This is a genomic window from Paracoccus tegillarcae (assembly GCF_002847305.1).
GTDB classification, from domain to species: domain Bacteria; phylum Pseudomonadota; class Alphaproteobacteria; order Rhodobacterales; family Rhodobacteraceae; genus Paracoccus; species Paracoccus tegillarcae.
Genome location: NZ_CP025408.1, coordinates 3092166 through 3759886 on the forward strand (window position 1 = coordinate 3092166; position 667721 = coordinate 3759886).

662 protein-coding genes, 13 tRNA genes, 1 other RNA gene, 17 pseudogenes and 1 riboswitch (1 of these 694 only partly in view) are annotated in these 667721 nt (G+C 61.9%); of the genes and pseudogenes, 341 read left to right on the top strand and 352 right to left on the bottom strand.

Translation table 11 applies throughout. The annotated features are described in order from the left end of the window. The 5 genes from CUV01_RS15040 to CUV01_RS15060 form a co-directional block, all read left to right on the top strand. Positions 1–2772 carry the 3' portion of a helicase-related protein gene (locus CUV01_RS15040; RefSeq protein ID WP_101462142.1) on the top strand. 48 nt of this gene lie to the left of the window's left edge, so 2772 of the gene's 2820 nt are visible here — the last part of the coding sequence; the start codon falls outside the window, past its left edge; the stop codon is at positions 2770–2772. A gap of 4 nt (positions 2773–2776) precedes the next feature. Beyond that, positions 2777–3181 carry a nuclear transport factor 2 family protein gene (locus tag CUV01_RS15045; protein WP_101461183.1) on the top strand — a complete coding sequence of 135 codons (405 nt, stop codon included), beginning with the start codon at positions 2777–2779 and terminating at the stop codon, positions 3179–3181. A gap of 15 nt (positions 3182–3196) precedes the next feature. Further along, entirely contained in the window at positions 3197–3478 is a 282-nt protein-coding gene (locus CUV01_RS15050; protein ID WP_101461184.1) for an RNA-binding S4 domain-containing protein, read from the top strand. A gap of 187 nt (positions 3479–3665) precedes the next feature. Further along, positions 3666–4004: a ferredoxin FdxA gene (fdxA, locus tag CUV01_RS15055; protein WP_101461185.1), complete on the top strand. Its 339-nt coding sequence runs from the start codon at positions 3666–3668 to the stop codon at positions 4002–4004. 320 nt (positions 4005–4324) lie between these two features. Then, on the top strand, positions 4325–4834 hold the full coding sequence (locus tag CUV01_RS15060; protein ID WP_101461186.1) for a CarD family transcriptional regulator: 510 nt from the start codon (positions 4325–4327) through the stop codon (positions 4832–4834). A gap of 104 nt (positions 4835–4938) precedes the next feature. Here CUV01_RS15060 and CUV01_RS15065 read toward each other — a convergent pair whose 3' ends face one another. Both CUV01_RS15065 and pdxR read right to left on the bottom strand, forming a co-directional pair. Then, positions 4939–5142 carry a hypothetical protein gene (locus tag CUV01_RS15065; protein WP_157994876.1) on the bottom strand — a complete coding sequence of 68 codons (204 nt, stop codon included), beginning with the start codon at positions 5140–5142 and terminating at the stop codon, positions 4939–4941. A gap of 179 nt (positions 5143–5321) precedes the next feature. Next, positions 5322–6791, bottom strand: coding sequence for a MocR-like pyridoxine biosynthesis transcription factor PdxR (pdxR, locus tag CUV01_RS15070; RefSeq protein ID WP_101461188.1), 1470 nt, complete (start codon positions 6789–6791; stop codon positions 5322–5324). 165 nt (positions 6792–6956) lie between these two features. On the opposite strand from pdxR, the gene CUV01_RS15075 reads away from it, so the two are divergent. From CUV01_RS15075 to CUV01_RS15105, 7 genes are all read left to right on the top strand, one after another. Then, on the top strand, positions 6957–7874 hold the full coding sequence (locus CUV01_RS15075; RefSeq protein WP_101462143.1) for a manganese-dependent inorganic pyrophosphatase: 918 nt from the start codon (positions 6957–6959) through the stop codon (positions 7872–7874). Further along, positions 7874–8743 (top strand): TIGR01459 family HAD-type hydrolase, encoded by an 870-nt coding sequence (locus CUV01_RS15080; RefSeq protein ID WP_101461189.1) that lies wholly within the window; start codon positions 7874–7876, stop codon positions 8741–8743. Before CUV01_RS15075 ends, CUV01_RS15080 begins: the two co-directional genes overlap by 1 nt. Beyond that, a complete protein-coding gene (locus CUV01_RS15085; protein WP_101461190.1) occupies positions 8744–9265 on the top strand; it encodes a VOC family protein in 522 nt (173 codons plus the stop codon). It begins immediately after the preceding gene. Positions 9266–9507: 242 nt separating this feature from the next. Beyond that, a complete protein-coding gene (locus CUV01_RS15090) occupies positions 9508–9951 on the top strand; it encodes a MaoC family dehydratase (protein ID WP_101461191.1) in 444 nt (147 codons plus the stop codon). Between the two features lie 34 nt (positions 9952–9985). Next, complete coding sequence (locus tag CUV01_RS15095) at positions 9986–10918, top strand: bifunctional riboflavin kinase/FAD synthetase (RefSeq protein WP_101461192.1); 933 nt, start codon at positions 9986–9988, stop codon at positions 10916–10918. Then, positions 10918–11358, top strand: a complete 441-nt coding sequence (locus tag CUV01_RS15100; RefSeq protein WP_101461193.1) for a YcgN family cysteine cluster protein — start codon at positions 10918–10920, stop codon at positions 11356–11358. Before CUV01_RS15095 ends, CUV01_RS15100 begins: the two co-directional genes overlap by 1 nt. Next, positions 11355–12395 (top strand): threonine aldolase family protein, encoded by a 1041-nt coding sequence (locus tag CUV01_RS15105; protein ID WP_101461194.1) that lies wholly within the window; start codon positions 11355–11357, stop codon positions 12393–12395. Before CUV01_RS15100 ends, CUV01_RS15105 begins: the two co-directional genes overlap by 4 nt. A 9-nt stretch (positions 12396–12404) precedes the next feature. Here the strand turns inward: CUV01_RS15105 and CUV01_RS15110 are convergent, their stop codons facing one another. The 5 genes from CUV01_RS15110 to CUV01_RS15130 form a co-directional block, all read right to left on the bottom strand. Beyond that, positions 12405–12827, bottom strand: a complete 423-nt coding sequence (locus CUV01_RS15110; protein ID WP_232962772.1) for a CinA family protein — start codon at positions 12825–12827, stop codon at positions 12405–12407. A gap of 50 nt (positions 12828–12877) precedes the next feature. Continuing rightward, a complete protein-coding gene (locus CUV01_RS15115) occupies positions 12878–13372 on the bottom strand; it encodes a phosphatidylglycerophosphatase A family protein (protein WP_101461196.1) in 495 nt (164 codons plus the stop codon). A 4-nt stretch (positions 13373–13376) separates the two neighbouring features. Then, entirely contained in the window at positions 13377–14537 is a 1161-nt protein-coding gene (locus CUV01_RS15120) for a bifunctional 2-C-methyl-D-erythritol 4-phosphate cytidylyltransferase/2-C-methyl-D-erythritol 2,4-cyclodiphosphate synthase (RefSeq protein ID WP_101461197.1), read from the bottom strand. Beyond that, positions 14534–16714 carry a phosphoribosylformylglycinamidine synthase subunit PurL gene (purL, locus tag CUV01_RS15125; protein WP_101461198.1) on the bottom strand — a complete coding sequence of 727 codons (2181 nt, stop codon included), beginning with the start codon at positions 16712–16714 and terminating at the stop codon, positions 14534–14536. Before purL ends, CUV01_RS15120 begins: the two co-directional genes overlap by 4 nt. A gap of 131 nt (positions 16715–16845) precedes the next feature. Beyond that, entirely contained in the window at positions 16846–18108 is a 1263-nt protein-coding gene (locus tag CUV01_RS15130) for a cytochrome b/b6 domain-containing protein (RefSeq protein WP_101461199.1), read from the bottom strand. A 107-nt stretch (positions 18109–18215) separates the two neighbouring features. On the opposite strand from CUV01_RS15130, the gene fabD reads away from it, so the two are divergent. From fabD to CUV01_RS15150, 4 genes are all read left to right on the top strand, one after another. After that, positions 18216–19142, top strand: a complete 927-nt coding sequence (gene fabD, locus CUV01_RS15135) for an ACP S-malonyltransferase (RefSeq protein ID WP_101461200.1) — start codon at positions 18216–18218, stop codon at positions 19140–19142. Positions 19143–19205: 63 nt separating this feature from the next. Then, positions 19206–19943, top strand: a complete 738-nt coding sequence (gene fabG / locus CUV01_RS15140; protein ID WP_101461201.1) for a 3-oxoacyl-ACP reductase FabG — start codon at positions 19206–19208, stop codon at positions 19941–19943. Between the two features lie 189 nt (positions 19944–20132). Continuing rightward, positions 20133–20366: an acyl carrier protein gene (locus CUV01_RS15145; protein WP_090522829.1), complete on the top strand. Its 234-nt coding sequence runs from the start codon at positions 20133–20135 to the stop codon at positions 20364–20366. Between the two features lie 158 nt (positions 20367–20524). After that, positions 20525–22180 (top strand): matrixin family metalloprotease, encoded by a 1656-nt coding sequence (locus tag CUV01_RS15150; RefSeq protein ID WP_101461202.1) that lies wholly within the window; start codon positions 20525–20527, stop codon positions 22178–22180. Between the two features lie 54 nt (positions 22181–22234). Here the strand turns inward: CUV01_RS15150 and CUV01_RS15155 are convergent, their stop codons facing one another. Continuing rightward, a complete protein-coding gene (locus tag CUV01_RS15155) occupies positions 22235–23053 on the bottom strand; it encodes a sulfotransferase family protein (protein WP_101461203.1) in 819 nt (272 codons plus the stop codon). A gap of 148 nt (positions 23054–23201) precedes the next feature. Between CUV01_RS15155 and CUV01_RS15160 the strand changes: the two genes are divergently transcribed. From CUV01_RS15160 to CUV01_RS15170, 3 genes are all read left to right on the top strand, one after another. Continuing rightward, on the top strand, positions 23202–24779 hold the full coding sequence (locus tag CUV01_RS15160) for a DUF5928 domain-containing protein (RefSeq protein ID WP_101461204.1): 1578 nt from the start codon (positions 23202–23204) through the stop codon (positions 24777–24779). A gap of 21 nt (positions 24780–24800) precedes the next feature. Further along, positions 24801–25181: a histidine triad nucleotide-binding protein gene (locus tag CUV01_RS15165; RefSeq protein ID WP_101461205.1), complete on the top strand. Its 381-nt coding sequence runs from the start codon at positions 24801–24803 to the stop codon at positions 25179–25181. Positions 25182–25338: 157 nt separating this feature from the next. Then, on the top strand, positions 25339–25989 hold the full coding sequence (locus CUV01_RS15170; RefSeq protein ID WP_101462144.1) for a ZinT family metal-binding protein: 651 nt from the start codon (positions 25339–25341) through the stop codon (positions 25987–25989). 36 nt (positions 25990–26025) lie between these two features. On the opposite strand, the gene CUV01_RS15175 is transcribed toward CUV01_RS15170, so the two are convergent. Continuing rightward, entirely contained in the window at positions 26026–26979 is a 954-nt protein-coding gene (locus CUV01_RS15175; protein WP_232962292.1) for an ABC transporter ATP-binding protein, read from the bottom strand. A 65-nt stretch (positions 26980–27044) separates the two neighbouring features. On the opposite strand from CUV01_RS15175, the gene CUV01_RS15180 reads away from it, so the two are divergent. The 3 genes from CUV01_RS15180 (at position 27045) to CUV01_RS15190 (ending at position 31207) form a co-directional block, all read left to right on the top strand. Next, on the top strand, positions 27045–27245 hold the full coding sequence (locus CUV01_RS15180; protein WP_101461206.1) for a zinc-finger domain-containing protein: 201 nt from the start codon (positions 27045–27047) through the stop codon (positions 27243–27245). A 180-nt stretch (positions 27246–27425) separates the two neighbouring features. Continuing rightward, entirely contained in the window at positions 27426–30257 is a 2832-nt protein-coding gene (polA, locus tag CUV01_RS15185) for a DNA polymerase I (protein ID WP_101461207.1), read from the top strand. Continuing rightward, entirely contained in the window at positions 30257–31207 is a 951-nt protein-coding gene (locus CUV01_RS15190) for a cation diffusion facilitator family transporter (RefSeq protein ID WP_101461208.1), read from the top strand. The genes polA and CUV01_RS15190 overlap by 1 nt, the downstream gene beginning before the upstream one ends. Positions 31208–31236: 29 nt before the next feature. On the opposite strand, the gene CUV01_RS15195 is transcribed toward CUV01_RS15190, so the two are convergent. Then, positions 31237–32076 carry a universal stress protein gene (locus CUV01_RS15195; RefSeq protein ID WP_101462146.1) on the bottom strand — a complete coding sequence of 280 codons (840 nt, stop codon included), beginning with the start codon at positions 32074–32076 and terminating at the stop codon, positions 31237–31239. A 190-nt stretch (positions 32077–32266) separates the two neighbouring features. Next, entirely contained in the window at positions 32267–33595 is a 1329-nt protein-coding gene (gene miaB / locus CUV01_RS15200) for a tRNA (N6-isopentenyl adenosine(37)-C2)-methylthiotransferase MiaB (protein ID WP_101461209.1), read from the bottom strand. Positions 33596–33662: 67 nt separating this feature from the next. Between miaB and CUV01_RS15205 the strand changes: the two genes are divergently transcribed. Then, a complete protein-coding gene (locus CUV01_RS15205) occupies positions 33663–33995 on the top strand; it encodes a TfoX/Sxy family protein (protein ID WP_101461210.1) in 333 nt (110 codons plus the stop codon). Positions 33996–34004: 9 nt separating this feature from the next. Here CUV01_RS15205 and CUV01_RS15210 read toward each other — a convergent pair whose 3' ends face one another. Both CUV01_RS15210 and CUV01_RS15215 read right to left on the bottom strand, forming a co-directional pair. Beyond that, positions 34005–34295: a GNAT family N-acetyltransferase gene (locus tag CUV01_RS15210; RefSeq protein ID WP_101461211.1), complete on the bottom strand. Its 291-nt coding sequence runs from the start codon at positions 34293–34295 to the stop codon at positions 34005–34007. Next, positions 34292–34927, bottom strand: coding sequence for a CDGSH iron-sulfur domain-containing protein (locus CUV01_RS15215; RefSeq protein ID WP_101461212.1), 636 nt, complete (start codon positions 34925–34927; stop codon positions 34292–34294). The genes CUV01_RS15210 and CUV01_RS15215 overlap by 4 nt, the downstream gene beginning before the upstream one ends. Positions 34928–35105: 178 nt before the next feature. Between CUV01_RS15215 and CUV01_RS15220 the strand changes: the two genes are divergently transcribed. The 4 genes from CUV01_RS15220 (at position 35106) to CUV01_RS15235 (ending at position 39203) form a co-directional block, all read left to right on the top strand. After that, the gene (locus CUV01_RS15220) at positions 35106–36686 is read left to right on the top strand and encodes a cytochrome ubiquinol oxidase subunit I (RefSeq protein ID WP_101462147.1); all 1581 of its coding nucleotides are present in this window, start codon (positions 35106–35108) and stop codon (positions 36684–36686) included. Positions 36687–36692: 6 nt separating this feature from the next. Continuing rightward, positions 36693–37859 (top strand): cytochrome d ubiquinol oxidase subunit II, encoded by a 1167-nt coding sequence (gene cydB / locus CUV01_RS15225; protein WP_101461213.1) that lies wholly within the window; start codon positions 36693–36695, stop codon positions 37857–37859. Between the two features lie 15 nt (positions 37860–37874). Continuing rightward, complete coding sequence (cydX, locus tag CUV01_RS15230; RefSeq protein WP_101461214.1) at positions 37875–38012, top strand: cytochrome bd-I oxidase subunit CydX; 138 nt, start codon at positions 37875–37877, stop codon at positions 38010–38012. Positions 38013–38102: 90 nt separating this feature from the next. Then, the gene (locus tag CUV01_RS15235; protein ID WP_101461215.1) at positions 38103–39203 is read left to right on the top strand and encodes a pyridoxal phosphate-dependent aminotransferase; all 1101 of its coding nucleotides are present in this window, start codon (positions 38103–38105) and stop codon (positions 39201–39203) included. Positions 39204–39298: 95 nt separating this feature from the next. Here CUV01_RS15235 and CUV01_RS15240 read toward each other — a convergent pair whose 3' ends face one another. Further along, positions 39299–42391, bottom strand: a complete 3093-nt coding sequence (locus tag CUV01_RS15240; RefSeq protein WP_101461216.1) for a valine--tRNA ligase — start codon at positions 42389–42391, stop codon at positions 39299–39301. A gap of 208 nt (positions 42392–42599) precedes the next feature. Between CUV01_RS15240 and CUV01_RS15245 the strand changes: the two genes are divergently transcribed. From CUV01_RS15245 to CUV01_RS15260, 4 genes are all read left to right on the top strand, one after another. After that, on the top strand, positions 42600–43595 hold the full coding sequence (locus CUV01_RS15245) for a DctP family TRAP transporter solute-binding subunit (RefSeq protein ID WP_101461217.1): 996 nt from the start codon (positions 42600–42602) through the stop codon (positions 43593–43595). Between the two features lie 63 nt (positions 43596–43658). Continuing rightward, entirely contained in the window at positions 43659–44339 is a 681-nt protein-coding gene (locus CUV01_RS15250) for a TRAP transporter small permease (protein ID WP_101461218.1), read from the top strand. 3 nt (positions 44340–44342) lie between these two features. Beyond that, positions 44343–45731: a TRAP transporter large permease gene (locus CUV01_RS15255; RefSeq protein ID WP_101461219.1), complete on the top strand. Its 1389-nt coding sequence runs from the start codon at positions 44343–44345 to the stop codon at positions 45729–45731. A 187-nt stretch (positions 45732–45918) separates the two neighbouring features. Further along, positions 45919–46431: a DUF2087 domain-containing protein gene (locus tag CUV01_RS15260; RefSeq protein ID WP_101462148.1), complete on the top strand. Its 513-nt coding sequence runs from the start codon at positions 45919–45921 to the stop codon at positions 46429–46431. Here the strand turns inward: CUV01_RS15260 and CUV01_RS15265 are convergent. From CUV01_RS15265 to CUV01_RS15300, 8 genes are all read right to left on the bottom strand, one after another. Further along, the gene (locus CUV01_RS15265) at positions 46428–47987 is read right to left on the bottom strand and encodes a phage tail sheath family protein (protein WP_101461220.1); all 1560 of its coding nucleotides are present in this window, start codon (positions 47985–47987) and stop codon (positions 46428–46430) included. The genes CUV01_RS15260 and CUV01_RS15265 overlap by 4 nt on opposite strands. Positions 47988–48078: 91 nt before the next feature. After that, positions 48079–48381, bottom strand: a complete 303-nt coding sequence (locus tag CUV01_RS15270; protein WP_101462149.1) for a DUF6958 family protein — start codon at positions 48379–48381, stop codon at positions 48079–48081. 21 nt (positions 48382–48402) lie between these two features. Continuing rightward, positions 48403–49062, bottom strand: a complete 660-nt coding sequence (locus CUV01_RS15275) for a YceI family protein (protein ID WP_232962294.1) — start codon at positions 49060–49062, stop codon at positions 48403–48405. Next, positions 49059–49883, bottom strand: a complete 825-nt coding sequence (locus CUV01_RS15280; RefSeq protein WP_101461221.1) for an alpha/beta fold hydrolase — start codon at positions 49881–49883, stop codon at positions 49059–49061. The genes CUV01_RS15275 and CUV01_RS15280 overlap by 4 nt, the downstream gene beginning before the upstream one ends. Before the next feature lie 11 nt (positions 49884–49894). Beyond that, on the bottom strand, positions 49895–50377 hold the full coding sequence (locus CUV01_RS15285) for a VOC family protein (RefSeq protein ID WP_101461222.1): 483 nt from the start codon (positions 50375–50377) through the stop codon (positions 49895–49897). Then, positions 50374–51033 (bottom strand): glutathione S-transferase family protein, encoded by a 660-nt coding sequence (locus tag CUV01_RS15290; protein ID WP_101461223.1) that lies wholly within the window; start codon positions 51031–51033, stop codon positions 50374–50376. Before CUV01_RS15290 ends, CUV01_RS15285 begins: the two co-directional genes overlap by 4 nt. Then, positions 51030–51818, bottom strand: coding sequence for a VOC family protein (locus CUV01_RS15295; RefSeq protein WP_101461224.1), 789 nt, complete (start codon positions 51816–51818; stop codon positions 51030–51032). Before CUV01_RS15295 ends, CUV01_RS15290 begins: the two co-directional genes overlap by 4 nt. Positions 51819–51844: 26 nt before the next feature. Continuing rightward, positions 51845–52561 carry a DUF1428 domain-containing protein gene (locus CUV01_RS15300; protein ID WP_101461225.1) on the bottom strand — a complete coding sequence of 239 codons (717 nt, stop codon included), beginning with the start codon at positions 52559–52561 and terminating at the stop codon, positions 51845–51847. Between the two features lie 89 nt (positions 52562–52650). On the opposite strand from CUV01_RS15300, the gene CUV01_RS15305 reads away from it, so the two are divergent. Beyond that, entirely contained in the window at positions 52651–53310 is a 660-nt protein-coding gene (locus CUV01_RS15305; RefSeq protein ID WP_101461226.1) for a winged helix-turn-helix transcriptional regulator, read from the top strand. On the opposite strand, the gene CUV01_RS15310 is transcribed toward CUV01_RS15305, so the two are convergent. Continuing rightward, the gene (locus CUV01_RS15310; protein WP_101461227.1) at positions 53307–53771 is read right to left on the bottom strand and encodes an Lrp/AsnC family transcriptional regulator; all 465 of its coding nucleotides are present in this window, start codon (positions 53769–53771) and stop codon (positions 53307–53309) included. The genes CUV01_RS15305 and CUV01_RS15310 overlap by 4 nt on opposite strands. A gap of 127 nt (positions 53772–53898) precedes the next feature. Here CUV01_RS15310 and hppD point away from each other — a divergent pair, with 127 nt between their 5' ends. Both hppD and CUV01_RS15320 read left to right on the top strand, forming a co-directional pair. Further along, positions 53899–55011 (top strand): 4-hydroxyphenylpyruvate dioxygenase, encoded by a 1113-nt coding sequence (gene hppD, locus CUV01_RS15315; RefSeq protein ID WP_101461228.1) that lies wholly within the window; start codon positions 53899–53901, stop codon positions 55009–55011. A gap of 67 nt (positions 55012–55078) precedes the next feature. Further along, on the top strand, positions 55079–55435 hold the full coding sequence (locus CUV01_RS15320) for a Rieske (2Fe-2S) protein (RefSeq protein WP_101461229.1): 357 nt from the start codon (positions 55079–55081) through the stop codon (positions 55433–55435). A gap of 61 nt (positions 55436–55496) precedes the next feature. Here CUV01_RS15320 and CUV01_RS15325 read toward each other — a convergent pair whose 3' ends face one another. The 3 genes from CUV01_RS15325 to CUV01_RS15335 form a co-directional block, all read right to left on the bottom strand. Next, complete coding sequence (locus CUV01_RS15325) at positions 55497–55907, bottom strand: hypothetical protein (RefSeq protein ID WP_101462151.1); 411 nt, start codon at positions 55905–55907, stop codon at positions 55497–55499. 240 nt (positions 55908–56147) lie between these two features. After that, positions 56148–56804: a YiaD family glycine zipper/OmpA-like lipoprotein gene (locus CUV01_RS15330; RefSeq protein ID WP_101461230.1), complete on the bottom strand. Its 657-nt coding sequence runs from the start codon at positions 56802–56804 to the stop codon at positions 56148–56150. Between the two features lie 230 nt (positions 56805–57034). Beyond that, complete coding sequence (locus CUV01_RS15335) at positions 57035–57547, bottom strand: DinB family protein (protein WP_101461231.1); 513 nt, start codon at positions 57545–57547, stop codon at positions 57035–57037. Between the two features lie 104 nt (positions 57548–57651). Between CUV01_RS15335 and nth the strand changes: the two genes are divergently transcribed. Both nth and CUV01_RS15345 read left to right on the top strand, forming a co-directional pair. Then, complete coding sequence (gene nth, locus CUV01_RS15340) at positions 57652–58314, top strand: endonuclease III (protein ID WP_101461232.1); 663 nt, start codon at positions 57652–57654, stop codon at positions 58312–58314. Next, positions 58311–59324, top strand: coding sequence for an adenosine kinase (locus CUV01_RS15345; RefSeq protein WP_101461233.1), 1014 nt, complete (start codon positions 58311–58313; stop codon positions 59322–59324). The genes nth and CUV01_RS15345 overlap by 4 nt, the downstream gene beginning before the upstream one ends. Before the next feature lie 367 nt (positions 59325–59691). On the opposite strand, the gene CUV01_RS19720 is transcribed toward CUV01_RS15345, so the two are convergent. The 8 genes from CUV01_RS19720 to CUV01_RS15385 form a co-directional block, all read right to left on the bottom strand. Next, a complete protein-coding gene (locus tag CUV01_RS19720) occupies positions 59692–59889 on the bottom strand; it encodes a hypothetical protein (RefSeq protein WP_157994877.1) in 198 nt (65 codons plus the stop codon). Between the two features lie 80 nt (positions 59890–59969). Beyond that, entirely contained in the window at positions 59970–60692 is a 723-nt protein-coding gene (locus CUV01_RS15355) for a molecular chaperone DjiA (protein ID WP_198731833.1), read from the bottom strand. 40 nt (positions 60693–60732) lie between these two features. Continuing rightward, entirely contained in the window at positions 60733–61326 is a 594-nt protein-coding gene (locus CUV01_RS15360) for a lysoplasmalogenase family protein (protein ID WP_157994878.1), read from the bottom strand. Next, entirely contained in the window at positions 61323–61814 is a 492-nt protein-coding gene (locus CUV01_RS15365; protein ID WP_101461236.1) for a GNAT family N-acetyltransferase, read from the bottom strand. The genes CUV01_RS15360 and CUV01_RS15365 overlap by 4 nt, the downstream gene beginning before the upstream one ends. Next, the gene (locus CUV01_RS15370; protein WP_101461237.1) at positions 61811–62392 is read right to left on the bottom strand and encodes a VOC family protein; all 582 of its coding nucleotides are present in this window, start codon (positions 62390–62392) and stop codon (positions 61811–61813) included. The genes CUV01_RS15365 and CUV01_RS15370 overlap by 4 nt, the downstream gene beginning before the upstream one ends. Then, entirely contained in the window at positions 62392–63189 is a 798-nt protein-coding gene (gene trpA, locus CUV01_RS15375) for a tryptophan synthase subunit alpha (protein ID WP_101461238.1), read from the bottom strand. Before trpA ends, CUV01_RS15370 begins: the two co-directional genes overlap by 1 nt. A 73-nt stretch (positions 63190–63262) precedes the next feature. After that, complete coding sequence (gene maiA / locus CUV01_RS15380; protein WP_101461239.1) at positions 63263–63880, bottom strand: maleylacetoacetate isomerase; 618 nt, start codon at positions 63878–63880, stop codon at positions 63263–63265. Then, on the bottom strand, positions 63877–64320 hold the full coding sequence (locus CUV01_RS15385; protein WP_101461240.1) for a MarR family winged helix-turn-helix transcriptional regulator: 444 nt from the start codon (positions 64318–64320) through the stop codon (positions 63877–63879). Before CUV01_RS15385 ends, maiA begins: the two co-directional genes overlap by 4 nt. A gap of 150 nt (positions 64321–64470) precedes the next feature. Here CUV01_RS15385 and hmgA point away from each other — a divergent pair, with 150 nt between their 5' ends. The 9 genes from hmgA to CUV01_RS15430 all read left to right on the top strand — a co-directional run bounded on the left by hmgA (position 64471) and on the right by CUV01_RS15430 (position 73336). Further along, positions 64471–65832 carry a homogentisate 1,2-dioxygenase gene (gene hmgA, locus CUV01_RS15390; protein ID WP_101462153.1) on the top strand — a complete coding sequence of 454 codons (1362 nt, stop codon included), beginning with the start codon at positions 64471–64473 and terminating at the stop codon, positions 65830–65832. 70 nt (positions 65833–65902) lie between these two features. Next, complete coding sequence (fahA, locus tag CUV01_RS15395; protein ID WP_101461241.1) at positions 65903–67144, top strand: fumarylacetoacetase; 1242 nt, start codon at positions 65903–65905, stop codon at positions 67142–67144. A 4-nt stretch (positions 67145–67148) separates the two neighbouring features. Then, entirely contained in the window at positions 67149–68099 is a 951-nt protein-coding gene (locus CUV01_RS15400; protein ID WP_101461242.1) for an MBL fold metallo-hydrolase, read from the top strand. A 37-nt stretch (positions 68100–68136) separates the two neighbouring features. Beyond that, a complete protein-coding gene (locus tag CUV01_RS15405) occupies positions 68137–69762 on the top strand; it encodes an FAD-dependent oxidoreductase (protein ID WP_101461243.1) in 1626 nt (541 codons plus the stop codon). A 4-nt stretch (positions 69763–69766) separates the two neighbouring features. Next, positions 69767–69979: a DUF2783 domain-containing protein gene (locus tag CUV01_RS15410; RefSeq protein WP_101461244.1), complete on the top strand. Its 213-nt coding sequence runs from the start codon at positions 69767–69769 to the stop codon at positions 69977–69979. 2 nt (positions 69980–69981) lie between these two features. Further along, positions 69982–71016 carry a TRAP transporter substrate-binding protein gene (locus CUV01_RS15415; protein ID WP_101461245.1) on the top strand — a complete coding sequence of 345 codons (1035 nt, stop codon included), beginning with the start codon at positions 69982–69984 and terminating at the stop codon, positions 71014–71016. Between the two features lie 84 nt (positions 71017–71100). Continuing rightward, complete coding sequence (locus CUV01_RS15420; protein ID WP_157994879.1) at positions 71101–71565, top strand: TRAP transporter small permease; 465 nt, start codon at positions 71101–71103, stop codon at positions 71563–71565. Further along, positions 71562–72878, top strand: a complete 1317-nt coding sequence (locus CUV01_RS15425; protein ID WP_101461247.1) for a TRAP transporter large permease — start codon at positions 71562–71564, stop codon at positions 72876–72878. The genes CUV01_RS15420 and CUV01_RS15425 overlap by 4 nt, the downstream gene beginning before the upstream one ends. Beyond that, positions 72878–73336 (top strand): MarR family winged helix-turn-helix transcriptional regulator, encoded by a 459-nt coding sequence (locus tag CUV01_RS15430; RefSeq protein WP_101461248.1) that lies wholly within the window; start codon positions 72878–72880, stop codon positions 73334–73336. Before CUV01_RS15425 ends, CUV01_RS15430 begins: the two co-directional genes overlap by 1 nt. On the opposite strand, the gene CUV01_RS15435 is transcribed toward CUV01_RS15430, so the two are convergent. Then, on the bottom strand, positions 73333–73647 hold the full coding sequence (locus CUV01_RS15435) for a hypothetical protein (RefSeq protein ID WP_101461249.1): 315 nt from the start codon (positions 73645–73647) through the stop codon (positions 73333–73335). The two genes, CUV01_RS15430 and CUV01_RS15435, sit on opposite strands and share 4 nt — an antisense overlap. A 9-nt stretch (positions 73648–73656) precedes the next feature. Between CUV01_RS15435 and CUV01_RS15440 the strand changes: the two genes are divergently transcribed. From CUV01_RS15440 to CUV01_RS15450, 3 genes are all read left to right on the top strand, one after another. Continuing rightward, entirely contained in the window at positions 73657–75513 is a 1857-nt protein-coding gene (locus tag CUV01_RS15440; protein ID WP_101462154.1) for an ABC-F family ATP-binding cassette domain-containing protein, read from the top strand. A gap of 82 nt (positions 75514–75595) precedes the next feature. Beyond that, a complete protein-coding gene (locus CUV01_RS15445; protein WP_101461250.1) occupies positions 75596–76327 on the top strand; it encodes a MipA/OmpV family protein in 732 nt (243 codons plus the stop codon). Positions 76328–76626: 299 nt separating this feature from the next. Further along, positions 76627–77070, top strand: a complete 444-nt coding sequence (locus CUV01_RS15450; protein ID WP_232962775.1) for a hypothetical protein — start codon at positions 76627–76629, stop codon at positions 77068–77070. A gap of 30 nt (positions 77071–77100) precedes the next feature. On the opposite strand, the gene CUV01_RS15455 is transcribed toward CUV01_RS15450, so the two are convergent. Then, positions 77101–77721 (bottom strand): helix-turn-helix transcriptional regulator, encoded by a 621-nt coding sequence (locus CUV01_RS15455; protein WP_101461252.1) that lies wholly within the window; start codon positions 77719–77721, stop codon positions 77101–77103. 157 nt (positions 77722–77878) lie between these two features. On the opposite strand from CUV01_RS15455, the gene CUV01_RS19725 reads away from it, so the two are divergent. Further along, positions 77879–78100, top strand: coding sequence for a hypothetical protein (locus CUV01_RS19725; RefSeq protein ID WP_157994880.1), 222 nt, complete (start codon positions 77879–77881; stop codon positions 78098–78100). After that, positions 78072–78764, top strand: coding sequence for an acyl-homoserine-lactone synthase (locus CUV01_RS15465; RefSeq protein WP_101461254.1), 693 nt, complete (start codon positions 78072–78074; stop codon positions 78762–78764). The genes CUV01_RS19725 and CUV01_RS15465 overlap by 29 nt, the downstream gene beginning before the upstream one ends. 99 nt (positions 78765–78863) lie before the next feature. On the opposite strand, the gene plsY is transcribed toward CUV01_RS15465, so the two are convergent. The 6 genes from plsY to CUV01_RS15495 are packed head-to-tail and all read right to left on the bottom strand — an operon-like array spanning position 78864 to position 83065. Next, complete coding sequence (gene plsY, locus CUV01_RS15470; RefSeq protein WP_101461255.1) at positions 78864–79451, bottom strand: glycerol-3-phosphate 1-O-acyltransferase PlsY; 588 nt, start codon at positions 79449–79451, stop codon at positions 78864–78866. Beyond that, entirely contained in the window at positions 79448–80707 is a 1260-nt protein-coding gene (pyrC, locus tag CUV01_RS15475; protein WP_101461256.1) for a dihydroorotase, read from the bottom strand. Before pyrC ends, plsY begins: the two co-directional genes overlap by 4 nt. Further along, entirely contained in the window at positions 80704–81069 is a 366-nt protein-coding gene (locus tag CUV01_RS15480; RefSeq protein ID WP_101461257.1) for a hypothetical protein, read from the bottom strand. Before CUV01_RS15480 ends, pyrC begins: the two co-directional genes overlap by 4 nt. Further along, the gene (locus CUV01_RS15485) at positions 81066–81503 is read right to left on the bottom strand and encodes a hypothetical protein (RefSeq protein ID WP_101461258.1); all 438 of its coding nucleotides are present in this window, start codon (positions 81501–81503) and stop codon (positions 81066–81068) included. The genes CUV01_RS15480 and CUV01_RS15485 overlap by 4 nt, the downstream gene beginning before the upstream one ends. Further along, entirely contained in the window at positions 81496–82092 is a 597-nt protein-coding gene (locus CUV01_RS15490) for a hypothetical protein (RefSeq protein ID WP_101461259.1), read from the bottom strand. The genes CUV01_RS15485 and CUV01_RS15490 overlap by 8 nt, the downstream gene beginning before the upstream one ends. Continuing rightward, positions 82085–83065, bottom strand: a complete 981-nt coding sequence (locus CUV01_RS15495) for an aspartate carbamoyltransferase catalytic subunit (RefSeq protein WP_101462155.1) — start codon at positions 83063–83065, stop codon at positions 82085–82087. Before CUV01_RS15495 ends, CUV01_RS15490 begins: the two co-directional genes overlap by 8 nt. Positions 83066–83184: 119 nt before the next feature. Between CUV01_RS15495 and CUV01_RS15500 the strand changes: the two genes are divergently transcribed. The 7 genes from CUV01_RS15500 to CUV01_RS15530 all read left to right on the top strand — a co-directional run bounded on the left by CUV01_RS15500 (position 83185) and on the right by CUV01_RS15530 (position 87258). After that, entirely contained in the window at positions 83185–84561 is a 1377-nt protein-coding gene (locus tag CUV01_RS15500) for an MATE family efflux transporter (RefSeq protein WP_101461260.1), read from the top strand. 32 nt (positions 84562–84593) lie between these two features. Next, a complete protein-coding gene (locus CUV01_RS15505) occupies positions 84594–84830 on the top strand; it encodes an Lrp/AsnC ligand binding domain-containing protein (RefSeq protein WP_101461261.1) in 237 nt (78 codons plus the stop codon). A 69-nt stretch (positions 84831–84899) separates the two neighbouring features. Next, positions 84900–85214, top strand: coding sequence for an ArsR/SmtB family transcription factor (locus tag CUV01_RS15510; RefSeq protein ID WP_101461262.1), 315 nt, complete (start codon positions 84900–84902; stop codon positions 85212–85214). Position 85215: 1 nt separating this feature from the next. Next, positions 85216–85689 carry an SRPBCC family protein gene (locus CUV01_RS15515; RefSeq protein WP_101461263.1) on the top strand — a complete coding sequence of 158 codons (474 nt, stop codon included), beginning with the start codon at positions 85216–85218 and terminating at the stop codon, positions 85687–85689. A gap of 150 nt (positions 85690–85839) precedes the next feature. Further along, positions 85840–86124 (top strand): integration host factor subunit beta, encoded by a 285-nt coding sequence (ihfB, locus tag CUV01_RS15520; protein WP_101461264.1) that lies wholly within the window; start codon positions 85840–85842, stop codon positions 86122–86124. A 57-nt stretch (positions 86125–86181) separates the two neighbouring features. After that, the gene (locus CUV01_RS15525; protein WP_101461265.1) at positions 86182–86616 is read left to right on the top strand and encodes a LapA family protein; all 435 of its coding nucleotides are present in this window, start codon (positions 86182–86184) and stop codon (positions 86614–86616) included. Then, the gene (locus CUV01_RS15530) at positions 86617–87258 is read left to right on the top strand and encodes a phosphoribosylanthranilate isomerase (protein ID WP_101461266.1); all 642 of its coding nucleotides are present in this window, start codon (positions 86617–86619) and stop codon (positions 87256–87258) included. Between the two features lie 38 nt (positions 87259–87296). On the opposite strand, the gene CUV01_RS15535 is transcribed toward CUV01_RS15530, so the two are convergent. Beyond that, the gene (locus CUV01_RS15535) at positions 87297–88076 is read right to left on the bottom strand and encodes a DUF4394 domain-containing protein (RefSeq protein ID WP_101461267.1); all 780 of its coding nucleotides are present in this window, start codon (positions 88074–88076) and stop codon (positions 87297–87299) included. Positions 88077–88246: 170 nt separating this feature from the next. Between CUV01_RS15535 and CUV01_RS15540 the strand changes: the two genes are divergently transcribed. The 3 genes from CUV01_RS15540 (at position 88247) to CUV01_RS15550 (ending at position 90940) form a co-directional block, all read left to right on the top strand. Then, on the top strand, positions 88247–88702 hold the full coding sequence (locus tag CUV01_RS15540; protein WP_101461268.1) for a GNAT family N-acetyltransferase: 456 nt from the start codon (positions 88247–88249) through the stop codon (positions 88700–88702). 47 nt (positions 88703–88749) lie between these two features. Then, entirely contained in the window at positions 88750–89970 is a 1221-nt protein-coding gene (gene trpB / locus CUV01_RS15545; protein ID WP_101461269.1) for a tryptophan synthase subunit beta, read from the top strand. Between the two features lie 238 nt (positions 89971–90208). After that, positions 90209–90940, top strand: a complete 732-nt coding sequence (locus CUV01_RS15550) for a hypothetical protein (RefSeq protein ID WP_101461270.1) — start codon at positions 90209–90211, stop codon at positions 90938–90940. A 96-nt stretch (positions 90941–91036) separates the two neighbouring features. Here the strand turns inward: CUV01_RS15550 and CUV01_RS15555 are convergent, their stop codons facing one another. From CUV01_RS15555 to pth, 4 genes are all read right to left on the bottom strand, one after another. Next, positions 91037–91717: a DUF4893 domain-containing protein gene (locus CUV01_RS15555; protein ID WP_157994881.1), complete on the bottom strand. Its 681-nt coding sequence runs from the start codon at positions 91715–91717 to the stop codon at positions 91037–91039. Between the two features lies 1 nt (position 91718). After that, positions 91719–92111, bottom strand: coding sequence for a DUF2237 family protein (locus CUV01_RS15560; protein WP_101461272.1), 393 nt, complete (start codon positions 92109–92111; stop codon positions 91719–91721). 117 nt (positions 92112–92228) lie between these two features. Beyond that, positions 92229–93266, bottom strand: coding sequence for a DUF2332 domain-containing protein (locus tag CUV01_RS15565; protein WP_101461273.1), 1038 nt, complete (start codon positions 93264–93266; stop codon positions 92229–92231). Continuing rightward, entirely contained in the window at positions 93263–93961 is a 699-nt protein-coding gene (gene pth, locus CUV01_RS15570) for an aminoacyl-tRNA hydrolase (RefSeq protein WP_101461274.1), read from the bottom strand. Before pth ends, CUV01_RS15565 begins: the two co-directional genes overlap by 4 nt. 155 nt (positions 93962–94116) lie before the next feature. Here pth and CUV01_RS15575 point away from each other — a divergent pair, with 155 nt between their 5' ends. From CUV01_RS15575 to CUV01_RS15600, 6 genes are all read left to right on the top strand, one after another. Then, positions 94117–94749 (top strand): ATP-dependent Clp protease proteolytic subunit, encoded by a 633-nt coding sequence (locus CUV01_RS15575; RefSeq protein ID WP_101461275.1) that lies wholly within the window; start codon positions 94117–94119, stop codon positions 94747–94749. Between the two features lie 158 nt (positions 94750–94907). Beyond that, the gene (gene clpX / locus CUV01_RS15580) at positions 94908–96173 is read left to right on the top strand and encodes an ATP-dependent Clp protease ATP-binding subunit ClpX (protein WP_101461276.1); all 1266 of its coding nucleotides are present in this window, start codon (positions 94908–94910) and stop codon (positions 96171–96173) included. A gap of 96 nt (positions 96174–96269) precedes the next feature. Next, a complete protein-coding gene (locus tag CUV01_RS15585) occupies positions 96270–96641 on the top strand; it encodes a RidA family protein (protein ID WP_101461277.1) in 372 nt (123 codons plus the stop codon). A 92-nt stretch (positions 96642–96733) separates the two neighbouring features. Continuing rightward, positions 96734–97117, top strand: coding sequence for an NADH:ubiquinone oxidoreductase subunit NDUFA12 (locus tag CUV01_RS15590; protein WP_101461278.1), 384 nt, complete (start codon positions 96734–96736; stop codon positions 97115–97117). After that, positions 97118–97582 (top strand): outer membrane lipid asymmetry maintenance protein MlaD, encoded by a 465-nt coding sequence (mlaD, locus tag CUV01_RS15595; protein WP_101461279.1) that lies wholly within the window; start codon positions 97118–97120, stop codon positions 97580–97582. Beyond that, the gene (locus CUV01_RS15600) at positions 97579–97941 is read left to right on the top strand and encodes a DUF2155 domain-containing protein (RefSeq protein ID WP_101461280.1); all 363 of its coding nucleotides are present in this window, start codon (positions 97579–97581) and stop codon (positions 97939–97941) included. The genes mlaD and CUV01_RS15600 overlap by 4 nt, the downstream gene beginning before the upstream one ends. Here CUV01_RS15600 and aat read toward each other — a convergent pair. The 5 genes from aat to hisF all read right to left on the bottom strand — a co-directional run bounded on the left by aat (position 97908) and on the right by hisF (position 101720). Beyond that, on the bottom strand, positions 97908–98537 hold the full coding sequence (gene aat / locus CUV01_RS15605; RefSeq protein WP_101461281.1) for a leucyl/phenylalanyl-tRNA--protein transferase: 630 nt from the start codon (positions 98535–98537) through the stop codon (positions 97908–97910). The genes CUV01_RS15600 and aat overlap by 34 nt on opposite strands. 2 nt (positions 98538–98539) lie before the next feature. Continuing rightward, a complete protein-coding gene (gene accC / locus CUV01_RS15610; protein WP_101461282.1) occupies positions 98540–99886 on the bottom strand; it encodes an acetyl-CoA carboxylase biotin carboxylase subunit in 1347 nt (448 codons plus the stop codon). Positions 99887–99893: 7 nt separating this feature from the next. Beyond that, positions 99894–100406 carry an acetyl-CoA carboxylase biotin carboxyl carrier protein gene (accB, locus tag CUV01_RS15615; RefSeq protein ID WP_101462156.1) on the bottom strand — a complete coding sequence of 171 codons (513 nt, stop codon included), beginning with the start codon at positions 100404–100406 and terminating at the stop codon, positions 99894–99896. Positions 100407–100641: 235 nt separating this feature from the next. Beyond that, complete coding sequence (locus CUV01_RS15620; RefSeq protein ID WP_101461283.1) at positions 100642–100962, bottom strand: phosphoribosyl-ATP diphosphatase; 321 nt, start codon at positions 100960–100962, stop codon at positions 100642–100644. After that, positions 100959–101720, bottom strand: coding sequence for an imidazole glycerol phosphate synthase subunit HisF (gene hisF, locus CUV01_RS15625; protein ID WP_101461284.1), 762 nt, complete (start codon positions 101718–101720; stop codon positions 100959–100961). Before hisF ends, CUV01_RS15620 begins: the two co-directional genes overlap by 4 nt. 84 nt (positions 101721–101804) lie before the next feature. Between hisF and CUV01_RS15630 the strand changes: the two genes are divergently transcribed. Further along, positions 101805–102272 (top strand): DUF302 domain-containing protein, encoded by a 468-nt coding sequence (locus tag CUV01_RS15630; RefSeq protein WP_101461285.1) that lies wholly within the window; start codon positions 101805–101807, stop codon positions 102270–102272. A gap of 3 nt (positions 102273–102275) precedes the next feature. On the opposite strand, the gene CUV01_RS15635 is transcribed toward CUV01_RS15630, so the two are convergent. Both CUV01_RS15635 and hisA read right to left on the bottom strand, forming a co-directional pair. Continuing rightward, on the bottom strand, positions 102276–102734 hold the full coding sequence (locus tag CUV01_RS15635; protein WP_101461286.1) for a DUF2867 domain-containing protein: 459 nt from the start codon (positions 102732–102734) through the stop codon (positions 102276–102278). Further along, the gene (gene hisA, locus CUV01_RS15640) at positions 102731–103447 is read right to left on the bottom strand and encodes a 1-(5-phosphoribosyl)-5-[(5-phosphoribosylamino)methylideneamino]imidazole-4-carboxamide isomerase (RefSeq protein WP_101461287.1); all 717 of its coding nucleotides are present in this window, start codon (positions 103445–103447) and stop codon (positions 102731–102733) included. The genes CUV01_RS15635 and hisA overlap by 4 nt, the downstream gene beginning before the upstream one ends. 138 nt (positions 103448–103585) lie before the next feature. Here hisA and CUV01_RS15645 point away from each other — a divergent pair, with 138 nt between their 5' ends. The 3 genes from CUV01_RS15645 to CUV01_RS15655 all read left to right on the top strand — a co-directional run bounded on the left by CUV01_RS15645 (position 103586) and on the right by CUV01_RS15655 (position 106355). Further along, positions 103586–103969: a DUF2147 domain-containing protein gene (locus tag CUV01_RS15645; protein ID WP_101461288.1), complete on the top strand. Its 384-nt coding sequence runs from the start codon at positions 103586–103588 to the stop codon at positions 103967–103969. A 309-nt stretch (positions 103970–104278) separates the two neighbouring features. Then, positions 104279–105316, top strand: coding sequence for a calcium-binding protein (locus CUV01_RS15650; RefSeq protein ID WP_101461289.1), 1038 nt, complete (start codon positions 104279–104281; stop codon positions 105314–105316). Between the two features lie 217 nt (positions 105317–105533). Beyond that, positions 105534–106355 carry an MBL fold metallo-hydrolase gene (locus tag CUV01_RS15655; protein WP_232962296.1) on the top strand — a complete coding sequence of 274 codons (822 nt, stop codon included), beginning with the start codon at positions 105534–105536 and terminating at the stop codon, positions 106353–106355. 27 nt (positions 106356–106382) lie between these two features. On the opposite strand, the gene CUV01_RS15660 is transcribed toward CUV01_RS15655, so the two are convergent. The 4 genes from CUV01_RS15660 to choX form a co-directional block, all read right to left on the bottom strand. Further along, a complete protein-coding gene (locus CUV01_RS15660) occupies positions 106383–107543 on the bottom strand; it encodes an NAD-dependent epimerase/dehydratase family protein (RefSeq protein ID WP_101461290.1) in 1161 nt (386 codons plus the stop codon). A gap of 192 nt (positions 107544–107735) precedes the next feature. Next, complete coding sequence (gene choV, locus CUV01_RS15665; RefSeq protein ID WP_101461291.1) at positions 107736–108746, bottom strand: choline ABC transporter ATP-binding protein; 1011 nt, start codon at positions 108744–108746, stop codon at positions 107736–107738. Next, a complete protein-coding gene (gene choW / locus CUV01_RS15670) occupies positions 108743–109591 on the bottom strand; it encodes a choline ABC transporter permease subunit (protein WP_101461292.1) in 849 nt (282 codons plus the stop codon). Before choW ends, choV begins: the two co-directional genes overlap by 4 nt. 88 nt (positions 109592–109679) lie before the next feature. Beyond that, positions 109680–110621: a choline ABC transporter substrate-binding protein gene (gene choX / locus CUV01_RS15675; RefSeq protein WP_101461293.1), complete on the bottom strand. Its 942-nt coding sequence runs from the start codon at positions 110619–110621 to the stop codon at positions 109680–109682. Positions 110622–110715: 94 nt separating this feature from the next. Here choX and betI point away from each other — a divergent pair, with 94 nt between their 5' ends. From betI to CUV01_RS15700, 5 genes are all read left to right on the top strand, one after another. Beyond that, entirely contained in the window at positions 110716–111285 is a 570-nt protein-coding gene (betI, locus tag CUV01_RS15680) for a choline-binding transcriptional repressor BetI (protein ID WP_101461294.1), read from the top strand. Next, entirely contained in the window at positions 111282–112730 is a 1449-nt protein-coding gene (gene betB / locus CUV01_RS15685; protein ID WP_101461295.1) for a betaine-aldehyde dehydrogenase, read from the top strand. Before betI ends, betB begins: the two co-directional genes overlap by 4 nt. Further along, a complete protein-coding gene (locus CUV01_RS15690; protein ID WP_101462158.1) occupies positions 112717–113370 on the top strand; it encodes a glutathione S-transferase family protein in 654 nt (217 codons plus the stop codon). The genes betB and CUV01_RS15690 overlap by 14 nt, the downstream gene beginning before the upstream one ends. Beyond that, positions 113370–114983, top strand: coding sequence for a choline dehydrogenase (gene betA, locus CUV01_RS15695; protein ID WP_101462159.1), 1614 nt, complete (start codon positions 113370–113372; stop codon positions 114981–114983). Before CUV01_RS15690 ends, betA begins: the two co-directional genes overlap by 1 nt. Before the next feature lie 231 nt (positions 114984–115214). After that, positions 115215–115289 (top strand) — tRNA-Glu (locus CUV01_RS15700). Between the two features lie 2 nt (positions 115290–115291). Here the strand turns inward: CUV01_RS15700 and CUV01_RS15705 are convergent. From CUV01_RS15705 to CUV01_RS15730, 6 genes are all read right to left on the bottom strand, one after another. Then, positions 115292–116404, bottom strand: a complete 1113-nt coding sequence (locus CUV01_RS15705) for a tyrosine-type recombinase/integrase (protein ID WP_101461296.1) — start codon at positions 116402–116404, stop codon at positions 115292–115294. Next, a complete protein-coding gene (locus CUV01_RS15710) occupies positions 116401–116580 on the bottom strand; it encodes a hypothetical protein (RefSeq protein WP_101461297.1) in 180 nt (59 codons plus the stop codon). The genes CUV01_RS15705 and CUV01_RS15710 overlap by 4 nt, the downstream gene beginning before the upstream one ends. 3 nt (positions 116581–116583) lie before the next feature. After that, complete coding sequence (locus CUV01_RS15715; protein WP_101461298.1) at positions 116584–117180, bottom strand: MerR family transcriptional regulator; 597 nt, start codon at positions 117178–117180, stop codon at positions 116584–116586. Positions 117181–117298: 118 nt separating this feature from the next. Beyond that, on the bottom strand, positions 117299–117487 hold the full coding sequence (locus CUV01_RS15720) for a hypothetical protein (protein ID WP_157994882.1): 189 nt from the start codon (positions 117485–117487) through the stop codon (positions 117299–117301). Positions 117488–117590: 103 nt separating this feature from the next. After that, positions 117591–117791 carry a hypothetical protein gene (locus CUV01_RS15725; protein ID WP_101461300.1) on the bottom strand — a complete coding sequence of 67 codons (201 nt, stop codon included), beginning with the start codon at positions 117789–117791 and terminating at the stop codon, positions 117591–117593. Further along, positions 117788–117976, bottom strand: coding sequence for a hypothetical protein (locus tag CUV01_RS15730; protein WP_101462160.1), 189 nt, complete (start codon positions 117974–117976; stop codon positions 117788–117790). Before CUV01_RS15730 ends, CUV01_RS15725 begins: the two co-directional genes overlap by 4 nt. A gap of 324 nt (positions 117977–118300) precedes the next feature. Between CUV01_RS15730 and CUV01_RS15740 the strand changes: the two genes are divergently transcribed. After that, positions 118301–118822, top strand: coding sequence for a YfbU family protein (locus CUV01_RS15740; RefSeq protein WP_101461302.1), 522 nt, complete (start codon positions 118301–118303; stop codon positions 118820–118822). 227 nt (positions 118823–119049) lie between these two features. Here CUV01_RS15740 and CUV01_RS15745 read toward each other — a convergent pair whose 3' ends face one another. The 9 genes from CUV01_RS15745 to CUV01_RS15785 all read right to left on the bottom strand — a co-directional run bounded on the left by CUV01_RS15745 (position 119050) and on the right by CUV01_RS15785 (position 126473). Next, the gene (locus CUV01_RS15745) at positions 119050–120135 is read right to left on the bottom strand and encodes a phage portal family protein (RefSeq protein ID WP_101461303.1); all 1086 of its coding nucleotides are present in this window, start codon (positions 120133–120135) and stop codon (positions 119050–119052) included. After that, a complete protein-coding gene (locus CUV01_RS15750) occupies positions 120135–120689 on the bottom strand; it encodes an HK97 family phage prohead protease (protein WP_101461304.1) in 555 nt (184 codons plus the stop codon). The genes CUV01_RS15745 and CUV01_RS15750 overlap by 1 nt, the downstream gene beginning before the upstream one ends. Next, the gene (locus tag CUV01_RS15755) at positions 120689–121924 is read right to left on the bottom strand and encodes a phage major capsid protein (protein ID WP_101461305.1); all 1236 of its coding nucleotides are present in this window, start codon (positions 121922–121924) and stop codon (positions 120689–120691) included. Before CUV01_RS15755 ends, CUV01_RS15750 begins: the two co-directional genes overlap by 1 nt. Positions 121925–121932: 8 nt before the next feature. Then, complete coding sequence (locus tag CUV01_RS15760) at positions 121933–122268, bottom strand: HNH endonuclease (RefSeq protein ID WP_101461306.1); 336 nt, start codon at positions 122266–122268, stop codon at positions 121933–121935. Further along, positions 122259–123716, bottom strand: a complete 1458-nt coding sequence (locus CUV01_RS15765) for a terminase large subunit domain-containing protein (RefSeq protein ID WP_232962301.1) — start codon at positions 123714–123716, stop codon at positions 122259–122261. The genes CUV01_RS15760 and CUV01_RS15765 overlap by 10 nt, the downstream gene beginning before the upstream one ends. Positions 123717–123898: 182 nt before the next feature. Continuing rightward, positions 123899–124456, bottom strand: coding sequence for a head-tail connector protein (locus tag CUV01_RS15770; protein WP_101461307.1), 558 nt, complete (start codon positions 124454–124456; stop codon positions 123899–123901). A gap of 495 nt (positions 124457–124951) precedes the next feature. After that, the gene (locus CUV01_RS15775) at positions 124952–125881 is read right to left on the bottom strand and encodes a hypothetical protein (RefSeq protein WP_232962303.1); all 930 of its coding nucleotides are present in this window, start codon (positions 125879–125881) and stop codon (positions 124952–124954) included. Then, positions 125878–126102 (bottom strand): hypothetical protein, encoded by a 225-nt coding sequence (locus CUV01_RS15780; RefSeq protein ID WP_101461308.1) that lies wholly within the window; start codon positions 126100–126102, stop codon positions 125878–125880. The genes CUV01_RS15775 and CUV01_RS15780 overlap by 4 nt, the downstream gene beginning before the upstream one ends. Next, the gene (locus tag CUV01_RS15785; RefSeq protein WP_101461309.1) at positions 126099–126473 is read right to left on the bottom strand and encodes a hypothetical protein; all 375 of its coding nucleotides are present in this window, start codon (positions 126471–126473) and stop codon (positions 126099–126101) included. Before CUV01_RS15785 ends, CUV01_RS15780 begins: the two co-directional genes overlap by 4 nt. A 262-nt stretch (positions 126474–126735) precedes the next feature. On the opposite strand from CUV01_RS15785, the gene CUV01_RS15790 reads away from it, so the two are divergent. Next, positions 126736–127479: a tyrosine-type recombinase/integrase gene (locus tag CUV01_RS15790; RefSeq protein ID WP_101461310.1), complete on the top strand. Its 744-nt coding sequence runs from the start codon at positions 126736–126738 to the stop codon at positions 127477–127479. Here the strand turns inward: CUV01_RS15790 and CUV01_RS15795 are convergent. After that, positions 127451–128050 (bottom strand): annotated as a pseudogene (locus CUV01_RS15795) (IS3 family transposase); the annotation flags it as partial. The gene CUV01_RS15790 and the pseudogene CUV01_RS15795 sit on opposite strands and share 29 nt — an antisense overlap. A gap of 120 nt (positions 128051–128170) precedes the next feature. Here CUV01_RS15795 and CUV01_RS15800 point away from each other — a divergent pair. After that, positions 128171–128542, top strand: a pseudogene (locus tag CUV01_RS15800) (transposase); the annotation flags it as partial. A gap of 283 nt (positions 128543–128825) precedes the next feature. Here CUV01_RS15800 and CUV01_RS15805 read toward each other — a convergent pair. Both CUV01_RS15805 and CUV01_RS15810 read right to left on the bottom strand, forming a co-directional pair. Next, positions 128826–129236 (bottom strand): DUF6538 domain-containing protein, encoded by a 411-nt coding sequence (locus tag CUV01_RS15805; protein ID WP_101461311.1) that lies wholly within the window; start codon positions 129234–129236, stop codon positions 128826–128828. A gap of 124 nt (positions 129237–129360) precedes the next feature. Then, positions 129361–129434: transfer RNA gene (locus CUV01_RS15810), tRNA-Gly, on the bottom strand. A 181-nt stretch (positions 129435–129615) separates the two neighbouring features. Here CUV01_RS15810 and CUV01_RS15815 point away from each other — a divergent pair. Together CUV01_RS15815 and CUV01_RS15820 are read left to right on the top strand one after the other, a co-directional pair. Next, positions 129616–129876 (top strand): annotated as a pseudogene (locus tag CUV01_RS15815) (transposase); the annotation flags it as partial. Positions 129877–129946: 70 nt separating this feature from the next. Beyond that, a protein-coding gene (locus tag CUV01_RS15820; protein WP_101458713.1) for an IS3 family transposase occupies positions 129947–131076 on the top strand; the annotation gives its coding sequence in 2 pieces (ribosomal slippage) (positions 129947–130181 and positions 130181–131076; 1131 coding nt in all). Positions 131077–131212: 136 nt separating this feature from the next. On the opposite strand, the gene CUV01_RS15825 is transcribed toward CUV01_RS15820, so the two are convergent. The 5 genes from CUV01_RS15825 to CUV01_RS15845 all read right to left on the bottom strand — a co-directional run bounded on the left by CUV01_RS15825 (position 131213) and on the right by CUV01_RS15845 (position 134977). Continuing rightward, positions 131213–131905, bottom strand: a complete 693-nt coding sequence (locus CUV01_RS15825) for a replication-relaxation family protein (RefSeq protein WP_101461312.1) — start codon at positions 131903–131905, stop codon at positions 131213–131215. Next, positions 131905–133080, bottom strand: coding sequence for a type IV secretory system conjugative DNA transfer family protein (locus CUV01_RS15830; RefSeq protein ID WP_157994884.1), 1176 nt, complete (start codon positions 133078–133080; stop codon positions 131905–131907). Before CUV01_RS15830 ends, CUV01_RS15825 begins: the two co-directional genes overlap by 1 nt. A gap of 66 nt (positions 133081–133146) precedes the next feature. Then, the gene (locus tag CUV01_RS15835) at positions 133147–133974 is read right to left on the bottom strand and encodes a hypothetical protein (RefSeq protein ID WP_101461314.1); all 828 of its coding nucleotides are present in this window, start codon (positions 133972–133974) and stop codon (positions 133147–133149) included. Beyond that, a complete protein-coding gene (locus tag CUV01_RS15840; protein WP_101461315.1) occupies positions 133974–134333 on the bottom strand; it encodes a hypothetical protein in 360 nt (119 codons plus the stop codon). Before CUV01_RS15840 ends, CUV01_RS15835 begins: the two co-directional genes overlap by 1 nt. Before the next feature lie 143 nt (positions 134334–134476). Then, complete coding sequence (locus CUV01_RS15845; protein ID WP_101461316.1) at positions 134477–134977, bottom strand: hypothetical protein; 501 nt, start codon at positions 134975–134977, stop codon at positions 134477–134479. A 227-nt stretch (positions 134978–135204) separates the two neighbouring features. On the opposite strand from CUV01_RS15845, the gene CUV01_RS15850 reads away from it, so the two are divergent. Genes CUV01_RS15850 through CUV01_RS15860 form a run of 4 tightly spaced genes read left to right on the top strand, consistent with a single transcriptional unit; the run spans position 135205 to position 138864 of the window. Then, complete coding sequence (locus tag CUV01_RS15850; RefSeq protein WP_101461317.1) at positions 135205–137292, top strand: type VI secretion system Vgr family protein; 2088 nt, start codon at positions 135205–135207, stop codon at positions 137290–137292. Between the two features lie 11 nt (positions 137293–137303). Beyond that, positions 137304–138053 (top strand): hypothetical protein, encoded by a 750-nt coding sequence (locus CUV01_RS15855; RefSeq protein WP_101461318.1) that lies wholly within the window; start codon positions 137304–137306, stop codon positions 138051–138053. Between the two features lie 45 nt (positions 138054–138098). Then, complete coding sequence (locus CUV01_RS19730) at positions 138099–138569, top strand: hypothetical protein (protein WP_157994885.1); 471 nt, start codon at positions 138099–138101, stop codon at positions 138567–138569. Beyond that, entirely contained in the window at positions 138562–138864 is a 303-nt protein-coding gene (locus CUV01_RS15860; RefSeq protein ID WP_101461319.1) for a PAAR domain-containing protein, read from the top strand. The genes CUV01_RS19730 and CUV01_RS15860 overlap by 8 nt, the downstream gene beginning before the upstream one ends. Before the next feature lie 57 nt (positions 138865–138921). Here the strand turns inward: CUV01_RS15860 and CUV01_RS15865 are convergent, their stop codons facing one another. Then, positions 138922–139413 (bottom strand): hypothetical protein, encoded by a 492-nt coding sequence (locus CUV01_RS15865; RefSeq protein ID WP_101461320.1) that lies wholly within the window; start codon positions 139411–139413, stop codon positions 138922–138924. Next, positions 139410–139751 (bottom strand): helix-turn-helix transcriptional regulator, encoded by a 342-nt coding sequence (locus CUV01_RS15870; protein WP_101461321.1) that lies wholly within the window; start codon positions 139749–139751, stop codon positions 139410–139412. Before CUV01_RS15870 ends, CUV01_RS15865 begins: the two co-directional genes overlap by 4 nt. A gap of 373 nt (positions 139752–140124) precedes the next feature. Between CUV01_RS15870 and CUV01_RS15875 the strand changes: the two genes are divergently transcribed. Beyond that, complete coding sequence (locus tag CUV01_RS15875; protein WP_101461322.1) at positions 140125–141732, top strand: recombinase family protein; 1608 nt, start codon at positions 140125–140127, stop codon at positions 141730–141732. On the opposite strand, the gene CUV01_RS15880 is transcribed toward CUV01_RS15875, so the two are convergent. Further along, positions 141729–142058 (bottom strand): DUF3768 domain-containing protein, encoded by a 330-nt coding sequence (locus CUV01_RS15880; protein ID WP_101461323.1) that lies wholly within the window; start codon positions 142056–142058, stop codon positions 141729–141731. The genes CUV01_RS15875 and CUV01_RS15880 overlap by 4 nt on opposite strands. A gap of 157 nt (positions 142059–142215) precedes the next feature. Between CUV01_RS15880 and CUV01_RS15885 the strand changes: the two genes are divergently transcribed. The 4 genes from CUV01_RS15885 (at position 142216) to CUV01_RS15900 (ending at position 146503) form a co-directional block, all read left to right on the top strand. Beyond that, complete coding sequence (locus tag CUV01_RS15885; RefSeq protein ID WP_101461324.1) at positions 142216–143373, top strand: type IV secretory system conjugative DNA transfer family protein; 1158 nt, start codon at positions 142216–142218, stop codon at positions 143371–143373. Between the two features lie 280 nt (positions 143374–143653). Further along, positions 143654–144814 carry a tyrosine-type recombinase/integrase gene (locus tag CUV01_RS15890; RefSeq protein WP_101461325.1) on the top strand — a complete coding sequence of 387 codons (1161 nt, stop codon included), beginning with the start codon at positions 143654–143656 and terminating at the stop codon, positions 144812–144814. A 187-nt stretch (positions 144815–145001) separates the two neighbouring features. After that, positions 145002–145247, top strand: a complete 246-nt coding sequence (locus CUV01_RS15895) for a helix-turn-helix transcriptional regulator (protein WP_101461326.1) — start codon at positions 145002–145004, stop codon at positions 145245–145247. Next, on the top strand, positions 145247–146503 hold the full coding sequence (locus tag CUV01_RS15900) for a hypothetical protein (protein WP_101461327.1): 1257 nt from the start codon (positions 145247–145249) through the stop codon (positions 146501–146503). Before CUV01_RS15895 ends, CUV01_RS15900 begins: the two co-directional genes overlap by 1 nt. A gap of 992 nt (positions 146504–147495) precedes the next feature. On the opposite strand, the gene CUV01_RS15905 is transcribed toward CUV01_RS15900, so the two are convergent. Continuing rightward, positions 147496–148422, bottom strand: coding sequence for a DUF2971 domain-containing protein (locus CUV01_RS15905; RefSeq protein WP_198731834.1), 927 nt, complete (start codon positions 148420–148422; stop codon positions 147496–147498). A 236-nt stretch (positions 148423–148658) separates the two neighbouring features. Between CUV01_RS15905 and CUV01_RS15910 the strand changes: the two genes are divergently transcribed. The 7 genes from CUV01_RS15910 to CUV01_RS15940 all read left to right on the top strand — a co-directional run bounded on the left by CUV01_RS15910 (position 148659) and on the right by CUV01_RS15940 (position 152401). Further along, positions 148659–148922 carry a hypothetical protein gene (locus CUV01_RS15910; RefSeq protein WP_101461329.1) on the top strand — a complete coding sequence of 88 codons (264 nt, stop codon included), beginning with the start codon at positions 148659–148661 and terminating at the stop codon, positions 148920–148922. A gap of 9 nt (positions 148923–148931) precedes the next feature. Beyond that, complete coding sequence (locus tag CUV01_RS15915; protein WP_157994886.1) at positions 148932–149312, top strand: hypothetical protein; 381 nt, start codon at positions 148932–148934, stop codon at positions 149310–149312. A gap of 169 nt (positions 149313–149481) precedes the next feature. Further along, a complete protein-coding gene (locus tag CUV01_RS15920; RefSeq protein WP_101461331.1) occupies positions 149482–150105 on the top strand; it encodes a hypothetical protein in 624 nt (207 codons plus the stop codon). A gap of 2 nt (positions 150106–150107) precedes the next feature. Next, on the top strand, positions 150108–150686 hold the full coding sequence (locus CUV01_RS15925; protein WP_101461332.1) for a hypothetical protein: 579 nt from the start codon (positions 150108–150110) through the stop codon (positions 150684–150686). Beyond that, on the top strand, positions 150683–150925 hold the full coding sequence (locus CUV01_RS15930; protein WP_101461333.1) for a hypothetical protein: 243 nt from the start codon (positions 150683–150685) through the stop codon (positions 150923–150925). Before CUV01_RS15925 ends, CUV01_RS15930 begins: the two co-directional genes overlap by 4 nt. Beyond that, a complete protein-coding gene (locus CUV01_RS15935) occupies positions 150915–151700 on the top strand; it encodes a terminase large subunit domain-containing protein (protein ID WP_101461334.1) in 786 nt (261 codons plus the stop codon). Before CUV01_RS15930 ends, CUV01_RS15935 begins: the two co-directional genes overlap by 11 nt. Further along, positions 151685–152401, top strand: coding sequence for a hypothetical protein (locus CUV01_RS15940; protein WP_101461335.1), 717 nt, complete (start codon positions 151685–151687; stop codon positions 152399–152401). The genes CUV01_RS15935 and CUV01_RS15940 overlap by 16 nt, the downstream gene beginning before the upstream one ends. Before the next feature lie 11 nt (positions 152402–152412). Here the strand turns inward: CUV01_RS15940 and CUV01_RS15945 are convergent, their stop codons facing one another. The 8 genes from CUV01_RS15945 to CUV01_RS15975 all read right to left on the bottom strand — a co-directional run bounded on the left by CUV01_RS15945 (position 152413) and on the right by CUV01_RS15975 (position 158455). Beyond that, positions 152413–153048, bottom strand: coding sequence for a hypothetical protein (locus tag CUV01_RS15945; RefSeq protein ID WP_101461336.1), 636 nt, complete (start codon positions 153046–153048; stop codon positions 152413–152415). Continuing rightward, positions 153045–154274: a glycosyltransferase family 2 protein gene (locus tag CUV01_RS15950; protein ID WP_157994887.1), complete on the bottom strand. Its 1230-nt coding sequence runs from the start codon at positions 154272–154274 to the stop codon at positions 153045–153047. Before CUV01_RS15950 ends, CUV01_RS15945 begins: the two co-directional genes overlap by 4 nt. Positions 154275–154315: 41 nt before the next feature. Then, positions 154316–154657: a hypothetical protein gene (locus CUV01_RS19735; protein WP_157994888.1), complete on the bottom strand. Its 342-nt coding sequence runs from the start codon at positions 154655–154657 to the stop codon at positions 154316–154318. Then, on the bottom strand, positions 154654–155280 hold the full coding sequence (locus CUV01_RS15955) for a hypothetical protein (RefSeq protein WP_101461338.1): 627 nt from the start codon (positions 155278–155280) through the stop codon (positions 154654–154656). The genes CUV01_RS19735 and CUV01_RS15955 overlap by 4 nt, the downstream gene beginning before the upstream one ends. Continuing rightward, the gene (locus CUV01_RS15960; RefSeq protein ID WP_101461339.1) at positions 155277–155900 is read right to left on the bottom strand and encodes a hypothetical protein; all 624 of its coding nucleotides are present in this window, start codon (positions 155898–155900) and stop codon (positions 155277–155279) included. The genes CUV01_RS15955 and CUV01_RS15960 overlap by 4 nt, the downstream gene beginning before the upstream one ends. After that, a complete protein-coding gene (locus tag CUV01_RS15965; RefSeq protein WP_157994889.1) occupies positions 155897–157198 on the bottom strand; it encodes a hypothetical protein in 1302 nt (433 codons plus the stop codon). Before CUV01_RS15965 ends, CUV01_RS15960 begins: the two co-directional genes overlap by 4 nt. 221 nt (positions 157199–157419) lie before the next feature. Then, positions 157420–157494: transfer RNA gene (locus tag CUV01_RS15970), tRNA-Asn, on the bottom strand. 58 nt (positions 157495–157552) lie between these two features. Beyond that, positions 157553–158455: an MBL fold metallo-hydrolase gene (locus CUV01_RS15975; RefSeq protein WP_101461341.1), complete on the bottom strand. Its 903-nt coding sequence runs from the start codon at positions 158453–158455 to the stop codon at positions 157553–157555. Between the two features lie 34 nt (positions 158456–158489). On the opposite strand from CUV01_RS15975, the gene CUV01_RS15980 reads away from it, so the two are divergent. The 8 genes from CUV01_RS15980 (at position 158490) to CUV01_RS16015 (ending at position 166642) form a co-directional block, all read left to right on the top strand. Continuing rightward, positions 158490–159845, top strand: coding sequence for an ATP-binding protein (locus CUV01_RS15980; protein ID WP_101461342.1), 1356 nt, complete (start codon positions 158490–158492; stop codon positions 159843–159845). A 189-nt stretch (positions 159846–160034) separates the two neighbouring features. Continuing rightward, positions 160035–162455, top strand: coding sequence for an endopeptidase La (gene lon, locus CUV01_RS15985; protein ID WP_101462163.1), 2421 nt, complete (start codon positions 160035–160037; stop codon positions 162453–162455). A 174-nt stretch (positions 162456–162629) separates the two neighbouring features. Next, positions 162630–162956: an HU family DNA-binding protein gene (locus CUV01_RS15990; protein ID WP_101461343.1), complete on the top strand. Its 327-nt coding sequence runs from the start codon at positions 162630–162632 to the stop codon at positions 162954–162956. A gap of 74 nt (positions 162957–163030) precedes the next feature. Then, positions 163031–163105 (top strand) — tRNA-Val (locus CUV01_RS15995). A gap of 187 nt (positions 163106–163292) precedes the next feature. Further along, complete coding sequence (locus CUV01_RS16000) at positions 163293–164162, top strand: ABC transporter permease (RefSeq protein ID WP_101461344.1); 870 nt, start codon at positions 163293–163295, stop codon at positions 164160–164162. Continuing rightward, on the top strand, positions 164159–164980 hold the full coding sequence (locus CUV01_RS16005) for an ABC transporter permease (RefSeq protein ID WP_101461345.1): 822 nt from the start codon (positions 164159–164161) through the stop codon (positions 164978–164980). The genes CUV01_RS16000 and CUV01_RS16005 overlap by 4 nt, the downstream gene beginning before the upstream one ends. Then, on the top strand, positions 164977–166101 hold the full coding sequence (locus CUV01_RS16010) for an ABC transporter ATP-binding protein (protein WP_101461346.1): 1125 nt from the start codon (positions 164977–164979) through the stop codon (positions 166099–166101). Before CUV01_RS16005 ends, CUV01_RS16010 begins: the two co-directional genes overlap by 4 nt. Positions 166102–166204: 103 nt before the next feature. Continuing rightward, positions 166205–166642 carry a pore-forming ESAT-6 family protein gene (locus tag CUV01_RS16015; protein ID WP_232962305.1) on the top strand — a complete coding sequence of 146 codons (438 nt, stop codon included), beginning with the start codon at positions 166205–166207 and terminating at the stop codon, positions 166640–166642. Positions 166643–166696: 54 nt separating this feature from the next. On the opposite strand, the gene CUV01_RS16020 is transcribed toward CUV01_RS16015, so the two are convergent. The 8 genes from CUV01_RS16020 to CUV01_RS19940 all read right to left on the bottom strand — a co-directional run bounded on the left by CUV01_RS16020 (position 166697) and on the right by CUV01_RS19940 (position 172843). After that, positions 166697–167050: an MmcQ/YjbR family DNA-binding protein gene (locus CUV01_RS16020; protein ID WP_101461348.1), complete on the bottom strand. Its 354-nt coding sequence runs from the start codon at positions 167048–167050 to the stop codon at positions 166697–166699. Continuing rightward, entirely contained in the window at positions 167047–168393 is a 1347-nt protein-coding gene (locus tag CUV01_RS16025; protein ID WP_101461349.1) for a cytochrome P450, read from the bottom strand. Before CUV01_RS16025 ends, CUV01_RS16020 begins: the two co-directional genes overlap by 4 nt. Beyond that, entirely contained in the window at positions 168390–169592 is a 1203-nt protein-coding gene (locus tag CUV01_RS16030; RefSeq protein WP_232962307.1) for a hypothetical protein, read from the bottom strand. The genes CUV01_RS16025 and CUV01_RS16030 overlap by 4 nt, the downstream gene beginning before the upstream one ends. A gap of 81 nt (positions 169593–169673) precedes the next feature. Beyond that, complete coding sequence (locus tag CUV01_RS16035; protein WP_101461351.1) at positions 169674–170363, bottom strand: M48 family metallopeptidase; 690 nt, start codon at positions 170361–170363, stop codon at positions 169674–169676. Positions 170364–170431: 68 nt separating this feature from the next. After that, positions 170432–171046, bottom strand: a complete 615-nt coding sequence (locus CUV01_RS16040; RefSeq protein WP_101461352.1) for a DedA family protein — start codon at positions 171044–171046, stop codon at positions 170432–170434. Then, positions 171043–171480 (bottom strand): hypothetical protein, encoded by a 438-nt coding sequence (locus CUV01_RS16045; RefSeq protein WP_101461353.1) that lies wholly within the window; start codon positions 171478–171480, stop codon positions 171043–171045. The genes CUV01_RS16040 and CUV01_RS16045 overlap by 4 nt, the downstream gene beginning before the upstream one ends. 17 nt (positions 171481–171497) lie before the next feature. Continuing rightward, positions 171498–172679 carry a vWA domain-containing protein gene (locus CUV01_RS16050; protein WP_101461354.1) on the bottom strand — a complete coding sequence of 394 codons (1182 nt, stop codon included), beginning with the start codon at positions 172677–172679 and terminating at the stop codon, positions 171498–171500. Continuing rightward, the gene (locus CUV01_RS19940) at positions 172679–172843 is read right to left on the bottom strand and encodes a hypothetical protein (protein ID WP_198731835.1); all 165 of its coding nucleotides are present in this window, start codon (positions 172841–172843) and stop codon (positions 172679–172681) included. Before CUV01_RS19940 ends, CUV01_RS16050 begins: the two co-directional genes overlap by 1 nt. 107 nt (positions 172844–172950) lie before the next feature. Between CUV01_RS19940 and putA the strand changes: the two genes are divergently transcribed. From putA to CUV01_RS16065, 3 genes are all read left to right on the top strand, one after another. Next, positions 172951–176400: a bifunctional proline dehydrogenase/L-glutamate gamma-semialdehyde dehydrogenase PutA gene (putA, locus tag CUV01_RS16055; RefSeq protein ID WP_101461355.1), complete on the top strand. Its 3450-nt coding sequence runs from the start codon at positions 172951–172953 to the stop codon at positions 176398–176400. A gap of 91 nt (positions 176401–176491) precedes the next feature. After that, positions 176492–177616, top strand: coding sequence for a Ppx/GppA phosphatase family protein (locus tag CUV01_RS16060; RefSeq protein ID WP_101461356.1), 1125 nt, complete (start codon positions 176492–176494; stop codon positions 177614–177616). Next, on the top strand, positions 177616–178380 hold the full coding sequence (locus CUV01_RS16065; protein ID WP_101462164.1) for an RlmE family RNA methyltransferase: 765 nt from the start codon (positions 177616–177618) through the stop codon (positions 178378–178380). The genes CUV01_RS16060 and CUV01_RS16065 overlap by 1 nt, the downstream gene beginning before the upstream one ends. Here CUV01_RS16065 and CUV01_RS16070 read toward each other — a convergent pair. Beyond that, positions 178375–178827, bottom strand: a complete 453-nt coding sequence (locus CUV01_RS16070) for an Lrp/AsnC family transcriptional regulator (RefSeq protein WP_101461357.1) — start codon at positions 178825–178827, stop codon at positions 178375–178377. The two genes, CUV01_RS16065 and CUV01_RS16070, sit on opposite strands and share 6 nt — an antisense overlap. A 103-nt stretch (positions 178828–178930) precedes the next feature. Between CUV01_RS16070 and CUV01_RS16075 the strand changes: the two genes are divergently transcribed. Beyond that, positions 178931–179923, top strand: coding sequence for a nucleoside recognition domain-containing protein (locus CUV01_RS16075; protein ID WP_101461358.1), 993 nt, complete (start codon positions 178931–178933; stop codon positions 179921–179923). Positions 179924–179928: 5 nt separating this feature from the next. Here the strand turns inward: CUV01_RS16075 and CUV01_RS16080 are convergent, their stop codons facing one another. Both CUV01_RS16080 and miaA read right to left on the bottom strand, forming a co-directional pair. Further along, positions 179929–180942 carry a helix-turn-helix domain-containing protein gene (locus CUV01_RS16080; protein WP_157994890.1) on the bottom strand — a complete coding sequence of 338 codons (1014 nt, stop codon included), beginning with the start codon at positions 180940–180942 and terminating at the stop codon, positions 179929–179931. 118 nt (positions 180943–181060) lie between these two features. Then, complete coding sequence (miaA, locus tag CUV01_RS16085) at positions 181061–181939, bottom strand: tRNA (adenosine(37)-N6)-dimethylallyltransferase MiaA (RefSeq protein ID WP_101462165.1); 879 nt, start codon at positions 181937–181939, stop codon at positions 181061–181063. A gap of 74 nt (positions 181940–182013) precedes the next feature. Between miaA and pyrH the strand changes: the two genes are divergently transcribed. From pyrH to CUV01_RS16130, 9 genes are all read left to right on the top strand, one after another. Continuing rightward, positions 182014–182748, top strand: coding sequence for a UMP kinase (gene pyrH / locus CUV01_RS16090; RefSeq protein ID WP_101461360.1), 735 nt, complete (start codon positions 182014–182016; stop codon positions 182746–182748). 11 nt (positions 182749–182759) lie between these two features. Further along, complete coding sequence (locus CUV01_RS16095; RefSeq protein WP_101461361.1) at positions 182760–183599, top strand: ion transporter; 840 nt, start codon at positions 182760–182762, stop codon at positions 183597–183599. A 106-nt stretch (positions 183600–183705) separates the two neighbouring features. Further along, positions 183706–184269 carry a ribosome recycling factor gene (frr, locus tag CUV01_RS16100; protein WP_101461362.1) on the top strand — a complete coding sequence of 188 codons (564 nt, stop codon included), beginning with the start codon at positions 183706–183708 and terminating at the stop codon, positions 184267–184269. 5 nt (positions 184270–184274) lie between these two features. After that, on the top strand, positions 184275–185018 hold the full coding sequence (gene uppS / locus CUV01_RS16105) for a polyprenyl diphosphate synthase (protein ID WP_198731941.1): 744 nt from the start codon (positions 184275–184277) through the stop codon (positions 185016–185018). Next, the gene (locus tag CUV01_RS16110; protein ID WP_101461363.1) at positions 185015–185845 is read left to right on the top strand and encodes a phosphatidate cytidylyltransferase; all 831 of its coding nucleotides are present in this window, start codon (positions 185015–185017) and stop codon (positions 185843–185845) included. The genes uppS and CUV01_RS16110 overlap by 4 nt, the downstream gene beginning before the upstream one ends. A gap of 4 nt (positions 185846–185849) precedes the next feature. Beyond that, positions 185850–187007 (top strand): 1-deoxy-D-xylulose-5-phosphate reductoisomerase, encoded by a 1158-nt coding sequence (dxr, locus tag CUV01_RS16115; protein ID WP_101461364.1) that lies wholly within the window; start codon positions 185850–185852, stop codon positions 187005–187007. Continuing rightward, entirely contained in the window at positions 187004–188335 is a 1332-nt protein-coding gene (gene rseP / locus CUV01_RS16120) for an RIP metalloprotease RseP (RefSeq protein ID WP_101461365.1), read from the top strand. Before dxr ends, rseP begins: the two co-directional genes overlap by 4 nt. Positions 188336–188437: 102 nt before the next feature. Beyond that, positions 188438–190804 (top strand): outer membrane protein assembly factor BamA, encoded by a 2367-nt coding sequence (bamA, locus tag CUV01_RS16125; protein ID WP_101461366.1) that lies wholly within the window; start codon positions 188438–188440, stop codon positions 190802–190804. Next, positions 190804–191568, top strand: a complete 765-nt coding sequence (locus CUV01_RS16130) for an OmpH/Skp family outer membrane protein (RefSeq protein ID WP_101461367.1) — start codon at positions 190804–190806, stop codon at positions 191566–191568. Before bamA ends, CUV01_RS16130 begins: the two co-directional genes overlap by 1 nt. Here CUV01_RS16130 and CUV01_RS16135 read toward each other — a convergent pair. After that, positions 191565–192503, bottom strand: a complete 939-nt coding sequence (locus CUV01_RS16135) for a nucleoside hydrolase (protein ID WP_101461368.1) — start codon at positions 192501–192503, stop codon at positions 191565–191567. The genes CUV01_RS16130 and CUV01_RS16135 overlap by 4 nt on opposite strands. Positions 192504–192642: 139 nt before the next feature. Between CUV01_RS16135 and CUV01_RS16140 the strand changes: the two genes are divergently transcribed. From CUV01_RS16140 to CUV01_RS16165, 6 genes are all read left to right on the top strand, one after another. Continuing rightward, the gene (locus tag CUV01_RS16140; RefSeq protein WP_232962309.1) at positions 192643–193557 is read left to right on the top strand and encodes an AAA family ATPase; all 915 of its coding nucleotides are present in this window, start codon (positions 192643–192645) and stop codon (positions 193555–193557) included. After that, a complete protein-coding gene (locus CUV01_RS16145; RefSeq protein WP_101461370.1) occupies positions 193557–194786 on the top strand; it encodes a vWA domain-containing protein in 1230 nt (409 codons plus the stop codon). The genes CUV01_RS16140 and CUV01_RS16145 overlap by 1 nt, the downstream gene beginning before the upstream one ends. Positions 194787–194904: 118 nt before the next feature. After that, positions 194905–195366, top strand: coding sequence for an SRPBCC family protein (locus CUV01_RS16150; RefSeq protein ID WP_101461371.1), 462 nt, complete (start codon positions 194905–194907; stop codon positions 195364–195366). A 65-nt stretch (positions 195367–195431) separates the two neighbouring features. Next, on the top strand, positions 195432–195929 hold the full coding sequence (locus CUV01_RS16155; protein ID WP_101461372.1) for a (2Fe-2S)-binding protein: 498 nt from the start codon (positions 195432–195434) through the stop codon (positions 195927–195929). A 15-nt stretch (positions 195930–195944) separates the two neighbouring features. Then, positions 195945–198305 carry a xanthine dehydrogenase family protein molybdopterin-binding subunit gene (locus CUV01_RS16160; RefSeq protein WP_101461373.1) on the top strand — a complete coding sequence of 787 codons (2361 nt, stop codon included), beginning with the start codon at positions 195945–195947 and terminating at the stop codon, positions 198303–198305. A 13-nt stretch (positions 198306–198318) separates the two neighbouring features. Then, positions 198319–199116: an FAD binding domain-containing protein gene (locus CUV01_RS16165; RefSeq protein WP_101461374.1), complete on the top strand. Its 798-nt coding sequence runs from the start codon at positions 198319–198321 to the stop codon at positions 199114–199116. Between the two features lie 150 nt (positions 199117–199266). Here the strand turns inward: CUV01_RS16165 and CUV01_RS16170 are convergent, their stop codons facing one another. The 8 genes from CUV01_RS16170 to CUV01_RS16205 form a co-directional block, all read right to left on the bottom strand. Continuing rightward, complete coding sequence (locus tag CUV01_RS16170; RefSeq protein ID WP_101461375.1) at positions 199267–201003, bottom strand: SulP family inorganic anion transporter; 1737 nt, start codon at positions 201001–201003, stop codon at positions 199267–199269. 132 nt (positions 201004–201135) lie between these two features. Then, the gene (locus CUV01_RS16175; RefSeq protein ID WP_101461376.1) at positions 201136–202815 is read right to left on the bottom strand and encodes a bifunctional protein tyrosine phosphatase family protein/NAD(P)/FAD-dependent oxidoreductase; all 1680 of its coding nucleotides are present in this window, start codon (positions 202813–202815) and stop codon (positions 201136–201138) included. A 24-nt stretch (positions 202816–202839) separates the two neighbouring features. Continuing rightward, a complete protein-coding gene (locus CUV01_RS16180; RefSeq protein WP_101461377.1) occupies positions 202840–203724 on the bottom strand; it encodes an MBL fold metallo-hydrolase in 885 nt (294 codons plus the stop codon). Between the two features lie 28 nt (positions 203725–203752). Then, on the bottom strand, positions 203753–204178 hold the full coding sequence (locus tag CUV01_RS16185; RefSeq protein WP_101461378.1) for a DUF6691 family protein: 426 nt from the start codon (positions 204176–204178) through the stop codon (positions 203753–203755). A gap of 4 nt (positions 204179–204182) precedes the next feature. Then, a complete protein-coding gene (locus CUV01_RS16190) occupies positions 204183–204614 on the bottom strand; it encodes a YeeE/YedE family protein (RefSeq protein WP_101461379.1) in 432 nt (143 codons plus the stop codon). Between the two features lies 1 nt (position 204615). After that, positions 204616–204831 carry a YgaP family membrane protein gene (locus CUV01_RS16195; protein WP_101461380.1) on the bottom strand — a complete coding sequence of 72 codons (216 nt, stop codon included), beginning with the start codon at positions 204829–204831 and terminating at the stop codon, positions 204616–204618. 96 nt (positions 204832–204927) lie between these two features. Continuing rightward, positions 204928–205593: a Crp/Fnr family transcriptional regulator gene (locus CUV01_RS16200; RefSeq protein ID WP_101461381.1), complete on the bottom strand. Its 666-nt coding sequence runs from the start codon at positions 205591–205593 to the stop codon at positions 204928–204930. A gap of 366 nt (positions 205594–205959) precedes the next feature. Then, a tRNA-Ser gene (locus CUV01_RS16205) sits at positions 205960–206049 on the bottom strand. Positions 206050–206162: 113 nt separating this feature from the next. On the opposite strand from CUV01_RS16205, the gene CUV01_RS16210 reads away from it, so the two are divergent. Further along, positions 206163–207539 carry a GSCFA domain-containing protein gene (locus CUV01_RS16210; protein ID WP_101461382.1) on the top strand — a complete coding sequence of 459 codons (1377 nt, stop codon included), beginning with the start codon at positions 206163–206165 and terminating at the stop codon, positions 207537–207539. A 170-nt stretch (positions 207540–207709) separates the two neighbouring features. Here the strand turns inward: CUV01_RS16210 and CUV01_RS16215 are convergent, their stop codons facing one another. Next, on the bottom strand, positions 207710–208216 hold the full coding sequence (locus tag CUV01_RS16215; protein WP_232962311.1) for a hypothetical protein: 507 nt from the start codon (positions 208214–208216) through the stop codon (positions 207710–207712). 117 nt (positions 208217–208333) lie between these two features. Here CUV01_RS16215 and CUV01_RS16220 point away from each other — a divergent pair, with 117 nt between their 5' ends. Further along, positions 208334–208744 carry a SufE family protein gene (locus CUV01_RS16220; protein ID WP_101461383.1) on the top strand — a complete coding sequence of 137 codons (411 nt, stop codon included), beginning with the start codon at positions 208334–208336 and terminating at the stop codon, positions 208742–208744. Here the strand turns inward: CUV01_RS16220 and mnmA are convergent. Continuing rightward, a complete protein-coding gene (mnmA, locus tag CUV01_RS16225; RefSeq protein WP_101461384.1) occupies positions 208716–209888 on the bottom strand; it encodes a tRNA 2-thiouridine(34) synthase MnmA in 1173 nt (390 codons plus the stop codon). The genes CUV01_RS16220 and mnmA overlap by 29 nt on opposite strands. Positions 209889–210043: 155 nt before the next feature. Here mnmA and sciP point away from each other — a divergent pair, with 155 nt between their 5' ends. The 4 genes from sciP (at position 210044) to recG (ending at position 215740) form a co-directional block, all read left to right on the top strand. Next, positions 210044–210337: a CtrA inhibitor SciP gene (gene sciP, locus CUV01_RS16230; RefSeq protein ID WP_101461385.1), complete on the top strand. Its 294-nt coding sequence runs from the start codon at positions 210044–210046 to the stop codon at positions 210335–210337. Between the two features lie 76 nt (positions 210338–210413). After that, positions 210414–211124 (top strand): response regulator transcription factor CtrA, encoded by a 711-nt coding sequence (ctrA, locus tag CUV01_RS16235; protein WP_101461386.1) that lies wholly within the window; start codon positions 210414–210416, stop codon positions 211122–211124. Positions 211125–211427: 303 nt separating this feature from the next. After that, positions 211428–213647 carry an NAD-dependent DNA ligase LigA gene (gene ligA, locus CUV01_RS16240; RefSeq protein WP_101462168.1) on the top strand — a complete coding sequence of 740 codons (2220 nt, stop codon included), beginning with the start codon at positions 211428–211430 and terminating at the stop codon, positions 213645–213647. Further along, complete coding sequence (recG, locus tag CUV01_RS16245; RefSeq protein WP_232962313.1) at positions 213623–215740, top strand: ATP-dependent DNA helicase RecG; 2118 nt, start codon at positions 213623–213625, stop codon at positions 215738–215740. The genes ligA and recG overlap by 25 nt, the downstream gene beginning before the upstream one ends. A gap of 329 nt (positions 215741–216069) precedes the next feature. Here the strand turns inward: recG and CUV01_RS16250 are convergent, their stop codons facing one another. Next, a complete protein-coding gene (locus tag CUV01_RS16250; RefSeq protein WP_101461387.1) occupies positions 216070–216501 on the bottom strand; it encodes an iron-sulfur cluster assembly scaffold protein in 432 nt (143 codons plus the stop codon). A 57-nt stretch (positions 216502–216558) separates the two neighbouring features. On the opposite strand from CUV01_RS16250, the gene hisI reads away from it, so the two are divergent. Further along, entirely contained in the window at positions 216559–216918 is a 360-nt protein-coding gene (gene hisI / locus CUV01_RS16255; protein ID WP_101461388.1) for a phosphoribosyl-AMP cyclohydrolase, read from the top strand. Between the two features lie 45 nt (positions 216919–216963). Here the strand turns inward: hisI and gluQRS are convergent, their stop codons facing one another. The 3 genes from gluQRS to CUV01_RS16270 all read right to left on the bottom strand — a co-directional run bounded on the left by gluQRS (position 216964) and on the right by CUV01_RS16270 (position 219953). After that, a complete protein-coding gene (gene gluQRS / locus CUV01_RS16260) occupies positions 216964–217809 on the bottom strand; it encodes a tRNA glutamyl-Q(34) synthetase GluQRS (protein WP_101461389.1) in 846 nt (281 codons plus the stop codon). Then, positions 217791–219128 (bottom strand): methylenetetrahydrofolate--tRNA-(uracil(54)-C(5))-methyltransferase (FADH(2)-oxidizing) TrmFO, encoded by a 1338-nt coding sequence (trmFO, locus tag CUV01_RS16265; protein WP_101462170.1) that lies wholly within the window; start codon positions 219126–219128, stop codon positions 217791–217793. The genes gluQRS and trmFO overlap by 19 nt, the downstream gene beginning before the upstream one ends. Positions 219129–219293: 165 nt before the next feature. Beyond that, entirely contained in the window at positions 219294–219953 is a 660-nt protein-coding gene (locus CUV01_RS16270; protein ID WP_101461390.1) for a 50S ribosomal protein L25/general stress protein Ctc, read from the bottom strand. Between the two features lie 100 nt (positions 219954–220053). Between CUV01_RS16270 and CUV01_RS16275 the strand changes: the two genes are divergently transcribed. The 3 genes from CUV01_RS16275 to CUV01_RS16285 are packed head-to-tail and all read left to right on the top strand — an operon-like array spanning position 220054 to position 223659. Then, complete coding sequence (locus CUV01_RS16275; RefSeq protein WP_101461391.1) at positions 220054–221265, top strand: MFS transporter; 1212 nt, start codon at positions 220054–220056, stop codon at positions 221263–221265. A gap of 55 nt (positions 221266–221320) precedes the next feature. Then, positions 221321–222811, top strand: a complete 1491-nt coding sequence (locus CUV01_RS16280) for a SulP family inorganic anion transporter (RefSeq protein WP_101461392.1) — start codon at positions 221321–221323, stop codon at positions 222809–222811. Between the two features lie 14 nt (positions 222812–222825). Continuing rightward, on the top strand, positions 222826–223659 hold the full coding sequence (locus CUV01_RS16285) for a universal stress protein (RefSeq protein ID WP_101461393.1): 834 nt from the start codon (positions 222826–222828) through the stop codon (positions 223657–223659). On the opposite strand, the gene CUV01_RS16290 is transcribed toward CUV01_RS16285, so the two are convergent. From CUV01_RS16290 to CUV01_RS16300, 3 genes are read right to left on the bottom strand one after another with little or no spacing between them, the layout of a single operon-like run. Beyond that, positions 223656–224084 (bottom strand): acyl-CoA thioesterase, encoded by a 429-nt coding sequence (locus tag CUV01_RS16290; RefSeq protein WP_101461394.1) that lies wholly within the window; start codon positions 224082–224084, stop codon positions 223656–223658. The genes CUV01_RS16285 and CUV01_RS16290 overlap by 4 nt on opposite strands. 5 nt (positions 224085–224089) lie before the next feature. Then, positions 224090–225253: an alpha-hydroxy acid oxidase gene (locus tag CUV01_RS16295; RefSeq protein WP_101462171.1), complete on the bottom strand. Its 1164-nt coding sequence runs from the start codon at positions 225251–225253 to the stop codon at positions 224090–224092. 12 nt (positions 225254–225265) lie between these two features. Beyond that, a complete protein-coding gene (locus CUV01_RS16300) occupies positions 225266–225616 on the bottom strand; it encodes a hypothetical protein (RefSeq protein ID WP_101461395.1) in 351 nt (116 codons plus the stop codon). Between the two features lie 62 nt (positions 225617–225678). Here CUV01_RS16300 and CUV01_RS16305 point away from each other — a divergent pair, with 62 nt between their 5' ends. The 9 genes from CUV01_RS16305 (at position 225679) to CUV01_RS16345 (ending at position 236349) form a co-directional block, all read left to right on the top strand. Beyond that, positions 225679–226263 (top strand): TetR/AcrR family transcriptional regulator, encoded by a 585-nt coding sequence (locus CUV01_RS16305; RefSeq protein ID WP_101461396.1) that lies wholly within the window; start codon positions 225679–225681, stop codon positions 226261–226263. A 39-nt stretch (positions 226264–226302) separates the two neighbouring features. Beyond that, complete coding sequence (locus CUV01_RS16310) at positions 226303–227220, top strand: sugar kinase (protein ID WP_101461397.1); 918 nt, start codon at positions 226303–226305, stop codon at positions 227218–227220. A gap of 50 nt (positions 227221–227270) precedes the next feature. Further along, complete coding sequence (gene dnaG / locus CUV01_RS16315) at positions 227271–229193, top strand: DNA primase (RefSeq protein WP_101461398.1); 1923 nt, start codon at positions 227271–227273, stop codon at positions 229191–229193. Between the two features lie 77 nt (positions 229194–229270). After that, entirely contained in the window at positions 229271–230839 is a 1569-nt protein-coding gene (locus CUV01_RS16320; RefSeq protein ID WP_101461399.1) for an SdrD B-like domain-containing protein, read from the top strand. Between the two features lie 176 nt (positions 230840–231015). After that, entirely contained in the window at positions 231016–233007 is a 1992-nt protein-coding gene (gene rpoD, locus CUV01_RS16325) for an RNA polymerase sigma factor RpoD (RefSeq protein ID WP_101461400.1), read from the top strand. Continuing rightward, entirely contained in the window at positions 232997–233422 is a 426-nt protein-coding gene (locus CUV01_RS16330) for a BLUF domain-containing protein (protein WP_157994891.1), read from the top strand. Before rpoD ends, CUV01_RS16330 begins: the two co-directional genes overlap by 11 nt. A gap of 357 nt (positions 233423–233779) precedes the next feature. Next, on the top strand, positions 233780–234259 hold the full coding sequence (locus CUV01_RS16335; RefSeq protein WP_232962315.1) for a YHS domain-containing (seleno)protein: 480 nt from the start codon (positions 233780–233782) through the stop codon (positions 234257–234259). A gap of 123 nt (positions 234260–234382) precedes the next feature. Next, on the top strand, positions 234383–235906 hold the full coding sequence (locus CUV01_RS16340; RefSeq protein ID WP_198731836.1) for a DNA recombination protein RmuC: 1524 nt from the start codon (positions 234383–234385) through the stop codon (positions 235904–235906). Continuing rightward, positions 235903–236349 carry a secondary thiamine-phosphate synthase enzyme YjbQ gene (locus CUV01_RS16345; RefSeq protein ID WP_101461402.1) on the top strand — a complete coding sequence of 149 codons (447 nt, stop codon included), beginning with the start codon at positions 235903–235905 and terminating at the stop codon, positions 236347–236349. The genes CUV01_RS16340 and CUV01_RS16345 overlap by 4 nt, the downstream gene beginning before the upstream one ends. Here the strand turns inward: CUV01_RS16345 and CUV01_RS16350 are convergent. After that, entirely contained in the window at positions 236346–236549 is a 204-nt protein-coding gene (locus CUV01_RS16350) for a dodecin family protein (RefSeq protein WP_101461403.1), read from the bottom strand. The genes CUV01_RS16345 and CUV01_RS16350 overlap by 4 nt on opposite strands. Before the next feature lie 196 nt (positions 236550–236745). Here CUV01_RS16350 and nrdR point away from each other — a divergent pair, with 196 nt between their 5' ends. After that, positions 236746–237210 (top strand): transcriptional regulator NrdR, encoded by a 465-nt coding sequence (nrdR, locus tag CUV01_RS16355; RefSeq protein ID WP_101461404.1) that lies wholly within the window; start codon positions 236746–236748, stop codon positions 237208–237210. 23 nt (positions 237211–237233) lie between these two features. Beyond that, on the top strand, positions 237234–238238 hold the full coding sequence (gene ribD / locus CUV01_RS16360) for a bifunctional diaminohydroxyphosphoribosylaminopyrimidine deaminase/5-amino-6-(5-phosphoribosylamino)uracil reductase RibD (RefSeq protein WP_101462174.1): 1005 nt from the start codon (positions 237234–237236) through the stop codon (positions 238236–238238). Here ribD and CUV01_RS16365 read toward each other — a convergent pair. From CUV01_RS16365 to CUV01_RS16375, 3 genes are all read right to left on the bottom strand, one after another. Next, on the bottom strand, positions 238224–240218 hold the full coding sequence (locus CUV01_RS16365; protein ID WP_101461405.1) for a capsular polysaccharide biosynthesis protein: 1995 nt from the start codon (positions 240216–240218) through the stop codon (positions 238224–238226). The two genes, ribD and CUV01_RS16365, sit on opposite strands and share 15 nt — an antisense overlap. A 5-nt stretch (positions 240219–240223) precedes the next feature. Further along, entirely contained in the window at positions 240224–241312 is a 1089-nt protein-coding gene (locus tag CUV01_RS16370) for a polysaccharide biosynthesis/export family protein (protein WP_101461406.1), read from the bottom strand. Between the two features lie 141 nt (positions 241313–241453). After that, the gene (locus CUV01_RS16375) at positions 241454–242725 is read right to left on the bottom strand and encodes a capsule biosynthesis protein (RefSeq protein WP_338418318.1); all 1272 of its coding nucleotides are present in this window, start codon (positions 242723–242725) and stop codon (positions 241454–241456) included. Positions 242726–243012: 287 nt separating this feature from the next. Between CUV01_RS16375 and CUV01_RS16380 the strand changes: the two genes are divergently transcribed. From CUV01_RS16380 to CUV01_RS16410, 6 genes are all read left to right on the top strand, one after another. Next, on the top strand, positions 243013–243606 hold the full coding sequence (locus CUV01_RS16380; RefSeq protein ID WP_101461408.1) for a riboflavin synthase: 594 nt from the start codon (positions 243013–243015) through the stop codon (positions 243604–243606). Positions 243607–243865: 259 nt separating this feature from the next. Further along, complete coding sequence (ribB, locus tag CUV01_RS16385; protein ID WP_101461409.1) at positions 243866–244984, top strand: 3,4-dihydroxy-2-butanone-4-phosphate synthase; 1119 nt, start codon at positions 243866–243868, stop codon at positions 244982–244984. A 6-nt stretch (positions 244985–244990) separates the two neighbouring features. Beyond that, on the top strand, positions 244991–245548 hold the full coding sequence (locus CUV01_RS16390; protein WP_101461410.1) for a 6,7-dimethyl-8-ribityllumazine synthase: 558 nt from the start codon (positions 244991–244993) through the stop codon (positions 245546–245548). Beyond that, complete coding sequence (gene nusB / locus CUV01_RS16395; RefSeq protein WP_101461411.1) at positions 245545–246024, top strand: transcription antitermination factor NusB; 480 nt, start codon at positions 245545–245547, stop codon at positions 246022–246024. The genes CUV01_RS16390 and nusB overlap by 4 nt, the downstream gene beginning before the upstream one ends. A 493-nt stretch (positions 246025–246517) precedes the next feature. Further along, on the top strand, positions 246518–247399 hold the full coding sequence (locus CUV01_RS16400; RefSeq protein WP_101461412.1) for a DUF481 domain-containing protein: 882 nt from the start codon (positions 246518–246520) through the stop codon (positions 247397–247399). 392 nt (positions 247400–247791) lie between these two features. After that, on the top strand, positions 247792–248247 hold the full coding sequence (locus CUV01_RS16410; RefSeq protein WP_101461414.1) for an MmcB family DNA repair protein: 456 nt from the start codon (positions 247792–247794) through the stop codon (positions 248245–248247). A gap of 44 nt (positions 248248–248291) precedes the next feature. Here CUV01_RS16410 and CUV01_RS16415 read toward each other — a convergent pair whose 3' ends face one another. Next, positions 248292–248510 (bottom strand): DUF6324 family protein, encoded by a 219-nt coding sequence (locus CUV01_RS16415; RefSeq protein WP_101461415.1) that lies wholly within the window; start codon positions 248508–248510, stop codon positions 248292–248294. Between the two features lie 100 nt (positions 248511–248610). On the opposite strand from CUV01_RS16415, the gene CUV01_RS16420 reads away from it, so the two are divergent. From CUV01_RS16420 to CUV01_RS16430, 3 genes are all read left to right on the top strand, one after another. Beyond that, positions 248611–248687: transfer RNA gene (locus CUV01_RS16420), tRNA-His, on the top strand. A 147-nt stretch (positions 248688–248834) separates the two neighbouring features. After that, positions 248835–249236, top strand: a complete 402-nt coding sequence (locus CUV01_RS16425) for an ElaB/YgaM/YqjD family protein (RefSeq protein ID WP_101461416.1) — start codon at positions 248835–248837, stop codon at positions 249234–249236. A 39-nt stretch (positions 249237–249275) separates the two neighbouring features. Then, positions 249276–249944: a phage holin family protein gene (locus CUV01_RS16430; protein WP_101461417.1), complete on the top strand. Its 669-nt coding sequence runs from the start codon at positions 249276–249278 to the stop codon at positions 249942–249944. Between the two features lie 59 nt (positions 249945–250003). Here the strand turns inward: CUV01_RS16430 and CUV01_RS16435 are convergent, their stop codons facing one another. The 5 genes from CUV01_RS16435 to CUV01_RS16455 all read right to left on the bottom strand — a co-directional run bounded on the left by CUV01_RS16435 (position 250004) and on the right by CUV01_RS16455 (position 254266). Further along, entirely contained in the window at positions 250004–250402 is a 399-nt protein-coding gene (locus CUV01_RS16435; RefSeq protein WP_101461418.1) for a DUF1850 domain-containing protein, read from the bottom strand. Continuing rightward, the gene (locus tag CUV01_RS16440; RefSeq protein WP_101461419.1) at positions 250399–252498 is read right to left on the bottom strand and encodes a TRAP transporter permease; all 2100 of its coding nucleotides are present in this window, start codon (positions 252496–252498) and stop codon (positions 250399–250401) included. Before CUV01_RS16440 ends, CUV01_RS16435 begins: the two co-directional genes overlap by 4 nt. A gap of 63 nt (positions 252499–252561) precedes the next feature. Then, positions 252562–253518 (bottom strand): TAXI family TRAP transporter solute-binding subunit, encoded by a 957-nt coding sequence (locus CUV01_RS16445; RefSeq protein WP_101461420.1) that lies wholly within the window; start codon positions 253516–253518, stop codon positions 252562–252564. Between the two features lie 130 nt (positions 253519–253648). Further along, entirely contained in the window at positions 253649–254011 is a 363-nt protein-coding gene (gene grxD, locus CUV01_RS16450; protein WP_101461421.1) for a Grx4 family monothiol glutaredoxin, read from the bottom strand. Between the two features lie 12 nt (positions 254012–254023). Further along, on the bottom strand, positions 254024–254266 hold the full coding sequence (locus CUV01_RS16455) for a BolA/IbaG family iron-sulfur metabolism protein (RefSeq protein WP_101462175.1): 243 nt from the start codon (positions 254264–254266) through the stop codon (positions 254024–254026). Between the two features lie 552 nt (positions 254267–254818). Between CUV01_RS16455 and CUV01_RS16460 the strand changes: the two genes are divergently transcribed. From CUV01_RS16460 to CUV01_RS16470, 3 genes are all read left to right on the top strand, one after another. Further along, positions 254819–255373, top strand: coding sequence for a thioredoxin family protein (locus tag CUV01_RS16460; protein WP_101461422.1), 555 nt, complete (start codon positions 254819–254821; stop codon positions 255371–255373). After that, complete coding sequence (gene gph, locus CUV01_RS16465) at positions 255370–256050, top strand: phosphoglycolate phosphatase (RefSeq protein WP_101461423.1); 681 nt, start codon at positions 255370–255372, stop codon at positions 256048–256050. The genes CUV01_RS16460 and gph overlap by 4 nt, the downstream gene beginning before the upstream one ends. Positions 256051–256120: 70 nt before the next feature. Continuing rightward, a complete protein-coding gene (locus CUV01_RS16470; protein WP_101461424.1) occupies positions 256121–256549 on the top strand; it encodes a protein tyrosine phosphatase family protein in 429 nt (142 codons plus the stop codon). Between the two features lie 9 nt (positions 256550–256558). Here the strand turns inward: CUV01_RS16470 and CUV01_RS16475 are convergent, their stop codons facing one another. Next, on the bottom strand, positions 256559–256903 hold the full coding sequence (locus CUV01_RS16475) for an arsenate reductase family protein (RefSeq protein WP_232962317.1): 345 nt from the start codon (positions 256901–256903) through the stop codon (positions 256559–256561). A 158-nt stretch (positions 256904–257061) separates the two neighbouring features. Continuing rightward, complete coding sequence (locus CUV01_RS16480) at positions 257062–258369, bottom strand: DUF3422 family protein (RefSeq protein ID WP_101461426.1); 1308 nt, start codon at positions 258367–258369, stop codon at positions 257062–257064. A gap of 139 nt (positions 258370–258508) precedes the next feature. Between CUV01_RS16480 and CUV01_RS16485 the strand changes: the two genes are divergently transcribed. Then, on the top strand, positions 258509–259021 hold the full coding sequence (locus tag CUV01_RS16485) for a L,D-transpeptidase family protein (RefSeq protein ID WP_101461427.1): 513 nt from the start codon (positions 258509–258511) through the stop codon (positions 259019–259021). A gap of 213 nt (positions 259022–259234) precedes the next feature. Here CUV01_RS16485 and CUV01_RS16490 read toward each other — a convergent pair whose 3' ends face one another. The 3 genes from CUV01_RS16490 to CUV01_RS16500 all read right to left on the bottom strand — a co-directional run bounded on the left by CUV01_RS16490 (position 259235) and on the right by CUV01_RS16500 (position 263329). Then, the gene (locus tag CUV01_RS16490) at positions 259235–260725 is read right to left on the bottom strand and encodes an NAD(P)(+) transhydrogenase (Re/Si-specific) subunit beta (protein WP_101461428.1); all 1491 of its coding nucleotides are present in this window, start codon (positions 260723–260725) and stop codon (positions 259235–259237) included. 12 nt (positions 260726–260737) lie between these two features. Then, a complete protein-coding gene (locus CUV01_RS16495) occupies positions 260738–262312 on the bottom strand; it encodes a Re/Si-specific NAD(P)(+) transhydrogenase subunit alpha (protein ID WP_101461429.1) in 1575 nt (524 codons plus the stop codon). 222 nt (positions 262313–262534) lie between these two features. Further along, complete coding sequence (locus tag CUV01_RS16500; RefSeq protein ID WP_198731837.1) at positions 262535–263329, bottom strand: hypothetical protein; 795 nt, start codon at positions 263327–263329, stop codon at positions 262535–262537. A 181-nt stretch (positions 263330–263510) separates the two neighbouring features. Here CUV01_RS16500 and pepN point away from each other — a divergent pair, with 181 nt between their 5' ends. From pepN to CUV01_RS16520, 4 genes are all read left to right on the top strand, one after another. Continuing rightward, positions 263511–266081 (top strand): aminopeptidase N, encoded by a 2571-nt coding sequence (gene pepN / locus CUV01_RS16505; RefSeq protein WP_101461430.1) that lies wholly within the window; start codon positions 263511–263513, stop codon positions 266079–266081. Positions 266082–266108: 27 nt separating this feature from the next. Beyond that, positions 266109–267017: a 1-acyl-sn-glycerol-3-phosphate acyltransferase gene (locus CUV01_RS16510; RefSeq protein WP_232962319.1), complete on the top strand. Its 909-nt coding sequence runs from the start codon at positions 266109–266111 to the stop codon at positions 267015–267017. Between the two features lie 82 nt (positions 267018–267099). Further along, positions 267100–267423 (top strand): NIPSNAP family protein, encoded by a 324-nt coding sequence (locus tag CUV01_RS16515; RefSeq protein WP_101461431.1) that lies wholly within the window; start codon positions 267100–267102, stop codon positions 267421–267423. Further along, positions 267420–267773 carry an antibiotic biosynthesis monooxygenase family protein gene (locus tag CUV01_RS16520; protein WP_101461432.1) on the top strand — a complete coding sequence of 118 codons (354 nt, stop codon included), beginning with the start codon at positions 267420–267422 and terminating at the stop codon, positions 267771–267773. The genes CUV01_RS16515 and CUV01_RS16520 overlap by 4 nt, the downstream gene beginning before the upstream one ends. On the opposite strand, the gene proB is transcribed toward CUV01_RS16520, so the two are convergent. Both proB and obgE read right to left on the bottom strand, forming a co-directional pair. Beyond that, positions 267770–268882, bottom strand: a complete 1113-nt coding sequence (gene proB / locus CUV01_RS16525; protein WP_101461433.1) for a glutamate 5-kinase — start codon at positions 268880–268882, stop codon at positions 267770–267772. The two genes, CUV01_RS16520 and proB, sit on opposite strands and share 4 nt — an antisense overlap. Beyond that, positions 268870–269907: a GTPase ObgE gene (obgE, locus tag CUV01_RS16530; protein ID WP_101462177.1), complete on the bottom strand. Its 1038-nt coding sequence runs from the start codon at positions 269905–269907 to the stop codon at positions 268870–268872. Before obgE ends, proB begins: the two co-directional genes overlap by 13 nt. A gap of 136 nt (positions 269908–270043) precedes the next feature. On the opposite strand from obgE, the gene CUV01_RS16535 reads away from it, so the two are divergent. The 6 genes from CUV01_RS16535 to CUV01_RS16560 all read left to right on the top strand — a co-directional run bounded on the left by CUV01_RS16535 (position 270044) and on the right by CUV01_RS16560 (position 276735). Continuing rightward, positions 270044–270382, top strand: a complete 339-nt coding sequence (locus CUV01_RS16535) for a DMT family transporter (protein ID WP_101461434.1) — start codon at positions 270044–270046, stop codon at positions 270380–270382. Between the two features lie 114 nt (positions 270383–270496). Further along, positions 270497–271897, top strand: a complete 1401-nt coding sequence (locus tag CUV01_RS16540) for a protein adenylyltransferase SelO (protein WP_101461435.1) — start codon at positions 270497–270499, stop codon at positions 271895–271897. Between the two features lie 69 nt (positions 271898–271966). Next, positions 271967–272653 carry an endonuclease/exonuclease/phosphatase family protein gene (locus CUV01_RS16545; protein WP_101461436.1) on the top strand — a complete coding sequence of 229 codons (687 nt, stop codon included), beginning with the start codon at positions 271967–271969 and terminating at the stop codon, positions 272651–272653. A gap of 66 nt (positions 272654–272719) precedes the next feature. Continuing rightward, positions 272720–273997, top strand: coding sequence for a phosphopyruvate hydratase (eno, locus tag CUV01_RS16550; protein WP_101461437.1), 1278 nt, complete (start codon positions 272720–272722; stop codon positions 273995–273997). 206 nt (positions 273998–274203) lie between these two features. Then, entirely contained in the window at positions 274204–275343 is a 1140-nt protein-coding gene (locus CUV01_RS16555; RefSeq protein ID WP_101461438.1) for a TRAP transporter substrate-binding protein, read from the top strand. Positions 275344–275547: 204 nt separating this feature from the next. After that, positions 275548–276735, top strand: a complete 1188-nt coding sequence (locus CUV01_RS16560; RefSeq protein ID WP_101462178.1) for a TRAP transporter substrate-binding protein — start codon at positions 275548–275550, stop codon at positions 276733–276735. Between the two features lie 132 nt (positions 276736–276867). On the opposite strand, the gene CUV01_RS16565 is transcribed toward CUV01_RS16560, so the two are convergent. The 5 genes from CUV01_RS16565 to cobU all read right to left on the bottom strand — a co-directional run bounded on the left by CUV01_RS16565 (position 276868) and on the right by cobU (position 281805). Then, positions 276868–278862: a TRAP transporter large permease gene (locus CUV01_RS16565; protein ID WP_101461439.1), complete on the bottom strand. Its 1995-nt coding sequence runs from the start codon at positions 278860–278862 to the stop codon at positions 276868–276870. Further along, complete coding sequence (locus tag CUV01_RS16570; protein ID WP_101461440.1) at positions 278859–279464, bottom strand: TRAP transporter small permease subunit; 606 nt, start codon at positions 279462–279464, stop codon at positions 278859–278861. Before CUV01_RS16570 ends, CUV01_RS16565 begins: the two co-directional genes overlap by 4 nt. A gap of 130 nt (positions 279465–279594) precedes the next feature. Continuing rightward, on the bottom strand, positions 279595–280320 hold the full coding sequence (cobS, locus tag CUV01_RS16575; protein WP_101461441.1) for an adenosylcobinamide-GDP ribazoletransferase: 726 nt from the start codon (positions 280318–280320) through the stop codon (positions 279595–279597). Between the two features lie 17 nt (positions 280321–280337). Beyond that, positions 280338–281291 (bottom strand): nicotinate-nucleotide--dimethylbenzimidazole phosphoribosyltransferase, encoded by a 954-nt coding sequence (gene cobT / locus CUV01_RS16580; RefSeq protein WP_101461442.1) that lies wholly within the window; start codon positions 281289–281291, stop codon positions 280338–280340. Then, complete coding sequence (cobU, locus tag CUV01_RS16585; RefSeq protein ID WP_101461443.1) at positions 281278–281805, bottom strand: bifunctional adenosylcobinamide kinase/adenosylcobinamide-phosphate guanylyltransferase; 528 nt, start codon at positions 281803–281805, stop codon at positions 281278–281280. Before cobU ends, cobT begins: the two co-directional genes overlap by 14 nt. Before the next feature lie 129 nt (positions 281806–281934). Between cobU and CUV01_RS16590 the strand changes: the two genes are divergently transcribed. The 6 genes and pseudogenes from CUV01_RS16590 (at position 281935) to CUV01_RS16615 (ending at position 289509) form a co-directional block, all read left to right on the top strand. After that, positions 281935–283539: a peptide ABC transporter substrate-binding protein gene (locus CUV01_RS16590; RefSeq protein ID WP_101461444.1), complete on the top strand. Its 1605-nt coding sequence runs from the start codon at positions 281935–281937 to the stop codon at positions 283537–283539. A 98-nt stretch (positions 283540–283637) separates the two neighbouring features. Next, positions 283638–284561: an oligopeptide ABC transporter permease OppB gene (oppB, locus tag CUV01_RS16595; protein WP_101461445.1), complete on the top strand. Its 924-nt coding sequence runs from the start codon at positions 283638–283640 to the stop codon at positions 284559–284561. Positions 284562–284586: 25 nt separating this feature from the next. Beyond that, entirely contained in the window at positions 284587–285492 is a 906-nt protein-coding gene (locus CUV01_RS16600) for an ABC transporter permease subunit (RefSeq protein WP_232962321.1), read from the top strand. A gap of 1 nt (position 285493) precedes the next feature. After that, positions 285494–286462 (top strand): annotated as a pseudogene (locus CUV01_RS16605) (oligopeptide/dipeptide ABC transporter ATP-binding protein); the annotation flags it as partial. 149 nt (positions 286463–286611) lie between these two features. Continuing rightward, positions 286612–287646 carry an oligopeptide/dipeptide ABC transporter ATP-binding protein gene (locus tag CUV01_RS16610; protein WP_101461448.1) on the top strand — a complete coding sequence of 345 codons (1035 nt, stop codon included), beginning with the start codon at positions 286612–286614 and terminating at the stop codon, positions 287644–287646. A gap of 3 nt (positions 287647–287649) precedes the next feature. Further along, positions 287650–289509, top strand: coding sequence for an ABC transporter ATP-binding protein (locus tag CUV01_RS16615; protein ID WP_101461449.1), 1860 nt, complete (start codon positions 287650–287652; stop codon positions 289507–289509). 50 nt (positions 289510–289559) lie between these two features. Here CUV01_RS16615 and CUV01_RS16620 read toward each other — a convergent pair. Together CUV01_RS16620 and lipA are read right to left on the bottom strand one after the other, a co-directional pair. After that, positions 289560–289643 (bottom strand) — tRNA-Leu (locus tag CUV01_RS16620). Between the two features lie 161 nt (positions 289644–289804). Continuing rightward, positions 289805–290785 (bottom strand): lipoyl synthase, encoded by a 981-nt coding sequence (gene lipA, locus CUV01_RS16625; protein ID WP_101461450.1) that lies wholly within the window; start codon positions 290783–290785, stop codon positions 289805–289807. Between the two features lie 157 nt (positions 290786–290942). Between lipA and CUV01_RS16630 the strand changes: the two genes are divergently transcribed. Further along, positions 290943–291425 carry a hypothetical protein gene (locus CUV01_RS16630; protein WP_232962323.1) on the top strand — a complete coding sequence of 161 codons (483 nt, stop codon included), beginning with the start codon at positions 290943–290945 and terminating at the stop codon, positions 291423–291425. Positions 291426–291428: 3 nt separating this feature from the next. On the opposite strand, the gene CUV01_RS16635 is transcribed toward CUV01_RS16630, so the two are convergent. Beyond that, positions 291429–292544, bottom strand: a complete 1116-nt coding sequence (locus CUV01_RS16635) for a DUF6456 domain-containing protein (protein WP_101461451.1) — start codon at positions 292542–292544, stop codon at positions 291429–291431. Between the two features lie 216 nt (positions 292545–292760). Here CUV01_RS16635 and CUV01_RS16640 point away from each other — a divergent pair, with 216 nt between their 5' ends. Then, the gene (locus CUV01_RS16640; protein ID WP_198731838.1) at positions 292761–293168 is read left to right on the top strand and encodes a DUF6477 family protein; all 408 of its coding nucleotides are present in this window, start codon (positions 292761–292763) and stop codon (positions 293166–293168) included. Here the strand turns inward: CUV01_RS16640 and CUV01_RS16645 are convergent. Continuing rightward, positions 293131–294714 (bottom strand): helicase HerA-like domain-containing protein, encoded by a 1584-nt coding sequence (locus CUV01_RS16645; protein WP_101461452.1) that lies wholly within the window; start codon positions 294712–294714, stop codon positions 293131–293133. The two genes, CUV01_RS16640 and CUV01_RS16645, sit on opposite strands and share 38 nt — an antisense overlap. A gap of 169 nt (positions 294715–294883) precedes the next feature. Here CUV01_RS16645 and CUV01_RS16650 point away from each other — a divergent pair, with 169 nt between their 5' ends. The 4 genes from CUV01_RS16650 to CUV01_RS16665 all read left to right on the top strand — a co-directional run bounded on the left by CUV01_RS16650 (position 294884) and on the right by CUV01_RS16665 (position 299566). Beyond that, positions 294884–296092: a glycosyltransferase family 4 protein gene (locus CUV01_RS16650; RefSeq protein WP_101461453.1), complete on the top strand. Its 1209-nt coding sequence runs from the start codon at positions 294884–294886 to the stop codon at positions 296090–296092. Beyond that, complete coding sequence (locus tag CUV01_RS16655) at positions 296092–297081, top strand: polysaccharide deacetylase family protein (protein ID WP_101461454.1); 990 nt, start codon at positions 296092–296094, stop codon at positions 297079–297081. The genes CUV01_RS16650 and CUV01_RS16655 overlap by 1 nt, the downstream gene beginning before the upstream one ends. 9 nt (positions 297082–297090) lie before the next feature. Then, the gene (gene galE, locus CUV01_RS16660; protein ID WP_101461455.1) at positions 297091–298110 is read left to right on the top strand and encodes a UDP-glucose 4-epimerase GalE; all 1020 of its coding nucleotides are present in this window, start codon (positions 297091–297093) and stop codon (positions 298108–298110) included. Between the two features lie 460 nt (positions 298111–298570). Then, positions 298571–299566: an invasion associated locus B family protein gene (locus CUV01_RS16665; protein ID WP_101461456.1), complete on the top strand. Its 996-nt coding sequence runs from the start codon at positions 298571–298573 to the stop codon at positions 299564–299566. Between the two features lie 109 nt (positions 299567–299675). On the opposite strand, the gene CUV01_RS16670 is transcribed toward CUV01_RS16665, so the two are convergent. The 4 genes from CUV01_RS16670 to CUV01_RS16685 are packed head-to-tail and all read right to left on the bottom strand — an operon-like array spanning position 299676 to position 303912. Then, positions 299676–300947: a beta-ketoacyl-[acyl-carrier-protein] synthase family protein gene (locus CUV01_RS16670; protein WP_101461457.1), complete on the bottom strand. Its 1272-nt coding sequence runs from the start codon at positions 300945–300947 to the stop codon at positions 299676–299678. Further along, complete coding sequence (locus tag CUV01_RS16675) at positions 300944–301210, bottom strand: acyl carrier protein (RefSeq protein WP_101461458.1); 267 nt, start codon at positions 301208–301210, stop codon at positions 300944–300946. The genes CUV01_RS16670 and CUV01_RS16675 overlap by 4 nt, the downstream gene beginning before the upstream one ends. A gap of 22 nt (positions 301211–301232) precedes the next feature. Further along, entirely contained in the window at positions 301233–302318 is a 1086-nt protein-coding gene (gene lpxD, locus CUV01_RS16680) for a UDP-3-O-(3-hydroxymyristoyl)glucosamine N-acyltransferase (RefSeq protein ID WP_101461459.1), read from the bottom strand. A gap of 25 nt (positions 302319–302343) precedes the next feature. Further along, positions 302344–303912 (bottom strand): L,D-transpeptidase family protein, encoded by a 1569-nt coding sequence (locus CUV01_RS16685; RefSeq protein ID WP_101462180.1) that lies wholly within the window; start codon positions 303910–303912, stop codon positions 302344–302346. Between the two features lie 360 nt (positions 303913–304272). Between CUV01_RS16685 and mepK the strand changes: the two genes are divergently transcribed. The 3 genes from mepK to CUV01_RS16700 all read left to right on the top strand — a co-directional run bounded on the left by mepK (position 304273) and on the right by CUV01_RS16700 (position 306689). After that, positions 304273–304833, top strand: coding sequence for a peptidoglycan L,D-endopeptidase MepK (gene mepK, locus CUV01_RS16690; protein WP_101461460.1), 561 nt, complete (start codon positions 304273–304275; stop codon positions 304831–304833). Between the two features lie 190 nt (positions 304834–305023). Then, on the top strand, positions 305024–305614 hold the full coding sequence (locus CUV01_RS16695) for a TetR/AcrR family transcriptional regulator (protein ID WP_101462181.1): 591 nt from the start codon (positions 305024–305026) through the stop codon (positions 305612–305614). Positions 305615–305630: 16 nt separating this feature from the next. Beyond that, positions 305631–306689 carry a TAXI family TRAP transporter solute-binding subunit gene (locus CUV01_RS16700; RefSeq protein ID WP_157994892.1) on the top strand — a complete coding sequence of 353 codons (1059 nt, stop codon included), beginning with the start codon at positions 305631–305633 and terminating at the stop codon, positions 306687–306689. 15 nt (positions 306690–306704) lie between these two features. Here the strand turns inward: CUV01_RS16700 and CUV01_RS16705 are convergent, their stop codons facing one another. Next, positions 306705–307277, bottom strand: coding sequence for a TetR family transcriptional regulator C-terminal domain-containing protein (locus tag CUV01_RS16705; RefSeq protein ID WP_101462182.1), 573 nt, complete (start codon positions 307275–307277; stop codon positions 306705–306707). Between the two features lie 170 nt (positions 307278–307447). On the opposite strand from CUV01_RS16705, the gene aptA reads away from it, so the two are divergent. The 9 genes from aptA (at position 307448) to CUV01_RS16750 (ending at position 316006) form a co-directional block, all read left to right on the top strand. Continuing rightward, positions 307448–308773: an omega-aminotransferase AptA gene (gene aptA / locus CUV01_RS16710; RefSeq protein WP_101461462.1), complete on the top strand. Its 1326-nt coding sequence runs from the start codon at positions 307448–307450 to the stop codon at positions 308771–308773. After that, positions 308773–309054, top strand: coding sequence for a cupin domain-containing protein (locus CUV01_RS16715; RefSeq protein WP_101461463.1), 282 nt, complete (start codon positions 308773–308775; stop codon positions 309052–309054). Before aptA ends, CUV01_RS16715 begins: the two co-directional genes overlap by 1 nt. A gap of 56 nt (positions 309055–309110) precedes the next feature. Then, positions 309111–310364, top strand: coding sequence for a Zn-dependent hydrolase (locus tag CUV01_RS16720; RefSeq protein ID WP_101461464.1), 1254 nt, complete (start codon positions 309111–309113; stop codon positions 310362–310364). Positions 310365–310432: 68 nt separating this feature from the next. Further along, positions 310433–311884 (top strand): dihydropyrimidinase, encoded by a 1452-nt coding sequence (gene hydA / locus CUV01_RS16725; RefSeq protein ID WP_101461465.1) that lies wholly within the window; start codon positions 310433–310435, stop codon positions 311882–311884. Between the two features lie 182 nt (positions 311885–312066). Beyond that, complete coding sequence (locus CUV01_RS16730) at positions 312067–312846, top strand: ABC transporter ATP-binding protein (protein ID WP_101461466.1); 780 nt, start codon at positions 312067–312069, stop codon at positions 312844–312846. A gap of 15 nt (positions 312847–312861) precedes the next feature. Beyond that, positions 312862–313725, top strand: coding sequence for an ABC transporter permease (locus CUV01_RS16735; protein ID WP_101461467.1), 864 nt, complete (start codon positions 312862–312864; stop codon positions 313723–313725). After that, positions 313722–314555: an ABC transporter permease gene (locus CUV01_RS16740; RefSeq protein WP_101461468.1), complete on the top strand. Its 834-nt coding sequence runs from the start codon at positions 313722–313724 to the stop codon at positions 314553–314555. Before CUV01_RS16735 ends, CUV01_RS16740 begins: the two co-directional genes overlap by 4 nt. A gap of 32 nt (positions 314556–314587) precedes the next feature. Next, complete coding sequence (locus tag CUV01_RS16745; protein WP_101461469.1) at positions 314588–315577, top strand: ABC transporter substrate-binding protein; 990 nt, start codon at positions 314588–314590, stop codon at positions 315575–315577. Positions 315578–315631: 54 nt separating this feature from the next. Continuing rightward, on the top strand, positions 315632–316006 hold the full coding sequence (locus CUV01_RS16750) for a Rid family hydrolase (protein WP_232962325.1): 375 nt from the start codon (positions 315632–315634) through the stop codon (positions 316004–316006). A 24-nt stretch (positions 316007–316030) separates the two neighbouring features. Here CUV01_RS16750 and CUV01_RS16755 read toward each other — a convergent pair whose 3' ends face one another. Together CUV01_RS16755 and CUV01_RS16760 are read right to left on the bottom strand one after the other, a co-directional pair. After that, positions 316031–316489, bottom strand: a complete 459-nt coding sequence (locus CUV01_RS16755; protein ID WP_101461470.1) for a hypothetical protein — start codon at positions 316487–316489, stop codon at positions 316031–316033. Between the two features lie 3 nt (positions 316490–316492). Further along, positions 316493–316798 (bottom strand): DUF6152 family protein, encoded by a 306-nt coding sequence (locus tag CUV01_RS16760; RefSeq protein ID WP_232962327.1) that lies wholly within the window; start codon positions 316796–316798, stop codon positions 316493–316495. A gap of 223 nt (positions 316799–317021) precedes the next feature. On the opposite strand from CUV01_RS16760, the gene CUV01_RS16765 reads away from it, so the two are divergent. Further along, positions 317022–317759 carry a cytochrome c biogenesis CcdA family protein gene (locus CUV01_RS16765; RefSeq protein ID WP_101461472.1) on the top strand — a complete coding sequence of 246 codons (738 nt, stop codon included), beginning with the start codon at positions 317022–317024 and terminating at the stop codon, positions 317757–317759. A gap of 70 nt (positions 317760–317829) precedes the next feature. Here CUV01_RS16765 and CUV01_RS16770 read toward each other — a convergent pair whose 3' ends face one another. The 11 genes and pseudogenes from CUV01_RS16770 to CUV01_RS16815 form a co-directional block, all read right to left on the bottom strand. Then, positions 317830–318738 (bottom strand): diguanylate cyclase, encoded by a 909-nt coding sequence (locus CUV01_RS16770; RefSeq protein ID WP_101461473.1) that lies wholly within the window; start codon positions 318736–318738, stop codon positions 317830–317832. Then, positions 318735–321599 carry a hybrid sensor histidine kinase/response regulator gene (locus CUV01_RS16775; protein WP_101461474.1) on the bottom strand — a complete coding sequence of 955 codons (2865 nt, stop codon included), beginning with the start codon at positions 321597–321599 and terminating at the stop codon, positions 318735–318737. Before CUV01_RS16775 ends, CUV01_RS16770 begins: the two co-directional genes overlap by 4 nt. Then, positions 321589–321966: a hypothetical protein gene (locus CUV01_RS16780; protein WP_157994893.1), complete on the bottom strand. Its 378-nt coding sequence runs from the start codon at positions 321964–321966 to the stop codon at positions 321589–321591. Before CUV01_RS16780 ends, CUV01_RS16775 begins: the two co-directional genes overlap by 11 nt. Positions 321967–322220: 254 nt before the next feature. Then, on the bottom strand, positions 322221–322481 hold the full coding sequence (locus tag CUV01_RS16785) for a hypothetical protein (protein WP_157994894.1): 261 nt from the start codon (positions 322479–322481) through the stop codon (positions 322221–322223). 138 nt (positions 322482–322619) lie between these two features. Continuing rightward, the gene (locus CUV01_RS16790) at positions 322620–323546 is read right to left on the bottom strand and encodes a P-type ATPase actuator domain-containing protein (protein WP_101461477.1); all 927 of its coding nucleotides are present in this window, start codon (positions 323544–323546) and stop codon (positions 322620–322622) included. Then, positions 323543–323998, bottom strand: a complete 456-nt coding sequence (locus CUV01_RS16795; protein WP_101461478.1) for a FixH family protein — start codon at positions 323996–323998, stop codon at positions 323543–323545. The genes CUV01_RS16790 and CUV01_RS16795 overlap by 4 nt, the downstream gene beginning before the upstream one ends. Beyond that, a complete protein-coding gene (locus tag CUV01_RS16800) occupies positions 323995–324840 on the bottom strand; it encodes a FixG Ig-like domain-containing protein (RefSeq protein WP_198731839.1) in 846 nt (281 codons plus the stop codon). Before CUV01_RS16800 ends, CUV01_RS16795 begins: the two co-directional genes overlap by 4 nt. A gap of 167 nt (positions 324841–325007) precedes the next feature. After that, positions 325008–325673: a cytochrome-c oxidase, cbb3-type subunit III gene (ccoP, locus tag CUV01_RS16805; protein ID WP_101462184.1), complete on the bottom strand. Its 666-nt coding sequence runs from the start codon at positions 325671–325673 to the stop codon at positions 325008–325010. Further along, positions 325586–325975: pseudogene (locus CUV01_RS19740) on the bottom strand (cbb3-type cytochrome c oxidase subunit I); the annotation flags it as partial. The pseudogene CUV01_RS19740 and the gene ccoP, both read right to left, overlap by 88 nt. A gap of 163 nt (positions 325976–326138) precedes the next feature. Then, positions 326139–326897 carry a transcriptional regulator FnrL gene (gene fnrL, locus CUV01_RS16810; protein ID WP_277869382.1) on the bottom strand — a complete coding sequence of 253 codons (759 nt, stop codon included), beginning with the start codon at positions 326895–326897 and terminating at the stop codon, positions 326139–326141. Between the two features lie 150 nt (positions 326898–327047). Then, positions 327048–328301 (bottom strand): lytic murein transglycosylase, encoded by a 1254-nt coding sequence (locus CUV01_RS16815; RefSeq protein ID WP_101462186.1) that lies wholly within the window; start codon positions 328299–328301, stop codon positions 327048–327050. A 186-nt stretch (positions 328302–328487) separates the two neighbouring features. Here CUV01_RS16815 and CUV01_RS16820 point away from each other — a divergent pair, with 186 nt between their 5' ends. Beyond that, positions 328488–329090 carry a YitT family protein gene (locus CUV01_RS16820; RefSeq protein ID WP_101461479.1) on the top strand — a complete coding sequence of 201 codons (603 nt, stop codon included), beginning with the start codon at positions 328488–328490 and terminating at the stop codon, positions 329088–329090. Positions 329091–329141: 51 nt separating this feature from the next. On the opposite strand, the gene CUV01_RS16825 is transcribed toward CUV01_RS16820, so the two are convergent. Beyond that, positions 329142–330014: a hypothetical protein gene (locus CUV01_RS16825; protein ID WP_101461480.1), complete on the bottom strand. Its 873-nt coding sequence runs from the start codon at positions 330012–330014 to the stop codon at positions 329142–329144. Between the two features lie 135 nt (positions 330015–330149). Between CUV01_RS16825 and CUV01_RS16830 the strand changes: the two genes are divergently transcribed. From CUV01_RS16830 to preA, 6 genes are all read left to right on the top strand, one after another. Beyond that, a complete protein-coding gene (locus tag CUV01_RS16830; protein ID WP_101461481.1) occupies positions 330150–330452 on the top strand; it encodes a hypothetical protein in 303 nt (100 codons plus the stop codon). After that, a complete protein-coding gene (locus tag CUV01_RS16835) occupies positions 330449–331111 on the top strand; it encodes a response regulator transcription factor (RefSeq protein ID WP_101461482.1) in 663 nt (220 codons plus the stop codon). The genes CUV01_RS16830 and CUV01_RS16835 overlap by 4 nt, the downstream gene beginning before the upstream one ends. After that, on the top strand, positions 331108–332412 hold the full coding sequence (locus tag CUV01_RS16840) for a sensor histidine kinase (RefSeq protein ID WP_101461483.1): 1305 nt from the start codon (positions 331108–331110) through the stop codon (positions 332410–332412). The genes CUV01_RS16835 and CUV01_RS16840 overlap by 4 nt, the downstream gene beginning before the upstream one ends. Before the next feature lie 115 nt (positions 332413–332527). Beyond that, complete coding sequence (locus CUV01_RS16845) at positions 332528–333865, top strand: NAD(P)-dependent oxidoreductase (RefSeq protein WP_101462187.1); 1338 nt, start codon at positions 332528–332530, stop codon at positions 333863–333865. Next, the gene (locus tag CUV01_RS16850) at positions 333858–335096 is read left to right on the top strand and encodes a glycosyltransferase (RefSeq protein ID WP_101461484.1); all 1239 of its coding nucleotides are present in this window, start codon (positions 333858–333860) and stop codon (positions 335094–335096) included. Before CUV01_RS16845 ends, CUV01_RS16850 begins: the two co-directional genes overlap by 8 nt. 15 nt (positions 335097–335111) lie before the next feature. Then, on the top strand, positions 335112–336410 hold the full coding sequence (gene preA / locus CUV01_RS16855) for an NAD-dependent dihydropyrimidine dehydrogenase subunit PreA (RefSeq protein ID WP_101461485.1): 1299 nt from the start codon (positions 335112–335114) through the stop codon (positions 336408–336410). Positions 336411–336496: 86 nt separating this feature from the next. On the opposite strand, the gene putP is transcribed toward preA, so the two are convergent. The 4 genes from putP to CUV01_RS16875 form a co-directional block, all read right to left on the bottom strand. Continuing rightward, positions 336497–337969, bottom strand: coding sequence for a sodium/proline symporter PutP (gene putP, locus CUV01_RS16860; RefSeq protein ID WP_101461486.1), 1473 nt, complete (start codon positions 337967–337969; stop codon positions 336497–336499). Between the two features lie 122 nt (positions 337970–338091). After that, on the bottom strand, positions 338092–339564 hold the full coding sequence (locus CUV01_RS16865) for a carboxypeptidase M32 (protein ID WP_101461487.1): 1473 nt from the start codon (positions 339562–339564) through the stop codon (positions 338092–338094). Further along, on the bottom strand, positions 339561–340709 hold the full coding sequence (gene ctaA / locus CUV01_RS16870; RefSeq protein ID WP_101461488.1) for a heme A synthase: 1149 nt from the start codon (positions 340707–340709) through the stop codon (positions 339561–339563). Before ctaA ends, CUV01_RS16865 begins: the two co-directional genes overlap by 4 nt. A gap of 40 nt (positions 340710–340749) precedes the next feature. Beyond that, the gene (locus CUV01_RS16875; RefSeq protein ID WP_101461489.1) at positions 340750–341478 is read right to left on the bottom strand and encodes an RNA methyltransferase; all 729 of its coding nucleotides are present in this window, start codon (positions 341476–341478) and stop codon (positions 340750–340752) included. 72 nt (positions 341479–341550) lie between these two features. On the opposite strand from CUV01_RS16875, the gene CUV01_RS16880 reads away from it, so the two are divergent. The 4 genes from CUV01_RS16880 (at position 341551) to CUV01_RS16895 (ending at position 343710) form a co-directional block, all read left to right on the top strand. Continuing rightward, the gene (locus CUV01_RS16880) at positions 341551–342156 is read left to right on the top strand and encodes a thiamine phosphate synthase (protein WP_101462188.1); all 606 of its coding nucleotides are present in this window, start codon (positions 341551–341553) and stop codon (positions 342154–342156) included. Between the two features lie 195 nt (positions 342157–342351). Beyond that, complete coding sequence (locus CUV01_RS16885; RefSeq protein ID WP_101461490.1) at positions 342352–342612, top strand: PepSY domain-containing protein; 261 nt, start codon at positions 342352–342354, stop codon at positions 342610–342612. Between the two features lie 4 nt (positions 342613–342616). Further along, entirely contained in the window at positions 342617–343201 is a 585-nt protein-coding gene (locus CUV01_RS16890) for a cytochrome b/b6 domain-containing protein (RefSeq protein WP_101461491.1), read from the top strand. After that, positions 343198–343710: a helix-turn-helix transcriptional regulator gene (locus tag CUV01_RS16895; protein ID WP_101461492.1), complete on the top strand. Its 513-nt coding sequence runs from the start codon at positions 343198–343200 to the stop codon at positions 343708–343710. The genes CUV01_RS16890 and CUV01_RS16895 overlap by 4 nt, the downstream gene beginning before the upstream one ends. 9 nt (positions 343711–343719) lie before the next feature. On the opposite strand, the gene CUV01_RS16900 is transcribed toward CUV01_RS16895, so the two are convergent. Next, a complete protein-coding gene (locus tag CUV01_RS16900; protein ID WP_101461493.1) occupies positions 343720–344166 on the bottom strand; it encodes a GNAT family N-acetyltransferase in 447 nt (148 codons plus the stop codon). Positions 344167–344257: 91 nt separating this feature from the next. Continuing rightward, entirely contained in the window at positions 344258–345100 is an 843-nt protein-coding gene (locus CUV01_RS16905; protein WP_101461494.1) for an AAA family ATPase, read from the bottom strand. Between the two features lie 175 nt (positions 345101–345275). Here CUV01_RS16905 and dksA point away from each other — a divergent pair, with 175 nt between their 5' ends. From dksA to CUV01_RS16920, 3 genes and pseudogenes are all read left to right on the top strand, one after another. Beyond that, a complete protein-coding gene (gene dksA / locus CUV01_RS16910; protein ID WP_101461495.1) occupies positions 345276–345698 on the top strand; it encodes an RNA polymerase-binding protein DksA in 423 nt (140 codons plus the stop codon). 150 nt (positions 345699–345848) lie between these two features. Then, on the top strand, positions 345849–346970 hold the full coding sequence (locus tag CUV01_RS16915; RefSeq protein WP_101462189.1) for an FAD-dependent monooxygenase: 1122 nt from the start codon (positions 345849–345851) through the stop codon (positions 346968–346970). An 85-nt stretch (positions 346971–347055) separates the two neighbouring features. Further along, a pseudogene (locus CUV01_RS16920) lies at positions 347056–348342 on the top strand (O-acetylhomoserine aminocarboxypropyltransferase/cysteine synthase family protein). 104 nt (positions 348343–348446) lie between these two features. Here the strand turns inward: CUV01_RS16920 and CUV01_RS16925 are convergent. After that, a complete protein-coding gene (locus CUV01_RS16925; protein WP_101461496.1) occupies positions 348447–349538 on the bottom strand; it encodes an SIMPL domain-containing protein in 1092 nt (363 codons plus the stop codon). Between the two features lie 179 nt (positions 349539–349717). On the opposite strand from CUV01_RS16925, the gene CUV01_RS16930 reads away from it, so the two are divergent. Next, on the top strand, positions 349718–352756 hold the full coding sequence (locus CUV01_RS16930; RefSeq protein WP_101461497.1) for a ribonuclease E domain-containing protein: 3039 nt from the start codon (positions 349718–349720) through the stop codon (positions 352754–352756). Continuing rightward, complete coding sequence (locus CUV01_RS16935; protein WP_101461498.1) at positions 352756–354720, top strand: monovalent cation:proton antiporter-2 (CPA2) family protein; 1965 nt, start codon at positions 352756–352758, stop codon at positions 354718–354720. Before CUV01_RS16930 ends, CUV01_RS16935 begins: the two co-directional genes overlap by 1 nt. A 42-nt stretch (positions 354721–354762) precedes the next feature. On the opposite strand, the gene CUV01_RS16940 is transcribed toward CUV01_RS16935, so the two are convergent. Together CUV01_RS16940 and CUV01_RS16945 are read right to left on the bottom strand one after the other, a co-directional pair. Beyond that, positions 354763–355791: a TraB/GumN family protein gene (locus CUV01_RS16940; protein ID WP_101461499.1), complete on the bottom strand. Its 1029-nt coding sequence runs from the start codon at positions 355789–355791 to the stop codon at positions 354763–354765. Positions 355792–355869: 78 nt separating this feature from the next. Next, entirely contained in the window at positions 355870–357228 is a 1359-nt protein-coding gene (locus CUV01_RS16945) for a glycosyltransferase family 4 protein (protein WP_101461500.1), read from the bottom strand. A 193-nt stretch (positions 357229–357421) separates the two neighbouring features. Here CUV01_RS16945 and CUV01_RS16950 point away from each other — a divergent pair, with 193 nt between their 5' ends. Together CUV01_RS16950 and groL are read left to right on the top strand one after the other, a co-directional pair. Next, positions 357422–357709 (top strand): co-chaperone GroES, encoded by a 288-nt coding sequence (locus CUV01_RS16950; RefSeq protein WP_101461501.1) that lies wholly within the window; start codon positions 357422–357424, stop codon positions 357707–357709. 55 nt (positions 357710–357764) lie between these two features. Then, positions 357765–359420, top strand: coding sequence for a chaperonin GroEL (gene groL, locus CUV01_RS16955; RefSeq protein WP_101461502.1), 1656 nt, complete (start codon positions 357765–357767; stop codon positions 359418–359420). An 89-nt stretch (positions 359421–359509) separates the two neighbouring features. Here the strand turns inward: groL and CUV01_RS16960 are convergent, their stop codons facing one another. After that, a complete protein-coding gene (locus CUV01_RS16960; RefSeq protein WP_101461503.1) occupies positions 359510–359836 on the bottom strand; it encodes a transporter in 327 nt (108 codons plus the stop codon). Between the two features lie 245 nt (positions 359837–360081). On the opposite strand from CUV01_RS16960, the gene CUV01_RS16965 reads away from it, so the two are divergent. Continuing rightward, on the top strand, positions 360082–361056 hold the full coding sequence (locus CUV01_RS16965; protein WP_101461504.1) for a cation efflux transmembrane domain-containing protein: 975 nt from the start codon (positions 360082–360084) through the stop codon (positions 361054–361056). A gap of 146 nt (positions 361057–361202) precedes the next feature. On the opposite strand, the gene CUV01_RS16970 is transcribed toward CUV01_RS16965, so the two are convergent. Then, positions 361203–361391, bottom strand: coding sequence for a hypothetical protein (locus CUV01_RS16970; RefSeq protein WP_101461505.1), 189 nt, complete (start codon positions 361389–361391; stop codon positions 361203–361205). Positions 361392–361675: 284 nt separating this feature from the next. Next, entirely contained in the window at positions 361676–362674 is a 999-nt protein-coding gene (trxB, locus tag CUV01_RS16975) for a thioredoxin-disulfide reductase (protein WP_101461506.1), read from the bottom strand. A 136-nt stretch (positions 362675–362810) separates the two neighbouring features. On the opposite strand from trxB, the gene CUV01_RS16980 reads away from it, so the two are divergent. Next, the gene (locus CUV01_RS16980) at positions 362811–363311 is read left to right on the top strand and encodes an Lrp/AsnC family transcriptional regulator (protein WP_101461507.1); all 501 of its coding nucleotides are present in this window, start codon (positions 362811–362813) and stop codon (positions 363309–363311) included. Between the two features lie 120 nt (positions 363312–363431). Here the strand turns inward: CUV01_RS16980 and pgeF are convergent, their stop codons facing one another. Genes pgeF through lgt form a run of 3 tightly spaced genes read right to left on the bottom strand, consistent with a single transcriptional unit; the run spans position 363432 to position 366101 of the window. Beyond that, positions 363432–364196, bottom strand: coding sequence for a peptidoglycan editing factor PgeF (gene pgeF / locus CUV01_RS16985; protein WP_101462191.1), 765 nt, complete (start codon positions 364194–364196; stop codon positions 363432–363434). Continuing rightward, positions 364180–365238: a class I SAM-dependent methyltransferase gene (locus CUV01_RS16990; RefSeq protein WP_101461508.1), complete on the bottom strand. Its 1059-nt coding sequence runs from the start codon at positions 365236–365238 to the stop codon at positions 364180–364182. Before CUV01_RS16990 ends, pgeF begins: the two co-directional genes overlap by 17 nt. Continuing rightward, positions 365235–366101 carry a prolipoprotein diacylglyceryl transferase gene (gene lgt, locus CUV01_RS16995; protein ID WP_101462190.1) on the bottom strand — a complete coding sequence of 289 codons (867 nt, stop codon included), beginning with the start codon at positions 366099–366101 and terminating at the stop codon, positions 365235–365237. The genes CUV01_RS16990 and lgt overlap by 4 nt, the downstream gene beginning before the upstream one ends. Positions 366102–366218: 117 nt before the next feature. On the opposite strand from lgt, the gene CUV01_RS17000 reads away from it, so the two are divergent. Continuing rightward, complete coding sequence (locus tag CUV01_RS17000; RefSeq protein WP_101461509.1) at positions 366219–366467, top strand: accessory factor UbiK family protein; 249 nt, start codon at positions 366219–366221, stop codon at positions 366465–366467. Here CUV01_RS17000 and CUV01_RS17005 read toward each other — a convergent pair. Next, entirely contained in the window at positions 366458–366751 is a 294-nt protein-coding gene (locus CUV01_RS17005) for a DUF6476 family protein (RefSeq protein WP_101461510.1), read from the bottom strand. The genes CUV01_RS17000 and CUV01_RS17005 overlap by 10 nt on opposite strands. Here CUV01_RS17005 and CUV01_RS17010 point away from each other — a divergent pair. The 3 genes from CUV01_RS17010 to CUV01_RS17020 all read left to right on the top strand — a co-directional run bounded on the left by CUV01_RS17010 (position 366750) and on the right by CUV01_RS17020 (position 369969). After that, positions 366750–367778: an RluA family pseudouridine synthase gene (locus tag CUV01_RS17010; RefSeq protein ID WP_101461511.1), complete on the top strand. Its 1029-nt coding sequence runs from the start codon at positions 366750–366752 to the stop codon at positions 367776–367778. The two genes, CUV01_RS17005 and CUV01_RS17010, sit on opposite strands and share 2 nt — an antisense overlap. A gap of 150 nt (positions 367779–367928) precedes the next feature. Beyond that, positions 367929–368834, top strand: coding sequence for an RNA polymerase sigma factor RpoH (gene rpoH, locus CUV01_RS17015; RefSeq protein ID WP_101461512.1), 906 nt, complete (start codon positions 367929–367931; stop codon positions 368832–368834). A gap of 112 nt (positions 368835–368946) precedes the next feature. Beyond that, positions 368947–369969: a hypothetical protein gene (locus tag CUV01_RS17020; RefSeq protein WP_101461513.1), complete on the top strand. Its 1023-nt coding sequence runs from the start codon at positions 368947–368949 to the stop codon at positions 369967–369969. 75 nt (positions 369970–370044) lie between these two features. Here CUV01_RS17020 and CUV01_RS17025 read toward each other — a convergent pair whose 3' ends face one another. From CUV01_RS17025 to CUV01_RS17050, 6 genes are all read right to left on the bottom strand, one after another. Next, the gene (locus CUV01_RS17025) at positions 370045–371022 is read right to left on the bottom strand and encodes an SPOR domain-containing protein (protein WP_157994897.1); all 978 of its coding nucleotides are present in this window, start codon (positions 371020–371022) and stop codon (positions 370045–370047) included. A 72-nt stretch (positions 371023–371094) separates the two neighbouring features. After that, positions 371095–371727: a uracil phosphoribosyltransferase gene (gene upp / locus CUV01_RS17030; RefSeq protein ID WP_101461515.1), complete on the bottom strand. Its 633-nt coding sequence runs from the start codon at positions 371725–371727 to the stop codon at positions 371095–371097. Further along, on the bottom strand, positions 371724–372692 hold the full coding sequence (locus CUV01_RS17035) for an adenosine deaminase (RefSeq protein ID WP_101461516.1): 969 nt from the start codon (positions 372690–372692) through the stop codon (positions 371724–371726). The genes upp and CUV01_RS17035 overlap by 4 nt, the downstream gene beginning before the upstream one ends. Further along, the gene (locus CUV01_RS17040; protein ID WP_101461517.1) at positions 372689–373879 is read right to left on the bottom strand and encodes a phosphopentomutase; all 1191 of its coding nucleotides are present in this window, start codon (positions 373877–373879) and stop codon (positions 372689–372691) included. The genes CUV01_RS17035 and CUV01_RS17040 overlap by 4 nt, the downstream gene beginning before the upstream one ends. After that, positions 373872–375155 carry a thymidine phosphorylase gene (locus CUV01_RS17045; RefSeq protein ID WP_101461518.1) on the bottom strand — a complete coding sequence of 428 codons (1284 nt, stop codon included), beginning with the start codon at positions 375153–375155 and terminating at the stop codon, positions 373872–373874. Before CUV01_RS17045 ends, CUV01_RS17040 begins: the two co-directional genes overlap by 8 nt. Further along, entirely contained in the window at positions 375152–375547 is a 396-nt protein-coding gene (locus tag CUV01_RS17050) for a cytidine deaminase (RefSeq protein ID WP_101461519.1), read from the bottom strand. Before CUV01_RS17050 ends, CUV01_RS17045 begins: the two co-directional genes overlap by 4 nt. A 139-nt stretch (positions 375548–375686) precedes the next feature. Between CUV01_RS17050 and CUV01_RS17055 the strand changes: the two genes are divergently transcribed. Beyond that, a complete protein-coding gene (locus tag CUV01_RS17055; protein ID WP_101461520.1) occupies positions 375687–377966 on the top strand; it encodes an NADP-dependent malic enzyme in 2280 nt (759 codons plus the stop codon). Between the two features lie 125 nt (positions 377967–378091). Next, positions 378092–379984: a propionyl-CoA synthetase gene (locus CUV01_RS17060; RefSeq protein WP_101461521.1), complete on the top strand. Its 1893-nt coding sequence runs from the start codon at positions 378092–378094 to the stop codon at positions 379982–379984. On the opposite strand, the gene CUV01_RS17065 is transcribed toward CUV01_RS17060, so the two are convergent. From CUV01_RS17065 to CUV01_RS17080, 4 genes are read right to left on the bottom strand one after another with little or no spacing between them, the layout of a single operon-like run. Beyond that, the gene (locus tag CUV01_RS17065) at positions 379979–380782 is read right to left on the bottom strand and encodes a squalene/phytoene synthase family protein (RefSeq protein ID WP_101461522.1); all 804 of its coding nucleotides are present in this window, start codon (positions 380780–380782) and stop codon (positions 379979–379981) included. The genes CUV01_RS17060 and CUV01_RS17065 overlap by 6 nt on opposite strands. Continuing rightward, positions 380779–382395: a citramalate synthase gene (cimA, locus tag CUV01_RS17070; RefSeq protein ID WP_101461523.1), complete on the bottom strand. Its 1617-nt coding sequence runs from the start codon at positions 382393–382395 to the stop codon at positions 380779–380781. The genes CUV01_RS17065 and cimA overlap by 4 nt, the downstream gene beginning before the upstream one ends. Continuing rightward, positions 382395–383870: a cysteine--tRNA ligase gene (cysS, locus tag CUV01_RS17075; RefSeq protein ID WP_101461524.1), complete on the bottom strand. Its 1476-nt coding sequence runs from the start codon at positions 383868–383870 to the stop codon at positions 382395–382397. The genes cimA and cysS overlap by 1 nt, the downstream gene beginning before the upstream one ends. Positions 383871–383901: 31 nt before the next feature. Next, the gene (locus CUV01_RS17080) at positions 383902–385125 is read right to left on the bottom strand and encodes a glycosyltransferase (RefSeq protein WP_101461525.1); all 1224 of its coding nucleotides are present in this window, start codon (positions 385123–385125) and stop codon (positions 383902–383904) included. 126 nt (positions 385126–385251) lie between these two features. Here CUV01_RS17080 and CUV01_RS17085 point away from each other — a divergent pair, with 126 nt between their 5' ends. After that, positions 385252–386007, top strand: a complete 756-nt coding sequence (locus CUV01_RS17085) for a sulfite exporter TauE/SafE family protein (RefSeq protein ID WP_101461526.1) — start codon at positions 385252–385254, stop codon at positions 386005–386007. 1 nt (position 386008) lies between these two features. Next, complete coding sequence (locus CUV01_RS17090; RefSeq protein WP_101461527.1) at positions 386009–386359, top strand: RidA family protein; 351 nt, start codon at positions 386009–386011, stop codon at positions 386357–386359. Here CUV01_RS17090 and lpxB read toward each other — a convergent pair. From lpxB to CUV01_RS17130, 8 genes are all read right to left on the bottom strand, one after another. Then, a complete protein-coding gene (gene lpxB, locus CUV01_RS17095) occupies positions 386334–387497 on the bottom strand; it encodes a lipid-A-disaccharide synthase (protein ID WP_101461528.1) in 1164 nt (387 codons plus the stop codon). The two genes, CUV01_RS17090 and lpxB, sit on opposite strands and share 26 nt — an antisense overlap. Before the next feature lie 66 nt (positions 387498–387563). Then, the gene (locus CUV01_RS17100) at positions 387564–388364 is read right to left on the bottom strand and encodes an LpxI family protein (protein WP_101461529.1); all 801 of its coding nucleotides are present in this window, start codon (positions 388362–388364) and stop codon (positions 387564–387566) included. Between the two features lie 10 nt (positions 388365–388374). Next, entirely contained in the window at positions 388375–389163 is a 789-nt protein-coding gene (gene lpxA, locus CUV01_RS17105; RefSeq protein ID WP_101461530.1) for an acyl-ACP--UDP-N-acetylglucosamine O-acyltransferase, read from the bottom strand. Further along, positions 389156–389635 carry a 3-hydroxyacyl-ACP dehydratase FabZ gene (gene fabZ, locus CUV01_RS17110; RefSeq protein ID WP_101461531.1) on the bottom strand — a complete coding sequence of 160 codons (480 nt, stop codon included), beginning with the start codon at positions 389633–389635 and terminating at the stop codon, positions 389156–389158. Before fabZ ends, lpxA begins: the two co-directional genes overlap by 8 nt. Positions 389636–389699: 64 nt before the next feature. After that, positions 389700–391802 (bottom strand): hypothetical protein, encoded by a 2103-nt coding sequence (locus tag CUV01_RS17115; RefSeq protein ID WP_101461532.1) that lies wholly within the window; start codon positions 391800–391802, stop codon positions 389700–389702. After that, positions 391799–394597, bottom strand: coding sequence for a DUF4159 domain-containing protein (locus CUV01_RS17120; protein WP_101461533.1), 2799 nt, complete (start codon positions 394595–394597; stop codon positions 391799–391801). Before CUV01_RS17120 ends, CUV01_RS17115 begins: the two co-directional genes overlap by 4 nt. Further along, a complete protein-coding gene (locus CUV01_RS17125; protein ID WP_232962331.1) occupies positions 394597–395466 on the bottom strand; it encodes a DUF58 domain-containing protein in 870 nt (289 codons plus the stop codon). Before CUV01_RS17125 ends, CUV01_RS17120 begins: the two co-directional genes overlap by 1 nt. Further along, on the bottom strand, positions 395463–396485 hold the full coding sequence (locus CUV01_RS17130; RefSeq protein WP_101462193.1) for an AAA family ATPase: 1023 nt from the start codon (positions 396483–396485) through the stop codon (positions 395463–395465). The genes CUV01_RS17125 and CUV01_RS17130 overlap by 4 nt, the downstream gene beginning before the upstream one ends. A gap of 63 nt (positions 396486–396548) precedes the next feature. On the opposite strand from CUV01_RS17130, the gene CUV01_RS17135 reads away from it, so the two are divergent. The 4 genes from CUV01_RS17135 to CUV01_RS17150 all read left to right on the top strand — a co-directional run bounded on the left by CUV01_RS17135 (position 396549) and on the right by CUV01_RS17150 (position 401029). Next, a complete protein-coding gene (locus tag CUV01_RS17135; protein WP_101461534.1) occupies positions 396549–397094 on the top strand; it encodes a DUF1285 domain-containing protein in 546 nt (181 codons plus the stop codon). A 9-nt stretch (positions 397095–397103) separates the two neighbouring features. Further along, on the top strand, positions 397104–397859 hold the full coding sequence (locus CUV01_RS17140; RefSeq protein WP_101461535.1) for a hydroxypyruvate isomerase family protein: 756 nt from the start codon (positions 397104–397106) through the stop codon (positions 397857–397859). Positions 397860–398356: 497 nt separating this feature from the next. Continuing rightward, positions 398357–400177, top strand: coding sequence for a translational GTPase TypA (gene typA / locus CUV01_RS17145; RefSeq protein ID WP_101461536.1), 1821 nt, complete (start codon positions 398357–398359; stop codon positions 400175–400177). Positions 400178–400423: 246 nt separating this feature from the next. Continuing rightward, complete coding sequence (locus tag CUV01_RS17150) at positions 400424–401029, top strand: TetR-like C-terminal domain-containing protein (RefSeq protein ID WP_101461537.1); 606 nt, start codon at positions 400424–400426, stop codon at positions 401027–401029. Here CUV01_RS17150 and purU read toward each other — a convergent pair. The 6 genes and pseudogenes from purU to CUV01_RS17180 all read right to left on the bottom strand — a co-directional run bounded on the left by purU (position 401026) and on the right by CUV01_RS17180 (position 408081). After that, positions 401026–401910, bottom strand: coding sequence for a formyltetrahydrofolate deformylase (gene purU / locus CUV01_RS17155; protein ID WP_101461538.1), 885 nt, complete (start codon positions 401908–401910; stop codon positions 401026–401028). The two genes, CUV01_RS17150 and purU, sit on opposite strands and share 4 nt — an antisense overlap. A 90-nt stretch (positions 401911–402000) precedes the next feature. After that, entirely contained in the window at positions 402001–402324 is a 324-nt protein-coding gene (locus CUV01_RS17160; protein ID WP_101462194.1) for a 2Fe-2S iron-sulfur cluster-binding protein, read from the bottom strand. 128 nt (positions 402325–402452) lie between these two features. Continuing rightward, positions 402453–404009, bottom strand: a complete 1557-nt coding sequence (locus tag CUV01_RS17165) for a Do family serine endopeptidase (RefSeq protein ID WP_232962333.1) — start codon at positions 404007–404009, stop codon at positions 402453–402455. A 588-nt stretch (positions 404010–404597) separates the two neighbouring features. Then, positions 404598–405402: pseudogene (gene hflC, locus CUV01_RS20380) on the bottom strand (protease modulator HflC); the annotation flags it as partial. Positions 405403–405470: 68 nt separating this feature from the next. Beyond that, positions 405471–406685 (bottom strand): FtsH protease activity modulator HflK, encoded by a 1215-nt coding sequence (hflK, locus tag CUV01_RS17175; RefSeq protein WP_101461540.1) that lies wholly within the window; start codon positions 406683–406685, stop codon positions 405471–405473. A gap of 136 nt (positions 406686–406821) precedes the next feature. Then, complete coding sequence (locus CUV01_RS17180) at positions 406822–408081, bottom strand: glutamate-5-semialdehyde dehydrogenase (protein WP_101461541.1); 1260 nt, start codon at positions 408079–408081, stop codon at positions 406822–406824. 246 nt (positions 408082–408327) lie between these two features. Here CUV01_RS17180 and CUV01_RS17185 point away from each other — a divergent pair, with 246 nt between their 5' ends. Continuing rightward, complete coding sequence (locus CUV01_RS17185; RefSeq protein WP_157994898.1) at positions 408328–408603, top strand: DUF1203 domain-containing protein; 276 nt, start codon at positions 408328–408330, stop codon at positions 408601–408603. A 47-nt stretch (positions 408604–408650) separates the two neighbouring features. On the opposite strand, the gene CUV01_RS17190 is transcribed toward CUV01_RS17185, so the two are convergent. The 5 genes from CUV01_RS17190 to CUV01_RS17210 form a co-directional block, all read right to left on the bottom strand. Continuing rightward, entirely contained in the window at positions 408651–409226 is a 576-nt protein-coding gene (locus CUV01_RS17190) for a serine O-acetyltransferase (protein WP_101462196.1), read from the bottom strand. A gap of 91 nt (positions 409227–409317) precedes the next feature. Continuing rightward, positions 409318–409394, bottom strand: a tRNA-Asp gene (locus tag CUV01_RS17195). 25 nt (positions 409395–409419) lie between these two features. After that, positions 409420–409496: transfer RNA gene (locus CUV01_RS17200), tRNA-Asp, on the bottom strand. Positions 409497–409701: 205 nt separating this feature from the next. Beyond that, positions 409702–410592: a hypothetical protein gene (locus tag CUV01_RS17205; RefSeq protein WP_198731843.1), complete on the bottom strand. Its 891-nt coding sequence runs from the start codon at positions 410590–410592 to the stop codon at positions 409702–409704. A 146-nt stretch (positions 410593–410738) separates the two neighbouring features. Further along, complete coding sequence (locus tag CUV01_RS17210) at positions 410739–411836, bottom strand: anhydro-N-acetylmuramic acid kinase (RefSeq protein ID WP_101461543.1); 1098 nt, start codon at positions 411834–411836, stop codon at positions 410739–410741. Between the two features lie 61 nt (positions 411837–411897). Between CUV01_RS17210 and tyrS the strand changes: the two genes are divergently transcribed. The 4 genes from tyrS to CUV01_RS17230 all read left to right on the top strand — a co-directional run bounded on the left by tyrS (position 411898) and on the right by CUV01_RS17230 (position 415964). Next, on the top strand, positions 411898–413136 hold the full coding sequence (gene tyrS / locus CUV01_RS17215) for a tyrosine--tRNA ligase (RefSeq protein ID WP_101461544.1): 1239 nt from the start codon (positions 411898–411900) through the stop codon (positions 413134–413136). Between the two features lie 128 nt (positions 413137–413264). Continuing rightward, the gene (locus tag CUV01_RS17220; protein WP_101461545.1) at positions 413265–413459 is read left to right on the top strand and encodes a hypothetical protein; all 195 of its coding nucleotides are present in this window, start codon (positions 413265–413267) and stop codon (positions 413457–413459) included. Positions 413460–413602: 143 nt separating this feature from the next. Beyond that, positions 413603–414442, top strand: a complete 840-nt coding sequence (locus tag CUV01_RS17225) for an urea carboxylase-associated family protein (RefSeq protein ID WP_101461546.1) — start codon at positions 413603–413605, stop codon at positions 414440–414442. A 70-nt stretch (positions 414443–414512) separates the two neighbouring features. Next, positions 414513–415964, top strand: a complete 1452-nt coding sequence (locus CUV01_RS17230) for a TrkH family potassium uptake protein (protein ID WP_101462197.1) — start codon at positions 414513–414515, stop codon at positions 415962–415964. A gap of 5 nt (positions 415965–415969) precedes the next feature. Here CUV01_RS17230 and xseA read toward each other — a convergent pair whose 3' ends face one another. Together xseA and CUV01_RS17240 are read right to left on the bottom strand one after the other, a co-directional pair. Next, a complete protein-coding gene (gene xseA / locus CUV01_RS17235; RefSeq protein WP_101461547.1) occupies positions 415970–417532 on the bottom strand; it encodes an exodeoxyribonuclease VII large subunit in 1563 nt (520 codons plus the stop codon). After that, positions 417532–418329, bottom strand: coding sequence for a glycine-rich domain-containing protein (locus tag CUV01_RS17240; protein WP_157994899.1), 798 nt, complete (start codon positions 418327–418329; stop codon positions 417532–417534). Before CUV01_RS17240 ends, xseA begins: the two co-directional genes overlap by 1 nt. On the opposite strand from CUV01_RS17240, the gene purD reads away from it, so the two are divergent. Together purD and CUV01_RS17250 are read left to right on the top strand one after the other, a co-directional pair. After that, positions 418291–419556, top strand: a complete 1266-nt coding sequence (gene purD, locus CUV01_RS17245) for a phosphoribosylamine--glycine ligase (RefSeq protein WP_101461549.1) — start codon at positions 418291–418293, stop codon at positions 419554–419556. The genes CUV01_RS17240 and purD overlap by 39 nt on opposite strands. Positions 419557–419741: 185 nt before the next feature. Next, positions 419742–420284 carry a GNAT family N-acetyltransferase gene (locus CUV01_RS17250; RefSeq protein WP_101461550.1) on the top strand — a complete coding sequence of 181 codons (543 nt, stop codon included), beginning with the start codon at positions 419742–419744 and terminating at the stop codon, positions 420282–420284. Here the strand turns inward: CUV01_RS17250 and CUV01_RS17255 are convergent. Together CUV01_RS17255 and CUV01_RS17260 are read right to left on the bottom strand one after the other, a co-directional pair. Continuing rightward, a complete protein-coding gene (locus CUV01_RS17255; RefSeq protein ID WP_101461551.1) occupies positions 420281–420970 on the bottom strand; it encodes an alpha/beta fold hydrolase in 690 nt (229 codons plus the stop codon). The genes CUV01_RS17250 and CUV01_RS17255 overlap by 4 nt on opposite strands. 1 nt (position 420971) lies before the next feature. Next, entirely contained in the window at positions 420972–421991 is a 1020-nt protein-coding gene (locus CUV01_RS17260) for a ribose-phosphate pyrophosphokinase (protein WP_101461552.1), read from the bottom strand. Positions 421992–422073: 82 nt separating this feature from the next. On the opposite strand from CUV01_RS17260, the gene CUV01_RS17265 reads away from it, so the two are divergent. Together CUV01_RS17265 and CUV01_RS17270 are read left to right on the top strand one after the other, a co-directional pair. After that, positions 422074–422670 carry a 2-hydroxychromene-2-carboxylate isomerase gene (locus tag CUV01_RS17265; protein ID WP_101461553.1) on the top strand — a complete coding sequence of 199 codons (597 nt, stop codon included), beginning with the start codon at positions 422074–422076 and terminating at the stop codon, positions 422668–422670. Next, on the top strand, positions 422667–423449 hold the full coding sequence (locus tag CUV01_RS17270; protein ID WP_232962335.1) for an alpha/beta fold hydrolase: 783 nt from the start codon (positions 422667–422669) through the stop codon (positions 423447–423449). Before CUV01_RS17265 ends, CUV01_RS17270 begins: the two co-directional genes overlap by 4 nt. Before the next feature lie 118 nt (positions 423450–423567). Here CUV01_RS17270 and CUV01_RS17275 read toward each other — a convergent pair whose 3' ends face one another. From CUV01_RS17275 to CUV01_RS17305, 7 genes are all read right to left on the bottom strand, one after another. Then, a complete protein-coding gene (locus CUV01_RS17275; RefSeq protein WP_338418321.1) occupies positions 423568–423837 on the bottom strand; it encodes an H-type lectin domain-containing protein in 270 nt (89 codons plus the stop codon). Between the two features lie 317 nt (positions 423838–424154). Next, positions 424155–424601: an ATP synthase F1 subunit epsilon gene (gene atpC / locus CUV01_RS17280; protein WP_101461555.1), complete on the bottom strand. Its 447-nt coding sequence runs from the start codon at positions 424599–424601 to the stop codon at positions 424155–424157. A gap of 9 nt (positions 424602–424610) precedes the next feature. Beyond that, positions 424611–426035, bottom strand: coding sequence for a F0F1 ATP synthase subunit beta (gene atpD, locus CUV01_RS17285; RefSeq protein ID WP_101461556.1), 1425 nt, complete (start codon positions 426033–426035; stop codon positions 424611–424613). A gap of 24 nt (positions 426036–426059) precedes the next feature. Then, positions 426060–426947, bottom strand: a complete 888-nt coding sequence (locus tag CUV01_RS17290; RefSeq protein ID WP_101461557.1) for a F0F1 ATP synthase subunit gamma — start codon at positions 426945–426947, stop codon at positions 426060–426062. Positions 426948–426959: 12 nt separating this feature from the next. Continuing rightward, the gene (atpA, locus tag CUV01_RS17295; protein ID WP_101461558.1) at positions 426960–428495 is read right to left on the bottom strand and encodes a F0F1 ATP synthase subunit alpha; all 1536 of its coding nucleotides are present in this window, start codon (positions 428493–428495) and stop codon (positions 426960–426962) included. Next, positions 428495–429061 carry a F0F1 ATP synthase subunit delta gene (locus CUV01_RS17300; protein WP_101461559.1) on the bottom strand — a complete coding sequence of 189 codons (567 nt, stop codon included), beginning with the start codon at positions 429059–429061 and terminating at the stop codon, positions 428495–428497. Before CUV01_RS17300 ends, atpA begins: the two co-directional genes overlap by 1 nt. Positions 429062–429341: 280 nt before the next feature. After that, complete coding sequence (locus tag CUV01_RS17305) at positions 429342–430115, bottom strand: methyltransferase domain-containing protein (protein WP_101461560.1); 774 nt, start codon at positions 430113–430115, stop codon at positions 429342–429344. Between the two features lie 57 nt (positions 430116–430172). Between CUV01_RS17305 and gloB the strand changes: the two genes are divergently transcribed. From gloB to CUV01_RS17330, 5 genes are all read left to right on the top strand, one after another. Beyond that, positions 430173–430934 (top strand): hydroxyacylglutathione hydrolase, encoded by a 762-nt coding sequence (gene gloB / locus CUV01_RS17310; RefSeq protein WP_101461561.1) that lies wholly within the window; start codon positions 430173–430175, stop codon positions 430932–430934. A 183-nt stretch (positions 430935–431117) separates the two neighbouring features. Beyond that, a complete protein-coding gene (gene clpA, locus CUV01_RS17315; RefSeq protein WP_101462199.1) occupies positions 431118–433439 on the top strand; it encodes an ATP-dependent Clp protease ATP-binding subunit ClpA in 2322 nt (773 codons plus the stop codon). 238 nt (positions 433440–433677) lie between these two features. Further along, complete coding sequence (locus CUV01_RS17320; RefSeq protein WP_101461562.1) at positions 433678–434721, top strand: endonuclease/exonuclease/phosphatase family protein; 1044 nt, start codon at positions 433678–433680, stop codon at positions 434719–434721. Between the two features lie 60 nt (positions 434722–434781). Continuing rightward, positions 434782–435876 carry a histidinol-phosphate transaminase gene (gene hisC / locus CUV01_RS17325; protein WP_101461563.1) on the top strand — a complete coding sequence of 365 codons (1095 nt, stop codon included), beginning with the start codon at positions 434782–434784 and terminating at the stop codon, positions 435874–435876. Further along, positions 435873–436811: a prephenate/arogenate dehydrogenase family protein gene (locus CUV01_RS17330; RefSeq protein ID WP_101461564.1), complete on the top strand. Its 939-nt coding sequence runs from the start codon at positions 435873–435875 to the stop codon at positions 436809–436811. The genes hisC and CUV01_RS17330 overlap by 4 nt, the downstream gene beginning before the upstream one ends. Before the next feature lie 9 nt (positions 436812–436820). Here CUV01_RS17330 and CUV01_RS17335 read toward each other — a convergent pair whose 3' ends face one another. After that, complete coding sequence (locus CUV01_RS17335; RefSeq protein ID WP_157994900.1) at positions 436821–437912, bottom strand: DUF2125 domain-containing protein; 1092 nt, start codon at positions 437910–437912, stop codon at positions 436821–436823. A 106-nt stretch (positions 437913–438018) separates the two neighbouring features. Between CUV01_RS17335 and CUV01_RS17340 the strand changes: the two genes are divergently transcribed. The 4 genes from CUV01_RS17340 (at position 438019) to CUV01_RS17355 (ending at position 442292) form a co-directional block, all read left to right on the top strand. Beyond that, positions 438019–438588: a gamma-glutamylcyclotransferase gene (locus tag CUV01_RS17340; RefSeq protein WP_101461566.1), complete on the top strand. Its 570-nt coding sequence runs from the start codon at positions 438019–438021 to the stop codon at positions 438586–438588. A 127-nt stretch (positions 438589–438715) separates the two neighbouring features. Next, on the top strand, positions 438716–440071 hold the full coding sequence (locus CUV01_RS17345; RefSeq protein WP_232962338.1) for a biopolymer transporter ExbB: 1356 nt from the start codon (positions 438716–438718) through the stop codon (positions 440069–440071). Positions 440072–440074: 3 nt separating this feature from the next. Beyond that, positions 440075–441814 carry a peptidoglycan -binding protein gene (locus CUV01_RS17350; RefSeq protein ID WP_101461567.1) on the top strand — a complete coding sequence of 580 codons (1740 nt, stop codon included), beginning with the start codon at positions 440075–440077 and terminating at the stop codon, positions 441812–441814. A gap of 46 nt (positions 441815–441860) precedes the next feature. After that, entirely contained in the window at positions 441861–442292 is a 432-nt protein-coding gene (locus CUV01_RS17355) for a DUF1489 family protein (protein ID WP_101461568.1), read from the top strand. Here the strand turns inward: CUV01_RS17355 and CUV01_RS17360 are convergent. Continuing rightward, complete coding sequence (locus CUV01_RS17360) at positions 442289–443395, bottom strand: AbrB family transcriptional regulator (protein WP_101461569.1); 1107 nt, start codon at positions 443393–443395, stop codon at positions 442289–442291. The two genes, CUV01_RS17355 and CUV01_RS17360, sit on opposite strands and share 4 nt — an antisense overlap. 566 nt (positions 443396–443961) lie before the next feature. On the opposite strand from CUV01_RS17360, the gene CUV01_RS17365 reads away from it, so the two are divergent. The 4 genes from CUV01_RS17365 to CUV01_RS17380 all read left to right on the top strand — a co-directional run bounded on the left by CUV01_RS17365 (position 443962) and on the right by CUV01_RS17380 (position 448991). Next, positions 443962–445002 carry a CBASS cGAMP-activated phospholipase gene (locus tag CUV01_RS17365; protein WP_101461570.1) on the top strand — a complete coding sequence of 347 codons (1041 nt, stop codon included), beginning with the start codon at positions 443962–443964 and terminating at the stop codon, positions 445000–445002. Further along, positions 444986–446362 (top strand): CBASS cGAMP synthase, encoded by a 1377-nt coding sequence (locus CUV01_RS17370; protein WP_101461571.1) that lies wholly within the window; start codon positions 444986–444988, stop codon positions 446360–446362. The genes CUV01_RS17365 and CUV01_RS17370 overlap by 17 nt, the downstream gene beginning before the upstream one ends. A 660-nt stretch (positions 446363–447022) precedes the next feature. Next, positions 447023–447499: a hypothetical protein gene (locus CUV01_RS17375; protein ID WP_101461572.1), complete on the top strand. Its 477-nt coding sequence runs from the start codon at positions 447023–447025 to the stop codon at positions 447497–447499. A gap of 280 nt (positions 447500–447779) precedes the next feature. Then, the gene (locus CUV01_RS17380; RefSeq protein WP_101461573.1) at positions 447780–448991 is read left to right on the top strand and encodes a DUF3644 domain-containing protein; all 1212 of its coding nucleotides are present in this window, start codon (positions 447780–447782) and stop codon (positions 448989–448991) included. A gap of 149 nt (positions 448992–449140) precedes the next feature. Here the strand turns inward: CUV01_RS17380 and CUV01_RS17385 are convergent, their stop codons facing one another. Further along, positions 449141–449353: a hypothetical protein gene (locus CUV01_RS17385; protein ID WP_101461574.1), complete on the bottom strand. Its 213-nt coding sequence runs from the start codon at positions 449351–449353 to the stop codon at positions 449141–449143. A 104-nt stretch (positions 449354–449457) separates the two neighbouring features. Here CUV01_RS17385 and CUV01_RS17390 point away from each other — a divergent pair. The 3 genes from CUV01_RS17390 (at position 449458) to CUV01_RS17400 (ending at position 452441) form a co-directional block, all read left to right on the top strand. Next, positions 449458–450611 (top strand): IS3 family transposase gene (locus CUV01_RS17390; RefSeq protein WP_232962341.1). Its coding sequence is split into 2 segments (ribosomal slippage): positions 449458–449710 and positions 449710–450611, totalling 1155 coding nucleotides; the frame shifts between segments, so codons are not numbered across the junction. A gap of 62 nt (positions 450612–450673) precedes the next feature. Further along, positions 450674–450892: a Swt1 family HEPN domain-containing protein gene (locus tag CUV01_RS17395; RefSeq protein WP_157994901.1), complete on the top strand. Its 219-nt coding sequence runs from the start codon at positions 450674–450676 to the stop codon at positions 450890–450892. 523 nt (positions 450893–451415) lie between these two features. Beyond that, positions 451416–452441, top strand: a complete 1026-nt coding sequence (locus CUV01_RS17400; protein WP_101461575.1) for a fatty acid desaturase — start codon at positions 451416–451418, stop codon at positions 452439–452441. 164 nt (positions 452442–452605) lie between these two features. On the opposite strand, the gene guaB is transcribed toward CUV01_RS17400, so the two are convergent. After that, positions 452606–454054 carry an IMP dehydrogenase gene (gene guaB / locus CUV01_RS17405; RefSeq protein ID WP_101461576.1) on the bottom strand — a complete coding sequence of 483 codons (1449 nt, stop codon included), beginning with the start codon at positions 454052–454054 and terminating at the stop codon, positions 452606–452608. Positions 454055–454490: 436 nt separating this feature from the next. Here guaB and CUV01_RS17410 point away from each other — a divergent pair, with 436 nt between their 5' ends. The 3 genes from CUV01_RS17410 to CUV01_RS17420 all read left to right on the top strand — a co-directional run bounded on the left by CUV01_RS17410 (position 454491) and on the right by CUV01_RS17420 (position 457526). Beyond that, positions 454491–455609, top strand: a complete 1119-nt coding sequence (locus CUV01_RS17410) for an OmpP1/FadL family transporter (RefSeq protein ID WP_101461577.1) — start codon at positions 454491–454493, stop codon at positions 455607–455609. A gap of 122 nt (positions 455610–455731) precedes the next feature. Then, positions 455732–456595, top strand: a complete 864-nt coding sequence (locus CUV01_RS17415; RefSeq protein ID WP_101461578.1) for an ATPase — start codon at positions 455732–455734, stop codon at positions 456593–456595. Position 456596: 1 nt separating this feature from the next. Then, on the top strand, positions 456597–457526 hold the full coding sequence (locus CUV01_RS17420) for a homoserine O-succinyltransferase (protein ID WP_101461579.1): 930 nt from the start codon (positions 456597–456599) through the stop codon (positions 457524–457526). 43 nt (positions 457527–457569) lie between these two features. Here CUV01_RS17420 and CUV01_RS17425 read toward each other — a convergent pair whose 3' ends face one another. After that, on the bottom strand, positions 457570–458631 hold the full coding sequence (locus CUV01_RS17425) for a hypothetical protein (protein WP_101461580.1): 1062 nt from the start codon (positions 458629–458631) through the stop codon (positions 457570–457572). A gap of 191 nt (positions 458632–458822) precedes the next feature. Here CUV01_RS17425 and ppk2 point away from each other — a divergent pair, with 191 nt between their 5' ends. From ppk2 to fumC, 10 genes and pseudogenes are all read left to right on the top strand, one after another. Then, the gene (gene ppk2 / locus CUV01_RS17430; protein WP_101461581.1) at positions 458823–459704 is read left to right on the top strand and encodes a polyphosphate kinase 2; all 882 of its coding nucleotides are present in this window, start codon (positions 458823–458825) and stop codon (positions 459702–459704) included. Further along, on the top strand, positions 459701–460546 hold the full coding sequence (locus CUV01_RS17435) for a TPM domain-containing protein (protein ID WP_101461582.1): 846 nt from the start codon (positions 459701–459703) through the stop codon (positions 460544–460546). Before ppk2 ends, CUV01_RS17435 begins: the two co-directional genes overlap by 4 nt. Before the next feature lie 62 nt (positions 460547–460608). Further along, positions 460609–461352, top strand: a complete 744-nt coding sequence (locus tag CUV01_RS17440) for an SDR family oxidoreductase (RefSeq protein WP_101461583.1) — start codon at positions 460609–460611, stop codon at positions 461350–461352. 60 nt (positions 461353–461412) lie between these two features. Next, positions 461413–462450: an ABC transporter substrate-binding protein gene (locus tag CUV01_RS17445; protein WP_101461584.1), complete on the top strand. Its 1038-nt coding sequence runs from the start codon at positions 461413–461415 to the stop codon at positions 462448–462450. Between the two features lie 595 nt (positions 462451–463045). After that, positions 463046–463401, top strand: a transfer-messenger RNA (tmRNA) gene (gene ssrA / locus CUV01_RS17450). A 63-nt stretch (positions 463402–463464) separates the two neighbouring features. Next, entirely contained in the window at positions 463465–464691 is a 1227-nt protein-coding gene (gene chrA, locus CUV01_RS17455; RefSeq protein WP_101461585.1) for a chromate efflux transporter, read from the top strand. A gap of 81 nt (positions 464692–464772) precedes the next feature. Further along, positions 464773–465249: an SspB family protein gene (locus CUV01_RS17460; protein WP_101461586.1), complete on the top strand. Its 477-nt coding sequence runs from the start codon at positions 464773–464775 to the stop codon at positions 465247–465249. 255 nt (positions 465250–465504) lie between these two features. Beyond that, positions 465505–465636 (top strand): annotated as a pseudogene (locus CUV01_RS20385) (type III polyketide synthase); the annotation flags it as partial. Positions 465637–465675: 39 nt separating this feature from the next. Continuing rightward, positions 465676–466149 (top strand): isoprenylcysteine carboxyl methyltransferase family protein, encoded by a 474-nt coding sequence (locus CUV01_RS20390; RefSeq protein ID WP_422385882.1) that lies wholly within the window; start codon positions 465676–465678, stop codon positions 466147–466149. A gap of 73 nt (positions 466150–466222) precedes the next feature. After that, on the top strand, positions 466223–467617 hold the full coding sequence (fumC, locus tag CUV01_RS17470) for a class II fumarate hydratase (RefSeq protein ID WP_101461588.1): 1395 nt from the start codon (positions 466223–466225) through the stop codon (positions 467615–467617). Positions 467618–467679: 62 nt separating this feature from the next. Here the strand turns inward: fumC and CUV01_RS17475 are convergent, their stop codons facing one another. Both CUV01_RS17475 and CUV01_RS20395 read right to left on the bottom strand, forming a co-directional pair. After that, on the bottom strand, positions 467680–467934 hold the full coding sequence (locus CUV01_RS17475; protein WP_101461589.1) for a hypothetical protein: 255 nt from the start codon (positions 467932–467934) through the stop codon (positions 467680–467682). A gap of 16 nt (positions 467935–467950) precedes the next feature. Continuing rightward, a complete protein-coding gene (locus CUV01_RS20395) occupies positions 467951–468223 on the bottom strand; it encodes a hypothetical protein (protein ID WP_422385850.1) in 273 nt (90 codons plus the stop codon). Here CUV01_RS20395 and CUV01_RS17485 point away from each other — a divergent pair. Both CUV01_RS17485 and CUV01_RS17490 read left to right on the top strand, forming a co-directional pair. Next, complete coding sequence (locus CUV01_RS17485) at positions 468222–468443, top strand: ribbon-helix-helix domain-containing protein (RefSeq protein WP_232962779.1); 222 nt, start codon at positions 468222–468224, stop codon at positions 468441–468443. The genes CUV01_RS20395 and CUV01_RS17485 overlap by 2 nt on opposite strands. 38 nt (positions 468444–468481) lie before the next feature. After that, on the top strand, positions 468482–468922 hold the full coding sequence (locus tag CUV01_RS17490; protein WP_101461592.1) for an acyl-CoA thioesterase: 441 nt from the start codon (positions 468482–468484) through the stop codon (positions 468920–468922). On the opposite strand, the gene CUV01_RS17495 is transcribed toward CUV01_RS17490, so the two are convergent. The 8 genes from CUV01_RS17495 to xdhA all read right to left on the bottom strand — a co-directional run bounded on the left by CUV01_RS17495 (position 468906) and on the right by xdhA (position 479415). Beyond that, on the bottom strand, positions 468906–469838 hold the full coding sequence (locus CUV01_RS17495; protein WP_101461593.1) for an NAD-dependent epimerase/dehydratase family protein: 933 nt from the start codon (positions 469836–469838) through the stop codon (positions 468906–468908). The two genes, CUV01_RS17490 and CUV01_RS17495, sit on opposite strands and share 17 nt — an antisense overlap. After that, positions 469838–471271, bottom strand: a complete 1434-nt coding sequence (locus tag CUV01_RS17500) for a mannose-1-phosphate guanylyltransferase/mannose-6-phosphate isomerase (protein ID WP_101461594.1) — start codon at positions 471269–471271, stop codon at positions 469838–469840. Before CUV01_RS17500 ends, CUV01_RS17495 begins: the two co-directional genes overlap by 1 nt. After that, the gene (gmd, locus tag CUV01_RS17505; protein WP_101461595.1) at positions 471268–472341 is read right to left on the bottom strand and encodes a GDP-mannose 4,6-dehydratase; all 1074 of its coding nucleotides are present in this window, start codon (positions 472339–472341) and stop codon (positions 471268–471270) included. The genes CUV01_RS17500 and gmd overlap by 4 nt, the downstream gene beginning before the upstream one ends. Before the next feature lie 12 nt (positions 472342–472353). Further along, complete coding sequence (locus CUV01_RS17510; protein WP_101461596.1) at positions 472354–473526, bottom strand: DegT/DnrJ/EryC1/StrS family aminotransferase; 1173 nt, start codon at positions 473524–473526, stop codon at positions 472354–472356. Positions 473527–473643: 117 nt separating this feature from the next. Continuing rightward, complete coding sequence (guaD, locus tag CUV01_RS17515; RefSeq protein WP_101461597.1) at positions 473644–474930, bottom strand: guanine deaminase; 1287 nt, start codon at positions 474928–474930, stop codon at positions 473644–473646. Further along, on the bottom strand, positions 474918–475655 hold the full coding sequence (xdhC, locus tag CUV01_RS17520) for a xanthine dehydrogenase accessory protein XdhC (RefSeq protein WP_101461598.1): 738 nt from the start codon (positions 475653–475655) through the stop codon (positions 474918–474920). The genes guaD and xdhC overlap by 13 nt, the downstream gene beginning before the upstream one ends. Then, positions 475652–477958 (bottom strand): xanthine dehydrogenase molybdopterin binding subunit, encoded by a 2307-nt coding sequence (gene xdhB, locus CUV01_RS17525; protein WP_101461599.1) that lies wholly within the window; start codon positions 477956–477958, stop codon positions 475652–475654. The genes xdhC and xdhB overlap by 4 nt, the downstream gene beginning before the upstream one ends. A gap of 2 nt (positions 477959–477960) precedes the next feature. Then, complete coding sequence (xdhA, locus tag CUV01_RS17530; RefSeq protein ID WP_101461600.1) at positions 477961–479415, bottom strand: xanthine dehydrogenase small subunit; 1455 nt, start codon at positions 479413–479415, stop codon at positions 477961–477963. Positions 479416–479537: 122 nt separating this feature from the next. Here xdhA and CUV01_RS17535 point away from each other — a divergent pair, with 122 nt between their 5' ends. Further along, positions 479538–480431 carry a LysR family transcriptional regulator gene (locus CUV01_RS17535; RefSeq protein WP_101461601.1) on the top strand — a complete coding sequence of 298 codons (894 nt, stop codon included), beginning with the start codon at positions 479538–479540 and terminating at the stop codon, positions 480429–480431. A gap of 40 nt (positions 480432–480471) precedes the next feature. On the opposite strand, the gene CUV01_RS17540 is transcribed toward CUV01_RS17535, so the two are convergent. From CUV01_RS17540 to CUV01_RS17555, 4 genes are all read right to left on the bottom strand, one after another. Continuing rightward, positions 480472–481719 (bottom strand): SulP family inorganic anion transporter, encoded by a 1248-nt coding sequence (locus CUV01_RS17540; protein ID WP_338418322.1) that lies wholly within the window; start codon positions 481717–481719, stop codon positions 480472–480474. Positions 481720–481986: 267 nt separating this feature from the next. Beyond that, positions 481987–483240, bottom strand: a complete 1254-nt coding sequence (locus CUV01_RS17545) for a urate hydroxylase PuuD (RefSeq protein ID WP_422385851.1) — start codon at positions 483238–483240, stop codon at positions 481987–481989. Positions 483241–483243: 3 nt separating this feature from the next. Continuing rightward, positions 483244–483597, bottom strand: coding sequence for a hydroxyisourate hydrolase (uraH, locus tag CUV01_RS17550; RefSeq protein ID WP_101461602.1), 354 nt, complete (start codon positions 483595–483597; stop codon positions 483244–483246). Positions 483598–483754: 157 nt separating this feature from the next. Further along, the gene (locus CUV01_RS17555; protein WP_101461603.1) at positions 483755–485221 is read right to left on the bottom strand and encodes a uracil-xanthine permease family protein; all 1467 of its coding nucleotides are present in this window, start codon (positions 485219–485221) and stop codon (positions 483755–483757) included. A gap of 289 nt (positions 485222–485510) precedes the next feature. Here CUV01_RS17555 and bhcR point away from each other — a divergent pair, with 289 nt between their 5' ends. Next, positions 485511–486311 (top strand): HTH-type transcriptional regulator BhcR, encoded by an 801-nt coding sequence (bhcR, locus tag CUV01_RS17560; RefSeq protein WP_101462203.1) that lies wholly within the window; start codon positions 485511–485513, stop codon positions 486309–486311. Here bhcR and CUV01_RS17565 read toward each other — a convergent pair. Both CUV01_RS17565 and CUV01_RS17570 read right to left on the bottom strand, forming a co-directional pair. Then, entirely contained in the window at positions 486308–487609 is a 1302-nt protein-coding gene (locus CUV01_RS17565; RefSeq protein ID WP_198731844.1) for an NCS2 family permease, read from the bottom strand. The two genes, bhcR and CUV01_RS17565, sit on opposite strands and share 4 nt — an antisense overlap. 117 nt (positions 487610–487726) lie before the next feature. Beyond that, on the bottom strand, positions 487727–488317 hold the full coding sequence (locus CUV01_RS17570; protein ID WP_101461604.1) for a (d)CMP kinase: 591 nt from the start codon (positions 488315–488317) through the stop codon (positions 487727–487729). 198 nt (positions 488318–488515) lie between these two features. Between CUV01_RS17570 and CUV01_RS17575 the strand changes: the two genes are divergently transcribed. The 4 genes from CUV01_RS17575 (at position 488516) to CUV01_RS17590 (ending at position 494186) form a co-directional block, all read left to right on the top strand. Then, the gene (locus CUV01_RS17575; RefSeq protein WP_101461605.1) at positions 488516–490063 is read left to right on the top strand and encodes an OpgD/OpgG family glucan biosynthesis protein; all 1548 of its coding nucleotides are present in this window, start codon (positions 488516–488518) and stop codon (positions 490061–490063) included. Positions 490064–490068: 5 nt separating this feature from the next. Then, positions 490069–492147, top strand: coding sequence for a glucans biosynthesis glucosyltransferase MdoH (mdoH, locus tag CUV01_RS17580; RefSeq protein ID WP_101461606.1), 2079 nt, complete (start codon positions 490069–490071; stop codon positions 492145–492147). Continuing rightward, entirely contained in the window at positions 492144–493271 is a 1128-nt protein-coding gene (locus CUV01_RS17585; RefSeq protein WP_101462205.1) for an OpgC domain-containing protein, read from the top strand. Before mdoH ends, CUV01_RS17585 begins: the two co-directional genes overlap by 4 nt. 147 nt (positions 493272–493418) lie before the next feature. After that, positions 493419–494186, top strand: a complete 768-nt coding sequence (locus CUV01_RS17590; RefSeq protein ID WP_198731845.1) for a helix-turn-helix transcriptional regulator — start codon at positions 493419–493421, stop codon at positions 494184–494186. Positions 494187–494506: 320 nt separating this feature from the next. Here CUV01_RS17590 and tsf read toward each other — a convergent pair whose 3' ends face one another. The 3 genes from tsf to CUV01_RS17605 all read right to left on the bottom strand — a co-directional run bounded on the left by tsf (position 494507) and on the right by CUV01_RS17605 (position 497093). Continuing rightward, positions 494507–495385: a translation elongation factor Ts gene (tsf, locus tag CUV01_RS17595; protein ID WP_101461608.1), complete on the bottom strand. Its 879-nt coding sequence runs from the start codon at positions 495383–495385 to the stop codon at positions 494507–494509. Between the two features lie 83 nt (positions 495386–495468). Then, positions 495469–496266, bottom strand: a complete 798-nt coding sequence (rpsB, locus tag CUV01_RS17600) for a 30S ribosomal protein S2 (RefSeq protein ID WP_101461609.1) — start codon at positions 496264–496266, stop codon at positions 495469–495471. Positions 496267–496430: 164 nt separating this feature from the next. Continuing rightward, positions 496431–497093, bottom strand: coding sequence for a class I SAM-dependent methyltransferase (locus CUV01_RS17605; protein ID WP_101461610.1), 663 nt, complete (start codon positions 497091–497093; stop codon positions 496431–496433). A gap of 81 nt (positions 497094–497174) precedes the next feature. Between CUV01_RS17605 and CUV01_RS17610 the strand changes: the two genes are divergently transcribed. Continuing rightward, a complete protein-coding gene (locus CUV01_RS17610) occupies positions 497175–498086 on the top strand; it encodes a LysR family transcriptional regulator (RefSeq protein WP_101462206.1) in 912 nt (303 codons plus the stop codon). Here the strand turns inward: CUV01_RS17610 and CUV01_RS17615 are convergent. Then, positions 498079–499638: a trimethylamine methyltransferase family protein gene (locus tag CUV01_RS17615; RefSeq protein ID WP_101461611.1), complete on the bottom strand. Its 1560-nt coding sequence runs from the start codon at positions 499636–499638 to the stop codon at positions 498079–498081. The genes CUV01_RS17610 and CUV01_RS17615 overlap by 8 nt on opposite strands. Positions 499639–499851: 213 nt before the next feature. Between CUV01_RS17615 and CUV01_RS17625 the strand changes: the two genes are divergently transcribed. Both CUV01_RS17625 and CUV01_RS17630 read left to right on the top strand, forming a co-directional pair. Beyond that, positions 499852–500496 (top strand): bifunctional 4-hydroxy-2-oxoglutarate aldolase/2-dehydro-3-deoxy-phosphogluconate aldolase, encoded by a 645-nt coding sequence (locus CUV01_RS17625; RefSeq protein WP_101461613.1) that lies wholly within the window; start codon positions 499852–499854, stop codon positions 500494–500496. A 2-nt stretch (positions 500497–500498) separates the two neighbouring features. Continuing rightward, the gene (locus tag CUV01_RS17630) at positions 500499–501689 is read left to right on the top strand and encodes an MFS transporter (protein ID WP_101461614.1); all 1191 of its coding nucleotides are present in this window, start codon (positions 500499–500501) and stop codon (positions 501687–501689) included. 54 nt (positions 501690–501743) lie between these two features. Here the strand turns inward: CUV01_RS17630 and CUV01_RS17635 are convergent, their stop codons facing one another. Then, the gene (locus tag CUV01_RS17635; RefSeq protein WP_198731846.1) at positions 501744–503201 is read right to left on the bottom strand and encodes a peptidoglycan-binding domain-containing protein; all 1458 of its coding nucleotides are present in this window, start codon (positions 503199–503201) and stop codon (positions 501744–501746) included. A gap of 84 nt (positions 503202–503285) precedes the next feature. Between CUV01_RS17635 and CUV01_RS17640 the strand changes: the two genes are divergently transcribed. From CUV01_RS17640 to CUV01_RS17655, 4 genes are all read left to right on the top strand, one after another. Continuing rightward, positions 503286–504215 (top strand): glycine--tRNA ligase subunit alpha, encoded by a 930-nt coding sequence (locus CUV01_RS17640; protein ID WP_101461615.1) that lies wholly within the window; start codon positions 503286–503288, stop codon positions 504213–504215. Further along, positions 504212–504700 carry a DUF6446 family protein gene (locus CUV01_RS17645; protein WP_101461616.1) on the top strand — a complete coding sequence of 163 codons (489 nt, stop codon included), beginning with the start codon at positions 504212–504214 and terminating at the stop codon, positions 504698–504700. Before CUV01_RS17640 ends, CUV01_RS17645 begins: the two co-directional genes overlap by 4 nt. Continuing rightward, entirely contained in the window at positions 504700–506940 is a 2241-nt protein-coding gene (glyS, locus tag CUV01_RS17650) for a glycine--tRNA ligase subunit beta (RefSeq protein WP_101461617.1), read from the top strand. The genes CUV01_RS17645 and glyS overlap by 1 nt, the downstream gene beginning before the upstream one ends. Before the next feature lie 211 nt (positions 506941–507151). Next, positions 507152–508378, top strand: a complete 1227-nt coding sequence (locus CUV01_RS17655) for a Hint domain-containing protein (RefSeq protein WP_232962343.1) — start codon at positions 507152–507154, stop codon at positions 508376–508378. A 44-nt stretch (positions 508379–508422) separates the two neighbouring features. Here the strand turns inward: CUV01_RS17655 and CUV01_RS17660 are convergent, their stop codons facing one another. The 14 genes and pseudogenes from CUV01_RS17660 to CUV01_RS17730 form a co-directional block, all read right to left on the bottom strand. Beyond that, entirely contained in the window at positions 508423–509730 is a 1308-nt protein-coding gene (locus CUV01_RS17660) for a GH1 family beta-glucosidase (RefSeq protein ID WP_101461618.1), read from the bottom strand. Positions 509731–509887: 157 nt separating this feature from the next. Then, complete coding sequence (locus tag CUV01_RS17665) at positions 509888–510667, bottom strand: succinate dehydrogenase iron-sulfur subunit (RefSeq protein WP_101461619.1); 780 nt, start codon at positions 510665–510667, stop codon at positions 509888–509890. A gap of 13 nt (positions 510668–510680) precedes the next feature. Continuing rightward, on the bottom strand, positions 510681–511523 hold the full coding sequence (locus tag CUV01_RS17670) for a hypothetical protein (protein WP_101461620.1): 843 nt from the start codon (positions 511521–511523) through the stop codon (positions 510681–510683). Positions 511524–511526: 3 nt separating this feature from the next. Next, positions 511527–511859 carry a hypothetical protein gene (locus tag CUV01_RS17675; RefSeq protein WP_101461621.1) on the bottom strand — a complete coding sequence of 111 codons (333 nt, stop codon included), beginning with the start codon at positions 511857–511859 and terminating at the stop codon, positions 511527–511529. Positions 511860–511869: 10 nt separating this feature from the next. Then, complete coding sequence (locus tag CUV01_RS17680; RefSeq protein WP_101461622.1) at positions 511870–512268, bottom strand: hypothetical protein; 399 nt, start codon at positions 512266–512268, stop codon at positions 511870–511872. Beyond that, complete coding sequence (sdhA, locus tag CUV01_RS17685) at positions 512268–514070, bottom strand: succinate dehydrogenase flavoprotein subunit (RefSeq protein WP_101461623.1); 1803 nt, start codon at positions 514068–514070, stop codon at positions 512268–512270. The genes CUV01_RS17680 and sdhA overlap by 1 nt, the downstream gene beginning before the upstream one ends. A 7-nt stretch (positions 514071–514077) precedes the next feature. Then, positions 514078–514455, bottom strand: coding sequence for a succinate dehydrogenase, hydrophobic membrane anchor protein (gene sdhD, locus CUV01_RS17690; RefSeq protein WP_101461624.1), 378 nt, complete (start codon positions 514453–514455; stop codon positions 514078–514080). A gap of 12 nt (positions 514456–514467) precedes the next feature. Beyond that, complete coding sequence (sdhC, locus tag CUV01_RS17695) at positions 514468–514857, bottom strand: succinate dehydrogenase, cytochrome b556 subunit (protein WP_101461625.1); 390 nt, start codon at positions 514855–514857, stop codon at positions 514468–514470. Positions 514858–515169: 312 nt separating this feature from the next. Continuing rightward, positions 515170–515310 (bottom strand): annotated as a pseudogene (locus CUV01_RS17705) (VOC family protein); the annotation flags it as partial. Positions 515311–515412: 102 nt separating this feature from the next. Beyond that, positions 515413–516447 carry a MaoC family dehydratase gene (locus tag CUV01_RS17710; RefSeq protein ID WP_101461627.1) on the bottom strand — a complete coding sequence of 345 codons (1035 nt, stop codon included), beginning with the start codon at positions 516445–516447 and terminating at the stop codon, positions 515413–515415. Next, positions 516444–516650: a DUF1737 domain-containing protein gene (locus CUV01_RS17715; RefSeq protein ID WP_101461628.1), complete on the bottom strand. Its 207-nt coding sequence runs from the start codon at positions 516648–516650 to the stop codon at positions 516444–516446. Before CUV01_RS17715 ends, CUV01_RS17710 begins: the two co-directional genes overlap by 4 nt. A gap of 1 nt (position 516651) precedes the next feature. Next, the gene (locus CUV01_RS17720) at positions 516652–517200 is read right to left on the bottom strand and encodes an NnrU family protein (RefSeq protein ID WP_101461629.1); all 549 of its coding nucleotides are present in this window, start codon (positions 517198–517200) and stop codon (positions 516652–516654) included. Between the two features lie 42 nt (positions 517201–517242). Beyond that, on the bottom strand, positions 517243–518082 hold the full coding sequence (locus tag CUV01_RS17725; protein WP_101461630.1) for an HpcH/HpaI aldolase/citrate lyase family protein: 840 nt from the start codon (positions 518080–518082) through the stop codon (positions 517243–517245). Positions 518083–518163: 81 nt separating this feature from the next. Then, positions 518164–518925, bottom strand: coding sequence for a sulfite exporter TauE/SafE family protein (locus CUV01_RS17730; RefSeq protein WP_198731847.1), 762 nt, complete (start codon positions 518923–518925; stop codon positions 518164–518166). Between the two features lie 147 nt (positions 518926–519072). Between CUV01_RS17730 and mdh the strand changes: the two genes are divergently transcribed. The 15 genes from mdh (at position 519073) to CUV01_RS17800 (ending at position 534311) form a co-directional block, all read left to right on the top strand. Continuing rightward, entirely contained in the window at positions 519073–520035 is a 963-nt protein-coding gene (gene mdh / locus CUV01_RS17735; RefSeq protein ID WP_101461631.1) for a malate dehydrogenase, read from the top strand. Positions 520036–520107: 72 nt separating this feature from the next. Continuing rightward, positions 520108–521307 carry a hypothetical protein gene (locus tag CUV01_RS17740; protein WP_157994902.1) on the top strand — a complete coding sequence of 400 codons (1200 nt, stop codon included), beginning with the start codon at positions 520108–520110 and terminating at the stop codon, positions 521305–521307. A 206-nt stretch (positions 521308–521513) separates the two neighbouring features. Then, positions 521514–522707: an ADP-forming succinate--CoA ligase subunit beta gene (sucC, locus tag CUV01_RS17745; protein WP_101461633.1), complete on the top strand. Its 1194-nt coding sequence runs from the start codon at positions 521514–521516 to the stop codon at positions 522705–522707. A 58-nt stretch (positions 522708–522765) separates the two neighbouring features. Beyond that, a complete protein-coding gene (gene sucD, locus CUV01_RS17750; protein ID WP_101461634.1) occupies positions 522766–523650 on the top strand; it encodes a succinate--CoA ligase subunit alpha in 885 nt (294 codons plus the stop codon). 62 nt (positions 523651–523712) lie between these two features. Beyond that, complete coding sequence (locus tag CUV01_RS17755; RefSeq protein WP_101461635.1) at positions 523713–524879, top strand: glycosyltransferase family A protein; 1167 nt, start codon at positions 523713–523715, stop codon at positions 524877–524879. A 116-nt stretch (positions 524880–524995) separates the two neighbouring features. Next, a complete protein-coding gene (locus tag CUV01_RS17760) occupies positions 524996–525388 on the top strand; it encodes a hypothetical protein (RefSeq protein ID WP_157994903.1) in 393 nt (130 codons plus the stop codon). 12 nt (positions 525389–525400) lie between these two features. Further along, positions 525401–525616, top strand: coding sequence for a hypothetical protein (locus tag CUV01_RS19745; protein WP_157994904.1), 216 nt, complete (start codon positions 525401–525403; stop codon positions 525614–525616). Further along, positions 525613–526083 carry a hypothetical protein gene (locus CUV01_RS17765; protein ID WP_101461637.1) on the top strand — a complete coding sequence of 157 codons (471 nt, stop codon included), beginning with the start codon at positions 525613–525615 and terminating at the stop codon, positions 526081–526083. The genes CUV01_RS19745 and CUV01_RS17765 overlap by 4 nt, the downstream gene beginning before the upstream one ends. Before the next feature lie 48 nt (positions 526084–526131). Next, positions 526132–529098 carry a 2-oxoglutarate dehydrogenase E1 component gene (locus tag CUV01_RS17770; protein ID WP_101461638.1) on the top strand — a complete coding sequence of 989 codons (2967 nt, stop codon included), beginning with the start codon at positions 526132–526134 and terminating at the stop codon, positions 529096–529098. A 4-nt stretch (positions 529099–529102) separates the two neighbouring features. Then, the gene (gene odhB / locus CUV01_RS17775; protein ID WP_101461639.1) at positions 529103–530701 is read left to right on the top strand and encodes a 2-oxoglutarate dehydrogenase complex dihydrolipoyllysine-residue succinyltransferase; all 1599 of its coding nucleotides are present in this window, start codon (positions 529103–529105) and stop codon (positions 530699–530701) included. A 541-nt stretch (positions 530702–531242) separates the two neighbouring features. Further along, positions 531243–531662, top strand: a complete 420-nt coding sequence (locus CUV01_RS17780) for an EVE domain-containing protein (RefSeq protein WP_101461640.1) — start codon at positions 531243–531245, stop codon at positions 531660–531662. Between the two features lie 10 nt (positions 531663–531672). Beyond that, positions 531673–531921 (top strand): hypothetical protein, encoded by a 249-nt coding sequence (locus CUV01_RS17785; protein WP_232962344.1) that lies wholly within the window; start codon positions 531673–531675, stop codon positions 531919–531921. A gap of 5 nt (positions 531922–531926) precedes the next feature. Next, entirely contained in the window at positions 531927–532322 is a 396-nt protein-coding gene (locus CUV01_RS17790) for an MAPEG family protein (RefSeq protein ID WP_101462209.1), read from the top strand. A 79-nt stretch (positions 532323–532401) separates the two neighbouring features. Continuing rightward, positions 532402–533790, top strand: a complete 1389-nt coding sequence (gene lpdA / locus CUV01_RS17795; RefSeq protein ID WP_101461642.1) for a dihydrolipoyl dehydrogenase — start codon at positions 532402–532404, stop codon at positions 533788–533790. Between the two features lie 47 nt (positions 533791–533837). Next, positions 533838–534311 (top strand): lytic transglycosylase domain-containing protein, encoded by a 474-nt coding sequence (locus tag CUV01_RS17800; RefSeq protein WP_101461643.1) that lies wholly within the window; start codon positions 533838–533840, stop codon positions 534309–534311. 373 nt (positions 534312–534684) lie between these two features. Here the strand turns inward: CUV01_RS17800 and CUV01_RS17810 are convergent, their stop codons facing one another. After that, on the bottom strand, positions 534685–536709 hold the full coding sequence (locus CUV01_RS17810) for an ASKHA domain-containing protein (protein ID WP_101461644.1): 2025 nt from the start codon (positions 536707–536709) through the stop codon (positions 534685–534687). A 195-nt stretch (positions 536710–536904) separates the two neighbouring features. Then, a complete protein-coding gene (locus CUV01_RS17815) occupies positions 536905–537831 on the bottom strand; it encodes a class I fructose-bisphosphate aldolase (protein WP_101461645.1) in 927 nt (308 codons plus the stop codon). A 185-nt stretch (positions 537832–538016) separates the two neighbouring features. Between CUV01_RS17815 and CUV01_RS17820 the strand changes: the two genes are divergently transcribed. Beyond that, positions 538017–538532, top strand: a complete 516-nt coding sequence (locus CUV01_RS17820; RefSeq protein WP_157994905.1) for a hypothetical protein — start codon at positions 538017–538019, stop codon at positions 538530–538532. Between the two features lie 98 nt (positions 538533–538630). Here CUV01_RS17820 and CUV01_RS17825 read toward each other — a convergent pair whose 3' ends face one another. Beyond that, entirely contained in the window at positions 538631–539833 is a 1203-nt protein-coding gene (locus CUV01_RS17825; RefSeq protein WP_101461647.1) for a phosphoglycerate kinase, read from the bottom strand. A 170-nt stretch (positions 539834–540003) separates the two neighbouring features. On the opposite strand from CUV01_RS17825, the gene CUV01_RS17830 reads away from it, so the two are divergent. The 7 genes from CUV01_RS17830 (at position 540004) to glmM (ending at position 548043) form a co-directional block, all read left to right on the top strand. Beyond that, positions 540004–540510, top strand: a complete 507-nt coding sequence (locus CUV01_RS17830; RefSeq protein WP_101461648.1) for a peptidylprolyl isomerase — start codon at positions 540004–540006, stop codon at positions 540508–540510. Further along, positions 540503–541093: a peptidylprolyl isomerase gene (locus tag CUV01_RS17835; protein ID WP_101461649.1), complete on the top strand. Its 591-nt coding sequence runs from the start codon at positions 540503–540505 to the stop codon at positions 541091–541093. Before CUV01_RS17830 ends, CUV01_RS17835 begins: the two co-directional genes overlap by 8 nt. Positions 541094–541358: 265 nt before the next feature. Then, the gene (locus CUV01_RS17840) at positions 541359–543929 is read left to right on the top strand and encodes a putative PEP-binding protein (protein WP_101461650.1); all 2571 of its coding nucleotides are present in this window, start codon (positions 541359–541361) and stop codon (positions 543927–543929) included. 72 nt (positions 543930–544001) lie between these two features. Next, a complete protein-coding gene (locus CUV01_RS20320) occupies positions 544002–544829 on the top strand; it encodes a cell wall hydrolase (protein WP_338418323.1) in 828 nt (275 codons plus the stop codon). Positions 544830–544928: 99 nt separating this feature from the next. Continuing rightward, a complete protein-coding gene (locus tag CUV01_RS17850) occupies positions 544929–545720 on the top strand; it encodes a dihydroneopterin aldolase (RefSeq protein ID WP_232962345.1) in 792 nt (263 codons plus the stop codon). Further along, the gene (gene folP, locus CUV01_RS17855; RefSeq protein ID WP_101461652.1) at positions 545717–546703 is read left to right on the top strand and encodes a dihydropteroate synthase; all 987 of its coding nucleotides are present in this window, start codon (positions 545717–545719) and stop codon (positions 546701–546703) included. Before CUV01_RS17850 ends, folP begins: the two co-directional genes overlap by 4 nt. Then, positions 546700–548043, top strand: coding sequence for a phosphoglucosamine mutase (glmM, locus tag CUV01_RS17860; protein ID WP_101461653.1), 1344 nt, complete (start codon positions 546700–546702; stop codon positions 548041–548043). Before folP ends, glmM begins: the two co-directional genes overlap by 4 nt. On the opposite strand, the gene CUV01_RS17865 is transcribed toward glmM, so the two are convergent. Further along, a complete protein-coding gene (locus tag CUV01_RS17865) occupies positions 548040–549872 on the bottom strand; it encodes an ABC-F family ATP-binding cassette domain-containing protein (protein WP_101461654.1) in 1833 nt (610 codons plus the stop codon). The two genes, glmM and CUV01_RS17865, sit on opposite strands and share 4 nt — an antisense overlap. A 134-nt stretch (positions 549873–550006) precedes the next feature. Between CUV01_RS17865 and CUV01_RS17870 the strand changes: the two genes are divergently transcribed. The 4 genes from CUV01_RS17870 (at position 550007) to CUV01_RS17885 (ending at position 554323) form a co-directional block, all read left to right on the top strand. Next, positions 550007–551005, top strand: coding sequence for a Fe(3+) ABC transporter substrate-binding protein (locus CUV01_RS17870; protein WP_101461655.1), 999 nt, complete (start codon positions 550007–550009; stop codon positions 551003–551005). Positions 551006–551134: 129 nt separating this feature from the next. Next, the gene (ahcY, locus tag CUV01_RS17875) at positions 551135–552526 is read left to right on the top strand and encodes an adenosylhomocysteinase (protein WP_101462211.1); all 1392 of its coding nucleotides are present in this window, start codon (positions 551135–551137) and stop codon (positions 552524–552526) included. A 3-nt stretch (positions 552527–552529) separates the two neighbouring features. Further along, on the top strand, positions 552530–553711 hold the full coding sequence (gene metK / locus CUV01_RS17880) for a methionine adenosyltransferase (RefSeq protein WP_101461656.1): 1182 nt from the start codon (positions 552530–552532) through the stop codon (positions 553709–553711). A gap of 3 nt (positions 553712–553714) precedes the next feature. Continuing rightward, complete coding sequence (locus tag CUV01_RS17885) at positions 553715–554323, top strand: sulfotransferase family 2 domain-containing protein (RefSeq protein WP_101461657.1); 609 nt, start codon at positions 553715–553717, stop codon at positions 554321–554323. On the opposite strand, the gene CUV01_RS17890 is transcribed toward CUV01_RS17885, so the two are convergent. Both CUV01_RS17890 and CUV01_RS17895 read right to left on the bottom strand, forming a co-directional pair. Further along, positions 554308–554865 carry a glutathione peroxidase gene (locus tag CUV01_RS17890; RefSeq protein ID WP_101461658.1) on the bottom strand — a complete coding sequence of 186 codons (558 nt, stop codon included), beginning with the start codon at positions 554863–554865 and terminating at the stop codon, positions 554308–554310. The two genes, CUV01_RS17885 and CUV01_RS17890, sit on opposite strands and share 16 nt — an antisense overlap. 20 nt (positions 554866–554885) lie before the next feature. Further along, positions 554886–555353: a type II toxin-antitoxin system RatA family toxin gene (locus CUV01_RS17895; protein ID WP_101461659.1), complete on the bottom strand. Its 468-nt coding sequence runs from the start codon at positions 555351–555353 to the stop codon at positions 554886–554888. Between the two features lie 65 nt (positions 555354–555418). Between CUV01_RS17895 and CUV01_RS17900 the strand changes: the two genes are divergently transcribed. Next, on the top strand, positions 555419–555604 hold the full coding sequence (locus CUV01_RS17900) for a hypothetical protein (RefSeq protein ID WP_101461660.1): 186 nt from the start codon (positions 555419–555421) through the stop codon (positions 555602–555604). 8 nt (positions 555605–555612) lie between these two features. Here the strand turns inward: CUV01_RS17900 and ypfJ are convergent, their stop codons facing one another. Further along, entirely contained in the window at positions 555613–556455 is an 843-nt protein-coding gene (gene ypfJ, locus CUV01_RS17905; RefSeq protein WP_101461661.1) for a KPN_02809 family neutral zinc metallopeptidase, read from the bottom strand. A 253-nt stretch (positions 556456–556708) separates the two neighbouring features. On the opposite strand from ypfJ, the gene CUV01_RS17910 reads away from it, so the two are divergent. The 4 genes from CUV01_RS17910 (at position 556709) to CUV01_RS17925 (ending at position 561999) form a co-directional block, all read left to right on the top strand. After that, the gene (locus tag CUV01_RS17910) at positions 556709–557287 is read left to right on the top strand and encodes a YqaA family protein (RefSeq protein WP_101461662.1); all 579 of its coding nucleotides are present in this window, start codon (positions 556709–556711) and stop codon (positions 557285–557287) included. Continuing rightward, positions 557287–557775, top strand: a complete 489-nt coding sequence (locus CUV01_RS17915; RefSeq protein ID WP_101461663.1) for a disulfide bond formation protein B — start codon at positions 557287–557289, stop codon at positions 557773–557775. The genes CUV01_RS17910 and CUV01_RS17915 overlap by 1 nt, the downstream gene beginning before the upstream one ends. A 211-nt stretch (positions 557776–557986) precedes the next feature. Then, positions 557987–560722: a DNA gyrase subunit A gene (gene gyrA, locus CUV01_RS17920; RefSeq protein WP_101462212.1), complete on the top strand. Its 2736-nt coding sequence runs from the start codon at positions 557987–557989 to the stop codon at positions 560720–560722. A gap of 152 nt (positions 560723–560874) precedes the next feature. Then, positions 560875–561999: an AI-2E family transporter gene (locus CUV01_RS17925; RefSeq protein ID WP_101462213.1), complete on the top strand. Its 1125-nt coding sequence runs from the start codon at positions 560875–560877 to the stop codon at positions 561997–561999. Between the two features lie 216 nt (positions 562000–562215). On the opposite strand, the gene CUV01_RS17930 is transcribed toward CUV01_RS17925, so the two are convergent. The 4 genes from CUV01_RS17930 to CUV01_RS17945 form a co-directional block, all read right to left on the bottom strand. Next, positions 562216–564711, bottom strand: a complete 2496-nt coding sequence (locus CUV01_RS17930) for a mechanosensitive ion channel domain-containing protein (RefSeq protein ID WP_101461664.1) — start codon at positions 564709–564711, stop codon at positions 562216–562218. Between the two features lie 6 nt (positions 564712–564717). Further along, a complete protein-coding gene (locus CUV01_RS17935; RefSeq protein ID WP_101461665.1) occupies positions 564718–565749 on the bottom strand; it encodes a cysteine synthase A in 1032 nt (343 codons plus the stop codon). Positions 565750–565856: 107 nt separating this feature from the next. Next, entirely contained in the window at positions 565857–566957 is a 1101-nt protein-coding gene (locus tag CUV01_RS17940) for an NUDIX domain-containing protein (RefSeq protein ID WP_101461666.1), read from the bottom strand. Then, a complete protein-coding gene (locus tag CUV01_RS17945; protein ID WP_157994906.1) occupies positions 566954–567826 on the bottom strand; it encodes a hypothetical protein in 873 nt (290 codons plus the stop codon). Before CUV01_RS17945 ends, CUV01_RS17940 begins: the two co-directional genes overlap by 4 nt. Positions 567827–567924: 98 nt before the next feature. Here CUV01_RS17945 and CUV01_RS17950 point away from each other — a divergent pair. Then, positions 567925–568014, top strand: a tRNA-Ser gene (locus CUV01_RS17950). A gap of 40 nt (positions 568015–568054) precedes the next feature. After that, the gene (locus tag CUV01_RS17955; RefSeq protein ID WP_101461668.1) at positions 568055–568792 is read left to right on the top strand and encodes a hypothetical protein; all 738 of its coding nucleotides are present in this window, start codon (positions 568055–568057) and stop codon (positions 568790–568792) included. A gap of 45 nt (positions 568793–568837) precedes the next feature. Here CUV01_RS17955 and CUV01_RS17960 read toward each other — a convergent pair. Further along, positions 568838–568927, bottom strand: a tRNA-Ser gene (locus CUV01_RS17960). A gap of 220 nt (positions 568928–569147) precedes the next feature. Then, positions 569148–570665, bottom strand: a complete 1518-nt coding sequence (locus CUV01_RS17965) for a hypothetical protein (RefSeq protein ID WP_101461669.1) — start codon at positions 570663–570665, stop codon at positions 569148–569150. A 266-nt stretch (positions 570666–570931) separates the two neighbouring features. On the opposite strand from CUV01_RS17965, the gene CUV01_RS19945 reads away from it, so the two are divergent. Both CUV01_RS19945 and CUV01_RS17975 read left to right on the top strand, forming a co-directional pair. Continuing rightward, positions 570932–572095 (top strand): phosphatase PAP2 family protein, encoded by a 1164-nt coding sequence (locus tag CUV01_RS19945; protein ID WP_198731848.1) that lies wholly within the window; start codon positions 570932–570934, stop codon positions 572093–572095. Then, the gene (locus CUV01_RS17975) at positions 572096–574180 is read left to right on the top strand and encodes a S8/S53 family peptidase (protein WP_101461670.1); all 2085 of its coding nucleotides are present in this window, start codon (positions 572096–572098) and stop codon (positions 574178–574180) included. Positions 574181–574207: 27 nt separating this feature from the next. Here the strand turns inward: CUV01_RS17975 and trmB are convergent, their stop codons facing one another. From trmB to CUV01_RS18150, 34 genes are all read right to left on the bottom strand, one after another. Next, positions 574208–574936 (bottom strand): tRNA (guanosine(46)-N7)-methyltransferase TrmB, encoded by a 729-nt coding sequence (gene trmB / locus CUV01_RS17980; RefSeq protein ID WP_101461671.1) that lies wholly within the window; start codon positions 574934–574936, stop codon positions 574208–574210. Positions 574937–574969: 33 nt separating this feature from the next. Further along, a complete protein-coding gene (locus tag CUV01_RS17985) occupies positions 574970–575776 on the bottom strand; it encodes a hypothetical protein (RefSeq protein ID WP_101461672.1) in 807 nt (268 codons plus the stop codon). 12 nt (positions 575777–575788) lie between these two features. After that, positions 575789–577465 (bottom strand): ribonuclease J, encoded by a 1677-nt coding sequence (locus CUV01_RS17990; protein ID WP_101461673.1) that lies wholly within the window; start codon positions 577463–577465, stop codon positions 575789–575791. After that, the gene (locus tag CUV01_RS17995) at positions 577458–578237 is read right to left on the bottom strand and encodes a type III pantothenate kinase (RefSeq protein ID WP_101461674.1); all 780 of its coding nucleotides are present in this window, start codon (positions 578235–578237) and stop codon (positions 577458–577460) included. The genes CUV01_RS17990 and CUV01_RS17995 overlap by 8 nt, the downstream gene beginning before the upstream one ends. 4 nt (positions 578238–578241) lie before the next feature. After that, complete coding sequence (locus tag CUV01_RS18000) at positions 578242–579015, bottom strand: biotin--[acetyl-CoA-carboxylase] ligase (RefSeq protein ID WP_101461675.1); 774 nt, start codon at positions 579013–579015, stop codon at positions 578242–578244. After that, complete coding sequence (nuoN, locus tag CUV01_RS18005; protein ID WP_101462214.1) at positions 579008–580501, bottom strand: NADH-quinone oxidoreductase subunit NuoN; 1494 nt, start codon at positions 580499–580501, stop codon at positions 579008–579010. The genes CUV01_RS18000 and nuoN overlap by 8 nt, the downstream gene beginning before the upstream one ends. A 10-nt stretch (positions 580502–580511) precedes the next feature. After that, the gene (locus CUV01_RS18010; protein WP_101461676.1) at positions 580512–582083 is read right to left on the bottom strand and encodes an NADH-quinone oxidoreductase subunit M; all 1572 of its coding nucleotides are present in this window, start codon (positions 582081–582083) and stop codon (positions 580512–580514) included. Between the two features lie 6 nt (positions 582084–582089). Then, positions 582090–584243, bottom strand: a complete 2154-nt coding sequence (gene nuoL / locus CUV01_RS18015) for an NADH-quinone oxidoreductase subunit L (protein ID WP_101461677.1) — start codon at positions 584241–584243, stop codon at positions 582090–582092. A 4-nt stretch (positions 584244–584247) separates the two neighbouring features. Further along, entirely contained in the window at positions 584248–584553 is a 306-nt protein-coding gene (nuoK, locus tag CUV01_RS18020; protein ID WP_101461678.1) for an NADH-quinone oxidoreductase subunit NuoK, read from the bottom strand. A 62-nt stretch (positions 584554–584615) separates the two neighbouring features. Further along, complete coding sequence (locus CUV01_RS18025) at positions 584616–585218, bottom strand: NADH-quinone oxidoreductase subunit J (protein WP_101461679.1); 603 nt, start codon at positions 585216–585218, stop codon at positions 584616–584618. Further along, positions 585215–585637: a carboxymuconolactone decarboxylase family protein gene (locus CUV01_RS18030; RefSeq protein WP_101461680.1), complete on the bottom strand. Its 423-nt coding sequence runs from the start codon at positions 585635–585637 to the stop codon at positions 585215–585217. The genes CUV01_RS18025 and CUV01_RS18030 overlap by 4 nt, the downstream gene beginning before the upstream one ends. 31 nt (positions 585638–585668) lie before the next feature. Beyond that, on the bottom strand, positions 585669–586160 hold the full coding sequence (nuoI, locus tag CUV01_RS18035; protein ID WP_101461681.1) for an NADH-quinone oxidoreductase subunit NuoI: 492 nt from the start codon (positions 586158–586160) through the stop codon (positions 585669–585671). Further along, positions 586160–586348: a hypothetical protein gene (locus CUV01_RS18040; RefSeq protein ID WP_101461682.1), complete on the bottom strand. Its 189-nt coding sequence runs from the start codon at positions 586346–586348 to the stop codon at positions 586160–586162. Before CUV01_RS18040 ends, nuoI begins: the two co-directional genes overlap by 1 nt. Then, entirely contained in the window at positions 586348–587382 is a 1035-nt protein-coding gene (nuoH, locus tag CUV01_RS18045; protein WP_101461683.1) for an NADH-quinone oxidoreductase subunit NuoH, read from the bottom strand. Before nuoH ends, CUV01_RS18040 begins: the two co-directional genes overlap by 1 nt. A gap of 18 nt (positions 587383–587400) precedes the next feature. Continuing rightward, positions 587401–588147, bottom strand: a complete 747-nt coding sequence (locus CUV01_RS18050; RefSeq protein WP_101461684.1) for a hypothetical protein — start codon at positions 588145–588147, stop codon at positions 587401–587403. Positions 588148–588176: 29 nt separating this feature from the next. Further along, positions 588177–590201, bottom strand: coding sequence for an NADH-quinone oxidoreductase subunit NuoG (gene nuoG, locus CUV01_RS18055; protein WP_101462215.1), 2025 nt, complete (start codon positions 590199–590201; stop codon positions 588177–588179). 10 nt (positions 590202–590211) lie between these two features. Next, positions 590212–590625 carry a DUF5333 domain-containing protein gene (locus tag CUV01_RS18060; RefSeq protein WP_101462216.1) on the bottom strand — a complete coding sequence of 138 codons (414 nt, stop codon included), beginning with the start codon at positions 590623–590625 and terminating at the stop codon, positions 590212–590214. 128 nt (positions 590626–590753) lie between these two features. Then, positions 590754–591107: a hypothetical protein gene (locus tag CUV01_RS18065; RefSeq protein WP_101461685.1), complete on the bottom strand. Its 354-nt coding sequence runs from the start codon at positions 591105–591107 to the stop codon at positions 590754–590756. Positions 591108–591282: 175 nt separating this feature from the next. Continuing rightward, a complete protein-coding gene (locus CUV01_RS18070; RefSeq protein WP_101461686.1) occupies positions 591283–591777 on the bottom strand; it encodes a DUF3291 domain-containing protein in 495 nt (164 codons plus the stop codon). Continuing rightward, complete coding sequence (locus CUV01_RS18075) at positions 591774–592271, bottom strand: DUF3291 domain-containing protein (RefSeq protein ID WP_101461687.1); 498 nt, start codon at positions 592269–592271, stop codon at positions 591774–591776. Before CUV01_RS18075 ends, CUV01_RS18070 begins: the two co-directional genes overlap by 4 nt. Further along, positions 592271–592681, bottom strand: coding sequence for an MAPEG family protein (locus tag CUV01_RS18080; protein ID WP_101461688.1), 411 nt, complete (start codon positions 592679–592681; stop codon positions 592271–592273). Before CUV01_RS18080 ends, CUV01_RS18075 begins: the two co-directional genes overlap by 1 nt. Beyond that, on the bottom strand, positions 592681–593976 hold the full coding sequence (gene nuoF, locus CUV01_RS18085; RefSeq protein WP_101461689.1) for an NADH-quinone oxidoreductase subunit NuoF: 1296 nt from the start codon (positions 593974–593976) through the stop codon (positions 592681–592683). The genes CUV01_RS18080 and nuoF overlap by 1 nt, the downstream gene beginning before the upstream one ends. Before the next feature lie 27 nt (positions 593977–594003). Further along, positions 594004–594219, bottom strand: coding sequence for a DUF5337 domain-containing protein (locus CUV01_RS18090; protein ID WP_101461690.1), 216 nt, complete (start codon positions 594217–594219; stop codon positions 594004–594006). Further along, on the bottom strand, positions 594219–595184 hold the full coding sequence (locus CUV01_RS18095) for a hypothetical protein (RefSeq protein WP_101461691.1): 966 nt from the start codon (positions 595182–595184) through the stop codon (positions 594219–594221). The genes CUV01_RS18090 and CUV01_RS18095 overlap by 1 nt, the downstream gene beginning before the upstream one ends. Positions 595185–595232: 48 nt before the next feature. Beyond that, positions 595233–596588 (bottom strand): NADH-quinone oxidoreductase subunit NuoE, encoded by a 1356-nt coding sequence (gene nuoE, locus CUV01_RS18100; RefSeq protein WP_101461692.1) that lies wholly within the window; start codon positions 596586–596588, stop codon positions 595233–595235. A gap of 7 nt (positions 596589–596595) precedes the next feature. Further along, the gene (locus tag CUV01_RS18105) at positions 596596–596946 is read right to left on the bottom strand and encodes a hypothetical protein (RefSeq protein WP_101461693.1); all 351 of its coding nucleotides are present in this window, start codon (positions 596944–596946) and stop codon (positions 596596–596598) included. A gap of 135 nt (positions 596947–597081) precedes the next feature. Continuing rightward, entirely contained in the window at positions 597082–598323 is a 1242-nt protein-coding gene (locus tag CUV01_RS18110) for an NADH-quinone oxidoreductase subunit D (protein ID WP_101461694.1), read from the bottom strand. A 2-nt stretch (positions 598324–598325) separates the two neighbouring features. Next, positions 598326–598760 (bottom strand): GFA family protein, encoded by a 435-nt coding sequence (locus CUV01_RS18115; protein WP_101461695.1) that lies wholly within the window; start codon positions 598758–598760, stop codon positions 598326–598328. Next, complete coding sequence (locus tag CUV01_RS18120; protein ID WP_101461696.1) at positions 598757–599377, bottom strand: NADH-quinone oxidoreductase subunit C; 621 nt, start codon at positions 599375–599377, stop codon at positions 598757–598759. The genes CUV01_RS18115 and CUV01_RS18120 overlap by 4 nt, the downstream gene beginning before the upstream one ends. A 3-nt stretch (positions 599378–599380) precedes the next feature. Next, entirely contained in the window at positions 599381–599914 is a 534-nt protein-coding gene (locus CUV01_RS18125) for a NuoB/complex I 20 kDa subunit family protein (RefSeq protein ID WP_101461697.1), read from the bottom strand. Beyond that, positions 599905–600270: an NADH-quinone oxidoreductase subunit A gene (locus tag CUV01_RS18130; protein WP_101461698.1), complete on the bottom strand. Its 366-nt coding sequence runs from the start codon at positions 600268–600270 to the stop codon at positions 599905–599907. The genes CUV01_RS18125 and CUV01_RS18130 overlap by 10 nt, the downstream gene beginning before the upstream one ends. A gap of 554 nt (positions 600271–600824) precedes the next feature. After that, positions 600825–604259, bottom strand: coding sequence for a pyruvate carboxylase (locus CUV01_RS18140; RefSeq protein ID WP_101461700.1), 3435 nt, complete (start codon positions 604257–604259; stop codon positions 600825–600827). A 151-nt stretch (positions 604260–604410) separates the two neighbouring features. Next, positions 604411–604764, bottom strand: a complete 354-nt coding sequence (locus CUV01_RS18145) for a GFA family protein (protein ID WP_101461701.1) — start codon at positions 604762–604764, stop codon at positions 604411–604413. 12 nt (positions 604765–604776) lie between these two features. Next, positions 604777–605220 (bottom strand): hypothetical protein, encoded by a 444-nt coding sequence (locus tag CUV01_RS18150; RefSeq protein ID WP_157994907.1) that lies wholly within the window; start codon positions 605218–605220, stop codon positions 604777–604779. Positions 605221–605369: 149 nt separating this feature from the next. On the opposite strand from CUV01_RS18150, the gene uvrA reads away from it, so the two are divergent. Together uvrA and CUV01_RS18160 are read left to right on the top strand one after the other, a co-directional pair. Further along, a complete protein-coding gene (gene uvrA, locus CUV01_RS18155) occupies positions 605370–608222 on the top strand; it encodes an excinuclease ABC subunit UvrA (protein ID WP_101461703.1) in 2853 nt (950 codons plus the stop codon). After that, positions 608219–608593: a DUF4260 domain-containing protein gene (locus CUV01_RS18160; RefSeq protein ID WP_101461704.1), complete on the top strand. Its 375-nt coding sequence runs from the start codon at positions 608219–608221 to the stop codon at positions 608591–608593. Before uvrA ends, CUV01_RS18160 begins: the two co-directional genes overlap by 4 nt. Here the strand turns inward: CUV01_RS18160 and CUV01_RS19750 are convergent. Both CUV01_RS19750 and CUV01_RS18170 read right to left on the bottom strand, forming a co-directional pair. After that, positions 608587–609015: a hypothetical protein gene (locus tag CUV01_RS19750; RefSeq protein WP_157994908.1), complete on the bottom strand. Its 429-nt coding sequence runs from the start codon at positions 609013–609015 to the stop codon at positions 608587–608589. The two genes, CUV01_RS18160 and CUV01_RS19750, sit on opposite strands and share 7 nt — an antisense overlap. After that, positions 609008–609622 (bottom strand): DUF5671 domain-containing protein, encoded by a 615-nt coding sequence (locus CUV01_RS18170; RefSeq protein ID WP_101462218.1) that lies wholly within the window; start codon positions 609620–609622, stop codon positions 609008–609010. The genes CUV01_RS19750 and CUV01_RS18170 overlap by 8 nt, the downstream gene beginning before the upstream one ends. 151 nt (positions 609623–609773) lie before the next feature. On the opposite strand from CUV01_RS18170, the gene CUV01_RS18175 reads away from it, so the two are divergent. Beyond that, positions 609774–609848 (top strand) — tRNA-Gly (locus tag CUV01_RS18175). 80 nt (positions 609849–609928) lie between these two features. Here the strand turns inward: CUV01_RS18175 and CUV01_RS18180 are convergent. Then, positions 609929–612427, bottom strand: a complete 2499-nt coding sequence (locus CUV01_RS18180; protein WP_101461705.1) for a GcvT family protein — start codon at positions 612425–612427, stop codon at positions 609929–609931. A 169-nt stretch (positions 612428–612596) separates the two neighbouring features. Here CUV01_RS18180 and panC point away from each other — a divergent pair, with 169 nt between their 5' ends. Next, the gene (panC, locus tag CUV01_RS18185; protein WP_101461706.1) at positions 612597–613463 is read left to right on the top strand and encodes a pantoate--beta-alanine ligase; all 867 of its coding nucleotides are present in this window, start codon (positions 612597–612599) and stop codon (positions 613461–613463) included. On the opposite strand, the gene CUV01_RS18190 is transcribed toward panC, so the two are convergent. The 7 genes from CUV01_RS18190 to CUV01_RS18220 form a co-directional block, all read right to left on the bottom strand. Continuing rightward, complete coding sequence (locus CUV01_RS18190; protein ID WP_101461707.1) at positions 613379–614635, bottom strand: BatD family protein; 1257 nt, start codon at positions 614633–614635, stop codon at positions 613379–613381. The genes panC and CUV01_RS18190 overlap by 85 nt on opposite strands. After that, positions 614629–615249 carry a hypothetical protein gene (locus tag CUV01_RS18195; protein WP_101461708.1) on the bottom strand — a complete coding sequence of 207 codons (621 nt, stop codon included), beginning with the start codon at positions 615247–615249 and terminating at the stop codon, positions 614629–614631. The genes CUV01_RS18190 and CUV01_RS18195 overlap by 7 nt, the downstream gene beginning before the upstream one ends. After that, positions 615246–616154, bottom strand: coding sequence for a vWA domain-containing protein (locus CUV01_RS18200; protein WP_101461709.1), 909 nt, complete (start codon positions 616152–616154; stop codon positions 615246–615248). Before CUV01_RS18200 ends, CUV01_RS18195 begins: the two co-directional genes overlap by 4 nt. Further along, complete coding sequence (locus tag CUV01_RS18205; protein ID WP_101461710.1) at positions 616151–617095, bottom strand: VWA domain-containing protein; 945 nt, start codon at positions 617093–617095, stop codon at positions 616151–616153. The genes CUV01_RS18200 and CUV01_RS18205 overlap by 4 nt, the downstream gene beginning before the upstream one ends. After that, positions 617092–617421, bottom strand: a complete 330-nt coding sequence (locus CUV01_RS18210) for a hypothetical protein (protein WP_101461711.1) — start codon at positions 617419–617421, stop codon at positions 617092–617094. Before CUV01_RS18210 ends, CUV01_RS18205 begins: the two co-directional genes overlap by 4 nt. Next, entirely contained in the window at positions 617418–618107 is a 690-nt protein-coding gene (locus CUV01_RS18215) for a DUF58 domain-containing protein (protein WP_198731849.1), read from the bottom strand. Before CUV01_RS18215 ends, CUV01_RS18210 begins: the two co-directional genes overlap by 4 nt. Positions 618108–618253: 146 nt before the next feature. Continuing rightward, a complete protein-coding gene (locus tag CUV01_RS18220; protein ID WP_101461713.1) occupies positions 618254–619213 on the bottom strand; it encodes an AAA family ATPase in 960 nt (319 codons plus the stop codon). 171 nt (positions 619214–619384) lie between these two features. On the opposite strand from CUV01_RS18220, the gene CUV01_RS18225 reads away from it, so the two are divergent. Together CUV01_RS18225 and CUV01_RS18230 are read left to right on the top strand one after the other, a co-directional pair. Next, positions 619385–620863 (top strand): aldehyde dehydrogenase family protein, encoded by a 1479-nt coding sequence (locus CUV01_RS18225; protein ID WP_232962781.1) that lies wholly within the window; start codon positions 619385–619387, stop codon positions 620861–620863. A gap of 13 nt (positions 620864–620876) precedes the next feature. Next, positions 620877–621626, top strand: coding sequence for an SDR family oxidoreductase (locus CUV01_RS18230; protein ID WP_101462219.1), 750 nt, complete (start codon positions 620877–620879; stop codon positions 621624–621626). A gap of 87 nt (positions 621627–621713) precedes the next feature. Here the strand turns inward: CUV01_RS18230 and CUV01_RS18235 are convergent, their stop codons facing one another. Beyond that, the gene (locus tag CUV01_RS18235; RefSeq protein WP_338418324.1) at positions 621714–622622 is read right to left on the bottom strand and encodes a DMT family transporter; all 909 of its coding nucleotides are present in this window, start codon (positions 622620–622622) and stop codon (positions 621714–621716) included. Then, entirely contained in the window at positions 622619–623377 is a 759-nt protein-coding gene (locus tag CUV01_RS18240; RefSeq protein ID WP_338418325.1) for an HAD family hydrolase, read from the bottom strand. Before CUV01_RS18240 ends, CUV01_RS18235 begins: the two co-directional genes overlap by 4 nt. On the opposite strand from CUV01_RS18240, the gene CUV01_RS18245 reads away from it, so the two are divergent. The 7 genes from CUV01_RS18245 to CUV01_RS18275 all read left to right on the top strand — a co-directional run bounded on the left by CUV01_RS18245 (position 623355) and on the right by CUV01_RS18275 (position 629454). Continuing rightward, a complete protein-coding gene (locus CUV01_RS18245) occupies positions 623355–623540 on the top strand; it encodes a heavy-metal-associated domain-containing protein (protein WP_101461716.1) in 186 nt (61 codons plus the stop codon). The genes CUV01_RS18240 and CUV01_RS18245 overlap by 23 nt on opposite strands. A 167-nt stretch (positions 623541–623707) precedes the next feature. Next, the gene (locus CUV01_RS18250) at positions 623708–624010 is read left to right on the top strand and encodes a hypothetical protein (RefSeq protein ID WP_101461717.1); all 303 of its coding nucleotides are present in this window, start codon (positions 623708–623710) and stop codon (positions 624008–624010) included. Between the two features lie 10 nt (positions 624011–624020). Next, positions 624021–624695: an NAD-dependent deacylase gene (locus tag CUV01_RS18255; protein WP_101461718.1), complete on the top strand. Its 675-nt coding sequence runs from the start codon at positions 624021–624023 to the stop codon at positions 624693–624695. Between the two features lie 116 nt (positions 624696–624811). Then, a riboswitch (cobalamin riboswitch) is annotated at positions 624812–625003 on the top strand. 120 nt (positions 625004–625123) lie between these two features. Continuing rightward, the gene (locus CUV01_RS18260; RefSeq protein WP_198731850.1) at positions 625124–626947 is read left to right on the top strand and encodes a TonB-dependent receptor plug domain-containing protein; all 1824 of its coding nucleotides are present in this window, start codon (positions 625124–625126) and stop codon (positions 626945–626947) included. A gap of 28 nt (positions 626948–626975) precedes the next feature. Further along, entirely contained in the window at positions 626976–627734 is a 759-nt protein-coding gene (locus CUV01_RS18265; protein WP_232962350.1) for an ABC transporter substrate-binding protein, read from the top strand. Further along, positions 627731–628720, top strand: coding sequence for a FecCD family ABC transporter permease (locus tag CUV01_RS18270; RefSeq protein ID WP_101461721.1), 990 nt, complete (start codon positions 627731–627733; stop codon positions 628718–628720). The genes CUV01_RS18265 and CUV01_RS18270 overlap by 4 nt, the downstream gene beginning before the upstream one ends. Then, positions 628717–629454 (top strand): ABC transporter ATP-binding protein, encoded by a 738-nt coding sequence (locus CUV01_RS18275; RefSeq protein WP_101461722.1) that lies wholly within the window; start codon positions 628717–628719, stop codon positions 629452–629454. Before CUV01_RS18270 ends, CUV01_RS18275 begins: the two co-directional genes overlap by 4 nt. 49 nt (positions 629455–629503) lie before the next feature. Here CUV01_RS18275 and parA read toward each other — a convergent pair whose 3' ends face one another. The 5 genes from parA to CUV01_RS18300 all read right to left on the bottom strand — a co-directional run bounded on the left by parA (position 629504) and on the right by CUV01_RS18300 (position 633446). Further along, entirely contained in the window at positions 629504–630139 is a 636-nt protein-coding gene (parA, locus tag CUV01_RS18280) for a ParA family partition ATPase (protein WP_101461723.1), read from the bottom strand. A gap of 63 nt (positions 630140–630202) precedes the next feature. Continuing rightward, on the bottom strand, positions 630203–630526 hold the full coding sequence (locus tag CUV01_RS18285) for an antibiotic biosynthesis monooxygenase family protein (RefSeq protein ID WP_101461724.1): 324 nt from the start codon (positions 630524–630526) through the stop codon (positions 630203–630205). Between the two features lie 48 nt (positions 630527–630574). After that, on the bottom strand, positions 630575–631885 hold the full coding sequence (locus CUV01_RS18290) for a TRAP transporter large permease (RefSeq protein ID WP_101461725.1): 1311 nt from the start codon (positions 631883–631885) through the stop codon (positions 630575–630577). Then, positions 631882–632424, bottom strand: a complete 543-nt coding sequence (locus CUV01_RS18295) for a TRAP transporter small permease (RefSeq protein ID WP_101461726.1) — start codon at positions 632422–632424, stop codon at positions 631882–631884. The genes CUV01_RS18290 and CUV01_RS18295 overlap by 4 nt, the downstream gene beginning before the upstream one ends. Then, on the bottom strand, positions 632421–633446 hold the full coding sequence (locus tag CUV01_RS18300; RefSeq protein WP_101461727.1) for a TRAP transporter substrate-binding protein: 1026 nt from the start codon (positions 633444–633446) through the stop codon (positions 632421–632423). Before CUV01_RS18300 ends, CUV01_RS18295 begins: the two co-directional genes overlap by 4 nt. Positions 633447–633546: 100 nt before the next feature. Between CUV01_RS18300 and CUV01_RS18305 the strand changes: the two genes are divergently transcribed. Next, entirely contained in the window at positions 633547–634596 is a 1050-nt protein-coding gene (locus tag CUV01_RS18305; RefSeq protein WP_101462221.1) for a dipeptidase, read from the top strand. A 506-nt stretch (positions 634597–635102) separates the two neighbouring features. On the opposite strand, the gene CUV01_RS18310 is transcribed toward CUV01_RS18305, so the two are convergent. Next, positions 635103–635690 (bottom strand): YdeI/OmpD-associated family protein, encoded by a 588-nt coding sequence (locus CUV01_RS18310; RefSeq protein WP_101461728.1) that lies wholly within the window; start codon positions 635688–635690, stop codon positions 635103–635105. A 134-nt stretch (positions 635691–635824) separates the two neighbouring features. Here CUV01_RS18310 and CUV01_RS18315 point away from each other — a divergent pair, with 134 nt between their 5' ends. From CUV01_RS18315 to CUV01_RS18330, 4 genes are all read left to right on the top strand, one after another. Further along, positions 635825–637639, top strand: coding sequence for a M3 family oligoendopeptidase (locus CUV01_RS18315; RefSeq protein WP_101461729.1), 1815 nt, complete (start codon positions 635825–635827; stop codon positions 637637–637639). After that, positions 637636–638103, top strand: coding sequence for a GNAT family N-acetyltransferase (locus CUV01_RS18320; RefSeq protein WP_101461730.1), 468 nt, complete (start codon positions 637636–637638; stop codon positions 638101–638103). Before CUV01_RS18315 ends, CUV01_RS18320 begins: the two co-directional genes overlap by 4 nt. 23 nt (positions 638104–638126) lie before the next feature. Next, positions 638127–638879 (top strand): SDR family NAD(P)-dependent oxidoreductase, encoded by a 753-nt coding sequence (locus CUV01_RS18325; protein ID WP_101461731.1) that lies wholly within the window; start codon positions 638127–638129, stop codon positions 638877–638879. A gap of 74 nt (positions 638880–638953) precedes the next feature. Continuing rightward, positions 638954–640126, top strand: coding sequence for a dipeptidase (locus CUV01_RS18330; protein ID WP_101461732.1), 1173 nt, complete (start codon positions 638954–638956; stop codon positions 640124–640126). A gap of 44 nt (positions 640127–640170) precedes the next feature. Here the strand turns inward: CUV01_RS18330 and CUV01_RS18335 are convergent, their stop codons facing one another. The 3 genes from CUV01_RS18335 to CUV01_RS18345 are packed head-to-tail and all read right to left on the bottom strand — an operon-like array spanning position 640171 to position 641959. Further along, a complete protein-coding gene (locus CUV01_RS18335; RefSeq protein ID WP_101462222.1) occupies positions 640171–641208 on the bottom strand; it encodes a 5-(carboxyamino)imidazole ribonucleotide synthase in 1038 nt (345 codons plus the stop codon). Next, positions 641201–641686, bottom strand: coding sequence for a 5-(carboxyamino)imidazole ribonucleotide mutase (gene purE / locus CUV01_RS18340; protein ID WP_101461733.1), 486 nt, complete (start codon positions 641684–641686; stop codon positions 641201–641203). The genes CUV01_RS18335 and purE overlap by 8 nt, the downstream gene beginning before the upstream one ends. Before the next feature lie 54 nt (positions 641687–641740). Beyond that, a complete protein-coding gene (locus CUV01_RS18345; RefSeq protein WP_101461734.1) occupies positions 641741–641959 on the bottom strand; it encodes a YdcH family protein in 219 nt (72 codons plus the stop codon). Between the two features lie 177 nt (positions 641960–642136). On the opposite strand from CUV01_RS18345, the gene CUV01_RS18350 reads away from it, so the two are divergent. Both CUV01_RS18350 and CUV01_RS18355 read left to right on the top strand, forming a co-directional pair. Continuing rightward, entirely contained in the window at positions 642137–642547 is a 411-nt protein-coding gene (locus CUV01_RS18350; RefSeq protein ID WP_101462223.1) for an Hsp20 family protein, read from the top strand. Between the two features lie 16 nt (positions 642548–642563). After that, positions 642564–642788, top strand: a complete 225-nt coding sequence (locus tag CUV01_RS18355; RefSeq protein ID WP_101458686.1) for a DUF1150 family protein — start codon at positions 642564–642566, stop codon at positions 642786–642788. Between the two features lie 148 nt (positions 642789–642936). Here the strand turns inward: CUV01_RS18355 and CUV01_RS18360 are convergent, their stop codons facing one another. The 3 genes from CUV01_RS18360 to CUV01_RS18370 all read right to left on the bottom strand — a co-directional run bounded on the left by CUV01_RS18360 (position 642937) and on the right by CUV01_RS18370 (position 645942). Then, on the bottom strand, positions 642937–643722 hold the full coding sequence (locus CUV01_RS18360; protein WP_198731851.1) for a TolB-like translocation protein: 786 nt from the start codon (positions 643720–643722) through the stop codon (positions 642937–642939). 178 nt (positions 643723–643900) lie between these two features. After that, positions 643901–645610 (bottom strand): bifunctional sulfate adenylyltransferase/adenylylsulfate kinase, encoded by a 1710-nt coding sequence (locus tag CUV01_RS18365; RefSeq protein WP_101461736.1) that lies wholly within the window; start codon positions 645608–645610, stop codon positions 643901–643903. A gap of 86 nt (positions 645611–645696) precedes the next feature. Further along, positions 645697–645942: a hypothetical protein gene (locus tag CUV01_RS18370; RefSeq protein ID WP_101461737.1), complete on the bottom strand. Its 246-nt coding sequence runs from the start codon at positions 645940–645942 to the stop codon at positions 645697–645699. Between the two features lie 80 nt (positions 645943–646022). Here CUV01_RS18370 and CUV01_RS18375 point away from each other — a divergent pair, with 80 nt between their 5' ends. Beyond that, the gene (locus CUV01_RS18375) at positions 646023–646916 is read left to right on the top strand and encodes a LysR substrate-binding domain-containing protein (protein ID WP_198731852.1); all 894 of its coding nucleotides are present in this window, start codon (positions 646023–646025) and stop codon (positions 646914–646916) included. Here CUV01_RS18375 and purN read toward each other — a convergent pair whose 3' ends face one another. The 5 genes from purN to CUV01_RS18400 form a co-directional block, all read right to left on the bottom strand. Further along, entirely contained in the window at positions 646917–647507 is a 591-nt protein-coding gene (purN, locus tag CUV01_RS18380) for a phosphoribosylglycinamide formyltransferase (RefSeq protein WP_101461739.1), read from the bottom strand. After that, positions 647504–648550: a phosphoribosylformylglycinamidine cyclo-ligase gene (gene purM, locus CUV01_RS18385; RefSeq protein WP_101458692.1), complete on the bottom strand. Its 1047-nt coding sequence runs from the start codon at positions 648548–648550 to the stop codon at positions 647504–647506. The genes purN and purM overlap by 4 nt, the downstream gene beginning before the upstream one ends. Positions 648551–648920: 370 nt before the next feature. Continuing rightward, positions 648921–648997 (bottom strand) — tRNA-Ile (locus CUV01_RS18390). A gap of 76 nt (positions 648998–649073) precedes the next feature. Then, the gene (locus CUV01_RS18395; protein WP_101461740.1) at positions 649074–650246 is read right to left on the bottom strand and encodes an E22 family MetX-like putative esterase; all 1173 of its coding nucleotides are present in this window, start codon (positions 650244–650246) and stop codon (positions 649074–649076) included. A gap of 147 nt (positions 650247–650393) precedes the next feature. After that, on the bottom strand, positions 650394–650819 hold the full coding sequence (locus tag CUV01_RS18400; RefSeq protein WP_101458693.1) for a Fur family transcriptional regulator: 426 nt from the start codon (positions 650817–650819) through the stop codon (positions 650394–650396). A gap of 87 nt (positions 650820–650906) precedes the next feature. Here CUV01_RS18400 and CUV01_RS18405 point away from each other — a divergent pair, with 87 nt between their 5' ends. The 4 genes and pseudogenes from CUV01_RS18405 (at position 650907) to CUV01_RS18420 (ending at position 654441) form a co-directional block, all read left to right on the top strand. Further along, entirely contained in the window at positions 650907–651827 is a 921-nt protein-coding gene (locus CUV01_RS18405; protein WP_101458694.1) for a metal ABC transporter substrate-binding protein, read from the top strand. Next, positions 651824–652663 (top strand): annotated as a pseudogene (locus CUV01_RS18410) (manganese/iron ABC transporter ATP-binding protein); the annotation flags it as partial. The gene CUV01_RS18405 and the pseudogene CUV01_RS18410, both read left to right, overlap by 4 nt. 57 nt (positions 652664–652720) lie before the next feature. Continuing rightward, on the top strand, positions 652721–653611 hold the full coding sequence (locus tag CUV01_RS18415; RefSeq protein WP_101458696.1) for a metal ABC transporter permease: 891 nt from the start codon (positions 652721–652723) through the stop codon (positions 653609–653611). Next, positions 653608–654441 (top strand): metal ABC transporter permease, encoded by an 834-nt coding sequence (locus tag CUV01_RS18420; RefSeq protein WP_101458697.1) that lies wholly within the window; start codon positions 653608–653610, stop codon positions 654439–654441. The genes CUV01_RS18415 and CUV01_RS18420 overlap by 4 nt, the downstream gene beginning before the upstream one ends. Here CUV01_RS18420 and CUV01_RS18425 read toward each other — a convergent pair. Then, entirely contained in the window at positions 654438–656159 is a 1722-nt protein-coding gene (locus CUV01_RS18425; RefSeq protein WP_101458698.1) for an amidohydrolase family protein, read from the bottom strand. The two genes, CUV01_RS18420 and CUV01_RS18425, sit on opposite strands and share 4 nt — an antisense overlap. A gap of 42 nt (positions 656160–656201) precedes the next feature. Continuing rightward, a complete protein-coding gene (locus CUV01_RS18430; protein ID WP_101458699.1) occupies positions 656202–657833 on the bottom strand; it encodes a GMC family oxidoreductase in 1632 nt (543 codons plus the stop codon). Between the two features lie 208 nt (positions 657834–658041). Here CUV01_RS18430 and CUV01_RS18435 point away from each other — a divergent pair, with 208 nt between their 5' ends. The 3 genes and pseudogenes from CUV01_RS18435 to CUV01_RS18445 all read left to right on the top strand — a co-directional run bounded on the left by CUV01_RS18435 (position 658042) and on the right by CUV01_RS18445 (position 660224). Continuing rightward, the gene (locus CUV01_RS18435) at positions 658042–658326 is read left to right on the top strand and encodes a virulence factor (RefSeq protein WP_101458700.1); all 285 of its coding nucleotides are present in this window, start codon (positions 658042–658044) and stop codon (positions 658324–658326) included. Between the two features lie 12 nt (positions 658327–658338). Then, positions 658339–659219, top strand: a pseudogene (locus tag CUV01_RS18440) (methylenetetrahydrofolate reductase). 19 nt (positions 659220–659238) lie between these two features. Beyond that, positions 659239–660224 (top strand): annotated as a pseudogene (locus CUV01_RS18445) (methyltetrahydrofolate cobalamin methyltransferase). 125 nt (positions 660225–660349) lie between these two features. Here the strand turns inward: CUV01_RS18445 and CUV01_RS18450 are convergent. The 11 genes and pseudogenes from CUV01_RS18450 to CUV01_RS00005 form a co-directional block, all read right to left on the bottom strand. Next, positions 660350–661116, bottom strand: a pseudogene (locus tag CUV01_RS18450) (enoyl-CoA hydratase-related protein). 122 nt (positions 661117–661238) lie between these two features. After that, positions 661239–661652 (bottom strand): cytochrome c-type biogenesis protein, encoded by a 414-nt coding sequence (locus CUV01_RS18455; RefSeq protein WP_422385853.1) that lies wholly within the window; start codon positions 661650–661652, stop codon positions 661239–661241. Continuing rightward, positions 661582–662716 (bottom strand): annotated as a pseudogene (locus CUV01_RS20400) (cytochrome c-type biogenesis CcmF C-terminal domain-containing protein). The gene CUV01_RS18455 and the pseudogene CUV01_RS20400 overlap by 71 nt, the downstream one beginning before the upstream one ends. Next, on the bottom strand, positions 662629–663000 hold the full coding sequence (gene ccsA, locus CUV01_RS20325; RefSeq protein ID WP_338418326.1) for a cytochrome c biogenesis protein CcsA: 372 nt from the start codon (positions 662998–663000) through the stop codon (positions 662629–662631). The pseudogene CUV01_RS20400 and the gene ccsA overlap by 88 nt, the downstream one beginning before the upstream one ends. A 125-nt stretch (positions 663001–663125) precedes the next feature. Further along, on the bottom strand, positions 663126–663296 hold the full coding sequence (locus tag CUV01_RS20160) for a hypothetical protein (RefSeq protein ID WP_232962354.1): 171 nt from the start codon (positions 663294–663296) through the stop codon (positions 663126–663128). Between the two features lie 86 nt (positions 663297–663382). Then, on the bottom strand, positions 663383–663580 hold the full coding sequence (locus CUV01_RS20165) for a hypothetical protein (protein ID WP_232962356.1): 198 nt from the start codon (positions 663578–663580) through the stop codon (positions 663383–663385). A gap of 210 nt (positions 663581–663790) precedes the next feature. Further along, the gene (locus tag CUV01_RS20405) at positions 663791–664204 is read right to left on the bottom strand and encodes a 3TM-type holin (RefSeq protein ID WP_422385854.1); all 414 of its coding nucleotides are present in this window, start codon (positions 664202–664204) and stop codon (positions 663791–663793) included. After that, a pseudogene (locus CUV01_RS18470) lies at positions 664195–664801 on the bottom strand (holin-associated N-acetylmuramidase). Before CUV01_RS18470 ends, CUV01_RS20405 begins: the two are co-directional and overlap by 10 nt. A 174-nt stretch (positions 664802–664975) precedes the next feature. Then, positions 664976–665424 (bottom strand): annotated as a pseudogene (gene ccmE, locus CUV01_RS18475) (cytochrome c maturation protein CcmE). An 18-nt stretch (positions 665425–665442) separates the two neighbouring features. Further along, positions 665443–666254 (bottom strand): annotated as a pseudogene (locus tag CUV01_RS18480) (glutamate racemase). A gap of 76 nt (positions 666255–666330) precedes the next feature. Beyond that, complete coding sequence (locus tag CUV01_RS00005; protein ID WP_422385855.1) at positions 666331–667593, bottom strand: DUF6537 domain-containing protein; 1263 nt, start codon at positions 667591–667593, stop codon at positions 666331–666333. Positions 667594–667721: the final 128 nt, after the last annotated feature.

Genomic DNA, 667721 nt, shown 5'->3' on the forward strand with positions numbered 1-667721 from the left:
GGCAAGACGCATTACGCGATCGAACGGATGCTGGCCCACCGGACAGGCGTGATCGGCTTGCCCCTGCGTCTGCTGGCGCGCGAGGTCTATGACCGGATCGTCAAATCGCGCGGGCCTTCGGTCGTGGCGCTGGTGACGGGCGAGGAACGGATCGTGCCCGACCGGGTGAAATACTGGGTCGCCACCACAGAGGCCATGCCCGAGGTGGGGGCCGATTTCGTTGCCATAGATGAGATCCAGCTATGCGCCGACCCTGAACGTGGCCATGTGTTCACCGACCGGTTGCTGAACATGCGGGGTCTGCATGAAACGTTGTTGCTGGGCTCGGATACCATGCGCCCGGCAATCGCCGCGCTGGTCCCCGGCGTCCAGTTCGAACGTCGCGAGCGATTCTCGACGCTCAGCTGGGCAGGTTCGAAGAAATTGTCGCGAATGCCCTCACGCAGCGCCATCGTCGGTTTCAGCGTCGATAACGTCTATGCGATGGCGGAACTGATCCGCCGCCAAAAGGGCGGCTGTGCGGTCGTCATGGGGGCGCTGTCGCCGCGAACGCGCAACGCGCAAGTCGCCATGTATCAAGAAGGCGAGGTCGATTATCTGGTCGCCACCGACGCTATCGGCATGGGCTTGAACCTTGATATCCGCCATGTCGCCTTCAGCGCGACCGACAAGTTCGACGGCCGCCGGATGCGCCCGCTGTTTCCCCATGAAATGGGCCAGATCGCGGGGCGCGCGGGCCGGCACACAGAACCGGGCACATTCGGTGTAACCGGCGAGGCCGCGCCGCTGGACGAGGGGCTGATCAACGCCTTGGAAAATCATCGTTTTCAGCCGATCAGCCGTCTTATGTGGCGCAACGGGGCGATGGAATTCGGCACGCTGGACCGGCTGCTTGCCAGCCTTGAGACAGCGCCCGCCAGCGAGTGGCTGGTGCGCGGTCGCGAGGCCGATGACGTGCGCTCGCTCAAATCCCTGCGCGAGTTGCCAGAGATCCGCGACCGGGTGACCACGCCAGCCGATATCCGTCTGCTCTGGGATATCTGCCGCGTGCCCGATTTCCGGGGTATTTCCTCTGCCGAACATGTCAGCCTGCTGGCGCGGATATTCGGTTTCCTGCAAGATGGATCGGTCCCTTCGGACTGGCTGGCGCGCCAGATTGAACGCATCGACCGGCCCAAAGGCGACATCGACACGCTGTCGAAACGATTGGCATATATCCGCACATGGACATATGTGGCACAACGGCGAGGCTGGGTTGAGGACGAAAGTCATTGGCGCGGCGAAACGCGCGCTGTAGAAGACCGCCTGTCAGATGCGCTGCATATCGCGCTGACGGAACGATTTGTGGATCGGCGCACATCTGTGCTGCTGCGCCGGCTCAAACAGAAGGAGGTCCTCGTGGCCGAAGTGAACGACAAGGGCGAAGTTGCGGTCGAGGGTGAATTTTCCGGCCGCCTTGAGGGGTTTCGTTTTCGTCCCGACCAGACCTCTTCGCCCGATGAGGCAAAGATGCTCAGCCGTGCCAGCTATGAGGCATTGCGGCCCGAATTCCACTTGCGCGCGGACCGTTTCTATAACGCGCCGGATACCGAGCTGGATTTCACCGAGCAGGGCGGCCTCATGTGGGGCGACGCCGCTGTCGGCAAGCTGGTCAAGGGCTCCGAAGCGCTAAAGCCCGGTATCGAGGTCTTTGTCGATGAAGAGGCCGGCACCGAGATCGTCGAAAAGGTCAAGCGTCGCTTGCAGCATTTCCTTGATCGCAAGGTGGCGACGCTGTTCGAACCCCTGCTGGCCATGAAGAACGACGAGGCTCTGGGCGGTCTGGCCCGCGGCTTTGCCTTCCAACTGGTCGAGGCGTTAGGCGTTCTGCCGCGCGAAGCGGTTGCGAATGACGTGAAGGCCCTTGATCAAGAGGCACGCGGCACCCTGCGCAAGCATGGCGTGCGTTTTGGCCAGTTCACCATCTTTCAGCCGGCACTGCTGAAACCCGCGCCGACGCGGTTGCGGCTGGTGCTGTGGTCGCTGCATGCGGGGCTGGACGAATTTCCCGAAAGCCCGCCGCCGGGTCTGGTCACGATCCCGCATCTGGCCGAGGTGCCGGATGGTTATTACATCCTGTCGGGCTATCACCCGGCTGGCGATCGCGCGATTCGCATCGACATGCTGGAACGCCTCGCAGATATGGTCCGCGCACAGGATACCCGCGCCGGATTCGAGGCCAGCGCAGATATGCTGTCGATCACCGGCATGACGCTGGACCAGTTCGCCGATCTGATGCAGGGCCTGGGTTATGCCGCCGAAAAGGGCGAGCGCGAGAAGGTCAAGGCGACCGAGCCGGCACCTGCGCCCGAACCCGAGCTTCCTGCCTCGGACGCGCCCATGACCGAAGAAGAAAGCGTTCTGGCAGCCGAAACCCGTGCCAAATGGGAGGCCGAGCAGGCTGCCAAGAAAGCCGCCGCAGCCGAGAGCTCTGACGAGACTGAAGCCGCTGACGCCGGCGCGGGTCCTGAGCCCGCGGAACAAGAGGTGTTTTACACCTTTCGTTGGGCGCCCAAGCCGCGCGCGCCGCGCCGTCCCAAAAACGACGCCCGTGGTCCCCGCACCGAGCGTGCAGAAGGTGGCCCCAAGGGTGAGCGCGGACCCAAGAAGAAGGGCGGCCCCAAAAAGGGCGGCAAGCCTCAGGGCGGGAAAACCTATCAGGCCCGGCCCGAAAAGAAGGCCGATCCCGACAGCCCCTTTGCGGTTCTGGCGGCATTGAAAGACCGCAAATAGCCCCATGTCCCCCGAGGCCCGTCTTGTTCGTGACTTCTGGCAGGCAATGAATGCGAATGATTGGGCCGGCGTGGCCGAGCGCTATCTGGCCCATGACTTCACCGGCCTCTGGCCACAATCAGCCGAGATCATTGACGGGCGCGATCAGTTCGTGGCCGTCAATGGCGCGTTTCCGGGGCAGGGCGGCTGGCAGTTCGAGGTGATCACTCTGCTGTCCGAGGGTGAACAGGTCGTCAGTGACACCCGTGTGACGCAGCTTGATCTGCAGATCGTGGCGCGGGTGATTACCTTTCATCGCATCCGGAACGGGCTGATCGCGCAACAGACCGAGTTCTGGCCCGATCCCTATCCGGTACCGGAATGGCGGTCAGGCTTGCTGGCAACCGATCCCCAAGCAGCCCGGTTTTGAACGTGGCTTGGCATCATGGCTGAAACGCCAGAGCCGCAGGCGCTGCGGCTGGACAAGTGGCTTTTCCATATCCGGGCCTTCAAGACGCGCGGCCTGGCTGCTGCGCGAATCGAGGGCGGCGGGGTCAGGGTGAACGGCCAGCCCGTTCGCAAACCCGGTCGGTCGATCCGGCCGGGCGATCAGATCACCTTGTCTGCAAAGGGCCAGCTGCGCGCATTGCGGGTAATCGGTTTGGGTGTGCGGCGCGGTCCGGCAAGCGAGGCTCAGGCGCTTTATGAGGATCTGGACGAGGGCTAGGCGCAGGCTCTGCCCCAGCTTTCCTTCAAACGGGGGGCGGGTGTTTTTTCGCGTCTGACCGCCAGCAGGCGAACGGGCGTTTGCGGGCTGGTCTGCGGTACGAAACGGCGGTCTTTTCCCACCCGCTGGCCTTGATTGATGGCGCGGGCAGGCGTAACTAGCGGTTCGGAATGAACGGAGCAGCCCCATGACCTATGTCGTCACCGACAATTGCATCATGTGCAAATACACGGATTGCGTCGAGGTCTGTCCGGTGGACTGTTTCTACGAGGGCGAGAATACTCTGGTCATCCATCCAGATGAATGCATCGATTGCGGGGTCTGCGAGCCCGAATGCCCGGCCGATGCGATCCGCCCGGATACAGAGCCGGACATGGAGAAATGGGTCGAATTCAACCGGAAATATTCGGAAAACTGGCCCGTTATCACCCGCAAGAAAGACCCGCTGCCGACCGCCGAGGAAATGGATGGTCAGGCAGACAAGCTGGAAAAGTATTTCTCGGAAGCACCGGGCGAGGGCGATTGATTCGCGCGGCCTGATTGTCGCTGCCCAAAGTTTGCCTTTTGCTAACCCCATGGCAAAAAAGCTTTAATTGAACGAACGTTCGTCGTGGGGCAGCTTGCCGCAAGCCGCTTTTTTTGAAGCGTTTTTTATGCTATATTATTGTTACATTCGCGCTTGTCAGATGCACGATCCTGGCGGCGCCCGCCCGAAACTTGCTTATCCTGCGTCCTCTGCCGGGCGCGGGCAAAAGAAAATGATGAAATCGAACCCAAGGCGGGACTTCCCGTCAGGGGTACGTTTGCGCCCTGAATATCTGCGGCGCCACCTATGAGGAAGCCTTAATGTCGAAATCCAAAAAGAGTGAATTCAATCCCGATGACTTTGTTGTCTATCCTGCGCACGGGGTTGGCAAGATCGTTTCCATCGAAGAGCAGGAAGTTGCCGGCCTGAAGCTGGAGATGTTCGTGATCTCCTTCGAGAAGGACAAGATGACCCTCCGCGTTCCCACGGCTCGCGCCTCGGAAATCGGGATGCGCAGCCTTGCGAGCCCGGATCTGGTCGAAAAGGCGTTGGACACGCTCAAAGGCAAAGCCCGCGTCAAGCGCGCCATGTGGTCGCGTCGCGCCCAGGAATACGAGCAAAAGATCAACTCCGGCGACCTGATGTCGATCGCCGAGGTGGTGCGCGACCTGCACCGCAATGACGACCAGCGCGAGCAGTCCTATTCCGAGCGTCAGCTTTACGAAGCTGCGCTGGACCGTCTGACCCGCGAAGTGGCTGCGGTGAGCGGTCTGGAAGAAGGCGATGCGCAAAAACGTGTGGATGATGTTCTGACCAGCCGCGCGGCCTGAATTTTGATTGGACGTGTGAAAGGGGCGCCCTCATGGGGCGCCCTTTTGCATTGGGTGCCTCTTGGTCGGGGCTCGCTGTCATCAACCTGCGCTGGACCCTTGCGCTAGATCTCTGCGCGATCAGCCTGGAAAACGCGGCAGCGATGCTTCTGGATCTGCCATTCAGGATGGTTCTTGCCCCAATCCGCGACCAGAAATTGTGAACTGGTCATACACTGGATCAGCGTCATGTCCGACAACAGCCGGCTTTCTGTTCGGCATTCTTCCGGGGTGTCTTGCAAGCAGGCGATCAGGATGAATTCGATCATGGTGCCCTCCGAGCAGGCCAAAGCCTGGCCGTGGCGCCGGCAGTGAATGCCGACGCCTCTGGTGTTGGGTCGGCGATACAGTGCCGACCGTGTTGGATGTCAGGAGTTATGCACCCTCATCCTGCGCCGATAGCTGAGACGCGGCGAGGGCCAATTGGCTGATTTTCGACCATGCCAATTTATCGAAAGTGATGGCTGATCGCCGCGTGCAGCCGCGCCACCAAAGGCGCGATCTGATATTCGGGGACAGCGGCAAAGCCCAGATGCAGGGCGTTGGGCGGCGCCCGTTCAAGCTGATAGGCCAGCATCGGACGGGCAACCAGATCCTGCGAGGCGGCGCTTTTCGCGATTGCCGAGGCAGGTACATCGCCCGGCAGTCTGGCGATCAGTTGCAGACCGCCTGCCGGGACGTCCAGCCGCAACCTATCGCCGAATTTGTCCTGCAAGGCGGCAATCAGCAGGCTGCGGCGTTTGGCGTAGAGTTTGCACATCCGGGCGATGTGACGGGCGAAATGCCCCTCGGCCAGAAAATCCGCCAGCGCAGCCTGTACATGCAGCGGCGGTTCGACGCCGTGCAGGAACACCTGCTGATTGAACTGCTCTGCAAACTCTGGCGGCACCACGAAATAGGCTGTGCGCAGCGACGGTGCCAGGGTCTTTGAAAAGGTGCCGATATGGATGACCCGACCGCTGCCATAGGAATGCAGTGTCGCCACCGGAGGGCTGTCAAAGCGGAATTCGCTGTCATAGTCGTCCTCCAGAACCCAGGCATCCGTCCGGGCAGCCCAGTCCAGCAAGGCGATCCTCCGGGACGCCGACAGCGTCACCCCGGTTGGCCATTGATGGGCAGGCGTCAGATAAACGCCGACGCAGCCTTCGGGGCGGGCGATCAGGTCGTTCACGCGCGCGCCGTGCCGGTCCAGTATGACCAGACGCAAGTGATGGCCTGCCTGCGACAATGCCCGCTTGGCGACGAGGTAGCCTGGGTCCTCCACCGCGACGGTCGACTGCCGAGGCCATAGCAGCGCGGCAACCGCCATGATCGCCGCACGGGTCGAGGTGACGATCAGGATCTGTTCCGGCGCGCAGGCAACCCCGCGTGACGCGGTCAGATACTTGGCCAATTCCTGACGCAGGGGCATGTAACCGCCCGCATGGGCGTAATCGAGGATGAACTGATCGGCCCGCAAGGCATGTCGCTTGAGCAGGCGAGCCCATGTCAGCCGGGGGAAGGCGTCAAATGCGGGGATGCCGGGCTGAAAGGCGCAGCCCGGCGGTTCGCCCAGGTACAGATCTTGTGTCTGGAGCTGCGTATGGGCGGGCAGCGTGCGAAACAGCGCTCGTGTTTCGGCCTGTCCTATGGCGGGTTTAGATCTCAGCGTTGTCGACACGCGTGTCCCCGATCCGCGACGGCTTTCCAGAAACCCCTCTGCGATCAGCTGGTCGTAGACCTGCATGCTGGTGTTGCGAGAAATGCCCAGATCGCCCGCCAGCACGCGAGAGGCCGGCAAATAACTGCCTGCGCAAAGCCGGCCATCCAGAATGGCACCGCGCAACTGGTCGCTGATCTGCCGATAGATTGGCCGCGCCTGATCGCGATCGATCGTGATCCAGTTCAGCAATGTCCTGTCATGCCCTTGCGATGTCATCGCGGCACACCGTTTTCCTGCTGTCTTTCAAGATGATACCATATTGACCTCGTAGCGGCTGGTTTTTGTTGGGCCAGCGCGCTTGCCGGCCCGCCGGTGCGTGGACAACTGCGCGCGGCGCGCCTATAACGCCCGCGACTTTTCCATACCTATATGAGGCGCAAGATGATCAAGGTTTTTGGCCACAAGGCCCCCGATTCGGATGCCACCGGCTCTCCGGTTATCTGGGCCTGGTATCTCAACGAGATCCGCAAGACCCCGGCCAAGGCAGTGCTGCAGGGCGAGCCGAACACCGAGGCGCTGTGGATGCTGGATCGTTGGAACGTCGACAAGCCCGAGATCATCGTTGATGTCGTCGCCGGCGAGAAATGCGTGATCGTGGACACCAACAACCCGGCCGAATTGCCCGCATCCATCAATGATGCAGATGTGCTGGAAATCATCGACCACCATTTGCTGGCTGGCGGCATCAAGACCAAGACGCCGATCAATATCACCATTCGCCCGTTGGCTTGCACCGCCACCATCATGCATGATCTGATCGGCGACGATCTGGCCAAGGCGCCGGACGCGGTCAAGGGCGTGATGCTGACCTGCATCCTGTCCGACACGCTGGAATTCCGCAGCCCCACGACCACCCCGCATGACCGTGCCGTGGCCGAAAAGCTGGCAAAGGAACTGGGCGTGAATGTCAGCGAATTCGCCGCCGAGATGTTTGCCGCCAAATCCGACGTGTCGGCCTTTGCCGATGACGCGCTGCTGCGGATGGACAGCAAGGAATACGAGCTGGGCGACAAGAAACTGCGGGTCTCGGTGCTGGAGACCACCGCGCCCAGAATGATCCTTGACCGCAAGGATGCGTTGATGGCCGCCATGCCGGTCGTGGCCGCCGCTGACGGCGCCAACGAGGTGCTGCTGTTCGTGGTCGATATCCTGAACGAAGAGGCCACGCTGCTGGTGCCGAATGAGTTCGTCAAAACCGTGGCCGAGAAAAGCTTTGGCGCCACCGTAACCGGCGACACGGTCGTTCTGCCCGGCATCATGAGCCGCAAAAAGCAGATCATTCCGGTTCTGGCCGTCTGATGACCCAGATCATCCAGTCCCTGTCCGAGATCGGGCAGGGCTATGAGGCGCTGTATTGCGATCTATGGGGCTGTTTGCACAATGGCAATGAGGCATATCCTGCAGCGGTGGCGGCGCTGCAGGACTATCGCCGGGGGGGCGGCAAGGTCTGTCTGATGACCAATGCCCCGCGCCCCAATCAATATGTCGCTCAGCAGCTTGCCCGCATGGGCGTGCCGGGTGATGCCTTTGATATCATTGTCAGTTCCGGCGATTCTGCGCAGGATGCGATGTTTGCAGGCGCCATCGGCACCAAGGTCTGGCATATCGGCACCGACAAGGATGACGGTTTCTTTGACGACATCCCGCCCGAATGGCAGGATGCGCCAGCGATCCAGCGCGTTCCGCTGGAAGAGGCCGACGGTATCGCCTGCACCGGTCCCTTCGACGAGACAAACGAGGTGCCCGACGATTACCGCGCCCGTTTGATGCTGGCACGCGAACGTGGGCTGAAACTGCTTTGTGCCAATCCCGATGTGGTTGTCGATTTGGGCGAGACGCGGATCTACTGCGCGGGTGCGCTGGCGGCGCTGTATGACGATATCGGCGGCACCTCGCTGTATTTCGGCAAGCCATACCCGCCGATCTATGACCGCGCGCGGCGGATGCTGGACCTGGGTCAGGACGCGAGGGTGCTGGCCATCGGCGACGGCATCAATACCGATGTAAAGGGTGCCATTTCCGAGGGTATCGACTGCCTGTTCGTGACCGGCGGTCTGGCCGCGCACGCCATGGGCGGCGATGTCGAAAACCCCGATGCGGCGCTGCTGGACGAGTTTCTGGCAACGCATCAGATGGACCCGACCTATGCCACCGGAAGGCTGCGCTGAATGGTGGCAAAGCCCGTCTTGATCCCGCCGCAACAGGCCGAGGCTGCAACGCGGGTCGGTCATGTGCACCTGAAGGTGGCCGATCTCGACCGTGCAATTGCTTTTTATTCCGGTGTTCTGGGGTTTGATGTGATGCAACGGTCCGGACGCGGGGCGGCCTTTCTGGGGGCGGGTGGCTATCACCATCATATCGGGCTGAACACGTGGGAATCTGCGGGCGCGACGCCGCCCCCTCCGGGGCATACGGGGCTGTATCACAGCGCGTTCCTCTATCCTGACCGGGTTGCTCTGGGCCGCGTGCTGGCGCGGGTGACCGCGGCTGGCATCGCGCTGACCGGCGCGGCCGATCACGGCGTCAGCGAGGCGATCTATCTGGATGATCCCGACGGCAACGGGGTCGAACTCTATCGTGACAAGCCGCAGGCCGACTGGCCGGTCGATGCGCAGGACCATCTGAGGATGGTCAATGCGCCGCTGGACCTGCAGGCCCTGCTGGACGAAGCAGCGGCAGCGGACGGCTAAGGGCCGGGCCTGCTGCGTCAACCATTGATCAATGACTGACCTGACATTCGGGATCACTTCAAGTGATCTCGACCGCCTGCCCGTATCTCAGAACATCCAGCCGCCGAACGTAGGATTGCACGTCAATCGCAGCCGATCCTCAGGGTAATAATCTTGTACTTTAGGCGAAGTTTTGCGATATTTTCTTGCGTTGCCGATTTTACGCTGCTATGCAGCATAAAAATTTCGGCAAGGGGTAAAGGATGTTGGACAACCTCCCACGCGGCACGATCGTTATCGAAGATCTGGAAATCGGAATGACCCGGCATCTGCAAAAGCAGGTCACCGATCATGACATTAAACTGTTCGCCGAGGTCTCGACCGACCACAACCCGGTGCATCTGGATGATTCCTATGCGCAGGACACGATTTTCGAGGGCCGCATCGCCCACGGCATGCTGACCGCCGGGCTGATCAGCGCGGTGATCGGCGAGCAACTGCCCGGGCATGGCACGGTCTATCTGGGCCAGACACTGAAATTCATGGCCCCCGTGCGGCCGGGAGATATGGTCCGGGCCGAAGTGACGGTGCAGGATATCGACATGTCCAAACGGCGCGTGACGCTTGCAACCCGCTGTCTGGTCGGTGATACGGTCGTGCTGAAAGGTGAGGCGGTCGTGTTGGCCCCGAGCCGCAAGTTCGACTGATCGCCGGGGCGATGCCCCGACAGGGGGCGCTGCGTTGCATATCCACGACCACTGGACCGGATTGCCTGTCAGGGCCCGCGGCACCAGCGCTGCCATGGGCAATTTCGACGGCGTCCATCTGGGCCACCGCTCGGTCATAGAGGCCGCGCGCGACGCGCTGCCAGAGGCGCCGCTGGCGGTCATCACATTCGAGCCGCATCCGCGCGAATTCTTTGCCCCCGAAGCGCCGGGTTTCCGGCTGATGAATGCCGAGGCACGGGCCAACCGTCTGGCGCGGCTTGGCGTTGAGCATCTGTTCCAGTTGCCCTTCGGTCCGGTGCTGGCCGGCCTGACGCCCGAGGCGTTCGCGCGCGAGGTTCTCTGCGACGGTCTGGGCATCGCGCATGTGACGGTCGGGCAGGATTTCCGCTTTGGCAAGGACCGCGCCGGCGATGCAGCGACCCTGCAGGATCTGGGCCGTCAGATGGGCTTTGGCGTCACCATCGCACCGCTGATCGGGCGCAACGGCCAGGATTTCAGCTCAACCGCGATTCGTCAGTCGCTGAGCGATGGGCACCCGCGTCAGGCCGAGACCATGCTGGGCCACTGGCATCGGATCGAAGGCGAGGTCATTCACGGCGAAAAGCGCGGCCGCGAATTGGGATGGCCCACCGCCAATATGTCGGTCGACGGGCTGCACCTGCCGCGACTTGGCGTCTATGCGGTGCTGGTCGATGTGCTGACCGGGCCTGACAAGGGCGTGTTCAAGGGCGTTGCCAGCCTGGGCGTTCGGCCGATGTTCGGGCGAAACCGGCCCAATCTTGAGGTGCACCTGTTCGACTTTGAGGGCGATCTTTACGGCCAGCATATCTCGGTCGCGCTGGTCGATTTCCTGCGCGACGAGGCGAAATTTGACGGGCTGGACGCGCTGATCGCGCAGATCGAGGCTGACGCCGATCAGGCGCGTGACATACTGGCAGGCCACTGATGCGCCCGCGCTTTTGGGAATTACCGCTCAAGGAGCTGACCGGCGACGAATGGGAGGCGCTGTGCGACGGTTGCGGAAAATGCTGCCTGAACAAGCTGGAATATGAAGACACGGGCGAGGTCGTCTTTACCAGCGTCGCGTGCAAGTTGCTGGATGGCGATACATGCCGCTGCAGCTCTTACGCCGACCGGCACGACTATGTCCCCCAATGCGTCGTCCTGACGCCCGCCAAGATCAGGAAGGTCGGCTATTGGCTGCCCGCGACCTGCGCCTATCGCCTGCGCCACGAAGGCAAGCCGCTTTATGACTGGCACTACCTGATCTCGGGCGATCGCGACTCGGTCCATCATGCCGGGGTCAGCGTGCGTGGACGGACGGTGAACGAGCTGTCGATCTCCGAGGACGATTGGGACGATTACGTGATCGAGGATCAGTCATGAATTTCGCATCCGACAACGCCTGGACAGCCCATCCGGCGGTCATGGAGGCGCTGAACGACGCCAATTCCGGCGCCGTGATGGGCTACGGCGCCGATGAGGTCACCGCGCGGGCAGAGGCTGCCTTGCGCGAGGTGCTGCAGGCACCCGACGCCGTGATCCGATTTGTGGCGACCGGAACGGCGGCGAATGCGCTGGTCTGCGCCCAACTGTCGCCCAGCTTTGGTCGCATCTATTGCCACGCGGATGCCCATATCGAAACCAGCGAATGCAGCGCGCCAGAGTTCTTTTCCGGCGGGGCCAAGCTGGTCACATTGCAGGGCGAGGACGGCAAGATCACGCCCGACACGCTGGCCGCCGCGATCCGGCATGGTGAGGGCGGCGGTCTGAACGAAGGCCGCAACGCCATGGTCTCGATCACCAATGCCACCGAATGGGGAACGACCTATTCTGCGGCCGAGGTTGCCGCGCTGGCGGATCTGGCCCATGGCGCCGGGCTGCCTTTGCATATGGATGGCGCGCGCTTTGCCAATGCTGTGGCCGGGCAGAATTGTTCGGCGGCCGATATGACCAGGCGCGCGGGCGTCGATGCGCTGTGTTTCGGCGGCACCAAGAATGGCGCGATGGCCGCCGAAGCAGTTGTGTTCTTCGACCCGGCCCACGCCGAGGGTTTCGACTATCGCCGCAAGCAAACGGGCCATGTCTATTCCAAGCAGCGCTTTCTGGCCGCACAGATGCTGGCGCTGGCGAGTGACGGGCTGTGGCTGGAACTGGGCCGCGCCGCCAATGCCAAGGCAGAGCGGCTGGCCGAGGGGATCGTATCGGCAGGTGGCGCGCTGCTGGCGCCCCGGCAATCCAACGCGGTCTTTGCCACGATTCCGGCCGAGGCGCATCAACGTGCCCGGGCTGCGGGCGCGATCTATCACCTCTGGCCCGATAAATCGGCAGAGGGGCTGGACCCGGTGCCCATTCGGCTGGTGACGGCATGGGATACGCCCGACGCGGATATCGAGGCTGTCATCCGTCTGATTGCCGGCTAGGCCGCGTCTTCAGGCGCGCAGGGCGGCCATCAGCATCCGCAATGCGTGCTCAACGGTTGCCATGCGGACCTGCGAGCGCCCGATTGCGCCGAATTCAACGGTCTCGATCCTCAGCCCGCGCGGTCCCGCCAGGCCAAAGCACACAAGGCCTTCGGGTTTGTGCTCGGACCCGCCCGGCCCGGCAATACCCGTCACCGAGATGGCATATTGCGACTGCGAGTGTTGCAGGGCGCCCGTCGCCATCTCTGCTGCCACCTCTTCGCTGACAGCGCCATGGGCAGCCAGCGTCTCAGCCTCAACGCCCAGCATCTGCGTCTTGGCGGCGTTGGAATAGGTGACAAAGCCACGGTCCACGACGTCGGAGGAACCGGGCACCTCGGTCAGTGCACCAGCAATCAGCCCCCCGGTGCAGCTTTCTGCGGTGACAATCATCGCGCCCTGACTGCGTGCTGTGTCCAGAACCTGGGCCGCGACAGAACCGGTCACAGCATCATCGGAATATGAAAGGCGGCAGCGGCGATCATGGTGGCGATGCCCGCGAACAGGCCGGCCCAGAGATCATCGATCATCACACCCGGCGCATCGCCGCGACGATCCGCGCGCCCGACCAGCCACGGTTTCCAGATGTCGAACAGGCGGAAGAACAGGAACGCCGCGACCCAGCCCGGATAGGGGAAATTGTCAACGCCCAGCCCCATTAGCCAAAACCCCGCCGCCGGAAAGCACAGCGCCAGCCATTGGCCGGCGACCTCATCGATGACGATCTCGCTTTTGTCCGGATCCGTCATGCCTGCCGTGTATCGCCGTACCGCCCAGAACCCGATGACGGTGACGACGAGTGTCGCGACGGCCAGCAACGGAAAATGCCCGATGCGATACAGCAACAGACCAAGTGCCACGGCAACCGCCGAGCCCCAAGTCCCGGGGGCGGGTTTCAGCAGGCCCGCGCCGAACCAGATGCAAAGAAGCCGTTCCACTGGTTTATCCTTTCATCAGGGCGCAGGTGGCGATGGCCGCGATGCCTTCGCCCCGGCCGGTAAAGCCAAGCCGTTCCGAGGTGGTGGCCTTGACGCTGATCCGTGCCGCCTCGACGCCCATGATCCGGGCCAGCCGGTCCTGCATCGCGCCGGCATGTGGGCCGATCTTTGGGGCTTCGCAGATCAGCGTGATATCGGCATTGGCGATCGTGAACCCCTTTTTGCGGGCGAGATCGGCTGCGTGACGCAAAAAGATGGCGCTGTCGGCGCCTTTCCATTGCGGATCCGATGGCGGGAAATGGCGACCGATATCGCCTGCCGCCAGCGCGCCATAGATGGCATCGGTCAGGGCGTGCATGCCGACATCTGCATCCGAATGGCCGATCAATCCGTGATCATGGTCAATGCGGATCCCGCACAGTGTGACATGATCGCCGGGCCCAAGCGCGTGCACGTCATAACCATTGCCCAGTCGGATATCGAATGCGCTGTTCATCCGCGCCCCCAGAATGCGTTCGGCCCGCGCGAAATCGGCGGGGAAGGTGATTTTCAGATTGTCTTCATCGCCCGGCGTGATGGCGACGGGAATGCCCGATTTCCGGGCCAGTTCCACATCGTCGGCGGCGTCATGCGGGTGGTCACGGTGGGATTTGGATATTTGAGTGAAGAAGAAACCCTGCGGTGTCTGTGCGCGGTAGAGACCATCGCGCGCGGCAGTGCCGGTGACGGTGCCGTTTTCGCCACGCCACAGAGCGTCGCTGACTGGCAATGCGGGGGCGGCGGCCTCTGCGCCCTCTTGCAGCGCGTCGAGCACGCCCTGGATCACGGCATCGCTGACCAGCGGCCTTGCGCCGTCATGGATGAGGACATGGGTGATGTCGCTGCCTTCAAGGCTGTCCAGCGCGGCACGGACGCTGGCGGCGCGGGTCTCGCCACCGGTGATGATGGTGCATTGGCCTGCGAAACTGTCGATCGCGCGGCCCATATCCGCAGGGTGGACGACCAGGATAACGCGGTCGAACCCGGCGAATGCGTCCAGCGTGTGGGCCAGCACGGGCCGGCCACGAAGGTCTTGCCATTGCTTGGGCGCGTCGCCGCCCGCGCGCGTGCCGCGCCCGGCGGCGGTGATGATCGCCGCATGGGATTTGGGCGCGATGACGGTCATGTGTGATCCGGCAGATCGCCCCTGATCGCGGTGGCGAAGGCGCTGCGGTAGAGTTGCGACAGTTCGGCCAGATCAGCGGCGTCCTCGCCCATCTGGATCGCCATACCGCCAAAGCTGCCGACCTGCTGAGATGGGATACCGGCGTTCTGGGCTGCTTTCATCAGGGCCATCGCGCCCGCTGCGTCGCAGGCGACCAGATAACGCGCCTGATCTTCGCCATAGAGTTGGCCGATATCTTCGCTGTCCAGACGCAGACCGATACCTGCTTCTTCTGCCATCTCGAATGCTGCCAGTGCGAGGCCACCATCGGAGAGATCGGTTGCCGCGCGCAAATGGCTGCGGTTCTCGCGGATGAATTCGCCATGCTTGCGTTCAAGCGCCAGATCGACGGGCGGGGCATCCCCGGTTTCGGTGTCAAAGGCCTCGGAGGCAAGCGCGGATTGGCCAAGATGGCCCTGCGTGCTGCCGACGAGGATGGCCAGATCGCCGTCCTCGGGCAGACCCGCAATCAGGTTCGAGAGGTTATCGATCAGACCGACCCCGCCGATGGTCGGGGTAGGCAGAATGCCCTTGCCGTCTGTTTCGTTATAAAGCGACACATTGCCTGAGACGATCGGGAAATCCAGCGCGATGCAGGCCTCGCCGATGCCTTTGATGGCGCCGACCAACTGGCCCATGATCTCGGGCTTTTCGGGATTGCCGAAATTCAGGTTGTCGGTTGTGGCCAGCGGCAGGGCGCCCACGGCGCAAAGGTTGCGATACGCCTCGGCGACGGCCTGTTTGCCGCCCTCGAACGGGTTGGCCCTGACGTAGCGCGGGGTCACGTCGCTGGTAAAGGCCAGCCCCTTGCTGGTGCCATGCACACGCACGACGCCTGCGCCCATGCCGGGACGGCGGATCGTGTCGGCGCCGACCTGTGTGTCATATTGTTCCCAGACCCATGCCTTATGGGCATAGTTCGGGCTGCCGATCAGCGCGCGCAACGCGGCGAGGGGTTTGATCGGGGGCAGAGCGGCGGCGGGTTCAGCTGGCGGTGTTTCGACCCAGGGCCGGTCATATTCCGGTGCGCTGGACGAGAGTTTGGACAGCGGCAGATCGGCCATTACCTCGTTGCCATGCAGGATCAGAAACCGGTCCTCGGCGATGGTTTCGCCAACGATGGCGAAATCCAGATCCCATTTTTCAAAGATCGCGCGGGCTTCGGCCTCTTTTTCAGGCTTCAGCACCATCAGCATGCGTTCCTGGCTTTCCGACAGCATCATCTCATAGGCGGTCATGCCCGTTTCGCGCTGCGGCACGTGATCCAGCGCCAGCTTGATGCCCAAGCCGCCCTTGTCGCCCATTTCAACGGCAGAGCAGGTCAGGCCGGCGGCGCCCATATCCTGAATGGAAATGACCGAGCCAGAGGCCATCAGTTCAAGGCAGGCCTCCAGCAGGCATTTTTCGGTAAAGGGCGCGCCGACCTGAACCGTGGGGCGTTTTTCCTCGATCGTGTCGTCAAACTCGGCCGATGCCATGGTCGCCCCGCCAACGCCATCGCGCCCGGTTTTCGCGCCCAGATAGACGACCGGCATGCCGACGCCGGATGCGGCGGAGTAAAAGATCTTGTCGGTATCGGCCAGGCCTGCGGCGAACGCGTTGACCAGACAATTGCCGTCATAGCTGCGGTGAAAGCGAACCTCGCCGCCGACATTGGGCACACCGAAGCAGTTCCCGTAGGACCCGACGCCTTCGACCACACCCTTGACCAGATGCGGGGTCTTGGGGTGGTCGGGGCGGCCGAAGGACAGCGAATCCATGGCCGCAATCGGGCGCGCGCCCATGGTGAACACGTCGCGCAGGATGCCGCCGACGCCGGTGGCCGCGCCTTGATGCGGTTCGATGTAGGAGGGATGGTTGTGGCTTTCCATCTTGAAAACCACGGCCTGACCATCGCCGATATCGACGACACCGGCGTTTTCGCCCGGACCGCAAATGACCTGAGGGCCGGTCGTGGGCAGGGTACGCAGCCATTTCTTGGAGGATTTATAGGAACAATGCTCGTTCCACATGGCCGAAAAGATGCCCAGTTCGGTGAATGTCGGCTCGCGTCCGATGATCTCCAGAATGCGGTCGTATTCGTCGGGCTTGAGGCCGTGCGAAGCGATCAGGTCGGGGGTGATCGTCGGTTCCTGCATCTGGTGCTGCCCTTTCGCCGTCTGGGATTTGGCGCCTTTTAGGCGCTGCGCAGGCCGAGGGGAAGGGGGCGCAGAGCGGGGGTCGGGTGCTGGGATCGCGCGGCGGATGGTTGGCCGCGCGATCCGGGATGCTATTGCCGCGTGGCGGTCAGGTCCACATCCACTGTAACGGTGAAGCCCACGGTGCTTTCGTCGGCATACCCTGCGCCCACGTCGAAATCGCGGCGATCCAGCGCTGTCTGACCGGTCATGGTGGCGGTGTCGCTCTCGATTTGCAGATCAAAGGGCAGGGTCACAGGGGCCTCGGCGCCGGCAAGCGTCATGGTGCCTTCGGCGATATGGCCGTCCGCCTCGGCGCGGATATCGGCCTCGAAGGTCGAGATCGGGTGATCGCCTGCCTTCATGAAGTCCGGGCCAAGCGCGGTCGAGGTGACCGAGCCCAGGCTTAGCGATTCCAGCGGAATCGACAGGCTGACCTGGCCTGTCTGCGTGTCAGGGTCATAGGTGATCTCTGCGTCCCAATCGGCGAATTGACCGGTCACCGGGCTGTTGCCTTGAACAACGGTGATGCCCAGGTTGCCTTGTTGTACGGCCCATAAAGGTCCGGTTGCCTCTGCCACTGGCTGGGCTTCTGACGCAGGCTCCGTCGCCGCCGTTGCCTCTGCCGGGGCTGCGGACTGGGCTTGCTCGACCGGCGCGGTCGCGGGTGCGTCATCCTCACCGCCAATGCCAAGGGCCAAAGATATGGCCACTGCCCAGATGGCCAGCGCCAACAGTGGCGCGGCAAAGGCGGGCAGGTGCGGACCTGCGGGTGGTTCGGGCAGATCCGTGCTGCGTCCACCCATGCGTGACAGCGTGGCGTCGCGGTCGATCAGCGCATGTTTCAACGCGCCGGCCACATGCAGCAGGATCAGCGCGGCAAGGACCAGCCAACTGGTCTTGTGGATGGCGGAAAAGGCGGCGCTGACAATTTCGTCCACCGGCATGCCCGGCAGGCGCTGGCCAAACGGCCAGACGATCCGCGCGAACTCGCCCGGCGCGCTGGAATGGCGCAACCAGCCCGACAGCGGCATGATGATCATCCCGCAATAGAGGGCCCAATGGACGGTCTCGCCCAGCAGCGTCTCGGCCCTGCGATTCGGATGCAGCGGCGCGGGGCGCGGCTGCGTGATCGCCCACAGGATACGCAGAACAGCCAGAACCAGAACCGCGATGCCGATGGTCTTGTGGACCGAATAAGTCGTGAAAAGCTGCGCAATATCACTGTCCGTGCTGCTTGGCAGGGTTTCGGCATAAAGCCCGATCGCCATCCCGGTCAGGATCAGGATCGCGATCGTCCAGTGAAAGCTGCGGGTGACCCAGCCATAGTTGCGCGTCGTATTTCCGGCCTGCATCCCAAGCTCCTGTTTATGTAGACCGTTCCCTTAGCGCGGCATGCGCGCGGTTGCGAGACTGTGCAGGGCGGGCTATTCGGAACTGTGAAGAGAAATGAGAGGACGCCATGCGCGCATTCGTCTTTCCGGGGCAAGGTGCCCAGACCATTGGCATGGGCCAGGAACTGGCCAGGGCCTATCCGGCGGCCCGCGATGTCTTCGAAGAGGTCAACGAGGCTTTGGGCGAGGATCTGTCCGGCCTGATCTGGAACGGCGATATCGAAACGCTGACCCTGACGCAAAACGCCCAGCCCGCGCTGATGGCGACCTCGTTGGCGGCGTTTCGCGCGCTGGAGGCCGAGGGGATCAACATTCAGGACGCGAATTTCGTGGCTGGCCATTCATTGGGCGAATATTCGGCCCTCTGTGCGGCGGGTGCGTTGACGCTGGCCGATACGGCGCGGTTGTTGCGGATGCGCGGGCAGGCCATGCAAGAGGCCGTTCCGGTCGGGCAGGGCGCCATGGCCGCGATCCTTGGACTGGATCTGGAAACCGTCGAAGGCATCGCACGCGAGGCGGCCGAGGACGAAGTGTGTCAGGCCGCCAACGACAATGATCCGGCGCAGATCGTGATTTCGGGCCACAAGGCGGCGGTGGAACGTGCCGCAGCACTGGCCAAGGAACGCGGCGCCAAGCGCGCGCTGATGTTGCCCGTGTCGGCCCCGTTCCATTCGGTGCTGATGCAACCGGCGGCGGCGGTCATGGCCGATGCGCTGGCCGGCGTCGATATCCAGCCGCCCGCCGTGCCCTTGATCGCCAATGTCCGCGCCGAGGCCGTGATCGAGCCGGGCGCGATCCGGCGCTTGCTGGTCGAACAGGTGACCGGCGCGGTGCGTTGGCGCGAATCGATTGCCAATCTGGCCGAGGCCGGCGTGACCGATTTCTGGGAAATCGGCGCGGGCAAGGCGCTGTCGGGGATGATCAAGCGGATCACCAAGGATGCGACCGTGCGCAATATCGGCGCGCCGGATGACGTTCTGGCCGTCAAGACCTGAGGTCGGCGGTCAGGGGCCGGGCACAAGCTCCGGCACAGAGAGACAAGGAAAGGCAAGGGCAGGATGTTTGATTTGAGCGGAAAGAACGCGCTGGTCACGGGCGCGTCGGGCGGGATCGGTGGCGCGGTGGCCGAGGCGCTGCACCAGGCAGGCGCGACGGTGGCGCTGTCGGGAACGCGCGAAGGGCCGTTGAAGGAACTGGCCGACAAGCTGGGCGAGCGCGCTCATGTGGTACCCGCCAACCTGTCCGATCCGGCGGCCGTCGACGCGCTGCCCAAGGCGGCAGCCGAGGCGATGGGCAGCGTGGATATTCTGGTCAACAATGCCGGCATCACCCGCGACAACCTGTTCATGCGCATGTCGGATGAGGAATGGTCGCAGGTGATCGAGGTGAACCTGACCAGCTCTTTCCGCCTGTGCCGGGGTGTGTTGCGCGGCATGATGAAGGCGCGTTGGGGACGCATCGTCAATATCACCAGCGTGGTCGGCACCACCGGCAATCCGGGCCAGGGCAACTATGCCGCCGCCAAGGCCGGTCTGGTCGGCATGTCGAAATCACTGGCCTATGAGGTCGCCAGCCGCGGCATCACCGTGAACTGCGTCGCGCCGGGCTTTATCGAGACGGCCATGACCGACAAGCTGAATGAGCAGCAAAAATCCGCAATCCTGACGCAGATCCCTGCCGGTCGCATGGGCGGGGCCGGCGATATCGGCACGGCGGTCCTGTATCTGGCCAGCCCCGAGGCAGGCTATGTCACCGGGACCACGCTGCATGTGAATGGCGGTATGGCGATGATCTGAGGGGGCGGGCCTGATACGAAACCGCTGCACTGCGGCGCAGAAAGCCATCAAAAGCGGGTTGCGAAAGCGGTATTCGTTGCTATATCCCGGCGCTAAGGCCGAAGGGAAACCGCCATCGGCTGTCGATACGCCCCGACAATCCGGGGGGCGGCACATTTGGGCGGATGCCCGTGAAAATGAGGAAGAGACATGAGCGATATCGCTGATCGGGTGAAGAAAATCGTTGTCGAGCATCTTGGCGTTGACGAAGACAAAGTTGTCGAGTCGGCCTCGTTCATCGACGACCTGGGCGCAGACAGCCTTGATACCGTCGAACTGGTGATGGCTTTCGAAGAAGAATTCGGGATCGAGATCCCTGATGACGCTGCCGAAACCATTCAGACCTTCGGCGATGCGGTCAACTTCATCAAAGGCGCCGTCTGACAGAGATTTTTTCCTGTCTGATGGGTAGGTATGGCGCTTTTCGTTCTCGGAAGGCGCCATTCTTTATGTTAGCCGCCTCTGCACGTCTGACGCCAGATGCCGGGATTCCGCGGCTACCGTGACAGCTTACTTTTTTTTGATCAGGGACTGTTGCTGCAATGCCTTACGTAAGTGATTTTACCGCCCTGACGACCGGAGAGTCGCGTTGGAACAAAGCCGACAGGCTGGGTACGCCAACGGTGGTTACCTACACATTCCTTGATAATGGCGAGTTGCCTTCGCTGCGCGAACACCCGCCCGCCTATTTTTTTGAAGACAATGTCTATCGATCCATGACCGGCCACCAGCGCGGCGCTGTCAACAAGGCTCTGGACCACTATGAGGCAGAGACCGGCCTGGTCTTTGTCGAGGTCAGCGACCCCGAGGACGCTTCGATCAAGTTTCTGGCCAACCGCTCCACCGACGACAGCGCGACGTCCTGGGCGTATTTTCCCGACACGACAACCAGCAATGGCGATGCCTATCTGGGATCTGTCTATGCGACGATCACCTTTAATCCCGACATGCCAGAGACCCTGGACTGGAGCGCCGGTGGCCCGCTTTACACGCTGATCGTTCACGAGATCGGCCATGCCGTCGGTCTGGAACACCCTCATGACGGGATGGATGATGTCTATCTGACGGCCTCCAAGGACAATCATGACCATACGATCATGTCCTATAACTGGGAATGGGAAGGCGACGCGACCGGAAGGTCGCGCGATACCCTGGCACCGCTTGATCTGGATGCGCTGCACTATCTGTATGGCGAAGACGCCGACTTTTCAGCGACCTGGAATGCTGCAGGCGGTTTCCTGGTGATTGCCGGAACCGGCGGCAGTGATGCGTTCACAGCGGGTCGCGCGCCCAGCCTATTGCGCGGTGGCGCAGGCAATGATCGCATCACCGGCGCGCAGTTCAACGACACATTGCTGGGTGGTGTTGGCGATGACCGCATGGATGGCGGCGCGGGTTCCGATCGTCTTTATGCCGATGCCGGCGCCGACAGGGTCTACGGTGGCGGTGCGGCCGATACGCTGACCGGTGGGAATGGCGCGGATTACCTGCACGGCCAGCAGGGCAACGATTTGATTTACGGGGATGAGTGGGGCGATACGCTGATCGGTGCCATGGGCGACGACAAGGTTTATGGCGGTGCCGGCAACGATCTGCTGACCGGCGACTCCGGCGATGATAGCCTGTTTGGTAACATCCATCACGACACGCTCCGGGGCGGCGCGGGCGATGATCGGCTGTGGGGCGAGCAGGGCGCCGACGTCCTGTATGGCGGTGACGGACATGACAGCATGTTCGGAGGCTACGACGATGACTGGCTCTTTGGCGAGTTTGGTGATGATCTGCTGGATGGTGGTGGTGGCGCTGACGCGTTGTTCGGCGGTGATGGGTACGACCGCCTGCTGGGACGCGCGGGCCATGACAGCCTGACCGGCGGCAATGGCAGCGACATTTTGGATGGCGGCGACGGTCGCGATCGTCTCAATGGTCAGGCAGGAAATGACATTTTGCGTGGCGGCAGTGCGGCCGATGTTTTTGTGTTCGGCAATGGGTCCGGCATGGACCGGATCGTCGATTGGCAGAACGGTGTCGACCAGATTGATCTGGGCGGCGTGAACGGCTTTGACGACTTCTCAAATGTGTCGGATTCTGCGCGTCAAAATGGCGACAACGTGATCATCGATCTCACCGGCAGCAGCAGGATCGTTATCGAAAACGCCCAGCTTTGGCAGCTTGACGAGGGCGATTTCATTTTCTGATACATGCTTCAACGGGCAACGCAGTGGTGGGGTTGGCCTGCGGCTGCCGACTGCCTAACGTCCAAGCTTGGCGTGAACCTCGTCCAGATCGATGTCCCCGACCGGCATCTTGTTGTCAGGATCGTCGAAATCATAGCGAAACAGCTTGAAGTCGTTGTGGTACATTTCCCAGACCAGATGGCGTGAAAGATCGTCGAAATAATCGCTGATCTTATGGGCACGCTTAGGGCCATGGCCTTCGGATTCGTTGAAACGGGGCACATCCTCGACATCCAGCTGGACCGGGGTTTCGGCTGCGGCCAGAACCTTGCGCATCCCGTCATTGAAAGTTTCGGTAAAGAAGATCTGGTCGTAATGCCCGCCATTGGTGATGAAGGTCGACACATGGCCCGAAATTGCCGACCAGTGGATGTCGGGCTCCATCGGGCGGCGCCAGCGAATCGTGTCGCGCGCGAACAGCAAGAAGCGGCGAAATGAGTTGATCTGGTCGAAATCGAAACCATCTTCGGGGCTGCCAACCTCTATGCCGTAGGTCTGGATCAATTGCGGCACCAGCTTACCGCGATAGCGGTTGCCGTTGCGCTGGATGCCCGCGATCTTGTCGAAAAACGATGACAGGATGCGGCCATAAGGATTGCGAACGCAGGTGAATGACAGCGCCTGACCGTTGCGAACAGCATTTTCGATAGGCTGCTGGCTGCGTTCATAGGCCCATTTGTGCAGCCCTTCGGTCGCATCGTGGATATCGCCGTCAAAGTATCGGCCGTGGTCGGAATAGAACATGATCTGACCGATCGAAGAGCAGGCGCATTTCGGCACCACGCGATAGACCATGCTTTCACTTTCCGTCATCCAGACGCCGGGAAATCCCATCGCTACCCTCTTGTCTTGCAAACCGTGACTGCAGCTGGCTTCTTGCCCTGCCGGTCAAAATTGTTACAGACAGAAAGCAAATCGCCGCGCGCATTTCAACGCCTTGATAGTCAGGTGGCGCAAACAGTTAAGGAAAAACACAGCCCGTATGGCCCGGATCGCCTTTATTCTGCTGGCCCATAAGGAACCCGAAGCGGTGATCAGGCAGGCGCGCCGATTGACCGCGACGGGTGACTATGTGGCAATTCACTTTGATGCGCGGTCCAAGGCGCGTGATTTTGCGCGTATCAAGGCAGAGTTGGGTGACAACCCCTCGGTGGTTTTTGCCCGGCGGCGGCATAAATGTGGCTGGGGCGAATGGTCCCTGGTCGCGGCGACCTTGGACGCGGTACGGGCTGCCAGCGACGCGTTCCCGCTGGCCACGCATTTCTATCTGCTATCGGGCGATTGCATGCCAATCAAATCGGCCCAGGAAGCGCGCGAATTCCTTGACGCAGATGATTGCGACTATATCGAAAGTTTCGATTTTCACAGCAGCGGCTGGATCAAGACCGGCATCAAGGAAGAGCGGCTGTCGCGCTATCATCTCTTTAACGAGCGCAAGAACAAGTGGCTGTTCTATGCGAACCTGCGATTGCAGCGAAAGCTGGGTATTACCCGCAAGCCGCCCGCTGATATCCGCATGATGATCGGCTCGCAATGGTGGTGCTTGCGGCGCCATAGCATCGAGAAGATGCTGGAATTCTGCGATACGCGGCCTGACGCCATGCGCTTTTTCCGCTTTACCTGGATACCGGATGAGACCTTCTTTCAGACCGTCATTCCCCATGTCGTCCCGCGCACAGAGATCCGGACCCGTACACCGACCTTTCTGATGTTCACCGATTACGGGATGCCGGTGACCTTCTACAACGACCATTACGATCTGCTCGTCTCGCAGGATTACCTGTTCGCGCGCAAGATCAGCCCCGAGGCGCGCGACCTGCTGGCACGCCTGGCCGCACTTTGGCAGGCCGAGGGGCAATGGTTCGCGCGTTCGAACGAAGGGCCGGCGCTGTTTCAGTTTCTGACCGCGCAGGGACGGGTCGGTCGGCGTTTCGCCCCGCGTTTCTGGGCGGCCGATGGCGGCCTCGGGCGCAATGCGGTGCTGCATGTGATCGTGTCCAAGAAATGGCATCTGGCCAAACGGCTGACCGGCGCCATCCGCGAGCGAACCGATATTCCCGCCGTCGATTACCTTTTCAACGAAGATCAGGCCAATCTGCCCGATCTGGGCGGCACGGAAACCACCCTGGCCAAGCGGCAGAACCACCGCCGCGCCTTACTGAGCCTGCTCTACGAACAGTTCGAGGCGCAGCGGTTGGTCATCTGCCTTGATCCGTCGGCGCTGTCACTATTGGGCGATTTCACGGCAGATCGTGCCAATACGCGGGTGCTGCTGATCGACACCGTGTTCGACGATGATTACCTGCGCGGCCATATCAGCCGGGTCGGCCTGGCCGGCCAGCATACCTCGACCGAAATGGTCGAACGGCTGCTGCCGACGGTGCGCGCCGATTTGCAGCAAGAGGTCGATCGTCTGCGCGACATGGATGCGGCCAATCTGTTCGAAATCTCTCACACGCGCGATCTTGCCGCGAATGCGGATGCGCTGGCTCAGTTTCTGGATATCGCGCCGGAAATCGCGCATGATCTGGCCAGCACACCGCGTCTTTTCGACGACTAGGCAGAATAGGGGACCCCGAAGATGGGCTATGAGTATGACGACCAGAATATCTTTGCCAAGATCCTGCGCAAAGAGATCCCCAACGACACCGTCGCCGAAAACGATCACGCGCTGGCGTTCCGCGACATCTCGCCCAAGGCGCCAAGCCATGTGCTGATCATCCCCAAGGGAAAATATGTCAGCTTTGACGATTTCGCAGCCAATGCCTCGCCCGAGGAAATCACCGATTTCATGCGGCTATGCGCCGAGGTCACACGGCTCGAGGGCGTCGCGCTGGACAGCGGCAATGGCTTCCGTGCGATCACCAATGCCGGGTCAGACGGGGTGCAGGAGGTGCCGCATTTCCACGTGCATATCATGGGCGGTCGCAACATGGGTCCGATGCTGATGCTGCGGGATTGACCTGCGCAGGCGTCCCGGACCCAATCTCGCTATAGCCCGAACCGCGACCTTTTGTCAGCCGGCCGCCTGATTTCTGGCTTCCCGGTTGTCGGGCGATCATTCTTTCGCTACATCAAAATCGTTATGTAATAACATATTTTGAAATGGAGCGATGAAGATGGGCAAACATAGCAGACTGGCAGTGATGGTGATCGCGGCGCTGACATTGTCGGGCGTGGCGGCTGTGGCAAACGAAAAGGACAAGGATGGTCATGCGCATGCGCATGCCGATGCGTCAGTCGCCAAGGGCTATTTCGACGACGACCAGATCCGGCCGCGCGGTCTGACTGACTGGCAGGGTGATTGGCAGTCGGTCTATCCGCTGCTTGTCGATGGCAGTCTGGATGAGGTGATGGACCATAAGGCAGAGCAGGGCGACAAAACGGCCCAGGAATACCGCGCCTATTATGACGCCGGCTACAAGACGGATGTTGATCGGATCGTGATTGACGGGGACGGTGTGATTAGCTTTTTCACCGAGGCCGATGAGGTCTCAGCGCGCTACGCGCCGGATGGCCATGAAATCCTGACCTATGCAAAAGGCAATCGCGGCGTGCGTTTCATCTTTGAAAAGGCCGAGGGCGATGACGCGGCGCCAGACTTCATCCAGTTCAGCGACCACATCATCGCGCCGCAGAAATCGGGGCATTTCCACCTCTATTGGGGCGATGATCGCGCCGGACTGCTGGAAGAGCTCAGCAACTGGCCGACCTATTACCCGGCCGGACTGGACGGCGAACAAATTGCGCATGAGATGACGGCGCACTGATCGCTGCACACCAGGGCAGGGCCTGCGGGTGCTGCCCTATCCTCGCGTCAGATCGACGAACACATCTTCCAGATCGGGTGCCTCGATCGCCACATCCATGATGGGCACGCCGGCACCGCGTATCGCATCGATCAGTTGATCGGCGCGCAAACGTGACGGCGGATAGCTGATGGCCAATTGTCCGTCGGGGCGCCACTCGCCGGTGGCGCCATCCGGCAGAGCCGGCATATCGACCGGCCCGCCCGCATCGATCACCAGCGTCTTGCCGTCCATGCGGCCCAACAGGACCGAGGTGCGGTCGCGGATGATCAACTCGCCATGATTGATGATGGCGATCTCGTCGCACATCTCTTCGGCCTCTTCCAGATAATGCGTGGTCAGGATGATGGTCATGCCCTGTTCGTTCAGCCGGCGCACATTGGCCCACAGCATCTCGCGCAGGCCGATATCGACGCCTGCGGTCGGCTCGTCCAGCACCAGAACGTTGGGCCGGTGGACCAGTGCCTTGGCCAGCAGCAGCCTTCGCTTCATCCCGCCGGACAGGTTGCGGGTGTAACTCTCGGCCTGATCGGTCAGTCCCACCAGCGCCAGCAACTCATCCGTCCAGCGTTCTGACTTCGGCACGCCATACAGCCCCGCCTGCACCTCAAGACTGGCGCGCGGCGTAAAGAACGGATCGATGTTCAGTTCCTGGGGCATCACGCCGATGGCGGCGCGCGATTGACGCGGATTAACATCCTGATCGAAGCCCCAGATAACGACATGGCCGTCGGTCTTGTTCACCAGCCCCGCCAGGATGTTGATCATCGTCGATTTGCCGGCGCCATTCGGGCCCAGCAGGCCAAAGATGCTGCCAGCGGGAATCGCCAGATCAATGCCCTTCAACGCCTCTTTCGGTGCCTGCTTGCCGCTTGCGGCATAGGTTTTGCGCAGACCACTGATTTCAATCGCATTGAGTTCCGATTTACGGTCCGATCTGTCTGGCATCATACGCCTTCCCCAGCTAAGATTGGCCGCAGCTAACCCAGTTTCGTGCCAAAGCTCAAGGAACGGACATGACCGCAACGCCCGCGCATAGCGCACCCGAGACCGAAACCGTCACCCGCTGGAGGATTGCCTGCGATGGCGGCGAACTCACAGAACTGGGCCATCCACGCGTCTGGCTGGTGATCCCGCGTGACACGGGCTGGGTCGATTGCGGCTATTGCGACAAGCGCTTCGTGATCGATCGCGATCACGCCCATGACGATCACTGACCAGCGCGGCTCTTTCTTCTTTATCATAAATATCCCGGGGGAAGCCCTGACCGGCCCGTCGAGGGCCGGGCAGGGCTGGGGGCAGAGCCCCCGTGCGCAGCGGCGACGCTGTTAGCCCCTTTGCCCCCCGACGCGCTTCATGTCACATAGGTCGCGACACCCGCGAGAAGGACCAGCGACATGAGCTTCGGCAAAGGCCACAACCTGCATCTGATCGACGGCTCGGCCTTTATTTTCCGCGCCTATCACGCGCTGCCACCGCTGACGCGCAAATCCGACGGTCTGCCGATCGGCGCGGTTGCGGGCTTTTGCAACATGCTGTGGAAATACGTCACCGACGAAAAGGGCAGCGATGCGCCCACCCATGCGGCGGTGATCTTTGACCATTCCTCGAAGACGTTTCGCAACGACATCTATCCAGAATACAAGGCCAACCGCCCGGAACTGCCCGAGGATCTGCGCCCGCAGTTCCCACTGACCCGCGAGGCGACGCGCGCCTTCAACATCGCCTGCATCGAGACCGAGGGCTACGAGGCCGATGACATCATCGCCGCGCTGTCTTGCAAGGCACGCGATGCGGGTGGTCGCGTGACCATCATCAGCAGTGACAAGGATCTGATGCAGCTTGTGGGTGGCGGCGTCGAAATGCTGGACCCGATCAAGGGCAAGCCCATCGGTCCCGAAGAGGTCGAGGAAAAGTTCGGCGTGGGCCCCGAACGGGTCATCGACGTGCAGGCGCTGGCCGGCGATTCGGTCGATAACGTGCCCGGCGCACCGGGCATCGGGATCAAGACAGCGGCGCTTTTGATCAACGAATATGGTGATCTGGAAAACCTGCTGGCCAATGCCGAACAGATCAAACAGCCCAAGCGTCGTCAGACGCTGATCGACAATGCGGACCTGATCCGCATCTCGAAGAGCCTGGTTACATTGGATTGCGACACGCCGCTGGATTTCACGCTGGAAAGCCTCGAGGTCAGGGACCCCGATGCCGAGGCACTGTTGGGCTTTCTGGCGCAGATGGAATTTCGCACGCTGACAGGGCGCGTGGCGGAAAAGCTGGGCGCCGAGGCCCCGGTGATCAGCGCAACGCCGGTGGCGCCCTCGGCGGGCGGTGCAGGCTCAGCGCCTGCGGGCGCGCCTGATTTCCCACAGATCGACCGCGCGGCGTATCAGACGATCAGCGATGCCGAGACGCTGGCGGCCTGGATCGATGATATTCGCGAAGTTGGTTATGTGGCCATCGACACTGAAACCACCAGCCTTGACGAGATGCAGGCCGAGTTGGTCGGCATTTCGCTCGCCACGCGGCCCGGCCATGCCGCCTATATCCCGCTGGCGCATGTGGCGGGCGAGGCGGATCTGTTCGGCGGTGGCGCGCTGGTCGAGGGGCAGATGGATGCCGAGGCGGTGCTGGCCGCGCTTAAGCCGGTGCTGGAAGACGATGCGATCCTGAAGATCCTGCACAACGCCAAATACGACTACAAAATCCTGGCCCGGCAGCTTCGCGATCGGGGTGGCATCCATCTGTCACCCGTCGATGACACGATGCTGATGTCCTATGCGCTTTACGCGGGTGCACATAATCACGGCATGGATGAGTTGGCGCAGAACTATCTGGATCACAAGCCGCAGCCGATCAAGGATCTGATCGGCTCGGGCAAATCCCAGATCAGCTTTGCGCAGGTGCCCGTGGCAGAGGCCGCAGGTTATGCCGCCGAAGATGCCGATGTGACGCTGCGGCTGTGGGAGGTGTTTCGCCCAAGGTTGATGTCGCAGGCAGTCACCACCGCCTATCAGACGCTGGAACGCCCGATGATCCCCGTTCTGGCGGCGATGGAGCGAGAGGGCATTCTGATCGACCCGCAGCATCTGTCGCGCATGTCGGGTGCGTTTGCCCAGAAAATGGCGCAGTTCGAGGATGAAGCACAGGAACTGGCAGGCACCAAGTTCAACCTTGGCAGCCCCAAGCAGTTGGGTGAGATCCTGTTTGAGCAGATGGGATTGCAGGGCGGGGCCAAGGGCAAGTCCGGGGCCTATTCCACCAGCGCCGACGTGCTGGAGGATCTGGCAGCCGAAGGACACAATCTGCCTGCCCGCGTGCTGGACTGGCGGCAATTGTCCAAGCTGAAATCGACCTACACGGATGCGCTGCAAACCCATGTGAACCCCGATACCGGGCGGGTCCATACCAGCTATTCCATCACCGGTGCGCAAACCGGGCGGCTGGCCAGCACCGATCCGAACCTGCAAAACATCCCCGTGCGCAGCGAGGAAGGCCGCCGGATCCGCGAGGCGTTCATCGCGGCGCCCGGCAAAAAGCTGGTCAGCCTCGATTATAGCCAGATCGAGCTGCGCATTCTTGCCCATGTCGCAGACATCACGACGCTCAGGCAAGCGTTCAAGGACGGCATCGACATTCACGCCATGACCGCCAGCGAAATGTTCGGCGTGCCGGTCGAAGGCATGGATCCTATGATCCGCCGTCAGGCAAAAGCCATCAATTTCGGCGTGATCTATGGCATCTCGGGCTTTGGCCTGTCGCGCAATCTGCGCATTCCGCGCGCCGAGGCGCAGGCCTTTATCGACACCTATTTCGAACGCTTTCCCGGCATTCGTGAATATATGGACAAGACTGTGGGCGACGCCAAACGCGACGGTTTCGTGCGCACCCTCTTCGGGCGGCGCATCAACACACCCAATATCGATGCCAAGGGACCGGCGGCGGGTGGTGCCAAGCGCGCGGCGATCAATGCGCCAATTCAGGGGGCCGCGGCAGATATCATCCGCCGCGCGATGATCCGGATGCCAGAGGCGATCAACGGTCTGCCTGCCAAGATGCTGCTGCAGGTCCATGATGAACTGGTCTTCGAGGTGCGCGAGGATGCTGTCGACGATCTGATCATGGCGGCGCGCGCGGTGATGGAAAACGCGGCCGAGCCGGCGGTAAAACTGTCTGTTCCGCTGGTGGTCGATGCTGGCGTGGGGGACAACTGGGCGGAGGCGCATTGATGGGCGCTCAGCACGATCACGGACATCAGGGCCACAGCCACGCAGTGCCCACCAGCGACCGTGCGATCCTGTGGGCCGTGGTGGTCAATCTGGCGCTGACGGTTGCGCAGATTGTCGGCGGTTATATCGCGGATTCGACCGCGCTGATCGCGGATGGCGTCCACAACCTTTCTGATGCGCTGGCGCTGGTGCTCGCCTTCGGCGCGCGGCGGCTGGCCCGTCGTCCGGCGACGCCTGATTTCAGCTTTGGCTGGGGCCGGGCTGAAATAGTGGCGGCCTTCGTGAATTTCCTGGCGCTGATCGCCGTCTCGATCTGGCTGATGATCGAGGCATTTGGCCGGTTGACCGATCCCCCCGAGGTCGCGGGTGGGTTGGTGATGGGATTGGCCAGTTTCGCGCTGCTTGTCGATCTGGCGACCGCCGCGCTGGTCTATCGTTCTGCCAGGGAAAGCGTGAACATCCGTGCGGCCTTCTTGCACAATCTGGCCGATGCCGGGGTGTCGGTCGCGGTTATTGTCGGCGGCGCGCTGATCTGGGCCTTTGGCTGGTATCTGGCCGATCCGGTCCTGACGATTCTGATTTCGGTGGTGATCATGTGGCATATCGCCGGAGAGATCGGCCCGGTGTTTCGCAGTCTGATGCTGGCTGCCCCGGCGGGCGTAGAGCCGGACGAGGTGCTGGATGCCCTGCGTCAGATGCCGGGCGTCGCGGATGCGCACCACCTGCACCTGTGGCAGATCGATGAAAAGCGCAACGCGGCCTCGGTTCATTTGCGCACAGAGACGCCCGGGTTTGGCGGCCTGATCGGGGATGCCAAGACCATGCTGCGGACGGATTTCGATATCCATCATGCCACAATCGAGATCGAACTGCCGGATGAGCCCTGCGCCGATGTGGCGGCAGATGATGGATCACATGGCGATGGGCATGATCACGGCCCTCACGATTGAACGGGACGCCCCTGCAAATGCCTCGCGGATCAGCGCGCCATAAAGACGGGCAGCGTCGCGTTTTCCAGCATGTTTCGCGTCGCACCGCCCAGGATCGCCTCGCGAAAGCGCGAATGGCCGTAAGCCCCCATCACGATCAGATCGGCATCCATATCCAGCGCATGGCGGTTGATCTGCTCGCTGACCGAGGACGCCGTGCGGGCCAGCACCGCGATTTCGGCCTGTACGCCGTGCCGCGTCAGCATTCTGGCCAGCCCCGAGCCGGGCTCTGCGCCCTCGAATCCCGCACGTGTCGGATCGATTACGGTGATCTCGACCCGCTCGGCCTGTCGCAACAGGGGCAGGGCGCGGCGAATGGCGGTCATGGCCTCATTGGACTGGTTCCAGGCAACCAGAACGCGGCGAAACCGGGTCGAAAGCAGGCCGTCGCGCGGCACAACCAGGATCGGGCAGTCGCCCTCGAACATCGCGGCTTCGGTCACGGTCTCGGCGCTGCCCGCCGCGCCCTCGCCGTAAGGCTGTGACATGATCGTCAGATCGACATAGCGCGCCCGGTGCCCGACCAGATTGGCGACGCCGCCGAGCTGCGCGACGACGGATTCGACGCCCCACCGCAGATCGCCGTCATTGGCCAGTTGTTCGTTGACCGCAGTGCGAAGGGTTTCGGCCTCGGTTTCCGCAGCCTCAAGGCCCTGTTGAAACACATAGGGCGCGCCGCCGGGGAAATAGTAGCCGGGCTGGCTGAGGTCCAACCCAAGGCACAGGATGTCCAGATGCGCGTCCTCGTGCCGGGCGATCTGTCGAGCCGCGTCCAACTGCGCCATTTGAACATTGCTGGAAAGAACGGTCAGGATGCTTTTGTAAGCCATATCAGCCTCCTTTCGGCTGGATCGGTCGGCTTGCATCGCCTTGGCGCGCGCAGCCGCCACGGGGAACAGGAAACCACAAAAAACGGTGCTGCGAAAGCGTGTTGACCGAGGGCTGCGACGGCATGTCGCAACCCATACCTGTGCCGGCTTGCGCGCGGATGGCCAGTTCGGACAGGTGCTGTCGCCGCGATCAGGCGGCCAATTCGCCTTGCAGAGAATTCGTCGCGCTTTCCACGATCCGCACCTGCACAAGATCGCCGATCTGCGCATCAGGGGCCTCGACAAAGACCGAGTGCAGATAGTCGGACTTGCCGATGATCTGCCCCGCCTCGCGGCCCTTTTTCTCGAACAGGACGCCCAGGGTGCGACCGACCATAGCCTGCTGCACGGCCTTTTGCTGGCGGGTCAGCAGCGCCTGCAATTCCTGCAACCGCGCATCGGCCACCGCGCTTTCAACTTCGGGGCGGTCATAGGCGGGCGTGCCGGGACGGGGAGAGTACTTGAAGCTGAAGGCCGTTCCAAAGCCTACCTGTTCGATCAGACGCAGCGTATCCGCGTGGTCCTGATCGGTTTCGCCGGGAAAGCCCACGATGAAATCGCTGGTCAGCAGAATATCGGGCCGTGCCTCGCGGATGCGCTCGATCAGCCGCAGGTAATGTTCCGCCGTATGTTTGCGGTTCATTGCCTTCAGGATCTTGTCGCTGCCCGACTGCACCGGCAGATGCAGATAGGGCATCAGTTGCGGCACATCGCGATGCGCTGCAATCAGATCATCGGCCATGTCATTGGGATGACTGGTGGTATAGCGGATGCGGTCCAGCCCATCGACCTCGCCCAAGGCGCGGATCAGCCGACCAAAGCCCCATTCGCGGCCATCTTCGCCGCGCCCGTGCCAGCCATTCACATTCTGCCCCAGCAGCGTGATCTCGCGCACGCCGCGCGCGACCAGATCGCGGGCCTCGTGCATGATGCGGTCGACCGGGCGGCTGACCTCGGCCCCGCGGGTATAGGGCACGACGCAGAAGGCGCAGAACTTGTCGCAGCCCTCCTGCACGGTCAGGAATGCCGCTGGCGCGCGGCGCGTGGCGCGGCGTTCGGGCAGGTGATCGAATTTGTCTTCTTCGGGGAAGTCGGTGACGATCTTCGGTGCTTCGCCGCGCACCATGGCGGGCAGGCGGTGATAGGCCTGCGGACCCACGACCAGATCGACCAGCGGCATCCGGCGGGTGATTTCCTCGCCCTCGGCCTGCGCCACGCAGCCTGCAACGCCGATCTTAAGATCGGGCTTTTCAGCCTTGAGCGGCTTGAGGCGGCCCAGATCGGAATACAGCTTTTCGGCAGCCTTTTCACGGATATGGCAGGTGTTCAGCAGCACCATATCGGCGTCGCGCTGATCTTCGGTCAGCACATAGCCTTCCGCGCCCATGGCCTCGGCCATGCGCTGGCTGTCATAGACGTTCATCTGGCAACCATAGGTCTTGATGAACAGCTTCTTCGGTGCTGTCGATTGATCGGTCATGGGCGGCTGTCCTTGGGGTTGTCGGGCTGATACAGGAAAGCGGTGCATTTGCAAAGGACCAGCCAACGTGGACAGCGATCTGACCACCATATCCAGCATTGGCCCCGCAACCGCGCAGGCGCTGATCGCTGCGGGTGTGCCGGATGCCGCCACGCTGCGCCAGATCGGCGCGCACGAGGCTTATCGCGCATTGTTGATCGCGGGCAGCAAGCCGCATTTCATCTGGTATTATGTGCTGCATATGGGCTTGCAGGGTCGCCCGTGGAACGACTGCAAGGGCGCCGAGAAAAAGGCGCTGCGAAAGCGCTTCGATGGCCTGGTTTCCGAAGTCCGGGGCGTGCCGCTGGCCGGAATCGAGGCCGAGCTGGATCTGCTGGGCCTGCGCGCGCCAAAGGATTGATCGCGCTCGTCAGGCTTTCTGATCGGCCCAATCGGGATTTCGCTCGAACAGGGCGGCGACAAAGGGGCATAGCGGCACGATCTTGAAGCCGTTCTCGCGCGCATCTTTCACCATCGCTTCGACCAGCGCGGTGCCAACGCCCTGGCCGCCAATTGCTTCTGGCACGCCGGTATGGTCAGCGATCACGGCGGTTGACCCATTCTTCGAAAAGGTCAGTTCGGCCTCGTGCCCGTCCAGCGTGGTGACATAGCGCCCGCCTGTGTCGCGGTCTTCTTTGGTGATCGTCAGATCGGTTTTCATTCTGCCTCGAACCCGGCCTTTGTGTGGCTGCCGTCGCAATAAGGTTTGTTCTTCGAATGACCACAACGGCACAGGAAGAATTTTGTTCCTGTGGCCACCGGACGACCGCTACCCGCGATGATCTCCAGATTGCCCGACACCATCAGGGGGCCGTTTTTCGTCGGTTTGATTGTCAGCGGCCCGTCGCGCGCATCCAGTTCCGCCAGTTTGTCGTCCGCGGTAGCCAGAGCTGCCGTTGCCGCGAAATTGGCGTCTTGGTGGCTGTTGTCGCAAAATGGCATGTTCTGCGACTGTCCACATCGGCACAGCAGCGCGCGTTTGCGCGGATCTTGCCCGTCAATGCGGATATCGCCGCGCAGTTCATTTGGACCGTCTTCCCACGGACGCATCACGTTGACCTTGGGCAAGGTTTCCGCAAGCCCGCCATCCTTGCGCTCATAGGTCAGCGCGCCCGAGGGGCAGGCGTCGATGACACGCGCGATTTCCTCGGCCTGGGCCTGATCGGGAAAGATCCAGCCGCCCTTGGTGCCAGGGCGAAAGACGGCGGGCAGGCCCAGCACGCAGCGCCGGGCATGGATGCATTTCCTGCCGTCAAAATGGACGGTGATGGTGTCGGATTGGGCTGGCGGCATGGCTTGCTCCGGTATGGACGGCTGCTACTGGAAACCAGGTTGCCCGATCCTGACAGGCTGTCAATGACGGGCGTCGCGACCGGTCCCCGGTATCCGCGACCAGATGCCGCGGAGATTTCGGGTTGGGCGTGACCGTCAATCCAGCTAATATCGCCGAGGAAAAGCAAGGAGTATGCTGGTGGAATTCGGTGTTGTCGAACTGTCGCGCCTGCAATTTGCGCTAACCGCCCTGTTTCATTTCCTGTTCGTGCCGCTGACAATCGGGTTATCGATTCTGATCGCGATCATGGAAACGGTCTACGTCATGACCAACCGGCCGATCTGGCGACAGATGGCCAAGTTCTGGGGCGCGCTGTTTGGCATCAATTTCGCCCTTGGCGTGGCCACGGGCATCACCATGGAATTCCAGTTCGGCATGAACTGGTCGTATTATTCGCATTACGTCGGCGATATCTTCGGCGCGCCGCTGGCCCTGGAAGGGATGATGGCCTTCTTCCTGGAGGCGACATTTGTCGGGTTGTGGTTCTTTGGCTGGGAAAAGCTGTCGAAACAGGCGCATTTGCTGGTCTGCTGGCTGATGGCCATCGGCACCAACTTCTCGGCGCTTTGGATCCTGATTGCCAATGGCTGGATGCAGAACCCGGTCGGTGCCGAGTTCAATCCGCTGTCGATGCGGATGGAGATGACCAGCTTTTCCGAGGTGGTCTTCAACAGCGTGGCGCAGGCGAAATTCGTGCACACCGCCAGCGCGGGCTATGTCACCGGCGCGATGTTCGTGCTTGGCGTGTCCGCGTGGTACATGCTCAAGGGTCGCCATGTCGAACTGGCCCGCCGGTCCATCGGCGTGGCCGCCAGCTTTGGCCTGGCCGCGGCGCTGTCAGTCGTGGTGCTGGGCGACGAGTCTGGCTATGACACCGGGCTGAACCAGAAGATGAAGATGGCCGCGATCGAGGCGATGTGGGAAACCGAGCCCGCGCCGGCGTCATTCACCCTGCTCGGTATTCCCGACAAGGAAGAGCGAGAGACCAAATGGGCGATCCATATTCCTTATGTAATGGGTCTGATCGGCACTCGTTCGCTGGACACCGTGATCCCCGGCATCGAGGAACTTGAAGCCGAGGCACGGGCACGCATCCGATCGGGTCTGATCGCCTATGACGCGCTGCTCAATATCCGCACCGATCGCGATCAGGTCGAAGCAGAGCAGCAACAGCGGTTCGAGCAACATTCCGAAAATCTGGGCTATGCGCTTTTGTTGCTGCGCTATGTGGATGACCCGCGCGACGCGACGGATGAGCAGATCATGCAGGCCGGCGAAGACACGATCCCGGCGGTCTTTCCGATCTTCTGGGCGTTCCGCATCATGGTTGGCATCGGCATGTTGCTGATCGCGGTCACGGCCTATTTCTTCTATCGCACCTCGTTCCGCGCCGGCAATTATCCCAAATGGGCCTTGAAAATGGCCGTCCTGATCATGCCTCTGCCATGGGTCGCGGCTGAAATGGGCTGGATCGTGGCCGAGTTGGGTCGCCAGCCCTGGACGGTGGACGGCGTCTTGCCCACAGCCCTTTCCGTCAGTCATTTGTCGGTGACCGAGGTGCTGCTGACCCTTGCCGGGTTCTCGTTGTTCTACACGGCGCTGTTCGTCATCGAGATAAAACTGCTGCTGAAATATATCCGAAAAGGCCCGCATGAAGATGTCGAGGCCACCGACGAATGGCTGGATGCGCATCGTGCGCGCCTGCTGCCAGCGGAGTAAGCAACAATGATCCTGCATGAATTCATGTCCTACGAAGTCCTGCGTGTCATCTGGTGGCTGCTGATCGGCGTGTTGCTGATTGCTTTTGCGCTGACCGATGGTTTTGACATGGGGGTCGGGGCGTTGCTGCCCTTTGTGGCCCGTGAAGACGCGGAACGGCGTGTCGTCATCAACACCGTCGGCCCGGTCTGGGAAGGCAACCAGGCCTGGTTCATTCTGGGGGGCGGTGCCATCTTTGCCGCCTGGCCGCCGCTTTATGCGATCAGCTTTTCAGGCTTTTACCTGGCAATGTTCCTGATCCTGGCGGCGCTGATCCTGCGACCGGTTGCGTTCAAATACCGCAGCAAGCGCGAAGATCCCGCCTGGCGCGCGCGCTGGGACTGGGCGCTGTTCATCAGTGGCACGGTGCCGCCGCTGTTGTTCGGCGTGGCGGTCGGCAATGTCCTGCTGGGGGCGCCTTTTCATCTGACCGAAGACCTGCATTCGATCTATGAAGGCGGCGCCTTCGGCAAGCTTTTCGGCCTGCTGCGCCCCTTTGCGCTGCTGTGCGGTGTGGTCTCGGTGGCGATGCTGGTTGCGCACGGCGCTGGCTGGCTGGTGCTGAAGACCGAAGGTGCGATCCAGCAACGCGCCCGCAGCTTTGGCAGCAAGGCGGCGCTGGTGGCGATGATCGGTTATGCGCTGGCGGGCCTGTGGCTGGCCTTTGGGATCGAAGGCTATGTCTTTGTGTCAGAGCCGCTGCATGACGGACCGTCAAACCCGCTGCTGTCCGAAGTGGTGCGCCAGGGCAGCTGGCTTGCCGCCTATGGCACCCGGCCCTGGATCATTCTGGCGCCGGTTATGGGTTTCGTCGGCATGGCGATGGCCATGCGTGCGCTGCGCGAGAGCCGAGGCGATCTGTCGCCGCTGATGTGGTCGCAAATGGGGATCTTCGGAATGATCTCTTCGGTGGGGCTGACCATGTTCCCCTTTATTCTGCCCTCGAACAGCAATCCTGACAGCTCGCTGACGGTCTGGGATGCGTCATCCTCTCATATGACGCTGTTCGTCATGCTGGTGGCGTCGGTGATCTTTCTCCCCTTGATCCTTCTCTATACCGCCTGGGTGTATCGGGTGCTTTGGGGCAAGGTGACCACTGACGAGGTCAGTGATCCCGATAAACATGCCTATTGAGGAAAGGACGGAACCATGTGGTACTTTGCCTGGCTTTTGGGGCTTCCGCTGGCGGCATTGCTGGCCGTGGTCAACGCGATGTGGCTGGAACTGCAGACCGATCGCCAGATCATGAACGAGACCCGACGGTCGAGATCACGCGACGAGTTGTGATCGCGCATCCGCCGAACGCAGCAGCGACAGGGTCATGCGCGTGATTGGGGGGGCTTGCGTTGTGGCGCATTTCATACTTCATTTGCGGCCATGAGATTGCCCCATTTTGCCCCGCTGCCCGCAAGCCTGCCGGCCACCGTGCCCTTTGTCGGCCCCGAGACGCTGGAACGTCAGCGCGGCGCGGCGTTTCCGGCCCGGCTTGGTGCCAATGAGAACGGCTTTGGTCCGTCGCCCAAGGCGATCGAGGCCATGGCGCAGGCCGCAGGCGAGGTCTGGAAATATGGGGACAGCACCAGTCATGATCTGGTCCATGCTCTGGCAGCCCATCACCGCGTGACGCCCGCGCATATCCTGGTGGGCGAGGGCATTGACGGGCTCTTGGGGCTGACCGCGCGGCTGATGCTGGCACCGGGCGATGCGGTCGTGACCTCTGATGGGGCCTATCCGACCTTCAATTACCATGTCGCGGGCTTTGGCGGGGTGCTGCACAAGGTGCCTTACCGCAATGACGCCGAGGATCCCGCTGCCCTGACCGCCATGGCGCGCGAGGTTGGTGCCCGCCTGACCTATATCGCAAACCCCGATAATCCGATGGGCAGTTGGCACGAGGGCGATGTGATTGCCGCGATGCTGGACGAATTGCCGCCCGATAGCCTGCTGCTTCTGGATGAGGCTTACGTCGAATTTGCACCCGACAGTGCCGTGCCGGCAATTTCACACGATGATCCGCGTGTGCTGCGATTTCGGACCTTTTCCAAGGCCTACGGCATGGCGGGCGCGCGGATCGGTTATGTGATCGGCCACCCTGATCTGATCGCGGGGTTCGAGCGTATTCGCAACCATTTCGGCGTGAACCGTGTCGCGCAGGCTGGCGCGCTGGCAGCACTGGGTGATCAGGATTGGTTGGTGCAGGTGCAGGGGCGGGTTGCCGCCGCGCGGAATCGCATTGCCGCGATTGCCGGCGAATGCGGCATGACTGCGCTGCCCTCTGCCACGAATTTCGTGGCGGTCGATACCGGGCGCGATGGGTCGCATGCGCGCGCCATCGTGCAGGGGTTGGCCGAAAGGGGCGTCTTTATCCGCATGCCGGGCGTCGCGCCCCTTGATCGCTGCATCCGCGTGTCATGTGCGCCAGAGATCGAACTGGACCTGTTCGCGGAAGGGCTGCCGCAGGTTCTGAGCGAGTTCTAGGCAGCTATTGCGTCCCGCGACGGCTGGGGGGCTTGTGCAGCCCCCCAGACCCCCCTGCAGGATATTTGTGTGAAGAAGAAAGGTTGGGCTTTGGATCAGCCCATCCTGGCCAGTTGATCCAGTGCCGTTTGCAGCCTTGCGATATCATCATCGAGTGCGGCCAGCTTTTCGCGGGTTTCCTCGATCACTTCGGCCTCTGCATTTGCGGTGAATTTCGGGTTGGCAAGGCGCTTGCGCAATCCATCGGCATCTTTCGCTGCCTTGGCGGCGGATTTGTCGAGCCGTGCCGTTTCCGCGGTGATGTCGATCACATCGCCGATGGGCAGGGCAAAGCTGGCGCCTTGCGCGCCGACCGCGATCATGCCCTTGGCGGCTGCGCCGTCTTGCGGGGTATTCACGCGGGCCAGCCGTTCGATCAGGGGCGCGTTGGGGGCCAGTGCCGCGCGGGCCGCATCATCGGCCTCTGTCACGATCAGGTCCAGTTTCGCACCGGCGGGCACGCCCATTTGCGCGCGGGCCGAACGGATGGCTTCGATCAGCGAAATCACCCAGTTCATCTGGCGGTCGGCATCGGCGTCGATCAGCTCCGCGCCATAGGCGGGCCAGTCGCCATGAACCAGCATCCTGGTCCGCTCGCCGGTCAGCGCCCATAATTCCTCGGTCACGAAGGGCATGATCGGGTGCAGCATCAGATAGCACTGGTCCAGCACCCACCCCATCGTGGCGCGGGTTTCATCGGCATGTTCCCCGTCGAACAATGGCTTGGCGAATTCCACATACCAGTCGCAGACCTTGCCCCAGACAAAGGCGTAAAGCCCGGTGGCGGCGTCGTTGAAGCGGTATGTTTCCAGCGCCTCATCGGTCGATTGACGGATGCGCGCGACCTCGCCAATGATCCAGCGGTTGACGGTGTGGCTGGGGGTGGGGCGTGCAGCCCCGCCGCGCACGCCGTTCATTTCGGCGAAACGGGTGGCGTTCCAGATCTTGGTGACGAAATTGCGGTTCGCCTCGACATGTTTCGGCCCCAGTTTCGGGTCGCGGCCCATCGCGGCCATGCTGGTCAGCGTGAATCGCAGCGCATCCGCGCCGAAATCGTCGATCAGGGTCAGCGGGTCGATGACGTTGCCCTTGGACTTGGACATCTTCGCGCCCTTTTCGTCGCGCACCAGCCCGTGGACATAGACGGTGTGGAAGGGCACGTCCTTGACGACTTCCAATTGCATCATCATCATCCGGGCGACCCAGAAAAAGATGATGTCAAAGCCGGTTATCAGCACATCGGTCGGGAAATATTTCTGCATTTCCTCGGTCGGTTCGGGCCAGCCTAGCGTGCCGATGGGCCAGAGGCCGGAGGAGAACCAGGTGTCCAGAACGTCGGGGTCGCGCCAAACCGGATAGACCAGCCTGGTCGGGTCTTGCGTCAGATTGTAGTCGGCCAGCGATTGCGCGAAGGTGTCGATGGCGGTTTCGCGATCGGGAACCTCGACGATACGAGAGACCTCCAACGGCTGTGGCAACCCGGCGATGGAATCGCGGAACTGTTCGATCACACCTTCAAAATTCGCCGCAGCGTGCTGAATCCGTCCGCGATGGACAAGTCCGTCCACCAGCAATTCAAAGATTTCGACCTCGTCCAGCGCGCCGTTGCCTTCGTCATCCTTGAAACCGTCGATGCTCAGATCCAGCCCATACCAAACCGGAATCTGATGCCCCCACCAAAGCTGGCGGCTGATGGTCCATGGCTCGATATTCTCCAGCCAGTTGAAATAGACCTTCTTGTGCTGTTCCGGCAAAATCTGCGTGCGGCCATCGCGGACAGCGTCGAGCGCCGGACCGACGATGCGCCCGGTATCAACGAACCATTGGTCGGTCAGCATCGGCTCGATCACCACGCCGGACCGGTCGCCGAAGGGCTGGGTGATTGGCTTGGCGTCGATCAGCGGGCGCAGTTCGAGATGTTCGGCGTTGGTTTCCTTATCGATTTCCTTGTGCAGATAGGTGACGGCCAGTTTTTCGGCGGTGATCTGGTTGATCACCTGCTGGCGCGCCTCGAACCGGTCCAGACCGCGCAGGTCCTCGGGGACGAGGTTGACGTTTGACACATCGCCCACATCCTCGCCATTGGCGGCGCGACTGGCGATGGCGGCGCTGTCCTCATAGGACAGCCCGTCCTCGCGCATCGCGCCCTTGGTGTCCATCAGCGCGTATAGCGGGATGCCGTTGCGGGTGGCGACGCCGTAATCGTTGAAGTCATGCGCGCCGGTGATCTTCACCGCGCCCGAGCCGAAATCGGGGTCGGGATACTCGTCGGTGATGATCGGGATCAGGCGGCGATGTTCCTTGGGCCCGACCGGAATTTCGCACAGCTGGCCGACGATGGGGGCATAGCGCGCATCACCCGGATGCACCGCAACCGCGCCGTCGCCCAGCATGGTTTCGGGCCGCGTCGTGGCGATGCTGATATAGTCGCGGGTTTCGCGCAGGGTGACGTTGCCGTCTTCGTCGCGTTCCACGTATTCATAGGTGGCGCCACCGGCCAGCGGGTATTTGAAATGCCACATATGGCCGGGCACTTCGCGGTTCTCGACCTCAAGGTCGCTGATGGCGGTTTCGAAATGGGGGTCCCAGTTCACCAGCCGCTTGCCGCGATAGATGATGCCCTTGTTGTAGAGGTCGACGAAAACGCGGATCACCGCGTCGTGGAAATTACCCTCTTCACCCGCAGGGGCGCCGGGGGCGCCCGACATGGTGAAGGCATTGCGCGACCAGTCCAGCGAGGCGCCAAGGCGCCGCAACTGCCCCATGATCGTGTCGCCGGATTCCTGCTTCCATTCCCAGATCTTTTCGACAAAGGCATCGCGCCCGATCTCGCGGCGATTGGGTTCCTGACGTTCGGCCATCTGGCGTTCGACCACCATCTGTGTGGCGATGCCCGCATGGTCCTGACCGGGCTGCCACAGCGTGTCGAACCCGCGCATCCGGTGCCAGCGGACCAGAATATCCTGCAAGGTGTTGTTGAAGGCGTGGCCGATATGCAGGCTGCCCGTCACGTTGGGCGGCGGGATCATCACGGTAAAGGTTTCCTTGCGTGAGGCATTCGCCCCTGCCGCAAAGGCATTGGTCTGATCCCATTGCGCCGCGATCCGCGCTTCGGCGGTGGCGGCGTCAAAGCTTTTGTCCATGCTCATCGTCGTGATCCCGATTTTTGTTGCACAGGGCTTATCGAAGCCGGGGCGAAAGGCCAAGGGCCGGCTGACGGGCAGGGCCTTGGTGACAGTTTGCTGACAGGTTTCTCATACAATTATCGCTTGCCATGACGAAACCGACTGGCGAGAGTAACGGCACGATCAAGCCGGTCTGATACGAACCGGTAGATGACCAATGGGAGGATATTTTATGAAGATGTTTCTGACCGCTGCCTGCGGGCTGGCGATGATGGCCGGTACGGCAATGGCATCCTGCGAGGATGGCGAAACCGTGGTCAAATTCAGCCACGTCACCAATAGCGACAAGCACCCCAAGGGAATTGCCGCACAGTTGTTCGCTGACCGCGTGAACGAAGAAATGAACGGCAAGATGTGTGTCGAGGTTTATCCGAACTCGACCCTTTATGACGACGACGCGCTGTTGGAGGCCATGTTGCAGGGCGACGTGCAGTTGGGCGCGCCTTCGCTGTCGAAGTTTGAAACCTTCACCAAGGTTTTCCAGATTTTCGATCTGCCCTTCATGTTCAAGAACATCGCCGCCGTGGATGAATTCCAGGCGTCCGATGCCGGACAGGAGATGAAATCCAGCATGGAACGTCGCGGCCTGCTGGGGCTGGAATTCTGGCACAATGGTATGAAGCAGTTGTCGGCCAACAAGCCGCTGCTGACCCCTGATGATGCCAAGGGGCTGAAATTCCGCGTGCAGCCCAGTGACGTGATCATCGCCCAGATGGAGGCGATCGGAGCGTCCGCGCAGCCCATGGCATTTGCCGAGGTCTACGGCGCGTTGCAGACCGGCGTTGTTGACGGACAAGAGAACGCCTGGTCAAACATCTATGGCCAGAAATTCTACGAGGTCCAGGACGGCACCACGGAAACCAACCATGGTGTGCTGGACTATCTGGTCGTTGCTTCGACCGACTGGCTGGACAGCCTGGATCCCGAGGTCAAGGACCAGATGCTGACCATCCTGAACGAGGTCACGACCGAGCGGAACGGCGCGGTCAACGATGTCGACATGGAGGCCCGTCAGGCGATCGTCGATGCCGGTGGCGAGATCCGCGAGCTTGACGATACGCAGCGTCAGGCATGGGTCGATGCGATGCGCCCGGTCTGGGATCAGTTCGCCGAAGGCGTCGGGCAGGACAATATCGACGCCGCGCAAGTGATCAACGAAAACCACTGACACCGATACAGGCCCGCCCCTGCATAGGGGGCGGGTCTTTTCGCGCATCGGGGGACAGTTGCGATGAGCCGTCACTATGAGCCAAGCGGTCGGGTGGGCCGTTTCGTGAACAGCTTCGAAGAAAACACCATCGCCATTATCCTTGGCCTGATGACCGTTATCACCTTCGTCAACGTGGTCATGCGATACGTCTTTCAGACGTCGCTGATCTGGGGGCTGGAGCTGGTGCTGGCGCTTTTTGCCTGGCTGGTGCTGCTGGGCGTCAGCCACGCGGTCAAGATCAATGCGCATCTTGGCGTGGATGCGGTGATCAACATCCTGCCGCCCAGAGCGCGCAAGGTGCTGGCCCTGACGGCGGGGGCGCTGTGTATCCTGTATGCCTTGCTTTTGCTGAAGGGGGCGTGGGATTACTGGGCACCCTTTGCCGGCTTTCAACAGACCAGTGGACGCTGGTTCCCCACCGGTTTCATCGAGACCCGCGACCGCGCCTTTTACGAGACCGAGCAGATCCCGATGCCGGGTTTTCTGGCCTGGATGGGCGATGCGTTCAATCAGGGCGAGGCTTATGAAAAACTGCCGCGCATGGTGCCTTATGTGATCCTGCCTGTCGGCGTTGCCTTGCTGCTGTTCAGGTTGTTGCAGGCCGTCTGGATGATCTGGATCGGCAAACGCGATGCCCTGATCGTCAGCCATGAGGCCGAAGAAGCGGTCGAAGATGTCCGCCACATGAATATCGAGGATTAACCCATGGATGTGGCGTTACTGTTTTTCCTGATCATCGGGCTGATGCTGCTTGGCGTGCCGATTGCCGTCTCGCTTGGCCTGTCCTCGACGCTGTTCCTGCTGTGGTTTTCCGACACCTCGCTCGCCTCGATTGCGCAGACGCTGTATAACGCGATGGAGGGCCACGCGACGCTGCTGGCCATTCCCTTTTTCATTCTTGCATCCAGTTTCATGTCCACCGGCGGCGTCGCGCAGCGGATCATCCGCTTTTCCATCGCCTGCGTGGGTCATCTGCCCGGCGGGCTGGCCATCGCGGGCGTGTTCGCCTGCATGATGTTCGCGGCGCTGTCGGGGTCGTCGCCGGCCACAGTGGTTGCCATCGGCTCGATCGTCATCGCCGCGATGCGGCAGGTGGGCTATACCAAGGATTTCGCAGCAGGCGTTATCTGTAACGCAGGGACGCTGGGGATTCTGATCCCGCCATCCATCGTCATGGTCGTCTATGCCAGCGCCACCGATGTCTCGGTCGGGCGGATGTTCCTTGCCGGCGTCATTCCGGGGCTGTTGGCGGGCGGGATGTTGATGGTCACCATCCTCGGCATCGCCATCTGGAAGAACATGCCCCGCGGGGAATGGCTGGGCTGGGGCGAAATCTGGGCCAGTTTTCGCGATGCCTTCTGGGGGCTGATGCTGATCGTCATCATCATGGTCGGCCTTTACGGCATTCCGGGCGTCACCAAGGCGATCTTTACACCGACCGAGGCCGCCGCCGTCGCCTCTGTCTGGGCGTTCATCGTCGCGATCTTCATCTATCGCGACATGGGGCCGCTGAAGGATGGCGACCGGCGCATTCCGCTGTGGCAAAAACCGCAGGCGCTGATCACCGGTTTTTTCCATCCCGGCACCCGCGATGTTCTTTATGACGCGGGCAAGCTGACCATTACGCTGATGTTCATCATCGCCAATGCGCTGATCCTGAAACACGTCCTGACCGACGAACAGATCCCGCAGCATATCGCCGGGGCGATGCTGGATGCGGGTTTTGGCAAGATCATGTTCCTGATCATCGTCAATATCATCCTGCTGATCGGCGGTCAGTTCATGGAACCGTCGGGCCTGATCCTGATCGTCGCGCCGCTGGTCTTTCCCATCGCCATCGAGCTTGGCGTCGACCCGATCCATCTGGGCATCATCATGGTGGTCAATATGGAAATCGGCATGATCACCCCGCCGGTCGGTCTGAACCTGTTCGTGACCTCTGGCGTGGCGGGCATGTCGATGATGCGCGTGGTGCGCGCGGCGCTGCCGTTCCTGGCGGTGCTGTTCGTGTTCCTGATCCTGATCACCTATGTGCCGATCCTGTCGACATGGCTGCCGACGCTGATGATGGGCCCTGAGGTGATTGTCCGTTAAGGCGTTGTGATCGGACCGTGGCGGCGCTATCCTGTCGCCACGGTCCGCAGTTCACCGAGGCGTCGCCGGCCATTTGGCCAAGCTGAACCTGCCAGACAGACGATCCGCCGCATTCCTTTCCGCGCGCTGACAAGGGCGACCATCTGCACCCAGATCGGGGTTTGCGCGGTATTTGAAGGATGCCACCATGTCGCGTGATCTGAACGCACTCTATATCGCTGACCTCTCCGCCTTTGCCCGCACGCTGCGGGATGATCTGACCGGGCAGGGCGCCAATCCGCCCGGCCATCAGGTCATGCTGGGGCTGATCGCCCGTGCTGCCGGGTTTCGCAATTATCAGCAGTTGCGGGCCGATGCTTCACCGCCCGCCCTGTCCAAGGCGGTTGCGCGCGCGCTGCGCTATTTCGACGATCAGGGTCGACTGACATCATGGCCCGCGCAGACCAGGTTGCAGGCGCTGTGCCTGTGGCGGTTCTGGGCCGGGCTGTTGCCGGGACGCGATTATCGCGAAGCCGAGATCAGCGACGCCTTGAAAGACTGGCATCTGTTTGGTGACCATGTGCTGTTGCGCCGGTCCCTGATTGACCACAGGCTGATGACCCGCGCCACCGATGGCAGTTGGTATCGCCGGGTTGAGCAGGCTCCGCCACCCGAGGCGCTGGCGATGATCCGCGCCGATCTGCGTTCCCGCGTGACCTAGGATTCCTGCATCTGCAGGCTCTGGCGGATGACGATGAATTCGGCGGGGCGGACGGGCGCTGCGGCAATCTCGACGATCATCCGCCCCTCGATGATATCGCTTGACGTCATTGTCTGACCCAGCCCTACGCGGACGGAAAACGCGTCTTCGAGTTTCGCGCCTTGCAACTCGCCTTGTCTCCAGAGGGACGACAGAAAGTTCTCGATCATTGACCGGACGGCGACCCATGTGTTGGCGTCGTTCGGCTCGAACACATAAGCCTCGATGGCAAGGCGGACGGATTCCTCGATCATGATCATCATGCGGCGAATGTTGATATAGCGCCAGTCCAGACTGTTTCCGTCCAGTGTCCGCGCGCCCCAGATCAACGTGCCTTCACCGGTAAAGGGACGGATGGCGTTCACTGCTTTGCCACTGATCGGCACGTTCAGATCCTGCTGCTGTTCGCTATCGATGACCACCATCGGGGCGGCAACCGACGCAAGGCTGACATTGGCAGGTGCCTTCCACACGCCGCGCGAATTATCGACCGACGTGATCGCCCCGGCGATTGCGGCAGCGGGCGGAAGGGAATTCATATACCGGGCCATGCAGCCAAGGACTTTGACGTAAAGCGGCGCGATGGCGCGCAAGGTATTCGACAGCGTTGTGGTCGTCTCCGCAGTCTGATCCTCGCTCAGAATGTCTGGCGCGATATTCAGCAATTCATCGATGCGATCCTGATGGCCTTGGACCTCGCCAAGCAGCAGGGTCATCAGCTGCGCCCGGCTTTCACCTTCGAGGTTCATATAGGTGAACTGGCTGTCATCATGGACCGTGCTGTGCAGCCAGGGATAGTAGGCTGCCGCGTAGGACAGGTCCCGGTTCCCGCAATCGTCACGGAAACAGGCGACGGGATCGCCGCGCGGGCTGTCTCGGGGCAGATAGCCGCCATGGATGTCCAGGATGGCCATCCGGCTTTTCATCACCGCGCCGCAATGGCGGATCATCTGCTGATGCACATTGGCCGAGCCATCGCGGCTGAGCCGCGTTGTTTCGGGAATGACGACCATGGTCGGCTCTGCTTCGTCTTCCAGCCGGGTCAGCGCATTCAGCATCGCGTCCGGCTGGATCGGTTCGTCATAGCTGCCGATAGAGGTGACATAGCAGGCACCGCCCACATTCGCGAAAAACAGCGCCATGGCGGCGGACAGCGCATAGCCCTCGTTGGTCTGCGTCAACTCATAGCTTTGGGGTCCGTCGGGTTCCTGCACATCAAATACCGCAGGCGGCAATTCGGCAGGCAAAGAGGTGTCCGCGCCGCGCTGATAGGGCGGCTCATCCAGTCGCGGCGCAAAGGGCGTCAGCTTGAATACTGGCTTGGGCGGGCCGCCGAAATACGTCTGGAATTCGAAAAGGGACGTGATCCTGGTGGGGATATTGCGCAGCGTATCGGACCCGTTCAGCGCCGTTTCCGTATGGCCGATAAAGGCCGGAACTGCCGTCGGGACCTGTACCACGGAATTCGGAAACGCAGACCTTTCGACGATATAGACGCCCGGTGTCTTGTAGCTCATGTCGCGGCCCCCTGATGCTAGGGTCAGGACGCGCCACCACGCATGTCCTTGTCAAGCATTGGTTTTCCGCGCTTGCCGCTGCCGAGGCGTATCAGCCGGGCAGCCTGAACAGCCGCACCGGGGGCTTGTCGGCGCGCGCAATGATGCCCTTGGCCTCAAGATCCAGCTGCACGCATTTCAGCCACCAGCCGGCCTTGTCGCCGCCCGGAAACAGCGCCTGATCCAGATGCGGCAGCAGGGCGGTCTTGGCGTCGGGCACCTTCATGCCGGGTGCCTCATCGGGCAGGACCTGCATCAGCGCCTGCCGCATCGTCTGATATTTCGCGCGATTGACGCGGGTCTTGTGATGAGGACTGTTGACGTTCTCGACCTCGATCTTGTCATCGTCGGACATGGTGTCTCCATTCGTTTGCAATCAGGGATGGACGCCGAATTCGCCGTCGATCTGGATATCGATCGGGTCGGTGAAGAATGCGTTAAGACCGTAGGCCTGCGGGTCAATGGTGGTCACCGCCGTCATGCCGATCAGATCGGTGATAAAGGGATTGCCCGCTTCATCACCCGCATAGCCGCGCCCTGCGCCGACCAACGTGACATCGAAGGTCGCGGGATTGGTCTGGCCCATGATCGTCAGATCGCCGGTGACGGTGCCCGCCGTATCGCTCTCGGCGGCAAAGTCGGTCGATCTGAACGTCGCCTCGGGGAACTGGGCGGTGTTCAGATAGTCGGCGCCGTAAAGGAAATCGGCAAAGCCCGGCGCTGGTGTGCTGATCGATTCCATCTGCACGGTGGCATCCAGTTGGCTGGTGGCGGGGCTGTCGGGGTTCCAGTCCAGCGTGGCGGCGACCTCGTTGAATCGCAGCACGCTGATCGAGAAATTCATATGCGGCACGCGCACCAGAACCGCCGTGTGCAACGGGTCCATCCGGTACTGCCCGGCAGCGGCTGCGTGATAATCGGACTGGCCGCGTGGCACGTCTGCCGGTGCGATAGTCTCGGCGTCGGTTTGCTGGTTTTCGGCAAGCACGGGCGAGGCCGCCAGCGCGGCGGCAAGGATCACGCGGTAAAGCATCATTCGTCCTTTGTTTCGATACGGTGCAGGATCATGCCGGGCAGGGCCGGATGTGTGGTGATACTGCCATGGGTGGTGTCAGGCAGGATGCCCAGCCACGCGCCGGGGATGGTGGCTGCCAGATGCAGCGCATGGTCGCGGCGGATAAAGTCGGTATCGCCTTGAAGGATCTGCGCGGGCGCGGTGATGGCGGCAAGCTGGTCGTCGCTCCAACCCCAATCGCTGCCGATGAAGGCACCCATCTTGGCAAACATCTGCTCGGCGGCCTCGGCCCCGCCGGGGTTCATCTGCGCAACATCTTCCCGCATCTGGGTGAATTCCTGCTCGGTCGGCATCAGCGCGGCCATGTCGGGCGGCAGTTGAAAGCTGGGATCGCGGTTCATCTGCGCAAATTCCGGCAGAAAGCCGTCGAGGTTCTGGCTGGCCGAAATGGCCGTCAGGCTGGCGACGCGGTCGGGCGCGTTTACCGCCAGTTCGAGCCCCAACATGCCGCCCGCCGAAAAGCCAACGACATGCGCCTTATCCACGCCAAGCGCGTCCAGCACGCCAAGCGTATCGCTGCGCATGCTGGCCAGCGTGATCGGGGCGTCGTTCAGGGGCGTATGGCCGTGGCCCTGCTGTTCGACCCCGATCACCGGATGGTCAGCGGCCAGTTCCGGGATCATCGTGCCGAAGGTCGATTGGATATGCATCGCGCCGCCATGCAGCAGCAGGATGGGCAGCGCACCCGGCGCCAGTTCGCCGTGGATTTCGTAATAGACCTCATGTCCATCAACGCGCGCCGTGTCGGCCGAAGCTGGCGCGGCGAAAGCCATCGCCATCATTGCCACCACCCTCACGTCTTGCCCTCGAACGCCGCGCGCATCACGGCGATGTCCAGTTTCTTCATCTGATACATGGCTTGCCTTGCGCGTTCGGATGCCTCCGGATCATCGGAAAAATTCATCTGCATCACTTCGCGCGGGGTGATCTGCCATGACAGGCCCCAAGGGTCGATCAGCCAGCCGCATTGGCTTTCCTGCCCGCCATCGGCCGTCAGCGCATCCCACAGCCGGTCGGTTTCGGCCTGATCGTCGGTCAGGACCATGATCGATGCCGCAGGCGACAGCGTGAAATGCGGCCCGCCATTCAGGATCATGTAGGGCGTGCCGCCGAGGTGGAAATTGACCACCATTGCCGGGGTGTCGCCCCCCTTGAAGCGATCCTGATCCTGCATGGCGCTGCCGGGGATCAGCGAGGTGTAGAACTGCGCCGCCGTCTCTCCATCCTTTTCCATCCACAGGCAGGTGCGGATACGCGGATCGGTTGCGTTGCTCATGCGTTTGTCCTTTCTGCTTCTGCGGCCTGCCAATGCGCCATCTGGTCAGCATGGGCGCGTTGAAACGCCGGGCGCGCCTTGGCCCGCGCGATGTAATCCAGCAGCACCGGATGATCGGCCAAAGCGCCCTCATCGGCGGCAGGGCGCAGCACCTCGACCATGATGATATCGGCAACCGAAAAGCGGTCGCCCAGCAGCCAGTCCTTGCCATCGAGCACATCGGCAAGCTGTGCAAGGCGCGGTTGCAGACGGTCATTGGCGTTGGCCGCGGCCCTGTCGTCCTTGTCAAAGGCAGCGGCGATGATCCAGGCCATGACGGGCAGTTCGACACTGTTCAGCGCGGCAATGACCCATTGGTTGACCCGCGCCCGGCCGGTGCGGTCTTCGGGCATCAGCTCCGGTTGCCCGTCGGCCAGATGCAGCGCCATCGCACCGCTTTCGAACAGGGTCAGATCGCCATCTTTCAGGATAGGCACCTGATGAAAGGGCTGGATTGCCAGATGTCCGGGCGTTTTGTCGTTCAGCGGCACGGTTTCGATCTTGTAGGGAATGCCAGCCTCTTCCGCCGTCCAGCGCGGGCGCATGTCGCGGACATAGCCGCGCGGGAATTCCGGCACCCAATCATAGGTGACGATGGTGACGGGATCACGGCTCATGCTGTGGTTTCCTTCGGACCGACCACGGCGAACCACGCGCCTTGCGGGTCCTGGGCGATGGCGATGAAGGCGCCGCCGGGAACCTCGACCGGGCCGTGATGCACCGTGCCGCCGCCATCCTTGATGCGGGTAATGGCCGGTTCAACGCCGTTCACGCCGAAATAGGCCAGCCACGTTGGCACGGGCGAATTGCCCAGGCCCATCATCCCGCCGATATCCGCGCCATCATGGGAAAACAGCTGGTATGTACCCATCTCACCCATATCCATGGCCTCTGATTTCTGCCAGCCGAAGATCTTGGAATAAAAATCGAACCCGGCAGCGGGATCGGTCGACATCAACTCGTGCCAGTTGCCGTGCCCGGTCTTGTCCTGATCAAACGCGTTGCCTTGCCCGTCATCGGGCATCGGTTCGGGTTCAAGGATGCAAAAACCTGCGCCCTGCGGATCGGCCAGCAAGGCGAAGCGGCCGGTATTGGGGATCACCTGCACATCGCGATGCACCTGACCGCCCGCCGCCTTGATATCAGCCACGGCCTTGTCGGCGTCATCGACGACGAAATAGACCATCCATAAGGGCGGCATGCCGCATACATCATCGGGCATCTCCATCAGCCCGGCGACCATGTCGCCATCTGATTTCGCCAGATGATAGGTAAAGTCGGGCATGCCGGAATCGTCGACTTCCCAGCCCAGAACCTTGGTGTAGAATGTGCCCGCATGGGCAAGCTGTCCTTTGCCTGTCGCCAATTCGTACCAGCAGGGGCTGCCATGTTGCTTAGCCATGTCGTTCTCCTTCGCGGTTGGATTGATCAGGATAGGTCGAGCAGGCGCTCGAACCCGCCCCACATCATGCGCATGCCGTCAAAGGGCATTTCGGGCATCTCCCTGCCCTCCATCTCGGCCTCCATCATCTTGGCGGCAGCGTCGCAGGTGGCACGGTCGGGCCATGCGACCCAGCTGAACAGCGGCACTTCGCCATCCTCGGCCTTGGCGGCGCGGTAGAAATCGGTCTGCTTGCCATGCGGAACGTCGACGCCCCATCCCTCCATCGTGCCAAGCGCCCCGCCTTTCTTGAAGGTCGGCCAGGCCATGCCCGCCATATCGACATAGGCATCCTTTTTCTGCTCCGGCACGGCCAGCGCAAAGCCCTGAATATAACCCGCCCCATCGACCGCGCCCTTTTCAAAGGCAGGCTCGAAGCCGCCAAAGATCATCCGGGCGCCGTCGAACGGCATTTCCGCCATATTGGCCATGTCGGGATCTTCCATCAGCTTTTGCCATCCTGCATCGGCGGCGGCCTTGTCGGGCCACTCGATCCAGGAAAACACGACTGTTTCGTCTGACTTGGCCTGCACCGCGTTCGGCAGTCCCGTGACCTTGCCCTCGGGCACATCGACGCCCCAGCTTTCGACCATGCGGGTCGCGCCGTGGCGTTTGAACATCGGCCATGCGGCCTTTGCGTGCTGGATATAGGCGTCCTTGTTGGCGGTCGGGACGGCCGCGAGCAAGCCGGAATAATAGGTCATCTGAAAGCTCCTGTCGTGAGCGGAAAATACACCGTTCGAATCACAGCATGCCGCTTGCAGTATTAAAAAGCAACTGATAGTATTAAAATATGACTAAGCAAGGCGATACTCCGCGCATCCGCTATGACGAGGGCTGTTTGGCGGCCCACGCGCTGAATGTGATCGGCGATCGGTGGGCGTTGCTGGTCGCGCGCGAATTGCTGTTTGCGCCCAAGCGATTTCAGGCGATCCGGGCGGGGCTGCCCGGCATTACGGCGGGGGTGTTGACGCAGCGTTTGGCGCAACTGACCGAGGCTGGCGTCGTCACCCATGATCCGGCGCTTGGGATTTACGGGCTGACACCGTCGGGTCAGGCGCTGCATCCGGTGCTGATCGCGCTGTGCCATTGGGGCAGTCAGCATGATGGCCACGATCCGCGCCGGTTCATCAGTCCGACAGCGCTGATGATTTCCATGACGGCCAAGATCGACCACGCGGCGGCGCGAGGGACGGGCCTGACCGCCGCCTTCGATATGGGGCGCGAGGGGTTTGTGATGCGGATCGCGCAGGATGGATCGGCGCTGGTTGCACCCAGCCAACAGCCCGAGGGCGATTTTCTGCTGCGAGGCACGGGCAACAACCTGGCCGTCGCGGTTTATGGTCCCGTGCCCATTGCGCGGCTGGCGCAGGGCGAGGCTGTGGCGCTGGCTGGCGATGCGGGCGCGGCACAGCGCTTCATCGATCTTTTCAGCCTGCGCAACGACATCTAGCCCGCCAGCGGCACGCCTTCGTCCTCTTTCAGCGTTTTCAACACGATCTCCGACCGCACATGCGCCACCTGTGGATGGGGCAGCAGGTGCTGGTGCAGGAATTCGGCGAAATCCTCCAGATCGCGGGCGCGGACATCCAGCACGTAATCGGCATCGCCCGCGACCGAAAAGGCCGCGCGGATCTGCGGATGTTGCTGCACGAAACGCGCAAAGCTGTCATCGGTGCGCCCACCATGGCTTTGCAGATTGACCCGCGTGATCGCCCGAAAGCCAAAGCCCAGGCCCCCGGCATTCAGGCGCGCGGCATAGCCCTTGATCAGCCCGGCTTCCTCTAACGCGGTACGCCTGCGCGAACATTGCGAGGGCGACAGGTTCACCAGTTCGGACAGAGCTGCATTGGTCATGGCGCCGTCACGCTGCAATGCGGCGAGAATGGCGAGGTCGAACTGATCCATGCTCATGTTGTGCGCCTTTATGCGGCTTTATGCGTCTATCTTGTAAATAGGCGCGAAAGGGGACGTTCTTTGCAACCCCTTTGCGTCAGATTTGTGGGATAAATGGTGAAAGCATTAACGAAGGAGCCGCACCATGGGACCTTTCCCGCATAACGCCCCGAAAGCCACGATCAGCGACGCCAACCCCGCTGGCACCGACGGATTCGAGTTCGTCGAATATGCTCATCCGCAGCCCGAAGTGCTGGATAAGATCTTCCGCCAGATGGGATTTACCCCGGTTGCCAAGCACAAGACCAAGAACATCACGCTCTATCGTCAGGGCGATATCAACTATTTGCTGAACGCCGATGCGGACGGCCATGCCGCGCAATTCGTGAAGGATCACGGTCCCTGCGCGCCTGCAATGGCTTGGCGCGTCGTCGATGCGCAGCACGCGCTGAAGCGCGCGATTGAACTGGGTGCCACGGAATATACCGGGCCCGGCAAGTCGCTGGACGTCCCGGCGGTGATCGGGATCGGCGGCTCGCTGCTGTATTTCGTCGATACCTACGGCAAGGATGGCAGCGCTTATGAGGCTGATTTCGACTGGCTGGGCGAGGCGAACCCGCGGCCTGAGGGCTTTGGTTTCTTCTACCTCGACCACCTGACCCATAACGTCATTCGCGGTAATATGGACACCTGGTACAAGTTCTACCACGACGTGTTCAACTTCCGCGAAATCAAGTTCTTTGACATCAAGGGCAAGCAGACCGGCCTGACCAGCCGCGCGCTGACCAGCCCCGATGGCAAGATCCGCATTCCGATTAATGAAAGCGCGGATGAGAACAGCCAGATCGAGGAATATCTGCGCGAATACAAGGGCGAGGGCATCCAGCACATCGCCATCGCCAGCGATGATATCTATGCCGGCACCGATCACATCGCCGATGCCGGGATGGAGTTCATGCCCGGACCGCCCGCGACCTATTACGAGATGTCGCACAAGCGCGTCACCGACCATGAAGAACCGATCGAGCGGATGAAAAAGCACGGCATTCTGATCGACGGCGAAGGTGTCGTGGGTGGCGGTGAGACCCGCATCCTGCTGCAGATCTTCTCGAAAACGGTCATCGGGCCGATCTTTTTCGAGTTCATTCAGCGGAAGGGTGATGACGGCTTTGGCGAAGGCAACTTCCGCGCCCTGTTTGAATCGATCGAGGAAGATCAGGTTCGCCGTGGCGTGCTCAAGGCAGAGCCCGCCGAATAAGATCGTTTGACCTGATACGCGCCCGGTCCCTATGGTCCGGGCGCGTTTTCTTTGAGAAGGGGCTGATATGGCCTGGACCGATTACAGCAGCGCCCCGAAGCCTGGCACGCGCGTCGCGGCGCTGGCCGATATTCAGGGCGCGACCACGCAGATGTTGGTCACGGATCGCGGTGAATTCCCGATGCTGCTGGTCCGCGTGGGCACAAAGATCCACGCCTATGTCAACGCCTGCCCGCATCAATACCTGCCGCTGGACTACCGCGGTCCGCAGATCCTGACCGCCGACGGTGCGCGGCTGATGTGCACCGGCCACGGCGCGCAGTTCGAGGCCGCCACCGGCGAGCCGCTGTCAGGTGCCGATTGCGCGCTGGACCGGGTGCCGCTGGTCATCAAGGACGAGGCGATCCTGATCGGCGAGGATTGACCACGGGGCGCCATAGCGCAGTTCGGGATCGTTCTGGCCGCCGCCAGAGGCGCTGGCAGGCTCAGTTGTCGACAAGTTCCGCCTCTGTATGAGGGACGGTTTCGGCCTCGATCGTGCCATCGGGTTCGGCTACGGCCTCAGCGATGGGTTCGGGCGGCGCGAAGGCGGCGGTCAGTTCAACTGTCTTGGCCTTTTTGTCAAAGATGCAGACATAGCGGTCGGCAGCGCCGTCGGGCAGGGTGGTGATCATCAGTGCCGCGCCATAGCTTTCCGAGCCGAAGGGATTGACCTCGATCACGGTCTCACCCTCATCGGGGGCCAGTTCCACGCAGGCATCATGGACCTCGGTGCGAAAGGCCTCCCATGCTTCATCGGTCGAGGCATGGGCCGTTGTGGCCGAAACCGGCAGCGCAAGTGTGAAGGCCAGCGTGGAAAGGCCGGCGAAGATAGGCTGTTTAAGGTGATTTAGCATCATGTCCTCTGACTGATATCTGTCAGACCGAACGATCTGAGCCCGGTCGAAGTTGCGTCGGCAAGCGACGGCTTTGGTTTACGTTGTTCCCGATATGGGCGGGCAGGGGTGCGGGGCATCGTTTTGCTGGCCCTTGGCTGGCCATCCTCGCACCATCGTCCGATCCGCCTTTTCGGTCCGACACGAAAAAGGGCCGGGGTTTCGCCCGGCCCTCATGATCAGATTTTTACCGCACGCGACTTACTGCGTCGGACGGATCAGGATCTCGACACGACGGTTCGTGGCGCGACCCGCGGCCGTGTCGTTCGACGCGACCGGCTGGCTTTCACCGCGGCCAACGGCCACAAGGCGACCGCTGTTGACGCCGGCGGCGCTGAGGATGCCTGCAACCGACTGCGCACGGCGCTGCGACAGGTCCTGGTTATAGGCGGCGGCGCCAGTGCTGTCGGTATGGCCGATGACCTCGACGCGGCTGTTGGGATACTGGTTCAGGTTGCGCGCAACGGCATAGAGGTCGTTTTGCGCCGGACCGGACACTGCGGCCGAATCGGTGGCGAACAGGATGCCCTCGGGCATGATCACCTGCAGATAGCTGCCGTGGTTGATGATCTGGACATTCGGGTTCGAGATCGACTGCTCAAGCGCGGCGGCCTGACGGTCCAGAATGTTGCCAGCGACGGCACCGGCGGCTGCGCCAACAAGCGCGCCTTTGACGGCGTCCTGGCCCTGGTTGTTCTTGTCCTCATCGCGGGTCGCACCAGCGATGGCACCGACGGCCGCGCCGGCAATGGCACCCTGCTGGGTGCGGCTCATTGTGGGATTGCCATATTGATCGGTGCAAGCCACCAGTCCAAACAGCGAGGCGGTTGCGGCAAGGGCGATAATCCGGGGTTTCATAGGTCTCTGTCCTTTCGTCGTTCCATATCGTCGTCAAGGCGAGGGGCCACCCGCAGTTTCGGGGGCTGCGTCCTGACGCTCCAGGCTTTCATGCCCGCGCGGCGAAGCCCACAGGCGATAACGCGAGAAACTAATCTCGGTTCCACTTATCTGCCAGTCACTTCTTTGCAGAACCCGCTGACAACTCGTCACAATCCGGCCATGGCAGCGTGATGGACCGAGCCGGCCATTCAACCGGCATAGATTTCCGGCATGAACGGCACATCGGTATCGCCGGGACGCATGCCGGATGCGGTCAGCATAGCATGAATCTGCCCGCGATGATGGGTCTGGTGGTTGAAAAACTGCACGACCAGTTCAGCCCGGGGGCGCGTGACCTGCCGGCCAAGGGCGCCTGAATGCCAGGTCAGATCGCCGTCAAGCCATGCGGCGGACAGATTTTCTGCCCAGTCGAGAATACGGCGATCCATGTGCATCCGTTCTTCGCGAAAGACGTTCCAGTCTTCGATCATCGAAGTGGATGCGGGAATATCGCCAGGCGGAGGCGGATCTTCGCAAAAGCGGCTCAGCCAGATGCCGTCACCCCATAGAAGATGCGAAAACGTTCCTTCGATAGAGCCGAAGAACGCCCCCCGGTTCTGGCGGCGGGCCTCGTCGTCCAGCGCATCGGCGCAGGTGATCAGGTTGTCGTTCTGCCAGTGATTGTAGCGCGCCATCAATTGGGCGAAGGCAGGATTGATCATCGGACCCTCCCTTGTTTGACCGGTCTCATGGCAATTTGGCCAGACCGTTCGAGAATTGGCAAGGGTTGCTTGCAAAGCCTGCGCCATCCCGCCAAAACCCACATATGGCCAAGACGAAACGATTGCCGCCCGCGCTGCCCTTTGCCGATCAGGTCGCGATCTTTTCGCGGCTTCAGGCGGCTGATCCGCATCCCAAGACCGAGTTGGCATTCTCCAATCCCTATACGCTGGTCGTGGCGGTGGCGCTGTCGGCGCAATCGACGGATGTGGGCGTGAACAAGGCAACGCGGGCGCTGTTTGCCGCCGCCGATACGCCGCAGAAGATGCTGGATCTCGGCCTTGAAGCCGTCACGCAGAATATCAGGACCATTGGTCTGTTCCGGCAGAAAGCCAAGAATGTCATCGCGCTGTCGCGCATACTGGTCGATGACTATGGCGGCGAGGTGCCCGACAGCCGCGCGGCCCTGATCGGACTGCCGGGCGTGGGCCGCAAGACTGCCAATGTCGTGTTGAACTGTGCCTTCGGTTTTCCCGCGCAGGCAGTCGATACCCATATCTTTCGCGTCGGCAATCGCACGCGCATCGCACCGGGCCACGATGTGGATCAGGTCGAGCGCGCCATCGAAGACAACGTTCCCGCCCGCTTTCAGCAGCATGCCCATCATTGGCTGATTCTGCACGGGCGCTATATCTGTCAGGCGCGACGGCCACGCTGCGGCATCTGCACGCTGGCCGATCTGTGCCCCTATGAGGAGAAGACCGAATGACCACCCCTTATGTGATTGGCATCGGCAATGCGATCATGGACGTTATATCGCCTACGGATGATGACTGGCTGGTGCGCATGGGCGTGCAAAAGGGTGTCATGCAACTGATCGAGCGCGAGCGGTCTGAATATCTGATGGCCTCGCAGGCCGATGATCACGGCTCGGGGCGCTCGCAGGCGCGGCTGGCGCCCGGCGGATCGGTGGCCAACACCCTGGCCGGGATCGGGATGCTTGGCTTGCGGACGGCATTTATCGGCCGGGTGGCGAATGATGCGCTTGGGCTTTCCTATGCCGAACAGACCGAGGCGGCGGGCACTGTCTTTGTCAATCCGCCCGTTGCGGGCGACGTGCTGCCGACCAGCCGTTCGATCATTTTCGTGACCCCGGATGGCGAGCGTTCGATGAACACCTATCTTGGCATCTCGGCCGAATTGGGCACCGATGACGTCAATCCGGCGGTATTCAGCGGTGCAAGCTTTCTGTTTCTCGAGGGTTACCTGTTCGACAAGCCCGCCGGGATGAAGGCGTTTCTGAAAGCGGCGCAGGCCTGTCACGCGGCCGGAGGCAGGGCCGGGATCGCCCTGTCGGATCCGTTCTGCGTTGACCGTCATCGTCAGGATTTTCGCCATCTCGTCGCCGGCCCGATGGATTATGTGATCGGCAATTCTCATGAGTGGCTGTCGCTGTATCAGACGGATGATCTGGAGCAGGCACTGGTTCAGGCCACCGCCGATTGCGGCATGGTCGTGTGCACACGCTCGGGGGATGACGCGATCCTGATCCGCGACGGGCAGCGCGTCGAGATCCCGGTCCAGCGGGTGGTGCCGCTGGACGCGACCGGCGCGGGCGATCAGTTTGCCGCCGGGCTGATCTATGGGCTGGCCATCGGAGCGTCGCTGGAAGAGGCGGGCCACATGGGCGTCCTGGCGGCGGCCGAGGTGATCATGCATGTCGGGCCACGCCCCGAGCGCGATCTGCGCGAGGATTTTCGGGCCGAGGGTCTGATCTGAACCGCCGCAAGATGGATATTTAAGTGAAGAAGAAAGCCGCGTGTTCTGAATGCAGATCGTGACGTGCAGCCTTCACGCATGCGCGCGGCGCCAGCCTGAACGCCGGGCGGCAGCGTCAGGATCGTCCGCCAGGGCGATCCTTCCCCCGTCTCCGCGTGGCGCTTGCCGGTCGAGGTGCCGTTGCCCGGGCCATGTCGCTGACACTGCGATGATAGAAGAAGGCGCCGAACATGCCTGCGATGGTCGAGGCCACGGTGATGGCATAGACGTCGATGATCAGGCAGATCACCTGACCTTGGGTGGTAACCGGCTTTGAAAAGCTGGCCCCTATTGTCACAGGCTGTGATGTGGTGAAGTAAAACGCGTCTCACAGCGTATGGATATCGCTTTGCAGATGCCCTTTGGCGATCGCGCAAAGCAGTACGGTTGCGAGGATATGGACCGGCAGCGTCGCGATGGCTACGGTGATCAAGCCTTCACGCAGATTCGCGTGCGGGGCGCTTTTACCCTGGGCTGTGTCCTTGAGATTACCGGTCAGACTTGCCGCGACCGCGATGGTTCCCACGTGGCCATGCCTTTCCGGTCGGCCGCGCCGCTTTGGGAGAATGTGATTTGAATGATCGCGGGCTTCATCGCCGGTAACGATCAGGTCTGGTTTGCCTGCTGCATGCCGCGAAATTCGTTCCAGGCCTCGTTCAGCCGCCGGGTCCGCGCCTCGGCCAGACGGATGGCCTCGGGTGGCAGGCCGCGCGCGATGGCGCGGTCCGGATGGGCGTCGAGGATCAGCGCGCGCCACCGCTTGCGTGCGGTGGGCAGCGGCGTGTCCGGGGCGATCCCCAGCACTTCGCAGGGCGGGCACCCGCGGTTGGGGTCATGGCGCATTCTGATCGTGGCGATCTGTGCCTGCGTCATGCCAAAGATGCGACCGACCTCATCGATGAAGGTCACCTCGGCATCATGCATCTCGCCATCGGCAAGCGCGATGATGAACAGCCCTTCGATCACGTCGGACAAGACGGGATCCGCAGGCGGGAACATCGCGGCGATCCGTTTCGCCCAGGCATCAAAGCCTGCGACATCCTGACGGGCGAGGTCAAAGACGCGGGCCGCGTTCTTTTCCTCGGCGCGCGGGATGACGAAGATGCGGCGAAAGGCGGCGACCTCGGCTTTCACAACTGCCCCATCTGCCTTGGCCAGCTTGGCTCCTAGCGCGATCACCGCGATGGTGAAGGCCACCGAGCGTTCGGGCGGCACCGAGGCGCGGCGCGGCGACAGCATCGCTGCCAATCGGTCGCCGATTCGCTGCCAGAAGCTGCGCGGCTTGGGTAATTCGGGTGCCGAAGGTGTGGTTGTGGCCTGATCCATCATGCTGCCAAGATTATCCGGGATGGCCGGAAGGGGCCAGCGCCTAGAGGCTGCCCAGCAGGATATAGCGTTGTCCCAGCCAATATGTCGGCCATAGTGCATAGGCCAGCGAGCGTCTTGGCGCGACAAAGAGATGTATCCCCAAAAGCAGGTCGGACAGCAGGAACAGCCCTGCACCCACAGCCGTGGCGGTCTGATCGCCCGGCAGTGTCAGGGCGGCCAGCGCCATGGCGGTGATGATCAACACATAGCCCGCGACCGGCCAGCGCAGATCGCCTGTGCGCGGGATCAGCCAGATCGCCGTGGATGCTGCCAGTGCCAGCATGACCAGCCCGTAGGGCCAGTTCTGCCAGGCATTGGCGGGCGTCCACATCAGTTTTGCATAGGCCAGATGACCGATGGCGAACGCCGCCATACCCGCCAGGAATGCCAGCTTGCCGGGCCTCGACAGCGCGAAATCGCCGGCCGCACCAAAGCCCAGTCCTGCCACCAGCAGGGCCGGGGCGCCCGACAGATAGGCTGACACTGCAAGCAGCGCCGTCGACAGCGTCTTTGTGATGCTGCCTGCCCAAGAGGGCGCCGCTGTCACAAAGCGCAGCCAATAAGTCGCCGCACATCCAAACGCCGCAAGAATCACGCCAGCAGATCCTTGCCCATAAAGACCAAGTCGTGGAACTGGCCGAATTTCCAACCGGCCGCAGGGACCCGGCCCCATTCGGAATAGCCCATGCGGTCGTGAAACCGCAGCGATCCGCTGTTTGAGCCGGTGATGCCGCCGATCATCAGCCGTCGCCCGGCCGCGCGGGCGTGATCCTCGAGATGTTCCAACAACGCGCGACCCAGCCCGGTGCCACGCGCCGCGGCGGCAAGATAGACCGTATGTTCTACAGATCGCGCATAGCCCAGACCGCCGCGAAACTGGGAATAGGTGCCAAAACCGATGATCTCACCTTCGCGCTGCGCAACCACATGGGCATGGCCGTCCCGCTGACGCTGGCCGATGATCTCCGCGACCTCGGCCGTGCTGCGTTCGCTGGGCCAGAAGGTGACGGTCGTGTCGCGAATGAAAGGGTTCCAGATGGCGGCAACCGCATCTGCGTCGTCAATGTGCGTGTCTCTGATCACAGCACAACCTCGCCCCGGGGCGTGGACAATCGGGCTGTTAGACGTGCGGCCCCCGTTCTGACCTTGATGCGCGGATCGTCTGGCAAGATGGCGGGCTGTTTCGCGTGCGCGAGGTTCAGACCAGTCAGGCGCAGCCCGTGATCGGGCATCCGGTCTGCGGGATGCGGGCCATCGCCCCAGTCGATTTGCAGAGGCGCGACGCCATCCTGCGCGCTGGTCCCGCTGTCCGGAATGGTGATCTGCCAGCGCAGATCACCGCGCGCGGCCTGCATCACGCTACTGCTTGGCTGGGGTTGCAAGGGGCTGGTGCGGATCACCCAGGCGACCAGCCGCGGCGGGCCACCAAACTGATCCAACCCGAACCAGCGTGGATAGGGCGGGGGCGTGGCGTCGGGATCAATGGCGATCAGTTCAAGATATTCCCGATCCCCCAACCGCCACAGCCGGTTATGGGTGCCCATAAAGCCGTGTTTGCCGCCCGGCTCCGGTGCCGCGCCGAGCAGATCGGTCAGCCAGACCTCGCCCTCGGCCAGCGTTTCGGCAGCGATGACGATGTGATCGAAGGCCGGTGCCGCCATCAGCCGCGATGCGCGCCTGCCGCCAGATCGCGGACGAAATCCAGGATCTCGGGCACGGGGCGGCCCTCGCCGATCAGCTTGACGATGGCGGTGCCGACGACGCTGCCATCGGCCACGCTGGCCACGGCTTGCGCCGCTTCCGGTGTGTTGATACCAAATCCGACCACCACGGGCAGATTTGCCGCTTTGCGGATGCGGGCGACCTCGGGGGCTACTTCGGCGGCGTCTGCGGCCTTGCCGCCGGTGATGCCGGTGACGCTGACGTAATAGACAAAGCCCGATGTGTTCTTGACCACGGCGGGCAGGCGGCGATCATCGGTGGTGGGTGTCGCCAGGCGGATGAAGTTCAGACCGGCCTTGCCTGCCGGAATGCACAGTTCGCTGTCTTCTTCGGGCGGCAGATCGACGATAATCAGACCGTCCACGCCTGCCTCGACGGCGTCGGAAAGAAAGCGATCGACGCTGCCCTGACGCGCATAGATCGGGTTGTAATAACCCATCAGGACGATCGGCGTTTCATCGTCCGTCTCACGAAACTTGCGCAGGATATCCAGTGTGCGGGTGACACTGCCACCTTGGGCCAGCGCGCGTTGACCTGCCGCCTGAATGGTCGGGCCGTCGGCCATCGGATCGGTGAAGGGCATGCCCAGTTCGATGATATCCACGCCCGCCTCTGGCATGCCGCGCATGATCTCCAAGGTGGTCGCGTCATCTGGGTCCGAGGCCATGATGTAGGCAACAAAGGCCTTTTTGCCCTGCTCACCAAGCCGTGCAAACGTGTCGTCGATTCTGGTCATGTGCCGCGTGCCCCGTATCTGTCGGCTGACAGGACTAGCTTGCATGGCCGGGCTGCGCAATCGGGGGCAGGGATTAAGGCCGTGCGTGGTCAGGATGGGCGGCGGCGAAGGCAGGTATCGGTGCCAGTTTCCCGGCAACCCGTCGAATGCGCGGCAGGGCGGACAGATCGACGCCCCAACGTTCGGCATTATAGAGCTGCGGGATCAGGCAGATATCGGCCAGCGTCACCGTTTCGCCCCAGCAATAATCGTCACCGGGCAGCATCTCTTCGACGGCGGCCAGGCCGGGCGCGATGAAATGCTGCATCCAGTCCTTCATGGTCAGCCCGCCATTCGAGGCCGCCACGGCAAAGCGCGCGGTACCCAGATTGCAGATCGGATGAATGTCGATGGCCATGGCATGGGCGATGGCGCGGATATGGGCACGATTTTCGGCATTTCCCGGCAGCAGGCCCAGCCCGCGCGTTTCGTCGAGATAGTCGATGATCGCCAGCGACTGGGAAAAGCGATGCCCGTCGATCTCGATCACCGGGACCAGCCCTTGCGGATTCCGCGCCAGATGTTCGGGCGATCTTTGCGCGCCTTCGACCAGATCAACCGGGATGCTCTGCCAGTCCAGCCCGGCCAGACCAAGTGCGATGCGGACGCGGTAGCTGGCCGAGGACCGCCAGTAATCATAAAGCGTAATCACGACAGATCTTCCGTGTTCAGGATATCAAGCGCGGCATTTACGGCATCAAGGTGATCGCCCAGCAACGTTTCCAGCCGCTCTTGATAGGCAAGGGCGACGGGCAGCAACCGGGCCATCAGCGCATGGCCCTTTTCCGTCAGCGACATGCGCACCAGCCGCCGGTCCGATTCGTTTTCGATCTTAACGATCAAACCCTGTTCCGCCAGTCGCGCGGCTGCACGGCTGACCTTGGATTTCTCAAGATTGACCATCTGGCCAAGCTCGCCCACCCCGGCCTCGCCCGAATCAAGCAAGTGAACCAGCACCCGCCAGTCGGCGCGGGATATGTCATGGATCTCACGATACTGGCTGGCGAGTCCGGTGCTGATACGCTGCGCAGCCACGCTTATTCTATAGGGCAAAAAGCCCGACAAGTCGAAGTCTGGCACCTGTACAGACATGTTTCACCTCTTTCGTTGCCGCGGGTCGCTTTCCCTAAAATCACGCGAGTTCGTATCAATCGCAACGATTTTCTTGACATCATTGCAAATGCAACGAATACTGTGTCCCGAAGCAGACAGTCCGGCAGCGTGGCCGGGCAGGGGGAAAAGATGACCAGACATGACCTGCCGAATGGCATGATCCGGGCAACCGATGCGACCGGCACGACGCCGGGCTACATGCCGGGCTTTGGCAATGATTTCGAAACCGAGGCGCTGTCCGGTGCGCTGCCGCAGGGGATGAACAGCCCGCAGCGGGTGAACTATGGGCTTTACGGCGAACAGCTGTCGGGAACCGCCTTTACCGCGCCCAGCCATCAGAACGAACGGACCTGGTGTTATCGCATCCGGCCATCGGTCAAGCATTCGGGACGCTATCAGCCGGTTGATCTGCCTTATTGGAAAACCGCGCCGCATATCCCGCAAGGAGTGACCTCGCTTGGTCAGTACCGTTGGGACCCGGTGCCCCATACCGATCAACCGCTGACATGGCTGACGGGGATGCGGACCATGACCACGGCGGGCGATGTGAACACGCAGGTGGGCATGTCCAGCCATATCTACCTGGTCACGGAATCGATGGTCGACGCCTATTTCTACTCGGCCGACAGCGAATTGCTGATCGTCCCGCAAGAGGGCCGGCTGCGTTTTGCGACCGAACTGGGCGTCATCGACCTCGCGCCGCAGGAAATCGCCATCATTCCGCGTGGTCTGGTGTACCGCGTCGAGGTGCTGGAAGGTCCTTGCCGGGGCTTTGTCTGCGAGAATTACGGCCAGAAGTTCGAACTGCCGGGGCGCGGCCCGATCGGGGCCAATTGCATGGCCAACCGGCGCGACTTCAAGACGCCTGTGGCCGCATTCGAGGACCGCGAGGTGCCGTCGACGCTGACCATCAAGTGGTGCGGCCAGTTTCATCAATGCGAGATCGGGCATTCGCCGCTGGATGTGGTCGCCTGGCATGGCAATTACGCACCGGTGAAATACGATCTGGAGACCTATTGCCCGGTCGGCTCGATCCTGTTCGATCACCCCGATCCCTCGATCTTTACCGTGCTGACCGCGCCCTCGGGCGTCGAAGGCACGGCGAATATCGACTTTGTGCTGTTCCGCGAGCGCTGGATGGTGATGGAAGACACCTTCCGCCCGCCCTGGTACCACAAGAACGTCATGTCCGAGATGATGGGCAATATCTATGGCCAGTATGACGCCAAGCCGCAGGGCTTTGTGCCTGGCGGGATGAGCCTGCATAACATGATGCTGCCCCATGGACCGGATCGCGAGGCGTTCGAAAAGGCATCGACTGCCGATCTTGGGCCCGAAAAGCTGGACAATACCATGTCCTTCATGTTCGAGACCCGCTTTCCCCAGCACCTGACGGAATTCGCCGGGCGCGAGGCGCCTTTGCAGGACGATTATGTCACCTGCTGGGACGGGATCGAGAAGAAATTCGACGGTACGCCGGGGTTGAAATGATGGAAGCCGGGGGCGCTTCGCCCCCCGGACCCCCCGAGGATATTTTGATGAAGAAGAAAGGAGCCGCGGCATGTCGTTGATGCGGTCGTGGATTGAAAGCGCGAATTCGGCCAAGACGGATTTCCCGCTGAACAACTTGCCTTATGGCGTGTTCGATGACGGGCGTGGCGCGCGGATGGGTGTGGCCATTGGCGACATGATCCTTGATGTCGCGCGGGTCGATCACGGGCTGGATCATGCGCTGTTCGCGGCGCCCGAGTGGAATGCCGTCATGGCGGCGGGGCCGAAGGTCTGGGCGGCGCTGCGGGCGCGTTTGACCGAATTGCTGTCTGACGAGGCGCATCGTGATGCCGTCGAGCCGCACCTGATCGAGGTGGCGAGCGCGCGTTTGCTGATGCCGTTCAGGGTCAGCGAATATACCGACTTTTACGCAGGCAAGAACCATGCCGTAAACGTCGGCACCATGTTCCGGGGCGCCGAGAACGCGCTGCCGCCGAACTGGTTGTCGATCCCGATCGGATATAATGGCCGGGCGTCCTCTGTCGTGGTTTCGGGCACGGATGTGATGCGGCCCTGGGGCCAGTTGAAGGGGCCTGATGAGGCATTGCCGCGCTTTGCGCCTTCGGCCCGGTTCGATCTGGAACTGGAAATGGGGGCAATTGTCGGTCAGCCATCCGAGGGGATGGTGTCGGTGGCAGAAGCCGATCAGATGATCTTTGGCTATGTGCTGCTGAATGACTGGTCGGCGCGCGATATCCAGGCGTGGGAATATCAGCCGCTTGGGCCGTTCCAGGCCAAGGCGACGGCGACGACCATCAGCCCCTGGATCGTGACCGCTGCCGCGTTGGAGCCGTTCCGAACCTCGACCCCTGAACGGGAACGGGACCTGCTGCCCTATCTGCGCGAGCCGTCACCGATGCTGTATGACATCGCGCTGGAGGTCGGGCTGACGCCAGAGGGCAGGCCCGAGACGGTGATCGCGCGGACCAATTACGCGCAGATGTATTATTCGGCGGCCCAGCAATTGACGCATCACGCGACAAGCGGCTGCCCCATGCGGGTTGGCGATCTGCTGGGATCGGGGACGATTTCGGGGTCGGAAAAGGACAGCCGTGGCTCGCTCTTGGAGTTGAGCTGGGGCGGAAAGGAACCGCTGGCGCTGGAAAGCGGTGAGACACGCAGTTTCCTCGAGGATGGCGATCGTCTGACCTTGCGGGGTGCCGCCGAGGGTGACGGATATCGGGTTGGCTTTGGTGACTGCACCGGGGTGATACGTCCGGCGCGTGACCTGCCAAACTGGGCGAAGGAGTAACAACATGGCCAAGGCATTCGCGTCGCAAGGCGACATGGAAGAAAAGACGATCAGCTTTACGCAAGTGGGCGAGGGGCTCTACGCCTTTACCGCCGAGGGGGATCCGAATACCGGCGTGATCATCGGCGACGACAGCGTCATGATCGTCGAGGCGCAGGCGACCCCGCGTCTGGCGCGCAAGGTCATCGACTGTGTGCGCGGCGTCACCGACAAGCCGATCAGCCATCTGGTGCTGACGCATTATCATGCTGTGCGCGTGCTGGGCGCCAGCGCCTATGGTGCACGCGAAGTGATCATGTCCGACACCGCCGCCGCCATGGTCGAAGAACGCGGGCAAGAGGACTGGGACAGCGAATTCGGCCGTTTCCCGCGTTTGTTCCAGGGGCATGAGGAAATTCCCGGTCTGACCCGCCCGACGACGACATTCAGCGACCGGATGACGGTTTATCTGGGCCGCCGCCGCGTTGATATCATGCATCTGGGCCGTGCTCATACCGCCGGCGATGCCGTCGTCTGGGTGCCCGATCAAGAGGTGATGTTCACCGGCGATATCGTTGAATATCACAGCGCATGTTACTGTGGTGACGGGCATTTCGGCGATTGGTCCGAAACGCTTGCCAATATCGCAGCCTATGAGCCCAAATCCATCGCGCCGGGGCGCGGCGATGCGCTGGTCGGCGAAGAGATGGTGGCAGACGCCATCGCCAATACCGCAGATTTCGTTGACAGCAGCTACAAGCCGGTGGCCCGCGTCGTCGCGCGCGGTGGCAGCCTGAAAGAGGCGTGGGATGCTGTGCGCGAAGCCTGCGATCCGAAGTTCGCCGATTACGCCATCTACGAGCATTGCCTGCCGTTCAATGTCGCCCGTGCCTATGACGAGGCGCGCGGGATCGACACGCCACGGATCTGGACCGCCGATCGCGACCGCCAGATGTGGGACGATCTGCAGGGCTGAACGCAGGACTTGGCGCGCAAACGAGGGAGGAGGCGGCGTGTTGGACGACCGTTATAAACTGGCTTTCAGGCTGTATCCGTATGAACGGAGCTCCGATCAGGATGCAGCGGAACCCGTGCGTCATCCGGTCGTCATCATGGGTGGCGGGCCGATCGGCATGGCGCTGGCGCTGGATCTGGGGTTGCAGGGCAAACCGGTTCTGGTGCTCGACGACCACGAAGGCGTGGGTCGCGGCAGCCGCGCAATCTGCTTTGCCAAGCGCACGCTGGAAATTGCGGATCGCTATGGCTGCGGCCAGCCGATGCTGGACAAGGGCGTGCAGTGGAATGTGGGGCGTGTGCTGCACCGCGATAGCCAGGTCTTTGAATTCAACCTGCTGCCCGAGGACGGTCACCAATACCCGGCCTTCATCAATCTGGGGCAGCCTGATTTCGAGCGCTTTATCGTTGAACGGATCCGCGTGGCGCAAGCCGAGGGCGCGCCGATCGAAATTCGCGGCAAGAACCGGGTAGCAGCCGTCACCGCGGCTGCAGATCATGTGACCCTGGACCTTGAGACGCCCGATGGTCCCTATCAGCTGAAAGCCGATTGGCTGGTGGGCTGCGATGGTGCGAGTTCGCCTTTGCGCGGGATGCTGGGGCTGGGATTTGAAGGGCGCGTGTTTCAGGACAGTTTCCTGATCGCCGATATCCGGATGCAGGCCGATTTCCCGACCGAGCGCCGGTTCTGGTTCGAGCCATCGTTCAAATCCTCGGGCGCCTCGGCCTTGTTGCACAAACAGCCCGATGGCGTCTGGCGGATCGACTTTCAGATCGGTTGGGACGTGGACCGCGACGAAGAGCGCAAGGAAGAAAATGTCCGCGCGCGGCTGGACGCGATGCTTGGTCCCGATGTCAGCTATGAGATCGTCTGGTCTTCGATCTATACCTTCCAATGCCGCCGGATGGATAAATTCCGCCATGGCCGGGTGATATTCGCCGGCGATTCGGCGCATCAGGTGTCGCCCTTTGGCGCACGCGGGGCCAATTCGGGTCTGCAGGATGTGGACAATCTGGGCTGGAAGCTGGGGCTTGTGCTGGACGGATATGCGCCTGATGCCCTGCTCGACAGTTATTGTGACGAGCGTCGTCACGCGGCGGATGAGAACATCCTGAATTCGACACGTGCGACCGATTTCATCACGCCGAAATCATCGGCCAGCCAACTGTTCCGCAATGCGGTGCTGGACCTTGCACGCGATCACGATTTTGCCCGGCCGCTGGTCAATTCCGGTCGGTTGTCGGTGCCCTGCACCTATGACGGCTTGCCGCTGATTGGTCCCGATGCACTGCCCGGTGGTCCGGCGCGCACGCGGCCCGGCAGTGCCTGCCCGGATGCGCCGCTGGATGGCGGCTATCTGCTGCCGCGCCTTGGCAACGGGTTCACCATCCTCGCCATCAACGCCGATGCACCGCAGGATCTGACCGAAGATGGCGTCACGGCGACGCGCGTCGCGCTGACAACCTCTGGCGCGGTCGCGAATGGCCTGACCGAGCGCTATCTGGGGCAGGCGGAACAGGCGGTTTATCTGATCCGCCCTGACCAGCATGTCGCCGCCCGCTGGGATCGTTTCGACGAGACCGCGCTGCGAGCGGCGCTGCGGCAGGCCTGCGGAAGGGGATAAGCGAATGACCACTCTCAATACCAAACCTAACATCAACGATCCGGACGGCTTTTACGCCGAACTGATCGCCGTCCATGACGGCCTGACGGATGACGAAAGTGCGGCACTGAATGCGCGGCTTATCCTGCTGCTTTCCAATCACATTGGTGATCGCGCCACACTGACAAAAGCATTGACCGAGGCCAAAAAGGTCCGGCAAAACCGGGAGGAAACCTGACTATGATCCACTTGAAAAACGCCCTTCGCGTCAGCCTTGCAGGGGCCACGGCGGCCATCGCGTTGACGGCGGCTCCGGCCTTTGCCGAGACAGAACTGGTGATGTCCAGCTGGCTGCCGCCGCGCCATCCCATCGTTGTCAACGCGATGACACACTGGGCCGAGCAGGTCGAAGAGGTCACCGACGGGCGCGTCACCGTGCGCATTCTGGCCCGGCCTCTGGGTGAGCCGCCTGCGCATTTCGACATGGCGAAGGACGGCGTGGCCGACATCACCTATGGCCTGCATTCCTTTACCACCGATGACAGGTTCACCCGCTCGCGCATTGGTCAGTTTTCCTTCATCGGCGATGATGCGGTCACCAGCTCGCAGGCGTTCTGGAACATCTATTCCGGCCCGCTGGAGGCGCAGCAGGAACATGAGGGCACCAAGCTGCTGGGCCTTTTTGTCCATGGCCCCGGTGTGCTGTGGAGCAATCAGCGTCAGGCCGAAACCAAGGACGACATTGCCGGTCAGAAGATCCGTGTTCCCGGCGGCTATATCGCTGATCTGATGTCGGATCTGGGCGCCGAGACCTTGTTCATGTCCTCGCCCGAGGTCTATGAAAAACTGTCGCGCGGCGTGATCGACGGGGTGACCTTCACCTACGAGGCGCTGACGGCGTTCAATCTGACCGATGATCTGAAATTCGGCATGACGGTGCCGGGCGGGCTGTATAACACCACCTGGTTCCTGGTCATGAATGAGGCCAAGTGGGGCGAAATTTCGCCAGAAGATCAGGCGGCGATCGAAGGTATCTCGGGCGAGGCATTTGCCGAACTCGTGGGCACGGCCTGGAATGACGCCGATGCGGCCGCGATGGACAAGATCAGCGAAGCTGGCATCCAGATCGCGCCGGCGCCCGATGCCCTGCTGGAAGAGATCAAGACAGATGCGGAAAAGTACGAAAAGGCATGGGCCGATGCGATCGCAGAGGGCGGTTATGACGGCGCTGCCGCGCTGTCCGACCTGCGGGCTGCAACCGGCGTTTCGTTCTGATCCATGGATCGCCCTGACACAACAAACAATGCGCTGCCCCCTCGGTCGAGGGGGCAGACGTTACAGCGCTGGCTCGAGGCCTCTTTGGGCATCGCCGCCGGGCTGATCCTGATGGCGTTGGTGCTGATCACCTGCATCGACGTGATCGGGCGCTATATCTTGTCAGCGCCGCTGACCGGCGCGTTCGAGATGACCGAAATTCTGGTGGCCGCGCTGGTCTTTGCTGCGCTGCCACTGACAAGCGAGCGCAGTGAGCATGTCGAGGTCGATCTGCTGGCCTCGTTCATCGGCGAGGGCTTTGGGCGGCTGCTGACCCGGTTTGGCGGCCTGTTCTCTGCCGCGCTGCTGGCGACCTTTTCCTGGCGGCTTTGGATTTATGCCGTGCAGTTGCTGCATGACGGCGCGGTGACGAACGCGCTTGGCCTGTCGATGGCGCCGCTTGGGTTCTTTGCCAGCCTTTCCTGCCTGCTCAGCGCCGCGATCATGCTGTATCGCGCCTTTGTCCCATCGCTTACAGACCCGGTGCCGGGCAAGGAGACCACCCCATGACAGAGTCGCTGATCGGCTTTGGCGTCCTGCTGTTTCTATTGTTGCTGCGGGTTCCCATCGCTTTTGCCATGGCCGCCGTTGGCGGCATAGGCTTTGCCCTTTTGCGCGGCTGGCAGCCGGCATGGTCGATGACGGGCACAGTCGTCTTTGACACGGCGCTGTCCTACAGCCTGTCGGTCATTCCGCTGTTTATCTTCATGGGCAATGTCCTTGCTGCCTCGGGCGTGGCGCACGGCCTGTTCGCCGGTGCGAACCGTCTCTTTGGCCGCACGCGCGGCGGTCTGGCGCTGGCCTCGGTCCTGTCTTGCGGTGCATTCTCGGCGGTTTGCGGATCGTCGCTGGCCACGGCAGCGACCATGTCCAAGGTCGCGATGCCCTCGATGCGGCGCTTTGGCTATGATGACCGGCTGGCCACGGGGTCCATCGCGGCAGGCGGTACCCTTGGCATCCTGATCCCGCCAAGCGTGATCCTGATCATCTATGGGCTGCTGACCGAGACCGATATCGCGAAGCTGTTCGTCGCAGGCGTGGTGCCCGGCATTCTTGGCATCCTACTCTATCTGGCGGCGGTCAAACTCGCGGTTGCGGTGAACCCTTCGCTGGCGCCTGAACGCGAAGACCGCGAACCGATGAGCCGCACGGACCGTATCGGCGTGATCTGCGTGCTGGGCCTGTTTCTGTTCATCATGGTGGGCATCTATGGAGATTTCTTCACGCCGACCGAGGCTGCGGGCATGGGCGCGGGTGCATCTATCCTGATCGCGGTGGGAATGCGGATGATGAAATGGCAGGATTTCCGCGCTGCGGCTCTGGATACGATCCGGGCCACGGCGATGATTTTCGCGGTCATCATCGGCGCTGAACTGTTCACCAATTTCATAAACTTCGCTGGCCTTCCTGATGCGTTGTCCAGCATCGTTCTGGATCACGAAATGCCGGTCTGGATGGTGATGGCTTTCATCATGCTGGTCTATCTGATCCTGGGCTGCGTGCTGGAAAGCCTGTCCATGGTGCTGCTGACCGTGCCGGTCTTTTATCCGCTGATGTATCAGTTGCCCTTCGAGAACGAGCTGCTTCAGAACCCTGAATATGCGCTGATCTGGTTCGCCATCGTCGTCGTCGTCGCGACCGAGATCAGTCTGATCACACCGCCGGTCGGGATGAATGTGTTCGTGCTCAAGGGTGTCTTGAAGGACGTGTCGCTGTCGACGGTTTTCCGCGGGGTGCTGCCCTTCTGGATCGCAGATATCGTGCGGCTGACATTGCTCTTGCTGGTGCCTTGGCTGTCGCTGTGGCTGGTGGGGTTGATGTGATGCAGTTGGACGAGTTCTTTCCCTATCGTCTGGCCGTCGCCTCCGAGACGTTCTCGCGCAATCTGGCTGATGTTTATGTGAATGAATTCGGGCTCAACCGCGAAGAATGGCGGCTGCTGTTCCTGCTCGCACGGGCAGGGCGGCTGACATCCAGCGATCTGGCGCGGCGGACGACACTGGACAAGGTCCAGGTCAGCCGCGCCTCTCAGAGGCTCGAGAAAAAGCGGCTGATCACCCGTGATGTGCCCATTCAGGACCGACGGTTACGCGAATATACCTGCACCGAGGCGGGCAAACGCCTGTTCGACAAGGCCCTGCCCAGAGTGCGGGCAAGGGCCGAGGAAATGCTGTCGCATCTGTCCACGGCGGATCGTGCCGCGTTACAGCAGGGCGTGGCTGCACTGGCCGTCGCATTGGGCAAGGGCCAGGCCGCAGAGGCGGAGGATACCGACGGCTAGGCGACCGTCTGATCATGGCGCTGCCAGATCGGAAACGGTGCAGGCAGAGCGTGCCAGTCTGACGGATTGTCTCGGGCCTCAAGGTCGTGGCGACATGCCGCGATATCGTAGGTTCCCACCATCGCGTTCTCGGCCCTGATCAGCGCGCTGATGCCGCCATGTGATACAACGGCAGTCAACTCGAAAATCCTGCAATAATCGGATGCGGCGCCGACTTCCTGCGTTTCTGCATCCTGCTTGCGGCCGAGGTTGATGATTTCACGCCGCGGCGCAGGCTTCTGCCCATTGACGCGACGCGGTGCTTGGGCCATGCCGCGCCCATGCTGCGCATTGATGACATATCCTATTCCATTCAGGGCCGCCCTTTGTTCGAGGGCGCCTCTGTTTCCATTCCCACCGGGCACAAGGTTGGGCTTGTCGGTCCCAATGGGGCGGGCAAGACCACGCTGTTCAAGCTGATCCGGGGCGAATTGGCGCTGGATGGCGGCGAGATCAGCCTGCCGTCGCGCGCCCGCATCGGCGGCGTGGCCCAAGAGGCGCCGGGCACCGCGACCTCCGTGCTGGACACGGTGCTCGAGGCCGACGAGGAACGCGCCGCCCTCTTGGCGGAAAGTGAGACCGCGACCGATCCGCAGCGCATCGCCGATATCCAGACGCGTCTGACCGATATCGACGCCTGGTCGGCCGAGGCGCGAGCGGCCTCGATCCTCGACGGTCTGGGCTTTTCCAATGACGATCAGGCGAGGCCCTCGGCTGATTTCTCAGGCGGCTGGCGGATGCGTATTGCGCTGGCGGGCGTGTTGTTGTCGCAACCCGATCTGTTGTTGCTGGACGAACCGACCAACTATCTGGATCTGGAAGGCGCGCTGTGGCTGGAAACATATCTGGCGCGTTATCCGCATACGGTCATCGTCATCAGCCATGATCGCGACCTGCTGAACCGCGCCGTGGGCCATATCCTGCATGTCGAAGATCGGGGGCTGACGCTCTATACCGGCGGCTATGACGATTTTGCCAAGCTGCGGGCAGAACGGCGTGCGTTGCAGGCGGCAGCGGCCAAGAAACAGGCCGACCGGCGCGCGCATCTGCAAAGCTTTGTCGATCGTTTCCGCGCCAAGGCAAGCAAGGCGCGTCAGGCGCAATCGCGCGTGAAGATGCTGGAAAAAATGACGCCGATCACCTCGCCCGAAGAGGCAAAATTCCATCGCTTCGGGTTTCCGCAGCCCGAGGAATTGTCTCCCCCGATCGTTGCGACCGAAGGGGTCTCGGTCGGCTATGGCGATCGCGCGGTACTGCGGCGGCTGGATCTGCGTATCGATCAGGACGACCGCATCGCCTTGCTGGGCCGGAACGGGCAGGGCAAATCCACGCTGTCGAAACTGCTGGCCGAACGCCTGCCGGTGATGGAGGGCAAGCTGACGCGGTCCAGCAAGCTGCGTGTCGGCTATTTCGCCCAGCATCAGGTGGACGAGCTGCAACTGGACGAAACGCCGCTGGACCACATCCACCATCTGCGGCCCGACGAGGCGCCGTCCAAACTGCGGGCGCGACTGGCGGGATTTGGGCTGATGGAGGCGCAGGCCAAGACCAAGGTGGGGCTGCTGTCGGGCGGACAAAAGGCGCGGCTGAGCCTGCTGATCGCCACCATCGACGCGCCGCATATCCTGATCCTCGACGAGCCGACCAACCATCTGGATATTGAGAGCCGCGAGGCACTGACCGAGGCGCTGAACGATTATACCGGCGCCGTGGTGCTGGTCAGCCACGACATGCACTTGCTGGGCTTGGTCGCTGACAGATTGTGGCTGGTCAAGGATGGCGCCGTCAGTCCCTGGCAGGGCGATCTGGACGATTACCGCCGTTTCCTGTTGCAGGGCGATCAACCGGTCACCAAGCCAGAGCCGAAACCGGCTGCAAAACCCGCGCCCAAGCGCCCGCCGCGTGATGCGATGCCGGGTTTGCGGGCCGAGGCCCGTCGCGCCGAAGAGCGTGTCACCAAATTGACCGATATGCTGGCCAAGCTGGACAGCAAGCTGGCCGACCCCGCCCTTTATCATCAGCCGCTCGAGGCCAAGAAATGGCGCCGCAAACACGCCGAGGCCGTGGCCGCTATGTCACGGGCCGAGGATATCTGGATCAAGGCGCTGGAAGACCTAGAGACCGCCAAGAGCGATTGATAAAGGGCATTTAATCATTTGCTTGCTTGCGAATCTGCAACTCAAAGATGAGTATACTTCTATCCGTGCCCAAGGATTGCCCATGAAACATCTGCTTGTCGCCCTGTTGGCCATCGCGCCGGTCTCTGCCCATGCGCAAGGTCGGGTGTTTTCGGCTGATATCGGGCTGGGTGTTGCCGTTGCCCCGACCTATCCCGGTTCGGATGAGACCGAGGCAGCGCCGTGGCTGTTGTGGCGCAATGCCGGCTGGTCCCGACCGGGCACCAGCGGCGTGCGCGCCGACGGATTTTCGATTTCGCCCTCATTCGGCGTGGTTGGTGAGCGCAGCGTCGATGATGACCAATCGCTTGCCGGTCTGGAAACCATTGATCGGGCTTATGAACTGGGTGCGCGCTTCAGCTATGCGTCTGGACCGGTGACTGGCTATGCCAGCCTGCGCAAGGGTTTCGGTGGTCACGACGGGCTGACGGGTGAGGTCGGTGTCAAATACCGGACCGATGCCAGCGACCGTCTGAGCTTGTGGTCGGGGCTAGAGGCCGGTTACGGCGATGGCGATTATAACCTGACCTATTTCGGCGTCAGCACCGCGGATGCGGCCGGCAGCGGTTATCCGGCTTATGATCTGGGCGGCGGCGTCAACAAGGTCGCGGCCAAGCTGGAAGCACGCTACGCAATCAACGACAACACCGCGCTGCTGGGTGAGGTTGAATATGGCCGCATCGTCGGCGACGCAGCCGACAGCCCGCTGGTTCAGGATCGTGACCAGCCTGCGGTTCGTCTGGGTATCGTGCGGAATTTCAGCTTCGGCTTCTGAGGCCTGCGCTACTGCGCCGTCCCGACAGCACATCCGCCGATAGGGTGAATTGCGCGGTGACGCGATTGAAGGGACGGATGGCGGCACATTTCCCTCGGCCACGTTCGGGGTCAGTCTGGCAGGAAATATGCACAGGTTTTTCTGACGTCGTGACAAGGCTGCGCGATAGCCATAGAAACCTGTAGTTTCTGCCCCCTTATAGATGTGTGTTTCAGAAAATGTGCCCGCAAAGCCCGGAACGCGACCCGTTCAAAAACCCGTTTGCGCCAGGCGACGCGGACCGGCACGTCATCTGGGACATGCTGGTGACCCGTGACATCGGTGCCTTCCTGCGCGCTGACTGGAACGCAATTCACGGCGATTTTCTCGAGGCCAACTTTACCGGATTCAGTGCGCATTTTCAGTCTGATCCTCAGGCCTACTCTTTGGCCTTTCCCACTTTGCAGGCCTATTGCGATGAATGGCTGCGCCAGGCGCGGCAGTTCGGCGCGGCGCGCGATGCGGGTGACTATGCAGGCGATCCGCGATCGGCGATCTTTGCTGCCACCCGGCTGGAAGAGATCGATATCGACGGCGATGCGGCGCTGGTCCGCAAGAAATTCGATGGCGAACTGGCCGGGGCGGATGGCAGCGCTGAACGGATGAACTGGCAGACCCTCTATGTCTGCCGGCGCGATCAGGCCCGCTGGAAGATCGCCGGATTTATCGGCTACCTGCCGTATGAAGTAGCTGACGCGGCCTGAGCCAAGCTGCGCAGCTGTCCCGGTGTGCGTTCAGATCAGCCCCTCGCGCACAGCCTTGACGACGGCGGTCATGGTATTGCGGCAGCCCAGCTTTTTCTGCGCCCCCGACAGGCGCAACTTCAGCGCAGACACGCTGATATCCAGCTTTTCACTGGCCTCGTGATGGGTCAGGCCGTCGCGCAACATCCGCAGTGCCTCGACCTCTTTTTCGGACAGGGCAACGTGGCTGCGCGCGAACAGATGCGCCCAGAGGTCCAGCTTGACGCTGAGCATGGTCATTTCGGCGTCGGTAAATTCGCGATCGGGTCGCGCCATCGACATGAAGGATCGCTTGCGATCCACCTTGGACACGAATGTGGCACCGTATTTCAGGCCGAATTTGGCCGCTTCGTTCAGGACATCGAAGGGATCGGGGATGCTGACCTCGGACCAGCGGGTCTTGCCGACGCGCGCCATGGTCCAGACCGCCAGAGGATCGCGGAAGAAGTAATTTTCTTCCTCGTATTTCTGCGTCCACCTTGCTGGATAGCGGTTTATGATGAGATCCGGGCGGCCAAAACGTAGCCCAAAGCCCATGACATAGCCGGTCAGCGCGAGCGCCGAGATCTCGGCCAGCTCTTCCTCGTGGTTTGGTATGATGGCTTCAAGCATATCTTAACCCGTTCACTGTAATCTGTCCTTATCGTCTGGCCAAACAGCCTGTCTAATTAGACAGGGATCTGTCAATCAGAAATTGTATCAGATACGGTTCAATCACCGCATTAAAAAGCGGACCATTGGGGGTGTTATGGATTGCATATCTGACAGGGTGACCGCTGGCTACCTGCCGCTTGTTGCAAAGACGGATCTTACCATCGAGATGGTAAGGAATCTGCTTTTGATGTTCGAGGTGCGCGAAAGCGACCATCCGGTCACGCTGGAACTCCGCGAATGGGGGGTTTGGGCGGTAACTGCAGAGGGCGTGCGGCTTTTTATTGGTGCAACTAAGGAAATGCCCGACCATGCTGCTCGAGAATCACTTCCCAACTGAGTGGAAACTCAACTCAGACTCATCCCCGGAATATACCATCAAGATAGTCCGACTTCCGGACGGAGTTTCATCCTGGTATCTTGTTAACGAGTACTTGAAATTACGCAAACAAGTCTTTGTCGACCGGCTTGAATGGCCACTTTTCTATGCAGAAGAGGTCGAGTTCGAACAGTATGATTCGCTCGACACGACCTATGTGATCTGTTTGCACGGAGATGAAGTGGTTGGTGGCGCGCGTCTGCGTCGCACCGATCACTTCAGTTGCCAGGGTCGCCTCAGTTATTCCTACATGATCAGGGATGCCTGCCTTGGCCATCTGGAGGGGCTGCCCGACAACCTTTGTCATGAACTGCCGCCACAGGATGCGCGGTCGTGGGAATTGACACGGATGATCGTGAACGGACCCAAGGCCGTGACCGAGCGTATGCTGGAAGAGGTCAACCTGTTCCTGCTGAGCCAGGGCGCCGCGAACTGTCTGTTCCTCGGTTCCCCTGCCTTTCTGCGGATGGCGCGCAGGCTAAGTTGGCCGGCGCGGCCGCTTGGTCCGGTCTGCGGCAATGCTGATGGACGCTTTCAGGTTATCGAGGTGCCGGTGCGGCCCGTTGCGACCGCGATCGATAGCTCGGCGCTGGAGCGTGGGATGCAGCCGGTTCCGGCCTTCTGAACGCTAACGGACGCGAGCGGGTTGGGCATGTCGCACAGCCGCTCGCGTTTTCCCCCAGCCCCGGCATCAGGGCAAATATACGCTACGCAGATGCCGGGGCTATTTCTTCTTGCCGCCTATTCGCGGCTCGGTCCCGTCCAGCAGCCGAGCGATGTTCGCCTGGTGACGGATGAAGATCAGCACCGCCATGAACAGCGACACCAGAATCAGGTCGGTACGCCCAAGCGCCCAGGCAAAGATTGGGGCGGTTGCCGCTGCGATCAGTGCGGACAGCGAACTGATGCGGGCGATCAGCGCCACCAGCAGCCAGACTGCGCAGGCCATCAATCCCATCCGCCAGTCCAGCGCGATCAGCGTGCCCAGAAAGGTCGCGACCCCTTTGCCGCCCTTGAAATTCAGCCAGACGGGAAAGCAATGGCCCAGAAAGGCCGCGCCGGCGGCAACGATTGCCGCTGACTCCCCGACGAAATAACGCGCCAGCAGCACTGCGATCGCGCCCTTGCCCGCATCCAGCAACAGGGTTGCCAACGCCGCCGGCTTGTTTCCGGTGCGCAGGACATTCGTGGCCCCGATATTGCCCGATCCGATCTGGCGCAGGTCGCCCAGACCCATTGCGCGGGCAATGACCATGCCAAAGGGGATCGAGCCCAGAAGATAGCCGATAGCGGCCCAGATCAGCGCGATCATCCGAATACCCTTTCGCCCGCGACCCAGCTTCCCAGCACTTTGCCCTGCATTCTGGCGCCGTCAAAGGGGGTGTTCTTGGATTTCGACAGCAGGCTGAACCGGTCCATCACAAAGGGCGCATCCGGATCGAAGAGCACCAGATCGGCAGGCGCACCGGTCGCCAGACGTCCCACGGGCAGCCCAAGCCGCTGTGCGGGGTTCAGCGACATCGCGCGCCACAATTGGGGCAGGGACAGGCCGCCACCGTGATGCAGACGCATCGCCGCCGGCAGCAGCGTTTGCAGCCCGACAGCGCCAGGTGCCGCGACCTCAAAGGGCAGCCGTTTGGATTCTTCGTCCTGCGGTGTATGGAAAGAGGCGATCACGTCGATCTCGCCATCCGCGACGGCCTGCACCATGGCCATGCGGTCATCCTCGGATCGCAAGGGTGGGGTAAAGCGAAAGAAGGTCCGGTAATCGCCCACGTCGAATTCGTTCAGCGTCAGATGGTGGATCGAGGTGCCCGCAGTGACGTCCAGCCCGGCCTTGCGCGCCCGGCGTAGCGCGGGCAGGGCGGCGGCTGTGGTGATCTGATCGGCATGCCAGCGGCAGCCGGTCATTTCGACCAGCGCCAGATCACGGTTCAATCCCATGACCTCGGCCGTGGGCGACACGTCCGGGATCCCGTACAGGCTGGCAAATTTTCCCTTGGTCGCGGCAGCGCCCTTGGACAAGGCCGCATCCTGCGGATGGCCCACGATCAGCGCACCAATCCCGCGCGCATAGCTCATACAGCGGCCAAGCACCTTGGTGTCGGTGACAACGCGCACGCCATCGGTGAACGCCACGGCCCCCAGATCGGTGAGAAAGCCGATCTCGACCATCTCGCGTCCTTCGCGGCCCTTGGTCAGTGCGGCCATATGATGGATGTTGATGGGCGCATCGCTTGCGCGGCGGGTCACGAATTCCAGTGCTTCGGGCGTATCGATGGGCGGCAGGGTATCGGGACGGGCGATGATGGTTGTCACGCCGCCCGCCGCCGCCGCCATGCCCGCCGAGCGAAAGCTTTCCTTGTGCCGCTCGCCCGGCTCACCGATCTTGACGCCCCAGTCCACGATGCCGGGCGCCAGTGCCTTGCCCTTGCAGTCGATCACCGTTGCATCCTTGGGCGTTTCGCCGTCGCGGGACGCAATCTGGCCGTCTTGCACGGTCAGCGACCCGATGCTGTCTGTCTGTGCCTCGGGGTCGATCAGGCGGGCATTCTGGAAATGGATCATGCGGCATCCTTCCGCAATTGTGTCATCTTCGCGTAAACCGTAGTGGCGTCGCGGCCTGTGAACGCGCGGTGGTTCGCATGGCTGTATTCGCTGTGTGCATGCAAAAACCAGGCCACCAGCGGGCGCGATAGCGCGAGCAAGACCGTCCCCATGATGAGCCAGGACAAGAACGACGAAAACCCCGAGCTATGCGATGGCGCGTTGCCAAATGGCGTGAAGAAAACAAAAAATACGGCGATCGCGCCCACTATAATGAGTGCATCACTGATTTTCAGTCGCGGTCGTGCTGCCGGACATCCTTGCCCATGGATCTGCTCGTCTTTCTCCAGCAGCGTTCCCCAGTCATCCCGTGCGACGGTCATTCCAGACCTCGCGGTGTCCAGGCGATGCTGCGGATCGTGCGGCTGATATCGCCCAGATCCGGTGCCCCACGGATGGTGATGGCGGGGCGGCCGCGATGGCTGAGCTTGAGCGCATAGATCAGCCTGCGGATGCGAAGATCGGGGTTGAGGTCTAGGCTACGGCCACGCGGGTCGATAATTCGGCGGTCAGTCAGCACCCATTCGCGGCCGCGGTCCATCGCCATTCCCGCGCCCAGAATGACCAGCCCGAACAGCGCCACCGAAATCAGAAAGCGGGTCCAGTCGAAGCCGGCCTCGCCATAGGCGATCATCAGAAACAACAGCCCGGCCAGCAGCGTGGCCAGACCGGCTGATCGCAGAATGGTCGCATCGCTGCTGCGGATAATGCGCTGGACGGTTTCGCCTTGTTGCAGCGGGGGACGGGTCTCAGACATGGGCGGCCTCGGGCATCTTGCGCATCTTTTCTTGCAGGGCGCGGATGGCCTGCACAACCTCGGGGGCCTCGGTGATCCGGGTAAAGCCGACCGGACGGATTACCGGTTTCTCGTTGTTCGTGTAAGAGGTGGAGACCGTGCCGAAGAAAACCGATCCGGCGCGTCTGCCTTTGGCTGGTTGGTCATCCACTTTCATCGAGGGCGTGATCGGAAAGCTCCGCAGCTCAGGGTCCATCACGATGGCCCGGCGGTTGGTCAGCAGGGAATGTGTGGCCCGTGATCGCCGCCGGTAGAGGATAAGGGGCAGGGTGATTGCGCCGACGCCGCCGCATAGCAGGACGATTCCCAGAGCAAGGAATATCATACCCATGCCCGGTTCGCTGGCGGTGACGCTGTAGCCGACCATCGTAAAAACCGCGCCGACAGCTACCCAGATGCTGCCGAATAACAGCCAAAAGCCGCTTTCGTGCCGAGGCGCTGCATGGCTGTCTGGCCAGCCTTGCCAGATCAGCTTTTCTTCGGGTTCCCAAAGCGCCCGCATCTGTGTTTCTGACAGGGCGCAGCCTGCGCCGGCGACGGGTCTAGCCATGATCGCCATCCCACAGCCCCGGTCCGGCCAGCGCGCGACCGCGTTCCGCCCGCAGATTGCGCGCCAGAAGATCCATCGCGGCCATCCGCACAGCGACGCCCATCTCGACCTGATCCTGAATCACGGATCGGTTGATATCATCGGCAATGGTGCCGTCGATTTCCACGCCGCGATTCATCGGGCCGGGATGCATGACGATGGCATCGGGCTTGGCCAGTGCCAGCTTTTCCGGATCCAGACCCCAACGGTGGAAATATTCGCGTTCCGACGGGATAAAGCCGCCATCCATACGCTCGCGCTGCAGCCGCAGCATCATCACGACATCGGCGCCCTTCAGCCCCTCGTGCATGTCCTCGTAGACCTCGCAGCCCAGATCAGCGACGCCCGCAGGCATCAGGGTGCGCGGCCCGATCAGGCGCAGACGGTTTTCCATCTTGCCCAGCAGGATCAGGTTCGAGCGCGCCACGCGGCTATGGGCAATATCGCCGCAAATCGCGATGGTCAGGCGGTGCAGCCGGCCCTTGGCACGGCGGATCGTCAGCGCATCCAGCAGCGCCTGTGTGGGGTGTTCGTGCCGCCCGTCGCCCGCGTTGATGACGGCGCAGTTCACCTTTTCCGCCAGCAGATTGACCGCGCCGGAATGGGGATGCCGCACGATCAGCAGGTCGGGATGCATGGCGTTCAGTGTCAGCGCCGTGTCGATCAGTGTTTCGCCCTTTTTCACGCTGGAATGGGCCACCGACATGTTCATCACATCGGCACCAAGCCGCTTGCCCGCCAACTCGAAGCTGGCCTGGGTGCGGGTCGAGTTTTCGAAGAACATGTTGATCTGGGTCATGCCGGCCAGCGCGTCGGCGTGTTTCACGGTGCGCTGGTTCAGTTCGACATAGGATTCGGCCTGATCAAGCAGGGTCGTGATCTCTGACGGGGCAAGCTGTTCGATGCCAAGCAGATGGCGGGCGCGAAAGGTCATGGCCGGCTCCGGGTAGTCGTCGGGCCGTCTATCGCAGATGGCGCGCGCCCCGGCAAGCATCCGCCCGTTCCGCGCAGGCATCTCTTGCCGCATGCATTATGTGCAGATATGGCGGTTGGATGAACTTCACCCGTCTTCGCCCCGAACTGATCGCCATGACGGCGCTTGGACTGCCGCTGGTCGGCAGCCATGTCGCGCGCATGGCCATTGGTGTGTCCGATACCGTGATGGTGGGCTGGTACGGGGTCGAGGCGCTGGCCGCTCTGGTTCTGGCCAGCTCCCTGTTCATGCTGCTGTTTTTGCTGGGCTCGGGCTATTCCATCGGCGGGGCAGGGCTGATTGCCGGCGCGCGGGCCCGGGGCGACGATACCGAAGTTCGACGGGTGACCCGCATGGCGCTGTGGCTGTCGGTGCTGCACGGCCTGTTGATGGCGCCATTGATGTGGTGGTCGGGACCGATTCTGAACGCCTTGGGGCAAGATCCTCAGGTCTCGGCACTGGCCCAGACCTATCTGCGCATCATGATCCCCGCGATGCCGCTGGTGCTGGCGGGCATGGTGATCAATTCGTACCTTTCGGCGCTTGGCCGGCCCAATGCGGTGATGTGGATCACGCTGGCCGGGCTGCCGCTGAACATCTTGCTGAACTGGATGTTCATCTTTGGCAACTGGGGCGCGCCGGAACTGGGGATTGCGGGCTCTGCCATCGCCAGCCTGACCGTGAACGCTGCGCAGCTGGTCGCCTTGATGGGCTATGCGCTGTGGCTGCCGCAGGCGCGCCGCTATAACCTGATGCAGCGGTTCTGGCGGCCCGATTGGCCGGGCTTTTTCAGCGTCTTCAAGCTGGGGCTGCCCATCGGGGCGGCCATCGTCGCCGAGGTGGCGCTGTTTGCGGGCACCAACATCATGATGGGCTGGATCGGCACGACCGAACTGGCCGCCCATGGCATCGCCCTGCAGATCACCTCGATTGCCTTCATGGTGCATCTGGGCCTGTCCAGTGCGGCCACGATCCGTGCGGGCGAGGCCTTTGGCCGTGGCGATTTTGTGGCGCTGCGCGATATCGCATCCGCCGTGATCATGCTGTCACTGGGATTTGCGGTGATCGTCATCGCCATCTTTATCCTGTGGCCGGATGAACTGGTGCTGCTGTATCTGGATCAGGCCAACCCGGCCAGCGACGCGATTCTGGCGGTCGCTGTTGGTCTGATGTTCTGGGCCGCCGTCTTTCAGCTTGCCGATGCGTTGCAGGTCATCCTGCAGGGTCTGCTGCGCGGCGTTCAGGATACGCGGGTGCCCTTGATCATGGCGATCATCGGCTATTGGTGCGTGGGGCTGACCTGCTGCTATCTCTTTGCCTTTCCCCTTGGCATGGGGCCCCCGGGCCTGTGGGTCGGGTTGCTGGCCGGGCTGTCGGTGGCCTCGGTCCTGCTCTACTGGCGCTTCTATCAGGGGTTGGCCCGCGGGGGCTGGACCCGGCAGGTATTGGCGCGCTAACCTTTGCCGATCACAGCAGATGAAGGTTCGCGATGCGCCCTGTTTTCGTCCAGTTCCGATGCGCCCCCGGCCAGACCTACAAGGTCGCCGATGCCGTCTATGACCGCGAAGTCGTCAGCGAGCTTTACTCGACCAGCGGCGAATACGACCTGCTGGCCAAGGTCTATATTCCCGAAGACGAGGATGTCGGTCGTTTCCTGGCGGAAAAGCTGTTCGATATCGAGGGTATCAGCCGCACGCTGACGACGATGACGTTCAAGGCGTTCTGAACCCGCGATTTACTTATCCGGATGGCTAACTGTCTTGACGCGAATCGTGATGGCCGATAACTAAGCCATATGGCTAACTATAGCGCGACATTTCATGCCCTGTCCGATCCGACGCGCCGCGCGGTGCTGACCCAGTTGGCGCGGGGACGGGCATCTGTCAACGCGCTGGCCGAAGGTCATGAAATGGCGCTGCCCAGCTTTCTCAAGCATTTGAAGGTGCTGGAGGGGGCGGGGCTGATACTCAGCGAAAAACAGGGTCGCAGGCGGATTTGCCGGCTGAACCCGCAGGCGCTGCGCCCGGCCGAGGATTGGCTGGCCCAGCAGCGTCAAGAATGGGAGGGCCGGACCGACCGTCTGGCCGCATTTGTGGAAAAGGAGGACTGACATGTCCCAGAACACCGTCATCGTAGAGGATCTTGATCTGACGATCTCTCGCCACATCAACGCCGCCCCTGAAAAACTCTGGCGCGCGTGGACCGAGCCGGAATTGCTGAAGCAATGGTTTGCCCCCAAGCCCGTCGAGGTGACCAAAGCCGAGATGGACCCGCGTCCGGGCGGCATCTGCAACATCGTCATGCGCCTGCCTGACGGCACCGAAATGGATAGTCCCGGCTGTGTGCTGGTGGCCGAGCCGGGGCGAAAGCTGGTCTTTACCGATAGTTTGGGGCCGGACTTCCGACCGGCCGATGGCGGCTTCATGACCGCGATCATCCTGTTGGAGCCCGAGGGCGATGGCTGCCTCTATTCCGCGCGGGTGCTGCATAAATCGCCAGCTGATCGGCAAAAACATGAAGAAATGGGCTTTGCCGATGGCTGGGGAACCTGCCTCGATCAGCTAGCCGATCTTGTCGAAAGCTAGTTTTGGCGCCTTGGCCTCTTGCACGAGTTCGTCAAACTTGGCATCGCTATGAAACGAAATTGTTGTTTTTTGCGTTGGTTGGTTAGATTGCAAGGCGTAACGGCTTGTTGCGCCCTGTCGAACTGAACTGCTGGATTTTGGAGAGCCGCAATGATCCGCTCTGAACTGATTCAAAAGATTGCCGAAGATAACCCGCATTTGTTTCGGCGCGACGTCGAGAGAATTGTGAACACCGTATTCGATGAGATCATTGATGCGATGTCGCGCGGTGATCGGGTCGAATTGCGGGGCTTTGGTGCATTTTCGGTCAAGCGTCGGGATGCCCGGATCGGGCGTAATCCGCGCACCGGAGAGTCGGTTGAGGTCGATGAAAAGCACGTTCCGTTTTTCAAGACCGGCAAATTGCTGCGTGACAGGTTGAACGACGAGGCCTGATCGCCGTAAAACAGGCCATGCGCCCGGCAGTCTCGGGCCGGAAGTAAGGAAAACCAGATGCGCTTCATCCGCCTGTTCTTTGTCATCGTGCTGGCCATTGTCCTGATCGGGATTGCGCTGGCCAACCGTCAGGACGTGACCCTAAACGCCTTTCCGGCAAATTTCGGGCAATATCTTGAGGGAAGCTGGTCGATCCAATTGCCCCTGTTCCTGGTCATTTTTCTGGCCATCGCCTTTGGCGTCGTGATCGGCTTTATCTGGGAATACCTGCGCGAGGCGCATATCCGCCGCCAGTCCCGCCAGCGTGCCACCCATGTTGCCCAGTTGGAACGCGAAGTCAGCACTTTGCGCGACAGCCATGCAGCGCCGCGTGACGAGGTTCTGGCGATTGTGGACCGGCCCAAGGCCGGTGGGGCGGTCAATCCGCCGCGCCCGATCGCCTCGCCTTCGCCGGCACCCGGGACCACACTGCCGGCACCGAACGCGCGCTGAATGGGCCAGGTCAAGATTTGCGGCCTTCGACAGGCCGCGCATGTCGAGGCAGCGGTTCACGCTGGTGCGCGCTTCCTCGGCTTTAATTTTTTTCCCAGATCGCCGCGCTGTGTGACGGCCGCGCAGGCCGCCGCGTTGATGGCCGATGTGCCGCCGGGCGTGGCCAGTGTCGGGCTGTTTGTCGATCCGGATGATGCGCTGTTGCAAGAGACGCTGGCGTTGGCGCCGCTGGACATGATCCAGTTGCACGGTCACGAGGCGCCTGCCCGGGTCTCTGAGGTCAAGCAGTTGACGGGTCTGCCGGTCATCAAGGCGATAGGCGTGGCGGCGCCGGATGATCTTGATGCGCTTTGGGATTATGGGCTGGTGGCCGATATGCTGCTGGTCGATGCCAAGCCGCCCAGAGATGCGGTGTTGCCCGGCGGCAATGGCCTGGCCTTTGACTGGCGCCTGCTGAGCGGGCGCAAAATGCTGAAGCCCTGGTTGCTGGCCGGCGGACTGACCGCGCAAAATGTGGCCGAGGCGATCCGTTTGACCGGTGCGCAGGGGGTAGATGTTTCCTCGGGCGTAGAAACCGCGCCGGGGCAGAAAGACAGTGATCTTATCCGTGATTTCATCGCAGCAGCAGACGGCGGCACCTGAGGGCCCGCCGCCTGCCTGATCTGATAGGGCTGACGCTTTTACATCGCGGGCCAGACGGTGATGTCGCGCAATTCGACATCCAGACCTTCGATCGTCCAGCTGTCGGTCACGGCGCCGGTTTCCAGGTCGACGGCGTGCAGGCCACCCATGGCAGCCAGCCATGCCGCGTTATTGCCTTCGGCATCGGTTGCTACGTCAAAACCCACCGGACCTTCGACCATGACGCCAAGCGCGCCGATCGTTGCATTGGTGCCGTCATTGGGTGCGGTCTGCTGCAGCAGGGCCGACAGGCCGGTGTCGATGTTGAACATCGAGGTGGCTTCGGGTTTGCCAAAGCTGTTGGAATAGCCGGTCGCACCGATCATGAACGGCGCCTCGGAATTCTCGTCACCCTCGGTCCAGTTCAGGCTGCCATCTTCGGTCACGTCGCCATTGTCCATGTCGACGCGGTGATTGGTCGTACCAGACATAAAGCGCAGCTTGTCAGCGGCGGGGTTCACATCGACGATCACCACGGCGCCATCTTCCACCGGCAGCATGGTTTTCATGCGCGAAATTTCGGTGGCAACGCCGGTTTCCGGGTCGATGGTGACAACAGCCTGCTCATCGGTCACGCCGATCAGCGTCTGGTTGCCGGGGCGATAGTCCAGACCGTGCAGGCGGTTCACGCCCTCGATCTCCATCATGCCGGTGACCTGTGCGGTCTCGCTGTCGATCTTGACCAGCGTCTTGTCGCCAGCCAGCCCGATCACGGTATTGGCGCCAGCGGTGGTGGCAAGGGCCGCGGTTGAAAGAAGTACTGCAATGGATAGTTTCATAATTTCACATTCCCTGATTTTGACAGCCGATATCGGCGTCTCAGGCAGAACCACGGCAGTGCAGGGCGAAAGGGTGCGACCATTCCGCTGACGTTTTCGTTACCGCGTCCGGTTTGCCTGGCCACTCGGGGGCGCGATATGAATGCCCGCAATCTGTGAAAGAGGTCGCGATGCCCAGCTCTGACGTGATGTTCCGACCGGCCCGCCGGGACGATGTGCCCGCGGTGATCGACCTGCTGGCCGATGACGTGCTGGGCAAGGCGCGCGAAAGTCGCGATCCGCAGCCCTATTTTGCCGCCTTTGACCAGATGCAACGCGAGGGGGCGAACCATCTGATCGTTGCTGGGGTGGGGGGCCTTCTGGTGGCCTGCTATCAGATCACCTTCATCTCGGGCCTGTCCCTGACCGCCACCCGACGCGCCCAGATCGAAGGCGTTCGCGTCGCCGCCAGCCACCGCAATCAGGGGCTGGGCCAGGCGCTGATCGCCGATGCAGAGATCCGCGCCCGCGCAGCAGGCTGCGGGCTTTTGCAGTTCACCACCAACAGATCGCGCGAAAATGCGCACCGTTTCTACGCGCGCATGGGCTTCACCCCGTCGCATATCGGCTATAAGAAAGCCCTCTGAGGTTCTTCTTCACTTAAATATCCAAATCCGAACTGGAAGGCAGCGCCATGGCCGACGATCTCGTGAACAGCTTCATGAATGGCCCCGATGAGCAGGGCCGTTTTGGCATCTATGGCGGCCGCTTTGTCAGCGAAACGCTGATGCCGCTGATCCTCGATCTCGAGGCCGAATACGAACGCGCCAAGACCGATCCGGAGTTCTGGGCGCAGATGGATGATCTGTGGACCCATTATGTCGGCCGCCCCAGCCCGCTTTATCATGCGGAACGCCTTTCCGAACGGTTGGGCGGCGCCAAGATCTACATGAAGCGCGACGAGTTGAACCATACAGGCGCGCATAAGATCAACAATGTGCTGGGCCAGATCCTGCTGGCGATGCGGATGGGCAAGACCCGGATCATCGCGGAAACGGGCGCGGGACAGCACGGCGTTGCGACGGCCACGGTCTGCGCGCGTTTCGGGTTGAATTGCGTCGTCTATATGGGCGCGCATGATGTCGAGCGGCAGGCGCCCAACGTGTTCCGCATGCGCCTGCTGGGCGCCGAGGTCGTACCGGTGACCAGCGGTCGCGGGACGCTGAAAGACGCCATGAACGATGCGTTGCGCGATTGGGTCAGCAATGTGCGCGACACCTTCTACTGCATCGGCACGGTCGCCGGCCCACATCCCTATCCGGCCATGGTCCGCGATTTCCAGTCGATCATCGGCAAGGAGGCCAAGGAGCAGATGATGGCGCGCGAAGGGCGCTTGCCCGACACGCTGATCGCCGCCATCGGAGGTGGCTCGAACGCGATGGGACTGTTCTATCCTTTCCTCGACGATGCCAGCGTTCGTATTATCGGCGTCGAGGCCGGCGGCAAGGGCGTTGATGACCGGATGGAGCATTGCGCCTCGCTGACCGGTGGTCGGGCCGGGGTTCTGCATGGCAACCGGACCTATCTGTTGCAGGACGACGATGGCCAGATCCTTGAGGGTCATTCGATCAGCGCCGGTCTGGACTATCCCGGCATCGGACCCGAACATGCCTGGCTGAAGGATCAGGACCGCGCCGAATATGTCAGCATCACAGATGATGAGGCGCTGGAGGCGTTTCAGCTCTGTTGTGCAACCGAGGGCATCATCCCTGCGCTGGAGCCCAGCCACGCGCTTGCCCATGTGATGAAGATCGCACCTGATCTGCCGTCTGATCACCTGATCATCATGAACATGTGCGGCCGGGGGGATAAGGATATCTTTACCGTGGCCAAGCATCTGGGCGTCGAAATCTAGGCCTGCGGGGCCGGGATCTGACACCCGCGATCGGCGACGACTTTACCTCTGCCGGGCATTCCCGAAGCCTGAACAGGGCTGAGCGATGTCGCCGGTAAGTCTGCACCTGCCGAAAGTGCGGGCGCGGGATTGGCGCAGAAACAGGGTTGGCAAGATCCCGCTGACGTTGCCGTGACATCGGGAACTCGACTGCTGCGTGTGTGTTGAACCGCCAGACACCTTACTGGAGGTAACGACAATGCAGACGAAGCATATGAAACTGGCCGCCGTTCTGGCCGCTATGGTTAGTACCGGTGCCGTCGCTCAAGAGGCAACCGAGGTAGACACCGATACAGGTGGCACCGTCGTTGTACCGGCGGATGCAGCGACCGCGGGTGGCTTGTCGCCGGTGGCCACGGCTGTCGCAACGGATTTCCCGGTCCTAAACCAGGACATGAACGACGAGACCATTGCCGAGACGCTGCTGGCTCAGGGCTTCGGGGATATCTATATCCTGCGCGAAGGCTCGTTGATGACTGTCACCGCCACGCGCGAGGATCAGGACATCGAGCTGCTGTATAATCTGGTCGAAGGTCGCCTGATCGAGGTCAATGGCGAACGCATCCTGACAGAGGAAGAGCGTGCGCTGGATAACGACAACGACTCCGCCATGGTCGGCTCGGATGATGGGTCGGACGATGGTGCTGACGACGGCACCGAAGATGGGGCTGACGATGGGGCTGACGATGGCGCCGATGATGGATCCGACGATGGGGCTGACGATGGCGCCGATGATGGATCCGACGATGGCATGGATGACGGTTCTGACGATGCCGCCGAAGACGCGACTGATGATGGTTCCGACGACGCCTCGGATGACGGTTCGGACAGCGACGACAGTGGCTCCGATGATTCGGGCTCGGACGACTCGGGTTCCGACGACTCGGGTTCCGATGATTCGGGTTCGGACAGCGATAGCACCAGCGGCTGATCGGTCTGTTTTTGTGACCAGTGATTTTTGATGTAAGGGCCGGGGTGCGCGACTGCACCCCGGCCTATTTTTCATGTTGCTTGGTGCCGCGCGATCTCAGCGGCGCAGCACCAAAATGTTCAGCCGCGATTCCACATAAGGCGAGGGGTGGATGATGCGCCCGGTATTTGCACCCGTCAGTTCGACCACGCCGACATCGGGCGATTGCAGCCCGACATTCATCGTGTCCACCGTCTCGGGAAATTCGGCATAGGGGGGTGGTGTCTGATCGGCGACATAGGCCGTTCCCAGATAGACCAACTGGCCTTCCCATTCCTGTATCTTCCCTCTGGTCCGCTGCGAGCCGCTCAGTTTCTGTAAATTTCCCCGCTCGTCGATCACGCAGGAAAAGGGAGAATAGACGGTCAGCGCAGGCATTCCCCCGACCTTGATCGTCTGGCAGGACCATTCACCGGGCATCGCGGCCAGCGCGTCAGCCGGCGGCATCGGTTTTCCGCGCAGCGCGGTGCTCAGTTGCTCCAGATCTTCTGTTGTACCTTCGGCCAGAGCCTGCCGCATCGCCAAGCCCAGATCGCTGTTCAGCCCAAGTAGCCGCTGAAGATCCTCGGCGCGCATGACCGAGCCGTCAGCCATCTGCCGTTGCGCGTCCTCCTCGGCCCGGGCGGCCGCCGGGTTCGCATCGCCGCTGGCAGGGGCAGGGCTGTCCGGCGCCTGCGCAAGTGCCGGCGTTGCCAAAATTGTCGCAAGTGCTGTGATCAAAGACTGGATGCGATACATGTCAGTTCTCGGTTTGCTCGCCCGGTTCGGCTGTGGCATGGGCTCGCAGCAATGCCAGCGGCACGATCTCTGTGGCGCGGGCATGGGTGGCCTCCAGCACGACCTTGGGTGCCGCGAATTCCTGCGTTGCCTGCAGGAACCGTGCCGCGCAAAGACACCAGCGATCGCCGGGTTTAAGACCGGCAAAGCGGTATTCCGGGCGCGGCGTCGACAGATCGTTGCCCAGATATTTCGACAGCGCCAGAAATTCGGCGGTCAGAATCACGCAGACCGTATGGCTGCCTTGATCTTCCTGGCCGGTATTGCAGCAGCCGTCGCGATAGAACCCGGTCAGCGGATCCATAGAGCAGGGCTGCAGTTCGCCGCCCAGGACATTTGTTGAAGCCTGTTTCATAACGCCAAGGCTAGCGCGCACAACGGGTGCCGCCAAGCCCCGGCAGCGATGGATGCCATCTGATGGTGAGAGGTTGGTCGCCTGCTTCGCCAGGCCGATATCGCGGCGGGACCACGCCTAAAGGGAGACGGGCGCCCAATCGGCCCAACGCCCATGAAAATCAGCCCGGCCAAGCGCCCATTCGCGCATCTGCCCATCCCACAGGCGCAATCGCAATGCCGCACCCGAACCACCGTCCGCCTCCATCGAGACATGGGCCAGTGGCGCGTCCCGATCCGCTTGGCTACCTGCCAATTGCAGCGCGGCTTCGCAGGCGGCCTGTGTTTTGGTCGGGAAATATTGCCAGGCGACAGTGTGATAGACCATGCGGCAGTGCCCGGGCGCTGGCCGCGCCAGTTGCGCCTGTAACCACCCGGCGGCATCCGCAGCCGCGACCTGAGGCGGATATTTTTCCGCCAGTTTCAGCGCCGCGCGCAGCCGCTGCATCCGCTCACCCTGATCGGGCCAGCAATAGGCCAGCAGCCGATCTGCGTTTGCCGCCAAATCGACCGGGCGCAGATCAACCCCGGCGCCCGCCGCGACCTGAAATTGCGCTGCGGGCAGGTCGCCACGCCATTTTGGGCGCAGGATGACCGCCGATTTGTCAGCCCGGGCGACCTCGGCGTCGGTGCCCTGATCTGGCCGCAAAACATAGCGATGAAAGTTCAGGTTCAATCCGGCAGATGCCCCGAGTTCCAGCAGTTCCAGCGGCAGAGGGGTCAACCCTGCCAGAAACCGGGCCGCTGCGATCAGCACGGCGGCCCGGCCCACCTCGTTGGTCTGCGGCGGACTGTCCAGCCACCGCATGATATGGTCGGAATGCCGCTCGATAACGCCCAGCAGCAGGTCAGCGGACGGATCACCATCGGCATAGGCCAGTGCCAGCGGCTCATCCTGTTGGGCCAGCACCAGCGCATGCAGGGCGCCGGCCAAACGCAGGGGCACGGAATCGCCGCGAGATGATGCATCGCCGGGCCAGTCCAGCACACGGCGCGCGACCTCTCCCTGTTCCGGTTGCAGTGCCTGGCCCAACTGCTCGATCACCCGCGCCGTCAGTTCCGATCCAAGTGCCCGGCATGACCGTGCCTGATCGACAAAGGCCGCGCGCGGGGTCACCGAAACCGATCCGCCAGCGATTTCAGTTTATCGGCGAAACCTGACGGCTCGGGTGCCGGTTCAGGCGGCGTTGGACGGGGGGCAGGGGGGGGCGTCTCTGCCGGCTTGTCGCCGCCGCCGCTGCGTGCTGGCGCGACCCGACGAGCCACGGCGTTCTGAAACCGCCCCGCGTCGCCTGCGGCAAGGGCCTCGGCCCCGTCTGAAATGCCGCGGATCAGATCGTCCAGCCAGTCCTGATCCGCCTTGGCGAAATCTGAAAGCACATAGCCCGCCACCCGATCCTTGTGCCCCGGATGGCCGATCCCCAACCTGACGCGGCCATATTCGGGGCCGATATGCTGATGGATAGAGCGCAGACCATTATGCCCCGCATGCCCGCCACCCTGCTTGACCCGGCATTTCCCGGGCGCCAGATCCAGTTCGTCGTGAAACACCACCAGATCGGAAGGGGTGATCTTGAGATAGCGCATTGCCTCGCCAACCGACTGGCCTGAAAGGTTCATGAAAGTCTGCGGTTTCAGCAGGGCGGCGCGTTCGTCCCCCAAACGACCCTCGGCGAAAAGGCCCTGAAAACGCGCCTTCCAGGGGCCAAGGCCGTGATCAGAGGCGATCCGGTCCACCGCCATGAAGCCGATGTTGTGCCGATTGCCAGCATATTTCGCACCCGGATTGCCCAGACCCACAAACAGTTTCATGCCAACCTCTGATCCTGATGCACGACAAATCCTCTCGGTCCCTTGCGGTGGACCTCGCCCGTTACTAAGACTCTGTCAACCTTTGGCGTCTATGGCTAGAGGCCGGTACCTGACCGGCGAATCACGCGGCGCGAACCAGCAGGCAAGGAAGAAAAATGAGCGATCCGGCAGAAATCTACATGAATACGCTTGTTCCCATGGTTGTCGAACAGACCTCTCGCGGGGAACGCGCCTATGACATCTTTTCGCGACTGCTGAAGGAGCGGATCATTTTCGTGGCCGGCCCGGTGCATGACGGCATGGCCACGCTGATCTCGGCGCAGCTGCTGTTTCTCGAGGCGGAAAACCCGTCCAAGGATATCAGCATGTATATCAACAGCCCCGGCGGTGTGGTGACCTCGGGTCTGTCGATCTATGACACCATGCAGTATATCCGCCCGCGCATTTCCACGCTGGTGGTCGGGCAGGCCTCGTCCATGGGATCGCTGCTGCTGACTGCGGGTGAACACGGCCTGCGCCACTCGCTGCCCAACAGCCGCATCATGGTGCATCAGCCCTCGGGCGGGTTCCGCGGTACGGCCAGCGACCTGCTGATCCAGGCCAAGGAAACCGAAAGCCTCAAGCATCGCCTGAACGAGATTTACGTCAAACACACCGGCCGCACTCTGGAAGAGGTCGAGACGGCATTGGATCGCGACAGCTACATGTCGCCGGAAGAGGCCAAGGATTGGGGTCTGATCGACGAGGTGCTTGCCCCGCGCGGCAAGGCCGAGCCCGAGAAGAAATAGGCCGCAATGCTAGGCTTATTGGGGATTGTGACGGGACGCCGTGATCCTTAACATGGCATTCAGGTCCGGCTGGCCGGGCCTCGGCGACGAAAAGGCGGGGGTTTCGAACTCTGCGACGCCAAGGGGCAAATACCCGGCGGCATGGAAGGAAGTAGTTGATGGCTAATCAGTCTGGCGGAGACAGCAAGAACACGCTCTATTGCAGCTTTTGCGGCAAGAGCCAGCATGAGGTGCGCAAGCTGATTGCGGGCCCTACGGTGTTCATTTGTGATGAATGCGTCGAACTGTGCATGGACATCATCCGCGAGGAAACCAAATCCTCGGGCCTGAAATCGGGTGAGGGTGTTCCCACGCCAAAGGAAATCTGCGCGGTTCTGGACGATTATGTGATCGGCCAGGAACATGCCAAGCGGGTTCTGTCGGTGGCCGTGCACAATCACTACAAGCGACTGAACCACGGCTCCAAGTCGGATATCGAACTGGCCAAGTCGAACATCCTGCTGATCGGCCCGACCGGCTGCGGCAAGACGCTGCTTGCCCAAACACTGGCGCGTATTCTGGACGTGCCTTTCACCATGGCCGATGCGACCACGCTGACCGAGGCGGGGTATGTGGGCGAGGATGTGGAAAACATCATTCTCAAGCTGCTGCAGGCCAGCGAATACAATGTCGAACGCGCGCAGCGCGGCATCGTCTATATAGACGAGGTCGACAAGATCACGCGCAAATCGGATAACCCTTCGATCACCCGCGATGTGTCGGGCGAGGGCGTGCAGCAGGCGCTGCTGAAAATCATGGAAGGCACGGTCGCATCCGTCCCCCCGCAGGGCGGTCGCAAACATCCCCAGCAGGAATTCCTGCAGGTGGATACGACCAATATCCTGTTCATCTGCGGCGGTGCCTTTGCCGGCCTCGAGCGGATCATTTCGCAGCGCAACAAGGGCAGCGCGATGGGCTTTGGCGCCAGCGTCAAGGATAAGGACGACCGCGGCGTGGGCGAGGTCTTCAAGGAACTCGAGCCCGAGGATCTGTTGAAATTCGGACTGATCCCCGAATTCGTCGGACGTCTGCCGGTCATCGCGACGCTGACCGATCTGGATGAAGAGGCGCTGATCATTATCCTGACCAAGCCCAAGAATGCGTTGGTCAAACAGTACCAGCGTCTGTTCGACCTTGAGGATGTGCAACTGACCTTTACCGATGACGCGCTGTCTGCCATCGCCAAGCGCGCAATTCAGCGCAAGACCGGCGCGCGCGGCCTGCGCTCGATCATGGAAGATATCCTGCTGGAAACCATGTTCGAATTGCCCGGGCTGGATAGCGTGGAAGAGGTCGTGGTGAACGAAGAGGCCGTCGATAACATCGCCGCCAAACCTCTGCTGATCCACGCCGATCAGAAAAAGGAAACCGCAACGGCAGGCTGATCGCTTGTCATTGCGAAAAGACGATAGAGGGCGGCATTTTAGCCGCCCTTTTCTTTTAGGTCGGCCCTTTGAGGGCAGCGAAGGGCAGGGCAATCGATGATCAGGCGGATATCTTCGGCAGGGCTGTACGAGCAGAAGGCCGGCTATTGCCGCGCGGTGGTTGCGCAAGGAATGGTCCATGTCTCGGGCACCACGGCGCAGGGTGAGGAAATTCCCACCGATGTGGTTGCCCAATGCCAAAGCGCGCTCGAGACGATCGGCAATGCGCTGGCACAGGCCGGGTCAGGCTTCGATCAGGTTATCCGCGTCACCGACATGCTGCCGGACCGCCGCGATTTTCCTTTGTGCTGGCCGCTGCTGGCGCAGACCTTTGGTGACAATCCTCCGGCGGCGACGATGATCGAATGTGGCCTGATCGATCCGAGATATCGGATCGAGATCGAGGTCACCGCGCTCGTGTCACGCTGACCCCGCGCGGGCGGTCCAAACGATGCAGCACTCTGGACCTTTGGTCAGGTTTGGGCCATATCAAACAGGATACCTGCAGGAGTTTTCGATCCATGTCCGTGAAATCCCTCGCGCTGCGCTTTTTCACCTGGTGGAACAGCGAGACCTGGAACACTCAGTTCTGGACCTGGCGGCATGGTCAGAAGGTGGGCGAGGACGAGCAGGGCAACATCTTTTATCAGACCAAGGACGGCAAGCGCCGGTGGGTGATCTATAACGGGGTATCTGACGCCAGCCGGGTCACGCCCGAATGGCATGGCTGGCTGCACCATACCTGGGACGAGCCGCCGACCAAAGCACCGCTGCCGCATCGCGTGTGGGAAAAGCCGCACCTGCCGAACCTGACCGGCACCGGCGAAGCCTATCGGCCCGAAGGGTCGCTCTACCGTGCCGATCCCGCAGAGCGGCGCGATTACGATGCTTGGCAGCCGGAATAAATGAGCACTACTGCCGAGCATCGCGCCGAACTGATCGCCGGTGCCGTGGTTCTGGCCGTGGCAGCGGGCTTTCTGGCCTGGTCGATGGGTCGCGGCGCGATCTCGGGCGGCGGCTATGACCTGACCGCGTCTTTCCCGGATGTCGATGGCGTCGAGGTCGGTGCCGAGGTGCGGCTGGCCGGTGTGCCGGTCGGTCGCGTCACCGATCTGCGCCTGAACCCGCAAACCTATCTGGCCGATGCAGTGATCCGCGTCCCCGACGACGTGGTTTTGCCCGCCGATAGTGCTGCGCTGATCCAGTCTGACGGATTGCTTGGCGGGGCCTATATCCAGTTGCAGCCGGGTGGCAGCATGGACAATCTGGCCCCCGGCGATGAGATCGAGGATGTGCAGGGCGCCGTCAGTCTGATCTCGCTTATGATGAAATTCGTGGACAGCCAGTCCAGCGATGGGGAAAGCCAATGATCCGCCGCAGCCTCTTGATTGCCCTGACCGCCGCGGCGCTGGCATCGCCCGTTGCCGCGCAAGACACCGCGCGTGGAAATGGCGCGCTGCTGCGCGGGTTGGACAAGATTTCCGGCCAGACCACCGATCTGCTGGTCGGCGTCGGCGAGGCGGTCACCTATGGCCGGCTAGAGGTGCGTCTGGGTGAATGCCGCTACCCGGCGGGTGATCCCAGCTCGGACGCGTTCGCCCAGATGACGATCACCGACCGCGCGACCAACAGCACCAACTTCAGTGGCTGGATGATCGCCAGTTCGCCGGCATTGTCGGCGCTGGACGATGCGCGTTACGATGTCTGGGTGATCTCCTGCCAAAGCTGACGGTCGTCGGGCAGCGCTGAACCCTGGAAATCTGCGTCACGTTTCAACGCATTTTCCAGCCGTTTCAAATAGGTCCTGCGCGAGATCTCGACCGCGCCCATCGTGGTCAGGTGCGGGGTGGTCATCTGCGTATCGAACAGCACGAAACCGCAGCGCGCCAGATGGGATGACAGCCAGATCAGCGCCATTTTTGACCCGTCCGGCCGGGCTGAAACCATGGATTCGCCAAAGAAAGCGCCGCCCAATGTGACGCCAAAGATGCCGCCCGCGAATTCACCCTGATAGAGCGTCACCAATGCATGGGCGTGGCCCTGTTGATGCAGCTGGCGATACAAGTCGGCCAGCGGCTCGTTGATCCAGGTGGTCTCACGATCGGCGCAAGCGGCGACTACGGTGTCAAAGTCATAATCCAGCCGCGCGGACCAGCCGCCCTGTCGCAGCGCACGCCTGAGCGAGCGGGATGCGTGGATCCCGCCCACCGGCAATACGCCGCGAAAATTGGGGCTGAACCAGTGCAATTCGGGGTTTTCCGCGCTTTCCGCCATGGGAAAGATGCCCTGCGCATAACCCGCCAGCAATTGCCGAGTGCTCAGCACGCCTAGCCGTAATGCTTGTCCAGCCAGCGCTCGAGCCAATGGATCGAGTAATTGCCGGATTGGATATCCGGCTCGGCCAGCAATTCGTGAAACAAGGGTACGGTCGTGTCGATGCCGTCGACGATCAACTCGCCCAATGCGCGCGACAAGCGGGCCAGAGCCTCGGGGCGGTCACGGCCATGCACGATCAACTTGCCGATCAGGCTGTCGTAATAGGGCGGGATCCGGTAGCCGTCATAGATGGCGCTGTCCATCCTGACACCCAGACCGCCCGGCGCGTGATATTGTGTGACCCGGCCGGGGCTGGGGGTAAAGCCCGGCACCTTTTCGGCATTGATGCGCACCTCGATGGCGTGACCGTTCAGTTGCAGGTCGTCCTGCGTGAACTCCATCTCTTTGCCTGCCGCCACCAGGATTTGCTGGCGTACCAGATCGACACCAAAGACTGCCTCGGTCACCGGATGCTCGACTTGCAGGCGGGTGTTCATCTCGATGAAATAGAACTCTCCGTCCTCATAGAGAAACTCGACCGTGCCGGCGCCTGCGTAATTGATCGTGGCGACTGCATCTGCACAGATCTTGCCGATCCGGGCGCGTTCTTCGGGGGTGATGCTGGGGCCGGGGGCCTCTTCCAGCACCTTCTGATGCCGGCGCTGCAGCGAACAGTCGCGCTCGCCCAGGTGAACGGCGCTGCCCTTGCCATCGCCAAAGACCTGAATCTCGATATGGCGGGGCTTTTGCAGGTATTTCTCGATATAGACATCGGCATTGCCAAAGGCGGCCTTTGCCTCTGAGCGGGCCGTACGAAACGCGACCTCAAGGGCGGTTTCGTCCGCCGCCACCTTCATGCCGCGACCGCCGCCGCCGGCGGTGGCCTTGATGATCACCGGATAGCCGATTTCGCTGGCGACCTCGCGGGCCTGGTCCATATCTTCGACCCCACCCTCCGAACCGGGAACGACCGGAATGCCAAGTGATTTCGCGGTTTCCTTGGCGGTGATCTTGTCACCCATGATGCGGATATGTTCAGCGGTCGGGCCGATGAAGGTGATGCCGTGATCTTCCAGCATCTGCACGAAACTGGCGTTTTCGCTGAGAAAGCCATAGCCGGGATGGATCGCCTGTGCGCCGGTGATCTCGCAGGCCGAGATAATGGCAGGCATCGACAGATAGCTGTCGGTCGACGAAGGCGGACCGACGCAGACCGATTCGTCGGCCATGCGCACATGCATCGCATCGGCGTCTGTTGTGGAATGGACTGCGACTGACTGGATGCCCATCTCGCGGCAGGCGCGGATCACGCGCAGGGCGATCTCGCCACGGTTGGCGATCAGAATTTTGTCGAACATGATGGCCTCACTCGACAACCATCAGGGGCGCGCCGAATTCAACGGGTGCGCCATCATCCACCAGGATGCGCTTGACGGTGCCAGCGCGGGGGGAGGGGATGTGGTTCATCGTTTTCATTGCCTCGACGATCATCAGCGTCTCGCCCTCGGCAACCTGCTGGCCGATCTGGACAAAGGGCGGGGTGCCGGGTTCTGCCGCCAGATAGGCGGTGCCGACCATCGGCGAGGTGACAGCGCCGGGCAGGCTGGCAGGATCATCATTGCCGGCTGCAGGTGCTGCGGCGGAGGCCATGGCCGGTGTCGGGGCAGCAGGTGTCGCAGGTGCCGCAGGTGCGGGTGCAGCCTGCATGGTGACAGTCTTGCCATGTTTCGACAGGCTGACGGTCAGTCGGTCATGTTCGCCATATTCCCGCTTTACCGAAATTTCGCTGAGATTGCTGGCGTTCAGCAAGTCGGCGAGGGATTCGATAAATGCCACGTCGCCATCGTGCTGCTTGCCCTGCTTGGAATCGTTGCTCATGCGGTCCTCTGCCATCTTTTCACGCCGCCATGTTCTGTTCGCGGCGGTTCAGCCGCTTATAGCCGCTTACCTGACCCAAGGGGAAGGGATAACACCCGCATTCTGTTGACGCTTTCGAGTCGCTTGGTCCTTCAAGCGATCTGTGGGGGCCAAAATATCGCCCTGTCACGCCCGTTGCGCGCCTCGACATGGCAGGCACGGACGCCGGTGCTATCTTGACATCGCCGTCAAGCCGTCACGCCCCATCGCCGCGGCTGGCCTTTTCGGCCAGACCCGAGACGCCAGCGCGGCGGGCAAGTTCGGCCTCCAGATCGGCCAGCGTCAGATCACGCGATGCCAGCATGACCAGCAGGTGAAACATCACATCGGCGGCCTCGGAGGTCAGCCGTTCGCGGTCGCCGCGGACCGCCTCGATGATCGCCTCTATCGCCTCTTCGCCGAATTTCTCGGCGCATTTTTCGGGGCCTTTGACCAGCAATTTGGCGGTCCAGCTGCTTTCAGGGTCCGCACCCTTGCGTGCGGCGATGGTCGCCGCCAATTCGTAAAGCGCGCTCATGTCTGCCTCATGGGGATGCCCGCCGCGGCCATATGCGCCTTGGCCTCGGCGATGGAATAGGTGCCGAAATGGAAGATGCTGGCGGCCAGCACGGCGCTGGCATGGCCCTCGGTCACGCCCTCGACCAGATGATCCAGCGTGCCGACACCGCCCGAGGCGATGACAGGGATGCCGACGGCATCTGCAATCGCGCGTGTCAGCGGCAGGTTATAGCCCGATTTGGTGCCGTCGCGATCCATGCTGGTCAGCAGGATCTCGCCTGCGCCCTTGGTCTCGACCATGCGCGCGAATTCCACGGCGTCGATGCCGGTGGGTTTGCGACCGCCATGGGTAAAGATTTCCCATTTGCCGGGCGCCACGGTCTTGGCATCAATGGCCACGACGATGCATTGGCTGCCAAAGTGATCGGCGGCGGCGGCCACGACATCGGGATCGGCCACCGCGGCCGAATTGAACGACACCTTGTCTGCCCCGGCCAGCAACAGCGCGCGGACATCGGCGGGCGTGCGCACCCCGCCGCCCACGGTCAGGGGCACAAAGCACTGCTCTGCCGTTCGGGTCACCAGATCGAACATGGTGCCCCGGTTTTCATGGGTGGCGTGAATATCCAGAAAGCAGATCTCATCGGCGCCGGCCTGATCATAGGCCTTTGCGGCGGCGACCGGATCGCCGGCATCGACGAGATCGACGAAATTCACGCCCTTGACCACGCGGCCATCGGCCACGTCGAGGCAGGGGATGATGCGGGTCTTGAGCATTCTGACCTTCCTGTGAGTTACCGGAACTTCTAGCGGCTTGGCCCGTTGGCGACCAGAGGATCAAACCGCAAACGGAGACCTGTCATGAAACGCATCGCCCTGCCTGCCGCCCTTGCCGCATTCGCCGCGCTGACCCCGGCCCATGCCGCCGAGGATGACATCATGATGCGCGAATCGGATGCCGATGTGCCGGCGACGGTCGAACGTCTGGTGACGGCCATCGAAGGCGCGGGTGCGACTGTCTTCGCGACTGTCGATCACGGCGCCGGCGCGCAATCGGTTGGAACCGATATCGGTGCCTCGCAACTGGTCATCTTTGGCAATCCCGAGGCCGGCACCCCGGTGATGGAGCTGAACCGGCTGGCCGGTCTGATGCTGCCGTTGAAGATGCTGGTCTATGAGGATGCCGAGGGCAAGGTCTGGGTCGCGCATGAAGATATCGGTGATGTGCTGGACGAACTGGATGGCATCGACGACGATGCCGAGGCGCTGGCGCCCCTGAATGGCGCGCTGGAAAAGCTGAGTGCGGCTGCCGCAGGGTCGCCGGGCTGATCGTCAGGAACTGACCGCCGCCAATCGCCGCGTCGCATTGCGCAGGATCAGCCGGTGAAACGGCATGACCAGGCGCAGATAGGTGCGCCCCAGCCAGTTGTTGCGGTGCACCCAGGTTCCAACGAGGACCTGACCGGGCCTGCTCTGGACGAACAGGCGGAAATTCAGGTGGCGGTCGTCAAAGCCCAGCAGGATTTCGTCGTCGTTTTCCTCGGCGACGGGAAAGAACCCGATGCTGTCGCGGCTTTCTTGGCTGGTCCGCAGCCCGAGCGGCCGGACCAGCAGGTTGCGCAAGGACATGAGGCTGCTGACCCACCAGGGAAACCGCGTCAGGATTTCGGCGGCTTCGCGGGGTGAGCAATCGGCCTTGGTCACATAGCAATCGACGAAATCACCCTCGCGGTAATGCGACCAGATCGCCGAATTCTCAGGCGGTGTCGTGGTCGTGGCGTGATCTGTCATGCCAGTGCCTTGAGCGCCGCGGCAAGGTCGATGGCGCCGTCATAAAGCGCGCGTCCCGAGATCGCACCGGCAATGACGCGGCTGTCGCGCAGGGCTGTCAGGTCGGCCATCGACGAGACCCCGCCCGATGCAATGACCGGGATCGCGACCGCTTGGGCCAATGCCGTGGTGGCCGCGATGTTCGGGCCCTGCATGGCGCCGTCGCGGTCGATATCGGTGTAGATGATGGCGGCAACGCCCGCGTCCTGGAACTCGCGCGCGAGGTCGGTGGCCATGATGTTGGTTTCAGTGGCCCAGCCTCGGGTTGCGACACGGCCTTTGCGGGCGTCGATGCCAACGGCGATCTTGCCCGGAAAGGCCATCGCGGCTTCGCGGACCAGATCGGGGTTCTCGACCGCGACCGTGCCCAGGATCACGCGGGCCAGCCCCTTGTCCAGCCAGCCCTCGATCGTGGCCATATCGCGAATGCCGCCGCCCAACTGGGCTGGGATATCGGTGGCTTTGAGGATCGCCTCTACCGCTGCGCCGTTGACGGGGGCGCCTGCGAAGGCGCCGTTCAGGTCGACAAGATGCAGCCATTTCGCGCCGGCATCCTGAAAGGCACGGGCCTGAGCGGCGGGGTCGGTGCCAAAAACCGTCGCCGCCTCCATCTCGCCGCGCAGCAGGCGCACGCAGTTGCCGTCTTTGAGGTCGATGGCGGGATAAAGGATCATCGGGTGCTCCGGGCGTTGTTCGGGCGGGGTGTGGCACAGCCAGCCGGAACTGTGAAGGGTGCGACCCCACGTCAGCCTTGCCTGACAGCAGGACGCCGCGCATCATCACGAGCAGAGGATTTCCTGAGGAGGAGACAGATGAAGAAATTTGCCTTGGCCGCCGCATTTCTGCTGGGCGCGGCCGCAGCCCATGCCGACCCGATCGAAGGTGTCTGGCAGACACAGCCCGACGAGGGTTCCTTTGCCTATGTGACCATTGCGCCCTGCGGCAATGCGTTCTGTGGCACAATCAGCCGGACCTTTCAGGACAAGGCAGAGTACCAGTCGCCCAATATTGGCAAGCAGATCGTTCGCAGCATGACGGCGAATGGCGACGGCACCTATGCCGGACAAGTCTGGCGCCCTGCCAATGACAAGGTTTACAACGGCAAGGCGTCGGTCAGCGGCAATCAGATGAGCCTCTCTGGCTGCGTCGCCGGTGGCCTGCTGTGCAAGAGCCAGACCTGGGTCAAGCTGCAGTAAGCACCGCGTTCCAAGATGATGACAGGGCGGGTCTTCCCGCCCTTTTTCATGCGCGTTTCTCTGCTGCCGACTTTTGCGGAAAGCTGCCAGTGCAACCTTGCGATGATTCTCAAGCAGGCAGTTTTGTCGCCGATTTTGAACTAATCGGCATAGTTTAAATTTAACCAAACTGTTAATTAAAATAAATAAAAACAGCATTTTAAATAAAGTTAATTATTAATTTTCAGGCAAAAATTCGCGTGCTACTAGTTGTATAGGGTGAGCGCCGTTTCGCCCATAGGTAGTAGTTTTTAAAGGCGGAGATTTGCCATGACATTTCGCTATCATCATTCATCGAAATACAGTGATTACTCTTGGTCCTACAAGGTCAGGCCCATCGACTATAGCTGCAACTATCGGTCGCAAGACAAGATGTGCGAGCCCGACTACTGCATCGACTACAGCGCCGGCACCGTTACCTTTGGCACGAACCAGGCGGATACGGTGCGGCTGACGAATGGCACGGATATCTATTTCGGGCTGGACGGTGACGACGTGATCAACGGTCTGGAAGGTCCGGACACGATCGACGGCGGCGCTGGAAATGACGAGATCACCGGCAGCGGTGGTGACGACCTGCTGATCGGCGGGCTCGGTAACGATACGATTTTCGGCAATACCGGCAATGACACCGTGGATGGCGGTGCAGGTGATGACATCATCTGGCTGGGCGTCGACGATGATGTCGCCTATGGCGGCGACGGCGATGATCGCTTTTACACCGGGCAGGGCGATGATCTGGTCTGCGGCGGCGACGGCAATGACTGGCTGGACGGTCAGGCCGGCGATGACACGCTGATCGGCGGCAAGGGCAAGGACGAGCTTTACTCCAACGAAGGCAATGACAAACTGTATGGCGGATCGGGCCAGGATACCCTGGTTGGCGGTCCGGGCCATGATCTGCTGGATGGCGGCTCGGGCGCTGACAGCATGAACGGCGGCTCTGGCAATGACTGGATGTTCGGTGGCCGTGGCGATGATCGGATGTTCGATGGCGAGGGCAACGACTATGTGTCCGGCGATTCGGGCAATGACACGATCATCGCAGGCTCTGGCAATGATACGCTGATCGGCGGCAGCGGCTGCGACGATTTCGTCTTTGAGGCCGGCACTGACTGGGACAAGGACGTGATCGCCGACTTCGACATCCGCCGGGATGAGATCAAGCTGGACGGCTATGACCGCGATGACGTCAGCTGCGTCATGACCAAATCGGGCGCGATGCTGGTCTTTGATGATGGCAATACCTTGCTGTTGAACGGAATCGACCGGCACGAGCTGCGCTATGTCGATCTGGATTTCGTCTGATTTATCCTTCGATTGACGCGATTTTCGACGGGGGCGGCGAGGTGCCGCCCCCTTTGCTTTGCGGTGATGGCTGGGGTGGCCGCGTCATATATGCGTCGATCCGATCTGCAGGCCCGAATGCGTGGCGTGCAGGGTGACCCTGTCACGCTGATGTGAGGACTTGGTTTTAGGGGCGCGCAGGGAATGCGGCTAAGCTTGTCCCAGCAGGAGAGATGCCTTGTCCCGGATCATAGCCCTGACCCTTGCCCTGTTGACCACGCTGCCCACGGTCGGGCAGGCGCAGGAACGTCGCTACAGCCATTGCATTGCGGTCGCGGATGCAACGCCAGGCGTGGAATATGTGCAACAGGCCGCCTGGCAGGATCCGGTGCCCGAACGTGGCGTCCGCATCAACTACATCGGTCATTCGATGTTCCTGATCCAAAGCGAGGGCGGCGTCAGCATTGTGACTGACTATAATGGCTATCTGGGGCCGACCGAGTTTACCCCTGATGCGGTGACAATGAATCGCGCACATTCAAGTCACTGGACAGAAAATCTCGAAGGCGTCGAACATGTGTTCCGTGGCTGGTCCGACCAGTTTGGCATAGGTGCCGACCATCACACCGAATTGGGCGACGTGCTGATCCGCAATGTGACCAGCGATATCCGCAGCTATGGTTCCATAGAGGAAGATGGCAATTCGATCTTTGTCTTTGAGATGGCCAATCTGTGCATCGGCCATCTGGGCCATCTGCATCAGGAATTGAGCGATGCGCAATATGCGGCGCTTGGGCGGCTTGATGTGTTGATGGTGCCGGTTGATGGCAGCATGACTATGGCGCAAGACGCGATGATGCGGGTGGTCGCGCGGCTGCACAGCAGCGTCGTCATCCCGATGCACTGGTTCGATGCTTCGCGGCTGGATGCCTTTCTGGCCGGGATGTCGCAGGAATTCGCTGTGCAATATGCAGGCGGGAGCGAGATCGTGCTGTCGCTGGACAGTCTGCCACGACAGCCGACAATCATGGTGATGCAGCCTGAGATGCTGTCGGATTAGGACCGCAGATGTCGGCAGCGGGCGTGCTCAGGCGCGCCAACGCGACAGGCAGGGGATCTTGTCGCGGTTACAGCGGTCGGCATAGCGACGGGCGATCTCTTGCACTTCCGTGAGCAGGCCATCCTCCAGCTTGATGGGGTCCAGACCCAGACCGAGAAAGCGATCATTGGCGACGTGCAGATCGTTCTCATCGGCCTCGTTGCGGGGGTTTTGCACATAGGCGATCTCGGCGCCCGTCTGGGTCGCGATCATCTGCGCCAGATCACGGACGCGGTGCGTCTCGGTCATCTGGTTCAGAATATTGACCCGATCGCCGCGCTGCGGCGGGTTCTGCAATGCCAGCTCGATGCAGCGGCAGGTGTCCTGAATGTGGATGAAAGCACGGGTCTGACCGCCGGTGCCATGCACGCTGAGCGGATATCCAATGGCCGCCTGCATCAAAAAGCGGTTCAGGACGGTGCCGTAATCGCCGTCATAGTCGAAACGGTTGATCAGCCGCTCGTCCATCCGCGTTTCCTGGGTCTGCGTGCCCCAGACAATGCCCTGATGCAGGTCGGTGATCCGTACGCCGTCATTCTTGTTGTAGTAAAAGAAGAACAACTGATCCTGCGTCTTGGTCATGTGGTAGATGCTGCCCGGATTTGCCGGATACAGGATTTCCTGTGTATGGGGGCCGTTTTCGGTCTGGACCGTGACCGGCAGATAGCCCTCGGGGATCTTCATTCCGGCAGTGCCGTAGCCATAGACGCCCATTGTGCCCAGATGCACCAGATGAATGTCCTGCCCGCTTTCGACAATGGCGGCCAGCACGTCATTGGTAGCGTTCAGATTATTGCTGACCGTGTACCTCTTGTGCCGGCTGGATTTCATCGAATAGGGGGCTGCACGCTGTTCGGCGAAATGAATGACCGCATCGGGTCGTTCCTGTTGCAGCAACGCCAGCAGGCGGTCGTAATCCTCGCCCACGGTGAAGTCATGGAACGCGATCTCGCGGCCGGTCAGATCCTGCCAGACGCGCAGCCTTTCGCCCAATGGACGGATCGGGGTCAGCGAGGTGACCTCCAGTTCGACGTCGATCTTGCGCCGCGACATATTGTCGACAATTGTTACATCATGACCGCGTGCCGAGAGGTGCAGCGCAGTGGGCCATCCGCAGAAGCCATCACCACCAAGAATCACTATTTTCATAAGCTATTCCTTTGCCCCGCCGGATTGGTGCAAAGCCATCGCAAGAATGTGCGCAGGCCAAATTGATACACCCCGGCATTGTTTCAAGAGGATGCTTAGCGCCGCGCTGCAGGCTCGGCAACTGCATGTCGGCGGGTCTTTGCCTGACTGTGTCCGTGTCTTGGAAATGTCGTATTGCGCTGCGGCCTTGGATCAACTGCGAGGGGCGATCAGCCTTGCCATGACGCCGTCGCGGGTGACGCGACCGCCGCCCTCGACCGGCAGGGCGTCCAGCCCTGCCAACTGTGCCATCACCTCGCGTACGGGCAGATTGCGGGGCATCGGGTTCCCCTGGGCCTCGCCCGGTTCCACGACATCCTCGGCGGTCAGCACGCCAAGCGGATTCATATGGGCGACGAAATCGGCGACATAGTCATTGACCGGATTGGCGATGATCTCGCGCGCGGTGCCGATCTGAACGATGCGCCCGCCTTCCATCAGCGCGATGCGATTGCCCAGCTTGAAGGCTTCGTCCAGATCGTGACTGACAAAGATGATGGTTCGCTGCGTCTTGGTCTGCAATTCAAGCAGTTCGTCCTGCAGGCGTGAGCGGATCAACGGGTCCAGCGCGCTGAAAGGTTCGTCCATCAACAGGATCGGCGCTTCGGTCGTAAAGGCACGCGCCAGACCCACGCGCTGCTGCATCCCGCCCGACAGGTCGCCCACCTTTCGGTCGGCCCATTCGCTGAGGCCCACGGTTTCCAACTGATGATCGACGCGCGCCGTGCGTTCGGCATCGGGCAGTCCGGCCAGTTCCAGCCCCAGTCCGACATTCTCGCGCACCGTGCGCCAAGGCAGCAGGCCGAACTGCTGAAACACCATGGCCACGTCGCGCAAACGGATGTTGCGCAGCGCCCGTTTGCCCGCGCGTGTGACCGAGGTCATCCCTCCGCCGGTGTTCACCCGCACCTCGCCCCGGCAGACATGGTTGAGTGCATTGACCGCACGCAGCAACGTGGATTTGCCGCTGCCCGACAGCCCCATCAGTACCAGAATTTCGCCCTCGGCGACGCTGAGGCTGCAATCATGCACGCCCAGAACCTGACCGGTTTCGGATTTGATCGGCCCGCGTTCCAGCCCTTGATCCATCAACGGCAGGGCGGCACCCGGATCGTCGCCAAAGACGATCGAAACATTGTCGAACTCGACGGCGTTCTCGGTCATTTCCGGCCCTCCATTCGCAGCATCCGGTCCAGCATGATTGCAACGACCACGATGATAAAGCCCGACTCAAAGCCTAGCGCGGTGTTTACGCTGTTCAGCGCGCGCACGACCGGCACCCCAAGACCCGATGCGCCGACCAGCGCGGCGATCACGACCATCGACAGCGACAGCATGATGGTCTGGTTCAGCCCCGCCATGATCTGCGGCAACGCGCTTGGCAGTTCGACCTTCCAAAGCAATTGCCGCTTGGTCGCGCCGAAGGCGGTCGCGGCCTCGATCAGCGAGTTGGGGGTGGAACTGATGCCAAGCTGCGTCAGACGGATCGGTGCGGGCAGCACGAAGATCACGGTGGCGATCAGGCCCGGCACCATGCCGATGCCGAAAAAGACGATCGCGGGGATGAGATAAACAAAGGTGGGCAGCGTCTGCATCAGGTCCAGCAGCGGGCGCACCCATGCGTATAGCTTTGGCCGGTGCGCCACCGCGATGCCGATGGGAACGCCGGCCGCCATGCAGACGACGCAGGCGGACAGGACCAGCGTCAGCGACTGCATCGTTTCTTCCCAGTAGTCCTGGTTGAGGACGAACAGCAGCCCCAACCCGGTCAACAGGCAGGTCTTCCAGTTGCGTTGCAGGGCCCAGGTGATCGCCACGAAGATCAGGATCAGCACAAAGGGATGCGGCGTCTCCAGCAGCCACAGGATGCCGTCGATCAGCGCCTCCATCGCGGTCGAGATGGCGTCAAACAGCCAGGCCGCGTGCAGGTTCAGCCAGTCAAAGATCGATTTCGCCCATTGGCCGATGGGTATCTTGTGATCCGTCACCAGGTTGGTCAGCTGTTCCATCGTCTCTCCTGCCGGGTGTTTTGCGGATCAAGGATGCGGCCCGTATCGTCTTGTCACGGGCCGCATGGTGTCAGTCGTAGGCCCAGGATCAGCCGGCCAGGGCATCGTCAAGTGCTGCGACGGCGTCATCGCCCTCGTATGTGGTCACGCCGTCCAGCCAGGGGCCGGCGGCATCCGTGTTGGCCTTGAGCCATTCGGTCGCGGCATCTGCCGGATCGGTGCCATCGTTCAGGATCGCGCCCATGATCTCGTTTTCCAGCGCCAGCGTGAATTCCAGATTTTGCAGGAACTTGCCGACATTGGGGCAATCGTCGACATAGCCAGAGCGGGTGTTGGTTGCCACCTCGGCGCCGCCCAGATTGGGGCCAAAGACCTCGTCGCCGCCCTCAAGGTAGGTCAGCTCATGGGCGGCGTTCATCGGGTGCGGTTCCCAGCCCAGAAACACAATGGGATCGCCGGCGCTGTCGGCGCGGGTCACTTGCGCAAGCATGCCCTGTTCGCTGGATTCGACGACCTCGAAGGTGCCAAGGCCGAACATGTCCTTTGCGATCATCTCCAGCAGCAGGCGATTGCCGTCATTGCCCGGCTCGATGCCGTAGATATTGCCCTCCAGCGCGTCCTTGTGCTCGGCGATCTTGGTGAAATCGTCGATGCCCAGATCTGCGCCGGCCTTGTTGGTGGCCAGCGTGTATTTCGCGCCGGTCAGATTGGTGCGCACCGTGTCGACCGTGCCTGCATCGCGGTAGGGGGCGATGTCAGCCTCCATCGTGGGCATCCAGTTGCCCAGAAACACGTCCACATCGTCGGTCGACAGCCCGGTATAGGTCACCGGCACCGACAGCAGCTTGATCTCGGTTTCATAGCCAAGCGCCTGCAAGACGGTGGTGGCCACAGCGGTTGTCGCGGTGATGTCGGTCCAGCCCACATCGGAGAAGATGACCGATTTGCAGTCTTCGCTTTCCTGCGACAGCGCGGGACCGGCGACGAGGGCTGCGGCCAGCGCAGCGGTGATCATGTGTTTATTGTTCATGGTTTCCTTCCTGTCGTTTGTTGATTGACCAGTCAATTAAAAAACTGGTAGGCGCGGATCGAAACAAAGCTTTATCAAACCCCGAGTGCAACCCATGCCCAAGATTGGCGCCGAGCCTATCCGAAAAGCCGCACTTATCAACGCGGCAATTGCGGCAGTGGGCCGCGCGGGCTCGCTGGATGTGACGGTGGCCCAGATCGCACGCGAGGCCGGTATGTCCTCGGCCTTGGCGCATCATTATTTCGGGTCGAAGGACCAGATGTTTCTGGCGGCGATGCGGCATGTGCTGAACGGCTACCACGATGCGGTGACGGCCCGGCTGCCCTTGGCCGAGACCCCGCGCGCACGTCTGCAAGCGATTATCGATGCCAGCTTTGACCCGCAGAACTTTCAGCAAGAGGTCATCAGCGCCTGGCTGAATTTCTATGCGCTGTCGCGCGTCAACGATCAGGCGGCGCGGCTGCTGCGCGTCTATCACGGGCGCTTGCGGTCCAATCTGATGGTGGCGCTGCGGCCGCTGTGCCGTCACCCCGAGCGCGTGACCGATACGCTGGCCGCGTTGATTGATGGCGTCTATCTGCGCGCGGCACTGGGGCGGGGGCCTGCCGATGGCGCCAGTGCCATTAAAATGATCACCGATTATCTGGACGAGGTCCTGACATGAGCCAACCCGTGACCCAACCTCAGGCCAGCCTGTATATCGGCGGTCGCTTTGTCGAAGGGCAGGGCGACGTGCTGCCGGTGATGTTTGCCTTTGACGGCAGCACCATCGCCACGCTGCACGAGGCCAGCGCCGATCAGGTCGGCCAGGCCACCGAAACGGCACAGGCTGCCCAGCCTGCTTGGGCCGCGCTGCCGCCGGTCGAGCGCGGTCGTGTGTTGCAGCGCGCCGCCGCCATCATCCGCGAGCGCAATGACGAACTGTCGATGCTGGAGACGCTGGATACCGGCAAGCCCATTCAGGAAACACTGGTTGCTGACTGGGAATCGGGCGCCGCGGCGCTGGAATACTTCGGCGGTCTGGCGGCCACATTGACCGGGCAGACCATCCCGCTTGGCCGCGATTGGGCCTATACGATCCGAGAACCGCTTGGCGTCTGCGCGGGCATCGGCGCCTGGAATTACCCCAGCCAGATCGCCTGCTGGAAGGCGGCGCCCGCGTTGATCATGGGAAATTCGATGGTTTTCAAACCGTCCGAGGAAACACCCTTGGGCGCGCTGAAGCTGGCGGAAATCCTGACCGAGGCCGGACTGCCCGATGGGGTCTTCAACGTCGTGCAAGGACGCGGCGCTGTAGGTGCTGCATTGGTGAATGACACGCGCGTGGCCAAGGTCTCGCTGACCGGATCGGTGCCGACGGGGCAAAAGGTTTACGCGGCTGCCGCCGAAGGGATGCGCCATGTGACGATGGAACTGGGCGGAAAATCCCCGCTGATCGTCTTTGACGACGCCAATATCGAAGATGCCGCAGGTGCTGCGATCTTGGCCAATTTCTATTCTTCGGGCCAGATCTGTTCCAACGGCACGCGGGTGTTTTTGCAAGAGGGCATCGCCCAGGCATTCCTCGACCGCCTTTGCGAGCGTATTCGCAACATCCGCATCGGTGATCCGCGCGACCCTGATACACAATTCGGCCCCATTATCAGCGACGCTCAGGCCGCGAAAATCCGCACCGCCATAGCAGCAGGCCAGTCAGACGGCGCGCGGATGGTTGCAGGCGGACCGGGCGAGGGGGCTTTTGTGCCACCCACGGTTTTTGCCGATGCCACCGACGACATGCAGATCGCGCGCGAGGAAATCTTTGGCCCGGTGTTGACCGCGCTGACCTTCCGCGACGAGGCAGAGGTGATCGCGCGCGCCAACGCCTCGCCCTACGGTCTGGCCGCCGGCGTCTTTACCCGTGACCTTGCGCGCGGCCATCGTGTCGCCGCGCGGCTGGAGGCAGGCACCTGCTGGATCAACGCCTATAATCTGACGCCGGTGGAAATGCCCTTTGGCGGGGTCAAGCTGTCGGGGGTGGGCCGCGAGAACTCGGCCGCTGCGATCGAACATTATTCGCAGATCAAGACTGTCTATGTCGGGATGGGGGATGTCGATGCGCCCTACTGAGCCGATCACCATCTGGGGCAGGGCCGACAGTTCCAACGTGCAGGCTGTCATGTGGGGCGCGGCAGAGCTGGGCGTCCCGGTCACGCGCATCGATGCGGGCCATCGCTTTGGCGGTCTGGACAGCGCAGATTATCGCGCGCGAAACCCGCATGGCCGCGTGCCGACCATGCGCGACGGCGATCTGGTGATGTGGGAAAGCTGCGCGATCCTGCGCTATCTGGCCAGCCGCTACGGTGACGGCGGGGCGTTCTGGCCTGCTGACCCGGTGGCACGCGCGCAGGTGGACATGTGGGCCGAATGGGCCAAGCATGAGGGCGCGAACCATTTCACCTATCCGGTCTTCTGGAATCGGATCCGCATTCCCAACGGCGAACGAGACGAGGCACTGCTGGCCCGCAATATCGCCCGGTGGGAGGAATCTCTGGACCGGATCGAGGCGCAGGTGTCCCAGCATGGCTGGCTGGCCGGCCCTGACTTTACCCTCGCCGATATCATCGCGGGCCATTACCTGTTTCGCTGGTTCACGATGGACATCCCGCGCCGTCCGCGCCCGGTGATCGAAGGCTGGTATCAGGTCCTGCAGGACCGCCCGGCCTACCGCCAGCATGTCATGGTCTCTTATGACGCGCTGAGGGCATGATGGCGCTGGCGGATTATGTCATCGTCGGCGCAGGCTCGGCGGGATGCGCATTGGCCTATCGGCTGGTCGAGGCTGGATGCAGCGTCGCGCTGATCGAATTCGGCGGCACCGATTATGGCCCCTATATCCAGATGCCCGGTGCGCTGTCCTATCCCATGAACATGTCGCGCTATGACTGGGGATTTGCCTCGCAACCCGAGCCCGGTCTGGATCACCGCCGTCTCGCCACGCCGCGTGGCAAGGTGCTGGGCGGTTCGTCCAGCATCAACGGCATGGTCTTTGTGCGCGGCAATCGCAAGGATTTCGATCATTGGTCCGAAAGCGGAGCCGAAGGCTGGGACTATGCCCATGTCCTGCCCTACTTCAAACGGATGGAGACCTGGCACGGCGGCGCGCCATCAGAGTATCGCGGCACCGATGGGCCGCTGCATGTCACGCGCGGTCCGCGCAGCAATCCCTTGTTTGACGCCTTTATCACAGCCGGCCAGCAGGCAGGGTATCCGCTGACGCCGGACTATAACGGCGCCCAGCAAGAGGGGTTCGGCCCGATGGAGGCGACCATCTGGAAAGGTCGGCGCTGGTCGGCTGCCAACGCCTATCTGCGCCCGGCGATGCGCTCGGGTCGGTTGCAGCTGATCGCCGGCATGGCGCGGCGCGTCCTGTTCGAAGGTAACCGCGCGGTGGGGGTCGAAGTGACCCGAAGACGCGGAACCCAGCAGATCCGTGCGCGCCGCGAGGTGATCCTCTCGGCCAGTTCGATCAACACGCCCAAGCTTTTGATGCTGTCGGGGATCGGTCCGGCGGACCACCTCAAGGATCATGGGATTGATCTGCGCGCCGACCGGCCCGGCGTGGGCGCGAATCTGCAAGACCATCTCGAAGTCTATATGCAGTATCACGCGACCAAACCGGTGACGCTGTTTTCCTATTACAACCTCTTTGGCAAGGGCCGGGTCGGGTTGGAATGGCTGCTGAGGCACAAGGGGTTGGGCGCGTCGAACCAGTTCGAAAGCTGCGGCTTTATCCGGTCCTCGGAGGTAGTGGATTACCCCGATATCCAATATCACTTCCTGCCGCTGGCGGTACGCTATGACGGCAAGGCTGCGGCGCAGGGGCATGGTTTTCAGGCCCATGTCGGCCCGATGCGGTCCAAGTCCCGCGGGACGGTGCGACTGGCCAGCGTAGACCCCGCAGAGGCACCCGAGATCCGCTTTAACTACATGTCACATCCTGATGACTGGGCCGAATTCCGCGCCTGTGTTCGCCTGACCCGCAAGATCTTTGGCCAGTCGGCTTTCGACGACTATCGCGGTGAGGAAATCCAGCCCGGCGCCTCGATTGAAACCGACGCACAAATCGATGCCTTCATTCGCGAACACGCCGAGTCAGCCTATCATCCTTGCGGAACGGCCAGGGTCGGTGCGGCTGATGATCCCGACGCGGTGGTCGACCCAGAACTTCGGGTGATTGGCGTTCAGGGGTTGCGCGTGGCCGACAGCTCGATCTTTCCGCGCATCACCAATGGCAACCTGAACGCGCCCTCGATCATGACCGGCGAAAAGGCCGCGGATCACATTCTGGGGCAGGGGATGCTGGCGCCGTCCAATTTGTGAGCGTCGGGCAGGTATAATAGCCTGTAATTACTGGTAACCAGCGTCGGCCTGGGGCGTGAGAAGCCTGCCCGATTACGCCACCCGATCTATAGTCCTGTTGCCAGATCAGACCGGCCACTCACCGTCACGGAAGTTTTTCGACAAAGCCGCCGATTTCCCCCTTGCGCCCCTTGGCACCTATCTCTAAACACCGCTCCACGCCACCGGGCAGGTCCCGGCAGCGGCAGCGCTGGCCCGTTCGTCTATCGGTTAGGACGCTAGGTTTTCAACCTAGAAAGAGGGGTTCGATTCCCCTACGGGCTGCCACTTCATCCGATTTTCCCTTTCGTTACATTGGGTTGCAGGGCGACCTTGTCCAACCTGTTCGCAAGGTTGGACACATTCGTTCCGGTTTTCGCCTCGGTCAGCTTCGCCAGTCCGCTATCGGCCAGGCGGGCGCGATCGGCCTTGTTGGTGTAGGTCGCGCCCTCGGCGTTGGTCTTGTGGGCGAGGAAGGCGCGGATTTCGTCAGGGGTCGCCCCGGCGTTCGCCAGCCGGGTCGCGCCTGCCTTGCGGACGCTGTGGGACGAACAGTGGGCCAGCCCGGCCGCCCGCGTCTGGTCCTTGAACCAGTTGCCGAAGCTCTCCACGGTGTATGGCCTGCCGTTGCCGTGGGTCAGGAACAGCATCTGGTCGCGGGGCAGGTGAACCAGCTCCGTCGCCAGCTCGGGCAGGATCGGCAGATCGGCCCCGATCTTCGTCTTGCCGCGCCGGTAAGCGATCCGCCCGTCGCTGACATTCTGCCAGCCCAAGCGACACACGTCTTGCCGCGCTGCGCCGGTGTTCAGGATCAGCAACAGAGCCAACCGCGCTTTCGTCCCCTCGCCGTGGACGGCCAGATAGCGGTCGATCTCGGCGTCGGTCATCGTGTGATAGCCGTCCGGGTTTTCCTTCATCCGGTCGGCGTGGCGGGCGGGGTTGTGCTGCATCCCCTGAAAGCCGTTCTTGATCGCATAGTTGAACAGCAGGGACAGGTTCTTCTTGACGGTGTTGGCGGCGGTCGGACCCGCCTTGCGGCCCATCAGCGCCTCGACATGGGCCACCTCGAACCGGGCGAAGGGCAGGGGGCCAGCCTCGCGCCGCAGCCAGTCCAGTTCGCCCCGCAGGGACCGCTTGCGACTGTCCGACAGGTTCTTGAACCGGATGCTACCGAGATAGTGTTCCACCAGCCAGCCCAGAGTCCCGACCTTGGCACGGGGGGCCTCGATCCTCGCCCCCTCCAGCGCGGCCTCGTAAGCAGCGCGGAACTCGGCGCTGCCGTAGGGACCGGGCAGATAGCAGTCGATCGTCGTCCCCTTCACCACACGCCGCAGCCGCCAGCGGGCTTTCCCGTGGCGGTCAGGGGCGCGGGTGACGCCGGGGAAGGGGTTCTTGCGCTTCATCGCTTCAACAGCACGTCGCAGGGGTTGGCCCCGGCGATGCTGGAAGCACCGCGCGGGATGATGACGATCTTGCCCTCGCGGTCGATCTCGACCCGCTCGACCTCCAGCCCGGCCGCCACCACGCCCTTCGTGGCGCGCTTAACGTCATCTTGCTTGAAGGCGGCGGCGCGGCTCATGGATCAGTCCTCTTGCCCCGGATGCCGCCAATTCACAGCATCGTCGTGGCCTTGATAGGCGGCATCCAGCACCAGGCGGTAATCCTCGCCCAGCCGCCTGCACACCTCCTCGAAAATCTCGGACACGTTCAGCGCGACGTGTCCGCGCGCGCCTGCCAGCCGCTCTTTCAGCTTGAAGAAGCCGTCAGCGAACGGCTCCTTGTTCCAGATGCGGTGAAGCAGAACGTCTGACCGATCTCCTGCAACGTAGAACATCGTCACCCCGCGCATATGGTGGAACGGCAGGCCGGGGAGCCGGACGGCTCGGTCCGAGGCCGGCTCACCGATCCAGCCGCTTTGCCCCTTGCCGATGTGCGCGAAGTGCAGGGCAGCGGTCAGCGCCTCCTGCGGCGACGTGAAGCCCAAGTCCATGATCGCCGCGGCGCAAGCGGTCTGCATCAGGGTGAACCACGAATATTCGCGGGTCAGACCCCGGCCAACCGCGCCCTCGTTGGCGACCGGCACGAGGCCACGGTCGGCCCAGTTGGCCAGGTTCTTTACTGTGACGCCCGTCAGATCGGCTACATCGCTGGCGGTGTAGGTGCGGTTGAGAATGTCCATCACGGTCTCCTTCGCAATGAACTTAGCGCAGGTTCATCGAACGGGCAACAATAAACTTCCCTTGAGTTTTCCCGGCGGGGTGCCACAAATCCCGCCGGGGTTATCCGCACCATGCGGATCACTCTGTGACCAGCCTGCCGCCCGCCTTGGTCATGCGCTCAATGTATTCCTCGGGCGACCAGTCTGCGGTGACGCCCAGCGAGCGGATCATCACCATGTTGTCGCGCTGCCGCAGTTCGTCGCGCAGGCGGTCATTCTCGGCTTTCAGTTCGGCGATCTTGCGCGAAGGTCCCGTTCGGTCGGTCATCAGCATGGCCTCCCGTTATCGCGAGCCTTCTTGTGCGTCTGGCGCACGGCCCAATCTTCGGGCGCATCCGTCTTGATGATCCGTTCCAAGCTCCAGCGATAGGTCATGCCACACCCCCGTTCGATTTCTCAAGCACGGCCAGCGCGGCGGTCAGCCGATCCAGCGCCGCATGGCACGCCGCGCCAATGGCGCAGGCGGCGTTCTTGTCGGAATAGGTGTCCCCGCCGTGGGTGGTGATCTCGATCAACTGCACCAGCGATTGCGCGGCATGGATTTCGTCCATGGCGTCGGTGACTGTGCTCATGCCCGGCCCTCGATCAGCTTGGCCGTATGGCGCAGGGCGCTGCGGACATAGCCGCGCGCTTCGCGCTCGGACTGGCTGTAGCCATGCGGTCGCTCGGTGGCATCCAGTGCCAGGGTGAGCATGTCGTGGATTTCGTGAAGTCTGGCGACAGGCAATGTGCCTGTGTTATGGCAATGAATAGCCATTCGGTGATCCTCCATAGATCAGCGTTTCGGTTAGGCCGGGGGTGAAGGTGCAACTTCCCCTCGGTCGCTTACCGTGATATCCCAAGCCCTATGTCAGAGCAAGATAAAACTGTGATATCCCGAAAGGGGAAGCGCGGCCCTCTCCCCACAGGAAAGGGGGTGGGTGTTCTTGTCCGCTTGCAGCCCGACATGCTCGACTGGCTGGACTCCGAACGCGCCAAGCTGGACGATCAGCCAAGCCGCCCGGAAATGATCCGGCGCGTGCTGAGTGAACATAGAAACTTAACTACCCAATAGGCTTTTAAGGAAGCAAAGGAAAAAAAAATGCTAAGTTACGCAGAGAAAATAAACTTACTGCTTCTGTGTGATCTGCTCGACGGCCTTGAGATAGATAGTTCAGTAGATCGGGACGCGATCCGAAAAGCGATAAGTAGTGGGAACACTTGGAGCCTCACTTGGGATGTTCTTCCGGACTACCCAGAACCAATCAAAGATGTCGTTACAGAGACGGCCGATATTCTTTCGATGTGGCGTGTTTTGGAGCACGACTTCTCGCAACTTTCTGAGGCAGATAAAGAGCTAGTCAGCACTAACGCTGGCCCGGGCGCAGATATTGCGTTCGAAGGTTTCGACGGAAACAACGATCCCCACTATGGGGTGGCGTGTCACCTAATCCAAACAATGGGCCGGTTTGACGAGTTTTCAAAGCGTGGTCTTAATTCGCACTCTTCTGTCAGCTTGCAGCGGTATCGCCGTATCTTGAAACAATACAAGGCTGCATTGAAAGGCGTCGGCAAGGGGTTCAGTGCTCACGATCTGATCGAGATATTGAAGATCAAAACTTGACCGCAATGCGTTGGGCCGGAGCAACATCCCGCTGCCCCGGCCCCTTGGTCCCCAGACGCGGGGTCCGGCTGGCTGCCCCCGGTTTCACCCGTGACAGCCTGCGCCGCGCCCCCGGAGGTTTCCCAGAGGCCGCGCCGTGACGGGGTTTTCGGCCTACGCAACCGGGCACTCGCCGTCTTATCCCGATGCCTTCGCGGGGAACAGATAACCCGCCGGGTGCATCAGCCCTATTCGTCCGCCCAGTCAATGAAGCTTTCCGCGTCCTTGATCGTCTGCACGTCCAGCCCTGCCGCCTTGGCCTCGGCCAGCGCGCCCAGCATGGTCGCGAAGGCCCGCGCCTTGCCGCCAGCGTCAAACGCCTGCATCGGTCGAACCACCTCGATTTTTACGGCCTGCCCGAATTTCTCTGACGCTTCCTCGGCCATCAGCCCGGCAATGGGTTGCAGGACCAATTGGGCGAGATGGCGCTGTGCCTCTCTGACCAGCGGTCCCTGCGCATTCTGCGCGAACATGGCAGGCAAGATGCCATATACGGCATAGATCGCGCCCTTGGCCTCGGTCAGCATCTTGTCGGCCAGCGTCCTTTCCAGATCGGGCGATAGCTGATCCGGCGATTTCCCAAGGTTCGGGTTCATGCCCGCCGCCGTCGCCTGCGCCACGCCCTCGATCACCAGAGAGGCCCCTCGACGGCCACGGAAGCCGCGCCGCAACTCGGCCATATCCTCGGTGCTGCCCTCGGGGACAGGCACGATCAGGCTGCCCAGGGGCGCGTCCTTGAACACGTCGCGCAGGGCGGTTTCCACCTCATGCAGCAGTTGCGCCGATAGCTGCGCCCGTCGCAGGGGTGCCGTGCCGGTCCAGGGCGTCACGTTGTCGCTGCCGATGCGGAAGTGCAGCACCTCGGCCGCCAGCGCGTTTTCGGAACGCCCGCCGCCCGCCTCGGGAATGCCAAGGCGATAGACGCGGGGGATGCCGTTGCGGGTGGACAAGTCCCAATCGGTCGCCGGAATGAGCCGGTCGCGGATCAGGAATACCGCCTCCCCGCGCAGGGCCAGCGCCCGCGCCGTGATTGCCAGCGTTCGCCGGTCCAGCAGGTCAGTGCCAGTCACATCGGCCAGTGACAGCCCGCTTTCCCAAAGGCTGACGCAGGTCTGCACCGCCGCCGTGACCTCGGCCAGCCCGGATGCGCCGCTGATCCAGTTTTCGCGGGCAGCCATGACCGCCGCCGTATAGCCGGGGGCCACAGCGCGGGTTTCGGAAAGGGGCAAATTTGCACCTTTATTGCGCCGGTTGAACAGATCCATGATGCCCATCAGAGCCTCCACCGATTGAGGGGATGGACAGCGCCCCGATAGGGCTGGCGGTCCTGATGCGTTTCCCATGCCCGCGCCTCGATCTGTGCAGCGGGATAGGCGGGGCGGGTGACTGCCGAGATTTCAAAGAGCGCCGCCCGCGTCACGGTGCGCAACAGCCCGTCGCTGCGCCGCTCGATCCGCTCGCCATCGCTGGCAACCCGGAAGCCGGGGGACAGGCCCCGGATCAGCCCGGACGCATGGGCGGCCAGAAAGTCCCGCGCCCAGCTTGTGCCCGCGTCAATCCGCGCCTCTATCCGCAGCGCGTCGTCGGTATCCCGCAGGGTCAGGTTGCCCGCCGCCCGTGAGGCGAGGGGCTTGTTGAAGTCGTGACCGGCCAGCAGGTGAATATCCTCACCCGCCTCGATCCGGTCGGCAAAGGCCCGTGCGGCGATAACCTCGCGCCGCCCCGGTGCCAGTTCGGTTTCCGCGCCGTAGGGGAACGTCGCAGACAGGCGGGTTTCCCCGCCCTCGCTGCGCAGTTCCAGCGCGCCGATGGACGCCCCCCACAGCATTACGGTGCCCCGACGCCGGTCAGGATGCGAGTTTGCAAGCCTCGCGCCACGGTCACATCCGCCGTCAGCAGGCCGGTCAGTCGCAGGCCACCGTTCTGCGCATCGGTGTAGGGATCGCGGATCATGTCCACGCCGCCCCAGAGGCCAAGGAAGGCCGGGGGAACGCCGCCTGCCGAGGTGGTCAGGATCGCCGTGCCCGCGTCCAACTGATTCGCCAGGGCGATGTTGCCCGCCGGGATATGCTTCACCAGCCGGTCCCATTCGGAGACCGCCGTGCCCGCAATCAGCGTGTCGTCCAGTTCCGCCCAGATGGCCGGTTCAAAGGCCATGTTGACGCCCGATGCGGCGCTGATCGCGTTGGCTTCCATGAAGGCCACGACCTCGGCCCGGAAGGCCGCCCAGCTTGCCGCAGCACCGACCGCTGTGCTGGTGATGCCATAGATCGCCGCACCGGGGACGATGCCCAGAGGCTGTCCAGCAGCGCCGCTGCCCATCAGCACCGCCCGGTCCAGTTCAGCACCGATGGCCGCCGACATGTCGCGCCGCACGGCCTGTTCCAGTCCTTCGCCCGCCTGTTTCAGCGCCTTGCGGGTGATCCGCATGTGCGCCCCAAGGGTGTGATCCGGTGCCAGCGCCCGCTCGGCAGTCTGGAACGGGTTCGGGCCGGGAACGTTCGCGCCCTCGGTCGCCGCCCATCCTGCAATCGCGCCTGCCGTGGCAACCGGCCATTCGACCGATCCTTGCGCGATGTTGATGGTCTGGACGCCCAGCTTGGCCGCCACCGATGCCGGGAACAGCCGGTCGATGATCGGGCGCGTCTGCACCGGGTTCGGCACGTCAGCCGCGACCGTGTTGCGCTGTTCCAGCACGTCCAGCGGAACCGGGATGCCGCGATAGCCGCCCGCGTTGCGCATTTCCTGCACGATCTCGGCAGTCTGCCCCGACAGGGCGCGGCCCTCGTCCAGCGCCAGCACCACCTGCCGCAACTCGAACCGGCCCATCATCTCGGCCCATTCCTGCGAGGAACGGGTTTCCAGATCGGCCCCGCCTTCGCGGCGTTCGGTATCCTCGGCAATCAGCGCCGCGCGATAGCGGGTTTCGTTGCTGCGGTATTCAGCATCCATGTTTTCCATGTTGCGGGTTTCGTCATCGGTCGGCTTGTCCTTGCCCACCAGTTCCGCCAGTGCCTGCCGGATTTCCGACTGGCGACGGGCGATTTTCACAGAGTCCAGCATGATATACCTCACATTGCCGGGTTGGGTTGTGTCGCCAGTTCGGCAACGGCTTTGCCCCAGGCTTGACGCTCGGGGGTGATGATCGGCGCGGGATGCCCGCATTCGATTCTTGTTTTTCTGGTGTGACAGGAAGAACAGCGGGTTGCGCAATTCGTCGGGTCGAAGGCCAGTTCCGGGTTCGTCCGCACCGGCTTCACATGGTCAATTTCCAGCCGCCCGCGCGCCGTGCCGCAATCGACACAGGCCCATCCGTCCCGTTCCAGCACCGCCTGCCGCAGCACCTGCCAGCGCCGGGTTGAGGTGACGCGTCGGGAATGGCGCTGATATTCTCGCATCAGGCCCATGCCAGCCTCGCTTTCCGCGTCGGTGCCGCTTTCATGCGCTGCCCCTGCGCCACGGCCAGCAGAGCGGCCGCCGCCGCGTCGATCCGGCCAAGGGACCGGGCTTTCGCCAGCTTGGCGTTGTTCGCCGGGTCCAGCAGGACGATGGCGTCAGAGAAGGCAGAGCGCAGCAGCAGGGACGGGGCCACCTTCACCTCGCCGTCGAACAGCGCGCGCCGGAACCGCTCAATATCCTCGGAGCCATCTTTCCAGCCGAAGCCCCGCCACAGGAACGGGACACGGGCCAGCCCGGCCTTTTCCATCGCCTCGATAAATTCGGCGTGGCGGAAGCGGTCTCCCACGATGCAAGCGGGCTGAATGCCGTCCAACTGCCGCACGATCTCGGCCAGCCACGGACCGGGCGGCACGGTCGCATCGCCCATCACGGTCATCTCGCCGCGTTCCTGCATCTCGACATAGCGCCCAGAGACGCCATCAGCCGCGCCACGGTCAGCCAGCGAGGGATTGCCGGGGAAGGTGCCCAGAGCCTCAAGGCGGCCAGTCTCGGGCCAGTAGAAGGCCGCTGCCGACATGGACCGACTGCCGCCCAGGTCAACGCCCAGGATGCAAGGCCCGTCGCGCGGGGGAAGCTGATCCGGGTCAACCTCAGCCGACAGCCATTCATCGACCGTGACCAACACGCTGCGATCCTCGGTCGAGACACGTTCGTTCCGGTTCAGGTTGCGGAAGCTGGACAGGGCAGAACCGCCCCGCGCAATCGCCCGCTTGGCCTGCGCGACCAGCCATTCCGGGGTGGAGCCGATGCCCTCGGTCGCGCCGGGATTGGCTGCCAGCAGGCTTTCCAGATCGTCGGCAGGCAGCCCGAAGGACGGGCGATGTTCCTGCACATAGGTTCCGGGCGGGGGTTCATCCAGCCAGCGGGAAAAGGTGTTCGCATCGTCGGGGGCCGAGGTGCTGATAATCAGCGCCCGCCCGTCGCGCTTGCCGAGGCCCGAGAGGATGGCATTTTCGAGATTGTCGCCTTTCTCGCGTTCCCACGCCGCCCGTTCGTCCATCAGGGCCAGCGTCGGAGCGCCGCCCAGGATCGATTTGCCGTCAGCCGCGATACAGCGGGCCAGCCCGCCGCCATTGCCCGAGTATTCGACTTCCAGCTTGGAGCCGCGACGGATCAGGAATTGTTCCTGTTCATCCTCGGGCAGCCCCTCGATGAAGCCGACCAGGAATTGAAACGCCGTCTTGGCCTGATCGCGGTTCCGGGCAGCGAACAGGATTTCGCGTTTCGGCTGATCGTCCCACACGCCCTTGAGCGCGCCCAGGGCCAGCCCGGCAGACAGCGCCGTCTTGGCATTGCCTCGACCGATAGACAGGCAGGCCACCATCACGCCATCGCCCAGAGCGCCGCGAACGAACCGCTTCTGAAACTCGGCCAGCGTGAGTGGCTGCCCGGCCATTTTTCCCTCTGGAATTTTCAGGGTTTCCAGAAACTCAATCGCCAGATCGGCAGGATTCGGGTTCGGAAGAGAGAGCGGAACACTCAGCCGCCGGTCCCCAGCCCCAGAGGCTTTCCGGGCATTGGGACCAGATCCAGCCTGCCCCTTCGCCCTCTTGCGTGTCGCCGTCACCACCACCTTCGTCATGCCACGGCCACCTTGCGATGACGGGCAGCGATGCGAGCCGCTGCAATGGACAGCCCTTGCTTGTGTTCGGTCAGAGCCCGGGCATCGTAGAGGTGTGCAGCGTGATCGCTGATCGCCAGTTGCAGGTCGCTGGGGATGCTGGCCTGATCCATGCCATAGCCTGCCGGATAGTTGATGCGCAGATATTGGCCGTGCCCCGATGCAGTCAGTGACAGGACGGGATAGCGCCCGCCCTCGATCCACCAGCCTGCCGGGTGCGGGGTCACGTTGCCCGCCTCATCGATCAGTTCGACAGTGAGGGGATGCTCAGTCAGGGCCTCGGTCCAGAACGGGCCAATGGGCAGGGGGATGCGGCAGCACCAGTCGCCCAGCGTGACAGTGATCCGTTGCGCCAGCAGGGCCAGCCCGCAATGCGCCTCGATCTCCTGCGCCGCTGTGTTGCCAAGCTGCGAGACTTCCCAATCCGCATAGTCGCCATCAATGCGCCCGCGTTCCTTCACGTCTGCCAGGACGTAAGGTGCCGCCGTGCTGATCGGGGTGCGGGTGATGTTCATGCTCTTGCCTGTTCCTGTTATCTTATAACGTATCTCAGTTGAGAATCATTCGCAACTAGTGAGTGGAGTTGAGCCGGCCCCCGCTACTGTCCCCCCGACATGCAGGGGACAGACCTTCGCGGCGCTGCGGCCATGACCTGTATCCACGCGATGCCCGGTATCGAGGGCCAGCCGCTGTCCCGCAGGCTTTGATCCTGCCCCGGCTCGGCCTCACGCATCGTTCTGCGTATCTCGGCTTTGCCAGTCCCCGGTCGTCTTTCCGCGCCTCAATGACTCGGTATCCCGCCGGTGGGTTCTGTGTCGCGTTTCTGGCAGGGCCTAGAAGGTGCCGGTTTCCTGCCGGGGTGGGGAAGTCCCCAGGTCTGTTTTCCCCGCTGATTTCGCTCGGCGGTCAGAAGCTAGGGCGGATGGTGGAATATGCCCGGCTCATGGTCCGGTCTGCTTCGGTGAATGGACGCCCCTGCACCACGCCCACGATGCAGGGGCGCGGCGGTGCTATGTCGGGCCGGTCAGAAGCAAGCGCGTGACTTCCTCGCGTTCGCGTTCTTCGCTGGCTTCGTCCATTCCGTATTGGACGAAATCGAAGTGGCGCTCGATTGCCTCGCGCAGAATGTCGGCAATGACGTTCGGGGGCAGGGCTTCAAGCTGGCATGTGCCGCCAGTCCAGCCCTTTGACCGGCTGTCTGTTGCCTTCGCTGGCGCTGTCGGAAGATCGTAATGGCGGACCTGATCTTCGGTCAGCGCCACACGCTCGAAGTCAACGGTGATGGTGCCCCAAGGCCGGTCGGCCTCCACGAATGCGGCCACGTCCTCGGCCACGCTCTCGAAGATCGACTCGCCGCTAGGGTCATAATCGCCCAGGTGCAGGATGATGGTTGGCTTCCCGATCCGGCAGATGCGATCCGCCAAATCCTTCTTTGCCGTGAGACTGTCGAAGCCGCCCGACGAATAGACCTGCACGGAATACGGGCTTGCTGTCTCGTGCAGCTGCGGCAGCATCCCCGCCGCCTCGCACCACACCTCGATGTGGTATTCCTGCCCGGCCAACTTGTCGCGCTTGTAGTTCTTGCTGATGTAGCGCAGGTGGGCAAGGAATGCGTCCTTGTCGTCCCAGTGCAGATTGTAGCGCGTCGTCACGCCATCGTCGCGGATCGCCTTGAAAGGGATCAGGCGGGCGCGCCGTGCATTGGCGAGGTGGTGGCAAAGGCGACTATAAGCCGCCTCCGTCTTGTCATAACCGTGTGCCCCGACCATGCGATAGAAGATCTGGCGACAGGTCAGCGGCCAATACTGGCGGTACTCGTCCAGCACCGCTTGCGCCTGTTCCAGCAGTTCGCGGGTCTTGGCCTGTGGGTTGTAGTTCTCGATGTAGCCGCGGGCGCGGCCAGTTTTACGGCTTGCCGTAGAAAGATGATGTTCGCTCATTCGATCACCTCGAAGTCGCCTTCGCCGGTGTCGCGATAGAGTTCGTTCACCATGCTGTTCATCAGCGCGTGTTGCTTCGGGCTTGGGGTCCAGTTCCGCCGCCGGGATTGGCTGGCGATGGACCGGGCGAAGCCCTTGGCCCATTCATTCGTCGCCATCCGGCAGACGGTCGGCCATGACCACAGCAGTTCGTCCACGGGGCGCAGGGTGCTGCTATTCATGCCGCCGCCCTCCGGTCCAGATGCCCGAGGAACGCCGCCTGATCCGGCCCGCTCATCGCCTCATAGCTGGCGAGGCAGAACGCCTTGAGTTCCGCCCGGGTGGCCCATGCGGCCCAGTCGCGCGCCTCGGTCATGATCGCGTTGAAGATCGGCATCGGCTGTCCGGGGCGCAGAGCCTCGATAAGCAGTTCCAGCAGGAACAGGCGGTCGCGGGGGTCGCAGGCCGCGACGGCGGCGCACAACGGCCTTGCCGCCGTCTCTCGCCGCGTGTTATTGTCGATCCAATCGAACCACGATTGCAGATCAGCCCCGATTGCGCCCGCCAGCGCGTCGGGGTTTTCTTTTGCCAGCCCGGAACCGGGGTTGGACAAACGCGGATTTTCCGCAACGATTTCAACGGTGCACTCGGGGCAGGTTGGACAACCCAACCCCTTTGAATCGCAAGGATTCTTGCACAACCCTACGGGCTGCCACCTCCTCCTCGAAATGTGTTCCAGTCGATTTCGCAGGCGAGGAAATCGTTTGAAATCAATCTCCGCAAAACCCATGCGTCTCCATGAGTGTCTATGCATCTCAGAGATGGTGGTATCAAATGCTGGTATCGGATTCGTCCGCGATACCAACAGGTGAATCATGGCTCTGGTCGACACAGCACTCAGGGGGCTGAAACCCCAACAAAAACCCAAGAAATACAGCGACGGCGGCGGGCTGCACCTCTTGGTGAACCCCAATGGATCGAAGCTGTGGCGCTTGGCTTATCGCTTCGAAGGCAAGCAGAAGACGCTGGCATTCGGGTCCTACCCCAAGGTTTCGTTGGCCGATGCCCGCGCGCTGCGGGAACGGGCCAAGAAGGCGCTGTCTGATGGTATCGACCCGGCGCGCAATACCCACAGTGCGACCACCGACCACGACACGTTTGAAGCCATAGGGCGCGAATGGTTGCGGGCGCAGGAACCGACATGGGCACCCAAGTATGCCCCGCAGGTGTTCCGCCACTTTGACCGCGACGTGTTCCCGGCGCTGGGCAGCCGTCCGGTAACCGAGATTGAACCAACCGAAGTTTTGAAGGTGTTGCGGGCGGTAGAGGCACGGGGGGCGCAGGACATCGCCAAGCGCCTGCGCCAGAAGATCAGCGCCATCTTCCGCTATGCCATCGCCAGCGACCGGGCCAAGCACGATCCTGCCGCCAATCTGAAAGGCGCATTGAAGCCCCCGCCCAAGACCCGCCACATGGCTGCACTCAAGGCCGGTGACATGCCCGAATTCATGCAGCGGCTGCGTGCCTTCGACGGGGTTGAGACGACAGCCTTGGCAATGGAACTGGTCATCCTGACCTGCCACTGCACTTTCATCCAGCCGCGACCGGAGCCCGGTTAGTGTTTACGCCGATTGGCGCAGGTTGAGCAATCGCCTGACGCGCGGAGCTTTCATCTCGCGCAGCGGGTCGGGCGATTGCGGTGGTCAGGGCCCGTGCGTAGTCAGCCGGGGTCTGGTAGTCCAAGGCCGAATGCGGACGCTCGGTGTTGTAGTCGGCAGCCCAAGCGGCGATCTCGACGCGCGCATGAGCGAGGTTACGGAACATGGTCTCGTTGAGCAACTCATCGCGCATCCGGCCGTTGAAACTCTCTACGAAACCGTTCTGCATCGGCTTGCCTGGCGCGATGTAGTGCCATTCGATCCGATGCTCGGAACACCACCGCAGGATGGCTTTGGAGGTCAGTTCCGTGCCGTTGTCGCTGACAATCATTCCGGGTTTGCCACGACGTTCGATCAGGGCCGTCAGTTCACGTGCCACGCGGTGCCCCGATATCGAGGTGTCCGGTATTGCTGCGAGACATTCACGAGTGACGTCGTCGACCACGTTGAGAACCCGGAAGCGCTGGCCATTGGCGAACTGGTCATGGACAAAATCCAGCGACCATCGCGCATTTGGGCGAGCCTCGACTAGCCCGGATTATTCACCAGGCTCGTGCATTCTGATGGCAGCAGTGGCGTAACTCTCTGATTTGGTGTAGAGAAAAGCTGTTCACACTCACCTGAATACCGGACAGAAAATGCCACTGCTGCCATGACCGATCCTGCCTCAGTTCAACTCTCATTTCCAGCCATCGCGGGCAAAAAAGTTACCGCCGCTTTTGACGGTGGCGCGATCACGTCGGATGCCGGTGTCCTTTTGCTGGCTCAGGCCGAACGACGCCTGGGGCTCGCGGATCGGTTGGCGGCCCGCATGCCTGACCGGCGCGATCCGACGCGCATCCTGCACTGCCTGAGCGATATTCTGCGGGCCCGGATTTTGGCAATTGCAAGCGGCTATGAGGATGCCGATGACCTTGACGCTCTGCGACACGATCCCGTTTTTATGATGGCACTCGGAAAAGCCCCCGGTGAAGCGGTGGGTCTTGCCAGTCAGCCGACGATGTCGAGATGGGAAAACATGCCTGATCGGGGCGCTGAACAGGGCTCTCAAACCGGCACCACCATAATCAAACCCGCGCCGACCGCCCCGCAGAACCCGTAAAACCAACCCAAAAACCCTCAGGAAAGCGCCACCACCGGCGAAGCGAAGCCCCGTGGCCAACAGGCTGACAGGAACAAACATCGCGTCAGGCAGAAACAGAAAATCCATCCCGATGAATAATCCGGGCTAGGATTGGCGCCCGTGTCCCGACGGCCTTGCGGCGAGTCTTCTGAGCTACTCCCCGAAATTCGGACACTGACATAAGCTAGGATTTGCCGTCTGCTGAGGGTAGCTCTACGCCGCCCAGAAGCGCCATGCCCTCCGTCAGCGGGGCCAGACTACCATCCGGCCGCACAAGTGCCTCAAGCCGCGTCAGGATGTCGTCAAGGCTTGCGTTGGCCGCAAGATCGGCGGCGGGCCGATACCGGAACCCCCGCGCGGCAGCCAGTTTCTTGATCGCATCGAAGGCCGCTGCGGCGTCGTCGTTTTCGCCTGCAGCCAGAGCCTCCCAATAGACCAGAAATTCGGCCCGGATGGCAGGCTCCTTCGCGCGGGCCGCGCGCTCGGAATCGGTGAAAAGCGCCCGGCGCACCTGCGCTCGCGGATCGACATGCGCAAACCGGCGTGGCACCCGCATGACGAAATAGAAGTGATTGCGATGCCGTGTAATGCCCATCGAACAGCCCCGATGTCGATGCAAATGTTGATGCATCCCTCTAGGCTGAGGCGGGTAAATTTTCCATTAATCGCAGAAAATCACAGCAATTGCTGGCGTTTCTTAGTGCTCTACATGAGGCTCATGGAGCGGGTGAAGGGAATCGAACCCTCGTCACTTGCTTGGGAAGCAAAAGCTCTACCATTGAGCTACACCCGCCACGCCGTTTTCTTAGTATTCCTCGGTGTTCGCATCAAGTGCTTGTTTGTTAGGTTCAGCCAACTCTAACCGACTTTTTTTCGATCAACATTCGGTCCCGGGCCACCACGGCGAGTACTGACCTGCCACGGGATTTTTGCTCCACCGTTGATTAGAGTCCGGCCCAACTTGAGGACGGACAATGAAGCGAACGAGATTCACGGACGAACAGATCATCGGCATCCTGACGGAGCACGAGGCGGGTGCGAAGTGCGCGGACCTGTGCCGCAAGCACGGCATGTCCGAAGGCACCTTCTATAACTGGAAGGCCAAGTTCGGCGGCATGACGGTGTCGGAGGCCAAGCGGCTTAAGGCGCTCGAGGATGAGAACGCGAAGCTGAAGAAGCTGCTGGCCGAGCAAATGCTCGATCTTTCCGCGATGAAGGAACTGGTTTCAAAAAAGTGGTGACTGGACCTGTCGCGGTTTGGTGCCGCTCCTTTGACCACGTAATGTGCAGCAAAGGAGATGAACCATGGGCACAGTCAGGACGGATGAATTTCGCAAGGATGCAGTGCGGATTGCGCTGACCAGCGGGCTTTCGCGGCGTCAAGTTGCGGATGATCTTGGGGTCGGCTTGTCGACCCTCAATAAGTGGGTGAACGCACACCGGGACACGGACGTAGTCTCAGCCGAGGATCGCGAGTTGGCGCGTGAGAACGAACGGCTTCGGCGCGAGAACCGTATCCTCAAGGAGGAGAGGGACATCCTAAAAAAAGCCACCCAGTTCTTCGCGGGCCAAAAGCCGTGAGGTTCAGGTTCATCGAAGAACAGCGCGGGGCCTTCCCGATCGACCGGCTTTGCCAGGTGATGAATGTCAGCCCGCGTGGATTACGGGCCTTCCGCAGCCTCCCAGCCAGCCACAGGCAGCGCATGGACATGGTCGTTCTGGCGCATATCAAGGAACAGTCGCGTCTGAGCTTGGGCAGCTATGGTCGGCCGAGGATGACAGAGGAGCTGAAAGAGGTTGGTGTCGATGTCGGGCATCGACGCGTCGGTCGCCTGATGCGCGAAAACAGGATCATCGTTGAAAGAACGCGTAAGTTCAAAGCCACGACCGACAGCGCCCATACGTTCAACATCGCCCCGAACCTGCTGGATCGCGACTTTAGTGCAGCCGGGCCCAACCAGAAATGGGCGGGCGACATCAGCTACATCTGGACCCGCGAGGGCTGGCTATATCTGGCAGTCATCCTGGACCTGCACTCCCGCCGCGTGATCGGCTGGGCTGTCAGCAACCGGATGAAGCGCGATCTGGCGATCCGGGCCTTGAAGATGGCGATTGCCTTCAGGTCGCCACCCAAAGGCTGCATCTTCCACAGCGACAGGGGCAGCCAATACTGTTCGCATGACTACCAGAAGATCCTGCGCCAGCATGGCTTCAAAGTCTCGATGAGCGGCAAAGGTAATTGTTATGACAATGCGGCCGTCGAGACATTCTTCAAAACCATCAAGGCCGAGCTGATCTGGCGGCGGTCATGGGTAACCCGGCGGCACGCTGAGATGGCGATCTTCGAATACATCAATGGGTTCTACAATCCGCGTCGACGGCACTCAGCACTGGGCTGGAAAAGCCCGGTCGCTTTTGAACGGAAGGTGGCTTAAACGAGCACTCGGAGCGGCACAAATACGTGACAGGTCCATTCCAAATCAACACTCTCACCAAACAACGCACTAACCGCTCCGCTCTGCTGTCAACCACCGCCGTCAGCACCCTGTCGGCCAGTCGCGGTGTTCGCTCCTACAATAGCCGCCAAAACCGCTCTTCATCACTTTTCCCGGTAAACACCCAAAGCAACAGAAGTGGCGCGGTCAGGCCATAGTGCCGGGCGGGCAAGTTGTGCCGGATCGCCGCGTCATAGAGCGCCAGACTGCGCGCCCAGCTTTTCCGCTTGGTCGGCGATGTCTTGGGTTCTGTGCCGCGATCCACCTCCAAGACGAAGACGCGGAAGCTGCCGCCGTAATCGAGCGCAAAGAGCTGGTCTGGGATCAGCTTGGTGCCGTCGATGGGGATGGCGAGTGGGGCCTTGGTGCGGTTCAGGATGTCATGGGCTGGAATGTACGTCACTCCAGCGCGGGCCGCTGCGATATCGATGGCGCTTGTCACCGCTGATACGGTAAAGCCGTGCCACCAATGGCCGGTAGGGCGGATGGTGTTTGTCTCAAAGCCATGATCACGCAAATGATCCAAGCCCGGCTTGGCGATGTCATGGATCAAGGGATTGAACTCAGCGCGGATGGTATGGCGCTGCTGAGGCGGTAGGGTGAGATAGCCCGCATCCCGCAGTTTCAGCAGTTGGCGCCGTGTTGTGTCCATGGAGCGATGCGTCTCAGCGGTCAGGGCATGGAGATAGACCGAGGATTGCGGACCGTGGCGGTTGATATGGCCGAGCCAGCTTCGGGCGCGGTCGGTGGGGTAATAGTCGCGCTGCATCAGAGTGTCGGTGACGGGGCGAAGGGATCGGGCGGGGGATCGTCAGGGTCGTCATTGTCATCGGCCTCTAGTGCATCAGCTGGGGAGGCCTCTTGCCATGCCTCGGCATAGTGCGCCCGGCTGTGGTTACGGATGGCGTCCCGTTCGTCTCTGCTGGCGCGCGCCATGCCCTCTAGCTGGAAGAAGGGGATGCGCATCGAAACGGCTGACTGGGTGAAGCCGCGAATACAGGTGGCAAAGCTGCCTTTGGGCTGGCGTTCGATACTGTCTGGCGTTGTGCCCATCTGCGACGACAGCGCGCGGGCATCGCGGGTCGAGACCCCGCCCGCCAGCTTGATGGCGGTATTGGCCTCCAAGGCCTCCATCAGCCCGCCGGACAGCTGCCCCAGATATTGATGCGCCAGCACCATGCCGACCTTGTACTTCCGAGCCTGAGACAAGATCACGCCGATATTCTGATCAAAATAATCCTGCGCCTCGTCAATATAGACGATGGCGGGCAGGCGTTCATCGGCGGGGATGGTGGCGCGTTCCTGTGCGGCCTGTGCCAAGAGCGCGATAAAGAACCGCCCGAACACTTCCGTGCCTTGCTCTTTCAAGAGCGACTTGGCGGTGTTGATCAGGATCAGCTTGCCCGATTGCAATTCGCTGAACATGTCGAACTTTGAGCTGGGATGCGAGAACATCCGTTCAAAGGTCTGGTTTTCCAGAATGCTGTATAACCTGCGCAACACCTGCGTCTTGGTGGCGGCAAATTCCTTGCTGTTGAACTCTGTCTCAAAGAAACGGCGTGGGGTACCGGACAGCGCGGCAATCTCTTTCTGGTATGTGGCCGCACCGCCCGGCTCCAGCAGGTCGCGCAGCGTATGGATGGTGGCGTCAGGGATATGGAACATCAGGCGTGTGATATAGCGGAACACCACCGATTGCTTGGCCGTCATGCCGGAAGACAAAAGCGATCCCAGCACGAAGTCATAGAGCTCGATAAAGGAATTGGTCAGCCGTTCGCGTTCCAGCGCATCATAGCCGGACAGCCGCTCCTGCCCGACCGCAAAGAGGTTGAGGCAGACAGGGAAGGCGATATCCTCAGGATCAATCAGCACGATCCGTTCGGGTGGCAGATGTCTGGCCGCCAGAATGGTGCTGATCAGATCGCCCTGACTGTCGATCACCACCACGGATTTCTCACCCGCTGCGATATCCGGCAGATCATGTGCGATGAAGTATTGCAGGGTCTGGGTTTAGCCATGGCCGCTGCCTGCGACAATGTGGGTATGTTCAAAGCGGCGCGCCTCCGGGATGGCAAAGGGCGCCTTGAGCTGAAAGAGCGGCAAGAGCGGCGTCCCGGTCAAATAGACAGCGGGTGCATCATCACCTTTATATTGCTGCGGCAGGACCGGGTTGCTGCGGTTCGTGGCCGCGAGGTTCGCTTCCAGTCGCACCCGCAAGGCGCGGAACTGCGGATCATCCCGTTCCCGGAAGAACGGCGCGATGATCGCCTGCACCGCCGCACCCGCTGGCAACAGAAACTGCGATATGTCGATCAGCGTATCTCTTTCGATCTGCGGCACCGCCTTCGCGATCACGGCGAGACTTTCCGAGATCGTATCCAGTACAGATTGCGACAGTTCACGATCATGGCGCGCTCGCCCAAGCCGTGACAGCCGGTCTCGATAGCGCGCACCTTCAACGCTGTTGAGGCTGGCCGGGGGTGAGGGAATGTCCGGGGCGAGGCCTTCGGCAGCGAAGAGTTCGCGCCCGATGGCCAAGAGATCGCTGCGCAATGGTTCGGGCGTTCTCTTGGGCCAGTGAGAAGATAGCGCTGCGTCGATATCCTCTGGTGACAGCACCACCGGACCTGACAGTGCATGTTGATAGAGCGCTTTGGTTTCTTGTCGCGCCAAGCGTTCCCGCCGCGCCGGGCTATCCCGATACAAACGGAACGAGACATAACCGACCACCCCCACAAACAGAAACGGCAGGGCAAGGAAGGACAGCGCCAGACAGACGGCCAGAAAGATCAGCCCGGCACTGGTATCTATCAGCTCTTCAACAAACCCCTTGGCCATCAGAGTTCCGTCACGCTGCGACTGCCCGTGTCGGTATTGAGGCCGATCCAACCCTTGAGGTCGGAAAGCGCGGCCAGCAGTTCCAGCTCATAGAGCTTGGCGCTGGCCGGGTTCGAAAGCAGGAAGCGGTCGGTCTGACCATCCATGATATCGCGAACCAAAAGCACAAACTTCTCATCCCGGTCATCGACCCTGGCCGTGGCGGGACGACGATCCAAAAGCTTGGTCTTCTGCAAATTCCGTTCCCGGATGACATGCTGTTCTTCATGGCTCAGATGAATGGTGCAGCAAACGGCGTGATAAGTGGTCTTGAGAATAAGCCCCCGGCGTATCGTCTCATGCTCAACGACAATACGCATCTGCTATGAGGGTGGTGCGGGAGGGTTCATCCGTCGAAAGACGGGTGAAGTCACGGCAGGTGGAGGGGCAGAATTGTTCCGCCCTGAACCGCTATGGAGGCTGTTGCAGACACCAGCCGGATACACTGTCGGGTGGTGTATCATCAGCGCGACCAAACGGGTTGCTCATCGACGTGTTTCTTGGCCGCTTCAAGGGTGGGGAATGTCTTATCTTTGGCCAGATAAGTGCCATCAGTATTGGCAGCGATTACGGTGCTGTAATAAGTGACAGAACCGTTTTGGTGTTGGGATGGTGCCGACGACGAAGGGGAGGCCGCTTGTGTTGTGGTGGGCTCGGACACGGCGCCATGATGCACCTGCTTGGCAAACGCCAACTGATCGCGGGCGACCTGCAGCGACTGTTGGCCAAACTCGGCGCTATCGACCGACGCCCGACCGATTTGCACCATGACCAGCGCCAGAAAGCCAAACAGACAGATGCCAATGCCGGGGATCGCAGCAGAGATCATTGCAGGAAAGGAGCTATTGAACTGGCTCAGAAACGCAATTGCCATGATAAAGATCAGCGCGCCGCCGATAATGGTGCACCATGCAATAAAGGTAAGGAAGGAAAAAAGAGAACGGGCGGCGGCGTATGATTGCATGACTAAATCCAGTTGGTTAACCTGATCGTATGGTTATTGGCGGTTATCAATGAGTCAATAAAAATCTAGACTGACCGGTGTTCTTCTTCGGGAGAGAAATGATATTTCATTTGGTTTCAGATATTTATCATGAGATCGGACCGGAGATATGATGCTGTCACGTCAGGCTGTCTTCGCGCGATCAGATAGGTTATAGCGATTCGCGTAGTGATTGTGGAAATTGACCAATGAACGCCCCCTTTAGCCAAACCGAGCGCCTTGGCCGTTTGACCACCAGCCTTGGTGCCGACGTTCTGTCGCTCTTGCGTTTCGATGGCGCGGATCATCTGAATGACCTTTTCGAATATCGCGTTGAGGCGTTGGCCATCCGCGATGATCTTGATTTTGATGCGTTAATCGGCACCCATGCCACCGTTGAGATCGAGGCGCATGACCAGATGCGGCCCTTTGATGGCATCGTCACCAGCGCGCGTTGGGCCGGTGTGGGCGAGAACGGGCATCGCTATGATCTGACCCTGCGCCCGTGGTTCTGGCTGGCCGGGCGGCGCAGGAATCAGCGGATATTCCACAGTAAAACCGTTGTGCAAATTTTGAATGAATTGCTGGGCGAATATGCAGGCCTTGGTGATCCGGCTTTGCGGGTCAAATTAACCCGCGATTATCCTTTGCTGGAATATACTGTTCAATATCGCGAATCCGATCTGGATTTCGCCCGCAGGCAAATGGAGCGCCATGGCATAAGTTTTCATTTTACCCATGAATTGGGCAGCCATACCCTTGTTCTGACCGATGATGCGCTAAGCCATGACAGCGTCGGCGACCGGCCGTTCAAGCGCTATGACGGGCATCACCACTATGAGCAGGAACATTTCTGGGACTGGGCGCCGGAACGCAACCTGACCACCGGTGCCATCCGGCTGACGGATTACAACTTCAAGACGCCCACGGCGTCGATGGAGGCTGACCGCACCGGCGATGCTGCCCATGAACAGGGCCAGATCGAAAGCTATGACTATCCGGGCGACTATCCGGCGCAGGGCGTGGGCAAGCTGGTGGCAGGCCTGCGGGCCGAACAGGAACGCGGCGCGGATCGCCGCAATCGGGCGGTGGGCGATTGCGTGTCGCTGTCGGCGGGCAAGCGGCTGACGCTGGCGGGCGATCAGGTGCCGGGGCTGGGCGAGACCTATCTGTGCCTCAGCGCCTCGCATCACTTCGTTAGCGAGGCCTATGGTTCAGGCAGCACGGGCAGCGACGGTTATGCCTTCACCGGCAGCTACACCCTGATGCCCGACACCGCGCCAATGGTGCCGCCACGCAGAACGCCCGTGGCTGTGGTCCAAGGCCCGCAGACCGCGATGGTCGTCGGCGAGGGCGAGATCGACTGCGACGAATATGGGCGCATTCTGGTGCGGTTCCATTGGGATTTGGCGGGCGCGTTCTCGATGCGCTGCCGGGTATCGCAGAACTGGGCGGGGCAAGGCTGGGGGGGCATGGTCATCCCCCGCATTGGCATGGAGGTCGTGGTCGAATTTCTTGAGGGTGATCCCGATAAGCCGCTGGTCACCGGGAATGTGTTCAATGGCAAGAATGATGCGCCGTATGAACTGCCCAAGCATAAGACGCGGAGTACGTTCAGAACAAACAGCCACAACGGGAAACGCACGGCGCGCGGGTTCAACGAGCTGCGGTTCGAGGATCAGGAGGGCGAAGAGGAAATTAGGGTTTATGCCGAGAAAGATTTCAACACCATTGTTGGAAACGACGAAGCAAAAATTGTTATGAGGAACTACAGTGAACTGGTCAGAGATAATAGACTGGAGGAAACTGTTGGTGATTCATATCATTCCGTCGCCGGAACTTTAACTTTCGCTGTTGGAAACAGCGGTTTTTTTGCAACCAGCGCTATGGGTTTGGGTATGCAGCAAAACAAAGTGTCTGCTGCCGGAGAAAGCTTGCAAAAGCTCGATAAGCTGGGACAGCGAGATGGTAGCTTTGTGCTTAGTTGTGATGGAGATAAATCAGAAACTGTTCAGGGGAATAGCATTGAGATTGTGGGTCGTCAGAAAATATCCACGATAGACGGCATGCAGCGACAAGAAATAACCGGAAACTTAGACCTTACAGTTGGGAGCTCAATGCATAGCCTTATACGCGGGCGGAAAAACGTTGTTGTGGACAAAAAGTATACGTTAACATGCGGGGCGTCCTCCATCACTCTCGAGCCAAATGGAAAAATCACGCTGAACGGTATAGATATCGAAATAAATGGTGAAAGTTCTGTTCGGGTGAATGGCGGTCGTATCGATCTGAATTAGGACTTGGCGGCATGAACGAAGAAGCTATTCAAGAAGAATTAGAAGATTACTGTAGATTGTGGGGTATTAATATAGATACTACTGCCGACAATCCCGCAGCGGCGCTACGCATTTTACAAGCGATGTACGGCGTTCCGCTTATAGAAAGGCAAGCTGAGAGACGGCAAGCGTTGCTTAAAATCGGCGAAGCCGCTAAGGCAGCATTTCCCGAGGAAAACCACCCCTTTCACTTCGCTATTGGATTTAAGTTCGGAAATCTTCAAGAGAATCCAAATCTCTTTCATTTTATTGCTAATGCCAAGGGTATGTCGCCGAGTGAATTAATAGATCTGTATGAAGGCGTACAAAAAGGAATTACGAGATTAAAATATGCCGCAGGTATTACCGGCGGCGCTGCGGCTGCTGGCGTGCTGGATGTTCAAGGAGGTTTGAAGAAGACTGCACGCGCGGGTGCAGCTGAAATGATCCGCTCCGGCAGTGTAAGAAAGAGCATAGCGGAAGCGGTTTCCACTTCTCGGAAGCCAGATGCTTTGACGGAGGCTGTTCGCGGAAGGATAGGAGGTAAAATTCCGGTAAATGTTTATACTGGTCTGTTAACGGGAGCGCTATTGTTGGCGATAGCCGAAGGCGAAGAAAGGCTAACGGATTTACGAATCGTTGCAGAGATAAAGCTGCAAAATGGGGAGATGACAGAGGTTGAATATAGGTACATGCTTGAACTCAAACCTAACGAGGGTGTTCCACCTAGGTATTGGGAATAGGTCGTGCAAGTAATACAGCGATCACTTCCTCGCGGAATTCGAAGGGTGTCTGTATTTTTCGCAGCTTTTTTAGGTGTTTTCATTGATCCCACATGGGCTTCGATCCTAATGGGATTGCTTGTGTTTGCGTTGACCTACTCTATATTTTACGCTTTGAAAAGGAGAGAGCTGCCCGGTAAAGCGACAAGTCTTGGTGGGCAGCTTCACACAGCTACGTCCGCACATTTAGTAGGGGTGTCATCAGAAGCAGTATCTTGGCTTCTCTATCGCACTGAAGTGGTTAGTATTGTCATGGATATGATATTCCTGCCCATACTGATTGTTTCTATTATTTTGTTTTCGCATATTTCTCACCAGAATGCATTTTTTATTTCAATTTTATTCTTCACCGCGGGATGTATCCTGCGGAGGTTTTTCTATAGTGCAATAGATCATCACTCTTTGTCAGCGCCAGATGAAAGAGAATTGAGGGACGTATTGCGAGCAAATCATCCATCTTGGATTGCCGATGACTAAGCCCTCCACCCGCCTCGGGGACATCGGTTCTGGCCATGATTGCCATTTTCCGCCTACGCCCAGCATCGAGGCATCGCCCGATGTGAACATTGACGGCATTCCGGCGGTGCGGCGGGGGGATGCCTATGCGCCCCACGCCTGCCCAAGCTGCCCTGCGCCAGTGCATCCGCGAAGTCTGTCGGGCGGTTCCGGCACCGTCTTCATCAACGGCAAGCCTGCCGGTCGCGTTGGTGATGCGATCTCTTGTGGTGGGGCCGCTGATGCGGGTTCGGATACTGTGTCCATTGGCGATTGAACCTTTGGGTTACACAAAACCCCGATCACTGATCGGGGTTTTCTTCACGCCGGGCGTCTAGATTCCATCCCTTGGATCGGGCAAATCCAGCGGCAGGAAGCCTACGTTCTGGGCCAAGGCCAGCGCCTCGACAAAGATGATGTTGCGCGGCTCGCTTTCCCACGGCTTTCGCTCTGTCGGCAGCTTTTCGGCCATCTGCGGATAGGCTGCCGCAAACGCCGCCGCCTCGGCATAGACATTGGGATGGTGCTGCATCCGGCACGCCAACGCCAACATGGCGGGGGATGTATCGGCGAACTGTTGCAGGGCGGTCAGAATGGTTGTCGCGCGTTTGCCCTTTCGTTTGGTGCTGCGTGGGTTTTCCAGCACCACCACGGATGGCTCATGCCGCCCCATCCATGCACCAAGAAAGCCGCGCGCCTCTTTGGCTGATCGGGCGGCTTTCACCGACAGCGCCCAATGCGTCGGCTGTCCCTCATGCAGAAAGATCACCGCCACCCGTCCGTGGCGTACCGCGACGATCAGAACGCGGTTCTTGGTGACCTTCACAGGCGAGGTGACAGCCCTTCCAATCGTCTCTCCAACCGTTCCAGCGTATGCGCCCTGTTGGCTCGCAGGCGTGCAATTGTGCCGCCCTGTGGTATAGTTCCCAGTCTAGATTTCAGATCCTCCTGTACCTCCACGAAGACATCGGCGAAGAGCCCCTCAAAGCTTCGCCCATAGATCAACGCCAGCGCAGAAAGCTCTCCTATGTTGGGAAGCCGCCGTCCCGATTCCAATTTGGCGATGGTGGCTTCCGAGCATTGGAGCAAATGTGCAAGATCGTCCTGGGTCAGACCCAAATTGCGCCGAGCGGTGCGCAAATCGAGGGCTGCCATTTCTTTCATAGCTCATGGTCTTAGATGGCTAATGTGGTCTTTGGTTGGAACGTGGATGGACGGACATCGACCAGACGCAGGGGCTAACACCCCGCATCTGTCCAGAGCCATACCCACGATCCAACCAAAGACCTCTTCATCCTAGCGCTTTCACCTCATGGCGCCAGACGGCACGGCGTGGCCCATGTGCATAACTGTGGCGCCTTGTCCGGTTTGGCCCTGATCGCCGACGATACATCCATGAACGACCCGCATCTCGACCAATTCCTTGACCTTTGCCATCGCGTCTATGAACGGATGCTGCGCGATGGCACCGCTCCATGGCCCGCTGACTCGCCAGATACGGAATCTGTGCTAGAGTCCGGGGATAACCCCCAACATCATGAACAATGACTATTTTGGCTATGTGCGCGTCTCGACCCAGAAGCAGGGCGAGGGTGCGTCACTGGAAGCCCAACGGGATGCCATTACCCGCTACGGAGCCCAGAATGGCCTGATCATCACCGAGTGGTTCTGCGAAAAGGAAACCGCTGCCAAAGCAGGTAGGCCAGTCTTTGCCGCCATGGTGCGCGACCTCAAGAAACGCCGCGCCGCTGGCTTCATCGTCCACAAGATCGACCGCAGCGCCCGCAACTTCAAGGATTGGGCCATGATCGGCGATCTGTCCGACGCGGGCTTTGATATCCACTTCGCCACCGAAACGCTGGATTTCCGCAGCCGGGGTGGCCGGTTGGCCGCCGATATCCAAGCGGTGATCGCCGCCGACTATATCCGCAATCTGCGTGAAGAGACAAAGAAAGGCATGAAGGGGCGGCTGAAGCAGGGCCTCTATCCGTTCAAAGCCCCGCTTGGCTATCGCGACAATGGTGGTGGCAAGGTGAAGACGATCTGTCCGAGGAAAGGGCCGTTGGTGCGGGAGCTGTTTATTGCCTACGCGTCTGGCGAACACAGTCTTCCAAGTTTGCAGGCATATGCAACAGAACTCGGGCTGGCGACCCAGTATGGCAGCCCTCTCAGTGTTGGCTTTCTGGGCGGACTGCTTTCAAACCCGTTCTATTGCGGGATCATCAAGATCAAGAAAACCGGCGACACCTATCCCGGTCAACATGACGCACTGGTGACGGTTGCCACCTTCAAACGCGTGCAGGCGGTGAAGTTGGGCAAGCACGTCAAGCGCGTTACGCGCCATCGGCACCGCTACCGGGGGCTGTTCGTCTGTGCGCATTGTTCATACGCCATGATTGCAGAACGGCAGGGGAAACATGTTTATTACCGCTGCCACACGTCGACATGCCCTCGGAATTCAATAAGGGAGGATGCCATTGATCGTTTCGTGTTCGATCACATTCGCCAGCTGCGACTGACCGAAGAAGCCCAATCGCGACTAATGCAAGAAGCCCGCAAGTGGCAGGAGCCCGATCTACAAGATGGCGCGATCACTCTGTCTGCCTCTCGGCAACTACATCAGCTGAAAGAGAATGAACAGACGCTAAACGAGGCCCTGCTATCCAAGGTGGTCGATGCCGAGACGTATAAACAGCAAAAGGAGCGAATAGCGCTGGAACGACGCCGGTTCGAGGATTGTATCGCAAAGGGGTCAGAAAATGACCAATCGGCCAAGACCGTACAGATATTCCTCGAACTGGCAAAAACCGTTGCAGGGCTTTACGAAACCATGACCTGTGACGAAAAGCGCGAATTCCTTGAAATCGCCACCTCGAACCGGATCATCAAAGACAAAAACGCCCAGTTAGAGCCACGAAATTGGCTGAGGTGGGTCAAAAGTGACCCAGCCTTCCTGAATGGTACCCCGGCACGCCCCAATTCTCGAAGGCCACACGACCCTGCATACCACATCGAACAGGTTATGGAGGCGATGCAGTGCGATGAAGCGAAGCGCTTCATCGCATTATGCCAAAAGATGCAGGATCGGAACGCAGCAAAAGAAAACCCGCCCGCCAAAGCGGACAGGTTTAGACGTGCGGGCTAATACTCACTGGCGAGCATCACCGTCAGGACCCGGCAGGTCACATCGGGATCGGCAGGATCAGGTGAGCCCGCGCGGGTTTCCAGATCATAGTAGTCGATCTTGAAAAACAGCTTCTGCCCATCGAGTTCAAACGCCCCGAAATCATGTTCACCATAGGGATCGTTGTCGAGGGTGAAGTTGTTATAGGCGGCGACCTGTTGCCGCGCCCTCATGACAAACCCGGCCCCCTGATCCGCAATCCCGCTCGTGACGTGGAACAGGCCATTCCGCACCATACCAAGGCGCAGCGCGTCATTTTGCAAACGTATCTTCTCTGTGTTGTTCATTCTCGCATCTCCGTCTGATGACGGCGGCAGGGATTATTCCCGGCCACCGGACAGGCGGCGATGCTCCGCGGACATGATGACAGAGCAGGATGACAGAAGAAGGCGGCACTGAGGTGCCGCCTAGAAACATCATGCAACTGTTCCCGATACTGCCCTGATGCAACGCATCCACCTCGGCACGTCAGAAGGCAGATACCGCGACACGGAGATATCCATCCCGGCCACAGACCGCTTGGAGCATATGTACATCATCGGCGCGACCGGCACCGGCAAGACCAGTCTCATGCTACATATGCTGAGGCAGGATGCAGAACATGGCACCGGATTCGCGTTCATTGATCCCCATGGCGATGCAGCCGAGGAATTGACGACCACCCTTGGCACCCGCTGCCTATACTGGAACGTCGCTGATCCAGCCTGTACCATCGGATATAACCCATTGCGCCACGTTGTTCCCGAGTTCCGCCCCTTGGTCGCGTCCAACCTGATCGAAGCCCTCAAGCAGCAATGGCATGATGCGTGGGGTGTGCGGATGGAACACCTGCTGCGCTTTGCTATCCTCGCCCTTCTGGAAATCCCCGGTACATCCATCGCGGACATCCTGCCGCTCTATCTGGATCGGGAATATCGGCAAGAAGTCGTGAGCCAGCTATCCGACCCACAGCAACTGGCCTTCTGGCAGGATGAGTTCCCGAAGCTTGGCTATGTGAAGGCTGGAGATGGTCTTGCCCCCATCGCCAACAAGCTCGGTGCGTTTCTGGCACATCCCTTGGTGCGGAGGGCTGTCACCGAGCCACAACACTCGCTGCCCCTGCGTCAGATCATGGATACAGGCCAGCCACTCATTATCAATCTCGGCAAGGGCAGGCTGGGTGCTGACACCGCCAATGTCCTTGGTGGACTGATCATCACCAGCATCGCAAATGCGGCGTATTCAAGGCAGATGGTATCATCAGCCGAACGCCGCCCCTTCGCCCTGTATATTGACGAATTCCAGAGCTTCACCAGCCGGTCACTGGCCGACATGTTGCCGTCGCTCAGGAAGTATGGGGTTGGTCTGGTGCTGGCAACGCAGAGCACCACGGGGACAGATACGGCGATCACAGATGCCATACTCGCCAATACCGGCACGATCATTGCCTTTCGGACCGGGCCGAAGGATGCAGAGGTGATGGCGAGAGTGATGGGGGAGGTGGAGGCGAGGGAGGTGCAGAAGTTGGTGCAAGGGAGGGGACTTGTACGGCTTGGCACCGCGCCGCCCTTCACCGTTCATACAGAGAGACACCGGCGAGAAAACGCGGTCAAAGAAACGTGATTTATGTGACTAAAAAGAGACTGAAAAAGAAAAGAGGCTTAGCGGAATCTCGCTAAGCCTCTGAAATCTTTGGCTCCGGCGGTAGGGATCGAACCTACGACCAATTGATTAACAGTCAAGCGACGATATTTATTCACTTGGCGCAGGTTGATGCGGTTAATCAGTAAAAACAGTGGTTTGCACCCACTTTGCAACGATAATCAATCGGTTGACAGTGCGCCAGAATGCGCCTTAGTGACGTGGTGCGTTGCAAAACGTTGCAAAAATCGGAGCACGACAGATGACCACCGCAATCGACTTCACCAAGCCCGCACGCCTGCTGAAAACCTCACCGGGCATGTATCGACACGACGGCGACCGCTTTCCGGGCCTCTACCTGAACGTCGGCAAGACCAAGAGCACTTGGTACATCAAGCGCAAGGTCGATGGGAAAACGAAGTCGATCAAGATCGGCGCGTTTCCGGCGATGGACGCCCTCACGGCGTTCAAGCAGGGCGACACCAAGACCGGAGTCGCTAAGAGCGACATACAGACGGTGCGCGATGGCTGGCGGTTCTGGTGTGATACGTCGCAGGCGCAGGGCGGGATGTCCGACGCCCACCGTGAGCGCATGACCCGCCAGCTTGAGATGCACGCGCGCGAGATCATGGACAGCAACGTCGCGGACGTGACCTCGGCAAACGTTCAGGCTGTCCTCAACCGTCTCATGGCTGACGGCAAGAAGGCGACAGCGCGGGCCGTGCGCATCGGCATCGGCAATGCCTTCAACTTCGCGCCCGTCGTGAACCCGGTCGGCCAAAAGAAGACGCGGGTTGCCAAGAGCGACGAAACTGAGGCGCAGTGGACGGCTGCTGCGCGCGCCCATGATCTCGATGCCGATGACTGGTCGGTGATCTGGGAGGCGATTATGGCGCGGCGGGAGCAGAACGTCATTGTCGGCACGGCGGTCGCCGTCATGTTTCTGACGGGCATCAGGTCCGAGAACGTTTGCTCGCTGTCGTGGGATCAGGTCGATCTACAGAACAAGACGATCCACCTGACCAAGATGAAAAACAAGCTGGCGCGCACGCTGCCTGTGATGGACACGGTGATCGACCTGCTCAAGGCCATCCGGCAGTCAGGCAGCGAGTGGGTATTCCCGGCGTCGTCGGCCACGGGCTACATCACGGACCCCAAGGGAACGTTTGCGACTGTAGGCGACGAGCGCGTCCGCGTGTTCCTGCCCCATGACGGGCGACGGCACTTCATGCAGGCGTCAGCCGAGGCGTTCTTGCCCGACTACGTCGCCCACTTCCTGCGCGGCGACAAGAAGGCGGGAGAGGGCAGCGACATGCTGATGAAATACCTCAAGCGCATGGGCAATCGCCGTGCCGTCGAAGACATTGAAAAGGTCTACTTCGAACGAATTAAGGTAGAACCTTCTTTCGATATTGTTTGTTAACCGCTCCTGCACTAAGTTGAAAATGCACCAATGCAACGTCGTGAGACGCCGCGCGCCATAGTGGCGGGTGCCAGCATATTGCTCAGGGGATCGGCGCCTGAGCATGAGGGCTAAGCCGAAATATCAACGGGCGCGAAGAGCGCAACATGGCCCACCTGTTCAAGACCGGACAGAAAGAACCGTTGATATGTCTCAGGACCAACTGTGCGCAATCGAGTCGCGCCTTGAAGAACTCGAAACCCGACTAACCCATCCCCGCATGATGACCCCGCTCCAAGTTTGCGACTTCCTGCAAATCTCGGAACGGGCGCTCTATGACATGAAGGAGCGCGGCGACGCGCCGCCTGCCATCTACTTCAGCCAGCGGACAGTGCGCTACGACCTGCACGAGGTCATGGCGTGGGCGAAGCAAAAAGAAGTGGGGCATGGGTGATGGCGACGAAAGCAGATACCGTCGTCTTCGCTCAGGCGCAAGCAATACGGCAATTCACCCTTGGCCAGAATAAGCGCGTGGAGGCGTGGCTGGCCGATAACTGGGAGCGTGTTGGGCTGACAGGCCCTATCAACAAGAGCACCGTGTCTAAGGCGTTGTCGTCGATGCCTGTGGTCAAGCCGGTCGCTGACGCGCTGGACGTGCTGTTCAGCGAATTGCGCGACGATCCGTGGGCATGGTGTCAGCCGCCGACTCAGATCGAAGACATGCCGCGCTATGCGCCGCTGAACTGGTGGTTCAAGACACTGCGGCTCAAGGATGGTCTGTCATGGACGCGCTTCGAGCGGATGCCGTCGAAGCCGCTGACGGACGAGGATCGCTCGTGGGTGCAGGAGCGACTCGACGAATGGTCAGATCGGCTCAAGGGGGCGTGCGATCAATTCCAGAACGACCGCGCTCTTGTCCGCGCCTTGGAAGCTGACGAGAACCCAGAATTTCAGACGTGGTTTCTCGTCGGCGGCGAATGGCGGCTGGGCGAAGTGGGCGAGCGTGTGAACGCCGAAAAGGAGCTGCGCCGCCGTGTCGGCAATGCTGGCCTGCATGGGCGATCAGATCAGGAGATCGGGATGGCATGGGCGCTCGCGGATGCCGTGCTGACATTGCCCGACATACCAGAGGCGAAACTGACCTACACGCGCCCGAACGCTGTGCCGACCATCACGCATTTCTCGGAACCAATCGAACCGTGGAATGGCCAGGAGTTCGAGGGCGTCGAAGTCGGCGAAATCACCCACGAGAAGCCGTATACCATGAAACAGACCTTCACCGTAATAAGTAAGGTGCGGTTCTACTGGGCTGGTGATCGCTACGCCGTCGAAGACACCGAACCGTTCGCGGAAGTCAAAGACGACGAATGGCGGGCAACGACGGCGCAAGAGCGTGACCTGTTCATGACCGGAGTCGAGCGCAAGCACCTGACACGCGGCGAACTTGATGCCATGCGCGATGAATGGGTGGATCAGGCGTGGGTAGATATGAAAGCCCGTCAGGACGAGAAGGAGAAGCCGGATTTCGCGAACAAGTTCCAGCCTGTCCCGTCACTGCGCGAGCGTTTCCCAGATGGAATTCCGCGGTCGTTCGCGGAAGATGCGTTCGAGCGGGTCTTTGCCAAGATCGACGAGGAAGCGGCGGCCGACGAGCAGCGCGAGGTCGCTCGTCGGCGGATGGCGTTCATGCGGCAACTGCGCCGAAGGTAGGGAATAACTCATCCACGAGTTGGCGACGCGTCGCGTCGTTCACGCGATCCCGCAGCCAAGTGTCACAGGTTGCGGGGTCGTTTAGTGCGTTCGCACGGGCGAGGCGGTTGATCAGGCGCGGATGGGCGCTTGGGGGGAAGTCGAAAGGCATGGTCGGGTCTCCTTGCCGTTGCTGTGCAACGATCATACGCGCCGCAGCGATGCTTCTTCGACCGCGATTGCAGGTAATACCTATAGCTTGCTTGGGAGACGGCACTGCGTCTTGGGTTATCGCACGCACTGGCGCGTGCGCGCGTGAAACAACGACGGCGGTGTAGATGTTACACCGACGTTTTTGCATGAGGGACATTGAGGGAAGGCTTGTGCAGGGTGCAGGGTGCGCAGGGTCGTCATGTAAGCAAGGGAGTTGAGGGGCAGAAGGCTTGCAGGGCTGATGCAGGGAACGCGTTGCTTCGGGAGTGATCACTCCAATTTGATGATCTTGGTTCGCGCGCGCACGCGTGCGTATAGCCGTGGCAAATATCAACCGGTCGAGGACGGTATTTCTTGGGTCGCCTGCATTTCCTTGGGCCTGCCTATCTCCCCTCGAAATCTCCGACTGCTTGTTGCGAGCCAGTCGCAACTGAACCTCGCGAAACAGACCGATTGATCCTTAATCAAGCGACAGCGCGCGATTATCACTGGAATACTAAGCGGATAATCCGCTGCGCCGCACCTTTTGCAACGCGCATTGCAACATACGCGAATATCCGACCGAAAAGGTCATTGGAATATCCGCAGATCGACCGCGCCAATGCACATGCAGCCGACCGCGTTGCCCGACACCGCGTCAAAGCCGCGATCTGCTGAGGCGCACGCGGTCGTCTTGGTCAAATCCGACACAGTATGCCCGACGACCGATACCGGGCGTCTCTGAGGCGCTGCTAGGGTTGACTCACGACTGCGCCTAGATTTCGACTCTTCTGCCATATGATCGGAGAAGCATCAGCATGTTACTTTTTCCTTCGGCTTTCAATATTTCGAACGCCTTCGAAGTATTCCTCCAAACGCCCGTAGTGATCCAAAATTCTGAATGGATTGCCTCGCGCAGCCTCTTCAGCATGGTCGTCGGTGATGGAGCACCAGACACATAGCTCGCCGCCAAGGGGCAGTGGTTCTGAACAGCTTTCGCAAACTCCGAGCGCCTCCGTTATCTCGCCTGCCTCAAAAACATAAGCACCATCGTCACTCGACGTCATGTATGGCAGAGGCAGACTTTTCCCGATCCCAAGTTGATACCAATCAATGCCTTGTGCGACTGCCACATCTTTGCTTTGGGCCTTTTTATCCTCAGGGAATTTGCTGCCAACGATCATTGCCGCGACGCAATCGGAAGGTACGAAGAGAATCTTGTTGCCTCCAACGTCCTCCACATATTGGTTTCTATCGACCAAGCGACACTCTTGCTCGTAGCTCCATTCTTGATACTTCGAAAAGTAAGCTTCGGTCAGCACGGCCTGACGCAACCAAACTGCGTGTCGGGGTTTCTTTGTGACTGCTGCTCGCTCCAAAGAATCAGCAAGCGCCGGGTTGGGCTCTGCTTTGTAGTCAACGTCTCGGATTTCGATTTCTTCGAAATTATCCTTCAAAGACTCCACATCAAATTCCAAGACAAACCCCGAATGGTTCTGTGCGTAGTGTGCCCACATCGGCGCAACGATTGGGGACTTTGAGAAGCAGGTTGTCGGAAAGTGCGGAAGCTCCTGTATGATGTCTCGGTAGGTAGCGAGGCTTTCCGTGGACACGTTCAAATCAACACCAAGAAATAGTTCGTAGGGATCATTGTAGTCCTTTGGAAGTGAACACTTCACGCCGCAATAACCATCCCTGTTAAACACTAAATCCATCACGCCTGCGGAGAAATACTTATAAACCTTCAATTCCTGAGTGTCCCTCTTCCAAGTATGAGAATTAGCCGACGCCGCCGCTTACATGCGATGGCTAGCTAAACAGAACACCTAAAGTTCTGGCAATTCCACCTGAAACTACCCCAATCCGCCGATTTCCAAGGTGATACGCATCGTCTGTCGGACCCTGTGATGAAACCGCGCGCCCGAGGGTGGTCCGACGTTTCCTGCTCCCCTCGGGCGCGCATCATCGCAGAAGGACACCGCCAATGCAGATCACCGCAGCCATCGACGAAGGCATAGCCACGTTGACCGTCACGACCGTTTCCAACAGTTCGCTGTTGCAGGTCAACGATGCCGGCCACTTGGCCGACGACCTCGAACAGTTCCTGACCGACCCCGATGCCGACGCCATCGACCGTCACTATCGCGTCGTGCCGCGCGACTTCGGCGTGAGCGTCCAGACCGACAAAGGCCGCTTCATGCTGCCGTGGCGGCACATCATGACGGCGGTGAACGGCCTGCGCGCCTGACGCCCCGCGATGCTGCCCGACCTCCCCCGCACGCCCGAAGCGGCCTTGGTCACGGCAATCCTAATGCAGGCCTATCGCGACCTGTTCGTGACGGTCCGCACGGAGAGCAACGCGTCCTTCACGACGCAGTCGGATCAAGATCAGGCCATCACCTTCCTAACCGACCGAGCGGGCGCATATGCGCAGCACCGGAACGCCCTCTGTGCCCTGATCGGCTGGGACGGCGATGTGCTGGCCGCTCGCATCCGTGCGATGATGGACGGCGACAACTTCGCGCCTCCTACGCCCGACGCGACCCCTGCCACGGTCGAACGTCACGCCGCCGCTGTCGAACGCCTGCGGGAACGCTGGCACACCCTCAAGAACCCCCGACACAACCGCGCCGCCTAGCGAGACCTGAAATACACGACCAGAACCTTGTTCTGGATATCTACAAGCCACGTCAGCACCAATAAATTGATCTCACGAGCGCAGCGGTGCGTCGCTCATTCTGTCCAAACCGGATTGAGCGCGGCGTCCCGATGCCGCGCTCAATTTCGGATGGACATAGGAGCATCAGATGCCTGACGACACGACCGCCGCCCTGCAAGCCCTCATGCAGCAGGTTCAGACCCTCACCACACGCCTCGACGACCTGAAAGACTTCAACGGCCGCGTGCTGGACGAGAAGAAGGATATGCAACGCCAGCTCGAAGCGGCCAAGAGTGAGCCGCCGAAGAAGACCCTGATCGACGTGGTGAACGAAGAAACCCGCGAGCGGAAGATGCGCGCGGCCAATCTCGAAAAGGGCGACGACGGCAACTGGTATCCCAAGGGAGTCCGTCCCGCCCACAGCCTGACCCGCGAGGACGCACGCGACCCGCGCAAGTACGCAGCGGCGAAAGAGGCAGCGCAGAAGGCTGGCGCGACGCTGACCGTGATCGACGACGGCGACGACCCGACCATCCGCAACACAGGCCAGGGTGATGTGGCTCAGTCGAAGACGTTCACCTTCGACGACACCCACGAGCGCGTCCGCTACATCCGTGCCGACATGGAGACGGGCAAGGGCATCGTCGGTCGCCGAATGCGGGCCGAGCAGGACGGCTACACGATCAAAACCTTCCGCACAGCGGACGACCTGCCGCCCCACGCCCGGACCAAGTTCGAGTTGATGGAGAAAGCCGCGAACCCGGAATCCTGATCATGGCACAAGGCGGAAACAAGTTCTCCGGGCGCAAAGCGATCATCGACATGCGCTCGGACAAGAACGAGATCATCAAGGACATTGTTCTGGAGCGTCGGCCATTGGCCGAGATCGCCCGCCGCCTTGGCGTCGATTACTCGACCGTCCAGAGATACAGAGATGATAAAATTACGGAAGAAATGCGCCGCTCGATCCTCGCGGAATCGCGGATCGACACCATCAAGGCCGACACCGAGGTAATCAATCAGGACCGCATGGACGTCGCCATGACCTACGAGTCCTTGGCGAAGCGGGTCGAACGGCTGATCACGAACGCAGAACAGAACGAAGACGATGCCTTCGCGCTGACGGCGATGGAGGGCCTGCGGAAGGTGCTGCGCGACATTGCGACCATGCAGGGCAAGCTGGCCACCAACTTGACCGTCAATGTGTCGCTCGCTGAATCCAAGGAATGGGTCACGCTGCGCCGCATCCTGAATGAGGTCGTCGAAGAAGTTCCAGAAGCCCGCGAACCGCTCCTGCGTCGGATGCGCCACGAATGCCTGTCCGTCACTCGTGAAGAAGGGGGCGCGCTATGACCCATCGCCAATTCGAAGGGTGGAATTCCTACGGACGTCGGCTTGCGGCAGCGACGAAAGCGGGCAATCGCGACTGGGTGCGCCTGCCGTACTGTCGGGGCGTCATGCTGGCCGAAGGTGGCAAGCTGTTCTTCACGGGCAAGGCGTGTAAACGCGGACACCTCTCACCACGCAACGAGCATGGCGATTGCACCCAATGCCATCTGATGCGCCTTGCGGAACGCCGCGATGCCGTTTGACGCCCTCCATGACTGGTGCAGCCTCGTCGAACGCGACTTGGACCCGAGCGCCGAAATGCTGCACTTTCTGCGGCAGGAAATCCCGGATGCCGAAAGCGTCGATCCTTGGCAGGTCGAGGCGATCACATCGAACGCGCAGACAGTTGCGCTTTTGGTCTGTCGGCAAGCCGGAAAAAGCTGCGTCCTCGCGACACGCGGCGTCCGCGAGTTGAAGAACGGCGGCACGACGATCTGCCTTGCGCCAGCCGAACGGCAAACGCGGGAGATCACCCGCAAGGTGCAACATTACCTGCACGCAACGGACCTTGTCGTCGAGCGCGCGACGCAGACCGAGATTGAATGCTCGAACGGCGGGCGGTTCATCGCCGTACCTGCATCGGGCGCGACGATCCGGGGCTATACGGCGGACCTACTGCTCGTGGACGAGATGGCGTATCTACCGGGGGCGAACGGCGGCGAGGATGTCGTGGTCGCGCTCCTGCCGATGCTCAAAGATAACGGACAGACCTTCTATGCCAGCACCCCCGCTGGAAAATCGAACCTTTTCGCCAGCCTGTTCCTCGAACCCAAGGACAACGTGCACCGGATCAAGGTTCCCGGAACGTCGATCCCACGCCTTGCACCCCGCGTAGAACGCCTGCGGTCGCAACTTTCGGCCATGCGATTCCGACAGGAGGTGCTGTGCGAGTTTTTATCGGACGGGCTGTCTTACTTCGATCTGTCCGCCATCGAGAACGCCACATCACAGGAGGCCGCGATATGCCCGAGATTCTGAACCTCATCCACATGCCCGATGGGCGCGTGATCAACGAGACCAACATGGACCCGGCCATCGAAAGAGTGACCGGATTTGTCAGATACTTCGTCGGGGCAGACCTTGGGCAGGCAAACGACTTCTCGTCTGCCGTGGTCTTGAAGGATCAACAGTTGCCCATCTACAACGGCACGCGCGTCGTCCTTGGGCCTCGCGAGCGCACCGTCGTCTTCGCAGACAAGTTTCGGGGCGTGTCATACGTCGATGTGGTCGACTATCTGATCCGCCTGCGCAACGCGCCGCCCTTCGGCGGCAGGTCGGAACTCGTTATTGACGGCACGAGCATTGGCCGCGTCGTGAGTGACGTGATGGCTGACCAAGGCGTCGATCACACCGCCGTGCAAATGACGGGCGGTCAGGAGTGGCGGCGCTCAGGGCGCTACGTCAACGCGTCCAAGACCCTGATGATCGAGAACCTTGCCGTGCTGTTCGCATCGGGCGACCTCAAGTTTGCCCAAGACCTGCCGCTTCGGAAAGAGATCGAAGAAGACCTTGCCTCGTTCACGACGCAGACCACAGCCGCCGGGAACCAGATTATCACGCAGTCGCGGAACGCCTCCGGTCACGGCGACACAGGCATTGCCCTGATCGTCGCGGCCTTCGCCTCGCAGTATCTTGTGCCGCAGAATATCCGCGTCAGAAAATTGATTGGAATGTTCTAGAAATGCAGCGCTCAATCCCTGCTAACGACTCTATACATTGCTGGAACCTTAATCGCCAAATAGGTAAGAAATAGAAATGCTACCAGATTTGCAACTATCAGCAATATTTCAAGGTTTGTCCACAACAGCGCGCCAAAGTCAAAACCGTTCCCTTGCCCTTTCGAGTATATGAAGCCAAAAAATGCAAGTAAGCCGGGCAAGAATGCACTGATATTTCTATTGATTGTCATCACCGTTGAGACAGCTGTCGGCAAGAACCTCTCATGGCGATAATCTTCCCATCCAAGGACCTGATGTTCGACAGATGGATAGTCTCGCACTAGAGCAAGTAAATTTGGTTTGATCCGTTTCTCAATATAAGATGCTGCAAAAACTATGTTTATGTCCTCGCCAAAATAACTTGTAGCAATACCGAACAAGAGAAGGGAACCCAGTAGTAGTGTCAACTCGGCATCAGCGCTTACTAAGAACTGTAGCCCTCCGATCAGTGCAGCGACAACGAACAAAGAGAGCCGCTCTAACTGCTTTTGAAACCGCAGTCGTTCAATTATCTCATTTCGATACTGTATAAACTCTTGCAGAAGCGTTGCGTGGACGACGTCGATGGATTGCCGCTCTGCTACATTTTTGGGCTCACGACCAGTCATTCTTTCGGCCTCATACCTCTTGGCGTCACTTGCCATTCGTGCCTTCCCAATGCGGAAAGCCTGACTGCATCAAGCGCGACGGCGGATTTCATCAGTTCATAGAAAGGAAAACACAACACGTACAGGACCGAACTTTTGCTTAGCAGGCCGCTTCGTGTCCCGGTGTTTGAGGTTGCCGCAACCTGTATGATTGCAACAGAAAGTTGAAGGGGCACAATATGCAACGCCCAATCGAATAGCACGTCCGATGTGTTGATGGACCCAAAAGTGATCACTAAGGCAGCTGAAGTGAAGTAAGTAAGCCATGCAGTAGCGAGAACCACACGTCTCAGATAGATAAGATAGAGCCAATCATACTTTTGACGCCAATTTAGCCTCTTTGAAACTACAAGATCATGAAAGTGATGCTGTCCAACTTCTAGCCAACCCTTGGCCCAGCGTCGGCGCTGAATCCACCACGAAGTCAACTTGGACGGTGCAAGCTCTGTTGCAATGAGCCAGGGTTTAAAGTGAACTTGGTGTCCCTCGAGATTTGCGCGCACGGAAATTTCAACGTCTTCTACTAGCGAAGCGTTATTGAACTGCAATGACACCAACTTCTGTCGCGGCCAAATCGCATTTGAACCACAAAAGTAAACGTTACCACCTCCTAAAGCACGAAATTGAAGGCCAACAAGGTATTTGATCTTCGTTTCACTGCCCACAATTTTCTCGAAGAGAACATTCTGATTTCTAGGAAGCGTGACGCCCTGCCAAATTTCATCTCGGGAATGCTGTCTGCAAGCGCGTTCTAAAACTCTTTCGACGGGATACTCATCTGCATCCAACAGATAGATTAAATCGTTTTGCGCGCATTTTATTGCGGAGTTAAGTTGTGCAAACTTCCCAACAATTTCCTTTGAGAGTAGAACTCGTAGCTGCCCATGAGATAGTTCAAGTGTTCTTAAATCAGCAAGAACTCTGGAACTTTCAATTGATGCAATGGAAACAATCAGTTCATTTTTCTTGTTGAACTCGATTTCCCCAAGAACTTTCCGCACACTATTCAGTAGTATTTCTTCTTCGTTCGGGAGCAGAGCGCACATGATTACAGACACAGCGTTTGCTTTCTGCGGTTCTGCATTCGAAATCTCGGCGAATTTAACACGTCCATGTAGTAGAACCCAAACAGACTCAATGAGAACTAAACAATAAAGGATCACAAGTGCTGAAAATGCGATGATCAAAAAATTACGCCTGCCACAATCCTAAGTGAGTTCACTGCATACTACATCGGGCTTGCGGAACCAAGATACCGTACTGAAAGCGCAGGTTCGCTCATTGCCCTGCCTACGGTCAGTAAGCGGGACTGGTCAACGCGTACTTCTCTTTTTCCGCCAACTAACAAGTAGTGGCGGGACGGGTCGGTTAAGTTGACTTTCTTGATCAGCTTTCGCGCGGCAACAATGTTTTGCTGAGGCGACTTTTCGGGATCACCGCGATAGCGGTCAAATGCTTTGCGATCTTCAAGTTCGAGTTGGATTGTAGTGAAGGTTCTTTCGCTGCTTCCGGGCTTGGTAGGATCATCGCCGCCAAACAACCGAAACAACTCATCCTCCGACTTAATCATCCTGCACCGGGGTTCAGGGGTCGCAACGAGGCGCGGCGATCCCACATATGAACGCGCTCTGCGCGATCAAAGTCAGGAGAAAAGAACTTCGCTATTGCTTTGGCAACCCGCTTTGCGACTTTGGTGTCGGGGGCGACAACCACCTCGACCGCGCGCTTGACGGTCACATAGAGAAAGCCGTCTTCGACACGCTTTCTCTCAATGCTCCAATCGTCGGCTTCCAGCTTTTCAAACGCGCCTTCGTGTTCTTCAAACTGGCTTTCAATGTCCGCCCTACGTTGCTCATTCACAAGGCTCGAAAATTTAGGAGTCAGAAGCCCTTGCTCTTGGGCGTCTAGTTCGTCGCCGCGTTCATACTTGGCCATGGCTTCATACTGGTGCTTATGGCGTTCGTTGATCCGGGCCACCTCGGCATCCGCCTTAGCGATCTCATCTTCGATCTCGCTTAGACGGTTCTTGAGGCGGGTGACGCGTTTTTCCGCAGCAGCTTTGGCCGACACGGTTTCTTCCAGTGCTGTGACAAAGAGGTCGTCGAGACGTGGATTCAACTCTCCATCGGCCACACGCTGCGCAACGGCGGCGTCTGGGTGGTAGAAGAACCCGTCTGTGTAGGTCTCGTTCATGTGACGATTCTGCCCTTAGACGGCTTTACGATCAAGCCTTTTCCACCGGGCAGCGAAAACGGGGTTGGTGAAGCGTCAGGATCATATGCGGTTGCTACGGACATCACTTTGGCAATAGTGCCGCCGTGCCAATATTGATGATGCTTCTCACCAGTGCTTTGATACGGAAACTTGACGATGGTGCGCAGGCCATCACGTTTTGCCCGATCAACATAGAATTGGGCGGACGGCTGAATGTCTCGCCCCTCATGCCAATACTTCTCAATTAGGGGGCGGCAGTGTTCAGACAGTCGGTTGTCCAATTGCGTTTCGGAGGTGAACCAGCGCCCATCACTCCAAGTGAAGGCAATCCCATCGCTGAAATCGCAGAACTCAGGATCGTCACCCATTGCCTTCAAGACGGCGATGTCACCCGCTGTGAAGGTCGCTGCCCCCAACTCTAAACCAATGTCTATCGCCACAATCGACTGATTGTCTGAGGCATATAGCAGAGTGCCCGCCAATTCGACGAACCCAAGCCAAGGGAACAGTTTCGTCCCGCGCCCTCGAAATTTGTTGGCTGTGACAAGCGCACTGAGAAATCCCGCAGGCACAGGAGTTTTGCAGTCGGGACGCGTCATAGCCGTCCATCATATATTTGGTCGGACAGAAATCGAGCGCGATCCTCTTGAGTCGGATAAGTGCGCACCACTTCGCTAAATGGCGGAAGCAGCACTTTTCCCGCCCCGTCGTATTGCCGCACGCCCGGCGGACGCCATTCGAACGACTCTGCGAAAGTGCGCAACTCGCCCATGCAGATCAGGCTACGCGCCCGTTGATCCGTTAACGCGAGCGTCCATGGAAAATAGCTCTCGACTTTTGCCCGCACCCATTCCCGTTTGCGCTTAGGCAAAAACGATACGTTTCGATCATTGCTGATCATCTTGGATTGAGATTTCAAATCGTAGTCATCCATCTCGACACCGATGTGATAGCCACGATACCGAAGCCGTGACCGCTCCACGATATGTTCTCCTGCGCGGTCAAGTTCACCGTTCTCCAACTTCACTAAATTGAATTTGTCCTGCGGATAAGTCTCATCCTCAACGAGATCGACAGCACCATAGAATCCATGCTCATTCCAAGCAGCAGAATCGCCTGACATAAGATGGGCCTCACGGATCATGTCGTTGCCCGTGGTGGCAAGACCATGCGTTTGCACATTACAAGCTAAGTCGTGAAGCGCGGTTCGAGCTAGTTGCGCCCATCGCCAACGCTCGCCTTCTGGCTTCTTATTGTTCGGGGAAAGGCAGAGGTATCCCTTCGCCTGATTAACCACGTCGAGCAGGCGTTGTTGACCTTCGCCTTGATGGAACACAGGCAACACACAATCACCGAACTCAGCACTGAGCGCGGCAAGGTTCCGATCTGATTCCTGAATAGCGGTTTGGAACTCCTGCGGTGTCGGATCACGATCCTTCTCGCCGGGGATCACATCCAAATTGATCAACCAAATTTCTTCAAACAAGCCGTCTGCCTCGGTGAGGAAACGCGAATAAGCCGATTTGACCTCATCGAGCGTTACTGACGCGCTTGCATTCCAAGCCGTGAAGGCACCAGAATCAAGCATCATGTGCGAAGGGCACGAAGGCGTTCGGCTCTGGCTGGCTGCGCGCAGAGCCTCAGCGTAAGGCACCCACTCATCCTCAATCCCGCGTTGCACCAGCAACGCCTGTTGCTCTTGATCCTTTTGCTCAAGCCTTGCGATGGCCCGTGGCTCATACTGGCAATAATCGTCAAAGGTCCGAACTCCCGCTTTGACCATGCCAAGCCACTTCATCACCTCAGGCGCATAGGCACCGTGCATCGAGAACAGCCTTTGTGAGCACACCTGGTTTTCTATCGCTTGAAAGGCGTCGTTCTTTGGCGTGCCGGACATATATAGGTGCATCGCGCCCTCCTGACACGAAGGGTAGCAACCGCAAGGCGATGAGGGAACCAGAAAGCGCGTTTTAACAGCGCCTTATCGCCATGACCTCGGAATTTGGCCTTTGCAACGAACTGCACCGCCATTTCGAGTGGCGTTGCAAAATCGTTGCAAAAACGAAAAATGGCGATCCCGGAGGATCACCATTTTTGCTTTACAACCAAGTGGTTGATTGGCTCCGGCGGTAGGGATCGAACCTACGACCAATTGATTAACAGTCAACTGCTCTACCGCTGAGCTACGCCGGAACACGAGGGCGATATAGCAATGGCGTTTGGGGGCGTCCAGAGGCTTTTCGACAAAATCTCACATCGCCGCAAAGAGCGAGTGCCATGTGGGTTCCTCGGCCGTGCGGACGGCGCCCAGATTGTTCAGGGCGACCAGATGGGCAAAGACGTTGCGCGTCGCCGCGGGCATCAGCGCGGGCGGCACATCATAGATCCGGGCTGCCAGGGAGGCCGCGTCGGATGGCGCTGTATCTCGCAGGGCGGTCAGTATTTGTGCGGTCCGGTCGCGGCGGTGCTGTGCCAGTTCGAACAGACGCTGCTGCGGGTTCTCGATCGCCGGGCCATGTGCGGGAAAAATGCGGCGCGGCGCCAGGTCGGCCAATCGTTCGAGGCTGCGCATGTAATCGGCGAGATCGCCGTCGGGCGGCGAGATCAGCGTTGACGACCAGCCCATCACGATATCGCCGCAAAAGACCAAATCCTCCCAGGCGAAGGACAGGTGATTGCCGGCATGGCCCGGCGTGTGCAGGGCGGTCAGCCGCCAGTCATCGGTCGCGATTTCTTCGCCGTCGGCCAGCGTGATGTCAGGGCGGAAGGACAGATCCAGCCCTTCACCGCCGCCGGCGCCGCCATGGCCCGCCAGCCGCTGCATGATCGGCGAGCGCCCGGCCAGCGCGTCGCCAAAGGCCAGAACCGGCGCGCCGGTCTGCGCGGCAAGGGCAGCGGCACCCTCGGAGTGATCGCGGTGTGCGTGGGTGACCAGAATATGGCTGATCCGCCCGGCCTCGGCTGCCGCCAGAATCGCCGCGCGGTGTTCGGGGATGTCGGGGCCGGGGTCGATCACCGCGATCTGGTTCTCGCCTATCAGGAATGTGTTGGTGCCCGGGCCGGTCAGCGGCGAGGGGTTCGGTGCCAGCACGAGACGCAGCCCCTTGGGCAAATCGTCCGGCGGCTGAGGCAGGGCTTTCGCATCGCGTGTCATGGCGCTAGCCTAGCCGCGAGGTTGCAGGGTTTCCATGGCATTTCGACCGGATTTTACGTGGCTCAAACGGTTCTTTCCGCGCGGCATCTATGGCCGGGCGGCGCTGATCCTGTTTTTGCCCGTTGTGACGGTGACGCTGGTTGTCAGCGTCATGTTCCTGCAGCGCCATTTCGATGATGTGACGCGCCAGATGACCGCCAGCATGGCGCGGGAGCTGGCCTTTGTTGCGGCGCAGGTCGATCAGGCCGCAAATTCACCCGGTGCGATGCTGGCCGGGGAAACCGTTGCCCGGCCGTTGGGCCTGTCCCTCATGCTGCCTGTGCCAGGCCCGGTCGAGGACAGCCGGCTGTTCTATGATTTCTCGGGTCGGGTGGTGATCGACGCGCTGCGCCAGGAGGTGCCGCAGGTCACCGGCATTGATCTGGGCAGTGACATCAAGCGCGTCAATGTGACCATGGACGGGGCGTTCGGTCCCTATATGCTATCCTTTGATCGGGCACGGGTCAGTGCATCGAACCCGCACCAATTGCTGGTGCTGATGATGTTCACATCGCTCTTGATGTCGGGGATCGCCACGATCTTTCTGCGCAACCAGCTGCGGCCGATCCGGCGTCTTGCGCGGGCAGCCGAGGAATACGGCAAGGGTCGCATCGTGCCCTATCGCCCGGCAGGCGCGACCGAGGTGCGCAGTGCCGGCGCTGCGTTTCTGGATATGCGAAACCGGATCGAGCGCAGCAATGAGCAGCGAAAGATCATGTTGTCGGGGATCAGCCATGATCTGCGCACGCCGCTGACCCGGTTGCGGCTGGGGTTGTCGATGCTGTCGCCCGATGATCTGCCCGACCAGCCCGAGATCGACGATATGGTCGCGGATGTGGATGAAATGGGGCGCATGATTAGTGCCTTTCTGGATTTCGCGCGTGACGAGGCGCAGGAAGGGCAGGCCGTCTCCATCGCGGCGCTGCCGTTTCTGCGCGGGGTGGTCGCGGATGCACAGCGCGCCGGTCAGAATGTCAGCCTGATCATGGCCGAGGGATCGGACGAGGCAGAGGTCGCGTTTCGACCCGATATGCTGCGCCGCGCCATCGAAAACCTGTTCGGCAATGCCGTGCGATACGGGACGCTGGCCGAGGTCGAGGTGGTGCTTGGGCCGCGCAGCCTGCGCATCAGCGTCGAGGATGACGGGCCCGGTATCCCCGAAACCCAACTGGACGAGGCGATGCGCCCGTTCACGCGGCTCGATTCGTCGCGCAATCAGAATCGCGGGCAGGGCGTCGGGCTGGGTCTGGCAATAGCAGCCGACGTCGCGCGCGCGCACGGCGGACAGTTGAGATTGGGGCAGGGACGCAAGCTGGATGGATTGCGCGCAGAGATCGTGATTCCGCGATAAAATGCCGCGCAGCGGTGTTGCGGCAGGCGAAACGGGTGCATTTTAGTCGTTTGCGACAGACTGTTTGCTTGGATCATGCTGTGCGAAGGAACATATTGAACCGAACCTGTACGGGACCTAAATTAGAGGATGCAGGGGTCGCGCGTTGCCAATGACGGGGCCGTGACTTCGGGCATGAAAGGACTGATCATGAATGAATTAGAAACCCAGACTCACCCGGTCTTGCCGCTGCGCGACATCGTGGTGTTTCCGCATATGATCGTGCCTCTTTTTGTCGGGCGCGAGAAATCAGTGCGGGCGCTGGAAACGGTGATGGAAGAGGATCGGCCGATTCTGCTGGCCGCGCAGATGGATGCCTCCATCGATGAGCCGGATGCAGACGGTATCTTTCGCACCGGCGTATTGGCCAATGTGCTGCAACTCCTGAAACTTCCCGACGGAACGGTCAAGGTTCTGGTCGAGGGCCGCGACCGCGTGCAGATCACCGAATTCGTCGAGAACGAAGATTTCTTTGAAGCCACGGCCAAGCCGCTTGAACAGGCGCCGGGCGATGCTGATACGGTGGCGGCTCTGACCCGCACCGTTTCCGAAGAGTTCGAGCGTTACGTCAAGGTGCGCAAGAATATCCCCGAAGAGGTGGTTTCCGCCGTTGCCGAGGCCCGCGAACCCGCGCGGCTGGCCGATCTGGTCAGCGGCCATATGGGCGTGGACATCGACAAGAAGCAGGATCTGCTGGAAACGCTGGATGTCGGCCAGCAACTGGAAAAGGTCTACGGCCTGATGCAGGGCGAAATGTCGGTTCTGCAGGTCGAGAAAAAGATCAAATCCCGCGTGAAAACGCAGATGGAGAAAACCCAGCGCGAATACTATCTGAATGAGCAGATGAAGGCCATTCAGAAGGAATTGGGCGATGGCGAGGACGGCCAGAACGAACTGGCCGAACTGGAAGAGCGGATCGAGAAAACCAAATTCTCGAAGGAAGCCCGCGAAAAGGCCCTGTCCGAACTGAAAAAGCTGAAGTCGATGTCGCCTATGTCGGCCGAGGCGACGGTCAGCCGCAATTATCTGGATTGGCTTCTGGCGCTGCCATGGGGCGTGAAGTCGCGCACCAAGAAGGATCTGACCAAGGCCGAGCAGGTGTTGGATGCCGATCACTTTGGCCTTGAGAAGGTCAAGGAACGGATCGTCGAATATCTGGCCGTGCAGAACCGCTCGTCCAAGCTGAAGGGTCCGATCCTCAGCCTCGTCGGACCTCCGGGTGTGGGCAAGACCAGCCTCGGTCGGTCGCTGGCCAAGGCAACCGGGCGCGAATTCATCCGCATCTCGCTTGGCGGTGTGCGCGACGAATCCGAGATCCGGGGCCACCGCCGGACCTATATCGGCTCTATGCCGGGCAAGATCATCCAGGCGCTGAAAAAGGCCAAGACCACGAACCCGCTGATCCTGTTCGATGAAATCGACAAGATGGGGCAGGATTTCCGTGGCGACCCGGCCTCGGCCATGCTTGAGGTGCTGGACCCGGAACAGAACTCGACCTTCGTCGACCACTATCTTGAGGTCGAATACGATCTGTCCAACGTGATGTTCGTGACCACGGCCAACAGCTATAACATGCCCGGCCCGTTGCTGGACCGGATGGAGATCATTCCGCTGTCGGGCTACACCGAGGACGAAAAACGCGAGATCGCACGCCGTCACCTGCTGTCCAAGCAGATCAAGGCCAATGGTTTGCGCAAGGGCGAATTCAGCGTCACCGACGAGGCGCTGACCCATGTGATCCGCTATTACACGCGGGAAGCCGGGGTCCGCTCGCTCGAACGCGAAATCGCCAAGCTTGCGCGGAAAGCCGTGACCGAGATCCTCAAGGGCAAGGTCAAATCGGTCGAGGTCACGCCGGAGAAAGCCGAAGAATATCTTGGCGTTCGCAGGCATCGTTACGGTCTGGCCGAACAGGACGATCAGGTCGGCGTGGTGACGGGTCTGGCCTGGACGCAGGTTGGCGGCGATCTGTTGCAGATCGAGGCGCTGCGCCTGCCGGGCAAGGGCCGCATGAAGACGACCGGGAAACTGGGCGATGTGATGAAGGAATCCATCGACGCAGCCTCCAGCTTTGTGCGCTCGATCTCGCCCGAGATCGGGGTGAAGCCGCCCGAGTTCGACAAGCGTGACATCCACGTTCACGTCCCCGAAGGCGCGACGCCAAAGGATGGACCGTCCGCGGGTATCGCCATGGTGACCAGTGTCGTTTCGGTCATGACCGGCATTCCCGTTCGCAAGGATGTGGCGATGACGGGCGAGGTGACCCTGCGCGGCAATGTCCTGCCCATTGGCGGTCTCAAGGAAAAGCTGCTGGCGGCTCTGCGTGGCGGCATCAAGACGGTGCTTATCCCGGCCGACAACGAAAAGGACCTGGTTGAAATCCCTGCGAATGTGAAAGAAGGGCTGACCATCATCCCCGTCAGCAACGTCCGCGAGGTGTTGAAACAGGCGCTGGTTCGGGCGCCCGACCCGGTCGAATGGGACGAGGCTGCCGAAGAGGCGGCCGAGGCGGCAAAACTGGCCGTTCAGCGCGGTGAGACGGGCGGCTCTGGCGCGTCCGTCGCGCACTGAGCACTGACCTAAACATATGATGTATTCGGGGCGCCGCATTTGGCGCCCCGTTTCATTGCGAACGGAAACAAGTGCTTGTAAGATCGCATAGGCAGAGGTAACGGCCCCACGATCACGGCAGGTTGTTTGCGCTCTGCGAGGATTGACCAGCCTTCAGGACAAGGTGGAACACAGATGACCAAACCGGGCGGACCCGACAAGTCAAAAGCGGCAGAGGACGCGCCTCAGCAGGCTCGTGTCGTGCAAAAGCGTGAATTTGTCGATCGGGTCGTCGAGGCGACGGGCAGCAAGAAAAGTGACGTCAAACCAATCGTCGAGGCCGCGCTGGATCAATTGGGCCGCGCCTTTGCGGCGGGCGAAACCCTGGTCATCCAGCCCTTTGGTCGTGCGCGCGTCAGCATGCGCAAAGATCTGCAGAACGGCGGCGAGGTCATCAATCTGCGACTGCGGCGACGGGGCGCCGACCACAACCAGGACAGTTCAAAATCAGGCGAGCAATAGCGTCGGCTGACCCGATCGCAGCGGCCAGAAAGCCTCTTGCATCACTTTTCCTGCGTCGCTACATAGCGCCCTGCGGGTGATTAGCTCAGTGGTAGAGCGCTTCGTTCACATCGAAGATGTCAGCGGTTCAAATCCGTTATCACCCACCATTTCCTCTTGAACGTCACACCGCGCCATCGACCAGCGGCGGGCTGGCCCGCGCAGATCACGCGGCCGCAAATGATTGATCTGGCGCCGCCTTTGACCGCCTGACATCTCCAAACCCTCTTCCCCTTTCACGAATGTTGTGGAAGGAATTGGTTATGGCCCGGTCAACAGGGTCGTCAGGGAGCGTGGATGGCCAGCGGATCGAAAAGCGAGGCGGCGCAGGGGGCGACACTGATTGCCCCGCCTTTCCTCTATGCGCTTTTGGTGCTGGCCGCGCCGTTGCTGACGATCTTTGCCTACAGCTTTCTGACCGATGGCTATCTCGAGGTCATTCGCGATTTCACGCTGGATAACTACCGGCAGGTGATCGGTGATCCGATCGTGCGCTCGGTCATGCTGCGGTCGCTATGGGTGTCGATCCTGGTGACGTTGGTGACGGTCATTCTGGCCTTTCCGGTGGCCTATTATGTCAGCTTTATCGTGCGCCCCGAGCGCAAGGCGCTGTGGCTGTTTCTGATCACCATTCCCTTTTGGACCAGCTATCTGATCCGGGTTTTCCTGTGGAAGGTGATCCTTGGCTATAACGGCGTGATCAATTCGTCGCTTATGGGGCTTGGCATCATCGACGAGCCGCTGAGCTTTATCCTATATAACGTCAACGCCATCGTGCTGACGCTGGCCCATGCCTATGCGCCCTTCGCCATTCTGCCGATCTTCGTGGCGCTGGAAAAGATCGACCGCTCGCTGCTGGAGGCCGGGCGCGATCTGGGCGAAAGCCGCCTGATGACATTCTGGCGGGTGACGCTGCCGCTGGCCATGCCGGGCGTTATCGCGGCGACGCTGATCGTGTTCATCCCGACCATTGGCGATTACGTCACGCCGACGGTGATCGGAGGCGGCAAGATCCCGATGATCGCCAATATGATACAGGTGCAGATGCTGGATCTGGACAACCGTCCGCTTGGATCGGCGCTGGCCGTGACCGCCATGCTGATCGTCGCCATCGTCAGCGGCATCTTTCTGTTCCTCAACCGACGATTCCTCAGGGTGCGGCAATGAGGCCCGGTGCGTTTCAGGGCAGCGGCTTGCGCATCTATGCGCTGCTTTATCTGGTGTTCCTCTATGCGCCGATCCTGCTGCTGCCAGTCTTTGCCTTCAATTCCGGCACCATCATCGCCTTTCCGCTGAAGGGTTTCACGACCGAATGGTTCGGTCAGATGTGGGGCAATGCCACGCTGCGGCTGGCGCTGCGAAATTCGCTGATCATCGCGGTCAGTTCCTCGGTTCTGGCGACGTGCCTTGGCATCTTTGCGGCGCGCGCCTCGACCCGCTTCAAGTTTCCGGGCAAGGGACCGATCATGGGGTTCATCATGCTGCCCATGGTGCTGCCCGAAATCATCGTCGCCATGTCGCTGCTGGTCGTGCTGCTGGGCGCGGGCATCGAGCTGTCGATCCTGACCGTCATCATCGGTCACACGCTGATCTGCATGCCCTATGCCATCGCCATTCTGTCCACGGCCTTTTCCAGTCTGGATCCATCGCTGGAAGAGGCAGCCTTTGATCTGGGCGAAAGCCGGTGGGGCGCGTTCCGGCTGATTACCCTGCCGCTGGTCATGCCCGGCATCATCAGTGCCTTGCTGATTTCCTTCACCATCAGCCTGGATGAATTCATCATCGCCTTCTTTCTGGCGGGCAGCCAACCGACGCTGCCGACCTATATCTTCAGCCAGCTGCGCTTTCCGGCTCAGATCCCGATGATCATGGCGCTTGGAACGGTGCTGGTGGCGTTGTCGATCCTGTTGTTGGCCATTGGCGAATATTTCCGCCGCCGCAGCCTGTCGCGCAGCGGTGGCAAGAATACCGGAGGCCTGATGTGACCGAGACTGCCAAGCCGATGATCGAATGCCAGGAACTGCATAAGTATTATGGCGATTACCACGCGCTGCGCGGCATTGACCTGACCATTCGAGAGGGCGAGTTCTTTTCGCTGCTGGGTCCATCTGGCTGCGGCAAGACGACGCTGCTGCGCACCATCGCAGGGTTCGAGGATATTTCCTCGGGCGCGGTACTGATCGACGCCAAACGCATGGAGGACGTGCCCGCGAACAAGCGTCCCACCAATATGGTGTTTCAGTCCTATGCCATCTTTCCGCATCTGACCGTGGCCGAGAATGTGGCCTTTGGCTTGCGCCGCGATTCGCGTTCGCGCGATGAAAAGGCCAGGCTGGTTGATGAAGCCCTGGGCATGGTCGGCCTCAAGGGTTACGGCGGCCGGGCTGCCCATGCGCTGTCAGGTGGTCAGCGGCAACGGGTGGCGCTGGCCCGTGCGCTGATCCTCAAGCCCAAGGTGCTGCTGCTGGACGAGCCGCTATCGGCGCTGGACCGCAAGATGCGCGAACAGATGCAGGTCGAACTGATCAAGCTGCAGCGTCAGGTCGGCATCACCTTCGTGCTGGTCACCCATGATCAGGAAGAGGCACTGGTCATGTCCGACCGCATCGCCGTGATGTTCGAGGGCGAGATCGCGCAGCTTGACGGCCCCGAGGCGCTGTATGCCCGCCCGGCCAATCGCCGCGTGGCCGATTTCATCGGCGTAATGAACTTTCTGCCCGCCGAAGTGCTGGGCGACACTGCAGATGGCGGTGCGCGCGTTCGTGTGGCCGGTCTGGGCGAGGTCGAATTGCCCGCCAGCCAGATCAGTCAGGCCAATGCCGACGATGCCGGCACGACCGTGGGCTTTCGTCCAGAGACGATGACCCTGATTGGCGCGGGCCAGACCCACAATCAGGTGCACGAGACCGAGGCCACCATCGACGAGGTCGTCTATTACGGTGACATGACCTATTACGACCTTCGGCTGGATGGCGCCGATGGCGAGGGCAAAACGTCCCGACCGGTTCGGATTTCGATGCGCAATGTCTTTGGCCGCGACGTGCAGGACGTGGGCTCACGCACTCGTGTGGCGTGGTCGCCGGGCTCGCTGGTGCTTTTCCGCTGATCGCTGCAATCCGCCAAGCGGCTTCCCGCAAGCCCGGTTTGCGGCCCGTTTCCCGACGTGCAAGGCTTTGCGGGCCTAGTGCAACCATATTGGGAAATGAACAATGAGTTTTTGCAAACACATGCTGGCAGGTCTGTCGCTGATGGCCATTTCGGCAACGGCGACATGGGCGCAGGATGCCGCGGCACCCGAGGCCGCACCCGAGGCAGAGGCACAAGCTGCGCCTGCCTCACCTGACCCGCAGGCGGCCTATGATGCCGCACGCAACCAGCTTGGCGTGTTGAGCTATTGTCAGGATGAAGGCCATATCGACGGTACTGCCGTCGAAATCCAAGGCCGGATGCTGGAAATGGTCCCCGCTGGCGATGTCGCACAGGGCGACGCGGCCGAAGCCAATGGCAAGGAAGGCAAGGTCGTCGGCATGGGCGTCGAAACGACACTGGCCGAGGCGGCGACCCAGCAGGGCGCGACCGAAGCGGCGCTGTGTCAGCAGATGGATGCGTTGATCAAGCAGGCGGGCGAGCAACTGCCGGCTGAATAAGCTTCTGATCAACAAAATCGGGCCGCCATCTGCACAAAGCGGGTGGCGGCCTTTTCAGGTCTTTGCCGGCAGTTCGGCCAACCCGGCCTGCACTTTCTTTGGCAGCTTTTCGCGAATGATCCGGTAACTGGCCGTGATGCGGTGTTCCAACTCATCGGGCGCAGTGCCCAATGGCAGTTCGATCCAACTGCGGTGAAAATAGGCCGCGCGCCGCGCCACTTGCGCCTCGATCAGCATTTCGGCGGTATCGATCCCGTCGGTCTTGACCGCCACTGCCTCGTTCACCGCGCCGATGACGGCAAACATCTTGCCACCGACCTTCCAGCAATCATGCCCGCCGCCCCAGGGGTCCGAGTGTTCGGCGCCAGGCAGGGCCGCGCAGATAGCGTTGACGGTCTTGCGGCTCATGCGCGTTCCTGTCGCCTCTCCAGTTTGATCAGGATGCCATCGCGCCCGCGCAGGGTCAAACGCGCGACCGGCACCGGATCGACCTGGCCGGGCGACAGCCGAAAGGCGCGGGTAATCAGTGCCAGCATCAACACCCCTTCCAACATCGCAAAGCCAGCACCGGGGCAGACGCGCTGGCCTGCGGAAAACGGGATATAGGCATTGCGCGCCGAGACCCGGCCTGCGTCGCTGTCCCATCGTCCCGGATCGAATGTGTCGGGTCGATCCCAAAGCCGGTCATGGCGGTGCAAATGCCACGGCGACAGGATCAGCTGTGCGCCGCGCGGCACCTCGCGGTCGCGGAAATGCTGCGGGCAGGCGGCCTCGCGCACCATCATCGGCACAGGCGGATAAAGGCGCAGCGCCTCGCGGAACACGGCGCGTGTCACCTTGAGCCGCGACAGGCCCGCCATGTCCTCGGTCATCGTGGCGGCCTCTTGCGCGACCAGGTCCTGCCATTCGGGATTTGCGGCCAGCAACCACAGTGCCCAGGAAAGGGCCGAGGCGCTGGTCTCGTGCCCGGCTAGAAAGAAGATCGCGACTTGGTCGATCATCTCGGGCGCGGTGAAGGTCCGGCCCGTCTGGGGGTCTGGTGTGGTCATGATCTTGGTCGCCAGATCGTCCGGTGCCGTGCCCTCGGTGATAGCGCGCATCCGATCCTCGACCAGACCCCTGATCAGTCCCCTGATCTCGGCGGCGGTTTCGCGGGTGCGGCGCGAATGCAGGCGTGGCAGCCAGTTCGGCAGAGGCAGCAATGCGGCAAGGTTGACGATCGGCTGGGCTGCCTGATGGGCGCGAAACGCGCCGAATACACGTTCCGCGACCTGATGCTCGATAGGCAGCGAAAACAGCGTGCGAAATATGGCGTCGGCGGCGGCGTGACTGGCCTCGGGTTCGATGTCGATCTCACCCACCGGCAGGCGCGCGGCGACGGCTTGGGCCGCATCCAGCAGCGCGGGAAAAACCTCGCGCAAGCGACCGCCCTCAAAGGCCGGGTCTATGATGCGGCGCTGAGACTGCCATTCCTCGCCATTGGTGAGAAAGACCGAATTGCCCAGCAGTGGTGCCAGCCCTTCGCGCAACCGGTTCGATTTTGGGAACTCGGCGGGGCGTTCCTGCAGGATCAACCGCACAAGCGCGGGGTCATTGCAGACAAAGCTGTGGATCAGCGGATTGCGGAACTCGGCCATCCAGGCGTGAAACAGGTTGGCGGGCAGGGCAGATAGCAGGTCGCGGCGAAAGCCTCGGACCATCCGCAGGATACCGCCGCGCTTGGGGCTTGCCTGTGGCTTGGGCGGGATCATGCGCTGACCTTTTCCCGGTTGCCCGGTCCGGCCGGCGTCGTGATCCGCCCGGGCGAATGGGCGCGGCCTGCAAACCGCTGCGCCAGCGTCTGCGGCCCGGCGGTGATGGCGAAATAATCGTAGTCACCGGGACGGTCGAAGGTGCAGAGATACTGGAAATGCAGCCGGAACCAATGGCCGCGCAGCGCCCGCTGCTTTTCCGCAGACAGGGTTTGCGTAAAGGCGGCCGAGATGATCAGCGGGTGTTTCTGATCCGCAGGCGCCACCCCGGTCACGGCGACTGGATCACACAGCCCGAAACAACAGGCATCACCGGGTGCCGTGACGTCCATCCAATAAAGCTCGTCTCGGGTGGACAGATAAGCCAGATCGGCGCGCAACCGGTCGGCGCGAGGCAGGAACGAGGCCATCGGCACCACGTGGCCAAGGCTGAGAAACGACAGGGTCGGCCCGTCCGCCGGCACACGGCGCGCGCGGATCAGGTCTGCAAGAACCGAAACCGCCAGATAAGCACCTGATGAATGCCCGACGATCAGCACTTCGTCCCAATCGCCCTGCAGCACATCCGCGATGCGGTCGGTGAACTGGGCAACGCGGCCCTCTAACGCGGCGGGATAAGCACCGCCCTGTTCGGCGGTAAAGGCATAGTCATGCATCAGGTAATGGGCGAAAATCCTGCCATCCAGCCGTCGCCACAGAACCAGGCCGCCCCATGCGGTGGCGGCCATAAGCGGCAGTCCCAGCCACCAGCCGCCAAACCGCGCCGCCAGCCAGCCCACCAGCCATCCTGCCAGCAAGGCCACCAGCAACTGCGCCAGCAGTACCACAATCGGATAAAGCGCCGCGATCACCGGACCCCGGCGCAGGCGCATCAGCCGAAACAGCGCACCCGAACCGATATAGGCCCAGGCCGTGCGCACAAGCTGCCCGTAGGTCGCCAGAATGCCGCGCCCCATCGAGCCCTGAACGATATCCGCCCAGATCAGAACCTCGAATTCCGCGCGTGCGGCCCCGTCCGAGAAATCACCGGCAGCACCCCAGCCAAATCCGGTGCGATCCACGCGCGCGCACAGGCTCAGCCCATAGCCCGAGATCGAAGCCTGTTGCGCACCCTCGCGGCGGTATAATTCGCGGTAGCGGCGCGGCGGGATCGGATCATAGCCGGGGATATACAACACACGGCGGCGGAACGGCTGCATCAGTGACCCTTGCGGTTTAGCATGCAGCATAAGGGCTGTGTCGCAGGCGGCAAGGCGGATAAGCGGCGCCGGTTCCGGGACTTAGTCGGTGCTGCGCCAGCGTGCCTCATTCGCCTCGATCGCGGCGATGCGCCGGTCGGTGCGGGGATGCGACAGCAGCCACGCGGGCGTGCCGGCCCCCATGCGCCCGGTCAGCGTGTCCAGTTTGCGAAACAGCGATTTCTGCGGCTCGGTGCCAAGACCTGCCTTGATCATCAGCGCGCTGGCAAATTCATCGGCCTCGAACTCGTCCTGCCGCGACAGCCGCGCAGCGACGGCGGTGGCGGCCATATGGGCAAGCCAGTTGCCGATAAAGGGAATAAAGCGCCCCAGCACCCCCGCCAGCGCCAGCCGGATCGCGTTCTGGCCTGCGAAATCCACCATCCTGCGCCGCGAATGGCCATGCGCAACATGGCCCAATTCATGCGCGATGACCGATGCCAGTTCGGCATCCGTGACCTCGCAGGCATCGAGCTTGCGGATGAAACCACGGGTCAGAAAGATCCGGCCATCGGGCGCCGCCAGGCCGTTGATCGGTTCGATCTCATAGATATGCGCCTCGACCGGGGGCAAATCCATCGCCTTGCCAAGGCGTTCAAGCATCGGCGACAGGCGCGGATGCTTCAGCGGCGTGGTGTTCTCGTTCAACTCTCGCTTGAGCCGCCACGCCGAAAAGAAATACATGGCGGCGACATAGAGGATGATCAGCAGAAGAGGCGTAAGTTTCAGCATAGTCTGGATATGGGGGGCGCAGTGGGGCGGGTCAATTGCGATGCGCCATCAGTCGAGCGCTTTTGCACCTACCGTTGGTCGCGGTCGCCCGGCTGCTGCCCGCGCCGTTCGCGGATACGCCGGTTCAGCCAGAGGCCCAGCCCCAGCATGATGGCGGTGGCAGCAACAAGGCCAAGGACGGAACCGGCCAGATCGGCAGCCGCCGCGATATTGCCGCCAAAGACCATGCCCAGCCCAAGATAGATCGCCACCCAGATCATCGCGCCAAGGGTGCTGGCCAGCGTAAAGTTGGGATGCGGAAAGCCCGCCGCACCGGCCGCCAGCGTCATCCATGGCCCAAGCGGCGAGAACAGCCAGCGCGACAGAAAGACCGCCGTGCCGCCGCGCGCCGCCAGCATACCGCGCGCGCGCCCGACCATCGCTCCGCTGCGCCCCTGCCTGCGCGACAGCCAGTCCTGCGCGCCGCGACCCAGAAAGAACGCCGCCTGATCGCCGATGAGAAAGCCGGCCAAGGCCGCCAGCGCAACCGTCATCAGGGTCAGATCGCCCGATCCGACAAAGGCCCCCGCCGCGATCAGCAGCAGCGATGATGGCACCGGCAGCAACAGGCAGGATGCCAGCGTGGCCAGCGCGATCAGCCAGGGGCCCCATTGCGGCAGCAGGGCCAGGATCGTCTCTGTCATGGCGGCGAGGTGGCGCCGGGCTCATCCGGGCCGTCTGCGCGGGTGCGTTCCTGCGCCAGTCTGTCATTCAGGGTGTCGATCAATGCCTCGATGGGAATGCCCTGCACCTCGGCGATCTCTGACAGGCGCAGCCCGCGCATGGAACCGTCGGTGATCCCGATCGCCTGCGCCAGTTCGGGCGGGGGCAGGTGCCATGATCGCGCCAGAAAGCCGACGGTCATCCATGGCTGAGGCGCCTGATGCTGATGCGCGGGATTGGTCCAGTAAAGCGCCCGGTCGACCAGCCGAAACCCGAAAAAGCCCGTCAGCGCAACGGCCACCAGAAAGGCCGCCGCAATCGGCCAATCACGACGATGCAGATGTCGGCGCAGCCATATCCCGACCGCCGCCGTCAGCAGGACCGCAAAGATCACGTTCGCCGTCGGTCCCAGCATGGCCGCGGTCCCTCCTGTTAGCCCAGCACCCGCATGGCCTGGGTCAAGCCGTCCAGCGTCAGCGGCATCATCCGGTTTTCGAAAATCTGGCGGATCATGCCAATGGATTGGGTATAGGCCCAACGCGGCTCTGGCACCGGATTGAGCCAGACATGATCGGGCCATGTTTCTGCCAGGCGGCGCAGCCAGATCTCGCCCGATTCCTCGTTCCAGTGTTCATTCGCACCGCCCGGCACGGCGATCTCATAGGGCGACATCGAGCCGTCACCGACAAAGATGCACTTATAGTCGCGGCCATAGCGATGCAGCAGATCCCAGGTCGGGATCTGTTCGTTCCAGCGACGGTGATTGTCCTTCCAGACGGCCTCATAGGGGCAGTTATGAAAGTAGTAATGTTCCATATGCTTGAATTCGGCGCGGGCGGCGCTGAACAATTCGTCCACCAGACGGGTGTGATCGTCCATCGAGCCACCGACATCCAGAAACAGCAGCACCTTGACCGCATTGCGCCGCTCGGGCCGGGTTTTCACGTCGATATAGCCGTGATCGGCCGTGGCCTGGATGGTGGCCGGCAGATCCAGCTCGTCCGCTGCGCCGTGGCGGGCCCATTGACGCAGGCGCTTGAGTGCGACCTTGATGTTGCGGGTGCCCAATTCGACGCTGTCGTCGAAATCGCGGAATTCGCGCTTGTCCCAGACCTTGACCGCGCGGCGATGGCGGCTTTCATCCTGCCCGATGCGCACGCCTTCGGGGTTATAACCATAGGCGCCAAAGGGGCTGGTGCCTGCGGTGCCGATCCATTTGTTGCCGCCCTGGTGGCGACCCTTTTGTTCGGCCAGCCGGTCACGCAGCCGCTTCATCAACTCGTCAAAACTGCCCGGCCCGTCGATATCGGCCTTTTCGTCATCGCTGAGCAGTTTTTCGGCCAGTTTTTCCAGCCATTCGCGGGGCAGGGCTTTCTCGGAAATCAGCTCGTCCAGCGTCACATGCTCCAGCCCGCTGAAACTGGCCGCGAACGCCCGGTCAAAGCGGTCGATGTGGCGTTCGTCCTTGACCAGAACGGTGCGCGAGAAATGGTAAACGCCATCGACGGTCCAGCCGGTCACGCCAGCCTGCAGGCCCGCCAGCAGGTCCAGATATTCGCGCAGGCTGACGGGAACCCCTTCTCGGCGCAGATTGTCGAGAAAGGGGGTCAGCATCAGACCATCCTGTCGATGATGATGGTGACAAACAGGCCCAGGGCCGAAAAGGCCAGCGCGAAGGCTGCGGCATATTGCAGCCGGTCCTTGCGGTTACCGCCAAGGGCGGTTGCACGGCGCCAGCCCAGCAGGGCTCCGATCACGATTGCGGCGATAATGATCATGTCGGCTCTCTCGCTTGCTGTATCGCATCGGGCATAGCTGGGCAAATCGCCCCGTGCAACCGACGCCTGATCGCGATAGCGTCATGGCAAGTGGATCGGAGGATATAATGACTGAACTGCCAACACTACGTTCCAGCATACGCGCGGCCCATCTGGCTGATGAGGCAAGCGCCATTGCTTCGCTGATCGCCAGCTATGGTCCCGATGCGGCGGCCCGGTCACGAATCGACGCGACCACGGTGGAACTGGTGCGTGATATCAGGGCAGGCGACGATCCGGGCCTGATGGAGGTGTTTCTGGCAGAATACGGCCTGTCCACCGATGAGGGCGTGGCGCTGATGTGTCTGGCCGAGGCGCTGCTGCGCGTCCCCGATGCCGAGACCATGGATGAATTGATCGAAGACAAGATCGCCCCCTCCGAATGGGGGCATCATCTGGGCAAGTCGTCCTCGTCGCTGGTCAATGCCTCGACCTGGGCGCTGATGCTGACAGGCAAGGTGCTGCAGGAAAACAGATCCCCCGGCATCGCGGGCCATTTGCGCAATGCGGTCAAGCGCCTGGGCGAGCCGGTGATCCGCACCGCCGTTCACCGCGCGATGCGCGAGATGGGCCAGCAATTCGTGCTGGGCGAAACGGTCAAGGATGCGATCAAACGCGGTCGCGACCGCGTCGCCAAGGGTTATACCTACAGCTATGACATGCTGGGCGAGGCGGCGCGCACCGAGGCGGATGCGCGCGAATATCTTGCCGCCTATGAAGGCGCGATTGCGGCGCTGGCAGCGCAGGCAAAAAGCAGCGATATCCGCGACAATCCGGGCATTTCGATCAAGCTTTCAGCGCTGCATCCCCGGTACGAGGAACCGCAGCGCGACCGGGTGATGGCCGAACTGGTGCCCATTACGCTGCGGCTGGCGCGGGCGGCAAAGGCCGCCAATATGGGGTTGAACATCGACGCGGAAGAGGCCGACCGGCTAGAGATTTCGCTGGATGTGATCGAGGCCGTGCTGTCCGATCCGTCGCTGGCCGGTTGGGACGGGTTCGGCGTCGTGGTGCAAGCCTATGGCAAGCGCGCCGCCGGCACCATCGACTGGCTCGAGGCGCTGGCCGAGCGGCTGGACCGGCGCATCATGGTCCGGCTGGTCAAGGGCGCCTATTGGGACACCGAGATCAAACGCGCGCAGGTCGAGGGGCTGCCGGGCTTTCCGGTCTGGACCCATAAGCCCGCAACCGATGTGGCCTGGATCTGCTGCGCACGCAAATTGCTGGCAAGCCCGCGCATCTATCCGCAATTCGCAACCCATAACGCCCATTCGACCGCCGCGGTGCTTGAACTGGCCGGCGAGGATCGCGATTGGGAATTCCAGCGCCTGCACGGCATGGGCGAGGCGCTGCACGGGCTGCTGCACGATGGGCACGACACGCGCTGCCGCATCTATGCCCCGGTCGGCGCGCATGAGGATTTGCTGGCCTATCTGGTCCGTCGCCTTCTGGAAAACGGCGCCAATAGCAGCTTTGTGAACCGGATCGTTGATGAGGACGTGCCCCCCGCCGAGGTCGCGCCAGATCCCTTTGTCGAATGGGAACAGGTCGCAGGGCAACCCGCAGTGGGGGTCAGGCACCCGGAAAACCTGTTTGGCAAGGACCGGGTGAATTCGCGTGGCTTCGATCTGCGCGATCCCGAGGTTCTGGAAATGATCGAACAGGCCCGCGCGCCATGGGCCAGCCATCAATGGCAGGGCGGCCCGTTGCTGGCGGGTGACCTATCGCGCGACGGCCAGACGGAAACGGTGATCAACCCCGCGCGCCCCGGTGACACCGTGGGGCAGGTCGGGCAATCGACGCCTGCGGATGTGGAAACCGCGCTGAGCAACGCCCGCATCTGGGACGCCCCGCCCGAAGAGCGCGCAGCGGCCCTGCGCCGCGCGGCTGATTTGTACGAGGAACATTACGCCGAACTCTTTGCCCTGATCGCGCGCGAGGCCGGGAAATCGCAACCAGATTGCGTCGCCGAATTGCGCGAGGCAGTGGATTTCCTGCGCTACTACGCCGATTTCGCCAGTGCAGATGCGCCGCGCGGCCTCTTTACCTGCATCTCGCCCTGGAACTTCCCGCTGGCGATTTTCACCGGCCAGATCGCCGCGGCACTGGCTGCGGGCAATGGCGTGCTGGCCAAGCCAGCCGAAACCACAAGCCTTGTCGCATGGCGCGCAGCACAACTGCTGCATGAGGCGGGCGTGCCTGCCCATGCGCTGCAATTGCTGCCGGGCGAAGGCCGCGTGGTCGGCACCGCGCTTAGCAGTGATGCGCGGGTCAATGGCGTCTGCTTTACCGGCAGCCTGCCCACCGCACAGGCGATCAATCGCGCCATGGCCGAACACCTTTCGCCTGACGCGCCGTTGATTGCCGAAACCGGCGGGCTGAACGCGATGATCGTGGACAGCACCGCACTGCCCGAACAGGCCATTCGCGACATTCTGGCCAGCGCCTTTCAATCGGCCGGGCAACGCTGCAGCGCCCTGCGCATCCTCTATGTGCAGGAAGACGTGGCCGACAAGATGCTGACCATGCTGCACGGTGCCATGGACGAATTGCGCCTTGGCGATCCCTGGCATCTGGAAACCGATATAGGCCCGGTCATCAACGCAGCCGCCAAGAAAGGCATCGACGATCATGTCGCAGCCGCGCGCAGCGACGGACGCGTGCTGCACCGGCTGAAAGCGCCGTCACGCGGGCATTTCGTGGCGCCGGTGAGCATCCGCGTCGGCGGGATCGAGAATATCGAACGCGAGATATTCGGTCCGGTCCTGCATGTGGCGACCTTCAAGGCCGAAGATCTGGACAAGGTGATCGCGGCCATCAATGCCTCGGGCTATGGGCTGACCTTTGGCCTGCATACCCGCATCGACGACAGGGTCGAACATATCGACCGTCACCTGCATGTCGGCAACGTCTATGTGAACCGCAACCAGATCGGTGCGATCGTGGGCAGCCAGCCCTTTGGCGGCGAGGGGCTGTCGGGCACCGGACCCAAGGCGGGTGGGCCGCATTATGTGCCGCGTTTTCGGGCGGTGCCCTTTACCCGCAACGATGGCAGCGGGGGCACGGAACACAGCACCGGCGCGGGCACGTCGATCAGCAAGGGGCTGGACCAGAAGCGCACGGATACGACGCAGATCCTGTCGACCGTGTTGCTGCCGGGGCCGACTGGCGAATCAAACAGGCTGACGGAACATCCAAGAGGCACGGTCCTGTGTCTTGGCCCCGATACCGCAGCCCAGGCCGCGATTGCCAAAGCCCATGGATGTGAGTCGCTGACCTATGATCAGAGTGTTGATCCCGAGGACTTGCGCGGCCAGCGCGACCTTGCGGTTGTGGCTTTCGACGGCCCAGAAGCGCTGGCCCGCGAATACGCCAAAGTGCTGGCCGAGTTGGAAGGACCCATCATTCCACTGGTCAACTCTGCCGAATTGGCCAGCCATTGCGTGATGGAACGGCATCTGTGCGTCGACACGACCGCCTCGGGCGGAAATGCGTCGCTGCTCGCGGCTGCGGGCTAGCGTCGCTGACAGCTTGGCTTAACGGTGGCCCTTGAACGGTGACAGGGGCCACGCTACGTTGAGAGCAAGTTGAAATCGGAGGGCGTAGATCATGACGCCCAAGCGTCCCGCGGGTGCGGACGCGTTCCCGAGGAAAAAGCCGGTAGAGCCGTCCGTTGCCCGCCACACTAAGGAAGAGCCGCTTTATGCGGCGCTCGACCTTGGAACAAATTCGTGCCGGATGCTTATTGCACGCCCGCGCGGCAATCAGTTTCAGGTCATCGACAGTTTCTCCAAGCCCGTGCAGCTTGGCTACGGGTTGGAGGCCTCTGGCCGCCTGTCGCGCAGTTCGATGGCGCGCACGGTTCATGCGCTGCAGGTCTGCCGGCGCAAGCTAGAGACACATAACGTCACCAATATGCGTCTGGTCGCGACCGAGGCTTGCCGCCGCGCGCGCAACAGCCGTGACTTCATGCGCAAGATCCAGCGGGAAACCGGCCTGCCGGTAGAGGTGATAGAGGCCGAGGAAGAGGCGCGGCTGGCGGTGATTTCCTGCGCGCCGCTGGTGAATGTCGCGACCGAACAGTTGCTGATCGTCGATATCGGGGGCGGCTCGACGGAACTGGTCTGGATCGATCTCGAAGATGTCGAACCGGCCGCGCGGGCGCGTGCCATCATCCGTCTGGGCGAGGGGTTTCGCAATCCGCAGCCGGGCGGGGCGCGCGTGGTCGACTGGATCAGCGTGCCGCTTGGTGTGGCGACGCTGCGCGATCAGTTTTCGGATGTCGAAGACGATCAGGGCCGCTTTGCGCTGATGAGTTGGTATTTCGAAGAGATGCTGGCCGATTTCACGCCCTATGCCGACGGCTCGCCCGAGGCCGGGTTCCAGATCATCGGCACATCGGGGACGGTCACGACGGTCGCCGCCAGCCATCTGGGCCTGCGCCGTTATGACCGAACTAAGGTTGACGGGCTGACCATGACCAGCGATCAGATCGACAAGGTGATTCACTCTTACCTCGCACTCGGTCCCGAAGGCCGCCGCGCTGATCCGCGCATCGGCAAAGAGCGCCATGCCCTGATCATGTCAGGCGCGGCGATCTTGCAGACGCTGATGCGGCTGTGGCCGACGAACCGGCTGTCGGTGGCTGATCGCGGACTGCGCGAGGGGCTGCTTTATGCGCAGATGGTGCGCGATGGGGTGCTGACACCAGAAGGCATGAACGGGGTGGCATGATGGCCAAGATACCGGGCACGGGCGGTGCCAAGGGAAATACCAGCGGGCGCGGGCAGCGCGATCTGAAGGTGCGGGTCAAGACCGCCAAGGGCCGCAAGATGTCCAGCAAACTGTGGCTGGAACGGCAGTTGAACGACCCCTATGTCGCGCGGGCCAAGCGCGAGGGATATCGTGGTCGAGCCGCCTACAAGATCTTGGAACTGGACGATAAATACCGCTTTCTCGTGCCCGGCGCGCGGATCGTCGATCTGGGCTGTGCGCCCGGCGGCTGGTGTCAGGTGGCCGTTGCGCGGGTCAATGCGCTTGGCGAGAAATCGGGCAAGGCCGTGGGCCGCGTGCTGGGCGTCGATTTGCAAGAGGTCGACACCATCGCGGGTGCCGAAATCCATGTGCTGGATTTTCTGGAAGACGGCGCTGATGACAAGGTCAAAGCGTGGCTGGGCGGCCGGGCCGATGTGGTCATGTCCGACATGGCCGCATCCAGCAGTGGCCACAAGAACACCGACCACATGCGCATCGTGGCGCTGGTCGAGGCGGCGGCGCAACTGGCCTTTGACGTCCTTGAACCGGGTGGCACCTTTGTGGCCAAAGTCCTTGCCGGTGGCGCCGAAAGCGACATGCAGGCCATGCTGAAGCGCAATTTCACCAAAGTCGCCAATGTGAAACCACCTGCCAGCCGCAGTGACTCGTCGGAAAAATTCGTGGTGGCGACAGGGTTTCGCGGGCGCCCGGACCCAGAGATCGAGACCGGGGGCGAACTATAGGCGGATTGCTGTTTCCTCTTTGGCGGTGCGGATCACCACCATCGTGAAAAACCGCGATACATTGGTTTTGTCGCGAAACAGGCGTTCGCAAAGCGCATCGAATTCTTCCATGTCGCGCAGGCGCATGATCAGAACCACGTCGCTTTGGCCGGTCACGGCATAGGCTTGCGCGACGGCCTCTTCCCTCAGTGCCAGTTGCAGAAACCGGCGTTGTTGCTGTTCGCCGTGCTGGATCAATTCGACCGTGATGATGGACTTCAGGCCGCGACCGGCCTTGGCCGGGTTCAAAATCGCGACAATGCGGTCGATTACGCCCGAGGCGCGCAACCGTCGAACCCGGCGCAGGCAACTGGAGGGCGACAACCCGACCTCATCAGCCAATTGGGCATTCGTCCGCGCCGAATCGCGCTGCATCAGGTTCAGGATTTTCCGGTCGATACCGTCCATTCGGACCTCCATCTGCAATAATATTGCACAAAGACGCAATCTTTGACCACATCTGCCATGCGGCTCGTGAGAGGGTCAGGCGGAATCACCGGGAAAGAATGTCATGTCCGTTATTGCCGTATTCCGCCAAAAGACTTTGGATTTGCTGCATGTCTATGTCGGCCTCGCAAGGCTGATCATCCCGATTGCGATTGCCGCCGAGGCACTGGCCCGGATGGGTGTCATCACGGCCATCGCGCCGGCGTTTGATCCGGTCATGTCCTTTTACGGCCTGCCACCCGAACTGGGCATCGCCTGGCTGATGGGCATGTTGCTTGGCCTCTGGGGCGCGATCACGCTGATCTTTACGCTGGTGCCCGTGTCCGAACTGAGCGTGGCAGATATCACCATCTTTTCCGCGCTGCTGCTTTTTGCCCATGCGCTGCCCATCGAACAGGCCATCATTCGCCGCGCGGGGCCCGGCCTGCTGGCGACGACACTCATCAGGGTGGCAGGCGGCATGATCTATGCAGCCATCCTGCGCGGGATCAGCGCCGCGACCGGCTGGCTGGAACAGCCTCTGCAAGGCACCTGGCAGCCCATGGCGGAAACGCAGGGCTGGGGCGGTTATCTGATCGGTCTGACCGAGACAATGGCCTGGATGCTGGTCGTCCTGTTGCTGCTGGGCTGGCTGGTCGAGGCGCTGCAGATCACGGGCATCATGGATCTGCTGGGCCGGCTGATCGACCCGGTGCTGCGACTGGCCGGCATCGGCGGCGAGGCGCGGCAATTCGCAGTGATCGGCACGCTTTTGGGCGTCGCCTTTGGGGGCGGGCTGCTGATCCGAGAGGCACAAAGCGGACGGATCCCGCCGCGTCAGATCCTCGCGGCCTGCATCTTCATGGGCTTTTCCCACAGCCTGATCGAGGACACCGCCATTGTCATGGCGCTCGGCGCGGACGGGCTGGCGGTGCTGTGGGGCAGGCTGCTCTTTGCGCTGATTGCCACCGCGCTGGTCATGCGTGTGATCAACCGATTGCCGCCGTCGGTCTTTGAGGCTTGGCTGTTCCCCGCTGCGCGCTCAAAGGCCGGGCCAGGCCAGGACCGCGCCGCCTGACGCCGTCATTCACGAAATTCTCGCGGCAGGCGTCCGGTTGCGTTGACAAAAGCGCGGCTGAGATGTGCAAGACCGCTATAACCCAAGAGCCGTGCGATCCGCGCCGGATCTTCGCTGGTTTCACGCAGCATCTGCGCTGCACATTGCAGGCGCAGTTCATTCATCAGATCCAGCGCGCGCTTGGTGTGCTTGTGCTGGCAGGCGGTGTCCAGTTCGGCCGTCGTCACGCCCAGCTCATGCGCAAGATCGGCGATGGTGCTGCCATCGGCAAAGCGGGTTTCGGCCAGGGTCAGAAACCGGTCAGCCAAGGGCAGATCGGGGTTTGAGGCGGGCGGACGCTCGATCGGACGGGCCGCCGGTTCCAGTCGCTGCAACCGCAGCGCCAGCAGGCCCAGATGGCATTCGATCGCAGCTCGGGAGTTTTCGGTATCACGCCGCGCCTCGACCGCCAGATCGTGCAGCAATTGACGCAAGGCCGGATCGTCGTGGTCGACGCGGCCCTCTGTCAGGCGTGCGGGAAACTCTTGGGTCAGGTGACGGGTCAGGTGCGGGGCGATCAGCAGGACCTGCCCGGCGCAATCCGCCAGCGGCAATGTCGCGAAGGCCGTGCCGGGGATGAAACACAGGCTGCCAGCGGCAAGCTGCTGTGTACGCCGTGGAAAGTCCAGTTTCAGGCGACCACGGGTTACCCAGATCAGCACCATTTCCCCGCGGGTCCGCGGTTGCGGGATCGGCGTGCGTCCGCCCCAGACGAAACTGGCCAGCGGCAATGCCTTCAGCGAAGTCGGCTTCGCGCGCGACCGCATCTGCCCGGTTCGATTGCCAGATTGTGGCAAATATTCGCCGATGAATCCCGCCGCTGTCTCGTCGATCTGCGCGGAATTCACCCCGATCTCGGGTAAAATACGGGCTTTCAGGGGGGATACTTCCGATGCCGCGCCCTGTTGAGGCATCCCCTTGAACCGACTGGGGGTAAAGGGAAATCCGGATTCGAATGAACCGTCTTTGACGATCGACACCGAGGCAACTCCGACACAACAAGGTCTATAGGCGAATTATTGCCTATAATGCCGTGCAAGTAAAAGAGTTCCTGCAAAAGGCGTCATTGTATCGGTTTGACTGATGCCATCCCGCCGTTCAGCCCACTGCAAGCGGGGTCCAGGCCTTCATGCGATTGCGGAACCAGATGCGCTGTGACTTGGCATATTGACGGGTCGCGATGATCGCATGATCACGGGCTTCGGCCAGCGTTTGCTCGCCCCGCAGAAAGGCGATCAGGTCCGGCGCGCCGATGGCACGGGCCCATTGCGCCTCACTGCGCCAATCAGGCAGCACCGCGCGGGCTTCATCCAGCGCGCCCTGTGCCAGCATGGCGTCGAAACGTTGCGCGATCCTGTCCGCAAGCCAGTCACGATCAGCCGTCAGCACGATTCGCGTCGCTTGATCAGCGCCAATCAAAGGGGGTGGCGTGTCCGCCTGCCAATCGGCCAGGCCGCGCCCGGTATTCTGCAACACCTCCCAGGCGCGCTGCACGCGGGCGGGGTTTTGCAAATCGATGCGGTCGCGGGTCTTGCTGTCCAGCACCGCGATCATCTGCTGCAGGCCGTCGTCCTGGGCCAACAGCCGATCCCCACTGGTACGGATCGCGGGCGGCGTGGGCGGCACATAGGCCAGTCCTTCGGTCAGCGCGGTCAGATACAGCCCGGTGCCGCCAACCACAATCAGCCGCCGGTCCATCAACGCAGACAGGTCGCGCAGCCAGTCGCCGACCGAATAGCTGCGATCGGGCGTCACGTGGCCGTAAAGAGCGTGGGGCAGGGCGGCCTCGTCCTCGGCCGAGGGGCGCGCCGTCAGCACATGCCAACAGGACCAGACCTGCAGCGCATCGGCGTTGACGATCAAACCGCCCTGCGCCGCTGACACCTGCATTGCCAAAGCGGATTTGCCGCTGGCCGTGGGGCCTGCGATCAGCAGGTGGCGGTCGGGGTCGATGTGGGATAGATCGGTGGATATCATGGTCTGGCGATGGTTGAACCTGATATGCTTTTGCGACATTTTGCGCGGCAATGAAACCAGCGGGGACCCAAGCCATGACTGATAATGACGGGACCAAACCCGCGAATTACAAGCGCGTCATGCTGAAGATCTCCGGCGAGGCGCTGATGGGCGATCAGAATTACGGTCTGAACCCACCCACGGTCGCCCGTATCGCCAATGAGGTCGAATCGGTTCACAAGATGGGCGTCGAGATCTGCATGGTCATTGGCGGCGGCAATATCTTTCGCGGCCTGCAAGGCAGTGCGCAGGGGATGGAGCGGACCACCGCCGACTACATGGGCATGCTGGCCACGGTGATGAACGCATTGGCGATGCAATCGGCGCTGGAAGCCAAGGGCATCCATACCCGCGTCATCAGCGCCATCCGCATGGATGAAGTAGCCGAGCCCTATATCCGCCGCCGCGCCGTGCGCCACCTCGAGAAAAAGCGGATCTGTATCTTTGCGGCAGGCACGGGCAATCCGTATTTCACCACTGACACGGCGGCGACGCTGCGCGCCAATGAGATGAACTGCGAGGCGATTTTCAAGGGCACCAAGGTCGACGGGGTCTATGACAAGGACCCGCAGAAATTCCCCGATGCGAAACGCTATGACATCGTGACCTATGACGAGGTGCTGCAAAAGCATCTGGGCGTCATGGATGCCTCGGCAATCGCACTGGCGCGCGACAACAACCTGCCGATCATCGTCTTTTCGCTGGACGAGCCGGGCGGTTTCCAGGGCATTCTGGAAGGCCGGGGTACATCTACGCGGGTGCATGACTGACAACCAATACAATGGATTTTCGCGCGCGCGTTGACGCCTGGGTCTTTGGGCCACGGGTGCAGGGGCTGATTACCGTCGTCATCATCTTCAATGCGGTGATTCTGGGGGTGGAAACCTCGGCGCGCGCCATGGCGCAGGCCGGGCCGATGATCCTGTTGCTGGACAGTTTGTGCCTGGCCATCTTTACCGTTGAGATGCTGGCCAAGCTTTATGCGCGGCGACTGACATTCTTCCGGAATGGCTGGAATCTGTTCGATCTGCTGGTTGTAGGCGTGGCTTATCTGCCGGCGGGCCAGGGTTTTTCCGTCCTGCGCGCGCTGCGAGTGCTGCGGCTGCTCAGAATTGTGTCGGTCACGCCGCGTTTGCGCCGGGTGGTCGAGGGGTTTCTGGACGCGGTGCCGGGCATGGCATCTGTGTTCCTGCTGATGGGGCTGATCTTCTATGTCTTCGCGGTGATCGCGACCAAGCTGTTCGGGGCGGCCTTTCCCGAATGGTTTGGCACCTTGGGCGACTCGGCCTATTCGCTGTTTCAGATCATGACATTGGAAAGCTGGTCGATGGGGATCGTGCGCCCGGTCATGCAGGTCTATCCACAGGCATGGCTGTTCTTTGTGCCGTTCATCCTGATCACGACATTCACGGTGATGAACCTTGTCGTCGGTCTGATCGTGAACTCGATGCAGGACGCCCATCACGCCGAAGAAAATGAGATGACAGGCGCTTATCGCGACGAGGTACTGGCGCGGTTGAAGGCCATCGAAGAGGCGCTGGTCCAGCAGGCCCCGAGCGACAGGCAAACGTGCAATGGCAATCAGGCCGCCGATCAATCGTCGCGCGCACGTCAGGATTGATCGGCGCCATGCGCAAGTTCATGCGTAAAGGTCAGGGCAAAGGCTTTGCCATGCTTCGCCAATGTGGTTACAAGCTGTCAAAAGTACAAATTACGGGCAGACCGACATGGCTGAGGAATTCGAACTCGATACGGACGATCTGGAACGGCGGATGAAGGGTGCGATGGAATCGCTGCGCCAGGAATTCGGCAGTCTGCGCACCGGGCGCGCCTCGGCAAGCATGGTCGAGCCGATCATGGTCGATGCCTATGGCAGCCCCACGCCGATCAATCAGGTCGGTACGGTCAACGTCCCCGAACCGCGCATGGTGACCATCAATATCTGGGACAAGGCATTGGTCGGAAAGGCGGAAAAGGCAATTCGCGAATCCGGTCTGGGCATCAATCCGCAGTTGAACGGCACCATCATCATGCTGCCGATCCCCGAGCTGAACGAGGAACGCCGCCGCGAACTGACCAAGGTCGCCGCGCAATATGCCGAAAGCGCGCGCGTCGCCGTACGCAACGTCCGCCGCGACGGTATGGATCAGATCAAGAAGGGCAAGTCGAGCGGCCTTTCCGAGGATGACCAGAAGTTCTGGGAAACCTCGGTCCAAGAGCTGACCGACAAGATGATTGCGGCTGTCGATGAGGCGCTGGAATCGAAGCAAGCAGAGATCATGCAGGTTTGATGGCAATGGTGGCCGAAAGCGCCAAGATCGCGTCGCAAGGAGGCGCTGGCCGTCAATCGCTGCGCCATGTTGCCGTCATCATGGATGGCAACGGGCGTTGGGCAACCGAACGTGGCTGGCCGCGTCTGGTCGGTCATCGTCGCGGCGCGGAACGCGTAAAGCAGATCGTTCGCGCCTGCCCCGATATGGGGGTGAACTGGCTGACGGTCTATGCATTCTCGACCGAAAACTGGAAGCGCTCGACCGAAGAAGTGCTGGGTCTGATGAAGATCTTTCGCCGCTATATCGAGCGCGAGGCCGACGGGCTGTCGACCGAGGGCGTGCGGATGCGTTTTATCGGTGATCGCGGTCGGCTGGACCGCAAACTGCAGGACCTGATGCGCGGGATCGAGGCGCGGACCGCTGGCAATACCCGTCTGAATCTGACCGTCGCGATCAATTACGGCGGCCGCGACGAGTTGCTGCGCGCCTCGACGCGGCTGGCTGAAAAGATTGCATCTGGTCAGTTCGGTGATCGACAACCGACCGAGGCCGATCTGAGCGATTTCCTGGATACCGCGGGCCATCCTGATCCCGATCTGGTGATCCGCACCTCGGGTGAGACGCGAACCTCGAACTTCCTGCCCTGGCAGGCGGCCTATGCCGAGTACGAGTTCACCCCGACATTATGGCCCGACTTCACGCCCGAACGGCTGGCCGAGATCCTTGATCGCTTTGGTCTGCGCGACCGGCGCTTTGGAGGCGTATGACGCAGAAATCGGCATCCGGTCGCTGGTCCGATCTGGGCCGGCGCATCACCTCAGCCGCAATCTTGCTGGGGATCGGGCTGGTATTGGCGCTGTCGACCGGCGTTACCCTGCGGCTGTTCATGTCGTGTTTCGTGGCGCTGACCTTTTGGGAACTGGCAAATATGACCGGCTGGCGGCATCCGTCGATGCACGACACGCCCTTCGGTCGGTCAAGGCCCATGGTCCTGGCCGGACTGGCCGGCGTCGCGCTGATGATCGCGCTCAGCGACTTTTCGCTGTGGGTCTTGCCGATCCTCGCCATTCCGATCCTTGCAGGGCTGCCCGGCGCAATCTCGCGTGACCGGCTGACCTATGCCGTCTTTGGCATGGCGATCCTGCTGGTCGGATACGGGCTGGTGGGCATGCGCGAGGAATTCGGCCTGCCCTTTGTTCTGTGGCTGATCGGTGCCGTCTTTCTGTCTGATATCCTTGGCTATTTCGCTGGAAAGTACTTTGGCGGGCCCAAATTCTGGCCGGCTGTCAGCCCAAAGAAAACCTGGTCGGGCACGATTGCCGGCTGGGTGGGCGGCGTCATTCTGGGCACGCTCATCTGGCTTAGCGGACATGGCGATCCTGCACTGATCTGGGTGACGCCGATGATCATCTTTGCGGGTCAGATGGGTGATATCGCGGAAAGCTGGCTGAAACGCCGGGCAGGGGTCAAGGATAGTTCGAACCTGATCCCCGGCCATGGCGGGTTCATGGACAGGTTTGACGCGGTTTCGGGTGCCGTCCTGCTGGTGTTGCTCATCAGTCTGGTGATGCAAATCCCGCAGTTGGTCTTTTAGAACCATGCGCAGCGTATCGATTTTTGGCGCGACCGGCTCGGTCGGGGAAAGCGGCTTTGATCTGCTGATGCGGGCAGGTGGCCCGGATGCATTCCGCACCGTCGCCCTGACGGGCGGGCGCAATGTTGCGCGTCTGACGGAGATGGCACTGGCCTTGCGCGCCGAAATTGCCGTGACCGCCTTCGACGATGCGCTGCCGGCCCTGCGCGAGGCGTTGCAGGGATCGGGCATCGAGGCAGCCGCCGGTACCGGCGCATTGACCGAGGCTGCGATGCGCCCGGCCGACTGGACCCTTTCGGCGATCATCGGCGCGGCAGGGTTGGCGCCCGGCATGGCGGCACTGTCACGCGGTGGCACGCTGGCCCTGGCCAACAAGGAATCTCTGGTCTGTGCGGGCGGCTTGCTGCGCAAGACGGCCATGGCGGGAAATGCCACGATCCTGCCAGTTGATTCTGAGCATTCCGCTATTTTTCAGTCTCTTGGCGCTGATAACTTAGATTCCGTCGAGCATATAACCATCACCGCATCCGGCGGGGCCTTTCGCGACTGGCCGATGGAACGACTGGCGTCTGCCACGGTGGCCGAAGCATCGGTCCATCCCAACTGGCAGATGGGTCAGCGCATCACCATCGACAGTGCCAGTATGTTCAACAAGGCGATGGAGGTCATTGAAACGCATGAGTTCTTTGATCTGCCTGCTGAGAAAATCAAAGTACTGATCCACCCCGAATCCATCCTGCACGCGATGGTCACGCATAAGGATGGCGGCACCATCGCCCATCTCGGACCGCCTGATATGCGTCATGCCATCGGTTACGCGCTGAACTGGCCTGCACGGCAGCCACTGCCGATCGCACTGCTGGATCTGGCGGCCATCGGCAGCCTGAGCTTCAGCGAACCGGATGAGGCACGTTGGCCCGCCTTGCGCCTTGCGCGTCAGGTGATTGCTGCGGGCGGCGCGGCAGGCGCGGTGTTCAATGCGGCCAAGGAACAGGCGCTGGCTGACTTTATCGGCCAACGCATCGCCTTTACCGAGATGGCGCCGCGTGTCGAGGCGACACTGGACCGCATGGCAAAGCAGCCCCATTTCGGGCAGGAACCGCACGATTTGTCTACCGTCCTTGACTGGGACCGCGCAGCACGAAAGGCCGCAGCCGCATGACCGACCTTATCCCGCAATTCGGCAGCACCCTCTATACGCTGTTGGCCTTTATCGTGGCGTTGTCGATCATCGTGGCGGTGCATGAATTCGGCCATTACATCGTTGCGCGCTGGTCCGGCATCAAGGCCGAGGTCTTTTCGATCGGCTTTGGGCCGCGCCTGTTCTCGCGCGTCGATCGGCACGGGACGCTGTGGCAGGTCGCGGCGCTGCCCCTGGGTGGTTATGTCCGGTTCATGGGCGATGAAAATGCCGCCAGTGCCGGGCCGGGCAGGGATGTCGATCCTGCCTTGCGGCGGCAAACGCTGGCTGGCGCACCGCTTTGGGCACGTTTTGCGACCCTGCTGGCGGGACCGGTTTTCAATTTCATCCTCTCGATCCTGATCTTTGCCGGCTTTGCCATGTTCATGGGCCTGCCGCGCGATCAGATCGTGATCGGAGAAATCAGCCCCGCGCCGCCGCAGGTGATCAACGAATTGCAGCCGGGCGACGAGGTGCTGGCCATCGGCGGTGTCGAGGTGGCCGGCTGGACCGATATGCGCAGCGTGATCGAGCAGGTTCCGCCTGCGCTGATGCAGGACTGGCGGGTCAGACGCGGGGATGACGAGGTGACGGTCTCTGCCCCCGATCCGATGCCTGCGCGTGTTTCCGGGGTGGGCGCGCGCAGTGCGGCCGCGGCAGCGGGGATCATGCCCGGCGATGTGATCCTGGCGGTCGGCGAAGACCCCATCGATCGATTTGATCAGTTGCCGCCCAAGGTTGCGGCTGCCGAAGGTCAGCCGCTGGTGCTGAGCATCTGGCGCGAAGGCCAGGAGCCTACGGATGTGACGGTCACGCCCAAGCAGCAGGATCTGCCTGCAGCGGATGGCGGCTACGAGCGGCGCTGGCTGGTGGGCATCACCGGCGGTGACGGTTATTTCACGCCCGACACCCGCAGCGCAGGCCCGCTAGAGGCGCTTTGGCTGGGGATAGATCGCACCTGGTCGGTCATTGCCATGTCGATTTCAGGGCTATGGGCGATGATTTCGGGGCAGATCGACAGCTGTAATCTGGGCGGCGCGATTTCGATTGCGCAGACCACGGGCCAGGCCGCCAGCGCGGGTGGGGCCAGCTTTGTCACCTGGATCGCCTTTCTGTCGGCGGCGATCGGATTTTTGAACCTGTTGCCCATCCCGGTGCTCGATGGCGGGCATCTGATGTTCTACAGCTACGAGGCCGTCACCGGGCGTCCACCATCAGACCGCGCCCTGAACCTTTTGACCGCGATCGGCTTTGCCGCTGTGATAATGCTGATGATTTTCGGTCTCAGTAACGATCTTTTCTGCCCCTGAAGGTCACTGCGCTTTTGACAGTCGCGCAGAAACAGGGGTAGAGGATGAACAAAACAACCGCCGGGAACGCGGCGCACAGGCTTGAAATCGAGAGGGGCGGCAATGACACGCAAATTGGGAACGCGCGCTGTGGCGCTGATGACGGCGCTGGCAGTGGCGACACCGGTCGCGATGGTGGCCATGCCGGCCTGGGCCTATTCGTTCAACGATGTGCGCATCGAGGGCGCTGAACGGATCGAACCGGCAACCATCCTGTCCTTCGCCAATATCGCGCGCGGGCAAGAGGTCTCGGCCGGGGAACTGAACGACGCGCTGCAGCGGCTGCAGAATTCGGGCCTGTTCGAAACCGTCGAGGTCATCCCGCAGGGCAATACGCTGGTCATCCGGGTCAGCGAATACCCGACGATCAACCAGATCAATATCGAAGGCAACCGCCGCCTTGATGATGAACGCCTGCTTGAGGTCGTGCAATCCCAGCCTCGCCGCGTCTATCAGCCCAGTCAGGCGCTGGCCGATGCCACCGCCATCGCGCAGGCCTATGCCGCATCGGGTCGTCTGGCCGCGCGTGTTGATCCCCGCATCATCCGCCGCGACGGCAATCGCATCGATCTGGTTTTCGAGGTCCGCGAAGGCGATCTGACCGAAATCGAGCGCATCGGCTTTGCCGGCAACCGCGCTTTCAGCGACCGCCGCCTGCGGCAGGTGCTGGAGACGAAACAGGCCGGCATCCTGCGCACATTCATCCGCAGCGATACCTTTGCCCCCGAGCGGATCTCGCTGGATGAACAACTGCTGACCGATTTTTACCGCTCTCGCGGCTATGCCGATTTCCGGGTGCAGGCTGTCGCACCGGAAATCGCGCGCGAACGCGATGCCTTCTACATCACCTTCAACATCCAGGAAGGCCCGCAATACCGCTTTGGCAGCGTCAACACGGTGTCAGAAATCGCGGGCGTCGAAGCCTCGGCCTTTGCAGAGCAGAACCGGGTGCGGACGGGATCGGTCTATAATCCGGCCATCATCGACAACAGCATCCGCCGGATGGAAACCGTGGCCATCGAACAGGGCCTGGATTTCGTCAATATCGAACCGCGCGTGACCCGCAATCCCGGCTCGCGCACGCTGGATCTGACCTTTGCGCTGACACGCGGCCCCCGCATCTTTGTCGAGCGTATCGACATCGAGGGCAACACCACCACGCTGGACCGTGTTATCCGCCGGCAGTTCCGCACGGTCGAGGGTGACCCCTTCAACCCACGCGAAATCCGCAACAGCGCCGAACGTATCCGTGCGCTCGGCTATTTCAGCGACGCTCAGGTCGAGACCCGTCAGGGCAGCAGCGAACAACAGGTGATCGTCGACGTGAACGTCGAGGAACAGCCCACCGGCTCGCTGAGCTTTGGTGCCAGCTACGGACAGAACTCTGGCGTCGGTTTCAATGCCGGCCTGACAGAGCGGAACTTTCTGGGTCGCGGTCAGCAATTGGGCATCAACGTCTCGACCGCCTCGGGTGACCAGAAGGCCGATTTCAACTTTGTCGAACCCTATCTGCTGGGCCGTGATCTGCGCTGGCGTCTGTCGGGCGGCTATTCCGAGACCGAGCGGCTGAACTCCAAATACGATACGCGCTCTGCCTATCTGGGGACCGGCCTCGAATTCCCGATTTCGCAGAACGGTCGTCTTGAGGTGCGCTATCGCCTCAGCCGCGACAGCATTCTCAATGTGCAAGACGGTTTCGATGATGAAACCGGACTGCCAACCGATACGGAAGATCGCAGCTCATCCCTGATTATCGACGATGAGGGCACCCGGGTCACGTCGGCTATTGGCTATTCCTACAGCTATGACAGCCGGATTACCGGGCTGAACCCGCTGACCGGCTATCGGCTGTCCTTCAGCCAGGATGTTGCCGGGCTGGGCGGCGATGTGAAAAACGTCAAGACCGGTATTTTCGCCGGTGTCGAAAGCCGTGCCTGGCGCGAAGAGGTGGCACTGCGCGCCGAGTTCGAGGCCGGTGCCGTTGTCAGCTATGGCGACAGCAGCACCCGCATCAACGACCGCTATCGCGGCGGCAGCCACATGCGCGGCTTCGAGCCAAACGGCCTGGGTCCGCGCGATCTGGGGCCCTCGCAAGAAGGCGACGACGTCAATGACGCACTCGGTGGCAACTACTACTGGGCGCTCAGGACAGAGGCACAGTTTCCGCTTGGTCTGCCCGAGGAATACGGCATTACCGGCGGACTTTTTGCCGATGTCGGGTCCGTTTGGGGGCTGGACAACACCACGGCCAGTTTTGAGGGTGACAGCTATGAGGTCGATGATAGCATGAAGGTGCGCGCATCGATCGGGGCTTCGATCTTCTGGACCACGCCGATTGGTCCGCTGCGCTTCAACTTTGCCAAAGCGGTGAAAAAGGAAGAGCAGGACAAGGAACAGAAGTTCGACCTGACCATCTCGACCAATTTCTAATGCTCGGGCGTGGCCTCAGCCTGTGTTGTCTGGCTCTGCTCTGTGCAGGGCCGGTTCACGCACAAGAGGCCCCGCCGCTGCCGGGAATAGAGCCGCAGGCGTCGCGACCAGAATCGCGCCGCGACGGCAATCCGCCCTTGCAGATCATCGAAGACAATCAACAGCAGGCGCCGGTCGTACCAGTCGTCAGCCCGGTGCTGACAGTTGATCAGGAACAGCTTTTCGCGGGCTCGGCATGGGGCAGGCGTATTCAGGCTGATCTGGACGCCGCAGGGATCAGGCTAGACGAAGAAAATGACCGGCTTTACAAGCAGTTGGTCGCTGAAGAGGCAGAACTGACGGAACTGCGCAAGACACTGGATGCTGCCGAATTCCGCGAGCGCGCAGAGGCGTTTGACGCGCGCGCAACTCGGATCCGCCGTGAATTCGCGCAATCGGTCGAGGATCTGAACGCCGATCTGCAACGCGAGCAGGCCGCGTTCTTTCAGGCGGCTGGCCCGATCATGGGTCTGCTGATGCAGGAACGCGGCGCGCTGGCGGTGCTGGATCGGCAAACGACGCTGGTTTCGGTCGGCAGCATCAACATCACCTCTGAGCTGATCGCCCGGATTGATGCAGAACTGGGTGACGGGTCTGACCGCGCGCCGGATGCACCCCCTGCGGATACGGCCGGCACTGCGCAGGATGATGCCGCGTCCGAAACCGGACCAGAGCAGGGCCAGGACGCCAACGTAGAGCCCGCCCCCGACAGCACCGACAATTAGGGCAGCCGGGCGATCCGTTCTCCGATCAGATCGAAAAGCCCGTGCCGGTCGACATGGCGCATGTAGAGCGCGTTTTCCGCGCGGTCGGTCACATGCCAGTAATCGGCCACGGTCATGCCGAGGGTAAAGGTCCCGCCCAGTTCGATCTCGACATTGATACGGCGACCTTCGAACAGCTTGGGCTGGATCAGCCAGGCAATCGTGCAGGGATCATGCAGCGGTGCGCCCTTGCTGCCATATTTCTCCTTGTCGAAGCGTTCGAAAAAATCGGTCCAGCTTGCCACAGCAGGCCCGCAGCGATTTGGCAGGGCGCGCATCGCCTCGACCCAGGGGGCCGAGGTCATGGCCTCATGTGTCACGTCGAGCGGCATCACAACCAGCGGCACGCCTGACGCAAAGACTTCTGCTGCTGCCTCAGGGTCGACATAGATATTGAACTCGGCCGCCGGGGTGATGTTGCCCACTTCGAAATAGGCACCGCCCATCAGCACGATTTCCTGCACCCGTTCGGCGATCTCGGGCGCACGGCGAAACGCCTCGGCGATATTGGTCAGGGGTCCGATGGGCACCAGGGTCACGGTTCCGGCGGGTTCGCGGCGCAGCGTCTCGATGATGAAGTCAACGGCATGCTGATCCTGCAGCGGCATGGCGGGTTCGGGCAGGGACACTCCGTCCAGCCCGGTCTTGCCATGAACATGCTCGGCGGTAACGAGCTTGCGTGCCAAAGGTGCGTCGCAGCCCGCAAAAACCGGCAGATCGCTGCGTCCGGCCAGTTCGCAGATCTTGCGCGCATTCAGTTGTGTCAGCGCCAGCGGCACATTGCCCGCCACTGCGGTGATGCCCAGAACCTGCAACTCGGGGCTGGCCAGCGCCAGCAGGATCGCGACGGCATCATCCTGCCCCGGATCGGTGTCGATGATAATCTTGCGCGCCATCTTGGTTCCCTATCTTCGGCCAGACGACATTCCTGCGATGCCTGCGCGACCGGTGCAAGCCCCTGCGACCAATGGACAGGGGCAGCCTGCCCGCGTTACCCGTTAGGATGAGCCGACCATGACGAGGGGGAGAGGCAACTTGACCGTTTTACCAGCCAGCATCGACGATACGATCAGCCTGTTGGCCAGTCAGGATTATATCTGCGGGCGCGATCTGGGAACCGTCGCCTTTCTGTCGCTCAAGCTGGGCAAGCCGCTGTTTCTCGAGGGCGAGGCCGGCGTGGGCAAGACCGAGATCGCCCGCGCCCTGTCGGCTGCACTGGGGCGGCGTCTGATCCGGTTGCAATGCTATGAAGGGCTGGACGCGTCCTCTGCCATTTATGAATGGAATTTCGCGGCGCAGATGGTCGCCATTCGCACTGCCGAAGCCACCGGTCAGACTGACCGCGCCGAGTTGCAGGCCGAGCTGTTCTCGGACGATTTCCTGATCCGCCGCCCATTGTTGCAGGCGCTGGAGCCGCAGCCTGGCGGCCCGCCGGTGTTGCTGATCGACGAGTTGGACCGCACGGACGAGCCCTTCGAGGCTTTTCTTTTGGAACTGCTGTCGGACTTTCAGGTCACCATACCCGAACTGGGCACGATCCGCGCGGATGCGCCGCCCATCGTGATCCTGACCTCGAACCGTACCCGCGAGGTGCATGATGCGCTGAAACGGCGCTGCCTCTATCACTGGGTCGATTATCCGGGCTTTCAGCGCGAACTGTCGATCCTGCGCGCGCGTGTCCCCGAGGCCACCGACAAACTGTCATCGGAAATTGTGGCCTTTGTGCAATCACTGCGCGGCGAGGATCTGTTCAAATCGCCCGGCGTGGCGGAAAGCATTGACTGGGCGCGGGCATTGGTCGCGCTGGACGCGGTGGCGCTGTCGCCCGAACTGGTCACCGACACGGTCGGCGCGCTGCTGAAATATCAGGACGATATCGCCCGCATCGCTGGCGCTGAGACGACGCGACTGCTGGATCAGGCCAAGGCGCAACTGATGGCCACCGGCTGATGGCCGGCGGCCAGACACGATCAGCACCACAGGGCAGGCTGGCCGAGAACATCGTCCATTTCGCCCGCGCCCTGCGCAAGGCCGGGGTCAAGCTGGGCACGGCGCAGGTCGAAACGGCGATCCGCGCGGTCGAGGTGGCGGGCTTCACCCGGCGGGCGGATTTCTATTATATCCTGCGCGCGACCATGATCACGCGGGCTGATGATCTGACCATCTTTCATCAGGTGTTCGCGATGTTCTGGCGCGACCCGGAATTCATCGAATCCCTGCTGCACTTGCTGTCGCACAAGACGCGCGACGACAAACCACCCGCCCCCAAACCAGCAGCCCACCGTCGCGCGGCCGATGCCATGGGCGAGATGCCAGACCGCGAGCCACCCGACCTGCCAGAGCGCGAAGAGGTCGAGCAAGAGGCGCTGTTAAGCTGGTCGGACAATGCCGTGCTGCGCCGCATGGATTTCGAACAGATGAGCGCCGCAGAACTGACCGAGGCCGAGGCCGCCATCCGTCGCCTGACATTGCCGGTCTCACCCAAATTGACGCGGCGCATGCACCCTGAGCCTCATGGCGCAAAGCCGGACCCGCGCGCGACTCTGCGGGCCTCGTTGCGGCGCGGCGGCGAGATCGGGCGCATTGCCCGAAAGTCGCGCTTGCGCCGTCCGCCGGATCTGGTGGCGATCTGCGATATCTCGGGCTCCATGTCGGTCTATTCGCGACTGCTGATGCGGTTTCTGCACGCGCTGGCCCATAACCCGCAGCGTCAATGGGGGCGGGTCAGTGCCTTTACCTTCGGCACGCAGCTTACAAATGTGACGCGCGCGCTGCGGCAGCGTGATCCCGATGAGGCCCTGGCAGCCATCGGGTCCGAGGCCGATGATTGGCAGGGCGGCACCCGTATCGGCGACGCAATCGAACGGTTCAACAAGGACTGGTCGCGCCGGGTACTGGGCAGCGATGCGGTTGTCTTGCTGATCACCGACGGGCTGGAGCGTGGCGATGCTGCCCATCTGGCCAGTCAGATGCAGCGGCTGTCGCTGTCGGCGCGCCGGCTGATCTGGCTGAACCCGCTGCTGCGCTATGACGGATTCGCACCGCGCGCCGGCGGTGTGCGCGCGATCTTGCCCCATGTTCACAGTCTGCATGCCTGTCATTCGCTGGACAGTCTGGGCGCGCTATCGGATGCGTTGGCCGAGCCTGGGCTGCGTGATACCCTGCTGCGGCAGCTATGAACCATGGTCTCTACGACCAATTGCCAGTTTAACCCGGCGGCAAAATCCTTGCCTTGTAAGGGCAGGCCGATAAGCTTTGTGGGCAGGACATGCCCGTTTCCTGAGGAGGAGAGACTGCATGGATATGAGTGGCGAATACCGTATTTCCGCACCCCGACAGATGGTCTGGGAGGCCCTGAACAGCGAGGATGCGCTGAAGGCGTGCATTCCCGGCTGTGAATCGCTGGAAAAGACCTCGGATACCGGGTTCACGGCCACGGTGATGCAGAAGATCGGGCCGGTCAAAGCGCGCTTTAGCGGCGAGGTGGAATTGCAAAACATCAACGCACCCGAAAGCTATACCATTCGCGGCGAGGGCAAGGGCGGCGTGGCCGGTTTTGCCAAAGGCGGCGCGGACGTGAATCTGGCCGAAGACGGCGAGGACACGCTGCTGAGCTATACGGTCAACGCGCAGGTCGGCGGCAAGCTGGCGGCGCTTGGCAGCCGGTTGATCGATTCGACCTCGAAAAAGCTGGCGGCGAAATTCTTTGAGAATTTTCAGACCTATCTGAACGAGCGCGGGGCAGGGCAAGCATCCTGACAACCCGCCTATCGCCGGTGGGGGTCATGGCCCGCCGGCAAGACTGAACCCTAGGGAGGATTATAATGACCAAGGTGAGCATGACGGTGAACGGCAAGGCGGTCAGCCGCGACGTGCCGGACAATACGCTTCTCGTCGAATATCTGCGCGAGGGCCTGCGCCTGACCGGCACTCATGTCGGCTGCGACACGACCCAATGCGGCGCCTGCGTGGTGCATGTGAACGGCAAATCGGTGAAATCCTGCACGCAGCTTGCAGCCTCGCTGGACGGCGCCGAGGTGACCACCATCGAGGGCATTGCCGCTGGCAATGATCTGCATCCGATGCAGGTGGCGTTCAACGACCATCACGGGCTGCAATGCGGTTATTGCACGCCTGGCATGATCATGACCGGCATCGATATGGTGAACCGCTATCAGGCCGAGGGCAAGGATCTGACCGAAGAGGCGATCCGCTTTGAGCTGGAGGGCAATATCTGCCGCTGCACGGGTTACCACAATATCGTCAAGGCCATCGACGACGCCGCGGGCAAGATGTCCAGCGTCGCCAAGGCGGCAGAATAAGGGGAGGACACGCAAATGAGCACCGGAATCGGCGCGCGCGTCAAGCGCAAAGAAGACAAGCGGTTCACCACCGGCAAGGGCCGCTATACCGACGATGTGCGGGTGGATAATCAGGCCTATGCCTGCTTTGTCCGCAGCCCGATGGCACATGCCAAGGTAACCGGCATCGACAAGGCGGCGGCGGAAGCCATGGAAGGCGTGATCGCCGTGCTGGACGGTCATCAACTGACCGGCGACGGCATCGGCAACCTGATCTGTGGCTGGGCCGTCAGTTCCAAGGATGGCAGCCCGATGAACATGGGCGCATGGTCCGCATTGGCCACCGACCGCGTGCGCTATGTTGGCGACGCGGTCGCCATCGTCATTGCCGAAACACGCCAGCAGGCCCGCGATGCCGCCGAGGCGGTCGAGGTCGATTATGATGAACTGCCGGTTTCGGTTCGCTCTGACGGCGCACTGGAATCGAGTGCCGAACAGATCCATGAAAACGCGCCGGGCAACCTGTGCTTTGACTGGGAAATCGGTGACGAGGCCGCAACCGATGCGGCGCTTGCTGGTGCCGCGCACATCACCGAACTGGATGTGGTGAACAACCGCCTCAGCCCCAACCCGATGGAGCCGCGCAGCGCCGTGGCCATCTATGACACGGCCGAGGATCACTACACCCTCTATACCACCAGCCAGAACCCGCATGTCGCGCGTCTGGTGCTGTCGGCATTCTACAACGTCGCGCCGGAACACAAGCTGCGGGTGATCGCGCCTGATGTGGGCGGCGGCTTCGGAGCAAAGATCTATATCTATCCCGAGGAAATTACCTGCCTCTGGGCGTCGATGAAGACCGGGCGTTCGGTAAAATGGACCTCGGATCGGTCCGAGGCGTTCCTGACCGATTGCCATGGCCGCGACCATATCACCAATGCGCGGATGGGCTTTGACGCCGATGGCAAGATTGTCGGTTTCAAGGTCGACACCAAGGCCAATCTGGGCGCTTACATGTCGCTGTTTTCCAGCGCCACGCCGACCTATCTGTACGCCACGCTTTTGTCGGGGCAGTACGATATCCAGAACGTCTATGGCAATGTGAAGGGTGTCTATACCAACACCGTGCCGGTTGACGCCTATCGCGGTGCTGGCCGCCCCGAGGCGACGTTCGTGGTCGAACGGATGATGGAAACGGCTGCGCGTGAATTGGGTATGGACCCGGCTGAACTGCGTCGCCGCAACTTCATCCAGTCCTTCCCGCATCAGACGCCTGTCATCATGACCTATGATGCGGGCGATTTCCCGGGCAACCTGGAGATCGGCCAGAAAGCCGCCGATGTGGCAGGCTTCCCGGCCCGCAAGGCCGAGGCAGAGGCCCGCGGCAAGCTGCGCGGTCTGGGCTATTCCTGCTATATCGAGGCCTGCGGCATCGCGCCCTCGGCCGCGGTCGGCAGCCTTGGCGCAGGCGTCGGCCTGTGGGAATCGGCAGAGGTTCGGGTAAACCCGGTCGGCACCATCGAGATCCTGACGGGCAGCCACAGCCACGGTCAGGGGCACGAGACGACTTTCGCCCAGATCGTCGGTGAACGCTTTGGTCTGCCCATCGAAAACGTGTCCATCGTGCATGGCGACACCGACAAGGTGCAGTTCGGCATGGGCACCTATGGTTCGCGTTCTGGCGCGGTCGGCATGTCGGCCATCGTCAAGGCGATGGACAAGGTCGAAGCCAAGGTCAAGAAGATCGCGGCCCATGTGCTGGAAGCCAGCGAAGACGATATCGTCATCGAAGGCGGCGAGGTCAAAGTCGCGGGCACCGACAAGGCGATGGCCTGGCACGAGGTCGGGCTGGCCGCCTATACCGCCCATAACCTGCCCGAGGGGCTGGAGCCGGGGCTGAAGGAAACCGCGTTCTACGATCCCGTGAACTTTACCTTCCCGGCAGGCTGCTACATCGCCGAGGTCGAGGTCGACCCCGAAACCGGTGTGACAGAGATCGTGCAATTCACTGCAGCGGATGATTTCGGCACCATCATCAACCCGATGATCGTCGAGGGTCAGGTCCATGGCGGGGCGACGCAGGGCATCGGTCAGGCCATGCTGGAAGGCGTCGTCTATGACGACAGCGGTCAGCTGATCACCGGGTCCTATATGGACTACTGCATGCCGCGCGCCGACGATGTGCCGTTCTACAAGATCGAGCACAACACCACGATCTGTCCGGGCAACCCGCTTGGCATCAAGGGCTGTGGCGAGGCAGGGGCCATCGGTACGCCGCCCGCCATCATCAACGCGATCACCGACGCCATCGGCAATAACGACCTGCAGATGCCGGCCACACCGCTAAAGGTCTGGACCGCGTTGCAGGCCGCAAAGAAACCCATGGCAGCGGAATAAGGAGGGCCATCAGATGTATCAGACCAAGTATCACAAGCCCGCAAGCGTCGATGACGCCATCGCTGCGCTGAACGGGGCCGAGGACGGGAAATTCCTGTCCGGTGGCCAGACCCTGCTGGCCACGATGAAACAGCGCCTGGCCGCGCCGACCGATCTGGTCGATTTGCGGGGCCTTCCCGACATGGTCGGGATCAGCGTCGATGGCGACACCGTCACCATCGGTGCCGCGACCACCCATGCCGAAGTCGCGGCCAATGCCGATCTGGCGCAGGCAATCCCCGCGCTGTCGGCACTGGCCCTGCTGATCGGTGATCCGGCAGTGCGTCATATGGGTACCATTGGCGGTTCTTTGGCCAATAATGATCCGGCGGCGGACTATCCTGCCGCCGTTCTGGGCCTGAACGGCACAATCGTCACCAATCAGCGCGAAATCCCGGGCGAAGAGTATTTCCAGGGGTTGTTCACCACTGCGCTGGATGAGGATGAGGTCATCACGGCGATCCGCTTTCCCCGGCCCAAACGTGCCAGCTATCAGAAGTTCGCCAACCCGGCGTCACGCTTTGCACTGGTTGGGGTGATGGTGGCGGAAACAGCCGATGGACCGCGTGTGGCGGTGACGGGTGCCGGCTCGGACGGTGTGTTCCGTGCCGAGGCACTTGAGGCGGCGCTGGCAAACGGGTTCTCGGATGCGTCGCTGGACGGCGCGACCGTCGATGCCGCCGATCTGATGGGCGATATCCATGCAACGCCGGAATATCGCGCGCATCTGATCGCGGTGTTGGCCAAGCGTGCCGTCACGGCCCTTGGCTAGGCCGCACGATGTCTGAAAAGACTGATGCCGGGCCTGGCGCCCGGCATCTTTATGTCTGCACTGCGTTGGTTTTATCGACGTTGGGGTGACGTAGCAAAGCCCTGGGTATGGTTTGCGTTTCAGCCGCAGCCCATAGCACCGCGCTCTGTGTCATTCCGCAGCATTGGCCGCAGCTTCCGGCTTGGTCAGCGCCTGCCAGGCATCGAACTGCGACAGAAACACCCGGCCGTTCAGATCATCCACAAAGTGAGAACGCTTTAGCTTGTCCATCACCGGCCCCTTGACCTCTGAAAGGTGCAGGCCGACGCCCATATCCTTGAGGCGATGGTTGACCGCCTCAAGGCTTTCAAGGGCCGAATAATCCACCTCGTTTACCGCCGAGAACATCAAGACGACGTTTCGGATGGCGCAACCTTCGGTGACACGCCTCTGGATCAAGTCCTCCAGAAAGCGCGCATTCACGAAATAGAGGCTTTCATCGACGCGCAATGTCACCAGCGCCGGGTCGGTCTCGACCTCGTGCCGGTCGATGTTGCGAAAGTGCTGACTGCCGGGGACAAGACCAACTTCGGCCACATGAGGGCGCGAGGTCTTGTAAAGATGCAGCAGCACAGAAGTCGCGACGCCGGAGGCAACGCCGATTTCGACGCCAAGGGTCAGCGTCAGCAGGATGGTCGCTGCGACCGCGATGAAATCGGCGCGCGAATAGGCCCAGGTCTTTTGCAGGATCAACAGATCGACAAGGCTGAGAACAGCGACGATGATCGTGGCGGCCAGCGTGGCATTGGGCAGATAGTAGACCAGCGGTGTCAGCGCCACCGCAGCGACGGCAAGGCCAAGGGCGGTAAAGATGCCTGCCGCCGGGGTCTCGGCGCCGGCGTCGAAATTCACCACCGACCGCGCAAAGCCGCCTGTCACGGGATAACCGCCGGTAAAGGCCGCGCCGATATTTGCCGCGCCAAGGCCGATCAGTTCCTGATCCGGGTCGATGCGCTGACGTTTCTTGGCCGCCAGTGTCTGCGCCACAGAGACGCTTTCGACAAAGCCGATGATCGAGATCAGGATGGCCGGCACCAAGAGCGCGCCCAAGAGATCGGGCGACAGGCCCGGCATGGTCAGGGGCGGCAGGCTTTGCGGCACCGCGCCCACGATCTTGACGCCCTGATCTGCCAGCCCGAACCCCCAGACCGTGACGGTCGTGGCGACGACAGCGGCGACGGGCCCGGCCTTGGTCAGAATATCGGCCAATAGTGGCGGCACGCCAAGGCCGAGCAGGGTCGGTTTGAGGTTCTTGCGCACCCAGAACAGGAAAGCCGTCGCAAGCACCCCGATGACAACCGTGATCCAGTTGACCTCGTTCAGGTGCTCAAGGATCGAACTTAGCATTTCAGGCAAGGTATGCCCCTGCGCGCTGACGCCCAGGATGTGCTTTAGCTGGCTGGTTGCAATCAGGATGCCAGAGGCGGTGATGAAGCCCGCAATCACCGGATGGCTGAGAAAATTGGCAAGAAACCCCAGCCGGAACACGCCCATCAAAAGCAGAAATCCGCCCGACAGAAACGCAAGCGTCAGGGCCGCGACGGCATAGCCTGCGGTGCCCTGCTGGGCGACTTGTCCCACTGCCGAGGCGGTCAGCAGCGACACCACAGCGACCGGCCCGACCGCCAGCGCGCGGCTGGTTCCGAAGATCGCATAGAGGATAATTGGCGCAATCGAGGCGTAGATACCCGCCTCGGGCGGCAGCCCCGCCAGCAGTGCATAGGCCAGCGATTGCGGGATCAGCATGATCGTCACGATGACCGCTGCGATCAGGTCGTTGGAGAACGCCGACCTGTTATAGGTGCGGCCCCAATCGAGGATGGGTAGATACTTTCGCAAGCTGGGCATCGTTGGATCACATTCCTCAAAGACTGGTCAGCACAGAAGGGGCCCCACACGCGCGCCTTTGGCCGGGACGGGATACCCGGACCGTGAGATCAGCGGCGGAATCCTCCGCCGCCGATGGGATCGCGGCTGCCCTTATTCTGCCGCGACCTTCAATGGCTCGGGCTTGGCCATCCATTCCTTGCCCTTCAACATGGCCTGCCAATAGATTGAAGGCAGCATCCGTTCCTTGAGAAACCACGCCGCACGGGTCGGCTTGGTACCGTCTATCGCCCAGGCCGGGAACGAGGGTTTGAGGACGCCACCATAGCCGAACTCGGCCAGGACGATCTTGCCGCGCTCTACCGTCAGCGGGCAAGAGCCGTAACCGTCATAGGCGGCGGTTGGTGAATGGCCTGCGATGTCGGCGACGATATTGTCAGCCACGGTCGGCGCCTGCTTGCGCGCCGCTGCGGCTGTCTTGGCATTGGGGGCGTTCATCACGTCGCCCAGTGACCAGATGTTGTCATAGCTCTTGTGACGCAGGGTCGCCTGATCGACATCGACCCAGCCTGCCGCATCGGCCAAGGGCGACACCCGGATAAAGTCGGGCGCCACCTGCGGCGGGCAGACATGCATCATGTCGAACTCGACCGTGACCTCCTGTGGGTCAGTGTCAGGCTTTGCAACCTTGAACGTGGCCTTTTTCGCCGAACCGTCGACAGACACCAGATTGTGGAAAAAGTTCAGGGTCGCATCGTATTTCTCGATGTATTTCATCAGCGCGGGAACGTAGTCCTTGACGCCAAACAGCACACCGCCCGCATTCATGAACTGGATGTCGATATTGCCCAGTACCTTGCGGCGGAACCAGGCATCCGCTGAGAGATACAGCGCCTTCTGCGGCGCGCCGGCGCATTTGATCGGCATCGGCGGCTGTGTGAAAAGCGCGCGCCCCTGTTTCATCTCTTGCACCAGTTGCCAGGTGTAGGGCGCCAGATCATAGCGGTAATTCGACGTCACGCCGTTGCGACCCAGGGTTTCCTCCAACCCCTCGACCTGCCCCCAGTCGAGCTTGAGGCCCGGGCAGACAACCAGCCGGTCATATTTGACCACCCGGCAGCCATCGAGGACGACGGCGTTATTTTGCGGTTCGAAGGCGGCCACGGCGGCCTTGATCCAATGCACACCTTTGGGGATCAGGCTGCCCATCGTCTTGGCGGTGGATTTCGCGTCAAAGATGCCGCCACCGACCATGGTCCAGCCGGGCTGATAGAAATGGATATCCGCCGGATCGATCACCGCGATCTGCAGGTCGGGTTTGCGGGACTTGAGGCTCGCGGCAACGGAAATGCCGCCCGAGCCTGCGCCGACGATCACAACCTGAAAATGCGCATCCCCGGTATCGGTCGGGGTCTTGCCACCATTGGCAATGCGCCGGGCAACGCCGTTCATGTCATAGCCTGCGGCCTTGGTGGCGGCGAGGATCTCGGCCATCGGACGATTTTGCGCCTCGTGCAGTGACCACAGCGTCGCCGAGCGCGTGCCGGTGCGGCAATAGGCCAGAATAGGGCGCGGCAGATCGTTCAGCGCGTCGGCAAAGGACGCCACATCCGCATCCGTCACCATGCCGCTTTGAACGGGGACATAGCGGACGTCCAGGCCGGCGGCTTTCGCGGCCGCCTCGATCTCGGCGAAGCCGGGCTGGTCCGCACCCTCTCCGTCGGGGCGATTGCAGATGATGGCGCGGATCCCCTCGGCCTTGATTGCCTCCATGTCCTCGGGGGCGATCTGCGGGCTGACGACAAACTTCGGCGATATCTTCTTGATATCCATTTCGGGTTCCTCCCTTTCAGCGCATCAAAGGCCGTTGACCGGTACTTTCAGCATCGGATTGCCGTCCTTGTCCTTCGGCACCTCGCCGCCGCGCATGTTCACCTGCAACGAGGGAATGATCAGCCGGGGCATCCCCAGTTGGGCATCGCGCTCGGTCCGGAACTTGACGAAATCCTCTTTCGTCTTGTCGCCGCCGACATGGATATTATGCGCCTTTTCCTCGCCCACCGTGGTTTCCCACTGAATATCGCGGCCATTGGGGCCGTAATCGTGGCACATGAACAGCCGCATGTCGTCGGGCAGGGCCAGCACCTTCTGGATGCTGTCATAAAGCACACCGGCATCGCCGCCGGGAAAGTCGGCACGTGCCGATCCGCCATCGGGCATGAACAGCGTGTCGCCGACAAAGGCCGCGTCGCCCATCACATGCACCATGCAAGCGGGCGTATGCCCGGGCGTGTACATCGCGAATGCCTGCATATTGCCAATCGTGTAGGTATCGCCGTCCTCGAACAGGTGATCGAACTGGCTTCCGTCGCGCTGGAATTCGGTGCCCTCATTAAAGACCTTGCCGAAGGTATCCTGCACGACCAGGATCTTTGATCCGATGCCGATCTTGCCGCCCAGCTTTTGCTGGATGTAGGGCGCGGCGCTGAGGTGATCGGCGTGGACATGCGTCTCGATGACCCACTGCAGGTCAAGGCCCTGCGTCTCGATCTGGCGGATCAACTCATCGGCGTGGTCATAGGTGATGCGCCCCGCCGCGTAATCGATATCCATCACACTGTCGACGATGGCGCAGGCATTGGATGACGGGTCCTTGACGATATAGCTGATGGTATTGGTCGCTTCGTCAAAGAATGCCTGGACCTCTGGTTTCAGGTCCATGTTCACGGGATAGCTGGTCATGTCGGTTCCTCCAAAATCTATGTTTGGTCTAAGCGGTCTTGGCCTGCGGGGATGGCAGCCGTCGGCGCAGGTAAAAGCCCACGGCGACGGCAATCAGGAACAGCGCCACCTCCCAACGGCCTGTGCCAAGGGCAGGGATCGCTGCGCCCGGGCAGAATCCTGCGATGCCCCAACCGATGCCGAAAAGCGCAGAGCCGCCCACCAGACGGGCGTCGATCGCGGTCGAGTTGGGCAGTTGGAACCGCCCGCCGAACAGCGGCGCATCGCGACGCCACACCAGCCTGTAGCCGACGAATGTGATCAACACCGCGCCGCCCATCACAAAGGCAAGGCTGGGATCCCATGTGCCCGCGAGATCAAAGAAGTTCAGGACCTTGGCCGGATCCATCATACCAGAAATCACGATGCCGGTACCGAAAACGAGGCCGGTCAGCAGTGCAAAGACAAGTTTCATCGGCTCAACCTCCGAACACGTGGCGGATCAGGAAAACGGTGATCGCGGCGGTTGCCATGAAGGTGGGCACGGCCACCAGCGAGCGGATGGACAGACGCGCAAGCCCGCAGACGCCGTGCCCCGACGTGCAGCCACTGCCGAGGCTGGCACCCAGGCCGACAATGACGCCGCCGATCACGATCATGGCGGGGCTGACCGGCACGGTCAGCGTCGGCATTGCACCGGTGATGAGAAAGATCAGACCCGGCGCAAGAATCATGCCCGCGATCAACGCCAGCCGCCACCGCATCTCGTCGCGGTTCTCAAAGAAGATGGCGCCTGACAGAATGCCCGTGGCGCCGAAGATGCGCCCAAGGCCAAGCATCAGCAGCACGGCACCAAGACCGATCAGCAGACCGCCACCGAATGAGGCGAACGGGGTAAACGCAGTCTCCATCTCAGGACATCCGGCAGGTCTTGACGCCGAAGATCGAATAGAGCGGGCACATCCTGAACGCCGCCGTGGCGAGCATGATGACACCGATCACGGCAGCGCCATACTTGAAGACCGGCTGGGCGAATAGCGCGGCGTCGCTGAAAAAGGCAAGATACAACAGAAAGGCGCCAAGGGCAGCGCGCAGGATGCGGTCAATGGTTCCGACATTCGATGTCATGGCGTTCTCCAGTCTTTAAAGCTGGGTACTGACTATAAGGTCGCGTTGCGGGCTTCAGTGACTTTGTCACCCTTGGCCGATTTTTCCCCGATCTTGTCAGTCGGTGTCGGCCAGTGCGCGCAGGGCAGGCTTGTTGGTCACCGCAATTCGCCCGCGCGATTGCTCGATAAGGCCGCGCTTTTGAAAGTCGTTCAACACGCGCGAGATAACCTCGCGTGCCGTCCCCAGTTCGCTTGCGATCTGCGCATGGGTCGCCGCGATTTCCTTGTTGCCCCCGACAAGGGTCAGCAACCGGTCGGCAAGACGGACATCGATCCGACCGAAGGCAACATCGTCGACGACGCGCAGCAGGTCGAGCAGGCGCCGCGAATAGGCCGCGAAAACAAAGTTGCGAAAGGCCGCTTCCTCGGCAACCAGCGTGTCAAAGGCTGGCTTTGGCAGCACAATTGTCGTGATATCCGTCTCTGCCACACCTTCGGCATTATAAGCTTCCTCCGCCAGCATGCAGGCGGTGGTCAGCACGCAGCTTTCGCCGGCATCGACGCGGTAAAGCACGATATCCCTGCCATTTTCCGAGGTTTGCGAGACACGGATCGTGCCTTCGTACAAGAACAGCAGACTGTCGGGTATATTTCGGGGGCCGAACACCTCGCGGCCCTTGGGATAAGACCGTGCCTGCGCCACCTGCAGCAGCCGATCCCTGACCGGGCGCGGCAATACTCTGGTTCCCTGAAACCGCTCTGTCCAGTCGCCGATGTTCATTCTGCCCTCCGCAGCGCATGGTTCGAATGCTCTGCAAGTTTCGTCGAATTCAACGCAATAATTGTCTACAAGAAACGACTTGTTCACAATCCCATGCCAGAGTCACGGGACGGCGGGGCCAGATACGTCCTGCTGCATTTCATCGCGTCACAGTAAAGGAACACTTGGAATGGATTGACCGCGTCGCCACAGGTCGCAGCAGCCCGTTCTGCCTGATCGCCTCGGCTCTGCAGCCTGCGGACTGAGGGTTTCAACAGCTGCCGTGCTGTCAGCGGTTATCCCCAGACCCATCAAGTTGCGGCCGTCATCGCGTTTTGGGACGATTTGGCGGCCGAAGCCTCGGATGGATATCAACGCGAGGGAAGGTGGCGGAGGAGGTGGGATTCGAACCCACGGTGGACTTTCACCCACGTCGGTTTTCAAGACCGGTGCATTAAACCACTCTGCCACTCCTCCGGTGCCGCGCAATTAGCCTGTGTTGGCGGCGGTGGCAATGCCTCTGTGGCAGGTTGCAAAAAAGCGCAAAAGCTGATGAATGTGCGTGACGAAATGCGAGGTTAGGTCAGACGATGGATCGCAAGCTTATTCTGGATGTATCGGCGACCGAAGCTTTCGGATTTGCCCGGCGCAATCGGCTGCGGCGCTATCCTTCACCGGACCAGGGCGGGGATCGACTGTATCCATTGGCCTGGCCGCAGGCCAAGCCAAGCTTTCAGATCCTGCCGACCGATACGGTGTTTACCATCGGGTCGTGTTTCGCGCGCAATGTCGAGGCCGCCCTGATCGAGAATGGGATGGATGTGCTGAGCCGCGACTTTAATCTGGGCGAGATCGGCGACAGCACCGGCGAGGCATCGAACTTTTTCAACAAATATTCGATCCACTCAATCTATAACGAACTGAAATGGGCGTTGGAGCGTGACAGCTTTCCCGGCGAAACTCTGCTTTATACCGGCACCGCCGATCAGCCCGTCTTCGATGCGCAATTGGGGCAGGCGCGGATCGACTTTCCCAAGGACAAAGTTCTCGAATTCCGTCACCGCTATCTGGACGCGATGGCGCAGGTGAAGGATGCCGATGTCATCATCATCACGCTTGGCTATGTCGAGACATGGTATGACAAAGAGCTGGACATCTATCTGAACGTCATGCCGCCGGTCGAGGTGCTGCGGAAATACCCGGACCGGTTCCAGTTTCGTGTGCTGAGCTATTACGAGATCCTCGAGACGCTGCACGCGCTGCACGCGCTGTTGTCCAAGCATCGCGAAAAGCCGATGAAGATGCTGATCACCGTCTCGCCGGTGCCGCTGCTGGCGACCTTCCGCGACATGGATGTGCTGGTTGCCAACGCCTATTCCAAATCGGTGCAGCGCGCGGTGTTGGAACAGTTCGTGATCGAGGTCGATCAGGTGGATTACTTCCCGTCCTACGAATTCGTGACCCTGTCCAACCCGACCATCGCCTGGTCGCGCAACGACTATCGCCATGTGAATTCCGATCTCGTGGCGCGGATCATGTCCAGTGTGATCTCGACCTATTTTCCGGCCGAATCCCAGCCCAAGCCGCAATTCGCCGAAACTGGCGAGGCCAGCGCCACGCCAGAGGGGCTGACACCCGCAGCCATCATGTCGACCGCCAAGCTGATGCTGAAGCTTGAGGAATGGGAAAAGATGGCAGCACTGTTTGACGAAAACGCTGCCGTGGTTGACGCGCATCCCGATCTTTTGCTGCAAAAGGCCGCGATGCACCGGCAACAACGCGAAACCCCTGCAGAGTTCGCCGCACTGGTGCAGGTGCATCAATTGGCACCTGATCGGCCTTGGCCGCTAGAGCGTATGATCCGGCTCTGCCGTCCCTTGCGCAAGCAGGGCCGCCAGCGCGAACTGCTGGCCAGTCATGCCGAGAAGTTTCCCGATCGCGGCGATTTTCGCGATCAGATCAGTTGATCTCTGCCCGGTCCATATCGCCGCCGCGACTTGGGCGGTGAGGGGCAGATGCGGGCAAGATCGGGGCTATAATGTTCAGGCGCCCAAGCGGCGCGCCATGCAAGGCAACGCCGCAGCAACCTGCGCCATCGCCGGATAGGGCAAGCGTCCAATCAGATCAGACTGTGGGCTTACTTGCGGATCGTGACGGTATTGGTCGCGCCGGTGATCTCTACCTGTGTGATCCCTGCCAACACGTTAGACGACAGCGTCAGCGCGACGCTGATCGTGTCCGTCTCGGGCCGTGCCGGCAGTCTAGCGAACTCGCTGTCAGACAGGGGCGGCCAGGCGACAAAGCGCAAACGCAATACACCGTCTGGATCGGGGCTCAGGCGGCCCGTGGGGCTGGGACTCTGACCGATAAGGTCGGCATTGTAATAGCCCTTGGTCGGGCCGATCCCGGTGACGACCAGCAGCCGACCTTCGTTCAGCACCTCCCACCGCGCGCCGGTGATTGCGGGAATGCCCGGCCTGGCATCGGTATTGGCATTTGCGTAGCCGTCGCGCGGCTCAAGCGTGGTCGGCCCTTGACCCGAACCGAACCAGCCAAGCGGGTTCCAGCCGCTGTCGCTGAAACGCCCGCCGCATCCGGCCAGCGTCAGAGTGGCAATCAGCAAGGGCGCCATCAGTCGTTTCATGTCACTATCCCCGTTCGTTGCCCGATTGATAGGCGAAAGCCGGGGGCTGCGAAAGCCTCTTTGACCTCAGCCCATGCGCGGGGTAACCCACAGTAAGCTGTGAAAGGACCGACAGGCATGGCCACCGCTGCCTTTGAAGACATCGCTGACACTTTCGATTTTCTGGATGACTGGGAGGAACGCTATCGTCATGTCATCGAACTGGGGCGCGCGATGCCACCCATGGACGAAGCGCTTTGCGTGCCGGCAACCAAGGTCGATGGATGCGCCAGTCAGGTCTGGATCATGCCCCGGATCGAGGCCGGGGTCTTTGATTTTCAGGGCGAAAGCGATGCGACGATCGTGCGCGGCCTGATCGCCATTCTGCACGCGCTTTATTCCGGTGTGCCGGTTGGGCAGGTGGCGCAGATCGACGCGCAGGCCGAGTTGGCGCGTCTGGGGCTGGACGAACACCTGTCTTCGCAGCGTTCAAACGGGCTGCGCGCCATGATTCAGCGGGTCAGGACGCTGGCCGCCGACGCACAGTGATCCAGCCGCCGCCCAGTACGCGGCTGCCACCCGATTCGTAAAACACACAGGCCTGGCCGGGGCTGACGCCTTCTTCGGCGTCCAGCAGCTCCACCTCGGCCTTGCGACCGCCAAGAGGGCGCAAGATCGCAGGCCGCGGCGGCCGGGTCGAACGAATGCGAACATCGCAGGCGATCTCTTGCTCGAACGGGCCGTCGCCCAGCCAGTTTACCTCACCGATGGGCACGATGTTCGTCGCAAGCGCCGTTTTCGGGCCAACAATGACCTGGCGGCTGTCAGGATCCAGCCGAACAACATAAAGCGGATCACCAAGCCCACCGATGCCAAGGCCCCGGCGCTGTCCGATCGTATAGTGGATGACGCCGCGATGGGTGCCCAGCACAGTGCCATTCATATCCACGATCTCGCCCGGATCAGCGGCGCCGGGGCGCAGTTTTTCGATTACCGCTGCATAGTCGCCATTGGGCACAAAGCAGATATCCTGACTGTCAGGCTTGTCCGCCACCGCCAGCTCGAATTCAGCCGCCAGCGCCCGTGTTTCGGCCTTGCTTTCCAGATGACCCAGCGGGAAGCGCAGGAAATCCAGTTGCTCTTGGGTGGTCGAGAACAGGAAATAGCTTTGATCGCGGTTCATGTCCGCGGCCATGTGCAATTCGGCCCGGGCAGCGCCATCTTTGCGCTGGATGTAATGCCCCGTTGCCATGCAATCGGCATCCAGTTCCTTGGCGGTTTGCAGCAAATCGCGGAATTTCACCCGCTCATTGCAACGGATGCAGGGCACAGGCGTCGCTCCGGCAAGATAAGCGTCGGCAAATTCGTCAATCACCGATTCGCGAAACTTGTTTTCATAATCAAGCACGTAATGGGGAAAGCCCATACGTTCGGCCACGCGGCGCGCATCATGGATATCCTGCCCGGCGCAGCAGGCCCCTTTTTTGGCCAGCGCCGCGCCGTGATCGTATAGCTGCAAGGTCACGCCCACGACGTCATAGCCCTCGCGCGCCAACTGCGCCGCCACGACCGAACTGTCCACGCCACCCGACATCGCCACCACGACCCGCGTCTGGCTGGGCGGTTTGGCGAAGCCGAGGCTGTTCAAAACGGGCGTTTGCGCCGGGGCGGGCGCTGTCGTGGCAGAGGTCATGGCTGGATCCTGGCCGGGTTGGGGCGGCAAACTTGGTCGAAATATAAGAAAATGCGTGGCATTCTCAAGGCACAGAGCGTCGATTTCCGCAATGCGCTAACCTCGGATTAAGCCAGGCGGCGCATTTTGGGTGTCGAGTTATTCGGGAAAGCCGCATGTTCATACGAAAATCCACACGCCCGCGCACGATCACGTTGCCCGATGGCACGATCCTCAGCATGGCAGATTTGCCAGCCGATGACACACGCTGGGTCGCCAGCCGCAAAGCCACAGTGGTTAACGCAGTCCTGGGCGGGCTGCTGACCCGCGAAAATGCGATCACCCGCTACAGCCTGACCGAGGAAGAGTTCGACAGCTGGGTTCTGGCAGTAGAACGTCACGGAAAATCGGCCTTGAAAGTGACCGCACTGCAAAAATACAGACACGTCAAGGTTGAGCGACAGGAGTGACTAGGGTAGTAACGGTATATTAACACTTCCTCCTCATAGTCCACATTCGGACCGAGGCTGAACTGGGACTTTTAGAATGAGAATCCTACTTGTCGAGGACGAGGCCAGCACCGCTCGCGCGATTGAGCTGATGCTGACCGCCGCCAATTACAATGTCTTCCTGACCGATATGGGGGAAGAGGGCGTCGACCTTGCGAAATTATATGATTATGACCTGATCCTGCTGGATCTTGACCTGCCGGACATGAACGGAATGGAGGTCTTGCGCCACATCCGCCTGTCGCGGATCGACACGCCGATCCTGATCCTGACCGGGTCGGACGACACCGAAAGCAAACTTCGCGGCTTTGGCTTTGGCGCGGATGACTATATGACCAAACCTTTCGTTCGTGAGGAACTGGTGGCCCGCATTCAGGCAATCATCCGCCGTTCCAAGGGGCATAGCCAGGCCGTGATCCAGACCGGCGATCTGCTCGTCAACCTGGATGCTCGTTCGGTCGAGGTAGAGGGAAAGCCAGTCAATCTGACCGGCAAGGAATATCAAATTCTCGAGCTGCTCAGCCTGCGCAAGGGCACGACTCTGACTAAAGAGATGTTCCTGAACCACCTCTATGGCGGCATGGATGAGCCAGAGCTCAAGATCATCGACGTCTTCATCTGCAAGCTTCGCAAGAAGTTGTCCGAGGCGCTTGGCGGTGAAAACTTCATCGAGACTGTTTGGGGCCGTGGTTACGTGCTGCGCGACCCAGCCCCGGCCAATGCCGAGAAAATGGCTGTCGGGCTGTAGACCGACAGCCCTCCCACAGCTGCAAACAAGGTAACTGGCGCGCTGGACAACCATGTCCGGCCACCGTTATCACCCATGCATCCGATCTGTTTCCTTGCTCCGGGAAAGCATATCGGATGCATGTTTGTCTGATGCGAGGGCGATCAGCCCCGCGCATTGCGGCAGGCGCGCATGATGCTTGCGCCGCAAGCCTCGTGATCGCCGTCCCGTCGCAATCTGGCGCGGTGATCGAAGGGTAAAATGAACGATCCGAAGACGGCCGAGGCAGATGCACGCGATCTGGAAAGCCAGACGCTTGCGCAGATGGATCCTGCCGCAGCCGCGCAGGAAATCGAGGCGCTGTCGGCAAAGCTGCATCAGGCCAACGATGACTATCACGCCAAGGATGCCCCCAAACTCAGCGATGCGGAATACGATGCGCTCAAGCGTCGTCTGGCTGCGTTCGAGGCGGCGTTCCCCGACCTCGCAGCAGAGAGCAGTCCCACTCAGCAGGTTGGCGCCGCCCCGGCGGAGGGCTTTGGCAAGGTCGCGCATTCGCAGCGCATGATGTCACTGGCGAATGCCTTTGAAGAGGGCGAGATCAGCGATTTCGTTGCCCGCATCCGCAATTTCCTGAACCTGCCTGCCGATACGCAGCTGAACTTTACCGCCGAGCCCAAGATCGACGGGCTATCGCTGTCGCTGCGCTATGAGGATGGCCAGTTGGTGCAGGCCGCGACGCGCGGCGATGGAACCGTTGGCGAAAACGTCACCGCGAATGCCCGTACGATTGACGATATTCCGCAGAAGCTGACAGGCGAGGTGCCGGCCATCGTCGAGATCCGGGGCGAGGTCTATATGTCCCACACCGACTTTGCCGCGCTTAATGCAGGCGATACCGGTCGGACCTTTGCAAATCCGCGCAATGCCGCTGCGGGCTCTCTGCGCCAGCTTGATCCGTCGATTACCGCCGCGCGGCCCCTGAAATTCTTTGCCTATAGCTGGGGCGAACTCAGCGAACCTCTGGCCGAAACCCAGATGAGCGCGATCGAGCGCATGGCAGCGATGGGTTTCAGCACCAACCCACTGACCCGGCTCTGCGGAACGGCCGCGCAGATGATCGCCGCCTGGTCCGCGATCGAGCAGCAGCGCGCAACGCTGGGCTATGACATCGACGGTGTGGTCTACAAGGTCGACGACCTGGCCTATCAGGAACGGCTTGGGTTCCGCTCGACCACGCCGCGCTGGGCGCTTGCGCATAAATTCCCGGCCGAACTGGCCTGGACGCGGCTGAACGGCATCGACATTCAGGTCGGCCGCACGGGTGCGCTGTCTCCGGTCGCGCGGCTTGAACCGGTGACTGTCGGCGGGGTCGTGGTCTCGAACGCGACGCTGCACAACGAGGATTACATCGCCGGTTGCGACAGCAGCGGCGCGCCGATCCGCGAGGGGCGCGACATTCGCGCAGGCGATTGGGTGCAGGTCTATCGCGCCGGCGACGTGATCCCGAAAATCGCCGATGTGGACCTGTCGCGCAGGCCCGATGACAGCCAGCCCTATGTCTTTCCCGACCAATGCCCCGAATGCGGTTCCGACGCTGTGCGTGAGCCCGGCGATTCCGTCCGGCGCTGCACGGGCGGGCTGATCTGCCCTGCGCAGGCCGTTGAGAAGCTGAAGCATTTCGTCAGCCGTGCGGCCTTTGACATCGACGGTCTGGGCGCAAAACAGATCGAGATGTTCTTTGCTGATGATCAGCTACCGATCCGCGAACCGTCCGAGATTTTCACCCTCGCCACGCGAGACGCTGACAATGTGAGCAAACTGAAGAACCGCGACGGCTTTGGTGACAAATCGGCCCAAAAGCTGTTCGATGCGATTGAAGAACGGCGAAAGATCCCCTTGTCCCGGTTGATCTTTGCCCTGGGCATCCGTCACGTGGGCGAGGTCGCAGCAACCACGCTGGCGCGACATTTCGGCAGTTGGGATGCCATGATTGCCGCGCTGGATGCCGCCGCCCCAGCCGCGCAGCGCCATTTGCAGGCAGAAGAGGCCGTGACGCAAGAACGCGCCGATGCGGCCGGGCAGGGCAGGCGCGCCCGGATCAAGGAAACGAGCGATCAGGTCTGGGCCAGCGATCCGGTGTCTGACGCCGCGCGCGCGGCGTGGGACGATCTGGTCAGCATCGACGGCATTGGCGACGTGCTGGCCGGATCGCTGGTCACGGCGTTCAACCAGCCGCGCGAACGTGCCGGCATCGACAGGCTGATCGCCCAGATTGAACCCCAAGAGGCCAGCGCTGCCAGCGGCGCGACCACCGAATTGACGGGCAAGACGCTGGTTTTCACAGGCACGCTGGAAAAAATGACGCGGGCCGAAGCCAAGGCGCGGGCCGAGGCGATGGGCGCCAAGGTCTCTGGCTCTGTCAGCGCCAAGACCGATCTCGTGATCGCGGGGCCGGGTGCGGGCTCCAAGGCCAAGAAGGCGCAGGATCTGGGCGTCGCCATTGTCGATGAGGATGAATGGCTGCGGATCGCGGGCCGATGACCACGCCAAAGGGCCGACCGCCCGCCCTGTTCCCGCTATTCGCTTCGGCTGATACTCTGCCGGGGGTTGGCCCCAAGGCACTGGCCGCACTGGCGCAACTGGGCATCGACCGTCCGCGCGATCTGATCCTGACTTTACCCAATAGCGGCGTCCGACGGCGGCGGCTGGAACGTCTGGCCGATGCGCGTGCGCCGGAAACCGTCACCGTCGCCGTGACCGTGGGACGCCATATGCCGCCCAATTCGCGGGGTCGACCCTGGCGCGTGCTGTGCAGCGACGGCGCGAATGACCTGACCATCGTCTTCTTTCATCCGCGTCGCGATTGGATCGAAAGCCAGTTGCCCACCGGACAGCGCCGCGTTGTCAGTGGCAAGGTAGAGCTGTTCGACGGCATGGCGCAGATGGTGCATCCCGATCATATCCTGCGCGAGGACGAAGACCTGCCGCCCGATTTCGAGCCGGTTTATCCTCTGGGCGCGGGTCTGACGCAGCGGATGATGGCCAAGGCAGCCGCTGCCGCCTGCGCACGCGCGCCGCAGATGGATGAATGGGTCGACGCTGAGCTTTTGAAAACGCAAGGCTGGCCCGGCTGGAACGCGGCGCTGGCGCAGGCGCATGCCCCGCAATCCGCAGCCGATCTTTCGCCCACGACCCCGGCGCGGGCGCGGCTGGCCTATGATGAGTTCCTCGCCCATCAGGTGACGCTGGCCCTGATCCGGCGCGAGCGCCTGCAGCGCAAGGGGCGGGCGACGTCGGGCGACGGGCGGTTACGCGCGCAGGTGCTGGACAGTCTGCCCTGGCCACCGACTGCGGCGCAAAAGCGCACGGTGGGCGAGATCGCCGAAGACATGGCCAGCGACCGGCGGATGAACCGTTTGCTGCAAGGCGATGTGGGCGCAGGCAAGACGTTGGTCGCGCTGCTCTCGGCGCTGATTGCGGTCGAGGCGGGCGGGCAGGCGGTTTTGATGGCGCCGACCGAAATTCTGGCCCGGCAGCATGCCCGCGCGCTGGAACCGTTGGCCCGCGCGGCCGGCATCAGGCTGGCGACACTGACAGGCCGCGACAAGGGCGAGTTGCGCGCGCAGTTGCTGGAAGATCTGCGTATGGGTCGGATCGATATTCTGGTCGGCACCCATGCCGTCTTTCAGAAAGACGTTGAGTTTCATGACCTTCGCCTGGCCATCATCGACGAGCAGCACCGTTTCGGCGTGGCGCAGCGTCTGGAACTGTCTGCCAAGGGTGAGATCCCGCCCGACGTTCTGGTAATGACCGCGACGCCGATCCCTCGGTCATTGGCGATGACGCAGTTCGGGGATCTGGATTTGTCGGTGCTGGACGAAAAGCCCGCCGGCCGCCAGCCGATCACAACCGTGATGATCAGCGATCAGCGGATTTCGCAGGTCGTGGACCGGCTGCGCGTGGCGCTGAAAGACGGTGCCCGCGCCTATTGGGTCTGCCCACTGGTTGAGGAAAGCGAGGCGGTTGATCTGACCGCCGCGGAGGCGAGATTTCAGGCCCTCCGTGCGGTCTTCGGGGATGAGGTGCGGTTGGTCCACGGCCAGATGTCGCCCGATCAGCGCGACAGATCGATGGCCGATTTCGCCAGCGGTCGCGCCCGGATCCTGGTCGCGACGACGGTCATCGAGGTAGGCGTCGATGTGCCCGAGGCGACGATCATGGTGATCGAACGGGCCGAGAATTTCGGGCTTGCGCAGTTGCATCAGCTGCGTGGGCGGGTCGGGCGCGGGCAGGGCGCCTCGACCTGTGTGCTGATGTATCATCCGCCGCTGACAGCAGGCGGGCAGAAACGGCTGGAAACGCTGCGCGAAACGGAAGACGGCTTTCGGATCGCCGAGGCCGATCTCGAAATGCGCGGCGCGGGTGACATGATCGGAACGGCGCAATCGGGCCTGCCGCGTTTTCGCATCGCCGATCTGGAACATCAGTCAGGGCTGATGGCCATGGCAAGGCAGGATGCGCGTGCGTTTCTGGAACGCGACCCACAAATGAACAGCCCGCGCGGGCAGGCGATGCGCAGCCTTTTATGGCTGATGGAGCAGGAAAAGGCCGTCAAACTGATCGGGGTCGGGTGAGGTCAGGAATTAAGACCTGATTAAATGTTCCTAAAAAGTTCTTTACAGGGCGCGCCCGATATGAGAACAAAGTAGCAACTTAGCAGGAGGCACATCATGACCCGCGAAATGATCAGTGATATTTTGGGTGTCACCGCGATTTCGGTGACAACGCTCGTCGTCTTGTGGCTTCCGGCTATTTTGCACAGCTGATTGTCGGCTGTTTCCCTGCCCCGCGTTGCAGAAAAGTTGGTGCGCTCGCCTGTGCGCCGCCTTGGTCCCCACCGCACGCGCAACTTGACCGGCCCTGTGAGGGGCCGGTTTTTTCGTATCGTCACTCGGATCCGCCGTCAGGCCGCGTCAATCGCCTCTAGCGTGGCCTCCCAGGCCAGCAGGATCGAGGCGTGGCGATTGGGATAATCGCGTGCCGGCAACAGTGCCTCCAGCTCGGCGAACGGTGCGGCGGGTGGAGTGCCGTCTTGTTTCAGCATTGCCTTCAATTCGTCGCGCGCCTGGGCGATTTCAGCGCGGCTGCGCCCGATAACCGCGCTGCCCAGCACCGAGGCCGAGGCCTGCCCAAGCGCGCAGGCCCGTACCTCTTGGCCGAATTCGACAATCCGATCACCGCTCATCGCGACATCGACCGTGACAGACGACCCACATTGTGGCGAGCGCCGCATGGCACTGCCACCCGGCGCGGGCAGCCTGCCGGAATGGGGCATGGCCGTGGTCAGCGCCAGAATCCGGCGTGAGTAAAGCTGCATCAGGTCGCTATCGGACATCTGGAACCCTTTTCGCTTCCGTCCTAGATAGGAAGCCGGAAACGCGAAGGAAAGCCGATGTTTGACCCGACCAGCCTAAAATATGACGCCAAAGGGCTGATCCCCGCGATTGCGCAGTCACCCGAAGGCGAGGTTCTGATGATGGCCTGGATGAATATCGAAGCCGTCAAACGCACGCTGCAATCGGGTCAGGTCACCTATTGGTCGCGTTCGCGGCAGGATTTCTGGATCAAGGGCGAGACCAGCGGACATCTGCAAAAACTGATCGAAATGCGCGTGGATTGTGATCGCGACTGCCTGTTGATGATTGTGGATCAAACCGGCCCGGCCTGTCACACCAACCGACGCAGCTGTTTTTATACGGCTTTGCGCGACGGGGAAGAGGTCGAAATCATGGCGCCCATGACTGATGCGTGAACCGCACCGCCCGAAACCGCATCATGTTTGATCCCCGCTGACAGGTCAAAGACCAAGCAGATCGCGGATCTGCGCAGGACTGGTGCCGTCTTCGCGAAAGGCGCGGATCGCCCTTGCGTCGTCGCGCTTTGCCAGCCGCTTGCCCGCATCGTCGCGGATCAGGCGATGATGCTGGTATAGCGGGGTGGGTAGATCGAGAATTTTTTGAAGAAGTACATGTATCCATGTGGAATCAAAAAGATCTTTTCCGCGTGTTACCAGGGATATGTCCTGTTCCGCGTCGTCCACGACGACAGCCAGATGATAGGATGTACCCATGCCACGCCGTGACAGAATCACGTCGCCGATGCCCGCGATAAACTGATCGCGGCTGAGGATATGGTCATGCCCCGGCATGATCGCCGCATCGCGGAAAGACAGGTGATCGATACCTAGCGCGTCAAAGGCACGGGCAGCATCCAGCCGGATCACATCATCGGGGCCGGCATCGGCCATCTGGCGGTCACGGCAGGTGCCGGGATAGATCAGCCCATCGGGCCCGGCAAGCGGTGCGCCCTCTTGCGGCGCAGACAGGGCCGCACGGATGTCGCCGCGACGGCATTTGCACGGGTAAGTCAGGGGCGTGAGGCGCGTCAGCGCATCGCGATAGGCCGCCATGCGCTCGGACTGACGCATGACCGGATCAGGCCAGTCCAGACCCAACCATCGCAGATCCTCGTAAATGGCAGTTTCGAACTCTGACCTGCAGCGGGCGCGGTCGATATCCTCGATCCGCAACAGAAACCGGCCCGGTGCGGCCTCGCGATGGGCGATCAGTGCCGCATAGGCGTGGCCCAGATGCAAGAGCCCCGTCGGCGAGGGGGCAAAGCGGGTTACTGCGCCGTCAGCCATGTGCGGAAATCATGCTTGGCCCGCTGTGTATAGGCCGGATAGCGATCCTTGCGGCCACGACGCCCGCTTTTGACGTCTTCCAGCGGTGGAAACAGGCCGAAATTCACATTCATCGGCTGAAACGTCTTGGCCTCGGCACCGCCGGTGATGTGATTGACCAGCGCACCCAATGCGGTCGTATAGGGCGGCGGTGGCAGATCATTACCCTGTGCCTGGGCAGCAGCCATCCGGCCCGCCAGCAGACCGATGGCCGCGCTTTCGACATAGCCTTCGACCCCGGTCACCTGACCGGCAAAGCGGATATTGGGGCGCGACCGCAACCGCATCCGGTCGTCGAGCAGCGTTGGTGAGTTCAGAAAGGAATTGCGATGGATGCCGCCCAGACGTGCAAAGCTGGCATCCTGCAAGCCGGGGATCATGCGAAAGACGTCTGTCTGGGCGCCGTATTTCATCTTGGTCTGAAAGCCGACGATATTATACAGCGTTCCCAAGGCATTATCACGCCTGAGCTGAACCACCGCATAGGCTTTTTCCTCGGGCTTGTGGCTATTGGTCAGGCCAATGGGCTTCATCGGGCCAAAGCGCAGCGTTTCCCGGCCGCGCTCGGCCATCACCTCGATCGGCAGGCAGCCGTCGAAATAGCCGGCGGTCTCGCCCTCGCGGAATTCGGTCTTGTCTGCGGCCAGCAGGGCGTCGATGAAGGCTTCGTATTCGGCCTTGGTCATCGGGCAGTTGATATAGGCGCGGCGCTCGGCCTCTGTCTCGCCCTTGTCGTAACGCGATTGTTCCCAGGCCACTGACATATCGATGCTGTCTGCATGGACGATGGGCGCGATGGCATCGAAAAAAGCCAGCGCCTCGGTGCCCGTTTCTGCACGAATGTTCGCGGCCAGGGCGTCCGAGGTCAGCGGCCCGGTGGCGATGATCCAATTGCCCTCGTCCGGCAGGTCGCTGATTTCGCCGGGGACAATCTGGATCAACGGCTCTGCCTGCAAAGCTGCCGTGACAGCCTGCGAAAACGCATCGCGATCCACAGCCAGCGCGCCGCCGGCGGGCAGGCGATAACGATCGGCCATGGCCATGATCAACCCATCAGCCGTGCGCATTTCCCAATGCAGCTGGCCGACGGCGTTCATTTCGTCATCGTCGGAACGAAAGCTGTTCGAACAGACCATTTCCGCGCAATCGCCGGTCTTGTGGGCAAATGTGCCGACGGCGGGGCGCATTTCATGCAAGACCACGGGCACGCCTGCGCGGGCAATCTGCCAGGCGGCCTCGGACCCTGCCAGTCCTGCGCCGATGATGTGAACGGGCTGCATCTTGCGTCCTTTTGTCGATATCGGCGTCAGGTAACAACCGCGATGCGCGCCCGCAAGCTGCAAGCGCGCCAATCTGCCGGAACTGTGCTTGGTGTGAAAATGAAAACGGGCGGCACCGTCACCGGGCCGCCCGTCATCCGACAAGCCGTCGTCGAAACGATTGACTTATTCTTCGGTCTCGGCGTTTTCACCCTCGGGTGCATCCGCTTCTTCGGTCTCTGCTTCGTCCTCTGCGGCATCATCCTCGGCGCGCAGCGCGGACGGCGCCGCGATATTGGCGATGGCAAAGTTGCGGTCCACGGTTGCCTTGGCACCAGCGGGCAGCTTGACGTCGTCGATATGGATGCCGTCGCCGACTTCCAGACCGGTCAGATCGACGGTGATCTGCTCGGGGATGTCGCCAGCGGTCACGATCAACTCGATCTCGGGACGGATCGTCACCAGCGTACCGCCTTTGCGCAAACCGGGGCATTCGTCGTGACCGACGAATTCCACCTGAATGAACACTTTAACCTTAGAGGTGCGGCGCAGGCGCATAAAGTCGATATGCGTCGGCAGGTCCTTGACCACGTCTTTCTGCACAGCGCGGCAGATGACGCGAACGTCCTCCTGGCCTTCGATCTTCAGGTTCCACAGCGTGGACATGAAGCGGCCAGCGCGCAGCTGGGTCAGCAGTTTGTTGAATTCGAACTGGACGGCGACCGGGTCTTTGCCGTCGCCATATACGATACCGGGCACGTTGCCTTCGCGGCGAGCTTGACGGGCGGCCCCCTTGCCTGTCCCCGTCCGTGCCTCGGCCACCAGATCTGGGATCTCTTTGGCCATTGCTATATTCCTTACATTGACGTTTTTACGGTCGTCCTCCAAGGGTGCACGACCGAAGCCGCGCCTATAACGCGACCGGTTGAGTTTGAAAAGGTCGAAAATGGCGGTTCTGGACGATCTGAAGGTATCCCGCGCGCCAGCAGCCGGGTTGGTCGCGATCGGCCTGTTCTGGGGCGCTTTCGCAGGCTGGCTGCCCGAGATCAAGAGACAAGCCGCGGTCTCGGATGCCGAATTCGGGGCGCTGATGATGCTGTCGGCCCTGGGCGGCATGACCGCGATGATGCTGGCGCCACGTCTCAGGGCGCGTTTCGGATACGGGCTTTTGCCGATCAGCGGTGTCTTGGTGGGACTGGTTGCACTGCTGCCGCCCCTGATCGGGTCGAACTTTCAGTTGGGGCTGGTCTTGCTGGTTCTGGGCATGAGCATGTCGTTTTGCGACATCCTGTCCAACATCCGCATCTCCGAAATCGAGGCCCGCGTCGGGCATTCGCTGATGAACCTCAACCATGCGCTGTTTTCGCTGGCGCTGGCTTTGTCGGCGGGACTGATGGGGGTGGCGCGGCATGCGGGCATCGCGCATTTCGCCAGTGCTGCCATCGTGTCCGTGGCGATCCTGCTGCTGGTGCCGCTGATGCGTCGTCGCCGTCCGGCCACTGTGGGTGTGGATGACGACGAAGATGATAATCTGCAGGCCGCACCCGCACCCTGGACCGTCGTCCTGCCCGGCGCGGCCATTCTGTGGCTGTGTTTTCTGGCCGAAAATTCGACCGAAAGCTGGGGCGCCATCCATATCGAGCGCACGCTTGGGGTAGAGGGTGGTCTGGGCGCGTTCGGTCCGGCGATGTTCGCGCTGGCCATGGGCCTGGCGCGGCTGGCCGGGCAGTGGCTGGCGGTCCTGCTGGGCGAAGTACGTTTGATCGCGGTGTCGGTCTTCTTTGCGGCGATCGGCGCGATCATGCTGGCGATGGCGACCGGATTGGGTGTTGCGCTGTCTGGCGCGGCGGCCCTGGGTCTGGGCGTTGCGGTGGTTGTGCCCACGGCCAACAGCCTGATCGGGCGCACGGTCCCGCCCGAACAGCGCGCCAGCGCCATCGCGCGAGCCTGGATGATCGGGTTTACCGGCTTTTTCATCGGTCCGCCCTTCATGGGAATGATCAGCCAGACCATGAGCCTGCGAATGGCATTCGGCTTGATCGCCGTGCTGGTGCTGGCAATGCTGCCATGTTTGTGGCTGATCGCACGCAGGCTGCGTCGACAAGAATTGCAATCCACAGCCCGGGCCGCTAAGGCGAGGCCGGTTTTGCCAAAATGACATGATGGACAGGAAAACCGTTCCGCAGCGGAGGAACGGGCAGGGGATTTTGAACATGATTTCGATGAACCGCTATCGCAACGAATGGTTCGGCAACGTCCGGCCCGATCTGTTGTCGGGGCTGGTCGTGGCCCTGGCGCTGATACCCGAAGCCATCGCCTTTTCGATCATCGCGGGCGTTGATCCCAAGGTCGGGCTTTATGCCAGCTTTGCCATCGCGGTTGTCACGGCGATTGCGGGCGGGCGGCCCGGCATGATCTCGGCGGCAACCGCTGCGACGGCGGTGTTGATGGTGACGCTGGTTCGCGATTACGGGCTGGAATATCTGCTGGCCTGTTCGATTCTTGCAGGCGTGCTGCAAATCGGTGCGGGTGCGCTGAGGCTGGGCCGCGTCATGCGTTTCGTGTCGAAATCCGTGATGACGGGTTTCGTCAACGCGCTGGCCATTCTGATCTTCATCGCGCAACTGCCCGAGCTTGATCCTGACATTGTGGGACCGCTCACCTATGCGCTGGTCGCCCTTGGATTAGCGATCATCTATGTGTTTCCGCTTGTGACACGCACGATCCCGTCGCCTCTGGTCACCATTGTCGTCATCACCGTATTGGTTCTGGTCTTTGGCTGGGATGTGCGGACCGTGGGCGATATGGGCCAACTGCCCGACACGCTGCCAATGTTCCTGTTGCCCGATATCCCGATTAACCTTGAGACACTGAAGATCATCTTTCCCTATTCAGTCGCCGTTGCCGTGGTCGGTTTGCTGGAAAGCCTGATGACACAGAATCTGGTCGATGAGCTGACGGATACGAAATCCGACCGCGATCAGGAATGCGTGGGGCAGGGGCTGGCAAATATCACCTCGGGTTTTATCGGCGGCATGGCCGGTTGCGCCATGATCGGCCAGTCGATGATCAACGTGAAATCAGGTGGACGCGGACGGCTGTCATGTTTCGCGGCAGGTGTGTTCCTGCTGATCCTTGTCGTCATTCTGGGCGATCTGGTCAGCCAGATCCCGATGGCGGCGCTGGTCGCGATCATGATCATGGTGTCGGTCGGCACCTTTAGCTGGTCGTCGATCCTGAACCTGCGGACGCATCCCACATCATCCTCGATTGTCATGCTGGCGACGGTCGGTTTCGTGGTCTGGACCCATAATCTGGCCATCGGCGTGCTGGTCGGCGTGCTGCTGTCGGGGATCTTCTTTGCCGCCAAGATCGCACAGCTTTTCCGCGTGCGCTCTGAACTGTCGGCAGACGGGCGGGAACGCACCTATCTGATCGAGGGCCAGATGTTTTACGCCTCTGTCGAGGACTTCATGGCCGGTTTTGATTTCCGCGAGGCGCTGGACCGTGTGATCATCGACGTCAGTCGCGCACATATCTGGGATATCTCTACGGTGCAGGCGCTGGATATGGCGATCCTGAAATTCCGCCGCGACGGTGCCGAGGTCGAGTTGCGCGGCATGAACGAGGCATCCGAGACGATGGTCGACAAGCTGGCCGTCCACGACAAGCCCGGCGCGATGGACGCGCTGAACACGCATTGAGGAAAGGACAGGCCATGACGGAACGTGTCATCGCGCTGATCGACGGGTCCGACTATGCCCGCAGCACCTGCGACCATGCCGCCTGGGTCGCCAAGCGGTCCGGTATCGGGGTCGAACTTTTGCATGTGATCCCACCGGCCAAGGTGAAATCTGACCTTTCGGGCGCGATCCGCTTGGGCGCGCGCTCGGCGTTGCTGGCCGAGTTGTCGGAACTGGACGAAACCCGCTCCAAGCTGGCCAGCCGCCATGGCCGCGCCATTCTTGAGGACGCCGCCGAAATCGTGCGCGCCGGAGGGGTCGAGGATGTGCAGCAGCGTTTGCGCCACGGCGATCTGGTCGAAACCGTCGCTGAAATCGAACCCGAGGCGCGGCTGATCCTGATCGGCAAACGAGGCGAGAATGACGGCGGGGCGCAGGGCGGGCTGGGGTCTAACCTCGAGCGCGTGGTGCGCGCGGCCAAACGCCCGGTGCTGGTCTCTAGTCGGACCTTCACGCCTGTCGAACGGGTGCTGCTGGTCTGGGATGGCGGCGCGGCGGCTGGTCGCGCGCTGGAACGCATTGCAACACTGCCCTTCTATCGCGGGCTTTTCGTGCAGGTCACATCGGTCGGTGAACGCGACGGACAGCAGGCAGCCGTGGTCCGGCTGCGCGAAGCCGGCGTCGACGCCAAGGCCATGCGGCTGGACGATCCACAAGACGGCGCCATGGCCGGCGAAGTGGTGGCGGGCAATTTCCAGATGGTCGTGACCGGCGCTTACCGCCATTCACCGCTGCGTCATCTGATGGTCGGGTCGACCACCGACGCGCTGATCCGTGACTGCAAGGTTCCGCTGCTGCTGGTGCGCTAACTTGGCGCAGCCAGCAATTCTGACAGCCGCGCCCGTAAATCGTCGCTGATCGGCTGCGATTTTCGTGTGCTCTGGTTCATTTGCACGACCGTATTTCTGGCAATGGCCATGCAGTTACCGTTCTGAAAAATCGCCTGATCTGACCTCATCGAACTGCGCCCGAGTGACACCAGCCGCGTCCCGATTTCGACATGACCGGGCCAGCTCATCTCGGTGACGAAGTCGATCTCCAGCTTGACCAGAACCAGACCGCAGCCGGGATCATGCAGAGGGCTGTTGCCGTCATACATGAACTCGACGCGGCCAGCCTCGAACAGGGTGCTGTAGACGGCGTTGTTCACATGGCCCTGCCGGTCCATGTCTGAATAGCGCAGCTTTTCGCGGCAGGTCTGCTGGTAATCGGACAGGCTGGGAAGATCGGCCATACCGCTCACCGATAGCTGCCAGAGAAATTGGGCGGCAGCATCACATCATGGCGGCCGATATTTTTCACATCGCGTTCGCCGCAAAGCGCCATGCTGGTATCCAGCTCTTTCTGGATAACCTCCAGCGCGCGGGTGACGCCATATTCGCCCATCGCCCCCAGCCCGTGAATGAAGGCCCGGCCGATCCAGGTCGAATGGGCACCAAGTGCCAATGCCTTGAGCACATCCTGACCACTGCGGATGCCGCTATCCATGTGGATTTCGATCTGGTCACCGACCGCCTCTACGATCTCGGGCAGCACCCGAATGGCCGACAAGGCACCGTCCTGCTGGCGGCCGCCATGGTTGGAAACGACGATGGCATCGGCGCCGAAATCAGCCGCGATCCGGGCATCATCGGCATCCAGTATCCCCTTCAGGATCAGCTTTCCGCCCCACATGTCGCGGATCTTGGCGATCTTGTCCCAATCCAGCATCGGATCGAACTGTTCCGCCGTCCAGCTTGACAGGCTGGACATGTCGCCCACCCCTTTGGCATGGCCGACGATATTGCCAAAGCTGCGGCGCTTGGTCTTGAGCATTCCCATGCCCCACCGCCATTTGGTCGCAAGGTCCATCATCACCGGCAGCGTCAGCTTGGGCGGCGCGCTAAGTCCGTTTTTCAGATCCTTGTGGCGTTGCCCGAGGATCTGCAGGTCCAGCGTCAGCACCATGGCGCTGCAATTCGCGGCCTTGGCGCGGTTGATGATGTTTTCCAGAAACTCCTGATCGCGCAGGACGTACAACTGGAACATGAAAGGCTTGGTGGTGTGCTCTGCGACATCCTCGATCGAGCAGATCGACATGGTCGACAGGCAGAAGGGCACGCCGAAATCCTCGGCGGCGCGGGCTGCCAATATCTCGCCATCGGCATGCTGCATTCCGGTCATGCCGACCGGCGCCAGACCCACCGGCATGGCCACAGGCATCCCGATCATCGTGCTTTCGGTGGTGCGGTTCGACATATCCACGGCGACTTTCTGGCGCAGCCGGATATCAGCGAAATCCGACGTGTTCTCGCGAAAGGTCTGTTCGCTATAGCTGCCCGATTCCGCATAATCGTAGAACATCCTGGGGGTGCGGGCCTTGTGCAGGCGCTTGAGGTCCTCGATGCAGGTGATCACGGGCATGGGCAGCATTCCTCAGGATGCGGGGTCAGGACAATCGGGCGCGGCAACGCCGGGCGGGCATTCGGGTGTTTCGGTTTGGCGTCGCAGTTCATCGGCCCTGCGGCGCAGATCGGCGGCGCGGCGATCCAGCGACGCATCATCCACCGGATCGGGAATCGCATCAGCACGTGCGCGTGTGGCAGCACCCTGCTGTTCGACCTGCTGGCGAACGGCCTCTTCGCTGGTGTCGGCGGGGCCGGCGTGATCGGGCAGCGATGGTTCGGCCAGGATCTGCTGTGTGGGCAGCAGACGCGGGTAATTACCCGCATCATCGGTGCAAGCCGCGGCGAAACATAGGGTCAGCAAGGGCAGTGCGCGTAACATCGCGTCACATTACGCCGCCTGCCGGGGGTTCACAACGGGGGCGTGTAGCCGCATTAAGGGGCATGGCACGTACCCGAGGCTCCAAAGCAGAAATAACTGGTCCGCTGATCCGCGAGGCGGCGCTGCGTCTGTTTGCGCGCCATGGCTATGCGGCCGTGTCGATGCGCCAGATTGCGCGCGAGGTCGGAGTGCAGGCCGGCGCGCTTTATGCCTATACGCCCGACAAACAGGCGCTGCTGTTCGATCTGATGGAAACCCATATGCAGCGGCTGCTGGCAAGCTGGCAGGACGACACCGCCAGTCCGCCACTGGTCCGGCTGGAACGGTTTGTCAGATTTCACATCGCCGACAGCCTCGATCACAGCGACTCGGTCTTTCTGTCCTATATGGAGTTGCGCAACCTCTCTGAGGTCAATCACCGCAAGATCAGCAAACTGCGCCGCGACTACGAAAGCAAGTTGGAAAGCATCCTGCGCGACGGCCAGCAAGATGAGGTGATCGGTGTCGATGACATCCGGCTCAGCGCGATGGCATTGATCGGGATGCTGACGGCGGTGACGAACTGGTATCGCGCCGGTGGCCGGTTGGATCAGCAGCGTGTCGGCGATATCTATTGGGGGCTGGCCAAGGGCGCGGTCGGCGCGTAAGCCCGATTCATATGGCCTGTTGATGAGGGAGTGAAACGGATGGGTGTCGATATCCTGTGCCTGGGCGAACCGATGATGGAGTTCAACCAGCAACCCGATGGCAGCTATCGTTCCGGTCATGGCGGCGACACCGCGAATTGCGCCGTGGCTGCGGCCCGGCAGGGTGCCCAGGTCGGCATGCTGACCCATCTTGGCAAGGATACGTTCGGCGATTCCTTCTTGCAGCTATGGCACAGCGAGGGCGTCGATACCTCGACCGTGCGGCAGGTCGTGGACGCGCATACCGGCATCTATTTTGTAACCCACGGGCCCGACGGGCATGAATTCAGCTATTTACGCGCGGGCTCTGCCGCCAGCCGCATGACGCCAGCCGACCTGCCGACAGATGCGTTGGCCGGCACGAAGATCCTGCATGTATCGGGCATCAGCCAGGCCATTTCCGCCTCTTGCGCGGATACCGTCTTTGCGGCGATGCAACAGGTCCGCGCGGCGGGGGGCATGGTTTCCTACGACAGCAACCTGCGGCTGAAACTATGGCCGCTGACGCGTGCGCGGGCCGTGACCCATGCGGCCATGGCCGAATGCGATATCGCCTTGCCGGGCATGGACGACGCCGAACAGTTGACAGGTCTCAGCGATCCGAACGCCATTGCCGACTTTTACCTGAACCTCGGCGCAAAAATCGTGGCGCTGACGCTTGGCGCTGCGGGCTCGTTGGTGGCCACGCCCGAGCGGCGCGAACGTGTCGGCGGGCGCAAGGTCAAGGCGGTCGACGCAACCGGCGCGGGCGACACCTTTGATGGCGCCTTCCTGGCCCGGATCGCGGCAGGCGATGATCCGTTCGCGGCGGCGCGGTATGCCAATGCCGCCGCGGCCCTGGCGACACAGGAATACGGTGCGATCGAGCCGATGCCCCGACGCGACGCGGTCGAGGCTTTTCTGGCCGCAGGCGAATGACGGCCAATCATCCGCTTGCTTGAAGCCCTGCGGAGGCCGATAATCGCGCCATGAGCCTGCCACCCGGTTTCCTTGATGAACTGCGCAACCGCGTTCCGATCAGTCGTGTGATCGGGCCGCGTGTGGTGTGGGATCAGCACAAGTCGAATCAGGCGCGCGGGGACTGGTGGGCGCCATGCCCGTTTCATCAGGAAAAGACCGCCAGCTTTCACTGCGATGACCAGAAGGGCTTTTATTATTGCTTTGGCTGTCAGGCCAAGGGCGATGCACTGACCTTTCTGCGCGAACTGGATGGGCTGGATTTCATCGAGGCGGTCAAGGTTCTTGCAGCCGATGCCGGGATGGAGGTGCCAGAGCCTGATCCCCGCGCCCGCGAGCGGCAGGATCGGCGGGCGGAACTGGCCGATGTGACCGAGGCCGCCAATCGCTGGTTCCGGCTGCAATTGCAAACGGCAGGCGCATCAGCGGCGCGCGATTATCTGGCACGGCGCGGATTGGATGCGCAGACGCTGGAACGTTTCCAGATCGGCTTTGCGCCCAACAGCCGCACGGCGCTGACACAGGCGTTGCGCGACAAGGGCATGGATGAGGCACTGATCGTCGCAGCCGGCATGTCTGCGAAACCGGATGATGGTCGGGCCGCCTATGACCGTTTTCGCGACAGGATCATCTTTCCGATCCGCGACGGGCGCGATCGGATCATCGGCTTTGGCGGGCGGGCAATGGCGGCGGATGCGCGCGCCAAGTACCTCAACAGCCCCGAGACCCCGCTCTTCGACAAGGGACGCAACCTTTATCATATCGGGCCGGCGCGGACGGCCGTTGCAAAGGGCGCGCCCTTGCTGGTGGCCGAAGGCTATATGGATGTGATCGCATTGGTGCGTGCCGGGTTCGAGGGCGCGGTCGCACCCCTGGGCACCGCCATTACCGAGGATCAGTTGCGGCTGATGTGGCGCGTGTCGCCCGAACCGGTGATCATGCTGGACGGCGATGCTGCCGGGCAACGCGCGGCCTTGCGGCTGGTCGATCTGGCGCTGCCAATGACCGCGCCGGGCCAGGCACTGCGGTTTGCCACCATGCCGGTGGGACAGGATCCAGATGATCTGATCGCCAGCGAAGGGGCAGGGGCGATGGCCGCGATCATCGCCGGCGCGCGACCTCTGGTCGACCTGCTATGGCAGCGCGAAACCGAGGGCCGCGTCTTTGACAGCCCCGAGCGCAAGGCGGCGCTGGATCACGCGCTGCGCAAGGCCATCGCCGTCATTCCTGACGAGGCGACGCGCGCGCATTACGCCGCCGAGATCCGTGACAAACGTGCGCAATTGTTCGGGGCAGCCCGCAAGGATCGCGGCGGGCCGAGTGATCGCGGCCAGCGCGGCGGTGGTGGCGGCTGGCAGCCGCGCGCCAAGCCGGGGTCAGAGCCTGCGCGCGCACAGACCCGGGCCTCGGTCTTCGTCAGCCGCGATGCCGGCGCCGGCATTCTTGAGGGCGAGGTCTTGCTGCGCTGCGCCCTGCACCCCGAAATGATCGAACTGGTCGAATCCCGGCTGGAACGCCTGCAGCCAACCGATCCTGACCGCGCCGCCCTGCTGCACGACCTGCTGGCCGGCGCCAGCAGTGAGGCAGGCGCACGCGCATTGGAAAATCTGAAGGCCGACGCGCATCTAGGGCTGGTGGCGGCGATGACCGGGCAGGACGACCCACAGAAATCAGAGGCCATTCTCAGCCAGCTTTTTGACCGGCTGGATGCGCGCAGGGCGGAACGGTCCGAACTGACCCGCGCCGAGGCCGAGATCGCGGGCGAGGCCGATGAGGGGCTGACCTGGCGGGTCACGCAGATCACCCGCGCCCGTCAGCGCGCCGAACATCCAGAGATGGAGGACTCGACCGATCTGGGCGAGAACAGGGATGAATTATCGGCCCAGCTTGCCGATTTCGTCGCTGGCGAGATTTGGCGCAAAAACCGCAAATAGCGCATTGTGGTTGGAAAGCTTTGACCAGCAAACCCTAAGCTCATCCCTATTGATGAAATTCATTTTGGGGGTGTGCTATGGCTGTGCTTGGCAGAGTCTTTCTGGACGAAAATCGCGACAATATCGACAATGACAACTCTGGCGTCAGGTGGGTGCTGGTGCAGCTGCGCACACCCGAGGGCGGGATTGTGGCGGAGATGCGAACCGATGCGGCGGGTGCCTATCGGTTCGAAGACGTGCCGCCGGGCGAATATGTGGTGCGGTTCGGCTATCCCGGTGATGGTCTGTCCTATGTGCAGCCGAATGTCGGTGGTGACGAGGCTGCGGACAGCGATGCCATGGCGCTGGCGAACGGTCGCGCGCTGTCCGAGGTGATCGTCGTGGGCAGCGCCGATGACATCGTGCAGGTCGATGCCGGCGCAGCCAGCCCCCCTGACGACGCGACGGTCGAAGGGCGGGCCTTTCTGGATGCAAACGGCAATGGTATTGACGATACCGCACTGGGACTGGCTGAGGCAGGCATGGCGCATATACTGGTGCAGTTACGCACGCCCGAGGGCGCCATCATCGCCGAGACTCGCACCGATGCAGAGGGCCGTTACAGCTTTGATGGCATCGCGGCGGGCGAGTATACGATCCGCTTTGGTCGCGCAGGCAGTGACGATTTCGAATTCGTCGACCCCCATAGCGCCCCCGGCACGGATCTGGACAGCGAGGCCGTGCCAAATGCCAACGGGGTCGCCTACACGCAGGAATTTTCTCTGGATGATGGTCAGGCGCTGGATGGCGTGAATGCAGGTTACCAGATCGCCGAAGGCGGGGACGCCGATGGCCGGATAAGCGGTCGGGTATTCGAAGACCTGAATGGGAACGGTATCGACGACGGCGAGCCGGGCATTGCCGGCATCCCCTTGTATCTGCGAATGCCAGAGGGGTCTGAACAGTTGGACCGGATGGTCATGTCGGACGCGGATGGCAATTACGTCTTTACGGGGCTCGAGCAGGGCATCTATGCCGTCGATATCGACTATGAAACCGGCAGAACGGCTGATGGCCGTCACGCGGTCGCCGCAAATCAGGGCGGCGACGAGGGTGTCGACAGCGATTTCTATCTGTATGAAATCCCCGAGCGCGAAAGCCACGGCAGCTTCGGCGCGCCGAATATCGTGATCCTCGGCAGCGACGCTGTCCAACCCGATGTCGATCTGGGGCTGAGCCCACCGCCCGATGACCCCGATCTTGCGGGCGTCACCGGGCGGGTCTTTCTGGATCTCAATGGCAACGGGCTGGATGATGGCGAGCCAGGGCTTGCGGGCGTGCGGGTCGGACTGAGAAGGGATTTCAACGCGCGCGATTCCACGACAACCTATGATGTGACTGACGAGAACGGCGAGTACAGCCTTGCGGGGTTTGAGGCAACGGCCACGCAAGGTCAGGGGATCGAATACCTGTTACTGTTTGAACGCCCCGGTCCCGGTTATGCGATCACCGAAACTGATGTAGGCGACGATGACAGCATCGACAGCGATGGCGCCGCTGTCTTTTTCACCTTCGAGACGGGCGAGACCCGCACCGATCAGGATCTGGGCTATCTGCCCCCGCCGCAGGCGCCCTCTGATGCGGATGCGTTCATGTTTGACCTCTAGGCTTCTCGCGGGCCAAATCGGCCGCATCCAGGGTGATTCGTTTTCGAACGAATCACCCTGGATTGCAATTGCCCGGGTGCCCTTTGATTCGGGATAAGGCCCACCTATATTGGGTCCGCAACACCCGGTGATTCGCCGCAGGTACGAATCACCCGCGCCGTGAGAAGGAGCCCTGGATGGCCGCCAAGGACGACGACGACCAGAAGAACGACAAGGACGACAACGCCCATTCGTTGGATATGAGCCAGGCCGCGGTCAAGAAGATGATCGCCGAGGCACGCGAGCGCGGCTTTATCACCTATGACCAGTTGAATACCGTCCTGCCGCCCGAACAGGTCAGCAGCGAGCAGATCGAAGACGTCATGTCGATGCTGTCCGAAATGGGCATCAACGTGATCGAGGACGAGGACGAGGCCGAAGAGGGCGATCAGCCGGGCGGGGATCTGACGACCACCTCGACTGCCGGCCGCGAAGTCGCCGTTTCCAACACCACCACCGAAAAGCTGGATCGGACCGATGATCCGGTGCGCATGTATCTGCGCGAGATGGGTTCGGTTGAACTGCTTTCGCGTGAGGGCGAGATCGCCATCGCCAAGCGCATCGAAGCCGGTCGCAACACAATGATCGCCGGCCTGTGCGAAAGCCCGCTGACCTTCAAGGCCATCACCATGTGGCGTCAGGAACTTCTGGAAGAAGACATCCTGCTGCGCGACGTCATCGACCTTGAGACCACCTTTGGTCAGTCGATGGGCGAAGAAGAGGATGGCGACGACACCGAAGAACTGAAGACCGCGCAACCGGCAACCGCCGAAAAGGATGGCGAGGCCAAGGTCGATGCCGATGGCCAGCCGCTGGCCGCTGATGATGACGACGACGACGAGGATGACGAGGGCGCCAACCTGTCGCTGGCCGCGATGGAAGCCGCGCTGAAACCCAAGGTGCTCGAAACCCTGGGCGTGATCGCGCGTGACTATGAGATGCTGGCCGATATGCAGGACCAGCGCATGTCATCGACCCTGAACGAGGATGACACGTTCTCGATCAAGGACGAATCCGCCTATCAAAAGCTGCGCAGCGAGATCGTCGCGCTGGTGAACGAGCTTCACCTGCACAACAACCGGATCGAGGCGCTGGTCGATCAGCTATACGGGATCAACCGTCGTATCGTCAGCATCGACAGCGGCATGGTCAAACTGGCCGATTCCGCACGCATCAACCGGCGCGAATTCATCGACGTCTATCGCGGCGCCGAGCTGGACCCGACATGGGTCGAGCGCATGTCCGAAAATCAGGGCCGGGGCTGGCAGGCGCTGTTCGAGCGGTCGCGCGATCAGGTCGAGGCGCTGCGCTCGGACATGGCCATGGTCGGCCAGCATGTGGGCGTGGATATCGACGAATTCCGCCGCATCGTGAACCAGGTCCAGCGCGGCGAGCGCGAGGCGCGTCAGGCCAAGAAGGAAATGGTCGAGGCAAACCTGCGTCTGGTCATCTCGATTGCCAAGAAATACACGAACCGTGGCCTGCAATTTCTTGATCTTATTCAGGAAGGCAATATCGGCCTGATGAAGGCCGTCGACAAGTTCGAGTACCGCCGGGGCTACAAGTTCAGCACCTATGCGACATGGTGGATTCGTCAGGCCATCACCCGGTCCATCGCGGATCAGGCGCGCACGATCCGTATCCCGGTCCACATGATCGAAACGATCAACAAGCTGGTCCGCACCGGTCGGCAGATGCTGCACGAGATCGGCCGCGAACCGACGCCGGAAGAACTGGCCGAAAAGCTGCAAATGCCGCTGGAAAAGGTTCGCAAGGTGATGAAAATCGCCAAGGAACCGATCAGCCTTGAAACCCCGATCGGGGACGAGGAAGACAGCCAGCTGGGTGACTTCATCGAGGACAAGAATGCCGTGCTGCCACTGGACAGCGCCATTCAGGAAAACCTCAAGGAGACCACCACCCGCGTTCTGGCCAGCCTGACCCCGCGCGAGGAACGGGTTCTGCGGATGCGTTTCGGCATTGGCATGAACACCGATCACACGCTGGAAGAGGTTGGTCAGCAGTTCAGCGTCACCCGCGAACGGATCCGTCAGATCGAGGCCAAGGCGCTGCGCAAGCTGAAGCATCCGTCGCGCAGTCGCAAGCTGCGGTCCTTCCTTGATCAGTGATACGGGCGCGGAAATAGAACTGACCCATTTCCTCTATCGCAGCACTGCCAGAGGGGATCTGGGTCAGGATGAGGTCAACCTGATCATCGCCAAGGCGAGCCGGCGCAACCATGCTATCGGTCTGACCGGCTGCCTGCATTACGAAGATGGGTTGTTCTTTCAGTGGCTGGAGGGACCAAGAACCGCGTTGGATAAGATGATCCAACTGATCCTCGCGGACCCACGTCATTCCGACATCGCCAAGCTTTCCTATGGCAGTTCGGCGCAACGCCATTTCCCGGAATGGGCCATGCGCCCGACCAGCCGTGCACAGGGATCTCTGATGGACTGGGTCGCCACGACCGATGTCTCGACGGTCAATCGAGGCGCTTATGCCGGCGCCGTCTCGGCATTTCTGGTGGCGATCACGCATTAAACGAACGCCCGTTTTCGCATGCCAATTCCAATCGCCGCCGGTTCTCTGGCGGCGATTTTCGTTGTGCGGTCATGTTGATGCATCAAAAACATGAAACGTTACAGATAGTTGCCGCACATTTTGGGTGCGACCGCGCACAACCTGTGGTTTTCGCCTGCCTGTATTGGGCGCATGGGTGGCAAAACTCGGGTTTATCGAGCGCCTGACATTTGCGCGAGCCATGCGTGATTTGTGACGCTCGGACGCGGCTGGCACGATGTCTTCATTCAAGAACAAAAGGCCATTTCAAGCACCAAGACCTTTACCTCCATCAAAACCGGGCCGCCCGTTGGCCCTATCTATGTAAGGAAAAATCCAATGAAACCGATGCTGAAAGGCGCGCTTGCCGCGCTGGCGATTTCTGTTGCGCTGCCGGCTGCCTCCTGGGCTGCAGGCTTTGACGTGAATGCCACCACGACCGATCTGGCGCTGCGCGGCTATGACCCTGTTTCCTACTTTACCGAAAGCACCCCCATGGCCGGCGAGGTCGATATCACGGCCCAGCACAATGGCGCCACCTACCGTTTTGCCTCGGTCGAGAACAAAGAGATGTTCGAGGCTGACCCGGCGAAATTCGCGCCTCAATACGGCGGCTATTGCGCCTTTGGTCTGGCGCAGGGCTATAAGTTCGACGGCGATCCAGAAGTTTGGAAAATCGTCGATGACAAGCTGTATCTGAACCTGTCGCCCAAGGTCAGCGAGATCTGGCAGCAGGACGTTCCCGGCAATATCGACATGGCCGATGACAAGTGGATGAACGTCAAGGACGTGGCGCCCGCCGAACTGGCACCGCATTAAATCCGGAAAAGGGGCGTCTTCGGGCGCTCCTTTTTTCCGGCGCAGGATTTGACCTCTGGCCTCGCACAGGTGAAATCGGTACAAACAGGAAACATTGTACCGCAATAACGAGCAGGTCAGCCAATGCCGACAAGCTGGACCACGCGATTTCAGGCGTGGACGGGCGATCTTTCCACCATGCAGAACGGGCTGGCCATCGCGCTGGCGGCGCTGATCCTGATGCTGGTGCTTTATTGGTTGTCGCGCCGCCGCCTGGCGGCGCTCAGGTCCGATCGCGATCGACTGCAGGGTGAGAGCCGTCGTCAGGACGAGGAATTGCAGCGTCGGGCCGATCGCATACAGACGCTTGAACCCCAACTGGCAGCTGAGGCACAGGCGGCGCGGGATGGCGCCCTGCGCGCAGGGCAGTTGGATGTGCGGCTAGAGGCGCGCGAGGGCCGTCTGGGCGAATTGGTCGAGGAACGCGACGGGTTGACCGACGCATTGCACCAGTCCGGCCAGCAGATCAGCCGTCTGGAGCGCGAACTGGGAGAGTTGCGTCTGGCAGCCCAGAAAGATCGCGAGATCGCCGCCCGGGAAATCGCCACGCTACGCGAATTGCGCGAGGAAATGGGCCGTAATTTCAAACTGATGGCGCAGGAAACCTTGCGCGTTCAGGGTGCGGACATGCAAAAGACACAATCTGAACAACTGACCGCGATGCTGACGCCTTTTCGTGATCAGGTGCACCGTTTCCAGACCGAATTGCAGACCCGCAACAAGGTGCTGGACGAAGAGGGCGCCCGTCTGCGCGAACAAATCGAGGGGCTGCATCGCCGGTCAGAGGAAATCAGCCGCGAGGCGGTGGAACTGACCCGCGCGCTGAAGGGCGAAAAACAGCGTCAGGGTGCCTGGGGCGAGATGATCCTGCAGCGCATCCTCGAGGAAAGCGGGCTGGCCGAGGGCACGCATTACGATGTGCAAAGCAGCTTTCACGACGAAGAGGGCAAGCGCTGGCGACCCGATGTGGTGGTGCGGATGCCGCGCGGCAAGGTGCTGGTCATCGACAGCAAGGTCTCACTGAATGCCTATGAGCAGTCGGTGAACGCCAATGAGCCCGCCGAGCGCGATGCCGCACTCAAGCGTCATGTTGCCGCCATCCGCGCCCATGTCATTTCCCTGTCGGATAAGGGCTATGACGCGATGGATGATGCATCGGTGGATTATGTGCTGATGTTCATTCCCATCGAGGGCGCGTTTTCAGAGGCGCTGCGCTGCGACCCTGATCTGGCCTCATTCGCGCTGGATCGCCGCATCGGTCTGGCGACGCCAACCACGCTGATGCTGACACTGCGCACCGTTGAACATATCTGGATGGTCGAACGCCGCGAAACCAACGCGCTGGAAATCGCCAACCGCGCAGGCGCCATTTATGACAAGGTGGCGGGATTTGTGGACAGCATGGAAGAGGTCGGAAAAGCGCTGGACAAGGCCGGCCAAGCGCATGGGCAGGCCATGGACCGGCTGAGCCGCGGGCGAGGCAATGTCATCAGCCATGTCCAGAAGCTGCAGGCGCTTGGTGCAAGAACGCAAAAATCCATCAGCCTGCAACATGACGCGGATGATGGCTTGCCGGCGTTGGACCATGATCGCGACGCGGCTGAATGAACACCGTTTTCACGATCACGACGAACGGTCCGGCTTGTCACGAACTGACGCGCGATGTCGCTGGCTGGCTGCGGGACATCGGTGCCGGTAAGGGTCTGGTCACGCTGATGGTACAACACACCTCGGCCAGCCTGCTGATCCAGGAAAATGCCGATCCTGATGTGCAGGTCGATCTGCTGGGCTGGCTGGACCGGATCGCGCCGCCCGGCAATCATCCCTCGATGGGGTGGCTGCGGCACACGCTGGAGGGGCCAGATGACATGCCGGCGCATCTGAAGGCCGCGGTTCTGCCTGTCAGCCTGCAAATTCCCGTGGCGGATGGTCGTATGATGCTGGGCAGGTGGCAGGGCATTTATCTGGTCGAACACAGAACAGCGCCACACACCCGCAAGGTGGCGGCGCTGTTCATGCCGTCGGAACCGATGGTTCCAGGGGTGTCTTAGTCGTCCAGGACGAAGGTCACCATCAAGTTGACGCGGTAATGGGTAATATTGCCGCCGTCGCAATCAACGGTCTGTTCCTTGATCCAGGCGCTTTTGACATTGCGCAAAGTGTTGTTTGCGCGTTCGATGCCCTGACGGACCGCGTCCTCAAAGCTTTTATCTGAACGTGAGGAAATCTCGGTTACACGTGCGACGCTCATTTTTCGTCCTCCTTGGGTTGGATGTGTGACCAACGCGCGCCGGACGTCTTGAGTTCAGAATGATCTGCAAGTCAGGTCGCGGCATTCGTGTCACAGAGGCATGCGACAGCATCTGGTAGCCTGTGGATAACGCTACCCAATCCCTGAGGGCCGTCCTATAGTCGCGGTGGATCGGCACCGGAGGGGACATATCAGGATGCGCTGCCCGTTTTGCGGAAACAACGATACGCAGGTGAAAGATTCACGACCGGCCGAGGACAACGTCGCCATCCGACGGCGACGGTTATGCCCGGCCTGCGGCGGGCGCTTTACCACCTATGAAAGGGTCCAGCTGCGCGATCTGGTCGTGGTCAAGACCAATGGAAAGCGCGAGGATTTCGACCGCGACAAGATGGCGCGCTCGATCCGCATCGCCATGCAGAAACGCCCCGTCGACCCCGAACGGATCGAACAGATGATCAGCGGGATCGTGCGTCGGCTGGAAAGCAGCGGCGAGACAGACATCCCATCCAAAACGATCGGCGAGATCGTGATGGAGACGCTGTCGCGGATCGACAATGTCGGCTATGTGCGATTTGCCAGCGTCTACAAGAATTTTCAGGATGCGGGTGATTTCGACAAATTCGTCTCCGAGCTGCGTCCCCCCGCGGCAGACGATTGAGCCCGGACGACGATCTGCGGCACATGGCCCACGCGCTGCGTCTGGCGCGCCGGGGTCTGGGCAATGTCTGGCCCAATCCGGCGGTCGGTTGTGTGCTGATCCGGGATGCTCACGTGGTAGGGCGCGGCTGGACCCAGCCCGGCGGGCGCCCCCATGCGGAACGGATGGCGCTGGATCAGGCCGGCGAGGCGTCACGCGGCGCCACCGCCTATGTCACGCTTGAACCGTGCGCCCATCACGGCCGCACGCCGCCCTGCGCCGAGGCCCTGATCAAGGCAGGTGTGTCGAGGGTGTTCAGCGCCATGACCGACCCCGATCCGCGCGTTTCGGGGCGCGGCCATACGATGTTGCAAGAGGCCGGGGTTGCCGTCCAGGCGGGCCTGCGCGAGCGTGAGGCACGGGCGCTGCAATGCGGTTTTCTGTCTCGCGTGAACCGTGGGCGCCCCTGGCTGACGCTAAAACTGGCGGCCAGTTTTGACGGTCGCATCGCCACAGCCAGCGGGGAAAGCCAGTGGATCACCGGGCCCCGGGCACGTGCCCATGTTCACGCATTGCGCCTGTCGCATGACGCCGTGATGGTGGGCGGCGGCACGGCAAGAGCGGATCGCCCGTCGCTGAATGTGCGGGGTTTCGGTCCTGTTCGTCAGCCGGTTCGCCTGATCGTTTCGACGCAACCTTTGCCCGATCTGCCGGCCGAGGGGCCGGATTACGGCCCGATCTGGCAGTTGTCAGGCGATCCGGGTGCCTTCATGGCCGATCTGGCTGCGCGCGGGGTGACCCGGGTGCTGTGCGAGGGCGGCGGCGTGTTGGCTGCTGCATTGCTGCGTGCCGGGCTGGTCGATGAACTGGTGGGCTATACAGCCGGGCTGGTGATGGGTGCGGATGCGCGACCCTCGGTCGGGCCGATGACTGTCGCAGCGCTTGCGGATGCACCGCGTTTTCGGCTGATCGAGTCGCGGCGGATCGGCGGCGACCTTATGCATCGCTGGCGGGCGACCGACCAGACAGCGACCTCAGCGGCGCCATAGCCAGGCGTACCCGGCCATTGCCCCTTGCGCCTTGGCAAGAATGCGCAGCGCCGGGCCACCGCGCGGAGTTGTCGGATCTGTCAGCCGGGCCAACGCGGTTTCGGGCGGGCAGGGCAGCCCCGTGACAGGATCGTGATAGCGCGGATAGGCGATCAGCACGGCATGCGCAAATGCCGTCAGGCTGGGTCTAGCGGTGCGACGCGGCGGCACCGGCCCCAGATCGCGGGTCAGGCCCCAGCCTGCATAGAAAGGTGCGCCAAGCGTCGTGACGGGAATACCGCGCAGCAGGGCCTCGAACCCCAGGGTCGAGGTGATGGTCCAGACCTGATCGACCTGTTCCAGCAGTGCGATGGGATCGGCCTGTCGTGCCACATGGTCGGCAAAATGCGCCAGGTCCTGCTCGGAAATCGCGCCGGGACGCAGACCTGCCTCGACATCTGGATGAGGTTTGTAGATCACCAGGGCATCGGGATTTTCCGCGCGAACCCGTTTCAGCAGGGCAAGGTTGCTTTTTTCTCTGCCCGCGCCAAGACGGATCGAGGCATCATCTTCGACCTGGCCGGGGACCAGAATTGCGGGACCTGACTTGGAGGGCAGACGTTGTTCATCGCCGGAAAGGTTGTATTTCGACAGCCGCGCGGCGCGGATCGCGTCGATCAACTTTGCCGCGCGGGCTTCGCCTGCCACCGGGGGGCCAGCCGCTATCAGTCGTTCAAGACGGCTTTCACGGGTGGGATCGTAGTAGATGCCCAGATCATCCGCGACCAGCGACAAGGGTGGTGTCAGTTCCGCACCAAGGCCGCGCGATCGCAGGAATCCGTCCTCGATCCTGATCGCCTGCGGCACCTCATCGCTGCGATTTGCCCAGCATAATGTGACCTGGGGTGTGGGTTTGTCGGTAAAGCGCACGCCCTTACCATTGCCAAAGGCCCGTGCGATCACCGGACGTTTCCAGAGCCGCATACCATAAGCCAGATGCCCGGCATGGTCCTGTCGATAGGCGCGCGCCTCGGCCTCGATCTGGTTCAGCGCGCCGTTGAAATCTGTCAGCTGGTCAAGGCAAGGATCATACCAGGTCGGCGCCAGCAGGTGACTGGCAGCGAACAATGCCTGCGGCGTGGCGATCCCGCGAGATGGGGCGGTTTCGTCGCGGCTGAGCCCCCAACCGGCGTAAAAGGGCACACCAAAGAGGCGCGGCTGATGCCCGGCCAGAAGCGCCTCGTAGCCCAACTGGCTGCTGACGGCATAGACTGCATCGGCATTCTCAACCAACGCCCAGGGCGAGACCGGAGTGTCGCAAAACACGTCACCCGGACGAAGATCGTCGTGGGTCAGATGCCCCGGTCGCAGACCAGCGGCCGTTTCAGGATGGCTGCGAATGAGAATCCGGCAGCCGGGATTCTCATCACGCGCTGCCGTCAGCATCCGCAGGAACAACGCCCGGTCCGCACCCATCAGCGAGGCATCCCCGCGCGTCTGGTCGATCACCAACACATAGCCGGGCCGGGGCAGGGGATGGCCCCGCAGGTGGGCGTTGTATTTCGACAGATCGGCGGCGCGCAATCGGGCGATGCCCTCGGCAGCCTGATCCGAAAACGCATCGCCTTGCGAAACAAGCGAGGTCAGCAACGACGGCCCCGAGGGGTCGAAATGCAGCCCCACATCGTCGATCAGCAACCCTACCGGACCGCGTGACCCAATAGCTCCGGCAGAGCGCCCGGGCAAAACAGAACGCAGGAAAGCATCTTCAACGGTGACGACGGCGGCGTTTCGGCGTTTTGCGACGGCCCGTCCGCGCCAGGCAGTGGGCGAGGCACCCCAGATGCCGATGGTATCGCCGGGACGGGGAAGGCCCGTGGTGACGTGCCAACCGGCCAGCGACATGATCCGGCGCAATCTCGGGCGCAACCAGAACCCGCCGTTGTAAACAAAGAGCCGCCGGGCAGTTGGCCCGGCGGCGTTTCGGCCCGTTGGCCTCATTTGTTTTAGTCGCCGAGGCTGGACAGGCTGTCCGCTGTCGCGGCCGAGCCAGTAACTGCCGAAAGCGTCTTTTGCCACTGAACATAGGGCGCCTCGGTCACATAGACAGTGTCACCGTCGCGGATCAGGAAATCCCGTGCCAGAAACAAGCCATTGGGGCGCGTAAGATCCAGAACATAGGCCATGCGCTGCGTCCCGTAGATGGGTTGGCCCAGCACCTGGGTGGCAACCGATTCCGGCTCATCACGCAGGATGAACACGCCGGTTGGATCCGCCAGGGTCGAACTTAGACCACCAACCATCGCAATCGCCTCGATCGCGCTGATCGTTTCATTACCCAGAGGAACGCGGGTCTGACCGCCAAAGGCGCCCAGTGCGGTGAAGCTACGCTGATCCTCTTCGACCAGCACGATGTCACCGGGACGAAGCGCAATGTCATTGGCGGGCTGGGTCCACAGTTCGGGCATGCTGATCTTGCCCGCTTCTGAGCCGCGCTTGACCGTCACCACCGCAATCTCGGGTTCGATGGACACACCACCGGCGCGTGCCAGCATCGCCGACAGCGTACGGGTCGGGCGTTCGATCGGATAAACGCCTTGGGCCATGACCTTGCCGATGACCGAAACGGTTGCGCCGTCACCCGCCACACGCGCGACCGTCACCTGAGGGTCGGGTGTCTGAGAGGACAGCCGATCGGTGATGATCTGACGCAGCTGATCAGGCGTGTTGCCGGCGGCGCGGATCGTGCCGGCGTAGGGCACGAAGATGTTCCCGTTGCTGTCGACCTGGATTTCCTGCAGCTGAGTCGAGTTGGAGCCAAGCGACGCAAGCAAACCGTCATCAACGTTTTCCCAGATCGCGATTCCCAAAACATCGCCCGACCTGATGTCATCCGCACCAACGGCGCCGGCCGAACGGAAAGCGCTGGAAAAGCCATAGGACGGCGCGAAATTTGCCGTCCGGGTGACGTGATTATTCACATAAATAACATGGGCATCGCCGCCGCGTTCAACCGCGCCGGCGTAAATTTCGTTCTTGTTGGGGCCAGAGCGGGGAAGGCCACAGGCGGTCAGCAGACACACGGCAGCCAACATCGCCAGACGCAGTGCACGACCGCGACCACTACTCAGCACTGTCACCTCGAAATACTCCTGTATTGGTCAGACCCCTCTTTACGGGGGCATCTTTGCAGGGACCTTAGCCCGTGCCAGTTCATATTGCCATCATTTTGCGGATCATTGGTTGGCTTGATCTACCAGTTGTTGTCGATGTGCCGCACAACCATCGGCCAACGCCTGATAAGGATCCTGCGGTGCAAGCATCAGATCGACCACACTTCGCAGCGCATGCGCGCGCGAGCGGGCTGAATAAAAGCCCCCGGGCACCTGGCTGGTGAGCAGCAGATAGCATCGATAGTGACGATAGCTGCGCGGATTGGGCGGCTGCGGGTTCTGCAGGAACTCTGCCATGCTTTGATCGGGCAGAAGTTCGGGTTTGTTGAACACTGATGTCCCAAGCGCCTTGACCGGCAATCCGCGCCACAAGGCCTGCTGAGCCGCCGTCGAGTTCACGGTAATTGCCGAACGCGCCTGCGACAGCATCGTCGCCAGTTTGCCACCCCGTACATAGTGAACGCGGTCGGAAATCCCCAATTCCACGGCTTTCTGAAAGATGTTGCGCCGGTTTTGGGCGCGACCATCCTCTAACGGGTGTGCCTTGAAGACAATATGGTGATGCTTGGCGGCATGGAGGGCGAACTCCGTCAGGCAAAGATCGGTGAATTCCCGCATGCGCTCAAAAGGCGAATGGGCCTGAAAGCTGGAATCATGTTCCAGCTGCATCAGGACCAGAACATAGGGAAAACCGCCCCTGCGAATATTGCGTTCGGCCCAACGACGCTGCAGAATCTGGAATGGCGTCATCACCAGCTGGCGCAGTTGGAGACGGAATTCTTGCGCGACGCTGATCGCACGGTGACTGCGATAGCCCGGATATCTGCGGTTCGCCAACATGACCAGCAGATGATAGAAGGCGCCGTAGAATTTGTGCTGCCGCATATCGCCCCAATGGGCCGGCGGGCGCAGGGTGTCGTCATCCGCATCACGCAAGGCCAGCGCCATGTCGGGAACAGAAATCTTCATCAGCGGCGAGTTGCCATTGGAACCACCGCGTTCATAGGTCATCCAATAGGGGCGCAGGTAACCCTCTTCGAAGACATGCAGCCTGATGCCATGAATACGGGCTGCGCGGCGCGCTGTGGCATGGGCGGGACGGACATCGCCATAAATCACGATATCGGTGATCTTGCGCGTGCGAATGATCTGGCTCAGGTGCGCAGGCCATTCCTCAATGGGGCCCGCATGACGGATGAACCGCGCCGGGTCGGACCAGAACCATTCATCGCCAGCGTTGAAGCCGACGCGCCAGACGTTCGACCCGGCAGCACGCAGCTGTTTGCTCAGGCGGTCAAAAAACGGACCATGAGGTCCCTGCAGAAGCAGAAACACCTTTGGCTGATCGGAACGAAAGCCTTCGGTCAGTGACGCTATGTTTAGGGGATTCTGGTACATTTGCCTTATGGATCATCTTACAACACACACTCGGAGAACAGGCGGGCAAAAAAAATCGCCGATCCGAAATACATCTGCAGATTTGCATGTATGTCTTAACGAATCTAGTCGGCAGTCGGGCATACTATCTAAAATGACAGGTATATCGATTAAAAGCGTCCGGTTGCACTGACGTCGATCACGCCTTACTTGCGCGAAAACGGGCAAAGCATGATGGAGGCTGCATGTTTACGGGCATCATCACGAATATCGGAAATGTACGGCAGGTCGAGCAGCGCGGGGACATGCGCGCACGCATCGAATGTGGATACGATATGACCGGCGTAGATATCGGCGCCTCGATTGCCTGCGACGGCGTGTGCCTGACGGTCGTGGCCAAGGGTGAGGATTGGTTCGACGTCGATATATCGGCCGAAACCATCGCCAAGACCAATATCGGCGCAAACGGTTGGGCCGCGGGCAAACGACTGAACCTGGAGCGTGCGTTGCGCGTGGGTGACGAATTGGGCGGCCATATCGTCAGCGGCCATGTCGACGGTATCGCGATGATCGAGGAGATGCGCGAAGAGGGCGGATCTGTCCGGCTGACCTTCTCGGCGCCCGCGACGCTGGCGCGGTTCGTCGCAGCCAAGGGGTCGGTCGCGCTGAACGGTACATCGCTGACGGTAAACGAGGTCGACGGCCTTCGCTTTGGCGTCAATATCATTCCGCACACGCAAGAGGTCACGACCTGGGACGAAGCTGCGGTAGGCCAGTCGGTCAATCTGGAAATCGATACGCTGGCCCGCTATGTCGCAAGGCTGGCCGAGGCTGGCTAGCGGATTTTTCCCGCGAGCACGGCGCTTGGTCACAAGCCCGAGGAACATGGTCCGGGGCTGCAGGTTCATGACGCGTCGCGAGATGGCGATGCATGGTAACGGTCGCCGGCCGAGGGACCGGCAGCGGGCAGTTTGTAAAACCGCATCCTCTGGCCACAGGGGTGCCTTTCGAGGTCCCTTGCGGCGAGGCTGCTATCCCCCTCTGGCAGTTACGGGTGGCTTGCGCTAGACCGCTGACCAAGCTGCGAAGGGGCGACAAATGGAATATGAAAAGCCAGGTCAGGTCGAAACGGACTGGACCGATGCGATCTCGCGGGTCGAAGAGATCATCGAGGACGCCCGCAACGGCAAGATGTTCATTCTGGTCGACCACGAGGACCGCGAGAACGAGGGCGATCTGGTAATTCCGGCGCAGATGGCAACGCCCGATGCGATCAATTTCATGGCGACCCACGGGCGCGGACTGATCTGCCTGTCGCTTTTGGGCGAGCGGATCGACGCCCTCGGGCTGACCTTGATGAGCCCCAAGAATTCCAGCCGCCACGAGACCGCCTTTACCATGTCGATCGAGGCACGCGAGGGCGTGACGACCGGCATTTCGGCCCATGACCGCGCGCGTACCGTCAGCGTTGCCATCGACCCGACCAAGGGGGCCGCGGATATTGCCTCGCCCGGACATGTGTTCCCTTTGCGCGCGCGCGAGGGCGGTGTTCTGGTTCGTGCAGGCCATACCGAGGCGGCGATTGATATCGCGCGGCTGGCCGGCCTGAACCCTTCGGGCGTGATCTGCGAGATCATGAACGAGGATGGCACCATGGCGCGCCTGCCTGATCTGGTGGCCTTCGCGCAGAGACACGGCCTGAAAATCGGAACCATCAGCGATCTGATTTCCTATCGCCGCCGCCACGACAATCTGATCGCAGAGCGCGCGCAGAAACCCGTCCAGTCGGTCCATGGCGGTGAGTGGATGATGCGCATCTTTGCCGATGAGACCCAGGGGGCCGAGCATATCGTGCTGACCAAGGGCGATCTTGCCGAGCCGGGTCCGGTTCTGGTGCGGATGCACGCGCTTGATCCGCTGCATGATGTGCTTGGCGTCGGACGCGAGCAGGCCGGTACGATCGGTGCCGCAATGGAGGAAATCGGGCGCGAGGGCAGGGGCGTCGTCGTCCTGATCCGCGACTTGACCAATGTCATCGTCCAGTCGGGCGATGTTGGCCCGCATGTGCTGCGTCAATACGGGCTGGGCGCGCAGATCCTGTCGGCGCTTGGCGTGTCCGAATTGATCCTGCTGACCAATTCGGCACCGGTAAAGGTTGTCGGGCTTGACGCCTATGGGCTTTCCATTCATTCCACCCGCCCGATCCCGAAGGACTGATCCGCGATGGCCTCGAACACCGAACACTATACTCTGGACCTGCCCGAATTTGACCGGCCGGTGCGGCTGCTGATCGTTGTCGCACCTTATTACAAGGCAATCGCCGATGATCTGGTTGCCGGCGCTCAGGCCGTGGCCGAGGCGGCCGGCGCCGCCGTTGATCTTGTAGAGGTGCCCGGCGCGCTGGAGATCCCGTCGGCCATCGCGACGGCGGGGCGGTTGTCCAACTATGATGGCTTTGTCGCGCTTGGCTGTGTGATCAGGGGTGAAACGACGCATTACGATACAGTCTGCAATGACAGCTCACGCGGACTGACATTGCTGGGCCTGCAGGGGCTGGCCATCGGCAACGGGATCCTGACGGTCGAAAACCAGACACAGGCCGAGGTGCGCGCCGATCCGCAGCAACAGAACAAGGGCGGAGGTGCCGCCGCGGCTGCCTTGCATCTTGTCGCTCTGGCGCGGAAATGGGGCGGATCGGGCGGTCGCAAAGCCCATGACGACTTGCGCAGACATGATGTCATTCGTCTGGCAGGCGAGATGGAAGGACCGGGACGGACATGAACGCGACAAAATCCGAGGGCAAGCGCGCGCGCAGCGCCGCTGCCCGACTTTATGCCGTGCAGGCCCTGTTCCAGATGGAGGCCTCGGGTCAGTCGGCTGACCGGGTTCAGCAAGAGTTCCAGGATCATCGCATCGGTGCGGAGTATGATGGTGAGGCCAGTCCCGATGCCGACGAGGCCCTGTTTGGCCGTATCACCGATGATGCGGTGACCTGGCAGTCAAAGATCGACCAGGCGACCGATCGCGCATTGGTCGCCAAATGGCCCATAGACCGGATCGACCCGGTCATACGCGCACTGTTTCGCGCCGCCGGCGCAGAACTGGTAACGCCGGCCACGCCGCCCCGTGTTGTGATCAGCGAATATGTTCGGTTGGCCGAGGCATTTTTTCCCGATGGACGCGAGCCGAAATTCGTCAATGCGGTGCTGGACCACATGGCGCATTCGCTGCGGCCAGAGGCATTTGGCGCACCCTGATGCCTGATTCTGCCACGTTACGCGGTCACCGTTAGCCCCGCAGCGTCGCGACTCATCTCTGCACAGAACCGCTCGCCGCAGAGTTTCTGCTGGCGGGCGTTGTTTTTTACTGTATCGTCGTGTCTTCTACGCAACATTTGGCGTGCTCAGATGGACGAAACGAGCCGCCTATTTTTTAGGCAAGGACGATCATCGGCGAGATGATCACGATATGCGTGATGCAACTTTAGATTGATCCTACCGACAAGTATCTGAAATAAAGAATTTTAGGAAATGTTCTCTTTTGTTCCCAAAAGCAACAATCACATTCCTGTGTCGGCAAATCAGCGCCAGATGCAAGAATGTCGCGCTCACCTCAGGAAACGATTGAACCTGTTTGAAGCAAAGACCTCTTAAAACCGAACCGGCATCCGACTAGTTGATGTCGTGCAGAGATGCTCTGGCGTCATCGTGACGTCACCATCATCGTAACGGTTCAAGAGGACTATATAATATGAAAAACGTTGCAATTCTTGCCGGGGCTTCCGCTATCTTCGCGGCTCTGTCGGTACCGGCCTTCGCTCAGTCCGAAATGGCGACGGGTTCGACCGCAGCCGGCGTCAGCGCGATTGACGATCAGATCACCGACATCGAAGACGCTGTTCAAGACGATTTTGACCGTCAGAACGACGCAGACCGCTTTGGTCCGGCCGATCGCCGTCAGGGTCTGTTCGGTAACATGTCGCTGACCTATTCGGGTGATACCGGCAGCAACCGCGTTGATGACGATGGGCAGCAGGATCTGGCAGTTGCCGGTCGTATTTCCTACAACCAAGGCGTCTTCGCACAGTCGGTTGGCGTGCTGATCGAATATTCTGAAGACGAAGCCGAGAGCTCGAACGACAAGCAAGAAGTCACGGCGATCTATGACGCCCAATACTACTTCAATGACCGCTTCTATGCATTCGGCCTGGGTCGTATCGCCGTTGACGGCGAAGCAATGGCAGGCGAGCTGGATCGTGATGGCTTCTTGGGCGTGGGCCCTGGCTACCGCATCATCAACACCGCAGACACCGCATGGCGCGTGCAGGCCGGCGTTGGCGTAAGCTACAGCCGCCGACCTAACGAGGATTCGGATACCGAAATCGGTTATATCGCGTCGTCGCGGTTCTACCACCGTTTCAACGACAACGTCTTCCTGACCAACGACACCGACTACATCACGTCGGATGCGCGCGATCTCGCGACCAACTCGTTTGGTCTGGGCCTGCGGATGTCTGAATCACTGGCAACCAAAGTCAGCTACGACACCCGGTACGAAAACACGAAAGCGGCCTCGGGTGATAGTTCGGACACCGAGAACTCGCTCGGCGTGTCGATCGTTTACGGCTTCTGATCCACGATCCCTCGGATCTAAAGTCTCTTTGAGAAAGGCGGGTCTTAGGACCTGCCTTTTTTCGTTGTGTGATGCAAAAGTGAAAAACGCCGCCCTGGTCTGGTGACCGGGGCGGCGTTTTCAGGTGGCGGGAACCGCCGCAACCGCGGTGGGTTCAAATTTCCCGAAAGCCTGATTAATCAGGTGGGCGCCAGGTAACGAAGCCAGGGCCACGACAGAGCCAGCTCCCTCGGAAAAGTTATCGGCCAGTGGAAATATGTCCACTCGCAAGCAGAGCAGAAGCCCGCCAGCAGCAAAGATAGGCAGAGCGCGCATCGCTTTCAAGCAGAGATGAAACTGTCAGCGAGAAAGAAGCTCTTGCCCGGTGTTTCCGTTTCGTTCATGATCTGACGATGGAAGACGTCTTGCCCCCGATGGCCGGTCAAAGGCTGGCCCGCGGCGTAGCGCGGATGCTGCGCAGTCTGGATCATGCCGTGATCCCCGAATTTGTGCCCAAGCGCGGGTTGAGGGTCGATCTGATGAGCCTGGGGCCAAAGGGCGATATCTGGATCGTCGAATGCAAAAGCTGCCGCGCCGATTTCGCGGCGGACAGGAAATGGCACGGCTATCTGGATTGGTGCGATCGATATTTCTGGGCCGTCGATTGCGATTTTCCGGTCGAGTTGTTGCCAGAGGATACCGGGCTGATCCTGGCCGATCCCTACGGCGCCGAGATCCAGCGCATGGCGCCCGAGACACGCCTGGCGGGCGCGCGCCGCAACCGACTGACCCGCGATTTTGGCAGGACGGCCGCTTCGCGACTGCACGCGATGTTGGACCCGTCCGCGCTGCGCGGCGGCGTCGTGTAGGACGCGTTTTTCAATAAACCGGGACGGCAGCCCGTGATTGCGACCTAGCGCCGCGGCTTGCCTTTGCCGGGTTTGCGCGAGCCCATCGACCGGACCGCTTCGGCCGCCGCCAGCAATTCCTCGGCGATTTCGGTCGCCTCGTCAGGGTCGAAATCCAGCGGCAGGTCGACGCCATCGCCCTCGACATAGATGCGCACCATGCCCTGATCGGTCGGTCCGATCTGCAGATTTGCCGAGATTTCGCTTTCGCTGTTGATGCCCATGGCAGTGTCCCCTTTTTCAGCGCCCTGAATAGCGCGCGATAAATTTCACGGCAAGACGGGCTTGCATCATAAGCGGGGCGGGTTTAGACACCGGCGCTGTGCCGCCTTAGCTCAGTTGGTTAGAGCGCTAGATTGTGGATCTAGAGGTCACCCGTTCGAGACGGGTAGGCGGTACCACTTCTTCCCAATCTCAGACGTTTTGAAACGACTTAGCAATTATTGCCTCAGTCGTCGTCAAATTATCCCCATCGCGATGGAACAATGAGGGCGGACGAATTGTTTCGTACCAAGAGATTGACGAACGCACCGAAAGGAATTCTGACAATGGCAAATCGCAGCTACTCTGCCGATGACGCGAAGCGCGACGCAAAAGATGTCGCACAAGAGACCGCCAGCGAAGTGCGCGAAGGCGCCCGCAAGGTGGCCGATCAGGCCCGCGAGACGCTGGACAATGTCACCCACAGCGATTCGGTCGAACGGGTCAAGGAACGCGGCGCGGAACTGGCCGGCGCGGCACGCGACGCAGGTCGCGAATATGCCGACCGTGCACGCCACGAAGCCGAGCGCCTGTACGAAGAGGGCCGCCAGCGCGCTGGTGATGTCGCCAACTATGCCGAAGATACCTATGACGAGGTATCCGAAATGGTTCGCCGCAAGCCCGCGCAAGCTTTGGGCATCGCAGTCGGCGTCGGTTTCCTGGTTGGCCTGATCCTGGCTCGCCGCTGATCCCGAACGTCACCTACCTGACATCGGAGACAGTGCCGGATGTTTGACTATACGCGCAATATGAAGCTGGCGGTGCAGGATATACTGCGCCGCTCGGCGATGAAGGCGGCGGCAGGCACCGTGCTGCTGATCGGCATGGGCTTTCTGATGGCGGCGCTGTGGACCTATCTCGCAACTGGCCTCGACTGGGGGGCAATGAATGCCTCGCTGGCAATTGGCGGTGGCCTGTTCGCGGTCGGTCTGATCCTGTTCATGGTCGGCGGTCGCGTCAGCCACGAGCCACCATCGACCGACGATCTGAAGAACGAGATCGAGGCGCGGCTGAATCTGGCCACCAACGCGGCCACCGACCGCGCGCGTTCAGAGGTCATGAGGGTCGTCGATAGTGCGACCGACCGGGCAAACGCAGTCCTGGACCGCGCCGGCAGTACCGCAGGTCAATTCGTCTCTGACACCGAAGAGACGATCCGCGGCACCGCTCGCAAGGTCGGCCTGTCGGCCGAGAATGTCGAGGCAGCCAAGGACACAGCGCAGGATTATGCGCGTCAGGCCAAGGCTGCCGCCGATACGAATGCGGGCAGCATGGCCAAGCTGATAGGTGGCTTTGCCGTAGGCATCACGCTGGCGTCCAAGTTGAAACAGCGTGGCAGGCCCGATCCGCGTGATTATGACTATGATGATTACTACGACGACGACCGCTACGTCTGAACCGTAGGAGGCGGGTGAAATCGATCAGGGGCTGCCCATCTGGGTGGCCCTTTTTCGTATCACTGTGCTGGCTTGGCGGGGTCGCACGGTCGCAAGATCAGTGGTTCTCCGGCCTGCTGTCCCACATCGCGACAGTTGCCTGCCGCCTCGCCATGGTGTTTCGCATCGCAGATACGCCAGCCTCCGCCGGTCGCCCCGCTGGCCGCCATAACAATCTGTGGCTGCGGCGGCAGATCCGGGCTCCAGACCCACCAGCCATCGCGCAGGACGGCGCCGGGGCCGGGGTCCATCCCTGCGCCCGATCCTTTGACCGCCGCACCTGTCAGGACCAGATGGCCTTCGCTGATGATCCAATCCTCGTGCCAGATCGTGTGCTCGACCGAATGGGTCCATTCCAGCGTGAAGCCCGGGCCGGCCAGCGCAATCATCGCGCCGCCGACCAGCAGGCAACTGCTCATGCGGGGCCTACGGCGCGCGTCCGGCGCATCCAGATCAACGCGGCAAAGAGGGCCGTCAGCGCAAGGCCGATCTCATCGGTCAGGGGCAGCGCGGCGATCAGCGTGAATGCAGCAACTGCCGATAGCAGCCGCAGCCAGACAGGCAGAGGTTTGCCCAGCCAACCGATCACTGCCGCACCCCAGAGGCCGATGGCCAGCACGCATTTGAACACGATATAGGCAACAGCCGGCAGATAGCCGATCGCATCTGCCAGCGGACCGCCATCCTGCAGCATCAGGGCAGGGGTGTAGACCGCCATATAGGGGATGACGAAACCGGCCGCGGCGACCTTGACCGCCTCGAAACTGATTTTCAGCCCGCCTTCCTTGGCGATGGGCGCCGCCGCAAAGCAGGCCAGCGCAACCGGTGGTGTCAGATCGGCCAGGATGCCAAAATAGAAGACGAACATATGGCTGACGATCAGCGGCACCCCCAGATCCAGCAGGGCCGGCGCCGCGATGGTCGAGGTGATGATGTAGTTCGGGATCGTCGGGATCCCCATGCCCAGCACGATGCAGGTGAGCATGGTCAGCATCAGCGACAAAAGCAGACTGTTTTCACCGACGCTGACGATATACATGCCGAATGTATTGGCCGCGCCCGTCAACGTCATGGTGCCGATGATCACGCCCACCAGCGCACAGGCCACACCGACGGGCAGGGCGGTCTTTGCGCCCTCGGCCAGGCTGTCGATCACCTGCCAGATTGTCTCTCGACCACCCTTGCTGACCACATTCCAGATCAACAGAACGGCGATACCCAGCCACAGTGCATTATTGCCAAATTCCAGAAAACTGGCGGCGATCAGTGCCAGACCTATCCAAAAGATCGTGCGCAAGATCCCTTGCGGCAGGCCAAGCGCGGCAGAGGCGCCGAGGATCAGGAACATGGTCAGCATCAGCCCGACCGTGCCCGCGAAAAGCGGCGTGTAGCCCGTGAACAGCAGATAGACCAACACCGCCAGCGGCAAGATCAGATACCAGCGCTCGCGCAGCGCAGCCATGGCCGAGGGCAGCTCATCGCGATCCATGCCGCGCAAGTTGCGGCGCCCGGCCTCGAGATGCACCATCCAGAAGACAGAGGCGAAATAGAGGATGGCGGGGATAATCGCCGCCCGCACGACCTCGACATAGGCAACGCCCAGTGTTTCGGCCATGATAAAGGCCACTGCACCCATCACAGGTGGCATGATCTGCCCACCCATCGACGAGGTCGCCTCGACGCCGCCGGCAAAGGCCGAACGGTAACCAAAGCTTTTCATCAGCGGGATGGTGAACTGTCCCGTGGTCACGACATTGGCCACGCCCGAGCCCGAAATCGTGCCCATCATGCCAGAACTGACAACGCTGACCTTGGCCGCGCCGCCCATGCGATGGCCGACCATGCCAAGGCTGACATCGGTAAACAGCTTGATCATTCCGGCCTTTTCCAGAAAGGATCCGAACAGGATGAACAGAAAGATATAGGTCGCGCTGACATAAAGGGGCGTGCCGTAGATCCCTTCGGTCCCATAGGACATCTGCTCGACCACCTGCGCGAAATCATAGCCGCGCGTGACCAGCGGGCCGGGCGCGTATTGACCAAACAGCGCATAGGCAAGAAACAACCCGGCGACGCAGGGCAGGGCCGGGCCCATCACCACCCAGGCCGCCGCAAAGGTGGTGACCAGCGCGATCACACCGATGATCACATCTGTCTGGTTCAGCGCACCCGAACGCAACATCAGCGGCACATATTCGACCCATTGATAGCCTGCGACCAGCACGCCCAGGCCAGCCATGAGCCAGGCCACCACCTTCCACGGACCGCGCTTGTGCCGCAATGCGGCCAGCAGCGGAAAGCACAGCAGCATCAGAAAACCAAGGTGCAGCGCGCGCTGGATCTGGCTGGAAAGGCTGACGATATGGGCCGCAATGGCGATCTGATACAGCGAAAAGGCGACCGCGATCCAGAACAGCAGCTTGCCTTCGAAACCGGGGGGAAAGCTGTCGGCCAGCGGATCATGCAGGCCAAGCTCGGGGTCGCCCGCAGGCGCGACATGCTGGGGTTCGGTCATCAAAGGGATCCGGAGCAAAAGAAAGCAGGCCGGAGCGTTTGCCCCGGCCATGATGGCAGTGTCTTACTCGGCCAAGACGCCGACCTCGTCATAATAGCGCTGCGCACCCGGATGCACCGGGATCGGCATGCCGGTCAGTGCATTCTGCACGTCGATATCAGCCGTTGCGGCATGTGCCGCCTTCAGCGTGTCGAGGTTTTCATACATAAGCTTGGTCATGTCATAGGCCAGATCGTCGCTGACATTGTCGCTGCTGACGAGGAAGTTGATGACCGCGACGGTCGCCACATCCTCGTCCTGGCCGTCATAGGTGTTGGCCGGAATGCTCTGAGCCACATAAGGCGCGCCAAGGGTCTCGGCGATTTCGGCGGGGACAGAGACCACCGTGATCGGGATCGAGGTCGACAGGTCTTTCAGCGATGCCACACCCAGACCGGCCGATTGCAGCGTTGCGTCAAGCTGACGGTTCTTCATCAGTTCGACCGATTCCGCGAAGGGCAGATATTCGACCTTGCCCAGATCGTCATAGCTCATCCCGGCGGCCTCGAGAATGGCGCGGGCATTCAGTTCCGTGCCCGATTTCGGCGCACCGACCGACAATGCCTTGCCCTTCAGATCCTCGAGCGTCGTGATGCCGGATTCTTCGCTGGCGACGATCTGGATAAAGTTGGGATACATCGCGGTAATGCCACGCAGCTTGTCCAGCGGGGCAGGGAAGCCGGCATCGGCATTGCCCTCGGCGGCCAGTTTGACGGAATCGCCCAGTGCGATGCCGATCTCACCCTTGCCTTGCTGCAAGAGGTTCAGGTTTTCGACGCTGGCCTTGGTCGACTGGACCTGCACCTTCGACCCTTCGATGCCCTGCGAATAGATCTGCGACAGCGCGCCACCAACCGGATAATAAACGCCCGACGTGCCGCCGGTCAGAATGTTGATAAAGTCCTGTGCCGAAGCAGCAACGGGCAGGGCACCAAGTGCCAGACCGGCCGCCAGCCCGGCGAATTTGTTGCGAATTGTCATTTCTAAATCCTCCCTGGGTGTTTTTTTGTCACGTCAGAGTATGGGCAACCGAGCGCATGGTCAAAAGAAAACCCCAGCCAAAGCCGGGGTCTTTCAAATCGTTTTTATTCAGCCTGTTGAGGCGGAAATATCAGGCGTTGGCTTCACGAATCTTGTCGGCAGCCTCTTTGTCGTAGGCGACGCTTTTCTGATCCAGCAACTGGTCCAGTTCGCCCGACAACGCCATCTCGGTAATGATGTCGCAGCCACCGACGAATTCGCCCTTTACATAAAGCTGCGGAATTGTCGGCCAGTCCGAGAACTCTTTGATTCCCTGACGAATTCCTTCATCAGCCAACACATTCACATCACGAAAATCGATGTTCATATAGTTCAGGACGCCGGCAACACGGCTGGAAAACCCGCATTGCGGCATTTCCTTGGTTCCCTTCATGAACAGCACGACGTCGCTGTCATCGATGGTTTTCTGGATATCGGCCTTTACATCGCTCATCAGACGGTTCCTTCAGTCAGGTGCCTTGGTTGTCAGCGCAAGTGCGTGCAGCTCGCCCGCAGCGCCGTCCATTTTTCCTTGCAGCGCGGTGTAGACAGCGCGCTGCTGCTGAACCCGGTTCTGCCCACGAAAGCTTTCGTCGATCACCTCGGCCGAGTAGTGATTGCCGTCGCCGGCAAGGTCCGTGATGGTGATCTGCGCGTCCGGGAACGCAGCCCGGATCAACGCTTCGATGTCATGGGCTTCCATTGCCATGTCGGGTCCTTTCGCAATTACCATCAGATGTAGGTGAAGGCCCATTGGCCTGCAAGGGGAGTGCGGGATGCAGAGTAAAATCAGGGCGTCGGTAATATTGATAATCAGTATTATGGAACATTATGACTTATATGCGGAGCCCAAAGCAAAACGCCTGCGGGTTGTTGGTGGGCAGCGAAACAATTCAGGATACGCATTATACGCGACAAGTGCCCCTGATGGCAGCCAACGCGCGCCGTCGGCAGATCGCGACGGCGAGCCATGTCTTGACTGAATCCAGTGCGTGCAACATGACTGCGCACCTTGATCCCGGATCAGTGATGGCCAATTCGATTTCATCACCGAAGACAGTCATTGCTGATGATCTTCTCGGAAAATGCCAAGCACATCCGTCGAAAGGCTGAGAGTGAAATTAAAATAAGAGTATAAAAATCAATATATTGACTATAAATATTAATGTTATATGCTGGTATTCATTCGAACTGTGCGATGCGGGCTTGCATCGCCGGTCGCTCCGGGATCAAACTCACCTGAAAACACAGGAGAACAACGATGGCTGTTTCCCCTCCGGTATGCGATTTCGGCATTCCCGCCCCGGATTTCAGTTTGCCCGGCACGGACGGGCGCATGCACAGCTTTGCCGATATCCGTGGACAGCGCGGAACCCTTGTCATGTTCATCTGCAATCATTGCCCCTATGTGCAATCCGTGATGGATAGGATCACACGCGACGCGCGTGATTTGCAGCAGGCCGGCATTGGTGTGGTCGCGATCTCGGCCAATGATGCGGCATCCTATCCGCAAGATGGGCCCGAGGCGATGAAGGCAGAAGCCAGCAAACACGGCATGTCCTTTCCTTATCTCTATGACGAGACGCAGCAGGTCGCACGGGCCTATGGTGCCGAATGCACGCCGGATTTCTTTGGCTATAATGCGGACGGCCAATTGCAATATCGCGGCCGGCTGGATGCCTCTGGTCGCAAACCGGCACCGGCAGATTCTCGGCGTGAACTGTACGAGGCAATGTTGCAGATTGCAGAGACCGGCAAGGGGCCGGCCGAGCAGACGCCCTCGATGGGCTGCTCGATAAAATGGAAGACAGCATGACGGTTTGTTACGCTCCCTGCCCGGTTGTCTTTGATCTCGACGGCACGCTGATCGACAGCGCGCCCGATATTCATGCGGCAGTCAACGCCGTGCTGCGCGATGAAGGTGTGCAGCCCCTGACGCTGGATCGGGTGCGCGGGTTCATCGGCGGCGGGGTCGAAGTGCTGTGGCACCGCATCATCGAGGCCACCGGCCTGCCCCAGACCCGCTATCGCGACCTGCTGGCGGCTTTCATGGCGCGCTATCGCCGCAGTACGTCGCTCACGCGTTTCTATCCGGGCGTCCTGGACGCGTTGAATGTGCTGGCGGATCGTGGGCATCCCATGGGGATCTGCACGAACAAACCTGCTGACCCGACGCAGGCCGTGCTGGCGCATATGGGAATTGCCGAATACTTCGCGACCGTCGTGGCAGGTGACAGCCTGCCACAGCATAAGCCGCACCCTGCCCCGCTGCGCATGGCCCTGCAGGCACTGGGCGCTGCGCCTGAAAACCCCAAGGCAATCTACGTTGGTGACAGCGAAGTCGACGCTGAAACCGCAGCAGCCGTACCGGTGCCGCTGATGCTGTTTACCGGCGGCTATCGCCACACACCGCTCGAACAATTGCCGCACCATGCCGCTTTCGATGATTTCAGCGCATTACCCGCCTTGATCGAGCAGATGGTGACGGCCTAGAACGGGCCATCACGCTTGACCCCAAGGGCTATTTTGCGTCAATGCGGATTGACCAGAATGAGGATGCATCATGGACCTGCGCCAACTTACCCCCGACCTTGCCGTCTCTGGCCAGATCACGCCTCAGGATGTGCCAGCACTGGCCGAGGCCGGTTTCAAGGTGCTGATCAACAACCGCCCCGATGCCGAAGTCGGTCCGGACGAAGACAGCGCTGCCATGGCAAAGGCTGCAGAAGCCGCTGGCCTGACCTATCACTATCTGCCGTTCATACCGGGCCAACTGACGTCAGAACTGATTGATGGCTTCGGATCGGCCGCCAAGGGGCGGGGTCCGCATTTCGCCTATTGCCGCAGTGGCAACCGCTGCACGGTCTTGTGGGCGTTGACGCAGGCGGGCAAACGGCCCGAGGCCGAGATACTCGAGACCGCGACCAATGCCGGTTATGATCTGACCTCGATCAAGCCGATGCTCGCCAGCCTGGCCGCGCGCAAGTCATAGACCAAAAACCTAGACAGGGACGTCAAGCGCCCGTTTGACATTGGCCGTCCAGCCCAGCAGGCGCAGATCGCCGGTTTCGATTGCGGGCCGCTTCATGACACTGGGTTTCTCGCCCATCGACGTGACCGGATCAGTGGCACGTTCGTCATCGGACATGCCACGCCAGGTCAGGCTGGCCCGGTTGATGATCTTGTCGCCCCATTCATCGGCAAGACGCTGACGCAACGCCTGAGCAAGCGGCTCTTTCTGGACATCGCGAAATGCAACCGTCCAGCCCGCCTCTTCCAGTGCCGCCTGAGCCTTCTGGCAGGTAGAGCAATGGCCCAGACCGTACATCGTCAATGATTTCGACATGGCAGGCCTCAGATAAACGGTACGAAGGGCACATTGCATGCGGCAAGCGCAAGCAGGGCCGAAAAGGCTAGTACAAGTTTCATGATCTGCTCCTCACGGGCTGTTTTCCGGCCTTTATGCTGTGCGTCCCTGCGGCGCTGCAAGTCACAAATTCGCAGCTAGTGCCCATCTTCGCCGGGGGGCTTTTCCAGGCCGGCACGAATACGCCTCAGCCCCCCCCAGACCAGCAGGATCGCCAGCGGCGTCAGCAGCGCCAGCAGCACCGCCTTGTCCATCCCGGCCGCGCTTGCCACCGGAGCCAGCGCATAGGACAGAAGGCCAAGCGCGTAATAGCTGATGGCCACGACCGACAAGCCCTCGACCGTATGCTGCAGCCGCAATTGCAGCGCAGCGCGACGGTCCATGCTTTCCAGCAATGCCTGGTTTTGGGCCGAACGCTGCACATCCGCGCGCGTTCGCAACAGTTCAGCGGCCCGGTCGGTCCGCTCCAGCATGGTCTTGAGACGCGCCTCGGTCGAAATCACGGTCCGCATCGCCGGTTCGTATCGCCGGGTCATGAACTCGGTCAGGGTTTGCCGCCCTTGCCAGCGGCTTTCGCGCAAGACCGCCACCCGGTCCATCACGATGGCCTCGTAGGCCTTGGTCGCACCAAACCTGAAATGCGATTGCGTGGCCTCGGCTTCCAGCCGCGCCGATACGGCCAGCAACTCTTGCAGAACATCGTCTGCGGGACGGCTGTCATCGGCCATACCCTCGACAATCGCTGACAGTTGCGGGTCCAGCGCATTCAGCCGCGACGACAATGCACGCGCCCGCGGCAGCCCCATCATCGACATTGCTCGATAGGTTTCCAGTTCCAGAATACGCTGAACGATGCGGCCCACCCTGCCCTCGCCTTCGCCGGGCCGGACAAAGATCGCAAAGCGCATCCAACCGGCTGCGTCTATGCGAAAATCGCCGGCCACCAGCGCGGCCTCTTCCAGCACCCAGGCTGCGGCCAAACCGTCGGTGACAAACCATTTCTCCATTACCTCTCGCGCCTCGTCCGTATCCTCGGGCAAGGGCAAGATCTGGATGATCACCGCCGCGATCCGCTTGCCGGGCGCGGCAGCCTGCCATTCCTCGGGAAAGATCGCGCCGGCGCTTGGATCAAAGGCGCGCGGCGGAAGGCCGGGCGTGTAGGCGGTGTAGGTCACGAATTCCGTGTGCCGCTCCCACCGCAGCTTATGTCGGCCCAACGGCCCCGCATAGTGATTGGCTTCGGGATCGGGACGCGGCGCGCCATAGCGGGCGGCTAGCGACGACAGATGCTCGTCATCGCGCCGCCTGTCGCGGGTCGAGGCCCGGTCGGTTTCCTTGAAAGCGGTATAGACAACGGTCGCGGGCGCGCTGAGCCGTGGTGATGGGCGCGCGTGCAGCTCGTTCACAAGCCCATAACGCAGAGGATGATCGTCTTGCGGTGTCATGGCGGCATCATGCGTCGGGGCAATTTGCGCTGCAAGTTCCCTGTTGGTCGCAGGCTCGTGCTTTCGTGAACGGCGCGGTGATTGCACCGGGCAGCGCAAACCTACAAAATAGCGGCCAAACCAAAGCCGGGGGACCCAGATGCGCACCACAGTCAGCCGAATTGCCGCGACCGGGATGCTAGCGCTGCTGGCAGCCTGCGCCGGACCATCGAAATTCAAATCCTATGACGGTCCGCAGGTAACACAGATCCTCGTCGACAAGAGCGACCGCAAGATGTGGCTGTTCAGCGGCAATACCGCGATCAAGGAATATGCGATCGGGCTGGGCAACGAACCCGTTGGACACAAGATGTTCGAGGGCGATGGCCGCACGCCCGAGGGAACCTATATCATCGACCGCCGCAATCCGAACAGCCAATACCACCTGTCCATCGGCGTCTCTTATCCCGATCCTCAGGACGTGGCGCGCGCCGCGGCCTTCGGTCAATCAGCGGGCAGCGATATCTTCATCCACGGGCGCGGCCCCGAAGGAAACGCCAAGGTCGGCGGTAAATGGGACTGGACGGCAGGCTGCATCACCATCAGCGATGACGAGATCGAGGATGTCTATGCCATGGTCGGCGACGGAACTCCCATCGTCATACGGCCGTGACGGGCGGGCGGACAGAACGCCCCTGCCCTGCGCCCCGATAGCTACCATCTGAAATGGCGATGCAAACCAACAACCATCGCGACTTCCAGTCCCGCCGCGCGACGTCAGATCCGCTTCTTCTTCATTCAAATATCCGCGCCGCAGGCATGAAAAAGGCGGGCCTCGATGGCCCGCCTTTTTCACCGCGTCGTGGGACGCAATATCAGCCCCAGATCAATCAAGCAGCGGCAGCAGCTTGTTCACCGAGTCCTTCGCATCGCCATAGAACATCCGTGTATTCTCTTTGAAGAACAGCGGGTTCTCGATACCCGAATAGCCAGTCCCCTGTCCGCGCTTGCTGACAAACACCTGCTTGGCTTTCCAGACCTCCAGAACCGGCATGCCAGCGATGGGGCTGTTCGGATCGTCCTGTGCCGCCGGGTTCACGATGTCATTGCTGCCGATGATGATCACTACATCGGTCGACGGGAAATCGTCGTTGATTTCATCCATCTCAAGCACGATGTCATAGGGCACCTTGGCCTCGGCCAGCAGCACGTTCATGTGGCCCGGCAAACGACCGGCCACGGGGTGGATAGCAAAGCGCACTTCCTTGCCCGCTGCACGCAGTTTGCGGGTCAGTTCGGACACTGCCGACTGCGCCTGCGCCACGGCCATGCCATAACCCGGCACGATGACAACGCTGTCAGCATCGTTCAGCGCGGCGGCCACACCATCGGCGTCGATGGCAACCTGTTCGCCCTCAATCTCAGCCGCAGGTCCGGTTTCGCCACCAAATCCACCAAGGATCACGCTGACAAAGTTCCGGTTCATCGCCTTGCACATGATGTAACTGAGGATCGCACCCGATGAACCAACCAGCGCGCCGGTCACGATCAGCAGATCGTTCGACAGCGTAAAGCCAATCGCCGCCGCCGCCCAACCGGAATAGCTGTTCAGCATCGACACCACGACCGGCATGTCTGCCCCGCCGATGCCCATGATCAGATGCCAGCCGATAAAGAATGCCAGCAGCGCAATCAGGATCAGCCAGAAAACCGCCGGCCCGATATCCGCGCAATAAAGCAGCCCGAGGATCAGCGAGGCCGCAGCAGCAGCCGCATTCAGCATATGACCGCCGGGCAGTTTTTTCGGCGTGCCGCTGATCTTGCCGGCCAGTTTGCCAAAAGCCACGATCGAGCCGGTAAAGGTGATCGCCCCGATAAAGATGCCCAGAAAGACCTCGATCTGCAGCATGTTCAGCTCTGCCGGGGTCTTGTGCGTCAGCACGGCAGCAAAACCACGGAACATGTCCAGCGGGATGATCGCCGTCGCATGCTCGCCCGTCACCGCAACGGCATCAGGCAGGCCCGCAGCCTTGGCCCGCATCACGCGGCCCAGCTCAAGCTGGGCGTTGAAGGCCACGAAGACTGCGGCCAGACCGACCAGCGAATGCATCGCGGCGACAAGCTGCGGCATTTCGGTCATCTGTACCCGCTTGGCGATGACCCAGCCAACCGCGCCACCGGCGGCGATCAGGATGACCGAGAGAAACCAGTTCCCCGCACCCGGCCCGAACAGCGTCGCCACGACGGCCAGCGCCATGCCGACGATGCCATACCAGATGGCGCGTTTGGCGCTTTCCTGCCCTGACAAGCCACCCAGGGACAGGATGAACAGGATGGCGGCGACCACATAAGCGGCGGTAGTGAATCCGTATTCCATGTGATCCCCTCCTTACGATTTCTGGAACATGGCAAGCATGCGCCGGGTGACCAGGAAGCCACCAAAGATGTTGACGCCCGCCATCAGGATGGCCAGCGAAGAAAGGATCACGACCAGCCAGGACCCCGAGCCTATCTGCATCAGCGCGCCCAGAATGATGATCGACGAAATCGCATTCGTGATCGCCATCAGCGGCGTGTGCAGCGAATGGGCGACGTTCCAGATGATCTTGAAACCGACAAAGCAGGCCAGCACGAAGACGATGAAATGCGACATGAAACTTGCGGGTGCGACCAGACCGATCAGCAACAGCAGCACGCCGCCGATGCCCAGCAGCAGGTATTGCTGTTTGGTCTCGGCCTTGAACGTGGCCGCGTCGGCGGCCTTGCGTTCCTCGGGCGTCAGTTCCTTTTTCTTCTCTTTCGGCTTTTGCGCCGCAATGGCCGCAATCTTTGGCTTTGGCGGCGGATAGGTGATCTCGTGATCATGGGTCACGGTTGCGCCGCGAATGACGTCATCGTCCATATTGTGATCGATCACGCCGTCTTTCTTGGGCGTCAGGTCGGTCATGAAATGGCGGATGTTGTTGCCATACAGTTCCGATGCCTGCGCGCTCATGCGGCTGGCAAAGTCGGTATAGCCGATGATGATGACGCCGTTATCCGACACGATGCGCTTGTCGGCCTGCGTCAACTCGCAGTTGCCGCCCTTTTCGGCGGCCAGATCCACGATCACGCTGCCGGGCTTCATCGCCTCGACCATGTCCTTGGTCCACAGAACCGGCGCGTCGCGGCCCGGGATCAGGGCGGTGGTGATGACCACATCCATCTGCGGCGCAAGCTCGCGGAATTTCTTTAGCTGTGCTTCGCGGAATTCGGGGCTGGAGGGTGCAGCGTATCCGCCTGTCTCGGCGCCGTCCTTGGTCTGCTCTTCGAAATCCAGATAGACGAATTCCGCGCCCATAGATTCGATCTGTTCGGCCACTTCGGGGCGCACGTCAAAGGCATAGACCTGCGCGCCCAGACTGGTGGCCGTGCCAATCGATGCGAGACCAGCGACCCCTGCCCCGACAACCAGCACCTTGGCAGGCGGCACCTTGCCCGCCGCCGTCACCTGTCCGGTGAAAAAGCGTCCAAAGTTGTTTGCTGCCTCGATCACCGAACGATAGCCGGCGATATTGGCCATCGACGACAGCGCGTCCATCTTCTGCGCACGGCTGATCCGGGGGACCATATCCATGGCGACGGCGGTGACGCCCTTGTCGCGGGCGCGTTCCATCAGCGCCTCGTTCTGACCGGGATAGAAGAACGAGATCAGCGTCTGCCCCTCATCCATGCCATCCAGTTCTGCATCCGAGGGCGGCCGCACCTTGGCGACGACATCCACAGCCTTGGTCAGATCGGCGGCCGATCCTTCGACCGTGACACCGGCATTGCGGTAATCATCATCTGAAAAGCCCGCGCCTTCACCCGCACCGGCCTGCACATAGACCTCATGACCCAGCTTTTGCAGATGGGCCGCAGAAGACGGCGTAACGGCTACGCGCGCCTCGCCGTCCTGGGTTTCCTTCAAAGCTCCGATCTTCATGACGTCTCCCCCGATCCGTTCGCATCTGCAGAACGTGTAGCATTGCGCAACAATCGTTCACAAGACCGCGCGCGACTGAAATTTTCCATGCGCGCCTCAACCCTTGGTCAGAGGCCTGCTGCTGCGCCGCGCCGAGTTTCCGTGATGAGGCCGCATAAAACAACACCGCGCCAGCTTGCGCCAGCGCGGTGTTTTTTCAGACGTCCTACTTACGCTTGCAGATCAGTTGCTGGGCGCAGTTTCTTCGGTAGTTGCGTCGGTCGACGTGTCGGCAGCACCGGTATCGGCAGCACCGGTATCGGCAGCGGCGGGTTCTTCAACCACCGGCTCTTCGATGGTGATCGCGTCGTCGACGGCATCGGCGGCATCGCTTGCAGCATCGCTAACGGCGTCTGCGGCATCGCTGGCAGCATCCTGCGTCGCAGCGGCAGCATCCGAGGCAGCCTCGCCGGCGGCATCAACTGCGTCATCGGCGGTCGCGGCGGCATCATCAGCAGCGGCGCCAGCGGCGTCAGTTGCATCATCAACAGCATCGGCAGTGGCGTCAGCAGCATCATCAGCCGCAGCAGCAGCATCGTCTGCTGCATCATCGGCAGCAGCGGCGGCATCGTCAGCAGCGGCGTCAGCATCTGCAGCAGCGTCGTCGACGGCAGCCTCAGTATCGGCAGCGGCATCATCAACTGCAGCTTCGGTGTCAGCGGCAGCGTCTTCTGCTGCGGCTTCCGTATCCGTCGTGGCGTCGTCAACGACTGCATCTGTTTCGGCAGCCGTTTCTTCGACCGTTTCCTCGACGGTGACCTCGGTGTCGCCCTCGACGACATCATCACCGGTCATAAAGCGCTGAAGGACGAAATATGCCAGCGCCAGCGCCAGCAATACACCGATGATCAGCGGCAGCGGCGACGCGCGGCGCTCTACCGGCTCGACATAGGTCTCGGTCTCGGTATGGGTCGCCGGATCGCGATCAACTGGGGCATTGGGATCGTTGCGTTTGGGGTCGTTGGGATCATAGGTCACTGACTGGCCTCCACTTCATTTATTTTACAACTGGCCCGCTGGGGCATTTGAAATCGGCATTGCGGCGCCGTCCGATCGTCGGTCAATCCTGCCCGACTTGCGACCCGGCACTTAGCCGAATAACACTCCGATCTAGGACAAGTTCCAGCTATGCAACAATTTTTTTGACGCGAGAACGGTGATGACCCCCAAAAAACCCATTCAAACCCAATATCTTGCCGATTATCGTCCCTATCCGTTCCACCTGAACGAGACGCGATTGCGCTTTGGTTTGTCCGACAGCGCCACCGAAGTCACCTCGGAACTGGACTTTACTCGACAGGGGGAAGGGTCGCTGATTCTGGACGGGGGAACGGGTCTCGACATCTTGCGTCTCGCGATAGACGGACAAGAGCTGGCACCCGAGGATTTCACGCGCGAAGGCGAGATGCTGAGCATTGCAGACAGCGCCCTGCCCGGCGACAGCTTTACCTTTTCGGCAACCGTTCGCATTGATCCGTCGAGCAATACAGCCTTCGAGGGACTTTACCTGTCGGGCGGGATGTTCTGTACCCAATGCGAGGCCGAGGGCTTTCGCCATATCACCTTCTATCCCGACCGGCCAGATGTCATGGCCCCCTTTCGTGTTGTGATCGACAGCGAACAGCCGGTTTTGCTGTCCAACGGCAATCCGGTCGGCCAGGAACCGGGACGCGCCGAATGGCACGACCCCTGGCCCAAACCGGCCTATCTTTTCGCATTGGTCGCGGGCGATCTGGTGGCCATCAGCGACAGCTATGCCACGCAGTCAGGCCGCGTCGTTGCGCTGAATGTCTGGGTCCGGCCCGGCGATCAGGATCGCGCCGGCTTTGCCATGGAATCGCTGATCAAATCGATGAAATGGGACGAAGAGGTCTACGGTCGCGAATACGATCTGGACGTGTTCAATATCGTCGCCGTCGATGATTTCAACATGGGGGCGATGGAAAACAAGGGGCTGAACATCTTCAACTCCAAGCTGGTTCTGGCCAGCCCCGAAACCGCGACCGATGCTGACTATGAACGCATCGAAAGTGTCATCGCGCACGAGTATTTCCACAACTGGACCGGCAACCGGATCACCTGCCGCGACTGGTTTCAACTGTGCCTCAAGGAGGGGCTGACGGTGTTTCGCGATCAGCAATTCACCAGCGACCTGCGCAGTGCACCGGTGAAACGCATCGAGGACGTGCAATCCTTGCGAGCGCGGCAATTCCGCGAGGATCAAGGGCCGCTTGCGCATCCGCCACGCCCCGATCACTACCGAGAAATCAACAATTTCTACACCGCGACCGTCTATGAAAAGGGTGCCGAAGTGATCGGCATGTTGAAACGACTGGTCGGCGAGGACGGCTACAAGGCCGCGCTGGATCTGTATTTCGACCGCCATGACGGCGATGCGGCCACCATCGAAGACTGGTTGCTGGTATTCGAGGATGCCACGGGTCGTGATCTGGCGCAGTTCAAGCGGTGGTACACGGATGCGGGCACCCCTCGTTTGCGCATGGACGAAGAGTGGACGGATGGCACGCTGACGCTGCGCTTTTCGCAGGAAACACCGCCGACACCCGGGCAGGATGACAAGCAGCCCCGGGTCATACCGATCGCAGTGGGTCTGATCGGTCCGAATGGCGACGAAACCCGCCCGACCGAAATTCTGGAAATGACCGACGCGCAGCAAAGCTTTACCTTCGAGGGTCTCGGCGCGAGGCCGGTTGTCTCGGTCCTGCGCGGCTTTTCCGCGCCGGTGGTGCTGGACCGCGATCTGGACGACGCCGGCCGCGCCTTTCTGCTGGCCCATGACACCGATCCCTTCGTGAGGTGGGAGGCAGGGCGTGAACTGGCGCTGAATGCGTTGCAGTCGATGGCGCAGGGCGGCAGTGCCGATCCGGCCTATGTCGACGCAATCGGTCGCCTGATGTCTGACGATGATGTCGATCCGGCCTTTCGCGCGCTTTGCCTGCAATTGCCGGCCGAAGAAGAGGTCGCGGGCAGGTTGGCCCATGCGGGGGTCACGCCCGATCCCGACACCATTCACGCGGCGCATATGCAGCTTGCGCACTCGGTTGCCGAGGCACACGAAGACTTGTTGATCCGGCTCTATCAGTCGATGGAAGTAACGGGTGGCTATCGCCCCGATGCCCAGGATGCGGCCCAACGTGCCCTGCGTCTCATCGCCATGGCGCGGTTGAACCTGCTCGACGGCGGCGAGCGCGCGGCGACGTTGTTTGAGACGGCCGGCAATATGACTGAACGTTTCGCGGCACTCAGCGCAATGATCCGCGCGGGGCGTGCTGACGCGGCGCTGGAAACTTTCCGGCAGGAATTTGCCGACAACCGACTGGTGATGGACAAATGGTTCATGATCCAGCCTGCCGCGGCGTCGCCCGATCAGGCCGCCACGATTGCTGCAGAACTGTCGCAACGAGACGATTTCGAGTGGAAGAACCCCAACCGTTTTCGCGCGCTTTTGGGCGGTCTGGCTGCAAATCATGCGGGTTTTCATGCCGCCGACGGCCTTGGCTACGATTTCACCGCGGATTGGCTGATCCGCATGGATGCGGCGAACCCGCAAATTGCGGCGAGGATGTCGACCGTTTTCGAGACCTGGAAGCGCTATGATGCTGGTCGGCGTGAAAAATCTCTTGCTGCGTTGCAACGGATTGCGGCCACGCCGCGTTTGTCGCGTAACAGTGAGGAAATGGTGTCACGCATGATCGAATCGTCTAATTAGTCTTCGTGATATTGCAGCAGTAGCGACATGACCATGACCACGGACGCCAAGAAAGAAATGCAGACCCGGATCGACCCCCTCATCCAGGAGCGGGCGCCGTGGTTCTATTCCGGTCGCACCCATCACGCGATAGCGCGCCAGGCGATGATGTGGCTGCTGCGCTATCCCGAGACCCTGCGGCTGGCCGCTGAGTTTCGAGATCTGCCCATTGATGAGATCATGCGCAGGATTCAGGCCAGGATCGTCAGCGACGTGCAGGTGCAAGGGATCAAGCATCTTCCGGCGACCGGCCCTGCCCTGATTGTCGCCAACCATCCGACCGGCATCGCTGACGGCATCGTTCTGCACGCCTTGGTCAGCCAACTGCGCGATGATCTGTTTATCTATGCCAACCACGATATGGTTCGCGTCCTGCCCCAAACCGAGGAACTGATCGCCCCGGTCGAATGGCGTCAGGACAAGCGCAGTCATGCCAAGACCCGGGCGACGATGGATTACACGCGCACGGCGCTGGATGCAGGGCGGATCGGGTTGATCTTTCCCTCGGGCCGACTGGCCAAGCGAAGCGGTCTGAGCTTGCAGGAACGGCCCTGGATGGCCAGCGCCGCGATGATTGCGCGGAAATTCGACGTACCGGTGATTCCGCTGCGCATCTTTGCCCGCAACTCGGTGCTTTTCTATCTGCTGGACGCGATCCATACGAGCCTGCGCGACGTGACCCTGTTCAACGAGGTCCTGAACAAATCCAGTCAGTCCTATCGGGTCACCGTGGGGTCACCGATAGATCCTGCCAGCCTGCCCCGCAGCAGCGATGAGGCCATCGCGGCGCTGCGCGATGCCATGCTGGATCTGCGCGAGCCCACAGCCGACGCCCCCCGCCTGTTGCAACAGCACGGCGTCATGCGTCTGGGACGCGGCGCGCGCAAAACCGTCTAGGTCGTATAGTTAGACGCCAACCAAAGCATAACCTGCACCGCAGCGTCTATTCTGTCCTCATCATCACCCTGAGGGACAGAGAATGCTGACTTGTATCATCCGCTATCACATCGACCCGTCCAAACACGCACAATTTCGCGAATATGCCCGAAACTGGGGGCAGGCGATCCCGCGCTGCGGTGCGGATCTGATCGGCTATTACGCCCCGCATGAAGGATCGTCCTCGCTGGCCTATGGGATCTACAACATCCCCAGCCTGGCCGAGTACGAAGCCTATCGCGCCAGACTGGCTGCCGACCCTCTGGGGCGCCAGAATTATGACTTTGCCCAAAGCGAGAAATTCCTGTTGCGAGAGGATCGCACCTTCCTGAAACTGGCCTCAGCACCGCATGGAGACCGCTCATGATCGCCGTCATCTTCGAGGTCCTGCCTGCACCGGGCTGTCGGGACGCCTATCTTGATATCGCCGCCGAAATGCGGCCACTGGCCGAGCAGATCCCTGGTTTCATTTCGGTTGAGAGGTTTCAAAGCATCACCAATCCCGACCGGATGCTGTCGCTGTCCTTCTTTGAAAATGAGGCCGCGATCGAGGAATGGCGCAAGCTGGCGGCCCATCGTCGGGCGCAGGCCAAGGGGCGCGGGGGCATTTTCAGCGACTACCGGCTGCGGATTGCGCATGTGATGCGCGATTACGGCATGAATGACCGCGATCAGGCGCCAGCCGACAGCCGCGCGGCGCATGACCGCGCCAGCTAGATCGCCATATCGTCGCGATGGATCAGCGCGGCGCGGCCGGCATAGCCCAGCAATAACTCGATCTCGGCTGATTTGTGACCGGCAATCCGTCGTGCCTCGGCGGCGGTGTACCGGATCAGACCGTGGGCCAGCGTTTCGCCCAGAGGTCCGGTGATTGTGACCGGATCACCGCGCGTAAAATCGCCCGTGACAGTGGTCACACCTGCGGGCAGCAGCGATTTCCCACCATGCAGCGCCCGCACGGCGCCGGCGTCGATCTGCACGGTTCCGCGCGGCTTCATCCCTGCGATCCAACGCTTGCGTGCAGCCCGTGGATCGCCCTCGGGCAGAAACCAGCTGGCCCGCGCGCCATTTGCCACGGCAGACAGAGGGCGCGTCACAGACCCTTCGGCAATAGCCATCGCGCAGCCCCCGGCAACGGCAGTGCGCGCCGCCATCAGCTTGGTCTTCATCCCGCCCTTGGACAGGCCGGATACCGGATCGCCGCCCATCGCCTCTATTTCGGGTGTCAGTTGCTCGATGACGGGCAGATGGCGCGCGTCGGGGTCGGTCTTTGGATTGGCGGTATACAAGCCGTCGACATCCGACAGCAGCAGCAATTGATCGGCACCCGCCGTCACCGCGATCTGTGCGGCCAGTCGATCATTGTCGCCAAAGCGTATCTCATCAGTGGCCACCGTGTCGTTTTCGTTCACGATCGGCACGACGCCAAGCGACAGCAATGTCTGCATGGTGGCGCGACTGTTCAAATAACGGCGGCGGTCGGCGCTGTCTTCCAGCGTCAGCAGAACCTGCGCGGTGGTGACCCCATGCGGCGCCAGCGCCTCTTCATAGGCGCGCGCCAGCCGGATCTGACCGACTGCGGCAGCGGCCTGCGCCTGTTCCAGCGTCAGCACGCCCGCAGGCAGTTCCAGCACTCGCCGGCCAAGCGCGATCGAGCCTGACGAAACCAGCACGACGTCGCAGCCTCGTCCGCGCCAGTCGGCCACATCATCGCACAGCCCGCGCAGCCACTCGCCGCGCAGCCCATCAGGCCCGACCAGCAGTGCCGATCCGATCTTGATGACCAGCCGACGCGCTTGCGTCAGCGACGGTGCTAGGGTTTCCATGTATCCGCCGATTGGTCGTCGGGCAGTTCCACCGCCCGGCCTGCGGCGATCTGATCCCACAGCGCGCGCAGAACCTCGGTCACGCCCAGCTTGGCATGTCCCGACAATTGCATGACCGGCAGATCAAGCGCCTCGGCCAGTGCTGCCTGCTTTTCAGCGGCCTCTTCGGCATCCATCGCGTCGATCTTGTTCAGCGCGGTGATGCGCGGCTTGCTGGCCAGCAGCGGGGAATATTTTTCAAGCTCGGTCAGCACGGTCTGCGCGTCGCCCACCACGTCATCCGAGGTGCCGTCGATCAGATGCAGCAGCACCGCGCAGCGTTCGACATGACCCAGAAAACGGTCGCCGATCCCCCTGCCCTCGCTGGCGCCCTCGATCAGGCCCGGAATATCGGCGATGACAAATTCGCGTCCATCCACACCAACAACGCCCAGATTGGGATGCAGCGTTGTAAAGGGATAGTCGGCGACCTTGGGACGGGCATTGGATACGGCGGCAAGAAAGGTCGACTTGCCCGCATTGGGCAGGCCGATCAGCCCCGCATCGGCGATCAGTTTGAGCCGCAGCCAGATGGTGCGTTCGACCCCCGGCTGCCCGGGATTTGCATTGCGCGGGGCACGGTTGGTCGAGGTCTTGAAATGCAGGTTGCCCCAACCACCATTGCCGCCGCGCGCCAACATCACGCGCTGTCCGACCTCGGTCAGGTCGGCAATGGGGGTTTCTTCGTCCTCTTCCAGGACCTCTGTGCCGACGGGCACTTTCAGCACGATGTCCTCGCCCGACCGTCCGGTCATCTGGCTGCCCATGCCGTGCTGGCCGGATTTCGCGAAGAAATGCTGCTGATAGCGGAAATCGATCAGCGTGTTCAGCCCGTCCACCGCCTCGACCCAGACGTCGCCGCCACGGCCGCCATCGCCGCCATTCGGACCGCCATATTCGACGAATTTCTCGCGCCGGAACGAGACGCTGCCCGCGCCGCCGCCGCCCGAGCGGATAAAGACCTTGGCGAGATCGAGGAATTTCACTGGTTTGTCCTGCAAGTAGATTGGCGCAAACCACGGGAATACGCGCTTGGGCCTGCGCGTTCAAGGGTGGAACAGGCGGCGTGACTTTGCCCCGACGCCGGGTTATCGCAGCGCGAACAACGGATAGAGCCTGACCATGACCTACGTTACCTATGCGACGCTCTTCATAGCCATACTGTTTGAAGTGATCGGCACCACCTTCCTGCAGCGCAGCGCGCAATTCACGCGTCTTGTGCCAACAGTGCTGATGGCGGTCAGCTATGCGGCCTCGTTCTATTTCCTGACGCTGGTGCTGCGCACAATGCCGTTGGGTATCGCCTATGCCATCTGGAGTGGCCTCGGCATCGTTCTGGTCTCATTGATCGGACTGGCGGTGTTCGGTCAGAAACTGGACATGCCCGCGATCATCGGGCTTTCGCTGATCATCGCGGGAGTTCTGGTCGTGAACCTGTTTTCCGACAGCATCAGCCATTAGGGCGTGACCTCGCCCTGAGGCAAGCCGCACCCTCGCGACCGGGACATTCCGGGCGCGCGGCCTTTTTCTTTGCATCGCTGCACACTAGATCAAGAGAAAGGAGGCCGTCCTGACATGATCCATTTCGACAACAGCTATGCCCGCCTGCCTGACGGATTCTTCACAAGAACGCCCCCCACACCCGTCGATGACGCGGGGCTGCTGGCCCTGAATGAAGGCTTGGCCAAGCGCCTTGGCCTGGATGCCGACTGGCTGCGCGGCCCTGACGGCCTTGCCATGCTGGCCGGAAATGCCTTGCCCGACGGCGCCGAACCGATCGCCATGGCCTATGCCGGTCACCAGTTCGGCGGCTTTGTGCCGCAACTGGGTGATGGCCGCGCCGTGTTGCTGGGTGAGGTGGTGACGCCGGATGGCGCGCGATTTGATCTGCAGCTGAAAGGATCGGGGCTGACGCCATTTTCGCGGCGTGGCGATGGGCGCGCGTGGTTGGGGCCGGTGCTGCGCGAATATCTGGTCAGCGAGTTCATGGCCGCGATGGGCGTGCCGACGACGCGTTCGCTGGCAGCGGTTACCACGGGTGAGACCGTTTTGCGTGAAAGCGCGCTGCCCGGCGCGGTTCTGACCCGTGTGGCCAGCAGCCATATTCGCGTGGGGACCTTTGAATATTTCGCCGTGCGCGGCGATACCGAGGCGCTGAAATCACTAAGCGATTACGTCATCGCGCGCCATTATCCACAGGCAACCGGACCGCTGTCACTGCTGGACGGTGTGATTGCGCGTCAGGCGGAAACCATCGCTGATTGGATGGCGCTAGGCTTTATTCACGGGGTGATGAACACCGACAACATGGCCGTCTCGGGCGAAACCATCGACTATGGTCCATGCGCGTTTATGGATGTTTATCATCCTGATACAGTATTTTCCTCGATTGATCAGATGGGCCGTTATCGGTGGTCAGAGCAGCCGCAGATTGCGGTCTGGAACCTGGCTCAGCTGGCCACCTGCCTGATTCCCCTGATGGGCGAGCGCGATGCCGCGATCGAGGCCGCCACCCGTTCTGTTCACGTCTTTCCAGCCCTCTATCAGGCCGCCTGGCTGCGCCGCTTTGCAGAAAAGCTGGGGCTTGGCGCCGATGCGGAACATCAGCAACTGATCGAGCGTCTGCTGACACTCATGGCTCAGCAAAAGGCGGACTTTACCCGGGTTTTCGCCGGCCTCTCCGATGGTACGGCGCGCGATGAATTCGCCCTGCCGGCAGGCTTTGATGAGTGGGCAAAAGACTGGCAGGCGCTTGGGCCAGATCACGCGATGATGGCGCAGGCCAACCCGCGCCGAATCCCGCGCAATCATCGCATCGAAGAGGTCATCACGACGGCCATCGCCGGCGATCTGGCCCCCTTTCAACGGCTGCTTGCGGGCGTCACCCATCCACGCGAAGATCGAGGGGAATGGGACGATCTTGCACAGAAGCCCTTGCCCACGGAAATCGTTCGCCGCACATTCTGTGGGACCTGAGATCCCGCGCCGGGGGCGCTTCGCCCCCCGGACCCCCAGAGGATATTTGGATAAAGAAGAAAGCCGCGCGTGAAACTGAGGCTGGCCAGCTATAATCTGCACAAATGCCGCGGCCTGACAGGGCCACACGCTCCAGAGCGTAATCTTGCCGTCATTGCGGCGCTAAAGCCCGATATCATTGCCCTGCAAGAGGTCGATTTTCGCTTTGGCGCACGGCCCGAGGCGCTGCCACGGTCGCTGATCGAGGGCATGACCGGGCTATTGCCCGCGGATTTGACCGGCCGGACCAGCGAAAGTTCCCTGGGGTGGCACGGCCAGACCATTCTCATGCGGCCGGATCTGGCGGAGGCGGCACGTCTGCGGCGCCTGCCCCTGCCCTCGCTTGAACCACGCGGCGCGCTGGCGTTGCGGCTGCCCCACCTGACGGTAATTGCCCTGCATCTGGGACTGACCCGGAGTATCCGTCGCCTGCAACTTGCGCGGGTCGTGTCGCAGGCCGCGCGGATCGGCAATGGGCCAGTCGTCATGATGGGCGATTTCAACGAATGGCGCGACGATCTGGGGCTGGAGCCGCTGGTCGGTTATCGCGTGGTGGCGCCCGGTGCCTCTTACCCCGCGCCGATCCCGCAGTTTCGGCTGGACCGCATGGCCATCAGCCGCGATCTGAATATTCTGCAAACCTGTGTGTTCCGCGGCGACCCTGCACGCGAAGCCTCGGATCATCTACCGATCTGGGCCGATATAGAGATCGGCTGAAATTGCGCCTTTCGCCCGTGACGCCGCGTCGCTATTAAGGCGCTAACATTTCCTGAGGGGGCGCCAATGACCGCAATCATCGATATTTTCGCACGTGAAATCCTTGACAGCCGCGGCAATCCGACCGTCGAGGTCGATGTGACGCTGGAGGACGGCACCCTGGGCCGTGCCGCTGTTCCTTCGGGGGCATCGACCGGCGCGCATGAGGCGGTCGAAATGCGCGATGGCGACAAGGCGCGTTACATGGGCAAGGGCGTGCTGGAGGCCGTGGCCGCGGTGAATGGCGAACTGGCCGAGAACCTGATCGGCGAGGACTCGACCGAGCAACTGGCCATCGACCGGCTGATGATTGATCTGGATGGCACGCCCAACAAGGGCCGTCTGGGTGCCAATGCCATTCTGGGCGTGAGCCTTGCGGTCGCCAAGGCCGCCGCACTGGCCACAGGCCAGCCGCTTTATCGCTATGTTGGTGGAACAGGTGCGCATGTGCTGCCGGTGCCGATGATGAATATCATCAATGGCGGCGAGCATGCCGACAATCCGATCGACATTCAGGAGTTCATGATCATGCCGGTTGCTGCCAGCAGCATCCGCGAGGCCGTGCGCATGGGGTCCGAGGTGTTTCACACGCTGAAAAAGGAACTGTCGGCGGCTGGCCTGTCCACGGGCATCGGCGATGAGGGCGGCTTTGCGCCGAACCTGTCCAGCACCCGCGACGCGCTGGATTTCATTCTGAAAGCCATTGAGAAAGCCGGTTACAAGCCCGGCGACGATATGATGCTGGCGCTGGATTGCGCCTCGACCGAGTACTTCAAGAACGGCAAATACGAGATGGCCGGCGAAGGCAAATCGCTGTCCCCCGGCGAAAATGTGGATTATCTGGCTGCACTTTGCGCAGATTATCCGATCCTGTCGATCGAGGATGGCTGTGCCGAGGATGACTGGGACGGCTGGAAACTGCTGACCGACAAACTGGGCAGCAAGGTCCAACTGGTCGGTGACGACCTGTTCGTCACCAATCCCGAGCGTCTCGCCGATGGCATCGCGCGCGGATGCGGCAACAGTCTGTTGGTCAAGGTAAACCAGATCGGCACCCTGTCGGAAACGCTGGACGCGGTGCGCATGGCCGACCGTGCGGGCTATACCTCCGTGATGTCGCACCGTTCAGGTGAAACCGAAGACGCCACCATTGCCGATCTGGCCGTGGCCACCAATTGTGGACAGATCAAGACCGGCTCTTTGGCGCGTTCGGACCGGCTGGCAAAATACAACCAGTTGATCCGGATCGAGGAAATGCTGGGTGAAACCGCGCGTTACGCCGGAACCTCGATCCTGCGCAACTGATGCTGTGACGCGCGCCCCGGTTGCCCTGGGGCGCGGCGTTAACGCAGACGCATCCTATCGCCGATTAGACGGGACGACCGGCATCTGACGGTGCGTCAACTGGTTTGCTCGTGGCTCGACACACGATCCTCTCTTGTTAAGCTTTCAATCATTGGTTGAACGCAGCCCGCGATCTTGCAGATAGCGGGCCGGCAAGGAGGATAGACATGCCAAATCACAACAAGCTCGACCGCCGCGCATTTCTGAACCGCACGGCCCTGGGGGGCGCTGCGGCGACCGCAGGCACCGTTTTGGCCGCGCCTGCCATCGCGCAGGAAATGCCACAAATCAACTGGCGGATGGTGTCGTCCTTCCCCACCTCGCTGGACACCATCTATGGCGGCGGCGAACAGATCGCCGACCGCCTGCGCGAGACCACCGATGGCAAATTCGACATTCAGGTCTTTGCCGCGGGTGAATTGGTGCCGGGCCTCGAAGCGATCAGTTCGGTCACCGACGGCACCGTGGAATGCGCCCATTCGGTCGGCTATTACAACTGGGGCAAGGACCCCGCATTCGCCCCGGGCGCCGACCTGCCCTTTCTGTTAAGCGCACGCGCCAAGGCGGCCTATAACTATTACGGCGGCGGGATCGAGCTATATAACGAATTCCTTGCCCAATACGGACTGGTCTCGTTCCCCGGCGGCAATTCGGGCGTCCAGATGGGCGGCTGGTTTCGCAAGGAAATCAATACACTCGACGACCTGAAAGGGCTGAAGATGCGCATCGGCGGGCTGGCCGGAATGGTGCTGGAACGGCTTGGTGTGGTGCCGCAGCAGATCGCGGGTGGCGATGTTTATGCCTCGCTTGAGAAAGGCACGATCGATGCTGCCGAATGGATCGGCCCCTATGACGACGCGAAGCTGGGTTTTCAGAAGGTCGCACCTTATTACTACTACCCGGGTTTCTGGGAGGGCGGGCCAACCGTTGGCTTCTTCATCGGCAAGGAGCACTGGGACGCATTGCCGGCGACTTATCAGGCGCTGGTGCGAAACTGCACGCAGGCAACCGATATGGCGATGGTGGCAAAGTATGACTATGTGAACCCGCCGGCCTTGAAGCAACTGATCGGGGACGGCGCGCAACTGCGGGCCTTCAGCGAACCGGTTCTCAGCGCCGCATTCGATGCGGCACTGCAGGTCTATGATGAAATCTCGGCCGAAAATGAATGGTTCAAGCGTCAGTGGGAGGCCGTTCAGCCCTATCGCGATGACTGGTATTTGTATGCCCAGACCAGCGAATATACCTTTGATACCTTCATGATGATCCAGCAGCGGCAGGGTAAGCTGACACCCTCTGGCGGTTGATCCGCCACGGCGTCGGGCGGCGCCCGGCACATGCGAATGGAAAGGCGCGAACGTCATGAAACTTCGCGCCAATCTTCCCTCGACAGGCGCGCAGCAGGGGTTAAACTCGCGGCTGTTCCAAGGTGGGCAATCCGGGCGATACGCGTCCATCCCACCCCGACAGGAGGAAGTTATATGAAAAAAACCAATAAAATGACCGATAAAATGGATCGCCGCGCCTTTATGGCCCGCGCATCGGTCGGAGGTGCGGCAGCTGCTGCAACCGCTGGCCTGGCCGCACCCGCAATCGCGCAAGAAGCACCGTCGATCAACTGGCGTCTGGCCTCGTCCTTTCCGCCCTCGCTGGATACCATCTATGGCGGCGCGGTCGAGTTGTCCGAACGCCTGAGCGAGGCGACCGAAGGCAAGTTCAACATCCAGGTTTTCGCAGCCGGTGAACTGGTGCCGGGGCTGGGCGCGATCGACGCAGCCGGCGATGGCACGGTCGAGGTTGCGCATTCGGTGGGCTACTACAACTGGGGCCGCGATCCGGCATTTGCCTGCGGCGCCGATCTGCCCTTCACGCTTAGCGCGCGCGCCAAGTCTGCCTATAACTATCAGGGCGGTGGCATCGAAGCCTATAACGAATTCCTGTCGAAATATAACCTCGTCAGCTATCCCGGCGGCAATACCGGCGTTCAGATGGGCGGCTGGTATCGTAAGGAAATCAACACGCTGGCCGACATGCAGGGCCTCAAAATGCGGATTTCGGGCCTTGCTGGCAGGGTGCTGGAAAAGCTGGGCGTCGTGCCGCAGCAAATCGCGGGCGGTGATATCTATGCCTCGCTGGAAAAAGGCACTATCGACGCGGCCGAATGGGTCGGACCCTATGATGACAGCAAGCTGGGCTTCCAGAAAGTCGCGCCCTATTACTACTATCCCGGTTTCTGGGAAGGCGGTCCGACCGTTGGCTTCTTTGTCGGCAAGGACAAATGGGACGCGCTGCCGGAAGCCTATCAGTCGATCTTCCGCACGGCCTGTCAGGCTGTCGATTCGAACATGTTGGCAAAATACGACATGAAGAACCCGACGGCGCTGAAGGAACTCTATGCCAACGGTGCGGAACTGCGTCCGTTCAGCGAAGAGATCCTGACCGCCGCCTTCCAGGCCTCGAACGAGGTCTATGCAGAATTGTCGGCCGAGAACGAAGACTTCAAGAAGATGTACGAAGCCGTTCTGCCCTATCGCGATGATTGGTATCTCTACGCTCAGACGGCGGAATACACATTCGATACCTTCATGATGATCCAGCAGCGCCAGGGCAATCTGGCAGTTGGCGGCGGCGACGCTGCGGCCCCGGCCGAAGATGCCGCGCCGGCAGCAGCCGAGGGCGAGGCACCGGCGAATAACTGATCGCCGCTCTGCAGGTGTGTAACAGGCCGCCGCAGGAATGCGGCGGCCACTTCTTTCGGCCTATGTCCGGGCTGGGTCAGGTTTGATGGCAGCATGAAAAAAGGGCCGGATCGCACCGGCCCTTTTCGTAATTCAGTTGCCGCCCAACCCTGGTGGCGGTCCGCCAAGGCCGCTGCCCATTCCGCCACCGCTCGAGGGCGCTGCTGGTGCTGCTGGTTCCGGCGCAGGTTCAGGTGCGGCGGGCGCAGTCTCTGCCGGTTGCGACGGGCTGCCGCCGAAGTTGGGGGTTCCCGGCAGGGCATTGCCAAGCCCACCACCAAGGCCGCCTGAACTGCCCGCTGGCGCTTCGGTTGCCGAGCCCTGATCGCTCGACGGGGCACCAAAGGGCGATCCGCCCAAGCCATTGCCCAATCCGCCGCCCAGGCCGCCGCCGCTTGATGTCTCACCCGAAGGCGCGCCGAACGGCGATCCGCCCAGCCCACCAAGGCCGGATTGTCCCCCCTGACCAGAGGATCCGCCAAAGCTGGGGATCTGAACCCGCTCAGTTGCCGCGCGGACTGGCTGTTCCTTGTAATGCGTCACCAATCCGGGGAAGGAAATGACGATCCCCAGCATCACCAGTTGCAGTCCGACGAACTTGACCGCACCGCGATAGATCTGGACGGTTGTAACCGGCTCGATCACTTCGCCCGTGACGCTGTCGGTATAGGGTTTCCGCGCCGTGATGGAACGCAGATAGAACAGCGCAAAACCCACGGGCGGCGTCAGAAAGCTGGTTTGCAGGACCATCGCCAGAATGACCCCGAACCAGATCATGTCGATGCCCAGATGGTTCACTGCAGGCACCAGCAGCGGCACGATCACAAAGGCGATCTCGAAGAAATCCAGGAAGAAGCCGAGGATAAAGATGAGCAACGATACCGCGAGCAGAAAGCCCAGTTGCCCACCGGGCAAGGCGATCAGCAGATCCTTGACCCAGATCTGACCGTTGATGGCGTAAAAGGTCAGCGAAAAGACCGTGGCGCCGATCAGGATGAACATGACGAAGGATGACAGCCGGGTCGTGCCAACCAGCGCCTGACGCATGACGCTATAGGTCAGGCGGCGCTTGATGATCGCCAGCAACAGCGCGCCGACTGCGCCCATTGCCCCGCCTTCGGTCGGTGTCGCGATGCCCAGAAAGATCGTGCCCAGCACCAGAAAGATCAGGCTCAACGGCGGGATCAGGACAAAGATCACCCTCTGCGCCAGATGGGACAGCAGGTTCAGGCGCAGCCAGTTGTTCAGCATCGCCAGTGTGAACATGACCGCAGCCGCAATCACCGCCGACCAGATGCCTGCATTCAGAACGCCGTCTGCGCGCATCCAGTAGCGCATACCGAAAAAGACCAGAACGGCGATTGCCAGTGCAATGATCAGCGAGGTGACGCCCTTGCCCAGGTTTCGCGCCTCTTTCGGCAGGGCCGGCATGGCGTCGGGCCGCAGCAGGCTGACGACGAAGATATAGAACAGATAGAATCCCGTCAGCAGCAGCGCGGGGTAGAGCGCACCCTTGTACATGTCCCCGACCGAGCGACCCAACTGGTCAGCCAGAACGATCAGCACCAGGCTGGGCGGCACAATCTGTGCCAATGTACCCGATGCCGCAATGACGCCGGTGGCGATGCCGCGGTCGTAACGATACCGCAGCATGATCGGCAGCGAGATCAGTCCCATGGCCATCACCGATGCGGCAACCACACCGGTCGTGGCCGCCAGCAACGCGCCGACGATGACGACCGCATAAGCCAGACCGCCGCGCACGGGGCCGAACAATTGCCCGATCGTGTCCAGCAGATCCTCTGCCATGCCGGATTTTTCAAGCACGATGCCCATGAAGGTAAAGAAGGGAATGGCCAGGAAGATATCGTTCTTCATGATCCCCCATAACCGCTCGGGCAGTGCCGATAGCAGGTTCCAGCTGAGGTTGATCTGGCCATTGGCATAGGGTGTCAGCTCAACGCCGATCACGTAGAACAGCAGACCGTTGGCGGCCAGCGCAAAGGCGATCGGATAGCCAAACAGCAAGAACAGCACCATCGAAAAGAACATGATCGGTGCAAGGTTATGAGCAATCAGCTCGATCATGTGCGCGGGCCTTCCTGTTCGGTCCTATCGTGACTGTCGATGCCCGCAGCCTCTTCGGCCATACGGGAATGGCTATCCAGATGATCGACGTGATCAGGGATAACGCCGCGCATGACGGCGATTTTCTTTATGATTTCAGAGACACCCTGCAGGAACAGCAGGCCAAAGCCGAGCAGCAGCATCAGCTTGGCCGGCCACAGGATCAGCCCGCCCGCATTCATCGAGATTTCCTGAAGGCGGATGGACCGCATGACCCAAGGGTAGGTCAGGTACAGCACCAGCGTGGTGAAGGGCATCAGGAACAGCAGGTGCCCCGCAAGGTCGATCCAATGCTGCACGCGCCGCGACCAGCGCCCGTAAACGATGTCGATGCGGATATGTTCGTTCTCAAGCAGCGTATAGGCCGCTGCCAGCAGGAAGGCCGTGCCATAGAGATACCATTGCAGTTCCAGCCAGGCATTTGATGAGATGCTGAACACCTTGCGGACCACGGCGTTGATCGCGCTGACAAGTACTGCGATCAGGATCAGCCAGGAAACGTTCTTGCCGATGAACGTATTCATTCGGTCAATGCCGCGCGACAGCGCCAGAAGGCCGCTCATGGCTGATACTCCCCTGTCTTGGGCCACGCTTCTGTGGCGCATGCCCTTTTTCGGCCACCTCCAACCTGCGGCCTAGTCCGTTGGGCCTAGCCCGAAGCCTGATCTGCGGTCAATAGCTATCGCCGCTTGCTCAGGCACAGAGTGCGAAACTGGCCAGAACGGCGGTCTCGGTCAGAATGGCAACGGTGCCCAACACGTCGCCCGTTTGGCCACCCAGGCGGTCTCGGGCCAGACGGATCACCAGCCCCGTAACCAGCAGCCCTGCGATGATTCCGGCCAGCGCCGCGGGGCCCGAGATGGCCAACAGAACCGCTCCGATCAGCCCGGCCGCCCATAGCTGATCGCGCCCGACGCGCGCCGCCGCGCGCCCCAGACCGTCGGGCCGCGCCGGCGGCAGGACCGATGCCGCCAGAACCATGGCCGACCGGCCGGCGGCCGCCGCGCCGATCAAGGCCAGTGGTCCAAGTGCCGCGATGCTGACGATGCGCAGGATGACACATCCCAGCAAGGCCAGCGTGCCGTAGCTGCCAACTGCAGGATCGCGCATGATGGCCAGCCGCTCATCACGGGTTTGCCCGCCCATGCCATCGGTGAAATCGGCCAGCCCGTCCTCATGCAGCCCGCCGGTCAGCCAGATCGCCAGAACCACGGCCAGCGTGGCGGTGACCAGCGGCGGGCCGGGCAGGAAAAGCGGCAGCGCCGAGATCGCGCCCACTGCGGCCCCGGCCAGCGGAAAGGCCCATAGGGCACGCGACAGCGGCACCTCTTCTTCGGGCAGAAGAAAGCCAAGCGGCAGCCGGGTCAAAAAGACCAGCGCCAGGATCAGTTGATGCCAGAGATCGACGGGGCGCATCATGCCTCCTGCTGTGGGTCTTAGCCGAAACCGGCTTCGGCAAAGGTCGCCATGCCATTATGGCAGGCCACGGCGCCGCGCAAAACCATCAGTGCGACCGCCGCGCCCGAACCTTCGCCAAGACGCATGTCCAGCGACAGGATCGGCTGCGCGCCAAGCGCCGCGATCAGGCGCCGGTGACCCGGCTCGGCGCTTTCGTGACCGATCAGGCAGTGGTCCAATGCCTGCGGGTCATCGCGGGTCAGGACGGCCGCCGCCGCCGTGCAGATGAAACCGTCCAGAATGACCGGCACGCCCAGTTCGCGCGCGCGCAGGACCGCGCCACAAATCGCCGCCTGCTCGCGCCCACCAAAGGCCGCCAGCGTGCCACGCGTATCGTCGGGACTGTGCCGTGCCAGACCTGCACCAACAGCGCGTATCTTGGCCGACAGCACCTCGCCCTCGGCGCCGGTTCCGGGACCGACCCAGTCCCGCCCATCCCCGCCAAAGCTTGCCGCCGCCAGCGCGGCTGCCACGGTCGAGTTGCCAATCCCCATCTCGCCCAACAGCAGCACATCGGCAGTTGGATCGACCGCATCCGCGCCGGCCTGCATTGCCGACGCCACCTCGTCGGCGGTCATGGCCGGGCCTTGGGTGAAATCGGCAGTCGGCTGATCAAGGCTGAGGGGCACCACGGTCAGCGCCGCGCCCGCAACCGCGCAAAGCTGGTTGATCGCCGCACCGCCCTGATGGAAGTTCTGCACCATCAGCGCCGTCACCTCGGCTGGAAATGGGTTCACGCCTTGCGCGACGATGCCGTGATTGCCGGCAAACACCAGTGCCTGTGCATGGTCCAGTCGCGGCCTGTCGCGCCGCTGCCAGCCTGCCAGAAAAATCGCCAGATCCTCGAGCCGGCCCAAGGAACCGGGCGGCTTTGTCAGGCTGTTCTGGCGATCATGCGCGCGCGCGGCCGCGCCTTCGTCAAAGGATGTCATCGCTGTCCCGTCCCGGCTTGATCCGCATCGGCTGTCCGCAGACGGCCATCCAGACCTGATCGGCGGCCTCTGCCATGGCCTGATTCATCCAGCCATGCCGGTCGCGGAAATCGCGCGCCATAGCATTGGCCGGGACTATTCCACCGCCCAGTTCGTTGGTGACCAGCACGACCGGATCGCGCTGGTGACGCAACGTCGAAACCAGGCCTTCGATATCGACTGCCGCACCGCAATTGGCCAGCCACAGGGTCAGGCAATCAACCAGCCGCGCGCCCTGCCCGTCCGTCGCATTCAGGGCACCGATCAAATCGCGCGGTGCCTCGATCGTCTGCCAGTTGGCACCGCGTCGGTGCTGATGCAGCGCGATTCTGTCCGCCATTTCCGCATCGCCCGATTCGGCGGTGGCGATATAGATCGACGGGCGGTCATGACGCGCCATCAGACGCTCGGCCAGTGCCGATTTGCCCGAACGGGCGCCGCCAGTAACCAGGGTAATGCGCACAGGTTTCGTCATGCCCAGACTGATTTCACAAGCCCTGCGCGATGAAAAGTGGCAAATCAACTTTACCTAGGCGCGAATTGACCTATCCTCCGATGCATTCCGGCGCATCAGTCGCCGCACCAAAACACGGAGGAACGTCGCATGACGAAATTTCTTGCAACCACCGCGCTAGCCTTTGCGCTGGCATTGCCTGCACATGCAGCACAAGTGGCAGAAGGCGACACGCTGGCCGACAACCAAGAGATGAGCTTTTGGATTCTGGACGCGATCAAGTCATTGGACCCGCACAAAAATACGGATGTCAGCGGCGCGCATGTGCTGCGTCAGTTGTTCGAAGGGCTGATGAACGAAGATGAAAAGGGCGCAATGGTGCCCGGTCTGGCCGAAAGCCATGAGGTCAGCGAAGACGGCCTGACCTATACGTTCAAGCTGCGCGACGCCAACTGGTCCAATGGCGAGCCGATCACGGCTGGTGATTTCGTCTATAGCTGGCAGCGCGCCGTGACGCCCGAAACCGCGTCGGAATATGCGTGGTTCATGGAGTTGATGAACATCGTCAACGCAACTGCCGTGGTCAAAGGCGAGATGGCGCCGGATCAGTTGGGCGTGAAGGCCGTGGACGACAAGACCTTCGAGGTGACGCTGTCCACCCCGACGCCGTATTTCATCAAGACACTCAGCCACACGACCACCTTCCCGGTGCCGCAAGCCGTGGTCGAAGAGTTCGGTGACAACTGGACCCAGCCCGCCAATATGGTCAGCAACGGCGCCTATAAGCTGGACAGCCACGATCTGGGCGTTCAATTGACGGTCTCCACTAACGACGAATACTGGGATGCCGAGAACACGATCCTTAGCGAGGTCGAGTTTATCACGGTCAATGACCAGAACGTCGCGCTGACCCGCTACGAGGCTGGCGAGTTGAACTGGTTCAACCGTTTGCCGGCCGGTCAGTATCCGCGCCTGCTGGAGCAATATCCCGATCAGGTCAGCAGCGTTCCGATGGCCTGTTCCTACGCCTATATCTTCAACCTGTCCGAAAAGGGCCCCGAGGCGCTGAAGGATCTCAAGGTGCGTCAGGCACTGGCCTATGGCATGGATCGCGACATTGTTGTCGAAAAGATCCTGCAGGGTGGTCAGCGTCCGGCCTATTTCTGGACCCCCGAATCGATCGAGGGCTTTGTCGCGCCCGAGATCGAAATGGCAGGCTGGTCACAGCCCGAGCGGATCGAAAAGGCCAAGGCCTTGCTCGAAGAGGCAGGCTATGGCCCCGATAATCCGCTGAGCCTGACGGTTCAGTATAACACCAGCGAGGATCACAAGAAGATCGCCGTGGCCGCGCAGCAGTTCTGGAAGGGCATTGGCGTCGATGTCACGCTGAACAATGTCGAATGGAAGGTGCATACCGACCGCCTGCAGAATCAGGATTTCGAGATTGCACGCTATGCGTGGTGCGGTGACTATAACGAGGCTTCGACTTTCCTCGACTGGTTCCGGACCGACGGCTACAACAGCGGCAAATGGTCGAATGCCGAGTTTGATCAGCTGCTGGCAGACGCCAAGACCTCGGACAATGCGGCTGAACTGTATACGCAGGCAGAAGAAGTTCTGTATGCGGATCTGCCCTATGTCCCTGTCTACCATTACGCCAACGCCCAGATCGTGAACGCCGATCTGCGCGGCGTTCCCTATGAGAACGTCATGGACAACTGGTACGCCAAGGACATGTATCGCGTTGCCGAGTGACGGCAATCTTTGACCACGATACCACCGGAAGGGGTTTCCCCTTCCGGTAATCCGTCATAAGTTCTGACCTAATAATAACTGGGGGGAGGCGCAGCCCGATGTTTGGATACATCTTGCGACGTCTGGCGGTGGCGGTTCCAACGCTGCTGTTGCTGATTATCTTTTCCTTTTTGCTGATGCATGCCGCACCTGGCGGCCCCTTCACCGGCGAACGCTCTCTGCCGCCACAGGTTCTGGCAAATCTCGAGGCGAAATACGGGCTGGATGATCCGCTGCTGGTGCAACTTTGGAATTATCTCAAGGGCGTTGTCCTGCACTTCGATTTCGGTCCCAGCTTTGTCTATCCCGACCTGACGGTGAACAAGCTGATCGCCGACGGTTTTCCGATCACCATGACTTACGGCCTGCTGGCATTCGTGCTGGCGGCGATTGTGGGCATTGCACTGGGATCAATGGCGGCGATCAGGCACAACACCTGGCTGGACTATCTGGCTGTGGGCGTCAGCATCGGCGCGCAGGTACTGCCCAATTTCGTCATGGCGCCGATCTTGGTGCTGATCTTTACGCTTTGGATGGGCTGGCTGCCCGGTGGCGGTTGGAGCTTTTCCGACCCGAGCTACTGGATCTTGCCGGTGATTGCGCTTGGCACCAGCTATATGGCCTCGGTCGCGCGCATCACCCGCTCTTCGATGCTGGAGGTTCTTGGCAGCAACCATATTCGTACCGCCCGCGCCAAGGGCATGCCGGAGCGCCGGGTCATCATGCGCCATGCGCTGAAACCCGCGCTGCTGCCGGTCATCAGCTATCTGGGCCCGGTCTTTGTCTCGATGATCACCGGATCTGTGGTGATCGACATCTATTTCTCGACCGGCGGAATCGGACGCGCCTTTGTCGATAGCGCGTTGAACCGTGACTATGCCGTGATGATGGGCGTGACCATTCTGGTGGGCGCGCTGACCATCCTGTTCAATCTGATCGTCGATATCCTTTACGCGTGGATCGACCCGAAAATCCGGTATTAAAGCCATGGTTATTGAACAAGACAAGATGCAATCCCTGGCCGGCCGCATGGCGGAAGCCGAGATCAAGGGCCGCAGCCCCTGGGCCGATGCGCGCAAACGCTTTGTCCGAAACAAGGCGGCGATGGCCGGGTTGATCATTCTGGTGCTGGTTTCCCTGTTCGCCATATTTGGCGACATGTTCTCTGCATGGTCGAATGAGGAACTGGATTACAACGTCATGGGTCAGGTGCGCGAACTGGGCGCGCCCTCCATTGCCTCGGGTCACTACTTCGGCACCGATGATCTGGGCCGCGATCTGTATGCGCGCACGGTGCAGGGCACCCGGATCAGCCTGATGGTCGGCATTGTCGGCGCCGCCATCGCAGTGATCGTCGGCACGCTCTATGGCGCGACGGCGGGTTACGTCGGTGGGCGGGTGGATCAGGTGATGATGCGGACCGTCGATATCCTGATGTCGATCCCCTACATGTTCGTGCTGATCCTGCTGCTGGTCGTCTTTGGCCGATCCATCGGGATGCTGTTTCTGGGCATCGGTTTGATCTCCTGGCTGGACATGTCGCGGATCGTTCGGGGTCAGACGCTGACGCTGAAGAACCGCGAGTTCATCGAGGCCGCCCGTGCCACCGGCGTTCCAAGCTGGAAGATCGTCTTGCGTCATATCGTGCCTAACCTGCTGGGGGTCGTCGCCGTCTATGCGACGCTGCTGGTGCCGCTGATGATCCTGACGGAAAGCTTCATCAGCTTTCTTGGCCTTGGGGTGCAGGAACCACTGACCTCTTGGGGCGCGCTGATTTCCGAAGGGGCCGGCACCATGAACTATGGCACGCTGTGGCAATTGCTGTTCCCGTTGTTTTTCTTCTGCATCACGCTGTTCGGCTTTTTCTTTGTCGGCGACGGCTTGCGCGATGCCCTTGATCCGAAGGACCGCTGATATGGCACTTCTGGAAATCAAAGACCTGAGCGTCCGGTTCGAAACCAATGACGGCGAGGTCAAGGCGGTCAACGGCATCAATCTGTCGGTCGAGCCGCGCGAAACCCTTGGCATCGTCGGCGAATCGGGCAGCGGCAAATCGCAGCTGTCCTTCGCGATCATGGGACTGCTGGCCAAGAACGGACGGGCCTACGGATCGGTCCTGTTCGATGGACAAGAGGTCCTGAACGCGCCACCCAAGGTGCTGAACAAGATACGCGCCGAAAAGATCGCGATGATCTTTCAGGACCCGATGACCAGCCTGAACCCCTATATGCGGGTGGCAGACCAGATGGCCGAGGTGCTGACCCTGCACAAGGGCATGTCCAAACGCGATGCGGTGACAGAATCCGTGCGCATGCTGGACGCGGTCAAGATCCCCGATGCGGCGGGCCGCGCGCGGCTGTACCCGCATGAGTTTTCGGGCGGGATGCGCCAGCGGGTGATGATCGCCATGGCGCTGCTGTGCCGCCCGCAAGTGCTGATCGCGGACGAGCCCACAACGGCACTGGATGTGACGGTGCAGGCGCAGATCATGCAACTGCTGGCCGATTTGCAGGCCGAATTTGGGATGGCGATGATCCTGATCACCCATGATCTGGGCGTTGTGGCGGGGGCCTGCGAGCGGGTGGCCGTCATGTATGGCGGTCGCATCCGCGAAAACGGCCCCGTTGACCCGATCTTTGGGGATCCGACCCATCCTTATACCCAGGGGCTGTTATCGGCCATTCCGCGCATCGACCAGAAGGGCGACGAGTTGTCGGCGATCCCCGGATCTCCGCCCAACATGACGCGCCCACCCGCCGGCTGCGCGTTCGAGCCGCGCTGCACCTATCGGATGGACCGCTGCGCCAGCGAGCGCCCCCCGCTGGAGGAATTCGCCGCAGGACGCGCGCGCGCCTGTTTCGCCACGATCGACGATGTGCGCGCGCATCGTGAACGGGTGGAACTGTCGGAAGAGGCGCTCGAACTGGAAGAACTGGCCGGCGATCTGCCCGATCAGGTGGATACCGCCCTGCCCCGCGCCGCTGTTGCGGGCGCAGGTGCCGGGGCTGCCGGAACCAACAGCGAGGTAGAGAAATGACCAAGCCGCTGCTGGACGTGCATGATCTGCGCGTCACCTTTCATATCCGCCGGGATGGCGACATGCCGTGGAGCGCACCGCGCCAGTTGCACGCCGTGGGCGGCGTCGATTTTAGGCTGAAGGCGGGTGAAACGCTTGGCATCGTGGGCGAATCCGGGTCTGGCAAATCCACGCTGGCGCGTGCGCTGATCGGGCTGGTCCCGGCAACCGGCGAGGCCGAATGGATCGACGGGGCCGATCTGGTCGGTCTGACGCCGCGCCAGATGTTGAAATACCGCGCGGATATCCAGATGGTGTTTCAGGACCCGCTGGCATCGCTGAACCCGCGTATGACCGTGGGTCAGATCATCGCCGAGCCGCTGACCACCCATCACCCCGGCCTGAAGCGCGCCGAGGTCAAGGAACGCGTCAAGGACATTATGGACCGCGTCGGTCTGCTGCCCAACCAGATCAACCGCTATCCGCATGAATTCAGCGGCGGGCAATGTCAGCGCATCGGCATCGCGCGCGCGCTGATTGTCGAGCCCAAGCTGATCATCTGCGATGAGCCGGTCTCGGCGCTGGATGTCTCTATTCAGGCGCAGGTCATCAACCTGCTGATCCGGCTGCAACGCGAACTGGGGCTGGCGCTGATCTTTATCGCCCATGACCTGTCGGTGGTGAAACATATCAGCGACCGCGTGCTGGTGCTGTATCTGGGCAAGGTGATGGAGATCGCCTCGTCCAAGGATCTGTATGGTACGCCACAGCACCCCTATACGCAGGCGCTGATGTCGGCTGTGCCCATCCCGGACCCGGCGCAAGAGGCGGCGAAATCGGTGGTGCCACTGTCGGGTGATCTGCCCTCGCCGATGAACCCGCCATCGGGTTGCGTGTTTCGCACCCGCTGCCCCCGCGCGGCCCCGGTCTGCGCCGAGCAGGTGCCGGCACTGATCGGCGATGATCATCAGACTGCCTGCCACTTCCCCGGCCCCCTGACCGAGGAAGAAATCGCCGGTGCGATCGCACGCGCCGAGGCAGAGCCGGCCTAGGCCATGCCGCCGCGTGAATGGGCAGAACAACCGCCCAGCTATGGCGAAAGATGGGCGGCGCTGCGCAACCTGCCCGCCTTTATGCGGCTGGTCTGGCAGGCAAATCCGGGGCTGACGGTCCTGATGGTCGCGCTGCGGCTGGCGCGCGCGGTGATGCCTGTGACCATGCTTTGGGTCGGCAAGCTGATCATCGACGAGGTCATCCGTCTGATTGCGCTGGACACAACACCCGGCGAGTTGGCTGCGTGGTGGCAGTCTGGTCTGCTGGGATATCTGTCGCTGCTGGTTGCTGCCGAACTGGGGCTGGCGTTGGTGTCGGACCTGCTGGGGCGCGGGGTGAATTACACCAATTCGCTGATGCAGGAACGGCTGGTGATATCGCTGTCGATCCGGGTGATGGATCATGCCGCGACGCTGGATCTGGAAGATTTCGAAGACGCGGCCTTTCAGGACAAGCTGGACCGCGCGCGGCGCATCACGGTGGGCAATATCCCGCTGTTGAACCAGGTCATGGGCCTGCTGCAGGATCTGGTCACGGTGGCCAGCTTTGCCGCCGGTTTGCTGATTTTCAACCCATGGCTGGTCGTGCTGCTGCTGATCGCGCTGGTGCCCGCATTTCTGGGCGAGATACATTTTAACGCGCTGACCTATGCAATGAATTACCGCCGCACCGCCGAACGGCGCGAGATGGATTACCTGCGGATGGTGGGTGCCAGCGCGGACTCGGCCAAAGAGGTCAAGATATTCGCGCTGAACGATTTCCTGCGCGACCGGTTCGCTGATCTGTCACAGCGTTTCTTTGCCGAAAACCGTGGCATCCTGCGTCGGCAATTACTGTGGATGGCGCTGCTGACCGCGTTCGGCACCCTGTCCTATTATGGGGCCTATCTGTGGATTATCGGCGCCACATTGACCGCCGTGCTATCCATTGGCGATCTGACCTTTCTGTCGGGCAGTTTCCTGCGGCTGCGCGGTTTGTTGGAAGGCGTGCTGACCGGGTTTTCCGGGATGGCCTCACAGGCGCTGCGGCTGGATGATCTGTTTGATTTCTTCAACGAACAGCCCGAGATCGCCTCGCCCGCAACCGCCCTGCCCGTCCCCGAGCCGATCCGGCAGGGCTTTGTGTTCGAGGATGTCGGCTTCCGTTATCCCAACGCCGAACGATGGGCGGTGCGGCATCTGTCCTTTACGCTGCATGCGGGCGAAACGCTGGCTCTGGTCGGCGAAAACGGCGCGGGCAAGACCACCTTGGTCAAACTGCTGGCGCGGCTGTACGACCCGGATGAGGGCCGCATTCTGATGGATGGGCGCGATTTGCGCGACTATGATCTGGATCAGCTGCGCGCCGCCATGGGTGTGATATTTCAGGATTTCGTCCGCTATTCCATGAGCGCGAGTGACAACGTCGCGGTCGGTCGAATTGGGGCACGCGGCGATCAGGCGCGGATCGAAGATGCCGCGCATCAGTCAGGCGCGGATCAGGTGATCGCCAAGCTGCCCGCCGGATATGAACAGATGGTCGGCAAGCGCTTTGCGCACGGGGTCGATCTGTCGGGCGGTGAATGGCAAAAGCTGGCCATCGCGCGCGCCTACATGCGCGACGCACAAGTGTTGATCCTGGACGAGCCCACTGCCGCGCTGGACGCGCGGGCCGAATTCGAGGTGTTTCAGCGGTTCAAGGAACTGTCCGAGGGCAAGACCGCTGTTCTTATCTCTCACCGGTTCAGCAGCGTGCGCATGGCGGACCGTATTCTGGTGCTGGCCGACGGCCGGGTCGAGGCGCAGGGCACGCATGCGGAACTGCTGGCGCAGCCCGGTCGCTATCGCGATCTGTTCGAGTTGCAGGCCGCCGGCTATCGCTGAAACCTGTCGCCGCCAGGTTAGGCGCGCTATTCTCATCAAGATGAAAGGGCTGGTACCCGAGGTCGGACTCGAACCGACAAGCCTTGCGGCGGGGGATTTTGAATCCCCTGCGTCTACCATTCCGCCACTCGGGCCCAGTGGCGCTGAAATAGCCGGGAATTTCACCGGCGGCAAGGTCACTTTGTCGTCGAAATGGTTTTGGCGGCAACCTGATCATGCGGGCGAAAACGACAGCCAAGTGCGCATCGCCCCTGACGCAGGGAATCACGACGTCGGGCTGAATGCCACCAAGCCGTCAGGCGCGGCCCAGCTTTTCCAGTCGCGCGGCACGCAACTGCGCGAAATCATCGCCGGCATGATAGGACGAGCGCGTCAGCGGCGTGGCCGAGACCATCAGGAACCCCTTGCCGAAGGCTGACTTTTCGTAACCTGCAAATTCCTCGGGTGTCACGAAACGGTCGACGCGGTGATGCTTGGGCGTGGGCTGCAGATACTGCCCGATGGTCATGAAATCGATGTCTGCCGCGCGCATGTCGTCCATCACCTGCAAGACGCCCTGACGGTCCTCGCCCAGTCCCACCATGATACCCGATTTGGTGAACATGGTCGGGTCCAGTTCCTTGACCCGTTGCAGCAGGCGCAGGCTGTGGAAATATCGCGCGCCGGGCCGGACGGTGGGATAAAGGCCGGGCACGGTTTCAAGGTTGTGGTTGAAAACATCGGGGCGTGCCTCGACCACCGTTTCCAGCGCGCCGGGTTTGCATTTCAGGAAATCAGGGGTCAGCACCTCGATGGTGCTGTCAGGGCTGCGGTGCCGGATGGCGCGGATGGTCTGGGCAAAGTGATCCGCGCCGCCATCGTCCAGATCGTCGCGGTCGACCGAAGTGATAACGACATGGTTCAGCCCCAGTTTCTGCACCGCATGCGCAACGCGGCCGGGTTCGAACACGTCCAACTCATCGGGCCGTCCGGTGATGACATTGCAGAAGGAACAACCCCGGGTGCAGATCTCACCCATGATCATCATGGTGGCGTGACCCTGGCTCCAGCATTCGCCCACATTGGGGCAGCCGGCCTCTTCGCAGACGGTCGACAGGCGGTTTTCGCGCAGGATATCGCGGGTCTTCTTGTAGCCTTCGCTGGTCGGCGCCTTGACGCGAATCCACTCAGGCTTCTTGGGCTGCGCCTGATCCGAGCGATGGGCCTTTTCAGGATGGCGCAGGCGCGGTGGCTGGTTGTGACCTGCGACCGGCGGGGCCTGAGTTTGATCCGTCATGATCGTCACCTTTCGGGGTGGTTCAATCGCTAAATAATCGGTTTACGGTTCCGGATCAACGGCACAACCGCGGGAACCCTTGCCCCAACGGGCAGTTAAGCCCCCAGCAAGGCAGATATGCGGGATGAACATGGGTTCCATAGGCGAACGAATTACCGTGAGTGACAAGATGCAGGATGACTATTCCTACCTGCTCGAGGCAGGTTCAGGTCGGCTGTCACATGAGGAGTTTACCCCGCATTTCACCCCGAAAGAGATGCTGGCGATGGGCGTCTTCGAAGGCAAATACATGAATGACTGCCGGCAGGAGTTTCCCGAAAGCTGGTTCACCGATGCCAAGCTGTCGGACACCGCCGATCCTGACCTGAACTATTTCGGGATCAAAAGCCGCCAGCCCCTGTCGGAATGGCAGCGCAAGGGCTGGATCATCCAGCCCGATCCGCGCGGGTGGTTTCAGTGGTACTGCCGCTATTACATGGGCCGCCGCCTTCCCGGCGTCGACGACAAGCAGATCAAACGCTGGAAGGGCTTTGCGCGCCATGCCGGACAGGTGCGCAAGAATTGCCAGCAGAACGATCTGTCCTGCCGTCCTCGCCAGCGCCAGGCACTGCTGCAATGGGCATATGACTGCATGATCTGAAGGTCAGCCGATCAGCGGCGAGCCTTTGCCATAACTTTCAGTGTAGTGACGATCCAGCCGCATCAGGGCCAGGCGCAACACGATCTTGCCCGACCGCGCAGACCAGCCAAGCAAGCGCTCGGTCTGCTCGATCCCTTCGAGAAAACAGCAGACACGCAGCACGACATCGCCCATGCCCGGACCCAGTTCCCGCAGCGCGATGGCGACGCGATTACGGGCGGCCTCGGAGCCACCGCGATAGCCCACTCCGCTGCGCGACACGTCGATGCCCGCGGTCATGAACCCACCCCAGTTCTGTGTGGTCCGCGGCCCCAGTTGGGCCAGTTCGAAATCCTCGCGCAGGCGTTCGCCTGCCGCAACCATCGCACGCGTCAGAAACGGCTCGCCATTGGCGTCACGGCGGCGCGCCAGCACCAGGAGCGGGCTTTCAGCGATGTTGACACGTGCACGGCGGCGCTGACCGTTTTCGGGATCGCGGATCTCGCGCTCGGACCAGATGCGGTGCTGCTCGGCCTGCGCGGGCCCCTGATCTCCCTGATCCACCGGGCTCGAGTCACGAAAATCCTGCGGACGAGGCATTGCCGCCGCCTTGCTGTCCGCGGACATGCGCTGGCGCAACGCGTCGCGGCCCGCCGGCGCGATCGCATAGCTGGTGACACGTCCGTTGCCCACCTGCACGACCCATGCGTTCAGCGCCATCGCCTCGGCCAGCCGCCGATCGAGGATGCCGGTTCTTATGCCGTCGCGCGTGACGATCGCCTTGTCCATTCCCGAAGCCACCGCCATCAATGCGCCCGGCTCTGCCAGACGGCGCAGCGTGGCAAGGGCATCCGGGCTTTTCAGCGACGCGCCCTTGTCACGGTTTTCGACCGCCGCGTCGATCAGCGGATCATCCCGGCGTGCCTCGAAACGGCGAATGCGGCGCAGGATGGTCGAGGCATGGCAGTCGGCCTGCCGCGCGATTGCGCGGATCGATTCACCGTGTTCGACATGGCGCAGATAGAGCTGGGCATCTTCGGGCAAAGCGTTTGATGTGCAGTCATCAGAGGCAGGCGTCTCGGTCGAACGGTGGCCTCCGATATGGGCCTCGAAGGTGAAGTCACCGGTCAGTATCGTCATTTTAGGTCCCTTACGATCCTTGAGGCGGCAGGGGTACAGCCACCTCTGGGTTGAATTCTAGTCTGTGAATTGCAGGTGGATTTCTGCAGCTAGACGCAACATTCACTAAGAAACCCTAAAGAACCCTTCTCTCGGCGCGCGCTGTATCAACCCATGCGGCAACACCCGCCGGGGTTGAGCCACACTGCGATCGTGATCTGGGATTAGGAGACAACCATGACCGCCATGCCGAATGTGATCGCTTTTCGTGCCCCCCCGACCGGCACGCCGCTGCGACGTCCAAGGGTGCTGATCAGCGCCGCCCGCGCCGGTCAGTCAAGCTGGCGGAGAGAGCGTGATCTGCCGCGCCTTTTGCGCAGCGACGGCTGCCCCCGGCCCGGTATCGCCCTGCCCCGACTGCGCGCAGAAGAGGCCCGCATGAATGCCGCACGGCTAGAGGCCGCCGCCGAATACGACCTGCATCGCCATGTCACGCTGATGATCGCCATTCTTGCGGAAATGCGCCAAGCGGTTGAGGACGCGCCGATTGCCGTCGATGCCCGCGCGGTAGAGGCCGCGCGTCAGGCCGCCGACGGCTTGGCCCGGATCACTTGCCGCGAAACAACGAACCCAGCACACCCCTGACCATGGCCTGCCCCGACTTGGTTCCCAGTTGCCGGGCCAGGCTTTTGCCAAAGGTCTCGGCGATGCTGTCAGAGCGTGATGATCGGCTTCTGCTGCGACCAGAGCTGCTGGCCGGCTTGATCTGGATGTCTGGGTTGTAACGCCGGGCCTTTTTATATTCGCGATCCATCTGCCAGAGATCGTCGTCATTTCCGCTGGCACCGGCCTTGGCGCTGGCATTCGCGGCCTCGGTGGCGCGTTTCGCCAGAATTTCCTGCGCCGATTCGCGGTCAACGCGGGTGTCGTATTTGGTTCCCATGCTTGATGCGGCCATCAGCGCCTGCCGCTCGGCATCGGAAATCGGGCCCAGATGGCTGAACGGTGGCCGTATCAGCGTTCGCTGCGCCACGCCGGGCACGCCCTTGGCCTCCAGCAACGAGGTGACCGCCTCGCCGGTGCCAACCTCGGTGATTGCCTCGGCTGTGTCGAAGGACGGGTTCGGGCGATAGTTTTGCGCGGCCATGCGCAGCGCCTTCTGATCCTTGGCGGTAAAGGCCCGCAGCGCGTGCTGAACACGATTGCCCAGCTGCCCCAGCACATCTTCGGGGATATCGGCCGGATTCTGGCTGATGAACCAGACGCTGACGCCCTTGGAACGGATCAGCCGCGCAACCTGTTCTACCTTGTCGGTCAGCGCCTTGGGCGCACCGTCGAACAACAGATGTGCCTCGTCAAAGAAGAAGGCGGCCTTGGGCTTGTCGGGATCGCCCACCTCGGGCAGTTGCTCGAACAGTTCGGACAGCAGCCACAGCAAGAAGGTCGAATAAAGGCGCGGCGCGTTCATCAGCTTGTCGGCGGCCAGGATATTTATCATCCCCTTGCCAGACGCATCCTGACGCAGCAGATCAGACAGTTCCAGCGCCGGTTCACCGAACAACTGGTCGCCGCCCTCGTTTTCGAGGACCAGCAGCGAACGCTGAATGGCCCCGACGCTGGCGCTGCTGACATTGCCGTATTCCAGCGCCACCTGATCAGAATTCTCGCCCAGCCACAGCAGCATGGCGCGCAGATCCTTCATATCGGCCAGCGCCAGTCCCTGCTCATCGGCAATGCGAAAGGCAATGTTCATCACGCCCTCTTGCACATCGGTCAGGTCCAGCAGGCGCGACAAGAGCAGCGGCCCCATCTCGGCCGGGGTCGTGCGCACCGGATGGCCCTGTTTTCCCCAGACATCCCAGAAGGTGACCGGAAAGGCCTGATAGTCGATGGTCAGCCCGATCTGATCGGCGCGTTTTTGAAAGGCGTCGTGCAGCTTGGCCTCGGTGCTGCCGGATTTGGCCAGACCCGACAGGTCGCCTTTGACGTCAGCCAGGAACACCGGCACCCCGGCCTTGGACAGAGTTTCGGCCAGCGTCTGCAGGGTCACGGTCTTGCCGGTCCCGGTGGCCCCCGCGATCAGCCCATGCCGGTTGGTATATTTCAGCAGCAGGTTCTGGGCCTCGGCATAATCGCCGCCGCCGCCGCCCACGAATGCCGTGCCTGCCGTAAGATCCAGAATATCCGCCATCGTGCCCGTCCCTCATCCTTGGTTCTGCTGTTTATGGCAGATTTCTGGCCAGCAGGTGAAGCCCGCCGTTTTTGCTTTCCATTGTCGATATCTATAGCTTGCACGACAGCAGACTTGCCCCGTAGGACATGATGCTGAACCCTATTACGGAAAGCCCGAAATCAGCCTTATGCGTGTTGCCTATCTGATCAACCAATATCCCAAGGTCAGCCACAGCTTTATCCGGCGCGAGATTCTGGCGCTGGAACGTCAGGGCGTGGACGTGCACCGCATGGCGCTGCGCGGATGGGATGCGCCGCTGGTGGACGATGAGGATGTCGGCGAACAGGCCCGGACGTCCTATACCTTGCGCGACGGCGTTGGCGCGCTGGTGGGGTCGGTCTGGCGGCAGCTGCGTCGTGACTCTGGCGCCTTGTGGCGGGCCGTGCGTGCGGCCAGCGCCATGTCGCGAAACGGCGTGCGCCCATGGCCCTATCACATGGTCTATGTCGGCCATGCCTGCCGTATCATGGACTGGTTGCAGGACGAACCGGCCGATCATCTGCAGGCTCATTTCGGCACCAACACCGCCGAAATCGCACTGCTGGTCAAACTGCTTGGTGGTCCCAGCTACAGTTTTACCGTTCACGGTATGGACGAAGCCGACAACGCGCAGCGACTGCATTTTCAGCGCAAGATCGGCGGCGCCAGGTTCGTGGTGGCGATCAGCGGTTTTTCCCGCAGCCAGTTGATGCGCCATGTCACGCCCGATCTCTGGGACAAGATCAAGGTGGTGCATTGCGGGCTGGACGACGTGGCTTTCGCCCCTGCCCCGCCGCCGCCGGATGATGCAGGATTTCTGTGCATCGGCAGGCTCAGCCCGGAAAAGGGTCACCTGATCTTGCTGGATGCGTTTGCCGCCATGCATCGCGAGCGCCCCGATCTGCATCTGGTTCTGGCCGGCGATGGCGATATGCGCCCCGAGATCGAGGACCGGATCGCGCAGCTTGCGCTGGCCGGCAGCGTGCGGATTACCGGCTGGATCAGCGCCGATCAGGTACGAGAAGAGTTGGCCGCATGTCATACACTGGTGCAGCCCAGTTTTATCGAGGGGCTGCCCGTCGTCATTATGGAGGCCATGGCCGCGGGCCGTCCGGTGATCTCGACTTATGTCGGCGGCATAGCCGAACTGGTTCTGCCCGGTCAGACCGGATGGCTGGTCGCTGCTGGCGATGCCGAGGCGCTTAAACTGGCGATGCAAGAGGCGCTGGATCTGCCCGAGGATCAGCGCGACAGGATCAGCACGGCCTCGCGGCAGCGCGCCCGAGAGCGTCATCACATTGATCGTGAAGCCGCCAAACTGCGCGCCCTTTATAGTGACGGAAAGACGGAAGCATAATGGGCCGCGCGAAGGAAATCATCAAATCCGCCGTCTTTGGCGCAACCGCATTGCCACCTGTCTATCAGACACTGCGCCGGCGCGCCTTGCGCAGCGATCCGATATCCATCTTGTGCTTTCATACGCTTGGCGCCGATGACGATCAGATGGATGCCTATACGGTTTTTCCAGAGGCGCGCTTTCGCGAATTGATCGATCTGTTGCGGCCAGATTATGACTTTGTGACGCTGGACGACGCGCTTGATGGCCCCGGAACCGGTCGGCCTCAGCTTGTTTTGACATTCGATGATGGCGATGTCGGCCTCTACACCCGTTTGCTGCCGATCCTGCGGGCCGAGGCGTTGCCGGTGCTGGCCTATATCGCAACCGGCCAGATCGCCGCTCAATCGCCCTATTGGTTCGATCGGATCGTCAACGCGCTGCAGGGACCGGGCGAAAGGCAGATTGATCTGACCTCGCAGGGGCTGGGTCGCTGGACGATCGGCCCTCAGCACGGACCTGTCCGCTGTGCCCGGATCGCCAAAATTCTGGAACTCATGAAATCCGTGCCGCCCGATGCGCGCCCCAAGGTGGTGGAAGATATACTGGCGCAGGCGGCACCGATCACGCCCCCCGCTTATCCCCTTGCCCCGATGAGCCTGGACCAATTGCGCGAATTTGCAGACTGCGAGCATGTCACGGTCGGCGCGCATAGCCATTGCCACAACGTGCTGGACCAGATCCCGCTGGAGCAGGCCGCCGACAGCATTGCCCGCTCGCGCGCCCTGTTGCAGGAATGGACCGGGCAGGATGTGCGCCATTTCTGCTATCCCAACGGCAATCACACTGCCGCGCTGCACCAAGAGATCATGCGGCAGGGCTTTGCTTCGGCAACCGTGCTGGACAATCACCTGACGCCGCGCGATCAGAACAGGGCTGAACTGTCGCGCATCAATGTTGGACGGTTCGCCAATTTTCAACGGCTGCGTCTGCGGCTGGCGGGTATCTGAGGGGCACTGATGTCGGGACGTGTTTTGCTGACGGGAGGCGCCGGCTTTATCGGCGCGCACAGCTATGTCGCACTGGTCGAGGCCGGCTTTGACCCCGTGATCCTGGACAGTTTCCACAACGCGCGCCGCGATCTGCCTGATCGACTGGCCCGGATCACCGGCCGCCCGACGCCCGTGATCGAGGCCGACATCCGTGACGCCGGTGCGATGGATGACGCCATGCGCGGCGCGGGCTTTGATGCCGTGGTGCATTTTGCGGGGTTGAAAAGCGTCCCCGACAGCGAGACCGATCCAATCGGCTATTACGACGTCAACGTGGCGGGGCTGGTCAATGTCATGCAAGCCATGCGCAAGAATGATGTGCGCAGGATCGTCTTTTCCTCAAGCGCGGCCGTCTATGGCGAGGCCGAGACGATGCCCGTCACGGAAACCAGCCCGACCAATCCCGGCAACACTTACGCCCACACCAAGTTGATCGGAGAGCGGTTTCTGGCCGCCTGCCGCCAGGCCGACCCCGCCCTGCGCCTTGGCATCCTGCGCTATTTTAACCCGGTCGGCGCGCATGCCTCTGGCCTCATCGGCGAAGATCCCAGTCAGCCGGCGGGAAACCTTGTTCCCGTCATCGCTCAGGTCGCAACCGGGGAACGCGACCGGCTGATGATCTTTGGCGATGACTGGCCCACCCCGGACGGCACCGCCATTCGCGACTATATCCACGTCGAAGATCTGGCCCGTGGGCATGTGCTGTCCTTGCAGGCGCTGCTGCGCCCCGCATCCGATCCGGCGACCGCCAGCCATCTGGTCAATCTGGGAACCGGGCGCGGCTATTCGGTGCGCGAGGTGATCGAATGCTATGAAAAGGTGTCAGAACGTCCGATTCGCTTTGACATCGCACCGCGCCGTGCCGGAGATGCCGCGATTTCCTATGCCGATACGGCGCGTGCCGACGATCTTCTGGGATTTCGGGCGCAACACGATCTGACCGAAATGTGCCGCAGCAACTGGGCATTTATACGCGCTAAAGCATAATTTTGCTTACCAACACACGCAACGCGCGAAAAAAATACCAAATGTTAACTCCCCCCTGTTATAATGGAGTTGTCGAAGCCAGCCATGATGCTGGTTTTGGCTCTTCCTCCCTGTTGGACTGCCGCGCCCTCGGGCGCGGCTTTTTTTGTGATCAACCATAACTGTTTGCACTGTTGACGGATCACGATCTCGGGACTAGCGTGCGTCCCAATGATGACCGGCCAGTCCGGCAGGGAGACACGCGATAAGCGTGAATTGGGGTCGCGGTTTCGCCGCGGCCCTTGTTTGTTGACCTGATGCCTGTCGCAGGGCACCAGAAACCCGACAGATTTTTCGTCAAGATCCAAACATCGCTCTGGCTCAACGCATGGTGACGCCCCGTGTCCGGAAACGCGCTGACAAGCGCGTATTCGCGTGCTAAGCGAAATGCAAAGTTCTGGAAAAGGGAATAAGAACCACCATGGCTTACAAGACTTCCGCGGCACTGTTGGCTGCCATTGTTGCAATGGCAGGCCCTGCCTTTGCGCAGGATACTGACACCCCCACGACGCAAGAGACCGTGGACGAGACGGCAGAACAGGTCATCGACGCGGTGAATGACGCCGCGGCAGACGCTGAACAGGCGATGGATGACGCAACAGAGGCAACGACCCCTGATGCCGAGGCGCAGCCGGAAGCAACCGCGGACGCTGCAGCAGAGCCAGAGGCAGAGGCAGAGGCCGAAGCGACCGCCGAGCCTGCCGCGGCCGAAGAGCCTGCAACGACCGATGAGGCGGCCAACGCCGAGGACGCCACCACGGACGAGCCGGCAACTGATGCGGCGACCACGACCGATGAGGCTGCCAATCCGACCGAAGAGCCGGCTGCAGAAACGGCCAACGCTGTGCCGACCGATCCCGCCGATCTGGAGGTTGGTTCCTATTACGTCGAGTCGACGCATTCGGATTGGACGATCCGCTGCATCAAGGCCGATGAGGGTCAGCCCGATCCCTGCGAGTTGTACCAATTGCTGCGCGACGATCAGGGCAATTCGGTGGCCGAGGTCACCATCATCCCGCTGACCCAGGGCGAGGCCGCCGCCGGTGCGACCATCGTGGCGCCGCTGGAAACCGATCTGGTCCGTGGTCTTGGTATCAAGATCGACAGCGCGGCCACGCGTGGTTTTCCGTTCAACTTCTGTGCGCCGGTCGGTTGCGTATCACGCATGGGATTTGACGCCAACGGCCTGGCCGGCCTGAAGCGCGGCAACGTCGCCATCGTTTCCCTGCTGCCCTTCGGCGCCGATCCCGAAAACCCGTTCGAACTGCCGATGTCGCTGGCCGGCTTTACCGCAGGCTTCGAAGAGTTGGAAGGTATCGTCGACGAGGCGCTGGCCCAGATCGAGGCGCAGGCAGAAACCGCAGCGGAGACGGACAGCGAAACCCCGGCAGAGCCCGAGGCCGCACCCGCCAACTAAGGCGCGACAGGCCAGCAGGCCTGCCGAGTTACAGACAATTCGAGGCCGTGCCACCGTCAGATGGCACGGCCTTTTTCAATTCAGCGATAAGCAGAAACGCGCCCGCGGCTCAGATCCTACGCAGGGCGATGACCGCATTCAGCCCGCCAAAGGCAAAGGCATTCGACAGCACCGCATCCACATGCACCTCGCGCGCCTCGTTCGGCACGACATCCAGCGCACATTCGGGATCTGGCTCCTGATAGCCGATGGTCGGTGCAATCACCCCGTCGCGCAGTGCCATGATGCAGGCCAGTAGTTCGACGGCACCGGTGCCACCGATGATATGGCCGTGCATCGCCTTGGTCGACGACATCATCAGCTTGTCCGCATGATGGCCAAAGGCATGTGCAACCGCCGCGCATTCGGTCTTGTCATTCGCCGCCGTTCCAGTGCCATGAGCGTTGATGTAACCCACGTCATCGGGGTTCAGCCCGGCATCATCCATTGCGCCGGTGATCGCACGCTCGGCCCCTTGCGCCGAGGGCATGACGATATCCTGGGCATCCGAGGACATGGCAAAACCCACCACTTCGGCCAGGATATCTGCGCCGCGCGCACGGGCATGTTCGTAATCCTCGAACACGAAAACGCCTGCGCCTTCGCCCTGCACCATCCCGTTCCGATTGGCACTGAACGGACGGCAGCCGTCGCGCGACATGACGCGCAGCCCTTCCCAGGCCTTCACCCCGCCAAAGCACAGCATCGCCTCGGACCCGCCGGTCAGCATCACCTTGGCCCCACCCGAGCGCACCATCTGAAACGCTTGTCCCATCGCGTGATTGGACGACGCACAGGCAGTGGCGACGGTGAATGCCGGGCCACGCAGGCCGAATTCGATGCTGACATGGCTGGCTGCCGCGTTGTTCATCAGCTTTGGCACGACAAAGGGGTGAACCCGGTTCTTGCCCTCCTCATAGACGGCCCGGTAATTTTCATCCCAGGTGTTCAGCCCTCCGCCCGCCGTACCCAGCACAACGCCAGAGTTCAAACCCAGTTTGCCGGCGAAATTAAGGCCGGATTGCGCCACGGCCTGCTTGGCCGCCAACAGGGTGAACTGTGTGAACTTGTCGTAAAGCAGGATCTGCTGACGGTTGAAATAATCCTCGGGGCGCCAATTGTGCACCTGCGCCCCGATCTGGATCGACAAACGGTCGACATCACGGAAATCGAGCTGACTGATGCCGCTGCGCCCTTCGCGAAAGGCAGCCAGGGTCGCCGGCACGTCGTGACCAAGCGCATTGATGGTGCCGGCCCCGGTTATCACGACACGCCGCCCACCGGAGGCCGACGTAAATTCAGAGGCTTTCTTCTTGCCGCCTTTGGTTTTCTTCGGGCTCATGCGGCCTTTTCCGAGATCAGCTTTTCGACGGCGGCAACGATGCTGCCAATACTGGACATGTCGAAATCCGATTTCTCGGGTTCATTGGCGTTGAAGGGGATCGAGATATCGAACTCTTCCTCGATCGCGAAAATCGCCTCGACCAGCCCGAGGCTGTCGATGCCCAGATCCTCTGGCGTCGCGTCATTCGTGATCTGGCTGGGCTCCAGCATGGCCTGTTCGGCAATGATGGCGTGCAGGCGGTCGGCGGTGGGTGTGTTCATAGCGGTCTCCGGCGAGCTTGTCTCAGCCCTTCTCCAACAGTTTTGTAACGCTTTCCTGAAGCTGGCTCAGTTTTTCGGCCATGCGCGGCAGGCGACGCGTGGCCTTCTGGATTTCCAGTTGGGTCTCCATCTTTACAGCCGGATTGCCCAGGACGACGCGGCCGGCAGGCACACGGGTATAGATCTTGGTCGAACCACCGGCGATCACGTCATCGCCGATTTCTATATTGTCGGAAACGCCGCATTGCCCGGCCAGCACCACGCGGTCGCCCAACCGGCTGCTGCCCGCGATTCCAACCTGACCGCAAAGCAGACAATCCTGCCCGACGACGACGTTGTGGCCGATATGAACCAGATTATCCAACTTGGTCCCCGAGCCGATCCGGGTTGCGCGGATCGTGCCCCGGTCGACGGTGCTGCCCGCACCGATTTCGACATCATCACCGATCTCGACGCCGCCAAGCGAGTGAATGCGAGTCCAGTGCTGTTTTCCGGCGCTGTCGCGATGGCCAAGCGTCCGGCGAATTTCCTCGACGCCGGATTCCTCGGCGGTGACGAATGAAAACCCGTCGCTGCCGATCACGGCACCCGATTGGACGATCCAGCGGTCGCCTGCCTTTACACCATGGCTGATGCGAACGCCGGGCAGGATCAGGACATCGTCACCAATAACGGTGCCCTTGCCGATGCTGACATGTTCTGCAATCCGGGCATTTGCACCTATCCGGACATCGCTGCCGATGACGACATAGGGACCGATGGCGGCACCCTTACCGATCGTCGCGCTGTCATGGATAATCGCTGTCGGATGGATGCCGGGCTCGATCTCTGGGCCGGGATCGAAGGCGCTGGTCAGCCCAGCCATCAGCAGCCTCGGGCGCGTTGCAAAAATGGCAGAACTCAGCCCGTATTCCGCCGGGTCCATGCCCTGCGCCAGGATTGCCATATCGCCCTTGCGCAAACCGGCTGCGTATTTGGGCGCCATCGCCAGGGCTATCTGGTTGGCAGTCGTCGCACCGGGCTCGGCCGCGCCTGTTACGACGCGGGTCTCATCGCCCCAGCTTTCCGCCTGCAGCGCCTTCGCCAGATCCCCGATAGTCAAAGCCATGATCGCAATCCTCTTCGGACGCGATCTAATCGCTTTGCGCCGCCAATTCCAGACCAGCGTTGGACAGGGCGTCCCAGACCCGCGCGTCGCGCCCGTAGATATCCTTGTAAAAGCGGATTTGGCCATCAGGCTCGGCCATGGCGGTGAAATAGACCAGATGCACCGGCACAAAAGGTTCCAGTTTCAGCCAGCGCTCATTCTGGGTCGCCAGTGCGCGCTGGAACATGCCCCTTGGGTCGCTGGTCTGCGGAGACAGCAACTCGCGGGCCAGATCGAACGGGTCGCCGATTCTGACGCAGCCATGCGAATAGGCACGCACGGATTGGCCGAACAAATGCTTGGTCGGGGTGTCGTGCAGATAGATGTTCCACTGGTTGGGAAAGATGAACTTGACCAGACCCAACGCGTTGTCATCACTGGGTTTCTGGCGCATTCGGTAGGGGAAACTGGCGGCAGTGAAGCGACCGAAATCGATCCGGTCGCGCGAAATCACATTGCCCCGACCGTCGACCACATCCAGATGAGCCACGGCATTGCGGTTCTTTTGCAGGCGCGGCAGGTATTCCTTGACTGTGATCGAGCGCGGCACATTCCAGCGCGGATTGACCACCACATATTCCATCTCATCAGAGAACTCGGGCGTGCGCATATTGCTGTCGGTCTTGCCCACAACGGCGCGCGTCTGGAACACCTGCTGGCCGTTCTCATAGATGCGCGCGGTAAATTCCGGAATGTTCACCCAGACATGCCGGGCGGTCAGGTCATGGCCGCTCATCCAGCGCATCCGCTCCATCGCGACCAGAATCGCGCGCGTTTGCCAGTCGGGCCCGCCGTTCAGCTGACGTATCGTCTGCGGCCCGGCGACCCCGTCCGCCGGCAGGCCGGCGGCTTGCTGATAGCGCAGGACCGCATCCGCCAGAGATGCGTCATATTCGGACGGATCAACGGGTAGATCGCTGGCAAAGCCGATGCTGGCAAGGCGCGCGCGCAAATCCGGGATTGCGGGGTCACGCATCCCCACGCGCCACAACCCTTCGGGCGCGAGGGGCGCATCAACGGGCGCGATCAGGCCCGATCGCTGCGCCAGGGCGTCGCGAAGAGCGCCGTAGCGCGGGTCGCTCGGTCCCTGCGCCAGAATAAAGGCACGCGGATCGCTGGCCGCCGCAAAATCACGCAACAGATCTGCCGCCGCAGGACGCACGGCTGTACGATAGATTTGCCGGTCAGCCCTGGACGGCCCCACCGCGCCGCCGATCACATCATGCATGTATCTGACCGCGACACTGGCAAACAGTGCCTCACCTTCGGCGCTGTCGGGGTCGGCGTCGCGTAATTGCTGCACGCGATACCGCGATTCCGGCAAGCCATGCAGATGCGCGGCCTCAACCGCAGCGATTACCGCCTCACGACGTGCAGCCGCCGCCGCACCGCCAAAGATCGGCTGCAACCCGTTGTCGCCGTAAAAGGCCGCAACGCCCGGCGTCGCCGAGACCGCGCTGGCCAGTTCCATTTCCGATCGGCTGAATTCCAGCCGGGGCGCAACAGCGGTCGCCGCCCCAATGCCTTGTCCATGCGCCGCCGGGATGGCAGCCATCGACAGGACCGTTGTCAGCCCCAGGGCTGCAGTCGATCGAGAAAACATCGCAAACATGCCAATCACCAGCTTCTTCATTCCCATTTTTCACCACCCAACGCTTCGGTAAAGCGCGCCACACCCCTAGGCAGAAAAATCACCAAACCGCGTCACCCTGCGGCCACAGGCCTTGATAATTCATGTATAAAGGATGCCCATCGGCGAAATCTCGCGCATATTCGCAGAAAAGCGCCTAAGATGGAACTAAACAGTTCCTGAGCCACGGGTAGTTTGACATATTGTTAACAAGTTCGGGATAAGCCCGGACGTGTCGCGGTAAAAAAGCGGCGAAAAAAAATGATGCAGGACAGGCGATCTGACATGACCACGAACCTTATCAACCGTCGCGGGATGCTGGGTGTCTTCGCGGCGACGACAGTTGCGGCAGCCCCGGTAATGGCCAATGCGTTTGGATTTTTGCGCGGTGCAGGCGATATGCGCCGCATCCGCATGTATTCGGGCCGAACCGGAGAAAGCATCGACACCGTTTACTGGGTCGACGGCAAATACATCCGCGAAGCTCTGAATGAAATCAACATCTTCATGCGTGACTGGCGCAGCGGCGAAGCCATCGGCATCGACCCTCGCGCGATTGATGTCGCGGCGGCAAGCCATCGCATGCTGCAAACGAACGAACCCTTCATGATGCTGTCGGGTTACCGCTCGCCCAAGACGAATGCGATGCTTCGCTCGCGTTCCAGCGGTGTTGCCAGGAACTCGCTGCATATGGTCGGCAAGGCTGCGGACCTGCGGTTGAAATCGCGCTCGGTGAACCAGATGTATCAGGCGGCAGTCGCGTGCAAGGCCGGCGGCGTTGGCAAATACAGCCGTTCGAACTTTGTGCATATGGATTGCGGCCCGATCCGCAGTTGGGGTGGCTGATCAGGCTGACAGTTCAGCCGTCATTTGCCCACTGCCTGCCCAGGAAAATGTGCTGACCCTGCCTGTCGGGTCAGCAAGAAAACTTGGCTTAGGCATTGACCACATTCAGGAATGTGAACGCAATCCGCTTGTACCGGGCCCTGGCTTGGTTCAGGTTCTTCAGATCATGCATCAGGATCAGGACCTACATATGACCGCCGCCAGCAAGCGTCGCATGCAAACCGCAAGCCGGATTCATGTGGCGGCGATCCAACTCGCCGAGCGCGACGGCCTGTCCAATCTGACGACCGAGGCCATCGCCCGAGAGGCCGGCGTCAGCCCCCGCACCTTTTTCAACTATTACCCGTATAAAGAAGCCGCAATCGCCGGCCCACCCAAGGATTACCCGCAGGTCGCGTCGGATGATTTTGTCGCGTCCAAAGGGCGGTTGATCGACGATCTTGCCGTACTGATCGCGGCGCATCTTTCACGCTTTGTCGATCAGCGACAGCAGTTCGCAACGGTTTTACGTCTGGCCGAGACCGATGCCAAACTGGCCGCACTGGAACAGTCGGCATTGCTGGAGCGCCATTCACTGATGGAACAGATGCTGCGCAAGCGGCTGTCCAGCCACGATGCGCGGCTGGCCCCGATTCTGGCGGCTGCGATCATTTCCGCCACGCGTCAGGCGGTGCTGGAATGGGCGGCGGGTCGCAGCGATGATCTGGTCGCCCTCGCCATCGAGAATATCGGCATGATCGGCGATGCCGGTGATCTGCTTTCGCAGAAGCCGGTCGCCTGACCTGATTGGTATTGCGATGCGCCGTCTTGCCTTCATAGCACCTTGTATTGCTTGGCTTGCTCTATGGCCGACAAGTGCTGCCTTGGCCCAAGACCGCGCGGGCGAAACGGGTCCTGCAGATCCCCAGGTCCAGCTTTTCCGCATCGCAACGGGTGAAACCAGCGCAACCTACTATGCGATCGGCAGCGAGATCGCGGCGGCCATTTCCAACCCGCCCGGCGGCGCGCGCTGCGATGAGGGGGGCGATTGCGGCGTTCCCGGCCTGTTGGCGGCCGCACTCGCTGCGGAAGGATCTGTCAGCAACATCGCGGCGCTACGTGACGGCGCGATCGAATCCGGCTTTGCACAGGCTGATATCGCTTATGCAGCGCAAATCGGCGCGCCGGGATGGCGGGGGTCGGCGCAGGTCCCTGGTCTGAGGGCCATTGCATCGCTTTATCCCGAAGCCGTCCATCTGATTGTGCGCGGCGACGCCGAAATCGAGACGATCACTGACCTCGAGGGCAAGCGGGTCTCGATCAGCCAGCCGGGTTCAGGAACCCAGATCGACGCGCAACTTGTTTTGCAAGCCGCAGGTTTGCCAGATAATCGTTTGAAAATAAGCGAATTAACCACCGACGAGGCCGTGCGCGAATTGCGGGCGGGCCAGTTGGACGCGTTCTTCATGGTGGGCGGCTGGCCGGTCGCCGGCCTGACCTCCCTGGCGGGACAGGCCGATGTGAAGCTGCTGCCCATCGAAGGCGCATTGGCTGACCGGCTGATCGCGCGGCACCCGTTCTTTCGGCGTGAAACACTGCCTGCGCGCACCTATCCGGGGCAAAAAGACCCGATCCAAACCGTTTCGGTTGCCGCGCTGTGGCTGACAATGGCGGATCAGCCTGATCAGATCATCCACGATATCACGCGCGTGCTGTGGAATGACTATACTCAGGACCGGCTGCATCAGGGCCATTACGCGGCCCGTGCCATTTCGCGCGACGCGGCACTGGAGGGCATCACTGTCCCGCTGCATCCAGGGGCGGCCAGATATTATCGCGGTGCCGGTCTGCTGGCGGATCAACCCGTGCAGCCATGATCGGCCGCACCCGTGTCAGCCCCGGTCAGGGGCCAGCAGCCGGTCGTAGAGCGTTGACAGGAACTGCTGCGCCTCGGCATAGGGATCATGCTCTTCGCCCAGTATTGCCCGCACCTGCGTCTCGAAGTCCGCATAGTGCTGGGTCAGCGCCCAGATCGAAAAGATCAGATGCCGTGGATCCACCTTTGCCAGGCGCCCCGCCTCTATCCAGCCGTTGAAGATGCCGGCCTTGTCATCAACCATATCGCGCAATTGGCCGCCCAAGATCTCATTTAGCAGCGGCGCGCCCTGCAGGACCTCATTGGCGAAAAGCCTGCTTTCGCGCGGGTAATCACGCGACATCTGCAGCTTGGCCGCGACATAGCGCTGTATCTCGGCCAGCGGTTCCCCGTTCGGATCGATCATCCGCATCGGGTCCAGCCACATATCCAGCAGGCCGGTCAGCAGGCTGCGATAGATATCTTCCTTGCTGGCGAAATAATACAGAACGTTCGGCTTGGACAGCCCGGCCGCCTCGGCCACCTGATCAATCGTTGCACCGCGAAAGCCCTGCGCTGAAAACACCGTCAGCGCACCTTCCAGGATCATCGCGCGGTTCTTTTGTTGTATCCGCGTCGGCCGCGCCTGTGCTTCATCGCTCAAATTACAGTTCCTCTGCGAACAGTCTGTGTCGTTCCGCCCATAGGTATCACGCTTGACTGGCGATGGCCCCGTGCTAGCCTGATCCTGACCTGTTGGTCAATATTTGCGAGGAAGCGATGGCTCTGGACCGTAAACCCGCCCCCAACGACCTTGGCGCCTTTTGGATGCCGTTCACCTCGAACAGGCAGTTCAAATCGGCGCCGCGCATGTTGGTGAGCGCCAAGGATATGCATTACACATCCGCCGACGGGCGGCAAATACTGGACGGCACGGCAGGGTTGTGGTGTTGCAATGCGGGCCACGGGCGCCCGAAAATTACCGCGGCGGTGCAGGATCAGGTCGAGACGCTGGATTATGCCCCGGCGTTCCAGATGGGGCATCCGCTGGCATTCGAGCTTGCCAACCGTCTGGTCAATTTGGCACCTGACGGGATTGACCATGTATTTTACTGCAATTCTGGATCAGAGGCCGTTGATACAGCACTGAAAATCGCGCTTGCCTATCACCGCGCACGCGGCGATGCCGCCCGCACCCGCCTGATCGGGCGCGAGCGTGGCTATCATGGTGTTGGCTTCGGTGGGATCTCTGTCGGCGGTATCGTGAACAACCGCCGCTTTTTCGGCAGCCTTCTGGCCGGCGTCGATCACCTGCCCCACACCCATCTGGCCGAGAACGCCTATACCAAGGGTCAGCCAGACCACGGCGCGCATCTGGCCGATGAGTTGGAACGCATCGTCGCGCTGCACGGCGCCGAGACCATCGCCGCCGTGATTGTCGAGCCGATGGCAGGCTCGACCGGTGTGCTTATGCCGCCCAAGGGCTATCTGAAACGCCTGCGCGAAATCACCAAAAAGCATGGCATCCTGCTGATCTTTGATGAGGTCATCACCGGCTTTGGCCGCCTGGGCAGCCCGTTTGCCGCCCAGCATTTCGACGTGACGCCCGATATGATCACCTGCGCCAAGGGCCTGACCAATGGGGTGATCCCGATGGGTGCTGTGCTGGTCAGCGCCGAGATCCACGACGCCTTCATGACCGGTCCTGAGCATGTGATCGAACTGTTCCACGGCTACACCTATTCCGGCAACCCGGTCGCCTGCGCCGCCGGCATCGCCACGCTGGACACCTATGCCGAGGATGGGTTGCTGACCCGTGCCGCCGATCTGGACAGCTATTGGCAAGAGGCATTGCACGGTTTGCGCGGTCTGCCGCATGTGATCGACATCCGCAATATGGGCCTGATCGGTGCGGTCGAGTTGCAAGGGATCGAGGGCGAACCGGGCAAGCGCGCCTTTGACGTCTTTGTCCGCGCCTACGAGGCCGGCATCCTGATCCGCGTGACCGGCGATATCATCGCCATGTCGCCGCCTTTGATCATCAGCCGCGAGCAGATCGACGAATTGATCGGCACTCTGGCCGAAGTGCTCAAGGCAACCGCTTGATGCAGGGTTGTCGCGCCACGACGCAATATGAAGATCAGCGGGTGCGCGTCACCCGCTATGACTTTGATCCCGGGGGACAAACCGGCTGGCACGTCCATCAGATGGAATACGTTATCGTGACGCTGACGGATTGCCCTTTGCGGCTTGAATTGCCCGGCGGCGAGACACGCGAGAGCATGATTGCGGCCGGCGAAAGCTATAGCCGGCCCAAGGGAACCGAACACAATGTGATCAATTCGGGCGACGCAGCCATGGCCTTTGTCGAGGTCGAATTGAAATAACACGCAACCATCCGACCCGGCATCAAGAGCGGGCGGACCGACAGGAAGGAAAGCAGATGGCCGACGCCCCCGCCGCCAATATGAAAACCAACCCCGACCGGCTGTGGGACAGCCTGATGGAGATGGCCAAGATCGGCCCCGGCATCGCTGGCGGCAATAACCGCCAGACCCTGACCGATGACGATGCTACAGGCCGCGCGCTGTTCCAGACATGGTGCGAGGCCGAGGGCATGACCATGGGTGTCGACCGGATGGGCAATATGTTCATGCGGTTCGAAGGCGAAAATCCCGATCTGGACCCGGTCTATATCGGCAGCCATCTGGACACCCAGCCAACGGGTGGCAAATATGATGGCGTGCTGGGCGTGCTGGCGGGGCTAGAGGTCGTGCGCTCGATCAAGGATATGGGCCTGCGAACGAGGCGGCCCATCGTGGTGGTGAACTGGACCAATGAAGAAGGTACACGCTTCGCCCCCGCCATGCTGGCCAGCGGCGTCTATGCCGGGATGCATGACGAAGACTACGCGAACAGCCGCGAGGATGCCGAGGGCAGGAAATTCGGTGAGGAACTGGACAGGATCGGCTGGCGCGGTGACGAAGATGTGGGCGGTCGACCCATGCATGCGATGTTCGAATATCACATTGAACAGGGCCCTATTTTGGAAGCCGAGGATACCCGGATCGGCGTTGTCACTCATGGTCAGGGGCTGTGGTGGCTGCAGGTCACGTTGACCGGCAAGGACGCGCATACCGGGTCAACGCCCATGAACATGCGGGTCAATGCAGGGCTTGGCATGGCCCGGATAATCGAGGCGGTGCACCAGATCGCGATGGATCATCAGCCAAATGCCGTGGGCGCGGTGGGTCAGGCGAATGTCTATCCCAATTCCCGCAACGTAATCCCCGGCAAGGCCGTTTTCACCATCGACTTCCGCAGCCCCGATCTTGAGAAGCTGACTTCGATGCGCACGCGGCTGGAAACCGAAGCCCCGCAGATCGCGGCCGATCTGAGCCTGGAAATCGAGATCGAACCGGTCGGCCATTTCGACCCGGTGACCTTCGACGCTGGTCTGGCGCAATCGCTGCGTGATGCCTCCGACCGCCTGGGCTATTCCCACATGGATATCGTCAGCGGCGCAGGCCACGACGCCTGCTGGATCAACCGCGTCGCCCCCACCGTGATGATCATGTGCCCCTGCGTGGACGGGCTGTCACATAACGAGGCCGAAGAAATCTCGCCGGAATGGGCGAGTGCGGGAGCTGATGTGCTGCTGCATGCGGTGCTGGAAGCGGCCGAGGTGGTGCGCTGATATGCGCGATGGCCGGGGGCCAGCCCCCGGACCCCCGGGATATTTGAGTGAAAAAGAAAGGTGCAGGGATGAGCACGGTAATTCGAAACGGAACCATCGTCACCGCCGATCTGACCTATAAGGCCGACGTTCTGATCGAGGGCGGCAAGATCACCGCGATTGGCGAGAACCTGACCGGCGACACGCAACTGGACGCGACCGGATGCTATGTCATGCCGGGCGGAATTGATCCGCATACGCATCTGGAGATGCCCTTCATGGGCACCTATTCCGCCGATGATTTTGAAAGCGGCACCCGCGCGGCGCTGGCCGGTGGCACGACGATGGTGGTCGATTTCGCCCTGCCGTCGCCCCAGCAAGGGCTGCTGGATGCGTTGCAGATGTGGGACAATAAATCGGGCCGCGCCCATTGCGACTATTCCTATCACATGGCGGTCACCTGGTGGGGGCAGCAGGTGTTTGACGAGATGGCAGAGGTCGTCAAACGCGGCATCACCACCTTCAAGCATTTCATGGCCTATAAGGGCGCGCTGATGGTGAATGACGACGAACTCTTCGCCAGCTTCCGCCGGGTGGGCGATCTGGGCGGGATCGCGATGGTTCATGCCGAGAATGGCGATGTGGTGGCCGAACTGTCCGCCCGTCTGCTGGCCGAGGGCAATACCGGCCCCGAAGCGCATGCCTATTCCCGCCCGCCGCAGGTCGAGGGCGAAGCCACGAACCGCGCGATCATGGTGGCCGATATGGCCGGCGTGCCGCTGTATGTGGTCCATACCAGTTGCGAGGACAGCCACGAGGCGATCCGCCGCGCGCGTCAACAGGGCAAGCGCGTCTGGGGCGAACCCTTGATCCAGCATCTGACGCTGGATGACAGCGAATATTTCAACAAGGATTGGGACCACGCCGCGCGGCGCGTCATGTCTCCGCCATTCCGTGACAAGCGCAATCAGGACAGCCTCTGGGCGGGTCTGCAATCGGGCAGCCTGTCGGTGGTCGCGACCGATCATTGCGCCTTTACGACCGAACAGAAACGCACCGGCGTCGACGATTTCACCAAGATTCCGAATGGCACCGGCGGGCTTGAGGATCGGATGCCGATGCTGTGGACGCATGGGGTGAATACCGGGCGGCTGACGCCGAATGAATTTGTCGCCATCACCTCGACCAATATCGCCAAGATCCTGAACGTCTATCCACGGAAGGGTGCGGTGCTGGTCGGCAGCGATGCCGATCTGGTGGTCTGGGATCCGAAGACCGAAAAGACGATCACCGCAGGAAGCCAGCAATCCGCCATTGATTACAATGTGTTCGAGGGCCAGAAGGTCAAGGGACTGCCACGCTTTACCCTGACGCGCGGCGTGGTCGCTGTGACCGAGGGCAAAGTCGATAGCCGTGAAGGTCACGGCGAGTTTGTTGCGCGAGAACCGAACACTCAGGTCAATCGCGCCCTGTCGCAATGGAAGGAACTGACCGCGCCGAGGCCGATAGAACGGTCAGGTATACCCGCAACGGGGGTTTGACATGAAAGAGTGCAAGTGCGGTTGCGAAGGAGTAGCCTCGGGGGGCCTATTTCTTCACGGCCATGATCAAAAGCTTGGAGTGGCAAGTGAGCGGGCAGCCGGTGGCATTCTAGAACTACGAGATATGGTTGAGAAGGAGACGGGGAAAGAGATAGTGGGTGTTACAACGCAATCACAACGAGATGACTGAGCCCGTCGTCACCGCTGACAAGATCGACCTGACCTTTCAGACCGCCGATGGCCCGGTCCATGCGCTGAAAGGCGTCAATCTGACCATCAATCAGGGCGATTTCGTCAGCTTTATCGGTCCTTCAGGCTGCGGCAAGACTACTTTTCTGCGCACCATCGCCGCGTTGGAAACGCCGACCGGCGGCACCATGACCGTCAATGGAATGAGCGCGGATGAGGCGCGGCGCGCCCGTGCCTATGGCTATGTCTTTCAGGCACCGGGCCTGTATCCTTGGCGCACGATTTCGGGGAACATATCTCTGCCGCTTGAAATCATGGGGTTTTCCAAATCTGACCGCAAGCAGCGGGTCGACCGCGTGATGGATCTGGTCGAACTGTCCGGCTTTGGCGGCAAGTTTCCGTGGCAGTTGTCGGGCGGGATGCAGCAGCGCGCCAGTATCGCGCGCTCGCTCGCCTTTGACGCAGATATCCTGCTGATGGATGAGCCTTTTGGCGCGCTTGATGAGATTGTCCGCGACCGCCTGAACGAGGCGCTGCTGGAACTGTGGAGGAAAACCCGAAAAACCATTGGTTTTGTGACACATTCCATCCCCGAGGCCGTCTATCTTTCGACCCGCATCGTCGTCATGTCACCGCGCCCCGGTCGTATCACCAGGATCATCGAAAGCACCCTGCCCGACGAGCGCCCGCTGGATATTCGCGATACGCCGGAATTCATCGCATTGGCCCATGAGGTCCGCGAGGGCCTGCGCGAGGGGCACAGCTATGACTGACCGCCGGTCCATCGCATGAGCCGCGTCCTGCCCGTTCTGACTGTCATCGCTGCGATCATCCTGGTCTGGTATGTCGCGGCAATCGGCATGAACGCGCAATGGGCAAAGGATCAGGCGGCGCGCGCGGATACGACGCTGACCACCGGCGAACTGATCGCTGATACGCTGTCTCAGGATCGGCCTGTTCTGCCCGCGCCTCATCAGGTGGCGGCCGGGTTATGGGATGGATTGGCCGGGCAAAAGATCACCTCGCGCAGATCGCTGGTGTATCATGCCTGGATCACGCTAAGCGCGACGATGGCAGGCTTTGCCATTGGCAGTCTGGCGGGGATTGTGCTGGCCGTCGGCATCACCCATAGCAAGGTCATGGATCAATCGGTCATGCCCTGGGCGGTGGCCAGCCAGACCGTGCCCATTCTGGCCATTGCGCCGATGGTGATCGTGGTCTTTGCCAGCGTGGGCGTCACCGGGTTGTTGCCCAAGGCTATGATATCCGCGTGGCTCAGTTTCTTTCCCGTGCTGGTCGGCATGGTCAAGGGGTTGCGTACGCCTGATGCGATGCAGCTTGATCTGATGCGATCCTGGAGCGCGACCAGAAGCCAGGCTTTTTGGCGGTTGCGGCTGCCATCCTCGATGCCGTTCCTTTTTGCCAGTCTGAAGATCGCGGTGGCAGCGGCATTGGTGGGCACAATCGTCGGGGAACTGCCCGCTGGTGCAACCTCAGGCCTGGGCGCGCGACTGCTGTCGGGCAGCTACTACGGACAGACGGTGCAGATCTGGTCGGCGTTGTTCACAGCAGCGGCGCTGGCGGCGGGATTGGTCATGCTGATCGGCTGGATCGAGCGAATGACCCTGCGCCGCATGGGGTTGGCCAAATGACCGCCTTGCCGATCATCGCGGTCTGGCTGAGCGCCTGGGGGTTGAACGCCTGGCTTGCGCGATTTGATACGCGGCTGACCCGCCTGCTGGTCGCGTTGATCTTCGGGGCGACGATCCTGATCTTGTGGGAAATGATCGTGCGCGCCTATGGCGTGCCATCGGTGATCCTGCCGGCGCCCAGCCAGATCTGGGCCAGTTTCATGGCGAATACCAGCATTCTCTGGGTCGATTTCGTGCAAACCATCCTCAAGGGCGCGCTGACGGGCTGGGTCATGGGCGCGCTGGCCGCCATTGCGACCGCCATCCTGATCGACCGCAGCCCATTTTTGCAACGCGGATTGCTGCCCATTGCCAATTTCGTAGCCGCCCTGCCGATCGTCGGCATCGCGCCCATTCTGGTGATGTGGTTCGGCTTTGACTGGCAATCCAAGGCCGCCGTCGTGGTCGTGATGGTGTTCTTTCCGATCCTTGTGAATATGGTCGCGGGGCTTGCGGCAACCGACGCCATGCAACGCGATCTGATGGCAACCTGGAGCGCAGGCTACTGGCAATCGCTATGGAAGATGCGCATGCCTGCCGCGATGCCTTTCCTTTTCAACGGTCTGAAAATCACCACCACATTGGCCCTGATCGGGGCCATCGTTGCCGAATTCTTCGGCAGCCCGACACGCGGCATGGGGTTTCGTATCTCGACAGCCGTGGGGCAACTGGACCTGCCCTTGGTCTGGGCCGAAATTCTAGTGGCCGCAATCGCCGGTTCGCTGTTTTATGGAATCGTGGCGCTGATCGAAAAGCGGGTAACCTTTTGGCACCCCTCGCAGCGCAAATAAGCCGGGCGACCGGCACAACAGGAGAGGACGCCATGAAGAAACTGATGATCAGCGCCGCCGGACTTGCCTTGATGGCCGGCACCGCCAACGCGGCTGATGAGCTGTCTTTGCAACTGAAATGGGTCACCCAGGCCCAGTTCGCGGGCTATTACGTGGCCAAGGACAAGGGCTTTTACGACGAAGAAGACCTGGACGTCACCATCAAGCCGGGTGGTCCGGATATCGCGCCGACACAGGTGTTGGCAGGCGGCGGCGCCGATGTGACAGTCGAATGGATGCCCGCCGCGCTGGCGGCGCGTGAAAAAGGGCTGCCGCTGGTCAATATCGCGCAGCCGTTCAAATCATCGGGGATGATGCTGACCTGCCTCAAAGAGAGCAATATTTCCGACCCCAAGGCCGATTTTCCGGGCAAGACCCTGGGTGTGTGGTTCTTTGGCAATGAATACCCGTTCCTGAGCTGGATGAACCATCTGGAGATCCCGACGGAAGGTGGCGAGGACGGGGTTACGGTGCTCAAACAGGGCTTCAACGTCGATCCGCTGCTGCAAAAGCAGGCCGCCTGCATCAGCACCATGACCTATAACGAATACGGTCAGGTTCTGGATGCCGGCATTGCCGAGGACGATCTGGTGACCTTCAAATACGAAGACCAGGGCGTCGCGACGCTGGAAGACGGGCTTTATACGCTGCAGGAAAACCTCGACGATCCGGAAATGGTCGACAAGCTGACGCGCTTTGTCCGGGCCAGCATGAAGGGTTGGAAATATGCCGAAGAAAACTCCGAGGAAGCCGCTGAGATCGTGCTGGAAAATGACGAAACAGGCGCGCAGACCATCGAACATCAGACTCGCATGATGACCGAGGTCGCCAAGCTGACCGCAGGCTCTAACGGCGCGCTGGACGAGGCCGATTATCAACGCACAGTCGACACACTGCTGTCGGGCGGATCGGATCCTGTCATTTCTGCCGAACCCGAGGGTGCCTGGACCCATGTGATCACAGATCAGGCATTGAGCGAGTAATCAGCGCTGCTGTGGGGGCGTTCGCCGCCCCCACACCCCCTGCGGGATATTTCGATGAAGAAGAAACGGGCGATCATTCCCAAGGCGGCGCGGGACGCGATGTCCGCGTCGCGGATGTCGCCGGGCACATTGGCGGAGGGGTTCCTGTTTCTGACCGGAATGACGGGTAGCAGGCCGGACGGCGAGATGCCGATGGACCCCGAAGAGCAGTTTCGCGGCGCTTTCGATAAAATCGGCGAGGTATTGGCCGAAGCTGGACCGGGGTTCGACGCGGTGGTCGAGATGACAAACTATAACGCAGGGCTACGTTGGCATTTGCCCTGTTTGATCACGAGAGGCTGGACTAGCTGGCGCCGCCCTACCCCGCGTGGCCTGCGGTCGAGGTGGCGGGGTTTCGGCGCGAGTGGGCGATTGTCGAGATCCGGGTGATCGCGTCGGCCGGTGACTGACAGATTAACCAGCAAAGGCCAACATCCGACCGCAGCCCAAAACGGCAAGCCAGATGATCAGCGAGGTGACGCCGACCCGTCTGAGCGCGACGGTCGCGCCGTCGAAACTGTTGGTCGAATGAAACCAAAGCGCGTGACCAGTGCCGACGGCGATCAGGACCAGCTTGACCCGAAACAGCGACATTTGCGCATAATCGGCAGGGCCTGCGAGAAACAGCATCAGCCCTGTCATCATTGCCAGCGACAATCCGGAAACCGCGACCGGAACGAGGACACGTGCCAGCATTTCGACGGGCACCGCCGGCCACAGTCCGATCAACCGCAGATCGAGGCTGCCGATCGCGCCGATCAACAGGGCGATGCCAAGCACATGCCCGCCACTGACTGCCGCGTAGAGCCAGCGGCTGTTGCGCATCACCTGCGCCAGATCCGTGCTGGCAAGCGCCTCGATCAGCGGCTCCACGCTTTAACCACGTTCAGGATAGAGGTCATGCAACTTGCCGTCGAACCAGATCCGCTCTGCCTTCAACAGTCGATCCTCGAGATTTGCCGAGGGCTCGCCCTCGATCACGATCTCTCGCCCCGTCGCAAAGTCACTGTCAGTCAGCCCGGCGCGCTGGTTGCGCCATGGCTGTCCGACCTCGACCATCCACTGATCGCCCTCTGCATCCACCCGCAACACGCCATGCGGATTTCCCAAATTGGCAGATGCGATCAACCCCGACAGCCGGATGTTCCGGCCCGTCGTCCAGCGCCAACCGTGATGGGCCATGGCAGGCCCCGCGGTCGCCAGGGCGAGCAAGCATAGGGCGGCACAGCGCCGTGTCATTATCATGATAAACCCCCTTCCCCTGATCAAATCATAGGTCCAGAAGGACAAAGCTGGCAAATCACGCTTGGTGGCGCGCGCGGCAGTATCGTCGGCGCGGCGCTAAGAAGCGCGCAGTTTGACGTAGCTTGGTCAAGGAATGGACATCCGTCACAGAGGAGACGTCATGCCAGAAATCGGCTACCTAGGTGCGGCGGTGGCGGGACTTTTAGCCTTTTTCTCACCCTGCATTTTACCGATGGTGCCATTCTATCTGGCATATATCGGTGGGCTGTCAGTGGCAGAATTGCGCGATGGAAGCGCTTCTGCGCGCGGTCGGAGTCCGCGGACTGTTATCCCTGCAATCGCATTTGCATCTGGCGTGACTAGCATTTTCATGCTGTTGGGACTGGGTGCAACCATGCTTGGCAGGGCGTTTGCAGAATATTACCAACCTCTCAGCTATCTTGCGGCGGCGATCCTGATCGTGTTCGGGCTGCATTTTCTTGGCGTTCTGCGCATTTCGTTTCTCTTTCGAGAGGCCAGACTCTCAACGGATTTACGGCCCGGCTCGGTTTTGGGTGCCTATGTGATGGGGCTGGCCTTTGGTTTCGGCTGGACGCCCTGTGTGGGACCGGCGCTTGCCGCGATCCTGATGATCGCATCGGGCAGCGGGGATTTGTGGCACGGTTCGTCGCTGCTTTTGGTTTTTGGATTGGGGATGACCCTGCCCTTTGTCATCGTGGCTTTTCTTGCGCCCACTTTCATGGGTTGGATGGCGCGCCATCGTAAAAGCTTGGGGTATGTCGAAAAGGCAATGGGGCTATTGCTGATCCTCTTTGGGGTATTGATCGCCTCGGGCAATATTGACCAAATCGCGGACTGGCTGCTGCGGAATTTCAGCTGGAGCGCGACAGTCATCTGACTGTGAAGATCCGACCGAATGCGACCCGCGGTGAGGGTTATGAGGTGTGGAAACCAGCCAATCGCCATTCTCAATCAGCTGCGCCGCCTGTCACCTGGTTCCTGCCATTCTTTTTGCTGGTATAGAGCATTGTATCAGCCTTCTCGAAATAGAGTGCGGTCGATGGTTCCGGGCCACACCTAAAGCTGGTAACGCCCACGCTTATGGTCACCACATTTCCTACCCCCGAACCGGAATGCGGAATGGTGAGAGCCTCAATGGTCTTGCGCATCTCTTCTGCGATACGCATAGCACCATCCAAATCCGTGGCAGGCAGGACGCCGGCAAATTCCTCGCCGCCATAGCGCGTGCAAAAATCGCTGCCGCGACGCATCGTATCATTCAACGCCGCTGCGACCTTTCGCAAGCAGCTATCCCCCGCCGGATGACCGTATATATCATTGAACTGCTTGAAAAAATCGATATCCACAAGGGCCAGAGATAGCCATTCCCTGGTCTTTGCCAGCCTCGGCACGATTTCGTCAAGCTGACATTCCAGCATGCGACGATTGCCCAGGCTGGTCAGCGGATCGATCATCGTCAGGTTGACCAGCCGGTCTCTAACGCGTTTGAGTTCGACGTGATTTCCGACACGTTGACGCAATGAGACAGGCTGTACCGGCTTGATCACGTAATCAATCGCGCCGGCAGACAGACCCTGAACCTCGTCTTCAAGAGCATGAAGGCCTGTGGTAAAAATCACCGGAACATCCGCCAGTTGCGGGTCCTGCTTTAGCCTGCGACAGGTCTCGTATCCGTCCAAACCGGGCATGATGATGTCCAGCAAGATCAGGTCCAACGGGTTTTTCACGGCCATCTCGATCGCCTGTTCGCCCGAACGGGCGAAAACGATGTCGTATTCGTCTTCCAGGATCGCGCCGATCGTTTCAATATTGGCGATCTCGTCATCGACCACCATGATGACAGGCTTGCTGTTCATGCTGACTTATCCTTCCGATCGTTGGCCAGGTCCGCATAGTGGGCGTCAAGCAATTCCAGCGCTTCGTCATAATCCAGCCGCAACAGCGCCTCGCCCATCGGGTCCTGCTCTCGCTGCTCGGGCGTCAGACCGAGGGCGTCGGCGAATGTTCCGTAAGCGCGCCGTGCGGAAAGGCTTTGTCGCCCCAGTTTATCGCGCAGATCATCGCGCGCTGTCATGGCGGCCGTTATATCCGTGACCTCGGCCGCTTGGTCGGGCATGCGGGCCGGTGCGCTGCGATCTGGGATCAGGCTGGCGGCCGCATTGACAGCCGACTGAACCGCAACCCGCAATTCAGCCATCAGATCGTCAAATCCGGTTTGATGACCCGATCGCAATAGGTCCTCGATCGCCTGCGCCGGGGCGACCACATCCGCAAGCTCTAGCGATGCCGCGACGCCCTTTAGACTATGTGCAAGATCCGCGGCCTCGCCATGCTTGCCTTGGTGAATTTTGGCAGCCAGCCTGTCGACGCAATCACTGTAGTTATCGTGAAAGCTGACGATCAAGCGGCGAAGCAGCGGTTTTCGGCCATTCACCCGTGCCAGCGCAGTCTCGATGTCGAACGGAGGCAGTTGCGCTGGCAGCTCTTCATTGGCGTGGCCGTCTGGTCGGCTGCGGATCTGGGCTGGTGCCCCATTCGCCTCTGCGGCGCTGAGCCACTGTGTCAGCGTCGCGATCAACAGCTGCGGATCGATGGGCTTTGCGATGTGATCGTTCATTCCGGCGCCCAGGCAGCGTTGCCGGTCCTCTTCATAGGCATGGGCTGTCATCGCGATAATCGGCAGCGCCTCGGAGGAAACTGTTTCTCGAATGCGCACTGTCGCGGTCACACCGTCCATTTCAGGCATCTGAACGTCCATCAGGATAGCGGCGAAATCATCGCCCCGGGACTCGACCATCTCGCATGCCAGCCGTCCGTTCGATGCGCATTCTACAACCAATCCGGCATCGGTCAGCAGTTCGACTGCGATTTCGCGGTTGATCTCGTTATCCTCAGCCAGAAGAACGCGCAGACCGTGTAGCTGCCTTGGCAGTTGATCAACATAGCCAAAGCCTGGCCGGCCGCTGCCGTCCACGATCTGTGTATCGTCATCCGTTGTCGCGACCTGGAACAGGTGGTTGAGGGTCGAGCTCAAACGGGCCGCATCGATCGGTTTGCTCAGAAAAGCAGCTATATCCTGACCTGCGCCGAGTTGAATGCAGTCATCGAGATCATAGGCGGTCATCATCACCGTGACCGGCAGCTTGCTCAGGCCCGGCAAGCCTTTCATTCGTTTCAGAGCGTCCATCCCATCGATCACCGGCATTTTCCAGTCCAGCATCAGCAGATCATAAGATTTGCCATCTGCCGCGGCGGTCTGAACCATATCAAGCACGCTCTGCCCCGAAACAGCCAGGTCGGCCTGCATTCCCCATCTTGCGAAGATTTCCTGGATGATCTGCCGCGCCGCCGGATTGTCGTCGCCCACAAGAATGCGCAGCCGCCTGAGGCTGCCATCGGGCCCGGTCGCGACATATGGCAGTTGGCCGCCGAGCCTCATTCGGACCAGAAAGGTGAATGTGCTGCCCTGATCGGCGACACTATCGACCTTGATCCAACCGCCCATCTGCTCTGCGATCTGACGACTTATCGCCAGGCCCAGACCCGTACCGCCAAACCTGCGCGTGGTCGAAGGATCCGCCTGAGCGAAGGATTTGAACAAGACGGCTTGCTGTTCAGGCGTCATGCCAATGCCACTGTCTTTGACGCTGCACTGGATGTCGGCGATGCCATCCGCCTCGGCCACCTTTTCGACGGTGACAGAAATACGCCCCTGTGGTGTGAACTTGATCGCATTGCTAAGCAGGTTCAGGACCACCTGATTGAAGCGCATGTCATCGCCGATCAGCAGCGTTGGAATGTTCTTGGCCACCTGAACGTCGACCGACAGTCCCTTTGACAGCGCGCTTTCAGAAACCATCTGCAACTGACTTTCGATTGCCGTGCGCAGATCGAATTCGCATTCATCCAGTTCGAACTTTCCTGCCTCGATCTTCGAGACATCCAGGACGTCGTTGATCAAACGCAGCAGTGTCACGCCGGCGGAATTGATCTTGCCGATCTGATCCTTTTGCGATGGTTTCAATGCCGTGCGCTGCAGCAGATGCGAGAACCCCAGAATCGCGTTGATGGGCGTGCGTATCTCATGGCTGACATTGGCCAGGAACATGCTTTTGGCCTGATTCGCGGCTTCGGCCTCGCGTGTCCGCTCTTCTAGCGCGACGCCTTTTTTCAGCAATTCATCGCCCATCCGCCCGATGCGCCAAAAGGTTTCGCGCAACTTGGTGACGACCCAAAGCAGGACAATGGTCTGAAAGGCAACGATGACCGCATGCAGCAGCACCCGCGCCAGATCGCCCTGCCCCGGAAAAACGGCACTCGGCAGCAGATACAGCAGAACCAGATGATGCAGTGAGGTCAGGGCTGCGCCCAGATATAGCGGCGTGGTCCGGAACCATGCGATGTTCAGCGCCATCAGCGCAAAGAAATACATGTGCATGTCCATCTGCCACGGATGGCCGCTGAAAAGCACAAGCAGCAGCGCCGGTTCGCTTATCAGCGCCACGGTTCCGACATAGCAGGTGGCGGGCGCAACACCGCAGCGCCGATAGGTCATGTGATAAAGGGCTGCCGGCACAGAGGCTGTCAGCACGGCGGTGGCAAACGGCAAGGCCTGGATCCAGAGGGACACCAGCCCCGCAAGCGGAACATGCAGCCAGAACAGCCATACCAGCAGCGCTGCATATCTGTTGCGCAGGCCAACAAGCTCATTCTTCATTTTCGCCCTCCACCAAATTACCGGAACAGCCAAGGAAACGAGGCGAGGGCAGCGCCAGCCACGCCCCCTGCCGATAGAGGCGGTCCTTGAAATCCGCCGCGTCTGACATGGCTACAGCGACCGCCGGAACGGCCCCGAAGCCAACAACACCGCCTTGCGCCCGCCAGACCATTTCGGTCATTTCTGCGCGACTGGTCCAGGGCGCCGCGACGATGACGAACTGATCGGTTCCGCCCATGGTCAGCGATGCGGCAATCAGGCCCAGCAGACCAAAAACCGCCAGCATTGCCGCCGGCAGAAAATCTACCAACCGTGAACGAGTTTCGTCGTCATCAAAGTCCATCGGGCGATCAAAACTGTCTGCCATCACATTCCAAATCATCTGCTGGCGATAGGTCGCCGTTGCACATCGTCTACCGACAATATGACAGCGGAGCGTAAACAGGCGCCCTGAAAGAAATCAGGTTTTTAGTTGTATTTGATCTATTTGGAGCGCGGCGGTTGGCCTGCAGTACGGCTAGTGTTGATCGCGACCGTCATCCAAAAGGATGCCATTGGCGGCCCCTTCGGGGTCGTCATCTTGCCGGGATCAGATCGTGCAGATGAACAGAAGCAACGCAATCACACCAGGAAACAGAGAACAGGGATCAGGGTCAGGAGGATGGTCATCGTTAAACTCACACGCTGCGCATTCAAGGTCGCGGTGACCGAACTGGTCGACATGGCGATCGCGGCAATCAGCGGTAAGGCAAAGCCCAGGACGGCCAGCGGCACCGCCATAGCGTTAAAACGCGCGGCGATCATCAGGTTTTCCTGCATCCGCCGGCGCGCATGGTGGCTTGCGCGCAGGACATCGACAACCATCGCGATATCCCCGGTCACGACCACATCGGCGGCTTTGCGGCTGACATCCAGTGCGTGGCCGGGCGTTTTCGGCCACCGCAATCATCCGCACCATGCGCCGCAGCGTCGTGTTCTCGCCAATGGCGGTGGCCCGGATGCACAGCGGGCCGGTCAGGATCACCTCACCAGCGGCATGCTCTTGGCCGGAAACCCGCTGACAGGATCGGATTCGCCGGTCAGGGCGCTGCGATAGATCCGCGCGCTGTCATCCATCAGCACGGCGTCAACGGGCACGCGCGCACTGGCAGCCAGCCACAGAATATCGCCGACACGCACCTCCTGGATGGGTCTTGAGACGCGGGCCGAACCTTCGATCCGGTGCACCCTCTTAGGTTCCAGCGCTGACATATCCGCCGCCGCCGAGCGTACCGCACGGCGCATCATCTGTTCGAGGTAGCGCCCCGCCAGCAAAAAGAAGGTCAGCGGTAGCGCGGTGTCGAACCAGGTGTGATCGCTGCCCTTGACCACTTCGTAAAGCGACATGCCGCAGGCCAACAAAATCGCCAGTGAGATCGGCACGTCCATCGCCAGACGTCCCGCGCGCAGGGCGCCCAATGCGTTGCGAAAGAACGGCCGGGCTGCAAAAGCCGTGCCGGGCAGCGCGATCAGGGCGCTGATCCATTGCAGGAAATCGCGCGTCACATCGGCGGCGCCGGACCAGACGGCGACCGATAGCAGCATGACATTCATCATCGCAAAGCCCGCGATGCCAAGATGCAGGACGATATCGGGCTGGTTATCTGCGGGCGGCTGGGCATCCGACGTGACTTCATGCGCGTCGTAACCGGCATTGGCCAATGCCTCGATCCAGTCAGCCGGGTCGGCACCGGGTGCGGCACGGATCCAGGCGCGCTTGCGGGTCAGATTGACGCGTGCGTCGCTGACACCCGGGGCGGATCTGAGGATGGCTTCGACCCCGCCGATGCAGGCGGCACAATGGATGCCGGGCAAGACCAGTTCGATCGTGCCGTCCAACGGGCGGTCCGGTTCGGCACCCGCCCCCATCACACCGATGGCGCAGCCGGGACAGATAGCGACGCTCATTCCGGCACCCGCAACTCTAATCGCTGCCGGAATACCGTGCCATCATGGGCCTCGGCTGCGAACCACAGATACCACAGCCCCGGCGCCAGTCCCGGCACATCGGCGAGATAGGTATCGCCGTGGGGGTGAAACTCCGGCGCGCGGTCCTGAGCGGCAAGGCTGGCGCGGCCCAGTTTCGCCTCTGTGATTTCAGCGCGAACAAGACCGCCCTGCCCGGTGATATCCAGCCGCAGCATATCGCCGTCCACGCGCACCGATGCCTGCCAACCCAGTGCCTGCTGCGCGATACGATCACGGTCAAAGGACTGGCTTGCCACGTAGGAATTCTTGACCTCAAGCCCCGGAAATGTCCGGATGGCCTGAGTTCCCAGCACCAGATTGACCCCGATGATGATCGCGACGGCTGACCCAAAGATCATTGCGACATGATAGCCCCTAAGTTCGCCGCTCATTGCGCTTCCTTTCCATGAAACACGCTATCCGCACCCACGCGTTCGGCTGATTGCGGTTCTTCGATCGCAAAGCGGATATCGGTCGTATCCGCCATGGCAGACCCCGTATTCGCGGGCGCGAGCACATAGATACGGTGCAACGCGGTTGTGTCGGCCGGCACCATGACGCTGCTGTCGTCGGCCCTTTCGAGCCTGACCTGCGAATTGGGATCCCCGGCCAATTCGATATTGAACTGCCGTTCATCGCCCCATTTGTTGCGCAGGCGGACATCATACGCGTTGCCGATCGAGCCATCGGACAGGGAGACGAACAGCGGATTGCGGATGGGCGAAACCGCGACCTCGATCTGGGGACGGACCAGCAGCGCCGCGTCGGACAGCGCCAGATTGCCGATCAGCCCGCGCGGCTTGCGCGCCGTCATCGGGGCGTTCCACAGCCGCACGCGGGCATTGCGGTCGCCTTTGATCCAGCGTTCGACCAGTATGAACAAATCGGTCCAGACCGTCTGAGGACAGGTATAGCCGCACCAGACCCGGCCAAGCGCCGAGGTAAAGAGGAACAACCCGATCCCCGCCATGATCAGCAGGCCGGCCACGAAATAGAATTCCTGCGGCCAGATCCTGATCCAGAAGAAATAGAAACGCCGATGCGCCATGTCGATCAGGACCGCCTGATCCGGCAGGCTGGGTCCACGATCCCAATGGATCCATGGCGTGACGTGACAGATCGCCAGCGTCACGCCCATGATCCACCACTTCCGCGCGCGAAACTTCGCCGCGACCCGGCGGGGAAAAATCGGCTCGCGAGGCGCATAGAGACTGCGCGGGTTTGGCTGATTCATCGTCAAAAGACCTATCTGCTCGCAGGGCGCTGTCTGGCACCGATGGCGCGCGCGCTCCTTGACCTGGATCAAGATATGAACGGATGCCCCGGCCCGATCACAGTTGCGAACAGATCACCGGCCCGGGCACAGGCCGGATGAAGGGCCCGACCTCTGGAAGGCGGCGTTTACTCGCCACCTCCTGGCTGATACACGTAGAGGGTCACGGCTTTGACCTCGGCATCCGAGAGACGCGGCGACCAGCCGGACATGACGCCAAAGCGGGCCTCGTCGATGGTTTCGGCGATCACTTCGCGGTCGCCGCCATAAAGCCAGATCGCATCGGTCAGATCAGGCGCGCCCTGCATCCGGTCGCCCGTGCCGTCATCGCCGTGGCAGGCCACGCAATTATCGGCGAAAAACTGCGAACCGGTCTTTGCCATGGCGGCGTCGCGATCGCGCCCGAACAAGGACAGCACATATTCCGTGATTGACGCGCTCTCGTCATGCGGCAGGAATTCGCCAACAGCCGGCATTTGCGAGAACGGCGCATCTGCATCGGTCACATTGCGGGTGCCGTGGCGGACCGTCACCTCGATTTTCTCCAGAGAACCGCCCCACAACCAGTCATCATCCAGCAGATCGGGATAGCCCCGCGCCCCTGCCGCACCGGCGCCGTGGCATGGCGAAGAAGTGGCCCGAAACACCGCCGCCCCGCCCGTGACCCCGAACTGATGGGCGGGATCTTCGATGGCAAGCGTGGTCAGATCGGCACGTTTCCGCCAAAGGCAAAGATCACCGCGCTGGTATGCAGGGGCCGCAACCGCCCGAAATTCGCATAGGGCTGCGCCCAGTCCAGATTCAACGCCGGGAAGGCCCGTTGAAGGGCGATGAAGATGCCCAGCAGAAACCCGACCACGCCCCAAAAGACCGTGGCGTTAACGCCCGCGCGGACCACATCATCCATATAGCCTGATCTATCCACGACCCGTGCCGGGGCATCCGCGCGCCGCACGAGCAAAATGGCCATCCCGCCCGGCAGAAACATCAAGATCAGGGCGTGCACCCGATAGGCCAGATCATGTGCCCAGTTGGCCGCGATAGCCATACATTGGGCCACAAGCCCAAGCGCCGCCAGTTTCAAGGCGTCCGTCATCCAATTTCCCTCGTGATCGATTCGCGCGGTTCTGTTGGCGAGGCTGGACGACGATCATCACAGGGCTATCGCCTTGGTCTGGATCAAGCAGGATCAAAATCCTCCAACTTCGGACAATTGCGGGTTCAATCGGTGAAGCAGTTTCTAAGGTGTGGGAAACGGTTCAGGCAGTGAGCGTGTCATCATCGCCGGTCTCGGCGATCAGCGCATCCATGTCCGAGATGACGACGCCGCGCGCGCCCTCGATGCTGATCAGCCCATCCCTGCGCAGCGCGGTCAATTGCCGGCTGACGGTTTCGATGGTCAGGCCAAGATAATTGGCGATTGCCTCGCGGGTGATCGGCAGTTCGATCCTGGCGTTCTTTCCGCCCAGATCTTCGGGCAGATTTGCCCGCTGCAGGATCAGGGAAAGCAGACTGGCGATCCTTTCGCGGGCGGTCTTGCGGCCCAGCAGCAACATCCAGTCACGCGCCGCGTCCAATTCGTCCAGCGACATTTCCAGCAGGCGTTCCTGCACATGTGGCATGTCCTGCATCAACTGCTCGAACGCCCCTCTGCGAAAACAGCACAGCGTCACATCAGTCACGGCGGTGACATCATAAGGGGCCTCGGCACGACCGGGGCGGCCGATGAAATCCGAGGGCAGCAGCAAGCCGATCATCTGGGTGCGCCCGTCGCTGATCGAACGGCTCAGCATGGCCGTGCCCGAGACGATAGAGGCAACCATGTCCAGTCGCTCTCCGCGCAGGGTAATCACCTGCCCGGCCTGGCAGCTTCTGTAGGATTTGATCTCTCTCAGCCGATCCAACTCGTCCGTATCGCATTTGGCGCAAACTGCCCGGTGCCGGATTGGGCAGCAGGAACAGTCGATCTTCAGCGAGCGGATAATATCGGCGGTCATGATCCGTCTGCTCTGGATCATGCCGTCATGTGACGCAAGGTAAAAACCTGCGCTCTTTGGTCACAGCCAAGCCTTGACAGGCAAGATCCGGCCTATCCGCCCGTCAACCGGCACAGGGTCAAGGCGCTTGCCGGTGGCCGCCAGACGACACCACCGGCAGGACTGGGCATGTCAGCCCAGCATTTGCACCAATGCGCGCGAGGGTTCGCCCGTTGCCGGCAACCCACGCGAGCGTTGGAAGGCACTGATCGCCTCGCGGGTGGCAGGTCCGACGACGCCGTCCGTTCCCTTGGTGTCGTAACCCATTGCGGTCAGACGCGACTGCATCCGGCGGCGGTCGTCAATGGTCAGCCCGTACTGATCCGGCGGAAAGCTGCCCTGGATAGGCGCGCCGCCGCGCAGACGGTCGGACAGGTGACCCACGCCGATCACGTATTTCTCGGCATTGTTATAGCGGGTGATGACGGTGAAGTTTCGGAAGGTCATGAAGGCGGGACCGTTCCTGCCCTGCGGCGTGATGATCGAGGCCGGTCCGTAATCGGGCACGGTGCCGCCACTGGCCGCACGCACGCCCATCGACGCCCACGCCGAGGGGCTGCGCGAGGAACCGCGCCCGAACGGCCCTGAAAAGCCCGAGGGCAGCCGCACTTCGACGCCCCAGGGCTGGCCGCGCTGCCAGCCCGAACGTTGCAGATAGGCAGCCGTCGAGGCCAGCGAGTCGGTGGGATCGTTCGACCAGATATCGCGACGGCCATCGCCGTTGAAATCGACCGCGTAGAGCAGATAAGAGGTCGGGATGAACTGCGTATGCCCCATGGCGCCAGCCCAGCTGCCGGTCATGCCGGCAGGCGGGACATCGCCGTTTTGCAGGATCTTCAGCGCCGCCACCAGCTGCTGTTCAAAGAACGACCCGCGCCGCCCCTGATAGGCCAGCGTGCTGGTCGCCGCGATCACCGGAATATTGCCGCGCCGTTCGCCATAGGTGCTTTCCATGCCCCAGACAGCCACCACAACCGCCGCCTCGACGCCGTAGCGTGCCTCGATCTGGCTCAGAACACCGCTGTGACGCGCGAGATTGGCGCGGCCCTTGCTGACCCGGTCGGTCGAGGCGGCGATGGCCAGATAATCCTCCAGCGTGCGGGTGAATTCGGTCTGATTGCGGTCGTTCTCGATCACGGTGGGCAGATAGCCGCCGCCCTGCGAAAACGCATTGTCCAGCACACCGGCGGAAATGCCCTGCCGCGCCGCGCGGCCCTTGAAAGCTGCGACCCAGTTGTCATAGCCCGCATTGGGCACCGGGCGCGGCGGCGGCGCAATGGTGCCCGAGGATGAGCCAGCCCCCCCGCCGCCGGGAATGGCCGGTCCGCAGGATACCAGCCCCGCTGCCATAAGTCCGAATGTTACCGCTCTTCTGCTTGTTGTCAGGGTCATGCCCGCTCTCCCCATGGTTTTGCCTATGTCTAGCCGCTCACGGGCTGTGCGAAAAGTCGTGATGGAGCCGTTATCAGCGGCTTGCACGGACACGCTTGATATCGCGGCAGAGTTTTCGCTTTGCGCAGGGCGTCAATTCGGTGGCTTGCCAATTCCCGCGCAAGACGGCACATCGCAGGCATGACCCAACAGATCACCACACACAGCGCGGCTGACGACGCGCAAGGCATCGCCTTTGGCAGCTTCATGGCCGCATTTGGCGTGGCCCTGCTGACCCATCTGGGACTGATTACCGGACAGACGGCGGGCCTGGCCATTCTGATCGCCTATGCAACCGGGTGGTCGTTTGGTGCAGTGTTCTTTGTGGTGAACATTCCTTTTTATTGGCTGGGCTATCGTCGCTTTGGCCTGAGTTTCACGATCAAGACCTTTGCGGCCGTTCTGCTGACCTCGGTCCTTGCCGGGCTGGCGCCGGGCCTGATCCAGTTCGCAGAGGTCGATCCGGTCTTTGGCGCGATACTGGCGGGTGCGGTGTGCGGCACCGGCTTGCTGGCGCTGTTTCGTCATGGCGCGTCCCTGGGCGGCGTCGGCATTGTAGCGCTCTATCTGCAGGATGCGACGGGGTTTCGCGCAGGCTGGGCACAGTTGATTTTCGATGCGCTGCTTTTTGCGGCGGCTTTGTTCGTGATCGACTGGCAGTCAGTCGGCTACAGCTTTCTGGGTGCCGTCGTGCTCAACATGGTGATCGCGATCAATCACCGCCGCGACCGCTATATCGCATAAGGAAACGGCGCCCCGATCGGGACGCCGCCTTTGCCTGTATGACAGCCGCGATCAGCGTGCCGTTTCGCGGACAATCTCGCCGCGCGGGTTCAACTCGACGGTGACGTTCTCACCGGCGGCATTCACCGCCTCGACCGACATGCGCGGCCCGTCGCGGGTGATGCTGCCCAGATCGGCATAGCCGGCCTCGGTCATCAGCGTCGTGACAGCGGCTTCGTCCAGCAACGCTGGCGGCTGCATGTCCTGCCCCCGCATATCGCCGCCTTCACCGCCTTGGCCGCCGCGCATATCGCCGCGCATCTCGCCGCGATCACCGTGCATCTGGCCGTGATCCCCACGATCGCCGTGGTCGCCACGCTTGCCGCGTTTGCCACGCTTGCCGCCATCATCATCGTCGTCGTCACCGCGCCCAAAGCGGGTCATGGTGCCGTCCTCGGAAAAGGCTGCGCGCAGGTCTTCGCCATTGGCATCCGTTCCTTCGATCATGATCCCGGCCATACGCGATTGTGCCGGGGGCATGCCGATTTCGTCGATCTCTGCGAATTGGGCAAAGATATCCGAGCCGCGAACCGCCTCGGGAACCAGCGCCTCGATGACCGAGGCGGGCAGTGCCGCATCGTCATCGGCCTCGATCTTGCGAAGCTCGCCCGAAGGGTCCAGCTTGGCCTCGATCTGCGTGCCGTCGGCCAGCCGGCCCTCGACCTCGGTATGGCGGCGGTCGCGGTCGATATCGATATCCTGCAGATTCAGAGACCGGAGGATCTCGGGCAGGTCGTCTTCGGTAATCTCAACCGGCGCCTGAGGCGCTGCCGGTGCGGCAGGTGCCGCAGGTGCGGTTTCGGTGGTGGTTTGCGCCAAAGCGGCGCCACCCAGCCCGGTGATGATGGCCAGGATTGCGGCGGTGTTCTTGAACTTGCTGCTCATGATTGAACCTTTCACTTCTTCTTCCCAAGGGCACCCTGCCCCCGGTTGACGAATCAGGTCTAACCCAACGAGATCGAACCAAAGGCCAATGTCCCGTTTGGGTTTCGTTTGGCTTTCCCATGCCAAAAGAACCTCATGCGCCTGATCCTGATCGCCCTTCTACTGCTAAGCGCCCTGCCTGCGCGCGCTGATGACGATTTCCGTCCGCTGCCGCTGCATGAGACCGCGCGGCTGGTGGGCGAACGCTATCATGGCAGGCTGATTGGCGCGAGACTGGCACCGCCCACGGCCCACGAGCGTGACCTGAGTGTCGAATTGGTCGAGGAATTGCGCCTGCTGACGCCCGCGCGCAATCTGCTGGTCATTAGGCTGGATGCACGGACCGGACGTTTCCTGCAGGTGGCGGGCGTCGGGCAGATCGAGGCATTGAAAAGATGAGAGCACTGATCGTCGAGGATGACGAAACGCTGGCCGGGCAATTGGCGCGTGCCATGCAGGATGCAGGTTTCGTGACCGACATGGCCCATGACGGCGAAGGCGGCGAATATCTGGGCGCAACCGAAAGCTATGATGTCGCGGTGCTGGATCTTGGCCTGCCCGGATTGCCCGGTATCGACGTGCTGACCCGCTGGCGCGATCAGGGCATTGCCATGCCAGTCCTGATCCTGACGGCACGCGGCGACTGGACCGACAAGGTGGCGGGGTTTCGCGCGGGCGCGGATGACTATGCCGTCAAACCCTTTCGGCTGGACGAGGTCGTCCTGCGCGCCCAGACCCTGATCCGCCGCGCTGCAGGTCATGCGCGCCCGGTGATCCGCGCGGGCAAGCTGCAACTGGACGCGCAACTGGGTGTGATTACGCTGGACGGCACCCCGCTCAAGCTGACGGCGTTCGAGACCCGCATTCTGGCCTATCTGATCCACCATCAGGACCGCATCGTCAGCCGCAGTGAACTGTCGGAACATCTGTACGAGCTTGATGCCGACCGCGATTTCAAATCCATCGAGGTGGTCATCGGTCGCCTGCGCAAAAAGGTCGGCGATGGCGTGATCGAGACACGGCGCGGCGAGGGTTATGTGCTGCGGTCCGCCGTATGATCCGGTCGATCCGGGCGCGAATGCTGGCACTGGCTGCGGTGTGGATCACGGTGGCGCTGCTGGCGGCGTTCCTGGCCATCGGCGCGGTGCTGGACCGCTTTGTCAGCGAGCGTTACGACGCAGAACTGCAATCCGTGGCCGATACGCTGATCGCCGGGATCGACGTGGAGGATGACGGCGACATCGATGTCGACGACACGCCCACAGATCCGCGCTTTCAACTGCCATTGTCGGGCTGGTACTGGCAGATCCGGGCCGATGGCCGGCTGGTAGACAAGTCAGAGTCGTTGTTCGATGCCAGTTTCGCATTGATCGACGATAGCGGGCGACGCGGTCCCGGGCCTGGTTATGGGCGCGGCCCGCAATCCGAGCCGCTGCGGGTGCTGACCGAAAGCTTTACCATCCCCGACAGCGACGCACAGTTCTCGGTCATCGTGACGGCGCCTGCCCGTGAGGTCTGGGACAGCCTCGCGCAGGTGCGCCGACCGCTGGCGATTTCACTGGCCGTGTTGGGGCTGGGTCTGGCCATCGCCGTGGCGGTGCAGGTCTTTGCCGGGCTGGGCAGCACGCGGCGTCTTGGCGATGATCTGCGCCGTGTTCGCGCGGGCAAGGCCGAACGTCTGGCCCGACCCGGTGTGAGCGAGCTTGACCCGCTGGTGGCGGAAATCAACGCCGCACTGGATCAGAACGCCACCCTGCTGGCCCGCTCTCGTCAGCATCTGGGCAATCTGGCGCATTCGTTGAAAACCCCGCTGGCCGCGCTGTCGAACGACCTGCCCGCGGATCACGCGGGTCAGGCTTTGATCGCGCGGATGGACAGGCTGATCGGCTGGCATTTGCGTCGCGCGCGCTCGGCCCAGCCCCGCACCCTCGGGCAGCGCACTCCGGTTTGCGAGGTGATCGACGATATCATGCTGGTCCTGCGTCGACCGATGGAAGAAAAATCGATGCGAACCGAAATATCCTGCCCGGATCGGGTGTTTTTCGCAGGCGAGCGGCAGGACCTCGAGGAGATGATCGGAAATCTGGCCGAGAACGCCGTGAAATGGGGGCGTTCCGTTCTGCGCATTACAGTCCTGCCCGGGCTGACCATCCGGATCGAAGATGATGGTCCCGGCATGGCCGACACCGATGCGCCCCGCGCGCTGATCCGCGGCGCGCGCCTGGATGAAAGCGGTCCGCCGGGCAGCGGTCTGGGGCTGGCCATCGTCGCTGATCTGGCGGCGTTGAACGGTGGAGAACTGCGGTTGGAACGATCCGATCTGGGCGGGCTGACCGCAATTCTCAGCCTGCCGGGCTAGCTCTGCACCGGGCCAGTCGCAACATTCTGTCGGTCGGAAGCTGATATTTTACCATTTGATAAAATTTCTGACCTGTGGCAGCCTGATCCTGACAAGGCCAAGCCAGGGGGCGCAAATGACCCAAGCCAAGCTTACACCCGGTGTCGTCGCCGGTCGACTTTCGACGCAGGACTATGCGGACAACTTTGCCGATGTTGCGCCACCTCTGGTGCCGCACGAGGCACGGGTGGCAGCGGATCGCTGCTATTTCTGCCATGATGCGCCCTGCATCACCGCCTGCCCCACGGCCATCGACATCCCCCTGTTCATCCGCCAGATCTCTACCGGCACACCCGACGCGGCGGCGATGACGATCCTGCATTCCAACATTCTGGGCGGCATGTGCGCCCGCGTGTGCCCGACCGAACAGCTGTGCGAGGGCGCTTGCGTGCGCATGGATGCCGAGGGGCAGCCCGTCGAAATCGGCGCCCTGCAACGCTATGCCACTGACGGTATGCTTGACGCGCCACATCCCTTTGTCCGCGGTGCGCCGACCGGCAAACGGATCGCTGTGGTTGGCGCAGGTCCGGCGGGTCTGTCTGCGGCGCATCGTCTGGCTGCCAAAGGCCATGACGTGGTGATCTTCGAGGCGAGGGAAAAGCCGGGCGGGCTGAACGAATACGGCATTGCCAGCTACAAGACCGTGGATGACTTCGCGCAGGCCGAGGTGGAATGGCTGCTGGGCATCGGCGGGATTGAATTGCGCCATGGGCAGCGTTTGGGCGATCAGGTCACGCTCGAGACGCTGCGCGCTGATTATGACGCCGTTTTCCTGGGTATGGGTCTGGGCGCTGTCAACGCGCTGCGCACTGATGGCGAGGATCGCGATAACGCAACCGATGCCGTGGATTTCATCCGCGATCTGCGACAGGCCGACGATCTGTCGCTCCTGCCCATCGGGCGCGATGTGGTGGTGATCGGCGGCGGCATGACGGCGGTCGATGCGGCGGTGCAGTCGAAACTGCTGGGCGCCGAGAACGTGACCATCGTCTACCGACGCGGACAGGATCGCATGGGCGCCAGCCAGTACGAGCAGGATCATGCGACCTCGTCCGGTGTGCGTATCCTGTGCAATGCCGCGCCCGTCGCCGTTCACGGCAATGGCGCTGTGACAGAGGTCGAATTCTGCTATACCGAGGAAGGGCCGGACGGGCTGGCACTGACGAACGACCGCTTCCGCCTCAAGGCGGACCAACTGTTCCGCGCTATTGGACAACGGCTGGAGGGCACGGCCGACGGGCTGGCGCTGGAGGGCGGCAAGATCGCTGTCACCGGGTCCGGCCGCACCTCGGTCGATGGCGTCTGGGCGGGCGGCGATTGCGCGATGGGCGGCGACGACCTGACCGTAACAGCGGTCGCAGAGGGCCGAGACGCGGCCGAGGATATGGACGGAGTCCTGCGTGGAAATGATTGACGACAGTCTGATGCTGGGATTTACGGCGCCTTTGCGCGTCGCCGATGGCGGCTTACTGATGGTCGAAGAACAAACCGTCTCCGGCCTCAGGGCATGGCGCGAGCATTTCGGCCATGTCAGCGCCTATGCGATCAGCGCAGAGGGCGCATCCCCACAGGGCTGGGCGGCTGTCGATCCCAAGGCGCTGGCTGATGAAGGCATAGAAATCGTCCCACTGCCAAACACCTATGATCGAAAAATCAATCGCGAGCATGGTTCAGAGGTTTCAGCCAGACTGCTGGGACTGATGCAAAAGACGCGCTATCACACCTTTGGATATGGCGGCTGGATCGGCGACCCCGGCGAGATTGCCGCCGCCACCGCGCGGCGTCATGGTATCGCCCACGCGGTCTGGTTCGATCGCGTTGAATCGCAGGTTATCCGCAGCACGGCTGACAGCTCTCTCACAGGTCGCGCCAAATCGGCGATCAAGGCAGCTATCGTCGAGCGAAACGAACGCCGCGCCGTTCGAGGGGCCGATCTGAGCCTGCTGCATGGCGCAACAGTTTTCAATCACTTCAAGAATATAGCCCGGAACCCGCACCTGGTTGAGGACGTACACTTCACCGACGCGGATCGGCTGACACCAGATCTGCTGGACGCCAAGATCACGGCGACCGCTCAGGGTCCCCTGCGTATTCTCTATGTGGGCCGCGCCGCACCGATGAAAGGGCCGTTTGACTGGCTCAAGATACTTGCCGGGTTAAAGGCAAACGGCGTTGATTTCACAGCGCGGTGGGTCGGCGACGGCGAACTGCTGGATGAGATGCGCAACTTTGCCAGCCAGAACGGGCTGAGCGGCGATGATTTGCACCTGGAAGGTTTCGTTTCCGATCGTGACACCGTGCGCCAATTCTATCGCGATGCGCATGTGCAGCTATTCTGTCACCTGACCGATGAATCGCCGCGCAATTTAATCGAGAGCCTGCACTCGGCCACGCCGCTGGTCGGCTATAGCGACCCTTTTGCCAGCGGGCTGGTCGGTGAAAAGGATGGCGGTCTCTTGGTCCAGCGCGGTTCCACAACAGATCTGATCGAGGCGCTATCCGGACTTGCCCGCGATCGTTCCAAATTGGCCGATCTGATTGCACGGGCGGGCGCCTCGGCCGCGCATTTGACCCGTGACAACGTGTTTCGTCACCGAAGTGAAATCATCCGCAGCCAGATGCCGCCCGCGCGGAAGACGGCCTGAGCGAGAGAGGATATCATGGCTGATCTGAGTTCAAACTTTGTCGGGATCAAATCCCCCAATCCGTTCTGGCTGGCCTCTGCGCCGCCGACGGACAAGGAATACAATGTCCGCCGCGCTTTTCAGGCCGGTTGGGGCGGCGTCGTCTGGAAAACGCTTGGCGCCGAAGGGCCGCCCGTCGTCAACGTCAACGGCCCGCGCTATGGCGCGATCTATGGGGCCGACCGGCGATTGCTGGGGCTGAACAATATCGAGTTGATCACCGACCGCCCGCTGGAGGTGAACCTGCGCGAGATCAAGCAGGTGAAACGCGACTATCCCGACCGGGCGCTGATCATTTCGCTGATGGTGCCGTGTGACGAAGACAGCTGGCGCACGATCCTGATGCAGATCGAAGACACCGGCGCCGATGGTGTGGAACTGAACTTTGGCTGCCCGCACGGGATGAGCGAGCGCGGCATGGGCAGCGCCGTCGGCCAGGTGCCGGATTATATCGAAATGGTCACGCGTTGGGTCAAGCAGTACAGCCGCATGCCCTGCATCGTGAAGCTGACGCCGAATATCACCGATGTGCGCAAACCGGCCGAGGCGGCCAAGCGCGGCGGGGCGGATGCGGTCAGCCTGATCAACACGATCAACTCGATCACCGGGGTCGATCTGGATCTGTTTGCGCCCGAGCCCACGATTGACGGCAAGGGCGCCCATGGCGGCTATTGCGGACCGGCGGTCAAGCCGATTGCGCTGAACATGGTCGCGGAAATCGCGCGCAGCGAGGAAACGCGCGGACTGCCGATCAGCGGCATCGGCGGCATCACCACCTGGCGCGATGCGGCGGAATTCATGGCGCTTGGTGCGGGCAATGTGCAGGTTTGTACGGCGGCGATGACCTATGGCTTCAAGGTTGTGCAGGAAATGATCACCGGGCTGCATGACTATCTGGACAGCCATGAGATGCAGTTATCGGACCTGGTTGGTCGCGCGGTGCCAAACGTCACCAACTGGAACCAGTTGAACCTGAACTATGTCACCAAAGCGGTGATTGAACAGGATCTGTGCATCAAATGCGGGCGCTGCTATGCCGCCTGCGAAGATACCAGCCATCAGGCGATTGCAATGAAGCCCGGTCGCGTCTTCGAGGTGATCGAGGAAGAATGCGTGGCCTGCAACCTATGCGTCGATGTCTGCCCGGTCGAAGACTGCATCACCATGCGCGAATTGGAGCCGGGCGAGCTGGACATCCGCACCGGCATCAAGCGCGGCGATTACGCCAACTGGACCACGCATCCCAATAACCCGATGTCAAAGGCGGCCGAGTAATTCCGACCGCCTTTTCTTGCGTCCTGCGATGGCGGGGGGCTGTCTGCCCGCCGCGCCCCCCGAGGATATTTGACCACCGAAGACAATCAGCCTTTGGCGCTGAGCGGGCGGAACTCGTTTTGCGTTTCGGTCATCAGGCTGACAATGACGATGGCCAGCATCGAGGCGATGAAGCCCGGAATGATTTCATAGACACCCGGTCCGCCCATAAAGCTGCTGTTCAGGCCCAAAGCCGTCCATAGCATCACCGTGCCTGCGCCGACGACCAAACCGGCAACCGCCCCTGATCCGGTCATGCGCGACCAGGTCAGGCACAGGATCATCAGTGGTCCGAAGGCCGCGCCGAAGCCGGCCCAGGCATGCGAGACGAGGCCCAGAACGTTGGAGTCCGGATCGCGGGCGATCAAAGCAGCCATCACACCAACGGCCACAACCGCAATCCGGCCGACCAGCACGAGGGACGTTTCGCTGGCTTCGCGGTTCAGGAACAGGTGATAGAAATCTTCGGTCAGGGATGAAGATGAGACCAGCAACTGGCTGGACACGGTCGACATGATCGCGGCCAGAAGGGCTGCGTAGAGGAAGCCGGTGATAAGCGGGTGGAACAGCAAGTCCGCCAGAACAATAAAGATGGTTTCCGGGTCATCGACGACCACCCCGTTGCGTTCTGCATAGGCCCGGCCAAAGATGCCCAGCCCGATGGCACCCAGCAGCGATATGGCCATCCACGACATGCCGATATTGCGCGCGGCGGGGATTTCCTCGACGCTGCGGCAGGCCATGAAGCGCACGATGATATGCGGCTGGCCGAAATAGCCCAAGCCCCATGTCACCGCCGAGAAAAAGCCCACAACCGTCAGCCCCTTGGTCAGCGACAGGAAATCGGGATCGACGCTGGCCAGCGTTTCGCGGGCCTGCGAGAAACCGCCGCCGCCTTCGCCAAACAGCACCACCGTCGGCATGATGATCAGCGCCAGCATCATGATGACGCCCTGGACGAAATCGGTCAGGCTGACGGCCAGAAAACCGCCCACGACCGTATAGGCCAGCACCACGCCAAGCGTCAGCCAGACGCCGGTCAGATAGCTGCCGCCAAAGGCGCTGGCGAACAGTTTGCCGCCGCCGACAAGGCCAGAGGCCGTATAAACCACGAAAAACACTACGATGATGACGGCAGAGACGACCCGTAGCAGCATGGCCTTGGACGGGAAGCGTTTGGACAGAAAGCCCGGAATGGTCAGCGAATTGTCATAGCGTTCGGTCTGTTCGCGCAGACGCGGTGCCACGAAGATCCAGTTGGCCAGCGCGCCGACGAACAGCCCGATGCCGATCCATGCCTCGACCAGCCCCGCCGCGTAAAGCGCGCCGGGCAGGCCCAGCAGCAGCCATCCGCTCATGTCCGAGGCACCCGCGGACAGTGCCGCGACGGCGGGCGGAAGGTTGCGTCCGCCCAGCACATATTCCTCGGAATTTGAGGTCGATTTGCGCCACGCATAAATGCCGATACCCAGCATCAATGCGAAATAAAGGATCAGGCTGATCCAGATTCCGGTTGCCATATTGCCCTCCGTTCATTCGATTCGACCCAGCCTGTCACAACCGGAGGGGGGAATGCACACAGGTATTTGATATGGATGAGGCCGACCCGCGCTGGCGTGGCGGATCGGCGTCCTGATGGCCGTTAAAGTTCGTAGATCCGACCGAATTTCTCGTCCAGATAATCCAACAGCGGCTCGGGTCCGACCTCGGCATCGGTCGCCTCTGCGATCAGGCGGCGGGGTGGCAACAGACCGCCATGACGCTGCACATTCTCGCGCAGCCATTCGACGCCGGGCTCGGCCTCGCCACTGGCCAATGCCTCGTCCAGACCCGGCACGGCATTGCGCATCGCGGCGTTCAGACAGCCGGCATAGACATTTCCAAGTGCATAGGTGGGGAAATAGCCGAACAGGCCGACCGACCAGTGAACATCCTGCAAAACGCCATTGGCTGGCCGATCGACCGACACGCCGAAATCCTTGAGGAAGCGCCCGTTCCATGCCTCGACCAGATCGGTGACGTCCAGCCGTCCGGCAATCAGATCACGCTCGAGATCAAAGCGCATCATGATGTGCAGGTTATACTGCACCTCGTCGGACTCGGTGCGGATGTAGCCGGGCGTCACACGATTGACGCTGCGATAAAACGCATCGGCATCGGCCACATTCAGACCGTCAAACGCATCATGCATCCGGTCGAACAGCCAGCCGGTGAACGCACGACCGCGGCCCATCTGGTTCTCGTAGATGCGGCTTTGGCTTTCGTGCACACCAAGAGAGACACCGCGGCCAAGCGGGGTAAAGGCGTAATCCTCGTCGATGCCCAGCTCATAGCTGGAATGGCCGACCTCGTGGATGGTGGAATAGAGGCAGTTGAACGGATCGGTCTCGACCACGCGGGTCGTGATGCGGCTGTCCTGCCAGCGCCCGCTGCTGAAGGGATGCACGGCGATGTCCATCCGGCCGCGCGACCAGTCATAGCCAAAGGCTGTGGCACAGGCACGGGCCAGCCGGATCTGCGTGTCATGCGGGAAATGGCCTTTCAGCGCCTGCGGCGGGTTCTCCGCGCCCAGGATATTTTCGCGCAAGGCGACCAGGCGCGGGCGCATCGCGTCAAACAACCGGGCCACTTCGGCACCGGTGATACCCGGCTCGTAGTCGTCAAGCAGCGCGTCATAGAGATCGCCACCATCTGCCAGCGCGGCGGCCTCTTCGCGCTTGAGCATCAGCACATTGTCCAGCGTCGGCAGGAACTCGTCGGGGGCCTCGTTGGCCCGTGCCTCGGCCCAGTCACCCTGCGCCAGCGAGGTCACACGTGCCAGTTCCGCGGCCAGGCGCGCCGGGATACGGCTTGAACGGGTGAAATCGCGTGTGATCAACTCGACCGTGCGGACCTCGGCGGGGGTTTCCGGCTTGGCGGCGTCCAGCCATTCCCCGATGCGCGGATCGGTGCGCCGTTCATGCAGCACCGATTCCATCGCGGCCATTTCCTCGGACCGTTGTTCCGTCGCGCCGCGTGGCATGACGGTTTCCTGATCCCAGCCAAGACGTTCGGCCACGGATGACAGCGCCTCGGTCTGACGCTGAAAGGCGAGAAGATCGTCGAATGCGCTCATCGGATGGTGCCCCGGACAGATGTTTCAAAGGGATAGCGTGCGTTGTAGCGCGCGCGGATAATCAGGGCGAACAAAGCCACCGCGCCCAGTTGATGGCTCAGCGCCAGCAACAGCGGCGAGGCATGCAGCACATTCATGATGCCCAGCCCGACCTGCACGGCCACCATGACCAGCATCACGGTAAAGGCCCCACGTGTCACCGGATGGGGCGAACGGCGCGCGCGCATCCAGACAACGACCGCGAAGATTGCCAGCAGATAGCCGGTCATGCGGTGGATAAACTGCACCAGCGCCGGGTTCTCGAAGAAATTCCGCCAGCCAAGCGTGGAATCCCAGATCGCCGTGGGGATCCATTCACCGCCCATCGTGGGCCAGCCGGTATAGGTGCGGCCCGCGTCGATGCCGGCGACCAGCGCACCGATCAGGATCTGAAGAAAGGCCAGATGCATCAACCCGGTGGACATGGAAAACAGCTTGGCCTCGCCCGCGCGGCGTGCCCGCAACAGACCCGCCTCGGATCGACCCAGCAGCAGGGCATACCAGGCAATCAGGCCCAGAATGACGAAAGCGATGCCCAGATGCGTGGCAAGGCGGTAGGACGCCACCCGGACCATGCCGTCTTGCAGTCCGGAATGCACCATCCACCAACCGATCGCGCCCTGCAGCCCGCCAAGCGCACCAACGCCCAGCAAACGCGGTGTCCAACCGGTCGGAATGCGCTTTGTCAGCCAGAAGAACAGGAAACCCACCGCCCAGACCAGCCCGACCGCGCGCCCAAGGAAACGGTGCGACCATTCCCACCAGTAGATCTGCTTGAACCCGGCCAGATCCATGTCCGGGTTCACTTCGGCGAATTGCGGGATTTGCTGATAGGCCTCGAATTCGGCCTGCCAGCTCGCCTGATCCATGGGTGGCAGCGTTCCCGTCACCGGCGCCCATTCGGTGATCGACAGTCCAGATCCGGTCAGCCGCGTCGCGCCGCCAAGGGCGATCATCGCGGCGACCATCACGAACAGCACGATCAGCCAGGCGCGGATCGCGCGGCGTGCGCCCTTTGGGGCCGCATCGATGCCGCCGGTCGTCGCAACGGGCCGCGTCGTGGCGGTTGTGTCGGCTACTTCCTCGAAGATGGGGCGCTTGGCCATTCCCGGCTCCTTCAATCGTCGCGCGGACCCTATGCCGCGCCTAGCGGCGGGTCAATTGGCGCAAAATTCCGTGCAGGACCTGGATATCGCCGCGCGTCAGATCCAGTCGCGACCACATGTTGCGCAGGTTCAAACGCATGGCCGGCCCCTTGGTTTCAGGAAAGAAAAAACCGGCATCGCCCAGCTTTTCCTCATAGTGATCGCCCAGCTTTTCGATCTCGATTCGGTCGGCCGCGACCTCGCCTGCGGGACGTCGGCCGATTGGCTGCGGCGCAGTGGGCAGTTGTTCGCGCCCCCATTCATAGCCCATCAGCAAAACCGCCTGCGCCAGGTTGAGGGACGGGAAATCCGGATTCACCGGCACCGTCACGATGGCATTGGCGCGCGCGACATCCTCGTTTTCCAAGCCCGCACGTTCGGGACCAAAGATAATGGCAGAGCGGCCGTCATGACCGCGCGCCTTTTCCATCGCCGTGGCGGGGGTAAAGACCGGTTTGGTCAGCTCTCGCCCGCGTGCGGTGGTGGCAAAGGCGTAATCCACCCCCTCCATCGCGAGCGCCAGCGTCGGATAGACCCGTGCGCTGTCCAGCACCTTGCCCGCCGCGCCCGATGCCATGGCGACGGCGCGCGGGTTGGGCCAGCCGTCGCGCGGCTCGACCAGACGCATCTCGGTCAGGCCGAAATTCAGCATGGCGCGGGCGGCGGCGCCGATATTCTCGCCCATCTGAGGGCGCACAAGGATGATGACAGGTTGACGGTTGCTTTCCATCGGTGCCGAATAGCTAGTCTGGCAGCGGCGGGCAAGCTGCGGTATGGCCCGTAAAAAGAAATGGAGGCCGCGATGGCGCAGGACGCCCCGCAACTATATCTGATTACCCCGGCTGGCGCGCTGGCATCGGCACTGGGTCCGCTGCTGGCTGACGCGATGGATCGCGTGCCGCCCGCCTGTTTGCGGATCTGCGGCGCCGGCGACGAGGACGAGTTGGGCCGCATCGCGGATCTGGCCCGCGAGATTGCCCATGCCCGCGACGTGGCCGTGGTGATCGACGACCATGTCCGGCTGGCACAGCGCCACGGGTTGGACGGCGTACATCTGACCGATGGTGCGCGCGGTGTGCGTGCCGCCCGCAAGGAACTGGGCACGGATGCGATCGTCGGCGCCTTTTGCGCAACCTCGCGTCACGACGGCATGAACGCGGCAGAGGCCGGGGCCGATTATGTCAGTTTCGGCCCGGTCGGCGCGACGACGCTTGGGCGCGGCGAATCCGTGCCGTTGGAGTTGTTTCAATGGTGGTCAGAAATGATCGAGGTTCCGATTGTCGCCGAAGGTGCCATCACCCGCGAGTTGATGACAGAGCTATCGCCTGTCAGCGATTTCATCGCGCTAGGCCCCGAGATCTGGGCAGCCGATGAACCCGCGGCCGCACTTGCAGCACTGTGGCAATAATCGCTGCGGCAGGCTGATCCGAGGTCGTCGCCGTACTGAGGTTCGCCGTACTGAAATCGCCGGCCATTTTCTGGTGTAAGCCCACGCTTACATCCGATGATCTAAGCGCCGCGCTACTCGAATCATCTACGAAATTCGCTTCTTTCTGCATCAGATGGCGGCGCAACGCCGCGTCGTTACAGGAAAGAAAATCCGATGCGTAAACTGACCCTTGCTGTCCTTCTTGCTGCCGCCCCGCTGATGGCCTTTGCCGAAGGCGACATGATCGCGGTGGATTCCGAACTGGGAACCACTGAAGAGGCCGTGCAGGCCAAACTCGTCGAGATGGGCTACGAAGTCCGCAAGATGGATATGGAAGGCGGCATGATCGAAGCCTATGCCGTCAAGGGCGACCAGATGCTTGAAGTCTATGTCTCGCCCGAAACCGGGATGGTGACCAAGGTCGGCGAGGACTGAGCCGATGGCCGGCACACCTGTATCTGCCGGCGACACGGGCGGGGGCGAAAGCACCCGCATCGTGCCGGTCTGGGATCCGCTGGTCCGGTTGATCCACTGGTCGCTGGCACTGTGTATCCTGCTGAACGGCTACGTCACCGACCCGGAAAGCGACCTGCACGAGGCCATCGGCTATATTGCACTGGCGCTGGTGCTTACCCGGTTGCTTTGGGGGCTGATCGGCCCCCGCCCGGCCCGCTTGATGTCATTCCCGCCCTCGCCCGCGCGCGCGATGCGGCATCTGCGCGCCTTGCAACAGGGCGACAAGACGGTGCATCTTGGCCACAATCCGCTTGGTGCGCTGATGGTCTGGAATATCTGGGCCACGGTTGGCGTGATCGTTACCACCGGGATCATGATGGGGACACGCCGCTATTTCGGCGTGCAATGGGTCTTAAGCGTGCACGAAATCATGTTCAATTGGCTGATCGTCTCGGTGGCGCTGCATATCGGAGGCGTGATCTTCGACAGCTGGCGATCCCGCGTGCCGCTGGTGCGCGCCATGATCGACGGACGCAAGCGCATCCCGGCGGATCGTCCCGTCGAATGAGATACAGCACCTCATTGTCCAATCCGGCAGAGCGGCGGGCGGCAACGCTTGCCGCTTTGATTGTGGTTCTGGCACTCTGCGCCGCCTTCTTTATCGGCGATGTGATCGGTGACCTCCGCCGGGACGGGGTCGGCTGGCATATCAGCCTTGAGCTGTTCACCACCGCAGCACTCGGCACCGGCGTGGTTCTGCTGATGATCGAGCTGCGCGATATGCTGCGTCGCATGGACAGTCTGGATCGCGGCATCCGGGCGGCACGTGGAGAGATGGCCAAACTGATCGACAGCTTTTTCCAGGGCTGGGGCCTGACGCCTTCGGAACGCGATGTAGGGCTGCTGATCCTGAAAGGCTTTGACAACGAGGCCATCGCCGGGCTGCGCGGCGTGGCGGTGGGCACGGTGCGCGCCCAATCCGCGCGCATCTATGCCAAGGCCGGCGTGGACGGACGCGCGCAGCTGTTCAGCATCTTCATGGAAGAGTTGCTGGCAGAGCCGCCGACCCAGCCATGATTGCGCGCCCTACGCCCTGTTATAGCGGATAAAGGCCGTTTTCACCCCGACCCGATCATAAAGCATCCGGCCGCGATAGTTATCTTCCGCTGTCAGCCAGTAGACATCCGGCACCCCCGCCGCATCCGCCGCCGAATAGACAGCCCCGATCAAGGCGCGCGCGACGCCTTTGCCCCGGGCCTCGGGTCTGGTGAAAAGGTCCTGCAGATAGCAGGTGCCAGTCGGTATGCGGATGTTCGGATGAAACACGTAATGTGTCAGCCCCAGCAATCGTCCGCCCTCAGCGGCGACCAGCCCATGAAACTCTGCCGGGTCGTCATTCAGCAGTCGCTGAAAGACCTCTGCAAAAAAGTCGGCGGGCAGACCGGGCCGTTTATAAAACGTCTGATAGCCGTCATACATTTCTTGCCACTGTTCGCGGTCATCGGGCCCGAGCGGGCGAATCGAAACGGACATGAGAACCTCTATTCTCGTCAGGGACAGAATTCACGTTTCGCCAGCAGGTGACATGGCGGGACCGCTTCGCGCTGGTCGGACGGCCCGTCTGTCAGCGCCCCTGCCGCCGGGTCATGAAGGCCAGCTTTTCGAACAGGGCGACATCCTGTTCGTTCTTGAGCAGCGCCCCATGAAGGCGCGGCAGGATCTGCCCCGGCTGGCGTTGCAGATCCTCGGGCGACAGGTCTTCGGCCAGAATCAGCTTGAGCCAGTCCAGAAATTCGCTGGTCGAGGGCTTTTTCTTCAACCCCGGCGCGTCGCGCAGATCAAAGAACTGGGTCAGCGCAGCATCCAGCAGGCGCGGTTTCAGGCCCGGATAATGCACATCCACAATTCGTCGCAGCGTGTCGGCATCGGGAAAGCTGATATAGTGAAAGAAACAGCGGCGCAGAAAGGCGTCAGGCAGTTCCTTTTCATTGTTCGAGGTGATCACGACGACCGGGCGGTGTTGGGCCTGGATCGTTTCGCCGGTCTCGTAAACGTGAAACTCCATCCGATCGAGTTCCTGCAACAGATCGTTGGGAAACTCGATATCGGCCTTGTCGATCTCATCTATCAGCAGAACGGTCTTTTCATCCGCTGCAAAGGCCTGCCACAGCTTGCCCTTGCGGATGTAGTTGGCGACGTCATTCACGCGCGCATCGCCCAACTGGCTGTCGCGCAGCCTGCTGACGGCGTCATATTCATACAGGCCCTGCTGAGCCTTTGTCGTTGATTTCACGTTCCATTCGATGATCGGCAGACCCAGCCCCACGGCGATCTGGCGCGCCAATTCGGTCTTGCCGGTGCCCGGCTCGCCCTTGACCAGCAAGGGCCGCTCCAGCGTTACGGCCGCATTGACGGCAATCGCCAGTTCTTCAGAGGCGACATAATCCGACGTTCCGGTAAATTGCATTACGATCCCTTTGCCCTACTGCCCGTTGGGTCGCGGCACACTAGGGCGCGGTTTGGGCCACCGCAAGCGGATGCGCGTTGGTGGCGCTAACACGGATCGACAAGCCATGTCGCATCCTTTAAGGGTCCGCGCGAGGTGCCGGGACCCCCACCAACTCGGCCGAGCCGGAGGAAAAATGAAAGCCCAGACCTTCCTGCCGCAGGATTATCGTCCCGCAGAGGACGAACCTTTCATGAATGATCGTCAGTTGGAATATTTCCGGCGGAAGCTTGAGACATGGAAAAACGAATTGCTGGAGCAATCGGCTGAAACGCTGGAGGGATTGCAGGATAGCGGTCGCAGCGTGCCCGATATCGCCGATCGCGCCAGCGAGGAAACCGACCGTGCGCTGGAACTGCGCACCCGCGACCGCCAGCGCAAACTGGTCACCAAGATCGACAGCGCCATGCGCCGGATCGAGACCGGCGAATACGGTTATTGCGAAAAGACCGGCGAGCCGATCAGCCTGAAACGCCTTGACGCGCGTCCCATCGCCACCATGACGCTGGAAGCACAGGAAAAGCACGAGCGCCGCGAGCGCGTTCACCGCGACGACTGACCCGATCTGCCGCTGGCAGCCAAGCCCTGCCAGCGCCTTCCTGACCCACCGCGTCCCGGCTGAACCGAGGCCGATCATGAATTTTGCACAATCTGTCCAGATGCCGGCCACGACCGGCTTGGCAAGGCCTGTGCAGACAAGCGGGTGCCCGTGACGACCGCCACAATCATCGGGGGCGGCGTCGCCGGTCTGACCGCCGCATTGGCGCTGGTTCAGCGCGGCGCATCGGTCAATCTTTTCGAGCGCGCGGCCGAACTGACCGAAGTCGGCGCGGGCCTGCAACTTTCCCCCAATGCAGGCCGTGTTCTCGAGGCTCTGGGTCTTGGCCCTGCGCTGGACGCCGTGTCGATCCGCAGCCGCGGGGTTCGCATGTGGGATGCGCGGGCACGGCCCATCGCGGTGCTGGATTTTGCGTCGCGGCGCCCCGACGCCCGTTTCCGGATGATCCACCGCGCCCGCCTGATCGAGGTACTTGCCAAGGCAGTGCAAGCGTCAGGCGCCACGATCCGGCTGTCCCATGTGGTCGACGCCCTGCCCCGCGATCCGCTGGTTATCGGCGCAGACGGATTGCACAGCCGCGTGCGGCAGGCACTCAACGGCACCGAAGTGCCCTATTTTTCAAATCAGACGGCATGGCGTGCCTTGATCAGCGACCCCGAGCCACCGCTTGATGGCCAGGGCTGGGTAGATCTGTTTCTCGGCCCCAGGAAACATCTGGTCAGCTATCCTCTGGCCGGGGGATTGCGTAATATCGTCGCCGTGGCCGAACGCTACGACTGGCAGGCAGAGGGCTGGTCGCACAAGGATGATCCGGCCAATCTGCAGGCAGCCTTTGTCGATTTTGGCGGCCCCGTTGCCAACTGGCTGGCCCGGATCGAAGACACCGGCATCTGGGGATTGTTCCGCCATCCGGTCGCGCCGCGCTGGCATGATGACAGTCGCGTCCTGATCGGCGACGCCGCGCATCCCACGCTGCCCTTCATGGCTCAGGGCGCGGCGCTGGCCATCGAGGATGCTTGGCTGTTGGCCGCATGCCTGGATCAGATCAGCGACCAGCCCTCGGCCCTGATGCGTTTTCAGCAAATGCGCGCGCCGCGAGCCACCAGGATCGTCGCACTGGCGGACCAGAATGCCCGACATTATCACCTGAAAGGCCCCAAGCGGATTGCGGCGCAGAGCGCGTTGCGGCTGATGGGGCGGCTGTCGCCAGAGCGGCTGGTGTCCCGGTTCGACTGGATCTACGACTACGATCCCGTGTCGCAATCCGTGTGAGCCATCAGGCATTTGCAAGAAACATCATTGCCCCTTGCCGCGCCAAGCGACTAACCTGCCGCCAATTGATCCAGCGGAGGAACACATGACCCGGCAACAGGGATTCGATACTTTGGCCATCCATGCGGGCACCGAGCCCGACCCGGCCACCGGCGCGGTGCAAGTGCCGATCTATCAAACCACGGCCTATGCCTTTCGTGACGCTGATCACGCCGCCAAATTGTTCAACCTGCAAGAGGTCGGCTATATCTACTCACGCCTGACCAACCCGACCATTGCCGCGCTGCAAGGCCGGATCGCGGCACTAGAGGGCGGCGCGGGTGCGGTCTGCTGTTCCTCGGGCCACGGGGCGCAGATCATGGCGCTGTTCCCGCTGATGGGACCGGGGCGCAACATCGTTGCCTCGACGCGGCTATAAGGCGGCACGGTGACGCAATTTACCCAGACGTTCAAACGCTTTGGCTGGTCCGCGACATTTGTCGATCTGGACGATACCGAGGCACTGCGCGCTGCGATTGACGACGACACGCGGGCGATCTTTTGCGAATCGATCAGCAATCCGGGCGGTTATGTCACCGATATCCCGGCTGTGGCCAAGATCGCGCAAGAGGCCGGCATTCCGCTGATCGTCGACAACACTTTGGCCACGCCCTATCTGTGCAAACCGATGGAAATGGGGGCGACGCTGGTCGTCCACAGCCTGACCAAATACATGACAGGCAATGGCACGGTAACCGGCGGTGTCGTGGTCGATAGCGGCAATTTCGACTGGTCGGCCTCGGATAAATTCCCCAGTCTGTCGCAGCCAGAGCCCGCCTATCACGGGCTGAAATTCCACGAAACCTTTGGCAATCTTGCCTTTACCTTCCACAGCATCGCCATCGGTTTGCGTGACCTGGGCATGACCATGAACCCTCAGGGCGCGCATTACACGCTGATGGGCATCGAGACCCTTGGCCTGCGCATGCCGCGCCATGTGGAAAACGCGATGACCGTGGCCGAATGGCTGGAAAAAGACCCCCGCGTCACCAGCGTTACCTATGCCGGTCTGGCCTCGTCGCCCTGGAATGCAACAGCGCAGCGCGTCTATCCCAAAGGCACGGGCGGGTTGTTCACCTTTGAGATCAAGGGTGGCTACGAGGCGGCGGTCAAGCTGGTCGATGCGCTGCAATTGTTCAGCCATGTCGCAAATCTGGGCGATGCGCGATCACTGGTGATCCATTCGGCCTCGACCACGCACCGGCAGTTGACCGAGGATCAGCAGCGTGCCGCTGGCGCCGGCCCCGAGGTCGTTCGCCTGTCCATCGGCCTCGAGGACACGGCGGATCTGATCGCTGATCTGGATCAGGCTCTGGCACAAGCAACGGCCTGATGGCGGATTGCGGCCCTGATGGGGCGCGACACCGACCAACCTGACTGAAAAGGCCCAGGGCGTGATCGCGCCCTGGGCCAATTTTCTTGCTGCATCCGGTTGCTTCAGTTCGACGGCTGAACCGGTGCGCCTTCTGTCGGTGCCTCGTCCATGATTTCTTCGGCCTCGGCATCGGTCACGGTGCCCGCCTCGGGCGCGCCGGGAACCACCGGGTCGGTTCCCGCATCCTCAGCCGCGGCCCCTTCGGCCGCGCCATTTTCGTCGTTGGGCGCGGCGTCGGTATCGGCACCTGTATCGGTAGCAGCGCCCGCATCGGTGTCGGCGCCGCTGCCGCTATCGGCGCCGTCATGCGCGCCTTTCATCCGATCCGGACCGCAGTCACCCCCACCCTGCGCACCGACCAGCGCAAATTGCATCTCGATGCTGGCCTGCATCGCCATCTCGCCGCCAGCAACCGGGACGCTTTGCGCGCCTGCGGCATCCATTGCCTGCCGCATCATCCGGGGCTCGGGCGGGGTCGTGCCGTAGACCACATCGCGCATGGTCAAGACCGGGCCAAGCGTCAGGCCTGCGGCCTCGGCCATGATCTCGGCCCGGTGGCGGGCATCCGCCACGGCGTCGCGGCGTGCATCGTCCTGAACCTGATCGGAATCGTCGCGGCCAAAGGTGATGCCGTTGATCTCATTCGTGCCGGCCGTCACCAATGTGTCCAGCGTCGCACCAAGACTGTCCAGATCACGCACGCGCACCGTCACCATATTCTGCGCGCGGTATCCCGACACCTGCGGCGGCTGGCCTTCGCGCGAATAATCGGTGACGGGTGTCAGGTTCAGGCCAGAGGTCTGGATGTCGCGCCCCTCGATCCCGGCCTCGGCCAATGCCTCGAAAACGGCTGTTTGCTGCGCCGAGTTCTGCTCCATCGCGGCGGCGGCGGTGTCGGCCTGCGTCGTCACGCCAAGGTTGATCGTCGCGATATCGGGCTGGGTCAGCGCCTCACCCTCGCCCGTGACCGAGATCCGCGCGGCGTGGCCACGCATCATCTTGCCATGGCAGGCGTGATCGCCGCCTTTGCCCGGCGCGGCCATCGCGGCTTGACCGCCCAGCAGCATCGTTCCGGCCAGTATCGTCGCCAGAACGGCCCGGGGGCCGGGATTGCGGGATTGCCCGGCGGGCAGGCTGAAATCGGGTTTTGTCATCTGAATCGCTCCCTCTCGCGAAGAACAGTATCGCCGAACGTCTCTTTAGCCGAATTGTTCAAGGAAATGCGTTCACAGCTTCGCCAGTTTCCCTTTCCAGACACCATAAATTGAGGTAGACAGTGGTGCATAACACCAGATCGGGGCAAACCCGTGTGTCGAGGCAGAGCAGTAACGTCATGACCAAGCATTTTGATGCCGCATTTGCGATGAGTTTTACCCAGGAAGAGGTCGTACTGGAACGGCGCGCCCCCGAGGGCTGGAAAAGGCTGGGCGCCGTCCGGTTTTCAGGCAGCGATATGGGGCAGCAACTCAACGTGATGCGCCAGCAGGGCGCGGCCCCCGCCAATCAGGATCCGTCACCCACTCCGGACACCTTGCTGGTGATCCCGGACGATCAGATCCTCTATACCACCCTGACCGTGCCGCCGGGACCAGAACCGCGCCGCGCGGTCGCCCGCGCGCTGGAAGGGCTGACCCCTTACGCGGTCAAGGATCTGGCGTTTGACTGGGTGCCTGCAAGCGATGGCCATGCCGACAGCCTGCGGGTTGCCGCAGTGGCCCGCCGCACGCTGGACGAGGCCGAAAGCTTCGCGCTGGACCAGGGCTTTCGTCCCGCCGGCTTCATTGCCCGTCCGGATGCTGACCGCTTTCCCGGACAACCGAATTTCGGGCCCAGCAAGCTGCAGGGCGATTTTGAACGGCAGGTCAGCGTGACCACGCCGGATTTGCAGCGCGCAGGCGTCACTGCCGCCGGTATTGCTGACATGCCTGATGGCCCTGTCCCGACGGGGCCGGTGGTCTCGCGCATTATCCCGCATGTGCTTGCAGCGATACCCGCGGCAAAACCCGCTGCTGCAGTGGCCACAACCGATCGCCCTGCGCCGCAGCCGCGTCAGGTCGTGTCCGAATTTGTGCCGCCCTCAACGCGCGGGCGGACGGTCGAACCGAACCGCCGGCCTTTGCGCACGACCACGGACAAGCCGTCAGAGCGCGATGAGGTAACGCGGCCACCGCGCAGCAATGAGCCGGTGATCCGCCACCCGTCTGATACCCCCGACGCGCAAAGTGACCGCCGCGCGTTACCGCCGCGCGCGCAGGCCTTTCACGGTCGCGCCGCCGAGGCCCGCGCGCGTCGCGATGGCGCGTCACCCGCAGAGGACACCAGTGGCCCCAAGGCCCTGCTGGCCAAGGCAACCGGCATTGCCAGCAACCGCCTGCCCAGCACCTTCACGGTGATGATGGGCCTGCTGCTGCTGGCGCTGCTGGCGACTCTGGTTTTCTTTGGCGGCGGCAATGGCTCGCCCGATGAAGATGTCGTTGCGGCAGCCGAAGAAACGCCTGAGATCACGGCACCCGCATCCAATGAACCGGAGATTGCAGCGGTCACCGCCCCCGATCAGACCGCCAGCGACTCGCCCGTGATCGAAGACACGACCGAGCCGGTGCAAGCCGCACCAGAAGAACCCGAGGTCACAGCAGTCGAACCACTGCCCGAGGTTAGCCAGCCGGCACCTGCCGGTAATCTTGCAGAAGAACCAGCACTGTCCGAGACAGCTGGTCGCGACGCTGCGGTGACGGCGGCGCTCGCCGAGGCTCAGGCTGATCTGGCCGATGAGGCAGCGCTTGCTACCGCAGCTGAGCGCCAAGATGCGGTCACGGAAACTGCCGCCGAAACTGATATCGACCCCGCGCCACCTGCACAGCCCGATGAAGAGGTGACCGCCGAGGCAGCCGACGCACCTGCCGAGGCATCGCCGCCGACAGCCGCCAGCGAAACCGCCTCGGCCGTTGCCCAACCGGCCCCGCTGCGGACGATGGCCTTGTCACGCTCGTCCCGGCCCGCCGCGCCGCCAAGCCGCACGGCATTACCCGCGCCCAATGATGCAACGCCGGTCGTTCCGGCCAATCCGCAGCCCTTCGAGCAGCGGACCGAACCCGCGCCCGTCCAGCTAAGCGGCATTCGCCCGCCGTCTCGCCCCAGCACCCCTGCCGCGGCGCCCGTACCTGCGCCAACTCCGGCTGCGGTTACTGCGCCAGCGCCCGCACCTGCAGCAGCGCCTGCCCCGGCACCCGCGCCAGCGGCCGCCGCGCCCGCTGCACCTGCAGCAGACAGTCTTGAACGCTCGACCCGGCCGCCTTCCCGGCCATCGAACCTTTCGCTGAATCTGCTTTCCCCCCGTGGTGATGACCAAAGGCAGGCAGGGCTAAGCGCCAAAGAGATCCGCTATCTTGAAGACCTGCTGCAAGACCTGCGCACAGCCGAGTTGGGATCAGGCGGGCTAAGCGAGGCAGAGCGGGGCGCCGTGATCCTGCTGGCGCAGGCCCGGCCACAGCGCCGCCCGGTCGATGTCGGCGCCAGCACGCAAAGAGCCGTCGCCAATGCTGTCGCTGCGGCGATGGACGCGACGCCACCACCAGCAGCGCCCCGGCCACAATCCGAACCGCCGCGCACCGCCGCGTCGCCCGCAGCGACCGGCGGTCTTTCTAATTCTGCGCGGCCTCGGCAGCGCCCCGCCTCGGCTGCCGGCCGCGGCAGTTCTGATCGCCAGTCCGTCGAGCAGGCCATCGCGGCTGCCGTCTCTACCGGACCGCTTACGCCCGGTGCTACGGCGCTGAACGCGCTGGCCTCTTCGCCCTTGCCCCCACGCCGCAGCGGCAACCGCACGGTCGCAGCCGCCGCCCCGCAAACAGCCGCAGCGGCGCCTGCGCCAAGCGGCCCCGATCAGGCCGCAATCGAGGCACAGCGCCGCGAAGACGATGCATTGCAGGCCCAGGCCGAAGCCCGCGCCCGTGCCCGCGCCGCCACTGATGCGAAAGCCGAGGCGCAGGCTCGTGCCGCCGCCGAAGCCCGCGCCCGCGCGCAAGCAGAAGCCGAAGCCCGCGCTGCAGCCGCGCGCAACCAGTCCTATACCCCGCCCGAGGCCGAAACAGAGCCCGAGGTCACGACGGCGATTCCAAAAGGCTCCAGCAGCGGCGCGGTGGCCGCCACAGCGACGGTCAAGGACGGTATCCCGCTTAAGCGCACCCAGATCATCGGCACCATCGGCGCCGGTAAGGGCAGCCGTGCATTGGTGCGCCTGTCCAATGGCAAGATCATCACCCTGCGACTTGGTGACAAGATTAACGGTGGAACCATCACCGAGATTGGCAATAGCCGCATCACCTATGCTAAAGGTGGACGCAGCAGCCAGTTGGCGGTACTCGACGGGCGTTAATGGAAAATTTTCTACTGATTTCGACCATCTTCCTGTTGACGATGGTCATTGCCGTTCCGCTTTCGGCGCGGTTGGGGCTGGGGTCTGTCCTCGGCTATCTGATTGCGGGCATTCTGATCGGTCCGGTTCTGGGGCTGGCCGGCAGCGAGTTGACCGAGCTGCAACATTTCGCCGAGTTTGGCGTGGTGATGATGCTGTTCCTCATCGGACTGGAACTGGAGCCGCGCAACCTGTGGAACATGCGGCGCAAGCTGATGGGGCTGGGCGGCGCGCAGGTCGCCGGAACGATGGGGCTGATCTTTGGCATCGGCCTGCTGGCCGGGCAGACATGGCAGGTATCGCTGGCCCTTGGCATGATCCTGTCTCTCAGTTCGACCGCCATCGTTCTGCAGACCCTTTCGGAAAAAAGCCTGATGCAGACGGCCGGCGGACGGTCGACCTTTGCGGTTCTGCTGACGCAGGATATCGCCGTCATTCCGATGCTGGCACTGATGCCGCTCTTGGCGACACACACATCCACTCCGGCGGGTGGTGACGGCCACGGCGAAGAGTTCATCGGCGAGGCGATCATGGCCAGCCTGCCCGGTTGGGCCGCAGCCATTGTGACGCTGGCCGCCGTTGCCGCCGTGATCCTGCTGGGCCAATATCTGATCCGCCCGATCTTTCGCTATGTTCATGCCGCACGCCTGCGCGAGATGGACACGGCCCTTGCGCTGTTGATCGTGGTGGGAATTGCCTCGTTGATGACGTTCGTCGGCCTGTCGCCCGCGCTTGGTACGTTCCTGGCGGGCGTCATGCTGGCGGGCTCAGAGTTCCGGCACGAATTGGAAAGCCAGATCGAACCCTTCAAGGGGCTGCTGCTGGGGCTGTTCTTCATCACCGTCGGTGCGGGGATGAATTTCGACATGCTGGCGGCCAATCCGGTGCCGATCCTGTCGGTCACCGCAGGGCTGATCGCAATCAAGGCCGGCGTGTTGTTCACGATCGCCCGTGCCACCGGCATGGCTGATCGTGACCGTTCACTGTTCACACTGGCACTGGCGCAGGCTGGCGAATTCGGCTTCGTGCTGATTTCCTATGCGGCCTCGCTGGTCATTCTGCCCCGCGCCATGGCCGAGGGGTTCCTGCTGGTGATCGCGCTGTCGATGCTGGCCTCGCCGCTGCTGTTCATCGCCTATGATCAGGTCGCAAAACGGGTGGGCGATGGTGGCGAACATCAAGACGCCGACGATATTGACGACAATCAGCCGATCATCATCGCCGGTGTTGGCCGATTTGGGCAGGTTATCAACCGGCTGGTCACCATGTCCGGGTTTCAGACAACCGTGCTGGACCATGATCTCAAACTGATCCAGCTGATGCGGCGCTTTGGCTTCAAGGGCTATTTTGGCGACCCGACCCGGCCCGAGATCCTGGCCGCAGCCGGGCTGGACAAAGCCCAGATCCTGGTGGCGGCGCTGGACGATCCGGCCTCGAATATCAAGCTGGTGCGCTATGCGCGTGAAAAGCGGCCCGATCTGCGCATTATCGCCCGCGCCCGCGACCGTGTGGTGGTCTACCAGCTTTACGAGGCAGGGGCGGATCACATCGTGCGCGAACTTTTCGATTCCAGCCTGCGTGCCGCGCGCTATGTGTTGGAAAACGCCGGGCTGTCGGAATACGAAGCGTCCGAGTTGGAAAAGATCTTCTACCGGCTGGACCGTGCGAATCTGCGTGAACTGGCCGAGGTCTGGCGCCCCGGCTTGCCGATGGAACAGAACGCCGATTACATCCAGCGGTCGCAAGATCTGAACAAGGTGCTGGAAAATGCCCTGATGGAACGGTTCGCGCATGGCCCCTCGGCGGCGCCCATCAACCCCGATGATGACAGCGTCGATCAGGCGCCCGAGCACGAATTGCAGATGCCGCCGCGTCCCGGTGGGCGAAAGGTGCGTCCGGTCACGACCGAATTACACGGCGACTAGTTCCCGGCTGCGACTGCAATCGCCAACGCATCGCGGCGCGACCTATTCGTCCAGCCGCTCGATCGTCCAGCCGTTCTGCTGCAGCAGGCGCAGAACGCCCCGCTCGCCGGGCAAATGCAGCGCACCAAAGCCAGCGACGACACCCCTGCCCTGTTCCGCTGCCTCAGCCGCGGCTTGTTCCAGCGGCGCGATCCAGCTTTCGTTGCGCGCATCCATCAGCATGGTCTGGGTCAGGGCCATCTGCTCATCGACCTCTGCCTTGCTGAGACCCGAGTTCTCATAGGCGTCGAACCGCCCGAATTCCCAGATCGTCCAGACATCCGCGTCGAAATAGGCCTCGGTCAGGGTGACGGCATAGTTGTCGGCATATTGCGCCGCAGGCAGCGTCGCCCGGATCATGTCTTCTTCCTGTTCAGCCGTCAGATCCCCGAACAGGCTGAAGACGGTATCCCACGGCTCAAGCGCGCGCACCGGCACATCCATGGCGTCGGCGCGTTCGATCAACATGCTGTCCAATCCATGCACCCCGCCATCGGCGTTGATGCCGCGCAGCATGCAGGGCGAAATCCCCAGCATCATCGACACAAACCACGGCCTGAGCTTTGAGGTGATGACGGCAGGCGTCCCCCGTTCGGCCATTGCCTCGGAAAGGGCCTGCCATTCCTGTGTCGTCAAACGCTCGGGCAGGGTCGGCCCGTCGGTGATCACCGTCAGCGATGGATCCTCTGCCAGGGCCTCGGCCAGTCGCGCCTCTTCATCGGGGCCAGCCTCGACCATGACCAATGCGGCATCGCGCAGCGGCGCCTGCAAACGCGCCATCGTCGCGTCATGGCGTGGATCGGGGAAATGATAGGTGCCGATCAGCGTCATGTGCTGGTCGTCTTTGGTGGCCCGCCACAAAAGCCCACGATGATAGGGCACATCCTCGACCGCGTTCCGCAAATGCGCCCGTGTCTCGGACGGCAAGGCGTCGATCAGATTGTTTCCGACACAGTCCGACGCGCTGGTCTGCGCGCTGGCTGGCACAGACCACACCACAGTCGCGGAAAGGGCGGCAATAACGAGGCGCATCGGAACTCCGTTCACGGTTTCCGCCGCAGGATGACACAGCTCGGAACGGCGTGCCACTCTTGCCGATCACAGCAAAGGTCAGTCGAACTCGCCACGATCCCTCAGTGGGTTCCCGGTCAGAATATCATCCCAATAAGCCAGCGTTGCGCGGGCCTTTTGGTCCCAGGTGTAATATTGCTGTGCATAGATCTGGGCTGCGCCTGCACGGGCGCTGGCATCGTCGGGGTCCTCGACGCTCGCAATCAGCATATTGCGATAGCTTGCCACCAGATCGTCTAGCGGCGCAAGCGGTGCTAGATGACCCCTTCCCCGACCCGCCAGATGGCCCGGCGCACCGTAGTCGGTCACGATCGGACACATGCCGCAGGCCATCGCCTCGATGACAACCCCTGCGCCAAGTTCGCGGATCGAGGGGAAGATGAAACCGTCCGCGTCACGCATCATCGCGGCCAGTTCGGACTGGCTCTTGCTGCCTTCGAAATGCACCACTTGTTCCAAGCCGTGACGTTGCACGATTTCCTGCAGCCGTGGCATTTCGGGCCCATCGCCGACAATATGCAACCGATGTTCGGCAAGCCGAGGGTCCACGCCCGCCGCGTGCCCGCCGCCCGCTGCCACAAAGGCCCGGATCGCGACTTCGGGCAACTTATAGGGCACCAGCCGGCCGGCAAAGATGAACCGGTACGGCCCCTGCCCGCCAAAGGCCGGTTTATCACGCCCGCGCGCGTGGAAGATATCGGGATCCACGCCGACTTCGGGAAAGTTCACTACCTTGCCCGGCGCTGCGGCGCGCAGTTCTGCTATCGTGTGTTCGAACCCGGCCAGTACCAGTGCTGCATTCTTGAATGTACCGCGCGCATAAGGCAAATGCCGCGCCACCTTGCGCAGCGCCCTCAGTCTTTCGCGCTCTCGCTTTTGTTCTCCGCGAAACGCCGCTGGCCATGGCAGGTTTCCGTTCAACGGACCAAGAACAAAGGGCTGATCGACTTTGCCCGCGATATAGCTGGGTAGGGTCGGCGACATTGGCGTGATCCGTTGAACCAGATCGAAGCGGCCCGCGCGCAGTTCATTGCGGAACCGTTTCCAGACCTCGCGCTCGAAAGCGAGATAGGGCAGGTATTGCATGATCATGTTGGTCGACCAGGCAACATTCGTCCCGCCGCGCAGCCGGGTCGACAGCCGATACATCGGCGCTGCGACGTATTCGTTGTCGACGTAGACAAACTCGATCCCTTTCGCATCCGCTATCTCGATATTCTCTCGATTTCGGACATGCGTGGCCACTGTGATATTGGCCACTCGGGACAACGCCAGCGCATATTTGTATCCGACAATCGGCAGCGACGGCCATTCCGGGTTGCAGTCGTCAGCCAACAGCAGGACCGAGAGGCGCGTATCCCCCGCGTCGTCAGCAGATGGGTCCTCTGTCGCAGTCATCAATTGGCCTCCATGGGAGCGTTCGATTTTCGAGTTACCGGCATGACTTCACCTAGGTCAAGTCTGGCCATGTTTTTTCAGTTCACCCCCGTTGACACATCTCGGCCTCCGCCCTAGATCACCCGCATTGGCACTCGCATGCGGTGAGTGCCAACAACAGACACTGCAACCTGAAACACAGGAGTGTTCACAAATGGCATTCAAACCGCTGCATGACCGCGTCTTGGTCCGTCGCGTCGAATCCGACGAAAAGACCAAAGGCGGCCTGATTATCCCGGACAGCGCCAAAGAAAAACCCGCCGAGGGCGAAATCGTCTCGGTCGGCGAAGGCGCGCGCAAAGATTCGGGCGAGCTGATCGCACCTTCCGTCAAGAGCGGCGACCGCGTTCTGTTCGGCAAATGGTCCGGCACCGAAGTGACGCTGGACGGCGAAGAGCTGCTGATCATGAAAGAAGGCGACATCATGGGTATCATCGGCTGATCGGCCGACCCTGACAAGCACTTCATTTCACACGACTTTACTCAGGAGAGATAACATGGCTGGCAAGGACGTTAAGTTCAGCACCGACGCCCGTGACCGTATGCTCAAGGGCGTGAATATCCTGGCCGATGCGGTCAAGGTTACGCTCGGCCCCAAAGGCCGCAACGTGGTCATCGACAAATCCTTCGGCGCACCGCGCATCACCAAGGACGGTGTCACCGTCGCCAAGGAAATCGAACTGTCCGACAAGTTCGAAAACATGGGCGCGCAGATGGTCCGCGAAGTGGCTTCGCGCACCAATGACGAGGCCGGCGACGGCACCACCACCGCGACGGTTCTGGCACAAGCCATCGTCCGCGAAGGCATGAAGGCGGTTGCCGCCGGCATGAACCCGATGGACCTCAAGCGCGGCATCGACCTGGCAACCGCCAAAGTCGTTGAATCGATCAAATCCGCTTCGCGCCCTGTCAATGACAGCGACGAAGTTGCTCAGGTCGGCACCATCTCGGCCAATGGCGAGGCCCAGATCGGCCGCTTTATCGCCGATGCCATGCAGAAAGTTGGCAACGAGGGTGTGATCACCGTCGAAGAAAACAAAGGCATGGATACCGAAGTCGAAGTCGTCGAAGGCATGCAGTTCGACCGCGGCTACCTGTCGCCCTACTTCGTCACCAATCCCGACAAGATGATCGTGGATCTGGAAGACGCCTATATCCTGCTGCACGAAAAGAAACTGTCCTCGCTGCAGCCGATGGTTCCGCTGCTGGAGGCCGTGATCCAGTCGGGCAAACCGCTGCTGATCATCTCGGAAGACGTCGAAGGCGAGGCTCTGGCCACGCTGGTCGTCAACAAACTGCGCGGCGGCCTGAAAATCGCTGCTGTCAAAGCTCCGGGCTTCGGTGATCGCCGCAAGGCCATGCTGCAGGACATCGCCATTCTGACCGGTGGTCAGGTGATCAGCGAAGATCTGGGCATGAAGCTGGAAAATGTCGGCATCGAGATGCTGGGCACCGCCAAGAAAGTCACCATCAACAAGGACAACACCACCATTGTTGACGGCGCTGGCGAGAAAGCGGAAATCGAGGCACGCGTTGCCCAGATCCGTCAGCAGATCGAAGAAACCACCAGCGATTACGACAAAGAGAAGCTGCAGGAACGTGTGGCCAAGCTGGCTGGCGGTGTTGCTGTTATCCGCGTCGGTGGCATGAGCGAAATCGAAGTGAAAGAGCGTAAGGACCGCGTAGATGACGCGCTGAACGCTACTCGTGCGGCTGTGCAGGAAGGCGTCGTCGTCGGCGGCGGTGTTGCTCTGGTTCAGGGCGGCAAGGCACTGGACGGCCTGAAGGGCGAGAACTCGGATCAGGACGCAGGCGTCAGCATCGTACGCCGCGCGCTGGAGGCTCCGATGCGCCAGATCGCTGAAAACGCAGGCGTCGACGGTGCCGTAGTTGCCGGCAAGATCCGCGAATCGAGCGACAAGGCATTTGGCTTTAACGCGCAGACCGAAGAATATGGCGACATGTTCAAGTTCGGCGTCATCGACCCGGCCAAAGTCGTGCGTACCGCGCTGGAAGACGCGGCATCGGTTGCTGGCCTGCTGGTCACCACCGAAGCCATGATCGCCGAAAAGCCCGAGCCGAAAGGCACAGGCGGCGGCATGCCCGATATGGGCGGCATGGGCGGCATGGGCGGCATGGGCGGCATGATGTAATCATCCCCCTGCCCGATATGGCAGACATGACGAAGGGCGCCCTGCGATGGGCGCCCTTTTTCTTTGCGCTGAACGATACGACGACGCCGCTAGCTGCGATGGCTCATGATCAGTAACGACGCCATGGCCAGGGCCACGCCAAGCGCCTCTCGCGGGCCGATCGGTTCTCGAAAGACGATGACGCCCAAGGCTGCCATCAATATCAATGTGCCGGAAGAATAGAGCACGCCAACGGCAGCCAGTGAATGCTTGCGCATCAGAAAGAACCAACCAATCGCGGACGCCCCATACATCATTGAGCCGATGACGAAGCTGCGCGACAGCAATCCATCCGGCAATGCAGTGGCAAGCTTGATCAGATAATCGCCAAGGACCGTCATCAAAACAACGATCAGCAAGAGCCACAGGGTCGACATAACCGCGCCTTATTAACAAGATGTATAAATATTTAATTATAGTTAATTAATTAATAATTTTCAAATATAATATTATATATCGATTCAATGCCTGCCTCGAAGCACAGAACGAACTCATAACGAATTAAAAAAGCATTTCTCGTCATGAGATCATACCAACCCGCGAAACATCTATCAGTTCTGACCCGATGGCAGATCACCGCAACACCGGCTAGGATTGCCCTCTGAGGGACAAGGTGCGCCAGATGACCAGTGCTGCAATACAAGACACCCGAACCCGCGAGGCGCGGTCACTGACCATCGCCATGTGGGGCAATCTGTTCATGGCCGCCGCCGGCCTGCTGGCAGGGTTCCTGTCCAATTCGGGCGCGATCATGGTGGATGGGCTGTTTTCAATGATCGGCTTTCTTTCTGCGCTGCTGGCGCGGCGGATCAGTCGGAAACTCGATGCCGGGCCCGACCGCTTGCGGCCTTATGGCTATGCGGCAGACGAGGCGATCTTTGTCACCTTCCGCTCGTTGTCGCTGCTGGGTCTGGTCCTGTTTGCGGTGACGGCGGCGGCCAAGAATATCTTTGACTATATGACCGGAAGCGTCCCTGAACCGCTGATCTTCGGGCCGATGATCGGCTATTTCAGCTTGATCGGTGCGACATGCTTCGCGCTTTGGGCGACGCATTATCGGGCCTGGCTCAAGACCGGGCGCAAAAGCGACATCCTGCAGCTGGAGGCCCGCGCCGCGGCCTTTGACGGGCTGATCACCGCTGCAGCCGGGATGGGACTTGGTCTCATCTATCTGCTGCGTGACGGGCCGCTTGGAGGCCTTGCGCCGATTGGCGATTCGCTGATTGTGCTGCTGCTGTGCCTGACGGTCGTCGGGCAGTATTATGGCGGCTTTCGTGCTGGCCTGAGTGAGTTGGCCGGTGTGACCGCCTCGCCCGAGCGGATTGCCCGTGCCCGCCGCGCCATGCGGCCGGCACTGGTCGCGGATGGTGGCAAACTGCTGGACATGTCTGTGATGAAACTGGGCCGCAGCTTTCAGGTGACGGTCTATTACGATCCGGGGCGTCCGATCACTGCCGAACAGATCGACACGCTGAACCTGAGGCTACAGCATGGCGTGCAACCCACCCTGCCCGGCGGAGAGGTTCTGCTGTTCATCACCCGCTATCCGCGCCGTTGGCCGGGCAATATGCCCGCCTTGGCCGGGACACCGGGTTGAATTTCGGCGCGGGTCGCTGACAGCCCGATTGGGGGGGAAGACTGTGAGCGACCCGCTTGCTGCGCGGGGGCAATGCGGCCGCGCGACTTGAAAATTCCTGGAAAGGTTCTGCTCGGGCGAGGAGGGGGCCTCGCCCGAGTTGACAGTTATTCGTAGACCCGCGCCACAAGGGACAAACCTTCAGGGCCCGGCCTGCGTTTCAGGCTGCTGAACGCCGGCGGCGTCATCTCATAGCCGAAATCAATTCGATCTTGGGGATAGCGCAGAAAGGCCGGCAGTTTCTGCCTGATTTCCTGCGAACCATTTTGATCGCTGTCCTTATCGACCGTCGCCATTTCAAATCTCCCTACTATTTACCTGACGCCTGACCATCACCGAACCTGAAACCAAAAACACCAACACTTAGTCCGGTCGCATCCGCTAAAAAACAACTAGGAAACGAAGCGCCTTACTGAATTCATCTTGCGGCAAGTCGATGGCAAGGACAAAAAATTTCAGGCCCGAGAATATGAATCCTGACCTTAAAGACAGTTTTGACGCAACGTCCTGCAACAAACGCAACGTAATCGGCCGCCCTGAAAGAGCGGCCGACACGAATATCTTGGGGGAATCAGGGGTTTTAGCTTGCGGGAACGGTCTCGGCCAATTCGCCCGCGTCTGGCGCCGGCTCACCCGCCTGGCCATGTTCAGCCAGAAAATGCTCTGCGTCCAGTGCAGCCATGCACCCCATACCGGCACTGGTCACGGCCTGACGATAGATATGGTCGGTCAGATCGCCCGCAGCAAAGACGCCCGGCACCGAGGTTCGGGTGCTGCCCGGCTGCACCTTTACATAGCCGCCGTTATGCAGGTCCAGCTGTTCCTTGACCAACTCACTGGCGGGCGCATGTCCGATGGCGATAAAGACGCCATCGCCGTCCACCTGCATCGTCGAGCCGTCCTTGGTCGAGCGCAGAACCGCCCCGGTCACGCCCAGAGGATTTTCCTGCCCGGTCACCTCGGTCAATTCGTGATCCCAGATGATCTCGACCTTGGGATTGTTAAACAGCCTTTCCTGCAGGATCTTTTCTGCCCGCAGACTGTCGCGGCGATGGACCAGCGTCACCTTGGAGGCGAACTTGGTCAGAAACAGCGCCTCTTCCACGGCAGTATTGCCGCCGCCGATCACCAGAACCGGCTTGCCGCGATAAAAGAAACCGTCGCAGGTGGCACAAGCACTGACGCCGAAACCCTTGAACTTTTCTTCGCTTTCCAATCCCAGCCAGCGCGCCTGCGCGCCCGTTGCCAGAATGACCGCATCGGCAGTCACCACATGCCCGCTGTCACATTCGGCGCGGAACGGACGCTTGGACAGATCCAGCGAGGTGACGATATCGGTGACAATGCCGGCCCCCATGGCGCGGGCGTGAGCCTCCATATTCACCATCAGTTCGGGACCCTGGATTTCGGTCTCGCCGGGCCAGTTTTCGACCTCTGTGGTGATGGTCAGCTGTCCGCCGGGCTGCATTCCCTGGATCAGCAGGGGGTTCAGCATCGCACGCGCGCCATAAACCGCAGCCGTGTAACCCGCCGGACCCGAGCCGACGATCAGCAATTGCGTATGTGTGGTTTCGGACATGTCTCGCCTCATCTCGGTTTCGCCTTACCTAGTGCCCCGATGGCCGCTCTGCAATGCGCGGAAAGCCAAGAAAGAATGTTGCGCAGGATCTGGCCGCAAGGTAGTTTCCGGCAAGATTTAAGGGCTAGAGGGCAGAATGGCAGGCGCAAAGCTGGACGATATCGACCGCAAGATCCTGTCCGAGTTGCAGGCCGACGGGCGCATGACCAATGTCGAGCTGGCGCGCCGCGTCGGCATCTCGGCCCCGCCCTGCCTGCGCCGCGTCCGCGCGCTTGAGGAACTGGGCTATATTCGTGGGTATCACGCCGATATCGACCCGCGCGAGTTGGGCTTTGAGGTGCAGGTCTTCGCCATGGTCCGGCTGGCTTCGCAATCCGAACGTGATCTGGCAGCGTTTGAAACACTGTGCTCTGACTGGCCGCTCGTACGCGAATGCCACATGCTGAACGGCGAGATCGATTTCATCCTGAAATGCGTATCGCCCGACCTGTCGACCTTTCAACGGTTTCTGACCGACAATCTGACCGCCGCGCCCAATGTGGCAAGCGTAAAGACCTCACTGGTGATCCGCTGCGCCAAGGACGAGCCCGCCGTGCCGTTCGAGGTGGTCGAGGAAAGAATCAGAGACGCCGGATGACGCGGGCGGCGTCGTCGCGATGGCGATATGACCGTTTGTCCCTGCAGCCGGCACGATTTGGCCCAGGCCTCGGGGCCTGAAACGCAGGTGGTAGGTAACGATTGGCGGGCCTCACCCGTGCTATAGCGAAATCACCGAAATCAGGCGCCCATAGTCCGCCTGTCCCTCATGCGTCGCGCGACGATAGCTGAAGAAGCGGTCGGGGTCGGAATAGGTGCAATGGCCTGAATATTCGGCATCGACGCCGGCCGCGCGCAGTCGCGAAAGGCCAAAACCCGGCAGGTCGAACATCGGGCGTCCATTCGGGCCACCGGAAAAGAAACGTGTGTAGTCCATGTCTTCGGCAATGAAATCTTCCATGAAATCCTCGCCGACTTCATAGGCACGCTGGCTGATCGTCGGGCCGATCACCGCGCGGATATTCATGGCCCCTGCCCCGCGCATGGCCGCGACCGTGGCCTCTAGCACGCCATTCAGTGCGCCTTTCCAGCCGGCATGCGCGGCACCTATGACGCCCGCGTCAGGGTCGGCAAAGAGCACCGGCTGGCAATCCGCCGTCAGCACGGCCAGCGCCACGCCGGGCTGGGTCGTCACCAGCGCATCCGCCTGAATTTGCGCGATATCTTCGAGGTCAGACGTCTCATCCACGGTGACCACATTGGACGAATGCACCTGATGGACGGTCACCAGACGCGCGGGCGGCACGCCCATCGCCTCTGCCACACGTCCGCGGTTCACGCTCACCGCCTCGGCCTGATCCGAGGATCCGCGACCGCAATTCAACCCCGCGAACAGGCCGGAACTGGCCCCGCCTTTGCGCGTGAAAAAGCCGTGCCGGACATTGCCCAGCAGCGGATGTGTCAAAATCTCAAGCATGACTTGCATCATCGTCCAGCGCAGTGAAACCAGGCACTGGCGCGGCACCTTGCGGCCAGATCGCCAGCATCTTGAAAAGGTGACCCATCTCGTGTGGATCGGTCAAGCGGTGATACCCCGCCATCGCCGCCTTGTCACCCGCAGCCTCAAGCCGCGATGCCCGTTCCTTGATCCCCATCATGGCCAGCCAGTCGCCCTGAAAGACAGGGCGAGCGGCCACCGCACCGGCAGAGATCGCCGCTGCAGCCAGAGGGGCGAAATCCACATGCGCTGTCAGATCGGCTTCGCCGGGATGGGCCAGCGGATCGTCAAAGGCATGGTTGCGCATCGCCTGAAACGTGTCGCCCGATCCGTTCCAGCCACCGTAATCCGCGATGATCGCCGCGCCGCCATGCGCAGCGATCCGCGCGGCAATCTGCCCGATAATGGCTGGCGCTGACGGGCAGGTTTCGTAGATGTCACCGACCGCGCCCTCGCGCGGCAGATCCACCGGCGCAGCCAAGCCCATGGACAGCCGGTCGCCATCCAGCCCGACCACGCGCTCCGCCCATCCATCAGACACGCGCTGAAACTGACGGATCGGCAGCGCATCGAAGAATTCATTGGCCATCAGGAACAAGGGCGCGGCTGGCAGATCGTCAACCGCGTCGAGATGGCTCACGCGACCCAGCTTTTCGCGCTGCAAACCGCGCAGATGCGCCGAGGCCTCGATCAGCGCGACCTGGGCCGCATCCGACATGCCCGGCGCCACACGGATCGCACGCAGCATATCGGCCATCAGCGTGCCACGCCCGGGCCCCGGCTCGGCCAGGGTAAAGGGAGCGGGTTGGCCCTGATCCAGCCAGGCCTGTGCAAGGGCAAGGCCGCAAAGCTCGCCGAACATCTGGCTGATCTCGGGGGCTGTGGTGAAATCGCCCGCCGCGCCAAAGGGATCGCGGGTGGCGTAGTAACCATGCATGGGGTGCAGCAGGCAGATATCCATATAATCGGCCAACGTCATCGGCCCGGTCGCACGGATCTGCGCCGCGATGATATTGGCCAGCGGGGTCATGCCCGCCGGGCGCGCAGGATAAAGAACAAACCCAGCAGGACCATGGGCAAGGACAGGACCTGCCCCATCGACAGCCCCCAGACGGGGCCACCGATCACATGGCCAAGCGGGTTATCGGGCGTGATGAATTGCGCGTCGGCCACGCGAAACAATTCGACGAAAATGCGCGACAGGCCGTAACCCATCAGAAAGACGCCAAATGCCAGACCCGGCCGCGTCAGCGCGCCTGCGCGCGCCAAGCCCCACAAAATCAGGCCAAGCAGCAGCCCCTCCAGCCCCGCCTCATAGAGTTGGCTGGGGTGACGGGCGCATAGCCCCTCGATGCCGGGACAATACTGCGCGGCCTCGCCGGGGAAAATGACGCCCCAGGGCATATCGGTCGGTCGGCCCCATAGCTCTGCATTGATGAAATTGGCGATGCGGCCAAAGAACAGTCCGACCGGCGCGACGACCGCCAGGGCATCGGCCAGCCGCAAGGGCGCGATCTGGTGACGCCGGGCGAACAGCCAGGCTGCGACGATCACGCCCAGAAAACCGCCGTGAAAACTCATCCCGCCCTGCCAGACCTTCACGATGTCCAGCGGGTTGGCCAGATAATAGGCAGGCTCATAAAACAGCACAAAGCCTAGCCGCCCCCCCACGATCACGCCCAGAATGATCCAGGTCAGCAGATCATCCACCAGTTCGGGACGCATGGGCACGGTGCCGCCCCACAGCGCGGGCCGCCGCATCAGGCCGACCACCAGACGCCAGCCAATGATCAGCCCCGCCAGATAGGCCAGCGCATACCAGCGCAGCGAAAAACTGAACTCGCCCAGTTGAAGGGTAAAGATTTCCGGGCTGATATCGGGAAAGGGGATCATGACGTCTCGCATGTGGCGTTGCGCGGCAGGCTTAGCGGCATGGGGGGCACTGTCAACATTGAACCCCGGGACATTCTCGCCCATATGGATGACAATTCAGTCAGAAAGGACTGCCGGATGAGCACCAATAACCGCTTTTTCGACGACATGTCGAAGCTGATGACAAATGCCATGGGCGTGGCCCAGGGCGCCAAGGGCGAAGCCGAGAACGCCATGAAATCTTGGGTAGATCGCTGGCTGGCCGACCGTGATTTCGTCACCCGCGAGGAATTCGATGCCGTGCGCGACATGGCCATCAAGGCGCGCACCGAAAATGCCGAGCTAAAGGCGCGGCTGGACAAGCTTGAGACGAAATCTCAGGGCTGAACCCGCGATATCATCGCGCCGCTCTGATCATAAAGCAGCACCTCGCCCGCATCTGTCACAACGACGATGAAGTCGCGGGCGAAGGTGACGGCCTGCACGGATGCGCCGTCAGGCAGAACGATATTGGTGGGCAAATCCGGCAGCATCGGCTGGCTGAGCCTGATCCACAGCAAGGCCACGATCGCGATCATGCCCAAGCCCATCACCACAGACAGGCCGGTCACCAGCATTTTCAGCCAGCGCAGTTCCGCCGCCGATGTCCAACCCCTGTCTTCCTGATCCATGTCCGACCTTGTGATCATCATTCCGGGCAGTCCGCCCGCACGGCTTGATAAGGCGCTTGCGCTTGCAGTGCCAGAGGCAGCCGCGCTTTCGCGGTCGCGTCTGGCGCGGCTGATCGCCGATGGCGCGGTCACCGGACCCGAAGGCGTCATCCGCGATGGCAAGGCCCGCGTCAGTGAGGGGCAGGAATATCGCATCGCCGTGCCCCAGCCCGAACCGGTCGAGACCCGCCCAGAGGCGATCCCGCTGAGCATCGCATATGAGGATGCCGACCTGATCGTCGTGGACAAGCCCGCCGGCATGGTCGTCCACCCTGCCCCCGGCAGCCCGAATGGCACGCTGGTCAACGCGCTGCTGGCGCATTGCGGCGACACGCTGTCGGGCATCGGTGGCGAAAAGCGTCCCGGCATCGTGCACAGGATCGACAAGGATACATCGGGACTGCTGGTCGTCGCCAAATCCGACCGTGCCCATCATGGACTGGCCGCGCAGTTCGAGGCCCATAGCGCAACCCGCCGCTATCTGGCGCTGGCGCATGGTGTGATCGATCTGGCCGATCCACGCCTGCGCGGTGTGCCCGGCACCAGCTTCGAGGATGGCAACGTCCTCAAGATCACCACACGCCTGGCGCGACATGCGAGCGACCGGCAGAAGCAGGCGGTCTATTTCGACAGAGGCCGCCACGCGGTGACGCGCGCGCGGATGTTGGAACGATTCGGCAAACCACCCTCGGCCATGCTGGTCGAATGCAGGTTGGAAACAGGCCGCACCCATCAGATCCGTGTCCATTTGGCGCATGCGGGGCTGGGGCTGATCGGCGATCCGGTTTACGGCGGTGCAAGACGCGCATCGGCCCGTGCGCTCGGAGAGGCGGCCCAGATGGCGGCCGATTTTTCCCGTCAGGCACTGCATGCCGCGCATCTGGGCTTTGATCATCCGGTGTCAGGCGAGCCACTTGCCTTTGACAGCCCCATGCCACAGGATATGGCAGCCCTGCTGGACCTGCTGCGCAAGGCGCCACAAACTTGACAAAAACGTTATCTTCACCTATCTTCCATAACCCGCGTTCTGCGGCAACTATTTCCCAGCCTCTCCCGTGCCTCTGGCGCGTAGACAGCCAAAACCGCGGTCGTACCTCCGGCAGCGCAGCGTTGGCCCATCCCGCGAAAGTGTTCTGAAATGGCAAATTATACCAGTCTTCCCGCCCCCAGCCCCGAACAGGGCATGAACCGTTATCTTCAGGAAATCCGCAAGTTCCCGCTGCTGGAGCCTGAGGAAGAATATATGCTGGCGAAGGCTTGGGTGGACCACGAAGACAGCGAAGCCGCGCATAAGATGGTGACCTCGCATCTGCGTCTGGCCGCAAAGATCGCTATGGGCTATCGCGGCTATGGCCTGCCGCAGGCGGAGGTGATTTCCGAGGCCAATGTCGGCCTGATGCAGGCGGTGAAACGTTTTGACCCCGAAAAGGGCTTTCGTCTGGCCACCTATGCAATGTGGTGGATCCGCGCCTCGATTCAGGAATATATCCTGCGGTCGTGGTCGCTGGTCAAAATGGGCACGACCAGCGCACAGAAGAAACTGTTCTTCAACCTGCGCAAGGCCAAGAACAAGATCGGCGCCCTGGAAGAGGGTGATCTGCGCCCCGAAAACGTCGCCCAGATCGCCAACGACCTGAACGTGACCGAACGCGAAGTGATCGAAATGAACCGCCGCATGTCGGGGGGCGACGCCTCGCTGAATGCGACGGTAGGTTCCGCAGATGGCGACAGCACGGCGCAGTGGCAGGATTGGCTGGAAGACGAGGACGCCGATCAGGCCGAGGATTATGCCGAGGCCGACGAGTTGGACACCCGTCGCCAGATGCTGATCAACGCCATGGACGTTCTGAACGACCGCGAAAAGGACATCCTGATGGAACGCCGCCTGCGCGACGAACCAATGACGCTGGAAGAGTTGTCCACGCGCTATGATGTCTCGCGCGAGCGGATTCGCCAGATCGAAGTGCGCGCCTTTGAAAAGCTGCAGGACCGGATGCGGACGCTGGCGCGCGACAAGGGGATGCAGGTCCCCGAGACCGCCTGATCAGCCAAGTTCGCCCCGGCGCTGCTGCGTGGATTGACCGCCCCGACCCTGCTTGTATGGTCGGGACAGCGGGGCCGGGCGTTGTGGTCCTGAACGAGGCAGGCGGGCACTGATGACGGCGCTGACCGAATTCGAGCGGCTGGAATCGCCCGGCGCATGGCGCGCGGGGCCAGAGGCGCGGCTGCAAGAAGTCGTCGTCTCGTTCGGTGATGCGACGCTGATACTCACCGACCCGAAATCCGACCGTCCCCTCGCCCATTGGTCCCTGCCTGCGGTGACGCGGCTCAATCCCGGGCAGATGCCCGCGCTTTATGCGCCCAGCATCGACGCCCCCGATGAGCAGTTGGAGATCACCGAAGAGTTGATGATTGACGGCATCGAACGGGTCCATCGCGCGATCGAGGCGCGCAGGGCCCATCCCGGCAGATTGCGCGGCGGCCTGATGGCGCTTGCTGCGGTCGCAATGGTCGCGGCGGGTCTGCTCTGGCTGCCACAGGCGCTGATCCGCCACGCCGCGCGCGTCGCACCGCCCGCGCAAGCAGCCCAGGTGGGCGACACGGTTCTGGCCGAAATCATCCGGTCAACCGGCGCCGCCTGCCAGCGCGATTCCGGTCGATCCGTGTTGGCGCATCTGTCGGGCAAACTTCTGCCAACAGGCGCGCGGATCGTGATCGTGCCCGCCGATTTGCAGGGTGCCCGCAGGTTGCCGGGCCAGCTTTATGTGCTGGGCGAGGATCTGCTGGCCGACGGCGCCAGCGCAGACGGGCTTGCGGGTCATTTGCTGGCCGCAGCACTGGCCCCGCCGGCTGGCGCGCCTATCCAGCAGGCGCTGGATTTCGCTGGCACGCGGGCCACGGCACAATTGCTGACCTCGGGCAAACTGCCCGCAAACTCACTGCAGGGTTATGGCGAAATCCTGCTGTCAGATCCCGCTCCGCGGCCCGATGACGATGTGTTGCTGGCCGAAATGGCGCAGAAAGGCGTTTCGTCAGAGGCCTATGCACGTTCGCTGGACCCAACCGGCGAGACGGTTCTTGGCCTGATCGAGGCTGATCCTTATGGCGTGCAACCACCGCCCAGCCCGGTATTGACCGAACCGCAATGGTCCGCGCTGCAGCTGATTTGCGCGGGCTGATGCGGATTTGCCTGCGAGGCGCCAACGCCACCGGCAGCCAATCCAGCCTGCCAGAGCCGCTTGTCACGCTGCGATCTAACGCGCAAAGGCGCCCGGATAACCCGCACCGCGCAGCTGGCTGAGTGCAACAATCACCGCCTGACGGTCGGAAAACGGGCCTGCCATGATCAGCCGACCACCTGTTTTGGGATCCTCGGCCGTGCTGCGAACCACCGGATAGCCCGAAGCCAGCAGCCCTTGGATCACGGTTTCAGCCCTTTCAGCCGTGAAACGCCCGATCTGCACATAGTGGGCACCTGCCGGGATCATCTCGACGCTTTGGTTGTTGGTTGAACCGCTTACGACGGCCAGCCGAGATGTGTCTCTGTTCTTACCGGACCCTGCTTTCTGGCTGGCCTGTGCCCGCCTCGCCGATCCGCTTTTCGCGCGGGAAGCATTCACGGGCGTCGCAGCCACATCGCGTCGCCCCTGATCGCCAGCAACCCCGCCATTTGCCGGATGCGTGACCTTCGGCGTGAGATCGGCGCCACCACCCGCGCAGATGCCCAATGTCGCGCCAGTGCCTGCGCCGCGGCCCTGGTTCTCGTCATAACCCAGCAGATCGCAAAGCTGCTGACTATCCGCAGTGGAGCCAGCTGCCGCAGCACGCATTGAGGGCAATGCCTTAAGCGACGCCTCAAGCCCGGTCAGCCGTTGCTCGGACGCGTGCGGGGTCGGGGCGGGCATACGGCGCAACGGGTCATTTGGATCATCATGGAGATCACCATCCTGCAGCCCATCCGCCAGCGTCACCGACAATCGCAACGCCGCGTCTGCACCCGGATCGACCGAGCCAGCAGCAAAGGGTAGAGACGGCGGATAGCCGCAGATCACTGCGCCATCGCGATCAAGACGAGGCGCCCAGACCGATCCCTGCCGCAGATAGACGCAACCGGCGCTGTCGATATATTGCGCGCCGGCAAACTCCTCTGGCGGTCGTTCCAGCGGGCCTGCAGGATTAGCCCCGACAGGCTGCCCAAGCCAGACCAGCGCACAGATTTGCCAGATACGCATCAGGGCCCCGTAGATTCGCATGTTCATGGGGCTGTTCTAGCCCCCGGCAGCTAATCGACGGTTAACGCGGGCCTATTTCGTCCCGAACATCCGGTCGCCCGCATCGCCAAGACCCGGCACGATATAGCCGTGATCGTCCAGCTTTTCATCCAGCGCGGCGGTAAAGATCGGCACATCGGGATGGGCCTCTTGCATCCGCGCGACGCCCTCGGGGGCGGCAAGAAGGCACAGGAATCGAATGTTCTTCGCGCCCTCGGCCTTGATCATGTCGATGGCTGCGGCCGAGCTGTTGCCCGTGGCCAGCATCGGATCAACCACGATGGTCATGCGTTTGTCCAATTGATGCGGCACTTTTGAATAATATTTGACCGGCTGCAAAGTCTCGGGGTCGCGGTAAAGCCCGATAAAGCCGACCCGCGCCGCAGGGATCAGTTCCAGAATGCCGTCCATCAGACCATTGCCCGCCCTGAGGATGGAAATCAGCGCCAGTTTCTTACCCTCGAGCATTGGCGCATCCATCGGGCCAAGCGGGGTCTCTATACGTACCGATGCCACATCCAGTTCGCGGGTAACCTCATAGGCCAGAAGCAGGCTGATCTCGCGCAGGAGGCGCCGAAAACCTGCGGTCGACGTGTTCTTGTCACGCATGATCGACAGCTTGTGCTGGATCAGTGGGTGGGTGACGACGGTCAGGTGTTGGGTCATGCGAATTCCTTCCTCAGACGCGCCTTGGTCGCCTCGTCGCAAAACGCGGCGTCGATGCCCGTCAGATTGATCTCATCGAAATCAGCTTCGCCCCAACCAAAGACATCCGCAAGCCGATCATATTCGTGGCTCATCGTCGTGTGGAAAAAGGGCGGATCATCGGTCGAAACCGTCACCTTCACACCCGCATCGCGCAGCCGCGCAATCGGATGGCTCGCCCAATCGGGATAGACCCCAAGCGCCACATTTGAGCCGGGGCACACCTCCAGAACGATGCCGCGTTCGGCAAGATCGTCGACCAGCGCGGGATCGTCGATCGCCTGCACGCCGTGGCCAATGCGCGAAACGCCCAGTTCCAGCGCCTCGCGGATGCTGGCCGGACCGCCCCATTCGCCGGCATGGCAGGTCAGACCCAGCCCCGCCTCGCGCGCCGCATCATAGCTCCAGGCGAAATCGGTGGCTTTGCCCATGGCCTCGGCCCCGCCCATCCCAAAGCCGGTAACCCAGTTGCCCGCGGTTTCTGCGGCGCAAATTGCGGTTTTCCGCCCGCGCTCTGCGCCAAAATGGCGGATCAGCGTGACGATGGCGCGGCTGTCCACGCCCTGCGCGCGCATCTTGTCGGCCACTTCGGTCATCGCCGCCAGATAGTCGCGCCAGGCGGCCAGATCACCGCCGCCGCAGAATTCGGGCGACACGAACAATTCGGCATAGATCACCCCCTGCTCGCCGCATTCCTCCAGCACCGATTGCAGAAGGCGTGCATAATCCTGCGGCGTTTTCAGCACGCTTGTCGCGGCCTCGTAGACGCTGAGAAATTCGTTGAAATCCTTATAGGCGTAATGGCCCCTTTCATCGAACACGCCGGTCAGATCGGCGCGTTTCTCGGCGGCCAGACCGCGGATAAAAGCAGGCATTGCCGCACCTTCAAGGTGAAGGTGCAGTTCGGTCTTCTTGATGTCTTTCATAGGAAACTTGTGCCTTTTTTTGTTGTTATTGGCAGGTTCAGGGCGTCCAGAACCGATGCGCCGATATCGCTGAAGCCAACCTGACCGACAGGTTGCACGCCGCGCCACCATCCCAGAACCGGCACCCGTTCGCGCGTGTGATCGGTGCCGGTCCAACTGGGGTCGTTGCCGTGATCGGCGGTAAAGATGGCCAGATCGCCGGGGCGCAGGGTTGCAAGAAAACGCCCGGCCACACCATCGAACCATTCCAGTTGCGCTGCATAGCCCGGCACATCCCGCCTATGGCCGAAATTAGTGTCGAATTCGACGAAATTGGCAAAGGTCAGGCTGCCCGGTTCGGCCTCGGTTCCAAGGCGGATCAGGTGATCGGCCAGATCGGCATCGGATTTGCCCTTGTGAAGATGGGCAATGCCGCGATGGCTGAAGATATCGCCGATCTTGCCGATCGCGTGGGTGACGCGGCCATGGGCTGCGGCAATGTCCAGGATGGTGTCCGAGGGCGGCGCGATGGCGAAATCCCGGCGATTTGGGGTGCGCTTGAACGTGGCTGCGTCCGCGCCCAGAAAGGGCCGCGCGATGACCCGACCCACCCGCATTTCGTGCAGCAGCGGCGCCAGTTCCTCGCACAGGCGCAACAGACGCTCTAATCCGAAGGTCTCTTCATGCGCTGCGATCTGCAGGACACTGTCTGCTGATGTATAGCAGATCGGCCAGCCGCTGCGCAGATGTTCCTCGCCCAATTCCTCGATGATCGTGGTCCCCGAGGCATGGCAGTTGCCCAGGATGCCATCGGTGCCGGCCAAGGCGCAGATGCGGGCGGTGACCTCGGGCGGAAAGCTGGGCTGGGTATCGGGGAAATAATGCCAATCCCAGGGCACCGGAACGCCTGCGATCTCCCAATGCCCCGACGGCGTGTCCTTGCCGTTGGATATTTCGGTCGCGGCGCCCCACAGCCCCTGCGGTTCAGCGCCCAGACCCGGGGCATCGAGACCCGAGGCCAGCCGAACTGCCGCACCAAGACCCAGCCCATCCAGAACCGGCATGGTCAGTGCTCGCGCTTCGGCAATATGGCCCACGGTGTTCGAGCCGGTGTCGGGTCGGCCGTCATTGAAGAACTGCGCCGCATCGGGGGCGCCGCCGATCCCGACGCTATCCATGACGATCAGAAAGACGCGGCCTTCAGTCATCGGCAGTGATCCTCTCGCGAACAAGCGGGCCGGCAGCCGGTGCCTCACCCATGTGATAGGCCGCCTGAACGGCGGCGATGGCGACCTGGGCTGCATCCTCGGTGCGTGCGTGCACCGTGGCGAGGGGCCTGTCGAAGCCGGCCTCTTCACCCGGTCGCAGCAAATCTGTCAAGCCCACCGCAGGATCAATCGGCTGACCGGCATGGACCCGCCCGCCCCCAAGCGCCACGACGACGTGACCCAAGGCGGTTGTATCGATGGACCGCACCTGCCCTTGTGCGGGCACTGGCTGGATGATCGGCGCACGCGGCAGTTGGCCGGGGTTTTCCAGCAGATCCGACGGCCCGCCTTGCGCCGCGATCATGCGCGCGAAACGCTCGGCGGCGCGACCGTCCTCCAGCGCCAAGAGGGCCAGTTCCGGATCCAACCCGCCAAGCCGCAAGCATTCGCGCGACAGATCCAGAGACAGCTCGCGCAAGCGGCCACCCTGCCCCGTAAGAACCTGAATGACCTGCGAAACCTCAACCGCGTTTCCTGCCGCACGCGCCAGCGGCTGATCCATATCCGTGATCAGGGCCGAGGTCCGGCAGCCCGCGCCATTGGCCGTCTGAACCAGTGCCCGCGCCAGATCACGGGCGGCCTGCATATCCGCCATGAACGCGCCCGAGCCGACCTTGACGTCCAGCACCAGCGCGTCCGAGCCGACAGCCAGCTTTTTCGACAGGATCGAGGCCGTGATCAGATCAATGCTCTCGACCGTGCCGCTTTCGTCGCGAATCGCATAGAGCCTGCGATCCGCAGGGGCCAGATCGCTGCTGGCCGAGACAATGGCACAGCCGGTATCTTCAACCACACGGCGAAACTGTTTCTCGTCCAGATCGGCAATGAAGCCCGGGATCGACTCCAACTTGTCCAGCGTGCCGCCCGTATGGCCCAGCCCGCGCCCCGAGATCATCGGCACATACGCGCCGCAAGCCGCCAGAATCGGTGCAACGATCAGGCTGACCGTATCGCCGATGCCGCCGGTCGAGTGTTTGTCGAGAACCGGCCCCGGCAGGTCCCAGTCCAGCACATCGCCGGTATCGCGCATCGCACGGGTCAGCGCCACGCGTCCCTTGGTCCCGATCCCGCAGGTCAGAACAGCCATCGCGAAAGCGCCGGCTTGTGCATCGCTGACAGAACCGTCGGCCAGCCCGCGTGCAATCAGCGCCGCGCCAGCATCGTCCAGCAGGCCCCCATCGCGTATCCGGGCAATGACAGGGCGCGGATCGCTCATGTCGCGTTGCGCATGTGGCTGGCGTCGAAACGTCCGGGCAGCAGGTCGGCAATGGTCGTTTCCAGACGTCCGCCCCCGGTCGTTGCCAATGTGACCGGCACGTCGCCCGCGCCGAATTCGGCCAGCTTTTGACGGCAACCGCCGCAAGGGGGCACCGGATCGGGGCTGTCGGCAATCACCGCAACTTCGACCAGTTGTGTCTCGCCGGCCGCAACCATGGCGGCGATGGCACCGGCCTCGGCGCAGGTGCCCTCGGGATAGGCGACGTTCTCGACATTGCAGCCGCGATAAACGGTGCCCGACGCAGCGCGAACCGCTGCGCCGACCTTGAATTTCGAATAGGGCACATAGGCCATTTCCCGCACTTCGCGAGCCGCATCGACAAGGGACATGCCTCACCTCCTGAAAACTGCTGGGCAGTGTCGCGCCGGCGCGATCGCATTGCAAGCCGCGCTACGCTTGTGAGCGGCTGGGGAAATGGGCTAACCATTGTAAAATGACGGTACGTCATAGTCCGGGGGAGACAGCAGCATGGAAGACCGCAGGCAGGATAGCGCACGGCAATCGGCGTTGGATTATCACGAATTTCCACGCCCCGGCAAGCTGGAGGTCCGGGCCACCAAGCCCCTCGCCAACGGTCGTGACCTCTCGCGCGCCTATTCACCCGGCGTGGCCGAAGCCTGTCTAGAGATCAAGGACGATCCTGCCAATGCCAGCCGCTATACCGCGCGCGCCAATCTGGTGGCCGTGGTCACCAATGGCACGGCTGTGCTGGGGCTGGGCAATATCGGCGCGGCCGCATCCAAGCCGGTCATGGAGGGCAAGGCCGTCCTGTTCAAGAAGTTCGCCAATATCGACTGCTTCGACATCGAGATAAACGAATCCGACCCGGAAAAGCTGGCCGATATCGTCTGCGCGCTGGAACCCACCTTTGGCGCAATCAACCTTGAGGATATCAAGGCGCCGGACTGTTTCGTGGTCGAACGCCTGTGCCGCGAGCGGATGAATATTCCCGCCTTTCACGACGATCAGCACGGCACCGCCATTGTCGTGGGCGCGGCGGCGACCAATGCGCTGCGCGTCGCGGGCAAACGTTTCGAGGATATCAAACTGGTGTCCACCGGCGGCGGCGCAGCAGGCATCGCCTGCCTTGAGATGCTGGTCAAGCTGGGAGTGAAGCGCGAAAATATCTGGCTGTGTGACATTCATGGGCTGGTCTACTCGGACCGTGCCGAAGACATGAACCCGCAAAAGGCGGCCTTCGCGCAGAGCAGCGACCTGCGCAGTCTGGATCAGGTGATCGAAGGGGCCGACATGTTCCTGGGCCTGTCCGGCCCCGGTGTACTGAAGCCCGAAATGGTGGCCAGGATGACCGGCGCGCCGATCATCTTTGCGCTGGCCAACCCAACGCCGGAAATCCTGCCCGACGACGCCCGTGTGGTCGCACCCGATGCGATCATTGCCACGGGTCGCAGCGATTTCCCCAACCAGGTGAATAACGTCCTGTGTTTCCCCTTCATCTTCCGGGGTGCGCTGGATGTGGGCGCGACCACCATCAATGACGAGATGGAGATCGCTTGCGTCGAAGGCATCGCCGCCCTCGCCCGCACCACAACCGCCGCCGAGGCCGCCGCTGCCTATCGCGGCGAGACGCTGACATTCGGGCCGGAATACCTGATCCCGAAACCCTTCGATCCGCGCCTGATCGGCATCGTGTCGACCGCCGTTGCCCGCGCCGCGATGGAAACCGGCGTCGCCACCCGCCCGATCGAGGATCTGGACGCCTACAAACGCAAGCTCGACGGCTCGGTCTTCCGCTCGGCGCTGATCATGCGTCCGGTCTTCGAGGCCGCCGCCACCACTGCGCGCAATATCGTCTTTGCCGAGGGCGAGGACGAGCGCGTGCTGCGCGCCGCCAACGCGATGATCGAGGAAACCACCGATGTGCCGATCCTGATCGGCCGCCCCGAGGTTATCGAGATGCGGGCCGAACGCGCCGGTCTGCCGATCCGCCCGGACAAGGATTTCCAGATCGTGAACCCGGAAAACGACCCGCGCTATCGCGACTACTGGGAGACGTATCACCACCTGATGGCGCGGCGCGGCGTATCGCCCGATATCGCGCGCGCGATCATGCGGACCAACACCACCGCGATCGGCAGCGTCATGGTGCATCAGGGAGAGGCCGACAGCCTGATCTGCGGAACCTTCGGTCAGTATAGCTGGCACCTGCAATATGTGCAGCAGATCCTGGCGCGCGGCGGGTTGCACCCGGTCGGTGCGCTGTCGATGATCATCCTCGAAGACGGCCCGTTGTTCATCGCCGATACGCAGGTCCATCACGACCCCTCGCCACATGAGGTCATGGAGGCCGCCATCGGCGCGGCGCGCCATGTCCGCCGCTTTGGCGTGACCCCGCGCGTCGCCCTTTGCAGCCATTCGCAATTCGGCAATCTCGACACCCCCGGCGGCCGCAAGATGCGCGAGACGATGGATCTGCTGACCGGCCACGAGGTGGATTTCATGTTCGACGGCGAAATGCAGGTCGACAGCGCCCTTGACCCTGAACTGCGCGATCGCATTTTCCCAGGCTCGGCGCTGGAGGGCACGGCGAATGTGCTGATCTTTGCCGGCAGCGACGCAGCATCCGGCGTCCGAAACGCGCTGAAAATGCGGGCGGGCGGGCTGGAGGTCGGACCGATCCTGATGGGCATGGGCAACCGCGCCCATATCGTGACGCCCTCGATCACCGCGCGTGGATTGCTGAACATGAGTGCGCTGGCCGGCACCCCGGTCACGCATTACAGCTGAACACCGCCGCCACGCGGCCAAATGTCGCATGTTAGCGGTTTCTCCGCCCGGTCGCGGCGCAGCATTGTTGCGCTGCAAGGTCGCGCGGCCTAACAAAGTGACGCATGTAATCGGAAGGGGGACCGATGGGCTATCGTGAGGTTTACAAAAGCTGGCAAGCTGATCCCGAGGCCTTTTGGATCGAACAATCTCAGGCGATTGACTGGGACCGTGCACCGACCCGCGCGCTGTTCGACCAGGGGCCGGTGGGCGAATGGTTTGCCGATGGCATGGTCAACACCTGCTGGAATGCCGTCGACCGGCATGTAAAGGCCGGACGCGGCAACCAGCCTGCGATCATTCACGACAGCCCCATCACCGACAGCCAGCAGACCATCACCTACGGCGAATTACAGGAACGCGTGGCCGGTCTGGCCGGCGCATTGGCTGCGCACGGTATAGGTCTGGGCGACCGGGTCATCGTATATATGCCGATGATCCCCGAGGCGCTGGTCGCGATGCTGGCCTGCGCCCGGATCGGCGCTGTCCATTCCGTCGTTTTCGGCGGCTTTGCCGCACATGAACTGGCCGTGCGTATCAATGATGCACAGCCCAAGGCAATCATCGCGGCCTCTTGCGGGTTAGAGCCGGGCCGGGTTGTCGAATACAAACCTCTTTTGGACCGCGCCATCGATGAGGCCACTCACCAGCCCGACTTTACCGTTATTTTCCAGCGCCCCGAGCATCAGGCCGCGATGATCTCGGGCCGCGATCTCGACTGGCATGACGTGCAGCAGGGCACCGAACCTGCTGATTGCGTGCCCGTGCCCGGCAATCACCCCGCCTATGTGCTGCATACCAGCGGCACGACCGGCCAGCCCAAAGGGGTCATCCGCGCCACAGGTGGCCATCTGGTCGCGCTGCAATGGTCGATGAAGAATATCTACGGCATCGATCCGGGCGATGTGTTCTGGGCCGCCTCTGACGTGGGCTGGGTCGTGGGTCACAGCTATATCTGCTATGCGCCGCTGATCGCTGGCGCCACCACCATCGTTTTCGAGGGCAAACCCGTGGGCACCCCCGATGCGGGCACCTTCTGGCGGGTGATCCAGGATCACGGCGTCAAAAGCTTTTTCACCGCGCCCACCGCCATCCGCGCCGTCAAGCGCGAAGATCCCCATGGCGAGTTCATCGGCAAATACGATCTGTCTTGCCTGAAAGCCCTTTTTCTGGCCGGAGAGCGCGCCGATCCAGACACGATCCAATGGGCCGAGGATCACCTGAAGGTTCCCGTTATCGACCACTGGTGGCAGACGGAAACAGGCTGGGCGATCGCCGCCAACCCCTTCGGCATCGAGTTGTTGCCCGTCAAGAAAGGCAGCCCGACCCTGCCCATGCCCGGCTATGATGTGCAGATCCTCGATGAGGCCGGCCATCCGGTCCCTGCCGGCACGCTTGGCGCGATCGCCGTGAAACTGCCCCTGCCGCCCGGCACGCTGCCGACATTGTGGAATGCCGAGGATCGGTTCCGCAAATCCTATCTGGATCACTTTCCAGGCTATTACGAAACCGGTGATGCGGGCTACGTGGATGAGGACGGCTATCTCTACATCATGGCGCGCACCGATGACGTCATCAACGTCGCCGGCCACCGCCTGTCCACCGGCGCCATGGAAGAGGTGCTGTCGGGGCACCCCGCGGTTGCCGAATGCGCGGTGATCGGCGCGGCTGACAGTCTGAAAGGTCAGGCGCCGCTTGGGTTTCTGTGCCTGAAAAAGGGCGTCGAGATGTCAGATGAGCAGGTGGTCAAAGAGGTCGTCGCCCGCGTCCGCAACGAAATCGGCCCCGTCGCCGCCTTCAAGACCGCCGTTGTGGTGGATCGCCTGCCCAAGACCCGGTCGGGCAAGATCCTACGCGCCACCATGACCAAGATCGCAGACGGCGAGGAGTTCAAGACGCCCGCCACCATCGACGACCCGGTGATCCTGGACGAAATCGCCGAGGCGCTTCTGACGGTCGGATATCCCGCCAGGTCATAGGCAAGCGCCAGTGCTTGCCGGAATGCCCCAGACCCACCAGCGCCCGGTCAATGCCAGCCGGGCCAGCGCCGCGCGTTGACGAAAGGGCGAGACGGCGGCGATCTCAGCGCCGATATCGCCGCCATTTGCCACAAGCTGACCAAGAACGCCCGCAGCACCCGGCCCAGCAAACAGCGCCGCCGCCGCACTGCGCGGCACCGTGCGACGCGCAGCGCGCGCCGCCGCGAGTGCATCAACGCCCGCCTGCGCCAACGCAGCGACCTGTTGGGGCTGGTCATCAAGCAGCCCAAGACCAAGGCTCTGCAGTTGCGGCAACGCCCCGAGCCATGCGGCAAGACCCTGACCCCGCCCCTGTGCCAGCACCGCATCACGCGAGGCATCGCTGGCACCAAGCGCCTTTGCTGCCGCCCACATCAGCCCGCCCGCCGTCGCGTTGACATAGTCCAGCACCTCACCCGGCCGCGCAAACGGCTCGCGCGCGCAGTCACGCTCTCGCGCCTCGGCCAGCGGCACCAGCGATCCCGCCGCCTCGCCCCAAACCTGCCACAAGGGGCCAAGCACGTCATGCGAGGGCGGCGCGGTGCCCTGCCCCATCTCGGCCAGCCGGTCGATCCACCATTGCAGCCGCATCCGGGCCAGCATCGGTTCATTCGACTGAAACGGCGCGCGGGCAAGTTCCAGATTAAGCGCATATAGCGTCAGCAGTTTGTCGCGGCTTTGTGGCGCGGCGGCCAGAACCGCGCCAAAGCGATCCGGGTCGTGCTCTTGCAGCATCGCCGAACAGGTTTCCAGCGTCATGCCGGCGTCACGCCATCGCGGATCAGTTTCCAGGTGATCGCGTCGATCAGCGCATCAAAGCTGGCATCCACGATATTGGCCGAGACCCCGACGGTGGACCATATCCGGCCCTTGCCATCGGCGCTGTCAATGGTCACGCGGGTCGCCGCATCGGTGCCGCCCTGGGTGATGCGCACACGGAAATCGACCAGTTGCATGTCGTCGATGGCATGCTGATATGGCCCCAGATCCTTGGCCAGCGCCCGCCACAGCGCGTTGACAGGCCCGCGGTCGCCGCCCTCTGCATCCAGGCTTTCACTGACCGACAGAACGCGCTGATCGCCCAGATGCACCACAACCACAGCCTCGGATACCGATATCCGCTGGCCCTTGGCATTCAGCCGCCGCTCGACCGTGACGCGGTAGCGGTCGACGTCGAAAAAGCGCGGCAGCAACCCCAGTTCGCGCCGCGCCAGCAGATCGAAACTGGCCTGAGCGCCGTCAAAGGCAAAGCCCTCATCCTCGCGCTGCTTGACCAGATCCAGAATGCGGCCAAGCGCCGGATCGCCGGGTTCAACCGACAGTCCGGCATCGGCCAACCGTGCGCGCAGGTTCGATTGCCCCGCCTGATTGGACATCGGAATGACCCGCGCGTTGCCGACCAGGGCCGGCTCGATATGTTCATAGGTCGCGGGGTTTTTCAGGATCGCGCTGGCATGCAGCCCGGCCTTGTGCGCGAATGCCGACGCACCGACATAGGGTGCCGCGCGCAAGGGCACCCGGTTCAATATCTCATCCAGCCGGTGCGACATGAGGATCAACCGTTGCAGCGCCGCATCGCTGATCTGGGTTTCGAACCGGCTGGCATAGGGCTCCTTGAGCTTCAGCGTCGGGATCAGGCTTGTCAGGCTGGCATTGCCGCAGCGTTCGCCCAGACCGTTCAGCGTGCCTTGAACCTGCCGCGCGCCCGCGTCGATGGCGGCCAGCGAACAGGCCACGGCATTGCCGGTATCGTCATGGGTGTGAATGCCCAGATGATCACCGGGAATGCCTGCGGCGATCACCTCTGCGACGATCTGGCCGACCTCGCCGGGCAAGGTGCCGCCATTCGTATCGCAAAGCACGATCCAGCGCGCCCCGGCCTCATAGGCCGCGCGCAAACAGGACAGCGCATAGTCGCGGTCGGCCTTCCAGCCGTCAAAGAAATGTTCAGCGTCAAACAGCGCCTCGCGGCTGGCGGCCACATGGGCCAGCGAGTCGCGGATATTGGCCAAGTTTTCGTCCAGCGAGATCCCAAGCGCCTCGGTCACATGGAACACATGGGTCTTGCCGACCAGACAGACGGCGGGAGTGCCCGCGTTCATCACCGCCGCCAGCACATCGTCATTTTCAGCAGAGCGCCCAGCGCGCTTGGTCATTCCAAACGCGGTCATCGTGGCGCGGGTCTTGGGCGTATCAGTGAAAAACTCACTGTCGGTCGGGTTCGCCCCGGGCCAGCCGCCCTCGATATAATCGACGCCCAGTTCATCCAGCATCCGCGCAATCTCGAGCTTTTCCGCGGTCGAGAACTGCACGCCCTGCGTCTGCTGCCCGTCACGCAGGGTCGTGTCGTAGAGGTAGAGGCGGTCGGCCATTACCGACCCCAACGCTTACATATCTCTTGCATCTCAAGGGCCATTTCTTCTTCCCAATCACTGCCTTCAGTCGGAGGCGGAAAAATGACTCTGGCACCCTCTTTTGTAATTTCGGGACGAAGTCCCAAGCTTTCCATGTCCCGTTTGATACCGTCAGCTTTTTCGAATTCCTTCGCCTTCCGAAATGATACCCAAGTCTCTTGCAAGATTTTGACAAGGGCGACCAGCTTTGGGGACGAACTCGTCTCTTGCGCCCAGTCGCCCATCTTCTCTTCGAGCAAACCGAGGAGCCGAGCTGAGCTAACAAACTTCCCTATTGCGTCTGGGTCTTTCGAAGCCTCATCCGCTAGTTCATGAAGCCGCGCAATCGCCCTCGACACATTGAGGTCATCAGCGAGGAAATTAATCAACTGCTCGTCGGGATTACTTGATCCATGCACATCGCCTGCGATACCGCGCCAATAGCGCAACGTGCCTTCGGCCTGCTTAGCCTTTTCAGCTGTCCAGTCCATCGGCTTGCGGTAATGCGTGGACAGCATCACAAAGCGGATCACCTCGCCCGGCACGCCCCCACCTTCTTCGGCAGGGCGGTCCAGCAGATCGCGCACGGTGAAGAAATTGCCCAATGATTTGGACATTTTCTTTCCCTCAACCTGCAACATCTCGTTGTGCAGCCACACATTGGCGAAATCGGCCTTTGGGTGGGCGCAGCAGCTTTGGGCGATCTCGTTTTCATGATGCGGGAATTGCAGGTCGATGCCACCGCCGTGGATATCGAACGACTCGCCCAGCAGTTCCGCCGCCATGGCCGAGCATTCGATATGCCAGCCCGGACGCCCGCGCCCCCAGGGGCTGTCCCAGCCCGGCAGATCGTCGTCCGACGGTTTCCACAAAACGAAATCCATCGGATCGCGCTTGAAGGGCGCCACCTCGACCCGCGCGCCGGCGATCATGTCATCGACCGAACGGCCCGACAGCTTGCCGTATTTGTCATATGAGCGCACGTCGAACAGCACATGCCCCTCTGCCGCATAGGCGTGGCCGCCGTCGATCAGGGTTTCGATCATGGCGATCATCTGCGCGATATATTCGGTCGCGCGGGGTTCGTGATCGGGGCGGTCGGCGCCGAGCGCGTCCATATCAGCGTGATACCAAGCGATGGTTTCATCCGTCCGCTCGGTGATCAGCTCTTCCAGCGACAAGGGGCTGCCTGCCGCCTTTCGGCGCTGCGCCTCGGCGTTGATCTTGTCGTCCACGTCGGTGAAATTGCGCACATAGGTGACGTGGTCGGGGCCGTAAATATGGCGCAGCAGCCGGACCAGCACGTCAAACACCAGAACGGGCCGCGCATTGCCCAGATGCGCGCGGTCATAGACGGTGGGGCCGCACAGATACAGCCGCACATTCGACGGGTCGATCGGCGTGAAATCCTCTTTCGCCCGCGTCTTCGTGTTCGTCAGCCGGATCTGGACCATTTTTCGTCCCCTGTCAGATAGAGCCTGCCGCTTACACCTTCGGCCCAAAGCTTTCCACCCATTCGATCAGGCGCGGCAGGCTGTGGCGTTTGAGATCGTAGCCGTCCAGAATGGTTTGCCGCGCCGTCGCCTTCAGCCGGGGCGCATCCGGGTCGCCCTCGAGACCCCGTATCAACGCCGCCGACAGCGCCGGTACGTCGAAAAAGGGCACCATGCGGCCATTCTGACCGTCGCGGACCACCTCGCGCACCGGCTCTGTATCCGAGGCGACGATATAGGCGCCCGTGGACATGGCCTCGGTCAGTGACCAGGACAGCACGAACGGATAGGTCAGGTAGCAATGGACCCGCGCCAGTTGCAGCAGCGACAGGTAGTCGGCATAGGGCACTCGCCCCAGGAAATGCACGCGCGACAGGTCCAGCTTGCTGTCCAGTTCGGCCAGCATCCTGGCCTTCCAACTGGGTGCGTCCTTGGGCTTGCTGCCATAGCTGACACCATCGCCGCCCACCAGCACCACCTGCGCATCGGGCCGCGCGGCCAGCACCTGCGGCAGGGCGCGCATGAAGATGTGAAACCCGCGATAGGGCTCCAGCGAGCGGTTGACGAAGCTGATCACCTCATCGCCGGCGCGCAGCACATTGCCATTGGGCAGGGTCAGGCTGGCGTTGGGGTTCGGGCAGACATGATCGGTGTCAATCCCGTCATGGATCGTGGTGATCTTGCTGCGCAGTTCGGCCGGAAAGCTGTCGGCCTGATAGGTCGTCGGCGCCAGTGCCGCGTCAGCCTGCACCAAACCCTGTATCAGATGGGCCGAGCGTGTGACCGTCATGAACCGCCCGCCATCAGAACCGGGACTGATCTCGGGATCAAAGCCTACATCCTGGCCATGGGTGCGATACATCAACTCGGCATAGACCAGCAGCTTTGCCTCGGGCCAGATTTCGCGCAAAAACAGTGTCTCGCCCCAGCCTGAATGCCCAAAGATGACATCTGGCGTGTAGTTGTGGCGATCCCGCAGCGCCCGGCAGCCGCGCGCGGCCAGCAGCCCGCGTTCGGCATGTTCGGCATAGCTGCGTGCCAAAGCCGAGCTTAGCTGCAGTTCAGGCGGTTCCGCATATCGGACCGTGCGCACCGGGCTGGCGCGTTCGTTCTTTTCGTCGGTCAGCGCCAGAACGTCATGCCCGCGCGCCGCCAGGGCCGGGGCCAGATGCAGGAACTGACCGGGAAAATTCTGATGTACAAACAGGATACGCATGATCGGGTGATAGCGCGGCACATGCCCCCCGGCAACGCAGGATCGAGGACTCGACAGCTACCCCGAATTGAGCCAAGACCATGCCCAAGGGGCCAGAGCGCCCGTCATCCTGACCGAAAGCCCCGCATGTCCGATTTCCTCATCCTGTTCATCGCCGGGCTGATCGGCGGCGTCATGAATGCTGTTGCGGGCGGCGGCACGTTCATCACCTTTCCCGCGCTGGTCTTTGCCGGCATTCCGCCTGTTGCGGCGAACGCGACGGCGACCGTGGCTGCCCTGCCCGGCTATCTGGCCGCCGCGATCAGCTTTCGCCGCGAGGTCCTGACCGTTCCGCGCGCCCAGCTGATCCGCCTGACCATCTGGACGGTGGTCGGTTCAGCCATCGGCTCGGGCCTGCTGCTGGTCAGCTCGAACGCGGCCTTTTCGGCGCTGGTGCCGTTTCTGCTGCTGGCGGCGACGGTGATCTTTCTCAAGGACGGGGCAATCCGCACCTTTGCCGCACGGCACGCCCGCGAGGTTGTGCCCTTTGGCATCGCGACGCTGCTGCCGGTGGCGATCTATGGCGGCTATTTCAACGGCGGGCTCGGTATCGTCCTTTTGGCGTTGTTCGCGCTGTGGGGCATGACCGATCTGAACCAGATGAACGGGCTGAAAAGCTGGCTCAGCTTTGCGCTGTCGCTGATCAGCTTTGCGATCTTTGCGATCGGTGGCATGGTGGTCTGGGGGCCTGCCGCGGTGATGGCCGTGGGCACCATCGCCGGCGGTCTGCTGGGCGCGCCTGTCTCGCGACGTATTCCAATGGCCGGCCTGCGCGCATTGATCGCCGCAATCGGCTTTGGCATGACCATCATCTTCTTCTTGCGCTTGTATAACGGAGGCTAACATGAGCGATATCAAACGGATCGAAACCGGCCAGCGGATGAGCCAGGCGGTGATCCATAATGGCACCGTCTATCTGGCCGGACAGGTCGGCACTGCCGGCGCATCCGTGACTGACCAGACCAAGGCCATTGTGTCGCAAATCGAGACGCTGCTGAAAAAGGCCGGCAGCGACAAGACGCGGATGCTTTACGCGCAGATCTGGTTGGCGGATATGGCTGATTTTGCGGAAATGAACGCCGTCTGGGATGCCTGGGTGCCAGCGGGCAATGCCCCCGCGCGCGCCGCGGGCGAAGCCAAATTGGCCACGCCGGAATATACGGTCGAGATCATCGTGACGGCCGCGGCCGGCTGATCGCATCCAGTACCGAGCGCGCCGCGCGAAGGCCCGGCGCCTCACCCCCTTTGCCAAGGCGTTCCATCGTCAGGTCCATCGCCTCGAACTGCGCCTTGCGTGCGGGCATGTCTTCCAGTGTTGTCAGCAGCGCATCGGCCAGCGGGCCGGGTTGGCAGGCATTGCCCAGAAACTCTGGCACGACCCGCGTCTCGCTGACCAGATTGACCAGCGTGACGGTATCGGTCTTGAGCAGCATCCCGACAAGCCAGCGCGACAGCGGCGCCATGTCATAGCCCACCACCATCGGCACGCGATTGGCCGCCAGTTCCAGACTGACCGTGCCCGATGCCGCCAGCGCCAGATCGGCTGCGGCAAAGGCCGCACGTTTCTGTTCGTCCTCTTCGACCACGATGGGCTCGGTGGGCCAGCGCCGGGTCATGTCGCGCACCATGCGTGCGACACCCGGCACGGTTGGGATAACGACGCGGATCTCGGGCACCCGGTCGCGCAGCCGCATAAGTGCCTCGTCAAAGCGTGGCCCTAACCGCGCGACCTCGCCCTTGCGCGAGCCGGGCAGGCACAGCACCACCGGCGCATCCGCTGCGATGTCGTGCGCCACGCGAAAGGCATTCGCCTCATCCGCGCCGGCCACAGGTTCGGCCACGATCGGATGACCGACGAAATCACAGGTCATTCCGGCGGCCCGCATCAGAGGCGGCTCGAAGGGCAGGATCGCCAGCACATGGTCGACCACCTCGGCCATTTTCAGCGCCCGACCGGGTCGCCAGGCCCAGACAGACGGCGCGACATAGTGAATGGTCTTCAGATCGGGGTTCAGCGCCCGCGCCTGACGCGCCACGCGCAGGCAGAAATCAGGGCTGTCGATGCCGATCAGGGCGTCGGGCGCGGTCTCGGCCACCGCCTTGGCCGTTTCGGCGATGCGGCGTTTGAGATGGCGGTATTTCGGCAGCACCTCCATGATGCCCATGACCGACAGCTCATCCATGTCAAAGCGGCTCTGCAGGCCCTCGGCCTGCATGCGTGGACCACCGACCCCGTCGAAGCTGACCGAGGGCTGCAATTCGCGCAGCCCCGCCATCAACGCACCGCCAAGCGCATCACCCGAAACCTCGCCTGCGATCATGAACAGCTTCATCGTGTCACCCCGATACCGGCTGCCCGCCACACGAACGGACGGGTATGTTCACTTCAAAATAACCGATCAGCCTGAGCGCGACCACAGAAACACGCCCGCATCGCGCGCGCGCCTGGCCGTTTCATCCCGATCCAGCAAGATCACGCTGCCCGCCTGCCAGGCAATGCCCGCCAAACCGGCAGCGACCACCTGATCGACCGTGTCCGGTCCGATCGTCGGCAGATCGATACGCCGATCCTGATCCGGCTTCGGTGCCTTGTAGAACACACCGAGCGCGCCGTTCGGATTGGGCCGCAGACCTTGATGGCGGGCAACGAAATCCAGCATTGCCGCCGTCCCGGGCAACGTTTCGACCGCAAGGCACAGCCCCTGCGCGACGACACAGCCCTGGCCCAGATCCAGCGGACCTAGTGCTGCGACAATCTCGGCGCCGCGTGCCGCATCGGTCTGATCTGCGGCAGAGGGATCACCAGAAACAATGCCTTCGGGTGGGATCAAAGAGGGCATGATTTCGTCAATTCCACTGACACTTATTCCGAATTCCTCGAAAATATCCAGCACCGTGCGCAACGCCGCATCGTCGCCTGACTGCATCGCGGTCAGAATTCGGGGCACCAGTTGCGCCGTGCGCGGATCAAAGCTTGCGGGGTCCAGTGCCGGACGGCGAACCGCGCCGGCAAAGACCACATTTTCCACGCCCAGATCAGCCAGATGGTCCAGAAACGGCACCAACCGCTCTAGACGAAAGGTGCTGGCCGGGATCGGCGGGGGAAACCCCTCGAGCGCAAAGACCGGCGCATCCGGCAGGTGCTCTGCGATGGCGGGCGCAAGCCGGCCCTCGCCTGCGATAATGGCGATCTTGCTCATCTGGCGACAATCATGCGGGGCGCGGCGTCAGGAAGCTGCGATCCGAAGGACCAAGGATGAATTCCAGCACCTCGCGCTCCATCGGCGTCACCTCGCCACCTATCCGCGCCTTGGCACCGTCGCGGAACGAGCCGTGCGCCAATTCGCCCAGCATCCCGCGCAGCGCTGCGATATCGGCCCGGCTGGCCCCGCGACGCTTGAGCCCAACCAGATTGAGCCCGTCCAGATGGCCGCGCGGCCCCTGTACCAGCCCGTAGGGAATGACATCGGCCGTCACCATTGTGACCGCGCCGATCATCGCGCCACGGCCAATGCGCACCCATTGGTGCACGCCTGACAGGCCGCCGATGATCACGTCATCGTCCAGCACGCAATGGCCCGCGACCGAGGCATTGTTGACCAGGATTACCCGGTTGCCAATCTGGCAGTCATGGGCGACATGGCTGCCGGCCATGAACAGCCCGTCATCGCCGACGCGTGTCACGCCGCCCCCGCCTTCGGTGCCGGGATTCATCGTCACATATTCGCGGATCCGGTTGCGCGCCCCGATTTCCAGCGCCGCGCGTTCGCCCTTGAACTTCAGATCCTGCGGGATCTCGCCGATACAGGCGAAGGGGAAAATCACCGTTTCCTCACCTACAGAGGTCTCGCCCGTCAGCACGACATGCGATTTCAGCACCACACCGCGCGCCAACCGCACCTGCGATCCGACCACGCAGAACGGGCCGATACGGCAGTCGGGGCCGATCTCTGCGCCCGGTTCGATCACGGCAGAGGGATGGATACCGGCATCAGCCATCCGTTTTCAGATCCATCATGGCCGTGAACTCAGCCTGCGCGGCAAGCTGACCGTCGACCATGCCCTTGCCCTCGAATTTCCAGATCTTGCCACCGGCGCGTTTGACGCTGACATGCAATTCCAGCACGTCGCCGGGCACCACCATACGTCGGAACTTGCAGGCGTCGATGCCCATGAAATAGGTCAGCAACGGCTTGTCGATCACATCAAGGCTGATCCCCACCACCACAGCAGAGGTCTGCGCCATCGCCTCGACGATGGTGACGCCGGGCATGATCGGCTGATCGGGAAAATGGCCCTGGAAATGCGGCTCGTTGCTGGTCACGTTCTTGATGCCGACCGCGCTTTCGAAGGGCACGATGTCGCGCACCTTGTCGATGAACAGAAACGGATAGCGATGCGGGATGATCCGCTTGATCAGACTCAGGTCGGCCTCGGTATTGGGGGCCGGCTTGCGCTCGGTCTCGGGCATGTCTGTCCCTCCTGCGGCTACGGGTTGGCGTTCGGGTTAGCAACGCGGTGACGGCTTGGCAAGCTTATCGCGCCGTGGCTCGGCGGCCCTCGGCCAGCCACCCGGCCAGCATCAGCCCAGCGATCAGGCCCAACCAGGCCCATGCCGGCAGCAACGGGCGCCGCGAAAGGCCTGTGACAGTGGCGGCCTCACGCGGGGTGATGGCGATCCACTGACCGCCCACACCCTGGCCATGCGCGGTGCGACCCTCGGCGATGGTGCGCAGATTGGGCACACCATCAGACAGGCGCAGCACCGCGCCGCCGGTGGCCTCTGACAGCGGGCCAAGCTTGGCATCGCTGGCCACGGTTTCCTCGAATTCCTTCGGTGCCGCCGGACCCAGTACGATGACGCGCGTCATCTCGCCTTCGCTTAGCCGGTAAAGGCCCGGACCGGGCGCCTGCCAGTCGGCGGTAAAGCGGCCCGGTTCGCTTTCGCTCAGCTCGATATCGGTTTGGCTGCCATCAGGGGCCGTGATGGTTACGGGCCCGATCGTTTCGGCCATGCTGCGACGGGTGACGCGCAGCGCAAGCCCCGGCAGTTGAGCGGCCAGCAGGGCCTCTTCTTCCAGATCGGGTTCCTGCATCGACCAATGGGCGATGCGGCGCAGCAGTTCCAACTGCGGACCGCCGCCTTCAAAACCGCGCCCCCATAGCCAGACCTGATCGCTGGTCAGCATCGCGACGCGTCCTTCATCAACACGGTCCATGATCAGCAGCGGCAGATCATCCTGCCCGGTCATCACCACCGAGCCGCGATCAAGCGTGACTTCGCCCATGCGGATCCAGCGGCCCCAATCGCCCTCGGACGGTGCCTCGGCGTCAGCGGCGGGCGCCCCCGGCAGACCCGTGGTCACGGGATGTCGCCTGCCCGCATCGGTCAGTTGCGGGGTAAAGGGCTGCTCGATCACGCGGCCGGTCGGGCGGGCCGGCAGGATCTCACTCAGGGGCGACAGGTTCAGGCTTTCGACGCTGGACATCTCTGGTCCCGCCGCGACCAGCACCGCACCGCCATCGCGGACATAGCGCACGATATTGCGGAAATAATCTGGCGGCAGAATGCCGCGGACGCGATAGCGATCAAAGATGATCAGGTCGAAATCTTCGATCCGTTCAAGAAACAATTCGCGCGTAGGAAAGGCGATCAGCGACACCTGATTGACCGGCACGCCATCGGATTTCTCGGGCGGGCGCAGGATGGTAAAGTGGATCAGATCAACGGCGGCGTCCGATTTCAGCAGATTGCGCCACGTGCGTTCGCCGGCATGCGGCTCGCCCGAGACCAGCAGCACGCGCAGCCGGTCGCGCACGCCGGTGATGGTGACGGCGGCCGAATTGTTCCGATCGGTCAACTCGCTGTCATCGGGCGAGTCGAAGCCCAGTTGAATGACGTTCTGCCCGGCATGATCCGGCGTGACCGGCAGTTCCAGCGATACGCCCGGCGGCACGGCAAAGACCTGTTCAGGCCCGCCATCCAGGCTGATACGCAGATTGGCCGAGCTGCCTGCAATGTCGTCGGGCACCGCGCCCTGATCCTCGATCCGCAGGCGGATGCGGACCTCTTCGTCGATCAGGCCAAAGGCCGGGGCCTCTTCGATCACCAGACGCCGGTCCCAGTCATCGGGATTTCCGGTCAGCAAGGTGTGAACCGGCGCCGGAGCATTGGCCGGGATCATCGGTGTGTCATGGGCCTGCCCGTCGGTGACGGAAATAATGCCAGCGATGCGGGCATCGGGCTCGGCTGCGATGGCGCGGGTCAGGGCGGTGCCGATCAGACTGCCATCGGGATCATCGCCAACGGTCACGCGACGCAATTCGGTGTCGGGCAAGGCCGCAATCTCGGTCGCCAGCGATTCTATCGCGGCATCGGTCTGGCCATTGCGGTCCGGCAGGGATTGGCTGGCGCTGCGATCATCCAGCAGGATAACGATATCGGACAGCCCGGCACGCGCGCCGATTTCCAATGCAGGCCCGGCAAGGGCTGCAGCCGCAGCCAGCCCGGCCAGACCACGCCAGGCCCAGCCCCGCAGGCCGCGCCACAGGGCAAACCCTGCCATCGCCAATGCCAGCGCCGCCAGCGCAGCAATCGCCCACCAGGGCAACATCGGATCAAAGCGAAGCCCGGTCATGGCATCACCTCTTCGCTGCGCAGCCGGTCCAGCAGGGCGGGCACATGGACCTGATCGGACTTATAGTTGCCGGTCAGCACATACATGATCAGGTTGACCCCAAAGCGGATGGCCATCTCGCGCTGTTCCTCGCCTTCAAAGCCGCGCCCGACGGGAAAGCGCGGCATGCCTGCGGGATCAACCGCCCAGGCCTCGGCCCAGCTATTGGCACCGATCACCACCGGGGTAACGCCGTCGTTCAGATTGCGAAACGGCACGCCCTCGGCGGCCTCGGCGCCCGCAGGCGGGGCCTCGACCCAGACCGTACGGCCACGCCAGCGACCGGGAAAGTCATCCAGCAAATAGAAGGCACGGGTCAGGACGTGATCTTCGGGGACCGGCGCAAGTGGCGGGATCTCCAACGGTGCGGCGAGTGTTTGCAGGGTCGCGCTCATGTCCGGGCCACCGACGCCCGCCAGATCGCCATCGCGGGTGTCAAAGAGGATCATCCCGCCCGAGCGCAGGAAATGGTTCAGCCGCAGATAGGCCAGCGGCGACGGCATCGGCTGGCCCTCGGTCACGGGCCAGTAGAGAAAGGTCAGCATCGACAGGTCATCGGCGTCCAGGTCGATGCCCACAGGCTCGCCCGGTTCGACCGAGCTGCGATAGAACAGCGCGCGCGACAGCCCGTCCAGACCCTGACGCGAGGTTTCGTCGATCTGGTCATCGCCCGTGATGACATAGGCCAGAGCCACCTGGTTGGCGGCGCGCAACAGTTCAGGATTGACGATCTGCGAATTGGCCGCAGGCGGTTGGGCCTGCTGCGCCATTGCGCCGGGCTGCGGCAACACCAACAACAGCGCGATCAGCCCGGCGGTCGCGGCCCCGCGCGCCGACGCCCGGCGGCGCCCACGCCCTCCGCCCAGCCAGGCCGAGCCAATCGCATCCAGCGCCAGCAGCACCGCCGCCGCCGCCAAGAGCCAGCCGGTAAGATTGCGGCCCAGGCCTTCGGTTGTGTCTTCGATCACCGCGCCGGGCCACGCGGCAGGGACCAGCGCCGCGCCGGCATTCAGCGCCTGGTGCCGCTCGCCCGCGACATAGATGCCGGCGGGGTGGCCGGGGCCAGCGCCTAGCGCCAGTTCATCGCCTGCGACCGGGGCCAGATCGCCCGGCCCTTCGGCACTGCCAAACCCGTCCAGTATCGTCTCGGGCGTCCAGAACGCCTCGTCGCGATCCTGCGCCGGCTGCTCAGAGAGGTTGCTGCTCTGGGCCGAAGCGATCAGCCGGTCCAGCATCTGCACGAACAGCCCCGATATCGGCAGGTTCGACCACGTGGCATTGGCGGTGATGTGAAACAGCACCAGCTGCCCCTGCCCTTGCGGGGCGCGCGTGACCAGCGGCGTGTCATCCGACAGGGATGCAATGGTGCGCTGCGCCAGATCCGGCGCGGGTTGGGCCATCAATTGTGCCCGGATCGTCACATCATCGGGCGGCGTGAGCCCGGCAAAGATGCCGTCACCCTCGAAAGGCGCCAGCCCGCGCGGGTCGCCCCAACTCAGCGCGCCGCCGATATCGCGGCCACCTGAGCGCAGGCGAACGGGCAACAAGGGTTCATCGGTCAGTTGCTCATAAGCGGCCATGCGCGGCCCGGCAAAGCGGATCAGCAGACCGCCCTGATCGACCCATTCGCTGAGTTCAGGCGCCTCATCCTGCAACAGCTGGTCCGCCAGAATGATCACATCGGGCGCTGTATCCAGCACATCGCCCAAGCCGCCCTCGGCCAGATCGGTGGTCGGAGCAAGCGCGCGGCGCAGATAATGCACGGGCGACAGCAATTGCTGCCCCTCGGCAGCACTGGCGGCGTCGCCCACCAGCCCGACCTTGCGACGACGCACCCGGTCATCGGCCAGCACGACGGCGCCGGCATGATTGTCGCCCTCGATCTGAAAACGGGTGATCCGATTGCGCAGTTCCGATGGCAGGTCGATCACGACAGGACGGCTAAGGTTGTCGGCACCGGCAGCACCCGGGGTCAGCCGGGCCAATTCGCGCTGGATCCCCTGAGGGTCGGGTCCGATGGCCAGAATATCGGGCGCGCCATCGTCCAGGGAATGCAGCGTCAATGAGGGCGTATCGCCCGCATCCAGCGTCAGCGCGCGCAGGGGCTGACTGGGCGGCACCACAGTGACCGACCCGCGCGCCGTCAGTTCGGTCAGCCAGTCGGTGCGGTTCGGATGATCCAGCCCGTCGGCAATCCACAGCGTGTTCAGCCTGCCCTCTGGCTGGTCGGCCAGCACCTCGGCGGGGTTATCAGGCAGCCGCGTTTCCCATGCCATCGGAACCGTGGCGCGCAGACGCGCCTGTAAATCACCGGCCGAACTGAAGGCCAGGGTGCCGACCTGCTGACCATCCGCCATCAGCAGCGCCGCCGGGCGGCCATCGGCGGCTGCATCCTGCAACGCACGCTCGGCCCGCGCCTGACGTTCGGCCCAGCCCGGCGCTGCGGCCCAGCCCGCATCCATGACGATCAGCAGCGGCCCCGGCTCTGCCTGCCGCAGAACCGGTTTCCAGACAGGCCCGGCAAAGGCAAGAATCAGCAGCGCCATGGCCGCCAGCCTCAGCAGCAGCAGCCACCAGGGCGTGCGCCGCGCAACCGGAACCGGATCCCGCAGGCCCAGCAGCAGCCCGACGCCCGGAAAATCCTGCAACCGGGGCGAGGGCGGCATGGCCCGCAAAATGATCCACAGCACCGGCAGGACAGCCAGCGCCGCGAGGATCCACGGTGTCAGGAACCCAAGAGGGCCAAGGATCAGCATCAGCCCCCCAAGACCTGATAAAGCCACATCAGCGCGGTCGAGGGCGCGGTGGCCGTGACATGCGTGCCAAAATGCCAGCCCGCGCCCAGAGTTGAGCGGCGCAGCAATTCGCGCCGCAGGGCCAGCCGTTCCAGATAGGCCGCCCGCAGCCCGCCCGCATCGCGCGTATCGTGACTGATCTGGCCGCTGAGCGATCGGAACAGCACGGCGCCATCGAAGGGAAAGACCTCTTCATCCGGGTCCAGAACCTGCAATAAAGCCCCCGAAACGCCCAAGGCCGCCGCCCGCGCCAGATAGGCGCTGACCCAGGCCGGATCACCCAGAAAATCCGATATCAGCACGACCCGCTGATTGGGCCGCAGCGATTCAAGCGGCGGCTGATCGGCATCAGTCCCGCTATCGGCCTGCGTCGCCAGTTGCTGCGCCAACCGATCCGCCTGCAACCGCCCCGAACGCGGCGGCTGCCCGGCCAGAGCGACCTTTTCGCCACCGCGCAGCAGCACCATGCCAAGCGCCAGTGCCAACAGCCTTGCGCGGTCCAGCTTGGTCGGGCGGCTGTCATCGCCGCGATAGGACATGCCCTGCCCCGCGCTGACCCAGATTACCGCCGATTGTGCGGTCTGCGCCTCGCGGTCACGAACGAATTGCGCATCCGACCGCGCGCTGCGCCGCCAGTCGATGCTGCGCGCGGCGTCACCCGCAGCGGCCGGGCGATATTGCCAGAAATCCTCGCCCGGACCGGCACGGCGCAAGCCGTGGGCACCTGGCGCGATTGTCACGGCCAACCGCTCGGCCGACAGGACCAGCGCCGGCAGGCCACCGGATTCGACCTCGGCCCTTGCGCGCAAATTGGCGGGGGTCAGCGTCACGCGGCCCTCGTTTCGCCCGTCCGTTCATCCAGCAGCCGGGCAATCGCGCCATCGACGGTTTCGCCCCGCGCCCGCGCGGTGAAGGACAGCGCCATGCGATGCCGCAGCACGGGTGCAGCCAGCACCTCGACATCCTCGATGGTCGGGGCAAAGCGCCCGTGCAGCACAGCCCGCGCGCGCGTTGCCAGCATCAGCGCCTGCGCGGCCCGGGGACCCGGCCCCCAGATCAGGCTGTCGGAAACCCAGGGCGATGCCTCTTCGGCGCCCGGTCGTGCCGCGCGAACCAGCGACAGGATCGCCTCGACGACGCTGTCGCCCACCGGCATCTGCCGGATCAGCCGTTGTGCGGCAATCAGCCCTTCGGGATCAAAGGCCGCATGGGCCGCGCCCTGGATCAGCCCGGTTGTGGCCAGCAGGATATCGCGCTCGGTCATGCGGTCGGGGTAGTCGATGTCGACCTGCAGCAGGAACCGGTCCAACTGTGCCTCGGGCAGCGGATAGGTGCCCTCTTGTTCGATCGGGTTTTGCGTGGCGAGCACATGGAAGGGCCGGCCGAGCGGACGATGCTTGCCGCCGATGGTGACCTCATGTTCCTGCATCGCCTGCAGCAGTGCCGATTGTGTCCGGGGGCTGGCCCGGTTGATCTCATCGGCCATCAGCAATTGGGTAAAGACCGGGCCTTCGATGAACCGGAACTCGCGACGGCCATCGGCGGTCATGTCCAGAACTTCCGAGCCCAGAATATCGGCAGGCATCAGATCCGGGGTGAACTGGATGCGCTGCGTGTCCAGCCCCAGCACGGTGCCCAATGTCTCGACCAGCATGGTCTTGCCCAGACCCGGTTGTCCGACCAGCAGCGCATGCCCGCCAGACAGGATCGCGGCGAACACCTGTTCGACGACGGCATGTTGCCCGACAAAGCGTCGTTCCACGCTGGAGCGGGCCTGTTCCAGCCGCGCGCCCAAGGCTTCGACCTGCTCGACCAGTCCGCCATCCGTCTGATTTTCGTCCGCACCCATGACAACGCCCTGTTTCTGATTTAGACCAAGCATAGATAGTAGAAGTTGGGGCGACCATATCGAATGGTGGATCAGGCTGACAATCGCGTGAATGCGCAGGGCATCGCCGAGGCTGCCCGCAAGGCGGGTAAAAAGGGGCTGCCACCCGTGCATTTGTGGGATCCGCCCTTTTGCGGCGATCTGGATATGCAGATCAGGGCGGATGGGACATGGTTCTATCAGGGCACGCCAATCGGCCGACAAGCCATGGTGCGGCTGTTTTCCACCGTGCTGAAACGCGAGGGCGACGATTACTTTCTGGTCACCCCGGTTGAAAAGGTCGGCATTCAGGTCGAGGACGCACCGTTCGTCGCCGTCGACGCCGAGATCCTGCCCGACCAGATCACCTTTACCACCAATGTCGGTGACGAGGTGACCGCCAATGCCGACAATCCGATCACGATTCGCGGTGACGCAAGCCAGCCCCGACCCTATGTGCATGTGCGCCGGGGCCTTGAGGCGCTGATCGACCGCAAGACCTTTTACCGTCTCGCCGCTGCCGCGGAAGAGGGGGACGATGGTCAGGTCGGCGTGCGCTCTGGCGGCCGGTTCTTTCGGCTGGAACCATGACGCCGCATCATGGAAAAATTTGCAGCGAACCTGACATTTCTGTTCACCGAATTGCCGGTCCTGCAGCGGTTTGAGGCCGCACGGCGCGCCGGTTTTACCGGGGTAGAACTGCTGTTTCCCTATGATCTGTCCGCCCGAGACCTCGCCCGCGCCGCGCAGACGAACGGTCTGGACTTCGTGTTGCTGAACGCGCCGCCGCCCAACTGGACCGGGGGCGCGCGCGGTTTCGCCGCCGATCCGGTGCAATCTGACCGCTTTCGCAGCGATTTTCGCCGGACTTTGCGTTTTGCGCAGGCCCTGAACGCAAAGCATATTCACATCATGTCCGGTATCGCCCAAGGCACGGGCGCTCATGACACTTTCATTGAAAATCTTGCATGGGCCTGTGCCGAGGCCCCCGATGCGAGCCTGATCATCGAGCCGCAAAACAGCGATGACATGCCGGGTTATTTCCTGTCTGATTTCGATCTGGCCGCCGAGGTCATCGGCACAGTCGGCGCCCCCAATCTGGGTCTGCAATTCGACAGCTACCACGCCCACCGCATCACCGGCGATGTCATTGGCTGCTGGCAACGCCATGCGGCCCTGATCCGCCACGTACAGATCAGCGGCCATCCTGGGCGGCATGAACCGGATCGCGGTGATTTCGATTTGGACGCGTTCATGAACGCGCTGCGGGAAGACGGCTATCAGGGATGGATCGGCGCGGAATATACCCCTGCAGCAGGTACGCTTGCCGGGCTAGGCTGGTTGCCCAAGCACTAATCCGGATGACGTTATCACTTTCGCGGGAACCACGGGCCGCGCCGTTCGTTCGTTCACCAGTCGAAGCCTCCTCGAATGAAGGGTGGCAGCAAAGTAAATATTCGGAGAAGCAGATGCATTCCATCATCTATATCGTCGGTCTGGTCGTTGTTGTTCTGGCCGTCGTCTCGTTCGTCATGTAACGACAAGGGGCCGGTTGATAGACCGGCCCCAATGTCGAACTGCTTTTCAGGACCTGGACCATGAACGCGATCATTTACATCATCGGTCTTGTGCTCGTGCTTTTGCTGATCTTTTCGTTTCTCGGCATTCGATAGGCGCGTTCGATGACGGCCCCTGGGCCGCGCCCGAAAACGGCCCATCGCAGTAGGACCCACCGCTTATAGTCACACTCGGACGGTTCCTCCGTCGCGTCGGCCCCTCATTGAGGCGATTCCGTCTGGTCTTTCTGCGACCAATTCGCTAGGGCGGCACCGCATATTAGAGGACGCGCCCGAATGGATATCCGCAACATCGCCATCATCGCCCATGTCGACCATGGGAAGACCACGCTGGTGGATGAGCTGCTCAAACAGTCAGGCGCATTCCGCGAAAATCAGGCCACGGCCGAACGCATGATGGACAGCAATGACATCGAGCGCGAGCGCGGCATCACCATTCTGGCCAAGGCCACCTCGGTCGAATGGAAAGGCACGCGGATCAATATCGTCGACACGCCAGGCCACGCCGATTTCGGCGGCGAGGTAGAGCGCATCCTGTCGATGGTCGATGGCGTCTGTCTGCTTGTCGATGCCGCCGAAGGCCCGATGCCGCAAACGAAATTCGTGACCTCCAAGGCGCTGGCGCTTGGGTTGAAGCCCATCGTCGTGCTGAACAAGGTCGACAAGCCCGCAGCCGAGCCAGACAATGCGCTGAACGATGTGTTTGACCTGTTCGCCAACCTCGGCGCGACGGACGAGCAGCTTGATTTTCCTCATGTCTATGCGTCTGGCATCGGCGGCTGGGCTGATGAGGCGCTGGACGGTCCCCGCAAGGATCTGTCGGCCCTGTTCGATCTGATCCTGCGCCATGTCGAGCCGCCGAAACAGATCGCGCATGCGGGCGAACCCTTCAAGATGCTGGCCACCACGCTTGGCGCCGACCCCTTCATCGGCCGTATCCTGACGGGCCGGGTCGAGGCTGGCCGTGCGAAGGCCGGCGATACACTGAAAGCCCTGTCGCGCAGTGGTGACCGCATCGAGCAGTTCCGCATCAGCAAGGTTCTGGCTTTTCGCGGCATGACCCAGCAGACCATCGACGAGGCCGTTGCAGGCGATATTGTGACCATCGCGGGCATGACCAAGGCCACCGTGGCCGATACGCTGTGCGCAGCCGAAGTGGACACCGCCCTGCCCGCACAGCCCATCGACCCGCCCACCATCAGCGTGACCTTTGGCATCAATGACAGCCCGCTGGCCGGTCAGGACGGCAAGAAGGTGCAGTCGCGTGTGATCCGCGAACGGCTGATGAAAGAGGCCGAATCGAACGTCGCCATCAAGGTTGAGGACACAGACAGCGGTGACGCTTTCGTGGTTTCGGGCCGCGGCGAATTGCAGATGGGTGTTCTGATCGAAAACATGCGCCGCGAAGGGTTCGAGCTGTCGATCAGCCGCCCTCGCGTGATCTATCGCGAAGAAGACGGCGTGCGGCTTGAGCCGATCGAGGAAGCCATCATCGACGTCGATGACGAATATACCGGCGCGGTGATCGAAAAGCTGACCGGCGACCGCAAGGGTGAGATGGTCGATATGCGTCCCGCCGGCGTCGGCAAGACGCGCATCGTGGCCCATGTCCCCTCGCGCGGCCTGATCGGCTATCACGGTGAATTCATGACCGATACGCGCGGCAATGGCGTGCTGAACCGCATTTTCCACGGTTGGGCACCCTATAAGGGCCCAATTCAGGGTCGCCGTCAGGGCGTGCTGATCAGCATGGAGAACGGCGTTTCCGTCGCCTATGCGCTGTGGAATCTGGAAGATCGCGGCAAGATGTTCATCGGTGCGCAAGAGCAGCTGTATACCGGCATGATCATTGGCGAACATTCGCGCGACAATGATCTGGAAGTGAACCCGCTGAAGGGCAAGAAGCTGACCAACGTGCGCGCATCTGGTACGGATGAGGCTGTTCGCCTGACACCGCCGGTGCGCATGTCGCTGGAAGAAGCCATCGCCTATATCGACGATGACGAGTTGGTCGAGGTCACGCCCAAGAACATTCGCCTGCGCAAGCGCTTTCTCGATCCGCACGAGCGCAAGCGCCAGGCCCGCGCAGAGGCCTGACGTCCGGTTGCAACCATCAATTCAATGGGGCGGCATTTGACAGACGCGGCCCCACCATCCCTGTGGTTGCGCGGGGCACCGGTCAGCGACCCCTGCGATTGAAAATTCAAGGCGAATCGTCGCAGGCCCATTTTTCTCTCTGCATTCAGGTCACTTGGTGATAACGTTAACGTCATCATGAAGGGTTCTGGTTCACATAAACCGCGCCCCATAGCGGGCCTCCACGACAGCGTCAGTTCGGCGCTGATGGAGATGCTTTCATCCCACAGACCCGCGCTGCCCAGCCTGCCCGAGATTGCAAAACATGCCGGTCAGGACGTTGAGGCGGTCGAAAAGATCTTTGGTTCCGTGCAAGAGGTCTTGGACACATTGGCCGAACAGGGGCTGATGAAACTTGTCGATACTTGCCTGCGCACCGTGACAAAGGCACCGCCAGACGATCCAGCCGTCCAGTTCCGGGCGCTCAGCACAGCCTATTTGGAATGGGCCTGCGACAATCCCGAACAGTTCCGGCTGCTGCAATACAGCAAACTCGTCGATATCGAAGGCAACGAGAAGCTCGCGCGTTACGTTCGGTCCATGCACGATGTCATGCTACGTCTGCTGCACAATGCTCAGGAACGTGGGCAGATCGTAAAGTCCGCCGATCCCCATCTGATGCTGCTCACCGGCCGGGCCCTGTTACTCGGGCTGGCGCGGATGGTGATCGACGATAACATGAACGAATGGCATCCGGGAACAACCGCGCGTAAGGCCGCGCAGAGAGCCCTGGACGACTATATGGACGCCATGACCATCGCCAGTGGCTGGACCAACTTCAAATCGCCGACGACAACAGACGCCGCCAGTTAACCCATCCGTTCTGACGCGTAACCACCTGGACTTGCAGGGAAAACCACCGTCTTGTTGCCGTTCTGAAAGACGCGGTGATGGATATGGGCATGAATGGCGCGCGCCAAGACCTGCGCTTCGACATCGCGGCCCAATGTCACGTAATCGGCCGAGGATTGGGCATGGGTGACACGCGCGGTGTCCTGCTCGATGATCGGTCCCTCATCCAGATCAGCCGTGACATAATGCGCCGTCGCGCCGATCAGCTTCACCCCACGCTCGAACGCTTGCTTGTAAGGGTTCGCACCCTTGAAGCTGGGCAGGAAGGAATGGTGGATATTGATGATTCGCCCCGACATCTTTTGGCACAGCGCATCTGACAGGACCTGCATATAGCGCGCCAACACGACCAGATCGGCCCCGGTTTCGTCCACGATTTCCAACAACCGCGCCTCGGCCTGCGGCTTGTTCTGCGGCGTCACCTTGACGTGGAAAAACGGCAGGTCGTGGTTCACGACCACTTTCTGATAGGTCAGGTGATTGCTGACGACGCCGACGATCTCGATCGGCAACGCACCGATCTGCCAGCGATAGAGCAGATCGTTGAGACAATGCCCGAAATTCGACACCATCAGCAGAACGCGCATCTTTACGGTCGGATCATGGATCGCCCAGTCCATCTGCAACGGTTCTGCCACCGCGTCAAAGACCGCGCGCAGACCCTCTGCATCGGCACCTTTCTCTGAACGAAAGCTGACGCGCATGAAGAACATGCCGTTGGCCATATCGTCGAACTGGGACGAATCGGTAATATTACAGCCATGTTCGGCCAGAAAGTTCGAAATCGCAGCGACGATACCGCGACGCGAGGGGCAGGTGACGGTCAGGACAAGTTCGGACATGGCTAGAATTCTCCGGTCATTCATCGCCACCTACCGCGGCCTGCGTCTGCACCTGATGCGTCAGGCGACATTTTCAGACGAAAGGCGACCTCAGATCTGGCGTTCGGGCATCTGCACGACCAGCCCGTCCAACGCATCAGAGACTTTCAACTGGCAGGTAAGGCGAGAGCGCGTGGGATCGGGCTCATAGGCGAAATCCAGCATGTCCTCTTCCATCGGATCCTTGGCCGGCAGCTTTTCGACCCAGGCGGGATCGACATAAACGTGGCAGGTCGAGCAGGCGCAGGCGCCGCCGCAATCTGCCTCGATGCCTGGAATGCCATTGTCGCGCGCGCCCTCCATCACGGTCATGCCGTTGCGGACCTCGACCTCGTGGGGGGTGCCGTTATGCTCGATATAGGTGATCTTGGCCATCGTCTCGTCCTCATTATCGCAGCCGGGATAAGTCATTCGGCCCACATTGAAAAGGGCAGGAAGACCCTGCCCTTTCATCGCTGTCAAAATACGCCGGCCAGCGGGGCAAAGCCCCATATCCGCCGGTGTCAGTCCTCTTGGATGGGCAAGGCGACAAAGCGCGGCTCGCCGGCCCGACGGATCAACAGCAGGATGGACTTGCGGCCTGCATCACGGGCGGTAGAGATCTGGGTTTCCAGATCGGACAAGGCGACCAACGGTTGCTGACCGGCCTCGACGATCACGTCGCCAGCCGCCAGACCCTTTTCGGCGGCAGGGCTGTCAGGCGCGACCTCACGCACAACGAGGCCCTTCATATCGCCAGGCGCACCCAGTTCCGATGCGATCTCGGGTGTCAGCACCGACAGCGACATGCCCATCATGTCGCTATTGCCGTCGTCGGGGTTTCCGGCCGTGACGGAACTGGCCGTGCCCTGCCCTTCGGCCAGCTCGCGCCGGCCTAGCGTGACTTGCATCTCAACGCGCTCGTCATCACGCAAGACGGCGATCTGCACGGGCTCGCCGGCCGGAGAATCGGCCACACGGCGCACCAACTCGCCCGAATCAGCAACAGGACCACCGGCGAATTCGATCACGACGTCGCCAGCTTCAAGCCCGGCATCCTTCGCCGGTCCGTCCATGACCTCGCTGATCATCGCACCACCCGAGGCATCCATGCCCATGGCCTCGGCCATGTCCGGCGTCAGGTCCTGAATACTGACCCCCAGCCAGCCGCGCCGGGTCTCGCCATATTCCTGCAACTGATCGACGACCTTGGTGACCACATTAGAGGCCATCGAAAAACCGATCCCGATCGAGCCGCCGGTGGGCGACAGGATCGCGGTATTCACACCGACGACCCGGCCCTGCATATCGAACAGCGGGCCGCCCGAGTTGCCGCGGTTGATGGCGGCGTCGGTCTGCAGGTAATCGTCGTAGGTGCCCGCCAATTCGCGATTGCGGGCCGAAACGATGCCGGTCGAGGCCGAAAAGCCCTGCCCCAACGGGTTGCCCATCGCCAGCACCCAGTCCCCCATGCGCGCCGTGTCGGAATCGCCGAATTCGACAAAGGGGAAATTCTCGTCGGACATCACCTTCAGCAGGGCGATATCGGTCTTGGGATCGGTGCCGATTACTTCGGCCGGCTTCTTTTCGCCCGAATAAAACTCGATCTCGATCTCATCAGCGCCCTCGATGACGTGATTGTTGGTCACGATGAAACCGTCGGCGGAAATCACAAATCCCGAACCAAGCGCGTTCGACCGCTGCTGGCCGCGACGACCCTCTGGCCCGCTGTCAGGAATGCCGGGAATGCCGAAATCGCGGAACAGATCCGAGAACGGGCTGCCTTCGGGAAAGTTCGGTCCCTGACCGAATGCGGGCTGCGAGACGACTGAAACGGTTGTGATATTGACCACTGCCGGCGCGACCTGTTCGACCAGATCGGCAAAGCTGTCCGGCATCACCTGCGTCGCAGGTGCCTGCAGGGGTTGGTTCTGGTTGGCGGCCTCCTGGGCCTGCTGCTGAACCTCTGGGGAAATGTCCGTCGGCTCGTTCTCAGCGGCTTGCTGAGCGCCGGCCACACCCAGGCCGATCGACAAAGCGAGCGCCGAAGCGGTCAGGACGTTCCGTGATATCGGTTTCATGCGGTTGTTCCTCATGTTTATTCTACGGTTCCGGCGGGCCATCGACGCGCGATTGCGAGGCGTCGGAATCAACGTGATATGAACGGAATATAGTGCGGCGTTGCAAATAAACCACGCTCTCGGATGGTGAACTGATCGTGACCATTGTTACGAAAAGGGCGGGTTCGCATCGCGACCCGCCCTCTTTTTTCTATCAGTTGCCGTTTTCTTCTTCGGCAGGAACTGGTTCGGCCTCTTGTTCTGGCGCAGCGGGTTCAACCACCTCCTCAGCCGCCGGTTCGGTGGCCTCGTCGCCTGCTGGCTCGGCGGTGTCGCCGTCCCCGGCTTCGACCGCGGCAGGCGGCACGACGGCCGAGGGCTCTTCCGGCGGTGTCACCAGGCTTTCCGGCACAGGCGTCAGGGTGACGCCGGCAGACGCACCGAGGGGTTTGCCTTCGCGATCCGTTACCGTCGGCGTGACCAATGGTTCGTCGCTTTCTGCGGTCGTCGCCGCCGCATCGACTGCGCCATCCGCACCGTTTTCATCCGCGTCCGCGTTGCTGCTGACGGGCGTCGATGGCGCTGGTTGCGGGGTTGCGCCCTCGGACCCATCGCTTGCGAGATAGTCAAAGAACTCGCTGTCGGGCTGCATCACGAAAGAGCTGTTGCTGCCCTGCAATGCACGCTCATAGGACTGCATCGAACGCGAGAAGGCGAAGAATTCCGGATCGCGGCCGAAAGCGTCGGCATAGATCGCGTTCCGGGTTGCGTCAGCTTCACCGCGTACGATCTCGGCCCGCTTGCGCGCCTCGGAGGTCAGTTCCACCACGGTCCGGTCGGCTGCAGCGCGAACACGCTGCGCGGCCTCGTTACCACGGGCAACCTCGTCTGCGGCCTCGCGTTCACGTTCGGCCCGCATCCTTGCATAGGTGGCCGAAAGGTTCTGCTCGGGCAGGTCGGTGCGCGTCAGGCGAACGTCGATGATCTCGACGCCCAGCCCGGCAGAGTTGCGCCGTGCCTCGTCGCGGATCTGGTTCATCAGGCTGGTCCGGTCATCCGACAGCACGTCGGTCGACGGAACCGAGCCCAGAACTTCGCGGATCGCGGTCTTTACGATCGGCTCAAGGCGCACCAGCGCCGCATCGATGCCGCCAGCACCAACGGCCTGACGGAACCGCACGACGTCGGTGATCCGCCAGCGGGCGAAAGCATCGACGACGAGGCGGCGGTCATCCAGCGGCGTGACCTCCAGCGGGGTGGTGGGCAGGCCCAGGATGCGGTCGTCATATTTCACGACATTATCGAGGAAGGGCACCTTGACCGCGAGGCCCGGCTCTTCCTTGACGTCGACGACGCGACCAAGACGCAGGACCAGCGCTTTTTCACGTTCGTCCACGATGAACAGCGATGCCATGATCGCGACGGCAATGACGATGATCGCCGGTATGGCGATGATGGACAGGAAAGATCTGCGAGCGGCCATCAGTTATCCCCCTGGCTGTCATTGGTCGAGTTGTCAGTGGGACGGTCGCGGCGCAACTGGTCCAACGGCAGATAGGGCACCACGCCCGATCCGCCCTGCATGGTGCCAGCGTCGAGGATCACCTTATCGACATCGCCCAGAACGCGCTCCATCGTTTCCAGATACATCCGGCGGCGGGTCACATCCGGCGCCTTGACGTATTCGTCATAGACGCTGTTAAAGCGCGCGGCTTCACCTTCGGCCACGTTAACGGCCTGCGCGCGGTAACCTTCGGCCTGTTCCAGAACCGAGGCTGCCTCACCACGGGCTGCGGCCAGAACGCGGTTGGCATAGGCGTCGGCCTCTTTTTCCAACCGGTCGCGTTCCTGCTGAGCGGCTTGCACTTCGCGGAAGGCGTCGATCACCTCTTGCGGCGGATCGGCCCGGTCAAGGTTGACACGGACAACGCTGATCCCGGATTCGTAGACATCCAGCGTCTGCTGGACGGCATCCTGCAGATCCTCGGCAATCGCACCACGGTCGCGGTTCAGGATGGGTGCCAACTCGCTGCGGGCGATAATGTCGCGCATGGCGGATTCGGCGACCGCACGGATCGTGTCGCGCGGATCGGCCAGGTTGAAAAGGTATTTCGCCGGATCGTTGATGTTCCAGACGACCTGATATTCCATATCCACGATATTCTGGTCGCGGGTCAGCATCAGACCGCTATCCATCGGCCCGGTGCCGGTGCCGATCTCGGTCACGCGTTCACCGGTGACCTGCACGATTTCAGCCGTGACAAAGGGCCAGGGCGCGAAGTTCAGACCCGGCTCGCCAACGCCCACGGCGTCACCGAACAGGAACTCGACGCTGCGCTCTTCCGGCTTGACGGTGTAAAAGCTCATGAAGCCCCAGACCAGCACCAGGCCAAGGCCGATCAGTCCAATGGTGGATCGGTTGAGGCTGAAATTGGGCCCCTGCCCGCGTCCACCGCCGCCGCCATTTGGCCGGCCGCCGCGTCCGCCGCCCATCAGGACGCGCAGGCGTTCCTGGCCCTTTTTCATCAGCTCGTCGATTTCGGGCATCGATTCGCCGCCCTGACCGGGGCGCTCCGGGCGCTGCGGGTCACGTGGCGGGCGTTGGTCCCCCCATGGACGGTTCGAGGGGCGCTTTCCGTCCCCATCATCGCCGCCATTATTGCCGCCGCCTCCGCCCCAGGGGCCCTGATTAGCCATACATATGCCCTTTTCGCCTATCAATTCGTTGGGTGCAAAACTGGGGTTGAGAGGGGAAATGTCAAGCCTTGGCCGCCCCGCCTGCCCTGTTCGGCACCTGCCCGCGACCCATCGCCGCAGGCTCTTTTATCCATCCCTATGGTCGGATGGTACCATTCCCCGTCACCAGATATTTAAAGCTGGTCAATTGCTCGGCACCGACCGGACCGCGCGCGTGCAGCTTGCCCGTGGCGATCCCGATCTCGGCGCCCATGCCGAATTCGCCGCCATCGGCAAACTGGGTCGAGGCGTTGCGGATCAGGATCGCACTGTCCAAAGCGTCAAAGAATCGCGCCGCCGTCTTGTCATTCGCGGTCAGGATCGACTCGGTGTGTTGGCTGCCATATCGGCGAATATGCTCGATTGCGCCCTCGACCCCGTCAACGGTTCTGGCCGCCATGATCATGTCCAGAAACTCATGCCCGAAATCTTCGGGGTTTGCCTTGGTCGCCCCTGAAATGTCAGCCAATGCGCCCTCGGCCCTGACCTCTACCCCGGCATCTAGCAGCGCACGGATCAGCGTCTCGGATTGCGGATAGTCACGGTCGATCAGCAGGCATTCCGCCGCCCCGCAAATGCCCGTCCGGCGGGTCTTGGCGTTCAGCACGACCTGAACCGCGGTCTCGGGGTCGGCGTCACGGTCGACATAGACGTGACAGATGCCCTCGAGATGGGCGAATACAGGCACCCGCGCCTCGCGCTGGACCAGCCCGACCAAACCCTTGCCGCCGCGCGGGATGATCACATCAATCAACCCCTGCGCCTGCAACATGGCGCTGACCGCCGCACGATCACGCGTGGGCACCAACTGGATCGCTTCGGCGGGCAGACCTGCCGCCACCAGCCCGCGCACCATGCAGGCATGCAGCGCCAGGGATGAGTTCAACCCCTCAGAGCCGCCGCGCAGGATCACGGCGTTGCCCGATTTCAACGCCAGCGCACCGGCATCGGCCGTCACATTCGGTCGGCTTTCATAGATCACGCCGATAACGCCGATTGGCGTGCGCACACGTTGGATATGCAGCCCATTCGGGCGGTCCCATTCCGCGATCACGCTGCCGACCGGATCGGGCTGTTCGGCGACGGTGCGCAAGCCATTTTCGATGTCGTGAATGCGGTCCTCGGTCAGGGTCAGCCGGTCCATCATCGCGCGGGACAATCCCTTTTCGCGTCCGAATTCCAGATCCTTGATATTGGCCTGCAGGATGTCCGACATCGACAGACGCACGGCCTCTGCAGCACCGATCAAGGCTGCATGCTTGCGTTCGGCGCTGGCCTCGCGCAGCGCCACCGTGGCATCTCGCGCGGTGCTCGCCATGCGCCCGATCAACTGGGTCGCGTCGTCCATGTCTTTCATCCTCTCGGCCCCTTTGACTGACGTTTTGCCAATGAAACGCCCGTTTCGCGCGCCCTCACCGCGGGTTCAATCGTCATAACGGAAGGACAACCGAAACAGGAGTCCCAAATGACCCTTCGTTTTTTTCCGATCAAGACAGCGACCGCCATGGGCCTGCGCAGCGGCACCGATGCATAGGGACTGCCGCCTGAACGCTGCCCTGCCTCCGATGGCCATGATACACCCTGCCGTCACTGCCTGAACCAGGTGCCCAAAGGCGCGCCTTATATCATCGTCGCGCACCGTCCTTTTTCCGGGCTGAACCCCTATGCTGAAACAGGTTCGATTTTTCTCTGCGTTGAGGATTGCGCCGCAGGCGGCCCCGATTTTCCGACCAGAATGCTGACCTCGCCCAGTTATATCGTGCGAGGCCATTCATCGGATGAGAGGATTGTCCGTGATCGCAGCAGCGTGATTGGCACGCCCTATATTCCGGCCCGCTGCGCCCGTCTCTTTACCGATCCGCAGATTGGTTTCGTCTAAATCCGCTCGGCCAGCGGCAACTGCTTTCATTGCCGTGTCACGCGTAGCTAGGCACCGTTTTCCTCAATGGGCGTTTCTTCAATGGGTGGGGGCTCGATGCGGATGACACGCGCCGGAACGCCGACCGCGACGCCGCCGGGCGGGACATCATCCAGCACCACGGCATTCAAACCAATGACCGCGTGATCGCCGATGGTGACGCCGCCCACGATCCGCGCACCGGCTGCAATATCGACATGCCCACCGATCAACGGGACATTGCGACCCTCGTCATTCGTGCGGCCCGACCCGATGGTTACCTGATTAAAGATCATGCAGTTCGGGCCAATCACGGCCGCCGGATGCATCACCACGCCGTTTGGATGATGCAGAACCAGCCCACGCCCGATGGGCGTGATGACCGGGATGTCGCATTGGCATATGACGCTCCAATAGCGGTGCACCAGCACCCAATATCGCCGCATGAACCCGGCGATGACGCCCTGTCGCGCGTGCCAGTGCTGATAGCGGCGCAGGGCGCGCAGCAACTTGCGGCCCGGATCCCAGAAGCGGGTGATCCGCTCGCGTTCCGGATCAGGATCGCGGGCAGAGGTATAGGCTCGAGGGGCATGCGTATCGGTCATGGGCATCGTCGATGAAACTGTCCGCCCAACTTACGGACTGCGACCGTAGGGGCAAGCGACAAACATGATCATGTGGATAGAAGGAAGGATATGGCGCGGTTGACGGGGCTCGAACCCGCGACCCCCGGCGTGACAGGCCGGTACTCTAACCAACTGAGCTACAACCGCGCATATCGTTCTGGGCGAAGGGTGGTGGCGCGGTTGACGGGGCTCGAACCCGCGACCCCCGGCGTGACAGGCCGGTACTCTAACCAACTGAGCTACAACCGCACACTCACCTTTCCCGGCTAATCGCCCGCCGGGGTGAGGGGCGGTTTACGCAGGCCGCGCGGCGAGGTCAAGCACTGATCGCCCGAAAATGGGATGGGATCGTAAATCTGTGCGACGTCTGTTTGCACACCCGCAACGCATGAAAAAGGGGCGCCCGAAGACGCCCCTTTTCCGTTCAGCGATAATCGCCGTTGAGGGTGTGACCTCAGTTGTTGGCCGGCTCGGCTTCGCCTTCAACCGCATCGGTTTCCATCGGCTCGACAGCGCCGTCGACGGCAGCCGCATCATCTGCAGACAGCACAGCCGGGATCATCATCGAATCGTCGAAGTCCGGCAGAGCGCCAAGTTCTTCCTTGGTATAGTTGGTCACGAAGACCGTATCATTGCCGAAGGTACCCATCTTGGCCGCCTCGGTGCTGACCAGAACTTCCTTCGCGCCAATGCCCAGGAAGCCACCGATATCGATCACGTAGCCAACCACTTCATGGTCGCTGTTGATCACGATGTCGCCGATATCCGCGATGTCATCCCAACCTTCCGGGATCGCATCACCTTCCAGGACGCTCCATTCGCTGCCCGAGGGTTCATTGGTCGTAAAGACCTGCAGGCCCTCGACCCAGCTTGCCAGCATGCTCGGCTTGGCCGGATCCATGTCAGGCTGCGCCTCGGTCGGGGCTGCGACGACCTCTTCGGCCATCTCACCTTCGACCATTTCACCTTCGGCAGCGTCCATGTCGGTCGCTTCCATGTCGGTCGCTTCGTCGGTCATTTCAGCATCGGCAGCCGCATCGCCTGCTGCGTCAGCAGCTGCATCGGCGTCGGCTGCGGCTTCGCCGGCAGCATCAGCTGCATCGTCGGCTGCATCTGCAGTCGCATCCGCGGCGTCCATGGTCGCGTCGCCAGCTGCATCCGCAGCATCACCAGCAGCGTCTGCGGTCGCGTCGGCGGCGTCTGCCGTCGCGTCGGCTGCATCGCTGGCTGCATCTTCTGCTGCCTGCGCGGTCTCTTCGACAGCGGTTTCAGGCTCTGCAGTGTCCTGCGCGAAGGCGGGGACAGCAAGTGCTGCGATCGCGGCGCTCATAAGCAAACGTTTCATATGTCATACTCCCTTTAGAAGTTCGTAAGTCTCCGGGTTCGCGACCCGTCGGCCTCTCAACGCACAACCAAAGCGGCTGTTCCATCAAGATGCAAAACAATCGAAATTTCTTCACAATACCGGCTAAGCATTTGATAGTTAACCCATTATAGAGGCCGGCTTATTCGCCCACCACAAACCAGGCCCGGCGAACCTGTTGTGGCAGGTCCGGACGTTGACAACCCTAGCGCGACCCTTGCTGCCAACCAACCGAAGGCTTGGGCCTCTAGCATATCGCCGTCCAAACCGGCGGCTTCTACCGGCATAACGCGACAAGGCAGCACTTGTTCCAGCGCCGCCATGACGGCGGCGTTATGTCGCCCACCGCCGCAAACCAGCAGCGATTCGGGCGGGCTGGGCAACCACCGAAACCCGGCAGAGACCGATGCCGCCACAGCCGCGACCAGCGTCGCCGCCGCGTCCGCATCCGTCAAATGTTGCACAGCCTGTGACAATGCCGCGAAATCGTCTCGGTCCAGCGATTTGGGTGGTTGCCGATCAAAATAGGGATGACGCAGGAACGCGTCGATCACCGCGTGATCCGCGCTGCCCCGGGCGGCCAGACGACCGCCTTCGTCCCGCACCTGCCGCAGGCGCGCGCGCACAAGATCATTGATCGGCGCATTCGCCGGGCCGGTGTCAAAGGCAAGGCAGGCACCAGGCGCCTCGGGCGCAGTCGCGGCAGGATCGACCCAGGTTATATTGCCGACACCGCCCAGGTTCAGAAACGCGACGGGCATCGGTCGCAGATGCCCCTGCCCGACCGCCCAGTCCGCGCAAGCCCAATGAAAGAACGGCGCCAGCGGCGCACCTTCACCGCCCTGCCGCACATCCTCGCTTCGAAAATCCCAGACCACACGCCGCCCCACCGCACGTGCCAGCGCCGCACCGTCACCGGCCTGATGCGTGCCGCGCCCATGGGGGTCATGGGCCAGCGTCTGACCATGATAACCGATCAACTCGGCCTCGGGAAAATCATGCGCCAGCGCGGCATGGCTGGCCTGAGAGATGGCGGCAGCCTCGGCCACGCCCTCACCATCCTGCCATTGCCCGAGCGCACCGTGCAGCACGGCGGCCTCATTGTCCGAATAGGCGCGATAGGCGCTGCGGCCAAAGCTGCCGATCCGCACCCCGTCGGTTTCGATTATCGCTGCATCGACCCCATCAAGCGAGGTTCCCGACATCATTCCCAAAGCCCGGATCATCGCGCCTTTTCCTTTGTTCCTGCCAGCGGTATATCCGCGACCATCGAAAGGAAAAACCCCGATGACCTATCACGCCAAATCCGACTTCATGCGCATTATGATCGAGCGCGGCTTTCTAGCCGATTGCACCGATTATCAGGCGCTGGACGATGCCCTCAGCGAAGGGCCGGTGACGGCGTATATCGGCTATGACGCGACGGCCGCGTCGCTGCATGTGGGGCATTTGCTGAATGTGATGATGCTGCGCTGGTTCCAGAAAACCGGCAACCGTCCGATCACGCTGATGGGTGGCGGCACCACAAAGGTTGGCGATCCCAGCTTTCGCGCCGATGAACGCCCCTTGCTGGGGCCGGAGCAGATTCAGGCCAATATCGACGGGATGCAGCAGGTTTTTGCGCGTTACCTCGACTACGGCGATGATGGCGCCTTGATGCTGAACAATGCCGAATGGCTGGACGGTCTGAACTATCTGGACTTTCTGCGCGACATTGGCCGCCATTTCAGCGTCAACCGGATGCTGGCTTTTGAATCGGTGAAATCCCGGCTGGACCGCGAACAATCGCTGTCCTTCCTGGAATTCAACTACATGATTCTGCAGGCCTATGACTTCCTTGAGCTGTACCGCCGCTACGATTGCCGCCTGCAAATGGGCGGTTCCGATCAGTGGGGCAATATCATCAACGGGATCGACCTGACCCGCCGTGTGCTGGATCGTGAGATCTGGGGCCTGACCAGCCCGCTGCTGACCACCAGCGACGGGCGCAAGATGGGCAAGTCGCAGGGCGGTGCGGTCTGGCTGAATGGCGAGATGCTGTCGCCCTATGAATTCTGGCAGTTCTGGCGAAACACCACCGACGCTGATGTGGGCCGGTTCCTCAAGCTCTATACCGAATTGCCGGTCGAGGAATGCGACCGAATGGGCGCTTTGCAAGGCTCTGAGATCAACGAGGCCAAGGTTCGTTTGGCCAATGAGATCACGACGCTGCTGCATGGTGCAGAGGCGGCGGCCAGCGCCGAGGCGACCGCGCGCGAGGTCTTTGAACAGGGCGGCGCGGGCGGCGATCTGGAGATTGTGACCATTGCGGGCGATGCCCTGCCCGTGTCGGTAGCGCAGCTGCTGACGCAGACCGGCATCACCGGTTCGGGCAAAGAGGCCAAGCGCCTGATCGCCGAGGGCGGCTTGCGGCTGAACAATGACGCCGTGACCGATCCGCAGACCATGGTCGATGCGGCCTCGATCGGTGACGGATTGAAGGTTTCAGTCGGCAAGAAAAAGCATCGGATGGTGCAGATCGGCTGACGGATCGCTCACACAAGCATGATGGCGACGCGGCGTTTCGACGCTGCGTCGCAGCATTGCGGATTGCCGGATCAGGCCCTATCTCACCGGTCATGGGCATGAAAAGCCCGATTTACCGGAGAGATATCATGGCGAATACATTGAAATCGCCTCAGAAAACAGAATTCACGGCCCCCTCGGCGGATGAGGCTGTCGACCAGATGTTTGGTTATTACAGCCCGGATGGGCAAAAGGGCCCGCGCGCCGCAAACACCAATCGCGCGCAGGTCATAAGCGAGTTGGACGCAGCAGGCGCAATCCTGGCGGCCAAGCGCTTTGGTTAAGTGACCGAAACACATCCATTTAAATCTGCTGGGGGCCATATCGGCCCCCTTTTTGTTGCGATCCCGCACTGATTGGGGCGGTGTTGAGCAGCAGGCGCATATCGCCACTGTCCCGGCAGCGCGACTCGTGCTTAGGTTCTTGAATGGATGTTCAATCGCCGCCCGATGCCCCTCGCCGCCGCGCCGCGCCCGCGGTGATCTGCTATGATCCGGCAACCCTGCCTGATCCGGGCCTGACGACGCTGCGTTCAGCGCGGGCGACAGCCGACATGACCTGTCAGATCACCGTGCCACCGCGCGAAGGCCGCTGTTTCGACGTCCCCGCCGGCCATTTCTTTCGCATCAGCACGATCGAGGGCTCGCAGGTCGGCGATCTGAACCTGTGGAGCGCCGCTAACCCGTCCGAGCGGTTCTATTCGGGCAAAAGCCGCGCGCTGCACGGCACCCATCTTTCAATCGGTGACCGTCTCTGGTCCAGCTTTCCGCATTTGCGCCCCCTGGCGACGATCACCGAAGACACGCTGGCCTGGTACGGGATCGACGCCGATGGCGGCGGGGTGCACGATGTCATCGGCACGCGCTGTGATCCCTATACCCACCATCTGCTCAGCGGCGAGGATTATCATCATTGCTGCCATTCCAACCTGACGCGCGCGCTGATGGCCCATCTTGATCTGACCCGCGAAGCCGCCGAGCCGCTGGTCCATGACGTCCTGAACGTCTTCATGTGCACCGGTTTTACCCGCGATACCGGACAGTATTTCATGAAGGCCAGCCCCGCCCGTCCCGGTGACTACATCGAATTCCATGCCGAAACCGATCTGATCGGCGGACTGTCGGCTTGCCCGGGCGGCGATTGCGGCGCGCAGCATTCCTCGGATCAGGCGCGCTGCTATCCGTTGCTGGTCGAAATATTTGCCCCCCGCATCCAGCCGGCAGATCGCCCCCAACCCACGCGGAATGGTTATGGCTGGCCCGCCTGAGCGCCGCGATGCGACAGGCCGCGGGTCACGGCGGCTTGACGGCACCCGTGCCGCGCGGCAATCAGGGCCGATGATCGACTTTCGCCCCGTCGTCCAGACCATCGGCAAAATCGTCGTCGTGCTGGGTGTGGGCATGGCGCTGCCTATGCTGGTCGATCTTTGGTATGGTGACCCGCATTGGCAGGTCTTTCTGCAGATCAGCGTCCTGACGATCCTCGCCGGGGTGATGTCCGTGGTCACGACCAGGGGTGCCGCCGATACGCTGACGATCCAGCAGGCATTTTTGCTGACTTCGGGGCTATGGGCTGTGCTGCCGATCTTTGGGGCCCTGCCCTTCATCTTTGGCGCGCCCAATGCCAGTTTTACCGATGCCTATTTCGAGGCAATGTCGGGCGTCAGCACAACCGGCACCACTGCTTTTCCCGACCTCGACAGCCTGCCGCGCGGCACGCATCTGTGGCGCGGCATCCTGCAATGGTCAGGCGGGCTGGGCATCGTGGTCGTCGCCATGGTATTCCTGCCGGTTATGAAAGTCGGCGGGATGCAGTTCTTCAGATCCGAAGGCTTTGACACGCTTGGCAAGATCCTGCCTCGCGCGGGCGAGATCGCGGCCGAGATGACCCGCATCTATTTCTTCCTGACCGGCGCCTGCATCATCACCTACATTCTGCTGGGCATGACCGGCTTTGATGCGGTGATGCACGCACTGACCACGATTTCGACCGGCGGTTTTTCCAATTACGACGCCAGTTTCGGCACCTATCTGGGTGGGCCGGAATGGGCGGCATCCCTGTTCATGGTGCTGGCTTCGATCCCCTTCATCCGCATGGTGCAGGCACTTCGGGGCAATATGTCGCCTTTGTGGCATGACGTGCAGATCCGCGCCTATCTGCGCTGGATCGCCTATAGCTGCGGCGCGATCATCATCTATCGTCTGCTCTACATGCATCAGGACATGCACCCGCTGGAGGTGGTTCGCGAAACCATCTTCAACACCATCTCGACCTTTTCCGGCACCGGTTATGCCTCGACCGATATGCTGGCCTGGGGGCATCTGCCGTTCTCGCTGCTGATCGTGGTCGGCCTGATCGGGGGCTGCACCGGATCGACGGGCTGTTCGGTCAAGGTTTTTCGCTATCTGGTGCTGTTTCAGACCGTCAAGGCACAGATCAGGCGCATGCACAGCCCGCACCGCGTCTATCCTCTGCGGCTCGAGGGGAGGTCGCTGGATGAGGACGTCGTCAATTCGGTGATGGCGTTCTTTACGCTTTTCATGCTCAGCTTTGGCTTGCTGATCGTTGGCCTTGCCCTGACCGGGCTGCACACCAAGACCGCGCTGACCGCCGCCTGGACCGCCATCGCCAATGTCGGGCCCGCATGGGGGCCAGAGATCACGGCCAACGGCTCTATCGCGGAGTTTCCCACCACGGCGAAATGGCTGATGATTCTGGGCATGTATGTCGGCCGCCTGGAACTGATCGCCGTTCTGGTACTGTTTCTGCCGCGTTTCTGGCGCAACTGAGGCGTTCAGAACAACGACTTCTGTTCCGGTTTGGGCTTGGCCGTGCCTTTCCTGGGCGGCACATCTGGCCGCGCGGCCATGCGGCCATCACCAAATTCGACCTCAAATCGTGCGGTTTGCGTCGCTGCCTCGGCCGAGGTGATCAGCCCGTTCGGCCCATGCACGACCGCAAAACCACGCCGCAGCGTTTCGGTATAGCCTAGCGTCTGCCGTGTCCGGTCAAGCCGCGACAGCGCGTCGCGGCGCACGGCAACGGCGCGCGCGGGCGCCGCGTCAAGACGGCGGCCAAGATCGCTGAGCCGCTCGGTCTGGGTGACGATGGCGCGACGTGTGACGGCAGTAACCCGGGCCAGCGAGGCATCCAGACGCTCTTTCATCTGCTGCACGCGATCTTGGCGGCGATCGCGCTGACGGGTTGCGGCATTGTCCAGACGCACAGCCAGCCGGTCCAGATCATGCCGCCGCGCCGCGGTAAACGCGCGCAAGGTGGCGGCAGGCATGGGCCGCGATTGCAACTGCTGGCGACGCGAACGGACAAGGCCGCGCAACGCAGGCTCCAACCGGGTTGCCCACAGGTCCAGACGTTGACGCGCGGGTTCCGTCAGCGCCGAGGGTCGCCCAAGCGCGCGGCCCAGATCATGCAGCCGCTGGCGTGGACGGTCGATGCGCAGAGTGCTGGCCCGGGTCATCCGCACACCGGATTCGGCCAGCCGCGCCGCCAGTTCAGCCCGCACTGGCACCGCAATTTCAGCCGCAGCCGTCGGCGTCGGCGCACGCCTGTCCGACGCGAAATCGATCAGGGTCGTATCCGTTTCATGACCAACCGCTGAAATCAGCGGGATCCGGCTTTCGGCCGCCGCGCGGACGACGATTTCTTCGTTAAAGCCCCACAGATCTTCCAGACTGCCCCCACCGCGCGCAACGATCAGCAGATCAGGGCGCGGCACCGGGCCAGCATCAGGCAACGCGTTAAATCCCCGGATCGCAGCGGCGACCTGAGGCGCGCTGGCCTCGCCCTGAACAGCGACGGGCCAGATCAGCACATGGGTCGGAAAACGGTCGCGCAGCCTGTGCAATATGTCGCGAATCACCGCACCCGACGGCGAAGTCACAACCCCGATCAGGCGCGGCAGAAACGGCAGTGGGCGCTTGCGGTCCTGGTCGAACAGACCCTCCTCCGCCAGCGCCTTGCGACGTTTCTCCAGCATCGCCATCAACGCGCCCGCGCCCGCAGGCTCGATATTGTCGACGATCATCTGGTATTTGGACTGTCCCGGAAAAGTCGTCAGGCGTCCTGTCGCAATGACCTCCATCCCCTCTTCGGGCCGATGGGTCAGCCGGGCGGCCTGCCCTTTCCAACTGACCGCGGCCAGTACCGAGCGATCATCCTTGAGGTCGAAATAGAGATGCCCGGATGAGGGGCGCGACACACGGCCAATTTCGCCGCGCACGCGAACGCGGCCGAACTGATCCTCGATGCTGCGTTTTACCGCACCCGAGATTTCCGAAACCGTGAATTCATGAGCGTTGTTGCCCGGCGCCTCGTCCTCGAACAGATCATCCGCCATCAGTCACCCCCTCCGCCACAACCACCACCGTCGCCGCCATCACCGTCCCAGTATGAGCCTAATCCGTCACTCGCCAATGCGCCGCAGCCGATGTAGGCGACGACGTGCTCATCGCCGCCTTTGCGCCTGAGAACGAACGAACCGATCAAATAGTTCAGCAATATATATAACGCGATACCGACCAACGCGCCGACCAGCGCAGAGGTACCATTGGCGCCCAACATCCGCCAAAGGGCCACGGCAACCACAAGAATGGCCAGCCCCAACACCGTCCGCAGACGCCCAATGCCCGGGCGCGGCCAAAAGCGGCGCGGTGCCTGATGGCCGAACCTCTCTTGATACAGATCCAGCGTCGCACGGTAAGCCGGATCGCGATCAGGCGACGGGCGGCCCGGAAGATGACGCAATTCGCGCCCTACGGCGTTCTCGCAGAATGCCTGCCATTCCGCCGCCTTCTGCAGATGCAGATGCCACACGTCGTCGACCGCGCGCGAGGGGGCGATCACCTGCCCTGCAACAGCAACCAGAAAGATGAACCGGCGATACTCGAGGGTCAGTTCGGTCGCCGCCTGGGTCGAGCAGTTGAAATGCGCAACCAGGAACAACTCGGCATCCTGTCCGAGTTTGCCCAGCTTGACCGGTTGGTTCTGGATCCGCTGCCACAAATCGCGATCGCGCATCGGTGGCCTCTTTGCTTGTCGATTCCTTCGCCGGACCCTAGAAGGCTGGGCAAAGAGGGGCAAGCGAAAGGGCGGCGGGTGAATATTCTGATCCTTGGCGGCGGCGGGCGTGAACACGCATTGGCCTGGGCGGTACGGCAGAACCCGAAATGTGATCGGCTGATCGTCGCGCCGGGCAACGCGGGCATGACAGGGATCGCTGAATGCGCCGAAATCAATCCGAACTCTCGGGCAGAGGTTCTTGAACTTGCACAGGAAAACGCGGTCGATCTGGTGATCGTCGGCCCCGAGGCCCCGCTGGCCGCCGGTGTTTCGGATGCGCTGCGCGACGCTGGCTTTCTGGTCTTTGGTCCCTCGCAAGCGGCCGCGCAACTTGAGGCCAGCAAGACATTCACAAAGGAAATCTGCGATGCCTGCGCTGCGCCGACAGCGGCATGGGCGCGCTTTACCGAGGCTGGGCCCGCACGCGACTACATTAACGCGCAGGGCGCGCCGATCGTCGTCAAGGCAGATGGTCTGGCCGCCGGCAAGGGCGTTACTGTGGCCGAAACCGTGCAGCAGGCCCATCACGCCATAGACCTGATTTTCAAGGGCGAATTCGGCGACACCTCGGTCGTTATCGAAGAGTTCATGGCCGGAGAAGAGGCCAGCTTTTTCGTGCTGGTCGATGGCAACGCGTGCCTGCCCATCGGCACGGCGCAGGATCACAAGCGCGTCGGCGAGGGCGATACAGGGCCGAATACCGGCGGTATGGGTGCCTATAGCCCGGCCCCGGTGATGGGCGAGGCGATCCAGCAACAGGTCATGGACCGGATCATACGCCCGACCATGGCCGAGATGGCGCAGCGAGGCACCCCGTTCCAGGGCGTCCTGTTTGCCGGCCTGATGATCGAGGACGGCCAGGCGCGGCTGGTTGAATATAACGTCCGTTTTGGCGACCCCGAATGTCAGGCGCTGATGATGCGGCTTGGGGCGCAAGCCTTGGATCTGATCCATGCCTGCGCCGAAGGCCGGCTGACAGAGATGTCGGTCAACTGGGCGGACGATCACGCGCTAAGCGTTGTTCTGGCAGCTGATGGCTATCCAGGAGATTACCAGAAAGGCAGCCAGATCAAAGGATTGGGAGGCCTTCCTGAAAACAGCTTTCAGATGGTTTTTCATGCGGGAACCGGCGAAAAGGACGGTCATATCCTTGCCACTGGTGGGCGCGTCCTGGCGGCCACAGGGCGTGGCGAGACACTGGCCGAGGCGCATCAGCGCGCCTATGAGCTTGTCGACGCAATTGACTGGCCTCAAGGGTTCTGTCGGCGCGATATCGGCTGGCGGGCGTTGAACCAAGGCTAGAGACGGCGTCGTTTTCGAGGCAAGGGACCGTTGTTTACCCGCTGTTCGGGGTGTGCTGCTGCGTCGTGGAACGTCCGTCGGCACACAGCGTCACTCTTGACAGTTTGACCGCAGATCGCGATCTTTCATTCATGCTGCAGTGCAGAAATTCTGTGCCGCGACAGTGATGAAAGGAAGCCGGTGTCATGCCGCGCCAACACGATATCCCCGATCCAGCGGATGCGCCCCGCGGACTGGATCTGCTGACCCCACTGGCCGATCAGGTCGATATTCGCGGCCTAAACCGGCGCGATGCCCCTTTGCTGACCAAACATCTGCAGCGGCTTCCACCCGAGGCTCGTCACGCGCGCTTTCATGCCGGGGTGAACGATGACGCGATCGAGACTTATGTCAGCCGGATCGGCTGGCAAGATACCTATGTCTTTGGCGCCGTCATAGACGGCCAATTGCGCGCCGTCGCCGAACTTGTGCCCGAACCGGGCAGTGAGGTGGCCGAAATCGCTGTTTCGGTCGAACCGCAGCAACAGCATAGCGGGCTGGGCCGGCTGCTGGTGCTGGCGGCCATGTTGGCGGCGCGGCACCTTGGATTAACGCAGTTGCGCCTGACCTATCAGTCAGGAAATGCGGCGATGCGGGGGCTGGTTCAGGACCTGGGCGGCGAGACGGTCACAAATGGCCAGCAGGCCGAAGCGACCCTGCCGGTGCCGCCTGCTGTGGGCGACGTCTAGCGGGCGAATGTCCCGCTGCGCAAAAAGGCAATGACCTGCGCGATGACGGACGGGTTGTTCATCATGAAGGTATGCGTGACGGGCAATCGCAGATGATCGGCCTCACCGGCAACATGGCTGGCCGCGACGCCGACCTTGCCGTCATCCGGGCCGGGTATCAACGCTGAGCTAAGCGGATTTGCCGTTGCATCGCCCGCAATCACGCCAAGCGGAAACGTCACGGGACCAAGCGCCAGCGGAACGGAATCCGCGGTGGTCCCCATTTCCAGACCAGCGGGACCGTTCAATGCATCGTAGAATGGCAGAGCGCGCAGCCTGTCGACCAATGGCGAGCCCTGGTTGGGCGATGCCAGCATGACCACGCGGCCCAGATTGGCGGGTGCATGATCGGCCAACCAGATGCGGGCCAGGATGCCGCCCATGGAATGCGTGACGATGTGCACCGGCTGATCGGCCGGGCATTGATCCAGCCCCTGCCCCACATGTTTGGCCAGATCGCGGATCGGCGCCGAGGTCGATGGATAGGCCTGGTTCACCACATGATAGCCCTGTTGCGACAAGGCCTTTTCCAGCACGATCAATGAGTTGGGCCCGCGCGCCAACCCATGCAGCAGCAGAACGCAATCCGCCCTGGCGGGCCCAAGCGTCACAACCAGAAACAGCACCGCCAGGGCAAACCTGCGCATGTCAGCTGTCGGAATAGAGGCCCTCGTAGATCGGGCCGAGGGTGTCGGTCTCGAACAGGGAACTGACCGAAGTACCATTCCAGATGTTCAGAATGGCCTGAGCAAAGATCGGTGCGGTTGGCACGATCCGGATATTCGGCGCTTTCTTCACCGCCTCGGTGGGCTGGATGGAATCGGTGATCACCAGCGATTTCATCACCGATTTGGTAATCCGCTCGACAGCCGGGCCGGACAGAACGCCGTGGCTGATATAGGCATGGACCTCGGTCGCGCCCTGATCGGTCAGGACCTGGGCTGCCTTGCAGAGCGTGCCGGCGGTATCGCACATGTCGTCCACGATGATGCAGGACTTGCCCGACACGTCGCCGATGACAGTCATCTCGGCCACCTCGCCCGCCTTTTCGCGACGCTTGTCCACGATCGACAGCGGTGCGCCGATACGCTGCGCCAGTTCGCGCGCGCGGGCCACCCCGCCGACATCGGGCGATACCACCATCAGATTGTCCATCTGCCCCTTGAAGTGATGCTTGATATCCAGCGCAAAGACCGGCGCGGCATAGAGGTTATCCACCGGAATATCGAAAAAGCCCTGGATCTGGGCGGCGTGCAGATCAAGCGTCAGAACGCGGTCGATGCCTGCCTCTGTCAACAGGTTGGCGACCAGTTTCGCAGAAATGGGCGTGCGCGCCTTGGCGCGGCGATCCTGACGGGCATAGCCGAAATAGGGGATCAAGGCGGTGATGCGGCTGGCCGATGACCGGCGCAGCGCGTCGGACATGATCAGCAGTTCCATCAGGTTGTCATTGGCCGGGTTGGAGGTTGGCTGAATGATATACATGTCCTCGCCGCGAACGTTCTCAAAGACCTCGACAAAGATTTCCTGATCGTTGAACCGCTCCACGCGGGCGTCGCAAAGTCCCACATTCATGCCGCGATGCATCGACATCCGCCGGGCGATGGCGCTGGCCAAGGGTTTGTTGGCATTGCCAGAGATCAGCTTGGGTTCGGTCATGGCGGGCATGGATCATAGCCTTTTCGGGATTCGCGCGATTGCGATGGCCTTAGCACCCGGTTAGCCTGCCCGCAAACCTTACGGAGAGATCATGGCGCATATCGACTATTACCTCGGCACGGTCAGCCCGTGGTGCTATCTGGCCGGAGACCGGCTGGAGCAGCTTGCCCAGAAACACGGTGCGACGATCACCTACAAACCCGTCGATCTGATGCAGCTTTTCTCGCGCACCGGCGGCGTCGCACCGGCTGACCGCCATCCCTCGCGATTGGCGCTGCGCGGGCAGGAATTGCAGCGCTGGTCGGATCATCTGGACATGAAAATGAACCTGAAACCGGCGCATTTCCCGGTCAACATGGCGCCGTCCTCCTATGCCATCATCGCTGCGCAAGAGGCGGGCGGAGATGTGGGCGCGCTGGTGCAGGGCTTTCTGCGCGCCGTCTGGGCAGAAGAGCGCGATATCAGCGACGATGCGGTGATCGCCGAGGTGATGACAGCGGCAGGCTTTGATCCGGCAATCGCTGAAAATGGCCTGTTCGTCGGGGCCGAGACCTATGGTCGCAATCTGGAACAGGCGGTCGAGGCCGGCGCTTTCGGCGCGCCCTTTTATGTCGTCCGTGAAACCGATCAGCGGTTCTGGGGACAGGACCGGCTGGATTTCCTGGACCGGCATCTGGCCAGCCTGTGAGCGGCAAGATCCATCAGCGCCACTGGCCGGGCGATCCCGACCGCCCGGCGCTGGCGCTGCATTGCATGATGGGCAGCGGTCGCTATTGGGGACCGATTGCCGAGCGGTTGCAGACCCGCCCCGACCTGCGCGGCTTTGACCTGCCCGGACATGGCCGCAGCGATAGCTGGACCCCGGCAGAGGGCGAGCCTGATCTGCACACGGCGGTGACCCGGATCGCCGCCGCCATGATCGACCGGCCGCTGGACCTGATCGGCCACAGTTTCGGCGCGACCGTGGCCTTGCGCATCGCGGTCGCCGCGCCCGATGCCGTTCGCAGCCTGACCCTGATCGAGCCGGTTTTCTTCGCCGCCGCCGACCAGCCATCCGATGATGTTGCCCTGACCAGGAAGATGATGGATCTGCTGGCCAGTGGCCACGACGACGAGGCAGCCCGCGTCTTTCTGTCGGTCTGGGGCGATCAGCCCTTTGACGCGCTGTCACCCGTGTTTCAGCAACAGATGGCGCGACAAGTGCATTTGGTGGCCGAGGGCAACGACGTGCTGATCCACGATGCGGCCAATATCCTGCGCCCCGGCGGGTTGGAGGCTATCGACGCGCCAGTCATGCTGATCTCAGGCGCGAACTCGCCCCCGGTGATTGCCGATATCGCCGAGGCGCTGGCCGGGCGCCTGCCCGATGTCGGCCGTGCCGAGGTTCCAAACGCCGGGCATATGCTGCCGATCACCCACCCCGACCAGGTGGCCGATCTGATCGACATCAATCTGACGCGGGCCTAGGGACGATCCAGACAGGGCCGGCGACCATCACGCGCCGTGGAAATGCGAAGGTCAGTGCTCATTGCGGAACGTGGACGTGTTTTCAGGCAGCGGCTGCGAATAACCGCGTCCAGTCATATTACACGTCGCGAAAATCATCCTCATGCCGCACCGGTCCGATGGCGATCCATTCAGCACGTATTCGCGCGACTTTGGTATCGCCCCAGGTTCGAAACACGATCCGAAAACCGGTCTCGGACACCTCATCGGCGGATATATCCGCGCGCGCATTTTGACTGGCACCCATGTCCCACATGTTCATGCTGACATGCACAACCGGCGCCTCAAGAAACGGTTCTTCAAAGCGGACCAGACAATTGGCCAGCCGGGACCCTTCCCCCGCCCACATTTCTCCGTCGCTTTCAAAGGCCGAGAAAACAAGGGCGGACCCCTTGCTTACCCCAACGGCTGTACTGCTGAATTTGCGCATCTGCAGGTGGCATTCTCTTCGGTTAAGCCATTGATCAAGGACAGTTTCGCTCGATCTCTGGTATTCTATAGAGGTATCGATATTATATCCAAATTACAGGGCCACAATAAAATTTGGCAAATTAAAATATATCAATACGAAAATGTAATGGCCTTTCAGGTTTCTTTCGCGCGCATCAAAAGAAACGCCCCGGCATTTCTGCCAGGGCGCTTCATTGTTTCAATTCGGATGACCTGTCAGTCAGGGACGCTGGCCTGATTGGGGTCCAGACCGATATGGGTGCCCATGGCCTCCATATCGGACAGAAGCTTGACCGACGCGGCGACGATCTCTTCGCCAGTCGAGTGTTTTTCCTCGACGACCTTCCGGCGACGATGCGCCTCTGACATCATCTGGTTAAAGATCTCTTGGGTCATTTCCTCGCGGGCATGGCCCCGTTCGGCAAGCAGCGAAACCGACTCGTTGTTGATCTCGGCAAAGCCTCCGGTCACGGCGAATTGCGTCTCGGCACCGCCTTCGTCGACAACCACGACCACGCCGGGACGCAGGTTGACGATAACCGGCGCGTGGCCCGGCATGACGGTCAGATCACCGTCATTTCCCGGCAGGCGCACCTCGCGCACGGGCACCGACACAAGGCGGCGCTCGGGCGAGACGAGGTCAAACTGCATGTTATCGGCCATAGTGCCCCCTTATGCGGCTTCGGCTGCCAGACGCTCGGCTTTCGCCTTCACGTCGTCGATGCCGCCAACCATGTAGAAGGCCGCTTCGGGCAGGTGATCGTATTCACCGGCCACAACCGCCTTGAACGATTTGATCGTGTCTTCCAGCGGAACCTGAACGCCGTCAGAGCCGGTGAAGACCTTCGCAACGTCGAAGGGCTGCGACAGGAAGCGCTGGATTTTCCGTGCGCGGGTCACCGTCAGTTTGTCTTCTTCCGACAGTTCGTCCATGCCCAGAATGGCGATGATGTCCTGCAGCGACTTGTAACGCTGCAGGATACCCTGCACGTCACGAGCAACCTGATAATGCTCTTCACCCACGACACCGGGGTCCAGAATCCGCGAGTTCGAGTCCAGCGGGTCCACGGCCGGATAGATGCCCAATTCCGAAATCGCGCGCGACAGAACGGTCGTGGCGTCGAGGTGAGCAAAGGTCGTGGCAGGCGCAGGGTCGGTCAAGTCATCGGCCGGAACATAGACGGCCTGGATCGAGGTGATCGAGCCTGCCTTGGTCGAGGTGATGCGTTCCTGCATCTGGCCCATATCGGTGGCCAGCGTCGGCTGATAGCCCACTGCGGACGGGATACGACCCAGCAGGGCCGACACTTCCGAACCAGCCTGGGTAAAGCGGAAGATGTTATCTACAAAGAACAGAACGTCGGTGCCGGTAGCATCGCGGAACTGTTCGGCCAGCGTCAGACCGGTCAGGGCAACACGCATACGCGCACCCGGAGGCTCGTTCATCTGGCCGTAAACCAGGGCAACCTGCGATTCCGACAGATTGTCGGGTTTGATAACGCCGGATTCGACCATCTCGTGATACAGGTCGTTGCCTTCACGGGTCCGTTCGCCAACACCCGCGAACACCGAGTAACCCGAGTGCACTTTTGCGATGTTGTTGATCAGTTCCATGATCAGAACCGTCTTGCCCACGCCGGCACCGCCGAAGAGGCCGATCTTACCGCCCTTTGAATAGGGCGCCAGCAGGTCGATGACCTTGATGCCGGTGACCAGAATTTCCGAGCTGGTGGCCTGCGACGCAAAGTCGGGCGCAGGCTGGTGGATTGCGCGGGTTTCGGTGGCTTCTACCGGGCCGCCTTCGTCGACGGGCTCGCCCACGACGTTCAGGATGCGGCCCAATGTGACGTCGCCAACCGGCACGCTGATCGGGTGGCCGGTGTCACGCACCTCGGCACCACGGACCAGACCTTCGCTGGCATCCATGGCGATGGTACGGACAGTGTTTTCGCCCAGATGCTGCGCCACTTCCAACACCAGCCGCTTGCCGTTGTTTTCAGTTTCCAGTGCGTTCAAAATCGCGGGCAGCTGATCTTCAAACTGCACGTCCACGACGGCGCCGATCACCTGGGTAATTTTGCCTTTGGCCTCTGCCATGTTTCGTTTCCTCTACTGATCGGGTCAGAGCGCTTCGGCGCCCGAGATGATTTCGATGAGTTCCTTGGTGATCGCAGCCTGACGCGAACGGTTATATTCGGTCGTCAGACGATCAATCATGTCACCCGCGTTGCGTGTGGCGTTATCCATGGCCGACATCCGCGCACCCTGTTCACTGGCTGCGTTTTCCAACAGCGCGGCGAAGATCTGCGTCGCAACCGAACGCGGCAGCAGATCGGCCAGAATGGCCTCTTCGCCGGGCTCATAGTCGTATTGCGAATCCGCGCCGCCCACTGCATCCGCTTCGCCCTGTTCGGGCACCACGGCGGGGATGATCTGCTGTTCGGTCGGAACCTGGCTGATCACCGATTCAAAGCGGTTGTAATAGATCGTCGCCACGTCATAGCCACCATCGTCAAAGCGCGTCAGCACCTCATCGGCGATCTCGCGCGCATGCTCATAGGCGATGCGCTTGACCTCGCTGAGGTCGACGTGATGGACGAGGCTGCTGGCGTAGTCACGCTTTAGCTGCTCGCGGCCCTTCTTGCCGACGGTCAGGATCTCGACCGACTTGCCAGCCGCCCGCAGCTTGCTGGCGCGCTGCCGCGCCAACTTGACGATCGAGCTGTTAAAGCCGCCCGCAAGGCCACGTTCCGCCGTCAGGACGACCAGCAAGTGCCGGTCGTCGCTGCCGGTGCCGGCCAACAGGCGCGGCGCATTGTCGGAACCCTGGGTGCCCGCGGTCAGTCCAGCCATCACGGCATTCATCCGCTCGGCATAGGGGCGTGCGGCCTCTGCCGCATCCTGCGCACGGCGCAGTTTGGCGGCAGCGACCATTTGCATGGCCTTGGTGATCTTGCGCGTGTTCTTGACGCTCTCGATCCGGTTTTTAAGGTCCTTAAGGCTGGGCATCTGATTGCCTCCTTAAGCCCGAGTCTTGGCGTAAGCGTCCAGCGCCGACTTTATGGCGTCTTCCAGATCACCGGAAACCTTGCGGTCATTCGTGGTGATATCGTCCAGCAGGTCCGACTGCTGGTTGCGCAGGAACTGGATCAGGCCCTGTTCCCATGCGACGATCTCCTTGACCGGAACTTGGTCGATATAACCCTTGGTACCGGCATAGATCACGATCACGATCTCGGCGTTGGTCAGCGGCTGGTATTGCGGCTGCTTCATCAGCTCGGTCAGGCGCGCACCGCGGTTCAGCAGTTTCTGCGTCGCGGCGTCCAGATCGGACCCGAACTGCGCAAAGGCGGCCATTTCGCGATACTGAGCCAGTTCCAGCTTGACCGGACCGGCGACCGATTTCATCGCCTTGGTCTGGGCGGCCGAACCAACGCGGCTGACCGACAGACCGGTGTTCACTGCAGGGCGGATACCCTGGAAGAACAGGTCGGTTTCGAGGAAGATCTGACCATCGGTGATCGAGATCACGTTGGTCGGGATATAGGCCGAAAGGTCACCCGCCTGGGTTTCGATGATCGGCAGTGCGGTCAGCGAACCGCCGCCGTTATTCTCGTTCATCTTGGCTGAACGTTCCAGCAGACGCGAGTGCAGGTAGAACACGTCGCCCGGATAGGCTTCGCGGCCGGGCGGACGGCGCAGCAACAGCGACATCTGGCGATAAGCAACGGCCTGTTTGGACAGGTCGTCATAGATCATCAATGCATCCATGCCATTGTCGCGGAAATATTCGCCCATGGCGGTTGCCGAGTAAGGCGCAAGATACTGCATCGGCGCCGGGTCCGAGGCGGTCGCAGCGACCACGATCGAGTATTCCATCGCGCCGGTTTCTTCCAGCTTCTGCACCAGCTGCGCCACGGTCGAGCGCTTCTGGCCGACAGCGACATAGATGCAATACAGCGACTTCATGCCGTCGTCTTCGCGGCCGTTATAGTTCTTCTGGTTCAGGATCGTGTCCAGAGCCACGGCGGTCTTGCCGGTCTGACGGTCACCAATGATCAACTCGCGCTGGCCACGGCCAACCGGGATCATGGCGTCGACCGATTTCAGGCCCGTGGCCATCGGTTCATGCACCGACTGACGCGGCATGATGCCTGGTGCCTTGCTGTCGGCCACAGCCATGATCGGATCAGCGATCGGACCCTTGCCGTCGATGGGATTGCCAAGCGCGTCGACAACGCGGCCCAGCAGGCCCTTGCCGGTCGGCACTTCCACGATGGCGCCGGTACGTTTGACCGTATCGCCTTCCTTGATGTCGCGGTCATCGCCGAAGATCACGACGCCGACGTTATCCGACTCAAGGTTCAGAACCATCCCGCGGATACCGCCGGGGAATTCGACCATCTCGCCGGCCTGGACCTTGTCCAGACCGTAGATGCGCGCGATGCCGTCACCGACGGACAGCACCTGGCCGACCTCGGCCACCTGGGCATCCTGCCCGAAATTCTTGATCTGATCCTTGAGGATCGCCGAAATCTCGGCTGCCTGGATTCCCATTATCCGACCTCTTTCATAGTATTCTGGAGGGAAGCGAGCTTCGAGCGGATCGACGAGTCGATCATCTGCGAGCCCAGCTTGACAATCATGCCGCCGATGAGGGCGTCATCAACACGGGTGTTCAGCTTGACAGTCTTGCCCGATTTCTCGGCCAAGGTCTGGATCAGCTGGTTTTTTTGCTCATCACTCAGCACAACCGCGCTGGTTACTTCGGCGGTGATCTCGCCGCGTTCATCCGCAATCAGCGCACGCAACTGGTCCACCAGCGCGGGCAGCACGAACAGGCGGCGATTCGAAGCCATCAGCTGCAGCGTATTCGCCATTGTGGCGCCCAGCCCCATCTTTTGAGCGATCGCAGTAATGGCCTTTTGCTGGTTGTCACGGGAATAGCGCGGCGAGGCGATCAGGTCGCGCAGCTCGGCGCTATCGTCCAGCGCGCCTTGCAACTGATCCAGTTCCGAAGAGATGCTGTCGATCCCGCCATCTTCGCGAGCGATATCAAAGACGGCCTGTGCGTAACGCCCGGCGATACTTTGAGACATGGAAGCTGTGTTTGCCACTGTCATCCTTCACGGTTTGCGCATGCCCAACGCTCGGGCCGGCCTTGGGCCGGTCTGTCGCTGGGCGTGCGGGTCAACGGGCGGCGGCGTCGGGTCCCCCTGCCCTGAAATCTGCGGCGTCTCTAGCAGGTGATTTCGCGCCCTGCAACCGCCAAGCACACGGAAAGGAGAGGCTTGGTTTCGGTGGGCCCGTGCTGATCCCCGTCTCACTTGTGCCCGACCGCGACCAAGGTCGCATCACCCTGCGTCAGCCTGCCGCAGGCAAGGCACTGCAAGCATCGCGTGATCAGCGCAGGCGCCGCGCGACCTCTTGCCGGCCGGGCCTTGGCCTTGCGATACCGCCCAGCACCTCGATCGGGCTGGGCACATGCACACCGACGCCTGTGCCAACAGCGCCGTGAACCTGCTTGCTCAGCTCTGCCAGAACGACGCCGGCAATCAGGACGCGGCTGATGCGGACCCCTGTCCGTTCCCAGAACTGCGCCCCGCGCAACCAGAAACGGCGCTCTGACGGGGGAATATAAAGCGCTGCGCCCTGCCAGTCGGTGACAAAACCGGCTTGCCGGGTCTGCAACTCCAACTGACCGGCCGTATAGCTGCGCCCGAAACCAAAGGGCGTCCCATCCGAGGCCGCCCAAAGCCCGGCGCGGTTCGGCACCATGATCAGCATGCGCCCCCCCGGCCCCAGCACGCGCCAGGCCTCGGCCAACAGGGCTGCGGGATGGTCGCTGGTCTCCAACCCGTGCAGCATGACCAACCGGTCCACACTGCCGGTATCCAATGGCCAGGTCGTCTCTTCGCATAAAATGCTGTGATTGGGTGCGCCGGCAGGCCAGGCCATCACGCCTTGCGGTCCGGGCATCAGCGCCGTCACCCGCCGCGCCTGAGCCAGATAGGGGCGCAGCATGGGTGCCGCAAAACCAAAGCCCGCGACCGTCATGCCCTGCGCCGTCGCCGCAGGCCAGCGCGCGGTCAGCCGATCACGCAGCACACGCTGGACCACGCGTCCAATGGAACGCTGGTAATAAAAGCGCTGCAGATCGGCGACATCGTGATGCATTGCGCCCGCCCGGTTGTTTTGCGACCCTGAAGACAGCACAGGAAAAGGAGTTTGCCAATGCCAGCCCCAACGAATCCGGTCGAACTGGTGACGATCCGGTGCCTTCAGGACAATTATGCCTATCTGATCCACGGCCAAGGCGAGACGGTTCTGATCGATGCCCCAGAGGCCGCGCCGATTCTGGCGGCTTTGACAGAGCATGGCTGGACGCTGGACCGTATCCTGCTGACCCATCACCACGCAGACCATACGGACGCCGTGCCGGCGCTGGTGGCGCAAACGGGCGCGCAGGTGATTGGTGCAACCGCCGACGCCCACCGGCTGCCCGATCTGGATCAACAGATTGCGCCCGGCGAGACGATCACGCTGTGCGGTCAGCCGGCCGAGGTCATCGACGTATCGGGCCACACGGTCGGCCACATCGCCATCCACATGCCGCAATCGCAGCTGGCCTTTACAGCCGACAGCCTGATGGCAATCGGCTGCGGGCGGTTGTTCGAAGGCGACCCGGCGATGATGTGGGACAGCCTGTCACGGCTGAACGCCCTGCCCGGCGAAACGCTGATCTGTTCCGGTCATGACTACTGCGCCGGCAACGGTGCCTTTGCGCTGTCGGTTGATCCCGACAATCAGGCGCTGAAGGACCGCCTCGCCGGGGTGGATGATGGCGCCCTGCCCTGTGCGCCCGCTACACTGACAGTCGAACGCGACACAAATCCGTTCCTGCGCGCAGCCGCTTTGGCAGATTCGCTGGGGATGCAGGGGGCCGCGGAAGCCGAGGTCTTTGCGAAGCTGCGTCAGATGAAGGATGCCTTTTAAGCCTTGAAACCTGTCCTTCCAGTGAACAGATTTGCCTCAATCGCGGAATTTTGCGGTCCGCCATCAAGAAAACTCTTGAAGCCAACCGCATTCCACCAAATCTTAACTGTATCGTGACAGTCTGGACAGGTGGGCCCCCAGATATAGCCCATACCGCAGGCCGACTGACAGGAGACCATGCCCGTGCCAAGTTTTTCGACCTCACTTGAACAGGCCATTCACGCAGCGCTTGCGCTGGCAAATGAACACCGCCACGAGCTGGCCACGCTGGAGCATCTGCTGCTGGCGCTGACCGATGAGCCCGAGGCGATCAAGGTGATGCGCGCCTGCAATGTCGACCTGGAAGAGCTGCGAAAGCTGCTGGTCGAATATATCGAAGATGACCTGTCGACACTGATCACCGATGTCGAAGGGTCCGAGGCTGTGCCGACCGCGGCCTTCCAGCGCGTGATCCAGCGCGCAGCAATCCATGTGCAGTCCTCGGGCCGGTCCGAAGTGACGGGGGCCAACGTTCTGGTCGCCATCTTCGCCGAGCGCGAATCAAATGCGGCAGCCTTCCTGCAGGAACTGGACATGACCCGCTATGACGCGGTGAACTTTATCGCCCATGGCGTCGCCAAGAATCCCAGTTTCAACGAAACGCGCCGCATCGCAGGTGCCTCGGATGAAGATAGCGCCGAAGCCGAGGAACAGGCCGAACCCAAAGAAGAGACGGCGCTGGCCAAATATTGCGTCGATCTGAACGTCAAATCGAAAAAGGGCGATGTGGACCCGCTGATCGGACGCGAATCCGAGGTCGAGCGCTGCATCCAGGTTCTCTGCCGCCGCCGCAAGAACAACCCGCTGCTGGTGGGCGATCCGGGTGTCGGCAAGACGGCCATCGCCGAAGGACTGGCCAAGAAAATCGTCGAGGGCGAAACCCCCGATGTGCTGTCTGGCGCGACGATTTTTTCGCTGGATATGGGCGCGCTGCTGGCCGGGACCCGCTATCGCGGCGACTTCGAAGAGCGCTTGAAAGCCGTCGTCAAGGAACTGGAACAGCACGAGGATGCGATTCTGTTCATTGACGAGATCCATACCGTGATCGGCGCAGGCGCCACCTCGGGCGGGGCAATGGATGCCTCGAACCTGCTGAAACCGGCGTTGGCCGGCGGCAAGCTGCGCTGCATGGGATCGACGACCTACAAGGAATACCGTCAACATTTCGAAAAGGACCGCGCCCTGTCGCGCCGGTTCCAGAAGATCGATGTGAACGAGCCGTCGGTTCCCGATAGCGTCAAGATCCTGATGGGTCTGAAACCGCATTTCGAAGAGCACCACGAATTGCGCTATACCAACGACGCGATCAAAACGGCAGTCGAGCTTGCGCATCGCTATATCAACGACCGCAAACTGCCCGACAGCGCCATCGACGTCATCGACGAGGCCGGCGCGGCGCAGCACCTGGTTGCTGAATCCAAGCGTCGCAAGACGATTTCGCCCAAGGAAATCGAAGCCGTGGTGGCCAAGATCGCCCGCATTCCCCCGAAAAATGTCAGCAAGGACGATGCCGAGGTATTGCGCGATCTGGATGTGTCGCTGAAGCGTGTGGTCTTTGGTCAGGACAATGCCATCGACGCGCTGTCCAGCGCGATCAAGCTGGCGCGTGCCGGTCTGCGCGAACCTGAAAAGCCCATTGGCAACTATCTGTTCGCTGGCCCGACGGGTGTCGGCAAGACCGAGGTCGCCAAGCAATTGGCCAACACGCTCGGCGTCGAACTGCTGCGCTTTGACATGTCTGAATACATGGAAAAGCACGCTGTCAGCCGACTGATCGGCGCACCTCCGGGCTATGTCGGTTTTGATCAGGGCGGTCTTTTGACCGACGGGATCGACCAGCACCCGCACTCGGTGCTGCTGCTGGACGAGATCGAAAAGGCGCATCCGGATGTGTTCAACATCCTGCTGCAGGTGATGGATCACGGCAGACTGACCGACCACAATGGCCGGCAGGTGGATTTCCGCAATGTCATCCTGATCATGACGTCGAATGCGGGCGCCGCCGATCAGGCCAAGGCGGCCATCGGTTTCGGCCGCGAGCGTCGCGAAGGCGAGGATGTCGAGGCGATCGAGCGCACCTTCACGCCGGAATTCCGCAACCGGCTGGATGCGGTGGTCAGCTTTGCACCGCTGCCGCGCGAGGTCATCGTTCAGGTCGTCGAGAAATTCGTGCTGCAGCTAGAGGCGCAGTTGATGGACCGCAATGTCCATATCGAATTGACCGACGATGCCGCGAACTGGCTGGCCGATCGGGGTTATGATGACAAGATGGGTGCACGCCCTCTGGGCCGTGTGATCCAGGAAACCATCAAGAAGCCGCTGGCAGAAGAACTGCTGTTTGGCCGGCTGCAGAAAGGTGGTGTCGTCAAGGTCCGTCTGGATGATGACAAGCTGGTCTTCGACATCACCGGCCCCGAGGCCCCGCGCATCGGCAAATCCAAACCGCCGCTGTTGACGGCCGACTAGCGCAATCTTACCCGGGCGCAGCAAAACGCCCGCTATCCATGGAATGCCCCCTCTGCAGCATCGCGGAGGGGGTGTTTTTTTAACCAACGCCCAAAGAAAATCCCGTCGATTTCGCAGCTTTGGTCAGTCGGCGGCCGGTAAATAGGCACCCGCTGTCGCCAATCGACAGGTTGCCCGGCCTGCGCTATCATTTTCTCACTGCCGCGCCGCACCACCTGCAACCAGAGGATGACCGGCCATGGCCCGACGCGATATCTCTTTTGCCTCATTCAACCTGCTGAACCTGCAATTGCCTGGCCGTGCGGTCTACACGGACAGCGATGGCTGGGATGAAGAGGTCTATCAGCGCAAGATCAATTTTACTGCCAGTATGCTTGCGCGGCTGGATGCCGATGTCACCGGCTTTCAGGAACTCTGGGCACCCGAGGCGCTGCAGCAAGCGCTGGATCAGGCGGGCATGACCGACAGCCATATCCTGCTGGCGCCGCCCGATCATACCGGAAATCGCATCGTCTGCGCGGGCGCGGTTCGGCGCAACATGTTGGTGGGTGACCCCGAATGGATCACCGATTTCCCGCCGGAGTTGGTTCTGCGCTCGACCGGTGATGATCCGCAGCAACCGGCGATTTCCGTCGGCCTGCGCGGATTTTCGCGGCCGGTTTTGCACATGCGCATCCGGCCCGATCCCTCTACCCCGGTGATCGAGATATTTGTCTGCCACTTCAAATCGCGCAGGCCGACCGAGGTGTGGCGTGAACGAGACTGGTACGAGCGCGACGTACACAGCCCTCACGCCAATGCCATCGGATATGCGCTTTCGACGATTCGCCGCACCGCCGAGGCCGCTGCCTTGCGCGTGCTTGCCACCCGTATCGCCAAAGGCACCGACGCGCCGGTCGTGATCATTGGCGACATGAATGACGGCAAGGATTCGAACACGCTGAACGTACTGACCGAGCAGCCGCGATATCTGACCACACTGTCACGCGGCGGCGGCGACAATGCGCTTTATGCAGCCCAGGTGCTGCAGGAATATCGCTCGGTTCGCGACGTGTATTACACGCATATTTATCAGGACATGCATGACAGCCTGGATCATATTCTGGTCAGCGAGCAATTCTATGACAACTCGCGCGACCGGCTATGGCGATTTGACGATATGCTGGTCATCAACGATCATCTGAACTGGGCCGATCACAAGACCAGCGGCAGCAATGACCATGGCATCGTGCTGGCCCGGTTCCGTTGGCAGCCGCCCACTCCGGCGATGCCAATCGTCTGAGCACCTTCCCTTGCCCGGGCGCCCCCGCTATGACGGCTACGGAAAAACGAGGGCACGGGTATGGCAGGGATCAAGGCGCAGCCGGGTATCATGGATATCGCGCTTTACGTCAGCGGCGAAAGCAAGCTTGCCGGGCGCGAGGATGTGCTGAAGCTGTCGGCAAACGAAAACCCCTACGGATGCAGCCCTGCGGCAACCGCCGCGTTTCAGTCGGCGGCCGGCGATCTGCACCGCTATCCGGCAACCGATCACGGCCCGCTGCGCCGCGCCATCGGCGAGGTCCACGGGCTGGATCCCGACCGGATCATCTGCGGCGTCGGCTCGGACGAGGTGCTGCAATTCGTGGCTCAGGCCTATGCTGGTCCGGGCGATGAGGTCATCACCACCCAGCACGGCTTTTCGATGTACCCGATCCTCGCGCATGCCGTCGGCGCGCTGCCGATCACCGTGGCCGAGCATGATCGCCGCATCGATGTCGACGCAATCATCAACGAGGTAACGGGCCGCACGCGGATCGTCTTTATCGCAAATCCGGCCAACCCGACCGGCACCATGTTGACCGATGAAGAACTGACACGGTTGGCCGAGGGCTTGCCGGCGAGTTGCCTTTTGGTCCATGACGGCGCCTACACCGAATTTGCCGACGGGTTTGATGGCGGTGCGTCTTTGGTCGATCGGTTCCCGAATGTCGTGATGACGCGCACCTTCTCGAAGATACACGGTCTGGGCGGGCTGCGAATCGGCTGGGGCTATGCACGGCGCGAGGTGATCGACGTGCTGAACCGCCTGCGGCAACCATTTAACCTGTCGAATGCGCAAATGGCCGCCGCAGAGGCCGCGATCCGCGACACAGAGTTCACGGCCCAATGCGCGACGGAAAACGCGCGGCTTCGACGCTGGATGTCCGAGCAATTGTTGCAGATGGGCATCGACTGTGACGAAAGCCACGCCAATTTCCTGCTTGCGCGGTTCGACAGCCCCGAACAGGCGATGGCCTGCGACGCCGCCCTGCGCGACGCAGGCATCATCGTGCGTCTGGTGGCCAGTTATGGCCTGCCCCACGCCCTGCGCATCACCATCGGTGACGAGGACGGCTGCCGCAGGGTGATGGCCGTCATCAGTGATTTCATGGCCGATCAAAGGGGCGCTGCATGAGTGTGATCTATGACCGCGTAGTGCTGATCGGGCTGGGGCTGATTGCCGGCTCGATGGCCCATGCAATGCGGGCCTTTGGCCTTGCGGGTCACGTCGCGGGCTATGCCCGCAGCGCCGAGACCCGCGATACCGCCCGCCGGATCGGCATGTGCGACAGCATCCATGACAGTGCAGCAGAGGCCGTGGCCGGCGCCGATCTGATCGTGCTGGCTGTGCCGGTCAGTGCGATGGGCGAAGTGGCAGCGCAGATCGCGCCGCATCTGAAACCCGGCGCGACAGTGACCGATGTCGGTTCGGTCAAGCAATCCGTCGTCCAGTCGGTCGGGCCGCATCTGCCGCCAAATGTCCATTTCATCCCCGGCCATCCCTTGGCGGGCACCGAGCATTCAGGCCCGCTATCGGGCTTTGCCAGCCTGTTTCAGAACCGTTGGTGGCTGCTGACCCCGCCCGAGGGAACAGACCAGCAGGCATTAGCGCGGCTGCGCGATCTGATCCGGGGGATGGGTGCGAATATCGAGGATATGGAACCGGGTCATCACGATCTGGTGCTGGCGGTGACCAGCCATGTTCCGCATCTGATCGCCTATACAATGGTCGGAGTGGCCGATCACCTGCGCCGCGTCACCGAAAGCGAGGTCATCCAGTATTCAGCTGCAGGTTTTCGCGACTTTACACGGATCGCAGCGAGCGATCCGATCATGTGGCGCGATGTGTTTATGGAAAACAGCGAGGCGACACTTGATATTCTGGGGCGCTTTACCGAAGAACTGTTCGTCTTGCAGCGCGCCATCCGTATGGGCGACGGTCCGCAACTGCACGAATACTTCACGCGCACGCGCGCGATCAGGCGCAGTATCATTGAGGCGGGACAGGATACCGATGCGCCCGATTTCGGCCGCAGTGCCGTTCAGCCGGTTGCGACCCCGGACGGATAAGCGCCGGCGCTAGCCACCCAGAAATTGCGGCGCGGGACCGATGGGTATCGCGCCCAGAAAGGCCTGCCCGTCGCGCAGAAAGATCGGGATGCGCAGTTCGTCCGTGGCGGGCTCGGGGAAAGTGAACTCCGTCGCAGCGTGGAGCTGCGATCCGTCCTGCTGCGAGGCGCTGTCGGTTGCGGGTTCCGCCGACATCGGCGTGCTGGACAGCCCCTGCAGCATGGCACCGCCCAACATGACCGCCGATTCGGGGATCAAGCCCGCATCCGACGCCGCCCGCAGCCATTCGCGCGAATCCGCAGTGTAGAGGGCCAGCCGCCCCTCGGCCCGCCCCTCAGCATCAGCAGAAACCACGCCGACCAATCGCGCACGCAGATCGCCCAGACCCAGTTCCAACCCATCGGTGCGCAAACCAACCGGCTGTACCTGGTGCGACCGACCCTGCAACATCCCGCGCCCCGGCGCGGCGCTCAGCCAAAGGCGCAGATTGCCCTGCGCCGAAATCGCCCCCGGAACGGCCAGTTGCGGCGCACCGAATGCAGCCAGAGCAGCAGGCTCAAGCGATTGTAATTGCAGCGACACATCATAAGCAGCATTGGCCGCGCGCGGCGCATCGTAGCCAAGCCCGGTCAGTTCAGCATCAACCGCCAGCCCATTGAGAATCGCCTGTCCGTCAATTTCGGCAGAATCGACGCTGATTTCTGCCCGCGTCACAGCCAAATTATTAACCGGCGACAGGCGCAACATTCCCTGAGCATCGTCCAACAGCATGGCGACGGGGGTTGCCCCGACGACCAGCGATAGCTGCTCTGGCAGGGTCGCGTGAAAAGCCTGCGGGCTTGTTGGCCGCGACCACAGCTCTAACCAGGGCAGTGAAACCGACAGATCAGTGCCGTCCTCTAGCCGACCCGTATAATCAACCTGCTCAGCCCTCAGGCCGACCCTGCTTATCTCACGCAGAGGGTTTACCGCAGCGGCGCCAAGATCGTCGCGCTGGTCAAGCGCGGCGGTTGCCCGACCGGCCAACCAGCTTTCACCGCCCAGCCATATACCGCCCAAAACTGCGGCAACAACCAACACAATCACCAAGAGCCAACGCATCAAACCCCCTGTCTTTGCATCTGAATACGCGAACGGCCCGCTTGGGCCTTGAGAACCGCCGGCATCGTGTCCTAACTTGAAGCAGGAAGAAAGGGCATCGCGAAAAATGTCATCACTTTGCTGGGTCTTTGGGTACGGTTCACTGATGTGGGATCCGGGTTTCCGCGTCATCGAGTCGACGACCGCACGGCTGGACGGCTATGCGCGCAGCTTTTGCCTGCGATCGACCCGCTATCGCGGCACCGCCGAGACACCGGGTCTGGTGCTGGGGCTGGATGCGGACCCCGACGCCCATTGCACCGGGATCGCCCTGCGTTTTGCCCCCGAAGAGCGCGATTCCATCCTTTCCTATCTGCGCGAGCGCGAGTTGGTGACGCATGCCTATCGCGAGGCAATCCTGCCGATTGCCCTCGAAGATGGGCGCAGGGTCGAGGCGTTGACCTATGTGATGCGGCGCGATCACGTGCAATATGCTGGCGGGCTGGCACCATGCGAACAGGCGCGGATCATCTCGGGTGCGCACGGGATGCGCGGACCGAATGCCGACTATCTGTTCAACACCACGCGGCATCTGGCCGAATTCGGCATGTCTGATGCGGCCCTGGACGCGCTATCGGAGGATGTTCGCAGACTGCTGCGCGACCCGGCCGATGACAACGGCAAGCAACGGAATTAACACTGCTCTTTCTGACTGCTTGGCAAGTGACGGACCCGCGCCTACACTCAGCCGTGATCGCCAAGGGCCAGAACACGGAGCCACGCAGTTGACCGATCCCACGACCGACCCAACAGGCCGATCCCCGATGACCGAAGGTCGGGGGCTGGGCACCGCGCGCCGCCGGCTGACCGCCAACAGGGCCGATGGGCTGGCAACCGTCGTCAAACCGCAATTCTCGCAGCCCGTGCGCCAAAGCTTTCTCATGCTGGCGGTGCTGGCATTGGTCATAACAGGCGCCTGGTTCGCCTATGGCCGCATACTGCCGATTTTCGCAGCCAATCTCTGGCTGAATGGCCTGATTCTGGGTGTCTTCGTGCTGGGTGTGCTGGCCTGTTTTTGGCAGGTGGCACAGCTGGTCCAATCGGTCAGCTGGATCGAACGATTTGCAGCGCGCCGCCGTCAGGCCCTGGGCCTGACCCCCGGCGAGGTCACGCCTGCGGTGGACCCTCAGCAAGCGGCCCCGAGATTGCTGGCGCCGCTTGCGTCACTGCTGGGCGCGCGCGATTCAACCGGCGGAGTGATCTCGACCGGGGCCAGCCGCTCGATCCTCGATTCCGTCGCAACCCGCATCGACGAAGCGCGTGACATCACAAGATACCTCGCCAATCTGTTGATCTTCCTTGGCCTTTTGGGAACGTTCTACGGCCTGGCAACAACGGTTCCCGCCGTTGTCGACACCATCCGCGCCCTTGCCCCGCAAGAGGGGGAAACCGGCGTCGAGGTCTTTGAAAAACTGATGGGCGGGTTGGAAACGCAGTTGGGCGGCATGGGCATCGCCTTTTCGTCCTCGCTGCTGGGATTGGCGGGCTCGCTGATCGTCGGTTTGCTGGAACTGTTCGTCACGCACGGTCAGAACCGGTTTTACCGTGAGTTGGAAGAATGGATGTCCGGGTTTACCCGCATCTCGCTGGCCGGCTCTGAGGGTGAGGCCGTCGATCAGGTCGCCATCGCCGGTTTTCTGGACCAGATGGCCGGCCAGATGGACCGTTTGCAACAATACCATGCCGAGCGTGATCTGGACCGCGATCAGGCCGCAGCACAAGCGGACGAGCGCGTGGTTGTCATGGCAGAGGCCGTCGAAACGCTGTTGCGGCAGGTCGAAAGCGAACGCGATAGCAGCGTCGCCCGCGCGGCGTCGATGGCCAGCGGACTGAACCGTATCGCGGATGGTCAGGACCGGCTGATCGCGCAGGGCGAAGCGGTCGCCAGGCTGCCGGCGCAGAACACGGCCAGCGAGCGTGGGCTTGACCTGTCGCGCCTGGAATCCGCATTGCACCGCATTGCCGACGATCTGAATGTCGGACGCGAGGAAATGCTGGTAGAATTGCGGTCTGACCTTCTGGTGCTGACCCGCGCGGTTCGCGCCGCGCGCTTTGGCGACCCGTTCCGCGATGATCAGCTGCCCTCGTTCCGGGGCCATAATCCACAGGACCAAGGCTAGATCATGGCCCTGCACCGCGCGTCGTCCAATCGCTTTTCCTCGACCATCTGGCCGGGTTTCGTCGATGCGATGACGGCGCTTTTGATGGTGCTGATGTTCGTGCTGACGATCTTTATGATCGTACAATCGGTGCTGCGCGAGCAGATCACGGACAAGGATACGCAAATCGCCGATCAGGTGCAGCGGCTGTCGTCACAGGACCAGCGGCTGGAAGAATTGGGTGGTCAGGTCGCGCAGTTGACCGGCGCGCTGACCGCATCCCAGGATGAGACTGCTGGCCTGCAAAGCGACCTCGCCGCGCAACAGGCAGAGGCCGAGGCGTTGACGGGCGAATTGGACGACGCCCGAAATCAGGCGCGCGAGCGTGCCGCACGGATCACGCAACTGACCAACGATCTGACCGCCCGCCAGCGCGATCTGACAATCGGGCAGCAACAGCTTGCGCAAACCGCAGAGGAACTGGATCGGGCAAGCAGCCGCATCACCGATTTCGAGGCCGAGGTTGCCGCCCTGCTGGCCGCGCGCGAACGTGCTGACACCCAAAGCAGCGCCCGCCAGGCAGAGCTGCAGGACCAGTTGGCATCCGAACAGCGCAAGGTATCGGCCGCACAGCTGGCCGTCGCGGCGGCCCGATCCGAGATTGACGCACAGGCAGAACAGGCCCGTCTTGCGGCCGCCCGCCGCGAGGCGCTGCAGGCATTGGTCGCAGACCTGCGCAGTCGCAGCTCGGGCGCGGATGCCGATCAGGCGCGCTTGCAGGCGGACCTGACCGAGGCAGAGGCCGCCCGTATCGCCGAATCCGAGGCGGCGCAGGCATTGCGGGGCCGTCTTGAGACCGCAGATAGCGAATTGACCGCCATGACATTGGCGCTGGAGGAAAGCCGCAAAGAGGCCGAAGAGACGCTGACCCTGCTTGCTGCAGCGCAGGCCGCACGCGATGAACTGGACGTCGTGGCCGCTGAAAACGCGACCGAGGCCGAACGCCAGGCCGCGCTGCTGGCAACCGCGCAGGCGGCGCTGGCCGAGCAAGAGGAACTGTCAACGGATGGTCAGCGCAGGGTGGCGCTGCTGAATGAACAGGTGGCCTCGCTGACAGGGCAACTGGGTCGGCTGCAGGCCGCGCTGGAGGCGGCGGGCGACGATCAGCAACAGGCAGAATTGCGGGTCGAGGATCTGGGTCAGCAACTGAATGCGGCCCTGCTGCGTACCGCTGAGGAACGGCAGGCCCGGCTGGTTCTGGAAGAAGAAGCGCGCAAGCTGGCCGAGGACGAAGCCGCAGATCTGGCGCGCTATCGCTCTGAGTTCTTCGGGCGTCTGTCGCAGATCCTGCAGGGCCGCGAAGGGATCGAGGTCGCCGGCGACCGCTTTGTCTTTTCTTCCGAGGTGCTGTTTCAGCAAGGCGAGGCGGATTTGTCGGATGCAGGGCGCACGCAGGTTCGCAATGTGGCCGGTATCCTCGACACGGTTGCCACCGAGATACCGCCTGAAATCGACTGGATCATCAGGGTGGACGGCCATACCGACGATGTGCCGTTGTCTGGCACCGGACGCTATCGCGACAATTGGGAACTCAGTCAGGCGCGGGCGCTGGCCGTGGTGCGCTACATGGTCGAGGATCTGGGCTTTCCCGAAGGCCGGGTGGCCCCTGCTGGCTTTGCAGATACGCGTCCCGTGGCCCAGGGCGACAGCGAAGAGGCACGGGCGCAGAATCGCCGGATCGAGCTGAAACTGACCGAACGGTGATCCGCGCCCGCTTGCGGGCCGGGGCGCGTGCTTTTATCTTGAGGTCATGGACAGCCCTGCCCCTCTGAACATGATGAAGCTGTGCGTCGGCGCGGACTCGCCCGATCATCTGGCCGCGTGGCAAAAACAACGCTTTGGCACCGCGCCCGCCTGCCATGTCACCCGTATGTGGCCCAAGCGCGATTCAGAGATACGGGACGGTGGCGGCTCGATCTATTGGGTATTCAAGGGCATGATGCTGGCCCGGCAAAAGCTGATCGGATTCGAGGAACGCATCGGTCAAGACGGCATCCGCCGCTGCGCACTTATGCTGGATCGCGATCTTGTCCGCGTGGCGCCCGTGCCTCGCCGTGCCTTTCAGGGCTGGCGCTATCTCGAAGGTGGCAATGCGCCCACGGACCTGCCCCGTGGCGCACAGAGCGAGCCATCCTTGCCGCCCGAGGTCGCCGCAAGGCTTGCCGATATGGGGTTGCTCTAGCCCTGTCCTGATTTGGGCCTGGTCCCATCCAGGACACGCCCGGACAGCGCGCGGGCGAAAGCTATTGACAGGACGATCCGCAGGACGTGATGCGCGGTGACAAAGACCACACCGATGTCCAGCGACAGCGCGATCAGCGACATCTCGGCAATCCCGCCCGGCGCAAAGGCCAGAAACACCGCCTGCGCCGATTGCTGCTGCACGGTCGTCAAGGCTGCGGCCATGACCAGCGCAAGCAGCAGCGCCAACCCCGTATTCACCACCGACAGCTTCAGCGCGGCCAGCATGTGGTGGCGCTGCAACCCGGCAAAGCGCACGCCAAGCGAGGTGCCAACGACGATCTGAGTGACCGCAATCAGCCAGGCTGGCGGTGCCCCCTCAACCAGACCCAGCAGATGCAGCAGGCCAGAGGCAAGGATCGGCCCGGTCATGATCGCCGCCGGAAAATGCAATTTCGCGCCCACCAACACGCCAGCCACGCCAGCCGCTGCCAGGATCAGTAACTGGCCCCATTCATGCGCCTCCGCTCCGCCCATGACCGCGCCACTCGCCGAGCCAACGGCGTGGCCGGTCAGAAGGGTGAAAGCCAGCGGCACGCAAACGATGACAAGGATCAGTCGCAAGAATTGCAACATCGTCAGCATGGCGATATCGGCGCCGCGCTCTGCGCCTAGTTCAACCGACTCGATCAACCCGCCCGGCACCGTTCCGAAGAACGCCGTGACGCGATCCACGCGCCCATCCCGCATTGTCAGCCAAAAACACAAAGCATGGACCAATGGGATAAACACACACAGCGCCAGCAGCGACGGCCACCACGCGCTGGCTTGCTGCAATATCTGAGGCGTAAAACTGGCACCAATCGCAACACCGATCACAGGAATGAACCAGGCGCGCAGCCCCGGCCACAGCTGGACCGGATGACCCAGCGGCCGCCATCCGGTCAGCGCCGCGGCAGCCGATACCAGCAATGACCCCAGCAGCCAGCCAAGCGGCAAGCCGGCCAGATCGGCCAATGCACCACCGATCGTTGCGAACAACGACGTCAACAGAATGGTCGGATTGTGAAAGCCCTGAGGCAGGACCCGTCGCGGAAATCTCATGAGGTTTCTTGGCACCACGCCCGGATGCGTGCAAGCGCCGGGTCATCAGGCTCTGACCTGAAAATTCGCCTTGGAGGGTCGCGTTTCGTCTCGTAATACTGTCAGGCAGCACGATTAGCTTGCGCTGTTGGAGCGGGTGAAGGGCACCGGCCAAAAAGTCTGGGTTTTGATGGGTTCTATTTTAGTCATTTAAGATCAGATGGATAACTGGAAAAAATCGGAATGGCGATGTCTCAATTGTTGATACAAATGTTGATGCATTGATTGGGGCAAGCACGGGCCAGAACGCTGACTGTTTAAGACGCTTGGACGAAGGCGAACTACCTGCCGGCTCGGTCCTCGAATTGCCGACGATAAATCTAGTCCTGATATCGTGCACCGAACGCCTTCGATCAGTGTACAGTGGGCTGGCTATTGCTGCTTGAGCAATTCGACCACCGGCACCAGCAAGGCTCAGGTTTCAGTGAGTGATATGTTCGCGAGGTATTTCGGACAAGAATAAACCTGCGCCTGCGCCCCACTGCATAGGGTATTGCACAGCGCAACTACCGCACTATCTTGTTTTTATGACGTTCAGAGTTCTTGCTCTTTCCGGCGGCGGCTACCGTGGCCTTTACACCGCTCAGGTCCTTGCCGGGATCGAAGAAGCGAGTGGTTTGCCACTGCACCGGCGTTTCGATCTTATCGCCGGGACTTCAATAGGCGGAATCCTTGCGCTTGCCTTGGCCACCGGCAAGAGTTCGATGGCGGCGACAGCGGGATTGATGGCAATGCAGGGAACGTCGATCTTTGGCGAAAGCGCACCGCCCAAAGGCGCTGTTGGAAAGATCATCGACTATGCAAGGCACAGCAGGGGCGCCAGATACGACCCAGCACCGCTTAAATGCCTTATCTCTGGGCTTGTCGGCCAAGATACGCGCATCGGCGATCTGAAACAGAAGGTCATTGTTCCGGCAGTAAATGTCACGAAGGGCGGCCCTCAAGTCTTCAAAACCCCTCATCATCCGCGCTTGGTCAGAGACTGGAAGCTGCCCTTGGTCGATGTCGCGTTAGCGACCTCCGCGGCGCCATCGTATTTTCCCCTGCATTCCATCGGAAGCGAACGATTTGCGGATGGTGCTCTTTATGCGAACAGTCCTGACGATCTTGCGCTGCACGAGGCGCAGCATTTCCTTGGCCAAGAACTGCCTGACATCCATGTTCTCAGCATTGGTAGCACCACATCCAAATTCAGTTTCCCCAGCAGCCTGCACAGCAACCTTAGCTGGTTTAGCTGGCTGCTGGACCAACGGCTGACCAGTGCCATGATCGCGGCGCAGCAGATGAATACCGATTACATCATCCGGCACAAACTGGGGGACCGCTATATCAGGGTCGACGCTATTCCGTCGCCCAAACAGTTGCCGGAAATGACGCTCGACAATGCCAGCAAAACTGTTGCGACTGATCTGATGGGTCTGGCCGAGGCGTCGTTGCGCGAGAGCCTTCCAGCGATCAAGGCCGCCGGTTTCCTCGATCACGAAGCAGACGAAGAAGACTTCCTGTCGCGCGAGGACGTGGGCAATTACTTTAGCGAATTGAGGGGGCAAAATGGGCATTGCGGCTAATCTTTTTCACAATCCCGATGATCGCGAAAATTCGCTCGCCTATCGGATACGGCCATCCGACGACCAGATTCAGCAACAACAAGAGCGCTGGAACGATCTTGCGGACGTGCTGAAAGAGATGCTGCGTGACAGGGTCGGCAAGCCCGTTTCATCGTGGCTGCAAGGATCATACAAGTTCGGCACGCAGATCAGGCCTGCGCGGATGGGCGAGGAGTTCGACATCGATCTTGGCATCTATGTCGAATGGCCGGGCGCGGCGAAGGATGGCGCTAATGGTGCGTGCGAGTTGAAGGATCACGTGCAAGCGATTTTGCAGGATTACGCCAGCGTTGACGCGAACGACGCGACCGAGGCGGCCAAGCCCAAGCCGCGCTGCAATCGCATTCGCTTTGGCCAAGATTTTCATATCGATGTGCCCAGCTATCATCTGGACCGGCAGGATGATGCACGGGAACTGGCCACCGAGGATGACAAATGGGACAATAGCGATCCAAAGGCAGTTTATGTTTGGTGGAAACGACAGTTCGATGGGGCGCAGCGCGACAGGGCGCGGCGTTTGGCGCGCTATTTGAAAATGTGGGCAGCCCTCACGTTTGAGCACGAGGCGCGACCGTCGTCGATCCTGCTGACGGTTCTGGTGGCGCGGGCGCTTGCCTCGGCAAAGACGGACGATCTTTCTGGCGATGATGAATATCTTCAGGCGGTCGTTGCGGAAATTGCAGAACGGCTGCAAGCTTCGCGAGTTGTGCGCAATCCGGCGAACCGGGCAGAAGACCTGAACCGATTGTCAGATGTCGACTTTGACGATTTCAGGATAAAACTAGATGAGTTGCTCAGCGTCGCCGAGCGCGCGTTGGCGGCGGTTGACCAATGTGACAGCGCTGAAATCTGGTCCGAGGCGTTCAGGCATTTCTTCCCCTACCCGCGCGAAGATGGCGCCAAGGCCGAAGTGGCGGCGCGCCATGCCATCGCGCCGTTGCGGTTCGACCCACAGGTCTCGGTTCTCGCGACCCAGAACAAGCGATCTTGGACCGGACATAACGGCATCGGGCCGATCCCGCGTAATTGCGACATCAGGTTTGCGGTGGTGAACCACGACGAACTTCCCGATGGCGCGGCGATTTCATGGACCGTGCGCAATGAGGGGCGAGAGGCAGAGGTTGCCAACGATCTTGGCCATATCGGTGGTGCGGGTACGCAGCATCAGGAGCGCAGTGCCTATCGCGGGACACACAACATGGATGTGGTCGTCAAGATGAATGGTCGCGTCATTGGTCGACGGCGCGTGGAGGTACAGGTGTCGGGATTGGTTTTTCCACAGCGCAACCCGGCGCGTCCGGCATGGGTCAGCCTCAGATAGCCTTGCTTGTTCAAGGCAGATGTCGTTCGGTCAGTAACAATATTCCCTTTTTCTGTCTGTAGATGACCGATGCGTGGCGTCGGTAGCGCGACACAAGTTCGCGGGCGATTTCCGGTCGAGGTCATCAGCCGGCACGTCGAAGTTCTGCGCAGGGCGCGGGCAATGCGCTTTCACCGAGGCACTGTTCATGCCGCCGTTGCCCTTCATGCGGGCATGTTCCGTTAACACAAGCTGCTTTGCGTCGTATCGATGATGGTGTGTGGTGCAGTTGCCCTTCATGCGGGCATGGTCCGTTAACTGGACAAGTTGATCACTCGGCTCAATGTCTCAGAGGGTGCAGTTGCCCTTCATGCGGGCATGGTCCGTTAACTGGCCTTCTGTAGGTCTTTGCGTCGAAAGCCAAATATTGGCACGTTTCCAAGGCTGACATTCCCGGGTTCGGAAAATCGCGTCATAATCGTGAAACAACATTGCCGTTATCGAATTTTCTCCTTTGTATTCTGATGCATAATCATTTTCTAAGGGCGATTTCGGTAAATCAGGCTAAATTTGATTCTACGCGCGACAGATCGGCCCGGCAAGCGCGCTTTGAAAATCCTGTGGTTGCGACAACCAGTCGCCCGGTTATTCTGCAGTGAATAAACGGCATAACGAGGGACCATGCGCATTATCCGCCCTTACGGCAGCAGCGTGACCGAACGCGATGAAACTGGCGAACGCCGCCGCATCCGCCCGACTGCGGCCCCAGACCAATTGCGCGATGTGCCCGCTTTCGCCGGTTCCGATCAGCGGCTTGTCATCGCGCAATGGATTTCGGTCATCGACAAGATTGCGACCAAGCCAAAGGGTAACGGTGGCGCCTCGCGGGAACAGTGGGCGCTGCGGACGGCTTTGGGCGGAGCGTGTTGGCGACTAATTGATCGCTGGCGGCTTCTGGCACCTGCCGACCGCACCGAAATGCGGGCACTGTGGGAACTACGCCTGCACCCTTATGGAAATCGCAAGTGGAAGGCAAAGAAGAGGAACGGCAAATTTACCAAACCTCCTGAGCCGCGCGGGCGCTGGTACGCGGCGTTTCTGGGCGACACCCCGTTTGGCAAACTGCAGAATGAACGTAAGCGGTGCATAGACCGGTGAAAATCGTGGTTTTCCGATAATCCTAAGATATCGTGTATCCAAGAAAAGCCGTTTTTGAGGCGCAAGCCTTCTGATTCGTTACGCTGATTCTGAGTGGAAACCGTGCTTGCCGACTTCCACTTATATTCTGAACTCCCTCTGCGGTGGCTGAAATATTCTTCCACTTGAAGATGGCCTTGGTCGCGGAATAACGTCAGGTGGTTGCTGAGATACAGAAACGCATGGATTCGTGCTTTCCTCCGTTGTCTTGGCAAATACCCCAAGCACTGGAAGATACTGAATGCCCAGCGAAGTCGAAAGAGCGAAGAAGACGAAAAGGCGCCGGGGCAATACTCTGGAAAATTGGGAGGTAGGGATCGTAAAGGCCATGATCGACCGCGGCGGCCCGGCCACCAACGATCAGGATATCCTTGCGTATTTCACTCGCCCAACGAGGTCGATCAACCATCGCCTTATCAGCGAGATCCGCACGGGGGCCAAGCACAAGACCATCAAGCCGGCTTCCGAGGAGGATCTGGACGCATTCGTCTCAACCTGGCCCGATATCGACCACCAGACCGGTTTGAGCATAAGGGGCGACGAGCTTCTGATAAAAGGTCGCGAAGCGATGATCGCGGCTGTCCAGACGTTCAATTCAGCTGGACTTACATTTCGTGCCGAGTTGTTTATCGTGACCGCAGTCATCGCCTGGACATACCTCCTCCATGCGTGGTTCCGGCGCGAAGGGATCGACTATCGATATCCCGGTCAAAAGACGAAGGAAGGGGCAGATAAATTCTGGGAGGCCGGTCATTGTCTCAAGCATGACAGGTGTCCCGTAAAAGGGGGCGCCGCGAAGAACCTTCAATTCCTGATCGAGATCCGCCATGAAATCGAGCACCGGTCCACAAACAGGATTGATGACGCTCTGGGGGCAAAGCTTCAGGCTTGCGCCCTTAATTTCAATGAGCTTCTGAAAAACGAATTCGGCGTCCAGTATGGTCTTGAAAAGCGTCTGCCCCTTGCGCTTCAGTTTGTCTCCTTCGGTGCTGAACAACGAACGGTCCTCAAACAGGCCTCGGGCTTGCCCAAGCATATCGAAGCCGCCATTGACGCGTTCGAGCATGGCCTGAATGATGAGCAGCTGAAGGATCCGGCCTACAGAATGACATATGGCTTTGTCCCGATGGCGGCCAAGAAACCGGGAGCAGCGGATACAGCGGTCCAGATCATCGGCCCCGGCAGTGAGATGGCTGGCGAGATTGAGAAGATCATCTTCAAGGAGGTGAACAGGGAACGGTATCCGCCGGGCAAAGTGGTCGAAAAAGCTCAAGCTGCCGGATTCCCGGAATTTCGCATGCATGACCACACACAGCTTTGGAAGAAGCGAGGCGCGAAAACGATCGGCAAAGGCTATGGGTGCATCGGCGACTACGGTCATTGGGTCTGGTTCGATCGATGGGTGGATCAGGTCCTCGAGCACTGCGAGGCAGAAGGAGACAGGTATAGATAAAGTTCGGCGCTCTACACTCCCTCTCATGGCCTGAAGCGATGTCATCGCAGTTTTAGTGCGCCCAAGCCTTTTGGGCCGGGACCCTGTGCTGGAACCCGGCCAAGTGAAGTTGAATCAGATCCAGCCGAGTGCGGCTGTAGCCCATAATGTCAGTCTGTGATGTGACCGTTCGGACAGTGCCACGGCATCAGCAGACCGTAATCAATCTCCCCGCGTGTGCGTTCGATTTCACTCACAACCGAGTTCATATAACTGCGGGCGTTGACTTTGTTCAGACGTGCGCTCTCGATCAGGGAATAGTAGATGGCCCAGACATCCGCCGTCTCATGGGTTCCGGCGAAAAGAGAGTTCTTCTTCGTCAAGGCGATCCCGCGGATACAGCGTTCTGAGCTACTCCCCGAAATTCGGACACTGACATAAGCTAGGATTTGCAGTCTGCTGATCTTCGACGAGAAGGAGATCAGAAATGTCGAAACGCAAACAGCACGCGCCTGAGTTCAAGGCGAGGGTCGCGCTGGAAGCCCTGAAGGGCGAGGAGACGGCGGCCGAGCTGGCGAGCCGGTTCGGGGTGCATCCCACGATGATCCATCAATGGAAGCGAGCCCTGCTGGAAGGGGCCTCCGGCGTGTTCGAGCGCGGCGGTCGAAAGAAGCCCGAGATTGACGAGGAGCAGGTGAAGGAGCTTCACGCCAAGATCGGGGAGCTGGCGGTGGCCAACTCTTTTTTGGAACGAAAGCTGAAGCCCTGGGGCGGGAAGTGAGGCGCGGCATGATCGAGCCGGACTATCCCCAGCTGTCCATCGGTCAGCAGTGCAAACTGCTCTCGATCGCGCGCTCGTCCTATTACTACGAGCCCAAGGGAGAAACCGAACAGAACCTCGGCCTGATGCGGCAGATCGACGAGCAATTCCTTGAGACCCCGTTCTTCGGCGTCCGGCAGATGACCTGGCACCTGCGCAATGAGGGGCATCTCGTGAACGAGAAGCGGATACGCCGGCTAATGCGCCTCATGGGCTTGATGCCGATCTACCAGAAGCCCAATACCAGCAGGCCGGCGAAAGGGCACAAGACCTATCCCTACCTGCTGAAAGGGCTGCGTGTGGAACGCCCGAACCAGGTCTGGTGCTCGGATATCACCTATCTGCCCATGCGGCGCGGCTTCCTATACCTCGTCGCAATCATGGACTGGCACACTCGAAAGGTCTTGGCCTGGCGCATCTCGAACACGCTGGAGGCCGACTTCTGTGTGGAGGCGCTGAACGAGGCCATCCACAAATTTGGCCCGCCCGAGATAATGAATACTGATCAAGGATCTCAGTTCACGTCCTTCGCTTGGAGGGATCGGCTCCGCCGGTCGGGCGTGCGGATCTCGATGGATCGGAAAGGCCGTTTCCTGGACAACATCTTCATCGAGAGGCTGTGGCGCACCCTGAAATACGAGTGCGCCTACCTGCATGCCTGGGATACAGGATCAGAGACCAAGGCGGCCATCCGGAAATGGATGACCTTCTACAACCACCAGCGCCCGCACTCGGCCCTCGGCGGCAAGCCTCCGGCGCTGGTCTACTGGAAGAGAAATGATATCAACCAACCCGATCAGCAGGTGCAACGAGTAGCTTAATCTACGCCAGATCCTGTCCAAGAGATGGGGAGTAGCTCAGTGTGACCCCTAGATCATCAGAAATGCTCGACTATACAAACTTTGGCGAACTTGGCGAGATCATCAAGTCCAACTGGGATGACTTCGCAGACATCTTTACTGACATTCAAGCTGTGGAACGGATTCTAAAGAACTTAAACACCCTGCGCGCTGCCATCGCGCACTGCACCCCATTGGCCGAGGACGAGGAGTTGAGGCTTCATCTTTCGTTGAGGGATTGGTTTCGTCAGCAGGGCGGCTAACCCGCAACATTTCTGTTGACGTGTTCAGGTAAATACTTGATTTATTAGGCATAAACCCTCGGGCGCAACCCCTACCGCCGGAGCCAATTACCCACAGAGTTGACAGACTACCCCGTGGGTTTGGCGGTAATTTTGTGATCTCGCCAGTATGTCTTCGCAAACATAGAAGAAACTTCGTCGGTGGCCGTGTATTTTACCTGAGATACGGAGCCATCCGCAAAACTCGCGCAGCGCTGGCCGACGCCGTAGTCCCACCGCCTGCCTTCCGCGCAGTACTCGGCCGGGAGGCAGGTCAGAAGATCCACAACGTCATGGTTGACAGTTCGGCACGCCTCCTCTTTACGCGGACAGAACTGTGCTTGGGGTTTTCTGGCGGAACCGACAGGTGCGTCATCATAGCGGTTGAAAGAATCGCTGCCGGCCCTTAACCGCTGATGCAAAGACCAGATCGTTCACCGAGCGGTTTTGTCTCAGGAATCATAAAACATGCCGGAATTCAGCCGGCAAGAAACAACAGGCATTGATGCTCGACCAAACCCCGACTGCCCGCTCTGCACGCGAATGGCTGAGCATCCTCGCACGCTATCGCGAACCATCCACCCCGCGCAGCCTGTTTGAACTGGCCGTGACGCTGATCCCGTTTTTCGCAATCTGGGCGCTGGCCTGGATGGCGCTGTCGGTCAGCCCGTGGCTGTCGCTGGTTCTGGCGCTGATCAACGGTGCCTTTCTGGTGCGGATCTTCATCATCCAGCATGATTGCGGTCATGGTGCGTTTCTCGCCAACAGGAAAGCGCAGGATTGGCTTGGCCGGTCACTGGGCGTGCTGACCCTGACCCCCTATGCGGTGTGGCGGCGTACGCATTCCATCCACCATGCGCATCACGGGAACCTGGACCAGCGCGGCATGGGCGATGTCATGACCCTGACGATCGACGAGTATCGGGGGCGCTCGGCCTTTGGGCGGTTTTCTTATCGGCTGTATCGCCACCCGTTCTTTCTGTTTGCGATGGTTCCCAGCTATCTGTTCATCCTTCAGAACCGCTTGCCGGTCGGGCTGATGTCATCGGGCTGGCGTTATTGGGCATCGGCCATGGGCACCAATGCCGTGCTTGCCGCGATCCTCGGGGTGATGATCTGGTTCGGCGGGCTGATGCCGGTGCTGGTGATCTTTCTGCCCACCTCTGTTGTGGGTGCAACCATCGGGGTCTGGCTGTTCTATGTGCAGCACCAGTTCGAGGAAACTCATTGGTCCAAGGGCGAGCACTGGCAGTTGCACGATGCGGCGCTCGACGGCAGTTCGCATTACATCCTGCCCCAGCCTCTGAAATGGTTGTCGGGCAATATCGGCATCCACCATGTGCACCACCTTTATTCGCGCATCCCGTTTTACCGCTTGCCCGATGTGATCCGCGATCATCGCGAACTGGCCGAAGCCCAACGCCTGACCATGCGTGAAAGCTTTGCTGCCGCAAGGCTTCATTTGTGGGATGATGCGCAACGCCGGTTGCTGTCCTTTGCCGAAGCCCGAGCACGCTACGGCATCGCCTGAACGATCCTCACAGAAACCACGTCTGACAAGCCGTAAAGCCGCAAGGCCCCGGCCCAAGGCGTAGCGCGACTGCACAGATCCGAGCAGATCGCCGCGCCAGTTGGACTGCCGGCAGGACCGGCAGCCGCATTCCGTTTTAGAACGTCAGCGGCACGACCAGCCGGTCAGCCAAGCCGGTAATTTGGGCTCTCGCGGGTGATCTGCACGTCGTGGACATGGCTTTCCTTTAGCCCTGCGCCGGTGATGCGGACGAAATTGCAGCCACCTCGCATCTGATCGACGGTGGCATTGCCGGTATAGCCCATCGCCGCGCGCAGGCCGCCCACCAGTTGATGGATGACCGCGGTGGCCGGCCCCTTATAAGGCACCTGACCCTCGATCCCTTCGGGGACCAGCTTGTCCGAAGCCGCGTCCTTCTGGAAATAGCGGTCGGCAGAGCCACGGGCCATGGCGCCCAGACTGCCCATGCCGCGATAGGATTTATAGCTGCGGCCCTGATACAGGATGACTTCGCCCGGGCTTTCGTCAGTGCCCGCGATGGCGCTGCCCACCATGGCGCAGGACGCGCCGGCTGCGATGGCCTTGGCGAAATCGCCCGATGATTTGATGCCGCCATCGGCGATGATCGGAATGTCGCCTGCCGCGCCGGCGGCATCCATGATCGCGGTCAATTGCGGCACGCCCACGCCGGCGACGATCCGCGTGGTGCAGATGCTGCCGGGTCCGATCCCCACCTTGACCGCATCCGCGCCCGCATCGATCAGCGCGCGGGTTGCCTCGGCCGTGGCGACGTTGCCCGCCACCACCTGCACCTCGTTCGAGATATTCTTGACCCGTTCCACCGCCATCGCGACGGAATCCGAATGCCCATGCGCGGTGTCGATGACGACCATGTCCACGCCCGCATCGATCAGCGCCTGACTGCGCTCGAACCCCTCATTGCCGACGGTCGAGGCCGCTGCCACCCGCAGCCGGCCCAGATCGTCCTTGCAGGCCAGCGGGTTCAGCACAGCCGTTTCGGTATCCTTCAAGGTCAGCAGGCCGGTCAGATGCCCCTGCCCGTCCGTCACCAGCAGCTTTTCGATCCGCCGCGCCTTCATCAGCGAAATCGCCTCGCCGCGGTCAGCGGGCTCGGTCAGCATGGCAAGGTTGTCTGAACTCATCATCACCTTGACCGGGGTCTTGGCGTCGCTGGCAAAGCGCATGTCGCGATTGGTGACGATGCCCACCACGCGGCCATTGGCGTCAACGACCGGAAAGCCGGTGACATTGTAGCGCGCCTGCAAGGCCTGCGCGTCGGCCAGCGTCTGATCGGGGGTCAGCGTGATCGGATTATAGACGATGCCGCTTTCAAACCGTTTGACGCGACGCACCTCGTCGGCCTGTTGCTCGACGGTCAGGTTGCGATGGATCACACCCATCCCGCCTGATTGTGCCATGGCGATGGCCATGCGGCTTTCGGTGACAGTGTCCATCGCGCTGGACAGCAGCGGGATGTTCATCCGGATGCTGCGCGTCACATGGGTCATGACATCAGCCGTCGACGGCATCACGCCCGAGGCTGCGGGAACCAGAAGAACATCATCGAAGGTCAGGGCCTCACGAATCTGCATGGGATCACTTCCTTGCATGGGATCGTTTGGCAGTTTCCCCTTTCATGGGTCAGACTGATTGTCCAGAGCCGCGGGGCGAAAATAAACGCCGCACCCGAACGCCGCCGGCGATCCGACCCGGTTCGGGCCCAGTGGAACACCCTGCCCCGTGCCGAGAGAATCGGTTTGGTTCAGCGCCCGGCCACCAACGTGAAAACCGCAGACTGGCTCAGGGGACGGCGGCTCGGAAACGCAAGCAACGGTCCACAAAGGCCAGTTTTGCCGTCGGATTTGGTTAATAAATCATTAACGCGCGGCTTTCCGTTGCGCCAATGCCACGATGCCGCCGGGTCACCCGAACGAAACGCGGCGTAACGGCTGTGTGAATATTGATTCGTACATCGTTCACGCTACCGTCAGTCTCAGATGGTCTTGGGGCCAAGAGGAGGGATACCAAATGAAATTTGCATTCACAGGCGCCGCGGCACTGCTGATGGGTACGACGTCGGTCATGGCCGGCGGCATCGAGCGCGCTCCGCAATCACTGAACGTTCTCTTCGAAGAGGGCAACTATGCCGAGCTCAGCTTTGGCGCTGTCGATCCGACGATCGAGGGCACCGACGTCCTCGGCGCTGCCACGGGCGATGTCGCGCAGGGCTATGGCTTTGTCGGCCTGGCCTACAAACATCAGTTCAACGCCAACCTGTCGGCAGCGCTGATCATCGAACAACCCTTTGGCGCCGACATCCGCTACGCGCCCTTTGACGGCACCAACGGATCGCCCGTGCTCGGCGGAACCAGGGCGATCGTCGACTCGACCACCTATACCGCGCTGATGCGCTATAAGTGGGAAAACAACTTCTCGGTCCATGGCGGTATCCGCGGATCGCGCGCCAGTGCCGACGTGACGCTGGACGGACTTGCATATGGCGGCCCGCCACCCACCGGCATCTCCGGTTACGGCGTCAGCTTCGACGATTCCTGGGGTGTTGGCTACGTTGCCGGTATCGCCTGGGAAAAGCCCGAAATTGCGGCTCGCGTCTCGCTGACCTACAACTCGGATATCGAGCACGACTTTGATACAACCTACAGCCTGGTTCCCGGCGTGACGGCGAACACCACCGTCAGCACCCCTGCCTCCTGGACGCTGGAGGGCCAGACCGGCGTTGCAGCCGACACGCTGGTCTTTGGCTCGATCCGCTGGGTAGATTGGTCGGAATTCAAGGTCATGCCGCCGGGTGTCGGGCCGCTGCCATCCGTTGACCTGGTCGGCCTGGAAGACACGACCACCTTTAACCTTGGCGTCGGCCGCAAGTTCACCGAGAACTGGTCCGGCTCGGCCTCGTTCACCTATGAAAAGGCTGGCGATGACCTGGTGTCGCCCCTCGCACCGACCAATGGCCGCAAGGGCATCACGCTTGCCGGGATCTACACGCAGGACAATCTGAAGATCACGACCGGTGTCAACTACACCAAGCTGGGTGATGCGCAGCCGCAAACGGCTGACACCGCGCGCGCCAGCATGACCGACAGCGAAGCCTGGGGTGTCGGCGTCCGGGTTGGCTACAGCTTCTGATCGCCAACCTCTGACGAACCAACCGATCGGCCCCGCCCTCACCGGCGGGGCCTTTTCCTTTGGGCCGCAGGGTATTACCTATGCGAACCAAAGCTAGAAACCTGCCGGTCAGGGGGCGCGTGATGATCTATGCCAGCGGACAAGAGTGGCGCGACGCCTCGCAACGGCGGGTCGTGTTGTTCGGCATGTCCGGGCTGGGCAAGACCTATCTGGCCTCGATGCTGCGCGAACAGGGAAACTGGTTTCACTATTCCGTCGATTACCGCATCGGCACGCGTTACATGGGCGAATACATCTCGGATAATCTGAAACTGGCGGCGATGAAGGTGCCGCTGCTGCGCGAATTGCTGTTGACCGACAGCGTCTGCGTGTCCAGCAAGATCAGTTTCGACAACCTCGCGCCGCTTTCGACCTATCTGGGCAAACCCGGCAGCCCAAGCCGGGGCGGTTTGCCCTTTGACGATTATTGCGAGCGTCAGGACCAGCATCGCACGGCAGAGATCGCCTCGCTGATGGATACGGACCGCTTCATCCGCCGGGCGTTTGATATCTACGGCATCAACAGCTTTGTCTGCGATACCGGCGGCTCGATCTGCGAAGTGGTGGACCCCGACGACCCCGATGATCCGGTGCTGAGCGCGCTGGCGCGTGGCCTGCTGCTGGTCTGGATCAAGGGCAGCGATGAACACACCGCCGAACTGGTCCGCCGCTTCGACCGGGCGCCAAAGCCGATGTATTACCAGCCCGAATTTCTGGACCGCGCCTGGATCTCTTATCGGGCGGAAAAGGGCCTGACCGAGGATCAGGTGAACCCCGATGATTTCATCCGCTGGACCTATGCCCGTGCCCTGGCCCACCGGCAGCCGCGCTATGCCGCGATGGCGCAGCGCGGCGTGACCATTACCGCAGAAGAGGTCCAAAAGGTCGCCCATCCCGGCGATTTTATCGACCTGATCGCCACCGCCATCGACCGAAAGATCGCCTGACATGCCCATCACCCTGAACGAAAGCCTGCCCGCCTACCGCATCCTGTCGGATGAGGGCGTCATGGTCATCTCGCCGGGCCGGGCAGAGACACAGGACATCCGCCCGATCCGCATCGGTTTGCTGAACCTGATGCCCAAGAAGATCCAGACCGAAAACCAGTTTGCCCGGCTGATCGGCGCGACGCCGTTGCAGATTGATTTTCAGCTGATCCGCATGTCGGAACACGAAAGCCGCAACACCGCCGCCGACCATATGGAAAGCTTCTATCGCCCCTTCCGGGAGGTCGTGGAGACGGATGAAAAATTCGACGGGCTGATCATCACCGGCGCGCCCATCGAACATCTGCCCTTCGAGCAGGTGACCTATTGGGACGAACTGACCCGCGTCTTTGAATGGACCCAGACCCATGTCCACTCGACCATGGGTGTCTGCTGGGGCGGCATGGCGATGGCGTGGCATTTCAACGGGGTTGCGAAACATGCGCTGGATGAAAAGGCCTTTGGCTGCTTTCGCCACCAGAACCTCGCGCCGGCCAGCCCCTATCTGCGCGGCTTCTCGGATGATGTGCTGCTGCCGGTCAGTCGCTGGACCGAAATGCGCCAGGACGAGGTCGACAGCAAACCCGGCCTCATCACCCTCTTGGCCAGCGAAGAAACCGGCCCCTGTCTGGTCGAGGATCCGGCCCGTCGGGCGGTCTATGTCTTCAACCATCTGGAATATGACAGCACATCGCTGAAAGACGAATATGACCGAGACGTGGCGGCGGGAAAACCGATCAGCCTGCCACGGAACTATTATCCGAATGACGATCCTTCACAGCAGCCCGCAAACAGATGGCGCAGCCACGCGCATCTGCTTTACGGCAACTGGATCAATGAAATCTACCAGACCACGGAATACGACATGCGCAAGATCGGCACGCAAGGGTAAGGCCATCCGCCCCCCTCGCGCAGCCTCTTTGCGCGGTTATCCGTTACGAGGTCGTCGCGCCATAGCGGCTGGACAGGACATTGCTGGCCGCCTCTGCGTCCTTCAATTCGCCGACGTCATATTTGCCCTTGGCAAAGCTGGACGATTTGCTGATCCGCGCGGACCACAGCGTCTCGATACGCCGCATGATGATCGAGCCGGGCTCACGATAGACCGGAGAGGCATCCAGTGTGACCGCATCAAAGACCGACCTGTTCTTGTCCGAGGTATTTCCCCGAGGACCGTTTTTCCCGTAATCCGGATTTGACGGCAAACCATCAACCGGTCCCAACCTGACCTTGCGCATGCCATCGGAATGCTCTTTGCCGAACCTGTCGAACTGAGCCTGCTCCCAGTAATCGGTGTTCAGGATATAGGCCGACCACATCATGATCTCGATGTCCTGGGCCAGGGCCGCCGGCTGACTGAACTGGCCGGTATGGCTGGCGCCGGTGAAATAAGAGCTTTTGCGAAGGACCGCCGCGATCTCTGACTTGACGTTTGACGAGATTTCCTTGTTGTCGCGCACATCCGTGGCGAAACTGGCGGCTGCGTCATAGTGGCGGCCATTGAACTCTTGCAGCCGGTTCTTGAGGATCAGGGGGTTTTCGCCCAGACCCTGCAGGCCCGACAGCGGGTTATAGGCCAGAACCGAGGCGATCTTTGACTGGGTACTGCTTTTGATGTGCTTCTTGATCGCACCATATGTTTCGCCGATGACATAGGCACCGGTATCGGTCCGCAGCAGGCCTGCGACCATACTTGCGCGCGCCGAGTTGCGCTGCGCCAGCATCTTGGCGGCCTTCGATGCCAGCGATTTGCCCGACACCGCAGCGCCAAGCCGCGCGGTCAGTACGCCGCCGATCGGAATGCTGACACCCAGCAAGATCAGATCCGCAATCAGCTCTGCCTCAGCCTGCCGCCGCTTGCTATCGGCGTCCAGCGTGGCGGATACATTGTCATAGGCGGTCGTATATGCGGTCGACAGCGGCAGCGCCCAATAGGTGTCGTGATTGGTATGGCGGTGCTTCAGATCGTCAAGATACTCGTCAATCGCGTCACTCACAGGTCGACCCCTTATACTTATGATACAAAATGATGCGGACATATCGGCCCTGACCAGCCACATATGTCAACCTCTCAAGCGTGATGTTCGAGTGACGGCCCGCGCGCGCGGCAATGCCCTTGCCGACAATATCGCGCCGCCCCATACTCGGCCCCAGCATCCCGAACCGGGTAATCAACAAGAGATCAGAGATGGCGAAGACACCTGAACTTCCCTTTGTGGGCGATATTACCGACTACCTGGAAAAGGGCGCACCCAAGGATATTCGCAAGGCGATCAAGGATGCGGGCAAGGATGAGATCCTTGATCCCGGTTATCCTTACGACGAGGAAATATCGAAAAAGGACTACGAGGCGCAGATCGAACAGCTGCAATTGCAGCTTGTGCGGATGATGTATGACGTGATCGGCAAGGGCAAACGTGTGGTGGTCCTGTTCGAGGGGCGCGATGCCGCCGGCAAGGGCGGAACCATTGAACGTGTGCGCGAAAACCTGAATCCGCGCTCGGCCAATATCATCGCCCTGCCCAAACCGTCCGAACGAGAGGCCGGGCAATGGTATTTCCAACGCTATGTCGATCACATGCCCGCCGCCGGTGAAATCGCGCTGTTTGACCGCAGCTGGTACAACCGCGGCGTGGTCGAGGACGTGTTCGATTTTGTGACCGACCAACAGCGCGAACAGTTCTTTCGCCAACTGCCCGATTTCGAACGGCTGCTGGTCGATGACGGCATCATTCTGGTCAAGCTGTGGCTGAACGTGGGCCGCGCCGAGCAGTTGAAACGCTTTCTCGACCGCGAGAAGGACCCGCTGAAACAGTGGAAGCTCAGTTGGATCGACGTCGAGGGGCTGAAGAAATGGGACGAATATACCGACGCCATCCGCGAGACGCTGTCGCTGTCGCATTCACCCGTCGCGCCGTGGACGGTGATCCGCTCGGATGACAAGAAACGCGCCCGCATCGCCGCGATCCAGACGATCCTGAATGCGGTCGATTATGCCGGCAAGGACAAGAAGGCCATCGGCCGGATCGACCCGCTGATTGCCGGCGGGCCCGAGTTGCTGCTGGTATGATCCGTGCGGCCCTGATCTGGTTGGCGCTGGCCCTGCCGCTGGCCGCGCAGGATCTGCCTGACTGGCAACATACCAGCATCAATGATTTCGCGCAGTTGCTCAGCAATGAAGACACCCGCATCATCGACGAGGCGCTGATCGCGCTGCAGGGCGATACCGGCGTTCAGGGCACGGTCGTCACACTCATTGATCGGGCGCGTCATGGCGGCACTGACGGTCTGGAACCCTTTGCCAAGCGGCTTTTCAACGATTGGGGCGTGGGCGAGGCAGACCGCAATGACGGCTTCATGCTGCTGGTCCTGCGCGACGACCGCGAAATGCGGATCGAACTGGGCGCGGGCTATCCCGGCGCGGCTGACAACGCGGCCCGCGCGATTATCGACAACGATATTCTGCCGGCCTTTCGCGCGGATGAGATGTCGGCGGGCATCCGCGACGGCACGCTGGCCATCATCGACGACATCGCGCGTCCGAATGCCGCCGGAATGGGCTTTGACGGTCCCTCGGACACGCGGGATCCATTGGGATGGTTACTGCCGCTGGGCGTCTTCGGTGTCTTTGGCCTCGTCGGTTTCAACATCCTGCGCAGCATCTGGCGGCGCATCCAGCTGGGCCGCCGACCCTGCCCCAATTGCGGCGGCAGCGGCTTGGTGCAGGAATCAGAGATCATCCAGCCCTCGGATGACAGCGGCCGCGCAAGCCAGGTCATGTGGACGCGCTGCAAGATCTGTCAATGGACCAGCCCGCGCAGCGAACCCCGACCCGTCCGCCGCCGCAGCGGACGCAGCGGCAGCTTCGGTGGCGGGCGATCTTCGGGTGGGGGCGCATCAGGGCGCTGGTGAAACAGGCTGGCTTCTGACAGTTTCAGCCAAACCGACAACACCACAGACAGGAAGGATCAGCCATGCAACTCAAAGGCAGTCGCGCCATCGTCACCGGCGGCGCATCGGGGCTGGGACAGGCCACCGCCAGCTATTTCCGCCAGCAGGGTGCAGAGGTCACGGTTCTGGATCGCGACGAGGCCGGCAAGACCGCCGCTGACGCCATCGGCGCGCATTTCGCGCAAACCGACGTCACGGACGAGGCCAGCGTTCAGGCCGCCATCGACACCGCGGTCAGCGCCATGGGCGGCATTGATATCTGCGTCAATTGCGCCGGCATCGCCACCGGCGAAAAGACCGTGGGCCGCGACGGGCCGCATGCGCTGGACAGCTTTGCCCGCACCATCCAGATCAACCTGATCGGTACCTTCAACGTGCTGCGCCTCGCCGCTGTCAGCATGGCCGGAAATCCGGGCGATGAGAAAGGCGTCATCGTCAACACCGCCAGCATCGCCGCCTTTGATGGCCAAAAGGGACAGGCCGCCTATGCCGCATCCAAGGCCGGCATTGCCGGGATGACGCTGCCCGTCGCCCGCGATCTGGCCGGACAGGGCATCCGCATCTGCGCCATCGCGCCGGGCATTTTCGCCACCCCCATGCTGCGCGGCCTGCCGCAGGATGTGCAGGACGGGCTGGCCGCCGAGGTGACCTTTCCCAAACGTCTGGGCGAGCCCGAAGAATTCGCGCGGCTGGCCGGTTTCATCGTTGAAAGCCCCTATCTGAATGGCGAGGTCATCCGCCTCGACGGTGCGCTGCGAATGCGCTGAACGCTTGCGCCGAGGCGCCACGCGGCATAGCGTTTCGGGACCAACAGGAGGTAATGACCAATGCGTCTTTTCACCACAGCAGCCGTCATCGCACTGGCTGCTCCGGCTTACGCGGCCGACCCCGAACTGACCGTGTTCGACTGGGCGGGCTTCGAGGTGCCGGGAATTTTTCAGGGCTATATCGACCAGCATGGCGACAGCCCGACATTTGCCTTTTACGGCGACGATGACGAGGCGTTTCAGAAACTCGCATCCGGCTTCAAGGCAGATATCGCCCATCCCTGCAGCCAGATGGTCTCGAAATATCGCGACGCCGGTCTGATCGAGCCATGGGACACCGCGCGCATCCCCGAGTTCGAGCATATCGACAAGCGGTTTCTGGAATCGGAAACCTTCGTGGATGACGAAGGCGTCTGGTACATCCCCGCCGATTGGGGCGTGACCGCGGTCGCCTATAACACCGAAAATGTCACCGACGAGGACGTGGCGACCCTGCAGGTCTTCAACGATCCGAAGTTTCAGGGCCGCACCTCGCTGCCCGACAGTTCCGATGACGTCTGGGCGCTGGCCTATCTGGCAACCGGCGTGACCGACTGGACCGAAGTGACCGACGAACAATTCGCCGCCGCCGCCGAATGGCTGCGCGCCGCGCATCAGAATGTCGCCGCCTATTGGGCCGACCCGGCCGAGATGAGCCAGTTGATGGGCTCTGGCGCCGTCGATGTGGCCTGGTCCTGGAATGACGGCGTGGTCTATCTGCGCGGTGATGACTATCCGGTCGGATTTCAGCGAGAAGCCACCGAAGGCTCCTCGACCTGGTTCTGCGGCTTTATCAACCTCAAGGATGGCCCCGGTTCCGAGGACAAGGTCTATGACTTCGTGAATGCCTGGCTGGCACCTGGCTCGGCCCAGGCATTGCTGGACAATATCGGCTATGGCCAGTCCAACACCAAGGGGATGGAGACGATCAGCCCCGAGGCCCGCAGCGAGGCTGGCATCGGCCCCATCGACGCGCCGGTCCTGTCCCAGACCCCCAATGATCCGGCACAGCGCGAAAAACAGCTGGCCGAATTCGAAAAGATCAAGGCCGGTTTCTGACCGGACACGAGGGCCAGGATCCGACCTGATAGGCTGGGGGGCGTATCGCCCCCCGACACCGCGTCAGATAAACCCACGAATGACGTAACGACGCTACGCAACTTGCCCAAATTAACCTTTCTTAAATTTACAAAATGATGCTAAGATTCATATATGAATGAAAGCAATGCTGGCATTTCTGGTTCGAAATATCAGAATTATCAGCATCTTATTTAGAGTTTACTCTGGCTCCGGGGTCTGGATCCAGTTGAGGTCAAAGAGGCATAGATAAGGCAGGAACGGTCAGTTTCCCGTTGCATGGGGATGGTCGTTGCACCTGCAGACATCACGATTAAGTCACATAGCCCTCGGTTATGTTTTTTCCAGTTCCGTCACAATCATCACTGGGTTTACCCAAATGTTTGTGTCGGCGGCCAGCTGCGGGTCTTGCCATGATTGTCCTTGGGGTCTTTGGGGGGGCCAAGTACGACCCCGAGGGTACCAGGTGCTTCGGCACCAATGGTAAGGCCCGCGCTGGTCGAGCACTCAACCGGTGCTCTGCATTCCAGCGCTGAGCCAGCGTTTTTATCCGCAGAATCCCGATCCGCAGCATCCGCCCCTTGCCCCTTATCAACCATATGCCTATATTTGTCTTGTTCGGGCTTGCCCGGACTATGGACATAAACGCGCTCGTAATAAGCGGATCGGACCCGGGGGCGGTACCCGGCGGCTCCACCAGATCACCCTCGTTGGGGGACCATGGGGCCGAAATAGGATCGACGAACGTCTAAAGGGGTTATGCTTTGTCTCGGTGAGCTACCACCGATATCGGTGCAAATTGTACAGTTGCCAACGACAACCGTGCTCCGGTCGCTCTGGCTGCGTAAGCAGTTCGAGAGATCGAAAATTAAGTCCTTGCGCCTAGCCGCGTAAGGCGGGGTTCGCAGGTACCTGGCAACAGAAACCTGCACTTAATCCCCGCATTTACCTTGATGATACAATCGGTGACTATCCCTTTGCAAAACGGGGGGATGCGTGTTCGGCTATCGCGAGATCTTCATCACATTCTGGCGCATCGGCTGGCTGTCCTTTGGCGGTCCGGCGGCGCAGATCGCGCTGATGCATCGCGAATTGGTCGATCGCCTGGGCTGGCTGACCGAGGCGCAATTCCTGCGCGCCCTGTCGCTGTGCATGTTGCTGCCGGGCCCCGAGGCCACACAGCTTGCCGCTTATGCCGGCTGGCGCTTGCGCGGCATTCCCGGCGGGTTGCTGGCCGGCGGATTGTTCATCCTGCCCGGCGCGCTGGTGATCGCGGCCCTGGCTGCGGCCTATGTCGCATGGGGACAGTTGCCCCTGATCCAGGCCGCCTTCTTCGGGATCAAGGCCTGTGTCTTCGTGATCGTGATCGAGGCGCTGCTGCGCGTGGCGGGTCGCGCGCTCAAGGGAAACGCCCATCGACTGATCGCGCTGGCGGCCTTTGTGGCGATCGCAGCTTTTGGCCTGCCCTTCCCGCTTGTCATTCTGGCCGCGGCACTGGCCGGTGCGCTGACCGCCCGCAGCACCGCAACGGCCAGTTCATCGCGACCAACCTCTGGACTGTGGCTGTTTCTGCCCGGCATCCCGATCTGGCTGGCCCCCATCGCGCTGGCATGGCTGGCAGGCTCGGCTTTTCTGACGCAATTGGGCCTGTTCTTTGCCAAACTGGCCATCGTCACATTTGGCGGCGCCTATGCGGTGCTGACCTATATGACCCAGACCGTGGTGCAGGACCTGGGCTGGCTGACCACCGGACAGATGATGGATGCGCTCGGGCTGGCGGAAACCACGCCGGGGCCGCTGATTCTGGTGACCGAATTCGTGGCCTGGCTGGCGGGCGATGTGCAGGGCGGCCCGGCCCTGGCTGCCACGGCAGCCGCGCTCAGCCTGTGGGTGACCTTCGTGCCCTCGTTTCTGTTCATCTTTGCGCTTGCCCCTTCGATCGACTGGCTCGCCAGCCAGCCACGCCTTGCCGCCGCACTGGAGGGAGTGACAGCCGCCGTGGTCGGCGTGATCGGTACGCTGGCACTGTGGTTTGGCGTTCAGGTTCTGTTTTCGGGCCAGACCATCCAGGCAGGTCCGCTGCAACTGCCCGACCCGACCGGATTTGACTGGCGCGCGGGTCTGATCGCAGCTCTCGCGGCCATCGCATTGCTGCGCCTGCACCTTGGTCTGCTCTGGGTGCTGGCGGGTTCCGCCGTGGCGGGCCTGCTGCTGGCGCTATAGCGCGCAGGGCCCGGATTGTACCCCTTTTCTTCGCCGGTCATATCCTTATGCTGGCCGCAACGAGGGAAAGGATACCGCGATATGACGCGCAGCCGGATCGACTATGGCAACATGATGCACCGGGCGATGCAGGGCCTGATCGCGGATGTCTTGTGCCAGGTGCGCGACAACGGACTGCCGGGCGAACATCATTTCTTCATCACCTTCGACACCCGCGACGAAGGCGTCGAAATGGCCGATTGGCTGCGCGACCGCTACCCCGAGGAAATGACCATCGTCATTCAGCATTGGTTCGACAATCTGACCATCGACGACGAAGGCTTCACCATCACCCTGAACTTCGGCAACTCGCCCGAGCCGATGCGCATCCCCTTTGATTCGCTGCGAACCTTTGTCGATCCGACCGTCGAATTCGGTCTGCGTTTTGAAACGCAGGATGACGACGAGGATGATGAGGAAGACGGCGAGGATATCGACGACACCGAAGACGACATCGCGGACGAGGACGCGCCCAAGGGCAGCGGCGAGGTTGTCAGCCTGGACAAGTGGCGAAAGTAGGACGCATTCAGGCCATCACCCGGCCTTCATCGCGCGCTAGCACGATTACGAAACATCAATCCTGTAGCTGATTGCCTTGCGGCGGTCTTTGACCTGACCGTCAGTTGGAGCGGCCCGCGTTTTCGGCCCACGCCACTGATCCCAGCCTACCGAGCCATGATGCCCGCCGACACGCGTCATTCCGCCCATGATTTGGCGACAGTGCATGCAGATCCAGCCGCTGTGCGACTGCTATCGGTAGCGACCGCCCGCGATCTGGCGGCGGCGCGGCCGGGCACGCATGTGCTGATGGTCGCAGTGGAAACCTGCGCCCTGCTTTTCCGTATGGACCGCTTGGCCAAGGCCGATATCATCGCCACCGCATTGTTCGGCGACGGCGCTGCCGCTATATGTGGGATCGGCGTGAACACGGCTGCGATTGCCTTTGTGCTGTTCCTTGCGGTCCAGCGGCTGGCCGAACTGTTCATTGCCCGCCGCAACACCCGCCGCCTGTTGGCGCAGGGGGCGCGAGAATATGGTGCAGGGCATTATCCGCTGATCGTCGCGCTGCATGCAACCTGGCTGATCGCCACTCTCCTGTTCGGTATCAATCAGCCAGTGCAGCCATCTTGGCTGATGCTGTTCGTCGTGCTGCAACTCGGTCGGGTCTGGGTTTTGCTGACCCTGGGCGAACGCTGGACGACACGCATCATCGTGCTGGACAAGCCGCTGGTCACCAAAGGGCCTTTCCGACTGATCCGGCACCCGAATTATTTCGTGGTCGTGTGCGAAATCTTCGTGGCCCCGATGGTCCTTGGGCTGTTCTGGATTGCCGTGATCTTTACGCTCTTTAATGCCCTCATGCTGTCCGTACGCTTGCGCGCCGAGGAAACAGCCCTGCGTAGCCTGCGGCATCCCTGATCTGCTGTCCCGCATTGCGAATCCGGTCACCCGGCCCTAAGAAACCTCAACAAAATCGCGAGGGAGCCGCATCATGACCCAGACCCGCACCGAAACCGACAGCTTTGGCCCGCTAGAGGTGGATGCCAGCAAATACTGGGGCGCGCAGACGCAGCGGTCCATCATCAACTTCCCCATCGGGTGGGAACGCCAGCCCGTCGCCATCATTCGCGCACTTGGCGCGATCAAGCTGGCCGCCGCGCGCATCAACCATAACGATGGCAAGCTGGACGACAAACTCGCCGGCGCCATGGAACAGGCCGCGACAGAGGTGTTCGAGGGCAAGTTCGACGACAACTTCCCGCTGGTCGTGTGGCAGACCGGCTCGGGCACGCAATCCAACATGAACGCCAACGAGGTGGTCAGCAATCGCGCCATCGAAATCCTTGGCGGCGAAATGGGCAGCAAGAACCCCGTTCACCCCAATGACCACGTCAATATGGGCCAGTCGTCGAATGACACCTTCCCCACCGCCATGCATGTCGCCATCGGCATGATGGCGCGCGATGTGCTGCTGCCGGGGCTGGAAAAGCTGGCCGGCGCGCTAGAGGCGAAATCGACCGAGTTCAAGGACATCATCAAGATCGGGCGCACCCATACGCAGGATGCAACGCCGCTGACACTGGGTCAGGAATTCGGCGGCTATGCCCATCAGGTCCGCATGGGGATCGAACGGGTCAGGCTGTGCCTGCCGCAGATCTATGAGCTGGCACAGGGCGGCACCGCCGTGGGCACCGGGCTGAACACGCGAAAAGGCTGGGATACGGACATCGCGGCAGAGATCGCCAAGATCACCGACCTGCCCTTTGTTACCGCGCCCAACAAGTTCGAGGCACTGGCCGCCCATGACGCCATGGTGTTTTTCTCGGGCGCCTTGAAAACCGTTGCCGCAAGCCTCTTCAAGATCGCCAATGACCTGCGTTTGCTGGGCTCTGGCCCCCGCTCGGGTCTGGGCGAACTGATCCTGCCGGAAAACGAGCCCGGCTCGTCGATCATGCCCGGCAAGGTGAACCCGACCCAGGCCGAGGCGCTGACCATGGTGTGTGCGCATGTGATGGGCAATGACGCCGCCGTCACCATCGCCGGATCGCAGGGCCATTTCGAACTGAACGTCTATAACCCGATGATGTCCTATAACGTGCTGCAATCCATGCAGCTGCTGGGCGATGCGGCGGGGTCGTTTACCGATAATATGGTCGCCGGCACTCAGGCCAACACCGCCCGCATCGACAAGCTGATGAATGAATCGCTGATGCTGGTCACGGCGCTTGCGCCCACCATCGGCTATGACAACGCCACCAAGGTTGCCAAGACCGCGCATAAGAACGGCACCACCCTGCGCGAAGAGGCGGTCAGCCTTGGCTTTGTGACCGAGGAAGAATTCGACCGGATCGTTCGGCCCGAGGACATGATCGGCCCCAAGGGCTAAGATCGCTGGCCACGATGGCGAAAGGCGCGCGACCTTGCCGGTGGCGCGCCTTTTCTTATGGCTTACTTGCGCAGCAGTTCGGCCAGCAGCCGGTTGGTTTCCTGCGTGTTGCGATAGATGCCAAAGGCCACATACATGAACCCGGCCGCAACCATCAGATAGATCGATCCGCCGACCAGAATGCCCAGACCGCGCCAGAAACCGCCCGGCATTCCCGAAAACATCGCGCCAAGTCCCGCGATCAGGACAAAGAGCCCGCCCATCACGACAAAAGCCGTGATCAACCGCTCGGACCAATTGATAAAAAATTCACGCATCGTATCTGTCCCTTCTCTATCGGCAGTGTCGAACGACCAGGCTGCCACTCTTTGATGAATTTATCTTTCTTGACCCGCCGAAAGCCGCTATTTTTGCAAGATGACCAAGATCATCAATTTGCGACAGGCCCGAAAAGATCGTGCCCGAGCCGAGCGGCGGGCGCAAGGCGATGCAAAGGCTGCGAAATTCGGCGAGGCGAAAAGCCGGCGGACCGTCCGTCAGGCCGAGCAGACGCGGGCCGACGGCCTGCATGATCAGCACAAGCGCGATGATTGACCTGCCGCCCATGACCCCGCCTGTCAAACGCTCGGTCACCATCGACGGGCACCGCACCAGCGTGTCGCTGGAGGATCCGTTCTGGCGCGGGCTGGGCGAGATCGCGCGCCGGCAGGGCCAGTCCCGCGCCGTGCTGATCGCCTCGATCGATCACCAGCGCCCGCCCGAGGTCGGGCTTGCCACGGCGCTGCGTCTGTTCGTTCTGGATCAGACAAGCCGGCAACAGCCCTAGTCGCGGGTCGCGATCACACCCAATCCGAAAGGCCAGACATGCCCCGTGCCACCCCGCGCAACCGTGCTGACTATCCCGCCTTCGAGGCGATCCAGACCCGCTGGAACGACAATGATCAATACGGCCATATCTACAACGCGACCTATTTCGAACTCTTCGACAGCGCCATGAACATCTGGATGATGGCGCGTGGCATGCTGGGCCCTCACGGCGATGGCCCGCTGGCCGTCGTGGTCGAGAACAACTGCGTCTTCTTTCGCCAGGTCGCCTTTCCCGATCCGGTTCGGATCGGGCTGCGCCTTGGCCATCTGGGCCGCAGCTCCGCCGTGCTGGAAATGGGGCTGTTCAGCGCCGATGATGACGAGGAAAGCGCCCAGGCCCGTTTTGTGCTGGTCTGCGTGGACAAGGCTGATCGCCGGCCCGTCCCCTTCCCCGAGGAACAAAGACAGGCGCTGTCGCTGCTTAGCGCGCAGCCTTGATCGCCTCATAGGCGGCAATGGCACGCGCCAGATCAGGGGTGATCTCGGCGGGTGGGCGATAGCCGATCGCCTCGGCCTTGGCCGATGACATCAGCTTGGCCATCATCCCCTCGGGCTTGCTGCGATCATGGCGAAAGCGGCCCTGCCAGCCGGCCAGATCGGCCACCATGCGATAATATTCGTCAATCGAATGGTCCCGCCCTGCCCCCAGATTCAGCATCTTCGGCAGGTCCTCCAGATCCGCCAGCCGTGTCAGGACAAAGCGCACCAGATGATCGACATCCAGAAATTCGCGCCGCGCCTGACCGCTGCCCCAGATCTCGACCTGGTCCAGACCGCTGTCGCGCGCGTCGATCACCTTGGTGATCACGGCCGCGATCAGATGCGAGGCGGCGCTGCCGAAATGATCGCCCGTTCCGAACAGATTGCACGGGATCAGCGTGCGATAGGCCCGCCCCCCGGACTGCCGGCTGATATAGTCGCACAGCCGCGCGCCGGTGATCTTCGACAGGGCATAGCCCTCATTCGTGGGCTCCAGCGGGGCCGCCAGCACGTCTTCCTCGACCAGCGGTTGCCGGTAATCGCGCGGATACATGCACGAACTGCCCAGAAAGACCAGACGCCCCACCCCGGCCTCATGGGCACCCATGATCACCGCGTCATTCATCGCCAGATTGTCCGACAGAAAGCCCACAGGATCGGCGATATTGGCCTGAATGCCGCCCACCCGCGCGGCAGCGTGGATCACCGCGTCAACCTGATGTTCAGACAGCCAGCGCCGCAGCGCCGCGCGCTCGGTCAGCGGCAATTCAGCCCGCCCCGGCGCCAGCAGGGTCAGCCCCGGTGCCACCTCGGGCGCCAGCCGTTGCAGCGATTGACCCAGCATTCCGGTTCCGCCCGTCAGCAGAACCCGCATCAATCGCCCGTCTGACGCGCGTAATCGTCTTCATAGCGGATGATGTCATCCTCGCCCAGATAGGCGCCGGTCTGCACCTCGATCAGCACCATCGGCACCTTGCCCGGATTTTCCATCCGGTGCTTTGCGCCAAGAGGGATATAGATCGACTGGTTTTCGGTCACCAGATCGACATGATCATTGACCGTCACCTTGGCCGTGCCGCTGACCACGATCCAGTGCTCCGAGCGGTGCATATGGCTTTGCAGCGACAGCGCCGCGCCGGGTTTGACCACGATCCGCTTGACCTGAAAACGACCCGCCAGCGCCAGCGTCTCGAACCAGCCCCAGGGACGGTGATCGCGCGGGAACAGCTCGGCCTGTTTGCGACCCTTGGCCTTCAGCGCGGCCACCGCCTGTTTGACATCTTGCGCGCGGTCCATCGGCGCGACCAGCACTGCATCCGAGGTGGCAATGACCATCGTGTCCGACAGGCCGATCCCCACCACCTGCATGTCACTGTCGTCCGAGCGCAGCAGCACATTGTCGCAATCGATTGCGGTCGACTGCGGGTCCGTAACCGCACCGCGTTCCGCCGGCGTGTCGGCCTGTATTTCACGCCAGACCGCATCCCATCCGCCCAGATCGGACCAATGCCCGTCAAAACCCACGACCGACAGATTGTCGGCCTTTTCCAGAACCGCGTAATCGATCGACTCGTCGGCCAGTCCTTCCCACGGCCCGCGCGCTAGTCGCAGAAAGCCCAGATCGGTGACGGCACCATCGACGGCGGCCTGCACGGGCTGCACAAAATCGGCGGCATGGGCGTGAAAGGCGTCGATCATGGTGCGCGCCGAGAACAGAAAGATGCCCGCATTCCACAGGAACCCGCCCTGCGCCAGCATCGCGCGCGCCGTCTCGGCATCGGGCTTTTCGACGAAGCGCTTCAACGGCAGCACCGTATCGCCCGCCGGCTCGACCTCCATATAGCCATAGCCGGTTTCGGGGCGCGTGGGCGTGATGCCAAAGGTCACGATGCGGCCCGCCCGCGCGGCAACGGCCCCCTGATCGACGGCGCGGCCAAAGGCCTCGGCATCGGGGATGACATGATCCGATGGCGCGACCAGCAGCACCGCATCGGGATCGTCCTCGACCGCACGCAAAGCCGCCGCCAGAATCGCCGGCGCCGTGTTGCGCCCCATCGGCTCGATCACGATGGCAGACGCCTCGATGCCGATCTGTTCCAGCTGTTCGGCCACGATAAAGCGGAAATCGGCATTGGTCATCACCACCGGCGCGCCAAAACGCGCGCCTGACAGCCGCCGCGCACTTGCCTGAAACAGGGATTGCTCGCCGATCAGCGCCGCGAACTGCTTGGGAAATGCCTTGCGAGAGGCCGGCCACAACCGGGTGCCGCTGCCGCCAGCCATCAAAACGGGGGTGATCTGTGTCATTCAACGATCCCATAGGCGCGCCGCGCCAGACGTTCGGTTTCCAGCAGCCGCGTATCTGCGGCCACCATTTCACTGACCAGCGTCGCAAAGGGCGTCACCGCCGTCCAGCCCAGCTTTTCGAGCGCCTTGGTCGGGTTGCCCAGCAATTGCTCGACCTCGGTGGGGCGGAAATAGACCGGATCAACCTCGATCAGGCAACGGTTGCTGCCCGCCGCGAACCCCTTTTCATCCACGCCCTCGCCGCGCCATTCCAGCGTGATCCCGGTTTCGGCAAAGGCCAGTTCGCAGAATTCGCGCACGCTGTGCATTTCCCCCGTGGCCAGCACGAAATCCTCTGGCTGATCATGTTGCAGGATGCGCCACATGCCCTCGACATAATCGCGCGCATGGCCCCAATCGCGTTGCGCGTCCAGATTGCCCAGATACAGCCGTTCCTGCAAGCCCAGCTTGATCGCGGCCACCGCGCGGGTGATCTTGCGGGTCACGAATGTCTCGCCGCGGATCGGGCTTTCATGGTTGAAAAGGATGCCGTTGCAGGCAAATAGCCCATAGGCCTCGCGGTAATTCACCGTCATCCAATAGGCATAAAGCTTGGCCACCGCATAGGGCGATCGCGGATAGAATGGCGTGGTTTCGCTTTGCGGCACCTCTTGCACCTTGCCATATAGCTCGGATGTCGAGGCCTGATAAAACCGCGACCTGTCACCCAGACCCAGCAGGCGGATGCCCTCAAGGATGCGCAGCGCACCCACGGCATCGGCATTGGCGGTGTATTCCGGCATCTCGAAACTGACCTGCACATGGCTTTGCGCGGCCAGATTGTAGATCTCGTCCGGCTGGACCTCTTGCAGGGTGCTGATGATCGCGGTCGAGTCGGTCATGTCGCCGTGATGCAGGTGGAACTGGCTGTTCGAATGCTCGTCGATTTGCAGATGGTCGATGCGCCCGGTGTTAAAGCTGGACGAGCGCCGCTTGATGCCATGAACCTCATAGCCCTTGGACAGCAGCAATTCGGCCAGATAGGCCCCGTCCTGCCCGGTGACGCCGGTGATCAATGCGCGTTTGGTCATGGAACGGTCCTTTCAGTGACGGTCGGCGACGGCCTGCACGACCTCGCGCAGCCGCTCGAGTTGCGGCTGGATCGGATAGTGGTGATTGCCGGTAAACAGCCCGTCGCCGTCCACACGCTCGGCTGCGACGATGGGCGAACCGATGCTGTGATCCAGCTTGTCGATCACCGGGTTGTTCAGGAAATTGCCGGTGACGATGGGCCGGCATTCGATTTCCGCCTCGGCCAGCGCGGCCACCAGATCACGGCGCTTGCCGGCCAGCCGGCCCTTCAGCGTCATCGCAAAGCCGAACCACGAGGACTGGCCCGTTTCCTGCTGAATATCCAGATAATCCAGCCCGCTGAACAGGTCCTGAAAGATCGCCCCATTGGCGCGCCGCGCGGCGACGAAACCGGGCAGCTTTTCCAGTTGCGGGCGACCAAGCGCGCCCTCCATCTCGATCGGGCGCAGGTTATAGCCCGGCAACACAAAGCGGAACTGGGCGACGAAAGGGTCGGGATCGACTGGCAAATGCGTGTCGGCAGGCAGGCCACGGGTCCAGCCATGCGCGCGCATCGACAGCATGGTGTCGTAAAGTTTGCGGTCATCGGTGATGACCATGCCGCCTTCCATGGTGCAGATATGATGCGAGAAAAAGCTGCTGAACGTGCCCAGAAACCCGAACGCTCCGGCCATCTGCCCATTCAGGCTGGCGCCCATGGATTCGCAGTTATCCTCCAGCAGCAGAATGCCGGCCTCGTCACAAATCTGGCGCAGCCGCGCGGCCTCGACCGGATTGCCCAACAGGTTCACGGCAAAGACGGCCCGCGTGCGCGGCGTGATGGCAGCGGCCACCAGATCGGGGTCGATGTTCAGCGTGGCCGGGTCGATATCGACAAAGCGCAGTTTCAGCCCGGTTTGCGTGATCGGGAAATAGGTCGTGGACCAGCTGACGGCGGGCACGATGATCTCGTCGCCCGGCTTCCAGCCAAGATCGGGATGCCAAAAGGCCGAGGCGATGGCCAGCAGGTTCGCGGTCGAGCCAGATGAGGTCATCACCGCATGACGTTTGCCGAAATGGGCTGCAAAGGCCTCTTCATAGGCGCGGACCTCGTCGCCCATGGTGAAGTGGCCCGATTTGATGACCCGGTCAAGGACCGCGTATTCCGTATCGTCCCAGGTCGTACTGGCTAATGGATAGAACAAGGGTCACCCGATCAGAAACTCAATGTGCCGGGCATAGCCCAATCCGCCTGTCGCGCCAAGCAGCAGCATGGTTGCGTCTAGGACAAAATCACTAAGAATCCGTTTCGTTCAGGCCGCTTATGCGCCATCGCCCTTCATCGGCCGACCGGCGACATAGGTCTGCGCCACGGCGCGATCGTCGCCCATGATCTGCAGAATGAACAATTCCTCGGCCAGCGTCTGCGCGCGCTCCATCCGCAGCGCCATCGCCGGCGTGGCGCTTGCATTCAGCACCACCAGATCGGCGTCGCTGCCCTTGGCCAGGGTGCCGATCTGATCGTCCATTCCAAGCGCGATCGCGTTGCCGCGCGTGGCCCAGTGAAACGCCGCCAGCGAGGTCAGTTTCTGACCCCGCAGCTGCATCACCTTGTACCCCTCGTTCAGGGTTTGCAGCATGGAATAGCTGGTGCCACCGCCCACATCGGTCGCAATGCCGCTGGTAATGCCAGCCGCCCGCAGCCCCTCCGCGTCGAACAGGCCAGAGCCCAGGAACAGGTTCGAGGTCGGGCAAAACACCGCACGGCTGCCGGTTTCGGCCATCCGTTTGATCTCGCGTGGTTGCAGATGGACGCAGTGCCCCAGCAACAGGTTTTCACTGAGAAGCCCGTATTTCTCATAGACGTCCAGATAGTCCCGCGCGGTCGGGTATAGCTGTTTGGTCAGGGCGATTTCGTCCAGATTTTCCGACATATGCGTCTGCACATGACAATCGGGATGTTCCGCCGCCAATGTGCCTGCCGCGTGCATCTGTTCGGGGCTCGAGGTGATCGCAAAGCGCGGCGTGATCGCATAGCGCTGCCGCCCGCGCCCGTGCCATTTCTCCAGCAGGCGCTTGCTGTCATCGTAACCCTGCTGCGCTGTGTCCTGCACCGCGGCAATGGCGTTGCGATCCATCATCACCTTGCCCGCGATCATCGCCATATTGCGCGCATCCGAGGCCGCAAACAGCGCCTCGGCGCTTTCGGGATGGACGGAACAGAAGGCCACGGCGCTGGTCGTGCCATGCGCGGTCAGCAGATCAAGGAACCGGCCCGCCATCGCCTGCGCATGGGCCGGATCGGCAAAACGCGCCTCTTCGGGGAAGGTATAGGTGTTCAGCCAATCCAGCAGCTGCGCACCCCAACTGGCGATCACCTGCACCTGCGGAAAATGGATATGCGGATCAATGAAGCCCGGCAGGATCAGATACGGGCGATGGTCGATTTCGGTCAGACCATCTTCGCGCAGATCGGCATAATCGCCGGTTGCGCGGATCACGCCATCCTCGATCAGGATCGCGCCGTCTTCCAGGTAACGGTGGTTGTCTTCGGTGTCTGCCGGATCGGCATGAAAGTCGAGGACACGGCCCCGGATCAGCTGTCGCATGGATATTTCTTTGAAGAAGAAAGGGCGAGTTGGCTCACCAGTTCAGTTGCGGTGAAGGCGGCAATGACGGCGGGGCGTTTGTCGCGGGTGGTGTTGGCGCCAATGGGGCAGACCAGCCTGGCGGGGTCGATGTCGCGCGCGCGAGCAAAGCGGGTGAACTGCGCGCGTTTCGTGGCGCTGCCGATCATGCCGATATAGGGCAGATCGGAGCGCGCCAGCGCCTCGGCGGCCAGCAGGAAATCCAGCGCGTGATCGTGGGTCAGGATCAGGATGGCGCTGCCGGATCCGGCGGCCCGGATCTCGGCCTCGGGCAGCGCGGTCATTTTGGTGGCGATGCCGGGGTCGGCCAGGGCCAGTTCCTCCGCGCGCTGGTCGATCAGCGTGGCCGTGACGGGCAGCGGTTGCAGCGCCAGCGCCAGCGCGCGGCCCACATGGCCCGCGCCAAAGATCAGCACATCGGGCAGCGGCTCGGGCGTGGCGGGCGCGCGATCCAGCGCCAGTTTCACCCGGCCACCGCAGCATTGGCCGATCTCGGGACCAAGCGGGATGTCCATTTCTGCCGTGGCCTCATTGCGCTTCAGCATCTGACGGGCGCGGTCGATGGCCATGTATTCCAACTGCCCGCCGCCGATGGTGCCCGACACCTGATCCGGGCCAACCAGCATCTGCGCGCCCGCATCGCGCGGGGTCGAGCCTTTGGCCGATATGACCCGGACCCGGATCATTGGCGCAGCCGGTTCACGGCCATCAGCACGCGTTCGGGCGTGGCCGGCGCGTCCAGACGGGCCGGCTCGCGGTAATCGGTGACCGAGGCCACCGCCATATTGATCGCCTCGAACACAGAAATCCCCAGCATGAAGGGCGGCTCGCCCACGGCTTTGGACCGTTTGATCGTGCGTTCGCTGTTTTCCGACCAATCGGCCAGTTTGACGTTGAAGATACGCGGGCGGTCGCTGGCCAGCGGGATCTTGTAGGTGGATGGCGCGTGGGTTTTCAACTCGCCCTTTTCGTTCCACCACAGTTCTTCGCAGGTCAGCCAACCGGTGCCCTGCACAAACGCACCCTCGATCTGGCCGGTGTCGATGGCGGGGTTCAGGGACCGGCCCACATCGTGCAAGATATCGGCGCGCTCGATCACATATTCGCCGGTCAGCGTATCGACCGAAACTTCCGAGACCGCCGCGCCATAGGCGAAGTAATAGAACGGACGGCCCTTGCCGGTGGCGCGGTCCCAGTGAATTTCGGGCGTCTTGTAAAACCCCGCCGCCGACAGATGGATGCGCGCCATATAGGCGGCACCGATCACCTCATCGAACGGGATCGCCGTCTCGCCTGCCATGATATGACCCGGCACGAACCGCACCTGATCGCGCGGCGCCTGCCAGCGTTCGGCCACGAATTCGACCAGCCGCGCCTTGATCTGATCGGCGGCGTCCAGGGCTGCCATGCCGTTCAGATCGGTCCCCGATGAGGCGGCGGTGGCCGAGGTATTGGGCACCTTTTCCGTGGTCGTGCGAGTGATCTTGATGCGGCTGATATCGCATTGAAACGCCTCGGCCACGACCTGAGCCACCTTGGTGTTCAGCCCCTGCCCCATCTCGGTGCCGCCATGGTTCAGCGCGATCGAGCCGTCGTTGTAGATATGGATCAGCGCGCCCGCCTGATTGTACCAGGTCGCGGTGAAACTGATGCCGAATTTCACCGGCGTCAGCGCGATGCCCTTGCGGATCACGCCGCCCTTGGCGTTCCAGTCCAGCACCGCCTGACGGCGCGCGGCATAATCGCTGCTGGCTTCCAGCTCGGCGAAAAGCTGCGGCAGGATCTGGTCGGTGACCTCTTGGTGATAAGGGGTCAACTGGCCGTTTTCGTAAAGGTTCGCCTTGCGGATCTCCAACGGATCGCGGCCAAGTGCATAGGCGATTTCCTCGATCATCCGTTCCGCCACGATCACGCCCTGCGGGCCGCCAAAGCCGCGAAACGCGGTATTGCTGACCGTATTGGTGCGCATCGGATGGCTGCTGACGCGCACATCGGGGTAGTAATAGGCGTTGTCGGCGTGAAACAGCGCGCGGTCGGTCACAGGCCCGCTGAGATCAGCCGAGAACCCGCAGCGCGCAAACCAATCGCCCTGCACCGCCAGAATGCGGCCCTCATCGTCAAAGCCCACCTCGTAATCGGCGACAAAATCATGCCGCTTGCCGGTGGCCGACATATCGTCGTCGCGGTCGGGGCGGATCTTCACCGCGCGGTTCCATTTCTTCGCGGCCAGGGCAGCCACGCAGGCGAACAGGTTCATCTGCGTTTCCTTGCCGCCGAACCCGCCGCCCATCCGGCGCACATTCACCACAACGGAATGACTGGGCACGCCCAACACATGGGCGACCATATGCTGAACCTCGGACGGATGCTGGGTCGAGACGTTGATGACCACATCCTCATCCTCGCCCGGTACGGCCATGGCGATCTGGCCCTCCAGATAAAAATGATCCTGCCCGCCAATGCCCATCCGGCCCTTGATCCGATGCGGCGCGGCGGCAAGGCCGCGATCGGCATCGCCGCGACGCAAAGTCAGCGGATCGGTGACATAGCCCATCTCGGCTTCGCGCGCGGCAATCGGGTCCAGCGCATGAGGCAGCGCGTCATAGTCGATCTGCGCCCTGGCCGCCGCACGGCGCGCCTGATCGCGGGTTTCGGCAATGACGGCAAAGACCGGCTGGCCCCAGAATTTCACCTCGCCATCGGCAAAGATCGGATCATCCTTGTGACCGGCGGGCGAGACATCGTTGACGCCCGGAATATCATCCGCCGTCAGCACGTCGATCACCCCCGGCGCGGCGCGCACCGCATCCAGATCCATCCGGTTGATCCGGCCATGGGCGCATTTCGACAGACCCAGATAGGCATGGATCAGGCCATGCGGTTCGGTCAGGTCGTCGGTATATTCCGCGCGGCCCGTGACATGCTTGACGGCGCTGTCATGCTGGGTGTCGCTATGGGCCAGGCCCTTGATCTCGATGTCATCCTTCATCGTCACGCCCCCACCGCATAATCCAGCCGCACCGGCCCCGCACCCTCGCCCGCCTGTTCCAGCCAGAACCGCCGGATCAGGTTGGCGGCCACCGCGCTGCGGTAATCGGCGCTGGCGCGCATATCCGACAGCGGGGTGAAATCATCGGCAATCGCGCGGGCGGCAGCCTCGAACGCAGCCTCGCCCCACGGCTGGCCCTTCAGCGCAGCCTCGGCCCCGGCGGCACGTTTCGGCGTGGCCGCCATACCGCCAAAAGCAATCCGCGCGTCCGCGATCCGGTCGCCATCCAGCGTCACGCTGATCCCCACCGCGACCGAGGAAATATCGCTGTCGCGCCGTTTGCTGATCTTGTAGGCCGCGATGCGCGCATCCCCGGGCAGCGGGATGATCACGCTTTCCACGAACTCGCCCGGCCCGCGATCCTGCTTGCCATATTCGATGAAATAATCCTGCAGATCGACCTCGCGCCGGGCATCGCCCTTGCGCAGAACGATGCGGGCGCCAAGCGCGATCAGCAAGGGCGGCGTGTCACCGATGGGCGAGCCATTGGCGATATTGCCGCCGACCGTGCCCATGTTCCGGACCTGCCAGCCGCCAATGCGCTGCCAGTAATCCAACGCCTCGGGGATATGCCGGGCGATCAGCGGCTCGGCCTCGGTATAGGTTACGCCCGCGCCGATTTTCACTTCACCGTCAGTGACTTCCACGCCCTTCATCAGATGGCCGATAAAGATGGCGGGGCTGATGTCGCGCAGGAATTTCGTCACCCACAGGCCCACATCCGTGGCCCCGGCGATCAGCGTGGGCTTGTCATGTTCCAACAGCAGCGCGGCCAGATCATCCACATCCGCCGGAATGATCGCACGGTCCGCGCCGCGCGTCAGATCGACGCGTTCCTGCCGGATCGCGCGCAGCCTGGCCGTCACCGCATCGCGTTCGACCGCCAGCGCATCCATCGCCTGCCCGCCTGCCGATTGCGCGGCAAGTGCTGCCTTGATGATCGGCTCATACCCGGTGCAGCGGCACAGATTGCCCTGCAGCGCCACCTCGACCTGGGCGGCATCGGCCTGCGGATTGCCCATCCACAGCCCGTAAAGCGACATGACGAAACCGGGCGTGCAAAAGCCGCATTGGCTGCCGTGATGTTCCACCATCGCCGTCTGGATCGGATGCAAACCGCCATCCGGGCCGCGCAGATGTTCGACCGTCACGACATGGCAGCCATGACAGGAAACCAGAAACCGGATGCAGGCATTCACCGGCTCATAGATCAGCCCGGCATCGGTCAGCCTGCCGACCAGCACCGTGCAGGCCCCGCAATCGCCCTCGGCGCAGCCCTCCTTGGTGCCGGTCATGCGCCGGTCGATCCGCAGGAAATCCAGCAGCGTGTCGGACGCGCCGGCCTGATCCAGCGCGACCTCGCGATCATTCAGAAGAAAGCGCAGTTTGCCCGTCATGTTCCGTCCTCTTGCATTCAATTCTCAGCCTAGGCCGGAATTAACCGTTGCGAAATCGCTGGAGACATTGAAGACTTTACACCAATCGTTGAAAATGGCCCATCCCAACAGTGGTGCTCTGAATGTCCTATCTCGAAAGCCTGCGCGTCTTTGTGCGCGTCATCGAACTTGGCTCCATCACGGCGGGCGGGCGCGATCTGCGGCTGTCGCCCGCGGTGGCCTCGAACCGTATCAAGGATCTCGAAAACAGGTTCGGGGTCAGACTATTGAATCGAACTACTCGAAAACTTACCCCGACCGAGATCGGTCGCGCCTTCTATGACCATGCGCAACGCGTGATCGAGACACTGGACGAGGCAGAGGCCGTCGTCAGCAGTTTTTCGGGTAAACCGCAGGGGGTGGTGCGCCTGACCGCGCCGCTTGGGGTGGGTCGTCGCCTGATCGCGCCGCTGATCCCCTCTTTCTGCGCCGAGAATCCGGGCATCGATATCCGCCTGCGCCTGTCGGATCGCAGCGTGAACATTGTCGAAGACGGCATTGATCTGGCGTTCTTTTTGGGTGAACCAGCCGATTCATCGCTCAAATGGCGCAAGATCGCGGATTGCCCGCGCCTGCTGGTGGCCGCGCCCGATTATCTGGCCGCGCATGGCACGCCGCAGAAGCCCGACGATCTGCAACAGCACAATTGCCTGCTGCTGCGATACCCGCGCAGCCCGGAATATTTCTGGGTGCTGCAAACCGAGGATGGACCGCTGAAAATGATGGTCTCGGGCCGGTTCGACACCGATGATGGCGATGTGCTGACCGAATGGGCGCTGTCAGGCCAGGGCATCGCCAACCGGCCCGCTTATGAGGTGGCCGAACACCTGAAAGCCGGGCGGCTGATTGAAATCCTGCCCGAAAATCGCCCCCCTCCGGCACAATTCGGCTGCCTGACCCCGCATCGCCGCCTGCAGGACCCAAAGGTCAGGATGTTCGCCGATGTCGCCGTGCGAGAGCTGAAAAAGCTGTTCTAAGCCGCGGCCGCTGCCTGACCCGATGGACTGCACCAGCAATTCACCTGCCCCGCGGCACCTCGCGGCGCAGCAACCGCAGCGCCAGCCCAAGCCCCACACCGACCCCGATGGCGACCGTCAGATCGGCGGCGACCGTCAGCACCAGCGTCAGCAGCAGCAGGAACAGATCCGCGCGCCGCATCCGCAGATAGCCGGGCCATTTATGCGGCTCTGACATGGTCCAGGCCGTCACCATCAGCAGCCCGGCCAGCGCCGGCATCGCCAGCCCACAGGCCATTGGAGCGGCAACCAGCATGATCAGCAGGATCGTCGCGGCATGGACCAGCCCCGCCACCGGCGTCTTGGCACCCGCGCGCACATTCGTAGCCGACCGCGCAATCGCACCGGTCGCCGGCAGCCCGCCAAACAGCGACGATCCCAGATTGGCTGCACCCTGCGCGATCAACTCCGCGTTCGATCTGTGCCTGCTGCCGATCATCCGGTCCGCAACCATCGCCGATAACAGCGACTCAATCCCCGCCAGAAAGGCGATCACGATGGCCGAGGGCAGCAATTCCTGCATCCGCGACAGGCTGAACTCGGGCAGGCGCGGCATCGGCAAGGTGCTGGGCAATGCGCCAAAGCGCGACTGGATCGTATCGACCGGCAGACCCAGCACGAAAACGGCAAGCGAGGTCACCGCAACCGCCACGATCAACCCCGGAAAGCGCGGCGCCAGCCGCCGCAGCGCCACAATCAGCACGATTGTGGCGATGCCGATCAGAAAGGCCTGCGGGGCAAAGCTGCTCCGCGCCTGCCACAGCGCCGCGATCTTGTGAAAGAACTCGGCCGGCAGATGCTCGACGCCAAGGCCCATCAGATCCTTTAGCTGGCTGGTGGCGATGATCAGCGCAATGCCGATGGTAAAGCCGTCGATGACCGGCTCGGGCACCAGCGCGATCAGCCGTCCGGCACGCAGATATCCCGCCAGCAGCAGGATCAGCCCGGCCATGAAGGTGGCCAGAACCAGCCCGTCGAAGCCATGGTCAGCGATCACCCCGTAGACCACGACGATAAACGCGCCGGTCGGCCCGCCGATCTGCACCCGGCTGCCCCCGAAAAGCGAGATCAGAAAGCCGCCCACGATCGCCGTCACCAAGCCGGTCGCAGGCTCGGCACCCGAGGCAATGGCGATGGCCAGGCTCAGCGGCAGGGCGACCATCGCCACAGTGACCCCAGCCACCAGATCCGCGCGAAACTGCGCGCGGTCATAGCTCTGCATGGTGGTCAGGATCTTGGGCGTCATCATCGCATCGGCTGTTGGCAGCCGCGACGCTAAGCCGCCAACGCCGCTGGCACAATCCACCCCGCGCAAATCAATCCGGGCCTGGCTGCGCAAGGATCAACAGAAAATCCGGGCCGCAATGCGCAACGCTGTGTACGGCCTGTGCACAGCCTGTGTACGCCCTGTGTACAGGCTGTGCCGCCGATTTCGCAGCATTTGCTGGGTTTTCCAGCCCTCCCGCCAGTTCCGCCCAACCGCGCAACGCGCGCCCCCGTTGCGCGGTTTTCGGGGTCAGTTTCCGGCGACCCGCGCCTCGCCCGCGGCGCGATACCAGCGAATGATCGCATCGCGTTCCTCTGGCTCCATGAAACTGACATTGGCGGGCGGCATCGCGTCCGTCACGCCCGCCTGAATATAGATCTCGCGCGCCGCCCGCGTGATATCCGCCGTGGTCTCCAGAAACAGCCCCTTGGGCGCGTGGTAGATGCCCTCGTAAAACGGCTCGCGCGCATGACACATCGAGCAGCGACCCGTGACATATCCCGCCACCTCCTCATATCCCGGCGCCTCGGCAAGCCGCGTCTGCGAGGGCGTCAGGGCACGCGCCTCGGCGGTCTCCAGCGGCTCTTGCCGCAACCCTGCCGAAGACAGCGCCATGATCATGATGAACAGGATCACCGTGACCGCCCAGGTCCACCAGAGATCGCCCTTGCGCGCATGCATGGTGTTGAAGAAATGCCGGATGGTGACACCCATCAAAAAGACCAGCGCCGCGATCAACCAGTTGTATTGGCTGGCAAATGCCAGCGGATAATGGTTCGACAGCATCAGGAAGATGACCGGCAGCGTCAGGTAGTTGTTATGGGTAGAACGCAGCTTGGCGATCTTGCCGTATTTCGGATCCGGTGCGCGCCCAGCCTTCAGGTCGCCCACGACAATGCGCTGGTTCGGCATGATGATCAGGAACACATTCGCGGTCATGATCGTCGCGGTGAACGCCCCCAGATGCAGCAGCGCGGCGCGGCCGGTGAACACCTGATCATAGCCCCAGCCCATGATCACCAGCGCCACGAACAGCAGCAGCATCAGCACCGTCGGCTTTTCACCAAGACGCGATTTGCACAGGAAATCATAGATCACCCAGCCCAGTGCCAGCGAGCCGGCCGAGATCAGGATCGCCTGCCATTGCGCCAGCTCCATCTTGGCAGGGTCGATCAGGAACAGCTCCGAGCCGACCCAATAGGTCACCGCCAGCAGTGCCACGCCCGACAGCCAGGTCGCATAGCTTTCCCATTTGAACCAGGTCAGATGCTCTGGCATGCGCTCGGGCGCGACCAGGTATTTCTGGATATGATAAAACCCGCCGCCATGGACCTGCCATTCCTCGCCATGGGCACCCTTGGGCATCCCTTCGGCCTTTTGAAGGCCCAGATCCAGAGCGATAAAATAGAACGAACTGCCGATCCAGGCGATGGCGGTGACGACATGGGTCCAGCGGATCGCAAGACCGATCCATTCCCAGATGATGGTGGCGTCAGGGATCATGGCTCAGCTTCCCCGATAGGTCGAATAGCCAAAGGGCGATATCAACAGTGGCACATGGTAATGATCGTCCTGCGACATGCCAAAGCGCAGCGGGATCACGTCCAGAAAACGCGGGCTTTCCGCGTCGATGCCGGTCGCATCCATCCAGTCGCCCGCGTGGAATTCCAGCTCATACCGGCCTGTCGCAAAGTCGGTTTCGGGCAGGATCTGCCGGTCGGTGCGGCCATCTGCATTGGTGATCAGCCGTGCCAGTTCAGTGCGGTTGCCACCCTCAAGGCGAAACAGCACGATCTGCATCCCCTCTGCCGGGCGGCCCCTTGCCGTGTCCAGAACATGCGTTGTCAGATATCCGGCCATGCCGATCCTCCCGATTTATGCGCCACTATTGTCAGCCAAATCCTGCCTGTGTGCGAGCCGGCACGTCGGCAAGGCAGTCTTTAGAATTCCTTGGGAATGGCCGATGGCCCGACAGGGCGGCGGCCGCTGAAAACCGCCGCCCCGCAATCCCTCTGCATCACTTGCGCGTCTCGTCCCTGCGCAGGCCCGAGCCATGCCCCTGCATCCCGCCCGATACCTCTTCGGTCGACTCGTCGGCCAGTTCATCAGGCAGCAGCAGGTTCAGCACAATCGCAATCAGTGCTGCCGGCAGGATGCCCGAGGCACCCAGGATGCGCAGTGTTTCCGGCAGATGCTGCAGCGCGTCCACGCCACCCGGCGCGGTTGTCATCGCCTCCAGCTGCAAGCCCAACCCAACCGACAAGGCCACGGCAAAGATCACCATATTACGCCGGTTCCAGTTCACATCCGACAGCATCGAAATACCCGCCGCGACGACCATGCCGAACATGACAATCACGCCCCCGCCCAGAACCTCGATGGGAACGGTGCGGATCAGGCCGCCGATCTTGGGCACCAGCCCGCAGATGATCAGGAAAACGGCACCGATGGTGACGACATGACGGCTCATGATGCCTGTCATCGCGATCAGCCCGACATTCTGGCTGAACGAGGTATTGGGAAAGCCGCCAAAAACGCCGGCCATCGCCGTACCCAGACCATCGGCAAAGGTCGCGCCTTCGATCTCGCGGTCGGTGGCCTCGCGGCCCGCCCCGCCCTTGGTGATACCCGACACGTCGCCCACGGTTTCCACGGCCGAGACAAACGCCATCAGGCAAAAGCCGATGACCGCCGCGCCAGAGAGTTCCCAGCCGTATTTGAAGGGCTGAGGCAGCGCAAAGACGGCGGCGTTGTTCCAAGAGCCCGCAATGGCTTCAAACGGCAGCTTGCCGATCAGCAGGCAGTAGACATAACCGACCATGATGCCGATCAGCACCGCCGAGATCGACAACATCCCACGGGCAAAGAACTTGAAGCCAAGGGTGACAAAGACGACCAGCAATGCCGCCGACCAGTTCACCAGCGATCCGTAATCAGCCGATCCGGCGGCCTTCAGCGGCACGCCCCCGGCGGAGTATTCGATCCCCACCTTGACCAGCGCCAGACCGATCAGTGTCACGACCAAGCCGGTCACCAGCGGCGGCAGGGCAAAGCGGATCTTGCCGATGACAAAGCCAAGGGCTGCGTGAAACAGCCCACCGATCAACACGCCTGTGAACAGTGCGGCCAGCCCGTCGACACCCTTGCCGGCCACCAGCGGGATCATGATCGGGATAAAGGCGAAAGAGGTCCCCTGCACGATCGGCAGTGCCGCCCCGACGCGCCCGATAGTGACGGTCTGCAGCAAGGTGGCAAGACCGGCAAACAGCATCGACATCTGGATCAGATAGAGCAGTTCGGGGAAATCGGGGCTGTTCGACCCAAAGCCAAAGCCCGCCGCCCCGGCCACGATGATCGCTGGCGTCACATTGGACACGAACATTGCCAGCACGTGCTGGATGCCCAGAGGGATGGCACGCTGCAATGCCGGGGTATAGTTCGGGTCGCGCAGCTGTTCAGGCGTACTTATTGTTGCATGGCTCATTCCATGATCCCTCCATGTTTTCAATGTGGCCCGCTTGTGGCAGGCACGAGACGAAGTTTAGTTGCCAAACCGGCACCGACCCAACAAAATCGGGCATAGCCGGGTGATCGGGGTGCGAACACCGTTGCGGGTGCCTGGGCCGGGCCAGTTCTGTTACTGCCAAGCCTTTGGGCAGCCCTGCCCGCCGAGCGTCCAGCGGTTTTCGGCGCAAGTTCAAGTGCTTGGCGTTTTGCCCTTGCCGCGCCGTGTTTTCGCCATAGGTTGGCGCTGTTTCACGGACAGGATGACAATGCCCCAAGCCATTCGCAAACGCGGTCGCCCTAAGGCCGGCGATCAGAAGCCGGCCACCGTTCAGGTGCTGGACCGCGCGCTGGACGTGCTGGAACTGCTGGCACGTGGCAACGGGCTGACCCTGTCCCAGATCGCCGAAACGACCGGACAGCCGCCCTCGACCGTGCACCGCATTCTGACGACGCTGAATCAGCGCGGCATGGCCGAAAGCGACGCTGCGACACAGGCCTGGCATGTGGGTCCGGCCTGCTTTGGGCTGGGTGCTGCCTTTACCCGGCGCGCCGATATTGTCGATCGCGCGCGCCCGATCCTGCACAAACTGATGGAAGACACCGGCGAGACCGCCAATCTGGGCGTGCTTTACGGCGACACCGTCCTGTTTGTCAGCCAGATAGAGACGCAACAGCCCGTGCGCGCCTGTCTGGCGCCGGGCACGCGGGTGCCGCTTTATGCATCCGGGATCGGCAAGGCGCTGTTGGCCTTTGGCAGCGATGATGCCCTGCAAGCCATTCTGGATGGCCCGTCGCTGGCCGGCTTTACTCCGCAGACGCTGGTATCGCCCGATGCGCTGCGCGAGGATCTCAGCCGCACCCGTCATCGCGGCTTTGCCGTGGATGACGAAGAGCGCGCCGTCGGCATGCGCTGTGTGGCAGCGCCGGTGCTTGACGTGGCCGGGCAACCAATCGCCGGCATCAGCATCAGCGGTCCGACCCATCGTGTCGGGCCCGCGCATCTGAAAACGCTTGGCGCAGTGGTGGTTGCCGCAGCAGAAGAGCTGACACAAGCCATCGGCGGTTAGCCCTCCGGGAAGAATGCGAATTTCAGGACGAACAGCCCGGCAACCAGCCAGGTCGCCGCATGGACATCGCGCGCACGCCCCGTCAGCAGTTTCAGCACCGCATAGCTGACAAAGCCAAAGGCCAGACCATTGGCGATGGAATAGGTGAACGGCATCGCGATGGCCGTCAGCACCGCCGGCGCGGATTCGGTCACATCGGCAAATTCGATCTCGGCCATTTCGCGCATCATCAGCCCGGCAACGTAAAGCAGCGCCGGCGCGGTGGCATAGACCGGCACCGAACCGGCCAGCGGCGCAAAGAACATGGCCAGCAGGAACAGCAACGCCACGACCAGAGCGGTCAAGCCAGTGCGACCGCCTGCTGCGACGCCAGAGGCGCTTTCGGCATAGGCGGTGGTGGATGATGTTCCCAGCATCGAGCCCGCCACGATCGCTGTCGAATCCGCCATCAGCGCCCGGCTGAGGCCCTTGTTCTGATGCGCTGGCCCTTCGGCCAGCAGCCCGGCCCGCTTGGCCACGCCGATCAGGGTGCCCGTCGCGTCAAAGATCTCGACCAGCACCATGACCAGAATGACATGCACGATGCCAAAGCTCAGCGCGCCCATGATATCCAACTGCATGAATGTCGGCGTGATTGCGGGCGGTGCGGACATGATGCCGCCAAATTCGCTGACGCCCAGCAGGATAGAGGCGACGGTGACGACCAGAATACCGATAAGGATGGCGCCCTTGACGCCCATGGCATCCAGCGCGGCGATGATAAAGAAGCCCGCGATGGTCAGCAAAGCGCCGGTTTCGGTCAGATCGCCCAATGTGACCAGCGTGGCCGGGCTGTCGACGATCAACCCCGAGGATTGCATCGCGATGATGGCCAGAAACAGCCCGATACCGGCCGCGATGGCGCTGCGCATCGAACTGGGGATGCCAGCGATCAGCCAGCGCCGGATGCCGGTGATCGACAAGATCAGGAAGATGACACCGCTGATGAACACGGCGCCAAGCGCCTGCTGCCAGCTAAAGCCCATCGCGCCCACGACGGTAAAGGCGAAAAAGGCGTTCAACCCCATCCCCGGCGCCATGCCGATGGGCCAGTTCGCCCACAGCCCCATGATCGCTGATCCGATCGCGGCCGCCAGACAGGTCGCCACAAAGACCGCATCACGGTCCATTCCGGTCGTCGACAGGATGTCGGGATTGACGAAGATGATATAGGCCATGGTCAGAAAGGTCGTCACCCCGGCGATCACCTCGGTTCTGACACTTGTCCCATGCTGGGCCAGCTTGAAGAATTTATCCATGATATCCCCCCTTGCGACCGCTGGGGCCACAGTTCCTCGGGCAGGATAGGTGACACTAGAGCGCCACGGCAACGCGGCCAGCACGATTAGCTCTTTCAACGATTGCTTGAAAAAGCCCTAGCGCGCGTTGATAGCTGTTTGGACAAGGGCGGTGGCGGTTTCCACGGCCTGTTCGACGGACATTTCGCTGGTATCCAGCAAAACGGCGTCGTCGGCGGGGCGCATCGGGGCGTCTGCGCGCTGGCTGTCGCGGGCGTCGCGTCCGCGCAACTGCTCCAGCACGATCTGCGCGTCTGTATTCAACTCGGCGGCGCGGCGGCGGGCGCGCACCAGGTCGCTGGCGGTGATGAACAGCTTGACCTCTGCATCGGGGCAAATGACGGTGCCGATATCGCGACCGTCCAGCACCGCACCCGGTTCCTTGCGGGCGAAATCGCGTTGAAACTGCACCAGTGCGGTGCGCACCTCGGGGATCGCGGCGATGCGGCTTGCGGCCTCACCGGCCTCGGCACTGCGCAGATCGTCGCGGGCCAGATCTTCGGGTGTCAGACTGCGCGCGGCCGCAGCCGGATCGCCACCCTTGGCCCCGGTCGCACGGTATAGCAGCCCGGTATCGAGATGATGAAATCCAAACTGCGCGGCAAGGGCGCGGGCGACGGTTCCCTTGCCCGAAGCGGCCGGTCCGTCGATGGCGATGGTAAAGGGCATGGCAGTCCTGAGCGATCTTGTTCCTGAGCCGGTTTTCCAACCGTGTTTGCATGTTGCGCCGCGAAGGTCCAGCCGCGCCCGGAGGCAGGCATCATATGCGGCATCGGCGCAAAGCCGCCCAGAAATCTGACAGTTGCACTTGCAAGCAATATGCACCGGTGATTAAGCGACGCGGTATGCCTATTTTCAGGGCCGATCATGAACCGTCGAAATTTTCTGACCACCGCCACCGCCCTTTCGGGATTTGCTGCAATCGCTCGCCCTGCATCTGCCCAAGATGCTGAAATCGCGGTCGAACCTGCCGCAGAGTCGCAGCCATTCGGCTTTGAGGACGTCGCCCGCATCGCGCAGGCGGCGGCGGGCGAAGCCTATGATCCGCCGCGATCGACGCTGACAGGCAGCTTTGCCGAGCTGAATTACGACCAGTATCGCGGCATCCGCTTTCGCCGCGATAGCGATCCCTGGGCCGGACACCCGGAATTTGCGCTGGACCTGTTGGCGCCGGGGCTGATCTTTCACGAGCCGGTGGCACTGAACCTGGTAGAGAACGGCGTGGCCCGCGCCCTGCCCTTTGACGCCCGCATGTTCGAGTTTCAGGAAAACCTGTTCCCCGATGGCGTTGATTTCGACACGATCGGCGATATGGGCTGGTCGGGCTTTCGCCTGCGCACACCGCTGAACCGTCCCGATGTGATGGACGAAGTGGCGGTGTTTCAGGGTGCCAGCTATTTCCGCGCTGTCTCGCGCGGCACCCAATACGGGCTGTCTGCGCGCGGTTTGGCCATCGGCACTGGCAGCCAGCAGGGCGAAGAGTTCCCGATCTTTCGCAGCTTCTGGATCACTCAGCCGGGCGAGACCGACCGCAGTGTCACCGTCTATGCCCATCTCGACAGCCGCTCGGTTTCGGGCGCCTATGAATTCGTCATCGAACCGGGCGCAGAGACGGTTTTCCGCACCCGCTCGGCCCTGTTTCCGCGCGTGGAACTGGCCGATATCGGCATTGCGCCCCTGACCTCGATGTATTGGTTCGGCCCGGCAGATCGCGCCCAGATCGACGATTATCGCCCCGCCGTGCATGACAGCGACGGGCTGCAGATGCTGACGGGCGAGGATCAGCGGATCTGGCGCGTCCTGTCGGCGCACGAGCGGTTGCAGATCTCGGCGTTTCAGGACAACGATCCGCGTGGTTTTGGTCTGGTTCAGCGGTCGCGCGATTTCGAGGAATATCAGGACGCCGAGGCGCGCTATGACCTGCGGCCCTCGGCCTGGATCGAACCGAATGGCAGTTGGGGCCGCGGCGCCGTCAGTCTGGTCGAGATCCCGGTTGAGAATGAGTTCAACGATAATATCGTCAGCTTCTGGCGTCCGTCAGAGCCGATGCAGCCCGGCGAGCGTCACGATTTCGCCTATGATCTGATCTTTTCGGACCTGCCGCCGGATAATGCGCCGCTGGCGCGGGTGCTGGCCACGCGCTCGGGCACCTCGATCAACGACCCCGAAGCACGCAGCTATGTCATCGACTTTTCGCTGGACCTGTTCACCACCGGCGATCCCGAACCCGATGTGCGCGCCACAACAGGCGAGGTGCGCAACGTTCACTGGCTGCGCCTGCCCTATCAAAGCCGGCTGCGGCTGGCCTTTGAGTTTGTGCCTGATGGCGACAAGCTGGCCGATATCTCGGCACGCCTGAATGGCCCGGAAGGTCAGTTGTCGGAAAGCTGGTTCATGCGCTGGACCCAGGATTGACCCAGATGCGCCAAACAGCGTTCGAGGCCGCGGTTCCGCCATTGGCGCCGGTCGAGATGCCGGTTCAGGATCTGCGCCGACCGCCGGTGAACATCACCCGCGAACGCAGTGCCGGCGGGCAGCGGGTGATTGCGGCGCGCATTCTGGCCTTTGGCGGCGGCGCGCTGATCGGGATCATCGGCGGATTGCAGATGCGGCTGGTCTTTGGCGACAATGTGACGGTGCTTCAGGCCTGCCTGCTGACCTTGTTCACGATCACCTTCACCTGGGTCGGCTTTTCCTTTTCCTCGATGCTGGCGGGCTTGTTCGCACGGCCGTTGTCGACGCCCACCGGGCCCAATGACGCGCGCATCGTCGTCGTCATGCCGGTCTATCACGAAGACCCGGCCGAGACCGCCGGACGGCTGGTGGCGCTGGCGCGCGATCTTTACCGCGTGGGACTGGGCAATCGCAGCGAGATATTCGTGCTGTCTGACAGCCGACGTCCACAAAGCGCGCTGGCGGAAACGCTCGCCATCAGCCGTTTGCGCGATCTGTCGCCGGTGCCGGTCTGGTATCGCCGGCGGCGCGACAACGAGGGCCGCAAGGCCGGCAACATCGCCGAGTTCCTGCGCGACTGGGGCGGGCGCTATGATCAGATGGTGGTTCTGGATGCCGACAGCGTCGTTGGTGCGGATACCATCGCCGCGATGTCTGCGCGCATGTCGGCCGACCCCGATCTGGGGCTGATCCAGACCATGCCGATGCTGTTGGGCGGACAGACCATCTTTGCGCGGCTGATGCAGTTCGCGGGCCGTATCTATGGCCCGGCGATTGCGCGCGGCGTCGCGGCCTGGTCGGGCGATGACGGCAATTTCTGGGGCCATAACGCGATGATCCGCGTCCCCGCCTTTGTCGAAAGCTGCGGCCTGCCTGAATTGCCGGGCCGTCCGCCCTTCGGCGGCCATATTCTCAGCCATGATTTCGTCGAGGCAGCCCTGATGCGGCGGTCCGGCTGGAAGGTGCGACTGGATTATGACCTGCGCCAAAGCTTTGAGGGATCGCCCCCGTCGCTGCTGGACAACGCGGTCCGTGAGCGGCGTTGGGCACAGGGCAATCTGCAGCACTTCAAGGTCATCGGCGCCAGCGGCCTGTCCTGGGTCAGCCGCGCGCATTTCGTCATCGGCATCATGGGCTTTCTCATGTCGCCGATCTGGCTGGGGATGATCCTGGTCGGGTTGGCGCTGACCGCCTATGTGCTGCTGTCGCGGCCTGAATATTTTCCAAATGCCTATCAGCTTTTCCCCGACTGGCCGGTCTTTGATCCGGTCCGCATGCTGTGGCTGTTTGCATTCGCAATGACCCTGCTGCTGTTGCCGAAGGTGATCGCGGTCGGCCGCGCCTGCATGCGACCGCTGGCCAAAAATTCCGGTGGCCGGGGCAGGCTGATCGGCTCGGCCCTGTTCGAGATCCTGCTATCTGCCCTGATTGCGCCGGTGCAAATGCTGATCCAGACGCGGCAGATCTTTGACATCCTGCGCGGTCGCGACAGCGGCTGGGAGGCGCAGGTCCGTGCCGGCGCCATGCCGCCCTGGCGCGTCGTGCTGGGGCATCATTGGCTGCATATGGCACTGGGGCTGGTGACGCTGGTGATCCTTGCCTTCATGTCGCCCGGGCAGTTGATCTGGCTGTCGCCGATCCTTGCCGGGCTGATCCTGTCACCCGCGATCAGCCGCTGGTCGGCCAGCCCGGTCTTTGGTCGCATCGCCCGCCGGCGCGGGTTGCTGGCCACGCCGGAAGAATTGTCGACCCCTGCCCTTATCTCGGCGGCGAACTACCAGACCGCACGGATCAAGCCCGAAGAGGCTGAAACGATGTTACTCTTGGGTTCCGAGCCTGCCTTGATGGCGCGCCATCTGGCCTTGCTGCCGCCCGATACAGCGGACGTTCCAGCTGCGGAACGGCTAAGTGAAATCTCGGCGGCGGCCAAGATCGCGGCAGCGGAAGATCGCGCGCAGGCGCTGTCCTTTCTGTCAGAAACGGAACTGGATGCCCTGATCAGTTCTTCTACCCTCTTAAAGCAATGGGCGGCGCTGACAGGATGAACCGGATCTACTGGCTGGATATGTTGCGAGGCTACGCGCTGGTCTGCATCATGCTGGACCATATGCCAGCCTCTGTCATGCGAGGCGCAACCCTGGCCAATTTCGCGCTCTTCGATGCAGCCGAGCTCTTCGTGCTGCTGTCAGGCTTTCTGGTGGGACTGGTCTGGACCCAGGTCGCGACCCGCGACGGCACCCGCGTCGCGCAAAAGCGATTCCTGCGACGCTCGTTTCAGGTCTGGAGGGCGATGGTCGTGGGGGCACTGATCATGGCGCTGCTGTCAGCGGTGCTGCTGCAGGCCGGGTGGCGTCACACCGCAATCTGGAACGAATATGCCACGATGGTGGTCGAGGCACCTGGGACCTTTCTGGCCGCGGTCGGACTGATGTGGATGCAGCCCAATCTGCTGGATGTGCTGGCCCTCTATGTTGTGCTGATCCTGACAGTGCCACTGACGCTGCCTGCCCTGACGCGATGGCCGGTTGTGTTCGCGCTGGCATCAGCGCTGATCTGGCTTTTTGCCGAACCGCTGAACAGCATGCTGCCCAATCATCGCCGCGATGGCGGGTTCCTGTTCAACCCGTTTGGCTGGCAGGTCCTGTTCTTTGCCGGGGCGGCCATCGGGGTCTATCGGCACAAACTGATGCAGGTCTTGCGCCCCTATGCTGGATGGGTGACGGCCCTGTGTGTCGTCATCGTGCTTTATGGCCTTGTCTACGACCTGCTGCCGCGCTTTGGGGCGCAGGCCAAGCCGCTGCGCGACGCCATGGGGACGCTGATCGGCCCGATCGACAAATGGTCGCTGGACGAGGCCCGCTTCATCTCGATCCTGGCTGCAAGCTGGCTGGCGGCGACGGTGCTGTCCGCGCCGCTGGCATGGCTGGCCGATACTGGCCCCGGCCGTGCACTGGCGCTGATCGGGCGTGGTGGGCTGTGGTCCTTTGTTGTCTGCGTCTGGCTGTCGGTTCTGGGCGATGCCATGCAGCTGCAAATCCCGGATGAGCAGGCGGCCTTTCGCCTCGGGATCGATTTTCTGGTGATCCTGATGCTGTGGGCGATGGCCGCATTGTGGATGGCACGGGCCAGCTGGCAGGTCTATCTGCCACGCAGCCTACGGATCGGCTGACCCATCCGATCATTTGGCCGATACAGGAACGAATTCCGGTCCGCGCCGTTCGTTAAGCATGCCAGTCGTGCATCTCTTGCGGCTGTTGCATGCAAATTATACAAAATGACTGGTCTGTTGTGACCCGCCTGCCGGATGGCCAATAAAATGTACCGTGATATTGAGTTGTTGTTGGCAGCACGTTCAGCCGATGATGTTTGGGACCAGTTTGTGACCGTCATGGCACAGCGCGGGTATCCGCATGTGTTCTATTCGCTTCGTCGTTTTGCCGACATGTCGCGGCTTTGGCTGGCATCTGATCTGGAATTGCGCGGCAATTTTCCCGACGGCTTTACCGCGGATATCGTCGGAGAAGGGATCCTGCCGAATACGCCCTGGGGATTGTGGTCGCAGCACCATCGCGGTGTCCGCAGTTTTGACTGGGCCGAATCCGACGAAGCAAATGCCTATCGGCACCCCACGGGAATGAAGCTTCTCAAGGTGTTGCGAGAACACGATCTGGCCGCCGGTCATGTCGTCAGCCTGTTCGGCGTCTCTGCACGCGTCTCGGGCACCGTTGCGCTGGCAACCGGGGTTGGCACGGGGCAAGCACATGCCGATCAACTGTGGGAAGAATCGGGACGCAGCGTCAGAGCGCTGTGCGAAGTGATGCATCTGCGCGTCTGCGCACTGCCTCAGACCATCGGCCCCGGCGTTCTGACACCCCGTCAGCGGCAAGTTGTCGAATGGGCAGCCTACGGCAAAACAGTGGCCGAGATCGCCGAAATCCTGGGCGTAGAGGCCACAACGATTGAAAAACACCTGCGCTTGGCACGCGAAGCGTTGGGCGCAGGCACCACGGCGCAGGCAATCCTGCAGGCCCACCAGCGCAACCTGATTTTCGTGCACGACCAGGTTGAGAACGAGGAACGGTAAGGTTTGCCACAGTTTGCACTGGCGCAAGCATATTGCACTATTGCGCAGTTCCGTGAGTGGTGGTGCGCTTCGGCGCGCCAGGAACGCGCCCGTTAGGCCGATTACTAAATGCCGGGGCGGTCCGGTCTGACCGGAAAGGGCCCGTCATGGTCGCAATTTCGGCTGTGGCGGGTCCATCCGTTTCAAGGCAGCTTGCCAGATAGCGCGCTTCGGCCCCATCCTCGCACCTTTGTGAAACCGGCGGGCCATCAAGCCGGCAACGAAAAACGCCGGCCCGAATGGACCGGCGTCAATCGAGTTTCAGATCAACGCAAAGAGGATCAGTTGCCGCCCAGGGTCTTGGCGACCTCGGCTGCGAAATCCTCTTCTTTCTTCTCGATGCCTTCGCCAACGGCAACCCGGGCAAAACCAACGATCTTGGCACCTGCATCCTTGGCAGCCTGCTCAACCGTGATATCGGGGTTGATGACGAATTTCTGGCCCAGCAGTGTGACCTCTTCAAAGAACTTGGCCATGCGACCCACGATCATCTTTTCGATCACCGCATCGGGCTTGCCGGATTCGCGCGCCTGTTCGGTCAGAACCTGCTTTTCACGGTCGACCAGCGCCGGGTCCAGATCATCCTGACCCAAAGAAGCGGGCGAGGTTGCTGCCACATGCATGGCGATCTGACGGCCGATTTCCTCGTTGCCGCCTTCCAGACCGACCAGAACGCCGATCTTGCCCATGCCGGGTGCCGCCGCGTTGTGGACATAGGACACGACGATCGGCGCCTCGACCACAGTCATGCGGCGCAGGGTCATGTTTTCGCCGATCTTGGCGATGGCGGTGGTCAGGACTTCGGAGACGGGCTTGCCGTTCACCTGAGCATCAGCCAGTTCCTCGACAGTGTTCACGCCCAGGCCTGCTTCGGCGATGGTGCGAACCATGTTCTGGAATTCTTCGTTCTTGCCGACGAAATCGGTTTCGCTGTTCACCTCGACGGCGACGCCCTTGCCGTCCTTGACGGCGACGCCAACCAGACCTTCGGCAGCCACGCGACCGGATTTCTTGGCCGCCTTGGCCAGACCCTTGGTGCGCAGCCAGTCAACGGCGGCTTCCATGTCGCCGTCGTTTTCGGTCAGTGCCTTTTTCGCATCCATCATGCCTGCGCCGGTCGATTCGCGCAGTTCCTTCACCATCGCAGCGGTGATCGCCATGTTATATCTCCTTCGGATCAATGCATCAGGCGGGGCATATCCCCGCCTGATGACATTCAGGTAAATGGTCCGGAAAAGCCGGATCAGGCGTCGGCTTCGGCCTGTGCCTCGGCGGCAACTTCAGCTTCGCCTTCGGCCAGCTCTTCAGCCGGAACCTCGGTCAGTGCGCCGACATCCACACCGGCAGCGCCCATCTGGGCCGACATGCCGTCCAGAGCCGCGCGGCTGGCCAGATCGCAATAAAGCGCAATGGCACGGGCCGCGTCGTCATTGCCCGGGATGATATAGTCAACGCCGTCCGGCGAGCAGTTGGTATCGACAACAGCCACGACCGGGATGCCCAGTTTGCGGGCTTCGGCGATGGCCAGATCTTCCTTGTTGACATCGATCACGAACAGCAGGTCCGGCAGACCGCCCATTTCGCGAATTCCGCCCAAGGATGCCTGCAATTTCGCCTGCTCGCGCTCAAGACCCAGACGTTCTTTCTTGGTCAGGCCGTCGGCGCCGCCTTCCATCGTCTCGTCGATGGCTTTCAGACGGTTGATCGACTGCGACACGGTTTTCCAGTTGGTCAGCGTGCCACCGAGCCAGCGGTGGTTCATGTAGAACTGGGCCGATTTCTCGGCAGCTTCTGCGACCGAACGCTGCGCCTGGCGCTTGGTGCCGACGAACAGGATGCGGCCGCCCTTGGCGACGGTGTCGCGGATGACCTGCAGAGCCTGGTCCAGCATCGGAACGGTCTGGGTCAGGTCAAGAATGTGAATGCCGTTGCGGTCGCCGTAGATATACGGACCCATGCGCGGATTCCAGCGTTGGGTTTGGTGACCGTAGTGAACGCCAGCTTCGAGCAGCTGACGCATGGAAAAATCGGGAAGCGCCATATGGTTTCCTTTCCGGTTTGCGCCTGAGCAGAGGAATTCAGGGCAAATGCCCCAACCGGTGGACCGTTCACGGATGTCTCCCGCGAGGGCCCGCCTCTGCCTGTGAAGTGCGCTGCACATAGGCCGCGCGGGGGCTGGATGCAAGCCCCAAAGCATGGCCTGTCCTAAGGTTTCGCAGCAGGTTTGTCCGCAGGTTTGGCCGCAACGATAAACGGCCGGATATCCTTGGCCTTCGATCCGTGGCGTTCAAGGCGGACAATCTCAAAGCCGGCGTCGCGCAAGTCCTGTTGCAGCTGTGCCGCCGAAAGGAACGAAACATAAGGCGCTTTGCCAATCCATTGCATCACCGGAATGACGGGCCGCAGCAGAACGGTCATTTCCGTCAGGCACGGCGTTTTCGAAATGAACAACCCGCCCGGTTTCAACGCCTTGTAGACAGAGCGCAGCAGCAGCCCGCGGGCTTTCACGAGATGCAGCACATTCATGCCGTAGATCAGATCAAAGCCCTCAGCTTGCCACCCTGCCCCATCTGGGCCTGCCGTCTGAAAGGTGATGTTCGTGCAGCCCTGCGCCTGGGCCTTTTCATGCGCGATGGCGATCATTTCGGGCGAAATGTCGGTGGCCAGGATGTGATCGGCGCTAGGTGCCAGCCGCAGCGCAGTCGTGCCCGTGCCACAGCCGATTTCCAACAGGCGCTGATCGGTGTGGACATACTGGCTTATCTGCTTCAGCGTGCGCTCGTACCCTGCCACATCGCCGATTTTGCTTTTCGCATATTTCCGCGCTGCGCGGTCCCAGAACCGGGTGCTGTCAATCGTCTGCGCCATTTCCGCCCCTCTCATCATTGCGCCCTGTTAGCATATGCGCGAATTTTGCGAATTACCTGAAACCGCACAAGTGATATGCACATGCGTATGGATCACATCGACTGGAACCATGCCCGCGCCTTTCTGGCGACCGCCGATACCGGATCGTTGTCGGGCGCAGCGCGGCGGCTTGGCCTGACGCAGCCGACCCTGTCACGGCAGGTTGCCGGTTTCGAGGCGGATTTGGGCGTCACCTTGTTCGAACGGATCGGCAAGCGCCTTGTGCTGACCGAAACCGGCCGCAGCCTTCTGGACCATGTCCGCGCCATGGGCGATGCCGCACAGGCCATGCGGACCGAGGCGATCGATCAGGCCAGCCAGATCGACGGGCGGGTCTGCATCTCGACCATCGACGCCTATGCGGTGCATATCCTGCCCGACATCATCGCGCGCATCCGTCGCGAGGCACCGCAGATCACGCTGATGATCCTGTCCGCCGACACGCTCAGCGATCTGCGCCGCCGCGAGGCCGATATCGCGATCCGCCATGTGCGCCCCGAACAGGATGGGCTGATCGGCCAGTTGCTGGGCGAAAGCACGGCCCATTTCTATGCCTCAGCGGGGTGGAAGGCGCGCAACCCGCATGTTCAGAAGATTGGTGACCTGGGTCCGGGCGATCTGATCGGTTTTGATGATCTGGATCGATTTGCGGCAATGATGGACAGCATCGGCGCACCCATTGCACCCGACACGGTCCGCCTGCTGTCATCCGACGCGATCACGGTTGCCGAGATGGCGCGGCGTGAACTGGGGGTCTGCCTGATGATCGACGAGGTCGCGGCGCGGATGCCCGAACTTCTTCCGCTTTTCCCGGGTTTCTCTGCGCCGCGCTTTCCGGTCTGGCTGGTCACCCATCGGGAATTGCGGACCAGCCGGCGCATCCGGCTGGTCTATGACATCTTGGCGGATGAATTGTCGCGGGTGATTGGTCGCCCCGCCAAAGGCTTCAGCTGAGGAAGCTGTCGGGTTCGGCTGCCTTCTTGCGGGCGACGTAATCGTTCAGTTCCTCGGCCTTGGCGACGTCCAGATCGGGGGCCTGATATTCGCCCAGCATCTTGGCGACCCTGGCCGCAGCCAGCGTCGCCGTGTCGCGCGCGCCCTCGTCTTCCCAGGTCTCGAACGGCTTGTAGTCCAGCACGCTACTGCGCCAGAACGCCTCTTTGAAATTGGCCTGCGTATGGGCGCTGCCCAGAAAATGACCCCCCGGCCCCACTTCGCGCAGCGCGTCCATGGCCTGACCGTTTTCCGAGATATCGATACCCTTCGCCAGACGGTGCAGGATACCCAGTTGATCGGCATCCATCACGTATTTCTCGAACGAGGAAACCAGCCCGCCTTCCAGCCAGCCGCAGGCATGCAACATGAAGTTCACGCCCGACAGCAGGCCGGTATTCAGCGTGTTTGCCGTCTCGTAGGCCGCCTGTGCATCCGGCAACTTAGAGCCACAGAACGAACCGGCGCTGCGGAACGGGACGCCCAGACGCCGCATCAGCTGGCCTGCGCCAAGTGTGATCTGCGCGGCCTCGGGCGTGCCAAAGGTCGGTGCACCGCTGTTCATGTCGATCGACGTGACGAAAGCACCGCCGATCACCGGCGCGCCGGCGCGAACCAGCTGGCTATAGGCGACGCCGGCCATGACCTCGGCCAGCACCTGGGTCAGCGTGCCCGCAACGCTGACCGGCGCCATTGCCCCGCCAACGATGAAGGGGCTGATAATGCAGGCCTGACCCGCGCGGGCATAGACCTCCAGCGCGCCCATCATCACCCCGTCAAAGGTCAGCGGGCTGTTGATGTTGATCAGGCTGGTCATCACCGTGTTCTGATCGACGAAATCGGCGCCGAACAGGATCTTGGACATCTCGACCGAATCCGCTGCGCGCTCTGGCAGGGTGACAGAGCCCATATAGGGTTTGTCCGACAGCGTCATATGCGCATGCAGCATATCCAGATGGCGCTTGTTCACCGCCACATCGGTCGGCTCGCAGACCGTGCCGCCGCTGTGATGGATCCACTTGGACATCTGGCCCAGTTTCACGAATTTCTGGAAATCGCCGATGGTGGCATAGCGACGACCGCCGTCCTGATCGCGCACGAAGGGCGGGCCATAGACCGGGGCCAGAACCAGATTGCGCCCGCCGATCTCCACGTTGCGTTCGGGATTGCGCGCATGTTGGGTGAATTGCGACGGCGCGGTCTTGCACAATTGACGCGCCAATCCGCGCGGGATGCGCACGCGTTCGCCATCGACATCGGCGCCTGCGTCTTTCCACAGGCGCAATGCCTCGGGGTTTTCGACGAAATTGACGCCGATCTCTTCCAGAACGATTTCCGCATTGGCCTCGATGATCTCGATTGCCTCGGCGTTCAGGATCTCGAGATCGGGGATATTGCGGGTGATGAAGCGCGCAAACTCGATCCGGGTTGCGGTTCGTTCGGCGCGGCGCGCGGCCCCACCGCCACCACGACGGCTGAGCCTTGCCCCGCTGCGCTCGGTTGCGTCGTCCATTCCAGAGCCTCCTGATCTTTTCGTTCAGTCTATTAAATCGCACCCGATCCCGTCAGTCGTACATTTGCGCCGGAACAATGCCCCAAAGCGACATCGGCAAAGATGCCTGCGTCGCATTGCCGCCAGTTAGCGGTCACATTATCGATCTTAGACCCTTGCATCACCCGGCCAGCACGGGCAATTTGCGCCCTAATCCCATCCAAGAGGTGCGCCATGACCCCGCAAGAGCAATCGCAAAAATCGCGTGCATTGTGCGACTTGTCCCCGGTTATCCCGGTAATCGTGATAAATGACGCGACCAAGGCCGCCGATCTGGCGAGCGCGCTGGTGACGGGCGGAACCCCGGTTCTGGAGGTCACGCTGCGCACCGAGGGCGCGCTGGACGCCATTCAGGCAATGAGCAAGGTCGAGGGTGGCCATGTCGGCGCCGGCACCGTCCTGACGCCAGACGACGCGCGCCGCGCCAAGGATGCGGGCGCGACCTTTGCGGTATCGCCGGGCCTGACCGATCAACTAATCCAGGCCTGTTGCGATCTTGACCTGCCGCTGCTGCCCGGATGTGTGACCGCATCCGAAATCATGCGGGCCATGGATGCGGGTTACGATATGCTGAAATTCTTCCCCGCCGAGGCGGTGGGCGGCGCACCCGCGCTGAAATCGCTGGCCGGCCCGTTGCCGCGTGCGCATTTCTGTCCGACGGGCGGGGTCACGCCCGACAATGCGATTGACTATCTGCGCCTGCCCAATGTGGTCTGCGTCGGCGGCAGCTGGATCGTGACGGATGCCGATGTCAGCGCCGGCAACTGGCACGCGATCGAAGGCCGCGCTCGCACCGCATCCAGTCTTCGCCGCGGGTAGATATGGACCGGGCCAGACGCAATGTCGCGGTGCTGGTCGCCGCGCAGGCGATCCTTGGTGCGCAACTGCCCATCAACTTCATCATCGGCGGTTTGGCCGGGCAGATCCTTGCACCCAATCCCTGCATCGCAACGCTGCCGATCTCACTGATCATCCTCGGCTCGGCCCTGTCGGCGCGTCCGCTGGCAGGTTTCATGCAACGTCACGGCCGCCGCCCCGGCTTTATTCTGGCGGTGATGGTCGGCGCTCTGGGCGCGCTGGTTCAGGCCACCGGGCTTTGGCAGGGCTCGTTCGTCCTGTTCTGCGCGGGCTCTCTGCTGACCGGCGTCTATATGGCGGCGCATGGGTTTTACCGCTTTGCGGCCACCGATACCGCGCCGCCCGAATTCGAGGCGCGCGCGATCAGTTGGGTCATGGCAGGCGGATTGGCCGCAGCGGTCATAGGACCGGCACTGGTGCGCTGGACCACCGGCGTCACGGCTGTGCCATTTCTGGCCAGCTATGCGGTTATCGTGCTCTTGAACCTGCTGGGGCCGATCCTCTTCGCCTTTCTCGATATCCCGCGCCCAGAGGTCGAAAAGACCGAAGGCGCGCAGGGTCGCCCGCTATCCGAAATCCTGCGCATCCCGCATGTCGCCGTCGCCATGATCTGCGGTATGGTCGCCTATTCGCTGATGAACCTTGTCATGACCTCGACGCCGCTGGCCGTGGTTGGCTGCGGCTTTGCGCCTGAAAATGCCGCCGATATCGTCAGCGCGCATGTGCTGGCCATGTACGCGCCATCCTTTTTCACCGGCGCGCTGATCAACCGTTTTGGCCCGGTGCGCATCGTGGCCATCGGCATGGCGATCCTGATGTCAGCCGGTCTGGTCGGATTGTCGGGCGTCGAGTTGCCGAATTTCTTCGGCGCACTCATCCTGTTGGGGATCGGCTGGAATTTCGGCTATATCGGCGCCACGGCCATGCTGACACGCGCCCATCGCCCCGAAGAGCGCGGCCGGGTTCAGGGCATCAATGATCTGTTCGTCTTTGGCTGCGTTTTCATCGCATCGCTGTCGTCTGGCGGGCTGATGAACTGCTCGGGCGGCACACCGCAAGCCGGTTGGAACGCGGTTAACCTGGCGATGGTGCCGTTCCTGGTGCTGGCAGGCGCGGCCCTGATCTGGCTTATGCGGCAGCGCCGTCTGGCCTGAAAAACCTGACAGCGCCGCGTGCGGGCTGCGCCTGAAAGGCGCGAATGCGCGGCGCTAGTTGCCCTGCGCCGCCTCATCCTCGCTGACGATTTGCGGCGCGGCAACCTCTGGCTCCGCGGCCTCTGACTGTGGATCATTGGCGGCAGGTCCGGTGCGGGCAAAGCTGTCCGACAGCTCGGCGGCAAGCCGGCTCTGGCTGGCCTCGTCATTTGTGGGCCAGATCAGAACAAAGCCCTCGGCGCGGCCATCGACGACGCGTCCCTCGGCGTGGGAAATGTGGGAATCGTTGCGACCGTCCAATGTGATGGCACCCGGCCTGACATCGCGGCGCGGCTTTGGCACCCAGCCAAGCGCAATTACCAGCCCCGACAGGTCCACCAGTTCCTGCTGACCGCCCGGCTGACTGAACAGGATCAGCGCCGCGCCAGACCCGTCACTGGGGCCATAGATCGACAGGGCGCGTTCATTGAAATCAAACGCCAGCTTGTCCAGCGGCGCGGTCACAGACAGGCCGGTATGCGGATCATCAAGCTGTGCCAGACCCATTTCGTCACGCCAGTCCGCCCGCCGCTCGATCAGCCGCAGCATCGCCGTCGCGGGATCGGGCGACAGCCGCTGCCCGACAATCTCGGCGTTGATCGCAGCGCGCGTCTTGGGGCCGGTGCGACCATCGATGGAGCCTTCGTAGTGGCCTGCCCACCGCAACGCGCGCTGAACCTCGTCCAGCGGCGGCATCTCGGCGGATTGTTCGGGCCCGTCGGGCAAATCAGGTGCGGCACCGGGCACAACAGCTGTGCCCATTTCGGCGGTTGTCGCCGTAAACGCATCGCCCGGCGCGGCATCGGCCGCCTTGAACATACTCAGCCATTGGGTTGCGGTCTCTTCCTTCAACGGCCCCAACCCGATGGCAAACCAGTCATTGGGCAACTGCCAAAGCCCCACATCAGGAAAGGTTTCGCGCCAGGTGACCAATGCCGCATCGGCCTCGGCCCGGTCCTGAAACGCCTCAAGGCGCATATAGTGGTCAGGTGCCATCGCCGCAGGCGGCGGTGCGCCAAGCGGGTTCAGGTCCATGTCCATGCTGGGCACGGTGACCGTCGCGGGCTGATCGTTGGCCGGCGCCTCCGCAGGCGTCGGGTCGGCGTCAGTTCCGTCAGCGTCAGCCTGGTCCGGTTCGGCCAGATCCGGCTCAACCGCCGGCGCCACCGTCAGCGCGACATCGCGGCCCGGCTCGGCCAGAAAGCTGTCGCCGGGTATCTTGCCCTCGGATTTCAACTGTTCGATCCGCAAGGCGGCCTCAGCGGGCGACATCGGCCCAAGCGCAATGCCGGTCCAGCCGCGCGGCAAAGGAAAGGTCACCACATCATCGAATTGCGCCTTCCAGCCTTCGACCGCCTCTGCTGTCGCAGCGGGTCCCCGTTTCGCCTCGATGCGGATAACGGCCTGACCGTCCTGCGCCAGTGCCGCGACCGGCAGAAAGCCCGCCAGAAGAAATCCGTGAATGCGCCGCATAAGCCGACCTCGCAATTGACCCTGTCCCTGCCCGCGCCTAGAAGGCGCAGGGCGTTTGCCTGATCTATCCAAAAGGTGTGTCATATGACCAGCCCCAACCGACCCCGCAGCTTTCAGGAAATCATCCTTCGACTGCAAAACTACTGGGCCGCGACGGGCTGCGCCATCCTTCAACCCTATGATATGGAGGTCGGCGCGGGCACATTTCACCCGGCGACCACCCTGCGCAGCCTTGGCGCGCGGCCCTGGGCTGCGGCCTATGTGCAGCCCTCGCGCCGCCCTACGGATGGGCGCTACGGTGAAAACCCCAACCGTCTGCAGCATTATTATCAATATCAGGTGATCATCAAACCGTCGCCCCCCGATCTGCAGGACCTCTATCTGGGCAGCCTGCGCGCCATCGGTCTGGACCCGATGATCCACGATGTCCGCTTTGTCGAGGATGACTGGGAAAGCCCGACCCTTGGTGCCTGGGGCCTTGGGTGGGAGGTCTGGTGCGACGGCATGGAGGTCAGCCAGTTCACCTATTTCCAGCAGGTCGGCGGGCATGACTGCCGCCCCGTCTCGGGAGAGCTGACCTATGGGCTGGAACGTCTGGCCATGTATATTCTGGCGGTCGAACATGTCATGGACATGCCGTTCAATGATCCCGACAGCCCGATCCCGCTGAGCTACGGCGATATCTTCCTGCAGACCGAGCAGGAATATTCGCGCTGGAATTTCGATCAGGTCGATACGGACATGCTGTTCCAGCACTTCAAGGATGCCGAGGATGAATGCGCCCGTATCCTTGCCGCAGCCGAAAAAGACAGCGCCGGTCGCCGCATTCCGATGGCACATCCCGCCTATGATCAGGCGATCAAGGCCAGCCATATCTTCAACTTGCTGGACGCGCGCGGCGTTATCAGCGTCACCGAACGTCAGGCCTATATCGGCCGCGTCCGCACGCTGGCCAAGGCCTGCGCCGATCTGTTCCTGACCACCAATGCTGCGCGCGCAGACGAGGCCGCATGAACTGGGGTAAAGTTGCCATTGTATCCATTTTTGTTGCCGCCATCGCGACAGGCGCGGGGGTCTGGTACGCGCAGGAATACGGCTATTACGAAAACATCGACCCCGCCGGGCCGGATGCAATCGTAACGGCGACATCGGCGGCTGATGGCGAACAGACCGATCTGCCGGTTGCGGATTTTCAGGGAATCAACGGCACTTCATCGCCGATCCGCTGGCGCGCCTGCTTCCAGCTGACAGAACAGCCGCTGCCCGACAGTCTGACGCCCTATGCGGGCGCGACGCCGCTGAACGCGCCGGGCTGGTTCGACTGCTTCGATGCCGAACAGATCGGCGATGACCTTGCCAGCGGCGCGGCCACCGCCGTGCTTGGCCAGGCCGATATCCGCCCCGATGTGGACCGCGTCCTGGCGATCTATCCCGATGGCCGCGCCTTTGGCTGGCACCAATATCTCGACAAGACCCCGGAACGCGGAGTGATGGACTGATGCCCGACCTGCTGATCGAACTTTTCTCCGAGGAAATCCCGGCCCGGATGCAGGCCCGCGCCCGTGCCGACCTGAAGAAACTGGTCACCGATGGGCTGGTCGAGGCCGGTCTGACCTATGCCAGCGCCGGTGCCTTTTCCACGCCGCGCCGCCTGACCCTGACCGTCGAAGGGCTGAACGATCACAGCCCGACCACGCGCGAGGAACGCAAAGGCCCCCGCACCGACGCCCCCGAAAAGGCGCTGGAGGGGTTCTTGCGGTCCACCGGCCTGACCAAAGATCAGTTGCAGGCGCGCGACGACAAGAAAGGCCAGGTCTGGTTCGCCACCATCGAGAAACCGGGCCGCGCGGCAGCCGAAATCGTGGCCGAGGTGCTGGAAGCCACCATCCGCAATTTTCCTTGGCCCAAATCCATGCGTTGGGGAACGGGCTCCCTGCGTTGGGTCCGCCCGCTGCATTCGATCCTCTGCATCCTGAGTGACGAGGCCGGCGCAACCGTCGTGCCGCTGACCGTGGACGGCATCACCGCGGGCGACAGCACGCGCGGCCACCGTTTCATGGCACCCGACGCGCTGACCGTCACCGGCTTTGACGACTACGCAGCCAAATTGCGCCGCGCCCATGTCATGCTGGACAGCGACGAACGCGCCCAGGCCATCGCGCAAGAGGCCCAGAACCTCGCCTTTGCGCGCGGATGGGAAATCGTCACCGATGACGCGCTGCTGGCAGAGGTCGCGGGCCTTGTCGAATGGCCCGTGCCGCTGATGGGCGTGATCGAGGACCGCTTTCTGGACCTGCCCCCCGAAGTGCTGCAAACCAGCATGAAGGAACACCAGAAATTCTTCTCGGCCCGCAACCCGAAAACCGGCCGGATCGAGGGCTTTGTCACCGTCGCCAATATCGAAACGCCCGATGACGGCGAAACCATCCTTGCGGGCAACCAGAAGGTGCTGGCCGCGCGCCTGTCGGACGCCGTGTTCTTCTGGGAAAACGACCTGCGCGAGGCGCAATCGGGCATGGAAAACTGGGCCGAGGGCCTGAAATCCGTGACCTTCCACAACCTGCTGGGCTCGCAGGCCGACCGTGTGGAGCGCATCGCGGCACTGGCCCGCGAAATCGCGCCGCTGGTCGGCGCAGACCCCGACCAAGCCGAGGAAGCCGCGCGGCTGGCCAAGCTGGACCTGCGCAGCGCCATGGTCGGTGAGTTTCCCGAACTGCAAGGCACGATGGGGCGGTATTATGCGCTGGCGGCAGGCTATCCCGACGCCGTCGCCGATGCTGCGCGGGATCACTATTCTCCGCTTGGCCCGTCCGATGATGTGCCAACCGAGCCAGTCTCTGTCGCCGTCGCACTGGCCGACAAAATCGACACGCTGACAGGGTTCTGGGCGATTGATGAAAAGCCGACGGGGTCAAAGGATCCGTTTGCGCTCCGGCGGGCGGCTTTGGGCGTAACTCGGTTGATCCTTGAAAATCAACTGCGTGTTGGCTTGAAGCGGGCATTTGATCGTTCGTTTTATAGACACGATTGCCAAGTATTCGATAAGGCTGCAGATGAACGCGCCGACTCCTATACAGAGTTGCGTGACCTTTTGATCCAAACGGACCTGCAACAAACATTCAAGTCCGTTGCTTCAGAGGCGCTTTGGGAGCAAATATGCGAACAGCATCCCTTGAAAGCGCCATTAGGTTTCTTCGAAGAGCATCCGCTCTCATCCGACCTCATCTCCTTCCTACACGACCGCCTCAAGGTCTATCTCCGCGACCAGGGCATCCGCCACGACATCATCGACGCGGTGCTGGCGCAGCCCGGCAATGACGACCTCGTGCAGGTCGTGAACCGCGCCACCGCGCTGAACGACATGATGAAGACCGATGATGGCCAAAACCTGACCCAGGGCCTGAAACGCGCCAGCAACATCCTCGCGCAGGCCGAGGAAAAGGACGGCGTGGAATACAGCTTTGGCGCGGATGAGAAATTCGCGGAAACCGATTCCGAACGCGCGCTGTTTGCCGCGCTGGATCAGGCCGAACCGGCGATCAAAAAGGCCGTCGCCGGCGAAGACTTCCCCGCCGCCATGACCGCCATCGCCCATCTGCGCGGCCCGATTGATCGGTTCTTTGACGATGTGCAGGTCAATTCCGACAATCAGATCCTGCGCCGGAACCGTCTGAACCTGCTGTCACGCATCCGCAGCATCGGCCGCGAGATCGCGGATTTTCCGGCAATCGAAGGCTGAGGCAGCACCCGAACCGAACTGAATCATAGCCCAAGGTCGATGTCCCGAGGCGAACAAATTGTCTTTTCGGTCAATTGCATTGGTCCGAACGCCAAATACCTTTGCTCGGTTAGCACTTTTGAAATAACCTTTGCTTCACAGTGCCATAGGCCAGAAACCTAACGAATCATCGACTGCACAATCTGCAGCTTGGTGGAAACAGCGAGTGCCAATGCCGACCTACACGCCCACCTATATCCATCTTGGCAACACTCCGACCCTGTTCAACGCCGATTACAGCACCGGCAGCGCAACCAGCCTGGCCGAGGCCAACGCATTCGCCAGCACCAATCTGACTTATGACGCCTCTGAGATGCAGGGGGTGCAGATCAGCGCCGACAGTACCAACGCCTTCAATATCGAGCGCGGCTCTTCGCTGATCGACTATACGATCCAGCAATATGACGCGAATGGCGACCCGATCTCATCAACCGACGTCGAAAACGTGGTGTATGCTGGTCATATCGTCATGGATATCACGGTCGCGACGCAGCGCCTGTCAGCCGACGGAACGATGATCGAGGACGGCCCCGACGTCGATCTGCGCGCCGTCGTCATCCAGATGTCCAACGGCGACATGTTTGTCCGCCCCTATTATCTGGACGTCCAGATCTGGGAGGACACGCTGAACGAATACGGCATTGCCGAGATCGCGCTGAACAACGTGCACACGTTTACCGATGGCACGGACCCGGACACGAATACGGATCGCGGCGTTGGCGGATTGAACGGCGAGGCGTCCTTTCCTCCGCGGTTTGTCGGCAAGCTGGACGAACCTGTGCCCTGCTTTGCCGCGGGAACACTGATCGACACGCCCACCGGCCCGGTACCCGTCGAAACGCTGGAAATCGGCTCGCTGGTGATGACACGCGATCATGGCGCACAGCCGGTGCACTGGATCGCGCGCAAACTGCTGGACGCCGCCGAACTGACCCGGCGCTCGCATTTGCACCCGATCCGCATCAGCCCCGGCGCATTGGGCGATGGCACCCCGACCACCGATCTGGTCGTCTCGCCGCAGCACCGGGTGCTGGTTCGGTCGCCGATCGCACAGAGGATGTTTGGCACCGCAGAGGTTCTTGTCGCTGCCAAGGCGCTGGTTGGTGTCGATGGCGTTGCCGTCGCGGATGACATCAAGCAGGTCGAGTATGTGCACTTCCTGCTGCAGCAGCACGAGGTGGTCATCGCCAACGGCGCGCTGACGGAATCGCTGTATCTGGGCCCCGAGGCGATCAAGGCCATCGGCCAGAAGGCAATCGACGAATTGTTGTCCATCTTTCCTGAACTGAGCGATCAGCACGATGCGCCGACCCCGGCGCGGCCTCTGATCTCGGTCCATCGGGCGAAGGGGCTGGCGCGGCGCCATCAGAAGAACAGCAAGGGTCTGATCGGCCAGTAGATCGCCCCCTGTGTCGCGCAGCACCTATTTGCCATGCTGTTCGTCTAGCCGCTCAACGCCTCGCGCAGCGCGTGATAGCTGGCCTTGGGCGTCCGCTGCATCGTGTCGTAATCCACATGGATCAGGCCAAAGCGGGGCACATAGCCAAGCGACCATTCGTAATTGTCCAGCAGCGACCAATAGAAAAAGCTGCGCAGATCCACGCCTTGTTCAATCGCCGCCTGCGCCGCCCGCAGATGCGCGGCGATATAGTCGATGCGCTTGGGATCATCGAACTCATCGGCAAAGGCGACCCCGCTTTCGGTGACATAAAGCGGCAGATCGCCGGTGTGATCGCGCTTTAGCCGCAGCAGAAACTCGGTCAGACCCTCGGGCCGGATTTCCCAGTCGATCTGTGTCTTTGGCAGCGGCCCCGCCACCTCGGCTGAATGCGGCCATGGACCATCATCATGGGCGTAGTTCTTGCGCGTATAGTGATTAACGCCCAGCCAATCCATCGGCGTCGCAATGGTCGCCAGATCGTCCTGCCAGCCCTTTGGCAGATGCGGCTCCAGCCCTTCCAGCGCTTCGGCGGGATAGCCCTGCCCCATGGCCGCCTGAACGAACCAACGGTTATAGATCGCGTCCTGCCGCACAGCCGCCGCCGTGGCCTCGGGGCTGTCATCGGCGGGATGAGCGGTCTCGAAATTCAGCACCAGCCCCAGATGATCGCGCGCGCCATCGGCCCGCAGCGCCTGAATGGCCGTGCCGTGGGCCAGCATCACATGATGCATGGCATGGCCCGTCGCGCGAATATCGCGCAGGCCCGGCGCATGGGCCCCCATGAAATGCGACAACCACGAAATGCACCACGGTTCGTTCAACGTCGCCGCCGTCTCGACCCGATCCCCCACACGCGCATAGACGCTGCGACAGAACTCGGCAAAGCGATCGACGATTTCACGGTTCTGCCAGCCACCGCGCGTCGCCAGCGCCGATGGCATGTCCCAATGATGGAATGTCAGAAACGGCTTCAGCCCGCGGGCCACCATGCCATCGACCAGCCGGTCATAGAAATCCAGACCCTCGGCATTCACCGTTTTGCCGTCCGGCATTACACGCGCCCATGACGTCGAGAAACGATAGGCATCAAAGCCCGCCTGCTGCATCAGATCCAGATCGCTTTCCCAGTGCAGATAATGCTCGCAGGCGCGCGCGCCGTCCTGTGCCAGATGCGTATTGCCCGGCGTGGCGGCAAAGCTGTCCCAATGCGAGGTGCCCGCCCCACCAAACCGCGCGCCCTCGATCTGATAGGCCGAGGTCGCCGCGCCAAAGATGAAGCCGGGCGGAAAACTTGAACGCTTGGGGATCATGGGCAGGCCTCCGGCAGGGTGCGAATATGGGTGTTAGCGGAAACACTGAAGCCACCCTGCCCGCGAGTCAATCCGCCCCGCCCTGCCAAACGAAAAAGGGGCAGCCCGCAGGCCGCCCCGATATCCGCTTATGACCCCCGCATCGCGCGAGGCTGGATCAGACGATCCGGTCAACCATCATGTGCTTGATCTCTGCAATCGCCTTGGCCGGGTTCAGACCCTTGGGGCAGGTATTGGTGCAGTTCATGATCGTGTGGCAGCGATACAGCTTGAACGGGTCTTCCAACTCGTCCAGCCGTGCGCCGGTCGCCTCGTCGCGGGAATCGATGATCCAGCGATAGGCCGCCAACAGCGCGGCCGGCCCCAGATATTTGTCGCCATTCCACCAATAGGACGGGCAAGATGTCGAACAGGACGCGCACAAGATGCACTCATAAAGCCCGTCCAGCTTCTTGCGGTCCTCGATGGATTGCTTCCACTCGGTGCCCGGCTGCGGCGATTTGGTGATCAGGTAGGGATTGATGCTGGCATGCTGGGCGTAGAAATGCGTCAGGTCGGGGATCAGATCCTTGACCACTGGCATATGCGGCATGGGATAGATGGCGATGTCGCCCTTGATCTCGTCGATGCCGTAGATGCAGGCCAGATGATTGCCGCCGCCAATGGTCATCGCGCAGGATCCGCAGATCCCCTCGCGGCAGGACCGGCGGAAGGTCAGCGTCGGGTCGATCTCGCTCTTGATCTTGATCAGCGCGTCCAGAACCATCGGCCCGCATTTATCCAGGTCGATCGTATAGGTGTCCAGACGCGGGTTCTCGCCCGAATCCGGGTCCCAACGATAGATCTTGAAGACCTTGGTGTTGGTGGCCCCCTGCGGTGCCGGCCAGGTCTTGCCGACGGTGATCTTGCTGTTCTTTGGAAGGGTGAATTGGACCATGGGGTGCCTTCTCTTACAGGGTGCCTTCGGGCCGGTGATCGGCGTTGAAAAGGGGTTGGGCGCGCGTGACCAGATCGGCCACCTTGCTGCGCGCCTGCGGGTTCAGCGCCAGATTGTTCAGACGCCGCAGAAATTCGGTCGCGCCCGTGTTCAGGCGCTGCATCGAGGGCTGAGCCAGCGGCCGCAGCCCCGCGATGACGCTATCGTCCAACCCGGCCAGCCGCAACAATTGCTGCCCCGGCCGCGATGCATCCGGTTCGTCCGCCAGATCAAATACCTGCCAACGCCCGGGCACTGCCTGCTGCAACCTGTCAGTCAGATCGTCCCAACCCGGCAGATCGCGGGTCTCGTCCAGAAATTCCTGATAGGTGCGGCCGTAGCCATCCGTGCGCACGGCCTGCGCCCAGACACTTGCCTTCCACGCGGCCATCGGCCTGCGATAGATCGCATAAACCGGCCGCATCGGCGCGGCCACCCGATCAAGCACGCCCAGAATGCGCGGCAGCAGCGGAAACAGCCGCGTCTCACCGCCATTTCCGGGCATCGCACCGGCCAGATTTTCATGGCTGATCAGGACGGTGCGGCCATCCTGCGGCAACCCGTCCAGCACGGTGGCCAAGGCCTCTGCCAGCCGCGCCTCGTTGTCGCTGCCCGGATCAAGGCTAAAGGCAATCGCCGCGCGCCCAAGGGGGCGCATGGGCGTGCCTGCCTCGGGCGTGCGGATGATCAGCCGGTCGGCCAGTTGCTCGGCATTGCGCGCAAGGCTGTGGTGCAGCGAGGTCGTGCCGGTTTTCTGAACGCCCAGATGGACGATCAGACGGCGCGGCCCGCTGTCACCTGTTTGCGCATCGGCCATCACTCAGCCCCGCCATCCCGGCTGGTCGTTAAGCGGCACCGAGGGCGGTTGCCCGGCCCGGCGCTGAACGCAATTGGCGAAGACATTCGCCGGATCGCGCCCCATCAGATAATCGCCGCTGACCTCGAATGACACCGCCCCGTAGCTGCGCGGCTTGCCGTTGCCAACGCCAACACCCAAGGCGACCTCGGTACGCGGTTTCTGCGCCATCTCGGCGTCACGCAGACAGCTGCGTTCGGCCTGATCGATAGGCACCGGACCGCAGGCGGCCAGGAACCCCAGCAGCGCAAGCGCCGACAGGCTGGACAGATACGATCCGATGCGTTGCCGTGACATCGCGCGTCCCTCAGGCCGTGTTCTGGGCAGCGGCAGCCGCACCGGCGATGCACTGCGTCGTTGCCGGCCGCGATACGATGGCAGCCACGCTGTCAGCCGCACCCGAGACGCCCGCATTGGTCATCTGCGCGATGTCGACCAGTTCGGCCGTGGTCGCGTTGTTCATGATGCAGTCGGTCAGCGGTGCCACGTTCAGGCTGGGATAGCGCCGTTTGAGTTCTGCATTGACCGTCGTGCGTGCAATCGCGCGCGAGGCCGCATCCAGACCCGTCGGCGCAGGAGGCGCAGGTACGGCTGGTACGGCCGTGACGGGCGGCGGCGCCTGTCCCGGCATGGGGGTAATCGGCACACAGGCCGTTACCGCCAATGCGGCAACGGCGGTGATGATCGGAAGACGAAACTGACGCATCAATAAACCCTTTTCTTAGGCGCAATCTTCTTTAAGTCTATCCCGCCATCCTCGGACGTCGTCAGAGGATCAATGTGGACGGGGCGATAAGTCAATTTAACCTTGTTTCCATCCACCCACGCAAGCGAATGCTTGCGCCAGTTGGCGTCATCCCGCTCAGGCCAATCCTCATGCGCATGGGCGCCGCGGCTTTCCTTGCGGGCCTCGGCGGCGATGATGGTGGCCATGGCATTGGCCATCAGGTTTTCCAGTTCCAGCGTCTCCATCAGGTCGCTGTTCCAGATCAGGCTGCGATCGGTCACCTTCAGATCACCCAGCTTGGCGGCGATGGCTTCCATCTTTTCGGCGCCCTCGGCCAGCGTCTTGTCGGTGCGGAACACAGCCGCGTCGGCCTGCATGGTGCGCTGCATCTCGTCGCGCAACTGGGCGGTCGGCACAGAGCCATCGGCATTCCGGATCCGGTCGAACCGGGCCAGAATGGCATCGACCGCCTCCTGGTTGGTCCGGGGGATCTCGCTCTCGCGGTCAACCACTTCGCCGGCGCGGATCGCCGCGGCGCGGCCAAACACCACCAGGTCGATCAGACTGTTCGACCCCAGCCTGTTGGCGCCGTGGACCGAGGCGCAACCCGCCTCGCCGACAGCCATCAGGCCCGGAAAGACCTGATCCGGCGTTTCTTCTGTGGGATCAAGAACTTCGCCCCAATAGTTCGTGGGAATGCCGCCCATGTTGTAATGCACGGTCGGCAGGATCGGGATCGGTTCCTTGGTCACATCGACGCCGGCAAAGATCTTGGCCGACTCGCTGATGCCGGGCAGCCGCTCATGCAGCGCCTCTGGCGGCAAATGCTGCAGGTTCAGGAACATGTGATCCTTGTCCTCACCCACACCGCGCCCTTCACGGATCTCGATGGTGATGCAGCGCGAGACCACATCGCGCGACGCCAGATCCTTATAGGTCGGCGCGTAACGCTCCATAAAGCGCTCGCCCTCGCTGTTGGTCAGATAGCCGCCCTCACCGCGCGCGCCCTCGGTGATCAGACATCCGCTGCCATAGATGCCGGTCGGGTGGAACTGCACGAACTCCATGTCCTGCAGGGGCAGGCCTGCGCGCGCCACCATGCCGCCGCCATCGCCGGTGCAGGTATGGGCGCTGGTGGCGCTGAAATAGGCGCGGCCATAGCCGCCCGTGGCCAGCACGACCATCTTGGCATTGAACACATGCATGGTGCCGTCATCCAGCTTCCACGCCACCACGCCGGTGCATTTGCCATCGGTCATGATCAGGTCCAGCGCGAAATACTCGATAAAGAATTCCGCTTTTTCCTTGAGCGACTGACCATAAAGCGTGTGCAGGATCGCGTGGCCGGTACGGTCAGCCGCCGCGCAGGTGCGCTGCACCGGGGGGCCCTCGCCGAACTCGGTCGTGTGGCCGCCGAACGGGCGCTGATAGATCTTGCCCTCTTCGGTGCGCGAAAACGGCACGCCGTAATGTTCCAGTTCATAGACCGCCTTGGGGGCCTCGCGCGCCAGATATTCCATCGCATCGGTGTCGCCCAGCCAGTCGCTGCCCTTCACCGTGTCATACATATGCCACTGCCAGTGGTCCGGGCCCATATTCGACAGGCTGGCGGCAATCCCGCCCTGCGCTGCGACCGTATGGCTCCGCGTCGGGAACACCTTGGTGACACATGCCGTGCGCAGGCCCTGTTCGGCCATGCCCAGGGTTGCTCTCAGCCCGGCACCGCCGGCACCCACGACAACGACGTCATAGTCATGAGTTTGGATCTCGTATTCGCTCATGCTGTCCTCAGCTCGTGAATGCCATTTTGGCCAGCGCGAAAACCGCGGCGGCGATAACGCCGTAACCAAAGATGACGGAAAAGATGATCGCGACCTTGCGCTCGGTATGTTGCAGGTAATCGTCAATGATTATCTGCATTCCCTTGATGAAATGCAGCATCCCCACCACGATGAACAACGCGGTCACGATGGCAGGGTAAGGTCGCCCGAAATAGGCCAGAACGGCTTCGCGCGACAGCCCGATGGCCCCGCCGATCACCATCAGAAAGGCCGGCGTCAGAACCGCCAGCGCAACGGCGCTGATGGTCATGCGCCAATGATCGACGGTGCCGGTATGGCTGGCACCCAGCCCCTCGGCCTGCTTCAACGGCGAGATATAACGCATCCTCAGCCCCCCTCAGACGAAAAACAGGATCAGCGACAGCAGGGTCAGAACGACCGAGCCCACGATGATCACCCAGCTGGATTTCTGCGCGGCTTCGATCTCGATTCCGATGCCGGCATCATAGAACAGGTGCCGGATACCGGCCAACGCGTGATAGATCAGCGCCCAGGTCGCCCCCAACATCACCAGAAAGCCGAACCAGCTGCGCAACAGGCCATCGGCGAAATCAAACGCATCCGGCCCGCTGACGGCGGCGACCAGCCACCAGGTGATCATCAGCAGCCCCACCACCAAGGCCACGCTGGTGACACGTGACAGGATAGAGGTCACCGCCGCGATGGGCAGCTTGTAGACCTGCAAATGGGGGGAAAGCGGGCGATTGCCCCGGTTCACATCAGCCATGCAAGTGGCCCTCCTGTCGTTCGCGTCCGGCGCGGTATGGCGGGCTTCAGGCTCGCCGCGCGGGCTGGCAATTGGCGTTGCTTCTGTCGCCCCTTTTGCCAACTGTCACGCGCATATACCAGTGCGCTGACGAAATTTTTGCAAATCCGATCCGTTGTGATCACTGAAAGCGGTCCCGTGATCACAAAATCAGGCGGCACTCTGAAGGCAAATATCGGCGCTATGGCCCGGCCACCATTCCGCGCGCCGCAAATCGACCGTATCCGCGTATGGTCCGCGAAAAACGCGCTTTCGTGATCCACGCTAACCGTCTCGCCCCGGCTCAACGGGCAGCGTGTAACTCAGACCCTCGGGCCCCTCCTGCAGATCGTAGCCCAAGGCGGGCAGGAACGCCGCGTAGAACCGCTTGGCACCCGCAATATCGTCAGCGCCAACGGTGACATAGGCAATCATGCTGCGGGCTTCCTTTCCAGACATCCGGTCATGGCAACAAACACGCCGGACCGACCGCTCGGGCGGTCAGCTTTTGCGCCCATGACACCTGCGCGCAGCACCTTAAACCGGCATCAGCGCCCAGTAATCCAGATCCAGCAGCACCTCGGGCAGATATTTCCCGTCCTCGCCCTTCAGCGGGAATGCGGCGCTGTCGCCCTTGGTCGCGACCAGCCGCAGACGGATCGCACCGACGCCCGGCGCATCGGTTTCGGCCTTGTCCAGCACCTCGGACCACGCCCGCACGGTATCGCCCGCAAAGCAGGGATTGGCATGGGCGCCCGCGTTCAGCGCCACGATCATCTGCGCATTGGCCAGTCCGTTGAATGACAGCGCGCGCGCCATGCTGATCACATGACCGCCGTAGATCAGACGCTTGCCATCCTCGCGATTGGTCGCATCGAAATGCACCTTCGCGGTGTTCTGCCACAGCCGCGTGGCCAGCATATGTTCGGCTTCTTCGATCGTCACGCCATCCACATGGTCGATCTTTTCGCCGATCTCATAATCTCCGATACGGTGTTTTTCACCCGCCAGTTCAAAGTCATAATCGGTAAAGTTGAGGCCATCTGGAATGATCAGCGCCTCGGCCGGCACCACCTTGGCCAGATCCGGCACCACCGTTTCGGGCGCGGGCGCATCGGCACCGCGTTTGCGCACCATCACCCAACGCACATATTCCAGAACCGTCTCGTCCATCTGGTTCAACCCGCGCGTGCGGACATAGACGACGCCGGATTTGCCGTTGCTGTTCTGCTTCAGCCCGATCACCTCGGATTCCGATCGCAGCGTATCGCCCGGCATCACCGGCAACAGCCAGCGCCCTTCGCCGTAACCCAGATTGGCAATCGCGTTCAGGCTGACATCCGGAACCGTCTTGCCAAAAACCACATGGAACGCGATCAGATCGTCCAGAGGGCTGCTTTCCAGCCCGCTATTCGCGGCGAATTCATCGCTGGAATAAACGGCGTGCCGGGCCGGATACAGCGCATGATACAGCGCCCGTTCGCCCTCGGCCACGGTGCGCGGCACCGCGTGGCGGATGACCTGCCCGATCTTGTAATCCTCGAAGAAACGGCCCGGATTGGTCTTGCTCATTGCTGTCCCAGCTTCAGTTCAGGATGATAATCGACCGCCACTTCCTTGGTCACGGGCTGCGCCATGCGCATCACCCCCTTGACCGGATCAAAGGCCATCGCTGCATTGCCATGCAGCGACCAGCCCTTTGACAGCGCCTCGCTGACGCGGTGGCAGAATTGCAAGGTGTCGTCCTCGGTGATGCAGCGGTAGAGGGTGGTCATGTCATGCTCCGAACGGGTTATAGCCCAGCCAGGTATGGATCAGCGCAACCACACCAAAGACCAGCAGCGTGCCGACAATCGCCATGCCCTCTTTTCTGAACGGCGCCGGATGGGCCGGGGTCCAGTCCGGCTCGGCGCGGTTCAAGACAGCCATCTCCAGCAGCGCCCAGGCCAACAGCCCGCCAAACAGCGCCAGACTGGGCAGATCGCCATTCACCAGCAGATGCGCAAAGGCCCATAGCGCAAAGCCGGTCAATTGCGGATGCCGGATGTGGCGGGTGATCCGGGTTTTCATGCCAGCGGCGGCAAACAGATAAAAGCCCAGCAGAACCAGCAGGTTATTGATCCCCGTCAAGGCCGGGCTCGGACCCCACCAGACCGGGCCGTCTGCGACGCGGTAGCCCCAGACCATCAGGATGATCGACACGATCAGCGTGCCGGTCACGATCATCTTGCCCTGATCGCCAAATGCCGCGCGGTTCCCCGGCGCCGCCCGTTTCCAAAGATGCGCCGCCCACCACAGGATGACACCGAGAATCAGCAGGAACATCTGGCTTCCTTTCGCTTGATGTTGATTGCGCGCAGGTTGTCACTATCCCGACAGATCGGCAATCGCCCTTGCTTGATCCAGCAGCTTCTTGGCGGTTTCGACATGCAGGTTCTCGACGATCTTGCCGTCCAGCACGGCCACGCCCTTGCCCTGGGCGGTTGCCGCCTCAAAGGCGTCGATCTGGCGGCGGGCAAGGTCGATCTCGGCCTCGGTCGGGCCAAAGCATTCGTTGGCGATGGCCAATTGCGCCGGGTGGATCAGCGTCTTGCCGTCAAAACCCATATCCCGGCCCTGCTCGCATTCACCGCGCAGCCCGTCCTCGTCCCTGAAGGCGTTGAACACGCCGTCGACGATCACCTTGCCATGCGCCTTGGCAGCCAGCAGGCACAGCCCCAACCCGGTCTGCATCGGCAAACGGTCGGCGCGGGTGCGGCTGTTGATCTCTTTGGCCAGATCGTTGGTGCCCATCACCATGCCCTGCAAACGGGGATGAGCCGCGATTGCTGCGGCGTTCAGCATCCCGGCCGCGGTCTCCATCATCGCCCAAAGCGGCGTGTCAGGCACCAGTGCTGCGGCGCGGTCCAGATCCTCGGGGCTGTTTACCTTGGGCACCAGCACCGCATCGGCACCGGTGGCAAAAGCCCGCGCATCATCGCTGCCCCATTCGGTATCCAGCCCGTTGATCCGCACGATCCGGGCGCGTCCGCCATAATCATTCTGCAGCGCGGCACCAAGCTGATCGCGGGCGGCGGCCTTTTCACTGGGCGCGACGGCGTCCTCCAGATCAAAGATGATGGCGTCGGCGGGCAGTCCCTGCGCCTTTTCCATCGCACGGGCATTGGCAGCCGGTATATAAAGAACAGAGCGATAGGGTCGTGCCATAACTTCCTCGCAGCAATAATATTGCGCGAAACTGCCTCTGCGCGACCGGAATGGCAAGTGCTTTTTCGCCGCAGCGCAGCGTCAGCCCGCCAGCAGCCCGGCGCCGCCCTGCCAGATCAGCCGGATCGAGACCAGCAGCAAGGCCCAGGTGATGAACAGATAAAAGGCGCGCTGCGGCATCATCTTGACCAGCCGCACGCCCAGCCAGACGGCAAACAGCGCCACCGGCGTCAGGATCGCGGCAACACCCAGATTGGCTGGCGACAACTGCCCCAATGCGGCATAGGGGATCAGTTTGACCGCGTTGACGACGGCAAAGAACACCGTGGTCGTGCCGGCATATATCAACGGCTCAAGCCGCAGCGGCTGGACATAGACCTGATAGGGGGCCGCGCCCGAATGGCTGACAAAGCTGGTATACCCGGCGATACCGCCCCAAAAGCTGCCTGCCCCCCAACGCGCAGGCCGCGGCGGTCCGTCCGGCGGGCGCCGCAGCAATGCGGTCAGCGCAAAGGTCAGCCCGATCAGCCCGACGATCAACTCGACCCCGGCCACCGGCACGATGCTGGCGGTCAGCCAGCCAAAGACAATGCCGGCAATCGCGCCCGGCCACATCCGCGCCAGCACCCGCCAATTCGCGTGGCGCCAATAGGCGATCAGCCCGCCAATGTCGGAAACGATATAGACCGGCAGCAGCACCCCGGCGGCCTGCACCGGCGACATGACCAGCGACAGCAGCGGCACCGACAGCACCGCAACCATGGACAATCCGCCCTTGGCCAGGCCCACGGCAATCGCGGCAATCACCGCCAGCGCCCAACCCGTTGCCGTCAGTTCAATCATTCCAGCTTTGCACACTCTCAAGACGTCGATCCGCGCCAGTTGTGCCAAATGCGGCTGTTAGCGCAAGCCCCCGTCGGCACTCTTGCGGTTTACGTTTCAAAGGACTAGTCAGCCCGCAACTCTCATAGCCAAAATCGGAGGTTTTCCATGGCCCGACCCAAGATCGCACTTATCGGTGCGGGGCAGATCGGTGGTACACTTGCACATCTGGCCGCAATGAAGGAACTGGGCGATGTCGTCCTGTTCGATATTGCCGAAGGCGTCCCTCAGGGCAAGGCGCTGGATATCGCGGAATCGGGTCCTGCCGAAGGGTTCGACGCGACGCTGAAGGGCACCAATGATTACGCCGATATCGCCGGCGCCGATGTCTGCATCGTTACCGCGGGCGTTCCGCGCAAGCCGGGCATGTCGCGCGACGATCTTCTGGGCATCAACCTCAAGGTCATGAAATCCGTGGGCGAAGGCATCAAGGCCCATGCCCCCAACGCCTTTGTCATCTGCATCACCAACCCGCTGGACGCGATGGTCTGGGCGCTGCAGCAGTTCAGCGGTCTGCCGGCCGAAAAGGTCGTCGGCATGGCCGGCGTGCTGGATTCGGCGCGCTTCCGCCATTTCCTGTCGCTGGAATTCGGCGTCTCGATGAAAGACGTCACCGCCTTCGTTCTGGGCGGCCATGGCGATACCATGGTGCCGCTGGCACGCTATTCGACCGTCGGCGGCATTCCCCTGCCCGATCTGGTCAAGATGGGCTGGACCAGCCAGGACAAACTGGACGCCATCGTCCAGCGCACCCGTGATGGCGGCGCCGAGATCGTCGGTCTGCTGAAAACCGGCAGCGCCTTCTATGCCCCGGCGACCAGCGCCATCGAGATGGCCGAAGCCTATCTCAAGGATCAAAAGCGCGTCCTGCCCTGCGCGGCCTTCGTTGACGGCCCCTACGGCCTCAAGGGGCTCTATGTCGGCGTGCCCACAGTGATCGGCGCCGCTGGCATCGAAAAGGTCATCGACATCAAGCTGGACAAGGCCGAGCAGTCCATGTTCGACAAATCGGTCGACGCGGTCAAAGGCCTGGTCGACGCCTGCAAGGGCATCGACAGCTCTTTGAAGTAAGGCTGACCCAACTTGCCAATGCTGAAACGGCACGCCATCATCGGCGTGCCGTTTTTCGTTCAAGAGGTTGCCATGTTTCCCCTTCGCCCGCTGATCGCCGCAGCGCTGCTGGCGGCGACACCCGCGCTGGCAGATGACACCAAAACCTCAGCGCTGATCGCGTCCGACGGGCTGACCGGCGCACGCAAGGCGTTACAGGCGCAACCGCCCGGCCCCGACCGCGACCTGGGCCTGGCGGCGGTCACCTTTCTCGCGGGGATCGAGGCCGGCTATCAGGCCCGCTGGCGCGTCGGGGCCACCAATCCCATGCTGCCCGTCCCGGTGATCGGCACGCCTTTGCCAGAGAACGGTTCACCCGAACCGATGACCGGCGACATGCTGTCGCAATTGCTGAGCGACCTCGCAGCCGCCATGGCCGCCACCCGCGAGGCCCTGCCAACCGATCCCGACCCCGATGCCGCGCTGGTCCTGCGCCTCGACGATGTGTGGCTCGATGTGAACGGCGATGGGCAGCGCCTGCAAGGCGCCGAGGGGCTGTTGCGCCTGGCGGGCCTGCCCATGCCCGAACCCGGCAGGGACGTGATCCGCTTTGACGCCGCCGACGCGCATTGGCTGCGTGCCTATACGCATCTGATCGAAGGCACGGCGCGGGCCGCCCTGGCCTTTGACCCCGAAACGGCGCTGTCGCGGATGATCGCCTTGCGCACAGAGGTCGCGCGCCAGCAGGCCGAGGGCGCGCATCAACTGGCCCGCGAACCGATGATGCGCCAGCAGGCCGCGTTTATCGGCCCGTTCCTGGATATCGCGGCTGTCACCCTGCAAACCCTGCGCAACCAGCCCGACCCCGAGGGGATTCAGGCCGCCGCCGATCACCTGACCCTGACCGTCGATGCCAATCGCGATTTCTGGGCTGCGGTCGCGACCGAAACCGACAATGACCGCGAATGGATTCCGAATGACAGCCAGCAGGCCGCCCTTGGATTTCAGCTGCCGCCCGGCACCGGCGACGCCTGGCTGGATGTGCTGGACGAGGGCCGGATGGTCCTTTCCGGCGAACGGTTGATCCCGCATTGGCGGATGGAGCCGGGCTACGGCATCGACCTGTCGAAATGGATCGCCGAGCCGACGCCGGTGGATTTTCTGGGCTGGGCGCAAGGCGCCGATGCCCTTGCCTTCACCGGTCCCGGCCTGACGATCGGCCGTGACGCATGGCGGCGCTTTGGCGATATGTTCGGCGGCCGCGCGGGGCTTTACATGGTGTTGTTCAACTGAACCCCGACCGGATTGCCGAGACGAATCGTCTTGTTATCGCCAACATCGGGCATGATCGGATGATTTGTGATCACAGCCGAAAAGCTCGTGATCACAACCGCCTCAATCCGGTGGAATTGCGCCGCGGGCATTGAAAAACGGTTCATACGGCTGTCACACTGTGCCAGAACCAACCGAAATCTGCTGAACCGATCAAGGGGGTCGCGATGAACATTCACGAATATCAGGCCAAGGCGCTGTTGCGCCAATACGGCGCACCTGTCAGCGACGGGCGCATCGTGACACAGGCCGATCAGGCGAAATCTGCTGCGGGTGAGCTGGACGGCCCACTCTGGGTGATCAAGGCTCAGATCCATGCCGGCGGACGCGGCAAGGGCAGCTTCAAGGAAAAAGAGGCTGGCGAAAAAGGCGGCGTGCGTCTGGCCAAATCAGTCAGCGAAGCCGAGGAACTGACCCGTCAGATGCTGGGCCGCACCCTGGTCACGCATCAGACCGGCCCCGCCGGCAAGCAGGTCAACCGCATCTATATCGAAGACGGCAGCGACATCGAACGCGAGCTGTATCTGGCCCTTCTGGTCGATCGCGGCACCTCGCGCGTCAGCTTTGTCGCCTCGACCGAGGGCGGCATGGATATCGAAGAAGTCGCCGCGAACACGCCTGAAAAGATCGTCAGCTTCAGCGTCGATCCGGCCTCGGGCCTGTCGGATTTCCACGGCCGCCGCGTGGCCTTTGCGCTTGGCCTCGAGGGCCAGCAGGTCAAGCAATGCGTGGCGCTGATCCGCAATCTCTATCGCATGTTCATCGAAAAAGACATGGAGATGCTGGAAATCAACCCGCTGATCGTGACCGACAAGGGCGATCTGAAATGCCTCGATGCCAAGATGGGCTTTGACAACAATGCCCTCTATCGCCAGTCCGACATCATGGCGCTGCGCGACGAGACCGAAGAAGATTCCAAGGAACTGGCGGCATCCAAGTTCGACCTGAACTACATCGCGCTGGACGGCGAAATCGGCTGCATGGTGAACGGCGCCGGTCTGGCGATGGCCACCATGGACATCATCAAGCTTTATGGTGCCGAACCCGCCAACTTCCTCGACGTGGGCGGCGGCGCGACCAAGGACAAGGTCACCGAGGCGTTCAAGATCATCACCTCTGACCCGAACGTCAAAGGCATCCTGGTCAACATCTTCGGCGGCATCATGCGCTGCGACATCATCGCCGAGGGCATCGTTGCCGCGGTGAAAGAGGTCGGCCTGAAAGTGCCGCTGGTCGTGCGCCTCGAAGGCACCAATGTCGAAGAAGGCAAGCGCATCATCAACGAAAGCGACGTTGACGTGATCGCAGCCGACGACCTGAAGGACGGCGCCGAAAAGATCGTCAAAGCGGTCAAGGGGTGACGCACGTGCGAGCCATCAACCGCAATCCGGCACCAACATTTTCGACAGGAGCCACCACATGGCCATTCTCGTAGACAAGAACACCAAAGTCATCACCCAGGGGATCACCGGGTCTCAGGGGACGTTCCACACCGAACAGGCGATCGCCTACGGCACCAATATGGTCGGCGGCGTGACGCCCGGCAAAGGCGGCCAGACGCATCTGGACCTGCCCGTCTTCAACTCGGTCCACGAGGCCATGGAAAAGACCGGCGCGAACGCGACCGCCATCTATGTGCCGCCGCCCTTCGCAGCGGATTCGATCCTCGAGGCGATTGACGCGCAGATCCCGCTGATCGTCGCCATCACCGAGGGCATCCCGGTGCTGGACATGATGCGGGTGAAACGCGCGCTTGAGGGATCGACCTCCAAGCTGATCGGCCCCAACTGCCCCGGCGTCATGACCCCCGATGAATGCAAGATCGGCATCATGCCGGGCAGCATCTTCCGGCGCGGCAGCGTCGGCGTCGTCTCGCGCTCGGGCACTCTGACCTATGAGGCGGTCAAGCAGACCACCGATGTGGGTCTGGGCCAGTCCAGCGCCATCGGCATCGGCGGCGACCCGATCAAGGGGATGGAGCATATCGACGTGCTGCAGATGTTCCTCGATGATGATGAAACGGAATCCATCATCATGATCGGCGAAATCGGTGGCAGCGCCGAGGAAGAGGCCGCCGAATTCCTGGCCGAGCAAAAGAAAAAGGGCAAATGGAAGCCCACCGCCGGCTTCATTGCAGGCCGCACCGCACCTCCGGGCCGCCGCATGGGCCACGCCGGCGCCATCGTCTCGGGCGGCAAGGGCGATGCCGAATCCAAGATCGAGGCGATGAAATCCGCCGGGATCGTGGTTGCCGAAAGCCCCGCCGGGCTGGGCGAGGCGGTGCTGAAAGCGATCGACAACTAGACAGCGCTTGCCCACCGAAACCGTTCCGGTGAGCGCGCCAAACAAAAAGCGGAGCGACCAGATTGACAATCGCAACCTCGCCTGATCCTTCCCCGGATGGTCCGGGTGATGCAGCGTCGCTCAGTTGGTCGCTTTGCATTCCCACGCTGAACCGCATCGACGTCCTTGAACTGGCGCTTCGCTGTGCGCTGGCCCAGACACGAAAACCGGCCCAGGTGATCGTGATCGATGCAGGCGACCAGCCCAGGGCCAACCGCGATCGTCTCGCGCCGCTGTTTCACGGTCAGGGCATCAGTTTCATCCACGAACCGGCCAACAAACGCTCATCCGCGGTACAACGCAATCAGGCGCTGTCGCATGTCACGTCAGAGATCACCTTCTTCACCGATGACGACACGCTGATGTTTCCCGATTGCGCACAAACGCTGATGGCGCGCTACGAGGCCGATCCCGACCAACGCATTGCCGCCATCGCTCTGGTCGATGTCCCGCAGATCCCGCCGGCGGCACAAAAAGCCCTGACCGCGCCGGACGCGGCCCGGACGCCAGTGCTCGGCGTAAAAAAGGGCGGCACGGCAGAACAGCGCGACCGGCTGAACCGGATGAACCGCACATCCGGCCTGTGGCGCTGGTTCAGCCGCGAGGTGTTGATGTTTTCGGTGGAAAACATGTTTGTTCCCTATGACCGCCACCGCAAACGGCCTGACGTCAGCGGCCTGCCCGCCGGCGCGCGCCCTGTCGAACAGATACGTCATCTGCCCGGCTATGGTATGTCGGTGCGCAGCGACATCGCCCGGCGCGAGTCTTTCAACCCGTATCTTCTGGCCTATTGCCCCTGCGAGGATCTGGATGCCAGCTATCGGTGGGGCCGGCACGGGCTGTGCGTCGTCGCCCCCGATGCGCGGGTCCGCCATCATGAAGTCCAAGCAAGCCGCATCGGCCGCCGCGAGGCAACCTCGCTTGGCATTTCGAACAATGCGCTCTTTATCCACACCAACAGCGACTCGCCGATCCGGCACCGGCTTGCCTTTGCCATCTATGTCGCAAGGCGGCTTTTGGGCGAGACGCTGAAGGACGCGGCCACGCGGCGCTTCACGTTTCCGCAAGCGCGCGGTGTGCTGGACGCGATCCCCAGTGCCATCGGCATCTTCCGCCGCCCCCTGTCCGAGGCGCAGGATTGGTACGATGATCGGCAAAAGCGGCTTCTTTCCCGCCCGAGGCCGTCATGACCCGGCGGCACCGCCCACCCTCCATGACCGGTTTCGGACAGGGCAGCCAATGTTTGACATCCCGTCTGGCTAGTCGGACATTGGCCGGATGCAATGATGAGCTTGCCGGGGATGAGATGAGCCTTCACAACATGCCGGCGCAATCGCAACCTCCAGCCTTTGCGCCGGGGTCACGCTCGATGATGTCACTGTCTTTCGCCGCGCTGATCACGCTGACCGCCTGCGGCGGCAAGAGCACGGACCTGATCCTGCCCGGCGGCGTGCCGGCTATGACCGATTTGCATCAGGCCAGCACCCTGCCCCCTGACTCGGTGCGCACGGTTGCGCGGCGCGATTATGGCTGGCGGCTGATCTACCACCCCGCCCGCGCACCGGCCAATGCAGAACAGGGCGCGGCACGTGCGCTCTGTGGGCTGGAAAGCCGCCGCCCTGCGCGAATAGAGAACATCCCCCGCATCGATGCCTATGCCGATCCCGGCGCTCAGATCATCGATATTTATTGTGCATAAGGGGCCCGCGGCATGAGATCGAAACGTCACATCGTCAAAGCCTCCGCGCCGCAACCAAGCGCAGGATCGCCGGCGGCTGAGCGCGGTCCAGGCCTATCTGCACGGACGGCTTTGCCGCTCGGCCTGGCACTTTTGCTGATTTGCAGCGTTGTGCTGGCAACGCTGATCGCATTTTCACATGTCATGGGCTTGCAGTTGCTGCCCAGCAAAAAAGAGGTCCACCCGTGATCCAGAGAACCAGACCCATTGCTGCGCTTGGCCTTATCGCGCTGACCCTGGCCGCCTGTGCCCAGCCTATCGCGAACCCGGCCGAGCTGGGACCGAACGCACCCGTGCGCTCGGCTGTCCCGGAATCGCCCTATCGCGCGGCTACCTCGCGCATGCGGCCCGCGCAGCCGGCACCCGTCATCGCCGCGCCGATCCCGGTCGCACCTGCCGTACCGACCGGCCCCAGCGGCCCGCTGGACGCGCGGACCGGGCTGCATCAATCGGCGCTGGTCTCGGTTTCCGGCAGTGCCGACAGCCAGTTCATCGTGCTGTTCCGCCCCGGCCAAACCGACAGCGATAGTATCGACACGGCACCGGGCAAGCTGTGTGGCGCGACCGGCGTGGCAAGCTCCCGGACAAATTCACCTGGATCGGGCAGCGCCATGCCCGGCGTGCAGACCATGATCGTCAAATGTGGGGCCGCGTGATGCGGCGCCCCGTCTTTACTCAGCCAAAGCGCAAAGGACGCGCGTAAAATGAACGACCAACCCAACAACGCCGATTTCCACGATTCATCGTTCCTGCAGGGCCATAACGCAGCCTATATGGAACAGCTTTACGGCCAGTGGGCGCGCGACCCGCAGGCGGTCGATCAGGCCTGGGCCGATTATTTCAGCGGTCTGGGCGACTCCGAGGCCGATGTCAGCCGCGAGGCCGCGGGCGCCAGCTGGGCGCGTGCCGACTGGCCGCCCGCCCCCGTGGACGAGCGCACATCGGCGCTGACCGGCGAATGGCCGCAGGCCAGCGATGCCGAGGCCAGGGCGGCGATGAAGAAGATTGCCGGCAAGGCCGAGGAAAAGGGGGTGGGCCTCAGCGATGCGCAGATGCGTCAGGCGGTGCTGGACAGCATTCGCGCGCTGATGCTGATCCGCGCCTTCCGGATCCGGGGCCACCTGCATGCCCATCTGGACCCGCTTGGCCTGCGCACCTATCCCGACCACGGCGAATTGAAGCCGCAGACCTACGGGTTCGAGGAAAAGGATCTGGATCGCCCGATCTTTATCGACAATGTGCTGGGTCTCGAGATCGCGACGATCCGCCAGATCGTGCAGCTGATGAAACGCACCTATTGCGGCACCTTTGCGCTGCAATACATGCATATCTCGAACCCCGAAGAGGCCGCATGGCTGAAAGAACGGATCGAGGGTTACGGCAAGGAAATCGAGTTCACCCAGAACGGGCGCCGCGCCATCCTGAACAAGCTGGTCGAGGCCGAGGGATTCGAGAAATTCCTGCATGTGAAATACATGGGCACCAAACGTTTCGGCCTTGATGGCGGCGAGGCGCTGATCCCGGCGATGGAACAGATCATCAAGCGCGGCGGCCAGTTGGGCGTGCGCGACATCGTCATCGGCATGCCGCACCGGGGCCGCCTGTCGGTTCTGGCCAATGTGATGGAGAAACCCTACCGCGCCATCTTCCACGAGTTCCAGGGCGGCAGCTTCAAGCCCGAGGATGTCGATGGATCGGGCGATGTGAAATATCACCTGGGTGCGTCCGCTGACCGCGCGTTCGACGACAACAACGTGCACCTGTCTCTGACCGCCAACCCCTCGCATCTCGAGGCCGTCAACCCGGTCGTTCTGGGCAAGGTCCGCGCCAAGCAGGATCAGTTGAAGGACCGCGAGCAACGCATCGCCGTCCTGCCGATCCTGCTGCACGGTGACGCGGCATTTGCCGGGCAAGGCGTTGTGGCCGAATGTCTGCAGCTCTCGGGCATTCGCGGTCACCGCACCGGCGGCACCATGCATATCATCGTGAACAACCAGATCGGCTTTACCACCGCGCCGCATTTCAGCCGCACCTCGCCCTATCCGACCGATATCGCGCTGATGGTCGAGGCACCTATCTTTCACGTCAATGGCGACGACCCCGAGGCCGTGGTCCATGCCGCGCGGGTGGCGATCGAGTTCCGCCAGAAATTCCACAAGGACGTGGTCATCGACATCTTCTGCTACCGCCGCTTTGGTCACAACGAAGGCGACGAGCCGATGTTCACCAACCCGGCCATGTACAAGCAGATCAAGGGCCACAAGACGACCTTGCAGCTTTACACCGAACGGCTGGTCAAGGACGGGCTGATCCCCGAGGGCGAGATCGAGGACATGAAGTCCGCCTTCCAGGCGCATCTGAGCGAAGAGTTCGAGGTCGGCAAGAACTTCAAGCCGAACAAGGCCGACTGGCTCGATGGCAAATGGTCGGGGATGGAACGCGAAGGTGCGGAATACACCGCCGGCGCGACCGGCATCTCGCCCGAAGTGATGACCCGGATCGGCAATGCCCTGACCACCGCGCCCGACGGGTTCGAACTGCACAAGACCGTGCAGCGCCAGTTGGACAACAAGAAGAAGATGTTCGAAACCGGCGAGGGCTTTGACTGGTCCACCGGCGAGGCGCTGGCCTTTGGCGGCCTGCTGGTCGAGGGCCACCCGGTGCGCCTGTCCGGTCAGGACAGCACGCGCGGCACCTTCAGCCAGCGGCACTCGGCCTTTATCAGCCAGAAGGACGAGGGACGCTATTACCCGCTGAACCATATCGAAAAGGATCAGGCCCATTACGAAGTCATCGATTCGATGCTGTCGGAATATGCGGTACTGGGCTTTGAATATGGCTATTCACTGGCCGAGCCGAACTGCCTGACCCTGTGGGAGGCGCAGTTCGGTGACTTTGCCAATGGTGCGCAGATCATGTTCGATCAGTTCATCAGCTCGGGCGAAAAGAAATGGCTGCGCATGTCGGGCCTGGTGATGCTGCTGCCCCATGGCTACGAGGGCCAGGGCCCCGAGCACTCCAGCGCCCGCCTGGAACGGTTCCTGCAAATGTGCGCCGAGGATAACTGGATCGTCGCCAACTGCACCACGCCGGCCAACTATTTCCACATCCTGCGCCGGCAATTGCTGCGCGGCTTCCGCAAGCCGCTGGCGATCATGACGCCCAAATCGCTGCTGCGCCACCCGCTGGCCATCAGCCGCGCCGAGGATTTCCAGACCGGCAGCACCTTCCACCGCGTCTTGTGGGATGATGCCCAGCACGGCAACTCGGACACCAAACTGGTCGCCGACAAGAAAATCAAACGCGTCGTGATCTGCTCGGGCAAGGTCTATTTCGACCTGCTCAAGGCTCGCGACGAGGCCGGCATCGACGATGTCTACCTGCTGCGGCTGGAACAGTTCTATCCGTTCCCGGCGCAGGCGATGATCAAGGAACTTGGCCGCTTCAAGCAGGCACAGTTCATCTGGTGTCAGGAAGAACCCAAGAACCAGGGCGGCTGGACCTTTGTCGAACCCTATCTGGAATGGGTATTGGAACGGCTTGGCGCCAAACACAGCCGCGCACGTTTTGTCGGCCGCAACGCTGCTGCCTCGCCCGCCACGGGCCTTGCCTCGCGCCACAAGGCCGAGCAAGGATCGCTGGTGAACGAGGCGCTGGATATCGAAGGATGACCCAATGAGTACCGAAGTCCGCGTCCCCACCCTTGGGGAATCCGTCACCGAGGCCACCGTCGCCACCTGGTTCAAGAAACCCGGCGACGCGGTCGAGGTCGATGAAATGCTGTGCGAGCTGGAAACCGACAAGGTAACGGTCGAGGTCCCCAGCCCCGCAGCGGGCGTCCTCGAGGCCATCATCGCCGAAGAGGGCGAGACGGTCAGCCCCGATGCGCTGCTGGCGCAGATCGCTGATGCCGGCAATGCCGGACCAGAAGAAACCAAGCCCCGGCCCGACGATGCCGAGGCAGAAACCGAAAGCTCGGAAGAACCTGCGCAAGAGCCGCAGAAAGCGAAGGGACAAAGTGAAATGAGCGGTAAATCCGTCGACGTAATGGTGCCGTCCTTGGGCGAAAGCGTGACCGAGGCCACGGTGGCCACATGGTTCAAGAAGGCAGGCGACTCGGTCGAAGTCGATGAAATGCTGTGCGAACTGGAAACCGACAAGGTCTCGGTCGAGGTCCCCTCGCCCGCCGCCGGCGTGCTGGCCGAAATCGTCGCCGAAGAGGGCTCGACCGTCGATGCCAAGGCCAGGCTGGCCGTCATCACCGAGGGCGCATCGGGCGAGAAATCGGATGACAAATCCGCGCCCGAACCCGAAGCCTCGGGCGACAATGATGACGACACCGCCAGCGATGTCGGCTCGCCCGGCGCTGGCCCCGAAGACACCAAACCGCGCAAGGACGATGTCGAGGACGCGCCTTCCGCCAAGAAGGCGATGGCCGAAAAAGGCATCGACCGCGACGCGGTTCAGGGCTCGGGCAAGGATGGCCGGGTGATGAAGGAAGACGTGGCCAAGGCCAAATCGGGCGGCGACAAACCCGCCAGGGCACCAGCCGCGCCCGCATCGGCCGATCAGGCCGACCGTCAGGAACGGGTGAAGATGACCCGCCTGCGCCAGACCATCGCCCGCCGTCTGAAAGACGCGCAGAACAATGCCGCCATGCTGACCACCTATAACGAGGCGGACATGAAGGCGATCATGGACCTGCGCAACGACTACAAGGAGTCGTTCGAGAAAAAGCACGGCGTCAAGCTGGGCTTCATGTCCTTCTTCGTCAAAGCCTGCTGCCACGCGCTGCAAGAGGTGCCCGAGGTCAATGCCGAGATCGACGGCACCGACGTGATCTACAAGCACTTCGTCAATATGGGCGTCGCCGTCGGCACCCCGAACGGGCTGGTCGTGCCGGTGGTCAAGGATGCCGATCAACGCAGCTTTGCCGAGATCGAGAAAGAGATCGGCGAATTGGGCAAGAAGGCCCGCGATGGCAAGCTGACCATGGCCGACATGCAGGGCGGCACCTTCACCATCTCGAATGGTGGCGTCTACGGTTCGCTGATGTCCTCGCCCATCCTCAACCCGCCGCAATCGGGCATTCTGGGCATGCACAAGATCCAGGATCGCCCGATGGCCGTCGGCGGCGAGATCGTCATCCGCCCGATGATGTATCTGGCGCTTTCCTATGACCACCGCATCGTCGACGGCAAAGGCGCCGTGACCTTCCTCGTGCGGGTGAAAGAGGCGCTCGAGGATCCGCGCCGTTTGCTGATGGATTTGTGAGGATAGTAGCGGGGCAGCAACTGATGCTGTCCCGCGCCTCCAAGAGTACGAGGTAACAATTTGAGCGCCAGATCCTATAAAGGGCTGCGGAAGAAATCCGACAGCTTACCCGATGCTACAAAGAGCTACCTGGGAGGCATGGAAGAGCTTCTTGACTCGACAACGTCCTATTGGGTGATGAAAGGCGTCGGCCTTTACACGCAAGAACCGAGACAGAAAGCTCCGCAAAATACGTGAAAATTGCGTTTATATGTTGCGCGGTTTTTCGTTGCCGAAATCGCCCGGTGAGAACCACCGGGCAGCGTCCGGCCGCCCCCATGAGCGGGCGCTTCGCACCCACCCGCGGTCGGTCCCTACCCTCTGCCCTGAAAACTGCCCCCCAACGCACGCTGCCTGTGTACGCCCTGTGCACAGGTTGTGCGCATCCGGTGTACGCGCTGTGCAGCCTCAGACCCAGCAAATACTGGCCCAACCCACATCGCCCCGCCGCACCCCGCATCACGCAACGCCCGCACCCGTTGCGCAACAGCATGAGGGCCGCATGACCACCCCGCGCCACTGGATCGGCGTTGTCAGCCGCGACCATGTGATGATCGGCGTGGCGGGCGGTTTCGCCATGCTGAACCACGGCAAGCTTGCGCCGCTGAGACGCCTGCACCCCGGCGGCACGCTGATCTATTACTCGCCCGGGACCGCCTGTCCCGAGGGCCAGACACTCAAGGCCTTCACCGCCATCGGCAGCGTGCGCGACACCCCGCCCTGTCAGGCGCAGATGGGCCATGGCCAAACCGGCTATCGTCAGGATATCGACTGGATGCCCGCAACCGAAACGCCTATCCTTTCGTTGACCGAAAGGCTGGAATTCACCAGCGGCAACCGGGGCATGATGGCCCGCCGCGGGTTGTTTGAAATATCACAGGCGGATTTCCAGACTATCCGCTCTGCCATGACAGGGGACTGATGACATGCAGATGATCGCACATTATAAAGTCAACGAATACAGCACCTTCAAGACCGCATTCGACAATGACGCCGAAGACCGCGGCAATGCCGGCCTGTCGCTGTTGCAGCTGTGGCGCGAAGATAACGGCAATGCCTGGGCGCTGTATCAGGTGAACAATGGCAAGGCCGCGCGCGACTATCTCGAAGGTGCGGCAGGCGTGTTCAACAGCCAGGCCGGCGTGACCTCGGCTGACTTTCACATGGTCGAGACGGCCTGATGATGATGACCGCCGAACTGACCGTCCTGGCGCTTGCCGGCCTGCTGCAAGGCGTGCAATTCCTGCTGGTCGCAGTGCCCGCCAACATGCAGATCGGCCCCGACTACATGGCCAGCCCGCGCGACACCGATCCGCCGCGCGAACTGTCCCGGACAGCCGGACGTCTGCGGCGTGCGTTTCTCAATCATTTCGAGGCACTGATCCTGTTCACGCTGGCGGTCGTCGTCGTCACGATGGCCGGCCAGTCGACGGGCTTCACCGCCGGCTGTGCCTGGATCTACCTGATCGCGCGCGTCCTCTATGTGCCGGCCTATGTCTTTGGCTGGGTGCCCTGGCGCTCGGCCATCTGGGCGGTGGGCTTCGCCACCACCATGCTGATGATCCTGGCAAGTCTGTTCTGATTGCGCCCGGGTCCAAGATATACCGCGTGTTTGGGGGCTGAGCCCCCTGCCCGCACCGCGAAAGAGCAAAGGACAGAACATGTATGACCTGATCGTAATCGGCGCCGGCCCCGGCGGCTATGTCTGCGCCATCCGCGCCGCTCAACTGGGCCTGAAAGTGGCCTGCGTCGAAGGCCGCGAGACGCTTGGCGGCACCTGCCTGAACGTTGGCTGCATCCCGTCCAAGGCGCTGCTGCATGCGTCGCACATGCTGCACGAAAGCCACGAGAACTTTGACAAGATGGGCCTGACCGGCGCCAAGGTCAAAGTCGACTGGACCAAGATGCAGGGCTACAAGGCCGAGACGGTCAACACCAATACCAAGGGCATCGAATTCCTGTTCAAGAAGAACAAGATAGACTGGCTGAAAGGCTGGGCTGAAATCGAAGGCGCCGGCAAGGTCAAGGTCGGCGACGAGGTCCACGAGACCAAGAATATCGTCATCGCCACCGGTTCGGAACCCGCCGCGCTGAAGGGCGTGGAAGTCGACAATGCAGGCGGCGTCATCGTCGATTCCACCGGGGCGCTGATGCTGCCCAAGATCCCCAAATCCATGGTAGTGATCGGCGCGGGCGTCATCGGGCTGGAACTGGGCTCTGTCTATGCGCGTCTTGGGGCCGAGGTGACCGTGATCGAATATCTCGACGCCATCACCCCCGGCATGGACGCCGATATCCAGAAACAGTTCCAGAAGACGCTGCAAAAGCAGGGCTTCAAGTTCATCATGGGGGCCGCTGTCCAAAGCGCCGAGACCAAGAAGGGCAAGGCCACGGTGACCTATGCGCCCAAGAAAGGCGGCGATGCGGAAACGGTCGAGGCTGACTGCGTTCTGGTATCCACAGGCCGCCGCCCCTATCTGGACGGGCTGGGGCTGGACAAGGCCGGCGTCGAACTGACCGATCGTGGCATGGTCAAGATCGACAAGCACTGGGCCACCAATGTCAAAGGCATCTACGCCATCGGCGATTGCGTGCCCGGCCCGATGCTGGCGCATAAGGCCGAAGACGAAGGCATGGCCGCGGCCGAGGTGATCGCCGGCAAGGCGGGTCACGTGAATTATGACGTGATCCCCGGTGTGATCTATACAAACCCCGAGGTCGCCAATGTCGGCCTGACCGAGGCGGCGGCCAAGGAAACCGGCCGCAAGATCAAGGTCGGCAAATTCCCCTTCATGGGCAATGCGCGGGCCAAGGCCATGTTCATGGGCGACGGTTTTGTAAAGATCATCGCCGATGCCGAGACCGACCGCGTTCTGGGCGCCCATATCATCGGCCCGAATGCCGGTGAAATGATCCACGAGATCTGTGTGGCCATGGAGTTCGGCGCCTCGGCCGAGGATATCGCCCTGACCTGTCACGCCCACCCGACCACGTCCGAGGCCGTCCGCGAAGCGGCGCTTGCCCTGGGCGACGGGGCCATTCATGTCTGATGCCGCAGCGGGGGTTTCACACCCCCGCACCCCCGTGGGATATTTTCATGAAGAAGAATAGCAGGCGCGGTTTTCTGCTGGGCATCGTTGCGCTGGCTGCTTGCGGGCGGCAGGGCGGCCCAACCAAGCCCGAAGCACAGAACTCGGGCGGTTTGTATCCGAACGAAACACCGCAATTGAGATCCCGGATCAATTATTGGTCGCAGTATTACGATGTGCCGGTGGCCCTGGTGCAGCGCGTGATTATTCGCGAATCCACGCATAATCCGGCTGCGCGTAATGGTCCGTATTATGGATTGATGCAGATCCTGCCGCAGACGGCGCAGACGATGGGCTATCGCGGCCCGGCCCAAGGTTTGCTGGATGCCGATACCAACCTGCAATATGCCATCAAATATCTGCGCGGCGCCTATCTGGTGGCGGATGGCGATCACGATGCGGCGGTCGGTTGGTATGCGCGCGGCTATTACTATGAGGCCAAGCGCAAAGGATTGCTGCGAGAGACGGGGCTGCGCGGGTGACCACAAGCTGAACAGCGAACATATCATGCCGAAGATTGCGAACACGCATGAGTTTTCCAGTCATCCAGGCCAGCCGCACCGGATCACAGGACAGGACGACGGGCCCTATGCAGATATCGCTCTGGGCGATCAACCAGGTCTGACACAGTTCGGTGCAAGGCTGGAGCGGTTGCCGCCGGATGGCGGGCCGGCGATCCGGTCGCGCATTGCTTTGAGAACAGATCAGGCGCCGATGCGGTTATGCTGATCGTCGCGAAGCGGGCAGCGGCTGGCGCCTGTCATTATCCCGACCACGATCTGATTTTTCATCACGCAGGCGACACGCTGTATTTTACGCGAACGGACGGTAGGCCGGTCGAGGATTGAGCAGCGGTCATTTGCGACGCCGCCGCGCTCGTCCGTCCCCTGCCGTGTTGTAACTGACGACCGGCAGCGTGACCTGGGTCTGCAATTCCGTGAATGGGTCGGTTGCATGCGGGATCGCGTTGGCGGCCACGAAATGTTCCTGAAAACGCGGCGCAATCGCCGTTTCGATCCGGGTGATGCGATGCACCTGATCCTCTATCTCGCGCCGCGCCGCGCGGGAACAAAGCGCGATGCGTGCACCGGTCCCGGCGGCATTGCCGGCGCTGGTCACTCGTTCGACGGCGCAATCCGGGATCATGCCCAAGACCAATGCATGCAGCGGCGAGATATGAGCGCCGAACGCACCGGCCAGCACCACCCGGTCCAGGGTTTCGATCCCGAATTCGTCCATCAGCAGACGGGCGCCAGCAAACAGTGCCGATTTCGCCAGTTGGATCGCGCGGATATCGCCCTGGGTCACCGCAATCAGAGTGCCGCCCGCATCCGTTCCATCATGCAGAACATAGGAATGCGTGCGCCCTTGGGGAATACTGCGCGGCGTGCCCACCTGCTCGGCAGAACCGATCAGCCCCGAGGGATCGACAATGCCTGCCATCCGCATTTCGGCGACGGCCTCGATGATGCCAGAGCCGCAGATCCCGGTGATGCCGGTCGCCTTGGCTGCCTCGTCAAAGCCCGGCTCATTCGACCATTCATCGACACCGATGATCCGAAAGCGCGGTTCCCTGGTCACAGGGTCGATGCGCACGCGCTCGATTGCGCCGGGTGCCGCGCGCTGCCCGGAACTGATCTGGGCGCCCTCAAAGGCCGGGCCGGTGGGCGAGGAACAGGCCAGCACGCGGGTCTTGTCGCCCAGCACGATCTCGGCGTTGGTGCCGACATCGACCATCAGAACCGGCGCTTCGGATTTCTGCGGCTGCTCGGACAGCACGACCGCAGCGCAATCCGCCCCGACATGGCCCGCAATGATCGGCAGCACATAGGTGCGGGCGGCGGGTGCGATCTGCAAACCGATCTCGGCCGCGCGCAGGGTCATGGCGTCGCTGGTCGCTGGTGCGAACGGGGCTTGTCCCAACTCGACCGGATCGATGCCCAGCATCAGGTGATGCATGACGGGATTACAGACGATCACCGCCTCGGCAATAAGCGCAGGATCGACACCGGCCTCATCGGCCAGCACGGCAGCCAGTTGCCCCAGCCCGTCACGAACGGCGGTGGTCATCTCGGCCGCGCCGCCTTCGTTCATCATGGAATAGCTGACCCGGCTCATCAGGTCCTCGCCAAAGCGGATCTGCGGGTTCATCAGCCCGCTGGAGGCCAGAACACGGCCATCGTCCAGCGCCACGAGATGCCCCGCGATCGTGGTCGATCCCAGATCAATGGCCAGCCCGTAAACCGGCCCATCCAGCAAGCCGGGGACCAGATCAATCAGGCGCGGCGGCTCAAGACCATTGTCCCAGACCAGCGCCGTCACCTTCCACGCGCTCTTGCGCAGCACCGTCTGAATGCGTGCCAGAACCTCCAGATCGGCGCGTAGCCCGGTGATCTGCCACTGCTCATCCAGCGCAGCCGAAAGGCGCTGAAAATCCCCGGTCGGATCGTCCAGGTCAGGCTCGACAACCTCGACATAGAACGGTCGCACCGCTGGATCCATGACCATCACCCGCTCGGTCGCGGATTTGCGGATCACCTGGCGGTGCAACTGGCTTTCGGGCGGCACGTCAATCACGACATCCGACTGGATCTGCGCCTGACAGCCCAAGCGCCGCCCCGGTTTCAATCCGCGAATACGATCATAGCGCTCTTCAACCGCATTGATCCCGGACAGCGCATCCTCGGCGACGGTCACGCCATGTTTGGAAAATGCGCCCTTGCCGGGTGCCACCTGACATTTCGAACAGATACCGCGCCCGCCACAGACCGAATCCAGATCGACCCCCAGACGCCGCGCGGCCTCCAGCACAGGCGTGCCCGCCGGTACGCGTCCACGCTTGCCCGAAGGGGTGAAGATGACAAGAGGATCGTCGGCCATGGGCACCTCACTGCTTTCAGCCCGAGGTAACCCTGCCCGCGCGCGCTCGCAAGGTCACAAGCCGCCCTGCTAAGGCGCAAAAGCGACCATTACGGCGCGGAGAAGTGACCGGCATCACCCCGGAACGCAATCAGGGGGCGCGAACGCCCCCTGCAAACGCCGCGCCATTCAAGGCGCGGGAAAAAGCAATCGCCGTCAGGCGCCCTTATAGATATCGACCAGCTTGCCCAGCATGTCCAACGCGTCCTCGCGCGAGCGTTGAAAGCTGTTGCGCCCGATGATCGAACCATTGCCGCCGCCATCGCGGATCGCACGGGCATCGTCATAGACCGCATCGGCACCCTTGGCCGCGCCGCCCGAGAACACCACGATGCGACGCCCGTCGAACGAGGCTTTCATGCAATGCGCGACGCGCTTGGCCTGGGTCTCGACGTCGATCTTTTGTGCCTCATAGACCTTTTTTGCCTCGGGCAGCATCAGATGATCGGTCGATAGCTTGATCTTGATGATATGCGCACCCAACAGCGCCGCGACCTGGGCCGCGTAGGCTGCGATATCAATAGCCGTCTCGCCGTCCTTGGTGATCGCCTCGCCGCGCGGATAGGACCAGATGACGGTGGCCACGCCCTTGGCCGCGGCCTCTTTGCGCATCTCGACGATCTCTTCGAACATATCCAGCGCCATGTCGCTGCCCGGATAGATGGTGAAGCCGATGCACGAGCAGCCAAGACGCAGGGCGTCGTCGACGCTGGCGGTCACTGCCTGGTTCTTGCCCGCCGTATCCGACATCAGCGAATTGGCGCTGTTGACCTTGAGGATCGTCGGGATCTGGCCGGCAAAGGTATCCGCCCCGGCCTCGATCATCCCCAGTGGCGCGGCATAGGCGTTCAGGCCTGCGTCGATAGCCAGCTTGTAGTGGTAATGCGGATCATAGGCAGCAGGATTCGGCGCGAATGAGCGTGCCGGCCCGTGTTCAAAGCCCTGATCGACGGGCAGGATGATCATCTTGCCTGTCCCGCCAAGGCGGCCATTCATCAGCATTCGGCCCAATTGCGCCTTCACGCCCGGCGTCTCGCCCTCGTAGTTCGACAGGATCTTCTTGACGTTGCGTGTCATCTTCATCGTGGATTCCCCTTCGCTTTGGCGTTTTCCTAGCAGACCCCCCGCCAAGGGCAACGCTGGTCGCGCTAACGGTCCATCGCACGGGTGCTGATCCGTTCAAGGTAAATAGAATCTTAATTACTCAATGCATGCCCAATTTTAAGGATTTGGTAAGATCGCGGGACGTATTGATATAGGAGTCAAAGATGTACGTAAGTAGCAATTTGTCGTTGAACCACATGCCGCTATTTGGCGGCAGCAGTCCCCCTGTCTCTTCCAGTCAACTGACCTGGGGCACTAATACGCTGGACCTGTTCAAGCGGCCAATCAGTTCTGCAAATATCATTGATCTGGCGGCAGAGACGCCGATGGTCAAAGGCGCTGACGAATCCTGGCTTCGTCCCGGGGCGGCACAACCGGCCAGCGGCTCTGGCTATTACGACTGGGTCAATTCGATGCTGGCGTTCCGAGACGCGGCAGAGGCCGGCCTGGGCAGCGTAAACGGCGACGGTCAAAATCAGGCCCCTGCACCGGCAAATGGCGCAAGCGGATCGGACAACACCACTGAGACACAGGCTGCCGACGCAGGCAACGGTACCAGTGGCGACGACGCCAATCCTGACGCCAATCCTGACGCCGAAGCGGAGGCAGGCACCGGTAGCACCGAAAACAGCGGTCAGCGCGGCGGTGGCCTTCTTGGTCTGCTGTTTGGACGGCGCTAGTCGCGCGCCGCAGTCCTATCCAGTCATGTCAACGGCGGCAGAGACGCTCTGCCGCCGTTGGTCGTCATATCCCGGCGGAACCGGATCCGTCGCGGTGCTCAGGCGCGCTTGGCCTTCAGGGCCGCGACACCGGGCAGGTCCCTGCCCTCCATCCATTCAAGAAACGCCCCGCCCGCGGTCGAGATGAAGGTGAAATCATCGGCAACGCCCGCGCGGTTCAGCGCAGCGACCGTATCGCCGCCACCGGCGACCGAGACCAGCGTGCCGGCGCGCGTCGCTTCGGCAGCGGCACGGGCGGCTTCGTTCGTGGCCTTGTCGAAAGGCGCGATTTCAAAGGCACCAAGCGGGCCGTTCCATACCAGCGTCTTGCAATTCGCGAACAGATCGCGGATCGCCGCGACGGTTTCAGGACCGGCATCGAGGATCATCGCATCCGCAGGGCATTGATCGGCGGGCAGCACCTCGCTGGCAGCGCCTTCCTTGAATTCCCACGCGACAACGATATCGATCGGCAGATGGATCTCGCATCCGCCCTCGTCGGCTTTTTCCATGATGTCGCGCGCCGTATCAGCCATGTCCCGCTCGGCCAGTGACGTGCCGACTTCGATGCCCTTGGCCACCAGAAAGGTGTTGGCCATGCCGCCGCCGATCACCAGATTGTCGACCTTCTCGATCAGATTGCCCAACAGATCCAGCTTGGTCGACACCTTGGCGCCCCCCACCACAGCAACGACCGGCCGCTCTGGGCTGCCAAGGGCTGCATCCAGCGCCTTGAGTTCGGCCTCCATCAACCGGCCAGCCCCCGCATCCATCAGCCGCGCCATCCCCTCGGTCGATGCATGGGCGCGGTGGGCCGCCGAGAAGGCGTCGTTGACAAAGACATGCCCAAGCGCCGCCAGCGAGGCTGCGAATGTTGCGTCGTTTGCCTCCTCACCCTCGTGAAAGCGGGTGTTTTCCAGCAGCGCCACATCGCCTAGCTGCAAGGCCGCGACCACGCGCTTGGCCGGGCCGCCGATGCAGTTATCCGCGAAAATCACGGGCTGACCAAGGGCAGCCTCCAGCGCCGGCACAACCTGGCGCAGGCTCATGCTGTCAACCGGCTGACCCTTGGGGCGACCGAAATGGGCCAGCAGGACGGGAATGCCGCCCGCCGCCTGAATGTCCTTGATCGTCGGCACGATGCGGTCGATCCGGGTCGTGTCGGTGATCTGACCGTTTTCGACCGGCACATTTATATCCACGCGGGTCAGAACGACTTTGCCGTCCAGGTCCAGGTCTTCGATGGTGTTGAAATCTGCCATGGCGCGATCCTTTCGTGCCGTTGGGAAATGGTTCTTGCTCTGGCTTGTCCCGCAAGTTGACAATCTCGTCAACCGGCCAGACCGGCTGAACGCAAGTGGCGGCTTCTGCGTTGCTCTTTTCAGCCGCGACGCCTATCCCGTGTCGCAGATTGATTTGTAAGGAGGACCCAATGGCCGAGATCAAGGACCCCGAAAACACCATCATCATCACGCTGAAGGATGGTCCCGTCACCATCGAGCTGCTGCCCGATGTTGCGCCCAAGCACGCTGAACGGATGAAAGAGCTGGTCCGCGCCGGCGCCTATGACAACGTGAGCTTTCATCGCGTGATCGAAGGTTTCATGGCCCAGACCGGCGATGTGCAGCACGCCAATATGGAAAAGGACTATAATCCCGGTCGCGCCGGCACGGGTGGTTCGGACAAGCCCGACCTGCCTGCCGAGTTCTCGAAGCTGCCGCATTCGCGTGGCACGATCGGTGCTGCGCGCTCTTCGAACCCGAACAGCGCCAACAGCCAGTTCTTTATCAACTTCAGCGACAATGATTTCCTCAACGGGCAGTACACCGTCTATGGCCGCGTGATCGAGGGCATGGAACATGTCGACAAGATCGCGCGCGGCGAGCCGCCAGCGGATCCCGACCGGATGATCTCGGTCAAGGTGGCAGCCGATGCATAAGTTTTACCTGATCCCCGCACTGCTGATCGCCGGCCCTGCTCTGGCAGAGGGTCTGCCCGGCGTCACCGATGGCCCCGGTCCGAACATGGTGATCGAGGTCGCCGGCGCCGATGGCACGCCAAAGGGCAGCATCACGCTGGACCTTTTCGCCGACAAGGCACCGCAGCATGTAGAGCGTCTGATGACGCTGGCGCGCGACGGGAAATATGACGGTGTGGTCTTTCATCGCGTGATCGACGGCTTCATGGCCCAGACCGGCGATGTCCAACATGGGCGTCAGGGCGGCGACACGGCGATGGCAGGCATGGGTGGTTCCGACCTGCCCGACCTGCCGGCCGAGTTCAACGACGTCTCGTTTCAGGCCGGCACTGTGGGCATGGCCCGCAGTCAGGACCCGAACAGCGCCAACAGCCAGTTCTTTATCGACCTCGCGCCTGCGACCTTCCTTGACGGCGAATATACGGTGGTCGGCCAGCTGGTCGATGGCTGGGACGTGCTGAATGCCATCGAAAAAGGGGCTGCCAACGCCAATGGCGCGGTCGAAACGCCCGATTACATGGCCAGCGTGACGATCCAGGAATAGGCTTCTTGGCCTTGGTGAAATAGCGCAAGCTGAAGCCTGCCGGTCCCGCCGGCAGGCGTTTTCGTTTATATTGATCGCCTCGGAGGGACAGAGAGCGATGCCTGTCTTTGTTTTCACGAAAATCAGCGGCGTTCGGTGCGGCATGAGAATGGCCGTTTGAACGGCGCGTCGCACCTGTAAAGGGCCCGATTCGGGACCCGGTCAGACCAAGCCCGCGCCAGTTCGCACTTGCAGCAATTTCATAACGCGTTATTGCTAAAGTATTATGACCAGTTCGCTTGCCAGTGACGCCGTCCTCATCACGCCTTCGGCGGGGATTGAACGCACACAGCATGGCTGGCGTGCCAAATGCCTGCAACGGCTGGTGCGCATGGATCTTCCGGTACCGCGCAGTCATGCGATCTCGTCGGAATGTGTTCAGCAAATCGCGACGGGGCATCCTCCGGACGAGGCAATGCTTGCCCGTTTGCTGGGCGAACCCGATAATGTCAGCACGGGCGCCTTTGGTTTGATCAGCGTCCGACCCTCTGCCGTAGACCCCGAATGGGGCGGGCCGGGGACGGTTCTGAACGTCGGCATCAACCACGAACGGCACAAGGCGCTGTCTAAACGGATCGGCCAAGAGGCCGCCGACGCCCTGTACCTGCATTTCGTCCAATCCTACGCCACGCATATTGCGCGTCTCGACCCCGACATGTTCGCGCAGGATGGCAAAGGTGCGCTGGCCGAGGCGCTGCGCAGCTATGCCGACGAAATGGACGAGGAATTCCCGCAAGACCCCGCCGTTCAGCTAACCGAAGTGCTGCGATCCATGGCGCGGGCCTGGGATGGGCCGACCGCGCGGCTTTTGCGTCAGGCCCAAGGGGCGCCTGCGGATGCACCCCTTGGGCTGGTAGTGCAGGACATGGCGCTTGGCATGGGGCCGGGTTTCTGCGGCTCGGGCACGATCCAGTTCGTCGACAGCGTCACCGGCGCGCCGCGCATCACCGGCCGGTTTCGCGGTCAGATGCAAGGCAGCGTTCGTGCCAGCGACAGCGAAACGCTGTTCCTGACCAAGGACGACCGTGGCCCGGCGCTGGAAGATGCCGCACCGGAGGTTTTTGCCGATCTGGTGCGCTCTGGCGTGGCGGCGCGCGAACGGCTGCGCGAAGAGATGCAGATCGAGTTCGTCGTGAATGAAGGTCGGGTCTCGATCATTGATGCCGTCAGGCTGCAGCGCAGTTCCCGCGCCTCTGTGCGGATCGCGGTGGCGCTGGCCAATGATGGCGTGATCCCCCCCGAAGAGGCCGTGATGCGGGTCGAACCGCGCGCCCTTTCGGATCTGCTGCATCATCAGGTCGATCCGCGCGCGCCGCGCGATCTGTTCGCGCGCGGCATCAATGCCAGCCCTGGTGCCGCAACCGGCAAGATCGTCTTTTCCGCCGCCGCAGCGCAAGCCAGCGCCGCGCAGGGTGAGCCCTGCGTTCTGGTGAGGCGCGAAACCGTGCCAGAGGATATTCGCGGCATGCATGCCTCTGTCGCCGTTCTGACCGAGCGCGGCGGCCCCACCAGCCACGCAGCGGTGATCGCACGCGGTCTGGGCCTGCCCTGCATCGTGGGCGCCATCGGCATCAGCATCGATGCGCGGGCCCGTGTGCTGCGTGCGGGCCATCGCAGTTTCCGCGAAGGCGACGAGATTACCATTGACGGCACCACCGGCGAGGTGCTGGCAGGTGCCGCGGAAATGCTGGAACCGGCGCTGGACGACAGCTTTGCGCAATTGCTGCAATGGGCCGATCAGTTCCGCCAGCTTGACGTGCGCGCCAATGCAGACACGCCGGAGGACGCCCGCACCGCGCGTATGTTCAATGCGCAGGGCATCGGGCTGTGCCGCACCGAGCACATGTTCTTTGATGCCGACCGCCTGCCTGCCATGCGCGAGATGATATTTGCCGACAAGCCCGAAGACCGGCGTCTGGCACTGGAACGCATCCTGCCGATGCAGCGCGATGATTTCGCGGATCTGTTCCAGATCATGGCCGGCCTGCCGGTGACGATCCGCCTGTTCGACCCGCCGCTGCATGAATTCCTGCCGCATGACCGCGAGGGGATGCGTGCGCTGGCCGAATCCCTGGACATGCCGCTGTCGGACGTTGTCCGGCGCGTGGATGCGCTGTCGGAATTCAATCCCATGCTGGGGCTGCGCGGTGTACGTCTGGGAATCGTCATGCCCGAGATCTACGAAATGCAGGCCCGTGCCATCTTTGAGGCCACTGCTTTGGCCAGTCGGCAGGGCGATCCGGTGGTGCCTGAGATCATGATCCCGCTGGTCAGTGCGATGCGCGAGGTCGAGCTGGTCAAGAACCGTGTCGATTCCGTCGCCGCCGAGGTTCGCAACAAGATGCGCGCCGACTTCACCTATCGTCTGGGTGTCATGGTCGAAACCCCGCGCGCCGCCTTGCGAGCCGGCGACATCGCCACGCATGCCGCGTTTCTGTCATTCGGGACGAACGACCTGACGCAGATGACCTATGGCCTGTCACGCGACGATGCGGGCCGTTTTATGGGCGCCTATGTCAATCAGGGCGTCTACGAAGAGGACCCGTTCCACATCCTTGATCAAGAGGGCGTGGGCGAGTTGCTGATGATCGGGGCCGAGCGCGCGCGCGCGGTCAGCCCTGACATCACTCTGTCTGTGTGCGGCGAACATGGCGGCAACCCGGAATCCATAGCTTTTTGTCACCGGGCGGGCTTTTCCTATGTCTCATGCTCGCCGTTTCGGGTACCCGTCGCAAGCTTGGCAAGCGCGCAGGAATCGATTCGCGCCAGCAGAGCGGATTCGGACGCGCCTGCATGACAGCACGCGCTTAATAGGCCCGATCCGGCCCTAAAAATCGGTGCAAATTGCTGATTTCCGCCAATTTTTAACGTGATCATCGGCGGAATACTGCCAATTCTGCACCGCAGCATCCTGTTTCGGGAACTCACGCGTCTGTGCGGTAGAAAGCGCGTCGCTAAAAACCCTATCACCCTCGTCGATCAACTGGATCGGTCATCTGCTCTGACCGGTCTTGCCCGGAACGGGCGACCCAATGACACGAATGATACAGGTAAGATTATGCTCAAGCTGCTGACAAAACTGACGCGAAATTGTCTCAGTATTGCGGTTGTTCCCGCCCTCGTTGCCGGTGCTGCCCATGCGACCGGCTCTGCCCGCACGACTGCCTATCCCGACACTTCCATGCACGGGATCAGCGCACCCATGGATATGCCGCGGCCACGCCCGCTGCTCTATACAGATGCCGAGCCCGTCCAGATCGAAGGCGGACCTGAACAGATTTATCTGACCAGCACCACCGGCGCCTATACGGGCGGCGATCTCGATTGTATGGCAGAGGCGCTGTACTTTGAGGCGCGTGGCGAAGGCCGCAAGGGTCAGGCAGCCGTGGCCGAGGTCATCCTGAACCGGGTCAAGAGCAGCCGTTTCCCGAACAGCGTGTGCGGCGTGATCAACCAGCGCAGCCAGTTCAGCTATACCATCGGCGGTCGCAAAACGATCCGTAGCCGTGGCACCTATCTGCGTGTCCGTCAGGTCGCTGAAACGGCCCTGTCCGGCGGCACCGGCAATCTGACCAATGGTGCGACCTATTTCCATACGCCGGCCGTGCGTCCCGCCTGGTCGCGCCGTTTCCAGCGCACCATTCAGATCGGTCGCCACATTTTCTATCGCACCGGCCAGCGCATCGCGTCGAACTGACACCGCGCAAGTCCAGCCCATATTGCAAGCCGCCCGCCTCTGGCCGGGCGGCTTTCGCTTGACCCTTGCGCGATCAGCCGTTTGCTGGGAAACCAAACCATGATGGAACAGGCCGACAGAATCCACCTGCGCGACTTTATCATAACCGCCGAGATCGGCGCGTTTCAGTCCGAGCGTGGAAACGAGCAGCGCTTGCGCTTTAATCTGACGGTGGATCTGGCCAAGCCCGTGACCGGAGCCGAGGATCAGGTTGACCGAATCCTGTCCTATGACGTGCTGACCAAGGCCGTCGCAAGCGGCTTGGCCGACCGCCGTTATGACCTGCTGGAAACCCTGGCCGAGAAAATAGCCGCAGAGGTGCTGAGCCACCGCGCCGCGGCGAAAATCGAGGTCAGCATCGAAAAGCTTGACCGTATTCCAGGCGCGCTTGGCGTCACCATCACCCGCGATTCCGGGCTGGTCGCGGCAGAAACAGGTGCGCCGCAGCCGGTCGTTCTGTTTCTGGACAAGGACATGTCCCTGACACCGACCGAGTCGCTGGTGATCGTTCCCGACGCGCCTGCTCTGCCGCTGCCGACGGGCGGCGATCATCGGCGCATTGCATTGCTGGCGCTGGATCAGGCGGCCTGGGCGCTGGCCGGTCGCCTTGGGCTGGATGTGGCCGACAGCCGGACCGAGATCGACTGGTCCATCAGCGCCGGGCTGCCGCTGGTCTGGGCCCCCTGCCGCATGACGGCCGATATCCCCAACCTGCCCGCCCATCCCCATGCGCTGGCCTTTTGGCTGGCGGGGTTGCTGGGCGCGGCCAGGCTGGATTTTGCACTGCCCGCTGACCGCACCCTGCCGGACCTGCCCGCTGACTTCAGCCTGCCGGTGGGCCGCCATAAATGACCCGGGACGCCTATTACCGGCCTATCCCGACGCCGCTGACGGGTCGCTGGCAACTCGCAGGCGGCTGGACCCGGTTTTCCCAGTTCGAACTGCTGCGCCGCGGAGAACAGCCGATCATCGTCGACACCGCCCCCGAGGCGGTGATGCAGGCGCTGACCGCACCACGTGCCGATCTGCTGGGCCTGCCGCTCGACCGCCCCCGGATCATGGGGATCGTCAATGCGACGCCCGACAGCTTTTCCGATGGCGGCGCTTATGAGCCGACCCGCCATGCACAGACGTTGCTGGATGAGGGCGCCGATCTGCTGGATATCGGCGGCGAATCCACCCGTCCCGGAGCTGTCGAAATGGCTGCGTCGGATGAAATCGCACGAATAGAGCCCGTCATCCGCGCCATGGCCGGCCACGCGCCAATCTCGGCCGATACGCGCAAGGCCAGCGTGGCGCGTGCCGCGCTAAAGGCCGGCGCAGGCATGATCAATGATGTCTCAGGCTTTGATTTCGATCCTGCGCTGGCCGGTGTGCTGGCCGATGCAGGCGCTCCGGTCTGCCTGATGCATGCGCAGGGCTTGCCCGCAGACATGCAGGACGATCCGCATTACGGCGATGTGTTGCTGGACGTTTATGATGCGCTGGCCAAACGGATCGACGGTGCCGTTGCGTCAGGGATCGAACGCGCGCGCATCTTGATTGATCCGGGCATTGGTTTCGGCAAGACAAGCGCGCATAATCTGTCCATCCTGCGGCGGATTTCGCTGTTTCACGGTTTGGGCTGTCCGGTGCTGCTGGGCGTCTCGCGCAAGCGCTTCATCGGCACCATAGGCGGTGCCGAGACGGCATCGGAACGGGCGCCCGGCACGCTGGCACTGACCATCGCGGCAGCGGCGCAGGGGATACAGATACACCGCGTCCATGACGTGGCAATGATAAAACAGGGTTTGCGTCTTTGGGACGCATTGAGCGGTGAGGCCGAAGTATCATGAGCAGAAAGCTATTTGGAACCGATGGGGTCAGGGGCCGGGCGAATACCTATCCGATGACCGCTGAAATGGCACTGCGCCTCGGTGCGGCGGCGGGACGTTATTTCCGCCGCGACGGACGCAACGGACACCGCGTGGTGATCGGCAAGGACACGCGGCTTTCGGGCTATATGATCGAGAACGCGCTGACCGCCGGGCTGACCAGCACCGGCATGAACGTGCTGCTGCTGGGTCCGGTGCCAACGCCGGCTGTGGGATTTTTGACGCGCTCGATGCGTGCGGATGTGGGCATCATGATCTCGGCCAGCCACAATCCGGCCTGCGACAATGGCATCAAGTTCTTTGGCCCCGATGGCTTCAAGCTGTCCGACGAGGCCGAGGCAGAAATCGAGCGTATCGTCGCGGAAGAAATCACCCCCGCCCAGCCCGAGAATATCGGCCGCGCCAAGCGGATCGACGACGGTCGCGGGCGCTATGTCGAATATGCCAAGACCACCTTCCCGACCGGGCAGCGACTGGACGGGCTGAAAGTGGTTGTCGATTGCGCCAATGGTGCGGCCTATCGCGCGGCACCCGAGGTCTTGTGGGAACTGGGCGCCGAGGTGATCCCCGTGGGCGTCGAGCCCGATGGCTTCAACATCAATGACGGCGTCGGCAGCACACATCCCGAGGCATGCGCACGCGCGGTGCTGGCGCATGGCGCCGATCTGGGCATCTCGCTGGACGGCGATGCCGACCGGGTGGCTGTGATCGACGAACTGGGTCGCCTGGCCGATGGCGATCAGATCATGGCGTTGCTTGCGGGCCGGTGGGCGGAAGAAGGCCGGCTGAAGGGCGGCGCGCTGGTTGCAACGGTGATGTCCAATCTTGGCCTGGAACGGTTCCTTGAAGGGCGCGGACTGCGGCTGGAACGGACCAAGGTCGGCGACCGCTATGTGGTCGAGCGGATGCGCGGACAGGGCTTTAATCTGGGTGGCGAGCAATCGGGCCATATCGTGATGACCGATTACGCAACCACGGGCGACGGCTTGATCGCGGGGCTGCAATTCCTGGCAGCCATGGCCGATAGCGGCCAGCCCGCCAGCCAGTTGGTGGCGCAGTTCGATCCGGTACCGCAAATGCTGAAAAACGTCCGCTTTGCCGCTGGCGCCGATCCGCTGTCGGCAGATCCTGTCAAGGCTGTCATCGCCGAGGCGGAACGCCGCTTGCAGGGCCATGGCCGCGTGCTGATCCGCAAGTCGGGCACCGAGCCGCTGATCCGGGTGATGGCAGAGGCCGAGGACGAGGCCGTTCTGCGCGATGTCGTGGACGGGATCGTGGCGGCGGTCGAACGGGCGGCCTAGGCCGAGGCTTTTTCCTCAAGCATCAGCCATTCCTCTTCGGCTTCGGCCAGTTTCGCCTGCCGGTCGGCCAGCCCTTCGCTGGCCTTCTGGAACTTGGCCGGCGCGGTGCTGAAGAGGTCTGGGTCCGACAAGAATATGCCCAGCTTGGCGATCTCGGCTTCCAGCCGTTCGATGATCCCCGGCAACGTCTCTAGCCGGTGCTTTTCGGTAAAGCTCAGCCCGTCGCGCGCCGGTTTCGGCTTATCATTCGCCCTATCGGCGGTGGCCCTGGGCGTTTCCGGCGGGGATGTGGGCGCGGGCAGAGTGCCTTCGTTCGCACTCTCTGGGCGCTGCGCGCGATAGTCGGACCAGCCACCCGGATAGATCACGGCGCGGCCATCGCCTTCCATCGCGATGGTGGTGTCGGCAACCCGGTCAATGAAATCGCGGTCGTGGCTGACCAGCAGCACGGTCCCGTCATACTCGCCCAGGATATCCTGCAGCAGATCCAGCGTTTCCACGTCCAGATCGTTGGTTGGTTCGTCCAGGACCAGCAGGTTGGACGGATGCGCCATGATCCGCGCCAGCAACAGCCGCGCCTTTTCGCCGCCCGACAGGCTGCGAACCGGCGCGCGGACCTGTCCCTCATCGAACAGGAAATCCTTGAGATAGCCGACCACATGCCGGGGAACGCCGCGCACCATGACCTGATCGGCCCGGCCCGAAACCCGCATATCGGGATCACCCGTCAGGCTGTCCCACAAGCTTGCATCCGGGTCCAACGCCGCACGGGTCTGGTCGAAGACGGCAATATCCAGATTGGTCCCGTGGACCACGCTGCCCTCGTCAGTTGCGATCTCACCGGTCAGCATCTTGATCAGGGTGGTCTTGCCCACGCCGTTGGGCCCGACAAAGGCCACGCGGTCACCACGCAACACGCGCAGATCAAAGGGCCGCAGGATCACGCGGTCGCCAAAGACCTTGCTGATGCCGCGCGCCTCGATCACCCGCTTGCCTGATTGCTGACCCGCATCCAGCGCCATTGCTGCCGTGCCTTGCCGTCTGATCTGCGAACTGCGCTCGGCCCGCAGCGCCTGCAACGCGCGAACACGACCCTGATTGCGCTTGCGCCGGGCGCTGATGCCTTCGACCGCCCACCGCGCCTCTGCCTTGATCTTGCGATCCAGCTTGTGACGGGCCTCATCCTCGGCGGCCCAGGTCGTCTCGCGCCATTCCTCAAAGGCTTCAAAGCCCTTTTCCTGTCGACGGACAGCACCGCGGTCGATCCACAGCGTCGCCCGCGCCAGGGCACGCAGAAAGGCGCGGTCGTGGCTGATCAGCACGAAGGCGGATTTCGTCGCTTTCAGCTGTTCTTCGAGCCAGCCGATCGCCTGGATGTCCAGATGGTTGGTCGGTTCGTCCAGCAGCATCAAATCTGGCGCCTCGGCCAGCAGGCGAGCCAGCGCCGCCCGACGACGTTCCCCACCCGATGCGGTGGCGACGGAGCGGTCAGGATCGAATTTCAACCCTTCGGCCGCCATTTCAACGCGGTAGTCCTGCCCCTCGTCCAGTCCGGCACGGGCAAAATCGCCAAGCGTTTCAAAGCTGGACAGATCCGGGTCCTGCTCCATATAGCCGACGCTGGTGCCCAACGGGGTCACAACTTCGCCCCGGTCCGCCTCGACCAATCGCGCCATGACCTTCATCAGGGTCGATTTTCCCGAGCCATTGCGCCCAACCAACGCCACCCGATCGCCTGGCTGAATGGTCAGGGACAGGTTTTCGAAAACGGGTTCGCCGCCGAAGGTCAGGGAAATATCGGTCAGTTGTAACAGGGGTGCGCGTGCCATGGCCGGGCAGGTAATGCGTGTCAGGTGCCGGGTCAATCGCTGGCAGTATCTTATTTTTTTGGTCGGATATTCGGTTGACGCGGTGATTTTCTGCTGTATCAAGCTTGCATATTGACTGACTAAAGGAGTCGACTATGCGCCCTCTGATCCTGACCGCCCTTTTGGGTGCGACCGCCCTGCCCGCATTTGCGCAAGAGGTGAACGTCTATTCGCACCGCCAGCCAGAGCTGCTGCAGCCGCTGGTCGATGCGTTTACCGCCGAGACCGGCATCACCGTGAACGTCGCCTTTGTCGACAAGGGCATGGTTGAGCGCCTGAAGGCCGAGGGCGATCGCAGCCCGGCTGATCTGATCATGACCGTTGATGTTGCGCGTCTGGGCGAGGTCAAGGATGCCGGCGTGACCCAGGCGGTCGAGGACGAGGCTCTGGCCGTGATCCCCGAAGGGCTGCGCGACGCCGACAACCAGTGGTTCGGCCTGACCACCCGCGCCCGTATCGTTTATGCCAGCGCCGAGCGCGTTGCCGATGGCGAGGTGACCACCTATGAGGATCTGGCGGACCCGAAATGGCAGGGTCGCATCTGCACCCGTCCCTTCACCCATGATTACAACGTGGCGCTGACGGCGGCCTATCTGGCCCATCACGGCGCCGAGGAAACAAAAACCTGGCTCGAGGGCATCAAGGCCAATCTGGCCAAGAAACCCGAAGGCGGCGATCGCGATCAGGTCAAATCGATCTGGGCCGGTGAGTGCGATATCAGCGTGGGCAACACCTATTACATGGGTGCGATGCTGAAGGATGACGAACAGAAGGAATGGGCCAACTCCGTGCGCATCGTCTTTCCGACCTTTGCCGATGGTGGCACCCATGTGAACGTGTCGGGCGTGGCAATGACCACCTCTGCCCCGAACAAGGAAGCCGCGCAGCAATTCATGGATTTCCTCGTCAGCGACGAGGCGCAGGCGATCTATGCCGAGACGAACAACGAATTCCCCGTCTCGGATCATGTCGAACCTTCGGAACTGGTGGCAAGCTGGGGTGAGTTCACCCCCGACACCACGCCGCTGACCGAGATCAGCGCCCTGCGCCCCGAAGCCCTGAAACTGATCGAAGAGGTCAATTTCGACGGCTGAGGCCTGCCTGATTGCATCGACAATGCCGGGGCCTCGCGCTCCGGCATCTTTCGTTTCGACAAAGTGCTTTCGGCCCGGTGGCGTTTGGCCTATGTCGCTGTCTCAATCGGAATTCCTAAGGATCGCGATGTGACCGATCATATCATCAAGGATATCTCGCTGGCCGAATATGGCCGTAAAGAGCTGGATATAGCTGAAACCGAAATGCCCGGCCTGATGGCCTTGCGGGCCGAATATGGCGAGGCAAAGCCTTTGGCAGGCGCGCGCATCGCCGGCAGTCTGCACATGACCGTGCAAACCGCCGTGCTGATCGAAACCTTGACGGCACTGGGCGCGGATGTGCGTTGGGCAAGCTGCAACATCTATTCGACGCAGGACCATGCAGCCGCGGCGATTGCGGCAACCGGTGTGCCGGTCTTTGCCATCAAGGGCGAGACGCTGCCGGAATACTGGTCCTATACCGATCGGATTTTCCAGTTCGCCGAGGGTCCCGCGAACATGATCCTGGACGATGGCGGCGATGCCACCATGTATATCCTGCTGGGTGCGCGGGCCGAGGCGGGCGAAACCGGCCTGATCGAAACGCCCACCAGCGAGGAAGAAGAGGCGCTGTTTGCGCAGATAAAGAAGCGGCTGACCCAAAGCCCCGGTTGGTTCGCCGCGCAGCGCGATGCGCTGCAAGGTGTGACCGAGGAAACCACGACCGGCGTGCATCGCCTTTACGATCTGCACAAGAAAGGCCTGCTGCCCTTCCCCGCGATCAACGTGAATGACAGCGTCACCAAGTCGAAATTCGACAACAAATACGGCTGCAAGGAATCGCTGGTCGATGGCATCCGCCGCGCCACCGACGTGATGATGGCCGGCAAGGTGGCCGTCGTCTGCGGCTATGGTGATGTCGGCAAGGGTTCTGCCGCATCCTTGCGCGGTGCCGGTGCCCGCGTGAAAGTGACCGAGGTCGATCCGATCTGCGCGCTGCAAGCCGCGATGGACGGGTTCGAAGTGGTCACGCTGGAAGATGTGGCCGACAGCGCCGATATCTTCATCACAACCACAGGCAATCGCGATGTGATCCGGCTGGACCACATGCGCATGATGAAGGACATGGCGATCGTCGGGAATATCGGCCATTTCGACAATGAAATTCAGGTCGCCGCGCTGAAAAACCACAAATGGACCAATGTGAAGGATCAGGTGGACATGATCGAGATGCCCTCGGGCAATCGCATCATCCTGCTGAGCCAGGGCCGTCTGCTGAACCTTGGCAATGCCACCGGCCATCCCTCATTCGTGATGTCGGCCAGCTTTACCAATCAGGTGCTGGCCCAGATCGAGCTGTTCACAAAGGGCGACGAATACCAGCCCGGCGTCTATATCCTGCCTAAGGCGCTGGACGAAAAAGTCGCGCGGCTGCATCTGGACAAGATCGGCGTCAAGCTGAGCACACTGTCGCAGGAACAGGCCGACTATATCGGCGTGACGCCCGAGGGCCCCTTCAAATCCGATCAATACCGGTACTGACATATGAGCGAATATTCGTTGTTCACCTCGGAATCCGTATCCGAGGGCCATCCAGACAAGATCGCCGATCAGATCTCTGACGCGGTTCTCGACGCCATCATCGCCGAGGACCCGCGCGCGCGTGTCGCCTGCGAGACCATGGTAAAGACCGGCGTCGCGATCATTTCGGGCGAGATCACCACGACGGCCTGGGTCGATCTGGAATCTATCGTGCGCGGGGTGATCAACGGTATCGGCTATACCAGCAGCGATGTGGGCTTTGACGGGGCCACCTGTTCGGTGATCAATATCATCGGCAAGCAGGCACCCGAAATCGCGCAGGGCGTGGATCGCCAAAACCTTGAGGAACAGGGCGCCGGCGATCAGGGCCTGATGTTCGGCTATGCCAGCAATGAAACCGACGTGCTGATGCCTGCACCGATCACCTATGCCCATCGTCTGGTCGAACGCCAATCCGCCGTGCGCCGTGATGGCACGCTGCCCTGGCTGCGGCCCGACGCGAAATCGCAGGTCACACTGCGCTATGGCGCGGATGGCAAACCCGAGGGCGTGGACGCGCTGGTCCTGTCGACCCAGCACAACCCCGAAATCAGCCAGGCCGATCTGCGCGAGGCGGTGATGGAAGAGATCATCAAGCCAGTGATGCCTGCCGGCTGGCTTGGTGCCGAGGCCAAGCTGTACATAAACCCGACCGGCAGTTTTGTGACCGGCGGTCCGGTTGGCGATTGCGGTCTGACCGGGCGCAAGATCATCGTCGACAGCTATGGTGGCATGGCGCGGCATGGCGGGGGCGCGTTTTCGGGAAAGGACCCCAGCAAGGTCGACCGTTCCGCGGCCTATGCCGGGCGTTGGGTGGCCAAGAATATCGTCGCCGCCGGTCTGGCCGAACGCTGCGAAATTCAGGTCAGCTATGCCATCGGGGTGGCCGAACCGACCTCGATCAGCATCAACACCTTTGGTACCGAAACTCGTCCCGCGGAACAGATCATCCAGGCCGTGCGCGAGGTGTTCGACCTGCGACCTTTTGCGATCATCCGCGATCTGGATCTGCTGCACCCGATCTATCGACCGACCGCCAGCTATGGGCATTTCGGTCGCGATCCGTACCAGCTGGCAGGCGCAACCGCGTTCAGTTGGGAAAAGACCGACCGGGCCGATGCGCTGCAAGCGGCGATTTCGGGCTGATCGATGCTGGTGCTGACGCGCCCTCGGCTGGTGCTGCTGTCGGTCCCCAAGACCGGCACCACTGCCCTCGAGGCCGCGCTGGCAGAAGATGCCGATATGGTGCTGCGCAACCCGCCGCATCTCAAGCATATGAACCTGCGCGGCTGGCAGAACCGTCTGGCCCCTCTGTTCGAAGACAAGGACCGTCCTTTCCGCATCGTCGCCGTGGTGCGTGATCCGGTCGACCGTTTGCGCAGCTGGTATCGATATCGCCACCGCGATGACCTGGTCGGGCGGACCAACAGCACTCGCGGCCTGAGCTTTGAAGATTTCGCCGCCGAGGTGATGAAGCCCGACGACCGCGCGCCCTATGCGCGGATCGGCACGCAAACCGATTTTCTGACCGGCAAGGACGGCACGATCGGCGCAGATCTGATCTATCGTTACGAGAATATTCCGGATCTTACCGCCATGCTGGCCGATGCGCTTGGCCGTGATCTGCGGCTGGACCGGCTGAATGCTTCGCCCACCGTGGAAACACCGCTATCCGAGGCAACCGAGGCGAAACTGCGCCACCACCTGGCCCCGGATTGCGCGTTGCACGCCACCGCGCGTGGTCACGCCGACAGATAGGGCGTGAACGCCTGCCGGATCGTGTCGGATTGGGGTTTTACCGTGGCAGGCCAGGTTTGGACCACCTGCCCGTCCGGACCCAGCAATACCTTGTAGAAATTCCAGGCCGGTGCGTAGCCGTGATCCTTGCGCAGCCAGGCATAGAACGGGTGCAGGTCGCCCCGTGTGACATGGATGATGTCGCTCATCGGCAGGGTGATGCCATATTGAAGGGTGCAGAATTCCTTGACCTTCTCGGCATCGTCCAGTTCTTGGGCGAAATCATCGGAAGGCGTCGCAAGAACCACCAGCCCTTTGGGCCCGAACTCTTCGTGCAGCGCCTGCAGCCCCTCCAGCTGCGGCGTAAACCCACATAGCGACGCGGTATTCACCACCAGCACCGGTTTGCCGCGCCAATCGGCGGTGTTCAGCACGCCGCCATCGATTGAGGGAAAGGTGAAATCTGGCGCAGGCCCCTGCGCGGCGGATGCACCACGACGGCGCGGCAACAGCAGCGCAGAGATGGCGGCAAGACCGGCTTGCAGGGTACGGCGACGTAGCATGGGTTCAGGTTAACCCGAATTCAGCCCGTCGCATAGAGTTGTCGCGCGCGCTGTTCGAATGCGCGCACGATCCGGGCCATCGCCTCACCAAAGAAGACACCGATCACCTTTTGCAGGATGGCGTTCTTGAATTCGAAATCGACCCAGAAATCGATCCGTGAGCCACCCTCGTCCAGATCGGTAAAGGTCCAGCCGCTGCGCATATATTTGAACGGCCCCTCCAGATATTCGGTGTCGATCTGCAACGGGCTGCCCTGCTGCGTCGGTCCAAGGATCACCCGGCTGCCAAAGCGTTCGCGAAACACCTTGAAGCTGATGACCAGATCAGCCTCGACCAGCTCTGATCCATCCTCCTGCATCCGCCGCGAGCGGATCCGCGCAGCGCTGTTCCAGGGCAGGAATTCGGGATAGCGCTCTACATCGGCGACCAGATCGTACATCTGCCGGGCGGTGTAGGGCAGAACGCGGCTGTCATTGGATTTGGGCAAGGCGGTCTCGTGACTTTGCGACGTGAATGTCTATATCGAGGACGGCTTAGCAAAAAGGACAGCCAATGAACAACCTGATCTGGCTGATCCGTGCATCGCGTTGGGCGCGAAACCCGCCAAGCCGGCGAATGGTGATACTGGTTTTCACCATTGTTGCCCTTGGCCTGGCGCTGCTGGGGCTGGAATATTTTGGATTTTGGCCCGAATGGGCGACGCTGGATCAGGGGCGTCGCCCGCGCATTCCGCGCTGAGGCGGGCTTTACAGCCCTGCCTCGCCAAAGCTGTTGCACTGGTCAAGCTGGCCCGTACGAAAGCCGCGCATCAGCCATTCCTGACGCTGCTCGGCACTGCCATGGGTAAAGCTGTCGGGCATCGGCGTACGGCCGGCGCTTGACTGGATCACATCGTCACCCACGGCGCGGGCTGCATTCTGGGCCTCTTCCAGATCGCCCTCTTGCACGCTGCCGAACTGTTCGCTGGCTTCGCGCGCCCAGATGCCGGCAAAGCAATCCGCCTGCAATTCGGTCAGCACTGACAAAGCGTTCGAATCCGCTTCGCTGGCGCGTTGGCGCATCTTGGTGACCTCGCCCAGAATGCCCAACTGATTCTGCACGTGATGGCCAACCTCATGCGCGATCACATAAGCCGCAGCAAAGTCGCCGCCCGCGTTCATGCGCTGCGACATCACGTCGAAAAACTGCGTGTCGAGGTACAGGCGCTGGTCGCCGGGGCAATAAAACGGTCCCATCGCCGCAGAGGCACCGCCGCAAGCCGACTGCACGGCACCACGAAACAGCACCAGCGTCGGCACTGTATAGTCGCGGCCTGCCTGCTCGGGCAGGATCTGGCCCCAGACCTCTTCGGTATCGGCCAGCACGACAGAGCTGAACTCACCATATTGCTGGTCTGCCTCGCTGAGTTCGCCTGTCTGGGTGGAACCACTGTCCATCTGGCCCACCAACGGCGATATATCGACGCCGAAAAAGTAACCAAAAGCCAATACCGCCAGCATGCCGACGATGCCGATGCTGCCTGCTCCGCCAGCGCCCATGCGCCGCCGATCCTCTACATTTCGACTACCGCGCCGACCCCGCCATTCCATGCATGCGGTCCTTTCTGAGCTGTTTCTGCTTTTGCCTTTGCACCGCAACAAAGGCGGCATCGTGATCAAACACCGGGCCTGCCCTTGTGGTTCCGCCCGATACCTGACGTCAGTTTCACCGCGAGTACCGGCCTTGCCAAGGCTTTACCCACGGCCCATCCGCCGATCAATCCGGCGCGAGGCGCTGCGGCACGGGTTGACGCGGGCAGCGGTGCAGGTCAATTGCCTCAGGAAAAGAAGATCGAGGGGCCGGATGCTGCGCCGACTATACGACTGGACGATGGGGCTGGCCTCGCACCGGCATTCCCTCTGGGCGCTGTTCGGCGTCAGCTTCGTGGAAAGCAGCGTCTTTCCGATCCCGCCCGACGTGCTGATGATCCCGATGGTGCTGGCACGCCGCGACCGTGCCTTCATGATCGCGGCGGTTGCCACCATCGGTTCAGTTCTGGGTGCGTTGCTGGGCTATTGGATCGGGGCCACGCTGATGGACAGCCTGGGCCAATGGGTGCTGACGGCCTATGGCAAGCAGGACAGCTTTGATCATCTGGCGGCACGGTTCGATGAATATGGCGCATGGGCGGTGCTGTTTGCCGGCGTGACGCCGTTTCCGTTCAAGGTCATCACCATCTTTTCCGGCGCGGTCAGCCTGTCGCTGCCAATCTTTATCGCCAGTTCGATCATCGCCCGCGCGCTGCGCTTTTTCATCGTGGCTGGACTGCTGTGGCGCTTTGGCGAGCCGATCCGCGACTTTATCGAGCGCAGGCTGGGTCTGGTCTTTACCCTCTTCATGATCTGCCTGATCGGCGGCTTTGTTGCGCTGAGGTATCTGTGATGCGCAACCTGACCGATGGCCAGATCGCCACGTTGGCGGGGCTGGGCTCTGCTGCCTTGCTGGCCGCTGCTCTGTTCTTTCAATCCATCGGCTATGCGCCATGCGAATTGTGCATCCTGCAACGCTGGCCTCACCTGATCGCGGCGCTGATCGGGCTGGCTATCTGGTTTACAGGCTTTCGGCGCTGGCTGGCGGTACTGGGCATGGCGGCTGCGGCCACTGCGATGGGGCTGGCGCTGTACCATCTGGGCGTCGAATACGGTTGGTGGCCGGGACCGGCGCATTGTTCGGGCGGCGTCTCGGGACTGACCAGCATGTCGACCGAAGATCTGATGGCACAACTGCAGGCCGCCCCGGTCGTGCGCTGCGACGAGGTCAGCTGGCGTCTGGTTGGCCTGTCGATGGCGGGCTGGAACATGCTCTGTTCAGCGGTTTTGGTGGTGATATGGGGCCTGTCGCTGCGCCGGACCGGCGAAGCCGCCGCCTGATCGGGGCAAAAGCCGCCGAATTTCGCCCAAGGCGCGGTATCTTCTGCCTTTTCGCCGCGTCGCGGGGTCTGCGCAATTGCATCCAGATGATGCAGTCGTTATATCAATCAGCAATAAATGTTGAGGCATAACAGTGGCAGAGAACCGCGACGACGACGCACAGGAATCCGGCGATAACGGCGAAGAGAACGGGCGTCCCGAGCGTGTCGTGATGGCCCATGACGGGCCGGTCATCGACATTTCGGATGAGATGAAGACGTCTTATCTGGACTATGCCATGTCGGTCATCGTCAGCCGCGCGATCCCCGATCTGCGCGACGGGCTGAAACCGGTGCACCGCCGCATCCTTTATGCGATGGACGAATCCGGCAACACCTTTGACAAACCCTATCGGAAATCGGCACGTCCGGTCGGCGACGTGATGGGTAAATATCACCCGCACGGCGATTCCGCGATCTATGACGCGCTGGTGCGGATGGCGCAAAGTTTCTCGATGTCGCTGCCCTTGCTGGACGGTCAGGGGAACTTTGGCTCGATGGACGGCGATCCGCCCGCCGCAATGCGCTATACCGAAGTGCGCATGGCCAAGGCGGCGAATTACCTGCTGATGGATATCGACAAGGATACGGTCGATTTTCAGGACAACTATGACGGCAAGGACCGCGAGCCCACGGTTCTGCCTGCGCGTTTCCCGAACATGCTGGTCAATGGCGCGGGCGGTATTGCTGTAGGCATGGCCACCAACATTCCCCCGCACAATCTGGGCGAGGTGATCGATGCCACGCTGGAACTGATCGAAAACCCCGACCTGCCGACCGAACGTCTGATCGAGATCATTCCCGCCCCCGATTTCCCGACCGGTGGCATCATCCTTGGCCGCTCTGGCGCACGCAAAGCCTATCTGGAAGGGCGTGGCAGCGTCATCATCCGCGCCCGCACCCGTATCGAGGAATTGCGCAAGGATCGTTACGGCATCGTCATCGACGAGATCCCCTATCAGGTTAACAAGGCGACCTTGCAGGAACGCATCGCGGAACTGGCCAAGGAAAAGCGCGTCGAGGGCATCGCCAACGTTCAGGACGAATCCGACCGCTCGGGCATCCGTGTGGTGATCGAGCTGAAACGCGACGCCACGCCCGAAGTGGTGCTGAACCAGCTGTTCCGCTTTACCCAGATGCAGACCAGTTTTGGCTGCAATATGCTGGCGCTGAACGGCGGCCGGCCCGAACAATTGGCGCTGCGCGATTTTCTGACCAATTTCCTGACCTTCCGCGAAGAAGTTGTCGCACGACGCACGGCCTATGAACTGCGCAAGGCACGCGAACGCAGCCATATCCTGTGCGGTCTGGCGGTCGCCGTCAGCAATGTCGATGAGGTCGTCGCCACCATCCGCAGCAGCGCCGATGCCGCCGAGGCGCGCGAACGACTGATGGAGCGCCGCTGGCCCGCCCATGAGATCATCGAATACCTCAAGCTGATCGACGATCCGCTGCACCCGGTCAATGATGACGGCACCTATTACCTGTCCGAAACGCAGGCCCGCGCCATTCTGGATCTGCGCCTGCAAAGGCTGACCCAGATCGGCGTGCAGGAAGTCACCGACGAGTTGCAGCAGCTTGCCGATGCGATCCGCGACTATCTGGCGATCCTGGCGTCGCGCGAACGGATCATGGCGATCATCAGCGACGAGTTGCGCGAAGTGCGCGAGTTGTTCGCCGTGCCGCGCCGCACCGAGATCGTCGATTGGTCCGGCGATATGGACGACGAGGACCTGATCGAACGCGAGGATATGGTCGTCACCATCACCTCGGGCGGCTATATCAAACGCACGCCGCTGGCCGATTTCCGCAGCCAGCGTCGCGGTGGCAAGGGCCTGTCGGGGATGGCGACCAAGGAAGACGACGTCGTCACCACGCTATTCGTCGCCAATACCCATACCGAGCTGCTGTTCTTCACCACCGATGGCATGGTCTACCGGATGAAGACGTGGCGGCTGCCGCTTGGCGGACGCACGGCCAAGGGCAAGGCCATCGTGAATATCCTGCCGATCGATCTGGGGGTTTCCATCGCTGCGCTGATGCCGGTCGATGCGCCCGAGGCTGAATGGGACGGCTATCAGGTGATCTTTGCCACCTCGCAGGGCGATGTGCGCCGCAACGCGCTGTCGGATTTCGCCAATGTGCGCTCGAACGGCAAGATCGCGATGAAGCTGCCCGAAGGGGTCGAGTTGATCGGCGCGCGGATGGCGACCGAGGAGGATGACGTGATGCTGGTCACCGGCGGTGGCCGCGCGATCCGCTTTCCGACGACCGCCGTGCGCGTCTTCAAGGGCCGCGATTCCACCGGTGTTCGCGGCATCCGCCTGCCCGAGGGCCAAGAGGTCGTCAGCATGTCGATCATCCGCCATTTCGAGGCCGATCCCGCCGAACGTGTCGCCTATCTGAAAATGCGCCGCGCCGTTGCTGGTGCACTGGATGACGGGGCCGAGGCCGATGACGACGAGGAAGCGGTCGAAGAGGGCAGCATCACGCAGGAACGCTATGCCGAAATGTCGGCGGCCGAGGATCTGATCCTGACCATCAGCGCCAAGGGTGCGGGCAAGATCAGTTCCAGCCACGATTATCCGGTTCGCGGACGCGGCGGCCAGGGTGTCATGGCCATGGACAAGGCCATGCGCGGTGGCACGTTGATTGCCAGCTTCCCCGTCGAGATGGATGACCAGATCATGCTGGCGACCTCGACCGGGCAGTCGATCCGGGTGCCGGTGGATGGCATCAGCTTCCGTTCGCGCAGCGCGGGCGGTGTGAGGGTATTCAACACCACCAATGGCGAAGAGGTCGTTTCCGTCGCCCGGATCGCTGAACAGGAACAGCCCGTCGGCAGCGACGATGAAAACCAGACACCGATCGACGGCGAAACGGGCACGGATGAGGATAATCAGGGCTGACAGCATGGCGCCTGCAATCGCGGGCGCCCCAATGGCTTGACGCATTGAGAAAACCGGTTTCCGATGGGAATGTGGTGCTGGCGGGCGAACCCGCCAGCGAGGAATGGGAAACAAAGGTGAACGGATCGAACGAGTCAGTACTGCGCGAACGGTTGCAGACCGGGTTTCTGGGCCTCATCGCGTTTTCACTGCTGCTCTTCGTGCTGGTTCAGGCGCGCTTCATCCTGATCGCGCTGGCCATTGCAATCATCATCTTTTCGCTGACATCGGACGCCATCGGCGCCATCTCGCGCCAAAAGGTGCCCAGCTGGCTGGCCACGACACTTGCCCTGCTGGGGATTGCCCTGGGGCTGCTATGGCTGTCGACAACCATCGTCTCACAGGTCAATCAGGTCGTCTTTACCGCGATCACCTATGCCGAGCAGGCACAGGCGGTCTTGCCGTCGCTGACCGAACGGCTTGGCCCCAACGTCTCTCAAGCGGTCCAGACCGCGATCAACAACACCGATTTCGTCGGCTGGATCAGATCGGCCGCCGGCGGCGCCTCTGGCCTGCTGTCGGGATCGGTGCTGGTGATCCTGTTCGTCGGCTTCATGTTCGCCGAGCGTGTCTGGTTCCCGCTCAAGGTTGAGCGTCTGACGGGTGATCCGGTGCAGGCGCTACAGGTGCGCAGCATCATTGCCTCGATCATGCACCGGGTTAACCGCTATCTGGTCGTCAAGACCGCTGTCAGCGCGGCCACGGCAGTGATTGTCTGGGGGGTTTTCACCGTCGCGGGCCTGGAGCTTTCGGGCCCCATCGCGATGATGACCTTCGTGCTGAACTTCATTCCCTCGGTCGGCTCGATCATCGCCACACTGATCGCCTTTGTCCTGTCCTACGTGCTTAGCGCCGATATCAGCGTGGCCGTCATGGTCGGGCTGGCTTGCACGCTGACACAATTCCTGATCGGCAATGTTCTGGATCCGATGCTGCTGGGCCAGACGCTGCGGCTGTCCAGCTTTGGCATCATCCTGTCGTTGGCCTTCTGGGGTGCGGTATGGGGCGTGCCGGGCATGTTTCTGGCGGTACCGATCATGGTGGCGCTGATGATCGTCTGCGCCCATATCCCCTGGCTCAGACCGGTTGCGGTAATGCTGTCACGCGAAGGCCTGCCAGAGGACGGCATGAGCGATGAGGAAATCGTCAATGGCGGCAGCACCGGCCCGCAGGTTCAGCCCGTTGAACCGACCCCCCCGGAAGAACTGAAGCCGGTCGCCCGCAAGTCGGTCATGTAAGCAGCGCGCAGAAGCGGACGGGCCGGGCAACAAACCCGCGCCACCCCGCAACACGCGCTTGGGCGCTTTCCGCGGTTTCGAGCGCGTCGCTAAATGTCAAACTTCAGGCTGACCAACGACATCTTCCACCAGGCGGTTGTTAACCCCGGCCGCCATGATCGCAAACATGCCGCAAGAGCGGGTGCATCTAGCGGCACCCGATCTCAAGGCGCCTGCTCAGTAGTCGCCGTCTCCGCCGCCATCACCGTCAAAATCGCCGTCGAAGGTCAGGCTTGGATCGCTCTTGTCGGCGGTGCTTGGGGCCTTCGGATCGTCGGCCTGCGCGGTTTTCGGACCATCGTCGCGCTCTGCTTTGTCCCTCTTTCCGGCTGAGGCCTGTGCCAAGACCTCGGGATTGCGCAGCCAGACATCGCGCTGTGCATAGGGTATCTCGATCTTCTCTTGTGCAAAGCGGCGCACGACCTCGTGCAGCACATCCGAGGTCACATTGATGCCGCCGGCCACATCCGACAGAATCGCGCGGATCTCGAAATCCATGCTGTCGGCACCCAAGCCCCTGAACAGAACGACGGGGGCCGGATCGATCATCACCGTGGGCTGATCCTCGATGATTTCACGCAAGATCGCATCGACCTTTTGCGTATCGGTGCCATAAGCGACGCCCACCGGAATGATGACCCGACCATTGCGGCTGGACCTGGTCCAGTTGGTCACCGGCTGGCTGACCAGGTCGCTGTTGGGGACGATCACTTCGGTCTTGTCGAAGGTCTCGACCGCGGTCGAGCGGACCGAGATACGCTTGACGATGCCCTGCTGACCGCCCGCGTCGACCCAGTCACCGACACTGATCGGACGCTCGATCAGCAGGATAATGCCCGCGACGAAATTCGACACGATGTTCTGCAGGCCAAAACCGATACCCACCGACAGGGCGCTGGCAACAATCGCCAGCGAGGACAGGTTGATCCCGGCCGATGAGATGGCAACCACAGCGGCGATGAATATCCCCAGATAGCCCAGCCCGGCGACAAGCGCATTCTGCCCGCCCGCCTCGATCTTGGTCTTGGGCAACACCGAATTGCGCAATGTGCGTTGCAGCGCGCGGGTGATTGCGTAGCCGATGCCAAAGACCAGGATCAGGCTGATCACACCGCCGGGCGAGATAGTGATGCCACCAAAGGTCGCGCCCGCCATCATCCGGCGCCACATCTCGGCCAGCTCAGCCCTCGACGCCCCCCAGATTGCCATGAACAGCGGCACCGACATGACAACCAGGATCGCCCCGATGATCAGCGGCCACAGCCCTTCGCGCGCGCCCTCTTCGCCGCGCTTCAGCATGTTGAAGATATCGGCGATGAGATCCTGCGCCAGGATCAGGAAACCCAGCAGCGCCAGCGTCAGCAGCCACGACCACATGAAGCCGTTGGCGACGTTGATGAAACTGATCGCACCGACAATCACGGTGCCAACCGCGACGACCCGCGACAGCATACCCGCGATCGCCATCACGCGGTTGCGCACCCGCGTGTCGTCTTCGCTGGACCAACGCATGATCCCGCGCAGGACATTGCCAAGCCGGAACAGAAAGATCGCCGCCAGCAGGATCAGCACGAAATGGATCACCGTGGCAGCGCCATCGGACATGTCGAAAGGCAGTCGCGGTGCGCGTTCGTTTTCGGGATAGATGACCGAGGCCGGCAGCACCGCATTGGCCAGCACATGCTGCACGGCAAAGATCATCGCCAGAATATTGGTGCTGTTGCGCGCGACCGCGCGGCGCTTGTCAGGAATGTCCAGCGTCGCATAGGCAATCACCTGGCGCGGGAACAACTGCCGCGAAATCCAACGCCCGATGAACAGGATCACCCCCGCGCCCGGCAGCGCGAAAAGAATGGGCTGCGTCCACTGCCCGAACCATTCCGTCGCCAACAGCCCGGTGATGCCAAGAAAGATCCCCAGCATCGGAATGATGATCTGTCCAAGCGAGACGAAAAACGCCACCACCGCGCGTGAATAGCTGGAGGCACGCGCCGAAAGGACCGAAGGCAGCCGCTCGATCCAGCGACGCCCAAAGGTCAGAAGCAGGACCGCCAAAGCGATATATCCCAGAACCTTTGGCAACCGGCCGCCCAACTCGGACAGCCCGCCGCTTTGCTGGGTCAGGCTTAGCGTGGCACTGCCGATCGCGCGCAGCAATTCAGACCCTTCGGTTGCCGCTGCGCGCAGGTTCGCCGGCAGCAACGGCGACGGAAACAGCTTGGCGACCTGTTCGGCCTCAAGGTCGGTCAGGCGTTCGTTAAGGCCCTCGATGATGGAATTTGCACGGCTGAGTGCCTCGTCCGCGGCCAGCACCGGCGCCTGCAAGGCAGCAAGCTGCTGGTTCAGTTCGGCTCGCCTGTCGGCGATGGCCTCGTCCTCGGTCTCACCCTCGGCGGGCGCGGCACCAAGCGCCGAAATCTGATCCCTGACAGTGGCAATGCGCCCCGAATTCGACCCCTGCGCCGATTGAAACTCGTCACGCCAATCCGCGACGGATTGGCGGGCCTCGATCAGTTGTTCTTCTGTTGCATCGGTTGCATCGGTCAGCCCCTCGGCATTCGATGCGAGCGTTTCCCATTGCTGATAGTCCAGCGCCTGATCATCCTGCGCCAGGACCGGCCCGGCAACAGCCAGCAACACCGCCAGAATGACGGAAAGAAGAACCTGTTTCATGTGATGTCAGCCTTCGAAGACTTCGGGCAGTTTGGGCGTTTCGGCAACCAGCCAATCAGGGACCGGCAGGCCCTTGGCGCGCAGGAAGTCGGGGTTGAAAAGCTTGGTCTGATAGCGGTTTCCGTAATCGCACAGCACTGTGACGATGGTCTTGCCCGGCCCCATCTCGCGCGCCATGCGGATCGCACCGGCGATGTTGATCCCGGTCGAGCCGCCCATGACCAGCCCCTCTTCCTTGACCAGATCAAAAATGATCGGCAGCGCCTCTGCATCCGCGATGCGCCAGCTGAAATCGGGCGTGAACCCTTCCAGATTGGCGGTGATGCGTCCCTGCCCGATCCCCTCGGTGATCGAATCGCCCGGGCTGGCGAATTCGCCAGTCGTATAGAAACTGTGCAAGGCAGCGCCTTCGGGATCGGCCAGACCGATCTTGACGCGCTTGGGCTGCAGGAACTGCCCCACACCCGCCAACGTCCCGCCAGAGCCAACGGCGCAGGTGAACCCGTCGACCTTGCCGCCTGCCTGTTCCCAGATCTCGGGGCCGGTCGTCTCGAAATGCGCTGCACGATTTGCGACATTGTCGAACTGGTTGGCCCAGATGGCACCATTGGGTTCGGTCTGGGCCAAAGCCTCGGCCAACCGCCCGGAATAGCGCACGTAGTTGTTGGGGTTCTTGTAAGGCGCGGCCGGAACCTCGACCAGTGTTGCGCCCGCCAGCCGCAACATGTCCTTTTTTTCCTGACTTTGGGTTTCAGGAATGACGATCACCGATTTGAACCCCATCGAGGCCCCGACCAGCGCCAGACCGATGCCAGTATTGCCGGCTGTGCCCTCGACAATGGTGCCGCCCGGACGCAACTGGCCCGAAGCGACCGCATCCTTGATGATATACAGCGCCGCACGGTCCTTGACCGATTGGCCGGGATTCATGAACTCGCATTTGCCCAGAATCTCACAGCCGGTTTCCTCGCTTGCCCGTTGCAGGCGGATCAGAGGGGTGTTTCCGATGGCCTCGGCGAGGTCCTTGCAAATGCGCATGGCGGTGTCCCTGTAGCTGGGTGATCTTTTAGCTCGGCCGTGGCCGGCTTGTCCCTACCTATACGCGCCCGCCATGAGGGGGCAAGCCCACGCACAGACCCGGAACCTCACGTTGCCGCCAATTCCTGTTGCAGCCGTGTATGGTTCAACTGCAGCCACATGGCCAATAGCGCCAGCGGGCCGTTCGACACCTGCCCTGTTGCGGTCAGCGACTGCAACTGTTCACGCGGCAGGATATGGCTGCGAATATCCTCGTGTTCGCTGTCGAGCCCGTGGATACCTGCCGCATCGTCCGGCAAATCGGCCTGCGCCACGTAGAGATAAAGAAACTCGCCAACCGCACCCGGACTGGGATAGTTGTGAATGGCCGGGAAAAGCTGGCCAAGCGGCAGCCGCGCCTCTTCCATCGCCTCGCGGCGGGCGGCGATCTCGGGCGTTTCGCCCACGTCGATGCGGCCGGCAATGGTTTCCAGCAGCCAGGGCTGTGGATCGCCGCGCATCGCCGGCGCCACCCGGAACTGGTCGATCAGCAAAACCCTGTCGCGGACCGGATCCCAAGGCAGGACAACAACGGCGTCACCCATTACGAAGCCCGCCCGCTTGACCTCGGCCGACCAGCCGCCAGAGATCAGCCGATGGCTCAGCCGCCACTCTTCGACCGCGAAGAAATCGGCATAGGGCTGGCTGCGCTGCACCAACTGCCAGTCAGCTGTGTCGTCGCTATGGTCTATGGGCCCGACCAATCCACCACCTGCGGGCGGAGTGGCCTTTGCACGCAATCGGCTGTCGGCCCAGACCCCGATCATCGGCAAACGCGAGGCGATGACGGCAGCCGCGATCTGCGCCGGCTGCGCCAGCACCTCTTGCGCGATCTCGGCCGCCAGATGGGCGGGCCACTGATGGTCATCCCACGGGATGCCGCCCGGCCCCTGCGCCAGTGCACCCAGAACGCGCATGCCCTGCAGCGGCACCGGCGCCAGCCCCATGACCTCGGCATAGCGCATCAATGCAGGCGTCGGCGCGACCGCGACCGCAGCGATCTGCCCCGGACCCTGCTGCCAGACAGGCCAGCCATGACGCGCGATCCCGGCCCGCATGCCGCCGGTCAAGCGGCCATCCAGGGTCATCTCGCGCCCCACTGTCAGCCCAAGAACATTGCGCACCATCGGATGGGCCATCGGCCCCACCAGAACCAATTCACCATTCATAGCTGCTGCCCCGAAATATGCAGTGCTGCCGCCTGCCCCATTTCATAGGATGTCGTTTCATAGAGATGATCAAAACCGGCCATCTGCACGTCCCAAAGCACAGCGCCTGCATCCGAGGTCGCAAAATCGATGAACGCGCCAAGCTCGTCAGTCGTCAGCGGGGCATAGGACAGATACAGATAAGCGGTCACCCATTCGCGGGTCTGCAGGCGGATCTCGTCTTCCCGGGCCCAGGTGTCGGCCAGGATCTCGGCCTCGGACATCGGCACCTGATAACCGCCGGCATCCCGAAACCCCTGCGCAAACGCCAGCGCCGCATTCAAGCCAGAGGCGACGTTCTGCTCGATTAGGTCCGTACCGTCGAGCAGGTGGTTTATCTGCGCCAGCCGCGGTGCTTCGATACTCTGGGCATCGCGATATGCTTGAATAGCGCCCGCCTCTGTATCGCTGTCCAGCATGGCACGCCTGCCCGCCAGATCCAGTTCAATGATCTGCTGCCCCAACGTGGTTGCGTAAAAGGCAATCGCCTCTTCAAGGGAGGCTTGCGATCGGTCATCCAGCGCCGCCTGCATCCCCGAACGCAACAATCCGGCCAGCCGCTGAGGTTGGTGTATCGCGGCCACGCCTTCGACCCAGCCAGCATCGCTGCCACGTTCAAACAACATCTGGGCCATCTCATCAGCCTGTCCCAACGCCTCGGCCTGCAAAGTCGGCATCAGCTCATCGAGCCGCAACACGGCCCACAGTCGGGCCTCAGAGGTCACCTGCGGCATCTGCGCGGCGGCTGGCGGCTCATCGGCCAGGCCACGCGACGGCGAAACCCAGAGGGCCACCCCGACGGCAAGGATCATCAATAGCCACCGCGTCATCAGCCCGCCTTTCATCACACTCGCTGGTTTTTCGCGGAAACCCTCTTGCGCTTCAACCCCTGCCCGTCTAAATCCCCGCCTCACCACACCAAAAGCGCGGAGAGGTGCCGGAGTGGTCGAACGGGGCGGTCTCGAAAACCGTTGAGCCTGCAAGGGTTCCGTGGGTTCGAATCCCACCCTCTCCGCCATTTGTCCCAAGCCGTTGTTTTCGCTAAGGGTTTACTCCTGATGTCCAAGCCGAAGTTGTCCATAATGGACCACAGGAAGGCAGAAGACGTGCAGTATCTCGTGCAACCTCGCGGCCCCGGCAGAAGCTGGGTGTTCAGAATGGTAACGCCCCCTGCTCTGTTGGGGTTGCCGAACCCTTGGGATGGGAAGCAACTGGGCAAGGAAATCAAACGGGGCTTGTCCACCGGCCACCTGCCCGACGCCCGCAAGCTCCGCGACATTCTCTTGGGTGGCTTGCGTCGACTCGAAGCGCAGCAAGGCGACAAGGGTGCGTTCTCGCTACCATCAGCCTTTGAGTGGCGGGAAGCAATTGCCGCAGACGCCGACGCGAATACCGGTGATACCCACGGCGGTCTTGAACTGGTGCTGCACGACAAGCTGGAAGCTGCCGCCGCCCGTGGCTTCCCTGTGGATCAACTGCGGCGGTTTTCTCGGATCGCCAATGGGAAAGGGTATCCGCTGGAACGCGCCCTTGCCGAATACATCAAAGCCCGCCGCCCCGGAAATCCGTTCCAGTTCAAGCCAATCAGCCAGTCCACTGCGGATAACCTGAAGACCGCTGCCAAGCACCTGCGGGCTTTCCTTCTCGACGTAGACAACACGGTCTCTGAAAGAAATTCACCAAATGAGTGCAGTCATGAGGTTCAGAGGAAAGCCCGCCGAGAGAACGGGTTTTGCGCCGATTGCGGGCAAGGTGGTGTTCAGCATGTTCGGCAAACCCCTCTGAAAACACGGTAAAATCCGGCCGCAGCCGGATCGGGAGAACGCTTTCGCTGGGGCAAGTGGCGGAGACGAAGGGATTCGAACCCTCGAGACCCTTCCGGGCCTACTCCCTTAGCAGGGGAGCGCCTTCGACCACTCGGCCACGTCTCCGCCGACCCGTTTAGTGATCCGGGCTGGCAGGGGCAAGGGGTAAACTGGTGGCTTTTGATGGTTCTCTTTCGCGGCCAGCCGAATGATGTTTGGTGAGCGTCTGGTTTTCATGGCCAGCAAAGAAACGGAAGCCTGATCAGCGGACATTTTGGGGGACACGCGGACAGCGACCGGCGCCCGGATCGCCGCGTGCAGAACACGTTGCGAACCAACGGTGCCGTCAGGTCAGCAGCGGCACCTTTCGGACGTCGATCAGTCCGCTGCGGCGCAGGGGCTCTACCGGATATTCGGGATCGGCCAACAACCGTGTTTCGAAATCCGGCTCTAGTTCGCGCAAACGATGCACGGTCAGGTGGGCGCGCTCGTAATCTTCGGCCAACAGATAGCTGGCAATCAGGTAGCGCAGCGGCGGGGCGAAAACCGGGCGTCGGGCGTTGATCGTCTCTCCCATCTTGATGGCCTCATCGAACCGCGACGCCATGCAGGCGGTCAGCGCCACGATCCCGTCTACGAAATCACGTGCAGGCCCCTCGCCCGCGATGCGCCGCGCGTAGGCGGCCGCCTGGTAGCCTTTTTCGTGTTGCCCGACGTTGACGCGGGCGACACCCAGAAAGGCCCAGCCAAGAATGTTGTTCCGATCAAGCCGGATCGAGCGTTCGGCCAGGTCCAGCGCGACCTCGAATTCACGCAGGACGAAGCCGTAGATATGGCTGGCCAGTGCAAGCACCAGCGAGTTGCCCGGCTCCAACTCGATGGCTTGGGTGATCAGGCGTCGGGCGTCGAATTTCGCCTGCGGGGAATCGCGCCGCTCGCCGACGACAAAGCACCAGATGAAAGCTTGCCACGCCAGATCGATGCCTCGTCCATAACGGTCGTAACTTTCCTGCAGTTCAAGGATCAGGGCGCCGGGATTGCTGCCGACCGACGACCACATACGATGCAGCACAGCCGCGGATTCTGTGACCGCCGGGTCATTTGGTGGCAGGCGTCCAAAGGGTCGCATACCACCAAAGGCGGAAATCGTCCCATCGATGCATTGATTGATCAGCCGAGACAGCGTGGCGCCCGCGTTGGCGGTGTCACTGGCTGTCATCACCTCGGATTTCTGCCAGCAGACAGAGCCGCCCGGCATCACACGCAGGCGGACATGCAGCGCGGTTCCCTCGCCCAGGGCACGTTCGCCCACCTCCAGCAGATAGAACAGATCTGAGGGCTCAGCATCAAAGCCAAAGCGCACATCGACGGCGCCGGCCTCGGCCACGCCCTTGCCGACGGCGTGCAACACATGTTCGGCAAACATCGCGAAACCGCCATCCGACAGCGCCGACAAATGCAAGATTGGCAAGGGCGGCTTTCTGGCGTCAACGACGACGGTTTTAGAAACCTTAAAGACCGGCGTCTCGGCCGGGGCAACATCTTCATGGGCCAGTCGCCGGTCGCGCAGCCAATCCTCGAACTCGGGATCTTTCACGCCGATGCCGTCGAGATAGATCAGCCCCCTGCCGATAGCGGCGGCAACTTTGGCGTGATCGTCGATATCGATTGTTACGCCGCCGCGATCCAGCGCCACCATCCGGTTGTCCGCGCGCAGCACATCACGGTAGTCGCCGAGCGAGCGTCGTATTTCAGACAGGGCCTGACGCAGGCTGGTCGCACCCTGAGCCTGCTCGCGGTCACTCCAAAGCTGATCCTGCAGCGCAACACGGGTGCAGCGCAGCTCGGGAGATTCACAAAGCAAAGCGATTAACGCACAGGCCTTTTGAGAACGTGGTGTCAGGTCCTCTCCATCAGAACCACGAACTGTAAACTGGCCAAAAAGCGTAATCGCCAGGGGCGCAAACTTATTCATATCGACCCTTACCGGATTCCTCTAGCCGGAGGCTCGCGTACAGCATACTCGCTTTTAACGAGATATTGACACAATTACATGCCAGGACTTATCCTGCAACGAGCCGATCTTAAAAACGACATAATCTCTGATCCTTAAATGAAGTGGAATGACGGATGTCTGAACTCGGTTACGGGTATGGATATGGCTATGGGTATGGCTATGGTTACGGGTATGGATACGGCTATGGTTATGGTCAAAATCGTGGCGGTGGCGGTTTAGATAACGGACCCAAATCGGCAGCACTGATCAGCGCGCGTGATGGTGTCGTTGGTCCGTGGTCGCAGGCAAGTTCGTCGACGCCCACCCAATATCCCGATGGCAATCCCTCGAATGTTTTCAACTGGTCCCCTCGCGTCAGAGCGGAGGTGTTCCGAAACATCCTGCTTGCGCCGATCGACGTTGTCCAGTCGAATGACAGTTGGACAAGCCTCTGGGTGCGCCACGCGATCGCGCCGCCTGCGCTGGTGACCGATCCGATCGTCGTACCCGCGTCGGCGCAACTGCTGCAGATGCAGCGTCCGTCGACCACCTTGTTCAAAGAGCAACTTGAATGGGTCAATTACTGGTCATCGCTCAGACCCGAGCGGATGAACGAAATTCTTGTGGAAACCGAAGATATCCTGGCGCCGATGGCGTCAGTGATCGATGTCGACCCCACACGCATGCCCTACACGTTTGAGTTGTTGGGTGCTTTTCACCAGACGGTTGTTTCTGTCGAAATGCGGTTCAAGAACGCCATGGCCTGCCGCCGGCCCGTCCGCTATTCCGCCCAGATTCAGCCCATGATCCAGACGCCGGGACATTCCACTTATCCTAGCGGTCATGCGACAGAATCCTTTGCTTTTGCCTATCTGCTGGCCACATTGGCCAATTATCGCGAGCAAGCAGGGCCTGGCACGCCGCATTCTGCGATGACAGAGCAGCAGATCGCTGAACAGGCCTATCGCATTACCCAGAACCGCGTCGTCGCTGGCGTTCATTTTCCGGTAGACAACAGCGCCGGATCGCAGTTGGGGCTCACTCTGGCAGAAAACATTGTGCATCGCTTTCGTGTCGCCGCGGGCGAGACGCCGAACACACCGCCACCAGAAGAACCCGTCGTCGTCTCCTTCACCGACGCCGACAATTACGATTTCGACTATACCAAGTATTGGCCTGAAGTGATTCCCGGCTTGTGTTCTGCTGCCCCGCCCTGCCCACCCCAGGGGGTCGACCGAAATCCGGACGCCATCCTGGCCGAATTGTGGAAACGCGCCACCGCGGAATGGACGCGTTAAATGGAAAAGGGTGAAAAACCGATCGAGGACGAAAATAACGATATTCCCGATCATATCGACCCTTATCGTTTTTGGTTCACGCAGGAATTTGAACGATCGGGAATTGATAATTTCATTTTGCCTTTTCTGATTACTGCGGATGACAGCCAACAATTGCGTCAGCGTTATGAGAAACTGAAGGGTAAACTGAACGATCAAGTTTACCTTCCGGAATTCTATGAAAAGCTGTATTTCAACAATGGGAAAAGCTCGCGCGCCGAAGGTCCATACCAGATGGTGGTGCTGGTAAAGGGCGGCGGCGCGGTAGACGCGCTGGTCAAAGACATCGAGGGCGTCGTCGCCAGTGGGATGCCGACCCCCGCTCCGATCTGGCCAGACCATTCCCCGGAAAAGCGCCCGGCTTCGGCCAGACTGTCGGAATATCTCACCCCGGGGCGCAAAGTCCGCAAGCTGGTCGCCCTGATCGACACCGACATCGCCTTTGCCAATGCGCGCTTTCGCCAATCACCCCATTCGACGCGGATCGGCTGGTACTGGGATATGGATGCCTCTGCCTATCCGGGGTTTGGCCGCATGATGGCGCGTTCGCAGATCGACGCATATCTGGCCGGCCTGTCACCGGGCGGCAATAGCGAGATGCAGCTTTATCTGGACTATGCGCGCGATTCCTATCTCAACCCGTGGGAGGCGCTGCCGCCGCCGATGTTCGGGCATGGGACCGGTGTTCTGGACGCAGCCGTTGGTGGCCAGCTTCCGGGCGACGGCGATGATATTGATCTGGTCTGCGTCCAGTTGCCGCGCTTTGCCGTTGCGCAAACCCATGGCCAGTTCCTTTGGCTTTATGTGCTGATGGGGCTGGACCTGATCTCTTACCTCGCCTGGATGATCGAACAGGAGCAGGGAGAGAGGCCCGAGACACTGGTCAATATCAGCGTGGGCGGCCATGGCGGGCGCCATGATGGGTATAGCGGGTTGGAAATGGCCATGGATTCACGCATCCGCAACGGCAATTTGCAGGCTATCTATCTGGCCGCCGGCAACAGCTTTCAGGAACGCATTCACGCCGCCTTTACCGGTGAAACGCTGCATAAGCGACAGGATCTGATCTGGCGTATCCAGCCCGATGACGGCACCAGCAGTTTTCTTGAGATCTGGTTGCCCACTGACAAGCCCCAGCAGTTGGAACTGACGATCACGGTGCCCGGGCAGCCCCCGCTGAACATTCCGGCGACAGATATCAGACCGGGATACACGACCCCTATCCACGCAGATGGGCAGGAGGTCGCAAAGCTGAGTGTCCAAAGCGATCCTTTATACTCAGCCCCCGGCGTCCCAAAGCGCCTCATCGCCCTGCTGTCGGTCAAAAGCACCGCGCTGTCGCGGGCGCAATTCATCGGCTCATCGACCGGACTGCCACAAATCGCCGGCGACTGGATCATCGGGCTGAAACACGGTCCCAAACTCAAGGCAAAGGGCATTGTCACACTCTGGATCTCGCGTGATGACGAGATCCTGCGACTGCCGACGGGCGCCAGACAGTCCTTCTTTACCGATTACTCGCCGGCCGCCGAAAATGTCGTGAAAGAGGGTACGATCTCGGACATGGCCTCAGGGCGCGAGACGACGGTTTGTGCGGCTCATTGGGCAAGCGACCGCATGATGACCCCTTATTCCGGCAGAGGCATCCCAAGGAAAGAGGCAGTGGCCAAACGCAATGTCTTTCCCTTGGCCTCTTACGTCGCAGATGAAAGCGAGGCGCATGAAGGCGTCACCGTTTCGGGCTATTTCAGCGGCAGCGCCGTCACGATGCGCGGGACCAGTGTGTCCTCGCCGCTCGTGCTGCGCCTTGCCCTGACAGGCGATCTGCCACCCGGGCCCGGATCCATCCGCAAACGTGTCGGCAATCTGGCAGCAAGCCAAGAGGCCGCGCTGCCGGTCCATGACAACCCGGTCAAGGCCAGCGCGCAGAATCGCGAAACCAGCGAACCCGAGGATTACGGCAAGGGACGGCTGGAATTCATGCAGCATCCGCTTGGCCAGCCCGGCTCGACGAATTATCCTAGGCGGCGGCGCAACAGCATCTGACCCGCCAAAAATCTCGTCAGGTGGCCGTTAGGTCCTTTCCGCCGGGCTGCGCTGAAACGTCACGTAATGCGGTGTCCGCCCCTCGCGCAGTGCCTTCTGCTCGTAGCGGGTGCTGATCCAGTCATCCCAGGCCTCTGGCGTTTCGCTGATCAGATCAAAGCCCGCTTGGGGCACCTCTTCCAGGGTCTGGCGCACATAATCAGGGATATCGGTGGCGACGCGGAAGACACCGCCCGGCCGCATGACACGCGCCAGTGGCAGCAAATGTTCGGGCGTCACGAAACGGCGTCGATGATGCCGAGCCTTGGGCCATGGATCGGGATACATCAGGAAAGCGCGGTCGATGGATGCGTCGGGCAGCACGTCCATCAGATCGCGCGCATCGCCGGGATGAACGCTGACATTGGCGACACCCGCCGCGCGGATCTTGCCCAGCAGCATGGCCACGCCGTTGATGAACGGTTCACAACCGATCACCCCGATCTCGGGATAGCGTGCAGCCATGTGCACCATATGTTCGCCACCGCCAAAACCGACCTCCAGCCACAGCGGACGGTCGTCGCCAAAAATTGCGGCGGGGTCGATCTGGCTGCGATCAGGGTTGTCAGCAACCGTGATGCCGCGTGGCTGCAGATCGCCCAGGTCTTCGGACAGATATCCCTTTTGGCTTTGGCGCAAGGTCTTGCCTTGGCGGCGGCCATAAAAGTTGCGCCGGGGCGGGTTCGGGTCAAAGCCGGATTTGGGTGTATCGCTCATGGTGGCGGGATTTGCCCGTGCCGCGGCGCGGGGTCAAGCCCGACTGCGCTGACGCAAGACAATCAACACAAAGGCCAGCACATAGCCGATGATCCCGTAACAGGCCGACGCAAAGCCCATCTGGGGAATTTCCGTTCTGGTGCCAAGGGCGATCGGCATCACGACGACAGGGATCAGGACGGTCAGGCACAGGGTCAGCAATGCGTCCCCTCCGAGCCGGATCAAGCGGCCCGCCAAAATCGTCAGGATCAGCACCACGAACAACAGGATTGTGGTCGCCAGCAGGATCGACAGGCTGTCATCATCCCAACCAAGATAAAGCGCCGCGATGATTGTCGCGCCCGTGACCACCGATGCCAAGATGGGTAAAAAGCGCGTCACGGCGTAGCCCTTGCCCCTCAGGAACATGCCCAGCAGGACAGGCATCACGACCCACAGCAGCACATCCGTCCATAGCCATGGTGCATCGGCCATATTCATCAGTGGACCGCCAAGCACGGGCCATAACAGAACCGAAATCACCGTTCCGCCGATGATCAGTGTGGCAAGCAGCGGCAAGACCCCGCCAGAGATTGCTACCAGCGCCATCGCGGCCACCGAGGGCGGCGCAAGAAAGGCGATGACCAGCCCCGCCCCGGCAAACACGTCGATATCCCAATACCGAATCAACGGCTTGGCAAGCAGCAGCACGACAACAGGCACGACGATCAGCCGCAGAAGAAAGGCCAGCGAAATCGCCGGCCAATCATCGCGCCACTCCCACAAATGGCGGGGCTGCAAGGCCGCCCCTTGCGCCATCATCACGATGAAAAGGCCGGGCAGCAAAAGCGCGGTCAGCATTATGCGACCGCCCTAGTCAGCCATCAGCCTGCTGATGATCACGGAAACCTCGGGTTTCTTGCCGATTTCTTCCATGCAGACCTGACGGGTGATCTTGCGGATCGCCTCATCCATCTTGCCATCGTCGCGGACGGTGCGATCATCGGCACCCTCAAGGAATTCGGCCAGCTCGCCTTCGACATGGCTGGACAGATCATCGCCGCCACGGGTGCGATCTGGCAGGCCCATCAGTTCGACCCAGGCATCGGGCAGGACATTGTCTTCCTCGTCCACGATCACGCTGACCAGCGCGTGCCCATTCAGCGCCATGCGGATCCGGTCGCGGACAATCCCGTCCATGGCGCCGATCAGCACGCTGCCATCCAGATACAGACGGCCCGTCTCGACCTGATCGACGATCTTGGGTCGGTCGCCGCTCAGATCGGTGACATTGCCGTTGACGATGATTGCCGAGGCAATGCCCTTGCCCTGCGCCAGCTTCATGTGCTGGCGCAGATGCATATGCTCGCCATGCATGGGGATCACCATCTGCGGTTTCAGCAGGTCGTGGACGGCCTCGATATCGGGGCGGTTGGCATGGCCCGAAACGTGATAGGCCCCGTCATTATCGTCAAAGACATTCACCCCCAATTCGCTGAAGGCGTTCATGATGCGGATCACGCCACGCTCATTGCCGGGGATTGTCTTGGAACTGAACAGAAAGCTGTCGCCCTCTTTCAGCGAAAGTCCCAGATAGCGGCCGCGTGCCAGTTGCGCAGAGGCTGCACGGCGCTCGCCCTGACTGCCGGTGACGATCAGCATCACCTTGTCGCGCGGCAGGCCGGCGGCCTCTTCGGGACCGATCGTATCGGGGAAATCCGTCAGGATGCCGGTCTCGGTACCAACACCGACCATGCGGCGCATGGCGCGGCCCAGCAGACATACCTTGCGACCTGCGGCAGCGCCCGCATCGGCCAGCGTCTTCAACCGCGCAATGTTGCTGGCGAAGGTGGTCGTGACAACCAACCCTTTCTGCGCCAGGACCCACTCGGTGACGGGTTCGGCCAAGGTGGCCTCGGACCTGCCCGGATGCTTGCTGAAGATATTGGTTGAATCGCAGGTCAGCACCTTGACGCCCTGCCCTTCCTTGGCGATCTCGTGCCACAGCGCCGGGTCAAAGGCGTCGCCGACCACCGGGGTTCCGTCCAGCTTGAAATCGCCCGTATGGACGATGCGTCCAGCGGGCGTGTCGATGATCAAGGCACCGCTTTCGGGGATCGAGTGGCTGACCGGCACGAATTGCACCTTGAAGGGGCCGAGTTCGACCACTTCGGGCCGCGCAGCGACGATATTCACCGTATCCGCGGGCAAGCCCATTTCTTCCAGCTTCAACCGGGCCAGCGTGCCGGTGAACTGGCGCGCATAGATCGGGGCTTTCAGCTTGTTCCAAAGATAGCCCACAGCACCAACATGGTCTTCGTGACCATGGGTGATAAAGATACCCTCAAGCCGCTTCTTGTTCTGCTCGAGCCAACGCATGTCGGGCATGATCAGGTCGATGCCGGGCGATGTATCCATATCGCCAAAGGTCACGCCCAGATCGACCAGGATCAGCCGCTCCTTGCCCGGCGCGCCATATCCATAGACATAGGCGTTCATGCCGATTTCGCCCGCGCCGCCGAGCGGCAGATAGATTAGGCGCTCAGACATTTCCCGCCTCCTTGTTATAGTCATAAATTAAACGCAGTCCGTGAACCGTCAGATCGTCTTCGATCGCATCGAAGAGGTCAAACCCTTGATCGAACAGCGGCGCAAGCCCGCCGGTCGCGATCACCTTCAACGGTGCCTCGCGCTCGGCCTGAATGCGCCGGATCAACCCTTCGATCAGTCCGATATAGCCCCAGTATATGCCCGACTGGATACAGGCCACCGTATTGGTGCCGATTACCTTCTCGGGCATGGTCACATCCACATGAGGCAGCGCGGCCGCCGCCATGTGCAGCGCCTCCAGCGACAGGTTGACCCCGGGCGCGATCACCCCACCGATATAGGCCCCGTCGGTATCGACCAGATCCAGATTGGTCGCCGTCCCGAAATCGACGACGACGGAATTGCCGCCATGCCGGTCAAATGCGGCAACCGCATTGGCCAGCCGGTCTGGGCCAACCTTGGTGCCAGCGTCAACGCGCGGCTCAGTGGGCAGCAGACTTCCCGGGCGACCGACGACCACCGGGCGAGTGTTGAAATAGCGGTTACACAGCACGCGCAGATTGAACAGCACACGCGGCGCTGTGGTGCTGATGATGCAGGCGTCGATATCCAGATCGAAATGTCTCAGCCCGATCATCGTTTGCAGCCAGACGAAATATTCGTCGGCAGTGCGACGGTGATCCGTGCTGATCCGCCAATGGGACAGGAATTCCTTTCCGTCCCAGATCGAGAAAACGCTGTTGGTATTGCCGGTGTCGATGCAGAGCAGCATTTCGTCAGCCCCCCTGAAAATAGATGTCGGCAGCCGGGATCACCCTGCGGCCTTCGGATGTCTGCAGGATCAGCGCGCCGGTTTCGTCGATGCCGTCAAAACGGCCCGTCAAGCTGTCGCGACCGGTGCGGGCAATGATCGTTTCGCCCAGTTTCGCGGCGCGTGCCAGCCAGGCAGTGCGGATCGGGTCGAACCCGAAATCCTCCAGCTTTTTGTGCCAGGCCGCGAAAGCCGGCGCCAGCAGATCAAGAAATTCGTCCTGCGTGACCTGATGTCCGGTCTCTCCCAGAACACTGACGGGTGCGGTTGCCTCGGGTTCCAGCGTGGCCGGATCGGGTGCGGCTGCCAGATTGACGCCGATGCCGATGGCCAGGCTGTCAACGCCCTGCCCCTGGCCCATGCTTTCCAGCAGAATGCCCGCCACCTTGCCGCCATTCAGCAGCACATCATTGGGCCATTTGATCGCAATCCGGGCATAGGGCCCGCAAACCGCAGTCAGTGCCTGATCTAGGGCCAGCGCTGCAACAAAGGACAACTGCGCGGCCTGCGCAGGCCCACCCTCGGGACGCAGTACCAGCGTGGCCGCAAAATTATCTGCACCGCCAGACCAGCCCCGCCCGCGCCGGCCACGACCGGCCGTCTGCTCGCGTGTCATGATCCAGGTCGGCCCGCTCAGCGAGGGCGCCAGTCGCTGCGCCTCTGCATTGGTGCTGTCCACCCGCTCGACGACGTGCCGCGCGACGCCCTGCGGCCATTCAGAATCCGTGCCCTCAGTCAACGGGGGCCGGTTCTTCGACAACAGTCACGACAATCGTGCTGGCGTCCCCACCGACAAGCGAGCCGGCGGCATTGGCGGCGGCATCATCAACGCCGAACATGGTGGCTGCACCAAGCAGAACCGCGCCGGCAGATACGATCAGCGCGGCCATCTGCACCGGACCCATATTGCTGTCGATGCCGTCATTTTCTGCGCCGAAATACATGTAGTAGACGATGCGCAGATAATAGAAGGCACCGATGACCGAAGCCACGACACCTGCCACGGCCAACCAACCCATATTCGCCTCGACCGCAGCGGTCAGCACGCCGAACTTGGCAAAGAAGCCCAGCAGCGGCGGCACGCCCGCAAGGCTGAACATCAGGATCAGCATCGCAAGCGCCTTCAGCGGCTCAGCACTGGCAAAGCGGTTAAGGCTGGCCAGATCGGTGACAGGCCGGCCGTCGCGCTCCATCGACAGGATGAAGGCAAAAGCGCCGACATTCATCACGGCATAGATCGCCATATATTGCAGCATCGCAGCGACGCCCAACTCGGTGCCAGCCGCCAGACCGACCAGCGCGAAACCCATATGCGCGATCGAGCTATAGGCCATCAGTCGCTTGATATTGGTCTGGCCGATACCGGCGATCGACCCCAGGAACATTGACATGATCGCCAGCGCCGCAATGATCTGGCCCCAGTCCCCGGCAACGGTGCCGAATGCCTCGAACATCAGCCGCGCGATCAGGGCCATTGCGGCGACCTTGGGCGCGGTGGCAAAGAATGCGGTCACAGGCGTGGGCGACCCTTCATAGACGTCGGGCGTCCACATGTGGAACGGCACGGCACTGACCTTGAAGGCCAGACCGACCAGCAGAAAGACCATGCCGAACAGCAGCCCGATGGTCAGTTCGCCCGTCTGCACGGTGGTGATGATGCCGGCAAAGCTGGTGGTCCCTGCAAAACCGTAGACCAGCGAGGCACCATAAAGCAGCAGGCCCGAGGACAGCGCGCCAAGGACGAAATATTTCAGCCCGGCCTCGGAGGATTTGACGCTTTCACGACGCATGGCCGCGATCACGTAAAGAGCCAGCGATTGCAGTTCCAGTCCCATATAGAGTGACAGCAGATCGCCGGCAGATACCATGATCGACATGCCGACCGCTGCCAGCACGATCAGGATCGGGAATTCAAAGCGCAACAACCCGTGGCGCGTCATGTAATCGGCGCTCATTGCCAGAACGGCGGCCGCAGAGAGCAGGATGGTCACCTTGGCAAAACGCGCAAAGGCATCATCGATGAACATCACATGAAAGGCCGTCTGCTGCGGCCTGTCTGCCATGCCGATATAGAATCCGGTCAGCACCAGCACGGCGACGGTAATCCACATGATCGGGCGGGCAATCGCATCCTTGCCGAAATAGGCCCCGGCAAGCAACGCGGCCATCGCATAAATCGCCAGAAGGATCTCGGGCAACAGGGTCGAGAAATCGAGCGCGGTCATCTGGCTCTCCTCAATGTCCGGCATCCGCGGTGGCCGCATCGGCCACGGCGTCGCGCGGAGCAAGGTCATTCTGGACGGGCACGGACTGATGGACATCGTCCAGCAGCGCGGCAACCGAAGGTTCGGTAAAGTCGATCACCAGACGCGGATAAACGCCCAGGATCAATGTCAGCGCGATCAGCGGTGCAAAGATCCACTTTTCGCGCGGCGTCATGTCGGTGATCGTTTTCAGGCTTTCCTTGATCAGCGCGCCAAGAGCGACGCGACGATAGAGCCACAGACCGTAGGCCGCCGACAGGATCACGCCGGTCGCGGCCACCGTGGCGACCCAGGTATTGGCGCGGAAGGCACCCAGCAAGGTCAAAAATTCGCCCACGAAGCCTGACGATCCCGGCAAACCCACATTGGCAAGCGTGAAGAACATGAAAACCAGCGCATAAGCCGGCATCCGGTTGACCAGACCGCCATAGGCGTCGATCTCGCGCGTGTGCATCCGGTCGTAGATCACGCCGACGCACAGGAACAGCGCCGCCGAGATAAAGCCGTGCGACAGCATCTGAAAGATCGCCCCGTTCAGCCCTGCCTGGTTCATCGCGAAGATGCCCATGGTGACATAACCCATATGCGCGACCGAACTATAGGCGATCAGCTTTTTCATATCGGTCTGCACCAGCGCCACCAGCGAGGTATAGACGACCGCAATCGCCGACATCCACAAGACGACAGGCTGAAAGATCTCGGATGCGACCGGGAACATCGGCAACGAAAAGCGCAGAAAGCCGTAACCACCCATCTTCAGCAGCACAGCGGCCAGCACGACCGAACCGGCGGTGGGTGCCTGAACGTGCGCGTCGGGCAACCAGGTGTGGACCGGCCACATCGGCATCTTGACCGCAAAGCTGGCAAAGAAGGCCAGGAACAGCAGGGTCTGCGTGCCACCGATGATGGTCCAGCCCAGGAAACCCAATGGCTCGGACGAGAAGTCAAAGCGCAACAGCGCCTCGATATCCGTCGTACCGGCTGCGCGATACATCACGATCATCGCAACCAGCATCAGCACCGAGCCAAGGAAGGTATAAAGAAAGAACTTGAAGGCCGCATAGATCCGGTTGGCGCCGCCCCAGATACCGATGATCAGGAACATCGGGATCAGGCCTGCCTCGAAGAAAAGATAGAACAGGATCAGATCCAGCGCCGTAAAGACGCCGATCATCAGCCCTTCCAGCAGCAGAAAGGCGATCATGTATTCCTTGACCCGGTCTGTCACCTGCCAGGTCGACAGGATCGTCAGCGGCATCAGGAACGTCGTCAGCAGCACGAACAGGACCGAGATCCCGTCCACGCCCATCTTGTAGCGCAGCCCCATGACCCAGGGCTGGTCTTCCACGAACTGAAAGCCCGTATCCGCCGGGTTAAAGCCGAACAGCAGGAACAGGCTGATCAGAAAGGTCGCGCCAGTGGCGATCAGCGCCAGCCATTTGGCGTTTTTCTGCGCCGCCTCATCATTGCCGCGCAGGAACAGCGCCAGAATGGCGGCTGCGACAATCGGCAGGAAGGTGATGATGGAAAGAAGGTTCGTCATATTGGATCATACGCCCCGCATCATCACCCAGATCAAAAGACCCACGATCCCCAGCACCATCGCAAAGGCATAGTGGAACAGATAGCCAGACTGCACGCGCCCGGCAAAACGGGTCAGACGCGGGATCAATCCCATTGCCAGCCCGTTGATGGCGCCGTCGATAACGCGCCCATCGCCGCCCGTCCACAGGGCTTTGCCCAACCATTTGGCCGGACGCACGAAAATCACTTCGTAGATCTCGTCGAAATACCACTTGTTCAACAAGAAGCGGTACAAGGCGGGCTGCGCTGCGGCCAACCGCACCGGCGTTTCCGGGCTGCGGATATAAAAGATCCAGGCCACCAGCAGACCGCCAAGCATGGCGATAAACGGTGACACCTTGACCCATTTCGGGGAATGGTGGGCCTCATCCAGCACATGGTTATAGGGTGCCATGTAGATCGCCCCACCCATCGCCTCGGGCGTTTCCGTCGCCGCGACGATCAGGCCGTCGCCATGTTCTTCACCGGCTTCCGCGCCCGCGGCGGGTGTCTCTTCCGCGCTGTGATCGGCATCCGCTGCGGCAGTCTCGGCTGCGGCGGGTTCACCCTCGGTCTCAGTAGCCTCGCCGCGACCACCTTCTGCCGTGGCCTCGGCATGATGGATGCCAAAGAACGCGTTTACCCGGTCATGGCTGCCAAAGAACGGCTGATACCAGATCATCCCGGCAAAGATCGCACCAGCGGCCAGCACGCCCAGGGGAATGGTCATCACACGAGGCGATTCGTGGGCATGCTCATGCGCGTGCATATCGCCACGTGGCTTGCCCCAGAAGGTCATGAACATCAGCCGCCAGCTGTAGAAACTGGTAAAGGCCGCTGCGATCACCAGCATCCAGAACGCATAGCTGCTGCCGGCGAATGCGCTTTCAATCACCGCATCCTTCGAAAGGAAGCCGGCAAAGCCGATGGTGGTCAGCGGAATACCGACCCCGGTAATGGCCAATGTGCCGATCAGCATAGTCCAGAAGGTCACGGGGATCTTTTTGCGCAGACCGCCATAATTCCGCATGTCCTGTTCGTGGTGCATCGCGTGGATCACCGAACCGGCGCAGAGAAACAGCAGCGCCTTGAAGAAAGCATGCGTGAACAGGTGGAACATGGCCACTGAATAGACGCCGACACCCGCGGCCACGAACATGTAACCCAGCTGCGAGCAGGTCGAATAGGCGATGACGCGCTTGATGTCGTTTTGCACCAGTCCCACGGTGGCGGCGAAAAAGGCCGTGGTCGCGCCGACGATGACGACGAACATCTTGGCTTCGGGTGCGAATTCGAACAGCGGCGACATGCGGCAGACCAGAAAGACACCGGCGGTGACCATGGTTGCGGCGTGGATCAGGGCTGACACGGGCGTCGGGCCCTCCATCGCGTCGGGCAGCCATGTGTGCAGGAACAGCTGCGCCGATTTACCCATCGCACCGATGAACAGCAGCACCGCCAGCAGGTTGGCTGCGTTCCAGTCACGCCACAGGAAATGGATATCCGTCTGCGCCAGTTCGGGCACGGCGGCAAAGATGCTGTCGAACTGGATCGAGCCGGTCAGCCAGAAGATGCCGAAGATCCCCAGCAGAAAGCCAAAGTCACCAACGCGGTTGACGATAAAGGCCTTCATAGCGGCCGCATTCGCGCTTGGCTTGCGGTAGTAAAAGCCGATCAGCAGGTAGGATGCGACGCCCACGCCTTCCCAGCCAAAGAACATCTGCAACAGGTTGTCGGCGGTCACCAGCATCAGCATGGCAAAGGTAAAGAACGACAGATAGGCAAAGAAGCGCGCCTTGTAATGCTCGTCTTCTACCCAGTTCTCGTCATGCGCCATGTAGCCAAGCGAATACATGTGCACCAGCGCCGAGACCGTGGTGACGACGATCAGCATGATCGCGGTCAGCCGGTCGACGCGGATCGCCCATTGGCTGGTGAAATCGCCCGAGGTGACCCAATCCATGATCGGCACGGTATAGGTCACACCGTCAAAGGTCAGGAACACAACCCAGCTCAGCAGCGCGCAGAGGAACAGGACGCCTGTTGTCAGATATTGCGCGGCCTGTTCGCCAATAACGCGCCAGCCGAAACCGGCAATGATGGCAGCGATAAGCGGGCCAAAGAGAATGATGCTTGTCATGATCTCAGCCCTTCATCACGTTGACGTCTTCGACCTCGATGGTCCCGCGATTGCGGAAGAACACCACCAGAATGGCCAGCCCGATGGCGGCCTCTGCGGCGGCCACGGTCAGGATGAACATGGTGAATATCTGCCCCGTCAGGTCGCCCAGATGCGCCGAGAACGCCACGAAGTTGATGTTCACCGCCAGCAGCATCAGTTCGATCGACATCAGGATGACGATGACGTTCTTTCGGTTCACAAAGATGCCGAAAATGCCGGTGACGAACAGGATCGCCCCCACGACAAGGTAATGTGTCAAACCAATCATCGTCTCATGTCCCTCCGGTCAGTTCCGCCGGTTTCGTCTTATTTTGTATCGGAGCCGGGGGCTTACAGCCCCTGCCCCGGTTTCACGTCGCGCAGTTCCATCGCCTTGGCCGGATCGCGGTACATCTGCGCCAGCACATCCTGACGCTTGATGTCGCGGCGGTGGCGCAGGGTCAGCACGATTGCGCCGATCATGGCGACCAGCAGGATCAGACCGGCCAGTTGGAACGGCAGCAGATAGCGGTCATAGAGGATCAGACCGATCGAATGTGTGTTCAGCGTATTCGCGATAATCGGGGCCTCGCGCAGCGCCTGCGCCTGCTCTGCCGATTGCCAGGCGCCCAACCCGATGGCCAGCTGCGCCAGCAGAATCAGGGCGATCAGCGCACCAAGCGGCAGATAGCGCGCGAATTCACCGCGCAATTCCGCGAAATCGACGTCCAGCATCATCACGACGAACAGGAACAGAACCGCGACCGCACCGACATAGACGATGATCAGCAGCATCGCGACGAATTCCGCACCTTGCAGCACGAAGAGACCCGAAGCCGACAGAAAGGCCAGGATCAGCCACAGCACCGAATGGACCGGGTTGCGCGCGGTGACGACCATCAGCCCGGCAATGCAGGCGCTGACGGCGAACAGATAGAATGCGAATGTCATCATGTCGTTTCGTCCTCTGCGCCCTTGTCCGTTTCCGCGAACACGCCCTGCGCCAGTTCCAGTGCCTTTTGCATCGCTGGCAGCCCGCCGAACATCCCCATCTGATAGATCACCTCGGCAATCTCGCGACGGGTCGCGCCGGCCTCTAGCGCATGACGGATGGTCAGACGCAGTTGCGGTTCCGCATGGGCGCCCTGAACGGTCATGGCGGCGATGGTCACCAGCAGCCGCGTGCGCGCATCCAGCCCGTCGCGGTTGAAGGTCCGACCGAACCACATTTCCAGCATGTCCGACGGCATGGTCGGGAACATTTTTTCAAAGGCCCGCGTATCCAAATTTTCCAGGGCAGGATTAAAGGAGCGCGCCATTTCCTGGCTCGATTCCATCATCTGCTGGAACAGTTTCTGAAAAGCGTCGGTCATGCCGCCCCTCCCTGATATGCCCTTGGGCCGCTCATCTGTATGGCGCGTCGATGGCAAGGTTGCGGGCGATCTCGGCTTCCCAACGGGCGCCGTTATCCAGAAGCTTGGCCTTGTCGTAGAACAATTCCTCGCGGGTCTCGGTCGCGAATTCGAAATTCGGCCCCTCGACAATGGCATCGACCGGGCAGGCCTCCTGGCAGAAGCCGCAATAGATGCATTTGGTCATGTCGATGTCATAGCGCGTCGTTCGGCGCGAGCCGTCGTCGCGCGGTTCGGCATCGATGGTGATGGCCTGGGCCGGGCAGATCGCCTCGCAGAGTTTACAGGCGATGCAGCGTTCCTCGCCGTTGGGATAGCGGCGCAATGCATGCTCACCGCGAAAACGCGGGCTGAGCGGGCCCTTTTCATGCGGATAGTTCAGCGTGGCCTTGGGGGCGAAAAAGTATTTCAACCCCAGCCCGAAGCCTTTGATGAAATCCCACATCAGAAAATATTTTGTGGCGCGTGCGACGTCGATGGCCATCAGAAGCGCTCCTTTCCCTTGGGCGCGGCGAAGCGGTCGAATGCCGCCACGATCTGACGCACAAAGGCACTGTCCTGGGCATGTGAGCCCTGATCAAGGTTAATGGCCAGAAAATGGGCCAATTCAACCTTGTCGGCTTCCGAGGCGATGGCCAGCATTTCCGCGATCTTGTTGTGATAGTCGGACATTATTGCACCCCTGCGTAGCGGGCCCAGAAGGTCCCGAAGACTTCGAACTTCGCCAGGAAGGCCACGATCACAACCCAGGCCAGGGACAGGGGCAGGAACACCTTCCAGCCGATCCGCATCAACTGGTCATAACGATAACGCGGCACGATGGCCTTCACCATGGCGAAGATGAAAAAGAAGAACCACATCTTCAGAACCATCCAGAACGCGCCATCCGCGATGAAGGGCACAGGCGACAGCCAGCCGCCAAAGAACAGCACGCTGGTCAGCGCGCACATCAGGAACATGGCGATATATTCACCGGCCATGAACAGCAGATAGGGCGTCGAGGAATATTCGACCATGAAGCCTGCAACCAGTTCCGATTCGGCCTCGGGCAGGTCAAAGGGCGGACGGTTGGTTTCGGCCAGCGCCGAAATGAAGAACAGCACCACCATCGGGAAATGCGGCAGCCAGTACCACGACAGGATCCCTGCCCCGCGCTGCGCCTCGACAATCACCGACATGTTCATCGAGCCGGTCGAGATGATCACCCCGATGATGATCAGACCCATGCTGACCTCGTAGGAAATCATCTGCGCAGCCGAGCGCAGAGAGCCCAGGAACGGGTATTTCGAGTTGGAGGCCCAGCCCCCCATGATCACGCCGTAAACTTCCAGCGACGACACGGCAAAGATGAACAGGATGCCGACATTCAGATTCGACATCACCCAGCCATCGGCAAAAGGGATGGCGACAAACGCCGTCAGCGCCAGCGTCATCGACAGGAACGGTGCCAGAAAATAGACGAACTTGTCGGCGCCCGCCGGCACGACGATTTCCTTGACCACATATTTCAGTGCGTCGGCAAAGGTTTGAAGCAAGCCCCAGGGACCGACCACGTTCGGACCGCGCCGCATCTGCACGGCGGCCCAGATCTTGCGGTCGCCGTAAACCATGAAGATCAGCGAACCCATCACAAAGGCAATGACGGCCAGACCCTGCGCCAGCATGATCAGCGAAAACCCAAGGGGGGATGCCCAGAACTCTGTCATTTCCCTCTGTCCCTCTCGTTATGCCGCGGGAATGCCGCGGTCCCTGCATTCGCGCAAGGTTTGATTGGTTTCCATCACACGTAGCCCAAGCGGCTGCTCGTCCGACAGCATGTAAACGGCGCCGATCACCAAGGCTCCGCCGCGCTCGTCTTGCAGGGTGCGGATGTGGCGCGCATAAGGCGTGCCCTGATCCTTGGCCCACTTGGCCAGCGCGCAGGTGGCATACGAAAAGGCGATATCGTCGTCCACCCCCTCGCGCAAATTGGCCGAAACTTCAACCAGATCAGAGGCCAGGTCGGGCGAAATCCTGGTGATGCGAACGCCCCGGAAATCCGCCGCGTCCAGCGTCGCATCGCCGTCTGCCTCTGGCAGCGCGGGGCCGCGTTGGGCAACAAATTCCTGCATTGCGATATCGCGCGCCGTCGGCCCCTCGCGGCGCACCCCTTTGGCGATCACACCATCCCATGCCGGGCTGCTGCCATCGCGCAAGGCTGCCATTTGCCGATCGGTTTGCAGGATCGCCTGACGCCCTGCCGCTGAATCAAGCTGCATGGAGGTGACGCTGCCATCGGCTTCGAGAATCAGGATCTCGCCGGATTTGGTCGAGACCCGGGCCTGAGCGATCGGTGATGCACCCTGCTGGTGATTGGGGTCCGCCAGCGCCACGCTGACTTGCTCTGGCTTGGCCTTGGGCCGCTCGGCCAGCCCCTCGCCTTTACCCCCGCAACCCGCAACCAACGCGAGCAGCGCGGCGGAAAGAAGCATGGGCTGGCCTGAGGCTGGCATCATCGGCGTTACTCTGCGGCCATGGGTTGCTGTTTGCGCGCGGCGGCCATGGCCGACAACTCACCCATCAAGGGCGAGGATCGCGCGATCGGGTTGGTCAGATAGAAATCGCGGATGGCATAGGTGAAATTGCCGGACCCCGGCTTTTTCGCCTTGATCGGCTGCCACTCGTTTTCCGGCACCTGATCAACCTGGGCCAGATGCGGGGCCGCCTCGATCAGCGCGCGGCGCAATGCCGCCATGCTGTCCCAGGGCAGTTTCGCGTCCATTTCCGCGGATAGTGCGCGCAATATGGCCCAGTTTTCCTTGGCCTCGCCCGGCGCAAAATTCGCGCGCAGGGCAAGTTGCGGCCGACCCTCGGTGTTGACGAAGAGGCCGTTTTCCTCGGTATAGCAGGCGCCCGGCAGGATCACATCGGCACGATGCGCGCCGCGGTCACCATGGCTGCCCTGATAGATCACAAAGGGACCATCGGCGATCTCGACCTCATCGGCACCCAGATTAAAGACCACTTCGGCCTCGTCCAGCGCGGCCTCGAGCCCGCCATGAGTGGCTGCGCCCACATCCATCGCGCCGACGCGCGCGGCGGCTGTGTGCAGGATCAGCAACTTAGAGTTGGTGTTCTCGACCAGCTTCATTGCATGGGCCAGAACCGCTTCGCCATCCGCGCCTTGAATCGCGCCCTGCCCGACAATGACCAGCGTGGGTTTGTCGCGGGTGTCCTGACTGATCTCGCGATCCGAAAGGCTCTCCAACGCAGCCCGGTCGGTGCCGACATGGGCGTATTCATAGGTCAGATCGACCGGTTCACCCACCAGTCCGATCTGCGCACCACGCGCCCAGGCAGCGCGGATGCGGCTGTTCAGCACCGGCGCCTCATCGCGCGGATTGGTGCCGATCAGCTGGATCATCTCGGCATTGTCGATATCCTCGATCCGCGCCGTCCCGGCATAGGCCGAACGGTTCCCGATGGGCAGCTTGGCCCCGTCGGTTCGGCATTCCACGCGGCCACCCAGACCGTCGACGATCAGTTGCTTGAGGCTGAACGCTGCCTCGACCGGCACCAGATCACCGATAAGGCCGGCGACACGCTTGCCCTGCATCGCGCTGGCAGCGGCGGCCAGAGCCTCGGGCCAGGTGGCGGCCCGCAGCTTGCCATTTTCACGGATATAGGGCTTGTCCAACCTTTGCCGGCGCAAGCCATCCCAGACAAACCGGGTCTTGTCGTTGATCCATTCCTCGTTCACGCCGTCATGGTTGCGCGGCAGGATACGCATGACCTCGCGGCCTTTGGTATCAACGCGGATATTGCTGCCAAGCGCGTCCATCACGTCGATGGTCTCGGTCTTGGACAATTCCCACGGGCGGGCCGTGAAGGCGTAGGGCTTGCTGACCAGCGCGCCAACCGGGCAAAGATCGATGATATTGCCCTGCAGGTTCGAACTCAGTGTCTGATCCAGATAGCTGGTGATCTCTGCATCCTCGCCACGGCCGGTCTGGCCCATCTGGTGAATGCCGGCGACCTCGGTCGTGAACCGCACACAGCGCGTGCAGGAAATGCAGCGCGTCATATGGGTTTCGACCAGCGGCCCAAGGTTCAGGTCCTCGGTCGCGCGCTTGGGTTCACGGTAACGGCTGAAATCAATGCCGTAGGCCATCGCCTGATCCTGCAGATCGCATTCGCCGCCCTGATCGCAGATCGGGCAATCCAGCGGGTGGTTGATCAGCAGGAACTCCATCACGCCCTCGCGGGCCTTCTTGACCATGGCGCTGTTGGTCTTGATCTGGGGCGGTTGCCCCTCTGGTCCGGGGCGCAGATCCTTGACCTGCATCGCGCAAGAGGCCGCGGGCTTGGGCGGGCCGCCCACCACCTCGACCAGACACATGCGGCAATTGCCCGCGATGGACAGACGCTCGTGATAGCAGAAGCGCGGAATTTCAATACCAACCTGTTCGCAGGCCTGTATCAGGGTCAGGTTGGGATCGACCTCGATCTCCAGCCCGTCGATGATGATTTTCCGCGGTTCGGCCATCATGTCACCTTCATTTTGCGTTCAGCAGCGATCCGCTGACCGTGTTCTTTGCAATTTCATCGCGCCCGACGCGGCAATAGCTTTCCGCATCACCGGCTGTCGCGCCCTGCTGTGCCAGATAAGTATCGGCAATGCCATAGATCCGATCCTTGACGGACCGGCTGTCGAGATATTCGTCGATCGCCGCATCGCTGTTACCCTGTTCGCGCGCATATTTCTGCAAGCCACGCGCCTGAGAATAAGCCGCCACGAGACGCAGGTCTATGCTTGGGCATTCCCGGCGGATGCGGTCCGCCACGCGGGCCGCGACCAGCCGGTCATTAAGGTATTTGTCCTGATCCATCGGGGCCTGGGCCAATGCAGGCGTGGTGCCTGACATCAGGGCTGCGACGACGATGGTGCTGAAAATCTTGGTCGGTTTCATTCTGGTCTGCTCCGTTTCGTTATGGTTCAAGCCCATAACACGGCCAGCAGCCACCCGCCCGACACAGCCGGGTGAGCGCGGCGTGAGTGGCTTTTTCGCCGCAGAAAAAATATGTTTCCGCGCGCCCATCATGCCCCGCAATTCCCGAACTTCCATGCAGGCGCATCCCCGAACTGCGAGAAATACCCCTCGCCGCCAACGCCAACCCCGCCCTTATCGGCGCAATAGGCGGTGTAGGCCGCGCGCGCTGAGGCTTCGTCACTGCCCGATGTCGTTTTGCCATCAGCCCGCGTCACATGCAGCATCACCAACGGGCCGCCCGCAATATTGGAGACGGTTTCGCCCTCGGCCACACGCATTTCGGTATCGCCCGCCGTCAACACCGTGCCGCCGGTCTTGGCGGTTCCCGATGTTCCAGGCTCGCACGCGGCCAGCGCCAGCAGCGCCGTCGCGGCCAGCACATATGCGCGACAGACGCTCAATTCACGCCTCCCGAAGAATCGAGCGAGCACGACGAACGGAAAACCCGATCGTTGCTGTCGCCCCTTGCACCAATCGCTACGATCCGAGGCGCACCCCGGTCAGACGCGGGGGTCAGGCGGCTAAGACTGTTGCCGCGGAAATTCGCCTTAATGCCTATCAAGAAAAGGCCCCGCATCACGCGACCTCCTCGCGACAACCACGGTCACGCCACAGCCGCGCCTGTTCCAGCCATTTCCAGCCAAAGGCATGATCGCTGTCGCCATGTTCACGCAGGTGATCCAGTCGGGCCAATGCCTCATCCAATGTGGGCTTATGCCCGACGGGCACCCACCACATGACGAAATGCATGTCACCCATCACCTCGAACCATTCGGCGCGGCGCTCATAGAATTGCCGGTGAACGGTCTGCCAGACGAATTTCTCCAGCGATTCGACGTCTTCCCAAACCGTCAGATTGGCTACGGCTTGCGGATCGTCACCGATATTGTTCTCGGTATTGCCGGTCCCCGGCTCACCCGAACCTTCCATCATCCAGACAAAGCCCGGCATGCGCTTGCCCATGCCGTTGATGCGGTCCAACGCGTCCATGAAATCAGCTACGCGCGGATCGTCGGTCGGGGCAAGAAGCCGCCCGACATTCAATTCCGCGAGGTGCACGCCAAGGGTCATGCCGCCTCTCCGCACCGCTTGGTTTTCCACTGTTCCGCGTCGCGCAGCCATGCCCAGCCAAAAGCTTCAGGCCCGTCGCCTTGTTCATCCAATAGACGAAAACGGCTCATTGCTTCAGCCAGCGTCGGGCGGTAGCCGATGGGCACCCACCACATCACCAAACGCACCGCGTCGACCGCGTCATACCACTCGTCCTTGCGGTCGTAGAATTGCTTGTGAACCGTGTTCCAGACGAAATGTTCCAGACTGGGAACGTCCTCCCAGACCGACAGCGTAGAGGCCGTGCGGGGATTGCCATCCAACGCGCCGTCGGGATCGCGCTGCGCCGCGTCCATTTCGTCCTCGCCCAGCATCCAGACAAAGCCCGCGCTGCGCTGTGCAATTCCGTTGACCAGATCAAGTCCGTCCACAAAGCCCTTAACCCGAGGATCGTCCCAATCGTATTTAAGGACGCCCAGATTGAACTCTGCAAGATGATGGCCGGATCTATCCATCAGAAAACCGCGCTCGTGAAAGCCATCAGTGACAGTGCAATGACGCAGGCGGCACCAGCGGCAAAGCAGGCAGAGCGCAGCGGTTGATTGGTGGTGCGAATATGGACAAACACCATAGCCAGACGCGCGACGATAAAGACGGACGCGAACAGATTGACGAAGAACGGCGATGCGCCCGCCAGAATTGCCGCGATTGTCGCCGCGATGAATGGACCCGAGATTTCGACGGCATTCATGAATGCACGTTCGCGGCGATAAAGGACGCTGTTGTAGTCCCGCTTTGGCTTGCCGCATTCGCACATAAGCTCGGGCGACCGACCGCTGGACGACGTCTTGGCCAGCGCAAGCACGATCAGCGGCCAGATCGCCAACGACGCGATCGCATGTCCATATGCGGCAAACTCTGCCATCACTCTGCCGCCATTGCCCCCATGCGTCCGGTTTTCTGCGCCTTGATCCGGTCTTCGATCTCGCCGCGGAAGTTGCGGATAAGGCCCTGGATCGGCCATGCCGCCGCGTCGCCGAGGGCGCAGATGGTGTGGCCCTCGACCTGCTTGGTCACGTCCAGCAGCATGTCGATTTCCTCGACTTCCGCCTCGCCGCGCACCAGACGGTCCATCACGCGCATCATCCAGCCGGTGCCTTCACGACACGGCGTGCATTGACCACAGCTTTCATGTTTGAAGAACGCCGCCAGACGCCAGATCGCCTTGATGATGTCGGTCTGCTGATCCATCACGATCATGCAGGCGGTGCCGAAGCTGGATTTCAGCTCTCGCATGCCATCGTAATCCATGATCGCGTTTTCAGCCTGATCGGCGGTCAGCACCGGACAGGACGCGCCGCCGGGGATAACGGCCTTCAGGTTCTTCCAGCCGCCGCGAACACCGCCGCCATGCTTTTCGATCAATTCCCGCATCGGGATCGACATGGCCTCTTCGACCACGCAAGGGTTGGCCACATGGCCGGTCAAGCCGAACAGCTTGACGCCGGCGTTATTGGGACGGCCAAAGCCCGCGAACCATTCCGGGCCACGACGCAGAATCGTCGGGACAACCGCGATGGATTCGACATTGTTCACCGTGGTCGGGCAGCCATACAGCCCCGCACCCGCCGGGAAAGGCGGCTTCATGCGCGGCATGCCCTTCTTGCCCTCAAGGCTTTCCAGCAGCGCGGTTTCCTCGCCGCAAATATAGGCGCCCGCGCCATGCGTCAGATAGAGGTCGAAATCCCAGCCCGAGCCAGCGGCGTTCTTGCCCAGCAGCCCGGCATCATAGCATTCGTCGATGGCGGCCTGCAGCGCCTCTCTCTCGCGGATGAACTCGCCGCGGATATAGATATAGCTGGCATTCGCGCCCATGGCGAAGCTGGCGATCAGCGCGCCTTCGATCAGCGTATGCGGATCGTGACGCATGATCTCGCGGTCCTTGCAGGTCGCGGGCTCTGATTCGTCGGCATTGATCACCAGATAGGACGGGCGGCCATCGCTTTCCTTGGGCATGAAGGACCACTTCAACCCGGTCGGAAAACCGGCCCCGCCACGGCCACGCAATCCCGAAGCCTTGACCTGTTCGACGACCTTGTCACGGCCACGGCCAATGATCTCGGCCGTGCCGTCCCAGCAGCCGCGCTTTTTGGCGCCGGCAAGGCTACGATCACCCATCCCATAAAGGTTGGTAAAGATACGGTCCTGGTCTTTCAGCATTCTCGTCCGTTCCTTGTCTCGGCGCGCTTAGCCATTCTTGCGGCGCCAGATACGCCAGGTCACCAGCAGCGACCAGACAAAACCGCCAATCGCCGCCAGATCGACCAGAAACACCCAACGGGGTGCCCAGCCATATTCCTTGCCAATCCATTGAAGGACGATCCAGCCGATCATCGCCACTGCGATGACCACTGCTGCCAGCCGCATCTGCGTGCTGTCGCTATGATCGCCTTCGCCGGACATCAATAAACGTCGCCCTTTTCAACCCGCTGCGAGAACTCGGTCTGACCGCCATCCATCAGCTTCGAGGCCTGCGCCACCCAGTCATCGCTGCGAATACGTCCGCCCATGCTGCCGATCTTTTCGGCGAATTCGTCAATCTGGCTATCGTCCCATGCGGCGATCTGGGCAAATTCCGTCACACCATTCTGATGCAGCAGTTTTTCCATCTTGGGTCCGACGCCCTTGATCTGCTTGAGGTCATCCTTGGACTTGGATTTCGCCTTTTTGGCCGGCTTGTCCGCCGCCTTGTCCTTTGCCTTTGCCGGTTTCTCCGACTTCGACTTTGTCTTCGCGGGCTTATCGGCCTTGGCTGCCTTGGCCTCGGATTTTTTCTTGTTCTTCTTGTCTTTCTTGCCCTTTGCAGGCTTGTCCGATGCCTCGGCCTTGGCCGGCTTGGCGGCTTTGGCGGGCTCTGGGTCAGTGGACGACGGCGCCGATTTGACCTCTTTCGCGGTCGAGGCAACCGATAGCGTCGAATGCTGCTTGCCCCGGCCGTTTTTCGCGGCCTCTTCCTCGGCCGCGGCATCCAGTGCCTTCTGTTCGGCCTGCGCGGCGCGCTGGCGTTTTTCGTGCTGCGCCTCGGCATCCTTCTTGCGCTGATCGGACGCGCCATCGGCACTTGTCGGGGCCGCGCTGGCCATTGCTACAGAGCCAGAGCTGGCAGCCGCCGTGGAACTCGTCTGAGCAGATGCCGAGGCCGGTGCCGCGAAGCTGCGGGCTTGGTCGGCCCGTTCGTCCTCAGCCGAGCCACTGCCGCGACACATCGCCCAAACCAAAAACAGCCCCATCAGAACAGCGGTGATCAGACCCAGGAACAGCCCGCCCATCACCGATGTCTCACCGATGAAGGATGTAAAGATCCAGACCAGCAGGCCAATGACCCCGGCTGCAATCCAGCAATTGCGCATGCATTCGTTACTTTGCATCAGTTCTTTTCCCTGTCCTGGCGGCCTTCAGGCCGATCTGTTCGTTGCTCAGTCGTAAAGGCCATCCTTTTCGGCACGCCTTGAGAATTCGGTGTCTTTGCCCTCGGCCAGTTGCTTGGCCTGGGTGACCCACTCGTCGCGGCTGGCGCGCCCGTGGAAGCCTTCCAGATTGCTGTCGACCCAGGCCAGTTCATCGGCGGTCCAGGCGCCGATCTGATCAAAGTGCCAGAAACCCAGACTGTTCAACAGCGTCTCGAGCTTCGGCCCGACGCCCTTGATCATCTTCAGATCATCGGCCTTGCCGTCGCGGGCTGCATCGAGGCCCTGGGGCTGCGTCCCCTCAGTGGTGCCATCGCTCTGATCAGGGGCTTTGGTCTGATCGGCCGCAGGCGCTTTGACCGCGCCGTTATTTGTAGCAGAGTCGGTGTCGGTGTCGGTGTCGGTGTCGGCCTTGGCTTCTTTGGCCACACCCTGATCCGGTGTCGCGGCCTTATCAGCCTTGGCGGGACTGTCCGCGCCCTTGCCGCCTGCACTTTCTCCGTCGGCCTTGGTGGCTTCGTCCTCCAGCAGATCGGGCACCTTGTTCTCATCGGCTTTGGCAGCCTCGTCGGCGCCTTTTTCACCGGCGCTATCAGAGGCGGCCTCGGCCTTGGCCTGCGCCTCGGGCGTGTCTTCATCCGGCGGTGTCTGATGGTTCGCACCGTCCTGCCATTTGGTCAGGATCGGAACTTCGGTGCCGTCAATGCGCTTGATCGTGTCACCAAGGCGCAGAGCCTCTGCGACCGAAGCGTTATGTTCGCTGCCGCCCTTGCGTTCGGTCAGGCTGGTCAGCCCGGCCAGCGGCTCGCACGAAAAACGGCCGTTCTGGGGCCCGGGCATCGGCACATCGCCATCAGCGAATGCGTCGATCAGCGCCGAGAGTTTCTCGACGGTCAGATCCTCGTAGAAATCCTTGCCGATCTGGACCATGGGCGCATTGGTACACGCACCCAGACATTCGACCTCTTCCCAGCTGAAACGACCGTCGGGCGACAATTCATGCGCATTCGGCGCGATCTTTTCGCGGCAGGTCCGGATCAGATCCTCGGCGCCGCAAATCATGCAGGTGGTCGTTCCACAAATCTGGATATGGACAACGGAACCAACCGGTTGCAGCTGGAACATAAAGTAAAATGTCGCGACTTCCAGGGCGCGGATATAGGCGATGTCCAGCAGATCCGCGCAATATTCCATGGCCGGGCGGCTCAGCCAGCCCTCTTGTTCCTGCGCGCGCCACAGGATCGGAATGATCGCCGATTGCTGGCGACCTTCGGGGTATTTCGTCATCTGCGCCCGAGCCCATTCCAGATTGGCCGGAGTGAATTCGAAACTGTCAGGTTGATTGGGGGATAGGCGGCGAAGCATGAGATCCTCAGTTCATCGCGAAAAGCGACAGAAGCGCGCCAAGACCGGCGACACCTCCGATAATAAGGTGAATCTGGAACGGATGACCCGCCCGGCGATAGATAAAGACATCACCGAGACTGATCACAGCGATTGACAGAAGAAACGCGAACGTCAGGCGGGTCGAGCCCATCCAGCTGGAAATCAGTGCCAGCAATGTCAGGGCGCCATAACGGATCAACAGCGCCTGCGGCAGCATTTCGGCCCGATGCTGAATCATCTTCAGCCCGGACTGCTTGTTCATCGCCAGCAGCACAGTCACCGCGATCAGCAACAGAGCGACGGCCCAGGACAGGAAGTTGATGAAAGATGCCAGCACGGGATTTACTCCGGTTTCAGGGTGCGAATACGCCGGCTGCGGTCACAGCGGCAACGAAAGCGAAATGCAACGGCGGATTACTCAGCACGATCGGTGCCAACAAGACGATCCCTGAAAGCCCGACCGTATTCATCATCAGCGATCCACCTCACCGAACACGATGTCCATGGTCCCGATCAGCGCCGAGACATCGGCCAGCATGTGACCCTTGGCGATCCAGTCCATCGACTGCATATGCGGAAAGCCCGGCGCACGGATCTTGGAGCGGTAGGGTTTGTTCGACCCGTCGCTGACCAGATAGACGCCAAACTCGCCCTTGGGCGCCTCGACCGCGGCATAGATCTCGCCTGCGGGGACCTTGAAGCCCTCGGTATAAAGTTTGAAGTGGTGGATCAGGCTTTCCATGTTGGTCTTCATGTCGGCGCGCTTGGGCGGAGCCAGCTTGCCGCGTGTCAGCACATCGCCCTGCCCGTCGGGTGCGCGCAGCTTTTCAATGGCCTGGCGCATGATGTGGATCGATTGAAGCATTTCCTCCATCCGGCAGAGATAGCGATCATAGCAGTCGCCATTCTTGCCCACCGGCACCTGAAATTCAAATTCGTCATAGCATTCATAGGGTTGCGAACGCCGCAGATCCCAGGCCATGCCTGAGCCGCGCACCATCACACCCGAATAGCCCCAATCCAGCGCGTCCTGTTCATTGACGATGCCGATATCGACATTGCGCTGTTTGAAGATGCGGTTTTCGGTCAGCAGCGTGTGCAGATCGTCCACGACCTTAAGGAACGGATCGCACCATGCCTCGATATCGTCCAGCAATTCGGGCGGCAGGTCCTGATGCACGCCGCCGGGCCGGAAATAGGCGCTGTGCAGACGCGCCCCGCAGGCGCGCTCATAGAACACCATCAGCTTTTCGCGTTCCTCGAAGCCCCACAGCGGCGGGGTCAGTGCGCCCACGTCCAGCGCCTGCGTGGTCACGTTCAGCAGGTGGTTCAGGATACGGCCGATCTCGGAATACAGCACCCGGATCAGGCTGGCGCGGCGCGGAATTTCCGTGCCGGTCAGCTTTTCGATGGCCAGGCACCACGCATGTTCCTGGTTCATCGGCGCGACATAATCCAGCCGGTCGAAATAGGGCAGGTTCTGCAGATAGGTGCGGCTTTCCATCAGCTTTTCGGTGCCGCGATGCAGCAGCCCGATATGCGGATCGCAGCGTTCGACAACCTCGCCGTCCAGTTCCAGCACCATCCGCAACACACCATGCGCTGCCGGGTGCTGAGGGCCGAAGTTGATGTTGAAGTTGCGGATGCGCTGTTCGCCGGTCAGCTTGTCCTGACTGCCATCGTCATACTGGTTTCTGCGGATATCGCCGTCCATGGTTACCCTGCTTTCCCGTTAGCTGACATCTCGGCCAGAACCTGAGCGCCCGTCATTTTCACGGTATCATTTGAAAATTCATAGTTGCTCGGCTTTTCTTCGACAAAGATTTCCAGATTGAACAGAAAATCTTCGTTCTGATCCAAAGCCTCAAGCACGCCGTATTGATGACCACCGCCCAGGGAATCGCGATAAAGCGGTGCAGCGCATACCGCACAGCTGATCCGCTGCATTCCCGGTGAGGACGCATAGGCCAAAAGCGGCGCATCGTCGTTCATCACCACAGTCCGGCCCAGATCAACCGAGAACAGCGCACCCCCGGCCCAACGGCGGCATGTCTCGCAATGGCAGACACTCGTCGTCAGCGCAGTGGCGCTGGCCGTGTAGCGGCAGGCACCGCACAGGCAGCGCCCGGTGACGGGGGTTGCAGCTGTCACGAATCGGCCCCTTTTTCATCGCCGGGCAGCACGTATTTCGCACCCTCCCACGGCGACAGGAAATCGTACTGGCGGTATTCCTGCACCAGGTTCACCGGCTCATAGACAACGCGCTTTTCGACCTCGTCATAGCGAACCTCGACATAGCCCGTGGTCGGAAAGTCCTTGCGCAACGGATGGCCACGGAAGCCGTAATCAGTCAGCAGGCGGCGCAGGTCGGGGTGCCCCGAGAACAGGATGCCGAACATGTCGAACACCTCGCGCTCGAACCAGTTGGCGCAGGGAAAGATGCCGATCAGCGAAGGCACCAGTTCGTCCTCGCGGATGCTGGCTTTCAGGCGGATGCGCTGGTTGCGATACATCGACAGCAAGTGCCAGACCACGTCGAAACGCGCGGGGCGCGAGGGGTAATCAACCGCCGTGATATCAACCAGTGTCGAAAAGCGGCAATTGGTATCGGTGCGCAGGAACTCGACCAGATCGAACACGCCGGCCGCGGTAATCGTCACGGTCAACTCGTCATTGGCGATCTGGGTGTCGGCAACGTCATTCGCACGGCGGTTGGCGATATGCTCGGCCAGTTCGGCCAGCGCCTCGATATCGGGATAGACGGCCATGGCTTACCTCACCAGTGTTCCGGTGCGCCGGATGCGACGCTGGAGTTGCAGGATGCCATAGAGCAGCGCCTCGGCGGTCGGCGGGCAGCCGGGGACATAGATATCCACGGGCACGATCCGGTCGCAGCCACGCACGACGGAATAACTGTAGTGGTAATAGCCGCCGCCATTGGCGCAAGAACCCATGCTGATCACATAGCGCGGCTCTGGCATCTGGTCGTAGACCTTGCGCAGCGCCGGGGCCATCTTGTTGGTCAGCGTACCTGCCACGATCATCAGATCCGACTGGCGCGGAGAGGCGCGCGGTGCCGTGCCGAACCGTTCGACATCATAGCGCGGCATCGACATCTGCATCATCTCGACGGCGCAGCAGGCCAGACCAAAGGTCATCCAGTGCAGCGAGCCGTTGCGCGCCCAGTTGATGATATCCTCGGTCGAGGTCAGCAGGAATCCCTTGTCCTGCAATTCGGTATTCAGCGCGGCTGTCGCGACCTCGCGATCGGGGCCTGCGGTATTGGTTCCGACCATCACGCCCATTCCAGCGCCCCCTTCTTCCATTCATAGGCAAAGCCCACAGTCAGCACGAGCAGGAACACCATCATCGACCAGAAGGCCACATCGCTGAGCCCGCCAAAGCTGACAGCCCATGGAAACAGGAAGGCGACTTCGAGATCGAAGATGATGAACAGGATCGACACCAGATAAAAGCGCACGTCGAATTTCATCCGCGCATCGTCAAAGGCGTTAAAGCCGCATTCATAGGCGCTGACCTTTTCGGGGTCAGGATTGCGGATGGCAATCACGGCGGCGGCAAGAAGCAGAATGACGGCCAGCGCTCCGGCCATGCCGGCAAAGACCAGGATCGGCAGATATTCCTGCAGCAAATAGTCCACGGATGTGTCCCCTTATCGGTCGCGGGGACGGTGGCTGCCCGCGACGGGTTGGCTTAGTCCGGTTTAGACCCGGCGTCCGGCGGGGTCAACGGTCGCAGGGCGGTGAAAAACGAGGAACAACCGCATCATTTCGTTAGCTTCCCGATCAGACTTGGGTGGTTGCGGCCCGTTCACGCCCTGCTGCCATAAGACAAGCCAGGCGCAGCCGGGCAGCAACCGAAACGAACCCTGCGCGGCAAGCACCGCAATCCCGACGCCGGTCAGCACCAGACTCAGCCCGCTGGCCGGGGCGCGTGCCTGATTCCACATCTGCCGGCGCGGCGAATAATCCTGCCAGATAGCACCCGTCGGTTAAACGGCTTCAGCCACCCCTAACAGCCAGGCCGCATGGCCTGCCCCGCCCGTCATCGCCAGCATCGCCGTTGCCGTCAGGATCACCGGGGTTCCGGAATAGGCCGGCTGGCCAAGCTGCTGGACGGATCGGCGGACGCGGACTGAGCGGCGCCGATCCAGATGGGCCAAGCCACCCGGATCGGCGCGCTGAATGATAGAGGCTATTCCAGTTCGATCAGCAGATCCTTGGCGTCGATCTGCTGCCCCGGCGCAATATGCAGCGCCTTGACGGTACCGTCTCGCTCCGCCGAGAGGCCGGTTTCCATCTTCATCGCCTCGATGGTCAGCAAAAGATCGCCCTGTTTGACCTGTTGTCCTGCCGTCACCGCGACAGAGGCAACAACGCCCGGCATCGGCGCACCGATCTGGTTCGGATCAGCAGGATCGGCCTTGGGACGAGCGATGGTTTCGGATTTCACCAGACGGTTCGGCACGCGGATGTTGCGGGGCTGGCCGTTCAGTTCGAAAAAGACCTTAACCTCACCATTCTCATCCGTCTCGCCCATGGCCTGCAGGCGGATTTCAAGGATCTTGCCAGGGTCGATTTCCGCAGTGATTTCCTCGCCCTGCTCCATCCCGTAAAAGAACGTGCGCGTCGGCAGCGTGCGGACCGGGCCATAGCTGCGGTGGCGGCCCATGTAATCCATGAACACCTTTGGATACATCAGATAGGCGTTCAGGTCCTCGTCATCGACAAGCTTGCCCTCCAGTTGGGCACTGATCTCGGCGCGGGTTTCCTCCAAATCGACGGGCGGCAGTTGTGCGCCGGGACGGTCCGTGATCGGGGTTTCGCCTTTCAGCACCTTTTTCTGCAGCGCTTCGGGCCAGCCGCCCGGAGGTTGCCCCAGATTGCCGCGCATCATGTCGACGACGCTATCGGGGAAGGACACATCCTTGGCGGGGTTCTGAACATCGGCGGGCGTCAGGTTCTGCGCCACCATCATCAGCGCCATATCACCAACCACCTTGGAGGACGGCGTCACCTTGACGATATCGCCAAACATCCGGTTCACATCGGCATAAGCCTGCGCCACCTCGTGCCAGCGATCCTCCAGCCCCATGCTGCGGGCCTGCGCCTTGAGGTTGGTGAACTGCCCGCCCGGCATTTCGTGCAGGTAAACCTCGGATGCGGGGGCTTGCAGACCGGATTCGAAGGCGGTGTAATTCTCGCGCACACGTTCCCAGTAATTGCTGATCTCGCGGATCGCCCCGATATCCAGACCTGTATCGCGCGGGCTGCGCGCCAACGCCTCGACCACCGAGCCAAGGGTCGGCTGGCTGGTATTGCCGGACAAGGCATCCATGGCGCAGTCTACGGCATCCACGCCTGCCTCTGCAGCAGCAAGGATCGTCGCACCGCCCATGCCGCTGGTGTCATGAGTGTGGAAATGGATCGGCAAGCCGACCTCTTCCTTCAGCGTGCGGACCAGCTTGCCGGCAGCAGCGGGCTTCAGCAGGCCAGCCATATCCTTGAGCCCCAGCACATGTGCGCCGGCATCCTTCAGCGCCTTTGCCGTGGTGACATAGTAGTTCAGGTCATACTTCGCCCGATCCGGGTCGTTGATATCGCCCGTATAGCAAACGGTGCCTTCGCAAATCTTGCCGCTTTCGATCACCGCATCCATGGCGACGCGCATGTTTTCGACCCAATTGAGGCTGTCGAACACGCGGAACACGTCGATGCCGGTCTCTGCCGCCTGCTTGACGAAGGACTGCACCACATTGTCGGGATAATTGGTATAGCCCACACCGTTGGATGCGCGCAGCAGCATCTGCGTCATCAGGTTCGGCATCCTTTTGCGGATATCGCGCAGCCGCTGCCACGGACATTCCTGCAAAAAGCGGTAGGCCACGTCAAAGGTCGCCCCACCCCAACATTCGACGCTGAACAACTGCGGCAGGTTGGCCGCATATGTCGGGGCCACGCGGATCATGTCGATACTGCGCATCCGTGTCGCCAGCAGCGACTGGTGCCCGTCGCGCATGGTGGTATCGGTGATCAGCAGACGCTCTTGCGCGGACATCCAGTCGGCCACGGCTTGCGCGCCCTTTTCCTGCAGCAATTGCAAGGTGCCCGACGCGGGCTCGGCACGCAGCGCGGGCGGCAGCGGAATGCGCGCCTCTGCCGGCGGCAGCGGGCGACCAGCGGTCTCGGGATGCCCGTTGACGCTGATATCGGCGATATAGGTCAGGATCTTGGTCGCGCGGTCACGCCTGCGGCGGAAGGTGAAAAGATCCGGCGTCGTGTCGATGAATTTGGTGGTGTAGGTGTCATCAAGAAACGTCGGATGTTTCAACAGGTTGATGACGAATTCGATATTCGTGCTGACGCCGCGCACGCGGAACTCGCGCAAGGCGCGGTCCATCCGTTTGATCGTCTGTTCGGGCGTTTGCGCCCAGGCCGTGACCTTGACCAGAAGCGAATCGTAAAACCGCGTGATCACGCCGCCCGCATAGGCGGTGCCGCCATCCAGACGAATGCCCATACCCGTGGCGCTGCGATAGGCGGTGATGCGGCCGTAATCGGGGATAAAGTTGTTCTGCGGATCTTCGGTCGTGACCCGGCATTGCAGCGCATGGCCCGACAGCGTGATCTCATCCTGCGAGCCATGCCCTGTCGCCTCTGCCAGCGTCGCGCCCTCGGCGATGCGGATCTGCGATTGGACGATGTCGATGCCGGTGACTTCCTCGGTCACCGTATGTTCAACCTGAACGCGCGGGTTCACCTCGATAAAATAGAACTGGTCGGAATCCATATCCATCAGGAACTCGACCGTGCCAGCATTCTGATAGCCGACAGCCTGCCCGATTTTCAGCGCCAATGCGCAAACCTCGGCGCGTTGCTCATCGGTCAAGTAAGGCGCAGGCGCGCGCTCGACGACCTTCTGGTTGCGGCGCTGCACGGTGCAGTCGCGTTCGTACAGGTGATAAAGGCCGCCATGCGTATCACCCAGCAGTTGCACCTCCACATGGCGCGCGCGCTGGATCATCTTTTCCAGATAGCCTTCGCCATTGCCGAACGCCGCCTCGGCCTCGCGGCGGCCTTCGCGGACCTTTTCGACCAACTCGTCAGGGCCGGTGATCGGACGCATGCCCCGACCGCCGCCGCCCCAGCTGGCTTTCAGCATCAGCGGATAGCCGACCTCGGCTGCCTCGGCCTTGATGGCGTCGAAATCATCACCCAGAACTTCGGTGGCGGGAATAACCGGCACGCCCGCGTCGATGGCCACGCGCCGCGCACTGGCCTTGTCGCCAAGCGCACGCATGGTCGCGGATTTCGGGCCAATAAAAGTGATTCCTGCCTTTTCGCAGGCATCCACGAATTCGGGGTTTTCCGACAGCAAACCATAGCCGGGATGAATGGCATCTGCGCCACTTTCCCTGGCCACGCGGATAATTTCAGGGATCGACAGATAGGCCGCGACCGGACCAAGCCCCTCGCCGATCCGGTAAGCCTCATCCGCCTTGAAACGGTGCAGGCCCAGTTTGTCCTCTTCGGCAAAGACGGCCACCGTCTTCTTGCCCAACTCGTTCGCGGCTCGCATGACGCGAATGGCTATCTCGCCCCGGTTGGCAATCAGAATCTTGTTGAACATCAGCCGCGCTCCTCATGTCAGACGCCGCGATCCTAGCGATGCCGCAGCGCAGCGCAAGCAGAAGTGCACGGCAATGTTACCGCGAACAGTGACGCAAGGGCATCCGCTCAGTAGGCGTTGACCTGATTTGGGCCATCAGATGAAGGGTGCGTCAGTAGCTGGCACCCTCCACATGCTGCGATTTCAGCGCGCGCGGATCGACCCCTTTCAGGCAATTGACGTTGATCGCGGCGACCTCGCCCATCTGGGGATGGCTGCCAAAGGCATAGGATTCGACGCCGCAGACCGGACAGAACAAATGCACGATCTGCTCCTTGTTAAAGCGGTATTCCGTCACCGGACCGTCCTCGACCAGCTTGAAATCACCGCGCGGCACAAAGGTCAGCACAAAGCCCATCCGCTGACAGCGCGAGCAATTGCACGTCATCGTCTGGTCCAGATCCGCCTCGACCTCGAAGGCCACCGCGCCGCACTGGCAGCCGCCCGAATAGTGTTCCTTTGACATGATGCACCCTCGTTATTTGATTTCGATTTTCACGATGCCCTTGATGAAACGCGCGCCGCGCGAATCGCCCTGCACCACCATTTGCAGGCCATCGCCAAGCGGCTGGCCGTCCTTTTCAAAGGCCAGCAGAATGGGCGCATTGCCAAAGCCCGGGGCGATCTCGCCCACGGAAAAGGCGACCTCATGCCCGTCCGACGCGATCACCTGCACGGTATTGCGCAACGATTGCTTTACATCATCGTCCAAGGTGGTTTCCTGCACCAGCAGATCCCACAGCAAGACGCCCCTGAACTGCATGTCCTGCGGACCGTCATCGGTTTCTCGGCGAACATCCTGTTCGGTGATCGTCATCGCGGCCAGCGAATCGGCACTGAGTTCGACCGAAATATCCGGGCCCGTCATTTCGATCACGGCGCCCGTTTGATCCTGGGCCAGCACCGCGGCGGGCAAAATCATCGCAACGGACATGCAAATTGGCAGTCGCAAGTTGTGAAACATTATCTTTCGGACCTCACTTGTTAATATGTTCTTCATATGTTCCTATGAGCGCGTTGCGTTTTCAAGCCGCGTGACTATGTGATGCGCTTGGGCTGATAGGGCACAGCATGGAACAGAAGTTTATCGAAATTCGCGGCGCACGCGAGCACAACCTGAAGGGCGTGGATATGGATATCCCGCGCGATCAGCTTGTGGTGATTACCGGGCTGTCGGGCAGTGGCAAATCCAGCCTTGCCTTTGACACCGTCTATGCCGAAGGGCAACGGCGCTATGTCGAAAGCCTGTCGGCCTATGCGCGGCAGTTTCTGGACATGATGGGCAAGCCGGATGTGGACCATATCAGCGGTCTGTCGCCTGCGATCTCCATCGAACAGAAGACGACCAGCAAGAACCCCCGTTCGACCGTCGGCACCGTCACCGAAATCTATGACTATCTGCGCCTGCTGTTCGCCCGCGCCGGCACCCCCTATTCGCCCGCAACCGGCCTGCCCATCGAGGCTCAACAGGTGCAGGACATGGTCGATCGGGTCATGGCCATGGAAGAGGGCACCCGCGCCTATCTGCTGGCCCCGATCGTGCGCGACCGCAAAGGCGAATATAAGAAGGAATTTCTTGAGCTTAGGAAACAAGGCTTCCAGCGCGTCAAGGTCAATGGCGAATTCCATGAACTGGACGAACCGCCCGTTCTGGACAAGAAATTTCGCCACAATATCGACGTGGTCGTCGACCGTATCGTCGTGCGCGAGGGCCTGGAAACGCGGCTGGCCGACAGTTTCCGCACCGCGCTGGACCTGGCCGATGGCATTGCGGTGCTGGAAACGGCGGCCGATGAGCCCGAGCGCATCACCTTCAGCGAAAACTTCGCCTGCCCGGTTTCGGGATTTACCATCTCGGAAATCGAGCCGCGCCTGTTTTCTTTCAACGCGCCCTTCGGGGCCTGCCCGGTTTGCGACGGGCTGGGCGTCGAGTTGTTCTTTGATGACCGGCTGGTCGTGCCTGACGCTGCGCTATCGGTCGACAAAGGCGCCATCGCGCCCTGGGCCAAGTCGAAATCGGCCTATCTGACGCAGACGATCAATGCGCTGGCCAAACATTACGGCTTTGACAAGAAAACCCCTTGGAAAGACTTGCCCGAGGCCGCGCAGAAGATGTTTCTTTATGGCTCGGGCAAAGAGCAGATCAAGTTCCGCTTTGACGATGCCGGCCGGGTGTATGAAATCGAGCGCGTGTTCGAAGGTGTCATCCCGAACATGCAGCGCCGCCTGCGCGAATCCGACAGCCAATGGGTGCGCGAGGAATTCGAGCGCTATCAGAACAACCGCCCCTGTGGTGCCTGCCACGGCTATCGCCTGCGCCCCGAGGCGTTGGCGGTCAGGATCGCCGGCAATCACGTCGGCGAGGTGGTGCAACTGTCGATCCGCGAGGCATTGGCCTGGGTCGAGGCCGCGCCCGCCGCCCTGTCGAAGCAAAAGAACGAGATCGCCGTCGCGATCCTGAAGGAGATCCGCGAAAGGCTTGGTTTCCTTGTGAATGTCGGGCTGGATTATCTGACGCTGTCACGCGCAGCGGGCACCTTGTCGGGCGGTGAAAGCCAGCGCATCCGGCTGGCCAGCCAGATCGGCAGCGGACTGACCGGTGTTCTCTATGTGCTGGACGAACCCAGCATCGGCCTGCATCAGCGAGACAATGACCGTCTGCTGACCACGCTGAAAAACCTGCGCGATCAAGGCAATTCCGTGATCGTGGTCGAACATGATGAAGACGCGATCCGCCATGCCGATTACGTCTTTGACATGGGCCCCGGCGCGGGTGTGCATGGCGGAACGGTCGTCAGCAAGGGCACGCCGGATGAAATTGCCGCCGATCCGGCCAGTCTGACCGGGCAATATCTGTCGGGCTTGCGCGAAATCGCCGTGCCAGCCGAGCGTCGCAAGGGCAACGGCAAGAAAGTCATCGTTGTCGGCGCGACGGGCAACAATCTGAAAGACGTGACCGCCGAATTCCCGTTGGGCAAATTCGTTTGCGTCAGCGGCGTATCGGGCGGCGGCAAATCGACGCTGACGATTGAAACGCTGTTCAAGACCGCCAGCCTTCGCCTGAACGGAGCAAGACAGACCCCCGCCCCCTGCGAGACGATCAAGGGGCTGGAACATCTGGACAAGGTCATCGATATCGACCAGCGCCCGATCGGCCGCACGCCCCGGTCGAACCCCGCGACCTATACCGGTGCCTTCACGCCCATCCGCGACTGGTTCGCCGGCCTGCCCGAGGCGAAAGCGCGCGGCTATAAGCCCGGACGTTTCAGTTTCAACGTCAAGGGCGGCCGCTGCGAGGCCTGTCAGGGCGACGGCGTCATCAAGATCGAGATGCATTTCTTGCCCGACGTTTATGTCGAATGCGAGACCTGCAAGGGCAAGCGCTACAACCGAGAAACGCTGGAAATTCACTTCAAGGGCAAAAGCATAGCCGATGTTCTTGATATGACGGTCGAGGACGCGCAGACCTTTTTCGCCGCCGTGCCGTCGATCCGCAGCAAGATGGACGCGCTGATGCGAGTGGGCCTTGGCTATATCAAGGTGGGCCAGCAGGCGACGACCCTGTCGGGCGGCGAGGCGCAGCGCGTCAAGCTGTCCAAGGAACTGTCGCGTCAGTCGACGGGCCGGACGCTCTACATCCTCGACGAACCGACGACGGGTCTGCATTTCGAAGACGTGCGCAAGCTGCTTGAGGTGCTGCACGAGCTGGTCGATCAGGGCAATTCGGTGGTGGTCATCGAGCACAACCTGGATGTCATCAAGACCGCCGACTGGATCATTGATATCGGCCCAGAGGGCGGCGATGGCGGCGGGCGGATCGTGGCGACGGGCACGCCCGAAGATGTGGCCAAGATCAAGGACAGCCATACCGGACATTACCTCAAGCCGATGCTGAAACAGGCCCGCGTCCGGGCTGCCGAGTGATCGCCGTCGGCTGGCAGAAAGCCGAAGGCGCGCTGATGCTGCTGGCTGGCCTTGGCATCGCCCTTGCAGTGCAGCCGGGCTGGCCCCTCTGGGCATGGCCGCTGATCCTGCTTGCGCCAGATCTGGCGATGATCGGATATCTGGGTGGGCCGCGCATCGGGGCGGCGGTCTATAACGCCGCGCATCTCTATGGTGCGGGTCTGGTTCTGGCGGTTCTGGGCGTGGTGTCAGGTCAGCCCCTGCTGATTGCCCTTGGCGGCATGTGGATGGCGCATATCGGCATGGATCGCGCGTTCGGCTATGGCCTGAAATCGCCCCAAGGGTTCAAGACAACGCATCTGGGCAGGATTGGCCCAGATCGCGATCACTGACCCCGGTTATAGGCGGTATGCGGCAGAAACATGACGGTACAACCGTTTTCATCAAAGCCCCCGGCCCTCGAATAGTTCGACTGGTCCGGCGCCTTTGAAAGTTCGAAGCTGGCGCAAAGCCGCAGATTCTCATCGTCGATCTGCTCGATCCGGTAGGGCGTTTCAGTTACCGGGTCGATCAGCGACGGCCGGTCGGGACAGGCCTCGGTCTGGCTGATTTCGGGCGATAGTTCTCGCCGTTCGCGCGCAAGGCAGGATAGCTGCGCCTCGATCGCGCGCAAATCGCTGCGCCTGATATCGTCGCGCCGCTCGGCCCGGCCCTGCCCCGGCCCGCCGCCGATCAGCAGCCCTGCGATGATGGCGACCAAAGCAAGGGCCGAAATGGTGATGGTCGCCCAGCCTTTCATGCGCGGCTCAGCCATCCATCTCATCCTTGTAATAGCCGAAGATCAAACCTGCCATGATCGCAACCAGCAATGCCTTGGCCAGGAATTGCGCGGTCATATCGCCGTTCAAAAAGGCATAGACCACCGCCACCAGATCGCCCAGCAGCGCGAGTGAGGCTAGCAGCAGCGTGATCGACGCCACCCATTTCCGGACCAGTGACCTTTGTCGCGCGGGATCGTCGCGGCCAGCGCGATTGACACGGCGGTTCAGCAGCAGAAAAAGTGGCAGAAACGCGACCAGCGCGGAAACCGACCAGCGCAACCATCGCCCGCTGCCCGCCGGATCCAGCGGATCTGGCAAGAGCCGATCGATGACCGCAAAACCGATGATGACGGTATGCCACGCAATCATCCCGAGAGACAGGAACAGCAGCCCGTAAAGCAGCGCTTCACTGGCAGAAACATAGGCACGTGGGCGCGGCACCGGCGGCAGGCCGGCCTGCACTGTCCAGCCCTCGCTGGCCGCGCGGATTTCGGTCTGCGACCAGCCCGCATCGGCCAGAGCCTGCGCAATCTGGTCCTGTGACTGGCCTGCGATCAGTGCCTCTCGTACGAACTCGGATAGTAAATCGTCGCTTTTCATCGGCCCTCTCCGGTCGGCGGCAGGATGCGTCAGACTGTGCAGCAGGTCCATGCAAGAAAATTTTCGCCAGTCCCGGTTTTTCCCCTTGCGCCATCCGGCCCGCCCTTATAGATCAGCCTCCACCAGCAGCGGATAGCCGTTGGTACGGAGTGCGGGCGTAGCTCAGGGGTAGAGCATAACCTTGCCAAGGTTAGGGTCGGGCGTTCGAATCGCCTCGCCCGCTCCAAAACAAAAAAGCCAGCCTTCGGGCTGGCTTTTTTGCTGTCTGGCCGGTGGTTGACCGACCAGCAGCGATATCATCCGCGCCTAGCCGTCCACCCTGATCCGCGCGTTTGACGGATCGAATGGGCTGTCTTCGGTCACTTCGGCATCCCACAATTCGCCAAACATGCGCAGTTTCAGCTTAGTCCCCGGTTCACTCAGGTCCGGGCGCACATAACCCATGCCGATCTGTTTGCCGAAGGCGACCGAATAGCCGCCCGAGGTCAGACGACCGATCTTTTCACCATCAAGGAACAGCCCTTCGCGGCCCCAGGGATCGGCGTCACCCGGCCCGTCGATAAGCAGCGTCACGCATTTGCTGCGAATGCCCGTGTCCAGCATCGCCTGCTTGCCGTTGAAGTTCTTGTCCAGATCGACAAACCGGTCCAGCCCGGCCTCCAAAGGTGTGGCGTCGCGGCCCAGTTCGGTGCCGAAGGCGCGATAGGATTTTTCCTGACGCAGCCAGTTCTGCGCCCGAGCGCCGACCAGCTTCATCCCGTGCTTTTCGCCTGCCGCAATCAATTGGTCCCACAGATAGCGACCAAATTCGACCGGGTGATGCAACTCCCAGCCCAATTCGCCGGTATAGGCCACGCGGATCGCAACGGTCGGGCACATGCCCAACTCGATATCGCGGGCCGAGAGCCAGGGGAAACGCTTGTTCGACAGCGCCGTCGCCGGATCGGGAGCACGGATCAGCTCATTCAGAATCGCCCGGCTGTTCGGACCGGCCAGCGCAAAGACGCCCCATTGGTTGGTCACCTCATGGATATGAACAGGGCCAAATTCGCCGCCCATTTCCTCGGCCAGCTTGCGCAGGTTGTCAGCGTCGTAATCAGCCCACGCGCCCGCTGACACCAGATAATAGCCATCCTCGCGCCGCCGAACGATGGTGTATTCGGTGCGCGTCGTGCCAGCCTCGGTCAAAGCATAGGTCAGGTTGATGCGGCCAACCTTGGGCAGCTTGTTGGTGGTGAACCAGTCCAGAAACGCCGTCGCGCCGGGGCCGCTGACCCAATGCTTGGCGAAGGCGCTGGCGTCGATCAGACCGGCGGTTTCGCGGATCGCCTGCGCCTCGGTCTTTGCGTATTCCCACCAGCCGCCACGGCGGAAACTGCGGGCGTCATGATCAAAGCCCTCGGGCGCATCGACGGGACCGTAATAGTTCGGGCGCTCCCACCCGTTCACCTGCCCCATCTGTGCGCCTGCCGCGATCTGGCGGTCATAGGCGGGCGCAGTGCGCAGCGGACGGGCCGCAGGGCGTTCTTCATCCGGGTGGTGCAGGACGAAGACGTGGGCGTAGCTTTCTTCGTTCTTGCGGGTCGCATATTCGGTCGTCATCCAGCGGCCAAAGCGGCGCGGGTCCAGCGACGCCATATCGATTTCGGCCTCGCGCGCGGTCATCATCTGCGCAAGGTAATGGCCCACGCCACCGGCGGCAGTGATGCCAAAGCTGAAGCCTTCGGCCAGCCACATATTGCGCAGCCCCGGTGCCGGACCAACCAGCGGGTTGCCGTCGGGGGTATAGCAGATCGGGCCGTTGAAATCATCCTTCAGCCCAACCTCTTCCGATGTCGGGATGCGGTGGATGAAGGACATGTATTCTTCTTCGATCCGTTCCAGATCCAGCGGGAACAGATCGGCGCGGAAGCCTGCCGGCACCTCATAGGGGAAGCGCGCAGGCGCGCCTTCCTCGTAGGGGCCAAGGATCCAGCCGCCGCGTTCTTCGCGCACATACCATTTGGCATCGGCATCGCGCAGCACCGGATGTTCGGGATTGCCCGCCGCGCGCCACTCGGCCAGCGCCGGATCGCGTTCGGTGACGATATACTGGTGTTCCACCGGGATGGCCGCGATCTTGATGCCCAACAGCCGCGCGGTGCGCTGCGCGTGGTTGCCAGTCGCGGTGACGACATGTTCGGCCCTGATCTGGAATGGCTCGCCCGAGGGCACCAGATTGCCGCCCTTTTCGATCATGCGGTCACAGGTGACGACCCATTCCTCGCCATTCCAGTCATAGCCGTTGACCTGAATGCGGCGTTCGATGGTACAGCCCGCCATGCGCGCGCCCTTGGCCATCGCCTGCGTCACATCAGCGGGGTTGATATAGCCATCGGTCGGGTGAAACAGCGCGCCTTTCAGATCCTCGGTGCGGACCAGCGGCCAGCGCTCCTTGATCTGGGCGGGCGTCAGGAATTCATGTTCGATGCCCACCGTTTCGGCGGTGGCGGAATACAGCATATATTCATCCATCCGCGCATCGGTCTGCGCCATGCGCAGGTTGCCGCAGCGGGTGAAACCTGCGTTCAGCCCCGTATCAGCCTCCAGTGCGGCATACAGCTTGACCGAATAGTCGTGGATATGGCTGGTCGCGTAACCCATGTTGAACAGCGGCAGCAGACCTGCCGCGTGCCACGTCGACCCGGCTGTCAACTCATCACGTTCAACCAGCATCGTGTCCCAACCGGCCTTGGCCAGATGATAGGCAATACCGCAGCCAACCGCGCCACCGCCCACGATCAGAGCTTTCACATGCGTCTTCATCCCGCGATTCCTTCCTGCCGAACCTTGTATTCGTAGTGCCAGACCAAACCCGCCACGCATCGCTTCGCCCGACATTTCCCCAAGCGAAAGCGACATGCTGCGTCGCGGCGCTTGCACGGTGCCGGCGATTTCCCTTATCTTCCGCAGAATTGCCCGAAGGAGGACGGCGATGCAGATCTGTCGCGACACGGAATCGATGATCGCATTGTCAACTGACTGGCGCGCGGCGGGCACCCCGAGCGTCTTGGTCGCCACCATGGGCGCGCTGCATGACGGCCATCGCGCATTGGTCGCACGCGCGCGGGACTGGGCCGACAGCCGGGGCGGTCGCGTCGTGGCGTCGGTCTTTGTCAATCCGACGCAGTTTGGCGATGCCAAGGACCACGACAAATATCCCCGCACCGAAGAGGCAGATCTGGCACTCCTACGGGCGGCGGGGGCCGATGCGGTCTTCCTGCCGCAGGCGTCCGATATCTACCTGCCCGACGCGCAGACGGTCGTTGATGTCACCGGCCTGTCGCGCGTACTGATGGGCAAGTTGCGGCCTGGCCATTTCCGGGGCGTGGCTACGGTTGTAACCAAGCTGTTCAACATCACCGGCTGCGACGCCGCGACATTCGGTGAAAAGGATTATCAACAGCTGACGCTGGTGCGGCAGATGGTGCGGGACCTGAACATGCGCGTGCAGATCCTGCCAGTGCCCACCGTGCGCGAGGCTGACGGGCTGGCCATGTCGTCACGCAATCAGCGACTGACACCTGCCGATCGTGCCGCTGCCCCGGTGCTGGCCCGCGCGCTGGATCGGGCCGAGGCAATGGTCACCGAGGGCAGGACGGTCGAGGCTGTTCGACACGAGATCAAACAGGTACTGGCGTCCGAGCCGCGCGCGGATGTGCAATCCATCGACATTCGCGATGCATCCCAACTGTCCGCCCTGCGCGGCAGGCCGACTCAATCTGTGGTGATATTGCTGGCCGCGCGGTTTGGTGACGTATTGCTGATCGACCAGCGCGTCGCGCTGCCATCGGCAGACTGATCGGGCCGCAACCGTCCTTGCGCGATCACCTGCCGGACAAAAGCCTTGGCATCGAAACCGCCCGGCGGATCGGCTGTATAGAGCTGCCTGTCCAGTGGTGTCAGCACCGCAGCACCGCGCCCCTGATGCCCCCGCAACCGCAAATGCGCCACCGCCGCGCGTCGCAATTCGGGCAGCCGTCCCTCTCGCGCCGCCCGGCGCATCGCCGCGACATGCGGGCTGAACCGCCAGCGTCGGACCTGTCGCATCACTGCGTCCGGCGGTTGCAGCCCCCGCCCCAGCAAGGCTGCTGCCAGCCCGCCGATCAGGCCCAGCCCAAGCAAGCCGGCCCCGATCAGCCGGTTGCGCGTTTGGGGCCGCGAGGCATCGGCGATATTCGAGGCAAAACTGGCAAAACCAAACGGGATAGGTTTCATCGCGGCGATTTCTATCTGGCGAGTGTCCGTATCCATCCACGGAAAGGCAAAGGCTTTGAGGACCGAAGGCTCGCCGGTGTGTGGCTGCAAGCTCCATTCCCAAACCACGGTCGAAACGGGGCCATCAGGGGTCGGCTCGACGCTGCGCTGTTCGGGTTCGGTAAAGCTGATCAGCCAGGGCTCGCGCAGATCAGGTCGCGGTGGCAATTGATGCGGCAGCGCACCAAGCGCCTGCAATGTGACGCGGCGGATCAGCACTTCGCCGTCGATTAGCTTGCCCGGATCTGCCGACAGTTCATCCGTCAGCGTCAGCCGCCGCGCGGAAAGTGGCGCGAAACCGCCCGGAAAGGGCTGCACGTCGATGGTTATCTCGGGCGCCTCGACCTGCACTTCGTGCCATCTGTTGTCAGACCCGGTGATTTGCAGCATATGCGTCACCGGCCCGACCGTCAGGGGCCCGGCCTCACGGGGAAAAACCGCGATCTTGCGCTGAAATATCTGCCATTCACGGCCCGATATCCGTTCTTTGTACCAGTCGTCGCGGGTTAGCTGAATCCAGTCGTACCCGGGCGCGTCTGGGAAGGTGAGTTCTGACAGATTGACGGTCGCATCATATTCGGCGCGGATCGTCAGCGGGATCATCTCTCCGACCACATGGGAGGCATGATCGTGAAGGATCTGCAGGCGCATCTCTTGCGCTGCCGCGGGCAGGGCCAGCAGAAACGACAGGATCAACACGGCGCAACGGATCACCATGGCTGGCCCTCGCGCGGGCGGATCAGGCCCATTGTCTCGCGTCGACGGTACTCGGCCAGCAGCCGCAGCGCCAGGAATTCACCCGGATCATCCGAGATCGTGGCAAGCCAGTCATCGCTGGCGGCAATGCCGCGCGCGGTCATCATCTGGCGCCAATCGGCATCCTGAGTGCCGGTATTCACGACGATCTGCTCATCGGGATTGGCCTGACCCAGCCCCCCTGCCCCTGCAAGCCGCCCCGGCGCAAAGCTGTCGCCGCGTGCCGGCGGATACATGGCCGCGACCAGATCGCGGTTTCGCCGCGCCTCGGCATCAGCAGGGTTGGAAAACAGCACAGCGTCGAAATAGGCGACCGACAGGGGGTAATCGCCCGTTGCCGCCAGCGAAAGTCCGCGATTATAGGTCTCGGTCCGGCCCGCATCGGCGAAGGCGGCATCGGCCGCGTCCCATTCGCCCGCACGGTACAGCGCCACCCCGCGCGCCGCCGGATCGGCCAGCAGCGGCGCTGCGCCCGCGCCGCCGCCTGCGCGCAGCGCCAGCCGCGCCCAACCCTGCGGGCCGGCGATGGCCAGACATAAAAGCCCCGCCAATGCGATCAGCAACACCCGCCTCATCGTCCACGCCTGAGCAGGGACAGGATCGGCAGCAGGGCCAATGCGGCGATCAGCGGGCCGAAATCGCGGTATTGCGCAGCAGTCAGGCCCGGATCGCGCTCAGTCAGCCCGGGACGTGTCAGTTGCCGTTCGACTGCTGCCCGGTCCCGCGCCGTTCCCGCAGCACCCCCGCCCAACTCCGCCATCTCGATCATCGCCCTGGCATCCGCAGGCGGCGCGTCGGGGGCCACCGCCTCGATCAGCAGGGTCGACAGTCGAATGCCGCGCTCGGACAGGCGGCTGGCGGCGCTGCGGGTCGTGGCGTCAATCCCTCCACCATCCGAGATCAGCACCAGATCGGCGCGTTTCATCTGCGCCAACAACTCGCCGCCCAGGCCAAGTGCAGCAGCCGGACGGCTGCCATCGCCCGGCATGACGCCCGGCCCCATTGCGGCAATCTGCGTTTCCAGCAGCCGGCTGTCGGCGGTCGGCGCCGAGGCCAGATAGGCCTCGCCATCAAACAGGATCAGCCCGACCGGTCGTCCCGCAAGTCGCTGCATCAGCCCGGCCGCGGCCAGTTGCGCCTGCACCAGCCCCGGCCCCTCGGCGACAGAGGGCGAAAGATCCACGGCCAGCATCACCGCATCGACCTGTGCCAGCACCGGCGCATCCGCGCGTGGCAGCGCCGGTCCGGAAAGCCCAAGGATCAAGGTCAAGGCCCCGATCAGGGGCACAAAACGACGCCAACCCGTCCCGTCTGCCGTCAGATGGCCCAGATGCTGCATCGCGGTCAGCATCGCGGGCGGCATCACCTCTTGCCAACCGCCCGCATCGGGCCGCCGGCGCATCTGCCACAGCGCCAGCACCGCCAGCGGCACCAGCATCAGCAACCAGTCAGGCCGCAACAGGATCGGCGCGCCGTTCATGACGGCCTTCTCAGCGCCAGAAACAGCAGGCAGATCAAGGCAAACGCCGCCGGCCAGACCCAAAGCTGATGCCAGAAACGCAGGGGCGGGCGCTGCGATGTCCCCGGCTCAAGCACATCAAGCGAGCGCGCCATCGCCAGCAGATCCGCCATATCCCGAACCCGAAAACTGGCCCCGCCGCTGGCCTCTGCAACGTCGCGCAGGGTCTGGGCATCGACGGCATCGCGCGACAAGGGCTGGTTCTCCAGATCCTCGGGGCCAAGCGCGATGGTATGGACGCGGATGCCCTTTTCCGCCGCAAGTTCGGCAGCCGAGACCGCCGGCACATCGCCCGAGGTATTCACCCCGTCCGACAGCAACACCACGACCCGGCTCGGCGCGTCGCTGGCACTTAGCCGTTTCATCGCCAGACCCAAACCGTCCGAGATAGCGGTCGAGCGGCCCGATATCCCGATCTGCGCCTCGTCGATGGCCATCGCCACCGCATCCACATCAAAGGTCAGCGGCGCGGCGAAATAGGCGCGGTCACCAAAGATCACCAAACCGATCCGGTCGCCCTTGCGCGCCTGCACAAAGGCAGAGGCGGTGCGTTTGACAGCCTCGAGCCGCGAAATGGGTTTTCCGTCCAGGCTGAAATCCTCTTTCACCATGCTGCCCGACAGATCCAGGGCCAGCACGATTTCCCGGCCCGACGCAGGCACCATGTCCGAGATCTGACTGATCCGCGGCCCTGCCAATGCCCCCACAATCGCGATCCAGGCCAGCGCCGCGATCAGCAGCCCGGACCGATCGACGCTGCGCCCCCGTCCCTGCTGCACGCCCTCGAACATTGCAGCAGGCACGCGCAGGGCGGGCCGGGGGCGTTCCGGTGCCGGCCACCAGCGCCGCAGGATCAGCGGCAAGGGCAAAAGCAGCAGCAGCAAGGGTGCTGTGAAATTCATCGCCCGGCCTTTGCAGCGCGTTCTATCTGTTCGTCACGCAGTTGCGGCGCGGGCAGGTAAGCAGCCTCGCGCAGCGCGGGCGGCAAATGCCCGGTGATGCGCGCCACCGCCAGCAGTCGATCTTGCACAGGCAGGCCGCGCGTTGCCAGAATGCGCCGCCGGGCCGAGGCCCTCTGGCGCAGCAGCGGCGCCAAGATCAGGGCAATCAGCGCAGCGATCAGCAGCCCCAGCCCCAGCAGTGCCGACATCTCGTGCCAATCCAGCGCCCGCATCGTGACGGGCAGACGCACGTCGGCCAAAGCGGCCAGCAACTCATCCTGGGTCATGGCAGCACCTCGTCGATCCGGGCACCGAGCGCTCGCAGACGCCCCAGAATCGCCGAACGATCCGACGCGCGAAGGCGGCCATGGCGAAAATCTCGCCCATCGGTAACGGCCAGTGACCGGTCCTGAGGCGCCGTCTCGGCGGGATCAACGATCAGCGCGATCACCAGCCTGCGCCGCCGTGCCAATCGGGTCAGCGCGGGCGCATCCGCGTCGCTGATCGCATCGGCGCTGGTCGCCAGATGAACCCGGCTGCCCGGCGCCACCATACGCGCCGCGCGGCTGGCCAGTGCTGCAAGGCCGCCTTGCGGCTGAGCCACCGGGCGGCTGAGCGCCAGATCATGTTCATCCGCCAGCATGTGAGCGACCGCGCTCATTTGCCGATCACCCTGCCCCTGCGCAATCGCAGCCACGCCCGCATCTGTCAGCGCCAGTGCCGCAACATTGCCGCTGCGCTGCACAGCCTGCCAGCCGATCCCTGCCAGATAATGCGCCGCCCTGACCGAGCGCAGCGCAGAGCCGGTTCCCCACAGCATCGGGGCACGAAAATCAGCGATCAGCAGGGTGGTATCGTCGCGATCCTCGTGAAAGCTGCGGATATGCGGGATGCCGGTTCGCGCGCTGGCCGCCGGATCGATGCGCCTTGGATCGTCCCCTTCGACATAGGCGCGCAGTTCTCGCAGATCCATTCCGCCACCCTGGGGGCTGGCCGGCAGCGCGCCGGGCCGGCGGGTCGCAGGCCGGTGTCTGGCGCGCGAAACAGCATCTGGTCTGAGCGCCAGCAACTCGGCTGCCCGCAACCGCAGGCCGGGTTGGTCCAGTGCCGCAGGGACGGCTACCACGGCTGCACCTCACGCTGCGCATCAGCAATCAGGTCGCGGCCAACGCGACCTTCGCTGGCGGCGGCCCAACTGGGCACCAGCCGGTGCGACAGCGCGTCGGCGGCCAGATCCTCGGCATCCTCGGGCAGGCCGTGGTCGCGCCCGGCCAACCAGGCCTTTGCCCGCACCGCCGCGGCCAGTGCCAGCGTCCCGCGCGGTGACACCGCGTGTTCCACCTGTTCGGCCACCGCACCGCCTGTCCGCGTCGCCATGACCAGCCGGATGATGTAATCTTTCAGCAATGGCGCCAGATGCACCTGCGCGACCTGCCGGCGGGCGGCACGGATCAGGTTGGCGTCCAGTGCTGCAATGGGCGTCTGATCGGGCTGCGCGGCCTCGGCCTCTACCAGATCAAGGATGCTTCGTTCGGTTTCGGCATCGGGCAGCCCTAGCGAAAGATGCAGCAGGAAACGGTCCAGTTGCGCCTCGGGCAGCGGAAAGGTGCCTTCGTGCTCGATCGGATTCTGGGTTGCGACGACCATGAAAGGATCGGGCAGCGCCCGCGTGGTGCCGCCCACCGTCACCTGACGTTCGGCCATCGCCTCTAGCAGCGCCGATTGCACCTTGGGCGGGGCCCGGTTGATCTCATCGACCAGCACAAGGGTGTGAAACACCGGGCCCGGCATGAAATCGAAGCGCCCGGTTTCGGGGCGGAAAACCTGCATGCCGGTCAGATCCGAAGGCAACAGATCCGGCGTGCACTGGATGCGCGCATAATCGCCGGGCAGGTGCGCGGCCAGCAGCGTGACTGCACGCGTCTTGGCCACGCCGGGCGGCCCCTCGATCAATACATGGCCGCCGGCCAACAGCGCGATCAGCAATCTTTCGACCAGCCGTTCATGGCCGATCAGCCCCGCGCCTATCTGCGCGCGCAACGCCGCCACCGCATCCCATGCGCCCTGTGTGTCGTCCATGAATGTCCTCCCTGCCGCCAGCATATGCGCCAAGCGCGCACCCGCCAGAGCCAAGAGCAGTTTCTTCCACCCTTAGGACTAGAGGAAATGCCGTAGGGGCGATTGCAATTCCGGACGGATCGGCGAACCATGCAGATCGGCACTCATCCCTGGGAGGAAAGACGCGTGACCATCCAGCCTTCAGCACCGCCCGCAGAACTGGCCGCAGAACTGACGGTCCCGCAACCGCTGAACCTGATCGGCAATGACTGGGTGCCGGCGGCGTCAGGCCAGGTGATGCCCGTCATATCACCCATCGATGGCGCGGAATTTGCCCAGATCGCCGACAGCGGCCCCGCGGATGTCGATGCGGCCATCGCTGCGGCACGGTCGGCCTTTGACGGCGGCCCATGGTCGCGGCTAACCGCGACCGAGCGCGGGCGTATCCTGATGCGTTTCGCACAATTGATCGAAGAGAATGCGGAAACGCTGGCGCGCCTGGAAAGCCGCGACAATGGCAAGCCGATCAAGCAGGCGCGTGCCGATATGGTGGCAACCGCGCGCTATTTCGAATTCTACGGCGGCGCTGCGGACAAGCTGCATGGCGAGATCATCCCGTTTCTGAACGGGTATAATGTCGAATTGCACCGCGAGGCGCATGGCGTGGTCGGCGCGATCATTCCGTGGAACTACCCGGCACAGATCTTTGGCCGAGTGGTCGGTGCGGCGCTGGCCATGGGCAATGCGGTCGTGCTGAAACCGGCCGAGGATGCCTGCCTGTCCGTCCTGCGCCTTTCGGATCTGGCCGTGCAGGCGGGGCTGCCGCCGGGGGCGCTGAACATCGTGACCGGGCGCGGCGAGGTCGCAGGCCGCGCGTTGTCAGAGCATCGCGGCCTTGATTTCATCACCTTTACCGGCTCGCCCGAGGTCGGCGTAATGATCCAGACGGCGGCCGCGCGGAATTTCATCCCCTGCACGCTGGAACTGGGCGGCAAGTCACCGCAGATCGTCTTTGACGACGCCGATCTGGATGCGGCGCTGCCCTTTCTGGTCAACGCGATCATCCAGAACGGCGGGCAGACCTGTTCAGCCGGCAGCCGGGTTCTGGTGCAGCGCGCCATTTTCGACAAGGTCGCAACACTCCTGGCCTCGCGCTTTGCGCAGATCAGCGCGGGCGAGATCGGCGACGATGCCGTGTTGGGGCCGATGATCTCGGCGCGGCAGCAACAGCGGGTCGCGGCCTATATCGATGATGCCGGCGCACCCGTGATCGCCCAAGGCAAGATCAGCGGCGATGCGCCCTCGGGCGGCTTCTATATCGCGCCGGTGGTCTTTGGCCCGGTCGATCCGCAATCGAGGCTGGCGCAGGAAGAGGTCTTTGGCCCGGTCCTGTCGCTGATCCCCTTCGACGACGAGGCCGAGGCGATCCGCATCGCCAATGGCACCGATTACGGGCTGGTCGCTGCCATCTGGACACGCGATGGCGGCCGGCAACAGCGCGTGGCCAAGGCGATGCGCTGCGGCCAGGTCTATATCAACACATATGGCGCGGGCGGCGGGGTTGAACTGCCATTCGGTGGCATCCGGAAATCCGGTCATGGCCGCGAAAAGGGTTTTGCCGCGCTGTATGAATTCTCGACGATGAAAAGCATCGTGAACCATCATGGATGAGGAAGGCAAGACAATGAGATTACAGGGAAAGACTGCCTTTGTGACGGGCGCTGCGTCGGGCTTTGGCAAGGCCATCGCCGAAACTTACGCGCGTGAGGGCGCGCGGGTCGCTGTGGTCGATCTGAATGCGGCAGGCGCGCGGGCAGTGGCGGATGACATCGGCAACGGCGCCATCGCGGTGACCTGCGACGTCTCGAAGGGCGATCAGGTGGCCGAGGCCGTCAAGGCCACGCAGGACGCGTTTGGCAGCCTTGATATCGTGGTGAACAATGCCGGCTGGACCAATCCCAATCGTCCGCTGATGGAAACGGATGAGGAAACCTTTCGCAAGATCTATGACATCAACGTGCTGTCGATCTTTCACATGACCAAGACCTGCGTGCCGATCTGGCGAGAACAGGGCGGCGGCGTGATGATCAATATCGGATCGACCGCAGGCATCCGGCCCCGGCCCGGTCTGACCTGGTACAATTCGTCCAAGGGGGCGGTGAACCTGATGACGCGCTCGCTGGCGGTGGAACTGGCGCCTGACAAGATCCGAGTTTGCGGGATCGCGCCGGTCATGGGCGTGACCGGGCTGCTGGAACAATTCATGGGGGTGCCTGACACGCCCGAAAATCGTGAAAAATTCGTCGCCACGATCCCGATGGGACGGCTGTCCGAGCCACGCGACATCGCCAATGCGGCGCTGTATCTGGCATCGGACGAGGCCGACTTTATCACCGGCGTGATTCTGGAGGTCGATGGCGGTCGGACCATCTGACGACCGGCAGGCGGGCTGCTACTGCGACGCTGTCATAGTGGCCGCTTGCCACCGCGCGATGTTGTCTGGCCCGTCACCTGTCCTGGATCATTCCCCCGGCCTGACCACGCTATCGGCCGGCCTGCGCTTGCGGCGGCCCAGCACGGCCTCTCGCCACATCGCATAGGCGCCTGCGACGGCGATTACGCCGGCGCCGGCCAAAGTCCAGCCATCGGGCCGCTCGCCCAGCACCAGTGCTGCCAGAATCAGCGCAAAGACCAGCCGCAGATAGCGGAACGGCGCGATCACCGAGACCTGACCGATCCGCGTCGACGCCAGCATCGCCGCGTAACCCGCAGCACCGATCAGCACCGCCCCCAGCAATTGTCCGGTCTGAGCGGCCGCCGGTATCACCAGACCCTGCCCGCCCAGCAGCGTCAGCAAGACGCCGCCCGGCACAAACATCGCATAGGCCGCCGCCGATAATTGGTCCGAGGGCACATGTGCGGGCACCAACCGCGTGATCAGGTCGCGCATGGCCAGCCCGGCCACCCCAACCACCGCCAGCAGCGAGGCTGGCTGGAACGCTTCGGTTCCGGGCCGCAGGATCATCAGCACCCCGACAAAACCCAGCAGCACCGAAAGCCAGCGCCGCCAGCCGACCGGCTCGCCCAGAAAAACCGCACCACCCATAACCAGCGCCAGTGGCAGTGTCTGCAGGATCGCCGAGGTCGATGACAGGTCGGTCATCGCCAGTGCAGCAACAAAGCAGAACCCGCCTATCAACTCGCCCAGTGTTCGCAGGATAACGGCGGGCATCATCAGCGCGCGCGTCCAGAACCGCAGCCCCCGACGCCGCAGCAGCGCGGTGAAGATCAAAGCCCCAAGCGCCCCGAACATCGCCAGCATCTGCGGCACGGGCAGATGCGCCGATAGCAGTTTCAGAAACAGGTCCTCGACGGCAAACAGCGCCATGCCCAGTATCATCAGAAGCGCTGCTCGGGAATTGTCGGTCAACAGCCCAGCCTTTCGATCAGCCCCGGCACATCGGTGATCCGTTCTAAACGGTGAAACCGCGTATGATCGGGATCGTCGCCTTGCTCAAGCGCCCAGGTCAGGGCATGCGGCACCAGCGCCGCGTGGCCACCCGCCTGCAGCACCGGCAAGATATCCGAATTCACCGAATTGCCGACCATCAGGAACCGATCAGCCGCAATCCCGTGCCGCGCGAAGACCGCTGCATAGGCCTCGGGCGTTTTGTGCTGGACGATCTCGATTGCGTCGAAATGCTGGGCCAGCCCTGACAGCGCAATCTTGCGTTCCTGATCCAGCACGTCGCCCTTGGTGATCAGGATACGAGGGTGATCTGTGAGGCCCGTCACCACATCGGCGGCCCCCTCGATCAGATGTACCGGATGGGCCAGCATCTCTTGTCCCATCTCGAGAATGCGCGCGATTGCAGCGCCCGGCAGTTGGCGGTCGGTCAGATCCAGGGCGGTTTGCACCATCGACAGCATGAACCCCTTGATCCCATAGCCATAGAGGTCAAGATTGCGTCGTTCGGTGTCGTAAAGATGTTCGGCGATCCGGTCCGGTGTGGCATATCCGTTCAGCAGTTCGGCAAAGCCAGCCTGAGTCGTGCGGAAAAACGTCTCGTTTTCCCACAGCGTATCGTCCGCGTCGAAACCGATCCACTCCATCCGCCCGGTGTGGCCCCACTGCCGGGCGCGGTCAAGCAAAGGAAAGCCGATGAAATTCACCGTCCCCGACATGAGCTGCGGTCATTGCAAGACCGCTATCGAAGAGGCCGTCGCAGAGGCCGGCGGCACAGCGCAGGTCGATCTGCAGCAGAAAAGCGTCGAGGTCGATGGCATAGGTGCCACTCAGGCCGAGGCAGCGATTCGCGGCGCTGGTTACGCGCCAGAACCGGCCTGACACAAGATATGGCGATGCCAGGGTGCGCGCCGCGTTGATCTGCTCACATCTGTTTGATTGAGCCAGCTTAACCATTTTGCTATATATGGGGTCTAGAATGGTGTCGCATCAGATGGGCAATCAAACCCACGGGACATCCGGACCGAGGAATCGAGGAGACAGACCCAATGTTCAACCGCTTTATCATCGCGGCGGCAGCCGTCGTGTTGACCACGCCGCTGGCCATGGCCGGCCCCATCGACAGCGCCTGCGTCCGCTCGGACCGTGCGCGCGGCAACGCACCGCTTTGCGGCTGCATCCAGCAGGTCGCCAACCAGACCCTGTCGCGTTCGGATCAGCGTCGTGCCGCAAGCTTCTTCAAAGAGCCTCACAGGGCACAAGAAGTGCGCATGTCCAAAAGCAACGCCGACAACGCCTTCTGGGCGCGCTACAAGCGCTTTGCCGGCACGGCCGAGGCGTATTGCCGCTAGGCCAGCCGCCTTGCGGATTACCGTCCTGACCGGCGCGGGAATTTCCGCTGAAAGCGGGCTTGCGACCTTTCGCGGCGATGATGGCCTGTGGGAAAACCATCGGGTCGAGGATGTCGCCACACCGCAGGCCTTTATCCGCGACCCGGTGCTGGTTCATCGTTTCTATAACCAGCGCAGGGCAAATCTGGCCAGGGTCGATCCTAACGCGGCGCATCATGCGCTGGCCCAGCTGGCCCGCATGCACGACCTGACCCTCGTCACCCAGAACGTCGACAATCTGCACGAACGCGGTGGCAGCCCGGACGTGATCCACATGCATGGTGAACTGAACCGCGCCCTCTGCGCCGCTTGCGATCACAGATGGGATGCACCGGCGCTGATGCACCGGGCGGATCCCTGCCCTGCCTGCGGCCAGACCGCGACCCGCCCCGATATCGTCTGGTTCGGCGAAATGCCCTATCACATGGAACGCATCTGGGCGGCACTGGAACAATCCGATCTGTTCGCTGCCATCGGCACCTCCGGCAATGTCTACCCTGCCGCAGGTTTCGCCCAGCACGCCGCGCGGATGGGCACGCGCTGCTTTGAACTGAACCTCGCTGACAGCGCCAATGCCCGCGATTTCGACCAGCGGATCACCGGCCCGGCCAGCCAGACCGTCCCCGAATGGATCGCGTCGCTATAAGGATCAGCGGCCGAAACTGCCCCTATCGATGCCGCCGGGGGTCCGGGGGGCGTCCCCCGGCCATCGCGGGACGCAAGGCGCCCCCGATAATCCTTGCGCCACGCCCGACCATCCGTTAACCCCGCCCTTGCCTCGGTTCCGGGCTTAAAACCCGGTGAAAAGGGAACGCGGTGTAACTCCGCGGCTGCCCCCGCAACTGTAAGCGGATAGCGAGGCCGGAAATGTCACTGTCCGCACAGCGGATGGGAAGACCCGGCCAGAGCTGTGACCCGCGAAGTCAGGAGACCTGCCAAGGCCATCACCCTGACCGCATGCGTGGGGCATGTGCGAAACGGTTTTTCCGTCGTGGTGGTTACCAAACCGTCCGGCGAAATCTTTCCCGGATATCACACAACCCGCCCGGATCAGGGGCGACCGGAAAGAATGACATGACCAGACCATTGCACCTGCTGATTGCCACCACTGCGCTTGGGTCAGCCGTCCTGCCCGCCGCCGCGCAGGAAGCCAGCACGCCTTATATGCTGCCAGAGATCACCATCCTCGCCGCCGGAGAGACGACCGATCTGGACCGCTCCGGCAGTTCAGTTTCTGTAGTCGAGGGCTACGCGCTGCAAACGCCGGCACGCCCGGTCTCGGCTGTCTTGCAGGACATGCCGGGTGTGACGGTCCGTCGATCGGGCCCGCTTGGCACCACGGCCTCGGTGTCTGTGCGCGGCGCACCGGGCCAATATGTGCCAGTGCTGATCGACGGCATCGACGTCAGTGACCCTGCGGCCGGCCAGCCCTCTTTCGACTTCGGTGGCCTCACCGGAACCGGCATTGGTCGGATAGAACTGCTGCGCGGTGCACAGTCAGCGCTTTACGGATCGCGCGCCGTGTCGGGCATTGTCGATATCCGCAGCCTGCGCCCGACCGAGGATGGGTTTCACCACAGCTTCGGCATCGAGGCCGGCAGCTACGACACCTTGGCCGCCAGCTATGGCCTGACCTATCGCGATGCAGCGACCGAACTGGCCTTTTCCGCCAGCCGGATCAAGACCGATGGCTTCTCGGCCCGCGACGAGAATGACGGCAATTTCGAGACAGACGGATACGACGCCACCCGCCTCAGTTTCTATGCGGCCCGCCATATCGACGACCAGACCACCATTGGCCTGAACGGCTTTTCGACCGACAGCACCGGAAATTTCGACGAGTTTGGCGGCGATACTTTTGGCACGCCGGGTGACGAATTCAACACGCTCAAGGCCTACGGCCTGCGCGCATTCGCCGAATTCACCACCGGATCGGTTGAACACGATCTTTCGCTCACGCGCTATCGCAGCGACCGGATCAGCAGTTCGAACGGGGTTGCCGATGCGTTCGACGGCACCCGCACCAAGCTAAGCTGGCAGGGCGCAACCGATATCGGTGCGGCAGGCGGCAGGCTGATCTTTGGTGCCGACCGCGAGAAGGAAAAGGCAGAGGGCAATGGCGAGGCGACCTTGACCGGTGCATTCGCAGAAATCGCGATGCCATTTGGCCCGGACGTCGACGTAAACCTTTCAGTGCGCCGTGATGATCATTCGCGCTTTGGTGGTTTCACCTCTGCCCGCATGTCCGGTGTCTGGCGCGCTCGGCCTGACCTTCTGGTTCGTGCCTCGGTCGGCAACGGCTTTCGTGCGCCTTCGCTCTATGAACTGTTCGGTCCTTTCGGCGATGCGTCGCTGGAACGCGAGGACAGTTTGAGCGCCGAATTGGGCGTTGAAAAGCGTTGGGGCGACGACGCCCATCTGCGCGCCACAGCATTCTTGCTCAATGCCGACAACATGATCGGTTGGGATGATCGCGGGACCGACGACTGGTCCGACGATGGCTATAATCAGGTCGAGGGCAAATCGCGCCGCCGCGGCGTCGAGATCGACGGACGTTACGCCCTTGCTGAACGGTTCTCGCTGACGGGCGCCTATACCTATACCGACAACGTCGACTCGACGGGCTGGGCCGATGTCGCCGAACATGTGCTGACGCTTGGCGCAGAAACCACCTTCGCCACCGGCACCGTAGCCGGTCTGAGCCTGCATCACGAGGCCGACCGCGCGCTAGATCTGCCCAGCTTTGCCACGGTCGATCTTAGCCTGTCTCACCCGCTCACCGATCAGGCGACGGGCTATATTCGGGTCGAGAACCTGCTGGACCGCGAATATCAGCTTAACGATGGCTACGGCACCTCGGACCGCGCATTTTATGTCGGGCTTCGTGCGGGTTTCTAAATACATAGGGGTTGTGGCGGCGGCACTGTTGGCTGCCGCCATTCCTGCCGGGGCCGCACCGCCCGAACGGGTGGTGTCGATGAACCTGTGCACCGACCAGATGGCAATGCTGCTGGCCGCACCGGGGCAACTGGTATCGGTCAGTGATCTGGCCAGCGATCCGCGAATGTCCCCGATGGCAGAAGAGGCCGGTAAATATCAGCCGAATTACGGCCGCGCCGAGGAAATCTATCTGATGCAGCCGGATCTGGTGATCGCGGGCCAGTTCACCTCGGGTCCAAGCGTGGCCATGCTGCGCAGGCTTGGTATCCGGGTCGAAGTGCTACCGCCCGCCGAGGATTTTCAGGCGATCCGCGATGAGCTTGCGCTGGTCGGCGAATGGCTGGGCCGCGATGAACAGGCCGCGACGCTGATCTCGCAGTTCGATACCCGGCTGGCCACGCTGAGCACTGCGACGGCGCGCGGGCGCGCCGCGCTTTATTACGCCAATGGCTTTACCTCGGGGCCGGCAACCCTGGCCGGCGCGATCATCGAGACAGCGGGCTATGACAACATCGCGGCCGATTACGGGATCGAGACCACCACCGCCTTGCCCATGGAACTGCTGGTCATGGCCGAGCCTGACCGCCTGGTGACGGGCGCGAAGTGGCCCGGTCAGTCGCGCTCTGAGGCGGTTCTGGACCATCCGGCGCTGGTCCATGCCGCACCGGGGCTGGCCGAGGTCACAGATCGCGATTGGGTTTGCGGCACCCCCTATGTGCTGAACGCCATCGAGGCGCTGCAATGAGCCGCCTGATGATCGCCCTGACGCTGCTGGTCGCATTGCTGTTCATCCTGTCGCTCACCACCGGTCCGGCGGGCATCGGCCTGACAGAGGGGCTGCATGCGCTGATCCTTGGCGGTGATGGTCCCATGCCGATCGTCATGCGCGAAATCCGTCTGCCCCGCGCGATCCTGGGTCTGGCGGTGGGTGCCGGGCTGGGCCTGTCGGGCGCAGCCTTGCAGGGCTATCTGCGCAACCCTTTGGCCGAACCGGGGCTGATCGGTGTTTCCGGCATGGCTGCACTTGGCGCGGTCATCGCCATCCATAGCGGCCTGTCTGCCAGCGCCGCCCTGGGCCTGCCGCTGCTGGCACTGGCGGGTGCTGCGATTGGCGTCGGCGTGCTGATGCTGCTGGCAGGACCGCGCGGCGGATCGGTCACGCTGATCCTGGCAGGTATCGCGCTGTCAGCACTGGCCGGGGCCGGCACGCAGCTGATGCTGAACCTGTCGCCCAATCCCTATGCCGCGAATGAGATCGTGTTCTGGCTGATGGGGTCGCTGGCCGACCGCTCGATGGTGCATGTGGGTCTGGCATTGCCGCCGATGATCCTGGGCGCGCTGATCCTGCTGCGCAGCGGTCGGGCGCTGGATGCGCTGACGCTTGGCGAAAGTGCCGCCGCTGCGATGGGCGTGTCGCCAGGGCGGTTGCGTTGGCTGCTGGTGTTCGGCGTTGCCCTGATCGTCGGGCCGGCCACGGCGGTCGCGGGCGCCATCGGCTTTGTCGGTCTGGTGGTGCCCCATATCCTGCGCCCGTTGGTCGGCGCGCGGCCCTCGCGCCTGCTTCCCGCCTCGGCTCTGGGCGGGGGCGCGATGGTGTTGGCCGCCGATATCGCCGTTCGGCTGATCATGCCTGAACGTGATCTCAAGCTGGGGGTGTTGACCGCATTGGTCGGCGCGCCGCTGTTTTTGCATCTGATCTGGAAGACGCGATCGCGCGGAGGTCTGGGATGAGCTTGATGAGGCTGGAAAACCTGTCCGTCACGCGCCGCAATCGCCCGGTTCTGCGCGATGTCTCGATGTCATTGGACAAAGGCGAGTTTGTTGGCCTTCTGGGTCCAAACGGCGCGGGAAAATCCACGCTGATGGAGGCCGCACTTGGGCTGATCGCGTTCCAGGGCAAATCGGATCTGGCCGCGCAGCCTGCACATCAGCGTGCCCAGACCGCCGCCTATCTGCCGCAATCACGCGAGATAGCCTGGCCGGTCAGCGTCGAAAATCTGGTCGCATTGGGCCGCATCCCATGGCCCGGGGCCAGCGGCGCGCAGGACCGCACTGCCATTGATGCGGCGCTTGACCGGATGAGGCTGGGGCCGTTTCGCAGCCGTACGGCCACTCGTCTGTCGGGTGGTGAGCAGGCCCGCGCGCTGATCGCCCGCGCGCTTGCACAGGAAACGCCTTTGCTTCTGGCCGATGAACCGATCTCGGGGTTGGATCCGGCGCAACAATTGGCCTGTCTGAGGCTGTTTCGCGCGCTGGCCGATGAGGGGCACGGTATTCTGGCCTCGATCCACGATCTGGGGCTGGCCGCGCGGTTCTGCACCCGGCTGATCTTGCTGGCGGGCGGCGAGGTGCTGGCCGATGGCCCGCCCGGCGATGTGCTGACGCCCGATAACCTGTCGCTTGCCTTCGGGCTGACCGCGCATTGGGTCGATACGCCCTTTGGTGCGGCCCTGATCCCGGTGTGACGACAGCGACGCTGCCGCCATGGGCAGAAAATCGCGATAAACGTGAGCGTCAGCCCAGCATCGCCACGACCTCATCGGTCAGCGCCTCGATTTCCTGCCGCGCTGGCACGGCGCGCGGCTTTTCTGCGGCACCGATCCCCTGGCCAAGTGTCTCGGCATAGGCGACGCGGTTGGCCAGTTGGGTCTCGGCAATATCGGCGCCCAGCTCTGCGGCTTTCTGCGCGATCTCGGCGCCAAGCCGGGTGTTTGACTTGGTGCGGTTCAGCACGATCAGGACAGGTGCCTTTTCGCGCTTGGCAAGGTCCAGAACGCCCTCGGTCGCCCATAGATCGACATGGCTGGCCGCCACCGGCACAATCACCAGATCGGCCACACGCAAGGCCGGGCGCAGATCGCTGTCGATCTTGGGCGGCGTGTCGATGATGACGAAATCAAAGCGTTTCTTCAGCTTTTCGGATTCGTAGGACGCCCCCCATGCGGACGACGTCGAGAATTCCAGCGCCTCGTCTTCCTCGAAGGCCTCGATCCGCTCCATGAACCAGCGGCCCATGCTGCCCTGTGGGTCGGTATCAATCAGCGCGACCGAATGCCCGCGCGACCGCAAGGCGACAGCAACGTTCACGGCGACGGTGGTCTTGCCCGAGCCGCCCTTTTGCTGGGCCACGGTGATGATCTTTCCGGCCATCGGAATCCCCTTGCGAATGCTGGCCGATCATGGACCGTGCCCGAACGCTTTGCAACCGCAGCATTACGCCGTGTAGACGTTCTGAACCTCGTACATCACCGGCTCGAAGCTTTTGCACAAAGCCTGGATCTCGCGATTGCGGCGACGCATCTCGGCGCTGCGCAGCATTGCCTGATAATCCTTGCGATCATCCCATTTGGAATAGGTGGCAATGCGCGTATGGGCGTCGTTGAGGTGGATCGAGCCCGCGATACAACCGCGCTGCTTGCTGATGACCTCGTCCCAGGCCGCCTGCAGCAGTTCCAGCACATCCTCGGCGCTTCCAGGTGTCACGTCAAAGGTGGTGATAACCGTCTGACCATGAAATTTGCTGTCGATCTCGAGCATGGCTGGCCTCCTCTATCGGGCGATGCTGGATGCAGGTTAGGCCGATTCTCAGATCGCGAAAAGGACGATCGCAGGAAAGGCCGCCAGCAGCAGCACCCGAAGGATATCTGCGGCGACAAACCAGATGGCGCGCGAATAGGTCGCGGTGACAGGCGTATCGGGGTCAAGCCCCGCCAGCACGAACAGGTTCATTCCCACCGGCGGCGTGATCAGCCCCACCTCGACCACGATCAGGACAAGGATACCGAACCAGATCGCCATTTCCTCGGGCGTCAGCCCGAAATCGAGGCTCATCATCATCGGAAAGAAGATCGGAATGGTCAGCAGGATCATCGACAGGCTGTCCATCAGCATGCCCAGCAGCAGATAGACCAGCAGGATCGCGGCCAGCACCCCAAAGGGCGGCAGCCCGGCTTCGATCACCCAGCTCGACAGGGTTTGCGGCACCTGTGTCAGCGCCAGAAAGGAATTATAGATCGCGGCGCCGAGGATGATGAAAAACACCATGCCACTGCCCGAGGCTGTATGTCGCAACGCACCGCGCAGATTGGTCAGGTTCAGCCTGCCCGAAAACAGCGCAATCAGCCCGGTGCCCGCCGCGCCCACGGCAGCGCCCTCGGTGGGCGTGAACCAGCCGTCATAGATGCCGAACACGACCAGCGCAAAGACCAGCAGAACAGGCCAGACAGCCATCATCGCCCGCCCGCGCTCGGCCCAGCCAGCGCGCGGGACAGTGCCGGCCTCATCAGGGTAGCGCGCGAGGTACAGCCGAATGACGATCATGTAGAACAGGGCTGCCAGCAGGCCCGGCACAAAGGCCGCCAAAAACAGCTTGGCGATATTCTGTTCGGTCAGGATGGCATAAAGGACCAGCACGACCGAGGGCGGGATCAGAATCCCAAGTGTACCACCCGCCGCCAGCGTCGCCGTGGCCAGCCCGCCTGACCAGCCCGCCCGCTTCAGTTCCGGCAGTGCCACCTGCCCCATGGTCGCCGCCGTGGCCAGCGAACTGCCGCAGATCGCGCCAAAGCCCGCGCAGGCACCGATGGCGGCCATACCCAGCCCGCCCCGCCGGTGGCCCAGAAACGCCTCGGCCGCACGAAACAAGGCGCTGCTCATCCCGCCAAGGGTTGCGAATTGCCCCATCAGCAGAAACATCGGGATGATCGACAGCGAATAGTTGGAGAAGGTCGAGAAGGTTTCGGTCTTCATCTTGGCCAGGATCATATTGGGGCTGCCCGTGGCCAGCCACAACCCGCCTGACCCGCAGATCAGCATCGCCAGCCCGATCGGCGCGCGCGCAAGGATCATCAGCAACAGGACCGGAAAGGACCAGAAGCCCAGTTCGAGATTGCTCACTCGGCGCTTCCTTCGACACGTGGGTTGATCCATGCGCGCGGATGGGAAATGGCCACCCAAGAGGCGACGATGACGCCGATCACGGCAAACACCATGGCGGCGGCATAGGCCCACCAGACCGGCACCTGCAGCAGAAACGTCGTCTCGTTCGAGGCGATCTTGCCCTGCAGGCCCACCCAGTGCCGCCATGCGATGATCATCACCACACCCAGCATCACCCAATCCCAAAAGGCGACCAGCCCGCGGTCCAGCCAGCGGGGCAAACGCCCCTCCAGCAGATCCACGCGGGCATGGGCGCCGGCAAGCTGACACCAGGGCAGAAAGGCAAAGATGGCGACGGCGCTGCCGAGTTCGATCATCTCATAATCGCCGCGCACAGGACGCAGGCGACTGAAGAATTCGGGCAGGTCGAACATGCCCGACATCGTCAGCCCGGCCCGGCCAAGCACCGAGATACAGGTCATCGCGACCAGCGCGATCAACACCACGCCCCCTGCCAGCGCAGCAGCGCGGGCAAGAATGTCGACAAAGCGGCTCACTCTGGCTGGATCCCCGCCTTCTGTTCCTCGGCGGCAATGGCAGCGCGCGCCTGCTCGACCAGTGCGGCACCGTCGAAATCGGCAGCGGCGGCCGACCAGTCGGTGATCACCTGCTGGCCCAGATCATGCCAGCGCGCGGCCTCTGCGTCTGAAACGGTAATGACATTCGCGCCGTCGGCCAGCGACTGATCGCGCGGCGGCTGATCGCCCGTCTGCTGCACGCGGCCGGCATCGGCGCTGAACGCCGCACCCGATTCCGCGTCAATCACCGCCTTCAGATCATCGGGCAAGTCGTCATAGACACCCTTGTTCATCGCCAGCATCAGCACGGCGGTATAGACCGCGCGGCCCTGAAATTCCGTGTGATTGTTGACGAATTCACCCACGCGCACGGATGAGGTGACCTCCCACGGGAACATTGCGCCGTCGATCACGCCCTTGGACAGCGCCTCGGGCACAGCCGGTGCCGGCATGCCGATCGGCGCGGCGCCGGCTTTTTCCAGCAGCATCGAGGCCGCGCGCGACGGCGCCCGCAGCTTCATCCCGGCCATGTCCTCAAGCGTGGTGACGGGTTTGGCGGAATGGATAACGCCCGGACCATGGACCCAGATGCCCAGCAGGTGCACATCGCGAAAATCGCTGTCCTGCCACCCCTCGGCCATCGACCAGAGCGCAGCCGAGGTCGCGCCAGCGTCTGCCGACATGAATGGCAGCTCAACCACTTCGGTCCGCGGGAAGCGACCCGGCGTATAGCCCGGCAGCGTCCAGACCACGTCCACGACGCCGTCAGCCGCCTGTTCGATCAGGTCAGCGGGTTTGCCGCCAAGCGCCATCGAAGGATAGGCCTCGACCTTGATCCGGCCTTCTGACCGGGCTTCGATCCGTTCGGCCCATGGCGTCAGGATCTGGGCAGGCACGAAAGACGTCTCGGGCAGAAAATGGTGCAGCTTCAGCGTCACGTCCTGCGCCGCTGCGGGCGATGCCATCAGCAATATCGCGCCGATCCAGCGATTAAGAGTCATCGGGGCCTCCGGTTCTGTTTGGCCGCGTTATGATGCGAAGGCTGCCCATTGTCCACTTCAACAAAAAAGTGCATCTGCGGGCGAAAGAATGGAGAATTTGATGATCCCGGTATTTGACGGCCACAACGATTACCTTCAACGCGCCGTCCAAGTGGGCGAGGGTGCGGATGAGTTGTGGCTGCAGGGCGATGGCACCGGCCATATGGACCTGCCGCGACTGCGTCAGGGCGGCATGGCGGGCGGGTTCTTCGCCATCTGGATCCCAACCGCACAAAGCCTCAACAGCGGCGAGACTGCCCGGCTGATGGCGAACCCGCCCTATGCGCTGCCGCTGGCAGAAGAAGTCGATCATGACACCGCCCTGCCCCATGCCTTTCGGCAGGCCGCCGCCCTGCGCCGGATGGAACGGACTGGCACACTGGACGTCGTGACCAGCGCCGCCGAAATCCGCAGCAGCATGGCTGAAGGCCGGGTGGCTGCAATCATGCATATCGAGGGCGCCGAGCCGATCCGCGACATGGACGCGCTGCATCTGTGGCATGCGGCGGGTCTGCGGTCGCTTGGGCCCGTCTGGTCGCGCCCGACCGTCTATGGCAACGGCGTGCCTTTTGTCTATCCGGGCGGTCCCGATCAGGGGCCAGGTTTGACGGATGCCGGGCGCAGCCTGGTACGTGAATGCAACGCGCTTGGCATCATGATCGACCTGTCGCATCTGAATGAGGCGGGCTTCAACGACGTGGCCGCCCTGTCTGATGCGCCATTGGTCGCCAGCCACAGTTGCGTGCATGCGATCTGCCCGACACCGCGCAACCTGACCGACCGGCAATTGCAGCTGATCGCCGACAGCGGCGGTCTGGTCGGGCTGAATTACGGCGTCAGTTTTCTGCGCACCGATGGCAAGCGCGCGCCCTTTGCTGGGTTCGACCCGATGCTGCGCCATCTGGATCATCTGCTGGGCATTCTGGGTGAGGACGGCGTGGCACTTGGTTCGGATTTCGACGGTGCACTCATGCCCGCCGATCTGCCCGACGCCGAGGCCCTGCCCGCCCTGATCCGGGCAATGCGCGACCATGGCTATGACGAAGCCCTGATCCGCAAGATCGCGGCAGAAAACTGGATCAACCTGCTAGAGCGGACCTGGGGCAGCTAAGCCCGCGCGGAAATCGGGACCGTCCGGTTCACCCGCCGGGGCATCACCCAAACTGCCGTTTGCAAAGATCACCAAGGAGCTGCGAGAATCACTTTGGTTTTGCGCAGGTTTTTGCTGTGGCAGTCTGTGGTATCCGCTGATCTTCGTTAAACAGGCGCTTGTCGTTTCGTTCTCGGGCACCCGCAATCTAGGAGGGCAGGTTCTACGAGCACCACCGAGAACGCGGTCATCGTGGGCCTGGCGGCACTTCTCATATTGCCTTGGATCGTATCGTCGCGCGCAAATTGACAGCGAAGCCTGCAACGCGGGCCCGGACGAATCCCAATGTTGGCAAACAGAAAGCGCCCGATGGAGGGGCGGCCCTATGTCACGCGGAATATGCCGCAGAGCGGATGACGTTTCTCTACATCTTGGCTTCCCTCAGCGAGTTTGACGGTTAGCCCCGACTGTTTCAGGCCAGAATCGTCGCTGCCCGAAACCAGCCAATCTTGACGTTTCAGTGAAAATTATCTGTCATGCATCCCCAGCCCGCCCCTGATCTTGGGTGCGGCCTTGTCGATCCGTGAGACAACCGTTGCGGATTGCTTGGCACCACAAAAATGCAGCAGCCAGCCGCGGCGTCGGCCCGGTGTCAGACCTTCGAACGCGTCACGCAGGTCGGGGTCATCGTCAAAGGCGGCCTGCAGTTCGGGCGGGTAGTCGATATCGTCTTTCTCAAAGCTGACGGTCTTGCCATCGCGTTCGTTCTGCACCGCTTCGCGGATCAGCGCCCTGATCGTGTCTGCCTGCGCGTTGATCTGTTCGACGCTGGTGAATTTCATCATCCGGGCAGAGCGCGAATTTTCGCCGGGCGGAACCAGAACCCCATCCGGGTCGGTCAGCAACACACCCTTGAGAAAGGACAGAAAGGCACCCTCTTTCATCGCGCTGAGAATGGCGATGTTGCTGTCATGGGCGCGATAACAGGGCTGACGCCAGCGCAGATCCTCTTCGACCGGGCCATCCAGAACAATCGCGCGCAGCGCCTGCAATTCCGGCCGCCATGGTTTGTCGCGGGTAAAGAATTTGTCCAGTCGCGGATTGGGGTCGCCCATGGCATGATCCTCTGTGATCGGTCGAGGGAATTGTCGCGCAGGCGCACCCGCCTGTCCATGGTCACAGTTTGCACCCCTGCCCTTGCACATGGCCGACCCCCGGTCCAAATCTGTGCCAACAGAAAGGATCTTTCATGCGCAGCCTCGTTTTCGACGCCAAGGACCCCGCAGCCGCCAGCCAGTTTGGCGATCTTCCCGAATGGGATCTGACCGACCTTTACCCGGCCCCTGACGCGCCCGAACTGACCCGCGATGTGGACGCGCTGCGCGATCAATCGGCCAGCTTTGCCGCCGATTATCAGGGCAAACTGGCCGATCTGACGCCCGCGCAGATGCTGGAGGCAATTCAGCGCTATGAACGGATCGACATCCTTGGCGGGCGCATCATGTCCTATGTCGGCCTGCGCTATTACCAGAACACGACCGATCCCGCGCGCAGCAAAATGCTGGGCGATTATCAGGCAAAGATCACCGATTTCACCACGCCGCTGGTGTTTTTCAGCCTTGAGTTCAACCGCATCCCCGATGCGACCTACGAGGCGATGTTCACCGCCGCGGATGGTCCGGCGCGCTATAAGCCCGTGTTCGACCGCATGCGCGCCATGCGCCCGCACCAATTATCCGACGAACTGGAACAGTTCCTGCACGACAATTCCGTTGTCGGCGCTTCGGCGTGGAACCGGCTGTTCGATGAAACCTCGGCGGCGCTGGAATTCGACGTCGATGGCGAACAGATGGGGCTGGAGGCGACGCTGAACCTGCTGACTGACCATGACCGTTCGCGCCGCGAGGCCGGTGCCCGCGCGCTGGCCACCGTGTTTCAGAAAAACGTTGGCCTGTTCGCGCGCATCCACAACACGCTGGCCAAGGAAAAGGCCATCGAGGACAAGTGGCGCAAGATGCCCACGCCGCAAACCGGGCGGCATCTGTCGAACCATGTCGAACCCGAGGTGGTCGAGGCGCTGCGAAACGCCGTCACCGCCGCCTATCCGCGTCTGTCGCATCGTTACTATGCGCTGAAAGCGCGCTGGCTGGGCTTGGACAGAATGCAGGTCTGGGACCGCAACGCGCCGCTGCCCACCGACACGCCCCGCACGATCAACTGGCCCGAGGCGCGGGCGACGGTGCTGGACGCCTATGCCGGGTTTTCGCCCGAATTGGCTGATCTGGCCGAGCCCTTCTTTGACAAGGGCTGGATCGACGCGGGCGTGAAACCGGGCAAGGCACCAGGTGCCTTCGCGCATCCGACCGTCGTGACCGCGCATCCCTATGTGTTGCTGAACTATCTGGGCAAGCCGCGCGATGTGATGACGCTGGCGCATGAACTGGGCCACGGCGTGCATCAGCGTCTGGCGGCGGATCAGGGCGAGTTGCTGGCCTCCACCCCATTGACGCTGGCTGAGACGGCATCGGTCTTTGGCGAAATGCTGACCTTCCGGGCATTGTTGGCAACAACCACCGATCCGGCGGAGAAAAAGGCGCTGCTGGCCGGCAAGGTCGAGGATATGATCAACACGGTCGTCCGCCAGATCGCCTTCTATGATTTCGAATGCAAGCTGCATGCAGCCCGTGCCGAGGGCGAATTGACCCCTGACGATATCAACGCCTTGTGGATGAGCGTTCAGGGCGAAAGCCTGGGGCCGATCTTTGACTTCATGCCGGGGTACGAGACCTTCTGGACCTACGTCCCGCATTTCGTCCACTCGCCCTTTTATGTCTATGCCTATGCCTTCGGCGACGGGTTGGTGAACGCGCTTTACGCCGCCTACGAGGACGGCTTGCCCGATTTTCAGGCCAAGTATTTTGACATGCTGAAAGCCGGCGGGTCCAAGCATCACAAGGAACTGCTCGCGCCGTTCGGACTGGACGCCAGCGACCCCGCCTTCTGGGACAAGGGACTGTCGATGATCGAAGGGCTGATAGACGAGCTTGAGGCGCTGGAGGAGTGATAACCCTGCACGATGTCCCCGCCGATGCGCTGAACCGGCTTGCCGGTCTGCGCCTTGGCGACGGACCCGAATATGCCTCGCCCGGCGACAGGATGATCCTTGATACCACGCCGGGGATCAGCTTTCACGAGATCAGGGCCGACGGGCAGTTGATCGGGGCCTTCAAGCTGGACCCGCATTACCATGAGCGTCACGATTTCGCCGGACCAGACGACATTGGCCTGCGCGGTGTGCTGATCGACGTTGATCATCGCGGCAAGGGTTTTGGCGCGCAGGCGATGGCCGCCTTGCCCGCCTTGGCACGCGCGCGGTTTCCAACAGCTACCGGGTTGGTCCTGACAGTGAATGTCAAAAACCCGCAAGCCAGCGCCGCCTATCTGAAGGCAGGTTTCGCGGATGACGGCGAAATTTATCATGGCGGCGCATTGGGGCCGCAGCATATCATGCGCCTAGTCCTGCGCTGACGAGCACCAAGGAAGGTTTCGAGATGACCGAGGAATTTGCCACCTACCCCAGCCTGAAGGGTCGATCCGTCATTGTAACAGGCGGCGCATCGGGCATCGGCGCGGAAACGGTGAGGGCATTTGCTGCGCAGGGTGCCAGGGTCGGATTTGTCGATCTGGATACCAAGGCGGGTGAGGCGCTGGCCAGCCAGACCGGCAGTGCCTTTGCCACCTGCGACCTGCGCGATATTGATGCGATGCGGTCGGCCTTTGCCGATCTGGCCGCGCAGAATGGCCCGGCCACAGTACTTGTCAACAATGCCGCGCGCGATGACCGTCATGACTGGCGCGAGGTGACACCGGACTATTGGGACGAACGCATGGCCACCAACCTGCGCCATCAGTTTTTTGCCATTCAGGCGGTCGCGCCGGACATGATTGCGGCCGGTGGTGGCTCGATCATCAATCTGGGCTCGAACAGCTGGTGGCAGGCCTCTGGCGATATGCCGGCCTATACAACCGCGAAATCCGCAGTGCACGGGCTGACGCGCGGGATGGCGCGCGATTTGGGCGGGTATCGGATCAGGGTCAATACCGTGGTTCCAGGCTGGGTGATGACCGAACGCCAAAGGCAATTATGGGTCACCGAGGAAAAGATGTCCGCCCAACTTGCGCGCCAATGTCTGCCCGACGCGGTGCAGCCCGTGTATATCGCGCGCATGGTGCTGTTTCTGGCGTCCGACGATGCCGCGATGTGCACCGCGCAGAATTTCTTTGTCGAAGGTGGCGCCGTCTGATCTGCGCGCCGGTTGAAGGGTGACGGGCGCATCCCGGCAGCCTATTCTGCGGCCAACTGGCAAGGGATGTGTTAATGCTGCGCAAGATTTTTTGGGGGCTTCTGGGTATGATCCTTTTGGCGGTCGCGGCTGTCCTGATCTGGGGGCCGGCCTATGTCGAGCGTGGGCTGAACCCGCTGACCACCCCCGCCGAAGGCTGGCCCGTCAGCGCCGAAGCGCAGGCCCTGCATGACCGGCTGGTGATCGGTGATTGGCACGCCGATCCGCTGCTCTGGGACCGAAACCTGCTGAAACGCGCCGATCGCGGCCATACCGATATTCCGCGTCTGGCCCAAGGCAATGTGGCGGTGCAGGTCTTTACCACGGTCACCAAAAGCCCGCGCGGTCAGAATTACAGCGAAAACAGCGCCGAGGCCCCCGACAACATCACCCCGCTTTTCATCGGCCAATTACGCCCGATCCGGTCCTGGTTCAGCCTCAAGGAACGCGCCCTGGTGCAGGGCGAGGCGCTGAACGCGATGGCCGCGGAGGCCCCCGACCGTGTCGCGATGATCCTGACACGCGGCGATCTGCAATCGGTGCTGGAACGCCGCGCGACGGGCGAACCGGTTCTGGGCGCGGTGCTTGGCAGCGAGGGCGGTCACCCGCTGGAGGGCGAGATCGCCAATCTGGACGTGCTCTATGACGCCGGTTTCCGGCTGATCGGGCTGACCCATTTCTTCGACAACGAATTGGGCGGCAGCCTGCACGGTCAAGCCGATCTTGGCATCACGCCGTTCGGACGTGATGTGGTGCAGTCAATGATGGACAGGGGCATGATCATCGATCTGGCCCATGCCAGCCCGCAGCTTGTCCGCGATGTTCTGGCGATCGACGGCACGCGGCCGATCGTGTCCCATACCGGCATCCACGGCCAGTGCCAGACACCGCGCAATCTGCCCGATGATCTGATGCAAGAGATCGCAGCCAAGGACGGGCTTGTCGGCATCGGCTATTGGGCCGATGTGGTTTGCGGTCGCAGTCCCGCTGATATTGCCGCTGGCATCAAGTCAGCCATCGCCTTGCTGGGCGAAGATCACGTCTCGCTTGGATCCGACTATGACGGCTCGGTCGATGCGCCTTTTGACGTGGCGGGTCTGGCGGCGCTGACGCAGGCGCTGATGGATGCCGAGTTGAGCCAGGATCAGATCGCCAAGGTGATGGGCGGCAATATGATGCGCTATCTGGCCGAAACCCTGCCCGACTGACTTATCAGAATTGTTCAGGTGGCCAGGGTGGAGCGGTCGGGGCGCTATCGCGTAACGCGGTTGACATGACCCATCTTGCGCCCTGCCCGCGCCTCGCCCTTGCCGTAAAGATGAACCTGCGTGTCCGCCGCGCGCATCAGGTCGGGCACCCGTTTCATATCGTCACCGATCAGATTTTCCATCACCACATCGGCATAACGCCCGCCGTCGCCCAAAGGCAGCCCGGCCACCGCGCGGATATGCTGCTCGAACTGATCGACGGCGCAGCCCGCCTGGGTCCAGTGCCCGGAATTATGAACACGCGGCGCGATCTCGTTCACGATCAGCCCCTGCGGCGTCACGAACAGCTCGACCCCCATGACGCCCACATAGTCCAGCGCATTGGCGATGCGCGCCGCGATCAGAACCGCATCGCTGGTCAGCATTGCCGGCAGACCGCAAGGCACGGTGGTCGTGCGCAGGATCCCCTCGCCGTGGACATTCAGTCCCGGATCATATGCGGCGACCTGACCATCCGCGCCGCGGGCAACGATCACGCTGATCTCGCCCGAGAACTCGACGAACCCTTCCAGCACCGAGGGCGCGCCGGTCCATTCAGCATCACCTGCATCGGTGATCCGCACCTGGCCCTTGCCGTCATAGCCCATACGCCGGGTCTTCAGGATCGAGGGTGTTCCGATCTGCGCCAGCGCGCCTGCCAACGCATCCCGCTCGGGCACATCGGCAAACGGCGCAGTGGTCAAACCGATCTCGTTCAAAAACGTCTTTTCGGTCAGCCGATCCTGCGACACAGCCAGCGCGTGGCGGTTCGGGCGGATCGGGACGATGCTTTCGATCAGGTCCAGCGCCTCGGTGGGCACATTCTCGAATTCATAAGTCACCACATCGACCGAGCCCGCGAAATCCGTCAGCGCCGCGTCGTCAGTATAGGTGGCATTGGTCAGGGTATAGGCGACGTCGCCGGCGGGTGCCGCGCCGGGTTCATAAATATGGCAGCGCAGACCAAGCCGGCTGGCCGCGACCGACAGCATTCGGCCCAATTGCCCGCCACCAAGGATACCAATGGTGCAAACATCACTCATCGCGCGGCTCATCGGGTATGCTGGCTGACAATGCGGCGCGCCAGTCATCCAGCCGCTGCGCAAGCGCCGGATCAGAGATCGCCAGTATCCCCGCCGCCATCAACCCGGCATTGGCCGCGCCGGCGGCACCGATGGCCATGGTGGCCACGGGAAAGCCCTTGGGCATCTGGACGATGGAATAAAGCGAATCAACCCCTGACAGTGCACGGGTCTGGACCGGCACCCCGATCACCGGCACGCGGGTCTTGGATGCCATCATCCCCGGCAGATGGGCCGCGCCGCCTGCGCCCGCGATGATGACCTTCAACCCACGATCCGCAGCCGTCTTGCCATAGTCCCACAGCCGGTCCGGCGTGCGATGGGCACTGACGATCCGGGCCTCATAGGCGACACCCAATTCGTCCAGGATCGCGGCGGCCTCGCGCATGGTGGGCCAGTCGGATTGGCTGCCCATGATGATTCCAACGGGTTTTTCCATGATTTCCCCTTCCGCAGTCGGCCACGCCTTAGCGTGCAGCGCCAGCGGGCGCAATCAAGCGATAATATCCGGCGTCAGTTCATCTTCCAGCCGCGAGATCCGGTCCTTCAGCGACAGCTTCTGCTTCTTCAGCCGCTGCAAAGTCAGCGAGGATGACAGGTTCTGTGCGGCCAGCGCCCCGATCGCCTCGTCCAGATCACGATGCTCACGCCGCAGCACGTCCAGGCGGGCGCGCGTGATCTCTTCATGGGACATTTCGTGGTGGGTGTTCATGCTGACGGGCTTCTTGCTGGCACTGTTTGACAGGTGCGCCGTTATAGCGCGCGAAATTCGCCCTGTTAACAGTTTCTTGGTCCCCTTGCGTATATGACATCGAAAGCACATATTTTGTGTCACGGACCGCCGCGATCAGGGGCCCGGATTTTGCAGTCGCTTTTGAAAGGGCTGAAGATGAACAAGATTTCACTGGGGACACATCCCTATCTTTTGGGCTTTGATCAGCTGGAACGGCTGGCTGAACGCGCAGCCAAAAGCACGGATGGCTATCCCCCCTATAACATTGAACATTTTGAGCCTGACGGCTTTCGCATCACGCTGGCGGTGGCAGGGTTTTCCGAGGATGATCTGTCGATCACCGTCGAAGAACGGCAGTTGGTCATTCGTGGCCGGCAATCCGAGGTCGAGGAAGAGCGCGTTTTTCTGCACCGGGGCATTGCCGCGCGCGCGTTTCAACGCAGCTTTGTGCTGGCCGATGGCGTCGATGTGACCAATGCGAGCCTTGAAAATGGCCTGTTGAATGTCGACCTTAGAAGGGTGCAGCCACAACAAGTGGTGCAAACCATACCGATCAGCCGCAAGTAAAAGGGGATCAGAGCAGATGGATACGAAATACGATTTCCACGACGGTGAACAAAATACCGTTTATATTCGCCGCGTCGCGATGGAGAACCTTCCCGACGATGTTCGCGAACAGGCGCCCGATGTGGACGGCCTTTACGCAGTCCACGGCATGGACGGCGAGCGCCTGGCGTTGGTCAAGGACCGCAAGCTGGCATTTTTTCTGGCCCGCCAGAATGACCTGAGCCCGGTCAGCGTCCACTGAACAAACACAGCGCCGCAGGGCTGACCTGCCCCGATAGCCGGTGCGGCGCTGCTGATTTTATATCAAATTGATCGCTTTGGTCAGTCCCGACCCGTTCAGCGGGCCGGCCGCTGGCACCAAGGGTACGGGGCGTTCCTGATACGGGCTGTCAGCCAGCCGGACCTTCTTCGGGCGAATATCTCATAAACGCAAACGAACGACCATCCGGCGACCAGCAGGGCGTATTGATCGTGCCCTGCCCGCCGAACAGATCAAACAGTTTTCGCCTGTTGCCGCCATCGGGCGCCATCAACCACAGCGACACGGGCAAATCGCGGGGATGACCAAGGGTGCCGGGCGGATAAGCCAGATACAGCACATGCCGCCCATCCGGCGATGGATGCGGAAACCAATTGACGTTCTGATCGCGAAAAACCGGCGCGGCATCGCTGCCATCGACCCGCATCCGCCAAATCTGCGCATGTCCTGTCGCGTCGGAGTTGAACCAGATGTAACCGCCAAAGGCCGAGAAATCCGGCCCGTCGTGATGCGCCAGACCTGGGGTCAGCACATGCTCATCCCCGGTCTCCATATCCAGCACCGCAATCCGAACGATTCGGTCGCCCCCGCGCGCGCAGGCATAGGTGATCAGCCGTCCATGCGCCCCGTGCCACCAACTGGGCCGGGCCAGACCCAGATCACGCGCCTCAGCCTGCCCATCGCGCGTGTCCGCGACATGGATCCCCGCGCCCTGATCGTTATGGCAGGAAAAGACGATGCGCCCATCAGGCAGAAACCCGTGATCGTTATTGCAGCGATCCAGACCGCCGATATCGACCGGGCGCAGGTCAGGCATCATCTGATCGACACGCCACAAGCGGCCCTCGCCATTCACCATCAGCCAATCGTCCGGGTGCCAGTTCGGCGCCTCGATCAGCCGCGGGGTCCGCAGCATAACCCGTGTCTCGCCGCTGGCAAGGTCGCATATCTCAAGGGATGATCGCCAGTTCATCGCGCGTCTCCGGGGGCGTCATGCCCGCATGATCCGTCGCAGGCAAAGAATAGGCAAGCCAAAGCAAAACGGCCCCGCCCAAAGGGCGAGGCCGCAATTTATATCCGCAAAAATCGGACGATCACTTCAGACCGATCAGACCCATATTTTCCAGCGTCAGCAAAACCTGATGGGCGGCGTTGTCGACGTCGATCGAGGTGGTGTCGACGCGCAGTTCCGGCTTTGCGGGTTCTTCGTAGGGGTCCGAGATCCCGGTGAATTCCTTGATCTTGCCCTCACGCGCCAGCTTGTAAAGGCCCTTGCGGTCGCGGCGCTCGCATTCTTCGACCGGGGTCGAGATATGCACCTCGGCGAAGGCACCGTATTGTTCGATCATCTCGCGCACCGCGCGGCGGGTCGCGGTATAGGGCGCAATGGGTGCGCAGATCGCGATACCGCCATTCTTGGTGATTTCCGACGCAACATAGCCGATGCGCTTGATGTTGATGTCGCGGTGTTCCTTGGAAAAGCCCAGTTCGGAAGAGAGGTGCTTGCGCACCACGTCACCGTCCAGCAGCGTCACCGGGCGGCCACCCATTTCCATCAGCTTGACCATCAGCGCGTTGGCCACCGTCGATTTGCCCGATCCGGACAATCCGGTGAAGAAGACGGTAAAGCCCTGATTGGCCCGCGGCGGCGAGTTGCGGCGCAATTCGCGCACGACCTCGGGGAAGCTGAACCATTCGGGAATGTCCAGACCTTCGCGCAGGCGGCGACGCAGTTCGGTGCCGCTGATATTCAGAACGGTCACGCCCTCTTCGATTTCATCCGCCGGTTCGTATTGGGCGCGCTCTTGCACATAGACCATGTGCTTGAAGTCGACCATTTTGACGCCGATCTCGTCCTCATACTTCCGGAACAGTTCCTGCGCCTCATAGGGCCCATAGAAATCCTCGCCGGCGCTGTTCTTGCCGGGGCCGGCATGGTCGCGGCCAACGATGAAGTGGGTCACACCGTGGTTGCGGCGGATCAACCCGTGCCACACGGCCTCGCGCGGGCCGGCCATGCGCATGGCCAGGTTCAGCAGCGACAGGCTGGTGGTGGCGGCCGGATATTTGTCCAGAACCGCCTCATAGCAGCGAACGCGGGTAAAATGGTCCACATCGCCCGGCTTGGTCATGCCGACGACGGGATGGATCAGCAGGTTGGCCTGCGCCTCACGCGCGGCGCGGAAGGTCAGTTCCTGATGCGCGCGGTGCAGCGGGTTGCGCGTCTGGAAGGCCACGATCTTGCGCCAGCCCAATTTCTTGAAATGCGCGCGCAATTCGTTGGGCGTGTCGCGACGACCGCGGAAATCGTAATGCATCGGCTTCTGCAGGCCCTTGACCGGACCGCCCAGATAGACTGGGCCAGCGCTGTTGTGCAGATAATTCACCGCAGGATGGGCCACGTCATCAGCACCAAAGACCTTTTCGGCCTCCAGCGATTTGTTCGGCACCCATTTGTCGGTGACCGACATGATCGCCAGGATCACGCCTTCCTGATCGCGCAGGGCGATATCGGTGCCGGGCTCCAGCCCTTCGGCGAATTTCTCGGACACATCCAGATTGATCGGCATTGGCCAGAGGCTGCCATCGGCAAGGCGCATCTCGTTTACGACGCCGTCGTAATCTTTCTCGGTCAGGAAACCTTTCAGCGGATTGAATCCGCCATTCATCAGCAGTTCCAGATCGCAGATCTGGCGGGGTGTCAGGTCCCAGCTAAGCATTGCGCCTGCTTCGTCCTTGAGGGCGGCGGCGGCATCGGCAGAGACATAAAGTTCGGGAATCGCGGTCTGATTGGCTACGGTCATCTATTGGCTCGGATAAACTCGGGGAACAAATTCGCGCTGAAAGCGGCGCGGGCTTGCGCCGGCCATAGCCCTGTCCGGCGCGACAATCAACCGACACGCGCGTGAATTCGCCGATCGTTGCTGCAACGCAGCAATTCCGTCGGCGCATGGCAGAGGGCCATCTGCTGACGATCGACGCTGCCCTCCGCCTCACCCTCGGCGATCGGTCGCGGCCAGGGCAGGTCATCCAGTTCCCTCTGTGTCATGCGGTGAAATTCGGGTTGATCCAGCGCGTCACGGATCGGCGAGGGCGGGGCCAGTCTTTGCAGGATGTGGCGAATGAAATGTCTCATAAGCTAAATATGAGAGATCCCATATCCGATTAAAATTGAGATTTGGCGATCATCACTTTAGTTTACCTAAAATGAACGCATTGAATCGCATCTCTCTGTCCGGCCTGCGCGCCATCGAGGCCGCTGCCCGTCTCGGCACACTGAACGCGGCCGCCGATGAACTGGGCGTCACAGCCGGCGCGCTCAGCCAGCGCATCGCCCGGACCGAGGCGCAATTGGGCCAGCCGGTCTTTGATCGGTCGGGCCAGAGCCTGCGCCCCACCGAACTGGGCCGCGACATCGCCGCGCGGCTGACACGCGGCATGTCGGAACTGTCGGCCGCCGTAGCACTGGCAGATCCGACGGCGGATACGACGCTGACCATCTCGGTGGCGCCGCTGTTCGCCAGCCGCTGGCTGGTCTGGCGGTTGCCGCGTTTCTCTCAGGCCCATCCCGGCATTCGTGTCCGCATCGAACCGGCAAGCCGCATGGTGAGCCCGGGCATCGACGGGATTGATATCGGATTGCGCATTGGCCAAGGCAATTGGCCTGGCCTGCGGCTGGACCGGCTGATGCCGCAACGGTTTTTCCCCGTCTGCGCACCGGCGCTGGCCGATCGGTTGCACCATGCGGATGACCTGCGCAATATCCCGGTAATCCGCGAAAACGCCCGGTTACAGGGCTGGCAGGAATGGTTGTCACCTCATCGCATGCAGCCGGACGATCTGCCCGATGGCCCGGAACTGGCGGATGGCGGGCTGTGCCTCAACGCGGCGATCTCGGGCCAGGGTGTGTTCATGGCCTGGGCGGTGCTGGCCGCCGATGCCTTGACCGAAGGTACGCTGATCCGGCCCTTGCCGGGTGAGGCCACGAATAGCGAATATTACTGGCTGGCCACAGCGCCTGAATCGCATCGCAAGCCTGCCATTGGATGGTTTCGCACATGGCTGCGACAAGAACTGGCCGCTTCGCTGGGCAAAGGAGACGATGGCTGATCAGTCGCCCAGCAGGACCGGCGTGGGATCATTCTCGGCGAACCGCCGCAGCACCGCAGGATAAAGCCGGTGCTCTTGTACCAGCACACGCGCGGCCAGCGTATCAGACGTATCATTGGGCAGGACCGGCACACGTGCCTGTCCCAGAACCGGGCCGGCATCCAGATCGGCGGTCACCTGATGCACACTCGCGCCAGCCTGCGCATCGCCCGCCTCGATGGCGCGGCGATGGGTGTGCAGCCCCGGATATTTTGGCAAGAGTGAGGGATGAATATTCAGAATTCGGCCCTCAAAACGCCGCACGAAATCCGATGTCAGGATACGCATGAAACCGGCAAGGCAGATGATATCGGGCCCAGCCTCCAGCAGCGGCGGCAGCAGCGCCGCCTCGAAATCGGCGCGGCTGGCGAAATCGCGATGATCGACCGAAAACACCGGAACGCCACGCGCTGACGCCTTTGCCAATCCGCCGGCGGTGGGATCGTTCGAACCGACCAGAACGGGCCGCGCCGGGTGATCGCCAGTCATGCTGTCCAGCAGGCGCAGCATGTTCGAGCCGCCGCCAGAGATCAGAATGGCGACGCGCTTCACTGCAGCTTGCCGGTGTAACGCACGCCCTGTCCCGCCACGACGCGGCCAAGGCGGTGCACCTTCTCACCTTGCGCTGCCAGCAAATCGCTCAGCGCGTCTGCGCGATCTTCGGCCACGGACAGGACCATGCCAATGCCGCTGTTGAATGTTTTCAGCATTTCGGCCTCGGCGATGCCGCCCGCCTGTTGCAGCCAGGCAAAAACCGGCGGCAGGGACCATGCGGACAGGTCGACCTCGGCACCCAGATCCTTGGGCAGGACACGCGGCAGGTTCTCGGTGATGCCACCGCCGGTGATATGCGCCGCCGCGTGAACGCCGCCCTCGCGGATCGCGGCCAGCACTGACGAGACATAAAGCCGTGTCGGCACCAACAGCGCCTGCCCAAGCGTGCCATCGCCAAAGGGCGACGGCGCATCCCAGCCCAGCCCGGCGGCCTCGGCCACGCGGCGCACCAGCGAAAATCCGTTGGAATGCACCCCGTCCGAGGCTAGCCCCAGCAGTACATCGCCCTCGGCCACATTTGCAGGCAGCGCGGCACCGCGTTCCAGCGCGCCGACCGCGAAACCGGCCAGATCGAAATCGCCCTTGGCATACATGCCCGGCATTTCGGCCGTCTCGCCCCCGATCAGTGCACAGCCAGAGCCAGAGCAACCCTTTGCAATCCCCTCGATCACCCGCGCCCCCTCATCGACCGACAGCTTGCCTGTGGCGAAATAGTCCAGGAAAAACAGCGGCTCGGCCCCTTGGCAGACCAGATCGTTGACACACATTGCCACCAGATCAACGCCGACGCCGTCCAGATGGCCCGTGTCGATGGCGATGCGCAGCTTGGTGCCCACCCCATCGGTCGCAGCCACCAGCACCGGATCGTCGTAACCCGCCGCGCGCAGATCAAACAGCGCACCAAAGCCGCCCAGCCCATCGACCACGCCAGCCCTCTGAGTGGCAGCGGCGGCGGGCTTGATGCGATCAACCAGCGCGTTCCCGGCGTCAATATCGACGCCCGCCTCTGCATAGGTCAGACCATTGGGTTTATCGCTCATCTCGCCGCCCTTTCGTGGTTGGCGTCCCAATAACTGAACCCAAGGCTTGGGGCAACGGATGATCCCGCGCGATCCATTCTGTTGTTGTCTGCAGCGCCCGATGATAGGTCTGCGCGAGTGGCAGCGTGTAAAGACTGTCCGCATATCAGGATGATCCTCATGTTAAAAAGCGCGCTTTTGATCCTGGCGTCCATGTCGCCTTGCTTGCCTGCATCTGCCGAGGAATGGTCAGATTTGCCCGCTGAAATAGAGCTGATCAGTCCTGTTCTGCAATCAGTGCAGATGGGAGTGGTTGTCCCCCGCGCCATCCACGCCCAGACCTATCAGGACGGCGAGTTCAGCGTGGTCGATATATCAAGACGCGTTCATCTGGTAGGCCCGGAGGGACTTGAACCCCCAACCAAGGCGTTATGAGCGCCCTGCTCTGACCAATTGAGCTACAGGCCCCCAATGATCGCGATCTGACTAGGGCCTGCGGCTTGCCGGGTCAAGGCAGGCCGCAGGCTGCTTGGTTGCGGCCGTGTTATTCGGCCTCGATGAAGGCGCGGATACGTTCGCCGGCCTGCGCGATGCCCAGCACGCCATCCAGATGGCCGCGCGTGCCCTGCAGTTCGACGATCTCGACCGGCGTGCCGTCGGATTTGATGATCGCGCCGGTTTCGCGCACCGCGTCGCCCGGAAAGACCAGATCCTCATCGGTGTGGATTAGCATGACCGGCACGTCGATATCCAGAAGGCCCTGATACAGGTTTTCGCCCGCGCCACCGGCCACGAACAGCTGGTTGGCCTTGACCAGATAGAGAAAATGGTTGGCATCGGACAACCCGGCACGCGCGGCGCCCGCAGCGTTCAGCGCGTCCACGACAGCGAACTCGTTGTCCCAGCCAGCAGCCGGATCGGCGCCATCCTCGGCCCAGTTTCGCCCGAAGGTTCCATTGGACCATTCCGCCGAATTCGCGTGCAGAGTCAGCGTTTTCAGCGCATCGGCCAAGCCCGCATTCGGCGGCTCGCCATCATAATAATCGCCGCCGTTCCAATTTGGATCCAGCCGGATGGGCGAGGCCCAGATATCCAGCCAGGCGATCAGATCAGCATCGGCCCAACCCGAGGCGATCACCGGCACGACGCGATCTAGCAGATCGGGATAGCGCGCGGCCCATTCATAGCTCTGGATGCCCCCCATTGAGGCCCCCATCACCGCGTGCCATTTCGGAATCTCAAGCTGATCCATCAGCCCCTTTTGCGTTTCAACGAAATCGCCCATGGTCAGGATCGGGAAGTCCATGCCCCATGGCTGGTCCGTCGCGGGGTTGATGCTGGCCGGTCCGGTGGTGATGACATTGGGATCATTGGCACCCAGATTGACGGGGCTGTCCACCGACACGACGAACCATTTGTCGGTGTCGATCGGCTTGCCCGAACCAATGATCGCATCCCAATAGCCAGGCGCGGCATCGCCCTCGGCATATTTTCCGGCGGCGTGGCTGCTGCCGCTGAAATAATGCGGAATCAGGATCGCATTGTCGCGCGCTTCGTTCAGCGTGCCATAGGTTTCATAGCCCAAGCGCATCTCGGGGATCGTCTCACCCCCATCGGTGACGAACTCGGTCAGCGTGAATTCCTGCTTTTCGACCAATGGCTCATATGCGGCGGCGGGCATGGCGATCACCACACCCATAACGATTAATTTTATCATCTAAATCCTCCCGTACGTGTGTATCCGACGGATGGAACAGGCTGAGGAAGGATTCGTCCAGCCTTGGTGACCGACCCGGCTTGAAGTGCCGCCACGTATAAACCGATCGACGTCGAAGATGCGCCATCGCGCGCACCGGTCAGGTGGTCACCGTCGCGTGCGCCTGCGCACATACAGTTCCAGCCTGTGATGCACGATCTCATAGCCCATTTCGGCGGCGACCTCGGCCTGCAATCGTTCGATGCGGTCATTGGTGAATTCGATCACTTGCCCCGTCTCGACATCGATCATGTGGTCATGGTGCTGCTGGTCGGCGGGCTCCCACCGTGCGGGTTCGCCCTGAAATTCCAGTTTATCAATCACGCCCTGCGCCTGCAGTGTGGTCAGCGTGCGATAGACCGTTGCCAGCGAGACGCCTGCGCCTGCGGCCTCGGCCCGGCGGTGCAACTCGGCTGCGTCAGGGTGGTCGTCGCAAGCTGCCAGCACTGCCAGCAAGGCCGCGCGCTGGCGCGTGATGCGAACGCCGGCCTCTCGCAGCGCGTCTTCCAACTGTGTGGCACGGTCATTGGACATGTCACCTTTTTGCCCGAGAACACCGCCAGTTGCAACTGAGTCGCAACTATTGACAGTTGCGAACGATTCGCAGATACCCTGATCATCATGATGCAATCTCTCGCCCGGCCCCCGTTACGTCTTGCTGCGCTGGCAGTGCTAACGCTGCTGACTGCCCTGCCCGTTCAGGCACAGGATCAAGCCCAGGATCAGCGGCTGAAGGTATCGACAAGTTTCACCATTATCGCCGACATGGCCCGCAACGTCGCAGGCGACGTGGCAGATGTAGAGGCGATCACCCGCCCCGGCGCGGATATCCACAATTACCAGCCCACGGCGGGAGATATGATCCGGGCCTCGGATGCCGGGCTGATCCTGGTCAACGGCATGAACCTTGAGGCCTGGTTTCAGCAATTCATCGACAAGCTGGGCGATATCCCCGTGGCGGTCGTCAGCGACGGGGTCGAGCCGATCGCCATCAGCGGCGGCAGCTATGACGGCAAGCCCAACCCCCATGCCTGGATGGCGCTGGATAGTGCGCTGATCTATGTCGATAATATTGTCGCGGCACTGTCTACCGCCGACCCCGACAATGCCGCGACCTACCGTGCCAATGGTGACAGCTACAAGCAGCAGATCAGCGAAGCCATCGCCCCCCTGCGCGACGCCGCCAAGAACCTGCCCGACAACCACCGCTGGCTGGTGACCTCAGAGGGCGCCTTTTCCTACCTCGCCCGCGACTTCGGCCTGTCCGAGTTGTTCCTCTGGCCGATCAACGCCGATGGGCAGGGCACACCCCAACAGGTGCGCCGGGTGATCGACACAGTACGCGACCAGGCAATCCCGGTGATCTTTTCGGAATCCACCGTCTCGGATCGCCCGGCCCGTGCTGTCGCAGGTGAAACCGGCGCACGCTATGGTGGCCAACTCTACGTCGACAGCCTGTCCGAGGCAGACGGGCCGGTGCCCACCTATCTAGAGCTATTGCGCACCACCAGCGACATCATCCTCAGCGAGTTGCAGAAATGACCGAAGGCATAACCATCACCGATCTGACCGTCACCTATCGCAACGGCCATACGGCGCTGCGCAATGCCAGCCTGACGGTGCCCTCGGGCTCGATCACGGCGCTGGTGGGGGTGAACGGTGCGGGGAAATCAACGCTGTTCAAGGCGCTGATGGGCTTTATCCCGGCCGCGCGAGGCTGCATCACCGTGCTGGGCCAAAGCGTCGATGAGGCACTGTCGAAAAACCAGATCGCCTATGTTCCGCAGGCAGAAGAGGTCGACTGGTCGTTTCCCATTCTGGTCGAGGATGTGGTGATGATGGGCCGCTATGGTCACATGGGCTTCCTGCGTCGCCCGCGCGCCGCCGACCATGCCGCCGTCGATCAGGCCCTGGGCCGGGTCAACATGGCCGAGTTCCGCAAGCGTCAGATCGGGGAACTGTCCGGCGGCCAGAAAAAGCGCGTCTTTCTGGCGCGCGCGCTGGCACAAGAGGGGCAGATCATTCTGCTGGACGAACCCTTCACCGGCGTCGATGTGAAGACCGAAGAGGCGATCATCGCATTGCTGCGCGATTTGCGCAGTGAGGGGCGGGTGATCCTTGTCTCGACCCATGATCTGGGTTCTGTGCCCGAATATTGCGATCGCGTGGCGCTGATCAAGGGCACGGTGCTGGCGTCTGGCCCGCTGGCCACCACCTTTACGCAGGAAAACCTGAAACGCGCTTTCGGCGGTGTCTTGCGCCACTTTGTTCTGGGCGGCCCGACCCTGCATGACGACCCTGATGCTCGCGCGGTCGATGTCTTCAGCGACGACGAACGCCCGCTGATCTTCTATGGCGATCAGCACCGCACCAGAGATGACCGGGGGACGCGTCGTGATGCCCGCCCTGCTGCGAGAACATCATGCGGGGTCATCATGCTAGAGACGCTGCTGATCCCGTTTCAATACAGTTTCATGTCCAACGCCATCTGGGTGTCGGCGCTGGTCGGCGGCGTCTGCGCCTTTCTGTCAGCCTATCTGATGCTGAAAGGTTGGAGCCTGATCGGCGACGCCCTGTCGCATTCCATCGTGCCGGGCGTTGCTGGTGCCTACATGCTGGGCCTGCCCTTTGCGCTTGGTGCGTTTCTGTCGGGCGGACTGGCGGCGCTGACAATGTTGTTTCTCAGCAATCGCAGCGGGTTGCGCGAGGATGCGATTATCGGGCTGATCTTCACCAGCTTCTTCGGGCTGGGGCTGTTCATGGTTTCGCTGAACCCGATGGCGGTGGATATCCAGACCATCACCATGGGCAATATTCTGGCCATCTCGCCCGGCGATGCGCTGCAGCTTGCGATCATCGGCGTTGTCTCGCTGGTAATCCTGCTGCTGAAATGGCGCGACCTGATGGCCGTCTTCTTCGACGAGACCCACGCCCGGACCATCGGCCTGAAGCCCGACAGGCTGCGGGTCCTGTTCTTCACGCTGCTAGCGGCCTGTACGGTTGCCGCGATGCAGACCGTGGGGGCGTTTCTGGTCGTGGCCATGGTCGTCACGCCCGGTGCCACCGCCTATCTGCTGACGGACCGCTTTCCACGGCTGATTGCGCTGTCGGTGACCATCGGCACGCTGACCTCGGGCGTCGGTGCCTATCTGTCTTTCTTTCTCGATGGCGCCACCGGGGGGATCATCGTGCTGATGCAGACGCTGATCTTTCTAGCAGCCTTTGTCTTTGCGCCCACGCACGGCATGCTGGCAGCGCGACGCCGCGCGGCGCAAGCCCTGCGCCGGGTCGACGCCCGGTCGGCAGAAGAGGAGGCCGCATCATGATCGAGATGCTGACCCAGCCCTTCGCCTATCCTTTCATGCGCGACGCGTTCCTGATCGCCGCGATCATCGCGGTTCCGGCCGCACTGCTGTCCTGCTTTCTGGTCCTCAAGGGCTGGAGCCTGATGGGCGATGCCATCAGCCATGCGGTGCTGCCCGGTGTGGTTCTGGCCTATATCCTTGGGCTGCCGCTAATCATCGGTGCCTTTGTGGCGGGGATGATCTGTGCGCTGGCCGCAGGCTTCCTGCAGGAAAACAGCCGGGTCAAACAGGACACGGTTCTGGGCGTTGTCATGTCGGGCATGTTCGCCCTTGGGATGGTTCTGTACGTCGCGATCTCGTCCGGGGTGCATCTGGACCATGTCCTCTTTGGCAATATCTTCGGCGTCGATGCCGCGCAGATGATCAACACCGCGATCATCTCGGTCATCGTCAGCGCCGGCATCGTGATCAATTGGCGCGATCTGACATTGCACAGCTTTGATCCGGTGCAGGCGCGTGTCGCCGGCCTGCCTGTGCGCTGGCTTCATTACGGATTGTTGTCAGCCATTTCGCTGACGGTCGTGGCAATGCTGTCTGCCGTTGGCATCATCATGGCCGTCGGTCTGCTGATCGCGCCCGGTGCCATCGCCTTTCTGCTGACCCGGCGTATGCAGACGATGATGATCGTCGCCTCGGCTGTGTCGCTGTTTTCATGCCTCGCCGGTGTCTGGATCAGTTTCTGGCTGGACAGCGCCCCTGCCCCCACCATCATTCTGGTCCTGACCGCGATCTTCATCGCCGCCTTCACCTGGCGGCAGTTGCAGACACGCCGCATGGCACAGGCGGGCTAAGCGGGGGCTATCAGAGACCGCCAGATGCGATGCCCGCCAAACCGCGCGGCCAGCCGGGTAAACTGATCTCCCTCTGGCCGATCCAGCCCCAGCCAGCGCATCGCGTTGCCGCCCATGATATCGCCGACCCGTCCGGCGTCGCCTTGCGCCACCGCACCGACAAAGCCGCGCAGCTGACCGTGATAGGTCGTCTGCACCGGCTCTCGGGCGATCATGTGCCAGTCGCTGCCATACATCATGCGCCGCCACGCCACGCCATTCTGGCCCAGAAATTCCTGCGCCGTTCGCAATTGGGCCGACGACACCGCCGACGCCTCGTGCCAATAGCCGGTATCGAAATAAAGGTTGATATCCTCACGCATCAGCGCACCCAGTTGCGCCTGCCATGATGCCGGATTGTGATCGCCGAACCCGCCGAAATGCGCCAGATTGACCCGCAGCTCTGGGCGCGCGGCCAGAACATCCTTCCACAGCCACGGCGCGCAATAGGCCTCGGTCCCCGGCCCCGCACCCATGCTGTGCGAACCGTGGGTGGCAATGGGCACGTCATTTTCCTGACACCAGTCATACAGCGCGGTCAGCGCCCCGTCCAACGCGCTGCGTGCCGGCGGATTGCGCCGCACGGCATCGCTGGCATGAGCAAAGCTGATGCTACTGTTATCGTCGGGTCGAAAGCCCATCGACGGGTAGAGTTTGACCCCCGCAAAGCCTCGGTTCAGGATAGCGTGCTGCACATCGCGCATTGCCTGACCCTGATCCATTGCTGCGCGCAGCGGACAGAAAGGCACGAAATTCAGCACCAGAACATCGCGCTGATCCTGCGCCAGCCGCGATGCCAGTTCGATCTGATCGCGCATCGTGCTTTGGGTCCGCGTCTCGGGGTAATCCAGCCACATGCCCAGATCGACAAGGTAGTTGCAAAAGATCTTGGCCTCGTTCTGCTTGCCGTAAAGCTGCCTTGCCCGGTCCCAGATAAAGCGTCGGTCGCGGGTCATCAGCACGGCCCATTGCAGAATGCCCGCCAGATTTAGGCTTTCGGCGGCGGCATCCTGCCGGTCGGGTTGCAGCAGACCGGGCGCCAGCTGTTGGCCAAGGCTGGCACTGGCTGCTGCGGGTGCGGCGCTGCGCATGCGGGCATCTGGCGCCGCAGCCGGGGCAATGCTCGGTGCGGGAATGCCGGCTGCCGCCTCGTCCAGCGGGACGCCTGCGGCATCTGCCATGGCATCCAGCAACAACGCATCGGGCGCCATCAGCGGAACTGTCGCGATCTCCGCATCAGCCGGTATGATCGACCTTTGCGCCTGCCGGGCTTGCACCCCCTTGTCGCGCGCGGTGCCGTAATAGCCATCGATGGCCTGCGCCAATCGCGCCTCATCGGTATCGGGCCGCGTAAGCGCCTTGGTCCGTGCCCCGCCGCCCATATCGGCCAGTTCCTCGCCAGCCGTCCGCGTTCCCGTCAGCAGAAAATCGACGATCATCGCGGCCAAGGGCTGCACGACCCCGACGGGCAGTTCATCGGCCAATTCGGGAAACACGACCTGCCGCAGAAATCCCTGTGCGGGCACATCGCGGCCATTGAACAGGTGCATATGCGTGTCGACCGCGTTCGCGCCCAGATCAAAGGTCTGCGCATCCGGAAAGCTTAGCCAGTCGCAACCTGACAGCGACATGACGCCAGATGACAGCGCGGTTGCGGTGAAAAGGCGGCGTGTCAGCATGGTGCGCTCTGCAAAGTTGCCCTTGTGCGTTGATATCACGGCTTACAGATTCGTGACAGGCTGTCGCGCATCCTCCAAAATCATCGCGGCGGCCTTTTCGCCGATCATCGTGGCTGGCGCATGGGTGTTGCCCGACGGAAGCGTCGGCATCACCCCCGCATCGGCGATGCGCAGACCGGCCAGCCCGCGCAGCCGCAAGCGAGGATCGACCACCGCCATGTCATCGGTGCCCATCTTCGTCGTGCCGACCGGGTGAAAGATCGTGGTGCCGACATCGCCTGCGGCGCGTTCCAGATCGGACTGCGATTTCAGCGCGGCGCCCGGCAGGATCTCTGCGGGGGAAAAATCGGCCATGCGGTGCGTGGCCATCAATCGGCGGGCATGGCGGATGCTGTCAGCCGCCACCTCGCGGTCGCTTTGCGTTGACAGGTAGTTCAGCACGATGGCGGGCGCATCCCCTGCGCGCGGGCTGCGGATATGGCTGTGACCCCGGCTGTCGGGGCGCAGATTGCAGATCGAGATCGTCAGCCCCGGAAACGGGTGCAACGGGTCACCGAACTTGTCCAGCGACAGGGGCTGGACGTGATATTCAAGGTTTGGTGTCGCGAAACGGTCATCGCTGCGCGCGAATATCCCCAACTGAGAAGGCGCCATGGCCATCGGCCCGGTCCGGCGCATGGCATATTCCAGCGCGATGCCGGCCTTGCCCCAGATCGTGGCCGCGCGATCGTTCAGGGTGCGCGCGCCGCTGATCCTGAACACCGTGCGCAATTGCAGGTGATCTTGCAGATTCGCGCCCACACCCGGCAGATCCAGCACAACGGGCACACCCAGACCGGCCAGATGCGCGGCAGCACCGATCCCCGACAGTTCCAGCAGCGCGGGCGAATTGATCGCACCCGCCGCCAGCACCACCTCGGCCCGCGCCCGCGCGATGCGCTGCTGCCCGCCCTGTTGAAAGACGACGCCCCTGACGCGGCCCTCGTCTATCACCAGCCGCTCGGCCATCGCACCGGTCACGATGCGCAGGTTGGGCCGGCGGCGCGCAGGGTCCAGAAACGCCTTGCGCGCGTTCCAGCGGACACCTCGGCGCTGGTTCACGGGGAAATAGCCGACGCCCTCATTATCGCCGCAGTTGAAATCGGCGCAGGCCGGCAAGCCCATCTCTTGGGCGGCCTCGGCCACCGCATCGAGGATCGGCCAGTTCAGCCGCTGCTGCTCGACCCGCAATTCGCCCTCGTTGCCGTGCAAATCGCTGGCCTCGCCAAAATGATGCTCGGATTTGCGGAAATAGGGCAGCACATCATCCCAGCCCCAGCCCGGATTGCCCGCCTGCCGCCAGCCGTCAAAATCAGCCGCCTGCCCGCGCATATAGATCATGCCGTTGATCGAGGAGCAGCCGCCCAGCACCTTCCCTCGCGGATAGTTCAGCACCCGGCCGTTCAGCCCTGCCTCGGGCTCTGTCTTGTAGCACCAGTCGACCGCTGGATTGCCCATCGAATAAAGATAGCCAACCGGGACATGCACCCAAAAGCGATTATCGCTGCCACCAGCCTCGAGCAGCAGCACCCTGTGGCGCGGATCGGCTGATAAACGGTTCGCCAGGACGCAGCCGGCACTGCCTGCGCCGATGATCACGAAATCATATTCGCCAAAGTCAGAAAGCTGGTTCATGGGCAAAGGCTAGCGGCAGGCAGGCCGCGACGCAATCGGCCGGCCCATGATGAAGTTGCAAAGGTTTCACGCCCCCGCCCGTTGCGCGCTTGCATCAGCCGCGCCACAAGCGACCCGCGAGGTCGCAAATGGCCCGCGTGATGGTCGCAAGCGTCTTATCAGCCTTGGCGCTGCGGCCCTAATGAGACCAAAGAAACAGGAGTTCCGAATGTCCGGACTGACGCTCGTCTATTGGCGCGACATCCCTGCCCAGGTGACCATGGGCAAGGGCCGAAACGCGACGCGCGTCATTCTGAGCGAACGCTTTGAACAGGCAATCGACCGGGCCGCGATGAAGGCCGGCTTGGCAGGAACCGATGATTATCTAAGCCAGTGGCGGCGTGCAGCCGCCGATGGCGACGACCCGCAGGCCGAAGCCACCAGGATCGAGGCCGAATATGACACCGCCCGTCTGAAGGCGCTGATCGCCAATGACGGCTGGAACACGGACTGAAAGGCTGCAAAAATGACGCTTATGCAATTTCGGACCCCAAGAACCGGCGCATCCGCGCTTCCGGCCTTTTTGCAAGGCGCCTCGGTCGAGGTGATGCCGCGCACGGCGGAGAAGATCACCGATTTCCGCGATCACCTGCCGGCAGGCACGCAGGTCTTTGTCGCCCATATCGACGGCACCGATGCGTCAGAGATGCAGGCAACCGTGGCGAGACTGGCACGCGAAGGCTTTGCGCCCGTCCCCCATATCCCCGCGCGCATCGTGCCGGACCGCGCCGCCCTGGCGCAGTGGATCGCTGCCTATCGCGATGCCGGCGCCACCAGCGCGCTGCTGCTGGGCGGTGGTCTGAACGCGCCCAAGGGCGAGTTTGCCGATTCGATGCAGATGCTGGACACCGGCCTCTTTGGCGATTTCCAGCGGCTTTACGTGGCCGGCCACCCGAGGGGAACCGCGACATCGACCCTGATGGCGGCGATGCGCAGGTCATGGCGGCCTTGCGGTGGAAAAAGGCATTTGCCGAACGCAGCGACGCGCAGATGGGAATCGTGACCCAGTTCTGCTTTGAGGCGAAACCCGTGATCGAATGGGTCAACAAGCTGCAGGCCGCCGGTCTGGACCTGCCGATCCGCATTGGCGTGGCCGGTCCTGCCAAGCTGCAAACCATGCTGAAATTCGCCATCATGTGCGGTGTCGGCCCCTCCCTGCGCGTGCTGCAACGCCGCGCCCGTGATGTGACCAAGCTGCTCAAACCCTATGAGCCCAACGAATTCATCACCCGGATCGCACGTCACAAAGCCGATAACCCGGATTTCGCAATCGAGGCCGCGCATCTCTTTCCGCTTGGTGGTATCACCGCTTCGACCGATTGGCTGACGCGCTTTCGCGACGCCTGAACCCCTTGAAAGGCCCTTTATGACCCGCACTGTTCTGGAATCCGCCACAAAGACCGTGATCATCGGCTTTGACGAACCCTTTTGCGTCATTGGCGAGCGTATCAATCCCACCGGACGCAAGAAGCTGGCGGCGGAACTGGAGATGGACGATTTCACGACCGTCGAAAAGGACGCGCTGGAACAGGTGGCTTGCGGGGCCACGGTGCTGGACGTGAACTCGGGCGCGGTTTTCACCAACAAGATGGCCGATGATCCGCGCTATGCCGACAACAACTTTGTCGAGCCGATGCTGATGCCCGAACTGATCAACCGGATTCAGGCGCTGGTCGATGTGCCGCTGTGCATCGACAGCTCGGTTCCCGGCGCGCTGAAGGCGGGGCTCGAGGCCTGCAAGGGGCGCCCGCTGCTCAACAGTGTGACCGGCGAGGAAGAGCGGCTGGAACTGGTTCTGCCGCTGGTCAAGCAATACAACGTGCCGGTGGTGGCGATTTCCAACGACGATACCGGCATCAGCGAGGACCCCGAGGTCCGCTTTGCCGTGGCCAAGAAGATCGTCGAACGCGCCGCCGATTTCGGCATTCCCGCGCATGACATCGTGGTTGATCCGCTGGTCATGCCGGTGGGCGCAATGGCATCCGCCGGGCGTCAGGTGTTCGCGCTGGTGCGCAAGCTGCGCGACGAACTGGGCGTGAACACGACCTGCGGCGCCAGCAATATCAGCTTTGGCCTGCCCAACCGCCACGGCATCAACGCGGCCTTCCTGCCCATGGCCATTGGCGCGGGCATGACCAGCGCCATCATGAACCCGGTGCGTTCAGCCGAGATGGAGGCAATCAAGGCCGCCAATTTCCTGATGAACCACGACCCGAATGGTGGCGACTGGATCCGTTTCAGCCGCGTGATCGAGGCCGTTCATGCCGGCACCCCTTCCCCGAGGCTGCCAAGGCAGCCGGCGGTGGTGGCGCAGCTGGTGGCCGTAGGGGTGGCCGCCGCGCGCGGGGTTGAACACACGAAAAAAGGACAGCGCCCGACCGTGACTGGGCGCTGTTTAGCCTATGTGGATTGCAGTTTACCGCGCAGCCACGACCTACGCCTGTGCCGTGTGTATCGCCCGGCCCGGGCTTCGAACCCTACCGGCCGGTGAATTTCGCCGGACGCTTTTGCAGAAACGCCTGAACACCTCGCTGAAATCTGAACTGCGGCCTGCCTGGCCTTGTAGCTTGGCCTCCAGCTTCAACTGATCGTCCAGATCGTTGTCCATCGATTCGGCAACCAGTTTGCGGACCGCCCGATAGGCACTGGTCGGGCCATCGGCCAGCTTGCGCGCGGTCTCGACCACGCCCTTAGCGAACTGATCATCGGGCAGCGCCTGCCAGATCAGCCCCCAATCAGCCGCCTTCTGCGCGGGAATCGCATCGGCCATCAACATCATCCCCATCGCACGGGCATGGCCGACCAGACGCGGGATAAACCATGTACCGCCCGCATCCGGGATCAACCCGATACGGGTAAAGGCCTCAATGAAGCTGGCGCTTTCGGCGGCGATCACCACATCACAGCACAGCGCCAGATTGGCACCCGCACCCGCAGCGGTGCCGTTTACCGCCGCGATCACCGGCACCGGGCAATCGACGATCGCTCGCAGCATCGGCTCGTATTCATCGCGCAGGGTGCCTTCGATATCGGTGACCGAGTTGGTATCGGTAAGGTCCTGCCCGAACAAAAGGCCCGGCCCGAGCCCGTCAGAACAACGCAACGAACATCGTCGCCAGCCCCGTCAGAGCCTGCGTGATCTCGGCCCGCATGCGGGTGTTCAACGCATTCATCAGATCGGCCGGTTCAGGATGATGGTCGCGATGCCGTCACGGATGGAAAACTGGATGGTCTCGAAGCTCATGGTGCTGCCCTCGCTATCTGTCGGCATCTTGCCGGTTTTCGGCGCCAAGAAAACCCCGGACCGCACGTCAACCGACGGTTAGTCGCGCATGATCCGGTCCAGCCGGGCGCGTTCTTCATCACTTAGCGGCGCTGATGTCTCTGTTTCGCGCGCTGGCGGCTGCGCAGGAAAGACCAGCCGATCAGCAGCGCGATGAACGCCATCGCCGGCCCCGCAAGCCACAGCAGCAGATTGACCCCGCGTGCCGGCGGCTCGAACAGGACGAACTCGCCGAACCGGTCCGTGACCGCCTGAATGACTTGCCCGTTATCGTCGCCTGCGACCAGCCGTTCGCGAACATAGAGCCGCAGGTCACGGCTGATCGCCGCATTGGATTCGTCGATATTCTCGCCCTGGCAGACCGGACAACGCAGTTTTTGCGAGATCTCTCGCGCACGCGTTTCCAGCGCCGGATCGTCCAGCACCTCATCGGGCTGCACCGCCAGTGCCAACACTGGCATCAGCAGCACAAACAGGATCGCAAATACGCGCCTCATTCGGCGGGTACAGCGTTGGCGGGCGCCTTGCGCGCGCCGGCAGCCACCCGGTAGCGCCGATCGACAGGCTGATCAGCCCGCCGATGGCCATCATGATGCATCCGAGCCAGATCCAGTTGGCGAAGGGTTTGATATAGGACCTCACCGCCCATCCCCCGTCTGCCTGCCGATCGCCAATCACCAGATAGATGTCGCGGAAAACGCCATTGTCGATCGCCGCCTCGTCGTGGGCATGGCCTGAACCGGATAGATCCGTTTTTCCGGGTGCAGCGTCGCCACCGGCTCGCCATCCTTGGACACATCAATCGCGGCCATGGTCGACAGATAGTTCGGCCCCTGCACCTCATCGACCGAGCGCAGCGTCAGACTGTAGCCGCCGACATCATAGGCCTCATCGATCTGGGCGACGCGGATGTCCTCGACCTGCCAGGCGGTCAGCAGGGCCACACCGATAAAGGTGATCCCCAACCCGCTATGCGCCACCGCCTTGCCCCAGTCTGCACGCGGCAGCCGAACCAGACGCGACAGGCCGGAACGTCCGGTGCGGTGGATCAACTCGGACGCAGCGCCCAGGACCAGCCAGACGCCCAGACCGGCGCCGATGACCGCGATGGCCGAATGGCCGTCGAGACGGCCCAGATAAGCAGCATCACAGCACCGGTCAGCACCAGCGCGCCGCGCAAGGGCCGGATCGCACGGGCGATATCGCCACGCTTCCACGGCATGATCGCGCCAACGGGCAGGACCACCGCAAGCACGATCATGAAAGGCGTGAAGGCCTGGTTAAAGAACGGCGCACCGACCGACAGTTTCCGATCCCAGAAAAACTCGGCCACCAGCGGCCAGATCGTGCCGAATGAACACCACAAACGCCGCCACCGCCAAAAGGATATTGTTCAGCACCAACGCCCCTCTCGCGAGACAGGCGAAAACACCCCCTTGGCCGTCATCGCCCCTGCGCGCGCGGCATAAAGTGTCAGCGCGGCGCCGACGAAAACCGCAAGGATGGCGAGGATAAAGACCCCGCGTTCGGGATCGTTGGCGAAACTGTGGACCGAGGTGATGACCCCGAACGCACGATAAACGTCCCGATGAGTGAAAACCAAAGGCATGATCGCCAGCAGATGGTCCAGCTTTTCAACGCCTCGCGCTTTTCCACGACGATGGCCGAATGCAGCAGGGCTGCTGCCAAAAGCCAGGGCATGAAGCTGGCATTCTCGACCGGGTCCAGAACCAAAAGCCGCCCCAGCCCAATTCGTAATACGCCACCAGGACCCAATGCGATGCCCACGTCAGAAACATCCAGGCCGCAGCGTCCACGGCCTGACCCAACGCGCCCATGCCGCATCTACGCGCCCTCGATCAGGGCGGCCACGGCAAAACTGAACGACATGCTCAGCCACATAGCCGAGGTAAAGAACGCGGATGAAAGGCCAAGCCCGGATCTTGCAGCAGCGGTTCAGGTCGCGCCCGTTAAAGGCGGATTGGCCAGCCGAAAAACGGGTTCGATGTAAAGATGATGAACGCATAGAAGCCGCGCCAATCGACCGCCTGCACCCCCAGCACCCGCGCCCGCAGGCTGGGCGGCAGATTGCCGAAAAACGCCGCCGCCGCCGCGCCAAACAACGCCAGAATCACACCCATAGCAGCATGAACCTTCGTGGTTCCCCAGACGCCCGTCACTTTATAGAGCATCGGCTTGTCGGTGTGACTGTTCTCATAGACCAGCTTCAGCGAGAAATCCGAGTGACGAAGGCAACCGTCAGCGCCGCAAAGGAAATCCCGGTCAGCCCGAACTGCGCCAGCGCAGCCGGTCGCGCACTGTCCATCCAGGCGGGAAGGCCCCGCGCCGCGCCGATCATCGGAATGACCATCTGATAAAGCGAGACCGCAAAAGCAAGATCAGGCGAAAGGCCCAATCTCGGCAATCATGGGTTCTCCTACGTTCAGAGCCCAGTCTAGCACGCGAAAAAGGGGAACAGTCCCCCCTTTTGACGCATCTCATCAGTATTCGGTGTGAATACGCCTAGACCAAGGTCACAGCCCATCCCGCAGCGCCGCATTATCGGCAAAATTGTCGTCGGCCGACATGAGCCTGCAAGACGCCCTGCGCGCCGGGCATCCGTCACAGGCGCTGCTCACCCAGGTCGGATGCCGTCACGATTGCGGAAATAATGTGCCTCACGCGCGCCAAAATAAAAGCTGACGATGGCGCCCAGCAACCACCACAGCGGCTCGGGCACCAGCGACAGCCTGCATCCGCACAGAAAAACCCAAAGGCTCGACCATGGCGTAGAGGAAAAACCAGCACTCCCATCGTCAGCACCGGCCGAGGCAGCCGGTTCAACCCGTTGATAAAGCTGTCGAACCAGCCGGCGCGGGCAATCTCGAACTCCTGCCCATCTGGACCATGGCGCGGGCATAAGCCTCTTCGTCCAACTCCATCCGCCGGGTGACGTTCTGGGTGAATACCTCGGCCATACCCGGTCGCGGCATGCCCGACAGCAGTGACCGTCGCCCCCGGCGCCAAGAAAGCGGTCAATCATGCCCATTTGGCGGTCCTCTCACGATGTTGCGCGGAACTCAGATGGTATTTCTCGCAATGAACTCTTCGGCGCGTGCGATCCAGCCACCCTTGCCGCCATCACGCCGCCGCGCATATTTCCGACTGGCCGGGCGCTGATCGGCCAACGCGTAGTAATAGTTCCTGCGCGCAATCCATAAGCATCCGCCAGATGCCCCGGCGCAGCCTCGGCCGCCGCATGGACGGCCTCGATGGTCTGGGGACCGACCACCCATCATCGCTGGCGGCAAACCCCATCCGGCTGACCATGCGCTGCAGGATCTTCACGGCATTCGTACCCGCATTCACATACATATCGAAAACGCTGCCTGCACCGCCTCGGGCAGCTCCGCCAGACGCGGGCCTGCAAAGTAATGGTCAATGAAAATCCCGGTGGCCTGCGCCCGCGTCAGCGCCTTGACATCGGCCGTATCCACGCGGCCATCCCGGTTCAGATCCTTGCCCAGGCGACGCATCGTGCAATCGTGACGCCGTAGTTCGTGGCCGCGCCGGATCATCCGGATCGTTCACGAAAACCGCCCTCACGCGCCACGATATCGCGCGCGATCTCTTCGACACTCTTCATCGCAATCCCCCTTGCACCAACCGCCCAACCAGCGAATGATCCAAGGCTGCGCCTCCGCGGTTAACCTCCGATTAACCAAGCGAGCGTTGCCGCAAACCCCACATTCTTCTTCATGAAAATATCCTGCAGGGGGTCGGGGGACGCAAAGTCCCCGGCTGTCGCGGGACGCAAGGATCAGGAATTCGGGTCCTGATAAACGCCGGCTTCCTTCAGCGTGTCGACGACCTCTTTCGGCATATAGGTCTCGTCATGCTTGGCCAGCAGATTATCCGCCTCGAACTGCCCATTGCGGAAATACCCCTTGGCGATGGTGCCCTGACCTTCGGTGAACAGATCGGGACGCGGTCGCCGCCGACATAGCGCACCGGGATCTCGGCCACGCCGTCCGTCACGACAAAGTCGAAGGCTACCCCGTCCAAATTCGTGATCGACCCGTCTTTGACCAGGCCGCCCAACTGAAAATACTCGTCCGGCCCTGGCGCCACTTCGGCCAACTGACTGGGCGAACGATAGAGGTTGATGCCATCGCGAAAACCGTAGCCGATCAAGACAACCGCCACCACCAACGCCACAAAGGCCGCCATGATGACCTGAACGCGCCGCCGTTTTTTTAATGATTTCATACCAGACACGACGATACCTCAAGTTTTTTCAAACTGAATCGAATGGCGCAGGAATTGCGTCGCCTTTCCCGATACTCGGACCGGATCGCCGGTTGTCAGAAACTTGCTGGCAGTTCCATCGCCCTGCATATCCGGGTGACGCTCAAGATAGTCCGTCAAACTGTCGGCGACCAGTCCGGCTTGGGAATAGACGGTCACATTCTCGCCAAGCGCACGCTGAAAGGTCTCTTCCACCAACGGATAATGCGTACAGCCCAGAATCGCCGCCTCTGGATGCGGCATTCGGCGCAGCAGGGCCTCGACATGGCTGGTGACCAGCGCCTCGGCCAGAATCTCGTCACCCTGCTCGATCGCATCGACAACACCGCCGCAAGGCTGCGCCTCGACATCGACGCCCACGGCTCGAAAGGCCAGTTCACGCTGAAAGGCGCGGCTGGCGACGGTTGCGGCGTGGCAAACAGGGCGACATGCTTGACCGCCACTTCGCGCGGCGGTGAATTGTCACCCCATTGCCTTTCGGTCAACGCCTCGATCATCGGCACAAACACCCCAAGCACGCGCTTGTCCTTGGGCAGCCAGGTTTCCTGCATGCGCTTCAGGGCAACGGCGGCGGCGGTGTTGCAGGCCAGGATGACCAGATCACAGCCCTCATCCCACAGCCGCTCGACCCCCTGGCAGGTCAGCTCAAAGATATCCTGCGCATCGCGCACGCCATAAGGCGTATTGGCATTGTCGCCGTAATAGACCAGCGGCAGATCGGGCAAACGATTGGCAATGCCCTTGTGCACTGTCAGCCGCCCAAGCCCCGAATCGAATACTCCAACCGCCATGCCCGCCTCCAATCACCACGCCGGGACCTTCTAAGCCCCGGCGCAGAGTTTGGGAATGGGGCCTTTGGCCAATGCGTCACTCGGCCGCTTGCAGCACCGGTGCCCCGCCACTGCGGAACTGTTCCAGCAATTCGGCCCGGCGCGCCTCGGCCTCGTCTGCGGCCTTGTCCTTGACCAGACCGTAGCCGCGGATCGACAGAGGCAGTTCGGCCAGTTCAACGGCAATGGGCATGGTCGCCGGCGTCACCTTGGCGATGACCTCTTCCATAGTGGCCCGGTAGTCGCGAATCATCGCGCGTTCGCGGCGGCGTTCGGGGAAATAGCCGAACACATCGAACGGTGTGCCACGCAGCCCCTTCATCGCCGCCAATGCCTTGAACGCGGTCAGAACCCAGGGACCGAACTCGCGCTTGAGCGGTCGGCCTTCGGCATCCTTGCCCGGCAGCATCGGCGGGGCCAGATGGAAGGACAGCTTCACATCACCATCCCACTGCGCCGCAACTTGATCGGCCGTGGTCAGGTGCAACCGCGCGACCTCGTATTCATCCTTATAGGCCAACAGCTTGTAATAGCCGCTCGCAACGGGTTCCCGCAGTTCTTCGGGCGCACTATCAACCAGTTTGCGGAACTTTTTCACCAGTCCCTTGCCCTGATAATCGACCAGCCGCGCCTCGCGATAGGCAATCGGATCCTCGACATGATCTGGCTGTTCATTGGGCAGATGCGCCATTTCAGCCGCCTGCTCGGAAAAGGCCACCGCCCAACGCCCGATCTGGAAGGCACGCTGGTTTTCCGCGACCTTGGCGCCGTTCAAGCGGATCGCCTCGAGGATCGACTCTTCGGCCAAGGGCAACAGACCCTGCTGCCATGCACCACCCAGCACCAGCATGTTGGAATAGATCGAATCGCCCAGCAAACGCAGCGCCAGGTTATTGGCGTCGAAAAAGGCCAGATTGTCCTTGAGCCGTGCCTCCAACGACAGCTTCAGCCGATCCGAGGGCACCTGAAAATCGCGGAAGCGGGTGAAATCGCCGGTGATGATCTCGTGATCATTGACGACGGCACCGCTGCGCCCGGTGGTCATCAGGCCGATGGTCTTGGCCCCTGCCGTCACCACCAGATCACCGCCGATCACACAGTCTGCCTCGCCGGTTGCCACGCGAATGGCACTGATATCTTCGGGCTGGTTGGCCAGACGCAGGTGGATATGCACTGCCCCGCCTTTCTGGGCCAGACCGGCCATTTCCATCATGCCGGCGCCCTTGCCGTCGATCTGGGCGGCCTGCGCCAGCACGGCGCCGATGGTCACAACGCCGGTCCCGCCGACGCCGGTGATCACCACATTATGCGTGCCATCAATGGCGGGCAGTGTGGGTTCGGGCAGATCGGGCAGATCGAATTGCGTGGCCTCGGGCTTTTTCAGCGTGCCGCCGCGGACCGAGACAAAGCTGGGGCAGAAGCCTTTGA

Excerpts from the sequence above, each read along its gene's own strand:
- CUV01_RS15045 (WP_101461183.1), top strand. The coding sequence starts at position 2,777 with ATGTCCCCCGAGGCCCGTCTTGTTCGTGACTTCTGGCAGGCAATGAAT.
- CUV01_RS15050 (WP_101461184.1), top strand. The coding sequence starts at position 3,197 with ATGGCTGAAACGCCAGAGCCGCAGGCGCTGCGGCTGGACAAGTGGCTT.
- fdxA (WP_101461185.1), top strand. The coding sequence starts at position 3,666 with ATGACCTATGTCGTCACCGACAATTGCATCATGTGCAAATACACGGAT.
- CUV01_RS15060 (WP_101461186.1), top strand. The coding sequence starts at position 4,325 with ATGTCGAAATCCAAAAAGAGTGAATTCAATCCCGATGACTTTGTTGTC.
- CUV01_RS15065 (WP_157994876.1), bottom strand. The coding sequence starts at position 5,142 with ATGATCGAATTCATCCTGATCGCCTGCTTGCAAGACACCCCGGAAGAA.
- pdxR (WP_101461188.1), bottom strand. The coding sequence starts at position 6,791 with ATGACATCGCAAGGGCATGACAGGACATTGCTGAACTGGATCACGATC.
- CUV01_RS15075 (WP_101462143.1), top strand. The coding sequence starts at position 6,957 with ATGATCAAGGTTTTTGGCCACAAGGCCCCCGATTCGGATGCCACCGGC.
- CUV01_RS15080 (WP_101461189.1), top strand. The coding sequence starts at position 7,874 with ATGACCCAGATCATCCAGTCCCTGTCCGAGATCGGGCAGGGCTATGAG.
- CUV01_RS15085 (WP_101461190.1), top strand. The coding sequence starts at position 8,744 with ATGGTGGCAAAGCCCGTCTTGATCCCGCCGCAACAGGCCGAGGCTGCA.
- CUV01_RS15090 (WP_101461191.1), top strand. The coding sequence starts at position 9,508 with ATGTTGGACAACCTCCCACGCGGCACGATCGTTATCGAAGATCTGGAA.
- CUV01_RS15100 (WP_101461193.1), top strand. The coding sequence starts at position 10,918 with ATGCGCCCGCGCTTTTGGGAATTACCGCTCAAGGAGCTGACCGGCGAC.
- CUV01_RS15105 (WP_101461194.1), top strand. The coding sequence starts at position 11,355 with ATGAATTTCGCATCCGACAACGCCTGGACAGCCCATCCGGCGGTCATG.
- CUV01_RS15110 (WP_232962772.1), bottom strand. The coding sequence starts at position 12,827 with ATGATTGTCACCGCAGAAAGCTGCACCGGGGGGCTGATTGCTGGTGCA.
- CUV01_RS15120 (WP_101461197.1), bottom strand. The coding sequence starts at position 14,537 with ATGACCGTCATCGCGCCCAAATCCCATGCGGCGATCATCACCGCCGCC.
- purL (WP_101461198.1), bottom strand. The coding sequence starts at position 16,714 with ATGCAGGAACCGACGATCACCCCCGACCTGATCGCTTCGCACGGCCTC.
- CUV01_RS15130 (WP_101461199.1), bottom strand. The coding sequence starts at position 18,108 with ATGCAGGCCGGAAATACGACGCGCAACTATGGCTGGGTCACCCGCAGC.
- fabD (WP_101461200.1), top strand. The coding sequence starts at position 18,216 with ATGCGCGCATTCGTCTTTCCGGGGCAAGGTGCCCAGACCATTGGCATG.
- fabG (WP_101461201.1), top strand. The coding sequence starts at position 19,206 with ATGTTTGATTTGAGCGGAAAGAACGCGCTGGTCACGGGCGCGTCGGGC.
- CUV01_RS15145 (WP_090522829.1), top strand. The coding sequence starts at position 20,133 with ATGAGCGATATCGCTGATCGGGTGAAGAAAATCGTTGTCGAGCATCTT.
- CUV01_RS15150 (WP_101461202.1), top strand. The coding sequence starts at position 20,525 with ATGCCTTACGTAAGTGATTTTACCGCCCTGACGACCGGAGAGTCGCGT.
- CUV01_RS15155 (WP_101461203.1), bottom strand. The coding sequence starts at position 23,053 with ATGGGATTTCCCGGCGTCTGGATGACGGAAAGTGAAAGCATGGTCTAT.
- CUV01_RS15160 (WP_101461204.1), top strand. The coding sequence starts at position 23,202 with ATGGCCCGGATCGCCTTTATTCTGCTGGCCCATAAGGAACCCGAAGCG.
- CUV01_RS15165 (WP_101461205.1), top strand. The coding sequence starts at position 24,801 with ATGGGCTATGAGTATGACGACCAGAATATCTTTGCCAAGATCCTGCGC.
- CUV01_RS15170 (WP_101462144.1), top strand. The coding sequence starts at position 25,339 with ATGGGCAAACATAGCAGACTGGCAGTGATGGTGATCGCGGCGCTGACA.
- CUV01_RS15175 (WP_232962292.1), bottom strand. The coding sequence starts at position 26,979 with ATGATGCCAGACAGATCGGACCGTAAATCGGAACTCAATGCGATTGAA.
- CUV01_RS15180 (WP_101461206.1), top strand. The coding sequence starts at position 27,045 with ATGACCGCAACGCCCGCGCATAGCGCACCCGAGACCGAAACCGTCACC.
- polA (WP_101461207.1), top strand. The coding sequence starts at position 27,426 with ATGAGCTTCGGCAAAGGCCACAACCTGCATCTGATCGACGGCTCGGCC.
- CUV01_RS15190 (WP_101461208.1), top strand. The coding sequence starts at position 30,257 with ATGGGCGCTCAGCACGATCACGGACATCAGGGCCACAGCCACGCAGTG.
- CUV01_RS15195 (WP_101462146.1), bottom strand. The coding sequence starts at position 32,076 with ATGGCTTACAAAAGCATCCTGACCGTTCTTTCCAGCAATGTTCAAATG.
- miaB (WP_101461209.1), bottom strand. The coding sequence starts at position 33,595 with ATGACCGATCAATCGACAGCACCGAAGAAGCTGTTCATCAAGACCTAT.
- CUV01_RS15210 (WP_101461211.1), bottom strand. The coding sequence starts at position 34,295 with ATGAAAACCGATCTGACGATCACCAAAGAAGACCGCGACACAGGCGGG.
- CUV01_RS15215 (WP_101461212.1), bottom strand. The coding sequence starts at position 34,927 with ATGCCGCCAGCCCAATCCGACACCATCACCGTCCATTTTGACGGCAGG.
- cydB (WP_101461213.1), top strand. The coding sequence starts at position 36,693 with ATGATCCTGCATGAATTCATGTCCTACGAAGTCCTGCGTGTCATCTGG.
- cydX (WP_101461214.1), top strand. The coding sequence starts at position 37,875 with ATGTGGTACTTTGCCTGGCTTTTGGGGCTTCCGCTGGCGGCATTGCTG.
- CUV01_RS15235 (WP_101461215.1), top strand. The coding sequence starts at position 38,103 with ATGAGATTGCCCCATTTTGCCCCGCTGCCCGCAAGCCTGCCGGCCACC.
- CUV01_RS15240 (WP_101461216.1), bottom strand. The coding sequence starts at position 42,391 with ATGAGCATGGACAAAAGCTTTGACGCCGCCACCGCCGAAGCGCGGATC.
- CUV01_RS15245 (WP_101461217.1), top strand. The coding sequence starts at position 42,600 with ATGAAGATGTTTCTGACCGCTGCCTGCGGGCTGGCGATGATGGCCGGT.
- CUV01_RS15250 (WP_101461218.1), top strand. The coding sequence starts at position 43,659 with ATGAGCCGTCACTATGAGCCAAGCGGTCGGGTGGGCCGTTTCGTGAAC.
- CUV01_RS15255 (WP_101461219.1), top strand. The coding sequence starts at position 44,343 with ATGGATGTGGCGTTACTGTTTTTCCTGATCATCGGGCTGATGCTGCTT.
- CUV01_RS15260 (WP_101462148.1), top strand. The coding sequence starts at position 45,919 with ATGTCGCGTGATCTGAACGCACTCTATATCGCTGACCTCTCCGCCTTT.
- CUV01_RS15265 (WP_101461220.1), bottom strand. The coding sequence starts at position 47,987 with ATGAGCTACAAGACACCGGGCGTCTATATCGTCGAAAGGTCTGCGTTT.
- CUV01_RS15270 (WP_101462149.1), bottom strand. The coding sequence starts at position 48,381 with ATGTCCGACGATGACAAGATCGAGGTCGAGAACGTCAACAGTCCTCAT.
- CUV01_RS15275 (WP_232962294.1), bottom strand. The coding sequence starts at position 49,062 with ATGATGCTTTACCGCGTGATCCTTGCCGCCGCGCTGGCGGCCTCGCCC.
- CUV01_RS15280 (WP_101461221.1), bottom strand. The coding sequence starts at position 49,883 with ATGATGGCGATGGCTTTCGCCGCGCCAGCTTCGGCCGACACGGCGCGC.
- CUV01_RS15285 (WP_101461222.1), bottom strand. The coding sequence starts at position 50,377 with ATGAGCAACGCAACCGATCCGCGTATCCGCACCTGCCTGTGGATGGAA.
- CUV01_RS15290 (WP_101461223.1), bottom strand. The coding sequence starts at position 51,033 with ATGAGCCGTGATCCCGTCACCATCGTCACCTATGATTGGGTGCCGGAA.
- CUV01_RS15295 (WP_101461224.1), bottom strand. The coding sequence starts at position 51,818 with ATGGCTAAGCAACATGGCAGCCCCTGCTGGTACGAATTGGCGACAGGC.
- CUV01_RS15300 (WP_101461225.1), bottom strand. The coding sequence starts at position 52,561 with ATGACCTATTATTCCGGCTTGCTCGCGGCCGTCCCGACCGCCAACAAG.
- CUV01_RS15305 (WP_101461226.1), top strand. The coding sequence starts at position 52,651 with ATGACTAAGCAAGGCGATACTCCGCGCATCCGCTATGACGAGGGCTGT.
- CUV01_RS15310 (WP_101461227.1), bottom strand. The coding sequence starts at position 53,771 with ATGAGCATGGATCAGTTCGACCTCGCCATTCTCGCCGCATTGCAGCGT.
- hppD (WP_101461228.1), top strand. The coding sequence starts at position 53,899 with ATGGGACCTTTCCCGCATAACGCCCCGAAAGCCACGATCAGCGACGCC.
- CUV01_RS15320 (WP_101461229.1), top strand. The coding sequence starts at position 55,079 with ATGGCCTGGACCGATTACAGCAGCGCCCCGAAGCCTGGCACGCGCGTC.
- CUV01_RS15325 (WP_101462151.1), bottom strand. The coding sequence starts at position 55,907 with ATGCTAAATCACCTTAAACAGCCTATCTTCGCCGGCCTTTCCACGCTG.
- CUV01_RS15330 (WP_101461230.1), bottom strand. The coding sequence starts at position 56,804 with ATGAAACCCCGGATTATCGCCCTTGCCGCAACCGCCTCGCTGTTTGGA.
- CUV01_RS15335 (WP_101461231.1), bottom strand. The coding sequence starts at position 57,547 with ATGATCAATCCTGCCTTCGCCCAATTGATGGCGCGCTACAATCACTGG.
- nth (WP_101461232.1), top strand. The coding sequence starts at position 57,652 with ATGGCCAAGACGAAACGATTGCCGCCCGCGCTGCCCTTTGCCGATCAG.
- CUV01_RS15345 (WP_101461233.1), top strand. The coding sequence starts at position 58,311 with ATGACCACCCCTTATGTGATTGGCATCGGCAATGCGATCATGGACGTT.
- CUV01_RS15355 (WP_198731833.1), bottom strand. The coding sequence starts at position 60,692 with ATGATGGATCAGGCCACAACCACACCTTCGGCACCCGAATTACCCAAG.
- CUV01_RS15370 (WP_101461237.1), bottom strand. The coding sequence starts at position 62,392 with ATGGCGGCACCGGCCTTCGATCACATCGTCATCGCTGCCGAAACGCTG.
- trpA (WP_101461238.1), bottom strand. The coding sequence starts at position 63,189 with ATGACCAGAATCGACGACACGTTTGCACGGCTTGGTGAGCAGGGCAAA.
- CUV01_RS15385 (WP_101461240.1), bottom strand. The coding sequence starts at position 64,320 with ATGTCTGTACAGGTGCCAGACTTCGACTTGTCGGGCTTTTTGCCCTAT.
- hmgA (WP_101462153.1), top strand. The coding sequence starts at position 64,471 with ATGACCAGACATGACCTGCCGAATGGCATGATCCGGGCAACCGATGCG.
- fahA (WP_101461241.1), top strand. The coding sequence starts at position 65,903 with ATGTCGTTGATGCGGTCGTGGATTGAAAGCGCGAATTCGGCCAAGACG.
- CUV01_RS15400 (WP_101461242.1), top strand. The coding sequence starts at position 67,149 with ATGGCCAAGGCATTCGCGTCGCAAGGCGACATGGAAGAAAAGACGATC.
- CUV01_RS15410 (WP_101461244.1), top strand. The coding sequence starts at position 69,767 with ATGACCACTCTCAATACCAAACCTAACATCAACGATCCGGACGGCTTT.
- CUV01_RS15415 (WP_101461245.1), top strand. The coding sequence starts at position 69,982 with ATGATCCACTTGAAAAACGCCCTTCGCGTCAGCCTTGCAGGGGCCACG.
- CUV01_RS15425 (WP_101461247.1), top strand. The coding sequence starts at position 71,562 with ATGACAGAGTCGCTGATCGGCTTTGGCGTCCTGCTGTTTCTATTGTTG.
- CUV01_RS15430 (WP_101461248.1), top strand. The coding sequence starts at position 72,878 with ATGCAGTTGGACGAGTTCTTTCCCTATCGTCTGGCCGTCGCCTCCGAG.
- CUV01_RS15435 (WP_101461249.1), bottom strand. The coding sequence starts at position 73,647 with ATGGCCCAAGCACCGCGTCGCGTCAATGGGCAGAAGCCTGCGCCGCGG.
- CUV01_RS15440 (WP_101462154.1), top strand. The coding sequence starts at position 73,657 with ATGCTGCGCATTGATGACATATCCTATTCCATTCAGGGCCGCCCTTTG.
- CUV01_RS15445 (WP_101461250.1), top strand. The coding sequence starts at position 75,596 with ATGAAACATCTGCTTGTCGCCCTGTTGGCCATCGCGCCGGTCTCTGCC.
- CUV01_RS15450 (WP_232962775.1), top strand. The coding sequence starts at position 76,627 with ATGCTGGTGACCCGTGACATCGGTGCCTTCCTGCGCGCTGACTGGAAC.
- CUV01_RS15455 (WP_101461252.1), bottom strand. The coding sequence starts at position 77,721 with ATGCTTGAAGCCATCATACCAAACCACGAGGAAGAGCTGGCCGAGATC.
- CUV01_RS15465 (WP_101461254.1), top strand. The coding sequence starts at position 78,072 with ATGCTGCTCGAGAATCACTTCCCAACTGAGTGGAAACTCAACTCAGAC.
- plsY (WP_101461255.1), bottom strand. The coding sequence starts at position 79,451 with ATGATCGCGCTGATCTGGGCCGCTATCGGCTATCTTCTGGGCTCGATC.
- pyrC (WP_101461256.1), bottom strand. The coding sequence starts at position 80,707 with ATGATCCATTTCCAGAATGCCCGCCTGATCGACCCCGAGGCACAGACA.
- CUV01_RS15480 (WP_101461257.1), bottom strand. The coding sequence starts at position 81,069 with ATGACCGTCGCACGGGATGACTGGGGAACGCTGCTGGAGAAAGACGAG.
- CUV01_RS15485 (WP_101461258.1), bottom strand. The coding sequence starts at position 81,503 with ATGTCTGAGACCCGTCCCCCGCTGCAACAAGGCGAAACCGTCCAGCGC.
- CUV01_RS15490 (WP_101461259.1), bottom strand. The coding sequence starts at position 82,092 with ATGGCTAGACCCGTCGCCGGCGCAGGCTGCGCCCTGTCAGAAACACAG.
- CUV01_RS15495 (WP_101462155.1), bottom strand. The coding sequence starts at position 83,065 with ATGACCTTTCGCGCCCGCCATCTGCTTGGCATCGAACAGCTTGCCCCG.
- CUV01_RS15500 (WP_101461260.1), top strand. The coding sequence starts at position 83,185 with ATGAACTTCACCCGTCTTCGCCCCGAACTGATCGCCATGACGGCGCTT.
- CUV01_RS15505 (WP_101461261.1), top strand. The coding sequence starts at position 84,594 with ATGCGCCCTGTTTTCGTCCAGTTCCGATGCGCCCCCGGCCAGACCTAC.
- CUV01_RS15510 (WP_101461262.1), top strand. The coding sequence starts at position 84,900 with ATGGCTAACTATAGCGCGACATTTCATGCCCTGTCCGATCCGACGCGC.
- CUV01_RS15515 (WP_101461263.1), top strand. The coding sequence starts at position 85,216 with ATGTCCCAGAACACCGTCATCGTAGAGGATCTTGATCTGACGATCTCT.
- ihfB (WP_101461264.1), top strand. The coding sequence starts at position 85,840 with ATGATCCGCTCTGAACTGATTCAAAAGATTGCCGAAGATAACCCGCAT.
- CUV01_RS15525 (WP_101461265.1), top strand. The coding sequence starts at position 86,182 with ATGCGCTTCATCCGCCTGTTCTTTGTCATCGTGCTGGCCATTGTCCTG.
- CUV01_RS15530 (WP_101461266.1), top strand. The coding sequence starts at position 86,617 with ATGGGCCAGGTCAAGATTTGCGGCCTTCGACAGGCCGCGCATGTCGAG.
- CUV01_RS15535 (WP_101461267.1), bottom strand. The coding sequence starts at position 88,076 with ATGAAACTATCCATTGCAGTACTTCTTTCAACCGCGGCCCTTGCCACC.
- CUV01_RS15540 (WP_101461268.1), top strand. The coding sequence starts at position 88,247 with ATGCCCAGCTCTGACGTGATGTTCCGACCGGCCCGCCGGGACGATGTG.
- trpB (WP_101461269.1), top strand. The coding sequence starts at position 88,750 with ATGGCCGACGATCTCGTGAACAGCTTCATGAATGGCCCCGATGAGCAG.
- CUV01_RS15550 (WP_101461270.1), top strand. The coding sequence starts at position 90,209 with ATGCAGACGAAGCATATGAAACTGGCCGCCGTTCTGGCCGCTATGGTT.
- CUV01_RS15555 (WP_157994881.1), bottom strand. The coding sequence starts at position 91,717 with ATGTATCGCATCCAGTCTTTGATCACAGCACTTGCGACAATTTTGGCA.
- CUV01_RS15560 (WP_101461272.1), bottom strand. The coding sequence starts at position 92,111 with ATGAAACAGGCTTCAACAAATGTCCTGGGCGGCGAACTGCAGCCCTGC.
- pth (WP_101461274.1), bottom strand. The coding sequence starts at position 93,961 with ATGAAACTGTTTGTGGGTCTGGGCAATCCGGGTGCGAAATATGCTGGC.
- CUV01_RS15575 (WP_101461275.1), top strand. The coding sequence starts at position 94,117 with ATGAGCGATCCGGCAGAAATCTACATGAATACGCTTGTTCCCATGGTT.
- clpX (WP_101461276.1), top strand. The coding sequence starts at position 94,908 with ATGGCTAATCAGTCTGGCGGAGACAGCAAGAACACGCTCTATTGCAGC.
- CUV01_RS15585 (WP_101461277.1), top strand. The coding sequence starts at position 96,270 with ATGATCAGGCGGATATCTTCGGCAGGGCTGTACGAGCAGAAGGCCGGC.
- CUV01_RS15590 (WP_101461278.1), top strand. The coding sequence starts at position 96,734 with ATGTCCGTGAAATCCCTCGCGCTGCGCTTTTTCACCTGGTGGAACAGC.
- mlaD (WP_101461279.1), top strand. The coding sequence starts at position 97,118 with ATGAGCACTACTGCCGAGCATCGCGCCGAACTGATCGCCGGTGCCGTG.
- CUV01_RS15600 (WP_101461280.1), top strand. The coding sequence starts at position 97,579 with ATGATCCGCCGCAGCCTCTTGATTGCCCTGACCGCCGCGGCGCTGGCA.
- accC (WP_101461282.1), bottom strand. The coding sequence starts at position 99,886 with ATGTTCGACAAAATTCTGATCGCCAACCGTGGCGAGATCGCCCTGCGC.
- accB (WP_101462156.1), bottom strand. The coding sequence starts at position 100,406 with ATGAGCAACGATTCCAAGCAGGGCAAGCAGCACGATGGCGACGTGGCA.
- CUV01_RS15620 (WP_101461283.1), bottom strand. The coding sequence starts at position 100,962 with ATGAGCGCGCTTTACGAATTGGCGGCGACCATCGCCGCACGCAAGGGT.
- hisF (WP_101461284.1), bottom strand. The coding sequence starts at position 101,720 with ATGCTCAAGACCCGCATCATCCCCTGCCTCGACGTGGCCGATGGCCGC.
- CUV01_RS15630 (WP_101461285.1), top strand. The coding sequence starts at position 101,805 with ATGAAACGCATCGCCCTGCCTGCCGCCCTTGCCGCATTCGCCGCGCTG.
- CUV01_RS15635 (WP_101461286.1), bottom strand. The coding sequence starts at position 102,734 with ATGACAGATCACGCCACGACCACGACACCGCCTGAGAATTCGGCGATC.
- hisA (WP_101461287.1), bottom strand. The coding sequence starts at position 103,447 with ATGATCCTTTATCCCGCCATCGACCTCAAAGACGGCAACTGCGTGCGC.
- CUV01_RS15645 (WP_101461288.1), top strand. The coding sequence starts at position 103,586 with ATGAAGAAATTTGCCTTGGCCGCCGCATTTCTGCTGGGCGCGGCCGCA.
- CUV01_RS15650 (WP_101461289.1), top strand. The coding sequence starts at position 104,279 with ATGACATTTCGCTATCATCATTCATCGAAATACAGTGATTACTCTTGG.
- CUV01_RS15660 (WP_101461290.1), bottom strand. The coding sequence starts at position 107,543 with ATGAAAATAGTGATTCTTGGTGGTGATGGCTTCTGCGGATGGCCCACT.
- choV (WP_101461291.1), bottom strand. The coding sequence starts at position 108,746 with ATGACCGAGAACGCCGTCGAGTTCGACAATGTTTCGATCGTCTTTGGC.
- choW (WP_101461292.1), bottom strand. The coding sequence starts at position 109,591 with ATGGAACAGCTGACCAACCTGGTGACGGATCACAAGATACCCATCGGC.
- choX (WP_101461293.1), bottom strand. The coding sequence starts at position 110,621 with ATGAACAATAAACACATGATCACCGCTGCGCTGGCCGCAGCCCTCGTC.
- betI (WP_101461294.1), top strand. The coding sequence starts at position 110,716 with ATGCCCAAGATTGGCGCCGAGCCTATCCGAAAAGCCGCACTTATCAAC.
- betB (WP_101461295.1), top strand. The coding sequence starts at position 111,282 with ATGAGCCAACCCGTGACCCAACCTCAGGCCAGCCTGTATATCGGCGGT.
- CUV01_RS15690 (WP_101462158.1), top strand. The coding sequence starts at position 112,717 with ATGCGCCCTACTGAGCCGATCACCATCTGGGGCAGGGCCGACAGTTCC.
- betA (WP_101462159.1), top strand. The coding sequence starts at position 113,370 with ATGGCGCTGGCGGATTATGTCATCGTCGGCGCAGGCTCGGCGGGATGC.
- CUV01_RS15705 (WP_101461296.1), bottom strand. The coding sequence starts at position 116,404 with ATGAAGCGCAAGAACCCCTTCCCCGGCGTCACCCGCGCCCCTGACCGC.
- CUV01_RS15710 (WP_101461297.1), bottom strand. The coding sequence starts at position 116,580 with ATGAGCCGCGCCGCCGCCTTCAAGCAAGATGACGTTAAGCGCGCCACG.
- CUV01_RS15715 (WP_101461298.1), bottom strand. The coding sequence starts at position 117,180 with ATGGACATTCTCAACCGCACCTACACCGCCAGCGATGTAGCCGATCTG.
- CUV01_RS15720 (WP_157994882.1), bottom strand. The coding sequence starts at position 117,487 with ATGACCGACCGAACGGGACCTTCGCGCAAGATCGCCGAACTGAAAGCC.
- CUV01_RS15725 (WP_101461300.1), bottom strand. The coding sequence starts at position 117,791 with ATGAGCACAGTCACCGACGCCATGGACGAAATCCATGCCGCGCAATCG.
- CUV01_RS15730 (WP_101462160.1), bottom strand. The coding sequence starts at position 117,976 with ATGGCTATTCATTGCCATAACACAGGCACATTGCCTGTCGCCAGACTT.
- CUV01_RS15740 (WP_101461302.1), top strand. The coding sequence starts at position 118,301 with ATGCTAAGTTACGCAGAGAAAATAAACTTACTGCTTCTGTGTGATCTG.
- CUV01_RS15745 (WP_101461303.1), bottom strand. The coding sequence starts at position 120,135 with ATGGGCATCATGGATCTGTTCAACCGGCGCAATAAAGGTGCAAATTTG.
- CUV01_RS15750 (WP_101461304.1), bottom strand. The coding sequence starts at position 120,689 with ATGCTGTGGGGGGCGTCCATCGGCGCGCTGGAACTGCGCAGCGAGGGC.
- CUV01_RS15755 (WP_101461305.1), bottom strand. The coding sequence starts at position 121,924 with ATGCTGGACTCTGTGAAAATCGCCCGTCGCCAGTCGGAAATCCGGCAG.
- CUV01_RS15760 (WP_101461306.1), bottom strand. The coding sequence starts at position 122,268 with ATGGGCCTGATGCGAGAATATCAGCGCCATTCCCGACGCGTCACCTCA.
- CUV01_RS15765 (WP_232962301.1), bottom strand. The coding sequence starts at position 123,716 with ATGGCCGGGCAGCCACTCACGCTGGCCGAGTTTCAGAAGCGGTTCGTT.
- CUV01_RS15770 (WP_101461307.1), bottom strand. The coding sequence starts at position 124,456 with ATGAACATCACCCGCACCCCGATCAGCACGGCGGCACCTTACGTCCTG.
- CUV01_RS15775 (WP_232962303.1), bottom strand. The coding sequence starts at position 125,881 with ATGAGCGAACATCATCTTTCTACGGCAAGCCGTAAAACTGGCCGCGCC.
- CUV01_RS15780 (WP_101461308.1), bottom strand. The coding sequence starts at position 126,102 with ATGAATAGCAGCACCCTGCGCCCCGTGGACGAACTGCTGTGGTCATGG.
- CUV01_RS15790 (WP_101461310.1), top strand. The coding sequence starts at position 126,736 with ATGGCTCTGGTCGACACAGCACTCAGGGGGCTGAAACCCCAACAAAAA.
- CUV01_RS15805 (WP_101461311.1), bottom strand. The coding sequence starts at position 129,236 with ATGGGCATTACACGGCATCGCAATCACTTCTATTTCGTCATGCGGGTG.
- CUV01_RS15825 (WP_101461312.1), bottom strand. The coding sequence starts at position 131,905 with ATGCAGCGCGACTATTACCCCACCGACCGCGCCCGAAGCTGGCTCGGC.
- CUV01_RS15835 (WP_101461314.1), bottom strand. The coding sequence starts at position 133,974 with ATGGCCAAGGGGTTTGTTGAAGAGCTGATAGATACCAGTGCCGGGCTG.
- CUV01_RS15840 (WP_101461315.1), bottom strand. The coding sequence starts at position 134,333 with ATGCGTATTGTCGTTGAGCATGAGACGATACGCCGGGGGCTTATTCTC.
- CUV01_RS15845 (WP_101461316.1), bottom strand. The coding sequence starts at position 134,977 with ATGCAATCATACGCCGCCGCCCGTTCTCTTTTTTCCTTCCTTACCTTT.
- CUV01_RS15850 (WP_101461317.1), top strand. The coding sequence starts at position 135,205 with ATGAACGCCCCCTTTAGCCAAACCGAGCGCCTTGGCCGTTTGACCACC.
- CUV01_RS15855 (WP_101461318.1), top strand. The coding sequence starts at position 137,304 with ATGAACGAAGAAGCTATTCAAGAAGAATTAGAAGATTACTGTAGATTG.
- CUV01_RS15860 (WP_101461319.1), top strand. The coding sequence starts at position 138,562 with ATGACTAAGCCCTCCACCCGCCTCGGGGACATCGGTTCTGGCCATGAT.
- CUV01_RS15870 (WP_101461321.1), bottom strand. The coding sequence starts at position 139,751 with ATGAAAGAAATGGCAGCCCTCGATTTGCGCACCGCTCGGCGCAATTTG.
- CUV01_RS15875 (WP_101461322.1), top strand. The coding sequence starts at position 140,125 with ATGAACAATGACTATTTTGGCTATGTGCGCGTCTCGACCCAGAAGCAG.
- CUV01_RS15880 (WP_101461323.1), bottom strand. The coding sequence starts at position 142,058 with ATGAACAACACAGAGAAGATACGTTTGCAAAATGACGCGCTGCGCCTT.
- CUV01_RS15885 (WP_101461324.1), top strand. The coding sequence starts at position 142,216 with ATGCAACGCATCCACCTCGGCACGTCAGAAGGCAGATACCGCGACACG.
- CUV01_RS15890 (WP_101461325.1), top strand. The coding sequence starts at position 143,654 with ATGACCACCGCAATCGACTTCACCAAGCCCGCACGCCTGCTGAAAACC.
- CUV01_RS15895 (WP_101461326.1), top strand. The coding sequence starts at position 145,002 with ATGTCTCAGGACCAACTGTGCGCAATCGAGTCGCGCCTTGAAGAACTC.
- CUV01_RS15900 (WP_101461327.1), top strand. The coding sequence starts at position 145,247 with ATGGCGACGAAAGCAGATACCGTCGTCTTCGCTCAGGCGCAAGCAATA.
- CUV01_RS15910 (WP_101461329.1), top strand. The coding sequence starts at position 148,659 with ATGCAGATCACCGCAGCCATCGACGAAGGCATAGCCACGTTGACCGTC.
- CUV01_RS15915 (WP_157994886.1), top strand. The coding sequence starts at position 148,932 with ATGCTGCCCGACCTCCCCCGCACGCCCGAAGCGGCCTTGGTCACGGCA.
- CUV01_RS15920 (WP_101461331.1), top strand. The coding sequence starts at position 149,482 with ATGCCTGACGACACGACCGCCGCCCTGCAAGCCCTCATGCAGCAGGTT.
- CUV01_RS15925 (WP_101461332.1), top strand. The coding sequence starts at position 150,108 with ATGGCACAAGGCGGAAACAAGTTCTCCGGGCGCAAAGCGATCATCGAC.
- CUV01_RS15930 (WP_101461333.1), top strand. The coding sequence starts at position 150,683 with ATGACCCATCGCCAATTCGAAGGGTGGAATTCCTACGGACGTCGGCTT.
- CUV01_RS15935 (WP_101461334.1), top strand. The coding sequence starts at position 150,915 with ATGCCGTTTGACGCCCTCCATGACTGGTGCAGCCTCGTCGAACGCGAC.
- CUV01_RS15940 (WP_101461335.1), top strand. The coding sequence starts at position 151,685 with ATGCCCGAGATTCTGAACCTCATCCACATGCCCGATGGGCGCGTGATC.
- CUV01_RS15945 (WP_101461336.1), bottom strand. The coding sequence starts at position 153,048 with ATGACTGGTCGTGAGCCCAAAAATGTAGCAGAGCGGCAATCCATCGAC.
- CUV01_RS19735 (WP_157994888.1), bottom strand. The coding sequence starts at position 154,657 with ATGATTAAGTCGGAGGATGAGTTGTTTCGGTTGTTTGGCGGCGATGAT.
- CUV01_RS15955 (WP_101461338.1), bottom strand. The coding sequence starts at position 155,280 with ATGAACGAGACCTACACAGACGGGTTCTTCTACCACCCAGACGCCGCC.
- CUV01_RS15960 (WP_101461339.1), bottom strand. The coding sequence starts at position 155,900 with ATGACGCGTCCCGACTGCAAAACTCCTGTGCCTGCGGGATTTCTCAGT.
- CUV01_RS15965 (WP_157994889.1), bottom strand. The coding sequence starts at position 157,198 with ATGTCCGGCACGCCAAAGAACGACGCCTTTCAAGCGATAGAAAACCAG.
- CUV01_RS15975 (WP_101461341.1), bottom strand. The coding sequence starts at position 158,455 with ATGACACGCGATGCGAAAGCCCTGCCTCAGCCGCCGGACGATTTGCCC.
- CUV01_RS15980 (WP_101461342.1), top strand. The coding sequence starts at position 158,490 with ATGGCATTTCGACCGGATTTTACGTGGCTCAAACGGTTCTTTCCGCGC.
- lon (WP_101462163.1), top strand. The coding sequence starts at position 160,035 with ATGAATGAATTAGAAACCCAGACTCACCCGGTCTTGCCGCTGCGCGAC.
- CUV01_RS15990 (WP_101461343.1), top strand. The coding sequence starts at position 162,630 with ATGACCAAACCGGGCGGACCCGACAAGTCAAAAGCGGCAGAGGACGCG.
- CUV01_RS16000 (WP_101461344.1), top strand. The coding sequence starts at position 163,293 with ATGGCCAGCGGATCGAAAAGCGAGGCGGCGCAGGGGGCGACACTGATT.
- CUV01_RS16005 (WP_101461345.1), top strand. The coding sequence starts at position 164,159 with ATGAGGCCCGGTGCGTTTCAGGGCAGCGGCTTGCGCATCTATGCGCTG.
- CUV01_RS16015 (WP_232962305.1), top strand. The coding sequence starts at position 166,205 with ATGAGTTTTTGCAAACACATGCTGGCAGGTCTGTCGCTGATGGCCATT.
- CUV01_RS16020 (WP_101461348.1), bottom strand. The coding sequence starts at position 167,050 with ATGAGCCGCAAGACCGTCAACGCTATCTGCGCGGCCCTGCCTGGCGCC.
- CUV01_RS16025 (WP_101461349.1), bottom strand. The coding sequence starts at position 168,393 with ATGATCCCGCCCAAGCCACAGGCAAGCCCCAAGCGCGGCGGTATCCTG.
- CUV01_RS16030 (WP_232962307.1), bottom strand. The coding sequence starts at position 169,592 with ATGCAGCCGTTCCGCCGCCGTGTGTTGTATATCCCCGGCTATGATCCG.
- CUV01_RS16035 (WP_101461351.1), bottom strand. The coding sequence starts at position 170,363 with ATGCTGAAACTTACGCCTCTTCTGCTGATCATCCTCTATGTCGCCGCC.
- CUV01_RS16040 (WP_101461352.1), bottom strand. The coding sequence starts at position 171,046 with ATGACAGAGACGATCCTGGCCCTGCTGCCGCAATGGGGCCCCTGGCTG.
- CUV01_RS16045 (WP_101461353.1), bottom strand. The coding sequence starts at position 171,480 with ATGCTGGGACCGACGGCGAACGTGATCTTTGCGGTCCTGCTGACGGCG.
- CUV01_RS16050 (WP_101461354.1), bottom strand. The coding sequence starts at position 172,679 with ATGCTGACCCCCTTTCTCGACAATCTGCGCCGAGAAGGGGTTCCCGTC.
- CUV01_RS19940 (WP_198731835.1), bottom strand. The coding sequence starts at position 172,843 with ATGATCATTATCGCCGCAATCGTGATCGGAGCCCTGCTGGGCTGGCGC.
- putA (WP_101461355.1), top strand. The coding sequence starts at position 172,951 with ATGACTGAACTGCCAACACTACGTTCCAGCATACGCGCGGCCCATCTG.
- CUV01_RS16060 (WP_101461356.1), top strand. The coding sequence starts at position 176,492 with ATGACGCCCAAGCGTCCCGCGGGTGCGGACGCGTTCCCGAGGAAAAAG.
- CUV01_RS16065 (WP_101462164.1), top strand. The coding sequence starts at position 177,616 with ATGGCCAAGATACCGGGCACGGGCGGTGCCAAGGGAAATACCAGCGGG.
- CUV01_RS16070 (WP_101461357.1), bottom strand. The coding sequence starts at position 178,827 with ATGGACGGTATCGACCGGAAAATCCTGAACCTGATGCAGCGCGATTCG.
- CUV01_RS16075 (WP_101461358.1), top strand. The coding sequence starts at position 178,931 with ATGTCCGTTATTGCCGTATTCCGCCAAAAGACTTTGGATTTGCTGCAT.
- miaA (WP_101462165.1), bottom strand. The coding sequence starts at position 181,939 with ATGATATCCACCGATCTATCCCACATCGACCCCGACCGCCACCTGCTG.
- pyrH (WP_101461360.1), top strand. The coding sequence starts at position 182,014 with ATGACTGATAATGACGGGACCAAACCCGCGAATTACAAGCGCGTCATG.
- CUV01_RS16095 (WP_101461361.1), top strand. The coding sequence starts at position 182,760 with ATGGATTTTCGCGCGCGCGTTGACGCCTGGGTCTTTGGGCCACGGGTG.
- frr (WP_101461362.1), top strand. The coding sequence starts at position 183,706 with ATGGCTGAGGAATTCGAACTCGATACGGACGATCTGGAACGGCGGATG.
- uppS (WP_198731941.1), top strand. The coding sequence starts at position 184,275 with ATGGTGGCCGAAAGCGCCAAGATCGCGTCGCAAGGAGGCGCTGGCCGT.
- CUV01_RS16110 (WP_101461363.1), top strand. The coding sequence starts at position 185,015 with ATGACGCAGAAATCGGCATCCGGTCGCTGGTCCGATCTGGGCCGGCGC.
- dxr (WP_101461364.1), top strand. The coding sequence starts at position 185,850 with ATGCGCAGCGTATCGATTTTTGGCGCGACCGGCTCGGTCGGGGAAAGC.
- rseP (WP_101461365.1), top strand. The coding sequence starts at position 187,004 with ATGACCGACCTTATCCCGCAATTCGGCAGCACCCTCTATACGCTGTTG.
- bamA (WP_101461366.1), top strand. The coding sequence starts at position 188,438 with ATGACACGCAAATTGGGAACGCGCGCTGTGGCGCTGATGACGGCGCTG.
- CUV01_RS16130 (WP_101461367.1), top strand. The coding sequence starts at position 190,804 with ATGCTCGGGCGTGGCCTCAGCCTGTGTTGTCTGGCTCTGCTCTGTGCA.
- CUV01_RS16135 (WP_101461368.1), bottom strand. The coding sequence starts at position 192,503 with ATGGCGCGCAAGATTATCATCGACACCGATCCGGGGCAGGATGATGCC.
- CUV01_RS16145 (WP_101461370.1), top strand. The coding sequence starts at position 193,557 with ATGGCCGGCGGCCAGACACGATCAGCACCACAGGGCAGGCTGGCCGAG.
- CUV01_RS16150 (WP_101461371.1), top strand. The coding sequence starts at position 194,905 with ATGGATATGAGTGGCGAATACCGTATTTCCGCACCCCGACAGATGGTC.
- CUV01_RS16155 (WP_101461372.1), top strand. The coding sequence starts at position 195,432 with ATGACCAAGGTGAGCATGACGGTGAACGGCAAGGCGGTCAGCCGCGAC.
- CUV01_RS16160 (WP_101461373.1), top strand. The coding sequence starts at position 195,945 with ATGAGCACCGGAATCGGCGCGCGCGTCAAGCGCAAAGAAGACAAGCGG.
- CUV01_RS16165 (WP_101461374.1), top strand. The coding sequence starts at position 198,319 with ATGTATCAGACCAAGTATCACAAGCCCGCAAGCGTCGATGACGCCATC.
- CUV01_RS16170 (WP_101461375.1), bottom strand. The coding sequence starts at position 201,003 with ATGCCCAGCTTGCGAAAGTATCTACCCATCCTCGATTGGGGCCGCACC.
- CUV01_RS16175 (WP_101461376.1), bottom strand. The coding sequence starts at position 202,815 with ATGGATATCAAGAAGATATCGCCGAAGTTTGTCGTCAGCCCGCAGATC.
- CUV01_RS16180 (WP_101461377.1), bottom strand. The coding sequence starts at position 203,724 with ATGACCAGCTATCCCGTGAACATGGACCTGAAACCAGAGGTCCAGGCA.
- CUV01_RS16185 (WP_101461378.1), bottom strand. The coding sequence starts at position 204,178 with ATGAAACTTGTCTTTGCACTGCTGACCGGCCTCGTTTTCGGTACCGGC.
- CUV01_RS16190 (WP_101461379.1), bottom strand. The coding sequence starts at position 204,614 with ATGGAGACTGCGTTTACCCCGTTCGCCTCATTCGGTGGCGGTCTGCTG.
- CUV01_RS16195 (WP_101461380.1), bottom strand. The coding sequence starts at position 204,831 with ATGACATCGAATGTCGGAACCATTGACCGCATCCTGCGCGCTGCCCTT.
- CUV01_RS16200 (WP_101461381.1), bottom strand. The coding sequence starts at position 205,593 with ATGAACATCGGCGACTGGACAGAGCGGTTTCAGGGAACCAGAGTATTG.
- CUV01_RS16210 (WP_101461382.1), top strand. The coding sequence starts at position 206,163 with ATGGATCGCAAGCTTATTCTGGATGTATCGGCGACCGAAGCTTTCGGA.
- CUV01_RS16215 (WP_232962311.1), bottom strand. The coding sequence starts at position 208,216 with ATGAAACGACTGATGGCGCCCTTGCTGATTGCCACTCTGACGCTGGCC.
- CUV01_RS16220 (WP_101461383.1), top strand. The coding sequence starts at position 208,334 with ATGGCCACCGCTGCCTTTGAAGACATCGCTGACACTTTCGATTTTCTG.
- mnmA (WP_101461384.1), bottom strand. The coding sequence starts at position 209,888 with ATGACCTCTGCCACGACAGCGCCCGCCCCGGCGCAAACGCCCGTTTTG.
- sciP (WP_101461385.1), top strand. The coding sequence starts at position 210,044 with ATGTTCATACGAAAATCCACACGCCCGCGCACGATCACGTTGCCCGAT.
- ctrA (WP_101461386.1), top strand. The coding sequence starts at position 210,414 with ATGAGAATCCTACTTGTCGAGGACGAGGCCAGCACCGCTCGCGCGATT.
- ligA (WP_101462168.1), top strand. The coding sequence starts at position 211,428 with ATGGATCCTGCCGCAGCCGCGCAGGAAATCGAGGCGCTGTCGGCAAAG.
- recG (WP_232962313.1), top strand. The coding sequence starts at position 213,623 with ATGGCTGCGGATCGCGGGCCGATGACCACGCCAAAGGGCCGACCGCCC.
- CUV01_RS16250 (WP_101461387.1), bottom strand. The coding sequence starts at position 216,501 with ATGTCCGATAGCGACCTGATGCAGCTTTACTCACGCCGGATTCTGGCG.
- hisI (WP_101461388.1), top strand. The coding sequence starts at position 216,559 with ATGTTTGACCCGACCAGCCTAAAATATGACGCCAAAGGGCTGATCCCC.
- gluQRS (WP_101461389.1), bottom strand. The coding sequence starts at position 217,809 with ATGGCTGACGGCGCAGTAACCCGCTTTGCCCCCTCGCCGACGGGGCTC.
- trmFO (WP_101462170.1), bottom strand. The coding sequence starts at position 219,128 with ATGCAGCCCGTTCACATCATCGGCGCAGGACTGGCAGGGTCCGAGGCC.
- CUV01_RS16270 (WP_101461390.1), bottom strand. The coding sequence starts at position 219,953 with ATGGCCAAAGAGATCCCAGATCTGGTGGCCGAGGCACGGACGGGGACA.
- CUV01_RS16275 (WP_101461391.1), top strand. The coding sequence starts at position 220,054 with ATGGCGGTTCTGGACGATCTGAAGGTATCCCGCGCGCCAGCAGCCGGG.
- CUV01_RS16280 (WP_101461392.1), top strand. The coding sequence starts at position 221,321 with ATGATTTCGATGAACCGCTATCGCAACGAATGGTTCGGCAACGTCCGG.
- CUV01_RS16285 (WP_101461393.1), top strand. The coding sequence starts at position 222,826 with ATGACGGAACGTGTCATCGCGCTGATCGACGGGTCCGACTATGCCCGC.
- CUV01_RS16290 (WP_101461394.1), bottom strand. The coding sequence starts at position 224,084 with ATGGCCGATCTTCCCAGCCTGTCCGATTACCAGCAGACCTGCCGCGAA.
- CUV01_RS16295 (WP_101462171.1), bottom strand. The coding sequence starts at position 225,253 with ATGCCCGTGATCACCTGCATCGAGGACCTCAAGCGCCTGCACAAGGCC.
- CUV01_RS16300 (WP_101461395.1), bottom strand. The coding sequence starts at position 225,616 with ATGTTACGCGCACTGCCCTTGCTGACCCTATGTTTCGCCGCGGCTTGC.
- CUV01_RS16305 (WP_101461396.1), top strand. The coding sequence starts at position 225,679 with ATGGCACGTACCCGAGGCTCCAAAGCAGAAATAACTGGTCCGCTGATC.
- CUV01_RS16310 (WP_101461397.1), top strand. The coding sequence starts at position 226,303 with ATGGGTGTCGATATCCTGTGCCTGGGCGAACCGATGATGGAGTTCAAC.
- dnaG (WP_101461398.1), top strand. The coding sequence starts at position 227,271 with ATGAGCCTGCCACCCGGTTTCCTTGATGAACTGCGCAACCGCGTTCCG.
- CUV01_RS16320 (WP_101461399.1), top strand. The coding sequence starts at position 229,271 with ATGGCTGTGCTTGGCAGAGTCTTTCTGGACGAAAATCGCGACAATATC.
- rpoD (WP_101461400.1), top strand. The coding sequence starts at position 231,016 with ATGGCCGCCAAGGACGACGACGACCAGAAGAACGACAAGGACGACAAC.
- CUV01_RS16335 (WP_232962315.1), top strand. The coding sequence starts at position 233,780 with ATGAAACCGATGCTGAAAGGCGCGCTTGCCGCGCTGGCGATTTCTGTT.
- CUV01_RS16340 (WP_198731836.1), top strand. The coding sequence starts at position 234,383 with ATGCCGACAAGCTGGACCACGCGATTTCAGGCGTGGACGGGCGATCTT.
- CUV01_RS16345 (WP_101461402.1), top strand. The coding sequence starts at position 235,903 with ATGAACACCGTTTTCACGATCACGACGAACGGTCCGGCTTGTCACGAA.
- CUV01_RS16350 (WP_101461403.1), bottom strand. The coding sequence starts at position 236,549 with ATGAGCGTCGCACGTGTAACCGAGATTTCCTCACGTTCAGATAAAAGC.
- nrdR (WP_101461404.1), top strand. The coding sequence starts at position 236,746 with ATGCGCTGCCCGTTTTGCGGAAACAACGATACGCAGGTGAAAGATTCA.
- ribD (WP_101462174.1), top strand. The coding sequence starts at position 237,234 with ATGGCCCACGCGCTGCGTCTGGCGCGCCGGGGTCTGGGCAATGTCTGG.
- CUV01_RS16365 (WP_101461405.1), bottom strand. The coding sequence starts at position 240,218 with ATGAGGCCAACGGGCCGAAACGCCGCCGGGCCAACTGCCCGGCGGCTC.
- CUV01_RS16370 (WP_101461406.1), bottom strand. The coding sequence starts at position 241,312 with ATGTTGGCTGCCGTGTGTCTGCTGACCGCCTGTGGCCTTCCCCGCTCT.
- CUV01_RS16380 (WP_101461408.1), top strand. The coding sequence starts at position 243,013 with ATGTTTACGGGCATCATCACGAATATCGGAAATGTACGGCAGGTCGAG.
- ribB (WP_101461409.1), top strand. The coding sequence starts at position 243,866 with ATGGAATATGAAAAGCCAGGTCAGGTCGAAACGGACTGGACCGATGCG.
- CUV01_RS16390 (WP_101461410.1), top strand. The coding sequence starts at position 244,991 with ATGGCCTCGAACACCGAACACTATACTCTGGACCTGCCCGAATTTGAC.
- nusB (WP_101461411.1), top strand. The coding sequence starts at position 245,545 with ATGAACGCGACAAAATCCGAGGGCAAGCGCGCGCGCAGCGCCGCTGCC.
- CUV01_RS16400 (WP_101461412.1), top strand. The coding sequence starts at position 246,518 with ATGAAAAACGTTGCAATTCTTGCCGGGGCTTCCGCTATCTTCGCGGCT.
- CUV01_RS16410 (WP_101461414.1), top strand. The coding sequence starts at position 247,792 with ATGGAAGACGTCTTGCCCCCGATGGCCGGTCAAAGGCTGGCCCGCGGC.
- CUV01_RS16415 (WP_101461415.1), bottom strand. The coding sequence starts at position 248,510 with ATGGGCATCAACAGCGAAAGCGAAATCTCGGCAAATCTGCAGATCGGA.
- CUV01_RS16425 (WP_101461416.1), top strand. The coding sequence starts at position 248,835 with ATGGCAAATCGCAGCTACTCTGCCGATGACGCGAAGCGCGACGCAAAA.
- CUV01_RS16430 (WP_101461417.1), top strand. The coding sequence starts at position 249,276 with ATGTTTGACTATACGCGCAATATGAAGCTGGCGGTGCAGGATATACTG.
- CUV01_RS16435 (WP_101461418.1), bottom strand. The coding sequence starts at position 250,402 with ATGAGCAGTTGCCTGCTGGTCGGCGGCGCGATGATTGCGCTGGCCGGC.
- CUV01_RS16440 (WP_101461419.1), bottom strand. The coding sequence starts at position 252,498 with ATGACCGAACCCCAGCATGTCGCGCCTGCGGGCGACCCCGAGCTTGGC.
- CUV01_RS16445 (WP_101461420.1), bottom strand. The coding sequence starts at position 253,518 with ATGACAATTCGCAACAAATTCGCCGGGCTGGCGGCCGGTCTGGCACTT.
- grxD (WP_101461421.1), bottom strand. The coding sequence starts at position 254,011 with ATGAGCGATGTAAAGGCCGATATCCAGAAAACCATCGATGACAGCGAC.
- CUV01_RS16455 (WP_101462175.1), bottom strand. The coding sequence starts at position 254,266 with ATGGCAATGGAAGCCCATGACATCGAAGCGTTGATCCGGGCTGCGTTC.
- CUV01_RS16460 (WP_101461422.1), top strand. The coding sequence starts at position 254,819 with ATGGCTGTTTCCCCTCCGGTATGCGATTTCGGCATTCCCGCCCCGGAT.
- gph (WP_101461423.1), top strand. The coding sequence starts at position 255,370 with ATGACGGTTTGTTACGCTCCCTGCCCGGTTGTCTTTGATCTCGACGGC.
- CUV01_RS16470 (WP_101461424.1), top strand. The coding sequence starts at position 256,121 with ATGGACCTGCGCCAACTTACCCCCGACCTTGCCGTCTCTGGCCAGATC.
- CUV01_RS16475 (WP_232962317.1), bottom strand. The coding sequence starts at position 256,903 with ATGTCGAAATCATTGACGATGTACGGTCTGGGCCATTGCTCTACCTGC.
- CUV01_RS16480 (WP_101461426.1), bottom strand. The coding sequence starts at position 258,369 with ATGACACCGCAAGACGATCATCCTCTGCGTTATGGGCTTGTGAACGAG.
- CUV01_RS16485 (WP_101461427.1), top strand. The coding sequence starts at position 258,509 with ATGCGCACCACAGTCAGCCGAATTGCCGCGACCGGGATGCTAGCGCTG.
- CUV01_RS16490 (WP_101461428.1), bottom strand. The coding sequence starts at position 260,725 with ATGGAATACGGATTCACTACCGCCGCTTATGTGGTCGCCGCCATCCTG.
- CUV01_RS16495 (WP_101461429.1), bottom strand. The coding sequence starts at position 262,312 with ATGAAGATCGGAGCTTTGAAGGAAACCCAGGACGGCGAGGCGCGCGTA.
- pepN (WP_101461430.1), top strand. The coding sequence starts at position 263,511 with ATGACCCCCAAAAAACCCATTCAAACCCAATATCTTGCCGATTATCGT.
- CUV01_RS16510 (WP_232962319.1), top strand. The coding sequence starts at position 266,109 with ATGACCATGACCACGGACGCCAAGAAAGAAATGCAGACCCGGATCGAC.
- CUV01_RS16515 (WP_101461431.1), top strand. The coding sequence starts at position 267,100 with ATGCTGACTTGTATCATCCGCTATCACATCGACCCGTCCAAACACGCA.
- CUV01_RS16520 (WP_101461432.1), top strand. The coding sequence starts at position 267,420 with ATGATCGCCGTCATCTTCGAGGTCCTGCCTGCACCGGGCTGTCGGGAC.
- proB (WP_101461433.1), bottom strand. The coding sequence starts at position 268,882 with ATGGAAACCCTAGCACCGTCGCTGACGCAAGCGCGTCGGCTGGTCATC.
- CUV01_RS16535 (WP_101461434.1), top strand. The coding sequence starts at position 270,044 with ATGACCTACGTTACCTATGCGACGCTCTTCATAGCCATACTGTTTGAA.
- CUV01_RS16540 (WP_101461435.1), top strand. The coding sequence starts at position 270,497 with ATGATCCATTTCGACAACAGCTATGCCCGCCTGCCTGACGGATTCTTC.
- eno (WP_101461437.1), top strand. The coding sequence starts at position 272,720 with ATGACCGCAATCATCGATATTTTCGCACGTGAAATCCTTGACAGCCGC.
- CUV01_RS16555 (WP_101461438.1), top strand. The coding sequence starts at position 274,204 with ATGCCAAATCACAACAAGCTCGACCGCCGCGCATTTCTGAACCGCACG.
- CUV01_RS16560 (WP_101462178.1), top strand. The coding sequence starts at position 275,548 with ATGGATCGCCGCGCCTTTATGGCCCGCGCATCGGTCGGAGGTGCGGCA.
- CUV01_RS16565 (WP_101461439.1), bottom strand. The coding sequence starts at position 278,862 with ATGATCGAGCTGATTGCTCATAACCTTGCACCGATCATGTTCTTTTCG.
- CUV01_RS16570 (WP_101461440.1), bottom strand. The coding sequence starts at position 279,464 with ATGAGCGGCCTTCTGGCGCTGTCGCGCGGCATTGACCGAATGAATACG.
- cobS (WP_101461441.1), bottom strand. The coding sequence starts at position 280,320 with ATGATGCGCCCCGTCGATCTCTGGCATCAACTGATCCTGGCGCTGGTC.
- cobT (WP_101461442.1), bottom strand. The coding sequence starts at position 281,291 with ATGACATCCTTTGACGAAGGCGCGGCCGCGCGCGCGCATGATCGCCAG.
- cobU (WP_101461443.1), bottom strand. The coding sequence starts at position 281,805 with ATGACGAAACCTGTGCGCATTACCCTGGTTACTGGCGGCGCCCGTTCG.
- CUV01_RS16590 (WP_101461444.1), top strand. The coding sequence starts at position 281,935 with ATGACGAAATTTCTTGCAACCACCGCGCTAGCCTTTGCGCTGGCATTG.
- oppB (WP_101461445.1), top strand. The coding sequence starts at position 283,638 with ATGTTTGGATACATCTTGCGACGTCTGGCGGTGGCGGTTCCAACGCTG.
- CUV01_RS16600 (WP_232962321.1), top strand. The coding sequence starts at position 284,587 with ATGCAATCCCTGGCCGGCCGCATGGCGGAAGCCGAGATCAAGGGCCGC.
- CUV01_RS16610 (WP_101461448.1), top strand. The coding sequence starts at position 286,612 with ATGACCAAGCCGCTGCTGGACGTGCATGATCTGCGCGTCACCTTTCAT.
- CUV01_RS16615 (WP_101461449.1), top strand. The coding sequence starts at position 287,650 with ATGCCGCCGCGTGAATGGGCAGAACAACCGCCCAGCTATGGCGAAAGA.
- lipA (WP_101461450.1), bottom strand. The coding sequence starts at position 290,785 with ATGACGGATCAAACTCAGGCCCCGCCGGTCGCAGGTCACAACCAGCCA.
- CUV01_RS16635 (WP_101461451.1), bottom strand. The coding sequence starts at position 292,544 with ATGACGATACTGACCGGTGACTTCACCTTCGAGGCCCATATCGGAGGC.
- CUV01_RS16640 (WP_198731838.1), top strand. The coding sequence starts at position 292,761 with ATGACCGCCATGCCGAATGTGATCGCTTTTCGTGCCCCCCCGACCGGC.
- CUV01_RS16645 (WP_101461452.1), bottom strand. The coding sequence starts at position 294,714 with ATGGCGGATATTCTGGATCTTACGGCAGGCACGGCATTCGTGGGCGGC.
- CUV01_RS16650 (WP_101461453.1), top strand. The coding sequence starts at position 294,884 with ATGCGTGTTGCCTATCTGATCAACCAATATCCCAAGGTCAGCCACAGC.
- CUV01_RS16655 (WP_101461454.1), top strand. The coding sequence starts at position 296,092 with ATGGGCCGCGCGAAGGAAATCATCAAATCCGCCGTCTTTGGCGCAACC.
- galE (WP_101461455.1), top strand. The coding sequence starts at position 297,091 with ATGTCGGGACGTGTTTTGCTGACGGGAGGCGCCGGCTTTATCGGCGCG.
- CUV01_RS16665 (WP_101461456.1), top strand. The coding sequence starts at position 298,571 with ATGGCTTACAAGACTTCCGCGGCACTGTTGGCTGCCATTGTTGCAATG.
- CUV01_RS16670 (WP_101461457.1), bottom strand. The coding sequence starts at position 300,947 with ATGAGCCCGAAGAAAACCAAAGGCGGCAAGAAGAAAGCCTCTGAATTT.
- CUV01_RS16675 (WP_101461458.1), bottom strand. The coding sequence starts at position 301,210 with ATGAACACACCCACCGCCGACCGCCTGCACGCCATCATTGCCGAACAG.
- lpxD (WP_101461459.1), bottom strand. The coding sequence starts at position 302,318 with ATGGCTTTGACTATCGGGGATCTGGCGAAGGCGCTGCAGGCGGAAAGC.
- CUV01_RS16685 (WP_101462180.1), bottom strand. The coding sequence starts at position 303,912 with ATGGCTGCCATCCCGGCGGCGCATGGACAAGGCATTGGGGCGGCGACC.
- mepK (WP_101461460.1), top strand. The coding sequence starts at position 304,273 with ATGACCACGAACCTTATCAACCGTCGCGGGATGCTGGGTGTCTTCGCG.
- CUV01_RS16695 (WP_101462181.1), top strand. The coding sequence starts at position 305,024 with ATGACCGCCGCCAGCAAGCGTCGCATGCAAACCGCAAGCCGGATTCAT.
- CUV01_RS16700 (WP_157994892.1), top strand. The coding sequence starts at position 305,631 with ATGCGCCGTCTTGCCTTCATAGCACCTTGTATTGCTTGGCTTGCTCTA.
- CUV01_RS16705 (WP_101462182.1), bottom strand. The coding sequence starts at position 307,277 with ATGATCCTGGAAGGTGCGCTGACGGTGTTTTCAGCGCAGGGCTTTCGC.
- aptA (WP_101461462.1), top strand. The coding sequence starts at position 307,448 with ATGGCTCTGGACCGTAAACCCGCCCCCAACGACCTTGGCGCCTTTTGG.
- CUV01_RS16715 (WP_101461463.1), top strand. The coding sequence starts at position 308,773 with ATGCAGGGTTGTCGCGCCACGACGCAATATGAAGATCAGCGGGTGCGC.
- CUV01_RS16720 (WP_101461464.1), top strand. The coding sequence starts at position 309,111 with ATGGCCGACGCCCCCGCCGCCAATATGAAAACCAACCCCGACCGGCTG.
- hydA (WP_101461465.1), top strand. The coding sequence starts at position 310,433 with ATGAGCACGGTAATTCGAAACGGAACCATCGTCACCGCCGATCTGACC.
- CUV01_RS16730 (WP_101461466.1), top strand. The coding sequence starts at position 312,067 with ATGACTGAGCCCGTCGTCACCGCTGACAAGATCGACCTGACCTTTCAG.
- CUV01_RS16735 (WP_101461467.1), top strand. The coding sequence starts at position 312,862 with ATGAGCCGCGTCCTGCCCGTTCTGACTGTCATCGCTGCGATCATCCTG.
- CUV01_RS16740 (WP_101461468.1), top strand. The coding sequence starts at position 313,722 with ATGACCGCCTTGCCGATCATCGCGGTCTGGCTGAGCGCCTGGGGGTTG.
- CUV01_RS16745 (WP_101461469.1), top strand. The coding sequence starts at position 314,588 with ATGAAGAAACTGATGATCAGCGCCGCCGGACTTGCCTTGATGGCCGGC.
- CUV01_RS16750 (WP_232962325.1), top strand. The coding sequence starts at position 315,632 with ATGAAGAAGAAACGGGCGATCATTCCCAAGGCGGCGCGGGACGCGATG.
- CUV01_RS16760 (WP_232962327.1), bottom strand. The coding sequence starts at position 316,798 with ATGGCCCATCACGGTTGGCGCTGGACGACGGGCCGGAACATCCGGCTG.
- CUV01_RS16765 (WP_101461472.1), top strand. The coding sequence starts at position 317,022 with ATGCCAGAAATCGGCTACCTAGGTGCGGCGGTGGCGGGACTTTTAGCC.
- CUV01_RS16770 (WP_101461473.1), bottom strand. The coding sequence starts at position 318,738 with ATGAACAGCAAGCCTGTCATCATGGTGGTCGATGACGAGATCGCCAAT.
- CUV01_RS16775 (WP_101461474.1), bottom strand. The coding sequence starts at position 321,599 with ATGAAGAATGAGCTTGTTGGCCTGCGCAACAGATATGCAGCGCTGCTG.
- CUV01_RS16780 (WP_157994893.1), bottom strand. The coding sequence starts at position 321,966 with ATGGCAGACAGTTTTGATCGCCCGATGGACTTTGATGACGACGAAACT.
- CUV01_RS16790 (WP_101461477.1), bottom strand. The coding sequence starts at position 323,546 with ATGAGCGTCGCTATCTGTCCCGGCTGCGCCATCGGTGTGATGGGGGCG.
- CUV01_RS16795 (WP_101461478.1), bottom strand. The coding sequence starts at position 323,998 with ATGAGCGGCGAACTTAGGGGCTATCATGTCGCAATGATCTTTGGGTCA.
- CUV01_RS16800 (WP_198731839.1), bottom strand. The coding sequence starts at position 324,840 with ATGAATCAGCCAAACCCGCGCAGTCTCTATGCGCCTCGCGAGCCGATT.
- fnrL (WP_277869382.1), bottom strand. The coding sequence starts at position 326,897 with ATGATCCAGAGCAGACGGATCATGACCGCCGATATTATCCGCTCGCTG.
- CUV01_RS16820 (WP_101461479.1), top strand. The coding sequence starts at position 328,488 with ATGACCCAACAGATCACCACACACAGCGCGGCTGACGACGCGCAAGGC.
- CUV01_RS16825 (WP_101461480.1), bottom strand. The coding sequence starts at position 330,014 with ATGAGCAGCAAGTTCAAGAACACCGCCGCAATCCTGGCCATCATCACC.
- CUV01_RS16830 (WP_101461481.1), top strand. The coding sequence starts at position 330,150 with ATGCGCCTGATCCTGATCGCCCTTCTACTGCTAAGCGCCCTGCCTGCG.
- CUV01_RS16835 (WP_101461482.1), top strand. The coding sequence starts at position 330,449 with ATGAGAGCACTGATCGTCGAGGATGACGAAACGCTGGCCGGGCAATTG.
- CUV01_RS16840 (WP_101461483.1), top strand. The coding sequence starts at position 331,108 with ATGATCCGGTCGATCCGGGCGCGAATGCTGGCACTGGCTGCGGTGTGG.
- CUV01_RS16845 (WP_101462187.1), top strand. The coding sequence starts at position 332,528 with ATGACCCAAGCCAAGCTTACACCCGGTGTCGTCGCCGGTCGACTTTCG.
- CUV01_RS16850 (WP_101461484.1), top strand. The coding sequence starts at position 333,858 with ATGATTGACGACAGTCTGATGCTGGGATTTACGGCGCCTTTGCGCGTC.
- preA (WP_101461485.1), top strand. The coding sequence starts at position 335,112 with ATGGCTGATCTGAGTTCAAACTTTGTCGGGATCAAATCCCCCAATCCG.
- putP (WP_101461486.1), bottom strand. The coding sequence starts at position 337,969 with ATGGCAACCGGAATCTGGATCAGCCTGATCCTTTATTTCGCATTGATG.
- CUV01_RS16865 (WP_101461487.1), bottom strand. The coding sequence starts at position 339,564 with ATGAGCGCATTCGACGATCTTCTCGCCTTTCAGCGTCAGACCGAGGCG.
- ctaA (WP_101461488.1), bottom strand. The coding sequence starts at position 340,709 with ATGGCCAAGCGCCCCATCTTCGAGGAAGTAGCCGACACAACCGCCACG.
- CUV01_RS16875 (WP_101461489.1), bottom strand. The coding sequence starts at position 341,478 with ATGGAAAGCAACCGTCAACCTGTCATCATCCTTGTGCGCCCTCAGATG.
- CUV01_RS16880 (WP_101462188.1), top strand. The coding sequence starts at position 341,551 with ATGGCGCAGGACGCCCCGCAACTATATCTGATTACCCCGGCTGGCGCG.
- CUV01_RS16885 (WP_101461490.1), top strand. The coding sequence starts at position 342,352 with ATGCGTAAACTGACCCTTGCTGTCCTTCTTGCTGCCGCCCCGCTGATG.
- CUV01_RS16890 (WP_101461491.1), top strand. The coding sequence starts at position 342,617 with ATGGCCGGCACACCTGTATCTGCCGGCGACACGGGCGGGGGCGAAAGC.
- CUV01_RS16895 (WP_101461492.1), top strand. The coding sequence starts at position 343,198 with ATGAGATACAGCACCTCATTGTCCAATCCGGCAGAGCGGCGGGCGGCA.
- CUV01_RS16900 (WP_101461493.1), bottom strand. The coding sequence starts at position 344,166 with ATGTCCGTTTCGATTCGCCCGCTCGGGCCCGATGACCGCGAACAGTGG.
- CUV01_RS16905 (WP_101461494.1), bottom strand. The coding sequence starts at position 345,100 with ATGCAATTTACCGGAACGTCGGATTATGTCGCCTCTGAAGAACTGGCG.
- dksA (WP_101461495.1), top strand. The coding sequence starts at position 345,276 with ATGAAAGCCCAGACCTTCCTGCCGCAGGATTATCGTCCCGCAGAGGAC.
- CUV01_RS16925 (WP_101461496.1), bottom strand. The coding sequence starts at position 349,538 with ATGACAAAACCCGATTTCAGCCTGCCCGCCGGGCAATCCCGCAATCCC.
- CUV01_RS16930 (WP_101461497.1), top strand. The coding sequence starts at position 349,718 with ATGACCAAGCATTTTGATGCCGCATTTGCGATGAGTTTTACCCAGGAA.
- CUV01_RS16935 (WP_101461498.1), top strand. The coding sequence starts at position 352,756 with ATGGAAAATTTTCTACTGATTTCGACCATCTTCCTGTTGACGATGGTC.
- CUV01_RS16940 (WP_101461499.1), bottom strand. The coding sequence starts at position 355,791 with ATGCGCCTCGTTATTGCCGCCCTTTCCGCGACTGTGGTGTGGTCTGTG.
- CUV01_RS16945 (WP_101461500.1), bottom strand. The coding sequence starts at position 357,228 with ATGACTGCGACAGAGGACCCATCTGCTGACGACGCGGGGGATACGCGC.
- CUV01_RS16950 (WP_101461501.1), top strand. The coding sequence starts at position 357,422 with ATGGCATTCAAACCGCTGCATGACCGCGTCTTGGTCCGTCGCGTCGAA.
- groL (WP_101461502.1), top strand. The coding sequence starts at position 357,765 with ATGGCTGGCAAGGACGTTAAGTTCAGCACCGACGCCCGTGACCGTATG.
- CUV01_RS16960 (WP_101461503.1), bottom strand. The coding sequence starts at position 359,836 with ATGTCGACCCTGTGGCTCTTGCTGATCGTTGTTTTGATGACGGTCCTT.
- CUV01_RS16965 (WP_101461504.1), top strand. The coding sequence starts at position 360,082 with ATGACCAGTGCTGCAATACAAGACACCCGAACCCGCGAGGCGCGGTCA.
- CUV01_RS16970 (WP_101461505.1), bottom strand. The coding sequence starts at position 361,391 with ATGGCGACGGTCGATAAGGACAGCGATCAAAATGGTTCGCAGGAAATC.
- trxB (WP_101461506.1), bottom strand. The coding sequence starts at position 362,674 with ATGTCCGAAACCACACATACGCAATTGCTGATCGTCGGCTCGGGTCCG.
- CUV01_RS16980 (WP_101461507.1), top strand. The coding sequence starts at position 362,811 with ATGGCAGGCGCAAAGCTGGACGATATCGACCGCAAGATCCTGTCCGAG.
- pgeF (WP_101462191.1), bottom strand. The coding sequence starts at position 364,196 with ATGCAAGTCATGCTTGAGATTTTGACACATCCGCTGCTGGGCAATGTC.
- CUV01_RS16990 (WP_101461508.1), bottom strand. The coding sequence starts at position 365,238 with ATGACCCCGCTGGCCAATATCATCGCGGCGCAGATCCGTGCGACCGGG.
- lgt (WP_101462190.1), bottom strand. The coding sequence starts at position 366,101 with ATGATCCCCTTTCCCGATATCAGCCCGGAAATCTTTACCCTTCAACTG.
- CUV01_RS17000 (WP_101461509.1), top strand. The coding sequence starts at position 366,219 with ATGAGCACCAATAACCGCTTTTTCGACGACATGTCGAAGCTGATGACA.
- CUV01_RS17010 (WP_101461511.1), top strand. The coding sequence starts at position 366,750 with ATGTCCGACCTTGTGATCATCATTCCGGGCAGTCCGCCCGCACGGCTT.
- CUV01_RS17005 (WP_101461510.1), bottom strand. The coding sequence starts at position 366,751 with ATGGATCAGGAAGACAGGGGTTGGACATCGGCGGCGGAACTGCGCTGG.
- rpoH (WP_101461512.1), top strand. The coding sequence starts at position 367,929 with ATGGCAAATTATACCAGTCTTCCCGCCCCCAGCCCCGAACAGGGCATG.
- CUV01_RS17020 (WP_101461513.1), top strand. The coding sequence starts at position 368,947 with ATGACGGCGCTGACCGAATTCGAGCGGCTGGAATCGCCCGGCGCATGG.
- CUV01_RS17025 (WP_157994897.1), bottom strand. The coding sequence starts at position 371,022 with ATGCGTATCTGGCAAATCTGTGCGCTGGTCTGGCTTGGGCAGCCTGTC.
- upp (WP_101461515.1), bottom strand. The coding sequence starts at position 371,727 with ATGACCCAACACCTGACCGTCGTCACCCACCCACTGATCCAGCACAAG.
- CUV01_RS17035 (WP_101461516.1), bottom strand. The coding sequence starts at position 372,692 with ATGAAAGACATCAAGAAGACCGAACTGCACCTTCACCTTGAAGGTGCG.
- CUV01_RS17040 (WP_101461517.1), bottom strand. The coding sequence starts at position 373,879 with ATGACTGAAGGCCGCGTCTTTCTGATCGTCATGGATAGCGTCGGGATC.
- CUV01_RS17045 (WP_101461518.1), bottom strand. The coding sequence starts at position 375,155 with ATGAGCGATCCGCGCCCTGTCATTGCCCGGATACGCGATGGGGGCCTG.
- CUV01_RS17050 (WP_101461519.1), bottom strand. The coding sequence starts at position 375,547 with ATGTCCCTTGTCGATGCGGCTCGCGAAGTGCGGGAAATGGCCTATGTG.
- CUV01_RS17055 (WP_101461520.1), top strand. The coding sequence starts at position 375,687 with ATGGAAGACCGCAGGCAGGATAGCGCACGGCAATCGGCGTTGGATTAT.
- CUV01_RS17060 (WP_101461521.1), top strand. The coding sequence starts at position 378,092 with ATGGGCTATCGTGAGGTTTACAAAAGCTGGCAAGCTGATCCCGAGGCC.
- CUV01_RS17065 (WP_101461522.1), bottom strand. The coding sequence starts at position 380,782 with ATGACGCTGGAAACCTGTTCGGCGATGCTGCAAGAGCACGACCCGGAT.
- cimA (WP_101461523.1), bottom strand. The coding sequence starts at position 382,395 with ATGGCCGACCGCCTCTACCTCTACGACACGACCCTGCGTGACGGGCAG.
- cysS (WP_101461524.1), bottom strand. The coding sequence starts at position 383,870 with ATGGTCCAGATCCGGCTGACGAACACGAAGACGCGGGCGAAAGAGGAT.
- CUV01_RS17080 (WP_101461525.1), bottom strand. The coding sequence starts at position 385,125 with ATGCGTATCCTGTTTGTACATCAGAATTTTCCCGGTCAGTTCCTGCAT.
- CUV01_RS17085 (WP_101461526.1), top strand. The coding sequence starts at position 385,252 with ATGTCCGATTTCCTCATCCTGTTCATCGCCGGGCTGATCGGCGGCGTC.
- CUV01_RS17090 (WP_101461527.1), top strand. The coding sequence starts at position 386,009 with ATGAGCGATATCAAACGGATCGAAACCGGCCAGCGGATGAGCCAGGCG.
- lpxB (WP_101461528.1), bottom strand. The coding sequence starts at position 387,497 with ATGAAGCTGTTCATGATCGCAGGCGAGGTTTCGGGTGATGCGCTTGGC.
- CUV01_RS17100 (WP_101461529.1), bottom strand. The coding sequence starts at position 388,364 with ATGAGCAAGATCGCCATTATCGCAGGCGAGGGCCGGCTTGCGCCCGCC.
- lpxA (WP_101461530.1), bottom strand. The coding sequence starts at position 389,163 with ATGGCTGATGCCGGTATCCATCCCTCTGCCGTGATCGAACCGGGCGCA.
- fabZ (WP_101461531.1), bottom strand. The coding sequence starts at position 389,635 with ATGCCCGAGACCGAGCGCAAGCCGGCCCCCAATACCGAGGCCGACCTG.
- CUV01_RS17115 (WP_101461532.1), bottom strand. The coding sequence starts at position 391,802 with ATGACCGGGCTTCGCTTTGATCCGATGTTGCCCTGGTGGGCGATTGCT.
- CUV01_RS17120 (WP_101461533.1), bottom strand. The coding sequence starts at position 394,597 with ATGCTGATCCTTGGCCCTCTTGGGTTCCTGACACCGTGGATCCTCGCG.
- CUV01_RS17130 (WP_101462193.1), bottom strand. The coding sequence starts at position 396,485 with ATGGGTGCGGACGAAAATCAGACGGATGGCGGACTGGTCGAGCAGGTC.
- CUV01_RS17135 (WP_101461534.1), top strand. The coding sequence starts at position 396,549 with ATGGTGGATCAGGCTGACAATCGCGTGAATGCGCAGGGCATCGCCGAG.
- CUV01_RS17140 (WP_101461535.1), top strand. The coding sequence starts at position 397,104 with ATGGAAAAATTTGCAGCGAACCTGACATTTCTGTTCACCGAATTGCCG.
- typA (WP_101461536.1), top strand. The coding sequence starts at position 398,357 with ATGGATATCCGCAACATCGCCATCATCGCCCATGTCGACCATGGGAAG.
- CUV01_RS17150 (WP_101461537.1), top strand. The coding sequence starts at position 400,424 with ATGGAGATGCTTTCATCCCACAGACCCGCGCTGCCCAGCCTGCCCGAG.
- purU (WP_101461538.1), bottom strand. The coding sequence starts at position 401,910 with ATGTCCGAACTTGTCCTGACCGTCACCTGCCCCTCGCGTCGCGGTATC.
- CUV01_RS17160 (WP_101462194.1), bottom strand. The coding sequence starts at position 402,324 with ATGGCCAAGATCACCTATATCGAGCATAACGGCACCCCCCACGAGGTC.
- CUV01_RS17165 (WP_232962333.1), bottom strand. The coding sequence starts at position 404,009 with ATGAAACCGATATCACGGAACGTCCTGACCGCTTCGGCGCTCGCTTTG.
- hflK (WP_101461540.1), bottom strand. The coding sequence starts at position 406,685 with ATGGCTAATCAGGGCCCCTGGGGCGGAGGCGGCGGCAATAATGGCGGC.
- CUV01_RS17180 (WP_101461541.1), bottom strand. The coding sequence starts at position 408,081 with ATGAAAGACATGGACGACGCGACCCAGTTGATCGGGCGCATGGCGAGC.
- CUV01_RS17190 (WP_101462196.1), bottom strand. The coding sequence starts at position 409,226 with ATGACCGATACGCATGCCCCTCGAGCCTATACCTCTGCCCGCGATCCT.
- CUV01_RS17205 (WP_198731843.1), bottom strand. The coding sequence starts at position 410,592 with ATGAAACGTTTGCTTATGAGCGCCGCGATCGCAGCACTTGCTGTCCCC.
- CUV01_RS17210 (WP_101461543.1), bottom strand. The coding sequence starts at position 411,836 with ATGATCCGGGCTTTGGGAATGATGTCGGGAACCTCGCTTGATGGGGTC.
- tyrS (WP_101461544.1), top strand. The coding sequence starts at position 411,898 with ATGACCTATCACGCCAAATCCGACTTCATGCGCATTATGATCGAGCGC.
- CUV01_RS17220 (WP_101461545.1), top strand. The coding sequence starts at position 413,265 with ATGGCGAATACATTGAAATCGCCTCAGAAAACAGAATTCACGGCCCCC.
- CUV01_RS17225 (WP_101461546.1), top strand. The coding sequence starts at position 413,603 with ATGGATGTTCAATCGCCGCCCGATGCCCCTCGCCGCCGCGCCGCGCCC.
- CUV01_RS17230 (WP_101462197.1), top strand. The coding sequence starts at position 414,513 with ATGATCGACTTTCGCCCCGTCGTCCAGACCATCGGCAAAATCGTCGTC.
- xseA (WP_101461547.1), bottom strand. The coding sequence starts at position 417,532 with ATGGCGGATGATCTGTTCGAGGACGAGGCGCCGGGCAACAACGCTCAT.
- CUV01_RS17250 (WP_101461550.1), top strand. The coding sequence starts at position 419,742 with ATGCCGCGCCAACACGATATCCCCGATCCAGCGGATGCGCCCCGCGGA.
- CUV01_RS17255 (WP_101461551.1), bottom strand. The coding sequence starts at position 420,970 with ATGCGCAGGTTTGCCCTGGCGGTGCTGTTTCTGGTTGTGACGCTTGGG.
- CUV01_RS17260 (WP_101461552.1), bottom strand. The coding sequence starts at position 421,991 with ATGCCCGCCATGACCGAACCCAAGCTGATCTCTGGCAATGCCAACAAA.
- CUV01_RS17265 (WP_101461553.1), top strand. The coding sequence starts at position 422,074 with ATGGCGCATATCGACTATTACCTCGGCACGGTCAGCCCGTGGTGCTAT.
- CUV01_RS17275 (WP_338418321.1), bottom strand. The coding sequence starts at position 423,837 with ATGTGGGCGGGGGAAGGGTCCCGGCTGGCCAATTGTCTGGTCCGCTTT.
- atpC (WP_101461555.1), bottom strand. The coding sequence starts at position 424,601 with ATGGCCGATAACATGCAGTTTGACCTCGTCTCGCCCGAGCGCCGCCTT.
- atpD (WP_101461556.1), bottom strand. The coding sequence starts at position 426,035 with ATGGCAGAGGCCAAAGGCAAAATTACCCAGGTGATCGGCGCCGTCGTG.
- CUV01_RS17290 (WP_101461557.1), bottom strand. The coding sequence starts at position 426,947 with ATGCCCAGCCTTAAGGACCTTAAAAACCGGATCGAGAGCGTCAAGAAC.
- atpA (WP_101461558.1), bottom strand. The coding sequence starts at position 428,495 with ATGGGAATCCAGGCAGCCGAGATTTCGGCGATCCTCAAGGATCAGATC.
- CUV01_RS17300 (WP_101461559.1), bottom strand. The coding sequence starts at position 429,061 with ATGACAGTGGCAAACACAGCTTCCATGTCTCAAAGTATCGCCGGGCGT.
- CUV01_RS17305 (WP_101461560.1), bottom strand. The coding sequence starts at position 430,115 with ATGCATCACGATGTCGCCGATCTGCAGCGCTTTTATTACCAGCGTTCC.
- gloB (WP_101461561.1), top strand. The coding sequence starts at position 430,173 with ATGCCAGCCCCAACGAATCCGGTCGAACTGGTGACGATCCGGTGCCTT.
- CUV01_RS17320 (WP_101461562.1), top strand. The coding sequence starts at position 433,678 with ATGGCCCGACGCGATATCTCTTTTGCCTCATTCAACCTGCTGAACCTG.
- hisC (WP_101461563.1), top strand. The coding sequence starts at position 434,782 with ATGGCAGGGATCAAGGCGCAGCCGGGTATCATGGATATCGCGCTTTAC.
- CUV01_RS17330 (WP_101461564.1), top strand. The coding sequence starts at position 435,873 with ATGAGTGTGATCTATGACCGCGTAGTGCTGATCGGGCTGGGGCTGATT.
- CUV01_RS17335 (WP_157994900.1), bottom strand. The coding sequence starts at position 437,912 with ATGCGTTGGCTCTTGGTGATTGTGTTGGTTGTTGCCGCAGTTTTGGGC.
- CUV01_RS17340 (WP_101461566.1), top strand. The coding sequence starts at position 438,019 with ATGTCATCACTTTGCTGGGTCTTTGGGTACGGTTCACTGATGTGGGAT.
- CUV01_RS17345 (WP_232962338.1), top strand. The coding sequence starts at position 438,716 with ATGACCGAAGGTCGGGGGCTGGGCACCGCGCGCCGCCGGCTGACCGCC.
- CUV01_RS17350 (WP_101461567.1), top strand. The coding sequence starts at position 440,075 with ATGGCCCTGCACCGCGCGTCGTCCAATCGCTTTTCCTCGACCATCTGG.
- CUV01_RS17355 (WP_101461568.1), top strand. The coding sequence starts at position 441,861 with ATGGACAGCCCTGCCCCTCTGAACATGATGAAGCTGTGCGTCGGCGCG.
- CUV01_RS17360 (WP_101461569.1), bottom strand. The coding sequence starts at position 443,395 with ATGAGATTTCCGCGACGGGTCCTGCCTCAGGGCTTTCACAATCCGACC.
- CUV01_RS17365 (WP_101461570.1), top strand. The coding sequence starts at position 443,962 with ATGACGTTCAGAGTTCTTGCTCTTTCCGGCGGCGGCTACCGTGGCCTT.
- CUV01_RS17370 (WP_101461571.1), top strand. The coding sequence starts at position 444,986 with ATGGGCATTGCGGCTAATCTTTTTCACAATCCCGATGATCGCGAAAAT.
- CUV01_RS17375 (WP_101461572.1), top strand. The coding sequence starts at position 447,023 with ATGCGCATTATCCGCCCTTACGGCAGCAGCGTGACCGAACGCGATGAA.
- CUV01_RS17380 (WP_101461573.1), top strand. The coding sequence starts at position 447,780 with ATGCCCAGCGAAGTCGAAAGAGCGAAGAAGACGAAAAGGCGCCGGGGC.
- CUV01_RS17395 (WP_157994901.1), top strand. The coding sequence starts at position 450,674 with ATGCTCGACTATACAAACTTTGGCGAACTTGGCGAGATCATCAAGTCC.
- CUV01_RS17400 (WP_101461575.1), top strand. The coding sequence starts at position 451,416 with ATGCTCGACCAAACCCCGACTGCCCGCTCTGCACGCGAATGGCTGAGC.
- guaB (WP_101461576.1), bottom strand. The coding sequence starts at position 454,054 with ATGCAGATTCGTGAGGCCCTGACCTTCGATGATGTTCTTCTGGTTCCC.
- CUV01_RS17410 (WP_101461577.1), top strand. The coding sequence starts at position 454,491 with ATGAAATTTGCATTCACAGGCGCCGCGGCACTGCTGATGGGTACGACG.
- CUV01_RS17415 (WP_101461578.1), top strand. The coding sequence starts at position 455,732 with ATGATCTATGCCAGCGGACAAGAGTGGCGCGACGCCTCGCAACGGCGG.
- CUV01_RS17420 (WP_101461579.1), top strand. The coding sequence starts at position 456,597 with ATGCCCATCACCCTGAACGAAAGCCTGCCCGCCTACCGCATCCTGTCG.
- ppk2 (WP_101461581.1), top strand. The coding sequence starts at position 458,823 with ATGGCGAAGACACCTGAACTTCCCTTTGTGGGCGATATTACCGACTAC.
- CUV01_RS17435 (WP_101461582.1), top strand. The coding sequence starts at position 459,701 with ATGATCCGTGCGGCCCTGATCTGGTTGGCGCTGGCCCTGCCGCTGGCC.
- CUV01_RS17440 (WP_101461583.1), top strand. The coding sequence starts at position 460,609 with ATGCAACTCAAAGGCAGTCGCGCCATCGTCACCGGCGGCGCATCGGGG.
- CUV01_RS17445 (WP_101461584.1), top strand. The coding sequence starts at position 461,413 with ATGCGTCTTTTCACCACAGCAGCCGTCATCGCACTGGCTGCTCCGGCT.
- CUV01_RS17460 (WP_101461586.1), top strand. The coding sequence starts at position 464,773 with ATGACGCGCAGCCGGATCGACTATGGCAACATGATGCACCGGGCGATG.
- fumC (WP_101461588.1), top strand. The coding sequence starts at position 466,223 with ATGACCCAGACCCGCACCGAAACCGACAGCTTTGGCCCGCTAGAGGTG.
- CUV01_RS17475 (WP_101461589.1), bottom strand. The coding sequence starts at position 467,934 with ATGCGTGAATTTTTTATCAATTGGTCCGAGCGGTTGATCACGGCTTTT.
- CUV01_RS17485 (WP_232962779.1), top strand. The coding sequence starts at position 468,222 with ATGACCCCGCCTGTCAAACGCTCGGTCACCATCGACGGGCACCGCACC.
- CUV01_RS20395 (WP_422385850.1), bottom strand. The coding sequence starts at position 468,223 with ATGGGCGGCAGGTCAATCATCGCGCTTGTGCTGATCATGCAGGCCGTC.
- CUV01_RS17490 (WP_101461592.1), top strand. The coding sequence starts at position 468,482 with ATGCCCCGTGCCACCCCGCGCAACCGTGCTGACTATCCCGCCTTCGAG.
- CUV01_RS17495 (WP_101461593.1), bottom strand. The coding sequence starts at position 469,838 with ATGCGGGTTCTGCTGACGGGCGGAACCGGAATGCTGGGTCAATCGCTG.
- CUV01_RS17500 (WP_101461594.1), bottom strand. The coding sequence starts at position 471,271 with ATGACACAGATCACCCCCGTTTTGATGGCTGGCGGCAGCGGCACCCGG.
- gmd (WP_101461595.1), bottom strand. The coding sequence starts at position 472,341 with ATGACCAAACGCGCATTGATCACCGGCGTCACCGGGCAGGACGGGGCC.
- guaD (WP_101461597.1), bottom strand. The coding sequence starts at position 474,930 with ATGCGACAGCTGATCCGGGGCCGTGTCCTCGACTTTCATGCCGATCCG.
- xdhC (WP_101461598.1), bottom strand. The coding sequence starts at position 475,655 with ATGATCCGGGTCCGGGTCATATCGGCCAAAGGCTCGACCCCGCGCGAT.
- xdhB (WP_101461599.1), bottom strand. The coding sequence starts at position 477,958 with ATGAAGGATGACATCGAGATCAAGGGCCTGGCCCATAGCGACACCCAG.
- xdhA (WP_101461600.1), bottom strand. The coding sequence starts at position 479,415 with ATGACGGGCAAACTGCGCTTTCTTCTGAATGATCGCGAGGTCGCGCTG.
- CUV01_RS17535 (WP_101461601.1), top strand. The coding sequence starts at position 479,538 with ATGTCCTATCTCGAAAGCCTGCGCGTCTTTGTGCGCGTCATCGAACTT.
- CUV01_RS17540 (WP_338418322.1), bottom strand. The coding sequence starts at position 481,719 with ATGATGACGCCCAAGATCCTGACCACCATGCAGAGCTATGACCGCGCG.
- CUV01_RS17545 (WP_422385851.1), bottom strand. The coding sequence starts at position 483,240 with ATGATCCCTGACGCCACCATCATCTGGGAATGGATCGGTCTTGCGATC.
- uraH (WP_101461602.1), bottom strand. The coding sequence starts at position 483,597 with ATGGCCGGATATCTGACAACGCATGTTCTGGACACGGCAAGGGGCCGC.
- CUV01_RS17555 (WP_101461603.1), bottom strand. The coding sequence starts at position 485,221 with ATGAGCCATGCAACAATAAGTACGCCTGAACAGCTGCGCGACCCGAAC.
- bhcR (WP_101462203.1), top strand. The coding sequence starts at position 485,511 with ATGCCCCAAGCCATTCGCAAACGCGGTCGCCCTAAGGCCGGCGATCAG.
- CUV01_RS17565 (WP_198731844.1), bottom strand. The coding sequence starts at position 487,609 with ATGGATAAATTCTTCAAGCTGGCCCAGCATGGGACAAGTGTCAGAACC.
- CUV01_RS17570 (WP_101461604.1), bottom strand. The coding sequence starts at position 488,317 with ATGCCCTTTACCATCGCCATCGACGGACCGGCCGCTTCGGGCAAGGGA.
- CUV01_RS17575 (WP_101461605.1), top strand. The coding sequence starts at position 488,516 with ATGAACCGTCGAAATTTTCTGACCACCGCCACCGCCCTTTCGGGATTT.
- mdoH (WP_101461606.1), top strand. The coding sequence starts at position 490,069 with ATGCGCCAAACAGCGTTCGAGGCCGCGGTTCCGCCATTGGCGCCGGTC.
- CUV01_RS17585 (WP_101462205.1), top strand. The coding sequence starts at position 492,144 with ATGAACCGGATCTACTGGCTGGATATGTTGCGAGGCTACGCGCTGGTC.
- CUV01_RS17590 (WP_198731845.1), top strand. The coding sequence starts at position 493,419 with ATGTACCGTGATATTGAGTTGTTGTTGGCAGCACGTTCAGCCGATGAT.
- tsf (WP_101461608.1), bottom strand. The coding sequence starts at position 495,385 with ATGGCGATCACCGCTGCGATGGTGAAGGAACTGCGCGAATCGACCGGC.
- rpsB (WP_101461609.1), bottom strand. The coding sequence starts at position 496,266 with ATGGCGCTTCCCGATTTTTCCATGCGTCAGCTGCTCGAAGCTGGCGTT.
- CUV01_RS17605 (WP_101461610.1), bottom strand. The coding sequence starts at position 497,093 with ATGGCGCAGACGATTGACAGCACCCGGTTCTGGGACCGCGCAGCGCGG.
- CUV01_RS17610 (WP_101462206.1), top strand. The coding sequence starts at position 497,175 with ATGCGTATGGATCACATCGACTGGAACCATGCCCGCGCCTTTCTGGCG.
- CUV01_RS17615 (WP_101461611.1), bottom strand. The coding sequence starts at position 499,638 with ATGGACGACGCAACCGAGCGCAGCGGGGCAAGGCTCAGCCGTCGTGGT.
- CUV01_RS17625 (WP_101461613.1), top strand. The coding sequence starts at position 499,852 with ATGACCCCGCAAGAGCAATCGCAAAAATCGCGTGCATTGTGCGACTTG.
- CUV01_RS17630 (WP_101461614.1), top strand. The coding sequence starts at position 500,499 with ATGGACCGGGCCAGACGCAATGTCGCGGTGCTGGTCGCCGCGCAGGCG.
- CUV01_RS17635 (WP_198731846.1), bottom strand. The coding sequence starts at position 503,201 with ATGCGGCGCATTCACGGATTTCTTCTGGCGGGCTTTCTGCCGGTCGCG.
- CUV01_RS17640 (WP_101461615.1), top strand. The coding sequence starts at position 503,286 with ATGACCAGCCCCAACCGACCCCGCAGCTTTCAGGAAATCATCCTTCGA.
- CUV01_RS17645 (WP_101461616.1), top strand. The coding sequence starts at position 504,212 with ATGAACTGGGGTAAAGTTGCCATTGTATCCATTTTTGTTGCCGCCATC.
- glyS (WP_101461617.1), top strand. The coding sequence starts at position 504,700 with ATGCCCGACCTGCTGATCGAACTTTTCTCCGAGGAAATCCCGGCCCGG.
- CUV01_RS17655 (WP_232962343.1), top strand. The coding sequence starts at position 507,152 with ATGCCGACCTACACGCCCACCTATATCCATCTTGGCAACACTCCGACC.
- CUV01_RS17660 (WP_101461618.1), bottom strand. The coding sequence starts at position 509,730 with ATGATCCCCAAGCGTTCAAGTTTTCCGCCCGGCTTCATCTTTGGCGCG.
- CUV01_RS17665 (WP_101461619.1), bottom strand. The coding sequence starts at position 510,667 with ATGGTCCAATTCACCCTTCCAAAGAACAGCAAGATCACCGTCGGCAAG.
- CUV01_RS17670 (WP_101461620.1), bottom strand. The coding sequence starts at position 511,523 with ATGGCCGATGCGCAAACAGGTGACAGCGGGCCGCGCCGTCTGATCGTC.
- CUV01_RS17675 (WP_101461621.1), bottom strand. The coding sequence starts at position 511,859 with ATGTCACGGCAACGCATCGGATCGTATCTGTCCAGCCTGTCGGCGCTT.
- CUV01_RS17680 (WP_101461622.1), bottom strand. The coding sequence starts at position 512,268 with ATGCGTCAGTTTCGTCTTCCGATCATCACCGCCGTTGCCGCATTGGCG.
- sdhA (WP_101461623.1), bottom strand. The coding sequence starts at position 514,070 with ATGAGCGAATACGAGATCCAAACTCATGACTATGACGTCGTTGTCGTG.
- sdhD (WP_101461624.1), bottom strand. The coding sequence starts at position 514,455 with ATGCGTTATATCTCGCCGTTGAAGCAGGCCGAGGGGCTGGGTGCCAGC.
- sdhC (WP_101461625.1), bottom strand. The coding sequence starts at position 514,857 with ATGGCTGATGTGAACCGGGGCAATCGCCCGCTTTCCCCCCATTTGCAG.
- CUV01_RS17710 (WP_101461627.1), bottom strand. The coding sequence starts at position 516,447 with ATGAGCAAGACCAATCCGGGCCGTTTCTTCGAGGATTACAAGATCGGG.
- CUV01_RS17715 (WP_101461628.1), bottom strand. The coding sequence starts at position 516,650 with ATGACCACCCTCTACCGCTGCATCACCGAGGACGACACCTTGCAATTC.
- CUV01_RS17720 (WP_101461629.1), bottom strand. The coding sequence starts at position 517,200 with ATGTTCCTGCTGATTCTCGGTGTCATCCTGTGGTGGGCGGCGCATCTT.
- CUV01_RS17725 (WP_101461630.1), bottom strand. The coding sequence starts at position 518,082 with ATGGCACGACCCTATCGCTCTGTTCTTTATATACCGGCTGCCAATGCC.
- CUV01_RS17730 (WP_198731847.1), bottom strand. The coding sequence starts at position 518,925 with ATGATTGAACTGACGGCAACGGGTTGGGCGCTGGCGGTGATTGCCGCG.
- mdh (WP_101461631.1), top strand. The coding sequence starts at position 519,073 with ATGGCCCGACCCAAGATCGCACTTATCGGTGCGGGGCAGATCGGTGGT.
- CUV01_RS17740 (WP_157994902.1), top strand. The coding sequence starts at position 520,108 with ATGTTTCCCCTTCGCCCGCTGATCGCCGCAGCGCTGCTGGCGGCGACA.
- sucC (WP_101461633.1), top strand. The coding sequence starts at position 521,514 with ATGAACATTCACGAATATCAGGCCAAGGCGCTGTTGCGCCAATACGGC.
- sucD (WP_101461634.1), top strand. The coding sequence starts at position 522,766 with ATGGCCATTCTCGTAGACAAGAACACCAAAGTCATCACCCAGGGGATC.
- CUV01_RS17760 (WP_157994903.1), top strand. The coding sequence starts at position 524,996 with ATGAGCCTTCACAACATGCCGGCGCAATCGCAACCTCCAGCCTTTGCG.
- CUV01_RS19745 (WP_157994904.1), top strand. The coding sequence starts at position 525,401 with ATGAGATCGAAACGTCACATCGTCAAAGCCTCCGCGCCGCAACCAAGC.
- CUV01_RS17770 (WP_101461638.1), top strand. The coding sequence starts at position 526,132 with ATGAACGACCAACCCAACAACGCCGATTTCCACGATTCATCGTTCCTG.
- odhB (WP_101461639.1), top strand. The coding sequence starts at position 529,103 with ATGAGTACCGAAGTCCGCGTCCCCACCCTTGGGGAATCCGTCACCGAG.
- CUV01_RS17780 (WP_101461640.1), top strand. The coding sequence starts at position 531,243 with ATGACCACCCCGCGCCACTGGATCGGCGTTGTCAGCCGCGACCATGTG.
- CUV01_RS17785 (WP_232962344.1), top strand. The coding sequence starts at position 531,673 with ATGATCGCACATTATAAAGTCAACGAATACAGCACCTTCAAGACCGCA.
- CUV01_RS17790 (WP_101462209.1), top strand. The coding sequence starts at position 531,927 with ATGACCGCCGAACTGACCGTCCTGGCGCTTGCCGGCCTGCTGCAAGGC.
- lpdA (WP_101461642.1), top strand. The coding sequence starts at position 532,402 with ATGTATGACCTGATCGTAATCGGCGCCGGCCCCGGCGGCTATGTCTGC.
- CUV01_RS17800 (WP_101461643.1), top strand. The coding sequence starts at position 533,838 with ATGAAGAAGAATAGCAGGCGCGGTTTTCTGCTGGGCATCGTTGCGCTG.
- CUV01_RS17810 (WP_101461644.1), bottom strand. The coding sequence starts at position 536,709 with ATGGCCGACGATCCTCTTGTCATCTTCACCCCTTCGGGCAAGCGTGGA.
- CUV01_RS17815 (WP_101461645.1), bottom strand. The coding sequence starts at position 537,831 with ATGAAGATGACACGCAACGTCAAGAAGATCCTGTCGAACTACGAGGGC.
- CUV01_RS17820 (WP_157994905.1), top strand. The coding sequence starts at position 538,017 with ATGTACGTAAGTAGCAATTTGTCGTTGAACCACATGCCGCTATTTGGC.
- CUV01_RS17825 (WP_101461647.1), bottom strand. The coding sequence starts at position 539,833 with ATGGCAGATTTCAACACCATCGAAGACCTGGACCTGGACGGCAAAGTC.
- CUV01_RS17830 (WP_101461648.1), top strand. The coding sequence starts at position 540,004 with ATGGCCGAGATCAAGGACCCCGAAAACACCATCATCATCACGCTGAAG.
- CUV01_RS17835 (WP_101461649.1), top strand. The coding sequence starts at position 540,503 with ATGCATAAGTTTTACCTGATCCCCGCACTGCTGATCGCCGGCCCTGCT.
- CUV01_RS17840 (WP_101461650.1), top strand. The coding sequence starts at position 541,359 with ATGACCAGTTCGCTTGCCAGTGACGCCGTCCTCATCACGCCTTCGGCG.
- CUV01_RS17850 (WP_232962345.1), top strand. The coding sequence starts at position 544,929 with ATGATGGAACAGGCCGACAGAATCCACCTGCGCGACTTTATCATAACC.
- folP (WP_101461652.1), top strand. The coding sequence starts at position 545,717 with ATGACCCGGGACGCCTATTACCGGCCTATCCCGACGCCGCTGACGGGT.
- glmM (WP_101461653.1), top strand. The coding sequence starts at position 546,700 with ATGAGCAGAAAGCTATTTGGAACCGATGGGGTCAGGGGCCGGGCGAAT.
- CUV01_RS17865 (WP_101461654.1), bottom strand. The coding sequence starts at position 549,872 with ATGGCACGCGCACCCCTGTTACAACTGACCGATATTTCCCTGACCTTC.
- CUV01_RS17870 (WP_101461655.1), top strand. The coding sequence starts at position 550,007 with ATGCGCCCTCTGATCCTGACCGCCCTTTTGGGTGCGACCGCCCTGCCC.
- metK (WP_101461656.1), top strand. The coding sequence starts at position 552,530 with ATGAGCGAATATTCGTTGTTCACCTCGGAATCCGTATCCGAGGGCCAT.
- CUV01_RS17885 (WP_101461657.1), top strand. The coding sequence starts at position 553,715 with ATGCTGGTGCTGACGCGCCCTCGGCTGGTGCTGCTGTCGGTCCCCAAG.
- CUV01_RS17890 (WP_101461658.1), bottom strand. The coding sequence starts at position 554,865 with ATGCTACGTCGCCGTACCCTGCAAGCCGGTCTTGCCGCCATCTCTGCG.
- CUV01_RS17900 (WP_101461660.1), top strand. The coding sequence starts at position 555,419 with ATGAACAACCTGATCTGGCTGATCCGTGCATCGCGTTGGGCGCGAAAC.
- ypfJ (WP_101461661.1), bottom strand. The coding sequence starts at position 556,455 with ATGGAATGGCGGGGTCGGCGCGGTAGTCGAAATGTAGAGGATCGGCGG.
- CUV01_RS17910 (WP_101461662.1), top strand. The coding sequence starts at position 556,709 with ATGCTGCGCCGACTATACGACTGGACGATGGGGCTGGCCTCGCACCGG.
- CUV01_RS17915 (WP_101461663.1), top strand. The coding sequence starts at position 557,287 with ATGCGCAACCTGACCGATGGCCAGATCGCCACGTTGGCGGGGCTGGGC.
- gyrA (WP_101462212.1), top strand. The coding sequence starts at position 557,987 with ATGGCCCATGACGGGCCGGTCATCGACATTTCGGATGAGATGAAGACG.
- CUV01_RS17930 (WP_101461664.1), bottom strand. The coding sequence starts at position 564,711 with ATGAAACAGGTTCTTCTTTCCGTCATTCTGGCGGTGTTGCTGGCTGTT.
- CUV01_RS17935 (WP_101461665.1), bottom strand. The coding sequence starts at position 565,749 with ATGCGCATTTGCAAGGACCTCGCCGAGGCCATCGGAAACACCCCTCTG.
- CUV01_RS17940 (WP_101461666.1), bottom strand. The coding sequence starts at position 566,957 with ATGAATGGTGAATTGGTTCTGGTGGGGCCGATGGCCCATCCGATGGTG.
- CUV01_RS17945 (WP_157994906.1), bottom strand. The coding sequence starts at position 567,826 with ATGACGCGGTGGCTATTGATGATCCTTGCCGTCGGGGTGGCCCTCTGG.
- CUV01_RS17955 (WP_101461668.1), top strand. The coding sequence starts at position 568,055 with ATGTCCAAGCCGAAGTTGTCCATAATGGACCACAGGAAGGCAGAAGAC.
- CUV01_RS19945 (WP_198731848.1), top strand. The coding sequence starts at position 570,932 with ATGTCTGAACTCGGTTACGGGTATGGATATGGCTATGGGTATGGCTAT.
- CUV01_RS17975 (WP_101461670.1), top strand. The coding sequence starts at position 572,096 with ATGGAAAAGGGTGAAAAACCGATCGAGGACGAAAATAACGATATTCCC.
- trmB (WP_101461671.1), bottom strand. The coding sequence starts at position 574,936 with ATGAGCGATACACCCAAATCCGGCTTTGACCCGAACCCGCCCCGGCGC.
- CUV01_RS17985 (WP_101461672.1), bottom strand. The coding sequence starts at position 575,776 with ATGCTGACCGCGCTTTTGCTGCCCGGCCTTTTCATCGTGATGATGGCG.
- CUV01_RS17990 (WP_101461673.1), bottom strand. The coding sequence starts at position 577,465 with ATGTCTGAGCGCCTAATCTATCTGCCGCTCGGCGGCGCGGGCGAAATC.
- CUV01_RS17995 (WP_101461674.1), bottom strand. The coding sequence starts at position 578,237 with ATGCTGCTCTGCATCGACACCGGCAATACCAACAGCGTTTTCTCGATC.
- nuoN (WP_101462214.1), bottom strand. The coding sequence starts at position 580,501 with ATGACCGCGCTCGATTTCTCGACCCTGTTGCCCGAGATCCTTCTGGCG.
- CUV01_RS18010 (WP_101461676.1), bottom strand. The coding sequence starts at position 582,083 with ATGACGAACCTTCTTTCCATCATCACCTTCCTGCCGATTGTCGCAGCC.
- nuoL (WP_101461677.1), bottom strand. The coding sequence starts at position 584,243 with ATGACAAGCATCATTCTCTTTGGCCCGCTTATCGCTGCCATCATTGCC.
- nuoK (WP_101461678.1), bottom strand. The coding sequence starts at position 584,553 with ATGATTGGTTTGACACATTACCTTGTCGTGGGGGCGATCCTGTTCGTC.
- CUV01_RS18025 (WP_101461679.1), bottom strand. The coding sequence starts at position 585,218 with ATGATGACATTCGCATTCTATCTGTTCGCCGTCAGCGCCTGCATTGCC.
- CUV01_RS18030 (WP_101461680.1), bottom strand. The coding sequence starts at position 585,637 with ATGACCGACGCTTTTCAGAAACTGTTCCAGCAGATGATGGAATCGAGC.
- nuoI (WP_101461681.1), bottom strand. The coding sequence starts at position 586,160 with ATGGCCATCGACGTCGCACGCGCCACAAAATATTTTCTGATGTGGGAT.
- CUV01_RS18040 (WP_101461682.1), bottom strand. The coding sequence starts at position 586,348 with ATGTCCGACTATCACAACAAGATCGCGGAAATGCTGGCCATCGCCTCG.
- nuoH (WP_101461683.1), bottom strand. The coding sequence starts at position 587,382 with ATGACAGAGTTCTGGGCATCCCCCCTTGGGTTTTCGCTGATCATGCTG.
- CUV01_RS18050 (WP_101461684.1), bottom strand. The coding sequence starts at position 588,147 with ATGCTTCTTTCCGCCGCGCTGCTCGCGTTGGTTGCGGGTTGCGGGGGT.
- nuoG (WP_101462215.1), bottom strand. The coding sequence starts at position 590,201 with ATGGCCGAACCGCGGAAAATCATCATCGACGGGCTGGAGATCGAGGTC.
- CUV01_RS18060 (WP_101462216.1), bottom strand. The coding sequence starts at position 590,625 with ATGAAACCGACCAAGATTTTCAGCACCATCGTCGTCGCAGCCCTGATG.
- CUV01_RS18070 (WP_101461686.1), bottom strand. The coding sequence starts at position 591,777 with ATGACCCTTGGCGTGCACCTCGCGGAATTGAATGTCGGGCGGCTTCTT.
- CUV01_RS18075 (WP_101461687.1), bottom strand. The coding sequence starts at position 592,271 with ATGGATAGATCCGGCCATCATCTTGCAGAGTTCAATCTGGGCGTCCTT.
- CUV01_RS18080 (WP_101461688.1), bottom strand. The coding sequence starts at position 592,681 with ATGGCAGAGTTTGCCGCATATGGACATGCGATCGCGTCGTTGGCGATC.
- nuoF (WP_101461689.1), bottom strand. The coding sequence starts at position 593,976 with ATGCTGAAAGACCAGGACCGTATCTTTACCAACCTTTATGGGATGGGT.
- CUV01_RS18090 (WP_101461690.1), bottom strand. The coding sequence starts at position 594,219 with ATGTCCGGCGAAGGCGATCATAGCGACAGCACGCAGATGCGGCTGGCA.
- CUV01_RS18095 (WP_101461691.1), bottom strand. The coding sequence starts at position 595,184 with ATGCAAAGTAACGAATGCATGCGCAATTGCTGGATTGCAGCCGGGGTC.
- nuoE (WP_101461692.1), bottom strand. The coding sequence starts at position 596,588 with ATGCTTCGCCGCCTATCCCCCAATCAACCTGACAGTTTCGAATTCACT.
- CUV01_RS18110 (WP_101461694.1), bottom strand. The coding sequence starts at position 598,323 with ATGGACGGCGATATCCGCAGAAACCAGTATGACGATGGCAGTCAGGAC.
- CUV01_RS18120 (WP_101461696.1), bottom strand. The coding sequence starts at position 599,377 with ATGGCCGTCTATCCCGATATCGAGGCGCTGGCCGAACTGGCCGAGCAT.
- CUV01_RS18125 (WP_101461697.1), bottom strand. The coding sequence starts at position 599,914 with ATGGGCGTGATGGTCGGAACCAATACCGCAGGCCCCGATCGCGAGGTC.
- CUV01_RS18140 (WP_101461700.1), bottom strand. The coding sequence starts at position 604,259 with ATGTTCAACAAGATTCTGATTGCCAACCGGGGCGAGATAGCCATTCGC.
- CUV01_RS18145 (WP_101461701.1), bottom strand. The coding sequence starts at position 604,764 with ATGTCAAAGGAACACTATTCGGGCGGCTGCCAGTGCGGCGCGGTGGCC.
- CUV01_RS18150 (WP_157994907.1), bottom strand. The coding sequence starts at position 605,220 with ATGATTTTGCCCGCCGCGGTGCTGGCCCAGGATCAAACGGGCGCCGTG.
- uvrA (WP_101461703.1), top strand. The coding sequence starts at position 605,370 with ATGGAACAGAAGTTTATCGAAATTCGCGGCGCACGCGAGCACAACCTG.
- CUV01_RS19750 (WP_157994908.1), bottom strand. The coding sequence starts at position 609,015 with ATGGCTGAGCCGCGCATGAAAGGCTGGGCGACCATCACCATTTCGGCC.
- CUV01_RS18170 (WP_101462218.1), bottom strand. The coding sequence starts at position 609,622 with ATGAAAAGCGACGATTTACTATCCGAGTTCGTACGAGAGGCACTGATC.
- CUV01_RS18180 (WP_101461705.1), bottom strand. The coding sequence starts at position 612,427 with ATGAAGACGCATGTGAAAGCTCTGATCGTGGGCGGTGGCGCGGTTGGC.
- panC (WP_101461706.1), top strand. The coding sequence starts at position 612,597 with ATGCAGATCTGTCGCGACACGGAATCGATGATCGCATTGTCAACTGAC.
- CUV01_RS18190 (WP_101461707.1), bottom strand. The coding sequence starts at position 614,635 with ATGGTGATCCGTTGCGCCGTGTTGATCCTGTCGTTTCTGCTGGCCCTG.
- CUV01_RS18195 (WP_101461708.1), bottom strand. The coding sequence starts at position 615,249 with ATGAGGCGGGTGTTGCTGATCGCATTGGCGGGGCTTTTATGTCTGGCC.
- CUV01_RS18200 (WP_101461709.1), bottom strand. The coding sequence starts at position 616,154 with ATGAACGGCGCGCCGATCCTGTTGCGGCCTGACTGGTTGCTGATGCTG.
- CUV01_RS18205 (WP_101461710.1), bottom strand. The coding sequence starts at position 617,095 with ATGAATTTCACAGCACCCTTGCTGCTGCTGCTTTTGCCCTTGCCGCTG.
- CUV01_RS18210 (WP_101461711.1), bottom strand. The coding sequence starts at position 617,421 with ATGACCCAGGATGAGTTGCTGGCCGCTTTGGCCGACGTGCGTCTGCCC.
- CUV01_RS18215 (WP_198731849.1), bottom strand. The coding sequence starts at position 618,107 with ATGGATCTGCGAGAACTGCGCGCCTATGTCGAAGGGGACGATCCAAGG.
- CUV01_RS18220 (WP_101461713.1), bottom strand. The coding sequence starts at position 619,213 with ATGGACGACACACAGGGCGCATGGGATGCGGTGGCGGCGTTGCGCGCG.
- CUV01_RS18230 (WP_101462219.1), top strand. The coding sequence starts at position 620,877 with ATGAGATTACAGGGAAAGACTGCCTTTGTGACGGGCGCTGCGTCGGGC.
- CUV01_RS18245 (WP_101461716.1), top strand. The coding sequence starts at position 623,355 with ATGAAATTCACCGTCCCCGACATGAGCTGCGGTCATTGCAAGACCGCT.
- CUV01_RS18240 (WP_338418325.1), bottom strand. The coding sequence starts at position 623,377 with ATGTCGGGGACGGTGAATTTCATCGGCTTTCCTTTGCTTGACCGCGCC.
- CUV01_RS18250 (WP_101461717.1), top strand. The coding sequence starts at position 623,708 with ATGTTCAACCGCTTTATCATCGCGGCGGCAGCCGTCGTGTTGACCACG.
- CUV01_RS18260 (WP_198731850.1), top strand. The coding sequence starts at position 625,124 with ATGACCAGACCATTGCACCTGCTGATTGCCACCACTGCGCTTGGGTCA.
- CUV01_RS18270 (WP_101461721.1), top strand. The coding sequence starts at position 627,731 with ATGAGCCGCCTGATGATCGCCCTGACGCTGCTGGTCGCATTGCTGTTC.
- CUV01_RS18275 (WP_101461722.1), top strand. The coding sequence starts at position 628,717 with ATGAGCTTGATGAGGCTGGAAAACCTGTCCGTCACGCGCCGCAATCGC.
- parA (WP_101461723.1), bottom strand. The coding sequence starts at position 630,139 with ATGGCCGGAAAGATCATCACCGTGGCCCAGCAAAAGGGCGGCTCGGGC.
- CUV01_RS18285 (WP_101461724.1), bottom strand. The coding sequence starts at position 630,526 with ATGCTCGAGATCGACAGCAAATTTCATGGTCAGACGGTTATCACCACC.
- CUV01_RS18300 (WP_101461727.1), bottom strand. The coding sequence starts at position 633,446 with ATGACTCTTAATCGCTGGATCGGCGCGATATTGCTGATGGCATCGCCC.
- CUV01_RS18305 (WP_101462221.1), top strand. The coding sequence starts at position 633,547 with ATGATCCCGGTATTTGACGGCCACAACGATTACCTTCAACGCGCCGTC.
- CUV01_RS18310 (WP_101461728.1), bottom strand. The coding sequence starts at position 635,690 with ATGGGCGACCCCAATCCGCGACTGGACAAATTCTTTACCCGCGACAAA.
- CUV01_RS18315 (WP_101461729.1), top strand. The coding sequence starts at position 635,825 with ATGCGCAGCCTCGTTTTCGACGCCAAGGACCCCGCAGCCGCCAGCCAG.
- CUV01_RS18325 (WP_101461731.1), top strand. The coding sequence starts at position 638,127 with ATGACCGAGGAATTTGCCACCTACCCCAGCCTGAAGGGTCGATCCGTC.
- CUV01_RS18330 (WP_101461732.1), top strand. The coding sequence starts at position 638,954 with ATGCTGCGCAAGATTTTTTGGGGGCTTCTGGGTATGATCCTTTTGGCG.
- CUV01_RS18335 (WP_101462222.1), bottom strand. The coding sequence starts at position 641,208 with ATGAGTGATGTTTGCACCATTGGTATCCTTGGTGGCGGGCAATTGGGC.
- purE (WP_101461733.1), bottom strand. The coding sequence starts at position 641,686 with ATGGAAAAACCCGTTGGAATCATCATGGGCAGCCAATCCGACTGGCCC.
- CUV01_RS18345 (WP_101461734.1), bottom strand. The coding sequence starts at position 641,959 with ATGAACACCCACCACGAAATGTCCCATGAAGAGATCACGCGCGCCCGC.
- CUV01_RS18350 (WP_101462223.1), top strand. The coding sequence starts at position 642,137 with ATGAACAAGATTTCACTGGGGACACATCCCTATCTTTTGGGCTTTGAT.
- CUV01_RS18355 (WP_101458686.1), top strand. The coding sequence starts at position 642,564 with ATGGATACGAAATACGATTTCCACGACGGTGAACAAAATACCGTTTAT.
- CUV01_RS18360 (WP_198731851.1), bottom strand. The coding sequence starts at position 643,722 with ATGCTGCGGACCCCGCGGCTGATCGAGGCGCCGAACTGGCACCCGGAC.
- CUV01_RS18365 (WP_101461736.1), bottom strand. The coding sequence starts at position 645,610 with ATGACCGTAGCCAATCAGACCGCGATTCCCGAACTTTATGTCTCTGCC.
- CUV01_RS18370 (WP_101461737.1), bottom strand. The coding sequence starts at position 645,942 with ATGAGACATTTCATTCGCCACATCCTGCAAAGACTGGCCCCGCCCTCG.
- purM (WP_101458692.1), bottom strand. The coding sequence starts at position 648,550 with ATGAGCGATAAACCCAATGGTCTGACCTATGCAGAGGCGGGCGTCGAT.
- CUV01_RS18395 (WP_101461740.1), bottom strand. The coding sequence starts at position 650,246 with ATGATAAAATTAATCGTTATGGGTGTGGTGATCGCCATGCCCGCCGCC.
- CUV01_RS18400 (WP_101458693.1), bottom strand. The coding sequence starts at position 650,819 with ATGTCCAATGACCGTGCCACACAGTTGGAAGACGCGCTGCGAGAGGCC.
- CUV01_RS18405 (WP_101458694.1), top strand. The coding sequence starts at position 650,907 with ATGATGCAATCTCTCGCCCGGCCCCCGTTACGTCTTGCTGCGCTGGCA.
- CUV01_RS18415 (WP_101458696.1), top strand. The coding sequence starts at position 652,721 with ATGCTAGAGACGCTGCTGATCCCGTTTCAATACAGTTTCATGTCCAAC.
- CUV01_RS18420 (WP_101458697.1), top strand. The coding sequence starts at position 653,608 with ATGATCGAGATGCTGACCCAGCCCTTCGCCTATCCTTTCATGCGCGAC.
- CUV01_RS18425 (WP_101458698.1), bottom strand. The coding sequence starts at position 656,159 with ATGCTGACACGCCGCCTTTTCACCGCAACCGCGCTGTCATCTGGCGTC.
- CUV01_RS18430 (WP_101458699.1), bottom strand. The coding sequence starts at position 657,833 with ATGAACCAGCTTTCTGACTTTGGCGAATATGATTTCGTGATCATCGGC.
- CUV01_RS18435 (WP_101458700.1), top strand. The coding sequence starts at position 658,042 with ATGTCCGGACTGACGCTCGTCTATTGGCGCGACATCCCTGCCCAGGTG.
- CUV01_RS18455 (WP_422385853.1), bottom strand. The coding sequence starts at position 661,652 with ATGAGGCGCGTATTTGCGATCCTGTTTGTGCTGCTGATGCCAGTGTTG.
- ccsA (WP_338418326.1), bottom strand. The coding sequence starts at position 663,000 with ATGCGGCATGGGCGCGTTGGGTCAGGCCGTGGACGCTGCGGCCTGGAT.
- CUV01_RS20160 (WP_232962354.1), bottom strand. The coding sequence starts at position 663,296 with ATGGGTGTGATTCTGGCGTTGTTTGGCGCGGCGGCGGCGGCGTTTTTC.
- CUV01_RS20405 (WP_422385854.1), bottom strand. The coding sequence starts at position 664,204 with ATGGGCATGATTGACCGCTTTCTTGGCGCCGGGGGCGACGGTCACTGC.